The organism is Nonomuraea africana (assembly GCF_014873535.1).
Classification (GTDB): Bacteria; Actinomycetota; Actinomycetes; order Streptosporangiales; family Streptosporangiaceae; genus Nonomuraea; species Nonomuraea africana.
Genome location: NZ_JADBEF010000001.1, coordinates 6265707 through 7172937 on the forward strand (window position 1 = coordinate 6265707; position 907231 = coordinate 7172937).

Here is a 907231-nt window from a genome sequence, read left to right on the forward strand (position 1 = left end):
CGTTATCCACAGGCCGTCGGCACTGGTGCACGCGTTATCCACAGCTCAGCCGGAAAGCCCTCCTGATCACCGCGCACGTGGCAACCTGGCGCGCCATGAGGCCACGTGTGAAACCCGCGCTGCGCAGGATCCTTCGTGACGAGCACACCCTCCAGTTCGGCGTTCACCCCCGTCGGGCGGTGCTGGTGAGCGAGCTCGCGCCGTCCGTGAAGGAATGGATCTATCGCCTCGACGGCACCCGGGACATGGCGCAGGTCATGAAGGAGGCGGCTCGAGCCGGGCTGACCGAGGAGGGTGCCAGGTCACTGCTCGACACGCTCACGGCTCGCGGGGTGCTCGACGACGCGGCGGTTCGTCCCGCTCCGCTGGCCAGGTTGTCGCTCGCCGAACGCGACCGGTTGCGGCCCGACCTCGACGCGCTCGACCTGGCGTCCACGACTCCCGGGGGCGCCCTTGAGACGATGCGCCGCAGACGCGAGGCACGGGTGCGCGTCTACGGGGCGGGCCGGGTGGGCGCCCAGATCGTCGCCCTGCTGGCGGCCTCGGGGGTGGGGCAGGTGCGGGTGATCGACCCTGGGCCGACGAGGGCGGAGGACCTGGTTCCCGGCGGGCTGGGGTGGGCCGAGCTGGGAATGCCCCGGGAGGAGGGCGCGGTGGCGGTGGCCCGCAGAATCACCGCAGGCAGGAACGACGGCCCCGCCAACGACCCGGGGAGCTCCTCCGAGGACGGCCCTGCCGCCCCTCCCACGCGCTCGACCGACCACCCGGACACCGCGCCCAAAGCTGCCAATCGCCAGCCCGTAACCACCACCCCCTCCAACCGCCGTTCCCTCGCCACCGCCGAGCGCTCAATCGACCATCCCAGCTACTCTTCCGAGCCGTCTGGCCATGGTCGCCCAGCCACTTCTGGGCGGTCCCGTGGTAACCCCGACGGCCACTCCGAGCCATCTGGCCAGCATCTCCCCAGTACCTCCGGCGCTCGTCCTGATGCCCCTTCCGCAACCCCTGGCAGCTCTCCTCGGCGTTCGTCAGGGCGGGCGCCCACCAAGCGGCGGCGGGAGGTGTGGCCACCCGTTGACGATGGGCCCTCGGTCGAGGCCCTGGCCGGAGCGCCACATCTGAGTGACGGAACCCAGCGCCCCGACCTCGTCATCCTCGCCCCCGTCGGCCCCCTCGACGCGATCCTCGTCTCCGAGCTGGTCACCATGGGCATCCCCCACCTCCTGGTGGCCGCCTTCGAAGGACACGGCTCCGTCGGCCCTCTCGTACGCCCCGGCGAGACCGCCTGCCTGCACTGTCTCGACCTCACCCGCCGAGACCGCGACCCCGCCTGGCCGATCGTCACCGCCCACCTGGGCGGATTTCCCGCCGGTGAGATCGCCTGCAGTTCGCCGCTGTCGACGCTCGTGGCCGCCGCAGCGACCGGCCATGCGCTTGCTCATATCGACGGCCAGGACACCGTTGTGACCAACGGCACAATGGACGTATTGCCTGATTGGCATTGGAAACGTCGATCCTGGACCATGCATCCGCAATGTCGTTGCTGGCGCAAAGAGTTCAGTGCGCTAACAATGGTCACGCCGGGTTCCTGCGGTTGACGGGCCAACCGCAGGACCGAGGGCCCCGTCAGGTCCGGATCAAGGAGGGGGGAAGCGGCATCTCAGCAGAGATGCCGCGCGTCATGGTGAGTGATCTTCCGCGTCGCGCCGTCACGCGCTCCGCCAAGCTGGCGACCCTTCCACTCGGGTTCGCGGGCCGCACAGTCATGGGCATCGGCAAGCGCATCGGCGGCAAGTCGGCCGAGCTGGTCGCCCAGGAGATCCAGCAGCGCACCGCCGAACAGATCTTCAAGGTCCTCGGCGAACTCAAAGGCGGGGCGATGAAGCTCGGCCAGGCGCTGTCCATCTTCGAGGCGGCGCTTCCTCCCGAAATCGCGGGCCCCTACCGGGCAACGCTCACCAAACTCCAGGACTCCGCTCCCCCGCTGCCCGCCGCCACCGTCCATCGGGTGCTGGCCGAGCAACTGGGCGACGACTGGCGCGACCACTTCGAGTCCTTCGACGACCGGCCGACCGCCGCCGCCTCGATCGGACAGGTCCACAAGGCGGTCTGGCACGACGGCAGGGCGGTCGCCGTCAAGATCCAGTATCCGGGGGCGGGCAAGGCACTGCTCGGCGACTTCGCCCAGCTGGCCCGCCTCGGCAAGCTCTTCGGCGCGCTGCTGCCCGGGCTCGACATCAAGGCCGTCCTGGCCGAGCTGCGCGAACGCATCGCCGAGGAGCTCGACTACCTCCGCGAGGCCGAGGCGCAGCACGCCTTCGCGATGGAGTTCAAGGACGACCCCCACTTCCACGTCCCCGACGTCATCGCCGCCAACGAGCAGGTGCTGGTCACCGAGTGGATGGACGGCACGCCACTGTCGCGCATCATCACCGACGGCACCAAGGAGGAGCGCGACAGCGCTGGACTGCTGTTCGTGCGGTTCCTGTTCTGCTCGCCTGCGCGGGTGGCCATGCTCCACGCCGACCCCCACCCCGGCAACTTCCGCATGCTGGCCGACGGACGGCTCGGCGTGCTCGACTTCGGCGCGGTCAACCGGATGCCCGAGGGCTATCCGATGGTGTTCGGGCAGCTCACCCGCATCTTCAACCAGGGCGACATGGACACCGTAGTGGCGGGCCTGCGCGACGAGGGCTTCATCCAGGAGCACATCGAGGTCGACGTCGAGGCGCTGCGCGGCTTCCTGGCTCCGTATGTGGAGCCGACGGCGGTGGAGGAGTTCACGTTCAGCCGCGAGTGGCTGCAGGCGCAGGCGGCCAGCGTCACGGACCTGCGCCCGACGAACGTGGTCCGCCAGCTCAATCTTCCCGCCAGTTATGTGTTGATCCACCGGGTGCATGCGGCGGGGGTGGGCGTGCTGTGCCAACTCGGCGCCACGGCCCGCTTCCGCGACGAGGCGATCCGCTGGGTCCCCGGCTTCTCCGACGACGAACCCGTCGCCGTCGGCTGACCGCCACCTTGGTCCTCCGCAGCCTTCATCCTCCGGCGCCTTCAACCCCACAGCCTTCACCCTCCCGCGCTTTCGACCCGGGGCTTTCAACCTCCGGAGCTTTCATCCCGTACGGCAAGCCGGTCTGGCACCTCCGCAGCCACATGGTCCCGTCCGCCGAAGGCGCCCGCCCAGCAGGACTCCGGTCCCCGCCGTCACGGCGCCCGGCCAACCCGTAGACGGGTCCGCAAGTGATGTCGTCGACCGAATCCACAGGCGATCTCCGCAAAGGAGGCTCCGCAGACGGCCCGCTAGAGAAGGCCCGAAGGCTGAGGAAGGCCCGAAGGCCGAGACCCGAGGAGGGCCCGAGGGCGGAGATCTCGGGCGGAAGTCCCCAGGCCCTCAGGCGGGGCCATAGAAAGGCGGGGCCATAGGAAGGCGAGGCCATAGGCGAGTTCGCAAGAGAAGGCCCGAAGGCCGAATTCGAGGGAGTCCTGGAGGCGGAGATCCCAGGCGGAAGTCCCAGGTGGAGATCCGCAGGCGGGGCCGTATGCGGGCGGGGCCGTGGGCGAGTTCGCGGAGGAAGCTCAAAGGCGAATGTCAGTTGGGAGTCCGCGACTGCGGGGTAGTGGGGGCCGTAGCGGCGGCCGGCCACGGGCTCTCGGTGGGGCGTATCCCTGGACAGACGCCGGCCACGTGCCAAGGGTGGCGCTTGGCGGGGCTTGCCGTAGAGGCTGGACTTAACCCGCACCTCCGCACTCAACCCGCACCCCCGGACCACCCACCGCTCAAAGAGGCTTGCCGTAGAGGTCGGATTCAACCCGCCCCTGACGGCCCACACTCAAAGGGATTTGCCGTAGAGGTCGGATTCAACCCGCCCCTGACCGCCCACACACGAAGGGACTTGCCGAAGAGGACGGGACCACGCCCGGACCACGCGCATCCAGAGGGGTTGACGGAGGACGGGACCACGCCCGGACCGCCCGCACCCAGCGGGGGACCGCGCCGCTTGAGGCAGTCGTATGCCTCCACGAGGCATCCACACTCCGGGGACGGGAACGGCCGGGTGCGTGGGGCACCCGGCCGTTTTGTGAAGGTCAGACCGTGAGATCCTCCGCCGGCGGCAGGATCTCAGGGACTATCCCTGGAGGAGGGCCCTGCGGAGCCGGTCGTTGGCTCGCTGGACGTCACGCCGAGCGCGCTGGACGCGCTTCAGGCGGGACACCATGCGGTACTCCTCCGCTTCCCGATGGAGGGTTTGTATTCGGTCGTTGACCAGTTCTTGGTACATAAACGGCACTTCGAAGCTCCTACCAGTGATGATGTTCATGTGCTTGCTCGTCTTCCTGTTCGTGCGGTGGGCGTGAGGGTCAGGCAGCGACCGGGTGCTTGCGGGGACGCCCGCGAGGCCTCTTACGGGGAACGACGGTTCCCCTGAGGATCAGTTCGCCACCCCAGACGCCCCAGGGCTCCTCGCGCTCGAGCGCGCGGGCCAGGCAGGCCTTCTGGATCGGGCAGCCGCCGCAGAGCGTCTTGGCGAACTCGACGTCCTCGGGCGACTCGGCGAACCACAGGTCGGGATCGGTACGACAGGGGATTTCGGCTTCGTCGATCAGGTCCATGATCGTCTTGGCCCCCATCTGCTTCTCCTTCTGGTTGATCTTGTTCTTGGTACCTCGTGGGTGTCTGGGGGATCACGGACAAACAAGAAGGCCGCGGATCCTGTCTGCGGATCCGCGGCCTGGAGGCTGATTGTGCCGGTCAGGTTATGACCGGTTCATCCCTCCAGGGTTGCGGACCGCGCAGTCCACCCTTGGTGATCTGCTGGGTCGGCACGTCGGCGCCCGCGACATAGACGGGGGCGCCCTGGGCAGCGGCTGCTCCGAAGCCTGCGCGCAGGCGGAGTCCCGCGTGCGACGCGATCGGGCTAAGGGCAGACTTCTCCTGCCGAACCGTGGCCGGCCCATCGACGAGCCTGACCGAGTTACGGCATGCGGAAGCGAGCCACTGCGTGGCCGACATTTCAGTCAGGTTCCTCACCGGGCTCACCTCCATCTTTGAGATCGTCGGACAGGACCGTCCGACTCGCTTGACCATGACCCTAAACCGGGAAGCCGGGAACCGGCAACATATTTTCTACCTGCAGTTTTATGACGTGGCCACGCGGATCATGCACTCCTGAACCACGGACACCGCCAGCTCACCCGACGGGGTGAACATCTGCCCGCGGGCGAGCCCGCGCGCACCCCCCGACCAGGGCGACTCCTGAGCATAGAGCAACCAGTCGTCGGCCCTGAAGGGACGGTGGAACCACATGGCGTGGTCGAGGGAGGCACCGGTGACGTTCGAGGCGCCCCAGGCGAGACCGTGCGCGAGGAGCACCGTGTCGACGAGGGTGTAGTCGGAGGCGTAGGCGGCCAGCACCACGTGAAGGAGGCGGTCGTCGGGCAGCTCGGCGTCGTAGCGGAACCAGACGTTGGTCTCGGCCGTGCGCAGCGACGGGTCCTTGTAGGCCTCCCACGTCAGCGGGGAGACGTAACGGGCGTCGACCGGACGGGGGCGCGAGAGCCAGTCCTTCCAGTCGGAGTCGTCGCCCACCAGCTCGAGCATGCGCGACTGGAAGGTCGGCAGCGTCTCGGGGGCCACCACCTGCGGCATCACCGCGGCCTGGTGGTGGACGCCCTCCTCGAAGATGTGGAAGGAGGCCGACATCGTGAATATCGCCTTGCCGTGCTGCACGGCGACAACCCTGCGGGTGGTGAAGGACCGGCCGTCCCTGACCCGCTCGACGTTGTAGACGATCGGGATGGACGGGTCGCCGGGACGGATGAAGTAGGCGTGCAGGGAGTGCACGTCGCGTCCCTCCGGCACGGTGCGGCCCGCGGCGACGAGCGCCTGGGCGGCGACCTGCCCGCCGAAGACCCGCTGGATGCGCTCTTCGGGGCTGCGCCCACGGAAGATGTCGAGCTCGATCTGCTCCAGGTCGAGCAGGTCGAGCAGCTCCTTGAGCGCTTCGTTCACGGTGGTCCCCTTCTACGGCGAAAGCCATCCAAACCTAGTGTGACGGGCCCGGTGCCCGAACCATCACCGGGGCGGGAGTTCCGTTCGTCTCACTTTCCGCCGCGGCCCGGCTTGCGGAAGGCTCCGATTTAGCGTGGGTGCGCGCCGACACCGGGCGGCTCGGGCGTCTGGGCGCAGGCCCACCCGGGGGGCTCGGGTGTCTGTGGGTGCGGGTTGTTTCTGGCCTTACGGCAAGCCCCACCCAGCGCCACCCCCGGCACGTGGCCGGCCCCTGTCCAGGGATACGCCTCACCGGGAGCGCGTGGCGGCCCGCCGTTACGGACCCACCCGGACGCGGAGGTGGCGGGCCCGCCACCCCGCGAGTAAGGCGTTCCCGTCTGCGGCCTGGGCCGAAGTCCTGCTGGAGGAGCGCATTCGGGGGACGGGACCACGCGCTCGCGGAGGCGCCAGACCGGCTTGCCGTACGGGAAGACGGACGGAAGCGACCGGGACCACGCCGGCCCGGAGCGCGGGAGAACAAAAGGACCCGGGAGCCTCCGCACACTGCGCGGGAGAACAGAAAGACCCGGGAGCCTCCGCACACTGCGCGGGAGAACAGAAAGACCCGAGACCCTCCGCACACTGCGCCGGAACGAAAGGAACCGGGAGAGATCATCCGGGGGCGGGCGAGTCAGTGGGTGCGGCAGAGGGTGAGGACGGCGGGGCCGTAGCGGTCGAGTTTGACCTTGCCGATGCCCGCGATGGACAGCAGCTCCTGTTCGCTCTGCGGCGCGCGCTCCGCGATCGCCTGCAACGTCACATCCGTGAACACCACGTAAGGCGGTACCTTCGCCTCCTTCGCCGTGGCCGTCCGCCAGGCCTTCAACGCCTCCAGCAGCGCCTCGTCGTACTCCGAGGGGCAGGTCGAGCAGCGGCCGAGCTTCTGTTCCGCCGCCGCGGCCAGTGTCTTCCCGCACACCCTGCAGTGGACCGGCGCCGCGACGGAACGGCGGGAGGCCGCGCCCGATCCCCCAGGCGACGCGGCCGACCTGGCGGGGCGGCCCGTGAGGCCGTCCAGGAAGCGGGAGGGGCGGCGGCCCTTGCGCCCGCCCGGCGCGCGCGCCAGCGCCCACGAGAGGCCGAGGTGCTCCCTCGCGCGGGTGATGCCCACGTAGAGCAGCCGGCGCTCCTCCTCGATCTGCTCGGGCGTCTCGGCGTAGATGATCGGCATCATGCCGTCGGTGAGTCCGACGAGGAAGACGGCGTCCCACTCCAGGCCCTTGGCGGCGTGGAGCGAGGCGAGCGTGACGCCCTCGACGGGAGGGGCGTGCTGCTCGCTGGCGCGGCGCTCCAGCTCGACGACGAACGCGGGCAGGTCGGCTCCTTCGGCCGCCATGTCCTCGGCGAGGTCGGCCAGCGCCCTGAGCGACTCCCACGTCTCGCGGGCCTTGCCGCCGCCGGGGGGAACGGGGGTGAGGCCGATGCCGCCGAGGATGCCGTGGACCTCCTGCGCGAGAGGTTCGCCCGAGGCGGAGCGGGCCGCGCCGCGGAGCAGGACGACCGCGCGCCGTACTTCGGGGCGTTCGAAGAAGCGCTCGGCGCCGCGCACCAGGTAGGGGATCTCGGCCTTGGCGAGGGCCTCCTCGTAGGCCTCCGACTGGGCGTTCACCCTGAACAGGACGGCGATCTCGCGAGTGGCGACGCCCTTGTCCATGAGCTTCCTGATCGCGCGGGCGACTCCGGCGGCCTCGGCGGGCTCGTCGTCGTACTCGGCGAAGACGGGCGCTGGGCCCTCGGGACGCTGGGCGACGAGCTCGAGGCGGTGCGGGCTCTTCCCCTTGGCGATCACGAGGTTGGCCAGGCTGACGACCTCGGGGGTGGAGCGGTAGTCGCGGACCAGCTTGATCACCGAGGCGTTCGGGTGCTCGACGGAGAACCCGGTGAGGTAGCGGGGCGTGGCGCCGGTGAAGGAGTAGATGGTCTGGTTGGGGTCGCCGACCACGCACACGTCGTCGCGCCCGCCGAGCCAGGTGTCGAGCAGCAGCTTCTGCAGCGGGTTGACGTCCTGGTACTCGTCCACGACGAAGTAGCGGTACTGCTGGCGGATCTGCGCGGCCACGTCGGGGTGCTCGGTCATCACGGCGGCGGTCAGCTCGAGGATGGTCTCGAAGTCGACCAGGTGCCGGTCGCGGCGCAGCTGTTCGTAGGCCTCGTAGAGGCGGGCGATCTCCTCGGCCGGCGCGGGCGGCGTGCGGTGGGCCTTGGCGGCGGCCGCGATGTAGTCCTCGTGGCCGATCTGGGTGACCTTGGCCCACTCGATCTCGGCGGCGATGTCGCGCAGCTCGGACCGGTCGGGGCTCTTCCTGATCAGGCGGCAGGCCTCGACCAGCAGCGGCAGCTTCGACTCGATCACCGAGGGGGCCGATCCGCCGATCACCTTGGGCCAGAAGTAGGTGAGCTGGCGCAGCGCGGCGGCGTGGAAGGTGCGCGCCTGGACGCCGGGTGTGCCGAGCTGGCGCAGCCGCTGCCGCAGTTCGCCCGCCGCCCGTGTGGTGAAAGTCACCGCGAGCACGCCCTGGGCGTCGACCACGCCCGAGCGGACGGCGTGGGCGATGCGGTGGGTGATCGCTCTGGTCTTGCCGGTGCCCGCGCCGGCCAGCACGCAGACCGGACCGCGCACGGCCTCGGCCACCGCGCGCTGCTCGGGATCGAGCCCGTCCAGAACGTCATCGCCAGTCATCACATCAACATCCTCGCAGCAGGTGGCGGGGGGCAGGTCCATTCTGGCAACATGCCGCCGTCACCTGTTTCATCATCGCTGAGATGCGAAAAGTAGGTCATTTCCCTCACAATGGGGCCCGACCGAAACGTGGGGGGAAAGGAAGGCCCGTGCGAGCTGCGGTAATAGCGGGTGTTCTCGCTGCCGTCTCGTTGATTCCGGGTACGGCCCATGCGGCCAAGGACCCGACGCCCTCCTATGGCGACGCGCTGGGCAACACCGCGGTAGAGACTGTGTCCTACGGTCCGGGCCGCAGCCAGGCGATGGACGTGTGGTGGACGCCCGACTACAGCAAGCACCCCGCCGTCTTCCTCATCCATGGCGGCTGGTGGTCCAGCGGCGACAAGAAGTACATGACCGAGATCACCCGCAGCTACGTCGAGCTCGGCTACACGGTCTTCAACCTCAACTACCGCCTGTCGGGTGAGGCGGCCTGGCCCGCGCAGCGCACGGACGCCTTCGACGCCATCGCCACCGCCCGCAGGCACGCCGACCGCTGGAACTTCGACCCCAACAACTACGTGGTCGTCGGCTTCTCCGCGGGCGGGCACATCGCGGCCGCGGTCGGCACGTACGGCGACGGCGCGCTGCCGGGGCTCAAGGGCGTCGTCGGCGTCTCCCCGGTGATCTCACCGCTGCGCGCCTACACCGACGGGGCGACCTCCACCGACCCCAACCGCGTCAAGCTGCGCGACGCCGCGATCAAGCTGGCCGGTGGCTGCGAGCCCAAGGGCAAGTGCTCGCGCGTGTGGGCGAGCATGGAGGTGCCGTGGCACGCCAGCAAGAAGGACGCCCCGATGCTGACCGTGCATTCCGACGACGAGTTCGTGCCCGCGTCGCAGAGCCTGCTGCTGAAGGACATGCTGGGGCAGGTCGGGGTGAAGATGACGGTCTTCACCGAGCCCGGCATCTCGCACAGCGCCCCGCTGTACCGGCAGTTCGGGGTGGCCGAGCGGGTGCAGAAGTGGATCCAGGAACAGCTGTCCTGAGGGCGGGATTACCGGAGCGGGCGCCGTTGTTGCACCGTCCGGCCCTCTGCTGATACCGGAAGGATTCTCATATGGCGCTCACCGTCTACTCCACCACCTGGTGCGGGCCCTGCAAGCGACTCAAGAGCCAGCTCACTCGCGAGGGCATCGCGTACAACGAGGTCGACATCGAGCGGAACCCCGCGGCCGCGGACTTCGTGATGAGCGTCAACAACGGGAACCAGACGGTGCCCACCGTGGTCTTCCCCGACGGCACCGCCGTGACCAACCCGTCGGTGCTGGAGGTCAAGGCGCGCCTCGCGGCCGGCGTCTGACCTGACGACACAGGACCCCTCTCCGGAGGGGTCCTTTCGCTGCCCGGTGAGTGGCGGGGCTCGACTGGAGTCCGTCTACCAGTCGCCGGTGAGGTGGTCGCCGTACCAGGTCTCGATCAGGCGGCGGGCGATGGAGACGGGGGGCGGCAGCCGTACCTCGCCGCTGTTGAGAGCGGCCAGCAGCTCGGCGCGGGTGAACCAGCGGGCCTCGGCGATCTCCTCGGGATCGCGGGTGATCTCGGTGGAGGTCGCCTGGGCGAAGAAGCCGAGCATGAGGCTGCGGGGAAAGGGCCATGGCTGGCTGCCGAGGTAGCGGGGGTTGATGACGTTCACGCCCACCTCCTCGGCCACCTCGCGGATCACGGCGTGCTCCAGCGACTCCCCCGGCTCCACGAACCCGGCGAGGATCGACAGCCGTCCCTCGGGCCACTGGGGGCCTCTGGCGAGCAGGCAGCGGTCGCGCTCGTCGCGCACCAGCATGATCACCGCGGGGTCCACCCGGGGGAAGTGCTGGCTGCCGTCCTTGGGGCAGACGCGGATGTGGCCGCCCGCCTCAACGTTCGTACGGCTGCCGCAGCGCGGGCAGTACTCGTGCGTGGTGTGCCACGCCTCCAGCGCCACGGCGTAGACGAGCAGGCCCGCGTCGCGGTCGCCGAGGAGCGCGCCCACCTGGCGCAGCCCCGCGGGGAACGGCTCGCCCTCGGGGGTGTCGCGCAGGCCGAGCGGCGCGACGACCCTGCCGTTGACGTCGCCGCCCGAGAAGCCCGGCAGCGGTGCGGAGACCGCGAAATAGGCGACGCCGTTCTCGACGCCGAGCAGGTAGCGCTCGCCCTCGGGGGCGTCGGCGGTGGTGAACAGGACCGCGTCGACCTGCTCGCCCGTGCGCCTGACCAGCGTGTGGCCCTCGTGGACGAGCAGGACCCTGCTCGTGGGATCCGTCCATGCGCGGGCCAGCCATCCGGTGTCGCCACGCAGCAGAGCCGATCTGTCGATCGTGCCTCGTGCCAGGAGCAGGGGGCCCAGAAGCTGCTCTTCTGCCGTCGACTCCACGCGCCACTTCCTCCCCGAAGACCGATGTCATCTTATGACGATCGTTTAGCTCGAACGAGACGCCGGGACCCCTGGCGGGTGAACGCCAAAGGTCCCCATGGTCACGAAGCGAAGATCACCAGGTTGTCCCGATAGCTTCGCCGCTCCTTGTCGAAGGGGCCGCCACAGGTGATCAGCCGGAGCTCGGGGCGGCTGGTGGAGCCGTACACCTGCTTGTCGGGGATGCGGTTCTTGGCGTAGCCGGCGAGTCTGCGCACCTTGAAGGTGACGGTGCTGCCGTCGGCCCTGTCCACGTGGATCCTGTCGCCGTGCTTGAGGCGGCGCAGGCCGTAGAAGACGGCGGGGCCGGTGCGCGAGTCGACGTGACCGGCGATCACGGCGGCGCCCTTCTCGCCGGGCTCGGGCCCCGCGACGTTCCATCCGGCCAGGTCGTAGCGCTTGGGGGCGATGAGCTTGCCGGTGCGGTCGAGTTCGAGGGCGATGAGGCGGGTGGTCAGGCCGATCGAGGGGATGCGCAGCCTGATCGGGTCCGCGGCCTGCATAGTTGCGGCTTGGACGGCGGCGGCCGTGGTGTCCGCCTGGGTGGGGGTGGCCTGGGTGGGAGTGGCCTGAGCGGGGGTGGCGCAGGCGAGGGCGGTCAGCGCGGCGGTGCCGGTGACGAGGCGGCGCATCGGTCAGCCCTCCTGGGTGAGCTTGCGACGCAGCCACAGACCGCCACCGGCGAGGACGGCCGCGCCTGCGAGACCGGCGGGCAGGACCGGGTTGACGCCCGAGGACTCCTCACCGGTCCAGGTGCCACCGGCCCCGGTGTCGACGCCACCGCTCGGGGTGTCGTCGTCATCGTCGTCGCGGGCCACGCCGCCGGCCCCGGTGTCGACGGCGCCCTTCGGAGCGTCATCGTCGTCATCGTCGTCCCGGGTGACGCCGCCGGCGCCGGTGTCGACCCCGCCCTTGGGAGCGTCGTCGTCATCGTCCCGGAGGGCGCCCTTGCCGGTCTCTACGCCGCCACGTGGGGCTCGGTCGTCGTCATCGCGAGATCCGCGGTCGTCCCGGCCGCCCCGGTCGTCATCCCGGTCATCCCGATCGTCCCGGTCGTCGTCGCCGTCGTCGTCCCTCTCGTCATCGTCGCCGTCGTCGTCCCTGTCGTCGATGGCCGTGACGGTGGAGGGGGCGGCCTGGGCGGGGGCGGCCGTCAGGGCCACTCCCCCGGCGCCCAGCCCGCACGTGACAGCGATCGCGAGGAGGATCCGCCTGAGGTCCATGTCCAACTCCTGGTGTCCTGGTTCCGCGTCTCCTGCGCGGCTGACTCCAGCTTCCGAACCCCCGGTGGCCCCTCCATGAGGCGGCCGTTAGAGCGTTCTCATCCGGCCCGCAGCCGGTATCCGGCGCCCCTCAGCGTCTCGATGTGCTCGGCGCCGATCTTGCGGCGGAGGTAGCGGACGTAGACGTCGACCACGTTCGATCCGGGGTCGAAGTCGAACCCCCACACGTGGCTGAGCAGCTGCTGCCGGGTCAGCACCTGGTCGGGGTGGCGGAAGAAGACCTCCGCCAGCGCGAACTCCTTGGCCGACAGCTCCACCGGCTCTCCCCCGACGTAGGCCCTGCGGCTGCGCAGGTCGAGGGAGAGGTCCCCGGCCCGCAGCACGGTCACCTCGGGCACCCGGTCGGCGCGCAGCCGCAGCCGCACCCTGGCCAGCAGCTCCTCGAAGGCGAACGGCTTGCGGATGTAGTCGTCCGCGCCGCCCTCCAGCCCGGCCACCGTGTCGGCCACGCTGTCGCGGGCGGTCAGGATGATGACCGGCAGCGAGACCCTGGCCTCGCGCAGCCGCCGCAGCACGGTGAACCCGTCGCTGAGCGGCAGCCCGATGTCGAGCACCATGAGGTCGAAGGAGCCGCCGCGGGCGTGTTCGAAGGCGCTCTCGCCGTCGGCCACCACTGTCGTGACGAACCCGTTGCCCCGCAGCCCCTTCTCCAGGAACGCGGCGATGCGGTGCTCGTCCTCGGCGATCAGGATGCGGTTCATCCGGGTACCTCTCGACACGGGAGTTCGATCACGAAGCGGGAGCCGTCCTCGACCCAGGCCCGGCCGCCGTGGGCCTCGGCGATGGAGCGGACGATCGCCAGGCCGAGCCCGGCCCCCTCGTGGGAGCGGCTGCCCGCGCGGACGAACCGCTGGAAGATCCGCTCCCTGTCCTCGGGCCGCACGCCGGGCCCTCCGTCGCGCACCCAGAGCCGGATCCGGCCGTCGACGACCGCCGAGCCTGAGGCGACGAGGTCGCCCGGCTTCGTGTGCCGTACGGCGTTGGCGGCCAGCTGCATGAGCGCCTGCGTCAGCCGCTGGCGGTCGGCGACGACGCGCGCGTCGGCGACCTCCTCCACCCGCCACGCGCGCTCGCCGAGTCCTCTGGCCTTGGCGATCACGCTGACGGTCAGGTCGGCGATCTCGACCTCCCCGAGGGCCAGGAATCCCGGCTGCTCCGACTTGGCCAGGGTGAGCAGGTCGTCGACGATCCTGTTCATGCGGGCCAGCTCGTCGGTGACCAGGGCCAGGGTCTCGGCCCTGTCGTCGGGGTCGTCGCCCATGAGGTCGAGGTGGCCGCGAATGACGGTGATCGGGGTGCGCAGCTCGTGCCCGGCGTCGTCGACGAACTCCCGCTGGACGGCGAAGGCCCGCTCGAGGCGGTCGAGCATGGTGTTGAAGGTGCGGGCGAGGGCGGCCACGTCGTCGTTGCCGGTCACGGTGAGCCGTCTGGTGAGGTCGGAGGAGTCGCCGATGTGTTCGGCGGCCTGCCGTACGAGCCTGACGGGGGCGAGCACGCGGCCCGCGACCACCCATCCTGCCGCGCCCGCGATCGCGAGGGCGGCCAGCGAGGCGAGGCTGAGCACGCCGACCGCGTCGGCCACCTCGTCGCGGTGGCGGTCGTAGAAGATCGCGGCGACGAAGTGGCCGCGCGAGCGGTCCCCCTCGACGCGGACGGGGATGACGGCGTAGCGGACGGTACCCGCCGACGTCCGCGCCCAGTCGACGGTCGGCTCGGTGGCCGCGGCGAGCCGGGCGACGAGCGCGTCGTCGGTGTCGATGATCGGACGGACCAGGCCGGTGCGCAGGTCGGCCCGGCCGTCGACGATCGTGAAGAACGTCTCCCACCTGTCGGGGACGCTGACCTCCAGGTATCGGGTGAGCAGCGCGGTGACGTCGCGTTCAGGGCGGCCCTTGACGTACTGGCGCAGCTTGTCGGCCTCGTTGCCCAGCTCGGCGTTGACCCGGTCGTCCACCCTGGCCTGGAGGACCGTCCAGACGGAGAACAGCGAGACTCCCAGCGCCAGGCCGACCACCACCAGCATCCAGCCCACGATGCGCGCACGGGCGCTCATTCCACCTGCTCAGTCGTCGTCATCGTCTTCATTGTCGTCGTCCCCGCCCCTGCTGGGAGGAGGCGGTTTGACGGGTTCGGCGCGCTCGATCCGCGTCAACACCGGCGACGAGGTAGGCGGGGAGGGCGAGGACGGCGAGGAGGTGGCGCCGGGAGTGGAGCGCGGGGTGACCACGATCGCGCCGCCCAGGTCGGGCTCGGCGTTGCTCACCGCGCCGACCACGAGGGCGGCCAGCACGGCGAGGGCGAGCGCGACGAGGGCCAGGGCGAGCGAGGTCTTACGGCTCATGTCCGCCAGCCTGACGGCCGGACGGGAGCCCACGATGAGGGGAAGATGAGAAGACTCTCATACAGGGTGATTACGCTGTCCGTGCCGCATGATGATCTCTGCCACGCTAGGATCTGCCGGTTAGGTTAGCCTTACCTGATCCGGGGGTGTCACGCGTTGCGGCTCTACCTGACCGCTGCCAAGCCGACCGACTCGGTGACCGACGGTTTCCTGCCCGCGGCCCGGGCGCTCGGCTGTGACGTCACCATCCTCAGCGACCGGCCCGAGCAGCACCCCGACGCCATCGGGTGCGACGTGTGGGATCCGCGCGCGGTCATCGACGCGATCGCCCACCACCACCGGCCCGACGCGATCTTCTCCAACTCCGACCACCTGCAGGTCGAGACCGCGCTGGCGGCGGAGTACTTCGGGCTGCCCGGCAAGGACTGGCGGGCCTGCCTCGCGGCCAAGAACAAGTTCCTGACCCGCAGGAAGCTGGCGGAGGCGGGGGTCGAGCGGGTCTGGTCGGTACGGCTGGCGCCCGGCGATCCGGTGCCGGCCGACGTGCCGTACCCGGTGGTGGTCAAGCCCCGCGAAGGGGTGGCCAGCGAGAACGTGCTGCTGGTCGGGCGCGACCTGGAGCGGTCCGTCGCCGGGATGCGGGACCTTCCGCTGGTCGTGGAGGAGTACCTGGAGGGGCCGCTGCGCACGATGGAGACCCTGGGCGACGGCGTCACGACGCGCGTGCTGGGCGGGTTCGCGACCACGCTCGGGCCGCTGCCGCACTTCGTGGAGGAGCGCCTCGACTGGGCGCCGAGCGCGGACGAGCACGTCCTGCGCGCGCTGGAGGCGCTGGGAGTGGGGTTCGGCGCCTGCCACACCGAGTACGTGGTCACGGAGCGGGGGCCGAGGATCATCGAGGTGAACTACCGGGCGATCGGCGACCACTGCGACTTCCTGCTGGCCGACATCCTGGGCGTGCCGCTGTTCGAGTGGATCCTGCGGGTGCACCTGGGCGAGCGGGTGCCCGAGCCGCCTGCCGCCGTGGGGCACGGCTGCGCGGTGAGCGTGGTCGCCGACCGCTCGGGAGTGATCACCGCGGCCCCGCCCCGCGTCGAGGAAGGCGGGTTGTGGCACCGGCCGCTGAGGAAGGTGGGCGACAGGGTGGAGCTGACCCACACCAACCGCGACTACCTGGGCGTGATCAGGGCGGTCGGGCCGTCCGCCGAGGGCGTGCGGCAGGCCGTGACCGCCTTCCAGGAGCGGCATCCGTGGGTGATCGGATGAGGCCGCGCGAGCCGTACCTCGCCAAGAGGGTCCTCGACGCGCTGCTGAGAGAGGACTACGGAGACCTGTCCAAGCGCGTGACCAGGAGCAAGGAGGGCGTGGCCCTGCTGCTGGCCGACGGCAGGCGGGTACGGCTGGCGCCCGGCCAGCTCTTCCAGGACTTCGTGGTGGCCGACGACGAGCTGCTCGGCCTGGAGCAGGTGCTCAACACGCTGCAGGAGATCGCCGACCCCGCGGACTCCGACGGCGTGGCGGCCTTCTTCGACGAGTGCGTGGAGGCGCTGCACGCGCTCGAACTGCTCGACGCGCACCGGCCCCTGATCACGGGTCGCGAGCTGGCCGACTACGAGTCGCTGGCCGCCCTCGTCGACCACCCGATCTACCCGACGGCCAGGGCCCGCGCGGGCCTGTCCGACGAGGAGCTGCTGGCCTACGCGCCCGAGTTCGCGCCCTCCTTCGACCTGCGCTGGGTGCGCGTCCCCGCCGAGCGGGTGACGGGGGCGGCCACGCACTGGGGGCCCGAGGTGCTCTTCCCCGTGCACCCGCTGACGCTGCCGAAGCTCGAAGGGGTGCAGGTGGTGGAGGGGCCGCGGCTGACGGTCAGGCCGACGCTCTCGATGCGAACCGTGCAGCTCGACTCCCGCACCCAGCTGAAGCTGCCGCTGCCCACCAGCACGCTCGGCCGCCGCAACCGCCGCTCGATCAAACCCACGACGCTCGCCGACGGCGCCGCCGCCGAGTTGCTGCTGCGCGGGCTGGCCGACCCCGACATCGTGCTGGCCGACGAGCAGACCTACGCGCACACCGGGGACGAGTACCTCGGCTGGATGCTGCGCCGCCTGCCCGAGGGACGGATCATCCCCGTCGCCGCGCTGAACGTCCCCGAGGTGCGGGCCGAGCTGGGCGACGTGGAGGGCCTGGTCACCCGCTACCTGCGGACGCTGCTGCGCTGGAACGTGCGGCTGTTCGTCAGGTACGGCGTGGCGCTGGAGGCCCACCAGCAGAACCTCGCGCTCGTGCTGACCGGACGCGACGAGCTCAGGCTCCTGGTCAAGGACAACGACGGCCTGCTGGCCTCCCCCGCGAGGCTGGCCGCCGCGGGGATCGAGGTGCCCGCCTTCGCCGACGAGCGCATGCTGACCGACGACCCGCACGCCCTCGCCGACGTGTTCGTCACGATCACCCTCCACCTGGCCGCCGCCTCGATCGCCTTCGGCGCGCTGCCCGACGAGCGGGCCGCCACGCTGGTGCGCTCCTGCCTGGAGGAGGCGCTGGACGAGCACGGCGACGACCCGATGGCCAAGCTGCTGCGCGCCCGCACGCTGGAGGCGGTCAGGCTGACCGGCAAGTCGATGATCACCGCGGGGACGCTCGTGGCCAAGGAACGATCCGGCGCGCGCGACATCAACAAGTTCTACGGCACCAGCGGCCCCAACTACCTGCGAGCCCTTTCCCTGCTGAGGAGCGCTTGATGCGAAGCCTGGTCCTCGATCCGCCCGCCGCGATCGCCGAGGAGGCCACCCTGTCCGCGTTGCTGCGCTGCTGCGTACGGGAGGTGGCGGGGCCGCGCGGGCACGTGTGGCCGGCTTCGCCGTACCTGCTGCTGACGGTGGCGGACACGCTCATCAGGGCGCGCACGGGCGGCGGCGCGGCGCTGCGGTTCGAGGGGCAGATCGAGCGCCTGGAGTACGGCGCGTGGGTGCCGCTGACCGCCGACGAGCTGGTCCGGCTGGCCGAGGCCGAGCTCGACGGGCACAACACCGAGTTCGCCGGGCAGGTGGCGGCCAGCAGGGACGCGCTGGCGGCCATCCTGCGGGCGCGGGCCTCCGCCACGCCGCCCAACGACCCGTGGCTGGCCTCGGAACAGGCGCTCGTCCTCGGCCACCCCTTCCACCCCTCGCCCAAGGCGCGCGGCGGCGAGCAGTGGCTGCGCTACGCGCCCGAGGCGCACGCCTCCTTCCCCCTGCGCCTGCTCGGCGTCCGCGAGGACGTGCTGGCGCAGGAGGGCGACGCCTCCGCGCTCGACCTGGCCGGGATCGCGCCGCAGGGCTACGCGCTGCTGCCCGCCCACCCCTGGCAGCTCGACCTGCTGCGCCCCGCCCTCGACGACCGGCTGATCGACCTGGGCGAAGGGCCCGTCGTCTGGCCGACCTCCTCGGTCAGGACGGTCTACGACCCGTCCAGCGGCAGCTGCCTGAAGTTCAGCCTCGACGTGCGGATCACCAACTGCGTGCGCAAGAACGCGTGGTACGAGCTGGCGGGCGCCGTCGCGCTGACCGAGCGGCTGGCGCCCGTCTTCGAGGCGATCTCGGCGCGGTTCCCGGGGACGCGCTGGCTGCCCGAGCCCGGCTACCGCTCGGCGGCGCTCGACACCAGGCTGCTGGAGGGGCTGGGCGTGATCGTGCGGGCCAGCCCGTGGTCGGTGTGCTCGCCGGGGCTCACGCCCGTGCTGGCGGGCGCGCTGGCCTGCGCGGCCACGCCCGCCGACCCCGTCTCCTGGTGGGCCGCGTATGTGCGGGCCGTCGCGCTGCCGGTGCTCGACGCCTACTTCACCCACGGCGTCGTCCTCGAACCCCACCTGCAGAACGTGCTCATCGGCCTTGACCCGGTGGGGCGGCCGGTCGAGGCGATCTTCCGCGACCTGGAGGGCACCAAGCTGGTCGACCACGAGCTGTCGGAGCTGCATCCGCGGGTCGCCGAGGCGCTCACCTACGACGCCTCGCGCGGCTGGGCCAGGGTGGTCTACTGCCTGATGGTCAACCACCTCACCGAGATCGCCGCCACGCTCGCGCTGTCGGACGCCGCGCTGCGCGAGCTCTGGGCGGTGGCCAGGGAGATCCTCGCCGAGTACGGCGCGGCGACCGGCTGGCCGCTGCCGCTGTCGGACCTCCTGGCCGGGGCGCCGCTGCCGGCCAAGGCCAACCTCAGCGTCCGCTGGGCCCGCGCCGCCGACAGGAGCGCGGGCTACGTGCCGATCGCCAACCCGTTCGCGTGATCGCCGACATCGCCCCTGGGCTCGCGGCCCCCGCCTTCGTCTACGACCTGGCGGCACTGGACGCGCACGCCGCCGCCGTGCGCGCGGCGCTGCCCGGCATCGAGCTCTACTACGCGGTCAAGGCCAACCCCGACCCCGAGCTCCTGCGGGTGCTCTCCGCCCACGTGGACGGGTTCGAGGTGTCGTCGGCCGGCGAGCACGCGCACGTCAGCGCCGTCCTGCCGGGCGCGCGCCTGGCCGTGGGCGGGCCGGGCAAGACGGACGCCGAGCTGCGCCTGCCCGCGCACCGCCTGCACGTCGAGTCGCCGTTCGAGCTGCGGCGCCTGCTCGATCATCAGGTACGGGCCGACGTGCTGCTGCGGCTGAACCTCCCGCTGGAGACGGCCGGTGCCGCCCTGACCATGAGCGGCCCCTTCGGCATGGACGCCCAGGGCCTGGCCGAGTGCCTGCCGCTGTTCACCGAGCGGGTCCGGCTGCGCGGGGTGCACGCCCACCTGGCCAGCGGCCTGGAGGCGCCCGCGCTGCTCGACCTCGCCCGGGTGCTGCTCGCCCAGCACGACGAGGAGGTCAACGTCGGCGGCGGCATGGCCGTCTCCTACACCTCGCCCGAGCGCCGCTTCGACTGGTCCGCCTACGGCACCGGGCTGACCGCGCTACGCCGTCCTGGCCAGGTGGTCCGCATCGAGCCCGGCCGTGCGCTGACCGTCTACTGCGGCTTCTACGTGACCCGGGTGATCGACGTACGGCGGGTGCACGGCGCGGCCTTCGCGATCGTCCACGGCGGCACCCACCACCTGCGCACGCCCGCCACCAAGGGCCACTCGCAGCCGTTCACCGTGCTGCCGACGGGGTCGGGGCCCGGCGTCGAGGACACCCCCGTGACGGTCGTGGGCCAGCTCTGCACGCCGAAGGACGTGCTCGCCAGCCAGGTCAGGACCTCGATCAGGGTGGGCGACACCGTCGTGTTCGCCATGGCGGGCGCCTACGCGTGGAACATCTCCCACCACGACTTCCTCATGCACCCGAAGCCCGGCTTCCACTACCTGACCTAGGGATCGACTCGATCAGCGCGACCAGCCCCTCCTCGTCGAGCAGGTCGACGGGGCGGACGGTCTGGTTGAACCGCACGTAGTGGAAGGCCGCGCCGACCTGCTCCAGCGGGACTCCCGCCAGGTGCGACCAGGCCAGCCGGTAGGCGGCCAGTTGGACGGCCGCGCCGCGGGCGGCCTTGCCGGACGGCGGGCGTCCGGTCTTCCAGTCGACCACCTCGTAGGAGCCGTCCTCGCGCTCGAAGACGGCGTCCATCCGACCGCGCACGAGGCGGTCGGCGATCATCGTCTCGAACGGGACCTCGAGGTCGAGCGGCTCGCGCCCGGACCACTCGCTCTCCTCGAACCGCTCCTGGAGCTCGGAGAGGCGGGCGTCGAGCTCCTCGGGCTCGTCGAAGGCCCCCGGCAGCTCGAAGTCGTCGATGAGCCGCTGCTGACCCCATCGCGACTCCAGCCACTTGTGGAAGGAGGTGCCGCGGCGGGCGAGCGGCGCGGGCTGGGTCGGGACGGGCCTGCGGATCCTGCGGGCCAGCGCGCCCGCGTCGGTGGCCAGCGTGACCAGGGACGAGACGGTCAGCTTGGCGGGCAGCTCGACCGTGGTCCGCGACCGGCCGCGGCTGGTGGCGCGCTCGCGCAGCAGCAGGTCGGTGTCGCGCTCCCAGGCGCGAAGGCGCTCCTCGTCGCCCTCGCTGAGCGGCTCGTCCTCTTCGGGGGTCTCCGCCTCTGGTGTCACCTCCATCAAGGCGGCCTCCACCAGGCGGGCGCCGTCCTCGATGCCCTGCTGGCGGGCGCCGCCCGGGGTGAGCGGCCACTGTGCCTCGGCGGGCTCGGCGAGCAGCGGGTTGGTGGCGCCCTCCTCGGGTGCGGCCGCCCACACCGCGGCCGTGCCGCAGGTGTCGCGGATCTCCAGCAGGAAGTCGGAGGGTTCGAGCGGCTTCGAGGCGGTGCCCCACCGGTAGCCGGACGCGATGAGGTGGTAGTGGGCGCGGGTCACCGCGACGTAGGCCAGGCGGCGCTCCTCCGTCAGATCGCGCTCGCGGCAGCGCGCGTCGAAGGCGGCCAGCTCGTCCTTGGTCAGCCCGGTCAGGCGGGGCAGGTCGGCGGCGTCGCCGCGCAGCGCGTACGGCAGCTTGCGCGGGTTGTCGGTCCACCGGCTGTTGGTGACCGGCGTGGCGGGGAAGATGCTGCCCTTGGTGATGCCGTTGGCGCTCAGCAGCTGCGACAGCCCCGGCACGACGACGATCGGCCACTCCAGGCCCTTGGAGGCGTGCACGGTCATCAGCTTCACGCTGTTGCTCTCGCCGACCCTGCCCGCCTCGAGGCCGAACTCCTCGCTCTCGGCCGCCTCCAGGTAGGCCAGGAACGCGCCGAGCGTCGGGTCCTCGGAGTCTCCGGCGAAGCGGGAGGCCGCATCCAGGAAGGCGTCGAGGTCGGCACGGGCCGCCACCGCGCCCGCCGTCCCCGATCGCGCCGCCACCTCGATGTCGAGGCCCATGCGCCGCTCGGCCTCGGAGATCAGGTCGGGCAGCGGCTGGTGCGTGTGGGCGCGCAGGTGGCGCAGCTCCTGGGCGAGCGCCACCATCCTGGTCCTGGCCAGCGGGGAGAACGCGGCGAGCCACTCCTCTCTGTCGGGCAGCTCGTCCAGGGCGTCCACGAGGCTGCCGCGCTCCTCGGCGAGGTCGGAGACGGCCTGGTCCAGCGGGTCTGCGGGCCGTTCGGCGCCTTCCCGCAGCTCGCGGTTGAGCTCCCTGGCGAACTCGCCGAGCTGCCTCAGGTCGGCGGGGCCGATCCGCCAGCGCGGCCCCGCCAGCAGCCTGGCGAGGGCGTCGCCCGCGCTCGCGTCGTAGAGCACCCTGAGCGTGGCCACGAGATCGCTGACCTCGGGCACGGTCAGCAGGCCGCCGAGACCCACCACCTCGACGGGGATGTCGCGCTCTTCGAGCGCTCTGCGCAGCGCGGGGAACTGCGACCGCTTGCGCGCGAGCACCGCGATGTCCTGGGGCTGGACGGCCGGCGTCTTCTTCCGCTCGCCGTCGCCCCACGGCAGGCCGTCGGGCGCGAGCTCCTGGCCGAGGGCCCGTTTGACCTGGTCGGCGACCCACCTGGCCTCGTCCTCCGCCGTCTCGTGAAAGGCGCAGGTGACGCGGCCCCTGTCGACGCGGTTGGGACCCGGCACGAGGACCGGCACCTCGCGGGCCTCCATGCGCAGCGGCAGCTGGATCCGCGCGGCCACGTCGAGCACGCGGTCGCCGTTGCGGAAGCTGACGCTGAGCTGCCTGACGGGGGCCTGGTCGCCCTTGGCGGTGCGGAAGTCGGTGACGAAGCGCCGCAGGTTGCCCGAGGACGCGCCGCGCCAGCCGTAGATCGACTGGCAGGGGTCGCCGACGGCGGTGACGGGGTGGCCGTTGCCGTACAGGCTGCGCAGCAGCACCAGCTGGGCGTGGCTGGTGTCCTGGTACTCGTCGAGCAGCACCACCGAGAAGCGGGAGCGCTCGATGCGGCCGACGTCCGGGTGGTTGGCCGCGATACGGGCGGCCAGCGACATCTGGTCGCCGTAGTCGATGACCTCACGGGCGCGCTTGAGCCGCTCGTAGGCCTCGACCAGCGGAAGCAACTGCTCGCGGGCGTCCTGGACGGCCAGCGGCCTGCGCTGCCGCACGGTGACCGCCTCGGCCGCCTTGCCGCGCAGCCACTCGCCCAGCCTCCTGACGTCGCTCGCCGAGCGCAGGTGCTCCGACAGCTCGCCCGCCAGCTCCAGGACGGCGGCCGTGACCGAGGGCGGGCCCAGCTCGATCTTGTCCATCGGCCCGTCGTACATCGCCACCACTCTGCTCGCCAGCTGCCAGGCGACGGCCGGGGTGACCAGGCGCATGGTCGGTTCGAGCGCCTCGCGGACGGCGTGGTCGGTGACCAGGCGGGCGGCGTAGGCGTGGTAGGTCGAGACCGTGGGCTCGTTGTCGAGCAGCTGCGAGGGGACCAGGCCCGCCTCCGCCAGGCCGTTCAGCCGCTCCCTGACCCGGTGCGCCAGCTCGGCCGCGGCCTTGCGGGTGAAGGTGAGCCCGAGGATGCGTTCGGGCTTGGCCAGGCCGTTGGCCACCAGCCACACGACCCTGCCCGCCATCGTCTCGCTCTTGCCCGAACCCGCGCCCGCCATGACGACCATCGGCTCCAGCGGGGCCTCGATGACCACGGCCTGCTCGGGGGTGGGCGGTCTGATGCCGAGCTTGCCGGCCAGCTCGACGGGGCTCAGCACACCTGACCCCCGTTGTCGTTGACGGGGCAGCTCGCCCTGGCGGCGCAGGTGCGGCAGCCGTCGTTGACCTTCGCCTGGAAGAACGGCCCCGACATGCCGACGGCGACGGTGTCGACCATCTCCTTCGCCCAGTTGTCGGCCCTGTCGAGCGGCGACTGCGCCTGCTCCTTGGCCTCCTTGCCCGCCGCCTTGCCCACCTGGACCAGCGCGGCGCCGCCCGGCTCGGCCAGGCCGTGCCGCTTGAAGGCGTCGAGCAGCACCGCGAGCTGGTAGACGCCCAGCTGCGGGTGGCGGTCGAGCTCGTCGGGCCTGGGCTTGGAGGTGCCGGTCTTGAGGTCGATGATGAACGCCCTGCCGTCCTCGTCGCGCTCGACCCTGTCGACGCGGCCCTTGATCTGCACGCCCTCCGAGACCGTCGCGACGAACGACTCCTCGGTGGCGACCAGGGTGCGGCCGTTGTCCTGCTGCCACTTCATGAACCTGGCGATCATCTGCTCGGCGACCCTGCGCTGCTTGCGGTTGAACCACACGCCGCCGAAGTCGAGCTCGGTCCAGATGTCGTCGAGGCGCTTGCCGAGCAACTCCTCGCTGGCGAGGTCCTCAGTGGCCAGGACGGCGAGCGCGTGGACGACCGTGCCGAGCCCCTGTGCCGAGCTCGTGCCCGCCGCGCCCACCGCGGTCTCCAGGAGCCAGCGCAGGCCGCACTTGGTGAAGCTCTCCACCGCCGAGGGCGAGATGCTCACGATGCCGTCGGGCCAGCTCAGCGGGCGGTCGTCGGACAGCTCCGTGAGGGCGTACCACTCGCTCGGATGCGCGCCCCGCACACCCTGCCGCGCCAGGCGCGCCAGGTGCTCGGCGGCCTTCCTGCGCATCGTCTCCGGCTGGGCGGTGTCGGTGACCACGCTGCGCAGGTCGGCGACCAGCGCCGACAGGTTCAACCACCTGGCGTGGTCGTCGACCGTCGCCTCCTCCACCGCTCCCGGCATCAGCTCCGACAGGAACCGCGAGGGACGCTCGTCGGCGTCCTCGCCGCCCACGGCGGTGACGACCAGCCGCTTCCTCGCCCTGGTGGCGGCCACGTAGAACAGGCGGCGCTCCTCCGCCAGCTGCTTGGCGGCCAGCGCGGCGGCGGTCGCGTCGGTGAAGTCGAGCGGCGCGCCCTCGGCCAGCTCGACCAGCTCGTCGATGCCCAGCAGGGAGCCTTTCAGCCTGATGTCGGGCCACACGCCTTCCTGCACGCCCGCGACGATCACGAGGTCCCATTCCAGGCCCTTGGCGCGATGGGCGGTGAGCACCCGCACGGCGTCGCCGTCGGGGGCGCGCTCGGCCAGCGTGTCACCGGGGATCTCCTGGGAGGAGAGGTCCTCGAGGAACACCTCGGGACCGGCCTTCGGCATCCTGTCCACGAACCTGGCCGCGTAGTCGAACAGCGCCACGACCGCGTCGAGGTCCCTGTCGGCCTGCGCCCCCCTGGCGCCGCCCGCCAGGCTGAGCTCGGTCCACCGCTCGGCCAGGCCGCTGGCCTGCCATACCGCCCAGATCACGTCCTCCGCGGTGCCACCCGCCTGGACGGCTTCGCGGGCGGTGGCGATGAGCCTGGCGACGCGTTCGGCGGGGACGGCGATGTGAGGCTCGATCCTGACGAGCTCCCTGGCGTCCCTGAGTGCGGCGATGAGCAACTCTCCCGAGGACCGCGGCACCTCCCGCCGGTACCCGTGCTCGTCGTCCTCGTCGTCCTCGTCGTCCTCGTCGTCCTCGGAGGGCGTCGCCGCGCTCTGTGGGACGGCTTCCATGAAGGGCGCCGCCTCCCCTTCGGAGAGCGCCGCCCCTCCCTCGGAAAGCGTCGCCGTCCCCTCTGAGGGCGTCCTCTCGTCCTCGGAGAGGGGCCTCTCCCCCGCAGAGAGCGTCGCCGTCCCCTCGGAGAGGGTCCTCTGCCCCTCGGAAAGGGTCCCTTCGCCCTGTGAGGCGGCGTCTACGACGGGTGGCGTCGCCTCGTCCTCAGGGGTCTCGGCTTCGGGGGTGTCGGCTTCGGATGGTGGTGTCGCGTGGGTGGCCTCGTTCTCGGCGATTTTGAGGGCGCGCCGGAGACGGCGTACCCCGAGCATGTCGGTGCCGCCGAACGGGCCGGTGAGCAGCTCCTCGGCCACCGCCTCGTCGAGCGCGGCGGGGGTCAGGGCGACGCGCAGGGTGGTGAGCAGGGGACGGACCCCCGGCTCCTGCGCCAGCGGCACCTCGTCACCGGCCACCATCGTGGGGACCCCTGCGCTCACCAGCGCCCGCCGCAGCAGTGGCACCTGCCGTTCGGCCGAGCGCACCAGCACCGCCATCCGATGCCATGGCAGACCCTCGATGAGGTGCGCCCTGCGCAGGGTGTCGGCCACCACGGCCGCCTCCTGGGTGACGCTGTCGGCCAGCAGCACCCGCACCTCGCCGTGGTCGGTGTCCGGCGTCGGAGTGAGGTCCCTGTGCCCGCGCGCCTTCTGCCTGTCGGGACGCTCCCACGTCCGCACGGGGTGCGGTTCGGCGGACACCCCGCGCGAACCGCCGTGCGAGGAGGTCGCCCCGAGCCCGGGTGAGTCCGGAGCCACGGGCGTCGTCTGAGGAGCCGGGGTGGCGGAGACCGCGGCGGCCCCGAAGGCGTCGGTGGAGGTGGCCGGCGCTCCAGAGCCGTCCACGGCGGCGCCCGGAGGTGTGAGGGTCGGCTGCGGGATCGAGGCGGACCCGGAAGGCCCCGAGGCGTCGACATCCCGCGGCACAGGGGTCGAGGCGGAACCGGAAGATCCCGAGGCGTCGACATCCCGCGGCGCGGGGGTCGAGGCGGAACCGGAAGGTCCCGAGGTGTCGACCGCGGCGTCCCGAGGCGTGGGGGTCGAGGGCGACGGAGGGGGTGCCGGATGAGGCGCCGGTGTGGCTGACGGGGAAGGCGTCGTCTGGGGATCGAAGGAGGGGGGCGGCTGGGGGGCGGGGGCCGCGGGGAGGCGGGCGGCGACGCGGCGGGAGGCCGCGAGCAGGTCCGCGCCGCTGCGGCGCGAGACGCGCAGCGCCACAACAGGCGCGGGACGGCCCGCGCGGTCGCGGAAGCGCTCGGGGAAGCGGAGGATGCCCTGGACGTCGGCCCCGCGGAACCCGTAGATCGACTGGTCGGGGTCGCCGACCGCGATGAGGTCGCGGCCGTCGCCCGCCAGGTGCCTGAGCAGGTGCTCCTGCGCGGGGTCGGTGTCCTGGTACTCGTCGACGAACACCACGTCGTATGCCGAGCGCTCGCGGTGCCGTACCGAGGGGTCGGCCAGCAGCGCGGCGGCCGCCCTGATCAGCTCGGCGTAGTCGAGCGACAGCTCGGGGTCGAGGTCGAAGCGTTCCTGGTAGCGCTGGGAGAAGCGTCCGGCGGCGACCCAGTCGGCCCTGCCGTACTGCCGGCCGAGGTCGACCAGCCGCTCGGCGTCCAGTCCTCGCTCGCCCGCGCGGGCCAGGAAGTCGCGCAGTTCCTCGGCGAAGCCGCGCGTCTTGATCGCCTCGCGCAGCGACTCGGGCCAGAACGGGGCGCCCTCCTCGAGCTCGCCGTGCAGGAGGCGGCGGATCTCGAGGAGCTGCTCGGGACCGGTGAGGAGGCGAGGCGGCTGCCTGCCCTCCAGGACGGCCTCGCGGCGCAGCAGCGCGTAGGCGTAGCTGTGGAAGGTGAGCGCGAACGGGGTGCGGGTGGTGCGCCGCATCCGGGCCGTCACCCGCTGGCGCAGGTCCTCGGCGGCCTTGCGGCTGAAGGTGAGGATGAGGACCCGCTCGGGATCGACGCCGCGCCGCTCGACGCGGTCGACGACGGCCTCGACGATCGTGGTGGTCTTGCCGGTGCCGGGACCCGCCAGGACCAGGAGCGGGCCGCCCTGGTGCGCGACCACGGCACGCTGGTCACGGTCGAACACAGGAGGCGCAACGGCGCCCCCGCCCCCACGCCGCACCAACCGCCAGGTCTGACCACTCACAGCTCTAGATTCCACCAGACCACAGGGGTAGATCGTGCCGAGTTGACCGGTCTCCTCACGCGATCCGCCCACGGTATCGAGGGAAATCTCCGATCCGTCCTCCGACACGCGGCGCATTTCATGCACATCCGTTACGGCAAGCGTGGCTCAAGGCCACCGTGGTCACCGCTGACCGTCCGTCCATCACGCGTGCTCCAGCAGGACTTCGGCCACGCACCGAAACGTCGTCCGCTTCACGTGACGACGTAACGGTGGGCACCGGAGTCCGGCTGGAGTGGCGTGCTTGGACGGGGCTCAGCCGGTGACGGCGGTGGGCTTCACTCCGCTTGCCGTACAGGAACTAAATGGAGGAGAGCGCCGAGCGGAGGCCGGACAGGCCGATCGGGCCGAGGTTGAGCGCGGCGGTGTGCCACTGCTTGAGGTCGAAGCCCGGCCTGCGCGCGGCCTCGGCGCGGGCCTCGAGCCACGCGCGCTCGCCCAGCTTGTACGAGATCGCCTGCGCCGGCCAGCCGAAGTACCTGACGATCTCGGGGTGCACGGTGTGCGCCACCGCGCGCCCGCGCTCCCTCAGCACCTCGCACGCCTTCTCGAAGCTCCAGCGCGAGCCGTCGGGCAGCGGCAGGTCCAGGTGGACGCCGATGTCGATCACCACGCGGGCGGCGCGCAGCGCGGAGTCGGTCAGCATGCCGAGACGGGTGCCCGGCTCGGTGTGCCAGCCCAGCTCGTCGGCCAGGCGCTCGGCGTACAGCGCCCAGCCCTCGCCGTGCCCGCTCACCCAGGAGAACTTGGCATACCGCGACAGCCTGTCGCCCGCCACGGTGACCGCGCCGAGCTGCAGGTGGTGTCCTGGCACGCCCTCGTGGAAGACGGTCGACAGCTCGCTCCAGGTCGCGAACCTCTCCCTGCCGCCGACCGGCCACCATGTGCGTCCCGGACGCGACAGGTCCTCGCTCGGCGCGGTGTAGTAGGCCGAGCCGGACGTCGAGCCGGGCGCCAGCGTCACGTCGATCGTGCGCAGCGGCTCGGCGATGTCGAAGTGTGTGCCGTGCAGCGCCGCGATGGCGCCGTCATGCTTCTCCTTGAGCCAGGCGAGGAAGGCCTCGGCGCCGACGACGTACTGCGTCGCGTTGAGGTGGGCGATCGCCTCGTCGACGCTCGCTCCCGGCAGGATCGCGTCGGCCTCCTGCCGCATCTCCTCCTCGATCCGCTCCAGCTCCGCCCAGCCCCACTGGTAGGCGTCGACCAGGTCGAGGTCGGCGCCGAGGTTCAGCCTGGCGGCCACCGCGTAGCGCTCGGCCCCCACGGCGTCGCGCTCGGCTGCCTTCGGCGCGTACTCCTCACGCAGGTAACGAGCCGCGTCCGCGTAGCCCTGGTGGGCCAGGGCGGCGGCCTTGGCGAGCTCACCGGCCAGCGGGCCGTCGCCGTAGGAGGCGACGAGGGCGTCGTGGGTGCCGGCGTACTTCTCCGCCGCGCCCGCGCCCTCCACCGCCTGCCGCCGCGCCGCCACCAGGCCGCGCCTGATGCCCTCGTTCAGCGAGGTCTGCCAGCTCGCCAGCATCTCGGGCACCGCCGCGAGGTGCGCGGCCACCTTGCGCCACTGCTCGTCGCCGCCGGTGGGCAGCAGGTCGATGCTGTCCCTGACGCTGGACAACAGGCCGAACGGGCTGCTGAGGTCGGCGTACTGCTCGCCGGTCTCATACCAGGCGGCATGCGCCTCGAGGCGCTCGCGCAGGTGGCTCGCGGCCCTGCGGTCGTCGTCGTTCTCTGGCTCGAGGGTGTCGAGCTTGGCGAGCGTGGACTTCAGCAGGTCGTGCCGAGCCGCGTGCCCGTCGGGGCTGTAGTCGGTGGAAACGCCGAAGTCACCCGAGATGCCCATGTAGACGGCGTCCACGGGGTCGAGCTCGGCCGACCTGGTGATGTGCTCATCGCACAGCCGGAAAATCGGTGTCATTCCGGCAAAGGTACAGAGCGGCTTCCCCCTGGTCATTTCCTTTACGGCCGCCGCCCTACCTGACCACGAACCCCCGCCAGACGACCCGCCGCCGGTTGTGCACCGGCCACTCACCCGTCCTGACGCCGGAGTGCACCATGACCACCAGCGCGACGCCCATACCGCCGACCACCAGCACACCCATGAGCAGCATGAGGATGTGTCCGAGAACCATGACGGGCTCCTTCTAGTTGAAAATTAAACTAGAAGCCTCAACCGGCACCGGCCCTCCCGCATTCCCCGCGTCCGCCGTGGTGGATCGGCGCGTCAATAGTCCCCGTCCTCGCCTTCACCCTTCCCCGGCGTTCCGAGTGACCGGGACCCCACGTGCCGTCCGCCGGTCGGCGCCGATGCCGTTCAGGAAGAGTCGCGCCAGGGCAAGGCCGTACGCGCCCGACCGGGCACGCCGTTGATCACCATCCGATGGTAAGAAGATGCCAGCGAGGTCTGCATCAAGCCGCATGGGCCGTGCGTCAAGTTGCAACGGCCCTGCATCCGCCCTAGCGTACCACGAAGATCGTCTGCACGCATTCGTGCCCGGCGCTGAGACCGCACAACCAGGGGAGAAATGAAGGCTGCAATGCAGCGGTCGACTCTTTTAACCGGACGGATTATCAGCGCCGGTCCCGCCGCCGCGCGGGGAGTTGCATGACCGCTTCCATTCCTGTTGTTCTGGTGAGCGACATTCCGTCGATACGTGATGCGCCATTTCACATTGTCGAGATCTTCACGGCGGCGCAGGTGATCCAGCATAAGGGCGAACTGGCCACCGGCGTTCACATCGCCATCGTGGACCCTGGCCTGGAGCCCGGCGACCAGGACATAATTTCAGCGCTGTATCTGCGCAACGCCGGCAAGACGGCGGTGGTCGGCAATCCCGAACTCGTCCCCGGCGACCTCATGGAGCCGATCCACGAACTCATGACGCACTGCCTGTCCACTTCGACACCTGTTCAGACGGAGGTTCTCCTTATGGAAGACGCGATGCCGCTATACGGAGACATAAGCGAGATCGTAGAAGCTTTCGAAAGGCAGGCAACCTGATGGAACTGCCTCCCAAGCCCATGCGCGTGGCGCTGCTGCTCGGCGGCGCGAGCGCGGAGCGTGACGTCTCGATCGCCTCGGCGGCCCAGGTCATCCCGGCCCTGCGTGGGCGCGGCCATCGTGTGGACGTCTTCGACACCGTCAAGGGCCGGCTCGACCGCGCCGAAGAGGAGCGCGTGTTGAAGGCGAAGGTGGGATACGCGCCGCCCGACCTCGCCCAACAGCCCGTCGTGGGCATGGCGACCCGGCTGGTGGAGGAACTGCTGGGCGCGGACGTCGTCTTCCTCGCCCTGCACGGGGGTGCCGGAGAGAACGGCGTCATCCAGGCGATCCTCGACTCGGCGGGGCTGCGCTACACCGGCAGCGGCCACCTCGCCAGCGCCATCGCCATGGACAAGGATCTGAGCAAGCGGCTGTTCCGCGCGGCGGGCGTGCCCACTCCTGACTGGCTGCTGCTGGGGTCGGGCGGCGATCCGGACAACATCCCCTTCGAGATCACCGCCAGCGATCCGCTGATCGTCAAACCGAACGCGCAGGGGTCCACCATCGGCCTCACTCTGGTGAAGAAGCCGCAGGACCTGCACGACGCCGTAAGGGCCGCGCGGGTGCACGACGCCGATGTGCTGATCGAGCGCTTCGTGCCCGGACGGGAATTCGTCATCGGCGTTCTCGACGGAAAGCCGCTGGCCGTCGGGGAAATCAAACTCCGTGACAAGGAGATTTTCGACTACGAGGCCAAGTACCAGGTCGGCGGCGCTCTGGAGATCTTCCCTGCCGACATTTCCCGCGAATTGACGGCCGAACTGCAGGAGCTCGCGGTCAGGGCTCATGAGAGCCTCAAGCTCGACTCCTACAGCCGCGTGGACTTCCGGCAGGACGAGGAGGGGCGCCTCTGGTGCCTGGAGGTGAACACGTTGCCCGGACTGACCGCCACCAGCCTCTTTCCGCAGTCGGCACAAGCGTCGGGAATCGCTTTCCCCGAGCTCTGCGAGCGTATCTGCCGATCGGCGATGCGTGGATGACGGCCGTCGAATTCGAGCACGTCGTCATCAGGGAGAATGGCGATGCCCTGGTGGACCTCCGTGACTACCCGTTCGATCTGTGTCCCGCCTACTTTCACCGGGGCCTGTCACCGACCAGCGCGATGTATTTACGGCGCGCAGTAGCCGACATGCTGCTCGACATTCAGCGCGACCTGGCTCCGTTGACCTTCAGGATCTGGGACGGTTACCGGCCGCGCTCCGTGCAGAGCAACATCTACCTGGATTACCTCGCGACCCTTCGAACCGCCCACCCGGAGAAGGAAGAGGCCGAACTGAGGAAGGAGGCGGAGATCTTTGTCACCGAGCCCGCGAATCCGCGACGCATCCCGCCCCATTCCACCGGCGGGGCAGTGGACTTGACGCTGGTGGACCGGGCCGGTCACGAGCTTGACCTGGGGACGCCGTTCGACCATTTCGGGCCCGAGTCGGCGGCTCTCTATTTCGAGGAACACGCCGGAAGTCCCCGTGTCAGGGACAACCGGCGAAGGTTGAGGGACGCCATGATCGGTGCGGGCTTCCGTTGTGACGCTGACGAGTGGTGGCATTTCGACTTCGGCAGCCAGATCTGGGCGGCGCACCACAACCAGCCGGAGGCCTGCTACGGCGAGATCGATGAGCGTGATCTGCGCCCTTCGTGAGCGTGACGCGGGGCGGGTGGGCAACGGCGGGGCGTGAGCTTGGTCACGAGCCCGGGCATCTTGCGCCGCCCCGAGCGCGCCGATAGCGTACGTCCGTCGATCACATGAAGGAGGTGAGGAGTCGCATGTTCCCCGTTTCGCTTTCGCGCTCCCACCGGACCCAGGTGTCCGCCTGACGGGAGCGCTCCTTCCACAGGAGATCCCTTGACCGAACCGGTCTTCCGCGCACTCGCCGACGAGAGCGAGTTCGCCCTTTTCGACAGCATCACCACCCTGCCCACGTCCGGTGTCGGACAGCGCATGCGCCCCTTCCGGGAACTGGCCGCCGAAGGCGAGTACCGGCCGGAGTGGGTCTGGATCGCCCAGCGGGGCGAGCGGGTCGTCGCCAGGGCCGCCTTCAGCGCCCCACACCGCGCGGAGCATCCGTGGGGCCTCGACTACTTCGACTTCGACACCGTGGAGAACGGCGCCGCCCTGCTCAAGGCCGCCTACGCCGCGCTCGTCACTCCCGACTACCACTCACCGATCGGCCCGCGGCCGGAGTACAACCTCCTGCTGCCCGCGGACTGGCGCGAGCGTCCCGACGCCTTCGCCGAGGCCAACGCCCGCATCCAGGCCGCGGAGAAGGCGGGACTGACCTTCCACGTCGAGCGGCTCAACCTGCGCTGGATCCCCGAGTACGGCCTGCCGTCCCGCTCGACCAGGCTCACCTTCACCCCTGTCACGGACGAACAGGTCCTGCTGGACCTGATGGTCCACATCGTCACCGGCAGCCTGGACGCGGGGGACCAGGCGGACCTGCGCAGCATGTCGCCCAAGGAGGTCGCGGCTCACCTCATGGCCATGGTCGGCGGCATGCCCGGCGGACGCGACAGGTGGCGGCTGGCCTACAACGCGGCGGGCGAGCTGGTCGGCATGGTGATGCCCACCCGCAACGACCGCTCGGCGACGACCGGCTACATCGGCGTCGACCACCGGCACCGCGGCCACGGCTACGCGTACGACCTGCTGGCCGAGGCGATGCACATCTTCGCCGAGGAGGGCGAACCTCTCATCATCGACAACACCGACGTCGGCAACCACCCGATGGCGGCCACCTTCGAACGCATCGGATACGAGGTGACCGGGCGGCGCATTGTGATGACGTGAGGCCTGGCGTGATCGCGCTCGTTTCCACTCGCGTCGACGCTCTGCTGATGTCGAGCGGTATCGCTGCTCGGATAGCGCTGAGCCGCGGGTGCGTGTGGCATGGAGTGCCGTCACGCCCACAGATCGGTGGCGCTGATCACCGGGCAGCCCAGGAGCTCGGTGAGTACGTCGCGCTGATGAGCCGTCAGCGGATTGCGGAAGATGACGACGTCGGCGTCGGTCTCCTCGCGAGCAAGTGCGATCTCCCGCACCTTGCCACCACTCACCAGCGTGCGGGACGAGTAGGGCCGGTCCATCGCCTTCACGCCGCCGTCGGACACCCCTCGGCGCTGCACGAAGCGCCCGACCACGTGAGCACCGAGGGCCGTCACGGAGTCGGCGAGTGCGGCCATGAGCGCGGCATGCTGCTTCTCCTTGGCGGAGAAGTAACCGACGACAAGGACGTCCGCGCCGGCCAGCCCTTCGGGTGAGAAGTCCGGCCGCCCTTCCAAGGGCCGGATGTTCCGCGAAGAGCGACGGGGCCGCCGTCGGCGTCGATGCGGTTTCACGATCGACACGGTAGCGATCGAACGACGAGTGTTCACGCCAACCAGGCATACGGCGCGATCAGCCTGACACAACACCGAGCGCCGTATCGCTCACGCCCGGCGTGCGCGAGGCACACGACTGCCCCTGCAACCTCCGCGAAAGGGCCTTGCAACCCGAATTAGCTAGAAATAGGCACACACCAGGACAAAGCGGATATGAAAGGAATGATCCATCATGCTCAACCTCAAGAACGCTCTGACCGCCACCGCCATCGTGGCCTCCGCCTTCGCCGTCCCCGTGACGATGTCTGCTCAGGCGGCCGGCGCGAGCACCGGCACCGTGGTCGAGACCGCCACCGCGCCCGTCAAGGCCTCCATGGCTGACGACTGTTACCGCTATCACGGCAAGTGGCATTGCAAGAAGCCAGACCATAGCTACGGCGGTAACCTCCAGATCAACCGCAACGACACGAAGGATTACCCCTGTAGCAACAACCAGATCAATCACAACGACGAGCGCTACCAGGGTCGCGACTGTGGCGACCACTACAAGAAGGATGGCGACGGAAGCAACCATCAGATCAACCACAACTACTAGTGGCTCATCGTCGCCACGCCAAGGGCGACATCCGTAGGCCCATCGGAGATCCTCCTGGGCCTACGGTATCGCGTACGCGGCGCGCGTGCGCTGACGACTGCGGCGCCGCCGCCGTCGTCGGCGGACCTGCCCCGGCGCGCGGCCGAGGTGATCGCCGGCCAGTTCGACGCGGTCATGGCGGCGGCCGAGGGTCGGGGCGCCGGCCCGACTGGCAACACGTCCGAAGGGCCCCGGCGCGCCCGCCCCCAACCGAAGGCCCTTCGAGCGAGGGCCTTCCTGGGGTCCTGCGTCCGAAGGTTCTTCAGGAGAAGACGTGGTCGACGACTCTGGCTGTTGCCTTGCCGTCGTCTCGCGGGGCGTACGTGGCCCTGAACGCCTCGTACCGGTCCGCGTGCGCCGCCGCCACCGTGTCGATCGACCGCAGGGCCGCCACGACCTCCGCCGACTTCGACAGCAACGGCCCAGGAGCCTGCGCCGCCAGGTCCAGGTACAGCCCCCGCTTCGACGAGTACTTCTCCAGGTCGTAGGTGAAGAAGACGATCGGCCGTCCGGTCGCCACGAAGTCGAACATCGACGACGAGTAGTCGGTGACCAGCACGTCCGCCACCAGGAGGAGGTCGGACATGTCGGGGTAGGTGGTGACGTCGTGGGCCACGTCACCGGGCACCAGCGGCATCGCCTGCATGGGGTGCGCCCGCACCAGGAGTTCGTGGTCGGCCCCGAGCTCGGCCCTCGCCAGCGACAGGTCCAGCTTGATCGTGCTGTTCTTCCTGTCGTAGTCGCGCCACGTCGGCGCGTACAGCACGACCTTCTTGCCCTCGATCAGCCCCAGCCGTCGCCGTACGGCAGCGGCCAGCTCCTCCCTGTCGGGTGAGGTGAGGACGTCGTTGCGCGGCAGCCCGCTCTCCAGCACCTCGCCCTTGTACCCGAACGCCTCGCGCAGCACGGGGGTGGCCCACGGCGACTGGGACAGCAGCACGTCCCAGCCGCGCACCTCGGCCGCCTGGCGGTGCCAGACCGGCGGGCGGGGGTCGCGGGACATGTGCGGCAGGTCGTTGCCGATGCGCTTGGCGGGCGTGCCGTGCCAGGTCTGGACGACGACCTGGTCGTCTCGTGCCCTGAACCAGGTGGGCAGGAAGGCGTTGGTCACGATGTGCCGGGAACGTGCCAGGGCCGCGTGGTGCTCGCGGCTGCCCGCGCGGACCACGGTGGCGGGCCCCGGCGGCACGAAGGCGCCGTCCTTGACGATCCAGATGTGCTCGCGGTCGTCTCCGCGCCGCAGCCGCTCCTCGTAGATCGCGCGGACGCTGTCGGCGTAGTGGCGGCCGTCGTTGACCACGTAGACGGTCGACTCGCGCAGTGGCTCGGCGCGCTGGGCCGGGTAGTAGACGCGGCGCAGCACGTGGGTGCCCGCGACGCCCTTCTCGTCGGCGGGGCGCGACTCCTCGGCCATCAGCACGGGCACGTCGAAGCGGGTGGAGACGAACCGGTAGCCGCGACCGGCGAAGAAGTGCTGCGACTCGTCCAGCGTGGGCAGCGCCGCGTGCGAGACCCGCACGGGGACGATCTCGCCCGTGGGGTGGCGCACCGACAGGTTCCAGGTGCCCGACGGCATCGGGACGCGCTCCCCGAACCGCTCCATCTCGGACGGCGAGAGCCGTACCGTGAAGTCGCCGCCGGAGCGTGCCATCTCGGCGTGGAACATCAGCCCCGAGCGGTGCCTGAGCGAGAGCCGGCGCGGCCCCTCGACGTCGGGGTACTCGCCGCGCAGTTCGAGCACGGCGCCGTCCCACGCGGCGGAGGTGATCACCGGCCTGATCCGGTGCGCGGAGACGACGACGCGGTCGCGCCGGTCGCCGAGCACGGTGATCTCCCGGTCGCCGACCTGTGCCCTGGTCTCCTCCAGCGCGTCGCCGAGCATGACGGAGGCCGCGGGGTCGCCCTTGGGCTCGACCCACAGCCGCCGTCCGTCCTTCTCCTGCAGCAGAGCGGGTACGGCCAGCGTCACGAGCACGTTGGTGCCGCCCTCGACGGGCTGGAAGTCGGCGTGCATGCGGTGCCCACCGAGCCTGGCGTGGCCCTTGGTGCAGGTCCGTCCGGGCAGGAAGACGGTCAGTTCGAGGCGCTCGCCGTCGAGCCGTACCCCGGTCAGCTCGGCCCTGTTCGGCTGGAGCACGACCTGGAGCGCCCGGTCGGAGGTCCAGACCGGACGCACCCACCAGCGCGGCTTGATCCGCAGCCCCGCGGGCCGCTCGGTCCTGCCGAGGGAGGCGCCGCGCAGCAGGCCAGTGGCCCTGGCGCCGCGCGACCAGAACACGATCTCCGCGCGCCACGTGGTGGTGTCCTGGACGGCGGGCCTGTGGCGCATCTTGCGCCGCACCGCGGAGACGGCGGCGCGCAGCGACGAGCGCCAGCGCAGCGGCCACGGGCTCAGGGTGGCGGTGAAGCCCGACCAGTCGTAGTTGCACCCGGGCTCGCGGGCGGCGTGGGTGGCCTCGGGCGCGAGGGTGCGGCGGGTGCGCATCCGCACGGGCGGCAGCCAGCGGGGGCCGCGCAGCACGACGGTCGCCCGGTTGAAGCGGCGGCTGCGCACCGACAGGCCGGCGAGGTAGGCGTAGCCGTCGACGCGGAGTCTGCCGTGCTCCCAGACGATGTCGTCGATCTGGGTGACGGGCACCAGGTCGGAGCGGCGCAGCCGGTAGAGGTCGTGCGGAAGCTCGTCGGCGAAGGGCAGATCGGCGTACCAGCGCAGGCCCTTGCGGATGCGCTTGGACGGCTCGGCGGCGGCCGTGATGACCTTGGTGAGGGCGTCGCCGTCGATCAGCTCGGCGTCGGGGCGGTGCTCGACCAGGTGGTAGGCGAGCCTGCGCGCGACGGGCAGGTCGCGCTTGACGCCCTGGTCGACCTCGGCCAGGTACGGCCTGAACAGGGCGACCAGTTCGCGCCTGCGGGCGGCGCCGCGCTTGGCGGCCTGGTCGAAGCGCTGGCCGAGCGAGCCGCTCAGCACCTCGGCGTCGAACGCGCGCCGTTCGTCAGGTGGCAGCCCCGCTGACCGGACGGTCCGCATGATCACATCCAGCGGCTCCCCCCGGTCACAGAGGTCCTGGACAACCCTCAGGCGCTCGGCGACGACGTCGCCGGTCGGGGTGGCCATGAAGGGGCACCGCCTTTCGGACCCGGAAACAGGTGGGCACGGTCCCTCGCTATGGTAATGCGCGTCACATGCCACAAATCCGCAAAAAGCGTGTCATGCCAGGTCAGTAGGTTTCTGAAAGTCCCCTGAAGGCAACCATCGGGCCCGTCGCATGTCGACCCTCTCGCCGCGCAACGGCATGTCCTCCTCGCGCCAGTGCTCCAGCGCCCTGTCGAGCAGCCCCGCCGCCGCCGTTCCGTCGGCGTGCACGACCCGCCACCACGGCACGCCGCCGCCCCAGGTGGACATGACCGCGCCCACCTGTCGGGGGCCGCCCTCCCCGAGATATTCGGCGATGTCGCCGTAGGACATCACCTGGCCGGGCGGGATGCGCTCGACGACGTCGAGCACCCGCTCCCCGTACGGGCTCACCATGCGGCAGGGCCCTCGAGGAGGATCTCGTCGATCTTGCCGATCGGGTCGCCGTCGACCTCGATGACGCCGTCGCGCAGGTAGTAGTGCTCGCCGTCCTCGCCGAGCAGGCGACCGCCGAGCACCGCGGCCAGCCGGACGAGCTGGGCGACGTCCCAGTCCGAGGAGGGGCGGCCGACGACGCGCTCGCGCCAGTGCGCGACGGGACGCGGCTCGTCGCCCGCGACGATCTCACCCTGGTCGCGCAGCGAGAACCCGGCGGGCGCCATCGCCTTCGCGAGCTCGGCGAAGGCGAGCGGAGACTCACGCTCCACGTGCAGCTCGTAACTCATGAGGCGGGACCATAGCCGACAAAAGCCACGATCGGGATCAGTTTCGTCGGGTTCGCTGGCTCAGCAGGGTGACCGCGCCGCCGAACGCTACCAATCCCAGCAGCACACCGCCGCCGAACAGCCACATCCGCCACGGGCTCGGCCCCGGCGGCGAGGGCAGCGGCGCCTTCTCCCCCGCGCCGAAGTGGTGGCCGTCGGGGACGGGGACGCCGCGCTGCCGTCCGACCAACTCGCCCGCCCTGGTGAGGGCGGCCGCCGCGTCCACCACACCGAAGCCGACCTTCTCGTCGTAGCCCGCGGACGGACGGGCGCGGGCGCTGCTCGAGAGGGCCTGAGCCACCTGATCAGGCGGGAGGCCGGGGTAGCGCGATTTGATCAGCGCGGCGACCCCGGACACGAGTGCGGCGGCCGCGCTGGTGCCCTTGCTGGTGCCGAGCTCGCCGTTCGCCTTCACGACCGGCACGTCCACGCCCGGCGCGGCGATCATGACGGAGAGGTTGTCGCTGCTGAAGGCGGCCCGCTTGCCCTGCCTGTCGATCGCCGACACCCCGATCACCCCCGGGTAGCCGGCGGGGAAGCTCCAGAAGGAGGTGTCGTTGGACACCGCGTAGGGGCCCTGGCCGTCGTTGCCGACGGCCGCGACGAGCACCACGCCCCTGTCGAGGGCGTAGGTGACGGCCTCGCGCTCGGACCTGCGCACGCCGTACGTGCCGATCGACATGCTGACGACCTTGGCGCCGCGGTCCACGGCGTAGCGGATCGCCCTGGCCAGCGGGCTCTCCCTGCCGGACTCCATGTCCTCCTCCGGCGGGACGGCCCCGCCGCCGAGCGGCTCGTCCACGGTGATCGGCACCGACAGGATGCGCGACTCCGGGGCGACGCCGACGAAGCCGCCCTTCTCCCCCGAGGCGGCGATGAGCCCCGCCATCGCGGTGCCGTGCTCGCCGGGGGCGACGCTCTCGCGGTCGAAGACAGAGGTGGTCATGTCGGGGGCGACCGTCACCTTGCCCTTGAGCCCAGGCGTCTGCGGGGCCACGGCGCTGTCGACCACCGCGACCGTGACGCCCGCCCCCTTGCTGACCGACCAGGCCTGCTCGGCGTTGATCGCGGTCAGCACCCACTGCTGCTGCTCGCGGTCGGGTGGCGCGGCTGTGCCGTACAGCATCAGCGCGGCGGCCAGCAGCGACCGCACGGCGGTCAGCACGCGTTCCCCTGGGTGCAGCGCGGGACCTTGGGCGGCTCGGCGAGGAAGAAGGCGATCTGCCCGCCGACGGACCTGGCGGCCGGCCAGAGCTCGCTGTGCAGGATCTCCTCGGCCGGTACGGCGGCGCGCGTGCGGCCGTCGGTGTAGGCCGCCGCGGAGAAGACGATGTACGGCCCGGCGCCCACCCAGCCGTTGCGCTGGCGCTGGTCGAGGCCGAAGCGCTCGGTCACGGTGCCGGGGAAGGCGACGGGCAGCACGCCCACCCTGTCGTCGACCGAGAGCTCGTCGGTGGCCGCCACCCTGGACTCCTCGTCCTTGAGCACCGCCACGCCCACGGTGAACATGAACATCGCGCTCTGGTCGATGTAGGTGGCACGCAGCATCGTCACGCAGCCGTGCTCCTCGAGCACCTTGCCCACCGCGTTGTCGGCCGCCGCGGCGCACGCGCTCTCCGGCGCGATGCCGACCCTCCTGGCGTACTGCTGCGCCTCGTCGAGCCCCTGGTAGGCGACCTCCTCGGGGAAGACGCCGGTGGCCGGCCACGCCTGCCACCGCCTGGCGACCTCCTCCTGCTTGTAACGCGTCTGCTCGGCGACCGTGAGGGGCCTGGACCTGCTCTCGGCGACGAGGCCGACGGTGCCGAGGAGCACCACGACCGCGGACAGCGTCACGATGCAGCCGAGGATGCCGACAAAAAGTGCGCGAAACCGGACGCCCTGCGCCAGTGCCGCTCGCTCGGCCCGCTCCTTGGCCGCCTGTGCGTTCATGCGCCCCGTGGCCGCCGGCCATGAGCGCACGCGCGAGCGCCGGGTCACGGGGGCGCCGAGCGGGGATCCGCCCCTCGCCACCTGCCCGGTTCGGGGCAGCCCGGAGACCGGCCGCCTGCGTGCCCGCCCTGACGTGTCCCCCACCGCTCCTCACTCAACTCGGTCGTGCCGGTGCCCTACGAGGCACCGATGCCCCGTTTTGCGCGTTTCTCCTCTGTAATTCGTCCCCCCAGCGACGCGGATCATGCGTCCTGCGGATTGTCTGCCCGGCGTGTCCGCTTGACCAGGGCCGCCAGCACCAGGACAGCTGTGAGCGCGGCGACGGCCGCGGCGGCGGCGATGGAGCCGTAGAGGGCCACGCGCCGGTGGTCGCGGTGGACCACCTGCACCGGACCCGCCGCCCCGCCGAGCGACCGAGCGGGGTCATGGGCGTCCTCTCCCCTGGCGGTGAGCGTGTGCCCGGACAGCTTCGCCGCCTCCGCGAGCGCTCCCGCCGCGTTGACGACGCCGAACCCGGTGCCGGTGTCGTAACCGCCCGAGGGGCGCTGGGAGGCGCCCCTCGTCAGAGCCTGCGACACCATCGCGGGTGACATGCGGGGATACCTGGCCTTGATGAGCGCCGCGACCCCTGACACCAGGGCGCTGGCCTGCGAGGTGCCCCTGCCCACCCAGTACTCGTCGCCGGGTCCGGCCCCCAGGATGTCGACACCGGGAGCGGCCAGCAGCACCGAGGGGTTCCAGTTGGAGAAGGAGGCGCGGCGCAGCCCGCTGTCGGTGGCGGCCACCGAGACCACCCCGGGGAAGGCCGCAGGATAGGAATAGGGCGCGAAACCGCTGGCCGCGGGCTTGCGGGCGCCGTCGTTCCCCGCGGCGGCCACCAGGACGACACCCTTGGAGATCGCGTAGCGGACGGCCTCGCGCTCCTTCTGGGTGGCCAGCTCCTTGGAGATCGACATGTTGACCACCTGGGCGCCCTGGTCGACGGCGTACCTGATGCCCTCGGCCACCACGTCCTCGTAGCGCTTGGCGGTGTTGAACTGGCCGAACCCCGGCTCCTCCTCCTCGAGGATCACCCTGACGGAGAGGATCCTGGCGCGGGGGGCGACCCCGATGACGCCGTGGGCGTTGCCGGGGCCGTGGCCGTGGCCGGCGATGAGGGAGGCCATGTAGGTGCCGTGCACCCGCAGCGGCGCCACGCCGTCGGGGTTGGCGCCGACGGTGTAGTCGGTGCCGACGGTCACCGAGCCCGCCAGGTCGCGGTGGTCGGGATCGACGCCCGAGTCGAGGACGGCCACGGTCACGCCCTCGCCCTTGCTCGTCTTCCACGCCTCGGGCAGCCGCAGGGTCTTGATCACCTGCTGCTGGCTGTCGCGCACCTCGTCGGCGTGGGCGGGCGGCGTCACGAGCAGCGCCAGCGCCAGCGCGAGAGCCACCCGCCTCAGCACTGCCACGCCCTGGTGCCGCATTCGGGCATGCGCGGGGTGCTCAGCTCGGCCAGGACGTGCTCACCCAGGTCGGCGGCGAAGGAGAACACCGCGGGCCGCTGCTCTCCGACCGCCCGCGCGGAGCGCCCGTCCACCTGCCCCGCGGTCGTCAGCACGACGTAGGGCCCGGCCTGCCGTACCGACCCCGCCTGACGGCCCGCCGCGGTGAACCGGTCGGTCACCGTGCCCTCGAAGGCCAGCGGTCGCACCCCTGGGACCGGCTTGCCCGAGGCGGAGAAGACCTTCTTCGCCCGTACGGCCCGCAGCTCGTCGGGGAGCGCGACCACGCCCACGGTCACGACCACACCCTGCAGGGCGTCCAGGTAGGTGGCCCTGAGGACCGCCCTGCACCCCGCCCTGCGCAGCGCGGCCTCGGCCTTCCTGTCGACCGAGCCCGCGCAGTCCGTCTTCGTGGATATGCCCACCCGGCGTGCGCGTTCCTCGCCACCCTGTTCCGCGTAGTAGACCAGGGTGGCGGGGAAGATCCGTCCGGCGGGCCAGCTGCGCCAGCGTTCGGCGATCTCCTGTTTCGCCGCCCGCTCCAGCTCCGCCTGCGTCGGGCCCCGAGTGAGCTCGGCGCCCGCCGCACTGGCCGCGATGCCCGCGGTGATCGCGCAGATCAGCGCCAACGCGGACGTCACGACCATGGCGGGCCATGCGCGTCGTTTGCTCACCACTCGACCCTAATGCGGGAGGCCGAGTGGCATCCCCCGATCCGACAGGACAGGGGCGTAGGGCCTCCTCTTCCTGAAGTGAATCCTGATGTGGGTCCTGATCGCGCGGTGGCCGCACGCCCTTGACGAGGACCAGCGACACAGGACAACCGGGGCTTGCAGCTTGTTGACGCAACACATCAGGGACGCCGCACTGCGGCGTCCCTGATTGGTGTGTCGTCAGTCGTGATCAGTAGCTGGGCAGGCTGGGGTCGACGGTCTTCACCCAGCTGAGCACGCCCCCGCCCACGTGGACGGCGTCGGAGAAGCCGGCGTTCTTCACGATGGCCAGCGCCTCGGCCGAGCGGGCGCCCGACTTGCAGTGGAGCACGATGCGCTTGTCCTGTGGCAGCTTCTCCAGCGCCGAGCCGTTGAGGAACTCGCCCTTGGGGATCAGCGTCGCGCCGGGGATCGAGACGATCTCGTACTCGTTCGGCTCGCGGACGTCGATGAGGAAGATGTCCTCGCCGCCGTCCTGCATCGCCTTGAGCTCCTGCGCGGTGATCGTCGAGCCGGAGGCGGCCTGGGCGGCCTCGTCGGAGATCGTGCCGCAGAACGCCTCGTAGTCGTCGAGCAGCTCGGTGACCGTCGGGTTCTTGCCGCACAGGACGCACTCGGGGTCCTTGCGGACCCTGACGTCGCGGTACTTCATCTCGAGGGCGTCGTAGATCATCAGGCGGCCGACGAGCGGGTCGCCGATGCCGGTGAGGAGCTTGATGGCCTCGTTGACCTGGATGGAGCCGATCGAGGCGCACAGGACGCCCAGCACGCCGCCCTCGGCGCACGACGGAACCATGCCGGGAGGCGGGGGCTCGGGGTAGAGGCAGCGGTAGCAGGGGCCGTGCTCGGCCCAGAACACGCTGGCCTGGCCGTCGAAACGGTAGATGGAGCCCCAGACGTACGGCTTGCCGAGCAGCACGGCCGCGTCGTTGACCATGTACCGCGTGGCGAAGTTGTCGGTGCCGTCGACGATGAGGTCGTAGCCGGAGAAGATCTCCATCACGTTCTCGGTCGTCAGCGCCGTGTTGTGGATCACGACGTCGACCAGGGGGTTGATCTCCCTGACGGTCGCCGCGGCGCTCTCGGCCTTGGGCCTGCCCACGTCCGACTGGCCGTGGATGATCTGGCGCTGCAGGTTGGACTCGTCAACGACGTCGAAGTCGATGATGCCGAGGGTGCCCACGCCCGCCGCCGCGAGGTACATCAGCGCGGGCGAGCCCAGGCCACCGGCGCCCACACACAGCACCTTGGCGTTCTTCAGCCGCTTCTGCCCGGCCATGCCCACGTCGGGAATGATCAGATGGCGCGAGTAGCGGCGCACTTCATCGACGGTCAGCTCGGCGGCCGGCTCGACCAGAGGTGGCAACGACACAGTTCTACGCTCCCGATTAGGGGGTCCTATCTCCATAGAAACCTAGCCGGGCAGTGGGGCATTCCCCAATCGCGTCTCAAGGATCAGACGGCGTGCCTCGGCGGCCACCGCCGCGGGCGCCTCCATCTGCGCGACATGTCCGGCGTTTCGCAGCAGGACCAGCCTGACCTGCGGGAAGGTCCGCAGCGCGCGGCGGGCCGTGGCGGGCCGGACGATGCGGTCCCTGCGGCCGTGGATGACCAGAGTGGGAGCGGCCACCCTGGCCGCCTGACGCCACAGGTTCTGCTCGCCGAGCCTGAAGTACTCCGCGACGATCCCGCGCGCCGACCCGATCAGCGCCCTCCCCGCGTACGGCAGGCCGTCCCTCCTGCGCAGTTCCTCGACGGCGTCGCGGACCCTCGCGGGGTGCACGAGGGAGGCGTCGGCGTAGCACATGGCGAGCGTGGCGTTGATGCGCTGCTCGGCGGGCAGGAAGCGGAGCCGGTCGGCCACCCACTCCCCGAGCCTGGGAGTGGCGGAGGCGGCCACGCGGGCGGGGCCGTACCTCGGGATGAGGTCGGGCAGCGCGGGCGAGACGAGCGTGAGCGAGCGCACCAGGTCGGGCCGGGTGGCCGCGACGGAGACGGCGACCGCGCCGCCCAGCGAGTTGCCGAACAGGTGGGCGGGCCCGGTGTGCTCCATCAGCGCGATGACCGCGCGGGCGTGCGCGGGGAGGGAGTAGTCGCCGTCCTCGGGAGCCGGCGAGTAGCCCGCGCCCGGCAGGTCGATGGCGTGCCCCGTCACCACGTCGCGCAGCTCGCCCATCAGGTCGGTCCAGTTGGTGGCCGAGCCCGCCAGTCCGTGCACGAAGACCGCCTGCTCCGCCGCCGTGCCCTCCGGCGTCGAGCGCACGTGCACGTCGCCGATCATGCGTCCCGGCCAGTGCGCGATGGGTCCGGTCATCGTTCGTCTCCCTTCCGTTTCCTTGACGATAACCCGCTGTTCGCCGTGGATCCGCCCACATTGCCGTTCCGACAAATGCCAACAAATCGCCATATATGCCACAGGCGCTTGTTTTGTGAAATGCAATGACGCCCTAGGCGTATGACAAAAAGGGATATTCGCCGTTTGTCCCGCTAATTGCCAGGAAATCATCATCAGCAGGGTGGTCTGACACCACCACTGGTGAACCGACATCGGTGAACCAGAAACTAAGTAATTGACGGGCGGCGAACCGTTCCCGTGATTACATGAGGGCGGGGGCCGACCGGCGATGACGCCGCGTCGGCCCCCGCTTCCCCTTGTTCAGGCAGATTTGCGAGCCTTCTTCTTCGGCTCCTTCTTGTCCGAGGCGCCGCGCTCCTTCTTGGCCGCCTCGACGCTCGCCCGCAGCGCGGCCATGAGGTCGACGGCGGGACCCGCCTCCTCCTCGCCCGCGGGAGCGGCGATGACCTCCTTGCCGGCCACCTTCGCCTCGATCACCTGTTGCAGGGCCTCACGGTAGGCGTCGTGGTACTCGGCGGGATCGAAGTCGGCCACCATCGTGGTGATCAGCGACTCCGCCATCTTCAGCTCCTGGGCCCGCACCTCGACGTCCTCTTCGAGGAAGCCGAAGTCGGGAGTGCGGATCTCGTCCGGCCAGAGCATCGTCTCCAGGACGAAGACCCCCTCGCGGACGCGCAGCGTGGCCAGCGACTCCCGCTGCCGCAGCGCCACCTTGACCACCGCGACCTGCCCCGAGCTCTCCAGCGCGTCACGCAGCAGCACGTACGGCTTGGCGCCCTGCGCGTCGGGCTCCAGGTAGTAGGTCTTGTTGAAGTAGATGGGGTCGATCTGGTCGGCCGGCGTGAACTGCAGCACGTCGATCCTGCGCGAGGTGGTCAGCGGCAGGTCCTCGAAGTCCTCGTCGGTGAGCACCACGATCTCGCCGGTGGCCAGCTCGTATCCCTTGGCGATGTCGGAGTAGGGCACTTCCTCGCCGTCGATGGTGCACACGCGCTTGTAGCGGATCCGCCCGCCGTCCTCGCGATGCACCTGGTGGAAGGTGACGTCCTTCTGCTCGGTGGCGGAGTAGAGCTTCACCGGGATCGTGACCAGCCCGAACGAGATCGCACCCTTCCAGATGCTGCGCATGGGCACTCCAAGAGAAATAGCGGGCTCACCTCATGGGCACATACCCGTCATGGGCGATCCGATGCCATATCCCATTGAACCGATGCTGGCCGTACCAGGCGCGTTACCAGAGGATCGCGAGGAGTACGGGCTGGAGGTGAAGTGGGACGGCATCAGGGCGCTCGTCCACCTCGAGGGCGGCGGCTGCCGGGTCAACGGCAGGCACGGCGCCGACTACACCCGGCGCTATCCCGAGGTGTGCGAGGCGGCGGCGGGCTTCGGCGTCGACCACGCGATCGTCGACGGCGAGCTCGTGGCGCTCGGCCCCGACGGCCGGCCCAGCTTCGAGCGGCTGCAGCGGCGGATGCATCTCAGCGACCCCTCCCCCGCGATGGTGCGCCGCTTCCCCATCACCTACTTACCCTTCGACCTGCTCTACCTCGGCGGGATCGCGCTGTTCGACCTGCCGTACAGGGACAGGAGGGCGCTGCTCGACGACCTGGACATCGGCGCGCCCCCGGTCTTCCCCTGCGACACCGACCTGCTGGCCGCCACTCTCGACCAGGGCCTCGAGGGGGTGATCGCCAAGCGGCTCGACGCGCCGTACCGGCCTGGGGTGCGGACGCCCTGGTGGATCAAGGTGAAGCACCACGACACCCGCGAGGTCGTGATCGGCGGATGGAAGCCCGGCAAGGGACGCCGCGCGGGCGGGATCGGCTCCCTGCTCCTGGGCGCGTTCACCGAGGACGGCTTGACCTACGTCGGGCACGTCGGCACCGGGTTCACCGACGCGGCGCTCGCCCACCTGCTCGGCCTCCTCGAGCCGCTGGAGATCCCGCGCAGCCCCTTCTCCAACGAGGTGGGCGGTCGCAACAGGTGGGTTAGACCGGAGCTGGTCGGGGAGGTGGCCTACACCATGTGGACACACGACCGCAGGCTGCGGCATCCGGTATGGCGCGGCCTCAGGGCGGACAAGGTACCGGCAGAGGTGACGCTGTGAAGGTTCCCGTCAAGGTGGACGGACGCGAGCTGACGCTCAGCAACCTGGACAAGGTCCTCTACCCGGAGTTCGGGTTCACCAAGGCGGAGGTCATCGACTACTACAGCCGGGTCGCCCCCGTGCTGCTGCCCCACCTCCAGGGCAGGCCGCTGACCGTCAAGCGCTATCCCAACGGCGTCGACGGCACGTTCTTCTTCGAGAAGAACGCCCCGCAGCACACGCCCTCGTGGGTGCGCCGCGTGACGCTCCCCGTGCCGGGCAGCACCAAGAACCGCGAGACCATCGAGTTCGCCGTCGTCGAGGACCTGCCCACCCTGGCCTACTACGCCAATCTCGCGGCGCTGGAGCTGCACGTGCCGCAGTGGCGGGTCTCGAAGGACGGCGAGGCGCTGCCACCCGACCTGCTCGTGTTCGATCTCGACCCCGGCGCGCCCGCCACGATCGTCGACTGCTGCAGGGTGGCCGTGCTCATCCGCGAGGCGCTGGCCGAGGACGGGCTGACGGTCAGGCCGAAGACCAGCGGCAACAAGGGGATGCAGCTCTACGCGGCGTGGGACAACAGGGTCGAGCCCTCCGAGTACGCCCGCTCGCTCGCCCAGCGGCTGGAGAAGGAGCACCCACGCCAGGTCGTCAGCGTGATGACCAAGAAACTCAGACCGGGAAAGGTGTTCATCGACTGGAGTCAGAACAACCCGGCCAAGACCACCGTCGCGCCCTACTCTCTGCGTGCGAGGTCGCGCCCGACGGTCTCGACACCCCTGCGCTGGGAGGAGGTCGAGGCGTGCGAGAGCTCCGACGAGCTGGTGTTCACCTCGGCCGACGTGCTGGCCAGGGTGAATGACCATGGTGACCTGTTCGCTCAGGCGTAAGGTGGAACACGTTCGGCTATGGGAGGGGGACAGATATGTCAGAGATGGAAGACGTGGTGTTCGAGCCGGAGGAGCTCTCGATCGAGGCGCCCGAGGCCGACGCGGCCGAGCAGCTGCGCCTGCTGCGTGAGGAGGAGCGCGTGCGCGGCGAGGTCCCGATCGACGTCGATCCCGCCGACGCCTTCGAGCAGGACCGCACCGTGGGTGACGATGATGACGAGGACTACCGCTGAGCTGGTTACCCACGCGTAGGATGTGCCCGCAAGAGCTGCTGTTGACCAGGCAGCGTGACCTGTCTTCGGCGCTGTGAAGGAGCGATCATGACCGCGACCCCGGACGCGAAGCCCCGGGGCACCCGGCTGCCCAGGCTCGCTCGCAGGCGTCAGCTCCTGAGCGCCGCCCAGGAAGTGTTCGTGGAGAACGGCTACCACGCGGCCGCCATGGACGAGATCGCCGACCGGGCGGGCGTCAGCAAGCCGGTGCTCTACCAGCACTTCCCCGGCAAGCTCGAGCTCTACCTGGCGCTGCTCGACCTGCACGTCGACGACATGGTCAGCCGCGTGCGCGACGCGCTCGCCTCCACCCACGAGAACAAGCTCAGGGTGCAGGCCACCTTCCGCGCCTTCTTCGACTTCGTCTCCAGCCAGGGTGAGGCCTTCAGGCTCGTCTTCGAATCCGACCTGCGCAACGTCGCCCCCGTCCGGCAGCGCGTGGAGCGCTCGCTGCGCGAGTGCGCCGAGATGGTCAGCCAGGTGATCCAGGAGGACACCGGCTGTTCCAGCGAGGAGGCGCACCTGCTGGGCGTCGGCCTGGTCGGCATGGCCGAGGTCAGCGCCCGCTACTGGATCACCCAGCACGGCTCCATCCCGAAGGACGCGGCCGAGCAGCTCATGGCCAGACTGGCCTGGCGCGGCATCAGCGGTTTTCCGCGTACGGCATAACCGCGTTCGCTGGGCGCGATCAATAACGCCCTTTTGCCGACGAGCGGCGACGATGGGGTGAGCCGGCCCGTCGAAAGGGAACACGATGGAAATCAAGATCGGTGTGCGCTCCGTGCACCGCGAACTCGTTGTGGAGACCGACCTCTCGGCCGACCAGGTCGAGGAGGAGATCAGGAACGCGCTGGCCGCCGACCGCGGTGTGTTCGCCATCACCGACGTCAAGGGCAGGCGCGTCATCGTGCCCGTCGCCTCGCTGGGCTTCATCGAGATGGGTGAGGACGAGTCGAGGCCCGTCGGCTTCGGCGGCACCATGTAGCACGCACGGGCTTGGGGGGTGCGGCGGCCTGCCGTACCCCCTGAGCACCGGTCAGCCGCAGGCCCGCCGCCGATCGACGGAGCAGCCGAGCGGGCGGCGCGCGCCCGGGCTCTCGGCCCTGCCCGGTTCGGTGGCCGGACAGCCGGCGCTGCCCCTTCGCAGCGCGGCACGTGGAGTCCAGCGGTTCGGCCCACATCTGCTCAAGGAACTGCCGTTGCGGCGCGAGGCCCTCATGCCTGGCACGCTACAACCGATTCGCCCCCCGCGCCGCTAGATGCCCAAGGCGGTCATGCGCTTGCCGTGCTCCTCGGTCAGCCGCGCGAACAGGCGGGAGATCTCGGCCTGGTCGTCGGGCACGGCCTCCACGAGCAGCTGCGCCAGCTCCGGACGGGCGGCGGCCACCCGCTGCCCCTGGCTGAGCGCCTCGCCCACCAGACGCCTGGCCCACAGCGCCAGCCTGCCGGCCACCGCCGGATCCGCCTCGACGGCCGCCCTGACCCGCTCCACCGCGAACGCGGAGCGCCCCTGGTCCGCCAGCACCTCGTCGACCAGGTCGGCGATGGAGGGGTCGAGGTGCCTGGCCGCCTCCCTGTAGAAGTCGAGTGCGATCCCCGAGCCCACGTAGGCTTTGACCAGCGCCTCGAGCCAGTCGCCCGGCGCGGTCTTGAGGTGCCACTCGTCCAGCGCCTCCACGAAGGGCGACATCGCCTTGTCCGGGTCGGCCCCGAGCGAGACCAGCTTGTCGCGCAGCAACTCGAAGTGCGCGTACTCCGCCACCGCCAGCTGGCCGAGCACGGCCCTGTCGCTCAGCGTCGGGGCCAGATGGGCGGCGTCCTCCGCCAGCCGGAGGAACGCGGTGAGCTCGGCATAGGCCAGAACGCCGAGGAGGTCGACGACGCCAGGGGATTCTGTCATGGTGGCAGCGTACTTCGGGAACATAATGAAACTCGGTCCGCGTTGTGGTATCGAGTACACTGCTCTGTGAAAGTGCGACCGCACAGTGTTAATCCGGGAGATTCGCTCCCGCTAACCCCCACTCCGGGCCTGCGGTCGCTGATGACGCGCGAGGGCTGGCTCTACCGCGAGGACCCAGGCACGGGGATGATTCCGCCCGATGGTCCCGGCAGGCCCGCCTTCATTTGAGACTGAGGCAGGCCACGCTGACGACTTTCCGAGACCTCGGAGTCACACCAGAGATCGCAGATGCCCTCGAGACCGAGGGCATCACCACGCCGTTCCCGATTCAGGAGATGGCGCTCCCGCTCGCCCTCGCGGGCCAGGACCTCATCGGTCAGGCCCGCACCGGCACGGGGAAGACCTACGCGTTCGGCATCGCGATGCTGCAGAGCATCGGCAAGCCGCGCAAGAACCGCAAGAAGCCACGCGGCCTCGTCGTCGTGCCCACCCGCGAGCTGGCAGTACAGGTCTCCGAGGACCTCGTCACGGCCGCGGGCAAGCTCGGCTCGAGGGTCCTGACCGTCTACGGCGGCCGGGCCTACGAGCCGCAGGTCGAAGCGCTCAAGGCTGGCGTCGACGTCATCGTCGGCACGCCCGGGCGCCTTCTCGACCTGGTCAAGCAGAAGCACCTCGACCTCTCGCAGGTCACCATGCTCGTCCTCGACGAGGCCGACCGCATGATGGACCTCGGCTTCCTGCCCGACATCGAGCGCATCTTCAAGCTCATCCCCGCCGAGCGGCAGACGATGCTGTTCTCCGCGACCATGCCGGGCGAGATCGTCGCGCTGTCGCGCAAGTACCTCAACCGTCCCACCCACGTGCGCGCCGAGATGGACAACGGCGAGGGCGAGACCACGCCGCAGGTGCGGCAGCTCGTCTGGCGCGTCCACCGGATGGACAAGATCGAGATCCTCGGTCGCCTGCTCCAGGCCGACGGCCGCGGGCTCACGATGGTCTTCTGCGAGACCAAGCGGGCCTGCGACATGGTCGCCGAGCAGCTCGACACCCGCGGCTTCGCCGTCGCGGCCGTCCACGGCGACCTCGGCCAGGGCCAGCGCGAGCAGGCGCTGCGCGCGTTCCGCAACGGCAAGATCGACGTGCTCGTCGCCACCGACGTCGCGGCTCGCGGCATCGACATCGACGACGTCACCCACGTGGTCAACTACGACGCCCCCACCGACGACAAGACCTACGTCCACCGCGTCGGCCGTACCGGCCGGGCCGGTAAGACGGGCATCTCGGTCACCTTCGTCGAGTGGGAGGAGCTGACCCGCTGGAAGATGATCAACAACATGCTGGGGCTCGACTTCGCGGAGCCGGAGGAGACCTACTCCACCTCGCCGCACGTCTACGCCGAGCTGAGCATCCCCGCGGGCACCAAGGGCGTGCTGCCGCGCGCGGCCCGTTCCAGGGCAGGCCTGGACGCCGAGGAGATCGAGGACCTCGGGGAGACCGGCAGGTCGCGTTCGCGCGGCCGTAAGGACAAGGAGCGGGAGGAGCGCGAGCCGCGCCCCGCGCGCACCCCGCGCCAGCGCCGTCGCACCCGCGGCGGACGCGCCGAGGACGAGCTCGTTTCGGCCGAACCGGTTTCGGCGGCTCCCGTCGCGGTAGAGGCTGTTGCGACAGGGTCTGTTACGGCAGAGCCCGTTTCGACGGAGCCCGTCTCCACGGGGCCCGTCTCGGCAGAGCCCGTTTCGACGGGGCCCGTCTCGACGCCGCCGGTTTCGGACGAGGCCACCTCGCGGGAGACCGCCTCCGACCGCGCCACCTCGCGCAGGACCACCTCGCGCCGGGTGGTCGCGAGGCAGGACGTGGCGGCTGAGCCCGCCGAGGGCACCACATCGACCATCGCGCCGGAGGAGGAGCCCATGCGCAGGCGCTCCCGCAGGACCGACGACACACCCGCCATCATCTCCCACGAGGAGGTCGAGGCGGCCGCCGAGCAGCCGTCCAGGCGGACCCGCACCCGCAGGGGCGCGTCCTCCGAGGCACTGGAAGGGGCGCTCTCCTCCGTGAGCGACGACCAGACCATCACCAGGAGCACCCACCGCGCCGAGGCGCCGGCCGAGGAGCCCAGCTTCCTGGCCAGCCCGCCGCCCCCTGCCCGCAGGGAGCCCGAGCGGATCGTGCCGCCGAACGCGTTCACGGTGATCTTCCAGTCGCCCGACCTCGCGACGGACGACGACGAGATCGCCCCGTCCGCCGCGACCGAGCGGCAGCAGCAGCGCCGCCGTCCGCGCACCGGCGGCGGCAACAGTGGCGGTAACAGTGGCGGCCACGGCGGCGGCAACCGCCGCCGCTGAGCCCGACGGTGAGGCGCGGGTCCCGTTCTCCGGGGCCCGCGCCTCACTCGTTCCGCGTGCGGGTGTCCCTACCCTGACCTCTGGGTATTGTTGCCTTACGTGAGTACGCCGCGATTCCTGTCCCTGCCACCTGGCGTCGTCGAGGTTCAGATCGAGACGCCCCAGGGGTCTTTCGCGGCCCTCGAGGCCCGGCCGCTCAGCGGCGTCATCGAGCGCCTGCCCGCCCTGCTGGTGCCGGGCCTGACCGGCAGCAAGGAAGACTTCCTCGCGATCCTGCAGACCCTGGCCGCCGCGAACCGCCGGGTCATCGCCATCGACATGCGCGGGCAGTACGAGACACAGGGGCCCGACGACCCGACCGCCTACACCTGCCCCGCGCTGGGCAACGACGTCGACGCGATCGCGATGTCCGTCGGCGACGGCGGGCCCGTCCACCTGGTCGGCCACTCCTTCGGCGGGCTCGTCGCGCGCGAGGCGGTCATCGACGGCCGCACCAAGTTCGCCTCCTTCACGCTGATGAGCTCCGGGCCCTCCGGCATCGTGGGCCGTCGCGAGCAGGCAGGCCGGGCCATCATGCGGGAGCTGCCCGAGTTCGGCCTCGAACACGTGTGGGTCACCCGCTACGAGCCCGAGGCGCTGTCGGTCGGCGTGTCCGACGAGATCGTGGCCTTCCTGCGCAAGCGGCTGTTCGCCAACAACCCAACGGGGCTCGCGACGATGGCCGGGCAGGTGCTCGACCAGCCCGACCGCACCGACGAGCTCAGGCAGATCGAGGTGCCCACCCTGGTCCTGTACGGCGAGCACGACGACGGCTGGCCGCCCGAGGCCCAGGCGGAGATGGCCGCGCGCCTGGGTGCAGAGGCCGTGGTGGTGCCGGGCGCGGTCCACTCCCCCGCGGTCGAGGCGCCCGAGACGACGGCCGCCGCGCTGACGAGGTTCTGGAACGCCGCGGAGGCCAGGAAGCCCGCGTTTTAGACAACTGCTCCAATACCATGTAATGATTCACTTACTACCGGCCGCCCGTGGCCCCTTGACCGGCGGCCGGGTGGTTCGTGGCTCGAGTGGCTCGAGTGGGAGATCATCATGGCGAGCATCGAAGAGATCGTCGTCCAGCCGCCCCAGACCGTCACGTGGCTGGTCCACCTCGACCGCGCCATGTGGGTGGGCGGCGTGCGCGGTCTCATGCTGCAGGCGCTGCATCCGCTGGCGATGCGCGGCGTCTGGCAGAACTCCAACTTCCAGGACGACCCGTTCGGGCGGCTGCGCCGTACGGCGGACTTCGTGGGCAGGGTCACCTTCGGCAGCCCCCAGGAGGCCGACGAGATCGGCCGCAGGGTCCGCGGCATCCACCGGAGCCTGCGCATCACCGACGACGGCAGGACGCACCGCGTGGACGACCCCGAACTGCTGCTGTGGGTGCACTGCGCGGAGGTGTCGTCCTACCTGGAGGTGGCCAGGCGCGGCGGGCTCGGGCTGAGCGACAGTCAGGCCGACCGGTACCTGCGCGAGCAGCGCAAGAGCGCGACCTACGTCGGCCTGCACCTCGACGACGTGCCGGGCTCGCGGGCCGAGATGGACGCCTACTTCGCGCACATGCGGCCCAAGCTGCGGGTCATCGAGGAGTCGGCGGCCACCGTGCGCTTTCTGCTGTGGCCGCGGCTGCCTGCCGAGCTGCGCAGGCTCTCCCCCGGCAAGCCCGCCTACTTCCCCTTCGGCGCGCTGTGCTACTACTCGCTGCCCGACTGGGCCAGAGAGCTGTACGGCACGCTGCCCGAGGTGCCGCGCTCGACGGTCACCGCCGCGCTGAGGGCGTTCAGGCTGGGCTTCAACGCGCTGCCCGAGCCCGTGCACGACCTCGCCTTCGCCCAGCCCACCAGGGACATGCTGACGGCTTCACGGCGGCGTCTGGCGGCGGCGGGCTACGACGTGAGCAAGGGGCTCAAGGGGCTGACCGATCCGCGCCGGTGGCCGTCGTCCGCCGAGGAACGGCACGCCGCCTGACGGGCACGCATGCCCGTTCTTCGGGCTGAGCTCCCGGTGGAGCCCGGAAGGGTTCCCAGTCTCCGGGTCGGCTCCCGGCGGGGCCCGGCTGGGCTCCCGAACTTCGGGTCATCTCCCGGCCCGGCTAGGCTCCGGGTCAGTTCCCAGGTCGGCTCCCGATGGCCGGTCAGCTCGGGTCGGTGAGGGCGTCCCAGGGGAGCTTGTCGGGCGCGGCCGTACGGCCCTCGGGGCAGTGGCGCCTGAAGTCGCACCACGAGCAGAGGGGGCCCGGGTTCGGCGGGAAGGGCGCCTCGGTGTCCCCCGCACGGTAGCGGTCGTCGGCCTCGCCCGCCTCGAGCGCGACCTCCTCGGCCCTGCTCAGATGGCGGCCCAGCGACTCGTCGGTGTGCTGCCACTCGACGACCTCTCCGGTCGGCAGGTGGTGCAGCTCGACGGTGTGGCAGGGGGTGCGCAACACGCGCGAGGCGGCGATCGCGTAGATCGCCAGCGCCAGCGAGCCACGGGCGTCGTCCTGGGTCAGCGGGCGGCGTCCCGTCTTGTAGTCGACGACGACCAGTTCGTCCCCGCGCCGGTCGAGACGGTCGATGCGCCCGGAGACCGCGATGGTCTTGGTGCGCGTCGCCACCGTGCGCTCGACGCCGACCGGCTCGTCGGCAGGGTCGAGGGTCTCGACGTAGCCGGACACCATGCCGCGCGCGTGGTCGCGCCACCTCGTGGACTGCTCGGAGTCCCTGAACCCCTCGGAGATCCACCCGTTGGTGAGCAGGATGCTCGCCATCGCGGGGGTTCTGCGGTGGTACGGCTCGCGCCACCAGGCCGCCAGCGCGTTGTGCACGCTCGCGCCCATGCTGTTGTGAGCCCACGCGGGCCCCTTCTGCGGCTGCGGCCTGTCGAGGTAGGAGAACCGGTAGCGCCTGCGGCAGTCGAGCCATGAGTTCAGCCGCGACGGCGTGCACGAGTAGAGCCGTCGCGGCATGCCCTCGAGCGGAAGTTGCTCCAGCACCTACTGATCGCCCAGGTTCAGCCGGATGCCGGCCGCGCCCGTGCCGTCGGCCAGCGGGGACTCGGGGGGCGCCTCGCGGGTCAGCGAGCCCGACACCCAGTCGTCGAAGTGTGGCTCGAGATCGCCGATCGTGGTCTCCTCGCCCTGGTTGGGCAGCACCCTGGTGGCGCCGGGCAGCGTGAACAGCCTGCCGCCGATGGAGGTCAGCTGGTCGGCCAGGGCGGGGTACTCGCCACCCAGCTTGCCGGGACCGTCGGCCTGCAGCGACTTGCCGGCGAAGACCGCCCCGAGCTCCTCGGAGTAGAGGCAGACGCCGCCCATCGTGATGCCGGGCGTCTCGAGGACCTCGAGCCTGACGTCGGCGACACCGAAGACGCCTTCGTCCTCCATCTCGATGTCGGGCCAGGTCTCGGACCAGGTCTCCCGCCAGATCGGCTTGTCCTTGGGGTGCAGGGCGACCACCGACTCGTCCCTGCTGGCCACCTCGATGGCCGCGCCGACGTGGTCGGGCAGGCCGTGGGTACAGATGACGGCCAGCACCTCCCGCTCGCCGACCTTCTCAAGGATCTTGTCGGCGTCACGCGCCGGGTCGATGACGATGACCTCGTCGTCGTCGCCCACGATCCAGGTGTTGTTCTCGACCTTGTGCTCGGTGCCGTCGATGTCGACGGTGCCCTCGGTCACGACTCGCTCGATACGCGCTACCACACCGCCACCCTATCGCCACCGGGGCCCGGCATTCCCGCTGCTTCGGCGGCTCATTTCGGCAAGCCTCCCGTAGATCGCCGGCTTAGGTCTTATCGGAGGGTCGAGATGCGGAGGAACGCGCGGCCCTACCCGTCTACCGACCGCTGACGTCTTCAGGGGTCCAGCTGGGGTCTCCCTGGAGCGAGGGTTGGGGTCTTCGGGGAGGCGAGAGGCGAAGGAACGCGCGGCCACACCCCTCGGCCGAGGTCTTCCGGGCGGCCAGGGGCTGAGATCTTCCGGGGGCGAGGGATCAAGGAGGTCCTGGCCCTCTGCCGGTGGCTGGGGTTTTCTGGAGGGTTCGGGGTCAGGGCTGTGCGGCCAGGGAGCGGACGGCGGTGATGATGAGCTGGACGGCGAGGGCCGCCAGCAGGAGTCCGGCGATGCGGGTGACGAGTTCGACCCCGTTCTCCTTGATGACCCGGATGATGCGCACCGAGAAGCGCATGAACAGCCACAGCACCACGTGCACCAGGGCGATGGCGAGGCCGAGCGCGACGATGCCGCCGGTCACCGTCTCGGCCTGCTGGGCGAAGACGATGGTGGCCACGATGGCCCCTGGACCGGCCAGCAGCGGGGTCCCGAGGGGCACCAGCGCCACGTTGACGTTCGACTTGACGCTTCCCGCCTGGGGCTCGGTGGTGCCCCGCAGCAGCTCGAGCGCGACGAGGAGGAGCAGGAGTCCGCCGGCGATCTGCATGGCGGGCACCTCGACGTGCAGGTAGCTCAGGATGGCCTGGCCGAAGACGGCGAAGACCACGATCAGGCAGAACGCCGTGACCGCCGCCTGCCAGGCGATGCGCCTGCGTTCGGCGGGGGTGCGTCCGCCGGTGTAGGCCAGGAACAGCGGGATGACGCCAGGCGGGTCCATGATGACGAACATCGTGACGAAAGCCTCGACGAAGAACCTGACGTCGAACACCTGTCCCCCCAGATTCGAAAGGGGGAGGTCACGATGTTAACCCTCGAGTCTGGGCGAGAACGCGCCGAAGGGCAGATCGAGGTCCTGGTCGTGGTCGCGCAGGTCGCGCATGCACAGCTCGGTGAGGGCGATGAGACACCCCGCCTCCGCCGGCCAGCAGATCGCCCATATCCAGTTGCCGAGCGCCTCGCCCGCGTAGATCGCCCGGTCGGCGGGCCCGCCGACGCACCACAGGGCGGTCGGGTGGCCGAGCACATGGATCTTGGCGTTCGGCGGGCCCTCGTCGAACCCCACGCCGGGGTCGGGGCCGTCGAGCCCCGCGAAGGACGCGCCCAGGCCGACGCCGGGTTCCTCCGCGATGATCACCAGGTCGGTCGGGCCGAGGGTGACCGAGGGGCCGGCCAGCGCGACCAGGCTCGCGCGTGCGCCGCTGCGTTCGTCTCCCGCCTGGCCGAAGCCCGTCACCAGCCAGCCCGGCGCCAGCGGCCACGGCAGCCAGACAGGGACGACCGCGTTCTGCCGTACCGAGGCGTAGCCTGCGCCGGACGGCGGCAGCGCCTGGAAGGGCAGGACATCGCCATGCGCGTCGCAGCGCCACGCACTGGACCATGCACTCGGTGCATGAAGCGGGCCAAAACACCGTGGACAGGTCGGAGCCGCTCTCACAGCTACTCACGGTGCGTCGCGAGGGCCCCATCCGTCAAGGGCACAGCTCGTTATCCCGCCGTAATCTTGGCCATGTGCGCGTAAATTGTGTGGGCGCGATCATCGTGGACGACGCGGGCCGGCTGCTGCTCATCCGGCGCGGCCACCCGCCCGGCGAGGGGCTCTGGTCGATTCCCGGCGGCAGGGTGGAGGCGGGCGAGAGCGACGCCGCCGCCGTACGGCGCGAGGTGCTGGAGGAGACCGGGCTGGTGGTGACGGTCGGCGCGCTGGCGGGCGCCGTCGAGCGGGCCGGGCCGGGCCGAACCGTCTACGTGATCCGCGACTATCTCGCCACCGTGGTCTCGGGCACACTCGCACCCGGCGACGACGCCGCCGCGGCGCGCTGGTGCGCACCCGCCGACCTCGCTCGGCTTCCGCTGGCCGCCGGCCTGCTCGAGGCCCTCACGTCATGGCGGGTCCTTTGACATCCTCTCCGGCCTGGAAGGGCGAAGATTCCCGGCTTGCGCCGAGTGGTTCGCGGTTCACAGCCCCGCCCAACGGCTGGAGGGCTCCCCGCGCTGCCACCCCATGCCCCGGGGCGGTCGTACACGTCGGCTTGGTCATCGCCGACCCGCCCACAGCAAGCCATCCCGCCGGCAAAATCAGGAGAGCCGAAGTGTCCCATCGTTGCTGTGGAACCACCGGGCGGGTCCTGTGCGCCAGCGCCCGGACGTGCTGGACGGTTCACCGGTCCGACGACAGGGTGGACGTCCACAGGATGAGGTGGTCGGAGTTGTAGGTGGTGGAGCGGCCCAGTGCCACCACGTCGGCCCCCGTGACGGTCACGGCGCCCAGCCACTGCAGCCCCTCCCCTCCCAGCCGGTCCTTGGTCAGGTCCTGGCGGTTCCAGCTCAGTCCGTCCTCGGAGGTCCATGCCGCGCTGTCGCCGCTCCCGGGCGTCCCGTGCCAGCCCACCGCCACCAGCCCCTGGACGGCCGCGGCCAGGTCGTGCACCGCCGCGGCCTGCTCAGCGGGCAGCCAGGAGTAGTGCCACGAGGCCCCCTCGTCATCGGACACCGCGGCGAAGGCCCTGCGCGCTCCCGACACCTGAGCGGTGCCCATCGCGACGATCCGCTCGCCGTACCAGGCGACCTGGCGCAGGCCCGCCGAGGTGGCCGACGGCGGCATGAGGCGCTCTCCCGCCTTCCAGGTCAGGCCGTCGGCGGAGGTCCAGACGACGCCGCTCTCGCGCTCCGCGCCGCCCGAGCCGCCGACCGCGACGTAGGAGCCCTGACCGGCGGCCACGTCGTGGATGCGCACCCCCGCACCGCCGCGCGGCAGCTTCTCCACGCGGGTGAACTTCCGCAGGTCGGTGGTGTACCAGAGCGCGGCGCTCGCCGTACCCGAAGCCGCCCGATCCTCGCCCGCGATCAGGTAGCCCTTCTGGCCCGCGGCCACCGCCCGCATGTCCAGGTACGGCTGGCCCTCGGCCCGCGAGGGGCCGTCGATCCTCTTCCAGGCGCGGCCGTCGGTGGAGCCGACGAGCAACGGCTCGGTGGAGGAGGCGTCGGGCATGGTGGTGCCGACGGCCAGCCAGCCCTTGCGGCCGTGGGCGAGGTCGGCGAGCTCCTGCTGCCGGGGCGCGGCGAGCGTGATCGACTTCCAGCCGACGGCGTCCGTACTGGTCCAGATGCCCGCGTCGCCGGAGGCCGAGCCGACCGCGACGAAGCGACCGTCGGCGGCGGCGACCCTGGCGGTCTCGCGGGCGACCCTGGTCAGGCCCTTGATGTCGGCCAGCCGTACCTTGCCGGGCGGCTGCCCTTCCTTGGCCGTCATCAGCACGAGCTGGTTGTCGACGTCGGCCGCGGCCTGGTCACCTCCGGCGACCAGCGTGCCCGAGTCGGACAGCGTCAGCCCGCGCACGGTCGCGCCCGGCATGCTGCCGAGGTCGGCGCGCTTGGTCCAGGTACGGGCGTCGGTGCTGGTGTAGACGGTGTAGCGGTCGAGGCCCGACTGGCTGACCGCGGCGAGACCCGCGGTGTGGGTGACGACCGCGTTGACGCCGGTGCTCTGCGCGCCGAGACCGCCGATCGTGCCGCACTTGGCCCATTCGGCCCCGGTGGGCGAGCAGTAGACGTGCACGTCGCCCGCGGGGTCGCGGTCCTTGGTGGGAACGAGGACGAACCGCGTGGGCAGGACGGCGAGCGTGCCCTGCCTGGGCGCGATGTTAGGCAACTGCGTGGCGGTGCGGACCCAGGTGCGCCCGCCGTCGGTCGAGCGCATGACGACCGAGCCGCCGCCCTGGGCCGGCTGGGCGAGGACGACGACCTGGTCCTCCCTGGCCACCACGGTTCTGAACTCGCGCACCTTGTCAGGGGTGCCGATGTCCTTGCTGTCGACCCTGGTCCAGGCGCGGCCGTCGGGCGAGTGCCAGGCGACCGGGCCGGGCGTGCCGTCCTGCAGGACCGTACGGCCGACCGCGACGAAGCCCGAGGTGGTCCTGGCGATGTCGTGGATCAGGTCGCCCTTCCTGAACACCTGCAGGCCGCTCTGCTCGACCGCGGCCCAGGTGAAACCGTCCGTGCTGGTCCACAGGCCGCGCTCGTCTCCCACGCCGTCCTGGCCGAAGGCGAGCCATCTGCCGTTGGCGCCGACCACCCGCTGGACCGTGGTGGTCGTGCCGCCCGTGACGTTGGCCAGCTGCCAGGTCGCGCCGCTGTCGGGCGAGAAGAGGAACAGCGGGCGCGGCAGCGGGCTGGTGGTGTCGCTGCCGACCGCCACGACGCTCGCGCCGACGGCGGCCAGGTCGTTGAGCTTCTGGTTGGAGCCGTCTCCCGCCGCGGGCACGACGAACAGCTCGTCGCCCGAGCGTCCGTCGCCCGCGGCCAGGCGCAGGCCCGTACCGGTGGAGTTCCACCAGCGGTAGGCGGCCACGCCCGCGGCGACGGTCAGGGCCAGGGTGAGGACGATCACCGCGGGGCCGAGACGGCGGCGCCGCCTGACCGGACTGGACCGGCGGATCGCCGACGGGGCGGGGCCGCGGTGATGTCTTCCCGCCGAGCCCGCCGGGCCGGCCGGGCCCGAGGCGACGAGCAGGTCGGGACGGGTGGGACGACCTCCCGGCGGCCTGCCGACCCGGCGAACCGGCTCCTCCCCCTGTCCCCCGGTTCGTTCATCCCCCGGCTCTCCGATTCCCGCCCCCGCGTGCTCTCCGGCCCACTCCTCTCTCGGCTCTCCGGTACGCGCCTCCGCCTGCCACCCGTCAGGAGCCCGATCGGGCCCATGCTGATCGTCATGACCGCGTTCCGGCCGCTCGCCGGGAACGCGTTCGGGCTCTGCACGGATCTCGGAGCGCACGGGGATCGGCGGGCCGCCCACCCCGTCCTCCGGCACGTCGGTGACCGGCGCCGGCGGTTCCTGGGGCTCGGGCCTGCGGTACGGCTGGGCGCGGCTCGGCGGCGGACCGGTCCTGACGCCGGGCGGACGCGGATGCGGCGCGGTCGGCCTGTCCCGCTCGGCCACCGGCTCCCGGGCCTCCCCCTGGGCTTCGCCGTACTCCCGCCGGGCTTCCCCGGCCACTCCCCCTGGAGCTTCCCCGGCCGCGCGCCCCTGGGCCTCCCCGGCGGTCGGCTCCTGGGCTTCTCCTACCGCCGCCTCAGGAGCGGGGGGCCGATCCTCCGCGGGTTCGGCGCGAGGCTGCGGGGGCCTTTCGGCGGCGGGTTCGGCGTGGGGCGGGAAAGGACGGTCGACCGCGGGCTCCGCCTGCGGCGGCCGGCCCGCGGGTTCGGCGCGGCGTGGGTGGGGGCGGGGTGGGCCGCTCGCGACCAGCTTGTCGGGCCTGTCCACGGTCCTGCGCGGCCGCCGCCGCGGGCTCTCCTGCTCCGGCGGCGCCGTCGGCGAGCTGTACGGCCTGCGACCCTTGGGCCACGCCGCGGCATCGGCGTCGGACGGCGCGCCTTCGGCGGGCTCGTCCTCGGGCGTGGGCGAGGCGAACGGCGGCATCCCCCACGGCGAGGCCACGGGCACGCCGCGGGTGCGGTCGTCCCTGGGCCCTGGCGGCGTGTGGCGGATCCTGGGCTCCTCCGGAGTACCCGATCCACCGGAGGGCCGCGCCTCACCGGCGGAGTGTCCCTCCCGCCTCTCGGCCTGCTCCGCCGTGCCTGAGTCCGGAGGGCGCGGATCGTCGTCCGGCGGTCGCCGTGGTGAGCGCGGTTCGCTGGGGCCCGAGGCCACGCGTCGCACCTCCTAGTCGGAAATGTCCGGACCGTTCCAGATATGCCAGGTATGTACGTCTATTTCGGGAAACGCACGGGGGTACTCCTACCCCGTCCCACTGAAATGATCACCTTCCCACACCTCCACAGAATCCAGACCAGCACGCGTGAGCCGCGATGGCGAGACCTCTCTAGCGAGATTTCGCCGCACCGCGGCGTGATTTATCCGGAAACGGTGTTGATCGCCCGCTTTCTCGCCAGCCACAGCACCCCGAAAGCGAACACCGACAGCTGCACCACGGTCCCCACCAGCGACTGCCACGGCACCGCGCCCTGCTTCAGCGCGTCGTCCAGATCCCCTGCCGCCGCGCTGAGGGCGAAGACCAGCGTGTTGTTCACCACGTGCATGGCGATCGGGGCCTCCAGCCCGCCCGTCCGCACGGCCAGCCATCCCATCAGCACGCCGAAGCTGAAGACGTCGAGGATGCCCCAGTCGGTGTAGGCGTGCAGTGCCGCGAAGCCCGCCGAACCCACCACGATGCCGGGCCACGGCGAGCGGATGTACGCGCCGAACGCCTGCAGGAGCCAGCCGCGGAAGATGTACTCCTCGGCCGCCGCCTGGAACGGCACCAGCAGCACGATCACCACGAGCGCGGGCAGGAAGCCGCCCCACCCCCGCCAGCCGAGCAGCTCGGAGGTGTCCTCTCCGGTCACGACGTAGGCCACCCAGAGCGCCGCCTGACCCAGCACCAACGCCACCACGCCGATGGCGGCGCACTCCGTCATCCACCGCCACCGCAGGCGGCCGAGGACCGAGGAGAGCGTGCCGGGCGGCCTGCGCTGGATCACCGCCACCGTGCCGTAGACCAGCGGAAGCACGGCCGCGATCGACAGCAGGGTCACCGCCAGGCCGAACACGGGGTCGCCGAACATCCGCTCCTGGGTCATCGGCGTGGGGATGCCCGCGAGCGTGGCCACGATCACGCCCGCCAGCACCACGAACACCGCCGTGCCGAAGAAGGCCAGCGCCACCAGCAGCGTGCCGACCACCTGCCGCCACCAGGCGTTCAGCGGGTTGCGCGCCAGGTGGTCGTAGCGCGTGCCGCGCGGTGCGGGCACGAACCAGGGCGGGCGGGGAACCGGCGCGCCGTACTGCCCCTGCGCGTAGGGCCCCGGCTGGTACGGCATGCCGTACTGCGGCGGCTGTCCCTGGAGCGGCGGGCCGTACTCCGGCGGCTGTCCCTGGGGCGGGCCGTACGGCGGCTGCTGTCCCGGGGACGGCGGGCCGTACGGCGGCTGCTGCCCCGGAGGCGGCGGGCCGTACGGGACGGGTGGCTGGTTGTCGTGCATTCCTTCATTCTGTCCACCCGTACGCGCATTAGTTCACAGACAGGTGGCGGGCACCGGCGGATTCTCGGTGGGAGACCATTCGAACTCCGGGAGCAGTCATGTCAAGGCTCGGGCCGTTCATCACACTGGCGGCGGGCGCCGCGCTGGCCGCGGGACTGGGCGTGGCCAGCGTCGCGTCGGCGCCGCAGACCGGCACCCTCACCACGACGGCCGACGCCACGTCGGCCGCCACGTCCACCGCCACCGTGCCCCCCGTCGCGGAGGCCACGACCTCCGTGACCCCCGCACCTGCCACGTCCGCGCGGCCCGCCGCCGTGAAGGCCGACTACGCGGGCAGGGTGCGCGGCAACGGCGGACTCGTCGCCGTCTCCGTCAGGAACGGCAAGGCCGTCGGCTACTTCTGCGACGGCAGGACCGAGGCCTGGTTCGCCGGCAAGGCGGGCGACGGCGAGGTGACGCTGAAGGGCTTCGGCGGCGCCACCCTCTCGGCGGTCCTGGACGGCGGCAAGGCCACCGGCGAGCTGGCGCTCGGCGGCAAGCGGTGGGACTTCACCGCGCCGACCGTCAAGAAGCCCTCCGGCCTCTACCGCGCCACCGCGCTCGTGCGCGGAGCCCGCTACCGGGCCGGCTGGATCGTCCTGTCCCGCCCGGACGGCAACGGGTTCGTCCAGGTCGGCGCCATGGTGAAGGACGGCGACCCGGTGCCGGTGCCGACGATCACCCCTGGCTCGCCGGTCACCATCGACGGCGACGCCGTCTCGCCCAAGGACGTCGACGCATTCATCGAGGAGATGTCATGACCACCGTCACCGACCGGCCCGCCCCCGCGGGCCTGCTGACACCGCTGCTGGCCGGGGCCCTCGTCATGGTCGCCCTCGGCGTGTACGGCAGGCTGCACCCGCCCACCGGGTTCGCCGTGGGGCCCGCCGGGTTCTCCCAAGCCCTGCCCATGAAGGCGTGGCTGACGACGGGCGCCTTCGTTCTGGCCTTCGTCCAGGTCGTCTCCGCCCTGTCGATGTGGGGCAGGCTCGGCGTCGACATCCCCGCGTGGGTGCACCGGTGGTCGGGCAGGGTGGCCTTCCTGCTGACCATCCCCGTCGCCTTCCACTGCCTCTACGCGCTGGGACTGCAGTACGACGTGCCGCGCGTGCTGGTGCACTCGCTGCTCGGCTGCTTCTTCTACGGGGTCTTCGCGGCGAAGATGCTCGCGCTGCCCCGCAGGGGACTGCCAGGCTGGACGCTTCCGCTGCTGGGCGGCGGCCTCTTCGCCGCGCTGGTCGGCCTCTGGCTGACCTCGTCGCTGTGGTTCTTCACCACGATCGGCGTGAAGTTCTGAGCCGGCCCAGGCGTGCGGTTTCAGAGCGGGCTCAGGCGCCTGGGGTGAAGGTCGTCGTACGCCGCAACCCCGCGGCGCGGCCCTTGGCCGAGACCACCAGCGCCATCTTGCGCGACGCCTCGTCGATCATCTCGTCGCCCAGCATCACCGCGCCCCGCCGCTCGACGGTCGTGTAGTACTCGTACGCCTCGAGGATCAGCTCGGCGTGGTCGAAGTCCTCCTGGGACGGCGAGAACACCTCGTTGGCCGCCTCCACCTGGGAGGGGTGCAGTACCCACTTGCCGTCGAAGCCGAGCGCCGCCGCCCTGCGGGCCACCCTCCGGTAGCCCTCGACGTCCTTGATCTGCAGGTAGGGTCCGTCGATCACCTGCAGATCGTGGGTGCGGGCCGCCATCAGCAGCCGCATGAGGATGTAGTGGTAGGCGTCGCCCTCGGTGTAACCGGGCGGCTGCTCACCCACCACCAGCGTGCGCATGTTGATCGAGGCCATGAAGTCGGCGGGACCGAACACCAGCGTCTCGAGGCGGGGCGACGAGCCCGCGATGGCGTCGGCGTTCACCAGCCCGCGCGCGTTCTCGATCTGCGCCTCGATGCCGATGCGCCCCACCTCGAAGCCCATCGTCCGCTCGATCTGGGTGAGCAGCGTGTCGAGCCAGATCACCTGGGTGGGGTCCTGCACCTTCGGCAGCATCACGCAGTCGAGGAACTCCCCCGCGCCCTCGACGATCTCGATCACGTCGCGGTAGGTCCACTGCGTGGTCAGGTCGTTCACCCTGACGACGCGCACCTTGCCGCTCCAGTCGCCCTCGCGCAGCGCGGCGACGATGTTCTTGCGCGCCTCCTCCTTGGCCTGCGGCGCGACGGAGTCCTCCAGGTCGAGGAAGACCTCGTCGGCGGGCAGGGTCTGGGCCTTCTCCAGGAAGCGCGGGTTGGATCCGGGGACCGCGAGACACGAACGGCGTGAGCGCATGCCCAAAAGCTAGCGCGGACGCCCGCCGCTTCGACAGCACGGTCTCTTCTATCGCGGCCATGCGCCGCGGGAGGGTCAGCGGTGGCGGGCGGCGAAGGAGCGAAGGGCGCGGAGGAAGTCGACGTGCCGGAAGCCCGGCCAGTAGACCTCGCAGAAGTGGAACTCGGCGCTGGCGGCCTGCCAGATCAGGAAGCCGGACAGCCGCTGCTCCCCGCTGGTGCGGATGATGAGGTCGGGATCGGGCTGGCCCGCGGTGTAGAGGTGGGCGGCGATGTCGTCGGCCGTGATCGTGCGGGCGAGCTCCTCGATGGGGACGCCCGCGCGGGCGCGGTCGTCGAGGAGGGAGCGCAGGGCGTCGACGACCTCCTGCCGCCCGTCGTAGCCGATGGCGACGGTCAGGTGGAAACCTGGGCGGTCGCGGGTGCGGTCCACGGCGAGCTTGAGCGCGTGCGCGGTGGAGTCGGGCAGCTCGTCCAGCCGTCCGGCGACGTGGAGTCGCCACCGGGCGGCCGACTCCACCAGGCGTCCCGCGATGATCTCCTCGATCAGCCGCATGTAGTAGGCGACCTGGTTCGACTCGCGCTTGCGGACGTTGTCGATGGAGGCCACGTAGATCGTGACGTGCCTGATGTCGAGGTCGGCGCACCAGCCGAGGACGGTCTCGATGTGCTCGACGCCGTGCTGGTGGCCCTGGCTCGGGTTCTCGAGCCCCATCTCCTTGGCCCAGCGCCTGTTGCCGTCCATGACCAGCGCGACGTGGCGCGGGAGGGGGCCGCGTCGGAGACGGGCGCGCAGGTGCCTGGCGTACAGGGCGTAGAGCACACCCGCACGATAGTCGGGATTCTCCGGCGCGGTGCGGCATGCTGGAGATCGGCGCAGGGTGAGAGGGAGGAGACGCGGGTGAGCGTGATCGAGGAGGGCGCGAAGAAGTCGGGCATCCTGTGGCTGCATCTGGACCGCCCGAGGCTCGCGTGGCACGTCTGGCACGAAGGGGCGATCTACCTCGTGACCGGCGGTGAGGAGCAGGAGCTGCCCGGCCTGGTCGGGCGCGACAGCGTGCGGGTGACGCTGAGGAGCAAGGACAACGGGGCCGAGCTGGTGGTGTTCGACGCGAAGGTGGAGGTCGTGGACCAGGCTCAGGCGGCCGAGGCGGTGGCGGCGCTGGCGAAGGAGCGGCTGAACGCCCGGGACGCAGTCCATCTCACCGACCGTTGGGCTGAGAAGTCCGCTGTGGTGCGCCTTACCCCGTAGGGTGCGTTGAGTGCAGAATGTTCAGCCACTCCTGGCTCACGATGCCGCCCGCATGGGCGACTACGAGCTGCTCGGCCGCCTGGGAGAGGGTGGCCAGGGGGTCGTCTACCTCGGCAGGTCCGCCTCGGGCGAGCTGGTGGCGGTCAAGATGCTGCACGCCAGGTTCTCCGGCGACCCGGCCGCGCGCGACCGCTTCCTGAGGGAGGTGGCGTCGGCCAGGAGGGTGGCCGAGTTCTCGACCGCCCGCGTGCTCGACGCCTCGACCGACGGGGACCGGCCGTACATCGTCAGTGAGTACGTCGAGGGCGTCTCCCTCGACCAGCTCGTCAGGGAGGGCGGCCCGCGCACCTCGGGAGCGCTGGAGCGGCTGGCGGTGGGCACGATGGCGGCGCTGGCCGCCATCCACCGCGCGGGGGTGGTGCACCGCGACTTCAAGCCGAGCAACGTGCTGCTGGGCCTCGACGGGGCCAGAGTGATCGACTTCGGCATCGCCAAGGCGCTCGACGCCACGACGGCGAGCGCGAGCGGCCTGATCGGCACGCCCGCGTACATGTCGCCCGAGCAGATCGCGGGCGAGACGGTGGGCCCCGCGTCCGATCTGTTCGCGTGGGCGGTGACCATGGTGTTCGCGGCGACGGGACGCCCCGCGTTCGGCGGAGACAGCGTCCCCGCGATCTTCCACCGGATCCTGACCAAGGAGCCCGACCTGCCGGAGCTCGGCGAGCCGCTCGGCTCGCTGGTGGCCGCCTGCCTGGCCAAGGACCCCTCCGCGCGCCCGAGCGCCGCCGACGCCCTGCTGCGCCTCGTCGGGCACGCCCCGGCAGCGCGGCGGGAGCCGCACCCCGCGGAGGACGAGCCGCAGGCCGTCGCCATGGAGCCGGCGACCGGGCCCGCCACCGAGCCCGTCGCCGAGGCCCCCGCCGAGCCGGTCGCCGACTCCACCGGCCGGGACCGTGCCGACTGGGACCGTGCCGACTGGGACCGTGCCGCCCGGGACACCGCCGCCCGGGACACCGCCGAGCAGGATCTGGCCCCCACCGATCCGGCCCTCGCGCCGGCCGCGCCGGCCAGGCCGACCGCGATCCTCCCCGTGGAACAGCCGGCCGCCCGGCCGGCCAGGCCTCGCCGGCGTGGACGGCTGCGCCCCGCGCTGCTGCTCCTCGCCGCGATGGCGCTCGCCGCCTCCGTCACGGCCGCCGTCATCGTCCCCCAGCTCAGCGCCGCCCGCTCCAGCCAGAGCCCGGACGGCGGCACACTCCCCGCCTACGTGGGGGAGCCCGAGCCGGAGCCCGTCGCCAAGGAGCCGGCCAAGGCCAAGCCCAAGCCGGGCGTGCTGCTTCCCTCGTTGGAGGGCCAGCACGTCGACGACGTCCTCGACCAGCTGGAGGATCTCGGCCTGCAGGCCAAGGTGAAGCATCGCGCCGACGCGTCGCTCGAGGCGGACTACGTCATCTCCACCTCGCCCGGCCCCGGCAGGCTCGCCAAGGGCAGCGTGGTGACGCTCTACGTCTCCTCGGGCCCCGACGAGGCGCCCGTCCCCGACCCCTCCGACGGCGCCACCACCGCGCCTGGCGACCCGAGCGCCGAGCCCACCGAGCAGGGGCCGACGGAAACACCGACGGAGACGCCGACGACACCGCCCGCCGACGACACCGCCACGCCGGACCCCGACCCCGAGCCGACCGAGCTCAAGGGCGGCTGAGCCGCGACCCTGCGCGCTCAGACGCGGCTGAGCTCGGGCACGGGCCCGGCCACGGGACTGGCGGTCGCGGTCTGCGCCAGGAGCGCGCCGCTGATCACGATCAGCCCGCCGATGATCTGGAAGAGGCCCAGCGCCTCCCCGAGCAACGCCCACGCCACCACGGCGCCGCCGATGACCTCCAGCGAGGCCACCGTGGCGCCGACCGCCGCCGAGAGCCGCCGTACCGCGTTGACGCCCAGGATGTAGGCGACGACGGTCGCCACCACGACCATCCACAGGTAGGCGCCGAGCACCGGCAGCGTATGGCCGCCCAGCGTGGCCTTCGTCGTGAACGCCTCCCACGGGATGTTCCACGGCCGCGAGAACGGCAGCAGCACGACGGCCGCGCCGATCATCCCCCAGGCGATCAGCCCGAGCGGGTCGACGTCATCGCCGAAGCTGTCGCTCATCAGGAAGTATCCGGCGCAGCACGCACCCGCCGCCAGGCCGAGGAGCAGGCCCAGCGGGTCGATCCGCATGCCCTGCCAGGCCTCCACGACGATGCCGAGCCCCACGACCGCGACCACCGCGCCGACGAACGCGGCCCGCGGCAGCCGTACCCTGCGGACGAAACGGACCCACAGCACGACCATCACCGGCGCCATGAACTCCAGCAGCAGCGCGATGCCCACCGGCAGCCTGGTGATGGCCACGAAGTAGAGCGCCTGGACGCCCGCCACCGCCATCACCGCGTAGGCGCCGAAGAACGGCAGCCGTGACCGCGGGATGCGCAGCGCGCGCGGCTTCACCACCACGAGGACGGCGAGCAGCAGCAACCCCGCGCCCGCCATGCGCGCCCACACCGACTCGAGCGGGGCCAGCCCGGCCTCGCCCAGAAACTTCGCCATCGGCCCCGAGAACGCGAAACACCATGCGGAGACGAAGGCGATCGCCAAGCCTGAGTACTTCATGTATGTCACCACCAATTTAGGTGTTTGATACTTACACGCCAGTCGCGCCGGAGGCAAACGCCCAGGTCGGGTTAGGCTGGCTGATATGAGGATCTTCGTTGCCCGGCTGGCCGGGACCGCGGTCTTCGATCCGGCGGGCGACCAGATCGGCCGCATCAGGGACGTCGTGGCGGGCGTGCGCCCCGCGCAGGCGCCCCGGGTCCACGGCATGGTCGTGGAGGTCCAGCCCCGCCGCAGGGTCTTCCTGCCCATCACCCGCGTGCGCGGCATCGAGGCGGGCGCCGTCATCTTCACCGGACGGCTGAACATCCGCAGGTTCGAGCAGCGCGCGACGGAGACGCTCGTCCTGGGGCAGATGCTGGACCTGACCGTCGAGGTCGGCGGCGAGCCGATGATCGTCTACGACCTTGCCATGGAGGAGGTGCGCCCCTCCATCTGGGAGATCACCAAGGTGGCCGTCGTCAGGAAGAGAAGGCGAGACCCGAGGATCGTCGACTGGCGTGAAGTGTCGGGCTTCGACATCCTCCAGCCGGACCAGGGCGCGGCGGGCCTCATCGCCGCCTTCGAGTCCATGCGCGCGGCCGACCTGGCCAGCGCCCTGCACGCGCTGCCCGACAAGCGGAAGATCGAGGTCGCCGCGGCCCTCGACGACGTCCGGCTGGCCGACGTGCTCGAGGAGCTGCCGTTGGGCGACCAGATGGGCATCCTCGGCACGCTGGACCCCGAGCGGGCCGCCGACGTGCTGGAGGAGATGGGCCCCGACGACGCCGCCGACCTGCTGCAGGACCTTCCCGAAGACCAGTCGGCGCGCCTGCTGGCGCTGATGGAGCCGAAAGAGGCCGCGCCGGTCAAGCGCCTGCTGACCTACGACGAGAAGACCGCGGGCGGCATGATGACGACCGACCCCGTGATCCTGCCGCCCAGCGCCACGATCGCCGAGGCCCTCGCGAAGATCAGGCAGAAGGACCTGCCGCCCGCCGTGGCCGCCCAGGTCTTCGTCACGCGCGCGCCCAACGAGACCCCGACCGGCACCTACCTCGGGGTGTCCCACTTCCAGCGGCTCCTGCGCGATCCGCCCTCCACGCTGCTGGGCGCCGTCATCGACTCCTCGCTCGACCCGATCAGGCCCGACCTGCCGCTGACCGAGGTCACCGCGTATCTCGCGACCTACAACCTCGTGGCGGTCCCCGTCGTCGACGAGCTCGGCCAGCTCGTCGGCGCGGTCACCGTCGACGACGTGCTCGACCACCTGCTGCCCGAGGGCTGGCGCGATGCAGGTTGACCGGCTGGACCAGCCACGCGAGCTGAGACGCACGTTCCGCCCGCACTACGATCCGGAGGCGTTCGGACGGCTGTCGGAGCAGATCGCCCGGTTCCTCGGCACCGCCCGCTTCCTGGTCTACATGACGGGCTTCGTCGCGGTCTGGATCTGCTGGAACGTGCTCTCGCCCGCCCACCTGCGCTTCGATCCGTACCCGTTCATCTTCCTCACGCTCATGCTGTCGCTGCAGGCCTCCTACGCCGCCCCGCTGATCCTGTTGGCGCAGAACCGCCAGGACGACCGCGACCGCGTGCAGTACGAGCAGGATCGGCTGGCGAGCGATCGCAACCAGGCCGACGTCGAGTACCTCACCCGCGAGATCGCGGGCCTGCGCATCGCCATCGGCGAGCTGGCCACCCGCGACTTCCTCCGCTCGGAGCTGCAGCGGTTCAGCGAGGAGCGACCAGAAGCTTCGTGAGCATCGCCGTGCACTGCGCGAGCTCCTCCGGCTCCAGCACGTCGAGGAACTCCGCGCGGATGCCGCGCAGGTAGGTCGGGGTGGCCTCCACCAGCCTGGCCTCCCCCGCGTCGGTCAGCACCGCGAACAGGCCGCGCGCGTCGTCGGCGCAGGCCTCCCGCTGCACCAGGCCGTCGCGCTGGAGCCGGTCGATGAGCCTGGTCAGGCCGCTGCGCGACAGCAGCACCCGGTCGGCCAGGTCGTTCATCCGCAGCCGCCGCCCCTGCGCCTCCGACAGCTGCTGCAGGACGTCGTAGGAGGCGAGCGCGAGGTCGTGGGCGGCCAGCAGGTCGGCCTCCAGCCGGCGGGTGATGCGCACCTGGGCCCGCTGCATCATGCGCCAGACCGCCGACTCCGCAGGCGACATCCCCACCATGCGAAGAATCCTAGAAGAATCCTAAAGGCCCCGGCGTTCGGCATATCCGGTCTAGGTTCATACCATGGACTCATGGCACCTTCCCCGGAACAGGTGACAGCCGCACTCGCCACGGTCAACGACCCCGAGATCCGCCGGCCGATCACCGACCTTGACATGGTCAAGAGCATCGACATCTCCCCTTCAGGCGAGATCGTCGTCGGCATCTACCTGACGGTGGCGGGGTGTCCGTTGAAAGACACGATCACCCGTGACGTCACCGCCGCCGTCTCCGCGCTCGACGGCGTCACTGGTGTGCGCGTCGACCTCGACGTCATGAGCCAGGAGCAGCGCAAGACCCTCCAGACCAAACTCCGCGGCAACCGCGCGCCGGAGAAGGAGATCCCCTTCAACCAGCCGGGCTCGCTGACCCGCGTCTTCGCGGTGGCCAGCGGCAAGGGCGGCGTCGGCAAGTCGTCGGTCACCGTCAACCTGGCCGCCTCCATGGCCGCCCAGGGCCTGAAGGTGGGCATCGTCGACGCCGACATCTACGGCCACAGCGTCCCGCGCATGCTGGGCGCGTCAGATCGTCCCACCAAGGTCGAGGACATGATCATGCCGCCGGTGGCGCATGACATCAAGGTCATCTCGGTCGGGATGTTCAAGCCGGAGGGCAACTCGGCGGTGGTGTGGCGCGGGCCGATGCTCGACCGCGCCCTGCACCAGTTCCTCGCCGACGTCTACTGGGGCGACCTCGACGTCCTGCTGCTCGACCTGCCGCCCGGCACCGGCGACATCGCCATCTCGGTGGCGCAGCGGCTGCCCTCGGCCGAGCTGCTCGTCGTCACCACGCCGCAGATGGCCGCAGCCGAGGTGGCCGAGCGCGCCGGCTCCATCGCCGCGCAGACCCACCAGCAGATCGCCGGGGTCATCGAGAACATGGCGTGGCTGCCCTGCCCGCACTGCGACGAGAGGATCAGCCTCTTCGGCGAGGGCGGCGGCCAGACGGTCGCCGACGCGCTGACCCGCACCCTCGGCTCCAGGGTGCCGCTGCTGGGCCAGGTGCCGCTCGACACGCGGCTGCGCGAGGGCAGCGACGAGGGCAAGCCCCTCGTGCTCACCGACCCCGACGCTCCCGCCGCCGCCGAGCTGCGCCGCATCGCGGCGCAGCTGTCCAAGCGTTCGTCGAGCCTCAAGGGCCGTTCCCTCGGGCTGTCCCCGACCCCTCGATGACCGGTTTTCACTGCCGGCCGTACTGAGGCCACCGTGGTCACCGCCCGCCGCCCGTCCATCACGGCACTGCGGCGACGGTGACCACCGTCACGTCCGGGCCACGGCCCCCTCACGGGCGACGTGACGGGTACGCGTGAAAGACGGACGGCCACCCCGGGAAAGGGGTGGCCGTCCGTTTCGCGTGCCGTCAAAGATGAGGGGAGAGGATCAGGTCGCCTCGGGGTCGTACGGCGGGAGCTCGCCGAAGCCGAGCTCGGAGATCGGCTCGGGCCCGGCGCCGACGGGCTCGAGCGCCGGCTGGGGCGTGGCGTTCCACGAGTCTTCGACGTCGTCGAGCAGGTGCTTGCGAACGAAGTTCTTGGGATTGAGGTCCGCCGGATCGAAGTCGGAGAACTCGGGCCCGAGGCCCGAGCGCAGATCGTCCCTGGCATTGGTGGCCATGCGACGGAGGTTGCGCAACGTCTTGCCCGCCTGAGCGGCCGCCTGCGGCAGCCTGTCCGGCCCGAAGACCAGCAGCGCGATGACGACGAGCGCCCCGACCTCCATCCAACCGAGTCCGAACACCGCAAGCTCCTACCACTGTGCAACCGGTTCCGGGGACAACCCCGGCCAGTTCCAGACTAAGGGCTCGACCGGGCTGTGACGCACCCAGCCCGGACGAGCCCGCCGAATCATGACGGTGTGGGAGTGGGCTCGGCCTCGGCCGTGACGGTCAGCGTGGCCATCCGCTCCTCGGCTCCGCGCTTGTACTTGATTGCGATCTTCGTGCCCGGCGACTTGCTGCGGATGAGCGAGATGAGCTCGGTGCTGTCCTGGATACGCAGGCCGTTGAGCTCCAGGATGATGTCGCCCGGCTTCAGGCCCGCCTTGCCCGCCGGGCCGTCGGCCTCCACGGGCTGGCGGCCCTGCGCGGGCTCGGAGGCGATGCGCACGCCCTCACCGCGGTAGCGCGAGTCGAGGACGATGCCGATCTTGACCCGCTTGGCCGCGCCGGTCGTGATGATCTCCTCGGCGACCCGCCTGGCCTGATTGATCGGGATCGCGAAGCCCAGGCCGATGCTGCCGCTCTGGCTGGAGATCGCCCTGCTGAGCGTGGCGATCGCGGAGTTGACGCCGACGACCTCGCCCTTGGCGTTGACCAGCGGGCCGCCGGAGTTGCCCGGGTTGATGGCCGCGTCGGTCTGGATGGCACTGATGTAGGCGGGGTCGGGGTCGTTGCCCTCACCGGCCACCACCGGCCGGTTGAGCGAGCTCACGATGCCGGTGGTGACGGTACCGGTCAGGCCGAGCGGCGAGCCGATGGCGATCACCGGGTCGCCGACGACCACCTGGTCGGAGTTGCCGAGAGTGATCTCCGGCGTGCCGAAGGTCTGGTCGGGCTTGACCACGGCCAGGTCGGAGCCGGGATCGCGGCCGACGATGCGGGCCGTGGTGGACTTGCGGTTGTTGAAGACGATCTTGATGGCGCCGCCCTGGGCGGCCAGCTCGACGACGTGGTTGTTGGTGACCACGTAGCCGCCCTTGATCAGGAAGCCCGAGCCCGTGCCCGCGTCGCTCGCGCCCTCGATCTCGAGCGAGACCACGCTGGGCAGCACCCGCGAGGCCACGCCGGCGACCGACTCGGGCGCCCTGCTGGTCTCCCCCGTGGGCACCGGGCCGAGCGAGTAGGAGGGGTCGATGGCCGTGCCGCTCGGCCTGGTGAGCAGATAGGTGCCGACGCTGCCCGTCACGGAGGCCAGCAGCGCGATCACCACGCCCAGCGCGACGAGCACGCCCGTGCTCGGCCCTCGGCGGCCCTGGCTCGACGGCCCGTCGGCGGGCGGGGGCGGCGGCCCCCATCCCGGCCCCATGCCGACCGCCATGGCGGGTGGCGGAGGGGGCGGCGGCGGGCCGTAGTCGGGGCTGTTGTAGACCGCGGTGTCGCCGGAGGGCCGCCCCGACGGGTCGCCCCACCCGGAGGCGTAGGGCTGATCCAGCTGGGGCTGCTCGGCGGCGTTCCAGCCGAGCTGCTCGGTCCGTGCGCTCTCCCACCCGTCGCCGGCCGGCAGGAACTCCGGCCGCCCCTGCGGCTCAGCGAGGTCCGACGGCGTGCGTCCGTCCGTCGGGCGCGTCTCGTCGGTCATCTAGTCTCACCACTCCTTGTTCGGACACCGCAATCTTCGCCAGCGCGATGTACGAGAGACGTAAAGCGAGCGTCAAGCGAACGGGTTGACCCAGGAAAGCACACGGTCGGCGCCACGGGCGAACCGGTCCCAGAAGCCCGGCTCCGCCTCGTGCGGCAGGCCGAGGACCGCGGCCGCTGCCACGTCCGAGGGCGCGTCGGCGAAGACGGTGTAGACATGACCCCCACTTGCCCAGATCATTTCCAGCCCGGCAGGATCCCGGATCCAGATCGTATGCCCGTCGCGATGCTGACTACGCCAGCCCGCGAGCCGTTCCTCGTCCAGGTTGCCGCGTTGGACGAACACCGACAGAACGGACACACCATCCGAGTATCCCAGCTTCAGGTAGCCGCCGGTCTCGGCGGCGTTCGCCAGCTCGAGACCGCCGGGCAGGATGGTGGGGAACACCCATCCGTGAGACCTGAGCGCGGCGACCGTGCCGGAGCCGAGTCTTCCCGGGGTGGGGAGGTGTGTCAGGGGGCGGGCGGCGTCGATCGTCACCTCGACGAAGGCCTCGCCCCTGGCGATCCTGCCCTGGCCGTCGAGCACCTCCCTGCGCAGCGGGATTCCGCTGGCGGTGTCGATCCAGTAGCGGGCGGCCACCCGCCCGTCGTGCCGTAGCGCCTCGACCAGGCGGGCCGCCCTGCCGCAGACGCTGCCGGCGCCCGACTCGACCACCCGGTAGTTGGCGCCGAGGGCGCGCAGCATGCCGTCCGAGGGCGCCAGCAGGCCGCCCGCGGGCGCGCCCGGATCGGCCGCGCGCGAGTCGATCGTCATGCCCGTGCCCGGCGCGTTGCGCACCGCCAGCACCGCGCCCGACGTGGTGAACATCGTGCCTGAGTACCGCTGTGCCCTCGCCGCGGCCGCCGACTGCCTCAGCAGCGACAGCCCGGTGTCCTCGTTCTCCGAGTCGTCAGGGACGGCGAGCGCCGTGCCCTGCAGGCCCAGCGCCAACGGCAGCGCCAGCACGAGGACGGCCAGCAGCCGGCTCACGGAGTGGCGGAGGGCGGATTGCCGTAGGGCACCGTGGTCTTGTGGACCTGCTTGAACACCTCGACGGGAGGCGAGACCGAGGGGCCCTGGTCCTGCCCTGCGACAACGAACAGCGTGCCGAGCGCGACCGCGGCGGAGACGACGCCTACGGCCACATAGGCCGGACGCCTGCGGGACCGTCCGGGCCCCGACGAGCCGCCCAGAACCCCCCGAGGCCGGTTGTCCGGTGGGGCGATGCTGCGCGGGCCGGGAAGCGGGACGCCGCCGAAGGTCGGAAAGGGGCGCTCCCGTGGCGGCACGGGGTCGCCTGGCTCACCCATCCGCAGCAACGACATCGTGAGGTCGGCGGGCATCGACGGGCCGTCGAGCGAGCGCAGGCGCGACTTCAGCGCCCGCGTCGCCTCCACCTCCCGCCTGCAGTCGGCGCAGAAGGCCAGGTGGGCGAGGGCGCGCTCACGCTCGGCGTGGCGCAGCTCACCGTCGACAAGCGCCGAGAGGCGCTCTCCAAGGTGCGACATATCAGACTTCCTCCCCACGGGTCACGGTCGGGGGGAGTTCAGGGCTGCGGGGCGCCCGGTGGTCGAGCGCCTCTCGCAACTGCGCCCGGCCACGATGGATCCTGCTGCGGACCGTGCCCAGCTTCACGCCGAGCGTGGCCGCGATCTCCTCATACGACAGGCCCTCGATGTCGCACAACACCACCGCGGCCCTGAACTCGGGCGCGAGCGCGTCGAGCGCGGCCTGGATGTCGGGCTCGAGATGCGCGTCGTCCCACGCCTGGGCGGGAGAGGGCTCCCTGCCGCTCAGCCGCTCGGCGGCGTCGTCGGCCAGGCCCTCGAAGCGGATGCGCTGCTTCCTGCGCGCCGTGTCGAGGAACAGGTTCGTCGTGATCCTGTGCAGCCAGCCCTCGAAGGTGCCGGGTGTGTAGCTCGACAGGGACCGGAAGACCCGGACGAAGACCTCCTGCGTGAGGTCCTCCGCGTCGTGAACGTTGCCGGTCAGCCTGTAGGCCAGCCGATACACGCGGGCGGAGTGTGTCCGCACCACTTCCTCCCAGGTGGGAGGAGTCCATTCAGACACATCTGACACGCGAGGATCGGCCTGGTGGTCGCTTTCGTCCACCAGCACTCCTCTCCTTGGGACCACCGTCGCTACCGCCATAGTGCCTGGTTTCGTCCCTTCGTGCGCACTGCCTGCCTTCAGGACCGGCAAAGCCCGTTTAAACCTGCAACGCGTTAGGCGCGACCAGAGTTCCCGTCCCGGCGTGTCTCCCCTAGGCTGCGATCGGTGACCAATTGCACGGAAGTGGGGAGGAGAGGCCGATGACCAGCCCGGTAGAGGCCACTCTGGCCTATGCGGAGCAGTTCCATCATGAGGATGAGATTCTGCACGCGGCGCGGCAGCGCGGCCAGGAGATGGGCGCGCCGCCCATCCTTCCCGGAGGCGGTGCCGCGTTGTGCTTCCTCGCCACGGCGCTCAACGCGCGCTCCGTCGTGGAGATCGGCACCGGGTGCGGCGTGTCAGGGCTGTGGCTGCTGCGCGGCATGCGCCCCGACGGCACGCTGACCAGCGTCGACGTCGAGCCCGAGCACCAGCGCCTGGCCCGCCAGACCTTCGCGGACGCCGGCTTCTCCGGCGGCCGGATCCGGCTGATCACCGGGCGCGCGCTCGACGTGCTGCCCCGGCTGTCCGACGGCGGGTACGACCTGGTGTTCGCCGACGCGGCCAAGCAGGAGTACGCCGACTACCTGGCCGAGTCGGTGCGGCTGCTGCGCGTGGGCGGGATCGTGGCCTTCGACAACGCGCTGTGGCACAACAGGGTGGCCGACCCCTCCCAGCGCGACCCCGACACGGTCGCGGTGCGGGAGCTGGGCAAGCTCGTGCAGGCCGACGACCGCCTGCGGCCGCTCATGATGCCGTTGGGCGACGGGCTGCTGGCCGCCATCAAGATCTCCGTCTGAAGGGCGGCCAGCCCCTCGGCGGAGGGCTCAGCGGCGGGTGAGCCAGTCGAGCAGGACGCGGACGCCGAAGCCCGTGGCGCCCTTGGTGGTCGTGCCCTCGTCCACCGTGCTCCTGCCGACCCCTGCGATGTCGAGGTGCGCCCACGGCCGCTTGCCGGTGAACTCCCTCAGGAACAGCGCCGCCGTGATCGACCCCGCCCCGAAGCGCCCGCCGAGGTCGGCGTTCTGCATGTCGGCGATCGGCGAGTCGAGCGCGGGACGGTAGTCGTCGATCAGCGGCATCCGCCACAGCCTGTCGTCGGTGGCCTCCCCCGCCGAGACCAGTGCCTGCGCCAGGTCGTCGTCGGTGGCGTAGACGGCGCCGATGTTGCGGCCGAGCGCGACACTGATCGCCCCCGTGAGGGTGGCGATGTCGACCATCGCGTCGGGCTCGAGCACGGCGTCGGCGTAGGCCAGGGCGTCGGCCAGGACCAGGCGCCCCTCGGCGTCGGTGTTGGTCACCTCGACCGTGGTGCCGCCGTAGTGGGTGATGACGTCGCCGGGTCGCTGCGCGGTGCCCGAGGGCATGTTCTCGGCCGCCGCGATCAGCCCCGTCACCCGCACCCGAGAACCGAGCGTGGCCAGGGCGCCCATGACCGCGATGACGACGGCGCCGCCCGCCATGTCGGTCTTCTGGGTCTTCATGTTGTCGGTGGGCTTGAGTGACAGGCCGCCCGAGTCGAACGTGATGCCCTTGCCGACCAGCACCACGTGCTCGTCGTAGGAGTCGGGGGTGTAGGACAGCTGGATGAGGCGGGGCGGGTGGACGGAGCCCTGGCCGACGGCGAGGATGCCGCTGAACCCGTCGGACCTGAGCGCCTCCTCGTCCCACACCTTCACCTCGAGCCCTTCGACGGCGGCCTGGTCGGCCAGCCACGCGGGGGTCTTGGTCGAGGACGGGGTGTTGGCCAGGTCACGGGCCACCGCCACGGCCTGCGCGACGGTCTCGCCCCGCCGTACGGCCGCCTCCTCCGCGCCGACGAAGGCCACGGCGGCGACCGGCGGCTTGCCCTGGGGCGCGCCGATCTTGAAGGTGTAGGTGGCGAGCAGCGCGGCCTCGGCGAAGACGGAGGCGTCACCCGAGGGGACCACCACGGTCAGCTCGGCCCTGCCCTTGGCCCTGCGGGCGAGCGCGGCGGCGGCCTTGCGCAGGGAGCGGGGCGAGCCGTCGCCCACGCCGTAGAGCAGGAGCACGCCCACCGAGTCGCCGCGGGTGACGGGGACCTCGACGATCTCGCCTGCCTCGCCCTTGGCCGCGTGGTGCGCCATCAGGGCCGCCACCGGCACCGGCAGCTCGACCCGCGGGTTCAGCGCCGAGTCGTACGGCACCGCGAGCAGTTCGGCGTCCGCGGGCGCCTCGGAGAGCACAGACGTCGTCGTCTGGATGGGCACGGGAGAATCTCCAAACGTGATCGGCCCCGGCGGAGAGACGCCAGGGCCGTTCGATCAGGTGGTTGAGCCGGCGTCAGCCGACAACGTTCTTCAGCGCTTCGCCTAGCGCCTTCGCCTCGTCGGCCGAAATCTCCACGACGAGCCGGCCGCCACCCTCGAGCGGGACCCGCATGACAATGCCGCGCCCTTCCTTGGTGACCTCCAGCGGACCATCACCGGTCCGCGGCTTCATCGCCGCCATGCGTGTATCCCTTCCTGCCATGGACTCCGCGGTTGCGATCAACGACCGCCCCGGGTGGGTGGCCGACGCATTCACGTCTTCTGTGATGTCCTATTCTCCCGCATCGGAGTGCCAAATGGGTAACGATCTCCTCCCAGCATCCGTTGTCCAGGGTCGCGAAGACGTCCAAACTGGTGCTCGTGAACGCACGCGCGGCGCTGTTCGACCTCTACGGGGACCACCTGCGTTCCCGTGGCGGGAAGGCCTCTGTCGCCGCCCTGGTCAGACTGCTCGCCCCCCTGGAAATCGCCGCTCCCGCCGTGCGGACGGCGGTTTCGCGGATGGTCAGGCAGGGCTGGCTGGACCGGGCCAGACTGCCCCAGGGGCCTGGGTACGTGGTCACGCCCAAGTGCGTCAGACGCCTGGACGAGGCCGCGCTGAGAATTTACCGAGCTGGAACGATCAAGTGGCACGGCCGTTGGCACCTGATCGTCCTGGAGCCCGTCAGGGAGCGGGCCAGGAGGGAGCGGCTCCGCGCCGATCTGGCCTTCCTCGGCTACGCGCCGCTCTCGGAGACCACCTGGGTGGGTCCGCGGCCCTCCCCCGAACTCGATCCGCTGCTGGCCAACGAGCACATCCGCGCCGACAGGTTCGAGGCCGTCCTCGACGGCGACCCCCGCGAGCTGGTGGCGAGGGCCTGGGACCTCGACTCGATGGGCCGGGCCTACGAGCAGTGGCTGTCCGACGCGCAGGAGCTGGTCGGCGGGCTGCCGGACGGCGCGCCTGACGCCCAGGTCTTCGCCACCAGGAGCAGACTGCTGCACGGCTGGCGCAACTTCCTGTTCCGTGATCCGGGGCTGCCCGCCGAGCTGCTGCCGCCCGGGTGGCCCGGCGAGAAGGCCAGGGCCTTCTTCGAGCAGGAGGCCGCCCGCCTGATGCCGTCCGCCGCCGCCTTCGTCGACAAGGAGCTGTTGTGATCCGTTACGACGTCACCGATGCCGTCGCCACCGTCACGCTCGACCGGCCAGAGGCGATGAACTCGCTGACCGTGGAGGTGAAGACGGCCCTGCTCGGCGCGCTGCGCGAGGCGGCCGCCGCCGACGCCGTCAGGGCCGTGCTGATCACCGGCTCGGGCCGGGCCTTCTGCGCGGGACAGGACCTGCGCGAGCACGCGGCGAACCTGGAGGAGGGCCGTGGCCTGGCGGGAACCGTGCGGGCGCACTACAACCCGCTGATCTCGCTGATCACCGGCATGGACAAGCCCGTCGTGGCGGCGGTGAACGGGGTGGCCGCGGGCGCGGGCGCCTCCCTCGCCTACGCCTGCGACCTGCGCGTCGCCTCCGAACGGGCCAAGTTCGCGATGGCCTTCTCCGGCATCGGGCTCGCGCCCGACTCCGGCGCCTCCTGGACGCTGCAGCGGCTGGTCGGCCAGGGCCGCGCCGCCGAGCTCCTCCTGCTGGGCGAGCCGCTGGACGCGGCCCGCGCGCTGGAGCTCGGGCTGGTCTCCAGGGTGGTGCCCGAGGACGAGCTGCTGAAGTCCGCCCACGAGCTGGCCGTACGGCTGGCGGCCGGGCCCACGAAGGCGTACGCGGCGACCAAGCGGGCACTCCACTTCGCCGCGTCCCACTCCCTGGAGGAGGCGCTGGAGCTGGAGGCGGACCTGCAGGACGCCCTCGCCGCCACGGACGACCACCTGGGCGCCACCCGCGCCTTCCTGGCCAAGGAGCGTCCCTCCTTCACCGGCCGCTAGAGGAACAGCTCCACCACCGGGACCGCCACGTCGGGCCTGGTCACGGGCAGCTGCAGGATGAGCGTGTCCACGGGCACGCCCCTGAGGTAGGCGTGGCCGGGCTCGTGCGGGTCGACCTCCAGGACGCGCACCTCGGAGGCGTCGTGCAGGAACTGGGCGTACTTCACCCTGCCCGCCAGTCCCGCGAGGTGGACGTGCTTCATCGGCCAGTTCAGCAGGTGCAGGTAGAGCCGGTCGCCGCGCTGGGTGTAGCGGCAGTCCTGGGGCGGGGTGAACTCCGACGCGCCCGCGCCGTAGATCGCTCTGCCGTGCAGCCTGGTCCACCTGCCGATCTCGCGCAGCCGCTCGACCGCGCGCGGCTCGAACTCGCCCCGCGCGTTGGGGCCGACGTTCAGCAGCATGTTGCCGCCCTTGGAGACGGTGTCGACGAGCATGCTCAGCAGCAGCTGCGGCGACTTCCAGTCGAGGTTGTCGCGGTCGTAGCCCCAGCTGCCGTTGAGCGTCTGGCACGCCTCCCACGGCAGGTGTCCCGGCACCCCGCCCGGCGGCATGACCTGCTCGGGCGTCATGAAGTCGCCACCGCCGAGGTCGAGCCGGTTGTTGATCATGATGCCCGGCTGGAGTTCGCGGACCATCGCCCCCAGCTCCGCCGAGCGCCACTCGTCGCGGCCCTTGGCTCCCATGCCGCGCCCGGGGTAGGAGAAGTCAAACCACATCGTGTCGATGGGACCGTAGCCGGTGAGCAGCTCGCGGACCTGTCCGTGCAGGTAGTCAGCGTATTTCCGGACATCCCGGCTCTCGTCCTCGCCGAGGTCTCGCTGCGGGTGGTAGAGGTCGATGGGGAACTCGGGATGGTGCCAGTCGATCAGCGAGTGGTAGAGCCCGATCCGCATGCCCCGCGCCCTGAAGGCGTCGAGCATCGGCCGCAACAGGTCCTTGCCGTACGGCGTCGCCGTGGCCTTGTAGTCGGTGAGCGCGGAGTCCCACAGGCAGAACCCGTCGTGGTGTTTGGTCGTGACGACCAGGTAGCGCATGCCCGCGTTCCACGCGTCGTCCGCCCAGACCTCGGGGTCGTACAGGTCGGGGGCGAAATGGTCGAAGTAGCGCTGGTAGTGCGCGTCGTCCAGCTTCTCGTAGGACTTCACCCACTCGTGGCGGGCCGCGGCGGCGTAGATGCCCCAGTGGACGAAGAGGCCGAACCGCGCGTCGGTGAACCAGCTCATCTGCTCTCCAAGCGGGAGGGGGCACGGCCGGGCCGTACCCCCTCGAGGTGCGTTCTTACGGGCTTACGGGTGGACCGAGACTCCGGCGAGCCCGATCCTGCCAGTGCCGGTGCGCTGGATGCGCACGTACCGGGCATCGGCCGCGATCTCTACCAGAGAGGGGCGAAGGACCTTGCCGGTGACGCTCACCCGCTTCGCGTCGGACAGGTCGGCCCGGGTGGCGACGATCACCTCGACGTCGCCGGTGGTCATCGAGGCGTCGTTCCAGATCTCGACCGAGCCGATCCGCCTGACCTCGCCGAGGTCGACCTGCCACCAGGAGCCGGGCTGGCTGAGCGTCCTGGTGTCGGTCGTGGTCGAGCCGTCGACCGCGTGGGCGGCGCCGGCCGTACCGTCGGTGGAGGACTGGGTGGCGGCCCTGCCTCTGGCCAGGTCGGGCACCAGTTGCTCGACCTGACCGCCGGGGGCCGCGCCCGCGGCCGCGGCCACCTGCAGGGCGGCCTCGGGCAGCAGCTCCAGCGCGAGGAAGTTGTCCACCATCTGCGAGCCCCTGCCCGACAGGGCGGGCGCGGTGGTGTCCGTCCAGTTCCCTGTGGCGAGGTTCTGGATGCCGTAGCCGGCCCAGTTCGAGACCCACTTGTAGCCCATGCGGGTCAGCACGTTGCCCTCGACGCGGATGTAACTGCTCTGCTCGTCGAGGTAGACGCCGTTGCCGTCCCGCTCGGTGTTGCCGTAGGCCGAGCGGTTGATGTAGTTCCCCGAGATCACCGTGCCGGGCTGCGGGCCCTGGGTGTAGATCGCGCCGCCGTCGTGCATGTCGAAGGCGACCATCATCGCGTCCACGATCCGGTTGCCGGTGATCCTGTTGTCGCGCATGGCGGGGCGCTGCGCCTCCGGCTGGTTCCATCCCCAGCCGACCGAGATGCCGGAGTAGGGCAGCTTCTCGAGGGTGTTGTGGTCGACCGACAGCTCGCTCTCGTAGCCCGCCCAGACGCCCACCGCGTCGGTGTACTCCACGCCGATGTGGGTGATGGTGTTGCGGGCCACCGTGTTGCGCTCGCCCTGCAGCTCGACGGGCGGGTTGGGCTCGGTGTCGCCGACGTAGACCGCGCCGGAGGACAGGTCGGTGAAGGTGGAGCCGATGACCGCCGAGTCCTTGGTGCCCTTCTCCATGATGATCCCCGCGCCGCCGAGGCGGGCGAAGGAGCTGTTCTCCACCGTGACCCGCTGCCCGCCCCGCACCACGACCGCGGCGGCGGGCTTGGTGTAGTAGCGGCCCGCATGGTCGACGGGGCCGGTGGCGCCGGTCAGCGTGAGGCCCGCCTGCATGCCCGCGTAGCCCTCGTCGGTGTTCGGCTGCAGGTAGGCGGCGTGCTCGAAGGCCAGTCCCGAGACCCTCACCCCGCTCGCGCCCTCGATCCGCAGCAGCGTCTCGTGCGCGGGCGTGATCACGTCACTGAGGTCCTCGCCCGGCCTGGGCAGGTAGCTGACCGTACGGCTGCCGCGGTCGTAGACGAACTCGCCGGGCTGGTCGAGCAGCTCCAGGGCGTTCTCGAAGTAGGAGACCTTGGTGTAGCGGCTGGAGTCGACGGTCGTGGTGTCCCACGCGGGGCCCGTGCGGTTGGTGCCGCTGGCGGAGTTGACCCAGCACGGCTGGACGAACGTGATCAGGTCGCCCTCGACCCTGTCGATCGCGCAGTGGTAGTTGCGCCAGCGGATCCTGATCACCGCCTCGGCGTTGGCGGGCGTCTTCCACGCGGCGATCCCGCTCTTGACGGCGCCGGTCATGCCGGTCTTCGTCGCGTCGCAGACGCTGGCGGGGCAGGCCTCGCCCCGGGCGCGAACCGCCCTGACGCCGCCGACGAACAGTTGCCTGGGCACCACGCCGTCGGGGGCCTGGGCGACCCAGAGACCGCCCTGCTGCTTCCAGCCGGTGATCGGCACGCCGCCCGACAGCACGGGCTCGGCGCCGGGGGCGGCGGTCCAGGTGACGGTGTGCCCGTCCGGCCCGGAGTCGCGCCGGTCGAGCACGAGCGGCTCGGCCATCCGGTAGACGCCGCCGGCCAGGCGGACCTCGATGTCGCGGTTCATGCCGCCCGCGATGGCCTCACGTACCTTGTCCCTGGCCGTCTCCAGGGAGCAGGGGTTGGTCTCGTTGCAGGCGTGGCCCGTGGCGTCGGGGGCCGCGTGGTAGACCTTCGTGGTGGGTTCCGCGGCGTGCGCGGTACCCGTCAAGGGGAGCGAGAGCAGGGCGGTCAGGGCGAGCAGGCGTCTCATGAGATCTCCAGAGGGGGGTTCTTCTCGCCGTAGAGCCAGGCGCGCAGGAACGCGTCCAGGTCGGCCCGGTGGGTGGTCTGCGCCGCGTGCGCGATGAAGTCCTCGGTGGAGGCGTTGCCGTCCTTGTTGCGCTGCACCCAGCGGCGCATGACCCGGTCGAAGTCGGCCTCGCCGATCTCCTTCCTGAGGGCGTAGAGCACCAGCGCGCCGCCGTCGTAGATGTTGTAGCCGCCGAGGCCCTTCGGCCTGCCGGGCGGGCCGTCCTTGGCGCGGACCGCGTCGAGCTTGCCGTAGACCGTCCGCATCTTGTCGGCGAGCTTCTCGCCGCCCTTCTCCTCGGCCCACACGGCCGCGTAGTAGACGGCCGGGCCCTCGTTCAGCCAGGCGTCCTGCCAGGTGGCGGGGGTGACCGAGTCGCCGAACCACTGGTGGACCAGCTCGTGGATCATCGTGTTGGAGTAGGTGGGCCTGGTGAACCAGCCGGTGCCGAACAGGGAGAGGGTCTGGTTCTCCAGGGCGTCGGTGTAGCCGGGGTAGATGTGCACGCCGTAGGTGGAGAAGGGGAAGCGGCCGAACCTGGCCTCCGCCCACTCGATCTGGCCCGCGGTCTCGGCGGCGATCGGGCCGTACTTCTCCTCCTGGCCCTGCGGGACGACGTGGCGCAGGGGCAGGGCGTGCGGGCCGGTGCCGTACAGGTAGGTGCCCTTGACCACGGCCAGCCCGAGCAGCTCGGGCGGCATCGGCTCGCGCTCCTCGAACCGCCAGACGTCGCCGTCCTTGGCGGCCAGCTCGCCGTTGGCGGTGGCGACGTACCCCTCGGGCACCTTCACCCTGAACGTCCAGGTGGCCTTGTCGGAGGGATGGTCGTTGACAGGGAAGAAGGTGTCGGCCCTGCTGGCCTGCGCGGCGGCGGCGAACCCGCCGTCGGGGCCGAATCGCCAGCCGGTGAGGCCGGCGCGCGGGGCCTTGCCGTTGCCGCGCAGCCGCACCTCGGCGGTGAACGGCCGGTGGTTCCGCAACGGCTCGGCGGGGGTGACGGTCAGCTCCTGCCCCGTGCGGCCCTGACCGAGCGCCCACGTCGCCGGGCGGCCGTCGACGGTGACCGACTCGATGGTGTGACCGTCGGTGTCCAGATTGAAGGACGACAGGTCCTGGACGGCCGTGGCCGTGATCGTCACGGCGGTGGTGAAGTCGTAGGTGACGGGTGTGAAGTCGAAGGAGACGTCGTAGTGGCGGACGTCGTAGCCGCCGTTGCCGAGATCGGGGAAGAGCGGGTCGCCGAGGCCGGGCGCTCCCGGCGACGGATCGAAGCGGTCGGCGTGCGCGGGCGGGGCGAGGGCTCCGGCCGCCAGGGTGACGGCGGCCAGCGCCGCGATGGTTCGCTTCATGGGGGGTCTCCGTAATAGAGCTGACGGGGAAGAGGTGTCGCTCAGCCGACGCCGCCGTTCTTCTGGATGACGCTCTCGAACTCGGCGCGGATCTTGTCGCCGCCCTGGGCCTTCCAGTCCTTGACGAGCCGGTCGAGGTCCGACACGGGGGCCCGTCCCGCGATGATCGAGGTGACCCTGTCGGTGCGCATCGTGAAGAGGGACTCGTACCTGTTCTCGCTGGTGGGCGAGAACAGTCCGGCGGTGGGGTCCTCGACGCCGACGGCGATCATCTTGGCGAGGGCGTCGTGGACCAGCTTCACCGCCTCGCTCGACGAGGAGTCGAAGACCGGCTGGGTCGGGGCGCCGAGGAACTTCCACGGCACGGTGGTGTCCTTGGCGCCCTGCTCGGTGAGGACGGGGTTGCCCTTGTCGTCGCGGGTGTGGTCGGTGTCCGCGACGCCGTACTGGATGAGGGTGTACTCCTCGCTGCCGAACGGCGCGGCGAAGAAGTCGACGACCCGCAGGATCTCCTTGACCTTGGCCTCGTCGGCCTTCTTCACGAAGTTGGTGGCGAAGACGATGTTGTTGAGATAGGCGGTCGCCTTCCCGCCGATGGGCACCATCGGGCGCGGGTCGGCCTTGGGGTCGATCTTCTTCTGCGTCTGCAGGTAGCCGACGGGCCCGAGGAAGGCGGGCATGCCGTCGTAGGTCATCGCCGCGCGCCCCGCGTTGAACTCGTTCTTGCGCTTGAGCGAGTCGAAGCCCTCCGAGCCCGGGTAGATGACGCCGGCCTCGCGCAGCTTGCGGGTGTACTCGACCGCCGCCCTGTACTCCTCGGTCTCGATCTGGTGCGTCAGCTTGCCCGTCGCCTTGTCGAGACGCCACTCGTAGGGGCAGCCGAAGAGCTGGCCGAAGATCGTCAGGCCGTACGCGGCGCCGGTCGCGGTGACCAGGCCCCAGCGCTTCTCCTTGGGGTTGGTCACCGCCTTGAGCGCCTCGAAGAGGCGGTCAAGGTCGGAGAGCTCGGTCAGGTCGCCGACGCCGGCCGCCGCGAACAGGTCGGCGCGGTAGAAGCCCATGCCGCCGACCAGGTTGCGCGGGATCGGGATGCCGTAGAGCTTGCCAGCGACGATGCCCTGCTTCCAGAACACCTGGGGGATGGCGGCCAGGTTCGGGTACTCCTTGACCGCGTCGCCGCTGAGGAACGGAGTGAGGTCGGCGCACTGGCTGGCCACGAAGGCGGGCAGGTTGTTGACGCCCTGCGTGGACACGTAGGGGAAGACGTCGGGCAGGTTGCCGCCGGCGACCATGGTGTTGAACTTGGTCGGCCAGTCGGCCTCGGGCACGATCATCAGCTCGGCCCTGCCGCCGAGTCGCTTCTCGATCTCCTGCCACGCCGCGTTCTGCTCGCGCGGCGGAGGCGGCGGCAGGAAGGTCTTGGACGCCATCGTCACCGTGCCACCCGACATCGGCGGCTTGGCCACCGACTTGAACAGCTCCTTCGGATAGGTGAAGTACCCCTCGGGCACCCCCGCCGCCGTGCCGGGCAGGTCGGGCTTGGCCGCGCCGGACAGCGGCACGTAGGCGGGCAGCTTGACGGTCAGGCCCTGGGCCTTGGTGGCGGGAGCGCTGCCGGCGCCCCCGCCGCAGGCGGCCAGCAGCGGGGAGAGGGCGGCGCCGGCCGTGGCGGTCGCGCCGAGGCGGAGGAGTCCGCGCCTGGACAGGTTCATGGTCTTCCTTCGGGGGTGGGGGGAGCTCAGCCCTTGATCGCGCCGGTGAGGACGCCCTTGGTGAAGTAGCGCTGCAGGAAGGGATAGACGAGCAGGATCGGGACGATGGCGACGACGAGCACGGCCATCTGGATCGCCTGCACGGGAGCGGGGGCCTCGGTGCCCACGGCGCTCTCCAGCGTGCGGCCCTGCAGGATGAAGGTGCGCAGGATGTTCGGCAGCGGGTGCCGGTCCGAGTCGTCGATGTAGAGCAGGGCGTTGAAGAAGTTGTTCCAGTAGGCGACCGCGTAGAACAGCGACACGACCGCGATCACCGCCTTGGACAGCGGGAGCACGATGCGCACCAGGATGCGCAGGTCGCCCGCGCCGTCCATGCGGGCGCTCTCCAGCAGCTCGCTCGGCAGGTTCATGAAGAACGAGCGCAGCACGACCAGGTTGAACGCGCTGACCAGGCTGGGCAGGACGAGCGCGCCGAAGCTGTTGAGCAGGCCCAGCTGGTTGACCAGCAGGAAGTTGGCGATGATGCCGGGATTGAACAGCATGGTGAACAGCGCGATCATCAGGATCCACTTCGATCCGGTGACCTCGCGGCGGCTCAGGCCGTACGCCATGCAGATCGTGACGGTGACGCTGGCCAGCGTGCCGAGGCCGGTGACCAGGACGCTGATGAGCAGGGCGCGGGTGACGGTGCCGCCGTCGAAGACGGCGCGGTAGGCGTCCAGCTGGGGGGCGGTGGGAAACACGACGAAACCACCGCTCTTGGCGATCTCAGACTCCGAGGAGAAACTGGTGCTCAGGACCCCGACGAACGGATAGATCACCAGCAGCGTGATCGCGGTGATGATCACCGCCTTGAGGGCCACCCCGAGCCTGGAGGGCCGCTCCATCCAGGCGGGACGGTCACTTGCTCGCATTGCGGTACACCCCCTCGTGGCCCAGCAGGTGCGCCACCTTGTTCGCGCCCAGCACCAGGGCGGCGCCGACGACCGCCTTCACCAGCCCGACCGCGGCCGCCGGACCCCACTGGCCGTCCTGGACGCCGTTGAAGTAGACGAAGGTGTCGAGCACCTCGCCCGACTCGGGCCCCACCGCGTCGCGCTGGAGCAGGATCTGCTCGAACCCGACCGACAGGATGCTGCCGAGGTTGAGGATGAGCAGCAGGATGATGATCGGCGTGATGCCGGGCAGCGTGACGTGCCAGAGCCGGCGCCAGCGGCCCGCGCCGTCCATCGCGGCGGCCTCGTACAGCTCGGGATTGATCGACAGCAGCGCGGCCAGGAAGATGATCGTGCCCCAGCCGCAGTCCTTCCAGATGACCTGCAGGGTGACCAGCAGGGGGAAGGCGTCGGGGTCGGTCATCATGTCGTAGCGCGGCAGCCCGACGCTCTCCAGGAAGTCGGGGAGCACACCCGCGCCGCCGATGACCTGCTGGAAGATCGAGACGATGATCACCCAGCCGATGAAGTGCGGCAGGTAGACCACGCTCTGCACGAACCTGCGCACCTTCTCGCTGATCACGCTGTTGAGCAGCAGGGCCAGCGCGATGGGGGCGGGGAAGAAGAGCACCAGCTGGGTGAGCGTGATGCGCAGCGTGTTGCCCACCGCGTCCCAGAACCGGGGGTCGCCCAGCATGGTCGCGAAGTTCTGCAGGCCCACCCACTGGCTGTCGAGGAAGCCGATGTAGGGCTGGTAGTCCTGGAAGGCGGCCACGTAGCCGAAGAGCGGGACGTAGTGGAAGACCAGGAAGTACACCAGGCCGGGGAGGGTGAGCATGAGCATCACCCGGTCCCGCCAGAGCCGTTTCCACAGCGGGAGTCGCCTGGGCGCGGCCGAGGAGGTTTCGGGCTTGGTACGGCTGGCCGTGCCGGGCCCGACGGCTTGCAGGGGTGTCGTCATGCGTGGTCCTTCCGGTTGGCGTGACCGTAGTAAGCGCTTTCTCGTCCCGTCAAGGGGTTGGGCGGGGTGGGTTTTCGGCACTTGACGTTTGTTCAGGTGAGGGCCTAGCGTGCGGCCCAGGATCTTCGTAGTACGCGCTTACTATTGAGTTGAGATCTTCGGCCGTGGGTTCGCGGATCACCGAGACCTCGCGCCGGCGGGCCTCGGAACCTCGAGCCCGCGGACGCATGGGTCCACGGGTCCCGGATCGACGGGAGCGCGGTCTCACGGGCACGCGGCCCCACGGGAACCCACGGGAACCCACGGGAATGCGAGTCCGAGACCGCGGGAACGAGGGCTCGAATCGTCCGGATCCACGGGAGCGCGGGTTCGGGTCCCAAGGGACGCGGGTCCCAGGGATTCCGGGTTGCGGGTGGATGTGATGGCCGGGCTCCTGGGTTGGGGGTTGGGTGGTTCGGGTTGGTTCGGTCAGGACTCGGGGAGAGTGATGTGACGGTCATGGAGGTGCGGCTCAGACCGCGTACCGTCCTGGCGATGGCGCCGGGCGTGCGCGAGGAGGTCTTCGCCAAGGGCGCCCTCGACCGGCTCGCCGAGCTGGCCGACCTTCACGACGACGTCCTGCACGACCTGTCCGCCGACTCCGCCCTCCCGGTGCTCGCCGAGGCGGAGGTGCTGGTCACCGGGTGGGGATGCCCCCCGCTGGGCGCCCGGCTCCTGGAGCGGGCGCCCAACCTGCGCTTCATCGCCCACGCGGCGGGGACGGTGAAGACCTTCCTCGACCCCGCGGTGCTGAGGCAGGGTGTCAGGGTGTCGAGCGCGGCCGACGCCAACGCCGTCCCCGTGGCCGAGTTCACCTACGCGGCCATCGTCTTCGGCGCCAAGCGCGCCTTCACGATGGCGCACCGCTACCGGACGTACGGCACCAAACGCGACTTCACTGGCATCCCTTGGCTGGGCGCGCGCCGCATCACGGTCGGCGTGGTCGGGCTGTCGCGGATCGGGCGGCGGGTCGTCGAGCTGCTCCGCGGGCTCGAGGCCGAGGTCCTGGTCTACGACCCGTACGCCGACCCCGAGGAGATCTCCAGGCTGGGCGGCGCCCTGGTGGATCTCGACACGCTGGTGCGCCGCTCGCACGTGGTGAGCCTGCACGCGCCCAGCACCCCCGAGACCTACCGGATACTGGACCGCGCGCGGCTGGCCAGGCTCATGGACGGCGCGGTGGTGATCAACACCGCCAGGGGCACGCTCATCGACACCGAGGCCCTGCTGGAGGAGGTCACGAGCGGGCGACTTGACGCGATACTTGATGTCAGCGATCCCGAGCCGCTGCCGTCGGGACACCCGCTGTTCGAGCTGCCCAACGTCTTCCTCACCCCCCATCTGGCGGGCGCGCAGGGCAACGAGCTGGGCAGGCTGGCCGACTCCACGGTCGAGGAGGTGGCCAGGTACTGCGTGGGGCTGCCGCTGCTGCACGAGATCCAGCTCGACGCGCTCGACCGAATGGCATGATCTTCACACGGGTAAGGAGGAGCCGGTGACCGAGATGAGCTCGGCGACCATCGCCGACGTCGCCAGGCGGGCCGGCGTCTCCAGCGCCACCGTCTCCAGAGTGATCAACCGCAACTACCCCGTCGCGACGTCCACGAGAGAACGCGTGGAGGCGGCCATCGCCGAGCTGGGTTACGTCGCCAACGCCCACGCCAGGGCGCTGGCGGGCGCCACCAACAGGACCGTCGGCATCATCATCAACGACGTGGTGGACCCGTTCTACGCCTACATCGCGAGGGGCGTCGAGCGCGAGGCGACCGTACACGGACGGCTGTGCATGGTGTGCTGCACGCAGGGCCGCCACGAGCAGGAGCTGGCGTTCATCGACCTGCTGCACGAGCAGCGCGCCGACGCGGTGATCCTGGTCGGCGGGGCGCACGAGGACCGCGCCTACGCGGCCGAGGTGAGCCGCAGGGCCCGCGCCCTGCACACCGCGGGCTCGACGCTGGTGCTGTGCGGGCGGCCGTCGCTCGGCGACGACGTGCCGACCAAGGTCGTCGAGTACGACAACGAGGGCGGCGCCTTCGCGATCACCGACTACCTGATCACGCAGGGGCACCGCAGGATCCTGTTCCTGGGCGGGCCCGCCACGCTGTCCACGACCATCGCCCGCCTGGCGGGGCACCGGCGAGCGCTGGAGATGCGGGGGCTCCCGCAGACCAAGGAGCTGGTGCACACCGGGTCCTTCACCCGCAGGTTCGGCTACGACAAGGTCAGGGCCCTGCTGTCCGAAGGGCTCGGCTTCACCGCGATCTTCGCGGCCAACGACACCATCGCCGCCGGTGTCATGCAGGCGCTGGAGCTGGCGGGCGTGTCGGTGCCCGGGGAGCTCTCCGTGGTCGGCTACGACGACGTGCCGGTGGCGCAGGAGCTGCGCCCCCAGCTGACCACCGTGCGGATCCCGCTGGAGGAGATGGGACGGCAGGCCGTACGGCTGGCGCTGGGCGTGGCGGGCGAGAGCGACTACCTCGCACCCGTGCAGACCACGACGCGCGTGGGCACCAGCATCGTCGTCCGCGGCTCGGTCGCGCCTCCTCGGTAGCAAGCGCTTACTGAAACCCTGGCACTGAGCAGCATAGAAAGACATAGAAAGATTCCCAGGCTCTTGACGTGCGATAGAAAGCGCTTTCATGCTGCCGTCATGACACACACCCCCCTTTCCCGCCGCGGCTTCCTCGGCGCGGCCACCGCCGGCGCCGTCCTCCTCGGCGCGGGCCCCGCTCTCGCGACCACCTCCGCCCTCGACGCCAGGCGCACCGTGGTGCTCAGGGCCAGGCCGAGCGCCGAGAGCGAGCGGCTGCGGCTCCAGCAGGCGCTCGGAACCACCAACTTCCACCCCACAGGTCTCCACCTGCCCGCCGCGACCCCGCTGACCGTCCAGGTCGACGCGCCGGACGGCCTGCTCCCCACCCTTCACGTGGGCGCTCCCGACACCCACCCCGACGTGATCTACAAGAACCCGCGCGCCTGTCCCCTGAGCGCGGGCGTCAACACGGTCACCGACCCCGGTGGCGGCATGGTGTACCTGTCGCTCATCGGCGAGGGGCAGAAGGCCAAGGTCAAGTTCCTCGGCGGCGCGGTGCCGGTGCCGACCTTCGTGCTGGGCGAGACCACCGAGTCGGACTTCCAGTCGCAGCTCGACACCCTGACCGCCGCGCCGCAGGTCGAGCTGCTGTCGCCGTACGGGATCGTCACAGTGACCAGGGACGGCATGCTGGCCTGGCGCGAGGAGGACCACGGCGGACTGCTCACCGTGCTCGAGACGATCATCTCCTCGCACGCCGCGATCTCCGGACTCACCGACCGCGAGCGGAGCCCGCTGCCGTTCCACCTGGTGGAGGCGCCGCGCATGCCCACGGGCGCGGGCGCGTACGCCACGCACGGCTGGACCGCCTACCCGCGCACCTACCTCGACCGGCTGATCACCGTGGAGGGGCTGCGGACCAGGGGCTGGGGCGTCTACCACGAGCTCGGACACCAACACCAGCAGATGGCCTACAAGCCCACCGACCTCACGGAGGTCACGGTCAACATCTACTCGCTGGCGGCGCAGCGGACGCTCGGCCAGCCCTCGAACCTGACCAAGCCCGACGCGAAGACGGGGCTGACGCCGTACCAGAGCGCGCTGCCGAAGCTGCCCAGCTCGGGATATGTGAAGGGGTTCGGCGCCTTCGAGAAGCTAGTGCCGTTCAGGCAGCTGGAGCTGGCGTTCGGCGATGACTTCTGGCCCCGTCTGCACCGTTTGGTCCGCGCCGAACGGCCCGCGTCGGACTGGACGGAGACGGACAAGAGGTGGGGGTACCTGGCGCTCTACACCTCTCGTACGGCTGGACGGGATCTGAGCGGGTTCTGGACGCGGTGGGGTGCACCGGTGACGGCGGAGTATCTGGCGCGGGTGTCCGCCCTGGGCCTTCCCACGCCCGACACCGACCCCAGCACACTGGCCGAGTAGGAGCCGCCCCCATGCCTGCACCCCAGCTCCCCCCTCAACCCATCAACACCCGCCAGCTGCCACCGTCCCCAACGCCCGGGTCGCACCCGCAACCGCCGTCCCCCGAGGTCGACCCGCATGCGCTGACGCCCGTCCACACGGCGAACCCGAACCACCGCGGAACCTCCGGCAGCACCGGTCCTCGCCCGCTGCTGCCGTCCCCCACCAACGGCCCACCTGCGCCCTTGGCCGACGCTTCCCCATTCGCTCGCGACACCGTCCTGGCCTCCACAGCACGCGTACTCTCGGCCGACGCCGACTCCGCCACCAGCCGCAGGGGGTTTCTCGGGCTGGCGGGTGGGCTGGCGGCGTTCCTCCTCCCCCAGCAAGCGGTCGGGTTATCCACAGCCTCCGCGAACAGCGCCGGGTTTTCCACAGGTGCGGCCTCCCCGTCCCTCACCCCCACCCCGATCGGGCAAACTTCGGGCGTGACCGAGTTCGCCACCCTCCGCGCCAAGGCCACCGCCCTCCTGACCGGCGCGCCCTTCGACCCCGCCGACCCCGCGTTCGCCGCCCCCCTCGCGAGGCTCGACACCTCGGCCAAGGCCCTGCGCGAGGCGCTCGACCTGTCGCCCAACCGCACCTCCCTCTGGCCCGACCTCCCCCTCAAGGGCGCCTCCGCCGACATCTCGAGCAGCCACCAGCGAATCCGCACGCTCGCCACCGCCTGGGCCACCCCGGGCTCGGCCCTCCACGGCAACAGCGGCCTCGCCACGCAGCTCCTCGGCGCCCTCGACTTCCTCTACGCCCGCGCCTACAACGAGACCAAACGCGAGGTGGGCAACTGGTGGCACTGGGAGATCGGATCCGCCCGGGCCCTCACGGACACCTGTCTCCTGATGTACGACGTCATCAGCGCGGAGCAACGCGCGGCGTGGATCCGAGCGGTCGACAGGTTCTGCCCCAACCCCGACCGCAGGACCAACCTCACGAACTTCTCCGAGACCGGCGCCAACAGGGCCGACAAGGCGCTGATCGTCGCCCTTCGCGGCATCGTCGGCGACGACGCCGCGAAGGTGGCGCTGGCCCGTGACGGGCTGTCCGACCTGCGTGACGGCGGGCGCAACACCCTCTTCGGCTACGTCACCTCGCGCGACGGCTTCTACGCCGACGGCTCGTTCGTCCAGCACGACACCGTCGCCTACACGGGCTCCTACGGCGTCGTCCTGCTCCAGTCGGTCAGCGCGGTGCTCGGCCTGCTCGGCGGTTCGAGCTGGGAGGTCTCCGACCCGAAGCGGTCGGTGATCCTCGACGCGGTCGAGCGGACGTTCGCGCCGTGGATCCACGACGGCCTCATGATGGACAGCGTCAGGGGCAGGGCGGTGTCGCGCGGCGGCCATCGCGACCACGACGCGGGACGCGACACCGTCGACGCGATCCTCCAGCTGGCGACCGGCGCGCCGGAGCCGTACGCCACCCGGTTCAAGGAGCTGGCCAAGGTCTGGATCGGCAGGGGCAGGTTCCTCGACAGGGCGGGCATCGCGGCGACCGCCAGGGCGCGGACCCTCCTGGCCGACACCCGGCTCACCCCCGCGCCGCGACCAGTGGGGCATCACGTGTTCGCCGACATGGACCGCGTGGTCCACCGGAGGGAGAGCTGGTCCTTCGCTCTCAGCCTCGACTCCAAGCGCATCGCCGGATACGAGTGCGGCAACGGGGAGAACTACCGCGCCTGGTACCAAGGCGACGGCGTCACCTACCTCTACACCGACCTCGACCACTACAGCGCCGACTACTGGCCGACCGTCAACTCCTACCGGCTGCCCGGCACCACGGTCGACACGCGGCACCGCGATCCCGCGGTCTCCGTGAGCGGCACCGGCACCTTCCGCCCGAAGAACGCGTGGGCGGGCGGTGCCGTCCTCGACGGGTACGGCGTGGCGGGGCTCGAGCTCATGGCCATGGGCAGCACGCTCACGGCCAGGAAGAGCTGGATCTGCCTCGACGACGCCGTGGTGTGCCTGGGCACGGGCATCACCAGCACCGACGGCCGCACGATCGAGACCATCGTCGAGAACCGCGGCACCACGGGCGCGCTGACCGTCGACGGCGTCCTCCAGCAGGGCCACGAGGGCTCGTCCACCTCCTCGTGGGCCCATCTCGAAGGGGTGGGCGGCTACGTCTTCCCCGGTGGCGCGCCGCTGCGCATGCTGCGCGAGGTGCGCACCGACTCCTGGAGGGCGATCAACGACGGCGCCGACACCGGCGGCACGCCAGGGCCCGTGTCCAGGGAGTACGTCACGCTCTGGTTCGACCACGGCGCCAACCCCTCGGGCGCCACTTACGCCTACCTCCTGCTTCCCCACGCGACCGCCGAGCAGACCGCGGCCTTCTCCGGCGTCGAGGTGCTCGCCAACACCGCCGAGGTGCAGGCGGTCCACGCGGGCCGGGGCGGCCAGGGGCACCGGCTGTTCGCCGCCACCTTCTGGGCGGCGGGGAGCGCGGGCGAGGTCACCGCGAGCGCTCCCTGCGCCGTGCTCGTACGGCGGGCGGGCGACCGCGTCTCGCTGGCCGTCTCCGACCCGAGCCGTACGGTCGACACTGTCACGCTCACCCTCGGCCATCCGGCCCACGGCGTGGTGCGCGCCGACGACACCGTCACCGTGCAACCGGGTAAGAACCCCACGATCACCGTCAAACTGGCCGGATCGCGCGGCCACACCCACACGGCCGAGCTCACCGTCGGCCGCCACCGAGAAGGTTAGGCATGACCCCTCCTTACCTGTCCCTGCCGCCCACCGACCGGCTGCTCTCGCCGCGCACCGGCTGGACCCGCGCCCATTGGGAGACGCTGACCGACCACCTGCTCGACTCGGTCGTGCCGTACGCGTCGCCCGGGTTCGCCCAGTACCGGCTGCCGGGACGAGCGAGCTGGTCAGGCGTGGCTCTCGACGGTTTGGAGGGGTTCGCCCGCACGTTCCTCGCCGCCGCGTTCCGCATCGCGGGCGCGCGCGGCCGGGTCCGTCCCGCGCTGATCGAGCGCTACGCCACCGGCCTGGCCAACGGCACCGACCCGTCCAGCGGCGAGGCCTGGCCCGAGCTGACCGACTGCTCGCAGCAGATGGTCGAGGCCGCCTCGATCGCGGTCGGCCTGCACGAGTCGCGGCCCTGGCTCTGGGACCGGCTCTCCTCCGAGGTGAGGGAGCGGGTGGTCGCCTGGCTGAGCGGGTTCGTCGGGAAACGCACCTGGGACAACAACTGGATGCTGTTCCAGACCGTGAGCGAGGAGTTCGTGAAGTCGGTCGGCGGGCCGTACGACCAGCACGAGATCGACAGGGGCCTGGAGCGCATCGAGGAGTGGTACGTCGGCGACGGCTGGTACACCGACGGCGGCACGCGCAACTTCGACTACTACGGCGGCTGGGCCCTCCACCTGTATCCCCTGCTGTGGACCCGTATGTCCGGCGACGACGAGCGCGCCAAGCTCTACCGCGCCCGCCTGACCGAGTTCCTCACGGGCTACCAGCATTTCTTCGGCTCAGACGGCGCGCCACTCCACCAGGGCCGCTCACTCTGCTACCGCTTCGCCTCGCTCGCCCCCATCTGGATGGGCGCCCTCGCCGACGCCACCCCGCTCGCCCCGGGGCAGACCAGGAAGCTCGCCTCGTCGGTCGCGCGCCACTTCGCCGAACGCGGCGTCCCCGACCAGCGCGGGCTGCTCTCCCAGGGCTGGTACGACACGTTTCTCCCGACCACGCAGGCGTATTCGGGGCCCGCCTCGCCGTACTGGGCGTCCAAGGGCCTGCTCGGCCTGCTGCTCCCGCCCGAGCACCCGGTGTGGACGGCCCGCGAGCAGATGCTCCCCATCGACGAGGGCGATCTCACCGTCGCGCTCCCCACCGCGGGCCTGCTCCTGCACGGAACCCGTCACGACGGCATCGTCCGCCTGGTCAACCACGGCAGCGACCACGGCGCTCCGCCCGACGATCCGCACTACGCCAAGCTCGCCTACTCCACCCGCACCGCGCCCGAGTCCGCCGAACACGCCTGGGCCAGGAACGTCGACAACCACCTCGCCCTCCTGTCCCCTGACGGCGTCCCGTCCGCACGTGGCGCGATCCACCCGCTGGAGTGCTCCGGCCGGACCGCCTCCTCCTACACGGAAACTCCTCAGGGAGACCGCGTCACCACCACCTCACTCGTCCGAGGCCCCTGGGAGATCCGCATCCACCAGATCACCTCCGCCTCCCATCCCTCCCCACCATCGACTCCTGCGAGCCCGCCCCCCGCCGTGGAACACACCGTGCCGACATCACCCACGGATACCCCCACACCACCTCATACGGACGCCAACCCACAGCGCTCAACGGACGACGACCCACAGGGCTCATCCGAAGCCGCCCCAACAACGACGACCCTCGCCCTGAGCTCACGTCATACAGGTGAGACGGCCACCCAAGTTCTGGGGGTGACAGTGCGAGAGGGCGGCTACGCCGTCTCCGACGTCACCCCGCCCGCCGCCATCACCGGGCCCGGGTGGGCGCTGGCCCGCCGTACGGACGGGCTCACCTCAGCCATCGTCGGCCTGTACGGCTGGCACCGGGCAAGCATCTCCCGCGACGTGGAGTCGAACGCCTTCGGACCCCACTCAGCGGTGCCCTGCCTGCACGCCGACACGCCTGGAGTCCATGTCTCACTCGTGGTGTTGTCAGGTGACACCGTCCACCCATCGGCTCTACGCGACGCCATCACGGTAGAGGTATCACCCGAGTCGATCAGGATCGCCTTCCCCGACGGCGACCACCACACCCATCCCCTACCCAACCACCCAGGTCTCTCATAGCCCAGCACCCCGCACTTAGACCAGCAGACTCCGGGCATCCCCCAGCGCAGCACCCTGCACCCTGCACCCTGCACCCTGCACCCAGGGCAGCATCCGGTAACCGCAAGCCGAAGGGGCGAAGTCAGTGGCCGGTTGGAATCCGGACGACGCAGTCCGCGATGTGGTCGTTCACCAGCCCGATGGCCTGCATGAGCGCATAAGCCGTCGTCGGGCCCACGAAGCGGAAGCCGTACGACTTCAGCTCCTTGGCCAGCGCCTTCGACCCCGGCGTGATCGCCGGGACATCGGCCATCGACTTCGGCACCGGAGAGTCGGGATCGGCATGCCGCCAGACCAACTCCGACAGCCCCCCGGGCACCTCGAGGGCAGCGCGCGCGTTGGCGATCGTCGCCTCGATCTTGGCCCGGTTACGGACGATGCCCTCGTCGGCGAGGAGCCGGTCGACGTCCTGCTCGGTGTAGGCCGCGACCTTGGGAATGGAGAAGTCGTCGAACGCCTTACGGAAGTTGTCCCGCTTGCGCAGGATCGTCAGCCAGGACAAGCCCGACTGGAACGCCTCCAGGCTCACCCGTTCGAAGACCTTGTCATTCCCGCGAACCGGACGCCCCCACTCTTCGTCGTGGTAGGCGATGTAGAGCGGAGCGCTCATGCCCGTCCACTCGCAACGGATCACCTCGTTCACGAGCGACCGTCCCCACGACGACCGATCGAGGCGGGCAACTCATCCGCACCATTGGAACCCTCGGCCGCGCTGCCCCGCTCGGATGCAGGCAGCCCGGTGCCCCGGCCCGGAGCCGACTCGGCGTCCTCGGGTTCACTCAGCCGAGCATCCCGGTCGAAGGCCGACTCTTCGGCGTCCTCGGAATCAGGCAGCCCGGCATCCCGGTCCGCCGACTGCCTGGCGTCGGAGTGAGGCGCGTCCCCATCCGTGCCGGCGTCGTGGAGATGAGCCTCGGCATCCGCGGCCTCGGCGGTCATCTGAGGTTCGACGGCGCCATCGGAGTCGAGATGACCGCCTTCTCCATGTCCAGAAGCAGCGACGTTTCCCTCGTCGACCGATTCCCCCAGAGAGTGGTCGGCTCTGCCAGATCCCAGGTCGGGCAGATCCTCCACCTCTCCACGATCGGCGATTCCGCCCCAAATCTGACCAGCCGTCGACGAACTCGCACTGCCGTAGATCTCGCCAGCCACCGGGGGCATCGCGCTGCCGTCCGAAAGGTGGTCAGCCGCAGTCCCACTCGCAAGGTCCGCGGGAACCGGCGTGTCATCCCCTCTCTGGCCGAATACGGCGTCTCCGTCAGCAGGAGGGGCGACCTCAGGCAGGTCGGCCGTGGAGTGGTGACCCACACGCGCGTCAGAGGAAGGCGAGCCGTCCTCGGAAAGTGCCAGGGCAGGAGCGTCGGGACGGTGTTCGGTGCGGGGAGCCGCGCTCGGACCCGCGTACACCTCCTGCCGCGCCTGCAACCGGCTGGCCAGCAGCTCCGACACGCGCTGCTCCAGCACCGCGATGCGGGTGTCGCGGGCGCTGATGGCGTTCGCGGCACGGCGCAGCGTCTCGTCGACGCTCTGCGTGTGGTAGCCCACCAGGTTCACCGGCAGTTGCAGCGCCATGAAGTCGACCGCGGTCAGCTGCCCGGCCTCGGGCAGGTCGAGCGGCGGAACGTCAGGCGGGAACTCGGTCAGCTCACCGCCCCTGCCAAGGGAGACCACGACCACGCAGGCGAGGATCGCCAGGGCGGCGATGGCGAGTACGACCAGCACACTGGAATCGTACTCGTACGATCGAGACATGAGGCCTGTAGTGCTCGCGCCCGACGAGCGTGAACAACCCACCTGGACCCCCGCCGACACCCTCCTCGAGGTGCGGGAGCGAGCCGCGGACGGGGTCACGGTGCTGGTCAGGCTGCCCGCACGGCTCGACGCCGCCCTCGCCGCCGCCGCCGTCTTCCGGCGCGCGGGAGCGGGCGTGTTCGTGACGGAACATACCGATCAGGTCAGACTCGCCCTGGAGATGACCGATTGTCTGTCCGGCACCCGCCCCCCAACCCTCACCCGCCGCGGCCTCGCCTGACTCCCCCACCGGCCTCGGCCACAACCAACCTCGTCCGCCGCTCATCCTCCTCGGCCCAGGTCACCAACCGCGCACACCCGCCGGTCTCCACCGCGAGGCTCGCTGCAGGTCTGCGCCCCAACGCACAACCCGCAGACCCCACTCCGGGCTTCGCGTCATGCACCACCTGCCGGCTTTCACTACCGGCGTCGCGCAACGCACACCCATCGGCTCGCGAGCTACAAGGGGGCAGGGCCGCTCCGTCCAGGCGGACAGCCGTCCGTCGTCGCCTCCCTCCGCTGCCTTCTCCAGGCACGCGAGCCCCCCAGCGCGGTCGCAGGTGTCCAACCGACGGCGGTCACTCGACGCAGCACCCCACCGCCCCCGGTGCGCGAGCCCAGCGCGGCCGCCGTCCCCCAGCGCGGTCGCAGGTGTCCAACCGACGGCGGTCACTCGACGCAGCACCCCACCGCCCCCGGTGCGCGAGCCGGGCGCGGCGCCGTCCGCTGGCGCGATCTCAGGTGTCCGGCTGCGGGTGGTCGCTCGGTGCAGAACCCACCTCCCCCTACGGCTCCCGCCACCCCAGCGCCGCCCGCCGTCCCGGGTTGAGGTCTGTCTCCGTGCGCTCCTCCAGCGGCACAGGGTCCCCGCCGTAACGGCGCCCGTGAAGCGGGTCAGGGGGTCGACTCGCCCAGTTCCTCCACACTCGGCTGCAGCGGCCGAGCCGGGGACTCCAGGACCGTGAGCGCCTCCTCCACGGAAGTCGTCCAGGAGATCGCGTCGAAGACGTTCGCCCGCGTGAACCCCTCGTCGTACATGTGCTCGACCAGCGAGCGCAGCGGCGTGTACAGGCCCCAGGGGTCGAGGATCACCAGCGGCTTGGTGTGGAGGGCGAGGACCCTGGCGGTCCAGATCTCGAAGAGCTCCTCCAGCGTCCCGATGCCCCCGGGGAGCACCAGGAACGCGTCGGAGCGGGCGTCCATGACACCCTTGCGTTCGCGCATGTCGGCGGTGACGACCAGCTCGTCCGACTCGGTGTCGGCGATCTCGATGTCGACGAGCACTTGGGGGATGACGCCGACGGTGCGACCGCCGGCGGCTCTCGCTGCTCTGGTCACCGCGCCCATGCAGGAGACCGTCGCCCCTCCGCTCACCAGGGTGTGGCCCCTGCGCGCGAGTTCGGTGCCGACCTCGGTGGCGAGGTGCACGTACTTGGGGTCGATCTTCTGACTAGATGCACAGAAAACGCAGATGTTCACGGGAAATCAGTCTATTGAGGCTCCACCATGTGGCCGGCCACCGCCTCCTTCTCCTCCTCGCCGATCTCGTTGCGCCGCCGCTCCGACTCGATGATGATGCCGACCGCCTCCTCGACGCTGTCGGTGACGTGGATCAGATCCAGGTCCTGCGCCGAGATCTTCCCCGACGACAGCAGCGTGTTCTTGATCCAGTCGATGAGGCCGCCCCAGTACTCGGTGCCCATCAGCACCACGGGAAAGGAGGTGACCTTCTGCGTCTGGACCAGGGTGAGCGCCTCGAACAGCTCGTCCAGCGTGCCGAAACCGCCGGGCAGCGTGATGAATCCGCAGGAGTACTTCACGAACATCGTCTTGCGGACGAAGAAGTAGCGGAACTCGATGCCGAGGTCGACGTAGTCGTTCATGCGCTGCTCGAAGGGCAGCTCGATGCCGAGCCCGACGGAGATGCCGCCGGCCTCCGACGCGCCCTTGTTGCCCGCCTCCATAGCACCGGGCCCGCCGCCGGTGATCACGGCGTAGCCTGCCTCGGCCAGACAGCGGCCCAACGCCACGCCGGTCTGGTAGTCGGGTGAGTCCACGGGGGTACGGGCGGAGCCGAACACGGTGACCGCGGGAGGCAACTCGGCCAGCTGGCCGAAACCTTCGACGAACTCGGCCTGGATGCGCAACACCCGCCACGGGTCCATGTGCACCCAGTCAGCGGGGCCCTGACGATCGAGAAGGCGCTGGTCGTGGGTGGATTCGGGAACCAGGCGGCCGCGGACGACCGCTTGGCCCTGACGACGTTCGGGACGTGTCCGTTTCATACGGATCACGCTAGCGCGCTTGGCTAAAAAATCTTGAAAAAAGGAGGGAACCAGATTTCGAAGGTCCTGCGTCTAACTGCCGAGGGTGCTGCTCGGGACTGAAAGTGGCTTTCCCCGCCAAATGGCCGGCGAGGAAAGCCACTTTCACGTTGTCGGCCCTTCTGAGGGGTTCGCCAGCCGCCCCGTGGCCGTAGCATGGCCGGCGACCGTGAGACTCCGCAACCGCCTCCCACCAGGCAATCCACCCTCTCGCCGCGCCGCCTTCACACCCTCTTCTCGGACGGCGGGCCCCAGCAGACCGGCTCCTGCACGACCTGAGAGCGACGGCCGAGGCCCCTCAGGGCGAGATATCTCGGGTGAAGGGTCCCAAGGTGCAGGACAGGCTCCTTCTGGTGAAGGAACAAGGCTTCCCAGGGTGACGGTGCCTCAGATGACTGCGTGCAGGTTCTCGAGGGCGGGCGTGGGGTGGATGTGGGGTGTGGGTGAGCCTTGCGACTGGCCCACCCGTCGAACGGCCCCTGATTCAGGTTGCCGGTGTGGGGCCTGATGTGAGCCAGTTGAGCATGCCGATCTCGCTTTCCGCGATCTTCGTCAGCGACGCGTACTCCCCCTGCTGATGAGCCAGGTTCGGATCCCCGGGCCCGTAGTTCACCGCCGGAACCCCCAGCGCGGAGAAGCGAGCCACGTCGGTCCAGCCCAGCTTGGCCCGTGGCGTCCCGCCCACCGCGGCCACGAAGGCCGCGGCCACCGGATGCGTCAGCCCCGGCCGCGCGGCGGGCGCGCCGTCGGTGATGGCGACCTCGAACCCGGCGAAGACCTCCCGCACGTGCTGCTCGGCCTGCGCGAGTGACAGATCGGGCGCGAAGCGGTAGTTGACCGTGACCACGGCCTCGTCGGGGATCACGTTCCCCGCGACCCCGCCGCGCACCGCCACCGCGTTGAGCCCCTCGTGATACGCCAGCCCGTCGACCACGGGTCGCCTGGCCTCATACGCGTTGAGCCTGGTCAGCACGCCCTCGATGGCGTGGATCGCGTTGACGCCGAGCCAGGACCTGGCGCTGTGGGCGCGCTTGCCCCTTGTGGTGATCTCCGCGCGGATCGTGCCCTGGCAGCCGCCCTCGATCACGCCGTCCGTGGGCTCCATGAGAACCGCGAAGTCGGCGGCCAGCCAGTCGGGATGGTCGCGGCTCACCCTGGTCAGGCCGTTGCGCTCGGCCTCGACCTCCTCGCAGTCGTAGAAGACGTAGGTGACGTCGCGGTTGGGCTCAGGGACGAGCGCGGCGAGCTTGAGCGCGACCGCGACGCCTGCCTTCATGTCGGACGTGCCGCAGCCGTAGAGGAGGTCGCCGTCGATCCGGCTGGGGAGGTTGCCTGCCACGGGAACGGTGTCGAGATGACCGGCGATCAGCACCCGCTCGGCGTGGCCCCGGAAGGTCCGTGCGACGACGGTCTCGCCCGAGCGGTCGATGGCGAGGTGCGGAAGCGCCCTGAGCGCCTGCTCCACCGCGTCGGCCAGGGCCTTCTCGTTGCCGCTGACCGATTCGATGTCCACGATGGCGGCGGTCAGCGCGCCCACGTCCTGCGTCAAGTCCAGCATGAGAGCCAACCCTAAACCCGTCAGGTACGGCAGGCCGTACACCCCTGAGCCGCAGCCGGGCGAGGAGAGCGAAGGACGTCAGGCGTTGATGCCGTGTTCTCGTAGCACCTCGTTCAACGCCGCCTTGTCATGCCGCTGACCAGCCTCCAGCCGCTTGAGCACCAGCACGCACGGCAGCCCGAACGTCCCTCCAGGAAACTCCTTGGGCCGGGTTCCGCCCACCGCGACGCACCAGTCGGGGATGCGCCCACGGCCCAGCTCCTCCCCCGTCTGCACGTCGATCACCGGCATCGAGGCCGACAGGATCGTTCCAGCGCCGACCACCGCGCCGCGTCCGACCCTCGCCCCCTCCACCAGCATCGCCCTGCTGCCGATCAGCGCGTCGTCCTCCACCACGACCGGCACCGCGTTCGGCGGCTCCAGGACGCCGCCGATGCCCACCCCGCCGGACAGGTGGACGTTCGTGCCGATCTGCGCGCAGGAGCCGACGGTCACCCAGGTGTCCACCATCGTCCCGCCGCCGACGAAGGCGCCGATGTTGGTGAAGGACGGCATCAGCACCACCCCGGGCGCCACGTAGGAGCCCCACCTGGCGATGGCTCCCGGCACCACCCTTACCCCGTCGAACGTCGTCTTGAGCGGCAGCCTGTCGTGGTGCTGGAAGTCGCCCACCTGCGACCTGGCCATGCCGAGCACCTTGAAGCTGAGCAGAATGGCCCGCTTGGCCCGTTCGTCCACCACGACCTCGCCGCTGTCCGCGATGGTGGCCACCCGTGCCTGGCCGGTGTCGAGCTGGTCGATCGCCGCGACCACGATGCCCCTGGCTTCGGCGTCCGAAGGGGACAGCTGCGCGCGGTTGGACCACAACTCGTCAACGGCCGCTGGAAGCGGGCTCACATAGCTCTGGCTCATGGCCACGGAGCCTATCTGGCCGGGTAGGTTTTTCAGGGTGCGGCGAAGCTTCTCCCGAGCGGTCCTGACAATCGGGATCATCGTTCTCACGCTCGCGGTGGCCATCGCCGTGGGCGTCTATCTGCTGCTCAAAAGGGCCGACCCACTGCTCGAGAACGCCGAGGGCTGCGTGGTGAAGACGCCGAAGGGCGAGCTCGACCTCGACATCGAGCAGGCGAGGATCGCCGCCACGATCGCGGCGGTGGGCGAGCGCAGGCGGCTGCCCGAGCAGGCCATCGTGATCGCCTACGCCACCGCCATCCAGGAGTCGAAGATGTACAACGTCTCCTACGGCGACCGCGACTCGCTCGGGGTCTTCCAGCAACGGCCTTCGCAGGGGTGGGGCAAGAAGAAGCAGATCATGGACCCGATCTACTCGACCAACCGGTTCTTCGCGGCGCTGGTGAAGGTGAAGGGCTACCAGAAGATGCCCGTGGCCGAGGCGGCGCAGGCCGTCCAGCGATCGGCCGCCGGATACGCCTACGGACCGCACGAGAACAACGCGCGCATCCTCGCGGCGGCGTTCACGGGCAGGGTGCCGCGGGCCCTCCACTGCACCTATCCGGTGAAGGAGACGCCCCCGCCGCCGCGCACGGAGGAGGCGCAGCGCGACCTGGCCCGCGCTCTCGGCGCCGTCAGCGTGCCCAGCGCCAGGCGCGGGTGGCTGATCGCGACCTGGTCGGTCGCGCACGCTCAGCAGTACGGCCTGCGGAGCGTCGGGTTCAACGGCATCATCTGGTCGGCGGACGGCTGGAAGACCGGCGGCAAGGCGGGCTCCCGCCGAGTCGAGCTGTCCTAGAAACCCGGTCGGCCTGCCCCAACCGCCAAGAGACCGATCGGACTGCTGCGGAATGGCAAGCGCTGGTTGATCTGTCAGAGCGACCGAGGCACCAGCCGGGCTTGTCACGACCAGCAGGTCCAGCGGTCATGAGGCACCGGGCTGGGAGCACCGGTAGGAGCGGCCGAGGGGCACGGGTTACGCGGCGCGGCTGACGATGGTGATCGAGCCGGGCGGTAGCGGCTGGGCGTAGCTGGCCGTCCATCCCTCCCCCTGCACCCGCGAGAACGACAGCAGCCTGCCGTCGGCGGCCCGGTAGTCGGCGAAGTCGAGCAGCCCCCGCTCGGGGCGCCCGGTCTCGCCCTCCGACCTGAACGCCGCCGTGCCCCGCTCGATCGGGAAGAACTCCACGCCCTCCATGATCAGCATGCTCTTGGCGGGGATCATGCCCTGCGTCGGCACGCTGTTCCAGAGCAGGACCTCCAGGTGCGGGGGGTCGGTGGAGACCAGGCCCTGCCGTACCTCCACCGACAGCCACACCGGACGGCGCGAGCCGTCGTCGAGGAGGTGCTCGGTCCACTGCCGCCCCTGCCACGACATGTGCAGCGCGCCGGTGACCCCGGCGCGCCTGCCGTGGGTCTCGATGCTGTCCCCCACCTCGATGGTGCGGGGGTCGTCATAGTCGGAGCCGATCGTGTCGTGCGTGGGAAGCGTGGACACCGAGGCCGTGGGCGGGCGGCCCTTGCGCATGGTCGCGTAGAGGCCGCCCAGCACGATCACGACCGTGGCGATGCTGAGTCCGATGACGACCATGGAGGTCATGCCGCGGGATCCTACTGGAGGCGACGCACCGCCGCACCGATGCGTTCGTCGGTGGCCGTCACAGCGATGCGGATGTGGCTTTGACCTGCGGATCCGTAGAAATCTCCGGGCGCGACCAAAATCCCGATTTCGGAAAGGCGGCGTACCTGATCCCAGCAGTCGCCGCCGTCTGAGGCCCACAGGTACAGGCCCGCCGTGGAGTGGTCGATGCGCCAGCCCGCCTTCTCCAGCACGGGCCGCAGCGCCTCGCGCCGCGCCGCGTAGATCGAGCGCTGGGCGTCGGCGTGGGCGTCGTCGCCGAGCGCGACCGCCATCGCCGTCTGCACCGGCTCGGGCATGATCATGCCGGCGTGCTTGCGGATCTCGAGCAGCCTGGCCACCAGCGCGGGATCACCCGCGACGAATCCGGCCCGGTATCCGGCCAGGTTCGAGCGCTTGGACAGCGAGTGCACCGCCAGCAGCCCCTCGTGGGAGCCGCCGCAGACGTCGGGGTGCAGGATCGAGATCGGCTCCTCCTCCCAGCCGAGCTCGATGTAGCACTCGTCGGAGGCCACGATCGCGCCGCGCTCACGCGCCCACGAGACGACCTTGCGCAGGTGCTCGGCGGGGAGCACCTTGCCCGTGGGGTTGGAGGGCGAGTTGACCCAGACGAGGTCGACCTGCGCGGGGCCGAGCGAGAGCAGCCCGTCGGCGGCCACCGCCTCGGCTCCTGCCATGCGGGCGCCCACGTCGTAGGTGGGATAGGCCAGCTCCGGCAGGACCACCCGCTTGGCGCCGAGCAGGGTCGGCAGCCAGGCCACGAACTCCTTCGACCCGATCAGCGGCAGCACCGCCCGCTCGTCGACGGTCACGCCGTGCCTGCGGCGCAGCCATTCCGCCGCCGCGGCGCGCAGCCCGGCCGTGCCGTACGTCAGGGGGTAGCCAGGGCTGTTGGCAGCCCCGGCCAGCGCGTCCTGGACGATCCGCGGCACGGGATCGACAGGGGTGCCGACCGAGAGGTCGACGATGCCGTCGGGGTGCGCCTGAGCCCGCTCCTTGTACGGCACCAGCCGGTCCCACGGAAAGTCCGGCAGATTGTGCACCGGCTCAGTGCTCCTCGGCCTGCGGCGGCAGCGCGGCGACGACCGGGTGGTCCTTCTCGATCTTGCCGACCTTCGAGGCGCCCCCGGGCGAGCCCAGGTCCTCGAAGAAGTCCACGTTCGCCTTGTAGAAGTCCTTCCACTGCTCGGGAAGGTCGTCCTCGTAGAAGATCGCCTCTACAGGGCACACGGGCTCACATGCGCCGCAGTCCACGCACTCGTCGGGGTGGATGTAAAGCATGCGCTCGCCCTCGTAGATGCAATCGACGGGGCACTCCTCGATGCACGCCTTGTCAAGGACGTCCACGCAAGGCTGCGCGATGACGTACGTCACGTCGAGCTCCTTCATAGACTGCGGTTCTCTACGCCCTAGTATTGCCGGGTCAGCCAAGTGTCCGGAACGGAGGGTGGCAAACTCGTGGCCGCTCGCCTGGAGATCGCGATTACAACCTCGGACATAGGGGCACGGGTCACCACTCGCAGAAGAGTGCCAGGCGGTTTCAGTGACGCGGTAGGCGTGCTCGAATCGTGGGACGGCGGGACCCTCCGGATCCGCAAACGCGACGGCAGCCTGGTGGAGATCTCCGAGGAGCATTTGGTGGCCGCGAAGGTCGTGCCTCCTCGACCTGAGCGGAAGTAACCGTAAGTATCTATAGCGTGACCGTACGTACGTGTGCCGCCATCGCCGCCGTTCTTGTCAGCGCAGGATGCGCCGCTTCGACCACGGAGGAGAAGCCGCTTCCGCCCGTCAACGCGCAGGCCGCCTCCATGAAGGCCGGATTCTCGACCATGGACGGGCTCGTGCAGGCGGCGAAGAAGGAGGGCGCGCTCACCCTCATCGCCCTGCCCCGCGACTGGGTCAACTACGGCGAGATCATCGACGCCTTCGCCGACAAGTACGACATCAAAGTCAACCAGCTCGAACCCGGGGCCAGCAGCCGCCGCCAGATCGAGGCGGCCGCGCAGCTCAAGCCGGACGCCTTCGACCTCACCCTCGAGGTGGCCGTGGCCAACGCACAGCGCTTCGCGCCGTACAAGGTGCAGGGCTGGCAGGACCTCCCCGACCACGTGAAGGACAGGAACGGCGCCTGGTACGCGGGCTACGGCGGATACATGTCGCTCGCGTACGACTCGGCCAAGGTCAAGCCGCCCGCGTCCTTCGCCGACCTGCTCAAGCCCGGCTACACCGTGTCCCTGCCCGGCGACCCGCGCCAGACCGCCGCCGCCTTCAACGGCGTCATGGCCGCCTCGTTGCAGAACGGCGTACCCCAGGTGCAGCGCGGGGTCGAGCTGTTCACCAAGCTCAAGAAGGAGGGCAGGCTCGCCGAGCCCGCCACGGCCAACGTCGTCGTCGACTGGGACTACCTCAACGCCGAGCGGGCGGCCGAGCCCGACACGTCGTGGAAGGTGACGATCCCCAAGGACTCACCGCTGGGCGCGTACTACGTGCAGGCGATCAACAAGGACGCCCCGCACCCGGCGGCGGCCCGGCTGTGGCAGGAGTTCCTCTTCTCCGACGAGGGCCAGAACCTCTTCCTCAAGGGCTACGCCCGTCCCGCGCGCGGGGAGGCGATGCTCATGAAGGGCACGCTCGACACCGAGACCGCGGCCCGGCTACCTGCGCCTCCGGGGCCGCCGGTGCTGCTCACGATCCCGCAGACCGACGCGGCGAAGAAGTACGTCAACAAGACCTGGGGCAGGTGAGACCGGTGCGCCCGGTGTGACTGATATGTCGTAGAGACATTCAGCCCCTAGAGTTGTTGTCCCACTACGGGGGGAGCTGATCGGTCTTGCGATACGACACACCGAGCATGACACGGTGGAACGCTCGTGCCTATGACAGCAGCTTCGGCTATGTCTCACCGCAGGGCGCTCCCCTTGTCGAGCTGCTCGATCCGCAGCCGGGCGAGCACGTGCTCGACCTCGGCTGCGGCACCGGCGTGCTGACCGCCGAGATCGCCGCCAGGGGGGCGCGCGTGCTCGGCATCGACGGCTCGACCGCGATGATCGAGAAGGCGCTCGCCCAGCACCCCGGCATCGACTTCATCGTCGGCGACGGCCACGACTTCAGCGTCGTCCAGGCCTACGACGCCGTCTTCTCCAACGCCGCGCTCCACTGGATGAGCCGCGATCCCCGCACCGTCGTCGCCAACGTCCGCGAGGCCCTGCGGCCTGGCGGCCGCTTCGTGGCCGAGATGGGCGGGGCGGGCAACTGCGCCGAGCTGACCGCCGCGCTCTCGACCGCGTGGCGGGAGTACGGCCTGCGCGAGCCTGAGCTGCCCTGGTACTTCCCGACCCCCGCCGAGCACTCCAGGCTGCTGGAGGAGGAGGGCTTCGTCGTCAGGCTGCTGGAGAACTTCGACCGGCCCACCCCGCTCGACGAGTGCCCGGGAGGGGCGGCCGACTGGGTGCGCATGTACGCCGGATCCCTGCTCGAAGGGCTGCCGGCCGACCTGGTCGACGCCCTGCTCCGACGGGTCAACGAGCTCGCCGCCCCCGCTCTCCGCAGGGAGACCGGGTGGATGGCCGACTACGTGCGGCTACGCTTCGCCGCCGTCCGGCGCTGATGCGTACTCCATGATGCACAGGGCTGTTTTGCGCGGCTATGGTCTGTTCCGTGGCGGCAAGAGTATGGCTGCGCCGCGACAGCGGCGTGAGGGGCTGGTGAACGGAACAGGATGAACTTCTGCCTGAGCGACCTCGTACCACCCTTGAGGTGGAGCGACGCGGCCGCGATCACACTGCTCCACGGTCAGCCGCACCTACCCGAGGCCTGGTGGCGGAGCCTGCCCGTGCCACGGGTGCTGTCCGCCATCGGGCCCGAGTCCCTCGGTGAGCTGCTGACGGAGATCGCGCTGGAGCACTGGCCCGCGGCGGCCGTCGGCGACGTGCTGCCCGCGCTGCACGTGCTCGACCCTGACGAGGCCGACGAGCCGCACGTGGCGATCGCCCTGGACCGGGCGGGGTCGTGGCCGGGGCTGCTGGCGCTGAGCAGCCGCGAGCTGATGGACCAGCCGTTCGTGAAAGCGCGTCCGGTGCTGAACACGCTCTTCGGGTCGGTGTTCGTCCGGCTGGCCCCGGGCGCCCCCATCGGGGAGCGCCGCGTCGAGGCGCCGCCCGCGGCCGACGTGGCACCTGTGGTGGACGCGGCGCCCGCTGTCGGCGCGGTGCCCGAAGATGTGCACGCCGACGAGGCGCACATCGTGGTGCCGGAGCCCGTCGTCGAGACGCCCGCCGCGGAACAGGAGCCGTTCGAGACCCCGGAGCCCGCGCCCGTCGCGGAGCGCGAGCCGGTCGAGGAACCCGAGCTGCTCGAGGAGCATGCGCCGATCGAGGAGCATGAGCCTCTCGTCGCGGCCGAGCCGGTCGAGGAGCCGGAGCCCGTGGCGGGCCCCGAGCCGGTCGTCAAGCACGAGGAGCAGGGGTGGGACGCCTTCCAGTCCCACTCGCCCGTGCATCAGGAGGACCACGAGCCGGCACCCGTCGAACCGCAGGGCGACTTCCACACCGACCCCGACGCGGAGGAGGCCGAGCACGAGGAGGAGTCTCGCTCCGAGGCCCCCGAGCCGCCCATCGAGGCGGCCGAGGCACCTGAGTCTCCCGTGGACGCGGCCGGAGAGCCTGAGCCGCCCATCGCGGCGAACGTGGCCGCGTACCCCGAGCCGCCCGTCGAGGCGGCCGAGGCCCATGAGTCGCTCCTCGACGCGGCCAGAGAACCTGAGCCGCTCGTCGAGGCGGAGCCGGCCGAGGAGCCCGTGGCCGCGCTGGCCGTAGCGGACCAGCACGATCTGCACGCGCTCATCGAGTCCTCCTTCGCGGGACTGGACGACAAGTCCTGGGCCGTGGCGCAGAACCGCGTCTTCACCGACACCCCCTCGGCCGTCGAGCAGTTGGCCAAGCTGTTCGCCGTGTCGAAGGAGGAGATCGTCTCCGTCGAGGCCGCGCTGCGCCAGCGGTTGCAGCGCTGGCTGGCCGCCGAGGAGACGGCGCCCTACCGGGCCCACCTGGACGAGCTGCGCGCGCGCCTGGGCGAGAACCCGCCGAAGGAGCTGCTGGCCGGCGCGGCCGGGTGGCACGGCAAGGAGATCCGCGCCCTCGACGTGCCCGCCTGGCAGTTCGTGCAGGCCACCATGGCGGCACTGGTGCGCGTCCCCGACCTCGCGCCGCCCCCGCCGGATTCGCCCTTCCACCCGGCACCCCAGGTCCAGGAACCGCCCTTCCAGCCGGCGCCCTTGTTCCAGGAACCGCCCTTCCAGCCGGCGCCCCCGGCCCAGGAACCGCCCTTCCAACCGGCCCAGGAGCCGCCGTTCCAGGCCGCCATCCCGCCGGACGCGCCGTTCCAAGCGCCTTCGCAGGAAGCCCCCTTCCCTTCGCTGCCGCCACAGCCGCCCTTCCAGGCACCCGAGCCCCCGCGGGTCCAGCAGGACGGACCCGCCGACGGCAACGGCAAGCCGTACCAGGGCTTCAAGGACGTCTCGCTCACCAAGCGCTGCTTCCGCCAGCCCGACGGCCGGTGGTGGCTGCGGATCGACGTGACGGCCGAGCAGCTGGCCACCGGCGAGTGCGCGCTGCCCAGCGGGTTCGCCGCCTACCTCGGGCTGACCCCGGGCGCGAGCTGGACGGTCAGGAGCGCGGCGGGCGAGCTGATGATGAGCTGGCACGGCAGGCCGTCGATCAGCCAGATGGGCAGGCTGCTGGCCGACGTCGGCGCGAGGGAGGGCGGCCACCTGTTCATCACGCTCTCCAAGGAAGGCGTGCTGCGGGCCAAACACCTCCCGGTCTCCACCCCTGGCGCGAGTAAGATCTCCAAGGCGCTGCGACTGGCCGACTACACCGGCCTCAGCAGTGCCATCGAACACGCCGCCAGAATCATCGCCATAAGGATTGGCATGTCGGGCAACGTCAGTCTCGAGGACTTGAAGACCAGGCTCCGCGAACGCGGGGACCGTGACCTGTTCGAACTGTTGGACTGAGCCCGTGCCGCGGCTCGCGATCGCCCCCGACTTCCCCAGGGAGCTCAGCGCTCTGGCCCCGCCTGCGCGCAGGGAGGTCATGGCCGCGTTGCCCGCGCTGCTGACGCACGTCCCCGTCCCCGAAGGGGTGGGGACGCTGCGGATGGCCGAGGAGCACATGGCCGTCGTCGTACGGCAGGGCGATGTCTCGTGGCTGCTCACCCTGCTGCCCGACGCCGAGGCCGAGGCCTACGCCAGGCGGCACGCCTTCAGCGTCAACCCGGTCATCGGGGTGGTCGAGCAGTGGGACGCCGAGGCGCTCGGCCTGGTCGAGCACGCCCTGCGCCGCTCGGCGGGCCACGCCAGGCTGTTCGAGCCGGTCAGCGACACTGACCTGCTGAGCCTGGGAATCGATCTCGCGCTGCTGCCGATCATCAGGCTGATCGGCAACGAGGCGGACGTGGAGGCGCTCGAACCGCTGCTGCCGCCCACGCAGTACCTTCCGCTCTCGGTCATGGCCAGGGGCGGCTCGCTGCCCGAGGCGTGGAAGGAGCTCGACTCCCGCCGCACCTCGTGGGACCCGCCCGAGCCGATCGACACCTCTGACCTGTACGCGGCGCTGGTCCGCAGCCCTGACAGAGCGGTGTTCGCCGCCACGGACGAGGAGCTGGAGCGGATCGTCACCGCGCCGGACTGGTGCGTCTTCCTGCACCCGCCGCAACACCGGCTGGCGCGCGCCGACCACTACGAGCATCCCGTGCTCGTCACCGGCGGCGCGGGCACCGGCAAGACCCTCATCGCCCTGCACCGGGCCGCGCACCTGGCCGCGCACGGGAACGGGCCGGTGCTGCTGGTGACGTTCACGCAGAGTCTGGCCACCGACCTGTCGGCGAGGCTCGACATCCTCATCGAGGACGAGTCCGTCCGTAAGCGCATCGACGTCTGCAACGTCGACCGGCTGGCGATCAGGATCGTGGCCGACGTGGAGGGGCGGCAGCCCGCCCTCGTCGGCCCGGGGGCCCGCTCGCTGACCGAGCTGACCGACGAGGCGCTGCGGCTGCTCACCAGGGCCACCGGCGATCTGCTCGATGACGTGCTGAGCTTCGGTGAGCCCGGGCGCAAGCCGTACCGGCACATCGTGGTGGACGAGGCGCAGGACGTCAGCCCCGCGCAGTGGCGGCTGCTGCGCGCGGCGGTGCCGCGCGCGCCCGACGACCTGTTCGTGGTCGGCGACCCGCACCAGCGCATCACCGACCATCGCATCGCCCTGGGCGCGGTCGGCATCCATGCCGTCCAGCACGGCCTGAGCATCTCCTACCGGCTGCCGCACGAACTGCTCTCCTTCGGTGTCCGGCTGCGCGGTGGCGGGCCGACGCTCGGCCTGGTCAAGGGGGTGCAGGAGCTGCGCGGCTTCCGCAGCACCCGCCACGGCGAGCGGCCGACGGTCCGGGCCTACGACACGCCGGAGGCCGAGCTGGCCGGACTGGTGACGACGATCGAGTCGTGGCGGGAGGAGGGGGTGCCCAGCGCGGAGATCGCCGTGGCCGCGCGCACCACTCGCCTGGTCAAGGCGGCCAAGGAGGCGTTGCGTCAGGCCAGGCAGGAGGTCAGGGTGACCACTCTGCACGGCCTGAAGGGCCTGGAGTTCGAGAACGTCGCGCTGGTCGGCATCACCGAGGGTGTGGTGCCCGAACCGCTACCCGCCGACCCCGGTGACCGGGCGCGAGTGCTGCAGCGCGAGCGGGGTCTGCTCTACGTTGCCTGTACGCGGGCCAGGTCCGTGCTCTACGTTTCCCATTCGGGAAGAGGTAGCCCTTTTTTGTCGTCCTAATCACATAGTCTCTGAACTGCGGATATCTTCCCTTTGCCGGTTGGACCCCAATGAATCTCAGCCTGAGCGACCTCGCGCCACCCTTGCGCTGGACGTCCCCCGTCCAGATCGCACCGCTCGCGGACGATCCTCAGCTGCCCGAAGCATGGTGGCAGTCGATCCCGCTGGACCGCGCGTGCGCCGTCATCGGCGCGCAGGCCGTCGCCGGACGCCTCGCCGACCTCGCCGTCGCCACGTGGGGGCATCTGCAACTCGGCGACATCCTGCCGTTGCTGAGGTTCTCCGACCCCGCCGAGAGCGAGCGGACGCCTGAGCTGCTCGGCCGCGACGTGGTTCACAAGCTGTTCAGCGGTGTCTTCGAGCGGCTGCTCGAACCCGTCGCCGAGGTCCGGCCCGTTCCGCTGCCCCAGCTGGTCGACGAGCTGTTCGTCTCGCTCGACGAGCGTCAGCGGACGATCGCGCGCGACCGTGTCTACGCCGAGCAGCGGGCCACGCTCGACGAGCTGGCGCAGCGCTTCTCCGTGACCAGGGAGCGGATCAGGCAGATCGAGCGCGACCTGCGCGACCACGTGGAAGCCTGGCTCTCCTCCGTCACGGCGGCGCCGCTGTTGGCGCACGTGACGTGGCTGCGAGGGCGGCTGGGCGCCGCCGTACCCGCCGAGGAGCTGGCGGACGCGGTGGCGTGGCACCGTACGGAGCTGGTCTCGCTCGGCATCCCCGTGTGGCGCTTCGTGCGGACTCTGCTGACCGGCTACGACCAGGTGGACGGGTGGCTGATCGCGGGCGGCGCCGACGAGCTGAGGGAGAAGACCAGGCAGCTGTTCACCGAGGGACCGCGACCCGTCGGCGAGGCGGTCGCCATGACCGCCCAGCTCGGCGTCCGCGAGGACGTGGCGGAGCGGTGGCTGGCCGCCGTGCCGCAACTGCGGGTCTTCGAGGGACATGTCATGCTCTGGCCGCGCAGCGTCAACGAGAAGGCCGAGGCGGTGCTGGCCGTCGCGGGCCGGCCGCTCACCCCTGAGGAGATCCAGGAGCGGATCGGCGAGGACTACAGCCTGGTCGGCATCCGCAACCAGCTCACGGCCGACGCGCGCTTCCGCAGGGTCGACAGGAACAAGTACGGCCTGGCACGGTGGGGCGGCGAGGAGTACCTGGGGATCAGGGAGATGATCGCCAGGGAGATCGAGCGGGCCGGCGGCGAGGCCTCGGTCAACACCATCGTGACGAACCTGACCTCCCGCTACGACGTCAGCGAGAGCTCGGTCCGCGCCTACTCCGGCGGGCCGGGGTTCGAGCGGTCGCAGCGCGGCTGGATCAGGGTGGCGGCGCCCGACCAGCCCGGTTACCAGCCGCGCAAGGACGTCTCGGAGACGCGGCGCTGCTTCAGGTCGCGTGACGGGCGCTGGTGGCACCGGGTGGACGTCAACGCCGAGCACCTGCGCGGCTCGGGCTCCCCACTCCCCACCGGCTTCGCCGCGCATCTCGGCATGGCGCCCGGCGGTTCCCTGACCGCCTCCGCGCCCTCCGGCGACGTGGTGATCTCCTGGCACAACCAGCCGACCATGGGGTCGATCAGGAACGTGCTGGCGGAGTTCAACGCCTCCGAGGGCGACCACGTGTTCCTCACGGTGTCCGACGGAGGGGAGCTGCTCACCCGCTTCCTGCCCGCGGCCCAGCCGGCTCTCCGGCCGCTGAACCGGGCGCTGCACCTGATCGGGTACACGGCCCCGGTGAACTCCGAGGCGGAGGGCCTGCGGCTGATCGGGGCCAGGGTCGGGCTGCCGGAGACCGCGACGCGCGAAGAGGTGCTGGCGCGCCTGCGGGAGCGCGGCGACCGGGACATCCTGGCCTTCCTGGGCGAGTAGTCGCTTTCCGCCGGCAGGGCGCCGGATTAGGCTCGGTGCATGTTGAGGATCTACGACACGCGTACCAGGCAGGTCGAGGACATCCCCCAGGCGCGAGCGCTGCGGATGTACACCTGCGGTCCGACCGTCTACCGGTACGCGCATGTCGGGAACCTGCGCTCCTACCTGCTGTCCGACCTCATCAGGAGGATCCTGGAACGCCGGCGGGTCCGCATGCTCGTCTGCCAGAACATCACCGACGTCGGTCACCTGGTCGACGACGCCGAGATCGGCGAGGACAAGATCGTCGCGCAGGCGCGTGAGGAGGGCAGGTCCACGCTCGACATCGCCAGGTTCTACGAGGACGCCTTCCGCCGCGACACCGCCGCGCTGAACCTGCGCCCGCCCGAGCACACCCCCCGCGCGACCGAGGCCATCGACCTCATGATCGAGCTGATCGCCAAGCTGATCGAGAAGGGCCACGCCTACACCGTGCCCGACGGCTCGGTCTTCTTCGCCGCCGAGACCTTCCCCTCGTACGGGGAGATCTCCGGCAACCGGCTCGACGCGCTCAAGCCGGGGCACCGGGTCGAGGGCGTCGACCCGCGCAAGCGCTTCCACGCCGACTGGGCCCTGTGGAAGCACTCGCACCGCGAGCTGGCCTGGGACACCCCGTGGGGCGGGCGCGGCTTTCCCGGCTGGCACATCGAGTGCTCGGCCATGTCGCTGCGCTACCTCGGCGAGCACATCGACATCCACACCGGCGGCATCGACCTGCGCTTCCCGCACCACGAGGACGAGCGCGCGCAGTCCGACAGCGCGGCGGGGCACGAGGTCGTGCGGCGGTGGGTGCATGGGGAGCACCTGCTGTTCGACGGGCGCAAGATGGCCAAGTCCACGGGCAACGTGGTGCTGCTGGCCGACGTGGAAGCCGAGGGGATCGACCCGCTGGCCGTACGGCTGGCCTTCATGGAGCACCGCTACCGGCAGCAGATGAACCTGACCTGGGACACCCTGCGGGCGGCCGACCGCACGCTGCGCCGCTGGCGGACCAGGGTCGCCGAGTGGGCGGAGTCGCCGTCCGCGCCTCTCGACCAGCAGGCCGTACGGCAGGCGGAGGCCGCCTTCGACGACGACCTCGACACGCCCGCGGCCCTCAGGGTGCTCCGGGAGCTCGAACGCGACGAGAGCGTCGCGCCGGGCTCGAAGTTCGAGTCCTTCCTCCATCTCGACCACGTGCTGGGCCTCGACCTCTCGTCGGAGATCGGCAGGGTGCGGGTGCTGCCGTCCGGCGCCGCCGAGCTCCTGGAGCAGCGCGCCCGCGCCAGGCGGGAGCACGACTGGGCGGCCGCCGACCGCCTGCGCGACGAGCTGGCGACGCTCGGCGTGAAGGTCGCCGACACCCCCGACGGCCAGACCTGGGCCTGACCCGCGCGCCCCTCGGCGCTCCATGATCGTGTCCTGACGGTTACCCCGAGTAATGCCTGTCCAGGCGGCGATGTAGGGCTGCGACACTTGGTGCGGAGCAGGTCAGAGGGAGGTTTTCGTGAGGATCAGGCCCTATGCGTGGTTGCCGTGGCCGCTGCGTTGGCTGGCACGGTTAGTGACGGTCCTCCTGGCCCTGGCACTGGTTCTCGCGGCCGTCGGCGTGTGGATCACGCGACAGTCGTTCCCGCAGCTGGACGGAGCGATCAAGCTCCCGGGGCTGTCCGCGAAGGTGGACGTCTACCGCGACACGTGGGGCATTCCGCAGATCTACGCCGACACCTCGGAAGACCTCTTCATGGCCCAGGGCTACGTCCACGCCCAGGACCGCTTCTGGGAGATGGACTTCCGCCGGCACGTCACCTCGGGCCGCCTCTCGGAGCTGTTCGGGACGGCGACGCTGACCGAGGACAAGGTCATCCGCACGATGGGCTGGCGCGAGGTGGCCGAGCAGGAGCTGGCGACGCTGACCGACCGCACCAGGAGCTACCTCGACGCCTACGCCAAGGGCGTCAACGCCTGGCTCGCGGAGCACCCGAACGCGTCCGCGAAGAGCCTCGAGTATTCGGTGCTCAAGCTGCAGAACTCCGGGTACACGCCCGAGCCGTGGAGCCCGCTCGACTCGGTGACCTGGCTCAAGGCCATGGCGTGGGACCTGCGCTCCAACCTCTCCGACGAGATCTCCAGGGCGGTGGCGGCCACCAGGCTGCCGAGGGAGCGCGTGAACCAGCTCTTCCCCGGCTACCCGTTCGACCGGAATCCGGCGATCGTGACCCAGGGCACGATCTCCGACGAGCACTTCGACCATAAGTCCGAGCCTCGGCTCGACGAGGGCGCCGCCGCCACCCTCACCAGGGCGGCGGAGGCACTGAGCAGGGTGCCCGACCTCATGGGCACCAAGGAGCACGACGGCATCGGGTCGAACTCGTGGGTGGTCTCCGGCGAGCACACCACGACGGGCAAGCCGCTGCTCGCCAACGACCCGCACCTGTCGGCGCAGCTGCCGTCAGTCTGGTACCAGGCGGGACTGCACTGCCGTACAAAGTCGGAAAAATGCGGATATGACGTGACAGGGTTTACCTTCTCCGGGGTGCCCGGCGTGATTATCGGACACAATGACAAGATCGCCTGGGGGTTCACCAACCTGGGCCCTGACGTCGCGGACCTCTTCCTCGAGCAGGTCAAGGGCGACACCTACCTCTACCAGGGCCAGTGGGCCAAGCTGGAGACCAGAAAGGTCCAGATCAAGGTCGCGGGCGGCGAGCCCGTCACCCTGACCGTGCGCAAGACCAGGCACGGCCCGCTGATCAACGAGGTGATGGGCAGCGTCAAGCCCTCCGGCGAGGCGAACGCCGTCGCCCTGCAGTGGACCGCGCTCTCCCCCGGCACCGCGGCCGAGGCGATCTTCGAGCTCAACGCGGCGGGCGACTGGAACGAGTTCCGCGCCGCCGCCTCGCTGTTCGACGTGCCCGCGCAGAACCTGGTCTTCGCCGACACCCAGGGCCACATCGGCTACCAGGCGCCCGGCCGCATCCCGGTGCGCGCCAAGGGCGACGGCACCTGGCCGGTGCCGGGCTGGACCGGCGAGTACGAGTGGCGGACCGCGCCCATCCCCTACGACCAGTTGCCCAGCGTCGCCGACCCCGCGGACGGCTTCGTCGTCACGGCCAACAACGCGGTCATCGACCCCGGCCGCTACCGGCCGCTGCTCACCAAGGACTGGTCGTACGGCTACCGCGCCAAGCGCATCCTCGAACGCGTCCAGCAGGCGATCAAGTCAGGCAAGATCGACGCCGAGACCATGGGCCGCATCCAGCAGGACTCCCGCAACGGCCTGGCCGAGCTCCTCGTCCCCGCCCTGCTCACGATCGAGCTCGCCGGACCCAGTGCCGAGGCCCAGGGGCTGCTGCGCGGCTGGGACGGCTCGCAGGATCTCGACTCCGCCCCCGCCGCCTACTTCAACGCGGTCTGGCGGCACCTGCTCATCGCCGCCTTCAACGACGACCTGCCCGAGGGCGCCCGGCCGACCGGCGGCGACCGCTGGTACGAGGTCGTGCGCAACCTGCTCGCGGCTCCGGCCGACCCGTTCTGGGACGACGTCACCACCAGGGGCCACACCGAGACGCGCGACGACATCCTGCGCACCGCCATGGCCGACGCCCACCAGGAGCTCTCCGGGCTGCTGGGCCCCGACGTCAAGGCCTGGCGCTGGGGCGATCTGCACCGGCTCACGCTGACCAACCAGACGTTCGGCACCTCAGGCATCGGCCCGATCGAGGCGCTGTTCAACCGCGGCCCCTTCGGCTCGCCGGGCAACAAGGACGCCGTCAACGCCACGGGCTGGAACATCCAGGACGACTACGCGATCACCGCCGTCCCCTCGATGCGGATGGTCATCGACCTCGCCGACCTCGACAGGTCCCGCTGGATCAACCTCACGGGCGCCTCGGGCCACGCCTTCCACGACAACTACTGGGACCAGGCGCCGCTCTGGGCGAACGGGGAGACGACGCCGATGCACTCCAAGCCCGACTCGATCAGGAAGGCCGCGGTGAACACCCTGACCCTCACACCGTGAGCAGGCGCGACTCGCCCACCGCGAGGTCCCACAGGTCGGCGCGCGGCAGGCCGCGCGCCTCCCACTCCTGCCTCGCCAGCCGCACCGGCTCCAGCAGCGGCTCGCCTGACAGCACGAACGTGCCCCAGTGCATGGTCGCCATCCGCGGCGCGCCCACGTCCAGGCAGGCCTGGACGGCTTCGGCGGGGTTGACGTGGTTGCCCTTGGTGAACCAGCGCGGCTCGTAGGCGCCGACCGGCAGCAGCGCCAGGTCGAGGCCGGGAAACCGGGCGCCGATCTCGGCCAGGCGCGGGCCGTAGGCGGTGTCGCCGGCGAAGTAGATCGACTTGTTGATCACCCAGCCGCCCCACAGGGTCTTGCAGGTGTCCCAGAGCGTCCGGCGGCTCCAGTGGTGGGCCGGCACGAAGTCGAAGCTGACCCCGCCCAGGGTCGCGCCCTCCCACCAGTCCAGCTCGGTGACGTGGCGAAAACCCCGCCTGGTGAACCATCGGGCGAGGTTGGCCGGGACGAAGACCGGCGTGGTCCTGGGTAACCGTCTGACCGTGGGGGCGTCGAGGTGGTCGTAGTGGTTGTGGCTGATCACGACCGCGTCGATCCTCGGCAGGTCGCTCCAGGCCACGCCCGGCGGGGTGAGGCGCTGCCGTACACCCGGGATCTTCCTGGACCACACGGGGTCGGTGAGGATGGTCAGCCCTTCGACCTGGAGCACGTAGGTCGCGTGGCCCACCCAGGTGACCACCGTGCCCGTGAGCTGGGGCAGGCCACCCCTGAGCACCGGGATCTGGTCGATGTCGCCGATGTCGGTGCGCAGGCCTCCGTGCCAGGCGACGCTCACCAGCTCACGGAAGGCGGGAAGCGGCGCGGTCGACCGGTCCCTGAACGAGGCCGGCCGGACGGGGGCGCTCCGCTGGGTGGTCTGTGACATGGGCACGCTCCCCTGCGTAGTGGATCACTCACCCTTGATGATCCCCTCTGGGAGCGTTCTATTCCTCCGCCACCATGGCGACTTGCGCGGATATCCACCGTCCTCGAGCCCCGCCAGCCGTTCGAAGGGGTTGTACGCGGCCTGGTCGCCGCAGATCAGCATCGACACGGCGAGCGAGAGCAGGTAGAGCGGCAGCATCGGCAGGCCGGCGCACCAGGCCCACTGGGTGGCGTGGCGGCCTTCGTGCTCGAGCAGCCTGTCGGTGAGGTAGCCGTCGGGATGCTTGGTCAGCACGACGTTCCCGACGGTGAAGGCGCCCGCCACGGGGAAGGCGAAGCGGTAGCCGTAGGCCAGGATGAGGCCGTTGGGACCGTCGGTTCTGCGTGCCCCGCCGGCGACGGAGATCAGCAGGCCGAGCGGGGTGGACAGATTGACGAAGTTCGCGATCCTGCGGATCCGATGGCGCCTCTCCATGCGTCTCACCCTTGACCGGACTTGACAAATCGGAATAATGATCCCCGTCCTGAAATCTCCCACCAGAGCAGGATCATGAGATTCATCATTCTGGCCGCGCTCGTCTGCACCATGGCGCTCGCCACCGTAGGCGGCTTGGCCGTCACCCAGACCTCGTCCGCCACCGACACCCCCACGGCCGACAGGCTCGAATTACCGGTCTCCACCAGCCCCTCCCCCACGCCCACTCCCACCACGAGCGCCGCCAAGTACAAGGCGACGACCAAGGTGGTGAAGAAGAAGGGCGTCTCGTACCTGGACGTCGCCGTCACGTACGGCGGGGCGGCTCGCTTCACTGTGAAGCAGAAGGTGTGCAAGGGCAAGTCCTGCAGGACGGCCTCCACCACGCTGCCGGTGACCACGGGATCGGGGAAGGCGTCGAAGAAGCTGGGCAAGGGGTCGTACAAGACGAACGGGAAGCCGAGCGTCTCGCTGAAGGTACTGCCCTGGCCGACCCGCACGATCACCGCCACGGCGACGCCGTCTGCCACCACCACGGTGACGACGGGACCCACGGTGACGGCGTCGGCGGCCCCGGCCGCGACGGTCACGGTGGCGACCACGACCACGGCCACGGTCACGACCACCCAGACGACCACGATCACACAGACGCCCGCGCCGTCGGTCTCGATTTCGACGATCACGGCGACGCCGACGGTCACGGAGACCTGCTACATCCCCGAGCCGTCGCCCAGCGAGGACGCGTTGGCCCCGACTCCGTCCGCCACCGTCTCGGCGACGGAGACGACCCCCGTCGTTTCGCCGCCCGCGTCCAGTGAGGTGTCGCCGACCGGCACCACTCCCAGCGCGTCCGACACGGGCGCCACCCCACCCGCCGCACTGGCTCCGTCTTTCGAGCCGTGCCCGACAGAGAACCCCGACGACACCGGGGCGAGTATGCAGAACCAGCTACCGACGCCCACCTCACCGCCCACGCCGACCCCGTAGCTGAGGCCGACGTAACTAACGACGGCGTCGCCCATGGGCGGCGCCGTCAGGCGTTGGGAGGTGGTGGCTGGTCGTAGCCCCTCAGGAGCCACGAGCCGCCCGACGATGGCGACAGCAGGACGGCGATCACCACCACCACCATTCCGCCGTAGAGGTAGATGAAGCCCGCGGCGTCACCGGCGATCACCAGGTCGCCCGCCGCCCGCCTCAGCGAGAACACCATCGACACCAGCAGCCAGCCGATCGCCACCGCCGAGGCGCCGAGCTTGGCGCGCATCATCTTCCCCGCGAGGAGACACAGCCCGAACAGCACGGGAACCCAGCCGATGGCCGCCGCGGGGAAGGAGTCGCCGAGGTACCACGCGTGGGTGAACCCGCCCACCACGCCGAGGACGACCCCCAGCACGACCAGCATGCCGTACGCGGCCCCGGCCAGAGCTGACTCGGCGTGGCTCCTTTGCTCCATACCGGAGGAGGTTAGTGGATCCCTGCGAACAGGTCGTTCTCAAGGGCGTAAGGCTCGCCGAGCCCGCCCGCCTCGACCGGCAGGCTCGGCACCGTCTCGCCGCGGGGTCCGCTGCGCAGGATGAAGTGCTCCACCCCGAACGCCTCCTGCCCGATGTTGTTGGACAGCGCGAACCACGGCGCGTCGACCGTGATCTGCGTGGCGTGCGCGCGCAGCGCGTCGAGCTTGTTCCCCAGGTACGGCCGGGCGTCCACCTCGGTGGTGATCTCGTCGTCCGCCGCGCCGAACGGGACGTCCTCGACGTTCTCGGGGACGAACGCGACCTCGGCCTCGGCGAGTTCCTCGGCCGTCCTGCGCATCACGGACTTGGCGGTGGCGGTGTAGTAGACCTTGGCCACCCGCCACGGCTCGCCCTCGCCGTGCAGGGGATCGGCGGCCAGCTCGACGGCCCGCCACGCGACCCGGTGTGCCTGGATGTGGTCGGGATGCCCGTAGTAGCCGTTGTCGTCGTAGGTGACCATGACCTGCGGGCGCACCTCCCTGATGACCTCCACCAGGAGCGCCGCGGCCTCGTCCACGTCGGCCTGCCAGAAGGCGTTCGGCCGGTGGTTGGCGGCCACGCCCATCATCCCGCTGTCGCGCCACCTGCCGGGCCCGCCGAGGAAGCGGTGGTCCTCGACGCCCATCGCCTTGCAGGCGGCGTCCAGTTCCCCGATGCGGTACTCGCCGAGGGTGTCGTCCCCGTCGGCGGCCAGATGCGCCAGCTCGGGCGGGATGACCTCGCCCTCCTCACCCAGGGTGCAGGTCACGAGCGTGACGTGGGCCCCTTCCGCGGCGTACTTGGCCATCGTCGCGCCGGTCCCGATCGTCTCGTCGTCGGGGTGGGCGTGCACGAGCAGGAGGCGTCGATCACTCATGCCCCCGAGCGTATTCCACCCGCCCAGCCGTACCTCATCCCCAGAACCCCACCCCCAAGACCGCACCCCCCGGCCCGCCCAACCACCTCCCGAAGAACGCGCCGTTCGGGGCCGCACGGGGCGGGTGTCTCACCTGGCAAGATGGGGGGTTATGAGTGAGAGCTTCCCGCGCCTGCACGCAAGGACCCGCCGGTTCACCCTCGGAGTGCCCAGGGGCTTCACGATCTCCCCCGACGGCGCCCGCGTCCTCTTCCTGCGCACGCAGTCCGGCACCGACCCGTTGACCTGCCTGTGGGAGCTCGACACCGCCACCCACGTCGAACGCCTGGTCGTCGACCCCCGCGCCCTCGACGCCGACGACGAGAACCTGCCCCCCGAGGAGCGCGCCCGCCGCGAGCGCAGCCGCGAGCAGGCGGGCGGCGTCGTCGCCTACGCCACCGACTCGGCCGCCACGGTCGCGGCCTTCGCCCTCTCCGGCGGCCTCTACGTCACCGACCTGGCCACGGGCGAGACCCGCAGGCTGGAGACGCCTGGGGCGGTCATCGACCCGCGTCCGTCCCCCGACGGGCAGCACGTCGCCTACGTCACGAGCGGCTCGCTGCGCGTCCAGAACCTCGCCACCGGCGACGACCGCGCCCTGGCCACCCCCGAGACCGACACGGTCGCCTACGGCCTGGCCGAGTTCATCGCCGCCGAGGAGATGGACCGCCACCGCGGCTACTGGTGGTCGCCCGACAGCGACGCGCTGCTGGTCGAGCGGGCTGACGAGGCGCCCGTCCAGACCTGGTACATCGCCGACCCGGCCAACCCCGACCGCCCCGCCGTCCCGCAGAGGTATCCGGCGGCGGGCACGCCCAACGCGCGCACCGAGCTGTTCGTCCTGGGCCTGGGCGGCTCGCGGGTCGCGGTGCCGTTCGAGCACGAGTACCTGACCACCGCCTCGTGGGACTCCCACGCGCTGTCGATCGTGACCATGTCGCGCGACCAGCGGACGCGTCGCCTGTTCACCGTCGATCCCGCGAGCGGCCGGTCCAGCCTGGTCCGCGAGGACACCGACGAGGCGTGGGTCGAGATCGTGACCGGCGTCCCCGGGCACCTCGACGACGGCTCGCTGGTGTGGGTGGCCGACGACGAGGGCGGCCGCCGCCTGTTCGTCGGCGACCGCGTCGTCACCCCGCCCACCCTCCAGGTGCGCGACGTGCTCGACATCGACCGCGACACCGTGCTGTTCAGGGCCAGCGGCGACCCCACCGAGATCCAGCTCTGGACGTGGGACGGCCACTCCCTCATGCCCGTCTCCACGGCGTCCGGCGTCTACTCGGGCCGCCTGTCCGGCGGCGTCGGCGTGCTCACCGAGCAATCCCTCGACAAGGAGGGCGTCTCCGCCACCGTGGTCCTGCCCAGCGGCATGACGATCCCGATCCCCTCGCTCGCCGAGCGTCCCGGCCTCGACCTGCGCGTCCACGTGGGCCGCGCGGGCGCCCGCGACCTGTCGACCGCCGTCGTCTTCCCGTCGTGGCACGAGCCGGGCTCGCGCCGGCTGCCCGTCCTGCTCGACCCGTACGGCGGGCCGCACGCCCAGCGCGTCCTGGCCAGCCAGGGCATGTACCTCACCAGTCAGTGGTTCGCCGAGCAGGGCTTCGCCGTCATCGTCGCGGACGGCCGCGGCACCCCTGGACGCGGGCCCGCCTTCGAGCGCGCGGTGCTGAACGACCTGGCCACCCCCGTCCTCGACGACCAGGTGGACGCCCTGCAGGGGGTCGCCCAGCAGTACCCTGACGACCTCGACCTGACCAAGGTCGCCATCCGCGGCTGGTCGTTCGGCGGCTACCTGTCCGCGCTCGCCGTCCTGCGCAGGCCCGACGTCTTCCACGCGGCGATCGCGGGCGCGCCGGTGACCGACTGGCGCCTGTACGACACGTGCTACACCGAGCGCTACCTCGGCGACCCGCACGCCCAGCCCGAGGTCTACGACCAGTCGTCGCTGTTCGCCGACGCGGGGAAGCTGGAGCGCCCGCTCCTGCTGATCCACGGCCTCGCCGACGACAACGTGGTCGCCGCCCACACGCTCCGCCTGTCGTCCGCCCTGTTGTCGGCGGGCCGCCCGCACACCGTCCTGCCGCTGTCGGGCGTGACCCACATGACGCCGCAGGAGGTCGTCGCGGAGAACCTGCTGCTCCTCCAGGTCGACTTCCTCAAGAAGTCCCTGGATCTGTAAGAGGGTCGGAACCCCACGCGCGAAAAGCAAGGCCTTCACCAAGGGCGCGCTTCGCGCGTGGGGGTTCAGCCGCTCCCCCAGTCGGGCCACCGTCCCGACCCCTTGAGGCCCTAGCTCCGCGGACGCCCTTCTCAGACCCACCCCTGACGCACCTGGGTGGTAGACACCTGGACCCCACCCAGCCTTGCTCCGCGCGTCTGGCCGTCATACCCACGTGAATCGCTCTGATGATTACCTCTCGGAGATCAGTTCCCGATCGAGCGCGTCCAAGGACGGGCAGGCCGTGTCTCGCCCAAGGCCCTGCACCGCTTGGACCAGGCTCTGCGCATGCACCTCGCCCTCTGACCCGATGCTTCAGGCGCCAAGCCTTCAGGACCCGCCGTAGAGGCGCTCCAGATCCACCAACTGGACGTCTTCGCGCGCTCGCGCCATCTCTTCCAGTTGTGGCATGAACCCCGCCACGCTGAATAGCAACAGCCGCGTCTCAGGCGTGGCACGCTCGTCTCTGGCCATGAGCAACGCGCGAGTCCGCTCCAACCGATCCAGGTGCGCGCGCCCGACCACGTCCCCGCTCTTCGCCTCGCCAATCGCGAGGATCTTCTCCCTGCCGTCGTCCATGCGGGAGAAGGCCACAACGTCGATCTCGTGACCGGTCCTGTTAGCAGGGTCGGGCAGCACGCCGGAGGCCACTCTGGCCCGTCGGCCTCCGAGGGTCGAGACGTCGGCGTACCACCGGGTCCATAGCCGAGCCAAGTGCTCGAAGTGCGGGCCGAGCACCTGGCTGCAGAAGGTCGCCTGAGATCGCTCCCAAACCTGCGCTGCCGATCCGGGCCGTTCCAGGTCGGTCCACTCAGGCCTCATGAGCGCATGGTAGAAGCTGACGATCGGCTCGGTGATGCGATAGGCGGACCGCTTACCGTGAAAGGCGTCGGCTTCCCTGCAGATCAAGCCCACGTCCTCGAGCATGGTCAGGGCATGGCCCAGATCCGTCGACTTCTTTCCGAGATAGTTCGCGATCCCTCCTCGCGTGTGGTTGCCTCCCGCGACCGCCGACAGCACCCCGTGGTAGAGCGCCACATCGCGAAGTTCGGGCTCCTCCGAGAGAAGGGAGCGCCCCTCCCTGAAGAGGGGGCTTCCGGAGTTGAGCACGTTGCGAATCACCCACGGGCCGAAATCCGCCCGATCCCGCGGGACGTCTCCGAGAGTGAACTCGCGCCGGTAGGCGGGAGTTCCGCCCACCACCGCATGGACGAGCAGAGCCAGAGAAGGATCGTCGAGTTCCCAGAACTCCCTGGCCAACCGGAAGTCGAGGGTTGGGACCACCAACTCCAGACTGGCCCTTCCACGAAGGGGCGCGGTGCCCGCCAGCAGCGAGCCCATGAACGACAGCGCGGATCCACACAGCAGCAGACGGACCGGGGAGCCAGCTCGTTGCCCTTGCGGCCCGAGCGCCCGCTGGATGAGGGAGGGGAGCTCTGGTGATGCCTTCACGAGGTAGGGGAACTCATCGATCACCACAGGAACGGGCCGGTCTGAGGCGATACGCATGAGCGCCTGGACCGCCTCGTCCCATCGCTCGAAACGACGCGGCACCGGCTCTCCGAGGTGGTGTGCCATCGCCGTGCCGAACTGGCGGAGCGCTTCAGCTTCTGTCGCTTCGGTCGCCGCGAAATAGAAGCCACCCGCCGCGCGGCATACCGCGTCCAGCAGGTAGGTCTTACCTTGACGGCGTCGCCCGGACACCACGCCAAGCGTCGCTTCACCGCCGGGATACTGGACGAATCGGGTCAGTTGCGACCACTCGTAGTCCCGATCGAAGATGCCGGAAGGCTTTTCCACGCTCCTATGATAACTGAGGCTATTATAGGCTTGCTTATTATTCATCATTCAGCTGAGATCGGCGTCGTGGACCAGGATGGCGGCCTGGACTCTGTTGGTCAGGCCGAGCTTGGCCAGCACGCGGCTGACGTGCGCCTTGACCGTCGCCTCCGTCAGGTGCAGCTCCCTACCGACCTCCGCGTTCGACAGCCCCCTGGCCAGCGCCCTGATCACGTCCTCCTCCCGCCCGGTCAGCGTGGCCAGCTGCCGGCGAGCCGCCTCCGCCCGAGACGGCGCCCTGTCCACGAAGGCAGAGATCAGCCGCTTGGTGACCGTGGGCGACAGCATCGCCTGCCCGCCCGCCACGGTTCGTACGGCGGCGGCCAGCTCGCGCGGCGGCGTGTCCTTCAGCAGGAAGCCGACGGCTCCGAGGCGAAGCGCCTCGTGCACGTACTCGTCCAGGTCGAAGGTGGTCAGCATGATCAGCTTGACCGCGTCGGGCACGCTCAGGAGGCGCTCGGCGGCGGCGAGCCCGTCCATGCCCGGCATCCGCACGTCCATCAGCACGACCTCGGGGCGCAGCCGGGCCGCCGCCGAGATCGCCTCGGCGCCGTCGCGGGCCTCGCCGACGACCACGATGTCGCCGGCCGCCTCCAGGATCAGCCGCAGGCCCGACCGCACCAGCGCCTCGTCGTCGACGATCAGGACGCGGATCACGCGGGGATCCTGGCGCGCAGCTCGAAGCCGCCGTCTTCCCGGTAACCGGTGTGCAGGGTGCCACCCACCAGCTCGACGCGTTCGCGCAGCCCCACCAGCCCCCAGCCCGACTCGGGCAGCGGCGCGGCCGGCCGTACCGGCGACTGGTTGGCGACCACCACCTCCAGCGAGGAGGGCAGGAACCGGAGGGAGACGTCGGCGCTGGTCTCGCCCGCGTGCTTGTGGACGTTGGTGAGCGCCTCCTGCACCACCCGGTAGGCGGTGCGCTCGACCGTCGGACCGAGGGACCGGGCCTCGCCCTCGTCGCGCCTGGTGAGCGCGATGCCGAGGGCGCGCGACCGGTCCAGGAGCTCGTCGAGGTCGGCCAGCGTGGGCTGAGGGGCGCGGGGGGCGGGCTGGGTGGTCGAGCGGAGGACACCCAGCACGTCGCGCAGGTTGGTGAGGGCCTCCCTGCCGATGTCGCCGATCAGCGCGGCGGTCTCCGCCGTACGGGTGTCAGCGGAGCCGACCTCCAGCGCGCCCGCGTGCATGACCATGAGCGACACCCGGTGGGCGACGATGTCGTGCATCTCGCGGGCGATGCGGGCCCGCTCCTGGACGCGTGCCTGCTCGGCGCGCATGACCTGCTCGCGTTCGAGGCGCTCGGCGCGCTCGTGCGCGGCGGCGAGCACGTCCCGCCTGGCCCGCACCCACAGCCCGAAGACCAGCGGCAGCCCGATCAACGCCGCGCCCATGACCGTGGCGTTGCCGAACGTGCCGGTCATGTGCTCCCTCGGACCGCCGATCAGGACTCCCGCCGCGGCGGACAGGACGACGACGACCGCGCCCATGCCCGCGTACGCCGCGACGCCGCGCCGCTCGCGCAGCGTGGTGCCCGCGTAGTAGGAGGCGACGAGCAGCGGCGGCCACATCGCGAGCCCGACGTAGGCGAGCACGCCCACCGCGGCCAGCGGCCACCAGGCGCGCGGCGCGAACCACGCGGCCGCCCCCGCCACCGCGGCGATCAGCACGAGCAGTGGGAACGGCAGGTTCGCCACCACCCCCATCTGGCCGCTGACCGTGGCCAGCGAGAGGCCGAACACCAGGACGCCAAGCACCATGCCCCCGAGCGTATGACGCAGCGAACCGGACACATTACGACGAAAGTCGTAACTCCCCAGCAACGATCGGAGCTGGGCCGCTTCCCGCGGGTGGGACCAGAGTGATCCGCATGAAGACGCCCTACGTTGTCGCGGCCCTGTCGTCGGCCCTCATCGCCGCCCCCGCACACGCCGAGACCGCCAAGCCCTCGCTGCCCGAACCGACGGGCGAGCAGACGGTCGGCACGACCTCCCTCCACCTGGTCGACATCGAGCGCCGCGACCCCTGGAACCAGGAGGCGGCCGCCAGGGAGCTCATGGTCTCCCTCTGGTACCCGGCGTCCAGGTCAGGAGGAAAGCGCGCGAGCTACCTGACGAAGGAGGAGTCGGCCGCCGTCCTGAAGGACTTCGACGTGCCTCCCGAGACACTCACCGCGACCCGGGCGCACGCCAGGGTGAGCCCGCCGCCCTCCCGGGCCAGACTGCCCCTGGTGCTGATGTCCCCGGGCTTCACCATGCCCAAGGCGACGCTGACGTCGCTGGCCGAGGACCTGGCCAGCAGGGGCTATCTGGTGGCGGCGGTGGAGCATACCTACGAGTCGGTCGCCACCACCTTCCCCGACGGCAGGACCACCACCTGCCTAGCCTGCGTGCGAGGGCAGGACGGCGCGAAGGTCGCCCAGGGAAGGGTCGCCGACCTGCGGTTCGTGCTCGACCAGCTCATGAGGCGGGACCTGGTCGACCGCTCCAGGATCGCCGTGGTCGGCCACTCGATGGGCGGCAACAGCGCCGCGCACACCATGCTGGCCGACCCGCGGGTCAAGGCGGCCGCCAACCTGGACGGCACGTTCGCCCCGATCGTGCCGAATCTGGGCAAGCCCTTCCTCATGGTCGGCACCACCAAGCACGTCCCTGACGGAAAGGACAGCACGTGGCGGCAGTCGTGGGCCAACATGACGGGCTGGAAGCGCTGGATCACCGTGACCGGCGCCGACCACTCCTCGTTCGTCGACTACGCCGTGCTCAGGCCCCAGCTGGGCCTGCCCGCACCCGAGCTCGTCGGAGCGCGGGCGCTGAAGATCACCCGCGCCTACCTCGCCGCCTTCCTCGACACGCACCTGCGGGGCAGGGACGAGCCGTTGCTGGACGGCCCGTCCACGGCCTACCCCGAGGTGCGGTTCTGGAAGTGATCAGCGGGCGGTCGGGGCGGGGCTGCCGTGCCAGCTGGCCCACAGGGCCGCGTAGGAGCCGCCCTCGGCCACCAGCTCGTCGTGCGAGCCCAGCTCGCTGATCCGCCCGTCCTCCACCACCGCCACGCGGTCCGCGTCGTGCGCCGTGTAGAGGCGGTGCGCGATCGCGATCACCGTGCGGCCGTCGAGAACGGCCGCGAGGGACCGCTCCAGGTTGCGCGCGGCCCTGGGGTCGATCAGCGAGGTGGCCTCGTCGAGCACCAGCGTGTGCGGGTCGGCCAGGACCAGCCTGGCCAGCGCGATCTGCTGGGCGTGCGCGGGTGAGATCGCCGTGCCGCCCGAGCCGACCGTGGTGTCGAGCCCGTCGGGCAGCGACTCCACCCAGTCCAGCGCGTCCACCGCCCTCAGCGCGTCGAGGACCTGCTCGGAGGTGGCGGAGGGCCGCGCGATGAGCAGGTTGTCGCGCAGCGTGCCGCGGAAGACGTGATGCTCCTGGGTGACCAGCGCGACGTGGCCGCGCAGGTCGTCCAGGGGCAGGTCGACCAGTGGCACCCCGCCGACCGTGACGGAGCCGGTGCGCGGGCCGTGGATGCCGGCCAGCAGCCTGCCGAGCGTCGACTTGCCCGCGCCCGAGGGCCCGACCATCGCCAGCCGCTCGCCAGGACGCAGCGACAGCGACACCCCGTGCAGGACGTCGTGCCCCTCGCGGTAGGCGTAGCGCACGTCCGAGGCGGCCAGGTTCTCGCCCGCCGGCACCGAGGTGCCTGCCGCACGGTCGTCGGGCACGTTGGCCACGCCCAGCAGCCGCGCCATCGCCGCCCCGCCGACCTGCAGCTCGTCGATCCACATCAGGAACCTGTCGAGCGGGTCGATGAGCTGCTGCGCGTAGAGCACGGCGGCGGTGACCTGGGCGAGCGTCACCCAGCCGTTGGTGTAGAACAGCCCGCCGACCAGCAGCGCCGAGACCACGGGGATCACGTAGCCGAGCTCGACCATGGGGAACCACACCGTGCGCAGGCCGAGCGTGTAGCGCTCGGCCGCCCACGACCTGGAGATGTCGCCGTCAGTGCGGGCGTGCCTGCGCTCCTGCAGGCCGAGCGCCTCGATCGTGCGGGCACCCTCGACCGTCTCGGCCAGCCCCTCGGTCATGTCCGCGTAGGCGGCGTTCTCCCGCAGATAGCCGTCGCGCGCCCGGTTGAGGTACCACCGGGTGGAGATCCAGATGATGGGGACGGCCAGTAGCATCGGCAGCATGAGCAGCGGGCTGACCAGCAGCAGCGCGCCCACCGTGATCAGCCCGGTGACCAGCGCGATCAGCGTCTCGGGCACCGCGTGCCGCACGGTCCTCGACAGCGAGTCGACGTCGCGCGAGGTGCGGGTGATCAGGTCGCCCGAGCCCGCCCGCTCCACCGTGGACAGCGGCAGCGCGAGCACCCTGTCGACGAACTCCTCGCGCAGCTCGGCGAGCACCTTCTCGCCGAGCCGGGAGGAGGCCAGCACCGCGAAGCGGACCAGCACCGACTGCAGCACCAGGAACGTTCCGATGCCGACGGCCACCAGCGTGACGTTGATGTCCGCGCCGTCCTGCACGTGCTGGACCAGGTTGCCGAGCTGCCACGGCACCGCCAGCCCCGCCACCGCGGCCAGGCCGTGCAACGCGAGGGCGACGGTCAGCTCACGCGGGTACTTCAACGTCAGCCGCCTTGCGTAGGCGCGAACCTGCGCCTGGTCGGCGACGGGGAGAATCTCCCGAGCCATCTCAGTCCTCCCCTCTCGTCACGGTCGCCGCGTAGGCGGGTTCGGTGGCCAGCAGGTCGCGGTGCGCGCCTTCGGCCCGCACCCTGCCGTCCTCCACGTAGATCACGTGGTCGGTGCGGTCGAGCACCAGCGGGCTGGTCGTGCAGACCAGCGTCGTCCGGCCGGCCCGCGCCTTGGCGAGCCGCTCGGCGATGCGCGCCTCGCTGTGCGCGTCGACCGCGCTGGTCGGCTCGACCAGGATGAGCACCTCGGGGTCGGCGACCAGCGCCCTGGCCAGGCGCAGCCGCTGCTGCTGCCCGCCGGAGAACTCCCTGCCCGCCTCGGCCACGTGGGCGTCGAGGCCGTCGGGCAGAGCCTCGATGATGTCCTCGGCGCAGGCGGTGTGCAGTGCCCGCGCCACGTCGTCGGCCGAGGCCTCGCCCCGGACGTCGAGCTCGTCGCGCAGCCGTCCGGCGAACAGCCTGGCGTTGTTGTCGGCGACCAGCACCCTGGAGCGGACCTCGGCCAGCGGCAGCGTGGCCAGATCGGTGCCGCCGAAGGAGACCTCGCCCTCGCTGTAGCGGCCCAGGCGGTCGGCGATCGCGATCGCGTCCTCGGGGGTGCCGCCCGCGAGCGCGGTCAGCGTGCCGGGCCTGACCGTCACCCCGCTCTCGGCGTCGTGCAGGAGGCCGCCATGGGAGGTGTCCTGGCCGCCCGTCACCTCGGGCTCGATCGACAGGATCCTGACCACGCGCCTGGCGGCGACGTGGCCCTTGGTCAGCTTGTCGGCGGCCTCGGTGAGCGTGCGCATCGGGCCGATCAGGAAGACCGCGTAGCCGTAGAAGGCGACGAGCTGGCCCGTGGTGATCTGCCCGCCGACGGCGAAGGAGGCGCCGATGCCGGTGACGATCGCGATGAGCAGGCCGGGCAGCAGGATCTGCGCGCCCTCCAGCATCGACTCGACGCCCGCGACGCGCACGCCCGCGTGCCGTACCCGCTGCGAATCCTCGCGGTAGCGGTCGGCGAAGACCTGCTCGCCGCCGATGCCGCGCAGCACCCGCAGGCCCGCGACGATGTCGGCGGCCCTGGTGGACAGCTCACCCTGTAGCTCGCGGTGGGCCTGCTGGCGCTTGTGCAGCGGTTTGAGCAGCGGGCCGACGGCGATCGCCATCAGCGGCACGCCGATCAGCACCAGCAGCCCCAGCTCCAGCGAGGTGGAGATCAGGATCACGGTCACGGTGACGAGCGCCACGACCGAGCCGACGCCGCGCAGCAGGATGTCCATCGAGTTGCCGATGTGCGCGATGTCGGAGTTGCCGACGCTCACCACCTCGCCGGTGGACAGCCGCTTCGGCAGCGTCGCCCCCAGCCTGGTGGCCTGCCTGGTGGTCACCTGGACCGTACGGTAGGCCGCGGCCAGCCAGTTGTAGACCGCCATCCGGTGCCGCATGATGCCGGCGTAGGACTGGACGAGCCCGAGCCCGAACAGCACCGCCGACCAGGTCACCAGATCGTCGGTGTGCTTGCCGGTGACCGCGTCGATGCCCTTGCCCAGCACGTACGGCATGAGCGCCTGCGCGAACCACCACAGGATGGCGAAGGAGATGCCAATGGCAAGGGCGCCCGCCTGGCGGCGCGCCGTCCAGAGGAGGTAGCGCGTGGGCGTGCGAATGTCAGGGGTGCCTGGATCGGCCTGGGGTAGGGAGCGCATAGCTCGTCAAGATTGACAAATTCCCAGCTCACCGGCAAACGATTTTCCGCGCCTGAGCTGGTGCGCCGCGCGCGGGGGCGCGCCGTGGCGACCACCTCGAGGTCGTCCTCCAGCGTGAGCAGCGTCGCCGGCGCCTCGAGGAGGATCCTCTGGTCCTCGGCCGGCATCGCCCCGATTTGAACCGCCCCCATCCCACCACAAGCGGTGCTCGTGGGACGATCCCGATCTATGACCACCAAACTCATCGGAATCGCGGCGGCCACCCTGCTGGCGACGGCCGCCGTCGCCCCCGCGGCCCACGCCGACACCGGCCTCAAGACCGTGTACGGCTGGGCCAAGAAGTCGGGCGACTCCGCCATGATCCTCACTCCTGCCAAGGCGACGCTCGGCGAGATCGGCGAGAGCGGCCTGCCCGGCTGGAGTCTCGGCAAGAGGACGGGCGAGCCCATCAAGATCGACTACACCGAGGGGCTCGACTTCCGCCAGATCAACAAGAAGTGCGGCAAGCGGGCGGCGGGCTACCCGCACGACAAGTACACGAAGAAGGGCTTCGGCGCGGTCAAGTGCACGCCCGGCGACCTGTGGACGCTGCTGGGCAAGGGCCGCCTGGCCGTCCGGGTCGTCTACGACCCCGCGGGCCCGATGGCCGTCAAGGTCTACGAGCTGAACCTCCCGTAGCACTCGGCCTCTGGGGTTGATGTCCCCCGGAGGTCCTGCGAAGGCCAGGGCGCCGGTCACACCGTGTAAACACCCGCCCTGGCCGCCGTCGCCGCCCCCGCGGCGGCGCGGTCGGCGACGGTCTCGTCAAGGGGATCGCCGCTGGCCAGGAAGCGGTAGTACAGCGGCGCCGAGACCGCGCGGATGACCTCATGGGCGTCCGTTCCGCCGGGCACCTCTCCCCGCGCGATGGCCGCCCGCACGCACCCCGCCCACTCCTCGATCCTCGTCGCGTAGAAGCGGTGCAGCGCCTCGGCCGTCCGCTCGTCACACGTCGCCGCGGCGATCACCGCCTTGAACAGCGCCCCCTGGCGGGGATCGGTCAGGGTGGCGACCACGAGCCTGGCGTTCGCTCTGAGGTCCTCGTCGAGCGAGCCGGTGTCGGTGCGGGGCGTGGACTGTTCGGCCATGTCGACGAGGAGGTCGGCGACCAGGCCCGTGGTCGTGGACCAGCGCCGGTAGACCGTGGTCTTGCCGACCTCCGCCCTGCGGGCGACGTCGGCGAGGTCGAGCCGGTCGAAGCCGTGCTCGACCAGCGCGTCGCCGGCCGCCTGGAGGACGGCGGCGCGCACGCGCGCGGTGCGTCCCCCCGGCCTGACCGCGCCATAACGGGTCTCCAGTTCCATTACCAACCCCCTCATGCTACGTTGCTCTCATCTTAACGGAACCAGAGACCCGTTAGAAGAAGGGCTTGCCATGTCCACGCTCACCCACGCCGAGCCGCGGGCCGTCATGACCGGACGGCAGAAGCTCGTGCTGACCCTCCTCCTCGGCGCCCAGTTCATGATCGCCGTGGATTTCTCGATCCTGAACGTCGCGCTGCCCGTCGTCGGACAGGGGCTCGGTTTCTCCCTCACCCACCTCCAGTGGATCGCCACCTCCTTCGCGCTGGCCGCCGCCGGGTTCACCCTCCTGTTCGGCCGCGTCGCCGACCTGGTCGGACGCAAGCGGCTCTTCCTGGGCGGCATAGCCGTCCTCGGTCTCTCCTCGCTGATGGGCGGTCTCGCCACCTCTCCCGAGGTCCTGCTGGTGGCCAGAGTGTTGCAGGGACTGGCCACGGCCGCCGTCACGCCCGCGGGTCTCGCCCTGCTCACCACGGCGTTCAAGGAGGGCCCGCTGCGGGAGCGCGCCCTCGGCCTCAACGGCGCGCTGATGTCCGCCGGGTTCACCGCGGGCGCGATCCTCGGCGGCCTGCTCACCGACCTGCTCTCCTGGCGCTGGGCCTTCTTCGTCAACGTGCCCGTCGCCGCGCTCGTCCTGGCCCTGGCTCCTTCGGTGATCACCGACTCGCGGCCCGCCGTACGGCCGAAGCTGGACGTGCCCGGCGCGATCGCCGTCACCGGCGGGCTCCTCGCCCTCGTCTACGGCCTCACCCAGGCCGGTGAGACCGGCTGGACCACGCCTTCCACGCTGGCCGCGCTGATCGCGGGGCTCGCGCTCCTGGTGGCGTTCTGGTTCATCGAGAAGCGGGCCGACGCGCCCCTCGTCCCCGTGCGGATCATGAAGCGGCGCAGCGTCGTCTGGGGCAACACCGCGGGGCTCATCGCCTTCGTCACCGAGACGTCGCTGGTCTTCCTGCTCACCCTCTACCTCCAGGAGGTCCTCGACTACTCGCCGCTGGCCACCGGTCTCGCCTTCGGGGTCCTGGGCCTGGGCACCGTGCTCGGCGGCACCCTCGGCGGGCGCGCGGTCGGCCGCCTCGGCACCAGGGCCACCATCGTCGGCGGTGGCCTGGTCCAGGCCGTCGCCACCCTCGCGCTGATCGGTCTCGGAACCTCGGGCTCCTCCATCTGGCTGCTGCTGGCCGCGACCTTCGTCGGCGGCGTCGGCAACATGCTGGTGATCGTGGGCTTCATGGTGACCGCCACCTCAGGGCTGCCCGACGAGGAGCAGGGCCTCGCCACCGGCCTGGCGACCATGACCCAGCAGGTCGGCATCACGATGGGCATCCCGATCATGAGCGCCGTCGTCACGGCCCGGCTGACCGCGCTCGGCGACACGGGCCCGGAGGGGGTGCTCTCCGGGGTCTCGATCGCGATCCTCGTCAACGCCGCCCTGGTGCTGGCGGGCGCCCTGCTCGCCGCCGCCTTCCTGAAGCGCAGGTGACAACGACGACGCGGGCCGCCCCTCCGGTGCGAGGAGGGACGGCCCGCGTTCGCGCGCGCCTACTTGGCGTTGGCCTTGAGGTAGTCGCTGTTCATCCTGGCGATCGTGTCCAGCGGGATCCCCTTCGGGCAGACAGCCGTGCACTCGCCGGTGTTCGTGCATCCGCCGAAGCCCTCGGCGTCCATCTGGTCCACCATCGACTTGGCGCGGGCGATCCGCTCCGGCTGGCCCTGCGGCAGCAGCGAGAGGTGGGTGATCTTCGCCGCCGTGAACAGCGAGGCCGAGCCGTTCGGGCAGGCCGCGACGCAGGCGCCGCAGCCGATGCAGGTGGCCGCGTCGAAGGCGTCGTCGGCGTCCTCCTTGCGCACCGGCAGGCTGTGGGCGTCGGGCGCCGAACCGGCGGGAACCGAGACGAAGCCACCGGCCTGGATGATGCGGTCGAACGCCGACCTGTCCACGACCAGGTCCTTCACCACCGGGAAGGGCGCGGCCCGCCACGGCTCGATGGTGACGGTGGCGCCGTCCTCGAAGTGGCGCATGTGCAGCTGGCACGTGGTGGTGGCGCGCTGCTCGCCGTGAGCGACGCCGTTGATGACCATGCCGCACATGCCACAGATGCCCTCGCGGCAGTCGTGGTCGAAGGCGATCGGGTCGTCGCCCGCCAGGATCAGCTGCTCGTTGACGACGTCGAGCATCTCCAGGAAGGACATGTCGGGAGAGACGTCCTTGGCCTGGTAGGTCACCATCCGGCCGGAGTCCTTGGGACCGCTCTGACGCCAGACCTTAAGGGTGAGGTTCACTTGTAGCTCCGCTGGCTCATCTTGACGTACTCGTACTCGAGCGGTTCCTTGTGCAACACCGGCCCGTCGGGGGTGTGCTCCCACGCCGACACGTGCGCGAAGTTCTCGTCGTCTCGCAACGCCTCACCGTCGGCGTCCTGCGACTCGGCCCTGAAGTGACCGCCGCACGACTCGGTGCGCACCAGCGCGTCCAGGCACATGAGCTCGGCCAGGTCGAAGAAGTCGGCCACGCGGCCGGCCTTCTCGAGCACCTGGTTGAGCTCCTCGGCGGAGCCGGAGACCTTGACGTTGCGCCAGAACTCCTCGCGCAGCGAGGGGATCAGCTCCAGGGCCTTGCGCAGCGACTCCTCGGTGCGCTCCATGCCGCAGTAGTCCCACATGATCTTGCCGAGCTCCCGGTGGAAGGAGTCGGGCGTGCGAGTGCCGTTGATCGACAGCAGCTTGTCGATCTTCGTGCGGACCTTGATCTCGGCCTCGGCGACGGCCTCCTCGTCGACCTCGCCGTACGGGCCGTTGGCCAGGTAGTCGCCGATGGTGGTCGGCAGCACGAAGTAGCCGTCGGCCAGTCCCTGCATCAGCGCGGAGGCGCCGAGGCGGTTGGCGCCGTGGTCGGAGAAGTTCGCCTCGCCGATCACGAACAGCCCGGGGATCGTGGACTGCAGGTCGTAGTCCACCCACAGGCCGCCCATCGTGTAGTGGACGGCCGGGTAGATGCGCATGGGCTGGGTGTAGGGGTCCTCGCCGGTGATGCGCTCGTACATCTCGAAGAGGTTGCCGTACTTCTTCTCCACCGCGTCCCGGCCGAGCCGGTTGATCGCGTCGCGGAAGTCGAGGTACACGCCCAGCCCGCCGGGGCCGACGCCACGGCCCTCGTCACAGACGTTCTTGGCGGCGCGGGAGGCGATGTCGCGGGGCACCAGGTTGCCGAAGGCGGGGTAGATCCGCTCCAGGTAGTAGTCGCGCTCGTCGTCGGGGATGTCGCCGGGGGCGCGCGTGTCGCCCGCCGCCACGGGCACCCAGACCCGGCCGTCGTTGCGCAGCGACTCCGACATCAGCGTCAGCTTCGACTGGTACTCGCCCGACACCGGGATGCAGGTCGGGTGGATCTGCGTATAGCAGGGGTTGGCGAAGTAGGCGCCCTTCTCGTGCGCCCGCCAGATCGCCGTGGTGTTGCAGCCCTTGGCGTTCGTGGACAGGTAGAAGACGTTGCCGTAGCCGCCGGTGGCCAGCACGACCGCGTCGGCCATGTGCCGCTCGATCTCGCCGGTCACCATGTCGCGCACGATGATGCCGCGCGCCCTGCCGTCGGAGACGATCAGCTCGAGCATCTCGTGCCTGGTGAACATCTCCACGGTCCCGGCCGCTACCTGGCGCTCCAGCGCCTGGTAGGCGCCGAGCAGCAGCTGCTGGCCCGTCTGGCCCCTGGCGTAGAAGGTGCGAGAGACCTGCGCGCCGCCGAAGGAGCGGGTGTCGAGCAGCCCGCCGTACTCACGGGCGAACGGCACACCCTGCGCGACGGCCTGGTCGATGATGTTCACCGACACCTGGGCCAGGCGGTAGACGTTCGACTCGCGGGCGCGGAAGTCGCCGCCCTTCACGGTGTCGTAGAACAGCCGGTAGATCGAGTCGCCGTCGCCCCGGTAGTTCTTCGCGGCGTTGATGCCACCCTGCGCGGCGATGGAGTGCGCGCGGCGCGGTGAGTCCTGGTAGCAGAAGGACTTCACGTTGTAGCCCAGCTCGCCCAGGGTCGCGGCGGCCGAGCCGCCCGCCAGGCCGGTGCCGACCACGATGACCTGAAGCTTGCGCTTGTTGGCCGGGTTGACCAGCTTGGCGCTGAACTTCCGCTTCTCCCAGCGCTCCTCGATGGGACCCGCGGGAGCCTTGGTGTCCCTGATCTCCGTGCCCTCGGTGTACTTCACTTCACCACTCCAGTCATGACGGCGATCGGCACCGCGAGGAACCCGAGGACCAGCACGGCCGAGACCAGGGCGGCCACGGCGTTCAGGGTCTTGTAGCGGCTGCCGTTCGACCAGCCGAGCGTCTGGAACATGCTCCACAGGCCGTGCCGGAGGTGGAGGCCCACCATCACGACGGCCACGACGTAGAAGAGGGTGACCCACCAACGCCCTGGCTGGAAGCCGTCGACCAGCCTCTCGGACGGCGCCGAGTCGAACCCGGCGGGGTTGACCACGCCGAAGGTGAGGTCGAGCAGGTGCCAGATCACGAACAGCGCGATGGTGATGCCGCCGAACCGCATGATGTGCGTCGTGTAGCCCTTGGCCTGCGACTTCTTCACCGCGTACTTCACCGGGCGGGCCTTGCTGGCGCGCCTGGCCAGCGAGATGGCCGCCCACATGTGCAGGACGACGCTGGCGAACAGCACCACTTCGACGAGCGTCAGCAGCGTGCGGTACGGCACGAGCGGCTCGCCCATGGTCCGCAGGAAGTGGGCGTACTCGTCGAACGAGTCCTTGCTCAGGAAGATCTTGAGGTTGCCCGTCATGTGGCCGAGGAGGAAGATCACCAGGATGGCGCCCGTGACGGCCATCACGGCCTTCTTGCCGTTGGAGGAGCCCAGGAACCCGCCGGACTTCTTGGGCGTTGCAGGCTTGGGAGCCTTCGCGGGGGAGCTAACCGGCGCGGTGGCGGACCCGCGCTCAATCGTGGCTGTCACGTCTTCCGACGCTAATTAAGCTGCGATTATCCGTCCAAGTCATCATGGTTCTCGTTTCGATAGCCAGGGGCTATTTGCCGGGCAGGAAGCGGCCTGTGCCCCGCCGCGGTGCGATCAATGTCACACCCCGTACGCTGTGGAAAGTGCAGCTCCAGCAGCTCGCCTACTTCGTCGCGGTGGCGGAGACCAGGCACTTCACCCAGGCCGCCGAACGCATGCGCGTCGCGCAGCCGTCGCTGAGCAAGCAGATCAAGGCGCTGGAGACCGAGCTGGGCGCGCCACTGTTCTCCCGCGCGCGCGGGAACGTCACGCTCACGCCCGCGGGCGAGGCCCTGCTGCCGCTGGCGCGCCGGATGCTGGCCGACGCCGACACCGCCCGCCAGGAGGTCGCCGAGCTGGCCGGGTTGAGGCGAGGCAGGGTACGGCTCGGCGCCACCCCCTCCCTCTGCGCCGGACTGCTGGCCGACGCGCTGGCCCGCTTCCACCGTGAGTACCCGGGGATCGAGCTGCTCGTCGAGGAGGGCGGCTCCCGCGACCTGGTCAGGGCGCTCGCCAGAGGGCAGCTCGACCTCTCGGTGATCATCATGCCGCTGCAGAGCGACGATCCCGCCCTGGTGACCGAGGAGATCCTGCGGGAGAACCTCGTGGTCGCCTCGCCTTCGCACGCCCGGGTCCGCCGGCCGTACCTGCGGATCGAGGACCTGCGCGGGCGGCCGATGGTGATGTTCAGGCGGGGCTACGACCTCAGGGAGGCCACGCTGGCCGCCTGCCGGCAGGCGGGGTTCGAGCCAAGGTTCGCGGTCGAGGGCGGCGAGATGGACGCCGTGCTGCGCTTCGTCGAAGCGGGACTGGGTGTGGCCGTGGTGCCGTCGATGGTGCTGGACGGCCGTCCGGGACTGACCGGCATTCCCCTCGCGCCGCCCGGGCTGCGCCGTACGATCGCATTGGCACACCGGAAGGACGTCGAGCCGACCAGGGCCGCACAGGCCTTTCGCGCGACCTTGCTCTTCTTCCTCGCGGAAGCGGACCATGGGGGCGAACTCCCCCAAGGCGTCGAGCTCATCAGAGGTGTACGTGACAGCGCACGGCCTTCCAGAGATGCCTCCCCTGCTGCTGATCGAGGATGACGCGGGTGACGCCTTCCTGGTCGAGGAACTGCTCCAGGAAGTGGAGAAGCCGCCCACGATCACCTGGGCGCGCAGCATCGCCGAGGCCAGGCAGCGCTTCAGCCCCGACATCCAGTGCGTGCTGGTCGACCTGTCGCTGCCCGACGCCGACGGCATGGAGGCGCTGCGCCAGGTGCTGGCCATGGCGCCCGACGTGGCCGTGCTGGTGCTGACCGGGCTCAACGACGCCCACGTGGGCATCGCCGCCGTGGCCGCGGGCGCCGAAGACTTCCTGGTCAAGCAGGACGTCGACGCCCGCCTGCTGGCCAGGGCGATCCGCTACGCCATCGAGCGCAAGCGCGCCGACCTGGCCCACCAGCGGCTCATCCAGTCGGAGCTGACCGGCAGGGAGAACACCCGCCTGGAACACGGCCTGCTGCCCGTGCCGCTGCTCCCGCCAGGCCCCGTCGACCATCAGAGTCGCTACCTGCCCGGACGGCAGCGATCCCTGCTCGCGGGCGACTTCTACGACGCCGTGCAGGGCCCCGACGGCGCGATCCACAGCGTCATCGGCGACGTGTGCGGCCACGGCCCTGACGAGGCGGCGCTCGGCGTGGCGCTGCGCATCGCCTGGCGGACGCTGACGCTGGCCGGCATCCACGGCAACGAGGCGCTCCGCACCCTCGACACCGTGCTCAAGCACGAGCGCAGGTCACCGGAGATCTTCACCACGCTCTGCACCGCCACGATCGACCCCTCACTGCGGCACGCGACCATGCACCTGGTCGGCCACCCGCCACCGGTGCTGATCAGAGAGGGGCGACTCGACGTGGTGCGCGGCGGGCCCTCGGGTCCGCCTCTCGGCATCTTCGCCGACGTGGAGTGGCGCGCCATCGACGTGCCACTCGGCGACGAGTGGTCGGTGCTCCTCTACACCGACGGGCTGATCGAGGCGACCGTCGGCGGCGGGCCCGGTCTGCTCGGCACAGACGGCCTGCTGTCGATCATCCGGAACCACGGCGGGATCGACCTCGACCAGATCATCGACAGGGTGACAGAGATCAACAGAGAGGCGCTCTCCGATGACCTGGCCGCGGTGCTGATCTCCAGGAAGGGATGAGCGATGGCCCGCCCGCGCCCGCTGCCCCCGCCCCAACCACCCATCGGGTACGGCAGGCTGCCCATCGGCCGCTGGTTCGTGTTCGCGGGCGTCGTCGGCCTGCTCGTCCTGGTGGCGGGCGCGATGCTCACGACCGGCACGCTCACGCGGTTCTCCGAGGCGCGGCACGAGGTGATCGACGTCGTGGACCCCGCGGCGCTGGCCACGCTCGATCTGTCGGTGGCGCTGACAGCCCAGGAGGACGCCGTCAGGAGCTTCGGCCTGACCGCGGACAGCCGGTACCTCTCCGCCTACGCGCGGGCGCGCAGCGACGAGAAGGCGGCCCTCGGCCGCATCGAGAGGCTCGTCCCCGGCCCGCGGCTGGAGGCCGTCAGACAGGCGAGCGCCGCGTGGCGCACGCAGTCCGCCGAGCCCGTCCTCGGGGGCGCGGCGCCGACGAAGGAGCACACCGAGGTCAACGACCTCAGGTTCGGCGAGGTCCGGGCGGCGCTCAACGCCCAGCGCGCCCATCTCGAGTCACTCCACGCCGCCAAGAGCCGCCAGCTGGAGCAGCGGGCGAGCACCCTCACCTTCGCGCTCGGCATGCTGGCCGCCGTCCTGGTGGGGGTGCTGGTCCTGATCGGCCTGATCGTCAGGCACGTCGTGCTGCTCCCGGTGGCCGAGCTGACCGCGCAGGTCAGGGCCGTCGCCCAGGGCGACTTCGACCGTTCGCTCAAGGTCGACCGTCCGGCGGAGCTGTCGGAGCTGTCCGGCCACATCGACGCGATGCGCCGCAGGATCCTCGCCCAGTGGCGGCGCTCGGAGGAGCAGGCCGAGGAGCTCAGGCGCTCCAACGGCGAGCTCGAGCAGTTCGCCTACGTGGCCAGCCACGACCTCCAGGAGCCGCTGCGCAAGGTGGCCAGCTTCACCCAGATGCTGGAGCAGCGCTACGGCGACCAGCTCGACGACCGGGCCAAGCAGTACATCTCCTTCGCCGTCGACGGCGCCAAGCGGATGCAGGCCCTCATCAACGACCTTCTCGACTTCTCCAGGGTCGGCAGGATCGGCGGGGAGAAGGTGCCGCTCGACAGCGCGCTTCCGCTGGCCGACGCCCTGCACAACCTCGCCGCGCGGGTCGCGGAGACGGGGGCCCGCGTCACCCACGGCCCGCTGCCCGAGGTCGTCGGGAACAGGTCGCAGCTCACCCAGGTCTTCCAGAACCTCATCGGCAACGCGATCAAGTTCAGGGGCGACGAGCCGCCCGCGGTCCATATCGAGGCCCGCGAGGTGGCGGACGACATGTGGGAGTTCTCCTGCGCGGACAACGGGATCGGCATCGAGGAGAAGTACGCTGACAAGATCTTCCTGATCTTCCAGCGCCTGCACACCCGCGACCGCTATCCCGGGACGGGCATCGGGCTGGCGGTCTGCAGGAAGATCGTGGACTATCACGGGGGCCGGATCTGGTTGGACAGTCAGCAGCGGGAGGGTCGGGGCGCCACCGTGCGGTGGACTCTGCCAGGCAGGAGCCATGAATGAACGACGCGCGCCCCATCGACGTGCTGCTCGTCGAGGACGACCCGGGCGACGTGCTCCTGACCAGAGAGGCGTTCGAGCTCAACGAGGTGCGCAACAGGCTGCACGTCGTCAACGACGGCGAGGAGGCCATGGCCTTCCTTCGCCGGCAGGGCGGCTACGCGTCGGCGCCCAGGCCCGACATGATGCTGCTCGATCTCAACCTGCCGCGCAAGGACGGCAGGGAGGTGCTGGCCGACGTCAAGAGTGACCCCGATCTGCGCAGCATCCCCATCGTGGTGCTGACCACCTCCGAGGCGGAGGAGGACATCCTGCACAGCTACCGCCTGCACGCCAATGCGTATGTGGCGAAACCGGTGGATTTTCACCAGTTCATCCGAGTTGTCCGCCAAATCGATGATTTCTTTGTCGGCGTGGTTAAGCTCCCGCCCCCTGGGCAGCGCTTCTGACTGAGAGGTGACAGGAATCACACGCGGTCATCCAAAAAGTGAGTGACCCTTCTCACAAAACCCGATGGCGTCGTCGTAACGTATCCCCCACCAATGCGCGAGAGGCGAGTGATTCCACCACCCTCGCAGCAGCCATTCCGCGGGAGGTGGAGAGATCCGCGATGACCCAGACGACACCTGAACCCCAGGTCAGAAGACAACGCGCGCAAGTGAAGGTGCGCACGTTCCGCACGGACCGATGGTGGCTCGCCCCGCTACTGACCTTTCTGGGGCTGATGTCCTTTCTTGTCTACGGTGTGTGGGCGATCATCGACAACAGTTACTACGTGCCGGTGGCCGAGTACATCGCACCGTTCGCGTCCCCGTGCCTGGCGACCTCGTGTCCCGAGGGAGCCCGCTTCCTCGGATTTGCCCCGTTCGGCGACTGGTACACCCTGCCGCCGGGGCTGCTGATCCTCGGCCTGCCCGGCGGCTTCAGGTTCACCTGCTACTACTACCGCAAGTCCTACTACCGCTCGTTCTGGCTGTCTCCGCCCGCTTGCGCCGTCCAGGAGCCGCATGGCAAGTACACCGGCGAGACGCGCTTCCCGCTGATCATCCAGAACATCCACCGCTACTTCTTCTACGCGGCGATCGTGATCGGCCTCGTCCTCGCCTACGACGCGGTTCTCGCGCTGATCCACAAGCCGCTTGGCCTCGGCACCTGGATCCTGATCGCCAACGCGATCCTGATCAACGCCTACACGCTCTCGTGCCACTCCTGCAGGCACATCACCGCCGGGCGACTCAACCACTTCTCCCGGCACCCGGTGCGCTACAAGGCCTGGACGTTCGTCTCCAAGCTCAACGCCAAGCACCAGCCGCTCGCCTGGGCGTCGATGTTCTCGGTGATGGGCGCGGACCTCTACGTCCGTCTCGTGGCCAAGGGCCTCATCAACTTCCCGTACGCGTAAGGACCCCAACAAGTGGAAATCGAGCGTCACGAATACGACGTCGTCGTCATCGGCGCTGGCGGCGCGGGTCTTCGGGCCGCCATCGAGGCTCGTCAGCAGGGCAAGCGCACCGCCATCGTGTGCAAGTCGCTGTTCGGCAAGGCCCACACCGTCATGGCCGAGGGCGGTGCGGCCGCGGCCATGGGCAACGTCAACCCCGACGACAACTGGATGGTGCACTTCCGCGACACCATGCGCGGCGGCAAGTTCCTCAACAACTGGCGGATGGCCGAGCTGCACGCCAAGGAGGCGCCCGACCGGGTATGGGAGCTCGAGGCGTGGGGCGCGCTGTTCGACCGTACGAAGGACGGCAAGATCAGCCAGCGCAACTTCGGCGGGCACGAGTATCCCCGCCTCGCGCACGTGGGCGACCGCACCGGCCTGGAGCTGATCCGCACCCTGCAGCAGCGGGTGGTCGCGCTCCAACAGGAGGACTACGAGAACCACGGCGACTACGAGGCCTACATCAAGGTCTTCTCCGAGTGCACGGTCACCCGCCTGCTCAAGGAGAACGACGCGATCGCCGGCGCGTTCGGCTACTGGCGCGAGACCGGCAACTTCGTGCTCTTCGACGCCCCCGCGGTCGTGCTGGCCACCGGCGGCATCGGCAAGTCGTACGTGGTGACCTCCAACTCCTGGGAGTACACCGGAGACGGGCACGCCCTGGCCCTGCTGGCGGGGGCGAAGCTCATCAACATGGAGTTCATCCAGTTCCACCCGACCGGCATGGTGTGGCCGCCGTCCGTGCGCGGCATCCTGGTCACCGAGTCGGTCCGCGGCGACGGCGGCGTGCTGCGCAACTCGCTCGGCGAGCGCTTCATGTTCAACTACATCCCCGAGGTGTTCAAGGACAAGTACGCCACCACCGAGGAGGAGGGCGACCGCTGGTACACCGACCAGGCCAACAACCGCCGCCCACCGGAGCTGCTGCCGCGTGACGAGGTCGCGCGGGCGATCAACTCCGAGGTGAAGGCCGGACGCGGCTCACCGCAGGGCGGCGTCTTCCTCGACGTGTCCACCCGGCTGCCGGCCGCCGAGATCATCAAGCGGCTGCCGTCGATGCACCACCAGTTCAAGGAGCTGGCCGACGTCGACATCACCGCCGAGCCGATGCAGGTCGGGCCGACCTGCCACTACATCATGGGCGGCGTCGAGGTCGACGCCGACACCGGCGCGGCGGCCGTCCCCGGCCTGTTCGCGGCCGGCGAGGTCTCGGGCGGCATGCACGGCTCCAACAGGCTCGGCGGCAACTCGCTCTCCGACCTGCTGGTGTTCGGACGGCGGGCGGGCGCGGGAGCCTCCGCCTACGTCGACTCCCTGCCCGCGCGGCCCGCCGTCTCGCAGGAGAGCGTCGACAGCGCCAGGGCCGAGGCGCTCGCCCCACTCGAGCGCTCCGGCGAGAACCCGTACGAGGTCCACGCCGAGCTCCAGCGCACCATGAACGACCTGGTCGGCATCATCCGCAGGGCGGAGGAGATCTCCGAGGCGCTCGAGGTCGTCGAGAAGCTGAAGGAGCGCGTGCACCTCGTCGGCGCGGCCGGCGGACGCGTCTACAACCCCGGCTGGCACCTCGCGCTCGACCTGCGCAACATGCTGCTCGTCTCCGAGTGCGTGGCCAAGGCCGCGCTGCTGCGAGAGGAGAGCCGTGGCGGGCACACCCGCGACGACTTCCCCGGCATGAACCCCGAGTGGCGGCGCAAGCTGCTGGTGTGCTCCGCCACGGCCGACGGCTCGGCCGTCACCGTCGAGGAGAAGATCCAGCCGGCGATGCGCGAAGACCTGCTCAACCTGTTCGAGGTGAGCGAGCTGAAGAAGTACCTCACCGACGAGGAGCTCTCATGAGTTACAAGGCGAAGTTCAGGGTCTGGCGCGGTGAGGGCGGCGAGGGCAAGCTCGAGGACTTCACCGTCGAGGTCAACGAGGGCGAGGTCGTCCTCGACATCATCCACCGCCTGCAGGCCACCCAGGCGCCCGACCTGGCCGTGCGGTGGAACTGCAAGGCGGGCAAGTGCGGCTCCTGCTCCATGGAGATCAACGGCAAGCCGCGTCTGGGCTGCATGACCCGGATGTCCACCTTCACCGAGGACGAGACCATCACGGTCACCCCGATGCGCACCTTCCCTGTTATCAAGGACCTGGTGTGCGACGTGTCCTTCAACTACCAGAAGGCACGCGAGGTCCCCTCGTTCACGCCGCCCGCCGACGTCAGGCCCGGCGAGTACCGGATGAAGCAGATCGACGTGGAGCGCTCGCAGGAGTTCCGCAAGTGCATCGAGTGCTTCATGTGCAACAACGTCTGCCACGTCATCCGCGACCACGAGGAGAACAAGCCGGCCTTCTCGGGGCCGAGGTTCCTCATGCGGATCGCGGAGCTGGACATGCACCCGTACGACGTGGCCGACCGCAAGGAGTCGGCACAGAAGGAGCACGGGCTCGGGTACTGCAACATCACCAAGTGCTGCACCGAGGTGTGCCCGGAGCACATCAAGATCACTGACAACGCGCTGATCCCGATGAAGGAGCGCGTGGTGGATCGTACGTACGACCCGCTGGTCTGGCTCGGCAACAAGATCTTCCGCCGCCCGAGCTGACCCTCCCCCCCGGGGCCGTCCCCCACGGCCCCGGGGCCATCTGTCTCTCTGGTCCCCTGGTTTCCCGGTGTGTGGCCGTTTGTGTGGGGTGCCCCGGTTTCCCGGTGTGTGGCCGTTTGTGTAGGGTCCCCCTGTTTCCCGGTGTGTGGCCGTTTGTTCGGGGGTGCTCTGCCGCCGGGTGTGTACGGCTGTCGCCGCCCCACGCGCCGCCCGCCGTCGTGGGCTCGCGTCTGTCCCCGTGCGCCACTCGAGCAGGACTTCGCTTCCCACCGCAACGGCGAGCCGCCAGACAATCGGGGCCAGAAACCATCAGACGAGTCGCGGCCTGAAACCCGTCGGACGAGTCGCGGCCAGCCGTCGGACCGTCATCGGCAGGCGATCACCCTGGCCAGAAGCCGTGGCCATCATCGCGGCCGGCAACCATCAGACGATCGCCCCGTCAGAAGCCGTCAGACGATCGCGGTGGTCAGAACTCGCGGCGGTCGCGGTCCTCCGTCATCGGGACGATCGACGACGGGTCGTCCTGACGGTCGTCGCCGAACTGCCACGGCTCGGCGTCACCCGGCTCCAGACCCGTAGGGGCGGACGGCACCGGGTGGCTGTGGTGCGGCTCGCCATAGGGAGCGTCGCCTCCGGGCGGGAGGTCACCCAGCGGCTGCTGGTCCGGCGGGACCAGCGGCTCGAACAGGTCGCGGTACTCGGGCTCCGGCCCCTCAGCCGCCCCCGAACGCCCCTCCGCGAGGTGCCCGGCAGAACCCGCAGGCCCCTCGGCGGACCAGTCGCCCACTCCCGGGAAGCCTTCACCGCCTTCCGACCTCCCCCTGAGGTGCCCGGCAGGACCCGCAGGCGCCTCAGCATCACCCATCGCCGGGAGGCCCGCATCGCCCGTGGAAGCCCTCTCGCCATATCCGTGGTGCCCGGCGGATTCGTCGAGGTATCCGGAAGCGTCCGCGTCGTCCGCCATCGACCCGCCGCGGTATCCGGCGGACCCCGTGACGAGGTCGGCGGGGAGCGGGTCGTCGCCCGCCACCTGGAACTCGCGCGGCTGGAACGCGTCGAAGCGCGGCTCCTCGTGCTGCACGTCCTCCGGCTGCCGGTAGTCGCCCTGCCCGTAGTCGCCCTGCTGGTGTTCCGTCTGCTGGTAGTCCGGCTGGCCGTACTCCGGCTGGGCGTGTTCGGGCTGGGCGTGTTCAGGCTGGGGGAACCCGGGCTGAGCGTATTCCGGCTGCGTGTATCCAGGCTGCGGGTGTCCAGGCTGTGGGTGCCCCGGGTGCTGCGCGTATCCGGGGTACTCGGCGGTCGGGACCTGCTGGCCGTACATCGCCGGGTCCTGCGGGTAGGGCTGCTGGTAGACCGGCGCGTACTGCGCGGGCCCTCCGGGGTAGGTCTGCACCGGCACGAAGCTGATGATCGGCGCATAGGCGGGCACCGCGCCCGCGTAGCCGGGACCCGCCGGGTAACCGTACGGCTCGGGGGTGGGCTCGCCGCGGTGACGGCCAGGTCCCTGCGGGCCCGCCCTGCGGACGGCGGCGGCGTGGGCCAGCCTGCGCAGCCGTCCCTCGAAGATGAGGACCGCGAACAGGGCCAGCAGCACCAGCACCAGCGCCGGAATGCCCAGCTTGCGGCTGAGGTCGGCCTGGTTGTACTCAGGGGCCGCGTTGCGCACGACGAGCTGCTCGGAGTCGGTGGGCGCCGTGGTCGGCGTTCCGGTGTCCAGCGTCGTGGGGGCGCTCTCCTGCACCGAGGGGAAGGAGAACGTCGGCTCCGGCTCGGCGGTGGTCGGCGGCGCGACAGAGCCGCTGGTCGGCACCACGGGCGGCGGCTGCACCGGCTGTTCCTGCGTCACCGGCGGGCTGGTGGGCGCCTGCGTGGTCTTCTGCGGCTCGGGGGCCTTGCTGATCTTCGTCGCCGACGGCGTCACCGTGGTCGTCACGGTGGTCACCGGGTCGGTCTGGGTCGGCGTGGGCGTGGGGAGCGTGGTGGTGATCGTGACCGTGGTGACGACCTCGGTGGGTTCGCAGCTCTCCCCCGCGTCACACGGAGGCACCACGTCACCCGCGTCTGGATCCCTGGCCACGACCGACGCGCTGGCGACCTGGCCGATGAGCGGCACCGCCGCGAGAACCACACCGCCGCTGATGCCCAGAGAGAGCAGAAGGGCGGACACGGCTGTCAGTCGCCTGGGTGCCACCGCTGCCCTCCGCGCATTCCTGGACCTTGGTCAAAGAGAATACTAGGGCGGTAAATGTAACAGCAAAGTCCGATTTACAACATCGCCCGGATTTTCGACCAGATACGGCCCCGCGCCCCCCTTTCGCCACCACCCAGAACACCCCCGGATACCAACTTGACACCCTTTCGCCACCACCGAGAGCGACCGGCCCCGCTGCACCTTCACCACAGCCCCGAGCTCGCCCGGACACCAGCTTGGTAGGTCTTTGCCACCACCCCGAGCACACCTGGACACCAGCTCGGTACGTCTTCGCACCGTCCTCAGCCACACCTGGACACCAGCTCGGTGCGCCTTCGCCACAGCCCAGAACGCCAGGCCCGCTGCGCCTTCACCACCGCCGAGACATCTGGTCCGTTTCGCCCTCGCCACCGCCCTGAGCACGCCTGGATACAAGCTCGGCGCACCCTCGCCCAGAGCACCCGGATACCAGATGGTGATGCTTCCGTCACCGCCCTGAACGGCGGGCCCGCTGTACCTTCGTCACCGCCCAGAGTGCGCCGAGCAGCAGGACGATGCCGCCTCCTGCGATCGGAAGTCCGTTGGCCCCCGACGTGAGGTCCCACCGACTCTCGGCCTGCTTTCTGACATCGGAGCCAGGAATCTCCCGGGGCAACGGCACAGCGAGAGCCGACGATCCGGGATTGGCTCGCGGATGAGGTGCCACCTGTGGCAATCGCAATTGAGGATCGTTCCACAATCCCGCACTGGACCCCGACTCAGCCGGTCCGGCACCCGGCGCAACCGGCGCACCACCCAACGACGGCACACCCGAATCAACGAGCCCCGACCCGTTCCCGGCCTGTGGGGAGGCAGCATCACCGGCACCCGGATCAGCACCCGAGACCCGCGCCTTGCCATCACTCCCGAGTGAGTCCCCACCCGAGGCCCTCGAGGCACCATCCCCCAAAGGCGAACCCGAGGTCCGGGATGCACCGTCACCCGCCCGCGAGTCGGAGGCCCGGGATGCACCATCCCCCAAAGGCGAACCCGAGGTCCGGGATGCACCGTCACCCGCCCGCGAGTCGGAGGCCCGGGATGCACCATCCCCCAAAGGCGAGCCCGAGGTCCGGGATGCACCGTCACCCGCCCGCGAGTCGGAGGCCCGGGATGCACCATCCCCCAAAGGCGAGCCCGAGGTCCGGGATGCACCGTCACCCGCCCGCGAGTCCGTGCCGGGGACGCGCAAGGAGTCGTCGACCGCACGGGAGTCCGCGTCGGAGGCGCGTGAATGCTCATCCGAGGCCCGCGGGACACCGTCAGCCGAACGCGGACTCCCTGCCGACCACCGCAGGTCATCATCGACCACATGCGGGGTCCAGCTCGTGATGATCGGTTCCGGACGAGTGCCGGACGAGTCGACCTCGCCGCCTCCCACAGGCACCTTGCTCACGGCCGAACTCGGGACGGACCCGGGCATCTGCGAAAGCGAGCCAACCGGCGAACTGGTGGGCGGCGCCTTGGAAGTGGAGCCACCCGGCGGACCGACGGGCGCCATCGGAAGCGAGCCAATGGGCGAACCGGGGGGTGCCTTCGGAGGCGGACCAGGGGACGCGCTCGAAAGCACGCCTGGAGGTGAACCTAGGGGCCTGCTCGGAAGCAGACCCGGAGGCGAACCCAGGAGCGAACTGGTCACCGGCCCCTCAGGCACACCCACGAGCGGCCCAGCAGCCGACGAATTCGCAAGCGAACCAGTGGGGAAACCAGGAAGCAAGCCATTGGGCGAACCAGGAGGCGTGCTCGGAACCGGGCTAGTGGGTGAAGCGGTGGGTGCCGGTGCCGGGCGCAGGAGGAAGCCGGTGGGTGAGGTGGGACCGAAAGGCTTGAGCAGGCCAGGGTTCTGGGGCGCCGCCGTCTCGGAGTGGAGGCCCTGCGTCCCAAGGTAAGGCCCAGACGGTCTGCTGGCTTCTGTTCCTGAGTGGGACGGAAGGCCCAAGCGGGGAGCCTCGATCGTTTCGAGCCAGCCCTCCACCGCGCCGTGGGGATCCGCCGAATCGCTGAAGGCCCCGCCCCTCCGCGCCGTGCCCACGACCTCCGCGCTCGGAGCCGCCACGGCGGGCTCCCCGTCGGGGCCCGTCGTCATGATCTCTTCATCCGTGCCAGTGACGCCCGACCGCTCGGGCTCAGCGGGATCCTCGAGCACGCCGGCGATGCCACCAGGCGAGGCGTCGGTCGAAACCAGCGAGGCAGCCAAGCAAGACGAGGCAGAGGAGGCCGACGAGCCTGGGACGGGCGAACCTGAGCCGGACGAGGCTGAGGCAGACGAGGCAGGCGTGGACAAAGCCGAGGCAGACGAGGCCGGGACCGGCACCCCTGAGAGAGGCCACCCTGAGAGAGGCGACGCAGAGCCCGGCGACACAGAGCCCGGCGACGCTGAGGAAGGCGAGCCTGAAGCAGGCGCCTCTACGGCATACGAGGTCAGCCAGGGCCATGCGCTCGAGGGCGCGGAGACCGTGGAAGCTGACGTGGTCGGCGCGGCCGGCGAAGCGGGACGAGCGGTGCACTCGACGGCGGACAGGGCCTGTGACCGGTTGGTGGCCACGGCGAGCCTGGCGTCGTGGGCGTCCCCCTGCAGCGCGATCCTGTAGCGCAGCACGTCGCCGGTGCGCACCCAGTGGCCCAGATCCGGGTCGCCGAGGCGCTCCACGCTGAGCCCGACCGGCGGAGCCTGCTCAGACCCAGGGGACTCCGCGACACCCCCGGCCGACTCCGACACACGCCCGGCCGAATCCCAAAGACGTCCCGTGGTGTCCGGCAGAGGTCCTGTGGAAGAGGGGTTGAAAGCAGCGGCCGCGGAGGTCGACGCGGTCGCCAGGATCAGCGCCCCCGACCCGACGGCCGACATCATTCGGGCGCGATGCCACCAACTCACTGCGCTTCCCCGATTCCCCGATACAGGCGCGAACCTTCAACACGCCTAGTAAGGGTTATGTCACGCAGTGCAGCGACTTAACCCTCTCGGAGCAGAATCTCCACCGCCTGCACCACCGGCAGGTCCGCCGCCAGCCAGGGCACGTCGTAGAGCTCGTCGAGGCCCAGCCAGCGCAACGCCAGATGCTCCTTGGCCTCGGGCGTCCCCGAGACGAGCGAGGCGAGCCAGACCCGCATCACGTAGTCGTCGCCGAGCGGCCACTCGCCGCCCACCCGCTCGCCGAGCGAGACGAGCACGCCGAGTTCCTCATGGCACTCCCTGACCAGCGCCGCCTCGTCGCTCTCGCCCTCGTCGACCTTGCCACCGGGGAACTCCCACCCGCCCGCCAGCGCCGGCGGTTCGGCCCGCTGGGCGGCCAGCAGCCTGCCGTCGGCGACGATCGCCGCCCCCACCACCACAACCGTCATCGCGTCTCCTCGCCCTCGAAGGTCCCCAACCTTAGAGCGCCGAGTCGAGTTTCTTGAGCTGATCCACGACGTCGGCGTTCTGCAGCGGCCTGGTGAATCCCACGATGGCGTCGCGTCCCCGGTAGCTGGTGACCTTGATCGGGCCGCACAGCCGGCACCTGGCCTCGATCATCTTGCCCTTGGAGACGACCATGCCGACATGTCCCGGACTGTCGGGTCTCGTGCCGGGTCCGGCGTTGAAGAACACCAGGTCGCCCGGCTGCTCCTCGCCGTCGGGCACCTTCACCCCGAACGGCCACTGCCCGAACGTCGTGCGCGGAATCGTCAGCCCCACGCTCCGATAGGCCATGTAGATGATCCCCGAGCAGTCGAAGGCGTCGGGTCCCGTGCCACCCCACAGGTACGGCTTGCCACGCTGGTCGAGGGCGTAGGCGAGGATCCTGGCCACCACGTCGTTGGGCGCCGCCTCGACGAGCGGTTCGTCACAGGCGGAGTCAGCCTGGGGCGGCACCTTGACGGTCCCGTCCTTGGCGTACTTGCGGGCGATCTCCTCGACCTGGTCGACGTACCACCAGGCCCGGTTGTACACGAACAGCGACCGCCTGACGTTCTCGGGCGCGCCGTTCCGCTTGAGCATGCGGGCCGCGCCCAGGATCGCGTCGGCCGGGTTGTAGATGTCGCCCCACCCGTCGCCGTCGCCGTCGGAGGCGTACCCGTTGAACTTCGACGGGATCTTGATCCGCTTGGCCCCGCCCCAGGTGCTCACCAGGAACTGCATGGGGCCGGCGGCACCCGCGTAGTTGGTGCCGCTCTGGACGCCGGGCAGCGTGGAGCGTCCGTGGTCGGTCTCGCGCTTGCCCACGGCGGCCAGGATGGTCCACTGGACGCCGATCTTCTTGCCGAACTTCTGGTAGAGCGCGAGGTAGTCGGGCGGTATGTCGGAGGTCGCCCCGTCGGAGGCGGCCTCGTCCTCCTGCGTGACCTCCTCGCAGTCGGGCAGCCCGCCGCCGCTGATGAAGGAGGGGAAGGAGGTCATCAACATCGGGGACATGATCAGCGCCACCAGTACCAGCCCTGCGAGGCCGATCGCCCCGACGATCTTCGTGCGGGGGGAGAGGTTCACCCGGGGCTGTCTCCGTCCTGGCCCTCGTCGGCGGGCTGCAGGTCGAAGACCCGCCAGTCGGAGCCCATCTGCTGCATCGTGACCGCGTACGCCTCGTCCCGCCTGGTCGGCCCGCTCTTGGCGGAGACCTCCCTGGTGCCCGTGACGACGAAGACGATCGAGGTCCTGTCGACCTGCCTGATCTCCTTGACCTTCGCGGTCGCCTGCGAGACCACCTCGTCGGCCCGGTTCGCCTCGACCGTGCCGGGCGAGGTGATGGTGCGGGTCAGCACGTCGGCCAGGCCCGTCGTGGTGAACACCTTCAGCCTGCCGGCGTAGACCGCGGGGTCCTCGTCGTAGCGGAAGGTGCCGTAGGCGGCGGTGAAGCGCTCGGCCAGGTCGGCCGCCGCCGCCAGCTCCTGCTTGGTCATGGGCAGGAAGGAGTAGATGTCGAAGGGCGCGTCGCTGGCCGTCGCCAGCGGGGTGACCACCGCCGGCGCGGCGGCCGACCCCGATCCCGTACGGCCCGCCGTCACCTCCTGACCCGACGTGGGCGGTGCGGTCTCGGAGTCGGGCCACATCGTCACGAAGATGCCCACCGCCGCCAGCACCAGGACGATCGCGGCGAAGGCCAGCCCTCTCTTGTCACCCGGCTGTGCCATCGTCAGTCCTTGTCGGGGCTGTTGGGCCGGAGCCAGAACGGCACGGGCGGCTCTTCACTCCTGCCCTCGCTCTTGCGGCTGGGCAGCCACAGCGGCGGCGGCTCGGAGGAGCGCGCCTGGGGCACGTCCGCCGGCCGTCCCCCACCGGAGGACCCGCCGGAGCCGCGCGAGGACGAGGAGCCCCGGGTGGACGAGGAGCCGCGCGAGGACGCGCCCGATGAACCCGACGAGCCCGACCCGCCGCCGAACAGCCCGCCGGAGGACCGGGAGCCACGGCCGGAGCGCGTCGTGCCGCCGGATCCGCCGGATCCGCTCCTTGACGCCCAGCCGCCACCCGATCTACCGCCGAACCAGCCGGAGCCGCGTGACCCGCCGGAGCCCGTGACCCCTGAGCCTCCGGAACCGCCCGACACCGTCGAGCCGCCCGACCGGACCGGACCGCCCGCGGCCGAACCGCCGGTGCCGGACGTGCCAGGCCCCGAACGCGTCGGCCGCGCCGTACGGCCCGAGCTGAGGTTGAGCGGCGGCGCGGCGCCGGTGCGCTGCGCGGGCGCCGGCCTGGCGCCCGCCTTGCCCTCGGCGTCGGTGGCCAGTGGCGCCGGCACGCGGGTGCCCGAGGGGCTGCCCGCGGCGGCCCCCTCCTCGCCCCTGACCCTGCCCTGCGCGACCGCGGCGCCCACGGCGGCCGAGGCGCCCGCGGTGCCGCCCGCGGCGGCCGCCTGCAGGACGGGTTCGGCCTTGCGCAGGCCCCAGCGGCCCGCCTTGGTCACGGCGACGGGCGGCAGCGTGGTGGCCGCCCGCTCCAGGAGCGGCGAGGACGCCGCGTCGCCGAGCATCCTGGTGGTGAGCGTGTGGCCGTTCATCGAGGCGAACAGGTGCTGGAACGGTCGCCGGTAGAAGAAGACGGCGATCGTCAGCAGCGCCATGAACAGGATCTGCATGCCCCACGGCAACGCGGTGGAGATGATCAGGGCGTAGCCGTACACGAGCACGCCCAGCACCAGCGCCAGGACGGCCTGTCTGAGCAGGGTGCCCACCAGCATCTCCACCCAGCGCATCGCGATGATCCGCCCGCTGCCCGGATGGACGCCGATGAGCAGGAACACCGGTCCCATGATCAGCAGCAGCAGGAAGCCGACCTTCAGCACCAGGAGCGAGACCGCCACCAGGAAGATGAGCAGGCCCGCGATGAGCGCGGCCAGCAGCGCGCCGATGGCGATGCCGAGCCTGCCGCTCCAGTCCTTGCCCTGGAACAGGAAGTAGATCGGGGTGGTGCGCAGCGGGGTGGAGATCTCCTCGTAGGCGGCCTGGTGCGCGTTGCTGTTCGGGGTCTGGGCGGTCTGTTCCTGTCTGTCGATCGCCTGGACGTCGAGGAGCTTGGCGCCGAAGTCGCGGATCACCGGCGCGTTGGGGTCGGAGGTGCCGAACTGGCCGACCAGCCACGGCTTGCACACCAGCGTGGACCACAGGGCGTCGGCGTTCTGGTCGACGCCGGGCGTGCCGGTCCTGCCGTAGCCGCCCTGCACGGCCTTCTCGTCCGTCGAACCCTTGGTGGGCAGGCAGGAGGTGCCGCCCGCGCCCGGCAGGCCGGAGAAGGCCTGGTTGACGACCTCGGTGGTCTTGTCCGTGACGATCTTGCCGAGCCCGGTGAAGTCACCTGGACGGCTGAAGAACCACACCGCGACGGTGACCGCGAGGACCATCCACACGACGGCCTCGGTGGTGACCGACGCCCTGCGCCTGAACAGGCCGTACCAGGCCAGCCAGATGGCGGCCAGGATGATGATCGGCTGCAGGAACGGCCAGTACATGGCGTTGGCGAGGTTCTCGACGATGTCGTCGACGACGTCCTTGATGGACTGCAGCGGGCCCTCGGTCGCCGCCGCCTGGTACGTCGTGATCGTCAACCGGTCGACGGCCTTCGCCCAGTCGAAGATCATGTTCGCCCACGAGTTGCCGAGCACGGCGGCCACGTCGCTGCACCCGAGCCCCTCGGTGTGCCAGAACTGGCCGCTCATGCCATACCGGGCGTAGTTGGTGGTCGCCTGGGGCGCCGCCGCCGCCGCGTCGGGCGGCGGCGGTTGCAGCAGGCCGTCGACACCGCTGCCGACGAGCTGCGGGGCGAGGTCGGGTGAAAGGTCACAGAACGGAGCGGCGGCGGCCGCCGTGCCCGAGGGCAGGGCGAGCGGGAGCGCGAGCATGCCGACGAGCAGCACCAGCGCCAGCGTCAGCCGCCGACGTAGTCGGCCCTTCATGAACGTACCTCCTGCGCTCCTGTCACTCCCCCGCGAATATGATCATGCCCGTTCTCCCCGGGTTTGTCGTGCGTCGGGTTCGTGTCGAGCCACCGCAGCAGCTCTTCGGAGATCAGGTCTACGCCTATGCGGCCCGCTCTGCCATCGAGATCACGGAAAATGCATTCGCCGTTGCCCAGAGATCGCAGAACCGCCTTGTGCTCCTCCGAGGCCTCCACGCCGAGCAAAGCCATGACGTGGTCGACCTCCACCCGTTCGGTGGAGCGGAAGGCGAAGACCGAGGAGAGACAGTTGGTCACCTGCTCGTTGAGAAGGTCTCCCGCGTTCTGCGAGACCAGGACGAGCGCGGTGTTGCGGGAGCGGCCCATCCGGCTGACCTCGGGCACCAGCTTGGCGCCCTCCGGCGTGGAGGTGATCGCCCACGCCTCGTCGAGGAAGATCGCCTTGGGCGCGCGCCGGTCGAGGCCGTTCATGAGCCTGCGGGCGAACTGCGAGACCAGATAGAGCAGCGCCACCGACAGCCGCTGCTCGTAGGAGTAGTCGTCGCGGCCCGTGGTCGCGTCGGGCAGGGTGAGGCCGCCTAGCGTGAAGACGGTCGTCCACCCCTCGGAGTCGATCTGCTCGCCGCCCGAGGGGTCGAAGCAGAGCCTGGCCAGATGCATCTCCGACATCGAGCGCAGCACGGCCCCGAGGTTCTTGGAAGCCGCGTCGTCGGCCTGCTCGAGGAAGTCGACGACCTTGCCGAGAGAGGGGTCGGGCGCGTTGGAGACCGCGGCGACCGCCTGGATCATCGCCGACTCGCGCTCCTCCGACATGCGCGGCAGCAGCAGGCGCAGCGTCTCCGTCGCCATCGTCTTCTTGGCGGCGATGTCGTCGCCGAAGGAGAACGGGTCGAGCAGTCCTGGCGCGGCCGAGCCCAGCGGGATGATCCTGGCCTTGCGCTCGCGCTTCTGCAGCAGCTGCACCAGCGACTCGGCGTCGCCCTTGGGGTCGATCACCGCGACCGTCACCCCGCGCAGCGCCATCTGGTAGATCATCAGCAGCGCGAGCGTGGTCTTGCCGCCGCCGGGCTCACCGGTGATCGCGATGGCCGTCGGCCTGTTGCGGGAGGCCGCCACCAGCGGGTCGAAGTGCACGATGCTGCGGGCGCGGCCGACCGTCTCTCCGATGTACGGCCCGTGCCAGCCCGCCTCGGTCTCGATCCGGTCGCCGAGGTCGACCGTCGCGGTCGCCATCCCGCCCGCGATCGTGCGCAGCGGCTGGCGCTGGGCATAGGCGTTGACGGTCACCTTCTCCCCCGGCAGCGCCTCGCAGAACAGCGAGAACTGGTCGCCGGTGGAGTGGACGATGTCGATGCCCATGTCGCGGTAGTGCTCGACGACCGCCTCCACCCGCTGCAGGCAGATCTCCTCGGTCGGGGCGCTGACGACGAGGCGGTGCCAGCCGTACACGAAGGGCAGTCGCTCCTTGGTGATGCCGTGCTCCAGCATGCGGGCCGCGTCGATCTGCTCGGCCAGCGCGATCGGCGCCTCCGCGCCCGCCTCGCGGATGTGGATGTCCATGTCGCGGGCGTGCGCGAGCTTGCGCGCGACGTCCTTGGACGCCTTGACCGGCGGGATCAGCCGCATCCTGCTCGAGATCTCCACGGGGAAGGGGAGCTGGTCGGCGAAGTGCATCCACGGCTCGCCGTCGGGGAAGGGCATCAGGTCGGGGAAGCGGGCGAAGGACAGGTGCGCCACGTAGGAGTCGCCCTGCGGCTGCACGATGCGCAGGAACGACCTGCCGTTGTGGATCTGCCCCTCGACCAGCGACTCGATCTCGCCCTTGCCCCAGCGACGCTTCGGGCTGGCGCTGGCGGGCGGGTCGCCGAGCGAGGCGGTCGCCGCGTGCCTGAACAACCAGGCGACCTCGCCCGAGGTGGCGTGGCGGGCGTACAGGGCGCTGGAGGCCAGCGCCCTGCCCAGGCGCTCGGCCTGCTCGGTCCACTTGGTGATCTCGCTGTCCGGCACGTGGTCGTCGTCGAGGCCCAGCGCCTTCTCGCTGCGCTGGTAGAAGCCGAACAGCTGCGACAGCACGCCCGCGCCGAGCTGCCTGCCGCGCGGGCCGAGCCGTACGCCGAGGTAGACCTCCTTGGACCAGAAGTCCTTGGCCCAGACGTGCCGGTACATCTCCTCCAGGTAGTCGCGCCAGCCGGGCCCCTCGTCCGAGGTCGCGTTGAGCGCCATCGCCCATTCGGCCGCGGGATATGCCCGGTGCGCGACCCGCAGGTGCACCTCGGCGTCCGGCATGCGGATCGCCGCCAGGGCGATCGTGATGTTGGTGGCGAGCGCCTCGCGCTCCTCCGGCGTGACGAACTCGTAGCTGACCGTCGGCAGCCTGAAGTACGCCCACGCGGAGCTCTCCGTCAGCAGGATGCGATCGTCGAAATAGCGGACCGCCAGACGCTGGTGCGCCCGAGTCGACCTGCTCATGCCGCCCCCTCTGCGCATGAGCTTCGCTGGCCAGTGAGAAGCGTGCTCATCAGACCGCCATACCTCCGTCATGCCCGTTGCTCGATGCGATGGCGGTCCGCCTTGCGCGCTTCTCACTGGGTGCCCGGGGGATCACTGGGCCACTTCCTCCTCGCTAGGACGTGTGCTCTGTGCTGATGCGAATCCCGCCACCACGACTCCGGCCAGGGCGAGGTAGGCCCGCCGTCCCGCCGGTCGCAGCCGGCCCGGCTCGACGGGCTCGGTGCCGCCCTGCGCCAGGTCGTCCTCCCACGGCACTCTGACGATCGCCCTGCACCGGCCCCTGGCCACCGCCTCGGCCTGCTCGACGTCGGTCATGCTGCGCCTGCTCACGCCGTTGACCACCATGACCGCCCGCCTGCGCAGGTCGGCACAGCCGTGCCCGTCGAGCCACTCGTACGTCATCGCCACCGCCTCCGCGGCGTCCTCGCTGGCGGGGACCACCAGCACCAGCTGGTCGGCGTACGGCAGGACGCGCGCGGCCAGGGCGGGGGCGGGGTCGATGACGGCCAGCTTGTAGTGGTGGTCGAGCAGCCTCATCGCCTGGCCGAGCCGGTGGTCGGAGTAGAGCGTGCGGTCGGCCAGGCGCTGCTCGGCGCCGATGTCGGTGTCGGCGGCGACGACCTCGAGCCCGCTGCCGGTGCGGGTGGTGAAGGCGCGCATGCTCAGGTAGCCGCTGATCTGGTCGAGCCCCGACAGCAGGCTGGTCAGCGTCTCGGGCGAGTCGACCTTGATGCGGCTGGTCAGCGTGGTGCCGCCGGTGCTCGCGTCGACCGCGAGCACGCGGTCGTCGCGGTAGTGGGCGAAGGTGTGGCCGAGCATCAGCGCGGTGGTGCTCTGGCCGGCGCCGCCCGTGCAGCCGAGCACGACGACCCGTCTGCTGCCGCCGAACACCGCGCGCGTGCGCGCCTCGTCGATCTCAGACCCGTCGGTACGGCTGCCGCCACCGCCGACGACCACCTGGGCGAGTCTGCGCCAGCCGCCTGAGGAGTCGCGGCCGACGACGGATTCGACCCTGCGCACCCTGGTCTCGTTGCGTGGGCCGGGGACGGCCGCGCCGGGGTTGGCGGGTGCGGCCGCGGCGGGCACCGCCCTGATGGTCAACGGGGGCGGCTGCGCCTTGGGCAACTCGGCCGCGGTCTTGGCCGGCGTGTCAGTGGCCGGCGTGCCAGTGGCCGGGGTGGCCTTGGGCGGGGTGGCCTTGGGCGGGGTGGCCTTGGGCGGCGTGGTCCGCGGGGGCGTCATGGCGGGCGGCCTGGCCGGCGGCGTCATGGGGGACGCCTTGGGACTCGGCGTGGCGGGGGACATCGGCTGCGCCGGGCCGTCCTGCCGGTCGGCGGGGGCCGGCCTGCTCGGGGAGATCGAGGGAGGCGTGCGTGGCTTGGACGAGGGGGTGGGCGGCCAGACTCGCGGCGAGGCGGGCAGGACGACGGCGGCGGTCCTCGGCGGCTGCCCCTTGCGGTGCTGGTCCCGCGCCTGATCCTCGGCCTGGGCCACGTCGACGATTTCCACGGACTCGACCGCTTCCGCCTCAGCGACCTCCGACGGACTCGCCGTCGATGCCGCCACCTCAGACCCGATCACCTCAGAACCAGCCACCTCAGAACCAGCCACCTCGGGGCCGGCAGCCTCGGGGCCGGCAGCTTCGGATCGGCCTGCCTTGACAGGCTCGAGGAGGCTGGCCGGCTCGGGGGCGGCGGGTGCGGTGCCGAGCGGCTCGGGGGTGATGAGTGCGGGAGGGGTCGGGTCGGACGGGCCTGGGGCGTCCGCTGTGGCGGCCAGTCTGCGCAGGCGTCGGAGCGCCTCGGTGCCGATGGGCTTGGCGGGCGAAGGGGCGCGGCTCTCCGAGGGCTCGGATCGCGATCCCCACCGGGAGGCGGGTGCGGGAGCCTCGTCGACGGTCGGAGCGTCGGCCAGGCGAGAGTTGTCGCGGACCTCGACGACACCCTGCGCGCTCTCCTTCTGAGGAGCCCCCTCGGAGACCTCCACCACGGACTCGCCCTTGGCGGTTCCCCTGCGGCTCCCGTGGGAGGCGTCCAGGAGCTCACCGAGCCGCGCGGCGGCGGCGGCCTCATGGGACTCGGCCACCGGCTCGGCGGACGCGCTCTGACGTACAGGAAGCGCAGAGGAGGCCGCCTGCCGTACCGAAGGCCCGGGGAGAGCCGGCTGCCGGGTGGCGGGCTCGCTCTGCCGTACCCCGGAGTCGGGGGAAGCCGTCTGGCGGAGCGTGGTTTCGGCGGTGAGGGCGGGGGCGGTGCCGCGGCCCGTCGCGCCCGAGAGGCCCCGGCGCAGCGTGGCGGGCTCGGCGACCGGAGCGCGGGCGGCGGCGGCCGCCGCGGCGGCGACGGCCGGCCGTACCTCGCGGGCCTTGTCGACCACCGGGACGGCCTGGCGCCTGCGGGCGCCCGCGCGGGCCTTGATCCTGACGGGGGCGGGCGCGGCGCGCCAGACCCTGCCGGAGAAGGTGACGGACTCGGGCTCGCCCGACGGCGTGAGGCGGCACCAGGAGCGCGGCTCGCCCATGTAGCGCAGCTGCGACTGCAACAGTTCGGTGAGCCTCTTGCTCTCGATGACGGGGCGGGTGGACAGCCACGTCACGACGCCTGGCGGCACGAGGTAGAGCACGTGCCACGGGGTCTCGAAGGAGATGCCGACCAGCCAGAGCAGCAGGGACCAGGGAGCGAGCACGCCGACGAACACGCCGATCCAGACGATCGGGAGCGGCATGGGCAGCCGTAGGTCGTACAGCTTGTAGAGCCGCTTCTCGATGCGCCAGATGTTCGTATAGGTAGGCAGGTCCACGCGGTCCTCCTCTCCGCCCTCGCTCGCAGCCGCCGCTGCCTCTCGTTCAATGACCGCCTCAGAGCGGTCTCAACCCTCCCGATACCGACAGGGAGAGGTGCTCATTTGATGCCCAGAGCCCCCGCGATCGCCTTCGCCGTCACCTCGATGATGTTGGGAACGTAGAAGATCACGCCGATCGCCACGGCCAAAATCAGGAACTGTACGAATCTCGTGATCTCGCGCGTGAAGAGGAAGAAGAGCGCGACCACGGAGACGACGACGAGGAAGAGCGGGGCGAAGAAGGCGCGCAGGAAGTCGGCGAGCCCCTCGGTGTTGACGCCGGTCGGGGCGGGCGATGGCGTCGCTAGTTCGATCATGTTCAGGATGATGGTTTTCACTCTGGTCCTCCCGGGGGGTACCGATCAGCAGCGCGGTCGTGCGTCTATCCAACGGCCCGACCGGCGCCGCGGATGTCTTCGACGTACCATTTGTCGCCCTGCTTCTCGACAGTGAGGCGGTAGGCCTGCTCGAGGCGGCCGCCGACCGCGCTCGGGTCGGTGGCGCTCGGCGTCGCCGACGGGGTCGCGCCGGTCGGCACGCCCCACACGACGACTGCCTGGATCTCTCTGGTGGCACCCCCCACAGGCACCACGACGCTCTTGAGCTCGACGAAGGTGAAGGCGCCCCCGAAGCTGGGCAGGCTCTTGCCCGCGACGAGGTAGCGCGAAAGGTCGGAGCTGCCGTCGGCGTAGGCCTTGAAGAAGCCCTGCAGCTGCGGGCGCAGCTCGGCCTCCGCGGCCTCGTCGCCCTCGGGCTGGGCCACCTGCGGCAGCTCGGCGGGGGCCGGCGCGGGCAGCAGCGCGGGGCGCCCCGAGACCACGAACCTGCCGCCCGAGTAATAGACGGGCACCGACAGCAGGAACCTGCGGGCGCCGGACTGGAAGGCCAGCGTGACGACCCCGTTGCTGTCGTCGATGACCTCCACGCCGAACGGCTGGAGGTTGGCGGCGAACATGCGCCCGTAGCCGTCCCAGCCGAACTGCGGGTCCTCGTCCGACTGCAGGTACGGCGCGAGCTGCCGGCTGCGCTGGTCGAGCTCCTCGGACTTCATGTTGAGGTAGATGCTGGCGAACTGGGTCGCGAACGCGGAGGCGCGCTCGGAGGGAAATGCCTGGCCTGTCGCCGCGGGCACATTCGCCGCAGGAGCACCCGACTCGGTAAATCGCTCAAATGGTGCACGAACCCCATTGACCACGATAACTACGATAAGCGCCCAGAGAATGGCGCGGCCGGTCCAGACGAGCCAGCGCCCGCCGCCACCCGACCATCCGCCGCGCTTGCCGTTGCGCCTGCCGCTCGGCGGCGCCTGGTCGAACTCTGGGTATGCCGAAAGCTCGGGGTCGCCAGCGATCCGCGGACCGTGCTGGACGGTTGACCTACGAGCCATCACGCCTCCGCTCGCGCCGATCCCCCCGGCTGGCGCGATATCGCATCATCCGTGGTGAAGCAGTCACCCTATCGAGTCCCGCCAATTGTTCCAGGAAAGCCACGCCCATGCTGCAGGCATCGCCGCGTGGGGGCAAACCGAGTGTGCATGACGGGGCGAAGTGCCGACTCCTGTCCCATTCCTGAGGAATTGGCATTTGACCAGGCCAGACGGGTTGGCGCATTACCCGATGGCCAGAGATTGCTGTCCAAAGAGCATAGGCACTGTCGCGACCGGCGCGTTTGGTATAAGCCGCGCTCGCTGAGGGCTGATGGCCTGGTCAGCGGGGGTGCTCAGGCACTCCCCGGCCCGTCGATGGACCGCAGGTGCCGCCGAGTTCGCAGATCGATCACCCTCGGCGCGTCGCCCTGCGGCTTCACCCTGTCGAGACGGCCGCGCAGGTCGGTGAGCATGGCCTGGGCGTCACGGTGGTGCATCCTGCGCACGACCTCTTCGCGCTCCTCCATCTTCCTGCGGAGATAGGCCTCCCTGTTGACGCGGAGGCCGTACATCAGCTCGACCCTGAGCAGGGTCAGCTCCTCTTCCAGGCTGATGCTCGCCAGCGAGGGCGTGGTGGGACGCCTGTTCCTGAGCATGCGACGGATCATGACCTGTCCTCCCGAGTCAGCGCGATCGCCGTGACGATTCGACGCACCAGAGCCGGAAGGGGTTGACGCCCCATACTGTCCTGGTTTCACCGGAGGTGTCGGCGGGGGCCCAGAGCGTCACACGTTGAAGCGGAACTCCACGACGTCGCCGTCGCGCATCACGTAGTCCTTGCCCTCGATGCGCGCCTTGCCCGCCGAACGGGCGTTGGCGATGGAGCCCACCGCCACCAGGTCGTCGAAGGACACGACCTCCGCCTTGATGAACCCGCGCTGGAAGTCGGTGTGGATGACGCCCGCCGCCTCGGGAGCCGTGGCGCCCTTGCGGATCGTCCAGGCGCGCGTCTCCTTGGGACCCGCCGTCAGGTACGTCTGCAGCCCGAGCGTCTCGAACCCTACCCGCGCCAGCTGCGAGAGCCCCGACTCCTCCTGCCCGACGGACTGCAGCAGCTCCAGCGCCTCCTCGTCGGACAGCTCCACCAGCTCCGACTCGATCTTGGCGTCGAGGAACACCGCCTCGGCTGGCGCCACCAGCTCCGACAGCTGCGCCCTGAGCGCGGTGTCGACGAGCTCGTCGGCGTCGAGGTTGAAGACGTACAGGAACGGCTTGGCCGTCAGCAGGTGCAGGTCGCGCAGCTCCGCGCGGTCGAGCTCCGCAAGCCGGCTCTCGAAGATGGTCTTGCCGGTCTCGAGCACCTTCAGCGCCGCCTCGGCGGCGTCGAGCGCGCCCTTCTTGTCCTTGTTGGTGCGCGCCTCCTTCTGCAGGCGCGGGATGGCCTTCTCGACCGTCTGCAGGTCGGCCATGATCAGCTCGGTGTTGATCGTCTCGATGTCGCGCCTGGGCGAGATCTCGCCGTCGACGTGGGTGACGTCGGGATCGCTGAAGACCCTGATCACCTGGCAGATGGCGTCGGTGTCGCGGATGTTGGCCAGGAACTGGTTGCCCCGACCCTGTCCTTCGGAGGCGCCCTTCACCAGGCCCGCGATGTCGACGAACTCGACCTTGGCGGGCAGGATCTTGGCCGAGCCGAAGATCTCGGCCAGCGTGGCCAGGCGGTCGTCGGGCACGCCCACGATGCCCACGTTCGGCTCGATCGTGGCGAACGGGTAGTTGGCCGCGAGAGCGTTGGCGCTCTTGGTCAGCGCGTTGAAGAGGGTGGACTTGCCGACGTTGGGCAGGCCGACGATGCCGATGCTGAGGCTCACGTAGCCCGAGTTTACTTGCTCAGAAGGTGCAGGCAGGTCACGGGCCGAAAGGCGCCCCGTGCCGTGACGTACCGGTCGGAGCCCGCGGGGCAGTCGTCGCCCGACGTGGCGAAGGCGGTCACCCTCGCCCAGGCGGGGCGGGAGGCGCACGGCACCCGCAGCACCTTCGAGCTCACGCACTCCCCCTCGACCGGAACCTGGCCCTCTGAGCCGAGGCAGGCGACCTGGTCGTCGTTCATCGCCAGCGCGTCGGCCGTTCCCGAGGGGCAGGCCTCCATGCGGGCCACGACGGCCACGGCCCTGCCGTACCAGCCGGGCTTGGCGCAGGGCAGCTCGCGGCCGTCGCGGCCGAGACAGTCGCCCGCGCGCGGGATGCCGCCGCCACCGCCGGGCCGGCCGGGGTGCGGGTCGAGGAAGTACTGCAGGCAGGCGGTCCTGCCCTTGCCGACGCGGACGATCTCGTCGGTGTCGGCGGGACAGCCGTCGAGGCCGGGCGGGTCGGCGGCGATGGCCAGCACCTCGGCGTGGCCGCCGTTGCAGGCGGTGAGGTCGAACCTGGACCCGTTCTTGCTCGTGCACGCGCCCGGCGTCCAGAGCAGCGTGTGCTGCGACGGCGCGCCCGCGGTGGTTCGCTGCCCCGTGTCGCGTTCGCGCGCGGCGATGACCGCTCCGGCGGCGACGACGACGAGCGCCGCGACGACGACCGTGGCGGCGAGCGCGACCATCAACTTCGGACCGGTGACCATATGGGTACTCTGGGTGACGAAGACGTCCGCGCACAAGCGGAATGCGACAGGCGTGTCGGGACGACCATGACCACCGCCCCCTGGAATGATGCGAACAATGGATGTCGTCTCGCTCCTCATCGGCCTCGCACTCGGAATCGCGGTCGGCTTCCTGCTGGCCAGGACCCGCGCCGCCGTACGGGTGGCGGAGGCCGACGCGCGCGCCAGGTCCGCGGCCGACAAGCTCGTCTACGTCGAGGAGCAGCTGGCCGAGCGCTTCCAGTCCCTGTCGACGCGCGCGCTCGACGTCAACAACGTCCGCTTCCTCGAGCTGGCCGAGACCCGCATGGCGGCGAGCAGGGCCGAGGCGACCGGCGACCTCGACCAGCGGAGGCAGGCCGTCGAGCACCTGGTGGAGCCGCTGAAGGACCTCCTGGCGCGGGTCGAGACCCAGCTGCGCGACACCGAGTCGGGACAGCGGGCCGCCCGCGCCGAGCTGACGCAGCAGATGGAGTTCGTCAGGCAGAGCAACGACCAGCTGCGCTCCCAGACCACCGCGCTGGTCAGGGCGCTGCAGCGGCCCGAGGCCAGGGGCCGGTGGGGCGAGCTCCAGCTCCGCAGGGTCGCCGAGATCGCGGGCATGCAGCGCTTCTGCGACTTCGACGAGCAGGTCGTCGAGGGCGCCCACCGGCCCGACATGGTCGTACGGCTGGCGGGCGGCAAGAACATCGTCGTCGACTCGAAGGTCTCCCTCGCCGCCTACCTGGAGGCCGCGGAGACCGGCGACGAGTCGCTGGCCTCGGTGCGCCTCGACGCCCACGCCAGGCACATCCGCGAGCACATCGACCGCCTGGCCGCGAAGGCCTACTGGCAGGGCTTCAACCCCTCGCCCGAGTTCGTGGTGCTGTTCATCCCGGGTGAGGCCTTCCTCTCCCCCGCTCTGGAGCGCGACCCCTCGCTGCTGGAGTACGCGATGCACAAGCGCGTGCACATCGCCACCCCCACCACGCTGATCACCATGCTGCGCACCGCGCACTACGCCTGGCAGCAGGCGGCGCTCAGCGAGAACGCCCGCGCGGTCTTCGAGCTGGGCAAGGAGCTCTACGAGCGGCTGTCGTCGCTCGGGCGCAACGTCGAGTCGCTCGGCAAGGCGCTCACCAGGGCCGTCGAGTCGTACAACAAGACGGTCGGCTCCCTGGAGAGCAGGGTGCTGGTCACCGCGCGCAAACTGCACGATCTGGGCGTCGTGGACGGCGAGCTCGACTCGCCCGAGATGCTCGAAGGCCTGCCGCGGCCGCTCGCCTCCCCCGAACTGCTGGAAACCTCGTCTCTGATATCTCACGCGAACGGTAAGTTGGCTGGCGACCTGTCCTGACGCACGATGGCGGCAGGTCGGTGGTAAGGGGGGCGGGCTCATGAGTGACAAAGGCAGGCGTTCGGCCGTCAGGCTGACCGCCCGCGGCGCCATCGCGCTTGTCCTCATCGGCACGTTGGCCGGTTACGTCCTGGCCGCGCTGCTCGACATGCCGCTCCTGGTGGGGCTCGCCTTCATCGGGTCGTGCCTGGTGGGCGTCACCCTCGTCAACCCGCGCGAGCTGCTGTCGCTGATGGTGACGCCGCCGCTGATCTTCTTCACCGCCACGCTGGTCGTCGAGCTGGGCCGCGCGCTCGGCAGCGCCTCTCTCGTGCAGGCGCTCGCGCTCGGCCTGTTCACCTCGCTGTCGGCGGGCGCGCCCTGGCTGTTCGCCGGCTCGGCGCTGGTGCTGGCCGTGGCGTGGAAGCGCGGGCTGCCGGCCAACGTCCGCGAGCTGCGCGAGGAGCTGCGGGCCGGCGTGGACGTGCCGCGCCCCCGCGCCGGCAGGGATAAGGCCTTCGCCCCCGAGCCAGAGGGTTACTTCGAGCCCAAGGTGTACGGCACGCCGCGCGTCACCGACGAATAACCGCCGGTCCGTTCTAGCCCGCGCGCAGGTCCTTGCGCAGCTCGTGCGGCAGGGCGAAGCGCATGCTCTCCTTGACCGACTCGACCTCCTCGACGTCGGTGAAGCCGTGGCCGGCCAGGTAGGCCAGCACGCCGTCGACCAGCTCCTCGGGGACCGAGGCCCCGCTGGTCACGCCGACCGTGGTGACGCCGTCGAGCCACTCGTCCTGGACGAAGGTGGCATTGTCGACGAGGTAGGAGGCGGCGCCGAAGCCCTTGGCCACCTCGACCAGGCGCTTGGAGTTGGAGGAGTTCTCGGAGCCGACCACGATGACCAGCTGCGCCTGAGCCGCGATCTCCTTCACCGCGACCTGGCGGTTCTGGGTGGCGTAGCAGATGTCGTCGCTGGGCGGGTCGAGCAGCGTCGGGAAGCGCTCCTTGAGCTTGTTGACGGTCTCGATGGTCTCGTCGACCGAGAGCGTCGTCTGCGAGAGCCAGACCAGCCTGCTGGGGTCCTTCACCTGGATGCGGTCGACCGAGTCGAGGCCGTCGACGAGCTGGATGTGGTCGGGAGCCTCACCCGCGGTGCCCTCGACCTCCTCGTGGCCCTCGTGCCCGATGAGCAGGATGTCGTAGTCCTGGTTGGCGAAGCGCTTGGCCTCGTTGTGCACCTTGGTGACGAGCGGGCAGGTCGCGTCGATCGTGCGCAGCTGCCGCTGACCGGCCTCCGCGTGGACCATCGGGGAGACGCCGTGGGCGGAGAACACCACGATCTCACCCTCGGGGACCTCGGCGGTCTCCTCGACGAAGATGGCGCCGCGCTCCTCCAGCGTCCTGACGACGTGGGTGTTGTGCACGATCTGCTTGCGTACGTAGATTGGCGCTCCGTACTGCTCGAGGGCCTTCTCGACCGCCTCGACTGCGCGATCCACTCCAGCACAGTAGCCTCGCGGTTTGGCTACGAGTACACGTCGGGCGGGGGTCTTTGGCTCCATGTTCCTATGCTACGTGGAGAGGCCACCCGGCCCGCCCGTGCCTGCCGTTACGGGCGTTCGCCAGACTGGCCGTCCAATACTGACCTCCCAGGGAGCCCGGCATGTCTCTCAGTGACGTTGTCCGCAACATCGCTAAAACCGTCACCAATCGTGAGGAGCTCAAGGAGAAGGCCAAGGAGGTGCCGCTGTTCGTCATCCAGACGACGCTCAGCGCCGCAGGCCAGGCGCTTCTGTTCGCCGACCGGGTGAAGAACGCCGTCAAGGGCATGGCGGGCAGGAACGAGGAGGAGGAGAGCGAGCGCTCCTCCGCCGCCGAGCAGCTGGCCACCACGACGGAGGCGGAGGAGGAGAAGAAGCCCGCGCGCAGGGAGCCGGTCATCTTCGCGCCCCGCGAGAAGCCCGCCGCCGAGGCCAAGCCCGAGCCGGTCATCTTCACGCCTTCCAAGGACGGCAGCGCGAACGGCTCGACCGCCGCCAAGCCCGAGCCCGCCGAGCCCGAGGCCGCGTCCGCCGCCTCGGCCGTCGAGACCGAGCCCGCACCCGCCGCTCAGGCCGACACCGACACCAAGCCCGCGCCCGCCGCGCAGGCCGAGCCTGAGACCAAGCCCGCCAAGCCCGTCGAGCCCGTCGAGCCCGCGGAGAGCAAGGCCAAGCCCGCACCCGCCGCACCCAAGGCGAAGCCCGCGTCCGCCGTTTCTGTGGAGGACGAGGCCAAGCCCGCGCCCGCCGTTTCGGTGCAGGACGAGGCCACGCCCGCCGTCGCTGTGGAGGCCGTGGCGGAGCCGTCCGCCGAGGTCGTGGCCGAGGCGGTGGCAGAGGCCGTGGCCGAGGTCGCTCCCGCGAAGGCCGGCAAGTCCGCCGCGGCCGCCAAGCCCGCGAAGTCGACGAAGACGCCCAAGGCCACGAAGGCCACGAAGCCGGCCCCGGCTGCCGCCGAGCCCGAGACCGAGGCCGGGCTGGCGCAGGCGGCCAAGGCCACCACGTCGGCCGCCGAGGACGCCGACACCGCTGCGACCAAGGAGCGCGACCTCGTCGAGCCGCTGCCCGGATACGCCGACCTCAGCGTGGCCTCGCTGCGCGCCAGGATGCGCGGCAAGTCCGCGGCGCAGATCCAGGACATGCTCGACTTCGAACAGGCCACCAGCGCCCGCGCCGAGGTCGTGCGCATGTACCAGAACCGCCTCGCCAAGCTCGAAGCCGCCGAATAGTCGGTCGCGCCCTCTAGCCTTCCTTCCATGAGCGCGAAGACCACACCGGAACAGCCCTTGCCGGTCCGCACCGTCCTGCAGATGGTCGCGGGATGGATCGGCAAGCTCGGCACGGTGTGGGTGGAGGGCCAGATCACCGAGCTGACCGCGAGGGGCGGCACGGTGTTCATCACCCTGCGCGACCCTGTCGCCAACGTCTCGGCCAGGGTCACCTGCCCGCGCGGGGTCTACGAGGCCGCCGTGCCCCGTCCCGCCGACGGGGCGCGTGTCGTGGTCCACGTCAAGCCCGACTTCTGGGTCAACAGGGGCTCGTTCGCCTTCACCGCGCTGGAGATCCGCCCCGTCGGGGTGGGCGAGCTGCTGGCCCGTCTCGAACGGCTGCGGCAGGTGCTCGCGGCCGAGGGCTTGTTCAGCGCCGACCGCAAGCGCCGCCTGCCCTTCCTGCCCGGCACGATCGGCCTGATCTGCGGGCGCGACTCGGCAGCCGAGCGCGACGTGCTGGAGAACTCCCGTCGCCGGTGGCCGGCCGTCCGGTTCAAGGTGGAGCAGGTGGCCGTGCAGGGGCCTTATGCGGTCGGCGAGGTCACCGAGTCGCTGCGCAAGCTCGACGCCGACACCGAGGTCGACGTCATCGTCATCGCGCGCGGCGGCGGCTCCCTCGAGGACCTGCTGCCCTTCTCCGACGAGTCGCTGGTCCGCGCGGTCTCTGCCTGTCGCACGCCGGTCGTCAGCGCCATCGGGCACGAGCAGGACAGCCCGCTGCTCGACCTGGTGGCCGACGTCCGCGCCTCCACCCCCACCGACGCGGCCAAGAAGGTCGTGCCCGACGTGGGAGAGCAGCTCACGCTGGTCAGGCAGCTGCGCGACAGGGGGCGCCGGGTGATGGGCGGGTGGCTCGACAGGGAGTTGGCGTGGCTCACCTCGGTCCGCTCGCGTCCCTCGCTCGCCGACCCCGTGAGGGAGCTCGAACGGCGGGCCGAGCAGGTCGACGCGCTGCGGGAGCGGGCCAGGCGGGTCATGGGCGGCTCTCTCGACCGCGCCGAGGACGATCTGACCCACCTCCGGGCCCGGCTGGTGGCCCTGTCTCCCGCGGCGACGCTGGAGCGGGGCTACGCGATCGTGCAGCATCCGTCGGGAGAGGTCGTACGGCTGGCGCGCGACGTCTCGCCAGGCGACCAGCTCACGGTCAGACTGCCCGACGGCCGAATCCCCGTAACGGTCAACCAACCCAACGAACCGAACGAGCCCTGACCTGACCCGACCCGACCCGACAAGGATGGACCGACCAGAGGGATCCCGACGCGTCCCACGTGAAGGCGGACCACCCAATAGATCCCGACGCGTGCCCCCGAAGGCGGACCACCCCATGGGTTCTGACGCGTGCCCGTGAAGGCGGATCACCCAAGGATGCCGACGCGTCTCCGTCAACCCGATGGATCCTGGCGTGTCCCCGGCGGAGGCGCATGAAGGCCGATGAGATCGGGCTTGGGCCGACGAGGTGGAGCCCGGTAGAGGCCGATCAGTTGGCCTAGCCGTCGAGGCCCTTGAGGGGTGACGGGCGCCGTGACGGCGGGTCACCGGAGTCCTGCTGGGCGGCGCGCCTTCGGCGGACGGCACCCCGTGACCGCGGAGGCGCTGGGTGGCTTGCCGTACAGAATCGAGGGCGCCGTCGGAATGGCGGCACCCCAGAGTGGCGGCACCCCAAAGTGGCGGCACCCCAAAGTGGCGGCACCCCAAAGTGGCGGCACCCCAAAGTGGCGGTGCCTGGAATGACGGTGCCTGGAGTGGTGGCACCCAGGATGGCGGCGACACGGGGGTGGCGGCGACGCGGGGCGGGCGCGCGGACCGGGGGGTGGACGATTCTGTCGGGTGCGCGCCCTAGGGTGGTGCGGTGGCTAAGAACGAGACGCCGTCGTACGAGCAGGCCCGCGAGGAGCTGACCGAGGTGGTGCGCAGGTTGGAGACCGGCGGGCTCACCCTCGAGCAGTCGATCGAGCTGTGGGAGCGGGGCGAGAAGCTCGCGGCGATCTGCGAGGAGTGGCTGCAGGGCGCCAGGGTGAAGCTGGCCGCCGCGATGGCCCGCAGGGCCGAGCCCGGCCCGCAGGACGACGACGCGCCCTTCTAGACCGCACAAGAACCGCACTGGACCGCACAAGGACCGCGCCGCGGCCGCGCCGGAGCTAGGCCGCGCGGTTGAGTGCGACGACGGGGATGCGGCGGGTCGTCTTGGCCTCGTACTCCGCGAAGGTCGGCGCGACGGCGACCATCGCCGCGTAGAGGCGGTCACGCTCGTCGCCCTCGATCAGCTCGGGCTTGGCCGCGAAGGTCTCGGTGCCGAGCTCCACCGTGACGTCGGGGTCGGCCAGCAGGTTGTGGTACCAGGCGGGGTGGTTGTCGGCGCCCGCGTTGGACGCGATGATCACCAGGCGGTCGCCGTCGGGCAGGTACATCACCGGCGTGGTGATGCGGTTGCCGCTCTTGGCGCCGGTCGTCGACAGCAGGAGCAGGCGGGAGCCCTCGAAGTAGCCGCCCACGCGCCCGCCGTTCGCGCGGAACTCCTCGATGACCTTCTCGTTGAACTCTGACGGCATGGCAAAGCCTCCTTGTAACCGGAAATCTCTCCGATTCGGAGGATAACCGGAGAGACCTCCACTTACAAGGATTATGATGCAGCGATGACGCGTGAACTACCGATCGCGAGCCAGCCTCCTCCCGAGCGGGCGGACGCCGCGCGGAACCGCCAGAAGATCATCGAGGTCGCGACCAGGATGGTCGAGGCGAACGGGGCCGCGAACCTCTCCCTCGACGAGGTGGCCAGAGAGGCGAACGTCGGCGTCGGCACCGTCTACCGGCGCTTCGGCGACAGATCGGGGCTGATCTACGCGCTCATCGACGAGGGCGAGCGGGCGCTCCAGGAGGCCTTCATGACCGGGCCGCCGCCGATCGGCCCCGGCGCGCCGCCCGCCGAGCGGATCCGCGCCTTCCTCCACGCGCTGGTCGACAGGAAGGTGGCGCAGCAGGAGCTGTTCATGCTGCTGGAGACGGGCTCGCCCAAGGCCAGGTTCAGCGGGCCGTACATGGTCCACCACACGCATCTGGCCACGCTGCTGGCCGAGGCCAGACCGGAGGCCGACGCCCGCTTCCTCGCCGACGCCCTGCTCGCCCCGCTGAACGCCTGCCTGCTCGGCCACCAGCAGGCCGACCGCGGCATGACCGCCGAACAGATCAAGGCGGGCCTCGACGACCTGCTCCGCCTCCTCTTCCCTGGGAGTCCCTGAACCGTCCAGCCACACCTCCGACGCGTCCGTCGCCGGGGCGCGGCTCCTTGAGGATCTCCACACCGCGCTCTCTGAGCCTGTGGATGGCGTCGATGTCGGGGGAATGCCCGGCGCGGCCTTCTCGATCTGCCGCGCACCCGCCGCCGAGGTCGAGGAAGGCCCTGGCGGGGCGAACGCGGCGAGATGGGGCGGGCCGAGCACATCACGGTGGAACGCGGCGGCTGCCCGAGTCGTCGGCTCGTGTCCCGAAGATGGACCCGCCTGTCGCAGCAGGTCAGCTCGTGGGCTTGGGCTGCGGCTTCAGGGTGGTGGCCAGCGCGGTGAGTTCGGGCCAGTCGGCGGTGCCCGTGACCATCAGCGTGGTGCCGGCAAGGAAGCGGACCAGCGTGCGCTGGTTCTTGTCCTCGCGGAAGCGCTTCTCCCAGCTCTGGCCCGCGATCTGCACGGCCCCGATGGACTTGTCGGTGTTGGCGATACGGCTGGCGAAGGCGGGGGCGGGCTGCTCCGCGCCCTGGACGATCATCGCGTGGTGCCGCTCGTTCTCGGCGTCGGGAGCGGTGGCGTACCCCACCGACAACACCGAGGAGCCGTCGGCGCCCTTGGCGATCCTGTTGCTGTTGGGGATCCAGTCGGCGGGGTCCTTGGCGGGCGCCCACACCTCGTGCGGCACCGACCTGTTGTAGTTCGCCACGGTGATCGAGTACTCGAGGCGCGGCACGTGCTGCCCCTCCCTGCCCGTGGGCGCGGACACCACAATGATCACGGCCAGGCCCGCGCAGACGAGCAGGGCGAACGCGTAGCCGTAGAAACCTTGAGTGAACCGTCGCACGAATGGCGAGGTTACCCGGTGGAGGTGCCGCCCGCCGAAGTGACCGGCTGAATCCGCCCGATGATGGCCAGCACGTCGTCGGCCAGGCGGCGCGCGGCGGCCTCGTCCTCCGACAGCACGACCTCGGAGACGGCGGCGGCCAGCGCTCCGGTGATCACCACGACGAGGGCGTCGTCGCCGTCGAACAGCGTGGCGTTGAGCTTGGCCCAGGTGCGCAGCCTGTCGCGCATGATGACCTCGAACCCCGGAGGGCCGTCGCCGCGCAGGAACAACGCCGCCAGCTCGCGCTCCTCCAGCGATCCCGCGAGGTAGGCGCGCGCGGCGGCGACGAACACGCGCATCGGGTCGTTCTCGCCGGTGGCGCGCAGCTCGCGCGCCGCCTGCTTGGTGCGCTGCGACTGCCGGGACTGGAACTCCTCGAACAACGCCAGGTAGAGGTCGGCCTTTCCGGAGAAATGGTGGTAGAGGCTGCCGACGCTGGCCTTCGCCTTCGCGACGACGTCGGTGACGCCAGACTCGGCGAAGCCCTTCTCCACGAACACCTCGCGAGCCGCGTCGAGCAGGGCCGCTCGGGTGGCGGCGCCCCGCCCTGTCGCCAGGCGTTCCACATCGCTGCTCATGGCAGGCACATTATCCTCCGCTGACCGGGCATGGAGGGGCAACTACGATCGAGTCAGTTGTCCCACGAGGAGGCCCATCACCATGTCCGAGACGTCCGTTCCTCCTGCCCTCGCCACTGGCGAGCACGCACCCGACCGCAACTTGGCGTTGGAGCTGGTCAGGGTCACCGAGGCGGCCGCCATGGCGGCCGCCCGCTGGGTCGGCCGTGGCGACAAGAACGGCGCCGACGGAGCGGCCGTCAACGCGATGCGCCAGCTCATCAGCACGGTCTCGATGAACGGCGTGGTCGTGATCGGCGAAGGCGAGAAGGACCACGCGCCGATGCTCTTCAACGGGGAGCGGGTCGGTGACGGCAGCGGCCCCGACTGCGACGTGGCCGTCGACCCGATCGACGGGACGAGGCTGACCGCGCTCGGCATGCCCGACGCCATCTCGGTGATCGCGGTGAGCTCCCGAGGGTCGATGTACGACCCGTCGGCGGTCTTCTACATGGAGAAGCTGGTCACCGGCCCCGAGGCCGCCGACGTCGTGGACATCAACGCGCCCGTCGCCGCCAACATCCAGGCGGTCGCCAGGGCGAAGGGCGCCTCGGCCTCCGACGTCACGGTGGTCATCCTCGACCGGCCCCGGCACGACCAGATCGTCAAGGAGGTCAGGGAGACCGGGGCGCGGATCAAGTTCATCCCGGACGGGGACGTGGCCGGAGCGATCATGGCCGCCCGCTCCGGCACCGGCGTCGACCTCATGCTCGGCATCGGCGGCACGCCCGAGGGCGTCATCGCGGCCTGCGCGATCAAGTGCCTGGGCGGGGTCATCCAGGGCAAGCTCTGGCCGCAGGACGACGCCGAGCGGCGGCGCGCGCTGGACGCCGGTCACGACCTCGACCGGGTGCTGACCACGAACGACCTGGTCACCTCCGACGACGTGTTCTTCGCCGCGACGGGCATCACGCAGGGCGAGCTGATGAGCGGCGTGCGCTTCCGCGGCGGGGTGGCGGTGACGCACTCGCTGGTGATGCGCGGGCGCTCCGGCACGATCCGCAAGGTGGAGAGCGAGCACCAGCTGTGGAAGCTGCGCGCGTACAGCGCGATCAACTTCGACACCGCGGGCTGAGCATCCGGGAATCGCGGTGGCTGAGGCCTCTCAGAACCCCGGCCACCGCGGTCGTCCTCCAGAACCCGAGAGGCCACCGCCATCGCCGTCCAGCACCGAAGAACCCCGGCCACCGGCCCACGGTCAGCGGCGGCGCTTGCGCTTCGGGGGTTCCTTGACCTTGACCTCGCCCAGGAAGTTGGACGTCCGAACCTCGATCACCGGACAGTCGGGATCCTCCTGCGCCCTGGTCAGCCGCACCGTCTTGTCCTTCGACACCCGGATCACCTCCACCCCCTCCGGCACGTGGATCTCCAGCCCGCCGAACATGAGAGTCGCGTTGATCACCACGCGCCGGTTCTGCATGATCGCGTCACGCAGGTCGAGCTTGGTCGTCCCGAACATCGCCGTCACGGGCAGCTCGGCAGGCACCACCCAGCGCCCCTCGCGCTGCTCCTTCTTGAAGATCGCCGACACCGGCCTGCCATCCAGCCTGAACGGCTGTTCCTCGGCGGGCAGCAGATCGGCGGTCAGCCGCGCCAGCTCCCCCAGCGTGCGAGCGTTGTAGAGCGCTGTCAGCCGCTCCTCGAACTCGTCCATGGCGAGGCGCCCGTCGCTCGCCGCCTCGTTGAGCACCTCGGCGACCCGGTCCCGGTCGGCATCGGAGGCGCGCAGTTCGTGTGGTTGGGGACCGTCGGTCGCCGGCCGCCGCGCCAAGGCGAACTCCTCGGCCAGCCGCTCACCGACCTCCTGGATGCGGGGAAGCCAACGCTCGTTCACCCCTTGACGATAACCGCTTGAGATTCTGTCGGTGGCGATGCTTATCGTGGCCACTATGCACGCGATCGTGTTGCACGGCGTGACCAAACGCTATCCCGACGTCACGGCGGTCGACGGGCTCGATCTCGAGGTGCCCGAGGGCATCTGCCTCGGCCTGCTCGGCCCGAACGGCGCGGGAAAGTCCACGACGATGCGCCTGCTCACCGCCCAGTCGCTGGCCGACGAGGGCGAGATCAGGGTGCTGGGGCTGCGGCTGCCCCAGCAGTCGAAGCAGGCGAGGGCGCTCATGGGGGTGGTCCCCCAGCTCGACAACCTCGACGAGGAGCTCACCGCGAGGGAGAACCTCGAGGTGTTCGCGCACCTCTACCGCGTTCCCCGCCACGAGCGGCGCGCCGCGGTCGACAGGGCGCTGGCCCTCGCCCAGCTCACCGACAGGGCCGCCACCCGCACGGTCAACCTGTCGGGCGGCATGCGCAGGCGGCTGCTCATCGCCAGGGGCCTGGTCCACCAGCCCCGGCTGGTGCTGCTCGACGAGCCGACCGTGGGTCTCGATCCGCAGGTGCGCCAGGAGCTGTGGTCGCTGATCGTACGGCTGCGCGACGAGGGCGTCACGACGCTGATGTCCACCCACTACATCGAGGAGGCCGAGCGGCTGGCCGACGACTGCGCGCTGATGTCCCACGGTCGCATCGTGGCCAGGGGCTCGCCCGAGGAGCTGGTCAAGGAGCACGCGGGCACCGAGGTCGCCGAGCACTACGCCGCGCCGGAGCGTCAGGCCGAGATCGCCGCGCTGGCGGCCGCGGCCGGGGTTCCCACCCGCAGGACCGGCCCGTCGATCTCGGTGCTGAAGGCCGAGCAGCTGCCCAGGTCGCTGGAGGACGCGCTGGGCGCGCCCAACGTCCGGCGTCCCGCCAACCTGGAGGACGTGTTCGTCGTGCTGACCGGAGAGGCGGTCGAATGATGGAGTTCGCCCCTGTGCGGGCCGTCTGGCGGCGCGAGCTGGCCCTCTACCGCCGCTACTGGGCCTCCACCTCCTTCGCCGCGATGACCGAGCCGACCATCTACCTGCTGGCCTTCGGCTACGGCTTCGGCTCCGTGGTCGGCGCGCTCTACGGCTACGAGTACAAGGACTTCGTCGCCACCGGTGTCGTCGCCACGGCGGTCCTGTTCATCGGGGCGTTCGGCGGCATGTTCAACACCTTCATCCGCCGCACGTTCCAGCACACCTACGACGCGATGCTGGCCGCGCCCGTCGACGTCCGCGAGCTGGTGACCGCGGAGGCCTCCTGGCTGGCGGTCAAGGCGGGGGTGTACGGCTGCGCGCCGATGCTGGTCGGCGTCGCCTTCGGGCTGGAGCCGAGCTGGGGCATGCTGCTGGTGCCGTTCATCGGCTTCCTGACCGGGCTGGCGTTCGCGCTGTTCGGGGTGTGGGTGTCGGCGATCGTGCCGTCCATCAACACCTTCGACTACGTCATCACGGGGGCGCTGACCCCGATGTTCATGGTGGCGGGCACGTTCTTCCCGGTGACCCAGCTGCCCGCGTGGGTGGCGACCGCGGCGCAGGTCAACCCGCTCTACCACTGCGTCGAGTTGGTGCGAGGGGCGGTGTTCGGCCGGTTGGGCCTCGACGATCTGGGGCATCTGGGGGTGCTTGCCGGCTTCGCCGTGCTGATGTGGGTGCTGGCGGTGTGGAAGATGCGCGCCCGGCTGATCGACTGATCGGCCGGCAGTCCCGCAACATCCGAGGCCCAGCAAGCTTCCTTGAACTCTCAAGGAAAAGCTGGCAAAGAGATTCTTGAGAGTTCAAGAAGAAGGAATCCCGAACGTCGACCAGCTGTTGAACCGGCAAAGGGAAGGGGGGCTTCGATGCACGGACCCGCACGGGCAGGACTGGCCGCCGTGGCGGTGGGCGCGGGCGTCATCGCCGCGCTGGACCTCGCCTACCTGGGGGAGATCAACCCGCTCCGCCGTACGATCAGCGAGCACGGGCTCGGCGACCAGGGCTGGATCTTCGGGTTGGGAGTGGCGCTCCTGGCCGTCGGATCGCTGGCGATCGGGGTGTCGCTGCTGCGCAGGCGGCTGGCCGGGATCGTGGGCGCGATCGCGCTGGCGGGCTGGAGTCTGGGCCTGCTGGTGGTGGCGTGGTTTCCCAAGCACGACTGGTCGGTGGGGCCGAGCCTGAGCGGCAGTATCCACCGGGTGGGGAGCCTGGTCGCGTTCCTGTCGCTGCCGCTGGCGGCGCTGCTGATCGCCAGGACGTGGCGGCGGCATCCACGCGCGGCGCTGGCGGCCTTCTTGCTGGGGGTGGCTTCGGTGCTGTGGGTGGCGGGCATCGCGACCATGGTGTGGATCGGCGAGAGCTCGGGGCTGGCATGGTGGCAGGTGATGCCGCTCGGGCTGGTCGAGCGCGGGTTGGCGGTCACCGAGGTGGGCGCGCTGGTCGCACTCGGCCTCTGGGGAGCCTCCCGGATCACCACCGAAACCCCGGAGCGGACGACAGCCCGCCCGACCCCGGTAACAGCCGGCCGCCCGACCCCGAGAACGGCCTCCGCCGACCGGTGAGGGCCCCCGGCCAACCGGTGAGGGTCCTCCGTCGAGTGGTGGGCGGTTACGGGCGGAGGGTGGTGATCAGGTCGTCGACGTAGCCCCTGAAGATGGCGGCCATGTCGACGTGGTCCTGGTCGATCAGCCACTGGGTCTGCAGGCCGTCCATCATCGCGATCAGCCGGTCGGCGTGCGCCTCGGCGTCGAGGTCGGCGCGGAACTCTCCGGCGGCGGCGCCCCGCCGGAGCGCGCCCGCCACCGCCTGCCGTAGCCGCCGGTAGCGGGCGCGCGCCCACGCGTGCCCCGGGTGGTCGGCCGTGACCGCCTCGCCGCTGATCACCGAGAAGAGCTGCACGAGACCGGGCACCCGGGCGTTGTAGTCGACCACGTCGGCCAGCGTGCGCAGCGCGGCCACGCCGGTCATCGACTCGAGGTCGAACCTGCGCGCGTCGACCTCGTCGCGATACTCGAGGACGGCGACGAGCAGGCGCCCCTTGCTCGTGAAGTGGTGGAGCAGCCCGGCCTGGGACAGCTCGGACCGCTCGGCGATCCTGGCGAGGGAGGCCCCTCGATAGCCGTTCTCGGCGAACTCCTGAAGGGCGATGGCGAGGATCCGCTCCCGTCTCGCTTCTCCCGACGCATATCCCCTTCGACGCACCCGGACACCCTACTAATGAGAAACGTGCGTAATGGACCGCACCCAAACGACTGACCTGGTCCAACTGTCTTTCGGCGGTTTCCCCGCACGTTTCTCATTGGTAACAACCGCCTCTAGCGGAGACCGACGGGCCGGTACTAACCTGACGCAGCCTCATGTTTCCCCCCGGACAAGGAGGTCGACGTGCGCAACCGTCAGGCCAGAACGGCCACTTTCGCGGTATTCGCCGTACAGGGCCTGAGCTTCGCGACACTCCTGACCCAGGTCGCGGCCCTGCAGAACAAGCACGGCCTCACCGAAGGCGACCTCACCCTCCTGCTGCTCGTGGTTCCGGTGCTGGCCGGGGTCGGCAGCGTGGGAGCGGGCGCGCTCGCCGCGCGCAGGGGCAGCAAGTGGCTGCTGCGCCTCGCCCAGCCGGCCGTGGCCCTCGCGGTGGTCGCCGCGGGCCTGGCCGCCACCGTGCCGCTGCTGGTGGCCGCGCTCGTCGTCTTCGGGCTGGCGGTGGGCGCCGTCGACGCGGGCATGAACATGCAGGGCGTCGCCGTCGAGCGCAGGTACGGCAGGGCGGTGCTCAACGGCTTCCACGCGGCGTGGAGCGCGACCAGCCTGGCAGGGGCGCTGTGGGTGTCGCTGGCCAACGGGCTCGGCCTCGCCCTGCCCGTCATGATGGCGATCCCGATGGCGATCGCCGTCGTGGGGTCGCTGGCCGCCGCGCCGTACCTCTGCACGATCGACGAGGAGAAGTCCGAGACCGCGGTCGCGGCGCCCGCCGGGCACCTCCCGTGGGGGCCGATCATCCCGCTCTGCCTGGCGATGGGCTTCCTGTACGTCGGCGACGCGGCCGTGTCCAACTTCCACGGCGTGTTCATGGAGAACATCCTGCTCGCCGGGGGGAGCGTGGCGCCGCTGGCCTACGGCGCCTACCAGGCGGCCACCCTCGTCGTACGGCTCGGCGGCGACGTCGCGGTCAGGCGGTACGGCTCGGCGGCGATCGTGCGCATCGGCGGGGCGATCGCGACGCTCGGGTTCGCCGGGGTCGTGCTCGCGCCTTCGCAGCCGCTGGCGATCGTGGCGTTCGGGCTGACGGGGATGGGGCTCGCGGTGGTGGCGCCGCAGTCGTTCTCGGCGGCGGGGCGGCTGGATCCGGCGGGGACCGGGGTGGCGATCGCGCGCGTCAACCTGTTCAACTACGTCGGCTTCATCGTGGGGGCGGCGCTGGTGGGCGGGCTGGCCGACGCGACCGACATGCGGGTGGCGTTCGCGGCGCCGCTGGTGCTGTCGGCGGCGATCGTCGTGCTGGCCCGGGGGTTCGAACCGGCACGCCCCCGGCCCAAGGTCTGAGCCCGCCGGTCAGTCGCCGCTACTGCCGCCGCCACCCCCGCCATCGGAGGAACCGCTGTCGGAGGAACGGCTGTCGGAGGAACGGATGTCGTAGCCGTCGTCCGAGGACGACGCGTCACCGGAGAACAAGGAGCCCCGGTGACGTGCTCCGCTCCGTGAAGAGGAGCCTCCGCCGATCATCGCAAGGAAGACTCCGATGATGACGAGCACGAACACGAACACGAACCCCACTGCCACCATCGTGTCGAACGTCATCGCGCCCTCTTCTCTCAGCTGTGGATCTTCAGCCTAACCGGCGCCTCGCCACAGGCCCATGGCGGTACGGCAAGGCGCCGGTCGAAGGGGTTACAGGTAGGGGTGCTGGTCGCGTTTGGCCTGCTGGTAGCGGTCGTAGATCTCGCCGGGCTGCTGGGCCACGGGCACGTCCCACCACGCTCCCGACGAAGGCGCCGAGCCGCCGGGGACCGTCTCCACGTAGACCACCGTCGTCCTGACCGCCTCACGCGCCTTCGTCAGCGCCGCCCGCAGCGACTCCCTGTCGTCGGCCCTGAGCACGTCGGCCCCCAGTGACGCCGCGTTCGCCGCCAGGTCGACGGGCACGTAGACCCCGTCCAGCTCCCCCGAGGCTCCCCGCAGCCGGTAGGCGGTGCCGAGCCGCTGGGCGCCGACCGACTCCGACAGGTTCCCGATGGAGGCGAAGCCGTGGTTGTCGACCAGGACGATCACCAGCTTCATCCCCTCCTGGACGGCCGTGGCGATCTCCTGGGCCATCATCAGGTACGAGCCGTCGCCTACCAGGACGAAGACCTCACGAGCCGGAGCCGCCAGCTTGACGCCGAGCCCACCGGCGATCTCGTAGCCCATGCAGGAGTACCCGTACTCGACGTGGTAGCCCTTCGCGTCGCTGACCTTCCACAGCCTGTGGAGATCCCCCGGCATGGAGCCCGCCGCGTTCACCACCACGTCCGTCGGGTGCATGACCTCTCGCAGGTCCTCCAGGACCGCCTCCTGGGTGAGCGAGGGCCCCGCGCGGAACGACCACCACGAGGCGGCCAGCGAGGCGGCGTGCGAAGTCCACGACGCGGGCGCCCGCCAGCCGTCCGGGCGGAGCGCCTCCAGCGCGGCCCGGGCGTCGGCGACGAGCATGACCGCGCCGTTCTTGGCCGCGTCGAAGGCTGTCACGTTGATGTTGAGGAAGCGCGCCCGGCCGAACAGTGTCCTGGAGGCCGTGGTGAAGTCGCTGTACCGGGTGCCGATGCCGATCACCAGGTCGGCCGAGCGGGCCAGCTCGTTGGCGGCAGCCGTCCCCGTGTGGCCGATGGCGCCCACGGACAGCGGCGAGTCCCACGGGAGCGCGCCCTTGCCCGCCTGGGTCTCGGCCACGGGAACGCCGTACTCGGCGGAGAAGGCGCGCAGCGCGTCCCACGCCTCGCTGTAGATCACCCCGCCGCCCGCCACGATGAGCGGACGCTCGGCGGAGCGGATCAGCTCGAGCGCGCGTTCCAGCGCGGCCGGCTCGGGGACGGGCCGCGCGACGTGCCACACCCTGTGCTCGAAGAGCTCGGCGGGCCAGTCGAAGGACTCCGCCTGCACGTCCTGGGGCAGCGCCAGCGTCACCGCGCCGGTCTCGGCGGGATCGGTGAGCACCCGCATCGCCTGCATGAGCGCGGACGGCAGCTGCTCCGGCCGGTTGATCCTGTCGAAGTAGCGCGAGACGGGCCTGAAGGCGTCGTTCACGCTGACGTCGAGCGAGCGGGGGTCCTCGAGCTCCTGCAGCACGGGGTTGGCCACCCGCGTGGCGAAGATGTCGCCGGGCAGCAGCAGCACGGGGATGCGGTTGATCGTGGCGAGGGCGGCGCCGGTGACCATGTTCGTCGCGCCCGGCCCGATGGAGCTCGTGCACGCGAAGGTGGACAGCCTGTTGCGCATCCTGGCGAAGCCCACCGCCGTGTGCACCATGGCCTGCTCGTTGCGGGCCAGATAGTAGGGCAACGCCGACGACGTCCCCGCCCCCTGCGCGGCCAGCGCCTGCCCGATGCCCGCGACGTTCCCGTGCCCGAAGATCCCGAAGCAGCCCTCGACGAGCCGGTGCTCGACGCCGTCGCGCGAGGAGTGCTGCTGGGACAGGAAGCGCACCAGCGCCTGGGCGACCGTGAGCCTCATCCGGCCCTCCCGAAGGGCACCCTGTCGTCGACCTGCTGCTGTTCCCAGGTCCCTCTGATCCAGGCGTGCCGGGGGTCGTCGCAGAACGCCATCGACCGCTCGTCGGCGGGGCCCGCCAGCACGTTGAGGTAGTAGAGGTCGTAACCGGGAGCCGCCATGGAGGGCCCGTGGTAGCCGCGCGGCACCAGCACCACGTCGCCTGCCGACACCTCGGCCAGCACCTCGTGCCCGCCGTAGACGCGCTGGTAGCCGGGGCCGCCCTCGAAGTAGTAGATCTCCTCGAGCACCGCCTCGTGGGCGGAGGCGGTGTCGTGCTTGTGCGGCGGATAGGAGGACCAGTTCCCTCCCGGGGTGAGCACCTCGACCGAGACGAGCTTGTCGCAGTCGAAGGCGTCGGGCGCGCAGAAGTTGTTGACCTGCCTGGAGGCCCGCCCGGCGCCGCGGATCTCGACGGGGACCTTCTCGGCGGGGCCGTACCTGACCGGGAAGCGGCGGGTGGCCCGCGCGGCGGGCAGCGCGAAGCGGCCCTCCCCCGTCACCGTCACCTCGGTGTCGATCGGCACGTAGCCGAAGTCGGTGACGTCCGAGAAGACCGACGAACGGCCGTGCAGCGACAGCCGTTCGCCGTCGGCCTCGATGAGGCACGAGCCGGACAGCGGGAGCACCAGCATCTCCGACGAACCGGTATGGAAGGTGACGGTCTCCCCCGAGAGGTTCAGGACCCGCAGCCCGCAGTAGGCCCACCCGGCGGCCTCCGGGGTGATCTCCAGCGCCCACGGGGCGCGGGAGGTGGTGCCTGCCGGGATGTACGTCATGAGACCTCCAGCATCGCTACTGCGGTGTCGACGGCGGCGGCCACGTCGTCGTCGGGCGGGTAGAGCAGCGCGCGGCCGACCACGAGCCCGCGCACCCCGGGCAGCCTGAGCGCCTTGCGCCACGCCGCGTAGGCCAGGTCGGGGGCGTCGCCCGGATCGCCACCGAGCAGCAGCGTCGGCAGCGTCGTGGCGCGCATGACGCGCTCCATGTCCTCGACGACGGGGATCTTCAGCCAGGTGTGGGCCGAGGTGGTGCCGAGCCCCTGGCCGACGCTGATCGCCCTGATCACGCCCTCGGGCGTCAGGTCGTGGCCCGAGCGCCGCGACCAGAACGGCTCGACCATGGCGACCAGTCCCTCCCCTGCCAGCTCGCTGACCGCCCGAGCGCAGGCGGACAGCGTGGCCGCGGTGCCCGGCTCGTCCAGGGCGATCCTGCACAGCATCTTGCCCCCGTCAAGCCGCATCCGCACGATCGAGGCCGTGTCGTAGGCGGTGAATCTGTCGTCGAACTCGAACACCGCGCCCTGGATGCCGCCGCGGTTCATCGAGCCGATGACAACCTTGTCGTCGAGGGCGCCGAGCAGCAGCAGGTCCTCGACGATGTCAGGGGTGGCCAGCAGGCCGTCCACACCCGGTCTGGCGAGCGCGGTCCGCAGCCGGTCGAGCAGCTCGACCCTGCTGCCCATCGCCAGGGGACGTCCGCCGACGCCGAGCGCGCCGCGCGCGGGATGGTCGGCGGCGATGATCATGAGCTGGTCACGCTCGCCGAGCAGCGGCCTGCGCCTGCGCACGGCCGCCGCCTGGGCGATCCGCTCGGGCTGCCTGGCCCTGATCTCCTGGATCCACCGGTAGTCACCCACGGGCGAGCACCTCCTCGACAGTGGGCATCGCGGGGGCGCAGGCCAGCCGTCCCGCCACGATCGCGCCCGCCGTGTTGGCGAAGCGCAGCGTCCGCTCCAGCGGCCAGCCGGCCAACAGCCCATGGGCCAGCGCGCCACCGAAGGCGTCGCCCGCGCCGAGCCCGTTGACCACCTCGACCTCGACCGGGGGCACCGCGATCGTCTCCGTCGCGGTCATGCCGAGCACGCCGGCCCCGCCCTGCTTCACCACCGCCAGCTCCACGCCGGCATCCAGCAGCGCCTTCCCCGCCTCGTACGGCTCGCGGGTCCCGGTGGCCACCTCGACCTCGTCCAGGTTGCCCACGGCGACGGTGACGTGCCCCAGCGCCTTGCGGACCTGGTGCATGGCGTCCTGCGCCGAGGCCCAGAACATCGGCCGGTAGTCGAGGTCGAGCACCGTGTGCGTCTTACGGTCTCGCGCCTGCCACGCGGCGAAGTGCGCGGCGCGCGACGGCTCCGCCGACAGCCCCGTGACGGTCGCCCAGAAGAGCCTGGCCTGCCTGATGTGCGCGATGGGCAGCTCGTCGGGATGGATCACCAGATCGGGGGCCTTGGGCAGCCGGTAGAAGTAGAGCGGGAAGTCGTCGGGCGGCCTGATCTCGCAGAACGTCACCGGGGTCGGCAGCCCCTCGACGGCGGTGACGAAGGAGTCGTCCACCCCGTAGGAGCGCAGGGCGTCGTGGACGAACTCCCCGAACGGGTCGGCGCCCGTCCTGGTGATCACCGCCGCGCGGTCGCCGAGCCGTGCCGCCGCCACCGCGACGTTGGTCGGGCTGCCGCCCAGGTACTTGCCGAACGTCTCGACCTCCCGCAGCGACACCCCGACCTGGAGGGGATAGACGTCCACCCCGACCCGCCCCATCGTCAGGACGTCGATCATGCGAGTCCTTCCAGGAAGGCGACGCTCTGCCTGACGTCCTGCACGGTGTCGCCCTCCGCCGAGGTGAGCACCGTGTCCTGCTCCATCACGTACCAGCCGGAGTAGCCGCTTTGCCCGAGGATCGTCACGATCCCCGCGATGTCCACGTCGCCCTGGCCCAGCGGGCGGTAGACGCCCTGCCGGACCGCCTCGGTGTAGGTGAGGCTCCCGTCCCTGACCTTCGCCGCGAGGTTCTGGTCGACGTCCTTCAGGTGCACGTGCCTGACCCTGCCCGGATCCCTCCTGACCAGCTCGAGGGGGTCGGTGCCGCCGATCAGCAGGTGCCCCGTGTCCAGGCACAGCGGTACGGCGGAGCCGTCCAGCACGCGCTCGACCTCCTCCCGCGTCTCGACCATGGTTCCGACGTGCGGGTGCAGGGTGATCTGCGGGCCGAGGCCCTTGGCGGCGGTCGTGATCCGCTTCAGGTTGTCCAGCAGCGTCTTCCATCCGGCGGCGTCGAGCCGGGGCCTCCTGTCGTAGCCGTCGGCGCCGCTGTCGGCGGCCAGCACCAGCACCTCGACGTCGCCCTCGGCGAAGTCGCGCATGCGGGCCCGCACGCCAGGCAGCGGGTCGTGCCTGGGCTCGTGCAGCACGACGGGGACGAAGCCGCCGACGGCCCGCAGGCCGTACTCGTCGAGCAGGGCCTTCCTGCGGGCAGGCGAGTGCGGCAGGAAGCCGTCGGGGCCCAGCTCGGTGGCGGTCAGCCCGAGCGAGCGCATCTCCGAGAGCACCCGCTCGCGATCCAGCTGATGGCCCCAGCCCGGCACCTCGCACACACCCCAGGAGATCGGCGCGCCCGCGATCCTCATCGGCTGACCTCCTCGACGGCGACGGACCTGCCCTCGCGGCGCGACCTCTCCGCGGCCTCGGCGACGTAGAGCGCCGCGAGCGCGTCCTCGATCGTGCAGGGGCTCGTGTCGCCGGTGAGGAAGCCGTCGATCTCGGCGACGTAGGCCGCCCTGAAGCGGGTGACGAAGTCGGGCCATGGATCCCCCGGTGGTTGCAGGCCCTCCGCGCTGGTCAGCGGGGCCCGCGGGTCGAGGCCCACGACCTGCGTGCGGCGGGTGCCGGCCAGCTCCATCCTGACGTCGTACCCGGCCCCGTTGTACCTGGATCCCTGGAGCGTCACCAGCGTGCCGTCGTCGAGCGTCAGCAGCGCGGCGCTGTTGTCCACGTCGCCCGCCTCCCTGAAGAAGTCGGCGCCCCTGTTGGCGCCCGTGGCGTAGACGGTCGCCACCTCACGTCCGGTTACCCAGCGCAGGATGTCGAAATCATGGATGTGGCAGTCGCGGTAGATGCCGCCGGACATCGGGATGTAGTCGGCGGGCGGCGGCACGGGATCGGCGGTCAGCAGGTGGACGCGGTGCAGCTCGCCCAGCTCCCCCGCGCGCAGGGCCTTCGCGGCGGCCACGTAACCGGGGTCGAAGCGGCGCTGGAAGCCGATCTGGACGCGGTTGCCCTCGCTCGCCTTCAGCACCTTGATCGTCTCTTCCACCGTCGGCGCGACCGGCTTCTCGCAGAACACCGGGATCCCGCGGCGGCAGGCCTTGATCAGCAGGTCGGCATGGGTGCTGGTGGGGGTGGCGATGACCATGACGTCGGCCTCGAACGGGTCGCCCTGCCTGCCGTACGGCGAGGTGCGCACGGGGTCCCACACGATCAGGTCGTCCACCAGCGGATGCGCGGCGAGAGTCTCGGCGTGAAACGCTCCGATCCTTCCCAAACCGAGCAGACCGACACGCATGACGCCTCCAAGGGGTTGGGGATCCCTTTCTAACCTTCTATCCCTTTCTTTGTCCAGACATACTGACCTTCATGCGTCTGATCACGTCATCGGCGTGATGGGCGGGCAGACGGGCGAATCCCATCACCATCGCGGGCGGCCCCTCGGAGAAGCGCATCGGGCCGACCGGCTCGGCCGACAGCCCCTCGGCCTGGGCCGCGGCGACCACCTCGGCCTCGTCCCACCCCTCCGGCAGGTCGAGGTAGACGTGCAGGCCCGCCTCGATCCCGCGGACGACCAACTCGGGCAGGTGCTCGGCCAGCGCTCTGACCAGGGCGTCGCGGCGCTTCCTGTACTCCCTGCGCATCCTGCGCAGGTTGCGGTCGTAGCCGCCGGTGCGCAGGAGGTGGGCCAGCGCGTACTGCTCGATGACCGGCGAGCCGAGGTCGAGCTCACCGCGCGCCTGCCGTACGGCCTCGGCCAGGTCGGGAGGGGCGGCGATCCAGCCCAGCCGGAGCCCGGGGGCCAGCGACTTGCTGACGCTGCCCGACAGGATCACCCTGTCGGGCGCGAGACCCTGCAGGCAGCCGACGGGGTCGCGGTCGAACCTGAACTCGGCGTCGTAGTCGTCCTCGAGCACCACGCCGCCCCACTCCATCAGCGCGGCCCTGCGCGCGGGCGACAGCACCACACCCGTGGGGTACTGGTGGGCGGGCGTGAGGAGCACGGCGCCGACCCCGCGCAGGCGCTCCACCCGTAGCCCCTCCTCGTCCACGGGGATCGGCACCAGCTCGGCGCCGGTGCGCCGGAGCAGCGGGACCTGGCGGTGACTTGTGGGGTCCTCGACCGCGAGCTTCGGGCTCCGCAGCACGTGCAGGATCAGGCTGAGCCCCTGGGCCACGCCGCCGACGATCACCAGGTTGTCGGCGCTGACGTCGGCGGCGCGCACGCGCTTGAGATAGCTCGCCAATTCCTCGCGCAGCTCGGGGACGCCCCCTGGATCGCCGTAGTCGAAGGCGTCGCTCGGCACCGTGGTCAGCACGTGCCTGACCGCGGCCAGCCAGCGCTCGCGGGGGAAGCCGCCCAGGTCGGGCGAGGTGGGACGGTGACCGTAGTAGGGCGCGCGCTCCAGCGGCCGCGCCGGCTCCCTGCGGGCGGTCGCGGCGACCACCGTGCCGGCGCCGACCCTGGCGATGAGGAAGCCCTCGGCGACCAGCTGCTCGTAGGCTTCGACGACCACGCCCCTGGAGACGCTGAGATCCTTGGCCAGCTCGCGGCTGGCCGGCAGGCGGGTTCCCGCCTCCAGCCTGCCCTGCCTGATGGCCTCCCTCAGCTCGGTCGCCACCTGCCCCGCGATGGCGCCCCTGTCCCTGTCGATCGGGATGTGGAGATCAGCCAATTGGACCTCACTTTTGCCGCATCATTGGACTGTTTGGGCGAACCATTGTTTTCCTAGCATGCCGTACATGAGAAACGGTGTCATCGGGGCGGCCTCCGCCATGTTCCTTGTCGGCACGCTCGCGGGGGTGTCGGGCGTGATCCAGGACTATCCGGTCTACGGCGGGCAGGCCGTCCGCTACCTCGCCGCGGCGGTCATCCTGCTGGCGGCCGCGTGGATGGCGGGCCAGCGGTTCGTCAGGCTGACCGCCCGCGAGACGCTGCTCCTGGTCGCGCTCTCGGTTCTCGGCCTGGTCGTCTTCAACGTGTGCGTGATCGAGGCGACCCGCGCGTCGGGCCCCGCGCTGCCCGGCACCATCCTCGGTACGGTCCCCCTCGTGCTGGCCCTGGTCAGCGGGCGGCCCGCACCCCGGGTGGTGATCGGCGCGGGCATCGTGGTAGCCGGTGCGGTGCTGGCCACGGGGCTCGGCAGCGGCAACCTGCCGGGGCTGCTGTGGTCGCTGGGCGCGCTCGTCGGCGAGGTGAGCTTCTCCCTGCTGGCGATCCCGCTGCTGCCCAAGCTGGGCGCGATGCGGGTGTCGGCCTACTCGACGGCGCTGGCCGTCCCCATGCTGGCCGCCGTCGGCCTGTTCATGGAGGGCTCGGCCATGCTGCGCGTGCCCACCCTCGCCGAGGGCCTCGGCTTCGCCTATCTGACCGTGGTCGTGACGACCATCGCCTTCTTCCTCTGGTACACCTCGCTGCCCAAGCTCGGCGCCGGAACGGCCGGCCTGTTCGCAGGACTGATCCCGGTCGGCGCCATCGTCACGGGGCTGGTGCTGGGCATCGCGGTGCCGTCCGCGCCCGACCTGCTCGGCGCGGGACTGGTCATCCTCGGCATCGTGGTCGGCCTCACCGCGAACCGCGGCGCCGCGGTCGCCGTTCCGGCTCCGGTCCCCGGCCGCTCCTGAAGACGCGCTTCGTGAAGGGGGTGCTTCTTGAAGGCGTGCTTCTCAGGGCGGGGTCCTGCGGGGGCGCGGCACGCCTTACGCTCTAGGAGGACCGAAAGGATCGAGGGGACATGCCCGAGTTCGACTACACCGACCTGCTTCCGCTTGGCGCCGACGACACCGAGTATCGGCTGATCACCAGCGAGGGGGTGCGGAAGGTCGAAGCTGCGGGACGCAGCTTCCTGGAGGTCGACCCGGAGGCGTTGCGGCTGCTCACCGAGACGGCCGTGCACGACATCTCGCACTTTCTGCGCGCCTCCCACCTGGCGCAGCTCAGGAAGATCGTCGATGACCCCGAGTCGAGCGGCAACGACAGGTTCGTGGCGCTCGACCTGCTCAAGAACGCCTCGATCTCGGCCGGTGGCGTGCTGCCCATGTGCCAGGACACCGGCACCGCGATCGTCATGGGCAAGCGCGGCCGCCACGTGCTGACCGACGGCGCCGACGCCGAGCACATCTCGCGCGGCGTCTACGACGCCTACACCAGGCTCAACCTGCGCTACTCCCAGATGGCTCCGCTCACCATGTGGGAGGAGAAGAACACGGGCAACAACCTGCCCGCCCAGATCGAGCTGTACGCCGAGGACCCCCACGGGCACCCCGACGAGTACAAGCTGCTGTTCATGGCCAAGGGCGGCGGGTCGGCCAACAAATCGTTCCTCTATCAGGAGACCAAGGCGGTGCTCAACGAGAAGCGCATGCTGGCCTTCCTCGAGGAGAAGATCCGCTCCCTGGGCACCGCGGCGTGCCCGCCGTACCACCTGGCGGTGGTGATCGGCGGCACCAGCGCCGAGTACGCGCTGAAGACCGCCAAGTACGCCTCGGCCCGCTACCTCGACTCGATCCCGACCGAGGGCTCGCCGTCCGGGCACGGCTTCCGCGACCTCGAGCTGGAGCAGAAGGTCTTCGAGCTGACCCAGAAGCTCGGCATCGGGGCACAGTTCGGCGGCAAGTACTTCTGCCACGACGTGCGCGTCATCCGCCTGCCCAGGCACGGCGCCTCCTGCCCCGTGGCGATCGCGGTCTCCTGCTCGGCCGACAGGCAGGCGCTCGCCAAGATCACGCCCGAGGGCGTTTTCCTGGAGAAGCTGGAGACCGACCCAGCGCGCTTCCTGCCCGAGACGACGGACGAGCACCTGTCCGACGACGTGGTGAAGATCGACCTCAACCGCCCGATGGCCGACATCCTCGCCGAACTGACGAAGTACCCGGTCAAGACGCGGCTCTCGCTCACCGGCCCGCTTGTCGTCGCCCGCGACATCGCCCACGCGAAGATCGCCGAGCTGCTCGACAACGGCGGCGAGATGCCCGCCTACCTGAAGGACCACGCGGTCTACTACGCGGGACCGGCCAAGACGCCCTCGGGGTACGCGTCGGGCTCGTTCGGGCCGACCACGGCGGGACGCATGGACTCCTACGTCGAGCGCTTCCAGGCCGAGGGCGGGTCGATGGTCATGCTCGCCAAGGGCAACAGGTCCAAGCAGGTCACTGAGGCGTGCAAGCAGTACGGCGGGTTCTACCTCGGCTCGATCGGCGGGCCCGCGGCGCGCCTGGCGCAGGACTGCATCAAGAAGGTGGAGGTCCTGGAGTATCCGGAGCTGGGGATGGAGGCGGTGTGGAAGATCGAGGTCGAGGACTTCCCCGCCTTCATCGTGGTCGACGACAAGGGCGACGACTTCTTCATCGACAAGACGGGCCCGGTCCTGTCCATCGGCCGCCGCTGACTTCCGGCTGACCCACTGACCGCCCGGCCGTTCCGCCGACCGAACGGCCGGACCGGCGGGGCACTCACGATCGATCGGCCCGCAGGTGGGTGGCCGCTCCCGAAGGCTCAGCAGCCTGGAGCCCGGTCGGGGGGTCGGGTCCCAGGATTACCAGGGCCGACTCGGGATCGAAGCTCCGAGCCACACGGGGCTGCCCTGGATCGTCTGCACGGGGCCGCCCTTGAATCAGCTCAGCCGTCTCCACGGAGCTGCCCTGGATCAGCTCGCCCGTCTCCATGGGGCTGCCCTGGGGGTGGCCCAGACAGGCCGGTGGCCCAGGCCTATGAGTGCGCCTGTGGGGCGTGTGCCGTCGTCGGGGCTGTCCGCACTCGGGAGTGTCGGATCCCGGGGGACGGCCTGGCGGCGAGGTTCTGGGGGGTTCTCAGGGGGCCGATCAGCGAGGCGTGGCCGGTCTCGGGCGACCGTGGCGTCAGATCCCGGTCCGGCGGCGACGCGAGGGCGGGATCCAGGTGGATCGGGCCCTGCCGGTCGCTCAGCCCCCGCCAGCAGGATGGTCCTGCGGGACTGGCGGCTCGGCTCGCGTCGGTGCTGCTGCTGTCTTCGCCGCTGGAGTTCCTGCCGGCCGATCGTGGCTCGGGAGGATCCAGCGGTGGCTCGGGGCTTGCTGCGGGTCGTGCGGGTGGTTCAGGCCGCGACCAGACCCCTGTGCGGGGCGACGACGGAGCCGTCGGGCAGCAGCAGGCCGGTGTCCTCGAACAGGACCACGCCGTTGCACAGCAGGCTCCAGCCCTGGTCGGGGTGGGACGCGATTACATGCGAGGCCTCACGGTCCGCTGCGTCAGCGGCGGGGCAAACGGGTCGGTGACTGCACATCATGCACCTCTCAGATGATTCTCCTGGTTTGTTCTGTTGGTAGGGCAACGTCGCCCTGACGGTGTCCGGAGGTCCGGCTCGATCTTCGCCCTCCTGCTGGGACCCCGCCCGATCACTCCGGCGGATCTCTTTCTCTCCCCAACGAGGCTGGCGACGCTCTTGTTTCCGGTGAACCTTCCTACCTTCATCATGACGACCGGCACTGACAGTTTCGACGCATTTTGTGGCACTCAGGTTCACGTTTTCATGATGCTCCGGGACCCTTACGGATGGCTTGCAAGCGGCTGACGCGGCGCGTGGCGGCGGCCCGCCGGAGTCCTGCTGGAGCATGCGTGAAGGACGGACGGTCAGCGGTGACCCCGGTGGGCTCGAGTGGGCTTGCCGTACGGGCTCCCAGCAGAACCCGCGCGCCGCCACCAGCGGCGTGCAGGGCTCCGGCTGGGGCGTGCCGGCCTACGAGCCCCTCGGCGGGCGCCTGGTGGTGGAGCAGGTCTACGACCACCACGGCAACGTCGGCATGAACACCACGCCGCTCCCGGTGTTCGACGCCTGGGAGCACGCGTACTACCTGCACTACCGCAACGTCCGCCCGGACTACGTGGAGAAGCTTTGGGGCACCGTGAACTGGGACGATGTGGCCAGGCGGTTTGCTGACGCGACGAGTCAGGCCGGTTGACTGAAGTTCGCAACTATTTATCGGCCCCGCCTCTACTGGTCGGTTTCTGCAAATAGGTAAGCTGCCTGCCATGCGTGCGCCGTCCGGTTACCTCCTTGCCGCGCGCTATCGGCTCATGGAGCCGGTCGGCCGCGGCGGCATGGGCACCGTTTGGCGAGCGCACGACGAGTTGCTGGACCGTCACGTCGCGGTCAAGGAAGTACGGTTGCCGACCGTCCTCGACGAGGAGCTGCGGGCCGAGCTGTGCGCCCGCACCGAGCGCGAGGGCAGGGCCACGGCGATGGTCGCGCACCCCTCGGTGATCACCGTCTTCGACGTCGTCACCGAGGACGAGCGGCCGTGGATCGTGATGGAACTGCTCCAGGCGAGGTCGCTGGAGCAGCTCATCCAGGACGAGGGCCCGCTGCCGCCGCGCAGGGCCGCCGAGATCGGCAGGCAGGTGCTGGGCGCGCTGCGCGCCGTCCACGCCAAGGGCATCCTCCACCGCGACGTCAAGCCCAGCAACGTGCTGGTCACCGACGATCGCGCGGTCCTCACCGACTTCGGCCTGGCCGCCATGGAGGGCGACGCCTCCATCACGCAGGCCGGCATCGTGCTCGGCTCGGCCGGCTACATCGCGCCCGAGCGGGTGCTCGGCGCCAAGGCCAGCCCCGCCGGAGACCTGTGGTCGCTCGGCGCGACCCTCTACACCGCCGTCGAGGGCAGGGGCCTGCACGGCAGGCGCACCGCGGCCGCGGCGCTGGCCGCGCTCACCAGCGGCGAGCCGATCCCCATGCACAAGGCGGGCCCGCTGGCCCCCGTGCTCGACGCGCTGCTGCGCATCGACCCCGCCACCCGCCTCGACTCGGTGCGCGCCTCGCTGATGCTGGCCAGGGTCGCGGCCGGCGGTTCGGCGGAGGAGCCGCTGACCACCAGGGCCAGGATCGTACGCCCGGGGCCGGCCCGCAGGCCCACCCATCGCGGCCTGCACCGGGCCGAGACGACCGCGCCGACCCCCGTCGTTCCCATGCCGCGCGCGCAGCACCGCAAGCCAGGCGAGGGAGTGCACAGGAAGGTCATGGAGCAGCGACCCGCGCCATCCGGTTATGCCCGTTTTGTCGCCAAAGTGATAAAGTTGTTCCTTCCACGACGCTTTTGGCCCCGCGAACTTCGCAAGCGTGGGTAAAGCGTTCTCCAAGCGAGAATAGATATCTTCTTCTCATGCCGGAACAGCAGAAGCGCCTGCTCGCGGAGCGCTATGAGCTGATCTCACCGATCGGCCGGGGGACCATGGGGACCGTCTGGCGGGCCCACGACCGCGCCCTCGGTCGCGAGGTCGCGATCAAAGAGATCCGCCAGGATCCCGGGCTCACCGAGGAGCAGCGCGCCGAACTGCGCGAGCGCATGGTCCGAGAGGGCCGCACCGCCGCGCGGATCAACCATCCCTCCGTGGCCTCGATCCACGACGTGCTCATCCAGGACAACAGTCCGTGGATCATCATGGAGCTCGTCGAGGCCCGCTCCCTGGAACAGGTCATCGAGGAGGAGGGCCCGCTGCCGCCCCGGCTGGTGGCGGAGATCGGCGTCGACCTGCTGGGCGCGCTGCGCGCCGCCCACGCGCAGGGCGTCACGCACCGCGACGTCAAGCCGGGCAACGTGCTCATCACCGAGAGTGGCAGGGTCGTCCTGACCGACTTCGGCATCGCCAAGGCGGAGGGCGACACCAGGCTCACCAAGACCGGCATGGTGATCGGCTCACCCGGCTACACCGCGCCCGAGCGGGCCCGCGGGGAGTACACGGGGCCCGAGTCCGACATCTGGTCGCTCGGCGCGACGCTGTACTTCGCGGTGGAGGGACGGCCGGCCTACGAGCGCGCGACCGTGGCCGAGACCCTCGCCGCGCTGATGACCGAGAACGCCGACGCCCCCACGCAGGCCGGGCCGCTCCGTCCCGTGCTGGAGGGCATGCTCCACAAGGACCACCGCCAGCGGCTGACCGCGGCCACGACCGAGACCATGTTGCGGATGGTGGCCGACACGCCCACCAGCGACATCCCCAAGGTCATGGAGGACTTCGACCCCGACAGGACGATGACTGTGCAGCGCCCCAAGCCCGCCGAGCAGGACGACCAGAGCGCCATCGTCACCTCTCGACTGTCCGTTCCTCCCACGGGACTGCCGGGCAAGCCCGTCTACCCGCCGCCCGCCTCTCCCGACCCCAGTACGGCAGGCGCCGCGCAGGGTCCCGGCCGGCCCGGAGTGCCGCCAGGGCCTGGGCAGCCCGGCCCCAACGCAGGGGCGGGGGCCTTCTCCGGCCCCGCCGCTCAGGGTGGCGCGGGCGCGTTCGGCGCCCCCGCCGGCCCCGGCGGCCCAGGAGCCTTCGCAGGACCGGCGCAGGCCGGTCCCCGACCGGGCGGACCCCACCAGCTTCCAGGCGGACCCGGCCACCACCCCGGAGCACCTGGGCGGCCACCGGGCCCCATGGGTCAGGCCGGTCCGCCGGCGGGGCCGCCGCCGCAGCACGCCCCTCATCCCGGCCAGGGCGGGCCGCCCGGGCGTCCCGGCTACGCCGGTCCTCCGGCGCCCCCGTTCAACGGCGCCCCCGGCGACACCGTGGTGCACCGCGCGCCCGGCGGTCCCGGCGGCCCCGCCGTACCTGCTGCTCCGGCGGGCGGCCACGGGAGCGACCACCCCGACCGGCAGCCCGGGCTGGGCACCGACCTGTTCGCGATCGCGGGGCAGCCCGCCCAGGAGAAGGAGGGCAACCGCGCGGGAGTCCTCATCCTCATCGGCGTCGCCATCGTGGCTCTCGCCGTGATCGCCATCCTGGTCATCTCCGCCGTCTCAGGCTGACCCCGGCACGCCGCGCTCGATCCGGATCGCACAGACTTGGGGATATGAGTGAGTTTCGGATCGAGCACGACTCCATGGGTGAGGTGCGCGTCCCCGTGGACGCCCGGTGGCGCGCCCAGACCCAGCGGGCCGTGGAGAACTTTCCCATCTCGGGACGCCGCCTGGAGCCCTCCCACATCGCCGCCCTCGGCCTGATCAAGGCGGTCGCGGCCGAGGTGAACACCGAGCTCGGCGTGCTCGACAAGGACGTCGCCGAGGCCATCGCCCAGGCCGCCGCCGACGTGGCGGAGAACGAGTACGACGAGCACTTCCCCATCGACGTGTTCCAGACCGGCTCGGGCACCTCCTCGAACATGAACGTCAACGAGGTCATCGCCACGCTGGCCCAGGAGCGGCTCGGCCGTCCCGTGCACCCGAACGACCACGTCAACGCCTCGCAGTCGTCCAACGACGTCTTCCCCACCTCCATCCACGTGGCTGCGGCCACCGAGGTCGTCTTCCATCTGGTGCCCTCGCTCCAGCACCTGGCCATCGCGCTGAGGGCCAAGTCGACGGAGTTCGCGCAGACCGTGAAGTCGGGCAGGACCCATCTCATGGACGCCACCCCCGTGACGCTCGGCCAGGAGTTCGGCGGCTACGCCTCGCAGATCGAGCACGGTGTCAGCCGGGTCAACTCGGCCCTGCGCCACGTCGTCGAGCTCCCGCTGGGCGGTACCGCCGTGGGCACCGGCATCAACACGCCTCCGGGCTTCGCCGCGAAGGCCATCGAGAAGCTCAGCGAGGCGACGGGCATCAGGTTCGTCGAGGCCGAGGACCACTTCGAGGCGCAGAGCGCCCAGGACGCGATCGTCGAGCTGTCCGGGCAGCTCAAGGTCGTCGCCGTCTCGCTCAACAAGATCGCAAACGACCTGCGCTGGATGGGCTCGGGTCCCAGGGCGGGGCTCGGCGAGATCAACCTGCCCGACCTCCAGCCCGGCTCGTCGATCATGCCGGGCAAGGTCAACCCGGTGATCCCCGAGGCCACGGCCATGGTCGCGGCCCAGGTCATCGGCAACGACGCCGCGATCACCTTCGCCGGGGCCTCGGGCACCTTCGAGCTGAACGTCATGCTCCCCGTCATCGCCAGGAACATCCTGGAGTCGATCCGCCTGCTGGCGAACGTCTCCCGCCTGCTCGCCGACCGCTGCGTCGCGGGGATCACGGCCAACACCGAGCGGCTGAGGGAGTACGCCGAGTCGTCCCCGTCGATCGTCACGCCGCTGAACCGCCACGTCGGTTACGAGGAGGCCGCGAAGATCGCCAAGCAGGCGCTGGCCGAGCGCAAGACGATCCGCCAGGTGGTCATCGAGCGCGGCCACGTCGCCAACGGCACCCTCACCGAGATCGAGCTGGACGCGGCCCTCGACGTCCTGTCCATGACCCGCCCTTCGCAGTAGCCGATCCACCCGCCCGACCGGTCCCGGCCGCCGTCCCGCCGGGATCGGTCGGGCGAGTTCGGTAACGATTCGCCAACGTAGTCGTCCGATTCCGCAAAGTGGTCGTCAGAGCAAGGCGTCGGCAACCGCCGATCCCGCCTGGCGAAAGGGTGACCGATAGCGTGCGAAAGGTTCCCGCGGCGAGCAACAACCGCATTGCGTTTCGGTGGAACACGTCGGCACCGCCGGCAGACGGGGTATCCCTGGGCCGTGGATCGGCTGGTGCGCCGGTGCGGCAGGCCACGCTCAGGTGGTGGGGTCCCGAAGGAGACGGTGTGGGCATCCCGGACGAAGGACGGCAGAGGTCGGCGCAGCGCGGCCCGCCCTCGGCTCCATGAGGTTTCGCGAGTCGAAGACATCCCATGGAGTTTCGAGAGGAGGTGTGACGCCACCCCGCCGCCCCGAGGCAGGCCCCCGGCGTCACGTACCAGATGAGGATCCTGATGCTTCGCCTGTTCCAGGCCATGCGCAACGCCAGGGCCAAGGACCTGACCCGGCACCTGGCCGCCACGCCCCTCGAGCACATCTACGCCCGCTTCGGCCGCGACATCCTGGCCCAGGCGGCCCAGGACCGCGCGCTGTCCGACGCCATCGCCAAGGAGGTCGCCGAGATCGACCGGTCGATCGAGGAGGAAGGCGTCGATCCCACCCCCGTCGAGCTGCGCTCCTTCCTCATGGGGTACGGCCAGGGCGTCATCGACTCCGCGGTGATCAGGCCCGATCTGGTCGCCCAGGACACCAGCTGCGGCAGCGTCTACCCGAGCTCGGTGGTCAAGCTCGGCGCGCTGAGCCAGAAGGCGTTCGCGGGCGGCCTCATCAAGATGTCCTGAGGCACACATGAGCCCGGAGAGGTATGTGGCCGGGCTCCATGTGCCGTGGGAGGAGAAGCGGCTAGGGTCCGAGACATGACGGAGGAGCTGACCGGGCGCACCGCCCTGGTGACGGGGGCGGGAAGCGGGATCGGCAGGGCGTGCGCCGTCAGGCTGGCCGCGGCGGGGGCCAGGGTGCTGGTCGTCGACAGGTCCGGCGCGGCGGCCGAGCGGGTGGCGAAGGAGATCGGAGGGGTCGCGGTCACCGCCGATCTCTCGCTCGACGGCTTCCTCGGCGAGCTTCCCCGCGAACCCGTCGACATCCTCGTGAACAACGCCGGATTCCAGCACGTCGCGCCGATCGAGGAGTTCCCTCCCGAGATCTTCGCCACCATGCTCAAGGTCATGCTGGAGGCCCCCTTCCTGCTGGCCAGGCACGTGCTGCCGGGCATGTACGCCAGAGGCTGGGGCCGCGTGGTCAATGTCTCCTCCGTCCACGGGCTGCGGGCCTCGCCGTACAAGGCGGCCTACGTCGCGGCCAAGCACGGCCTCGAGGGGCTGTCGAAGGTGATCGCGCTCGAAGGCGCGGCCAAGGGCGTGACCTCGACCTGCGTCAATCCCGGCTACGTCCGCACCGAGCTGGTCGAGAGGCAGATCGCGGCCCAAGCCGTCTCCCACGGCATACCCGAGAGCGAGGTCGTCGAGCAGGTGATGCTCCAGCCCGCCGCGGTGAAGCGGCTGATCGAGCCGGCGGAGGTCGCCGAGCTGGTCGCCTACCTGTGCGGCCCGCACGGCTCCTTCGTCACCGGCGTCTCCCTTCCCGTGGACGGTGGATGGACGGCTCGCTAGCCTTCCTCGACCTGCTGGCCAGAGAGGCGTCGGCGGTCGAGTTCGAGGGCCCGATACTCAAGGCCAGGGCCGAGGGCGCCAGCCACCAGGTCATCGAGGAACTCGAAGAGGCCAAGCTGCGGGCACTCAAGGTCCGCGCGCTGCTGCGGCGCAGGGCCAGACGCGAGGCCGAGCTGAGCGCGCTCTACGACACCGCGGGCGACCTGGCGGGCCTGCGCGACCTCGACGCCGTGCTCGAGGCCATCGTGCACAGGGCCAGGCAGCTGCTCGGCACCGACACCGCCTACATGACGCTGCACGACCCCGACAGGGGCGACACCTTCATGCGGGTGACCGACGGCTCGATCTCGGCCGACTTCCGTGCGCTCAGGCTGGCGATGGGCGCGGGGCTCGGCGGCCTGGTGGCGCAGACGGCGACGCCGTACTCCACCGCCGACTACTTCGCCGACGCCCGCTTCAGGCACACCGCCGAGATCGACCACGCGGTCAAGGAGGAGGGCCTGGTCGCCATCCTCGGTGTGCCACTGCGGCTGGGACGCAGGGTGATCGGCGTGCTCATGGCCGCCAACCGCAGCGCCAGGCCGTTCGCCCAGGAGGAGGTCTCGCTGCTGGCGAGCCTCGCCGCGCACGCGGCAGTCGCGATCGACAACGCCAGGCTGCTGCAGGAGACGCGCAACGCCCTCGACGAGCTCTCCCACGCGCACCGGATCGCCAGGGAGCACAGCGACGCGGTGGAGCGGGCCGCGCTGGCCCACGACAGGATGACGGGGCTGGTGCTGCGCGGCGGCGGCATCGAGGACGTGGCGGCCGTGGTCACCGAGGTGCTCGGCGGCACGCTCGCCGTCCTCGACGAGACGGGACGGCCGCTGGTCGGCGAGGTGGAGGACGGCGTCCTCGACCAGGCGGTGCCCGGCCGCACGGTCAGGAGGGGCGACCTCATGATCAGCCAGAGCGCGCCGCTGTGCACGCTGGTCCTGCGGAGCGACGACGCCGACGAGCGCATCCTGGAGCGGGCCGCGCTGGTCTGCGCGCTGCTGCTGCTGTTCCGCAGGAGCGTCGCGGAGGCGGAGGGCAGGGTGCGCGGCGAGCTGCTCGACGACCTCATCTCCCGTGCCGCCGAGGACCCGCGCGGCCTCACCGACCGCGCCCGCAGGCTCGGCGTCGACCTGTCCGCCCCGCACCTGCTGGTCGTGGCCAGGCACGACGGCCAGCGCGAGCGCGCCGCGTTCTGGGCCTCGTCGCAGGCGGCGGTCGCCAGAGGGCTGGCGGCCGCGCGCGGCCAGGAGGTGGTGCTCCTGCTTCCCGGCACCGACCCCGGCGGCACCGCCCAGCGCGTGGCCACCGAGCTGACCGCCTCTCTCGGCTCCCCCGCGACGGCCGGCGCGGCCGGCCCGATCACCGAGCCCACGCACGTCCCCAGGGCCCACAGGGAGGCGCTGCGCTGCGCCGAGTCGCTGATCGCGCTCGGCCGGGCCGGCGACGGCGCCGGCGCCGCCGAGCTGGGCTTCGTCGGCCTGCTGATCGGCGAGGGACGCGACGTCCGCGCCTTCGTCTCGGCCACGCTCGGCCCCGTCATCGACTACGACGAGCGCAGGGGCACCGCCCTGCTCGGCACGCTCGCCGCCTACTTCGCCTCGGGCGGCTCCCCCTCGCGCACCGCCGAGGCCATGCACATCCACGTCAACACCGTCACCCAGCGCCTCGACAGGGTCGCCAGGCTGCTCGGCGACGGCTGGCAGGAGCCCGAGCGCGCCCTGGAGATCCAGCTCGCCCTGCGCCTGCGCCACATATCCGCGGCGGGGACTGTGGGGCCGACGCCCATATAAGTGACGCCGGTCACTCTTTACCGTGGGCGAAACCCCCCAGAAAAGGCGAACCTATGAGCATCAAAAAGATCGTGGCCGCGAGCCTGATCGGCACCACCATCGAGTGGTACGACTTCTTCCTGTACGGCTCGGCGGCGGCCCTCGTCTTCAACGTCCTGTTCTTCCCCGACTCCGACCCGCTGACCGGCACGCTCCTCGCGTTCCTCACCTACGCCGTCGGCTTCGTCGCCCGCCCCCTCGGCGGCCTGGTCTTCGGCCACTTCGGCGACCGCCTCGGCCGCAAGACGCTGCTGGTCATCAGCCTGCTGCTGATGGGCGTCGCGACCTTCCTCATCGGCTGCCTGCCCACCCACGCGGCCATCGGCGGCGCGGCACCGCTGCTGCTGACCGCGCTCCGCCTGGTGCAGGGCTTCGCGCTGGGCGGCGAGTGGGGCGGCGCCGTCCTGATCGTCTCCGAGCACGGCGACGCCGGCAGGCGCGGGTTCTGGGCCTCGTGGCCGCAGGCCGGCGCGCCCGGCGGGAACCTGCTGGCCACGGGCGTGCTGGCGCTGCTGGCCGCCTTCCAGTCCGACGAGGCCTTCCTGTCGTGGGGCTGGCGTGTGCCGTTCCTGCTGTCGGGCGTGCTGGTGATGGTCGGCCTGTGGATCAGGCTCTCCATCAGCGAGTCGCCCGTCTTCCAGCAGGCTCCCCCGCTGGAGGACAAGACGCCGATCGTGGGTGTGCTCAGGCACCACTGGCGCGACGTCCTGGTCGCGATCGGCGCCCGCCTGGCCGAGAACATCTCCTTCTACCTGATCACCGTCTTCGTCATCACCTACGGCACGACCGTCGTCAAGCTGGACCGGGGGACCGTCCTGAACGCGGTCCTGATCGGCTCCGCGATCCACTTCCTGACGATCCCGCTCTGGGGCGCGCTCTCCGACCGCCTCGGCCGCCGCCCCGTCTATCTCGCGGGCGCCGCGGGGATCGGCGTGTGGATCTTCGCCTTCTTCCCGCTGATCAACACCGGCGGCTTCCTGGCGATCACCCTGGCCGTCACCGTCGGCCTGCTCTTCCACGGCATGATGTACGGCCCGCAGGCCGCATTCTTCTCCGAGCTGTTCGGCACGAGGATGCGCTACACGGGCGTCTCGATCGGCGCCCAGCTCTCGGCCATCGTGGCGGGCGCGCTCGCCCCGGTCATCGCCGTCAGGCTGCTGCAGGAGTTCGGCTCGTGGGTCCCGATCGCCGGCTACCTGGCCATCGCCGCCGTGCTCACCCTGGTGGCGGTCTACGCCGCCCGCGAGACCCAGGGCCGCGACCTCGCGGAGAAGGTCAACGCATGAAGGTGACCACGTCGCGGCTCACGCAGAACGTGCTGGAGGGGCCGCGCGCCGAGGGCGAGCCCGTGTTGTTCGTCCACGGCAACGTCTCCTCCGCCGCCTTCTGGCGCGACACGCTCGCCGCCATGCCGGACGACTACCGCCCGCTCGCGGCCGACCTGCGCGGATTCGGCGAGAGCGACCCCGCCCCCGTGGACGCCACCCGCGGCCTGCGCGACTTCTCCGACGACCTGGTCGAGCTCGTGGCGGCCATGGAGCTCGGCCCCGTCCACCTGGTCGGCTGGAGCATGGGCGGCGGCGTCGTGATGCAGGTGCTGCGCGACCACCCGGCTCTGGTCCGCTCGCTCACGCTGGTCAACCCGGTCTCACCGTACGGCTACAGCGGCACCGAGGGCGCCGACGGCGTCCTCACCCACGCCGACGGCACCGGAGCCGGCGCGGGCGCCGCCAACACCGACTTCGTGGCCAGGCTCGCCAAGGGCGACACGTCGGCGGAGTCGCCCACCTCGCCGCGCAGCGTCTTCCGCACCTCCTACGTCGCCAAACCGGTCGCCGACGAGGACTTCTACGTCGCCTCGATGCTGACCACCAGGGTCGGCGACGACAACTACCCCGGTGACGCCGTCACCTCCGCGGCCTGGCCAGGTGTGCGCCCCGGCACGCGCGGCGTGCTCAACGCCCTGGCCCCGACCCACTTCCGCATCGACGACCTGCACACCGTCGAGCCCAGGCCGCCGATCCTGTGGATCAGGGGCGCCGACGACGTGATCGTCTCCGACGCCTCGCCGTTCGACCTGGCCCAGCTCGGCCTGCTCGGCATCGTGCCCGGCTCGCCGGGCACGCCGGCCCAGCCCATGGTCACCCAGACCAGGGCCGCGCTGGAGCGCTACGGCGACTACCGCGAGGCCGTGCTGGCGGAGTGCGGCCACAGCCCGCATCTCGAACACCCGGAGGAGTTCCGCCGGCTGCTGGTGGCGCACCTTCAGGCGCGCAGGTAGCGGTGCGTGCTCGCCCGTGCCAGCCGTACGGCGTGCCGTGCTCCTGGCACGCGCCGGGCCAGCCTGCGCAGCGCCGTGTCGCGGCCCAGCGGGTTGCGTTCGGGGTCGACCGCGGCGGCCGGCCTGACCTCGATCCTGCCGCGGCGCATCTCGAGAGCGAAACGCAGCCCCGTCTCCTTGTCCTCGAGGCGCAGCGACGTCAGCCACGCGCCGGGTCCCAGGTGCTCCTTGCCCGGCATGATCCGCTTGACGGGCACCTTGGCGACCAGCTGACCCGGCGTCTTCCCCGGCAGGCCCGGCTCGATCAGTGCCGGCGCGCTCACCTCGCGGCCCCAGCGCGTGGGGTCGCGCAGCACCAGCTCCATGGCGGGGCCCCCGCTCGGCGGCACGTACGGCACCGGCACCACCACGTAGCAGTGGCCGTCGCGCTTGGTGACGGTCGCGGAGGGTGAGACCAGGGCGATCGACTCGGCGAACGTCTTGGGCTCGACGCACAGCCCGAGCTCTCCCTTGTCGCTCCAGTACGGCACGACCAGGCGCCTCCTCGGCCGTTCGGCCAGCACGCCGAGGCAGGTCAGCGGACCCTCCGACCTGGCCCTGGCGGAGGCACGGTGCGCTCCGCCGTACATCCTGACGTGGACCTCCCAGTGCCCGGAGGGCAGTGAGTCGCCGACCGCGGCGGTGCCGACGTCGATGCGCGCCCTGCCGTGCACCTGGACGCGCACCCTGCCGCGCTCGTTGATCCGCACGATCTCGCCGGCCACCGGGACGAAGTAGATGTCTCCGGTCTCCTGCTGCCTGACGTAGACCTCGATGCGGGCGCGCTCGACCTCTTCGGTGACGTCGGTGACGTCCTCGGGCAGCAGGGTGGCGTCGACCGAGCCGGGCGGGCGCCAGTAGAGGCGGTCGCCCTCCTCGCGGAAGCGGGCGGGCTCGCCCGCGTGCGTGTAGATCTCCACCTCCAGGCCGAAGTCCAGCGCGGCGCCCATCCAGCACAGGTCGACGAGATCGGCCCTGAGGCCGCCCCTGCCCCAGTCGTTGGCGAAGCTGACGAGCTGGTCCAGGCGGCCCGCCCGGAGCAGGACGGCCACGGCCCGCAGATGCACGGGCAGGTGGCGGTCGAGCCGCTCGGGGAAGCGCTCCAGGACCAGCCTCCTGAAGGTGGTGAAGAACGCCCCTCTGTCCACCGAGGAGTTGGCGAACCTCGCGCCCACGAACGGGCGCAGCACGGTGGTGCGGAACCAGTGGGCGTACATCCGGTCGCGCTGGCTGCCCTCCTCGGTGCTCGCGTCGATGAGGTCGAGCAGCGCGTGGAGTTCGGTGATCACCACCGAGGGCGGGTCGTCCGGCTGTTCGTCCTGCTCGCCGAGGTGGCAGCAGACCTCGCCGGCCAGCACCGTGACCACCTTGGCGGCGAGGTAGGCGCGCAGCGAGAACGCCTGCTCGGCCACCTTCCCCCCGGGTACGGCGAAGCCCAGCCGGTGTTCCTCGAGGAAGGCCCGCCGGAACAGCTTGTGCGGGGTGAGCAGGGTGAGCAGCTTGTCCCGCAGCACGTCGGCACGCGCCCGGTTGGCCTCGAAGGCCGCCATCGGCGGGCCGCCGTCGCGCACGAGCCTGCCGATCAGCACGTCGGCGTCGCACTCGACGGCCCGCTCGTACATCATCTCCAGTGCGCCGCGCGTCAGCCTGTCGCACTGGTCGAGCAGGTAGACGTAGTCGCCTCTGGCGCTGGCGACGCCCACGTTGCGGCCGCGCACCGCCGAGCGGGTGTGGGGCAGGTGCAGGACCCGCACGTTGCGCCGGACGGCGGCGATCGTGTCGAGCCGTTCGGCGATCCCGTCCGTGGAGCCGTCGTCCACGAAGATCACTTCATAGTCGTCCGGTGGCAGCGTCTGCTCCAGGACGGAACGGATGCATGCGTCGGCGGTCTCGCCTGGATTGTGAACATTCACGATCACACTGACCTTCACACGGCCAAGCGTGAGCCGTCATCCGCTCAACGGCGAGCGGACTTGCCCATCACAGAGGGTGTCAGTACCAGCCCCTTGCCATGGAATGGCTCCAGGCACCACAGGGCGTGCCATAGCGGCCCTTGATATAACCCAATCCCCACTTGATCTGGGTCGCCGCATTGGTCTGCCAGTCGGCGCCCGCGCTGGCCATCTTGCTGCCGGGCAGCGACTGTGGGATGCCGTAGGCGCCCGAGTAGCGGTTCATGGCCCGCTCGTTCCAGCCGCTCTCCTTGTGCCAGAGTTTCTCCAGGCAGCCCCACTGGTCGTCGCCGAAGCCGAAGCCCGCGAGCATGCCCTTGGCCAGGGCCTTGTTGCTGCCGGGCGAGGGGGTGCTGCCAGGGGGGAAGTTGGCGGCCGGGATGCCGTCGCCGCCCGGGCCCTGGGCGACGACCTTGATGGGGTTGAGCTTCGGCTTGTTCTTGCGGCTGTCGGCGAGCTGGTCCTTGCGCATGGCGTCGACGGCCGCGGCCTTGAGGACGTCGGCGCTCGGGTCTTCGGCGAAGGGATCGCCGCTGCCGAACAGGCCGCTCATCTCCCCCATCGTGAGACCGGGCTTGGGCGGGGCCGTGGCGTTCTGGTAGGCCGTGTAGGCCACGAAGCCACCGCCGCCGAAGACGACCACCACGGTGAGGCCAGCGATCAGAATGCGCTTCGGGGTCAGCGCGGAGGAACGGGCCGGCCGGCGCCGGCCACGGGGCACCTCGGGCGCTGGACGCTCACTCAACTGCGGACCTTGGCTCACGACCTATGAGCTTGCCCTGTCAGAGGGGGTGGTTGGCAACCGAAACGTGGCATTGGGTTGGGGTTCCCTTGACCAACCAGGCGTTTTCAGATCATGTGATTTTCATCACATCGGGGTATTGGTCCACCCTTCGTGCCCCCGCCCCGAAGGGAGGACCTCCCTCAGGCTGCCGGAGGATCTTTGTGGTCTTGTGCGCGAGATGTCACAGTTTCATGACACCGAACGGATTTTCCCAGGTTGGAAGAATAATGTGCGCGTGGCAGGAATCCTCCTGGTCGAAGATGACCCCTCCGTGCGGACGGCGCTCGAGCTGGCTCTGACCCGCCAGGGTCACTCCGTCACCTCCTACGCGACCGGCGAGGAGGCTCTAGACCACGTCAGGTCGCGACGGCCGGAGATCGCCATCCTCGACGTCATGCTGCCGGGCATCGACGGGGTCGAGGTCTGCAGGCGCATCCGCAGGCTCGACCAGCTTCCCGTCATCCTCCTCACCGCGAGGGGCGACGACCTCGACGTGGTCGTCGGGCTGGAGGCGGGAGCCGACGACTACGTCGTCAAGCCGGTCGAGCCCAGGGTGCTCGACGCGCGCATCAGGGCGATCCTGCGCAGGGCCGAGTCGGCCACCTCCGACCGCATCACCTTCGGCGACCTGGTCATCGACAGGGGCGCGCTCAAGGTGAGCCTGGCCGGCAAGGAGATCCACCTCACCCCCACCGAGCTGCGCCTCCTGCTCGAACTGGTCCGCCACCCCGGACAGGTGCTCAACCGGCGCTACCTGCTGCGCGTGGTCTGGGACCACACCCACGTGGCCGACTCCCGCCTCGTCGACGCCTGCGTCCAGCGGGTGCGTGCCAAGATCGAACCCAGGCCCGCCGAGCCGATGTTCATCCACACCGTGCGCGGCTTCGGCTACCGGTTCAGCCCCCCGTGATCGCTTTTCTCACCGGCCTGCGCGGCCGGCTGGTCATCACCTTCACCGTCGTCGCCGTGGCCGCCTCCGCGCTGGTCGCGGGCATCGGCTTCGAGCTCGCCAAGGGCGCGCTCATCGAGAGGACGACACGCGACGCGGTCGACGACCTCACCAAGGACCTCGAGCGCATCGACTTCGCCGTCGGCGACCCCCGCCCCGGCGAGGTGCCGCCGAGCAGCGAGGACCTGAGCAACCTCGCCAACGCGCTCGCCGGGCCCGACCGCCACACCCTGCTGGAGTACCAGGACCAGTACTACCGCGACGACGACGGCGTCTTCAGCGGCGGCGACGTCACGGGCGAGCTACGTGGACAGGCCCGCAGCAAGCTGGCCAGCCAGCGCAGGATGATCGACGGCCAGCTGTGGCTCGTCCTCGGCACGCAGGTCTACCGGGCGGGCGCCGACGACGTCCCGCAGCCGACCGGGCTGCTGGTCTTCGAGTTCGTCTCGCTGAGCGAGGAGGAGCGCACGCTGGCCAACCTCAGGGAGGCCTTCGCCCAGGCGGGCGGCATCACGCTGCTCATCGCGCTGACCGTGGCCCTGGTGTCGGCCAGGCACGTGCTGCTGCCCGTGGGCAGGCTCAGCGCCGCGGCGCAGGCGCTCGGAAAAGGCAGGCTCGACACCCGGCTCCCGGTACGCGGCAAGGACGAGCTGGCGGAGCTGACCGCGCACTTCAACGACGCGGCGGCGGCCCTGGAGCTGAGCGTGTCGGAGCTGCGCGCGCTGGAGGCGATGTCGCGCAGGTTCGTCGCCGACGTCTCGCACGAGCTGCGCACCCCGCTGACCGCGATGACCGCCGTGGCCGACATGCTCTCCGAGGAGGCCGAGCGGCTGCCCGAGCAGCCGGCCAAGGCCGTACGGCTGGTGCTGTCGGAGGTGGGCAGGCTCACCGAGCTGGTGGAGCACCTGATCGAGGTGAGCAGGTTCGACGCCGGCACCGCGACGCTGGCGCTGGAGTCCGTCGACGTGGCCGACGCCATCTGCGACAGCCTGGAGCTCCGCGGCTGGAGCGAGGACGTCAGGGTCCAGGCGCCGGCCGGCCTGGTCGCCAACCTCGACCCGCGCAGGTTCGACGTCATCGTGGCCAACCTGGTCGGCAACGCGCTCAAGCACGGCGGCCAGCCCGTCCTGATCACCGCCCGCAGCACGCCCAACGGCCTGGAGGTGAAGGTGCGAGACCACGGCGACGGCATCCCTCCCGAGGCGCTGCCGCACGTCTTCGACCGCTTCTTCAAGGTGGGCACCGGACGGGTCCGCAGCCAGGGCAGCGGCCTCGGCCTGTCCATCGCGCGGGCCAACGCCCAGCTGCACGGCGGCACCATCTCGGTGCGCCCGCAGCGGCCGGGCACCCTCTTCACGGTCTGGCTGCCGCACTCATGAGGCGGGCACCACTCCTGCTGGCCTGCCTGGCGCTGCTCGCCGGCTGCGGCATCAGCCCGACCGCCGTCACCTCGCTCGGCTCCCCGCCCGTGATCAGCACCAAGCCGATCTTCTCGCAGGTCTTCCTGATCAAGAAGGGCCGGCTGGAGCTGCAGCGCGTCAGAGTAGGGGGCAGGACCTCCGAGGACCTCATGCGCACGCTCATGGACCTCGCCAACCACCCGACGGAGTCGGGCCAGGACAGCGACCTGTACGGCATGCGCTACCAGGACGCCGAGGCGGAGCCCGTGGGCAGCCAGGAACGGCGCCTCGACCCCGCCGAGAACCGGAGCCTGGTCCTCTACGTCACCCTGCAGGGCGAGCGGGAGCTCAGCCGCGTGGCGCTGGCCCAGATCGTCTGCACCGCGCGGCTGCGCCCGGACATCTCGAAGGTGCAAGTCAACGTCATCAGGACCGTCGCGCCCTCCACGACCAGCGGCAGGCGCACCTGCAGGGAGTTCCACGATCTGGCTCCCCCAGGCGCGCCCTCCTAGCGGCCGCTAGAGCGTGATGTCCTCCAGCATCTCGGTCACCAGCGCGGCGATCGGCGAGCGCTCGGACCTGGTCAGCGTGATGTGGGCGAACAGCGGGTGCCCCTTGAGCTTCTCGACCACCGCGACCACGCCGTCGTGCCTGCCGACCCTGAGGTTGTCGCGCTGGGCGATGTCGTGGGTGAGCACCACCCTGGAGTTGGCCCCGATGCGGCTCAGAACGGTCAGCAGCACCCCGCGCTCCAGCGACTGCGCCTCGTCCACGATCACGAAGGCGTCGTGCAGCGAGCGGCCTCTGATGTGGGTGAGCGGCAGGACCTCCAGCATGCCCCTGTCGAGGACCTCCTCGATCACCTCGGGCGTGGTGACCGCGCCCAGGGTGTCGTAGACGGCCTGGGCCCAGGGGCCCATCTTCTCGCCCTCACCGCCCGGCAGGTAGCCGAGCTCTTGGCCGCCGACCGCGTAGAGCGGACGGAAGACCACGACCTTGCGGTGCTGGCGGCGCTCCAGGACGGCCTCCAGGCCCGCGCAGAGCGCCAGAGCGGACTTTCCGGTGCCCGCCCTGCCACCGAGGGACACGATGCCCACCTCGGGGTCCATGAGGAGGTCGAGGGCGATGCGCTGCTCGGCGGAGCGGCCGTGCAGGCCGAACGCCTCCCTGTCGCCCCTGACCAGCCGTACGGACTTGTCGGGCAGCACCCTGCCGAGCGCCGAACCCCTGCTCGACAGCAGCCGCAGACCCGTGTGGGCGGGCAGCTCGCGCGCCTCCTCCAGGTCGGCGCTGCCCTGCTCGAAGAGCGTGCCGACGTCCTCGGTCGTGACCTGGATCTCTGACATGCCGGTCCAGCCGGACTCGACGACCAGCTCGGCGCGGTACTCCTCCGCCGACAGGCCGATCGAGGCCGCCTTGACCCTCATGGGCAGGTCCTTGGACACCAGCACGACGTCCTTGCCCTCGGCGGCGAGCGTGCGCGCCACGGTGAGGATGCGGGTGTCGTTGTCGCCCAGCCTGAACCCGACAGGAAGGATCGACGGGTCGCTGTGGTTCAGCTCGACCCTGATCGTGCCCTCTCCCGTGGGCATCGGCCCGTCGAGCCTGCCGTGCTTCACCCGCAGGTCGTCGAGGTAGCGCAGTGCCTTGCGTGCGAAGTAGCCGAGCTCGGGATGGTGCCGCTTGGCCTCCAACTCCGTGATCACGACGATCGGAAGGACGATCTCATGCTCGGCGAAGCGGGTCATCGCCGCCGGGTCGGCGAGCAGGACCGAGGTGTCCAGCACGTAGGTGCGCTTGGTGGTGGGGTGGTTGCTCGAGGACACTGCCACACGTTCTCCCCCGGGCGCCCGGTGGGGTGGGCGCCCTGCAGACGAGGCGGGAATTCGGACCGGACCCGCACCCGCCAGGAGCGCCGGGGTCCGGCCCCCCTCGGCAGATCATTGCGCAAAGGCGGGCCCTCTCCGGAGTGACCGGCCCGTGACCGGCCACTTCCAACGTTAGGTCCTGAATACCCGCCCCCGAAGAGGCCAAGCGTGTGTTCACGCGCTGTTCGTGAACTCGTCTCAGGAACCGTAACGCCGGTGTCTCGCGGCGTAGTCGCGCAGCGCCCGCAGGAAGTCGACCTTGCGGAAGTCAGGCCAGTAGGCCTCGCAGAAGTAGAACTCCGAGTGGGCGCTCTGCCAGAGCATGAATCCTGACAGCCGTTGCTCGCCAGAGGTCCTGATGAGCAGGTCGGGATCGGGCTGGCCGCGAGTGTAGAGATGCTCCGCGATGTGCTCCACATCGAGAACCTCGACCAGGTCCTCGATGCTCGCCCCCTTGCTGGCGTGCTCCTGAAGGAGTGAGCGCACCGCATCGGCAATCTCACGTCTTCCTCCATACCCAACCGCAACGTTCACAATCAGCCCTGGACGGTGTGATGTGACTTCTTTTGCGTTTTTCAGGACATTCGCCGTCCTGTCCGGGAGAAGGTCGAGCGCGCCGACCGGGCTGATGCGCCAGCCCTCGTCCACGAGCTCCTGCGTGACATCCTCGATGATCTTCAGCAGCGGCTCGAGCTCCTCCTTCGGCCGGTTGAGGTTGTCGCTGGAGAGCATCCAGACGGTGACGACCTCCACGCCCGCCTCGCGGCACCACGTGAGCAGCTCGGAAATCTTGTCGGCGCCCTTGCGGTGCCCCTTACTGACGTCGCGCATGCCCATCGCGCGCGCCCAACGGCGGTTGCCGTCGATGATGACCCCGACGTGCCGGGGGAAGTTGTCGCTGTCGGCTGACAGCTTGGCCTCCAAGCGGCGCTCGTAGAGCCGGTAGACCAGATCGCGCAGGCCCACGGAGTCCCTCCCCAGCGGTGCTGTGCCTTTGTGGTCGTCTCACGACCTAACAGGCAATTATCACCGGCTTTTGAGGCTGCCCGCCCCCTCAACGGGATTCCGGCCGAGCTCCCCGGGCTCCAGCGCCCCCTCCGCCTCCGCCACCAGCGCCTCCACGAAGGCCGCCAGCTCGCCAGAGGTGAGAACCGCGCGCATGCCGATCCCCGCCGGTCCCCATGCCTCCACGTACGCCCGCCTCGTCACCCGCCACTCGCCCCTGCCGTGCCGGCCGGGCACCCAGACGGGGACGGTCCTGAGCTGGCAGCGCAGCTCGCCGCCGCCCACCATGTCCGACCTGGTGCGATAGCGGAAGGCGAACAGCTCGCCGTCGGGCTCGTCGCCGGGGAACCTGTCGTCCGGGTCCGGCCAGAGCCGCGCGTTCCCCCGTCCCGCGCGGGCCGCGCCGACCCCGCGCGCCAGGCGCGCGAGGAACCACCCGCACCGCTCACCCACGACGCCGTACGGCGAGCCGTCGCGATGGAGCGCCAGGGTGACCTCGTACGGCATGCCGAGGCTGTCCCTGCACGCGATGGGCGTGACGGTCAGGTACGAACCGTCGACGCAACGTAGTCCCCCCATATACAGAGCGTATCCGCCCTAAATCTCGCTAAACCCATAGAAACGGGCTGCATTACCGCCAAGCACCTTGCTGCGGTCCGTAGCACCAAGAAGCGCGCCGTACACCCTGAAAACGGTCTGGTAGTCGGCGGCCAGCAGCGCCACGGGCCAGTCGCTGCCGAACATCAGCCGGTCGGGGCCGAAGACCTCGACCGCGTGCTCCACGTAAGGACGCAGGTCCTCGACCGTCCAGTGCTCGTGGTCGGCCTCGGTGACCAGGCCCGACACCTTGGCGTGGACGTTGGGGAGCGCGGCGGCGGCCCGTAGCCCGCTCGCCCACGGCTCCAGTTCGTGGGCGGCGATCCTGGGCTTGGACAGGTGGTCGATGACCACCTTGAGCGCGGGGTGCCGCGCCGCGATCGTGACCACGTGCTCCAGGTGCCTCGGCAGGAGCGACACCACGTCGAACGGCACGCCCGCCTCCGCGAGCAGGCCCAGCCCTTCGAGCACGCTGTCCTGGACCAGCCAGTCGGGATCGGGCTCGGTGTGGATGAGATGCCGGACCCCGACAAACTTCGGATGTCTGGTGTAGCGGTCGAGGGCCCGCGCGGCCTCGTCGGGGCGGTCGAGCGGCACCCAGCCGACGACGCCCGCGATGAAGTCGTGGGCGTCGGCGTGGGCCAGCATCGCGTCGGTCTCCCAGAAGGAGTCGTCGGCCTGGACCACCACTGTCCTGTCCACGCCCGCGGCGGCCAGCTCGGGGGCCAGGTCCTCGGGGCCGAACGTCCGGTAGATCGCCGGGAGGTCGGGCGTGGGCCAGGAGTAGGACCCGGTCTCCAGGTTCCAGAAGTGCTGGTGCGCGTCGACAATCACGCCGCAAACATAGGATCTCTCTGCTGGCAGGGCAAGCCGTTCAGCGAGGGCGGGAGAACAGGCGACGCCACGCGGGGCGCGACGCGGCCGGCGGGGACGGCGGTGGCGGGTCGGTGAGGCGGCCCCTGGCCCGCAGCCAGGCGGCGAAGTCGTCGGCGTCGGCGCGGTAGCCGGGCGGCGGAGTCGTGCGGGCGGCGGCGTAGGCGGCGAACTCGGCGGCCAGGTCGGCGCCCGCCGCGGCGGCGGCGTCGGGACGCAGCCTGGCCACGATCCCGCGCCGCTTGGCGAGCAGGCTGCGCGCCTGCGCGGCCAGCCGTACGGGATCGAAGCCGGGCGGCGGCTCTGCCCCGCTCACCAGCGCGGCCAGGACCCGCGCCTGATCCCGCTCGAGCCGCGCCCTGACCTGCTCGGCCGCCTCCTCCGCGAGGCGGGCGGGTGGCTCGGGCGGACTCATGGGCGGTCGCCGGCGGTCATGGCGGCGCGGATCCGGCCGAGCTCCTCCGCCAGCGCGGCGTCGCTCGGGTAGGCGTCGTCCCACTCGAGTAGGACGCCCGGCGGTTCGACGCGGGCGCACAGCTCCGACAGCAGCTCGAGGACCGGCTCGGGCACGCTCTCCTGGTGCGTGTCGTGCCAGATCCCGTCGTGCAGATGGCCGCCCGCGACGTGCACGTAGGCCAGCGCGGCGAGCGGCAGCGCGTCCAGCGCCCCGACCGCGGACAGGCCGAGGTTGACCTGGTTGGTGTAGAGGTTGGCGACGTCGACGAGCAGCAGCACCCCTGTCATTTCGACCAGCTCGCCGAGGAACTGGGCCTCGGTCAGTTCGTCCTCGGGCCAGCCGAAGATCGCCGCGACGTTCTCCAGCGCCAGCGGGACGGGCAGCGCGTCCTGGGCGCGCCTGATGTTGTCCGCGACGACCCCGAGCATCTCCCAGGTGCGAGGAACCGGCAGCAGGTGTCCCGCCTCGGTGCCGCCCGCCCTGACGAACGCCAGGTGCTCGCTGACCAGCGGCGACTCCAGCGCCTGCGCGCAGGCGGCCAGGTGCGCCAGCCGCGCGGGGTCGGGCGGGGTGGCGTCACCCAGGCCCAGGCCGACCCCGTGCGGGATCACCGGCACGCCTCTGGAGCGCAACACCCTCAGCGACTCGGGCAACCGTCCGGGCCTGATGTTCTCCGCGATGACCTCGACGAAGTCGACGCCGGGAAGGCGTTCGACCGTCAGGTCGATCTCGGGACGCCAGCCGAGACCCACGCCCAGCCTTTCGCTCCCCGGCCCCATGTGCTGGGTCACCCGCCGCCGCAGCCGCCGCCGCAACCACCGCCGCCGCCGCAGCCCGAACCGCCTCCTCCGCCGCCGCCGCCCGACGAGCACGAGGCGGACGAGCCGAAGTCGGCGCCGCCGTAGCTGCTGTCGGACCCCGAGCCGCCGCCGCAGGATCCTCCCGCGCAACCGCCCGAGGAGGCCGTGTGGCCCTGCTCCTCCTCGGACTGCAGTTCCTGCTGCAGGGCGGGGTCGTCGAGCTCGCTCAGGCCGTACAGGGCGACGGGCACGCCCACCGCGAAGGCCAGCTGGGGCGCGTGCGACCGGGAGGCGCCCCGCACGTGCAGTCGCTGGGCCCTGAGCAGCTCGGCCTGGCCCGCCGTGCTGAGGACGTTGCCGAGCGCGCGGCGGTGCCTGGCGGCCGCCACCAGCCCGCTGATCGCGAGGATCGCGGAGATGAGCAGGGTCGCCAACGCCAGCGGACCCACGGGGACGGCGCCCGTGACCATCAGCGCCGCCGTGACCAGCCCGACGGTTCCCGACAGGCAGGCCAGCACCGTGAGCCGGTTCAGGCGCGACCTGACCGGCACCAGCGACCCGTCGGGCACGAGCAGGCCGACGGTCATGAGGTGATGGCGCAGATCCTCCATCGCCGGCCCGGTCCCGACCTCGTGGCGGACCACCCCGGCCGAGACGCCGCCTGGCCTGGCCCGGACCGCGTCGAGGACGGCCCGCTCGACGGGATCGGCCGAGAAGGCCGAGGCGACGAGGTGGAGCGTGCCACCGCGCGACACGCGCAGCGCGCCCGCCCTGGCCATGAGGGCGATCGCGGTGTTCACCACCCGCCTGGGACCTCCGGCGAGGTAGGCGAGCTCGTAGTGGCCGAGCTCGCCCGGACCGGCGTTGGCCGCGACCGCGCGGACCCTGCCGTGCTCACGTCTGAGGGCCGAGGAGGCGCCGTTGACGGCCGCGATCAGGACCAGCGCGAGGAGAAGGAGGAGGAGATCCATGTACTGCCTCCCTGAGGGGAAGGAGGACGATGCCCCGTGTACCAAGAAGACGCGTGGCGCCCCGGTAAAAGTTTCCCCTACGGGCGGCCTTCTCAGGAAGACCGGCCATGCCGGAGACGCGCGCCCGGCATGGCCGTCCGGTCACAGCCGGTCGAGCAGGGCGTCGTACTCGCTCCACAGCTCCTTGGGCAGGTGGTCGCCGAACTTCTCGAAGTGGGCGGGGATCAGCGCCGCCTCCTCGCGCCAGACCTCGCGGTCGACGGTCAGCAGCGTGCGCAGGTCCTCCTCGGCCAGGTCGAGGCCCTCGGTGTCGAGCGTCTTCGGCACCAGCCCGATCGGCGTGGGCACCGCCTCCGCCTCGCCGTTCAGCCGCTCGACGATCCACTTGAGCACGCGGCTGTTCTCGCCGAAGCCCGGCCAGATGAAGCGGCCCGCGTCGTCCTTGCGGAACCAGTTGACGTAGTAGATGCGCGGCGGCTTCGCACCCTCGCGGCGGCCCATCGCCAGCCAGTGGCCGAAGTAGTCGCCCATGTTGTAGCCGCAGAACGGCAGCATCGCGAACGGGTCGTAGCGCAGCTCGCCGACCTTGCCCTCGGCGGCGGCGGTCTTCTCGGAGGCGACGTTGGCTCCGAGGAAGACGCCGTGCTGCCAGCTCAGCGACTCCGTGACCAGCGGCACCGCGGTGGCGCGACGGCCGCCGAACAGGATGGCCGAGATGGGCACGCCCTTCGGGTCCTGCCACTCGGGCGCGATGGTCGGCGCCTGGGAGGCGGGAGTGGTGAAGCGGGCGTTCGGGTGCGCGGCGGGCTCTTCGGAGCCCGGGGTCCACGAGCGGCCCTTCCAGTCGGTGAGGTGCGCGGGCGGCTCGTCGGTGAGGCCCTCCCACCAGACGTCGCCGTCGTCGGTGAGGGCGACGTTGGTGAAGATGCTGTTGCCCCACAGCGTCTTGACCGCGTTGGCGTTGGTGGTCTCACCGGTGCCGGGCGCGACACCGAAGAAGCCGGCCTCCGGGTTGATCGCGTACAGCCTGCCGTCGGCGCCGTAGCGCATCCAGGCGATGTCGTCGCCGATCGTCTCGACCTTCCAGCCCGGAATGGTCGGCTGCAGCATGGCGAGGTTGGTCTTGCCGCAGGCGCTCGGGAACGCGGCGGCGACGTAGCGGGTCTCGCCCTGCGGCGGGGTCAGCTTCAGGATGAGCATGTGCTCGGCCAGCCAGCCCTCGTCGCGTGCCATCACGCTGGCGATGCGCAGCGCATAGCACTTCTTGCCGAGCAGCGCGTTGCCGCCGTAGCCCGAACCGTAGGACCAGATCTCGCGGGTCTCCGGGAAGTGGCTGATGTACTTGGTGCTGCTGCACGGCCACGGGACGTCCTGCCGGCCCTCCTCCAGCGGCGCGCCGACGGAGTGGACCGCCTTCACGAACTCCTGGCGTTCCTCGATCAGGCGCAGTGCCTTCTCCCCCATCCGCGTCATGATCCGCATGGACACGGCGACGTAGGGCGAGTCGGTGATCTCGACGCCGAGCTGGGAGATCTCCCCGCCCAGCGGACCCATGCAGAACGGCACGACGTACATCGTGCGGCCCCGCATGCAGCCCTTGAACAGCTCGCCGAAGGTCTGACGCATCTCGGCGGGCGCGATCCAGTTGTTCGTCGGCCCGGCGTCCTCCTCGCGCTCGGAGCAGATGAACGTGCGGTCCTCGACCCTCGCGACGTCGCTGGGGTCGGACTTGGCGTAGAAGCTGTTGGGCCGCTTGGCCAGGCGGGTGAAGGTGCCCTGGTCGACGAGCAGGTTCGTCAGGCGCGTCCATTCGGCCTCTGAGCCGTCGCACCACTCGATCCGCGCGGGCTGCGTCAGGGCGGCGATCTCGTTCACCCAGTCGACCAATTCCTGGTTGGTCGTCGGGGCGTGTACTTCCACGGAAAGGGACACGGCGGCGGCTCCTCCACTCTTATCTGGGCCACGTCATCATTAACGACCAATACCGACAAAGGCGAATTGGAGTAGACCTTTGCGCAGGCTGTGGCCTTGATGGAGAGGGTCCCTACCCACCGAGAAGCGATTTAAAGAAATGTAATTGGTCCAGACCAGAATGAAAGGTCTACACCAATTCCCCGATTGGTTCAGTCCATTCCCTGCGGACCCGCCGCACGCACCCTGTCGACGTGCTGCAGAGCGTCGCGCAGGTCGGCCAGCCAGGTGTCGGTGTGCTTGCCGACGAGCCGTACGCACCACGCGAGAGCGTCGCTGCGACTGCGGGCCACGCCGGCGGCCACCAGCGTGTCGAGGACCTGGCGCTCGGACTGGCGCAGACGGGTCATGACGGGCACGGACAGTGTGGTGAACATCACCGTCTCGCCGCCGCAGGTGACGCCCCACGAGACCTTGCGGCGGAACTTCCGCTCGGCCTCGGCGGCGATCTCGATGCGGCGCTCCCTCGTCTCCTCGCGGAAGCGCCTGATCAGGCCGTCGATCATGGCTGCCCGCTCGACGTCCGACGACTCGGCAGGCGGCTCGGGGAGCGCTCCCAGGACCGCGATCTCCTCCCTGTCGAGGACGATGGTGAGGGGGCCCTCGAACCAGTCCTCGGGAAGGCGCCCGGTGAACCACCCACGCAGCTGGGCGACTGCTTCATCAGCATCCATGTAATCAGAATTACACACCAGCGAGGCAAGTGCCAGCCCCGATCGTCCTACCGGGATTCCGTCTAGCGGACGCGCGCGGCCACGGCCGGGCTGACCCGCACGATGCCGGCCAGATTGCGGGTGCTGAGCGGGGAGATCTTCACCACGTCACCCGTGCGGGGGGCCTGGAGCACCTTGCCATTGCCCCAGTAGATCGCCACGTGCGAGATGTAGCCGGGATTGGTGGGATCGCTCCGCCAGAAGACCAGGTCGCCGGGCTGGACCTGCGACAGCGGCACCTGCGGCCCGGTCACCCACTGCTGGTGGGTGACGCGCGGCATGCGGACCCCCGCCTGCGCGAACGCCCACTGCACCAGCCCCGAGCAGTCGAAGGTGTCGGGCCCTTCGGCGCCCCACACGTATGGCCTGCCCAGCTTGCCCGCCGCCGCCTGGAGCGCCGTGGTCAGCTGGGGGGCCGACATGAAGGACCCCGAGCTCCACTGCGCGACCTGCTTCTTCGGCGCCGCCAGCACCGGATTGATCGCCGCCACCTGCGAGCCCTTCGGCAGCACCCGCAGCAGCGCCCTGCGGAGGGCGGTGGTGTCGGCCTTGGGGGCGCTCACCACGATCGCGTTGTTCTGCGGGAAGCCGAGAGAGCGGGCCTTCTCCCTGGAGAGCACCGCGTCGACCGCGCCCATGCCCATGGTCGCGTAGGCACCGATCCTGAGCTGACCGCCGGGCCCAGGAACGCTGCGGCCCAGCGTGAGCCCGCCGTCGTTGCCGAGCACGAACGAGACGGCGACGTCACCGCCCGCGACGTTGGCCCACAGGCCGTCGGAGGCGGCGGTCACCTTGGGGGTGTAGGACCGGAAACTGGAGGGATCGACGCCGAGCGTCTGCACGCGCTTGCCGTCGATCGTGACGGAGGCGGCGTCGGCCAGCTCGACCGCCCTGATGCCCCTGATCTTGACGACCTTCTCCATCGTGGCCCGCTGCAGGGGCTTGCGGGTCACCACGAACACGCTCGGCTCGTGGAGCTTGCCGAGCGGCCGCACAGGTGGCGCGACCTCGCTCCTTGCCACGAGGTGCTCCTGCGGCGCGAGCTTCTTGGCCGTCACGGTGCCCGCGCCCGAGTCAGCGGGTGCGGCGGAGAACTCCCCGAGTAACGCGAGGTCCGCGGCGATCACCAAGGCCAGCGTCACGGAGATGAACGGCACCAGCCTGCGGCCCTCCACCTTCCTGCGCCTGCGCCCCCGCCCGCCGTTCACCAGGAAGGAGAGGTCCTGCCTGATGCCGCCGCGGGCATGCGGAAAATCCGCCGGGCCAGGGGCCCGGCGGATCATCTCTTCGGGAGTCAGTTGCCGATGTACGGCACGGCCTCGAGGATCTCGACCGTGTTCTGACGGCCGTTGGGCATGGCGTAGGTCGCCTTCTCCCCGATCTTCTTGCCGTTGATGGCGGCACCGAGCGGGGACTTGGGCGAGTAGACGTCGATCGGCGCGCCGGTCTCCTCGCGGGAGGCCAGCAGGAAGGTGACCTCGTCGTCGTCACCCTCGAAGCGGATCGTGACGGTCATGCCGGGACCGACCACACCCTCGGTCTTGGGCGCTTCGCCGACCTTGGCGCTGTCAAGGAGCTGACGGAGGTGGAAGATGCGGGCCTCCATCTTGCCCTGCTCATCCTTGGCCGCGTGGTAGCCGCCGTTCTCCTTCAGGTCGCCCTCCTCGCGAGCGGCCTCGATCTTCTTGGCGATGTCAACGCGACCCGGGCCAGAGAGGTAGTCGTACTCCTCCTTGAGGCGGTCGTACGCCTCCTGTGTCAGCCAGGTGACGTTCTCATCGCGAGAGTCGGCCACGGGTTCTCCTTGCTTCCTTAGGGGGCCCTGAGTTCACTTGGGTTGGCGAATTGCGAAAGACTAACAACCTTACTCGCCTTCCGCTTCCCCAAATGTCTCACTATACGAGATAGCAGGCCTGGATGTGGACTGACGAGGCCTGAGCACTGGTGTCCAGGCGCTCTTTCAGTCGGATATACCCCTCACCAGCGGGAATCTTTACTTCTCTGCTGCCGACTTCCACATGGTTCGCGTCGGTCGCGCGCAGGCGGCACACCACGCCCTTGCCGGCGGGCCTGTGGACCTCGAACGTGATCTGGGCGGAGCCGGGATCGCTCGCGTCGAAGGCGACGACCTGCTGCGGAACCGTGGCCTGGCCGGTCGCGGTCCACATCACGTAGCCCCAGCCCCCCGCGACGATCGCCACCAGGATCGCGATCACGACATGGACGACGAACCTGCCCTGCCGCTCGGGACGGTCGCTGAAGTCGTCCGGTGTGCCGAGAACGGGGCCGTTCTCGACATCTCTGGTGGCCATGACGGAATCTCCCTGCACTCCCCGGTGTTGTCCGAGACAATTGTCGCCTGTCGGGGGCCCGCCCCCGCGACCGCCCAAGAGAAGTAAACCTCTTGTGGCGAGTGAACCGGTCCGAACTGAGGAGACAGCGAGCCAGTGAGCGCACCGCTGAGGCTGATGGCCGTCCACGCACACCCGGATGACGAGTCGAGCAAGGGCGCCGCGACGATGGCCCGTTACGTCGCGGAAGGCGTCGACGTCCTCGTCTGCACCCTCACGGGCGGCGAGCGGGGCTCGGTGCTCAACCCCAAGATGGACCGGCCCGAGATCGTCGAGAACATCGGCGAGGTCAGGCGCAAGGAGATGGATCGCGCGCGCGAGATCCTCGGGGTCCAGCAGCGTTTCCTCGGCTTCGTCGACTCGGGGCTGCCCGAGAGCGAGGAGGAGGAGCTGCCCGAGGGCTGCTTCGCCCTCCAGTCGCTCGAGGCGGCCGCGGCGCCGCTGGTGGCGGCCGTGCGCGAGTTCAGGCCGCACGTGATCCTCACCTATGACGACGACGGCGGCTACCCGCACCCCGACCACATCATGACCAACAGGGTCTCGGTCGAGGCGTTCGACGCCGCGGGCGACCCCGACCGCTACCCGGACGCCGGCGACCCCTGGCAGCCGCTGAAGCTCTACTACCAGATGGGCTTCACCAAGGAGCGGTTCGAGGCGCTGCACGAGGCGATGAACGAGCGCGGCATCGGCTCGCCCTACGCCGACTGGATCTCCCGGTGGGAGGACCGGCCGCAGAAGTGGCCCGTCACCACGAAGGTGCCGTGCGGCGACTACTTCGCAATCCGCGACGAGGCGCTGATGGCGCACGCCACGCAGGTCGACCCCGACGGGTTCTGGTTCGTCTGCCCGAGGGAGTTGCAGCAGGAGATCTGGCCGACCGAGGACTACCACCTGGCCAGGTCTCTCGTCGACACCACGCTTCCCGAGGACGACCTGTTCGCGGGCATACACGCCGAGGAGACCGCTGGTGCCTGCAAGTAAGCTGGAGGCGTGACGTACTTCGCCATAGGTGACGTGAGCCCTGGAATCCTGGGCTTCACCGTCGTGGCCCTCATGGGATTCGCGCTGTTCCTTCTCATCAAGTCGATGAACAAGCAGATTTCCAAGATCGAGGTTCCCCACGAGGCCGACCTGGACAAGAAGTGAAGATTCTGGACAACTCAGCGGAAAGCCGGTTCGAGATCCATGTCGATGGACAACTCGCCGGGTTCGCCGAGTACAAGCTGCTGCCCGCCACGATCGTCTTCACCCACACCGAGGTGAAGCCCGAGTTCGAGGGGCAGGGGCTGGCCGGCAAGCTGGTCGCTCACGCGCTCGACGCCAGCAGGGACACCGGGCTGAAGGTGCGCCCGCTGTGCCCCTACGTGGCCAGGTACATCAGCCGGCATCCCGAGTACCAGGGTCTGCTCGAGGAAGCGTGACGGTGAACCTCGCCCCCTGACCCGGGGGTGAGGAGGCTGTCGCGGTGCCGCCGTGGGCCTTCGCCACGGCGGCGACGATCGCGAGCCCGAGTCCCGCGCCGCCCTGGTCGCGGGAGCGGGCGGGATCCACCCGGTAGAACCTCTCGAAGACCCTGTCGAGCTGCTCGGCCGGCAGGCCCGGTCCCGCGTCGGCGACCTCGATGACGACGCTCTCCCCCTCGCTGACCCGCACCGTCGCGGGCGTCCCCTTCGGCGTGTGCCGCCGGACGTTGGCCAGCAGGTTGTCCATGAGCTGGCGCAGCCGTACGGCGTCGCCCTCGACCACCACGTCGTCCACCTCCAGCGTCAGCGGCCGGTCGGGATCCACCGCGTGTGCGGCGGCCACCGCCTCGGCGGCCAGCACGCCCAGGTCGACGGGCGCGGGCTCCAGTGCCCTCCCCTGGTCGAGGCGGGCCAGCAGGAGCAGCTCGTCCACGAGCACGCCCATGCGCGTGGCCTCCGACTCGATCCTGCGCATCGTCAGGGCCAGGTCGGCGGGACGGCCGGCCGCGCCCCGCCGGAACAGCTCGGCGTAGCCCCTGATCGCCGCGACAGGGGTGCGCAGCTCGTGCGAGGCGTCGGCGACGAACCTGCGCAGCCGCTGCTCGGAAACGATCCGCTGGTGGAAGGCGGCGTTCAGGGCCAGTCCCAGGCGGCCCACCTCCGACCTGTCGTCCGCGGGCTCGACTCTGCGGGCCAAATCGCCCTCGCCGATGGCCTTGGCGGTCGCCGCGATCTCCTCCAGCGGGCGTACGGCGCGCCTGATGATCCGGTAGGCGAGGAACCCGAGAACCAGCAGGGCCAGCGCGGTGATGGTGGTGTGCACGCCGGTGAGCCGTCCGCCGAGGTCGTCGAAGCCCGAGGCCGGCATGCCGAGGACGAGCAGGCGACCGTCCGGCAGCCATGAGGCGCGCAGCCACCAGCCCTTGGCGGCCTTGCCCGCGGGGCCGAAGCCGCCGTCCCTGGAGAACGACCAGCCGCCGCGGTCGGGCAGCCGCAGCGCGCCGAGGTCGGGGTCGGCGCCCTGGGAGACGGTCTGCAGCACCTCGCCGCCCCTGTCGCGGAGCTGGATGAACCCGGGTCCGAGGGCGGCGGTGAGGGGATCGTCCGCGGCGAACGCGCGGCCACCGGCGAGCGCCGGCTCCAGCCGCGCGGCGACCTGGGCGAGCTGGTCGCGGGCGCTGTCGCTGAGGAAGTCGCGGGCGACGGCGAACGTCGTCGCGGGGACGATGATCAGCCCCGCCGCCAGCAGGGCGAGCACCGTCCAGGTGAGCCGCTTGCGCAGGCTCATCGCGGCAGCCTGAGGACGTAGCCGACGCGCGGCACGGTGTGGATGAGCTGGGGATCGCCCGAGTCGACCTTGCGGCGCAGGTAGCTCACGTAGGTCTGGACGACGCCGTCGCTGCCGCCGAAGTCGTAGTCCCACACGTGGTCGAGGATCTGCTGCTTGGTGAGCACCCGTCCCGCGTTGACCATGAGGTAGCGCAGCAGCTTGTACTCCGTCGGGGTGAGCTCGACCAGCGTGCCGCCCCGCCGTACCTCGTAGCGGTCCTCGTCCAGCGACAGGTCGGCGAACTCCAGGCGCGCGCTGGCCGACGGCCCGGTACGGCGCAGCACCACCCGCACCCTGGCGATCAGCTCCTCCAGGCTGAACGGCTTGGTCACGTAGTCGTCGCCGCCCGACGTCAGCCCGGTGATCTTGTCCTCGTGCGCGTCCTTGGCGGTCAGGAAGATCACCGGGGTGTGGACCGCCTGCCTGCGCAGCCTGCGGCAGACCTCGACCCCGGTGATGTCGGGCAGCATGACGTCGAGCACGATCAGGTCGGGACCGAAGTCGGCGGCCCTGGCCAGCGCGGCGGCGCCGGTGCCGGCGGTGACCGCCTCGAAGCCCTCGTAGCGCAGCGCCATCGCGACCAGGTCGGCGAGGTTCTCCTCGTCGTCCACCACCAGAATGCGAGCCTTCACGCGCTCCAGTCTGGTCGACCGTTCTTAGAGAACTCTCAGAACGGACGGACGGCCGCTGAAGATCTCGAAGATCCACTGGACGCCATGGAGAGACTCACCGACTTCGTGCTGCGGCACAAGCTTGCCGTCGTGCTCGCCTGGGTGGCGGTCGCGCTGGCCGGAACGTTCGCGGCGGCAGCCGTCCAGGACCGGCTCGGCGCCCGGTTCGGCGCACCTGGGCAGCCCGCCTACGAGGCCAACCAGGAGATCATGAGGACGTACGGCGGCGGCCTGGTCCCGCTGGTCGCGGTGGCCACCGAGCCCGTCGACTTCGCCAGGCTGGCCCCGCTCGGCAGGGTGGTCACGGATCCGGCCTTCGCCTCCGACGACGGCGGGACCACCTACGCCCTCCTCTACCCGCCCCAGGACGGCGACCTGACCGAGGAGATCACCCAGATCCTCGGGCCGCACGTCAGGGTGACGGGGCTCGAGGCGCTCGAACCCGAGGGCGGCGGTGGCATCAGCCTCGTCGCCGAGATCCTGATCGGCGGGGTCGGCGCGCTGGTGGTGCTGGCCTTCGTGTTCGGCTCGCCGCTGGCCGTCGTGCCGCTGGTGATCGCCGCGGCGGCGGTGCTGGCGGCCTTCCTCGCGGTGTACGGCCTGACCTACCTCACCGACGTCAGCGGTGTCGTGCAGTACATCGTCGCGCTCATGGGCCTCGGGATCGCGATCGACTACTCGCTGCTGCTGGTCACCCGGTGGAGGGAGGAGGGCCACGACGTGCGCAGGGCGATGGCGACCGCGGGCAGGGCGGTGGCGCTCAGCGCGGCCACGGTGGCGATCGGGCTGGTCGCGACGATGGTGTTGCCGGTGCCCTTCCTGCGCGCCGTGGGCCTGGGCGGCGTGGTGATCCCGCTGGTGTCGATGGCGGCCGTGCTGACGCTGCTGCCGATCCTGCTGGCCACCGTCGGGCCGCGGATCGACAGGGGCCGGCCGAAGCCGTCGCGGTGGGCCGGCTGGGCGCGCCGGGTGATCAGGTTCAGGTGGCCCGCGCTGCTCGTCTCGACGGGCCTGCTGGTGGCGCTGTCGTCGGCCGCCCTCGGCCTGAACCTGGGCGAGCCCACCAGCGACTCCCTGGCCAGGAGCGGCCCCGCCTACGAGACGCTGGCAGGCATGCGCGAGGCGGGGCTGCCTACGGGGGCGCTGTCCCCGATCCCCGTCCTCGCGCCCGAGTCGGCGCTGCCGGTGCTGCGGGCCGTACCGGGGGTGGAGACGGCGGTCGTGGCGGCCCCCGGGCTGATCGAGGTGATCCCCGACTACGAGGGCACGGCGACGGTCGAGAACGTGCTGGCCTCCGCACCCCCGGGGGCGAGGGTGGGCGGCGCGGTCGCGCAGAGCATTGGGTTCACCGCGTCCGTCTACGGCGCCTTCCCGCCGATGCTGGTCCTGGTCTCGCTGGCCACGTACCTGATGCTGGCCTTCGCATTCAGGTCGCTGGTGCTCCCGCTCAAGGCCGTGCTGCTCAACCTGCTGTCGCTGGCCGCGGTCATCGGCGCGCTGGTGCTGGTCTGGCAGGAGGGCCACGGCTCGGAGCCGGTGTGGGGCATCCAGGCGCTCGGCGCCATCGACGAGTTCGTCCCCGCGATGATCTTCGCCTTCCTGTACGGCCTCAGCATGGACTACGAGGTGTTCATCCTGGCCAGGATGCGCGAGGAGTACGACAGGACGGGTTCGACCGACCAGGCGATCGTCCGGGGGCTGGGAAGCACGGGACGGCTGGTCACCAGCGCGGCCCTGGTGCTCTTCCTGGCCTTCGCCTCGCTGGCCGCCGCGCCGATCCTGCAGGTCAAGCTCTTCGCGACGGCGCTGGGCCTGGGAATCCTGCTCGACGCCACGCTGGTGCGCGCGCTGCTGCTGCCCGCCCTGGTCTCGGTCATGGGCAGATGGAACTGGTGGCTGCCGAGCCGGCTCAGTCGTCGGGCGACCAGGCGCGCTCCAGCGCCTCAGGCAGGCCCCACCAGCCCAGCGGGGTGAGCACGTCGTCCTCGTCGACGATGCCGAGGTAGGCCCACAGCGCGGTCACGTGGGTGAAGAGGGTCTCCGTGGTGTCGAGGTCGTCGGGGTCGTCCATGTCGACCGTGATGTCCTCGGACTCGGCGATCAGCCTGGAGATGCGCTCAGGGGAGGCGAGCACGCCGGGGCCGAGCCTGGCCAGCGCGGCCACGGCGGCGAGCCAGTCGGCGTGGTGGATGGCGCACAGGGCGGCAAGGGCCGCCTCCTCGTGGGTGAGCTCCTCGTCGAGCTCGTCCTCCTCCTCGCTCCCGTCGTCGTCGAGGTCGGAGATGGGCCCGGCGATGCCCGCGACGACCCTGAGCCACAGCTCGCGGTCGTCGTCCGGGATGAGCCCGCCCTCGAAGCCCGCGCAGGCCCGCAGCACGCTGCCCGGGTAGCCGGGGAAGGCGAGCAGCTCGCGGAGCCTGGTGGCGGCCTGACTCAGCTCGGCCTCGGGCAGTTCGGGCCGCTTGGGCAGCTCGGACATGATCCGCCGCAGCTCGGCCAGCGCGTAGGCCTCCTCCTCGTCCCACGCGGCGAACAGCTCCTCGTCCTGCTCGTCGCCGACCACCACGCTCGGCACCCTGCCGTCGGGCAGCGGGGTGTTGAGCCAGTGTTCCTGCAGCTCCTCGTAGGCGGCGCGGGCCGCCTTGTCGCCCTTGGCCAGCAGGTCGGGGTCGATCTCGCCCGCCTCGATGCGCTCCTCCAGGTAGGCGACGAACCTCGCGTGCATCTCCTCGGCGACGGGACCGCGCTCGTCCTCCTCCGGCCAGACGAAGTAGCTGGGCGTGAGCAGGATGGGCTCGCTGCCCGTCGCCTCAAGCCAGCGCTGCACGTCGCCGACGGTGGCCGTGCCCGACTCGATCGCGCTGAGCGTGGCCCTGGCGCTCTCCCAGAAGGTGGCCGACAGCGGGTTACCCACGGCCAGCATGGCTCTGCGCAGGTCGGGCATGGCCACAAGAGCCACCCCCGACGGTACGGCCAGCAGCGCGCGGGCCACATCCCTGCGGGTCAGTCCGGTGGCGGGGCGCCCGGCGTGAGCGCTCACGAAGTCTAGGTCCACGCTCCGTAACCTACGCCCCACCGCGCCCATCAGTCGAAGAGGCAGCGCTGCCGTCGAGGGCTGCCGTCGAGGCTCCGCGCGACCTCCGGTGACGGCCGCGCGCGTGAGAGGCTGGTCGTATGAACAGGCTGCAGCACGCCACCAGCCCCTACCTCCAGCAGCACGCCGCCAACCCGGTCGACTGGTTCGAGTGGGGACAGGAGGCGTTCGAGGAGGCCAGGCGGCGGGAGGTGCCCCTGCTGATCTCGGTGGGCTACTCGGCCTGCCACTGGTGTCACGTCATGGCGCACGAGAGCTTCGAGGACGACGAGACCGCGCGGCTCATGAACGCGTACTTCGTCAACGTCAAGGTCGACCGCGAGGAACGGCCCGACGTCGACGCGGTCTACATGAGCGCCACGCAGGCCATGACGCAGCACGGCGGCTGGCCGATGACCGTTTTCGCCACTCCTGAGGGCCACCCGTTCTACTGCGGCACCTACTTCCCGAGGCCGCAGTTCCAGCGGCTGCTGGTGGGCGTGCACAACGCGTGGACGGGCGACAGGGAGCAGGTGCTCGAACAGGGCTCGAAGGTCGTCGAGGCGCTCAACAGCGGCGCGACCCTGCCGAGCGGCCCGCTGCCGACGGCGGAGACGCTGGAGCTGGCCGTCCGGAATCTGGAGCAGTCCTTCGATCCGGCGCGCGGCGGCTTCGGCGGGGCGCCGAAGTTCCCGCCGTCGATGGTGCTGGAGTTCCTGCTGAGAAGCGGCGAGCACGACATGTCGGGCAGGACACTCGAGGCGATGGCGCGCGGCGGGATCTACGACCAGCTCGGCGGCGGGTTCGCCCGCTACAGCGTCGACGCGGAGTGGGTCGTGCCGCACTTCGAGAAGATGCTCTACGACAACGCGCTGCTGCTGAGGGTCTACACGCACTGGTGGAGGGCCACGGGCGCGCCGCTGGCCCGCAGGGTGGCGCTGGAGACCGCCGACTGGCTGCTGCGCGAGATGCGTACGCCCGAGGGCGGGTTCGCCTCGGCGCTCGACGCCGACAGCGAGGGCGAGGAGGGCAGATTCTACGTCTGGACGCCCGCGCAACTGCGTGAGGTCCTCGGCGAGGACGCGGACTGGGCCGTCGACCTGTTCGAGGTGACGGGCACCTTCGAGCACGGTTCCTCGGTGCTGCAACTGCTGGAGGACCCCGACGACCCCGCCAGGTTCGCGCGGGTGCGCGCGCGGCTGATGGCCGCGAGGGACCAGCGCGTACGGCCCGGCCGCGACGACAAGGTGGTCGCCTCGTGGAACGGCCTGGCCGTCGCCGCCCTCGCCGAGACCGGAACGGTCTTCGAGCGTCCCGACCTGGTCGAGGCGGCCCGCGCGGCCGCGACGCTCCTGGCGGAGACGCACGTCACCGGCGACCGGCTGCTCAGGACCTCGCGCGACGGACGGCCAGGCCGGAACGCCGGAGTGCTCGACGACTACGCGAACCTGGCGGAGGGCCTGATCGCGCTCTACGGCGTGACCGGCGAGACCCCCTGGTTCGAGCTGGCCGGCCGCCTGCTCGACGTGGTGCTCGACCGGTTCGCCGACGGCCGGGGCGGCTTCTTCGACACCGCGGACGACGCCGAGCGGCTCTTCCAGCGTCCGCAGGACCCCGCCGACAACGCCACCCCATCGGGCCAGTTCGCCGCCGCGGGGGCGCTGCTGTCCTATGCGGCGCTGACCGGCTCCGCCCGGCACAGGGAGGCGGCGGAGGCGGCGCTCGGCACGGTCTCCGTGCTGGCCAGAGGGCACGCCAGGTTCGCCGGGTGGGGGCTCGCCGTGGCGCGGGCCGCGCTCGCGGGCCCCGTCGAGGTGGCCGTGGTCGGGCCCGGGGACGACCCGCGCACGGCGGCGCTGCACAGGGCGGCGCTGCTCGCCGACGTCCCCGGCCTGGTCGTGGCCCTCGGCACCGAGACGGGAACCGCGCCGGACGGGGCTGGGGCGGTCGTGCCGCTTCTGAAGGGGCGCGGGCCCGTCGAAGGGGCTCCCGCGGCCTACGTCTGCAGGGGGTTCACCTGCCGGCTGCCGGTGACCACGCCCGCCGACCTGCGGAAGGAGCTAGCGGCCTGGCGGGGTTGAGGTGTCGTCCAGCTCGCCGGGCCCGGACGTGGCGTTCGAATCCGGCCGGGCGGGCTGCTGATCCGACTGCTGCTCCTCCTCGGAGTTGGCGTCGCCCCTGTCGGTCTCCTCCGGAATGGTCGGCGTGTCGGGGGTCGAGGAGTCGGGCGGCGAGGGCGGCGGCGAGCCGAACTCCTCGTCACCGCGTCCCTCGTCGCGCCACCGCTCGGTCCAGTCGCCGTTGTCGCGCTGGTCGTAGCCGTTGCCGACGTCGTCGCCGCCGTCGCGGTAGTCGTCCCAGCCGTAGCCGTGGTCGGAGGGCTCGGGGAACTGCTCGACCGGCTCGTCGGCGAGGGCCTCGGTCATGAAGGCCTTCCAGATGCGCGCGGGGAGCTGGCCGCCGAACTGCACGCCGTACCCGGGGATCTCGACGGTCTTGTTGTCGTCGCGGAACATGTTGACCGCGGTGGCCAGCTGCGGCGTGAAGCCGTTGAACCAGACGGCGCCCGAGCTGTCGGTGGTGCCGGTCTTCCCGGCGACGGGCCGGTCGTAGAGGCGGGCGCCGGTGCCGGTGCCGTACTTCACGACCTGCTCCATGGCGTAGATCGTGTCGGCGGCGGCCTGCTTGCTCACCACGATCGTGGCCTTGGGCTTGACGACCTTCTTCTTGCCGTAGGTGTCGGTCACCGACTTGATGACGTGCGTCTCCATGTGGACACCGCCGTTGGCCAGGCTGGCGAAGCCCGAGGCGTTCTGCACGGCGCTCACCGAGGCGACGCCGAGCGGGAAGGAGGCGGCCGCCTGGTGCGGCTGGAGCTGGCCTGCGGGGATGCCCGCCAGCTCGGCGGTCTTGGCCACCTTGTCCAGGCCGACCTTCTGGCCGAGGTCGACGAAGGCGGTGTTGACGGAGTTCTGGGTGGCCCGCACCAGGTCGATGTGACCGTAGGAGCGCCCGCTGTCGTTGGGGATGGGCTGGGAGGCGCCGGGCACGGTGATGGGTGAGTTGCCGTCGACCGTGGTGGACAGGCTGTAGCCGTTGTCGAGCGCGGCCGCCAGCGTGTAGGGCTTGAAGGTCGAGCCCGCCTGCACCTTGGCGGAGAAGGCGTTGTCCCACGACTGGTCCTTGCGCCCGCCGTAGAAGGCGACGACCTCGCCGGTCGCGGGATCGACCGCGGCCAGGCCGGTGCGGACCTTCTTCGGCGTGCCGGACGGCACGACGGACTTCACCGCTCGCTCGGCCGCGGCCATGAGGTCCTTGTCGAACGTCGTGACGATCTTCAGGCCGCCGCCGTTGATGTCCTCGTCGGTGTAGCCGCGGGCGTGCAGCTCCTCGCGCACCCTGTCGACCATGACCTGGTCCTGGCCCTTGAGGCTGAAGGCGGCCTTGGGCTCGCCGAGCGTGGGGAAGATCTGCGCCGCCGCCTGGTCGGCGGTGATCGCCTTGGTCTTCACCATGGCGTCGACGATCGCCTTCCACCTCGTCCTGGCCGCGTCGAGGTCGGCGCCCTGCGGGTCGGCGAACCTGCTGGGCTGCTGGATGACCGCGGCCAGGTAGGCGCCCTCCGACACCGACAGCTTGGCGACGTCCTTGCCGAAGTAGGCCTGCGCGGCGGCCTGGATGCCGTTGGCGCCCCTGCCGAAGTAGATGGTGTTGAGGTACTGCTCCAGCACCCAGTCCTTCGACTTCGACTGGTCGACCTTGATGGAGATCAGGATCTCCTTGAACTTCCTGGTGATCGAGCGTTCCTGGCTGAGGCCGCTGTAGTAGTTGCGGACCATCTGCTGGGTGATGGTGGAGCCGCCCTGCAGCTGCTTGCCCGTGACGGTGGACCAGACGGCGCGGGCGGTGCCCTTGAAGGACACGCCGCTGTCGGTGTAGAAGGACCGGTTCTCGGCGGCGATCACGGCCTCGCGCACGTGCTCGGGCACCTGCTCGAGCTTGACGTTCCTACGGTTGACGCCCTGCTTGGCCAGCACGCTCTTGCCGTCGCGGTAGTAGATCACCGAGCCCTGGGCGGTGGCTTCCTTCTGCGTGCTGTCGGGGATGGGGGTCATCGCCCACGCCACCCCGAACAGGCCGATCAACGCGACGATTCCGACGCCGAACGAGATGGCCACGTAGCGAAGGATGCGTCGCTTCCGCATGCCCTTGTCCCCACCAATCCGCACAAGCGCCCCCGATCGCAAGCTCAGCAAACCCCCGTCAGCTGGGCGGAAGGCCAAGAATAAACGATCGGTAACGATGCTAGGGCTTGCGGACGCCGCGTCGTGGGACATCGGCGACCAACGGCAGAACTCGGTATGGGACGGGTGTGTCGAGCACGATGACCGAAGAGGTCCGCAGAACCCCCTGAACATCGACAATCTGGTCGATGACCCGCTGCAGGTCGGAGTTGCTGCGCGCGACGACCCTGCACAGCAGGTCGCTGCCGCCCGTGATGGTGTGGACCTCCAGCACCTCCGGGATGTGCGCGAGGCGGTCGGCGACCGGGTCGTGCCCGCTGACCTGCCTGATCTCCATCGTCACGAACGCGGTCACGTCGTAGCCCAGCGCGGTGGGCGAGACGTCGGGCCCGAACCCGGTGATGACCCCCCTGGCGATCATGCGGTCGAGCCGGGCCTGGACGGTGCCGCGGGCGACGCCGAGCCGCCGGGAATACTCCAGCACACCCAGGCGCGGCTCGTTGGCGAGCAGACTGAGCAGTTTGGCGTCCAGTTCGTCGATGGTCATGGACAAATTGTCCACTATTTCAAGTGACAGTTGCGCATGCCGTCCATACAAATCAAGAGTTAGCCGTATGAGCGACGTGTTTCCGGTCAAAGGCATGGATGCCGTGGTGTTCGCCGTGGGCAACGCCAAGCAGGCGGCCCACTACTACTCCACCGCGTTCGGGATGCGGCTGGTGGCCTACCGCGGCCCAGAGAACGGCAGCAGGGACGAGGTGGCCTACGTCCTGACCTCGGGTGGGGCCCGTTTCGAGTTCCGCGCTTCGGTTCGTCCCGGCACGGACCTGGCGCGTCATGTCGCCGAGCACGGTGACGGCGTGATCGACCTGGCCATCGAGGTGCCCGACGTCGAGGCGGCCTACGCGCACGCCGTCGCGCAGGGGGCGCGCGGGCTCGCCGAGCCGTACACGATGGAGGACGAGCACGGGAAGGTGGTGATCGCGGCCATCGCCACCTACGGCGAGACCCGGCACACCCTCGTCGACCGCTCCAACTACTCGGGCGCCTACCTGCCCGGCTACCGCGCGGCCGAGCCGATCACGCAGCCGCCCGCCAAGCGCTTCTTCCAGGCGGTCGACCACTGCGTCGGCAACGTCGAGCTCGGCAAGATGGACGAGTGGGTGGAGTTCTACAAGCGGGTGATGGGCTTCACCAACATGGCGGAGTTCATCGGCGACGACATCGCCACCGAGTACTCCGCGCTGATGTCGAAGGTCGTCGCGGACGGCACGCGCAAGGTGAAGTTCCCGCTCAACGAGCCTGCGATCAGCCGCAAGAAGTCGCAGATCGACGAGTACCTCGAGTTCTACGGCGGCCCCGGCGTGCAGCACATCGCGCTGGCCACCAACGACATCCTCACCACCGTCGACAACATGCGGGCGGCGGGCGTCGACTTCCTCGACACCCCCGACTCCTACTACGACGACCCCGAGCTGCGCGCCAGGATCGGCCAGGTGCGGGCGCCGATCGAGGAGCTGAAGAAGCGCAAGATCCTCGTCGATCGCGACGAGGACGGCTACCTGCTGCAGATCTTCACCAAGCCGGTGCAGGACCGCCCGACGGTCTTCTTCGAGCTGATCGAACGGCACGGCTCGCTCGGCTTCGGCAAGGGCAACTTCAAGGCGCTGTTCGAGGCGATCGAGCGCGAGCAGGAGCGCCGCGGCAACCTGTAGAGGTTTGCCCTGGTCAGAGGTGGGCGATCAGCCAGCTGGTCGCCGCCGTGCTCAGCGCTCTGTGCTGCTTGAGCATCGTCGACGATGGTTGGATCCTGTTCGACCGGCGCAAGCAGGCCCTGCACGACAAGGCGGCCAAGACCGTTGTCGTAGATGCCTGACCAGCGACGATTCATTCGCGTAGGCTACTAGGCCATGCGTTCCGCTCTGCTCGCCATCCTTCTGGGCGTGGCCGCCTGCGCCCCCTCCAACGGGGACGCCTTTTCCTCGGCCACCGCCCAGACGCCCACGCCCGTGCAGTCGGGCGAGGGGTGGGGTGCGCACGGCATCGGCGACACCGACTTCCCCCTCGACGGGAACGGCGGCTACGACATCTCCCGCTACCACCTGAAGATCGGCTACGACCCCGCCACCAAACACCTCACCGGGCTCGCCTCGATCGAGGCCGCGGCCACGCAGCCGCTGCGGCGCTTCAACCTCGACCTGTCCGGCCTCCAGGTGAGCGAGGTCAGCGTGGCGGGCAGGCCGGCCACGTTCGCGCGCAGTGGCGACGAGCTGTCGGTGACCCCCGCCGAACCTCTGGCCAAGGGCGGCTCGTTCACGGTCACCGTGGCCTACGCGGGCACGCCCCAGCCGGTCAAGGACTCCTCCAACCTCGGCACGTACGGGTTCATCCCCACCGCCGACGGCGCCTTCGTCACCTGCGAGCCCAACGGCGCCAAGACGTGGTTCCCCGCCAACGACCATCCCGCCGACAAGGCCCGCTTCGACTTCGAGCTGACCGTTCCCCAGGGCCTGACGGCGCTGGCCAACGGCGAGCTGACCAAGAAGCCCGTCACCAGCGGCGGCAGGACCACCTTCTCGTGGTCGGAGCGGCATCCGATGGTGACGTACCTGGCGACCATGACGCTCGGCAAGTTCGAGCTGCGCGAGGGCCGGACCACGAAGGGCGTCCCCAACCTGGCCGCCGCCGATCCGAAGTACCGCGCCACGCTCAACGGCCTCTACACCACCTCCGGCGAGGTGACCGACTACTGGACCACGGTCTTCGGCCCCTACCCCTTCTCCTCCACCGGCGGCGTGGTCGACGACTTCCCCGCGGGCTACGCGCTGGAGAACCAGACGAAGCCGATGTACGGCGGCTTCCAGCCCGACGAGGCCATCATCGCCCACGAACTGGCCCACCAGTGGTTCGGCAACAGCCTGTCCATCAAGCGGTGGAAGGACCTGTGGCTCAACGAGGGGTTCGCCACCTACGCCGAGTGGCTGTGGTCGGAGCACAAGGGCAGGGCGAGCGCGCAGACCCTCTTCGACAACTACTACGCCAGGCAGCCGAGCGACGCGGTGTGGGCCTACCCGCCGGGCCGGGCACAGCCCAGAGACCTGTTCAACGAGTCGGTCTACACGCGTGGCGCCATGACGCTCCACGCGCTGCGCAAGCACATCGGGGACGCGACCTTCTTCACGCTCCTGAAGACGTGGGCAAACGACCACAAGTACGGACATGTCACGACTCCCGAGTTCATCGCGCTGGCGGAGAAGCTGTCGGGCAAGGAGCTCGACCAGTTCTTCGACGCCTGGCTCTTCGACAAGGGCAAGCCCGCCTTGTGAAGATTCCGTTGAACGCAGTATCTTGTCCGGCATGCCGCGAAGATCAACCGAAGTCAGCGAGCCCATGTACTTCGTGCTCGCCGCGCTGCTCGACGGCCCGCTGCACGGCCATGCCATCGTCGGGAAGGTCGCCGAACTCTCCCGTGAACGGGTCAGGCCGTCGATCAGCACCCTCTACGGCATCCTGGAACGCCTGACCGCGCAGGGGATCCTGGCCGTCGACCGCGAAGAGGTCGTGCAGGGCCGCAACCGCCGCTACTTCCGCATCACCGACAGCGGCAAGGCCCTCGCCGCCGCAGAGGCCGAGCGCATGCACCACGCAGCCGGGCTGGTCAGAGCCAGGCCCGACCTAGGCACGGCGTGACCCCTCTGGAGCGGCGCTACAGGCGGCTGATGCGGGCCTACCCGCGCTCCTACCGCTCGGCCTACGGCGAGGAACTCCTCGACGTCCTGCTCGGCCACACCGACCCGGCGCGTTCCACGCCTCCGTTCAAGGAGGCGGCTGGGCTGCTGGTCAACGGGGCCAGGGAGCGGGTCTGGCAGGCCGTCACGGCCCCGATGTGGGCCGACGGGGTGCATCTGGGAGTCACCGCCCTGTGCGTGGCCAACCTGGCGGCGCTGCTGCCCTACGTGGCGTCGATCCCCGCCTGGTGCGCGCTGTCCGCGCTCACGCTGACGCTCGTGATCCTGGGCCGGGTACGGCACGCGCTGCCGCTCGCGCTGCTGGCGGGGGTCAAGGCGTGGGCGCTGGGCACCGGCGTCACCTTCCTCGACGCCACGCAGCTGCCCGTCGAGCCAGGATTCCTAGCCCACTACCCGCTCTACGCCAGGAGCGGTCCTGTCGCCGCGGTCACGGGGCCGTTGCTGGTCTGCGCGGGCCTGGCCTTCCTGGCCGTGCGAGAGGAACGGCCGAGGCGGCGGTCGTGGTGGTGGCTGCCGGCCGTACCTCTGCTGGCGGCGGCCGATCCCGCCTGGATGTCGCTCGAGGACCCCGGCCCCGTGGTCCTGGTCAGGATCGCGGCCGAGACCGTGACGCTGACCGCGGCCGCGTGGGCGGGCCGGACGACCGGCGACCCGCGCTGGGCGCTGGCCGCCGTGATCTACCTGGTGGCGAGCTCCGCCGCCTTCAGCGAGAACCTTCCCTACCAGTCACGCCAGAACCTCGCCTACTGGGGGCTGCTGGCATTCCTCACCCTGGTCGCGGCGCTCGTGCCGGACGGGTCGCGCACGCGCGCGCTCGACTGAACTGGAGATTTCCATGCCTCGCCATGCCACATGGCTGCTTTCGCTTGCCCTCGTCGCGGGATGCGCGGCCGAACCGGCCGCCGCCCCCGCCCCTTCCCGAGGGGCCGACCCCCGGCCCAGGATGGAGCAGATCAAGGCCGACTGCATGAAGCAGAAGGGCTTCGCCTACATCGCCTTCGTCCAGCCCAGCCAGCCGAAGCCCGACAGAACCACCTACGAGGGCATGAGGGCCTATCGCCAGAAATACGGTTTCGGGGTGTTCGCCATGCACGTCTACCCGAAGGATCCCCTGGCCGGAGGCGCCGAGGCCGACATCCCCGAGAACCCGAACGACAAGATCATGATGAAGCTGAACTCCACGCAGCTCGCCTCCTACAAGAAGACCCGGGAGACATGTCTCCGCAGGGCCGCCAAGGAGGTGCTCAACAAGGACGTCACCACCATGGACAACGCCGTGGACCAGTTGAACGCGGCCTCGGCCAGGCTGGAGGCCCGCGAGATCGACGGCGACCCCGAACTGGTCACCCTCGCCGCGGGCTTCGCCGACTGCCTCACCGCCAAGGGGTACAAGGTGTCCTCGACCAAGCCTGAGGCACTGGCCAAGAGAGGGCCCGACGCCTTCTGGGCCGAGTCCAACACGATGGGCGACAAGCAGTTCCCGAAGGGCAAGGAGGGCTACCACTACGTCCCGATGCTCACCCCCGCTGAGGCCAGGCCGTACCTGGAGCGCGAGGTCAAGGCGGCGCTGGAGGACCTGGAGTGCGGCAAGGAGTTCTACGCCCGCTACGCGCCCAGGAAGGCCGCGGTGGAGGCCAGGGTGATGGACGAGTACGGCCCGCTGGTCGGCATGTGAACCGCCCGAGGCCTGGATCGGCCCTTCAGCCGACGAAGACCTTGTAGCCCTCGTTCCCCAGCACGCCGAGCACCTCGTCGGAGTGGGCCTGTCCGCGCGTCTCGACCTGCAGCTTGACCTCGACCTCGTCGACGTGCATGCGCGCGTTGACCCGCTCGTGGGCGATGTCGATCACGTTGGCGCGCAGCTCGCCGAGCGTGCCGAGCAGCCGCGCGAGCGCGCCGGGACGGTCGGACATCCTGATCCGCACGGTCAGGTAGCGCCCCGCGGCGGCCAGGCCGTGCCTGAGCACCTTCGACAGCAGCAGCGGGTCGATGTTGCCGCCCGACAGCACGGCCACCACGGACGGCTCGAAGGCGTGCGGGTGGGCAAGCAGGGCCGCCACGCCCACCACGCCCGCGGGCTCGACCACAAGCTTGGCGCGCTCGACGCACAGGACGAGCGCCCTGGAGATCTCCTCCTCCGACACCGTCACCACGGTGTCGACCAGGTAGTGGATCATCTCGAACGGCAGCTCGCCGGGACGGCCCACCGCGATGCCGTCGGCCATCGTGCCCGACGGATCCACGACGACGGGCTCCCCCATGGCCAGGGAGGCGGGGTAGGCGGCGGCCTGCTCCGCCTGGACGCCCACGATCCGCACACCGGGACGCAGTGACTTGACCGCCAGCGCCACCCCGGCGGCCAGCCCTCCCCCTCCGATGCCGAGCACGATCGTGCCGACCTCGGGGAGCTGCTCGACGATCTCGAGCCCGATCGTGCCCTGGCCGGCGATGACGTCGGGGTGGTCGAACGGGTGGATGAACACCGCGCCGGTCCGCTCGGCGTGCTCCTTCGCCCTCGTGAGCGCCACGTCGACGCTCTCGCCGCCGAGCACGACCTCGGCCCCGTAGGCCTGCGTCGCCTCGACCTTCGGCAACGGCGCCCCCTCCGGCATGTAGACCGTCGCCCGCGTGTCGACCAGGCCCGAGGCGAGAGCCACGCCCTGCGCGTGGTTGCCCGCGCTGGCGGCGACCACGCCCCTCCGCCGGTCGTCGCCGGTCAGCTTGGCGATGCGGACGTAGGCACCGCGGACCTTGAACGAGCCGGCCCGCTGGAGGTTCTCGCACTTGAGGTGCACAGGGCCGCCGACGATCTCCGAGAGGACCCGCGACCGCAGCACGGGGGTCGACACGACCACACCTGCCAGCAGGTCACGTGCGGCCACCACGTCGTCGAGGGTCACCCGCGCGAGCACCATGCGGCCAGTGTCCCACCCTCACCCGGGGCAGGGGCACTCCACGAGAGAGGGCAGGCGTCGGGAATGACCCGCTTGACCATACTTCGCCTGACGAAGTATGGTCCTCTCCATGCCCAAGCGATCATTCGCGATCGTCCCTCTCATCCTCCTTCTCGGATGCGGCGCGCATGTGTCGGCGGCGGTGCGCAAGGTCTTCGCGGACCAGCTGGAGGCCATCCGCAGGAAGCAGGACCCCGAGATCGAGCCGGTCAAGGGTGTCACCCTGCTGCCGGAGCTCTCATCCGAGGCGGCCAGGCCGTACCTCACCAGAGAGATCAGAGCGGCACTCGACGACCTCGAGTGCGGTAAGGAGTTCCACCCCATGTCCAGTCCGAAGCGGACCTCCCTCCAGGCCCGGGTCGACGCGGAGTTCGGCCAGTGAGGCGCGTGACGGCGCTCCTCGCCCTCACCCTGGTCGCCGGATGCGGCGGCACCGCCGCGGAAACCGCGGCGCCCAGCCCGGGCGGCCAGGGAGTCGAGCAGCGCAAGGAGGCCGAGATGGCCACGTGCATGAAGCAGAAGGGCTTCAAGTACGTCGCGTACGTCAGGCCGCCGGTCCAGCTCAGCGACCAGCGGAAGAAGGCGTCCTCCGGCGACTACGAGTCGATGCGGGCCGAGCGCGCCAAGCACGGCTTCGGGCACTTCTCCCTCTACGTCTATCCCAAGGAGCACCCCAACCCGATGGTCAAGCCCGACAACCCGGACATCGACCCGAACTGGGCCATTCAGGGCTCGCTCTCCGAGGAACAGCGCAAGGCCTACCAGAGCGCCAAGGACGCGTGCTACGCCGCCGCGTTGAAGAAGGTCACGGGGAAGAACGTCAAGTCGGTGATCGACCACTACGACGTGGCCGAGAAGGCGAGAGACCAGGCGCTGGCGCGCGAGCTCGACACCGACCCCTCGCTGGCCGAGAAGGCTCAGGTCATGGCCGACTGCCTGAAGGGCAAGGGCTACCGGGTGGGCAAGACGAACCCGACCGCCATCGCCGAGCGGGGCACGGCCGAGATCCGCGCGCAGGTCGTCGAGATCGGCAAGACCGACGACATCGACGACAGCAAGCTGACCCCCGGGCAGTACTACGAGCCGTCACTCACGGCCGAGGAGGCCAGGCCGTACCTCACCAAGGAGATCAAGGTCGCGCTCGACGACCTCGAGTGCGGCAAGGACTTCTACGCCGCCTACCTCCCCAAGCAGCAGGAGATCTTCAAGAGGATCGACGCGGAGTTCGGGATGACGGGGTGGTCTTGACGATACTTCGCGGATCGAAGTACGTTTTCGGCTATGTCTAAGGGATCATCCGGTTTGAGTGAGCAGACCTACTTTGTCCTCGCGGCACTCCTGGACGGCCCGCTCCACGGACACGCGATCATCAAGAAGGTCGTCGACCTCTCTCAGGGCCGGATCACCCTGGCCGTGGGCACGCTCTACGGCGCGCTCGACCGGCTGGCCGCCAACGGCGTCATCGTCGTCGAGCGCGAGGAGATCGTCAACGGCCGCAAGCGCCGCTATTTCCGGATCACCGACGAGGGCAGCGGCATGGTCGAGGCCGAGGCCAGGCGCATGCAGCAGGCCGCGGCCGTGGTCACGGGCCGCCGCAGCCTCGGGGCGACGTTCGGATGACCACTCTCGAGCGGCGCTACCGGTGGCTGCTCAAGGCCTACCCCTACGGCTACCGGGCCGACTACGGCGACGAGCTCCTCGACGTCCTGCTGGACAGCGCGAAGCCAGGCCAGGCGCTGCCTCCCCTTCGTGAGGCGGTACCGCTGGTCGTCGGCGGGATCCGCACCCGCATCATCACGGCGGCACAGGGGCCCGCCTGGGTGGACGGACTGCATCTGGGAATCGTGGCGCTGACCGTGCTCAACCTCGCGGTACTCCTCCCCTACGCCATGAGCATCCCGCTGTGGCTGGGGTTGTCCGTGACCGCTCTCCTGCTGATCCTGCGCGGACGGCCCCGCCTGGCACTGCCCTTCGCCGGGCTCGTCGCCGTCAAGGTCACCGCGATCACCATGGGTCAGCCGTGGCTGGACGACACGCTGCTGCCCGTCTTCCCCGACGGGCTGTGGCAGGGGCCGGCGCTGTACGGCACCGGCGGCCCGGTGGGCCCGCTGACCGCCAACCTGCTCATCGTCCTCGGCCTGGTGGTCCTGGCGACCAGGGGCCGGCGGCCGAGGACCCGCTCGTGGTGGTGGCTGGCGGCCGTGCCGCTGGTCGCCGGGTCCGACCCCGCGGGGCTGGACATCGTCGCCGGGTCGCCCACAGCGGTGATCAGAGTGGTCCTCGAGCTCACGCTGCTGTGCGGCGCGGCCTACGCCGGTCACCTCACCGCCGATCCCCGGTGGGCGATCGCCGCGGCGGCGTACCTGCTGCCCGCCAGCGCCGTCCTCGCCGAGAACCACCAGCTCCTCCAGCGGCAGGACCTCGCTCACTGGGGCCTGCTGGTCCTCTTCACCTCCATCGCGGCCGCCGTGCCGTTCCGAGCCAGGCGCCGCATCCTCCTCTGACCCCGCCAGCGCCAAGAGCTCTCTTCGCCATGCCAGAAAACAAGGAGTTCTGACGTGAAGTCCCCCCGCAAGGTGCTGATCGGCACCGTGGCCTGCGTGATCGCGACCGCGGGCGTCGGCTGGGGCGTCAGCACCCGGCTGCGCTCCCCCGCCGACGAGGCGGCCTCGCGCACGCCGCCGAAACCCTCGCTCATCACCGCTCCGGTGGAGCGCACCAAGCTGGTCAGCAGCATCGCGGTCAGCGGCACCCTGGAGTACGGCTCACCGCTGCCCGTCACGCTGGCAGGCGTGGTCGGCGGCTCCGACACCACCCAGCGCGCCACCCGCGCGCCCCGCCCCGGCAAGGTCGTGGAGGGCGGGGTGCTGATGGAGGTCAACGGCAGGCCGGTGTTCGCCATGACCGGCAAGGTGCCCATGCACCGCACGATCGCGCCCGGCGCCAAGGGCGCGGACATCAGGCAGTTGCAGAGGTCGCTGCGCCGACTCGGCTACGGCGCGAGGGTGACCGGCGTGTTCGACCAGGCCACCGTGGCGGCCGTCACCAGGTTCTACGCCAAGAAGGGCTACGAGGCCCAACAGCCCACCCTCGAGGCGCGGCAGCAGCTCGACAGCTTGCGCAAGGCCGTACAGACGGCCCAGGAGACGCTGGCGACCGAGCGGAAGGCCCTCGACCAGGGAAGCGACGTCCTGCCGCTGAAGCTCAAGCTCAGCAACACCAAGGCCGACCTGAAGGCGGCCGAGCAGGCCTACCGGGAGGCGAAGGAGCGCAGGTACACCACGGACGACGACGCCAAGATCGAGGCCGCGGACGTCGCCGTGCGCGCGGCGGAGGAGAAGCTGCTGCAGGCCGAGCAGGACCTCGCCACCGCCAGGGCGGAGAACGACAAGCGCGACACCGGCACGCCCACCACCGCGCCCACCACAGGGCCGACCACAGCGCCCACCACAGGGCCCACCACAGGGCCCACCGCTGGGCCCGCCCCCACACCGCGGCCCTCCGTCGACACGGCGCTGCTGGAACTGCGCGTGTCCAACGCGCGGGCCGACCTGGAGAGCGCGCGCAGGGCCTACGGGCGCATCGAGGAGGAGGCGCGGCTGGCCCGCGGGAAGCGGCTGAGCGAGCTGGGCAAGGCGGTGCGCGACGCCAAGGAGGCCGCGGCCACCGCCGCGCAGGCGCTACGGCAGGCCCGCGCGCTGTCGCCGGTCAAGCTGAAGGTCGCCAACGCCGAGAAGGATCTCAGCGCCGCCAGGTCGCTGATGGCGGAGTACCAGCGGACCTACGGCACCACGATCCCGCCGGGCGAGCTGGTCTTCCTGCCCAAGCTGCCGGCCCGCCTGCACAAGGCGGGGGTCAAGGCGGGAGAGAACGTGGACAAGGCGATCGCGACCGTCACCAGCTCGTCCTTCGTGGTCACGGGTTCGGTGGAGTCGTCCGAGGCCGACCTGCTGAAAGAGGGGCTCGACGCGGTCATCGAGACCTCCTCGGGCAAGACCTACCCGGCCACGTTGACCGCGTTCGGACAGAAGGCGGCGCTGTCCACCGGGGAGGCCAAGCGCGCCGAGGGCGACGAGGCCGTGAGCTCGGAGCCCGTGCTGATCACCCCGCTGTCGGAGAAGGGCCTCAAGGGCCTCTCGGGGACGGCGGTCACCGCCAAGGTGACGGTCGGCGCGACCGACACCGAGGTGCTGGTCGTCCCCGTCGCCGCCGTCGTCACCGCGGCCGACGGCAAGGCCAGGGTGCAGGTCGAGGTCGCACCCGACCGGACCAAGGACGTCGAGGTGCGCACGGGACTCACCGCCGACGGCAAGGTCGAGGTCACCGGCGACCTCAAGGAGGGCGACAGGGTGGTGGTCGGCGGTGCCTGAGCCCGTCATCGCCCTGGAGAACCTCAGCAGGGAGTTCCCCGCGGACCCGCCCGTGCGAGCGCTCTCCAACGTGTTCCTCGAGGTGCGGCCGAATGACTACCTCGCGATCGTCGGCCCCTCGGGGTCGGGCAAGTCCACCTTGCTCAACGTGCTCGGCCTGCTCGACATGCCCACCTCGGGCAGCTACCGTATCGACGGCATCGAGACCACGACCCTCCGCGACGGCGAACGCACGAAGCTGCGCGGAAGCAGGATCGGCTTCGTCTTCCAGTCCTTCCACCTGCTCGCGCACCGGAGTGTGGCGGAGAACGTGATGCTGGCCGAGGTCTACCGGAGCAGAGGAGCTCGGGAGGAGAGAGCGAGGAACGAGCCAACGAGTCACGAAGCGGCTGCGACCATGAGCACAGGGAAAATTGAGCGCAGGAACCGCAGGGTCAGGGCGCTCGAGGCGCTCGACCGCGTCGGGCTCTCCCATCGGGTGGACTTCCTGCCCGACCGGCTCTCGGGCGGCGAACGGCAGCGCGCCGCGATCGCCAGGGCGCTGGTGGGCGGCCCCTCCCTGCTGCTGTGCGACGAGCCCACGGGCAACCTCGACAGCCGCAACACCGAGGCCGTCCTCGACCTGTTCGACGAGCTGCGAGGGCAGGGGCTGACGATCGTGGTCATCACGCACGAGACCGAGGTGAGCGACCGCGCCGAGCGCAGGGTCAGGATCACCGACGGCGTCCTGGTGGAGGAGTAATGGACCTCCGCGACCTGCTGAACGAGGCCATGGCCGGCATGCTGGCCCGCCCGGTCAGGACCGCTCTCACCACGCTGGGCACCGTGCTCGGCATCACCACGCTCGTCATCACGCTCGGCATCGCCGCCACCGCCGGCAACCAGATCGTCGGCAGGTTCGACGAGCTGACCGCCACGACCATCACCGTGGAGGTTCCGGAGAGCACCAAGGCGTCGATCGCGTGGGACGCCATCGACCAGGTCACCAGGTTGCGCGGGGTCACCTCGGCCGCCGCCGTGGCCGAGACCAAGAAGAGCGCCAACCTGAGCGTGCGCTCCAACAAGATCGTGGATCCCACCCGGGTCACCGACCAGACGCTGAGCGTCGTGGCCGCCAGTCCCAGCCTCCCGGGGGCGGTGAAGGGCAGCATGGTCCAGGGCCGCTTCTTCGACGCAGGACACCTCGCCCGCCAGGACCGTGTCGTGGTGGTCGGCGAGCAGGCGGCCACGATGCTCGGGATCACCCGGCTCGACCGGGCGCCCGCGGTCTTCATCGGCAAGCACGCCTACACCGTGATCGGTGTCCTGGGCGCGATGAAGCGCGAGAAGAACCTCGGCACCGCGGTCATGGTCCCGCCCACGATCGGCAAGCGCTTCGGGCTCAAGGACGTCACGAGGGTGCTGATCAACACCAGCCTCGGCGCCGCCGAACTGATCGCCAGGCAGGCGCCGACCGCGCTCAGCCCAGGCAACGAGGACCTGTTGCAGGTCATCGCGCCCCCCAGCCCGACGAGGGCGCGCGACGCCGTGCAGAACGACGTCAACTCGCTGTTCCTGATCCTGGGGCTGGTGTCGCTCGTCGTGGGCGCGGTGGGCATCGCCAACGTCACCCTCGTCACCGTGATGGAACGCGTCGCCGAGATCGGCCTGCGCCGCTCGCTCGGCGCCGCGCGCAGGCACATCGCCGCCCAGTTCCTGCTGGAGTCGACGCTCACCGGGCTGACCGGCGGCGTGATCGGGGCCAGCCTCGGCCTCGTGGCCATCGTCGCCGTCTCGGCGGCCAAGCAGTGGACACCCGTGCTCGACGTGCGGCTGGCCGTGATCGCGCCCCTCGCGGGCGCCTTGGTCGGCCTGCTCGCCGGGCTCTACCCCGCCCTGCGCGCCGCCCGGATGGAGCCGGTCGACGCCCTTCGATGAGCCGGCCGGATGGCGCCGGTCGACGCCCTTCGACGAGCTAGCCCGCGCTCCAGTAGCGCTCCTCGGCCAGGACGAGAGCGGCCGCGCCGACGAGGCCCGCGTCCTGGCCGAGCTCGGCGGGGCAGACCCTGACCCTGCGCGCGAAGTCGAGACGCGCGTGCCCGCGCAGCGCCTCCTCCAGCGGGCCGAACAACAGCTCGCCCGCCTGCGACAGCCCGCCGCCGATGGTCACCAGGTCGAGGTCGCACAGCGCGGTGGCCGAGGCGATCGCCACGCCGAGGGCGGTGCCCGCCCTGCGCATGGCGGCCATCGCGACCTCGTCGCCCATCGCGGCGTCGCGGGCGAGGTCCCGCGCCGTCACCTCGCGATCCTCCAGGTACGGCCCGGCGTCCCCGGCCGCGCCGTACGTCGCCGGGATCCAGCCCTGCGCCAGCGCCCACGCCGTGAGCCCCGGCCCGCGGGCGACGGCCTCCAGGCAGCCGTGCCCGCCGCACCCGCACGGCGGCCCCTCGGGATCCACCACGACGTGCCCGATGTGCCCCGCGTTGCCGGTGCCGCCGTCGATCAGCCGGTCACCGAGGATGAGCCCGCCGCCCACCCCTGTGGACACGACCATGCCCAGCATGTTGGCGCTGCCCCTGCCCGCCCCGCGCCAGTGCTCGGCCACCGCGAGACAGATCGCGTCGTTGTGGACGCGCACCGGGACCGAGGGGAAGCGCTCGGCGAGCCTGGCGCGCAGCGGGAAGTCGCGCCAGCCCGGCATGTTGAGCGGCGACACCTCGCCCTCGGGCCAGGCCATCGGGCCTCCGCAGCCGACACCGACGCCCTTGACCTCGGCCGAGAACGGCTCGACCAGGTCGGTGAGCGTCCTCCACAGCGTCTCCGCCCCGCCGTCCCTCGGGGTCGCCACCCGCTCGGCCGCCACGACCTCCCCGGCGGCGGAGACCAGTCCGGCGGCGAACTTGGTCCCGCCGATGTCGATCGCGAGGATCACGAGGAGAAGACCAGGATCGAGGCGGTGAAGCCGTGCACGTGGTTGTGGCCCGCCACCGGGCCCACCTCGCCCGCGGCGAAGAAGCCCGCCATCCCGATCGCGCCGAGCGTGTCGCGCAGCGCCACCGCGTCGTGGTCGGCGCTGCCGAACATCGCCGAGCCCCTGCCGTTGCAGGCGAAGAGCAGGGCGCCGTCGACCCTGCCGAGTTCCTCGCGGTGCGCGTCGAGCAGGTCGTAGAGGTCCTCGTCGGCGGTCGCCGCGTCGCGCACCTGGAAGCGCACGCTCCTGCCGACGTCGACCACGTCGCCGATGGCCACCGCCTCGCGCTCGGGGTCGATGCCGATGACCCCGCGGATGAGGAAGTCGCCGCGCTCGTGGTGCTCGGCGTACTCGTCCATCGCCACGCCGATCTGCAGCCCTGAGGCGACCAGCTCGCGGTCGTCCTCGTCGAGGTCGCTGACGATGTCCTCCAGCCTGGCCAGCGCGGGCTGACCGGCCAGTTCCAGCAGCAGGTTCTCCTCCGCGCTGGTGACCACCATGGTCGGCCCGATCGGCCGGCAGCCCTGGCTGACCACCGTGCTCACCTTGACCCCGCCGCCCAGCAGGACGCCGATGGCGCCCTCGGTGTAGACCTCGCCGCCGGCGAACAGCCGCACCGAGCCCCTGCCCTCGAGGCCGTTGGCCAGGCCGCCGATCAGCGGAAGGTCGCCGAGCACCTCGGAGGAGCGCTCGACGAAGGCGTCGGTGGGGAAGGTGTAGGGGTCGGCCAGCAGGATCGCCACCTGGTCGTCGGCCCTGCGCTCGGGCAGCCCGACGACCACGAACTTGTCCCCGGCGCTCAGCGTCTCCAGCGCGAACGTGGTCAGCCGCCCGCCGTCGAGCTTCGCGGCCCACGCGCTCACCGAAGGCGTCAGTTCCACGCCCTGGCCGTCGCCGATCACGCCGGTCGCGCTGCAGCCGATCACGTGCGCGGACGACGCGACCTCCATGGCCCGCTGTCCCGCCCTGGCCACGTCGTCGGGATCCTCACCGCAGATGAAGAAGCAGACCAGGTCCGCGGGCCCGCTCAGCCCTGCCAGCGCCTGCCGTACGGCCGTCTCCGCGGCCGCGCACAGGTCGGATCCCACGGCGAGGCCGTCAGCGAATCGGCTCGTCAACAGCGCCACGTGTCTCGCCTCCCTTACACGTCGGTGGTTTCCCTCGGGCGGATTCTCCCCACTGCGAGCACAAGCACGCGCCCTTATCGTCACGCATCAGTCAAATCCGAAAGACATTCCCGCATTCCCCAAAGGCGACGTAGTCTCGATCCCGTGCATCAGCCTCGTATTCTCCGTGAGTTGCGAGAGAGCGGTCACGCTCATCGCAGCGTCAAGACCGAGGTCCGCGAGAACCTGCTCGCCAGGCTCCGCGCGGGCGAGCCGCGTTTCCCGGGCATCGTGGGCTTCGACGACACCGTCCTACCCCACCTCGAGCGCGCCCTGCTGGCCGGTCACGACCTGGTCCTGCTGGGCGAGCGCGGCCAGGGCAAGACCCGGCTCATCCGTACGGTCACCGGCCTGCTCGACGAGTGGACCCCCGTGGTCGAGGGATGCGAGATCAACGACCACCCTTACGAGCCGGTCTGCACCAGGTGCCGGCGCCTGGCCGACGAGCTGGGCGACGACCTGCCCGTCGCGTGGAAGCACCGCGACGAGCGCTACGGCGAGAAGCTCGCCACGCCCGACACCTCGGTCGGCGACCTGATCGGCGACGTCGACCCGATCAAGATCGCCGAGGGGCGCACCCTCGGCGACCCCGAGACCGTCCACTACGGCCTGGTCCCGCGCACCAACCGCGGCGTCTTCTCCGTCAACGAGCTGCCCGACCTGGCCGAACGCATCCAGGTCTCGCTGCTCAACGTCCTGGAGGAGCGCGACATCCAGGTGCGCGGCTACAACCTGCGCCTGCCGCTCGACATCCTGCTCATCGCCAGCGCCAACCCCGAGGACTACACCAACCGCGGCCGGATCATCACCCCGCTGAAGGACCGATTCGGCGCCGAGGTCCGCACCCACTACCCGCTCACCGTCGAGGACGAGCTCACGCTCATCCGCCAGGAGTCGATGCCCGACATCGGCGCCGACGTGCCCGAGCACCTGGTCGAGGTCATCGCCCGCTTCACCCGCCTGGTCCGCGAGTCGACCGCCGTCGACGCCCGCTCCGGCGTGTCGGCGCGCTTTTCCATCGCCGCCGCCGAGACCGCCGCGGCCTCGGCCGTACGGCGGGCCGCGATCGCCGGCGAGGAGCGGGCCGTCACCCGCGTCTGCGACCTGGCCACGGTGGTGCCCAGCCTGCGCGGCAAGGTGGAGTTCGAGGTCAGCGAGGAGGGCCGGGAGATCGAGATCCTGGCCCACCTGCTGCGCCGCGCCACCGCCGAGACCTTCCGCGGCAGGCTCGGCGGCCTGGACCTCACGCCGCTGCTGGACAAGTTCTCCGCGGGCGCCCAGGTGGAGTCGGGCGAGCTGGTCCCCGCGGGCGAGCTGCTGCGCCGCATCGGACCCGTCGAGGGGCTCGCCAAGGTGATGTCCAAGCTCGGCATGGGCACCGGGGAGGAGTCGCCCGGTCACGCGGCCGCCGCCCTGGAGTTCGCGCTCGAGGGTCTCTACCTGATGCGCCGTCTGTCCAAGGACGACGTCGACGGAGTCGCCACCTACCGCACGTAAACATTCAGGCGATCTCCCGCGTCCTACTTATGAGAAACGTGCGGCAGAGACCGCCGGTCTGACACGCACGTTTCTCATAAGTGGTGACACCTGAATCCCGGGGGAGATCATGCGTCTGCTCGCACTGACCGCCAGCGCCTCTCTTTGTGCCGCCCTCAGCGCCGCCGGCGTCGCCTCGGCCACCACCGTGCCCACCGCCGTACCCGCAACCGCGCCCGCCGCCGCACCCGCCGCGGTGCCGGTCTCCGCCGGCACCGCGGCCGGCAAGGTCGCGTACGGCTTCGCCTGGGCCGACGGCAAGGGCGTCCTGCGGGTCACGCCCGCCAAGGCGACGCTCGTCAAGGAGCACGGGATCCTGCGCTACAAGCTCAAGGCCGTCCCAGGCGCCAAGGAGGTCAGGCTCGACTACACCAAGTCCGCCTACCGCCGCCTCACCGTCGCCTGCGACCTCGTGGAGACCGAGGGCCGGGTGGCGCTCGACGCCAAGGGCCTGGGCAAGACGACGTGCACACCCGCCGACCTCGCCTTCACGCTGCAGCGCGGCCCCGCCGCGATCAAGGTCGAGTACGCGGGCACGAAGGCCGTCAAGGTCAGCGAGTTCCTGACCGACTGGGGCACCCCGAAGAGCGCGTTCGGCACGATCAAGCGGGTCAACGACACCACGGTCACCTTCAAGGGGATCAAGCTCGGCTACACCCACGCCATCGGCTTCTACCGGGTGACCGCCACGTGCTCCAGCGGCTGGCTGACCGGCAAGCCGGTCAACGCCTCCCAGGACGGCCTCGGCCAGAAGCCCTGCACGGCCGCCGACTTCACCAGAGTGCTGAAGGCTCAGAAGCATCCCGTGCTGGTCAAGGCCGACTACAACCCGCTCAGCGGTGAGCTGATCGAGGTGTGGGAGGTCTACGGCGACGCATGACGGGCGATCCCGGGTTAGCGTGGGCGCATGGGCTACCGCTATGGCGAGTACCACGACGGGCCTGACCCGCTTGCCCCGCCGTACGACGTGCGGGCGGCGCTCGACGAGATGGGTGACGCCATCCTGTCGGGGTCGACACCCGTCCACGCGCTCCGCGACCTGCTCAAGCGCGGGCTGCCGGGCGCTCAGGACCGCCGCGGGCTCGACGACATGCTCAGGGAGGTCCGGCGGCGCCGCCGCGAGCTGCGGGAGCGCGGCAGGCTCGACGGCACGCTCGACAGGGCCCGCTCCCTGCTCGACAAGGCGATCGGGCAGGAGCGCGCCGAGCTGTTCCCCGACCCTTCGGACGACGCCCGGCTGCGGGAGTCCGCGCTCGACACCCTGCCCGACGACACCGCGAGCGCCATCCAGGAGCTGAGCTCGTACGACTGGCGCTCGGCGGCGGCCAGGCAGACCTTCGAGGAGCTGCGCGGCCTGTTGCGCCGCGAGGTGCTCGACGCGCAGTTCAAGGGCATGCGCGACGCGCTGGCCAACCCCGATCCCGCGGCGATGGAGCGGGTCAGGCAGATGATGTCCGACCTCAACGACATGCTCGAACGGGACGCCCGAGGCGACCACACTCAAGCCGACTTCGACTCCTTCATGTCGCAATATGGCGACCTGTTCCCAGAGCGGCCCAGGACGCTGGAGGAGCTCGTCGACATCCTCGCCCGCAGGGCGGCGGCCACCCAGCGGATGCTCGCCTCCCTCACGCCCCGCCAGCGCGAGGAGCTCACCAACCTCATCAACCAGACGCTCGACCAGGCGGGGCTGTCGGAGCAGATGCGCCGTCTGGGCGACTCGCTCTACGCCCGCCGTCCCGACCTGGGGTGGGGCACTCCCGAACGGCTGACGGGCGAGGACCCGATGGGCATGGGCGACGCGGTCACCGCCCTGGAGGAGCTGGCCGACCTCACCCAGCTCGAAGCCGCCCTGCGCCAGGACTACCCCGGCGCGCGCCTCGACGACATCGACGAGGCGGCGATCCGGCGTGCCCTCGGCCGCTCGGCCGTCGACGACCTGGAGGCGCTCAAGCGGATCGAGCGCGAGCTGGAGGAGCAGGGGTACCTGCTGAGGCGGCGCGGCAAGCTCGAACTCACGCCCAAGGCGGTGCGAAGGCTCGGCGAGACGGCGCTGCGCCGCGTGTTCGCCTCGCTCGACGCCGGGCGCAGGGGCGACCACGACCAGCGCGACGCGGGTTCGGCCGGTGAGCTCACGGGCTCCTCCCGGTCCTGGCGCTTCGGCGACGAGCAGCCGATCGACGTCGTGCGCACCCTCGTCAACGGCATCCGCCGAGGCGACGCGCCCCGCCGTACCGCCCCTGCCGACCCGCCGGCAGAGGGACACCCCCACGCCCCCCGGGCAACCCCGGGCAGCGCATCCGTTCGCGCCCCCCAGGAAGCCCCGGGCAGCGCATCCGTTCCTGCCCCCCAGGAAGCCCCAGCCCGCGCATCCGGAGAGGGCCCCGCAACGCTCTCCCCTCACGCGCCTGGAGCGTCCTCCCTGGGAACCCCGGCCCGCGCATCGGGGCAGCGCGGCATGGACACCGTCAGGCCGCATTCGCGGGTCCGGCTCTCCGTCGACGACTTCGAGGTGAGCGAGACCGAGCGGCGCAGCGCCGCCGCCGTGTGCCTGCTCGTCGACCTGTCCTACTCGATGGCCCTGAGAGGCACCTGGGCCGCCGCCAAGCAGACCGCGCTGGCGCTGCAGGCCCTGGTCGCCTCGAAGTTCCCGCAGGACGCCGTCCAGATCGTCGGCTTCTCCAACTACGCCAGGGTGCTGCAGCCCGACGAGCTGGCGGGCCTCGACTGGGACATGGTGCAGGGCACGAACCTGCACCACGCGCTGCTCATCGCGGGCAGGCACCTCGACAGGCACCCCGACTTCGAGCCGGTCGTGCTGGTCGTCACCGACGGCGAGCCGACCGCGCACCTGATGCGCAACGGCCGCTCCGCCTTCGAGTGGCCGCCCTCGCCGGAGACCCTGGAGCTCACGCTCTCCGAGGTCGACAAGATGACCAGGCGGCGAGCCACGATCAACGTGTTCATGCTCGCCGCCGACGACCGGCTCAAGGAGTTCGTCGACGAGGTAGCCCGGCGCAACGGCGGCAGGGTCTTCTCCCCCAGCGCCGACCGCCTGGGAGAGTACGTCGTCAGCGACTTCCTGCGGCTGCGGAGGGCGCGCTAGACGATCGCGGGGATCGTGTAGGTGGCCAACCGCTCGTCGAGGCCGTCTCCGTAGTCGCGGTACGAGCGGTAGTGGGGACGCACGGGGCTGCCGCCCATGGCCTGCAGGACCGGAACGTCAGCGGGCCTGGGCAGCACGCCGCCGCCCAGGTAGCGGGGGTCGGCGAGCACCGTGCGCACGCCCTTCTCCCCCGAGACGAACCGGCCGTGCCGCCATCCGCTCTCCTCGTCCCAGACCAGGGCGGCTCCAGAGACCAGCAGGATGGTGGCGTCGCGGGGATCGAAGGGGTCGTCCCACCACTCCAGGGCATCGACGGCTAGGGCGACTTCGGCAACGTAGGCGACAGGCATCGAGAGCCATTCGGGCGTGTACGGCCGCATGCTCATCCCTTCAATGGGGGAGGCTTTACCCCACTGTAACCATCTTCCTGTGGAAGAGGGCCGCCGAGGGGTACCCGGGCAACCGCGACATTCCGACGAACTCGAAGCCCTGGCGCAGGTAGTACTTGTGCAGCGACTCGTTCGTCTTCCACACGTCGATGCGCAGCAGGCCGGGCCCTCGCGCCTCGGCCCAGTCGATGATCTCGGCGCCCAGGCCGTGCCCGGCGTGGTCGCGGTGGACGACGAGCCGGTGGAGGTAGAGGGCGGCGGTGTCGGGGTCGTGCTCCGCCCAGAGCTCCCGCTGCACCGCCGAGGTGAGGGTGACGGTGGCGGCGAGCCTGCCGTCCCGCTCCTCCACCCAGGTCAGGCGCTCCTTGATGCCGCCCATGACCCTGGCGTCCCTGGCCTCTCGGTCGGGCCACGGACGCTGCCACTGGTCGGTGTCCTTGTCCGCGAGCCAGGTCGCGGCGTTCTCGATCAGGCCGATGATCTCCGGGAAGTCGTCCGGCGTGGCCTGGCGCAGGTGGATCATTCAGCTCCGGTCTCGATACTTCGCCGGGATGGACCCGATGTGGTAGACGAGGCGGTTGCGGTCGGCGGGGTAGACGGTCACGGTGAGCCTGATCGGCCGCGCGGGGTCGAACGCCGTGCGCCACAGCACCTGGACGGACACTCCCGCGCCCGTCACGCCGAAGAAGGCGCTCTCGTCGGTGTAGGACATACGGGCGGTCAGCTCGTCGGTGTAGCCGACCTGCGGGTGCCCGAGATCCTCGAGCAGCCTGATCGTGCCCCGCTCGATGTCACCTGGCCTGATCAGGTCGGTGCCGTCGGCGATGTCCATCGGGTAGTAGGAGGTCTGCAGCGACCACGGCGTGCCGTCCACGAAGCGTTGCTGCACCCTGGTGACCACCTTGGCGCCGACCTTGACGTCGAGCCTGGCGGCCACGTCGGCGCGGGCCTGCACGACGTCCACGTGGGGTCTGCCCACCTCGGGACGGCGTCCGCGCAGCAGGACCGAGGAGACGTAGGCGTCGCCCGGCAGGTCGGCGGCGCGCCTGCCCTCCTCGTCCGACAGCAGCACGGGGAAGGTGTCGGGCCTGCGGCGCACGAAGGTGCCCTCGCCCTGGCGCTTCTCGAGCAGTTCCTGGTTCACCAGCTGGCGGATGGCTTCCCGCACGGTGTTGACGGAGAAGCCGGAGGAGTCCCTGAGCTCGATCTCGGTCGGGATCTGGTCACCGGGGCCCCATCGCCCGTCCTCGATGGCCTTGCGCAGCCGGTCGGCCAGCTGCTGGTACTTCGGAACCGGCACCGGATCGCTCCCCTTTGAGTTCCGATGGTTTGGATGAGACCAATCATTGGTATGACTGGGTTTACCCAAGTGAATCCTACACCAAGGATTCCCAGCGAGAACGGACGCGGCAAGGAGGCCGCATCTCGGGACCGCGACCCCCGAAATCCACCCCATACCGAGGGGAGGCCTCCATGTTGGAAGCAGCCATCATCCTGGCGCTGATCATCGCGAGCGGGGCGGCGGGCGTGTTCGTCGTCGTGGTGATAGGAATCCACCACGAGGACGGCGGGGCCTCGGCCACCGGCGCGCCACCAGGCCCGATCCACGCGGGCACCAGGCGCATCCTCAGGCTCACCGTCGATCACTCAGGATGCAGGTACGCGACCAATGACCAGCACGCCCCCTTCGACTGCCCGACCTGCGGCACGAAGGAAAGAGCGACCTGACGCTCAGGCGTTGAGCACCGCGCAGTAGTAGTTGAGCGCGACGTCGAAACCGTCGCGGCAGTTGCGGTGCGAGCGGTAGCAGGGACGCCAGGCCGAGCTCGAGCCCACTCCGGCGCGGGCGTCGGCCAGCGCTCCCGGCACCCGCTCGGGCCTGGGCAGCAGCCCGTGACCGAGGTAGCGCACCCCCGCCAGCTCGGTGTGCTGCCCGTGGCCGCCCGAGACGAAGGCTCCGAGCCGCCAGCCGCTCTCCTCGTCCCAGACCAGGGCACTGCCGTCACGCAGGCGAAGGGTGGCGTCACGCGGGTCGCACGGACCCTCCCACCAGTCGCCCACCTCGTCGCCGAGCAGGCCGACGACCTGACTGACGTAGGAGAACGGCTGGCGCACCCATTCCTGTGAGTACGGCTCGACGTGCCTTACGGCCACGACGGCACCCCCTTGTGCCTGGAGAACAGAATCCCAACCATACCGGCGCTGAACTTATTCCATTGCCAGAGCGTCTAGTCATTACGGACGATATTCGAGGAAGGAGGAAGCCATGCTCGCCATGATTGTCCTCATCGTCGTGATGGTCGTCGCCATCACGGCTTTCGAGCTGTGCATGAGCTGCCCTCACGACCGCAAGGAGGTAGAGACCGCGGGTCGTGAGTAATACCGGAGCGATCAGCTGACGACTAATGTCAGCCCCATGAATAGCACGTTGCTCTGGCTGCACATCGCTTTTGCGATCTTCGCCATCGGACCGCTCACCGCGGTGATCATGGCCGCGCCGCGCGCGATCCGCTCCAAGAACGCCGCCGTCCTGCAGACCCTGCAGCGAATGACCCGGATCTACGGGATCGGCTCGCTCGGGGTGCTGGTCTTCGGCGTGTGGCTCGGCGCGAGCCTCGGCGTGCTGGGCCGCTGGTACATGACCGCGTCCATGACGCTGTTCCTCGTCGCCCTCGTCCTGCTCTTCCTCGTCGAGCGCGATCTGCGCGGCGCCGTCAGGGCGTTCTCGTCCGAGACCCCTGACGACGACGCGAAGGTCGAAAACGCGCGCATCGCGATGATCGGCGGCGTGATCGGCCTGATCTACCTGGTGATCCTGTTCCTGATGGTCTTCCCCGGCGACAGCTAACCCAGCGCCTGGGTCAGGTCGGCGAGCAGGTCGTCGATCGTCTCGATGCCGACCGACAGCCGCACCAGATCGGCGGGCACCTCGAGGGGCGAGCCCGCCGCCGAGGCGTGCGTCATCCGGCCGGGGTGCTCGATCAGCGACTCGACCCCACCGAGCGACTCGCCCAGTGTGAACAGCTTCGTCCTGTCGCAGATCGCGACGGCCTCCTCCTCGCCGCCGTCGACGCGGAAGGACACCATGCCGCCGAAGCGCTTCATCTGCTTGGCCGCGATCTCGTGGCCGGGGTGCTCGTCGAGGCCGGGGTAGAGCACCTGGGTGACGCGCGGGTGGGCGAGCAGCAGATCGACCACGCGCTCGGCGTTGTCGCAGTGCCGGTCCATCCGCACGCCGAGCGTCTTCAGCCCGCGCAGCGTCAGCCACGCGTCGAAGGGGCCGGCCACCCCTCCCATGGCGTTCTGGTGGTAGGCCAGCTCGTCGCCGAGCCCCTTGTCCGCGACGATCAGCGCGCCGCCGACCACGTCGGAGTGCCCGCCGACGTACTTGGTGGTCGAGTGCACCACCACGTCGGCGCCGAGCGACAGCGGCTGCTGCAGGTACGGCGAGGCGAAGGTGTTGTCCACCACGAGCAGCGCGTCGTTGTCATGCGCCAGCTCGGCCAGCGCGGCGATGTCGGCGATGCCGAGCAGCGGGTTCGTCGGCGTCTCGACCCAGATCATCCTGGTCTTCTGCGTCATGGCCGCGGCCACCGCGTCGAGGTCGCCCAGCGGCACGGGGTCGTAGCGCAGCCCCCAGCGCTCGTGCACCTTGGCGAACAGCCGGTAGGTGCCGCCGTAGGCGTCGTTCGGGATCACCACGTGGTCGTTGGGCTTGCAGACCGTGCGCAACAGCGTGTCCTCGGCCGCAAGGCCCGAGGCGAACGCCATGCCCCTCGCCCCTCCCTCGACCGCGGCCAGCGCCTCCTCCAACGCGGTCCGCGTCGGGTTGGCCGACCGGCTGTACTCATATCCGCCCCGGAGACCGCCCACGCCGTCCTGCTTGTACGTGGAGGTGGCGTAGATCGGTGGAACGACCGCGCCGGTCACCGGGTCGGGCTCCTGGCCTGCGTGAATCGCCAGGGTCTCGAAACCATTGCTCATGCCCCCCACGCTAGCCCAGGAAAAAACGGCGAAGCCCGCGATCCGTCCCCCAACCGATCGCGGGCCTCATCGTCGTCACGTGCGGCTTGTCCCCCAACCGCCCACCCGTGACGGGTCTTGTGTCAGGCCGCCCTGCTGTCGCCGCGCTCCTCGGCGGCGAGCCGGGGCAGCCGTACGACGTCGGCGTTGATGTGACGGCCGCTCTCGCCCTCGGCGGACTCCCCGTTGATGCGGGAGAGCAGCACCGGGTCGGCAAGCGCGAGCAGCACGCTGATGACGAGCCCGACACCCAGGAGTACGAATCCGATAACGACCATTTCCCTCATCCCCTTCGACGCTTCAAGCATGCGCGCCGCGCCCCTGTCCCCGAATCGACTGAAGGACCGGTCTCCGGGCCGGGAGGTCGGCCGAATGGTTGATATGAGCTGTCCGACTTCCGGCCTAGGCTCGGGTGCCGTGGGGGACAACAAACGCTTCGTCTACTGGATCAGGCGGCTCAGCGAGATCGCGATGATCGGCTGGCTGAGCATGATGCTGCTGGCCGATCTGGCCGTCGCCATCGGCTCGGGAGGGCTGCAGTTCCTCGTCCCCGTGTGCGGCGGCGTCGGCATCGCGGCGGTGGCGCTGCGCAGGCGTTACCGGGTCGAGGGCTTCGTCGTCCTGATGGCCCTGTCTCTCGGCGTCTCCCTTCTCATCGGCGCGACCAACCTCCGTGGAGTCCCAGGAACGGCGGAGAGCGGCGCGCTGCTCATCCTGGTCATCGGGATCCTGCGGCACGTCGAACCCGTGCGGAAGGCCGCCACGCTGAGCCTGGTGGCGATGGGTGTGCTCATGGCGGAGGGCGGCCTGCGCGACTACGGCAGCGCCGGGCTGCTCTTCTCCTTCGTGCTGTTCATCGGCTGGGCCATGGCCGCGGGCGTCGGCGGTTATCTGCGTTTCCAGCAGGAGCGCCGCGTCGAGGCCGTCCACGCCGTACGGCGCTCCGAACGCCTGGAGCTGGCCAGGGAGCTGCACGACCTGGTCGCCCACCACATCACCGGCATCGTGGTCCAGGCCCAGGCGGCCAGGACGGTCGCCGAGGTGAAGCCGGAGGCCGTCACGCCCGCCCTCGACGCCATCGCCAACGCGGGGGCCGAGGCGCTCACCTCGATGCGCCGCCTCGTCACCGTGCTCCGCGCGGAGGACGAGGCGGCCCGCACGCCCGGCACCTCCCTCGCCGACCTGCGCCTGCTGACCGAGCGCTTCTGCGCCACGGGGCCCAACGTCTCCTTCGAGGTCGGCCAGGGCATCACCGACGGCACGCTCCCGCCCGAGGTCATGACCACCCTGCACAGGGTGCTGCAGGAGTCGCTCACCAACGTCCGCCGCCACGCCCCTGGAACCGGATGGGTGGAGGTCGACCTGCGGCTCCACGAGCGCACGGTACGGCTGCGCGTGCGTAACTACGGCTCGGCCACCGACCCGCGCCTCTCACGGCTCGGCGGGGGCTTCGGGCTGGTCGGCATGGCCGAGAGGGTCGAGGCCCTCGGCGGCAGGCTGCTGGCAGGGCCCACCCCTGAAGGCGCGTGGGAGGTGTTCGCCGAGTTCCCCCTCACCTGAGGCGTGGAGCCTGTCGTACTCCCGCTCGCCCAGCTCCGCGCGCGCCCTGGCGGCGATCCTGTCGACGTCGCCGCGCTCGGCCCTCGGGAGGGGCGCGCCCACCGACCGCCTGATGGCGGTGGCCGTGCCGAGCAGGCGGGCGGCGTCACGGGCGGGCAGCGCGCCCGCGAGGCCCTCCAGCGCCAGCGCCACCGCTCGGGGGTCACCGCTCGCACTGGCCGACTCGTAGCCCTCCCTGTGCAGCGCCAGCGCCGCCCGCAGGTCGCCGCGCTGCTCGGCGGCGAAGCCCAGCTCCGCCAGGATCAGCGCGACGCCGGGCTGGCCGTCCACCTGCCTCAGCCAGGTCAGCCACGGCCGCAGCAGCGCCTCGGCCTCGTCCAGCCTGCCCTGTCGCCGCGCGCTGAGGCCGAGCCCGACCACCGCGTGCTCCTCCGCCGACTTGTACGAGTGCTCGACCGCCAGCCTTCTCGCCCGCTCGTGGTACTCGTCGGCCAGGGCGTGCTCGCCCATCAGCAGGGCGGTCCTGCCCAGCACCGACAGGGAGAAGGAGATCTCCAGCCCCAGCTCCTCCGCCAGCCGCAGCCCTTCACCTCGCAACCTCGCCGACTCCCCGTAGTCGCCGCGGATCTCGGCGAGCAGGCCGAGCGTGTCCATCGCCTCGCTCCTGCCCCACCCGTCGCCCAGCTCGTCGAAGAGAGCGAGGCTGCGCTCGCCGTCCTCCCGCATCGCGGCCAGGTCGCCGTGGATGAGGGCCAGCCTGGCCCGAACGCAGAGCGCGGCCGCCACGCCCCACCTGTCGCCCCGCCGGCGGAAGGCGGCCAGCGCCCGCTCCACCCTCACCCCGTGCACCATGTAGTCGCCGTAGACCCACCGCACGTAGCTCATGAACCAGTCGGCGAACGCCTGCCCCGCCTCGTCCAGCTCCTCGTACGGCACCGCTTCCGCTTCGTCGCCCGTGGACAGCGTCATCACGGCGTGCCAGACGGCCGCCAGCGCCCGCTCCTTCGGCTCGCCCGTCCCGGACGCCAACGCCCTGGCGATCGCCGCGCTCGCCTCGCCCCGCCTGCCGCGCAGGTACCAGTACCAGCCCAGCGCGTTGACCAGCCGCAGCGCGTGAGTCTCGCTCTCCAGCGCGACGCGCAGGTTGGCGCCCTCGGCGTCGAGCCTGCGCAGCCACTCCCCCTGCTCGGGACCGCGCAGCCGGGCCCGCTCGGCCAAATCGGTGTAGTACGCCGCGTGCCGCTCCCTGAGCACGTCGCTCTCGCCCGCCTCCGCCAGCCGTTCGAGCCCGTAGGCCCTGACGGTCTCCAGCAGCCTGTAACGCGGCCCTGGACTCACCAGAGACCTGTCGACCAGCTGCGCGATCGTGGCGACGACGTCCACGCCCCGCTCGGCGCAGACCTGTTCGGCGGCCTCCAGCAGGCACCCGTCGGCATGGACGGCCAGCCGCCGCAGCACCACCCGCTCGGCCTCGGACAGCAGCTCCCAGCTCCAGTCGATGACCGCGCGCAACGTCTGCTGCCGGCCGGGCGCGCCCCTCCTGCCCGCGCCGAGCACCCTGAACCTGTCGTCGAGCCGTACGGCCAGCTCCCGCAGGCCCAGGGCGCGCACCTTGGTGGCCGCCAGCTCCAAGGCCAGCGGCAGCCCGTCGAGCCGTTCGACGATGGTCGCGACGGTCTTCGCGTCGCCCTCGTCCAGCGCGAACCCCGGATCGGCGGCCACCGCCCGCGCCGCGAACAGCCGTACGCCCTGCTCGGTCTCCAGCGGAGGCACGGGCCATACCCGCTCCCCTGGTACGGCCAGCGCCTCCCTGCTGGTCGCCAGCACGCGCAGCCCCCGTGCCGCGTTCAGGAGCGTGGAGACGAGGTCGGCGGCGCGGTCGATGACGTGCTCGCAGTTGTCCATGACGAGCAGCAGCCGTCTGTCGCGCAGCGCGGTGACGAGGCGTTCGACGGGTCCTGCCGAGACTCCGTCGTCGCGCAGGCCCAGCGCCTCGATCACCGCCTGCACGGGGTCGCCCGTCGCGGCCAGCTCGACCAGCCTGACCTCCTCCACCTCCGCGGCGCTCTCCACGGCGAGCCTCGTCTTGCCCACGCCGCCGGGGCCTGTGAGCGTGACGAGCCTGCTGGAGCCGAGGAGCGCGCGCACCTCGGCCACGGCCTCGTCCCTGCCGATGAGCTCGGTCATCGGCACCGGCAGCCGCACCCCTGACTCGAACCCCGGATCCTGGGTCGCCGGTCCTCCGGCCACCGTGCTCAGCAGCGCCCGGCCTGTCTCTCCCGGCCGTTCACCCATCGCCCGCCCGGAGACCGCCCTTCCGCCCGCCACTCTGTGGTTCCAGGCCGCTCCCGCTCGGGTCGGTCGCGGTCGGGTCTTGAGGTCGTGAGGAGGGGCGCGTGGGGCGGGGCGTCGAGTGAGCGGTCCTGGCGCAGGATCGCCTCGTAGAGCGCCGCCAGCTCCCTGCTCGGATCCACCCCCAGCTCGTCGGCCAGCAGCGCGCGCACCTCCGCGTAGCTCTCCAGCGCCTCGCTCTGCCGTCCGCCCCTGTAGAGCGCGCGCAGGTGCAGTCCCCTCAGCCGCTCCCTCAGGGGGTGCTCGCGCACCAGGTCGGCGAGCTCCACCGGCTCGCCGAGGGCCAGCCGTACCTCCGCCTGGTCCTCGAGCGCCGTCAGGCGCGCCTCCTCCAGTCTGGCGGCGGCGGGAGCGGCGAAGGCCGCGTCGGCGTGGTCGGCGTACGCGGGCCCTCTCCACAGCGCCAGAGCGTCGGACAGCAGCCCGGCCCGCGCCTCCAGCGACCCTTCACGGGCCCGCCCGAGGAGGTCGGCGAACTCCTTCGCGTCCACCCACGCCCCGGCGAGCCGGTAGCCGGAGGGGTCGCGCACCACCGCGTCGGCCGAGCCGAGCGCGCGACGCAGCTGCGACACCCTGGCCTGCAGCGTCCCCACCGGGTTGGCGGAGGGACGCGCGCCCCAGAGGTCGTCGATCAGCCGGTCCACCGGCACCGGACGGCCCTCGTGCACCAGCAGGTCGGCCAGCAGGGCGCGCACCTTCGCCTCGGGCACCCGCACCTGGACGCCCTCGTCCGTCCACACGGCCAGCGGCCCCAGCACCCCGAAACGCATGACCCGTAGCCAACCATAAGCATTCCCGAAGGACGGTCGCCGAGGCTGGGGGCATGACAACGCATGTGACTGTGATCGGCCTCGGAGCCATGGGCTCGACGATGGCCGAGATGTTCTTGAAGGCGGGCCACCAGGTGACGGTGTGGAACAGGACACCTGGCAAGGCGGGCGCGCTGGTGGCGCTCGGCGCGCACGAGGCGTCCTCGCCCGCCGAGGCCGGGGAGCTCCTGGTGATCAGTCAGCTGGACTACCAGGCGATGTACGACAGCCTTGGCGACGTCGACCTGCAGGGGAAGGTGCTGTTCAACCTCAGCTCCGATGCCCCCTCGATCCTGCGCGAGGCCTCGGACTGGGTGGCCGCGCGCGGCGGGGTGCTCGTCACCGGAGGCATCATGGTCCCGCCGCCCGGCATCGGCCAGCCTGGCGCCTACACCTTCTACAGCGGCCCTTCCGAGGTCGTCACCCGCCACACCGAGACGTTGAAGGCGATCAGCGACGTCACCTACGTCGGCGCCGACCCGGGGCTGGCGATGGTCTTCTACCAGTCGCAGCTGTTCATGTTCTGGTCCGGGCTGACGGCGTACATGTACGCGAGCGCGCTGGCGGAGAGCGCGGGGGTGGCGCCTTCCCAGCTGCTTCCCTTCGCGCAGGAGACGTTCGGCGGGATCGCGGGCGAGGGGCCGATGGGGTTCCTGAAGTACCTCACGGCGGAGTTCGAGGAGCGGTCCTACCCTGGCGAGGCCAACAGCCTGCACATGCAGGCGGTGGGGATGGGGCACGTGGTGCACGTTCAAGGAGGCGGGGATCGACGTCACGCTGCCCGTCGCGCTGAAGAGCCTGTTCGACCGCGCCGACGCGGAGGGTCGCGGGGCCGAGGGCCTGGGCACCATCATCGAGTCCATCAAGAAGCCCTGACCACCCGTACGGCCCCGCCCCGCCGGAGCGGGGCCGAGGTCCCTCGAAGCTCTCAGGGACGTCGACACAGCCCCCAGAGACCCACCCCGTGACTACCCGTACAGCCCCAGCCCGAGCAAGGGAGCAGACCGAGGTATTCTCGCCTCTCCGTAGAGGCGAGACGCCCGTCTCCCAAAACCCCGGCCCCGTGACCGCCCACACGGTCTCATCGTGCTGAGGGCGGTCACGGGGTCTCCTGGGAGTGGGCTTCCCCGGCGGGTCAGTGGTTGGCGAGGAAGGCGAGGAGGTCCTGGCGGGTGAGGAGGCCGGCGGGCTTGCCGTCCTCCAGCACCACCGCCGCGTCCGCCTTCTCCAGCGCCTCCACCGCCCGCGACACCGGCTCCCCCGCGCCGATCATCGGCAGCGGCTGCGACATGTGCTCGGCGATCGGGTCGTCGGAGTCCAGCTTGCCCCGGTACAGCGCCTCCAGCAGGTCGCGCTCCACGATCGACCCGACGACCTCGGCCGCCATCACCGGCGGCTCCTCCTTCATGACGGGCAGCTGCGAGACGGAGTACTCCCGCATGATGGAGATCGCCGTCCCCACCGACTCGTGCGGATGCGCGTGCACGAAGGACGGCATCGTGCCGCCCTTGCGCGAGAGCACGTCGCGCACCAGTCCGCTCTCCGAGGGCGTGGTGAGGAAACCGTAGTCGGCCATCCACTCGTCGTTGAAGATCTTGGACAGGTAGCCCCGCCCGCCGTCCGGCAGCAGCACGACCACCACGTCGTCGGGCCCGGCCTTGGCCGCCACCTGCAGGGCGGCGACCGCTGCCATGCCGCAGGAGCCGCCCACCAGCAGCGCCTCCTCGCGGGCCAGGCGCCTGGTCATGTTGAAGGAGTCCTTGTCCGACACCGCGATGATCTCGTCGCAGATCGTCGTGTCGTAGGTCGCCGGCCAGATGTCCTCGCCCACTCCCTCGACCAGGTACGGGCGGCCGGTGCCACCGGAGTAGACCGAGCCCTCGGGGTCCGCGCCGATGATCTTAACCCGGCCGTCGGAGACCTCCTTGAGGTAGCGGCCCGTGCCGCTGATCGTGCCGCCGGTGCCGACGCCCGCCACGAAGTGCGTGATGCGCCCCTCGGTCTGCTCCCACAGCTCAGGGCCGGTCGAGCGGTAGTGCGACTCGGGGTTCTGGACGTTGGAGTACTGGTCGGGCTTCCACGCGTTGGGAATCTCGCGGGCCAGCCGGTCGGAGACCGAGTAGTAGGACTCGGGGTGGTCGGGCGAGACGGCGGTCGGGCAGACCACGACCTCGGCCCCGTAGGCCCGCAGTACGGAGATCTTGTCCTGGGCGACCTTGTCGGGCACGACGAAGACGCACTTGTAGCCCTTCTTCTGGGCCACGATGGCCAGCCCGACGCCGGTGTTGCCGGAGGTCGGCTCGACGATCGTGCCGCCGGGCCGCAACTCCCCCGACGCCTCTGCCGCCTCGATCATCCGTACCGCGATGCGGTCCTTCACCGAGCCGCCCGGGTTGAAGTACTCGACCTTGGCGAGCACCTGCGCGGGAAGGCCCGCCGAGACCTTGTGCAGCCTGACGAGCGGAGTGTTCCCCATGAGCTCGATCAGGGAATCGTAAACGCGCACTGAGGTGTTCACCTTCTTTGCAGAAGCTTGATCAGCTTGTGGATGGCCAGGGCCCCCAGGGGGTGGTGGGGCCTTGGTTAGGTTTCCTGATAACGCTACCGTCGCGACAGGTCGAGGGGGGCCGCCGAGTGATCTGGACTCCGGGGGTGGCGCGCACGGCGCGCAGGATCGCCGCGGCGGCCGCAGTCGGTGGGGGCGGCCTGACCGCCCTGGGCGCCACGGCGTACGGCCTGCTGATCGCCGAGAGCCTGGTCGCGAGGCGGGTGATCGGGCGTCCGCACGGCATGGAGGGCCCGCCCTCCGACGGCCTCTACGGCGACTTCCCCGGCGAGCCCATCAGCCTGGTCATGCTCGGCGACTCCCTCTCCGTGGGCCTGGGCATGAGCGACCCCGAGGACACCCCCGGCGTACGGCTGGCACACGGCCTGGCAGCCGTCGCCGAGCGCCCCGTCCGGCTGACCGTCGTGGGCAAGTCGGGGGCCGCCTCGATCGAGCTGGGCGACCAGGTCGACAGAGCCCTGAAGGCGCGTCCGGGGGTGGCCGTCATCTTCGTCGGCGCCAACGACGTGACCACGCAGACGCCGCCGGCGACCGCCGTACGGCATCTGGCCAAGGCGGTGCGGCGGCTGCGCGAGGCGGGCGCCGAGGTCATCGTGGGCACCTGCCCCGACCTGGGCACGGTGCGTCCGATCGCGCAGCCGTTGCGGTGGGTGACCAGGCGATGGAGCCGCCAGCTGGCCGCCGCGCAGACGGTCGCGGTGGTCGAGGCGGGCGGCAGGACGGTGGCGTTCGCCGACCTCTTGGGGCCGGAATTCGCTACAAATCCGGGCGAAATGTTCGGACCGGATCGTTTCCATCCATCTGACCGAGGTTACACCCAGGCCGCTTACGCGGTGCTACCTTCTGTATGCGCTGCGTTGGGGTTGTGGCCCGAACCACGGCCCGGGCGTGGCGAAGGACTGCAAACGATCTACCTTGCGGCGGCGACGGCTGCGGAGGAGTCAGGCACAGAGGTCACCGCGACCAGGGTCGCAGGGCGGGCGACGGGTCCCCACGGTAGGTGGGTCACGCTTTTCCGCCGACGACCAGAAGACACCCTCCCCGGCTGAGCCGCCACTCCTCGCCCCCATTGGAGTGGAATAACCGTGCTCCGGCCCCTCGCGAAACCGGCCCTCGCCCTGGCCGGAACCCTGTCCCTGGCCGCCTGCTCAGGCAGCGACGCCGCCACGACCGACTTCCCCACCTGGCACAACACCGACGTCAACGTGGTCAGCCGCATGGTCACCGCCGCCGGCGTGGCCACGACCACCTCCATGAAGCCCGACGGCACGCTCGAGACGGTCGCCCTCGACCTCACCACGGGCAAGAAGCTGTGGGCCCAGCCCGCCACGATGGCGGGCCGGCTGCCCGGCATGGGCGTGCCGCCTCCGGCGATCGTCGACAACGTCATCGTCTCGCTCGACCCCGGCAAGAAGGGCAGGTGGAACGCCGCCCTCGTGGCCCGCGACGCCCGCACCGGCAGCCAGAAGTGGATCAGGCCGGTCCACTCGACCTTCGGCCCGCAGCGCTGCGGGCCCTATGTGTGCGTGTCGGAGCACACTGCGCTGTCGTCGGCCAGGGTGGTCGTGCTCGATCCCGCGACGGGCAAGCTGAAATGGAAGCTCCCCGGCATCGCCGAGGTCGAGTGGTCCGACGCCAACAGGGTGCTGCTGCTGCGCCTGGCTGCCAATCCGATGATCGAGTCCTACGAGCTCAAGACCGGCAAGCTCCAGTGGCAGCAGCCGATCGAGCAGGCGCTGGGCCCCGGCATCGACATGTCGGGCGGCTGGGCGTTCGGCGCGACGGGCCAGAACCTCGTCGGCTACGTCGCGCCGTACACCAATCCGCGCACGAAGAAGGTCTCCACCTTCGGGCTGTTCTCACTCAAGATCGCCGACGGCACGGTCAACTGGATGCGCCCCTCCGTCGTGCGTGTCTACCCGAGCGGCAGCCCGGGCTTCGCGCCGGTGGTCCGCCCCGTCGACCAGCAGGGCCAGTACGGCGGTTTCGCCAGGCTCGACTCCGAAACCGGCCGCGTCATGGGCCAGATCACCGCCGCCCAGGTGCCGGGATCGGGCTGGTGGCTGGCCTTCCCGCAGCGCATGGAGCGGCTCGGCTTCCTCAAGCACAACAGCGGCGGCTCCGCCTTCGACCTGACCACCGGCAACTCCGTCCCGGTGAAGGACCAGCACGGCTGGTCCTTCTGCGTCACCGACCCCAAGCCCCTGCCGCTGAAGGGCCAGGCGCCCGGGTTCTACTCGGTGGCGGCGATCTGCGAGTTCGACCTGTCGAACGGCAAGCGGGTGGCGGGCGCGAGCGCGCCGCCCTCGTGGTTCACCGGCAGCCAGGACGGCTGGCGGCTGTGGCGCGACGAGAAGGGCGCCCTCCACGGCATCAAGGACGGCGCCGCCAACGCTCCCGGAATGTACGGCTGACACCGGCCGGGCGGCCCCGATCGCCCGGCCTTTCACCTATCTGAAACAAAGTTCTGTTTTACTGGGCCCCGGGTCGTGGCAACGGGCCTACCGAGGGGTAACCTCCCGATGGAGTGCTGACACGAACCCAGGAGAGCCCCATGCCCGAGGCAGTCATCGTCGCCACCGCGCGCTCGCCGATCGGCCGAGCCTTCAAGGGGTCGCTGAAGGACATCCGTCCAGACGACCTGACCGTCCAGATGATCCAGGCCGCGCTGGCCAAGGTGCCGCAGCTCGACCCCACCACCATCGACGACCTCATGCTCGGCTGTGGCCTGCCGGGCGGCGAGCAGGGCTTCAACATGGCCCGCGTGGTGTCGGTGATGCTGGGCCTCGACAACGTGCCGGGCACCACGATCACCAGATACTGCTCGTCGTCGTTGCAGACCACCCGCATGGCCTTCCACGCGATCAAGGCCGGCGAGGGCGACGTGTTCGTGTCGGCGGGAGTCGAGACCGTCTCCCGCTTCGTCAAGGGCAACTCCGACTCGCTGCCCGAGACCCAGAACCCGCTCTTCGACGGCGCCCGCGCCCGCACCGCCACGTTCGCCGAGGGCGGCCAGACCTGGCGCGACCCGCGGCAGGACGGCACGCTCCCCGACATCTACATCGCGATGGGCCAGACCGCCGAGAACCTCGCCCAGCTCAAGGGCATCTCCCGGCAGGAGCAGGACGAGTTCGGCGTCCGCTCGCAGAACCTCGCGGAGAAGGCCCTCGCCGACGGCTTCTGGCAGAAGGACATCACCCCTGTCACGCTGCCGGACGGCACGATCGTGAGCAAGGACGACGGACCCCGCGCGGGCACCTCCTACGAGGCCGTCTCGCAGCTCAAGCCGGTCTTCCGCCCCGACGGCACCGTCACGGCCGGCAACTGCTGCCCGCTGAACGACGGCGCCGCCGCGGTGATCGTCATGAGCGACACCAAGGCCGCCGAGCTGGGCATCACCCCGCTGGCGCGCATCGTCTCCACCGGTGTCACCGGCCTGTCGCCCGAGATCATGGGCCTCGGTCCGGTCGAGGCGTCCAAGCAGGCGCTGTCGAGGGCCGGGATGTCGATCTCCGACATCGACCTCGTGGAGATCAACGAGGCGTTCGCCGCCCAGGTCATCCCGTCCTACCAGGACCTCGGCATCGACCTCGACCGCCTGAACGTCAACGGCGGCGCCATCGCGGTCGGCCACCCGTTCGGCATGACCGGCGCCCGCATCACCTCGACGCTGATCAACAGCCTCCAGCACCACGACAAGACCTTCGGCCTCGAGACGATGTGCGTCGGCGGCGGCCAGGGCATGGCCATGGTTCTGGAGCGCCTCTCCTAGCCTCACCCGGCGCCCGCCGTCACGACCCACGCCCGACCGATTCGGCGGGCGTCGTGACGGCGGCCCGCCGAAGTCCCGCTGGGCGGCGCGCCCGCGACGGACGGGACCACGTGCCTGCGGAGGCGCTGGGGCGGCTTGCCGTACAGAGGAGACTGACGGCAAGCCGCCGCGGCCACGCAAGCCATCGGGGCCCCAAGGCAGGGAATCGCGGCGCTCCTGGACGGGCGGCCTCGCAGAGTGCACCGGGACCGCTGCCGCTTCCTCCGGGCTCTGGAGGGAGGGCCACACGGGCTCGGGGAGAGCGCCAGGAAGCGGATGAAAGATGGCGTCTGTGCGGAACCGGCGTGCCGGGCCCGAAATTTCGTCATAATGCCCGCGATGAAGATCGCACAGCGAGCCGCGGCCCTCGTCGTCTGCGTGAGTCTCGCGGCGGCCTGCTCGGGGGAGCGAGACGGCGCGAGCGGGGACGCCGGGGCGAAGGCGAGCCCGACCCACGCTCTGAGCACCGTCGCGCCCCCGCCTGCCGCGCCATCACCAGCCCCTCAGAAGAACTCCCCGCCGGCGGACACCTCGTCCGAGAGCGGCGAGAAGAGCACGTGGGTCGCCCTGTCACCCCGGTGGAAGCAGGTCAGGAGCGCTCCGCTGCGTGACGCCTCCCGTCTGGTCGACGTCGTCGCGACAGGACCGGACGCGGCCTGGGCGGTCGGGTTCCACGACGGCGCCGAGGACGACGAGGGCCGGCCCGTCATGCAGCGCTGGAACGGGCGGACCTGGTCGAAGGTCGCGCTCCCCCCGCTCTCCGGGCCGGGCGGGTTCGACGCCACCGGCCCCGACGACATCTGGTTCGCCGGCGACGCCGAGGTCGCCCACTGGGACGGCAGGCGCTGGGCCGTGCACCGCCCCTTCGGGATCGCCGAGGACAAGCACTTCTCCGACGTCTCCGTCCACAACGGCCGCGCGCTGCTGATCGGCTCGGACGCGTCGGGCTCGTTCATCGTGTCCGGCGAGGACGGCAAGTTCGCGTTCCAGTTCCCCGGAAGGTCGGGGGCCTTCCACGCGATCAGCCACCGAGCAGGTCACGCCTGGGTCGTGGGCGCCAAGTCGCGCGAGTCGTGCGCGGGGCTGACCCCGATGGTCCTGCACAGCAGGCAGAAGCACTCCTCCTGGGAGGAGTTGCGCCTGCCCGACATCCCCGGCGGGAGTCTGCGGGCGGTCACGCAGATCTCGCCGACCGATGTGTGGGCGATCGGGGAGATCACCAACGGCGGCGGCAACGCCCACGAGGGCGACCCGTCCTGCCCCGACACCTACGAGACAGCCGAGGACCAGCCCACCACGCCGCTGGTCCTGCACTGGGACGGCCGCGCCTGGCGGCAGATGACGGTGCCGCCGGCGAAGGGCTCGCTCACCGGCGTCACCGCCTTCGGGCCCGACGACGTGTGGGTCTCGGGACACGAATCCGTGGTCCTTCACTTCAACGGGCGGAAGTGGACCGCCGAGAGCGCCTTCGGCCGGGGCACCGTCAAGGCGATCGCCGCCATCCCCGGCACCAAGGACCTGTGGGCCGTCGGCGCGATCGACGAGTGGACCGACGAGGGCGAGGACTTCGTCCTCAGGCGTGACGGTCGGGGCCCGCGCGATGGAGGGTGATCCTCAGCACCACCCTGCGCTCGCGCTCCATCGCCTCGCGATACTCCGCCCAGTCGGGATGCTCACCCGAGATGCCCCGGTAGTAGGCGATCAGGTGATCCATCGCCTCGGGAAGCGAGATGACCTCGGCCGTGCCCTCGACCTGGATCCACTCGCCGAAGAACCCGTCGGTGAACACGCACACCGCGACCTGCGGGTCTCTCCTGACGTTCTTCGTCTTGGCCGCGCCCTCGCGGGTGCTGATGACCGCGTGGCCGTCGTCGTCGACGCCGACCAGCACCGGTGACATCTGCGGCCGTCCGTCGGCGTGCCGGGTGAGCAGGACGGCATGATGGTGGCGGGCCAGGTAGCCGCGCGCCTTGTCGAGATCCATCACACCATGATGCGCGCCCGAGCCGACTGATCGGCACGGGCGCGTGGGGGGTTCTCGGTGGGGTTTAGATGAACCCCATTCTGTTTCGACGGTGCCGCTCGTGCTCGAGGACGATGGCGGCGGCGTAGCCATGAGTCAGCCCGTGCTCCTCGGCGAGCCAGTGCGCTCGTTCATCACATCTGAGGAAGGATGGACCGTTGTCGATGGCTTGGAACCACTCTGGGAGTTCGCGTCCCGTTATGGCCGGGACCCTTGCGATCAGCTTCGTCTGCGTCTCCGGTGAGTGGTTCAAGGACATGGGCACCTCCACGGATTAAGGTCCTTTGCTTGACACTGCAACACCTCACCGCGAATGGCAACCCCTCGGCGGCCAGCCTTTTGTCACGCCGAGTAGATCACTGGTGGCGCAACGAAAAGACCCCGCTGGTGGACCAGCGGGGTCTTGCGCGTTGACGATCAGTCGTCGCCCGAGAAATAGCTGATGAAACGCAGCACCTCGAGGTAGATCCAGACGAGGCTCAGCGTGAGCCCGAACGCGCACTGCCACGCGTACTTGTCGGGCGCGCCCGCCTTCACCCCGCGCTCGATGTCGTCGAAGTCGAGGAGCAGGAAGAAGGTGCCGAGCAGGATCATCGCGGCGCTGAAGATCCAGCCGAGGGGGCTGTCGGTCCGCAGGCCGATGCCGCCTTCGACGAAGAAGCCCGCCACGAGATTGACCAGGACCAGCGCCAGCGCGCCGATCGCGGCCGCGATCACGAACTTGGTGAACTTGGGGGTGACCCTGACGATCCGCAGGGAGTAGACGGTCAGCACCGCCGCGAAGGCGAGTGCCGTGCCGATCACCGCCTGGAGCACGATGCCGTTGAAGAACGACTCGTACATGCGGCTCAGCGCGCCCACGAACACGCCGTAGAACAGCGCGTAGCCGAGGATCAGGGCCGGGTTGGTGCTCTGCTTGAACGACGCGATCAGGCCGAGGACCACTCCGATGAGGGCCGAGATGGCCGCGACGCCCATGCCCACCTCGAAATACCACGAGGCGGCGCCGGCGACGACGAGCGTGCCGAGCGTCATGAACCCGCGGACCACGACGTCGTCGATGGTCATCGTCCTGGCGGCCGGCGGCGCGTACGCCGGGCTGTCGTACATCCCCTGCAGGTGCTCGGGGCTCGGGGTCCACCCTTGCTGTTGATGGGTGTATGGCGACCGGCTGAATACGGGGTTCTTACTCTCCATCGCTGCCTCCACGCTGCGACCAATGTGATCAGAGTATTGGACCGGCTGTCACACAGGCCAAGTCACGCCGGGATCTATGTATATTCGAGACTTCCGCAGCGATCTCAACGAACGAGGTGCCGTGTCGGTTCCCGACCTGGTCGCGGGGCTGGCCGCCCGGCACGGACTGCGGGTCAAGGACCCTGTCGTCCTTCATGATTCCTACAATATGCGGATCCACCTGCGCCCTCATCCGGTCGTGGCGAGGGTCGCCACCGTCACGTCGGTGGGCAGGCCACGACCCGCCGAAGCGCTCGCGCGGGAAGTCTCCGTCGCCTCCTTTCTCGCCGCCGGCGGCGAGCCCGTGGTGCCGCCCACCGACCTGATGCCCCCTGATCCCTTCTCCCACGCGGGCCTCGACGCCTCTTTCTGGCAGTTCGTACGGCACGACGCCGACAGCCCGGCCTTCCTCGCGGCGCGGCGGCTCCAGGGAATTCTGTGGACACTGGCCAAGCCGAAGGTGTTCCCTGAGTTCGCCGGCCGGGCGCAGGCCGTATTCGAGGAATGGCTGAATGAGCACCCCGCGTGACTACGACTCGAACCCCGCCAGGTTCAGGCTCGGCGCCGGGCTCACCACCCGCCACCTGACCGGCGGCACGTCCCTCTACGCCCACCTGGCCGCGCGACTCAGGCACGTGCCACGCGTCCTGGACATCGGCTGCGCCGACGGCGCGCTGCGCGCCGAGCTGCCCCAGGTCGTGGGCCTGGACGCGTCCTTCACGATGCTCCGTGACCACCCCGCGCCCCGGCTCATGGGCGAGGCGACGGCGCTGCCCTTCGCCTCCGGCTCCTTCGGGGCAGCCGTGGCGGTGAACATGCTCTACCACCTGCCCGATCCGCTCTCGGCGCTCCGGGAGGCGAGGCGCGTGCTGGCGAGGGGCGGGGTGTTCGTGGCCGCCACGCCGAGCAGGGCCGACTCCCCCGAGCTGGCGGAGGTGTGGCGGCCCGCCCTCACGACGTTCGACGCCGAGGAGGCGCCCGAGCTGGTGGCGGCGGTGTTCGAGCGGGTGGAGGTGGAGCGGTGGGACGCTCCGCTGATCACGCTGCCCGACGCCGCGACGGTGCGTGACTACCTGGTCGCCAGATTCGTCCCGCCCGAGCGTGCGGAGAGCGCTTCCCGAGAAGTTTCTCCGCCTATCACCTTGACAAAGCGTGGCGCTATGGTGTGGGGCTTCGTCGCCGTTTAAGCAGGACACATAACCGCATTCGGGACACTCTGATAAACGGTCCATGAATGGATCCAGTCAAGCCGGGGCGAGCCGCCTGGTGAGCCACGTCACCCCGGCTCACCACCGCCGGAAGCCCCGACGCCGCCCCGGTTCTGACCCCCTGACCGGGCGTCAAGGAGAAACGCCTGGTCAGGGGGCTAAATTAGTTATAAATTGGCGGTGCCCCCGGCGGGATTCGAACCCGCACGTCAACCCTTTTAAGGGGTTTGCCTCTGCCATTGGGCCACGGGGGCGCCGCAATCATACGAAACGGACCATGCTCACGAGGAGCACAACTTTGTATCAGGCGTAACAAGAGTGAGATTTGTGGTGAAGTGCCCGCGCTCCGGACACTCTGTCCAGGAACAGCACGCCGTCCAGATGGTCGAGTTGGTGCTGGATGCAGCGGGCCTCGAAGGCGTCGGCCTCGATGGTGACGAACTCGCCGGTGCCGGGCAGCTGGCCGTACACCGTGATCTCGGCGGCTCTGAGCACCTCGGCGGACAGGCCGCGCACCGACAGGCAGCACTCCCTGCCCGCGCGCCAGTGGGAGGCCTCGGCCAGGCGTGGGTTGACCAGCGTGAGCGCGCCGGCGCTCGACCGGCTTCGGGGGTGCCGGCCCGCGTCGAAGGCGATCAGCCGCCAGCTCAGCCCGATCTGGGGCGCGGCGATGCCCGACGGCATGCCGGTCTCGCGCAGGGTCGCCAGCAGGTCGGCGGCGGCCGAGACGACGAAGGGATCGGTCGGGTCCACCGGTTCGGCGGAGGCGGACAGCACGGGATGCGGCGCGCCGAGCACGTCGCGGGGGACGCCGCTCACAGCACGTCCGGTTCGCAGGGACGGAAGGTGATCTCCGAGCCCAGCTCCGCGCCAACGGCGGCCAGGCGGCGCATGAGGTCGGCCACGTCGACGGAGGCGGGCAGGTCGACGTCGGCGATGAGCACGTAGAAGCGGCCGGTCAGTCGGGTGCTCATCCCGGTGATGTTGCCGCCGACCGAGGCGAGCACGCTGGAGACGGCCGAGATGATGCCGGGCTTGTCCGGCCCGTGCAACGTGAGCACGTAGCCCAGGCCGGTGCCCGCCCCACCGGGGTCGCGACGGCCTTCGACGGCCGCCGCCGTGACCACCAGCTCGCGGACCTGCATCCGTTGCCGCAACTGCTCGGCGGAGAGATCACCCGCGACGAGGAGCATCATCGCGACGTGCCCGCCGAGCAGCGTCATGGTCGAGTCTTGGATGTTGACGCCGCACTCGGCCAGAGAACCGGCCACCTCGGCTATCACGCCTGGCCGGTCGGCGCCGAGCACGGTCACCGCAGAGAGCCCCACCCCTGGATCTCCCCCTTCTCCTCACGCGCGGAAGGAGGGTCCCGAAGCGTCAGCGGCGGTTGCTCGCGACCGCCGCCCTGAACTCGTCGCGCGGGTGCTCCATCTCGCCGAGAGACACGGTCTCCCGCTTGAAGAACAGCGCCAGCGTCCAGTCCGCGACGACGCGGACCTTGCGGTTCAGCGTCGGCACCCGGGACAGATGGTACGTGCGGTGCATGAACCACGCAGCCAATCCGCGAAGCTTGACCCCGTAGACGTTCGCGACGCCCTGGTGGAGGCCGAGTCCGGCGACCGATCCGACGTACTTGTGCCGGTATTCAGCCAGTTGCTCCCCGCGGAGCGTGCGCACGATGTTGTCGGCCAGGACCTTCGCCTGCCGTACGGCGTGCTGGGCGTTGGGCGCGCAGTACTGGCCCGGGTTGGTCACGTCGGGCACGCCTGCCGCGTCGCCCGCGGCGAAGGCGTCGTTCGTGCCGGCGATGGTCAGCTTGGTGGTGGTCTTGATCCGGCCGCGCTCGTCGAGCGGGAGGTCGCCCTCGGTCACCACGGGGCTCGGCTTCACGCCCGCGGTCCAGACGAGGGTCTCGGCGTCGAACTCGGTGCCGTCCGACAGCATCACGTGGCCGCCGGTGGCCGACTCCAGGCGCGTGTCGAGCTTGACCTCGATGCCCCGCTCGCGCAGCTGCTCCAGCGTCCACTTGCCCATCTCGGGGCCGACCTCGGGCAGCACCCTGTTGGTGGCCTCGACCAGGACCCAGCGCACGTCCGACGGCTTGATGTTGCGGTAGTAGCGGGTGGAGTCCTTGGCCATGTCCTCGAGCTCGGCCAGGGCCTCGACGCCCGCGAACCCGGCGCCGACGACCACGAAGGTGAGCGCCCGCCGCCGGACCTCGACGTCGTCGGTGGACTCCGCCACGTCGAGCTGGTGCAGGACCCTGTTGCGCAGGGCGATGGCCTCGCCGACGGTCTTGAAGCCGATGCCGATGTCGGTCAGGCCGGGGATGGGCAGGGTGCGCGAGATCGAACCCGCGGCCATCACGAGCAGGTCGTAGGAGATGTCGCGCGGCTCGCCCTCACCCGGCACGAAGGTGACCTTCTTGGCCGCGTGCTCGACCTTCGTGACCATGCCGTTGAGGATCTCGACCTTGGGCAGGACCCTGCGCAGCGGCGCCACCACGTGCCGGGGTGAGAGGTTGCCCGCCGCCGCCTCGGGGAGGAAGGGCTGGTAGGTCATGTAGGAGTTGGGGTCGATGACGGTGATGTGCGCGCTGCCGTTGCGCAGCTCCTTGGAGAGCTTGCGCTGCAGGCGCAGGGCGGTGTACATCCCGACGTACCCGCCGCCGACGATCACGATGTGCTTGTTCACCTGAGGTCCCATCCCTCGTGTTCACGCTTGTGAAACTATTCACAAGCATACGCCCGCAACCCTCTGTGAGGCCAATGCCTTCCTGGGTGACGCTGCCCACACTATAAAATGCCCCAAAGAGCGCTTTATAGCCTATTTAGCGATATTTGGCTCTTTGTGGAAGGCGATATTTGCCGCTCTGTGGAAGATGTCGTCGAGCATCGCGGCGGTGACCCTGCCGGTGAACGTGTTCTGCTGGCTCGGGTGGTAGCAGCCGAGCAGCGTGACCTGACTCTCGCCGTACGTCACGGGCACTTCCAGGCCGTGCGCGAACGGCGGCCTGCTGCGCGGCAGGCCGTACCCGGCGTCCTTCAGCGCGGGCCACATGGCCTGCCAGGCATAGCCGCCGAGCGCCACTACCACGCGCACGCTGTCGGCGACCAGCGCGATCTCGCGCTGGAGCCAGGGGTAGCAGGCGGCCTTCTCCTCCGGCAGCGGCTTGTTGCCCGGTGGCGCGCAGCGCACGGCCGCCATCACCCGCGCGCCGAGCAGCCGCTGTCCGTCGCCGGCGTGCACGCTGGTCTCCTGGGTGGCCAGCCCCGTGCGGTGCAGCGAGGCGAACAGCCAGTCGCCGCTGCGGTCGCCGGTGAAGATGCGCCCCGTCCTGTTGCCCCCGTGCGCGGCTGGCGCCAGCCCCACGATCAGGATGCGCGGCTGCTCCGCGCCCCATCCGGCGACGGGCCGCCCCCAGTAGGTCTCCTCGGCGAACGCGCGCCGCTTGACCGTCGCGACCTCCTCGCGCCACTCCACCAGGCGGGGGCAGGCCCTGCAGACGGACTCGCGGGCGGTCAGCTCCCCGAGGGTACGGCTGGCGGCCGCGAGCTCCCTGACCCCCTCGGGGCTGTGCGCGACGGGGGTGTCGGGAGCCGCGGGATCGTCGGGCCAGCCGGTGCCAGGAGGTACGTAACTCATGGCACCGATAGTGCCCGATCAGGTCACTGGGATTCCGCCGTGGCAGTGGCAGCGGCCGCGGGGACGGATAAGGGGGCCGCTCACGCGATGCGCACTACTGCGGAACGCACAGGAGCGGCAACAAGAAAACCGGGCGGCACCTTGAGGTGCCGCCCGGTTTCAATTCACCTTAGGACTGAGCCGGCGCAGTCGCCTGCGTGCTCGGCTCGTCGTGCGGCTGCGCGCAGACGCCGGTGCTGTACTTCGTGGAGACCGAAGCGCCGGTCTCGACCAGCTCCAGACCCGCGGTGCCGCCCTTGAGCTCGTCACCGGCCAGGTTGTAGTCGATCGGACGGGTCACGGTGTCCACCCCAGCGGGGAAGGTCACCGAGATGCCGCTGCGGAAGGCGCCGTTCACCGTGATCCGGTAGGAAACCGAAGCAGAGTGAGCCAGCGAGCCGGTCCGCTTGAGCGTGAAGCTACCGGTCAGCTTGGCCGCGGTCACCTTGCCGTCGGTGCAGGTGACGCCGGTGGCGGAAGCCTCGAAGCTCGCGATCGAGTAGGTCGGAGCCGGGTCTTCCTTCTTGCAGGCCGCGTACGACTGCGAAGCCGAGTCGCGGTTGCCCGGGCCCGAGATCGCGATCGACACGGTGCCGCCCTTGGTGGCGTCACCGCTCAGCGCCTGCTCCGACAGCTCGACCGACTTGCTGCCCGCACCGTGGAAGTAGGTGGAGCCGCTGGAGACGGCCTTGCCGTTCACCGACCACACGTACTCGACGCGGCCGCGGCCGGTCGAGGAGACGGTGGCGTTGGCGCCGACGGCGCAGGTGTTGTGGTTGGTGCCGGTGGTGGGAGTGGACACCGAGACCTTGGTCTCGTGGTGGCCGCCGTCACCCTTGCACCAGACCTTGTAGTGGGCCCGGTTCGACTCGGTCGAGCCACGGCCGAGGGTCTCGAGGACCGCCCAGCCACGGTGGCTGGAACGCGGGGAGAAGCCGAAGCCGACCTTCCGCGAGTCCCAGACCTTGACCTTGCCCCCGTCGACGACGTCACCGTTGAGGATCCAGCGGTAGTGCACCCAGCGCGGGCGGTCCACCCTGATCACACCGGTGAAGTCGATCTTGTCGCCGGGCGTGCACGAACCGACGTACTCGCTCGGGTTCGCCCACGCGCGAGCCGACACCTTGTCGTAGTCGGCCTCGCGGAGACCCTCGTCGTCGTTGTTACCGCACGCGACGGAGAAGTAGACCTTCTTCGACTTCACGTGCTTCGGGCCGAGGACCTCGAGGGCCTCCCAACCCTTGACGTTGCCCTTGAAGGTGACGGACTGGGCGACGTTGACCTTCTTGACGCCGTTGCCCGCGACCTTCTTGGTCTGGACCTTGCTCTTGGAACCGTCGCCGTGCAGCCAACGCCACGCGACCGTGGTCTTGCCCTTGAGCTTGACCTTGATCTGCGCCGAGAAGTTGACCTTCACCGGACACGAGCCCTCGTAGTCGCGGATCGACGCCTTGGGCGTCGAGACCGAGACGGCGATGGGCTTGGCCTGGCTGGTGGCTCCGGCCGCGGCGGACAGCGTGCCCGCCTTGGCCGTGGTCGCCGCCTGGGCGGGGCTGGCCAGCCCCGCGACCATGGCGGCCAGCACCGCAGACGTGGCGCCGAAGGCGGCCACCCTGCGGAGCAGTCCTGAGGACTTCATGTGAGAGTGCTCCATTCCGTGAGGGAAAAGATGCGCTCGGGAACGGTCGCCACGCCGGCACCATCCTGTGCCGGACCATATGGCAAAGCCCCCGTAAAGCTCCTTTACCTAATCACAGAACAGAATGCACTCTCAACACACGCCAAAGGGGCCGAATGTCCCAAATCACGGAACTTTTCAGGAGATGGACCAGGCGATTCCGTCCAGAATGTCGTGTTCACTCACGACGACCTGCGAAAACGCGAAACGCCTGACGATGCGGTCGAGAATCAGGGCCCCCGCCCCAATCACGTCGACTCGTCCCGGATGCATCACCGGAACGGCCGCGCGCTCACCATGGGTCATGGCGAGAAGCCTGCGCGTCACGTCGTGAACCTGTCGCGCGGAAAGAATCGAGTGATGAATCCGCTCCGGATCGTAAGCGGGAAGGTCGAGCGCGATACCCGCGATCGTCGTGACCGAGCCCGCCAGACCCACAAGTGTCGTCGCCTGCCGTACGGGGACCGCCGCCTCGACCCGGTCGAGCGCCGCCTCGATGTCGGCCACGACCCGTTCCAGCGCCGCCGCCTCCGGCGGGTCGCCCGCGCCGCGCAGGTGGCGCTCGGTCAGCCTGACGCAGCCGATGTCGACCGACAGCGCGCCCTCGACGGACTCGGAGCCGACCACGAACTCGGTGGAGCCGCCGCCGATGTCGACCACCAGGTACGGCGGAAGCGGCCCCTGCGGCATCCCGGTCTCGGCCGACAGGCGCAGCAGGCCCCTGGTCGCCCCCACGAAGGACAGCTCGGCCTCCTCGGCGCCGGAGACCACCTCGGGCGCCACGCCGAAGATCTCGCGCACCCCGTCGACGAACTCCTGCCTGTTGGCGGCGTCACGGGTGGCGCTCGTGGCCACGACCCTGGTGGCCGTCGCGCCGTGCTGGTCGATCAGCTTGCGATAGTCGCGCATCGCGGCGAACGTGCGCTCCAGCGCCTCGGGGGCCAGCCGTCCTGTCCTGTCGACGTCCTGGCCGAGCCGGACGATCTCCATGAGCCGCTCGACCTCGGTCAGGTCGTCGCCGTGGATGTCGGCGATCAGCAGACGGACGGAGTTGGTGCCGCAGTCGACGGCCGCCACGCGGGTCATTCGGCATCCCCGTGGGACGACCCGGACTCGGCGACCCGCACACACGGCCCGTCCGCCCACCACTTCGGCAGGTGCTCGAGCGCCTCGGCCCCGAAGGGGTTCGTCCCCGGCGCCGCCAGTTCGTGCGCGACCAGCGCGTGCAGGCACTTCACCCGGTACGGCATGCCGCCGGTGCTCTGCATGTCGCGCGGCAGCGGCTCCATGCCCTCCTCGGCCGCCGCCTTGTCGCGGCTGGCGAGGTAACCGTCGTGGGCGGCCTGGTAGGCGGCGGCCAGTTCGGGGTCGTCGGCGAGCCTGGCCTGCATCTCCTTCATCAGGCCTGAGCCTTCGAGGGTGCCGATCGCGGAGGCGGCCTTGGGACAGGTCAGGTAGTAGAGCGTGGGAAACGGGGTGCCGTCGGGCAGCCTGGGAGCCGTCTCGACCACGTCGGGATTGCCGCACGGGCAGCGGTGCGCGACCCCGCGCAGGCCCCGCGGCGGACGGCCGAGCTGCAACTCGACCGCCGCGATGTCATGGCTTTCCATCGTCCTTCTTCTCCTCGGCTGTGGGCGCCGCGGACGCCTTGACGCCCTTGCCCGTGTCGGCCGCCTCGACCGACTCCCACAGCGTCTGGTACCAGGGCGGCGTGATCGTGGGCTGCTGTCGCCCGCCCGCCTGGGTCTGCTTGGACTCGCTGTCGGCGACCATGTAGCACTTCTCGCCCGCGCCGCAGTAGTGGAGCCTGCGCCTGGCCTCGCGCTTGATGTAGTTGGGGTCCTGCAGCTGCTTCTGGCGCTCGGCCAGCCTGCGCTGCTCCTCGAGCTCCTTGGCCTTCTCCGCCTGCAGCTGGGAGATCGCCCGCCGCTGGGCGACGTACTCGCGCACCGGGTAGGCGAGGCTCATGGCGATCGCGCACACGACCACCGCGAGGATCGCGGCCCTTCCCGTCAACTGCGGTCGTTTCGCCATCGATGCTCCCTCCGCCGCACTGCGCCCATCCGGTCACCGGCGGGCCCTGCCGGGACCGGCGCCCGGGCCCCGAATCCGTTCCGGCGGCCCCGTGTCAGGTGTCGGGGAGGGCCCCTCGACCTGACGCGGGGCCGTACAAGAAACTAGCGCCGGAAGCGGGGGAAAGCCCCGCGACCCGCGTAACGCGCGGCGTCGTCGAGCATTTCCTCGATGCGGAGCAGCTGGTTGTACTTGGCCACCCGGTCGGACCTCGCGGGCGCGCCGGTCTTGATCTGACCGCAGTTGGTCGCCACGGCCAGGTCGGCGATCGTGGTGTCCTCGGTCTCGCCCGAGCGGTGGCTCATCATGCAGCGGTAGCCGTTGCGGTGGGCCAGGTCGACCGCGTCGAGGGTCTCGGTCAGCGTGCCGATCTGGTTGACCTTGACCAGCAGGGCGTTGGCGGTGCCCTCGTCGATGCCGCGCTGCAGGCGCTCGGGGTTGGTGACGAACAGGTCGTCGCCGACGAGCTGGACCTTGTCGCCGAGCGCCTTGGTGATCTTGTTCCAGCCTTCCCAGTCGCTCTCGTCGAGCGGGTCCTCGATGGAGACCAGCGGGTAGGAGGCGACCAGGTCGGCGTAGAAGGCGATCAGCTCGTCGGCCGACAGGCCCTTGCCGTCGATGGTGTAGACGCCGTCCTTGTGGAACTCGGAGGCGGCCACGTCGAGGGCGAGCGCGACGTCCTCGCCCGGCGTGTAGCCGGCCTTCTCGATGGCCACGAGGATCAGGTCGAGCGCGTCGCGGTTCGAGGGCAGGTTGGGCGCGAAGCCGCCCTCGTCGCCCAGGCCCGTGGCGTAGCCCTTCTCCTTCAGCACCGCCTTCAGCGCGTGGTAGACCTCGGTGCCCATGCGCACGGCCTCGCGGAACGTCTCCGCCCCGATCGGCGCGATCATGAACTCCTGGATGTCGACGTTGGTGTCGGCGTGGGCGCCGCCGTTGAGGATGTTCATCATCGGCACCGGCAGCACGTGCGCGTTGGGGCCGCCCAGGTAGCGGAAGAGCGGCAGGTCGGCGCTGTCGGCGGCGGCCTTGGCCACGGCCAGCGAGACGCCGAGGATCGCGTTGGCGCCGAGCTTGCCCTTGTTGGGCGTGCCGTCCAGGTCGATCATGATCTGGTCGATGATCCGCTGCTCGTCGGCGTCGATGCCGAGGATCTCGTCGGCGATCTCGTCGGTGACGCCCAGCACGGCCTTCTCGACGCCCTTGCCGCCGTAGCGCTCGTCGCCGTCGCGGAGCTCCACGGCCTCGAACGCGCCGGTGGAGGCGCCGCTGGGGACCGCTGCGCGGCCTGTGCTGTTGTCGTCGAGGAGGACCTCGACCTCGACAGTCGGGTTGCCCCGGGAGTCGAGGATCTCGCGGGCGGAAACGGCCTCGATGGAAGCCACGTCAGGCGCTCCTAGAGTCGAAGGGCGGTTTGCCATACGAGCCTATCGACCCCGACCAGCTGGTACGCCATCGAGGCTCCACATCCTCATCCCCTTGCCGTCGACGCCCGCCACCACGACCTTCCCGCCGTCGACCTCGCCCACGGCCAGGGCCGCGACCTTGCCCGACGCGAGCGGGGCCGCGAGTCTCTCGCAGGTGTCCAGCCGCCAGAGGCCGAGCCCGGGCCCCGCGCCGACCAGCACCTCCCCCGCGACCTTGACGTCGGCGAGCTCCTCGGAGACCGTGCAGGTCGGCTTGCCGTCCTCGAAGTCGACGACGTCCACGCCCCCGGTCCGCACCTGGACGGCCAGCACGCGCCAGTCGGCCGCCGTCACCTCGCTGGCGGACTAGCGGGACTCCCAGGCCTCCACCCGCGCCCGGTAGGCCATCGCGGCGCCGCGCAGCTCGGCCTCGGGGTCGAGCCCGGCCTCCTGCGCCCGCCGTACCAGGTCGAACAGCTCCCTGGCCACGCCCTGGCCGACCGCGTGCGCCAGGCCCTCGGGGGCGCCCGCGCTCTCGGCCCTGCGGATGAGCTGGGCGGCCAGCGACAGCGCGGGCTGGCCCATCGGCACGCCGTCGAACAGCTCCTTGCCGGCCCGCTCGTGGGCCTTGATGGCCTCCCAGTTGGTGTTGACCTCGTCGGCGGTCTCGGCGCTCACGTCGCCGAACACGTGCGGGTGCCTGCGGATCAGCTTGCCGACGATCACGTCGGCCACGTCGTCGATGTCGAAGTCGTCGGCCACCCTGGCGTGGAAGGCCACCTGGAGCAGCACGTCGCCGAGCTCCTCACGCAGCCCGTAGCCCTGCTCGACCGCGTGCTGGACCTCGTAGGCCTCCTCGATCAGGTACGGCACCAGCGAGGCGTGGGTCTGCTTGCGGTCCCACGGGCACTCGGTCCTGAGCCGGTCCATCACCGCGACCAGGTCGAGCACGCGCGCGCCAGGCAGGTCGTAGGAGCCGGGGACGACCTCGATCACCGGAGGGTCGTCGAGCGCGAGGGCGGCGTGGCCGACCGCGCGCATGAAGCCTTCGTCCTCGCCGGCCAGCCAGACCACGGTGTCGTCGACGGCCTGCCGTACCAGGGCGGCGTGGTCGGGGGTGACCACCTCGACCTCGATGCCCGCCTCCGCCAGATAGGGCAGCTGCGGGTGGTCCGCCGAACCGGTCAGCACCCTGCCGGACGACAGCGCCTGCCACGCCTGGTGGCTGAGCACGCCAGGGGCGACTCTCGGCGAGGTGGTGACGACGACGAGCGGCATCTCAGCCCTGGGTGGAAGAGGCCGGCTTGCCGAAGCGGCCCGCGTCGACGAAGCCCTTCTGCGGGTCGAAGGTCCCGTAGCGCGGGCTGTAGGTCACCTTGATCGCGGAGGCCTCCTCGATCAGCTTCTGCTGGCCGCGCTGCCTGGCGGCCTCGTCGGTGCCGCCGCCGTACTGCTGCATCATCTTGTTGATGGCGATCGAGGTGCCGAGCCACTCGCGGGTGTAGGCCGGCGGCACGCCCTGGGCCAGGGTCTGCTTCTCGAGCGCGGCGAGACCGCCCTGCGAGGCGATGAGCTGGTCGATCTCACCGTCGGTGACCTTGGTGCCCGCCTTGGTGGCCAGCTGCCTGAACTGCGCCACGTTGACCATCTGCAGCAGCGCGTACTGCGTGACGGGCAGCCCCAGCTGCGACTGCGGGATCTGGGCCTTGGCCAGCGCGCTCTCGAGCTGCTTGACGTTCGTGCTCAGATCGCTGGCCGAGATGCGCTCGTTACCGACGACGGCCGCGGATCCGGCCTGGACGGGCGACGAACAGGCGGTCACCGCAACTCCAAGCGCGGCGACGGCGACGGCCACTCGAATCGACTTCACCCTTGCATCCCTTCGCGACGAAACGTCGGCTTACTTTACCCTCGCCGGTTCCAGGAACATGACCTCGACCAGGTCCGAACACCATTTCAGCAGTTCGAGGTCGCGCAGCGGCACCCCACCGAGCGGCTTGGTCTTCGGCACAGGCACCAACAGCGTCTGCGCCGCCGCCTTGTACAGCGCCTTCTTGTACAGACGATCGAGCCTGACCTGCTGCGACTCCTTCAGCTCCACGGGGCCGAACTTGATGTTCTGCCCCATGAGCGTCACGTCGGTCAGCCCCGCCTGGCGGGCCTTGAGCCGGAAGCGCGCGACCTCCAGCAGGTTCTCCACCTCGACGGGCGGCCTGCCGTACCTGTCGGTGAGTTCCGCGCGCACCTCGTCGATGTTGACGTCGGCGGTGATGGCCGCGATCCGCTTGTACGCCTCGAGGCGCAGCCGCTCGGAGGTGACGTAGTCGTGCGGGATGTGCGCGTTGATGGGCAGCTCGACCTTGACGTCGGGGTGCTCCTCCTGGACCTGCTCGCCCGACAGCTTGGCCTTCTGCTCCTGCACGGCCTCCGACATGAGCCTGACGTACAGGTCGAAGCCGACGCCCGCGATGAAGCCCGACTGCTCGGCGCCGAGCACGTTGCCCGCGCCGCGGATCTCCAGGTCCTTCATCGCGACGTACATGCCCGCGCCCATCTCGGTGTGCTGGGCGATGGTGGCCAGGCGCTCGTGCGCGGTCTCGGTGAGCGGCTTCTCCGGCGGGTAGAGGAAGTAGGCGTAGCCGCGTTCGCGGCCGCGCCCGACCCTGCCGCGCAGCTGGTGCAGCTGGGACAGGCCGTAGTTGTCGGCCCTGTCCACGATCAGCGTGTTGGCGTTGGGCACGTCGAGGCCCGACTCGACGATCGTGGTGCAGACGAGCACGTCGTACTCGCGCTCCCAGAAGCCGACCATGATCTTCTCGAGCTGGTGCTCGTTCATCTGGCCGTGCGCGACCGCGACGCGCGCCTCGGGCACCAGCTCCTTGAGCCGCGAGGCGACCCTGTTGATCGAGGCGACCCTGTTGTGGACGAAGAAGATCTGCCCGTCGCGCATCAGCTCGCGCCTGATCGCCGCCGTCAGCTGCTTCTCGTCGTACGGCCCGACGAAGGTCAGGATCGGGTGCCGCTCCTCCGGCGGGGTGAGGATCGTGGACATCTCGCGGATGCCGGTCAGCCCCATCTCCAGCGTGCGCGGGATCGGCGTGGCCGACATCGCCAGCACGTCGACCTGGGTGCGCAGGTGCTTCATGGCCTCCTTGTGCTCGACGCCGAACCGCTGCTCCTCGTCGATGATGATCAGGCCGAGGTCCTTGAACCTGACCTCGGGGCTGAGCAGCCGGTGCGTGCCGATCACCAGGTCGATCTCGCCCGCCCTCAGCCCTTCCAGCGTCGCCTTGACCTCGCCGTCGGTCTGGAAGCGGGAGACGGGCCGCACGTTGACCGGGAAGCTGGAGAAGCGCTCGCTGAAGGTCGACAGGTGCTGCTGCACCAGCAGCGTCGTCGGCACCAGCACCGCGACCTGCTTGCCGTCCTGCACGGCCTTGAACGCCGCGCGCACCGCGATCTCGGTCTTGCCGTAGCCGACGTCGCCGCAGACGAGCCTGTCCATCGGCACGCCGCGCTCCATGTCACGCTTGACCTCGTCGATGGCCTCGAGCTGGTCGCCGGTCTCGGCGTAGGGGAAGGCGTCCTCCATCTCCCGCTGCCACGGGGAGTCGGGCGCGAACGCGTGCCCGGGACTCGCCATCCGCGCGCTGTAGAGGCGGATCAGCTCGCCCGCGATCTCCTTGACCGCCTTCTTCGCCCTCGACTTGGCCTTCGCCCAGTCGGCGCCGCCCATCCTGTTGAGAGTGGGCGCCTCGCCCCCGACGTAGCGGGTCACCTCGTCGAGCTGGTCGGTCGGCACGTAGAGGCGGTCACCCTTGGCGTACTCGATGACGAGGTACTCGCGGGTGGCGCCCTGCACGGTGCGCTGGACCATCTCGACGTAGCGGCCCACGCCGTGCTGCTCGTGCACGACGTGGTCGCCGACCCTGAGCTGGAGCGGGTCGACCATGTTGCGCCGCCTGCTCGGCAGGCGGCGCATGTCCTTGGTGCTGGCCTTCTGCCCCACCAGGTCGAGATGCGTGAGGACGGCGAGCTCGGGCGTGACGAAGCCGTGCTCGATCAGCCCGGTGGTGACGTGCACGACCTTGGGCTCGGGCGCCCTGTCCAGGTACTTCGACAGCCGAGCGGGCACGTCCACGCCCTTGAGCAGCTCGACCATCCGCTCGGCCGGGCCCATGCCCTCGCTGAGCAGCACGACGGACTTGTCCTCGCCCAGCCAGCCCTTGATGTCGGCCAGGGCCTTCTGCGTGTCGCCCCGGTAGGCCTCGCTGTCCTGCGCATCGAGCTCGACGCCCTCGCCGAAGGGCGCCATGGTCCACCACGGCAGGCCGAGCGAGTCGGCCTGCTCGCGGACCTCCTCCAGCGTGCGGAAGGCGGCCGCGTCGAGGTCGATCGGGGCCTCGCCGCCCGCCGCCGCGTTGATCCACGACGCCTCGAGGAACTCCTGGCTCGTCCTGACCAGCTCCTCCGACCTGCCCCTGATGCGCTCGGGATCGCACACGAACACCGTGGCGTTCCTCGGCAGGTGGTCGATCAGCAGGTCCATCTCACCGGCCAGCACCGGGGCGAACGCCTCCATGCCCTCGACCGGCATGCCCTCGGCCAGCTGGTCGAGCACCTCCGCCAGCGAGGGATGCTCGCGCGCCAGCTCGGCCGCCTTCTCCCGCACGTCGGCGGTGAGCAGCAGCTCGCGGCAGGGAGGGGCGAACAGGCCGTCGCCTGCCACCTCGAGCGAGCGCTGGTCGGCCACCTTGAACCAGCGGATCTCCTCGACCGTGTCGCCCCAGAACTCGAGGCGCAGTGGGTGCTCCTCGGTCGGGGGGAAGACGTCGAGCAGGCCGCCGCGCACGGCCACCTCGCCGCGCTTCTCCACCATGTCGACCCTGGCGTAGCCGTTCTGGATCAGCTGGGCGACCACGTCGTCCAGGTCGGCGTCGTCCCCCGCGCGCAGCCTGATCGGTTCGAGGTCGCCGAGGCCCTTGACGATCGGCTGCAGCAGCGCGCGGATCGGCGCGACGATCACCGACAGCGGTCCGGCCGTGGGGTCGTCCGCGACCGGGTGCGCCAGCCTGCGCAGGACGGCCAGCCGCTGTCCCACGGTGTCGCTGCGCGGCGACAGCCGCTCGTGCGGCAGCGTCTCCCACGCCGGAAAGACCGCCACGGTGGCGGGGTCGACGAGGCTGGTGAGCGCCGAGGCCAGGTCCTCCGCCTCACGACCGGTGGCGGTGACGGCCAGTACCGTGCGGCGCTCGCGCTCGGCCAGCGCCGCGACGCCGAACGGGCGCAGCGCGGCGGGCGCGACCAACGAGACGTCGCCGCCCTGCTTCAGGACGGCGGTCAGCTTCGGGTCGGCGGCAACAAGGTCAAGCAGTCCGGAAAGACTCATCAGATACGCCCTCAGCCCCACGGCGGCAACACGACTACCCCCGGCCGAGTGAGGTCGCGGGGGTCTGCCCGTCCAGACTACTTCCACCGCTGGAGGCGCACGCCGGGTGTCCTCGCGGGCCGGCCGCTCCGCAGGAAATACCTAACGAGCCGGGTTGATGTGATTACTCTGGGTGACATGGCTGACGTGCGGTCGGTCGCTCTCAGAGGCGACCTTTTCGAGCAGCGAATTCGCGAGCAGTGGACCGAGCAACTGGGGCGCAGGCTCGACCTGCTCGTCGCAGGGTGCGCTCACGACCCACCGCCCTTCCTCGACCGGATCGACGCCAAGGCCACGGGTGTCGACGAGGATCTGCCCGCGGTCAGGGCGCACCTGCCCGACCGCACCTACCTCGACTCGTGGACACTCGGCGACCTGCGCTCGGTGCCGATCCCGCCGCGCTCGTTCGACGTCGTCCACCTGACCTTCCTCATCGAGCGCATCCAGCACGCCGAGCTCGTCCTCGACCGCATACTCAACGGCCTGCGCCCTGGCGGCCTGCTGCTGGTGCGCATGCGCGACAGGTCCACCGCCTACGGCCTGTGCGACCGCCTCACCCCGTCGTGGCTGCGCCGCCTGCTGTGGCGGCGCCTCGTGCAGGGCGACGTCACGGGTCCGCTGCCGGCCGTCTACGAGCCGGTCTCCTCGCGTGAGGGCCTGCGCGCCTTCTGCTTCATGCGCGGCCTGATGATCACCGATGACCTCGCCGCCACCAGCGGTCCTGCGAGGGGCCGCGCCGGCTCGGCGGTCGTGCGACTGGTCGACAGGCTGTCGCGCGGCAGGTTCACGTCTTCCTACGACGAGGTGACGATGGTCATCAGGAAGCCCCAGAATCATTTCGCCCGGTTGATCTGACGGGGTAGGGTATATCCAACTAAGTCGATCGGAAATGTGGAGCGATGACGGCGAACCTCCAGTGGACTCCCGACCCGCGCGAGCTCGCCGACCTCGAGTTGCTGCTGTCCGGGGCCTTCCACCCGCTGACCGGCTTCCTTGGACACGACGACCTGCACGAGGTCGAGTCGCACGGCGCGCTCGCCGACGGCACCCCGTGGCCCGCGCCCGTCACGCTGCGAGTGCCTGGAGCGCAGGCGGGAGACCGGGTCACGCTGCTCGATCCCGAAGGCGCGGCGCTCGCCGTCCTCACGGTGGCCGAGAGTGGCCACGACGGGCTGGTCGCAGGGCCGCTCGAGGCGCTCGGCGCGGTCGAGCACGGCCCCTTCGCGAGGCTGCGCCGCTCCCCCGAGGAGGTGCGCAAGGAACTCGCCGGTCGCCCGGCGCTCGCCGTCACCATGCGCGGACCGCTCGACGACCTCAGCGCGCAGGAGATCATCGCCGTCGCAGAGGAGCTCGAGGCGACCGTCCTGCTGCTCCCCCTGGCGTACGGCGAGGGCGGCCCCGCGCTCGTCAGGGCCGCGCTGAAGGCCCGCGAGAAGCTGCCCGAGGACACACTCGTGGTCTCGGTCCCCCTCGCGCCCCGCGAGGACCAGGAGATCGATCTGGAGCTGCGCGAGCACGTCGCCACCGCCTACGGCGCCACCGAGCACCTGGCCGGCCCCGAACCCGTCACGCTGCCCGGCCCGCCGCACCGCCGCGGCCTCGTGGTCTTCTTCACCGGCCTGTCGGGATCGGGCAAGTCCACGATCGCCAGGGGCCTGCGCGACGCGCTGCTCGAGCTCGGCAGCCGCACCGTCACCTACCTCGACGGCGACGTGGTGCGCCACCTGCTGTCCAAGGGCCTGACCTTCTCCAAGGATGACCGCGACCTCAACATCCGCCGCATCGGCTTCGTCGCCACCGAGGCGGCCAGACACGGCGGCCTGGCGATCTGCGCCCCCATCGCGCCCTACGCGGCCACCCGCGCCGAGGTCAGGGAGTCGGTCGAGGCGGTGGGCGCCGACTTCCTGCTGGTGCACGTCTCCACGCCGCTGGAGGAGTGCGAGCGGCGCGACCGCAAGGGCCTGTACGCCAAGGCCCGCGCCGGCGAGATCCCCGAGTTCACCGGCGTCTCGGACCCCTACGAGGAGCCCGACGACGCCGACCTGGTCATCGACACCACGCACATCTCGATCGAGGCCGCCGTCTCCCGCGTCCTCGACACCTTGCGAAGCGGAGGGTGGGTACGTTGATCGACTTCCCCCTGGTGGTCGGATCCTTTCTGGTCGCGATCATCGTCGGTCTGACCGGCATGGGCGGCGGCGCGCTGATGACGCCGATGATGATGCTCTTCTTCAACGTGCCCCCGCTGGCGGCCGTCTCCAGCGACCTGGTGGCTTCGGCGATCATGAAGCCGGTCGGCGGGGTCGTCCACCTGCGCAGGGGCACCGTCAACCTGCGTCTGGTCGGCTGGCTGTGCGTGGGCTCGGTGCCGGCCGCCTTCAGCGGCGTCTTCCTGGTGCGCGCCTTCGGCGAGGGCGCCGCCGTCCAGCAGGCGGTGAAGACGGCCCTCGGCGTCGCACTGCTGCTCGCCGTCGCCGGCCTGGTGCTGAAGGCGTGGCTCGGCGACAGGGGTGGCTCGTCGAGCGCCCGCGACATTGTCGTGCGCCCAATTCCGACTGTACTGGTCGGTACAGTTGGCGGCCTCGTGGTCGGCGTCTCCTCCGTCGGGTCGGGGTCCCTGATCATCGTGGCGCTGCTCGCGCTCTACCCCGCGCTCAAGGCCAACCAGCTCGTGGGCACCGACCTGGTGCAGGCGGTGCCCCTGGTCGCCGCGGCGGCGCTCGGCCACCTGTTCTTCGGCGACTTCCAGCTCGACCTCACCGCCTCGCTGCTGCTCGGCTCGATCCCCGGCGTCTATCTCGGCGCGCGGGTCTCGGCGTGGGCGCCGAACGGCGCCATCAGGGCCCTTCTGGCCGTGGTGCTGCTGGCCTCGGCACTCAAGCTCCTCGGCGTCGGGAACACCGCGACCCTCTGGATCGTGGGCGTCGCGGTGTTCCTCGGCGGCGCGGGGCTCATGGTCGCGGCACGCGGGTCGCGGAGAAGTGCGGATCCGTTGCGAGTGCCGTGAAGGCCCGCCCGGCCGCCGGATCGGTGTCGAATCTGGTGTCGCCCCTCGGCGCGCGTGGCGAGTCGAAGTAGACCAGGGCCTTGATCTGCGGGTAGCGCTTGACCTGCCTGCGCACCGACTCGTAGAAGGCCCCCTTGCGCTCGTCGCCGAACACCCCCCACTCGGCGACCATGATGGGCTTGCCGGGGAAGCGCCACTGCATCCAGCGGTAGAAGCCCGGCCAGCGGGGGTGGTCGCTGCGGGTCTTGTTGACCAGCCCGTCGAAGTCGCGGACCCTGGCGTCGGCGTAGGGGTCCATCGCCACCCAGTCGACCACGTCGTCGCCGGGGTAGAGCTGCTCGAACCACGGCTGCGAGGCCCAGTTGGGCGCGCCCATGTAGGTCATGACCGTGACCGCGTTCTTCACCCCCTTCTCCCGCAGCCGCTGCACGACGTGGCGGAACATCGCGGCGTAGTCGGCGGCCGTCATGCCGGAGCCCGGGTTCGCCCTGACGTCGTCCTCGGGCTCGTGGTGCACGGTGAGGAAGAACTGCTCGGGGAAGGTCTGCCTGATGTGGTCGGCCAGCCGGTCGATGCGCCGGTCGAGCGCCCCCTCGGCGATCTCGGCCCACGTGACGTCGAACGACGGCTTCCAGTTGATCAGCAGCAGCCTCGGGTGGGACGGATCGCGGGCCAGCGCGATCTCCCTCTCGTTGGGGAACAGCTCCTTGGTCCTGTGGTAGACGTGCAGGATGTCGGCGGTGCGGCCCATCCGCTGCTCCGCCCGCGCCAGCGCCCGGTCGGGCCGGAGCCCGGTGAAGATCTCCGGCGCGATGCCCCACCAGGCCCCGCAGGACGGGATGAGCTTGGCCGTCACCGCGCAGGCAGGTGACTCGGTGATGCCGAGCAGGCCGTTGACCCTCGCTTCGGTGTGCGTGTCCGCCACTGTCCGCTTGGCGGTGCCTGAGGCCTGGGAACAGGCCGGCAACGCGGCGAGCAGAATCAGGGCCGTCGCTTTTCTGAGACGCAAGTCGCCTCCACTCCCCTCGATAAGTCCTTTCAGCCCCCGCCGTGATGCGGAACTACCCTGCCACGCCTGCGACCTGCGATGTCGTGAACTTCTCAGGTCACAACAGCGACATTTCTCATTAATTCGCGAAATTTGATCCGGGTGAGCGGCGAAAATCTTCGTTATTCAGCCGGGAAATGTCCGTCGCCCCTATAGTGACCAGACCCAGTAACTCAGAGTCGCGCCGCGGCTACAGGGAGATCGCTCTTTATGTCGCCGGACCTTCACCCGCACCGCTCTGGCGTGGACCTGGCCGAGCACGTCTCCCTGCTCCGCAGGCGCAAGGCCGTCTTCCTGGTCTGCCTGCTCACCGGCGTGCTCGGCGGCGTCACGCTGCTGCGCCTCACCCCGCCCTCCTACACCGCCACGACGCAGGTCCTCGTGGCCGCCACCGGCGTGCAGGAGCAGCCCAACCAGGTGACGGGCCGGCAGCGCGAGGCGCTCAACCTCGACACCGAGGCCCAGGTCGCCCAGTCGGCGGTGGTCGCCGCCAAGGCCGCCACGCTGCTCAAGGTCACCCCCTCGCCGCCCGAGGTGACGGTCCCGCCCAACTCCTCCGTGCTGTCCATCGCCGTCACGGAGGCCACGCCCGCGAAGGCGGCAGCCCAGTCGCGCGCCTATGCCGAGGCCTACCTCGCCCACCGCACCGAGACCGCGCAGGCCGCGCTCGCCACCCAGCTGAAGGCCCTGCTCGCCAAGCTGAAACAGGTCAACACCAGCCTGGGCAAGGTGGTCGAGGAGCTGTCCGAGCTGCGCAGGGGCACGGCCGAGCACACCATCGCCGCCCAGCGCCAGAACGTGCTGAGCAGGCAGGTCTACAGCCTGACCATGAAGTACGACGCGCTGAAGACGGTCGCGGTGACCCCCGGCTACGTCATCAGCCAGGCGGCCGAGCCGACCGCGCCCAGCGCGCCCAGCCTGCCGCTCTACCTGGGCAGCGGGCTGATGCTCGGGCTGCTCACCGGCGCGGCGGCCGCCTACGGGCGCGACCGGCTCGACACGCGGCTGCGCGGCTCCGACGACGTGGAGCGGCTGACGGGGCTGCCGGTGCTCGCGGACCTGTCGGGGCCCGCCGATCCCGCGACGATGCACGACCTGGCCTCGTCGGTCGTGGCCGGCTGTCCCGGCTCCCACCTGCTGGTGCGCGCGGTGCCCTCCTCGATGGGCACCGCGGCGGTCGAGCCGCTGGCGGGCCGCACGTCGGTCCAGGTGCTCGACGGGTCCGACGTCGGGGATCTGGCCAGGGCGGAAGGGGCGTTGCTGGTCATCGGGGTGCCGGCGGCGAGGGCGGGGGACGTGGCGCTGGCCGTACGGCGGCTGGAGCGGCATGGGGTGCAGATCATCGGGGCCGTCACGGTAGCCGCGGACCACACGTCCACCGCGCCCGCGCGGGCCGGGTCCGCCGCCCTCGGAGTCACCTCCTCCCCCGCCCGCGCGCGGACGCGGTCTCAGGGAGGGAGCGCGGGGGATGTCCTCGGGGGGACGGTGCCCGCGGCTTTCGGGGCGGCCGGGGCCCCGGTTTCCGCCGATCCCGCCCCCGCGGATCCCGTACCGGCGGATCCTGTCCAGGCTTGTCCGGTCCCCGCGGGGTCCACGGGCCCTGGGGGGTCCACGGTCACGGGTTCTGCGGATTTCGGAAGGACCGCGGATTCCACGGGTTCCACGGGTTCCACGGGTTCGATGGGGGCTGCGGGCGCGGGTTCCGCGGGTTCCGGGCTTGGGCGGTCGGGGGAGGCATTGGGCAGGCAGGTCAACGGGGTGAGCCCGGTCACCGGCGACGTCCTCTCGTCGAGAAGGACGGCCGCCCCCTCCCCGGGAAGGCCCGACAGCCCCCTCGGGAGGGCGGCTCACGAGCACGTGAACGGGGGCAGGAGGACCGAGGCGGCCGAGACCTCTCCGATCCCGCAGGTGTCCGACACGTGACGGTGCCCGACGCCTCGCGCAGCCGGGCGGCATGGCCGATCGCGGCCCTGCTGGTCGGCTATCCCGTGTGGTGGGCCCTCGGCTTCGGCGGCCTCGCGGTGATCGTCCTCGCCGTCCCCATGGCGGCCGTCCTGTGGCGCAGGCGGCCGATCAGGGTGCCGCGCGGCCTCGGCCTGTGGCTGCTCCTGCTCGCCGGCTACCTGGTCAGCGCGCTGATGCTGACCGAGATGCCGCCCGACACCTACGGCGAGTTCGGCGCGGGCCGGATCGTCGGCTACGTCATGCGCCTCGCGCTCTACGCCTCGCTCATGGTCACGGTGCTCTACCTCGGCAACCTCACCGAGCGCGAGCTGCCGCAGCTGCGTCTGGTGCGGATGCTCGGCGCGCTGTTCGTCACCACCGTGGCGGGCGGCCTCCTCGGCGTGTTCTTCCCGTCCTTCGCCTTCACCTCGCCGCTCGAACGCGTCCTGCCCGGCTGGATCAGCGGCAACTCCTTCGTCCAGAACCTGATCCACCCCACCGCCGCCCAGATGCAGAAGGTGCTCGGCCACGCCTCACCGCGTCCCGAGGCGCCTTTCGAGTGGGCCAACGCCTGGGGCAGCAACCTGTCGGTGCTGCTCATCTGGTTCGTGGTCGGCTGGTGGGTGTACGGCGGGCCGCGCAGGAAGGCCGTGGCGGTGCTGCTCATCGCCGCCGCCGCCGTCCCTGTCGTCTACTCGCTCAACCGCGGCCTGTGGATCGGCCTCGGCCTGGCGGCGCTGTACCTGGTCGTGCGGGTGGGCGGGCGGACCCGCCTCGCCATCTGCGCGGCGGCGCTGGCCGGCGCCGCGGTGTTCGCCGCCAGCCCGCTGGCCGACCTGGTCACCCAGCGGATCGACAACCCGCACAGCAACGACATCAGGGCCTTCACCGTCTCGGCGACCGTCAGGGCGGCGGGCGGCTCGCCGTTCATCGGCTACGGAAACACCCGTAACGCCATGGGCAACCACCGCACGATCACCACCGGCAAGACCGACTGGTGCGCCGAGTGCGGGCACCCACCGCTGGGCAGCGACGGCCAGCTGTGGCACCTCATCATCACGCAGGGGTTCGTCGGCGCGGCGCTCTATGTCGCGTTCTTCCTCGGCGCCATCCGCCGCCACTGGCCCGATCGCAGCCCGATCGGCCTGGCGGGGGTGCTCGTGATGATCCTCGTGCTGCTCTACATGTTCGTCTACGACGGCCTGGTCACCCCACTCAGCCTCTACCTCATCTCCTTCGCCCTCCTGTGGAGGAACGCTCATGCGTGATGCCCGCATCAGGCTGCGCTATCTCGGCCAGACCGTCCGCCTGCTCTATCCGGGCCCCGGCGCGCCGCAGCCCTACAGCCTGCTGCCGCATGCCGTGCTCCCCCGCCGCCTGCGGCCGCGCCGCTGGTGGCACGCCGCGCTCGGGCCGAGGGTCATGCTGCCCGTGGAGGGCTCGATCGAGTCCCACCTGGGCGAGGTGTTCGGCACGCGCGTTCGAGCCACTCTCCACGTACGGCCCGCGCGCCGCGCCAACCGCAAGCCGATCCTGGAGCTCCACGCGGACGGCGAGCGCGTCGCGTTCGTCAAGATCGGCGACACGCCTCACGCCCGCGACCTCATCACCAACGAGGCCGCGACGCTCAAGCGGCTGGCCGACCTGCCGTTGAAGACCGTGGTGCCGCCGACCGTGCTGCACCACGGGATGTGGAACGGGCTGGCCGTCCTCGCGGTGTCCGCCCTGCCCGTGCGCAGGGGCAGGGTCGCGCCCGCGCTCCTCACCTCGGCCGTCAAGGAGATCGCCGCCACCGGCGGGCACGTTGGGCCCGCCTGGCACGGCGACCTGTCCCCGTGGAACATCGCGCCGACCGGCGACGGCCGGCTGCACGTGTGGGACTGGGAGCGCTACGAGGTCGGTGTCCCCCTCGGTTTCGACGCCGCCCACCACCTCTTCCAGCGGGCGCTCCGCCGCATGCCGCCCGACCAGGCCGCCAAGGCCTGCCTCGCCCAGGCGGTGCGGGCGCTCGCGCCGCTCGGCCTGTCGGCGGCGCAGTCCAGGCTGACCGTGATCCGCTACCTCATCGCGCTCGCCGACCGGCACGCCAACGACGGCCACGAGCCTCTAGGACCCCCTGAGAACTGGCTGAACCCGCTTGTCGACCATCAGGAGCTGCTCACGTGAACGCCATGAAGCACTCGGTCCTGTCCGTCTCGCGCACCACAGGACGGCTGACGTCGGGCGGTCGGATGCTGCCGTCCTTCCTGATCATGGGCGCGCAACGCTGCGGCACCACCTCCCTCTACCGCGCCCTCGCCCAGCACCCCCTGCTGCTCAAGCCCGTGCTGCACAAAGGCGTGCACTACTTCGACGTCGGCTACGGCAAGGGCGTCTCCTGGTACCAGGGCCACTTCCCGCTGAAGGTCGGCGCGGCGCTGCTGAGGAAGAGGTACGGCAGGCAGCCCCTCGCCTTCGAGTCGGCCCCCTACTACCTGTACCACCCGCTGGCGGGCGAGCGGATCGCCAGGGACCTGCCGGGCGTGAAGCTGATCGTCCTGGTCCGCGACCCGGTCGAGCGGGCCTTCTCCGCGCACTCGCACGAGCTGGCCAGGGGCTTCGAGACGGAGTCGCACTTCGAGTACGCGGTGGAGCTGGAGGTCAAGCGGCTGGCGGGGGCCGAGCAGCGGCTGCGCGCCGACCCGCACTCCGTCCACCACTCCCACCGCCACCACGCCTACCTGGCCCGGGGACGCTACGCCGAGCAGCTCGACAGGCTCGAGCCGCTGTTCGGACGCGAGCGCATCCTGGTGCTCGACAGTCACCACTTCTTCGCCGAGCCCGAGCGGACCTACGCGCGCGTGCTCGACTTCCTGGAGATGCCGCCGCTGGGCAACCCGGTCTTCGAGCGGCACAACGGGCGGGCCCGGCCCAAGCCGCTGCCCGAGTCGGTGCGGCAGACGCTGATGGAGCACTTCGAGGTGTACGACACGCAGCTCGCGCCATGGCTGGGCGGTGATCCCTCGTGGCGCCAGTGACCTCGACCGAGCGCGCGGAAGGGAACGGCGGCACGCTCGGGCGGGTGGCCAGGGCGGGGCTGGCGGGCGTCACCGGCGCCGGGGTGAGCGCGCTGGCCCAGTTCCTCCTGGTCGTGGTGGTGACGCGGACCTTCAGCGCCGAGCAGGCCGGCGCCTTCTTCACCGCCATCGCGCTGGCGCTGATGGTCGCCGGCATCGTCAAACTCGACGCGGGCAACGGCCTGATCTACTTCGTCGCCCGCGCCAAGACCTTCGACTATCGCGGTATTTCCGGCTATGTCAGGGCGGCGGTGATCCCCGGGGCGGTGCTCTCCAGCGTGGCGGGCGTCGTCCTGTATCCGCAGCTCGGGCCGCTGGCGCTGGCGCTGCCGTCAATGGTCGTGGCCGACATCCTGCTCGCCGCCACCCGAGGGTTCGGCTCCATGCGGCCGACCGTGCTGCTCGACGGCGTGCTGCTTCCCGTGGCCCAGCTCGCGCTGGTCGCGGTCGTGGCCACCACCGCGCCGCCGTACCCCCAGGAGGCGCTGGCGGGGGCGTGGGCGGCGCCGTGCCTCGTGGTGCTGACGCTGGCGGCGCTGAGCCTGCGCGGGCGGGTGCCACGCACGCCATACCTGCCCGGCACGGGGCGTGACCTGTGGCGGCACACCGCGCCGAGGTCGGCGGCGAGCGCGATCCAGGCGGTCTTCCAGCGGCTCGACATCGTGATCGTGGCCGTGCTCGCGGGTCCCGCGCAGGCGGCGGTCTACACCGCGGCCACCAGGTTCAAGGTCGTCGGGCAGCTGGCCAGCCAGGGGCTCGCGCAGGCCGCGCAGCCCCGCCTGGTGCGCGCGCTGGCCGAGGGCGACCTGCCGAGGGCCCGCGAGCTCTACCAGGTGACGACCATGTGGCTGGTGCTGCTGACCTGGCCGGTCTGGCTGGGCTACGCCCTGCTCGCGCCGTGGCTGCTACGGATCTTCGGCTCGGGCTACGGCGCGGCGCTGCCCGTCGCGCTCGTCCTGGCCGTGACGATGATGGTCGCCACCGCGTGCGGCATGGTCGACGTGGTGCTCACCTCGGCGGGGCACACCTCCGCCAGCCTGGCCAACCTGGTCGTGGCCGTGGGCGTCACCGTGCTGCTCGACCTGGCGCTGGTCCCTGCGTACGGCGCGCTCGGCGCGGCGCTGGGCTGGGCGGGCGGGGTGATGGTGAAGAACCTGCTGCCGCTCTGGCAGATCCACCAGCGCTACGGCCTGCGTCCCTTCGGCCGGCACAGCCTGACCGCGTTCCGCTTCCGCTCCTGGGCCACCGCATGACGCCGATCCTGGTGACCGGGCTGCCGCGCAGCGGCACGAGCTGGACGGGCAAGATGCTGACCGCCTCCGGCCGGCTGGTCTACGTCAACGAGCCGCTCAACCCGCAGCATCCGCCCGGCCGCTGTCCGGGCGTGCTGCGGGCCGCGGTGACGCACCGCTTCCAGTACATCTGCGACGACAACTCCGCCGACTGGCTGCCCGCCTTCCGCGACACCACCGCGCTGCGCTACGGCTTCCGCGCCGAGCTGCGCGTCAACCGCTCGCCGTACGACCTGGCCAGGCTCGCCCGCTACGGCTCGGCCTTCACCTGGGGCAGGCTCACCGGACGGCGGGCCCTCCTCGACGACCCCTTCGCCGTGCTGTCGTCCGGCTGGTTCGCGGGCCGGCTCGGCTGCACGGTGATCGCGCTGGTCCGCGACCCGGTGTCGTTGGTCGGCTCGTGGACGCGTCTCGGCTGGACCGTCCGTCTCGAGGAACTGCTCGACCAGCCCCTCCTGGTCCGCGACCATCCCGAGGTGGCGGAGCTGCGCGCGCTGGCCGGCTCCGATGACCGCATCGCCACGGTCTGCGCGCTCTGGCGCGTCACCCGCGCCATCCTGGCGCGCACCGAGGGCATCACCGTGGTCTCCTATGAGGAGCTCGCCGCCGCGCCCCTTCCTGGCTTCCGCCGCCTGTACGAGGTGGCAGGGCTGCCCTGGACCCCTGCGGCCGAGCGCCGCATCACTCGCGCGTGCACGGCCAGCCGTCCGGCGGAGCGGGGTTTCGCCTGGTCGGGCCTGTCACGTACGGCCTATCGCCCGATGGACTCCAGCCACGCGCTGCACTCCTACCGCGAGCGCCTGACCGTCGAAGAGATCGACAGGGTGCGCGCGCTCACCGCCTGAGCAGCAGCGACCTCGTGAGCAGCCTGGTCGCGAAGGGCACGTCGTCGACGAGGTAGCGCCTGGCCAGCCGTCCCGGCTCGCTGGCCAGGCGGAACAGCCATTCGGTGCCGCTGCGCCGCATCCACAGCGGCGCCCGCGCCACCGACCCCGCCGCGAACGCGATCGCCGACCCGCACCCGACGAACCACGTGCGGGGCAGCTCGGGGCGCAGGCCGGCGATCAGCCTGTCCTGCAGGGGGAAGCCGAGACCGACGAAGACGATCGCGGGTCGCGCGGCCACGAGCTGCTCCCTGACCCGCGCCACCCCCTCGTCGCTCCGGTCGAACCCGTACGGCGGCGCGTCCACCCCGCAGACCCGCAGCCCGTGACAGCGGTTCGCCAGCTCCCACTCCGCCCTCGCCGCGACTCCTGGAGGGCCGCCGAGCAGGTAGACGGGCCAGCCGCCACGGGCCGCCATCGCGCTGAGCGACCAGATCAGGTCGGCTCCCGTCACCCGCTCGGGCAGTGCCTCGCGCAGCAGCCTGGACGCCCACACCAGCGGCATGCCGTCGGCGACCACCAGATCGGCGCCGCTGACGAGCTCCTTGAGCGCGGGATCCCTGGCCACGGCGCGGCAGATGTCGACGTTGGGGGTGACGAGGTGGCCGCCCTCGCCCGCCCCCAGGGCGGCGGCCACCCGCTCGACCGCCTGCCGTTCGGTGACCGGATCGAAGGGGACCCCCGCGACCGCCACCCTCGGCGGACGCGCGGGAACGGCGCCGGTCAAATGCCGTGTCCCCGATCGTGCAGCAGGGAGAGCACCGTGGGGGCGGAGACGAGCCCGGCGGCGACGGCGAGCGCGATCGGGGCGCGGGGCTCGCTCGCCCTGGCGGCGATGGTGCGCAGCGCCCACCTGCCCGCCTCCCTGCGCCGCCCCATGGCCGCGTGGTGGAAGGCGAGTTGACCGTAGATCCGCGCCGCGCCGCGCGGATCCACGGCCAGTTCGGGGTGCCGGGCGAGCATCCACTCCAGCCCGGCGATGCGATCGGTCCACTGAGCGACGTAGTGGGACGCGCCCCAGCGAACCCGGACGAGCGGCCGGTCGACGTGCGCGATCGGCTGCCGCTTGGCGGCGCGCAGCGCGAGATCCCAGTCTTCGTTCTGGCCCATGGGCGCGCTCTCGTCGACCCAGTAGGCGCCGCGCCTGAACACGAAGGTGGAGGAGTGCACCATCACCATCCGCGACCGCACCAGGTCGGCCTTGGTGACCTGGGTCAGCCCGGCCAGCCTCGGCACCCGGCGCGTGCCGTACTCGACCTCGATGGCGCAGCTGGAGAAGTCGGCGCCGCCGACGAGCGCGCCCGACTGGGCGGCGAGCTTGCCCGGCAGCCAGACGTCGTCGTCGTCGCAGAAGGCGATGAGGTCGGTGTCGGAGGCGGCGATGCCGGTGTTGCGGGCACCGGGCAGCCCGGGGCTGAGCCGGTTGGGCAGCACCCGCACGCGATGCGGCTCGTCGCCCTCCGAGCGCGGCGCGACCACGTCGGCGATCTGCTCGGCCACCGCGATGGGGTCGCCGCCGTCGACCACGACGACCAGGTCGATCCGGCCCGGATAGTTCTGCGTGAGCACCGCGCGGGTGGCCGCCCTCAGTTGCTCTGGCCGCTTGCCCGTCGTGGGGATCACCACGCCGACCGAAGGTGTCATGCCGCCGCTCCGCGATAGCCGTACCTGGTCATGAGAGGGGCCGTGAGGCCCGAGACCACAGCGCGCTGGACGGCGGGCAGGCCGCCGCGCCAGGCGTCGTCGTGGGAGAGCTCCACCTGGCCGACCGCGAAGCGCATGGGGTTGCCCGAGACGGTGTGCGCGCGGCGGAGGCTGACCGTGGTGCCGTCGAGGAAGCCGAGGCGCGTGTCGAGGCCCAGCCGGGCCGCGAGGGCGGTCAGCGTGGCGCGGGGATCGGCGAGCAGGTCCTCGTAGCGGACCCTGGTCAGCTGGACCCCTCGCATGGCCAGCAGGTCGAGCGCGAGGTTCTGGGCGCTCCAGTGGAGCGAGGTGCGCATGGCGCCCCACCTGGTCATGTGGCTGCCGTCCTCGGGCCTGGGGACCGTCCTGCGCCAGGAGTGGGCCACCGCGCGCGGGTCGCGCACGACGTGCACCACGTGCGGCCGCACGCCCCCAGCCGCCAGGCAGAACGCCAGCGAGGCGTGTTTGCTGGAGTCGACCACGACCGAGCCTCCGGCTGCCTCCTGGGCCGCCGCGTAGACGCGGCGGTAGGCGGCGACGTACTCGGCCAGGTCGGGGTGGCCGACGGCCGGGATGCGCCTGGTGCGGTCGACCCTGTGGCGCAGCTGGAGGACCCGCTCGGCCAGCTCGCGGGACCAGCCGCCGAAGGCGCGCTCGCCGACCTCCCGCCAGAACGGGCAGCTCGGGAACGCCTCACCGCATCCGCACAGCTCCTCGGCGAGCACGCCGCGGGCCCACAGGTGGACCACCTCGCCCAGCGGCACGACCCCTGGCAGCTCGCCGAGCAGGCGCTCGAGCAGCGTGGTGCCGCTGCGGCCGAGACCACCCAGAAAGATCACCCGGTCGGTCATAGCATGCCTCCGGCGGTGCGGTGAACACGGACCGTGGAGACGTTAGCGCGGAGAGTAATCGAATCGTCAGCGAACGCCAAAGGATCTACCTAGGGAACGCGACAGGGCCGTGGTCACCGACCACGGCCCTGTACGACGCTCCGGTCTACGCCTTGGCTTCGACGATCATGCCCGCGCCGACCGTGGTGTTGGTGGACTCGTCCACCAGGATGAAGCCACCGGTGAGCCGGTTGCGCGCGTAGTCGTCGACGAACAACGGCTGCGTCACCCGCAACGACACCCTGCCGATCTCGTTGAGACCGAGCGAGGTCGCGCTCTCGTCGCGGTGCAGGGTGTTGACGTCCAGCCGGTAGTGCAACTCGCGCACCAGGGCACGGGCCGTCCTGGTGGTGTGCTTGATGCTCAGCTTCGAGCGCGGCGCGAGCTTCACGCCGTCGGCCATCCAGCAGACCATCGCCTCGAGCTCCTGGGCGACCTGCGGCTTGTTGTTGGGCCGGCAGATCATGTCGCCGCGGGAGATGTCGATGTGGTCCTCCAGGCGGAGGGTGACCGACATGGGCGGGAAGGCCTCCTCGACGGGTCCGTCGAAGGTGTCGATGGAAGCGATGCGCGTGGCGAGGCCGGAGGGCAGGTGCAGCACCTCGTCGCCCGGCTTCAGCACGCCACCCGCGACCTGACCCGCGTAGCCGCGGTAGTCGTGGAACTCGGTCTTGTGCGGGCGGATGACGTACTGCACGGGGAAGCGCACGTCGACCAGGTTGCGGTCGGAGGCGATGTGGACGTTCTCCAGGTGGTGCAGCAGCGAGGTGCCCTGGTACCACGGCATGTTCTCGGACCTGGAGACCACGTTGTCGCCATTGAGCGCGGAGATCGGGATGAAGGTCAGGTCGGCGACGTTCAGCTTGGAGGCGAACGAGGTGAACTCCTCGCGGATCTCCTCGAACCGCTCCTGGGAGTAGTCGACGAGGTCCATCTTGTTCACCGCGAGCACCAGGTGCGGCACCCGCAGCAGCGAGGTGAGGAAGGCGTGGCGGCGCGACTGCTCCAGCACGCCCTTGCGCGCGTCGATCAGGATGATGGCCAGGTCGGCGGTGGAGGCGCCGGTCACCATGTTGCGGGTGTACTGGATGTGGCCGGGAGTGTCGGCGATGATGAACTTGCGCTTGGGCGTGGCGAAGTAGCGATAGGCCACATCGATCGTGATGCCCTGCTCGCGCTCGGCGCGCAGGCCGTCGGTCAGCAGCGACAGGTCGGTGTACTCGGTGCCGCGGTCACGCGAGGTGCGCTCGACGGCCTCCAGCTGATCCTCGAAGATGGCCTTGGAGTCGAACAGCAGGCGGCCGATGAGCGTGGACTTGCCGTCGTCGACGGATCCGGCGGTGGCGAAACGAAGAATGTCCATTTTTTAGAAGTAGCCCTTGAATCTGACGCAGCCGGTCTTCCGTGGGTGTGCCGTGAGTGGCGTGGACGTCGGCATTAGAAGTAGCCCTCGCGCTTGCGGTCTTCCATCGCGGCCTCGGAGGCCCGGTCGTCGGCGCGGGTGGCGCCGCGCTCGGTGATCCGGGTGGCCGCGATCTCCTCGATGATCTCCTCGACCGTGGCGGCCGCCGACTGCACGGCGCCCGTGCAGGTCATGTCGCCGACCGTGCGGTAGCGGACCACCGCCTCGAACAGCGGCTCGTCGTCGCCCCTGCTCACCACCGGGTCGTCGGGCAGCAGCATGCCGTCGCGCTCGAAGACCTTGCGGGTGTGCGCGTAGTAGATCGAGGGGATCTCGATGCCCTCTCGCCGGATGTAGTCCCAGATGTCGAGCTCGGTCCAGTTCGACAGCGGGAACACCCTGATGTGCTCGCCCTTGCGGATGCGCGCGTTGTAGATGTTCCACAGCTCGGGGCGCTGGTTCTTCGGGTCCCACTGGCCGAACTCGTCGCGGAAGGAGAAGACGCGCTCCTTGGCGCGGGCCTTCTCCTCGTCGCGCCTGGCGCCGCCGAAGACCGCGTCGAACTCGTGGTCCTCGATCGCGTCGAGCAGCGTGGTGGTCTGCAGGCGGTTGCGCGAGGCGCGGCGACCGGTCTCCTCGGTGACGCGGCCGGCGTCGATGGAGTCCTGGACGCTGGCCACCACCAGGCGCGCGCCGAGCTCGGCCGAGCGCCTGTCGCGGAACTCGATGACCTCGGGGAAGTTGTGCCCGGTGTCGACGTGCATGAGCGGGAACGGGATCATCGCCGGCCAGAAGGCCTTCTCCGCGATGCGCAGCATCACGATGGAGTCCTTGCCGCCGGAGAACAGCAGACACGGGCGCTCGAACTCCGCGGCCACCTCACGCATGATGTGGATGGCCTCGGCTTCGAGGACGTCGAGCTGTGACGTCGTATAGTCACGCTGAAGCATGGGGGCTTCCTCCGGCATTAGCGGTGCAGGTCGCGGATTCCGGCGAGCAACGTTGGCGCCAGTTCCGGTAGGGAAACAAGGATATCCGGAAGAGTGGGGTCCTCCTGGTTGTAGGCCAGCTCGGAGCCGTCGATCCGGCTCGTGAAGGCCCCGGAGGCCTGGGCGACCGCCACAGGTGCCGCGGAATCCCATTCATATTGCCCGCCCGCGTGGACGTACGCCTCCACCTCGCCGGTCAAAACCGCGGAGATCTTCGCCCCGGCCGAGCCGATCGGCACGAGATCGGCTCCCGCGAGAAAGGCGAGTTTCTGCACGAACTCGGGCGGTCTGGTGCGGCTGACCGCGATGCGGAACCTGCCGCCCTCGAAGGGCGGGAGCTTGGGCGGTTCGGCCGTGGACAGCGTGCGGCCCTGAGCGGGCAGCGCCACCGCTCCGGCCACCAGCTTGCCGCGCTCCCACAGCGCGACGTGGACCGCCCAGTCCGCGCGGCCCTCCGCTGCGTTGACGGTCGCGCTCCCGACGGGCCCTCCCTGGTTACGCAAGCTGCCGCTGTCGGGCCCTGCTCGCCGCTCCGCGAACTCCCTCGTGCCGTCAAGCGGGTCTACGATCCACACCCGGTCGGCGGTCAGTCTGGAGGAGTTCTCCCGCTCCTCGCGGGTGGCCTCCTCCGACAGCACGCTGTCGCTCGGACGCAGCCGCGCCAGCGCCTCGGTCAGGAAGACGTGGGCCAGCCTGTCGCCCTCGGCCCGCAGCGCGGGCGGGTGCGCGAAGCCCTCGCGCCCGCGCAGCGCGAGGAGCCGCTCTCCCGCCTCCGTCGCCAGGTCGGCGGCGAGGGCATGGTCGTCGCGAATCGTCATCAGTAAGCTCCTTGCCCGCGGGCGACGGCCGACCAAGTCTTCCACAGGATCTGCAGATCAAGCATGAGAGACCAGTTCTCGACGTAACGCAGGTCGAGGCGTACGGATTCCTCCCACGACAGATCTGACCTGCCGGAAACCTGCCACAGCCCCGTGAGCCCCGGGCGCACCAGTAGTCGCCTGCGGACGTCGTCGCCGTACTGCGCGACCTCCTCGGGCAGCGGGGGCCGGGGGCCGACCAGTGACATGTGACCGAACAGCACGTTGATCAGCTGGGGCAGCTCGTCGAGGGAGTGGCGGCGCATGAACGCCCCCAGAGCCGTCACCCGTGGATCGTCGCGCACCTTGAACAGCACGCCGTCGGCGTCGCTGACCAGTTCCACCTTCATCCGCTCGGCGTCCTGCCGCATCGTGCGGAACTTCACGATCGTGAACAGCCTGCCGTCCCTGCCCACTCTCGTCTGCCTGAACAGCGCGGGCCCCGGACTGCTCATCCGGACGGCCAGCGCCAAGCCGAGCAGTGACGGCGCGATCAGCACGAGCAGCAACCCCGCCACCACCCTGTCGAAGACGTTCTTCACCAGTTGCCTCGCCCCCGCCAGCTCGGGGTGCTCGACGTGCAGCAGCGGCAGCCCCGCGGCGGGACGGATCGTCGTGCGCGGGCCCGCCACCTCCATCAGGGCGGGCGCCACGACCAGCTCGGTGTGCGTCTTCTCCAGCCGCCAGGCCAGGCGGCGCAGCGCGACGCCGTCCATCTCCTGACAGGCGAGCACCGCCACCGTGTCGGCGTCGACCTGCCGCACCACCAGCGGAACATCCGCGAAGCCGCCCGCCACCGGCACGTCGCCCACCCTGCTGCCGTGGGCGTCGTCGGGGAGGCAGGCGGCCACGATCTCCATGCCGTGGTAGCGCTCCCTGCGGAACCTGGCCACCAGCTCGGCGATGCCCGCCGCGTGGCCGACCGCCACGACCCTGCGCATGCACTGCCCCGCCGCCCTGCGCCGGTGCAGCGAGCGGCGCAGGCCGTACCTGAAGAGCACGGTCAGCAGCGTCGTCAGCGGCAGCGCCAGCACGACGTAGCCGCGCGCGACCTCGGTCTTGGTGGCGTAGGCGCAGATCGCCATCGCCGCGGTCAACGCGATGCCGCACCTGACGATCCGGCGGAACTCCTCCGACCCGATGCCGATCAGGCGCGGCTCGTAGGCCCTGTTGAGCGCCACCGCGCACACCCACACGGGCGGCAACGCCAGGCTGAGCAGGATGTACGGCGTGACGTAGGGCGTGAGCTCACCGAACCTGGCGACGAAGGCCAGCATCGCCCCCGCCACCGCGCAGGCGAGATCGGCCACGAGAGCGTGGAAGCGGTAGGAGCGCACCCATCCGGGCATGCGAGGACTGGCCCGCCAGACGAGCGTCGGCTCGACCTTCGCGACCGTCATCAGCCCCTCCACGCGGCCCCCCGTGACCCATGTTCAACAGACAGTCATGGAATGGTAGCGGGGGGTAGCTCTGCGTGGCCCCGATTCAGCGAGGCGGGGGCGAGATGTTCAGATCGAGGCTGTGAAAGGCGTTCTGTGTGGCTTCGAGGCCCTTCTCCATCAGCGACTCCACCACGTCGGCCGCCCTGTCGACCAGGAACGCCAGGTCCTTGCGCTCGGCGGTGCCGAAGTCCTTCAGCACGAAGGCGGCGGCGTCCATGCGGCCGGGAGGGCGGCCGATGCCGAACCGCACGCGCAGGTACTCGCGCGTCGCCAGCGTCTTGGTGATCGATTTGAGGCCGTTGTGGCCGTTGTCGCCGCCGCCCAGCTTGGCGCGGAGCGCGCCGTAGGGGATGTCCAGCTCGTCATGGACCACGATCAGCCGCTCCGGGCCGATCTTGTAGAAGTCGGCGAGCAGCTTCGTCGGCCCGCCGGACAGGTTCATGTACGTCTGGGGCTTCGCCAGCACCGCGCCCCTGGTCTCCAGGACGTGCGCACGGCTCTTGTGCGCCTTGAACCTGCCGCCCGCCCGTGCGGCCAGCTCGTCCAGGACCATGAAACCGGCGTTGTGCCTGTTGCCTTCGTACTCGGCCCCGGGGTTGCCCAGACCGACGATCAGCCAGCGATCCATCGCGCTCCTCCATACGGCAACGGGGCGAGCCGGGCATCTCGCCCGGCCGCCCCGTCAACTGCTCTTCGGCCGTGTTACTCGGCGGCCTCGGCGCTCTCGCCCGCGGTGGCCACAGCCGCCTCGGCCTCCTCCTCGGAGGGGGCCTCGACGGGCTTGGCGTTGACCTGGATGATCACCGTCTCGGGCTCGGCGACCAGGGTGGTGCCCTGCGGCAGCTTCAGGTCGCCCGCGGTGACGACCGAGCCGACCTCCATGCCCTCGACGTCGACCTCGACGCCGGTGGGGATGTGGGTGGCCTCGGCCTCGACGGCGATGGAGACGAGCTGCTGGTCGAGCAGGCCCTCGGAGTTGACGTCACCGGTGGTGGTGACGGGGATCTCGACGGTGACCTTCTCGCCGCGCCTGACCAGGAGCAGGTCGACGTGCTCGACGAAGCCCTTGATCGGGTCGCGCTGGACGCCCTTGGGCAGGGCCAGCTCGTCCACGCCCTCGCCCTGCAGGCGGATCAGCACGTTGGCGGTGCGCAGCGCGAGGAGGACCTCGTGGCCGGGCAGCGTGAGGTGCTTGGGGTCGATGCCGTGCCCGTAGAGAACGGCGGGCACCTTGTCGGCGCGACGGATCTTGCGGGCGGCGCCCTTGCCGAACTCGGTGCGGGGCTCTGCGGCGATACGTACTTCGGACACGACATCTCCTAGGGATGCATGAGATCGGATGACGCATGAAAGCGGATACTGCGTTCCCCCTCACCCGCCCTAGCGGAAGGCGTTACGAACGCAACCTTTGTAGTCTACGGCACGTCAGGAGTTGCCTTCGAACAGGCTCGTCACCGACCCGTCGCTGAACACCTCGGTGATCGCCCTGCCGATGAGCGGCGCGATGGACAGCACCGTCAGCTTGTCGAACCTCTTCTCCTCCGTCAGCGGCAGCGTGTTGGTCACGATCACCTCGGAGATGCGGGAGTTCTTCAGCCGGTCGACCGCGGGGTCGGAGAAGACCGCGTGCGTGGCCGCCACGATCACGTTCGTGGCGCCCTGCTCGTACAGCGCGTCGGCGGCCTTGCAGATCGTGCCGGCGGTGTCGATCATGTCGTCGATCAGCACGCAGGTGCGGCCGCGCACCTTTCCGACCACCTCGTTGACCTTCACCGAGTTGGCCACGTCGAGGTCGCGCCGCTTGTGGATGAAGGCCATGGGCGTGCCGAGCGTGTCGGCCCACCGCTCGGACAACCGCACGCGGCCGGTGTCGGGCGAGACGATCGTGGTGTTGGCCAGGTCGAGCTTGTCCTTCAGGTAGCTCTCGAGCACCGGCATCGCGAACAGGTGGTCCACGGGCCCGTCGAAGAAGCCCTGGATCTGCGAGGTGTGCAGGTCGATGGACATCAGCCGGTCGGCGCCCGCGGTCTTGAAGATGTCGGCCATCAGCCTGGCCGTGATGGGCTCGCGCCCGCGGCCCTTCTTGTCCTGGCGGGCGTAGCCGAAGAACGGCATGACCACGGTGATGCGCTTGGCGGAGGCCCGCTTCAGCGCGTCGACCATGATGAGCTGCTCCATGATCCACTTGTTGATCGGCCCGGTGTGGCTCTGGATCACGAAGGCGTCGCACCCGCGTACCGACTCGAGGTAGCGCGCGTAGATCTCGCCGTTGGCGAAGTCGATCAGCTTCGTCGGCGTGAGCGAGACCCCGACGTGGTTGGCCACCTCTTCGGCCAGCTCAGGATAGGCCCGTCCAGAAAAGAGCATCAGCTCCTTGGATCCCGGCTGTTTGATGCTCGTCACGTGCCACTCTCCCGCTCTTGCTCGGCCAGCGCCCTCTCGGCCGCCGCAGCCGACTTCGTGCCCGCGCGCCTGCGCAAGACCCATTTCTCGATGTTGCGCTGCCGCGCTCTGGCCACGCCCATCGCCCCTGGGGGAACGTCGTCGACGATGACCGATCCGGCCGCCGTGTAGGCGCCGTCGCCGACGGTCACCGGAGCGACCAGCATGGTGTCACACCCCGCGAAGACGCCGTCTCCGATGGTGGTGTGGTGCTTGTTGACCCCGTCGTAGTTGACGAAGACCGTGGAGGCGCCGATGTTGACGTCCTCGCCGATCGTCGCGTCGCCGACATAGGACAGGTGCGGCACCTTCGACCGCGCCCCGACCTTGGCGTTCTTCATCTCGACGTAGGTGCCCGCCTTGGCCTTGTGCCCGAGCTCGGTGCCCGGCCGCAGGTAGGCGTAGGGTCCGACCGAGGCCTCCGCGCCGATCACCGCGCTGTCGGCGACCGCGTTGCGCACCACCGCGCCGGGGCCGACGAAGGTGTCGGTCAGCGTGGTCGCCGGGCCGACCTCGGCGCCGGTCTCGATGCGGGTACGGCCGTGCAGCTGCGTGGCGGGATGGATCACGACGTCAGGCTCGATCTCCACGGACACGTCGACGAACGTGCTGGACGGGTCGACGACCGTCACGCCCGCCCGCATGTGCCGCTCGAGGATCCGCCGGTTGAGCACCCCGCGCGCGAACGCCAGCTGCACCCGGTCGTTGACCCCCTCGACCTCGACGTAGTCGTCGGCGACGTGCGCCCCGACCCGGTGGCCCTCCTGACGCAGGATCGACAGCACGTCGGTGAGGTACTCCTCGCCCTGCGCGTTGTCGGACGACACCCGCTTGACCGCGTCGGCCAGCAGCGACCCGTCGAAGGCGTACACGCCTGAGTTCATCTCCCTGATCGCCCGCTGCGCGGGACCGGCGTCCTTCTCCTCGACGATCTCGAGGACGCCGCCCGTCGCGTCGCGCACGATCCGTCCGTACCCGGTCGGGTCGGGGACCTCCGCGGTCAGCACCGTGACCGCGTTCCCGTCCTTGGCGTGGGTGTCCAGCAGCCGCCCCAGCGTCTCCGCACGAAGCAGCGGGGTGTCTCCGTAGGTGACCAGCACCGTGCCGGCGATCGTGCCCATCTCCTCGAGCACCGTGCGCACGGCGTGACCGGTGCCGCGCTGCTCGCTCTGCACGACGGCCTTCGCGTCGGGGCTGGTGCGGGCCAGGTGGTCGCCGACCCGTTCCTTGGCGTGACCGATGACGACGATGAGCCGTTCGGGATCGAGCTCCCTGGCGGCGGCGAGCATGTGGTCGACCAAGGAGCGGCCGCACAGCTCATGAAGGACCTTGGGGGTCTGGCTCTTCATCCGGGTGCCCTCGCCTGCGGCGAGGACGATGACTGCGGCCGGGCGCGGCACACTCACGGACTGAGGCTCCCTGTGACGAGGCGGATCAGGGCTAGGTACGGCTACCGCACCGCTACCCTCCCGACACCGTGAGGATACCTGCCCGCCTTCGTCACCTCTTCACCCACATGGCGACATTCACCACAGCTCCGGCGCCAGGACTCGAACCTGAACAACGGACACCAAAAGACCGCGAGCTGCCAATTACTCAACGCCGGAAGGAGGAGCCTGACGGCTGCCCCGCGTCTAGGGTACCGGCGATTGGCCCCCTCCGCCGATCGGGATCACAAGTCGGCCGCGAGTTCGCGCGTGTTAGCAGATTCGGGGGGAAGGGGCAAGACACGGAATCCACTCAGCGTCCCCGGAAGACCGTCATCTTCCACACATTCGCTTCTTAGGGATTCCTAACTTACGCTGACGTAGGTTACGGTTGCGTAGCCAGGACATTCATCCTCATACACGTCGTGAGAGGTAGCCCATGACCGTTCTTGTCGACCGACCGGCGCCCGGTCCCAAGCCAGATGTAGACCCCGAGCCCAAGACCAGGGCCGAGTTGGTCATCTTCGGCCTCGTCGTGGGTCTCCCCCTGGCCGCGATCGCGGCCGCCGTGCCGTTGGCATGGGGCTGGAACCTCCTGAGCTGGACCGACATCGCGATCGCCGCCGTGTTCTACGTGGTCACGGGGCTGGGCGTGACCGTCGGTCTGCACCGCTACTTCACGCACGGCTCGTTCAAGGCCAAGCGGCCGATGAAGATCGCGCTGGGCATCGCCGGCAGCCTCTCGCTGGAGATGTCCGTGCTCGACTGGGTCGCCACCCACCGCAAGCACCACAAGTTCTCCGACAAGGAGGGCGACCCCCACTCGCCGTGGCGCTTCGGGCCCGGCTTCAGGTCGATGACCAAGGGTCTGCTCTACGCGCACATGGGCTGGTTGTTCGAGAGCGAGCGGACCAACAGGGAGAAGTACGCCCCTGACCTGTACAAGGACCCCGACATCATCAAGCTGCACAAGTGGTTCCCGGCGCTGGCCATCACCTCGATCTTCCTTCCCGCCGTCCTCGGCGGGCTGCTGACCTGGTCGTGGCAGGGCGCGCTGACCGCCTTCTTCTGGGGCTCGCTGGTGCGCATCGGCCTGCTGCACCACGTGACGTGGTCGATCAACTCGATCTGTCACGTGTTCGGCGAGGAGGCCTTCCAGAGCCGCGACAAGTCGCGCAACGTGTGGTGGCTGGCGATTCCCTCGTTCGGCGAGTCGTGGCACAACCTGCACCACTCCGACCCGACGTGCGCCCGGCACGGGGCGCTGAAGGGCCAGATCGACCTCAGCGCCGGCCTGATCCGGATCTTCGAGCGGCTGGGCTGGGTCCACGACGTCCGCTGGCCGACTCCTGAGCGCCTGGCGGCGAAGCGCATTGGCTAGTGCCGCCATCACGGTGCCCGGTAACGGGCCGGGCACCGCCATTATGGAACCTGTGACCACCGAATCCCGATCTCGCAGGCGTATGACCGGTAGAGAGCGAAGAGAGCAGCTGATCACGATCAGTCGCACTCTGTTCGCCGAGAAGGGGTTCGACGGGACCTCCATCGAGGAGATCGCCGCCACGGCGCAGGTGTCCAAGCCTGTGGTGTACGAACACTTCGGCGGTAAGGAGGGCGTCTACGCGGTGGTGGTCGATCGCGAGATGCAGAAACTGCTCGGCATGATCACCTCGGCGCTGGCGGCGTCGCATTCGCTGATCAAGCTGGAGCGCGCGGCGCTGGCGCTGCTGCAGTACATCGAGGAGAGCAGCGAGGGCTTCCGCATCCTGGTGCGCGACTCGCACGCGGCCTCGGGGACCGGCACGTTCGCGAGCCTGATCAGTGAGATCGCCAGCCAGGTCGAGGACGTCCTGGCCGACGAGTTCAAGGGCAGGGGCTACGATCCGAAGCTCGCCCCGATGTACGCCCAGATGCTGGTGGGCATGGTGGCGCTGACCGGCCAGTGGTGGCTCGACGTGCGCAAGCCTGGACGCGAGGAGGTCGCCTCGCACCTGGTGAACCTGGCGTGGAACGGCCTGACGGGCCTCAACCCCACCCCGCAGATCACCGCGACGAGCAAGGGCCTGGAGCTGTCGGCCATGGCGCCGTTGCCGCCGCGGCCCACCGAGAAGGAGCTCAAGGAGGCGCAGAAGGCACGCGCCAGAGAGCTCAAGGAGGCCGAGAAGGCCAGGGAGCGCGAGCTGAAGGAGCGCGAGCGGCTCCTGCGCGAGGCGGAGAAGGCCAGGGAGCGCGAGGAGAAGCTGCGCCAGCGCGAGGCGCGACTCGCCGAGCGGGCGGCGAAACTCGAACAAGAGTGAGTCGTTGAGATGCAGTTAACGCTTTGTTCAATCTAGTTGGGCATATTACGTAATATGTCCGTCGAGCTCCTGTCCTCTGGAAACGACCTGCCCCTGCCTCAGGAGCGGTTCCTCAACCGTGAGGAGAGCTGGCTCCAGTTCAACGAACGGGTGCTGGAGCTGGCCGAGGACCCCTCCCTCCCCCTTCTCGAACGGGTGCGCTTCCTGGCGATCTTCGCGAGCAATCTCGACGAGTTCTTCCGGGTGCGGGTGGCGGGTCTCAAACGACGGATGGCGACGGGTCTGCTGCTGCGGACCAAGAGCGGGCTCAAGCCGCGCGAGGAGCTGGCGCGGATCGCGACGATCGCCGACGGCCTGGCCAAGCGGCACGCGGCTCTCTTCCACGAGCGGATCTGCCCGCAGCTGGCCGCCGAGGGCATCGAGATCGTGCGGTGGGACGACCTCGGCCGCGACGAGCGCACCGAGCTGCGCAAGCTGTTCAGGGAGCGGATCCGCCCGGTCCTGACGCCGCTGGCCGTCGACCCCGCCCACCCCTTCCCCTACATCTCCGGGCTGAGCCTCAACCTGGCCGTCGTGGTGCGCAACCCCGCCACCGACCACACCGTCTTCGCCAGGGTGAAGGTGCCCTCCCAGCTGCCCCGCTTCGTGGCCGCCTCGAAGAACAGGTTCGTCCCGCTGGAGGACGTGATCGCGGCCCATCTGGGCCAGCTGTTCAAGGGCATGGAGATCCTGCAGCACCACGCGTTCAGGGTGACCCGCAACGAGGACCTCGACGTCGACGAGGACGTCACCGAGAACCTCATGAAGGCGCTGGAGAAGGAGCTGCTCAAGCGCCGTTTCGGCCCCGCCGTTCGGCTGGAGGTCGAGGAGACGATCACACCCGAGGTGCTCGAGCTGCTGGTCGACGAGCTCGACGTGGCGCCGCACGAGATCTACCGGGTGGACGGCCCGCTCGACCTGACGGGTCTCGACGCCATCGCCGACCTGGACAGGGGCGAGCTGAGCTTCCGCCCGTTCGTCCCCGCCGAGGCCATCCACGCCGAGGACGACATCTTCAGCGTGCTGCGCGAGCGCGACGTGCTGCTGCACCACCCCTACGACTCCTTCGCCACCAGCGTGCAGCGCTTCATCGAGGAGGCGGCCGAGGACCCGCAGGTGCTGGCGATCAAGCAGACGCTCTACCGGACCAGCGGCGACTCCCCCATCGTGAACGCGCTGATCGACGCGGCCGAGGCGGGCAAGCAGGTCGTGGTGGTCGTGGAGATCAAGGCCCGCTTCGACGAGCACGCGAACATCTCGTGGGCCCGCAAGCTGGAGAAGGCCGGCTGCCACGTGGTCTACGGCGTGGTCGGGCTGAAGACGCACTGCAAGCTGGCGCTGGTCGTGCGGCAGGAGCCCTCGGGCGAGCTGCGCCGCTACTGCCACATCGGGACCGGCAACTACAACCCGAAGACGGCGCGCCTGTACGAGGACTTCGGCCTGCTCACCGCCGATCCGCTGGTCGGCGAGGACGTCACGGACCTGTTCATCCACCTGACCGGCTACTCCAACCATTCGGCCTACCGCAGGCTGCTGGTGGCGCCGCACTCGCTGCGGGGCGGGCTGCTGGCCAGGATCGAGCGAGAGATCGCCCACCAGCAGGCGGGCCGGCCCGCGCGCATCAGGATGAAGACCAACTCCCTGGTCGACGAGCAGCTGATCGACGCGCTCTACCGGGCCTCCCGCGCGGGCGTGCAGGTGGACCTGTGGGTCCGCGGGATCTGCGCGCTCCGTCCGGGGATTCCCGGCCTGTCGGAGAACATCCGCGTCCGTTCGGTGCTGGGGCGTTTCCTCGAGCACTCCAGGGTGTACGAGTTCGGCCTCGGCAGGCGTCCCGAGATCTGGATCGGCAGCGCCGACCTGATGCGCCGCAACCTCGACCGGCGGGTGGAGGCGCTGGTGAAGGTGACCGGCCAGTCGCACCGGGCCTACCTGATCGAGCTCATGGACCTGGCGATGGCCGACACCGCGAACTGCTGGTGGCTGAACTCCGACGGCACGTGGAGCCGCCACGTGGGCGACGACCTGCAGAGCCACCTGATAGGGACGCGGCGGTGGAGGACCGTTGACGACTGAACCGATCAGAGCCGCGGGGGCGGTCGTGTGGCGCGGCGACGAGGTCGCCCTCGTGCACCGTCCCAAGTACGACGACTGGACCTTCCCCAAGGGCAAGCTGAAGCCGGGCGAGCACGTGATCGCCGCGGCGCTCCGCGAGGTTCGCGAGGAGACGGGCCTCACCGTGCACCTCGGCAGGGCGCTGCCCGCCGTCCACTACCTCCGCAAGGGCCGGCTGAAGCGGGTCGACTACTGGATCGCCCACGTCGTCTCCGGCGCATTCGTCCCGGGGCCTGAGGTGGACGACCTGGTCTGGCTCACCCGCGACGCGGCCCGCGCCCGCCTCACCTACGAGTGGGACGCGAGCCTGCTGACCGCCCCTCCGCCGCGGACCACCCCCCTGCTGCTCGTACGGCACGGCAGCGCGGGCTCGCGCGACGAGTGGGAGGGCGACGACGACCTGCGCCCCCTCGACGCCGACGGCCTGGCCCAGGCGCGCACCCTTGCCACGGTGCTGCCCGCCTACCGGCCCGCCGCGCTGCTCAGCTCCCCGAGCAAGCGGTGCGTGCAGACGCTTCCAGGCGCCGGTCTGCGGCTCGACCCGCTGCTGAGCGAGCAGGGCTACGACCAGGCCAAGAGTGCCGAGCTCGTCCGCGGGCTCGAGGGGCCCGCGGCCGTGTGCAGCCACGGCAAGGTGCTCCCACCGCTGATCGACGAGCTCAGCGGGCTGCGCATGCACCTGCGCAAGGGCGCCTTCGCCGTCCTGCACCGCCTGGACGGCGAGATTCTCCACATCGAGCGCTACTCGATCTGAACCTTCGCCCACACCTCGGGGAAGTCGGCGTGGGCGCGCTCGGCGGCGGCTCGCTCGATGCCGACCAGCACGCCGTAGGTGAAGGTGTCCTCCCCCGCCTGACGCGCGCTCTCGGCCTCCTTGGCGAGCGTTTCCTGCGCGACCACCCCGTCCTGGTGGATTCCGAGCGTTTCCTGGACGGCTTCGGCGCGTTTGGCCAGCTTGCCCATGCCGATCGCCTCGGCGGTGTACCGAGCGCGTTTGGCCGCCTTGCGCACGTCGTGCATGGCGGTCTCGTGTTCGCCGGGATCCGTGACGGCCTGAGCGTGGTCGTAGGTCTTCGTCACGCGCTGCCAGTTCTTGTCGGCGATCGCGGCCAGCGCGGTGTCCGCCGGCCGGCCCGCCGCCTTGCCCAGGGACGGCTCGGCGACCAGCCGGTCGAGGGCGTCGAGCAGCGCGAAGTACCGCTCACCGCTCAGCGCCGCCCTGATCGCGCCATACGCCTCTTCCTCGCGCTTGCCGAGGTCGTCGCCGAGCCGTACCTGGATGGGGCCGGTCACGAGCTCGGGGTCGAGCCTCCTGAGGTGCCCGGCGAACCTGGCCCTGATGACCTCCAGGTCGCGGGCCTCGCCGAGCACGGCGCCGAGCCACTTCAGCTCGTCCTGGACGGCGCCGGTGTCCTGGACCACGCTCTTGAACGCCTTCAGCGCGCTGCGCAGCCTGCGCGAGGCGACGCGCATCTGGTGCACGGCGTCCTCCTCGGCCCTGCGGGTGCGCGGGTCCTGTGCGAGGAGGGCGGCGACCTGGTCCGCGAGGTAGTTCACGACGACCTCGGCCGCGCTGCCCGGCTCGACCGGCGCACGGGCCGGCGGCGCGGGTTCGAGCAGCCTGGCCAGCTTGCTGGCCGAGCCGGCGGGGACGGCGCCCGCCTTGCGCAGCCGCTTGCCCACCTTGGCCAGCAGTTCCTCGTCGCCGTCGATCAGCTCGGCCTCGACCTCGCGCCATCGCTCGATGCGGGGCTGGTCGCCGAAGGCGGTCCCCTTGACGCGGTCGTCGGCCACCTCGACGCCCCCGCCCACCAGGGTCACCGTCCTGCGGGTGTCGAGCTCGGCCACGATCCGCAGCTCGGCGCCTCGGGTGTAGGCCTGGACGAGTTCGGCCAGCTCGGCGGGGACGACCTTGGTGCTCCTGGTGAGCGGGAGCCGGATCTCCTGACGCGCGCCCTTGGCCTTGGGCAGCTTGAGGTGCCACCCGGGATCGGCGCCCCCGCGCCGCCGGCGCAGCGTGACCCCTCTGGCGGCCAGGCGCAGGTCGGCGGTGTCGTAGTAGAGCGCCACGAGCTGGTGGCTCCTGGGTCCGACGACCTCGCCCAGCTTGCTCAGATCGGGCACCTCGTAGTCACCCGGTACGTCGAACTTGTCCTCGATCTCGATGCTCACTGCACCTCGCAACCGTTCGATTGCGGACAATCATGCCACTAGGCAACGAACTGGAGAAGCGCCCTCACCTGCGGCCGACCACGAAGATGCGGCGGAAGGGGAACGGCGTGCCGTACGGCTTGGCGGGGTAGGCCTCGTCGAGCAGGACGGCCAGCTCGTCGGTGAAGCGGGCGCGCTCGTCGGGCTCGAGCCGGTCGAAGATCGGCCGCAGCGCGGTCCCGGAGATCCAGTTGAGCACCGCGTTCTCCCCCTGCAGGACGTGCACGTAGGTGGTCTCCCACGCGTCCACCCGCAGGCCGAGAGCGGCGAGCTGGTCCAGGTAGGCCACCGGCTCGGCGACCGGCCACGGGCGCTCGAACTCACCCAGCCTGTCCTTCCAGTTGTCACTGGCGCACAGCTGCCGGATCAGCACGTGGCTGGGCGCGTCGAAGTTGCCCGGCACCTGGAAGGCGAGCCAGCCGTTCGCGCTGAGCTCGTCGACCCAGCGCTCCAACAAGTCGCGATGATGGGGCACCCACTGCAGCAGCGCGTTCGAGACCAGCACGTCGACGGGCCGGTCGGGGCGCCAGAGCGTGACGTCCGCGACGTCGTAGTGGACCCTCGTGTCGAGCCCCCGCGCCTTGGTGATCATCGCGGGCGAGGAGTCGAAGCCGTAGACGGTGGCGTTCGGCCAGCGTTCGGCGAGTGTCGCGGTGAGTTCGCCCGACCCGCAGCCCGCATCGACGACATAATCGGGATGATCGGCTCGCACGCGGCTCACCAGCTCGAAGAAGGGTCTGGAGCGCTCGTCGGCGTACGCGGCGTAGGTCGCTGGGTCCCAGATATCTCTTGACATAAAGATAATTGATATCGAGATATATATCTCGATGTCAAGACAGTACACTCGGTGTCATGACGATGGACGAGGTCGACAGATTGGTGGCGTCCTGGCAGCAGGAGCGTCCCGATCTCGACGTGACGCCGCTGCAGGTGCTGAGCCGCGTCTCCCGCCTTGCCCGTCATCTCGACAGGGCGCGGCGGGCCTCCTTCTCCGAGCACGACCTCGAGCCGTGGGAGTTCGACGTGCTCACCGCGCTGCGCAGGGCGGGCAAGCCGTACGAGCTGTCACCCGGGGCGCTGCTGCGCGCCACGCTCGTGACCTCGGGGACCATGACCAACCGCATCGACCGGCTGGCGCAGGCGGGGCTGGTGCGGCGGCGGCCCGACCCCGAGGACCGGCGCGGGGTGCTGGTGTCGCTGACCGACGACGGACGGGCCCGGGTCGACGCGGCCTTCGCCGACCTGCTGCGCCGTGAGCGGGAGCTCCTGGCGGGGCTGGACGCCGATGAGCAGAAGGTCCTCGCGGACCTCCTGCGCACCCTCCTCACGCCCTTCGACACCTAGGGCTCACTCGCCGAGGCGCTCGGCGACCTCCAGCCACTCCGCCTCGACCGCGTCCTTCTCGTTGAGGATGTCGCGCAGCTTGGCGTCGAGCTCGCCCAGCTTGGCGTAGTCGGCGGCGGCGTCGGCCATCGCCGCGTGCAGCTTCTCCTCCTGCCCCGCGAGCTTGTCCAGCTGGCGTTCGAGGCGGCCGAGCTCCTTGCGCAGCTCGCGCTCCTCCTTCGCCGAGGGCCCCGCGGGCTCGGACCGCACCGGCGCTGCCGTCTCGGGCGCGCCGCCAGCGACCCTGGCCGTCACCGCCGAGCCCGCCGCCCTGCGCTGGAGGTACTCGTCGACCCCGCCGGGCAGCATCGACAGCCGCCCGTCGCCCAGCAGCGCCACGCACCGGTCGGCCACGCGCTCCAGGAAGTAGCGGTCGTGGCTGACCAGCACCAGCGTGCCGGGCCAGCCGTCGAGCAGGTCCTCCAGCTCGTTCAGCGTCTCGATGTCGAGGTCGTTGGTCGGCTCGTCGAGCAGCAGGACGTTCGGGTCGTCCATGAGCAGGCGCAGCAGCTGCAGCCGCCGCCGCTCACCGCCCGACAGGTCGCCGACGACCTTCCACTGCGCCTCGCCCTTGAAGCCGAGGCGTTCGAGCAGCTGGGAGGCGGTCCACTCCTTCTTGCCGAGCTGGATGTACTTGCGGATCTGCTCCACCGACTCGAGCACGCGCTGCGCGGGATCGACGTCGGTCAGCTCCTGCGACAGGTAGGCCAGCCGTACCGTCTTGCCCCTGACCACCCGGCCCCCGTCGGGCTTGACCTGGTCGGCCAGCAGGCGCAGCACGGTCGACTTGCCCGAGCCGTTGACGCCGATCAGGCCGATCCTGTCGCCGGGGCCGAACTGGTAGGTGGCGTGGTCGAGCACCAGCGGGCCCGCGTCGGGCCCTCCTGCGTGCAGCGTGACGTCGTCGAGGTCGTAGACCGTCTTGCCGAGCCTGGCCGCGGCGAACTTCATCAGCTCGACGCTCTCCCGCACGGGAGGCTCGTCGGCGATCAGCGCCTGCGCCGCCTCGATCCTGAACTTCGGCTTGGACGTGCGCGCGGGCGGGCCCCTGCGCAGCCAGGCGATCTCCTTGCGCATGAGGTTCTGGCGGCGCTCCTCCGCGGCCTGCGCGATGCGCGCCCGCTCCGCCTTGGCCAGCACGTACGCTGCGTAACCGCCCTCGTAGCGCTCGACCCTGCCGTCGACGACCTCCCACGTCCTGGTGGAGACGGCGTCGAGGAACCACCGGTCGTGCGTCACGACCAGCAGCGCGCTCTTGCGCTGCGCCAGGTGCCCCGCCAGCCACGCGATCGCCTCGATGTCGAGGTGGTTGGTGGGCTCGTCGAGCATGATCAGCTCATGCTCGTCGATGAGCAGCTTCGCCAGCGCCGTACGGCGCCGCTCCCCGCCGGACAGGTCGCCGACCTTGCTCTCCAGGTCGAGATCGCCGATGAGGTTGGCGAGGATCTCCCTGATCGCCTGGTCGCCGGCCCACTCGTGCTCGGCGCGCCCGCCGAGCACGGTCTCGTGGATGGTGCGGCCGGGGTCGAGGTCGTCGCGCTGGGACAGCAGGCCGACCTGCAGGCCCCTGTTGTGCGTCACGCGGCCGGCGTCGGGTTTCACCGTCCCCGCGACCACGGACAGCAGCGTCGACTTGCCGCCGCCGTTGCGGCCGACGACGCCGATGCGCTCGCCGGCCTCCATGCCGAGGGAGACGTCGCTCAGCAGTGGCTTGGGCCCGTAGGCGTGGGAAACCGACTCAAGATTGACCAGATTCATCGCTTCCCAAGGCTATCCTCTCCCTGGTCCGCCCTGGCCCTCCGCGCGAGCGCGCGGCCCGCCGCCGGTCAGACGATCGAGGCGCCCGGCACCGGTCCGTGCGCGGGCACCGCCGTTCGGCACACTCCCGCGCCGGTGAGCGCCACGGCCAGCTCCCTGGCGTGCTCCTCGTCGGCCGCCAGGAACGCGCACGTCGGCCCCGAGCCCGACACGATCGCGCCCAGCGCCCCGCGCTCGCGTCCCGCCTCCAGTGTCCTGGCCAGCGATCCGCGGAGCATCACCGCGGCCGCCTGGAGGTCGTTGCTCAGCTCCGCGCCCAGCGCCCGCGCGTCGCCCTCCTGCAACGCCCGCAGCAGCGGCTCGCTCGCCTGCGGCCAGGCGACCTCTTCTCCCGTGGCCGCCCGCAGCCGGTCGCACTCGGCGTAGACCTTCGCCGTCGACAGCCCGCCGTCCGCGACGGCGAACACCCAGTGGAAGGTGCCCTTGACCGGCAGCGCGGTCAGCTGCTCACCCCGGCCGGTGCCCACCGCCGTACCCCCGAGCAGGGAGAACGGCACGTCGCTCCCCAGGTCGGCAGCGATCTCCATCAGGTCCTCGCGCGGCAGCCCGAGCCCCCACAGCTCGTTGCAGGCCACCAGCGTGCCGGCCGCGTCGGCGCTGCCGCCCGCCATGCCGCCCGCCACAGGGATCGCCTTGCGGATGACCAGCTCGACGCCGTACGTCCGGCCCGCGTGCTTCGCCAGCGCCCTGGCCGCCTGGATGGCGAGGTTGCCGTCGTCCACGGGGACCTGGTCGGCCGACTCGCCCTCGACCCGCACCGAGACCGTCTCCGACTCCTTGGCCACCACCTCGTCGAAGACGGAGACGGCGAGGAAGACGTTCACCAGGTCGTGGAAGCCGTCATCCCGCAACGGGCCGACGGCCAGCTGGACGTTGACCTTCGCGGGCACCCGAACGGTCACGAAACTCATCGATCTTCTGCCACTCTCGGTCGCCTGCGGGTCAAGACCTTCGATGCTAGCGGGACCCACCTCGCCACCACGCCCTTCTCATCGCACACCCCGGTCGCCGACACCGTTGAGCTCCTCCCTCTCGGACCGTGCGCCCGGCCGCGGCTCTCACCTGCCCGACATATCCTGCGAACTCCAAACCAACCACCCACCCGACTCCACATCCCCGGCCCACCAGAACCCATCCACCCGCCCGCGAGGAACCGGATCCACCCGCCCCCGGAGAGCCGGATCCACCCGGATCCACATCACCCACAGACCCGCATCCGTCCAATCCGCAGAACCGGATCCACCCGGATCCACACCACCCACAGACCCGCACCCGTCCAACCCGCAGAACCGGACCCGTCCCAGCAGACCCCGGATCCGCCGATCTCGCAGCAGCCGGAACCCAACCCCGCAGCCCTCGGATCCACACCACCCGCAGAAACCAGGTTCGCCCAATCCCGTAGAACCCGGATCCGCCCGATCCCGTAGAAGCAGGATCCGCCTGATCCCGTACAACAAGGTGAGGTGTACTGATGTCCCAGGTAACGGTCATCGAAGTGCCGCAATGGCAGGGCTCGGCCTCCCCGACCGCGCACCGGCTGCGCGACGGCGCCACGTTGCTCGCCGGGATGATCCCGCACGCCGTACGGCACCTGCGCGTCGACGTCGCCGACGGCCACACCCCCGCCGACCTCGCCACCACCGCGGGCCGGACCCGCGCCGCCCTCGCCCAAGCCCCCAACGGGCTCGTGGTGACCGTCGGCGGCGACTGCGGCATCGACCTCGCCCCCGTCTCCGCCGCCCTCGAGAGGTACGGCGACAGCCTCGCCCTGGTCTGGTTCGACGCCCACGGCGACCTCAACACCCCCGGCTCCTCCCCCTCCGGGGCCTTCCACGGCATGGTCCTGCGCGCGCTGACCGGCGAAGGACACGACACCCTTCTGCCCGAACACCCCATTCGTCCACAGCGGATCGTCCTGGCCGGTGCTCGCGACCTCGACCCGGGCGAACGCGACTTCGTCGCCTCCAGCGGCCTCACCCACCTGAGCGTGGCCGACCTGTCCGACCCCGCCACCCTGGTGCAGGCCGTGGAGGCCACCGGCGCCGGCGCCGTCTACGTCCACATCGACCTGGACGTCCTGGACCCCGCCGTCTTCGCCTCCGTCGGCACCCCCGCTCCGGACGGTCTTCTCCCGGACGACCTCGTCAAGCTGGTCAGGTCGTTGACGGAGCACTTCGAACTGGCGGGGCTCTGCATCACCGAATACGAACCGACCCGCCCCGAGGACCGACTCCTCCTCACCCCACTGATCGCCGCCCTCGTCACCCCCAACCCCTGAACGCCGGCCGCCGATCCTCCAGAACCACGATCGCCCCACCGCCAACGGGAGCCACCCTCAGCTCGTCCCTGAGCACCAGTAGGCCATCTTCCGACTTCGTCTCCCCGGCCCAACACCGGCCGTCAAGCCACCCCTGAACACCAGACGGCGATCCCCGGAGGATCGCGGGGGACGAACGCTCCGCCGTCCAACCCAAGAGCGCCCGGCCGCCCGACCTCAGGGCACGCACAATCGCCCGACCGCAGGACGCTCCGCCGTCCAACCGAGGAACACCCAACCGCCCGACCTCATGGCCGCACAGCCGCCCGACGTCATGGCCGCTCAGTCGCCCGGCCACAGCACGTTCGGTCGCCCGACCCCAGGGCGTTCAGTTGCCCGCCACAGGGCGTTCAGTCGCCCGGTCGAGGGGCGCGTCGGGACATCAGGGCCTCGATTCCGTCGAGCAGCAGATTGAGGCCGAAGAGGAAGTCGGCGTCCTCCGTCCAGCCTTCGGAGTCCCTGAGCAGCCCGGAGCGCATCATGGCCGACAGTGCCGGATACGTCTGGGGGTCGAGCACCTCCGCGAGCACCTCGCCGTAGTCCGTGGCCCCCGTGACCCCTGCGGCGGCGAGTCGCTCACCACCGGCGTTCATCGTGTGGACGAGCGTGGCGTCGGTCAGCGCGTAACCGCTCAGCGCCGTGGCCGCGTTGAACTTCTCAGCGTCGTCGAGCGTGGTGTCGCCCAGCGCGTCCAGGACACGGTCGAGCCAGTACAGCCGCCGCGGACCCATGGGCGGCGTGAGCCCCTGGACGGACAGCAGCCACGGACGCGACAGCAGGAAGTCGCGGTTGGCCCGGGTCCACGCGGCGAGGTAGTCGCGCCACGACAGGTCGCCCCGCTCGGGCGGCGGCGGGACGGCGCTGTCGGCCATGACGGTCAGCAACTCGTCCTTGCTGCCGACATACCGGTACAGCGCCATCGGCGCGACGCCCACCCGGGCGGCGACGCTGCCCATCGAGACCCCGGCCAGCCCTTCGGTGTCGGCGATCTCGATGGCGGCCGCCGTGATCGTCGCCAGGTCCAGACGCGGCCTCGGGCCCCGGCGCGACGCGTGCTCGCGCCCCCACATCCGTGCCACGACAGGCGGCAACTCCACCATCGGACTCCTCTCGCCGACTAATCGTATATGTGATACATAGTACGGCATGCGCAGTCAGCTGGGCCGCTCTCCCCACCGGCGGCCTCGCCGCATCGAGACGCCAAGGAGTGTGTCGGACGACATGGAGATTCGCACGTTCGCGGAGTCCGACCGCGCCGAGTTGCGGGAGCTGTCCCGCCGCGCGGGTGAGGGCGCTCCGACCGCCTCCCTGTGGGGGCACGAGGAGTCCGAGGCCGCCGTCTACCTCGACCCCTACATGGATCTGGAGCCCGGCTCGCTGTACGTCGCCGTGCACGAAGGCGCCCTGGTCGGCTACCTGACGGGCTGCCTCGACAGCTCGGCGTTCCCCAGCGAGAGCGCGCGCATAGACCAGGCCATCAGGACGTACCGGCTCATCTTCCGGGCCAGGCCCGCCGCCTTCTTCGCGCGCAGCATGGCCGACATGGCACGGGCCGCGATCCGGCGCGAACCCACCGCCGAAGACTTCACCGATCCACGGTGGCCCTCCCACCTGCACATCAACGTGGCGCCCGCAGCCAGGGGAGCCGGCGCCGCCGACGGGCTGATGAACAGATGGCTCGATCGACTCAGAGACGCCGGATCACCCGGCTGTCACCTGCAGACCTTGGTCGAGAACACCCGCGCGGTGCGGTTCTTCGAACGCATGGGCTTCACTCCGTACGGCCCGACTCCGCTGGTTCCCGGCCTCAGACACGCCGGCAAGCGAATCCACCAGCAGACGATGGTCTGGGCTCCATGACCTCGCCCGTCCCTGGCGCCCAACCGGAACCCGGGCCCGACGATGACTGGGCTCCTTGACCGCACCCATCCCTTGCGGATCAACCGGAACCCAGGCCCGGATGACTGGGTTCCATGACCGCGCCCGTCCAACCGAGTCCCGGAGTCCCGCCGGGAAGCCCCGCCGGACCGAGGGGGGACACAAACCTCCAAGCAGCACATGAATCACCAAGGGCGGCTGAAGGCCCTGAATGTGGCTCCTAGTGGCGCTCGACGAGCGTCCGCAGCAGGTCGCGCAAGGATTCCTGCTGGTCGGCGGTGAGCGGAGTCAGCGGGGACCCGGTGTCCAGATGCTGCAGAACCTCCACCCGGAGGCGCTGCCCGGCCTGCGTGAGCACGATCTGCTTGGCGCGCCGGTCCGTCGGGTGCGGTCGGCGCTGGATCAGGTCCTGCTGTTCGAGCCGGTCGAGGACGAACGTCGCGTTCGACGCCTCGCAGGACATCCTGGTGGCCAGTTCACGCGCGGTGATCGGCTCCGACAACTCGCGGAGCGCGACCACCTGCGTGGCCGTGAGACCGAGCTCCTCGGCGACGCGGCGCACGTGGACATCGAGCCTCTGCACGAACTGGTGGACCAGCTTGCACACGTCGCGATCGAGCTCACCGTCCGCCGTCAGATCCGCCTGCTTTGCCATGCCGCAAAGTATACCGCTCTTACTTCGAACTATGATAGTTCTAGTTCGCATCATCCGAACTAGAACCATGTTGGAGTGCCCGCTGTGCCACTTCCTGTCCTGTCACTGATGCTGGTGGTCTTCAGCCTCACGACCGGCGAGTTCGTGATCGCCGGCATCCTCCCGGACGTAGCCGCCGACCTGTCGGTGTCGATCCCCGCCGCCGGCCTGCTGACGACCGCCTACGCGCTGGGCATGATCGTCGGTGGCCCGGTGGTCACCGTGCTGACGGCGCGACTCGCCCGCAAACCGCTCGTCGTCGGCCTCATCACCGTGTCCGTACTCGGGAACCTCGGCTCCGCCGTGGCGCCCAACCACCCCGTCCTGCTGGTGTCGCGCTTCGCCGCCGGCCTGGTCGTGGCCACGTTCTTCGCCATCGCGATCGCCACCGCCGTCTCTATGGCGCCCCCGAACCGACAGGCCTCCACCGTGGCGAAGGTGGCCCTGGGTATGAACCTGGGCATCATCCTCGGCACCCCGATCGGCACCCTCATCGGCCAGAACCTCGGCTGGCGGGCGACCTTCGTCGCCGTTGCCGCGTTCAGCGCCGCCGCCTTGCTGATGGTGCTGCGGTTCGTCCCCGCCCAGCCCGCGGCCGAGACGGGACCGGTCCTCGGTGAGCTGCGCGTGTTCGCGAGCCGGGACGTCCAGCTCGCCATCGCCCTCACCGCGGTGGGCAACGTGGGGGTCGTGACCGTCTTCACCTTCATCGCCCCCTTGCTCACCGACGTCAGCGAGTTCACTGGCGGTACGGTCCCGGTGCTGCTGCTGGTGTACGGCGCGGGCGCCACCGTCGGGAACTTCGTCGGCGGATGGTTGTCGGACCGCGCCCTGATGCCGTCGCTGGCTGGGCTGCTCGCCGTACTGGCAGGCGTCTTGGCGCTGTTCTGGCTCGTCAGCGGGTTCCAGGTGCCTGCGGCGATTCTGACCTTCGTCATGGGTGTCCTGGCCTTCGCGATCATCCCGGGCATGCAGACCCGCGTCATGACCACGGCCGGCGCGGCCCCGACACTGGCGGTGGCGGTCAACGCCTCGGGCTTCCAGCTCGCCGCCGCGTTCGCCGGATGGCTGGGCGGGTGGGTCATCACCGGCGATCTGGGACTGCGCTCGATCTTCCTCGTCGGCGCCCTGTTCACGGTGGCCGGCCTGGCCATCGCCTTGTACATCCTCCGCCGCGACCGCCAACCAGCTGTGCATGCGTGATGCCGTCGGAGCCATCCCTACCAGAGACACCCGGACCAGCGCAGCCCCGAGAAGACCCGACGTGACGACCCGCGATCTCGCCATTCGGTTACCCGGCAGACGTCAACCGAGGCGTACGGCCAGGCCCTTCGAGGTGCTGTGAAGGGCCCGGCCGCTCGGTTGGACGGCTGACGTCAACCGGGGCGTACGGCGCCGCGATAGCGGGGGCGGTAGTACGTGGAGTCGAGGAAGTCGGTCTTCTTGACCACGTCGCCCGTCTTGGGTGCGTGGATCATGATCCCGTTGCCCAGGTAGAGGCCGACGTGAGTGGGGTCGCCGGTGCCGCCGCCGAAGAAGACGAGGTCGCCCCGGCGCAGGTCGGACAGGCGGATGCGCTTGCCCTGACGGAACTGGGTGCCGGTGTAGTGGCCGAGCTTCACCCCCGCTCGGGACCAGGCGTACAAGGTGAGGCCGGAGCAGTCGAAGCCGACTGTGCCCGCTCCTCGACCGATGCCCCGGCTGGGTCCTGCGGGGGTCCCGCCGCCCCAGGAGAAGGGGGTGCCCAGCCGGGCGATGGCGGCGGTGGCGGCCAGATCGCCCTTGGAGCGGGGACTTCTCTTCTTTCCGGGCGGCCTGTGGTCGCTGCGCTTTTTCGGGGTCGCTCTGTCGCGTGAGGGCGGCGTCCCTGGGCGTGTCCTGTCCGACGGGTGCACGCCGGGCCGTGTCCGATCCGCGGAAGGCGCACCCGCGGAAGGCGCACCTGGCCGAGGCCGATCCCCTACAGGCCAATTCGAGCGCGAGGGATCCATGGATGGCGCACCTGGTCCAGGCCGATCAAGCACAGGCCAGTCCGGGTGAGGGAGATCTATGGATGGCACATCCTGGCGATAACCATCCGTGAAGGGCCGGCCTGGGAGAAAGTGATTGTCCGAGGGGGTGGCGGGGTGGAGGCGCGCTGGGGCCGTGGGCGAGGAAGGGGCGGTCGACCAATCGGCGTAAGGATGGGCGGCGGCTGGCGTGACTCGCACGAGGGCTGTGGGATGAGGCGAGACCCTAAGCCATGACGGGGCGTGAGGGATGTGGTTCTGCCAACTGGCGAGCCAGGCGGAGATGGTGTCGTGGACTGCGGCTCGGGAGCCGGGGTCCGTGTCGCTCATGCGCATCACGGACCATGGCCTGGGCGTATCGGGCGTGGAGGCGGACCGCAGGTCGGACTCGGGCGAGGGCGACACCCGGCCAGGTGTGAGCCACCACGGCACCTGAACAGAAGCCGGCCTGGAAACCTGGCCCGAAGCTAGCCTGGGTACCTGCCTAGACACGAGCTGGGGCCCTGGCGTGGGATCAGCGGCGTGTCTGTGGCCTGGCGGCGCATCGGGGGCGAGTCTGTGTCCCGGCGTTGGGCTCGGCGTGGCCGGGTGCCAGGGCGGCGAGGCGGTTGGCGATTTTCGTTCGAGTGAGCAGGCTTGCGGTGGCAGGGTGATCGTTAGCTCGACGGTGGGGCTGGGGTCCTTGATGACGGGGCGTACGGCGTGGGTGAGGTGGGAGGCGGGGGTGTTGTCCTCCTGTCGCCATGCCTTCAGCAGCGGTGCGTAGGCGGCGGGCAAGGAGATCGTGCGCAGGCATGACGCCTGGGCAGGGATGATCGTCGCCGGGCCTGGTGAGGCGGCGCTCAGCGTTGCGAGAAAACCGATGGTGAGCCACATCAGAGCCTCCTGAGCATTGGAAGGGAGGCTCAGGATCGTGCGGAGGGGGTGTGGCTTGCCGGGCCGAGCGTGGTTCTGTGGACAGAGGTGCCAGACGGGGCCGAGGGCTGTGGATCGTGCGAAGGCGGAACCAGGCGCTGGCTTGGGATCGCGGGAGGGCTAACCCAGGCGGTGGCTGAGGGTCGAGTGGCTAGGGGGTGACTGCGCCGCACACCGTGGCGACGGGCGGAGAGCGGCGATCTGGCCGATGCGCGTCGACCGGGCGACCGGCGGCGGGGCGGCGGCTGGGGCAGCTGCGGCTCGTCGCGGCCTGCCTACGCCTGTCACACCCGTCGCGGCAGTCTCCGGGGCCGTTTCGGTCCACCTCGGACCGTCGCCGTCCATCACCGCCCGTGGCGACAGTCTCCGCGGACCGTTGCGGTTCACCCTGAACCGTCGCCGCCCATCACCGCTCGAGGGCCGTCACGGACCGCCGCCGGCCGTCTCGATACCTCCGGACTACTTCTCCAGGTGTTCGGCGATCCGGGCGAAGGCTGTGATGTCCAGTTGCTCGCCGCGGGTCGACGGGTCCACCCCCGCCGCTCTCAACGCCTCCTCCGCCCGCCCAGGCGACCCGAACAACGACCCGAGCGCCGCCCGCAACGTTTTCCTCCGCTGCGCGAAAGCCGCGTCCACCACCGAGAACACCTGCTTCCGAGAAGCGCTGGTCACCGGCGGATCGCGGCGCTCCAGGGACACCAGCCCAGAGTCCACGTTGGGAACCGGCCAGAACACCGTCCTGCCCACCGGGCCCGCCCGCCTGACGTCGGCGTACCAGGCGGCCTTCGCGGACGGCACGCCGTACACCTTGGAGCCGGGCGGGGCAGCGAGGCGGTCGGCGACCTCGGCCTGCACCATGACCAGGCCCTTGCGCAGCGAGGACAGCACCTCCAGCAGGTGGAGGACCACGGGCACGGAGACGTTGTACGGCAGGTTGGCGACCAGCGCTGTCGGGGTATAGCCGGAAAAGTCGTCGGGGCCCACCTTCAACGCGTCGGCACCGACGACCGTCAGCCTGTCACCGAGCCCTCGGGAGTCGACGGTCAGGGGAAGCTGCCCGGCCAGCACCGGGTCGATCTCGACGGCGACCACGTGCGCGACCTCGGGCAGCAACGCCAGAGTGAGCGAGCCCAGCCCAGGACCCACCTCGATCACCACGTCGTCGGACGACAGCCCGGCCGTCCGCACGATGCGGCGGACGGTGCCGCCGTCGATCACGAAGTTCTGACCGAACTTCTTTGTCGGGCGAAGATCGAGCTTTTCCGCCAAATTACGTATTTCAATCGGCCCCAGCAGGCTCACAATGGCACTCCCCCTATCACCCATTCAGTCTCGCGCATCCGTGAGGCATCGAAGAACCGGAGGGTAGGAGGGAGGATGGGGAGATGAAGCCGATGGGCCCCGCACCCCTGCGTCCCACCGATGCGCGCCAGATCGGGCCGTACCGCCTGCTCGGGCGCATCGGCGAGGGCGGCATGGGCACGGTGTTCCTGGCCATCGCCCCCACGGGACGGCCGGTCGCGGTCAAGGTGGTGAAGGCGGAGTTCGCCAACCAGAAGGGATTCGCCGCGCGATTCCACGCGGAGGTGGACAACGCGCGCAGAGTCGCCTCCTTCTGCACCGCGCAGGTGCTCGACAACGGCAACGACAGCGCGGGCAGGCCGTACATGGTGACCGAGTACATCGCGGGCGTGCCGCTGTCGGAGCAGATCAGCGAGTTCGGCGCGCTGGAGCCCGCCGCGCTGCACGGGGTGGCGCTGGGGGTGGCCGCCGCGCTGGCCGCCATCCACGTGGCGGGGCTGGTGCACCGCGATCTGAAACCGGCCAACGTCATCCTGTCGATGTCGGGCCCGAGGGTGATCGACTTCGGCATCTCCCGCGCGCTCGACCGTGAGAGCAACTTCACGCTCTCGGGCGAGCTGCTGGGCAGCCCGGGCTGGTGGGCGCCCGAGCAGGTGCGGGGTCAGCAGATCACGCCGGCGGCGGACATCTTCACCTGGGGGTGCCTGGTGGCGTACGCGGGCAGCGGCCGCCACCCGTTCGGGCGCGGCGACGCGGTCACGCTGGCCACCAGGGTGCTGCACCAGACCCCCGACCTCGGCGCGCTGCCCGCGCCGCTCAACGACCTCGTACGGCGGGCGACCGCGATGGATCCGCTGCTCCGCCCCACCGCCCAGGACCTGCTCCTGGCACTGGTCGGCGGGCGCCTGCCCACCCGCGACCAGTCCACCCGCGACCAGTCCACCCGCGGCCAGTCCACAGGCGAGTCCACGCGCGTCGCCACCGATCTCCTCGACCGGAACTGGGCGCCCCCGCCCAACGTCGCCGACACCGCCGTGCGGTCCACGTCGATCCTGCGGCAGGACAGGGAGCAGGCGCCCCCGCCGCCGCCGGAGAAGGCGCGGCCGAAGAGCAGGCGCTGGCTGGCGGCGGCGGCCGCCGCCGCGGTCGCGCTGATCGTCACGATCGTCGTCCTGCTCGTCGGCAACCCGTCCGAGCCCCCCTCGGCGCCGCGGGGAGCCCCCACCCTCGTCGCGCCCGACTCGGGCAGGCGGTTCAACCTCGGCACCGCACTCGACGATCCGCAGTTCCTCCTCACCGGTCAGCCCCGCTGCGGCCTGACCGACTACCAGGGCACGAGACCCGCCAACGGCAGGTTCTGTGTGATCGGCTGGGCCATGCTGAACCCCGGCGGCACCCAGCGGGCGATCGGCTCCTCCGGCGTCACGCTCGTCGACGACAGGGGCGCCAGGCACCAGGCCGCGGCCGCCTCCACCAAGCTGCCCGCCACCGTCGCGCCGGGCGAGCGGATCGACGGGGTCTTCGTCTTCGACCTGCCGCCCCAGCGGCTGCCCTCGATGCTGGAGGGCACGCTGATGCAGGGCGGCCGGCGAATCGAGGTGCGTCTGTCGTGATCCGCACCCTGCTGACCCTGGTTCTCTTAGTGAGCGGCCTGTCCGGACAGACGACCGTGGGAGCGTGCACGGGCGACGTCGTCGTGGGCGACCCCTTCGACGCGGCGGGCTCGGTCCACCGCCTGTCCGGCGGCGCGTTCGTCCCCGTCGCGCCGCCCGAGTTGGGCAAGGCTGACGCTTTCGGCTGGTCGGTGGCGATGGCCGAGGTCGACGGCGACGGCTGCGACGACCTGCTCGTCGGCGCGCCGTACGCCGACGTGGACGGCAAGAAGGACGCGGGAGCCGCCTACCTGCTGACCAGCAAGGGCGCCAAGGTACGGCTGACCGCCCCCGAGCCCCAGCAGGACGCCCATTTCGGCTGGACGGTGGCCGCGAAGGGCAACCTGGTGGCGGTGTCGGCCCCGTACGAGGATCTGGCAGACGTGAAGGACTCCGGCGCGGTCTACGTCCGCAGGGGCGAGGCGCCGCTGCGCAGGATCGGCCAGGACACGCCCGACGTGCCAGGCAATCCCGAGGTGGGCGACCAGTACGGCTGGGCGCTGGCCTTCGGCGCGGGAAACAGCCTGGTCGTGGGCGTGCCGTACGAGAACGACGACGGCGACGGCGTCCAGGTCGAGGCGGGCAAGCTCGACTCGGGCTCGGTGACCCTGCTCGCCGACATCACCGCCCAGCGGCTCTCGGGCACCAAGTGGGAGCCGCCGGACCGCGCGGCGGGCGACAGGTTCGGCTACGCGGTCGCCTACGTCGAGGGCGCGGGCATCGCGGTCGGCGCGCCGCAGGGCGGCTTCGTGCAGCTGTTCGACAATGCGGTCAAGCCGACGAGGAAGGTGACGGGCGAGGGCGCGTTCGGCTTCTCCCTCGCCGCCTCGCGGGACGGCAGGCTCGCCGTCGGCGCGCCCTTCGCGGGAGGCACCGGCGCGGTGCGCATCCTGTCGGTGGCCGACGAGTCCGTCGACCGGCTCCTGACGCCCGCGCAGGGTGCGAGGTTCGGCTGGTCGGTCACCTTCTCGGGCAACCAGCTGGTCGCGGGCGCCCCCGACGACCAGCCGTACGGCACGATGGGCATCGCGGGGCGCAACGCCGACACCGTCGAGCTGCTCAAGCCCCCGAAGGGCGCCGAGTTCGGCGCCTCCGTGGCTAGCTGAACAGCCGGGCGCCGCAGTGCGGCCACTGCGCCTGCCAGCGCCCGCCCACCCGCTGGTAGAGCAGCTGCGCCCGGTAGGTCTGCTCCTCGGCCGGCCAGACGTGCGGCGTGCTCACGCCGCCCACCGCCAGCCACATCTGCAGGCCGAACTGGTACAGGCCGTAGTAGGGCCCTGAGGGGTTGAAGGCGCGCGGATCGCCTCCCGACTCGCACGCGGCGAGCGCCGCCCAGTTGAGCGCCGCCACCTCCGGCCGGATCGGGATCGTGTGCGGCGGCGCGACGGGGCCCGGCGCGTCGACCCTGATGACCGTGCCGCGGCGGGGAAAGCTGTCGAGCGGCGGGGTGATCCGGTAGCCGTCGCCGTAGCGCACCCGGTTCTCCCGCAGCACGCCCCTCACGGTGGCGCTGGTGGTCGTGGTGGTGAGGCGGCGGCCGTTCGCGATCACATGGACCCGGCGCGGGGTCAGCATCGTCACCGACATCCCCGACAGCGGCACCGTGCCTTCCCTCGAGACCGACAGCCTGCTGCCCGTGTGCTTGATGGCGAGCTCGTCGAGCGCGCCGCCGACGCTCATGGCGGTGACGACGTGCCTGGCGGTACGGCCGTCCACGGTCAGGGTGATCGGGCGGGCGTGGCGGACCACGATCGTCGCCCCGTCGCTGATCGGGGTGTGGGCGTCAGGGTGGAGGTAGTCGTTGTCGCCCAGCGAGACCCCCGCCTCCTCGAGCACCTCGCCGACCGTGCCCGCGGTGCTGCGCAGCGCCATGGCCTTGCCGTCCACGACCAGCGCGACGTCGTCGCCCGATCCGGCGACGACCGAACCGACCAGCGCGAGCGCGGCGGCCCCGTACCCGGCCATCGCCCACCCCGAGCCCCAGGCGGATCTGGGTGCGCGGCGTCGTCCTCTAGCCATCACCCGCGCGAGGTTAGCCGAGGACGGCCGGGACTCACTGGGAGATGCCGAAGACCGTCTCTCCGTTGGCGTTCACGGCTTCGCACAGCTCGTCGACTGGCACATCCTTGACCTCGGCCACACACCGCAGGGTGAGCGGCATGAGGAAGGGCGCGTTGGGCCTGCCGCGGTGCGGGACCGGCGGCAGGTACGGCGCGTCGGTCTCGACCAGGATCAGCTCCTTGGGCGCGACCCTGGCCGCCTCGCGCAGGTATGCGGCGTTCTTGTAGGTGACGGGCCCGGAGAAGGACATGAAATATCCGGCCTCGACGCACTTCTTGGCCATTTCGGCGTCGCCCGAGTAACTGTGGAAGACCACGCGATCGGGCGCCCCCTCGGCGGCGAGCACCTTGAGCACGTCGTCGTGCGCGTCGCGGTCGTGGATGACCAGTGCCTTCCCGGTGCGCTTGGCGATCTCGATGTGCGCGCGGAAGCTGGCGTGCTGGTCGTCCTTCGAGGCCCAGTCGCGGTAGTAGTCGAGCCCTGTCTCGCCGATCGCCCGCACGCCGGGCTCACCCGCCAGCGCCTCGATCTCGGCCAGCACCTCGGGCGTGGCCGCGTGCGCCTCGTTCGGGTGGATGGCCACGCCCGCGTAGACGTCGTCGTGGCCGGCGGCCACCCGCGCGCCCCAGACCGACGACGGCAGGTCGTAGCCGATCGTCACGAGCCTGGTGACCCCGGCCGCGCGGGAGTCGGCCAGGATGCTCTCCACGCTGGCCGAGGCCGCCTGCGCGGCCTGGGCCACGGGGTCCCCCGACGAGGCCTGCCTGTTGCCCACCATGATGTCGAGGTGGCAGTGACTGTCGAAGACGGGCGTGCTCAGCGGCTCTGGCGCGACGGGAAGCTTGCTCACTCACCCAAAGGTACCGGGGAGAATCAGCTCCATGCGGTTTCGGGATCCTGGGCGTCACCGCGGCATGGCGCGCCGACGGCACATCGGTGCCGCTGAGTCGGGCGAGAGCGCGGGCAGGTGGATGGTGCCGGAGAACCGGTCCATGGCGTGGTTCCTCAACCAGAACTACCGGCTGCTCCCCTACCTGCCCTGGAAGGGCATGATCGCCAAGTCGGTCAGGAAGACGGCGTCGGCCGTCTCCCTGAAGGACTACTAGCTCTCGAGGCGCGGGAAGAGGATCTCGCCCTTGACGACGCGCGCGCCCGCGGGCAGCCTGCCCCACTCGCCCGCCTCGGCCACGCGCTGCTCGGCCAGGGCGCCCAGGTGCTCCTCGGCGCCCAGTGAGGCCCACAGCTTCTCCGCGGTGCCCGGCATGACCGGGTTGAGCAGCACCGCGACCGCGCGCAGCGACTCGGCGGCGGTGTAGAGGATGGTCGCCAGCTTCGCGCGGCCCTCCTCCGAGGTGTCCTTGGCCACCTTCCACGGCTCCTGCTCGCTGAGGTAGCCGTTGACCAGCTTCACGAAGTCGAAGACGGCGCCGAGCCCGCCGGCGAAGTCGAGGTCGTCGCCGATCGCCTTGTCGGCCTTGGCGACGGTCGCGGCCAGCGCGTCGGCGATCGGCTGCTCCTTCTGCCCCGCGGGCAGCGCGCCGTCGAAGTACTTGCCGACCATCGCCGCCACCCTGGAGGCCAGGTTGCCGAAGTCGTTGGCCAGTTCGGAGGTGTAGCGGGCGGAGAAGTCCTCCCACGAGAACGAGCCGTCCTGCCCGAACGGGATCGCCCGCAGGAAGTAGTAGCGGTAGGCGTCGACGCCGAAGTGGTCGGTGAGCTGCCGCGGCGAGATGCCGGTCAGGTTGGACTTGCTCATCTTCTCGCCGCCGACCATCAGCCAGCCGTTGGCGAAGACCTTGCCGGGCAGCGGGAGACCGTTGGCCATCAGCATCGCGGGCCAGATGACCGCGTGGAAGCGCAGGATGTCCTTGCCGACCAGATGGACGTTGGCCGGCCAGATCTGGTCGAAGCGCGCCGGGTCGGAGCCGTAGCCGACGGCGGTGGCGTAGTTGAGCAGGGCGTCGACCCACACGTAGATGACGTGCTTGTCGTCCCACGGGATCGGGATGCCCCAGTCGAAGGTGGACCGGGAGATCGACAGGTCCTGCAGGCCGGTCCTGACGAACTGCACGACCTCGTTGCGCGCCGAGGCGGGCTGGATGAAGTCGGGGTTGGCCTCGTAGAACTCCAGCAGGCGCTCGCCGTACTCGGAGAGCTTGAAGAAGTAGTTGTCCTCGCGCAGCCACTCGACGGGCCGCTTGTGGATCGGGCAGAGGTCGCCCTCGAGCAGGTCGCCGGGGGTCTTGAACTCCTCGCAGCCCACGCAGTAGGGGCCCTCGTAGCCGCCCTTGTAGATCTCGCCCTTGTCGTAGAGGTCCTGGACGAACTCCTGGACCCGCTCGGTGTGCCGCTTCTCCGTGGTGCGGATGAAGTCGTCGTTGGCGATCTGGAGGTGCTGCCAGAGCGGCTTCCACGCCTCGTCGACGAGCTTGTCGGCCCACTCCTGCGGTGTGACGCCGTTGGCCTCGGCGGTGCGCATGATCTTCTGGCCGTGCTCGTCGGTGCCCGTGAGGTACCACACCTGCTCGCCGCGCTGGCGGTGCCAGCGCGTCAGCACGTCGCCCGCGACGGTCGTGTAGGCGTGGCCCAGGTGCGGAGCGTCGTTGACGTAGTAGATCGGCGTGGAGACGTAGAACATGACACCAAGCCTAAGGCTCAACGCGGGCCGAGAACCCCATTACCCCTTGGCTGTGGGGGACTCTTCCCTGGAGACCGCCTCGGCCGCCTCCTCCGCCGCCTTGGCGGCCACGTCGGTGGCCGTCTCCCTGGTGCGCCTGATGCCCAGAATGCTGATGAACAGCGCGGCGAAGATGGTCTGGAAGCTCATGATGAGCGCGGTCGCCGAGGGGACGACGATGCGCAGCGACTCGCGGGGGTCGAGCGCGCCGAAGCTGCGGACCTGCCAGTGCACCAGCGACATCACCAGGCCGACCAGACCGGCCAGGGCCAGCAGGCCGCCGACGACCAGGCCCTTCTCCAGTGTCACGATGCTGATCAGCTTGCGGATGCGTGGCGACTCGGGCAGGAAGCCCTCCTCGGCCGCGTAGACCTTGGTGAAGAGCGCGAACAGCGCCGCCTGGAAGCCGATCACCACCGCCGCCGACGCGCCGACCAGGGTGTCGACGTCGAAGGCCAACTCGCCGATCTTCACCGGGCCGAACGTCAGTGCGGCGCCCACGACCAGGCCGAGCGTCATGAGCACCAGGCCGGGGATGAAGAAGAGCCACTTGGGGCTGTAGAGCAGCAGGAAGCGCAGGTGGCGCCAGCCGTCGCGCCACGAGCGCAGGTGCGGGGGGCGCGAGCGGCCGTCGGGCGAGAGCGTGGTGGGCACCTCGCGCACGTCGAGGCCCTGCAGCGTGGACTTCACCACCATCTCGCTGGCGAACTCCATGCCGCCGGTCTGCAGCCCGAGGCGCAGGATCGAGTCGCGGCGGAAACCACGCAGCCCGCAGTGGAAGTCGCCGATCGCGCTCGGGAAGAACAGCCTGCCGACGAACGACAGGACCGGGTTGCCGAGGTAGCGGTGCAGCGGGGGCATGGCGCCCGGGGCGATGCCGCCCTTGAAGCGGTTGCCCATCACCAGGTCGGCGCCGTCACGCAACTGCTCGACGAACGGCAGCAGCGCGGTGAAGTCGTAGGAGTCGTCGGCGTCGCCCATGATGACGTACTTGCCACGGGCGGCGCGGATGCCGCCCATGAGGGCGTTGCCGTACCCCTTCTCCTCGACGTGGACCACGCGGGCCCCCGCGTCGCGCGCCAGCTGCTGAGAGCCGTCCGTGCTGCCGTTGTCGGCGATCAGGACCTCGCCCTCGATGCCGTGCTCTTCCATGCACGCAACAGCCTTGCGCACGCAGACTTCCACGGTCTCCGCCTCGTTGAGGCAGGGCATGACCACCGTCAGTTCCACGTCTCCGACCCTTCAGTCACAGCACTTCCCAAGTCAACCATCATGCCCTGTGCCCCGACATGGTCGGGTCAAGTCCTCGAAACGACTGGCATTCTGGAGTGGAATAGTCGCCGAAAAGCTCGATGATATGATCGAGACGCTCGGCACTGTCGCACGCTGGGCCTACCGGCCCACTGGCAGGATGTGACGCCTGTGGCGCACAGGAGATCCGGTCCTCTGCAGCGCTATCAGTGGAGGTCAAAGCATGGTGAGCGTTGCCGAGAGAACGCGTGTCGAGCCTTCCGTCCCAGGACGTAAGGCTCGTTTGCTGTCGTATGTGAGCAGGCATCGCGTTTTCGTCACCGCCTTCGCGCTCGGCGCGTTGCTGCGGCTGATCGCCATGCTCGGCTACAGCCCGGCGATGTGGTTCAACGACTCCTACGAGTACGTCTCGGTGGCGCTGCACCCCAGGCCGAGCGCCGTCAGACCCGACGGCTACAGCTTCTGGCTGATGCTGTTGCAGCCCTTCCACAGCTTCACCCTGGTGGTCTTCACCCAGCACCTCATGGGCCTGGCCACCGGCGTGCTGATCTACGCGCTGCTGCGCAGGAAGTTCGCGCTGCCCAAGTGGGGCGCGACGCTGGCGGCCGTCCCGGTGCTGTTCGACGCCTACCAGATCCAGCTCGAGCAGCTGGTGATGTCCGACACGATGTTCACGCTGCTGGTCGTGGGCGTCATCACGCTGGTGCTCTGGCACCGGCGCATGTCGTGGAAGGTCGGCGCGGTCGTCGGGTTCCTGCTGGCGCTCACCGCGCTGACCCGCTCGATCGGCCTGCCGATCCTCGGCCTGGTGGTCGTCTACATGCTGATCAAGCGCGCCGGCTGGAAGCCGATCGCCGCGATGGTCACCGCCTGTGCGATCCCGGTCGTCGCCTACATGAGCTGGTTCTATGTAACTTTCGGCAAATTCGCCATGACCAACAGCGACGGGCTCATCCTCTACATGCGCGTGTCGATCTTCGCCGACTGCGCCAAGATGGACCTCGACCTGCCTCGCGAGCTGCCGCTGGCCTTCATGTGCATCGAGGAGCCCGTCGAACAGCGGATGGGCTACGCGCAGTGGTACCTGTGGGGCACCGGTCAGGGCAACGCGAACCCGGGCGGCGAGGTCCTGCACCGGCTGCCCGGCAAGGTGAAGTTCGACGACTTCAAGAACGAGCTGGCCGGCGAGTTCGCCAAGCGGGCGATCCTCGCCCAGCCCGCCGACTACCTCCAGGTCGTCGCGCGCGACTTCATGCGGGCCTTCACCTGGGGCCGGCCGCGCTTCCCCGACGCGAAGACCTTCAACATGTACCAGTTCCGGCCCTATTACGACCTCGACGCGAACGGCAGGCCACAGCGGCTGCCGCATTGGGCGACCGTGGGTGGCTTCGCCGACACCGACGCGTTCATGTACGAGCAGGGCCCCGCCGAGACCAGGATCGTCCACCCGTGGGCCGACATCATGAGCGCCTATCAGAAGGTGTTCTACCTGCAGGGCGTCATGCTCGGCGGCATCCTGCTCGTCGGCCTGGCGGGGGCGGTGGTCAGGTGGCGCAGGTTCGGCGGTCCCGTGCTGCTGCCGTGGCTGGGGGCGTTCGGGCTGATCCTGGCGCCGGCCGCCACGGCCGAGTTCGACTACCGCTACCTGCTGCCCGCCGTACCTCTGGCCTGCGTCGCGGCGGCGATCACGCTCAGGCACGGGATCAGGCTGCGCCGCCGCGTCGCGGTCACACCCACGAGCGCATCAGCATCCGAGCCCACCACTGTGCGTACGTGATCGTCTCGGCGCTCAGCACCGGGTAGAGCCAGCCGAAGTTGATCAGCACGACCAGCGCGGAGGCGCCGACGACCGCCGCGCCTGCGGCCCGCCTGACCGGCGGGGCGTCCGTGGGGCCGAGGATGAGCCCGGCCACGAGCACGATCGCCAGCACCATGAACGGCACGACGGGGATCATGTAGAACAGGTACATCGTCCTGTTGTCGGCGATCGCGTAGTAGAACCAGGGCAGCCAGCCCGCGCAGTAGCCGAGCAGCACCGCCCCTCCCCGCCAGTCGCGGCCGGCGACGTACCACGCGACGATCGCCGGCAGCGCGAGCACCGCCAGGTACCAGAGGGCGGGCGTGCCGACGCCGAGCACCGCGGAGGAGCACTTGTCCGCTCCGCAGCCGGTGGGCGGCGGGTCGCTGGGATAGTAGAAGGACACGGGCCGCTGCAGCAGCGGCCACTGCCACGGCTCCGACTGGTAGGGATGCGGCGTCTCCATGCCGGTGTGGAAGCCCAGCACCTGGAGCTGGTAGCTCAGCCACGAGCGCAGCGAGTCGACGACGAAGAAGGCCGGCCCGGCGCTCGTCGCCTGCTCCCAGTTGCGTCCCCAGCCCTCCGCCTTCACGAACCAGCCGGTCCAGCCGGCCAGGTAGACCACCGCGGGGGTCAGGGCCAGCGCGCCCAGCGCGCCGGTCAGATCCCGCAGCACCACCCCCCTGTACGGCTCCCGCAACCCGAGCGCGCGCCGCGCCCCCGCGTCCCACAGCAGCGACATGACGGCGAAGGCGATGAGGAAGAAGACGCCCGACCACTTGACCGCGCACGCCGCGCCCAGGCACACGCCCGCCGCCAGCCGCCACGGCCTGACGCCCAGCCACGGGCCCGTCGGAGTCGGCAGGGAGTGCTCGTACCAGTCGGACAGCCGCTGCCTGGCGTGGTCTCGGTCGACCACCAGGCAGGCGAACCCGGCCAGCACCCAGAACATCAGGAAGATGTCGAGCAGCGCGTTGCGGGAGAGCACGAAGTGCAGCCCGTCCAGCGCGAGCAGCAGGCCCGCGAGGCAGCCCAGCATCGTCGAGCGGGTCATCCTGCGCGCCACCCTGGCGATGATGAGGATCGACAGCGCGCCCACCAGCGCGCCGGCGAAGCGCCAGCCGAAGGGAGTCAGGCCGAACAGCCACTCGCCCACCGCGATCATCCACTTGCCCAGCGGCGGGTGCGCGACGTACTCCGCGCACGCCTCCACCGTCGGGCACTTCTTCCAGAAGTCGAGATCGCCCGCGATGATCATGCGGTCGGCGATCGGGTTCTTCTCGTCGCCGAGTGACATCCGTTCGGCGCCGAACAGGAGCAGCGAATAGGCGTCCTTGATATAGAACGTCTCGTCGAAGACGACGGCGTGCGGCTCGCCGAGCCGAAAGAAACGGAGAAACGCCCCGAAGGCGGTGACCAGCAGCGGCCCCACCCATCCCCACAGCGTGTCAACCGGCATGGGGGGAACTAGTCGCCTATTGAGCACCTTCGGCACTTTATGGCGTTGGCGATCTCCTGTGAACCGCGTCATACAGTTCTCGTTTGGCCATGCCCGACTCCTTGGCGACGTCCACCACGGCCTGCTTGCGCTGCACTCCCCCGGCCACCCGCCGGTCCACCTCGGCGACGAGCGCGTCGAGGTCAGGCGGTCCCGCGTCGGGCACGTGACCCGCGACGACCACGGTGATCTCGCCCTTGACGCCGGCCGCCGCCCAGTCGGCGAGCTCGGCCAGGCCGCCCCGCCGTACCTCCTCGTAGGTCTTGGTCAGCTCGCGGCAGACGGCGGCCTGCCGGTCGGGGCCGAAGGCCTCCGCCATCGCGCGCAGCGACGCCTCCAGGCGGTGCGGGGCCTCGAAGAAGACCATCGTGCGCTCCTCGGCGGCCAGCGCGGCGAGCCTGCGGGAGCGCTCGCCGGCCTTGCGCGGCGGGAAGCCCTCGAAGCAGAACCGGTCGCTGGCCAGGCCCGAGACCGCCAGCGCGGTCGTGACAGCGGACGGGCCGGGCAGCGCGGTGACGGTGATGCCCGCCTCGACGGCCAGGCTGGTCAGGCGGTAGCCGGGGTCGGAGACGCCGGGCATGCCCGCGTCGGTGATCACCAGCACCGTCCTGCCGTCCTTGAGCGACTCCAGCAACTCGGCCGCGCGGGCGGCCTCGTTCTGGTCGTAGTAGGACACCACGCGGCCGCCGATCTCCGCGCCGAGGTCGTTGGCCAGCCTGCGCAGCCGTCTGGTGTCCTCGGCCGCCACCACGTCGGCGCTCTCGAGGGCGTCACGTAGTCTCGGTGACACGTCGCCGACCTGCCCGATCGGCGCACCCGCCAGCACCAGCCTGCCCTGTTCTCTCACCTGACCATTGTGTCAGGCAGCCCTAAATGGGCGGTGTTTCTTACGTAACCACCGCGTTGGGGCCCCTACGATGTCCGAATGGCCGTGACCGACTTCCCGCAGAAGGCCTTCTCCGAGCCGGAGGGCGAGCCCGAGCGTTCTCTACGCGACCGGCTGATCCCCGCCATGCCCGGCAGCGTGCTGTGGGGGTGGGTCGGCCCGCTGGTCGTGGCGCTGTTCGGAGCGGTGCTCCGCTTCGTCGACCTGGGCCGGCCGAAGGCCGTGGTCTTCGACGAGACCTATTACATGAAGGACGCCTACTCCCTGCTCACCTGGGGAGTCGAGCGCGTCACGGTCAAGGACGCCGACAAGCTCATCCTCGCCGGCGACGCGGCCCGGATCTGGAAGCAGTGCGCGGCCGACAAGATCGGCGAGTGCGCCTCCTACGTGGTCCACCCGCCGCTGGGCAAGTGGATGATCGCGGCGGGCGAGTGGCTGTTCGGGCTCAACCCGTTCGGCTGGCGGGCTGCGGCGGCCTTCGTCGGCGCGCTGTCCATCCTGATCATCGCCAGAGTCGCGCGCAGGATGACCCGCTCCACGCTCCTCGGCTGCTTCGCGGGGCTGATGCTCGCGCTCGACGGGCTGCACTTCGTGCTCTCCCGTACGGCGCTGCTCGACATCTTCCTGATGTTCTGGGTGCTGGCCGGATTCGCCTGCCTCATCGTCGACAGGGATCAGGCCAGGTCGCGCCTGGTCGACTGGTACGAGACCTCCGCGCTGTCCAACCGGGGCCCCCACCTCGGGCTCAGGCCGTGGCGTCTGGCGGCCGGGCTGTGCCTGGGCGCCGCGTGCGCGGTCAAGTGGTCGGGCATCTTCTTCCTCATCGCCTTCGCGATCATGTCGCTGATCTGGGACATGGGGGCGCGCAAGGCGGTCGGGCTGCGCAGGCCGTACACAGGGGCCTTCGAGAAGGACGTGCCCACCGGACTGCTGGCGACGGCGGTGGCCCCGGCGCTGGTCTACCTGGCCAGCTGGACCGGCTGGTTCGTCAACGCCACCGGCTACGGGCGCAACTGGACCGAGGCCACCTCGCAGGGCCCTGCCTACTTCGTGGTCAACTCGATCGGGTCGTGGATCGACTACCACCTCCAGGTGCTCGGCTTCCACAACCAGCTCGACTCCACCCACCCCTACCTGTCCGAGCCGTGGTCGTGGCCGCTCCTGCTGCGGCCCGTCGCCTTCTTCTACGAGGGCAGGCAGAACGTCTGTGGCGTCAAGGACTGCTCGGAGGCGGTGCTCGGCGTCGGCACCCCCGTCATCTGGTACGGCGCGCTCGCCGCCCTGATCGCGATGGTGGCCTGGTACGTCTCGACCCGCGACTGGCGAGCCGGCGCCGTCCTGCTGGCCTACCTCATGGGCTGGCTCCCCTGGTTCTACTGGGCGATCGCCGACAACCGGACGATGTTCCTGTTCTACGCCGCCCCGATGGTGCCGTTCATGGTGCTCGCTCTCACGCTGGCCGCCGGGCTCATCATCGGGCCCTCGACCGCCTCGCCCTCCCGCCGGATGGTCGGCGCGGCCGTCACCGGCGCCTTCGCGCTGCTCGCACTCATCAATTTCGGCTGGCTGTACCCCGTCCTGGCGGGCGAGGTGATCCCCTATGTCGATTGGAACGCCCGCATGCTGTTCAAGTCCCGGTGGATATGAGTTCGGCTACCGATCGCTTAGCTCCGGTTTCGTAGGGTAGGCGCCGTGCAAGACCCAATACGCAGCGGTTTCGGTCATCGTCAGGGCTGGGGTCCATACGGCAAACTTCGAGGCATGCCTGCACCGGACGTGGCCGCGCTTCTCGTGGAATTGGAGCGCTCCGAGCCCGAGGTGGCCGACGAGGCCAGGACCGCGGTGGAGTGGCTGACCGGCGGCGAACCGCTCGAGACAGTCACTCAGCTCGACGTGTGCGAATTCCTCTGGTACACCCTCCCGATCAAGGTCGACGGCTCGTGGGAACGGGTCGCCACCGCTCTCGGACGGCTGCTCAGCCTGGGCGGCCTCGACCGGTATGCCGCTTTGTGCGTCTCCCCAACGACAAAGGAGATCCTGGACACCTACGAACGCGAGGGCGAGGAGGCGGGCACCACCGCCTACCAGCGGGCGCTGAAGGCCACGGGCGTGCTCCCTCCCGACGTGCCCGAGCTGCAGTGGAGCACGATCATGGGCCCCGAGGAGCTGGGCGCCCATGTCGCCTGCTCGGCGGCGCTCGAACTGGCCATGTTGACCGGCGCGGAGTTCGACGGCCAGGTCGGCCTCACCAGGCGCTGGCTGACCGAGGCCCGGCCCGAGCTGGGCGGCGACAGCTGGCTGCACAGGGTGCAGGGCGAACGGCTCAACCGCTGGGTGCTCGGCCGGGGGCCGGCCAGGCGCGAGCTGGCCCAGCCCTACGAGGTACGGCTGCACGCCCCGGTCCCCGCCGAGCCGCTCCCCGCGCTGCAGGGCCTGCTGGCGCTGGCCGCCTCCGAGGGGGGCGTGCCGCTGCGCCTGCCTCCCTCGCCCGAGGCGATCGCGCTGCGGGAGCTGGCCGAGAACGAGCTCGGGGCGATCCGCAGGTTCGGCACCCGGCTGGTGATCACCGCCGAGGGCCGGAAGCTCCTCGGCTCACCCGAGCTGCTGTGGGAGACCGCGACGGGCCTGCTGCTGGCTCCAGGAGATCACGAGCTGTCGGTGTCGGCGGGCGAGGCGGCGTTGCTGCTGCTGGCCTCCGGCGACCCGATGCCGTGGCCCGAGCTCTGCGCGAGGGTCTCCGAGGTGATCGGCGGCGAGGGCTGGCGCCCCGACGACATCGCGGGCACGCTGGCGACGCTCCTGCGCCAGATCACGGCGCTGGGGCTGGGCGTCAGCCTCGACGGATCCATACGGCTGACGCCGGTGGGGCGGTCGGCGGCGCTGGCGGCCCTGCGGGCGCACGCGCTGCGTCCGCGCAAGTACGTCAGCGTCTAAATGTCCTTTCTGCGGGCAGTGGGATCCCGTGTCGGATCCCACTCCCCCCGGCCATGACGCCGCCTCCTCGCCGGGCCCCGCGGACGCCAAGGGTTCCTCGGGTCGCCTCGATCCGTCAGCTCCTTCCAGGCACGTCGATCCGGGTTCCTCCCGGCGGGATACCAGGCCGCCATGGCCGAACCCGTTCGTCTTCGGGTTCGTCGGCGCGCTCGGCGTCCTCACCGCGTGGCTGCTGGTCCAGGCGATCGCGACCGCGGGGTCCATGCTGCTGCTGATCGTCGTGTCACTGTTCCTGGCGATCGGGCTCAACCCCGCCGTGGAGTTCCTGAGGGCGCACAACCTTTCCAAGCCTCTGGCGATCACGGTCGTGTTCCTGGGCGTGATCCTGGTCTTCATCGGCTCGGGCGTCGCGCTCGTGCCGCCGCTGACCGAGCAGAGCGCCGAGTTCGTCCAGCGCATCCCCGGCTACGCCCGCCAGCTGCAGGCCAATCCGACCATCCGCGAGCTGGACGAACGCTTCCAGCTCCTCCAACGTCTGGTCGAGTACGTGAGCAGCGGCGCGTTCGGCTCCCAGCTGTTCGGCGGGCTGCTGGGCTTCGGCCAGGTCGTCATCGGGGCGATCTTCAACGCGCTGACCGTGCTGGTCCTGACCCTTTATTTCCTGGGGTCGATGGCGTCGATGAAGGAGGCCGGCTACCGGCTGGTCCCCAGGTCCCGGAGGGTGCGCGCCAAGCTGCTCGGCGACGCGGTCATCGAGAAGATCGGCGGCTACGTCGCGGGCAACCTGGTCATCTCGCTGATCGCGGGGCTGACGACGTTCTTCTTCCTGATGATGCTGCGCGTGCCGTACGCGCTGGCGCTGGCCATGATCGTGGCGGTGACGGACCTGATCCCCCTGGTCGGGGCGTTCATCGGGGCGGTGGTCGCCTCGGCCGTCGGATTCTTCGTCTCGGTGCCCGTGGGCATCGGATGCGTGATCTTCTTCATCGTCTACCAGCAGATCGAGAACTACTGGATCGCGCCGCGCATCATGCAGTCGTCCGTGGACGTGCCGCCGGTCGCCACGATCGTGGGCGCCCTCATAGGCGGGGCGCTGCTCGGCGTGATCGGGGCGCTGCTGGCCATCCCGCTCGCCGCGGCCCTGCTGATCATCGTCCGCGAGGTGGTGCTGCCCCGGCAGGAACAGGTCTGACTCGCTCTCAAGAGGGAGTCGAGGGATCGCCCGTTCCGGCGATCACACGGCGGCGCCGTTTCGCGAGGATTCTCGGCATGAAGCCCCTCGCGTTCATCGCCGCCCCCCTGTTCGTTCTCGCCTACGGCCTCCTCCGCCTCGTCGACGGCCTGGACGGCGAGCGCGGTCCCGGATTCGCCTGGACCGCAGGCCACCTGGCCTTCCTCGCCGCCCTGGCGCTGTTCGTCCCGATCTTCCTGGAGCTGCGCCGCATGGCGGGCAAGGGGGCGCTCGCCACGACCGGCGTCGTGCTCGCCTTCGTCGGCATCGCAGCCGTCGGCGCCCAGTTCGTCATCGACGTCGTCGTCGGCTTCCTGTCCGCCGACCACGCGGCGATGGGCGAGTACTTCGACAGGGTGCAGGCGATCCCCGGCGTCGAGTTCGCGATCTACAACGGCCTGCCGTTCCTCTTCTACCTCGCCCAGGCGGCACTGATCATCCAGCTGGCCGCGCAGGGCAAGGTCAAGGCCTGGACGCCCGTGCTGGTCGTGCTCGACTTCGCGCTGCCGATCGTCGACCGCGACTTCATCCCCCTCGGCGCCATCTGCCTGCTGATCTCGTTCCTGCCCCTGGCCCGCCAGGCCGGCCGCAGGTCAGCGCACGCCCTGGCCGCTTAGCCGCCTGGGCCTGCTCCGCGAGACGCCCACGCCGACCAGGCAGAGCAGGCCGCCCAGCAGGGTCAGCCAGCCGGGCACCTCTCCCAGCACCGCCCATGACATCAGCACCACGAGCGCGGGCGTCAGGTAGGTGGTGGCGCCCATCTTCCCCGACGTCGTCCTGGCCAAGGCGTAGGCCCAGGTGGTGAAGGCCAGGGCGGTCGGGAAGACCCCGAGATAGACCACGTTCAGGGTGGCTCCGAGCGAGGCCACGGGGGCCTCCTCGATCAGCTGCCCGGCGAACGGCAGGCACGCCACCGTGCCGACGACGCAGCCGAACGTCGTCACCTGCAAGGCGCTGGCGTGGCGCAGGGCGGGCTTCTGGAAGACGACGCCCACGCCGTACGAGACGGCCGCCAGCAGGCACAGCAGCACCCCGGCCACCGACGAGCCACCGCCCTCGGACATCGACAACCCGACGACCGCCGCGCCCGCGAACGACACCGCGAGGCCGGCGAAGAGGGCGCGGGGGAAGCCCTCCTTGAGCAGCCAGCCACCGAGGAGGGCGATGACGATGGGACCGATGTTGACGACCATGGCCGCGGTGCCCGCGTCGACGAGCTGCTCGCCCCAGTTGAGCGCCACCATGTAGAGGCCGAACCACAGCACGCCCGAACCGAGGATTCCGGGCCACGCCGCTCTGGGCGGAAGCCCACCGCCCCGCACCAGCCAGATGATCACCAGGACGGCCGAGCCGGCCAGGAGCCGCCCCAGGGCCAGCGCTCCCGGGCTGTACTCCGCTCCCGCGCTGCGGATTGAAACGAATGCCGAGGCCCAGAGCACGACGGTGATGCCAGCTGCGGCGAGCGCCTTCGAGTCCATTCCGCACACAATAGAGAACAGCTCGGACATTTCGGTCATCCGGCCACGGGTAATTGTTCGATCATCCAAGCACGGGCAATGATTCGGTCACCCCGGCTTCGGTCACCCGGCCACAGACAATGGTTCAGTCACCCGGCTTCGGTCACCCGGCCACGGGCAATGGCGAATCCGGCCAGCACCGGGTCACGGCCGAGGGTGCGATGTTCCTCCAGCGACAGGCCGCACGACTCGAGGAAGGCGGCGACGCGGGTGGTGTCGATCCCGAACTTGAACGGCTCGCCGACGACCCTGACCGCGAGCCTGGCACAGCGGATGAGCAGCGAGCGCTCCGCCAGGTAGTCGAACGCCACCACCCCGCCGATGCGGGCGATCGTCCGCAACGTCCGCTCCACCGCCGCCCTGTCCAGGTACATCGTCACCGACTCCCACAGGAAGAAGCTCGGCCGGCCAGGATCGAAACCCGCCTCGACGAGCCGTTCGAACCAGTCGTCCTTCTCGAAGTCGGCGGGCACGAAGACGACACCTGCCGGGTCCACCCCCGCCCTTCTCAGCGCCTCCCGCTTGAACGCCTGGGACCTCGGCGTGTCGATCTCGAAGCACCGCAGCCGCCGCCGGTACCCGCGGGTGTCGAGCCCCGCGCCGAGCACCACCACCTGGTCGCCCAGGTGCGGCTCGAGCGCCTCGTCGAAGAAGGTCGTCCTGGCCGCGGGCTGGTGCCAGATGGGCGGCGCCCCCGGGTGGGGGTAGCGGTAGATCCTCGGCACGTGCCCGGTCAGCCGATGCGCGACCAGCGTGGGGGTGGTCGCCAGCCTGAGCCCTGGCCGGGAGACGTTGGGGAGGACGGCCATCAGCCTGTCGCACGGCTCGTCGGGCCTGACGCCCAGCTTGTGCTGCATCCAACGGGTGTAGAAGGAGGCCAGCACCGTGGCCGACACGCCGGTCCTTCGGGTGTAGAGGACCAGCTTGACCACCCAGAGGAGGTAGCCGAGGACGGCGGGCGGCAGCAGAACCGCCTGGACGAGACGGAAGGCGATCGGCGTCATCCGTGGCATCCCTCCTCTCCGCTGCCAGGCTAACCTTCCCGCTCGGGAAGGGATCGTCCGGCCGTCTGCGGTCACCCTAGGGAGGGGAAGTTCCATGCCCATCAACGACGGAGCCGGTTGGTCCTCATATCCACCCAGGGGAGGCGGCCATCTGCCGACCGGGGTCGGCACGAACCTGGAAGCCCTGGCCTGACGACACGACCGTCGATCTCGCACACGGCCTGGCCTTCCGCCAGCGCGTACAGACGACCGAATGCGCCGCCGTACGCGTCGTCAGGACGGATCTCGAATCGGGCGCCCTGCCACTGTCCATCCAGAGGCCGCCGCCCACCGATCTAGGTCGTCAGGCAGGTGTCGGCCGGAATTGCGGCCTTCCTGGAGGTTATTTATAGGCGAGCACGCGGATGACGCTTACGTGGACGCCGATGACGATCGTCCATTAGATTATGGTCCCGCCCATAACCGGAGGTTCCGAGCACCGAATCGGAGCATGCCTGTCGCGGTTCCCCGATCGTCGCTGAAGCTGTGTCGCCCATTTACTGAGCACATGGAAGGTGTATCGAGTGCCCGACGGCAACCCCCCGAGCCCGACATATCCGGACTCATCCGCGAGTCCCTCACCCAGCGACTCCGCGACGCCGAGTCCTTCGCCGAGTGGCTCCGGATCGTCCAGTCCGTCGCCGAGCGGCTCCGGATCACCCAGTCCGTCCCCCAGCGGCTCCGGCTCTCCGAGCCCGTCACCGAGCTCTTCGACCGGCACCCCGAGTCCCTCTCCATCGGATCTGTCCCCGTGCCCGCATGATCCCCCGTGCCGGATTCGTCCGTGCCTGCCGCCGGACAGACTGGGCCGTCCGCAGGGCCCTCTTTTGCCTGGTCCTGACGATCACGTTCCTACCTCGCGGCCCACTGAGCCCGTCCCAGATGACAAGGATGGCTTTGCGGCACGAACCGACAAGATCGTCGCATTCGCCGACGTGATGCTTGATGCCGCGACGAACGTCGGCGCGATCAAGGCCAAGACGCCCACGGTAGAAGACTGGGGATGGTTTGACGCCCCCCGCATCATTAGCCCTCTTCTCACCAGGCTCAACGGCTATATCGGGGAATGGGTCTCAGCCGCGGGAACCCTGGAGCGAGTACTCAAGGACGACGCGCCGAAGCTCATCAGCGTGGCGAAGAGGTACCGCGACGCCGACGATGACGCCAAAGCAGCTTTCAATCAGATCAAGGTGCCTTAGATGCCGACCCCCTCAGGCAGGCCGCCCAGGCCGCACCACGTCAGCCCCACCGTACGGGCCGCCCAGAACCGTGCGGCACGTGCAGCTCAGCTGGCCGGACGTAACCAGGTCAAGGTCGACCCGGACTTCTTCAAGAGAGTAATAAACCTGGTCAAGACCCACAATCGGCCGATCCTTGCGGGGCTGGCCGCGTCTGGCCTGGCCGTCGCAGGCGCTGCGATGGTCGTTGCCGCCGTGGGGAACGCGTCCGACCCTCGGCAGTTCTTCGAGGACCGGAGCATGTGGAACGAGATGCTGGGCGATCTCAAGCTCAGCGCCTGGGATGTGTGGATCAGCTTCTTCAGCCTGATCTCGCCGTACTGGGTGGGACACGCGTCGGAGACGGTCCAGCGCTATCTCCGGTTCGAGTTGATCGGCATGTTCGACGAGCTCGGTCGCGTCGCCACGGAGATGAGCACCACCATGACCAGCCTGGCCTGGGATGTCGTGGAATATGATCTGAAGCTCGTTTCGCTGCTGGTGGTGGCCGGCACCGCCTTCAAGGCCCTGCTGCCGTTCAGGGCGAGTCCGGTTGGCAGGCTCGCCCTGGGGGCGACTGCCGTCACGTTCCTCTCGCTGCTCGCGAGCCTGTTGCAGGAGTTCGCCGGCAAGATCAAAGCACTCGACCTCAAGCTGGAAACTCTCGGCCACAAGATCTTTGAACTTCGAGGGCTCTTCTCCGTGGGAGAGGACAAGTTGCATCTGCAAGCGCCGGGCACCGACCCCGACCTCTGGGAGCCCGTCACAAAGGAACCTCGTGAAGCACACTGACGCTTTCAGCGCGGGCAACGGGGAGGATCTCCCAGGGCTGTTCCGCGAGGTCGAACGTCTGGCCGACGCGTTCGCGGGCGGGATGCGCGAGGCGGAGGAGCGGCGGGTGACCGGTGCCGACGGCACCGGCCGGGTGGTGGCCACGGTGTCGGGCACGGCGCAGCTCCTCGACGTGCGCATCGACCACCGGGCGATGCGCGACCTCGACCACGTGGAGCTGAGCCAGGCCGTACTGGACGCGGTCAGAGCGGCCCGCGAGGCCGCGGCGGAGGGACTGACCGAGATCCTGGGCAGCATGAACGGCGGTCGGCCGCAGCCAGACCCGGAGGACAATCCGCTCACGGGTTACCTCGACGCGATGCTGCGGGAGGCCGAGCATGGATGAGGACAGGCTGCGGATGGTCACAGAGCACCTGGAGCGGCTGGAGCGGCTGTCGGCGACTCAGGCCGAGACCGCGGCGGCGGCGGAGCAGCTGGCGACGCGGGAGTTCACCGGGAAGTCCGACAAGGGCGGGATCGTGGCGACGGTGGACGGGGCGGGAAACCTGCTCGCCATCGACATCAGCCAGCTGAGCAAGCGGCGGCACGACGGCGTGACGCTCGGCGACGCGGTGCTCGAGGCGATCCACGCGGCCGAGCAGGCCGCGGCGGAGGCGAGGACCGCGCTGATGGGCGACCTGGGCGCGGGCCTCGGCCTGGGCGACCTGTTCGGTGATGCCCAGCAACTCTTCGGCGGAGGCAGGACAGACCTGCGGTAGGCGACGCACGCACGGTCCAAAGGAGCTTCGCCGCCAAGCCGCGAGAAAAGCACCCCAGCAACTCGGCGACGAATAGCATCCCGCCGGAGTGGCTCCCCGATTGGCTCCCGCTGCTGTACCGATGACCGAGACGGTCTATCGCAAGCAACTCAGGCCCGTGCTTCCAGAGGGCGCCGAGGCGATGAACCGGATCTTCCTCGTCTTCCCCTTCCTCGTAGCCTTCGTCGGGGACCTCAAAGCAAATGACGTCCCATCCATGATCGCGATCGTGGGCGTGGGGCTGGGATGCCTTCTGACCGCAATCGTCGTAGCGATCAACGACCGCTGGCCGCACTGACCAGGAACACGTCGTACTCACGGCAACAAAAAGGCCGCCTCTGATCACTCGTGGACGATGAGAACCTTCATCAGGCGGTCTTTCCCTTTGAGCGGTTGGCAGCGGCGCCCACTGCGACGGCGTTGGCGGTGACGATCACGGCGATGGCCACCCACGAGGCCAATTCGAGGTGCTGGCCGAGGACCAGCATGCCGGCCAGGGATGCGAACACCGGGTTGACGCTCATGAAGACCCCGAAGAAGTGGGCGGGGACCCTGCGCAGCGCTAGAAGGTCGGCGAGGAACGGCACCGCGGAGGACAGCACGCCTGCGGCCAGCGCGCACAGCAGGGCGCCGACGGTGGGCTGGTGGAGCCACAGCACGACGGCCCCGACGGGCAGGTAGAGCAGGCCGGAGACGGCTGCGGCGGCGGCCGATCCCTGCAAGCCGGGCAGGCGCTCGCCCACGGTGCGGTTGAGCAGGATGTAGCAGCCCCAGCAGACGGCGGCCAGCAGCGCCAGGCCAATGCCGAAGTAGTCGGTACTGGGCCGGGGCCGGGTGAGGACCACCACGGCCGCCGCAGCAGCGAGAGCGCACGCCAGGTCGATACGGCGGCGGGAGCCGGCCAGCGCCACGGCGAGAGGGCCCAGGAACTCCAGGATGACCGCGAGGCCGAGCCCGATCCGGTCGATCGCCGTGTACAGCGTCAGATTCATCGTCGCGAACACCACGGCGAGCCCCAGCACCGGACGCCACTGCGCAGCGGTGAACGAGCGCAGCTGGGGCCGGCCGGCGCTCGTGTCGTTGCTCTCGGACTCGGGCGTCCCGCTGGAGAACATCTCCCGCCTGGTGGGGCACAGCAACACGACGGTGACAGAGACGGTCTACCGCAAGCAACTCCGGCCCGTGCTTCTGGAAGGTGCGGAGGCGATGGATCGGATCTTCCGCAACGCGTGACATGGGCGCCATCATGGAGGCTCCAATCGCCACGAAGGACGACTATTGAACCGGAGTAGCAGAGCGCATGGGTTAGTGATCGTTGGATGGGTCATCCTCACCTTCGCCGCCTTGGCGGCCTTCCTAGGAGGCGCAGGGGCGAACGCTGCCCCAGCCGTGATCGCGATCGTAGGTGTGGGACTGGGATTCCTTCTGACGGCAGTCGTCGTAGCGATCAACGACCGTTGGCCGCGCTGACCAGGGACACGTAGTCACTCAGTTAGTCACCCGGCAACGCAAAAGGCCGCCTCTGATCTCTCAGAAGCGGCCTTTGAGCTGGGTGGAGATGAGGGGATTCGAACCCCTGACCCCTTCGATGCGAACGAAGTGCGCTACCGGACTGCGCTACATCCCCAACGACCTCGATTAGATTAGCAAACTTCCAGGAGTCCTCGCGCCACAGTCTCTCAGTCCCCCACCGCCCGCCGGGGCGGGTCCGCGTACTGATCGAAGAGAACGTCCGGCTGCCGGAACTCCAGGATCTCCGCCTCCGCCTGCTCCGCCGCCAGCGCCTCAGCGCGCTGTCGCTCCCGCAACCTGCGCAGACGCGCCGCGCGTGCCTCCACGGCGCGCTGCCTGCGCTCCCTGTCGACCCCTACGGCCATGCGCAGCACGGTGAGGTAGCCCGCCATGAGCACCCCGGCCGGAGCCACTCCCCACCAGGGGATCACCTGGACCGCGGCGGTCACCACGGAGGCCAGGATCAGCAGGGTGGAGAAGAACAGCATCCGCCTGCGGCGCGCTACGATGATCGCTCGGCGTCGGGCGCGGAGCCTGCGCAGGTCCACGGACTGGCGCTGGAGGTCGCTGAGCGTGTCGTCGGAGAGCGGGGCGTAGTCCGCCTCCACCGGCTCCGGGTCCTCGACGGGAGGGGCGGCGGAAGTGGCGGACATCACGGGGACGGGCCCTGTCACCTCGGCCGCGTAGAACTCCTCGAGCTCGGCCAGGTTGCTGCGGTCCCTGCGCAACCACATCGGAACGAGGACGCACAACCACATGACCACGATGGCGAGGTAAAGCAACACGCTGCTCACGGCCACCTCCGAGCGCCGAGCAGAGCCGCACGAAGCGCCCCGGAGATCGCGGGAACCGCCCTGAGGGCAGCATGAAGACGCATACGTGCTCTTGGCGTCTTCGATGTGCTCACGTCACGCACCGTAAGACCGCGTGTCACTAATTGACGAGCATTCGGTGCGGTGTGTCGCGAGATCGTCAAACCTCTTCATGTGATGAACCGGCGCGACGCCACTGGACGAGCAACCCCCGAGGGACGTCTTCCACGGTCAGCGCGTAGCAGATGTGGTCACGCCAGGCTCCGTCGATGTGGAGTTGACGCCGACGGATCCCTTCTTCCCTGAACCCGAGCTTCTCAACCACTCTGCGGCTGGCGTGATTCTCGGGACGGATGTTCGCCTCGATCCGGTGGAGGCCGGTGGTGAAGAAGCAGTGGTCGACCGCCATGGCCAGCGCGGTGGGGGTGATGCCGCGCCCGGCCAGCGCGCCGTCGATCCAGTAGCCGACCTGCGCGGAGCGCGCCGAGCCCCAGACGATGGCGCCCACGGTCAGCTGTCCGGCGAAGCGGCCCTCGTAGGTGATGACCCAGGGCATGGAGAGTCCCTGGCGGGCCTCTCTGCGCAGCATGGTGACCATCGAGAGGTACGGCCCGAGCCCGGTCCTGAACAGGGGCGTCTCGGGATTGCTCGGCTCCCACGGGCGTAGCCACTCGGCGTTGCGCAGGCGGGTGTCGCGCCACACCCGCACGTCGCCAAGGCGTAGCGGGCGCAACCCCACCGGCCCCTCTGTCAGGGTCACCGGCCAGCCACGTAGTCGATCCACATCTCTCATCATCCCCCGAAGACGCGGCAGGCCGCCATGGATCGGGGCCAGGTCAGCGTGGGTGGTCGCCGCCGCGGATCTGGTCGACGGCGTGGCCGAGGATGGGGGCGAGGACGGCCACGCCGTCCCGCACGCCTCCCGACGATCCGGGCAGGTTGACGATCAGGGTGCCGTCCGCCTGTCCGGCCAGCCCGCGCGACAGGACCGAGGTGGGCACCTGGTCGCGGTTCGCCTGCCTGATGGCTTCCGCGATGCCAGGAATCTCGCGAGAAATGACCTTGGCCGTCATCTCCGGCGTGAGGTCCTGGGGGGTCAGCCCCGTCCCGCCGGTCGTGACGATCACGTCGTAACCCTGGGCGACCCCGGCCCTGAGGGCCTCCTCCACCGGCGTGCCGTCGGGCACCACGACAGGTCCGGTCACCGTGCAGCCCGCGTCGGAGAGCAGCGAGGCCAGGAGGGGTCCTGACTTGTCGGCGTAGATGCCGGCGGAGGCGCGGTTGGAGGCGGTGATGACGAGCGCGCGGATCAAGGACGTCTCCAGAGCCCGGTCTTCCCGCCGGTCTTCTCCTCCACCCGCACGTCGGTGAGCACGGCCGCCGGGTCCACCGCCTTCACCATGTCGATGAGGGCGAGCCCCGCCACGGTGACCGCGGTCAGCGCCTCCATCTCGACGCCCGTCCGGTCGGCGGTCTTCACCACGCAGGTGATCTCCACCCCGGAGTCGACCACGGCGAGCGTCACCGACACGCCGTGCAGCGCGATCGGGTGGCACAACGGGATGAGGTCGGGCGTGCGCTTCGCGCCCATGATGCCCGCGATGCGGGCCACGCCGAGCGCGTCGCCCTTGGGCACCTCGCCCGAGCGCAGCAGCGCGACGACCTCCTCCGAGAGCACGACCCGCCCCGTGGCGGTGGCCGTGCGGACGGAGACGTCCTTGCCCGCGACGTCGACCATGCGCGCGGCGCCGGTCTCGTCGAGATGCGTGAAACCACTCATATCCGAATCACCTGTACAGAAGCCCCTGAGGGCACGTCGGTCACCTGCTCGGGCACCATGATGAGGCAGTTCGCCGAGGCGAGCGCGGCCAGCTGGTGCGAGCCCTGCCCGTGCACCGGCGTCACCGTGCCGTCGTCGGCCAGCACGCCGCGCAGGAACGAGCGCTTCCCCTCGGGCGAGCGCAGCGGCTCGAGGAGGTGGGCCTGCCGGGTGACGGGCGGTCCCGCGGGCAGGCCGCGCATCTTGCGCAGCGCCGGCCGTACGAACAGCTGGAAGGAGACGTAGGACGACACCGGGTTGCCGGGCAGGGTGAAGATCGGGACGTTGTCGTCGCCGACGACGCCGAAGCCCTGCGGCATGCCGGGCTGCATGGCGACCTTCTCGAACTTGACGGTGCCGAGCGGGCCGAGCGCCTCCTTCACCGGCTCGTAGGCGCCCATGGAGACCCCGCCGCTGGTGATGACCGCGTCGGCGCGCACGAGCTGGGCGTCGAGCTGGTCGAGGAAGGCCGCGGGGTCGTCGGTCACCGTGCCCGCGCGGAAGCCGTCGCCACCGGCCTCGCGGACGGCCGCGGTGAGGGTGAAGCTGTTGGAGTCCCAGATCTGGCCCGGGCCCAGCGGGGTGCCGGGCTCGACCAGCTCGGCGCCGGTCGAGAGCACGACGACGCGCGGGCGCGGGCGCACCCAGACGCGGCGGCGTCCGGTGCCCGCGATGATGCCGAGCTGGGCGGCGCCGATCGTGCTGCCGGGTTTGAGCACGACCTCTCCGGCCTGCACGTCCTCCCCCGCCCGCCGTACGGCGTTGCCCTCGGGCACGGCGCGGTGGATGCGCACGGTGGCGGTGCCGCCGTCGGTCCACTCCACGGGCACGACCGCGTCGGCGCCCGCCGGCAGCGGCGCGCCCGTCATGATGCGGACGGCGTGCCCCTGGCCGATCGCCCTGAGCTCGCCCGACCCCGCCGCGATGTCGTCGATGACGGGAAGCGTCACCGGCGCGGAGGCGACGTCCGCCCACCGTACGGCGTAGCCGTCCATCGCGGAGTTGTCGAAGGGCGGCAGCGGCACCGGGGAGGAGACCTCCTCCGCCAGCGTCGTGCCGAGCGCCCGCTCGAGCTCGACCTCGAGCGGGGCCAGCGTGCGCACCGTGGCGAGGATGTCGGCCAGGTGCGCGTCAACTGATTTCATCGAGGAACTCACGCAGCCACGGTACAAAGTCCGGGGCGAGATCCTCACGATCGGCGGCGAACCTCACCACCGTGCGCAGGTATTCGAGCTTGTCGCCCGTGTCGTAGCGGCGGCCGCGGAACAACACGCCGTGCACGGGGCCGCCCGCCTCGTTGCCGCGCCCGGCCAGCGTGCGGAGGGCGTCGGTGAGCTGGATCTCGCCGCCCCTCCCGGGCGGGGTGTTCTCCAGCACCTCGAAGACGGCGGGGTCGATCACGTAGCGGCCGATGACCGCCCAGTTGGACGGCGCCTCGTCGACCGGTGGCTTCTCCACCAGGTCGGTGACGCGCACGACGTCGTCCTCGGAGGTCGGCGAGATGGTGGCCACGCCGTACAGGGAGACCTGCTCCTTGGGCACCTCCATCAGCGCCACGACGCTGCCGCCGTAGGTGTCGCGCACCTCGATCATGCGCTTGAGCAGGTGGTCGCGGTAGTCGATCAGGTCGTCGCCGAGCAGGCAGGCGAAGGGATGGTCACCGACGTGCTGCTTGGCGCAGAGCACGGCGTGCCCGAGGCCCTTGGGCGCGCCCTGCCGTACATAGTGCAGGGTCGCCAGCGAGGCAGGCTCGAGGACCTGGGAGAGCCGTTCCTCATCGCCCTTGGCCTCAAGGGCGCCTTCGAGCTCGAACGCGCGGTCGAAGTGGTCTTCGATGGAGCGCTTGTTCTTGCCGGTCACCATCAGCACGTCGAGGAGCCCGGCGGAGGCGGCCTCTTCGACGACATACTGGATCGCGGGCTTGTCGACGATCGGCAGCATCTCCTTGGGAGTTGCCTTGGTCGCCGGGAGGAACCGGGTGCCCAGACCCGCGGCGGGCACGACGGCTTTCGTCACAGGGTCGAAGTCAGCCATACAGGCGACCCTACTGGAGGTATCTGTGGACAAGCTGAACCTGCGCCGCAAGCTGATGGAGCAGCGTGCCGCCCTTCCCGAGCAGAAGCGGCGGGAGAACGCCCGGCGGATCCGCGAAACGCTGCTCGACCAGCCCTGGGTGCAGATGGCCGGACTGGTCGCGTGCTACTGGTCGATCGGCGACGAGCCGGACACGCACGGGCTGGTGTTCGCGCTGTGGAAGCACGGGGCGACGGTGATGCTGCCGGTGCTGCGCGACGACAACGACCTCGACTGGGCGGTCTACGACGGGCCCGACACGCTCGCGCCCGGCCGCTTCGGGATCATGGAGCCGGTCGACGCGCGCAGGGGCGTCGAAGCGATCCGCACCGCCGCGCTGGTGATCGTGCCCGCGCTGGCCGTCGACAGGACCACGGGTGTACGGCTGGGCCGCGGCGGCGGCTCCTACGACCGCGCGCTCGCCAGAGTGGGGCCGAACGTGCCGACGGTGGCGCTCCTGCACGACGGCGAGCTGATCGACGGGATCCCCGCAGAACCCCACGACCGCCGGGTCCGCTGGGCCCTGCATCCAGGCGGCCTTGTGAAAACGGACTAGCCAGGAGAGTACGCAACAATAGCCCTCAGGAAAGAGAGAGGGGGCCGGATGAAGCTCGACGTCTGGCTTCTTCTCGGGGCCGCCGTCGTCATCGCGGCCATCGCCTCGGTCAGGGTGGCGCACCTCAGCGGTCTGCCCAGCCTCCTGCTCTTCCTCGGCTTCGGACTCCTGCTCGGCGAGAGCGGATTCGGCATCCCCTTCGACGATCCGGAGATCGCCCAGCAGGTCGGCCTCGGCGCCCTGGCGCTGATCCTGGCCGAGGGCGGGCTCACCACGACATGGAGCCATGTCCGAAAATCCGTGCCGACCGCGATGGCCCTCGCCACACTCGGCGTGGCGGTCAGCATCGTCGTCGTGGCGCTGGCCGTCCAGGGTCTGCTGGGCGCCGACTGGCGCAGCGCGCTGATCCTCGGCGCGGTCCTGGCCTCCACCGACGCCGCGGCGGTCTTCTCCGTGCTGCGTCGCCTCCCGCTGCCCACCAGGCTGTCGGGGATCCTCGAGGCGGAGTCCGGCTTCAACGACGCGCCCACGGTCATCGTGGTCGTGCTGCTCAGCCAGGCGGGCAGGCCCGTGCCGAGCGTGGGCGAGTTCGTCCTCCACGCGGTGATGGAGCTGACGATCGGCGCGGCGGTGGCGGGGCTGCTGGGTCCGATCGGCGCCTACGCGCTGCGCCGCGTGGCGCTGCCGGCCTCCGGTCTCTATCCGATCGCGGTGCTGGCGCTCACCTTCGTCGCGTACGGCGGAGCCGTCCTCCTGCACGGTTCGGGGTTCCTCGCCGTCTATCTGACGGCGCTGATCCTCGGCAACGCCAGGCTGCCGCACCGCGTGGCCACCCGCGGTTTCGCCGAGGGCGCGGCGTGGCTGGCGCAGATCGGCCTGTTCGTCATGCTCGGCCTGCTGGCCAGTCCCGGCGACATGCCGGTGGACGTCGTGCCGGGTCTCATCGCGGGAACGGTCCTGGTGCTGCTGGCCAGACCGCTGTCGGTGATGGCCTGCGCCTTCCTGATCAAGCTGGTCCGCCTCGACGGCGTCAACTGGCGCGAGCAGGCCTTCCTGTCGTGGGCGGGGCTGCGCGGCGCGGTCCCGATCGTGCTGGCCACGATCCCGTGGGCGCGGGGCGTGGGCGAGGCCGAGCACCTGTTCAACCAGGTCTTCGTCATCGTGATCGTGTTCACGCTGCTGCAGGGGCCGACGCTGCCCTACGCCGCCAGACTGCTCGGCGTGGCCGCCGAGGGCGAGGCGCGCGATCTCGACGTGGAGTCGGCGCCACTCGAGCAGCTGAACGCCGACCTGCTCCAGGTCAAGGTGCCGCAGGGCTCGCGCCTGCACGGCGTGGAGGTCTTCGAGCTCAGGCTGCCCGCCGACGCGGCCGTCACGCTGATCGTCCGCGAGGGCCGCACGTTCGTGCCCACGGCCACCACCAGGCTGAGAGCCGAGGACCAGTTGCTGGTGGTCGCCACGGCCGCCTGCCGCGACCAGGTCGAACGGCGGCTGCGGGCGGTCAGCCGCCGGGGCAAGCTGGCCGGATGGTACGGCGAGCGCGGTATGGAATGAGTCGCACCCAAGGAGCGTTTATGATTAGCAGTCGCGTACGTCGAGTGCCAACCTGAGGAGGAGCGCGTGCCCACGTACCAGTACGTCTGCAACGACTGCGGTCAGCCGCTCGAGGTCGTCCAGAAGTTCTCGGACGACGCATTGACCATCTGCCCCGCCTGCGAGGGACAGCTGCGCAAGGTTTTCTCGGCTGTCGGCATCGTCTTCAAGGGCTCGGGCTTCTACCGCACCGACAACCGTTCCTCGTCCTCGACCGGCACGTCGACGACGACCCCCGCCAAGCCCGCCGAGAGCACCCCCGCCCCCGCTGCCGCCGCGACCCCCGCGCCGGCCGCCGCCTCTAGCTAGGCCGGTCCGCCTCGGCACCCAGCAGTTCGGGGCAGAGGCGGTCCAACAGGTGCTGGAGCTCCGGGTGCGGGCCCCAGTCGTCGACGATTTCCTTGAGTCCCTGCTTCGCGTGTGCGAGCAGGGTCTCGGCCACGTGGTCGCCGTAGGCGGTCAGCCTGAGCGACTCATCGTCCGTCGACCGCCTGACCAGCCCCGCCTCGATCAGCTGCTCGACGTACGGCCGGCCCTCGGCCCTGGTGACCCTGCCCCGCTCGGCCAGATCCTGGGCCCGGACCCAGCCCTCGCCGCCGAGCCTGGCGATGATCCAGACTCCCGCGGGCGGGATGCCGTCGAGCCCCGCCAGCGCGCCCAGCCTGGCGTAGTAGTCCTTGCGCAGGTCGTTGTCGGCCAGCCGGACCAGACCCCGCTCGACCTCGGCCAGCGACGACCGCTCGGCGGAGGTCGCGCCCAAGCCCTCGCCGAGGTCGACGGCCTTCACGGTCTGCCTGAGCGGCTGCTCGGGGATGAACCAGGACAGCGCGAACGCCACTGCCATGACCGGGGTCGCCACGGCGAACACCCTGGAGATCGCGTCGGCGTAGACGTGCAGGAACTCCGCCGTCAGCGCGGGCGGCAGCCGCTGGATGACGGTCGGGTCCGCCTCCACCTGCGCGGGGTCGAACCCCTCAGGCAGCCGCACCCTGGCGACGACCTTCCGCAGGTCGTCGTTGAGCCTGCCGGTGAAGACCGCGCCGAGGACGGCGACGCCGAAGGAGCCGCCGATCGAGCGGAAGAAGATGGCGCCCGAGGTGGCGGCGCCGAGGTCCTCGTAGCCGACGGCGTTCTGCACGACGATGACGAGGACCTGCATCACCATGCCGAGGCCGAGCCCCAGGACGAGCAGGTCGACGCTCATCATGAGCGTGGAGCTCTGCTCGGTCAGGCGGGAGAGCATGAACAGGCCGAGCGTGGCCACGGCCGTGCCGACGATCGGGAAGAACTTGTAGCGCCCCGTGCGCGAGACGATCTGGCCGCTCACGATCGACATGGTGAGCATGCCCGCCATCATGGGCAGCAGGTGGATGCCCGACGTGGTGGCGCTCACGCCGTACACCACCTGGATGAACAGCGGCAGGTACGTCAGCGCCCCCAGCATGCCGAACCCGACGACGAAGCCGACCAGGGACGACATGGTGAAGCTGCGCAGCGCGAACAGCCGCGGCGGCATGACCGGTTCGGCCGCCCTCCGCTCCACGACCCACCAGGCCACCAGCATGACCAGGGCCGCCGCGCCGAGCCCCCAGATCATCGGGTCGGACCACGGGTAGGTGGTGCCGCCCCAGGTCGCGAGCAGGACGAGGCACGAGGTCGCGCTGCCGAGCAGCACGATGCCCGCGTAGTCGATCGTGTGCCGGGTACGGGTGGACCTCCCCGGCAGCACAGCGACGATCACCACGAGCGCGACGGCCGCGATGGGCAGGTTGATGTAGAAGACCCAGTGCCAGGAGAGGTTGTCGACGAAGAACCCGCCGAGGAGCGGGCCGACGATGCTGGAGACGGCGAAGACGGCGCCGAAGAAGCCCTGGTACCTGCCCCGGTCGCGGGGAGGGACCACGTCGCCGACGATGGCCTGCGCGAGGACCATGAGGCCGCCTCCGCCGAGCCCCTGAAGGGAGCGGAAGGCGATGAGCTGGCCCATCGTCTGGCTGAGGCCGCAGAGCGCGGAGCCGATGAGGAAGATGACGATCGCGGTGATGAAGAGGTTCTTGCGACCGTACTGGTCACCCAGCTTGCCCCAGAGTGGGGTGGAAACGGTGGAGGCCAGCAGGTAGCCGGTGACGACCCAGGAGAGCTGCTCGAGCCCGCCGAGGTCGCTGACGATGGTGGGCAGCGCGGTGGAGACGATGGTCTGGTCGAGGGCGGCCAGGAGCATGCCGAGCATGAGCGAGACGAGGATCAGGCCGAGGCCTTTTTGCCGCTCTTGCATCGGGTCATCTCCTTGTCGCACCTTGTGAGACGAGCATACCCTTCGCGATCATTTGACTACTCTGTGGAGTCGCTTCCCGCCGGTTATCCACAGAACCGCGTTCTGCTCCTCCTGCTATCCGGCCCTTCCCGCTACTCTCTCGCCCATGGTCACTCGCGCAGACATCGGCGTCATCGGCGGGTCAGGGCTCTACTCCCTGCTCGACGACGCACAGGAAGTCGAGCTCACGACGCCCTACGGGCCGCCCAGCGACGTGGTCACGGTCGGGCGCATCGGCGCGCGATCCGTGGCCTTCCTCCCCAGGCACGGCCGCGACCACCGCCATCCCCCGCACCGCATCCCCTACCGCGCCAACCTGTGGGCGCTGCGGTCGCTCGGGGTGCGCCAGATCCTGGCCCCCAGCGCGGTCGGCTCGCTGAAGGCCGAGCACGGGCCGGGCGCCATCGTCGTCCCCGACCAACTCGTCGATCGCACCTCCGGCCGCGTGCAGACCTATTACGACGCGGCCGGCGCCGTCCACGTCTCCTTCGCCGACCCCTACTGCGCCGTGGGGCGCTCCGTCGCCGTCTCCGCGGCCCGCTCGGGCGGCTGGAACGTCGTCGACGGCGGCACCCTGGTCGTCATCGAGGGCCCGCGCTTCTCCACCCGCGCCGAGTCGCAGTGGTTCGCCCGCAACGGCTGGACGATCGTCGGCATGACCGGCTTCCCCGAGGCCGTGCTCGCCAGGGAGCTGGCCCTCTGCTACACCTCGCTGTCCCTGGTCACCGACCACGACGCGGGCATCGAGGCGGGCGAGGGCGTCACCCACGAAGAGGTCCTGCGGTTCTTCGCGGCCAACGTGACCAAGATGCGCACTCTGGTGGCCGACGCGGTCCAGGCCCTGCCCGAGGAGCGCACCTGCTCCTGCGGCTCGGCGCTCGACGGCATCAAGCTCCCCTTCGACCTGCCCTGACGTACGGCCCGGCTGGAGTCATCATGCGTGCCTGGATCCGAGCCTTCGGGCGGCGCCGCCGTCTGCTCGCCGCGGCGCTGACCGCGCTGGCGCTGGCGTGCGGGCTCACCGTCCTCCGCCCGGGTCCCGGCCCGACCACCGCGGTCCTCGTCGCGGCCAAGGACCTCAAACCCGGCCCGCTACGGCCCGGCGACCTGCGAGCCGTCCGGCTCCCCTCGTCCGCGGTGCCCGACGGCGCTCTCCACACGGGCGCGGTCGGCCGGATTCTCGCCTCTCCCCTGCGCAGGGGCGAACCCGTCACCGACGTGCGGCTGCTCGGCCCCGGCCTGCTGGCCACGCTCCCTCCCGGCACGGTCGCGACGCCGGTGCGCATCGCCGACCCCGACGCCGCGCGCCTGCTGGTCCCCGGCGACTCCGTCGGCGTGCTGGCCGCATGGGACGGCGGGCAGGCCGCGCAGACGGTGGCCGAGCGGATGCCCGTCATCACCGTTCCGCCGAGCCAGAGCGAGGCGGGCGCCCTCGTCGTGCTCGCGGCCAGCCCCGACCAGGCCAGGATGCTCGCCGCGGCCCAGGCCGGTGGTCACCTGTCGGTGACGATCAACTCACGCACACAGTAATCGATTCGCTACCATCCGTGATCATGAGCGGATTCAAGAAGTTTCTCATGCAGGGAAACGTCATCGACCTGGCCGTCGCGGTCGTCATCGGCGCGGCGTTCGGCGCCATCGTCACATCCTTCGTCGCCGACCTGCTGACCCCGCTGATCTCCGCCTTCGGCGGGCTGCCCGACTTCAGCTCGCTGACCCTCACGGTGGGCGAGGCGCAGTTCAAGTACGGCAACTTCCTCAACGCGCTGGTGTCGTTCCTGATCATCGCCGCGGTGGTGTACTTCCTGATCATCAAGCCCTACACCCACTTCAAGGAGGCGCGCGAGGAGAAGGAGGAGGCCACCCACCGCGAGTGTCCCGCGTGCCTGTCGGAGATCCCCAAGGCCGCCTCGCGCTGCAGCCACTGCTGCGTCGAGGTCGCGCCGGTCTGATTCAGCGCAGGGAGTCGATCTCCGGGTCGTACTCCCAGTGCCAGGGCTCGTACGGATTGCTGTAGGCCCAGTCGGGGTGGAACCAGCCATACTTCTTGGAGTTGGCCTCCAGCCACCGGAACTGCGGCGTCCCCGCCGTCTGCACCCCTCCACACAGATCGACGGCCATCCCGAGCCCGTGGTTGCTCCGCCCCGGCACCGCCGCGAAGCCCGGCCTGCGGTAGTAGACCGACTGCTGCTCGGCCAGCGTCCGGTAGGCGTCGGTGACGCACATCGGCTGCCCGAACTGCCGCGTGTACGCCTCGTTGAGCGAGACGAACGCGATGGCCGCGTCGGCCCGCAGCAGATGGCCGCGCTGCTGGATCGGGCAGAGGATGTTCTTCGGGATGAGGCCGTTGGGGTAGTCCTTGGTCGCGTCGATCCGCAGCGGGTTGCACGCGAAGGCGGCCCGGCCCACCCTGTCGATCTTGATGCCGAGCTTCACCAGCGCCTTGGTCAGCGACTGCACGACCTTCTCCGAGCGCTTGGTCAGCGTGCTGACCTCGACCTCAACCTGGGCCGCGGCCAGCAGGTTCGTGGCCCTCAACTCCTGCGCCTCGGCGGCCAGGCGCTGCTTGTCGGCGTAGACCTTGGCGATGGCGTCCATCTGGAGCTGCCTGGCCTGCGCCAGCGCGCTCGCGTCGCTCTGGGCGCGCAGCATCTCCTCGTTCACGTCGCCCGTCAGATACGAGAAGACGCCGTCGCCCACGGGCTGCTGGTACACCAGCTCGACCAGATCCGCGATCGGCCGCCGCATCCGCGCGAGGGCCGTCTCGGCCGCGGCCAGGTCCTTGAGCTTCCTGGTGAGCGCGTCGTTGGAGGCCTTGAGATCGCTGGTCCGCTTGTCGAGCACCTTCTGCGCGGCGGCCAGCTCGTTGGCCGCCTTCTCGGCCTCCTTCCGCAGCGCGGAGAGGCCACCCGGATCCGGCACGACCGCCCCCGCGGCCCCGTTGCCCTCGGCCGGCGTCTCCACGGTACCGACCAGCTCGTCCACGGCCGCCCCCGGATCGACGGCGTCGGCGACATCGTCCACAGGAGACGCCGCCCTCCGGACGGCTCGGACGAGCTCCTTCGCCGACACGCTCATGGGGACCGCTATGGGCTGGGTATGGGCGCTTTGGGCCGCAGTTGAGCCGGCGACCTCGGCCGAGCTCCTATTAAGCGCTTCGGCGGGCAGGCCCACGAGCATCGAGGAGATCGCCGTGACGGCCGCGATCAGACCCGCTGATCGAGGGGCTGACACGTTCGATTCCTCCGTTTGCGAACTCGTTACCTGGGTCAGGCACGCACGTTACTACAGCACTCTCAGTGCCCGGACCGAACTCCCAGGAGCCGTTATGCTCCCAACGCGCCGTTTGCGGGATTTTGTGGGCCCGGTTCCTACGCCAGCCTCCGCTGATGCTCCTGGCACATCTCCCAGAGCCAGGTCTCCGCCCACTCCCCGGGGCAGCCGACGCGCCGTACCGGCGGCCGCTCCCACCCGGGCCGCCGCTCCTCCACGTCCACCTCGGGCCTGGCCACCGGCGCCTCCGGCACCGGCACGGCCACGCGTTCCGGCACCACCTCCCGAAGCGGGGGCGCCGGAACCGGCCCCTCGTACGTGGCATCCGGATGCGGCGGCGCCGGCGCCAGCACCGGCTCGAACGCCAGCACGCCCCCTCCCCCGGCGGTTTGCGCATCGTCGCCAGGCCACGCCCTCTGGCGGGCCTGCATGACGCGCTCCCTCTCCCTGTCGACCGCCCCGTCCGGGACCTCAGCCGCCGGCGTGACCGCGTCGTACCCGGTGAGCTGCCCGGCCAGGAGCCCCCCGGCCAGGATCGCGGGCGCGAGCAACGCCACGAACAGCACCACGGGACGTCCTGCCCCTCGCCTACGCAACTGTTTACGTCGACTTCTCTTCACGGGGGCGACGTTAGCCACGGGGCTGGACGGGGGAGGTGATCGCTTGTCATGCCTTTACCGCAGCTCAGAGCAGCCATGACCGATGCCACGAAAGTCAACACCGCGCAGCGGCACATGCAGTGCCAGAACTTCGCTAGGCTTATGCGTGTCCGCCTCCGTAGCTCAGGGGATAGAGCACCGCTCTCCTAAAGCGGGTGTCGCATGTTCGAATCATGCCGGGGGCACACAGTAGATCAGCCATTACGGCAACTGACCTGCGACTTCTCAGTCGCAGGTCTTTTGCTTGCTAGGCAGCCGTGAGGCATCGGATGCCACCGCATGTCAGTGGTCGCGGGATATACGTGGGATGGATCAGGGGACGTTTTCGCAGGTCACTTGGTGATCGTGGCGCAGACGTGCGCACGATCCCGCGCTCCGGCCGTGGGAAGTCATTGGGAAGGCGGCGCCCGTCCTCGGTGTCCTAATCCTGGCCGTTCCTCGTCACTGGTCAAGGTCGTACGTCCTCGCTGCGCTCCGGGCGCTCCACCTTGACCAGCTCCTCAGCCCGGCGATTGAGCGACCGTCGAGGAGCGGGAGAGAAATGGTCAGGCGGTACAGTCGGCTTCCGGCAAGTGGCGATGTCTACGTCGAGTACCGACGACGAGCGACAACGTGCTCACCGCGTAGGCGACGGCCGCGGGAATCCACAGCCCTCCCCCACTGCCTGTGCTGATAGAGAAGTCAGGCTGACTGCCAGCGCTGACGTCCGCTGAAGAGAAGGCGCTCGGAACCTCTCCCAGGAAGAGCCCCAGGTTGACCAGGGTCAAGACGCCCAGAAGCAGAGCTGTGGCGGCGCCCAGGATTCTCCACCGCCCTGCAGCCGCAACCATGACGAGCAATGGCAGGCCACCAGTCATCGCGATATCCAAGGGCAGGAGAGATCGGGCGGCGACGCCCAGGAAAGCGGAGCTGACGGAGACCAACGGCAGGTAGGCGAGTCCCCCGTCCTCCGTCGAGGACAACAGCACCCAAGGCGCTGCCGAAGCGAGCACCGCCAGAACTGCCCACGGCCACACGCGCCGACCACTCGGCACGCGTCTTCCCTGCTTCAACACCGGCACAGCGTAAGGCGCGCGCCACACGGAACAAGCAAACGGCCCCGGCGGGAGAGCCAGGGCCGAGGTGAGGGCGAGGGCGGTTATTCGAGGGCGTCGTTGATCTTTCCGTTGATGTGGTCTTGCTGGCCGTCGATGCACTTGGCGTAGACGCGGAGCAGGACATCAACGCTGTGACCGGCGCGCTTGGCTACCTCAGGGGCCGGGACGCCCGCGTTCAGCCAGAGCGAGACCGCCGCGTGGCGCAGGTCATACGGGCGGGCAGCCAACGATGAGCTGAACTGAGCCGGTGTGAGGGCCAGCTTGCGGGCGGCCTGCCACACGTAGGAGTAGGCCGAGCTGGAGTAGGAGCCGCCAGTCTCGGTACGGAAGAGCCGACCATCCTTGGCCACGCCGTACGCCTCGATGTACTCGCGGAGAATGGCCACCAGAACCGGAGGAATCGGGATCTCTCTCGTCTCCTTGTCGGCCCGGTGTTTGAGACGACGCGACTCATGGGTTTCGCCGCTGTCCGTCCACCGCTTGGTGCCCTGGGGTCGGGCTCGCTCCAAGATGATCAGTCCCCATCCTGACTCGGGCAGAGTGCAGTTCTTCTCCCGTAGATCCGCCGCCTCCTCGGGTCGAAGTGCGGCGTAGTAGATGCAGGCGAACAAGGCCTTGAGTCGAGCGCCGCGCTTGCGCCCGACCTTGGGCACGGCGTCAAGGAGGTCCCGCGCTTGGCTCGGGTTGACGACCGTTCGCGGGTCGATCACGGTGACGGCCTTGGGCGGGGTCCACTTGATCTCATCGAGCGGGTTGCTAGTGAACGCCTTGTGTTCCACCGCTTGCTCCAGGAGGTGATGAAGGATCGCCCGCTTCCGCCGTACGGTGTTGGCCCCGGCCGCCTTGCCTGCGAGGGTGACCGAGATGGCGTCGAGGGCCAGACGCAACGTGGCCGCCTCTCCCAGTGCCGACAGGGGTAGCGAGGCCTTCTCCAGCCACCGCAACGCCGCCTCTTGGTCCCCTGTCAGCTTGGCTCGCCGGTCTTCGGGTAGCAGGGCGTGAGCTCGGAGCGCGACCCGTAGGTCTTCCAGATCAGGGCGGGCCGGTACGTCGGCCACCAAGGCGGGCAGCAGCGTGAGCAGGGCGTAGGCGTCAGTCTCGCGGGTCCGGGCCGCAGAGGTGCGCCAGCGCCGGAGGAGGTACGACTGCGCGAACTCGAAGAACGACGGACCTGAGGGCTCAGCTTGGAGCATCGATACCGGGAGGCCGGTAGCGATGTCGAAGCCTTCCCCCTTCCTGGCGGCCTCGCGGAGCGTGGAGAGGAAGCTCTCGGCAAGCGCCTTGGTCCGAAAGGTCTTGGACTTCGGCTTGTGCCCGACCTTCCATCGGGCCTCATAGGACGGCGTCTTGCTGGAGGTGTTCCGGCGAACCTCCCAGAAGCGCACGTCATAGGTGATGTTCATGCGCGCTCCTTCCGAGTGTCGAGCCAGGTCAGCAGGTCACGCCGCCAGATGCGGAGCTCATCGTTGGGGAGGCGTACGCAGGCCGGAGCGCGGCCGAGCTCACGCCAGCGGTAGAAGGTGCGGCGGGAGACTCCGCCGAGCTCGTCGAGGACCTGGGCGACCGTCAGCAGCTCGTCACGGTGACTCATCGGGCACCACCGCCCGCTACCGGAGGGCGGGTCCCGGTGAGAGCAGCGGCGAGGAGCTGATCACCGACGGAGTGACCCTTGCCTGCGTAGGTCCATTCGCTGATCACGAGGACGGTGTCCTCGTCGAAGAGCGGGAGGCGTCCGGTGGTGATCTCGTGGTCGCGGGCATGGTCTTCACGGGCAGCGCGGAGCGCGCCGAGGGTGGTGGAGTAGCGGCGGGATCGGGTGGAGAAGTGGCCGCGGAAGCCGAGCATGTGCGCCCACTGAGTGAGCCGGAGGTCGGCCAGGTCCTCGATCGCGCCGAGGCGTAGGCATTCGGCGATCAGGCGTTTGGCGTGGTCGCGGAGGTTGAAGGCGTCGAGGTTGTCGAGCGGGTTGATGCGGCGGTCGAGGGTGCCGACACACTCAGCCGCCTTGGTTGCGTACTTGGCGATGTAGCCGGCGACTGCTTGTTCGGTGAGGTCGCCGTCCAGGGTTATGGGGCGGATGTCGAGCTGGGCGCCCCACTTGAACAGGCGGGCGGGCTGGTCGTCGATGGCGGGGATCAGGACGCTGACGACTCGGGCGGCGTGCCGTACGGCTCGCTCCAGGGCGTCGGCTGTGGCCCAGGCGGGAGGCGCTGCCGCAGGCCCGCCGGGGCCGTCGAGGCGGATGACGGCGTGGAAGTGGACGACGCCGCGGCGCTGGTATTCGGCGACCTTGGCGAAGGAGAGCGTCAGGTGGTGGCGAAGCTCGCGCAGGGCCAGGCCGCCGAGTTTGGCGAGGTGGCGGCGGAGGGAGTCGGCGAAGCGCTTCCACAGCAGTGGGGCCAGGGCGTTGAACAGGACCGAGCCGGTGTAGTCGTAGCAGTCAGGGCAGAGCGGTTCGCCGAGGCGGGGATCGTCCTTGTGGTGCTTCTCCGTGCAGGACATGACCTTGCCGTGCGGGCAGGTCTTGGCGTCGCGGCGAGGGTGGCAGGGCAGGGTCTTGCCGTTCTTCTCCCTGCGGACGTGGACCGCGCCGAAGGAGGGGGCGGTCAGGGTGACGAAGAGCGTGGGATGGGTGGTGACGGTCTCGGGGACGCCTTTGCCGCCGATGAGGCCCGCCCGGATGAGGTGGTAGGTGTCGGTGCGGTAGGTCTCCGCGCAGGCAGGGCAGCGGGAGGCGCGACGGGTCTTGCACGGCAGGCGCAGGAGGCCGTCAGGCTCTCGGCGGGTGGTGTAGCGGTGCAGGAGTTGGCCGGTGGCCGGGTCCCAGTGTTCGACCTTGCCGCGGAGGTGGATCGGCTGCCGGCAGCCGCCCGTTGCGCGGACTTGTGCGGCCCACCGGTGGTAGTCGGGGGCGTTGAGTCGGGTGATCATGCCCGTGATGGCGTGCGGATCTGAGTGCTTTGCAGGCAAGATGGAGTCCTCCTTTCGCTCGTTCGGGTGAAGGGATGGCCCCCGACCTGGCGTGTGTCTTGGCGGATGTACGGCCAGGCCGGGGGTGCTGCGCTATGCGCCGTGGTTGTCGATGCCGGTGCCGTCGCAGTCCACACAGCGGTCGCTGATGGTGTCGAGGCCGGTCCCGTTGCAGGTGCAGCAGCAGTAGTGAGTCATGCGATCACCTCCTTTCGCGGGGTGTGGTGCTCACGTAGACCCGCCAGTGCTGCGGGCGGGCGCGGTCGGGGTAGGCACGGGAAACGCCGGCCACGGTGAAGTTGAGGCGCAGGCGGAACAGGGCGTCGACGATTTCGGCCCGCGTGCCGTCGAGGCGAATTCGCATGGGCGGGTTCTCCTATTCGGGCTGTACGCAACCGCGGTAGCTGGTCTCGGCGGCGTACCGGGAGCGGGCGTCGGACAGGATGGCGACAGCCTTGTACTCGACGGGGCCGAAGCGGATCGACGTCGCGTAGTGGCCGTGCGGAATCTTCTCTTCATCGATCACTGTGCCGAGGTGGGTGGCGATCTGGTCGATCGCAGCGCAGAGGTCGTTGTCGTCGTCGCTGCTCGGGAAGTTATGGACGGTCGTATGGCTCGGGGTTGGAAGGCTCGGGTTGGTCTCCAGGAAGGCGGCCAGGTCGCGCAGGCCGGTGATGAGGTCGGTTCGGTCGGTCATCGAGTTCTCCCTTCTGGTTAGGCGGTGCGGAGGGTGTGGAGCAGGTCGGAGGCGAGTTGGTTGGAGACGCCCAGGTGGGAGCGCAGGGCATCGCGGGTGATGGGCTTGCCATGCTTGGCGTGGTGCTCCTCGGCGACACGGCGGGCGTAGTCGAGCAGGGCCGGAGCGGGGGCGTTCTCTCGCTCGTCCTGCGGTTCGTCCTCGGTCTTCAAGACGGAGACAGCTACCGGGGACGGCTCAGGACGAGGTCCGGCCGCGCGGCGCTCCAGCATGGAGACGGCGACGAGGAATGCGCCCGCTGGGGTGGCGGCGGTGATCCAGCCCCACACGGTTGGTTCGGCTTGGGCGAGGTTGGCGGCCAGGGACAGGACGATGCCGCCCGCTAGGACGAGGATGGGCCAGGAGATCCGGCCCTGTCGCACGCGGCCCGTCTTCTTGTCGCGTTGGCGTTCGCGGGCGGCCATGACGCAGGTGAGGTCGATGCAGACCGCTACCGCCCAGGACATCCAGCCGGTTTGGCCGTGGTCGGCGGCGGTGTCGCGGATGTGGGTGAACGATCCGGCACCCGCGATGACGGCCAGGACGAGGACCGGGCCGGTGTCGGCCAGCCAGCAGGCGAAGCGTCGCATCGTTCCACCCCCTTTCAGGCGTTGATGGGCTGAGGTACGTGGGCGGTGATCTCGTCCCAGGGCGGGGTGAGGTGGGCGTGGGTACGGGCGGCGTGTTCGGCGGTCTGCTCGCTGACGTAGAAGGAGCGGGCGCGGTACCACTGGCCATCGGAGGAGGCCACGATGGCGACGCCGGGTGTCTCGGCGGCGATGGTTCGGGCGGAGGCCAGCGCAGCAGGGTCGAGATCGCCGAGGGTCATGGCGGTCTCGGGGTCGTTGACCCGGTGACAGATGCGTCCAGAGCATTGGGCGCGCAGTGCGGTGACTCCGGGACCAAGGTCGGAGCCGATCCGCTGGCCGCAGCAGAACAGGTAGATGCCGAAGGCCCGTCCGAGTTGGGCCACTCGCAGGAGGGCCGTCGAGGTCTTGGCGATCTCGTCTTTCTCGCTCTTGTCCGCCATCAGGTAGAGCTCTGCCAGCTCGTCGACCAGGACCACGACGGGGACCGGGCGGATGGCCGGTGGGAGTTGCCAGATGTTGCGGGCGGCGGCCTGGCGGCATAGCCCCATCCGGTCGATCATGAGGCCGACCAGGTCGCTCAGCAGGTCGACGGATTCGGCGCGGGACGTTGCCAGGGCTGACAGCCGAGCAGCGTAGGGAGTGAACTCGACGCCGCCTTTGAGGTCGAAGCCGACCAGCGCTACCGGTTGCGGGGCCAGGCCGACGATGAGGGCGTTGGCGAGGTTGGACTTGCCGGACTGGGTCGCGCCCGCGTTGAGCCAGTGCGGGACGGTGCGGAAGTCGACCACCCACGGCTTGCCGGTCTCCAGGCGTCCCACGGTGACCTTGAGCAGGTCGGGCGAGGGCGGGAGTTGGTCGACCTTGACGAGTGGGTCACGCATGGTGGCGGCCAGCCGTACCCGGCCCGGCTTGTCGGAGGAGACGCGCACCGCGTGCACGCCCCAGGAGTGCGCGAGGCGTTCGGCGGCCTCGGCGTAGTCGTCGGGGATCTGGCCTTCCAGGGTCCACAGGGTGACGCGCCAGCCGTACCGGGTGGGCAGCGGGAGCCACATGAACGGTTTGGTGTCGACGGCGACCCGCTGGAAGCGGCGACGGACCTTGACCAGGCCGGTCGAGGCGACCGCGCCGGGGGTGAGGGTGAACCACCAGCGTTGCCGCTTCTTGGTGAGCCCGCAGCCGAGGGCGACGCGCCGCCAGGACGCTCGGACGCTGATCGCTGTGAGCGGGAATCCGAGGGCCAGCCAGAACGACGGGTAGTGGTAACGACGCCAAGCCCACAGCCCGACCACCAAGGCGACCAGGACTGTGAGCAGGGCGAGCGGCTCAGACATCGGCGCCCTCCCGAGCTGGGAGCAGAGCCGAGGCGCGGTAGGCGATGCCCCACCGTCCGGCGATCTCCCAGACGTAGCCGAGCAGGCCGACCGCGTTGACCTGGTCACCGGTCTTGATGGGCGGCTCTCCGGTGATGCCGATCTTCACGAGTTCGATGCGGCCGAATTCGTCCTCGATCGAGACGGTGACTTCGTAGACGGTGTTGCCGTTCTTGTCGGTTTTGATCTCGCCGGTGTCGCGGTTGAGGACGCGTGGGCGCGGGGCCTTCACGCAGGTGATGGCGAGCTTGCTGACATCCACAGGGATGGGGATCGAGCGCATAGGGTCTGACCTCCTTATTCTTCCTATCCAACATAGTTAACCTAGTTGGCTCAGTTGTCAATGTTGGCGTGGATGACTTGGTGTGGTGAGATTGGAGCGATGGTCAAGCACACCGGGCGGCCCGGCTACCTCCAGATCGCCGACGACCTGCGCTCGCAGATCTGCGGCGGCTCCCTCGCGCCCGGCAGCCCGTTGCCCTCCACGGCCCGGCTCGCCGCGCAATACGACGCGTCGCTGTCGGTGGTGAAGATGGCCGTCGGCATCCTGCGCAACGAGGGCCTGGTGATCGGCCAGCAGGGCAAGGGCGTCTTCGTCCGCGATGTCGACGAGGCCCCCGCCGAAGACCTCGCCGGCGAGGTCGCCGAGCTGCGCTCCGCCGTCCAAGAGCTGTCGGTACGGCTGGCGCGGGTCGAGGAGCAGCTGGCTACGTCCACTGAACGCCCCGCGTAGCCATCCGGGCGCGGGCGTTCGCGCTCATCGCCCTGTCGTCGAGGTGGATGCGCACCACGATTGTCACGAAGCCGACCAGGATGGCGAGGCCGAGCAGTCCGGCGACGATGAGCGAGATCATGACCAGATCACCCCAGCCTTGAAGCTCTTGCGCTGACCACGCGGAGGCCGTGGAGTCTCGCCGCGGCGCTTGTTCTTGGCCGTCTGCTTCTTGATCCAGCGGTCGCGCGCCAGGCACTTGAGGCATCGGCTCCGGGTCTCGTCCAGCTGCGCGCCGCACTCGCACGCGGGGGCGGGGTAGATCTCCTCTGTCATGTGATCACCTCTCCTTTCGGTCGCCGTTCCTGCTTGCAGACCGAGAATGCGACGGAGGGTGAGGACGAGATCACTACACGACGGGACATGTTCAAGACGTCCGGCTTACGATGTCGGAGTCCCTGGACGTCCCCCCGAAGAGGTGAGATGGCCAACGAGAGGTTGCGCGCGGCCCTGTTGCAGCGCGGTGTGACCGTCATCGAGCTCGCGACGGCGATCGAAGTGGACCCCAAGACGGTCGAGCGATGGATCACGCAGGGGCGTCCGCCGTACAGAAGACACCGTTTTGCAGCGGCTTCGTACCTCGGAACGGATGAGACCTACCTCTGGCCGGAGGCGCTGACGCGCGATCAGGTGGCCTCAGCGTCGGAGAGCGAGATTGTCAACGTCTACCCGCATCGCTGGGCAGTGCCGAGGGACGCTTGGGGACGTCTGTTCGCCGAGGCGTCCGAGGAGATCGGCGTCCTGGTCTACAGCGGGTTCTTTCTCGCGGATGACACTGGCATGGTGCGCATGCTCGGAGACAAGGCCGACACGGGCGTTCGCGTGCGCATCCTGCTGGGCGACCCTGACTGCGCGGCGGTCGCGCAACGGGGAGCAGACGAGGAGATCGGTGACGGCCTGGCCTCCAAAATCCGCAACGTCTTCGTGTTGTACCGGCCCCTGCGAGGGCGGGAGAACGTGGAGATCCGGCTCCACCGCACCGTGCTCTACAACTCCATCTACCGCGCCGACAATCAGCTCCTCGTCAACGCCCACGTGTACGGCACGCCGGCGGGCAACGCCCCCGTCTTCCACCTCCGCAAGGTCCACGGCGGCGACATGGTGACGACCTACATCGAGAGCTTCGAGCGAGTGTGGGCGGAGGCCGCACCGATAGAGTCGTGACCATGGCGAAGCGGATCGACTTCTACGACGACCCGAACGCCCCCGCGCCCAACAGCCTCGTCCCGTCCGTCAACGTCATCGTCACCAACGACGCTGGGGAACTGCTAATGATCCGGCGCAGCGACAACGACAACTGGGCGGTGCCCGGTGGCGCGATCGACCTGGGCGAGTCGATCCCGGCGGCAGCCGTACGGGAAACGCTGGAGGAGACGGGCATCGTCTGTGAGATCACCGGCCTGGTCGGTACCTACAGCGACCCCCGTCACGTGATCCTCTACACCTCGAACGGCGAGGCCCGGCAGGAGTTCTCCCTCGTTCTGACAGCGCGGGCGGTGAGCGGGAAGCCGACACCGAGCGACGAGTCCCGCGAGGTTCGTTGGGTACCCCGCGATGAGGTCGCCTCGTTGACGATGGACCGGTCGATGAGGATGCGGATCGAGCACTACCTCTCTGGGACGCCATCTCCGTACATCGGGTGAGTTCTGTCCAAGAAGCGTCGCCGCTGCGGCAACCACTGATCGATCGTGTCGGTCATGCAGCTATCAGCGAAGGCGCACCACTCGTCCATGTACAGCTTCTGCTCGGCAGGGTTCGCCGTACGCATTGATGATCTCTCCCACAGGCCGCCAGGAACGAGAAACCGAGCGGCGTGATCAGTGCCCCGTCGTTCGTCAAGATGGAGGAGGGCGCCTATCGCGTCGTCCTGGTCGTAATGACAATCCAGCCGAGGCAGGTAGCGGTCCAAGTAGGCGGTGAGAAGTGTGGCGTCGCGATCCTCGCCGAAGCGGGCGAGCGCGAAGCAGTACCCCTGCCCCGAATACACCAGTTCGCTGTCCAGGAGCATCTTGCCAAGTCGCTCTCGGAATTGGGTGCGCCGATCCAGGCCGATCAGCCACGCGGCGGTCAGCCGCGCTCGCCACTCGCTCTCCAGCAACAGCTCAAGGTCATCATCGGTGATCCGCCGTGCGTCTTTGGCCAAGGAGCGGGCGAACCAGACGAGGTCAGGCTCTGGCAGCATCATGAACCCGCCGCCCAAAAGCTTCAGGTACCGCCGAACTTCGCCCTTCCCTGAGCTGACGTAGCGTCGGACGACGGCTATCAGCTTGAGGTCGGGCGGGATCGGTAGCCGCATGAGGTCATCATGCCGGGGTCGTCCGGCCCGGTGCATCCCTCGTTTTCGCCGCAAGCGCGGCCTTCGTCGCCTTTACAGCGGCCAGGATGCACGGCGTCGATGCGGTGATCGAACGGGAGACTAGATGCTCGGGGCCATAGCGTGAGTGGATCTCGGCGAGGCGTTCGGTGACGTCGAGATGTCGACCGTCCGGGCCAGTGGTCATGTCGCAGTAGGTCAGCGCTTCCACCAGTTCGGGACGCTCCTCGTCGAACTCCGCAGTGAGCGCATCTAGCAGGTTCCTGTTGAGTGCTTCGTTGACCGCGCAGGAGTGGTGGGCGACCAAGCGGCAGAGCGTGTCGTCGGCCTGGTGAACATCGCGGAGGTAACGCGCGCCGTCGAGAGGGTGGAAGCCAGTGTCGACGAGGTCGGGGGCGTACCCGATGTCGTGCAGGTAGGCGGCCGCGGTGAGCGTGTCGGCCTCGTCGCCGAGGATCGGGCCCAGCGACAATGCGCGGGCAGCTACCCCTTGGGTATGCGCCCAGCGTCGCGGCAGCGTCGTCTTCAGAAGGTGTCGGGCCAGGTCATGGGCCCATTCGGCTTGTCCCACGCTGTTCACGATAGCCAGCGGGCACCAGGGGCGGACTAGAGGCACAAGTGAGACGTCCTGGGACGTCTCACCCGCGCACGTAGCGGCCCTTGCCGTGCTCGGCGACGACCAGGCCCTCGTTCTCCAGTACGGCGAGCGCTTGCCGGACGGTGTTGCGCGAAGCCTGGTAACGACCCCTGAGGGCGAGTTCGCTTGGTAGCGCGGTCCCTGGGGGTAGGTGGCCCTGCTGGATCTGGCGGCGCAGGTCATCCGCGATCACCTGGTAGCGGTAGAGGGCGGCGTGGTCTGCACCGGTGACCACTCGCCCCTTGGCCGGGACGGTTACGATCAGCCCTTCACCCTCCAGGAGGGCCAGGCCGCGGCGGGCGGTGTTCCTGGCGACGCCGAACTCCTCGCACAACTCGGCTTCCGAGGGGAGCGCGGCGCCCGGAGGGTAGGTGCCGGCCGCGATCCGTTCGCGGAGTCTGTCGGCGAGTTGGGTGTAGACCCGCCAGCCGGTGAGCCATTGGCGCTCCTCAGGCATGGCGTCAGGAACGGTAGGCATCGGCGATCTTGCTGAGGTCCATGCCGAGTTCCCCTTGCTCGCCCTCCTGCCAGCCATCCCGCGCGGCCTGTTCGATCCGGTCGACGGCGGCGGGCAGGCGCAGGAACGTGACGCGTTCGTCTTGCTGGTCGCCCCAGTAGAACCAGCAGAACGGCAGGTGGACGAAGACACGACGGGGACGGCATCGAGCGTCGGTGACGTCCAAGCCGGGGCGGCCGTCTGCGGTGACGACCAGGACAGCGGGGATGTCGCGGGCGGTCAGCTCTTCGCGCAGGGCGGTCAGCAGACGCTGCTGGTAGGCGCGCCGGTGTTCCAGGGTGCTGTTCATGGCAGGGGCGGTCCCTTCGAGGTCACGGTTGGTGAATCGAGAGTCGCCGTTAGCAAGGAACCTCTACACCACGAATCGGGGACGTCTAGGGACGTCTTGTGTTACGTTCGCGATCAGGACCGGTCTCCCCCGGAGGTGCGCCGTATGAACGACAACCTTCGCCACGCCCTCATCAACGCCCGCCTGCAGGCCGCTGACGTGGCCGCACGCCTCGCGGTTGATCCCAAGACCGTTAACCGCTGGCTCAAAGGGCGGCTTCCCTACCCGCGGCATCGGTGGGCCGTCGCCGATCTCCTCCGTGTCGATGAGGCCGACCTGTGGCCTGAGGCCGCCCAGCAGCAGCGCTTGATCTCGGATGAGGTACAGGCCGTCTATCCCCATCGTTGGGCAGTACCGCAGAGCGTGTGGCGGCGCCTGTTCGAGGAGGCAGAACGGGAGATCGACATCCTGACCTACAGCGGGCTCTTCCTCATCGAGGACGCCGGGATCCTCAACCTCATAGCCGAGCGCGCCTGCGCAGGCGTAAGAGTCCGGATGCTGCTCGGCGACCCGGACTGCCCCGAGGTAGCCACGCGGGGCCAGGACGAGACCATCGGGCCCGACGTGATGGCGGCGCGGATCAAGAACTCGCTCGCCCTCTGCTCGTCTCTCGACCGGGTCGACCAGGCGGAGATCAGGCTCCACCGCACGACCCTCTACAACTCGATCTATCGCGCCGATGATCGCCTTCTCGTCAACATCCACGCCTACGGCACCCCAGCCGCACACGCCCCCGTGATCGATCTGAGAGCCATCGAGAGCGAAGGAGCCGCGGAGGTCTACCTGAGTAGCTTCGAACGCGTCTGGAGCAGTGCGGAGCCGCACCAGAGGCGATCCTGAAGAACTGAGTCCTTTCCAACCTGGCGGCGCTGGTCAGCGGAGGGACAGGAGACCGGGTTGAGATGAGATGCAGCCCGGTAAGACAGCAGTCGACCGAGATCCGATTTGTGGCTCATGCCGTACAGGGCCAGGACGTACGGTCCGTTGCCGGCCTCGTGAGTGCACGACCTGCGATCGGACTTCCCACACCTAGGCCGGCGGGGCGAGCCGCGCCACCTGGTCACGGACGGGGTCACCGAGGTCGGCCTGGAGCAGCCCGTTGTCGATTCCGGGAGTGCAGCCCACGGAGATCCGGACATCCGCGGGCGGTCCGTCCGGATAGCCGAACAGGAGCCGGAACTCGCGGTCATCCGCGCCTGTTCCCCCCTGGCACATGTGCTCACTCGGCCAGGTGTCCAGGGAGCTCAGCGTTGCGGCCAGGTCGTGGGCGACCTGCCTGCCGTGCTCCAGTCGAGGGGGTTTCCCGGTGTACGAGGTGGCCTGGCCGCACACCACGACCGAGACGACCCCCTCGGGCACCATCTGCTCGTTCTGGCCCCGACGGCCGGCGAGGCGGCCCCTGCAGGGGTCGTCGGACCGGGCGGGCTTCCAGGTTCCCGCCCGATAGGCGGCAGTGATGCTCGGCCCGACGTACGAACGGCTGCCGGCCGTGCCGTTCGTGGTCGTCACGCAGGAGTTGACCTCCTCGGCGCTGCCCACCCACAGCGCCCGGCCGTCGGGGTAGGCGAACCGGATGAGGTAGTTCGTCATCGGCCCTCCCATCTGCGTGCACAGACCACCGCGAGGGGTGGCGGTCACCGGAAGGTACGCGAGGTCACGGGCCATCACCCTCGCCTGGTCCGTCAGGGTCCTGGTTCCGCCCAGCCGTTCGCCACCTGGGCGGGCATTGGTTCCGGGGTAGGCGCAGATCAGCGCCTGGACCGGCGCGCCGGGCACGAGTGACTCGCCGACCCCGTCGACGTCGGCGGCGGCGGGAACCCAGCCGCCGATGCCGTCGCCGCCCCACTGCTGCGGGCACGTGGCCGGTACCGGCGGTGACCCGCTCGCCGACTGCGAGATCAGCATGACCCCCGCACCAACGACGACCACGGCCAGGGCGACGCCGATCCAACGGACGAGCTTCATGACACTGAGACGTCAATTCCGATTGATCGGTTCAATCGGGCCCGCACCTATAGCCGTCCGGGACCGGCGAGGCGTTAGTTGATGGAGCTTGTTCCGCTCTGCGCTTCCGCAGCTCAGAAGGACCGCCCTGGGATCCGGTCATATCTGGAGCGCCTACGGAGCGTCCGGTCATGACCTTGCGAGTCGCGATCAGGCCGGCACCGCGAGACGCACTAAACCACCCGTCAGTCCGGATGAAAGCTCACTGCAGGACACGATTCCAGGGACGACGATGCCAGGGACGAGTGAAAGCAACTTATCTACACGTGATCAAGGCCGCCCACCTGCGGCGGTCGGCAGCGCGTGAGGCGGTCTGCTGGCCGCGCTGCGGCTCTTCGGCCGGTCGCGGCCAGCACCGCCCACGCGCTATGTAGTCGCAGCGGGCAACTGTCGGTCGAAGCACATTTCGACGTGTGCTTGAGGGGGCCGGTGATGGTTGTCCTGTCCGACCGAGCTTACAAAGTGGTTGAGGCCGTGACGATCGCCGACTTCGGCACCTAACGTACATGGTCCGGGCGATCGGCTGCCGCGGACCGACTTCGTCGGCCCTTGCCACTGAGTCCGAGGGCTGATGCCCGCTGTACAGCAGGCTCATACGGCTACCGAGTTTGACCCTGTTCTCCCTGCGTGAGACCACTTTTGTAGTAGCGTTGAGCCGCTCCATGCCAAGCAACTGCTAGTGATCACCCGATTGCTTCCCATACCAAGCGAGGCTGGCCTTCATCTCATGCAGATACAAGCGTCCGGGTTCTTTCGTGTTGGTCAGCTTGTGCCGGAAGATCAAGAAGTTCTGAAGATCCCAGTTGGCACAACGGTCGAAAGTGCACTTGCGCTCATGCGTGCGAACGACTTCGACCAACTGCCTGTGATAACAAGTGAAGGCCGGGTTATAGGAGCTTTTTCGTACCGCTCCCTCGCTCGCTCGCTTCGGCATGTTCGTGCGGCAGATAATCCACTCAAAATCGCGGTTGATGATCTCATCGAGGATTTGCAGTTTGTGCGAGTCTCCCAGGAAATCAGCTCGATTGAGGAGTATCTGGAAGCTGATCATGCTGTGCTTGTTGGAGACGAGGATCGCCTTCTAGCCGTCGTGACGAGTGCCGACATGATGCGCTTTCTCTTGAGTCGGACACGGCCCTTCATTTTGATTCGAGATATTGAGCTCGGCATTAGAGACGTAATGAGATCATGCTGCACTGATGAGGAACTTGCTAGCTCCGTCGTTACTGGGCTTCCGTCCGAGTCGTTAAAGGACGAAGCGAATCTCGAAGATTTGACTCTCAGTGAGCTTCTATCAGTCCTTCTGAATCCGTCCAACTATGGCAGTTTCTTCCGGTTCGGATTCGGCCCTAGGCGAGACTATGTGAGTTTGACTCTTGAGCCGGTACGTGACATTCGAAATAAAATTGTCCATTTCCGTGACGAAGTTGCTGAGGACGAGATGCAAACGCTGGCCGAAGTGGTGGCCTGGCTCAGGCGAAAAATGCTGACACGAGGAGTGGCGCGTTGACTTCCCTGCGCTCCTACCAGCAAGAGCTGCTCGATACTCTGAGGAGGACCGACCGCCCGCACGTAGGAACGGTCTCCTCGGCAACCGGAGCCGGCGTTCGTCGAGTGGTAGCTCTCTATATTCTAGAGATCGCTAGCACGTCGCCTGTGTTGGTCCTGTGCCCAACCATCGCAATGGCACATCAGTGGGAGGAGCTTATTCAAGACCAAGGAGACTCCAGCGTTAGAGTCATGAGCTCAACGAGTGATGCGCTCGATATCCTAGAGAAGCAGGCGAGCGATAGAGCGGGCATATTGATAGCTACGTATGCTAGAGCGCATCACGGCCCAAGTAGGAGAGCGCTTGTGGGCCACAGTTTCGGCCTGATCGTGCATGATCAACCGCTTCGATCAATGCCGGATGAGATCTCCCGTGCTATTGATTCGCTCAACTCGAAGGCCGTGCAGGCTATAGCACTAGTCGATTCAGCGGATGTCTCTAAAGCGTCGCTCAGATGGCCACTTATCTGGGAGATTTCGCCTCAACGACTTCTAGAAACTGGGTATGTTCCTCTTCGTTTCACGCAGGTCCCGTACGCGCCTAGCGCGGAAGAGCGTGAACTCCGCTCCGAAGCCATGGATGTGTTGCGTGCGCATGCGAATGAAAAGGGTGTCCCGTTTTTCCTCCTAAGTGATAGCCTTCCGGCAATGCGTCAGAGATTGCTTGCCTTGGTGTCGGAACTCTCGGAAAACTCCGTGCTGGCTCAGCGAGCATGGTCAATACTTGAGCGCATGGAAGCAGTTCAAGGAGAGGATTCGCGCTTCACCGCCCTTGACGAGGTTCTAGGTAGGCCTGACGTTGCGGATTCTCGATGCATTGTCGTGGCAGCAACAGTCACCGATAGCCATTACATTGCTAGCCATCTCGAAGACACCGGTAGGATGCCTCGGGCAATCCTTAGCTCGCGATCAACAGAGTCGGATAGGCGCGCTATATTGGCGAGACTTGAGCGCGGAGAATGCGTTGTAGCGACACACGTAGTTGCCGAGTATGTAGGCGACTGGCCGACTGAGGTAACTATCATTCTATGGCCTTCTTCGGGAAACCGGCGCGCAATCAATAACGCCTTTCGGTTCACCGATGCCTGGCCGACCACGAACATCTTTGAGCTGAGCGAAAAAGTGTGACTGAACATGGCAGCTGAACCAGGCCATGGAGCGAAGGTTCCCAAGTGTTCGGGACAGCTCTAGGATCTTGTAGGCCAGTATACTAATGGCGCTCGTCTCTATTAGGAGTGAACGGCTTTGGTAGCTATAGCCTTGCTACGAGCGGGATGTTGGCGTTCTACCGTGCCCGTTGCTGTACAGCAGGGATATACAGCAACGCTGCTGCGTAAGAGCAGGCACCGTCAGCCAGCACCTGCAGCTTGACCAGGAGAAGTCCGCTCGACCTTGAGACTGGCTCCCATTTGCAAGCAGGCATTCATGTTGGTATCGGGGCTCAATTAGGGTGATCCGACATGCAACAGCTTGCGCTCTTTGACCTGGACAAAACGACCTGGAAGAGGCGTTCCGGGTGTGGGCGGCGAAGTTCGCCGGCGAGCACGGCCTTGGGCGCGAGGCGATTGACCGCCTGATCGCTTTCGACCGGGCGGGCTACCCGCACCGTGAAGCGTTCATCGGCAAGGTCCGCGAGCACTTCTCCCTCTTCGGATCCGTTGGTGAGCTGTGGAGCCGCTACCGCACGCGCATGCCGTTCCCCGTCCGCTGCTGACCTGAAGTGCTGGAAGGATTAGCGCGGCTGCGCGCGGCCGGGTGGAAGGTGACCATCGCCACCAACGGGATGGCGGACAATCAGCTCGGGAAGATCCAGCGGACGGGACTGGCCGAGGCCGATGATGCTTACGCGCTCTCCGGAGCTGGAGTGTCCGCAAGCCCGATGTCGGTCGGTTCGAGATCGCTGCCCCGCGGTGTGGCATGGCCCTGCCCGTGGGGGCTGGATACTCGGGGACCACCTCGTCAAGGACACCGGCGGGGAACGGGCCGCCGGCCTCCGTACGGTCTGGGTCAGCGCGGGGACCTCACCCGGCCACGAGCACGAGGCGGACCATGTCGTCACGGATGTGCTTCAGGCGATGGAGATTCTGCATGGCGACCATTGACCGAGAGGTCGCGCCGCAGCTTGCGGGGGAGCGCTGTACAGCAGCCCGTACAGCAACACCGCCTCACGGATCACAACCCGCCGACCTGCATCCGCCGCTTCATCAGGGCGGGAAGTCGCTGACGTGGTATCCGCCCTTCCCTCGGCGTGGTGGCTGAGACCGTAACGATCGCGGACTTCGGTGGCCCGTCATCCGGGCTGGGGCGATCGCCGGCAAGGCCCCTCCTCCGTCGGTCCTCGCCACCGGGTGGCCATGGCTTAGGTGCCACCAGCGCTGACAGCAACGTCCCCACACGTCGACGTATCCGCGCCACCGTCCACACCTGCTTGACCGCGGTCGCGATTAGCCGAGCAGGGCGATCGGTCCGCCTGAAAAGCAGACGGTCGCGGTTCGCCTGAGGTGCTTCCATGGTCGACCACGGAGAGTGAGCTACTTCGTGCTCGTCCTCCACTACCGCCGACGTCGACCTGACGCCACCGGCACAACTCCGTGTGGACTGTCTGCCGCCGTGCCGCCCGAGCAAGGGCCTTGGCGTGCAGAGGACCGACACAGGGCCACACGGTGACCGACTTCAGCCGCTTTGCCCTACAGCAGAGCAACGAGCTTGCTGCAATCGCCCGAGATGCATTGCATCAATGGGAAAGAGATGTCATTCTGCTCGCTCGCAGGGCGATTCTCTGGAGGTTCCGTCATGTTCGTTCATGGGCAACTCACACGGAACCAAGGAATCGATCCGCGAAACCTCACGTTCGCCTCGATCGACCTCGAAACGACCGGTCTCTACCCAAACAAGGGATCACGCGTCTGCGAGATCGGGATCGTACGCATGCGCGGCGACGGCGTCGTCCTCGACGAGTACTCCACCCTCGTCGCCCCGGGGATACGCATCGCCAACGACGAGTATCACGGCATCACGAACGCCGTCGTCAAGGGTGCCCCCACCTTCCAGCAGATCGCCGGCGACGTACTCGCATATCTAAGCAACGCAATCGTGGTCAGTCACAATCTCGACTACGAGGACAAGTTCCTCACCGCAGAATTCGGGCGGCTAGGCATCAACCTGCGCGACATCCCGGGCCTGTGCACGCTCGTCATGACGAGGACCCAACTGGATCGATACGGCTATCGCCTCGACGATGTCGCCAACCTGATCACCGGCGAGTGGCCTGCTGCATCTCATTCTGCACTGGGCGACGCCCGCACACTGGCCAACATGCTCGCTAGGGTCATCACCCAAGCTCCGCAGCGCCTGTCCTGGAGAGGACCGACGCCGGTGGCATTACCGCCATATCCTCGTACCGGAGTGATTGCTCCACGCGCTGCGGGCCTGCGTAAAGGGACAGAAGGTTGGCTGGCCTCACTCACAGCCCGGCTTCCACTGATGGCACAACCACCTGCACCGCAGCCCCAGGGTGTCACTGACTACCAAGCGATGCTGGGGCACGCTCTTGCCGATGGCCGCATTGTCGGAGAAGAGGCTCAGCAGCTGGCCCTTCTAGCTGCTCGTGCCGGCCTCACGCAGCTGACTGCTCGTCAGGTCCATGAAAGCTTCCTGGCGAACGTCCGGGCCAGGGCAGAGGCCGATGGTGTTGTCACCACCGCCGAACTTAAGGAACTCCAGCGCGCCGCCCGAGAGCTAGCGGCGACGCATTTGATCGGAGACCTAGAGCAGGCCGCAGCAGCCGATCGCGCACGCAGAAACGGACCGCTCAAGGGCTGGCGACTGCTTCCGGTAGGAGACGCCCCAGGAGTTGCGGAGGTCATGGACTTCGCCTCTACCCACGGCGCCACTGTGGCAGCGAACGTGACCAAGACCGTACGCCTAGTGGTAGCAGACTCGCCTGCGGGTGACGACCCTCGCCTCCAGAAGGCGACAGCCGCCGGGATAACGATCCTCTCGTCCGGCGAAGCGATGCAGCTCCTTGAGAAAGAAGTCGAGATGACCCACGCTGGCCTGTTCGCTAACGCGCGTGGTCAGGAGCTGGCCGAGAAGCTAAGCGCAGAGCAACGTCAACAGGCGTTGAGGCAGCGCCCGGAGTGGCATGAGGCTTGGCGACCCCGAGAGCTCAGCACCGCCGATTATCGAGCTCTGTTCATCGATCGCTACCGGGACTGGGACGAATCCCGGCGTACCGATCACACCACTCGCGTCACGCTCCAGCCTCATAGTTCGGCTTCTGCTCGACAGCCACATCGGGCCGCTTCCAAGCGAACCAGTGGCTGTGCTGCTGCTTTGGTTGTCCTGGCAAGTGCCGCTGCCGTGCTCACTGAGGCAGTTCGACAGCTCCTTGCCTGACTAAGGCAGGACACAAAGGGAGCCGCGGCAACTGCACCAGTTTGCTGCCGACGCGTAGCCTTAGCGGGGTCCCCTACCTTCAGTACCCCCTTTAGTAGGGGGAAGGGCCTCTGTCAATCCCCGACGGGCTCATCCGCGACTCGGGATCAGTCCGCAGCGGAAACGAAGTGCACCTCACTTCTTCAAACGTGTGATCTCTTGCTCCAAACCCGGCCACGCGAGGCGTATACCGGCCCTCTGGCACAGTGCGACCCAGCGATCGTCGGATGGTTCGCGCTCGATCCACAGGACCCCAAGAACTCTTTCGGCGCGGTGTCCTAGTTGGTCAACATAGTCGAGGACCTGACCAAGGCCTAGCCTTAGCTGGTTGATCTCATTGGCGCGTGTCAGTGACTTGATCTCGCACACCGTAAGGCAGTCGACGTCGGGGCGCCAAGCAAGGTCGAAGTCGGGATCAGCTGGCCCCGGGGATAGTGGCTCTATGCCACGAGCCCGTAGTTCGGACGCAAGTAAGTTCTGCAGTCGTCGGTGTGCGCGAAGGTTACGGCCGTTGAGCTCAGTGTTGGGCGCCGGCGTAGTGGGCACGGGGACGACATCTTCATCTGCTTCGCGATACCCAACTCCTACAGCGACTTCCGGGCGCAGGACTGGGGCGCCGGTGCGCAGCATGTGGAAGCGGATGACCTGACGTTCAGGGCCGCCGCCTGTTTCGGGAGCTCGTCCATACGACCATGGTGTGGTCGGATCAAGTACGAACTCACCCACATAGCGAACCTCTCCTCGTGACCCTTCGAACAGTCGTAGAGCGCGCCCGTCCTGGGCATGGTCGCGAATGGCCTTGTTTCCGCGGGTGAAGGTTTGGTCGCCGGTCTGTCCCTCTCCCGTGTAGCGGAAGGTGCCGTCTTCGGCCCACTCGTCGTAGTACCCGTGCTCATGGCCAGAGCTAGGGTCCGTGAAGATGAGGATGTTGGGGGTGCTGCGGGAGGGTGAGATGCCGCCTTGCCCGCTCCCCCCATAGCGTTCGTGCAGCTCAACGCGCCGGATCTTTTGGCCTGGCTCCAGCTGCCATCCGCCTGAGTCCTGCATTGCGAGAGGCTGTCCGGATTGGGTTACTAGGGTCATGAGACGGTGCCACTGAGTCTCGGATAGGCGATGCGGGTTGGAGGCAAACGGTTGGGTGAGCAGCGTAGCGCCGGCTAGCAGACTGTCGCCCCTGACCGTATCTCGCGGCAGAACAGGCTCTACCCAGCTAGTGATGAGAATGGGAACGACCCATCGCTGTCCAGTGGGGGGATCAGCCCAGTAGTCAGCATCAGCCGAGTCGTTTGCTTCGTATGGGGCGCCTGCGATCTCTCCGAAGGCGGCAATCCCTCCGGAGGAGCCTGTCAGCCACAGCGCGAAGGGTTCTCCTGGAGAAATCTCGCCGCGGTACCGGCCGATCGTCCAGTCCTGAGGCTTCTTGCCATCTCTTCGCATGCCCACAAGATCAAACTTCGCCGGGTTACACACCAACACCCATGCAGGCATCCTGTTCCACCTCTCTAGCAGTTGATCTCGCACCATATCTATCGACCCCAACCGTCAAAAGGCTTGAGGTGTTCGGCGGGCGGGACTCGCTGGGACATATCACAGGTCTCGCGACTGCCTCGACGGCCCGGATAGCCGGCACAAGTACCGTCAACGGACCCGAATGCGTTGCCCTCCCGATGCTCTCCAGTCTTACCGGCAAGTAGAAGTGAATGCCGCCGCGCGAAGCTGTAGTGCAACGGCCACGCTTCGGAATCATCAGGAGCCGATGGGCAGACTCCGGGCTTGCGCCCGCGCGGAGGATCGAAGACTCCTCAGATATGGATAGAAGGTGTGATGTCGGTTCTGGTCAAGGTTGAGAGGCAGATCTAGCTGGGCAATCAGCTCTGATTCTGCTGCCCAGGGTTCGTCGTGCTGCATCCAGCACACCCGGGCATACTCTGCCATCCATGCAGTGAGCTCTCGCTCGCCGACTAGCCCGAATGTCAGCCGTTTGCCGCTGCCAACTCGTCGCAGCTCGAGCCCCAGCAGACAGCCCAAGGTGAACCGCAAGGTCGACCCCTCGGCGTTGCCGCGGTAGTGGTAACGCACCCTACCGCGAAGGTTCTGCCTGCTGACCCGGGCCGCCATACGGCGAGGTGCCATGCCAACGTAAAGCAGCTGGTCGCGGGGCAGACGCGGGTCAGGCGCTTGCTCGAAGTACCAGCCGTAAACGCCTGGAGCCGCCGGCACCGGACTTGGTTGCGTTAGCACCTCAGAGGCTCGCCACAGTCTGGTGGGCTCTAACAGTTCAACGGCGTTCATCGCTGCCTCCGGCTCTGCAGCTCATAGGTAAGGGCCTCCATCGCGACTCGTTTCTCATCCAGTGCGGGCATCGCTCTACTGACGATGAGCAGCTCCAACAGTCCAGCTACTCCTCCAGCTCTGCAGTCCGATACGCGACGTACGCCCTCGTGTCATGCCCAGAGTCCATCAGCGATGGAACCCATCACTTAGGGATGCTTTGCACCCTTCAATTTGATCGCTAAGATTCGAGCACCATTTCACATCTGCACCTTATGTCCAGTTTGTACATAGAAAGCAGGATGTATGCGAGTCATGATGCAGCCAGCCAGCTTAGCGACAGCCTCCGTACGCCGACACTACGAGGACACCATCCAGCGCCCTGTCGATCTCGCTACCTACAGCTCCCTGCTCGGCTCGAATCTGAACCTCCTTCTTTCCCTCTACCCCACCGGCGTTGCTCCCATGTGGGGTGTCACTCCGGGCAAAAGAGATGTGAATGTCGGCAAGTACAGAAAGCTACGGCCCGGCGACTACGTGTTCTTCTATGGCCAGAAGCGCCTCTATCTCGGCGGACTTATAACTCACCTTTTTCGTAACGCACAACTGGCAAGCCTGCTTTGGGGGATCGACGACGACGGGCAAACATGGGAGTACATGTATTCTCTCGACGACCTCAAAGGTTGCCATATCACAATCGAAGAGGTGAGAGATTGCGTCACAGCTCTTGGCCCGAAATTTTTCGTCCAAAACCCCTATATTGTCGAAGGCGTAGACGCGGAAAGACTAATTGATATTGCTCAGGTAGACATCGGAGATGTGCCTGTTAACAGTAGCCTACAAAATACCGATCTAGCGCCAGAGGGAATACCGTTCACCGGTGAGCTGGACCGAATGGTTTCTAGCGCTAGTCGTCGTGCAGGGCTGAAGCGTTCTCATGTGGCGAGACCGAGTAGCTGAAGCCCGTCGCCTGGGTGGCTGCGGTAGTGGTCAGTGGCGGCGCTGATGTTGGTCCAGCCGATCAGGCGGGCCAGGCCGATGGCCAGGTTGCGCAGGCTCGCCAGGATGCGTGGAGCGGCGCCTTTCCGCACTCTGCAGGCGTCTTCGTGGTAGGTGACGTCGCGGATGTGGTGCAGGGCCTCGATGCTCCAGTGGCCGCGGATGAGGGTGGCGAGGTGGGCGTGGAGGATCCGGCCCGGCGGGAGACTGGTGACGGCGTAGATCGTGACGATGGTGGTCTTGCCGCTCTTGTGGTCGGTGCGGCGGCGCTTGACCTGGATGGCCTGCAGGGCGTGCGGGAAGGGCAGGCCCGGGCGGGCGGTGCAGATCTTCATGCGGCGGATCTCGCGGCGGCCATGCCCGGTCTCGTCGGTGCGGTCATTGAGGATGGCCTCGCGCCAGGGCAGGGCCTTGAGTCGGCGGTGCAGGGTGGGCTGGTTGCCCTTGACGACGAGCAGGTAGTGGCCGCCGGCGGCGACGATCTGGCGGGCATGTTCGTGCTGGGTGTGCAGGGCGTCGGCGGTGATCACCACGCCGGACAGATTCAGGTCGGCCAGCAGCGGCGTGAACGCGGGGATCTCGTTGCTCTTGGCCTGGATCTGGGCTTGGGCCACGACGGTCTGGGTGTCGTGGCGGACGGCGGCCAGCAGGTGGGTTACGCCGTCACCGGTGCGGCTGCCGCGCAGCGTCTTGCCGTCCACGGCCAGGCCGAGTAGCGGTTGTCGGGTGCTGGGGGTGGGCGGTGCGGCGCAGGCGGCCAGCTTGGTCAGATAGGCGCAGGTCGCGGTGTCGAAGGCGTCGCCGTCCAGGCGGGCCAGCAGCCGTCCCAGGGTGCTGGCGGCCAGCCGCGTCGCGGCGGGCAGGCCGAGCTGGACGCGTAGTTCAGGGTCGCATCCGGTGATGAATCTGGTGATCTTCGCCAGGGAGGTGGCGCCGCCGAGTACGGCGAGCAAGGCTAAGGCCAGCAGCGGTCCGAGTTGGTAGCGGCGCCCGCGACGGTTACGTGGGTCGGGTACGGCATCCAGGACATCGGCCAACGCGGGCAGGTCGGTCAGGTCCGTCATCGGGTCGGTGGTGGTGACGTGCTCCAGGTGGCGGGAGAGCACGTCGATCGGGGAAGATGGCACGCGAACGCGGCCCCTGTTCTTGATCGACTGGCTAGACACCGACGATCATCAGGGGTCGCGTTTGTCATCTCCGCACCGGGGCGCCCTCAACCATCTGCCCGTCTACAGGGCTACGACCGTCTCACCAGCCGAGAACGCTTCAGCCCTGAGTCGTCGTGAGCAAGCGAAGCTAAAGCAACTGCTACTACCTGGCCTAACTGGTCAATGCGCCCTCTGCGGGCGGACGTTCGAAAGGCGCCTTCTGGTGGCTGCACACATCAAGAAGCGCGCCGCATGCTCAGAAGAAGAGCGGCGAGACCTTGGAAATATCGCGATGCTCAATTGCATCCTCGGGTGTGACGCCCTGTACGAACATGGGTACGTCACAGTGGGCCCGGGCGGAGATATTTGGATCAGCAAAGCGGCGCTCAACGGCCAGAGCGTTAAAGAGCACGTTGAACGGCATCTAAAAGGCCGCGTCGCCACTTGGTGGAACGCAGAGCGTGAGCGCTACTACTCCTGGCATAGATCCCACGCGTACCGAGGCGACCTGCCCGCTTAGTAGCGTAACTGGTTTTGTCTCCTGCACGCCAGCCACATACTCCACTGCTTAAGCTCTTACCTCTTGAACGAGGGCAAGGTGAATGACTTCTCAATGCTTGTATCAGGGGACGGCCGGCCATATCGCTGGCCTCATAGCCACCAATCAGCTCATACAGGAGCTCACAGGACGCTTCAGAGATCTGTTTGGCGGCGAACCTAGCGACAGCGAAGTACGTTCATGGCGGAATAGTATACCTAATGTGATCAGCCTTCTAGTCGAAGCGAACCTGGCCGACGTTCAGGTTCTGATCGAATTCAAGGCACCCATCACAGATGTACGAATGGACCTTCTGCTGGTGGGCTCCTATCCGCAGAGCGGCCAAATGTCGATAGTGGTAGTAGAAAACAAGCAGTGGTCACGTATCTATCGCGACAAGTACGCCGACATGGTAAACGTGACCGGCGCGCCGGGCTCCAATCCGCGATTACATCCAATCACTCAAGCCTGGGGCTATCGCCAGGTCTTGCTCGACTACATATCTCTGGTAGCCCAATCAGCCCAGGTTCATTCCATAGTGAACATGCACGAGGCTTCCACTGAAACCCTCTATGCAGTAAGACCCTCTCTCCTCAACATTTCCTGCGATCAGAGCTACATCCGTTGGTACGGAGCAGAACACCGAACGGCCTTCAAAAGAGACCTGCATAGAATTTTAGCTCCCGAGCGGGCTGACATATACGCCCATGAGCTCCTTGCAGCTCCGGTAAGTCCAACCGGAGGGCTAATGGCAGTGGTGAGCGAAAGCGTATGTCGTCGCTCTGTATTCACTTTGTTAGACGAGCAGCGCGAAGCTTACGACTACGTACGCAGGGCCGTGGCAGCGAGTAAACAAGGTGCTCCTAAGGAGGTCGTCCTAATCGTAGGTGGACCTGGAACTGGAAAGAGTGTAATAGCAGTGGAGCTGCTCGGCGCTCTCAACCGACAGGGAGTACGCGCAGTTCATGCCACAGGCAGTAGATCCTTCACGCAGACGCTGCGTGACAACGTTGAGCGGATGGATCGGAGGGCTCGCCATAGCTTCTCCTACTTCAACAGCTACACCCATGCCACACCTAACGATATAGATGTATTGATTTGCGATGAAGCGCACAGAATCCGCCACACATCCCGCAAAAGAAGCTCCTACGACGAGACTCAAGCTCGGCCGGCAGGTAGACCGCAGGTAACGGAACTGATCAACGCGGCGCACGTCCCGGTTTTCCTGTTAGACGAACATCAGGTTGTACGTCGAGGGGAAGTAGGATCAATAGAGCTGATCAAAAAGGCAGCTCAATACATGAAACTAAACGTACATCAGATCGACCTTCGGCATCAATTTCGATGCGGCGGTTGCCCTGAATACGTCACCTGGATCGAGCAACTCCTCGGTCTAGGTACCGACGAGGGGCCTCAACGCTGGAATCCGCTCGACACCTTTGAATTATATGTTGCCCGTACTCCCGATGCGATGGAGAAATACCTACGGCGTAAGATTGCCGCAGGCAAGAGCGCAAGGATGGCGGCTGGCTACTGCTGGCCATGGAGCAAGCCACGTTCGGATGGGACTCTAGTCAACGACATCAAGATCAGCTCATGGAGTCGGCCTTGGAATTCCTCAGCTGAACGCAAGGTTAACGGCATCCCACCTTCGAGTCTATGGGCCACCGATCCTGCAGGATTCGACCAGATCGGCTGTATTTACACTGCGCAGGGATTCGAGTACGAATACGCCGGTGTGATCTTTGGCCGAGATCTAACTTGGACTTCACAGGGCTGGATAGTCGATGTCCAGGCCAATCAAGATCCCGCGGTCAACCGCGCTCCGCATTTTGAGAAACTAGTCCGTAATACCTACAGGGTGCTCGCTACACGTGGCATGCGCGGAGCTGTCCTCTTCTCTGAGGACCTCAATACCAACCGCCTATTCGCCAAGCTAGGTGTACCTCTACTGCCCGACGAGTAGAGGCATAGCCAGGATCATCAGGTGCGCGTCCGGTCATGAGTGCAGCTTCTTCAGTCGTGGTTGTATTGCGGTAACCTCTTCACGACCTTCTGTTGCGGCCCGACGGGCTTCCGCATCCACTGGCGAGGCGTCAGGACGGATACACTCCCCACCCGCACGGCCTGTCTCGCGTCGTAACGGCTATCGGTTGAGAGCCTGCTGACCTCACCCAACGAAACTGAGCCCTTTCCATCCTGACGGCGCTGGTCACGATGGGTACGCGCAAAGCGGTGGCGGATGAGACGAGGCTCCCGATAAGACAGCAGTCGACCAAGATCCGATGCCCCAACCGGGAGCCTCGTTGCTGTCTTACCGTGCCTCGATTCCTCTGTCCAACCACACCCTCATCCGCTTGGCCGAACTCATCCGCACACGGCGCGCCGAAGGCCGCTCGCGGTGGCGGAAGTTAGACCCGGCCCGCCAAGCGCTGCTGGTCCTGGCCCACCTGCGTAACGGCGACACCTACGCTCGCCTTGGCGCTGGCTTCGCCATCGGTACCACCACGGCCTGGCGCTATGTCCGCGAAGGCGTGGACCTGCTGGCGGCGCTGGCCGAGAACGTGCATGCCGCCGTGAAGCGCGCAGCCCAGCTGGCCTACACCATCCTGGACGGCACCCTCATCCCGATCGACCGCCTCGCCGACGAGCGGCCGTATTACAGCGGCAAACACAAACAGCATGGAATGAACGTGCAACTGCTGGCCGACCCGGCTGGCCGGCTGGTGTGCGCCTCGCCTGCGCTGCCAGGCGCCGTTCACGACGTCACCGCGGCCCGGACGGTCGGCCTGATCGACGCCTTGACCAGCGCCGGTGTCAAGACCTTCGCGGACAAGGGCTATCAAGGCGCCGGCGGCACGATTCGGACACCGTTCAAGCGGCATCGCCATCGGCCCTGGCTGTCTCGCGGCCAGCGGGACGTCAATCGCGCCCACGCTCGCATCCGGGCCATCGGCGAACGCGCCGTTGCGACCCTGAAGGGCTGGAAAGTGTTGACCAAGCTGCGCTGTTGCCCGCATCGTGCGACCGCACTCGTGCAGGCGATTCTCGTCCTGCAGCTCGTCGAAGAGGGCCGCTACTCAAGATGAAAAGGGCTCTTTGTGTCTCCACACGCGCAGATCTTCCTCGCGAGTTCTCGAAACCATTTCCTCGGTATGTCTGCGCGCTTGAGCCCCAGTAAGCCAAGTGAAGAACACTCCAATGACGCCTGAGGCACCCGCCGCGACTGGTGCCACCCATTCCCAAGCCACGGAGTAGACCTTCCCTGCAGCAATCAGTGGGAAGCTAGGCAACCGGGTCGTCTCCGTGGCCGGCTCCCGGGGAATCCGGCCGTCGTACCTTGTGCATCATCAAGAATCATCACCTCGCACTGATCACTTTATTACGAGTGAATTGCGTGAAGGCTCGCCGATGTGCGGGCTGAGCCGTCCCCGTTGTCAGGCAAATCGTCAGACAGACTTCGTGTCTCATAGTCATGATCACCGACATTGTGAGCATGGCGTACAGGAGGAGGCCCGCCCTAGTGCCGTCGGATATAGATGAGCAAAGTGGCGGTGCATCGCCGGGAACGAGCGCCATCCGCTCAGAGGGGCCCTTGGCTTGAGACAGATACGCCCCTGACACCCAGTGAATATGTCGTCGGTAACACGGCGACTCGCGCCGGAGGTCGGCGCGAGGCATCGTGTTTTCTGGGCTACTCGAAAATGTTTGGGACGGGAATTTTGTTGACGCGACGATTAGCGTTCCAGGCCGAAGCAACCGCCAGGTGGGCTGCTTTGAGGCGGCCCTTGGTGCCGTCGAGGCGGGTGTTGTTGTTGGTGGCGGCGATCTGGATCTTTGCCTTGAATGTCGCGGGGTCGCCCTGGCGCTTGAGCTTCTGCGCCAACTCGGCGGGCTTGACCACATCGGGATGCCGGCTGATCACGATGGCGATACCTCCGATGATGACGGAGTGCCAGGTGTCAGGTGTGCGACCCCATGCCTCCTCGGCGATGGTGAGTGACTGGTCCAGGACATCGGGACCGTACTCCTTGACTACATCGAGGATTCCCTTGATGCCTCGTACAGCGTTGACGGCACGGGTGCCGACCTTGAGCTGGTGCTTTTCGAGGACGGTATTGGTGTCCACGAACAGCGGGTGTCCAGCTACCACGCCGATCCTGAACTCATCGGTCGGGCCGACCTTCGAGGATTCCTTATTCTTGATGATGAACAAGGACGCCTCGTTGGCCATCGACAGGCGAGAGTGGACCTCACAGGTGATGGTCTGAACGGCATCGCGGACCTCATCCCGGACGGTAACTGTCCCCGCCAGGATGAGCTGGCAGGCGTAGATTCGGTGCATGCCGTCCACCGCGTACATGCCATCGTCGTCGCGGTGCGAGATGATCGGCGTTCCGAGAGCGGTGGGAACGAGTTTCTCAGCGATGGTTTTAGCACGGGTCTTGTTGAGGCTGCGCTGCGCCCGATGATCGAACTTGATGATCCTCGGATCCACCTCGAGGTACTTGATCGGGTGATCCGGAATGTCGTAGCTGTAGTCCTTGCTGGACAAACCCCTACTCCTCCCGTGTCAGCACCCCAGCGGGGGTGACGGCGACACATAGTCAGCTCCCGAATGCGGGAGACGGCGACCTAACAGCGATCAGACTACAGAATGATTTGTCGCTTCACAGAGGAATTCATCTAATATTGTCTGGAATTCGAATAGCACCAGGCCAGGGCGACAGGGAGCGCCCGAAAGCAACCCATGTAAAGAAATCCACTCAAAGCATCATATTTCGCCTGTCGTTGGACATTCTCGTCCCGGTCATGACTAGCAAGTGCTGCAACATCTCACCCGGCTTCTCCTCTGCGGGGCCCGATCCGCGTAGTGGATAGGCATCCGTCGGTAGTGCCGCCACGACTTCCGTCGAGGTCTACTGGGCCTCGCGCTGGCCACGTCCTGGCGAGGTGATCAGCCTTCCACCCCAGCCACTCCAGCGCCCCAGCTCCCGCGAGGCGATCACCTCGGGGCTGGAGATCCCCGCCGGAGGCATGCTTGTGCTTGTCGCTGATCATGGCGGTCTCACCGTACTCCGGCACTGCCGCCCCGGGACTGTAAGAAGAACGGCTCTGTCCCGTAATCGGTGGTGGCGCTGAGTGATCACCTGCCAGCCTGAGCCGTGCTGTAGATCAACGATCTAGTGGGCGTGGTGTTCTCGGGGCTGTCTGACCTGGTCATGGAGGATGTGGTGGACGAGACCGACCTCATTCGGGTCTTGGCCCGCACTCGCGATGCCTGTGCCATGCCCGGTGTGCGGGGTGCTGACCGACCGTGTGCACGCCTTCTGCGGCCGGACAGTCACGGACGTCCTGGTCGACGGGCGGAGGGTAGTGGTGTCGGTGAGAGTACGGCGCCTGGTTTGCCCGGCGCTGGGATGCCCGCGGCAGACGTTCCGTGAACAGGTGCCGGGGCTGCTGGAGCGCTACCAGCGGCGCACCAGGAGGCTCACAAGCCAGCTGGGAGCGGTGGTGAGAGAGCTCGCGGGCCGGGCGGGCGCTCGTCTCTCACAGGCGCTGGACGTCGCGGTGTCCAGGTCCACGGCGCTGCGGCTGCTCATGCGATTGCCGCTGCCGCCACCGCGGATCCCCCGAGTGCTCGGGGTCGATGGCTTCGCTCTCAAGCGCCGCCACCGGTACGCCACCATTCTTACCGACGCCGAGACCGGCGAGCGCATCGACGTTCTCCCAGGCCGTGGCGCTGATGCCCTTGAGGCGTGGCTGCGTACCCACCCCGGAGTGGAGATCGTCTGCCGGGACGGGTCAGGTGCCTACGGCGAGGCGATACGGAGAGCGTTGCCCGACGCGACGGGCGTTGGCCTGCTGGAATGCGCACGCCGCGCTCTATGCAGTAGACCCCAAGCTCCGCGAGTTCCTCTCGACCCTAATCCCCAGCGAAACCTAGCGCGGCCCGTCGATCAGTGATGTGCTCGCCACCCGCGTGGTAGCGAGCCTGTCGTCCGCGGCCGCATGCCCAGCAGTGGACTCCTACTCAGCGGCCTGCGCTCTGCTTGCAAGCGGAAGCGTGCCGTAACATCGACCAACTCGGCCAATACAGGACATGGCCGGCATGTACAGCGGCACAGCGTCAGGTAGGTCATCAGCAGGCTAAACCGCATGCGCGGATCGCCTGGCCTACGTGTGGGCAGGGCTTACGGGATGTGGACGCCTGCTGGTGGTACCCAAACAGCCGGAAATAGTTCTGTCGCCCTTTGGTACGCGAGCTTGAGGGTGGCGTGTCGGACGGCGGCGGTTTCGCCGGTCTGAGCCATGAGTACTTCGCGCAGCGGATGACGCGATTCAATAAGGTCGTTGTTGCGCTGTTCCAGCCACGGCATCCACGTTTCGTGGGGTGCTCGGTCCCGCTTGGCCTGATTGCAGGGCCAGCAGGACAGAACGAGATTCCAGATAGCGTCGACGTCGGGGCCGTTCCAAAGTCGGGTAAGCAGCTTCCAGGGCAGAACGTGCTCAACAATCGGCCCGGCACCTAAGCCTCCCTGCGCCATGACCTGGTTGCAGTAGGCGCATCGGCCGTCTTGATATCCGCTGAGAGCGGCGACAACCCCGGTGACACTCCTACGGCGCTGCTTGGACTGGAGTACCAGGTGCTGGGTTTCAGAGTCGTAGACCAGGGAGGGGGCGAGTACGGCGTCGGATATGCCGGTCGCCCATGCCGTCTCCACCAGCCGCCATCGGGCAATGGTCTCGGCGTCGAGGTCCTGAGCATGTACCGAGCTGGCGAGCTCGAGCAGCTCGTCACGCAGCACAAGGCCAGGGGCGCTGGAGTTCTTACGCTGATCTTCGTAGTAGCGCACCGGTGCCTGGTCGCCACCGAGCTGTGGGAACGCATCGATAACGTTGTTGAATCCGAGCTGGACGGTTCGCCGGTGCAGCGTGTCACGGTCGAGCTCGCCGGCGTTGAATGCGCGGCAGGCGTCCAGGAACTTGCTGCGTGCGGCGGTACCCTGCCGGGGTTGGCGCTGAAGGGCCTGACACAGCAGCTGCGCATACCGCGGCGCCAGCTCTTCGAGCGTGACATGGCTACGATCGGTAGCGGCGATTTCGAGCAGTGTCGCGCCAAAGGCGAACTTGTAGGTCGCCGAGTTGGCACCGTACAAAACGATGGCACGCCATACGCTTTCACCGGTGACCACGCCGCGTCGGTAATCCATGCAAGCAGTATTCACCAGGACGGTGACATTTTGAGCCAGGAAGAGACGATCACCTACGGCAAGCTTGTCCGTGATCGGATCCCGGAGATCATCGAGGCAGAGGGCCGGACGGCCATAGTTCGCGTCCTTGCTGAGTCGGAGCTGGTCCCCGCTTTGATAGACAAGCTTGTGGAAGAGGCTGAGGAGCTGCGTGAAGCAGAGCCGGAGGACCATCTAGGGGAACTGGCTGACATCTACGAGGTGCTGGCGGCCCTAGCAGGAACACTTGGATTCTCCTACGAGCAGGTCCTGGAGTCGGCACGTCACAAGCGGGGCAAGCGTGGCGGGTTCAGCCGTCGGCTGTGGCTTGACGAGGTGACGTCAGGTCAGTGACCGCTGTCTGAAGTGCAGCAGTCTGCCCGCGCGCTGGCCAGGCCTGGCAGAGCATTTCGATCGACCATCCCACGTGCGGCCTCGACAAGTGGATAGAACCAGAGAACGCCACAAGCACCGGTTCGAGCGAGACTGAGCTGGTACGTTGCATATGCGGGAAGGCAGTGGAGGACACTGTGGATGGCAAATCACGTACGCGGCTGGAGGTACGATCACTCCTCCTAGGGCTAGTCTTCGGATTTGGCACAAACTTGGTCACCGCCAATCCGGAAACTTGGCCGGAGCCTTTGCCTCTCATCGATCGCTTTGCGCCCGTATGGCTGGTCTTAGGCGTTTCTGCTGCTCTTGCCCATGAGGCGATCGGGCGCCTGCGGGAGAAACAGCGCATATTGTGGCAAGGGCCTGGCAGTCCATATGCCGGCCTTGCCCCTTTCGCGGCCGATCGCGCCAAGGTATTCTTCGGCCGCGACACGAGGTAGCCCGCATCGTCGCGAGACTGACCAAATCAGGCGTGAATCCGTCGTTGCGCTTCATACCAGTCGTTGGTCCTTCCGGCAGCGGAAAGTCTTCCCTGATCCATGCGGGCCTCATACCGAGCCTTTCATCCCGTTGGTCCGTCCTCGGGTCGATCCACCCTGGTTCCAGCCCGTTCACGGCACTCGCCGACTGCCTGACGCGAAGAGTGCAGGGCGGCCGCCTCGCGGACGTAGCGCCAGGCGGTGCTGGTGCCGATGGCGAAGCCCGCGGCCAGACGCGCGTAGGTGTCGCCGTTACGCAGGTGGGCCAGGACCAGCAGGGCTTGCCGGGACGGGTCCAGGCGCCGCCACCGGCAGCGGCGCTCGGCACGCGGGCGCGGAGCAGTTCGGCCAGCCGGATCAGGGTGTGATTGGACAGCGGAATCGCGGCAGGGTAAGACAGCAACGAGGCTCTCCGGTAGAGGCATCGGATCTTGGTCGACTGCTGTCTTACCGAGAGCCTCTTCTCATGCCAACCCGTCCCGGCGCCGCCCCTGCTGACCAGCGCGATCAGGCTGGAAAAGCCTCAATGCATCAGCTTTTCGGGCGTAAGGTCGACGACGATGAGACCGTCAGCGTTGGTAGATACGAAGGACGGCACATCGCCAGAGAGGCAGCGTTCGACATAGTCAGGGGCGCGATGGCGCAAGCCACGAAGGACGAACCTGTAGTAGGGGCGGCTGAAATGGCCTCGAGTATCAGGATAGGAAACGAAGGTGGGGGCATCACTTGCACCAACCTCATGCGGACTAGCGTCAGGCTCCATGGTAATAGTGGCGAACTGAGTTATCGCGATACCGGCAATTATCTCGAGAACACTGCGGGCGATCCCCCTGGCACCGGTCTGCTCCGTCGTAAGAAAATCCAGCAGTTCGTGTCCATGCTCGAGACCCAAAGAGCGATAGGTGGCGCACCGACGTGAGGTGTTCTTCCTCCATGCGGTGGGGTCAACAAGCCAGCTGATGGGCACAGCCTCGTGAAAGGCGTCAATAGCGCCGGTCGTAGTCAACCATCGACAGCGATCATGGCGATCGCCGAACTGAGCTTCCGCCCGGACCGTGGCTTCGGGGATGAGAGTAGGAAGGAAAGTGACGGCAGCACCGTCACGTACGGTACAGAGCGGGCCGTGGTGGTTCTTGTCGCAAAGCATGGAAGAGCGATAGCGAGCATCCCCCGCATAGAAGACATAGCTAGCTGGGATATTAAGGATGTCAGCAACTGCATGCAGTCGCCTCATCTGCGCCAACGTCTTACGAGGGGAATCTGTACCTATTCTCCACACCCCTCCAGAACAGCGGAGTTTTTTTGCCTGCGTCAAGCAGCCGAATGCCGCTTGCTCGTCAACAAACCACCAAATGAAGTCCGCACCCACACGACCTTCCTGAGTCCGACTGAAGAGGCTAAAACGAATCTCAGGCGGAAGTTCGAAGCAGAAGCGTGCAGTCACATGTTCTTCATCCCAAGACTGGTTGAACAGGACGGCTTGGGACATAACCTCTTGCGCAGCGTAAGTCGCCCGCACCAGAGCCGTGTGCGCGGCCAGCACACCAACGCCCCGTCCCAACACGCACACAACTCTAGCAATCAACCGTTCACGCTGGGCGACGCCGATGCGCTGCAAGAGCACGCACGGTCACCTGCGGTCCGCAGAACCCTTACTACTGTCCGACATTTTCACGGCGACAGCGAGGCGCAGCGTGCTTCTCCTGTGACAAGCCCGCCGAGCACCTCCGTAGGCGCGTCTTCCTCGCCGATTGCCGCCCGAACAGGCAGCACACGGCCCTCAATCGCCCACGTGGGCGATTGAGGGTGGATATTCACGCGTCTGCGCCCGCGGTCCTCGGACAAGCAATCCGCTCTGGTGGGCACCGACGGCCCTGCGCGGCACAGCAAGACGGAGCCAACCGGACCGGGGCTCTACCACGATGCAGATGCGGCGAGTAGGCCGCCTTCGCATCCCGCACCATGCCATCCCGTCATCTCGGTACCGCCGTAACGCCAGGCCCATGGTGGCAGATATACCCAAGATGTAGATCGTTCCAGCAGGAGGGTCGAGTATGAGAGTGTCGGAGTTCTTTCATCTGGGACGAACTCAACCAGCGCTCGACTTCGTCGACGTCGACACCGTCAATGACGTTAGTGTCTTTATCGAACCAGCCGCCATTCGCTATGTTGACGATGACTGGGGGCAGCAATGCATGATAATGATCACAACATTTTTCGACTCCCTCCTTGACGCGGCCAGGATGGGAGATTTGCAGAGGTTGCGTTATCTGCTCCTTAATCTGAGCGAACCAAACGAGACCCACCTTGGGTGGTCAAAAGGAGAATCTAAGGGGCGGGGTCTGGGTGCCAAAAAGGCGGAAAAGGTGATTGAAAGCCTAAGATCTAGCAGGGCTGTCCATAGCGGCCTTCTGGAAGACCTCGAAGACGCGTCGATTTTTGTGGACCAGATTGGCCCGGATATCGTTTCCGACATCACAACGAACGTGATACGTGGGATGCTCATTGCCTACACTCAATCAGTGTGCGACTACCATGACATCCCACTCAGGGAGGTTCCCTCAGGGCCAGTCTGGCATCCACATCGCCAGGAATGGGAGAACGACTTCGCCATGCTTCCTGTTGCCTCCCATGGAAAACTATTGCTTGTCCCGAAAGTCATAGCCCGCTATCGCCCCCACCTCGACCGGGATGAATACTACCGGCATCATCTACTCCCTAACCTGCAAGCCGAAGAGTTGGCGAATCCGGGAAGCCGTTTGGTGCAGGTGATGAAGGACGGCGAAAGATATGTCACCAAAAAGGTGCTAGAGGAGCGCTATCCGAATAGGAAATCGGTCGTCACAAACCTCAGCCTCCAACGTATAAGCATATTCGAGGCCTACCGCGAAAAGAAAAAGACGGTCTCTTCGCGCCCACTAGGTCATCGGGAATTAAGCACCTATACCTCGACCCCCTTGCCCGACTTCGGAAAACTCCTAGATGACGTCCTCTCAGTCCCGACCGGGACCGAGCACGCGACTAAGTATCATCATGCCGTAGAAGCTCTATTGACTGCGCTTTTCTATCCATCGCTCTCTGAACCTAAGATCGAAGCGAAGCTCCACGAAGGCCGCAAGAGGGTCGATATTTCATATACCAACGTAGCATCGAGTGGCTTTTTCCAGTGGCTTCGAATCCAGCGGGTTCCCTGTCGCTACGTTGTGGTTGAATGCAAGAACTACGGAACGGACTTGGAGAACCCCGAACTCGACCAGATCTCGTCCAGGTTTAGTCCACTCAGAGGCCAGGTTGGCATTTTGGCCTGCAGAAGATTCAAGAACAAAGATCTTTTCAAAAAGCGGTGCCGTGATACTGCGCTCGACTATCGAGGCTTCGTGCTGGCCCTCGATGATGACGACCTACGCGAACTCGTCGAAGAGGCTGAAGCGAGCATCCATCCTTTAGAGCCCAAGCCGAATGAGTTTCGGCTCCTCAAGAAGAGGTTTGATGAACTCGTGTCCTAATTAGGTGATCGGGCCGGGTGCGTGGTCGGCCCGATCCCCGGCGTGGCACACGGATCTTGAGCTCTTTCCATCGTGACGGCCCTGGTCAGGATGGGTCTGCGGAGAGCGGTGGCGGCTGAGAGGAGGCTCCCGATAAGACAGCAGTCGACCAAGATCCGATGCCCCAACCGGGAGCCCCGTTGCTGTCTTGCCGTGCCTCGATTCCGCTGTCCAACCAAACCTTGATCCGCCTGGCCGAACTCATCCGCGCCCGGCGTGCCGAACGCCGCTCCCGGTGGCGGAAGTTGGACCCAGCCCAGCAAGCCCTGCTGGTCCTGGCCCACCTGCGTAATGGCGACACCTATGCCCGCCTGGCCAGCGGCTTCGCCATCGGCATTACCACAGCCTGGCGCTCCATCCGCGAAGCCATCGATCTGCTCGGCCAAGAACGCGATCGCCTGCTCTGGGGTAAAACGTAGAAGGCGACCGTTGGACGCCACCACTCCGCCCCTCGCCCATCTAGTGATCCGGTTTTGAGTACGGCGGTCACCACATGAGGTGCGTTCTGTAGCAGTTTCGATGCCAGGTGTCGACGGCGCCTGCTGCCTGAGGTCTGCTGAAGAAATGGCCGACAACAGGCTGGAACCGCTGGTGTTATCCCCCACCGAGCGGCTGACGTTGCAGGGATGGGTCACCCGCCGCACAACCGCCCAGGGACTGGCGTTGCGTGCCCGGATCGTGCTGGCCTGCGCCGAGGGCGGCAGCAACATGGCGGTAGCCGGACGGCTACGCATCGACCGCAAGACCGTGGCCCGCTGGCGCAGCCGTTTCCTACGCGATCGGCTGGACGGCTTGAGCGACGAGCCCCGGCCCGGAGTGCCGCGCACCATCACCGACGCCCAAGTGGAAGAGGTGGTGGTGCGCACCCTGGAACAGACGCCCGAAGGAGCCACCCACTGGTCCAAACGAGAGCTGGCCAAACAGGTGGGGATCTCGCCGTCCAGGGTGCTGCGAATCTGGCGGGCCTTCGGCCTGCAGCCATGGCGCACCGAGAACTTCAAGATCTCGCCCGATCCGCTGCTGATCGACAAGATCCGGGACGTGGTCGGGCTGTATCTGGCCCCGCCGGCCAACGCGGCGGTCTTCGCGGTAGATGAGAAACCGCAAATCCAGGCCTTGTCCCGGACCGCGCCGGTGTTGCCGATGCTGCCCGGGGTGCCCGAGCGGCGCAGCTTCGACTACGTCCGGCACGGCACCGTCGACCTGTTCGCAGCGTTGAACACCGCGACCGGCGAGGTGATCGGCAAGTTATCGGCACAACACCGCGCCATCGACTTTCGCGACTTCCTCGGAGAGATCGACCGCCAGACCGAACCCGGCCTGGCGGTCCACGTGATCTGCGACAACCTCTCAGCGCACAAGGCGCCGGTGGTGCAGCGCTGGCTGCTGGCGCATCCGCGTTTCACCTTGCACTTCACCCCGACCTACTCCTCCTGGATCAATCAGGTCGAGCGCTGGTTCGCCGAGTTGGAACGACGCTGCCTGGATCGGGGCGTGTTCTGCTCGTTGGACGCGCTCAAGACCGCGCTGACGGAGTGGATCGAGGTCTGGAACGACAACGCCCGGCCCTTCACCTGGACCAAGACGGCCGACCAGATCATCGACCGGATCTGCCGCTACTGCGACAGGATCTCCGGACCAGCTCACTAGGTGGTGATGTCCAACACCAGCGGCCCGGCAGTCCGGCCGTCAAGCAGGACGACCAGTGTTTGCCGGGTCCCGCGAAACTACGCAACTGGCTACCGGGCTTCGCGAACGGTCCGCAACGCGGAGATCACGGCGGCTTGCGCGGGTGTGACCAGATCGGGAATTGCGTCCTGGTAGAGGTCCATCAAGCGGGCATGTGCCCATCGCTGGAGTTCGTCATCGGGCTGCCCGGGCGGAGCGGGCAGCAGTGTGTTGAGCTGGTGAGCGGCGACCCGGGTGTGGACACCGGCGCGGATCCACGCGAGCGACTCAGGTGTGTTCGCGCCTGAGCGCACGGCGAGTGGGAGCAGATTCAGCGTCCTGGCGGCTTCGGCCGACAGCGCCCAGGGCCCTTCGGGCTCATGCTCCTGGCCGAGCATGATGATGGCGGTGAGCGCTCCCGCGATGAGTGGAAGCCCGAACCGGAAAGCGTCACTGGTGACGGTAACCGCGCGCGGAAGTGGATCTTGCGGACCGCGTTTGGCGTTACCGGCGACGCTTTTGCGGTGGATGTGCTCGGCCACCGCGATGATCGGTTCGCCGCTCATCCATGCGCGCAGTGCAGCCCGGTAGGCCGTCCAGGAGTCCGCGCGCGCCGGACCAGGGTCGAAGATCTTTGATAGTTTGCTCGCATTTCCATAGGGGGTGGCGGGCAGGATACGCCGGAGCTGCTCGGGGGGTAGTTGTTCCAGCAGGTCGAGCATCAAATTGGCCCACCCCATGATCCCTTCAGGTGCTGGTGTGCCCTGGAGGCGCGCCCGCAAGTGCCGGTAAAGTGCCGCGGTCTCGGAGAGCGCGATGCCAGACTGGTGAGCGGCGAACGCCACCCATGCAGGTGCGCCAGCCTCCTGGATGAAAGTGCTGCCGGTGACGGCAATTGCGTTGGTGATCGCTTGGACCTGATGTTGGGCGCCTGCTCGGTAGACGGCCCAGGTCTTGCCCACCACCTGCGTGGTGTCGTCTTCGTCTTCGTTCTCGAAGGCCAGAAGGCTGAACGCAGTGTGCTCTGCCGGAGTCATGGTGTCCGTCGTCAGCGCGCCAGAGAGTGCGTTATGGATGAGTCCATCCAGCGCGCTGCTCAGCTCTGACGACGCGTCTTCGTCCTGCAGGAACTCCGCGGTGTGGACCGCCCGCCGGGCGGCGGTTGAGGAGCTGAGCACAAGAGCCTGATTCGGTACGACGATGGCCATCGCGCGGGAGGCAACGTGGGCGCGGCCTGCACGTCCAATCGCGTTCAGCAACTGCGCACGAGCCTGGTCGCGCCGTTGCTGTGTGCTGGAGGCGTTGTCGTAACCGATCTCAGTGCCGCCGATGACGACGGCGGTGGCGGGCAGGTTGAGCCCTTGGGCCATGGTTCCGGTGGCGTACATGGCGACGGCGACGCCGCACTCGAAAGCGATTTCACTGGCGCGCTGCTCCTCGCGGATGAGGGCACTCGTATGCACGGCGACGCGTTGCAGCAGATGCGCGCGAAGTGCCGACGGTACGCCGAGTTCCAGGTCGGCAAGGTCCAGCAGGGCCTCGACGGTGCTATCGGTTGGCGCTGCGGCGAACTGTGTCATCCCCGCGGCGTGGAAGCTGTCGTGTTTGCTTCGGGGCAGGAAGGCGAGGATCTTGTCGCCGCGCAGGCCGAGGCGTTGCACGATCGCTGCGGTGGCCGGGGTGCAGTAGCCAGCCGGGTCCCATCTGGACTCCCGGGTGACGACGAGGGGAACCTCTATGTCCGTCTGGACCAGCGCGTAGTCGTCGGCCGCTTCGCTTGCCCATGCGCCCTGCAGGCCGGCGAGCAGAGCGATCGGTGCCTTGAATGTCTCCCGTTTACGGCGAGGAGGGAGCGCCTGAAGCCGTTGAGAGGCGGCGGTGAAGGCAGCTGCACCGCGATCGTTGTCGATGCCGGCAATCGCGCGGAGTGTACGGGTCGGACGCCACGGTTCGTTGATCACGGCCGTGTGCATTCCAGTCGCCTGGCTGAGCCAGGATCCGAGCTCGGAGGGGTTGGCGATGAGCGCGGACATCAACAGAAGGCGTGCTTTCCTGGCACGGTGCATGATCTCTGCGACGATCAACTCGGCGATCACACCACGGCCGGCCCGGTCTCCGAGAAGGTGTGCTTCATCGAAGACGCACAAGGCCAGTTTCGTGAAAGCCTCGGGGTTCTGCCGTAGAGCTAGGGAGCACTTCTCCGGAGTCATGACCAGGATCTGCTGATCTTCGATCTGTTCCAGGGACTCGCCAATCAGTTGCGTGTATTCGGCGCCACCAAGGAACTCGCGTACCGTCGTCCGGCCGAAGACATCGGCCATCTGTCGGCGGATTTGGCCGACGAGTGCGTTGGTCGGTGCCAGGTAGAGGACCCAGCCCTGGCACAGGGCCTGGCTGATCGCGAGTTCGGCGACAGACGACTTGCCGGAGTTGGTGGGTACTGCCACCACGGCGTGGGCCTTGGGACCGGGCAGCGATTCGTGCGCGTATTCCTGGGCGGCGGGCCATAATAGCGGTCGGCTCGCGGCACGCTTGCGCTGGTAGGTCCCGAAGCGGTCCCCGGTGTCTTGCGGCGGAGGTGGCACCGTCCGCAGCGCCCGGGCGCCAGTCTCATCGCAGGCTGTGGCTAGTAGGAGCAACAGGTGATGGAGGTCAGGATGGGCAGCCGGCCTTACAGGTATCTGGTCCCGGTTCTCAAGCCGCTCCGCGAGAGCCCGTAGCGCGCTGCCGGCGTTGGGGTCGATCCCGCTGCGGAACATGAGCCAGTCGAGATGGTCGGCGACGTGCACGCCAATGCGGCGCCACAATTCGTGCCGCACGAGGATGCGCGCTGGCAGTCCTTGCTGGTCCAGCATCGGGGCAGCGACCTCAACAGCCGGCGTCAGACGGCACAGTCCCACGATGCGCTGCACCGCCCAACTAGCGATCGGACCCTCGATGCTGCTGTCGTCGGTGTCCTCCGCGCCCATGCCAGAGACCGTCAGGGCCGCGTTGGCGTCGTAGCCGGCGATCAGGTATAGCAGTGCAGCCTCGACGCGCTCAAAGGTACGTTCGGACCCGAACAGCCAGAAGGCAGAGCCGTTGCTGCTTCCAGGTTGCCTGTCGCTCCCGCCAGTATCTGCTAGGCCGTGTGCGATGGTCAGCGCCTCTGCGGCCACGAAAGCACATGCCCGAACCATGGAGGGTTCGGCTTGCAGGGGAAGGATCGCGTGTACTTCCAGCGCCGTCGCCAGCCGGTGCAGCGCCTCTGCGGAGGCCGTTGCGGGCTGATCAGCACCCAGTCGCGACCCAGTGGTCTCGAGCCACGCTGTGGTCAGTATCCGGCGAATCTCATTGACGTTCAGGTCGGCGATCGTGGGCAGTGCTGCCAGAAGGGCGTTAATTCCCCGGTTGAACATTAGACCACCACCTCGTCGACCGCCGCTCGCATCGCGTCCGCGACGGCGTCGAAGAAGGCATGGAAGCTTGGCAGCTGCACAACGATGACCCGACGCCGCTCGCGCGGTGTCTTCATCCGCTGAAACTTCGGCCGGGCGGTCGTGAAGTCGTAGTCATCTTGATAGACAACGATCGGTAGGTAGGAGGCGTTGTCGCTCCAGAGCGAGTCCTTGACCTGTTCCTTGAGACCCGGCTCCAAGATGTAGCGGAATGCAGAAAGTCGGGCGCGCAGGTCTGGACCGTGGATGCCCTCCTCCACCTCGCTGAAAAGGTTCAGCGCTTCGCCGAAGTTTGCGCTCGCGTTCGACTCGGTCGACTTGCTTTCGCCGATGGACACACCCAGCACGTCGTTTTGCACGTAGGTGCCTACCGAGTCCAAGCCCTGGCGGGTCACCGTTTGATGCATCTCGGACAATGTGCAGATCCGGCCATCGACGCACGACGTCTCCCGGCGTGCACCGAGTGACAGCAGGGCATGCCCGATCCCTTCGCCGATCCACGCGTTCCTGCGCGTGTCGCGGACCTGTTTCTGCTCTTCCGTGATGAAGATGTTGTCTGTGCCGATCAGTGCCGTGACAGTCCTTCGGATTTCCTCACGGCGATCGACGCCTCGCGCCAGCAGATCCTCCGACAGCCGGGCGTCCAACCCCACGGCACCGGCCAGTGTGCCGACGAGATACCGGCCCATGGCGACAGGTACCTCAAAGGCGTCCAGCCCTGAGACAATGACGACGGTATGGCTCGACGCCGCGATACCAGGGTGGAAGGTCACGCATCTTTCGATCTCATCGAGCGACGCGGTCAAAAGGTCGATCACACTGCCCACGCCAGCGTCCAACCTCGTTCTCCTCGCTTTCGGCTCCGAGTGGTGTGAGCGTGCCGCGCGGTTGCTTACGAACAGCTGCGGCGCCCAGGGCTGGCCGTTCGGCTGGCGGCGCACGCCATGCATGGCAGCGTGCTTGCGGCACTCACAGCAACACAATCGTCGAGGATAGCGGCCAATGTCCCATCCTGCTGGGATGGATAAATTGTGCAGGTCATCGAGCCGTTCCGCGTTGGCCGGGTGCTACCGGTTAAACGTGCCGCGACTCGCTATCTCGCTGAGATCGACCCTCTGCCACCCCGGTGGCGCCCGTCCAGCAGGGAGCCTTGGGCGACGACCGTCGCTCAATCGCTTCGGAGCTCAGCTGGATGCAGCCGTAGTCAAAGATCGCGAACCAGTCGTCCTTGCGTTCTTGCACGTCACCGGATTTGCCTTCCTGCATCCCGGCCACTCACAACCGTATCGCCAGGTCTGGAATCCGATAGGCGTAGAGCTACGAGACCCCTCGCCTCACATGGTTGCACCAGCGCGCGAACGTGCAGATCAACAAAGACGGGCGGCGAGTTGGGGAAACTGATTGTCCACGAACGTCGCGAGGCCTAGCCTGAAAGGCTTTACACGGAGGAGCACGAGGATGGATATCAGAACGCTCCAGGAACTTCAGAAGCCCGACAAAACTACATTGGTCTTTTCACCGCTGGGCCTGGGCGGAAAGCTGAACGCTGACGACGCTGCAGCATTCCAGCAGGAGGTCATCGCACGGATCGACCTGGCAGAGGACGTGCCCGAACCGGTGCGCAGAAGCTTTGAACGGGTGCGGGTGGCCCACAGCTATGGGGTGCTCAACTACGAGCTCTTCACGCTTGCTCATGATCACGCGCACCTGGTGTTGGAGTACGCGCTGAGGGAGCGCTTCGTCGAGTTCTACAGCGGTGCAGTGACCTTTGAGGACCAGTGCGGTAACAAGCAACGCCTTACTTTCTCCACGTTCGACGAGCTTCATCATGAGTTGCGCCGACGTGGCCGTCCTCGCGGGCAGCGGCCATGGCAACTGCTGTTGCGCCGAACGTCCCAGACGATGTTCTTCGACGGGATGCTTACTTCCCTCCTGGGCTGGGCGCGCGCTGAAGGCTTGCTGAACGGGGAACGCAACCGGCGCACTGAGCCTCTGTTCGTCAAGCTCCGCAACCATGTAGCCCATCACACGGCTTACCAACTTATTTCACCGCTGGAGTCTGCCCGGGCCATCAACGACCTGGCCGAGATCATCAACCGGTTGTGGGGTGCACCCACCCCGGGCGGAAGACTCTATCCCGCACCGCTGCACCGCGACGTCATCGCCCTGAGCTGGGACCGCGGCGGCGGGAACGTCATCCACAGCTTGGCGGAGCATCTGCACACGATGCCCGCCGATCTCAATCCTGAGAAGCTCACCCACGTCATCGTCCACGCTGTGCTGCATGACCCAATGCTGACGTACTTCGACGCCCGCTTCGAAACAACGCTCTACCCGTGCCAGCTGTTGTGGGGACCGGGGACTTGGACCGATGCCGTGAAATGGCTCGCAGCTGAGCGCCCAACCCCAGACACCGTGGACATCCTGGACCGACAGCTCATGATCCGTTTCCATCAAGAGCGCCTCTACCTGCCTCAGCAGGTCGACGTCGCCGCTGAGCTGCCGGCCATCGACCAACACGGCATCTGGTACCTGGTCCAAGCTGACTCCCCCGTCGATGCGTTCAACCACCTCCGGCAGCAACTCACGGGGAACACCAGCTGCTCCCGCCGGCGCTGCCGCCAGTGCCCAGTGGAAGTCATCGCCACCGGAACCTGGCAGCACATCATGGATCTTCTCATCGCAGAGGGCTCGGCACCCGCTGCCGGGCGGAATGTGCCCGACGTTCGGGCTCCTTCATGGCTGCCGCGCTGGAATGAGATCCACCGGGGCAGCCACTGGACGATTCCACCTTCGTAGATCGGTGCCAGATGTCCGTCGATCCGGATCAAGCCCGACTCACCTTCCGGTCTGTGAGAATTCAGCACCCTAGGGTTGTGTCGCTTGCCCAGAGTGACGTGGCGGCGCGAGCCTTGGGCCGATGCAGGGACATGCGCGGGATGATCTTTAGAGAGGTGTGGGCAGTGAGAGGCGTATACGCAGGTCAGAGTGCATTGGCCAGCCGTACAGCCCCCACTCTCCTAAAGCGGGTGTCGCATGTTCGAATCATGCCGGGGGCACACAGTCAGGGCCTCGGCATAGTGGCGTCGAGGGCCCGATGTCCGGTTCGCCGAGTGACGGCCATGTGGTTGGCCGGGTAAGCAAGCAGGCACGATCTTCGAGATCATGAGGTTCTCTACGCCAAATGATCAAGGAAGACCGTGCCTGCCCCTTCATCTTTGCCCATCAGTTCTGCCTTGAGCCACCTGACCGAGCTGAGCTGCACCTCTTCGCTCGTGACGGTCGCCGAGCACGCCAGTCTGCTGGACCGGCTGCGGCTGATCCCCGACCCCCGTGACCCGCGCGGGATCCGTCACACGCTTGTCTCGGTGCTGGCCGTCGCGGCGACGGCGGTGCTGGCCGGGGCGCGGTCCTTCACCGCGATCGGCGAATGGATCAATGACGCTCCCGCCCAGGTCATGACCGCCCTGGAGGTCCGGCGCGACCAGCTGAACGGAGTTCATCGGCCGCCGCACGAGGCGACCGTGCGCCGCGTGCTGGAGAGCGTGGACGCCAAGGCATTGGATACGGCCATCACCACGTGGTTGTCGGCTCGTCTCCGTGCTCAGACCGCGTCATGCCGCCACCGCGCCATCACCAGCGGCGACGTCGAGCGATCGCCGTGGACGGCAAGGCATTGCGCGGCGCTCGCCGCAGCGAGCACGGCACCGTGCACCTGCTGGCGGCGCTGGATCACGACTCTGGCCTGGTCCTGGCCCAGACCGACGTTGACGGCAAGACCAACGAGATCACCCGGTTCCGGCCCCTGCTGGAAGACCTTGACCTGGATGGATGCGTCATCACCGCCGACGCCCTGCACACCCAGCGCGATCACGCCACCTTCCTGGTGACCGAGAAGAACGCCCACTACCTGCTGATCGTCAAGAAGAATCAGCCCACCCTGCACACCCAACTCAAGCGACTGTTGTGGAAGCAGGTCGCGGTCGGTGATCGGCAACGCAACCGCGGACACGGCCGCGAGGAGCGCCGGCTCCCTGAAGGTCCTCACCGTGCAAGTCGGGCTGCTGTTCCCCCACGCGGTCCAGGCCATCCAGATCAAACGCCAGGTCAGGGACCTGAAGCAGGGAAAGTGGCGGACCGTGACCGTCTACGCCATCACCAGCCTGCCCACCTTCCAAGCCAGTCCCGCCGACCTGGCAGCCTGGATCCGCGGACACTGGTCGATCGAGAACAAACTCCACTGGGTCCGCGACGTCACCTACGGCGAAGACCACTCCCAGGCCCGCACCGGCCACGCGCCCCGCAACATGGCCGCCCTGCGCAACCTCGCCATCGGAGCCCTGCGCCTGACCGGCACAGGCAATCTGGCCCAGGCCATACGCCATCTCTCCCGAGACGCCACCCGCGCCATCCTCGGCCTCACGTGATCAACAGGCGCTCAACCGACTTTGCCGGAGCCCTGGGGTCAGACCGCATCCCGGTGAGCGGTTGCTGTACAGCAGCCGATACAGCAACACTGCCTTACACGATCACACTCCACCGACCTGTATCCACCACCTGAACAGGATGAGATGCCGCTGACGAGGTGTCTGCCCTTGCCTACGGATTAGTGGTCAGGTGTCGCATGAGCCGTCCCAGGGCTCGTAGAAGCCAAGTCCGCCGGGGTAGAGCTCGGCGTGTTCGGTACCCTCGAAGGTTTCGACGACGAGCCGGAACAGAGCTTCGTCGACGTCATGCCGGAAGGACCGGCCATCATCACCCGGTGCCGGGGCAGCCGGTCGGCGATCACCCCGCCCACAAGGATGAAGGCCACCATCGGCAGAGCCTCCGCGGTGAGGACCACCGCCAGCGTCGGGGCCGTCGCCCCGGGCAGGGCGAGGACGCCGAAAGCGAGGGCCACGGGTGCTAACGAGCTGCCCAGCACCGAGATGGTCCGGGCGACGAGCAGCAGGGTGAAGCGCCGATCTCGGAGCATGTCGAGATCGCGGCGGTAGCTGTGCACCTGCTGACTCCTTCACAAAACCCAAGGAGTCTTCATCCTGACGTCCTTCGGCCGCGATGTCGCTTCAATACGCGGGGCTCGCGATCGCCCGCGTACGCGAGGCATCGGTTGCGGCGGCATGTCCTTCTCCGAAGGGGACGCCGCCGGGCCTGTGGAGGCAACCTTCCGGCCACTGGAGAAGGACAGGATCAGGCTTGGCTGGAACAGTCAAACGTCCGGGGGAACCCTCACTCCTCTGTCGGGAGCCATCGGGAGCGCAAAAAGTCTCCCGGGAGCGTGGAAAGGTCTTGGACCGATCGTCATGGCCCGGGGCACGCCAAGCCCGAGGACGGCGGCCATGCCGTACCCGGACGGGTAGGCGTCCCGCATCAGCTCACCGCGGTGGCGTACGGCCACGAGCGCTTCGGCGAAGGTGAGGGCCCCGGCGGCGACGGCGGCGGCGAACACCCCGGTGGAGTGGCCGGCCACGGCGTCGGGAGCGGCGCCTTCGTCGGCGAGGGCGCGGGTCGCGGCGACTCCGGCGATGCAGAGTGCGACCTGCGTGGTGACGGTCGATGTCAGCGCCTGCGCGCCGTCCTGCCGGGACGAGCCGGGCAGGATCCGTTCGGCCTCGGCGAGGGTCGCGGCGACGGCCGGGTGGTCGGGCAGATCATGGAGCATCCCAGCTCGCTGGGTACCCTGGCCGGGGTAGAGGAAGGCGACCCTCATGCGGGCGCCCATGGGTCGTCGACCAGTTCCGGGCCGTGCCCGGTGCGGACCATGACCGGGCCGCCGGTACGCGCCCACTCAGTCGAACGCGCCCGCAAGGGCCCATGACCGCGCGCCCCCACGATAGCCGGCAGCGGCACGATGACCGGGATCCCCGAGGAGGAGGCGGCCGAACGGGGCGTCGGCCTGGTGCCGATGGCGGCGGCCTTCCCCTCACCGGCCGCCATGCACGAGATGTCCGTGCATGGCACTGGCCGACGGCGCGGCCGGGCGTCTGCGACCGGCCATCGGACAGACGTTTCCGCTGGAACGCGCCGCTGACGCACATGCCGCGATCGGCGCGCGGCGGACCCTCGGCAAGACCTTGCTGATCCCCTGACCGCGACTGGAGCACAGCCGCCACGTGACAAGGCTGAACGCGCCGCTCCGGCATCGCGGGTGGGCGGAAATCGGCGGCCGGACGGTCTGGGAAATGAGCAGTCCTTCGTAGTCGGCTATCGGCAGCACACCAGACGACTGAGGAGCTGCACACGATGGAAACCGAGACGAAGACCCTCACCCCGACCGAGCGGATCAACCGCCGGACCGTCACCGAGATCTACTCGGCGCTGGCCACGGGCGACATGCAGGGGTTCATGGAGCGCCTGGCGCCGGACGTCACGTGGACGGTGGCGGCCGGCGGCGCGACCGGCGGCACCTACCACGGCCCCCAGGAGGTCCTCGAAAAGGCGATGGCGCCGATCGCCGTCGACTGGTCCGACTTCACGATCACCCTGTTCGAGCTCACCCCCGTGGGCGACAAGCTCTTCGCCCAGGGCGAGTACCGCGGCGTGAATCGCACGACCGGCAAGGAAGGAGCGGCCAGGTTCGTCCATGTCTGGCACCTCCTGGACGGGATCGCGCAGCGGTTCGAGACCGTCTTCGACACCCACACCATCTGGCGAGCCACGCAGTAGCCCATGTCCGCACAAGACAACGAAAGGACACGCAGGGTGTCTTCCCCTCCGTCCGCGGAGCCCGCTCAACAGAGCGATGCCTACGACTAGGTGATCGTGGGAGCCGGATCGGCCGGATGCGTGCTGGCCAACCGGGCTCAGCGCCGATCCGTCCTGCCGGGTGCTGCTGATCGAGTCAGGCACGCGGCCAGGCCGACGCCATCTACATCAACACCTACAAGGAGTCGGTCGGCTACGACATGTACGCGAGCAAGGACAAGCGCATGATCCAACCGCTGCTCACCACCAGGCAGCGATGGCGTGAGCTGAACCTCTATCCCGCGTGCGAGTGCGCCACCCCGGTGCCGTACAGCTCGCGGTGCCACAGGTGGGCGCAAACGCGCTCGATGCCGGGGACCAGGTGGCGCCGGTAGGTGGTGAAGGGCAGGCCGAGGCGTTCGGCGGCCAGCTCCTGGGTCGGAGCCCCGTGCAGGAAGGTGGCGGCGAGGGCACGGTGGAACTTGACCGAGCGCGCATCCTCGCGCAGCGACTCGATGGCCTGTTCCAGCAGATCGCGCAGCGCCTGGGCGGGATCCCGCTCGGCGTGCTCCACGACCAGCCTGCTGCGCGTCAAGGGTGAGCCGGCCGGCGCGTCAGGGCGCGACAGGTGGCGCAGCGCCTTGCGGACCGCCTCGGCGAACTCCTCCTACGACAGCACCGCCAGCCTCTCCGCCGTGGCGGCCGCGGGGCCGAACGGGTCGGGTTCCGGCGATCGGTTGAGGTGCTCCAGCCAGGCCTGCGGGGGCACCGCCCGCCAGTCGTGGACGAACAAGGTGTACGGCTTGTCCCCCGCGCCGGAGCTCGGGAATGTCGTGCTGCCGGAAGCACTCCACTCTGTCCTGGCTGGGCCGGCGAATCGCGAGATACGACCACGCCATCCGCTCCGACCGCAGGCAGTTGGCGATCACCCGCCACTGCAGCAGGTCCATGACCGGCGAATTGCCGCGATAACCGGGCAGGATCCACGACCGGCCAACGGCCAGATGCTCTCCGGCGCGCAGCGGCGCGGTGGTGCGTGCGTGCGCCTACGCCGCGGCCACGATGGGATCAACCGCGCATTCGGCCTCATCGGGTTTCTGCGGACGAAGCCACGCGTAGAAAGCCACCGGCTCGCCGGTCTCAGTCCGCCGGTATATCCGGAAGGCCTCCGGCCGGCGTTTCAACCAGAAATCGGCGCGGGCCGCAGATGTCTCGCCCTCCGCCGCGTTCGCCAGCCGCAGGAGGGCGCCGACGTCCTCGGCCCGTATGACGTCCTCCTGGACCTCCCCCTCGTCGTATCAGTTGTGCGGGCCGACCATGGACGCGCTGACGGCGTAGGCGTCTCCGCGCTGCTGCCCGGGCACGCGCGTGCGGCCGGTGTTCCCCATGTAAGCGCGGTGGTGACCGAAACCGGGGAGACGTTGCAGGCCGGGCTCGTGGCGGACGCGGGCGGGGGCGATTCGCCGGTGAGTGTCATGCTGAGCGACCTGCGCCGGGTCAAGCGGCCCGCGGTACGGACTGACGCGGGGTTCGACTACTACTCGCGGTTCTTCCGCAGCTCGGACGGAACCCTGCCCGCCCAGCCGGCCTGGCTGCTCGACCACCACGACAGCGTCTCGACGCTGTCGCTGCCCAGCGACAACGGGACGTGGTCTCTGACGCTGGTGGTCTCCCGGAGGGATTGGGCCATGCGGTCGCTGTACGAGGAGCACGTCTGGGACCGGGCCATCGCCCTGTTCCCTCACCTGCGCGAGTGGGCCACGTACGGCGAGCCCATCACCGGAGTGCTGACGACGGCCGGCCCGGACACCCGGCGGTCCAGTCCTCGCAGACCTGCGCCGGGGTGCTGCCGAAGCGCGATTCGCCTTCCATCACCCACCCGCTGTGCGGCGCGGCGACATAGTGGCAGAACAACCGCAACGCGGCCTGATAGCCGCGTACGGTCGACTGCCCGGCGCGCCCCGGCGGTCAGATAGGAGATCCACCGATCGACGTGGATGGGTGACCAACTCCCAAGGGATACGCGCCGGTGAACCTGGCGAACCGGCGCACGACCTGCTCACGAAAGTCGATCGTGGACGGCTGGAAACGTCCGGTGCCGCGCTGTTGCCGTGCCCACCCTTCGAGCATCGCGTCGAAGACGGCGTCCGCGGAATGCGACAACGTGATCACGTCCTCCGGCTCCTGCCGCGCGACCGTCCCGCGGCCGCGTTGTGTCACATGCGCTGGACGCCACCAAGCCAACGGCGGTTCTCCGGCTCCCTCAGGCATTGACGTGCGCTGGGGAGAGCGCGTCGGCGAGCTCGCGCCAGTAGGGCATCGCCGTCTGGCCCGGTTCGATCCCGATCACCTGTACGGCGACGTGGTCGGCGCCGGCCGTGACGTGGCCGCGGAGTCTGCCGGCGATGGTGTCGAGGTCTCCCCAGAACACGACATCGTCGATAAGCCGGTCGCTGCCACCCCCGTCGATCTCCTCTTGCGCGTAGCCCAGGCGGCGGAACTTCGTCCTGTTGTACGGGCTGTTCAGGTAGGGGGCCAGGTGCTGGCGGGCGATGGCGCGGGCCGCGGCAGGGTCGGTCTCGAACAGCACCGCGTGCTCAACGGCCAGGAACGCGTCGGGGCCGAGGATCTGCCGCGCCTGCGCGGTGTGCGCCACGGTGACGTGGTACGTGTGGGCGCTGGCGGTGCGGTCGCGGGCCAGTTCGAGCATCTTCGGCCCGTACGCGGCCAGGATACGGCGCACCGGGGCCTTCGGCGCGGGGTTGAGCATCTCGAGGGCGTCCATCTCGTCCAGGTACGCGCTCATGGCCGCCAGCGGCTTGGTCCCCGGCCGTCGTTGCCCGCCGAACCCCAGCCCGAGCACGTGCCGGTCGGGGTAGGCGTCGGCCAGCAGGAGGGCGGCGCCGTGCGTCCACCTGGCCTCGCGGGACCAGATCTGCGCGATGGCGTTCACGATGTGCAGGCGTTCGGTGCAGGAGAGCAGAAAGCCGGCGTGGGTGAGCGCCTCACGTCCGAGGAGTTCGGGCATCCAGAACGCCCGCCAACCCTGTTTCTCCAGTTCCTGGATTGACTCGCGCATCTGCGCGGCCGGCTGATGCTCGAAGTCGAAGGTGTAGATGCCGAACGTGCCCAGATCCATACCGTCGATACCGCCCATGGAACATCCCCTCGGTCCTGTCGATCTACTTGACATATGGAATGCGGCTCGGGTCCACAGATCGAAACCGCAGGCCAAGATGGTTCCTCAACGAAATGTCCAGGACCCAGGTCATTTCTCTGCCCATTCGGTGCTCAACCGCCACACCGGCCGCCTTCGCCGGAGTCCCGCACGCGATGGTCATGTCGTCCACCACGCGGCGGTGCTATGGGGGACCACGAGCTGCGGAACCGTTCATCCCGAATGGCGGCGGGGCGCCGTTCGGGATGGCCGGAGCGCAGCCCATGAGACCTTCCGAGGGCCGGCTCCGCCGCGCCAAATGCGTATAAATACACACTCCAGGGCGCCTGCCCCCTCATACGCGGGTGACTACTGTTACTCCCATGCGTTCGGGGAGTGAGCAGGAGCTCGGGGTGTTGGAGCAGCGCTTGGAAGCGGTGCGGGAGCGGTCGTTCGTGGGCCGGGAGGAAGAACTCGGAGTCTTCACCGACGCCCTGCGCGGCTCCCGCAGCGTCCTGTACGTGCACGGCCCCGGCGGCGTCGGCAAGACCGCGCTACTGCGCCGCTTTGCTCAACAGGCGGCGGCCCTCGGACGCCAGGTGACGACGCTGGACGGGCGCACGCTGGACCCGACCCCGGCGGCCTTCGAGGCCGAGGCGGCGCCGGTGCTCGCCGGCGAGCGCGCGGTGCTCGTCATCGACACCTTCGAGCGCGTCCAGGGTCTGGAGGGCTGGCTGCGCGAGCGGTTCCTGCCAGGCCTGCCGCTCGGCGCGCTGGTCGTGGTGGCCGGGCGCGTCCCCCCGGACGTGATGTGGACCGCCGACCCCGGCTGGTCCGAGGCGCTGCGGGTGTTGCCGCTGCGCGACCTCGCCCCGGCGGACGCCGCCGCATTGCTGGAGGCGCGTGGCGTGGCGGACGAGCTACGCGGGCCGCTGCTGGCCTTCGCCGGTGGCCATCCCCTCGCCCTGTCCCTAGGGGCGGCTGTGGCGACCAAGGACAGTCGGGCGAGCGCGCGCTGGAGTCCCTCGCAGGACGTCGTCGCCACCCTGCTCTACCAGCTCGTCGGCGAGGTGCCCAGCCCCACGCACCGGCACGCGCTGGAGGTCTGCGCGCACGCCTACATGACCACCGAGGACCTGCTGCGCGAGATCCTGCCGGAGGACGCCTCGTCCCTGTTCACCTGGCTGCGGCGGCTGCCGTTCGTGGAGTCCAGCCCGCGCGGGCTGTTCCCGCACGACGTCGTCCGCGAGGTGCTCGAGGCCGACCTGCGTTGGCGCGATCCCCAGGGATACGCCGCGATGCACGAGCGCATCAGCAACTATCTCGCCGCCCAGACGCGCGCCGTGCCCGACGCCTTCGTACTCGGGGCCGTCGGCTCGCTGTTCTACCTGCACCGCGCCGTCGGCTCGACATCGGAGTTCAACAGCTGGCGCGGAGACGGCGAGGCGTACGAGGACGCCTTCCGCCCTGGGGAGACCGAGGCTCTGGTGCGGATGGCGGCCGAGGTGGAGAACGAGGCGTCGGCAACTGCCGTCGCCTACTGGACCGCTCGCCAACCTGAGGCGTTTCGCCTCTACCGCCGGGCCGAGACCGGCGAGTTGGTGGGCCTCTGCTCCTGGCTACGGCTGTACGAGCCGTCCGAGGAGGAGGCAGCGCTCGACCCGATCGTCGCCACGGCCTGGGCGAATGCCCGCGCGCTCGCCCCGTTGCGGCCCGGAGAGCACCTGGCCGTCGGCAGGACATGGGTGCGCCCCGAATATCGCGGCATGTCGCCGGTCATGGACCTTGTCCAGTGGCGGTCCATCGGCTACTGCCTGCGCGCGGACCGTATGGCCTGGTCGTTCATGGCCATGCGGAGCGACGACCCCATGCGGGACTACCTGCGACACTACGACATGCACGACGTCGGCGAGCACGCCTGGCTCGGCGACGCCGAGTACGCCCTGTACGCCCACGACTGGCGGGCGGCGCCCGCGCAGGCGTGGCTCGACCGGCTCAACCGGCTACTGCTCGGCGACCCGCAGGACGTCCAGGCCATTCCCGGCCCCGCGCTGGCGGTGCTGTCCCAGGCCGAGTTCGGCGACGCCGTACGCAAGGCGCTGCGCCACCTGTCCCGGCCCGGCGAGCTGGCCGCCAGTCCGCTCACGCGCTGCCGGATCGTCACCGACGACTCCGAGCCCGACCCCGCCAGTGCCCTGCGCCGGATCCTGGAGCAGGCTGTCGACACCGTGCGCCGGGACCCGCGCGCGGACAAGCTGCACCGGGCCCTGGCCATGACATTCCTGCGCGGCGCCCCGACGCAGGAGGTCGCTGCCGAGCGGCTCGGCCTGCCCTTCACCACCTACCGCCGCCACCTCGCCTCGGGCATCGAGCGGGTCTGCGAGGACCTGTGGCACCGGGAGATCTACGGCGCGGCCAAGGGCTGAGCCGAGAAGCCGCGGGCGGGCGGCTCAGGCCAGGGCGGCGAGGCTTCTAAAGGGCCGCAGGCGGAGGCGTCCAGGTGTCCGCCTGCACGAGCTGAGGACACCGCCCAGACGATCATGTCGGCGGACGTCGAGCTGAGCGATCTGGGCTCGGTCGGCGCCCCGCGTCGAGGTCATCGCCATCAACGGCACGGCCACCGTCATCGACCTGGACGAGCTGATTGCCGCGCACGGCCACACTCACTACCCGGTGCTCGGCACCACCCTGGATGAAGTGATCGGGCTGGCAGCCAGCCGACGGCTGGCCCCCGTTCCCGAATACCAAATATCGGCGCAACGCCTCTCGCCCACCGGGAATGAAAGGCCATCGATCAACGACCTCCCGCAGTTCGAGCTCTGTGAGCCAGGCATGCCAAGCGATCTCGGACGGATCTGGAACCAATGGCTCAGTGATCACGGCCTCGTGCACCCGGAACCAGACAGGGCTGACCCCATCCCGGCACAGGAACTTGAACATGAAACGCACCGGGACGCCAGCGCCCAGCTCCTCGGACAGCTCGCGGGCTGCCGCGTCCTCATACGACTCGCTCACGTCCACGGCACCCCCGACCATCACGTCATAGTGGCCGGGAAAGCGAGTGAGCTGCTCCGCCCGGCGCAGCACCAGGATCCGCCGCATCGGATCGCGACAGATCGTCGTCGCGATCCGATGCATCCATCGCCGACGCTCCGCCTCTGCGCGATCCACGACTCCCAGCACGCGGTCCAGTTCATCCACTCGCTCGACCAACTCGCCCATGCAGGACACGATCGCAGGCACCACCGACAACCTGCTCTACGAGCACCCCAAGCTAGTGATCTGCGTCACATGACCTGCCCGGAAACGCAACACGAGCGACGACCCCCAGCGCGAACATCCCGATAAGAGCCACCTGCTCGATCGCCACACGAACACAACCGCACACAGCGAGTACGGGCAGAAGGAGGATCTTCGTTACCGACGCCATCATGAACGGCCTGCCGCCGCACATCGCCCAAGTGATCTGCGGTCATAAGAGTATTGAAACAACGATGGGCTACAAGGCTGTCTACCCGGCGGAGTCGATCGAGGCACACAGAGCGTTCATCGCCCGCCGGCGGGCCACGCGGCCCAGCGAAGAGTACCGGACCCCCACCGAGGAAGAATGGGACGCCTTCCTCGCTCACTTCGAGAAGCGCAAGGTGTCCATCGGCACCTGCGCCCGAGCATTCTCAACTCCTTGTCTTCATGAGCACGCATGTGTCAGATATTCGCTCCTCCGGCCGGACCCGGCACAACGCGGCCGGCTGGAGGAGATCCGCGACAACCTCATCGCCCGCATCGCCGAAGCCCGCGAAGGCTGGCTCGGCGAGGCAGAAGGGCTCCGCGTCAGCCTGGCCGGCGCCCAAGACAAGCTCATCCAGCTCGATCGAGGCCACGGGCAGCATACGGCCGTGGACCTTGGCATCCCCACCACGCGTGGTGATCGATGAACCCGCGAAGGTGGGCTGCCACATGGCCCTCAACCAAGATCGAGAACAAGTTCAAAGAAGCGTGCATCAAACGCCCTTCAGAACACGATCAAGTGCCGCCCGGCCTGCAGGTCCCCAGTTCGGCTTCCCGCCGGGAAGGCCCCGATCTCCGTTCTGCCCCATGAGCATCAGGAAGAGGCTCTTCATAGCGGCCAGCCCGCGGGCGCGCCTGATCGTTGCCTCGTCCGCGTGCGCGTACGCGTCGAAGAACCGTGCGGCCGCGCCCGCGGGGAGCAGCACCCACGCGGCGCCGAGGTCCCACGCCGGATCGCCGGCGAACAAGGCACCGAAACCGATCACGCCCGAGAGCGTCCCGTCCGAGACGACGACATTCGCGGGATGGAGGTCACCGTGCAGCCACATCGGCGGGCCCTCCCACCCGGGGGCCGCGACGGCATCGGCCCAGACGGCCCGGACGGCGCGGACATCGCCGACGGCGTCGGGGTCAATGGCCTGCAAGAACTGCTCGAAGCCGCCCGTGCACCTCTTGGGGTGAGCGCCGAGGTCCGAACTGGCCGGGACCTCGGCGGGCGCCTCCACATGGAGCGCCCTGAGGAAGCCCGCCAGCGTGTCGGCCGCGTGGGCGCCGCGGCTGATTGAGCCGTGGTCCAGCGGCTCGCCGGGAACCCACGTCATCACGGTCCAGTGCTTGGGGAAGCGCTCGGACGGTTCGCCGAACCGCACCGGGGTCGGCACCGGGAGCGGCAGGCGCGGAGCCAGCACAGGTAGCCACCGCCGCTCCTTGAGCTGGAGCTCCGGGGTAGGGTCCATGCGCTGCATGCGCACGGCCAACTCGTCCCCGAGGCGCCACATTTGGTTGCCCCAGCCGCCCGCCACCTCGCGGATGGCCAGCCCTGCAAGGTCTGGATGTTGCTCCTGCAGCAGGTCGCGGACCAGGTCTGCGGTGATCTCGATCTCGGTGTCGGCCATGCGAAGTCACAGTACTGAGGCGGCAGGCGGATCGGCTCTCGCTCTCCGGAACATCTCGCTGTGATTCCTCTGGCATCACCGATTCGGTTTCAGAGAGCTGCCGATCAGAGGCTTTGGGACGGACCGGCCCCAAAGTTCAGAGAAGATGTCCGATGCTGCAGCCAGATCCAGCACAAGCGATGCGGCTCGCAGAGATCATCACGAATCTGCACGACCGGATACGCGAAGCCACCGAACGCGGCTGGCTCGGCGAGGTCGAAGGGCTCCAGGTGAGTCTCGCTGGCGCCCGCCAGAAGCTTCAGCAAATGCGGAAGCTCCGCGCGCAAGCCCGAACCGTGGATCTGCCAACACCGGCGCCAGCGCCGGCTGCCCCGGCTCGGGCCGGCCGCCACGTTCGACGCGACGCTGACCGGCTTCCTGATACGCGCCCAACGCAGACCCGACCGTACGGCAGGATGGGCGCCATGATGGAGATCAACTTCCTGACCGGATCCGACCGCGCCTGCTGGGAAGTGCTGGCCCGTGGTAAAGACACATACTTCGAGGTCGAACGCAGCGACGACGACTACGAACGGACCTGGCGACGCCTGCTCGACGACGAGCAGATACGCGGGATCGCCGCCTGGCTGGACGGCAAAATGGTCGGCATCGCGCACTACCTGTTCCACGCCAGTGTCTGGTATGCCGGGAAATGCTATCTGGCGGACTTGTTCGTGGACGCGGAAGTCCGGCGGCGGGGTATCGCGACGGCAGTGATCGAGTGGGTGGCGCGGGACGCCAAGGAGCACGGCTTCCCAGGCCTCTACTGGAACACGTTGGAAGACGCCCCGGCTCGCGCGCTGTACGACAAGGTGGGCAAGTTCCACAAGGGGCTCATCCACTACTCCTACCGGCGTGACGCGAACCAGCCCTCCACCCAGCGCTGAGGGGCGACCAGGATAGGGCGACGGGACCGACCACAGCCAGCGGAACGATCCCGTCGACCGCTCGAGTCGATCAGCGAACGGGCATCTAGTCCGGAGAAGGTAGTCGGCCAAACGCCAGCCCTGCAGCACCGGGATGACCGGCACGCCCTGCTCGCGGAGCCGCAGGTAGTTCTGAACCGTGAGGCGCTGGTGCTCGCCGACGGTGCGGCCGGTACGGCGGAGCATGTGCGGTTCGCACATCCAGTCCTGGGGTGCGGCCCAGTCGAGGTTGCCGATCTCCTGCTGATAGCGGCGTACCGCGATGCCGTACACGACAGGGTCGGTAGTCCAGCCGCCGTGAAGGGACAGTTCGGTGAAGCCGCCGGAATCCAGCGCCCAGCGGGTGACGGCGATCGGGAGGCGGCGCATCGAGGCGAGGCGCCGGTGGGAGAGCATAAGCGGGACGCCGGGCATGCGGGTGAGCCAGCTGGGCTGGTGGGTGCCGAGGTAGATCTTCATCGTGTCCACCTCCGGCAGGTCCAGAGGAGGAATACGGCGAGCACGGTCATCCAGACCTTGCCGACGAACTGCCCAGGTGCCATCGCCAGCGAGCCGAACGCGATGAGCAGGAAGAGCGTGCTGTCCACTGCGAGAGCGACGAGGTTGGAGACAGTGACGGCCACGAGTGGGCCATGGCGTCGGGTGCAGGCGTAGACGGCGGTGTCGATCAGCTCCGCGGCCGTGAAGGCGGCCGCGCTGGCGGCGGCGATCTGGTCCGATCCGAGCAGCCCGGACAGGATGATGCCGCCGAACAGCGCGTACAGGACCGGGAGCGGGCCGGACTGTTCGTGGATGAGGTCACGCAGAGCGAACAGCAACCCGGCGAGATAGACCCCGGCGGGTGCGACCAGCCCGAATCCCACGGGAACCGTCAGGGAGGCGCTGAGCAGGTTGGCCAGCGCCACCATGCCCACAAACAGGGGCAGACTCCACAGAAGTCCGCCTCTATGCTTCCCCTCATGTTTGATCTCCGAACCGAGCTGGCCGGCACCATCGATAACCGGGATGGTTCCTGGGGCTTCATCCGCCGCTTCGCCGCCGCTTGGTCCACGCCTCTCGGCGAGAGAGACGGGTACGACGCCGCAGATCTTGATGCGGCTGAGCAACGGCTTGGTCTTCGGTTGCCCACCGTCCTGCGCGAGGCATATGCGCTGCTCGGTCGCCGTGGAGATCTGACCGGCAACCAGGACCGGCTGCTGACTCCCGAGGAGTTGTACATCGACGACACCGGACAGGTTCTGGTCTACCGGCTGGAGAACCAGCACGTCGCCGAGTGGGGCATCCCGCTTGACGCCCTGGAGCGGGAAGACTCCCGGACGGTCTACCGCGCCTCGATGGCCGACAAGAGTGCTGAGCTGTGGGCTCCGTGGCTGGACAGGCTGTCGCTGGCCTTCGTGGAGATTGTGTTGTCGGAGACGCTCATCGCAGAGGAGGAACTGTTCAACTTCCTCGACCTCACTCCTGACGACATAGCGCTTGTTGAGGCGACCTACGAGCGTCTGGCAATGCCCGCCTACCCGGCCGACGAGCCGTCCATCGTGTGGTTCGCCGGCCCGGATGTGCTGCTGCGCCAGGACGCAGGTGCCTGCCTGATGGTCCGGGCACGTACACCCGAGGCTCTGGATGAGGTCTACGAGACCCTGGACGGGGAGTGGAATCTGTAGCCTCACTGATCCTCACCGCCTTCCGGCACAGGAGAGCCGGAGCGGCAGGACCAGGGAGAGCAGCCCTCCACATGGTCGTCCTCGGTCGGGCCAGGCTTGAGGTCGGTCTCGGCGAGCCGCCGACGGCCAGGACTGGCCCCCAGTCCGCATGCCCGGCTCCCGCCTTGACGATCTGGCAAGGAGAGCACTCAACAACATGCCATCGGGCACGGCCATGAACTGCTGGCGCGTGGTGTGCGCTGCCCGTCCCCCTACTCCGCCCCGTCCTCCTCGTAACCGACTGATCGATGCTGCGGCCACCGAAGCAGCTGGGCCAGAAGGGTGAGGTCATCGCTGTATCGGATCGGGCCAAGACGGTGCTCAGGCGGTGAACCCTAGCACCAGGGCACCGATCACCGGCGCCACCTACAGCAGCGGGAACGGGATGTGCGAGTACCAGCGCGCCCGCACCACGGTGACGACGGCCCCGGCGAAGTACAGCGTCAGGCCGGTTCCGGCCATGACACCGATGACCGGCGCGAACAGGCCGACCAACAGGCCGGCCCCCCGCGGCCTTGGCCGTACCGAGCCAGGGACCACCACGAGCGGGGAATGCCGGAGTCGGCCGCCAGGGGCTGCACGACCCACTTGGCGCGGAAGAGAAGAAGAGGGAGCCAGCCGAGAAGCCTGCCATGGCAGCGGCCAGGAGAGTGACGACGACGTAGGCGGTTCGGTGAGGGATGACGCGCGTGCTCCAGCGGGTACCACCACCAGCCGAACGATCGGGCAACCTGGATCAGGCGGTCGAGCGGCGCACCCTCGTCCAGACCGAGACGGACGAGCGCGTACGTCTGGCGAACCGTTTCCTCGTGTCCTCCCCCTGATCTGGTTCCCGGTAGTGGCCTCCGAGCAGCCAGATCATCGCGATGGCGTACGCACCGCGCAACGGCGAGTCCAGCCAGATGACGGTGCATGGAGCCGGCAACCCGGCACGCTCGTACGCCAAGCGCACCCGTGCTCGGCTGCGGGGCGGTCCGCCGGGCCGGCTGCCAGAGCGATGCTCACCCACTCGTCGCGGACAACGGACACGAGGGCTGCCCACTCGGGGGTGAACTGCGCGAAACGGTCGGCCGTCGGCATGACAGATGATCTCACAAAAGCCGCACGCCGGTATCCGAGGATGCGCTGCCATCGGTGTACGGCTCGGCTGCCGTTCCAGGCGCTCGCTGTGTTTCAAGATTCGTCACACCTGCTCGGAACCGCAGCGCAGCCCCTTCGTCCAGACGGGGAATTTACCCGCGCGGCTTGGGGATGGAGGGAGGCTGGAGTCATGACTCTCTGGAAACCTGACCCGACTTTCTACCCATCTCCGCGGGACGCCGCTGACGCACCGGCCGAGCTGCTCGCCTACGTCGCGGCCTTGGACCGCTCTGCCGGCGGACCGGATGCGATAGCCGTACTGGACACCGATCCGGACTCTGCCCGCTACGGCACCGTTGTCGGCTGGACGGAGCTGGCGTTCACCGGTGACGAGCTGCACCACTTCGGGTGGAACGCGTGCAGCAGCGCGCTGTGCCCCTACGCGCCGCATCCCCATGTCGAGCGCCGCTACCTGGTCGTGCCCGGGTTGCGCTCCTCGCGGATCTACATCCTGGACACCAAGGACAGGGTCAGCCCCGAGATCGTCAAGATCATCGAGCCCGGCGAGCTGGCCAAGCGGGCCGGGTACTCCCGCCCGCACACCGTGCACTGCGGCCCCGAAGGCATCTACCTTTCCGCCCTTGGCGGGGCCAACGGCCAGGACGGGCCTGGTGGCATCGCCATCCTGGACCATCAGTCCTTCGAGGTGCTCGGCCGCTGGGAAGTCGATCGGGGACCCCAGTACCTCGCCTACGACTTCTGGTGGCACATCAACCACGACGTGCTCATCAGCTCGGAGTGGGGCACGCCGTCGATGTTCGAGGACGGGGTCGTCGGCGAGCTGCTGCTCAGCAGGAAGTACGGTCACCGGCTGCACTTCTGGGACCTGCGCAGGCGCCGTCACCTGCAGGAGGTCGATCTGGGCGACCAGTACCAGATGACACTGGAGCTGCGCCCCGCCCACGACCCGACCAGAACGTACGGCTTCGTCGGCGTCGTCACCAGCGTCGAAGACTTGTCGGCCTCGGTGTGGACGTGGTTTCACGAGGACGGCCGCTGGCAGGCCCGCAAGGTCATCGACATCCCCGCCGAGCCCGCCTCTTCGGACGACCTGCCGCCGGTGCTGAAGCCGTTCGGGGCGGTGCCCCCGCTGGTCACCGACATCGACCTGTCGCTCGATGACCAGTCCCTGTACGTCTCCTGCTGGGGCACCGGCGAGATCAAGCAGTACGACGTCACCGACCCGTTCAAACCCGTCGAGACCGGCTCACTGAAGATCGGCGGGATCGTCCGGCAGGCGGCCCATCCCACCGCTCCCGAGCTGCCCCTGCGCGGTGGCCCGCAGATGGTCGAGGTCAGCCGCGACGGGCAGCGCGTCTACGTCAGCAACTCCCTCTACGGCTCCTGGGACGACCAGTTCTACCCCGAGGGAGTGGGCGCCTGGCTGGCGAAGATCGACGCCGGTTCGTTCACCTTCGACGAACGCTTCTTCCCGCACGGCGACGACTTCCGCGGCCTGCGCCCGCACCAGGTGCGACTGCAGGGCGGTGACGCCTCCTCCGATTCCTACTGCTATCCATGACGATCGCGGCGGTGATCCTGCTGGGCGCCTTCCACGGCCTCAACCCGGCGATGGGCTGGCTGTTCGCCGTGGCACGTGGCCTGCAGGAGCGCAGCAGGGACCAACTTCTGCAGTCGCTCCCCGTGATCGCCGCAGGGCACCTCGCGTCGGTAGCGTCGGTCGCGCTCGTCGTCGGCGCCACCGGCTCGCTGGTCACCGGCACGGTGCTGTCGGTCGCCGGGGGAATGCTGCTGGTCGGCTTCGGGCTGTGGCGGCTCCTGTCCAGGCGGCACTTCCGCTGGGTGGGCATGCGGCTGTCGCTGCCCCAGCTCGCTGCCTGGTCGTTCCTGATGTCGAGCGCCCACGGCGCCGGGCTGATGCTGATCCCGGTCTTCACCAGGCTGCACAAGGGCCATGCGATCTCGGGTGGGCTGGGCGTGGCCGCCCTCCACACGCTGGCCATGTTCGCGGTGGCCGGTACCGTCGCAGTGATCGTCTACGAGGTGGCCGGGATCACCGTCCTGCGCCGAGCCTGGTTCAATGTGGACCGGATGTGGGCGGCGGCCCTTCTCGGAGCGGGGATCATCACGCTCGCCCAGGCCGCCGGCAGCCATTCGATCAGCGTCACGGGATAGCCGTCATCCGATTCGCGGCGTCCAGTCATTCAAGAGCGCGTGTCGCAGAGCGGCGGCGAGCTCGGCGTTCTTGACCCGTCTCCACCTTTTCTTCTCTCAAAGGCAAGTTGGAAGGGTCAGGAGCCGCCTCCTCCGGGAGTCGGCTCCGTCTCATCCTGGACGAACGCCTGGAGCAGGGCGTCCCCCGGCGCCTCCGGCCTGGGGTTGATCCCCACATCGAAGATCTCCGGCTCCTCGAAGACCGGCTCCCCACTGGGATGCCGCGCGTAGGCCACCCGCCCGTAGTCGACGCCGTCCTCCCGGTCGAAACTCATCCAGGTGATCGCTTCCTGCTCACCCTCACGAAGCGGATGATTCGACACCGCCCGCACGCTGACCGTGCTCGGTGGCTCGAAGAACCACACCTGCGGTACGGCAAGCACCCACCGGATCGCCTCGATCTCCTTACCCCTGGCCGCAGCCCGATTCTCGAAGGCGACAGCCGTACCCCGGTCACGCAGGTAGTCATAATCACTGAGCACCAGCTTGCGCGCGCCATCCACGGCCACGATCGCCGGGCAGTCGCGGGCCACGATGCTCTTCTCCAGGCGTCTGACCACGTCGAAGAGCAAGTCCGCCGTCTCCGCGTTCATCTCGCTCTCCTTCGTCTGAGTCCCTCTATCCGACGGTCAACCAGTAACGGTGCATGCTGCTCGTGCTCTTGACCACGACCGGTTCGGATTCCGCCGCGGGCCAGATCTGCAGCAGATAACGGTCGACCCCGTGTCCGTCGGCGTCGTCCGCGCTCTCGCGGGTCCAGTCACTGGCTTCGTCCATCCCGGCGGCGTGGTAGCGCAGACGGTACCAACCCGGACCGGCCGGCAGCTCCGGTATCTCGTGTACCTCGCCTTCCCAGTCATGCAGGGAGACGCTTCCACCTTCCGACTCGAAGCTGACCTCCACAACGTCCTCGTACCCGTTCAGGTCCGCAGCGGGCTCTGACTCAGCCACCTCAATGGAGAAGCTGACTGTCCCGGTATGCGTGCCGGTGAGCAGGAAAGCGTGATCGTCACCCGCTCTGATGATCCCGACAGGGTGGTCCGGGTGGTCGTCGGTCAAATCCTCCGGACCCTGCGCATCGTCGGTCTCATCGATGAGATACGCCTGCCCGTAGTGAACCCACAAGTCCACCGTTGTCGTCCACGCCTCAGCGCCGATCTCCGCCATGGCCGACGATCTTATGGATGAACACCGACGTTAGAGGACGTCTCATTTGGCGGTAAGGGGCTGCATCGTTGCAGCGGCTTCCCCACACGGATGAGCCAAAGCAAGGAATGCGCCGTTGAGCGGCGGAGGCCGCTTCTTTGGTGTTAACGAGGCCGGCGCCAGTAGGCGAGCTGCCCGCTCGCGCTCTTGACCACCCGCGGTGTGGACTCATCCTGAGGCCAAATCTGCAGCAGATAGCGGTCGATGATCTCGTTCGAGGTGTCCACCTCTCGGGCCTCGTCCATGTTCTGGGCGTGGTAGCGCAGCCGGTACCACCCCGGCCCCGCGGGCAGCACCGGGAGTTCGTGGACGCCCCCGCCACCCCACTCGTACAGCGAGACCTGTCCGGCCTCGGACTCGAAGCTGATCTCGACGATGTCCTCGTACCCGTCGGTGTCCGCTCCCGGGTCGTGGTCGGCGACCGTCACCGAGAAGCCGACCGTCCCTGTATGCAGACCCGTGATCAGGAAAGCGCCACCGTCGTCCACTCGGATGATCCCGACGGGATGCGCAGGGTGATCGTCGGGTATGCCGTCCGGGCCCATGGCGTCGTCGGTGTCGTCGACGAGGTACGCCTGACTGTAGTGAACGTGCAGATCGAACGATACGGTCCGAGTGTCGGTCATGGACGGCGATCCTACGATCATGGACTGACACTTCCAGGCTGATACCAGGCAAACCATGCGAGCCCACTATGGGCCGCAGACCCAAGGTTGCTTCATTTGGTCAGACGGCGGTAGCACATGAGCGCTGCTGCCAGACCGACGAAGGACGCAAAGTGATCAGCTCGCCGTTCGTAGCGGCGGTGCAGACGGCGGTAGCCGCCAGCCAGGCCAGGAATCTTTCGATCACCCAGCGGTGACGGCGCAACCGCTGGCCGGACTCGATGCCGCGGCGCGCGATGCGAGGCGTGATTCCGCGTCCGCGCAGGAACCTGCGCAGGCGCGGGTAGTCGTAGGTCTTGTCGCCGTGCAATTTGCCGGGCCGGCGGCGGCGCGGCCCGCGCCGAGAGCGGATCGGCGGGATCCCCGCGCACCAGCGGCTCCAGCGCCAGGCTGTCATGGGTGCTGGCCGCGGAGATCGCCACCGAGATGGGCAGGCCGGTCCGTTCAGTGATCATATGGATCTTCGTGCCGTTCTTGCCACGATCGACAGGATTCGGACCCGTCAGCTCCCCCTTGACCGCGCGCAGGCTGATGGAGCCGACCGCACAACGCGACCAGTCCAGCTCGCCTCGGGCGCCGAGCTCGTCCAAGATGACGCGATACAGCGTGGCCCACACCGGTGCCGCGCTCCACTCGGCGAAGCGTCGGTGCACCGTCTGCCACGTCGCTGCCCATGCGGATGGTGTACACCTACCGCTGGACTCCCCGGCGAGCCGGGACCTCTTCCAAGGTCGGGCCCGGCTGACGCGCGCCGGACTGGAGCTGCTCGGCTTCTTCATGCACGCGCTGCCAGTCGACCGGATCAGCGACCGCTCGCGTCGCGATGCGCCACCACGCGGACAGGAAGTCGTCCAGCGCCGCCAGGTCGACGACGGGCGCATGGGTGATCTGTTCGAGCTCGGCGTCGAAGGCGGCGACGTTGGCGGCGGGCAGGGCTGCGCGGACGGCGGTGAAGGTCCGCTCGATGTGCGGTTGGGGTCGGTCGTGTCGCTGGACGGTCATGACGACGCCTCACCTCCTGCCGGTTGCCGCTGGTCGTCCAAGCTTATGGAGCAGCCCGGACAGAACGTGGGACTCCCTGGATGTCTGTTCCACTTCCGGAACGGCGGCCAGGAACAGCGTTGTCGCCTTCATCAGGCCGAAGAACCGGGGAGGCAGGGCGTGGTCCGCGTGAGCCGGAAAGGGCAGCTTGGCCGACGATGACATGGGATCACTCCTTGGTGGTCGTTTTGCTGGGTGGGGCGAAGGGTTTTGCTGGCTGCGGTGACTGACCCCGGATCCGGAGAAGTGCCGGGCCACGGCCGCGGCTCCGCGGTCACCGCCCGCCGAGCCGGCCCTGGCGGGTTGGCGTTGATGAAGGCGAGACCACCCCAGCCAGCACCCCCTCCCGGACAGGCTTCAATGACGATCTGCTCCTAGTTGCGGGCGGTGGCAGCTCTCAGCGGCCACCCGCTCACCAGGTAACCCGCAGCGTGCGCAAGCCGTACACCAGGCTGAAGACCCGGAAGTCCACCTGCTCGTACGTATCGGCCAGGGCCAGGCCGGGCAAGCGCCGCAGCAGGGCCGGGAAGGCGATGCGCATTTCCATCCGCGCCAGCGGCGCCCCGAGACAGTGGTGCACCCCGTGGCCGAAGGCGACGTGACCAACGGCTCCCCGGGTGATGTCGAGGGTGTCGGGGTCGTCGATGAAGGCAGGGTCGCGGTTGGCGGCAGGAAGCGAAAGGATCACGAGCGCGCCCGCCGGGATGGCATGCCCGGCGATCTCCACATCCGTCGTGGTCGTGCGCGGCGGCAGCCCCTGCACGACGGACAGCCAGCGCAGCAGCTCCTCGACGGCGGGCTCGACCTGGGCGGGATCCTCGCGGATCATCGCGAGTTGGTCCGGGTGCCGCAGCAGGGCCAGGGTGCCCAGGCCGAGCATGTTCGAGGTCGTCTCATGCCCGGCCAGCAGCAGCAGTCCCGCGATGCCGATCAGCTCATCGGTGCGAAGGTCGTCGCCGTGCTCGCGCACCAGCATCCCGAGCATGTCCTCGCCCGGGTCCGCCTGCGCGCGGGCCACCAGGCCGGCCATGTAGGCGCGGTCCTCCCGCTGCGCCGCGACGCGTTGCTCCATCGGCAAGGAGGTGTCCAGCAGGCGCACGGAACGATCCTGGAAGGCGGCGCGGTCGGCATACGGCACACGCAGCAACTCGCAGATCACCAGCGAGGGCACCGGCAGCGCGAAGTGCGCCACCAGATCAGCCGGCTTACCGGCCCGCTCCAGATCGTGCAGAGCCGCCTGGACGATCTCGGTGATCCGCGGCTCCAGCCGGCGCATCCGCCGTCCCGTGAACTCCGGGGTGAGCATCCGGCGCAACCGCGTGTGCTCGGGCGGGTCGAACCCGATCAGTTGCCCGGCCTGCATCTTGGCCAGCTCGTCGGCGTTCATCTGCCCGGATCCCGGGAACGGCGTCAGGGCACTGCTGAACCGGGCCGGATCCGACAGTACCTGGCGAACGTCCTCGTGGCGGCAGACCAGGTACGCGGGCGGGCCGAACGGCGTCTCGACCCGGACCACACCCTCGTCGTCGCGGGCCCGGGCCAGCTCCTCGACCGGGTGGAACCCGTTCCGCCGCATGTGCAGCGGCAATTCCGGCGTTTGCGTCATCATCTGTCCATTCATCTGGTGATCGTGTGAGATCGTCAGGCGCGGGTCTTGGCCAGCAGGTCGATGATCTCGGCGGTGGTAGCGATCTCGCCGAGGAGCGGGAAGAAGTGAGCCCCTGAACGCCGCTGGCGAGCGAGGTTCGGAGGAAGCCTTGTTCGCGGAGCTCCGGGCCGTGGAGCTCCGAGAACAAGGTCAGGCCGTGGTCATACGGCCGGCTCAGGGTTGGGTGTCGAGCCACTCCTGGAAGGTGGGTCCTGCGAGCTTGGCGTGCGGGCTGGGCAGGAACCCGCCCTTGGCGGCAATCTCGGCATCGGGCATGCCCGAACCGTCAACGCCGACGACCTTGATGCCTCGGCGGGCGCCGAGGAGTGCGGCCGCCTCCGCCAAGGTCTCCTTTCGGGGTCCGGCGATCTCGGGGATCGGCGTTCCTGGAGCGGGCTCGCCGGGGTCGAGGGCCAGGTCGACCAGTTCCTCGGCCACGGTGCGGCAGGCCACGAGCTGGGTGGGCAGGGCCGGGATGTAGGCGACGTCGCCCTGCTGCCAGTCCAGAAGCTGACCGACGAACTCGTGGAACTGCGCGGCCCGCAGAATGCGGACGGCGAGCGGGCCGGACAGGAGGAGTTCCTCGTGCACCTTCTTGGCGGCGACGAAACCGGTGGTGGCCTTGTCGACGCCGATGATGGACGCCACGGTGATCTGGGCGACCCCCGCCTTCTGGCCGTACTCGTGCAGATTGCGGGCCGACGTGCGGAAGAACTCCGTCGCCGCCTCCTGCTCGGAGGCGTGCCACGAGGCGACGTCGATGATGACATCCACCTCGGTGAGCGCCTCGGCCAGGCCCTCACCGGTGATGATGTCCACGCCGGTGGCTCGGGACATCGGCACGACCTGGCGCCCCCGTTCGGTGAGGACGTCGACGACATGGCGTCCCAGCCGCCCGGTCGCTCCTGCCACCGCGAACTTGGTGATGCTCATGCTTTATCCCTTTCTCACTCGCTGTAGTTCTGGCCGGGGGGCATGCCGGGGATCGGCTTGGCGATGAGCGCGGCGGGGGTGAAGAAGCCGATGTGGGCGATGGCCATGATGAGCGTCCAGAGCGCCTTGTCGTCGTAGTGCGCGGACGCCTTGGCGTACAGCTCGTCGGGGACTCGCTCCCCGGACGGGTTCGGGGACAGGACTGCCTCCACCAGCTCCAGCGCGACCCGTTCGGCGTCGGTGAAGTAGGTGGCGTCCCGCCAGGTCGCCACGGCGGTGATGCGCTCCTCTGATTCCCCTGCCTGGCGGAGGTTGCCGGTTTCCCTGATGGTGAAGTACGTGCTGCCGAGCATCTGCCCGGCGCGCAGCTGCAGCAGGTGGATGGTGACCTGCGGAATCGAGCCGTTCTTGATGACCTTGTGCAGGCCTTCGGCGACTACCGCCATCTCGGGGACGAACGGGAGGGGGTTGGGCATACGCGACCGGAGGTTGGTCGTCGTGGGTGTGGACATGCTGGGACTTCCTTACTCGTGGTGTTGCGTCATTACGAGCAAGAGATCCCGGCGACCCGCACCTTGTGACAGCGGGACCTATGTGACATAGCCCACCGATCGTCGGTGTCACAAAGCGGCGGGGACCGGGATCGTATGGATATGGCACGGTCGCGAACGAACAGGCAGGAACCCGCGATGAGCGAACGGACTGAGCAACCGACGGCCACAGCTCGTGGCAGTCGCATGGACGCGGCCACCGAGGCGTTCGTCGCCCACCGCAACCTGCTGTTCACCCTCGCCTACGAGATCCTCGGCTCCGCCACCGACGCCGAGGACGTCCTGCAGGAGACCTGGATGCTGTGGGTGGGCGTCGACCTCGGCACGGTGCTGGACCAGCGCGCGTATCTGATCCGGATCGCCACCAGGCAGGCGCTGAAACGACTGCGCACACTGGACCGGCGCAAGGAGACCTACGTCGGGCCGTGGCTACCCGAGCCGCTGCTGAGCACCCCGGATGTGGCCGAGGACGTCGAACTGGCCGACAGCGTCTCGATGGCGATGCTGCTGGTGCTGGAGACGCTCACGCCGACCGAGCGGGCCGTGTTCGTGCTGCGCGAGGTGTTCGATCTGGACTACGACGAGATAGCCGAAGCCGTCGACAAGACCCCGGCCGCGGTACGCCAGATCGCCCACCGGGCACGGGCACACGTCGCCGCGCGCCGGCCCCGCGGCACCGGCTCCCCGGCCGAGCACCGAGCCGCGCTCCAGGCTTTCCAGCGAGCGGTCGAGACCGGCGAGCTGCAGAGCCTGCTCGACATCCTCGCGCCGGACGTCGTCGCCCTGAGCGACGGCGGCGGTGTCAAGCATGCCCTGCTGCGGCCCATTGTGGGGGCTGACAACGTTGCTCGCTTGCTGGCCGTCGGCTGGTGGAAGCGCGACGCAGACAGGTTGGTCGAGCTGGTGCAGATCAATGGTGGCCCGGGGCTGCTCGTCCGAGTTAACGGCGAGATCGACGGCGTGGTGGCGGTGCGAGTGGAGAACGGATACGTCACCGGCGCTTACCACGTGCGCAATCCCGAGAAGCTGTCGCGTATGGAACAGGAGACCGCCGTGAGCCGCTGAGAACCCGTCTTTGAACCAGCCTGCCGGTGCCGAATTCCAGGGCATCGGCACCGGCGAGGAAGTTCACGGCCGGATTGTCTGCTTGCGGGAATGTCGTAGATGGCGGCTGGTGGGGCCAGCCTGACCGACAGGCCGATACCCAGCTGTATGTGGGCTGGCATCGCTACACACTGACAGGCCTCCACCAGCCAGGCTGGACCTGGGAGAACCGTACCGAGGTGCTGTGGTCCAACCGGCCACTCAACGCCACCGACGTGCTGTTCGACGCCCGTAACGAAACCCTCCCTGCCATGACCGACCCATGTAACGAAGGACCGGAGTGCGGTCTTCCCGTACGGCAGGCACCCACTGGCGCCGGGCGCGGTTCTGCTCGACCGCCTGCCACGTCGCCGCGCAGCCAAGAGGCCCACGTGAAGACGCTCTACAGGATGTCGTCCCCCCAATCCGGCTCATCGGGGTCGCGGAGCTGACGGACTCCGGCGGGCCCGAGGTCGGGCGAGACGGTCAGGCCGGTGAGCCTGCCCGACGAGCGTGGCCCGGTAGCAGCCCTGGAGCTGGTTTGCGAAGGTGGGCCCGAGTCTCACTCCAGAGGCAGCGGGCGGCGTGGCACTGGTGCAGTGTGGATGAGAGATGTGGTCGTGTGACCGTACGGGGTGAACAGGTCGAGGATCGGTTCGAGCTCGTCGACTGCCCGTAGGTGCATCGTGAAGTAGAAGCAGTCGTCGCCGGTCATTCTGTAGCACTCGACGATCTGGGGAACCTCCTGGGCGATCTTGGAGATGCGTTGCAGTTCCCGGATCGCCGGACGGATCCGGACCATCACGGTGACCGGAAAGCCCACGGCCCGCGGGTTGACCTCGGCGCGATAGCCGGTGATCACTCCCGTCTCCTCCAGCCGCTGCACCCGATCGGCCACCGCGGGGGCCGACAGACCGACCCGGCGGCCCAGTTCGGCGAAGCTCAATCTGGCGTCGACCTGCAACTCGGCGAGAATACGAAGGTCGAGGGAGTCCATTCCCTTGGATTCGTATGCCCGCTCGGGTCTGATCTTTCGTTTCGCCATTCTCCTAAATTACGGGTTGGCCAACGATGGGGGTCATGCCGCCCACCGGCCCTCGCGCCGTCCTGTCCGCGGCGCCTCCATGGACCTACTTCATCGGGAGCGCCGTCTTCCACTACCTCGGCCCGGCTTTCGCCGTGCTCCTGTTCACCAGGCTCGCCCCGCTCGGGGTCGCGGCGCTGAGGATCTGGAGTGCCGCACTCGTATTGGCGCTCTGGCGTCGCCCCTGGCGGATCCTCGCCCGGCTCGACGCCGGGGGGCGGCGTACGATCATCGCCTGGGGCGCGGTGCTCGCGGCCATGAACGTCTGTTTCTACCTGGCGATCGCCCGCGTGCCCCTGGGCACCGTCGCCGCGATCGAGTTTCTGCCGGTCATCGTGCTGGCCGCGCTCGGTGCCCGTACGGCACGTAACCTCGCGGCACTCGTGGCAGCCGTCGGCGGTGTCTACGTGCTGACCGGCATCCGGCTGGCCGGGGAGCCGCTGGGGTTGGTGTTCGCCTTCGCCAACGCGGTGCTGTTCGCCGCCTACATCGTCCTGGCCCACCGTACGGCTCGGCGTCTGCGCGGCATCAGCGGCATCGACGGGCTGGCCGCCGCCATGCTCATCGCCTGCGTGTTCGTCGCGCCGATGGGCGTTGGGCAGGCCGCTCCCGCGCTGATCGACCCGGTCACGCTCGCCGCGGGGATCGGGGTGGGGATCTGTTCGTCGGTGATCCCGTACGTGTGCGATCAACTCGCCATGGCACGCATGGCTCGCTCCACGTACGCGTTGCTGGTGGCGCTGCTTCCGGCCACGGCAACGGTGATCGGCATCGTGGTGCTCCGGCAGTTTCCCTCACTCGCCGAGCTCGCCGGAGTCGGGCTCGTGGTGCTCTCGGTCGCGCTCCACCGGGAGTTTCGGACTCCTCCAGCCGAGGAGAAGGCCACGCTCTTACAGGAAGGTAAGACGAAATGCGATATGTGAAGCTGGGCTCGTCGGGGCTGCAGGTCTCCCGGATCTGCCTGGGCATGATGACGTACGGCGATCCAGGTTCCTGGGAGTGGATGCTGCGCGAGGACGCGGCCGAGCCGATCGTGCGGCGCGCGGTCGAGGCCGGTGTGACGTTCTTCGACACCGCCGACATGTACTCGGACGGCGCGAGCGAGGAGATCACCGGGCGGCTGCTCGGCAAGCTCTTCGCACGCCGCGACGACTACGTTCTCGCTACGAAGGTCTACTTCCCGACGGGGCCGGGCCCGAACGACCGGGGGCTGTCCCGCAAACACGTGCTGGCCGCCATCGACGCCTCGCTGACCAGGCTAGGAACCGACTATGTCGATCTGTACCAGATCCACCGATGGGACTACGAGACGCCGATCGAGGAGACCATGGAGGCCCTGCACGACGTGGTGCGGGCCGGCAAGGCACGGTACATCGGGGCCTCCAGCATGTACGCCTGGCAGTTCGCCCAGGCGCAGCACACTGCTCAGGCGGCCGGCTGGACCAGGTTCGTGTCGATGCAGAACCACTACAACCTCGTGTACCGGGAGGAGGAGCGAGAGATGATCCCGCTCTGCCTGGACCAGGGGGTGGGCGTCATCCCGTGGAGCCCACTGGCACGCGGACTGCTCACCGGGAGCCGCCGACGCGACGGCCGGCGGCGCACGGTCCGATCCGGCAGCGACCAGCTGGCCGACAGCATGTACGAGGACGCGGACTTCGACGTCGTAGACGTGGTGCGTGCGGTCGCTGACGAACGAGGCCTGCCACCGGCGCAGCTCGCCCTCGCGTGGCTGCTCGGGAGGTCTGGGGTAACTGCGCCGATCGTCGGGGCGAGCAAGGTGGGTCATCTGGACGACGCGATCGCGGCGGTGGAGGTGACCCTCAGTGGAGAGGAGGCGGCCCGCCTGGAGGCCCCCTACCGGCCACACCAGATCATCGGGCACTTCTGAGTGGAAGTCTGTGATTCCGTCTGTCCCGCGTCATGCTTGTCCTCTGACCGAGGAGTCCGTGATGCCCCAACCTCCTGCGATCCCGGTCGATGAGAAGGTCGGAATCGTGCCGAGCATCCTGGCCGGAGAGATGACGGTGGCCCAGGCCGCGCGCCGTGCCAGAGTCTCGGAACAGTCGATCGGCACCTGGAAGCGTCAGTTCATCGAGAACGGCCGCGCCGGCCTGGTAGCGAAGAACTCCCGATGTCATCGGCGACCGACGGCCGCCGTCCGTATCATCTCGGCATGGTGCTGAACCTGGAGTTACGGCTCAGCCGGCGGGCGGTGCTCCTGGCCGCCGGAGGGCTGCTCGTCGGTTGCTCCCAGCAGCCCGAGATCGACAAGGTCCAGCTGCGACTGGCCACCGGGCCGGCGGGGGCGGTGTACCGGCGCATCGGCGGTTCGCTGGCCGAACACATCTCCGAGCAGGTCCCGGGTGCCACGGTGATCACCGTGCCGAGCGGGGCGTCCACCGACAACATCCGGATGCTGCGGGCCGGCGAGGTGCACCTTGGGCTGACGAGCCTGGACGCGCTGTTCACGACCGACGGCCGCGCGCCCGAGGGGCTCTCGGCGATATGCCGGCTCTACGACAGTCACCTGCATCTCGTGGTCATGGCCGGTTCAGCGATCGACGAGTTCCGGGACCTCGAGGGCAAGCGCATATCCCTCGGTGCCCGCGACTCGGGCACAGAGTTCACGTCGCTGCGGGTTCTGGAGCTCGGCCGGGTGAACGCCGACGGTCGGTACCTCAGCCAGGCCGCATCGGCGGCGGCACTGCGTGACGGCGAGATCGACGCGATGTTCTCCCTGACCGGCGTCCCGACACCCGCCATCACGGAGCTGGCGCAGCAGCACCCGATCCGGCTGATCCCGTTGGACGCACAGGCAGGCGCGCTCTTCACGGCGTTCCCAGGTCCCTACGCTCCGGCCATGATCCCCACGACCGCCTACGCCGGCGTCCCGGCCACCCGCACCGTCGCTGTGCCGAACGTGCTTCTCGTGCGCAACGACCTGCCTGATGACCTGGTCCACGCCATCACCGACACCATCTTCACGCACACCGGCACGATCACCTCCGCCGGCCGCGACGACGCCGAAGCCGTTCCCGAAGCGTGGCAGATCAACGTGCGTACCGGGATCTCCACCGCGTCGATCCCGCTCCATCCGGGCGCGGCCGCCTGGTTCCGCGACCGCAAGCGCTGACCCAAGCGCTGACCCGTGGCAGCGACAGGCCGGCCGAAGGAGCCCGGATCCTCAGATGGACGGCGACGTCACCCGCGGAACGGCCGGCAACGCGACCACCGCGGCGAATCCGTGCCCGGACCCGTCCGGACGCGGCAGGCCGTCCTCCAGCCGCAGGTCGCCCCCTGCCGCCCCGACCAGGTCGGCGCAGATCGCCAGTCCCAGGCCGGTCCCTGACACGTTCTGGTGCCGCGGTGACCGCCAGAACCGCCGTAGCGCCTGGGCCCGCTCGGACGCGTCGATCCCCTGACCGTCGTCACGGACAGCGATCGTGACCACGCCTCCGGCCGCGGAGGCGTCGCCGGGTCCGGCAGCGCCCGCACCACCGGGGACGACTCGGGCGCTCACCTCCACCACCTGCGCGTCCGACAGCCGTAACGCGTTGCTGATCAGCTCGTCCAGGATGCTGCCCAGTCCACCCGACGGCTCCAGCAGCCGCAGCCCCGGCGGCACGTCGACCGCCAGTGTCTGCCCAGCCGTCGCCGTCAACGCCCGCCACCGGTCCACCCGGGTCGCCAGCACCGCGTCGAGATCCACCGGCGACGCCGTCCGTATGCTCTCCATCCGCGCACTGGCCTGCAGCGAGTTCAGCATCCGCTGCATCGCCTTCAGCTCGTCGACGGCGACGTCGTACACCTGCCGCCCGTTGCCGGCCGCGCCCAGATGCGGTTCCAGACTCTCCACCGCGAGCCGGAGGCTGGTCAGCGGATTGCGCAACTGATGCGACGCGTCGGACACGAACGCCCGCTGCCGCTGCACGGCGTTCTCGACCGCGTCCATCATGGTGTTGAACGACTCCGCCAGTCGCCGCAGCTCGACCGGGCCGGCCTCGGCGTCCGCCCGGGTCGTGAGGTCACCCTGTGAGATCCGCGAGCTCGCCGCGTCCAGCTCCCGCACCGGCCGCAGCACCCACGCCGATACCGGCCAGGCGACGGCCACCAGCGCGATCGACGGCAGCAGCCCGAGCCCGGCGAGCCGGGCCCATCGCACGAGGATGCGATGGCGCGTCTTCGACAGGTCGGAAATCGTCACGACGGCGCCGACGACCTCGCTGTCCCGGCCCACCGGCTCCGCGACCACGAGTGCGGAGTCGTCCCACGGCGCCCATTCCCCGGACGGTTCGGACCTCGCCCCGGCCAGCGCCGCGGTCACGATCCGGGGCAACGCCGGCTCGGCCCGCGCCGCCTCCTGGTACGCGCCGGCCGGCCCGAGCAGCACCGTACCCGACGTGTCGATCACCGCGACCGGGATGCCGTACAGCTCGCGGTAGCGCGCCAGCTCCTGGTGGAGCGCCTCGGTCCGCCCGGTCGAGAGCGCGGTCTCGGCCAGCGACGCGAACCGGCCGACGTCGTTGAGCCGGTCGACGTACGTCTCCTGCATCTCCCGCTCGGCCACGGTGACGCTGAGCGGCACCCCGAGCGCCGCGACGAGCAGCACCGCGAGGGGCACCAGGACGACGAGCAGGCGACGGTGCACGGTGCGTCAGCCGATCAGCTCCGGCCGGTCGGCCAGGAGCCGATAGCCGACCCCGTGGATCGTGCGGATGAGCACGGCCGGCCCGAGCTTGTGCCGCAACGCCGCGATGTGGGTATCCAGGGTGCGGCTCGAGGACTCCCAGGTCGCGCCCCAGATCTGGTCGAGGATGACGTCGCGGCTCACCACGTTCGGCGCCCGCCGGGCCAGCAGCAGGAGCAGCTCGAACTCCTTGCGGGTCAGCGTCACGGGCGTGCCGTCGACGGCGACCTCGCGGGTGCCGACGCCGATCCGCATCGGGCCGAGGACGAGCGGCTCATCGGGGTGGCTCAGGGCACGAGCCACCCGGGTGCGCCGCAGGACGGCGTCGATCCGGGCCAGCAACTCCGGAATCCCGAACGGCTTCACGATGTAGTCGTCGGCGCCGGCACGCAGGCCGCGGACGCGCTCGTGCTCCTCCGATCGTGCCGTCACGGCGATGACGGCGGTCTCCGGGCGGTCGCGCAGCTTGCGGATCACGTCGAGTCCGTCGCCGTCGGGCAGACCCATGTCGACGAGGACCACATCGGATGGGGCTGCGCGCACGGCCTCCGCGGCGGTGGCGAGGCGGTGGACCTCGAAGCCCGCCTGGGCCAGGACGGTCACCAGCCCCCGCGCCACGCGGTCGTCATCCTCGATGATGGTGATCCGCATACCGGCGGATTGTACGGCGCGGATCGACGCTTGTGTCAGCCCTTCAGTTCTTGGGATTCTCCTGACACTATCCGCGTCCCTTCCAGCCGAGACTGAGGTCGAGCACTCACCGACGCAGCGCATGCGCTGACGAGGAGGCCGCGATATGAGAACGACCAGCAGGTACCGGGCCGCCGCGCGGATGATCGCCGCGATCGGCGTCGTTTCGCTCGTCGCCGCCTGTTCCGGCAACGGAGGCACCACCGGCGCAGGCCCTACCGGCGGAGGCGACGCCGGAGGCTACCCGGACCAGAACATCACCTTCGTCGTGCCGTTCAGCGCGGGCGGCCCGACGGACACCGTCACCCGCATGATCGCCGAGCCGATGGCCGCCAAGCTCGGCACCAAGATCGTCGTCCAGAACGTGGAGGGCGCCGGCGGCACGGTCGGCGCAGGCGAGGTCGCGCGGGCCAAGCCCGACGGCTACACCGTGCTGATGCACCACATCGGCATGTCGACGGCGCCCGCCCTGTACAAGGACCTGGGCTACAAGCCGCTGGAGAACTTCCAGACGGTCGGGCTCGTCACCGAGGTGCCGATGACGGTCGTCGCCCGCAAGGACTTCGCGCCCGCGACGCTCCAGGACCTCGTGACGCATGTGAAGGCGAACGCCGACAAGGTCACGCTGGCCAACGCCGGCATCGGCGCCGCGTCCCACCTGTGCGGCCTGCTGTTCCAGAACGCCGCCGGCGTCAAGGTCCAGGAGGTCCCGTACGAAGGCACCGGCCCCGCGCTGACCGACCTCGTCGGCGGCCAGGTCGACTTCATGTGCGACCAGACGACCAACACCAGCGGCCAGATCTCCGCGGGTGAGGTGAAGGCATATGCGGTCACCACGCCGGAGCGGGTGAAGAGCCTGCCCGACCTGCCCACCACGGCCGAGGCCGGGCTGCCCAAGCTCCAGGTCAGCGTGTGGCACGGTCTCTACGTCCCGGCCGGTACGCCGCAGGACGTCGTCCAGAAGCTGTCCGAGGCGCTGAAGGTGGCACTGGCCGACCAGAAGGTCATCGACCAGATGGCCAAGCTCGGCACCGCGCCGGTCCCGGCCGAGGACGCGACACCGCAGGCGCACCGGGCCAAGCTCCAAGAGCAGCTCGGCACCTGGGCGAAGGTCATCGCCGACGCCGGCGTCAAGGTCTCCTGAGGTGGAGCGCCGCCGGTCCCTCCCGGACGTCCTCGCCGGGGGAATCTTCGTCCTGATCGGTGGCGCGTTCGTGGTGGGGTCGCTCGGCTACGAGCTGGGCACCCCACTGCGGATGGGCCCCGGCGCCTTCCCGCTGCTGGTCGGCGCGACCGTGGCCGTTCTGGGCCTGGCGATCGTCATCAAGGGACTCATCGCCGGCGAGGTGGTCTCGTTCGGGCCGATCCCCTGGCGTGCCGTCGCCGTCATCGTGCTCGCGGTCCTGTTCTTCGGATTCACCGTCCGGGGCCTCGGATTCGTACCGACGTCGGCGGTGACCGCCCTGCTCACCACGCTGGCCAGCTCGCGCGTACGGCCGCTCACGGCCGTGGCCGTGGCCGCCGGGCTGACCGTGGCCAGCACGCTCATCTTCGTCGTCGGACTTCAGCTGCGGATCCCGCTATGGGGCCCGTGGCTGGGGTTCTGACGCGGCATCGGATTGAGGCATGGAACTTCTCGACAACCTCGCGCTGGGCTTCTCGACAGCCCTCCTGGTCCAGAACGTCCTCTACTGCTTCGTGGGAGTGCTGCTCGGGACGGCGGTCGGCGTGCTGCCCGGCATCGGGCCGACGGCGACGGTGGCGATGCTGCTGCCGATCACGTTCAGCTTCGAGCCGGTGACGGCGCTGATCATGCTGGCCGGCATCTATTACGGCGCGCAGTACGGCGGCTCGACGACCGCCATCCTGATCAACCTGCCCGGTGAGTCGTCGGCGGCGGTCACCGCGCTGGACGGGCACGAGATGGCCCGGCAGGGTCGGGCCGGCGCGGCGCTGGCAGCCGCCGCGATCGGGTCCTTCATCGCGGGTACGGTGGCCACCGTCGCACTGGCCGTCGCGGCCCCACCGCTGGCCCGCGTCGCGTTGAAGTTCGGCCCGGCCGAATACTTCTCGCTGGTACTGCTCGGCCTGATCGTGTCGATCGCGCTGGCGCGTGGCTCGGCGCTCAAGGCACTGGCGATGATCGTGCTCGGCGTCCTGCTCGGCACGGTCGGCCAGGACATCTACACCGGCACGCCCCGGTTCGTGTTCGACCAGCGCGAGCTGTACGGCGGCATCGACTTCGTGTCGGTCGCCGTCGGCATGTTCGGGGTGGCCGAGATCCTGCGCAACCTGGAGAACGAGCAGACCCGCACGGCGATCGTCAGCAAGGTGAAGAACCTCTGGCCGACCCGCGTGGACCGGCGCCGGATCGTCGGCCCGATCCTGCGGGGCACCGGTCTCGGCGCCGCGCTCGGCGTCCTGCCCGGCGGTGGCCACGTGCTGGCCTCGTTCACCTCGTACGCCGTCGAGAAGCGAATCTCGAAGCGGCCGCAGGAGTTCGGGCGCGGCGCTATCCAAGGCGTCGCGGGCCCCGAGTCGGCGAACAACGCCGCCGCGCAGACGTCGTTCATCCCGCTGCTCACCCTGGGGCTGCCCGCGCACCCGGTCATGGCACTGATGGTCGGCGCGTTCATCGTCCACGGCATCACCCCCGGCCCGAACGTCATCACCGACGAACCGGCGCTGTTCTGGGGCCTGATCGCGTCGATGTGGATCGGCAACGTGCTGCTCGTGCTGCTGAACCTGCCGCTGATCGGCGTCTGGGTGCGCATGCTGCGCATCCCGTACCAGGTGCTGTTCCCGATGATCATCCTGTTCGCCTCGATCGGCACGTACTCCCTGGGGTTCAACGCGTACGACGTCTACGCGATCGTGTTCTTCGGGCTCCTGGGCTACATCCTGATCAAGTGCGGCTGCGAGCCGGCGCCACTGCTGCTCGGCTTCGTCCTCGGACCCTTGCTCGAGGAGAACCTGCGGCGGGCGCTCATCATCTCCCGCGGCGACCCGTCGGTCTTCCTGACCCGACCGATCTCCGCGGTGCTCCTGGCCCTGGCCGTGGCAGCGCTCGTCGTCGCCGCCCTCCCGACGATTAGCAAGCGGCGCGAGGCCGTGTTCACGGAGGAGGAGTAGGAATGTCAATCCCTCAAACCGTGGAGACTCACTCAGAGCTGGCCGTGCTCAGGGTGAGGCACGGTTGCGTGTCCTCACCCTGAGCATGTAGGGCGCTACTTGTTGTAGTTCTTCCCGAGGGCCTTACCGGGGATCGGCTTGGCGATGAGAGCGACGGGGATGAAGAAGCAGATCTGGCCGATCGCCAGGGTGAGCGTCCAGAGCGCCTTGTCGTCGTAGTGGGCGGATGCCTTGGCGTACAACTCCTCGGGGACGCGCTCCCCGAACGGGTTCGGGGTGAGGACGGCCTCCACGAGCTCCAGTGCGACCCGTTCGGCGTCGGTGAAGTAGGGGGCGTCCTGCCATGACGCCACGGCGGTGATGCGCTCCTCTGTCTCCCCGGCCTTGCGGAGCTCGCCGGTCTGCCGGACGGTGTGGTAAGTGCTGCTGACGATCTGCCCGGCGCGGAGCTGCACCAGGCTGACGGTGGTCTGCGGAATCGAACCGTTCCTGGTCGCCTTGGACATGGCTCCGGCGATTGTTGCCACCTCGGGGAAGAACTGGACGGGGTCGGGCAGACGCGACTGGAGGTCGTCCTGCTCGGCCGTCGTGGGTGTGGACATCGCGAGGTCTTCCTTTCTCAATGTCAGCGGTGTTTTAGAGGCTTGCGACCTGGTGGGGTTGGCCCTCCATCACGAAGCGGCCGGCCGCGGGGGACGATCACACGTTCCGACGCGGGTTTTCGACGGCGATCCGCATACCGCCCGGGTCGCTGAGCTTTCTTGCGTGCTGGATGGTGTCCCAGTAGTCCGACGACACAACCGCTGCGAATGTGAGGCGACGCGCCAACCTCACAGTTCGGCGCGCTGTCTCGTCGAACGGGTGAGGGCAGCTGCGACCAAGGGAGCCGACGACACCATGACCACCCCATCCGAGCCAGGACACGCCCGGCCCGATCCGAGCCTGAGCGCGCCCACGCCCGAACGCGGCCCACTGGCGGGCCGTGTCGAGTCAGTCGTCGTCGGCCGGCCGCCACAGGTGCAGGGACGTCTGGTCCTCGGAGACCGTGTACCAGGTGCCGTCCCCCGCTGAGCGGGGAGGCCCTGAGACGGGGAAGGGGTAGGAGATCTCGCCGCGCAGGGTCATCCCCTGCACGTCGACGAGCCAGTGGCGGGCTGTGCCGTACTCGGCGTCACATTCGGAGGTGCCGGCGACGACGGTGTCCTCGTCCACGAAGGCCGCCTCGTAGTCCCAGTAGATCCTGTCGCCGCCGGTGTTCCCCGGGTGCGCCGTCACAGTGCCTTGGGCGTCCACTTCCCGCAGGACCGCGCCGTCGTCCACCCGGTGCAGCGAGAGGGACCCCTGCTCGAGGGGAACGGTCAGGAGGTGTCGGCCGGATGGGCTCACCGCCAGCAGGATCCGCTCGATGTCGATCTGTTCGATGGTCAGTCGCTGCCCGTCCCAGCGTCCCCAGAGCACGGGCGAACCTTCCTCGCCCTCTCCGACGCTCAGTCCTATCTGCGTGGGGTCCGGGTGCGGGGTGTGCTCGGAGCTGGAGGCTACGGTCATGGTGTTCGCGCGTCCTAGGACCCTGCCGTCCGTGGCGTCGATAACGAGCCACAACTCCTGGTCGTTCTCCGCCTCCCTGTCGTCACGCAACGGGCCGCGGACGTGCGCCCAGACGAGCTTGCCGTCCGCGGAGAAGGCGGCTGATCCGTTGTCGGCGTACCGGTGGTCCTTGTCGTCGGCGTATTCGGCGAACGACGTGTGCATGTGGGGCTGTTCGCCCTCCCAGCAGCCGTGCCGTACCTCCCACCGCGTCGCTCCGGTCGCCTCCACACAGCGCACCGCGTGCACGCCGACGAACACCGCTGCCGCACCCTCCGGCGAGACGGTCACCGATCCGAAGCGGCGCGGCCATGGGGCCGGGAAACGCGCCTCCACGAGCCGCCCGCCTGCGGTGGCCACGTCCAGATCGAGGGCGACCAGTTCGGTGTCACCGCGCTGTATGAGCAACCTGCGTCCGGACCAGTGCAGCACCTGGGGAGCGTCCGCGGACGCCGGGTCCAGCGGTGCGGCGACGGTGGCGACAAGACGAGCGACGGTCACGGAATCCTCCGGCGCGTGGGGGGCGAGACAGGGAGCTTGAATGCGTCCACCATACGGAGGAAGACCGGCGGCTCCGGGGTGCGACGATGCGACGCGGGATCGACGGCGATCACGTATCCGAGCAAGCATGTGATGTCTTCAGGGCCGCATGGAACGAGTTGACGTTCGCATACGGCCGAACCCCGCCGCACCCTATAGTCGCCGAGGTGAGCGATCTTCAGCCGGGCATCTACCAACATCTGATCACCCGTGAGGTCGACGCCCACCTGCGAGCGGTATCCGATCGCAAACTGATCGACCGGCGGTCACTGGACGTTGCCGACTCCCACGAGACGCTGGCCCGGCATCTCGCTGCGCTCACACGTCTTGCGTTGCGTTCCGTACGGGGTGAAAGCGATGCCGTGCGACTGGCTCGTCAGGTGGAGATCGTCAATCGAGTCGCCGACCTCATCGGCGACCTGGTGCCCGAGGCCGCCTCGCCTGAAGAACTCGTGGAGTCCGCCGAGGAACTGCTGGGCCTCGCCAGGAGCCGGGACGCGGCCGGCCAGGTACGGTTTCCCGTACGTCCGGTTATCCCCCTTACAGGTAGCGCATTGCTGGTCAATGGCAGGGGACAGCCGGAGATCGGCCATGAGCTCAAGCGCGAGCTGGCCTCCGCCGATCACGTGGACCTGCTGTGCGCGTTCGTGAAGTGGAACGGCGTACGGGTGCTGGCGGAGGCGATCGAAGAATTCCTGACGCGTGGCGGCCGGCTGAGGGTGGTGACCACCACGTACATCGGCGCCACCGACCGCCTCGCGCTGGACCGGCTGGCGGCCATGGGTGCCGAGATACGCGTTTCCTACGACACCCGGACGACCAGACTGCATGCGAAGGCTTGGCTATTTCATCGGGCCAGCGGCTTGTCCACCGCCTACGTGGGCTCCTCCAACCTGTCGCAAACCGCCCTTAGCCATGGGCTCGAGTGGAACGTACGGCTCGCTCAAGCCGAACAACCCCACCTGATCGACACGTTCACCGCCACGTTCGACGACTACTGGGGTGATCCGTCTTTCGAGCCCTACGATCCGGCGCAGGATGCCGAGCGGCTCGACCGCGCCCTCTCCGCCGAACGGACTGGCGGCCGGGCGATCGTGCTCGATTTCGCACATGTCGACGTCCGTCCCTACTCCTACCAGCGCGAGATCCTCGACGAGCTCGCCGCCGAACGGCAGATCCACGATCGGTGGCGAAACCTGGTCGTCATGGCCACTGGCACCGGCAAGACCGTGGTCGCCACGCTGGACTACCGGCGGCTACGTACGGCCGGACAGGCGGAGACGCTGCTGTTCGTGGCCCACCGTGCGGAGATCCTGCGGCAGAGCCTGCTTACCTTCCGACAGGTGTTGCGGGATGAGACGTTCGGCGAACTGTACGTCGACGGCTCTCACCCGGAGCGATGGCGGCACGTGTTCGCCTCGATCCAGTCGCTGCACGCCAATCCGCTGCCGGAGCCGGACAGGTTCGACATGGTGATCGTGGACGAGTTCCACCATGCCGAGGCCTCGACGTACCGGCGCCTGCTGTCTGCAGTGCGGCCGAAGGTGCTCCTGGGGCTGACCGCGACGCCGGAACGGGCCGACGGCCAGGACATCAAGCACTGGTTCGGCGGCCGAATCGCTGCCGAGCTGCGTTTGTGGGAGGCGCTGGAGCGTGGACTCCTGGCCCCGTTCCAGTATTTCGGCGTCCACGACGGCACCGACCTGCGCCAGGTTGCCTGGCGCAGAGGCCAGGGTTACGACACCGGCCAGCTCTCGAGTGTCTACACGGGCAACGACCGCCGCGTCGCCGTGGTGCTGGAGACGTTGCGCCGCAAGATTGGCGATGTTGGGCGGATGCGGGCCATCGGCTTCTGCGTGAGCATCGACCACGCACGCTTTATGGCGGACCATTTCACCCGAGCCGGGCTTCCCTCGGTGGCTGTCACCGCGCAGAGCCCGTCAAGCGAGCGTTCCCAGGCGCTACGAGATCTGAGAGACCGCCGGGTCAACGCAGTGTTCACCGTTGACCTCTTTAATGAGGGCATCGACGTTCCGGAAATCGACACCGTGCTCTTTCTGCGCCCTACCGATAGCGCCACAATCTTCCTGCAGCAGCTCGGGCGTGGCCTGCGGCTGGCCAACGACAAGCCGTGTCTGACCGTGCTGGACTTCGTCGGCCATCAGCACAAGCAGTTCCGCTTCGACCGACGCTATCGGGCGCTCACCGGTGCCAGCCGTACCGGAATCGCACGGGAGATCGAGCAGGGGTTTCCGACGCTGCCCGCCGGCTGCGTGATCGACCTGGACCGAGATGTGCGCCGGCTGGTCCTCGAAAACATTCGGCAAGCGCTCAGCCTGAGTTGGCGGGATCTTGCGCGCGAGCTCCGCGAACTCGGTGACGTCAGCATGCCCAGGTTCCTGCAGGAGACCGGGCTGGACGTGGAGGATCTCTACCGGCGCCGTCAGGGCTGGGCCTCCCTGCGGCATGCCGCGGGTCTCGAAGCTGCGCCCCCTGACGAAAGGCTCGGGCGGGCTTTCGGCAGAATGCTGCACATTGACGACGTCGAGCGTCTCGCCTTCTTGACCGAGGTGCTGGACGGCCGGATTCCACAGTCCCCGCGCGAGCTACGCCTCATGTCCATGCTGGATGCGATGTTGTGGGGTGGCAGCGAGCCCGTCTCCGGCATGGAAGCCCGGTTCGCGAGGCTCACGGCTGTCCGCTCCGCGGAGCTCAAGGAGTTGGCGGACGTGCTCCGCTCGGGAATCCGTCACCTGGCCTCGCCTCTGGACCCTGTCGTGCCGTTGCGCGTCCATGCCCGCTACAGCAAGAACGAGGTGCTGGCGGCCTTCGGCATCGACAGGCCTGCGCATATGCGGGAAGGGGTGAAGTACGTCCAGGAGCACCGGGCGGACCTGTTCTTCGTCACCATCGAGAAGTCCGAGGACCACTACTCTCCCACCACGCTTTACCATGATCGGGCGATCAGTGAGGAGCTGTTCCAGTGGGAGTCGCAGAGCACCCTGCGGTCCTCGACCACCACCGCGCAGCGTTATCTGACTGGAGAATCCACGGTTCATCTCCTGATCCGGCAGTCCAAGCGCGATGAAGGGCTGGGGGCTCCGCCGTACACCTACGCGGGTCCCATGCGATACGTGAACCACGAGGGTGAGCGACCTGTTCGGTTTGTTTGGCGCCTGGACCACCCGCTCCCGCCCGAGGTGTTCTACTACGCCAAGGCCACCGCGGGCTGAGCCAAGTCCGCGGAGGGCACGGGCGGGTGCCGCTGAGAGATCGACATCTCCTAGACTCCTGCAACACGCGCACCTACTGATCTTGAACATCTGCGCTCCCGCCACACCTCCCGGTTAAGGAACCATGAAGATCACCCTTACGGCTATGCTCGCCGCGGCCTCCCTCCTGTTGATCTCGGTGCCCGGCGCCTCGGCTGCCCCTGCAAGCTCTGCCGCACGGCCTTGGTGCAACGAAAAGCACCCGTCCACGAGTCGGTATTACTACCAGCACAAGAACCACTGGGACTGTGTCGGCGAGCACCTGACCTGCTCAAAGAAGCAGCGTGGGGACTACGGCTACTCAATGGACCATGCCCCGCACTCCAGGAAGCTCAGGTGCGTGTTCTGGTCAGACGCCTATCGCTGGAAGCCCGTCCGGAAGCGCTAGCAAGCTGATCTCCACAATGCCCCCGTACCCGTTCGCGTCTGGTGCAGTTCGGAATCTCACATGACGCTGGAGGGATTCTCCGTTTTGAGGCGGGTAGCGCTCAGCCGTTGCGTGCCGGGGTGCGGAAGACCTGGCGGCCGTGCCACTCGATGTGGGCCGCTTCCACAGCTTCCAGCCCGGGCTGGGGTTCCCGAGTCGGCCGGCCGGCCAGGGACAACACCATGTCGCGGGCCGCGGCCGTACGGCCGACGAATCTGGCGGAGACGGTGACTGTCCGGTCAGCGGTCAAACCCAGAACGCCCTTGTCGAACAGCTTGTGGTGGATCACGCACAGACATAGTCCGTTGGCCAGCTCGTCGGGGCCGTCGAACGCCCACCAGCGTACGTGCGCGGCGTCCAGCCCGACTGCGGTCCCGTCCAGCCAGCCGTCGTAGGCACAGAAGGCGCAGCAGTACTCATACGCCATCAGCACCTGCTCCCGGAAGGCCGGATCGCGTCGTACGGCGACGCCATTCGTCGCGGTGGTCTCGGCGGTTTCGAGGGTCTCCAGGTCCAGGCCGACCATCAGGCAGAGGTCGGCGTGCAGCGAGGGGGCGAAGTTGGCGTCCAGGAGGTAGCGGGCGATCCGCGCCAACAGGTGCGGCTCTTCGGTCAGGGCACGGGCCAGGTCCGGGTGGAGGCGACCTGCGGCCTGGGTCTCGCGCAGGCGTCCCAGCTCTGAACCGGGACTGCCGTGTCCTTCGGTGCTGTTCACCAGCCACAGCCCGTCGCTGGTCAGATGGTGGAACGGATAGCCGGGGCTGGTGTCGCGCGCTGGGCCGTACTCCTTGAGCAGCCTTTTCAGTTCGGCTTCAGCGGCGCTGAATGCGATGGGCTGGTTGCCGTGGTGTTGGAATCGGCCCAGGACGTACAGCAGGAGGAGCGGCTTGTGCGGGGCCCGCTCGCCGGCTCGTGTCCAACGCCGGATACCGGCGATCCGCTCGATCCAGTCCATCACCGGGAGTGTAGGGCGATCTTCCTCTCCGCCGACAGAGTGGGATGCTTCACCAGGCGTGGACGGCCAAGACGGCTGGAGCGCGCACATGCACCAGGACGGCCTGGAGGGCCGGGCGTCTTGAAGAGTCAGGCGGCTGCGGGTTCCTCGACGAGGGCCACGCGGACCGATGCGGGGTCGTCGCCGGCCAGGGGGATGGCGAAGACTGCCGTTCTATCGCCCGCCGCGTAACTCGCGAACCGGAACCCCTCCTCATCCCACACATCCTGGACATCCGAGCTGAGTCGCGCCGACGCCGAGCAGTACGCCGGGCTGCGGTAGAGCAGCCGGAGTGACACCTCCAGCGGGACATCCTCCGCAGACGGCATGGCGAGCGGCTTGCGGAGCCGTACGAGAAGCTGGCGGAGCGGGGTCAGCCAGTGGCGGTCCAGCTCAGGTGACAGCCCGAGCAGGGCGACGGCTTCCGCCACTCCGAGGAGGACGAGCGGCGTGGTGGGCTGGAACGGCTGTGACCAGACGGCGGTGACGCTCATGGCGAGGAGGAGTCCGGCCCGGGCGAAGGCGCGCCAGTTCACGGGCTTGGAGTGGGTGCCCAGGCAGCCGCAGGACGACGTGGGCGCGGCCACGTACGAGTAGGCGAGGTAGGCCAGGAAGCCGGTGGAGAGCGCGGCGGCCGCCGTACCCTCCCACGGTAAGGCCGGCGGCAGTAACAGCACTGCGGCCACCACCAGCTCCACCAGCCCGATGAGGCGGAGGGTGGGGATCGCGCGCGCCGCGCCGACCAGCCGGGCCAGGGCCGTCTGCCCGGCTTGCGCGTGCATCCGTCGGGTGAACAGTTTCAGTACGGCCGCCCAGATGAGGAAAGCGGCGATCACGTACGGCTGCAGCGCGGCGATCCCTTGCATGTGTCGCTCCTAGTGCGGCGAGAAGATGGTGGCGATGTCGGCCTGGTTGGTTCCCGGTCGCCAGGCGCCCAGGATCTGCACGTGCTGCCCCACTCTCAGCATGGAGAGATCCGCTGAGGGCGGCGAGTCGGAGTGGACGGCGACCGACCTACCGGGCACCACGTGGCAGAGGACCTCCTTTCCGTGGTGGTCGAGGTGGAGCTTCTCGCTGGTGATGTTCCTGATGTGGCCCTTGATGTTGATGATGTTGAGCCACACCGACTCGGCGGCGAGCACCCCGTCGGGCATCCGCACGCCCCTGGCGTAGAGCCCGTCGCCGGGCTGGGCCTGCTCGAAGCCGACTGGGCCCAGCTTCCAGAGGCTCGTGCCGTCGACGACCCTGATGTTGTGGAACACCAGGTTGGAGCCGAGGACGAGGAGCATGTTGTCCTTGATGGAACGGATCCGGCCCTCGGCGAAGTCGGGGTCGGGGGTTCCCGGCTCGACCTGGGGCGGCGTGGCGCCGAAGGCCGCCTCGGCGCCGAGCGATCCGAGGGCGGTCGCGGCGACGATGGTGGCACCGCCGCCGAGCACGGCGGACTTGAGCATCTGCCTTCTGCTGGTCATCGTCGGCCCCCTAGGCGGTCGAGATCTCGGCCGGCCGCAGGCCGGTGGAGAGACTGGCGATCCTGCTGTACGCCGCCGGGGTGAGGTCGATCAGGCGGTTGCTCGCACAGGTGGAGCCGCAGCAGCTGCGCTCGCCGCAGAACAGGTCGGTCTGCGGGCCGCAGTCGGCGATGGCGGTGATGACGCTGGCGCCGCTGCACAGCGCCGTGGTCTTGTGGCGGAAACCGCAGGTCCGCCTGGAGAGCGATTCGCTGCACCGGTCCGGGCGGGTGATCGACCAGCAGGCGTCGGAGGTGTTGGGCCATGCGTGCTGCATGCTTCCCGAGTTGCAGGTGCCGCAGGCTCCCCTGCCGGTGCTGCTGCACGGCCCCCAGGCCGTTCCACAGCAGAACCAGGAGACTTCTCCGAGTACGGGGCCGAGTAAGTCGGCGGGCGGGTCAGTGGGCTGGCTTCGCGCCATGCGCGTCCTCCTAGGTGGGCTCTGGCGGTCCCCCGACGAAGGTGCAGCGGTACTGAAACTTTTTGACTTGATCTATGAATAGCATGTAAGTAACTTTCGTCAATGCCCAAAGCGTCACGCGTCGACGTGCCAGTCGAGCTCGTCGCGCTTGGCGAGGAACTCCTCGGCCGCCGCCCAGTCGAGCGGCAGGGGCATCGGGAACCGCGCCCGGATCTTCGACAGTTCGCGGTGCGCGTGGGCCAGGCTCGCGGAGTGCGGGGATAGGCGAGGGTGTCGACGCCGGTGAACACGCCGATCTTGCGGGCGCGCGCCAGCAGGTCGCGCCACTGGCACGGACCCGCCGCGCAGCGTCCACCACGGTTCGAGCAGGAGGAAGCACTCGATGAGCAGCCGATCGCCCGGCAGGCCGCGGCCCGGGCGACGCCGCCGAGCGCGCCGTGCTGGAAGACGTGGCGCGGGCCCACGGAGGTCGTCGGCCAGCGCAGGCCGCAGTCGGAGACGACCAGCGTCGCGCCCGGCGCCAGGCTCTCCTCCAGGAAGGTCCGGTACGCAGGTGGCAGGCGGCGCAACTTGACCCTGAAGTAGGTCATGCCGGCGCGTGTCTCGAAGGGGTCCTTCACCGCCCGGTGGCCCCTTCGCCGCAGGCGGGGCAGTCGGGCCGCTTCGGGATGGCGCGGGAGTGGATCTCCAGGGGCCAGAAGTCGATCTCGCTCCACCGGTCGCCGAGCCCCGGGGCCAGGCCCGCGAGGATGCGGATCGCCTCCCAGGCCAGGATGTTGCCGACGAGGCCGCAGAGCGCCCCCATCGCGCCCGCCTTCTCCCGCTTCCCCACGACCGACTCCATGCGGTCGCGGCCGTGGTCGGCGAAGGTCTCGGCCCTGACGCACGCCCAGCACGCGGTCCTGCCCGGGATGACAGAGGTGCCGAGCACCCCGATGTGGTAGGCGTAACCGGTGCCGAGGATGTGCGGCACCCCAGGCCGGCAGGCGTCGGCCACCCACGTCGACATGTCGTTGGAGGTGGGCTGATCCGCCGTGTTGATGACGATGTCCGCGCCGGCCACGAGATCCGCCAGGTCGCCCGCGCCGTTGATCCGGCGGTGGACGGCTTCGACCGTGACGTAGGGGTTGACACTTCTCAGCCTGGCGGTGGCCGCCTCCACCTTGGGGGCGCCGATGTCGCCGACGCCGAACAGCGTCTGCCGGGTGAGGTTCGACGCCTCGACCCGGTCGAAGTCGCAGATCCTGATCGTTCCGACACCGGCGTTGGCCAGCGAGAGCGCCACCCATCCGCCCAGGCCGCCGATCCCGCACACCACAGCGGTCGAGCCGTCGATGCGTTTCTGGAGGTCGACGCCATTCGCGTCGTCCGACAAACCCTGGTCCGCGAAATCCTGGAGCAGCCTTAATTGCCGGTCGTAGAATTCGGCGCGGCCCGCACCCAGGCCGCCGAACGCCTCCTCGGCATTTCCGACCCGGCTCAGGATGTTCTCCGCCGAGAGGATTTCCAGGACCTCCCTCAACTGCTCGCGCGTCTCCGTGTCGCCCGCGCCGACCCGGCGCTCGATCTCGCCGACGGTACGCGAACCGTCGAGCAGCGAAACGACCTGTTCCACGAAATCGCTTGACGTGAATCTCTTCACGGTGCGATCCGCCGTGCAGAGGAACAGCAGCTCGCTGCCGTCCGTCTGCACGATCACGCTCTCCCGCAGGCGGGGGCGCCACTCGGCCGCTCCCATTCACCACCTCCCCGCGCGCCGGGCGTGGGTGAAGCGAAACAATCGCCTCACCCACCGAGTACTACCCGAACAGGGTGTTCAGTTTCCGGCGGAGTTGGATGCCGTCACCGCACCGACACGCAACCGCGCTTCTTCCACCTTCACCATTACCGGCCGTCGCTTCATCGCTTTCCCTTCCGCTCGTGCCGACTGTTCGGAAAACATCCTGCCCAGCGCGTGGATCTTTGACAAATATCGAAACTGAACGGTCGCTACCGCAGAAAATCGTCCAGTTCACGAATGGCGAGGTCGAGGTCGTCCGCCACTCCGCGTTCCAGGAGCCGGACGTAGAGTTCGTCGTCAGTGACGCCGAAGCGGCGAATCTCACCGATGCGCACGCTCATTCGCGCCTGCACCTCCTTGATGATCAGCTCCGGATTTCCGGTCCATCCATAGGCGTCCAGGAACAGGCGCAGCCGCCTGGGCCTGGCGGCGAAATCGGTGAAACCCTCCGCGGCGGCCACGCGACGGGCGTACAGCGGGACCCAGGCCAGGGCCATCCAGGCCACGTCCGAGCCCACGGTGGTCGGGCCGGCGAAGTCCCAGTCGAAGAAACCGACCAGCCGCCCGGAGCGCCAGGCCGCGTTGAACGGGCCCGCGTCGTTGTGCCCGATGATCGAACCCGGTGACCACGGCGGGCCGATGCGCCACCGGGCGTCCGCGGGCGGCACGAAGTCGGCCACGGCCTCGTGGTAGGCGCGCAGCCACCACGCCACCTGCAGGAGCGTGTCCTCGGCGCGGGTCCATTCGGGCCACACGGGATGGTCCCCGACGGTCTCGCCGTCCAGGAAGGTGAGGATCTCGCGCCCGTCCGAGTCGATGCCCAGGGCTCGGGGAGCACCCGCGAACCCCTTGCGCTCCAGGTGTCTCAAGAGGTGATGAACCGACTCCGTCCACGCTCTCGCCGGTCGCCGGACGGTGGCCCCCATGCGGACGGCGCCCCCGTCGTTGCCGCCCGCCAGCCGGTTCCTAGCCATGCGTGACCTCGTGCCGCGACGAGATCTCTCCGGCCAGTTCCCGGATGTTGGCGTAGTCCAGCAGGTCGACCAGCATCATTTCCACGCCGAAGGCGTCGTGCACGGCGTCGATCAGCCGCAGTGCGCTCAGGGAGTCGCCGCCTGACTCGATGAAGTCGTCCAGCACTCCGACGTCGGGAACGCCGAGGAGGTCCTGCCAAATGGCGACCAGTCGCTCCTCCGCCTCGTTCCGCGGCGCCTCGTAGCGGTAGACGGCACCAGGCTCCTGGACGTACTCCCGGCATCGGGCCTCGTCCAGGCGGCCCGCGGCGTCCCTCCAGAGGTCGGGCACCAGGACGAACGCCACCGACGGCGCTTCCGCGATGCGACGCGCCTCGACGCCGGTCAGGAAATCTCGCGGGGCGATGACGACGAGCGCCTCTCCCGAGTCGGCCAAGGCGTTCATCACTGCGGTGTCTCGGACGGCTGGGTGCTCCTTCAACACGCGGACGACCGCTTCCAGGTCGGACATCAGCGTTCTCCTTCCGGCGAGTCGGATGATTCCCAGTCCCTGTGGCCGCAGGGTCACGAGCGAGGTCGCGGCGTCGCCGGCCGCGTTGCCCCTGAGCAGCATGACGAGCGAATGAAGAGTGATGTCCGCGCCGTCGCGGCCGAGCGGGAGGTCGTAGCCGAAGTGCTCCCTTATCCGGCGTTCGAGCTCGGGTATGTCTTCTTCCTTCCCGCCGACGGCGGAGAAGGCGTCTGTCGAGCCGAAGGCCTCATGGCTCAGGATGTCCGCCCAGATGCGCCGCAACGTACGTTCCCGGTAGGCAGAGCTCCGCACTTCACGCGTGCTTCTCGTCGATGGACTCCGCGATACGCCCCCAGACCGTGGCGCAGTGGCGAGCCAGTTTCGCGACCAGGAGCGCGGAGTGCGGCGGGACGTCGTTCAGCAGGGCGGAGACCTGCTCTTCTCGCAGCACCAGCGAATCCAGCCACCGCAGCATCGACCGGCCACGGCTGCTGTACCTGAGTGAGGGATCCCGCCGGAGCGTCTCCAGCACCAGCCTGACGTCCGAGTCCTCGCCCTCGATCCCGGCGGGCTCCGCGTCGGTTCTGAGCTGACGTCGCCGGGTGAGCGGGTCCTCTCCCTTCCTGATCCTGGTCCGCACATCGTGCGCGGTGCCCACGGAGACGCCCGCGGCTTTCGCGATCTCGCGGAGAGGGGCGTCCGGCCGGGCCGCGATCACTTCGCTGGCGATCCGGCGGCCTTCGGCGTTGTTCAGCGGCCGCACCCGGCCGTCCTGACCGACGCGTTCGCTCAACTGCGGTGAATCCTCGGTTGAACGTCTTCGCAGGGCGGCCACGGTCTTGGGCGACAGGCCGGTCGCCGCGCCGAGTCTGCGGTCGGACCAGTCGGGGTGGTCGACGATGATGGCGCGCGCCGCCGCCTTTCTCTCGGCCAGGGAGAGCGTGAGCCCATGGGCGAGGTTGGTCTCGACCGCCAGGAGGAAGGCCTGCGCCGCGGACCCGGCGAAGAGTCTCGCCGCTATCTCGTCCCTGCCGTTCAGCCGGGCCGCGCATAATCGGTGCACCCCGTCGATGACCTCCATCGTGGGGTGGTGGACCAGGATCGGCGGCAGCCGGCTGTTCAGCTCGGCCAGCACGCGCACGTGTGCGCGGTCGATCCCCGAGAGCCGCGGTGACCTGCCCTGCTTGAGCAGGCGGATCGGCAGACGGATCACCCGGCCCGCTGCCGCCCCCCTTCCGTCGATCGCCTCGTCAGGCCGATCGATGGATCCCATAGACCCTCCGTACGCTTCCCCGATACGGCCGCCTTCGCTGTCATGAAACATCATCAAGGAAGCGGTTTCCAGCATGGATTCCCGATTGGGCAGACTCGCCCGGATTCGGGAGAAGCTAGCGGTCGGTCACGGTGCCGAGCGATCAGCCGCTCACCAGGCCCGCCACCGCCATGGCCGTGGTGACCAGACCGCCCGCCACCACCAGGAGGGCTGCCACCAGCGGCACCCTGCCGGCCAGCGCCTGGAGGCGCGGCGTGCGCGTCGCCGCCGCGAGCAGGTCGTGCCCACGCAGGACGGCCAGGCCCACGCCCGACAGCGTGACCGCCATGCCGAGCCCGAAGGCGGCCACGAGCACCAGCGCGAGGACGGCCCTGCCGGTCAGCAGCCCGGTCAGCAGGAGCAGGAACGCCGAGGGCGAAGGGAGCAGCCCGCCGGAGACGCCCAGCGTCACCAGTCCCCTGCGCGTAAGAAGGTCATGCCCGTGCCCATGACCGTGACCGTGACTATGCCCATGTCCATGCCCATGCCCATGCCCGTGGCTCACCGGAGTGCGGAGGTGGCGGCGGAGCAGGCCCGCGCCGACCGCCAGGACCGCCAGCGCCGCCACCAGCTGGAACCAGAGGGTGATGGCCTCGAGGTCGGGGGCGTTCTCCCTCGCCGCCCACCACACCACCGCGAGGACGGCCACGGACAGCGTGTGCATCAGCGCGACGACCACCCCGAGCCTGATCGCGTCCCTGGGCCTGGCCCGCCCGCCCAGCAGGTACCCGGCGGTGAGCGTCTTGCCGTGTCCCGGAGCGCACGCGTGGAAGGCGCCCGCCACGAGAGCCGCCAGCAGGGCCAGCGGGAAGAACCGGTCGAGGTCCGTTCCCGTGGCGGCGGCCGAGCCGTCCAGCCGGATGGTCTGGACGGGCGCGTCGGCCGTGTGCAACGCGCCGGAGCCCGACGGCGTGACGGAGACCGTCCGGTAGGCGCGGTCGAGGTCGGTCAGCAGCTCCACCCGCAGCCGCAGCTCGCCGGCCGGGCCGGGGCAGCGGAAGCGCAGCACCGCGCCCGTGGTGGCCAGGGCCTGCGCGCTGACCTCCACCAGCGGGCAGGCCCTGCCGTCCTGCTCGACCCCGACGCCCCTGCCGAGGTAGTCGCCGATCGAGCCACCGGCGCGATCGGCCCGGTTGAGCGCGGCCACGTCGTCGGCCGCGGCCGACCAGGTGACCTCCACCAGCGACCCTTCGGCGCGCACCTTCGCCACGGGCGGCGGGCCGAAGGGGTGTGCCCACCCCGTGCCCGCCGTCCCCAGCAGGACCAGCACCACCGCGCCCGCGACCGCGAGCACGCGCGTGAGGACCTTGATCATCCGGATGTCACCTGGCGGCCAGCGCGTGGATGGAGCCGTCGTCGGTCAGGGCGTAGAGCACGTCGCCGCTGATCGACAGGGCCGAGGCGACGCCGCCGCCCAGGTCGTGCTGGGCCAGCAGGCGGCCGGTCGCGCGGTCCATCGCCACCACGCGGCCGTCCCACGTGCCCGCGTAGACCACGCTCTCGGTGACCAGCGCGTGCATGGCGGGCGAGCCGGGACCGTTGGCCGCGCACATCGTGCCCGCGCGCCACCTGTCCTCCATGGGGCTCTCCCCCGGCAGGTAGCCGACCGGCGTCTCCCACACCGGCTTGGCCGGGCCGGCCGCCGCGGTGTCGTAGGCGCGGACCACGCCGTCCTGGCTCGCCACGTAGGCCATGGCACCCCAGGTGGCCGGGGAGGTGACCGGCGGGGGGCCGTACTCGCAGGTGGCGGAGGTGCCGAGCTTGGCGTGCCAGAGCACCTTGCCGCCCGCGGTGACGTCGTGCCCCCTGGTGCCGGTCCAGGTCGAGGTGACCAGGCCCTTGTCGGTGAACACCGGCGACGACTGCGAGAAGAGGTCGCCTCCGGTGTCCACGGTGGACAGCTGCCTGCAGGTGGTGAGGTCCATCGAGATCAGCGACTGGCTCGAGCCCGACTGCAGCCATGCCGTCGTCGCGTTCGGCTGCCTGATCGCGGTGCTGTGGAACTCGCCCCAGCCGGCCGGCGCGGAGAATCCGCCGGGCAGCCGCTCGCCGGTCGCGGCGTCGCGGCAGCGCACGCCGTCCCACTCGTGGTAGACCGCCACCGCGCGGCCCCCGGGCAGGTCGAAGACGCTGACCGGACCGCCGGCCCGACCGTAGCGGCGCACGGTCGTGCCCGTGACCTGCTCGGCGTCGATCGTCTCCCAGGCCACCTTGCCGGTGGCGGCGTCGAGCGCGTAGACGCGGCCCACGCCGGTGGTCAGGTACACCCTGCCGCCGTGGACCGTGGGGTGCGACTCGGCGTCGCCGTCGAGGTAGGTGCGCCAGATCTCCTTACCCGTGAGCGCGTCGTAGGCGAGCATCATGCTGTACGGCGAGTCGAACGCCTGCGAGGCGACGATCACCTTCCCGTCCGACACGGCCGCGCCGTTGAGATGGAACTGCTCGCCGGTGTTGGCCGCCCAGCGCAGGTCGAGCGTCGCGCCAGGGTCGTCGGCGCTCGCGGACCTGCCCTGCTCGTCGCCGCCCTGGCGGGTCCACGCCTGGCCCAGCTCCGGCTTCGACACGCGGGCGTCGGCCCGCACCTCGAAGGCGGTCTTCACCGTGGGGAAGGCCCTGCCCCTGGTGTCCGCCACGACCAGCTCCGCCGTGTACGAGCCGGGGTGCAGGCCGGTGATCCTCTCACTGACCCTCGTCCACGAGACGTGCGCCTGGGGGCAGGTCTCGTCCCGGTAGCAGGTGACGATCCCGTCCGGGTGCACCGGGGCGCCGAAGGGCAGGGCGTCGCGCGTCCAGACGACCTTGCCGTTCTTGAACCTGACCGTCAGCGTCGCCTTGGCGGGCGTGCGGCCGTCGTCCTCGGCGTAGATCTCCAGCGGGACGCCCGCCTTGGCCCCGTGAACGCTGCCGGGAGCGGGGCTGACCAGCGCCACGTCGTCGTTCACGCCGAACTGACGGTGGGTGCTGACCACGTAGCCCTTGTCCTCGCCGGTGATGCCACTGAAGTCGAGGATCTTGTAGTCGGGCCTGGCGGCGTCGATGCCGTACGTGCCCATGTTGTTCACCTCGACCGAGCGGGCGAAGGCGCCCCTGCGGTACTCGGCCTGCTGGTTGTGACCCGCGGCGAACATCCGCACGTCGTACTTGGCCAGCTCGTCGACGGTCGGCTGCATGCCGGCGCCGGGCCCCCAGCGGGTGAACAGCGAGCGGTGCGCGAACACCAGCACCTGCTTGCCCACGGCGTGCCTGCGCAGGTCCTCGCGCAGCCACTCCAGCTGCGCGGCCAGCCCGCGCGAGTCGTTGTCCTCGAGGACCACCACGTGCCTGCCGTCGCGGTCGAAGCTGTACCACTCGGGACCGACGTTGCGCCGCCAGTACTCCAGGTTGCCCGCGTAGCCGGTGGAGGTGGGCGTGCCGCCCAGGTCGTGGTTGCCGATCACCGGGTAGAACGGGTGCCCGAGCCTCCCCTCCCGCAGTCCGTCGCGCAGCAGGTCGTAGCCGCCCTGCCGGCGGTCGACCGCGGCGTAGTCGGTCACGGTCAGGTCGCCCGTCGAGATGGTCAGCGTGGCGCCGTCCACCTCGGCCATCGCCTCGACCTGTCCCTTCCACCGGGGCAGCGAGCTCTTGTACTCGGCGTCGGTGCGGTTGCCCACCTCGACGTCGGAGATCATCAGCCACTTCTCCTTGGGATCGGCCGCCGCGGCGTCCGGCACCATGGCGAAGTCGAGCCCGGTGAGCGGGCCCTGGCCGGAGGGCACCTCGCGGAAGAAGGACGGGATGTAGTCGTCGCGCAGCACGGGCGTGTACCCGTTCGGCGAGACGACGTTGACCAGGTCGGTCTCCCTGCGGGCCCGGTTGGTCGCGAGGCTGTAGGAGCCGTCGGCCGCGGTGGTCGCCCAGACCGCGCCGTCGGTCACGGAGACCCCTGCGAGCCCCTTCTCGCCCTGGTCCCTCCTGCCGTCGCCGTCGGTGTCGTCGAACACCATGCCCTGGACGGTCACCACGTCGGCGTTCGCGCCCGACAGCGTGAAGGTGACCGGAGCGCTCAGCATCTCGTAGCCGTCGTTCAGCATGAAGTAGGCGGTCCAGGTGCCCTCGCCGAGGGCGCCGGTGCTCAGCGACACCGTGCCCGAGGCGTGCGGGGCGCGGGCCCACACCCGGGAGTGGGCCACGCCTGGCCGCTCGCCGGGACCGTAGACGCCCACCCAGTTCAGGGCTCCGGGACGGTCGGTCGTGTAGCCGAAGGTGACCGGCTGTCCCACTTTGGGGCTGGGTGTGGTGAGCGCGAGGGTTCCGGTGGCGGCGGCCGTACCGGCGGGGGGCTCCGGTGTCACGTCGGCCACCGCCGCCTGCGGAGCCAGCACGGCGACCGCAAGCACGGCCACCACGGCCGCCCTCGTACGGCGGCGTGTCACCAGCACCAGCAACGCCAGCCCGGCCAGGCCCGCGAGCGCGAACGGCGCCAGCGGAACCGGCGACCACGGCACGCCGGGCGCGTGCGCGCCCGCCACGTCGAGCACCGGCAGCGCGGGGGTGACGTTGGCGGCGGTCCCGTCGAACTCCGCGATCACCTCGGTCAGCCCGGCCTGGCGCAGCAGGGGGCCGAGGTCGAGACTGCCGATCTCGCAGGACCAGGCCAGCTCCACGACGACGCCGTCGGGCACGCCGCCGTCGTCGCCCGCCACACCGTGGGCGCTCACCGGGCAGGGGCCGGACAGCAGGCCGCCGGCCCACGCTCCGGCCCGCTCCGGAGTCACCACGTCGCGGTGGACGATCAACCGGCCGCTGGTCACCCCGTCGGAGGTGGCCACGACGAGCTCGCCGTGCTCCCTCGTCAGGTGCGCCGACGCCGGGGCTGCGCACACCGCGATCCCGGCCATCACCGCTGCGAGCAGCACAGCGGCTCGTACCACATGAGCTAACTGTCTATACATGTACGGCACAGTAGAGCCGGACGAACCGGATTATGCAGTGAGGTTGCATATTTTCACACGCGGCCCACCGAGAATTCATCTTTGACCTCTGAACACGAGCGATGCTCGGGGTGGGGATGGCGGTGGCGATCCTGGTGGACGCCACGGTCATCAGGGCCGCGCTGGTTCCGGCGCTCATGCGTCTGGCCGGGGCCGCCAACTGGTGGGCGCCCCGGCCGCTACGCCGGCTGCACGATCAGCTCACGAGGCCTCGACCCAGATCGGCTTCCAGTCGGGCAGCTCGTGGAAGCGACGCAGCTCCGCCAGACCCGAGAGCCAGCCGGCCCACCCCGCGTGCGGCGGACGAGCCTCGTCGAAGCCGGACTGGACGAAGGTGAGCTTCGTCTTGCCCTCGGACTCGGCCAGCTCCCAGCTGGTGAGGCCCACGGGTCCCCAGTCGACGGTCATCGCGCGGCCCTCGTCGAGGTCGATGACCTTCGCCGGGTCGGGGTTCTCGAAACCGCCCATCGCCCAGCGGCCGCCGACCCGGGGCTCGATCTCGATCTTGTAGCCGAACCAGCGGGTGGCCTTCTCCGAGTCGACCAGCGAGTCGTAGACCTCGGCCATCGGCGCGTCGATGAGCACCTCCTCCCTCATGGTGGCGGAGGTGTAGTCGACCTTCGGGGTCAGCGGGCGGCCCTCGACGTGGTCGGTCAGGTTGGCCAGGGACAGGCACCAGAACGTCTGCAGATTGCCCCTGACACTGGCGCCCGTGATGACGTCCTGGAAGTCGAAGTGGCTCTGCTCGAGCGAGACGATCGTCGACTCGGGGCCCTCCTCCTCCAGCGAGATCTCGCTGGTCGTCGCCACTCCGCCGAGTGTCCACTCCAGGCGCAGGGTGTGCTCGCCCACGTGCAGGACCCGCTGGTGCGGCGCCTCGCCGTCGGGCGTGAAGCGGCCCCAGAACTCGAAGCGGCCGGGGAGGTCGACCTCGGCGTGCTCGGCCAGCCAGGTGCGCAGCGCGGCGGGGTCGGTGAGGGCGTGCCAGACCTCCTTGGCGGGAGCGGCGACGCGGACGCGGAGGATCATCGGCTCGGTCACGGTGTTTCTCCTTTGGGATAGCAGGCGACGGCCAGCTTGAAGGCGTCTCCCTCGGCTCCGCCGTAGCGGGTGAACAGGTCCTGCAGGATCTCTCGTAGGTCGTTCACGAACTCCTGGCGCCGCTCGGGCGGCACCCTGATCTCCCCCGAGACGCCGATGGACGGTAGCTCGGGCGCGGTTCTGTCGAGCGCGGCGATGTCCTGTTGCACTTCCTCCATCAGGTCGAGGAGATAGCCGAGGGACAGCTCGTCCTGCGTCTTCCGCAGGCCGATGCGCCCCACCAGGCGGGGCGAGAGCCAGTAGGAGCGGGCGCGGGCCTGGTAGATGCCCTCGCTGATGCCGCGGACCCTGCGCTCGGACACCTGCTCGACCAGGCCCGCCTCCACCAGCTTCTTGACGTGGTAGTAGACGCGCTGCGCGGTCTGGCCGAGCCGTGCGCCCACCTCGGTGCAGGTACGCGGCTCGGCCAGCTGCCGCAGCACCTCGATGCGCTGCGGCTTCAGCAGGGCCTCGGCCTGCTCGATCTCTTCTATGTGCAGGACGTCTCTCATCGCAAAATCAATGTTGTACGTAAAAATTTTGTTTGTCAATAGGATGGACCATGAGCATCGGAACGGTCGTGGTGACGGGTGCGGCGGTCTGGTCGGCACCGCGATACGCGGAGCGCTCCGCGAGCGGGCGCGGCGACTGGTGCTGGTCGACCGCAGGGAGCTGACCGCCGAGACGCCCAACTCGGCCAACACCCGCCGCGTCTGGCGGCTGAGCGACGGCTACCAGCCGCTCGACGACGCCGAGCGCTACGCGGACCGCGTCCCCCAGTCCTGCGGCCTCGACCTGCAGGGCGGCGACTTCGCCTCGCCCGCCTACACCCTGCGCCACCTGGCCCGGTAGCGGCGCGAGCTACGCCAAATCGCGTATTCCACCCGCCTGCCACGACACGTCATACTTCACCGGGTGTCCGGACTCGGCGGGAACTTCACCAGGTTGTGGGCGGCGGCCACGGTCTCCAACATCGGCGACGGCATCGCGGCGGCCGCCGCGCCGCTGTTGGTCGCCTCGATCACCGATGATCCGGTGCTGGTCGGCCTGGCGGTCTTCGTCCAGCAGCTGCCATGGCTGTGCTTCTCACTGATCAGCGGCGTCTACGTGGACCGGCTCGACCGCCGCAAGCTCATCGTCGTCGTCAACGTGTTGCGCGCCCTGATCGTCGGCGGGCTGGCGCTCGCGGTGTGGCAGGACGCGGCGAGCATCCCCGTCGTCTACGCCGCCGGCTTCCTCCTCGGCACCTGCGAGACACTCGGAGACAACGCCTCTGGGGCGCTCGTCCCGATGGTCGTGAAGCCCGAGGACCTGCCCCGCGCCAACGCCCGCATGCAGACGGTGTTCTTCGCGGTCAACCGGTTCGCCGCTCCTCCGCTGGGCGCGGCCCTGTTCGTGGCGGCGGCGGCGCTGCCGTTCGGGATCAACGCGGTGTCGTTCGTGCTGGCCGCCGTGCTGATCTCCACGCTGCGCGGGAGCTTCAGGAGCGCGCCCGTCGAGCGGCGCTCGGTGCGCGCCGACCTGTCCGAGGGGACTGCCGAGTTCACCCGGCAGGGGAATCGCTTCCCTGATATGGTTCTTGTGTTCGAAACGGGCAGGGCTTGTCCGTCGCCTACCCCCAGCCGGGGAAAGCGAGAAGCCACTCCCTTCAGGGAGCGGAGGAGTCACCCTCGTTCTCTACAGCCGCGAGAGCCGCGAGCGGCTGAGACTCGACGAGTACGGCGACGGCGTCCTCATCACCGCCTTGGCTGTCGGCTTGCTCCTCGGCGCGGCGATCGCGCCGAGGCTGCAGGCCAGGTTCTCCGACTCCCTGCTGCTGAGAGTGGGGCTGGTGATCGAGACGCTGACGCACGTCGGGCTGGCGCTGGCCACCACCGCGTGGGTGGCCGGGCCGGTCCTGCTCGCCTTCGGCGTCCACGGGTCCGTCCTGGGCGCGGTCATCACGACGCTCCGCCAGCGGGCCGTACCCGACGAGCTGCGCGGCCGGGTGGACAGCGTCTATCTGTGGTTCTCGATCGGCGGCGCGGCGCTCGGCTCCCTGGTCGGCGGAGTCATCGCCCGCTGGCTCGGCATCACGGGACCCTTCTGGATGTCGGCGGTGGCGATGACGGTGTTCACGGTGCTGGCCTGGCGCCCGTTCGGCAGGCGGCTCGCCGCCTCCCCCACGGCGGGCGTCAGCCAAGAAGCGGAAGGAGCTGCTGGACGGCGCTGATGTCGCCCAGCGAGAACCGCGTCTTGGTCAGCGCGAAGGCCAGCCCGGACGAGGTGTCGGCGAAAGCGGCGCTGCCGTTGATGCCGACCATGCCGAACGAGGTGTCCGCGAACGAGCCGTCCGGCCTGCCCTTGGCGTACCCGAGCGCCCACGTGACGGGGTTGCCCATGAGCTGGTCGGTGCCGGTGAAGGCGGGCGCGGTCACGGTGTCGAGCTGCTCCTGCGACAGCAGGCGCACCCCGTCGACCTCGCCGAGCAGCGCGGCGTACATCCTGGCGACGGCGCGCGCGGAGAACGTGCCGCCCGCGGGGATGTCGGCGGCCAGGACGTCCCGCCTGTTGCCGTAGGCGGCGTCGGGCAGCAGGCCGCGAGGGGTGCCGGGGAAGTCGCCCATGACGGCCAGCATGGCGGCGTTGCCGGGGGCGTCGTCGAGCCTGGCGACCCTGTCCAGCTCGGAGGCGGGGACGCCGAGGTAGAGCTCGTCGGCGATGCCGAGCGGCTCGGCGATCTCCTCGCGCAGCACCTGCGAGATGGGCTTGCCCGTCGCGCGCCTGACGACCTCGCCGAGGATCCAGCCGAAGGTCTGGGAGTGGTAGCCGGTCCTGGTGCCCGGCTCCCACCACGGGACCGAGTCCGCGATGGCGCGGCACATGCCGTCCCAGTCGCACAGGTCCTCGATCGTGGTGCCGTCGGGTACGGCGGGCACGCCGACGGTGTGCGTCAGCACGTGCCGTACGGTCGCCGCCGACTTGCCGTGCGCGCCGAACTCGGGCCACAGCGCGGCGATGGGCGTGTCGTAGGACAGCACGCCGCGCGCGACCAGCACGTGGACGACGGTCGAGGTGACGGCCTTGCCGGTGGAGGCGCTGTAGACGGGCGTGGACGCCTCGATGGGGCCGGCGGTGGCGTCCACGACCAGCTCGCCGTGACGGTAGACGGCGACCTGGAGGCCGCTCTCGGCCCCGGACTCGACGAGCGTGTCGATGGACTTCTGGATGGTGTTCACGCCTGGCACTCCTCTTCGCTGTCTTCCCTGATCATCTCGTTGAGCCGCCGGCGCTGCTCGTCGGTGAGCGCCACCCAGGTCTCCGGGTTCGCGTAGATCATCAGTAGGTATTTCATGCCCCTTGGTCGGAGTGGTCGCCTCACTTCTCGACACGCCACGCGAGAAATCTTTGCGTGCTCGCGACGTGACGCTCGGTAGTCACTAAGGTTTGCGTCATGCTTGCCCTCCTTGCCGCCGTAGCGGCCGCAGTCGGCGTGGTAGCGCTCACCGCCTTCCTGTTCAGGAAGCTCGGCACCGAAGACCGCGACCCCGGGGGCCCTTCGACCGGCCACGCGGGGGCGATGCTGTCAGCGCTGTTCCTGCTGGTCTTCGCGATCGCCATCATCGTGCCGTGGACCACCGCCGACGCCGCTCGCCAGAACACCTTCGCCGAGGGGCAGGCCGCGGTGGAGACCTACTGGGCCGTGGGCGAGCTGGCCGACGACGACCAGGCGTGGGTACGGCAGAGCCTGCGCGACTACGTCGCGTTCGTGGTGCGCGACGAGTGGCCGCTGATGGCCGAAGGCCGGATGTCGCCCGAGGGCGGCGCCCGCCTCGACGCCCTGCGCAGCAGTATCGACCAGTCGAAGGTCGACGACGACACCAAGGCTGCCGTCCTCGACAAGGTGGAGGAGATGTCGGCCGCGCGCAGCAGAAGGGCGGCCGACGCGGGCACCACCCCGCCGGCCGGGCTGCTGCCGCTCACGATTCTCACCGGCGTGGTGGTGATCATCTTCCCCTTCCTCGCCGGGGCGCGGCCGCGCGGGCTGACGCTGGCGCCGCTGATGGTGATGGCGGGGATGCTCGGCATCGGCGTCTACCTGACCTGGAACATCTCCTACGCGTTCGCGGGAGCGCTGGCGGTGGGGCCCGACGCGCTGCAGGCGGCGCTGCAGGAGTTCCAGAGGATCGCGGAGAGCGCGTGAGGGCGGCGGCGCTGCTGGCGGGCGCGCTCCTCAGCCTGGGCGCCGGGCTCCCCGCCGCTTCCGAGCCGGCCACCCCAGCCCTCGCTCCCGCCCCCGCTCCCCAACCGAGCCCCACCCCGAAGGCGAGCCTCGCCCTCGGGGCGCGCCCGGTTGTCGCGAGCCCGGCCAACGCGGGCGCGGCCCCGAAGCCAGACCCGGTCGCCGCGGCTCCGGATCCGAAACCGGGTCCGGTCGCCGCGGCTCCGGATCCGAAACCGGGTCCGGTCGCCACGGGCCCGGTTGGCGCGAACCCAGGCCCGAAGCCAGGTCCGGTCGGCGCGAGCTCGGGCCCGAAGCCGGGGCCGGTCGGTGTGAGTGTGGGTCCTGTCGGCGCGAGCGTGGGGCCGGAGCCGGAGGAGGTTCACGTCGAGGTGTCGGTGTGTGTCAGCCTGCCGCCCGTGGCGGTCGAGGTGGGCGACTGTCACCGGCCGACGCCGCCCCCGCCGAGTCCCTCGCCCAGCCCGTCGCCGCCCCCACCGCCTCCGCCGCCGACCCTGGTGCCCACGCCCGTCTCCAGCACGCCGAGGAGCGCACCGCCCAGGGCCGTCAGTCCCACGCCGAGACCCGTGCCCCAACCGGTCGCGGCGCCGCGGCCGGTGCTCGTGCCGCCCAAGCCGGTGGAGGCCACACCGTCGCCGCCGAGGACGGCCGTGCCGCAGCGCCGCACCTACATCAGGGCCGAGCCACCGAGGCCGCCACGACGCAACCCGATCCGCTCGGTGCTGGTCATGGTGGTGCTGACCACGGTGATCGCCTCGACCACCGCGGTCGCGTTCGGCGCGATCAGATGACCGATCAGCACCAGACGATCGTCGGGATCACACGACCGGTAGCGATCAGATGATCGATGGGGACCAGATGACCAGGAGTGTCTTGCCTGTGGTCTGGCGGGCCTCGATCGCGCGGTGTGCCGAGGCTGCCTCCTCCAGCGGGTAGGTCTGCCCGATCGTCGGGCGCAACCGCCCCTGCGCGGCCAGTTCCAGGGCCGCGGCCACCAGCCCCTTCAGCTCCTCGGGGCTGGGAGGGCCCGAGCGCTCCAGGACCGTGATCGGCAACCCGTCCACCTCCGACCACGAGCCGCTGGCCATGCCGTACATGCTGGCTCTGCCGCCGGGGCGCAGGGCGGTCATGGCCTCGGTGCCCACCGCTCCGCCCACCCCGTCGAAGACCACGTCGGCCTCGATCGAGCGCGCCCACCCCGGCTCGGAGTAGTCGACGAAGGTGCCGAACCGCTCCACGAGCTCCCGCTTGCCGCGCGCGGCCCCGATCGCCTCGGCTCCCGAGGCGGCGGCCAGCTGCATGAGCAGCCCGCCGACCCCGCCGCCAGCCGCCAGCACCAGCACCCGCTCCCCCGGCTGGATCTTCGCCTGCTCGTACAGCATTACCGCGGTGCGTCCGTCGGCCAGCAGCGCCACCGCGTCGCGCAGCGCCACTCCTTCGGGCACGGGCACCACGTCGGCGGCCGAGGCCAGCGCCAGCGAGGCGTAGCCGCCGGTCCCTCCCGTGGTGGTGACCACGACGGTGCCGACCAGTCCCTCATCGACCCCCGGACCGACCGCCACGATCGCGCCGCCGACCCCGTTGCCGGGAGTGCGCGGCAGCGGCGGCGGCGCGAAGGGCCCCTTCCCGGCCCGCACCTGTGTCTCCACGAACGTGATGCTCGCGAACTCCACCCGCACCAGCACCTGGCCCTCGGCCGGCACCGGATCCTCCACCGTGCGCGCCCTCAGCACCTCGGGCCCGCCGAACTCGTCCATCACGATCGCTCTCATGCCTCCACCATAACGGAGCAATTCGCTCCGCAAAACAATGCGGAACGAAACGTGCCGCATTGGCTTCTACGCTGACAGCATGAACTGGAACGCCCGCCGTCTGGCGCGTCACTTTCCCGACGACCCCTCCGCCACCGCCGCCGACGTGGTCGCCGCGATGTGCGGCGCGCACGCCCAGGTGATGTCGGCGGCCGAGCTGTCGATCGGCCTCCGCATGCCCGGCGTCACCAGGGTGGCGGTCCGCGAGGCGCTGTGGGACGAGCGCAGCCTGGTCAAGACCTACGGCCCGCGCGGCACCGTGCACCTGCTCCCCGCCCGTGACCTGGCCATGTGGACCGGCGCCCTGTCCTGCCTGCCGGCGGGCCGGATCGACCTGCTCACCCCCGACCAGATCGACCAGGTCGTCGAGGCGATCGGCATCGCGCTGAAGGACACGGCACTCGTCGTCGACGAACTGGATGAGGCGGTGACGGCGATCGCCGGCCCGTGGGCGGGCGACAGGGTCATGGAAGCGTTCCAGACGAAGTGGCCGCGCTGGCGGCAGGCCATGCACCTCGCCGCGCACAGGGGCGTGCTCGCCTTCGGCCCCACCAGGGGCCGCAAGGTCACCTACACCAACCCGTGCGTACGACCCGCCGACGCCGCGAGCGCGCGGGCCGAGCTGCTGCGGCGCTACCTGCACTCCTACGGCCCGTCCACCCCTCAGCACTTCGCCCGCTGGCTGTCGGCCCCCGTCTCCTGGGCCACCAGGGTGTTCGAGGAGGTCGCGCTGGAGAAGGTCGAGGGCGGCTGGGTGAACGAGGGAGACACCGAGGCGCCCGACGGGCCGGCGAGGGGCGTGCGGCTGCTGCCGTACTTCGACGCCTTCGTCGTCGGCTCGCACCCGCGCGAGCAGCTCTTCCCCGGCATGGCGTGGGAGCGCGCGCTGGCGGGCGGGCAGGCGGGCAACTACCCGGTCCTGCTGATCGACGGGATCGTGGCGGGGGTCTGGCACCAGCGCCGCTCGGGCAGGAAGCTCGACATCGCCGTCGAGCCGCTCGCCGAGCTGGACGCGCGGCAGCTGGCGCGGCTCGGTGAGCAGGTCGAGCGGATCGGCGAGATCATGGAGGGCGTCCCCCGGCTGACGATCGGCAAGATCACCGTGGGGCCGCACGCCTAGGTCATCGCGTGGGCCACGGCCACGACCACGGCAGCCTTCCGCAGGGCGGGATGAGTACGGGGCTACTCATGACGCCCGCCGGAACCGCGCCGACAGTGAAGCCATGCCAGCCATTCGCGCACGGCGCCTGTTCGACGGCATGGACCTGCTCGGCGAGCGGGTCGTGCACGTCGCCGACGGCAAAATCACCGCCGTCACCGAGGACGGCCCCGCCGACCTCGACCTGGGCGACGTCACGCTCCTGCCCGGGCTCATCGACTGCCACGTCCACCTGGTCTTCGACGCGAGCACCGACCCCGTCGGCCACCTGCGGGAGTCGAGCGACGAGGAGGTGCTCGACAGGATGCGCGGGGAAGCGGCCAGAACGCTCGCCGCCGGCGTCACGACGGTCAGGGACCTCGGCGACCGCGGCTACCTCGCGCTCAGGCTCGCCGAGAAGCTCGGCGTCACCGAGGGGCCGGAGATCCTCGCCTCCGGACCGCCGATCACCACGACCAGGGGTCACTGCTGGTTCCTCGGCGGGGAGGCCGACGGCGTGGAGGGGGTCCGCGCGGCCGTACGCGAGCGGGCCAGGCAGGGCGCGCACGTGGTCAAGATGATGGTCACCGGCGGCGAGATGACCCCGGGCACCTACTCCCACCTGCGGCAGTACGGCCTGGCCGAGTTGCGCGCCGCGGTGGAGGAGGCCCACGCGCACGGCTTACCGATCGCCGCGCACGCCCACGCGGGCGAGGGGATCGCCGACGCGCTCGCGGCGGGGTTCGACACGATCGAGCACTGCTCGTTCATGACCGAGCACGCGGCCGCCCACGACGACACGATCATCGCCAGGCTGGCGGCCTCCGAGGTGATCGTCTCGCTCACCGCGGGGATGGTGCCCACCGACGTGCCGCCGCCGCCGGGCGTCGCGAAGCGGCTGCCGGGAATCATGGCGTCGCTCAGGGCCCTCTACGCGGAGGGCGTGTCCTTCGTGATCGGCAGCGACGCGGGGATCGGGCCCATCAAGCCGCACGGCGTCCTGCCGTACGGGGCGCAGATGCTGGTCGGCCTCGGCTACGCCCCGCTCGACGTGCTGCGTTCGATCACCTCGCGCGCGGCCAGGGCGTGCCGGGTGGCCGACAGGAAGGGACGGATCATGCAGGGGTTCGACGGCGACCTCGTGGCCTGCGGCGGCGACCCGCTGACCGATATCAGCGTGCTCCAACGGCCTTCCGCGGTCTTCAGGATGGGGAGACGGGTTCGGTGAACTCCGGGAAACCGCACCCGGTCATTCGATAGAGTGTTCGCATGCTTCTCCTCATCGACGTCCAGCGGAACATGCTGGAGCCGCCCCTCCCCGTGCCCGCGTGGCAGGACGTGTCCGCGGCCATCGCCACCCTGCTCGAACGCGCCCGCGCCGCGGGCGAGCCGGTGGCGTGGGTCCGCAACAACGGCGGCCCCGACGATCCCGACGCCCCGGGCACCACGGGCTGGGAACTGGTGCACGAGCCCGCGGCCGGTGAGCCGGTCATCGACAAGTCGGTCCCCGACTCCTTCGCCAACACCGACCTGGGCGACCTGCTGCCACCCGCCAGCCACCTGGTCGTGGCGGGCATGCAGAGCGAGTGGTGCGTGCGCGAGACGTCGCTCACCGCGCTGGCCCTCGGCCACGAGGTCACGCTCGTGCGCGGGGCCCACGCCACCTACGACGACCCGCGTCCGGCCCACGAGATCTCCCTCGCGGTCGAGAAGGAGCTGTCCGAGGCCGGCGCCCGCGTCGTCGAGGTCGACGAGGTCACCTTCTAGGCTGCCCGCGCGCCCGCCCTGCCCGCGTGCGAGCATCGGGGTCATGGCTGCCTACCGCATCGAGCAGGACACGCTCCTCCACGGACTGCCCCGTTTCTCGCTCGGGTCGGGCGAGCCGCTGATCGTCCTGCGCGGGTTCGGCGTCAACCACGCCAACCCGAAGGGGATGGAGCGGCCGCTGGAGCTCAAGATCGTCCGCCCGCTCGCCGAACGCCTCAGGGTCCATGCGGTCACCAGGGCGCCCGGCATGCGCCCCGGCACCACGATGGCCGAGATCGCCGCCCAGCACGCCGAGGCACTCATGGCGGAGTTCGGCGAACCGGTGAACGTCCTCGGCCTGTCCTCGGGCGGCTCCGTGGCGCTGCAACTGGCCGCCGACCATCCCCACACCGTCCGCAAGCTGGTCGTGGCAGGCGCGGGTCACCGGCTCACCGACCTGACGCGGCAGGTACAGCGGCGCTACACCGAGGTGGCCGCGACAGGGCGGCGTAGCCTGCATCTGCTCGCGCCGCTGATGACCGGGTCGCGGCTCGGCCGGCTCGCCCTGACCCCCGGGCTCTGGCTGATGGACCCGCTGATGCGCGCGACCGACCCCGCCGATCCGCTCGCCTTCGCCAGGGCGGAAGACTCCTTCTCCATCGGCGACCGCCTGGCCGACATCACCGCGCCCGCCCTTCTCATCAACGGGGAGAAGGATCTCGCCTACACTCCCGAGATCTTCCGCGAGACGGCCGAGGGAATCCCCGACTGCCGCCACATCGTCTATCCGGGCGCCAGTCACATGGGCAGCTTCACCCACCCGCGCTTCGCCGCCGACGTCGCCGACTTCGTGCTGAGCTGATCTCCTTCGAGATCATCACAAATAGCCGACTCGGTAGACGGGCAGGCCGACATACCAGTAGAAATACCCCGCCAGGTATCCCTGTGGGCGGAGGAGCGACACTGTGTCGAGCGAGATCCTGAGGTCCCGGAGCAACGTGGGCGGCAGGGTCGCGCCGATCGAGCTCTTCTTCGACCTCGTCTACGTCTTCGCGATCACCCAGCTCTCCCACCTGCTGCTGGAGCATCTCGACCTCCAGGGCGTGGGCCTGACGCTGATCCTGGCGCTGGCCGTGTGGTGGGCGTGGATGTACACCACGTGGAGCACGAACTACCTGCAGCCCGACCACCCCTCGATGCGGCTCACGCTCGTCGGCGTGATGGTCGGCGGGCTGGTGATGGCAGCGGCGCTGCCGCACGCCTTCGGCGAGCACGCCCTGTGGTTCGCCGGCGGTTACGTGCTGATCCAGGTGGGGCGCACGATCGCGGTCACGGTCCTGTCCAGGGGCACCACGCTGCAGACCGTCTTCATCAGGGTCCTGGTCTGGCTGGTGATGTCGGCCGTGCTGTGGATCGCCGGCGCCCTGGTCGGCGGCACCGCTCAGATCGTGCTGTGGCTGGCCGCCCTGGTGGTCGAGTACGCCGCGCCCGCCATCGGCTACCCCACGCCGTTCCTGCCCAGGAGCGTCACGACCGACTGGACGATCGACGGCTCGCACATGGCCGAGCGCTGCCAGCTGTTCGTCATCATCGCCCTCGGCGAGTCCGTGCTGGTCACCGGGGCGACGCTGGCGGGACACGACTTCACCCCGGGAGCCGTCGCCGCCTTCGTGGTCTCCTTCCTCGGCAGCGTGGCGCTGTGGTGGGTGTACTTCGACCGCACCGCCGAGGCCGCCGCCGAGGCCATCGCCGCCTCCGACGACCCCGGACGGCTCGGCCGCTCCGCCTACACCTACATCCACATCCCCATGGTGCTCGGCATCATCGTCTCGGCGGTCGGCGACGAGCTGGTGATCGCCCATCCCGGCGGGCACACGAGTCTGGCCACGGCGCTGACCGTGCTGGGCGGCCCCGCGCTGTTCCTCGTCGGGCACGCGATGTTCAAGCGGGCGGTGTTCGGCTACGTGCCCCTCAACCGCGTGGCGGCCGTGGCCGCGTTGGCGGCGCTGGGAGTGCTCGCGCTGGTCGCGCCGCCGCTGGTGATCAGCACGGCGGCGATGCTGGTGGTCTGGGGCGTCGCGATCTGGGACTCGGCCCTGTTCCGCAGGCTCCAGAACGCCGCCTGAGGACCCGGCTCAACCGGCCAGCTCGTGGAAGAGCGCCACGCGGAGCTCGTGATAGTCGAGGTCCTCCGCGTCATGGACCACGCCCGAGGCGACGGCCTGCTGGAAGTAGGCGAACTCCCTGCGCAACTTGTGCCTGATCAGCTGGACCAGCTCCTCCTCCGTCAGCGGGGCCGCGGTGCCGCCCGCCTCCAGGTAGGCGTCGACGAACTCCTTGCTCTGGCCCAGGTCGTCGTCGCCCCATTCGAAGGCGGCGGCGGCCAGCTCGACCTCGGGAGCGCCGACGAACGCCTCGTCCCAGTCGAGCACGGCGACGAGCGTGCCGTTCCTCGCGAGGGTGTTGCCGGGGTAGAAGTCGCCGTGAAGGGGGTGGCGGCGGGGGTGCTCCCGGTGGAAGGCGGCAAGCCAGAGGTCCAGCGCGGGATCGGCCAGTTCTGAGGTGTCGGCGGGGGGCGTGCCGTACCGGCCCTCCTCCGGGGAAGCGGACGGCGTGCCGTACAGGCCCTCTTCCTGGAAGGCGGGCACCGGGCGCGGGCCCGGGCGGACGTCGGCCAGCGCGGCGTGCAGCCCGGCCAGCAGGCGCGCGCCCTGGACGCGCTGGTCGGGCAGGTCCGAGCCGGGCCACGCGCCCTCGACGTACGGCCACAGCGAGACCGGCCGGCCGTCGACCCGGATCACGGTGCCGCCGGCCGGAGTGGGAACGGGCGCCACCGCCTCGGGCAGCGCGTCGGCGGCCCGGCGGGCGATGGCGTGGCACCACTCGGCCGCCGCGGTGGTGCGCCACTCGGGGCCCACGCGCACGACATGCCCGCCCAGGAGGTAGGCTGCGGATTCCTCTCCACCGTGCAGGCGCACGCCCTCGTCGTCGGGTGTTCCCCAGGTGGCGGTGACGGCCCGGCGGATCGCCGGAGTGAGAGGGATGTTCGCGTAGATCATCTTTCCAGTCTGCATGACGCACAGGCCGGGGAGACCTCAGTCACCGAACTGACGATCTATTGCCCCCGTGTGGTGTCGCACGTCAATGTGGGGCCATTGCCCGACGCTCATGAGGAGCCCTGTGACCGACGTACCTGTCACCGTCGAAGCCCGAGGCAGCGACTTCGCCCGACTGGCACGCAAGATCAACCAAGCCGGACTGCTTGACAGACGGCCCCTCTACTACACAGTCCGCCTGGGTCTGGTGGGCACCGCCTTCGTTGCAGGATGGGTGGCGTTCGCGCTGGTGGGTGATTCGTGGTGGACGCTGCTCGTGGCCTTCGTGTCAGCTGTCACCTTCGCCCAGGTGGCCCTCGTCGCCCACGATCTGGCGCACCGGCAGGTGTTCCGCAACCGCAGACCGAGTGAGATAGCCGGTCGGACGGTGGGCAACCTGCTCATCGGCATGGGCTACGGCTGGTGGACCGACAAGCACACCCGGCATCACGCCAATCCCAACCACGAGGACCACGATCCCGACGTCTCGCCCGCGGTGATCGTCTGGTCGGTTGAGCAGGCGGAGCGGGTGAAAGGACTGCCGAGGTTCGTCGCCCGCAGCCAGGCGTGGCTGTTCTTCCCCCTGCTGACGCTGGAGGGCTGGCACCTGCACGTGGCCAGCTTCAAGGCGCTGGCCAAGGGGTCGATGCGGCACCGGGCCCTGGAGGGCGCGCTCCTGGTGCTGCACTTCGTCTGGTTCTTCGGCCTCATCTTCACCGTGCTGCCGTTCGGGAAGGCCCTGGCGTTCGCGTTGGTGCACCAGGCGGTCTTCGGCGTCTACCTCGGCTGCACGTTCGCCCCCAACCACAAGGGCATGCCCATCCTCACCAAGGAGGACGAGCTCGACTTCCTGCGCAAGCAGGTGCTCACCTCACGCAACGTGCGCGGTGGCTGGATCGTGGACGTGGCCCTCGGCGGGCTCAACTACCAGATCGAGCACCACCTGTTCCCGAACATGCCCACCCCCAACCTGCGCAAGGCGAAGCCGATCGTCATGGCGCACTGCGCCGAACTGGGGGTGGCGTACCTGGAGTCGGGGCTCGTCAGCTCCTACGGCCAGGCACTCCGCCACCTCCACGAGGTCGGCAGGCCGCTACGAGAGGCGGGAGCGTAGCTCGTCACGCCTCGACTCCAGCTCGGCGATCAACCCGTCCTGCTCGTCGGCCATGCCCAGCATGGCCGACTTCTCCACGACATCCGTCGCTCCCATGTCGCTGATCTGGCTGCGCAGGTCGGCGTTCGATGCTTTCAGCCTCGCCAGATCCTCTTCGAGCCGGCGAAGTTCGTCCTGTGTGCTCATCTTCTTCCTCTACCCGAGCGAAATGTCTTCAACGTGTAAAGCGGCGCGGTGAGGGCGAGCAGGAGCAGGTAGCCAGCCGGCCGGCGACAGAATGACCCCTTGACTTCCTCCCCCTCGTAAACGAGGGGGATTCCCACGGTCACCCGTGAGGTTTCCTGCTTCACCGCCGGTAGCCCGCCCGAGAGGACTCTCGTTGAGGTCTTACACCAGCTCCACAGGCGTTTCAGCTCTCCGCCAGCCCGGCGGCGAGCACGTTCTTGGCCGCGTTCACGTCCCGGTCGTGGACCGCGCCGCAGGCGCACTCCCACGTTCGGACGTTCAACGGCATGGACTGCTGGATGGCTCCGCACGCCGAGCACAGCTTGGAGGAGGGGAACCAGCGGTCCACGACCAGCAGGTCCCGCCCGTACCAGGCGGCTTTGTACTCCAGCATGGAGCGCAGCTCGCGCCAGCTCGCGTCGCTGATGGCGCGAGCCAGCGAGTGGTTCTTCACCATGTTGCGGACGGTGAGGTCCTCGATCACGACCGTTTGGTTCTCACGGACGAGCCGAGTGGTGAGCTTGTGCAGGAAATCGCGGCGGCGGTCGGTGACGCGGGCGTACACGCGGGCTACCCGAAGGTTCGCCTTCTGCCGGTTGGCGGACCCCTTCTCTTTCCGTGCGAGCGCTCGCTGAGCGCGGGCGAGCTTGCGCCGGTCGGCCCGCTCATGCTTCGGGTTGACGATTTTCTCTCCGGTGGAGAGCGTGGCCAGCGCGGTGATGCCCGCGTCCACTCCCACCATCGCGTCCACGGGCGAAAACGGCGTGATCTTCTCCTCTACCAGCATGGACACGAACCAGCGGCCTGCCGCGTCACGGGACACGGTGACCGTGGACGGCTCCGCGCCGTCGGGCAGTGGACGGGACCACACGATGTTCAGGGGTGCGTCCATCTTCGCGAGCGTGAGCGCGCCGTCGCGCCAGCGGAACGCCGAGCGGGTGTATTCGGCCGACGCCCGGGACTTCTTACGCGACTTGAAGGTGGGGTATGTGGCGCGTTTGGCGAAGAAGTTCGCGAACGCCGCCTGAAGATGGCGAAGCGCCTGCTGCAACGGAACCGACGACACCTTGAACAGGAAGTCGTAGTCGCCGCTGCGCTTCCACGCGGTCAACGCGGCCGAGGACTCCACGTAGGAGACGCGACGGCCTTCAAGCGTGTAAGCGCGGGTTCGTTCTTCGAGCGCCTTGTTGTAGACGAGGCGGACGCACCCGAACGTGCGGGCAAGCTCTTCGGCCTGCTCGGGGGTCGGGTAGAAGCGGTACTTGTAGGCCCGCTTCACGATCTGCGCCACGCCTCACATTCTATCGCGTTGTCGGTTAAGCATCGCGTGTTTGTTCGAGACGGAGGTCCGCCTGGCGGCGAATCGCCTACCCCTGCCCTGCTCCGCAGGAGTCCGATTCCTCCCCCGCCTGAAGGCGGGGGTTTCCTCGGAGGTTCCCGATGAAGGTGACGATCGGCATGGTGGCGGTCATCGCGGCGGGCTGCGTCCTGGCCGTGCTGGTGCGGCCCGAGGCGAGCCCCAACGTGCTCGACGTCGCGCTGCCGCTGATCATCTGCGGGGCGCTGTTCCTGCGGCGCCGGAACCCGGTCGCCGTGCTGCTGGTCGTCATGATCGCCTGCGCGGTCTACTATCCCTTCGCCGGATACGACGGGCCGGTGATGCTGGCCGCCCTGCTCGCCCTCTACACCGCCGCCGACCTCGGTCACCTGGCGGCGGCGGGCACCGTCGCCGCGGCCCTGCTCCTCGGCATGGGCATGGGCGAGACGGGCGAGGTCAGGCACGTCGACGACGGGCTGTTCCTCATGATCGCGGGCTGGCTCGCGGCCGCCGTCGCGGCGGGAGGCGTCACCCGCAACAGGCGCGCCTACCTGCAGGAGGTCGAACGGCGGGCCGCGGAGGCCGAGCACACCAAGGAGACCGAGGCCAAGCGCAGGGCCACGGAGGAGCGGCTGCGCATCGCCCGCGAGCTGCACGACGTCCTCGGACACAACATCTCCATGATCAACGTCCAGGCCGGAGCGGCGCTGCACGGCATCAAGAAGCGGCCGGAGGAAGCCGAGGCCGCCCTCCAGGCGATCAAGGAGACCAGCAAGGAGACGCTGCGGGAGCTGCGGGCCACGCTGGGTGTGCTGCGCCAGGTGGACGAGGGCGCCCCGACCAGCCCCACCGCGAGCCTCGGCCGGCTCGACGAGGTCGTGCGCAGGAGCGGCCTCACCGTCGACAGCGACATCGACGTCGGGGAGCCGCCCGTCGAGGTCGACCTCGCGGCGGCCAGGATCATCCAGGAGGCGCTGACGAACGTCTCGCGGCACTCCGCGGCGGGCCGGGCACGGCTGTCAGTCGCCGAAATATCCGGAAAGATGGTCATCACGGTGGAAGACGACGGCCCTTCCGTGGTCTTCCCGGGAGGAAGCGGGTACGGCGTGCAAGGAATGAAGGAACGGGCCATGGCGCTGGGCGGCACCCTGGAGGCCGGCCCCCGTCCCGAGGGCGGCTACCGCGTCGTCGCCGAGCTGCCGCTGTGATCCGCGTCCTGCTGGCCGACGACCAGACGCTGGTGCGGGCCGGGTTCCGCTCGATCCTGTCCGACGAGGACGACCTCGAGGTGGTGGGCGAGGCCGCCAACGGCGCCGAGGCCGTCGCCAAGGCCCGCGAGCTGCGCCCCGACGTGGTGCTGATGGACATCAGGATGCCCGAGCTCGACGGGCTGGAGGCGAGCCGTCAGATCGTCGCCGACCCCCGGCTGACCGGCACGAGGGTCGTCATCCTGACCACCTTCGACCTCGACGACTACGTCTACGGCGCGCTCAAGGCGGGCGCGAGCGGCTTCCTGGTCAAGGACACCGAGCCCGCCGAGCTCATCCACGCCGTCAGGGTCGTGGCGCGCGGCGACGCGCTCATCGCGCCGTCGATCACCCGCCGGCTGATCGCCGAGTTCGCCGGAAGGGTCAAGCGGCCCGCGCCGGGGCCCCAGATGAACGCGCTGACCGAGCGCGAGCGGGAGGTCATGGAGCTGGTCGCGCAGGGCCTGTCGAACGACGAGATCGCGGCCCGGCTCGTGCTCAGCCCCGCGACCGCGAAGACGCACGTCAGCCGCATCATGACCAAGCTCGACGTGCGCGACAGGGCGCAGCTGGTCGTGCTGGCGTACGAGGCCGGTGTCATCACCCCGGGATGGCTTACACCCTAGGGAGTACGGCCCGCACAACCGTGGGCTGACGCGGCGGGGCAGGCCGTACGTGGATGGTCTGAGGTATGGAAACCGTAGACCTGGCCCGCCTGCAGTTCGCGCTGACCGCGGGGGCGCACTTCCTCTTCGTCGCGCTGACGCTCGGCCTCGCCACCCTGGTCGCGGTCCTGCAGACCAGGGCGACGCTCACCCGTAGCCCGCTGCACCTGCGGATGACGAGGTTCTGGGGCCAGCTCTACATCATCAACTACGCCATGGGCATCGTGACGGGGCTGGTGATGGAGTTCCAGTTCGGGATGTCCTGGAGCGGCCTGACGCACTTCGCCGGCAACGTGTTCGGCGCGGCACTGGCCATCGAGACGCTGGTGGCCTTCTTCATCGAGTCGACCTTCCTCGGCCTGTGGATCTTCGGCTGGGACCGGCTGAACCGGTGGGCGCACCTGGCGCTGATCTGGGTCGTCACGCTGACCGCCTACGCCAGCGCCTTCTGGATCCTGATCGCCAACGGCTTCCTGCAGAACCCGGTCGGCCACCGGGTCGTGGACGGCGTGCTCCAGCTAACCGACTTCGGCGCGCTGACGGCCAACCCCGCCTCGCTCGTCGCCTTCGGCCACATCCTGAGCGGCGCCATGGTCGTCGGCGGCTTCTTCATGGCCGGGGTGAGCGCCTACCACCTGCGCAGGCGCACCCACGAGCAGGAGTTCTTCCGCAAGTCGCTGCGCATCGGCATCGCCCTCGCGCTGCCGGCCACCCTGGTCACCGCGACCTTCGGCGGCCTCGGCTTCGACACGATGCAGCCGACCAAGGCGGCCGCCTGGTCGGGCAGCGCGGACGAGCTGGCCCAGGTGCAGGCCGACATGGTGGCGCGCTTCGGCCCCGGCGACTACCTGCCGCCCGTCGAGCTGGTGCGCACCGCGGGCATCGTGATGATGCTGCTGTTCGTGATCATGTTCGTCGTCGCCGCCGCCAGCTTCCTGCTGATGCTGTTCCGGCCCGCGGTGCGTGGCCTGCGGATCTGGCACTGGCTGCTGACGGCGATGATCCCGATCCCTTTCGTCACCATGCTGGCGGGCTGGATCTTCCGCGAGGTCGGCCGCCAGCCCTGGGTCGTGTACGGCCTGCTGACCACGCAGGACGCGATGTCCCACGTCAGCCCGCTGGAGATGCGCGTCTCGCTGATCGCCTTCAGCGCGGTCTTCGGACTGCTCATCGTCATCAACTACTGGCTGCTGGCCAGGCACGCCAAGCGCGGGCCCGACGCCGTGGCCCTGGGCAGCCGCCCTGTCGAGACCCCCGCCCCCGCTCTGACGTTCTGAGGAGACATCGTGGAGATCTTCATCCTGGGCTTCTTCGCGCTCGGCTACCTCATCCTCGGCGGGGCCGACATCGGGGTGGGCATGCTGCTGCCGTACCTCGGAAGGACGGCCGCCGAGCGCAGAACCGTCATCGCCGCCTTCGCCCCCTTCTTCCTCGGCAACGAGGTGTGGCTGGTCGCCACCGCCGGGGTGCTGGCGGGGCTGTTCCCGCTGCTGGAGGGCGAGCTGCTGAGCGGCAACTACCTGGCGATCGTGGCGCTGCTGGTCGGCTGGATCGTCCGGGACATGGGGCTGTGGCTGCGCGGCCGGATGCCGGGGGCGCGCTGGCAGGCCTGCTGGGACGGGGCGATCGTCGGCGGCTCGTGGACGCTGGCGCTGGCCTGGGGGGTGATCTTCACCCAGATCCTGCCGGTGCCGATCGTGGCGGCGGGCGTGGTCGCGCTGCTGTTCGCGATGCACGGGCTGGCGTTCGCGGGGCTGCGGCTCACCGGAGAGCTGCGGGAGCGGGCCGTACGGCTGACCGGCGGGTCGGGCGAGGGACGCACGTACGCGCTGACGGCGGTGGCGCTGACCGGGCTCGGCGTGCTGGCGGGGGCGGAGCTGGACCTCGCGCACTCGGCGGCCGACGCGGGCACGCTGGGGCTTCTCGTGCCGGTGATGCTGGCGCTGATCCCGTTCCTGGTGGCGGCACAGGCATGGGTCTGGTGGACCTTCAGAGCCCGCGTAACAGGCCCGTCCTACCTGTAACGCCCTCTCCCCTATCCACCGGCGCCGTCGGACGCCTCTTCGCGACCGCCCTTCCAAAGACCCCAGCCCCCCATCCACCGGGCGCCGTCAGATGCCTCTTCGCACCCCTCCCCCAGAAAGACCCCAGCCCCAGCCCGCACGAAGAGGGCAGGCGGTCACGGGCTGGGGTTCTTCGGAGGAAGGCGACGGCCGAGATCCGCGAGCTGGCCATGCTGGCCTACCCCGCTAGTGAGCGATGATCGAGGCGTCCTCCGGCGGCATGTCCTCGCGCGGTGCCGCGCGCAGCCAGCGGCAGCCGTGCGGCGACATCGGCAGCCGCACGTGGCCCCCGGCGACCTCCATCGTCTCGTCGGCCAGCAGGTCGGTGAGCACGCAGCCGTCCAGGCCCTCCAGCGCCAGCTCGATCTCCGTCGCGGTGTCACACAGGTTGTGGACGGCCACCACGGTCGCGCTGTCGGCGTCGCAGCGGTGCGCGAAGACGGAGGGGTGGCCGGTGTCCAGCACGGTGTTGTCGCCCCACGCCAGCTCGGGGCACTCCCTGTAGCGCTCGATCAGCAGCTGGAACCAGCGCAGCAGCGAGTCGGGGTCGCGCTTCTGGTCACTGACGTTGACCCGGTCGGGCGCGAACGTCCCCTCGGGGATGTCCCGCACCGGCTTGGCGTCGCTGAAGCCGCCGCCCGGTGACCACTGCATCGGCGTCCTGACCGCCATGCGTCCCTCCGCGTCGAGGTCGTCCCCCATCCCGATCTCCTCGCCGTAGAAGATCACCGGCGTGCCCGGCATGGAGAACAGCAGGCTGTAGGCCATCTTGATGCGACGCAGGTCGCCGCCGAACATCGAGGGCAGCCTGCGGCGCAGGCCCCTGCCGTAGATCTGCATGTTCTTCTCGGGGCCGAAGGTGTCGAAGACCTCCTGCCGCTCCTCCTCGCTGAGCTTGTCGAGGGTCAGCTCGTCGTGGTTGCGGAGGAAGGTGGCCCACTGGCAGTCCTTGGGCGGCCTGGGACGGTCGCCCAGCGCCTGGTTGATCGGCTCGGCCTCGTTCCTGGCCAGGGCCAGCCAGGTGCGCTGCATGGCGATGAAGTCGAAGCACATCGTGAGCTGGTCGCCGTTGCCGTCGCCGAAGTAGGAGACGAGGTCCTTGTACTGCATGTTGACCTCGCCGAGCAGGATCGAGCCGCCTTCACGCCTGGACATGAAGGCGCGCAGGTCGGCGAGGAAGGCGTGCGGGTCGGGCAGCTTGTCGCCCACGTTCTCGATGAGGAACGGCACCGCGTCCACCCTGAACCCCGAGAGCCCGAGCTCCATCCAGAAGCCCAGCACGCGGGCGATCTCGTCGCGGACCGCGGGGTTGGCGACGTTGAGATCGGGCTGGTGGCGGTAGAAGCTGTGCAGGTAGTACTGCCCCGTATTCTTGTCGAACTGCCAGATCGAGTCCTCCTTGTCGGGGAAGACGATCTGGCTGGGGTCGTCAGGTTCGGGGTTGTCGGTCCACACGTACCAGTCGCGGTACGGCGACTCCCTGCTCGACCGCGACTCCTTGAACCACGGATGCTGGTCGGAGGTGTGGTTGACCACCAGGTCGGCGATCACCCTGATCCCCCTGTCCTTCGCGGTGCGCATGAACTCGACGAAGTCGCCGAGCGTGCCGAGCCGGGCGTCGACGCTGTAGAAGTCGGTGATGTCGTAGCCGTCGTCCCTGTTGGGGGTCGGGAAGAAGGGCATGAGCCACAGACACGTGATGCCGAGGCTGTGCAGATAGTCGATCTGCTGGGTGAGGCCGCGGAAGTCGCCCACACCGTCGCCGTCGCCGTCCTTGTAGGTCTCGACGTCGAGACAGTAGATGACCGCGTTCTTCCACCAAAGATCGCTTGTGTACGTGAGCCGCATGGCGCCCCTGCTACCCGATCAGGCGTATGGTGAACCCGTGCGGACCAGGTTGCCCGCTGCGCTGCTGCTCCTGCTGTCCACGCTCTTCCTGGCCGGCGGGACGACTCCGCCCGCCTCCGGCACGCCGACCGTCCACGCCAAGTCCTTCAGGGCGGCCGATCACCAGCAGATCCTGCCCGACCCGTCAAGGCCGCAGGCCCACGCGGGCAAGGGTGTGCACGCCGCCTCGGGCGGCGTCGCCGTCCTCACGGCCAGGACCCCGTACGGCAGGCAGGCCCACCTCGCCGCCGTCACCGACGCTCGGCGCCGCGCGCAGGGCGCCGGGCACCACAGACGGGCGCCGGCCCGCGCCCCTCCCGCCTCCCCATCGCTCACCGAATCCCTGTAAGAGCCTTGTGGAGGACACATGTCCCGTGCGCCCATGTGGCGCGCGGTGGCGGCGCTTGCCGTCATCGCGACCTCGTTGTACCTAGCGTTGACCATGTCCCCGCGCCTCGGCCTCGACCTGCGCGGCGGCACCCAGCTCGTCTTCGAGACCAGAGACTCGCCCACCGTGAAGGCCGACGCCGCGGCCACCGACAGAACACTGGAGGTGCTCCAGCGCAGGACGGACGCCCTGGGCGTGGTCGATCCGACCCTGGTCCGCTCGGGCGAGAAGCGGATCATCGTCGAGCTGCCCGGCGTGCTCGACCCGCGCAGAGCCGCCGAGGTGATCGGCAGGACCGCCCAGCTCTCCTTCCACGCCGTCCTCGGCGACGACGATCCCAAGGGGCTGCCCGACGAGAGCGGTCAGCCGCTCCGCCTGGGCCCCGCGGTGATCAGCGGCGACGGCGTCACGGACGCGGTCGCCCGCACCGATCCGCAGCGGGGGGCGAGCTGGTTCGTCTCCGTCGACTTCCGTGAGTCGGGCCCGTGGCAGAAGCTGACCGGCGCGGCGGCCTGCGAGCCCGTGGGCGATCCCAAGCGCAGGGTCGCCATCGTGCTCGACAAAAAGATCATTTCCTCGCCGCAGGTGAACGAGGGCACGCCGTGCCGTACCGGCATGCCCGGCGGTTCCACCGACATCACCGGCTCCTTCACCCCCGAGGAGGCGCAGAACCTCGCGGTGCTGATCAAGGGCGGCTCGCTGCCCGTGCCGCTGGAGATCGTCGAGCAGCGGACGGTCGGCCCCACGCTCGGCGCCGACGCCATCGCGGCCAGCGCCAAGGCGGGCGTGGTCGGCGTCCTCCTGACGGGCCTGTTCATCATCCTGGTCTACCGGGTGGTCGGCCTGCTCGCCGCCATCGCGCTGGCCTCCTACGGCCTGATCTCCTACGCCGCCCTCGTCGCCCTCGGCGCCACGCTCACCCTGCCGGGACTGGCCGGATTCGTGCTGGCCATCGGCATGGCCGTGGACGCCAACGTGCTGGTCTTCGAAAGGGCGAGAGAGGAGTACGGCGCGACGCCGCGGAAGGGCCTGAAGGCGGCGCTCGACCGGGGGTTCAAGAACGCCTGGAGCGCGATCGCCGACTCCAACATCACCACGCTGCTCGCCGCGGGCCTGCTGTTCTGGCTGGCGTCGGGCCCCGTGAAGGGCTTCGGCGTGACGCTGTCCATCGGCGTGCTCGCCTCACTCGTCTCGGCCATGCTCATCACCAGGGCGCTCACCCAGTGGATCATCGGCAGGGTGCCGCCTCGGGTCTCTGGTCTCGGCTCCATCGGCAGGGTGCGCACCTGGCTGACGGCGAAGAACCCCTTCGTGATGCGTCACTCGCGGCGCTGGCTGGCGGGCGCGGCCGTGCTGGTCCTGGTCGCGGTCGGCGGGCTGCTCGCGCGCGGGCTGAACTTCGGGGTGGAGTTCACCGGAGGGCGGCTCGTGGAGTTCACGACGGCGACGCCGATGAGCGCCGACGCGGCCAGGCAGGCGGTCTCGGCCGCCGGTTTCCCGTCGGCCGTGGTGCAGAGCTCCGGCGAGGCCATCTCGGTGCGCACGGGCCAGATCAGCGGTGACGACGTGGTCCGGATCCAGGAGGCGCTCGGCGGCGGGGTCAGCAAGGTGCGCGACGAGCTCATCGGCCCCTCGCTCGGCGACGAGCTGCGCCGCAACGCGCTGATCGCCCTGGGCGTGGCGCTCGCGGCCCAGCTGCTCTACCTGGCCGCCAGGTTCAGATGGACCTTCGGCGCCGCCGCGGTGCTGGCCCTGTTCGTGGACACGGCGGCGGTCGTCGGTGCCTTCGCGTGGCTCGGCAAGCCGATCGACGGCGTCTTCCTCGCGGCGATGCTGACGATCATCGGCTACTCGGTGAACGACAAGGTCGTGGTCTTCGACAGGGTGCGCGAGCTGTGGGCGGCGCACCGGAAGACGCCCTTCCCGCAGATCGTCAACCAGGCGATCCTGCAGACCGTGCCGCGAACCGTCAACACCGGCCTCGGCGCGCTGTTCATCCTGGCCGCGCTGGCGGTATTCGGCGGCGACTCGCTGCGCGACTTCGCGATCGCGCTGCTCATCGGCATCGTGGTGGGCACGCTCACCTCGTCGTTCGTGGCCGGCCCGCTGGCCATCGAGCTCGAGCGGTACAGCAAGCAGCCGCCGCCCGAGCCGGCCAAGCGCCGCGAGCCCCGCTCCCGCGAGGGCTCGGGAGCCGTCGTGTGAGGTTTCAGCTGGGTAGTCATATAACTACCCCTAGTTAGGGCGTAACATCCGAAAGGTGACGAAACCGCAGGCCATCCAGCCGGGCGACCACGTCGGTGTCACCTTCGACGACGACGACTCGCTCGCCGCCACCACGCTCGACTTCGTCGAGCAGGGGCGGCGGGCGGGCGCCCGCGTGCTCGTGTTCGCCGCCCCGCACCTCGCGGGTTCGCTGCCCGGGGTCCAGGTGATGGAGCCCAGGAGCACACTGGACGGCCTCATGGACTTCTACGCCGAGGCGGTACGGCAGGCGGCGACCGAGGGCCGGTCAGGGCTCTGGACCAGCGTCGAGATGAGCTGGGCCCGCGCGATCGACCCCGACGAGCTGGTGGCCGCCGAGTCCGGCCTGAACACGCTGTTCGGGGACGGGCGGCTGACCGCGATCTGTCACTACGACACCAGGCTCTTCCCTCCGGCCCAGCTCACGCGCTTCCACCAGGCCCACCCCGTCGGCCGGGAGGCCGCCTGCCTGCGGCACCGCACGACGAGCGCAGGGGTGACCTTCACCGGCGAGGCGGACCGCACCAACCTGCTGGCCTGGCAGGCGCTGACCCGCGCGCTGCCTGACGGGGAGGCGGTCATCGACATCACCGGCATGTCCTTCCTCGACGTGCGGGCGATGGCCCAGCTCGGTCTGGTGGCCGCCGCCAGGTGCGCGCCGCTGTCGATCCTCGCCTGCCCGGGGCAGAGCGCGCACCTGCGGCTGCTCCGCGTGGACAGGGTCGCCAGACTGGTGACCGTCGAGGAGCCCGCCCTGCGTGGCGCGGGGCGGGTCATGCCCTACGGCTGACACGCGGCCGCCACCCTTCGCACGGCCGCCACGATGTCCCTGTTCGGCACGCCCTTGAGCACGTACTCCGTGACTCCCGCCCGGTCCATCTCCTCCACGGAACGGGGGTCGCCGTAGGCGGAGAAGGCCATGATCCTGGTGCGCGGCGAGCGGTTGCGGATCTCGCGCGCGGCTCGCGCGCCGCCGCCCGGCATCCGCATGTCGAGGATGGCGACCGCGGGCTCGTGCCGTACGGCGAGCTCGATGGACTCCTCGGCGTCGCACGCGACGGCGACCACGTCCAGGTCGGGCTCGGCTCCCAGCACCTCCGACAGCGCCTCCCTGATCATCGGCTCGTCGTCGCCGATGAGAACGGTCAGCCTGGTCACGACCCGCCCTCCCCGTACATCAGGGCGGGCACCCAGAACATCACGGTCGTCCCCTCCCCCTGCCTGCCGCCGACGCTCCACCAGCCGCCCGCCGTCTCGGCGCGTTCGCGCATCTCCAGGAGGCCGAAGTGGTCGCGTCCCGCGAGCCGTTCCACCGGCTGTGAGAGACCGACGCCGTCGTCGACCACCCGCACCAGTACACCGTGGTCGGCCGATTCCATCGACACCGACACCGTCGTGGCCCTGGCGTGCTTGCGCACGTTGGTCAGCGCTTCCTGGAGGATGCGGAAGATCGTGATCGCGCCCTCAGGCGCGGGTTCGCGCTCCAGGTCGTGGGAGAAGGTGTAGCGCAGTCCCGTACCCGCCATGGACTGGGCGAGATAGCCGTTCACCGCCTCGGCCAGGCCGTCCCCGTCGAGTCCTGGAGGGCGCAGGCGGAAGGTGAGCCCGCGCAGGCGGTTGATGGCGCTGGTCACCGCCTCGTCGAGCCGTTCCACGGTGGCGGCGTGCTCGGGAGGCAGCCGTCCCGCCAGCAGTTGCAGGCGCATCCCGACGGCGACCATCGACTGGATCGTGTCGTCGTGGACGTCCCACGCGATGCGGCGCCGCTCCGCCTCCTGCGCCTGCACCAGGTGGGCGAGCAGCCGGCCGCGCTCGTCGAGCGTGCGCTCGGCCATGCGCCGCTCGGTCATGTCGCGGGTGACCTTGCCGAACCCGCGCAGCCGTCCGGTCTCGTCGAAGAGGGCGGTGATGATCACATTGGCCCAGAACCTCGTGCCGTCCTTGCGGACCCGCCAGCCCTCGTCCTCCAGCCGCCCCTCCGCGATCGCCGTCACCAGTTCGCGCTCGGGCTTGCCGGCGGCGACGTCCTCGGGCGGATAGAACACCGAGAAGTGCGAGCCGGTGATCTCGTCGGCGCGGTAGCCCTTGATCCGCTGCGCCCCCGCGTTCCAGCTGACGATGCAGCCCTCGGGGTCGAGCATGAAGATCGCGTAGTCGACGACGCTCTGCACCAGCAGGCGGAAGCGTTCCTCACTCTCGCGAAGGGCCTGCTCGCCCGCGCGCTGCGCGGTCCTGTCACGGGTGACCTTGCCGAACCCGCGCAGCCGTCCAGTCTCGTCGAAGAGGGCGGTGATGATCACATTGGCCCAGAACCTCGTGCCGTCCTTGCGGACCCGCCAGCCCTCGTCCTCCAGCCGCCCCTCCGCGATCGCCGTCACCAGCTCGCGCTCGGGCTTGCCGGCGGCGACGTCCTCGGGCGGATAGAACACCGAGAAGTGCGAGCCGGTGATCTCCTCCTCGGTGTACCCGTTGATCAGCTGCGCGCCCTCGTTCCAGCTGACGATGCGCCCTTCGGTGTCGAGCATGAAGATCGAGTAGTCGATGACGCTCTGCACCAGCAGGTTGAGGTCCCGGTCTCCATCGGCCATACCGCAGCTTCGCACGAGGGGCCCCGCCCGCGGTACGGCCTGCCGTTCAGCCGAGCACCACACCCGACTTGGTCGTGGCTGGAGAAGGGGCGGCGACCAGCTCACACCACACCACCTTCCCGCCCTCGTGCGGGATGGCGCCCCAGGAGGAGCAGACTCGCTCGATCACCTGGAGGCCCCAGCCGTCGTGGGGGCCAGGCTCGCGCGGCACGGGCAGCTCCGTCCCCGAGTCGGCCACCTCCACCCGCACCTTGGCGGCGCTCGCGCTCATGCGGAACAGCGGTGGCCCCAAACCGTGCAGCAACGCGTTGGTCACCAGCTCCGACACGACCAGCAGCACGTCGTCGTGCGCGCCACCGTAAGCGGCCTGCTGGAGGAATCGTCCGGCGATCTCCCTCGCCACGGTGATGCTGTCGAGCTCCTCTGCCAGCCGCTGCTCGGTCTGGAGTGCCATCCACCTAATGTCCGGCAGGCCGCGAGTGATCACGAGATGCGGCTGGCCCATAACCGACTAGTGCATCTGCATCAGTCGAGCAGGCCGTCTCTGCGAGCGATGACCACGGCCTCCAGCTTCGACCGGGCCCCGAGCTTCTCCAGCACCCGCTGGACGTGGTTGCGCGCGGTGTTGCGGGCCACGCCGAGGCGCTGGCTGATCTCGGCCGTGCTCGCCCCCTCCCCGAGCAGTTGCAGCGTCTCCCACTCCCTGCCCGTCAGCTCGGCGCCGTACGGCCCCGCCCGGCCCGCCAGCCGGTCGAGGACCTCGGGCAACAGCTCAGGCGCGAACGCCACGGCGCCGGAGGCCACCTCGCGGACCGCCGACTCCAGCGCCCGCAGCCCCGAAGACTTCATCACCAGCCCCGCGCCGCCCGCCTCCACCACCCTCGTGGCCACCGAGGCGTTCGCCTCGGCCGTCAGCACCAGGACGCGCACGCCCTCCGCCGCCGCGGTGAACCTGCCGATGGCCTCGACGCCGTCGCCGTCGGGCAGGCGGCGGTCGAGCACCACCACGTCGGGCTGCCAGCGGCCCGTGTCGGCGACCGCGGCCTCCAGGGACGCCGACCTGGCCACCACCTCGATGCCCGACGCCATGCCGAGCGCCATGCCGAGGGCCTCGGCCACCATGTCGTGATCCTCGACGAGAACTACCCTGATCGACGTCGGCATGGGCCCCATTCTCCTTCAGCCCTGGGCCCGCCTGGCGGCCAGGGCGGCGCCGATGCGCTGGACATGGTGGTCGTCCGCCGGATCGAGGCCGGTGAGCGCGGCCACCTTGCGCAACCGGTAGTCGACGGTGTTGGAGCCGCGCCACCAGCTCCCTGACCCTGTCCCATGGCCCCTCCCAGGGAACCAGGACGCTGCCGCCCGCCGCGTCGAGCAGGGGCAGGGCCGCACCGTCGGCGAAGGAGTCGAGCTCGCGCAGCACCCGGTGGAGCCTGCGCCGCGTGGCGACCGCCGTGCTCTCCTCCATCGCCAGGCTCATGACCAGGTAGCGCGGGGCCAAACCTTCGACCGGCTCGCCGCTCATCAGGGCGGAGGTGAGCCGGTGCTGCCGCGCGCTACCGGGCGAACCGGCCCGGTGCCAGGCCCGGTGAGCTGCTCGGCGGAGCGGGCCGCCTGGGACTAGACGAGGTAGAGTCGGCGCAGGGCGGCGACGTCGTCGTCGGCGAGGCCGAGCGCCTGGCGCACGTAGGTGTCGAGATCGCCGTAGGTCGCGGTGATGGTGTCGAAGGCGGCGTTCAGATACGACTCACGCACCTCGAGCAGCGGGCTGACGATCTCTCGGGGGATGCCGGTGCCGTCGAGCAGGGCGTAGACCGTGGCGGCGGTCTCGGCCAGGTGCTCGTTGCTGGCCAGGTAGTCGTCCATGACGGCGCGCCGGTCCACCCCGAGCAGCGTGAGCAGGAGCGCGGCCCCCCAGCCGGTGCGGTCCTTGCCTGCCGTGCAGTGCATGAGCGTGCCGGGCCGGGCCAGCGCGCGCAGCAGGTCGCGGTAGGCCTCGTGCGCGTCGGGCATGGTGACCATGCCCCGGTAGACCTCGATGAGGAAGCCCTCGGAGACCTCGGGCGAGGTCATCGACTCCACGAGCGCCGGGTCCTCGAACAGGGCGGCGATGTCGGCGCCGTGGCCGCCCTGCCGCTGCACGTCGAGCACCAGGTAGTCGATGCCGTCGGGCAGACGGTCGGGCTGGTCCGTGCGCTCGCTGGCGGTACGGAGATCACATACCAGGCGCACCCCTCCCGCCAGCAGGGCCTAGTGGTCGGCCGGGGCGAGCCGGTCGAGCGCGCCCGAGCGGAAGGCGAGCCCAGTGCGGACCTTGCGGCCGTCGGCCGTGACGTGACCGCCGATGTCACGCAGGTTGGGCACGGATGCGATGAACTCCATGAAACCCGACGATAGCCGCCTGCCAGGCGGTATCCCCGCCATGACGGGCCGGAGGTGCCGAGGTTGGGTGAGTGAGCGGCGATGGGCGACAAATCCGGCTAACCTCTCGCCATGAGCGACTATGCGATCACGTTCGACCTCGTCGACGCCAACAACGACGGCCTGATCTCGGCCGAGGAGCTGGCCCGCCTGATGGAGGTGCTCGGCCAGCCCATCACCCTGGAAGCCGCCCAGGCCGGCGTGGCCAGGCTCGACGCCGACGGCGACGGCCTCATCTCGCTGGAGGAGTTCGGCCGCTTCCTCACATAACGACGAACCAAGCACTTGCTTCTGGATCCCCTGTCAGATAAGCAACACTAAGCGGCGGGAGGGGAAATGGGCATGAGGGGTGACTCGGGTGACTGGCGCCGACTGTGGGAGTCCGTGCCCTCCGGCATCGCGCACGCCCTGCGCCCTGGCATAGCCAAAGTCTCCGACGAGGTCATCGAGGAGATCCAGACCCGCATCCCCGAGTACGCCAGGCCCACCGACGAGGTCTACATCAAGGTCGTGCGGATGGCGGTCGAGGAGGCCATCGGCCGCTTCCTCGACCGCATCGAGGACCCCGACGCGCCATGGGACCCCGAGCCGTTCCGCATGATCGGCAGGGGTGAGGCCGCGGAAGGCCGCAACCTCGAAGCCCTCCAGACCGCCATGCGCCTCGGCGCCAGGGTCGGATGGCGGCGGCTGACGGAGCTCGCGGAGCCGCTCCGCCTGTCGCCCCAGTCGCTCTACGACCTCGGCGAGGCGATCTTCGTCTACCTCGACCAGCTGGCCGACGCGGCCGCCGAGGGGTTCGACGAGGCGCGGGCGCACGCGGCGGGCGAGATGGAGCGCCGCCGCCACCGCCTGCTCGACCTGCTGCTCTCCCAGCCGCCCGCCGCCGCGGAGGCGATCTCCGACCTGGCCAAGGCGGCGGGCTGGCGGCTGCCGCGCACGGTCGCGGGCGTCGCCCTCGACGACCAGAACGGCACGCCCTCCCTGCCGCCCGACATCCTGGTCGGCCTCGAAAGGCCGCAGCCCTGCCTGCTCGTCCCCGATCCCAACGGCCCCGGCCAGCCGCAGATGCTGGAGAAGGGCCTGTGCGGGTGGCGCGCGGCGATCGGGCCCGCCGTACCGCTGGAACGCGCGGCGAGCTCGCTGCGCTGGGCGACCGAGGCGCTGGAGCTGGCCCGCAGAGGGGTGTTACCGGGCGGGCGCGGGCCGCTGCGCTGCGCCGACCACATGGCGACGCTGATCGTCTTCAAGGACGAGGACCTGGTCGGCTCGCTGGCGGAGAACAGGCTCGCGCCGCTGGCGCACCTGCGGCCTTCCCAGCAGGACCGGCTGGCCGAGACACTGCTCGCCTGGTTGCGGTACGGCAGGGGCGCGGGCGAGGTGGCCGCCAGGCTGCACGTCCACCCGCAGACCGTCCGCTACCGGCTGCGCCAGCTCGAGGAGCTGTACGGCGAGCAGCTCGGCGACCCCGACATCCGCTTCGAGCTGGAGATCGTCCTGCGAGCCAGACAGGCCGCCCGCGAGGGCGCCCGCCCTTCCTGAACGAACCCCGGCCTTGTTGGGCACGCCCATTCTTGGTGGGCACGCCCCCGCTTTGGTGGGCGCGCCCGGCCTTCATTCGGGGCCCGGAATTCACGAGGTGCGGAAGAGCCGGAGGCGGTCCTCCCCGATGCGTTCGCGCAGGGCCTGGTCCTCGATGCCGAGGTCCTCCGCGGGTGACAGGCAGAGCACGCCGACCTTGCCGACGTGCCGGTTGGTCTGGACGGCGCGCGCCGCGTCCGCCGCCCGCTCCAGCGGATAGACCCGCGACAGCGTCGGGTGGATCATGCCGAGCGAGATGAGCCTGTTGACCTCGGCGCACTCCTGGTAGTTGGCGCCGTGCGAGCCGATGACGCGCTTGAGCTTCATCCACAGGTGCCGGTTGTCATAGGAGTGGTCGAACCCGCTGGACGAGCCGCAGGTGACCACCGATCCACCCTTTCTCGCGACGTAGACCGACGCGCCGAACGTCTCCCTGCCGGTGTGCTCGAAGACGATCGCCGGATCCTCCCCCACCTGCCTGCGCACCTCGGCGCCGAACCGCCGCCAGGCCTTCTCGTCGTCCAGGTGCTCGAACTCCGTGCGGTCCACAACGTGCTCGCAGCCCATGCCGCGCAGCAGCTCGGCCTTCTCCCTTGAGCTGACCACGCCGACAGGGATGCCGCCGCCGTTCCTGACGAGCTGCACGCCGTACGCGCCGAGGCCGCCCGTCGCGCCCCACAGCAGCACCACGTCGCCCTGCTTCATCCGTGAGCCGTGCTCGCCGACCAGCATGCGGTAGGCCGTCGACGCGCAGAGCATGTTGCACGCGGCCTCCTCCCAGCTCAGGTGGCGCGGCTTGGGCAGCAGCTGCGTCGCCTTCACCACCGCGAACTCGGCCAGCCCGCCGAAGTTCGTCTCGAACCCCCACGCCCGCAGGTCGGCGGCCAGCATCGAGTCGTGGTGGGCGACGGGGTCCTCGCTGTCCACGTACGCGGGGCTCGTCACCACCTTGTCACCGACCCGCCACTGCCGTACGGCGGCGCCCGTCCTGACGATCACCCCCGAGGCGTCAGACCCGAGCACGTGCGTGTCCAGGTCGTGCCGGGGGTCGCTCCTGCCCAGGCGTTCGAGGAAGGCGAAGGTCGGGATCGGCTCGAACATCGCCGACCAGACGGTGTTGAAGTTGATCGCGCTGGCCATGACCGCGACCAGCACCTCGTCGGGCGCCAGCTCGGGCATCGGCACCTCGCCCACGTGCAGCGACCTGCGCACGTCCTTGTCCACGCCCATCGTGCCGTGGGGGGCGCGGCCGAACATGCCGACCTCGTCCCTGCGGATGTGGGCTGCCCGGTACACGGGGGGAACCTCTGCGCGCAGGAGCTCCTCGGGGTCCGCGCCCTCGATGACTGCCTGTGCCAGCGTCATAGGAGACCTCTCAGGTGTGCGGCGACGATCTCTACGTACGGGGGGTCGAGCAGATTGAGATGGTGCGCCCCGGGGACGGGGACGATCTCGAGACTCTTCGCATAAGGGGCGAACCCTCTGGCCGGATCGTGCTCGTGGACGTAGCGGGCGTCCTGCACGGCCCAGGGGGTCGGCTCGGTGGAGCGGTAGAGGACGACCCGCCCGCCGTACGGCAGGCAGCGGTAGCGCTCGATCGCCCTGGTGTCCTCGTGGGAGGTCCGCTGGTGGCGCAGGATGGCCGGGCTCAGGGCCGCGAGCACGCCCGACTCCTTGATCCGCTGCTCGGTGAGGTCGAGCCGGGCCTGCTCGTCGAGGTTCTCGAGCTCCTCGTAGGAGAGGGTGATGCGGGCGCCGTAGGTCTCACTCAGATACCGCGAGAAATCCACATATCTACGGGCATGCACCGCTTTCCGGTCTTCCTCGGCCAGCTCGTCGGGCAGCCCCGAGTCGATCATCGCGACCAGCTCGACGTCGTCGCCGCCGAGCTGCCTGGCGATCTCGAAGGCCAGGATCCCGCCGAACGACCATCCCCCCAGCCGGTAGGGGGCGGGGGCGGTGCGCCTGATCGCCTCGACGTAGATCGCCGCCCGTTCGGTCACGTCGGCGCCGCCGTCCAGCCGCTCCAGCCCGAACACGGGGACACCGAGGAGGGCGGCGAGCCCGGCGTACACCCCTGTCGTGCCGCCCGCCGGATGCGCGAGGAACAACGGCCTCGTGCTGCTCGAGGGGAGGGCGGGGGTGAGCAGCCTGACGATGCCTCTCCCCGCCTCCTGCTCGTCCATCGCCCGCACAGCCTCCGCCACCTCGGCCACCGTCCTCGGCCCCGCCCCGCCCTTTGACCCCATCTCGGCCGCTCCGTGTGGCTCCGACGCTTCGGCGACCGTCGGATCCGTCAGCCCCCGCAGTGCCACGGCCTCCACGCCCAGCTCGCCCGCCAAGCTGGCGGCGACCAGGGGCAACGTCTCGGCAGGGAGGAGCTCGTCCACCCCTGGAGCCCGCCCGAGCACCTCCCCCGCCACCCTGACGACCAACCGCTCCGCCGCATCCCGAGGCCCAACCTCTCCCGACCCCGAACTCTCACCCGTCGAGCGCAGACTGGTTGGGGGCGAGCCAGTTGGATGTAACTCAGCCGAACGCGGGTCGACCGAACGCGGGGGGATCAGGTGAGGGTCGGCCGGGTGGAGACCCGTCGATTGGGGATCCGTCCGAAGGTCGGCCGGGTGGAGATCCGTCGGAAGGGTGGTCTTGATGTCGAGCTCGGCGGTTACCATCAGGGCGATCTCCCCCAGCGTCGCGCCCCTCAGCAGCGGTCCCGCGGGCAGGGCCACCCCGAAGTCGTGTTCGATCGTCCCCCTCAACCGCGTGGCCGCCAGCGAGTCCAGCCCCAGTTCCGTCAGCGCGACGCCATCCCCCAGGCTCGCGCCGTCGAACCCCAGCACCCCCGCCGCCCGCTCCCGCACCCGCGCCGCGATCACCTCCAGCGCCTCGTCCGGCGACAGTGACCCGAGGTCGGCCCGTCCCGAAGGACCTTCCACCACCATGGAGAAGTACGGCATGCGCGCCACCCGCGGGAACACCGCCACCGCCGCCGCCGGATCCAGCCGGACCACCCCGACCGACAGCTTCCGCAGCAGCAGCGCTTCGAGCGCCTCGATCCCCTCCGCCGGGGTGAGCGGCGCGACGGCGGGCAGCGGGTTCGCCCCGGCCCACGTCCCCCAGCCGATCGACACCCCGGGCAGCCCCTCCGCTCTGCGCAGCTCGCACAGCGCGTCCAGGTAGGCGTTGGCCGTCGCGTAGGCCGCCTGGCCCGGCGAGCCCAGCAACGCCGCCGACGACGAGAACGCCACCCACCAGTCGAGGTCCGTCCCACGTGTGGCCTCGTGCAGCCGCAGGCCGCCCAGCGCCTTGGCCCGCCACACCCGGTCCACCGGCTCCGGGGAGAGGTCGGCGATGAGCCTGTCGTCCAGGACGCCCGCCGCGTGGACCACACCGCGCAGCCGTACACCTCCTGCGGTCGCCGCCGCCACCAGCCGCTCAGCCGTACCCGGAACGGCGAGGTCGCCGGCGACCACCTCGGCCACCCCGATCCGCGCCAGCTCGGCGGCGGCCTCAGCCGAGGGGCCCGAGCGGCCGTTCAGCACGACGCGACCCGCGCCCCTGTCGGCCAGCCAGCGCGCGACCAGCAGTCCGAGCGTGCCGTAACCGCCAGTGATCAGATAACCGCCCCCGTGCCGCACCACCGCCGCGTCCGGCACGTACGGCAGGCCGCTCGAGTCAGGCACATAGGGCACGCCCTTCCCGCCAGGCACGTACGGCAGGCCGTTCCCGGCAGGCGCGTACGGCATGCCGGGGAGGTCGGGCAGTTCGGCGCGGCGCAGGCGGGCGGCGTAGCGGACGCCGTCGCGCCAGGCCACCTCGTCGTCCCCCAGATCCGTCGCCAGCTCCCCGGGCAGCGCGGCCAGGTCGTCGACGTCGATCAGCGTGGCCCTGAGCTCGGGATGCTCCAGCGCCAGCACCCGCACCAGCCCGCGCAGGGATGCGGCGGCGGGCTCCCCCCGCTCGCCCGCCACCACGGACTGGGCCCGCTCGGTGACGATCCTGAGCCGTCCGCCCCGCGCCGCCAGCCGGGCGACCTCGAGCATGACGCGACGGGGGTCGGGGCGTCGCGGCACGAGGAGCAGGGGGTCACCGTCCGGCGAGGTCGGGACGAGCGAGGCGAGGCGGCCCGCCCGCGAATCCCCCTCATCGGCCAGGATGAGCCATTCACGAGCCGGGGCCGCCCCGCCCTGCGCCAGTGGCGCCTGCACCCAGATCCGTTCGACGAGCTTGTCCGCCAGCCGCACCGGAACCTCCTCCGGCCGGACCTCATGCGACTCGATTCCCACACAGACCCCGTCTACACCGACCTTCGCAATCTTTTCGAGCACATCTTCCGGCGCCTCCCCACCCGCCGGGCGCCCATTCCCGAACCGCCCCCCTTCCGGCCGGGCCCAACCGACCGGGCGCCCGTCTTCCGACCGCCCGTCATCCGCCGACCACACGACCTCCGACGGGTCCGCGGTCGCGGAGCCGTACCGTCGCCAGACCCCTGCCGCGTCCTTGGCGTGCACCTCCACCCGCCCGCCCGCCAGCGTGGTCGTGATCCGGGCGGGCAGCGGCAACAGCCCGTGCAGCACGACATCGCGCACCGCCGCCCCGCCCAGCGCGGCCCGAGCGAGCCGGGCGACGGCCTCCACCGGCAGGACGGCGTGTCCATGCCGGTGCCAGACCTCCGGCGCCAACCGCCACGGCACCTGCGACAGGTCGTCGAGCGTCGTGGACCAGCAGTGCCCCAAGGGCGTCTCCACGTGCGCGCCGAGCAGCGGATGCCCGCCCACCGGCCGCGGCCTGGCGGCGACCCAGTGCCGCTCCCGCCGCCAGCGTGGCCGCGGCACGTCGGTGACGCGTCCGTGCGTCCTCGGCGGTACGGCGGCCGCCACCCTGGCCACCTGCTCCTCGACCGCGCTCGTCCCCCCGCCCCTGACCAGCGAGTGCGTCACCACGGCCGTGCGCGGAAGGGTGTCGCGCAGCGGGACGGCCAGCACCGGATGCGGGCCGATCTCGGTGAACACCGTGAACCCATCGTCGGCGGCGGCCTGGACGGCCTGCATGAGCCGTACCGGACGCCTGATCCCCGCCGCCCAGTAGGCGGGCTCGAACGTCGGCGTATCGCGCGGATCCTCCAGCACGGTCGAGTAGAACGGCAGCGAAGGCGCGCCGTGCGCGATCGCCGCCAGCTCCGCGCGCAGTACCGGCTGCAAGTGCCTGACCTGCGGCGAGTGTCCCGCGCCCTCGGCCGTCAGGACCCTGGCCATCCGTCCGCTCGCCGCGACCTCGGCCGCGAAGGCCGTCACCCTGCCGGGATCGCCCGTGACCACGGTCTGGACGGGAGAGGAGTGGACCGCGACGTGCAGGTCCTCAGGCACCTCGGCGGCGCCCACCTCCAGCACGGCCATCGCGCCGCCACCGCGGAGCGAGCCGAGCAGCCTGGCCCTCCTGCAGATGACGCGCACTCCGTCGCGGACGCTGAGGCCGCCCGCGACGACGGCGGCCGCGACCTCGCCCATGGAATGCCCGATGACGGCGGCGGGCGTGATGCCGTAGGCATCCCACAGCCTGGCAAGTCCGAGCTGCACCGCGAAGATCAGCGGCTGGAGGGTCGCGACGCCCTCGCCCCTCCAGTCGTGGACGTCGATGCCCGCCTCGGCCTTCAGCAGCGGGGCCAGTTCGTCGACCGCCTCGCGGAAGGCGGGCGCGGCGGCGTAGAGGTCGCGGCCCATGCCCTGCCACTGCGCGCCGTACCCGCTGAAGACCCACACCGGACCCCTGCCGCCGACGGGGACCGGCTCGACGGAGCCGAGCGCGCGGGCCAGCTCGCCCGCGTCCCTCGCCACGACGGCGGCGCCGACCCTGCCCCTGCCCGCGCGCCTGGCGAGCGTGGCCGCCACATCGCCCAGGCCGACGCCCTTCCCTGCCGCGGCGGCCGCCCACTCGGCCAGGTCGGCCGCGTGGTCGCGCACCCTGTCGGCGGTGACGTCGCTGAGCACGAAGACCCGCGCGACGGGCGCGTCGTCCCGCGCGGCGGCGGCAGGAAAGGCGGCGGCGGGGAAGGCGTCGAGGACGACGTGAGCGTTGGTGCCCCCGAAGCCGAACGACGACACCCCCGCCCGCGCGCCGGGACGCGGCCAGGCGGTCGGCTCGGTGACGACGGACAGGCGCTCCCACGGGATGTGCGGGTTCGGCTCGCGGAAGTGGAGGCTGGGCGGGATCACGCCGTGGTGCAGCGCCAGGACGGTCTTGATGAGACCCGTCACCCCTGCCGCGGCCTCCAGGTGGCCGAGGTTGGTCTTCACTGAACCGACCAGGACGTGGCCCTGGAGGGCCGCTGCCAGGGCGCGGGCCTCGATGGGGTCGCCGAGGAAGGTGCCGGTGCCGTGCGCCTCGACGTAGTCGGGTCCGCGGTCGAGACCCGCGTAGGCGGTACGGAGCAGTTCCTCCTGCGCCTCGGGATTGGGCGCGACCAGACCGTTGGAGCGGCCGTCCTGGTTGACCGCCGTGGCGCGGACCACGGCGAGCACGCGGTCGCCGTCGCGCAGGGCGTCCGAGAGCCGCTTCAGGACGACCACGCCGCAGCCCTCGGCGCGGACCATGCCGTCCGCCGAGGCGTCGAAGGCCTTGCACCTGCCGTCGCGCGAGGTGCCGCCCGCGTGGTCGAAGGCCATGGTGACGACGGGCGAGAGCAGCAGGTTGACCCCCGCCGCCAGCGCCAGGTCGCTCTCGCCCGCCCGCAGGCTCGCCGCCGCCAGGTGGACGGCGACGAGGGAGGACGAGCAGGCGGTGTCGACGGCCATGGACGGCCCGCGCAGGTCGAGGAGGTAGGAGAGCCTGTTGGCCGCGATGCTGAAGGCGGCGCCGGTGGCCGTCCACGCCTCCACGGACGCGGGGTCGGCGGTGGTGAGGTGGGCGTACTCGTTGCCCGAGATGCCGACGAAGGCGCCGGTACGGCTGCCGCGCAACGACCTGGGCGCGATGCCCCCGTGCTCGAGCGCCTCCCACGCCGTTTCGAGCAGGAGGCGCTGCTGGGGGTCCATCGTGGCGGCCTCGCCCGGCGGGATGCCGAAGAACTCGGCGTCGAAGCCCGCGATGTCGTCGAGGAAGCCGCCGTGCCTCGTGGTGCGCCCGATGGCGTCGGCGGTGCGGGCGCTGCCGTCGTCGAACGCCTCCCACCTGCCCTCGGGCACCTGCCGTACGGCGTCGCGGCCCGCCATCAGCAGGTCCCAGAACGCCTCGGGCCCCTCCGCGCCGGGGAGGCGGCAACCGACCCCCACCACCGCGATCGGCTCGCTCCCTCCGGCCCGCGCCGCCGAGGGTGCGGCGGGGGCGGCGCCCGGCGCGAGGGCGGCGGCGAGGCGGTTGACGGTGGGATGCTCCCAGACCAGCGTCGGCGGCAGCTCCCGGCCCAGCAGTTCGGCCAGCTCACCCGCGATGCCCACCGCGTCCCTCGACGACAGCCCGAACTCCTCCAGGGGCCGGTCGGGGTCCACTTCCTGCGAGGGGAGACGGGAGGCGATCCGCTCCGTGAGGAAGCGTCGGATGTCACCTTCGCCGAGTATGTCCACACGCGCTCCCATACAGCCGGGGTGATCGGTCAACTTACCGATACGCACCGTTCAGGAGCAGGCCGTAGCCGAACATTCCTCTGGATCGTTTTGTCACGGCGGTGATAATTGTCCGCGGAGCGCAACCCTGGACGCCTTTTCGTTGCGCGCGGTGATAGCCCATTCCCGCCACCAGGGCCTAGCCTCGCCTGCACGCTGAGGACGGTGGAGGGCATCATGCGATCCCAGGGCTTGCCGGCGACAGCGCTGGCGGTGGTGTTGACGACGGTGCTGCTCGTCGGCGCGAGTGCCGCTCCGGCCCTCGCCGATCCCACCTGGTCACTGGTTCCCGAGGGCGAGAGCACGGCGGGGCCCACGCAGGTCGCTCCCGACCCGCAGGAGGGGCGGCCGCCTGCCGTACCGGGTGAGGTGGCTCCGCAGGAGGCGCCAGGAGCACCCCCGCCGGCCTCGGGCCGGCCCTCCGGGGAACCGGCTGCTCCGCCCCAGCATCGGGAGAGCGGTCAGCCCCAACCGCAGGACAGCGGCGACGGCCGCTACGCCCCCTGGCAGCGGGCGCTGAAGGGCTCGGCGAGGGTGGTCAGAGAGCGCTGGCTCGGGCCGCGCATGCTCGACCTCCTGATCTCCTCTCCCTCGGTCGGCCGGATGATGCCGGTGCGCCTGCTGCTGCCCAGGGGCTGGTCCAAGTCCGCCAAGCGCACCTGGCCGGTGCTCTACCTGCTGCACGGCGGCGCCGACAACTACACCGCGTGGACCAGGATGACCGACGTCGCGAGCTTCACCGAGAACGTCGACGCGATCATCGTGATGCCGGAGGCGGGCCGGGCGGGCAACTACTCCGACTGGTACAACGGCGGCAGGGGCGGCACGCCTGCCTGGGCCACCTTCCACACCCAGGAGGTACGGCAGCTGCTGGAGATCGGCTACCGGGCGGGGACCCGCAGAGCGATCGCGGGGCTGTCGATGGGCGCCTACGGAGCGGTGAAGTACGCCGCGCAGAACCCCGGCATGTTCTCCTTCGTCGGCGCGTTCAGCGGCATCATGGCCACCGAGCTGCCCGGCATTCCGCAGATCATCCAGAACGCCCAGCTCAGCGAGGGCCACGACCCCAACGCGCTGTGGGGCGACCCGGCCAGGGACAAGAAGATCTGGGCCGCGAACGACCCCCTGGTGCTCGCCCCGAACCTCAAGGGCACCGCCATCTTCCTGTCGAGCGGCACCAACAGCTTCGCCGGTCCCCTCGACCCTCCGGGCTCGCCCTGGCACCCGGCGCACCTGGGCGAGCCGATCTCCGCCTACACCGCCAAGGCGCTGAGCAAGCGCCTCGACGCGCTCGGCATCAAGCACACGATGAACATGTACGGCAACGGCACCCACACCTGGCCCTACTGGAACAGGGAGTTCAAGAACTCCTTCCCCATGGCCCTGCGCGCCCTGGGGCTGAAGGGTGGCGGCGACCCCGGCGTGGCCACGATGCGCGACCAGCGCGACTGGGAGTACGACACGCCGCTGCCGCCCATCACCCCGCCCGACGCCGTCCAGCCCGCCCCGCTGCCCCTGGGCGTGAAAGGCTGGACACTGGACCCATGAACCTGCGCGACCGCAAGAAGGAACGAACCCGGCAGCTGCTGTCCGACACGGCGATAGCGATGTTCCTCGCCGAGGGGTTCGACCGGGTGGCGGTCGCCGACATCGCGGCGGCGGCGGAGGTGTCGAAGCCGACGCTGTTCCGCTACTTCCCCGCCAAGGAGGACCTGGTCCTGCACCGCATCGCCGACCACCAGGGCGAGGCGGCCAGGATCGTCGAGGGCAGGGCCGAGGACGAGACCCCGCTCCAGGCCCTGCGCCGGCACTTCATGCGCGGCCTCGACGAGCGCGACCCCGTGACGGGGCTGTGCGACCTGCCCGAGGTGCTGGCCTTCCAGCGGCTGGTGTTCGGCACGCCCAGCATCGCCGCCCGCCTGGTCGAGTACGGCACCGCCGACGCCGACGCGCTCGCGCGGGCGCTCGGCGGCCCCGCCCCCGGCCTGGTCGCCGCCCAGGTGGTCGCCGTGCGGCAGGTGCTGGCGCGCGACAACGTGGCCGCGATCTCGGCAGGACGCAGCGCCGACGAGGTCTACCCCGAGGCGACCGAGGCCGCCGACACCGCCTTCGACCTGCTCAGCCACGGCGCCGCGGGGCGCGGCTACTGACCCGGCCTCGGTCAGGGGTCACACGGCGGACAGGTACACCTGGCCGAACGCCTCCGCGTACTTCTTGAGGTCCGTCGCCACGTCCACCTCGGGGGCGGCGGGGTTGTAGAGCGTGGCCAGGCGCGGCTTGACCTCGCTCAGCCTGACCAGCTGTTCCCAGGTGGCGTTGCCCGCGAGCTTGTCGCCGAGCACCCTGTTGACCGTGCCCTTCGGGTCCTGCCAGCGCGTCCACAGGGTGACCGTCTCGGCGGCGTCGGACTGCAGCGGCGTCGCCACCCGCTCGGTGATCGTCTTGAGCGCCTGCTCGGCGGTCAGCTGGGAGGAGCCGGGGGCGGTGAAGACCGCGTCCTCCGCGCCGATGGTGCCGTAGGCGTCCCAGGCCCTGGCCCGCACCTGGATCCACTGGTTCCGCTGGGCGGCGACGGCGTCGATCTTCCAGGTGGCGTACTCGGTGGCCAGGTGGCCGTTGTCGAGCGAGAGCTGGTCCACCAGGCCCTTGGACAGCCATGCGCCGACGCGCTCGGGGTCGAGCAGCGGGTACTTCTTGGTCAGCTCGGTCCTGCACTCCTCGTTGGCGCCACAGCCCAGCACCGGCACGACGGTGTGCACGGCGAGCTTCCTGCCGGGAAGCGCGTCGCGCAGCGCCGTCGTGGTCTCCGTCATGAACTTGTCGATCTCCTCGACCGACGTGAAGGTCTGGTTGTAGCCGAGCTGCGAGGTGAACCTGAGCCCGACCACGCCCTCCTGCATCGCCAGGGCGCCCACCCGCTTGACGGCGTCGGCGAGCTTGCCGGCCTTCCAGTCGTCGGCCAGGTCGGTGTCGATCCAGACCCGCAGTCCCGCCTCCGCCGCCGTCTTGACCGCCTGCCCCTCGGCGGTGTCGCCCGCGCTCTTCACCTCGGCGGCCGACAGCTCGGAGGGGTCGACGTAGCAGTCCTTGCTGCCGCCCTCGCACTCGGGCGCGCCGGTCTCCTCGGGAGCGGGGTCGGGGTCGCCCACGTCACCAGAGGTGCTGTCGCCCGGCACCTCGGGGCAGGTGTTGCCCTCTTCGGTGCAGTCGATGGTCGGGCTGTCGACGGGCTGGGTGTTCTTCATGTTCTCGCCGTCGTTGTCCAGCCAGAACCTGGCGATGTCCGCGGCCTCGTCCGGCGTCGCCATCCAGCGGCAGACCACGTAGGCCGGCGTGTCGCTGGGCATCAGGTCGTTGCAGCTCCTGGGATCGTTGTCCGACCAGGCCGGGACTCCGATTCCCAGAAGGGAGAGCGCCAGGCCGATGACGAAGATCTTGCGGAAACGCATGTCGCCTACTTCGCGGGGGATCAAAGGTGGGCAGTTAGCACACTATCCGGACAGATCTAAGAGATCCACCGCTTGCCGGACACCGTCTTCCTCCCTTAACCGGGCCGCAAGCCGCTGGTTCCGTACGGCACGCGCCAGCCGAGCCGCCAGCCCCTCCGAGGTCAGCCGCCTGACCGGCAGCGGCTCGGGCCCCGCCCCCAGCGCCGCCACCCTGGCGCCCCAGAAGTGCTGGTCGGAGAAGAACGGGCAGACGACATTGGGCACGCCCGCCGCCAGTCCCGCCGCGGTGGTGCCCGCCCCGCCGTGGTGGACGACGGCCGCCATGAGCGGGAACAGCGCTGCGTGGTCAGCCTCCTCGACGGGGAAGACCGTCCCGGACGGCTCCGCGGGCAGCCCCTGGACCACCGCGCGCACGCCGGCCAGTTCCAGCGCCCCCAGCACCCGCCCGGCCAGCGACGCGGGCGGGCGCATGCTGCCGAAGCCGACGTAGACCGGTGGCGGGCCCTCTTCCACGAAGGCCACGAGGTCGGCCGGCAGCGGCCGCGGCGCCGGCCGCCAGTAGCCGGTGAGGTGGATGTGGCCGGGCCAGTCGCGCGGGCGCGGGACGACCAGTGGGCTCACGCCGCAGAGCACGGGCGTCGCGTCCCGGTGGCCCCGCTGTGGGCCGAGGCCGAGCACGGTGCCCCTGAGGCGGTCGACCATCCGGCCGAGGACGAGCCGGCTCAGCCGCTCGATCAGCGCGTAACTGGCCCGGTTGCCCCAGCTGCCCAGCGTTCTCAGCCGGACGAGCGGGTTGGGGAACTCGGCGGTGGGGTGGCTGGGCTGGAAGTGCAGGATCACGTGCGGCATGCCGTACCGGTCGGACAGGTGCCCGCCCATGCCGCCGAGCGCGGGTGCGAGGACCAGGTCGGCGTCGCGGGCGGCCGCGTCCACCTCGGCGACCAGCTTCTCCGCGAGCGGCTCGACGATCCGCCTGAAGCCCCTGACGAAGCCGAGGGGGCCGCTGCGCAGCCAGGCCTGCCCCTCCTCCGACTCCATGATCCGCACGGGGTCCACGCTCAGCGGCGCCAGGGTGAGGCCGCCCATCAGCGGCGCGTACCGCTCGGCGGCCACGACCGTGACCTCGTGCCCGCGAGCCCGCACGCCCTCGCCCAGCGTGACGCACGGCTGGGTGTCGCCCCGCGACCCGAACGCCAGGATCGCCACTCTCACGGCAGCGACACCAGGCTCACCAGCGCCCCGACCAGGACCAGCCCGGCCGCGACGAGCAGCCCCGCCGAGTATCCCGTCGCGAACGCCGGCGCTCCCTGCACGATCACCCCGATCGCGGCGATGCCGAACAGGCCCGAGATCTCCCTGCCGACCGTGAACACCCCGCCCGCCACGCCCGCCCTGCCTTCGGGGACGGCGCCCAGCACGGCCGAGCCCAGCGGCATCGTCAGCGCCGACCCCACACCGATCGCGCACACCGCGGGCAGCAGCTCACCCCACCCGTCGCCGGGCCCGAGGAAGGCCACCGCCGCCATCCCCGCCGCCACCAGCACCAGCCCCGAGGCCACCGTCCGTGCCGGGCCCAGCCGCCGCTCCGCGAACGGCACCAACGGCGTCACCGCCACCACCAGCACCGCCAGCGGGACGAAAGCCACGCCAGAGTCCGTGGGCGAGAAGCCCAGCACCCCCTGGAGGAAGATCGCCGTGTAGAAGAACACGCCGTTCACGCCGAGGCCCCACAGCACCTGCGCCACCACGCCGCCGGTGAACGATCTGGCCCTGAACAGCGCCAGATCCACCATCGGCTCGGCCGTCCGCCGCTCCACCACGACGAACGCCACCGCGCCCACCGCGCAGGCCGTCGCCGTCGCGACGATCAGCGGCGAGGTCCAGCCGTACTCCGTGCCGTGGATCAGCGTGAACGTCCCCGCCGCCAGCACCACCGCCGAGGTCACGATTCCCGGCACGTCCACCCGCGTGGCCGCCGTCTCGGTGCTCTCCCGCACCACTGCCAGCGCCAGCGCGATCACCGCCGCCCCGATGGGCACGTTGATCAGGAACACCCACGTCCAGTGCGCGTGCTGGCTGAGGTAGCCGCCGACGACGGGCCCGAGTGCCAGCGCGGCCGCTCCCGACGCCATCCACACCGCCACGCCCGCCGAGCGCTGCCTGCCGTCCTTGCCCGCCAGGACGGCCAGCGTCGCGGGCAGGATCAGCGCCGCGCCCACCCCCTGGACCAGCCTGGCGACCACGAGCAGCTGGATCGTCGTGGCCAGCCCCGCCCCGAGTGACGCCGCCGTGAACGTCACCAGCCCCGCGACCAGCACCCGCCTTCTGCCGTGGACGTCGGCCAGCCGGCCACCGGCGAGCATGAGACCCGCGAAGGTCATGATGTAGCCCGTCGCCACCCACTCGAGCGCCGCGAGGCTCGCGCCGAGGTCGTCCCTGATGGACGGCAGCGCGACGGTCACCACGGTGTTGTCCAGCGTGGTGACGAACCCTGCCAGGCCGACGACGAGGTAGAGCGGCCAGGCTCTTGCGCTTCTCGCGGGCTGGAGGACGCTCTGGGCCATCAGTCCGTCTCCGCCCAGGTCCAGCCGGCGCCGTCGGCGCTCGCCTTGACCACCCGCGTCCTGGGCCGCACCTTCACCCACCCGATCACTGCGCCGTCGCCTTCGGCCGCCCGCGGGGCCTCCTCGTCGGGCACGGCCTCCGGCGGCGCGGACTCTCGTATGGCTGAGGGGTAGGGGTTGATGCCCCGCTTGCGCACCACGGCCGCCGTGCCGACCGGCCCGCTGACGGCAGGGACCACCGGGGGCGGCGGTGGAAGCGGCACCGGCGCGGGGATGGGGTCGGTGTCCATCCCGAAGACCGGCGCGGGGGCGGGCCCTGGGTCGGTTCTGAGCGCGGACGGCCGGCCGTCGTCCTCCGTCCACTGCCAGCCGGGTCCGTCGAGGTTCGGCCTGACCGCCCGCCGTCCCTCGATCGGCCTGGCCTGCCCGCTCGGGAGAGCCGCGGCTCTGGCAGGGGGCGCGGCGAGCGCGGGCGGAGTGGGGGCGGGGACGAGCGCGGGAGCGGGCAGGCCGGCGGGGTCGGGGTCGCTCTCGGGCTCACGGAGCTCGATCCGCCGGTGCAGACCCCGCAGCGAACGGGGTAACCACCAGTTGGCCTCGCCCATCAACCGCATCGTCGCGGGCACCAGCAACGCCCGCACCAGGGTGGCGTCCACCACGATGGCGACGAACATCCCCACCCCGAGCAGCTTCACGATGGTGATGCCCGCCGTCGAGAAGGCCCCGATCACCACCAGCAGCAGCAGGGCGGCGCTGGTGATGATCCCGCCGGTCTTCTGCAGCCCGACCGCCACCGCCGTGGTGTTGTCCCCCGTGCGCAGCCACTCGGCCCGCACCCGCGACAGCAGGAACAGCTCGTAGTCCATCGAGAGCCCGAAGACCACCGCGAGGATCAGCACCGTGACCGTCGCCTCGATGGTCCCCGTCGGCGTGAAGCCCAGGAAGGCGGCCAGGTTCCCGTACTGGAACGCCCACACGATCACGCCGAAGGAGGCCCCGATCGACAGCACGTTCATCAGCAGTGCCTTCAACGGCAGCAGCAGCGAGCCGAACGCGGCGAAGAGCAGCACGAACGTCGCCCCGCACACCACCAGCGCCATCCACGGCAGCGTCGCGGTCAGGCTGTCCATCAGGTCCATCTGCGCCGCCGTGGGCCCGCCGACCACCACGTCCCTGATGTTCGGCTCGGGCGCCATCGACCTGATGAGCGTCACCACCGAGCGCGCCGAGGCGGACATCGGGTCGCCCTCGTACCGGACGGCCAGCCGTACCGAGCCGTTGGCCTGGGAGAAGCCGGTGACGTCCACGCCCGTGACGCCGGGAAGGCGGCGCAGGCGGTCGGTGAAGGGCTTGACGTCGGCGGGCAGCACCGGCGTCACGGGGCTGACCACGGTGTGTCCCTGGCCGAGCGGTCCTGGCAGCAGCGGCTCGGCGTCCACGAGGTCACGCTCGACCAGCACGTGGACGTCGATCGGCGCCATCGAGTTCCTGGCGAAGTCGGTGTCGACGGCCTCGGCGACCTGGCGGCTCTCGACCCGAGAAGGCAGCACCCTGTGGTCGACGTTGCCGAACTTCACGTCGACGAACGGCAGCGCCAGCGAGACCAGCACCGCGGTGACCCCGACGAGGTACAGCACCGGCGTGCGCATCACGCTGGAGGCCACGGCGTGCCAGGCCCCGCCCCCTCGGGCGCCGCCGAAGGAGGGGGTGATCCTGAGCGCGTCGACCCTCGGCCCCAGGATCCCGAGGACGGCGGGCAGCACGATCAGCGCGGAGAACATCGCGACCAGCACGACCGCCGCGGCGCCGAGCCCGATGGAGCGCAGGAACATCTGCGGGAACAGCAGCAGCCCGAGCAGCGCCGTGGCCACCGTCAGCCCCGAGAACGCCACGGTCCGCCCCGCCGTGGCCATGGTCGCCACGACTGCCTGCTCGCGGGAGGCGCCGCGCCTGATCTCCTCGCGGAAGGCGCTCAGCACGAACAGCGAGTAGTCGATCGCCAGGCCCAGACCCAGCATGGTGACCACGTTCAGCGAGAACACCGAGACGTCGGTGACCTCGGTCAGCAGCCGCAGCAGCACCAGCGCGCCGAGCACCGCCAGCAGCCCGACCAGCAGCGGCAGCCCCGCCGCCACCAGGCTGCCGAAGACCAGCACGAGCAGCACCAGCAGGACCGGCATCGAGATCGCCTCGGCCTTGGCGAGGTCCGCCCCCGTCTGCGTGTTCAGATCCTTCAGCAGCGGCACGGCGCCGCCGACCTTGACCGAGAGCCCTTCGACGGTGCGCAACCGATTCTCGATCGCGGCGTAGGCGGCCTGCTTGTCGCCCTTCAAGGTGATCAGGGCGTAGGTCGACAGGGAGTCGCGCGAGATCATCTTCGTCGAACGGGTGGTCCAGTACGTCGTCAGCTGCCGCACGTGGGCCGCCGGCAGGCGCCGCAGCGAGTCGTGGACCGCCTTCTTGTACCTTTTGTCCTTGGCGCTCACCGTGGGGTGGGTGTAGAGCACGACCACGTCGGGCGAGTTCCCGCTGTACCACTCCTCGTTCCAGGTGGCCGAGGTCGTCGACTCCGCCGACGGGTCCTCGAACCCGCCGTCCGCCATCCGTCCGAACAGCTCGAGGCCGAAGGGCGCGACGAGCACCGCGGCAGCCACGCTCAGCACGAGGAGCGTCCAGCGGCCCCGGTAGACGAACCGGCCGAGCGACTCAAACAAACGCGCCCTCCAGATAGGCCTGCCTGCAGGCCCGCCTGGCGATCTTGCCGCTGGAGGTGCGCGGCACCGTGCCCGCCTCGACCAGCACCACCTTCGCCGCGAGGTCGTGGCTCCTCGAGATCGCGGAGCGCACCTCGCCGATCACCGCCTCCGCCTCGACGGCCGCGCGCGACCGCTCGGCCACCACCACCAGCCGCTCGGTCTCGTCACCCGGCACCGCGAACGCGGCCACGTGCCCCCTGCGCACCCCTTGGGAGGCTTCCTGGGCCGTCGCCTCGATGTCCTGCGGGTAGTGGTTGCGGCCGTCCACGATCACCAGGTCCTTGATCCGCCCGGTGATGTACAGCTCGCCCTCGTGGATCACTCCGAGGTCGCCGGTGCGCAGCCAGCCGTCCGCGAAGACCTCCGCGCTCTTGTCGGGGTCGCGCCAGTAGGCGCGCGCGACGTTCGGGCCCTGCACGAGGATCTCCCCGACGTGGCCGTCCGGCGCGTCGATCCGCACGCGCTGGCCCGTCGGCCGCCCGCACGAGACCTGCGTGCTGGCGAACCCCACCCCCGTGTACGGCACGGCCCGCCCCTCGGCCAGCGCGTCCCTGTCGAAGTCCGTCACGCGGGGCGGCTCGTCGATCGCGCCGGCCGCGACGAAGACCGTGGCCTCGGCCAGGCCGTAGCCGGGAGTGTGCGCCTCAGGGCGCAGGCCGTACGGCCGGAAGACGGAGGTGAAGCGCGAGACGGTCGCCGGGCGCACCGGCTCGGCCCCGTTGAGCATGACCCGTACCCCCGACAGATCGAGCCCGTCGAGTTCCGCGAGCTCCGTGAGCTCCGTCGCCCGCGCGGCGGTGTAGTCGAAGGCGAAGTTCGGCCCGCCGGTGTAGACGTCGTCGTACTCCGACAGCAGGCGCATCCACCGCATCGGCTGCATGACGAACGCGACGGGGTCCATGAACACCGCCTGGTTCCCGCCGACGATCGGGCAGGCGATGATCGCGATCAGCCCCATGTCGTGGAAGAGCGGCAGCCACAGCGCGGCCACCGAGGTGCGCGGCCTGGCGTCGAAGGCCTCCCAGAGCTGAGCGGCGTTGGCGCCGAAGTTGCCGTGCGAGATCTCCACGCCCGCCGGCGTCCTGGTCGAGCCCGAGGTGTACTGCAGGTAGGCGAGGTCGCCCGGGGCGATCGGCTCGTCCTCCCACTCGTCGGCGAGCAGGTCCGAGACGGTGTCGACGGCGATGACGGCCTTGGCAGGGGGCAGGTCCGCCATGGCGGCGCTGGTCGTCAGCACGGCCACGGGGTCGGCGTCGGCGTAGGCGAGGGCGAGGCGCTCGGCGTGGCCCGGCAGTCCGGGAGAGAACAGCGGCACCGCGACCACCCGCGCGTACATCGCGCCGAGCATCGCGACCACGTACTCCAGGCTCTGCGGGGCGAGGATCGCGGCCCTGTCGCCCGGCTCACATACCTCGCGCAGCCGTACGGCCAGCGCCCGCGCCCTGCGGTCGACCTGCTTCCAGGTGAGGGTGTGCCGGCGCCCGTCGCCGAGGTAGTCGGCGAAGGTGTAGGCGGGCGCGTCGGGAATCTCACGCGCCCATCGCGCGATCCGGCTGATCAGAACGTCCATGCCGAAACTCCCCGAGGCCGCCAACAGGGACCTAGCAAATTACGGCAGATAGGCGTGCGATTCTTGCCAAACGCCTGCACATTCCGCTTCGAGTCTTGTTACCGACGTGACAAGGAGTGGCTTTAGGCGACGATGATGCGGACCACCACGCCCGAGCAGTCGCCCGCCACGCAGATCCGCACCGGGACGTCGTACACGCCCGGGTTCATCGGGAGCCCGCCCACGTGCCCGTCCGGCCCGATCGCGACGCCGGGAGGAAGCTTGCCCGGATCGGTGACGGTGTAGGTCGCCAGCACGTCCGGGGGACCGCCCTCGATCCCGATCTCCGTGTCAAGGAGCCTGCCGACCCTGGCGGGGAAGGTGAGCTCGCGGGGAGCCCACCCCGTTTTCCTGTGCACGATCACCGTGACCCGCTCGTCGGCGCAGACTCTGCCACCGCAGACCTTGATCGTGGTGGAGTAGGTGCCGGGCCGCTTCGGCGTGCCGAACAGGAAGCCGTCCTCGTCGATGTTCACCCCGGGCGCGAGGTTCGCGCGTTCGAAGCTGAGGTCGCTGCCGATGGTCAGCAGCCGCTCGTCGACCTTGATCCCGAGCGTGACGTGGAACGTGTTCTCGACCACCAGCCTCGGGTCGTCGCTCTCCTGCCGCACGGGGGTGTCGCGGATCATGGCGGCGGGCTTCACGCTCACCGACGACACCAGTGGTATGACCACGCACAGGGCCGTCAGAGCCACCAGCGCCAGCCACTTCCACTGCATGCCGTGGTACCTACCCCTTTCGCAGCTCAGCGTCACTCCCAGCGCAGATGGACATAATCAGGACATGGCTGAATCCGCCCAGACGCTCGAGCGCGGGCTCCATGTGCTCAGGCTGCTCGCCGACGGTCACGGCGGGCGCACGCCCACCGAGCTCGCGGCCCAGCTGTCGCTGAGCCGCCCGGTGGTCTACCGCCTGCTGACCTCGCTGCAGAACGAGGGGTTCGTCCGGCGCGACCGCGAGGGGCGGGTCCATCTCGGGTACGGCGTGCTGGCGCTGGCCCAGGCCGTCCAGCCGTTGTTGCGGGCGGCGGCGCTGCCCACGCTGCGGCGGCTGGCCGAGCAGGTGGGCGCGACCGCGCACCTCACGGTGGCCGAGGGCGACGACGGCCTCGCCGTCGCGGTGGTCGAGCCCTCGTGGACCAACATGCACGTCGCCTATCGCGAGGGCGCGCGGCACCCGCTCGCCAAGGGCGCGGCGGGGCGGGCGATCCTCGCGTTGCGGTCGGGCGAGACCGGGTATCTCGTGACGGAGGGGCAGCTGCAGGAGGGCGCGCGCGGCGTGGCCGCACCGGTCACCGGGCTGCCCTGGCTGGAGGCGTCGGTGGGGGTGGTGACGTTCGGCGCGCTGGGCGAGGAGGTCGGGCCCCGCGTGGTCGAGGCCGCCCGCGAGCTCACCGCCGCCCTCGGCTGAGCGCTCCGGTTGACATCCCACGCGGAATGAAGGAGCGTATTTTCGGATAGAGGACACATATGTCCGATAAACGGACGGAGTTGCGATGCCGTACTACCGCCAGGTGGGAGAGGTCCCCCGCAAGCGCCACGTGCAGTTCAAGCGCCCGGACGGCGGACTGTACGCCGAGGAGCTGATGGGCGAGGAGGGCTTCTCCTCCGACTCGTCACTGCTGTACCACCGCTACCTGCCGACCGCGATCGTCAAGGCCGAGGCCGTCGATCCCGTGGTCCCGGTGAACACCTCGCCCAACCTCCCGCTGTCACCCCGCCACTTCCGCACGCAGGACCTCACCTCCGCGGGCGACCTGGTCAGCGGGCGGATACTGCTGTCGGCCAACGGCGACGTCCGATTGTCGTACGCCACCACCGACCAGCCCAGCGAGCTCTACCGCAACTCCAAGGGCGACGAGTGCGTCTACATCCAGCGCGGCACCGTCCGCTTCGAGTCGACCTACGGGGTCATCGAGGCGGGCGAGGGCGACTACGTCGTGATCCCCACCGGCACGATCCACCGCTGGGTCCCTTCGGGCACCGTGAACGCCCTGGTCATCGAGGCGTCGGGGCACATCAGGCCACCCAAGCGCTACCTGTCGCAGTACGGGCAGTTCCTGGAGCACGCGCCCTACTGCGAGCGTGATCTCAGGACGCCGCAGGAGCCGCTGATCACCGAGGGCGAGGAGGTCCCGGTCCTGGTGCGCACGCGCGGCGGCCTCACCAGGCTGACCTACCGCAACCACCCCTTCGACGTGGTCGGCTGGGACGGCTACCTCTACCCCTACGCCTTCAACATCAACGACTTCGAGCCCGTGGTGAAGAAGACCCACGCGCCGCCGCCCGTCCACCAGACCTTCGAGGGGCCCGGGTTCGTGGTGTGCTCGTTCATGCCGCGCCCGCTCGACTTCCACCCCGAGGCCGTGCCGATCCCCTACAACCACCACAACGTCGACTCCGACGAGTTCATGTTCTACGTGGGCGGCGACTACTCCGCGCGGGCCGGGTCGGGCATCGACGTCGGCTCGATCTCGCTGCACCCCGCGGGCTTCACCCACGGCCCGCAGCCCGGCGCGGTCGAGGCGGTGATCGCCGCGGGCGCCACGCACACCAGCGAGATGGCCGTCATGGTCGACACCTTCAGGCCGCTCGACCTCGGCGAGGGCGCGCTCGCCTGTGAAGACCCCGGCTACGCATGGACCTGGGCGCGATGACCTCCTTCGAGTGCGGCACCGAGGGGCCGCGGACGACGCTGTTCTCCGAGCTGGTCGACGACGCGGGGCTGTTCCCCCCGACGTCCCTGCACATGTCCGAGGCGCTGGCACGGCACCAGCGCGACCTCGACGCGGGCAGCCCGGTGCTGACCCACCGCTTCCTGTGCCCGGCCAGCCGCCTGGACGCGTTGCGCAGGGAGCCCCAGCAGCCCAGGCGGATCGGCCTCATCGTCGACACCTCGGAGTTTCCCGACTTCGCCGACCTGCCCGTCGACCTGGTCGAGGTACGGCTGCCGCCGGAGCAGTCGGTGAACGCCCTGGCCGAGCAACTGAGCGGCGGCCTGCCGCCGAACGTCTCGCTCTTCATCGAGGTGCCGCCCACCAAGCTCGTCCCCAACATGCCGCCAGGGGTCGGCCTGAAGGTGCGCTGCGGCGGCCTCACCCACGACGCCTTCCCGAGCGTCGGCCAGCTGGGCGCGTTCATCGCCTTCTGCGTCGCGCACGACACCAGGTTCAAGGCCACCGCGGGACTGCACCACGCCGTCCGCCACTTCGACCCTTCGCTCGGCGTCGACCGCCACGGCTTCCTCAACCTCGTGCTCGCCACCTGTGAGGCCGTCGAGGAGCGCGATCCCGCGCACGTGCTCGGCTCCACCGACGTGGGCGAGCTCGTCCGGCTGGCGCGGGCCGTACCCGAGCAGACCGCCAAGCGGGCCAGGCAGCTCCTGGTCAGCTACGGCTCGTGCAGCACGCATGCGCCCATCGACGACCTGCGAACCCTTGGATTGGACAGCTGATGAGCTGGGGACTCGACAACCTGCCCTACGGCGTCTTCTCCAGGCGCGGACAGGCGCCCCGCGTGGGCGTCCGCTACGGCGACGCCGTCCTCGACCTGGCTCCCGCGCTGCACGACGAGGTGTTCGCCACGGGCTCGCTGAACGCCTTCATGGCCAGGGGGCACACCGCCTGGCGCGACACGCGGGCGCTGATCCAGAACAAGCTCTCCACCGACCTGGCCATCGTCGAGCCCCACCTGGTGCCGCTCGACCAGGTCACCCTGCACCTGCCGTTCGAGGTGGCCGACTACGTCGACTTCTACTGCTCGATCGAGCACGCCTCGAACCTCGGCCGGATGTTCCGTCCCGACGAGGAGCCGCTGAAGCCGAACTGGCGCCACCTGCCCGTCGGCTACCACGGCCGCGCGGGCACCGTCGTGGTGTCGGGCACCACGATCGTCAGGCCCGGCGGCCAGCTCGGCCCCGGCAGGTTCGGTCCGACGGCGAAGCTGGACATCGAGGCCGAGCTGGGCTTCGTGGTCGGCTCGCCCGACGGCGCCGCCTTCGAGGAGAAGGTCTTCGGGGTGACGCTGGTCAACGACTGGAGCGCGCGCGACATCCAGGCGTGGGAATACGTGCCGCTCGGCCCCTTCCTCGGCAAGTCCTTCGCGACCTCGATCTCGCCGTGGATCACGCCGCTGGAGGCGTTGCCGAGGATTCCCGGACGCGCCCAGGATCCCGAGCCGCTGCCGTACCTGTCGCGGGAGGCCGACTGGGGGCTGGACATCGAGCTGGAGGTCGAGCTGAACGGCGAGGTCGTCTCGCGCCCGCCGTACAGGGGCATGTACTGGACCCCCGACCAGATGCTCGCGCACATGACCGTGAACGGCGCGACGCTCAGGACCGGTGACCTGTTCGCCAGCGGCACAATCTCCGGGGAGGCCGCCGACACCCGCGGCTCGCTGATCGAGCTCACCTGGAACGGCACAGAGCCGCTCAAGCTCGGCAACGGAGAGATCCGCACGTTCCTGGAGGACGGCGACATCGTCACGATCCGCGCGACCGCCGGCGGCATCGCTTTGGGAGAAGTGTCCGGAACAGTCACTCCGGGTGCTTGATCACTCACTCCCCGCTAAACTCTGGGGCCTTCCCCGGAGTGAAGGAGTGAGATGCGGCGCGCCCTTCTGCTGCTCAGCGGCCTCCTGCTGGCCGGCGGCTGCAGCCTGGTGCGGGCCGAGGGGCCGGCCGCGCCCGCGCCGCCGGTGATCGCCGTCTCACCCGCCTTCGACACCGACCAGGCCAGGCCCGACCGCGGCCTGGTCGTCAAGGCCACCGGCGGCAGGCTCAGCAAGGTCGACGTCTACGCGGGAGGCGTCGCCGTCCCCGGCCGGCTCGACCCGACGGGCACGCTCTGGCGCTCGACCTGGACGCTACCGCCCGGCGTCGAGCACACCGTCACCGTCACCGCCACGGCCACAGGACCCGAAGGGCCCGCCACGCTGGCGATGGGCCGCTTCCGCACCCGCGCCGCCGCGCGTGCCTTCAAGGTGGCGTCGGTCTCGCCGCAGCCCGGCGAGGCCGTCGGCGTCGGCGCCCCGATCATCGTCACCTTCGACAGCCCCATCCGCGACAAGGCCGCCGTCGAGCGCGCCATGGAGGTGCACTCCACCAAGCCCGTCGAGGGCGCCTGGCGCTGGACCAGCGACACCGAGGCCGTCTACCGCACCAGGCACTACTGGCCCGCGCGGCAGCAGGTCGCCCTCACCGCCCACCTCGCCGGGGTCCGATCCGCGCCAGGTGTGTACGGCACCGCCGACCACGAACTCGCCTTCACCATCGGCCGCAGGCAGACCAGCGCCGTCAACACCCTCACCCACCAGATGGTCGTCCGCCGCGACGGCAGGATCGTGCAGAGCATGGCGATCAGCGCGGGCATGGGCACCACCCGCGAGTACACCACCACCAGCGGCATCCACCTGACCATGGAGAAGGGCAACCCGGTCAGGATGATCTCGCCGGGCAGGAGCAAGGGCGAGCCCGGCTTCTACGACCTGATGATCGACCACGCGGTCCGCATCTCCAACAGTGGCGAGTACGTCCACGCCAAGAACAACATCTGGGCACAGGGGCGGGTCAACGTCAGCCACGGCTGCGTCAACGCCAGACCCGACCAGGCGGCCTGGTTCTACGACAACTCGCTGCGCGGCGACCCGGTGACGGTCATCGGCACCGACCGCGAGCTGGAATGGAACAACGGCTGGGGCTACTGGCAGCTGCCGTGGGAGAAGTGGATCCAGGGCAGCGCCCTCTACGACCCCAGGCCGTCGAGCGGCTGGATCGCCACCGCGCCGCCGCCGAACACCCTGCCCTGACACGATTCCAATCCCGGACGTCTCTGGCACTGCCAAGTCGGTAACCCGAGGATTACCGTAGAGGAGGAACTATTGGTGGACATTGGCCCGTTATCCTTGTAGGAGGGCCGGAGTATGGATGATTGGGTCATCTGGATAATCCTCGCCGTCGTTCTCGGCGTGGCCGAAATCTTCTCCCTCACCGCCGCGCTCGGTCTGTTGGGCGTCTCGGCTCTGCTCACCGCGCTGGCAGCGGCCATCGGGTTGCCGATGCCCATACAGCTTCTGGTGTTCACCGTCACCTCGGTCGCGGGTCTGGTCGTCATCCGACCCCTCGCACTGCGGAACATCCGCCAGCCCCAGCTCAAGCGCTTCGGCATTGACGCGCTGGTGGGCAAGTCCGCGTACGTCGTCAGAGAGGTCACCGGCCGCGAAGGCCTCGTCCGCATCGGCGGCGAGGAATGGTCGGCGCGCGCCTACGACGAGACCGTGGTGATCCCGGAAGGGGCGACCGTCGACGTCATCGAGATCGAGGGCGCCACCGCCCTCGTCTATCCCCGGGAGTGATCATATGGCGCTACTGATAGCGGGACTCGTCGTCGCACTGTTCGCCGTCTTCACGGTGCTGCGTGCCGTACGCATCGTCCCGCAGGCCCGTGCGCGCAACGTCGAGCGTCTCGGCCGCTACCACCGCACGCTGAAGCCGGGCCTGAACTTCGTGATCCCCTACATCGACCGCGTCTATCCCATGATCGACCTGCGCGAGCAGGTCGTCTCCTTCCGCCCCCAGCCCGTCATCACCGAGGACAACCTGGTCGTCGAGATCGACACCGTCCTGTACTTCCAGGTGACCGACCCGCGCGCGGCCGCCTACGAGATCGCCAACTACATCCAGGCGGTCGAGCAGCTCACCGTCACCACGCTGCGCAACGTCGTCGGCTCCATGGACCTGGAGAAGACCCTCACCTCCCGCGACACCATCAACAGCCAGCTGCGCGGCGTCCTCGACGAGGCGACCGGCAAGTGGGGGCTGCGCGTCAACCGCGTCGAGATCAAGGCGATCGACCCGCCCAAGACGATCAAGGACGCCATGGAGAAGCAGATGCGCGCCGAACGGGACAAGCGCGCCGCCATCCTCAGCGCCGAGGGCCAGCGCCAGTCGCAGATCCTGACCGCCGAGGGCGACAAGCAGGGCGCGATCCTGCGCGCCGAGGGCCAGCGCACCGCCAAGATCCTCGAAGCCGAGGGCCAGTCCCGCGCGATCGACCAGGTCTTCCAGGCCGTCCACCGCAACGACCCCGACCCGAAACTGCTGGCCTACCAGTACCTCCAGGTGCTTCCCCAGCTCGCCCAGGGCCAGGGGAACACGTTCTGGGTGATTCCCAGCGAGGTCACGTCGGCGCTGCAGGGCGTCTCGAAGGCCTTCACCGAGGCCCTGCCGCCGTCCGCTGCCACGCGCGCCGCCTCGGCGGACGCGTCGGCTTCGGATGTGTCGGAGGCGGAGGAGGAGATCGCCCGAGCTTCGGAGGCGGCGGCGGAGGCGGTGGCAGACGCCCGCGAGGCCGAAACCACCTCGGGCCCCCGCCAACTCACCTCCGCGGTCCCGGAGCCGTCCCCTTACCCGGACCTGGAAAAGAACCGCCAGGAGGCCTAACCCCGGGGCCAACCGCCTCGTCCTCACAGAAGGGGGCGCTTCGCGCCTTCGAGTTCGGGCAGCGCCCTGTGGGGGCACGCCCCCACAGGCCCAACGAGTGGGCCCCGCCCCCCGGCACCCGGCGCTCTGAAGTTCAAATCCGCGGCCTGGCCGTCTCCGGCCTTGGAGATTGCCTCATGTGGTGAAGCGGTGGTAGCACGTCAGGGCCGAGACGAGGTCGGCGAAGGGCAAGAGGCGCTCTGCACCGCCGCTCTTAACAGCGGTGCAGACAGCGCCAGGCCAGGGGCCCCTGAAGCCTCAACCACCGGAGGGCGGAACTCAGCCGGCTCCGAACGGATTGTTGATGGCGTAACGCCACAGCCCGTCCGGACCTCGCTGGGCGACGTCGGTCGCGGTTCCCTGAAGTCGGACCTCCTCACCATTGCTCGCCGTGCCGTGAATGGACCAGTCAACGATGAGCAGGGCGAGATCGCCTGAGACGTAGGCGTGCCGCAGTTGAGCGCGAAGCGGAAGACCGAACCCGAGGAGATGCCGGTCGGCGGCGGCCCGCTCCTTGCCCGTGACGGGGTGACCCGGTCCGGGGACGAGTACGCCCAGGTCGCTGTAGAGGTAGTCCAGATGTTCTGCGTTCCCGGAGTTGAACGCGGTCACGAAGGCCGCGGGAAGCTGCGTGGCGTCTTCGGGGAGAATTGCGCGCAAGGCGCCATCGTCATGAGTTGTCATGACATATGCATCGTACCACAATAATGATCTTCGCGGGTAGGGGCCGACCGCCAGGCTTCGAGAACACCTCATGTGGCAAGTCGGCGGTAGCCGGTCAACCAGGCCATGGTCCTCGTCAGGCAGCAGCCTGGCCAGCGACTCGCGTACCACCGGCTCCACCGCGCGCCCCTGCCAGGCGGTCCAGCCCTCCCGCACCCGGCGCAGCACCACATCCGACCTGCCACGTTCGAGCAGAGGGAACGCAGGCTCCAGGAAGCGCGTCCAGAACCGCAGGTAGGGGTCGGCCAGGCGATAGCGCTTGTCCCTGGACCGGCTCGTGCCGAGAGGCGGCTCGGCCACCCGTTCTCATAAATGGTCAGTCGGGCGAGACCAGCGACCGTGCGCCTGGAGGGCCGAGGTCTGGGGCCGTAGCGCCCACCCCGTAGGGTGCTCATCAGCGTTGCTCCTGTGGCTCGCCGGCGATCCAGTTCCAGCTGGTGATCGTGGTGCGCATCAGGCGGGCGGCGGTTGACACGTGACTGTCGGCGGCCCAGAAGAGGGTGAGCACGCGACGGCAGTCGGGGGTGTCGACGGCGATCCAGGCGAGTGGCGCCCGCGTGGAGCTACGCCGGGCGAAGGCGGGGACGAGACCGACGCCGAGTCCCGCGCTGATCAGGTCCGCGATGGCGCTGGGCTCGTCGACTTCACAGACGATCTTCGGAGTGAGGTCTCGTGCGGCGAAGAGGCGATCGAGCAGCCTGCGTTGCCAGTGCCCCTTGCGGGCGGTGACGAAGGACTGATCGGCGAGTTCGTCGATGCTCACCGAAGCGCGGCGTGCCAGCGGGTGATCGAGCTGCGTGGCCACCCCCACCGCCTCATCGAGCAGCCGGACCGCCTCCAGGCCCTCGGCGTGGATCGGCTGGGAGGCGACACACAGGTCGATGTCCTGGGCTCGCAGATGGCGGGCCATGTCCTCCGCTGCCATCCAGCGGAGTTCGATCTCGGTGGTGGGGTGGGCGCGCTTGTAGGCCGCCAGCGGCCCGGTGAGGGTGAGGAAGGTTTCCGAGGCCAGCCGCACGGTCCCCACACCCTCGCTGATGGCCTCGGCGACGGCCCGCCGTCCCGCCTCCAGCTCACCGAGGGAGCGTTCGACGTAACCGCGGAAGAGTCTGCCCGCGTCGTTCAGCCGCAGCCGGCCGCTGCGATCGAACAAAGGTGTGCCCAGCTCGCTCTCCAAGCGGGCGATGGTACGGCTCAGTGACGGCTGAGCAACGCGAAGCTCCTCGGCAGCGCGACTCAGGTGCTCCAACCGCGCCACCACCAGGAACTGCTTGAGCGTATTCAGATCCATCATGCCTCCCGATACATAACAGCATAGCAATATTGATCTTAGACAAGATAACTCGTGAGCCATAGTGTCGGAGGCATTCGCGAACCGAGAACAGAGTGAGGAGGATCCCTCATGGTCACCGTGGCCGACAGCCTGGATGCTGCGCATCGGACGACACCCACGGGGTGGACACTGCGGGCCGTCGTCAGCGCGCACGTGGTGGCGATCGTCGGCCAGCCGGTGTTCGCAGGGGTGTATCTGACCGGTGACTACGACGGCCTGCGCTGGCACGCGATCGGCGCGGACGTGGTCACCTCCATCGGCTATCTGCAGGTCATTGCGGCGATCATGGTCTGGGTCCGGCTACGCCACCTCTGGCCGTTCCTCGCCACGATGGCGGTGGTGGCGGCCGAGACGGTGCAGTACTTCGCCGGGTTGGACGGCGCGCTGTGGCTGCACCTCCCGCTGGGCGTGATGACCATCGCCGCGCTCGTCGTGCTGTTCATCGCCGTCTGGCGCCAGCCCTTCTCGCGGCGGGAGGCTCGCGATGCGTGAGCACACAGCCGGCGGCATGACGAGGCGAGGGATGCTGGGCATCGGCGGCGCACTGGGGCTGATGGCGGCCACCGGGCTGTCGGCCTCGGCCGCGCTGGCCCGTCGGCCGTCGATCACCGGCGCCGAGTTGCGCAGCGCCGTACCACTACCGCCGCCGTTCCAGGTGCCGCTGCCGATTCCATCCCTGCTGAAGCCCGTCAGTGCCGACCGTTATGAGATCACCCAGCGCGAAGCGAGTGCGGAGATCCTGCCCGGTCTCAAGACGCCGCTGTGGACGTACGAGGGCACCTTCCCCGGCCCGACGATCGAGTCGCGCCGCGGCCGACCCATCACCGTGACGCACCGCAACGAGCTGCCCGTGCCGACCGTCGTGCATCTGCACGGCGGACGCACCCCTGCAGCCTCCGACGGATACCCCACCGACCTCGTCCTACCCGAGGGCTGGCCGCGGGCCACCGTGCATCACGGACACGGCATGCACGATCCGCGGGCGGTGGTGACCCAGCTGACCCGGGACTACACATTTCCGCTGGACCAGCGGCCGACGCTGCTGTGGTACCACGACCACCGGATGGACTTCACCGCCCCCGCGATCTGGCGGGGCCTGGCCGGGCTGCACATCGTCCGCGACGGCGCCGAGGACTCGCTCGGCCTACCCGCCGGGCGGCGCGAACTCCCCCTCGTGATCGTCGACCGGGCGTTCGCCGCCGACGGCAGCCTCGACTATCCCGCCCTCGATCCCACGCTGCGGGAGCGGCCGGGCGTGCCAGAGCCGTACCTCGCCGGAGTCCTCGGCGACGTGATCCTGGTCAACGGTGCCCCGTGGCCCGTGCACGAGGCCGACGCGACTCGCTACCGGCTGCGCATCCTGAACGCCTCCAATGCCCGTCACTACGAACTCGAAGCGGTCACCGACGACGGGCGCCGGCTCGACCTCGTGCAGATCGGGGCCGACCAGGGACTACTCGCGACGCCGGTCACCCACCGGCTCCTGCCGATCGCGCCGGCCGAACGCTACGACGTGGTCGTCGACTTCTCCGGCGTCCCGGTCGGCAGCCGCGTCAGACTCCTCAACCGGCTCGGCTCCGGCCGTACCCGCGACGTGATGGCCTTCGTGGTCGCGCGCAAGGCCGCTGACGACAGCCGCATCCCACCCATCCTGTCCACCGATCTGCCGACCTGGCGCAGGACGGACGCCGTCGGGGTGCGCGAGTTCGCCTTCCGCACCGGGCGGATGCGCGGCGGGCACGGCTGGCTGATCGGCGGGCAACCGTTCGACCCCGCCCGCTCCGACGTCACCACCCGCCTCGGCGATGTCGAGGTGTGGCGGCTGATCGCCGACGTCCACCACCCCGTACACCTGCACCTGGTCGGCTTCCGGGTGCTCTCGCGCCGCGGCCGGCCGCCGCTGCCCCACGACGCGGGCCTGAAAGACACCGTCTCCCTGCGGCCGGGCGAAGCGGTGGAGATCATCACCCGCTTCGACGGCTACCGCGGCCGCTACCTGTTCCACTGCCACAACGCCGAACACGAGGACATGGCCATGATGGCCAACCTCGAGATCGTCTAGGAGCATGGCCCGCGCTTCACTCGAGACGGACCCTCCCAACGCCGGCCGCGCTACGTCTGCGACCGACGCTGATCACCATCCGCTTAAAGGGTTGGATCGCCTGGCCTACCAACCTTTAGACGAATTCCGTGAGGGGCTCGAACCGGTGACGAACCGGCGGATGAGGTGCGTGATGAGTCAATGTCCCGCTCCCTGGTAGTGATTGAGGCAGTTGCGCCAGATCAGCAGCGCGCCTCCGAACAGCAGCCCGCCCACGACCGGAGCGCCGTAGGCGAGGAAGGCAGGCATGGTGAGCGAGCCGGTCTCGCCGAGGAGCACGGCGGCGGGCAGGTAGGCGACGAACGCGATCGGCAGCACGAATGTGAAGACCACCTGCGCGGGCCTGGTGAAGGCGTGCATCGGGTAGCCGCCGAACGCGGCGAACAGGTCGCCCACCACGAAGATCAGCGAGCGCAGCTCCACCACGCGGATGGAGAGCGCGGCCAGCCCGAGGTAGAACGAGCCCTGCACGAGCACGCCGCCCGCGATCGTCAGCAACACGAAGAGGACGTTCCAGGCTGTCCACGAGATGCCCGCCGCCGCGGCTCCGGCCAGCAGCATGCCGATCCCGGCCGTCACGTCGCCCGTCGCGGCCAGGATGATCCGCTTGGTCATGACCTGGAAGAGCGGGCTGACGGGACGCACCAGGTACCTGTCGAGCCTGCCCTCCCTGATCAGGTGCGGCATCGCGATGAGCTCGCCGGTGCACAGGACCCACACGCCGTGGACGGTCTGACGCAGGCCGTACACGAAGGCGATCTGGGCGAACGTCCACCCGCCGATCGTCTGGAAGCGGCTGGTGATCAGCCACACCAGGGCCAGCCCGACGAAGGAGTAGATCAGCCCGGTCAGCACCGAGACGACGAAGTTGACCCGGTACTGCATCTGGGCCGACACCGACGCGCGTAGCATCACCCACCACAACCCGGCATAACGCCGCACGTCAGCCTCCCTGCACGGTGACTCGGAGCGCCGCCCGCCGCCACACCAGCGCGGCCAGCGGCACGAGCACGACGATCCACCCCACCTGGACGGCCAGCGCCCGCCACATCGCCTCCCCGCCGAGCAGCCCCGTGTAGATCGCCACGGGCGTGTATCCCATGGCCTGGAAGGGAAGCGCGTGGAAGATCGGGCGCACGACGTCGGGCAGCAGGTCGAGCGGGATGTAGGCGCCCGCGAAGAAGGCGCTGATCATCCCGTACGCCCACAGCGCCCCCTCGGTCTCGAGCGTCCAGAACGAGACGTAACCGAGCAGCAGCGCGACGAGCGTGCCGACCACGCAGCCCAGCAGCAGGCTGGGCACGTACAGGAAGGACACGGGCAGGGAGATCAGCCCGACGGCCATGGCGAGCACGAGGGAGATCGCGAAGATGGGCAGCTGGCCGAGCGTGAACCCCGCCTGCTTGGCCACCATCTGCCCGGGGAAGGGCATCGGCCGCAGCAGGTCGGTGGCGACACCGCCCTCGGAGATCCGCTGCGGGATGTCGCCGTGGATGATGGTCCTGGTCACCCAGGTCTGGATGTTGATCACGGTGAGGTAGGCGAGCATGGTGGCGCGCGGCGGCATGCCCGCCACGACGTCGCGCCCGCCGTAGACCGCGTTCCAGAGCTCGATCAGCATGAGGATCTGGATGGCGGGCACCAATAGCCTGAAGATCGTGTCGAACCGGTAGGCGGTGAACGCCCGCGCCCAGGTGACGACCATGAGCCGGTAGGCGGCGAGCTTCACGCCACCTCGCCCACGGCGTAGATCTCCCTGATGACGCCTTCGAGGTCGGGCTCGGCCAGGGACAGGTCGGAGACGTCGTAGCGCTCGGTGACCTCGCGGATCAGCTTCGAGGCCGAGATCTCGGCGGGGTCGAAGCGCAGCCAGACCCTGTCGCCCTCCCTGCGCACCTCGCGCTCCATCGGCCCCGCCGCCGAGGCGAGGTGGAGGACGAGTTCGCGGTGGGTGACGTACGCGTCCTTGAGCGCCTTGATCTCGCCGTCGTAGAGGGTGCGGCCCTTGTCGATGATGACCACGCGACGGCACAGCTCCTCGACGTCGTCCATGTCGTGCGTGGTGAGCACGACGGTGACGCCCTTGTCCCTGTTCAGCTCGGCGATGAAGGACCTGATGCGCTGCTTGGCGACCACGTCGAGGCCGACCGTGGGCTCGTCGAGGTAGAGGATGCGCGGCTCGTAGATCATCGCGGCGGCCAGGTCGCCGCGCATCCGCTGGCCGAGCGAGAGCGAGCGGACGGGGGTGTCGAGGAAGGAGCCCAGGTCGAGCAGGTCCACGAACAGGTCGAGGTTCTTCCTGAGCAAGGGGTCGGGGACCTCGTAGATCTTCCCGACCAGCCGGAAGGAGTCGATCAGCGGCAGGTCCCACCACAGCTGGCTGCGCTGGCCGAAGACCACGCCGATCTGCCTGGCGTTGCGCTCGCGCTGCCGCCACGGCACCAGGCCGGCCACCTCGACCGTGCCGCTCGTCGGCACCAGGATGCCGGTGAGCATCTTGATCGTGGTGGACTTGCCCGCGCCGTTCGGGCCGAGGAAGCCGACCAGCTCCCCCTCCTCCAGCGCGAGATCGACGCCGCCGACCGCCCTGGTGGTGGTGTACTCCCTGGTGAGCAGGGTCCGCAGGCCGCCGAAGCGGCCCTCCTTCCGGCGTGGCCGCCGGAACTCCTTGGTCAGCCCGGCCGCCCGGATGATCATGCGTTCCACATCTTCTCCGCGAGGAGGGCGAAGGTCGGCTCCACCAGCGCCCACACGTCCTGCTCGGTGTAGTCGGCCTCGGTCAGGTCGTTCCAGACCGCCGACATGGCGCCGCGCAGGAGCGGATGTTTCGGCTCCACGGTCATCCCGTCGGCGAAGACGTGCGGCGCCCACTCCCGTTCGATGAACTCCTTGTCCAGCCCCGTGGGGTGGTAGTAGTCGGCGAACGGCACGATGTAGAGCAGGCAGTCGTCGGTGTTGACGAAGCGGTAGCCGTCGCGCACCGCGGACACCGGGTCGTACCAGGCGGTGCTCCAGGTGTTGATGGTGACGTCGCGGTCGTAGCCCTCCGCGTCGCCCGTCATCCTGGTGAAGCTGCCCCACGCCCTCGGGTGCTTGCCCAGCGCCCTGACCTGCGCGGCTATGGCGTTGAAGTACTCGCGGAAGAGCTCGGGCGAGGAGAAGTACTCGTCGGCCCCGAAGTGCATCTCGGGGCCGCGGAACCACGGGACGAACTCGTCGAGGACCTCCTTCACGAAGGCGGTCGTCTCGGGCCTGGACAGGTCGAGGTGGTCGCCCTCCCCCAGCTCCGGCCGGTAGCGCGTGAAGGCCAGGGCGTGCGCGGGGCCGTCGATCTCGGGGATCAGCGTGACGCCGTGCTCGGCCGCCAGGTCCTCGAAGGAGTCCCACTCGGCCCTGGTGTAGGCGCCGTCGGCGGCGGCGAGGCCGGGGAAGCGCACGCTGACCAGCCGGAAGGCGGCCTGCACGCCGTCCCATGGGCCGGTCTTGTCCTTGCGGAAGCCGTTGTCGTTGAGGTGGAGCTGCAACTCGTTGAGCTTCAGCTCGCCCATCCGCCCGATGAGGTCGCGGACGAAACCCGGCGTGAAGTAGCGGCGGCCCACGTCGAGCATGAAGCCGCGTACCTCGTAGCCCGGCCAGTCCGCGCCCTGGCCGACGGGCAGTTCGCCGTGCCTGTCGAGGTGCTGGATCACGGTGCGGGCGCCGTACCGCAGGCCGCGCGGGGTGGGCGCGGTGACCCGCGCGCCGTCCTCGGCGACGGTCAGGAGGAAGCCCTCCTGCGCGAAGCGCTCGCCGCCCTCGGCGTCGGTCAGCACGGGGTCGAGGAGCAGCGCGACGTCACCGGGCACCGCGGGAAGCCCCGGGTCCGAACCCTCTGGCGGGACCGCGCCGGGGCGCGGGCGAAAGACGCCCGCGCCCCGCTCCCACCGGCGTATCGCCGGTCTCACACCTGCCCGCGCTCGAAGTAGGCGATGAGCTCGGGGTCGAGCGGCGGCACGTCGTACGGCATGCCGCCGTCACGCAGCGACATCGTCGCCATGTACCCGGCCGCCACGCTCATCCGGGCCGCCACCGGCGAGGTGTCGGTGATCCCGCCCTCCCGCACGAACCGGTTGAACTCCCCGATGATCCCGGTGTCCGCCCCGCCGTGCGAGCCCTGCGCGTCGGGCACCTTGTAGGCGATGTCGCAGTCGTCGCGGTAGGAGGTCGGTCCGGTGTTCCAGACCTTCACCGTGTCGCCTGGGCCGTCGCCGAAGTTCTCCAGGCGGCCCTCCGTCCCGATGACCGTGTAGTTGCGCACGTAGTCGGGGCTGAAGTGGCACTGCTGGTAGGCGGCGATGACCCCGTTGTCGAGGCGCATGTTCATCACCGACACGTCCTCGACGTCGATGACGTGGTTGAGGTTCCTGCGCTCGGTGGGCGGCCACTCGAACTCCCGCAGCCAGCCCTCGGGACGCGGCGTGCCGGGCTCGCGGCGCGGCAGGTCGCCGTAGAGCATCAGGTCGCCGAGCGCGTTGACGCGGGTGGTGTAGCCGCCCGCCAGCCAGTGGATGACGTCGAGGTCGTGCGCGGCCTTCTGCAGGAGCAGGCCCGTGGTGCGGGTGCGGTCCGCGTGCCAGTCCTTGAAGTAGTAGTCACCGCCGTAGGAGACGAAGTGGCGCACCCAGACGGTCTTCGGCTCGCCGATGACGCCCTTCTGGATGATGTCGCGCATCAGGCGGACCACGCCCATGTGGCGCATGTTGTGCCCCACGTAGAGCCGGGTCCCGGTCCGCATCGCGGTCCGCAGGATGTTGTCGCAGCCCTCCACGGTGATGTGAAGGGGCTTCTCCAGGTAGACCGCCTTGCCCGCCTGCAGCGCGTCGACCGCGATGCGCTCGTGGGTGTCGTCGGGCGTCATCACGATGACGGCGTCGATGTCCTTCCTGTCGAGCAGTTCGCGGTAGTCCTCTGTCAGGATCTTCGCCTCGAACTTCTCGGCCTGACGCTTGAGCGCTGCCGGGTCGGAGTCGCACAGCGCGGCCACGACCGAGCCCTTGCCCGGCCGGTGCGCCGACAGCGCCAGGTTGGTTCGCAGCCCGAGGCCGATGACTCCGATGCGCAGGTCTTCCACTTCTGTCCTTTCCTAGCGGTACGGCGGGGCTCAACCCTTGGCGATGGAGGCCTCGTACTCGGCCTTCATGGCGTTGCCACCCTTGTCCATGTACTTCTTGACGAAGCTCTTCCACTCCGACAGCGGCTTGCGTCCGGTGACGAAGTCCACGATGGTGTCCGACGCCATCGTGGTGAGTTCGCCGATCTTCTGCGTGTAGGTGTCGGAGAAGTGACCGGTGGTGACGCGCTGCTGGAGCATGGGCGAGACCTTGGTCTGGAACTCGTGGACGAGCTTGGTGCGGTCGGGCTGGCCCGGCATGAACAGCGCGGAGGGCGCGTTCAGCACGAAGGAGAGCGGCTGCCAGGTGGTGGGCACCTCGGCCTTGCCCTTGTCGGTGAAGACCAGGTCGCCGCCCTCGTTGGTGAAGTGCGTGCCCTCGACGCCGAAGTTGACGAGCTGGTACTCCTCGGTGCCGAACGGCGCGGCCAGGTAGTTGAGCACGCCGAGCAGCGTCTCGATGCGCGCCTTGTCGACCTTGTTGCTGATCGCGGTGAATCCGACCGAGCCGAGGCCCGCGTTGTAGACCGGCTTGGACGACGGGGTCGCGGCGAAGGGCACGATGGCGCCGAGGTCGTACTTCTGGGTCTTGGCGTCGTTGATGAAGCCGGGGAACGACTCGACATAGGCGCCGATCTGGCCGTTGGCCACCTTGTCCTTGATGGTGGCGAGGGCCGGGTCGGGCCAGAACAGGTTGGCCTTGAAGGCCTTGACGGCCAGTTCGACCGCGGCGAGGTACTCCGGCGTCTCATACCAGTGGGTCAGCTTGCCGCCCTCGAGCCGCCACAAGTTCGGCGCGCCGTACCACTGACTGAACATGTGCACGTGGTTCACGTACGACGGCTCGAGCGGGTACTTGTTCTTCTTGACGTCGAGCAGCTGCTTGGTCTTCTCGAGGAAGTCGTCGGCGCTGGTGAAGGTGGCGCCGCCGACCGGCTGCCAGTAGTCCTGGTTGACGCAGAAGACCTGGCCGAACTTGCTGTAGGTCACGGCGACGCCGTGCAGCCTGCCGTCGGTGACGGCCGACTTCCAGGCCACGTCGCCGAGGTTGGCGAGGTTCGGGTACTTCTTGATCGCGTCGCCGGTCAGGTAGGGCGTCAGGTCGTGGAACTTCGCCGCCAGGAGCTCGGGCACCCGCTGGAGGCCCTGGTTCGGCGGGAACCAGACCAGGTCGGGCAGGTCGTCGCTGGCGATGATGGCGTTGAACTTGTCGGGGTAGCCGTCGCCGACCACGATGTTCATGCTCCACTCGGAGCCGAGCGCCTTGTTGAGCTCCTGCAGGTAGGCGTTGTCGGCGGGAGAGGGCGGCGCCACGTCCCAGGTCTGCGTGAGCGAGGTGATCTTCTTGCCGTCGCCGGGCGGGGTGGCGACCGACTTGATCAGCTCGGTCGGGTACTTCAGGTAGGCGGGGTCCTGACCGGCGTCGACGGGGAGGTCGGGAGTCGGGATCTTGGCGGCCGTGAAGGTCGGGAGCACGAGCTTCTTCGACAGCTCGGCGCCGCCCTTCTTGACGCCGGCCGCGCCGCCGCCCTCGCCCCCGCAGGCGGAGAGCCCGGCGACCGTGACGCCGGCGAGCGCGAGTCCGAGGAAGCCGCGACGGGACATGGGTGAGGACATGGATGTCTCCTGGGGGTGTGTTCAGCCCTTGATGGCGCCGGTCAGGACGCCCTTGGTGAAGTACTTCTGGAGGAAGGGGTAGACGAGCAGGATCGGGACCAGCGCGATGACCAGCACCGCCATCTGGATGGAGGAGGCGGGCAGGTCACGGACGATCGCGACGTCCATGCCGGAGGCGGCGCCGCCGCGGAAGATGAACTGGCGCAGCACGACCTGGATGGGATGCATCGACTGGTCGTTGAGGTAGAGGATCGCGTTGAAGAAGGTGTTCCAGTACGACACCGCGTAGAAGAGGCCGACCACGGCGATGACCGCCTTGGACAGCGGGATCGCGATGCGCCACAGCATCCGCCACTCGCTGCAGCCGTCCATCTTGGCCGCCTCGAACAGCTCGTCCGGCAGGTTCTGGAAGAACGCCCTGACCACGACCACGTTGAAGGCGTTGACCAGCACCGGCGCGATCAGCGCCTGGTAGGTGTCGATCATGCCGAGCTCCTTGACCATCAGGTAGCTCGGGATCATGCCGGGGGTGAAGAGGAAGGTGGCCAGCACCATCAGCAGGATCGGCTTGCCGCCGAGCATGCCCCTGCGCGAGAGCGCGTAGCCGAGGAAGACCGTGCAGACCAGGCTCAGGGCGGTGCCGGCGAGCGTGATGCCGATGCTGATCAGCACCGAGCGGGTGACCGCGCCGCCTGAGAGGATCACGGCGTAGGCCTCGAAGGTCGGCTTCGAGGGGAAGAGCACGTAGGCGCCGCCGTTGGCGATGCTCTCCGCGCGGCCCATGAGGCTGGTGCCGAGCGCCAGGCCGAACGGGTACAGCACGGCCACCGTGATGGCGGTCAGGACCAGGAACTTCAGCGTGCGGCCCGCGATGGTCGGGCGCTCCATCCACGGCGGCCTCATCGATAGATCCCCTGCTCTCCGAAGCGGTGTGCCAGCTTGTTCGCCGCGTAGATCAGCGCCGCGCCGATGACGCCCTTCATGAGGCCGGCCGCGGTGCTCATGCCCCAGTCGCCGTCACGGATGCCGTGGTAGTAGACGTAGGTGTCGATCACCTCGGCGGCTCCCGCGCCGACGGCGTCCCGTTGCAGGACCATCTGCTCGAAGCCGACGGAGAGGATGTCGCCGAGGCGCAGGATCAGCATCATCAGCACGACGGAGCGGATGCCGGGGAGCGTCACGTGCCACAGGCGGCGCTTCCAGTCGGCGCCGTCGATCGCGGCGGCCTCGTAGTGGCTCATGTCGATGGCGGTGATCGCGGCGAGGAAGATGATCGTGCCCCAGCCGCAGTCCTTCCAGATCACCTGAGCGGTCACCAGCAGCTTGAAGGTGTCCGCGTTGGACATCAGGTTGCCGATGGTGATGCCGTGGGAGTTCAGGAAGCCGCTCACGGTGCCCGCGCCGCCGATGACCTGCTGGAACATCGCGACCACGACGACCCAGGACAGGAAGTGCGGCAGGTAGACGACCGACTGGATGAACCGCTTGATGCGGTGGCCGACCAGGGAGTTCAGCAGCAGCGCGAGCGCGATCGGCGCGGGGAAGTACAGCAGCAGCTGCAGGGCGGTGATCTGCAGCGTGTTGTTGACCGCGGACCAGAACTCCGGCTCCGCCAGGAGCGCGGTGAAGTTGTCCAGCCCCACCCACGGGCTGCCGTTGATGCCCAGGAACGGCGCGTAGTCCTTGAACGCGATCACGTTCCCGAGAAGCGGGACGTAGAAGAAGACCACGAAGTACAGGACTCCGGGCACGCACAGCGCCAGCAGTGTCCAGTCGCGCTTCAGCCGGTCTCTGATGGCCCGGCGCTGCGGGCGGGCGTCCGCCAGGACCTCCGCCCGGGCGGCTGCCGTGGATGCGACCACGTCTCACCTCCAAGTCAGAACGAGTTCGCCTGGAGGCTAACGCCCATTTATGCAAGTAACTAGAGTTAATCGCGCTTGATCGGGCAAGATGGTCGAATCGATGCTCACCGGCAATCGGCCCGTGATGGAAGAGTTATCTCTCTGACCTGCGAAGATGCGCCGAATCCCGAGCTGGAGGGCGTGGGGAAGATTTTTTCAGGCAGGTGGTGTAAAGAGCAGGCGGTCGGCGTGGTTGAGCGCCAACCGTACGGCGCCGAGCATGATGCACTCGCTTCCGAGGCCCGAGGCCGTGACCTTGGGCGGGTAGAGGCAGTACTCGTCGAGCAGTTCCTGGATCGGGTCGACGAGCAGGTCACCGGCGGAGGAGAGGCTGCCGCCGACCACCACCATCTCGGGGTCGAGCGGGTTCACCACGGGGATCAGCCCCGCGGCCAGGCCCCGCGCGAAGTCCCTGACCGCCTGGCCGGCGCGCTCGTCGCCGTCCCTGGCCCTGGCGATCGCGAACTCGGCGCTCTGCCTGCTGGAGCGCAGCTCGCCGGGCTCGGCCGCCATCGCGTAGTCCATGACGTGCCTGAAGGCCACCCAGTTGTCGTTGGGCTGCCTGCCGATCTCCCCCGAGGCCGCGTGCGACCCCCTGTACGGCACGCCGCCGATGAGCAGGCCCATGCCGATCCTGTTGCCGGTGAACAGGTAGACGACGTTGCTCCGTCCCTGCGCCGCGCCCCGCCAGTGCTCGGCCAGCACCGCCAGGCGCATGTCGTTCTCGACGACCACGGGGACGGGGAGCCTGGCGCCCAGCTCCGCCTGCAGGTGCAGGCCGGTCCAGCCGGGCAGCGCGATGCTCTTGACGACCCGTCCCTCGCCGTCGACCACTCCCGTGGTGCCCACGCCGACCGTGACCAGGTCGGCGACGGCGATCTCGGCGTCGGCCGCCGCGAGCCAGACCAGCTCGACGGTGGCCGCGAGACGGTCGGGTGCGGGGGTGTCGGGGGCGAGCTGTCGCCTGCGCACCGACACGAGCCCGCCGTTGAGGTCGGAGACGGTCGCCCGCACGCCCGAATGGCCGATGCTGACCCCGACGACGTGCGCGGCGGAGGCGCGGAACCTGAAGCGGCGGGCGGGCCTGCCGCGCTGGCGGTCGCCCTGCTCCTCGGCGCACTCCTCTGCCCAGCCCTCGGCCAGCAGATCCTCGACGACGCCCTCGGCGGTCGGCCTGGACACGCGGGCGGCCCTGGCGAGCTCGGTCAGCGTGGCGTCCTCCGACGCCCGCATGATCCGCAGGATCGCGGCAGAGTTGAGCCTCCTCAGGAGGGATGCGTCACCGCTCACCTGTCTCATGATGGTCCATTCTATTTCAAAAGGTTCTTTCGAAAAACCGTGAAGATTCGCTGACAGGCGCGTTAAGAAAACCTCGATGGACACCGGAGGTGATCACCGGCACAGTGCGTAAGGTTGTCAGGAGGGGGAAACGACCGTCATGAAAGCGCTGGTCAAGCAGAAGGCCGAGCCCGGTCTGTGGCTCGTGGACGTGCCCGAGCCCGTCGTGGGCCCGGGCGAGGTCAAGATCCGGGTGCTGCGCACCGGCATCTGCGGCACCGACCTCCACATCAGGAAGTACGACGACTGGGCGAAGAGCACGCTGCGGCTGCCGCTCATCGTCGGGCACGAGTTCTCCGGCCAGGTGGTCGAGGTCGCGCCGGGCATCGAGGACATCAAGGTCGGCGACCTGGTCAGCGGCGAGGGCCACATCGTCTGCGGCAGGTGCCGCAACTGCATGGCGGGCCGCAGGCACCTGTGCATCAACACCGTGGGGCTCGGCGTCAACCGCGACGGCGCGTTCGCCGAGTACGTGACGCTTCCCGCCTCGAACGTCTGGGTGCACCGCATCCCCGTCGATCCCGACATCGCGGCGATCTTCGACCCGTTCGGCAACGCCGTGCACACCGCCCTGTCCTTCCCGATGGTCGGCGAGGACGTGCTGATCACCGGCGCCGGGCCGATCGGGCTGATGGCCGCGGCCGTCGCCACCCATGTGGGTGCCCGCAACGTCGTGATCACCGATGTCAGCCCCGAGCGGCTGGAGCTGGCCGAGAAGCTGGGCGTCAGCCTCGCGCTGAACGTCGCGCGCAGTTCCATCACCGACGGCTGGAAGCGGCTCGGCATGCGCGAGGGCTTCGACGTCGGCCTGGAGATGTCAGGGCACCCGCAGGCCATGCGCGACATGATCGCGAACATGACCCACGGCGGCAGGATCGCCATGCTGGGCCTGCCCGCCGAGGAGTTCGCCATCGACTGGTCCACGGTCGTCACCTCGATGATCACCATCAAGGGCATCTACGGCCGCGAGATGTACGAGACCTGGTACAACATGTCGGTCCTGCTGGAGAAGGGGCTAGACCTCTCTCCCGTGATCACCGACAGGTTCTCCTACCGCGACTTCGACGCCGCCTTCGACACGGCCGCCAGCGGCCGCACCGGCAAGGTCATCCTCGACTGGAGCGACGCCGCGCCCAGCGCCTGACCGCCTGCCGTACCTGCCGCAGGACCCCGGCGACCACCGGTGGCGCCCTCGGACGGGGCCGCTCCCCGAAGGTCCCGACCTGCGACCGGGGAGAGGGCCGCGCGAACCGCGGGGTACGACCCCAGACGGGCCGCTCCCGAAGGCCCCCCACCTGCGACCGGGGAAGGTGCCGCGCGAACCCGCGGGGTGCGACCTCCCCTTCAGAACAGATTAGGAGCGTGTGATGTTCGGAAAGACGCGGGATGACCTGCGGGCCACGCTGGACGAGATCGCCTCGGCCGGGCTGCTCAAGCCCGAACGGGTCATCACCACCCCGCAGAGCGCCACGGTCGGCGTCGCGGGCCGCGAAGTACTGAACTTCTGCGCCAACAACTACCTCGGCCTCGCCGACCACCCCGAGGTCGTCGAGGCCGCCAAGGCGGCGCTCGACCGCTGGGGCTTCGGCATGGCCTCGGTGCGCTTCATCTGCGGCACCCAGGAGGTGCACAAGGAGCTGGAGTCGCGCCTTTCCGACTTCCTCGGCATGGAGGACACCGTCCTCTACAGCTCGTGCTTCGACGCCAACGGCGGCGTCTTCGAGACGCTGCTCGACGCGCAGGACGCGGTGATCTCCGACGCGCTCAACCACGCGAGCATCATCGACGGCATCAGGCTCTCCAAGGCCCGCCGCCTCCGCTACGCCAACCGCGACATGGCCGAGCTCGAGGCCAGGCTCAAGGAGGCGTCCGACGCGCGGCGCAAGCTGATCGTGACCGACGGCGTGTTCTCCATGGACGGCTACGTCGCACCGCTCAGGGAGATCTGCGACCTGGCCGACCAGTACGGCGCGATGGTCATGGTCGACGACTCCCACGCGGTCGGCTTCGTCGGCCCGACCGGGCGCGGCACCCCCGAACTGCACGGCGTGACCGACCGGATCGACATCATCACCGGCACGCTCGGCAAGGCCCTCGGCGGCGCCAGCGGCGGCTACGTGTCGGCCCGCAAGGAGATCTGCGAGCTGCTGCGCCAGCGCTCGCGCCCCTACCTCTTCTCCAACTCCCTCGCCCCGGTGATCGCCTCGGCGTCGCTGCGCATCCTCGACCTGCTGGAGACCTCGAGCGAGGCCCGCGAGCGGCTGCGCGAGAACACGCGGCGCTTCCGCACCAAGATGACCGAGGCGGGCTTCGACATCCTGCCGGGCGACCACCCGATCGCGCCGGTCATGATCGGTGACGCCGGGGAGGCCGCCGCCATGGCCGAACGCCTCCTCGACCAAGGCATCTACGTGATCGGCTTCTCCTACCCCGTGGTGCCGCACGGCCAGGCCCGCATCCGCGTCCAGCTCTCGGCCGCCCACTCGGCCGAGGACGTCGACCGCGCCGTCGAGGCGTTCGTCACGGCCCGATCGACCTGACCCGGCGGATCGCGAGCGCCCAGGTCCGCCTGGCCCGGCGGATCGAGCACCCGACGGGTCCGCCGGTCGTCTCCGGCCGGCGGACCCCGGTCAGAGCCCCTCCCAATCGCGGGCCTGCATGCGGTCCCAGAACTCGTCAGCTTCTCGGTCGTGAACGACCGAGCTTGCAGCTCCTCTGCGTCGATGGATTCGACGTTTCGGGCCGCGTAAGGCAGCGTGACTCACTGCCCGACATGGCAGGCCATGCCGCGTTGCGATGCCGATACCAGATCACAGAGCCGTTCCCCGGCACGCCGGGTGCGTTCAATCCCGTCACCGCGTCACCAGGAGTAACAACAAGCCTACGCAGGGAAGCCATTCCTCTCGGGCGTGACCGCCCGAGGTTCCTGGCTAGATGGCGCTGAACGATCTGCGCCGGCTCCATGCGGCGCATCCTGCCAGAGCCGACCGACAAGAACCGGCCCATCGCCGGGTGACAATGGGCAGGTGATTGACACTCGCCGGCTGCGGACGCTGCGCGCGGTGGCGGACCACGGGACGGTGACCGCGGCGGCCGCCGCACTGCACCTGACCCCTTCGGCCGTCTCCCAGCAACTCGGCGCGCTGGAGCACGAGGTCGGGCACCGGCTGTTCGCCCGCGACGGCAGGGGCATCAGGCTCACCGCCGTGGGCCGCATCATGCTCGCGCACGCCGACGAGGTCCTCGCCCAGCTCGAACGCGCCGAAGCCGAGGTGGCCGCCTACACCACGGGCTCGGCGGGCGAGGTGTCGGTGGCCTCGTTCGCCACCGCGATCAGCGCGGTGCTCGCGCCTGCCGTCCGCGAGCTGCGGGTCAGCGCGCCCGCGCTGAAGATCAGGGTGCTCGACGCGGAGGGCGACCGCGGCCTCACCATGCTGCTCGACGACGAGGCGGACCTGACCATCGCCGTGGAGTACAGGGGCGCGCCCGACGACCAGCGCCTCACCCGCATCCCGCTCTACGCCGAGCCGTTCGACCTGCTGCTTCCCCGCGAGCACGCCCCCGCCTCGACGCTGGCGGAGCTGGCCGAGGACGACTGGATCGGCCCCTATCCCGGCAATCCCGTCCACGACGTGATCACGTTCGCCTGCGAGCGAGAGGGCTTCACGCCCGGCTTCGCGCACTCCTCCGACGACTTCCGCGCGGTCGTCGCCCTGGTGGGGGCGGGGGCGGGGGTGGCGCTCGTGCCCCGGCTGGCGCTGCGCGACCTCGACCTGTCCGCGGTGATCGTCCGGCAGATCCCCGGGCCCGAGCGGCGCGTCTTCGCCGCCGTCCGCAAGGGCGCCGACCAGCATCCCCTTCTCCGGCCGCTGCTCGCCACGCTCACGGCCAGCCGTCCGCTGGGCTGAGCCGCGCACCCGCTCGAGATCAGGAGCGGGCGACGTCCAGCGCCTTGGTGAAGTCGCGGTACCTGTCGAGCTCCTCGGACACGGGCCCGAGCACCAGCCGGCCGCCGACCTCGGCCACCCCAGCCCTCAGCGCCTTCGCCACCCGCCTGGCCCTGCGCCGGCCGCCCGCCCACGCGGCCAGCCGTGACAGCAGCGCGATCAGCACTCCCGCGACCGCGCCGCCGATCAGCAGCACGGTCGGCCACGGCACCTCCACCACCGTGGGCAGCGGCGGCTCGGGCAGCCGCAGGTAGGTCAGGACGAACAGCACCCCGAGCCAGACCGCGCCGAGCACCATCGCCGCGAACACCATCCACTGCAGCCCGCCGACCACGGCCCACCACCTCGGCCGCCTCGCGGCGCCGGCCGAGGTCGTGGCCACCACCCTGTCGAGCGCGCCCGCCAGGTCGTCGTCGTGGGAGCGGGCCGCCTGCCGTACGGCCGCCGCCCACGACTCGGGCAGGTCGCGCGCGGCCGCCTCGCCGACGTCCCTGATCGCGGTCTCCATCCGCGCCTTCTGCACGGCGGAGGGCGGGGGCACCGAGGTCCGTCCGGCGATCTCGCCGCGCGCCCCCGAGTCGATGCCGAGCCTGCGCAGCGGATCGGGCCTGAACCTGCGCATCCACCTCGTCATCGGCCACCCCGTCGCCGCCACCGCCCGGTGCGTGTGCGCCTTCGCGACCGCGTCCACCACCAGCGGCACGCCGGCGGCCTCGGACAGTGCCCGCGTCAGCCGCCCGTCGTCGGGCGCTCCCCCGGGGTCGGCCGCCGCGGACGCGCCCGCGAGGTGGGCGGCGGCGGTGGCGACGTCGGCGGTCAGGCGCTCCCCCCAGGACCGGCGCCGGGAGACCCGCTCCTCCAGCAGGCCGCGCAGCTCGGGCAGGCCCGACCCGGTGCGGGCGGAGGCGCCCAGCACGGGAACGCCGGTGAGGCCGTCGTCGCCCAGGAGGCGGCGCAGGTCGGCGAGGCAGCGTTCGGCCTGGCTCGCCGTGAGGCGGTCGATCTGGTTGAGCACGACCACCATCACCTCCTTGTGGCGCGACAGCGGGCGCAGGTAGCGCTCGTGCAGCGCGGCGTCGGCGTACTTCTGCGGATCCACCACCCAGACCAGCAGGTCGACCAGCTCGACCAGCCGGTCCACCTCCAGGCGGTGGGTCAGCTCGATCGAGTCGTGGTCGGGCAGGTCGAGCAGGACCAGCCCGGACAGGTCGCCCTCCACCTCGTGGCGGTACGGCACGTCGAGCCAGGTGAGGAGCGGCCCCGCGCCCTCGCCGTCCCAGAGCGCGGCCTGGGCCGTTGAGGTGGTCGGCCGGGTGACGCCCACTTTGGCCAGATCGGCCCCGGTCAGGGCGTTGAACAGGGACGACTTGCCGCTGCCCGTCGCGCCGGCGAGCGCGGCCACCGTGTGGTCGACCGACAGGCTCCGGCGGGCGCCCGCCCGCTCGGACACCTCCCTGGCCGCCGCCACGAGCTCGGGGGCGAGCCTGCCCTCGGCCAGCCGGGCCGCTTCGAGCAGCGCCGTCAGCCTGTCGTCCAGCGAGGGCCCTTCCTTGCGCCGCAACAGCTTCACTCGCCCTCCACCTGACTCGCAACACCGTCACCTGGGCCGCCTTCGGCACGTTCGCCGGGAGCATCGGAGGCCCTTGAGGCGCCGTGGCTCGCCACACCCGGGTCCGGCGCCGCCCGGGGCAGCTCGTGCTGGTGGTCGCGCACCGCCCGCGCCGCCGCCAGCAGCGCGGGAGCCGTGTCAGCCGGCACCGAAACCCCTTCCAGCAGCTCGGTGAACCTGGCCGCCTCCTCGTCGAGCAGCCCCTTCACCCGGGCCCGCAGATCGTCCCTGGCCTTGGCGGTCAGCGTCCGCACGGCCTGGTCGCCGAAGATCGCCTCCAGCACCTTCTGCGACAGGACGGAGGTCCCGCCCGCGATGCCGACCTCGATGCCCGTCAGCCCGCCCGTGGAGGCGAAGACCGCGAGCATCAGCAGCAGCCCCGCCCCGTTGACCCCGAAGGAGGCCACCCGCGCCGTGGTGCGCCGCGCCGCCCCCTCCGCCCTGACCAGGTCGAGGACGTAGGCCTGCCAGCCCCGCACCACGTCGTCGTAGTCGAGCTCCGACGAGGCCCTGCCGAGTTTGGCGGCCTTCACCGCGCCCGCCCGCTCCAGCAGGTCGTGACCGCCCGGCGCGGCGCTCCAGCCTTCGAGCGCCCGCTCGGCCGCGCCGTCGGCCGCTCCCCTGATCAGCGCGGCGACCCCGCTCTCGAGCGCGACCCTCAGCTTGGCCTGCGGCGCCTGCCGTCCGGTGAACAGCGCGGAGACCCTGTCGCGCAGCCAGCCGACGCGCGACTCCAGTGACCGCATGAGATCGCCCGTGCCGATGAAGTCCTGCCACCTGGCCATCACCTCGCCGCGCAGCAGCGATCCGTCGCGCATGCCCTCGTCGAAGGTGGCCATCCCGCCGGAGTAGGCGGCGGAGACTATCTCGGCCAGCCGGTCGGCGCCCTCCCGCTGCCGTTCGACGGCCGCGGCCAGCGCGGGCACCCTGCTCGCCAGGCTGTCGAGCGCTCCGGCGAGCGTCTGCCGCACGACCTCGGCGCGGGCCTGGGAGGAGGCGGCGAGACCGGACAGCCACGAGATGATCGGCTCCACCGAGCCCTCGGGGAGCCGGCCGTTCTCGGTCAGCAGCACGGCCTCCTGCACGGTGAACAGCGGCGTGCCCGCCAGGCCGTTCTCCTCCAGCAGCCGTCTCAGGTCGGCGGAGACGGGGACGACGGCGTCGGGCGGCACCCGGTCCAGGATGATCGCCAGCGCCGCGCTCCGCTCGCGGGCCGAGCGCAGGAAGCTCCACGGCACCTCGTCGGCGTAGCGGGCCGCGGTGGTGACGAACAACCACAGATCGGCCGCCGCCAGCAGTTGCGTGGCGAGGGTCCTGTTGGCGGTCACAACCGAGTCGATGTCGGGGGCGTCGAGGAGCGCGAGCCCGGGAGCCAGGGTGGGCACGGTCACCACCCGGAGCGTCCCCGGATCGCCCGCCGAGCCCGTTACGCGCGGCAGCCCAGGCAGGACCTTCAGCGACATGAACCAGGCGGTGTCGTCGGGGCTCACCGCCAGCGTCGGCGCCAGCGTGGTGGGCCGCAGCACGCCCGGCTCGGAGACGTCCGCCCCCACCAGGGAGTTGACCAGCGTCGACTTGCCCGCGCCGGTGGAACCGCCCACGACCGCGAGCAGCGGTGCGTCGAGCGTGACCAGCCGCGGCAGCAGGTAGTCGTCGAGCTGGCCGGCCAACTCCGTCAGCGCCCGCCGGTCGGCCTCCACGTCGCCGATGGCCAACGGGAACAGGTCGGCGGAGAGCAGGCGCCGCAGTGACCGCAACGCCTCGAGGAGGTCCATAACCCCCACGCTAGTCGGGTGGTGGCTCCCTGAGCACGTAGCCGACGCTGCGGAGCGTGTGGATGAGTCGCGGTTCCACGTCGTCCACCTTGCGCCGCAGGTACGACACATACGACTCGACCACTCCCGCGTCGCCGCCGAAGTCGTAGTTCCACACGTGGTCGAGGATCTGCGCCTTGGACAGCACCCGCCCCGCGTTGGCCATGAAGTAGTGCAGCAGCTTGTACTCCGTCGGCGACAGGTGCACCTGCCGGTCGCCGCGCCACACCTCGCGCTCGGCCTCGTCCAGCACGAGGTCGGCCACCTGCAGCCGGGCGCCGCCGATCTCCCCCCGCGTACGGCGAAGCACCGCCTGCACCCTGGCCAGCACCTCTTCGAGGCTGAACGGCTTGGTCACGTAGTCGTAGCCGAGCCCGAGCCCGGTCAGCTTGTCGTCGGCGGCGTCGCGCGCGGTCAGGAACAGCACGGGCGCGTCCAGACGCTTGGCCACCTCGAACCCGTCCAGGTCGGGCAGCATCACATCGAGCACCACGAGGTCGGGTCTGACCCGCTCGGCGATCTCCACGGCCTCCAGCCCGTCGGCGGCGGTCAGCACCTCGAAGCCGGAGAAGCGCAGGCTGGCGGAGAGCAGGTCGCGGATGCTCGGCTCGTCGTCCACCACCAGGATCAGCGCCTCAGGTGTGTTCACACCTGCCAGATTGCCCGAGGAGGCTGAGGAAAAGCTGAAGGGTTACTCAGGGGCGAGTGGGAGTTCGACGCGGAAGACGCAGCCCTCGCCCGGCACGCTGTCCACGACCACGCTGCCGCCGTGCGCCCGCACCAGCGCCTCGACGATGGCCAGGCCGAGGCCGCTCCCTCTGTCGTCACCCGAGCGGCGGGCGCGGGCGGAGTCGGCGCGGTAGAAGCGCTCGAAGACCCGCTCGGCCTGCTCTGGCGTCAGGCCGGGCCCCTTGTCGATCACTTCGAGGAAGGCCACGGCGCTCTCGCCGGAGGCGCCGACCCTGATCGTGACGGGGGTGTCACCCGGTGTGTGGGTGAGGGCGTTGGACATCAGGTTGCCGACGACCTGGCGCAGCCGTACCTCGTCGCCCAGGACGATCAGGGCGGCGCCGCCCGCGACCTCCAGCGAGATACCCCTGCCGGGGGCGAGGATGCGGGCGTCCTGGACGGCGTCGGCGGCCAGCGCCAGCACGTCCACGGGCCGCATCTGCAGCGGGCGCTGCTGGTCGACCCGCGCCAGCAGCAGCAGGTCGTCGACCAGCAGGCTCATCCGGCCCGCGGCGCGCTCGACGCGGCGCAGCATCTCGGCGGGATCGGCCTCGGGGTTCTGCCTGGCGTACTCGGCGAAGCCCCTGATGGTGGTCAGCGGGGTGCGCAGCTCGTGGGCGGCGTCGGCGACGAAGCGCCGCATCCGCTCCTCCGACCTGCTCGCGGCGTTCTCGGAGGCGGTTCGCGCGGCGAAGGCCGTCTCGATCTGGGCCAGCATGCCGTTGAGCGCGCGGGCCAGCCGGCCCACCTCGGTGCGCGGGTCGCCGTCCGGCACCCGCCTGCCCAGCTCGCCGCCCGCGATGGCCTCGGCCGTACGCTCGATCTCGGCCAGCGGGCGCATGCTGCCGCGCACCGCGGTGACGCCCACGACGGCGAGGATCAGCAGGATGCCGCCACCGCCGAGCAGCTCGATGAGCACGAGCCTGCGGGTGATCTGGCTGACCTCGTCGAGGTCGACGGCGACCAGCACGCTGCCGCTCTGCGGGCCGCGCACCAGCTGCACCCGCCATTCCCCGTCGCCGGAGACGGCGGGCACGGTCGTGGCGACGGACGGGGGCGGCTCGGGCACGGCGGGCCTCGGCCTGTTGTCGGCGTCGAGGCCGCTGAGCCAGGGACCTTCGGCCCTGATGATCGCGTCGGGCTCCAGGACGAGGTTCTTCAGGCCGGGCGAGCCCTTGTGCTCGATGCGGATCAGCGCCCTGGTGGCCACCACGGAGATCTGGGTGTCGACCCTGTCGATGAGGTAGTTGTGCAGCACGGAGACGCTGAGGACGCCGATGAAGGTGAATCCGAACGCCAGCAGCGCCAGCGTCGCGGCGATGAGCTTGACCCTGAGCGTCATGACTCAGGAGGGCTGCGCAGCACGTATCCCACGCCGCGCAGGGTGTGAATGAGACGTGGCTCCCTGTTGTCGATCTTGCGGCGGAGCACCGAGACGTACGACTCGACGATGCCCACCTCGCCCCTGAAGTCGTAGTCCCAGACGTGGTCGAGGATCTGCGGCTTGGACAGCACCCGGCCGGAGTTGGCCATGAGGTAGCGCAGCAGCTTGAACTCGGTCGGCGACAGCGAGACCGGCCTGCCGCCCCGCCACACCTCGTGGCTCTCCTCGTCCAGCTCGATGTCGGCGAAGGTGAGCCGCGGCGGCGGCGCCTGCGGGTCCCCCGAGGTACGGCGGAGCACCGCGCGGATCCGCGCCACCACCTCCTCCAGGCTGAACGGCTTGGTGACGTAGTCGTCGCCGCCGATCGTCAGCCCCCGGATCTTGTCCTCGGTCTCGTCGCGGGCTGTGAGGAACACCACGGGAGTCCCCTGCCCGCTGCTGCGCAGCCTGCGCACGACCTCGAACCCGTCGAGGTCGGGCAGCATCACGTCGAGCACGACGAGGTCGGGCCGGTGCCGCTGGACGGCACTGACCGCGTCGAGACCGTTCTTGGCGGTCGACACCTCGAAACCCGCGAACCTCAGGCTCGCGGCGAGTAGCTCGAGGATGTTCGGCTCGTCCTCGACGATCAGCAGGCGTGCTTCCACGGCTTCCATAGTGGCCATCACATCTAAGAATGCCCTTAACGGGCGAGTGCTGGGACAATCCCCGCGATATGCCTTGCTATCGCCAGGCTGGAAGTGGCGGCGGGAGAGGGGGCGTTGCGCACGAGCGCGACCCGCCCGTGGACGTCGACCACGAAGTCGTCGACCATGCCGCCGTCACGCGAGACGGCCTGGGCGCGCACCCCGCCTTCTGTTCTCTCCAGGTCGTCCTTGGTGATGGCGGGGACGTAGCGCCTGGCCGCGCGGACGAACGCGCCCTTGACGGCCGAGCCGTACAGCTCCCTCAGCCCGGTGCGCCAGTGCTTGGCGGCTAGACGGCGGGTGCCGGGCCAGGTCAGCAACGCGCGGGGGTCGCCGAGCACCGCGTTGGGCCCGACCAGCACCTCGCCGTCGATCCTGCGCGTGAGGTGGATGCCGAGGAACGGGTAGCGCGGGTCGGGCACCGGGTAGATCAGGCCGCGCACGAGGTCCTTGGCCGACCCCGCGAGGGCGTAGTACTCCCCCTTGAACGGGACGATCCGCACCTCGCCCGGGTGTCCCGCCATTCTCGCGACCGCGTCGGTGCCGAGCCCCGCGCAGGCCACGACGGCGTCGAAGGCGAACTTCCTGCGGCCCGCCAGCACCTCCACCTGGGTGGCGCTCTCTCGCAGCGCCCGCACCCGCTGGCCGAGCCGTACCGACCCGCCCAGCTCGGCGACGTCCTGCGCGAGCCTGCGGGCGACCGCGGGGAAGTCGGCGATCGCGGTGTGCGGCGAGTGGACGGCGGCGACGCCGACCGCGTGCGGCTCGATCTCGCGCAGGCCGAGCCCGTCGAGCTCCTCGATGCCCGGCACCCCGTTGGCCCTGGCCCGCTCGGCCAGCGCGCGCAGGGCGGGCCGCTCGGCGCCGGTCGAGGCGATCACCAGCTTACCCACCTCCTCGTACGGCAGGCGGTGCTCGGCGCAGTAGGCGCGCAGCAGCGCCACGCCCTCCCTGCACAGGGTCGCCTTGAGCGAGCCGGGCTGGTAGTAGATCCCGGCGTGCACGACGCCGCTGTTGTGCCCGGTCTGGTGCGCGCCGACCCTGTTCTCCTCTTCGAGCACCGTCACCTCGGCGCCCCTGGTGCGCGCGAGCTCTCTGGCCACGGCCAGACCGACGATGCCCGCCCCGATGACGCCGATCCGCTCTGTCATGAGGTCAAGTGTCCTTCGGCGACGAGCCAGCGCACGGTGTCCGCCACGCTTTCCTCCACGGGTCTGAGTGTCAGCCCCAGTTCCTGGAGCGTGCGGGTGTCGTCGGTGGGCACCAGGGTCAGCATGAGGTCGGCGGCGTCGCGGGTCAACGGGTAGTCGACGGGGACCACCCGTTTCAGCGCGTCGAGCGCCGAGCCCGCCGCCCTCAGCAGCCCGCCCGGCATCCGCAGCCGCCTGACCCTGCGCCCCGTGACCTGCTCGCAGACGGCCGCCACCTGCTCCCAGGTCAGGAAATGTCCCCCGAGCATGTACCGGCGGGCGCCCTGGCCCGGCGTGAAGCACCTGGCCAGCGCCATGGCCAGGTCACGCACGTCCAGCACGCTCACCCCGCCGGGCACGATCGGCCAGCCCTGCCGCAGCCCCGCCCTGAAGCCCTCGTTGAGCGCGTCGAGCGTGGGCTGTCCAGGGCCGATGACGCCACCGGGATAGACGATCGTCACGCCGTCGAGGTCGCGGGCGTAGCGCTCGCCGTACACCTTGGTCTGGCCGTACGCGTTGCGCGGCCTGGCGAGCGGGCTGTCCACGGTGAGCACCGGCTCGCGCGGCGGCACGAACACCGCGACGCTGGAGACGTGCACGACCGGGTCGAGCCCGAGGTCCACGGCCTGCGCCAGCACGTTCTTCAGCCCGCGCACGTTGGCGCCGCTCAGGTCCACGTCCCGGCCCGTGACGCCCATGTCGGCGGCGGCGTGCAGGACCGCGTCACACTGCTCCAGAGCCTTGCGTACGGCGTCCGCGTCCCTGATGTCCGCCTCGTAGAGGACGCCGGGCACCTTGAAGATCTTCCGTGCCTTCTCCGGGTCTCTCACCAGGAGCAGGCACTCATGGCCGGTTTCGCGCAACGCGGTGACCGCGTGCGAACCAACGAAGCCCGACGCACCGGTCACCAACACGCGCATGGCCTGGAAGCTAGCGCTTGGACGTTTACCTCCTCAATCGAACACGCGTACGATGAAGAGGTGTACGTGCCTCCGGAATGGCCGTCCGAGGTCCGCACGCCCGACATCCCCGAATGGGAGACGTCGGCGGTGGCGTGGCTGCTCGACGCCGTCCCACCCGACTACCGCGCCTACGAGGTGCTGCGCCGCCATCCCTACGCCCTGGCCAGGATGGCCGGCCACCATGTCCGCGCGGCGATCGAGGCGGCCCGCGCCGGCTACCGGAGCGCCGCGGTCGAGCTCAAGGGGCACCTGCCGCCGCACGCGGTCGAGGCGGTGCTCGACGCCTACCGGCGCGAGGGGCCCAGGCTGGTCCAGCTGGCCCGCTCGATCGAGGCGGTCGAGCGGGCGCTCAGGGGCGAGGGGTTCACCGCAACCTTGCGACGGCGTCCCTGAGCCTGCGCACGTCCCGCTTGCGCGCCTCGTAGGTCGCGCCGACCACCAGCAGCAGCAGCCCGCCGAGGGCCATCGGCACCCAGCGCGGCACCGCGCCCATCAGGTCGGCGATCCACGGGGCCAGCTCCCGCACCGCCACGATCGCCACGGTGACCCCGCCCATCAGCGCGGGTGCCTGCAGGCGGCGCCAGGCCCCCGCCAGCGTCACGGCCAGCGCCGCCGCGCCCAGCGCGAACGCCCTCAGCGGGGTGGCCTCCTGCAGCAGGCTCGGCCCGAACGCCAGCGCGAGCCCAGGACCGTAGGCGAGCCACGACGAGAGCGCCGTCCCCCTGGCCCGCCATCCGCCGACGGCCAGCGTGAGCGCCGCGAAGGGCAGCGTGTAGGCCTCCAAGACCCGCACCTCCAGCGCCGCCGCCACGGCGACCACCTCCCCGGCCACGAGCACCCCCGCCAGCACAGCCCACCAGAACCTGGCCCCTTCCCCCACACGCACCCCCGGCCCCACCCGGTGGGGTCGTGCGTGCACCCACTCCTCGGCTCGAGGACGCGCCGTCTCCTCGGGGCGTTGCCGCGCGGCCTCCTCAGGATGCGCCTGTGCCGTCTCCGTGGCTCGAGCATGCGCCGTCTCCTCGGGGCGTGTCCGCGCCGGACGCTCCGGATGCGGGCGCGGGTGCGTCGTGCTGGGGTTTGGTCGCCAGAGGAGGGCGGTGGTGGCGGCGACGGTCGCCAGGGCAGGGAACACCGCGAGCGTCGCGGTCTCGTCCGCCAGCGCCCACCCGAGCACCAGCGACCCGAGCCAGAGCGCGCCCGCCGTGCCCGCCGCCCTGCCCACCCGGCCGCTGCGCCCCCTGGCCGCCGCCCACGCCGCACCCGTCGTCGCCACGACCATCACGACCAGCACGACCACGTACGGCACGCGCACCGCCACCGGCACCACCGCCACGACGAGCACCCCCGCCAGCGCCACGAGACCAGGCCGGACAGCCAGCGCGAGCACCACCCCCGCCAGCCCGACGGCCACCACCGCCAGCGGGCGATCCCCAGTGAACGCCACCCCACCGCGCCACGGATCGAACACGGCCAGATAGGCCCCAAAGGTCCCTACCAGCACATCGCCGACGACCACCAGCGCCAAAGCCGCCAGCACCACCGTCACCCTGCCAACCACGGAGGTCGCCACACCGGGCCCACCCCTGGAGGTCACCGCACCGGGCCCTCTCTCGGAGGGCACCACAGCAGGCCCCCTCTCGGAGGTCGCCACAGAGGACCCGCCCCCAGGGATCGCCGCAGCAGGCCCGCCCTCGGAGGGCGTGCGCTCGGAGGGCGTGCGCTCGATTCCAGGGGGCCCTGGCGTTGCGCGTGTGCCGTACCAACCCAACAGCGCCAGCCCCGCGCCGATGGCCAGCCCGGTCGATGCCGCGTCCCGCGCGAACAGGCCGAGGCCGTCGAGCGCCACCCACACCAGCCCCGAACCCGCCAGCGCCGCCCCCACCAGCGCCGCGGGCCTGCGGTACAGCAGCCCCCACGCCACCAGCAGCGCCCCGAGCACCGCATACGCCACCGGCCGCTGGTCCAGCGACCACAGCACCGCGAGCGCCCCCACGACCCCCGCCACCCACGGAGCCGAGGGCACCCTGAACCGCGCCGCGACGACGGTGAACCCCAGCGCGACCGCCAGCTGCACCCCCACCACCACCAGGTACGGCAGGCCGTACACCACCGGCGCCGCCACCACCGCCGCCGTCGCGGGCACCACCGCCGCCCACCGCGCCCTTCCCAGGACCAACGGGACGGCCGCCAGCAGGGCGAAGACAACGGGCGCCGCTGGCGGCCCGACGACCACGTCGTCGTCCCACAAGGTCGTCACGGGCGCGTCGAAGACCGCCATCAGCGTCTGAGGCAGCACCGCCAGCCCGCCGAGCAGCGCCAGCCCGACCCCGGAGAACGCGTAGGGCGCGCGCAGCCGTTCGGGGAGCAACCGCGCCAGAGCCGTCACGGCCAGCGCCGCCCCGACGTACGGCGGCACCCGCCAGTCCGCGGCCGGCAGCCCAAGCCCAGGCGCCCCCACCGCGACGACCAGCGCCGTCGCCGACCAGCCGGCCGCGAACGCCCGGCCGATCCTGTCCTCCGTGCGGAAGGCCGCGAAGAACCCCATGGCGGCCAGCACGAGCAGCGACGGCACGTGCAGCAGCCAGTCCTGCTCGGCCGTCGCCACCCCTGCCGACACCAGCGCGGCCGTCCCCATGATCGCCGCGCAGACCACCGCCGTCACGCGGAGCGCTCCCCAGCGCGCGGCGACGGACCAGACGGCGATGTCCAGCACGACCGTGGCGGCCAGCGCGGCGCTCGGCCAGCCGCGACCGTGCCCCGTCGCCAGCATGATCAACGGCGCCTGCGCCAGCACGACCGCCAGCGACAGCGACACCTTCAGCGACAGCACCCTGCCGTAGACCGCCGCCGCCAGGGCCACCACCCCGAGCGTCGCCGCGGCGTAGTCCCACCCGTCGACGGCGCCGACCAGGCCCGTTCGGTGCGCCGCGTAGCCGTCCAGCAGCATCAGCGCCAGTCCCAGCGCGCCGACGGTCTCCGCCGTCGCGTTCAGCTTCCGTCTGAGCAGCACGACCGGTACGGCCAGCGTCACGCCCGTGAGGCCCGCGAGGATCGCCGCCCTGCCCCCGATGCCGAGGTGACCCCAGCTGACGACGGTGAACACGATCGCCGCCACTGCCAGGAGGAGCCCGCCGAGGATGAGCAGCAGGTTCTGCGCGGTCCTCCTGGACACCTCCCCCTGCGCCCGCCCACGTCCTCCGGACGGCCCGCCAGGGAACCCCCCACCGGGACCCGCCCCCGCACCAGCGCCCGAAGCCTTCACACCACCAGGCGAGACACCCGGACCGCCCACCCGTGAGGCTCCGCCAGGAGTGCCCGCACCACCAGGTGAGACCCCGCCCGGCCAGCCCTCATCGCCGGGAGCGGCTCCGGCGGGTAGGTCACCCGGCTCCCCGATACCTGTGGAGTTCCCTGCCCGTGTGTCCTCCGCTGTCTGCCCTGCGGCGGCCCTCGGTGGAACCACCGAAGGATCCCCGGTGTGGCCCGCGAGACGGGCGCGGTCGGCGCGCAGGAGGGCGAGGAGGTGCTCCCGCCGTCCCTTCAGCTCGGCCTCGTGCGCCCTCAGGCCCGCCAGCGCGCCGTCCACCTTCCACAGCTCCAGCGCCACGGGCCCGGACAGCGGCAGCCCGCACCGGGGGCAGGCGCCGGCGGGCCCGGCCAGAGGAAGGTCGCAATCAGGACAGTTCGCACGCATGGCGAGAACAATGCCGCACTCGACTTGATGATCGCTTGCGCCGTCCTACTCAGAAACGCCTAGGCACCCCGACTCATCGCGTCTTCCTGGCGATGACCGTGATCACCCCGGTCGCGCCCGCCGCCACCGCCAGCCACAGCAGGACGTCGGTGCCCGAGATCCCACCGGGCGAATCGGCGGCGACCGCCTCGCCGTCCGCTGCCGCCGACGACTCGCCGTCCGGCGCGGCCTCGGACGCAGGCCCGGACTCAGCGGCCTCGGACGCGGGTCCGGAGTCCGCGAGTGTGGAGGACGGCGAGGGCAGGGCTGTCGCGGGCAGCGGCACCCGGTGGACGGGGCTGTTGGCCCCCTCGCTCCCGGTCAGCAGCGCCTTCCCGTCGGCGGTGTAGGCGATCGACTCGGCCTGGTCGAGAGCGGGCATCGACACTTTCGCCAGCGGTTCGTCCAGCGCCCTGTACACGGTCGCGGAGAAGTAGGTGCGGACCACGAAGCTCGACCCGTCGGGCGCGTAGGCGGCGTCGGTGGCCATGATCGGAGCCGAGCCGACCTTGCGAAGGACGTTGGTCCTGCCCGCCCTCAGCCGTTCGGGCGCCTCGTAGATCGCCCCCGCGAACTGCTTGGTCACCACGTACAGGCGTCCGGTCTTCGGGTGGACCATGATGCCCTCGGCGTTGTGCCCGCCGTCCTCGTACGTGAAGCGATACCGGACGGCGGGCAGCGCGGCGTCCCTGAGCGTCGTGGGCTCCATCACCTTGTAGATCGAGATGTCGGGCCACGCGCCGTCGAAGTTGTCGCCGATGTCAGCGAACCAGAGCACGCCTCGCCCGGTCCGCGGATCCTTGGAGGCGGCCATGGCCTCCCAGTCACGGGCCTGGGCGCCGCGCAGCGTGAACGTCGCCCTGGTCCTGCCGTTCGCACCGAGCGCGAAGAAGGTCGGGCCCGCGTCGCTGTCGTTGTGCGTGTAGTAGACACCGTCGTGCGTGGGAGACAGTGCGAGACCGCTCGACTCGGTGATGCGCGGGTCCGGGATCGTGAACGCGACCTCGTCGTTCCCGTCGCCGAACCCCCGAGCCCCGGCGACTCCGGAAACCTCGGACACGGGCACCGCGGCACCCGGACTCCCGACAACGGGCACATCCGCCACCGAACCCCCGACACCACGGCCGACCGCACCCCCCGCCACCGCCACCACCGCACGAGAGGCCACCGCACGAGAGGCCACCACGCTAGGGGCCCCCGCGCGAGCAACGTCCACTCGAGGGGCTTCCACGCGAGCAGCCACCGCTTGAGCCGCCTCAGCACCAGGGGTCTCCGTGCGAGAGGCCAAGGTCTGGGAGGTTACGGGTTCCGCGAAAGTGGGGGTGGCGAAGGCTGGTGTGGCCGGTAGTGCCAGGGCCATGACAAGCCCCACAAGCGTGCGAATCAGGACATCCCCCATCCAGCAATCATGCCGCAGCGGCGACCATCGCGCTCTGCCGGTAGAAGCCGCCGCCCTGCAGAACGACGAGCCCGAGGTTGGCCGCGAGCACCGCCATCCACAACGTACCCAATCCACCCGAAGCCGCCGCGGAAGTCGCGACGGCCGCGAACAAGCCGTACCCGATCACAAAGGAATCCAAGCTCATCCACCAGCCGTCGCCGACAGAAAAGCGCTGCCCTGCAGGGCGAGCAGGAGCAGGTTGGTGGCCAGCATGGCGGTCCACAGGCCCGGCAGGCCCCAGGCGCCCGCCACCGGTCCCGCGGCGGTGGCCATCAGGCCCCAGCCGATCGCCAGCGAGCGCAGGCTGGAGCTCGACCGCTTCATCGCGGTGAGCCCGAAGCCCATGACCACGTTGCCCGCGTCGGCCAGCGTCGCCGACAGCATGAGGGCCGCCACGGCCGTCACCTGGGCTCGGACCGCCACGTCGGTGGTGAACGCCCGCGTCAGCGGGTCCATGAGCAGCAGCACCACCAGGACGCCCGCGCCCGCCCCGCAGATCGCGAGCGTCAGCGCGACCCGGGCGCCGTGCCGCTTGCCCGCCATCCCGTTCGCCCGGGCGATCTCCGGCACGGACGCCTGGGCCACCGCGAGCGCGGGCAGCATGAGGAAGCCGGTCAGCGAGTAGAGGATCGCGTGCGCCGCCGAGCCCGCGACGCCGGTCCTCGCCGCCGCATAGGCCACCACGCCGAGGCCGGCGAACTTGATCAGCAGCGTCCCCGACAGCGGAAGGCTCACCCGGGCGATGCGCGTGATCTCCTGGACGCGCGGCCTGCCCCTGCCGACGGGCCGTCCCAGCACGCGGCGCAGGGCGAGGTTCGCGATCCCCGCTCCGGCCAGCGACGAGCAGAGGAAGGCCACGCCCGCGCCGGTCAACCCCCATGCCGGCACCATGACGGGCACCAGGATGACGACCACCAGCGTGGACGCCGCACTCGACCACAGGACCTGACGGCTGCGCCCGAGCGAGACCAGCACGATGTTCGCGCCCCCGTTGGAGGCGCTCACCAGCAGCGAGAGCGCCAGCGTGACGGGCAGGACACCGAACCCCGCCACCCTGACCCCGCTCAGCGCGGCGATGAGCGGAGCGCACGCCACCGCGACCGCGCCGGCCGTACCGATCAGCAGGGCGAGCCATCGGGCATCGCGCAGGACGGGGACCACGGCCGGCGGATCGTCCCGGAAGGGAGCGACGAACGGCCCCAGCCCGCGCAGGCCACCGACGACGGCCATCAGGGCCGGGTGGTGGACGGCCGTGGTGAGGGCGTAGGCGGCCAGCGCGGCCGTCTCGTGACGGCCGAGGACGGAGGTGACGACCAGGGATCCGGCTAATCCGGTGACCGAGGACAGAAGGAGCGGGAGCGCGGCCCCCGCGATGGCGCGATGCATGAAACGCACAATCCCGAGGCGATCAGACCCCGGGATTCGTGATCAGTATACCGGGGCGGGGTCTGGCCTGGAGTGCGCTCCAGGTTCTTAGGCTGGGGGCATGGAATACGTGAACCTTGGACGCACCGGGCTCAAGGTCAGCCCGCTCTGCCTCGGCACGATGAACTTCGGTCCCCAGACGACGGAGGAAGACTCCTTCGCCATCATGGACAGGGCCCACGAACTCGGCATCAACTTCTTCGACACGGCCGACGTGTACGGCTGGAAGCAGGGCGAGGGCGTCACCGAGAACATCGTCGGCCGCTGGTTCGCCCAGGGCGGTGGCCGCAGGGAGCGCACCGTCATCGCCACCAAGTTCCACGGCAAGATGGGCGAGTGGCCCAACGAGAGCCTGCAGTCGGCGCTGCACATCCGCAGGGCCTGCGACGCCTCGCTCAAGCGCCTGCAGACCGACTACATCGACATCTTCCAGGCGCACCACATCGGCAGGGAGACCCCCTTCGAGGAGTTCTGGGAGGCCATGGACATCCTGCGCCAGCAGGGCAAGATCATCTACGTCGGCTCCTCCAACTACGCGGGCTGGCACATCGCGAAGGCCCAGGAGAGCGCCGCGCGCAGGGGCATGCTCGGCCTGGTCAGCGAGCAGTCCCACTACAACCTGCTCACCCGCAAAGTGGAGCTGGAGGTGCTGCCCGCCTGCGAAGACTACGGGCTCGGCGTGATCCCGTGGAGCCCGCTGGCCGGCGGCCTGCTCGGCGGCGTGCTACGCAAGATCGACAAGGGCCGCTCGGCCACCGAGAACATGGTCAAGGAGCTCGACAAGCACCGCGAGCGGATCGAGCAGTACGAGGCGTTCTGCGACGAGCTCGGCGAGGACCCCGCGCACGTCGGCCTGGCCTGGCTGCTGACCCGCCCCGCCGTGACCGCGCCGATCATCGGCCCGCGCACGCTCGACCAGCTCGACGGCACCATGCGCACGCTTGAGATCGACCTGGACGACAAGGCGCTGGCCAGGCTCGATGAGATCTTCCCCGGCCACGAGACCGCGCCGGAGGACTACGCCTGGTGATCCGGGGGGCCCATTCCCAGCACGGGCTCGACGGGCGCCTCGTCGGCCGGAAGGCTCTTGCGGCGCTTCCGGCCGACGAACCAGTAGCCGAAACCGCCGAAGGCGACGCCCGTCACACAGGTCCAGATCCACCACGCGTTCTCGGGGGCGGGCCGGACGATCAGCAGCACGACCAACGCCAGCGCCCACAGGGCAGTGCCCGCGAGCACGGCGGCTCTGTCGTTGGTCTCGAGCGGCTCCGGATCCGGCCGCCATGGCTGCTTCACGTGATCCAGCCTAGTCGACGTGCTGTTTCACGCGATATGGCGGCAAATCCGTCTCGATCAGGTCGCGGGGTCTTTTCGCAGGTCGCAACCGCTGTCACTCTTCGCGCGTGAAAGACATGAAAGCCACTACTCCATCCAGACTTGACCGGTACTTCGCCATCACCGCGCGGGGCTCGACCGTCTCCCGCGAGGTGCGCGGCGGCCTGGCCACCTTCTTCACGATGGCCTACATCGTCGTCCTCAACCCCCTCATCATCGCGAGGGCCACGGACGCCGACGGCCAGTTCATCGGGGACGGTCTGGTCGCCAACGTACCGCTGGTCGCCTCCGGCACCGCGTTCGTCGCGGGCATGCTCTCCATCCTCATGGGCGTCGTCGGCAGGGTGCCGTTCGCGATGGCGGCGGGCCTCGGCCTGAACGCCTTCGTCACGTTCGGCATCGCCTCCCAGATGACGTGGGAGGCGGCGATGGGCCTGGTCTTCCTCGAGGGCGTCATCATCGGCATCCTCGTGCTGACCGGATTCAGGGTGGCCGTCTTCAACGCCATCCCTGTCCAGTTGAAGACCGCGATCAGCGTCGGCATCGGCCTGTTCATCGCCTTGATCGGCTTCGTGGACGCGGGCTTCGTGCGCCGCGTCGCCGCCGGGCCGCCGCTGGAGATGGGCATCTCGGGCGCGCTGACTTCGTGGCCGCTGCTGGTCTTCATCCTCGGCCTGCTGGCCACCGCCGTCCTGGTGGCCCGCAAGGTCAAGGGCGCGATCCTCATCGGCATCGTCGGCACCACCCTCCTCGCGATGATCGTCGAGGCGCTGACGAAGACGGGTGCGGCCACTGCGAAGAACCCCGCCGGCTGGCAGCTGGTCACGCCGTCCTGGCCCGAGCAGATCTTCGGTTTCCACAACCCGCTGACGCTGTTCACCGAGTTCGACCCGTTCGGCGCCTTCAGCCAGGTGTCGGTGATCCTGGCCGTGCTGCTGATCTTCACCCTGCTGGTCACGGACTTCTTCGACACGATGGGCACGATCGTGGGCGTCGGCCGCCAGGCCGACCTCCTCGACGAGGAGGGCCAGCTCCCGCGCACCAAGGAGATCCTGCTCGTGGACTCCATCGGCGCGGCGGCGGGCGGCGCGGGTTCGGTGTCGTCCAACACCACCTACATCGAGTCGGCCGCGGGTGTGGCCGAGGGCGCCCGCACCGGTCTGGCCAGCGTGGTCACCGGCGTGCTGTTCCTGCTGGCGATCTTCGTGGCGCCGCTGGTCGCCGTCGTGCCGTACGAGGCGGCGGCGCCCGCCCTCGTCGTGGTCGGCTTCATGATGATGACGACGGTCCGCGAGATCGACTGGAACGACTTCGACATCGCCATCCCCGCGTTCCTGACGATCGTGCTCATGCCGTTCACCTACTCCATCTCGAACGGCATCGGCGCGGGTTTCGTCAGCTACGTGCTGATCCAGGTCGTCAAGGGCAGGAGCAGGAACGTCCATCCGCTGATGTGGGTGGTCGCCGGGCTGTTCGTCGTCTACTTCGCGCTCGGGCCGATCAAGACGCTTCTGTAGCGAGGCCGTCCACGGGGCCGCCCTCCTCCCGGGGGGCGGTGGCCACGCGCAGCCACAGCCGCCGCGTGACGACGGCGGCCAGCACCAGCCCCGCGAGCACGCCCGACCCGAGCAGCACCTCGATCGCGATCCAGTCGGGCAGCGAGAACCACGCCAGATTGCCGGTCCACAGGTCGGCGGTGGCGACGAGGAAGGGTAGCGCCACCGCGAGCGTTGGCAGGAGGTACGGCACCGCCGACCTACGCTGGACCATCAGGTCCGCGGCGGCGATGAGCATGACGCAGACCACCGTGGCGACGGGACCGGCCGTGTGGTCGAACAGCAGCGAGCCGACGACTCCGCCGTACTCGTGAGCCAGAACGGAGATCGCGGGAAGCGACGGCATGCCCGCGATCCCGATGAGCGCCAGCCTGCGGTGTGCGGACCCCTCGGCGACGCGGGCGAGAATGGCCAGGCCGAGGAGGAAGACGGTGGGGAGCAGGCTCGCCGCCACGAAGGCCGGAGGCAACGCAACAGTGACGGCTTCCCAGGCCGAAACGATCACCGCGGCGGCCCAGAATAAGAAGTGCATGGTGGACTCTACCGAAAACCCTTGGAGGGAATAGCGTGGCTTCGCATATAGTTAGCAAGGGTAATGAGACGTGCTAACGAATCCCCCTCCCAAGATGGATCTGCGCAGCGACGCAGGCCTGGCATCAGCCCTGCGCGTGTCGCTGGCGCGGCTGACCAGACGACTCCGACGACAGGCGGCGGCACACACCCTGACGCCCACCCAGTTCGCGACGCTCGCCGCCGTGGAACGGCATTCAGGGATAACCCCCGGCGAATTGGCCGAGCTCGAGAAGGTGCAACCGCCCTCGATGACTCGGGTGATCGCCGCGCTCGAGGAGCGCGGGTTGGTCGCGCGCTCACCGCACCCGACCGACAGGCGCCAGGTGACCGTGGTGGTGACCGACACCGCCAAGGCGCTCCTGAAGGAGGAGCGCCGGTTGAAGGAAGCCTGGTTGACGCATCGGCTGAAGGAGCTGACACCCGAGGAGCGGGCAGTGCTCCGGCAGGCGGCGCCGATTCTGGAGAAGCTCAGCAAGATATAGAGCCTGACGAACCCAGGACCGGGATGTTCCGGTCTCTCAGGGTTCACAACTACCGGCTGTTCGCGGCCGGCGGCATCGTCTCCAACCTCGGCACCTGGATGCAGCGCACCGCCCAGGACTGGCTGGTGCTCGACCTCACCCACGGCAGCGCGGCGGCCCTCGGAACCACGACCGCGCTGCAGTTCCTCCCGCAGTTGCTGTTCGGCCTGTTCGGCGGCGTGCTCGCCGACCGCTACCCGAAGCGCCCCGTGCTCATCATCGCGCAGTCGCTCATGGCGATGCTGGCGGTGACCATGGGCGTCCTCACCGTCACCGGCTCGGCCGAGGTGTGGCACGTCTACACGATGGCCTTCGCGCTCGGCGTCATCTCCTGTGTGGAGGTGCCGACCCGGCAGGCGTTCGTGGTCGAGATGGTCGGCAGGGAGGATCTGCCCAACGCCATCGCGCTCAACGCCTCGATCTTCAACCTGGCCCGCGTGGTCGGCCCCGCGCTCGCCGGTGTGCTCATGTACGCCATCGGCACCGGACCGATCTTCCTGCTCAACGCGCTGACCTTCGGCGGCGTCATCTCCAGCCTGCTCCTCATGCGCAGGTCCGAGCTGACCCCCGCCGAGCTCGTCCCCAGGGCGAAGGGCCAGCTGCGCGAGGGGCTGCGCTACGTCGTCGAACGCTCGGAGCTCCTGCTGCCGATCCTGGTGATCGCGTTCATGGCGATGTTCACGCAGTCGTTCTCGATGTCGATCGCGCTCATGGCCCGCGAGGTCTTCGGTCAGGGCGCCTCGTCGTTCGGTGTGGCCTCCAGCGCCTTCGCCGTCGGCGCGCTCGGCGGCGCCCTGCTGGCCGCCCGCCGCGCCAGGCCGAGCCGCAAGCTGCTCATCGCCGGCGCCATCGGGTTCGGGCTGTTCCAGGTGGTGGTGGGCCTCGCCCCCTTCTACCCGGTCTACCTCCTGCTGCTCGCCCCCACCGGCATCGCGTTGATCACGGTCAACACGGCCGCCAACTCGCTGGTCCAGATGTCCACCTCGCCCGAGATGCGGGGCCGGGTCATGGGCATCTACGTGCTGGTCTTCACCGGCGGCGCCCCGATCGGCGCGCCGCTGATCGGCTGGATCTCCGACCTGGGCGGTCCGCGCGTGGGCGTCATGATCGGCGGGCTGCTCACGCTCGTGGGCACCGGCCTGGCCATCCTGCTCACCCGCATGATCGGCGCCCGCCGCACCCGCCGCCTGGCCGTCGCCACCGCCTGACGCCCCTCCGGCCCGCGCCTCCACACCCCGCGGGCCGAGGGGCCCGCTCCTCCACACCCGCGGGCCGCTGATGGACCCGGCCTCCACACCCGCGGGCCGAAGGGCCCTCGGCACTCGGGGACAATCGACCCGTGAGACTGTTCGCCGCGATCCTGCCGCCGCCCGAGATCCTCGACGAGGTGGCCGCCGCGCTGGCCCCGCGTATCCGGGTGGTGGAGGGCCTGCGCTGGGTCGATCGCTCCACCTGGCACCTCACGCTCGCCTTCTACGGCGAGGTCGCCGACCGCTCCCTGCCCGACCTCGAGGTACGGCTGGCCCGCGCCGCCGCCCGTCACCCCGTCAAGCGCCTGGCCTTCGCGGGCGCGGGCGCCTTCGCCAAACGGGTCTTCTGGGTCGGCATCACGGGCGACCCCCTCGTCCGGCTGGCCGACTCGGCCGCCGCGGCGGGGCGTCGCGCGGGAGCCGTACAGACTGACGAGAAGCGCTTCCACGCCCACCTCACGCTCGCCCGCGCCAGGCACCCCACGGACCTCCGCCCGTTGGTGGAGGCCCTGTCGTCCTTCGCGGGGTCACCGTGGTGGGCCGATTCGATCCACCTCATGCGCAGCCATCCGGGCTCGGCGGTGAGGTACGAGTCACTCGGACATTGGGCGCTCGCACCCGCCGAGCGGAGCTAGGCTGCACGGCGTGGACCGTCCTCGCTTCTGGCTTCTCCCGACCGTGCTCGGCTTGCTCCTGCTGATCGTCGTCGTCGGCTCCGTGCTGACCTGATCGGCTAGGACAGATCGGCCTCGGCCAGCAGCAGCGGAACGTCTCCCGGGTTGCGCAGGAGGGCCGCGACGGCGAGGCGGTCGTTCCACTGACCCGTCGCCCACGCCAGGCCGCGCGCCAGGCCGTCGACGCCGTCGCAGTGGACCATGCCGTCGAAGTAGCGCCAGGCGCACGGCACCCCATCGACCAGTAGCTTCTCGTGCTCCACGTAGCGCGTGGGCGCCGTGGGCAGCAGCGATCTGACCTCCTGCGGCACCGGACGCTCGACCCCCGTGGAGGTCACCGCGCCCGGGACCAGCTCTCCCGTGAGCGGCAGATCGAGCAGCTCCGACAGGGCCTCGGCCAGGTCGAAGGGGGCCAGGATCAGCGGCCTGTCGGTCACCAGCTGCAGCAGGTCGGGCGCCTCGACCACGACCGCGTCGTCGGCCGAGGCGACCACGATCTCGCCGCCGAGCACCGCCCGCACCGAGGTGGGCGGCGCCACCCGCGACGGGTCGACGGCGGCCAGCGCCATCCACAGCGCGCGCAACTGCGCGCGGTCGACGGTCAGCGACGGGTCCGCCAGTAGCTCCAGGAGCTCCTCAGGGCCCCCGTGGGAGGCCAGCAGGTCGGTCAGCGTGGTGCGGACGCCCAGCATGGCCAGCGCCGCGTGGTCGAGCCCCTCGGGCGCCTCGTCGTACAGGCCGGTCAGCAGCGGGTCGGCGCCGGGCAGGCGCAGCTCCAGCGGACGCCGCCCGTCGAGGACCGGGTGGGTGGACAGCCACCACGCGGTGTAGGAGGGCACCTCCTGACCGTCGACGCGCAGCGGCAGCAGCGCGCTCCTCAGCGGCGGCCTGGTGATCAGAGCGAGCGCGGCGGGCCAGTCGGCCACCAGCTCCAGGTCACGGATGGCGGTGAACTCGGGCGCGACGGGAGGCAGCTCGAAGGCGGGCAGCGACTCGAGCCACGCGTCCTCCTCATCGAGGTCGTGGTCGCAGGAGTCGAGGTCGAGCAGCACGTCGGCGTCGTTGACCACGGCGAACCCGTCGAGCACGCCGACCGCCGTCAGCACCCGGGGGTCGTAGGAGGAGTCGGCCACGCCGAAGCCCGAGTCGTCGACGAGCAACCCGGCCAGCGCGCCGCCGGGCAGCAGCAGCTCACCGGCTGGGTAGAGCGAGCCGTCGGCGCCGCGCAGCGCCAGCTCCGACAGCCACGGCTCCTCGCCTGCCGTCAGCCCCGCCGCGTCGACCAGGGAGAGCACGGCCCTCGCCACCGCGTCGGGATCGTCGCTGTCGAGCGACTGCGCCACGGCGTTCTTGGTGAGGGGGTCGTCGAGGACGGCGCGCGGCGTGGCCTCGAAGGCGCCGAGGCGCAGGAGCAGCGGGTGCGCCGCGTCGGGATGGACGATGCGCAGCCCGAGCGGAGCCAGATCGAGCGGCGTGGTCAGCACCAGGGTGCCGCGCGGCCCGCGCACCAGGCGGCCGTCGGCCAGCGGCACGGGCAGCGCCCCCAGCGCCTCGGGGTCGTCGGCGGGCAGCACGTCGTAGAGCGAGCGCCACCAGGCGGGGTCGCGGCCCTCGATGGCCTCGCCCGACAGCTGGTCGACCACCTCGGCCAGCTCCACCCTGCGCACGCCCAGCGAGGCCATGGCGGGGTGCCTGGCCGGCCAGCCGGCGGGCAGCAGACCGGGGACGATCGAGGCGAGCACCGCCAGCAGCTCTCCCGAGCCGTTGACGACCGACGCCTCCCTGCCGGAGACCACCCAGCCGTCGCCCGAGGGCTCGCGCACGGGATGTTCGACCTGCCAGGCGGCGTCGGGGTCGTAGAGCGCCGCATCCGCGAACGAGGGCGACTGCACCACGGGCGGCGGCGCCGACAACGCGGGCAGCAGCGGGACGTCGGGCAGCAGGCGCAGGATGGCGCGCCGGATGCGGGCGTCGAGCTCGCCCTTGCCCATCAGCGCGGGCACCAGGTCGAGCAGCCTGGGCGTGCGCGGCAGCTCCTCCAGCAGCCGCACGTAGGCCTCGGCCACGCGCGAGATCAGGAAGTCGGTCAGTGGGCCCCGCGCGACGTGCCGCCGGTCGGTGGCCATCGGGAACGAGGCGATGAGCAGCGCGGGCAGGTCGAGCGGCTCGTCGGAGGGGGTGGGCGCGTGCACCACCTGCGGCACGGGCAACGGCCCCTCCTGCTCGGGCACCGCCCAGCGCACCGACCAGTAGGGCCTGGATCGCTCCTCGGTCGGCCGGTCGGCGAAGTACGCGGCGACCTCGTCGGCCGAGAACTCCCCCGACATGGAGACCACGTGCCACCCGGACGGCTCGACCCTGCGGGTGACCCCGTCGACCACGATCTCGATGGCGGTCAGCGCGGGCATGCCGAGCAGCAGCGCGGGGGAGGTCTCCGCGAGCATCCGCCGCACGGCCTCGAGGGCCGAGGGACGCAGCGGGAGCCGTACGAGGGTCTCGAAACCGTCGGGGACCTCGACGGAGTCGGGGAACGGCAGCCGCAGCAGCGGCACGTGCCCCTCGCGGGTGTCGAGCTCGCCCGCGAGGGCGGGCTCGGCGGCCACCAGCGCCGTCGTCTCCTCACGTGACCAGCGGACCGCCCCCGTGGAGCGCGATCCGATCGAGGGGGCGTCGCACACCGAGACCACCGCCGCGAAGCCCACGCCGAAGCGGCCGGCCGCGCCCACGTGGCCGCGCTTGGCCGACACCCGCAGCGTGGACAGGCCCTCGACCCCGGCCGCGTCGAGCGGCGCGCCGGTGTTGGCCGCCGTCAGCACGCCGTCGCGCAGCTCCAGGCGCAGCAGGCCGGGCACGCCCGCGCGCAGGGCGGCGTCGGCGGCGTTCTGCGCCAGCTCGACGATCAGGCGGTCGCGGTAGCCGCCGAGGGCGAAGTCCTCCTCGGCGTTGGCGTCCTCACGAAAGCGCGCTGGCGAGGCCTTCCAAGCCGTGAGGACGGCGGCGCGCATCCGGTCAGTGCCAAAGGTGTCCACGGGGCAAACTCCTAAACGAGAGAGGGGCCACCGAAGGCTAGCGCTCCGCGCCGACAATACGGATCGGCGCGGATCAGGAGTGGCCGAGCTCCTCCGAGGCCGACTCGTCGACCGAACCCTGCTCGTCCTCGATCAGGTCGTAGCCGAGGTCGTCGAGGATCGGCGTGGCCTGCTCCACGGGCGGCGGCATGACGGCGGCCTCGGAATGGGCGCCGCAGCCGTGGTCGGCGGCCACGACCTTGCCGTCGTCCGGCGCGTACTCGTTGGCGCACACGCCGAACTCTCCGCGCAGGCCGCCCGCGAGCGGCCAGAAGAAGCCACAGGTGGAGCACTGCGCAGGGGCGGCGTGCGCGATCGGCGTGTGCGGGCCCGACGCGCCCGAGTGCCAGCGCTTGGCGGCGCGGTCCCTGCCGATGGCCGACAGGACCCTGGCCCTGCCCAGGCCGTACTCGAAAATCATCTGGTGGTCGATCTCGGGGTCGGCGCCGGTGAAGCCGGGGACGAGCCTGTCGTCGTCTTCCGCGGTCGGCAGCAGGTCGCCGACGCCCAGGTCACCGGGGAGCAGCCGCTCGCTCCACGGCAGCCATTCGGGGGCCAGCAGGGCTCCCGGGCCCGGCAGCAGCACGGCCTCGCTGACCGTGACGTTCTTCGCGCGGGAGGCGCGGGTCACGGTGACGGCCCAGCGCCAGCCGCGGTAGGCGCGGTCGAGGCAGGCGAAGTAATGGGTGACGATCCGGTCGCCCTGGCCCTCGAATCCGAGGTGCTCTCCCGGCTCTCCGGGGCTGGCGAGCTCCCGCGCGGCCTCCCTCGCGAGGTCGACTGCGGCGACACAGGCCTGGTCGGGCGCGGCGACGCGGGTCCTGGTCCTGGTCATCGGCGCGCCCTCGCCGAAAGGTGCTGTTCGCTCACACTCCATTCTCACCCATGACGGGACGTGCGAGCACCCATGTCAGGTAAGACTGGTTAGCGTGGATCGTGTGTGGACGCTAGCGAGACGGGTGGGACACGTGTTGGCCGAAGCCGGCCGCGCGTCCATTCGTGCAGGCCGCAGGACGGCGCGCGGCACCCGGCGCGTGGGTCTGGCCACCGCGAGCGGCGCCCAGCGGGTGGGGCACGCCACGCGCCGGCTTACGCACGCCCACGGCGCCGACCGCACCGGCCTCGGCAGGTTGATCGAGCTGACGGCCGCCAACAGCGCGGGCGACTCCCTCGTCACCCTGGCCCTGGCCGGCACGATCTTCTTCGGCCTGCCGGTCAACGAGGCACGCGGTCAGGTGGCGCTCTACCTGGTGATCACGATGATCCCGTTCGCGGTGGTCGCGCCGTTCGTCGGTCCTGTGCTCGACAGGTTCAGATCGGGCCGCCGCTACGTGATGGCGGGCACGCTGTTCGCCAGGGGCCTGCTGTGCTTCGCCATGGCCGCGGCCGTGGGTCCGGGCGACGTGCTGACGCTCTTCGCGGGCGCGCTGGGCGTGCTCGTGCTGTCGAAGGCCTACCACGTCTCCCGCGCCGCGATCATGCCGAGCGTGCTGCCCGCCGACATCACGCTGGTCAGCGCCAACGCGAGGGTGGCGCTGTTCTCCCTGGTCGCGGCGGGCATCGCGGTGCCCGCGGCGGCCGGCCTCACCGCCTGGCTCGGCGCGGCGTGGGTGCTGCGCATCGCGATGGTGGTCTTCCTGGTCCTGGGCGTCTTCGCGGTACGGCTGCCGCGCCACGTCGACTCCCCCGACCTCGACGAGGAGGAGGGCGGCGAGAGGGCGCGCTGGCGGACGCTGCTCAACGTCGGCCCCGCCGTCACCGAGGCCATGCGGGCCAACGCCGCGATTCGCTTCTTCTCCGGCTTCCTGCTGTTCTACCTGCTCTTCCTCGTGCAGGACGAGCACCTCAAGGACCTGCCCGCGACCACCACCATCGCGCTCCTCGCCGCCGCGGCGGGCCTCGGCGGCCTGGCGGGCGCGGCGGTGGCCAACTGGGCGCGCAACCACTCGCCCCAGCTCATCGTGCTGCTCACGCTGGCGGTGACCACGGTGACGGCGGGTGTCACGGCCTTCCTGTTCGGCCTGTGGGCCGCCGTCGCGGTGGCGCTGGTGGCCGCCTTCGCGCAGGAGCTCGGCAAGCTGGCGCTCGACGCGATCGTGCAGCGCGAGATCGGCGAGGAGGTGCGCTCGTCCACGTTCGGCGTGGTCGAGGCGCTCCTGCAGCTGGCCTGGGTGTTCGGCGGGCTGATCGGCCTGCTGGTGTCGGACTGGTCGGCCGGCCCCGGCGGGCTCACCGGGCTCACGGTCGTGCTGGCCCTCGCCCTCGGCTGGCTGGTGGTGCGCAGGAGGGTGCGGGTCAGGGCGCGTGCGGCCAAGGTGAGCGCCTCGACCGCGGCGAAGGACCCCACCGCCACCACCAAACCGCTGACCAACCCGCACAGCGGGTGATCAGTCGAGGTCGTCGGCCACCGCGCGCAGCACCTGGGCGATCTTCTTGGAGTGCGCGGCGTCGGGGTGCTTGCCCCGCTGGTACGACTCGGAGATGGTGTCGAGCAGCTTGATGAGGTCCTCGACGATCACGACCATCTCGTCGGGCTTCTTCCGCTTGCCCTTCGGCTTGACCGTCTTCGCCAGGGTCGGGGGCTGCTCGAGAATGCGCACCGACAGCGCCTGCTGCCCCCTCCGGCCCTCGGCCACGCCGAACTCGACCTTTTGTCCGGGCTTTAGCGGCTCCGCGCCAGTGGGAAGCGCGGAGGAATGGACGAAGACCTCACCGCCGTCGTCGCGGGTGAGGAAGCCGAAACCCTTGTCGGCGTCGTACCACTTGACCTTGCCACTCGGCACAGGGGGGACCTCGTTCGTACTGTCGGGAAAGATGAATGGAAGTAGGTTATGCCCAGCGGGCCCGGAGAGCGACCGGGTAAATGCGGGTTTAATTCCAGTCGGCGAACCAGGCGGCGAACTCGGTCAGATCCGACAGCGCCACATCGGCTCCGTGATCACGCAGCTCTCCCACGGTGTAGGGGCCCGTCGCGACCGTCACGCTGACGGCGCCTCCGGCTCGCGCCGCCTCGATGTCCGCGACGTGGTCTCCAACATAGGCCGCCGCGCCGAAACTGGCGAGCGCCCCGCCCTTGTCCGCGCCGAACACCGATCCGACGACCTCGTCCACGTCGAAGCCGAGCAGGTCGACCGTCCTTCTCGCGTCGTGGACGTTCTTCCCCGTCACGACGATCACCCGGCCGCCCGCCGCGCGCACGGCCTTGATCGCCGCGTGCGCGCCGTCCATGGCGATGTGCAGCGGGAGGGCGGTGGCGGGATAGAGCTCCCTGAAGAGCGCCGCGGCGGCGGGGACGTCGCCTGCGGGGAGCCAGTTGGCCAGCTCCACCTCGAGCGGAGGGCCGAGCCTGCTGATCACCGCCGCGCTGTCGATGACCACGCCCAGCCGTACGGCCAGCTCGTCATAGACGGCCGCGATACCCGTTCTGGTGTCGGCCAACGTCATATCGAGGTCAAACCCCACTGATTTCCCCACCCGTGAAGAGTAACGGTCCCTGGTATGGGAGCGTTGAAGTGGGAAGAAAGGAATTACTTATCCGAGGGAGCGGCCATGGCTGAAACCCGACCGCATCGGCCCGCCGTCCGGACCGCGCCGACCGTCTGGCAGCGCGCGGCCGCCATCGCCGTGTGGGCCGTCAAGGTCTTCACGCGGAGCGTCGCGCTCGTCATGGCGCTATACATCGCCTTCAGGATCTTCCCCGCGAACCCCGCCAACGCGCTCGTCCAGTTCGTGGAGTCGGTGGCCACCACGCTGTCGCTCGGCCTGTCCGACCTGTTCAGGCTGGCCGACGCGCGCTGGCAGGTCCTGGTCAACTACGGCCTGGCCGCGGTGGTGTGGCTCGCCCTCGGCTCGGCTGTGGCGAGCCTCATCCGGCGCGTGTCGCCGTAACGACTATGGTCCTTACTAATGAGAAACGTGCCAATCGGACCACCGCCGGGTCCCTGACCGGCACGTAGGCGTTGCGGCGGTCTGATGAGCACGTTTCTCATTAGATGGAGGTACTAAGAACGACATGACCAGATCCACGCGCGAGCGGATCGTCGACGAGGCCCTGAGACTGTTCGCGGAGCGGGGCTACTCCGCCACCTCGGTGGCCGAGATCGAGGCCGCCGCCGGGCTCTCCCCTGGTGCGGGAGGCCTCTACCGGCACTTCAAGTCGAAGTACGAGGTGCTCGCCGCCGCGATGCACGAGCACGCCGCGCGCACCCGCATCCAGGTGGCCGACAGCCTGGCCGAGCTCAGCAGCATGGAGGCCTCGGCCGACCTCGAGGAGCGCCTGTCCCTGGTGTGCCGCGCCGGCCTCGCGAAGGTGCGCGAGGAGAGCGAGCTGACCAGGGTGTTCTTCCGCGACCTCAGCCAGTTCCCCGAACTGGTCGCGGTCGTGCGCGAGGGCCTGCTGCAGCCGATGTTCGACGCGATCACCGGCTGGTTCCGCGCCCAGCCCGAGTACGCCGAGGTCGACCTCGACTGGACCGGAATCGGCGCGGTCCTCGGCGGCGCGGTCGTGCACTACCGGCTGTTCCAGGAGACCGTGGGCGAGACCCCTGGCCATGCCGAGAAGGACCAGTTCGTGGCCGCGTGGGTACGGCTGGCCGTCGGCCTGCTGCCCGCCCCCGCGCCGGTCAGCTGAGATCCCACAGGCGATAGGCGAGCCAGACCACGCCCAGACCAGTGAAGATCATGAACATGACCCCGCTGACCTCGTAGAACTGGGTCACGAACGCGGCGAAGCCCTGCTCGCCGCCGACCCGCAGCGCGCCGACCACCACCCCGCCGACGCCGTAGCCGAACATCGGCGCGCCGAGGCCGATCATCCGGTCCCTGAAGGACCAGCTGTCGCTCGCCAGGACGACCGCGGCCCCGACCGCCCAGACGATCACCGGCACCTGGAAGATCGCCACGGTCGGGAGGCTGATCGGCACCAGCAGCGCGGCCAGCAGGAGCAGCCCCATCGCGAGGACCTCGCGCGGATGACCCTTCACCACGGTCCTGGCGTCCCTGCCCTGCGTGGCCATCGGGTTGGCGCCCGCCATCGCCGCCCGGCGCAGCCCGGCGAACGGCAGGCCGCGCTCGGTCCTCCTGGTCAGCCTCGCCCGCGCCTCGCGGATCCCGCGCTCGACACCGTGCGGGACGTCGTCGACGACGCGGGGGAAGACGGCGGTGTCGCTCTCGGCGGGCCGTACCTCGGGTTCGGCCTGGATCTTCGGCACCGCGCCGTCGGAGGTGAGCCGGCGGGCCTCGCGCTCCACGAGCGCCGCCGGATCACCGAACCTGGCCAGCACCCTGGCCACGACCTTGGGGTCCTCGCTGCCGGCGCGCTCCGACTCGATGCGGGCCCGCAGCCGCTGGACGAAGTCGAGCCGGTGGTCCTGGCGCAGCACGCCGTGAGCGGCGTCGGCCGCCTTGCTGACGTAGTCGAGGACGAGCTGGTCGGCCCGTTCAATCACGCAAGCCATGCTGCCCGAATCCGCAGGAACATACCATTGCAATGATGGAGTTCACCCAGTGGATCAGGGAGCGCACCGACGAGCAGCTGGGCGCGCTCGTGTCCGCGCGCCCCGAGCTGATCACGCCGGTCCCCGCCCACCTGGAAGGGCTGGCCGCGCGGGCAGGCAGCCCTTCGGCGATCGGCCGCGCCCTCGACCGGCTCGACAGGTTCGCGCTGGCCGTGGTCGAGACGCTCGCCGTCCAGCCGGGTGAGCTCGCCAGGGAGTCCCTCCACAGGCTGCTCGCCATGGCCACGGGCGGCGACGACGTCCCTCTGGACGACACGCTGGAGCGCCTGCGCGCGCTCGCCCTGGTCTACGGCCCCGACGACGCCCTGGCCCTCGCGCCCGGAGTCCGCAAGGTGCTGGACGACCCCGCGGGGCTCGGCCCTCCCGTCGCGGAGGTGTTCAGGCACCACCCGCCCGAGCAGCTGGAGGAGATCGCCGACGACATCGCCCCCGGCACCCAGGGCAGCGCCAAGGAACGGCTCCAGGTCGCGCTCGCCGAGCCCGCCAAGCTGGTCGAGGAGATCTCGCCGCCGGCCAGGAAGGCGCTGGACGAGCTGGCGTGGGGGCCGCCGAGCGGCAGGGTGCCCAACGCCCGCAGGGCCGTCCGCCTGGCCACCGCCCGTTCGCCGATCGAGGAGCTGCTCGCCCGCGGCCTGCTCGCGGCCACCGGCGAGGAGAGCGTGTCACTGCCCCGCGAGGTCGGCCTCTACCTGCGCGACGGCCGCGTCCACCGCGACCTGTCCCCCGTGCCGCCGCCGCTCGAAGGCTCCGAGCGTCCCGGGACACTCGCCGGCAGGACGGCGGCGGGCCAGGCCTTCACGTTCGTACGGGCGGTCGAGGAGCTGTGCGAGAGGTGGAGCCTCGACGCTCCCGGCGTGCTGCGCACGGGCGGCCTCGGCGTACGCGACCTCAAGCGCACCGCCACCCAGCTCGACCTGCCCGAATGGGCCGCCGCGCTGGTCATCGAGGTGGCGCACGCGGCGGGTCTGGTCGCCGCGGGCGGCACCGTCGACGGCGAGTGGCTGCCCACCGCCGCCTACGACAGCTGGCGCATCAGGCCGACGGAGGACCGCTGGGTCACCCTGGCCGTGACCTGGCTGCACACCGACAGGGTGCCGGGCATCGTGGGCGAACGCGACGAGCGCGACCGCCTGCTCAACGCGCTCCATTCCGATCTGCGCCGCTCCTCCGCCCCCGAGGTACGGCAGGCGACGCTGCGCGTGCTCGCCACCGCCCCGGGTCTCGCGCCGTCCCGCGAGTCGGTGCTGCGGCGGCTGGCGTGGGAGCAGCCCAGGCGGCGCGGGGCGCTGCGCGAGCAGCTGACCGACTTCACCCTGCGCGAGGCCGAGCAGCTGGGCTTCACCGGGCTGGGCGTGCTGTCGGCGCACGGCCGCGCGCTGCTGACCGGTTCGAAGGAGGCCGCCGCCGTCCTCGCGCCCTTGCTGCCCGAACCCGTCGACCACGTGCTGCTGCAGGCCGACCTCACCGCCGTCGCGCCGGGACCGCTCACCAGCGACCTGGCGCGCTGGCTGACGCTCGCCGCCGACGTGGAGTCCACCGGCGGCGCGACCGTCTACCGGTTCGGCGAGAGCTCCATCAGGCGCGCGCTCGACGCGGGGCAGGGGGCGGACGAGCTGCTGTCCATGCTGTCCCGCCACTCCGCCACCCCTGTGCCGCAGCCGCTGTCGTACCTGGTGGCCGACGTGGCGCGCAGGCACGGCAGGATGCGCGTCGGCACGGCCAGCGCGTACATCCGCAGTGATGACCCGTCCATGCTCGACCAGCTCATGGCCGACCGCCGCTCGAACGCGCTGCGGCTCAGGCGCCTGGCGCCCACGGTCATCGCCTCGCGCACCTCCAGGGCGACGCTGGTCGACTCGCTGAGGGCGATGGGGTTCGCGCCCGTCGCCGAGTCCCTCGACGGGGACGTCATCGTCACCCAGCTCGACGCCAGGCGGACCGAGGGGGTGCCTGTCGCCAGGACCGTCTCGTCCTTCAACGGGCTCGCCCCGGACGTGGTGGCGGCCGCCGTACGGGCCATGCGGGCGGGTGAGGCGCGACGCAGCCCGGTCGACGCGCCGGACGGCGCGGTGCCCCGCGGCCCCGCCACGGCCACCATCTCCACCCTGCAGGAGGCGATCAGGCAGGGGGTGCGGGTGTGGATCGGCTACCTCGACTCCCAGGGCAACGCCACCAGCCGCATCCTGGAGCCGGCCCGCATGGAGGGCGGCTACCTGACGGCCTACGACGAGACCCGCGCCGCCGTCCACCGCTTCGCCCTCCACCGCATCACCGGCGTCGCCAACCTCTCCTGAACGACCTCCGGAGAGACGGCGGCCGGCGTCTTTCGGATTCCCCGACCAACACCTGCGCCCTCACACCGAGCCTCCGAGAGACGGCGGCCGGCGTCTTTCGGAAGCGGGGCAAGGGACCCCGGCCCCGCGCCAACTGGCCGTACCCGAAAGACAGGCTGTGGTTGACTCGGGCGCGCGTGCGGATCACCGTGAGAGGTGTGACGGAACAAACGCTTGGACGCCTGGCCGAGGAGTCGTGGAACCGGTTCGACGATCACGAGTCGGTCTTCTACGAAGGCGAGTGGCATCGCAGCCACACCCTCGCCCAGCGGGCCAGACGCGTGACCGGCGGACTGATCGAGGCCGGGGTCGGCCCAGGCGACAGGGTGGCCGTGATGATGGCCACGAGCCCCGACGTCGCCGTCGTCTACCAGGCGGTCTGGGCGGCGGGCGCCGTGGTGGTCCCCGTGGTCTTCCTGGTCGGCGTGGACGAGCTGCGCCACATCCTCGGCGACAGCGGCGCCGCCGCGCTCGTCACCTCCCCCGAGCTGCTGGACATCGTGCGGGCCGCCGACCCGCGTATCCCGATATATGTGGACACGGGGGAGCTTGCGGGCGCCGACGAGCACGGACCGCTCCCGCGAGACCCCTCCGACCTGGCCGCCGTCATGTACACCGGCGGCACCACCGGCAGGGCGAAGGGCGTCATGCTCAGCCACGGAGGTCTCTGGCAGGTCGCCAAGGACGCCTTCCAGCTGTCCTACCAGCCCGGCGTCACCAGGGCGATCGTGCCCGTCCCCCTCTCCCACGCGTACGGCCTCATCGTCACCATCGCGGGGATGCACGCCCCCGAGCCCCAGCAGGCCGTCCTGATGCGCTGGTTCGACCCCAAGGCCTTCCTGACGCTGGCCGCCGAGCAGCGCGTCCAGTACGGCACCGTGGTCCCCTCGATGATCCAGATGCTGCTCGCCGAGCCACTGGAGGACACCCCGCTGCCCGAGCTGCGCCACCTCACCTGCGGCGCGGCCCCGCTCGGCCGCGACGTGCTGAGGGAGTTCGAACGGCGGATGCCGGGCGTGCAGATCCTGGAGGGGTACGGCCTGACCGAGACCAGCGCCGTCACCACCTTCAACCCGCCGGGCAGGCGCAAGCCGGGCAGCGTCGGCCTGCCGCTCCCCGGCTACACGATCACGATCAGGGACGACGACGGCGAGGAGGTCGAGACGGGCGACATCGGCGAGATCTGCGTCGCGGGCCGCTCGCTGATGCTCGGCTACTGGGGCGGGCTCGACTCCCCCCTCGTGGACGGCGAGCTGCGCACGGGCGACATCGGCTGCCTGGACGACGACGGCTACCTCTACGTCGTCGACAGGAAAAAGGACCTGGTGATCAGGGGCGGCTTCAACGTCTTCCCGCGCGACGTGGAGGACGCGCTGAACGTCCATCCCGCCGTCGCCGTGTCAGGGGTGGTCGGCCGGCCCGACCCCGTGCACGGCGAGGAGGTCGTCGCCTTCGTCCAGCTGCGCCCCCACGCCACCGCCACCGAGGAGGAGTTGATCTCCTGGGCGCGTGACCGGGTGGGCAGGGTGAAATATCCGAGAGAGATCCACTTCACCGCCCACATCCCCCTGACCAGCGTGCTCAAGCTCGACAGGAAGGCGCTGCGCGCCCGCCTTTCCTAGCGTCCGGCGGAACTGTCACCCGTTTTCGTGATAATTGTTGTTATGTCAGAAAACGAAAAGGTGACTCAGTGAGCAGCGGCTACACCCCAGAGAACCCGGGCGACAACCAGGGCCCCTACGGCCAGCAGCAGCCGTACGGCTCGCCGTACGGCCACGGTTCCGGCGAGCAGCCCTACGGCGCGCCGTACGGCCAGCAGCCCCCGCCCGGCTACGGCTACGGCTACCCGCCGCCCCAGCAGGGGCCGCGCACGCACGCCATCGTCGCGCTGGTCATCAGCATCGTGCTCGCGCTCAGCTGCTACATCACCCCTGGCGGCATCGCCGGTGCGATCATGTCGGGCATCGCGCTCGGCCAGGTCGACACGCAGCCCGACAAGGCGCGCAACCTGCTCAAGTGGACCTGGATCAGCATCGGCATCAACGTCGCGCTGGTCATCGTGGGCTTCGGCGTGATCATCGCGCTGGGAGTATCGGGGAATCTGGACTAACTGTCGGTCCGCGGGTGTTGGATATGCGGTAGCAGTACCGATCCCCGGGGGAAGCCTGTGAACGACGGTCCGCTGATCGTCCAGTCCGACAAGACCTTGCTGCTCGAGGTCGACCACGAGCGGGCCGACGAGTGTCGCAAGTCGATCGCGCCCTTCGCCGAGCTGGAGCGCGCGCCCGAGCACGTCCACACCTATCGCGTCACGCCGCTCGCGCTGTGGAACGCGCGCGCCGCCGGCCATGACGCCGAGCAGGTCATCGACGCGCTGATCGGGTTCAGCCGCTATCCGGTGCCGCACGCGCTGCTGGTCGACGTGGCCGAGACGATGGCCCGCTACGGCAGGCTGCGCCTGGAGAAGGACCCCTTGCACGGCCTGGTCCTGGCCTCCACCGACCGGGCGGTGCTCGAAGAGGTGCTGCGCTCGAAGAAGATCCAGCCGATGCTGGGCGAGCGCATCGGCGCCGACTCCGTCGCCGTCCATCCGAGCGAGCGCGGCAACATCAAGCAGGCGCTGCTCAAGCTGGGCTGGCCGGCCGAAGACCTCGCGGGCTACGTCGACGGCGAGGCCCACCCCATCAAGCTGCTGCAGGACGGCTGGTCGCTGCGCCCCTACCAGCAGGAGGCCGCCGACGCCTTCTGGCACGGCGGCTCCGGCGTGGTCGTGCTGCCCTGTGGCGCGGGCAAGACCATCGTCGGCGCCGCCGCGATGGCCAGGGCCGAGGCCACCACGCTGATCATGGTCACCAACACGGTGAGCGCCCACCAGTGGAAGCAGGAGCTGCTCAAGCGCACCACGCTGACCGAGGACGAGATCGGCGAGTACTCCGGCACCAAGAAGGAGATCCGTCCCGTCACCATCGCCACCTATCAGGTGATGACGACCAAGCGGAAGGGCGTCTACGCCCACCTCGAGCTGTTCGACGCGCGCGACTGGGGCCTGATCGTCTACGACGAGGTGCACCTGCTGCCCGCGCCGATCTTCAGGATGACCGCCGACCTGCAGGCCCGCCGCAGGGTGGGGCTGACGGCGACGCTGGTGCGCGAGGACGGCAGGGAGGGTGACGTGTTCTCCCTCATCGGCCCGAAGCGCTACGACGCGCCGTGGAAGGAGATGGAGAACCAGGGCTGGATCGCGCCCGCCGACTGCGTCGAGGTGCGGGTCACGCTCTCCGACGAGGAGCGCCTGGCCTACGCGATGGCCGAGTCCGAGGAGCGCTACCGGTTCGCCGCGACCACGCCGTCCAAGACGCACGTGACCGAGGCGCTGGTGCGGCGGCATCTCGGCGAGCAGGTGCTGGTCATCGGCCAGTACATCGACCAGCTCGACGAGCTGGCCGACCACCTCAACGCCCCCGTGATCAAGGGCGAGACCCGCATCAAGGAGCGGGAGCGGCTCTTCCAGGCCTTCCGCGACAAGGAGCTGCAGGTCCTGGTGGTCTCCAAGGTCGCCAACTTCTCCATCGACCTGCCCGAGGCGGCCGTCGCCATCCAGGTGTCGGGCACGTTCGGCTCACGTCAGGAGGAGGCGCAGCGGCTCGGCCGCGTGCTGCGGCCCAAGGCCGACGGCGGTGGCGCGCGCTTCTACACGGTGGTCAGCCGCGACACGGTCGACCAGGAGTTCGCGGCCCATCGCCAGCGGTTCCTGGCCGAGCAGGGTTACGCCTACCAGATCATCGACGCCGACGACGTCCACCAGTGAAAGGGCTCGCGCGAAGGGTCTCGCGCGAGCCGCGCTCCTAGGTCCACGAAACTCCGCGGGCCTTCGACAATCGGACCACCCCCTACCGGCGACACCTGTCGCGATGCGACATACCCCCATGATCCGCCGAATCAACGAGACATGCCCGGATTTTTCGGGTTTTTGAGCAGTTATCGTGCTGACTATTGGGCGAGCAGCCCGCCGAAGAACAGCACCCCCGCCGCGACCAGCCACGCCGCCACCGCACCCCCCATCAGCGCCCAGAACCTGAGCGGGAGCAGCCACGCCCCCACGGTGAGGCAGGCCGCCAGCACCGCGAACAGCCCCGACACGGTGGAGACGGTGTCGAGGCGCTGCGCGCACGCGACCGAGGTCTCCCCGTCTGTGCAGAACGCCTCGAGCCCCCAGCCGGCGAAGACCGACAGCCCCCACAGGGCGGCCAGCAGGAGGCTCGCGACGGTCGGGATGACCGGGGAGATCCGCACGCTGCCCCTCCGTTAATCAATATGAAGCCGCCGACCTCGCCGGTAAGCTAGTCGATTCGCTGCCTTGTTTATCACCTCCGTCAACGAATGGGGAGGCGCTTTCGCATGCCCGGACACCAGTTGGCCCCCGACATACCAACCGACGTGCTCGCCGCCGAGCGAGCTCATCTCTCCGCGTCCCGCGCGGCGCTGAGGGCGATGCGCAAGCACGCCGAGTCGCTCTCCTCCGACGCCGCCGGCGACTGGGTCTCGCAGCAGATCCTGCAGTCACTGCTCGACCAGCGCGTGGCCGCGCTCGCCGACCACCCTGACACTCCGCTGTTCTTCGGCCGCCTCGACCGCGCCCCCGAGGGGAGCCGGGAGACCGGCGACGAGCTGCCCGCCACCATCTACGTCGGCCGCCGCCACGTCCACGACGGCGGCAGCCGCGCGCTGGTCATCGACTGGCGCGCCCCTGTCTCCCGCGCCTTCTACCAGGCCAGCCCGTCCGACCCCATGGGCCTCGTACGGCGGCGCCGCTTCGGCTACCACGGCGGCGACCTGACCGCCTTCGAGGACGAGCCCCTGGCCGACGGTGGAGACGCCTCCCCAGCGGCCCCTTCGAAGATCCTCACCGAGGAGATCGAGCGCCCCCGCACGGGCCCGATGCGCGACATCGTCGCCACCATCCAGCCCGACCAGGACGAGATCGTCCGCTCGGCGCTGACCCAGACCGTCTGCGTCCAGGGCGCCCCCGGCACCGGGAAGACCGCCGTCGGCCTGCACCGCGCCGCCTACCTGCTGTTCACCCACCGGGAGAAGCTCGCCCGCGCCGGCGTCATGATCGTCGGGCCGAACAAGGCGTTCCTGTCCTACATCTCCTCCGTCCTGCCCGCGCTCGGCGAGGTCAAGGTCGACCAGACCACCGTCGCGGAGCTGCTCGGCGCCTCCGACCTGCCGGAAGATCCTCGGGTCGCGGCCGTCAAGGGCGACGCCCGCATGGCAGGGGTGCTGGAGCGGGCGCTCTGGCTGCACATCGTGAAGCCCACCGAGGGCCTCGTCTACACCAAGGGCGTCCACCGCTTCAGGGTGGCCGACTACGAGGTGCGCGAGATGGTCGCCTCGCTGCGCGGCACCACCAGGTACGGCCCCGGCCGCGCCGCCCTCGCCCAGCGCCTGGCCCACCAGGTCCTGGTGCGCATGGAACAGCGCGGCGACTCCCCCGACGACAGGGTGCAGGACGCAGTGGCCCGGTCGAAGCCGGTCAAGCAGCTGGTCGAGTCGGTGTGGCCCAAGCTGACCCCCGCCCAGGTGTTGTTCCGCCTGCTGTCGGACCCGGAGTTCCTGTCCGCCGCCGCCAGGTCCGACCTGTCGCGGGAGGAGCAGGAGCTGCTGCTCTGGAGCAAGCCCTACCGCTCGTGGAAGTCCGCCAAGTGGTCCGCGGCCGACGCCGCGCTGCTCGACGAGCTGGCCGACCTGATCGAGCGCACGCCCTCCCTCGGCCACCTGGTCGTGGACGAGGCGCAGGACCTGTCGGAGATGCAGCTGCGCGCTCTGGGCAGGCGCTGCCGCAACGGCTCCGCCACGGTCCTCGGCGACCTCGCCCAGGGCACCACCCCGTGGTCCACCCGCTCGTGGACGACCGTGCTCCGGCACCTCGGCCAGGACTCGGGCGAGGTCACCGAGCTGACGCTCGGCTTCCGCGTCCCCCGGGAGGTGCTCGACTACGCCGCCCGGCTGCTCCCCTCGATCGCCCCCGGCCTCGCCGCCCCGCGCTCGCTGCGTCCCGGCCTCGGCTCCTTGACCGTACGGCGGGACGGCCAGGTCCTCGAAGCGGTCCACGAGGCGCTCGCCAGGGAGGGCTCGATCGGCGTCATCGTCCCCGACTCCATGGTCGAGACGGTGTCCAAGGAGCTCGCCGGCCTGCCGCACGCCGTCCTCGGCCCCGACTCCACCGGGGAGCACCGCCTGCTGGTCATCCCCGCCACGCTGGCCAAGGGTCTGGAGTACGACCACGTGATCGTGGTCGAGCCGTCCGACATCGTCGAGGCCGAGCCCCGCGGGCTGGCCCGTCTCTACGTGGTGCTGACCCGCGCGGTGTCGTCCCTCACCGTCCTGCACGCCAAGCCGCTGCCCGCCCAGCTGGCATAGAGCTCCACCGGCCCCGGGGCCCATCCCGGGCTCCCACGACCCTGCTCTGGTAGCTTCGCGGGCCATGGGCAGGTCTGAGGTGAAAGTACGGTTCGGCGGAGCGGACGACATCCCTGCCGTCCTGGCCTTCTGGCTGGAGGCGGCCGAGGGCACCGACCGCCACGACTCGGCCGACAAGGTCGTGGCGCTGGTCGACCGCGATCCTGAGGCGCTCCTGCTCGCCGAGGACGACGGCCACCTGGTCGGCACCCTCATCGCGGGCTGGGACGGCTGGCGGGCGCACCTCTACCGCCTGGCCGTCCACCCCGCGCACCGGCGCAGGGGCATCGCGACCGCGCTGCTCGCCGCCGCCGAGGAGCGCTTCGCCGCCTTCGGGGCCTTCAGGGCCGACGCGATGGTGCTCGACGACAACACGTCGGCCCACCACGTGTGGCGCGCCGCGGGCTACTCCCGTCAGCCGCAGTGGGGCCGCTGGGTCAAGCCGCTGACCTGACGCGTCACGCCGGCAGGTCCGTCGTACCCAAAGAAAAAGGGCGACCCCGAGGGGTCGCCCTGATTCGTCGCGGACTTAGAAGTCCATGTCTCCGCCGCCGGGCATGCCCGCGGGAGCAGCCGCGTTCTTCTCCGGCTTCTCGGCGATGACAGCCTCGGTGGTGAGGAACAGCGCCGCGATGGAGGCGGCGTTCTGCAGCGCGGAGCGCGTCACCTTGGCCGGGTCGAGAATGCCCGACTCGAACATGTTGACGTACTCGCCGGTCGCGGCGTTGAGGCCCTCACCCGGGGTGAGGTTCCGCACGCGCTCGACCACGACGCCGCCCTCGAGGCCGGCGTTGATCGCGATCTGCTTCAGCGGCTCCTCGAGCGCCTTGCGCACGATCGCCGCACCGGTGGCCTCGTCACCCTGGAGCTCGAGCTTGTCGAACGCCTTGGTGCCGGCCTGCAGCAGCGCCACGCCACCGCCGGGGACGATGCCCTCCTCGACGGCCGCCTTCGCGTTGCGAACGGCGTCCTCGATGCGGTGCTTGCGCTCCTTGAGCTCGACCTCGGTCGCGGCACCCGCCTTGATGACGGCGACGCCACCGGCGAGCTTGGCCAGGCGCTCCTGGAGCTTCTCGCGGTCGTAGTCGGAGTCGGTGCGCTCGATCTCGGCGCGGATCTCGTTGACCCGGCCGGCGATCTGCTCGGCGTCACCGGCACCGTCGACGATGGTGGTCTCGTCCTTGGTGACGACGACCTTGCGCGCGCGGCCCAGCAGGTCGAGGGTGGCGGACTCGAGCTTGAGACCGACCTCCTCGGCGATGACCTGACCACCGGTCAGGGTCGCGATGTCACCCAGCATGGCCTTGCGGCGGTCACCGAAGCCCGGAGCCTTGACGGCCACGGAGCGGAACAGACCGCGGATCTTGTTGACGACCAGGGTGGCCAGAGCCTCGCCCTCGACGTCCTCAGCGATGATCAGCAGCGGCTTGCCGGCCTGCACGACCTTGTCGAGCAGGGGCAGCAGGTCCTTGTTGGCCGAGACCTTGGAGTTGACGATGAGGATGTAGGGGTCCTCAAGGACAGCTTCCATGCGCTCGGGGTCGGTCACGAAGTAACCGGAGTTGTACCCCTTGTCGAAGCGCATACCCTCGGTGAGCTCGAGCTCGAGGCCGAAGGCGTTGCTCTCCTCGACGGTGATGACGCCTTCCTTGCCAACCTTGTCCATCGCCTCGGCGATGAGGTTGCCGATCTCGGCGTCACCGGCGGAGATGGAGGCCGTCGAAGCGATCTGCTCCTTGGTCTCCACGTCCTTGGCCAGCTTGGAGAGCTCCTCGCTGACGCGCTCGACCGCCGCCTCGATGCCCTTCTTCAGGGACATCGGGTTGGCGCCCGCGGCGACGTTGCGAAGGCCCTCACGGACCAGCGCCTGGGCGAGCACGGTGGCGGTGGTGGTGCCGTCACCCGCGACGTCGTCCGTCTTCTTGGCGACTTCCTTGACCAGCTCGGCGCCGATCTTCTCCCACGGGTCCTCGAGCTCGATCTCCTTGGCGATGGACACACCATCGTTGGTGATCGTGGGAGCGCCCCACTTCTTCTCCAGCACGACGTTACGGCCCTTGGGACCGAGGGTGACCTTGACGGCGTCGGCGAGCTGGTTCATACCGCGCTCGAGACCGCGCCGGGCGTCCTCGTCAAACGCGATCATCTTGGCTGCCATAAGGCTAGACCTCCCAGATGCAGGGTGGCTTTCAGCGGACCGAGCCGACGCCCGCGACGGCAAGGGCCCGACTCCATTCGGCGGACCCCATCGTCTCGATCCCAGTGTCTGGCACTCTCATAACGAGAGTGCCAACGAACTGTTTAGCACTCTACCCTGCCGAGTGCAAGCGAGCGACACGCCTGCCCAGGTCAGTCATGACCAGAGTACGGCCACAGGCCCGATCGCCGGGTGCGGATCGGGCCTGCAGAGTCGACGAAAAGGACGTGGCAGATCCGCACGGACTGCGTTGCCGTGTGAGCTGCCGGTGCTTACCAGCGACGTGACGGATCAGACCGCCCTGACCGACTCCGCCTGCGGACCCTTCTGGCCCTGGGTGATCTCGAACTCGACCCGCTGGCCCTGCTCGAGTGACCGGTAGCCATCCATCATGATCGCTGAGTAATGGACGAATACATCCTTACCACCGTCTACCGCGATGAAGCCGTAGCCCTTGTCCGCGTTGAACCACTTGACGGTGCCCTGCGCCACTTCCGACTCCTCTTACTGGGCTCCGGACCCCGCCCATTCCACTCGCGAGATCCGCGACCGGCATGACTTATGGGGAAATCAGCCGGACGATCGCCCTCGACCATACCTGTGGCAACCCGTAGAACAACAGAGTCAATCGAGCCGGGCATTCTTCCCGTCGCGAAAAAGGTAGTTAAACATTCCACTTTCGCGAGGCCGAACACCAAAAACGCCCGCGGGGGGATAACCCCCGCGGGCGTCGTCGAGAAGGGAAAGCGTCAGCCGCCGGCCACCGCGGGGATGATGGAGATCTGCGCTCCGGCCGGGGTGGCGCTGTCGAGCCCGTCCACAAAACGGACGTCCTCTTCTCCCACATAAACGTTGACAAAACGGCGAATTTTGCCCGATTCATCCAGAATTCGCGCACCGATCCCCGGATAGTCGGCGTCGAGCTTCTGCAGCACCTCGCGAAGCGTGCCGCCTTCGCCGCTCACCTCCGCGTTGCCGCCGGTGTACGTGCGCAGAATGGTGGGAATCCGCACCGAAACGCTCATGACTTGTACCTTTCCTTTCAGACAGCCGCGCGGAACGCGTCGAGAGACGGCCGGATCACGGCCGTGGGACTGGCGTCCTCCGCGATCGCGTCGAGCGTCTTGAGCCCGTCGCCCGTGTTGAGCACGACGGTCGTCAACGAAGGGTCGAGCTGCGCGGTCTCGACGAGCTTCTTCAGCACGCCGACCGTCACCCCGCCCGCGGTCTCCGCGAAGATGCCCTCCGTCGAGGCCAGCAGCTTGATGGCCGACACCACCTCGGCGTCGGTGACGTCCTCCACCGCCCCGCCCGTACGGCGCGCGATGTCGAGCACGTACGGCCCGTCGGCGGGGTTTCCGATGGCCAGCGACTTGGCGATGGTGTCCGGCTTGACCGGCTGGACCACGTCGTGCCCCGCCTTGAAGGCGGTGGAGACGGGAGAGCACCCCGCCGCCTGCGCTGCGAAGATCTTGTAGGGCTTGTCCTCCACGAGCCCGAGCGAGATGAGCTCCTTGAAGCCCTTGTCAATCTTCGTGAGCTGCGAGCCCGAGGCCACCGGGATGATGATCTGGTCGGGCAGCTCCCAGCCGAGCTGCTCGGCGATCTCGTAGGCCAGCGTCTTCGACCCCTCGGCGTAGTAGGGCCGCAGGTTGACGTTGACGAACCCCCACTTGTCGCCCAGCGGGTCGCCGATGAGCTCGGAGCAGAAGCGGTTGACCTCGTCGTAGGTGCCCTCGATGCCGACCAGCTTGCCGCCGAAGACCCGCGCCATGGCGATCTTGGCCTGCTCCAGGTCGGCCGGGATGAACACGCACGCCTCGAGGCCCGCGCGAGCCGCCGCGGCGGTCACCGCGCCCGCCAGGTTGCCCGTGGAGGAGCACGACAGGGTGTGGAAGCCGAAGTTGCGCGCCGCCTCGACGGCGATGGCGACCACGCGGTCCTTGAAGGAGTGGGTGGGGTTGCCCGAGTCGTCCTTGACGTGCAGGTCGCGCAGCCCGAGAACCTTGCCCAGGTTGTCGGCCTTGACGAGCTTCGTCCAGCCGGGGTTCATGTTCTGCTTGGACGTCACGTCCACGGGGACGGGCAGCAGCGAGCGGTACCGCCAGATGTTCGCGGGACCCGACGCGATGTCCTCGCGGGTGACGGAGCCGAAGGAGTAGGCCACTTCGAGCGGCCCGAAACACTCCAGACAGGCGAAGCTAGGGCCCAGGTCGTAGCGTGCGCCGCACTCGCGGCAGGACAGAGCGACAGCGGGGCCGAAATCAAGGGACATGAAGCGAGGCCTTCCCTCATCTTCGTCTGCGACCACCTTGGTCACAGACCGGAATTGGCACCTGTCCCGGCCGGCCTCGTCACTTCACGAGCACAGTCCGGGAGGGTTGCCGGGGCTTCGCAGGGCCGGTCCCTCCACCCCTCTGGATGAGCAATATGAAGTTATGCGCCTCACCATACCCGGCGATGCTCATGACACGAGCAGGCGTCTCGCTAGCTGAGACGATACGTATCACCCAGCGCGGCCTGAACGTACTTGCGCGCCTGGTGGATACGGGACTTGGCGGTGCCGAGCGGGATGCCGAGCTGCTCGGCGACCTCGTTGTAGTCGAGCTGGACGATGTCGCGCAGCACCAGCGCCTGGGCCAGGTCGGGCTTGTCGGCCTCGAGCGCCTCCATGGCGTCGAGCAGGTCGAGCCGCGAGCCCGCGATGACGCTGACGCGCCGTACGTCGGGCTTCTGCACCGGCAGCTCCTCGGAGGTCTGCTCGGCGGCCCTGCGCTTCAGCGACCGGTAGGTGGTGCGCGCGCAGTTGGCGGTGACGATGTGGAGCCAGGTGCTGAACCTGGCCCTGCCCTCGAAGCGGCCGATGTTGCGGGCCACCGCGAGCAGGGTGTCCTGGCACGCCTCCTCGGCGTCCTGGTGGTAGGGGAGGATGCGCGCGCAGTGGCGCAGCACGTCGGGCTCGATGCGCTTCAGGAGCTCGCCCAGCGCGCGATGGTCGCCGCCCGCTGCGGAGCGGGCCAGTTCCTCGGTTAGCTCATCAAGGGCCATAGCGAGATCCTATGGTCGGGCGTCATGGTTGTTCACATGAACAGCGTCCTGGTGGCCTCCAACAGGGGTCCGGTCTCCTTCACTGTCTCCGACGGCGGCGAGCTGACCATGAAACGCGGCGCGGGAGGCCTGGTGTCAGGGCTCTCCGGGGTGGCCAGAGAGGAGGGCGTGCTCTGGGTCTGCGCGGCGCTGTCCGACGGCGACCGCAGTGCCGTACGGCTGGCGCCCGGCGGCCGCCTCGACCAGGCCGGCTACGACACCGGCAAGCTGCGCATGCTCGACATCCCGCCCGCCACCTTCCACCGCGCCTACAACGCGGTGGCCAACTCCACGCTCTGGTTCGTCAACCACCTGCTGTACGACATCCCGAACGCGCCCCACTTCGACTCCAGGTTCGAGAGGGAGTGGGAGTCCTACCGCGACTACAACGGCGCGTTCGCGCTGGCGCTGGCGGAGGAGGCGAGCCACGGCGCGAGGGTGATGGTGCAGGACTACCACCTGACGCTCACCCCCGCCATGCTCCGCGCCGAGCGCCCCGACCTGCGCATCGCGCACTTCAGCCACACCCCGTGGGCGCCTCCCGAGTACTTCTCGTTACTGCCCGACGAGGTCGCGAGGGAGGTGCTCGAGGGCATCCTGGGCGCCGACCACGCCGGATTCCTGACCGAGCGATGGGCCCGGGCGTTCATGGACTGCTGCGAGAGCCTGCTCGACGCCAAGGTCTCGAGCCGCACGGTCTCCCACGAGGGCCGCACCACCCGCATCGGGGTCCACGGGCTCGGCGTCGACGGCGAGACGCTGTGGAAACGGGCCTGCGAGCCCGACGTCGAGTCGCACATGGCCGCGCTCAGGGAGCAGGTGGGCGACCGCAGGCTGATCGTCCGCATCGACCGCACCGAGCTGTCGAAGAACATCGTCCGCGGCCTGATGGCCTACAGGGAGTTCCTCGCCGCGCATCCCGAGTGGCACGGGCGCGTGGTCCACCTCGCCTTCGCCTACCCCTCGCGGCACGACCTGCCCGAGTACCGCGAGTACACCGCGGCCGTGCAGCGCTGCGCCAAGGAGATCGAGGACGAGTACGCCACGGAGGACTGGGATCCGCTGATCCTCAACGTCAACGACGACTACCCGCGCTCGCTGGCCGCCTACCGCCTGGCCGACGTGCTGCTGGTCAACCCCATCCGCGACGGCATGAACCTGGTCGCCAAGGAGGGCCCGATCCTGTCACCGCGCTGCGCGCTGGTGCTCTCGCGCGAGGCGGGCGCGGCGGCCGAGCTCGGCGCCGACGCGCTCGTCGTCAACCCCTACGACGTGTGCGAGACCGCGCGCGCCCTGCACGCCGGCCTGGAGATGCCGGAGGACGAGCGGCTACGGCGCGGCGCGCGGCTCAAGGCCGCCGCCACCGCGCTCCCTCCGCGGCGGTGGCTGGGCGAGCAACTTGCCAGCATCTAGGGCGTTATCGCGAGACACCGTCACCTGGTTCATCTACCTCCAGATGAGCGTGTTCGCGACCTTCATCTACGGCCTCAGCGCCGCGCTCCCCCTGCTCCGCATCGACCTGCGCGTCTCGGCCGCCGTCGGCGCCCTGCACGGCACCGCCATGGCCGCCGCCACCATCGCCGCCGGCCTCTCCCTCCCCCTGCTCACCCGCGCGTACGGCAGGCGCGCCGTCCTGTGGATCGGCCTGGCCGGGCTGAACGCGGGCGTCATGCTCGTCATGCTGGCCTCGTCGCTTCCCTTCACGCTCACGGGCTTCGCGCTGGCCGGCGGCTTCGGCTCGGTCATGCTCTACACCGCGATGGCCGCCCTCAGCGACCACCACGGGCCCGCGGGACCCGCCGCGATCAGCGAGGCGAACGCGATCGCCGTCGTCATCGGCGTGGCCGCCACCTTCCTGCTCAGCCTGGCCGCCCAGTCGGCGCTCGGCTGGCGGGCGGCCCTGCTGTTCACCCCGGCCCTGACCGTCGTGCTGGTCGTCACGATGGGCAGGACCAGGCTGGGCGAGGGGCCCGCGGCGTCGGTCAGGGTCACCGGCAGGCCGGACTGGCGCTTCCACGTGGCGTGCGTGGTGCTGTTCTGCTGCGTGGCGATCGAGTTCTGCTTCAACCTGTTCGGCGCCGAGGTGCTGGCCGGCCGTACCGGACTCGACGCCGCGACCGCCGCCACCGGGCTGACCGCCTTCATCGGCGGGCTCGCGATCGGCAGGTTCGCGGGCGCGCGGCTGGCGCTGCTCGTCTCGCCGGCGCGGCTCCTGGTGGGCGCGCTGTCGATGACGGCGGCCGGCTGGCTGCTGTTCTGGCTGAGCACGCAACCGCTCGTCGCCTACACCGGGCTGGTCGTCTGCGGGCTCGGCGCGTCGATGCACTTCCCTCTCGCGCTGGCCGGGGTGATCGCCGCGTCGGGCGACCGCCCCGGCCTCGCCGCCGCGGCCGCTCCCGTCTGGGCGGGTCTCGCGATGGGCGCGGGACCGTTCGTGCTCGGCGCCCTGGCCGACGGCTTCGGCACGCACACCGCCTTCCTCATCGTCCCCACGCTGGTCGCGCTGGCCGTCGGCGGCGTGCTCAGCGCCAGGACGCGCGCTTGAGCATCGCCCCGAGGCCCGGTGTGGCCCACTCGTCGACGACGAGGATCTTCGACGTCGGCAGGTACCAGATCCGCTGCGGGTAGGTGACCTTGGTCGGCTTGCCCCGCTCGGTGTGACAGGTGACCTTCCACTGCCGGTAGTAGGCCTTGTGTCCGCTGCCGACCTGCCGCAGCCCGGAGACGCTCGGCTTCGAGGGCATCGGCGAGGAGAAGTAGCGCTTGTCGTGCGTGCACTGCATCACCCCGCTGCTCGGGTGGTACGGCTCGTCGACCCTGAACGGGTTGTTCTCCGAGGCGTACTTGATGCCCTCGGGACCGAGCAGCCAGAAGCCCCTGCACTCCATAGCGCGACGGTCGCAGCCTCCGGTGAGCACGTGGACGGCTCCCCAGTTGGTCTTCTTGACCTTCCACGAGGAGGGGACCTGGATCGTCGCCCCGCGGATCGACACCGGCTCGGCGCCGGAGGAGGGGGCGCCCGTCAGCACGAGCGAGGCCGTCACGGCCAGCGTCATCAACATGACCGGGAGGTTAGCCCGCCCCGGTTGCAGACGAATCGCGGATGGCCGCGGCCAGCTCACCCAGCAGCGCCACGACCCCGTCAGGCCCGTCGACGACGAGGTCGGCGCGCTCGGCGAGCTCGGTCACCTCGGCCGAGCCGCTGCACACGGCCACCCCCGGCAGCCCGGAGGCGCGCACCGCGGCGAAGGCCGCCAGATCGCCCAGATCGTCGCCCACGAACATCACGGATCGGGCCGCCCGCTCGGCCAGGAACAGGTCGAGCGCGTGGCCCTTGTCCATGCCGGGCGGCCTCAGCTCGAGGACCAGCCGGCCCGGCTCCACGACCAGGGAGTGCGCGGCCGCCAGCTTCGCCAGCGGCTCGCGCAGCCGTTCAAGGGCGCCCTGGGGGTCGGGGGCGCGCCTGGTGTGGACGGCCACCGCCCGCTGTTTGTCCTCGATCGTCACGCCGTCCATGCCGAGCCGCTGCAGCAGCAGCGGCAGCGCCGCCTCGGCGTGCAGGACGCCGGGGGGTGGCGGAGGCGCGCTCACCCTCCCGTTCTCCCACCGCTCGAACCCGTAGTGCCCGAGCACCACCAGGCCAGGGACCTTCTCCAGGCCTGGAGCGTACTTGACCGCGGTGGCCGCGGGCCTGCCCGTCACGATGACCACGGCCTTCACCAGGCTCCCCAGCTCGGCGAGCACACCGGGGGCAGCGGGATGGATCCTGGCGTCGTCGGGATCGGGCACGATCGGCGCCAGCGTGCCGTCGAAGTCGAGCCCGATCACCGCGCCGCCAGGATCGCGCACCATGGCGTGAATTGCTGGAATGTTCATCACGCGCCTGCCGTACCCAGGCTGTCAGGGGCGCATGCCCAGCTTGCGCGCCGCGCGCTCCCTCTGCCGGGTCGCCCGCAACCTGCGCAGGCGTTTGACCAGCATCGGGTCGTGCTCCATCGCCTCCGGACGATCGATGAGATCACCCAGCAACTGGTAGTAGCGGGTGGCGGAGAACCCGAAGGTCTCGCGGATGGCGTGCTCCTTGGCGCCCGCGTGACGCCACCACTGGCGCTCGAAGGCGAGGAGCTGAAGGTCGCGCTCGGACAGGGGCTTGCGCGGTGGTTCCTGGGCAGCACTGTCACCGCTGACCGGTGCAGTGTCCATGGTCTCCTCCTCGGTCGGCGCGGCCCGTGGCCCATCGTAATGTGCCACGTGCGGGTGTTCACGACGGTTGCGGAGACGTACAGTCGCCAAGTGTGAGCCCTGTCATCACACTTCTCACCGACTACGGACTCGAAGACGGATACGTGGCCGCCTGCCACGGAGTGATCGCCGGGATCGCGCCGCAGGCGCGCGTGATCGACGTGTGCCATCTGGTGCCCTCGGGGGACGTCCGCAGGGGCGCGGCGATTCTCGCGCAGACCATCCCTTACCTGCCCGCGGGCGTGCACATCGGGATCGTCGACCCCGGCGCGGGCGGCGCCCGCCGCGCGGTGGCGGTCGAGGCCGGCGACCGGATCTTCATCGGGCCCGACAACGGCCTGCTCTCCTGGGCGATCGGCGCCAGCGGCGGCGCCGTGGCCGCCTACGAGATCGCCAACGCCGAGCTGTGCCTCAGCCCCATCTCGCCGACCTTCCACGGCCGCGACGTCTTCTCCCCCGTGGCGGCGCACCTGTGCACGGGGCGCAAGCCGGCGGAGGTCGGGCCCGAGATCTCGCTCGACAGGCTGGTCTCCCTGCCCTCGCCCGCCTCGCACCTGCGCGAGGGGGCGGTGGAGGGCGAGGTGGTCTCGGTGGACCGCTTCGGCAACACCCAGCTGTCCATCCCCGCGGGCGACCTTGCGGCGCTCGGGGTCCGCGTGGGGGACACGCTGGGGGTGTGGCTCGGGCGCAGGCAGCTGGCCCTTCCCTTCCGCGAGTCGTTCGCCGCGGTGGCGCCCGGGGACCTGGTGGCGTTCACGGACTCGGCCGGGCTGATCGCGCTGGCGGTCAACTCTGGCGACGCCGCCCAACGACTCGGCCTGCCCCCAGGCGCCCACGTCCGCCTCTCCGCCCTCCCCTGACCCCCTTTTCGGACGGACGAACGATCGCACGGGGCTGAGGTTCTTCAGCGGGCGAAGGATTGCACGGGGCTGAGGTTCTTCAGCGAGTGGAGGACCCCATGGGGTTGGGGGTTTAGGGCGCGGGGGGTTTCGGGAGGCGGGTTCCCAGGAGCTGCCGAATCTTGGGACAAACGGGGTGGTGGTGGTTGAAGGGGTGAAAGTGTCGACTACTCCACGTATCGGGCTGTTTACCGAACCGTCGGATTGAATCATCGCCCGCGTGCCAGAATGCACGGCGAAGCGTCCCTCTCCCCCCTTTCTCCGAGGTCGACGTGATCCGACTGTCCATCGTCCTGATTCCGATCATGACCATGATCTGGCCACCGGCCGAGCCGCCCGTCGCCGAGCGGTGGCGGATGTGGCCCGCCGCCGAGGTCTTCCCCGCCCGGCTCCCCGGCACCACCCCCTCCGGCGCCCGCACCACCTACGTCCTGGTCGGCATCGCGCCCGAGTCGCCGTGCGCCGCCGCCTTCCAGGACGGCGTCCGCCTGCCCGGCTGCCGCACCGCCCTGCGCGCCACCTACACCGAGAGCACCCAGACCTTCGTCGCCACCGCGGGCATCGCCGTCCTCACCGGCCCTCCCCCCGCCGAGCGCAACCGTGACCCGCGGCCGGTCACGGTGCGGCCCTACCCCGTCCAGGGCGGTCCCGCCGAGCTGTTCGGGCAGCGCCAGTACATCGCCGGTGCGAGGGAGAGCGCGCGCGAGCGCTACGTGGTGCTCACCGCCGCCGGGTACACCGACGGCCGGCCGTACACCGAGGGACAGGCGGCCCCGCCGCGCCTGCGCGGCATGGCGGAGCAGCTCGCCAGGGCGCTGCACGGGCGGCTCACCGGATGAGGGCGGTGTTCACCGGGCTGCTGGCGGTCCTGCTGGTCATGAGCGCGCCCACGGCCGCCGACGACGTGGCCGCGACCGCCCGCGAACGGCAGTGGCAGCTCGCGCCGCTCGACATGGCGCAGGCGTGGCGCGTCAGCAAGGGCCGCGGCGTGACGGTGGCGGTCCTCGACACCGGCGTCGACGCCCGCCATCCCGACCTCGTCGGCGCCGTCGTCAAGGGCCCCGACCTGACGGGACAGACGGGCAAGGACCGCTGGGGGCACCACGGCACCGCGATGGCCAGCCTCATCGCCGGTCGCGGGCACGGCAGGAACAGAGCCGAGGGGATCATCGGCATCGCACCCGAGTCCACCGTGCTGTCGGTGCGGGTCACGCTGGAGAACGACGATCCGCGCCGCGAGCAGCAGCGCACGCGAACCCGCGGCCGCGACTCGCTGGCGAGGGGGATCCGCTACGCCGTCGACCACGGCGCGAAGGTGATCAGCATGTCGCTCGGCGGCGGGAGCGGCACGTGGGAGGGCTCGGCGGCCGAGGAGGAGGCGGTGCAGTACGCCCTGGCGGGCGGCGCCGTGCTGGTCGCCTCGGCGGGCAACGACGGCGACGGGCCCAACAAGAAGAACTTCCCCGCCGCCTACCCCGGCGTGATCGCCGTCGGTGCCGTGGACAGGAAGCTGAAGGTGGCCGGCTTCTCCAACCGCCAGGAGTACCTGTCGGTGGTCGCGCCCGGCAGCCAGATCGTCAGCGCCGACGGCTCCGACTCCTACGTGATCGGCGACGGCACCAGCTCGGCCGCCGCGATGGTGGCGGGCATCGCGGCGCTCATCAGGTCCGCCTACCCGGGCCTGACGCCCTTGCAGGTACGGCGGGCGATCGAGGCCAGCGCGGGACGGAAGGGGCACAGCAGGTCCTACGGCCACGGGGTGGTGAACGCGGCCCTCGCCCTCGACGCCGCCGAGCGGCTGGCCAGCAGGGCGCCGGCCAAGACGCAGGACGGCGCCCCCTACTTCGGCGGCGGCCCGGCGGCGGCCACCTCCGACTCCAGGCTGGCCGTGATCGTGGCCCTGCTCGCGCTCGCGACGGCGATGGCGGCCAGGGTCGTGGTGCTCAGCGTGCGCGGCAGACGCTAGGAACCTAGCAAGCGCTTGTGTGATACTGCCTTCTATGATCCCCGGCTGGTTCGACGGCACCCATCTGATCGGCACCCGCTGCACCACCTGCCAGGCCGTCTTCTTCCCCCCGCACCAGGGCTTCTGCCGCGACCCGCGCTGCGAGGGCGAGGAGCTCGTGCCGCAGCGGCTGTCCAGGCGCGGCACCGTGTGGTCCTACACCAACGCCTGCTATCCGCCGCCCGCGCCGTTCCTGGCCGCCGAGCCGTACGAGCCGGTGACGCTGGCGGCCGTGGAGCTGGCGCGCGAGCGCATCGTCGTCCTCGGCCAGGTCAAGGACCTGGCCGTCGAGGACCTGCGAGTCGGCATGGAGCTGGAGCTCACCGAGGGCACGCTCGCCGACGGGCCGAGGGTGTGGATGTGGGGGTTGCCGCGATGAGCGTGGTCGTGATCGGCGCGGGCATGCACCCGTGGGGCAAGCAGGGCAGGCCGTTCCACGAGTACGGCGTGGCCGCGGCCAGGGCCGCGCTCGCCGACGCCGGCGTCACCTGGCCGGACGTGCAGTTCGTGGTGGGTGCCGACACCATCAGGAACGGCTACCCCGGCTTCGTCGCCGGCGCGACCTACGCCCGCGCACTGGGCTGGTCGGGCGCGCGCGTCGCCTCCTGCTACGCGGCCTGCGCCTCCGGCGCCCAGGCCGTCGAGCTGGCCCGCACCAGGATCCTCGCGGGGCTCTGCGACGTGGCGCTGGTGATCGGCGCCGACTCGACCCCCAAGGGCTTCTTCACCCCCGTCGGAGGCGACCGGCCCGACGATCCCGACTGGCTGCGCTTCCGCCTCCTCGGCGCCACGAATCCGGCCTACTTCGCGCTCTACGCGCGCAGGCGCATGGCCCTGTACGGCTCGACGCCCGAGGACTTCGCCGCCGTCAAGGTCAAGAACGCGCTCGCCGGATCGCTCAACCCCCACGCCCGCTACCGCACGCGCGTCACCGCCGAGCAGGTGCTCGCCTCGCCGATGGTCGCCGATCCGCTGCGGCTCATGGACATCTGCGCGACGTCGGACGGCGGCGCCGCCGTGGTCCTCGCCTCCGCCGCCTACGCGCGCAGGCTGGGGGTCCGCTCTCCCATCAGGCTCGCCGCGATCTCCACGGTCACCCCGACCTTCCCCAAGGCCGTCCTGGACCTGCCCGACTTCGCCACCGACCCGCCCGTGCGGGACAGCGTGCCCTTCCGCACCGCCCTCGCGCGCGCCGCCTACGAGGAGGCGGGCCTCGGGCCCGAGGACCTGTCCTTCGCCGAGGTGTACGACCTGTCCACGGCCCTCGAGCTCGACTGGATGGAGGATCTCGGCCTGTGCGAGCGGGGCGAGGCCGACAAGCTGCTCAGATCCGGCGACAGCGCGCTCGGCGGCCGGATCCCCATCAATCCTTCGGGCGGTCTGGCCTCCTTCGGCGAGGCCATCCCCGCACAGGCCATCGCCCAGGTCTGCGAGCTGACGTGGCAGCTGCGCGGCGAGGCGGGCGCCCGCCAGGTCGAAGGCGCCCTGGTCGGCATCGCGGTCAACCAGGGCCTGTTCGGCCACGGCTCCGCGGTCGTCGCCACGCGTTGAAAGGGTGAGCCCTCGTCCGAGGGCCCACCCTTCCTCCATCAGTTGACGTGCACCACGTCGTGCGTCTCGGCGAAGTGGCACGCGCTCGCGTGCGCCGTACCCGGCCTGATCTGGAGCAGGGGCTCCTGCTCCGCGCAGATCTCCTGCGCCTTCCAGCACCTGGTGCGGAAGCGGCAGCCGGAGGGCGGGTTGGCCGGCGAGGGCGGGTCACCCTGCAGGATGATCCGCTCGCGCTGCTCGCGCCCCTCGGGGTCGGGCACCGGCACGGCCGACAGCAACGCCTGGGTGTAGGGATGGGCCGGCCGGTCGTAGATCTCGGCGTCCTTGCCGAGCTCGACGAACTTGCCCAGGTACATCACCGCGACCCGGTCGGAGATGTGGCGCACCACCGACAGGTCGTGGGCGATGAAGATGTAGGCCAGGTCGAACTCGCTCTGCAGCCGCTCCAGCAGGTTGATGACCTGCGCCTGGATCGACACGTCCAGCGCCGAGACGGGCTCGTCGCAGACGATGACCTCCGGCTGGAGCGCCAGCCCCCTGGCGATGCCGATGCGCTGGCGCTGGCCGCCGGAGAACTGGTGCGGGTAGCGGTTGATGTGGTCGGGGTTGAGACCGACCACCTCCAGCAGCTCCTGCACCTTCCTGCGCCGGTCGCCCTTCGGCGCGACCTCCGTGTGGATGTCGTACGGCTCGCCGACGATGTCGCCGACGGTCATCCTGGGGTTCAGCGAGGTGTAGGGATCCTGCATCACCATCTGGATGTTGCGGCGCATGCGCTTGAGCTCGGCGCCCCTGGCGTTGGCGATCTCTCGCCCGTTGACCTTGACCGAGCCCGAGGTCGGCCGCTCCAGCGCCATCAGCAGCTTGGCCAGCGTCGACTTGCCGCAGCCCGACTCCCCGACGATGCCCAGGGTCTCGCCCCTGTTCAGGTCGAACGAGACGCCGTCGACGGCCTTGATCGCGCCGATCTGCCTCTTGAGCACGACACCGTGCGTCAGCGGGAAGTGCTTGACCAGGTCGCGGACCTCGAGGATGCGGTCAGCCGCGGCTGCCATCGAGGACCTCCCTCCAGTAGTGGCAGGCGCTGCCGCGCACGCCGCTGATCTCGTAGAGCGGGGGGACGTCCGTCACGCAGTTGTCCTGCCGGTAGGGACACCGGGGATGGAACGCGCAGCCGGTCGGCATGTCGAGCAGGTTGGGCGGCAGGCCCTTGATCGCGTACAGCTCCTGGCCCTTGTGGTCGACCCTGGGGATCGAGTCCAGCAGGCCCTTGGAGTACGGGTGCGCGGGAGCCTTGTAGATGTCGTGCACGGGGGCGTTCTCGACGATCCGCCCCGCGTACATGACCGAGATCTTGTCGGCGACGTCGGCGACCACGCCGAGGTCGTGAGTGATCAGGATCAGGCCCATGTTGCTCTCGCGCTGGAGCTCCGCCAGGAGCTCCATGATCTGGGCCTGCACGGTCACGTCGAGCGCGGTGGTCGGCTCGTCGGCGATCAGCACCTCGGGGTCCAGCGCGATCGACATCGCGATCATGATGCGCTGGCGCATGCCGCCGGAGAACTGGTGCGGGTAGTCGTTCACGCGCTGCCGCGCGGCCGGGATGCGGACCTTGTCCATCAGCTCGACGGCCTTCTTCATGCCGTCGCGCTTGCTCATCCCGCGGTGCACCCTGAACATCTCGCTGATCTGCCAGCCCACGGTGAAGACCGGGTTGAGCGCGGAGAGCGCGTCCTGGAAGATCATCGCGATCCGCTCGCCACGGACCTGGGTCCTGCCCTCCTCCGACAGCTGGAGCAGGTCGGTGCCGTGGAAGCGGATCTCCCCCTTGGGGATCACCGCGGGCGGCATGTCGAGGATGCCCATGATCGCCTGAGCCGTCACGGACTTGCCCGAGCCCGACTCACCGAGGACGGCGAGCGTCTCACCGGCGCTCAGCGAGTAGCTGACGCCGTTGACCGCACTGACGACGCCCGCCCTGGTGTGGAACTCCACGTGCAGGTTGTCGACAGCGAGCAGCGGCTCGTTGCCCAGCCCTCCCTCGGCGGGCAGAACGTCCGTTGCTGACCTCTTCTTCATCGCGATTCCCCCCTCTCTATCGCAGCTTCGGGTCGAGTGCGTCTCGTACGGCATCGCCGATCATGACGAAGCTCAGGACCGTGATGCTCAGGAAGACCGCCGGGAAGATCAGCGGCTCCGGCGCCATGAGGAACCGGTTGCGCGCGTCGGCGATCATCAGACCCCACGAGATGTTGGGCGACTGGATGCCGACGCCGAGGAACGACAGCGCGGCCTCACCGGCGATGAACACGCCCAGGTTCATCGTGCAGACCACGATGACGGGGGCGATGGCGTTCGGCAGGATGTGCCGCACCGAGATCCGGAACGGGCTCGCCCCGAGAGCGCGCGCCGCCGTCACGTAGTCCTGGTTCTTGGCGGTGATGACGGCCGCGCGCATGATGCGCAGCACCATCGGCCAGGCCAGGATGGACAGCGCGATCACGACCGTCCACACGCCCGCCCGGTCCCTGCCGACGACCGACAGCAGGAGGAGCGCGCCGAGGATCGAGGGGATGGCGAAGAAGATCTCGGCCACCCTGGAGAGGAGCACGTCCACCCAGCGTCCGTAGAACCCGGCGATCAGCCCGAGCACGCCACCGACCAGACCGGTCGCCAGCGAGGTCAGCAGGCCGACGAGGATCGAGATCCGGGCGCCGTGGATGACCCGTGAGTAGGTGTCGCAGCCCTGGTTGTCGATGCCGAACCAGTGCGCCGAGCTGATGCCCTGCCTGGCGTCGACCAGATTGCAGGCCTGAGGGCTCTGCGGCGCGAACACACCAGGCATGATCGCCAGGAGGACCAGCAGGATGGCGATGGCCGTGCCGACCAGGAACACCTTATTCCTGCGCAGGTCGTACCAGGCGTCCGACCACAGGCTGTTCGGCTTCTTCTCCTTCTGCTTCCTGCGCGGGTGGGCCTTCGGCTCCTGCACCGCGGTGTTCAGCTCACTCATAACGGATCCTGGGGTCTAGGACGGCGTACAGCAGGTCGACGATGAGGTTCGCGAGCAGGTAGACCAGGACGAGAACCGTGACCACCCCGACGACGACGGCGTTCTCGCGCCTTGCCACCGACTGGAAGAGCTGCTGGCCGATCCCGTTCAGGTTGAAGATCGCTTCGGTGATCACCGCGCCGCCCATCAGCGTGCCGAGGTCGGCGCCCAGATAGGTGACCAGGGGGATCAGCGAGTTGCGCAACGCGTGCCTGCCGAGGACCCTGCTGCGCGGCATGCCCTTGGCGACAGCCGTACGGATGTAGTCGGCTCTCAGCGTCTCCATCAGGCTGGTCCTGGTGAGCCGCATCAGGTAGGCGATCGACGTGCCCGCCAGCACGAAGCCGGGCACGAGGAAGCTGCGCCACCCCGCCTCGGTTCCCGAGATCGGGAAGAAGTCGATGCCGAGTTCGGTCTTGAGCTTGACGCCGAGGACGAGCTGCAGGACGAAGCCGCTCACGAGGGTGGGCACCGAGACCAGGAGCAGGGTGAGCGCGAGGACGGCGTGGTCCTGCCAGCGCCCGCGACGCAGCGCGGCGTACAGGCCGAGGCCGAGACCGACGATCGCCTCGATGATCAGGGCGGTCACCGCGAGCTGGATGGTGACCTCGAACTTGCCCGCGAACAGGTCGGCGACCTGCACGCCCTGGAAGGTCTCGCCGAAGTCGCCGACGAAGACACCCGAGATGTAGTTCCAGTACTGCACGATCAGCGGATCGTTGAGTCCGTACTGCTCACGCAGCTGCGCCGCGAGCACGGGGTCGATTCTGCGTTCACCGCCCAGGATCGTCACGGGATCGCCGGGTAGAGCGTAGACGGTGCAGAAGATGAGGAAGGTGGAACCCAAGAGAACAGGAATCGCCTGGAGCAGGCGCCTGATCACATAGCGGCCCATGAAGTCTCCCGATCATTGCGAAGGGCAGCCCGGCAACCTCCGGGCTGCCCCTCTGTTGTTCAGGGCCCCTCGGGCCGGCGCCTGGTGGGAGCCGGCCCGAGAGCGCGGGTCATGGTCAGGAAACCCGCTCGACCTTGGCGAGGTCGATCCGCTCGAACGGGTCGATGGTCACGTTCTTCACCCTCTGCGAGTAACCACCGTTGGTCTGGTAGAAGTACACCGGGATGTACGGCATGTCCTTCACCAGCATGTCGCCGGCCTGCTGGTAGATCTTGACGCCTTCCTCGTCGCTCTTCGCCGAGTCGCCCTTCTCGAGCAGCGCGTCGAAGTCCTTGTTGGAGTAGCGACCGTGGTTGGAGCTGCCGCCGGTGCCGAAGATCGGACGGAGGTAGTTCTCGATGGACGGGTAGTCCATGATCCACGCCATGCGGAAGGCGCCGGCGACCTTGCCCTTGTCCAGCTCGTCCAGGATGGACGCGAAGGACTCGAAGGAGTCGACCTTCACCTCGACGCCCAGGTTCTGGCGCAGGTTGTTGGCGGTCGCCTCGATCCACTCCTTGTGTCCGCCGTCACCGTTGTAGGAGAGGCTGATGGGGCCCTTGCCGCCACCGTTCTTCTCCCACAGCTCCTTGGCCTTCGCGGGGTCGTAGACGCAGGCGGTGCAGGCGCCCTTGCGGTAGCCGGCGACGATCGGGCTGACGAAGTCGTCGGCCGGGACACGGGTGCCGGAGAAGACCTGCTCGGTGATGGTCTTCCTGTCGATCGCCATCGAGACGGCCTTGCGGAGCTCGACGTTCTTCGCCCACTCCTCGCCGTTCTTGGTGTTGAAGCCGAGGTAGCCCACACCGGAGGACGGCTGCTCGATGTAGCGGTCACCCAGCTCCTGCTTGGCCGTGGCGATGGCCTCGGGCGGCAGCTGGTCCATGATGTCCAGGTTGCCGGCGCGCAGCTCGTTCCACGAGGTGCCCTTGTCGCTGGAGATCTTGAACTCGACCGAGTCGATCTTCGCCTTGCCCTCCACGAACTCGTCGTAACGGACCATGGAGATGGTCGTGTCCGTCGCGAGCTTGAAGGGCTTGGCCATCTTGAAGGGACCGTTGCCGATCGGGTTCTCGCCGAACTCCTTCTTGATGCCGCCGTTGCCGTCGAAGGCGACCGACGGCATCGGCATGAAGGTGGTGTAGCCGAGCATCGTCTTGAAGCCGGAGTAGGGGCGCGCCAGCGTGACGGTGAAGGTCTTGTCGTCGACGACCTTGAGACCCGCGAGGGTCTTGGCCTTGGGCTCGGGGGCCTTCTGCGGGCCCTCCTCGCCGTCGGGGTCGACGGGGGCGACGTCCGCGTAGCCCTCGACGGCGTTGAAGAAGTGGCCGCCTTCCTGGGCGTTCGGGCCGTAGGCCGCGGCGTTCCACGCGTCCACGTAGCTCTTGGCCGTGACGGCCTCACCGTTGTGGAACTTGTAGCCGTCCTTCAGCTTGATCGTCCATACTTTGGACTCTGCGTCGGGTTCGATGGACTCAGCGCCACGAAGGATGACATTCTTATCCTTGTCGTAGTCGACGAGACCGACGAACAGCGCGTTGAGCACCTCGGCGCCGCTGGTGTCGTTGGTGTTGGTGGGGCTCAGCTCGTGCTGGGGCTTGGCGATGTCGACCCGGACCGGCTGGGTAGAGCTACCGCCCCCTTCGTTGGTGGCCGTCCCACCGCCGCCTCCACCACACGCGGCGACTGCGACGGCCAGCAGCGCGGTACCGGCGACGATCCGTGCGCCCTTAGTAACACGCATCAGTAGATTTTCCTCCCTCTACAGGTGGGCGTAAGCGCTGAGCTGCGAAGTCCTAGGCAGCCTGACGGAGGGTTCCTGGTCTGTCCCCCGGGTTTGGCTGACATGGTCAAACCAGCCCACGCCCTGCCAGTCGATCGCGACTATCCCTCACTACTTGCCACCAGCGAGTCTCTGGCACATTGCAGTTCGGTCACACGTGTGTATGCCCGGCGTCACACCCGTTCTCAGCCTCATTCCAGTCGCCACATAGAGGAGGAAAACCGGTCAAACGGGCATAAGCACGGCGCCAAACATCGAGTAAAAATACACCGCAGCAGACAGTGCTCACGCCGTCCCCACATCGCCACCGCTCCTGGGCTACCGTTGACCAAGTCTTGGGCGGCGCCTGGAACCCGTCTTCCCAAGGCGACGTCCAAGTGTCTGCGGCAAACCGTCGCGCGAGGCATCTCACCGATCTGGATCCAATAGAGTCCATGCCATGAGCCAGCCGGAATCCGCTGTCGCGGACGCCCAGGCGGGCGGCCGCAGCGGGCAGGAGCCGCTGAGCAAGCTCGCCAAGCGATACGGGCTTCGCCGTGCCATCGCACGGCCGAGGTTCCCCGCCTACCTGCGCCAGTTGTGGGAGCGGCGACACTTCATCCTGACCTACGCGACCTCGCGTAATGTCTCGAAGTACAGCAACTCGGCCCTCGGCCAGCTGTGGCAGGTGCTGACCCCGCTGCTGAACGCCGCCATCTACTACGTGATGTTCGGCCTCATCCTCGGCGGACAGGGCAACATCGAGCACTACCCCGCCTTCCTGTTGACGGGAATGTTCGTCTTCACCTACACGCAGCGATCGGTGACGGCGGGCGCCAAGTCGATCTCCGGCAACCTCTCGCTGATCAGAGCGCTCCACTTCCCCCGAGCCGCGCTACCGCTGGCGTACGCGATCCAGGAGCTCCAGCAGCTGGCCATCTCCATGGGCATTCTCATGGTGCTCGTCGTCGTCTCGACTGGAGCGCTCCCCACCTGGTTCTGGCTGATGATCCCCGTCGTGCTCCTGCTGCAGACGATGTTCAACGTGGGGGCCAGTCTCGCCATGGCTCGCATCGGCTCCTCGATGCGCGACATGAACCAGCTGCTGCCCTTCATCATGCGCACCTGGCTCTACGCCTCGGGCGTCTTCTTCTCCATCCAGGAGAAGGTGGTCGAGACGCTGCACATGCCGCAGTGGGTGGCCAACATCATGTACGCCAACCCCGCGGCCTCCTACATCGAGTTCATGCGGGACATCCTGATCCCTGACCACCCTGTACCCACGTGGGCTTGGGTGAGCTGCGTATTCTGGGCGGTGTTCGCACTCGCCTTCGGCTTCTGGTACTTCTGGCGTGCCGAGGAGAGATACGGCCGTGGCTGAGTTGACCGAGGAGCTGTCCCAAGTGAAGGCTGAGGAGCCCGGGGTCCCGCCCAAGGACGTCAGGGTCCACCCCAACCCGGAGCCCCCGGCTCCCACGACGGGAACACCGACCGTCATCGTCGACGACCTCCACATCGTCTACCGCGTCTACGGCGCTGCCAGCGACCACGAGAAGGGCAACGCCGTACACGCCCTCACGCGCCTGCTGAAGCGCCAGGGGCGACCCCAGATGAAAGAGGTCCACGCGGTCAAGGGCGTGACCTTCGTGGCCTACCACGGCGACGCCATCGGCATCGTGGGCCGCAACGGCTCGGGCAAGTCCACGCTCCTGCGGGCCATCGCGGGGCTGCTGCCGCCGCACTCCGGCTCGGTCTACACCGACGGCCAGCCGTCGCTCCTGGGCGTCAACGCGGCCCTCATGCGCGAGCTCACGGGCGAGCGCAACATCGTCCTCGGCTGCTACGCCATGGGCATGACGCCCGCCCAGGTCAAGGAGAAGTACGACGAGATCGTCGACTTCTCCGGCATCGGCGAGTTCGTCCAGCTGCCCATGTCCACCTACTCCTCGGGCATGGGCGCCCGCCTGCGCTTCGCCATCTCCTCGGCCAAGACGCACGACGTGCTGCTGATCGACGAGGCGCTCGCCACCGGCGACAGGGAGTTCCGCAAGAAGAGCGAGCAGCGGATCAAGCAGATCCGCGAGTCCGCCGGCACCGTCTTCCTCGTCGCGCACGACCTCAGGGTGATCGAGGAGACCTGCAACAGGGTCATCTGGCTGCACAAGGGCAAGATCAAGATGGACGGTGACCCCAAAGAGGTCATCGCCGCCTACAACAAGGGCTGACACGCGCCTGCGGCGATCACCGCCGCGGCGCCGCCGGGTGGAAGATGGGAAGCGGACAACCCATGGATCCACCGGAGGTGCATCTTGCCCGCAAGGCCACCTATCCCCTACGACTTCCTGCCCGAAGTCCCCGCCCTGACCGTCGAGAGCGACGACATCCGTGACGGAGAGCGCCTGCCCGAGGCCCACGTCTTCGACGACTGGGGCATGAAGGGCCAGAACCTCTCGCCCCACCTGCGCTGGTCGGGCGCCCCTGAGAGCACCAGGAGCTACGCGGTCACCTGCTACGACCCCGACGCCCCCACCGGCAGCGGCTTCTGGCACTGGGTGCTGTTCGACATCCCCGCCGACGTCACCGAGCTGCCCACGGGCGCCGGCACGGCCGACGCCAAGGTGGGCAAGCACGCCCGCAACGACTTCTCCGTCAAGGCGTACGGCGGAGCCGCCCCGCCGCCCGGCCTCCCGCACCGCTACCTGTTCGCCGTGCACGCCCTCGGCGTCGACTCGCTGGGGCTCGACACCGACGCGCCACCGGCGGTGGTCGGCTTCAACATCACCGCGAACACGCTGGCCAGAGGCTTTATCGCACCTGTGTACGAGACCTGAGTGTCTGGAGGGGCAAACGACTGACGCCGCTCTCGTCGTTCCGCTATGATTCGAACGTTAATTCGATCTGAGGAACGTGATGGAGTGGGGGCGCGCGATGCGAGAGCTGTCGACCGCGATTGACCACTTGGCCATCGAGGACCCTTCCGAGATTCCCAGGGCCGAGCTGGCCGAGCAACTCATCGAGCTGCACTGGCAGATGGCCAGGCTGCAGGCTCAGATCGCCCGTCGCACGGGCGTCCGCATCACCTGACCCGCATCCGCCCCTCCACCGCCGCTGCCGGCCGCGCCCGGCTCGCAGCCGTCTGTCCACCGCCACGTGGGCCGAGCCGGCCCACCTGTCCGTCCACACCGCGAGTGGAGCCCGGCCCGCACCTGTCCACCGCGGACCGAGCCAGGCCCGCAGTGGATCTTCCACCGTCCCGCGGGCCGAGCGCGGCCCGCGGACCAGCAGCGGCGCACATGGCGAAACCGGTGGCCCGATCCGGGCCACCGGTTTCGTGGAGCCAACCCTGACGACCGCGTCGCGGAGAAGAGCGGCGGCCATCCGGTGAGCCGACCGGCTGGCGGTCCGTCCCGTGAGCGCGTGGCCCACGCCCGCCAGCCGTTCGGTGCCGGCTGCCGCCGTTTCTCCCTCCAGCCCCTGATCACCGCGCCCGTTCGACGTGCCGTCCCATCCTCGTCGAACGGTTCATGGTGTCACGGGCGCCGTGGCGGTGCGGAAGAGGCGCTTCCGGAGAGCGACCCTCCAGCTGGCCCCGGCCACGCACCTGCTCAGGCGCTCGGCCGGGCTTGCCGTACGGTGTCACGCCCGCCGGCACCGGCTGTGACGCGCGGTTCCGGCCCTACCGGCACCGGGGAGGACATGCCCGCGGTCAGGTGTGTTGGGCGCGACCCCCGCCAGGGGAGGCATCGCGCGGAGGGCACCACGACGCGCTGCTGTCAGTGCTGGGCGGCGAGGTCGTTCGTCTGAGCGATCGACTCGGCCACCGCGCCCTGCGTCTCGCCGACCGAGTTGACGCTCCTGTGGGTGTTGTTGTCGACGACGTCGGTGGCGGCATCGACGAGCGGGGCGATCTCGTCGAGCGTGGCGGCGCTCACGACACCGGGCAGCGAGTCAGCGATCGGCGCGGCCTGGGAGGGCATCGCCTCGCGGATCAGGGGCGCCAGCTCGGGCGCACCCATCCTTGGAGCGACGCGGGCGTCGTTCTCGACGGCGCCGCCCGCGGTGTCGCTCTGGCTCGTCAGCCCTTCACGCGCCGGGGCCATGCCGGTCTCGCTGGAGGTGGTGTCGCCCAGGCTCCGCAGGATGCTGTCGATGAACGGCTCGTCCTCCGCTGTCGCGGCTCCATGCACGTCCTGCCGGGCCTTGTCCAGCGCGGCTTCGTACAGGTCCTTCGGGGAGATGTTCAGCGCCTTGTCTATGAGGCGATCGACCTCGTCGTAGGGGCCGCTGCTGTCGTGGACGCGCGACACCGTCGCCGCTTCCTGGCCGTTGAGCAGCACGCCCGTGGCCGCGGGAGCGGCACCGGTGGCCAGCGCCTCCCTGTCGATCGTGCTCGTCGCCACCGAAGCCCGCCCCGTGAACGGCGGGAGACTGCGGAACCCTGCCGTCTGCCCCGTGACGGAGAGGGATTCGACGACGCCGTGCCCGTTGACGCGGATGGAGTTGTCGGCCTGCGCGGGCACGGCCACAGCCGCGGCGAGCCCGCAAACGGCGACGGCTACCGCCGCCTTGATAATACGCTTCATGATTGCCTTCCCGGCTCTTTTTCGATTCACATTGTTCGTTATGCGAATCGCGAATCGAAGTCCCCGAAAGCCGGCGTGCGCGCTATGGGCGCCACAGGGAGCGCGCGCCGTCCGGCTGAGCTACCGACGCAGTTCTATCACCACCGCGAGCGGCCGGGAACGCCGATAAACCCGAACCCCACCCTGGCTGGGGCCCCAACAGCGGATCAAGAAGGCGGCTGACAAGTCCGGATATAGGGAGGGCTGATTTCGGATATTCCCCCGACGTCTTACCAGTCGATCAAAGGAGTCCCACCGGCCCGTTACAACGGCTCGGGAAACAAATGCCACGGGCCGGGGGGTCAGATTTTTCCGTAGCGGGATATTGGCTTGACCGCTCAGGCCGGCAGCAGAGCTTCCTGCGCGACCGCCTCCCACGGGAATCGATCGGCGAAGGCGGGACGGAGATCGGTCAGCCACACGGCCTGCGGGTCGTAATGAGCGAAGAACGGCTTACCGACCAGTGAGGGATCACGAGCCTGGATGAGGTGGAGGACGAAGACTTTCTGTCCCGCGATCTCGGTGACCCCGTCGACGCAGACCTTTCCTGGGGTCGCCGACATCGAAGGGCCCCGCACCGTACGGCAGAGCCCCGACACCGACGCGTACGCGTCCCTGAAGACCTCGTACGCCTGGGCGAGCGGCACCGCGAAGTAGTCCTGCGGCCCCGTGTCCCGCTCGACGAACATGTAGTAGGGGATCATCCCCATCCCGAGCTGCCGCCGCCACATCGACGACCACACCCCGGGATCGTCGTTGATCGACCTGATCAGCGGCGCCTGGGTGCGGATGGTCGCCCCCGAGGAGATGATGCGCGAGACCGCCTGCGACACCAGCGGGGAGTCCAGCTCGCGCGGGTGGGAGAAGTGGGCCATGAACGCCAGGTTCTTGCCCGCCGCCTTCACCTGCTCGAACAGCCGCAGCGTGTCGTCGGCGTCGGGGTCGGTGGTGAAGCGCTGCGGCCAGTAGGCCAGCGACTTGGTGCCGATGCGGATGGACTCCAGCTGCTCGATCTCCAGCAGCGGCTCGACGTAGCGCCTGAGCACGGACTCACCCATGATCATGGGATCGCCTCCGGTCAGCAGCACGCTGGTGACCTCGGGGTGCGCACGCAGGTAGGCCAGCAGCTGGCCGACGTCGTCGGAGGCGAACTTCAGGTCGGCGTCGCCCACGAACTGCGCCCACCTGAAGCAGTAGGTGCAGTAGGCGTGGCATGTCTGACCCTGCTTGGGAAAGAAGAGGACCGTCTCGGGATACTTGTGCTGCATGCCGGGCACGGGCTCCATGTCGATGCGCGGCACGTTGAGCGAGAGCTGTCCCGCCGGATGCGGGTTGAGTTTCATCCGGACCCTGTTGGCCTCGGCCTGGATCTCCGCGTTGGGCGCCTCCGCCTTCAGGAGATCGGCCAGCCTGTCCACGTCCGGGGCGGGCAGCATGTCCGCCTGCGGGAAGACCAGGCGGTATATGGGATCGTCGGGCGCGGCCGACCAGTCGATGAGTTCATCCACGACGTAGGCGTTGGTCCGAAAGGGCAGTACGGTCGCCACCGCCCGCACCTTCAGCCGCTGCGCCTCGTCCAGCTCCGTACGCCGCAACAGCTCGTCGAGGTGCTTGGAGGTGTACGCCTTGAAGCGCCGTGTTCCCGCTTGGTTCAAGATCACTAGGCCTTTCCCGTCTTTTTTGTTCGATCGGATGTAAACCTCGTGGCCCTGTCGTGCGTCTAGGGTCCTTATACCCGGACGCGGCCCAGACCACTTCTGGTTCCGTCGCAGCCCAAGTTTCTGTCGAGACTCGACCACTCGCGACATATCGCGAATGCGCATACACTGGCGGACTGTGACCGACGACGCAGTTCTGCGAGCCTCCGACGCCGACCGCGACCGTGTGGCGGCCGTGCTCGGGGAGGCCCTCTCCACGGGCAGACTGACCAGCGTCGAGCACGCCGACCGGCTGGAAGCCGCCTACTCGGCCAAGACCGTCGGCGAGCTCGTCCCCATCACCCACGACCTTCCCGACATCTCGGCAAGCTCTCGGCCTGCCCTGGTCGACCAGCAGACCGTCAGCGCGGTCTTCAGCAAGGTCATCAGAAAGGGGCGGTGGGTCGCCTCTCGCCACACCACACTGACCGCGGCCTACGGCGCGCTCATCGTCGACCTGTCCGAGGCCGTGCTTCCCGGCAGGGAGATCACCCTGACCGTCAACGCCTACGCCGCCAAGCTCATCATCCGCGTCCCCGACGACGCCGAGGTCATCGACGAGGTGGCCGCGCTGTTCGCCAAGCGCCAGGTCTCCGGCGGCGCGGGCAGCGGCGGGCCGGTGATCAGGGTCGTCGGAAAGGTGACCTGTGGAAAGGTCGTCGTGGCCCGCGGGGTCACTGACTGGAACCTCGCATAACAACCATACGATTCGAACTGTGCCAGAGTCCGAACCGCCGATAGCGCTTGACGCCATGGGCGGCGACCATGCGCCGCACGAGATCGTGGCCGGTGCCGTCCAGGCGGTCAGAGAGCACGGCCTGTCGATCGTCCTGGTCGGCTCGCCACGCGTGCTCTACGAGTCGCTGGCCGACCACGACGCCACCTCCGAGATCCCGATCGTCAGGGCCGAGGAGGCGCTGGCCATGGACGAGGGCGCGCTGTCCAGCCTGCGCCGCCCCCGCTCCAGCATCGCCGTCGCCTGCCATCTGCTCAGGCGGGGCGACGCCTCGGCCGTGGTCTCGGCCGGCTCCACCGGCGGGGTCGTCGCCACGGGCAAACTCAGGCTGAAGGCGCAGCAGTCGGTGCTCAGGCCCGCGCTCGCCGTCGCCCTGCCCACCAGGCCCAGGCCCACCATCCTGCTCGACGCGGGCGCGAACGCCGAGGTCAAGCCGGAAATGCTGGTGCAGTTCGCACATCTCGGCTCCGCCTACGCCGAGACCGCCTACGCCATGGACGCCCCCCGCGTCGGCCTGCTCACCATCGGCGCCGAGCCCGAGAAGGGCAACAAGCTCGCGAAGCGCGCCCACGAGCTGCTGAAGGCCACGCACGGCATCACCTTCATCGGCAACGTCGAGGGCCACGACCTGCTCTCGGGCGCGGCGGACGTCATCGTGACCGACGGCTTCACCGGCAACGTCGCGCTCAAGACGATGGAGGGCGCGGTCCGCTACGCCTTCACCGAACTGAGCGAGTCCATCAGCGCCAGCCCGATGGCGAGGATGGGCGCGCTCATGCAACGCGGCCGGCTCAGGGACCTCTCCCGAAGGCTCGACTCCGAGGCGTACGGCGGAGCGGCCCTCCTCGGCCTCAACGGCACGGTCGTCATCGCGCACGGAGCGGCCAAGGCCGCCTCCATCAGCGCGGCGTGCCAGCTGGCCGCCACCCTCTCGCGCAGGGGCATCGTCGCCAGGATCGGCGAACGCCTCGCCACCGGCCATCGCCCCCACCGGCTCTGGTGATCACCACCCATCGCGGCAATCAGCGCCGCAGTCGGGCTCACCGGTACCCTTAGAGCATGACCGACCCGCAGATAGTGCTCACCGAGCGCGTCCAGCAGGCGCTGGCGAACGCGTTCGGTTCCGAGTACGCCGACGCAGACCCGCTGATCAGGCCCTCCCAGTTCGCCGACTTCCAGGCGAACGTCGCGATGAGCCTGGGCAAGCGCCTGCGACGAGCCCCGCGGGAGGTCGCCCAGGCCATCGCCGACCAGCTCGGCGACTTCCCGGGCACGGTCGAGGTCAGCGGCCCCGGCTTCCTCAACATCACGCTCGACTCCGGCTGGATCACCGCCGAGGCCACCGAGATGCTCGCCGACCCCCGCACGGGCATCGGCACGGCCACCCCGCCGCAGCGCGTGGTGATCGACTACTCCGCCCCGAACGCGGCCAAGGAGATGCACGTCGGCCACCTGCGCACCACGATCGTGGGCGACGCCATGGCGCGCATCTACGAGCACCTGGGCAGCACCGTCGTGCGCCAGAACCACTTGGGCGACTGGGGCACGCCGTTCGGCATGCTCATCGAGCACCTGCTCGACATCGGCGAGGCGGCCGCGGTCGAGCAGCTCGAGGCCGGCCAGGGCACCGAGTACTACCAGGCCGCCCGCGCCAAGTTCGACAGCGACGAGGCGTTCAAGACGCGCTCCCGCCAGCGGGTCACCACGCTCCAGTCGGGCGATCCTGAGACCATCCGGCTCTGGCACGTCTTCATGGACGCCACGATCCGCTACTTCGACAAGGTCTACGAGATGCTCGGCGTCACGCTCACCGACGCCGACATCGCGGGCGAGAGCATGTACAACTCGATGCTCGAGAAGACCTGCGACGACCTCGAGGCGCAGGGCGTCGCGGTGCTCAGCGAGGGCGCGCTCTGCCTGTTCCCGCCGGGTTTCACCGGCTCGGACGACAAGCCGCTCCCCCTGATCATCCGCAAGAGCGACGGCGGCTACGGCTACGCCTCCACCGACATGGCGGCGATCCGCTACCGCGTCGACGACCTCAAGGCCGACCGCATTCTCTACGTGGTCGGAGCCGACCAGGCGCTCCACTTCCGCATGGTGTTCGCCGCCGCCAGGCAGGCGGGGTGGCTGCCCGACTCGGTCTCCGCCGAGCACGTCCAGATCGGCATGATGCTGGGCAAGGACGGCCGCCGCTTCAAGACCCGCTCAGGCGAGTCGGTCAAGCTCATGGACCTGCTCCAGGAGGCGGTCGACCGCGCCGGCACGGCCATCGCCGAACGCGGGTACGACGAGGAGACCAGAGCCGAGATCGCCCACGCGGTGGGCATGGGCGCGGTCAAGTACGCCGACCTGTCGATCAGCCACGACAGCGAGTACGTCTTCGACTTCGACCGCATGCTCAACTTCTCGGGCAACACCGGCCCGTACATGCAGTACGCCACGGCCCGGATCCGCTCCATCTTCCGCAAGGCCGGGGTCGAGCCTGCCGCCGCGCAGGGTCCGATCATCCTCGGCGTGCCGGCCGAGCGCGCTCTCGCCCTGCACCTGCTCGGGTTCGGCGCGGTCGTCGACCAGGTCGCCGATCTCGTCGAGCCGCACAGATTGTGCGCCTTCCTCTTCGAGACCGCCAGCCTCTTCAGCACCTTCTACGAGGAGTGCCCAGTGCTCATGGAGGGCGTCGACGCCGAGACGCGTGCCTCCAGGCTCGCCCTGTGCGCGCTGACCCTGCGCGTGCTGGAAACCGGTCTCGACCTCCTGGGAGTCCCCGTTCCCGACCGCATGTAAGGGATGGGCGCGCCTCCACCTGGTTGGCGCGCCCCCCGGCTAGGCTTTACGCGGTCATGAAGTGAGGCCGACATTGGGGGAGTTCTCGACCTTGGCAACGGATCTGAGCGCGAGCCCCCCAGCCACGACTGAGCTCCACCGCTACGCCGAGGCTCTGCTCGCCAACCTCGCCGCCAACGGCTCGGCGCCCCCAGCGGCACCCGCCTTTCGGGACATTCCCGGCTTCTGGCTGCCGCCTGCCGTCCAGGCGCTCGTCGCGATCCTCAGGGGCGACGACCCCCTCGAGCCGCTGACCACGGCCGCCAACCGCGACCAGCGCAACACCGCCCTGTTCCTGTGCCTGGCCCTGGCCGTGGCCGGCCACGGTGACCGCATCCACGCCTCCTGGCTGGGCACCGCCTTCGGCGAGCTGTCCATGGAGCTGCCCGTCAACCACGGCCAGCGTGCGCTGTGGCTGGCCGCCGCCAGGGGCGCGTACGGCCCGGCCGGCAAGATCTTCGTCCTTCGCAAGCTCGACGCGCTGTCCATCCCCGCGCACGCCGACACCGAGCAGTGGCTCCAGGCCCTCGCCCCAGGCGAGCCGTCCGTCGTGGTGCCCACCGCCCTCGTCGACTTCCCCGAACTGGCCGAGATCCCCGAACTGGCCAAGCCCGCCCAGGCCGCCGCCCGCCTGTCCAGGCTGCGCGCCCGGTGCGCCGAGATCACCATGACCAGGCAGGCCGAGCACGACTCCCGCACGCCGCTCACCAACTCGGCCGCCACGCCCGCCACGGCCTGGGCGGAGGAGGAGCCGCTGGCCGTCCTCCGTTCGCTGGTCGGCCTCGGCGGGCCCGCGGGACCGATGGGCTCGCTCATCGGTCACCTGCTCGACGACCTGCGCCCGGGCTCGGACCCTTACCTGGCCGCGATCGCGCTCCACGTCGCCGCGCCGATCCTGCGCGAGGTCGCCGCGGAACTGGAAGCCGACACCCGGCTCACTCCGCCCGACTCGATCACCGTGCCGGTGCTCGGCCACCGCCTGGTGCTACTGCCAGAGGGGCCTGACGCCGAGTCGATGGCCGCCGCCGAGCGCGCCATCATCACCGACGGGGTCCCCGACCGCCGCCTGCCGTGGCTCGCCTACCTGCTCATGGCCCTGGCCGGCACCCTGGTGATCCTCGCGGTCGTGGCCTGGTGGCCGCTCGCCGTCGTGGGGGTGGCCGCCGCCGGCCTGGGTGGCTGGCAACTCTGGCGACACCAGCAGGCGCGACGTTCCGACGCGGCTTACGTGGAGACGCGGCTCGCGGAGCTCAAGGACCTCGCGGATGGCGCGGTCTGGGCCCTGCACGCGTACGCCCGTGAGGCCGACGACCGGGCCAAGCAGGCCGCCGAGGACTCCGCCGGGCTCATCCGCCTCCTCCGCCGCGGCCCCAGAGCCGCCTAGCCCGACCTTCCACCGAGCCTCGCACACCAGACCCCGCCTTCAGACCTCGCCCAGCAGGCCCGTCTTCAGCCTTGCGCAGCAGGCCCCGTCTTAGGCATGGCGCGGCAGACCCCACTCTCGGGCTTCGCGGCACTACAGACCTTGCGCAGCACTTCGGGCTTCACGCTGCACTTCGGGCTTCACGCTGCACTTCGGGCCTTCGCGGCAGGCTCCCGTCTTCGGGCCTCGGCCCAGTGGGCGCCGTCTTCGGTCCAGCAGGCCCCGTCTTCCGGCCTTGTGGGCAGTGGCCCCTCGCAAGCCTAAGGTCGGCGAGCGGGGGCCGTCGAAAGAACAGTCGCCATGACGCGCGGCAGTGCTCCAGCAGGCGCGCCATCACGCATACGTTCGTCCGCCCGGCGGCACGCCCAGCGGACGCACCAGACCAGCCCCCCAGCCGGTCCGGCGCACGCTCACAGAGCTCAGGTGCTCTCGATCTCCACATGCGCGGGCGCGAGCAGGAACACCCGATCCGCGATGCGTTCGATCCGCCCGTCGCACCCGTAAGCCAGTCCGGCCGCGAAGTCGACCATCCTGGTGGCCTCCGGCATGGGCATGCCGGTGACGTCCATGATGACCGTCTGCCCCTCGCGGAAGTGCTGGCCGATCATCGGCGCGTCGTTGTACTTCAGTGGCTGGACCATCACGATCCGCGACGACTCGACGGTGGCCCGCCACCGCTTCGCGGCACGCTCCGACGCCGGCACGTACTCATCTTCGTACTGCTCGTCTTCGTAGCCGTCGTCGTATTGATCGATCCCGCCCAGGCCAAGGTAGCTCACCACCTTGCGCACTGCCCCCATCGGCTTGTCCTTTCCTCAGGAACTCACCGTAATCGGCACGTCCCTACACATTGGACGGTAACCGACGCCTCGGCGTTCGCCATGCGACACGCCCAACACATATTCCATTTTGTACGGCAAGCGTCCCGGTTTCGACTGGATATCTGCCGCCTATATCATCGATCTCATGCGCCTGTTCACCGTCGATGCCTTCACCGACACAGCATTCCACGGTAATCCTGCCGCTGTCTGCCTCCTGAACGCAGGCGCTTCCGACACCTGGATGCAGTCTCTGGCCACCGAGATGGGCCTGTCGGAGACCGCGTTCCTGCTCGGTAATTCGCTGCGCTGGTTCACTCCGGCGGTCGAAGTATCGCTGAGCGGACACGCGACGCTGGCCACGGCCCATGTGCTCTATTCCACAGGAGCGGCCACCGGAACGCTCCAATTCACGACGAAGAGTGGAATCCTCACCGTGAATCGATCCGACGACGGACTGATCACGATGGATTTCCCAGCCAAAGAAGTGACTCCTGCCACAGTTCCCGACGGACTCGAAAAGGCACTTGGAGCTGCGGTGGTAAGCGTGAACCGCAGCCAGCTCGACCTGCTGGTGGAGCTCGAATCCGAGGAGAGCGTGCGCTCCCTTCGCCCCGACATCCCCGCCCTCGAGGCCGTCGACGCGAGGGGCGTCATCGTCACCGCCGCGGCCTCCTCCGCCACCCCCGCCGACTACGTCTCGCGCTTCTTCGCGCCTCGTGTGGGTGTGCCCGAGGACCCGGTCACCGGTTCGGCTCACTGCGCACTCGCCCCGTTCTGGTCGGCCAGGCTCGGCCGCGACTCTCTCCTCGGCGCCCAGCTGTCGGCAAGGGGCGGCATGGTCCACACCACCCTCCGCGGCGACCGAGTCGACCTGGCCGGCCGCGCAGTGACCATCCTCGAAGCCACCCTGCACCTCGACACCTAGACCGCCGCACCTCTCTCCAGCGTCCTCCACCGGCACCTCAGCGATCCTCCGCATTCGTCAGCCTGCGGCCTGCCACAGATCTCCCAAGCCTGCGGTCTCATGCCGCAGACCTTCCAGTCGTCAGCGGTCGAAGCCCCATAACGAGGTAGAGGTCGCCCGAAGTGCACCGCGCATGTCGTCTAGCCCGTCAGCGGACCGGCCAGCACCCCACCACCAGCCTCCACATCGCCCTCCCATACGAACGCCTCGTCGACCATCGGCCTCCGCCCCCACAGCATCAACAAGAGGTGCTCCGCGGTACCGGACACTTTGGCGACCGGCGCGCCGGGCCCATACGTCCACGACGCCCCCGTGTCGGTCGCGTCGAGTCGCACAGCGGAGCCGGGCGGCCGCGCCCGTCCCCGCACGACCTGTCGTGGCGCCATCGTGTCCACCACCTCAGCCACCCCCTCCCCCGCCAGCTCCGGCGGGAGGACGCTTGCCGTACCCAGAGCATGTTCGGCATCCCACCGGTGCAGCAACGCCTCCAGACACCGGCGCCGCTGCCAGAACCCCACCGTGCCCGGCGGATGAAACGTCCACGCCTCCACCGACGGGTCAGCATCCAACGCCTCCAGCAAGGTCGCCGACGCGCGATCGAACCACCGCAGCAACCCCGCACGATCTCTCGGCGCCGCCGCAGCCACGTAGTCGCCCCGCTTCTCCATCACCGCCACAGCGGCCCACAGATTGGACCCACCCAGATGCTCGGCGAGATCGCGCAAGGTCCAGTCGCCGCAGTGCTCGATCGGCGCCTCCAGATCGGCATCCAGACAGGCCCGAAACGCCATCAGCTCCTGACCCAGATGGGCGAGAAGATCTCGAGAATCCATGCCAGGCAACCTAACCAAGCCCTCTGACAGTCTTGCGATCATGCCCCTTCTCCATCGCCAAGGCCGGCCGCAAGCCGAAGGCCGCGCGGGAAGCGATGACCTCCGCCTGGAGTCGCTGCTCTCCACCATGGGCACACCCGAATGCGTCGGCAGCGCGGCGCTCGGGCTGATGGTGGCCCGCGACCTCACTTCGACGTCGCCTGCGTCCGGCTGGACGACGTCACCAAGGAGCTGATGGCTCAGCTCGGCGCCCGGCTCGCCGTCCATCCTCGGGTACGGCAGGTGCAGTGCCGCCCTCGGGTACGGCAGGTGCAACCGCCCTCGGGGTACGGCAGGTGCAGCACCGCGACGACACCGGCGACTGGAACGCCGTCCCGCCTATCCGGACGGCCTGGTATCTAGGGGTGGCGTCTCGCGTCAGGCTTTGCGGCCCTGGTCGGCCAGCCCGGCGTTCCTCACTTTTCGCGCGATGACGAGCACATGGCAGAACCCCCGACAACGAGAAAAGGGGCCCCACCAGACGGTGGAACCCCAAATCCCATAATGTAAAGATTGCGCGGCGGCGACCTACTCTCCCACACCCTCCCGAGTGCAGTACCATCGGCGCTGCAGAGCTTAACTTCCGGGTTCGGAATGTAACCGGGTGTTTCCCCTGCGCTATAACCGCCGCAACCCCATGAGACAGTGCTTGTTGTCTCAGAATTGCGTAGTGGACGCGAGCAAGAATGCTTTGTGGTCAAGTCCTCGGCCTATTAGTACCGGTCAGCTCCACACGTTACCGTGCTTCCACCTCCGGCCTATCAACCCGGTCGTCTACCGGGAGCCTTACCCACTCTCGTGGTGGGAGACCTCATCTCAAGGCGAGCTTCCCGCTTAGATGCTTTCAGCGGTTATCCCTTCCGAACGTAGCCAACCAGCCGTGCACCTGGCGGTACAACTGGCACACCAGAGGTTCGTCCGTCCCGGTCCTCTCGTACTAGGGACAGCCCCTTTCAAGTCTCCTGCGCGCGCAGCGGATAGGGACCGAACTGTCTCGCGACGTTCTAAACCCAGCTCGCGTACCGCTTTAATGGGCGAACAGCCCAACCCTTGGGACCTACTCCAGCCCCAGGATGCGACGAGCCGACATCGAGGTGCCAAACCATCCCGTCGATATGGACTCTTGGGGAAGATCAGCCTGTTATCCCCGGGGTACCTTTTAGCCGTTGAGCGACGGCGCTTCCACATGCCACCGCCGGATCACTAGTCCCAGCTTTCGCTCCTGCTCGACCCGTCAGTCTCACAGTCAAGCTCCCTTGTGCACTTACACTCGACACCTGATTGCCAACCAGGCTGAGGGAACCTTTGGGCGCCTCCGTTACTCTTTAGGAGGCAACCGCCCCAGTTAAACTACCCACCAGACACTGTCCCCGATCCGGATCACGGACCAGAGTTAGACGTTCAAAACGACCAGAGTGGTATTTCACCAATGACTCCACCCGAACTAGCGTCCGAGCTTCACAGTCTCCCACCTATCCTACACAAGACGCTCCAAACGCCAATGTCAAGCTGTAGTGAAGGTCCCGGGGTCTTTCCGTCCTGCTGCGCGTAACGAGCATCTTTACTCGTAGTGCAATTTCGCCGGGTCTGCGGTTGAGACAGCGGGGAAGTCGTTACGCCATTCGTGCAGGTCGGAACTTACCCGACAAGGAATTTCGCTACCTTAGGATGGTTATAGTTACCACCGCCGTTTACCGGCGCTTAAGTTCTCACCTTCGCTGTGTTACCACAGCTAAGCGGTCCCCTTAACGTTCCGGCACCGGGCAGGCGTCAGTCCGTATACATCGTCTTACGACTTCGCACGGACCTGTGTTTTTAGTAAACAGTCGCTTCCCCCTGGCCACTGCGACCCCCACCAGCTCAGAAAGCTAGTTTCATCACCAGCAGAGGTCCCCCTTCTCCCGAAGTTACGGGGGCAATTTGCCGAGTTCCTTAACCACAGTTCACCCGATCGCCTTGGTATTCTCTACCTGACCACCTGAGTCGGTTTAGGGTACGGGCCGCCACAACACTCGCTAGAGGCTTTTCTCGGCAGCATAGGATCATCCACTTCGCCACAATCGGCTCGGCATCACATCTCAGGATACGTGTGTCGCGGATTTGCCTACGACACTCCCTACATGCTTACCCCAGGAACAACCATCGCCTGGGTTGGACTACCTTCCTGCGTCACCCCATCGCTTACCTACTACCCGATCGGATCGAGCGTTCAGCCTCACCACTTGTCCCGAAGGACGCTGCGGGGCTTAAGGACTCTTAGCATCACGAGGTTCGATATGGGCGCGTTAAAGCGGGTACGGGAATATCAACCCGTTGTCCATCGACTACGCCTGTCGGCCTCGCCTTAGGTCCCGACTTACCCTGGGCGGATTAGCCTGGCCCAGGAACCCTTGGTCATCCGGCGGCAGGGTTTCTCACCCTGCATTCGCTACTCATGCCTGCATTCTCACTCGCACAGCCTCCACAACTAGATCACTCTGCTGCTTCGCCGGCTGCACGACGCTCCCCTACCCATCAACCCCGCATGGGGGTCAATGCCACGACTTCGGCGGTGTACTTGAGCCCCGCTACATTGTCGGCGCGGAATCACTTGACCAGTGAGCTATTACGCACTCTTTCAAGGATGGCTGCTTCTAAGCCAACCTCCTGGTTGTCTCTGCGACTCCACATCCTTTCCCACTTAGCACACGCTTAGGGGCCTTAGTCGGTGATCTGGGCTGTTTCCCTCTCGACTACGGAGCTTATCCCCCGCAGTCTCACTGCCACGCTCTCACTTACCGGCATTCGGAGTTTGGCTGACGTCAGTAACCTTGTCGGGCCCATCGGCCATCCAGTGCTCTACCTCCGGCAAGAAACACGCGACGCTGCACCTAAATGCATTTCGGGGAGAACCAGCTATCACGGAGTTTGATTGGCCTTTCACCCCTACACACAGGTCATCCCCCAGGTTTTCAACCCTGGTGGGTTCGGTCCTCCACGAGGTCTTACCCTCGCTTCAACCTGCCCATGCGTAGATCACTCCGCTTCGGGTCTACAGCATGCGACTCAAACGCCCTATTCAGACTCGCTTTCGCTACGGCTCCCCCACACGGGTTAACCTCGCCACACACCATAACTCGCAGGCTCATTCTTCAAAAGGCACGCAGTCACATCACAGCCGTCCGAAGACGACTAAGCTCCTACGGCTTGTAGGCACACGGTTTCAGGTACTATTTCACGACCCCTCACCGGGGCACTTTTCACCTTTCCCTCACGGTACTAGTGCACTATCGGTCATCAGGGAGTATTTAGGCTTACCAGGTGGTCCTGGCAGATTCACACAGGATTTCTCGGGCCCCGTGCTACTTGGGATCCCCTCAAACAGCCCATCCGATTTCGTCTACCCGGCTCTCACGGTCTACGGCGCCCCTTCCCAGAGGCTTCAACTATCAGACAGGTTTCTCACTGTTCGACCGATCGGCAGATCGATCAAGAGGGTCCCACGACCCCGAACATGCAACGCCTGCCGGCTATCACACATGCCCGGTTTAGCCTGATCCGCTTTCGCTCACCACTACTCACGGAATCACTGTTGTTTTCTCTTCCTACGGGTACTGAGATGTTTCACTTCCCCGCGTTACCACCAACCGCCCTATACATTCAGGCGGAGGCAACACCACATGACTGGTGCTAGGTTTCCCCATTCGGACATCCCCGGATCAACGTCTGGTTGGCGACTCCCCGAGGCTTAACGCAGCCTCCCACGTCCTTCATCGGCTCCTGATGCCAAGGCATCCACCGTGTGCCCTAAAAAACTTGGCCACAAAGATGCTCGCGTCCACTATGCAAATCTCAAACAACAAACAGCGACCGGCTAGCCTCCCCAAAAGGGGAGGATCCCCGGTCCTGTGCTCCAGAGGAGAACATCTCACGATGTCCGTTTCCTCAGGACCCAACAGTGTGTTCAGACCCGGCCCAAGCCCCCGCGACCAACGTTCCCACTCCCTCTTGCGAGGGCGGTACTAGCGGCCCGGCAACCCGGTCCAGCTGACTAGCCAGTGCTCCACTAATGAGCTGTCGAGCATCAGACGTTCGCTGATGACCTCGACGTAGGCCGGAGACTGTCGCCTCCAACCAGATGCTCCTTAGAAAGGAGGTGATCCAGCCGCACCTTCCGGTACGGCTACCTTGTTACGACTTCGTCCCAATCGCCAGCCCCACCTTCGACCGCTCCCCCCAGCAAGCTGGTTGGGCCACGGGCTTCGGGTGTTGCCGACTTTCGTGACGTGACGGGCGGTGTGTACAAGGCCCGGGAACGTATTCACCGCAGCGTTGCTGATCTGCGATTACTAGCGACTCCGACTTCATGGGGTCGAGTTGCAGACCCCAATCCGAACTGAGACCGGCTTTTAGGGATTCGCTCCACCTCGCGGTATCGCAACCCTCTGTACCGGCCATTGTAGCATGTTTGCAGCCCAAGACATAAGGGGCATGATGACTTGACGTCATCCCCACCTTCCTCCGAGTTGACCCCGGCAGTCCCCCATGAGTCCCCACCACCCCGAAGGGCGTGCTGGCAACATGGAGCAAGGGTTGCGCTCGTTGCGGGACTTAACCCAACATCTCACGACACGAGCTGACGACAGCCATGCACCACCTGTCACCCAGTCCGAAGAGGGCCACATCTCTGCAGCTTTCCGGGCGATGTCAAGCCTTGGTAAGGTTCTTCGCGTTGCGTCGAATTAAGCAACATGCTCCGCCGCTTGTGCGGGCCCCCGTCAATTCCTTTGAGTTTTAGCCTTGCGGCCGTACTCCCCAGGCGGGGCGCTTAATGCGTTAGCTCCGGCACGGAGATCGTGGAAGACCCCCACACCTAGCGCCCAACGTTTACAGCGTGGACTACCAGGGTATCTAATCCTGTTCGCTCCCCACGCTTTCGCTCCTCAGCGTCAGGTAAGGCCCAGAGAACCGCCTTCGCCACCGGTGTTCCTCCTGATATCTGCGCATTTCACCGCTACACCAGGAATTCCGTTCTCCCCTACCTACCTCTAGCCAGCCCGTATCCACCGCAGACCCGCAGTTAAGCTGCGAGCTTTCACGGCAGACGCGACAAGCCACCTACGAGCTCTTTACGCCCAATAATTCCGGACAACGCTTGCGCCCTACGTATTACCGCGGCTGCTGGCACGTAGTTAGCCGGCGCTTCTTCTGCAGGTACACGTCAACTTCGTCCCTGCTGAAAGAGGTTTACAACCCGAAGGCCGTCATCCCCCACGCGGCGTCGCTGCGTCAGGCTTTCGCCCATTGCGCAATATTCCCCACTGCTGCCTCCCGTAGGAGTCTGGGCCGTGTCTCAGTCCCAGTGTGGCCGGTCGCCCTCTCAGGCCGGCTACCCGTCGTCGCCTTGGTAGGCCACTACCCCACCAACAAGCTGATAGGCCGCGAGCCCATCCCCAACCGAAAAAACTTTCCACCACCACCCGATGCCGGGGGCGGTCGTATCCGGTATTAGACCCAGTTTCCCGGGCTTATCCCAGAGTCAGGGGCAGGTTGCTCACGTGTTACTCACCCGTTCGCCGCTCGAGTACCCCGAAGGGCCTTTCCGCTCGACTTGCATGTGTTAAGCACGCCGCCAGCGTTCGTCCTGAGCCAGGATCAAACTCTCCAAACAATGTTTGAGAATTTCTCCCGGCTGAAACATGAATGTTCCAACCAAAGGAATCCGTCCAATGGACGGGGTTGTGCATCATGCACTGGCTTTTAACACACTGTTGAGTTCTCAAGAAACGGACGCGTTCACCGTCACCCACCCGGTGGCACTCGCTTCGTTATGTCTCAATCTTAGCATCTTGCCCGATTTGGTGTCAAACCGGTCAGACTGGCTAAAATTTCGACCACCCCGCTTCCGGGGCAACCCCTCTAACTTACCAGCCTTCCGATCGATCCGCGAACCGATCTTCAGAACCGCTGCGCCAGGGGGGAGTGCCGACTTCCTGCGGGTCCGCCACCAGATGGTTGCGCCGCACCCCGTCGGCTTCTAAAGATTAGCAGCGCCACAGAGCACTCGAGACGCGAAACGTAGACTCGGCGAGGTGAGCAGCCACATCCCGCCTCTGGCGAAGAAGGTACCGAGCGAGCGCACCCATCACGGCGACACCGTGATCGACGAATACGCGTGGCTCACCAACAAGGAAGACCCTGACACGATCGCCTATCTCCAGCAGGAGAACGAATATCTCAAGCAGGAGACCGGCCACCTGGCGGAGCTCCAGGAGCAGGTGTTCCAGGAGATCAAGGGCCGTACGCAGGAGACCGACCTGTCCGTCCCCAGCCGCAAGGGCGACTGGTGGTACTTCTCGCGCACCCAGGAGGGCAAGCAGTACGGCATCTCCTGTCGTGTCCCGGCCGACGGCGACACCCCGCCGATCGTCACCACCGACGTCACGCTCCCAGGGGAGCAGGTGCTGCTCGACGGCAACGAGCTGGCGGGCGACAGCGACTTCTTCTCGATCGGCACCAGCGCCGTCACTCCCGACGGCAAGCTCCTCGCCTACTCCACCGACTACAAGGGCGACGAGCGCTTTACGCTGACCTTCAAGGACCTGGAGACGGGCGAGCGGCTCGCCGACGAGATCACCGGCGTCTTCTACGGCGGCGCCTGGTCGGCCGACGGCACCACGTTCTTCTACACCAGGATGGACGACGCATGGCGGCCCTTCCAGGTCTACCGGCACACCCTCGGCAGCCCCGCCGAGGAGGACGTGCTCGTCTACGAGGAGAGCGACGAGCGCTTCTGGATCGGCATCGGCCTCACCCGCAGCGAGAAGTACCTCGTCCTGGGCGCCGGAAGCAAGATCACCAGCGAGGTCCGCATCCTTGACGCGAACAACCCGACCGGTGAGTTCCAGGTCGTCCGCCCGCGCGTCACCGGCGTCGAGTACGGCATCGAGCACGCCGGCGACCACTTCTTCGTCCTCCACAACGAGAACGCGGAGAACTTCGAGCTCGCCACCGCCCCGCTCGACTCCCCCGGCACCTGGACCCCGCTCGTCGCGCACCGCGAGGACACCAGGCTGCTGGAGATCGACGCGTTCGCCTCCCACGCGGTCGTCCACTTCCGCCGCGAAGGCCTGACCGGCATCCGCATCCTGCCGTACCCGCTGCAGGACGCCGAGCCCTATGAAATCGACTTCCCCGAGCCCCTTTATGACGTCAGCCCCGCCGGCAACCCCGAGTTCACCACCGAGCGGCTTCGGCTGGGCTACACCAGCATGGTCACCCCGCCGAGCGTCTACGACTACGACCTCGAGACCAGGCAGCTGATCCTGCTGAAGCAGCGCCCCGTGCTCGGCGGCTACGACCCGGGCGACTACGAGCAGTTCCGCGAGTGGGCGACCGCCGAGGACGGCACCAGGGTGCCGATCTCGATCGTGAAGAGGAAGGACGCGGGCAAGCCCGCCCCCACCCTCCTGTACGGCTACGGCAGCTACGAGACCTCCATGGACCCGAGCTTCTCCGTGGCCAGGCTCAGCCTGCTCGACCGCGGTTTCGCCTTCGCCATCGCGCACGTGCGGGGCGGCGGCGAGATGGGCCGCAGGTGGTACGAGGAGGGCAAGCTCACCAGGAAGAAGAACACCTTCACCGACTTCGTCGCCGCCGCCAGGCATCTCAGGGCGACGGGCTGGAGCGAGCGGATCATCGCCAGGGGCGGCTCGGCCGGCGGCCTGCTGATGGGCGCGGTCGCCAACCTCGCGCCCGAGGAGTTCGCGGGCGTGGTGGCCGAGGTGCCGTTCGTCGACGCGCTCAACACCATTCTCGATCCGACGCTCCCGCTGACCGTCATCGAATGGGACGAGTGGGGCGACCCGCTGCACAACGCCGACGTCTACGCCTACATGAAGGAGTACTCCCCCTACGAGAACGTCGAGGCCAAGGCGTATCCGCCGATCCTGGCGATCACCAGCCTGAACGACACGAGGGTCCTCTACCACGAGCCCGCCAAGTGGGTGGCACGGCTGCGGGCCACCGCGCACGGCGGCCCGTTCCTGCTGAAGACGGAGATGGGCGCGGGGCACGGCGGACGCAGCGGACGCTACGACGCTTGGAAGGAAGAGGCGTTCGCGCTGTCCTGGATCATCGAGAGAGGGACGAAGTGAGCTACATCGCGGCGGCCGACCGCTACGAGAAGATGCCGTACGTGCGCAGCGGGCGGAGCGGGCTCAAGCTCCCGCAGGTCTCCCTCGGCCTGTGGCACAACTTCGGCGACGACCGGCCGATCGAGAACTCGCGGAGGATCCTGCGCGCCGCCTTCGACCGCGGCGTCACCCACTTCGACCTGGCCAACAACTACGGCGTGCCGTACGGCTCGGCGGAACGGAACTTCGGCGCCATCTTCGCGCAGGACTTCAGGCCCTACCGCGACGAGCTGATCATCTCGACCAAGGCCGGGTACGACATGTGGCCCGGGCCGTACGGGGAGTGGGGATCGAGGAAGTACGTCCTGGCCAGCCTCGACCAGTCGCTCCAGCGGATGGGCCTGGAGTACGTGGACGTCTTCTACAGCCACCGTCCCGACCCCGAGACACCGCTGGAGGAGACGATGGGCGCGCTGGACCACGCGGTGCGCTCGGGCAAGGCGCTGTACGCGGGCGTCTCCAACTACTCGGCCGAGCAGACCGCGCAGGCGTCCAGGATCATGCGTGAGCTCGGCACGCCGCTCCTCATCCACCAGCCGTCCTACTCGATGATCAACAGGTGGATCGAGAACGGGCTGCTGGACACGCTGGAGGAGGAGGGCATCGGCTGCATCGTGTACTCGCCGCTCGCCCAGGGATTGCTGACCGACCGCTACCTGGGCGGCGTGCCCGCCGACTCGCGGGCGGCGACGAGCAGGTTCCTCTCCGCGGACCGGATCGACACGAACCTGGCCCGCGACCTCAACGAGATCGCGGCGTCCCGGGGGCAGAAACTTGCCCAGATGGCGCTGTCGTGGGTGCTCAGGGACCCGAGGGTGACCAGCGTGCTGATCGGCGCGAGCAGCGTCGAGCAGCTGGAGGTCAACCTGGCCGCCGTGGAGGGCCCCGTCTTCACCGAGGACGAACTCGAGCAGATCGACAAGATCACGACGGGGACGACGTCGTCCGCGTGACGCTCACAGGGCCTCGTGCCGCTGGAGGTAGGCGAAGGAGGCCCAGCCGGGCAGCACCGGCAGCCAGAAGGTGAGCAGCCGGTAGAGGAGCACCGAGGAGGTCGCGAACTCGGCCGGCACTCCGGCGACCGTGAGCCCGAGGGCCAGCGACGCCTCGACCGCGCCCAGACCGCCAGGTGTGGGCGCGGCCGAGCCGATCGCGTTGGCCGTGAGGAAGACCACCGCGACCGTCGTGAAGCCAGTCTCGCCGCCGAAGGCCCGCACGCACGCGTAGAGGCAGAACGTGAAGGCCAGCGAGAGGCAGAGGATCCCGCCGAAGCCTTCGGCGATCTTGCGCGGCGACTGGAGGACGTCGAGCAGGCGCGGCACGACGTTGGCGAAGAGCGACCTCAGCCGCTTGGTGACCATGCGGCGCACCGGCGGCACGCCCAGCAGGATCACGATGAGCACCGCCACGGCGAGCACCGCGACGAGCAGCCCGCGCGAGGGTGCGAACGACGTGGTCGTGCTCGATCCGGTGATGTAGGCGAACACCAGCAGCAGCGCGATGTGGCTGGCCAGCCCGATGACCTGGGAGGCGCCGATGCTGGCCACGGCCAGCGCGGGCGGCACGCCGCGCTTTTGCAGGTAGCGGGTGTTGATCGCGACGCCGCCCACCGCCGGCGGGGTCACCAGCTTCACGAACGACGAGGCGAACTGCACCAGCACCGTACGGCCCAGCGGCAACGGCTCGGGCACGAAGCCTCTGATCATGAGCGCCGCGGCGACGAAGCTGAACCCCGAGGCGGCCAGCGCGAGCACGCCCCATCCCCACTCGGCCGTGGTGATGACCTTGAGCAGGTCGACCCGGCTGAGCTGCGAGAGCAGGAAGTAGGCGGCCAGCGTGCTGGCGATGATGGTGACGAGCGTGCGCGGTCTGAACCGCTCGAGGCGTACCTCCTCGACCTCGGCCTGCGGGGTCAGCGCCTCGATCTGCTCGCGGATCGCGGCCAGCAGTTCCTTGTTCTTCGACAGCGCCGCCCTGGTCTCCCTGGTCAGCGCGATGCGCTGGAGCAGGGGCAGCGCGCCGCCGAGCGCGTCGGGGCCGAGCACGCCCGCCGCGGCCCTGACCGAGCGCTCGGCGCCGACCCGCAGCGCCAGGTAGGTGAGCAGCTGCGCGATGTCGATGCGCAGCAGCAGGTCGCCCGCCGCCACCTCGCCGCTGCGCGGGTCGGCGAGGACGACACGGCCCTCGCGGTCGACGTGGATGCTGTCGCCGGTCAGCCGCCTGTGAGCCAGGCGCTGCATCTGCAGCAGCAGCACCTGCTCCCAGATCTGGGCGAGCAGGTCGTCGCTGATCTCGCTGTCTTTGAGCTGGTCGAGGGCGCGCGTCTCGAGGTGCTCGTAGGCCAGGAGCGCGGCCTCGGTGCCGATCTCGCTGGTGCCGAGCAGGCGCGGGGTGTTGGCGCCCGCAGCCTGGGTGGCGTAGGCCATGAGCGCCTCGCGCTCCAGCTCCGCGCGCAGCGAGCGGATCGCCCGCCGCCTGGTCTCGGAGTGGAGCCTGATCCGCCGCCACAGCCGGTACGGCAGGCCGGCCACCTGCCGGTCGCGGTCGAGCACGGTGACGTCGAGGCTGGAACCGTCGGACAGGCCGACGGCGTAGCGGCGGCTGCCCTGGTGGTCGTCGTCGATGCGCCGGGCGGAGACCGGCGAGAAGGACAGCTTGCGCAGCGCCGCGATGACGGCGTTGCCCGGCGGGCGCGTGTTGGGGCTGCCGACGCCGTACAGCGTGCCGTAGCCGACGGCCATGCCGAACAGGACGGTCACGATCGCGCTCGGCAGCGTGATCTGCTTGCCGGTGAACAGCGCGAAGATCGACAGCGCGGTGACCGTCCACATCAGCGCGCGCCAGGTGGGCCGGCGGGAGATGCGGACCGCGGTGGCGTAGCCGATGACCGAGCTGAGCAGCGCGTTGAGCGGTTCGAGGTCGCGGCCGCCGGTCAGCAGCGTGGCCAGGTCTTCGGGGCCCGCCGTGACCAGCCACTGGCCGATCAGGTAGGAGCCCGCCATGCCGAGGATGGCGGCTATCAACCCCTCGGCCACGCGCAACCCGTCGCGGTGGAAGACCCGCTCGACCGCGAAGGCGGTGGGGACGACCAGCACGGCGGCGCCGCTCAGGAAGGTCGCGATGCCCGCCAGCAGGGCGGGGGCGCGGTCGGTGCCCTCGGTGACGTCCTGTTCGAGGCCGATGAGCGTCTGCTGGGCCACCAGCATGAGCAGGATGACCGCGCTCAGTACCAGGAGCGTGGCCAGGAAGCGCAGAGCGTCGGACGGCCGCCGCAGCCGCTGCGGCAGGAGTGGTTCGACGACGAAGACGACCGGTTCGTCGCGCGCGTCAGACACGACCGGGTCCCCCTCCGCGGAGTCGGCCGTTTTCTCGCTTTCCGTGATGTCTGCCACCGACAGCGATTCTGCCTCTTTCCGACTCGACCGTGCGATCATTGGGCTCCAGTGTCCGCAGTCACCACTGCGGCCACTCCACCGGGTAACGTCTCCGCCAGCTCCGACGTGCCTTGCCATACCCCCGAGAGAAAAGCTTGCCACGCTGGCCGGCATGATCACCCATTTGCTCGTGACGCTGGCCCTCGCGGCGCCGGGCGGCACGCTCGCCGACGACGTGAAGCTCGACGATATGCTCGCCCATCTGCAGGCGTTCCAGGCCATCGCCGACGCCCACGGCGGTAACCGGGCGGCGGGCACGCCAGGATATGACGCCTCCGCCGATTACGTGGCGGCGCGGCTGATGGAGGCCGGTTACACGGTCGAGCTCCAGCCCTTCCGTTTCGTCGCCTACCGGCAACTGGCCCCCGCCGTCCTCAGGGTGCACGGCACGGACCTCGGGAAGGTTTCCACGCTGGTCAATTCGGGGGCAGGCGAGGTGACGGCGCAACCGCGCAGGGTGGGCGCGGGCTGCGCGGACACGGATTTCGCCGGCTTCGAGCCGGGCGGTGTGGCGGTGGTCGACAGGGGCCGGTGCACGTTCGAGACCAAGGCGGCCCGCGCCTCGACGGCGGGCGCCAAGGCGTTGATCGTGGTCAACCAGGGCGGCGCGTTCGACGGCAACGCGGGCGCTCCTCAGCCGATCCCGGTCGTCGGCGTCGACTCCGAGCAGGGGGCGGCGGTGTCCAAGGCGCGGCAGGTGACCGTCGTCACCAGGACCGAGACCCAGAGATGGCTCACGCGCAACGTGATCGCGCAGACCGCGACGGGGGCGACCGACGACGTGGTCATGGTAGGCGCGCACCTCGACTCGGTCGAGGCCGGGCCCGGCATCAACGACAACGGCTCGGGCAGCGCGGCCGTCCTGGAGATCGCGCTCAGGATGGCCACCAGGCGGCCCGACCGGGCGGTGCGTTTCGTCTGGTGGGGGGCGGAGGAGCTGGGGCTGCTCGGGTCGAGGCACTACGTGGCCACCCTCCCGCCGGAGGAGCGCGCCAAGATCGGGATGTACATCAACGTCGACATGGTCGCGTCGCCCAACCACACGTTCGCGATCTACGACGGCGACGACTCCGACCAGGTGGGCCAGGGGCCTGGGCCAGAGGGATCGGCGCGGATCGAGCGGGCCTTCCAGGACTTCTTCACCGCGCGGGGCCTGCCGTACACGGGGAGCGACTTCACCGGACGCTCGGACTACGGTCCCTTCATCGCCGCGGGCATCCCCGCGGGCGGGCTCTTCACCGGCGCGGAGGCCCTGAAGACGGAGGCGCAGGCCACGATGTTCGGAGGGACGGCCGGCGCCCCGCTGGACGACTGCTACCACAAGGCGTGCGACGACCTGAAGAACATCAATACCCATGCCCTGGATGTTTCGGCGGACGCCGTGGCGACGGTGATAACCACATTCGCATGGCGTAGATAACGAAATGCAGTCGGCATCTTCTCCATAAAGGTTCGCCAATATACCGTGCATGCGCTTAGCTCTTAGGAGATCATTAGTGCGTTCTCGCCTGGCGAACCTGACCGAGCAGGAGCGGGCGAACATCGCCCTCTACGTCAGCTTCTCGACCGCAACCGACCGAGCTTGCAGCTCCTCACCATCGATGGATTCGACGGTTCAGGCCGCGTCGTCGGCAGCGTGACTCACTGCCCAGCCCGCCACACCACGCGAGGCGATGTTGCGGGCCGCGTTGACGTCGGCGTGCTCAGCGAAGCCGCACGACGTGCACGTAAAGGTTTCCCGGTCGGCCCGGTTGCGCTTGTCCACGTGTCCGCAGCGCGAACACCCTTGCGAGGTGTAGGCCGCCTCCACGTAGATGAGGGCGACCCCGGCGCGGGCCGCCTTGTAGGCGATGAAGCTCCCCAACTGGTGGAAGCTCCAGGAGTGCAGTGTGACCCGCTGGGGCTTGCGGAGCCGTACCCGGTCACGGATCCCGCCCAGGTCTTCCAGGGCGATTCCGCGGCCGGTGCGTTCTGCCTCGGTCACGATCTGCTTGGCGATGGTGTGGTTGGTGTTGGCGGCGAACCGGGCCTCGGCCCGGCGGCGGCGCAGCGTCCCGGCTGGGGCGCTGCCGCCTACACTCGATGCCATGTCGGGTGAATTGCGAGTTCTGGGGGCGTGTCCGCTCGACTGCCCCGACACGTGCTCCTGGATCGTGACCGTCGAGGACGGCAAGGCCATGAAGATGCGCGGCAACCCCGACCAGCCGTACACGCGGGGCGCGCTGTGCGTGAAGGTCAACCGCTACCTCGAGCACACCCAGGCCCCCGACCGGATCCTGTATCCGCTGCGCCGTACCGGGCCGAAGGGGTCGGGGCGGTTCGAGCGGATCACCTGGGACGAGGCGCTCGACGAGATCGCCACCAGGCTCCGCGGCATCGTGGACGAGCACGGCGGCGAGGCGATCTGGCCCTACCTCGGCACCGGCTCCCTCGGCTACCTGCAGGGCTGCGAGGGCGTGGCCGGGCGCAGGTTCTGGAACGTGCTCGGCGCCGCCAAGCACGCGATGAACATCTGCTCCGTCGCGGGCAGTCTCGGCCTGGCGCGCGCCCAGGGCACCGCGGGCGGCATGGACCCGGAGAACTTCGCCCAGGCCGAGCTGATCCTCCTGTGGGGCACCAACACGCTCACCAGCGGCCACCACCTGTGGAAGTTCATCCAGGACGGCCGTGCCAACGGCGCCCACGTCGTGGCGATCGACCCGATCCGCACCAGGACGGCCGACCAGGCCGACGAGCACCTGGCCATCAGGCCCGGCACCGACGCGGCGCTCGCGCTCGGACTGCTCCACGTGGTGCTGGCGGAGAACGCCCAGGACGAGGAGTACCTGGCCCTGCACACCGAGGGCTGGGACGACTTCCGCCAGGAGATCATGGAGTGGCCCGTCGAGCGGACCGCCGAGGTCACGGGGATCCCGGCCGAGGCCGTCCACAGGCTGGGGATGAGACTGGCCCACACCCGCCCCACCGCCATCCGCGCCACGATGGGCATCCAGCGGCACGAGGGCGGCGGCGCGGCGATGCGGACGATCGCCTCGATCCCCGGCGTCACCGGCGACTGGCGCCACCCGGGCGGCGGCGTGGCCTACTCCACCAGCGGCCACGTCCACCTGAACATCGACCGGCGCAACGACCTGCTGGCCAAGCCGGTGCGCACCAGGTACATGACCCGGCTGGCCTCCGAGCTCCAGGACGTCAAGTGCCTGTGGGTCTACGCCGCCAACCCGCTGGCCTCCACCTCGGACACCAACAGGATCAGGAAGGGGCTGGCCCGCGACGACCTGTTCACGGTCGTCATGGAGCAGTTCCCCACCGACACCGTCGACTACGCCGACATCGTGCTGCCCGCGACCATGCAGACCGAGCACATGGACCTGCACGCCGGGTACGGCCACATGTACCTGCTGTGGAACGAGCCCGCCGTCGCCCCGGCCGGTGAGGCGCTGTCGACCACCGAGACCTTCCGCCGCCTGGCCGCCCACATGGGCCTGACCGAGCCCTCCCTGTACGACTCCGACCTGGAGCTCGCGGCCGACCTGCTGTCCAGCGGCCACCCTTCGCTGGAGGGGATCACCCTCGACCGCCTGCGCAAGGAGGGCTGGATGCGGATGAGCTACCCGCAGCCGTTCGCGCCCTTCGCCGACGGCTTCCCCACCCCGTCGGGCCGGCTCCGCTTCCCCAGGCGCGGGAAGGCCTACGTCCCCTCGCTCTCCGCCCGGACGGCGGGCGACCGGCTCACGCTCATCACGCCCGCCGCCCATACCTTCCTGAACTCGACCTTCGGCAACAACCCCGAGCTGCTGCGCCGCGCCAAGGACCCCGTCGTGCTGGTCAACCCCGCCGACGCGGAGTCGCGCGGCCTGTCCACGGGGCAGCGGGTTCGCGTGGTCAACCACAACGGCTACTTCCTGGCCGACGTCGAGGTCAGCGACAGGGTCGCCAAGGGCGTGGTGGCCAGCCCCAAGGGCAGGTGGCCGAAGCTCACGACGGGCGGGGCCAACCCGAACGCCGTGGTCGACGAGCGCGACGCCGACATGGGCAAGGGCGCCGTCTACCACGACAACCTAGTCGAGCTGGAGCTTGAACCCCTCGTGTGACTGGGCGTAGCCGAGCGAGCGGTAGAAGCGGTGCGCGTCCTCGCGCCGCTTGTCGGAGGTGAGCTGCACCATCGCGCAGCCGCGTGCCCTGCCCTTCGCGTGGGCCCACTCCATCATCCTGCGGCCCCAGCCCTGCCCGCGCAGGTGTCCCGCGATCCTGACCGCCTCCACCTGGAGGCGGGTGGCGCCCAGCCGGGAGATGCCGGGGATGTAGGTGAGCTGCATCGTGCCGACCACCTCGCCCTTCAGCTCGGCCACGATGAGCTCGTTGTTGGGGTCGGCCTCGATGTCCTCGAAGGCGGCCACGTGCTCGGGGCCGTACGCGCCGGTGCGGGCCGCGGCGATCGCGTCGTCGGTGATGAGCGCGACGATGGCGGGCAGGTCGTCGGCGCCGGCCGTACGGAAGACCAGGGACAGGACGTAGCGCGACTCCATCAGCTCGGGATGGGACGGCAGCGCCATGACCTCGCCGCTCGGCAGGAAGCCCTTGCGCGCGTAGAGCGCGCGGGCGCCGAGGTTGTCGTCGACGGCCCACAGGCCGATCTCGTACGCATCGCGCGTCCTGGACCAGGCGACGACCTCGTCCACCAGGCGACCGGCCAGGCCCGTCCCCCTGGCCTCCGGCGCCACCCACATCGACTGCAGGTGCGCCTCGCCCTCGCGCTCCTGCTTGGCGCAGACCAGGCCCGCGCCGGCCGCCACGAACCAGGCCGCGTCGGGGTCGGCCAGGCGCTCGGCCCACTTGTCACGGGGGTGGGCGGCTTCCTTGTCGTAGGTGGCGCCGAAGGCGGTGGGCGCGTCGGCCAGCGCGCGAAGCCTGATCTCGCGCAGCCGGTCCTCGTCGCCGGTTCGGAGTCGCTCGATGGTGAATTCCTGCATGTCCGAATCATGACGCATCCTCGGGGAACTCTCAGGGTCGATCCCCGATGTGGACAAGGGGCGCGAAAAGGCACCCTTGGGGTTATGAACGAGCTCTCTCGACGCGAAGAACTGTCGTTGTCCGGCGCCGCGTTGCGTGGCGCCCCGTGGAAGGCCGCCGCCGTGGGCGGTGGCGTGGTCACCGCGGCCAGCCTCGGCATGGGGTGGATCCTGCCGGGATCCGCCGATCTGCCGTGGGCCCTCGGACTCGGCATCAGCCTGTTCGCCCTCATCGCCGCCATCGGCGCGGTGGCCAAGCCCGAGGAGGGGGACAGGGTCACCAGGCAGGCGCGCAGCTGGTCGCTGCGCCACCCGTGGAAGTTCGCGCTGCTGCCCGCCGGCATCACCGCGGTCCTGAGCTACCCCGTCCAGCTCGTCATCGACGGCGAGGGCATCGTCGGGGCCGCGTGGGACTCGGTCTGGCGGGGCGCGCTGGTCTACCTCATCGCCGGCATCATCACCCTCACCATGAAGGGGAGGGCGCGCTAGTCCGCACTCGAGAGAGCGCCGGCCCCCGGAGAAGGACGCCTGCCCGGGCGTCCTTCTCCGCGGTTCGTCAGTGGGCCGCGCCCGAGAGGTTGAGGCCGACGACGCCGATGACGATGAAGGCGATCGAGCCGAGCTTGACCGTCGAGACGTCGTCACCCATCAGCAGCATGCCCAGCACCGCGGTGCCTACGGCGCCGATGCCCGTCCATACGGCATAGGCGGTGCCGACCTCCAGGCTCCTGAGCGCGAAGGACAGCGCCCCGAAGCTGAGGACGGCGAAGACCAGGAAGCTGAGAGCCCACCACACGTGGGAGAAGCCCTCGCTCATCTTGAGCGAGTAGGCCATGGCGACCTCGAGCAGGCCGGCGGCGACGAGAACGACCCAAGCCATGTGCACTCCTTGTTGTCGAAGGGGTGCGTCGTCTTGGCGTTCCGGGTACGGCGCGTCTCGTCCGGGAGCGTGTCGCTCACTACCGACAACGGCTCAACGCCCGCGGTGATTCCACCACAGAGTCACCCACCGGTCTCGCGGCACCGGCCACATGCCGAGTTCCATCGCGGTCCGCGCCACCTCCCCCGCCCGTGAGGGGTCGAGACAGGCGCGGCGGCACACGCTCACGGCGAGTTCCTCGATCGTGTCGAACCGTTCGATCGGCGCCTCCCTCTCCTCCACCCGCACGTCGAAGCCGAGTGCTGCGGCCAGCGCGACCGCGTCCTCCGCGATGGGCCTGACCGGGCGCCGCACGCCGTGCAGGTGCTCCCACAGCAGGTTCATCCAGCTCATCGGGTGGCGGTTGGGCAGCTCGATGACCACCCTGCCGGTGACGTGGTCGTCGAGGGCGACGAAGAAGGCGGCCAGATCCGGCACGTTGTAGACGACGTGCGCGGCGACCGCCACGTCCGCGCGGCCCACGCGCTCGGCGACCTCCGGCCAGCTTCCCTCGACGGTCGTGGCGGGGACGCCCGCCTTCTCCGCCCTGAGCGAGAGCTCGGCGAGCATCGCGGCGGAGGTGTCGACGGCGATCAGCCTGCCGATGCGCTCGGCCAGCGGCAGGGAGGCCGCGCCGGCGCCCGCGCCGACGTCGAGCAGCGTGCCCCCGTCAGGGAGCGCCTCGTCCACCCTGGCCAGGGTTGGCCCCTCCGCCTCCGCCACAGCCCGGTCGGTGCGCGCGGCGAAGCGCGCGGGGGAATGGCCCCACGGGTCGGTGGGCGCCGCCTCGAGGATGTCCGGCGGGATGGCCCATGACGCCAGGTGCTGCCGCCACCGTTCGTTCAGCGCTTCGGCATCCATGAGTCGAGAGTATGTGCATAGGAGAGGTTACCCATGGGTAGCATTCGGAGTAAGGTTACTCGCCAGTACAAACACCCCCGGTTCAAGGAGAGAGAGCAGCCATGGGCCACTACAAGAGCAACGTGCGCGACCTGGAGTTCAACCTCTTCGAGGTCTTCGGACGCGGCGACATCCTCGGTACGGGCCCCTTCGCCGAAGTGGACGAGGACGTGGCCCGCAGCATTCTGGACGAGGTCAACAGGCTGGCCACCGGCGTGCTCGCCGACTCCTTCGAGGAGGGTGACCGTACGCCGCCCGTCTTCGACCCCGCCACGTCGACGGTGACGGTGTCCGACGGCGTGAAGAAGTCCTACAAGGCCCTCATGGAGGGCGGCTGGGCGCACCTGGACCTGCCCCAGGACCTGGGCGGCCCCGGCATCCCCCGCACGCTGGCCTGGTCGGCGGCCGAGATGGTGCTCGGCGCCAACCCCGCGCTCTACATGTACGCCGCGGGCCCCAACTTCGCCTACACCCTGTGGAAGCTCGGCACCCCCGAGCAGAAGCGCTTCGCCGAGCTGGCGATCGAGAACAACTGGGGCGCCACCATGGTGCTGACCGAGCCCGACGCCGGCTCGGACGTCGGCGCCGGTCGCGCCCGCGCGATCCAGCAGCCCGACGGCACCTGGCACATCGAGGGCGTCAAGCGCTTCATCACCAGCGCCGAGCACGACATGGCCGACAACATCTTCCACCTCGTGCTGGCCAGGCCCGAGGGACACGGTCCCGGCACCAAGGGCCTGTCGATGTTCCTGGTGCCCAAGTACCACGTGAACCTCGAGGACGGCAGCCTCGGCGAGCGCAACGGCGCCTACGTCACCAACGTCGAGAAGAAGATGGGCCTCAAGGTCTCCACGACCTGCGAGCTCACCTTCGGCGACAAGCACCCGGCGATCGGCACGCTGGTCGGCGACGCGCACGAGGGCATCAAGCAGATGTTCATGGTGATCGAGCACGCCCGCATGATGGTCGGCACCAAGGCCATCGCCACGCTGTCCACCGGGTACCTGAACGCGCTGGAGTTCGCCAAGTCCCGCAAGCAGGGCGCCGACCTGACCCAGATGGCCGACAAGAGCGCCCCGCGCGTCGCCATCACCCACCACCCCGACGTGCGCCGCGAGCTGATGCTGCAGAAGACGTACGCCGAGGGCATGCGGGCGCTGGTGCTCTACACCGCGACCTTCCAGGACACGCTTCTGATCAACCCCGGCGACAAGCACGCCGAGGCCATGAACGACCTGCTGCTGCCCGTCGTCAAGGGTGTCGGCTCCGAGCGCTCCTATGAGATGCTGTCGCGCTCGCTGCAGACCCTGGGCGGCTCCGGCTACCTGCAGGACTACCCGATCGAGCAGTACATCCGCGACGCGAAGATCGACTCCCTGTACGAGGGCACGACCGCGATCCAGGGTCTCGACCTGTTCTTCCGCAAGATCCTGCGCAACCAGGGCGCGGCGATCGGCGCGCTGATGGCCGAGATCAACGCCTTCGCCTCCTCCGAGGCGGGCAATGGCAGGCTCAAGCAGGAGCGCAAGCTGCTCGCCGAGGCCGCGGCCGAGGTCAAGGCCATGGGCGACACGATGGCCGGATGGGCGCTCGGGTCGCTGGAGGCGCCGCGCGAGGTCTACAAGGTCGGCCTCAACACCACCCGCTTCCTCCTGGCGCTGGGCGACCTGGTCATCGGCTGGCTGCTGCTGCGCCAGGCGGAGATCGCGCTGGCCCGGCTGGCCGAGGGTGAGGACCCGTTCTACCAGGGCAAGGTCGCGGGCGCCGCGTTCTTCGCCACCACCGTGCTGCCCAGGCTGACCGCCGACCGCAGGGTGCTGCAGAGCACCGGTCTCGACCTTATGGACCTCCCCGAAGAGGCCTTCTAGAACCGCCTGCTCCCGCGGCAGGTCACCAGGACCGCTCGTCCGTTCCGGACGGGCGGTCCTTCCTCGTCCCGAGGGGTACCTACGCGTCATGACCCCACGCGTGGAAGGATCTCGGCGAGTACGGCGGGCTGCTCGACCCCGAGCGCGTCGTCGGCAACCTGCACCGGGCCTACACCGACGCCTCGGGCGGCGAGGTCGACCTGGCGGCGGCGCTGCTCGACGTGATCACCTTCAACGGCGGCAGACCGCTGACCTGTCACGCCTGAACTCATAGGTGTGATCACTGGTATGCGGGTATGACGGTGTGCGTACACGGTCTTTTCCCCCGGAGGTCGTCATGGGCGTCGGCGTCAGCATCTTCTTCCTCACGCTCGGCGCCATCCTCCGCTTCGCGATCGAGCCCGACGTGTTCGGCAGCGCGGTGCACATGGACAGGATCGGCGTCATCTTCATGATCGTGGGTGGCGTGGGCGTGGTGCTGAGCATCGTGCTCGCGCCCAGGCGCGGGAGCACCTCCGAGAACCGCCTGATGCACCGCGAGAACAATCCGCCCGAAGTCTGAGATTTCCAGGAAGGATCGCACTCTTGCGGGCAAACAAGGGTGTGATCACTGCTCCTGACGTCTTCGAGGCCGTCTTTCGAAGCTCACTACGAGGAGATCCGTCGCTACATCGGCCGCAGGCTCGACCTCGGCATGGCCGACGACCTGGGAGCGACACGCGCCCGGTGCCGCCTCCCGGCTGCCGCCGTGCTGCACGGCGCGGCTTGGAAACGCGCGGCTCTAGAACTCGTACTGGATCGCGGCGCGGCCCGCCTTGATCGGCACGATGTGCTCGTTGATCACGGCGTGGTGCTGCGGGTGGTCGCGGTAGACCTCGTAGTCGGCGACGGAGTCGAACTCGGCGATGATGGCGAAGTCGGAGTTGCCCGATGCGGCGAGGCCGAGGTCGGTGCCGAGGTCGTAGCGGCGCAGCTCGGGAATGGCGGCGGGCAGCTCGGCCAGTCCCTTGGCGACGGCGGCCTTCTGCTCGTCGGTGGCGTCCTCGGTCCAGGTCAGCAGCACGATGTGGCGGATCATGCGCTCAGCCTAGTGACCGGTGCGCCCACCCCTTTCGAGCGGGGGCGCGGGCGGGCGGTGTTCCTGCCTTTCGAGCGGAGGCGCGTGTGGGCGGGATTGCTGTCTTTCGGGCGGGGGCGCGGGCGGGCGGGGCTCCTTGAGCGCCGCCCGCCCGCCTCCTTCAGCTCCAGGCCAGCATGCGCAGCGGATCCTCCAGCATCGCGCCCACGTCTCGCAGGAAGAGCGAGCCGAGCTCGCCGTCGATGATCCGGTGGTCGAACGACAGCGCGAGCGTGGTCACCTTCCTGACCGCCAGCTGCCCGTCCACCACCCACGGCGCATCCCTGACCATGCCGAAGGCCAGGATCGCCGCCTCGCCCGGGTTCAGGATCGGGGTGCCGGTGTCGACGCCGAACACGCCCACGTTGGTGATCGTGATCGTCCCGCCCGCCATGTCGGCCGGTTGGGTACGGCCGGCGCGCGCCGTCTCGGTCAGCTCGCCCAGCGCCCCCGCCAGAGCCGGCAGGTCGAGGGTGTGGGCCGACTTGATGTTGGGAACGACCAGGCCGCGCGGGGTGGCGGCGGCGATGCCCAGGTTCACGTAGTGCTTGACCACGATCTCCTGCGCCGCGTCGTCCCACGTGGAGTTGATCATCGGGTAGCGGCGGGCGGCGACCAGAACGGCCTTGGCGACCAGCAGCAACGGCGACACCCTGACCTCGGCGAAGTCGGGCAGCGCCTTGAGCCGCTGGACGGCGGCCATCGTCTCCGTGACGTCCACCTGCAGGAACTCGGTGACATGCGGCGCGGTGAAGGCGCTGGCCACCATCGCCTGTGCGGTCATCTTGCGCACGCCCTTGATGGGGACGCGCTCCTCCGCCAGCTCGGGCGTCCCCGGCCGGGCGGCCCACGCTGCGGACACGGCCTGCGCTGGCTCCTGGGCGGCGGCGTGGACGTCGTCGCGGGTGATGGAGCCCTGGGGGCCCGTGCCGGTCAGGGTGGTGAGGTCCACCCCCAGGTCCTTGGCCAGCTTGCGGACCGGCGGCTTGGCCAGCACGTGCGCGGTGCCGGGCCCGGTGAAGGCGACCCGCTCGGGATGGGCTGCCTGAGCCGCCTGCGCCTGACCTGGCTGTGCCTGACCTGGCTGTGCCTGACCGGCCTGCGTCGGCTGGGTGCGCCCCGCGTCCGGTGCGGGGGTCTTGCGGGGTCGGCGTTTCGCGGCGCCGGTCTTGACGCCGTAGCCCACCAGGACGGGCGTGCGCTCCTCCTTGGGCGCCGGACTGCCGTGCACGCCCGGCTCGACGACGCCCTCGGTCTGCGGGCGCGGCACCATGTCGTCGGCCAGCGCCGCCATCCGGTCCGCCGGGCCCTGGGCCGAGGCGGCGGAGGCGGGCGCCGTACCGGAGGGGGCGGCTTCGGCACCGGAAGGGGCGGCGGCACCGGAGGGGGCGGCTTCGCCGGTCTCGACGGCGATGATGGGCAGCCCGACGTCGACCGTCTGCCCTTCCTCCGCCATGAGCTCGGCGACCACGCCCGCCCACGGAGAGGGCAGCTCGACGATCGACTTGGCGGTCTCGATCTCCACGACGATCTGGTTGACCTTGACGGAGTCTCCCGGCTTGACGTGCCAGCGGACGATCTCCGCCTCGGTCAGGCCCTCGCCGACGTCGGGGAGCTTGAATTCGCGACGCATTCGAGGTCCCCCTCTCAGAAGGTGAAGGTACGGTCGACGGCCTCGAGGACCCTGTCGAGGTCGGGCAGGTAGTGCTCCTCCAGCTTCGAGGGCGGGTAGGGGGTGGAGAATCCGCCGACCCTCAGCACGGGCGACTCGAGGTGGTAGAAGCACGACTCGGTGATCCGTGCGGCGAGCTCGGCGCCGAAGCCGTTGTAGACCGGCGCCTCGTGCACGACGACCACCCTGCCGGTCTTGCGGGCCGACTCCATGACCTTGGGGAAGTCGAGGGGGTTGAGCGAGCGCAGGTCGATCACCTCGAGCGAGCGTCCCTCCTCCTGGGCCGCCGTGGCCGCCTCCAGGCAGGTCTTGACCATGGGGCCGTAGGCGAGCAGCGTGACGTCGGTGCCCTGCCGTACGACCGTGGCCTCGTCGAAGGGCGTCCACCAGTCGGTGGAGGAGGTGTCGACGTCGGCCTTCTCCCAGTAGCGCCGCTTGGGCTCGAAGAAGATCACCGGGTCGTCGCAGCGGACGGCCTGCTGGATCATCGAGTACGCGTCGGCCGGGTTGCTGCAGGCGACGACGCGCAGGCCGCCGGTGTGGGTGAAGTACGCCTCGGGCGACTCGCTGTGGTGCTCGACGGCTCCGATGCCGCCGCCGCACGGGATGCGGACCACGACGGGCAACTTGATGGCGCCGAGCGAGCGCAGCGGCATCTTGGCGAGCTGGGTGATGATCTGGTCGGCCGCGGGAAAGACGAATCCGTCGAACTGGATCTCGCAGATGGGCCGGTAGCCGCGCAGGGCCAGGCCGATCGCGGTGCCGACGATGCCCGACTCGGCGAGCGGCGTGTCGATGACGCGGTCCTCGCCGAAGTCCTTCTGCAGGCCGTCGGTGACGCGGAAGACGCCGCCGAGCTTGCCGACGTCCTCGCCCATGATGAGGACCTTGGGGTCGTCCTCCATCGCCTTGCGCAGGCCCTCGTTGATCGCCTTGGAGAGGGTCAGGACGCTCATCGCTCGAAACCCTCCAGGTAGGCGGCGTACTGGGCGCGCTCCTCGGCGACGAGCGCGTGCGGTCCGGTGTAGACGTGGTCGAAGATCTCGAGCGGCTCGGGATCGGGCATCTCCAGGCAGCGCCTGCGCAGGTCGGCGCCCAGGTCCTCGGCCTCGGCCTCCACGGAGTCGAGGAAGGCCTGGTCGGCCAGCTCGTTCCTGACCAGGAACGCCTTGACCCGCTCGATCGGGTCCTTGAGCTTCCACGCCTCCAGTTCGCTGGCCACCCGGTAGCGGGTCGGGTCGTCGGTGGTGGTGTGCGCGCCCATGCGGTAGGTGAAGGCCTCGATCAGCGTCGGGCCCTGTCCCTCCCTCGCGTTCTTCAGCGCCTGACGGGTGACGGCCAGGCAGGCGAAGACGTCGTTGCCGTCCACGCGGATGCCGGGGAAGCCGAAGCCCGAGGCGCGGCGGTAGAGCGGGATGCGGGACTGCTTCTCCAGCGGCTCGGAGATCGCCCACTGGTTGTTCTGGCAGAAGAAGACGATCGGCGCATTGAAGACGCTGGCCCAGATGAACGACTCGTTGACGTCGCCCTGGGAGGTGGCGCCGTCGCCGAAGTAGGCGATCGTGGCGGCGTTGGCGCCGTCGCGCTGGATGCCCATGGCGTAGCCGACCGCGTGCAACGTCTGGCTGCCGATGACGATCGTGTAGAGGTGGAAGTTGTGCTCGGCGGGGTCCCATCCGCCGTGGTTCACGCCGCGGAACAGCCCGAGCAGCTTGACCGGGTCCACGTCACGGCACCAGGCGACGCCGTGCTCGCGGTAGGTGGGAAAGGCCATGTCGGCGTCGGTGAGCGCGCGGCCCGAGCCGATCTGCGCGGCCTCCTGGCCCAGCAGCGAGGCCCAGATGCCGAGCTCGCCCTGGCGCTGCAGGGCAACGGCCTCCAGGTCGACGCGGCGGACGAGCACGAGGTCGCGGTAGAGCGACCTCACTTCTTCGGGCGTCAGGTCGATGTCGTAGTCGGGGTGCTCGACCCTCTCCCCTTCGGGGGTGAGCAACTGGACGAGCTCCGGAGGTGCGTCAGCACCACGAGAGGCGTCGACGGTCACGTGCCACTCCTGTGCGGTCGGGGCCGGTTCGCTGGGGTTGCCATGCTTTGTCCGGCCTTTCCGGCGTACGGCCCATCTGGTGGTGGTTCGTACGCGTTTGGGGACATCGTGGCAGAGGTCACATCCCTACGCGCAAGCCCCATGCCCTCCCCGTTCCCGATGCGCCGCCGGTGAACCTCTCCGATCGGACTTCGGCAAGCGCTCTCTCAGTCACCGACACAGAGGGTGACGGTGAGCAAGAAGCGCCGCCGGTGAACCTCTCCGATCGGACCTCCGCCGGCGCCCGCCCGCACCCACGCCACCGTGTTCCCATGCGGTTCCTGCTGGAGCCCCTCACCGCACAGCCCGAGCGGAGGGCCGGGTTCATGACGAGGAGGAGTCCAGATGACGCCGCGGCCCGGCCAGGGCACGCAGGGCCTCGGCGGCGTCGCGTCCTGCCCCGGCCGCGATCTCGTCGCCGTCCTGGTCGCGGGCGATGGCAATGACCAACTCCCCCACGGGGTCGCGGGTCAGTGTGATGCTGTGGCCGCCGGACAGCAGCGCGTCGGCCTCCGGGCGGAGCGGCGAGGCGGGCGAGGCCAGGAGGGATCGGGCCGCGATCAGGGCGGCGACCGGGGCGCGGTGGCGGGCCAGCAGCACGGGTTCGTCGTAGTACGGGTCGGCGACCTGGCGAACGAGGTCGCCGAGCTTGGACCGGGCCGTCGACACCGGCACCATCGACAGGCCGGTCAGCATCCCCCGCACCCGCGACAGGGGAACCAGTGCGGCCCATTCCCAGCGCTCGCGTGTGATCAGCGTGGTGTCGCCGTTCCTGGCCGCTTTCACCAGCGAGCCCCAGCGGGAGCGGGCGTCCTCCACTGCGACGGGCGCGCCAAGCCGCACCACGAGCTCGTCGTACGAGGGGCGCTGTGTGTTGATCATCCCGAGATCGTAAGGTGCCATACAAAATTTTCGCAAGCCGCCTTACGAGACTCCTGTACGGGCGACGGCCCGGTGATCGCGGGTGCTGTCCTGCCAAGATCACGCCGGGTTACGGGCTCTCGCAACATTGATGATCAGGCACAGGCCGCCGGCGAACCTCGCGGAACGGATTTCCGCCAGCGCTCCCCCGCCGGTCGGTGCGGGGGGTGACGGTGAGTGAGGTCGGTGGGGGGACTAGGCTGAACGCCGCAAGCCGTACCCACCTTTCAGGAGGAGCGCCGTGGCGCGCGTAGTCGTCGACGTCATGCTCAAGCCGGAAATCCTCGACCCGCAGGGGCAGGCGATCGCCCGCGCGCTGCCGCGCCTGGGCTTCTCCGGCGTTTCCGAGGTGCGCCAGGGAAAGCGTTTCGAGATCGAGCTCGAGGGCGCCGCCGACGAGGCCGCCCTTGCGGACGTCCGAAAGATGGCCGAGACCCTGCTGGCCAACACGGTGATCGAGGAGTACACCGTGAGGGTCGAGGGGTAGAACAGCACATTTGACACCCTGAATTACCCATCACGGCTTAAAGCCGGGTTTCGCCATGCCACAATCCCACGGGCTTACCAACACTAAATAACAACAACGTGATTTTGCGGTTAGCCCTGATTTCACGGGGAAACCTACTCCAGGTGAGATTCTGGCACCCGGAGGGGTCCGGTGGATATTGAGTTCTCGTTGGCGCTGCCCAGGGATGCGATCGGCATCCCGATGGTCAGGCGAGTGCTGGGTGACGCGATGCGCTCACTCAGCGTGAGCGAGACCTGCATCTCCGACATGCTGCTCGCGGTCTCGGAGGCCTGCTCCAACGCGGTGCGGCACGGTGGTCCGGCCAACCGGTACGAAGTGAGCGCGTCGATCGGCTACGGCCGCTGCGACGTGAAGGTGGCCGACTCGGGGGGCGGGCTGCCGTCGATGCCGCTGCACTACCCCCCGCCCGAGACCGAGAACGGGCGCGGCCTGCTCATCATGCGCTCCGTCGTCGACGAGATCTCCTTCGGCATCACGCCCGGCCGGGGCACCACCGTCCACCTGCGCAAGCACCTGGCGTGGGACGACGAGGAAGGCGCGCGCCCGCGCGAGCTCGCCGCCGTCTGAGCCCCGCGAAAACGGCACCTGACGACAGCGGATACCCTTGAGGAACCGCCGCAGACCACCGTCCACCCTGACGAGACGGTGGCGTGGCGTGCGCATTCCTCCGGAGGGGACGAAGTCATGAGCGCTGCCCGTGTGGGCGTTGTCACGTTTCCAGGAACTCTCGACGACCAGGACGCCGCCCGTGCCGTACGGCTGGCGGGCGCGGAGGCGGTGCCGCTCTGGCACGGCGATCACGACCTCAAGGGGGTCGACGCGGTCTTCCTGCCCGGCGGTTTCTCCTACGGCGACTACCTGCGCTGCGGGGCCATCTCCCGCTTCGCGCCGCTGATGGAGGAGCTCATCCCGGCCGCGAAGAGCGGGCTGCCCGTCCTGGGCACGTGCAACGGGTTCCAGATCCTGTGTGAGGCGCACCTGCTGCCAGGCGCGCTGACCCGCAACGCCTCCCTGCACTACATCTGCCGCGACCAGCGGATCAGGGTGGAGTCCGCCGCCACGACCTGGACCTCGGCCTTCGAGGTCGGCCAGGAGCTGGTGCTGCCGGTCAAGCACGGCGAGGGGCGCTACGTCGCCTCCGCCGAGACCCTCGAGGCGCTGGAGGCCAACGGCCAGGTGGTCTTCCGCTACGTCGGCGGCAACCCCAACGGCTCGCTCAACGACATCGCGGGCATCTCCAACGAGTCCGGCACCATCGTCGGCCTCATGCCGCACCCCGAGCACGCGGTCGAGGACCTCGTCGGCGCGCCCAGCACCGACGGCCTCGGTTTCTTCACCTCCATCCTCAAGAAGCTGGTGAACGTATGACCGGGAGTGAACCCGACGCAGTGAGCGGAGTGGCGGGCCGAGGAACGAGGCACGCCGCGGAGCGAATGAGGAGTGGTGAGCGACCCATGAACACAGATTCTGTGAAGCGGGCGGCCGAGACGCCCGACGAGGCGATGCCGTTCGCCGAGCTGGGGATGAAGCAGGACGAGTACGACAGGGTCAAGGAGATCCTCGGTCGCCGTCCCACCTCCTCCGAGCTGGCCATCTACTCGGTCATGTGGTCCGAGCACTGCTCGTACAAGTCCTCCAAGGTGCACCTGAAGCAGTTCGCCACCAAGGCGCCCAAGTCCGAGGCGCTGCTGGTCGGCATGGGTGAGAACGCGGGCGTGGTCGACATCGGCGACGGCTGGGCGGCCACCTTCAAGATCGAGTCGCACAACCACCCGTCGTACGTCGAGCCGCACCAGGGCGCGGCCACCGGCGTCGGCGGCATCGTGCGCGACATCATGTCGATGGGCGCGCGCCCGATCGCCGTCATGGACGCGCTACGCTTCGGCGGCGCAGACCAGCCCGACACCAGGCGCGTGCTGCCCGGCGTCGTGGAGGGCATCTCCTTCTACGGCAACTGCCTGGGCCTGCCCAACATCGGCGGCGAGGTCGTCTTCGACCCCTGCTACATCGGCAACCCGCTGGTCAACGCGCTCTGCGTCGGCCTGCTGCGCAAGGACCAGATCAAGCTGGCCACCGCTCCCGGGCCGGGCAACAAGGTCGTGCTCTTCGGCGCCTCCACGGGCCCCGACGGCATCGGCGGCGCCTCGGTGCTGGCGTCGGCCACCTTCGAGGACGAGTCCGAGGCCAAGCGACCCGCCGTCCAGGTGGGCGACCCGTTCATGGAGAAGCTGCTCATCGAGTGCTGCCTGGAGCTCTACGCCGCCGACGTGGTCGTCGGCATCCAGGACCTCGGCGCGGCCGGCGTCTCCTGCGCCACCACCGAGCTGGCGGCCAAGGGCACCGGCGGCATGCACGTCGACCTCAACCTGGTCCCGCTCCGCGACTCCTCGCTGCGTCCCGAGGAGATCCTGATGAGCGAGTCGCAGGAGCGGATGATGGCGGTCGTCGCACCCGCCGACATTCCGGCCTTCATGGCGATCTGCGAGAAGTGGGACGTCCCCGCCGTCGTCATCGGCGAGGTGACCGACACCGGCAGGCTCGTGATGACCTGGGACGGTTCGGTCATCGTCGACATCCCGCCGGGCACCGCCGCCGACGAGGGTCCCGTCTACGAGCGCCCCTTCCACGAGCCCGCCGGTCAGGCCGCCCTGAACCAGGCCGTCGACCTGCCGCGCTCGGAGGACCTGCGGGCCACCCTGCTCCAGCTGCTCGGCTCGCCGAACCTGGCCTCCAAGGAGTGGGTGACCTCCCAGTACGACCGGTACGTCCGTTCCAACACCGTCCTGGCCCAGCCCGCCGACGCGGGCGTGCTGCGCATCTCCGAGGTCATGGACGGCGCCACGCCCACCAACCGCGGCATCGCGCTGGCCACCGACGGCAACGGCCGCTACGCCAGGCTCGACCCCTACGCGGGGGCGCAGCTCGCACTGGCGGAGGCCTACCGCAACGTCGCCGTCACCGGCGCCAAGCCGCTGGCCGTCACCAACTGCCTCAACTTCGGCTCGCCCGAGGACCCCGAGGTCATGTGGCAGTTCGCCGAGGCCGTACGCGGGCTCGCCGACGCGTGCAGGACCCTCGGCGTCCCGGTGACCGGCGGCAACGTCTCGTTCTACAACCAGACGGGCACCGCGGCCATCCACCCGACTCCCGTCGTGGGCGTGCTCGGCGTCATCGACGACGTCGCCAACCGCATCAGGTCCGGCTTCGTCGAGCCGGGGCTGCGCATCGCGCTGCTCGGCGACACCCGCGAGGAGTTCGGCGGGTCGGAGTGGGCGAACGTCGTCCACTCGCACCTCGGCGGGCTGCCGCCCGAGGTCGACCTGGTGGCCGAGCAGGGGCTCGCGTCGGTGATGGTCGAGGCGGCTCGCCGCGGGCTGGTGGCGGGCTCGCACGACCTGTCCGACGGCGGCCTGGCCATCGCGCTGGCGGAGGCGTGCCTCGCCCAGGGCGTCGGCGCCAGGGTGTCCCTGGCCGGGGACGCGTTCGTGCACCTGTTCAGCGAGTCGTCGGCTCGGGCGCTGGTGGCGGTCCGCCCGGAGGCGTTCGAGGAGTTCGCGGCGCTGTGCGCGGCGAACGAGGTGCCGTGCTACGGGCTCGGGGAGACCGGCGGGGACTCGCTGGTGGTGGAGGGCGTCTTCGAGGTGCCCGTCGCCGAACTCCGCGAGGTCCACACGAACACGCTGCCCGCGCTGTTCGGCTGAGGTTTTCTTGGACAAGGGGGCTGCTATCAGCCCCCTTGTCGCATGTGTCAGCCCTTCTTGAGGCAGACGACGTAGACGGTGCCGTCCACGCTGGTCCCGCCCTTCTGGTCGGTGCCAGCGGGAGGCTCGGTCGCGCCGCCGGCGCCCGCGAGGTTGTTGCCGCCGCCGTTGTCGTCCTTGGCCACGGTCACGGTCCAGCTCTTACCGTCGGGCATGCTGCTCAGCACCACGGCGTTCTTGAACGTGGCGAAGGAGAAGCCGCCGCCGGTCGCGGGGTCGGCCCCGTCGCAGGAGGCTGACTTCGAGCCCAGCCCCGAGATGAGTGCGGACCTGGTGTAGGTCGTGAAGGTGCCGGAGGAGCCGGGCTCGCCCTTCTCGCCCTTCGGGCCCGCCGGGCCGCGATAGCCACGCGGGCCCTGCAGTCCCTTGTCGCCCTTGTCGCCCTTGTCGCCCTTGTCGCCCTTAAGGCCTTGAGGGCCCTGAGGGCCGGTTTCGCCCTTCAGGCCCGTGTCGCCCTTGGGGCCCTGGATGCCGGGCTTGCCGTCGAGGCCGTTCTTGCCGGCAGGGCCCGCGGGCCCCTGCGGTCCGGTGTCGCCCTTCGGGCCCTGGGCGCCGGTGTCGCCCTTCTCGCGGGTGCCGGACAGGCCGCTGGTCGTCGAGCCGCCGATCAGCACCCTCTCCTCCGTCTTCCTGCACGGCGTCGACGGGTTGACGATGCGGGCGTACCGCGTCTTCTTGTGGACGCAGGCGTGTACCTCCTCGCCGGCGGCCGAGGAGGCGGTGGCGACGCCACCAATGGTGAAGAGCGAGAGGGTCAGCGCTCCGACGGTGGTCAGGGTGAGCGCACGCCCACCACGAATCTTGATCGCCACGGATGTCCTTCCAAAGGAACATGAGGTGCTCATGTTGTTCATGAGATTCACGTTTCAACCGTTCCAAAGGATTACGTGGCTACATAACGTGTATGTCACGAAACAAAGGGTGACAGATTCGACTTACCGGCGGTCAGCTCTGACGACGGAATCTGTGTGCAGAAGGACGCAGTGGATTCGGGGGCGGCGGGGAGATAATCGGACGTGGACTCCTACCTCCCGCCGGCCACCCAGCCTCTCAGGGTGGTGGTGTGGGCGATTCATCTCGTGCTGCCGCTGCTCGGCCTGTGGCTGCTGCTCGCCGAGCCTCGCGTCAACATCATGTGGCACCACAACCCCAGCCACTTCTGGATGATCCTCGTCGTGGCGGGCGTCAACGTGGTCCTCGGTCTGATGATCAGCGAGGCGGCGCGCAGGAGAGCCGATGCCAGGCTGTTCCTGGTCTCCATGGTCTTCCTGAGCAGCGCGGGCTTCTTCTTCCTGCACGGCCTGTCCACGCCGCGGATCATCCTCGGCAACCACTCGCTCGGCTTCGACATCGGCCAGCAGGTGGGGCTGACGATGGCCGCCGTCTTCGCCCTGGCCTCGGCCTTCCCGCTGGGTGCGGCCCAGGCGCGCTCGGTGATGAGGTCGCAGCACCTGATCAGGGCGACGGTCGTCGGGCTCATGGTGCTCTGGGGCATCGCCTCCCTCGTGCCGGGCCTGACGCTGCTCAGCAAGCCGCCCGCCGTGCTGCCGATCCCCTGGTTCGGCTGGTTCTCCGTGCCCGGCCTGGTGCTGTTCGTGGCGGCGGGCGGGATGATGTATCGCCTGCACCGGATGCGCCGCTCGGCGATCCTGGTCAGCCTGGTCACGGCCTACGCGCTGCTGGCCGAGGCGATGATCGCGGGCATGTCCCAGCTGAACTGGCACCTGTCCTGGTGGGAGTGGCACATCCTGCTGACGCTGGCCTTCCTTTTCGTCGCCTACAGCGCCTACCTGCAGTTCAGGCGCGAGGGGTCGAGCGCGGGGCTGTTCGACTCGGTGGCGCTGTCGGCGACCGTCGTGCGGATCCAGGCGCAGTACGAGCAGGCGCTGGAGGAGCTGGTCGAGCATGTGCGCAGGGGCACGAAGCTGCCTGCCGTACGGCTGGCCGGGCGGTTCCAGCTCACCGAGGGGCAGGCGGCGGTCCTCGACCGGGCGGGCGAGGCGCTGGCCAGCGAGCGGGAGCTGTCCGAGCGCCTCGCGGCGCTCGTGGACGTCGGAACCCAGACCAGGGTAGGGCTGGCCGAGTCCGACCTGCTGACCGACGCCCTCGAGCGCGTACGGCAGGCGTACGGCGACGTCCGCATCGGCCTGGTCGCCGACGGCAGGGTGAGCATCGGCTCGCGGGAGTACACCTTCAGCGGCGCCACCCCCATCAGGCGTGACGGCCTCATCACCTATCCGCTCACCGTGAAGGGCCACCTCGCGGGCGCGCTCGAGGTCCCGCTCGGCCGTACCCCCCAGGACGAGGCGCTGGCCGCCACCCTGGCCAGCCAGCTGTCGATCTCGCTGGAGAACGCGCGCCTGTACGCCGAGCTGGACACGCTGTTCCGCCAGTACATGTCGCCCGATGTCGCCAGCCGGCTGCTCGCCGACCCCGGCCAGGCCGCGCTCGGCGGCGAGCTGCGCGAGCTGACCGCGCTGTTCGCCGACCTGAAGGGGTTCACCACGTTCTCCGAGCGGGTCGCGCCCGGCGAGATCGTCGAGATGCTGAACCGCTACCACACGGCCGCCGTCCCGTGCATCCTCGACAACGGCGGGACGATCGTGCAGTTCGTCGGCGATGCCCTGCTCGCGCTGTTCAACGCGCCCGCCGCCCAGGAGGAGCACGCTCTCGCCGCCTGCACGGCCGCCCTCGCCATGCAGGAGGCGGCCACGGCCGTGGCCGCCGAGGGCTGGCCGACCTTCAGGGTGGGCGTCAACACCGGCATGGCCCTGGTCGGCAACATCGGCAGCCCCGAACTGCGCGGCTTCAACGCCATGGGCGACGCGGTGAACGTGGCCGCCAGGCTCCAGGGCCTCGCGGAGCCCGGAACGGTCGTCATCGGCGCCACCACGCTGGCCCAGCTCGACAACGCGGAGACGCGTCCGCTCGGCCCCCTGCGGCTGAAAGGCAAGGAGCAGGAGGTGAAGGCGTTCGTCCTGACCCGCATAATCAGGACATGACCGCAGAGGCCGGAGAGTTCCTGTCCATGCTGACTCCCGAGGAGAGCGCGGCGCTGAAAGCCGCGGGCCGCCCGAGGAGCTGGGAGCGCGGAGCGGTGGTGATGACGGAGGGCGACACCTCCGACTGGGTGCTGCTGCTGCTGGAAGGCAGGGTCAAGGTGTCGTCGCACACGAGCGGCGGCACGGAGGTGGTGCTGGCCGTGCGCGGGCCCGGCGGGCTGCTGGGCGACATGTCGGCGATCGACGGCTCGGCCCGTTCGGCGACCGTCACGGCGCTGGAGCCGGTCTCGGGGGTCGTCATCCACGACTTCACCGGCTTCCTCGCCAAGCACGGGCGGGTCGCCGTCCTGCTGATGCGGATGGTCACCGAACGGCTGCGCGACTCCGACAGGAAGCGGGTGGAGTACGGCGCCTTCGACACCACGGGCCGGGTGGCCACGCGCCTGGTGGAGCTGGCCGAACGATACGGCGAGCAGACCAACACCGGGCTGCGGGTGGCGCTGCCGCTGTCGCAGGACGAGCTGGCGGGGTGGACGGGAGCGTCCAGGGAGGCGGTGAGCAAGGCGCTGCGGACGCTGCGCGACAGGGGCCTCATCGAGACGGGCCGGCGGCGGGTGCTCGTCCACGACCTCGAAGGGCTGCGTAAAAGGGCCCGCTGACCCGAGGATAAATCGGACGTACGTCGTACGTCATAGTAAGGGGCATGGTCGCCTCCCCCGACTACACCCTCCAACTCCGCTACGCCTGGCGTGTCTGCTCGGTGACCAGCCTCGGTCTGGTGCTGATCGGCATCGCGGGCAGCACGCTCAACGTCGCGCTCCCGGCCGTCGTCCGCCACTTCCACGCCACGCCGTTCGAGGCGAGCTGGATCCTGCTCTCCTTCCTCCTGGTCAACACCGCGAGCCTCGTCTTCTTCGGCCGCGTCGCCGACCTGCTCGGCAGGCGCGAGGTCTACCTGGCGGGCTTCGCGCTCTTCACCGTCGCCTCGCTGCTCGCCGGGATCTCGCCCGACGTCTGGTTCCTGGTCGCGATGCGCGTCGTGCAGGCGATCGGCTCGGCGATGATCCTGGCCAACGGGACCGTCATCATCACCGCGGCCTTTCCGCCGGACCGCCTCAGCCAGGGCATGGGCGTCTACATCGGCACCCTCTCCATCGCCCAGCTGGCGGGTCCGACGGTCGGCGGGCTGATCGCCGAGGCGGCGGGCTGGCAGTGGATCTTCTGGGTGAACGTGCCCGCGGGGATGATCGCGCTGGTCTGGGGCGCGTTCACGCTGCGCAAGGTGCCGAGGGGGCCGCGCGAGCCCGTCGACGCCCTCGGCAACCTGCTCATCTTCGCGGCGCTGACCGCCTTCCTGGTGGCCCTCTCGGAGATCGGCAACGGCGGCCCGGTGCTGATCGTCGGGGGCGCGGTCACCGCCGTGCTGGTGCCGCTGATCGTGCTGGTCGAACGGCGGGCCTCGCATCCCGTGCTCGACCTGCGGCTGTTCGGCGGACGCATGCTGGCCTGCGCCAACCTGTCGTCGTTCTGCAACGCGCTGGCCAGGGCCGCGCTGATCCTGGTGGTGGCGCTCTACTTCCAGGCCGCCCGTGGCGTCGACGCCTTCACCGCGGGGCTGAGCGTGCTGCCGGTGCCGGTCGGGATGGCGCTGGCCTCTCCCATCGCGGGCACGCTCGGGCGGCGCGTCTCGCCGTACGCGCTGTCGATCGGCGGCTCGCTCTTCAGCGCGTCGGGGCTGCTGATCCTCATGCTCACGGCCCGGCCCGGCACGCCGTACTGGATCATCGGGGTGGGGCTCTTCCTGGCCGGCTGCGGCAGCGGCACCTTCCTCACCGGCAACACCACCCAGGTGATGAGCGCCCTGCCCGCGGGGAGCCTGGGCGTGGTCAACGGGTTCCGGCTGATGGTCATGAACGTGGGCGTCGTGATCAGCGTGGGTCTGTCACTGAGCGTCCTGACCAGCGCCGTCTCCCCCGCCCTCCGCGCCCAGGTGTACGGCGGGACGCTGTCGAAGCTGTCGCCGGTGGCGGTGGAACAGCTCATGTCCGGCTTCCAGCGGACGTACGGCGTGCTGTTCGCGGTGGCGCTCCTGGGGGCCGTGCTGGCGGGGTTCGCCAGGCGGCGATCAGATCGAGACGGCTAGCTTGCCGAGGGTGCCGCCGGTGAAGTCGGCGATGGCCCGCGGCGCCTCCTCCAGCGGATAGACCTTGGCGACCGGGACCCGCAACCGGCCCGCCACCACCTCGTCGGCGAGCATCGCCAGCGTGGCGGGGTTCGGGTCGGCCATCACGGTGGTGACCTTGAGGTCGCGCTCCCCCGCGTCCTCGGGGGTGAAGTGCACGGTCGAGGCGAACCTGCCGCCCTTCGCGAGCAGCCCGGCCACGGCCGTACCGTCACCCGCGAGGTGCAGGGCCGCGGCCACGCCGCCGGGAGCGACGGCCCGCACGCCTGCCGTCAGGTCGGCGTGGTCCACGGCGTGCGCGGCGCCCAGCCCCGCCACGAACTCGGCCTCGGCGCCGGGCCGCGCGGTCGCGATCACCGTGGCGCCCCTGGCGGCGGCGAGCTGGATCGCGAGCGCGCCGACCCCGCCGGTCGCCCCCGAGATCAGCACGGTCTCCCCGGCCACGGGCGCGACCGCGTCGACGGCGTTCAGCGCCGCGGTGCCGGCCAGGCCCAGCACGCCGGCGCGGGCGTGGTCGAGCCCCTCGGGAAGCCGCGCGAGGCCGTACCCCTGCGGGACGGCGACGTACTCGGCGAAGCCGCCCTGCCCCAGGGTCGGGCGCATGACCACGCCGAACACGCCGTCACCGACGGCCACCTCGGTCACGCCCTCACCCACGGCGGCGACCACGCCCGCGAAGTCCTTGCCGATCACCACGGGGAACTCGTACTCGTAGACGCCCTGCAGAAAGCCGCCAAGGACACCGAGGTCGAAGCCGTTGACCGACGACGCCCGCACCTGGACGAGCACCTCACCCGGGCCCGGCTCCGGGGCCGGCAGCTCGGTGACCTCAGGAGCGGCTCCGAAAGCGGCGAATGCGACAGCACGCATATGCTTCTCCTTACTCATCGTGCGCTGGTTACTTCTTGTGCGCACGTCGAGTGTGGTTCACCATGGCGGGGTGAAGGAAGAAGGCACTTTGTCCCTCGTAACGAACACCGATGTGCCCGAGCCCATCGGCGCGGCCAGCCCGACCTGCCTGCTGCGCGACGTCCTCGACCGGGTCGGCGACAAGTGGAGCGTGCTGGTCATGGCGCTGCTCGGCGACGGGCCCCGGCGCTATTCGGAGCTGCAGCGCTCCATCGAGGGGATCTCCCAGCGGATGCTCACCCTGACCCTGCGCAGCCTGGAGCGCGACGGGCTGGTGCGGCGTACGGTGACCCCGACGTCGCCGCCCCGGGTCGACTACGCGCTGACGCCCGTGGGCGAGACGCTGTCGGTGGAGGTCAGCTCACTCATCCGGTGGGCGGAACGGCACCGGGAGTACGTGGCGACGTCGAGGCTCAGGTACGACGCCTAGCGGTAGACCCTCGGATCGGCGTCGAGGGGGCGGGTCAGCCGGACGGTGATGAACTCGTTGTCGTCAGGGCGGCCCGCCGTACGGCCGGCGGAGAAGGGGAAGTTGTTGTCGTTGAGCAGCCCGAGCGTGCGGTCGTCCAGAATGATCACATCCTCGATCGTCTGGAACGGGAACCTGAACGTGCCGTCGGGAGCGGCGAGGTCGAGCAGGTCGGCGACCAATGTCTTGTCGAGCGCGCCGTAGCCGTCCCTGTCACGGGTGTCGGCCAGGTAGACGCGCTTGGCCTTGGCGGCGTCGCCCTGCAGGTTGTCCCGCTCGATGATCAGGAACCGGTGCCTGTCGACCGCGATCGCGTCACCGATGGCGTGCGACGGGTCGTCGAGGCGGTAGGTCCACCGGCGCTCGGTGTAGGCGCGCTTGCGCAGATCGAACTCGAGCATCCGCAGCGTGCCCTGAGGGTCGCCGGTGACGGTCCCCTCGAGCAGCGGGTAGAGGCGGCGGCCGTCCACGGACCTCGCCATGCCCTCGAAGCCCTTGCTGCTGCGCAGGTTGGGCTGGGCGCCGCTCAGGTTCGGATTCTCCGGCGCCCTGACGCCGGGAAGCTCGATCGGCGCGTCGACGAGCTCGCCCCGCTCGTTGACGTGCAGGAGGAACGGCCCGAACTCGTCGCCGATCCAGTACGTGCCGTCCAGCGCGCGCACGATCGACTCGACGTCGAAGTCGGCGCCGGTCAGCTTACGGTCGGCCCTGGTGAGCGCGAACGGCACGAGGCCGCGCGGGTCGGACAGGTCGAAGCCGCCGAGCACCCGCACGGCCCTGGCACCGAAGTCGGGCTTGATCTGGTGCACGCGCAGCAGGAAGTCGGCGCTGTTGGCCTTGGCGCCGAAACCGTTGTCCGACAGGACGTCGAAGCTCCCGTCGCCACGGCGGGCGATGCCGCTGAATCCCTGCACCGGCTGGCCGGGGAAGGGCGGGGTGATGCCGTTGATCGGGGCGGTGCCCAGTTGTGCTCCTGACGCCTCGCTGCCGGGAACGAAGGTCCGGGCGGGCAGCGCGGCGAACCCGGTCAGCGTGGCCCTGCCGTACTCGCCGGGCCTGGGCTCGCGCTCGGCGCTCGCCGCGGGGGCGGCGAGCCCGAGGGCCAGCGCGCCCGCGCACATCATCATCGCGATACGTCTCATGGCGGGCACCCTAGAGAGGTCACATGACGGGATTCCGAACGGCGGGCGACGTCTCGCTATAACCCTCATTCCCCACCACTAATCCCAAAAATCCTCGCACAAGTGATCTATACTGGCTCAGATGCGACACGGGACCGGAGACCCGGAGCTCGACAGGCTCCTGGCACAGTTTCAGAAGGACGTCACGGAGATCGAGCGGCTTCGCGACCGGATCACCGAGGTTAGGGGCAGGGGCGAGGCGGCGCGGGGGCAGGTGGTCGCCGAGGTGTCGCCGACCGGGGCCCTGGTCGGCCTCACCATCGAGCCGCGCGCCATGCGGCTCGGCTCCGCGGAGCTGGCCGCGGCCATCCTCGAGGCCGCGGCCGACGCGGCCACGAACGCGGAGGCCGGGATCGGCGAGCTGGTCGAGCCGTTCATCGCCGGCACCGTGCTGGACGACGACCGTTGAGGATCAATCCGGGTCGCGCGAGCATCTTCGCCTTCGGCACGCTGGGCATGGCCGGCTTCGTCTTCCAGATGCTCGCGGTCGACTACCCCGAGGGCGATCCGGCGAAGGCCCGCGAGGCCCGCGACGTGTGGGCCAGGCTGGCCGAGCGGATCGAGCAGAGCCCGAACCGCACCTACCCCTCAGCCGAGGCGGTGTGGAAGCGCAACGAAGGCGACGGCGTGGCGGCCTTCAAGTCGGCGGTGACCGAGGGCCTGTACCCGCAGCCTCCGGTCATGGGCCACGCCGCCCAGCTCGCCAGGCGGTGCAGGCAGAACAGCGCGGCCTGCGAGGACTACGCCGAGGTCGTCGAGGCGGCCCAGCACGCCTACTGGACCCTGGCCCTCGCCAACTTCGCCAGCTTCGTCTTCATCTCCACCTTCCCCTGGCAGGCCGGCGTGGCCTCCGAGATCACCAAGATCCTCATGCGGAGGGAACAGGCCAAGCTCCTGGCGAAGCTGCTGGAGCACAACATCGCCCGCATCCTGATGAGCAAGCTGACCGAGTACTCGATCGGCAGCGCGTTCTTCGCGGTCGGCGACGTGTCCGTGGTGGCGGGGGTGAAAGCGTTGCGCGGCGACGACGTCGGCTCGGTCGAGGACAACGCGAAGCAGGCGCTGAAGGAGTTCGCCGCGTCGGTCGTCTTCTACGGCGTGTCCGACGCCGCCTCGCCCGCCATCAGCGCGTTGAGCAAGAACGCCGACGTGCAGGGCTTCCTCGGCCGGATGGCAGGCGGCTCGATCGGCTACGGCCCCGCCTACGACGCGATGAACGGCCAGACGGGCGAGGACCTCATCCCGACCTGGAAGGAGACCCTCGGCAGGGCGCTCCTCTACTTCACGATGGCCCACAAACCCCCGGGATGACGATGTCGAGCGAACCCATCGAGCCGCCGGAGCGGCCTGAGAGCATCACCGTCGGCCCCGAGGAGTCCCTCTGGCAGATCGCCGAGAAGCTCTTCGAGGACGGCTCCCGCTGGGAGCGGATCTACGAGGCCAATCGCGACGTCCTCGGCGACCCGCACGCCCTGCGTCAGGGGATGCGCCTGCGGCTGCCGATGGAGATCTACCCGGCGCACGTCCGGTCGGTCGCGGGCGCCTACGACCTCGAACGGAACGACCTGGCCACCTTCGTCGAGGACGCCATGGACGACCTGAACGCCATCGGCGACTTCTGGGGCGGCGGGAAGAACGGGACGACCTTCTTCAAGGGCGAGGGCGGCGGAACGGGCTACGAGGCCGTCTCCGGGCAGATCGCCAAGGGCGTCGACGCCCTCCTGGACGCCCATGACGAGATCTCGAAACGCCTGCGCAAGATGGCCGACCGGGTCCAGGTGACCGACTGGGACAACCTGATCACGATCCTGTCCGCCTTCCCCGACGACTAGGCGGACCAGATCGACTCCACCGTGGTGCGGGCCCACCAGCACGCGGCGGGCGCCCTCCTGATCCAGGAGACACACTCTAGGATCGGGCCATGCCCTTGACCGCGAACGACGTCGACCGGTTCGAGGGCTCCAGGTCGCGCCTGGAGGCCATCGCCTACCGCCTCCTCGGCTGCGCCGGGGAGGCCGAGGACGCCGTGCAGGAGACGTTCCTGCGCTGGCAGGCCGCCGACGTCGACCGCATCGAGGTCGCCGAGGCCTGGCTGACGAAGGTCCTCACCAACCTGTGCCTCAACCAGCTCACCTCCGCGCGGGCGCGCCGCGAGACCTATGTGGGCCAATGGCTTCCCGAGCCGCTGCTCGCCGGGGACCCGATGCTCGGCCCGGCCGAAACCGCCGAGCAGCGCGAATCGGTCTCGTACGCGGTCCTCACCCTCATGGAGCGCCTCTCCCCCAACGAGCGGGCGGTGTACGTGCTGCGGGAGGCCTTCGATTACCCGCACCGGGAGATCGCCGAGATCCTCGACATCACCGAGGCCGCCAGCCAGCAGATCTTCCACCGCGCCAAGAAGCACGTCGCGGACGGCAAGACCCGCACCGAGATCGACGAGGCCACCGCCCGGCGGATCGTCGAGGAGTTCCTGGCGGCCGCCACCAGCGGCCAGACCGAGCCGCTCGTGCGCCTGCTCACCGAGGACGCCATCTCGATCGGCGACGGCGGCGGGAAGGTCCCGGCCCGCGCCAAGGCGTTCGAGGGCGCCGCCGCGGTCGCGAAGTTCCTGTGGGGCCTGTTCAAACCCGGCGAGGCCAAGCGCGCCATGGTCGGCGGCGCGCCCGAGGTCTACGCCTGGACCGCCAACGGCGACCCCGCCGTCGTGGCCGTCGTGGACGGCCGGGTCGTCGGCGTCATGTGCCTGGAGGTCACCGCCGAGGGCATCGCCGCGTTCCGTAGCCAGGTCAACCCCGACAAGCTCGAACGCGCGACCGCGCGCTGGGCGACCACAGACCACGGGGAGCCCCTGTTCAACGCCTTCTGACCGCAATGTGAGGTGCTTCACATCGCGTTCCTGTCAGGAAACGGCGGGCCGCCCGGTTCAAGTCACGAACCCGCGCGAGACAGGAGCAAGGGAATGCAGCACCGGATCATCGTCCTCGGAGCCGGATACACCGGAGCCAGCGCCGCCGGCCGCCTCGCCAAGCGGCTCCGCCGCGAGGACGTCGCCATCACCCTCGTCAACGCCGCGCCCGACTTCGTCGAACGCGTCCGCATGCACCAGCTGGCGGCCGGCCAGGACCTCAAGCCCCGGCCGTTCAGCGAGATGTTCGCGGGCACCGGCGTCGAACTGCGGCTCGCGAAGGTCACCGGCGTCGACGTCGACCGCAAGACCGTCACCGTCGTCGACGCGAACGGCGCCGGCTTGATCGCGCCCGAGTCCGGCGCCGAAGAACTCGCCTACGACACACTCGTCTACGCCCTCGGCAGCGGTTGGAACGCCCAAGGTGTCCCCGGGACCGCCGAGCACGCCTATGAGATAGCCGGCCGTCCCGGAGCACTCCGGCTGCGCGAGCGCCTGGCCCGCCTCGACGCCGGGCAGACCGTGGTCGTCGTCGGCGGCGGCCTCACCGGCCTGGAGGCCGCGACCGAGATCGCCGAGGCCCGCCCTGACCTCGACGTCGCCCTCGCCGCCCGCGGCGGCCTCGGCGACTGGCTCTCGCCCAAGGGCCGCGAGCACCTGCGGAAGGTCTTCGGCAAGCTCGGGATCACCGTGCACGAACACGCCGCCGTCACCCGCGTTGAAGCCGATCGCGTCGCCACCGCCGACGGCAGGGCCATCCCGGCCGCGGTCACCGTGTGGACCACCGGCTTCGCGGTCCACCCGATCGCGAAGGCGACCGCCCTGGAGGTCACCGGCACCGGCCAGATCGTGGTCGACGGGACCATGCGCTCGGTCTCGCACCCGGACGTGTACGCCGTCGGCGACGCGGCCATGGTGATGGGCCCCGGGGACAAGCCGCTACGGATGTCGTGCGCCTCGGGAACCCCGGCAGCGTGGCAGGCCGCCGACGCGATAGCGGCGCGCCTGACCGGCGGGAAGCTCCCGAACGTGCCGATCCGCTACTTCAACCAGTGCGTCTCACTGGGCCGCAAGGAGGGCTTGATCCAGTACGTCACCGCCGACGACCGCGCCGTGCAGGCGGTCCTGACCGGACGGCCCGCCGCCGTCTACAAGGAGCTGGTCTGCAAGGGCGCCGCCTGGGGCGTCTCCAACCCGACGCTCGGGCTGCCGACCCGGCGCCGCCGCGTCACGCGGGAGCGGGCCGCGGCGGGCTCGGCCGTCAAGGCGCCGGCGTAGAGCACGAAGCGAAGCTGCCGGTCTGCGCGGCGACGATCGCCGGGTGGAGGTCCTCGGCCGGGGCTCCCAAGCGTCGACGTCGACGGTGACCTGGTCGCCCGAGCGGAGGTCCTGATCAACGCTCAGCACGTGGGCCGAACTCCCCGGCCAAGAAGTTGCTCGTCACTTGAGATCTTTCGCGTTCACCTCAGGGCGGACTGGGCGGCGAAGGCGGTGAGGTTCTCGCGGGCCCACTGCTCGAACGTGCGGGGCGGGGTGCCGAGCAGGGTCATCGTGGTGTCGTCGATGGGAGCGGGCCCCGCCGTCGAGTCCGCCCACAGGTCGAGCAGCGCCGTGACGGCGGCAGGCGGCAGGTAGGCCGCCAGCTGCTCCTCCGCCTCGGCCCTGGTGATCGTCTCGACGACCACCTCGCGGCCCAGCAGCCCGCCGATGATGCCCAGCTGCTCGCGGAAGGTGAGCGACTCGCCCCCGCTCAGCGTGTACGTCCCACCGGCCAGCCAGTGCCCGGTGAGCGCCGCGTAGGCCAGGTCGGCGAGGTCGTCCCCGTGGACGGCGGCGACGTGCGCGTCGGGATAGGCCAGCTGGACGGGCTGCCCCCGCCCGATGGCGTGACTCCACGCGAGCGCGTTGCCGGCGAAGGCGCCGGGACGCAGGACCGTCACGGTCAGCCCCGACTCCTCCAGCGCGCGCTCGACGAGCAGATGGGTTCTGGCCAGCGGATGGCTCTCCGCGTCGGGCGCCAGCACGGCCGACGACGACATCAGCACGACATGCTCCACCCCCTCGGCCTCGGCGGTGCGCACGAACTCGCGCACGCCGTCCGGCTCGGCATAGAGGAAGACCTGGCTGACCCCGCGCAGGGCGGGCGCGAAGGTCTCGGGCTTGGAGAGCACGAGCTCGACGACCTCCGGCCCGTCGGGCCGGCTGCTGGCGGCGCGCAGGGCGTGCCCGCCGCTCTGGAGCCGATCGCGTACGGCGGAGCCGACCTGACCCCTGGAACCGGTGATGAGAACGGTCACAGCTTCTCTTCCTTTCGATTCATGGTGAGACTGAATATGCATGCTGCCATGCACATATGTGTGCGTCAACATACATGTTAGAGTGGCAGGGTGACATCAAGCGAGAACGACGCGCTGCTCGACGCCGTCGGGCCCGCCTTCTCCAAGCTGCGCCGCGGCGTGCTGATGGAGGTCGAGAACCCGGTCTCCGCCAAGGACATGTCGAGGTCCCTGGTCCTCGCGATCGTGCAGGAGGGCGAGCGGGAGATGACCGTCGGCGCGGTCGCCGAACGGCTCGGCGTCGACCCCTCGGTGGGCAGCCGCATGGTCTCCGACTGCATCTCCGCGGGTTATCTGTCCCGCGCCGCCTCCCAGCAGGACGGCAGGCGAACCGTTCTGCACCTCACGTCCGAGGGCGAGGCGATGATGACGCGCTTCCGCAGGCTGCAACGGGAGGCGTTCGAGTACATCACCGCGGACTGGAGCGAGAGGGAGCGGTTGGAGTTCGCCAGGCTGATGCTCAAGTACGTCGACGCCGTCGCCGGCCTCCGCCATCGCGGGCCGGCTTCCTAGAGCGGCGACCGGAACCCTGCGGCCCGCCGCCGCGGCTCCCTCTTCGTCGTCAAGACCTTGATCGACAGCACTACACTCAGGGCAACTTGATCTCCTGGCCTGGCGTCGGGTGCCGCGGGGCCGTCCGCTACGACAAGGTGCTGAATCGTGGTTACGCGCGAAGAGATGGTCCAAGCATTCGGCGACGAGGGCCTGCTACTGATGGACGTCGAGCAGGCCCGCGAGAAGGGTCTCTCGAACGAGGACACGCGGATCCTGTCCCAGGTCGGCTTGCCAGTACGCGCCGACCAGGTGTTCACCACCTTCCTCACCGACGATCCTCGGGCGGGTTCTCTGGCGGTGTTCCAGACGGGCAGCGGGGAGGTCGACGTCGACCTGATCGCGGAGGTCCTGGCCGACACCCGACTGGAGGTGTCGGCCCCCGAGAACGAGGGCATCGCCTTCCTGCTCCGCCCGAGCTCGAATGACATTTCTGGGCCCCTTCGGTGTCCGGCCGCAGCTCCCTGTCCCAAGGCGCTCGGTTTCAAGCAGTCGCCGGGGCGAAACGACGGGTTCGCGGGGCCGAAGGTCCCGCCTCCAGGAGGACGGCCGAGCGGAGCGAGGGCCACATAGGGGTCGGGCGCAGGCCCGACTGGAAGGAACGCCCGGCCCCACCCGCCCGAAGGGCGCCAGCACGAAGCGCGAACCGAGAGGCCCTTTTCGCGCGAGCCCAGAGGACCTTGCCGCGTGGGATTCCGCTAAAGGCTGTTGTGCAGGCGGGATTCGACGTCGCGGTACCTGGCCACCGGGATCAGGTGCACCCCGTCGAAAGCGCCCGAGTCGCGGATCCGGAGCACCTGCTCGCAAGCCGCCTCCACCCCCGCCATCCGGTCCCCGCCGAGCCGTTCCACCAGTTCCGACGGGATGTCGATGTCCGGGATGGCGGCGGCCAGGCGATGGGCGTGCGGCTGGCTGGCCAGGACCATCACACCCGCGTACACCGGCACGTCCACCGGATTCTCCTCGCGCCACCGCAGCAGCGCGTCCAGGGAGAAGCTCACCTGGACGAAGAGGAAGTCGGCCGCCCGCTTCCACGCGGGAAGCGGCCGCAGCCCCGCCGCCGCGCCCACCCGGAACGACGGGGAGAACTCGCGCGCCACGTCGATCATCGAGCGCACGGTCAGGTCGCTGGTCCTGTTGCCGACCGTCGGCTTGTCGCCGTACACGAAGAGGAACTGGTCGACGCCGTAGGCGGCGGCGGTCAGCAGGTCGCGGCGCAGGCCCAGCAGGTTGCGGTCACGGGAGTTGAGGCAGGCGATGCTGCGCCCGCCCATCGCCTGGACCTCGTGCGCGACGGCGACGCTGGAGACGGTCGCTCGGCCGATGTGGTTGTCGGGGATGAGGAAGGAGTGGGCGAGTTTCCCCAGGGTGCCGATCTGGTGCCGGACGTGTGTCAGGTCGGGCTTGGTGGGCGGTTCGATCTCACAGACCACCTGGAACGTCATAGAGGGCACCTTATCGACGGACGGCGAGCGAGGTGATCCCGCCGAGGACGAGATCGACGCCGAAGCTGTCGTAGAACTCCTCGCTGCCGCCCTCGACCATGGGCCCGGCCATGGCCACCAGGTGCGTCTTCTCGCTGCGCCGTACGGCTCAGGCCGCGATGGCCGGGGCGTCGAACTGAGTGCTGTGCAGCTCGGCGTACCGTCCGCCCTCGGCGAGCAGGGTGGCGTGTGTGCCCTGCTCCACCACACGGCCGTCCTCGACGACCAGGATGAGGTCGGCCGCGCGGATGGTGGAGAGCCGGTGCGCGATCACGATCGCGGTCCTGCCGTCCAGGGCCTCGCCGAGCGCCTCCTGCACGGCCGCCTCCGAGGTGGAGTCGAGGTGCGCGGTCGCCTCGTCGAGGATGACCACTCTGGGCCTGGCCAGCAGCAGGCGCGCGATGGTGAGCCGCTGGCGCTCGCCGCCCGACAGCCGGTAGCCGCGCTCGCCGACGACCGTGTCCAGCCCGTCCGGCAGTGACTCGATGAGCGCGGCGAGGCGGGCCCTGCGCAGCGCGTCCCAGATCTCCTCCTCCGTGGCCTCGGGACGGGCCAGCAGCAGGTTGGCCCTGATCGAGTCGTGGAAGAGGTGACCGTCCTGGGTGACCATGCCGAGCGTCTCCCTGATGGAGCCGGCGGTCAGGTCCCTGACGTCCACCCCGCCCAGCCGTACGGCTCCCTCGTCCACGTCGTAGAGGCGCGGCAGCAGCTGGGCGATCGTGGACTTGCCCGCCCCCGAGGAGCCGACGAGGGCGATCATCTGGCCGGGCTCGGCGCGGAAGGAGATGCCCTTCAGCACCTCGACGCCGCCACGGGAGTCGAGCGTGGCGACCTCCTCCAGCGAGGCGAGCGACACCTTGTCGGCCGACGGGTAGGCGAAGCGCACCTGGTCGAACTCCACGCTCGTGGGCTCGTCCGGCAGGGTCCGGGCGTCGGGCTTCTCCTGGATGAGCGGCTTGAGGTCGAGCACCTCGAAGACCCGCTCGAAGCTGACCAGCGCGCTCATCACGTCCACCCTGGCGCTGGCCAGGGCCGTCAGCGGGGAGTACAGGCGGGTCAGCAGCAGGGCCAGCGCGACGACCGAGCCCGGGTCGAGCTCGCCGCGCAGGGCGTAGAAGCCGCCCAGGCCGTACACCAGGGCGAGGGCGAGGGCCGAGACCAGGGTCAGCGCGGTGACGAACAGCGACTGGGTCACGGCGGTGCGGACGCCGATGTCGCGGACCCGGCGAGCCCTGGTGGCGAACTCGGCGGACTCGTGCGCGGGACGGCCGAACAGCTTGACCAGCGTCGCTCCAGGGGCGGAGAAGCGCTCGGTCATCTGGGTGCCCATGGCGGCGTTGTGGTCGGCCGCCTCACGCCGCAGCCTGGCGATGCGACTGCCCATGCGCCGGGCGGGGAGCACGAAGACCGGCAGCAGGAGCAGCGCGAGCAGGGTGATCTGCCATGAGATGCCGATCATCACGATGAGGGTCAGCACGAGCGTGACGAGGTTGCCCGCGACGCTCGAGACGACGTCGGTGAAGGCCCGCTGGGCGCCGATGACGTCGTTGTTCAGGCGGGAGACCAGGGCGCCGGTCCGGGTGCGGGTGAAGAAGGCGATCGGCATCCGCTGCACGTGGTCGAAGACGGCCGTGCGCAGGTCGAGGATGAGGCCCTCGCCGATGCTGGACGACAGGTAGCGGGTGAGCAGGCCGAGTCCCGCCTCGGCCAGCGCGAGCCCCGCGATCAGTCCGGCCAGGCCGAGCACCACGTCGAAGGGCTGGGCCTTGACGATCGCGTCCACGACCCGGCCCGCCAGGACGGGAGCCGCCACGGCCAGCGCCGCCATCACGAGGCTCAGGGCGAGAAACCTGATCAGCCTGCCCCGGTGCGGGCGGGCGAAGGCGGTGATCCGCCTGAGAGTGGCCGCCGAGAAGGGGCGACGCTCCTGCCTGGCGTTCATCGCACCGTAGAGCTGGTTCCAGGCGGTGACTTCCATGTCCATGGGGATGACCATAAAAGCTCAAGTCAACTTCAGGTCAAGCGGCGGCCCGTGACCGACGACAGGTCACGGGCCGGGGTTGGGGAGGAAGGTCTAGGAGCCGATCTTCTTGCCGCGCGTGTGCCAGGCCACCGCCACCGAGGGCCTGGGCTGCGAGGAGCCGCCGTCGGGCCAGTGGCTGGCGGGGGTCTCGGGCGAGGCGCCGTCGACCTCACCCGGGTGCTGCACGGCGACGAAGACGCTGCGCTGGTCCTCGGTCACCATCGGGCCGCAGGTCTCCGCGCCGACGGGCACGGTGAGGAACTGGCGGACGTAGCCACGCTCCCTGCCCCGTACCGGCATGACGAACAGGCCGTCGTTGGTCTTGAGCGCGTTGCCGTCCGTGGAGATCCACAGGTTGCCGTCGCGGTCGAAGGCCAGGTTGTCGGGGCACGAGATCGGCGACACCTTGGTCTTGTCGAACCCGGCGAAGTACGTCGCGGGGTCGTTCGGGTCGCCGCAGACCAGCGGGATCGACCAGGCGAAGGTCGTCGCGGCCGCGTCGTCACGGCGCTCGATGATCTCCAGGACGTGACCGTGCTTGTTCGAGGGCCGCGGGTTGGCCTCGTCCACCTGGGCCGCGGTCCGGTTGGAGTTGTTGGTGAGCGCGACGTAGACGCCCTTGGTGACGGGGTTGCGCTCGATGTCCTCGGGCCTGTCCATCTTGGTCGCGCCGACCTTGTCGGCCGCGACGCGGGTGAACACCAGCACTTCGGCGGCGCTCATGCCGTCCACGAAGCTCTTCGAGCCGTTCACCAGCGGGATCCACTCGCCGGAACCGTCGAAGGCCTGGTCCGAGGGCAGCTTGCCGGAGCCGTCGATCTCCGCCGCGGGGCTGTCGCCGGTGAACTTGGCGACGTAGAGGGTGCCCTCGTCCAGGAGCGTGTGGTTGTGCCGGTCGTGTCCGGGGATGTAGCGCTTGTCGGAGACGAACTTGTAGACGTACTCGAAGCGCGAGTCGTCGCCCATGTAGACCGCCAGACGGCCGTCCCTGGTCAGCGTGGTGGTGGCGGCCTCGTGCTTGAAGCGGCCGAGCGCGGTGCGCTTGATCGGGGTGGAGTCGGGGTCGAACGGGTCGATCTCCACGATCCAGCCGAAGCGGTTGGCCTCGTTCGGGTGCTTGGCCAGGTCGAAGCGCTCCTCGACGCGGTCGAAGCGGCGGCTGCCGGCGGAGACGCCGGTGGGGAGGGTGTACCTGACGACGTTCGGGTTGGTCTTGTCGCCGTTGACGAAGTACTGGTCGAAGTTCTCCTCGGCGGTCAGCACGGTCCCCCACGGGGTGGCGCCGCCTCCGCAGTTGTTGAGCATGCCGATCGGGTTCTCGCCCTTGGCGTCGGCGGCCGTCTTGAGCAGGTCGCTGCCCGTCGCCGGACCGCTGAAGCGCATCGGCGTCTGCGCCGTGATGCGCCGGTTGTAGCGGCGGCGTCCGCTGGTGACGAGCTTCCACTCGCCGCTGCCCTTGACCCGCTCGATCTCGACCACCGAGCCGCCGTGCGCGGCTAGACCGATCCTGATCTGCTCCTCCGTGGCGGTCGCGCCACCCGAGTAGCCGCGGAACATGAGGTTCTCGTCGGAGTACTCGTGGTTCACCCACAGCAGGGCGCGGTCGCGGCCCATGGGGAAGAGGGTCACGTAGTCGCAGTTGTAGCCGAACTGCTTGCTCTGCGCCTCCGCCGTCTGCTTGTCGAAGTCGAAGGCGGGCGCGTCGGGCAGCACGGGGTCGCCCCAGCCCACCACGACGGAGGAGGAGTAGCCCTCGGGGATCGTCAGCGCGTCACTGGTGTTCGGTGCCACGGACTTGAAGGCCAGACCACTGCGGCCGTACCCGTGGCCGCCGTGCTCTCCGAGGGACTCGGCGCCCGGGTCGGCGAAGGCCGGTACGGCCCCGGCCACGCCCGTGCCCACGACGAGCGCGCCGAGCGCACCGGCGCGCAGCATGCCGCGACGCGACATCGCCTGCGCGACGACGTCGCCGAAGTAGGTGTTGTCACTGGTGTTCGCCACGTCGTGCGCACACGCGTTGCCGCAGCGGAATTGGCAGGTAAGAGCGCTTCGACCACTCTTGTGCGGAGTCGAGAGCAACGGCAGCAGCCTGCGCGGATTCGACACAGGTCCTCCAGATTCATACGCGATAGTTCCGCCGGGACGTTACGGCGGTCGCCGGAACCGGAGGTGAACGAAGACCACCCGTCCGATGAACCCTTGCCGGGAGGACAATAGGGGGATGCCGCCACGCAGACTGGACCAGGACAAGCTCAGATCGGCTCTCGACGCCCAGCTGGTCGCGCTGGACCAGCCGCCGTTCGACGGCCCCGCGTCCGCGCTGGCCGGGGCGTGTGTCGCCGCCGTGCTGACCGCCTACGACCGCGGGCTGAAGCCCGAGCGGGAGGCGGGGCGCTTCGCCGTACGGCATCTGCTGGAGGCGCTAGCCGAGAAGGCGCCCGGGCGCACGGTCGAGGTGCGCGTGCCGCCGTACGCCGCCGTGCAGTGCGTCGAGGGGCCCAGGCACACGCGGGGGACCCCGCCGAACGTCATCGAGACCGATCCCCGCACCTGGCTGGAGCTGGCCGTGGGACGGCTGACGTGGTCGGAGGCCATGGCGAAAGGCTCCGTCCACGCGAGCGGCGCCCGTGCCGACCTGTCAGGTCATCTGCCCGTCTAGTTGGGCGTCGCGTTCATCCACGGGATCTTGCTCTCCACGCATTGCTCGCTCAGCCTGGGCGGCAGGCCCGAGCACTCCGCGAAGTAGTTGGAGATCCAGATGGCCGCGCCGACGGCCAGGATCAGCGTGAGCGCGCTGAGCGCGACGCCGGTCCATGCCCGGCCCTTGCTGGCGCCCTTGGAGACGGCGACCAGGCCGAGCACCAGGCCGACGATCGCGGTGAGCACGCCGGTGAAGCACACGAACAGCAGGAACAGGCTCGCGATGCCGAGCACCAGCGAGGCGGTCGCCAGCCCGCTGCCGGCCTGGGCCGGCCGCCACTCGGCGCCGCCCGGGTACGGCTGGGGGCCGCCGGGTGGCGGCGTGTAGACGGCTCCGCCCGCGGGCGGCCCGTAGGGCGAGGGGACGTCGTGGCTCGGCTGCCCGCCTGGCCCGCCCGCGGCGGCATAGGCTCCGCCGTGCTCCCCTGCGCGCAGCTCGCCGCTCGGGCCGCCGTAGGGGCCGCCCTGCGGACCGCCTTGCGGACCGCTCGGCGCACCACCCTGTGGACCACCACCCTGCGGACCACTCGGTGGGCCGCCGTACGGACCAATCGGTGGGCCGCCGTACGGGCTGCCGCCTGGCTGGGAACCGCCGTACGGCCCGCCCGCCTGGGGTCCGCCGTAGGCGCTGTCCGACTGCGCGCCGCCATAGGCGCCGCCGCCCTGCTCACCGCCGTACGGGGTGGAGCCGCCGCCCGGGGCCCCGCCGTACGGGCTGGAGGGTGAGACGCCGGGGACCGAGGGGTCGGGCGGCTCGTACCGGGAAGGGGTGGGCGGAATCGTCGGCGTGTCATCACCGCGCTCCTCCTCCGCCGTCCAGCCGGGGTAGGAGGGCGTCGAGCCTGGCACGGTGTAGGACGGCTGCTCGCCGGCGTCGGGGCGGCGCCACTGGCTGAAGACCTGCGTGCTCTCGACGTCCTCGCCGCTCTCCTCCTGACCGCTCTCTGGGCGCTGCTCCCCAGGAGCCTCGAAGGCGCGCGTCCCTCCTGGGGAGGGCGGCTGCCGGGCGGCGTGGAGGCCCTGAGGATCGACCTCGACGGTGCCGCCGTCCCTGGGCGGGAAGGCGGTCTCCTGGGTCTCGTCGGTGGCGCTCTGCCACTCCCTCGCGCTCCACTGGTCCTCACCCTGGCTCGGCGGCGGAACCTCGGGCGCGGACGGCAGGTCGGGGTGGTCGGGCTCGGGCACGATCGACGGCTCAGGGCGGCCGGGTTCGGGAACCCACGAGGGCTCGGGCCCGCCGGGCGGTTCCGGGCCGCTGGGCGGCTCGGGTCCCGTCGGCGGCTCAGGCCCCGTGGGCGGCTCGGGAACGACGGGGGGCTCGGGCGTGATCGGCGGCTCGGGCGTGAAGGGCGGTTCCGGAGACCCCGGAGGTTCCGGATGCCCCGGCGGCTCGGGAGCGATCGGCTCCCCCCCGGGGGAGGTCTCCGCCTCGTCGGGCCAGGGCGCGGCCTCCGGCTCGGACGAGGTGTGCTCGGTTCTGGGCTCGTTCGGATCGGGCGAGGGCTCGCCGCCCCGCGGATCCTGCCCGGCCCTGGGCTGGTTCGGGTCACCAGGTGTGGTCACGGTCTACGTCTCCCCCGACGTGTCGGCATGCCGGAACCACCACACTCCCCTGGACCACCCCGTCGAAACGGTCCGACACGGCAAAACCCCGGCGATCCTTGGGTCACAGTGCAACAAAACACCCAAGGTGTCGCCGCAATCAGTGAGAGTGGGCCGGAGGCCACCGAACCCCTTGTCCAGAAGGCATCGGACAGCCTCGACGAGGCTCATTCGAGATCGCCACATCCCCGGACGATCTAGTCATATCGCGTGATCTGGCCCCCGGGTGTGCGAGCAGATAAGCGGCCGACCTAAACTGAAGCACGTGCTGAAGGGCGACGGCCGACTCGGCCATGACCTGGACCCCAACGACCGTGCACCGAAGGACGCCTGCGGCGTCTTCGGGGTCTGGGCGCCAGGCGAGGAAGTCTCCAAACTCACCTACTACGGGCTGTACGCGTTGCAACACCGTGGCCAGGAGTCCGCGGGCATCGCAGTCAGCGAGGGCAGCCGCATCCTCGTCTACAAGGACATGGGCCTGGTGGCCCAGGTCTTCGACGAGTCGGTGCTCGGCACGCTCCGCGGGCATCTCGCGATCGGCCACTGCCGCTACTCCACGACCGGTTCGAGCGTGTGGGAGAACGCACAGCCCACGCTGAGCTCGACCGAGGTGGGAGGCCTGGCGCTCGCCCACAACGGCAACCTGATCAACACCCCCGAGCTGGCCGAGCGCCTGGCGCCGGGGGCCACGAGGGCGACCACCGACACCGAGGTGCTGACCAGCCTGCTGGCCCAGGACCGCACGCGCTCCATCGAGGACGCCGCGGCGGAGCTGCTGCCGCAGGTGAAGGGCGCCTACTCGCTGGTCTTCATGGACGAGAAGACGCTCTACGCCGCCCGTGACCCACAGGGCATCCGCCCGCTGGTGCTCGGCCGCCTCGAGCGCGGCTGGGTCGTCGCCTCGGAGACCGCCGCCCTCGACATCGTGGGCGCCACCTTCGTGCGCGAGGTCGAGCCCGGCGAGCTGCTGACGATCGACGAAGGCGGCGTGCGCTCGCGCAGGTTCGCCCTCGCCGACCCGAAGGGCTGCCTGTTCGAGTACGTCTACCTCGCCAGGCCCGACACCACCATCGCGGGCCGTGGCGTCCAGACGACCAGGGTCGAGGTGGGCCGCGTGCTGGCCCGCGAGCACCCCGTCGAGGCCGACCTGGTCATCCCGACCCCCGAGTCCGGCACACCCGCCGCCGTCGGCTACGCCGAGGAATCCGGCATCCCGTACGGCCAGGGCCTGGTCAAGAACTCCTACGTGGGCCGCACCTTCATCCAGCCCTCGCAGACCATCCGCCAGCTCGGCATCCGCCTGAAGCTCAACCCGCTCAAGGAGGTCGTCGCGGGCAAGCGCCTGGTCGTCGTGGACGACTCGATCGTCCGCGGCAACACCCAGCGCGCGATCGTCCGCATGCTGCGCGAGGCGGGCGCGAGCGAGGTGCACGTGCGCATCTCCTCTCCCCCTGTCGCGTGGCCGTGCTTCTACGGCATCGACTTCGCCACCCGCGCCGAGCTCATCGCGGGCTCGCTCAGCGTCGAGGAGATCCGCCAGTCGCTCGGCGCCGACTCGCTCGGCTACATCTCGCTCGAGGGCCTCACCAAGGCGACCACGATCCCGGCCGAGCGCCTGTGCAGGGCGTGCTTCGACGGCTCCTACCCCATCGCGATCGACCAGGACAACGTGGGCAAGTACGTACTGGAGAGTTCTCCCAAGTGACTACCTATGAGGCAGCGGGCGTCGACATCGAGGCGGGCGAGCGTGCCGTCGAGCTGATGAAGGACAAGGTCGCGCGCTCGCGGCGGCCCGAGGTGGTCGACGACGCCAGCGGCTTCGCCGGCCTCTTCGACGCCTCCGCCCTGCTGCGCTACCAGCGCCCGCTGCTGGCGACCTCCACCGACGGCGTCGGCACCAAGGTCATGATCGCCCAGCGGTACGGCAAGCACGACACCATCGGCATCGACCTGGTCGGCATGGTCCTCGACGACCTGGTGGTGTGCGGCGCCGAGCCGCTGTTCATGACCGACTACATCGCCTGCGGCAAGGTCGTGCCCGAGCGCATCGCCGAGATCGTCGGCGGCGTGGCCGAGGGCTGCCGCCTGGCCGGCGCGGCCCTGGTCGGCGGCGAGACCGCCGAGCACCCGGGTGCGATGGGCGCCGACGAGTACGACCTGGCGGGCGCGGGCACCGGCGTCGTCGAGGCCGCCGCCATGCTCGGCCCCTCCCGGGTCGCCGAGGGCGACGTGGTGCTGGGCCTCGCCTCCTCCGGCATCCACTCCAACGGCTACTCGCTCGTACGGCACGTCCTGCGCGAGGCCGGCCTCTCCCTCGACGCCACCCTGCCCGAGCTCAGGCGGCCGCTCGGCGAGGAGCTGCTCGAGCCGACGCGGATCTACTCCCTCGACTGCCTCGAGCTGGCCCGCACGCTGGAGGTCCACGCGTACGCCCACATCACGGGCGGCGGGCTGGAGGCGAACCTGTCGCGTTCGCTGCCCTCCCACCTCGACGCGCTGCTCGACCGTTCCTCGTGGACGCCGCCGGCCATCTTCGGGGTGCTGGCGGGGCACGGCGGCATCGAGCAGGAGGCGATGGACCGCACGTTCAACCTGGGTGTCGGCATGGCCGCAGTCGTGCCCGCCGACGTGGCCGACGCGGCGATCAAGCTGCTGGCCGGGCGGGGGCTGGAGACGTGGGTGCTGGGCGAGATCGTCCCGGGCACCGGCCAGGCGCGGTACCGCTGAATCGGGCGCCCGTCGTTCGAACGGGGCACCGCTCACCCGGGGGGCCCGACCTGGCGAAGTCGCATCTGTCTGTCTTCCAAGAAGGCCGCCCCCGCGGGTGAGAGTCTCGCGCCCATGGGGACGCGGCGCGGGTGTGGATCTGACGGTCCTTCGACGCGACCGCACCCCGGGGTGTGAGTCTCCGGTCCTTCGAGGAGACCGCACCCCGCGGATGTGAGCTCACTGCCTCCGAGGAGACCATACCCACGGTCCTTCGAACACTCGGCGCCCCGCGGGTGCTAGTTTCACGGTCCTTCGAGGAGACGGCACCCCTGGCGTGATTCCACGCCTCGCTGGTCTGGTGCGGCGGCCGCTTGGTGAAGGGGCCTCCAGGGGAGGCGTTGAAGGGCCTTCCGGGTGATGAGGACCTCCAGGGAGCCGACCCCGGACGTTCAACGGGTGTGCAGGCTCGTCGAGGATCCGGGGTAACCCCGCCGGAGCGGTCGGGATCTGGCGGGAAACGCGGAAGTGCCCCACGGGTGACTCACCCGCGGGGCTCACCCCGACAACAGATCAGCTATCGACGCCCGGACGGCCGGTCGTCGTCATCGTCGCCGTAGTCATCGGCGTAATCGGCATAGCGATCCGCCAGCTCATCGTTGAGGTCGTCGGCGTCGTCGTCACTGTGGTTGGAGTCAGAGACTCCGAGCTCGTCGCGAAGACGCTCAAGATCCGTGCCACCGCTGTTGTACTTCAGCTGGCGAGCAACCTTGACCTGCTTGGCCTTTGCTCGGCCGCGCCCCATTGGCTCGACCCCCTCGTGTGGGGTCGTCCCCGACCCCTCGTCGCTAACGCACCACGCACTGACGCCATGACTTTGGGCGTCAGTCTCTTGTTCGCCTATTACCGTACCTGTTTTGCGCTCAGCTCGGTACGTCGTATGGGCGCGAGGCGTCAGCCGCCCAGCCAGATACCCCTAATTCGCCCAACTTCCGACATTCTGCGCTCTGCCAGCCTATCCGCTGCGACCGCCGGAGGCACACCTTCTTCTGTGGCGATGCCGAAGATCTTGAGCGTGGTGTCGAAGATCTGGGTCGCCTTGGCCCGCGCGCGGTCCATGTTGAAGCCCTCGATCTCGTCGGCGACCTGGATCACCCCGCCGGAGTTGACCACGTAGTCGGGCGCGTAGAGGATGCCGCGGTCGGCGAGCTGCTTCTCCACTCCCACGTGGGCGAGCTGGTTGTTGGCGCCACCACAGACGATCTTCGCGCGGAGCCGCGCGACGGTGTCGTCGTCGAGCGCGCCGCCGAGGGCGCAGGGGGCGTAGACGTCGATGTCGGACCCGGTCATGGCCTTGGCGTCGGCGACGACGTCCACCGAGGGGTGGCGCTGCCGTACACGCTCGACCGCCGCGGGGTTGACGTCGCACACGACGACCTCGGCTCCGTCGTCGATCAGGTGGTCGACCAGGCGGTGGCCCACCTTGCCGACCCCTTCGACGCCGACCCGCTTGCCGCGCAGCGAGCTGGTGCCGTACAGGTGTGCGGCGGAGGCGCGCATGCCCTGGAAGACGCCGAAGGCGGTGAGGATGGAGGAGTCGCCGGCGCCGCCGTGGGCGACGGTCCTGCCGGTCACGAAGCGGCTCTCGCGGGCCACGAGGTCCATGTCCTCGCTGAAGGTGCCCACGTCGCACGCGGTGTAGTAGCGGCCGCCGAGCGACTGGACGAAGCGGCCGTAGGCCCGCAGCAGCGCCTCGTTCTTGTCCTTGGACGGGTCGCCGATGATGACGGCCTTGCCGCCGCCGAGGTCGAGCCCCGCTAGCGCGTTCTTGTAGGCCATGCCCTTGGAGAGGTTGAGCACGTCGGCCAGGGCCGCCTGCTCGCTCTCGTACGGGTAGAACCTGGTGCCCCCGAGCGCGGGCCCGAGTGCGGTGTTGTAGATGGCGATGATGGCGCGCAGCCCGCTCTGCTGGTCAGCGCAGAAGACGACCTGCTCATGTGAGTCCTTGTGGGACTGCCCGAAGACGTCGGTCACGGTAGTGACTCCCTGTCCGGTCCACCGCACCTTCGCGGCGGAGATCACTCCTCAGATTAGAGGTCGGTAGGGCCTGCCGTCGCCCATCCTCCACCTGAAACGAGATGGCCAGTGCCACCACAACGGTGCAAGCAGGGTGTCTTCGTGACACGATGCCAGCGTGCTGCCCTACGCCGCTTACCTCCGCGTCTACGAGCCGCTGACCGCGTTCCCCGAGCAGGAACGCGCGATCTGGGCCGCCTACGCCGACTCGCGCGACCGCCCGCGCAGGGCGACCGCGCTCGAAGCCGAGCACGGCGAGTCCATCAGGAGGCTCCTCGCCAAGCCCCCGCATCCCGCACCCGCCCAGGAGAGCCCCAACGCCTATCTGCGGCGCGTTGAGGACAGGCTCTACGTCTGCCCATGGCAGAGCCGGTTGCGCTCGTGGCTGGCGTTCTCAGAGTTTCGTGGCAGTACTCCTGTGAAGCTTATGGACAGCTTCGTGCCCCAGGCCATCGCCGAGCAGACCGCCGACGACTTCGACAAGTTCAAGCGGAAGGGCGGCTCGGCCGCGCTGCGCACCCACATCAGGACCACGACGTGGAACGTGCCGCCCGCCTGGTTCGTGCCGTTCGACGGCAACGAGCGGTGGCTGGTGCTGGGCAAGGCGGCCAACGGCCAGGACACCACGACCACGACGGGCCGCAACCTCATCTACGTGACCTCCATGGCGCAGGCCAGGAAGCGCTCGGCACGGGCGCTGCAGGTGATCCGCAAGCACGTGGGCGAGGTCGCCACCGGCCTGGAGGTGGAGGACGTGGCCCGCTGGCTGGAGGAGTTCCACCCCCACTCGCTGGTGGAGCTCGACTACGGCGGCCTGGTCCACCTCATGGACGACGAGGCGTTGCAGGCCGATCAGTCGGTGGCGGAGCTCTCGGCGGCTCTCACGGGGCTGGACACAGGTCAAGAAGAACTTGCCTTTGCCATGTATCAGCGTGTGATCTTGCGGTGGAAGTCAATGCAACATCTGGAAAGTGCCAACTGAACCCCAAAAAAACGGTCTGACCTGCATGAGTAGGTCACGTGTCGCGACTCCTCGCTTCTGCGAACTGAGTAGTTTGCCGTTTTCACTGCGATACCACGAAACGTGTCGCTAGAATCACCGAGCGTGACATCGCCATGTGGGCGGGCAGTTGGGTCAAAGAAGGGCTCGCCAATCGCTCAGCGTGGCGGTATGGTCACTTCGGGTGATGCCGCATATGGTCCAGAAAAGCCGCACGCACTGGGCCGTAGGGGGACATCCGTGACACGCGCAGAAGCAGTCGCAGGATCGCTGAGCCGGTCCACACGGAGGAGAGGCCGCACAAATGTCAGCTCGTACACCCGAGGCCGAGCCACTGCTCACGCCCGCCGAGGTCGCGACCATGTTCAGGGTCGACCCCAAGACCGTCACGCGGTGGGCCAAGGCGGGTAAGTTGACGTCGATTCGCACCCTGGGGGGGCACCGGCGTTACCGGGAGACCGAGGTTCGTGCTCTGCTCGCGGGGATTCCGCAGCAGCGCTCGGAGTAGGTCAGGGGTCGTCACGATCCTTAGGGGGGTTCACGGTGGGCCTGGTTCCTCAGCCCGGTCCACCCGAGTGACGACGTCATGTCGCCCGCGCGTCGGGGGACGCATACGGGAGTTGGCGCCGCCCGCCCGGCGCCATCCTTCCACCCCCTGAAACCCCCACCCCCGACGGGCTCCGCCGGTCCCCCGGGCCGAGGCTCCCCCCGCGGAGCCGGAGACCCCCGCATCCCTGCCGATCACCAGAGGGCCGGGCTCCCAGAGGCGAGGGTTGGCTCCCTGCGGGTCGCCCCAAGGGCCGTGCCCGCTCGATCTCCATGGACGCCAGGGCGCCGGTTTCGCTCAGGCGGTCGTGAGTCCGCTCGTCACGCGAGGTCCTGCATGAGGAGCTCCACGCTGGGATCGTGCGCCGCCGCGACGCCGAGCAGCGCCACCATGTGATCCACGAGCATCTTCTCCAGCGTCGCCCGCTCCACGTCACGATGCTCGAGCCAGTCGAGCCCCGCCGTCTCGACCGAGGCGATCCACGACCGCAGCGTGATGCGCAGCAGCGGGGACGGCGACTCCACCCGCATCTGCTTCTGGATCATCCGGAACAACCGCTGCCGCACCCCGTCGACGATCTCGCCGACCTCGCCCGCGCGGTTGGCCGGCCCTCCGCGCAGCAGCGCGGCGAACCCCGCCGCGTGCTCCTCGACGAAGTCGAAGTACCGCTTGAGACCTGAGGCCAGCTCGTCCAGCGGACGCCCGCCGTCCTGGGGCCGCAGCCGCGACTCGAGCTGCTCGGCCGCGCTCCGCAGCGCGGCGACGTACAGCTCCTGCTTGCCGCCGAAGTAGTGGTAGACGAGCGCGCGGGAGGCTCCCGCCGCCGAGGCGACGTCGTCGATGGAGACATCCTCGGCATCGCGCTGGCTGAACAGCTCCAGGGCGGCCGCCATGAGCTCTTCGCGGCGCCGATCCACGCTCAGCCTGCGACGCGCAGGACGCGTGCCGCTGCCTGCGGATTTCCCTGCTGTCACCCCTGCACACTATCGGAGCCGCTGCCTAATAACGCTTCGGCCCGTACCCTGCCGCGTCCTCGATCGTTTGTTGAGACAGGTGCCCATCCACGCATCGCGGGGGAGACACATGTCAGGACCGCCAGTCAACACGACCGTCGTCGAGGTAGACACGCTGCCTCGCCCGAGACCCACCATCCGCAACGTGGCCGAGCGTGCCGGCGTCTCGAAATCGCTGGTCTCGCTCGTGCTGCGCGGCTCCCCGCACGTCAGCGAGCACCGCAGGCAGGCTGTCCTGCAGGCGGCCCGCGAGCTCGGTTACCGCCCCAACGCCGTGGCGCGCAGCCTCGTCGAGGGACGTACCCACCTGGTCGGCGCGCTCGTGGCCGACCTGCACAACCCCTTCTACGCCGAGTTCCTCGACGGCCTGCAGGAGAGCCTGCACGGCGACGGGCTGAGGATGCTGATCGGCAACAGCCAGTGGGACCCGGCCTTCGAGGACGAGGCCGTCGAAGCGTTCCTCGAGTTAAGGGTGGACGGGCTGGTGCTCCTCGGCATCGCCCCGACCAGCGAGACCCTCATCGAGGCGACGTCGTACACCCCCACGGTCGTCGTGGGGGAACGTGACATCGAGCTCGACAACGTCGACATCGTGGTCGACGACGACCAGCTCGGCGCCCGCCTGGCCATCGACCACCTGGTCGAGCTCGGCCACCGGCGCATCGCGCACATCGAAGGCTCGCGCGCCTCACGCTGCGAGGGCTACCTGGTCGCCATGCGGCGGCACGCGCTCGCGCCGTACATCATGGTCGAGCACGGCGAGAGCACGGAGGAGGGCGGCAGGCGTACCGCACGCGCGCTGCTCACCCGTGACCCGCGCCCGACGGCCATCTTCGCGGCCAACGACCTCGTCGCGCTCGGCGTGCTGTCGGCGGCCAGCGAGCTGGGATTGCGCGTGCCAGAAGACCTGTCGGTGGTCGGCTACGACAACACCCATCTGGCGGCCGTCCACCACATCTCCCTCACCTCCGTCGACCAGCCGAGGCGCACCATGGGCAGGTCGGCGGCGGCGCTGCTGAGCGACAGGATCCAGGATCCGGGCAAGGTCGCCCGCCTGCGCCAGGTCACACCCGAGCTGATCGTACGGCGCAGCACGGGCCCCGCCCACGAGTGAAGAGGGCGTCTTCTTCGCCCGATGCCTTCCCCAAGCCTGGTTCAAACGACCGGGGCGCCCCGCGGCCCCGGTTGTTAACTCGGACGGGTCACTGCTGTATCTGACCCGGGGGACAGTCATGCGTGATCCAGAACTGGTGTCATGCGCCCAGCGCGCGGCGGCCGAGCTCGAACGCGCCTGGGCGCACTGGCGCGCGGAGCGGGGGCGGGGCTCCGACACGGGGGCCGAGTCGGTGGCCAGTTACGTTGCTCACTCTCTCGACCACCCGTGGGGCCGTCCGCGCGTCGTGCTCGGCCTGGACGCCGAGGATGCGAGGGAGCTCGCGGCCCTTCTCCAGCGCCAGGAAGTCGGCGAACACGTCTGGTGACCCCTCGGGGTCACGTAAGTTGGAACGATGCGTGTTCTAGCAGCCTCCGCTCTCGCCCTCTGCGGCCTGGCCGCCGCCGCGTGCGGCGGGGCCGCCGCCAACAGTGAGAGGGTCGCCGCTCCCGTGGCCGCCCAGCCGCCCGCCGAGACCGCGCCTTCGCCGGCTTCCGCAGGTTCGGCGGGCTCGGCGGGCTCGGCGGCGCAGAAGCCGCTCGAGGGCAAGACCATCGTGATCGACCCCGGCCACAACGGGGGCAACCGTAACAACCCGAAGGCCATCAACCGCCAGGTCAACGTGCTGACCCAGTGGAAGGCCTGCGACACCACCGGCACCGCCACCAACGACGGCTACTCCGAGGCGGCCTTCACCTGGGACGTCTCCCAGCGGCTCACCAAGATCCTCAAGGCGCGCGGCGCCACGGTGAAGCTGACCCGCGCCGACAACACCGGCGTCGGGCCCTGCATCACCGAGCGGGCCGCCATCGGCAACAAGGCCAAGGCCGACGCCGCCATCTCGGTGCACGCCGACGGCTCGGCCCCGGCCAACCACGGCTTCCACGTGATCATCCCGAAGAAGATCAACGGTCCCGTCGACCCCGTCGTGGAGGACTCCCGGAAGCTCGGCGTCGCGGTGCGCGACGCGTTCAAGAAGGGCACGGGCCTGCCGTACTCGACCTACATCGGGTCGAAGGCGCTCAGCTTCCGCAACGATCTGGGCGGGCTCAACCTGTCGACGGTGCCCAAGATCTTCCTCGAGGCCGGCAACATGCGCAACGCGGGTGAGGCGGCCAAGTTCCAGGACGCCGCTTTCAGGCAGCAGATCGCGCAGGCGCTGGCGGACGGTGTGCAAAAGTATTTGAAGTGACATCATTTTTGGCATGAACTCGCTGCTGCCCCGCCCGACTGTTCTGTCCGACCTGTCCGGCTCCTACGAGCTCACCGTGGGAGCCATCGTCTCCGGGCCCGCCGACCTGGCCGACGCCGTACGGCGGGCACTGCCGATCCTCGACCTGCGTCCAGGGGACACGGGCGCGATCGACGTCAGGCTCGATACCTCGCTCGGCGAGGAGGCCTACCGCCTGCTGGTCGGCTCGCGCGGCGTCGAGATCACCGCGGGCGGCAGAGCGGGCGCGTTCTACGCCGGGCAGTCGCTGCACCAGCTGCTACCCGACGCGACCTACCGCAGCGCGGTCACGACCGACACCTGGACCGTGCCCGGCGTGCGCGTCGAGGACGCGCCGCGCCACACGTGGCGCGGTCTCCACCTCGACGTGGCGCGGCACTTCCTGCCCAAGCGCGAGATCCTGCGGGTCGTCGACCTGATGGCCGCGCACAAGCTCAACCGGCTCCACCTGCACCTGGTCGACGACCAGGGCTGGCGGGTGGAGAGCAGGGCCTATCCCCGCCTGCACGAGGTGGCCTCGCACCGAGCGCGCACCGCCACCAACTACTTCCGCGAGGAGCCCACGTACGACGGGATCCCGCACGGCGGCTACTACACCCTCGACGACCTGACCGAGATCGCCGCCTACGCGCGGTCGCGCGAGGTCGTCGTCGTGCCCGAGATCGACGTGCCGGGGCACGCCACGGCCATCCTCGCCGCCTATCCCGAGCTGGGCGCGACGGGCGAGAGCTTCAAGGTGCTCGACCGGTGGGGCATCTCTCCGGCGATCCTGTCGCCGCTGCCGCCGACCGTCGACTTCCTCACCACGATCTTCGACGAGCTGCTCGGCGCGCTCGGCGAGACGCCGTACGTGCACATCGGCGGCGACGAGTGCGTGCTGGACGACTGGGAGTCCTCCGCCGAGATCACCGCCTACCGGGAGTCGCTCGGCCTGGCCGACGTGGGCGAGCTGCACGCCTGGTTCCTGCGCCGCCTCGCCGACGTGCTGGCCGCGCGCGGCGCGCGCGCCGTGGTGTGGGACGAGGCCTTCGTCGCGGGCGCGCTGCGCGAGGACACGATGGTGATGCCGTGGCGCGGCATGGGCGTCGGCCGCAGGGCCGCCGCCGCGGGGCACCAGGTGATCGCGACGCCGGTGTTCCCGCTCTACTTCGACTACGCGGAGGCGTCCTCGGCAGAGGAGCCGCTGGCCATCGGCGACGCGATCACCGTGACGGACGTGGCCTCGTTCGACCCCGCTCCCTCGTCATGGGCGCCGGCCGAGCGGGAGCGCGTGGTCGGCCTGCAGGCGCAGCTGTGGAGCGAGCGCATCCCCGACGCCCGCGTCCTCGACTACCGGGCGTGGCCGCGGGCCTGCGCGCTGGCCGAGGTCGCGTGGGCGGGCGAGGCGGGCACCGACTTCATGGGACGGCTGGAGCGCCATCTCGGCCGGCTGGACGCGCTCGGCGTGGAGTATCGCCCGTCGGCGGGCCCGCACCCGTGGCAGCGGGGCCGTCCGCACCGTCCTTCCGCCGTGCCGGTGACGAGCGCGATGGAGCACCTCGACGAGATGACCTACTCGGCCACCTCGACCAGGCCGAGCGTCTGACCCTCCGCGGTCGCCCGGGACTGATCAGCCGCCCGCCGTGCGGCCGATCAGTTCCGGGACCGTGGTGGCGTGGCGGCGCAGGCGGCGGGAGAGCTGACGGTGGATGCGGGCGGCCCACAGCGGCCCGCCGTAGATCATCCCCGTGTAGCCCTGCACCAGCGTGGCGCCGGCGAGCAGCCGCTCCCACACGTCGTCGACGTCCTCGACGCCGCCGACGGACACCAGCGTCAGCCGGTCGCCCACGCGGGCCCGCAGCCGGCGCAGCACCTCGAGCGAGCGCGCCTTCAACGGGCGCCCGGACAGGCCGCCGGTCTCGCCCGAGTGGCGGATGGTGGTGTTGGTCGCGATGATGCCGTCGAGCCCCAGCTCCAGGGCCAGATCGGCCACCGCGTCGACGTCGTCGTCGGCCAGGTCGGGGGCGATCTTCACCAGCAGCGGTGTACGGCGGGGCGTGGAGTCGGCGACCTCCTTCACCGCCGCCAGCAGCGGCCGCAGCAGCTCCACCGCCTGCAGGTTGCGCAGCCCGGGCGTGTTGGGCGAGCTGACGTTGACGACCAGGTAGTCGGCGAGGGGGGCCAGCTCCTTGGCGCTGGTCACGTAGTCGGCCACGGCCTCGGCCTCGGGCACGACCTTCGTCTTGCCGATGTTGACCCCGACCACCACCGGCACCCCCCGCGTACGGCGCAGCCTGCGCGCCGCGGCCTGGGCGCCCGCGTTGTTGAACCCCATCCTGTTGATGATCGCTCGCTGCTTCAGGTCGCGGAACAGGCGGGGACGCGGGTTGCCCGGCTGGGCGTGGGCGGTGATCGTGCCGACCTCCACGTGCCCGAACCCGAACGCTGCGAGGGCCTCCGCGCAGGCCGCGTCCTTGTCGAACCCCGCGGCCAGGCCGAGCGGCCCGGGGAAGTGCACCCCGAAGGCCGTCACCCGCAGGGCGGGATCGCTCGGCGCGAGGGCGCGGTGGAGCAGCCGCTTGAGCAGCGGCAGCGTGGAGAGCAGCGCGAGCGCTCTGACGGTGGCGTGGTGCACGGCCTCGGCGTCGAAGCGCCGCAAGACCTGCGTGAACAGGAGTCGGTACATCACGACTCAGGTTATCGGTCCTGTCCGACCAGGCCCGCTTCGTAGGCCAGGATCGCGGCCTGGACCCTGTTGCGGACCTCCAGCCTGGTCAGGATCGCGCTCACGTAGGCCTTGACGGTCCCCTCGACGACGAACAGCCGCTTGGCGATCTCCGCGTTGGACAGCCCCTCGCCGACCAGCGCGAGCACCGCCCTCTCGCGCTCGGTCAGCACCTCGATCCGATCGCGGGCCGCGGCGCCGCGCGCCATCTTGCCGCCGGTGAGCTGGGTGATGACGCGCTGGGCGACCTTGGGCGACAGGTAGGCGGCGCCGTCGGCGACGGCGTGGATCCCGGCGATCAGCTCGCGCGGGTCGCCCGACTTGAGCAGGAAGCCGCTGGCGCCGACGTCGAGCGCCTTGGCGATGTAGTCGTCCTCACCGAAGGTCGTGAGCATGATGACGGCCGTGTCGGGCGCCACCCGGCGGATCTCGGCGGCGGCGGCGAGGCCGTCGAGCTTCGGCATGCGGATGTCGAGCAGGGCGACGTCGGGCCGGTGGCTGATCGCCAGGTCCACGGCCTGCCTGCCGTCCCCGGCCTCGGCGACGACCTGGAACGCCGGGTCGACGCCGAGAATCGCGCCGACACCCGCTCTGATCATGGCCTCGTCGTCGGCGAGGAGAATTCGGATCACGCCTGTATATTGCCCGACATGGCGCAGGTGAAAGTGTTCGGGCGGCGTGACGTGTGGGCGGGGCGGCAGCGCGAGGTCTCCGACCTGCTCCACGCGTGCGTGGTGAAGACGTGGGGGCTGCCCGAGGGCAAGCGCTTCCACCGCTTCCTGCTGCTCGACGCCGACGACCTGATCTGCCCGCAGCGCGGCGCCGACTACCTGATCGTCGAGATCGTCTGCTTCACCGGACGCAGCGACGAGGCCAAGAGGGCGCTGATCCGCGAGGTGTTCGCGAAGGCCCCCGCGCTCGGGATCTCCTCCGACGACCTGGAGCTAACGATCATCGAGATGCCCGCGGTCAACTGGGGCATCAGGGGCGTGCCCGCCGACGAGCTGGCGCTGCCGTACAAGGTTGAGGTCTAGCCGCAGCACCAGCACCGCGGCCAGGACGGCGACGCCGCCCGCCAGCTGACCCGCCGCGAGGCGCTCGCCGTACACCAGCGAGGTGGACACGAGCGTCACGACGGGCTCCGCGCACGACAGGATGGCGGCGGTCGGCGCGCCGAGCAGGCGCACGCCCATGAACAGCGCCACCATCGCCAGCACGGTCGAGACCAGCCCGAGCAGGCCCGTCCATGCCCAGCCCGCGGCGGTCGCGGGCAGGTCCAGGCCGCCTGCGACGCCGAGCGTGACCGCCGCCGCGGTGAACACGATGGCCGACAGCAGGTAGACGTCGAGGCCCTCGGGCAGCCCGTCGGCGACGGTCAGGTAGAGCGAGTAGGCGACGGCCGCGCCGAGCGCCAGCAGCACCCCCGACAGCTCGGCCGCTAAACCGCCCAGGCCGAGCAGGAGCACCAGGCCCATCGCCGAGCAGCCGAGCGCGGCCAGCTTGCGCCGGTCGAGCGACTCTCTGCGCAGCACCACGGCCAGGGCCGTCACCAGCGCGGGATAGGTGTAGAGCAGCAGCGCGGCCAGCGAGGCGTCGATGCGGGCGACCGCGCCGAAGTAGCACAGTGCCTGGACGGCGTAGCCGACGCCGCCGAGCCCGACGGCCGTCAGCGCCACCCTGGCGACGGGCAGCGCGGGCCTGCGCCACGCCACGACGAGCCACAGCACGACGGCGGCGATGACGAACCTGCCGGTCAGCATCCCCGTCACGGTGACGCCCGACGCGTAGGCCTCCTTGGCGAAGATCGGCGACAGGCCGAAGCCGAGCGCGGACACCAGACACCACAGCACTCCCATGACCGGCCAACCTAGGCGGCGTCGAGCCATCGAGGTAGCCTTGCTTTCCTTTGGATTCCATAGGGGATTCCTTGGCCACTCTCCACCAGCTGCGCTGCTTCCTCGCCACCCTGGAGCACGGCTCGTTCACCGCCGCCGCCGTGGCTCTCGGCTACGCCCAGCCGTCCATCTCCGAACAGGTGCGCCTGCTGGAGCAGCACCTGCAGGTGACGCTGTTCCTGCGGGTGGGCAGGGGCGTGGTGCCCACCGAGGCGGCGCTGGCGCTGCGCCCCCACGCGGCCGCCGCCCTGGCCGCGGTGGAGGAGGCGGGCAGGGCGGTGGCCGCGGTGCGGGAGGTCCTGACCGGCACGGTACGGCTCGGCCTGTTCGGCACCGCCCACTTCTACCTGGGCGCCGACCTGGTGGCCGACGTCCTTGAACGGCACCCCGGGGTGCGCGTCCAGCTCATCGGGCAGAACTCCGCCGAGGTGCTCGACCACGTGCGCAGGGGAAGGCTGGAGGCGGCCGTCTCAGCGGTGCCGGTCCCCGACGAAGGGCTGTCGGTGACCCCCGTGATGCGCGACGAGCTGGTCTACGTCAGCACCGAGGCCCGCGATCCCGTCACGCCCGCTTACCTGGCGTCGCAGCCGCTCGTGCTGCCGCACGTGAGCTGGCGTGAGGAGGACACCACCCGCCGGGCGCTCACGCGAGCCGTCCAGGCGGCGGGTCACGTGCTGCGGCCCAGGGTGGAGGTGGAGGACCCGGAGACCGCGCTGGAGATCGTGGCCCGCGGCCTGGCGGCGACGGTGAGCTGGCGGGGCGTGCTGCACCGGCTGGCCGACCGGCTGCCGGGCACGCTGCGCTGGTCGCCGCTCGATCCGCCGCTGCACGACACGTTCGCGATCGTGCACGGCCCGACGCTCTCCCCCTCCACCAAAATGGTCCTCGAGCTGGCGTCGGCCCGGCTGCGCGCCCTGGAGGCTCAGGTCCGCAGGTAGGCCAGGACGGCCAGCACCCTACGGTGCCCGTCGGCGGCCGGCGGCAGATCGAGCTTGGCGAAGATGTTGGCGATGTGCTTGGCCACGGCGGCGTCCGTGACGACGAGCTCGCGGGCGATGGAGGCGTTGGAGCGGCCCTCGGCGATCAGGCCGAGCACCTCGAGCTCCCTGGGCGTCAGGCGCCGGAGCGGGTCGCGGCGGCGGCCGAGCAACTGCCGCACCACCTCGGGGTCGACGACCATCCCGCCCTTGGCGACCCTGTCCAGGGCGTCGACGAACTCGCTCACCTCGCCGATCCTGTCCTTCAGCAGGTAGCCGACACCCTCCCCCGCGTCGACGAGCTCAGCGGCGTAGGTCTGCTCGACGTACTGGCTGAGCACGAGCACGGGCAGGCCCTCGGCGCGCAGCCCGATCGCCGCCCGCAGCCCCTCGTCGGTGAAGCCGGGTGGCATCCGCACGTCGGTGACCACGACATCGGGCCGGTGCGCCATGGCCGCCTCGGTCAGCGCCTCCGCGTCACCCACGGCGGCGACCACCTCGTGACCGAACCGCTCCAGCAGCCCGACCAGCCCTTCGCGCAGCAGCACGGCGTCCTCGGCGATCACTACTCGCACGGGATCTCCACTCGCATCGTCGTCGGCCCGCCTGCCGGGCTGGACAGCGACAGTCTGCCGCCCACGACCGCGAGCCGGTCGGCCAGCCCCGTCAGCCCCGAGCCCCTGGCCGGGTCGGCCCCACCCTTCCCGTCGTCGCCGATCTCCATGACGAACCGTCCCGAAGCTCTGATCCAGGCCCGTGACGCGCCGCTGTGCTTGGCGATGTTCGCCAGCGCCTCGGAGACGACGTAGTACGCCGCCGTCTCGACCTGCTCGGGCAGCCGGTCGAGGTCCGTCTCGACCTCGACGGGGACCGGCGAGCGGGAGGCCGCCTCCCTGATCGCCGCCGCCAGACCCCTGTCGGTGAGAACCTGCGGGTGCACGCCCCTGATCAGCTCGCGCAGCTCCACCAGTGCCTGCCTGGCCTCCTCGTGCGCGCTCGCCACCTGCTCGGCGGCTGGCGAGCCGGGCGGCAGATCCAGTTTGGCCAGCCCCAGCCGCATCGACAGCGCGACCAGCCGCTGCTGGGCGCCGTCGTGCAGGTCCCGCTCGATCCTGCGCCGCTCGACGTCGAACGCGTCGACCAGCCTGGCCCTCGACGCCACGACCTCCTCCAGCCGGTGCGGCTCCAGGAGCTCCCTCGCCATGGTCATGCGCGCCCTGCCCCACAGCACCAGGACGTAGCCCCCCACGGGCACGAGCACCGCGCCTGCCACGGAGGCGGCGATCGCGGGCCCGAGGTCCTCCTGTACGGCAGGCGAGATGATCAGCACGATCGGCCCGCCCACGGCGAACGCGATCATCACCAGGTCGATCCACCACAGCACGAGCAGCGAGGCGAGGCCCAGCCCCAGCTCGCGCCACCGGTGCCGGGCGGCCGGCGCCCCGAGCCGCCACCGCTCGAACCACGCCACCAGCGGCACGGCGGGCACGGCCAGCAGCGCGGCGAACGGCGTCGCGAACGCCATGACCGCGACCGCCACCGCCACCAGGCCGGGGACGGCGCTGGCCACCAGGTACAGCAGAGCTCTCACCCGGGAATTCTCACCCGGGCGACGGCCCTCGCCGTACCCCGGAAAACCGGTGGACCGGGCGAGGCGCCCTGGAGCACCATGGACGCCGCACGAAAACCTCGGGAGGACCAGATGCGGCAGAGCCTCGGAACGACCCAGCGTCCTGTCCTTCCTACCGAGGTTCCACGCATCCATGACCACCCTGAACATCGGCGTGCTCGCGCACGTCGACGCGGGTAAGACCAGCCTGACCGAACGCATCCTCTTCGACACCGGCGCCATCCACCGGCTCGGCAGCGTCGACGGCGGCGACACCCAGACCGACGCCGGCGAGATCGAGCGCAGGCGCGGCATCACGATCCGCTCGGCCGTCGCCTCCTTCACCCTGGGCGACCTGCGGGTCAACCTCATCGACACGCCCGGGCACGCCGACTTCGTCGCCGAGGTCGAGCGGGCGCTCGGGGTGCTCGACGGCGCCATCCTGGTGATCTCCGCGGTCGAGGGCATCCAGGCGCAGACCAGGGTCCTGCTGAAGACGCTGCGCAAGATGGGCCTGCCCACGCTGCTGTTCGTCAACAAGATCGACAGGAGGGGCGCGCTCGAGCGCGACATCCTCGAAGGGCTGCCCGTCGTCCGCGTCAACCGCGTACGGCAGGGCCGCGTCGTCCCCGCGGCGCTCGACGCCGAGGTCCTCGCCGACCACGACGACACCGTGCTGGAAGCGCTGGTCGAAGGGCGCGAGCCCATGCCTGACGAGCTCCGGAAGGCGCTGGCCGCGCAGACCGCCGCCTGCCGGGTCTACCCGGTCTTCCACGGCTCGGCGATCGGCGGCCAGGGCGTCGCCGACCTCCTCACGGGCGTCCGCGATCTGCTCCCCGTGCCGGAGCCGCCGGATGACGGCCTCAGCGGCACGGTCTTCGCCATCGAGCGCGACAGGGCCGGCCACAAGGTCGCCTACCTGCGGCTGTTCTCCGGCGAGCTGCACCTGCGCCAGAAGCTGGACTCCGGCCAGGTCACCAGGCTGGAGGTGGTGGGCTCGGGGCCCGAGGAGCGGCTCACCGCCGGGGACATCGGCAGGCTCTCGGGCCTGTCCGGCGCCCGCGTCGGCGACCGGCTCTCCCCCGCGCCAGAGGGCACACCCGCCTTCGCCAGGCCCAGTATGGAGACGGTCGTCACGCCCGCCGACCCGGCCGACGCCGCCCGCCTGCACGCCGCGCTGGTCCTGCTGGCCGAGCAGGACCCGCTCATCCAGACCAGGGGCCTGCCCGAAGGCGGCACCTCCGTGCTGCTCTACGGCGAGGTGCAGAAGGAGGTGCTGGCCGAGCGGTTGCGCGACGAGTTCGGCGTCGAGGCCGTCTTCGCCGACAGCACACCGCTCTATCTCGAACGCCCGGCAGGCGTGGGCGAGGACTGGAGGGAGATCGGCAGGCACGCCGACAACACCTTCCTGGCCACCGTCGGCCTGCGCGTGGAGCCGGGCACGGGCTACTCGTTCAGGCGCGAGGTCGAGCTCGGCTCACTCCTGCACAGCTTCAACCAGGCGATCGAGGACACCGTCCGCGCCACCCTCCGCGAGGGCCTGTACGGCTGGCCCGTCGTCGACTGCACGGTGACGCTGACCAGGTCGGGCTTCGTCGCACCGCTCAGCACCGCCGGCGACTTCCGCAGCCAGACCCCGATCGTGCTGAGGTCCGCCCTGGCCCGCGCGGGCACCAGGGTCTACGAGCCGTGTCACGCCTTCGAGGTGGAGCTGCCGCCCGACGCGTTCGGCCCCGTCACCGCCAAGCTGACCGGGCTGGGCGCCGAGCTGGCCGACACCTCGCCCACGCTCGTCACGGGCTCGCTACCCGCTCGGCTGGTCAACGAGGCCAAGCGGCACCTGCCGGGGCTGACGCGCGGCGAGGGTGTGTGGTGGTCGAGGCCGGCGGGAGATCGCCTGGTAACGGGCCGTACGCCCCCGGTCAGGCGACCGGCCGGATAACGCGAAAACCTGGATCGACCCTCCCGATAATCCTCGCCCCGGCGGGCGCGCCACAAACACGGAATCGGTATTTCTACCACCAACACACTCCCAACGAAATCTTGCCCGCCATCTTCCGTTTCGCCTGCCCCAATACGGAATCCGTGATTGCCGGACGGCTACCATCAAGTCTTTGTTGAGGGTGTTCTCGCCTATTTGGAGGGGTCAATCTCGGCACCCACCAATAGTGGGGACAAAGCAAACAATGGCTCATTGATGATCTTTAAATAGATTAGGTCCGGCAAGTGGCGCATGCCGACTTAAGGCGATTAATGCGGAGAAATGATGGCTGTATCTGTAGGCGATGACCGCCATGCCGCGGTGTGGATGGGACACCGGAGATCTGGGCACTGGGCAGCCGTCCAGCCGCTTGGCCTGATGAGCATCGACCTGGTGTGCATGACCCTCAGCGCGCTGGTGGCCGAGCAGACGCCCTGGCGGGTCCTCCTCGCCTGCGTCCTGGTCATTGCGGTGAACGCCGCCGGCCGAGTGTACGAGCCAAGGATCCTGCCCTCCAGCCTCGACAGGGGCTTCTGGCTGGCCGGAGCGGGGCTGGCCGCCTCTCTGGCCGCCTTCTGGCAATCAGCCTCGTTGCCCGTGACCGTGGTCGCCGCCGCCCTCTTCACCTTTCTGGCCTTCTGCGGCAGATGCGTCTTCCACGCCACCATGCGCGGCGCGCGCAGGCGCGGCGGCACCAAGCCCGCCGTGGTGGTGGGCGCCAACCCGCACGGGCACCGCCTGGCCTCGGCCCTGCTCGGCTTTCCCGAGTACGGCCTGCTGCCGATCGGCTTCCTCGACGAGCGAACCGACAGGGAAACCGGGCCTCCGGTGCTCGGCAAGCCTGACGACCTCGCCGAGATCTTCCGCATGCACGAGGTGCGAGCCGTGGTCATCGCGGGACAGAAGGAGCAGAGCCTGGCCAGGGCCGCCAGGGCACTGGGCTGCGAGGTCTACTTCGCCCCCGAGCCAGGCGATCTGGTCCTGGACTTCGCCCCGCTGCGCGAGCACGTCAGGAGCTTTCCGCTGCTGCGCATGCGCCCAGACCCGCAGACTCGCCTGACCTGGCCGCTCAAGCGAGCACTCGACATCGCGGTCGCCATGGTCGGCCTGGTGATCAGCGCGCCGATCCTCGCCGTATGCGCGGTCGTGGTGCGCTGGGAGATCGGCCCCGGCGTGCTGTTCAGGCAGCACAGGGTCGGCTGCGGCGGCAGGCCGATCGAGCTCATCAAGCTGCGCACGCTCAAGCCGGTGGACGAGCAGGAGTCGGCCACCCGCTGGAGCATCGCCCACGACCACAGGCTCGGCCCCGTGGGAAGGTCGCTGCGCAGGTCCTCACTCGACGAGCTACCCCAGCTCTGGAACGTGCTCAAGGGCGACATGAGCATCGTGGGTCCCAGGCCGGAGCGCCCCTACTTCGTCGACCAGTTCTCCGCCACCACCCCCGGCTACCGCCTGCGGCACAGGGTGCCGGTCGGGATCACCGGCTGGGCGCAGATCCACGGGTTGCGCGGCGACACCTCGATCGAGGACAGGGCGCGCTTCGACAACCACTACATCGACGACTGGTCCCTCAGGACAGACTTCAAGATCATGCTCAGGACCGCCTGGTCCCTGCTCCGCCCGGGTGGAGGCTAGGGATGCGCGACCTGCTCTCCACGACCCTGGCACGCGGGCCGAGCCTCCTGGCCGCCTTGACCGTGCTGCTCACCTGCCTTCCCTCCGGCCAGGGGAACCCGGGCGCGGCCGTCCACGTGACCATGGCCGATGTGGCGTCGGCGGCGCTGATCGCCGTGGCGGCGGCGTGCCTCGCGGGGGGCCGGCCACGCCTGCCCCAGCGCGCGCTCGTGCTCGCGCCCCTGGCGCTCGCGGTCACGGCCGCGACGCTGACCTCGGCCGACGCGCTGACCAGCATGCCCGGCTACCTCAGGTACCTGCAGGTCTTCGTGCTCATCCCGCTGGCCGTCCTGGTGACGCTGCGCGAGAAGGAAGACGCGTGGCTGGTGGGCGGCGCGCTGGTCGCCGCCGCGGCCGTGCAGGGCGCCGTCGGCTGCTACCAGGCGCTCACGGCGACCGGCGCGTCCTACGGGGGCGAGAGGGTGCGGGCCGTCGGCACGTTCGGCGCGCTCGACGTCATGGGCATGGCGACAGTGGTCAGCTACGGATTGATCATCCTGTTCGCGCTCGGGCTGACCCTGCGCGGCAGGCCGAGGATCGCCGCGCTCGCGGGCTCGGGACTGCTGGCCGTTCCGCTGGTCCTGTCGCTGAGCCGCGGCACGTGGCTCGCGCTCCTCTGCGCCGTGTTGGTCATGCTCGTCAGGTACGGCGCCAGGAGCGCCGCCCGCGTGGTGCTCGTCGCGTCCGCCGGCGCCGTCGTGCTGGTCTTCGGCTTCGGGGTGGGCTCGGACACGATCGGGCAGCGGCTGGCCTCCATCACCTCCTCGATCTCCCAGCCCGACCAGTCGGTGAGCGACCGCTACAGCCTGTGGCAGACGGCAGGCGCGATGTGGCAGCACCACCCGCTGACCGGGGTGGGCCCTCGCAGGTTCGCCGAGCTGCGCGACAGCTACGCGCCGACCAGGCTGTCGTCGGGCAGCGACACCGACGACCCCGTCAACGGCTTCCAGCGGCAGCCGCTGCTGTCGCCGCACAACATGTACCTGCTCGTGCTGAGCGAGCAGGGCGTGCTCGGCCTCGCCGCCTTCGTGTTCTTCTTCGGGGCGCTGCTCCTCTGGACGTCCATGCGGCGGGGGGTCGTGGTCGCGGGCCTGCTGACCTGGCAGATGGTCGACTTCGCCTACTCCGACATCGGTGGCGCGCCGACGCTGGTCATGGCCGTGATGCTGGGCCTGGCTCTCACCTGGGCCACGGACGGGTGGCCGCGATGACCACGACCGCCTCGGCCGGGCTGAAGGCCGCGAGCCTCACCGCCGTGCTCGTCGGATGCGGCTCGCTGCTCGGCTTCGGCCGCGACCTGTTGCTGGCCACGACCTTCGGCGCCGACTCCGCCACCGACGCCTTCCTCGTCGCCTGGATGATCCCCGAGACCGCCGCGCCGCTGCTGATCGAGGGCGCCATGGCCTTCCTGCTGGTGCCGCTGTTCAGCAGGGCGGTCGAGCAGGGCGGCGACGTCAGGTACCTGGTGGCCGCGACGCTGCCGCACATGGTCGTCGCACTGTTGTGCCTCACCGTGCTGACCGCGGCGGGCGCTCCGTGGCTGGTGGCCCTGCTGACTCCTGGCATCGCCGACCCCGAGCTGGCCGTCCGCTGCATGCGGCTCACCTCCGTGACGGTCCTGATGTTCGGGCTGGCCGGCTACCTGAGCGCGGCGCTGCGCGCGCAGCACGCCTTCGGCCCGCCCGCCGCCATCACCATGGCCTACAACCTGGGCATCATCGCCTGCCTCTGGACCTTCCAGGAGGTCGGCGTGTCCGCGGCCGCGGTAGGCGTCGCCCTCGGCGCCATGGGCATGGTGCTGATCCAGGCCCCCGCCTTCGTCAAGCGGTGCGGACGGCCACGCAGGCCGGCCCGCAGGATGCTGCTGCCGCTCGGGGCGTTCGTGCCGATCGCGGCCTTCACCCTCGAACGCCAGGGGCAGGTGCTCGTCGAGCGGTTCGTCGGATCGTCGCTGCCCGAAGGGTCGATCTCGCACCTCAACTACGCCCAGAAGATCGCCCAGGTGCCGATGATCCTCTCACTGATCGTCGCCACCGTCACCTTCCCCCACCTCGTGCGGGCCATCACCGCGGGTGACGGCGCCGCCGTGTGGCGCAGGCTGACCGACGACGTGGTGGTGGCGGCGGCGATCGTGCTGGCGGCCACCGCGGTGCTGGTCGTGTGCGCGCCCGACATCGTGCGGGTGCTGCTGCAGCACGGCGCGTTCACCGACGCCGACGCCGAGGCCACCGCCCAGATCATGCGCGTCTACTCGCTCGGGCTGCTCGGCCAGGCCGTCGTCGGAGTCGTGTGCAGGGTGTTCTTCTGCGGCACCCGCCCGGCCTGGTACCCGGCGCTGGCGATGGCCGCGGGGCTGGCCGCGACCATCGCGCTGGCCATCCCTCCATGGGGCGTGGCCGGGATCGCGGCGGCCAACGCGGCCGGCATCACGCTGAGCGCGGCGATCCTGCTCGCGGGCCTACGCGGCCCCGCCATCGGCCTGCCTCCGCGCGCCATCGCGGGGCCGGCCGTCCGCCTGGTCCTGGCCGCGGTGCTCGCCGCCGCGGCCGGGTGGGGCACTCGTTCGCTGCTTGCGGGTCTGCCGTCGGCGGCCGTCCTGGCGCTGACCGCGGCTGTTACGGCGGCGGCGTTCTACGCCGTCGCGGCACTCACGGGAACAGAGGAGATCACCAGAATGATCAGGATGCGAGGGCGCGCGTGACCGCCATGCCGCTCGTCCTCATGTACCACTCGGTGACGAAGTACGATGCCGACCCCCTGAACATCACCGTCTCGCCCGACCGGTTCGCCGCCCAGCTGCGCTGGCTGGCCAGGCGCGGGCTGCGCGGGGTCTCGATGCGCGAGCTGCTGGCCGCCAGACGCGCCGATACGGCACGCGGCCTGGTCGGCCTCACCTTCGACGACGGCTACGCCGACTTCGTGAGCGAGGTCGTGCCCGCCCTGCTGGCGCAGCGCTTCACCGCGACGGTGTTCATGGTCTCCGGCCTGATCGGCGGCTGCAACGAGTGGGACGCCGGCCATCCCCTCAAGCCGCTCATGGACGCCGACGACCTGCGCAGGGCGGCCCGCCACGGCATGGAGATCGGCTCGCACTCCGTGGGGCACCCCTCGCTGATCTCGCTGACGGGCGCCGAGCTCAGGCACGAGCTGACGGCGAGCAAGGCGGCGCTCGAAGACGTCGTGGACGCCGAGGTCACCGGCTTCTGCTACCCCTACGGCCACGTCGGCGGCCGCGAGGTCGCCGCGGTCAGGGGCGCGGGTTACGACTACGCGTGCGCCATCTGGAAGTCCGAGCACACCGGCCCGCACGCGCTGCCACGCACCTACGTCGGCGACAGGGACGGGTCGCTGCGGCTGCACGCCAAGAAGCTACGGCACCGGATGCGGTGGGGGTCGTGAAAGTCCTGCACGTCATCACCGGCCTGGCGGCGGGCGGCGCGGAACAGCAGCTGAGGACGCAGCTGCCGTACATGAGCGCCGACTGCGAGGTCGCGGTGCTGACGGGTGCGGGCGTGGTGGCGGAAGCCATCAGCGCGACGGGCGTCCCCGTCCATCGCCTCGACATGCGGGGCAACCGCGACGTGCGCGCGCTCGGCCGGCTGGCCAGGCTGATGCGGGCCGGCCGCTACGAGGTGGTGCACACGCACCTGTACCGCGCCTGCGTCTACGGGCGGGTGGCCGCGCGGCTCGCGAACGTGCCCGCGATCGTGGCGACCGAGCACTCGATCGGGAGGGAGCAGATCGAGGGCCGCCGCATCACCCAGCCGATCAGGGCGCTGTACCTGGCCAGCGAGCTGCTCGGGCACGTCACCGTGGCGGTCTCCCCCACGGTGGCCGACCGGCTGGCCCTGTGGGGGGTCCCCCGATCGCGCATCGTGGTGATCGCCAACGGCGTCGACGCGGGCGCGTTCCGCTACGACCCGCGCCTGCGCGAGCGGACCCGCGACACGCTCGGCCTTCCGCGCGACGCGTTCGTGGTCGGCGGCGTCGGGCGGCTGGAGCCCGGCAAGCGCTTCGACCTGCTCATCGAGGCGATGCCGGGGCTGGACGACGCCTTCCTGCTGCTGGTCGGGATCGGATCCCGCCGGCGGCAGCTCGAGGAACTCGCCCGCACGCTCGGAGTCGAGCGCCGCGTGGTCTTCACAGGGGAGTCTCCCGACCCGCGAGCCATGCTGTCGGCGATGGACGTGCTGGCCGCGCCCTCACAGGAGGAGACGTTCGGCCTGGCCGTCATCGAGGCGCTCGCGGCGGGACTGCCTGTCCTCTACGACACCTGCCCCGCCATCGACGACCTGCCGCCGGGCGCCGCTCCAGGAGCGCGCCGCGTCATGCCGGCCAGGCTGAGCGCCGAGATCGGCGCGCTGGCCCGCGCCCGGCCGACGAGGCTGACGCCCCCCAGAGCCGTCCGGCTCTACGACATCCGACATCAAGTGAAGCAACTGGAAGCGCTATACCGGCGCCTGCTGGGCGCCCAGGCCAGCGAGGAGTGGCGATGATATGGACGCGGGCACGCGAGATGAAGTGGCTGACGCGATGGTGGCTGCCGCTGTCCCTGGTCCTCGGGGCGCTGGGCGGCCTCTTCTACTCGCTGGCGAAGGAGACCGTCTACAGCTCTGACGCGTACGTGGTGGTGGTCGCCGCCGGCGATCCGGGGCAGTCGACGAACTTCGCGCAGGCCTATGCCAGGATCGTCGCCCAGCCCGGCCTGATCACCAGCGGGGAGCAGGCGCGCCGGACGCTGAGCGCCTCCGCCTCGCCCGACGCCCCGCTGGTGCGGCTCACCGCCATCGCGCCCACCGCCCGGGAGGCGGTCGAGCGGGCCGACCAGGCCGCGACTGCGTTGATCTCCTACGCGAACATGCAGGCGGCCAACACGGGAGTACGGCTGGCCAGCTTCGCCAGCGCCTCCATGCCGCTCGCGCCGTCGTCGCCGGTGCCGCTGCTCAACGTGGGCATCGGGGCTGCGGGGGCGGTGCTCGTCGCCGGGCTGGTCTTCCTCGCCTCGCCGTCCGCGGCGAGCGGGCCGCGCCGGTCGCCCGCGCTGACCGGAGCCGAGGCGTGAGGCGCGCCGGCCGTACGGCGGGGGCCGGGGCAGCCCCGCGCGTCCTGCACGTGGCGCAGCCTGTGGACGGCGGCGTCGGCGCCTACGTGGCGGCGGTGGCGGCCGACCAGGCACGGCGGGGCTGGCAGGTCGCGGTCGCCTGCCCAGGAGAGGGTCCGCTGCCCGCCCGCCTCGCCGAGCAGGGCGTTCCGCGGCTCGACTGGCGGGCGGGCCGCTCACCCGGCCTCGCCGATCTCCCCGCCGCGCTGCGGGTCCGGAGGCTGGTCCGCGACTTCGCCCCCGACGCCGTCCACCTGCATTCCGCCAAGGCGGGCCTGGCGGGCAGAGCCGCCATCCGGGGAAGGATCCCCACGCTGTTCCAGCCGCACGGCTGGTCGTGGCTCGCCGCCCGTGGGCTCGTCGCCGCGATGGCGCTGGAGTGGGAGCGAGCCGCCGTGCGCTGGGCCGACGTGCTCGTGTGCGTGGGCGAGGGCGAGGCGGCGACCGCCCTGCGGAACGACGTGCGGGGCAACCTGGCGATCGTGCGCAACGGCGTCGACCTCCGGCGGTTCAGGCCCGCGGGCGGTCAGGAGCGGGCCGCGGCGCGGGCCCGCCACGGCATCCCCGACGGCGCGCCGCTGGCCGTCTGCGTCGGCAGGGTCACTCGCCAGAAGGGGCAGGACCTGCTGCTGTCCGCGTGGGAGCTGGTGAGCGAGGAGTGCGGGGCGGCGAGGCTGGCGATCGTCGGCGACGGCGACCTGCTCGAGGCGCTGCGCTCACGGAACGTCCCCGGCGTTCACTTCGCGGGCCCCGTCGCCGATCCCCGCTCCTGGTACGCCGCCGCCGACGTGGTGGTGCTGCCCTCGCGCTGGGAAGGTCTGCCGCTCACCGCGCTCGAGGCCCTGGCCACGGGGCGGGCGCTGGTCGCCGCCGATGTGCCGGGCCTGGCCGAGGTGGTCGGCGAGAAGGTGGGCGCGGCCGTGCCCGCGGGGGATGTCGCGGCGCTCGCGGGGGCGCTGCTGCTCAGGCTCACGCAGCCGGAGCTCGCCGCCGCCGAAGGACGCGCCGCCGCGCTGCTGTCGCTGTCGTACGACGACTCCGTGGCGCTCGACGCGCTCGCCGAGCACACGCTCCGGCTCGTGGGCGCGTCCTGCGGAACGGGCCTGGGCACCAGCGCCGCGCCGACGGGCGCGGCGAGGACGGCCGAGGGCGCGGGAACGGGGGTGGCGGGTGCCCCAGGAGCCGGCGTCGGGGTGGCGGCGATCAGCACGGAGGGGGCCGGTGTCCCGGGAACGGGCGTGGCGACCGCCGGCACGACCGCGGTCGGCGTGGCGGGAGCCGGTGTGACCGGAGTGGGTGTGACGGATGTGGGTGTGGCAGGCATGGATGTGACGGGCGTGGGCGTGGCAGGCGTAGGCGTGACGGCGGACGCCGGGGGCCGCAGCATCTCGCGGAAGACCGCCGACGAGCGCGGGTTCGACGAGCACTGCCAGACACCGTGCGAGCAGTAGTCGGCGATCGAGTGATACACCACGTCGTGCCTGGCGATCCAGGCCAGCATCCGGCGCACGTAGTCGGGACGGTCGCCGTAGCGGAACAGCCCCCACTCGGGGAAGGAGATCGGCTTGCCCCGCTTCCTCGCGAAGTCGGCCTGCTCCTGCAGCCCGTACGGCTGATTGACGTAGTCGGAGAACTTGCGTCCCGGCCCCTGGTCGTAGCTGTCCATTCCGATGATGTCGACCACGTCGTCGCCCGGGTAGCACTTGGTCCAGGGGATCGCGTCGCGTCCTCGGTTGGGCGCGAAGTCGAAGCGGAAGCGCTGCCCCGGCACGGAGCGCATGGCCGTGACGATGCGCCGCCAGTAGTTCTTCCACGCCGTCGGGTTGGGCGCGCAACGGCTGGAGTAGGTGGTGCCGTTCATCTCCCAGCCGAGCACGATGATGGTGTCGGGCGCGTTCGCGGCCACCAGTTTCTGCGCCAGCCGTTCGAAGATCGTGTCGAAGGCCCCATGGGCTCCCGCGGACAGCAGCACGGAGACCGTGCTGTCGGGGAGATCGCCCTCGTTCGGCGTGATCATGGGGACGTTCAGCGCCAGGATCCGGCCAGGCTTGGCGGCGCGCCAGCTCGTCCAGGGATCGAGGATGAAACCGGGTCCCTGGAGCGCCGCCCAGTTCTCGCCGGGCAGGTAGGTACGGCCGACCGTCACCTCCGCGCCCAGCCACGCTTCGAATCGGGGCAGCCGTTTGACGCCGCGCGCGTCGGAGGCCAGAAAAACGCCGAGGCCGGCGCTTTTCTTCGGCTCGGCCCGCAGTGCTCCGTTCACGCCCCCGTTCGTGGCGAGCCACGCAATCGCCGCCGATCCAGCGACTGCCGAAAAAAGCCAGCGAATGTGTCCCTTTTTGGGTGTCATGGCGAATGTCCCCATACGTTGTCGTCAGTCTCACCCTATCTACCCCACTCGATTATATGCCGAATATTCGACCTGTGAATTGCCAGTAAATGTCCCGTATAAGACCTTGGGGATGGAACGAAAAATATGCTGGATTCGACGGTGCCCGCGCTGGTTCTGCGGCTCGACGACAACATCTTTCATCACGGGACACTCGGCGCGATTCGCTCCTTGGGGCGAGCCGGCGTCGAGGTCCACGGACTCATCGAGGGCAGGCACGCGCCCGCTTCACGGTCGAAGTACCTCGCCCACATGCACACCTGGCCGAACGGCAGGGACTTCGTGGAGACGCTGACCGCCGTCGCCGAGCGGATCGGCCGGAGGGCGGTGCTGATCCCGATGGACGACGAGGGCGCCATCGCCGTCGCCGAGCGCTCCGCCGAGCTGCGACCGCACTTCCTGCTGCCCGACCAGGCGCCCGAGCTGCCGCGCACGCTGGCCGACAAGGCCAGGCTCGCCACCGTGTGCGCGGCGCTCGGCATCGCGCAGCCCGAGACGCGCGTCGTCACCACCGAGCGGGAGGTCGCGGCGGCCGTCGCCGACCTCGGTCTCCCGGTGGTGGCCAAGTGGGCGCGGCCGTGGCTGCTCCCCCGCGCGCCGGGACTGCGCAACACCAGCCTGGTGCGCCGCCCCGAGCAGGCCGTCCAACTGCTCGGCAGGGGCGGCGGCAGCACCCTGCTCCTGCAGCGTTTCGTGCCGGGAGACGCGGACTCCGACTGGTTCTTCCACGGCTACTACGACCAGGATTCGGCGTGCCTGTTCGGCGGCACCGGGCGTAAGGAACGTGCCTATCCGTCGGGCGCGGGGCTCACGACGTACGGCAGGTCCCTGCCCAATCCCGCCATCGAGAAAACGGCCCACACGATTGCGGCCACACTCGGCTACCGCGGCATTCTCGACCTGGATTTCCGCTACGACGCGGCGGTGGACGCCTATTGCCTTCTCGATTTCAACCCGCGACTCGGCGCGCAGTTCCGGTTGTTCAGCGACGAGCGCGGCCTCGATCTGGTCCGGACCATGCACCTGCACCTGACGGGAAAGTGGAACACCACTGCCCGCACGGTCTACGGACGCACTTTTCTGGTCGAGAACTACGACGTTTTTCCCGCGCTCCGGATCGGGCGGGAACGCACCTGTACGGGATGGCTGCGCGCGATGCGCGGGGCCGACGAACTGGCGTGGCTCTCGGCAGACGATTACTGGCCTTTCGTGGCGATGACCGGACAGACGATAAAGCGTGGCTTTACTCGCCTGGCGCGCCGCCGGAAATAGGCTTTTGCCACTCACGAATAGGAGGAGAAGTTTTGCAGATGCCGGTGATAGACGTGGCAATTGTGGGCGCGGGCCCCTACGGGCTCTCGGTGGCCGCCCACGCGCTGGCGGCCGGGCTGGACGCTCGGGTCTTCGGCCGTCCCATGCAGGCGTGGGCACAGCACATGCCGCGAGGCATGCTGCTGAAGTCCGAGCCTTCCGCTTCCCATCTCGGTGACCCCGATCGGCGCTACGGACTCGACGCCTTCCGCCAGTACTCCTACGGCGAGCCCGTCCCCGTGGAGACCTTCGTCGGCTACGGCAAGTGGTTCAGCGGCCAGACGGCCAAGAAGGCGCTCGACGAGTCCTCGGTGGTCGCTATCGGCACCGAGGGCGGGCTGTTCGCGGTCACGCTGTCGTCGGGCGCGTCCGTGCTGGCCAGGACCGTCGTGCTCGCGCTCGGCTTCCTGCCGTTCGCCTACAGGCCTGCCGCGCTCGCCGACCTGCCGCCCGAGGTGTCGTCCCACAGCAGCGACCACCACGACCTGTCGGCGTTCGCGGGCAGGGACGTGGCGGTCGTGGGCGCGGGCCAGTCCGCGCTCGAGACCGCGACGCTGCTGATGGAGGCCGGGGCCATGGCCCGTGTCGTCGCCAGGAGCAAGGCGCTGGCCTGGAACGACACACCCGTCGAGCACCGCTCGATGCTGCACCGCATGCTGGCCCCCAGCTCGGGCCTCGGCACGGGGTGGCCCTCATGGGTGTGGTCGGAGCTGCCGGGCGCCGTCCGTTACCTGCCGAGGGCGGCCAGGAAGCACATCGTGCGGACCACGCTCGGGCCCGCGGGGTCGTGGTGGCTGAGGGAGCGGTTCGACGGCGCGGTCCCGGTGACGCTGGACGCGCGGGTCGCCGCCGCGGAGCACCGCGGCGCCGTACACCTGCACCTGCGCGACGAGGAGGGCAACGTGCGCACGCTCGAGACCGAGCATGTGATCGCGGCGACCGGCTACCAGGTGGACGTGGGCAGGATCGGCATCCTCGACCCCAGCCTGCGCCGCCGCCTCCGCGCCGGGGGACCCACTCCCCGGCTGACGAGGACCTTCGAAAGTCCGATTAGCGGCCTTTATCTGGTCGGGCTGGCTTCGGCCGCCACTTTCGGACCTGCCATGCGTTTCGTGTACGGCAGTGACTTCGCCGCGAGAAGAGTAACTCGGGGCCTCCTCGGACAGGTGCGTAAATCAGGTTGAGCGGGGAGCTTTCCGAGCCTTTGACCGTGTCCAACGGTAAGAGGATCCGGGGTGTGTCGGAAAATAAGCCAAACGGTATCTGGGGAGCGAAAATGTATGTTCGTAAAATCCTCACCGGCGTGGCCGCGACGGTCGTCGGGATGGCGGGAGTCGTTCCCATGGCATATGCGGATGGGCCGCTGACCTTCACGAATTCGGCGACGGAGGCGGTCGGCACGACTCCGTCAGGGGTGACGGTCGTCGTGCGGAAGACGCCGGTCGGCGACACCAAAGTGGTCTCGGCCGAGGTGTCGCCCGCCGATCCCGCGGCGCTCCCCGACGAGTTCCTCGTCCCGGTGAACGCCAAGGCGGGCGCCGGGATCCTCGACCTCTACGAGGACTTCGACGTCAAGCCCAACGGCTGGAGCGACGTCGTCGCGCTGACGTTCACCTTCTCCAGGCCGGTCCGCGACCCGCGCCTGCACGTGTTCGGCACGGGCGGCGTGGTGACCGACCTCTCCAAGGACCGGCGTGACGACTACTGGAGCGGCGTGCGCCTGGTGGGCGGGACGCCCTCCACCCCCACCTTCAGCAAGGTGGCGGGCTTCCCCGGCTACCGGGTCACGAGGACCACGATCGCGCCCGAGCGGGTCCACTCGGCGACGACCACGACCTGCGGCGTGGTCTACACCTGCGGCACCGTCCAGGTGAACGGCACGCTCAACTCGTTCACGATCATGCTGCGCGCCCGCGACGTCCGCCGCGGCGGCGAGGCGGGCACCTCGCAGATGTGGGGCGCCTTCAAGCTGTCCCTCTACGAGGACGACTCCGACGCGCCCGCCTCCTACGGCGCCGCGTCGCACATCCTCACCGACACCTCCCTCGGCAGGGACGTGACCCCCGACCACACCGACACCGACAGCTTCACCCCGCGCACGCTTCGGGTGGGCGCCGACGCCGACGACGCGCTCGAGGCGGAAGGCCCCGCGCCTCTGGCGGGCAACGCCAGTACGTACTCGCTGGACGTCCCCGTCCGGGCGGGTTCGGCTTCGTCGCTGGGCGGCTGGATCGACTTCGACCGCAACGGCAGTTTCGACGCCGGTGAGCGGGCGCAGGCCCAGGTGGAGGCAGGAGCCTCGAGCGGCACGCTGACCTGGACCGTTCCAAAGACCGTCCGGCCGGGAGCCACGTGGCTGCGGCTGCGCGCCGCCGCGACCGCCGACGGCGTGGAACGGCCGACGGGCTGGGCCGACAGCGGTGAGGTCGAGGACTACCCGATCACGCTCGCGCAGCGCATGGCGACCGTCGCACCCCCGGCCGTCCAGCGCGACAAGCCCTCGGTGCGGACGGACAAGAGCGACAAGAGGGAAGGGCGGATGTACCGCCGCTGGATCAGGCAGTACAGGAACTTCAGGTAACCGACGTTCCCCTGAGGCCACCGCCGGTGACACGCCGGCGGTGGCCTTTTCGGCGTCGAGGAAAATGAGTTGTCCAACGGAGAAGGATCTCCCTAGGGTCCTGATCGCGCCCTCGACCCGACAAGGCCTCCGTTGTCACGACGCCCCCTCCCCCTGCCGTTGCTCGTCCTGCTCGCGGGCACCTTCCTGTCCACCCTTGGGGACGGCGTCGCCACCCTCTCGCTCGTGCTGGAGGCGGCGAGGACCGGGCCGACCTGGTGGGTCACCGAGGTCTACCTCGCCGAACTCCTCCCGCCGCTGCTGCTCGCTCCCCTGCTGGGGGTCCTCGTCGACCGGACGAACGCGAAACGGATCTGGCTCGCGGCGGTTCTCGTCCAGGCCGTTCTCTTCGCCGGGGCCGCCGCCACCCCCTTCTTCCACGCCCAGGTGCTCATGCTGTCCCTCGCGAACGTCTTCGCGGTGGCCTCCTCGGCGGCGGGCTTCAAGCTCGTTCCAGCCGTCGCGGGTACGGCAGGCATGGAGCGGGCCAACAGCGGGCTGACCGCGGCGATGTCCCTGTCCACACTGATCGGCCCCGGCCTCGGCGCCGCCCTCTTCACCGCGGTCGGCAACGCCTGGCTGCTCGGCTTCAACGCGGCGACCTTCGTCGTGGTGTCCCTCGTCATCTGGGGCGTGGTCCCCGGCGACAGGGACGAGCGCATGTCCCTGAGCACCAGCCCCTTCACCGGCGCCCTCGACGGCCTGAAGGTCATGTGGAACTCGCCGGTCATCCGCCCGCTCCTGCCCATCCTCGCCGCGGTGATCTTCGCGACGTCCATCGAGGGTGTCGCCGGGGTCTTCTACCTGCGCGAGATCACCAGCAGCGACACCCTCTACGGCTTCCTGCTGTCGGCATGGGCCCTCGGCGCCCTGCCCGGCTCCCTCATCGGCGCGTGGGAGAGTGTGGGCAGGCGGCATCTCGCCATGGTGCTCGGCGGCGCCGCCCTCATGGGGAGCGCGCTGCTGGTCGAAGGGCTCGTCCCAGTCGCGGTCGTCATCGCCGTCGCTTTCGTGGCCGGCGGCTTCGGCAACGGCGCGCACAACGTCGGCGTCCGCAACGTGGTGCATCACCACGTCCCCGCCGAGATGCAGGGGCGGGCGTGGGCGTACTTCCGGGTGCTGGTCAACACCTGCGTCGCGCTCGGGTTCCTCCTCGGAACGCCCGGGGTCGTCTTCGACGCCCGAACGGCGATCCTCAGCTCCGGCGCGCTCGCGCTCCTGGCGACCGCCTTCGCGGTCTGGCGCCTGCGGAGGGCGGGTCTCCTCCGCCGAGCTCCTGCGACCGTCGCGTGACCGCGCCCTGGCTCAGGACCGGGCCGGCAGGGGGCCCAACGCTCGGGTACCGTCTCGCCGGCGCCGGGAAGCGCCCACAGCCGCTGTCCCGCGGCGCGGCCGGCAACCATGATCTTGCCCTGCAGCCAGAGGAACGTCAGCATCCGCTCGACGTTGCGGCTGGCGGTCCAGCCGGTGGAGCGCCAGTCCTCCATCGCGCAGTCCTCGAAGGCGTCGGTGGGCAGGGGGACGCCCTCGCCGAGGCGATGCAACACGTGCTGCGCAGCCGGTCGTTGGCCTCCATCCAGGACCTTGTGTACGACCGGTTCGGCGGCGGGTAGGCGTCCATGGTCACCCGGTGCAGCGGGCAGTCCTCGGTGAGCACGAGACTCCTTTGTCGCTAGGTGGACGGCGTGACGGGGCCGTGCAGGCGGACGCCCTCGGCGGCGAGCCGCTCCTCGTAGGCCCCCGCCAGGTCGCGCAGCGCCGTCCCGCCGTCCCCCCGATAGGCGGGGCCGTGCATGAGGCAGAGCGCGCTCGGTTCCAGGTCGGCCAGCGCGCGCATGGTGGGGCCGGTGCCAGGGGTCAGGCACGTGGCGCCGTAGGTGTCCTCCGCGGCCAGGGCCGGGCTGACGATCTCCTTCTCGGTGACGGCGGGAGCCTCGCCCATCGAGGTGAACAGGTCACCGCAGAGCAGCGTGCCCGTGGACTCCTCGAAGAACAGGCCCGCGTCCCAGCCGTGCGGCACGTGCGGAGTCTCGATCCGCCGCACCCGCTTGCCGCCCAGGTCCATGACCTCGCCGTCCGCCAGCGGCCTGGGCGGCCGGTCCGCCAGGTCGTTCACGGACACGAGGCAGCCCACGAGGCCGTGCGCGATCTGGGCGTTGGGCGCGGCGGCCAGCCAGGAGTTCATCGATCCGCACTCGTCGGCCTCGACGTGCCCGAAGGTGATCCAGCGCAGCCGCTCGACCGGCACCACGCGCTCCACCGCCGCCGACACCGACGGGAACAGCGCCCGCAGGCCGGTGTGGAACAGCAGTGGCTCCTCGGCATTGACGAGGTATTGATTGAACATAATTCCGGCGTCAGGAATAAACGTCGACAACCGGTAGATATCGGGCGCGACCTCGGTAACGGTGGTGTCCATCCTGCTCCCCCCTCGGAGCGCTTTCCCCGTTCTGCCATCGTCTCACGCCAGGGTCTTTCGACAATAAATCTGAACCTTTACCGCAATTGGTGCGTCACACCCTGGCAAACCCCCTGTTACTCCTGAGGTTGGAGAGAACGAAGTGGCGCTAGGACGCACAGTCATAGCCGTGGTCATGTCGGTGACCGCCGCGCTCAGCGTTGAAGGGGCCGCGGCCCACGTGGAACCCCGCCCCGCCGCGAACGCCCCCAGCACCACCGCAGCAGCCGCGCCCGTCGCCGTGGTCACTCCCGCAGCGGTCCCCACCACCCGCGTCGCCGAGGACGAGGAGGAGGCCGAGTGCGTCCGCGTCAAGGGCGCCATGGCGTGCGTGGGGCCGGACGCGAGCGACAGACCGGGAATCACGATCGAGGACACGAGGAACGACCGGCTCCACCCCGCGGTCGAGTACTACCTGAACGGCTACCTGGGCACGAAGTACGTCATACACAATCTCGCGCGCGAGGGCGAGATCAAGGGCAGCCGCGAGATCGGCAAGACCGTCACGTTCAGGGCCGCGGTGTACAACGGCAGCGAGCTGATCAAGGTGAGCCGCTGGAAGACGGTTCGCGACGTCACCAAGTACCCCGTCAAGCGAGAGACCAGCGTGACCCCGGCCACCGCACAGGCCAGGTCCAAGGTCTGCACCTCGACGAAGGGCGCGGCGAGCATCTGCTTCGGCGGTGGGAAGAACACGTTCGTCTTCGCGTGTGACACGGGCGCTGACACGCACCAGGCGCGGGCGGAGTACTTCGTGGACGGCGACCCGACGGCGCGGTTCGAGATCCACCAGCTGGCGGGGCTGAACACCTGCGGCAAGGCCCAGCACGGCGAGCTGCGGGTGAGCATGTACCGCGCTTCGGTGTTCGACGGCGAGGACGAGGTCGCCACCAGGCTGTACCGGTACAACTAGTCGTTCGTGAAGGCCACCGTCCGTTCAGGACGGTGGCCTCTTACGAACAGATGTTCCACACCCTGTGCACAACCCTGTGGACAACCGACGCGGCGCCCCTAGGCAAGATCGCGCAGGGCCGCCGCCGCCTGCCTGCGGACCCGCCTCGTCCGGCCCCGGCCTGGCCGATGCCGTCCTCGATCGCGACCCGGTAGAGCGCCCAGCGTTCGTGTTCGTCCCGTAAGTCGCCGGGCTGACCGTCTTGGAGCCGCGCGAGCTCGACCAGCCTGCCCCGCAGATCCTCGCTGATGTCCTTGTGCTCAACCACACCCATAACCGCCACTGTCCCAGCAACCGTCGAGCACGACGGCGCTGATCTCCACGTTCGACTCGATCGACACCCCGAACACGCGATCTCCGATCCGCTTGGCCAGGTCGTAGGCGTTGGCCGCGTCGACCTCCAGGTCTGCGGACCATCCCGCCGCCACGAACCTGGCGCGAAGGTCCTCCTCTTCCTTCAGCTCGACGAACACCCAAGCCCCGTAGGTGGAGGAATCGCAGTCGTTCACACCCCCGATGGACAGGATCTGACTCGCCGGCGGAAGCGCAGGGCTGATCGCCTCGCGAACCATCGCGTTCACCCGGTCCGCGCGCCGCTCACACAGCTCGCGGCCGCCGCCGAGCATCCCCCACACCTGGCAGCCGGCGAGCGTGGCGCTCAGCAGGAGGAGAACCACGGCCGCGCGGACGTTCCTCAGTAACTCGTCCACGTCATGCCTCAGCACCGGTTTCGCTCACCGAGCCAGTCAAACACGATCTCCCGCGCCGGGGGGAGCGCTCAGGGCCGCCCCGAGCGGGGTCGTCATGTACAGGACGTGGCGCCCGGATCGCTCCCGCGCGACCAGCCCGCTCTCGCGCAGCACGCCGAGGTGCTGCGACACCGCGCTGGGCGTGACGCCGAAGGCGCGAGCCAGATCCGTCGTCGTCGCCGGGGACCGCAGCGCCTCGAGCAGTTCAGCCCGCACCCGGCCGAGCAGCCGGACGGCGCTGCCCGCGGGCGCCCGCGTCCCCGCCGTCCACAACGCCCCGACACCGCGCGCCGGGTACCGCACCGTGGTCTGCGTGGACGTGCTCTTCTTGATCGACACGTACGGCGAGCCGAGGACGACGGGCATGAGGACCAGCCCCCCAGGACCGCGGTTCACGACGTGCTCGCTCCGCCAGCGCGCGCCCTCCATCATCAGCTTGCCCTCGCGCCACCGCAGGTCCGGATGCAGGTCGGTGAACAACCTCTCGGCGCCGCCCGCGGCCAGGTGCTTGGCGCGATAGATGACGTCCGCGTCGAGGACGGCCCTGATCCGCGACCAATGCGGCGCGATGAGCCGGTCGTGTGCCGCGCGCAGCTCCGCGGCGATCGCCCGCAGGCCCGCCGCCGGCCGCGCGGCGAGCTCCTCGACGGCGCCGGGGAGCTCGCCGCCGAAGACGCGACGCAGGCTGGTCCGCACCTGACGAGCGGTCGTCCGCCGCAACGCCGCCAGGTCGTCCTCGATGGACGCCACCGCACCGAGCGGGGCGGGGATGAGGAACTCCGGCCAGCCCGGCCGGTCGCTCACGATCAGCGGCCAGGTACGCGAGAGGTCGAGCGGACGCCTGGCGAGCTCGTCCGCCGCCCAGCGCAGCCACGGCAGGTTGACCGCGTGCCGATCGCGATCACCCAACTGCTGGAGTCCGGACACCGTCTCGGACAGCGGCGAGATCGCGAATCGCGTCGCCGCCAGCTCGGCCACGCCGAGATCGATCGTCAACGCCATGGCTTCGACTATGTAGCACCGGCCTTAAAGCTGTCGCGCCGGCGTCAGACACCGGACGATCTTGGCATGAAACCGGACACGCCCCGCCTGCCCGCGCCGTACTGGCGGTTGTGGTGGGCGGCGGGGATCAACTCCATCGGGGACGGGGCGTTCGCCGCCGCCGTTCCGCTGCTGGCCGTCACGATCACGCGCGACCCCCGGCTCGTGTCCGTCGTGTCCGCGGCGGCGTACCTGCCCTGGCTGCTACTGTCCCTGCCCGCCGGCGCGCTCGTCGACCGGCACGACCGCGTCACCCTCATGTGGCGCTCGCAGGCGATCCAGGCGTTGATCGTCACCGTCATCGCGGTCCTTGCCGCGGTCGGCCGTCTCGACGTCACGGCGCTCGCGCTCATGGCCTTCACGCTCGGGGCGTGCGAGACCGTTTTCGCCAACGCGGCGCAGGCGATCGTGCCGGACGTCGTCGCGAGACCCGTGCTGCACCGGGCGAACGGCTACCAGCAGACGATCACGACGATCGGTCACCAGTTCCTGGGACCACCCATCGGCAGCCTGCTCTTCGCGGTCGCCGTGGCGCTGCCGTTCGGGGTGGACGCCGGCTCGTTCGCCCTGTCGGCCGCGCTGCTGGCGACGCTGCCCCGGCGTGCGCACCGGCCGGCCACGCACCCGCCGATGCGCAGCGCGATCGCGGACGGCCTGCGCTGGCTGGCCGGTCACCGGCTGCTGCGCACCCTCGCGATCCTGCTCGGCGTCAACACCTTCTGCGGCCAGCTCGGCAACGCGACACTCGTCCTGCTGGCGACCCAGACGCTGAACCTTGACGCGCGCGGCTACGGCCTGCTCCTCGCCTGCGCCGCGATCGGCAGCGTGCTCGGCGGTCTCGTCAGCGCGCGCGTCGTGGGCAGGATCGGCGCCCTTCCCGCGCTCCTCACCGCGCTCGCCACGAACGCCGTCGTCTTCGTCGGGATCGGGCTGAGTCCGAACGCGATCGTGCTCGGCGCCCTGCTGTCCGTGAACGGCTTCGTCATCACGCTCTGGAACATCGTGACCGTCACCCTCCGGCAGCAGGTCGTGCCGTCCGCGCTGCTCGGCCGGGTGAACAGCGTCTACAAGATGGTCGGCTGGGGGCTGATCCCGCTCGGAGCGCTGGCCGGTGGGCTGGTGGCGTATTCGTTCGGGTTGCGCGCGCCGTACCCCGTCGCGGGTGTGCTGCGCGGGATCGCTCTGCTGGCCGCGCTGCCCGTACTGCTCCGTGCCGCGCTGTGGCGCCTGCCCAGCGGGCGGCTGGAGGCCGGGGACGCCGTGAAGATCGACCGGTGAAGGACGGACTCAGCGCGTTCGGCCGGCCGGGACACCTCGATCGGGTACGGCAGGCGCGACCGCGACCTCATCGTCCGCCAGTGCCACACGGCCGGCATCGCCGTCACCGAGCAGGACGCCATGCTGCTGGAGATGAGCGTGCTGGGCATCCTGTTCACCGCGCTGACCACCGGCGCGCCGGACGATCCTGGCGGGTCGATCCGCACCGCCGTACGAACCCTCCTGAACCGGTACACGGCGACCAGCCGGTGACCCTCAATCCGGCGCGCCGGCGGCCCGCACTTCGAGAAGGCTGGCCTCGTGCCGTTCCGCCTCGTAGGCGGCGTGGCCGCCGCGCACGCCGAAGAGACGCTTGCTGAACACGATGTAGGCGACGGCCGCGAGGTTCAGGACGAGGAAGGCGACGCGGACCCAGGTGACCCTGTGGCTCAGCTCGTAGAACTCCAGGGGGATGAAGACCGAGGTGGCGACCACGGCGAAGTACTCGCCCCACCGCTTGAGCAGCCACAGGCCGATGCCCTCGGCGAGCTGGAGCAGGCCGTACGCGGTGAGAGCGATCATCAGCCAGGTCAGCGTCCCCGCGCCGGTCGCCAGCAGTTGGTGCAGGGTGTGGACGAGCTTCGAGTCGGCGAGGCGCCAGCCGAGCCGGTCGGCCAGCGGGGTGAGCAGGGGGAGGTACTCCTCGAAGGCCCTGTTGACGGCCTCCTTGCCGCCTCTGAACCGCCATACGCCGTAGGCGGCCAGGAACATCAGCAGCCCCTTGGCGAACCGGTCGAGCGCGAGCAGCCGGAGGAGGGTCGCGTCGCGCAGGGCTCGGCCGCGCAGGACCAGCGGCGCCTCGTCGGCGGGGCCCGCGCCGTGCGGCGGGCCGAGAGTGAAGTCGCCGCAGCGCAGGCAGCGCCACGCCACGCCGAGCGCGGTGTCGGCGCGGAGCCGTTGCCGCAGATGAGGCTCGTCGGGGGCGTAGGTGACGTGACCGCGGCGACTACAGGCGCGAAGGCTCCAGTTCACGGCAGCAGGCACTCCTCAGCTGGGACATCCCTCGTCCTTCCCGTCGAAAGTGCTCGAGCGAGCGAGGAGCCGCCCAAATCTGCGCCCAGCCGTACGGCGGAGCAGCGGCCAGGAGCACCACCAGCACACCCCAGATCCGCCACCCCGCTGCGATCATGTGCGCTCCCCGTCGAGCCGCGGTTGGCATCAGCACGCGGACACTGGCCAACTCTGCCGAATCAGCCCTTCCGGCATCAAGGTGTCACATGGCGACCTTCCAGAACGACCTCGTGGCCAAGTGATCGGTTGACGGCTCTCCTGATCGCTCCACGCCGCGCCACGTTCCTGCCGGCGCCGCCGCCGAGCCGCCGCTATCCGGCGCTCATGCTCGACGGCCTGCGAGAGGGGTCATGGCGGATGTGGTCAGAGAGGTTTCGCGGCAGGCGCGCTGAGGCGGTTGCTGTAGCGGATGAGCATGGTGGTCTGGGAGGTTTCGGGGAACAGCCGGCCGATCAGCGGTGGGATGCGCCAGTTGGCGGGGTTGCGCCTGGCCATCCCGGACACCAGGGAGATGTGCGGGTAGCGGGCCTTCTCGTAGGCGCGCAGCCGTACCGCCGGGTCTGCTCCGCCCTTCGCGAGCTCGCGCATGAGCACCCACACGTCCTCGAGGGTCTGGTTGGCGCCCTGCCCGAGGGTGGGCGGCATGGTGTGGGCTGCGTCGCCGAGCAGGGTGATACGGCCCTCCCCCCACACCCGGCGGACCTTGTTCCAGTGGTGACCGAAGAAGTTGAGGTCGTCCTCGGAGGCGGCGGCGAGCACCTCGGGGACGGGCGACGCCCAGTGCCCGAACCGGCGCCTCAGCTCGGCCAGCGGTGCCATGGGCCGCGGATCGGTGGGTGACCACCGCACGTCGAACCACCACTGCAGCATGCCGTCCCCCGCGGGCATGAGCCCGCACGCGCCCTCTCGTCCCGTGATCATGAGACTGAGGTGCGAATGGGTGAGGGGGATGTCGATCGCGCTGAGCCCCTGCCACGTCCCGAAGGTGGCCGGCTGGACGGTGCCGTCGCCCCACAACTGGCGCCGTACCACGGAGTGGTGGCCGTCGGCTCCGATGAGCAGGTCGGCCTTGGCCGTCGACCCGTCGCTGAAGGTCGCCGTGACCTGGCCGTCGTCCTGAGTGACGCTCCGGCAGCCCACGCCGTACTGAATGAGGTCGTCGGGCAGCCCGTCGGCCAGGCGGTCCAGCAGGTCGCGGCGGGAGATCGCCTTGGTGTCGAAGCCGAACCGGTCGGCCGCGTGGGCGACGCTCACGCGGGTGCGCAGCCGGCCGTCGGAGGTCATCGCGTCGATCCTGTCGACGCGGCCGCCGACGCCGTCCAGGCTCACCCCGAGATCGTTCAGTACGGCATGTCCGTTGGTGAAGATCGTCAACGCCGCACCGCTCGTCCGCCGGCCGGGCGCCTGCTCGTAAACCCGCACCCGGTGACCGGCGGCCAGCAGCCCCCGCGCGACAGCCAGGCCGCCCACCCCGGCGCCCATGACAAGAACGTCCATGTCTTCTCCAAATTGGTTTATCTTCGATTCGAAGATATATCATGATGGAGTAGATTGGGACGGTGGCCGGCAAGCATCCTGAAGACGTCTTCCGTGAGTTCCTGATCGCGGCCCTGCTGCACAACGAGGCGGTCGCCGACCAGCTCGGCCTGCAGCCGGTCGACGTCGCCGCCGCGATCCTGCTGGAGATGCGCGGCCCCCTCGCCGTAGGGGCGATCTCGGAGGAGCTCGCCCTGCCGTCCGCCTCGACGACCCGGCTGATCGACAGGCTGGAGAAGGCGGGGTACGTACGACGGGTGCGCGGGGAGCGTGATCGGCGGATGGTCACCGTGGAGCTGGTCGAGGGCGGGCTTGAGGATTACTACGCCGCCTGCGAGGCGTCCAGGAGACACTTGGACGCGGTCGGTGTGCATTACGGACCGGAACAGGTGCCGCTGCTGCTGGAGATGTTCACCCGCGTCGCCGAGGCCTACCGATCGGCCACCAAGGAACTACGAGAGGGCACAACCTGAGCCCTCCGCCTCAGCGGCGGGGAGACCGGTCAACCGGTGCTGTCGAGGAGTTCCGGCTGCACCTCGTGCCGCAGCGCCTCGCCGCGTAGGAACCGGCCGATCTCGGCAAGCACGATGGCTCCGGCGCGCCGCCGCGACTCGACCGTCCCCGCCGCCTCGTGCGGGGTCAGCAGGGCATTCGGCAGCCGACGGAACGGATGCCCGATGGGAAGCGGCTCCTCGTCGAAGACGTCCAACGCCGCGTCGATCCGGCCGGAGCGCAGCGCGCCCAGCAGGGCGGCCTCGTCCACCAGCGCCGACCGGGCGGTGTTGACCAGCAGGGCGCCGGCGGGCATCAGGGCCAGTTCCCGCGCGCCGATCATTCCGACGGTCGCCGGCAGCACCGGCGCGTGCAGGGACACCACCGCGGATCCGGTGAGCAGCTCGTCGAGCCCGGCCCGTTCGACGCCGAGCGCGGCGGCCTCCTCGGCGTCCAGATACGGATCGGCGACGAGTACCCGTGCGCCGAGCGCCCGGACCAGCCCGATGTACGCCCGGCCGGTACGGGACGCGCCGACCACCCCGACCACCGCGCCCCGCAGCTCGCGACGGGGCGGGGCCGCCTTCGCGGTCGCCCAGTCGACCCCTGTGCGCAACGCGTGGTCGAAGCGGTGCACCCCGTGCAGCAGGGCGAGAGTGAGGGCCAGCGCCTGTTCTCCCACCGCGTGGGCCATGGCCTCGCCGGCCTGGGTGACCCGTACCCCTCGGGCGAAGCTCTCCCGCGTGACGAACGGCTTCACCGAGGCGCCGGTGTGCGCGAGCAGCCGCAGCCGGGGCGCGGAAGCAAGTACCGCGGCCGACAGCGGAGCGCAGCCCCAGCCCGTCACGACGACGTCCGCGTCGGTGAGCAATCCCGCCAGTACGGCCTCGTCGCCGACGTCGGCGCCCTCGGGCGGCAGCCGCAGCCGGCCCAGCGAGGTCAGCGCCGCCCAGGTCTCCGGCGGGAAGAACATCTCCCGTACGGCCGGCGGCGCCGCCACCGCGATCACGCTCACCCCTTGATCCCTGAGGTCGCGACGCCCTCGGTAACGTAACGCTGCCCGATGAGGTACGCCACGAAGATCGGCACGAACGCGACGACCGAACCGGCGAGCAGCATGTTCAGCGCCACGTTCTCCTGCTGCAACGAGGCGATGCCCGTGGTCAGGGTGCGCATGTCCAGGCTCTGCCCGACGATCAGCGGCCACAGGAAGTCGTTCCAGTGCCACAGGAACACGAAGATCCCGAGCGTGGCGAGGATCGGCTTGATCAGCGGCAGCACGATCGAGACGTACACCCGCCACTCCGAGCAGCCGTCCAGCCTGGCCGCCTCGAACAACGAGTCGGGCAGCGACGCGATGAACTGCCGCATCAGGAACACCGCCTGGGCGTTGGCCAGGGTCGGCACGATCATGCCCCAGTAGGTGTCCACGCCGTTGAGCTGGGAGATGACGATGAACGTCGGGATCATCGTGACGTGGTACGGCACCATCAGCATGGCCAGGAACGACCAGAACATCGCCTCCTTGCCAGGGAACCGTTTCTTGGCGAAGGCGTAGCCGGCCATCGACGCGAAGAGCAGCACGCCGACCACCGACACCACCGAGTAGACGACCGTGTTCCACATCCACCGCAGCACGCTCTTGGCGCCGATGACCTGGTCGTAGGCCTCGGTGGAGAACGGCCAGGGCAGCAGGCTGTCCGGGAACGTCACCGGTCCGGCCGGTTTGAAGGACAGCACGACCATCGCGTAGAAGGGAAAGAGGGTGACGAGCGCCCCGATCACCAGCAGCACGGTCCGCCCGACGAGCCAGGCCCGACCGGCCCGGCGGGGGCGGCGGGCGGGGCTCGGCGGGGCCGGGGCGGTGGCCTGCCGTACGAGGACGTCGGTCACTGTTCCCTCCCCAGGGTCAGGCGCTGGATGAGCGCCACGATGATGGTCATCACGAACAGGGCGACTCCGACGGCGCTGGCGTAGCCCAGGTCGAAGTACTTGAAGCCCTGGTCGTAGAGCAGGTAGACCAGGCTGTAGCTGGCCCGCACCGGGCCGCCGCCGGTCATCACGTAGATCATGTCGAAGACCTGGAAGGAGATCGTGGTCTCGATGACGGCCACGAAGAACAGCGCCGGGCGCAGCTGGGGCAGCGTCACGTACCGGAAGCGCTGCCAAGCGGTCGCGCCGTCGGTGAGCGCCGCCTCCTCCAGCTCCGCCGGCACGTCCTGGAGCCGGGCGAGCAGGATGAGCATGCCGTAGCCGAAGCGGGACCAGACCGAGACCAGGACCAGCGCCGGGATGACCAGGACGCTGTCGGCGAGCCAGGACTGCGCGGGCAGGCCCAGCGCTCCCATCGCCCGCGACCAGGGGCCGCCCTCGGCGAAGACCCAGGTGAAGACCACACCGGCCAGGACCAGGCTGGTCACCACCGGCAGGAAGAAGATGGACCGGAAGACCTTCGATCCACGGAAGGCACGCCGGGTCAGCAGCGCCATGCCGAGCGAGACCACCATGGACAGCGGCACGGACAGCGCGGTGAAGATGACCGTCACCTGCAGGGCGGACCAGAACGTCGGGTCGTCCACGAGGCGACGGAAGTTCTCGAGACCGACCCATCCGGTATCTCCGCCGATGGCGTAGTCGGTGAATCCGAGCAACACCCCGGCGATCGCCGGTCCGAACCGGAAGACGACAAAGAGCAGCAGGAACGGCAGGACGAACAGCAACGCCGTCCCGGCCTCGCGCCGGGACGGCCGGAGCAGGCGCCGGCCACGGGGCGCCAGGTGTGCAACCATCGGGCAACCTCTCTCTACGGCTCGCGGCGGGCACGAGCGCCCACCGCGAGCCGCGTCAGCGCTAACCGAGCAGCGGGCCGGCGGCCTTGGCCGCGTCGCTCAGCGCCTGCTCGACGGACTTCTTCCCGAGCAGCGCCGCCTGGATCTCCGGAGCGAGCACGCCCTGGACGTCCCGGGCCTTCTCGTGGAGCGGGCCGACGGTGCTGATGGCGACCTGCTTCTCCTGCTCACCGAGGACCGGGTCGTCGGCGTAGAGGGCGCCGGTGGACTTCTTCGCGGAGAAGAAGCTGGACGCGAGGTCGTACTTCTTGGCGTTCTCGGCGTTGGACGCGAAGGCGATCCACTTGCCGGCGGCCTCCTTGTTCTCGGCGTTCTTGAGCATGGAGAGCGAGCCGACCGTGCCGTACCCGATCTGCTTGGTCCCGGTCAGGTAGGGGAGGGCCTTGATGTTCTCCTTGCCCCAGAACTTCTCGAGCTCCGACGGCACCACGTGCCACACGCAGCCCACCTTGTTCTGCGCGATGCGGGTCTGCTCGATCGGGGGCATCGACGTGAGCAGGCTCTTGTCCACGTATCCGCCGTCGACGAGCTGCTTGACGAAACCGAGCGCCTTGCGGCCGGCGTCGCTGTCGAAGCCGACCGACTTGCCGTCGGGGCTGAACACGTCCCCGCCGGCCTGCCAGAGCAGCGGGTAGAAGGTCTGGTTCAGGGTCTGCTTGACGTCACCGGCGTACGCGGTCATGTCGTAGCCCTTGGCCTTGAACTTCGGCGCCATTTCGAGCAGGTCGTTCCAGCTGGTCGGATAGGTCTCCTGACCGACCGCCTCGAAGACCTTCTTGTTGCAGAGCGGCGTCACGGCGCTGGTGAGCACCGGCGCGCCCATCATCTTGCCGTCGATGGTCACTGCCTTCACGACGTTGTCGAGGTAGTCGCTCCTGGCCGCCTCGTCGAGGTAGGCGTCGACGGGCTCGATGTTGCGGACGTACTTGGGCAGCTGGTCGGGGATGAGGTAGACGACGTCGGGGCCCTTGTTCCCGGCGATCGCGGTGGCGAGCGCCTGGTCGCGGTTCGCCCACGGGAAGATTTCGGCCTTGACCTCGATGTCGGGGTTCGCCGCCTGGAACGCCTTGACGGTCTCGTCCCAGTAGGCCCGGTGCTTGGCCTCATCGAAGATCACCGGGTAGATCCACATGGTCACGGACTTCTTGCCGGAGTCACCGGAGCCGGACCCACCACAGCCGGTGGCCACGAGCGCGGCGACGAGCACCACCGCAACGGCCGACAGGCTCTTCCGAACACGCATCTAGCATCCTTCCAAAGGGCTAAGTACGCAGCACCCTAACTTACGGTCCGGACCGATACCAGGGGCTGACAGGTCTCAAGGTTCGCATCGCTACTGTTCGGGGGTCCGCCCACGTGGCTGTGCGTGACAGGGGCCGACTGACGCCCGGCTGGTGCGGGCGGCAATTCGGCGATTACTGCCGGGTCTTCGGCAGTGGGAACCGGGCCAGGTCGGTGCCGAGCATGCCCCAGGTGGCCTTGCCGTCCGGGGTGAAGTTGAACGACGGGTTGTTGTACCAGCCGCGCGGCACGTTGTCGTACAGCGTGGTGACCTCGCCGCCCGGCGTGGTGGGCAGCTCGGAGATGTCGTTGGTCCAGTGCACCCACGACAACACCCGGCCGTCGACCCCGTTGAGCTGGCCGTATCCGCCGAGCTCACCCTCCATGACGATCGTGCGTATGGTCAGGTCGTACGCGAACCAGGCGCCGCGCGGACGCCGGCCCATCGCGTACAGCAGGTTCCCGACCACGTGGACGCTCTCGTACGAGGCCCAGTCCGGCTTGATCTCCTCACGCCACAGCAGCTGCCTGGTGACGATGTCGACCGCCGCGACCTGAGCCGTCCTGCGCAACGGGCCGGTAGTGCCCTCGCCGTACGTGTCGCCGACGATGTACGCCGTGGTGCCCTGCACCACCACGTCCATCACGCTCTGCTCGGGCAGGTATTCCCGGTGGACGTCGAAGGTGTTGGTGGCCAGGTCGATGAAGGTCAGCGCGCCGGTGTGCTTGGTGGTCTGCGGGCTGGACGCCACCACCAGTTGGTTGCGCGGGCGGTCGACGTGGATCCGCTTGGTGCGCAGCTGCAGGTTGCCGAGCAGTCCCAGCACGGTGATCTTGAAGCTGTCCGGGTCGATCGACACGATCTGCGCGCTCGGGTAGAGCCCGGCGTAGACCGTGCCCGCCATCCCCTCGGCCAGCGCTTTCGGCTCGCCGTTGATGTCGAACCGAGTGTTGGTGCCGGCCTCGGGCCGGTGCACGGTCATCGCGTAGTGACCGGCCACCCAGACAGTGCCCCGGGTGTGCCGCATCATCGTCTGGATGGTCTCGGGATAGCCGAACCCACGCGTCGCGGTCTGCCACACGCTGCCGACGCCGCCCGGCGTCGCCTTCCACACGTGGCCCAGACCACTGACGCCCAGCAGGTTGCCGCCGGGCAGCGGGGCGAGGAGCTGATTCTCCACATCCGCGAGGGGCTGGCCGACCTTGGCCAGACCGTCGGCGGTGACCTCGTACAGGTTGGTGGTGAGCCGGGTCAGCGCGTAGACCTTGCCGTCACTGCCGACGGTGACCTGGTCGATGTAGCGGTCCTCGGCGGGAATGTCCCGGGAGACCCGCTCGGAGCCGTCGCGGCGGAAGGAGATCAGCTGGCGGCCGCTCGCGACGTAGATGACGCCGTCCTTGACCGTCATGTCGAGGATGCCGACCGGCGAGGGGCTGAGGTGCGACGTGAGGCTGGTAGGGGTGCCGCCGGCCTTCGGCCACACCAGCAGGGTGCCCGGGGCCGCCGAGCCGCCGTAGACGTACTCGTCGTCGATGGCAACGGCCGTCGCGTACTGCGAGGTGGAGATCCGGCCGTACGTCTCGATCACTGCGTCGGAGAGGCGGATCCGCTTCACCGTGCAGTCCGGATACGTGCCGATGTAGAGGTGGTCACCGTTGACGACCATGTCGTAGTACCAGGTGGTGCTGCCGCCGGCCTGGGCCCAGGCGACCAGCTCCTTGGTCTGCGGGTCGAACCGGTAGATGTACGCGCTGCCGGCCGGGCCGATGTAGACGTACCGGCCGTCGGCGGCGAGCTTCTGGCCGCCGTTGCTGGGGATGGTGAGATCATCGATCGACCGCAGCTCGCCGGTGTTGACGTCGAACGCGCCCAACCGCAACTTCGACTCGGGCGTGTTGAAGCGCGACGTGATGAAGACGCTGTCTCCGATCACCGCCGCTCCGCGTACAGCGGCGGTCAAAGACGCCGGTCCGAAACTGGTCGGGGTGAGAGTCTTGTCATCGGCGAACGCCGGTGACACACCAACGCCGTGGCCGACTAACAGCGACGCGCCGGTGAGGCAACTGCCTGCCAGGAATGCTCGACGACTGAGGGGCATCGCTGTCTCCGTCGGTTGAACCTCTATTACGGTCGGGACCCTAATCACCGCCGCTGGGAGTCGTCAAGAGTGCCGGGTCGCCTGGTCGGGATCCTGGTAGTAGTCGCCACAAAGGCACGGAGATGCCGCGTCGCGTTCGACGTGCCGTGCGAGGCGGGCCGAAGGGGCCACCAGCGACGCGCCGTCCCCCGTGCTGGAGACTCCTGCACCTTGACGGCCTTCCCGGCGAGAGATTACGGTCAGGACCGTTAATCCAAGAGAACGGCTTGGTGGCTATGCGTTCGATGGCGAGTCCGGAGGAGCGGCTGACGCAGCCGCGGAACGGCCCTGGTGGAAGAGCCCTCGCGACGAGGCCCCAGCGCGGCCCGAGACCGGCTGCACCACATCGTCAGGAGTCACCTTGCGCTCCGTTCGTCAGAGGCCGACTCAGGGCTGTTGCGAACATCGGGCGGGTAACGATGGTGCCCTTGCCGTGTCGCAAGGTTGCCATGGCCTTCAGCGCCATCGTGCCGTCCGCGTGAAGATCGCAGCGGGCGCGCGCATGGCCTATGAGGTGCCACCCAGGTCCGAACGCCCTGGTGTCGATCTGTTGGGAGCGGACTCGACGAGTGCGGCCAGGTTCGCCAGCGCCATCCGCGTGCCCGTCTCGTTGTCGGCGGCGGGCACGGCGTCGGGGATTCCTTCGTGCACGATGACGACATCGGTGCCCCCGCCGGCGTCGGTGAGCGTCGTCGTCATCGTCATGGCCCCGCGCAGCGCGGGATCTGCGGTCTCGAACTCGAACACCTCGACAACCCGCTCGTCCGGAACGAGTTCCGCGAAGTGGCCATGGTACGTGTCGGTGTGCGACGCCGACTTGCCAGTCGGTCCCGGCGCGTCGTAAGTGAGCGAGATCCGGAACGAGCCGCCCTCACGAGCGTCGAACTCGTGGATGTGGCTGCTCATACCCGCTGGCACCCGCCATTGTGCGATCGCGCCCGCATCGACGAGTGCCTGGTAAACGGCCGAACGCGGCGCGTTCACGTGCTGGGAGACCCGCGTCGAGTACATGCAGCCGACTGTAACTTGACCCCATCGATCGGCCAATCACCCCACCAGGCCCCGCACCGAACAGCCCCGCCGCGTCCGCAAGGCGTCACATGAGGATCGGTTTCATGCGTGTACGTCGTGGCTCTCTGCATCGGCCTGCGGCGCGGAGGCCTGGGCTCCACGGCCGGCGCTTGATCCGCGTCATGAACGGTCGGCCGGCGTGTGCGATGAGGCCGGAGGTCACCCGTTGCCCAGCGACAGTTCGTCCAGCGGCAGGGACCGCAGGAAGTCCTCGGCATCGAAGATCTCCCCGGCGGTGACGACGCCGGCGGCCCGGCCACGGCCGGCCACGATCCGCTCGGTGGCCTCCACCACGATCGGCGCGGTGATGGCGTAGATGTCGCGGCCGCGCGCCGCCACCCGTCGCTGCTCGTCCCCCCGGCGGACGACGACCTCGACCAGGAAGACCTGGGCCGACCGGCCGTCGGCGTCAGCCGCCTGCGGGCCCTTGGTCTCCGGGTCGCTGAGATCCTTCAGCGGGGCGGCGTTCAGGAAGGTGTTGATCCGCGCGGTGTCCAGATGGCGGGAGATGGTGATCACATCGGTGGTGGAGAACTGCCCTACGACCTCTTGGGTCCCGAACGGGTCGGAGAAGGTCCAGGTCCCCGTCGGCTGCGGCTCGTCGCCCGAGAGGACCTGCAGGTGGTGGTCCGAGAAGACCACCCGCCGGCCGGCCCGGCGGCGGCCGGCCAGCAGGGTTCCCCGGGTCGGGTGCCAGCTGTCCAGTGCCACCGCGATCGAGATCTCGTCCGCCTCCGGCCAGTCACCCATCGCGACGGTGGCGAGCAGGTCGCCCAGCGCGCCGTAGAACGCCATCACCGGCGCCACCACGATGCCCGCCTCCTTCACCCGCGGGTCATCCCGGTAGGTGTCGAAGGTGTCGATCGCGACCAGGGTCTCGCCGGTGACGTCCAGGTAGTGGATCCCGGCGCGCAGCGCGGCCTCGATCAGCGGCGGCGTGGTGTCACCGAACGGCCCGGCGCAGTTGATCACTGCGGCCGCACCGGCGATCGCGCGGTCGAGCGAGGCCGGGTCGTCGGCCGAGGCGACCCTCCACTCCACGCCGGGGTGGGCGGCAGCGGCCGCCTCCAGCTTCGCCGCGTCCCGCCCGGACAGCACCGGCGTCAAACCGCGCTCCAGCAGCTCCGCCGTCACGAACCGGGCGGTGTGCCCGTAGGCACCGAACACCGCGATCACCGGCTCGTTGGTCTTCGTCATCAGGTCTCCTCCAGCTGTAGGGGCTCCTTCCCATCCTGCTGAGCGGTGCCGCCGGGGGCCACCGTCCATGACGTCAACCTGCGCTAGATTCGCGTCATGCGCCCCCATCGAGTCGTCATGGCCGTCACCGACGACATGCCGATCTTCGAAGCGGCCGTCCCGTGTCAGGTCTTCGGCGTCGACCGGCCGCACCTGGCCGATCCGTGGTACCAGTTCTCGGCGGTCCCGGTCGGGACTGCGCCGGTACGGCTGAGCCCGGGATTCACCCTCGCCCCGGCCCGCCACGGGTGGGATCTGGCATCGACGGACACCCTCGTCGTCCCGGCCTGCACGAATGTGCACGACGACCCGCCGGCGGAGTTGGTGGACGTCGTTCGGGAGGCGTACCGGCGCGGGATCCGGATCCTGTCCATCTGTTCCGGCGCCTTCGTCCTGGCCGCCGCCGGGGTGCTCGACGGGCGTCGGGCCACCACCCACTGGCTGCACGCGGAGGAGCTGAGCCGCCGCTATCCCGCCGTCCGGGTCGACCCGTCCGTGCTCTACGTGGAGGACGCCAACGTGATCACCTCCGCGGGGACGGTGGCCGGCATCGACGCCTGCCTGCACGTGGTGCGGGTCGACCACGGCGCCGCGGTGGCCGCCGAGCTGGCCCGCCGCCTGGTCACCCCGCCGCACCGGGACGGCGGGCAGGCCCAGTACCACCGTCCGACCTCGCCCGTGGTCCGCGACGACTGGCTGGCCGCCCTGCTCGACTGGGCCGGCGAGCACCTGCATCTGCCGCTGTCCACCGCCGATCTGGCCGCTCAGGCCAATGTCAGCGTGCGCACCGTCGAGCGCCGGTTCGCCGAGGCGCTCGGGATGTCGCCGCTGCGCTGGCTGCTGCAGCAGAGGGTGCGCCGGGCCCAGCAATTCCTGGAGACCAGCGACCGGCCGATCGGCTGGATCGCCGCCACCTGCGGGTTCGGCGGGCCGGCCAGCCTGCGGGCGCACTTCGCCCGGATCGTCGGGGTGTCGCCCACCGCCTACCGGCGGACCTTCCACGAACGGGCCGGCGCGGCGCGGATCGCCAGCTGAGGGCCGACCGTCGTCAGCACGTCGAGGGAGCGCAGGTGAAGGGATTCTCGGGCGGGGTCCAATACGGAGGGGGTGGGGCAAACGTAGGGGGTGCGGCAGTGGTGGTCTCGGGGGCTGGTTCCGGGGTGGTCCCCGAGGTCGGGTCGGGGGTCGAGCCCTTCCTGGATTCGTCGCCTGTCGGCGTGTTCGCGAGGCTCTCGGTGTGGGTCTGCTTGGCGGTCGGCGCCGACGTCCTGCGGCGGGGCGTCTGCTTGGGCACCGCCTGCTTGGGTACCGTCTGCCTGGACGCCGGGGGTGTCGTCAGCCGTTCCCCTTCTTTGGTCTGTGACGGCACGGCGGTGGGGGACGTGGTGAGTCGCACCGTCGGCTGAAACGTCGAGGACCCCTTGGCGGGTGACCCCACCGGATGCCCGCCCGCGTTTTTGCCGGCGGCGGCGCGGCCGTCCTGATCGGCTTCCGGTGCATGAGGCACATCGCGGTCCTGATGTTTGCTGGTTCGCCGCTGCCACTCCAGCGCCCCGAAAGCGGGCCATCGTAGAAGTCCCAGTCGAACTGGATCGTGACGTCGGACCCCTATCCGCTTGGGCCCGGAGGACAAAGAACGGCGCGCATCCGTCGTCCCGCAGGCCAAAGGGCGGCACCGGTCGCCTGGCGATACTGGCAGCATGGATCTCGAACGAGTCAAGCGCGAGGTATTCTCGCTGGTCAGCCCGCATACCCCCGGCCTGGCCGTCGGCGTGTACGTCGACGGCGCCGCGGTGCTGACGGTCGCCCAGGGGGCGGCGTGCGTGGAGTTCGGCGTACCGGTCGACGAGCACACCCGGTTCGACATCGCCAGCGCGAGCAAGCAGTTCACGGCGGCGTGCGTGCTGCTGCTGGAGCGCGAAGGGAAGCTGGGGCTCGACGACGACGTGCGCGTGCACGTGCCTGAGCTGAGCCTGGAGACCCCGGTGACGCTGCGGCAGTGCCTGCAGCACACCGGCGGCCTGCCGGAGTGGTACTCGCTGCAGGCGCTGACGGGCGTGCCGCTGGCGGAGATGACCGAGCAGCGGCTGCTGGAGGTGCTCACGGGCATCCGCAGGACGACGTTCGAGCCGGGCACGGCGTTCTCCTACTCCAACACCGGCTACGTGCTCGCGGCGGTCGTGATCAACCGCGTCACGAATTCGTCGCTGGCGGAGTTCGCGCGCAAGCGGCTCTTCGAGCCGCTGGGGATGGCGGATTCGCTGTTCCGTGACGACGCGTCGGTTCCGCTGGACAGGCTGGCGTACGGCTACGCCAACGCGCAGGGCGAGCCGCGCAGGGCCGACACCCAGGAGAGCGCGGTCGGCGACGGCGGACTGGTGACGAGCGTGGCGGGGCTGGCGCCGTGGTTCGGGTTCCTGGCCGACGGGCGGGTGCTCGGCGCCGATCTGCGCGAGCGGCTGCTGGAGCGGGGGGTGCTGGCCGACGGCACGGTCCAGGCGTACGCGATGGGGATCTATCACGGCGAGGGCTGGTTCGCCCACGCGGGCGGCATGCACGGGTACCAGTCGAACCTGCTGTACCTGTCCGATCCGGGTGTCGGTATCGCGGTGCTGTCCAACCAGACGGCGATCAATCCGGTGAGGGTGTCACACCGGCTGGCGCGGCTGCTGCTCGGCCAGGAGGAGCCGCCGAAGCCCGAGCCGAAGAGGCTGGCCGCGCCGGAGCGGCTGCACTGGCAGGATCCGGCCGGGGACGGGACGCTCACCCTCGCACCCGCCGACGAGGGCATCGTGATCGCCGACGTGGGCGTGTTCACCGGCGGCGCCGACGGACGCTGGCACGGGACGGGAGACGCCGAGGGCGGCTGGGTGGAGATCGACGGCGACCGGCTGCTGCTCAGCGTCGGCCCACTCTCGCGCCCCCCTGTCGTCTTCGACGCGGCCGAGCCGCCCTCGGACGCGCCGCTGCCCGACGGCGTATACCGCAGCTGGGAGCTCGGCGTCGACGCCATCGTGAGCGACGGTGAGGTGCGCATCGGCCGCGAGCTCAAACTGCCGGTGTCTGCCGCCCCTGGCGGAGCATGGAAGGCCGGGCCGTTCACGCTCCGTATCCACGAGGGCGACCTGCTGGTGAGCGGCGGCGGCCTGCGCCGGACGCGCTTCGAAGGCTGATTGGCCCGCAGGACGAGGCGGGGGCCGCCGGTTTTGGCTGCCGGGTCAGTGAACAGCGGCTGTCCGGCTCCTAGCGTCCGACTGTCCCCGCCCGAACGTTTCCGAGGTGGTCCCATGACATACGCGAAGGCCGCGACCGCCGCCGTCGTACTCGCGCTCACCACCGCCTGCTCCTCAGGAGGAGCCGCGCCACAGGCCCGAGACTCCCTGGTCTGGGCCACCGCCCACCCGCCCAACAGCCTGGACATCGCGCACGGCTTCAACAACGCCTCGACCCTCATCCAGACCGCGGTCCTCGACACGATGGTCACCCTCGACACTCGCGGCGTGCCCGCGCCCCGGCTGGCGACGGAGTGGACGCAGCCGGACCCTGCCACCTATCTGTTCACGCTGCGCAAGGGCGTGCGCTTCGCCGACGGCACCCCGCTGACGGCCGACGACGCCGCGTTCTCACTGCGCCGTCACCTCGACCCGAAGGTCGCCTCGCAGGCGGCCAGCTACTTCACGACGGTCAAGCAGGTCGAGGCGGTCGGCGACGGCCAGGTCAAGGTCACGCTGAAGCGGCCGAACCCCGCCTTCCTCGCCATGTCGGCGATCGCCTGGCAGGTGACGCCGCGCAAGCTGGCCGAGGCGCACCCCCAGGACCTGGGCAGCCCCGAGGTGGGCACGATGGGCACCGGCCCCTTCAAGGTGGCGAAGTTCTCGCTCACCTCGGGCGTGGTCCTGGAGCGCAACGAGTCGTACTGGGGCAGCAGGCCCGCGCTGCGCAGGGTGGAGTTCAAGACCATCGCCGACCCCGAGACGCTGCGGCTGGCGGTCAGGTCGGGTGAGGTGGACGCCACCGACGGCGTCAGCGTCCGCGACGCGCGCAAGTGGACCGGCCTGCCCGGCGTCAAGACGATCTTCTACCCGGGCAACAACATCGGCTACCTGTCGCTGGCGGTCAACACGGGCCCGCTGAAGGATCCGCACGTACGGCGGGCCATCGCGCACGCGGTCAACCGCAGGGCGGTGTCGGACCTGATGACCGCCGGTCACGGCGCTCCTGCGGCGGCCATGCTGCCGAGCCCGCAGCTCGCGGCGCTGTACGGCGACAGCGTCCCGGCCCTGCCTGCCTATCCCTACGACGTGGAGGCGGCCAAGGCCGAGCTGGCCAGATCCGCCCACCCGCAAGGGTTCGAACTGGAGGTGCCTTACGCCAGCACCGGCGACAGCGGCACGGTCATGCAGACCGTCGCCGCCGACCTGGCCAAGATCGGCATCAGGCTCACCCTGCAGCCGAGCCCCGCCGACCAGTACCGGGCGCGGGTGATGCAGCACGACCGCCTGTCGATCCAGTACGTCAACCTGGCCTACGGCACGCCCGACCCGCTCGAGGTCCTGCCCGACATGGTCAGCCGCGCCGCAGCCGAGCCGGAGGGCTTCAACTTCTCAGGCTACGGCACCGCCGCCACCGACAAGCAGTTGGACACCCTGGCCTCGGCGACCGGTCAGGACAGGAAGGCGCAGGTCACCGCGTTGCTGACGGAGATCGCCGAACAGGTGCCCTACATCCCGCTGTTCCACACCGACTACGCCGTCGCGCTGAACGAGAGGTTCACGGGCACGTTCTCCACCTGGTCCACGGACGCCATCGCCTCGCTGCGCCCGGCGGGCCGCTGACATGGCGATCGTCAAGCGCCTGTGCGCCGCCGTGCTCCTGCTCGGGATTTTGTCCGTGCTCACCTACGGGCTGCTCGCGGCGGCGCCGGGCGGTCCCGAGCAGGTGCTGCTCGGCGGGCGCCCGTCCACGCCCGAGACCAGGGCGGCGATCCGCGAGCAGTACCACCTGGACGATCCCTTCCCTGTCCGCTACGCGCGCTGGCTGGGCGACGCGCTGCGGGGCGACTTCGGCACCTCGATCTCCTCACGCGAGCCGGTCACCACGGTGATCGCCGACCGGCTGCCGGTGACGGCGGGGCTGGCGGGCTACGCGCTGGTGCTCACGGTCGTGGTGGGCGTGCCCGCCGGGCTGGCCGCGGCGATGCGCCGCGGCGGCAGGCTGGATCAGGGCATCACGCTGACGTCGCTGGTCGCGCTGTCGATCCCGTCGTTCGCGCTGAGCATCCTGCTGCTGTACGGCTTCGCGGTCGCGCTGGGCTGGTTCCCTGTCTTCGGCGCGGGCGACACCCCGATGGACCGCCTCGTGCATCTCACGCTGCCCGCGATCGCGCTGGCCGCCGCGCAGGCGGCGATCGTCGTCAGGCAGATGCGCGCCGCCGCGCTCGACCTGGCCGCGCAGGACTTCCTGACCTTCGCCAGGGCGCGCGGCCTGCCCAGGCGGCGGGTGTGGGTCAGCTACGCGCTGCGCAACGCGGCGCTGCCCGTGCTGACGGTGGGCGGCCTGCTGCTGGCGGCCAATCTGACCGGCTCGGTCTTCGTCGAGCAGGCCTTCGGGCTGCACGGGCTGGGGGCGCTGCTGATCAGCGCGGTCGGCGAGAAGGACATCCCGGTGGTGCAGGCGCTGGTGCTGTTCGGCGGCGCGATCGTGATCGTCGTGAACCTGCTGATCGACCTGGCCTACGTGGCCGTCGATCCCAGGGTCAGGCACAAGGCGGCCACGGCATGAGGGCGATCCTGGTGGCCGTGCTGGGCCTGGCGGCGGTGGCGGCCGTGGCCGGTTCGTGGCTGGCGCCGTACGATCCCGCCGCGCAGGATCTCGCGCTCGGCGCGGCGGGGCCGAGCGCCGCGCACTGGCTCGGCACCGACGACCTGGGCCGCGACGTGCTGTCGCGGCTGCTGGCCGGCGCGGGCTCCGCGCTGATGTGGCCGGTGCTCGTCGCGGCCTGCACGACGGTGCTGAGCACGACGCTCGGGCTGCTGGCGGGCTACCGGCTGGGCTGGGTGGACGCGCTGATGATGCGCACGGTCGACCTGGCGATCGCGATGCCGGGCATGCTCGTGCTGATCGTGGTGGTGGGCGTGATCGGCGGCGGGTACGGGTGGGCGGTGCTGGCCATGGCGCTGCTGTTCACTCCCGGCGACATCCGGGTGATCCGCAGCCTCACCCTCGCCCAGAGGGAGCTGGCCTACGCCGAGGCCGCCCGCACACTGGGCCTGCCCGCGTCGCGGATCATGTTCAGGCACCTGCTGCCGAACCTGGCGCCCACGGTGGTGGCCAGCTCACTGCTGAGCTTCGTGGCGGCGCTGGTCGCGCTGGCGGGCCTGTCGTTCCTGGGGATCGGGCTGCCCGCGGGCACGCCCGACTGGGGCCTGATGGTCGAGGAGAACCGCGGGCTGCTGGACCTGAACCCGTGGGCCTCGATCGCGCCCGCGGCCCTGATCACCGTGGTCGCGTGCGCGGCCACCCTGCTGGGCGACCGCGCGTTCGAGTCGCTGTCGAAGGGAGGCCTGCGGTGAGGATCTCCGAGCTGCGCATCTCTGGGTCCGGGCTCATCGTCGACGGCGTGGACCTGGAGGTCTCCAGCGGCGAGACCGTGGGACTGGTCGGCGAGTCGGGCAGCGGCAAGTCGCTCACCGCGCGGGCCGCCGCGGGACTGCTGCCCAAGGGGCTGCGCGCCACCGGCTCGGTCACGCTCGACGGCCGGGAGCTCCTCGGCGCGCGCGAGCGGGTGTGGCGCTCGGTGCGCGGCACCCGGGTGAGCCTGCTCATGCAGGACCCGTTCGCCATGCTGAACCCCCTGCGTACGGCGGGCGCCCACGTCGCCGAATCGCTGCGAGGGCGCAGGGACAGGGCGGAGGTGCTGCGCCGGCTGGCCGAGGTGGGCATCGACGATCCGGACGTGGCCGGGCGCCATCCGTTCCAGCTGTCGGGCGGCATGCGACAGCGGGTGGCGCTGGCCGCCGCGCTGGCGGCGGACCCGGGACTGCTGATCGCCGACGAACCCACCACGGCGCTGGACGCCACGACGCAGCACGAGATCCTCATACTGATCAAGGGCATCCAGCGGGCGCGCGGCATGGGCGTGCTCCTGATCACCCACGACCTGCGGGTGGCGTTCGAGCTGTGCGACCGGGTGGCGGTCATGTACGCAGGGCGCATCGTCGAGCAGGGGCCGCCTGCCGAGATGGGCAAGGAGCCCGCGCATCCGTACACGGCGGGGCTGCTGGCCGCCGTGCCCACCGTCGAGCGGCGGCTGCCCCGGCTCATCGGCATCAGGGGCGGCGTGCCGTCGGCGGCGGAGGTGAGTGCGACGTGCGCGTTCGCCGCCCGCTGCGACCAGGCGACGCCCGAGTGCGCGCACGCCCGGCCGCCGCTGCGCGAGCTGCGCCCTGAACGGCTCACGGCCTGCCTGCACGAGGTGCGTCCCAGGACCCGCGTCGAGGAAGGCGGGGAGGAGCGCCGCCAGGTGACCGGCGACGAGGTGCTGCGCGTCACCGGCCTGCGCAGGACGTACGGCTCGCACGTCGCGCTGGGCGGCGTCTCCCTGCACGTCAACCGCGGTGAGAGCGTCGGTGTCGTCGGCGGCTCGGGCTCGGGCAAGACCACGCTGGCCCGCTGCGTTCTGGGCCTGGTCAGGCCGGACTCCGGCACGATCGAGCTGGCCGACCCGGTTCGGCCACGGCACCAGCTGGTGCAGTGCGTCTTCCAGGACCCGTCGACCTCGCTCAACCCGGCCTTGACGGTCGGCGCCACGCTGGCGGAGGCGGCGGCGCAGGGCCCGGCGAAGGACAGGCTCACACCGGCGGAGCTGCTCGAGCTGGTGGGGCTGCCCGTCGCCTACGCCGGCAGGCGGCCGGCCGGGCTGTCGGGTGGGGAGCGGCAGCGGGTGGCCATCGCCAGGGCGCTGTCCGTCCGGCCCGCTCTGCTGATCTGCGACGAGCCGGTGGCCTCGCTGGACGTCTCGGTCCAGGCGCACGTCCTGGAGCTGTTGCGGGAGGTCGGCACCAGCATGCTGTTCATCACCCACGACCTGGCGGTCGTCAGGCAGATGGCCGACCGGCTGGTGGTGCTCTCGCGCGGCGAGGTGGTGGAGAGCGGCGGCACCGCGGAGGTGCTCGACGCCCCCGCGCACGCCTACACGCGCAGGCTTTTGGCCTCCGTACCGGCCACGCCCTGATATTTCATACTTCTGTACCTAGCGCCCGCGATGGCGGGCAAGGGAGCCTAGCGCCATGCATGACCTGCTGCTTCGCGACGGGACCGTCCATGACGGGCTCGGAGGAGCGCCCCGGCACGCCGACGTCGCGATCGCCGACGGGCGCGTGGCCGCCGTCGGGCGCGACCTCGGCCCTGCCCGGCGCGTGATCGACGTCTCCGGCCTGCTCGTCAGCCCGGGCTTCGTCGACCCGCACAGCCACTCCGACACCGTTCCCTTCCTGGAGGAGCCGCAGCCGTTCAAGCTCCTGCAGGGCGTGACCACCGAGATCGTGGGCAACTGCGGTTTCTCGTGCGGCCCTGTCGATCCGGAGTCGAGGAGCTTCATGCCGGCCGAACTGGCCGGGGCGGCCTTCGCCACCCTCGGCGACTACCTGGACGCGGCCGAGGCGGCCGGGCCGAGCAACAACCTGGCCGTGCTGGCCGGGCACAACACGCTTCGCCTGGCCGCGGCCGGGATGAGCGCCGAGATCACGCCGGACCGGCTGGCGCGCATGTGCGAGCTGGCCGCGCAGTCCTTCGAGGCGGGCGCGGTGGGGCTGTCGAGCGGCCTGGAGTACGTGCCCGGCGCCTACGCGGACCTGGAGGAGCTGGTCGCGCTCGCGCTGGTGGCCAAGCGCTGGGACCTGCCGTACGCCACGCACATGCGCAGCGAGAGCGAGGGCCTGGCCGACGCGCTCGACGAGGCGATCGCGGTGGCGAAGCGGGCGGGCGTCCGGCTGCAGGTCTCGCACTGCAAGGCCTCGGGGCGAGCGGTGCACGGCGCCTCCGCGATGGTGCTGGACAAGCTCGTCCAGGCCCGCCGCGCGGGCGTGGACGTGCGCGCGGACGTCTATCCCTACCTCGCCTTCGGCACCATGCTGGTCGCGGTGCTGCCCCCGATCGCGTGCGAGGGCGGCGAGCAGGCGCTGCTGGAGCGGCTGGGCGACCCGGCCGAGCGTGCGGCGCTGCGCGCACTCGCGGAAGACCCGGCCACCGGCACAGGCGTCGGTTTCTGGCGCGAGCTGCACCCCTCCGACGTGCAGATCCTCGTCCACAACGACCCTGGCATCGAGGGCAGGCGGCTGTCAGACCTCGGCGGCGACCCGTGGGAGGCGCTGTGCGACCTGGTCAGTCTGGACCCGCAGGCCTCGGGCGTCTTCCACACCATGCACGAGCGGGATCTGGCCGCCTTCCTCGCCGACCCGCTGATCTCCATCGGCTCCGACAACGGGCCTCCGGTCGGCCCCAACCATCCGCGCACGTTCGGGACCTTCCCCACCTACCTCGGCACCTACGTCGAGAAGGAGGACATGCCTGAGGCTATCCGCAAGCTCAGCTCCGCCGTCGCCGCCCAGTTCGGCCTGGCCGGGCGCGGCTGGCTGGGGCCGGGGGCGATCGCCGACCTCTGCGTCTTCGACCCCGTCACGATCGGCCACGCTGGCACCTACGAGAGGCCCGACGTGCGGCCCACCGGCGTCGAGCACGTCTTCATGGCCGGGCGCCAGGTAGTCGCCGACGGGGAGTTCACCGGCGGCAGGCACGGCCGGATGCTCAGGCGGGGCGCCCGGTGACGGCGCGCGGGCGGGTCACGCTCGGCGTGCTGATCGACAGCCTCGGCCCCGGCCTGGCGCGCCCGCTGGCGCTGCCGCACGGCAGGGAGCCGCTGGTGGGGACCCCGGTCATCTACGACCCCGAAGAGCCGCAGGCGGGGCTCGACGGCGCGGTCCTGCTGGTGACCGGCCGCCCGTCGGCCGAGATCCTGGCCCGCGCGGGCGAGAGCGGCGTGGCCGTCGTCGTGGTCAAGCCGGGCACCTGCGACGAGCAGGCGCTGGCCACCGCGGCCAAGGCGGCGGGCACGGCGCTGCTCGCCGCGCCGCCCGAGCTGTCCTGGGGGCAGCTCTACACGCTCATCGACGCCCTGCTCGCGGTGGTCGCCCCGGCCGAGGACCCACGCGGCACCCGGGCGACCGACCTGTTCGTGCTGGCCAACGAGGTGGCGGTCCGGGTGGGTGGCGCGGTGGCGATCGAGGATCTGGCGATGCGGGTGCTCGCCTACTCCACGGTCGAGGGCCAGCGCATCGACGAGCTGCGCAAGGAGGGCATCCTGGGCCGCCGGGTGCCCGAGCACCCGACCAACGCCGAGGAGTACGCGGCCGTGCTGCGCGCCGACGGGGTGGTCTGGAGCCACGAGCCGCGCGAGTTCTACCCCCGTCTGGCCATCGCGATCCGGGCGCACGGCGAGGTGCTCGGCACGATCTGGGCGGTGCAGGCGGAGGAGGCGCTGGCCCACGACGCCGCCGAGGTTCTCGAGGAGGCGGCCACCGCCGCGGCGTCGCACCTGGCGCGCATCAACCTGGCCGCCGACGAGGCGCGGCGCAGGCGCGACGAGTGCCTGGGCTGGCTGCTGCGCGGCATCGGCGCGGTCGACGAGCTGGCCACCTCCTTCGGCCTGCTGCCGCGCGAACCGGTGACGGTCGTGACGCTGGGCCCCTACGCGGGCTCGGCCGACGCCTTCGCCGCGACGCACGCCGCCGACCTGCTGCGCACCGCGTTCGTGGCCTACCGGATCAGGGCCGCGACCGGCGTGGTCGACGGCCGCGCCCACGCGATCGTGGCGGCCGAGGCGGCCACGACGTTGCTGCGCCGCATCGTCGTGGACACGCTGGCCAGGGTGAGCGAGCGGCTGGGCGGCGGCTGGCGGGCCGGCATCGGCCGTACCGCCGCCTCCGTCGCCGCCGTGCCCGCCGGCGCGCGCCAGGCGGAAGAGGCGCTGCGCGCGGTCTGCGGGCCGTTCACCCAGGAGCTGGCCGGGTCGCACGAGGAGCTGTCGGCGGCGCTGTTCCTCATGGACGTGGAGGCCGCCCTGCGGCCGAAGCCCTCCCTGTCCGGCGAGCCTCTGGCGCTGGTCGCGGCGCACGACGCCAGGCACGGCACCCACTACGTGCACAGCCTGACCGTCTGGATCGGCGCCCACTACGACGTGCCCCGCGCGGCCGAACTGCTGTCGCTGCACCCCAACACGCTGCGGTACCGGCTGCGCAGGATCGGCGAGCTGATCGCGCTGGACGATCCGGACACGCGGCTGGTGCTCGCCCTCCAGCTCAGGCTGAACGGCGCCACAAAGCAGACTGGATGAAGTTCGGCGTGGACGCCAACGCCCCGGACGGCGCGCGCCGCGATGCTGATGCCCATGGCCGAACACCTCACCATCCGTTCCCTCCACGGCACCAAGGCGCTGCGGCGTGCCGACCGACTGCTCCGCGAGGTCTGGGGAACCAGACGCGGTGACGACCCGCCGATAGCCCTCGACCTGCTGTGCGCGTTCGCCCACACCGGCGGGTACGTGGGCGGCGCCTTCCTCGACGACGAGCTCGTCGGGGTGGCGGCGGGGTTCCTGGCGGCCGGCCACAGCCTGCACTCGCACGTCGCGGGCGTGGCCGAGAAGGCGCGCGGACGTGGCGTGGGCCGGGCGCTCAAGGAACACCAGCGGGACTGGGCGGTAGAGCACGGGCTCGTGGCCGTCTCATGGACGTTCGACCCGCTGGTCCGGCGCAACGCCTTCTTCAACCTGACCCGCCTGGGCGCCGAGGTCGGCGCCTACCTGCCCGATTTCTACGGGCCGATGAGCGACGGCATCAACGACGGCGGGCCCTCCGACCGGCTCTTCGTCACCTGGCCGATCGAGCAGGCCGCTCCCCCGCCGGTTCAGGAGCGCGAAGGGGTGGTCGTGGTGGACGAGACGGGGGCCGTAAGGGACGCCGAGGGCGCGCCGCTGCTGCGGTGCGCGACCCCGGCGGACGTCGAGGCGCTGCGTACGACGGACCCTGCCGCGGCCAGGCGGTGGCGGGCGGCGCTGGCGAGCGAGCTCGGCGGCGCGCTCGGCCAGGGCTACCGGGTCACCGGGTTCACCCGCTCCGGCTGGTACCTGCTCGCCCGCGGGGGTGCCGCGTGAAGCTCGACGCCGTCGAACTGCGCCAGGTCGCGCTGCCGCTGGTCAGCCCGTTCCGTACCTCGCTCGGCACGCAGACGGTTCGCACCGCGCTGCTCGTGCGGGTGCTCACCGACGAGGGCGAGGGCTGGGGCGAGTGCGCGGCCGAGGACGAGCCGACCTACAGCCCCGAACACCTCGCGGGGGCCGCCGACGCGATCAAGCGGTTCATGCTCCCCGCGCTGGCCCCGCTCGATCTGGATCCGGCGGCGGTCGGCCCCGCGCTGCGGCACCTGCGCGGGCACCCGATGGCCAAGGCGGCCGTGGAGATGGCGGTGCTGGACTGCTGGCTGCGGGCCCGCCGCACGAGCCTGGCCGCCCACCTGGGAGGGGTACGGCAGCGCGTGCGCGTGGGCGTCTCCGTGGGCATCGCCGAGACCGTCGACGCGCTGCTGGACACGGTCGACCGGCACCTGACCGCCGGCTACGCCAGGATCAAGCTGAAGATCGAGCCCGGCTGGGACCTCGAGCCGGTCAGGGCGGTGCGCGAGACGTTCGGCGCCGGCGTGATGCTCACCGTCGACGCCAACACCGCCTACGAGCCGGGCGACCTCAGGCACCTGGCGAAACTCGACGCCTTCGGGCTCGCGCTGGTCGAGCAGCCCTTCGCCCCTGACGACCTGCACGCGCACGCGGCGCTCGCCGCCCGCATGGACACGCCGGTCTGCCTGGACGAGAGCATCACCAGCGCGCGCGACGCGGCCGAGGCCATCAGAAGGAGCGCCTGCTCGATCATCAACATCAAGCCCGGCCGGGTGGGCGGCTACCTGGAGGCGCGCCGCATCCATGACCTCGCCCAGGCGAACGGTGTGCCGGTCTGGTGCGGCGGCATGCTGGAGACAGGCCTGGGCCGGGCCGCCAACCTGGCGCTGGCCAGCCTTCCCGGTTTCACGCTGCCGGGCGACATCTCCGCCACCGAGCGGTACTACCACCGCGACATCACCCGCCCGTTCGTGCTCGACGGCGGCGAACTGGCTGTTCCGGCCGAGCCCGGCCTCGGCGCGCTGCCCGAGGAAGCCGGCCTGGAGGCCTGCACGACGGTGGTGGACACGGTGAGCTGCGCCTTCTGAACGTGCTCTCAGCAGGTGGCGTGCTGATCGAAGGAACGGCTAACGGCAATGCCGGTTAGTTAAGGGTCGTGGGTGGGTGTCAGGCCTGGGCCGGTCAGGACGGTGGTGTGGATGTCGATCTGGTGGCTGGTGCGGTCGATTTGGCCTTTGGCGCGGTGTTGGAGATCGCTGGCCCGGTCGTCTTCCAGGTCGGGGCGGGTGGCGATGCCGCTGCCGCGAACCCTAGGAATTCACGCGTCACAACGGGCGCAGGTGCTCGATCGTGACGTGGTGCTGCTCGGTCAGCCGCTGGGCGATCAACGAGCGGTGGCAGGCCTCGGGGTCGCGCTCGACGCAGAGCAGCGCTGCGGTCCCACTGCTCGGCAGCTCCGACACGATCGGCGTGAGGTCGGCGCGGTCAAGGATCTCGGTGGTGTAGCGGCGGGTGTACTCGGCAGCGAGTTCGCGGCGCGAGCGCTTGCCGACCCCTTGGCGGTCATCCTCGGCGTATTGGAGTTGGCGTAGCTCGGTGGTTGGGGCGAGCTCAAGGTGGTGCTCGTAGGCGATCCGAGCATGGGCGAGGGCCGCCTGCAGCCGGCGTGAGTTCGCCCAGGCGTACTCGGGTCCGCGGACACCGCGGCGCTGGCGTACGTCGAGCAGCAGACGAACGTCCGCATGCCGCAGTCGTTGCAGGAAGGACTCGCCGCCGAAGCCATAGACGCCGATTGTCACCATCCTGAGCACCGGAAATCACCCACCTGCCTATTACTCGTGCCGCCTCCGGCAGCCCTGCCGGAGGCGGCGAGGTCGCATCACGCGACGGCGGTCCCCTCAAGCTCGACCATCAGGTCGGGGATCGCCAGCCGTGCCACCCCGAGCATCGTGGTGGACGGCGCCACCCCGGCGGCGCCCAACCGCGACGCCAGCACGCCGTAGTGCTCGAAGAGCCGATCCACGTCGGTGGTGTAGACGTTGAGCCGGACGAGGTTCGCGAGGGACATGCCGGCCTCGCCGAGCACGGCCTCCAGGTTGTCGAGGCTCAGCGCCAACTGCGCCGCCATGTCATCGGTATGCTGGGGCTTGCCGTCGCCGCTCATCGCGGTCTGCCCGGCGCAGTACAGGGTCCGGGTGTGCCCGGAGACGATCTCACCCTGGTTGTACCCCAGCTCCACCGACCACGCCCACGGGTTGACCGCCGTTCGCTCCATTGCCATATCAGCTCCATTCGATTCGTCGACATTACGTACGTCCATCGGCGCGGTAGCCACCGTCTTTTTGGTCGTGTTGATAAGCCTCCCGGCAAATCACGACATCCTGTGTCGTGTATTTCGGTACAGTTTTTGTATGCGCGCCGACCGGTTGGTCTCGCTGGTGCTGCTGCTGCGGCAGCACGGTCGGCTGTCAGCGGCGGCGCTGGCCCGCGAGCTGGAGGTATCCACCCGTACCGTGCTGCGCGACATCGAGGCGCTGTCCGCAGCCGGCGTGCCGGTCTACGCCGAACGCGGCCGGCACGGCGGTTTCGCGTTGTTGCCCGGTTTCCGGACCGAGCTCACCGGACTGAACCACGACGAGGCCCTTGCCCTGCTGGTCGCCGGATCGCGGCGCGGCGCGCAGGCATTCGGCCTCGGCTCGGCGCTCGCTTCGGCGATGCTCAAGGTGGTTGACGCGCTACCCGAAAGCTATCGGGACACCGCGGCCGGCGCGGCCGAGCGATTGCTCATCGACCCGGACACCGACCTCCTCTCGCGTCGGCTGGTCGCTGAGGAGGTGCCTGACGCCGTAGTGGCCGAGGTCCTGCGCGCGGTGTTCGCCGGACACAAGCTGCGCATCCACTACGCGGCTGTGGGCCAGACCCCGAAGTGGCGCACGGTGGACCCGATCGGCCTGGTCACCGTACGCGACCGGGGCTACTTGCTGGCCACGAGGTCTGGCGCGGACCGCACCTACCGGCTGTCCCGGGTCTTGGCCGCCGAGGAACTCGCCGAACCCGCACAGCGACCAGACCGGGTTGATCTGGACCGGGCCTGGCAGGAACGCAGCACGCAGTTTCGGACCGGCGGCGACCAAGTCACCGTGCTGGTACGGGTGGACCCGGCGCGGCGGGAGGACCTGGTGGGCACCGCGCTGGCCGTCCGCGCCGAAGCAGCCGACTCAGACGGCTGGCTGCGGCTGGAGGTGACCTTCCAAGATCCGAGACACGCCGAATGGGCGCTGTGGCAGCTCACCACGAACGCGGAAGCCCTGGCCCCGCAGTGGTTGCGCAACTCCCTGCGCAACCGCGCCGCCGCGATCGCCACCCGCTACGGAGTGTCATCCTGAGAGTTGTCGCCTTCTGCGGGCCGCCGCCGACGCGATTCGGACCGCTCCATACTGGTAGGTGCCAAGCGCGCCGGTCGTAGCGCACGGTGGACTCAGTGACGGCCCACTCCACGGCCGGCACGTCGATCACCGAGCCGCCCGTGTCAGCCACCCCGTCAGCGCTCGCCTCCAGCGCGGTCAGCGCGCTGCGGGCATCGCCGGCGGCGAGGCGCACCAGGGCGTCCTCGGCCTCGGCCGACAGCGAGACCGAACTGTCGAGGCCGCGCTGATCCGTCACCGCCCGGCGCAGCAGTTCGCGGACCTCAACCTCTTGACACCACCACCCCCGCCTTAACTAACCGGCATTGGGGCTAACGGCGGCCGTACAGGGCCATCCGGCTGATCATGGCGTCGGCGGCGAGGTGGTAGCAGATTGTCACACAGCCCAGCACCTCCGTGGGCGTGCCGAAGGTGCCGGCGAGTGTCTTGTCGGCGATCCTGCGCACGCCGGGGATCTGCGCCCCCAGCTCGGCCGCGGGCGTGCTCGGCATGTCGATCTCGAGCTCGAACACCTCGGGCAGCCGGAGCGGCGCCAGCTCCCCCGCCCCCCGAACGGTCTCCGCCGCCGCCTCTCTGATCAGCCGCCTGGCCTCGGCCGGTGAGAGGCTGTCCGCGGCGGTGTGCCCGTGCGCGACCTTGACGGCGACCGTACGCACACCGGGGAAGGCCTTCTCCGCGACGCCGCAGATGACGTCGTCGCCGGTCAGCAACCCCACCGGGACGCCTACCGCGGCGGCCTGCAACGCGTTGACCTCTGCCTCCGACACCGGACGCCCGTTGAGCCGCACCTCGTAGAAGTGCGAGGAGTAGGTATGGGCAAGCACGCCGGGCGAGCCGGCCGCGGCGTGGTAGCCGAGGAACATGGCCACGTCGTGCTCGGCCGAGATGCCCTCGGCCATGCAGTCCAGCGTGGGGGTGCCGAAGATCAGCCGGGCGCGTGGGTCGAGCTCCTCGTGCAGCAGGTTGTCCATGGTGCCGTGGCTGTCGTTGACCAGGACGCTGTCGGCTCCGGCCGCGAAGGCGCCCTCGATGGCGGCGTTGGCCTCGGCGGTCATCAGCCTTTGCGATCGCGGATACCCGTGGCCGCCGCGGACGACCTGGTCCATGGTGGCGATGCCCGTGACGCCCTCCATGTCGATGGAGATGAAGACCTGCACCGGCTGCTCCTTTCCTTGGCTTTCCTTGGTCGCCGTCACAGCGTGTCACCCTGGGGGACGGCGGGCTTTGTCGTGGGGGCCGAAGCTGGGCGGCCGCCTTGGGCGTCCCGTACAGCGGAGGGGATCACGAAGGCGGCGCCGACGGCGAGCAGGCCGAGCAGCGCGGAGAGCAGGTAGGTGTCGACGAAGCTGCTCTCCGCGGGGACCCCCGCCACGGTGCCGGCCGCCAGCGCCATGCCGCCGAGCTGCGCCCCGAAGGTGCCGCCGATGCTCTTGGCGACGAAGACCACGCCGCTGACCCCGGCCGCCCGGTCGCCGGGAACGTCGGCGGCCACGACGTTGAGCCCGGAGGTGAGGCCGATGGAGCCGCCCAGCCCCATGATCGTCACCCCGACCACGATCTGCCACGGTGAGGAGTGCCAGAAGGCGAGCACGGCGGTGCCGGCCGAGACGAGCGCGCTGCCGAGCACCAGCACGGCGCGCCGTCCGAGCAGCCTGGTCATCGGCCCGACCAGCGGCGCGACCAGGGTGCCCGCGATGCCGAGCGGGAACATGTAGACCCCGATCCACAGGGTGTCGGCGCCCAGGCCGTACCCGGTCTCTGCGGGCAGCGACAACATCATGGGCAGCGCGACCACCAGCCCGAAGGAGGCGAAGCCGAACACGAACCCCATCGCGGTCACTCCTGCGGGTGAGCGCCCCGCCAGCAGCCGCAGGTCCACGAGCGGGTCGGCGATGCGGAGCTCGACGACCGTCCAGAGGCCCAGCGTCAGCGCCGCGCCCACGAACAGGGCGAGGGTGGTGGGAGCCGTCCAACCCACGCTCAAGGAGGTGGTCAGGCCCAGCATGAGCAGGGTGAGCCCGACGCCGAGCAGCAGGCCGCCGGCCCAGTCGACGCGCCCCGAGGCCGCGCGGGGCGTGGCGGGCACCGCCCGCCAGGCCCAGAGCGCGGCCACCAGCGCGCCGGCCAGGGTCAGGAAGAACAGCCACCGGTAGCCGAGCGCCGAGGTGAGCGGCCCGGCGAGGATGAGGCCGAGCGCGCTGGCCAGGGCGGCGACGCCGATGACCAGGCCGTTGCCGGTGGCGCCCCGCTCGGGTTCGAGGGTGTCGCGGAACAGCCCGACGGTCAGCGGCAGCATGCCCAGCCAGACGCCCTGCACCGCCTGGCCGGCGATCAGCACGAGCACGTTGGGCGCGAGGCCGGAGACGAGGGCTCCGGCGCTGGTGATCGCCATCAGGGCGAGCAGCAGGGTGCGCTTGTCGTACATGTCGGCCAGGCGGCCGACGATCGGGGTGCTGATCGCCGAGCTGATCAGCCCGCCGGTGAAGATCCACGCGAGCTCGCCTGGCGAGGCGGCCAGCTCCCGCTGGATGAGCGGGAGCGCTGGAGACAGCATTGTCTCCAGCAGTTGGAAGACGCCGATGAACAACACCGGCGCGCCGATGACGCCAAAGCCGGATCTGGGCATGGTGGGGCCTTTCGGGTGGGGGGTGGTGTACGGTCGCGCGTTCCCCCGAACCCGCGACCTGGCTAGGCCGGGCCGAGCACCCCGGGCGTGACCAGGGCCCGCGCGACGTCGGCGAAGTACTCCTCGGAGCTGCCGTGGACGCCGAGCACGACGGCCTGCCCGAGCCCGGACAGCAGCGCCTTGAGCGCGCGGGCCAGGCGCACGGCCTGCTCGCGTGTGACGGGCACGCCTGCGTGCTCCCTGCCGGCGAGGTGCTCGGCCAGCTGGGCCCCCGAGGCGTTGATCGCCGTGTTGAGCTTGGTCAGCAACTCGGCGTCGTTCAGCACGAGGTCCATCACGCGGATCTCGAACAGCAGCAGCGCGGCGGCCTCGGGGTCGGCCGACATCCGCCAGTACTGCCTGGCGATGGTGACGACGACCTCCTCCAGTGGCCGGCCAGGCGCGATCTCCTCGACCGGTCCGAGGTCGAGCGGGCCGGTGTAGTCGTCGATCATCGCGACCATCAGGCCGCTCTTGCCGCCGAACAGCGAGTAGACGGCCCCCGTGGTCAACCCGGCCAGCTCGGCGATGTCCTCCAGCTTCGCTTGCGCGCCCTCCCTTCCGACGACCTCGCGTGCCGCGTCGATCAGCGCGCGCTTGTTGGCGGCCTTGCTTTCCGCCCTGGTCAGTCGCATGGCGTTGAGGTCTCCCTGTTCGAGGTTGGCGCAACGATAATCTAGATTATTAGAATAATCCAGATTATCTTTCCGGGCATGGACGTTGACCAGCACATGAACCGGGTCCCCGACTACGCCGCGTTCCCAACCGTGGACCAGATGCACGCCGAGCTCGACGAGCTCGCCGCCGCCCACCCCCACCTGGTACGGCTGCGCCGCATCGGCACCTCGCGCCTGGGCGAACCGCTGCGCGTGGCCACGATCGGCGCCGGCCCCCACGACGCGGTGATCATCGGCGGCCCCCACCCCAACGAGCCGATCGGCGCGCTCACCGTGAGCAGCCTGCTGCGGCAGCTCATCGACGACGCCTGGCTCCGCGAGGAGTTCGGCTACCGCTGGCACCTCATCCCCTGCGTCGACCCCGATGGAGCCCGCCTCAACGAGGGCTGGTACGTCCGGCCGGGTGACCGCCGCGCCTACGCCGAGCACTTCTACCGCCCGTGCGAGGCCGACCAGGTCGAGTGGACCTTCCCGCTGACCGGCGAGGGTTACACCTTCGACCGCACGCTTCCGGAGACCCAGGCGCTGATGGGGCTGATGGACGAGGTCAGGCCCTCCTTCGTCTATTCGCTGCACAACGGCGAGCTCCAGGGCGCCTTCTACTACCTCAGCAGGAACGAGCCCGGCCTCGCCGCCGCCCTGACCGCCATCGCGGCCGGCCAGGGCCTGCCGCTGCACATGGGCCCGCCGGAGGTCCCGAGCGCGACCCAGATCGCCCCGGCAGCGTACGTGACACCGCGCGGCGCCGAGCTGGGAGAGATCTACGGCATCGGCGGCGGCAGCGTCGACTACGCCGACCGCTTCGACGCCCTGCACCTGGTGACCGAGCTCCCCTACTGGGCCGACCCCCGCGTCTCCGACGAGACCCCCACCGGCCAGACGTACGGTGAGGTGATCACGACCTACCTCACCGGCCAGCGCGCTCTGATCGCCGAGCTGAGGCGGTCCCTGGCGAAGGTCGACTCCGAGCTGACCGTACGGTCACCCTTCCGCCGCGCCCTGGAGGACTTCCTCGGCACCCACGACGACTACATCTCCGAATGGGAGGACTTCCCCGGCGCCGACCGGCCCGCCACGGTAGCCGAGGTCATCGGCAAGGAGCAGCTCAAGCACAGCGTGCGGCTGAGGTACGGGGGAATGTGCCTGCGCCTGCTGGACGCCGAGCTCGCCGCGGGCAACCCGACCCCGGCCATCCGGGCCGAACGCGCCCGGGTGAAGGAGCTCTTCGACGCCTGGTTCACCGAAGCCGAGAGCGGATTCACCGCCACGCCGATCCCGATCCGCACCCTGGTCGCCGTCCAGCTCGGCGCCGCCCTGCTGGCAGCGGAGGCGGCGAAGGTGTCGGCGCCTTCACGCAGCGCGATCCCATCCCCGCCCGGCGACTCAGCGCGATCCAGTGACCGGGTGCTCTCAACCGGCCCCGCGTTCCATGAGATCGCTCCTTAGAAGTCCCGCATCCGACGCAGCGCGAGAGCAGCAGGGGTGCCAGGCTGAGCAGCTGCGCGCCCCTCGCCCCGACGGCAACGCCGCCGGCGGGCATCGCCCTCGACTTCTTCGACCGCGCCGCCGCCACCAGCCGGTTCGGCGAAGCCAACCCGTTCGAGCCCTACCAGGAGGCGGTCCTCGCGACCGCCCGCTCAAGGAGCACCGCAAACGACAATTCGCCGAGCGCGCTGACCGCTGGCCGGACTGGGAGGATCACGGCCTCGTCTTCCCTTCTCGCCGTGGCACGCCGATGGAGCCGGACAACCTACGGCGTAGCTGGGGCGAGATCCGCAAGGCGGCCGGACTCGGCGCGGTTCCCTGCATGATCTCACGCACACCTGTGTGAGGCTCTTGCTCGATTTCGGCGTGCCACCACACATCGTGCGGGAGATCGTCGGCCACTCCGACATCGAGGTCACCATGACGATCTACGCTCACGCCTCCCTCGACGAGAAGCGCAAGGCCCTCGGTAAGCTGGGCGACGCACTGAGCTGATCTGACCTACGCCCTGCCGTGAAGCGCTCCGGGATCTTCTGGGGCGCTTCTCCTGCTCCCTAGTAGTCGGTGCCTCGTCGGCTCCGGCTCCTCGCCCCGTAGCAGAAACAACCTGACGCGTTGTCGCGCTTTCCGCTCTGCGATGTTCGTGTCCACGCCGATGCCTACGTAGGACCCGCCAACGTCGTGCCTGTAGCGGCGGCCGTCCTGCTCCTGGATGCGCAACGGCATCGTGTTATAGGTCCGGCTCACATTTGAAATTCTGGCAGCCGCTCAGGTACAACCGCCACGCCCATTGTCGTCAGCGCTGTCGTCAGTGGATACAAAAAGCCCCGGAGCGGTTATCGCTTCGGGGCTTCTTCGCTGGTGGAAGATGGTGGTCAGGGGCAGGGTCGAACTGCCGACCTTCCGCTTTTCAGGTGTAGCAATCAGGCTGTTCGCGGGCTCTGACCGGGAGGTAGGCGGTCGCTCGCAGTGCCCTCCGTGTAGGACCGGCGGCCGACGTTGCCGTCAGCGTTGCCGTCACGAGTCCCGGGAAGACGGCAATGGAAGTGCCTACGCCAGGCCCATGACGACGCCCCACCAGAACGCGTCCTCCGATGCGATCGTGCCCGGGTCGTGGAGCCGGCAGGCGGACCAACTGTCCTGATACAGAGCGCTCCCTTCGAGGTCAGTGAGGGTGCATGTTGGGCACTGCGCGCTGGTGGTGGTCCATGTTGTTGTCAGCACTGTCGTCAGCCCAGTTGCCCGGCGGCAAGGGCCGATTAGGTAGCCGATCGCCTAACCTCGAGGCCGAGGACCGAAGTCAGTGATCGTCCCGGCTTTGCCGAACGCTTCCGAACGCCGGTTTCGCGAACGACTTGGCTGCTCTGTGATGTAGGGAAGCAGATCGGGTTTCTGAGCGGTACTGACCATTGCATTTCCGAACTGCGGGCCTTGATGGGAGGACCCTCCTTTTATGCAGCGCCTTAAGAGCATCGGCTGTCTTCTCGTGGGAGAACATGCCGACTGGTGAGCGGGGCGGCTGCGCAGCCGCCCCGCTCACCCTCGAACCGTCGTGGTGTCAGCTACCCGACTCCACCTCGAATCGTGATCTGGCGGCTCGCCTCGGCCGGGAGGGACGCCCAGTCCCCGGTCCACCTGACCGTGTAGGTGTGTTCGCCACCCTCAGACGGGGTGTCAGCGAAGGTAAATGACCCGTCGCTGGCGAAAGCCACCGACGGCAGTGTGGTGGTGTCGGTTCCATTGCGGTTGGTAACGGTCCGGAGCACCTTGATCAGGAGACCCGATGCAGGAAGCTGACCACCGGCATCCAGCGTTCCGCTGAATTGAAGTTCCTTGCCTGCGATCCCTGTCGTCGGTCCAGACAGCGTCAGCGACAAATCCCGTTTGGCCACCAGAACCGTCCTCGAGGCCGTACTCCCCCAGAACATCGCGTTGCCCTCCCAATGCACGTCATACCTGACGTCTCCGCTGACCGGTGGTATGTCGGTGATGGTGAACGTACCGTCCGTCTTGGTTGTCACAGTGGGGAGAGTCTGGCTGGTGCCATTGGGCAGGTAGCGGATCGCCACCAAGGGCTGGGCGCCTGGAGCCGAGCCATCCGTCAGAGCGAGCCGACCGGTCATGGTGAGCGATTCGAGCGCTGGCACCTCAAAGGGAGCCGTCAGGGTAAGCGAGGACTCACGCTTGACCACCCTGACCGTCGCCGAGGCCATACTCCAGCGGAACTCCGAATTACCATCCCAGATCACGTCATACCTGATCGTGCCTTGGACCGGTGGGGTGTCAGTGACGGTGAACGTACCGTCCGCCTCGGTTGTCACACCGGCGAGCGTTGCGATGGTGCCATCGGGCAATCGACGGGTCACCACGATGGGTTGCGCACCCGCGTCGGAGCCGCCCAGCGCCAGCCTGCCGGTCAGGGTGAGCGGTTCAAGCACTTGCGCTGTAGAGGGAGCCGTCAAAGCGAGCGTGGACGCCGGAAGGGTCGTTCCTTCCATCCGCCACAGATGGAGCCGATCGGTGTATCGCTGCCTGATCACACCGAAAATGTCGTTCCCGGAGAAGACAAGGCTTCCCGCGACCAACTCACCGATCGAGTTGTCGTTCGTGTACGTCCTCGCCGTCGTCGCCACGTCGTACAGAGCGATGCGCTTGGCTTCAGACGTGGGATGGGACCAGCCGCCCACGACACGTGCGCCATCTGGACTCACCGCGACGGCGGTCGCACCTGCCTGCCACGTCGGTTCTCCGCCATACGTGCGAACCCGCGTCAGACTCGTGGTGTCCCAGCCCTCGAACCGGTGGGGAGAACCGAACGCCGAAACAACCATCGAGCCGTCCGGCGTGATGGAGAGGTCCTGCAAGTTATTGAGGCCGTACGTGGAACCGTCGATGACGCCACGCAAGGTGGCGGTGGTGCTGGACACGTCGTAGACCAGCAGGTCTGCTGGGCTGACCCCCGTCTCGCCGACAACCAGCGCATTTCCTGCGGCAACGACCAAGGGAGCCTTGTACAGAGTGATCGGGATCCGGGATGGCTCTGGAACCGTCGCCGACACGTCGAGACTGACGACGCCAGCCTTCCAGTCGTCGCTGCAACCATGGCCGACCCACAGCCGACTGCCGGCCAGCGTCAGGCTCTGCGGACACGGGTACGCGGTCAGGTCGATCCGCCGGGAGATCTCGAGAGACTGGGTATCGATTTCGGCGACCTGGTGAGAACCGCTGAGCGCCACGTACAGCAAGGTGCCATCAGCCGTCACCGCGAGGCCTGATGGCCGGGGCAACCCAGTTATCGCGTCCTTGAGCGCGCCCTGAGCATCAGTGACGACGATCCGATCGTTCGCTGACACGAAGACCTTGCCGCCGCCCACCGCAATGTCCGCGCCACCCCAGGTAACGCCGAGATCGGTCATGGTGTCGACGGCCAAGGCGGCGGGGGCTTGGGCCACAACGAGGCCGACAGCCACGATCAACGTGCTGCCGAGGGCGAGCAGGCGGCGGGTTAATCGGGAGACTGATGGTCTGATCAGTGGCGTACCGACGTCTGGACATCGTGGTGACAGCATGGGCCCTCCTCTAATCGTTCACTAGTACGAAAGCCACAAGATCAACGCATGCAGCGAGATCCCGCGTCAAGCTGACGGAGAGTAACCCCAGAGTGAATCGACATCTTGGCGACATAGGACAGGAGGGCGGAATGACCTCACCTTTTGGACGCACGAGCTAACTAGGAGGCGACGTTACGAAACGTAGTAATGCCTGGCAGAGTGCGAATATCCATAATCCTCGTTCTGCGAACTTCCCAGGAAACTCACAGAGTTCTCGGCGAACTTGCGAGTCCCCATCCGACACATGAGACTCCCTGGCTCGGCTACCTAACGATTAAGGTGTTGTCGCTATTAGTGGGTGGCTGACGTTGCGGTCAGCGTTGCTGTCACGGACCCCACCTTGCCCGATGGCAAGGCCCGACGAAGGAGGGGTGCGGCAGCCGATCGCCCCAACCCCGTGCAGCGAGCACCGAAGTCAGCGATCGTCACGGCCTGATGACCACGTGATGCGTAGTTCAGCGACAGGATCACCATAGGTGACGAAGATCCACTACTTCGCGCAAACCCTGTAAATACGCCTTGGAACGTGTGAAACTGGCAGGCCGGGTCAAGCGATACACAAGTGACCGGTCGGGCGCAACAACTTCACATCGAACGGGTGCACATGGCCGCGACTAACCCCCTAAGCCGCTGCTGGACAAGGCCGTCGAAGCGGTGGCACGCTTCGGCAAATCCGCCACCATCAAGTTGAACGGCGGTGGACAGCCCAAGAATCAGCTCCGCGCGCCGTTAGAGCGGTTGTTCGAGGACATGGCCATAGCCCTCGGTGTTGACGTGGCGATGATCGGTGAGATGTCGCTCGCCACGCTCGGTGTGCGCCCGGATTATGCCGTTGACGTGGCCGGTGCTCGGGTGGGCTACGTCGAGCTCAAGGCGCCGGGTCGTGGCGTGCCGACGACCTGGACCCCGAACAAGCACGAGAAGACGCAATGGGACAAGCTACGGCTCCTTCCGAACGTCCTCTACACCGACGGCGCTCTGTGGGCGCTGTATCGCGATGGGGAGTTGGTCGGGCAGGTCGCCCGGTTGAACGGCGACGTCCGTACGGCGGGCAGCAGGCGTCCCAGGGAGATCGGTTCCACGCGCTCTACGTCCTGGCGCTCTGCCTCGGCCTCCGGCGCGGGGAACTTCTCGGGCTCCGCTGGGAAGATGTCGACCTCGACGCGGGGACTCTCGAAGTCGTCCAGATACTCCAGCGCGTCAGTGGCGAGCTGCGGTTCGTCCGCCCCAAGACGGACAACTCAGAGCGCACAACCCCGCTGCCTCAGCTCTGCCTCGACGCCCTGAAAGAGCACCGCAAGCGTCAGTTCGCCGAGCGCTCGGAAACCTGGCCCGACTGGGAGGACCACGGCCTCGTCTTCCCCTCGCGGCGCGGCACCCCGATGGAGCCTGACAACCTCCGTCGAAGTTGGGGAACGGTCCGCAAGGCGGCGGGCCTTGGCGAGATGCGCCTTCATGATCTACGGCACACCTGCGTGAGCCTCCTCCTCGACTTGGGAGTGCCGCCGCACATCGTCCGGGAGATCGTCGGGCACTCCGACATCGAGGTCACCATGACGATCTACGCTCACGCCTCGCTCGACGAGAAGCGCAAGGCTCTCGGCAAGCTGGGCGACGCCCTGGCCTAACACGCTATTGGACGCCCGCGACGCTATGTCTCGGGCGTCCCTTGCCGCTGCCGCACGTTCTCGGGGAGGAGATACCGGTAGTCGAAGCCGAAATGGTCCAGAGTCTCCCGGACCCACTGTGCTTCATGATCATCAGGCGCGAGCTCGCGGAGATGGAACCTCAAGCTCTCGGTCGCGCGACGCTCGCGTTCAGATCTGCTTCCATGACGGAGATCGGCAGGAAGGTTGTGGCAAGCGTTCGCGATCACGCGTATCTCATCGAGCCACCGGAGAGCCTCCTCTTCATTACCTGCCGCGAGCTCGCGCCGAACGAGGTGTGAACGTGATCTGATCCCGGTGAAGCCGAAGGCCATCAGCACCCGTACCGCCTCCTGTGCGGACAGCTCACGTGCTGAGGTCACCTTCTTGGCCCTGAGCCACATAAGAAGGATCGTGGCAGACGTTGCCGTCAGGGTTGCCGTCAGCACATACAAAAACGCCCCGGAGCGTTATCGCTTCGGGGCTTCTTTGCAGCTCATGAATGGTGGTCAGGGGCAGGGTCGAACTGCCGACCTTCCGCTTTTCAGGCGGACGCTCGTACCAACTGAGCTACCTGACCCAGAGCGGTCCTGACGGGACTTGAACCCGCGACCTCCACCTTGACAGGGTGGCGAGCACTCCAAACTGCTCTACAGGACCTTGCTTTCGTTCCGGCCTTTCGGCCGGAGCGCCTCGCTTAGCTTACCAGTGTTTCGGAGGCCTTCGACCGCCGATCTTCCGGTGTAGCTCGTGCCCCCAACGGGATTCGAACCCGTGCCGCCGCCTTGAAAGGGCGGTGTCCTAGGCCGCTAGACGATGGGGGCTCAGGACTTGCGTCCCGTTCCTGACGTCTTCCGTTGGAGACCCCTGAAGCATAGGGGACGATTGCCCCCAGTGCCAAAGCGGCTATCCATCGGAAGCTCCGCTGACGGTTCCCGTTGGCGACGGGGCCGTCGTTGGCGCTGGGGAAATCATACGTCGAGGGTCCGGCTCGACGTGACGCTGGATGTGCACCGACTGCTCCCCCAGCCCCCCGAGTGTGATGTCGTCCCAGGCCTGGAGCCTGTGCTCCTTCCTGTCGAAGTAGAGAACCGAGGCCTGAACGGGTGTCGGTTCGGCGTGTTCGAGGGCGCGCAGGCCCGCGCCGCCCGTGGAGCCCTGGACGAGGACGCGGGTCCCCGTGGGCAGGACGGTGGTCGATCGGCGGTGGGAGTGGCCGGCCAGGACCATGGGCGCGGCGCCGGAGAAGCCCTTGGCGGCGTCGGGGTCGTGGATGGCGACGAGGTCGATGGGCGAGGGACGCGGCAGCTGTTCGGCATGCCGGCGGCCGAACTCGCGCATATGGGCGGGATCGTTGTTGACGGGCACCGACTTGTCCGGGGTGAAGCGGGGGTCGCCGAGGCCGTAGATGCGCAGTCCCGCGACGGTGGCCGACGCGTTGTCGAGCACGATGGCGTTCTTCTGCTTGGCGATGGCCCGCTCGGTGGTCTTGGAGTCGTGGTTGCCCCTGACGAAGACGTACGGCACGCCGAGCTTGCCGATCTCCTCCATGAAGGCGTTCTCCGCCTTGGTGCCGTGGTCGGAGATGTCGCCGGTGTCGACGATGAGGTCGACCTTGAACTGCTCCTTGAGCGAGCGGATGACGTTCCACGCGATGGGGTTGATGTGGATGTCGGAGACGTGCAGCACCTTGATGGAGGCCGGGTCGGCGTCGTAGGTGGGCAGCGTGTTGACGGCGTCGTAGAGCTTGGAGACGTTCGTGACGAGCTTGGTGAGCTGCTCGCGGTACGACTCGAACTTGGTCACGATCGACTGCGCGCTGCCGACCAGCGAGGGCGCGACGGCGATCACGCCCGAGTAGCGCGGTTCGACGAGCGAGCTGGGGCGGAACGTGGCCGCCGCGACCACGCCCGTACCGGCCAGGGCGACGGCGGCGGCGAGCAGGCCGTACAGGGCGATCTTGGGTTTTCTGAAGATGACGAAGCCGGCCAGGAGCGCGCCCGCGGCCGCGCACAGCAGCGAGCGCACCACCAGGGCCTCGACGCCCGAGCGCAGGTCGCCCTCGATGATCTCGGGCAGCCTGTTGGCGAGGCGCGGATCGTCGATGAGGGCCTTGGCCTTCTCCTGGTCGATGTTCTCGAGCGTGATGCGGAGCTGGAGCGGAGCGTCGTGGCTGCGGAAGCGCAGGGTGCCGAGCGGATGGGCGTCGACCACGGTCTCGCCGGTCCAGGCGGGCCTCAGCGACATCCCCGTCTCGACCGGCCCCACCTGCGCGCGGACCGTCCCGCTGAGGATGATGCCGAGCCAGGCGCCGACCGCGGACACGAAGAGGACCGCCGCGACCTTGGCGGCGCGCGACCGTATGACTGTTCTGATGAAGTTCATACGCTTTCTTGCTTACCCGACTGACGGGGCAGAATGGCAACCGTGATCGAGGTCTCCCGGCTGAAGTTCGAGGAACTCGTGGCCGAAGCATTGGACACGATCCCTCCCGAGCTGACGCGCGTCATGGACAACGTGGTCGTGGTCGTCGTCGACGATCCGCCGGAGCCTGACCTGCTCGGGCTGTACACCGGTGTTCCCCTCACCGAGCGCGGCGACTGGTACTCCGCGGTTCTGCCCGACCGCATCGAGATCTACCGCAATCCGATATGCCAGATGTGCGATACCGAAGCTCGCGTCGTGGAGGAAGTACGGATCACGGTCATCCACGAGATAGCCCACCATTTCGGGATCGATGACGACCGACTCCACCAACTCGGCTGGTAAACCCCTCTCCCGATTACAGTTTGCAAGAGCCTGACTGCTTTCGGTTGCGCTCAAGGTTCCCGCCAGGCACCTTAGGTGACATAGCGAACACTCTGAGTCAGGTTCGGCGGGGACCTATGGGGGCCAGGCTTCCGGGGAGACACAGACGTGCTCCCGAACGACAAGCCACGTACGGCGAGGTCGTCGCCATACGCGAGTTCCGCGCGCTCTGGTACGGCCAGGGCCTCTCCCTGCTCGGCGACCAGCTCGCGCAGGTCGCGCTGGCCGTCCTGGTGTTCAACAGGACGGGCTCGCCACTGGCCACGGCCGCCGTCTACGCGCTGACCTACCTGCCGTCGATCGTGGGCGGCCCGCTGCTGGCGGGCCTGGCCGACCGGTTCGCCCGCCGCCGCGTCATGATCGTGTGCGATCTCGTCCGCGCGCTCCTGGTGGCCGCCATGGCCGTGCCTGGCATGCCGTTCGCCGCGCTGTGCGTGCTGGTGTTCTTCGTGGTCCTGCTCAGCGCGCCGTTCTCGGCGGCGCGGGCGGCGCTGCTGCCGGAGATCCTGCTGGGCGACCGCTACGTCGCGGGCTCGGCGTTGCAGAACATGACCAACCAGGCCGTCCAGATGCTCGGCTTCGCCGCCGGTGGCGCGGTGATCGCGTTCATGGGGCCCTACCGGGCGCTGGCGCTCGACGCGGCCACCTTCCTCGCCTCGGCGCTGATCCTCGTCTCGGGGGTACGGCGAAGGCCCGCCGCCGGCCGTACGGACGGGTCGAAGCCGTCGATGTGGACGATGACGCGCGCCGGCGCCGTGCTGGTCTTCGGCGACAGGAAGCTGCGCACGCTGGTGCTGTTCGCCTGGTTGTGCGGCTTCTACGTGCTGCCCGAGGGAATCGCGGTGCCCTACGCGGCGCAACTCGCCGCGGGAACGACGCTGCCCGTGCCGGTGATCACGGGCCTGCTGATGGCGGCGATGCCGACGGGGACGGTGGTGGGCGCGCTGCTGTTCAGCAGGTTCGTCTCGCCGTCGGGACGGCTGCGCGCGATGGGGTGGCTGTCGATGCTGACGTGCGCGCCGCTGATCGTCTGCGCGATGCGGCCACCGTTGATCGTGGTGCTCGCGCTGTGGATCCTCTCCGGGATCGGCGGCGCCTACCAGCTGGCGGCCAATGCCGCCTTCGTGCAGTGCGTTCCCGCGGAACGACGCGGCCAGGCGTTCGGCCTGGTGCAGTCCGGGCTGATGGCGGCCCAGGGCGTCGGCATCCTGCTCGGCGGCCTCGCCGCCGAGAGACTCGGTCCCGAACCCGTCGTCGCGCTCGCGGGGGTCAGCGGGGTCACCGTCGCGGCCGTGCTGGCCATGATGTGGACCGAGTCTCGCGGCGACATCGTCGCCAGGGTGCGCGCCCAGGCTGCCGCCTGATCACGCCTGCGGCTTCTGGTCACCGGGAACCGTGGGCTCCTGGCGCTGCCAGCCGGCGGCCGGGCTGTAGTCGGGGGTCTCGTCCTGCCAGGGGCTGGTCTTGGCCTGCCGGTTGTTGATCAGGTCCTGGACGATCGAGGTGTTCTTGCCCTCGTCGGGCATGAGCAGCCAGCCGATCGCGTAGACGCCGATGCCGACCCCGCCGAACAGCGTGGCGATCGCCAGGCCGATCCTGACCAGGTTGGCGTCGATGCCGATGTAGTCGCCGATGCCCGAGCAGACGCCCGCGATGATCCGGCCGTTGCGGGTCCTGCGCAGCTGCTTGATGTTCGATTCGCTCATGACTCAAGACTGCCCCTCGGCCAGGCGTTTCCACATCGGGATTCCCCCTGGTAGAACCCTGGTATGGATGACATCCTGCGCGTCGACGACCGGCTCACCGGCGACCAGCGGCTCATCAGGGACACCGTCAGGTCCTTGGTGTCCGACCGCGTCCTGCCGTACGTGGGCGACTGGTTCGAAGAGGCCGTCTTCCCCGCGCGCGAGCTGGCGCCCGCGCTCGGCGAGCTGGGGCTGCTGGGGATGCATCTCGAGGGGTACGGCTGCGCCGGAACCGACGCCACCTCGTACGGCGTGGCCTGCAGGGAGCTGGAGGCGGGCGACTCGGGGCTGCGCTCGTTCGTCTCGGTTCAGGGTTCCCTGGCCATGTTCCCGATCTGGAAGTACGGGTCACCCTCGCAGAAGGAGGAGTGGCTCCCCCGAATGGCCTCAGGGTCGGCCATCGGGTGCTTCGGCCTGACCGAGCCCGATCACGGCTCCGACCCCTCCTCCATGCGCACCTACGCCAAGCGCGACGGCTCCGACTGGATACTCAACGGCTCCAAGATGTGGATCACCAACGGTTCCGTCGCGGACGTGGCCGTCGTCTGGGCGCAGACCGACGACGGCGTGCGCGGCTTCGTGGTCCCGACCGACACACCCGGGTTCTCCGCCCCCGAGATCCACAAGAAGATGTCGCTCAGGGCCTCGGTGACCTCCTCGCTGTACTTCGACGACGTCCGCCTGCCGGACTCCGCCGTCCTGCCCGAGGTGGTCGGTCTGCGCGGACCGCTCTCCTGCCTGTCGGAGGCGCGCTTCGGCATCCTGTGGGGCGTGGTCGGCGCCGCCCGCGCCTGCCTGGAGTCCGCGATCTCCTACTCCCAGACGCGCGTGCAGTTCGGCAAGCCGATCGGGGGCTTCCAGCTGACGCAGGAGAAGCTTGCGTGGATGTACGTGGGGCTGGCACAGTCGTCGCTGACCGCGTTCCACCTCGGATCCCTGAAGGACGCGGGGGAACTCACCCCGCGCCAGGTCAGCTTCGGGAAACTCGCCAACGTGCGGGCGGCGCTCGATATCGCCAGGCAGGCCAGGTCGATCCTCGGCGGGAACGGGATCACGCTGGAGTACCCGGTGATCAGGCACATGACCAACTTGGAGAGCGTGCTGACTTATGAGGGGACGGAGGAGATCCATACGCTGGTACTGGGAGAGGCGCTGACGGGGCTGTCGGCGTACCGGTGAGGCTACGGACGTCGCGCTGGGGGCTGTACTCTCTGTACCCTGCATCATGCGAGGGGCGTTAGCTCAATTGGCAGAGCTGCGGACTTTTAATCCGTAGGTTCCGGGTTCGAGCCCCGGGCGCCCTACCACTCTCCACCTCGAATCCCGTGCTTGAGCTGGGGCTCCTCTCCCGTACGGCGTGAGCGCGTAGGCAGCTGAATGCCGCCGAAAGCAGCCGTATGCCACTCCTCCCGGAATATACGCGGAATGGATCTTGGCGCGTTTGCCCAGGTCGGCCGCGCGTTTCGGAAGCTTCCACGGCCCATTCCGCAGCCGCGAACGACGAAGGACCCCGAGTGTTCCCCGGGGTCCTGGTGACGAGCACCCTGTGTCATGCGGCGAGGGCATCGAGGATGCGCTGGTTCGCGACCGCACGTTGACCGTCGATGCACTTGGCGTAGACGCGCAGCAGGACATCGACGCCATGCCCGGCTCGCTCAGCCGCTTCGGGTGCATGGACGCCCGCGTTGAGCCAGAGGGAGACGGCAGCGTGCCGAAGGTCATACGGCCTGCCCGCCAGTGGCGAGGTGACCTGATCAGGGGTGAAGGCGTACGTACGCGCCTCCCTCCAGACCTTCGACACCGTCGAGCCGGGGAACGGCTTGCCCGTGCTGGTACGGAAGAGCCGCCCGTCTTCGCCGACTCCGTGATCTTTGATGTGTTGTCGGAGGATCTTCACCAGCTCGGGCGGGATGGGTACCGGGCGCGTCGCCTTCTGCTCCCTGTGCTTCAAGCCCCGCTCGTCGTGGCTCTCCCCCGAGTCCGTGTAGCGGCTGTTCGTCTCGGGCGAAGTCTTCTCCAGCGTCAGCAGGCCCCATCCCTTCTCAGGTAGATGACAGTCCTTCTTCCGCAGGGCCGACGCTTCACCGGGCCGCAGACCACCGAAGTACATGCAGGCGAACATGGCCATCATCATCTGACCGCGCGACCGCCCCACGTAGGTCACGGCGACGAGCAGCTCGCGCGCCTGGCTCGGGTTGACGACCGAGCGACGATCGATCTCCCCCGTTGACTTGATCTTGCGTAGCTTCACCTTGTGGAGCGGATTTGCCGAAAGCTCTTCCAACTCCACGGCGTACTCCAGCACGTGATGGAACACGGCCCGCTTACGGCGATAGGTCGAGGTCGCCGCAGGCTTGCCGTCCATGCAAAGCGACAGCGCCTCCAGGACGGCCCGCGTGTGCCTGGCCTCGTCCAAGGCGCTCAGGGGCAGCGACGCCGCTTCGATCCACCGGATGGCTTTGGCGATCTCGGGTGATGGGACGGGGCGACGATCTGGCGGGAGGAACGCGTACTCCCGCAGCGCCTTCCGGATCACCCCATCCTCGGGACGGCCCGGAGCGTCGGTGCTCAGGATGGGGGTGATGTTGGCCAGAGTGTCGGTCATGCCCTCGCGGGACTTGGGCGCGGCGTGAGGCCACCAGGCGTGGACGTAGGCGACCGCGAAGGAGTACCAGGTGCGCGCATCCTTGGCCTTGACCATCGACACAGGGAGGCCGCTGTCCTCGTCGAACGCCTCCCCATTCTTGGCCGCCTGCCGCAGCTCCGACAGGAAGCTTTCGGCCAGGCCCTTGGTCTTGAAGGTGGAGGACTTCTCCCGGTTGCCGACCGTCCAGCGCACCGTGTGCGAGATGACGCGGGGCTTCTTGCTCTTGCCGTCGTTGCGAGTGTTGGTGCGGATGTCCCAGAACTTGACCTTGTACGAGGTGTTCATGCTGCCCTCCGGAGGGATTCGAGCCAGGCGTTGAGGTCGCTGCGGTAGATGCGGAGTTCGCCGTTGGGCAGGCGGATGCCTTGCGGCGCCTTGCCGATCTCGCGCCAGCGGTAGAAGGTGCGGCGGGAGATGCCGCCGAGTTCGTCGAGGACCTGGGCGACGGTGAGGAGTTCGTCTCTCTTCACGCCGCCACCGCCTCAGTTGCCGAAGGATCTTGGCCGGTGGCTTGGGCTTCCAGCTCGCGCAGGTGTGCGCGCCAGCGCTGCCGTTCATGGATGGACCTGAGGAGCCGGACAGTCAGGGGCTCCACGTTGGCGTCGCCGGCCAGGACGGGCCGCCAGACGTAGCGGTGCGGGTCCGGGGTGTCGCCTGTCTGGCCGAGGACTTCCAGGACCCAGGTGCGGCGGTCTTGCTTGTGTTCGGTCAGGGTCTTGTTGCTCCACTTGCGGGAGACCAGGACGCGGCGGCCGGCGTAGCCGAGGTGTTCGGGCTTGTGGGCCTTGCCTCGGCATCGGCCGGGAGTCATCCCCGCCTTCGCCCCCTTGGGCTGGACGCCATAGCGGAGCCAGTTGGGGCAGGTGGGCGAGCAGGGTTCGTAGCGGAGGGCATCGACGAAGCGGGCGGCGTGTTCGCGTTGGGCCTGGCCGTCGAGGGCCTGGTCGAGGCTCTTGGTGAGGTACTTGGACAGGTAGCGGATGCACTGGTCGGCATCCGGGGTACCCGCCAGGACGCCCTTGACGTCCACTTGGTCGCCGAAGCGGATCACGTGCGCCGGTTGGGCGTCGGGGTCGGTGTCGAGCTGGTCGAGGGCCTGGTCCCAGGTGGGCAGGACCTCGCCGGTTTCCGGGTCGAGGTAGCCGACTTCCTCGTCCCAGACCGGCAGGTGATCGCCCTCGAACTTCACCGTGTCGATCTGGGGCCACCACACCTGGTGGTAGGTCGCGGCGGCGATCTGCTTGACCTCGGCGCGGGGGAGGGTGCCCCGGATGGCCATGTGCAGGTGCGGGGCGAGCCGCTTTTGTGGTTCGACGCTGGCGAAGTACTGCACGTCGTAGCCCGCCACGCGGCGCAGGTTCTGCACGAACCGGTCGATCAGCTTGGAGAAGTGCAGCGCGTCACGAGCGGCCCGCGCGTAGTCGTAGGCGTCCGGATCGACCGGGGCGCCGTTCAGGACCTTGCCGTAGGACGGCAGGGTCAGGGTGACGAACAGCGACGGCCGGTAGACCTTGCCGTCCGAGCCGGTGAAGGTCCGGCCGAGGGTCGTGTTGGTCATCGAGCGCTTGGGCAGGTCCGGGGCGTCCTGCCGCCGGCGGGTCGAGCGGGAGCGCTTGGCGGTGGTGCGGCCGAGGACGTTGCCGCGCATGCCCGCCTCGTTGATCTCCTCGTCCAGGCCGACGATGACCGCGTCGAGGTCGGTGGTGTCCTGGCCGAGGTGGTCGGCCTGGTCGCGTTGGGCTTGGATGTCGGCGCGGAACTCGATCAGCCAGCGTTGTTCGTCGGTGGCCGGGTCGGGGGTGATGGCGGGTTCTTCGTCCAGGTGCCAGCCCTCGCGGCACTGGGCCATCCGCAGGTGCTTGTTGCGCTTGGCGCACGACGGACACTTGCTGTCCATCGTGGCGCCGCACGGGACGTCGATGATTTCCCACTTGCCGGTGTGGGTGTCGAGGCGCTTGAGCGGGACGGGCCGGATGCACACGCCGTGCAGCTTGGCGACCTCTTCGACGACTTCGCGGGCCTGCGGCATGGCCAGCCGTACTGCTCGGGGCAGGCAGCGATCGGTCATGCGGCCTCCCCGTACTCGGCGACCATGGCGCGGATGTCGGCATCCGAGACGTAAGCCGCCCGGACGCGAACGGGTTCGGGTGAGGCTTCCAGCCGCATGTAGGCCACGCCCGCGCCCAGCTCGGGGACGGGTGAGATGTGGTCGGCGAGTGCTCCCCTGTCGCGGGCGCCGTCGCCGAGGACCATGTCCACCTGTTCGGACTCGTCCAGCCGCAGTGCGATCTTGTCGGGGAACAGGTTGCGGATGTTCATGACCTCCTTGCGGGGGTCCTGCAAAGCCGCCATCACGCCGACCCCGACCGAACGGCCCTGGGTGGCGAGGGTGGCCAGCGCGGCGGAGATGCGCTGTCGGAGCTGTTTGTCGGGTTGGTAGGCGGTCAGGAACGCGACCTCGTCGACGAGCACCAGGACGAAGGGGTCCTCGGTGGTGGGGGTGTGGTTGCGCTGCTGGCCGGCGAAGCGAGCGGCGCGTTTCTGCATGACGTCGACCGCGTCCTCTAACAGGTCGGCGCAGTCGCCGGGATGGGCGGCGTAGCGGGTGAACAGCTCTTGGCCGAAGGACAGCTCCATCAGCTTCGGATCGAGCGCCCAGATCTCCGCCAGGCCCGCCCGCATCGCGGGAAGTAGGCCGCGGATGGTGTCCCATAGGAACGAGCCCTTGCCCGCCCCGGTGGCGCCCGCGATCAGGATGTGGGTGCCGAGCACCTTCAAGCGCAGCGGCTTGCCGTCCTCCTGCTTGCCGATCTCCACCGGTCCCACCGTGGGCTCGCCAGGGATCGGAAGCGCCGGGATCGGATCGGCGAGCGGATCACAGCGCGGGAAGGTCAGCAGCAGCCGCCCGCCCCTGATCAGCGCCACCCGGCAGGAGGTGGCGCCGAAGCCCTGGGCGAGGTTGTCGAGGCGGTCGGTCCAGTCCTTGACCGCCTGACCTTTGAGCATCCGGACAGTGACCAGGTCGGCCCAGCCGTCGCAGCGGACGCGGACCAGATAGGGCAGGTAGTCACGGCCGTTGATGCGCTTGGCCAGCCCGGAGACGAAAGTGACCGACTGCCAGTGACGGCGGTAGATCCACACCAGCCGCCACCAGGCCAGCAGCCGCCGGCCGACCAGACGGACGAAGGAGGCGCGATCGACGAAGGCCCAGGCGGTCAGCGCCAGGACGACGAATCCCAGGACGCTCGCCGCGAGCGGCCAGCCGTAGAAGTACCAGACAGCACCCAGGGCAAGCGGGATGGCGACCGCGACCGGATGCCGCCAGACGGTACGGACGAGCGCGACGAGCAAGCGCCACAGGTAGATGAGGATGGTCAGGATGGCGGGGGTTTTGAGCACGGCCGGTTGGAAGACGATGGCCGTGTCCGGGGTGGTGGTGACGAGGTTGTGCGCTTCGTCACCGGGGAGCCTGCGGAACATAAGCTTGGAACCTCTCGTGATGTGGAAGTCGTGGGAGAAACCAGGGGCCGCCGGAAGTTGCACCTTCCAGCGGCCCCGCTTGCTGTCAGGCCGCCTTGCCGGTGGCGACCTTGGCCGACTGGTCGGCGTGCCGGTGCTCGCAGTGGCTCACGCTGAAGTGGCGCTCCAGCGTGAGGACGAACAGAGCGGCCTCGCGGGCGAGTTGGCGGGCGAACTTCAGGTCGTCCACCGTGACCGGTCCGGCCGTGGTGATCAGGACCGAGGTGGCGCCGAAGTCGAGCGCCAGGACGGGCGGGTGCAGGGCGTAGGGGTGGCGGAGGGTGCGTGTGGCCTGGCCGGTGGTCAGGCGGATCACGCTGGTTCGAGGGGTACGGCGGCGAGTCACTAAGCGGCGTCCTTTCCGGCCTGGGCCTTGCTCGGGGCGGTGTGGCGGGGGGCGTGCATCTCGCGGACCTTGATGGAGAAGGCCAGACGGCCGTTGCCGTTGACGTACGGCGTGACCGAGACGGTCTCGAACTCCACCGGCGTGAACGGCAGTCCCGGCATCGGCGCGGGAGGCACCGGCTGCACGGGGCTGAGGATCTTGACCGCGACCGTCTTCTGGGCGGGCTTGAGGGTCGGGTCACCGTCCATGACCGCGACCTGCCAGACCAGCTCACCGGTCTGCTTGTCGCGGGCCTGCACGAACCGGCCGTTGGTCGAGGCGTCGAAGTCCTTGACGGGCTCCACCTCGCCGACGATGTAGCAGCCGTGCGGGAACACCATGGGGAAGGTGACGGGGATGGGGCCTTGCAGAGCCATGATTCCTCCTGACGACTGATAGGCACTTAACCTATCAAGTCCTTTGAGGATAAGAAGAGCCCGCTTGATAGGTCAAGTGCCTAGGCGGGCTTTCCTGGTGACAATCGGCTAACCGGTCGGATAGCTGCAGCGCAGGGAGGCGCGATCACTCCTAGGAGCGAGAACCGCCCCATGCCCTATGGTGCTGGCTCATGACACGGGGTGCTTGGGGATGCTTAGCGGCGATCTGTGTGCCGCTTGCCGTACTGCTCGTCTTGATCATGATCCCTGTCCGGCGGGACAACGCACGGCTCGACGCCCTGTACGAGCGGGCACTCAACTACCCGCTTCCACCGAACACGCGCAACGAGTTCTGGGGCGACGGTGACGCAACCATTCAGAAGAACATGAGCAGCGGAAGCGGCGACTACTGCGACTACCGGGTCAGAATCACCCTGCACACCTCGCTCTCCGAAGCCGAGATCCGCCGCTACTACAACAAGGCGAAGATCGCGGGAGCCGAGCGCCCAGCCCACATCACCCTGTGGTTCGCGGAACCCGACGAGTGGTACGGGCGCGGGTACATCCTGGAGGTCTACGACTCCCACGACAGTGACTGGGACTGGCGTTGCGCCCTATGAGACCGGATAGGCGTCTTCCAGCTCATGACGGTCCGCCGGGAGGAGAATCTCCACCACGACGAGGGGACGGCCGGACGCATCCCGAACCGCCCCGAAGACCGCCAGCAGCGGCGTGTTCTTCGGCATGGCGAGCTTCTTGGCCTCATCCGCCGACGGCATGCGCGCGGTGATCTGCTCCACTATGTGATCGAAGCGGACGCCCTTACGCGCCTTGAGATGCTCGCGCAATCCCTGCGTCAGCGGCTCCCCGCTGGTCAGGTCGGTCCCCTCCGACAGTTCCAGAGGCAGCCACAGCGATACCAACTCGGTCGGCCCGCCGTCACGGGCGATCAGTCGCCGCCGCAGGAAGGCCTTGGCCTTCTGCGGCACGTCGAGCAAGGCGCCGATCCGGTTAGGTACGGCTACTGCGCCCGCTTCGAGCACCTCGCCGGGCGTGTCGGCCTCGGGGTTGGTGAGGTATGCCTGTCCGGGGCGGTTGGATTCGACCGAGTCCATCGCCGGACGGCCCCGCACGAAGCGGCCCTTGCCCTGCTGGGAGTCGATCCAGCCCTGTTCACGCAGCATGCGCAGAGCGGCGACCACGGTGGGACGCGAGACGCCGAACTCTTGGATCAGCTGGTTCTCGCTGGGAAGGAGAGACCCCGGAGGGTAGTCTCCCGCCTCGATACGCCGTTGAAGGGTCTGCACGAGCTGCGCATACTTCGGCGGCACGGACTCTAGTGACATCATGACCGTCCTGCACCCAACAGGTTGTTTTACCAAGTGCGAGCGTAGCCTGCTCCGATGCGCATGTCCATGTGGCGTCATCGCCAGAGCAAGAAACCCCGGTAGGCAGACGACGAGGCACCGCCGTACAGGCGTGGGATGGGCCACGGCCTGCCTACCGGGGAGATAGAGGCGCGACGAGGCGGGTACCCGGAACATCGCAGGAACCCCTCCCTGCGGCTCAACACCGCCTCGCCGCGCCCGTCATCACCTGGCGATGTACTCCGCCAGGACACTTGCCGCACCCTCGGGGTCGCTGGTCGGGTGACGCTTCTCCGCGTTCTGCCAGGAGTAGTAGACCCCGCCATAGCCAACGAACACCCACACCGGCAGGCTGGGCTCAGGCGGATGCACCATGAGCACGCTGTTGTTGTCCCGCAGTTCTGCGTTGACGCCATGCTTCGTGAGTTGATCACGCAGCCGGACGAGCATGTTGCTCTCGTGGATCTGCTCGAAGCCGGCCATGGCCGCAGCCATGATCGAGTTCATCTTGCGCTCCCTTCGGCCCGGCCGCTTCCGAGGCAGTCGAGACACTCCCGTTCCCCACCCATCTCTTGATCCGTACCGCCCTGCGCTACCAGCAGCGCACGACGCGAAATGCGCAGCTTGGACCCGACGCCCCGACACGAAGGGCAAGGGCGTGTCTCGCTCATCTCGTCTGGCCGGATCACCGTCGCCATCTCCTCGTTCATCCGGCGTTCCCTGTGGCGGGAGGCCGCTTGACGTACCGTGGTTGATTGATGGCAAGTCCACCGGCAAACAGAGATATGCAGGACCCCCGAGCGGCCCCCCTCTTAGCCCCTTTTCGCCCCCCTCGGAAAGCAGGTTGGATATGGCAGAGGCGACGCCCAACGTTCAACTCCGCGCATGGCGAGAGAACGCGCGTTTGACCCGAGCCGAAATGGCCAAAATGGTCATCCTCAGCGCGAGCGGGGTCAAATACAAGCTGGCCTGCGACGAGGAGCGCATCAGGCGTTGGGAGGCCGGCGAGGTCAGGTGGCCTCGCGAGCCGTACCGCCAGGCGATCGCCGAGGTCACCGGACTGAAGCCCGAAGACCTGGGTTTTGTCCCGACTCGGCGCAGCAGCTCGTTTACGGTCAACCTCGCCAATCGGGAGGAGAATGACAGCGTGCGACGCCGCGAATTCGTCGGCTTGACAGGGGCCGCTTTGTTCAGCGCCGTCCTGGGGAAGCCGGAAAAGCCGCTGGACACCAGCCGCCATATCGAAAAGCTCGCTACCGTTCTGACCGACTACTCCACGCCCATGAACGGGCCGGTTGACTTGGAATCCCTTTCCGCTGCTGTCGTGGCGGCGAAGCAGAATTATCAAGCCTGCCGATATGCGCAGGTCACCGAGGCTCTGCCCGCGCTTCTCCGCAGTCTCCGCGCCGCTTGCGCCCAGTCGGACGGCGACGCCCAGCTGCGGGCTCATGCCCTGTCAGCCGAGGCCCATCACGTGGCCGCCTCCATCCTGCTCAAGCAGGACGACAAGGGCCTCGCCTGGCTCGCCGCAGACCGCAGCATTCAAGCCGCGCATGCCAGCGGAAGCCCGCTCATGATCGGATCGAGCTCTCGCATCATCACCCACGCTCTGATGGACGGCGGGCACCACCGGGCAGCCACCGAAGCGACACGTGCGGCAGCCGTACGGATGGACGCCGACATGAGCGCCCCGTCTCCCGATGATCTGTCGATCTACGGATCTCTCTTGCTCCGCGGGGCAGTCGCAGCCGCACAGAGCGGTGACCGCCACAACATCGCCGAACTCCTCGACGAAGCCGCCGAGGCAGGCACTCGACTCGGACACGACGGCAACCACATGTGGACCGCTTTCGGACCGAACAACGTCCTGTGCCACCGCGTCAACATCGCGCTGCGACTGGGCGACGCGGGAACTGCGATCGAGCACGCACGACACGTGGAGATCGACAAGCTGCCGATCAACGAGCGTAAGGCCACGCTTCTCCTCGACACCGCCAGCGCCTTCCTGATGTGCGGCAAGCACGAGCAGGCGTTGCATATCCTGCGCGCCGCTGGAGAGATCGCGCCCGAGGAAGTCGCAGGGCGGGAAGCGGCATTGCGGTTGGTCCGTGACATTCTGGCCACAGCGCCGATCAGTGTGCGGCGCGAAGCTCGTGAGTACGCCGAATCTGTGGGAGTCATCGCGTGACCCAGCTTGGCAAGGTCCTGTACATCATCGTGTGCGCCGCCGGACCGGCCGCAGATGTCGGCCGCCTCGTCGCCTTGGCTCAGGACGACGGATGGACTGTCCAGATCATCGCCACCCCACCGGCACTCGACTTCATCGACGCGCCAGAGCTGAAGCAACAGACCGGCCGTCCTGTACGCAGCCAGTACCGCAAGCCGTCCGAGCCCAAGTCGCCCCGAGCTGACGCCATCATCGTGGCCCCCGCCACATACAACACGATCAACAAGTTCGCCCAAGGCATCGCCGACACCTACGCTCTTGGTCTCCTGTCCGAGGCGCCAGGTCTGGGTATCCCTGTCGTAGTCCTGCCGTTCGTGAACAGCGCACTTGCCGCGAGAGCCCCGTTCCTGCGCAGCGTCGAAGACCTACGCGCCGAAGGGGTACGCGTCCTGTTCGGCCCCGGCCAGTTCGAGCCACACGCACCGACCACAGGCGGGGAGCAGTTCGGCACCTACCCGTGGAAACGCGCACTCAGCGAACTTGCCGAATTGGGCTCATAGGAATCAAGGGCGGCGCTCCGCGCCGCCACGCGGCCCGAGCTTGCGGCCCGCACGCTGCGCGTGCGGCCTGGGGGCCGTTCTCGCGCGCGCCCGCCACTCGGGCCGCGCTCAAATGGGCATCGGCCTATGCCTCAAGCACTCGCCAGCCTTCCGCCCACCAGCCATCACCGCTGGTGTCCTGCACCACCGACACAATCACGTCATCGACAATCTCAATGACGACCATCTCCCACAGGTCGTCGAAGTCGTACGTGCGGCAATGCGCGCACCCCTCCAAGATGCCCTGAACAATCACACGGTGATGGCCCCGTTCACCCTCCACGGCCCATCTGTAATCCCAGTTCAGACGCTGACCCACCTCATACTCAACGAGGTCCGTCGCTCCGAACTTGAACTGCGCGGTCCAGATACCAGCTACTCCGCAGCTCGGGCAGGTGAATGGATCGGGCAACTTCACCGTGTTGAACATCCCCATAAGCGCTCATGCTCCACGCGAGCACTCTCACCTGCCAACTTCTTTTCGTCTCCGACGGGGGCTCCGGCTCCGGGATGATCACCAGGTGGGCTCGTCGCCGCAACTCTGTTGGTGGCTGAGGCGGGGCCTGATCATCCCGCCCGCCATCGACCCGGAACAAGCCGAGCAGACCAGGGCCACGGCTACCAGATCGTTCGTCCAGTGGGGCGCTCCATCTGGTAGCCGTGGCCCTAACCCGCTTCCCCTGCGGGCGGGTCGACGGCAGACGGGATGATCAGGCGGGCGGGGTGCTGTGGGGCGGGAGTCGTCTCCGCAGGCCGTCGAGTATCGTCACGACATGGAGATGCCGGAGCTCGCCGACTTGATTTGGCTCTTTGAGGACGAGCCAGAGGGCGAACACGACGATGTTCCGTGGCCGGTCGGTCTCCACTCCTTCCGGCTACACCGAGGGACATCTTCCGTGCTGTTCTCGCTCGATCCCACGGCGGGCGAGGCCTACATCAGCCTCTACGCGGGCGATGACGAGCTGGTGACCCTGGGACGGCTCCGCCCTCTCGACCGCCTTCGCATCGAGCGAGCGGAACCCGATATAGAGGCCATGAAGCTGTGGCTCCGAGGCGCGGGCGAGCCGATCGTGCTTCAGACCAAGCCGTTGATCCGGCTTTCCTGGGACCTGAAGGCGCTGGGAGCATGATAGGCGTTGGCCCAGGCCAGCGCTTGATCATCGTGCCATTAGCGTGCCATTAACCCCAGTGACGAGGGGCCAACCACGGTCACTTACGACCGACCCGAGAGCGTCGCTGACCAGGCAACCCAAGGTCCAGAGCCCGCGATAGCTGCAATTCCCAAGCTGACAGCGTGGGACCATCTACGGGTGAGCGATCCGTGGGATGCCATCGATGATCAGATCCTCGCAGAGCGCATCGTTCAAGCTCTGATGATCATTCGAGATCACTTCGGCGGGACGCTCCACGAAGCTATCGACAGGTTCAGCGAGCGCTACGAGTATCTCCGGGAGACACGTCCAAACTACTTCATCAAGCCGCACGGGGAGTACGGGCGAGACTTCTACTCCTGAGGTCGGCGCTCGTTGCAGTTTCCGTTGCAATTCCACCTCGTCCCGCGGCATTCAACGAGGACCGCCAGGTGCCCCTGACCTGCATTGAACCACGTGGAACAGTTCAAGATCGAGCTTTTAATCCACAGGTTCCGGGTTCGCGCCACGGGCTCCAGGTGGCAAGACCCGTCGGGCTTACGCGCCTACAGTGGGGAGGTGGCCCAGTATGACGCAGACCGACTAGTTCAAGCTGCACCATGGCCCGACCAGCGTATGTGCGGTGAGTGCGGGGAACGGTACCACGTTGCCTCCCGTGGGGAAGGCGGACCGTTTCACTTCCGGGCAATGCGGATGGACACAGGGCCGGGAGCGACCGTCAGGATCACCGGCCACTGGCGTTCGGGAAACTGGAATCCGGGCGAGACGCTCGAACTCCGGCGACGAGACGGCTACAGACTCACGATCATCGGTGCTCGGATGGAGCTAGCCGCCAGTGAAATGTCCGAGCGCAGAGGGCAACGGACCCTCTTGGTACCGGAACACCAGTCGCTCCAACCTGGCTGCATCTGGGCAATGCCCTCGATCGATGGGATCGAGTAGGCCGGCCGTGCCCATTGCGTGCCCGTCAGGAGAGGAATCCAGGGACCTCACGGGGAATCACGGGTAGCCGAAGCGCTACCCTCCAGGCCAGCGATTCCCCCCGCTCAGAGGCCGTGATCTTGAAAGAGTTCCCAAGCTGACAGCGCACCAGATGCATCCTATGAGCCCTCTTCTGAATGATCATGGCTCATAGGCTGGGTGGGGAGGTGCCAGTTAATCCGTTGGAAGGGCATGCGGATGCGCGTCAGGAACCGATTCTCGCCGAAGCGTTCGTGGTACCCGCCAGGGGCGGAAGAGGCTCTTGCCTACGTCATCCACCGCGCCTTCATCGACATCCGTCACATGGTCCGATACCGCAAGCCGCTCTGGTTGGACAGAGATGAGCCCGGACCCGAGTCGACGGCCTACCTCCAGAAGATCCACATGCTGTCGGACCTCGGGGACCAACTGCCGTCGTGTCTTGCCGCCATGGTCCGCCGGTCCTCATCCCCTGAGGACATCGAACAGAGCCTGACCTACACATGGAGGACCGCCGGCCCAGACAAGCGTCAGTGGCTACGAGAGGCTTTCACCCAAGTCGGCTACGACCATCGCCACCTGTTCCCCGATCGAGGAGACCATGACAAGTACGACCAGGCGTCTCGGCTCGGAGGACGAATCAGAACGGCCCGAACCGCTGCAACGGCAGAGCTGATCGCACGGGGGTATGACAGCAAGGGATGGGAGGAAGACCTCTGGCATACGCTGGAGGAGATCCCCAGCACGGATGGCCCACTCCCTCATGTCATCTTCAGATTCTCCGCCCGCTCCAGGCCGGCACGCTGGTTGAGAAAACCCCGGCTGGTCGTGGCCGTGGACGTTGAGACGAATCAGGCGACCATGCTGCCTGAAGATCCGGAGCATATGCGGAATGATCCCGTCCGCCCTTGATCAATAGACTGGAAGAGTCCAGGTCATCGCACCATTCATCCCATAACAAGCCTTCCACTTTTAATCCGTAGGTTCCGGGTTCGAGCCCCGGGCGCCCTACCACCAAAAACCCCATCTGACCTGGGCTTTCTCGGTTCTCGGCTCGTCTCTGAGAGGCGAAAATGGCCGAGTTCATGCTCGTCACATGCTCTTCGGCACGGGTTCGGCATGTCAGTGGGCACCCGCGCGGGGCGAAAAGACCCGCTTTGCGTGGGCGGTCGCCGGGCCGCCCGGCCCCGGCAGGTAAAGCCAGCCCCGCCAAACGTCCAAGGGAAGGGGTGTGGCGCAAGGGTCGCGTGGCAGGCCGCGCCCGACTTGACCCCAGGCCCGTCCAAGGGCTCGCAAAGCCGCTTTCGGCCGTGATGCTGCCGCAGAGCAGTGGACGACGCAGTAGTGCAGGAGCAGTTGGTCGGCCCAGCGCCCGTATGCCCCGCCGTGCACGATCGTGACCAGCGAGAACGGGCCGTCCTCGCGGAAAGCCGTCGTCGCCGTCGGCCGCTCCATTTTGACCATCGTATGGCACCTGTTGTCCGATCCAGATGCCCGCTTCCAGGACCTCGGCGCCGACTTCTACGACACCCGGATCAAGCCCGACCGCAACCAAACGCAACCACATCCGCCAGCTCGAAGCCCTCGGCTACCGCATGATCATCGAGCCAGCCACCTGACAACTACCGGCCTGCTCACCCCGACCGGGCATCACCTGCCGGGGTTCGCTGCCGCCTGCCCAGTTACTGTCCGATTTTCGGATTAGCGTGTGCTGTCCTCATTTGAGCTGGAGGCGCACATCCCCGGAGTTGGCGAGGACCACGGTACGGCTGACGCCACGCTGCCAGGGGGCGGGAACCAGGAACAGGTGACCGCCTGACTCCACCAGCAGGCGAAGCCCGGTGTAACGGTGCTTGAACTTGCCTCCCGCGGGCAGCGCCGTGTGGCTGACGCCGGGAGGCGGATCGGCCAGCGGTTCGGCCGTCTGCAGAAAGACCTGGGGGCGGCCCCCGAGACGTTCGGCGTCCACCTGGCCCAGGCCCGCACCGTAGGAGGCGGCAAAGCTGTTGGCGGCCCAGAACACGCCGCACACCGCCAGAGCTATGCTCGACCAGCGGGCGATTGCCAGGCCGCTGCCCGAAGGGGCCCAGCCGGGATCGGACCGCCGTTCCCGGAGCTTGCCCCAGAGCGTTCCCGCATGGCGAAGCAGCAGCACCCCGATGGTGAGGGAGAGCGCCGTGGTGCCCTGCACCTCGTTCGCCGATACGTGGGGCACCACAATGCCCACGACCGCTCGCACGAACAGAATGAAGCTGATCATCACGATGGCCAGGGCAGTCCAACGGGACAGGGCATCCCGCCGAGGGTCGGAAACCAGCCACTGGGTACCCAGGCCCAGGCCCGCTGTCGCCAGGGCGATCAGCGCCACCAGGACGATCGGAACGTAGACCACCTCGGAGCCATACAGGAGCAGATCGGCCGTGGACAGGTTGACGAGGTCGAGGTAGACCCCGAAGTACTCGAACCGCGCCCGGGTCGCCAGGTAGCCGAAGTAGAACAGCAGCGAGGTCACCAGCGTGGTGGGGGCGATGATGTTGCTGTAGGCGGTCAGGTGACCGAGCAACGCCTGGGGCTGGGGCGGCGGGTCGGCTTCCGCCTCGGCTGCCTGCCGTACCTCTGCGGCGGTCATGATCCCGTGGGCTCGTCCTCGGGGAAGGTGGCCCCTTCGGTCGGCTCGTCCGAAGGTTGCGGGGCTTCGGTGGTCGGCTCGTCCGGGGTCGGCTGCTCTGTGGCCGGCCCGTCCGTCGGCGGGTCCGGTGGCGGCTCGGCGGAGCCGTCGCCGGTGCTCACCAGAGGGAACGGCTCCTGCGTCGACGTGCAGATCTCGCCGGATCTGCACTGCCAGCGGGCGGTGATGGTCAGCGTGCCCTTCGCCGGGCGGGTGCCGACGGTCCGGACGCCGATCCAGCAGCCGTTGCGCAGCCCGCTCGTGGTGTTCGGCGGGATCTTCAAGCCCACCTGGCAGGGGGCGACGCCGACCGTCCTGGCTTTGCCGTCGTCGTAGGGCTGGGGCACTTGCGAGCAGTCGTCCACCTTCCACAACCCGGCCGGTTGCACAGTGATCGCCTCGATGATGAGCGTCCGGGAGCCCTCGGCGGCGCCGATGATTGCGCACGTGGCAACGGGGAATTCCTGCCCGAAGTTCTCGATGGGGTAGTAGTTGCCGAGCGTCGGCCCGCCGATGATCGTGGACTTCTTCGCGGGCGGTGCGGTGCTGGGGCTGTCGCCGGGACCATCCCCGCCCCCGGAATCGTCCGGGCTCGAGGACTGCCCGGCGTCACCGTCCCAAGGCTGGCCCTGGGAGTCGCTCTGGGAGTCGCTCTGGGTCGTGAATGCGGGTCGGATGGCCAGGAAGAGACCCACAACGAGGACGACCGCGAACAGGGAGCCGATTAGCAGATTGCGGCTACGGTTGCTCACCCGCCCATTATCCCCACCGATCTCCGACGCGCCATGAGTAGGCCCTACTCAATCGATCACGAGGAGTAGAGAGCCTCGATCTGGGGGCCGCCTTTAATTCGTAGGTTCCGGGTTCGAGCCCTTGGCTCCCTATTGCGCTGACCTACAGTTTCTTGAGAATCTGTAGTCGCGTTGTCGCGCCGCGTTTTCGTTGTAGCACCATGGTCTGGTGCGGGCGGCCCCGTCTTAGTGGTTCAGGTGCTCGTCGAGCACGCGGGCTAGATGGCGTTTGTTGAGGTCATGGACTGGTCCAGGAGCCCGCCTACTCAGAGGCCATTCCCGCCACGGTAAGTGGCTCTATTGGCATTTCTGGACAGCCGATGGGCGCCAACCGGGGAGCACCGCGCATGTGGCTCCGCATGTGGGAGCGGTAGGCCCCCTGTGGTCTCCGACTGGGCTGAATGGACGCGATTGGTTCCGCATCCCGCAGGATCGGCTACGATGCCGCCTGCGCCGAATGTGAATGGATGGTATAGCGGAAACTTTTAATCCGTAGGTTCCGGGTTCGAGCCCCGGGCGCCCTACTACTTTGACCTGCAGTTTCTCTCACCTCTTGATCAAAGAATCATGAGGTGGGTCATGCCTGGGTCACATCTGGGACGCACCGGCACCAAGGGAGATTTCCGGTATTGCGCTCAGCGCGGTGGCCGGTTCGTGGGGAGATGCCGGAGCCGAAGTGTCTGGCCCTCAGCTTCAGGCAATCGGCACTACCGCCCTGGCGCGCAGTGACCGGGCTCCCGCTCTCGCCCGAGAGGCCGTCGGCGACTGGCTGGAGCCCGCGCACCCCGCCCGCGAGATCACGGTGCTGGCGGCGTCGGAGCTGGTCACCAACGCAGTCCGGCACTCAAGCACCGCGCAACCCTCCGCCGTGACTCAGGGAACGCCGGACGTGATCACGCTCAGGCTGTCCCAAGGGTCGGACTATCTGCGGTTAGCAGTGACCGATCCAGGATCGTCGTGTTCAGAGCCGTCGGTGATCCCACTGCAGGTGCCGAACCTGAACGCCGAGCGCGGTAGGGCGATCGTCGAGGCCCTGTCTCGGGGCCGGTGGGGCAGCTACCGGCTTCCTCCGGCCGGGTTGCGCCTGGTGTGGTGCCACCTCGACCTCACGCCCACCCCAACCGAGCTCAACGAGCTCTTCTGCGCCCCCGCGTAGCCGGCCACCTCACCGGCCGTGCCAACTCGCAGACAGGAGAACCGTCATGCGCCGCCACCACCTGCTCATGTTCATCCCGGTGTTCGTCACGGCCACGTTTGTCGGCTGGATCACCGCCGACGCGATCGGCTCCCCGTACCGATTACGCCGCCCAGCCAGCATGGTGAACGTGCGCGCGATGTCGCGGCCGGCCAGCTCGGCCAGCTCGATCCGACCCAGATACGGGATCAGATGCAGCCGCACATGATCGGCATAAGTCGCTCGGGTACGGCTTGCGCTCGCTCACCGGGCCATCTCAGCACATCCGAGCCCGCCAGCCAGACGTAACGCTACAGATCCACCCGATCACAATACGACAGGGTGGGGCATCAACTCGCGAACCGCCCTCTCACATTCAGGGCTGGGACTGGCGACCGTGGAGATCAGCGGGACAGTTCGCACGGGACGTGTCGCAGGTCCCGGTGGCCGACCCGGCGCATCCAGTCGGCCAGCACGATCGACAGCAGCCAGGCCCCCGCGCCGATGGCGAGGTCGTGGGGATGCGGATCACTCCGTAAAGTCGGCGAGGGTTCCGGGGCGGTGATGAAGGCCAGGCGAGCGTTCCTGAGTAGTCCCCAGCTCGACATCCCCGAATCTCCATTCCGCCCCGGATCGTGAACCTCTGGGTTAACGCTCCGTTGTGTGCTTCGCCGTTGTTCCGGCCTGGTCGATCCGACAGCCTTGATCTAGGACGAAACACCGCATCGGAGGGAAAGCGTGATACACCGCCACGCGCAAGCACATCCATGAACATCGTCACCTCAACAGTTGTCTTCACGGTGGATGATCTGGCGGGCTCCCGTCGGTTCTTCACCACCCATCTGGGTTTCGGCGAGGTGCTCGACACGCCGAGTTTCACCTGGTTGAGCCGTGCCGACGGGGCCGCCGACATCCTGTTGCGTCAGCGAGACCTCGAGCTGCCTAGGGAGCGGGCGGCTCAGCCGGTGGTGGCCTTTGCGGTCACCGATCTGGCCAAGGAGTCCGAGCGCCTGCAGGCCGAGGGCGCACGTATCACCACGCAGTTGCGGCGCGATGCGTGGGGTGAGTGGCTCATGCGCCTGACCGACCCCAACGGCATCATCGTCGAACTGACCGAATGGATCCCGCCCAGCGGCGCCTGATCCCCCCTTGGGATGGCCCTTGAACGGCACCCCCATGATCGATCACTCTCTGTACATGAATGGAAGCTAGAAGTATGCAACCGCATCCCCGTCGGTGGCTGATCCTGATCGTGTTGTGCCTGAGCACGCTGGTACTGGTCATCGACAACATGGCGCTCACCGTCGCGATCCCCTCCCTGACCGCGGACCTGGGCGCCACCCCGCAGGACATCCAGTGGATCCTGGAGTCCTACATGCTGGTCTTCGCGGGCCTGCTGCTCACCGCCGGATCCCTGTCCGACCGGTACGGCAGGCGCAAGCTCATGGTCATCGGCCTGGCCCTGTTCGGCGCCGCCTCCCTGGCCGCCACCTTCGCCACCGACCCCGGCCAGTTGATCGCCGCTCGCGTGGCGATGGGCCTCGGCGGCGCGATGGTCATGCCCAACACCCTGTCGATCCTGATGGTCGTCTTCCCCGACGAGGCCGAGCGCCGCAAGGCCATGGCCGCCGGAGCCGCCTTCGCCGTACTCGGCCTGATCGGCGGCCCGGTCGCCGGCGGCGCGCTGATCTCCTCGGCCGGCTGGGAAGCGGTCTTCTGGATCAACGTCCCGATCGCCGCCGTGGCGATCCTGGCCGCGCTGGCCCTCATGCCCGAATCCAAGGGCTCGGCCCCCAAGCCCGATCCCGTCGGCGCCATTTTGTCCATGGTCGGCATGTCGGCCCTGGTGTGGACCATCAACGAGCTCACGCACGGCATCGCCTGGATTCCGCTGATCATCGCCGTCGTCGCCCTGGCCGCCTTCGTCTGGTGGGAGCTGCGCGCCGAGCACCCGATGGTGCCGCTCAAGCTCTTTCGCGACCGCGACTTCTCCGGCGGCAGCCTGTCGCTCACCCTGGTCCAGATCGGCAGCGGCGGCATGCTGCTGGTGCTGACCCAGTACATGCAGTTCGTCCTCGGCTACACCCCCATCCAGGCCGGACTGGCCTTCATCCCCATGTTCATCGCCTCGATCGTCTTCAACGGCGTCGGCGCGGGCCTGGGCGCCAAACTCGGCAACCGCACCACCGTGCTCCTGGGCCTGGCCGTGATGGCCACAGGCTTCGCCGTCCTCAGCTTCACCTCCCCCGACAGCTTCCTCGCCCTGGCCATCGCCCAGGTCATCCTGGGCGCCGGCAGCGGCCTGGCCGGGCCCGCGGCCATCGCCGCGCTGATGAGCGCCGTCCCGACCGAGCAGGCCGGTGTCGGTTCGGCGATGAACGACACCATCCAGCAGGCCGGCGCCGCCCTCGGCGTGGCCATCCTGGGCAGCCTGGCCACCAGCAGCTACACCTCCGCCATGCCCGCCACCGCACCGGAGGAGGCGCGCCGCTCCCTGGCCGTCGCCGTGAGCGACCCGTCCCTGGCCGCGCTCGCTCGTGACGCCTACAGCGCGGCCATGTCCTCCGCCTTCCTGGCGGCCATGGCAGGTGTGCTGGGCGCCGCCGTACTGGCTCTGCTCTTCCTGCGTGGCCGCAAGCGCGGCGCGCACACCGCCACCTCGACCCTGGCCTCGACCCCAGCCGAGGAGCCGACTCCGGTCGCCACGCACTGACATGTACGCGGTGCCGTGTCAGCGGCCACGTCAGAACGGCGGCTGCCCGCTATCAGGACGGCCCGCGATCGTAGATGCCATGAGCGGTTCAGCCGCCCGATCAACCGAATCCCTAACTGATTTCTTGGAGCACACCATGTCCATCACCCTTTCCGAACAGGACACCCTCACCCTTCGCATCGCCGCCTGGGGCGCCGTCTCGCTGATGTCGGCCGCCGGCGCCGCTGGCTCGGCCCACAAGGCCGGCACCGCAGGCTCCATCGCCCTGACCGCCGCGACCGGCCCGGTCGGGCACGTGCTCGCCAAGGCGCCCAAGCACAAGGACCTGAGCGGGAAGTCCGTGGCCGAACTCGCCGACACGGTGCTGCCGGCCCTGACCTCCGCCATGAGCCTGCTCAACAAGCAGGATCCGGCCGAGGCCGGCAACTTCCGCAGCACCGTCCTGGTCGCCGCCGAAGCCGCCGCCCAGGCCGGCGACCCGGCCCAGCCCCACCATGACCGACATGATCCGCAAGATCACCGAAGCTCTCGACGCCGCCTGACAGGACGTCGGCCCGGACTGTTACGAAGAACGCAAAAGGATGGATATGTCAGTCTTCCAACGGCGAGGACTCCTCGCCGCCGCCTCCCTCGCGGCCGCGATCGCGGTCGCGGGGGCTCCCGCCGCCTCCGCGACGGCGGAGCCGGGGATCACGGTCTCGGGCGGGGTCACCCAGCCGGTCTTCTCCTACGCCGACGCAATCCGTGAGCACGTCCGGGTGCAGTCGCCGCTCGACAGCGACGGCGACGGCAAGAAGGATCTGGTCCGGGTGGACATCATCCGGCCGAAGGAGTCCGGCTCCGGGCTCAAGGTTCCGGTGATCATGCATCAGAGCCCGTACTTCGACAAACCGGGCGTCGGGTTCCAGCTGGACCACAAGAAGTACGACGCGAACGGCAACCTGACGAAGTTCCCGCTGTTCTACGACAACTACTTCGTGCCGCGCGGGTACGCGTACGTGTCCGTCGACATGGCCGGCACCCGGCTGTCGGAGGGCTGCCCGACCGGCGGCGGTCCGTCCGACGTACTGGGCGGCAAGGCGGTCGTCGACTGGCTGAACGGCCGGGCGACCGCCTACGACGACCAGGGCGCTCCGGTGAAAGCCACCTGGACCACTGGGCGCACCGGGATGATCGGCCACTCCTACGAGGGCGGGCTCGCCATCGGCGTCGCCGGCACCGGGGTGCCAGGGCTGGCGACGATCGTCCCGCTCGCGGGGCCGAGCAGCTGGTACGACATGTGGCGCGCCAACGGCACCCTCACCGACTTCAAGAGCGGCCCGCAATGGCTGGCCCAAATGATCGATGAGGACCCGGACGAGAAATGCGCGGCGGTGCACCAGCGGATGACCGCCGGCTCCGATGACGCCACCGGCAACTACAACGCCTACTGGAACGAGCTCAACTACCGGACCGGCCCGGTCTCGAACGCGCGCAACGTGCGCGCCAGCGTCTTGGCCGTGGTGGGCATGCAGGACCGCAACGTGATGGGCAACCAGTTCTCGGAGTGGTGGGCCAAGCTGCCCCGCGACGTGCGGCGTAAGGCGTGGGTGACGCAGTACGGGCACCTCGACCCGTTCTGGGCCCGCCGCCAGGTGTGGGTCGACACCCTGCACAAGTGGTTCGACCACGAGCTGATGGGCGTGACCAACGACATCATGCGCCAGCCGCGCGCCGATGTGCAGCTCGGCCCGGACCGGTGGATCACCCAGTCCGACTGGCCCGCCCGCCAGGCGCGGACGACGACTCTGCGGCCGCAGGCCGACGGCGCCCTGGGCCGCGTGCCCTCCAAGGGCACCGGCAGCTACCTCGACACCCTGCAGACCGAAGAGGCGATGGCCGGCGATCCCGGCACTGCCAACCCCAACCGGCTGGCCTACCTGACGCCGCCGCTGAAGAACGCGATCAGGGTGTCCGGGACGCCGTCGGTGAGCCTCAATGTCAAGCTGGACAAGCCGGCCGCCAATCTGGGTGTCCTGCTCGTCGACTACGGCACCGACACCCGCATCCACGGCGTCGCCCCTGACAAGGGGCAAGGACTCAAGCTCGTCGACGGCCAAGACTGCGTCGGCCAGAGCACGGCCGACGACAGCAGCTGCTACGTCAGGGCCGCCGACAACACGATCACCTCCGGCTTCCAGGTGGTCTCCCGGGGCGTCATCGACGCGCAGAACCACACCTCGCTCAGCCGCCAGACGCCGCTGACGCCGGGCAGGCCGTACCGGATCACCTGGAAGATGCTGCCCCAGGACTACGAGTTCAAGGCCGGGCACCGCCTCGGCCTGGTGCTGACCGGAACCAACGCCGACCTCGGCGAACCCGCCCTCGGCGGCGCCGAAACCGGCGCCGGGACCAAGGTCACCGTCGACCTGGCCGGCACCTCGATCTCCCTTCCGCTGGTCACCGGCAAGTAACGCGACACGAAAGACGACAAACCATGAACACCAGCAAAGTCCTCAGGCGAGTGGCGATCCCCGCGCTGGCAGCCGCGCTGCTGGCAGGCACGGCCACACCCGCGCTCGCCGCCGACCGGGATCGGCCGGAGCTACAGAAGAGCGTCCAGGCCTTCGTCGATGCCGGTTTCCTCGGCGTGCAGGTGCGCGTCAACCACGAGCGAGGCGAATGGACCGGCAGCGCCGGAGCGCGCAAGCTGGGCTCGGCCGCCAAGCCGCCGGCCAACGGGCGGTTCTGGACCGGCAGCGTCATCAAGCCCTTCACCGCCACCCTGGTACTGCAGCTGGCGGCCGAGGGCAAGATCGCCCTGGATGATTCGGTCGCCGGCTACCTGCCCGAGCTCGGCCTGGACCGGCGCATCACCGTGCGGATGCTGCTGCAGCACACCACCGGCCTGTTCAACTACACCGGCGATTCCGGCTCCGACGGGAAGTGGGAGCCGGGTATCACCGCCAACGGCGACGCCTGGCTGCCCGACCGCTTGCGCAGCTACAAGCCAGAAGAACTGGTACGGCTGGCGCTGTCCAGAGCGCCCCGCTTCGAGCCGGGTACCAACCAGAAGTACACCAACACCAACTACACGCTCGCCCTGCTGCTGATCGAGAAGGTCACCGGCCGCTCCTACGCCGAGCAGATGAAGCGGCGCATCCTGCGCCCGCTCGGCATGACCGCCACCACGGTGCCCGGCGACCGCACCCAGCTGCCCGGGCCGCACGCCCACGGCTACTACCGCACCCAGGACGGCCGGGTGGCCGACATCTCCCGCCAGAACCTCTCCCTGCTGGCCGGCGCCGGTGACCTGATCTCGACCACCCAGGACCTGCACACGTTCATCTCCGCCCTGAACGACGGCAAGCTTCTGCCGGCCGACCTGCTGGCCGAGATGCGCAAGCCGTACCCGGGCGGGGAACTCGGCTACGGCCTCGGGCTCTTCGTGCAAGACCTCGGCCCCGGCTGCGGCACCGTCTACCACCACAACGGCAGCCCGCCGCACGGCTACGGGACCCTGATGTACAGCTCGCCTGACGGCAAGACGACCCTGACCGCCTCAGTGACCTGGGTGGACTCGGCCACGAGAGGCCCGGCCAAGGACTTCCAGAAACTGACCGACACCCTCGTCAAGCAGGTGTTCTGCGACGGGCGGACCGGATCGGTTCAGTAGGCGGCACCGAGCGACACAACCACTCGACGAACCGTCAGGGACCGAACCGGCCGAGGAGTGTCTTCTCGGCCGGTTCGTTTCGCGCCGGCCGCCCGGATCCGCGCGAACTCAGCAAGTCAGTTAACTACTAACTATGCGAACTTCTTCTGTGCCCTCTTCCTCTTAGTCAGCCAACTAACTAAGAAGAGGGCCATCACATGACGATGTCCCGGAACCTCCACGCCTTCCTCGCCGAGCCCCGCGTCGCGACTCTTACCACCCTGCGCCCCGACGGCTCGCCCACGTAACAGCCGTGCGCTTCACCTGGGATCGGCACGCGGGAATGGCCCGCGTGCTGACCGTGGCCGGCTCGCGCAAGGCGCGCAATCTGGCCGCCGCGCTGTGCCAGGTGGACGGCTTCCGCTGGATCACCCTCGAAGGCCCCGCGACGGTCCACACCCATCCGGAGCACGTCGAGCGCGCCGTCCGCCGATACGCCGAGCGCTATGCCGTACTGCCGCCAAATCCCTCCGACCGAGTCGTCATCGAGATCGCGGTCGATCGGATCACCGGCCTCAACGTCTGAAAGGACCCGCCATGCCCACCCAGAACGTCCTCGACTCCATCATCTTCCACCGGGAGACCGGCACCGGAACGCCCATGGTGTTCCTGCACGGCAACCCGACCTCCTCCCACCTGTGGCGCGACGTCCTCCCGTCGATCGGCCGGGGCCGTCTGCTGGCTCCCGACCTGATCGGCATGGGCGAATCCGGCAAGCCCGATATCGCCTACACCTTCGCCGACCACGCCCGCTACCTGGACGCCTGGTTCGACGCCCTGAAACTCGACGACGTGATCCTCATCGGCCACGACCGGGCTCACCCCCTTGGCCTAACAGACGGCCCTGCGGCTGGAACGTGCCGAGCACTTCCCGCGGCGGGGATCAACCACCGAAGTCGCCGCGCGGGAGGCGAGCTTCGGGGACACCAGGACGCTGTGCAGGCTCCCGGCCGGCGCAACGTCACCAGAAAGAAACACCGTTATGGAGAAACACGTGAGCCGCAAGCTTGTGGCCGCGCAGTTCATATCGCTCGACGGCGTCGTGGAGGCGCCCACCGGGTGGCACTTCCCCTACTTCGACGAGGAGATGGGCGCTGCTGTCGGCGAGATGTCGGCCGCGGCCGACACCCTGCTGCTGGGCCGGATGACCTACGAGGAGTTCGCCTCGGTGTGGCCGCACCAGAGTGGTGAGATGGCCGACGGGATCAACGGTATCCGCAAGCTCGTCGCCTCCACAACCCTGAAGGAGGCGGGCTGGCAGAACGCGAGCGTGATCGAGGTCGACGTCGTGGCGGCCGTCAAGGAGCTCAAAGAGCAGCCCGGCGCGAACATCAACGTCACCGGCAGCATCGCTCTGACCCAGTCGCTGCTGGTGGCCGGGCTCGTCGACGAGCTGCGGCTGCTGGTGCACCCGATCGTGGTGGGCACCGGCCGTCGGCTCTTCCCGGGCGGCCCCCGCCAGGTGCCGCTCACCCTCACCCGATCGGTCACCTTCGGCACCGGAGTGTTCGACCTGACCTACCAGCTGGCATGACCCGGATCCTGCTGGCCTGCGGTATCTCCGCGGGCCCCTGGTTCCTGTGCGTGGCGCTGATCCAAGGGCTCACCCGCGAGCCCTTCGACTTCACCCGCAACACCATCAGCCAGCTCAGCCTCGGCGAGCTGGGCTGGATCCAGGTGAGCAGCTTCGTCATCACCGCCCTGCTGGCGATTGCCGGATCGATCGGGCTGCGCCAGGCGCTGCGCGGCGCTCCCGGCGGCACCTGGGCTCCGCCGCTGGTGGCGGTGTTCGGGGCTTCGTTCTGATCAGCGCGGTATTCAGCGCTGATCCCGGGGCGGGCTTCCCAGAGGCGAGCGATCAGGCAGTCGTGCTCAGCACGACCGGCGCCATCCGCATGGCGGGAGCCATGGTCGGCTTCGTGTCGCTGTGCGCGGCCTTCGTGGTGATGGGCCGGTACTTCGCCGCCCGGGGCGAGCGCGGGTGGGCGATCGCCTCCCGGCTCGTGCCGGTCGGCGTGCTGGCCGGGTTCACCGGGTCTTCGGCCACCGTGATGGCGTTCACCGCCGGAGCGGGGCTGGGGCTCATCTGGCTGGCCGTGGTGTCAGTCAGAGTGCGCGCCACCGTCAACGCAGAAAACGGCGGCCGGGCTCCGACGGGAGCCCGGCCGCTTTCGTGGGTCAGAGGGGGCCGAGGTCGCGGACGACCTGGGCGAAGGCGCGGATCATGTCGTTCTCTGCCTCACCGCGCCAGGCCAGGCCGTAGTCCAGCGCGGCCATGTCACCGATGGGCAGCCAGGCGATGTCCGGGCGGTTCCAGTAGCGGCTCACGTGCACGGGGAAGGTATTGACGATCTCACCCGCGCTGATGAGGGTGAAGATGTCGTCGACGTTCTCGATGTCCGGTCCCCGCTCGATGCGGTTGCCCCTGGGCGTGTGCCACGGCGTGTAGCTCTCGGCCCAGTAGTCGGGGATCGGCCTGCCGCGCGCGACCGGGAAGTCGCCGAGCATCTCGAACGTGGCCGAGGTACGGCCGGCCAACTCGTGGTCGACGGACACGGCCAGCACCCTGCGCTCGGCGAACATGCGCGGCCCCACGACGATGTCGGGCTCCTGGACGGGCAGCCAGGTGACCAGCATGTCGACGTCGCCACGGCGCAGTCCGGCGAAGGGGTCGACGAAGGGGGCGTGCCGTAGGCGCAGCCCCCACTGCGGGTGGCGGGAGCGAAAGGTCTCCCAGTAGCGGCGCAGGTCATGGGCGTTGGCGGGGATCATGCCGATGCGCAGCACGCCGGTCTTGCCCTGCGCGGCCAGCCTGGCCCGTCCCATACTCTCCTTCAGCCCCTGATAGATCGGGGCCAGATCCCGTCGGAGCTGTTCTCCGGCGGGCGTCAGCCGTACGTTGCGGCTGTCCCGGTAGAACAGCGCGGCGCCGATGCCGCGCTCCTGCTTCTTGATCGCCTGGCTCACCCTGGCCACCGACACGTGGAGGCGCTCGGCGGTGCGGCCGAAGTGCAGCAGGTCGGCCAGGGTCAGGAAGATCTCGATGTCGCGTAGTTCCACGACGTCACCGGTTCACAGGGGCAGGGGGCCCAGGTCGCGCACGACCTCGGCGAACGCGCTGATCATGTCGTTCTCCGACTCTCCTCGCCAGACCAGGCCGTAGTCCAGCGCGGGCATGTCGCGCATGGGCACGTGGACGAGGTCCGGGCGGGCGAAGTACCGAGCCACGTGCGCAGGAGACGCATTGATGATCTCACCCATGCTGAGGCGGGAGTAGAGGTCGTCGTTGCTGGTGACTACCGGCCCGGGCACAATGAGGTGGCCCTCGGGGGTCTGCCGCGGCGTGTAGGCCTCGAGCCAGTAGTCAGGGGCCGGGTTGGCGAGCGGGAGCGGGAAGTCGCCGAGCATCTCGATCGTGGCCGTGGTACGGCCGGCCAGCTCGTGGTCGACGGCAAGCGTCAGCACCCGGCCGTCGGTGAACATCGTCGGCCCCATGACGAGATCAGGCTCCAGCACGGGCAGCCACGTGAGCAACATGTCCATCTCGCCGCGGCGCAGTCCGCCGAAGGGGTCGATCCAGGGGGCGATCCCCAGGCGCAGGCCCCACTGCGGGTGACGGCTACGGAAGGTCTCCCAGTAGCGGCGCAGTTCGTAGTTGTTGACGGAGATGGTGCCGATACGCAACACGCCGGTCTTGCCCTGTGCGGCCAGCCTGGCGCGTTCCATGCTCTCCTTGAGCCCCTGGTAGATCGGGGCCAGATCCTTCCGGAGTTGCTCGCCGGCGGGCGTCAGCCGTACCTTGCGGCTGTCACGGTAGAAGAGCTCGGCACCGATGCCCCGCTCCTGCTTCTTGATCGCCTGGCTCACCCTGGCCACCGAGACGAACAGGCGCTCAGCGGTCCGGCCGAAGTGCAGCAGGTCGGCCAGGGTCAGGAAGATCTCGATATCACGGAGTTCCACTGTCTAGTGCCTCGCGGGAAGAGGGCCCAGGTCGCGGATGACCTCGGCGAAGGCGCGGATGACCTCGTTCTCGGCGCTGGTGTGCCAGATGAGTGTCATCTGGAGCGGGGGCGCGTCGTGGATGAGCGCGTAGGCGATGTCCGGCCGGGTGAAGTAGCGGATCGAGCGGTAGTGCCCCGGGGAGACCGCCTCGCCGGTGGACAGAATGGGGAGCATTTCCTCGGTGTTGGTCACGATCGGCCCGATCCGGATCAGCCGCCCGCTCGGAGTCTGGAACGGCACTAGTGCTTCACGCCAGTAGTCGGGCTTGCAGCCACCCATGACGATCTCATCGCCGAGATCCTCCAGCGAGACCGATGCGCGGCCGGCCAGCCGGTGAGTGGCGGCCATGGCGAGTACGGCGGATTCGGTGTAGACCAGGGGACCGACGGTGAGATCCGGTTCCAGGATCGGGAGCCAGAGGATCGCCACGTGGACCCTGCCATCACGCAGGGGACCGAAGGGGTCGCCGAAGCCGATCGTCCGGAACTGCGGTTCGTAGCCGGGGTGGCGGGCCGTGAACTCGTCCGTGATCGGACGCAGATCCTGGGCGTTGCCGCTCAGAAGGCCGATGCGCAGCACATCGGTCTTGCCGCGGGCGGTCAGCCTGGCCCGCTCCATGCTGGCCTTCAGGTCCCGGTAGACGGGGATGAGGTCGTCGCGCAGCCGTACGCCGGCAGGCGTCAGCCGGACGTTGCGGCTGTCGCGGTGGAACAGCTCCGCGCCGATGCCGCGCTCCTGCTTCTTGATCGCCTGGCTGACACGGGCGGCCGACACATGGAGCCGCTCGGCCGTCCGGCCGAAATGTAGTTCTCCGGCCAGCGTCAAAAAGATCTCTATATCGCGCAGCTCCACGTTTCCTCCTCCCGAATCTCGTCATTCGGAGGAGAAGAGTGGCATACGCGCATTCTTCTCCGCAAAAACAGACGCCTCCCGGAGTGAGCGACCCCGGGAGGCGAACAGCCAGGTCATCAGGCGTGGCCGGGTTTATGCGTGTCCAGATCGGCCCGGAGGTTGACCGGGAGCGGCACTCCTTCTCGATGCGGAACTCCCTGACAAGAACGGTATTCCCGATCTTTCTGGGACTGCTTCCAGGCGCAAAACTCGGCCTTGATGACGCCGAGGGCCCGCAGATCGCGTTGTTCCGGGTCGCCGTTGGCGTTGCCGCCGACCATCTGCTTGCCGTGACGGCTGCCCACCCGATGCCGCGCAGCCTCAGCGGCGAATGCTAAGACGATCGATCTCCTCAGCCAGGCTGCCGCCCGTCGCCTGCTCGCCGATCAGGCCGGTGACGTAGTAGCCGGTGTTGAAGTCCCGCCAGTCCTCACCTGGCTTGCGGCCCTTGCGCGAGCGCGCAACCTTCGCAGCATCCGAGCATCCCTGAAGCCTGCCTCCCGGGCGGCGATCGCGGTGGTGGCGCCCTGCCGCAGCAGAAGCTCGGCACGTTCCAACCGCAGGGCTGTCTGATAGGCCAAGGGAGTGATCCCGGTCGCCCGGCGGAACAGCCGGGTGACGGTCCGTTCACTGCAGTCAGCCGCCTTGGCCAGCAGGCTCAGTGGCAGCCGTTCGGTGAAGCGGGTCTCGATCAGGTCCTGGATGCGGTGCACGGTCTCGTCCACGTGGGAGCGTCGGCGCAGCATCGGGCTGACCTGTGGCGTCGCACCGTCGCGGTGGGCGTGGACGAGCATGGCGCGGGCCACCTGGCCCGCCGTGTACGGCCCGTGCCACCTGCTCAGCAGGTGCAGGGCCACATCGATGCCGCTGGCCCCGCCTGCCGAGGTGATGATCCTGTCGTCCTCGACGTACAGCATGTCCTTGACGACCTCCGCCCGCGGGTACAGGCGCTCGAACTCATCCTGGACGCAGTGGTAGACCGTGCAGCGGCGGCCGTCCAGCAGCCCGGCGCGACCGAGTGCGTCGGTGCCCGCGCACACGCCGACGACGGTGCCACCCGCCGCGTGGTGCTCCCGCAGGCGGCGCAGGGTCTTCTTGCCGGGCGGGCGGGTCGGGCCGCGCCAGCCCGGCACGATGATCAGATCGTCCGGTGCCAGGCGCGGCCACTCGGTACCAACGGACAGCGTCAGGCCCTGCCCTGTGGCGACCTGGCGGGCTTCGGCGACATAGGTGATGGTGTACGCATAGCCGAGGTCGTCGGCGATGGAGAAGACCTGGGCGGGACCGGCCACATCGAGAAGGTGGACCTGCGGGATCAGCAGGAAGAGGACTAGGGACATGGCCGGGTTCTGCTCCTGACTCGGGGTGAGTTGGTCGATGGTCTTCATGGCGGCGAGTCGGCCCGACAAGACCTTGGTGGTAATCGGCTGGCCCGAGACAGGCGCGATCCCCTCCAGCAACTGGACGGACCCGCGGGCGGGGCCGCAGCCCGTACCGGATCCGGAGCGTGAGCCGAGCACCCGCACGACCGCGTCCCTTTCCGCGCGGCGTCAACCACGCGGCCGGCTTGGAAAGACAGGAGTTCTGGACGTCGATGGGCTGCGGGTGCCGTTCATGGAATCCACCATCGCCAACGGCTCTGATCCCGGGCGGTTGCCGTGCTGACATGGCCGCTGACACGACACAGCATCAGATTTGATCCCCGTGGTCGCTTTGGCGCGTTCGGCAACACCTGCCGTCGGACACCTGGCCATCTTTCGGACCGATCCGGTCAGGCCAGCGCCCGCGATGGCGGGTGTCGCACACCACTGCAGTGGCCCACCGCACGTCCGCTGGACTGACGTTGCCGGCTCCAGACAAGGCCCGATTGCGATCCCAGGACACCGTCCCTCCTCAGGGCCATGGCTTGCTCCTGAGGCCTGGCCTCTGGGGGCAGCTCGGGGTCGACGGCTCACCTCTTGCCCCGCACCGCGCGGATCACATCAGCGATGCCGCGGAGCGCGGCGGCAATGTCGGTCGACTCAGCGCGAGAAACCGTGAGCCATACCATGGCGACCGCAGCGATCGCAGTGATCAACACAACGCCGATCGCGGCCACGGTGGCCAGAGCTATCAGATCCATTTCTGCCCTTCCGATCTAGAGGCAAGTACTGGTGCAATCAGTCCATGGCAAACCTCTTCGGCAGTCGATGAGAGTCGTATAGGACGGATTCGACCACGTGTTTCGGCAGCTCACGGGAGGGGCGAGGAAGGTGCCGATCGGACGACTCGGACAGGCAGCGCGGGGAGACAGTCGTATGAACGAGGCTGGATGACTGGGCGGGCAGCGGAGGCTGCTGAGCGTCATTTGCTCCATCGTGAGCTCGTCAAGCTAGAGGAAGCCGTCAAGCTGGCAGGTGGATACAGCCGGAAGAAGCTGCTCGATGACATTTGTGGCAATGGGCGTGGACGTAGGCTAAGCCCGCAGACCATTTCAGGTTGGATGGCGCATGGGCTGGTGGCAAATGATTTCCAGGACCTTTGGGCGTTCGTAGCAGCTTTGCTTCGTCGGGCGCCTGCTTTTCGCAGGGACGAGAGAGTATGGTGGGTCCGCAAAGAGAGTGAATGGAAAGGCTATTGGGAGGCGGCGAAGAAGCAGAGCCTTCACACGGGGGAAAGCAAAGCATCACGAGCCCAAAGGCTATCTCCCAACCTGATTGGCTTCCTAAACGCAGCACGCACGCTGGCGGTGGAGCATCCATATCCAGCCGTGCTCCCCGGTACCGCCCTTCCTCCACTCTCGCAGGTCTATGTGAGGCAGCAGGCAGAGTCCCAACAAACGAATCACTCTGGGCAGGGATCTGATCGCCCCGATGTCGTGTGGGACAAGCGGCCGGCGGAAGACATTGTTAGAAGCAATGCCTTGGTCAGCTGCCTTCTCGGCGGTCCTGGAGCGGGCAAGTCTAGCCTGCTGCGAATGATAGCCATCGGACTAGCCGATCAGCGGTTGGCCGAGGTGGATGGCGATGAGCGGGAGACGGGCGGGCGGAAAGCGATTCATTCGGCAAAAAGCGGGGGGAAGCCTTTGCGTCTTTTCCCTGTCTATGTCCCGGCGTACTGCTTCACACAGCCTGGGTCGTTTGCGCAGCAATTGGCCAGCGCTGTCCAAGTGCAGCTTCGAGGTCAGAATTACAACCCCCCGACCGAGGACTTCTTCAGCAACCGGCCACATGCACGAGGGCGATGGCTTGTCTTGATCGACGGCCTCGATGAGATATCTGATGTCGATGAACGGGCGAGAATTCTCGGCATCTTGAATAATAACAAGCACGGTATCTATCGGTTCATCATTGGAAGCAGACCGCTTCCGGAGGCCGAACTTGCGATCCTCGACAAGGCCGTCACTGTAGGCAAAACCGAATATAAAGCTATACCGTCCGATCGGTATGAGCTCTTGCCCTTCGATTCTCGACAACTGCCAATCTTTGTCAGCGAATGGATGAAAGCTGCCCATGTACCGGATCCTCTGTCGGCTGCCACCGCCTTCATAGGCCAAGTGAACAGCGGGAGGCTTAGCGAGCTCGTCAGAAGCCCACTCATGGCCACGATCCTGTGTCAGCTTCATGCCGTAGACCCCAGTTACCCCCTTCCGCGCGGTCGCTATGGTGCCTATCTGCGCTTCTTCGAGCTGCTGCGAGACAGGTTTTATGAATGTTCGCCAGGCGGAATAAATGATCAGCTGCATCGACTGCTGGGCCGATATGGGCGCCAGGCCCGTGAGGCCATCGATGGCCTCCCGCGCGAAATACTTAGTGGATTAGGAAACATCGCCTTCCGTCAGCAACGCGAGCGTGTACCCGACGCGCTTACCAGAATCAAGGAGGGTCTTGCATCGCTGCGTTCCAGAGATATGTCGCGTAGCAGATGGGAAATATTGGTCGTTCAAGTGTTGCGACGCACTGGCCTAGTCGTCGTACAAGGCGACAACCTAAACTTCATCCATCAGACGCTGAGGGAGTTTCTCGCCGCAAAACATGCCGCCGACAACGCCGACTTTAGCGAGGAAGAGTTTCAACGCCTCTGCCGCAAGCGTCAGTCTTCCGACGAGGGTCGAGTAACAACGTATCTGAGCTCATATGACCGCTTCCTTGTAGCCGCCTGGATCACTGAGGGTGGCGCGCCGCCTGGCCTATTCGACCTACTGAAGGCGCTGTCCGCTCATTACAGCTCGGCTGCCGGAATATCGGATCTCATACGCGATCAGGTTGATCTAGGGCAAGAGATTCGCGACACAGCCGCACGGACTCTGATGCACATGATTGGCAGCAGTAACGGCTCCGCCGCTATCTCGGCGGCAGAGGATCTGGCTTCTGTTGACGTCTCATCGGCCGTCGAAGTACTTTCTTTGGCCCTCAAGAATTCGGGCCTAACCTTTGTGGATCGGGCAAGGCTCTCCAAGAAGGTTATCGAATTCGATCCGACCCGCGCCGTTGATGTCTTCGTCGAATTGTCCATGGATCGGCGATTGAGTATTATGTATCGCGATTATGCCACTGACTGCCTGGTGACAATTGATGGGCTTCGGGCTGCCCATGTCATGTCTGACATGATCGCTGAGCCAGGTCGCAGCCTAAGCGAGATTCTCGTTCTGTGCAAGAAGCTCGAAAAGATCGATAGAAGGTTGGCCATTAAAGCTCTGTCGGAAATGATTGAGCGGTACGGGTCAAACGAGACTCGCAAGCGGAGCTTTTCTACTGAGCTACTGCGGATGCAGGCCGACTTTTAATCCGTAGGTTCCGGGTTCGAGCCCCGGGCGCCCTACCACTCTGACCTGCTGCTACTTCCCATATGGGAAGGTTTCTTACTGATCGTGAGACACGTGTGGGTCATACCTGGGTCACAGGTGTCAGGCCGCCAGCTTGCGAGTCTTCCGAGCGGTCTTGCGGGTGCTGGACAGGACCAGCCGCGCGATGGCCTGGGCGGACTGGTGATACACCTCCGTGCGTCCGCACCGCACGACAGAGCGCGACGATCTCGGTCCTTCCCGGCAGGCCGCGCTTGTCCCCCACACGAGCTACCGGCGAATGTCCACCGCACGGGGACGATCCCGGACCGCCGGATCCCTAGCGTTTCTCGGCGTAGCGGTGGCGCCCCGCCGCAGTCCCCACGTAAGGGAGTCGTCATGCGGTTGTTGAAACAGCTCGTGCCCGTCGCGGTGGTCGCCTTCGCCGGCGGCGCGATCGTGGGCGCGGTGAAGGAAAGCCCGCTCCTTACCCTGTTCCTCGGTGTCGCGACGGCCTTGCTCGCCGTGCTCGTGTACGCCCGCGTGGTGCGGTGGTCCGAGCGCCGGGCACCGGCGGAGGTGGCGGCGCGAGGCGCCGCCCGCGCCATCGCGCGAGGGGCGCTGATCGGGGTCGCGTTGTTCGCGGCCGTCATCGTGAACATCGCTCTCGTGGGCGGTTACCGGATCGACGGCCCGGGCTCGCCGGCGGGCGCGGCCGGGCTGCTCGGCTTCATGGCCGCCGCCGCGGTGACGGAGGAGCTGCTGTTTCGCGGCATCCTGTTCAGGATCGTCGAGGAACGCACCGGGACGTGGCCGGCGCTGGCGCTGACCGGCCTATTGTTCGGCCTTTCGCACCTGCTCAACCCGCACGCCGACCTGTGGGGCGCGATCGCCATCGCGGTCGAGGCGGGCGGCATGCTCGCCGCCGCCTACGCCGCCACCCGCACCCTGTGGGTGCCGATCGGCGTGCACTTCGGCTGGAACTTCGCCGCAGCCGGCATCTTCGGCACCGAGGTCTCGGGCAACGGCGCGACGCAGGGGCTGCTGCACGGCGTGACGTCGGGCCCAGCCCTGCTCACGGGCGGCGAGTTCGGGCCGGAGGCGAGCCCATACGCGGTGGTGTTCGGCCTGTTGCTGACGGTCGTGTTCATGTGGCTGGCCCGCCGGCGCGGCAACGTGGTCCCGCTCCGGCGCGGCGCGACCGCTACGCTCGCCCAATGATCGATCTACGGCGGGTCACGGATCTGTGGCGGCGGTGCGACGTCGTGGTCCGGGACTTACCGTTCGGGCTGCTGCTGGCCGTCGCATCGCTCCTGCCGGCGCTCCACGGCAAGGGGACTCAGGTCGGCGACCTGCCGGCCCGACCCTTCGACGCGCTGGCGTTCGTGGTGATCGCCCTGGAGTGCCTTCCGCTCGCCGTCCGCCGGCGGTGGCCGGCCGTGTGCCTGACTCTGGTGTCGCTCGGCTTCGTTCTCGACCAGGCTGGCTCTGGCCCTCGCATGGGGCATCGGGACCTGGCTGCGCTCCTCCCGCGCCGACGAGGCGGAACGCCGCCGCCACGTCGCCGAGGCCACCCGCGCCGCCGAACGCACCCGGATCGCCCGCGAACTCCAGCGCCTACCACGTGTTCGCGAGCAACGCGATGCCCATCGCGCTCATCACGCGAGGTCATCTTGCCTTCCCACGCCTACCCAGCCGAAGAGAGCAACAGACGGGAGATCGGACGGCACCGTCTCCCTCAACGGGACCGGCTGCATGAGATTGACGCGCTGCGCATCATCGCGGCCCTCTCGGTGATCGAGACCGGTGCGTCTTCGCCAACGTAGGCTTGCGGCGATCGGTCTTTGCTCACCAGGCTGACTGGGAGGATCCGTGACGCACAGCAGCACGTTCATGTCCTCGGCCTTCAGTTCCGCGCCGTGAGCAAGGAGAAGGAGCGAGACGACTCCGACGACTTCGGAGGGATCAGTTTCGGCCGGATGATCTTAACCCTGGCCGTCGTGGCTTTGGGGCGCCCCTGGGAGACGGTCAAGGAACTCTTCAGGTGGGTTCGTCGGCTGGGGCGTCGAATGCTCAGGCTCGCCTTGGCTCCGTTCCGACTGGCTACTTTGATCGTGTGGTCGCGTCTGGCAGGCCGACGTCCCACCTTCGAGGACCACCTTCACCGCGTCGACGAGGAGAAAGATCCCTCGTGACCGCCCCTCCTGGGGGAATGCCTTGGGACCACCTGCCGTCGTTCAAGAGGCTGTGAATCAGCGGGCGGCGAAGTCCTGCGTCCAGTAGATCTGCCCCTTCGCGTCCTTGGCCGCGCCCACCCCGATGAGGGTGTACGAGCAGTTCATGATGTTCTTCCGGTGGCCGTCGCTGTTCATCCAGCCCTTGACCACCTCAGCCGCCGACCGCTGCCCCATGGCGATGTTCTCGCCCAAGGCCGAGCCGGTGAAGCCGGTCGCACGAATGCGGTCCGCCATGTCGCGGCCGTCCTGGGAGTCGTGGTCGAAGTAGTCGTTCTTCGCCATGTCGGCCGAGTGCCCGAACGCTGCCCTGCGCAGCCGCGCGTCGTGCTTGAGCGGGTGGCAGCCTCCCTTGACCCGCTCGGCGTTGGTCAGCCGGACGACCTCGTTCTCCAATGCCGTGCCGACGGAGGAGATGGCCTCTTTCCGCTCGGAAACCGGCGGCGCCCCTGTCTCCCGCGTCGTGGGGATGGGGGTTGGGGTGACGCAGGTCAGTTGTACGGCCTTGGACTTGGCGGTGCCGCCCCGGTAGTCGGTGGCGACCGCATAGTACGTGCCCGGCTTGCAGGGCATCTTCAGGGTGATGCGGCCCTTCCTGGTGGCGCCGCTTTTGACGACCGGATCGTCGCCGGGGACGGCGCGCTTGACCTGGATGCGCAGCAGCGCCGGGCGCACACAGCCACGGCGGACGGCCGAGGTCTGGATCCTGAGCGTGGAGGTGCCCGGCCTGGCCACGCTCACGCGGCACTCGTCCGATTCGGAGGTCAGCTCGGGAGCCGCCTCCTCGGTCTGCGTCGGTGTCGAGGCCGGCGCCGCACCCTCCGGCGCTGCTCCGGCTGCCCCGCCGGCGGACGGGGTGCAAGAGACGAGGCTGGCGACAACGGCGAGTACCCCTAGGGGTCGACGCATGAGGGATCCTCCGGTGGAGGGAGACGGTGGTGGTCCCGCATTCTGTCGGATCCAATACCGACTTGTCACGACAATACGGACATTTCACCCCGTGGGTAATGTCAACCCAGCACCCAACGCCGGGCCGAGCCCGTACATGTACGACCTGGCCGACCAACGCACCGGCGGCCTTCCCGAGGATCCCACGTACGCCGCCGGGAAGCAGGACCTCGCCAAGGTGAGCGTGACCTTCCGCGTGTCCGGCACGGCCGCCCCCTCGACTCTCAAGCTGGAGCTCTCCTCCGACGACGGCACGAACTGGCGTGCCATTCCAGTCCATCGCACCGCGACGGGATGGACCGCCATGGTGCCGAACCCACGCACGCCGTCGCGCTGGGACTAAACAACTGTGGCCGCGTGGGAGGCAAGGCCATCAACCTGACGCGGGGGCCCCGGCTGTGAAGTGATCGGAGTGCGTGGCTAGGGTTGGTGCTCGCAGTACCGGCGACGCTCACAGGGCGGAAAGCTCCAGGTGCCGCGTCGTCCCGGGCCCTCCGCGCCCTCAGGCCGGGTCCTTACCCCGGCCTGGCTCAGGCCACCCACCGTGATCCTTGAGGATCGAGGTGCCCGTACATGACTCCCCTGAGCACCTCCGGAAGGGCGACGGCATCAGCATCGCCGGAGTAGAGATCAATGAGCTCATTCCACCGCGACGCCGCAGGTCACGGCTTCGTTGAGGATCATCGTTCTTGATCCAGAAGCAGGAAGACCCCTGGTAGAAGGGTTGTCGACCAAGAGCAACCATCTCCACCAGGGGCCTGTGTGCTGTTCTACCGTGCCGCGCTGCCGTTGTCATCCCAGACCTTGAGCTACCTGGCCGGTGTGCTGCGGCGGCACCGCGCGGCGATCAGATCCACCCGACGGCGCCTCAACCCCGGCCAGCAGGCCATGCTCGTGCTGGTCTACCTGCGCAAAGGCGAGACGTTCGCCGAGATCGCCGCCGGGTTCGGCGTGGGGACGGCCACCGCCTGGCGCTACGTGCGGGAGTCCGTCGACCTGCTCGCCCGTCGCTCGCCCCGCCTGGAGCAGGCCTTACGCGCCGCCAAGCGCACCGGCTACGCCTTCGTGGTGCTGGACGGCACGCTCATCCCCATCGACCGCCTGGCTGCAGACCGGCCCTTCTACTCCGGCAAGCACAAGAAGCATGGCATGAACATCCAGGTCATCGCTGCTCCGGACGGCACCCCGCTGTGGACCTCGGGATCGCTGCCCGGCTCAGTCCATGACCTCAAGGCAGCTCGCATCTGGGGCATCATCCGCCGACTCAAGAGCGCCGACTTGGTCACCCTCGCAGACAAGGGCTACATCGGCGCAGGTGAGCACGTACGCGTGCCCTACAAGGGCAAGAACAAGCCGGCCTCGCAGAAGAGCGCGAACTCCGCCCACGCCAAGCTCCGCGGCCCCGGCGAGCGCGCCAACGCGCAACTGAAGGCCTGGCGCATCCTGCGCAAACTCCGCTGCTGTCCCCTTCGCGCAGGTCAACTCGTCAAGGCGATCCTCGTCCTACAACTCCGTGAAGCCCGCTGAAATGGGTTCACTGGGACGTCCTGCTGGCTGAGTTCGAAGGCGATCCGTGCCGCCGACCACTTATGGCTGCGGCGCATAGTTTCGATCTGTACGACAACGTCGCCTGGGGTCGCGGTGGGTTGCCGGTGCGGCGTCGAGGGCCGGTCGACTAACCCGAGGTCGCCGAACTGCCGGTATCGATTCACCCATTTCGACGCCGTGGCTCGCGAAATGCCCATTTCGGCGGCCACGCGGGAAATCGGTCGGCTCCGGCACCGCTCCACCAGTCGCCGCCTGCCTTCGACCGACAGCGGCGAGTTGCGGTGCGTCATCCTGCGTCCTTCTGTCTGAACTTCTTGCGAGGTTTGCTTGCGGATCTGCCGAATATCGGATGTGTCGTCCGGGTAGTCGCGGCCAATCAGGTGGCCGACCGGACAGTCCCGACGGGGATCATCCTGCGGTTGAGCAGAGCCTTGAGCGCGCTGCGTTGCATGGTGCCGGTTAGGGTCTGAGCACGATCTTGCCGTGGGTGTGTCGGCGTTCGAGTTCGGTGTAGGCCTGGCGGACCTGCGTCAGCGGGTAGACGTTGGCGATCGGGACTTCGAGGTGTCCGTCGGCGATCAGGGCGGCCAGTTCGGCAAGTACCTCGGCGCCCGGTCTGGCGTTGGTTCCGGGTTCGGTCTTGACTCCGTACTTCGCGGCTGCCGCGAAATCGGCGATGGTGTCGATCCGTTCGACCGCGACGCCGAGGGCAAGGGCCAGTTCGACGTACCCGCCGCCGTGGGTGTCGATGAAGGCATCGATGCCGCTCGGTGCGGCGGCCTTGATCCGGTCGGTGACGCCGTCACCGTATGCGACCGGGATCACACCGTGTGTTTGCAGACACTCGTGGTTGTGCTGGCTCGCCAGGCCGATGACCGTGGCTCCGGCACGGCGAGCGAGCTGAACGGCGAGCGAGCCGACTCCTCCGGCTGCTGCGGAGACGATAACGGTCTCCCCTTTGTCGAGCTGCATGGAATCTACTGCCCCCCGCAGTCACCCCGGCGACGTACAGGCCGCCAGCCACCTCCCAGGGGACGCCGTTCGGTTTGGGTGTGAGGTTGTTGACGTCGACCAGGACCAACTCGGCCTGGGCGGCCCGCCGCTCGGAGAACCCAATCACCTCGTCGCCGACCACGAATCGGTCGACTCCGGCGCCGACCTCGGCGACAACTCCGGCGAGGTCGCTGCCCTGCCCGGATGGAAAGGTCGAGGGAAAGATGTCGGCCATCGCGCCGGTGCGTATGGCCGCCTCACCGGGGTTGATGCCTGCGGCCTTGACCCGCACGAGGACCTGCCCGTACTCGGGCACTGGCCGGTCGACCTCGTCGACCCGCAACACCTCGATTCCGCCGAACTCGTCGTATCTGACTGCCTTTGTCATTGTCTTGCTTCTCCTGTGGCGCGCGATGCGCGGCTGACGTCGAGAACGGGAATGGTTCGTGCCGGTGTGGCTATTACCAGGGCACCGTTCCGGCGTCGTCGAAGAATCCGCCGGTCGGTCCGTCGTCGGGCAGGGTCGCGAGGTGAATCGCGATGGCCGCGCCCTGTTGTGGTGTGCGGACGCCTTGGAAGCCGTTGAGGTCGGTGGCGGTGAAGCCGGGGCAGCCGGAGTTGATCAGGATGTTGGTGTCGCTCAGTTCCTTGACGTATTGGATAGTGAGGGCGTTGAGGAAGGTCTTCGAGGCCAAGTAGGCGGCCGGAACCTGGCCCATGTCGATGCCGGGTGTGGTTTGCAGGGCGAGCGAGCCGACGCTGCTGGACATGTTGACGATCCGTGGTGATGCCGAGTCGCGCAGCATCGGCAGCATCGCGTTGGTGACCCGGATGACCCCGATCACGTTGGTTTCCACGACAGCTCGCACGGTCGCGGGATCGACCGTGGTAGGTGTCTGCGGCACGCCGCCAGTGATCGCGGCATTGTTGACCAGAACATCGAGCCCTCCGGCATGGCCGGCGATCAGCTCGGCCGCCGCGGCCACACTTGCGTCGTCGGTCACGTCGAGCGGCACACCGAACGCATCGGTCCCGGCCGCGCGCAGCTTCTCCACCGCGGTGTCGCGGCGTTGTTGATCCCTCGCGCCCACACCGATTCGCCAGCCAAGCGCGCCCAGGCCAGCGGCGATCTCGTATCCGATTCCCTTGTTCGCGCCGGTCACCAGCGCAATCGTCCGTTCACTCATACCGTCGATCATGTTGCGGACTCGGGTGGGGCGTCCAAGACCGGTCGGGTGGGCGGCGATACCGCACGGGTATTGGTCGTGGTCAGCGCCGGATACGATGAGCGGGTGGAGACGCGGGAGTTGCGATACTTCGTCGCCGTCGCCGAGGAGTTGCACTTCGGGCGGGCGGCACAACGGCTCGCGATGGCGCAACCACCACTGTCGCGGGCGATCCAGCAGCTGGAACGGCGGCTCGGAGTCGTTCTGCTGCACCGCACTGCTCGCGCCATCGCCTTAACCGAGGCCGGGTCGGTGCTGCTGCGGGAGGCCCGGACCGCGCTCGACGCGGTCGAAGCCGCCGAGCGGCGAACCCGCCGTGCCGCGGGCGACCAGCCGGGTGTGGTGCTGGCCGCCAAGGCCGGAGCGTCCAGGGAACTGTTGTCGAAGCTTCTGGACGCCTACGCCGCTGAACCGGGCTCAGTGGCAGTCGAGGTGATGTTGTGCGGGCCGGGCGAGCCGGAAAGTCTGCTGCGCACCGGGCGTGCCGACGTTGCTCTGCTCCACCGGCCTTACGACACGACAGCCGGATTCGACACCGAGGATCTGCACACCGAACAGCAGGTCGTGGTCCTGCCCAAGGGTCATCCCCTCGCCAACCGGGCGCATCTGTCGTTAGTCGAGGTCAACGCCCAGACGGACCTGCCCCTGCCGCGCTGGCCTGGACGAGATGGCGGCCATCCGGACGGCCCCGGCCCGCAGGTGCGCGACCATACCCAACTGTTCCAACTGATCGCGCTCGGACTGGCCTGCGCCGTCGTACCCGAGTCGCTCCGAGACCAGCTACGCGACGACCACGCCATCGTGCCGGTGCCGGACGCACCGGCCGTCACGACCGTCATCGCCTGGCCACCACACAGCAGATCCAAAGCCGTCGCCGACCTCGTCCGCACCGCGACACGCCTCTAGCCGATACCCGCTGCACAATCCGAGGTTCTCCCGCTGGTCACAGCAATATCGTCTTCCGGTCAGCGACTGGCGACAAGATCCGACCGCTCATGCCGGATTGACGAAGTTCAGCCGGGGTGTGTCCAGTTAACGGTGTATCTCGATCTTGATTAGTTATCGGGTGGTCGGGTTCAGGCGGCCTTCGAAGGTGATGGCGAAGGCGTTCAAAGCGGCTTTCCAGCGGGTGATCCAGCGTTTGCGGCCCTTGCCGGTCGGGTCCAGGCTCATGATGGCCATGTAGACGCACTTGAGCGCGGCTTGCTCGTTCGGGAAGTGGCCGCGGGCCTTGACTGCCCGCCGGATGCGGGCGTTGACCGACTCGATGGCGTTGGTGGAGCAAATCACCCGGCGGATCTCGGTGTCGAAGTTGAGGAAGGGCACGAATTCGGCCCAGGCGTCCTCCCATAGCTTCACGATCGCCGGGTACTTGCCGCCCCAGGTCTCGGCGAACTCGTAGAAGCGCTCGAGCGCGGCGGCCTCGGTCGGGGCGGTGTAGACGGGCTTGAGGGCCTTGGCGATGGCGTCCCAGTGCTGGCGGGCGGCGTAGCGGAAGCTGGCGCGCAACAGGTGAACGACACACGTTTGCACCACCGCCTGCGGCCAGACGGTCTCGATGGCCTGAGGCAGCCCCTTCAGGCCGTCGCAGACCACCATCAGCGCGTCAGCGACGCCGCGGTTCTTGATCTCGGTCAGCACGTGCAGCCAGAACTTGGCGCCCTCTCCGCCGTCGCCGGCCCATAGCCCGAGGATGTCACGCTCGCCGTCGACGGTGACCGCCATCGCCACGTAGATCGGCCGGTTGGCGACCTGGCCCTCACGCAGCTTGACGTGGATAGCGTCAATGAAGATCACCGGATAGACGACATCGAGCGGCCGGTTCTGCCACTCGGCCATCCCCTCCAGCACCTTGTCGGTGATGGTGGAGATGGTCTGCTTGGAGACCTCAGCGCCGTAAACCTCGGCCAGGTGCGCGGAGATCTCGCCGGTGGTCAGGCCCTTGGCGGCCAGCGAGATGACCATCTCATCCACCCCGGACAGCCGTCGTTGCCGCTTGCGCACGATCTTCGGCTCGAAGCTGCCGTCCCGATCGCGGGGGACGGTGATCTCCACCGGCCCGACGTCGGTGATGACGGTCTTGGCCCGGCTGCCATTGCGGGTGTTGCCCGTCTCGCCGCCGGAGCGTTCGTGCTTGTCGTAGCCGAGATGGTCGGTGATCTCGCCTTCGAGAGCGGACTCCAGTACCAGCTTGGTCAGCCGGCCCAGCAGCCCGTTCTCCCCGACCAGTTCGACTCCTTCGGCCCGCGCCTGGTCGACCAGCTTGGCCACCAGCTCCCGATCCGTCGAGTTGTCCGGCTTCTTGCGCGCCACCGCGGCGTCCTCCAGGTCGATCTCCGTCGATGCCTGGATCACAGTACTCATCAGGTGCGTTCTCCTTGATCAGGAGTTACACCGAAAACCGTACAGTCCCTTCAGCCGTGACCACCACCGACGACAACGTCATGGCCAGCAACACTTAGCGCTGGCTTCCATCAGCTGAGGGGCCACGGTGATTCCGGACAGCCGTCTTATGGGCGTAGCCTATGCGGCCGTTTGGGTTGAAAGGGACTCGTTGAGTACTTCCAGGGGTGGCCGGTAGCCGAGCGCCGAGTGCAGGCGGCGGCGGTTGTAGAACCCTTCGATGTAGCGGATGACCTGCCGTTTCGCCTTGGCTCGGGTGGTGAAGACGAAGCGGTGCAGCCATTCGTTCTTGAGCACGCTGAAGAACGACTCGGCCATCGCGTTGTCATAGCAGACCCCGGTGCGGCCGACCGAGCGGCGGATGCCCAGGCCGGTCAGGAAGCGGCCGAACTCATCAGAGGTGTAGTTCGAGCCGCGGTCGGTGTGGAATACAGCAGCGGGCTGGAGTAGGCCAGTGCCGGCCGCCATCCGGACTGCGTCCTTGATCAGGTCGGTGCGGTAGTGGCCGGCCATCGCCCAGCCCAGAACCGCCTTGCTGTGACAATCGATCACGGTGGCCAAGTAGAGGAAGCCCTCCCAAGTGCGGATATAGGTGATGTCGCCGACCAGCTTGGCGCCTGGCCGCTCGGCGGTGAAGTCGCGGGCGACCAGGTCGGGGATACCGCGATAGTCGCCGTGCACGGTGGTGATTGGCCGAAAAGCCCGTACCTGGGCCGGGACCAGGCCCAGCTCACGCATCAGGGCCCGCACCAACTCGGCTGAGCAGTGCTCACCGCGGCGCAGCAGAGCGGCGTGCACACGCCGGTAGCCGTAGGTCTCGTGCGAGCCGGCGAAGACCTCGGCAACCAGAGCGGCCAGCAGCGTCCGGCGTTGCGCGGTGGCCGAGGCCGGCCCTGAGGGGCCACGGTGATTCCGGACAACCGCCTTATGGGCGTAGCCTATGCGGCTGCTTGGGATGAAAGGGACTCGTTGAGTACTTCGAGGGGTGGCCGGTAGCCGAGCGCCGAGTGCAGGCGTCGTCGGTTGTAGAACCCTTCGATATAGCGGATGACCTGTCGTTTCGCTTTGGCGCGGGTGGTGAAGACAAAGCGGGCGAGCCATTCGTTCTTGATCGTGCTGAAGAACGACTCGGCCATCGCGTTGTCGTAGCAGATCCCGGTGCGGCCGACCGAGCGGCGGATCCTGCACCTGCCGAAAACTCCGTCCATGCAGTTCAAGCGGCATGTCGGTATTCGTGGAGGACTCCGCCGAGCCGGTCTCGTCGGTCAACAGCGCCCGATCGGCCCAGTCCGGCCTGGGCTGGGCGACCTGGCGACGCAGCACCGTGACCTCATGCCGCAACACCAAGATCTCCACCTCTTTGGAGGCGCTGCCCCGAGTGAGCAGCACCAGCCAGCCGAACACCTGACCCACCAGCAGATACAGAAGTCGAAACAGCACGGGAGCTGAGCTTAGAAGACCAGGTCAGACCCTCATTGCCAGTTTCTGGCACCGGACAGGTTCACCCCTGTGGGGCTGGCTGCTTGGCGGGAGCCCAGCCGGCCAGGAACGCCAGGGCCTGCGCTGAGCGGGAGTCCGGCTCGGCCGTGTAGACGAGCAGTGTCTGATCCACTGTGCCTCGCACATCCAGCACCTGGAAGTCGAGGCTGAGCTCTCCGGCGGTCGCGTGCACGAAGTCCTTGCGGCCGTAGTGCTGGGCACGGACCTGGTGAGTGGACCACCATCGGCGGAAGTCGGCGTCCTTCATGGACAGTTCCCCGACGAGACGGGCGAGCTCGGGGTCTTCCGGATAGCGGCCGGCGTCCATTCTGAGGTAGGCGACGCACTCGCGGGCCACCGTGCCCCAGCGGGCGTAGAGTCCTCGAACGTCAGGATCGAGAAATGTCAGCCATATGAGGTTGCGTCGTTCCGGAGGCAGCTTGCCGAAGTCGGTGATCAGTGCGGCGCCCAGACTGTTCCAGGCCAGAACGTCCATCCGCCGGCCCAGCACAAGTGCGGGCACACCTGTCAGGCTGTCCAGCAGCAGTTGGGTGGCCGGGGACACGCGCTGCCTGCGGGGCGCCGACGAACGCGCTCGGGAAGCGGCGTAGTCCGCACCTGCCGCGCACTGCCGCAGGTACTCCTCCTCATCGGGGCGAAGGTTCAGGGCCCGCGCGAGCGCTGAGAGAATCGCGGGCGAAGCGGACTTAACCCGGCCCTGCTCCAGGCGGACGATGTAGTCCGAGCTGACACCCGCGAGCGTGGCCAGTTCCTCGCGCCGCAATCCCGGCACCCGGCGATGCCCGGACGACGGAATACCAGCCTGCTCGGCGCTGATCCGGGCTCGACAGGCACGCAGGTACTCACCCAGTTCAGTCGGCATTGAAATCACTCCTAACCATCATGTGCCGAGAGACGCCCTGAGTCATCATGCGCTCGGGCCGATCCGGTCTGGCTCCTCCGACCGGCGCGCCGCCGGGGCACGGCGGCACACCATGCCCCCAGCGACCCGCGGCCTGCCAGCTGCGCACGGCAGCCGCCGCTCCTGGACAGCCTGCCCCGCGAGCCGGTGAGACCAGAGAATCACCCTCCAGCCCTGGTGTCGTCGTGGTCGGTGGACAGAGCCAGGTGCCGCCAGGCCGCGGACTCCTCTCGGAGCTGTTCGATCTTGCGGTCCATCTCCGCCGCGCAATCGCTGCCGAGCTGGGCACGAAGGGGCGGGGTGCCGGCGTCGACGAGGGTGAGGATGGCCGCCGCACCCTTGACGGGGTCTCCGGGCTGGGCATGGTTGAGTCCGGGGACGGCTCCACGCATGGCGCCGGACGTGCGAGCGTAGTCGGCGATGACCTCGTCCTGGGTGTGCAGGCTGCTGGCGTCGAGGAAGTCGGTGCGGAAGTAGCCCGGCTCGACAATCGTGACATGGATCCCCAACGGGGCCAGTTCCTGGCGCATCGCCTCGGAGATCCCCTCGACGGCGAACTTGGTGGAGCAGTAGATGCCGAAGCCGGCGACGCTCCTGAACCCTCCGATCGAGCTGAGGTTCAGCACGCGGCCCGACCCCTGCCGGCGCATCACCGGCAGCACGGCACGGGTGACGTTCAGAAGACCGAAGACGTTCGTGTCGTAGACCGCGCGTACTTCGGCATCCGATGCCTCCTCCACCGCGCCCAGCAGGCCACGCCCGGCGTTGTTGACCAGGACGTCGATCCCCCCGAACCGCTCCACTGCGGCCGTTGCCGCGGCACGGGCCTGCGACTCGTCCGTGACATCCAGCTTCACGGCGAGCAGCCGGTCAGCGTACTCGGGCAGCTGCTTCTCGATGGCCTGGGGATCACGCGCGGTCGCCACGACGTTGTCTCCGCGCTCCAGTGCCTGGCGGACGGTCTCCAGACCGAAACCCCGGGATGCGCCGGTGATAAACCATGTGGTCATTTCTTGCTCCCTACAAATCGATGCTACGTGTACTGGTTGTCGTCCATGCTCACCGGATCCGAGACAGTCATCCAGGGAAGGATCTGCATAGGAACCGCCGCCCGACCTTGTGCCCCCGAACGCCGTGGCAGGCGGGGAAGGCACATGAACGCCGTTGCGCGGGGCGCTGCGTGGCGTGCGGCGAGGAGGGGCGGCCCTACCTGGTTCGAACGGCGATGGCCCCCGCTGCCAGAGCAAACAGCGCCACCAGCAGGCCGAACCATGAGAAGGCCGCCTGCAGGCCGAGCCACGGTTCGACCACGCCCAGGACGACGATGGGCATGCTCACCGCGATATAGGCGATGGCGAAGAACCCCGAGACTATGGAGGCATCCCCCTCGGCCCTGGTTGCCGCGGTAACGGTGCTCGTCGAGCCCATGAAGCACAGGCCGAAGCCCGCGCCGGTGATCGCCGCACTGGCAAAGAACACGAGGGCGTGTCCGCCGCCGAACCCGGTGACCGACACGGCCACCCCTGCGACGAGAAGTACACAGCCCGACAGCGACGCGGCCCCGCCGTTCAGCCCCCGCACCAGCATTGGGGCGAGCCCGCCGCACCCCTGCCGGTCAGCTCCAGGACCGTGCCCTGCTCCGGCTCGCGCCAGGCGCCGTCGATGTACAGCTTGGTGTATTCACGCATGGTGATCTTCTCTCGTCAGGGGACCAAGGGCCGTAGCCGGAATCCGTCTTCCGGCGCTTGCCTGTTGGTGGCCAGTTGAGATTCCCCACTCGCGGCCACTTAGAGCGCAGGTCGGCCCGGCATTCGGGCTCTAGAGCAGCCTCTAGACCTAGAGGGGCACGGCTCTAGGGCGTGTCGCGTGGATCTTTGATGGTGGTGGGTGTGGATTCCACTGTGGCGCGCGCTCATCAGCATGCCGCCGGAGCTCGTCGTGAGCCGCCCGCCGACATCCCGTCAAAGGGGACGGCGTAGATCACAAACCGGGCACGGGCCGGGAGGCGCTGGGCCGCTCACGGGGCGGGTGGAGCACGAAGATTCACCTGGTCGCCGACCGGCGCTGCCGGCCGATCGCCCGGATCATCAGCCCCGGTCAGCACGGCGATAGCCCGTACTTCCGGCGCATCCTGGAGCGGGTGCGCATCCGGCGTCGCGGTCTGGGCCGTCCTCGCCGGCGTCCGATACGTGTGCTGGCCGACAAGGCCTACTCCTCGCGCGCCAATCGCGCCTACCTGCGCCGGCGCGGCATCCAGGCGGTCATCCCGATCAAGAAGGATCAGCAGGCCAACCGACTCAACCGGGGGCGTAAGGGCGGGCGACCGCCCGGCTTCGACGCCGAGCGGTACAAGGAGCGCAATACCGCCGAGCGGTGCGTCAACAAGCTCAAGGGCCACCGCGCGGTGGCCCTTCGCACCGACAAGCGCGAACGCATCTACGAGGGCACCATCGACGTCGCCTCGATCCGGATCTGGCTCCGTGACCATGTCCTATGATCCACGGGACACGCTCTAGGTCCAGAGGGCTTTCGGGAATTTCAGGAGGCACCCACGAAGGTGGGGGCGGAAGGCCCCTTCCGGAGTAGGAGGGCCTTCCGCCTGAGGCATCACTGGGCAGTGCGTCCTCGCGATCCAGCATCACCCCCGGCCGCCCGGACTCCTGTCACGACACGCGGCAAGACGCGCTCAGCTACCGTGGCGCCCACCGCCGGACACACCGGGGGAAGGGCCGCCGTGGGCACCGCGGGCACTGTGGGCACCGTCCACCAGCTGAAGGTCACCTTGCGCGGGGTCCACCCGCCCGTCTGGCGACGCGTCCACGTGCCGTCGACGGCGACCCTGGACCAGCTGCACGAGGTCATCCAGGTCGCACTCGGCTGGGAGCAACACCACTTGCACCTGTTCGGCAAAGGCGACCTCGAGTACGGCGACAACGCCCGCGACGAGACGAGCGTGACGCTGGCCGGCCTGATCCCGCGGGCCGGGGACTGGCTCGGCTACCGCTACGACTTCGGCGACATGTGGGACCACGACATCGAGGTGGAGAAGATCCACCGGGCGGCGAAGAACACCGCCTATCCGCGTTGCAGCGGCGGCGGCCGCGCCTGCCCGCCGGAAGACAGCGGCGGCCCGGAAGGCTACGAGGAGCACATGCGGGCCCTGCGCCACCGCAAGGGCTGGAAGTACCGGGTGGCCAAGTCCATCTACGGCACCACCCGCTGGGACCCGGCCCGCTGGGACCGCGTCGACGTCAACGCCGACCTGGGCAGGCTGGCCAAGCTGTGGGCCAAGCAGGCCGCCGCGGCCCGGCAGCAGGCCAAGGAGGCAAAGAAAGCGGAGGCGAAGGAGAGGGCGAGAGAGAAGGCGGCGGCCACCGCGCCGGCGAAGGCCTCGCCGACCCCGTCATCACCCCCGTCCTCACCTGGCCGGAAGGCGAACACGGCCCCGGCGTCGGCGCCGGTGTCCTGCCCGGTGTGCAGCACGCCGATCGCCCAGGCCCGCACCGGCCGCCCGGCCCGCTACTGCGGAACCCCCTGCCGCCAGGCCGCCCACCGAGCCCGCCGACGTCCCACCGAGACCGCCTCTCGCGCGGCACGGCTACGCGAGCGCCTGGCCGACGACGCGGCCGCCGCCCGCCAGCTGGCCGACGAACTGGCCGCCGCGCTCCCCACCGTCGACGGCGGTGGCCAGGGCGCCGCACAGCCGATCGGGTGGGAGAGCGACATCATCGCGCTGGCAGGCCGTCTGACCAGGCTGGCCGGCGCCATCGGCGCCAGCGCCCGTGACCACCAGGCCGCCGCGGCCGACCGGCAAGCACCGCCGACCGCGTAGCGGCCGGTGTCCGCTGGCATCACTGCCGCGAACCTGGCCAGGCCGCAGCGATCTACTACGCTCTGCGAGGTCCGTCGTATCCGTGCTGTGGGAACGGCCAGCTGCGGAGGCCGCCTTCACCCAGCCAGTCGGCGAGGGCTGGTGTGGCGAGACCCGGCCCCGCAGGGCGGCTGGGGCACGGATGCGACGCACGCCCTGGCCCTGACCCCGGCCGGCCTACTCCGAGCACCGGAGAAGCTCTCGGGGCAGGCCGCCCGCGGCAAGCCCCCGCTCTTTCGTGGGGTCGTCCGCTGGAGGCACAGGGCAGTGCGCACCCACCAGCCATCCTGACCCGAGCCCGCCCGGAACGCCCGCATGACACACGGACAGCTCGACGATGGTTGAGGATGAAGACACGCGTGCCCTCTGGCTCCTCCGATTGCGACAACTCTCGGCACCTCACCGATGCCGTCAACTTAGGTTGACGATCGAGGGGAAGGTCAACTAAGGTTGACGCATGACCGAAGTTGATATTTCGTCGATCACCGAGAACACCGATCCCATCGAAGCACTGCGCGAGGCAGCCACGCTGCGCCACCGCCTGGAAGGACAGGAAGAGGTTCTCGTGCACCGGGCGCGGGTGGCAGGGACAACGTGGACGCAGATCGCCGAGGCGCTGGGGGTCTCAAAGCAGGCCGTACACAAGAAGTACGGCGGCCGACGCCTGTTCGGCCGGACGGAGGCCTGACGATCATGACCTCGCTCCTCGATGATCTGGCAAGACGAACGGCGGAGCGGCTCGGCGCCCGACAGCGTGGCGTCGTCGTGGTGGGTGCCGTCCGGGGCGGGCAGTCCGCACTGCACGGCGCAGACCCCGGCACGCTGTTCGAGATCGGTTCCGTCACCAAGACGTTCACCGCGCTGGCCCTGGCCCAGCTCACCGTGCGTGGCGCCGTGGGGCTGGACCAACCGCTTCGCGACCTGCTACCCCGCGACATCACGGCTCCGGAACGCGGCGGTGAGGTCATCAAGCTGGCTCACCTGGCCTGCCACACTTCCGGCCTGCCCCGGCTGCCCAAAGGCCTCCTGCCGCGAGGCCTGTTCCGATCGGACCCCTACGCTGGCTGCACGGGCGAGCTCCTGCTGGACGGATTTCGGCGCACCCGTTTGCGGTCGGTGCCCGGTACCCGCTTCCGCTACTCCAACTTCGGCGCCGGCCTGCTCGGGCTCGCCCTGGCACGCCACACCGGCACCGACTACGACACGCTTATTCAGGCCGAGATCTGCCGGCCCCTCGGCATGACCGACACCCACGTGGTTCTCGACCCCGGACGCACCGCACGACTGGCCGCCGGCCACTCCCGCACCGGCCGCCCCCGCCCACCCTGGCACCTGGCCGCCCTCGCCGGCGCCGGCGGCCTGCACTCCACCGTGCCCGACCTGCTCACGCTGGCCCGGGCCCAGATCGGCCCCGCACCCGAAGAACTCGCCGAAGCCATCGCTCTCACCCACACCACCGCCCACCGCATCAACGCCAGAGCCGCCATCCATCCCGGCTGGATCTCGGCCAACCTGCCCCGCAGCCAGCACCGGATCCTGTTCCACACCGGCGGCACCGGCGGCTACCGCAGCCTGCTGGCCATAGCCCCCGAACACCGAGCCGCAGTCGTCATCCTCAACGCCAACACCCGACCCGTGGACCGTCCCGGCCTCAACCTGCTCGCACAGATCATCAACTCCGCACCCGGTCCGGACCCCGTCCCGGCCGCCACCGGCGCCTGACCGGGGGCGGCCCACACCGACAGGTTTGACGCAGCCTCCGCTGGCGAACCCGCTGTTTGGACAGGTACGGGGTCGAGGAACGAAAGGACAGCCATTAGCGGTGAGATGGATCATGGTGCGGATGGTTGACATATCGAGCACCGCGACCTGCGGAAACATTCAAGATCGCGTTATCTCGACGGATTTGCCCCGCCATGTTCGGGGCCGAAAGCTGACTCAACACCGCTGGTCGTGCACCGCCCTGACCTGCTTGAACAGCCCGTACCGCTAACCCCTGTCCCGTCGTTCCTCGACTCCGGACCCGGCCAAGTGGGATCGCGCCGAGGTCAACGCCGACCTGGGCAAGCTCGCCAAGCTGTGGGCCAAGCGCGCTGCCGCAAAGGCCAAGCAGCAGGCCAAGGAGGCGAAGGAGCGGAGGCGAAGGAGAGGGCGAGAGAAAGGGCGGCGGCCACCGCGCTGGCGAAGGCCTCGCCGACCCCGTCATCACCCCCGTCCTCACCTGGCCAGAAGGCGAACACGGCCCCGGCCCCGATGTCGGCGCCGGTGTCTTGCCCGGTGTGCAGTACGCCGATCGCCCAGGCCCGCACCGGCCGCCCGGCCCGCTACTGCGGAACTCCCTGCCGCCAGGCCGCCCACCGAGCCCGCCGCCGTCCCACCGAGACCGCCTCTCGCGCGGCACGGCTACGTGAGCGCCTGGCCGCCGACGCGGCCGCCGTCCGCCAGCTGGTCGACGAGCTGACCGCGGCGATCGCCACGATCGGCGCCGCAGGCCTCGACCAGGACGCCGACGCCGGAGCGCCGAACGGGCGGGAGCGCGACCTGGCCGAACTGACAGAACGGCTGACCAAGCTGGTCGGCTCCATCAGCGTCCACGTCCGCGACCTGTCACGCTGTCCCGACCCCGGCCCGCCGCAGTGATCTTCCTCTTTCGCGGTCGGATTTGTGGAACCCTCCACGCCACGCTGTGAAGCACGCAGGGGGATCGGACACGGGACCACGGGACCACCGTGGTCCCGTGATCAGGACCGCTCTCCCCAGCCTTGACCGCAGGTGCCGCGCTCAGTCGAAGACCTGGGAGACCCCGGCCCGGATCCGCCGGGGATTGCTGTCGACGACCAGATACCAGTAGTCGTCGTAGGGCACCTCCAGGACGACGGGGCTGACGTCGTAGAAGCCGCCGTGATTGATTCGCAGGTCAGGCACCTGCGATGACTTTTGAAGCGGTACAGGCATCCTGCGTGCGCTGGAGCCGGCCGGAATCATCACCCTGGCCGACAAGGCGTATCAGGGAGCTGAGGTCCCGGTCGCCACGCCGTACAAGGGCAAGGACAAGCCCGCGTCGCAGAAACAGGCCAACCGCTCCCACGCCAAGCTCCGCGGACCCGGCGAACGCGCCAACGCCCAGCTGAAGAGCTGGAAGATCCTCCGGAAGCTACGCTGCAGCCCCGGCAAGGCCGGCCACCAGTGCAAGGCCATCGCGTCCTTCAAAACACCGCGTCGCACAGGCCGCCTGAGCATGAGCAGGTTCATTGTGTCGGTCGGCGCTGCGAGCATGACGAAATGATCGCGACCCCTGACGACTATGCCTGGTTCTCCTACGAGCGCTTCCCCGAGCTGGCGGAGGCCTACTGCTTCACCTACGTCCACGGCCGGACACCCGAGCAACTGGTGGTCCGGCTCGGTGGCCGGCCGGAGGATTTCACGCCCATGACGCTTGAGGAGCTGATCGAGACTCGCCACAGGAACAGCTACGACACCGCCTTTCTCGGCGCCACGACCATAGGCGACTGGGTGTTCATCGTTGAGCCCAACGGCGGGCTCGGCACCGATGAAGAAATCATCACTTCGTTGTCGGCGGGAACCCGCCTCGTCTCCCACTTCCGCGACGTCGAAGGCGTCGAGTGCTTCTACTGGAGCGAAGATGGAGAGCTCCGGTTCTGCTTCATCGCTGATGAAGGTTACTCGGAAGAGGTACCGGACGAGGTCGTGGAGATCATGCAGCGGATCGACGCCGATTACAGACACCTCTACCCCAGCGACGGGCCGGCGTTCCTCTTGGCCGAGCATCTCACCGGCATCACGCTGACACCGGAGCTGCTGGAGGGGTCCACCTACCTGTGCGGAATCATCCCCGAACCGAGGTGAGCAGGATCCATCGTCTGTGACCCCCTCCGGCCAGCCGCAGGATAGATCGCCTCGTGTGAGATCCGCATGGAGTCATCCTCGGGAAAATCACCGTTCAGCCGGTTGGAGATCTGCTCCGGGCTCCAGCACGTCGCCCATCGGCGATCTTGTCGCCATCCGCGTGGATGCGTTCCGTTCCGTCGCATCTCCCGCGAGATGGTCGACGGCGAACGCCCCAGGCGCCGCGCAACTCGCCGGCGAGGAAATCTGCCCGCGATACAACCTGACAGCCCTCTGCTGCTTCCCCAAACCCACCAGCAACACCCAACAACGAGATGTTGCGACGACCACTTGAATCCGTCCAGTACACATCCGCCGAGTTGGTCGCCCTATGCAAGCAGTTGGGGGTAAGCCGCTGAGCTTGTCGGTGCTCGAGGCGTTCCGCCGCGAACCCCGCCAGCCACCTGTTGCCAGCACGGATGACGGCTCTCGTCGCCCGTGACACGATCAAGGGGTGGCGCCCAGCGTCCTCATCGTCGATGATCACGACGTGTTCCGCTCCGCCTGCCGGGTCTTCCTGGAGGCGGAGGGTTTCCGTGTGGTAGGCGAAGCCGCGACCGGTGTGCAAGCCGTGCACGAAGCCGCCCGGCTCCTTCCCGACCTCGTCCTTCTGGACATCCAACTGCCCGACCTCGACGGCTTCGCCATCGCCGACCTCCTCGGCGCCTTGGCCAAGCCGCCCCTGGTCGTCTTCGTCTCCACCCGCGATGCCGCCACCTACGGTCGCCTACCACGTGACACAGGGAGTTGACGCTCCACGAGACGTGCTGCAGCAGGGCCACGCGGACCAGCCCGGCCCACAGGAAGGCGGTCAGCCCGCCGTACAGGGTGCCGCTGATCGTCCAGCCGGCCAGGAAGAGAAGCGTCAGCGACAGCGCGCACAACGCGGGGAAGGCGCGCGTCACTCTGACCATCGCAGGATCGTCCAGCAGGTCGGGAGCGTACCGGCCGGCGTCGGTCTGATCGTTGGTGAACATCCAGCCCAGGTGGGCGTGGGCAAGCCCCCGCAGCTGCCCGCGCACACTGACGCCGTACCGGTAAGGGGCGGTACCGTTCATGCCTTCTGTGTTCAGGGTCATCACGACCCCCTTATGGCGACAGCGACGCCCACATGCGCCACCTGATCACTCATCAGTCAACGTGCCCCGCGAGGCCGCGGAAACAGCCAATCCCAGCAAGCCCCATCACCAACGGCGATAGCAGGCCCACTGTTGCGGTTTGTCGCGCCAGGGCCAGCCTGGGCGAGTGAGGTCCAGGGCATTGCGGCACTCCCCGAGGGAGGAACGATCGTTGAGAGCCTGGGTAGGCCGCCGCCGGACGGCGACCAGCTCAGCGTTATCGGACAAGGTCATGCAGGCTCCTGCAGGTTGGTTGCCCGACCAGTCCGAGCGCCACTGAGCGACTACAGCAGGTCGAGATCATCACGCGCGTGGCGATCGCGTGCGACAGCTCTGAAGAAGAAATCGCTTGAGCTGGGGCTGTATCCACAGGCTGCCGACCCCTACCCGAACGCTTGACATCACTCCTGGCACCCTTGCGGCCGTCCTGGAATGAGAACTCGATTGACTAGGAATGGGGTTGGGTCGGCTGTAGCGTTGTGTGTAGAGCCGTGCACTCTCACGTGCAACGGCTTGGAAGGGACGACCCCGGTGTGAACACATCGGGGTCGTTTTCGCGTCCAGAGAGCCCATTTCACTGTGACGCCAGGGCAGCTCGCCCGGACATCCGACCGCGATGCCGTCGGCCATCGTCGAGGACGGCTCGACCAGCACCGGATGTCCTGCCGCCAACGAGGAAGGATAAGCTGCCGCCCGGTCGGCCTGCACGCCGACGATCCTGACGCCGGGCCGCAGGGATTTGGCTGCCAGGGCGAGCCCGGCCGCCAAGCCTCCACCGCCGAGGGGAACGACGATCGTCGCGGTGTCCGGGAGCTGTTCGAGGATCTACAGCCCGATCGTGCCCTGTCCGGCGACCATGTCCGGATGGTCGAAGGGGTGGATGATCACCGCTCCGGTCTGCTCCGCATGCTCCTTCGCTCGGGCCAGGGCCTCGTCTACGGTACGGCCAGCGAAGATGACCTCCGCGCCATAGCCCAGGGTCGCCTCGACCTTTGGTAGTGCCACCCCTCGGGCATGAAGACCGCGGCCTTGGTCCCGAGGAGTCGTGCATTCAGCGCCACTCCTTGGGCGTGGTTGCCGGCGCTGGCCGCCACCACGCCCCTGGCGCGTTCCTCATCGCTGAGCCGGGCGATCCTGACGTAGGCCCCGCGTGCCTTGAACGACCCGGCCCGTTGCAGGTTCTCGCACTTGAGGTGCACTACTCCGCCGACCGCTTCGGAAAGCGCCCGCGAGGCCAGCACGGGCGTGTGGACTACCACGCCGGCGAGGAGTTCTCGCGCGGCGACGACGTCGTCATAGGTCACCTGCGGAGGGCTCATTCCAGAGAGTCTCCCACCAAGGTTCGCCCGGTGTGCGTTGTGATCAGCCAGGACGATGAGCCTTGCTCGGAACGCCGGTATCCATTCCTTCGCGAAGGACATTGACTGAAAGCACCCGGCTGCCGGCCTTCGGCGGGTATGTCGATATGTCCGGAGCCACGTGTCTGATCGTTAGCACCCTTGGTCACGTGCCTCCGGACTCCGGAGGGACATCATGGCGACCGACCAGCCCACCACGGACCCGACGCTGGTGTCGCTACCGAGCCTCATGACGCTGGCCAGACAGGCTGCACCCCGGCTACTCCACGATGTAATCGTTCCCCTCGCCGTGTTCTACGCCGCCTTGATCCTCATCGGCCTGAACGGCGCTCTCATCACGGCCGTGTCCTGGGTATACGGCAACCTGGCCTGGCGCCTGATCAGGCGCCAGCCGGCCTCGGCAACCATAATTCTCACTGCGGTGGCGATCACCGTCCGCGCCGGGCTGGCGCTGTGGACCGGTAGCGCGGTTATGTACTTCCTGCAGCCTGAGCTGGGCACGATCTGCGTGAGCCTGGTGTTCCTGGTCTCTGTACGGCTACGCCGCCCGCTGGTCGGCAAGCTGATCCTTGACTACATCCGCCTGCCACCGGACATGGTGGCTCACCGGCGGATCCAGCGATGCTTCGTCCGGCTCACCCTGCTGTGGGTGCTGGTCCTGCTGCTCAACGCCGGCCTGAGCATCTGGCTGCTGCTCTCTCAGCCGATCGGCACCTACCTGCTCGCGCGTCCATTTGCTGTTGGGGTCATCACCTGCCTGGCCTTCCTCGGCTCGGTCTGGGCCTTCCGCCGGGTCCTGACCCATCTTCGGTTCCCGGCCACCCCTGCGAGCAGTACTCGGCGACATCCTCAGCGTCTGCGATCGGCTGAGAGCGTGGCAGCTCTCGTTCATGTGGTTCGCGCCGGACTGCAGCCCGGCCCCTCACACGAGGTTGCTAAATCCCTTTGACCTGGCCATTCGAGCCTCTTTCAGTACTTTCGATTTCGAATTTCCCCTAGACGCGACTTGCTCCGTTTTATGCTGAGAGTGGAATTCTATGATTTGTTCGAGATTTTCTTGCTATTAGTTTTTGCGGGATGTTTAATAGGAAATATAACCCGAAGAAAAAGGGAGGCTCATATGAGCTTCGTACAGATTCTTGAATTCGACACCAAGCGGGCCGGCGAAGTCGAGACGCTCATGAACGAGTGGCGTACGCAGACGAAGAGCACCCGCACCGTGAAGCGCGAGGTCGTGGCAAAGCACCACAGCCGCCCTGACCACTACGTGGCGATCGTCGAGTTCGGCTCGCTCGAGGAGGCGCAGCGCAACAGCAAGCTGCCGGAAACCGACCGATTCAACGCACAGATGACCAAACTGTGTGACGGCCCGATCGAATTCTCCGACTACGACGTGATCAGCGACAAGAGCTAATCCCCTAGCTCGGCATCGAGAAAGCTCAGCCTGTGCTGTGGCGTGCGAGAAGATTCTCGCGTCACGGTGCGGGCTCTCTTGGCTTATACCCCCGACGACCGGATGGCCAGGTCGGTGACGTGGCCGTTGTTGCTGGTGGCGGCCAAAGCCGTGGCGAACAGGATGAGCTGGTTGACCACCTTGAGAAACAGCAGCATGCCGACCGCACCCGCGACCACCTGATAGGCGGGGTTGGCCGCGGTGATGTCGAGGAAGAACTGGCCGATTGTCTTGAGGATCTCCACCCCGATGGTGATGAGCTCGGCGAGCCCGCCGAGCCAGGCCCCGGAGCCGGCAAAGGCAGGCGCTCACCGCTCGGCGACTTCGGCCCATCCCTCGGCGCCACTTGAGTGTCAGCGAAGCTTGAGCGGACCGTGCCGCCGGTACGTTCTCCGGCTCCGGGATCAGGCAGACATGGCAGGACGGTCGGATTCGCTGCGTAGGACGCAGAACTCGTTGCCTTCGGGGTCCGCGAGGATGGCCCAGCCTGAGCCGTCGAGTTTCCGATGGTCGGCGACCAGGGTCGCGCCGAGGCCTGGCAACCGCTCGGCCTCCTCCTCGCGCGAGGTCTCTGGACGCAGACACCGATGGATCCAGTTCTTGATCGTCTTCATCTGCGGGACCTGGTTGAAGTGCAGCAGCGGGCCCTCCGGCAGCATCATTCGGGCTTCATGGTCCCCCGGCCTACCCTCCGGATGTAGGGGACGGCGTTGAGCAAAGAGGTGGCCAGTTCTCGGACCAAGGGCTCGATCAAGTCTTCGAGGTCGGCGATCTCATCATCGAGCTCGAGGTAGCAGCGGGCCAGGGACTTCAGCGCGATCCTGGTCGTGGCCACCGGATCGCGGAAGGCGGTCGGATCGAGTCGGGCCGCCAAGCCCCGATGGTGCGAATCAGGTGCATCCGGGTCAAGTTGCACAGCTGGTCGCGGCGTTCGTCGGGAGCCGAGACGATCTGCGCAAGCAGCATCTGCAGCGCGACCCGGCGGGCCTTGACCGCGGTGGTGCGGGCGATTCTGAGCACCCGCAGGGACTCGACCATGCCATCGCGGGTCTTGGGGGTGATGACGCGGCGCCCGGCCAACGTGGCGTGAGCGGCGTTCTCAGCGTCGATGGTGTCGTCCTTGCCGCGACGGCGGCGGTCGGAGCGATCGGGCCAGCTGGTGGGGAGCGGAGGTGCGCCCGAGCCATCGACAGATCCGAGGAAGTACAACACGGTCGATCGGAGTGCGGGTCAGGAAGCTCAGCAGTACTGGCTCTTCCACACTCCCTACCGGAGTGGTGCGGCTCCCCGTCGTGCGGCAGCCGAACTCCTCAGCCGATCTCGGCACGGCCCTCGCGGTAAATCTTCGCCGACTCGATGCGCCCGTCGCGCAGCCGGTAGAACCCCGCGATGGAGAAGGTCCGCTCCTCGCCGGCCACCGTCAGTGTCTCGGTCATCTGACACGCTGCCTGGTCCCCTGCCGCAAGCAGGTTCTGGATCGTCAACGTTGGCAGCAAGCCCTCCATCGCACCAGAGAAGAGTTCGGTCAGTTCACCGCGCCCCCGGGCGACGCTGGAGCCGGTGACCCACAAGGCGTCGTCGGTGAAACCGGCCATCAGAGCGTCAAGGTCGCGGGCGTTGAAGGAGTCCACGTGCCCTCGCAGGACAGCGGCCGCATCTACTTCGATCATGAGCGAAGTCTCGCAGTCCCCTACCGGTTCTGCCATTGGATTATGGCGTATCCATCGTGAGCCTTGGCTTAAGGACATGGTGATCCGCACCGCGGTGGGTGTCGTTGCACCACGGCGGGCACGCACCCGCTGGAAGCCAGTGGGCCGGACTGGCGGCGGTGTCGCGGTCGTGCCTATGGCTGTAACACTCGACCACCTTGAAGTCGAGCAGGGTGCCCGCAGGTTGGAGAAGGAGGTCGCTTCTGCCGCACTGAATGCATGCGCGGCCGCTGCACTGAGCTGGGGTGAGGGAATCGCGCAGGGCGATCAGGTCGATCTGCCCGGCAGACGCCGGTGGACCTGGGACCGATCGGGGCCCAGTCCGACTTCGGCCGGATGACCTGACGCTTCAACACGGCCACCTCATGCCGGAGCACCATGATCTCGACGTCCTTGGACGACTGACCACGTCCCAGCAACACCAGCCAGCCGAACACCCTAATCAGGGTCAGATACAGCAGACGAACCGACACAGACCGCGATCTTGTCCGCACGGCGGCTGGAGGTCAAAACCGCAGATCAAGCACCACGCGATGAATTCTGAAGCGGTACAGGGAACCTGCCGCTGGCCATCCGGGTGACCGCCGCGCGGCTGCGGCACCGGCCCGCGCGGACTTTCGACACCCTGGTGGAACGGGGTACCCCTCGCAGGGCTGATCCATCTCCGCGTTCGATCTGGGTTGTCGGGGTCGCGTTCGCGGGTGATCCAGGCGCCGCGTTGGAGCCGGTCGAGCTGCCGCACCGACATCCCGAACACGTCCGACACCGCCCTCCTCGACTCAGCTGACCAGCCCTCGCGCTCGCCGTCGACCCATGCGGTGTCGTGTCAGCGGCCACGTCAGGACGGCAGCGGCTTGGTATCAGGGCGGTCGGCGATGGTGGACGCCATGAACGGTTCACCGATTGCGGCCTCGGGGCTGCGGAAGGCATACGAAGACAAGATCGTGCTCGACGGCATCGACCTGGATGTCCGGCGGGGAAGTCGAGCCGGAGCATAAGCACCACGGGCTCACCAGGCCCAGCTCGCCGAGGCCATCGGCGTCACGCCAAGACTGGTCTCGCAGATTGAACACTGTGCGCAAGGAGATTCATGATGGGAAAGAGCAACAGCGGCTTCTCCGAAAAGGGGCTGCGCAGACTGGGCGACGTGCTGGCTCGGCATGTCGGGTCCGGGAAGATTCCCGGACTTGTCGCCCTGGTCAGCCGGGGCGGTGAGACGCACGTCGAAGCGGTCGGGACGATGCGCCATGACGGTGGCGCGCCGATGCGCCGGGACACGATCTTCCGGATGGCCTCGACGTCCAAGCCGGTTGCGATGGCGGCGGCGATGGTCCTGCTCGACGAGTGCAGGCTGCGGCTGGATGACCCGGTACAGGAGTGGCTGCCCGAACTCGCCGACCGGCAGGTGCTGAAGCGGGCAGACGGCCCGCTGGACGACACCGTGCCAGCGCAGCGGCCGATCACCGTACGGGACCTGTTGACCTCCACGTTCGGGCTCGGAGTGGATCTGACGTTGATGGGCTCCCCGATCATGGACGCCATTCTCGAGCGGGGCAACTACAGCCAGGGGGCGGAGCCGGCGCCCGGGCCGGATGAGTGGATGCGACGCCTTGGCGAGCTGCCGCTGGCGTACCAGCCTGGAGAGCGGTGGCAGTACGACATCAGCCACGATGTCCTCGGCGTGCTTGTTGCCAGGGTCACGGGTCAGCCGTTCGAGACGTTCCTGCGCGAGCGCATCCTCGATCCGCTGGGGATGAAGGACACCGGTTTCCACGTGCCCGCCTGCATGATCGACCGGCTGCCGCCCAGCTACGCGCCCGACCCGCGGACCGGAGAGTTCATCGTGTGGGACGAGGCGGCAGGCGGACGCTACAGCCAGCCTCCGGCCTTCCAGTCAGGCGGCGGCGGGCTGGTCTCCACCGTCGACGACTACCACGCCTACTTCCGGATGCTGCTGAATGGCGGGATGCACGGGACCGAACGGATCCTGTCCCGGCCCGCCGTCCAGCTGATGACCACCAACCGCCTCACGCCCGAGCAAAACGCCGCCCGAAACGCCCTGGCCAGCAACAACATCCATGTGTCGTTCGGCCAGGGGCAGCACGGCGGCTGGGGCTTCGGGATGGCGGTGCGCACCTACCGTGGCGACTACGCGTCCATCGGCCAGTTCGGCTGGGACGGCGGAACCGGCACCACGGCCTACGCCGACCCGGACAAGCAGCTCACCGGAATCCTGCTCACCCAGGTCGGGCTGTCCACCCCGGATCCGGCGCGGCTTATCCACGACTTCTGGACCACGCTCTACCAGGCGATCGACGACTGACACCGAGCCCGCGCCCGGTGGACCCGCCCTCAGCCCCCCTGGCGGCCGAACCGTCGATGGTCCCGCGAGGTCTGGTCTTGGCCCTGTTCGCCAAGGTCAGATCGCCCAAGGGTGAGATCCCCTCGGGCGACTCCCGGCCTCAGCAACCCAGATACCCCGGGCACCGCCAGGACCGCATTCCACCATCCGTCCGTTCCATTGACTTTCATTTAAAGGAGCACACCACCATGTCCATCACCCTTACCGACCAGGACAAGCGCACCCTGCGCACCGCCGCCTACGGCGCCGTCTCGCTGCTGGCCGCCGCTGATGCCGCCGGCTCGCCCCACAAGGCCGCCACCGAAGGCTCCATCGCCCTGTCCTCCGCCACCGGCCTGGTCGGGCACGTGCTCGCCGGAAAGACCAAGGACATCAACCTGAACGGCAAGTCAGTAGCCGCACTCGCCGACCACGTGCTGCCGGCCCTGACGGCAGCCATGAGCCTGCTCAAGAAGCAGGCTCCGGCAGAGGCCGACAACTTCCGCAGCATCGTCATCATTGCCATCGAAGCAGCCGCCCGCACCCACCAGGGCCAGCCCAGCCCCACCATCGCTGACATGGCCCGCAAGATCACCGCAGCCCTCGACGCCGCTTGATGGGATGTCAACCTCTTGTCACGGGGGTCCTCTCCGGACCCCCATGACACGGCGGCGTGGCGGTCAGGGAGGGGCCGAGCCCCGCCAGGGCGGCCAAGCCTGCTCGCTCACCCTGGCCGACGCCCGCCGCCGGGCATCGCGCCGTGATCAAACCCGCCCCGCTGTGCCGGGCCGCGCCCGGGTTCGACCTCGATGACTTCGCCGTCGACACGCTGACAGCACTGTGACCTGCCCGGCTGGGCACCAGGACCCGCACGCTCAGCTGCTTCGCGCTGGTGAGCCGCACGCTCGGCCGCTACTCGCTCTCTCAACTCTTGATCAGCCACTTGACGAGGGTTCGAAACGAGCGGCAGGCGGTCAGTGGCTGAGGTGGAAGCCTGATCGTCCAACATGTTGCGGGGCATCCATTACTGCGCCTGCCCGACCTTAGGCGAGCCGCCAGGAGAGGAAGCCCTCGGTAGCATCGGCCTGGACAAAACCCGCCCCGACCAGCTCCTCTTCGATCGTCTCCCGCACAGGACGGTAGGCGTGGCCGATGATCTCCTCCTCATTGATCACCTTGTCACCTTCGGTGATCCGGTAGAGGTAACGGGCCTTGCACGCCTCCTCGCTCGACTCGAGGATCTCCGAGAGGACCGTGTACGTGTGACGGCCCACCTGACGTGAGCCGGACTCCTGGAGAGGGCGCGGCTGGGGGGCACCGCCATCGCGCCAGGTGAAAACCAACAGCCCACCAGGTTCCAGCTGACTTGCCAGCACCGGCCAGAGGCGCTTTCGGTAGTCAGGCTCCAGGGCGTACATCACGTTGATCATCACCATGGCCTCGACCGGCTCATCCAGATCAACGCTCAGCGCGTCATAGGGAAGCACGGTGACTCGCTTGAGCAGTTCCGTGCGCTCATTCAGTCGGGACAGCAATACCCCGCGCATACCGGTCGAGGGCTCCAGCGCGAAGATCTCCGCTGGCGTCGAGTCGGCGAGCGATGTGGTGATCAGGCCGGTTCCCGCACCGATCTCCAGGATGCTCCGCCGTATCCCGGCGAGAAGCGAGGGAAGTTTCTCACGGACCCCCGGTACGTGCCCGTCTTCATGGAGCAGGTCATAGAAGGGGAGAGAGATGAAGTCGGTCATGGCGGGCAACGCTATCCCAGGCACAGGAACCTGCAGGGACATCTTCGACATCTGAAGGGGTGACCAGGGTTGCGATCCGGGTTGCAATGCAGGGGCGTTCCAAGGGGTTCAGGAAGGACCGGGCACTGCTTCTGACCTGCATTGAACGATCCGGAACGGGCCGAACTGGATCTTTAATCCGTAGGTTCCTGGTTCGAGCCTCGGGCGCCCTACCGCCCCACACCCATCTGAGTGGTGCAGCGCTGGCTGCTGGCGCACCCGCGTTTCAGCCTGCACTTCACCCCGACCTACTCTTCCTGGATCAACCAGGTCGAACGCTGGTTCGCCGAGCTGGAACGGCGGCCGCCTGGATCGGGGCGTGTTCTCTCGCTGGATGTGCTGAAGACCGCGCTGGCGAACTGGATCGAGGTCTGGAACGACAACGCCCTGCCCTTCGCCTGGGCCAAGACCGCCGACCAGATCATCGACCGGGTTCTCCGCCTATCGGCTCAGCGGCATGAGTCCGATGCTCTCCCGTGAGGCCGCGGCAATCAACCGTGCTCGGCTTCCGTGGCCGAAGAGCACAAGGTCGTGACCCGGCAGGACGCCCGCTGATATGGGCTGAGCGTGCGCGTTAGCGCGCCGTCAGGCCGGTGATAGCGGCGGCAGCCATCGTTCTGAGTGCAGGCAAGACCCACCAAGGTGAACGAGGAGATCTCATGTCGAAGACGACGCTGTCCGAGCTGGTCACCGCCCGCGTCGAGCGCGCCCAGACGAAGGCCGAGCAGACGATGACCACGGCTCACACCGCCGTCGAGCAGGCCTCCATCAGGGCTGCTGAGGCCGAGCGGCTCGCCGCCGAGCAGGAGCAGGTCGATGTCCGGGCGGTGACTGAGCAGGTGCGCGCCGAAGCGCTCGCGCAGGGCAAGCAGTTCGCCGACTCCCTCAACGCTCAGGCGGCACAGCTCAAGGCGTGGGCCGCCGACGCCAACCGCTAGCCAATGGCCCAGTGCTCCAGGTGAGCGCCGTGGCGTCCGTACACACTGCATGAAGAGGAGAGGGAACGTGTCACAGGAAACGCTGTCCGATTTCGTCGAGGCGACGGCCACGAAGTTCGGCATCCCCGGCGTCTGCGCCGGGGTGTGGGCCGACGGCACGGAGATCTACGCCGGTCACGGCGTGACCAGCATCGACAACCCGCTACCCGTCGATGAGCAGACGCTGTTTCTGTTGGGGTCGGTCACCAAGACCTTCACGGCGACCGCGCTGATGCGTCTGGTCGCCGAGGGCGGGGTCGAGCTGGAGGCCCCTGTGCACCGCTATGTCCCCGAGGCCCCGGTCTCGGCCGAGATCACCGTGGCGCATCTGCTCAACCACACCGCGGGCCTGGGCTGGGGGGTCATCACCGACACCGGCGAGGGCGATGACGCCGTGGCCCGGTATGTGGCCAAGATGGCCGAGGTCGAGATGATCGCCCCGGTCGGCGCTCGCGCCTCCTACAGCCAAGCGGGCTACAACCTGATCGGGCACGTCATCGAGAAGGTCACCGGCCAGCCCTACGACCAGGCCGTCGCCTCACTGGTGCTCGAACCGGCAGGGCTGTCGAACACGTTCTTCTCCCACAACGACGTCATGACGCGGCGCTTCGCCGTAGGACATGACAAAGGTGAGGACGGCACGCTGTCGATTTCGCGGCCGTGGCGGCACTGGCGCGGGGACCACCCCGGCGGCGGCATCGCCTCCTCGGCCTCGGATCTGCTGAGCTGGGCCCGTTTCCACCTCGGTGACGGCGCCGGTGTACTGCCCGCCGACGTGCTGCACCGGATGAAGCAGCCGACCGCCGAACTGCGGGCCAGCAATCTGGGCGACGCCATCGGCCTGTGCTGGTTCCTGCGCGGGGTCGACGGGGTCCGCACCGTCGGGCACGGCGGCTCGTCCAACGGCCAGTTCGCCGAGCTCCTCCTGGTGCCGGAGCGGAACTTCGCCGTCGTCGTGATGTCCAACGCCGGCCCCGACGGCATCCCCTGCAACCAGGCAGTCGTCCGGTGGGCGCTGCAGCACTACCTGGGCGTGACCGACGCCGACCCCGAACCGGCCCCCTACGACGCCGCCCGCGCCCAGGAGGTCGTCGGCCGCTACGAGAACGAGGTCATGACGCTTACCGTCACAGCCGACGGTGCCGGGCTGACACTCGAGGTCCTCATCAAGCCGGAGATCCGCGAGAACTCCGAGGTCGAGCTGCCCGCCGACCACGCGCCTTTCCCGTTCGGCCTGCTGCCCGGTGGCACCGATGAATACGTCATCACCGACGGCGCCTTCACGGGGCAGCGCGGCTTCTTCTCTCGGGACGAGACCGGCGTGATCACCGGAGTCGACCTCGCCGGCCGGCCCTTCGCCCGAACCGTTTAGAAGGGTGAGCCGTGGCAGCTGAACTCTACGGCTCTTCGAACTCGACATGTCCAACCGCCTCGGCCTCGTGCCGGCCGTACAGGTCAGCCACGACGACGGACGGACCTGGTCCGCGCCGAAGAACCTGACGAGCGTCATCAAGGCGCCCGCCGGCGGTCACGACTGGTTCGCCACCGGGCCCGGGCACGGGATCCAGCTGACGCGCGGCCCGTACGCGGGTCGGCTCGTCCCCGTCCACTTCGCCATCGCGAGCCGGCAGAGCGTAGCTGGGCCAACGGATGCAACGGGCCGAGGCCCGTAGAGCGTTGGACGGTCCGGCTGGCTCCGTCACCAGCCCGTTCGACGGGAGGTGCTGAGCAGGTGTCGCCCCGAGGCAGAGGGGAAGCGGACCGGCATGGCTGGGACAACGCTTCTCAGTACCGCGTTCAACGATCACGCGCTGATCCCGCGCGCGTATTCGGGCGGGGCCGTCTCGCCAGAGCTCCAGTGGTCGCAAGTGCCGGACGAGACCGCCGAGCCGGCCCTGCTGTGCGAGGATCCAGACGCCCCTGGCGGCACCTTCACCTACCGGCTTGTCGTCGGTATCCCACCCGGGACGAATGAGCTGGAATCCGGTGCCGAGCTGACGGGGTGTGCCGTCGGCCGCGACGACTTCGGCCGGTACTTCTTCCGCCTTTACGCGCTGTCCGCGCCGACGGGCCTTGGCGAGGGTTTCTCCGCGAAGGACTTCCGGCGTGCGATCGAGGGGGACGTGCTGGCATCGGGCACGCTGGTCGGCACCTACGGTCGGTGACCCCTCATGCAGCCGGACAGGCTGGTGGACGTCATTCAGCGGACCGGGGTCACCGATCCCCGCATTCTGGCCGCTGTTGTGGCCACGCCGCGCGCGACGTTCGTGCCGCCGCAATCGGTCGCTCGTGCCCAGCTGGACGAGCCGATTCCGATCGGCCACGGCCAACCCACCACGCAGCCGTCGCTGATCGCGCGAATGATCGACGCCCTTGAGCTGTCAGGGACTGAAAAGGTCCTGGAAATCGGCACGGGGTACGGCTACCAAACCGCGCTGTTGGCGCGCCTGGCCCGCCGGGTCGTCTCGGTGGAACGTTACGCCGACCTGGCCGAGCACGCCCGAGTCAATCTGGCGGCGGTGGGCGTGACCAACGCCGAGGTGGTGGTCGGCGATGGCACGACCGGTATGCCCGAGCACGCTCCCTTCGATGCCGTCATCGTGTCCGCATCCGGACGGCGGGTACCTGCCCCGCTGGTCGAGCAGCTCGCCGAGGGGGGCCGGCTCGTCATGCCTATCCAGCAGGTTCTGTATGAGACCGTCATGCTGTACCGCAAGCGACACGGCGATCTGACGGAGCAGCGAATGCTGACGCATGCCCAGTTCGTCCCGTTGGTCAGCGAGGAAGAGGGGGATCAGAGAGGAGGTAATGAACAAGTCGAACCCTGAACGACGCAATCCATCGATCAGTTCTGGGCGCCTGTACTGCGGGATCCCGACACCGCAAGCCCGCGCAGCGGATCAAGGTTCTTCCACCCCTCGGCCTGTTCGTTGACCTCCGGCCGTCGGTCGAAGGCTGAAGACCAGGTCACGTGGCTTCTCAGGTCAACGGGTGGTTCAGGGGCAAGCCCGACCCCCACAGGCTTCAGCACCCGCCGCGGTGGCCCGGTTGTCGGATCCGTGTGTCCTCGCCGTCGTGCGGGGAACAGGGGCGGCATGGAGGTGTTGAGCAGCCGCGTGCTGCTGCGTCCACGCGACCTCGCACGCAGCCGGCACTTCTACGCCGAGACGCTCGGCTTGGCGGTCTATCGTGAGTTCGGCCCGGCCGGTCAGCTCGGAACGGTCTTCTTCCTGGGTCAGGGATTCCTGGAGCTCTCCGGGCGTTTCGACGGCGAGGCCGGCTCGGCGATGTCCCTCTGGCTGCAGGTGCGCGACGTGGCACGCGAGGAGGAACGCCTTCGCGGGGCGGGCGTCACCATGCTGCGCGAGGCCCGCCTGGAGCCGTGGGGTCTCACCGAGCTGTGGATCGCGGATCCCGACGGCCATCGCATCGTCCTGGTGCAGGTCCCGCCCGACCATCCCTTGCGCCGCGACCCGCGCTGACTCCACGACACCCTTCACGTGCTCCCGGCAGATCGCCGGCCAGTCGAGCCCGCGCAGCTCACGTCCGGGAAAGGCGGCACTCACTTCGGCGACCGTCCGGTCGACCGCGTCCTGGACGCTGGCGCACGGCACGTCCACCTCAAGAGTGGAGCGGGTGCGGGCCGTCGTGTGAACCAGCCGCAAGCTGCGCATCAACCCGCCCGCATCCGCCGCTCGTGAAGTCAGCACCCGATCTGGCCTGGCCGAGGTGAACAAGCGCCACGAGGAACACCTCGCCGCCCGCCGCGGGAGTGTGCGCGGACGACCGACCCGGCCGCTACGCCCGGACACCGTCTGCGCGATCCTCCAGCAGCCATCACCCAGCCCAGGATCGTCGAATACCAGGGCCGGGGATCCAGTGGCTTGCTCGGTCCTCAGCTGACCGCTCTCTTCACGAGCTCGGCGATCCTGGCCTCGTCGGCGGCGGTCAGCTCCGTCACAGCGAAGGCGGTCGGCCACATGGTGCCGTCGTCGAGGTTCGCGATGTCGTTGAAGCCGAGAGTCGCGTACCTCGCCTTGAACTTCTCCGCGCTTTGGAAGAAGCAGAGGACCTTGCCGTCCTTGGCGTAGGCGGGCATCCCGTACCACAGCTTGGGCGAGAGGTCCGGCGCGCTGGCCGTGACGATGGCATGGAACCGCTCGGCCAGGACGCGATCCGCTTCCGCCATCTCGGCGATCTTCTCGAGCACGTCGCGCTCCCCGTCGGCCTTGGCCGCGCGCGAGCCGCGGCGGGCGGCCTTCTTCAGCTCCTGGGCGTGCTCCTTCATCGCGGCTCGTTCTTCGTCGGTGAACCCGTCGAACTTCTTGTCAGCTGCGGTGGTGCTCTTGGCGGCCTTCTGCGTTTCGTTCATGGTGGGAAACTCCTTGTCTGCGAATCATGGTCGGGACGGCCGGCTTACAAAGGCGGCCGCCGTAGCGGCGCTAAGAGTGTTCGCGGCGATGAGGCGAGCGGTCGCGGGACCGCGCACCGCTCACCCCCATGCGCCTGCGATCTGCCGGGTGGTGGCATTGAGCCGGTTGAACAGGTTGGTGACGCCGATCATCAGAACGATCGCGGCCAACTGCTTCTCGTCGAAATAGGTGGCGGCCCTGTCCCAGACCTCGTCGCTCACCGCGTCGGCACGGTCGGACAGCCGTGTCGCGGCTTCGGCCAGCGCGAGCGCCGCCCGCTCCTCCTCGGTGAAGTACGGGGCCTCCCGCCAGGCGACGACCGTGGCCAGCCGCTCCTCGCTCACTCCGGCCTTACGAGCGGTCTTGGTGCCCCCGTCGACGCAGGAACTGCAGCCGTTGATCTGGCTGACCCGCAGATGCACCAGCTCCAGCGTCTGACCGTCGACCCCTCCGGCGTGCACGGCCTTGAAGAGCTCCTGGATGGACTGCATCGCGCCGGGCAGAATGAAGGCCGGGTTCTGCATACGAGACTGCATCGTGGTTCTCCTCTTCCTGATCGACGCCCCGTCCCGCGGGGCGTGACTCCATAACAGCCGGACGGGCTTGCCATGACGACGGCGGTGGGACACCGTGGGACAGTCCAAACGGCTTTGGCCTGCGGCGATTCGTCTCGGTAAGTTTCTTCCGCGACGGGACAGAGAGGCAGGACGCGGTGGTTGTGCAACAGCGGATGGCGAAGGTGGACCCCCAAGACGAGCTGGCCGCCCGGCTGCGCCTGCTCCAGGAGCTGTCCGGGCGCGGCGTGCGGGCCCTCGCGCGGGACACGGGCCTCAGCTCGTCGTCGCTGTCGCGCTACCTCAGTGGCCAGTCAGTGCCGCCCTGGCCCGTGGTGATCGAACTCTGCCGCCTCGTCAAGCGTGACCCCCGCCCGCTGCGCCCCCTGTGGGACCGGGCGACGAACCACCTGCCGGCGCCCCCGAAGGCGAGCCGCCAGGTCCAGCCCCCGTCGCCGCCCGCCAGCGCCCCACGCCCGCCCCGCAACGATCTGCCGCGCGACGTGCCCGACTTCACCGGACGTGAGGCCCAGCTCGCCGCCGTCCTCGCCGCGGTGGCCGGCAGCCGGGTGGTCGCCGTCGACGGCATGGCGGGCGTCGGCAAGACCTGTCTGGCGGTGCACGCCGCGCACCAGCTCGCCGCCGAATACCCGGACGCCCAGCTCTATCTGGACCTGCACGGGTTCACCGACGGGCGGGAACCGCTCGATCCCGATCCCGCGCTGCGGGCGTTGCTCGCCGCGCTCGACGTCCCGTCGGAAAAGATCCCGCAGGAGGGCGGCATCGAGCCGCTGGCCGCCTGTTGGCGGTCGGAACTGGCCGGCCGGCGGGCCGTCGTGGTCCTCGACAATGTCGCCAGCGCTGACCAGGTCCGCCCGCTGCTGCCCGGCGCGGGCGTCTCCGTCGCTCTGATCACCAGCCGCAACCGGTTGCTGGGCCTGGAGGAGGTGCCCCCGGTGTCGCTGGACGTACTGGCCCCGGAGGAGAGTGCGGAGCTGCTGGCGCGCGCCAGTGGCGATCCCGGCGGCCCCGACGGCCGGCTGGCCCGCGATCCGGAGTCCGCGGCCGAGGTGCTGCGGTTGTGCGGCCATCTGCCGCTGGCCCTACGGCTGGCCGGGGCCCGGCTGCGGCACCGGCCGGGCTGGACCGTAGGCATCCTCGTCGAGCGTATGGCGGAGGGCACGAGCGAGTTCGACACCGCGTTCGCCATGTCCGTACGGCAGCTGGACCGGGCCGAGCGCCGGTTGTTCCGGTTGCTGGGGCTGCTGTCCGGGTCGTCCTTCGACGAGTACGTGGCGGCGGCACTGGCGGACGTACCGCTGCGCAGCGCCCGGGCGATGCTGGAGAACCTGCTCGACGCGCACCTCGTCCAGCAGCCGTCGGCCGGCCGCTACACGCTGCACGACCTGGTGCATCAGCACGCCCGCCGAGCAGCCGCTGAGCAGGATTCTCCGGCGGAGCGGGAGCAGGCGCTGGGCCGGGTGCTCGACTATTACGTGCACGCGGCGGCTGCCGCCGACGCCGCGATGCCGTACGAGTCCGGCAGCCGCGCGGCGACCGCGGGCCGGCCCCCGGCCGAGCTGCCGCGGTTCACCAACAAGCATGCGGCCCTCTTCTGGTTTGTCACGGAGTACACCAACCTGATGGGCGCCTTCGAGGTGGCGGTCGCCACCGGAGCCGACGCCCACGCGTGCGAGCTGCCGCGCTTCATGCGGACGTTCTTCGCGCGGCGCTGCGGCACGACGCACCTCAACGTCCTCTTCGAGCGATCGCTGGCGGCCGCACAGCGCCTGGGCGATCCGTGGCAACTGGCCGAGGCGCACAGCGACCTGGGGTTCGCCCGCTACAACGCGGGCCGGATGGCGGAGGCCGGCGCCGCGTACGAGGCGGCGGCACCGCTGATATCCCAGGCCGGGGACACCCGCTCCGAGGCAGATCTGATCATGCGCCGCGGCTACCTGAGGTGGGACGAGGGCTACGTCGAGGAGCCACTCGACCTCTTCCGGCTGGCGCGGAAGCTGTACGCGGACGCCGGCTGCCCGATGGGCGCGGCCCATGCGACCGCCGACGAGGCATGGGCGATGCTGCAGCTGGGACACCGCGAGGAGGCGGCTCGGCTGGCCCGCGAGGTGCTGGACATCGCCCACGCCGACCCCGCCTTGCCGGCCGTACTGACCGCCCGGATCACCCTTGGCATGGCCATCACCCACGAGCAACCCGACGAGGCCGCGGAGCACCTGCACCAAGCCCTGGAACTCGCCCGCGAGGACGGCCACAAACACAACGAGGCGTGGTGTCTCAACTGCCTGGGCGTCGCCCTGCGCCAGATGGGCCGCTACGAGGAGGCGCTGGCCAGCCACCGACAGGCGTTCGCACTCCTGGACGAGCTGTTCGAGGAGCACTGGAAGATTCATTTCCTCAACGGGTACGGCGAGACCTGCCGACTGGCCGGCCTGCCCGACGAGGCTTTGCGCTTGCACCGTCAGGCACTCGAGCTGGCTCCGAAGGTGGGCTACCGGCACCAGGAGGCACTGGCCCACGAGGGGATCGCCGCCGTGCTCGAGGAGACGGACCCATCTGCCGCCGCCGAGCACCGCGCGGCAGGGCAGGCCATCCGACAGGAGCTCAAACCAGAGGCCTGACGTGACTGGTCACTCTCGCGGATCATGTCTCTGGTCTACCTGCACGAGAGCTTCTTGGAAGGGTGTGGCAGCCTGGTTGCTCCCGACGGACAGGTTTCGTGCAGCATGCGGATCAATATCGCTACGGCTCATTCGAGCTGAACGCCTGTGATCACAGCGGAACCCCGACGGCCGGCATCACCCGATCGGCAGCCGCCTCGCCGGACCCAGCGCTTGGTGACAATCGGGCCCGCAGCACCTTCAGGGCGTGCCGTACGGCCGCGCGGCTCGCTGGGTTCACCGGTCATACAGGTCGTGGTGGGTCACGCGGGGTTCCTTCTCCAGTAGATAGTCGCCGTCGAAGTCGTAGTACTTGGCGAGGGTGATGTCGTCGCCCGCGAAGGCGGCGATCGCCTGCTCGGATTCCCAGAAGGTCAGCGTGTGGAAGTGCGCGACGTCCCCCTCCTCGCGATGCAACACGTACGCGCCCCGGTTGCCGGGAGTCGACCGGTAGTCGGGGATCGCGACCTCGCGCATCAGCCTCAGGTAGTCCGCTGACTTCTCGATCGGGGTGACGCCGTGCCAGATTCGGGCGATCATCGGATTCCTCTGTACGGAGACAGTGTCCAACCTGCTCTGTTCATAGAATCACCCCAGGTCAGCCTGGACGTCGGTGGACACCACCACGTCTAGAGCCTGTTCTCACCCTTCGAAGCTTCCTGCGCCGGCCTGCCGCCTGCTAGCGCTCGCCGCAAAGCAGCTCGTGGCAGTCGGCGCTGACGACGATGTCCGCTCTCTCCGCCGGCTTCCGGATTGACCACCAAGCTGCTCGCCGAACCTGGCCGGTCAGGGCTGACGTCCGATGAACCGTAGGAACGCGGTCTGGCCGTCGGCGTCCCGTACGGTGGGAGCGCTTGGGGCGAACGCGCCGGTCGCCAGCAGCGCTGCGTGGTGCGGGAGGAGTGCCTGGTGGGTACGGGCGACGGCCTCGGGGTCCAGCTTCTCGTCGCCTCCGGTGGCGCGGGCCAGGTCCCAGGTGTGTCCCAGCAGTTCGAGGGCGCCGATCACGTCGGTGGCCTCCTCCACGGGTACTGGTCCGAGTGGTCCTCCGGGCAGCGGCCGTCGGGCCAGTATGGGGTCACGCAGCATCGCCAGTATCTGGTCGCGGCAGGCGATGAACGCGGCGGCCAGGTCCGCGTCCGGCTCCACGGCGGGTGCGTCGGCCATGGGCGAGACGGCGACGCCGTGTTCGGCTTCAGGTCGGGTGCCGTGGACGGCGGCGAGGATGCCGCGGTGGCCGTTGATGACGTGTGCGACCACGTCGCGGGCCACCCAACCCTGGCAGGGGCTCGGTGCGTCCCAGCGGCCGGCCGGAGTGGCTCGGACTCGGGCCAGGAAGGCATCGGCGAGGTCGGAGTAACGTTCTGCTATTTCGGACATGCGGCAGCTCCTGTCGTCGGAGTGGAGGAGTGCAAAGGGGTGGGCGCCTGGGGATCAGCGTGGTTCGAGCCGGTGCAGGACCTCGTCGAGGCGGCGCATGGCCATGGAACGCCAGCCGCCGCCCATGATGGTGCGGGCGCGTTGCTGGATCGGGCTGTCGGGATCGAAGCCCTCATGGACGAGAAAGAGTCGGGTGCCACGGCCCTCCGGCTGGAGGGTCCAGGTGATGGTCCAGTCGGCGCGGCCGGGGCTGTCGGGGTCAGCGTCGCGCCAGCCGATGCGGAGCATGCGTTCGGGCTCGAAGGCCAGGACCTCGGCCTGCACGATGCCGGAGAAGCCGGTGGCGGGCATGGCTTGGGCCCGCATGGTGTAGCGGTGCCCGACCTCGAGGCGGAAGTCGCCGGGCATGAGCCACTGGGCGAGCAGGTCCGGCTCGGTCAGCGCCCGCCACACTTTCCGCGGCGGATGAGTCAGGAACTGGTCGACGCGGACCGTGGTCAGATCGTCCTCGGTCACGACTGATCGTCGTCCCATGTGTCGAGCAGGTCGCGCAGTCCGGTCAGCTTCTCACGCCAGAACCTCTCGAACGGGTGCAGCCATTCCTGCACCTCGTACAAGGCGGCCGCCTCCAGGCGGTAGAGCCGTTGCCGCCCGGCTCTGGTCTCGCTGACCAGCCCGGCCTCCCTGAGCACCCGCAGATGTTCGGAGAAACTCGGGCGGGCCATGGCGAAGTGCGAGGCCAGTTCGGTGACCGGTTGCGGCCCGTGCTCTCGCAGCAGCCGCAGCACCTCGCGCCGCACCGGACTCGCCAGCGCCGCGAAAGCCCGGTCAGCGTCCGTTTCGACAGCGGGCATCGGGGTCAGGCCCCCGATGGAGCCGGAGCGGACAGCACGAAGCTGTTGCCGTCCGGATCGGTGAGAGTTACCTGGCGCCCCCATGGCAGGTCGGTCGGTCCCTCGATGCCGGCACCCGCCTTCGCCAGTTCCGCGCAGTCGGCGTCCAGGTCGGTCGTCTCGAGGATGATCCCCTTCGCGCTGCCGGGGGCGAAGCCCTGCTGCGCGGTGGCGAGCGTGAAGCTGGTCTGGGCTCCCTTCGGGGCGACCTGAAGCCACCGTACCGGGCCCATTTGCTGGTCGGCGATGACTTCGAAGCCGAGCGAGGAGACGTAGAAGTCCTTCGCCCGGTCCTGGTCGGAGACGGGCACTGTGACGATCTTGGCGTGGGTGATGTTCACGTCCCCAGTATAGGTAGGAATTATCCTACGCATCGACCGGATCCAGAAATTCGCCTCAGCTCCACGAGTCATGCCCTGCTGCGCACGAAGGCGTAGCAAGGTGAGGCGGTAACACCATCCTGCCGCTATCAACCGCTTGGCCATGGCCTGCGCCCGATGGGTCAGCAGCGAAAAGCGGCGTGCGGACCGATCGGTTTGCACTACACGTCATTCCTGTCCAACGGACAATGGCCACGTGACTGAGCACCTGATCCCGAAACAAGGCATGTGGTTCGAGCATGCCCTGGAGCACGAGATCGACCCGCAGCACGGCTTCCGCCCCGCGCGATGCGTGATCACGGACATCGCCGACCCCAGAGCCACGGCTCTTCCCCAGGTGCTCTACCGGCGGATTGACGACTTAGGAGAGGGCTCACCGAACAGCATCGACGTCGATCTGTTCGGTGACATCGTGCTGCGATGGCTGACAGCCGAGGAATGCGCACAAGCGGAAAGACAGGCGCGATTCAGATGAGCACCGAGAACATTTGAGCACCGCCCACGATTGGAGGGTGTCAGCCGGTCCCCTCTTCGGCGGCGGCAAGATCCTCATGCTGGAGCGCGGCGCCTTCGCCGGGCTGGACTGCGCGATGATGGCCCACCCCGGCCCGGTCGACGTCGCGCGCGCCGAGCCGTACGCCGTGACGCACTGGAAGGTGAGCTACCGCGGCCGGGCCGCGCACGCCGCCGCCTACCCCGAGCAGGGCGTCAACGCGGCCGACGGGTTCACCCTCGCCCAGGTCGCCATCGGGCTGCTGCGCCAGCCTCGGCCGGCGTGCACGGCATCGTCACCCACGGTGGCGACGCGCCCAACGCGATCCCCGGCCGGACCGAAGGCCGCTGGTACGTCCGCGCCGCCACCCTCGACGCCGCCGTCGCCCTCGCCTGGACCGCGGCCGACCCCGAGCTCAGCCGACGTCGATCCGAAGGAGAACCCGATCGTTCTCCACTTGTATCCAGGCGTCGAGAATCGCCGGTCGATCGGACGAACTGACGGGAGTGATGGGTATGGCGCAGCCGTCCGCGTCGTGGAGGCAGCCAGCGGGGTTGGCGACGGGGCGGACCTCCGCCACGCCGGGCAGCCTGGTGAGCCATTGGCGGACGGCGGCGATGGCGTGAGCGCACCCGTCCACGCACGTGCCGGTCGCGGTGAACGTCACTCGGGCACGGTCATCCTCGGTGCGTGTTTCGGCGAGCCGATTGAAGCCCTTGGGCATTCCCAGGGTCCTGGCCGCTTGCAGGCTGGCGTCGTAGGTGGTGCTCCCACGGTCCGCTGACATCAGCTTGACGAGCGCCGACGAGGCCGCCACGACCGCCAGCACCACCGCGATGACCGCCATGACCTGTGTTCCCCCCTTTCGGACAGGTGGTGCGGGGCTCCGCGCTGAGACCGGCGAGGGCTTCAGCAGCTGGTGCAACTGGTCCATGGTCAGCCGTTCGGCCGGGTCTTTGCGCAGCAGCCCCCTCAGCACAGGTTCGAGGGGCCCGGCCCGTACGGCGGGAGCCGGCTCCTCCGTCGCGACGGCGACCATGACCGCTCCCGGACTGGCGCCGGCGAACGGCGGACGCCCCTCCACCGCGGTGTAAAGGGTCGCGCCCAGCGACCAGAGGTCGGACTCTGGGGTGGCCGGCAGGCCACGGACCTGCTCGGGCGCCATGAAGGCGGGAGTCCCGATGAGCATCCCCGAACCCGTCAGGGCCGCATCGCCCTCAACGGCGGCGATCCCGAAGTCGCTCAGGACGGCACGACCGTCTTCCAGCAGGATGTTGGCGGGCTTGATGTCGCGATGGGTGATGCCCGACCGGTGCGCGGCACGGAGCGCTGCCAGCATCCGCTCGAGATCATCCACTTCAGGCAATATAGCCGCAGTGGGTGCGCCCGGCCTCAGGGTCGAGGGCTGACCTCCCCCACCCGCCATCCACCGTATTCAGTGGTGAAGCTCGATGTCAGCCGCGTGCCGTCCTCCGTCCGGAGATGCCAGGCGAGCTCGAAGAACGTGGGCCGATCGCGCTTGTCCAGCTCCAGTTTCCAGGTGAGCGTCGTCTTGGCGAGCGCCTCCTTGGTGTCGGCGACCGTGGGCATGCGAAGGAAACACTCCCAGAGCTGGGCCGGCGCCTCGGTCGTGGTCAGCGAGCCGGAGTACAGGCGGCCGGACGACCGGATCCGGGGCGTGACTCTCGCCAGGTCGGCGATGATGCCGATGGCGGCCATCGTGTGCGCGTACTTGGCGTACTCCATGATCTCGATGGCGTTCGGGTTGTCGACCCGCCTACCGTCCACGAAGTCGTCGATCCCGGCCAGGAGCACCCGCCGGTTCACCCGGCCCAGGTCGGTGGTGACGGTCATGTCCATGCGGGTGTCGAGCGGCGACGATCCGGCGCTGTGGTGGTAGGAGAGCTTCCCCTTGGCGCTGAACGTCCAGTCGCCTTGGCTGAGGCCGCCCTGGTAGGAGAAGTCCGCCATGGGCGTCGCGCCCACGCCGCTCTCGATGGCGGTGGCGAGGTCGCTCGGCGCAGGTGGGCTCGCCTCCGCTCCACCCGTGGACGCGGACAGGTTCGACGGCGCGGCGCCGTCCGATCCCCCGCCGCGCCGCCACAGCAGCACGCCCGCGGTCGCGGCGGCCGCCGCGACCGCGGCACCTGTCGCCAGCAGCGCGCGCCGCGAGACCCCGCCCGCACTCGGGCCCGTCGCCTGCTGATCCTGGGGGAATCCCTCAGGGTGGACGGCGCCGCCGCCGTGCGCCGCCGCGGCCCCCTGGCGTAAGACGGTCTCCTCGCGCTCGAGAGCGCGCTCGCCTCGCTGCTCGCCCAGGAGCTCGAGCAGCAGGTCCCGGGCGGACGGCCGGCGGGCCGGATCCTTGGCCAGGGAGCGGGCGACGATCGCGCGCAGCGGCTCCGGCACCTCGCTCAGGTCGGGGTCGGCGTGCAGGATCCGGTAGGCGACGGCCGCGAAGGTGTCCGCGCCGAACGGCGGCCGCCCACCGGCCGCGTACGCCATGGTCGAGCCCCACGCGAACACGTCCGTGGCCGGTCCCACGGGCCCGCCGGAGAACTGCTCGGGCGCCATGTAAGGCGGCGTGCCGACGGAGCCCTGCTTCGTGGTGTCGGCACCGATCAGCCGCGCGATGCTGAAGTCGATCACTCGCGGCCCGTCCGGCCCCATCAGCACGTTGCCTGGCTTGAAGTCGCGGTGGACCACGCCCGCTCGGTGAATGGCGGCCAGCGCCGTGGCGGTGCCGATGGCCAGGCGGGTCAGCGCCGCGCCGCGCACCGGGGCGACCGTGGCCAGCGCGGGCCCGTCGATGAACTCGCTGGCCACGTAGGGCGGCTCATGGTCCAGGTCGGCGCGCAGGACGCGGGCCGTACAGAACTCGTCGACCTGGCGAGCGGCCGCCAGCTCGCGCGCGAAGGCGTGGTCGATGCCGACGTTCACGACCTTGACGGCGGCGAGCTCGCCGCGCTCGTCCTGGCCCAGGTAGACGGTGCCCTGCCCACCTCGGCCGAGCTGGCGGATGACGCGGTAGGGGCCGATGTCCACACGTGCCTCACATGATCGAAATTGAGCGCCAAGAGCCTAACTCAGCGCGCAATGCCGGTGCGCGAACGGTGGAGCATCTGTGGCTACCAGGCTAGGGACTCCAGCTTCTCCTCGATGGTGGCGATCGTCTCGTGCGCATCGGATGCGAGGGACGAATCGATGATCTTCCAGAACTCGTCGCGATCCATGATGTCGTCGTTCGTCTTTCAGGCGGGTGAAGAGGACGGCAGGGGTGCGACAGGGAGTGTGGTGAGCAGGCTGGTGAAAGCGGTGGCGGCCCATTCCTGCCAGCGCGAGTGTTCCCAGCCCCGGTCGCGCACCAGCAGGTTGTAGGTCTCCGGCGACAGCAGCGCCACCGCGACGTCGGTGGCCTCGCCGACCGTCAGACCGCCGGCGAGCGGGGTCTTGCGGGTCAACTCCACGATGAAGACGCGCTGGACGGTCAGCCGCTGCTGGATGTTGGTGGCCCAGATCTCGGCCAGATCGGGATCAGTGGTCGCGGCGCTGCGCACCACGTCCAGCAGGGCAGCGGCCCGCAGGTAGATGTCCCCGGCGCCGGCGATCTGCCGTCGGATCTGGCTGCGCGGATCGGGGTCGGCCAGCGCCTCGCGCACCCAGGCTCGTTCCAGCGTGGGCACCGGTTCGTCGTCACCGGCGACGGCCTGGTCGAGTGCCGCGGCGAGGATGGCCTTCTTGGTGCCGAAGGCGTAGTAGACGGTCTGCTCGCCGACCCCGGCCGCGGCGGCGATGGCGCCGATGCTGGTGCCGGTGTAGCCGGCCGTGGTGAACAGCTCGGTGGCCGCGGCGATGATGCGGGCCTTGGTGACGCGCGCCCGCGCGGTGCGCCCGTCCTCGCGCTCGGGAGCCTTGGCGGCCCCGCGCTTGCCGCGTTGCGATCTGTCACTCACCTGGTAACTGTAGCACTACTACCAAAACATCGCCGCGGAACCGGGACGGCATGGGTCGCGTCCCCCTTGTGGATCACGGGAGGCGAGGCGGGCCGGGAAGGGCCCCCTCGGCTGATTCCCCGCTTGGTGACCCCGTCAGTGCTCCCTGCGCAGCAGCACCAGGGCGGGCGCGGCGGCGACGACGGTCATGACCAGGACGGCGGGGCCGAGCAGGCCGGCGGCCAGGAGTGGCGTGACGAGGCCGGCTCCGATCGGGGGCGTGGCCTGCATGAGCGTTCTGAGGATGGCGAAGCCCCTGCCGCGCAGGTCCGCCGGGATGCGCGCCATCCGGAGCGTTTGCGCCCAGATGGTCATCGGCGCGCTGAACATCCCGATGACGAGGAAGCCTGCGGCGACCCCGATCGTGTGCGGAGCGGTCAGGAGCGCCAGGAAGCCGGTGGCGGCGATGAGCTGGACCACCGCGATCGCTCTGATCGGGCGCGCCCGCGGGGCTCGGGCGCCGGCGACCGCCGCGCCGACGAGTTCGCCCGCGGACAGAGCGGCGAGCAGCAGCCCCAGGGCCTGCGGACCGCCGTCGAGCCGGGTCTTGGCCAGCCAGGGCCCGGCGACGAGCAGCATGCCCGCGGCGATGTTGAAGGCCATGAACGCGAGCGTGGTCGCGACCAGTGTTCGGTCGCGCAGCATCATCAAGACGTTGCCGCGCGGCCTCGCCGTGTCGGGCCGCTGTGCGGGGGTGAGCGGACGGCGGACGGCGAGGGCGGCCACGGCGAACAGCGCGTACGAGACCGCGTCGAAGGCCAGCACGGCCTCGCTGCCGAATCCCGCGATCAGGAGTCCGCCGAGCGCGGGACCGATCATCCCGGCAAGGCTGAAGCTCAGGCTCTCCAGGGCATTGGCCGCGTCCCGGTCCTCCTCGGGGACGAGATCGGGAATCGCCGCGGGGAACCCTGCCAGCGGCACCATCTTGAACAGCCCGTAGACCGCGGCCACGACGAAGGGAAGCGCCGCGGGCACCTCTCCCAGAGCCGACGCGACCGGGATCGACACCATCGCCGCGCCACGAACCACGCTGTCGACGGCCAGCACGTGCCGCTTGTCGAACCGGTCCAGGATCGGACCGCTCAGCAGGCCGCCCGCGAACACGGGCAGCGTGTAGCAGACGGTCAGCAGCCCGAGCAGCTGGACGCCGCCCGGCTGGGACAGCACCAGCCACGTCAGGGCGACGAACGTCATCCCGTCACCCATGAGCGAGAGAGACGAGCCCAGCCACAGCACCCGGAAGTCGCGCCGCGACAGTGCCTGCCGGTAGCCGGCCCGCCGGCCACGAGCGAGATCGTTCACAGTCATGCGGCCAGCGTGGCCGCGGCCGACCCCGGGCGCTGGCGGGCATCGGTCGGCGACGTCGGCGTCCGATGGCCGCCAGCCCGCTTCATGCCGGTGTGGCACGCTTGAGCAGGTGATCGAGGACGAGGTCGCGTTCGCGGCCATGGAGAGCCGCGACCCGCGCTTCGACGGGTGGTTCTACGTCGCCGTCACCACCACCGGCATCTACTGCCGCCCGAGCTGCCCTGCCGTCATGCCGAAGCCGCAGCACGTCCGGCTGTTCCCTACGGCGGCCGCGGCGCAGGTCAACGGCTTCCGGGCATGCAGGAGGTGCCGTCCCGACGCCGCTCCCGGCTCGCCCGAGTGGAACACGCGCACGGATCTGGTCGGCCGGGCCATGCGGTTGATCGCCGACGGGATCGTCGACCGCGAAGGCGTGGCCGGGCTGGCCGCCCGCCTCGGATACAGCCAGCGGCAGGTGCATCGCCAGCTCCTCGCCGAGGTCGGCGCCGGGCCGCAGGCGCTGGCCAGGACGCAGCGGGCGCAGACCGCCCGGATGCTGCTGGAGGCCGGCTCGCTGCCGGTCAGCGATGTGGCCTTCGCCGCCGGGTTCGCCAGCATCAGGCAGTTCAACGAGACCATCAGGCAGGTGTACGCGGCGACGCCGAGCCGGCTGCGCGGCGCGGGGAGCGGCGCCCACGTGCCCGGCGCCACCACGTTACGGCTCGCCTACCGGCCGCCCATGGACGTTCCCGCAACCCTGGACCACCTGGGCGCGCGTGCCGTTCCCGGCATCGAGGACTACTCCGGTGGCGCCTACAGCAGGTCGTTGTCTCTGCCGTACGGCGTGGGCGTGGTCATGCTGCGGCCGGCGACCGGTTACGTGGCCTGCGAGCTCCGGCTGGAGGATCTCAGAGATCTCACGGCGGCCGTGCAACGCTGTCGGCGGCTGCTCGACCTGGATGCCGACCAGCAGGCCATCGACGCCTTCCTCGGCGCGGATCCGTGGCTCGGGCCGCTGGTCGCGGCCCGTCCCGGCGTGCGGGTGCCCGGCTGCGCCGACCCCGGCGAGCTGGCGATCCGGGCCGTGCTGAGCCGCCGGACGCGAGCCGCGGCGGTTCGCGCCCACCTCGCCGACCTGGTCAGAAGGTACGGCAGGCCGCTCGCCACCCCGTTCGGCGGGATAACGCACCTGTTTCCCGACATGTCGGTCCTGGCCGAGGCCACGCCCGCCTGCCGTACCCAGCGTGAACTGGCCCGCGCGCTCGCCGACGGGACCCTCGGGCTGGACGCCGGCTGTGACCCCCACCAGGTGCGCAAGCACCTGCTCGACATCCCGGGCATGAGCCGATGGGCGATCTCCGCCATCCGGATGAGGGCGCTCGGCGATCCCGACGTCCTCCTGCCCGGCGTGTCCGTACGGCGTGCCGTCCACCGGTTGACCGCCCGCCCGGACCGCTGGCGCCCCTGGCGCTCGTACGCCACGCAACAGCTGATGCTCAGGAGTTGACCGTGATCCCGTTCGGCAGGCGGGAGCGCCCGGAAGATCTGTAACCTTCCGGTTCCCGCGCTGCTTCCCATTGACGTGGGCAAGACCGACGTGAGTGGCTCCACCCCGGCCAGGCGGGGTGGAGTTCTGTGGCGCTCGACGTCGGCCCTGCCGGTCAGCCCGTGGGCGGCGTCGTCGGCGGAGTCGTCGGCGGAGTCGTCGGCGGGGTCATCGGCGGGGTCATCGGCGGAGTCGTCGGCGGAGTCGTCGGGGTCATCGTCGGCGGGCGTGTCGTCGGCGGGGGCGTCGTCGGCGGCTTCGTCGTCGGGCGCGTGCAACTGTTGAAGCCCGCGTTGTACCCGTCGCGGAACCCACGCTGGAACGCACCACTTCCGGTGGATCTGAGGTCGTAACCTCTTCCTGCCTTGCAGTCGCCACGTCCGTCGACGTATCCGGCTGAGTAACCCCTCCTGTACTGCCTCTTCTTTCCGGGCGGCGACTGGACGGCGATCCCGAGCTCCACGCTCGCGCTGGTCACCGTTGTCCTTGCCGAGCTCGGGTCGGCCGAGGCAGGTGCGGCCACGACCGGGCCTAGTGCGAGAGCTGTGAGGAGCGCTGGGCCAGCCAGCATCACACCGCGCTTTGCGCGCATCCTGATCTCCTTCTTCTCCTCGCCGGGCGGTCCGCGGCGATCGTCACTGTCGGGTCGTGCTCCGGCGTTCACCTGCCAGCATGGCCAACCCCGTGTCACCTCAGCGCGATGCCGACGTGACGGCGGCGTCACCGGGACCCGTGGACGTGACGCGGATGGCCTCAGACGGCGGGGCGCCGGCTCCGAGCGGCGCGCCGTACGAGCATGACGCACAGGACCACCAGCCAGGCGGCGAGAACCAGCCGGGCGAGCCCGGACTCCCCCGTCATCAACCGCCATTGACGCGCTCCCCGGCCTGAAGGCCGGGGATTCAGCCCGTGCCGCACTGTGCGGCACCTCTGTGACTTCCTGTTTCGCCGGGTCCTGCCCTCCGCTAGTCGGCGGGTCTTACGGTCCCTCCGCAGGCGTTTAGCCTGTCCGCCCGTCCGGCGGCCAGGATGTTGACGGCGGCGTTGACATCCCGGTCGTGTACTGCGCCGCAGGGGCAGGACCACGAGCGGACATTCAATGGCATCGCCTCGGCCAGCCGCCCACATGCTGAGCACAGCTTCGAGCTGGGGAACCATCGGTCGACCTTGGCGAAGGTGCGACCGTAGCGCGCCGCCTTGTACTCCAGCATGCCGACGAACTGCGACCAGCCCGCGTCGTGCACGCTCTTGGCGAGCTTCGTGCGCGCGAGCCCCGACACGGCAAGATCCTCCACGTACACCGCTTGGTTGTCGCGGATGATCTGCGTGGAGAGCTTGTGTGCCCAGTCCCGGCGCGTGTCGGTAACCCTGGCATGCGCCTTGGCGACCACCTGCTTGGCCTTCTGCCTGTTCGCGGAGCCCTTCTGCGTGCGACTCAACGCCTTCTGCGCCTTGCGCAGCTTCTTGGCCGCGCGGCGCAGGATGCGCGGGTTGGCCACCTTGCGTCCATCCGACAGCACCGCGAAGTGCGACAGGCCCAGGTCGATCACGATCTCGGCATCCGAGCCCGGCAAGGGCTGATCGGTCGTCTCCACGACGAACGACGCGAAGTATCGGCCCGCCGCATCCTTGATCACCGTCACAGACGACGGGTCGGACGGCACGTTCCGCGACCAGCGGACCGGCACATCGCCGATCTTCGGAAGGCGCAGCTTCCCGCCCGGTGTGATCGTGAAGCGGGCGTTCTTGGTGAAGCGGATCGCCTGCCGCGAGTCCTTGCGGGAGCGGAACCGGGGCGGGGCCAGCTTGCGGCCCTTGCGCTTGCCGGTGAGCGAGGCGAAGAAGTTGCGGTAGGCGGTGTTCAGGTCGGCGAGAGCCTGCTGGAGCAGCACCGCTGAGACCTCGCCCAGCCAGGCCCGCTCCGGCGTCGCTTTCGCCTGCGTGATCACCTGCTTGGACAGGTCCCTATCCGAGATGTACGGCATCCCTGCCGCGTGGGCTTCCTGCCGTGTGCAGCCCGTCGTTGAACACCGTCCGCGCGCACCCGAACGCCCTGGCCAGCGCTTGACGCTGACCCGGCGTCGGGTGGAGGCGGAAGTTGTACCGCAGCTGCACTGATCAAACCTATCGGCAAGCACCGACAAAATCGTGGCTCGTTCGCGCCTGGCGGCGCTCCCTCGCGCGAGCCGTCACCCCCGGCCTGAAGGCCGGAGCACTGGCCCGCATCTCGGTAGCCGGGCACCGGCCTCCACCGTGAGCAGTGCTCCGCCGAGCGCCCCGAGCACCACCCCAGCCTGCTCACCCGCCATGCGAGAAGCGCGGTCACGGCCGCCGGGCTCCCTCGTTGCCCGCCCTCCTTTGCGGATGACAACGGACATGAGGCGCCTGCGAGAGGCTAGCCGACGAACCGTCCCGCCCAGCTCGCGAACCGGGCTCCCAGTTCCCTCTGCGCTGCCTCGACCAGGTCGTTGGGATCGTCCGGTGGGGTCAGGCCGACGTGTTCATCCAGCCAGGCGAGGTACGTCTCGTGGGCTCGGCCGTCGCCGTCGCGGTGGTATCCCTCGTACGCGCCGAAACCGGCCCCCGCCCAGTCGACCCACAGCGGCCTGTCGCATGCGAGCTGCAGGAACAGCTCCCGAAGGTCGCGCGCGGTGATGTGAACGCCGCCCTCGTCCCCAAACACCGCGACGGGCAAGGCCGACAGGTCCGTACGGTCGTCGACGCGCCAGAGGGCGTAGAACGACCCGGAGCTGTTGGCATAGGCGAAGGGGAGGAAGCCGTCGAGGAACTCGGGCGCCTCCGACCAGCTGTCGTGGCGAGGCTCGCCGAACTCGACCAGCTCGAACCCGTCCGAGATGAACTCGCCCCCGAGCCGTTCCTGAAGCGCGGCGAGCTGGTTCAGTTCCGGCACGGGAGAGTACGCGTCGCTCATGGCCGCTCCGTCCGAGTGCGGGGATCACAAGATCCACCGCAGGATACCGGCCAACCCACGCGCTGAGTCTCAACCCTGCGGCAGCCGGTCGGCCCCCTCCGTCGCGCGACGGGTGAACGGCTCGGGCACGAGCCCCTGCGCCGGTGTCAGCTCGGGCGTCGCCGAGTCGGTCAGCTCCTGCCGTTTCTCCTGCTCCTCCGGCTCCTTCGAGGAGCGCTCGGCGCCGCGTTCCGTGGCACGCGCGGCGCGGTCGAAGAAGCGCAGCAGCTCCACCGGCAGCGGCATGACCAGCGTGGAGGACTTCTCCGCCGCGACCTCCACCACGGTCTGCAGGAGACGCAGCTGGAGCGCCCCCGGCGTCTCGGACATGATGGACGAGGCGTCGGCGAGTTTCCGCGCGGCCTGGTACTCGCCCTCCGCGGTGATCACGCGAGCCCGCCGCTCCCGTTCGGCCTCGGCCTGCCTGGCCACGGAGCGCTTCATGGACTCGGGCAGGTGGACGTCCTTGATCTCCACGCGGTCGATGTGGATGCCCCAGCCGAGCGCCGGGCTGTCGATCATCAGCGCCAGGCCCTTGTTCAGCTCCTCGCGGTTGGACAGCAGGTCGTCCAGCTCGCTCTTGCCGATGATCGAGCGCAGCGACGTCTGCGCCACCTGCTCGACCGCGAACAGGTAGTTCTGCACCTCGACGGCCGCCCGCAGCGGGTCCTGCACCCGGAAGTAGGCGACGGCGTCGACCTGGACGGAGACGTTGTCACGGGTGATGCCCTCCTGGGTGGGCACGGGCATCGTGACGATCTGCACGTTCACCTTCGTCATCCGCTCGACGCCCGGAATGATGAAGTTGAGCCCTGGCTGGCGAATCTTCCGCTGCGCCTGGCCGAAGCGGAACACCACGCCGCGCTCGATCTGGTTGACGATTCTGATGCCGCTGAACGCCGCCCAGATGACGAGGAGGGCGATCAGCCCGAGCACAATGTTGATGATCATGGGCCTGTCCCTTCCAGCTCAAGGCTAGGTCCTGGCCGGGGCAGGGGAGCTTCACGACGTGGTCAAGAAATCCCCTGCCCGCGAACGGTCAGCACGCCCTGGTCGAGACGGGCCTCGGTGCCCAGCTCCGCGCAGGCGTCGATGAACCGCTCGCTGATCCACGCGTGTTCCCCGCCGCGCGCGAGCTCGGTCCTGCCGTACTCCAGCTTGATCGGTACGGCCCGCAGCCGTTCCACCTGTGCCCCCTCGAAGGTCACCAGGAACAGCAGCGACAGATCGTTGCGCAGCCCCGGATCCACCGCGTAGTCGTCGAGGAAGTCGCCCAGGTCGTACAGCACCGGCAGCGCCACCCCGTGGGCGACGTGGGCGGAATGCCCCGCCACCAGCGTCGCACCGGACGTCACCAGCGTCTCGGCCGCACGGCGGACGTAGGTCAGCGGGCGGGCGGTCATGTTGGGACCCCAGTGCGGGGTGACCAGCACGATGTCGACCCGGCTGTCGGCCCTGACGCCGGCCACGGACTCGGTCAGCCAGGACGGCACCCCGCCGGGCAGCTCGGCGTAGGCCACGCCGGGCCGGTCGGGACGCGCCGCGTAGTCGGCCGGATGGTCGGTCACGCCGATCACCCCGACGCGCAGGCCGCCCATGGAGAGGATGGCCGGTCGGCGCGCCCGGGCCTCGTCCGGGCCGGCGCCCACCACCTGGATGCCCACCCGCTCCAGGTGGTCGCGGGTATCGAGCAGGGCGTCGTGGCCGTAGTCCAGCGCGTGGTTGTTGGCCAGCGTGACACAGCCGACGCCGAGACCGGCGAGCAGCTCGGCCGCCTGCGGCGGCGCGCGGAAGTGGAACGGCTTGCCGGGCGCCGCCCACTTGATCCCCCGCGCGGAGACGCAGCATTCGAGGTTGAGCAGGAACAGATCGGCCTCGGCAAGGTGATCGCGGACGCCGTCGGAGAAGAACGCGGCAGGCTCGTTCGTGACCTCGAGCATGGCGGCGACGCCGCGCCCGAGCATCGTGTCACCCGCCAGCGCGAGTGTGGCGGACATACCCATGAATTACCCCAAACGGTCAAGGCATCACGGCAGCCGATGAAGCCCTAACATCCCGCTTTGTGATGATTCGAGCATTAGCCACCGCAGCGGCGGGGCTGGTCCTTTTCTCCGGTACGGCTGCCGCCTCCCCCATCCAGGGCGCCCCCGAGCTGACCAACAACGACCTCTACCGGGCCGGCAAGCTCACCAAGACGTCGTGCACGCCGAAGAAGGGCACGACCAGGGCCGCCACCGAGAAGTACATCCGCACTCTGGTCGGCTGCCTGGACAAGGCCTGGGGCAGGGACGCGATCAAGGTCGAGATCCACTACGAGCCCGACGGCAAGAAGAAGTACAAGTCGTGGCCCTTCGTCTCCTTCGACGGGATCTACGTCGGGCTCGCGGACGACTGGATCAAGGCCAGGAACGAACTGCCCGTCTTCCACGGGATGGCCGCCGTCTACGGCGAGACCGTCCTCGTCGAGACCGGTATTGCCAGAGCGGCGACAACCCTCGACTATCACGGGGACGAGAAGGAGCTCGAGGAGCAGGAGCGCCGCTACGCCTACCAGAAGACGTGCCTGGCCGGAGCCGCGGCCAAGGCGCTCGGTCGTCCGGTCAAGAGCTGGAAGTCGCTGCTGAAGGGCAACGAGCGCCACTGGTTCGACCAGGGCTTCAAGGCCGGCGGGCCCAGCGCCTGCAACACCTGGAAGGCCCCGGAAGCCAAGGTCGCCTGACGGTCGATCAGCCGAACGTCCCCTCGCCGCGCACGGTGTGCCGGCCGAGCACCGCGGACGCCACCGACTGGATCACCGAGCAGCAGCGGCGGCGTCGGGACGGCGGGCGGCTCGGTCCGGCCCTCGCCCGCGCGGTCTCCACGCGGCGACGAGCCGGTCTCCTGCCGGGCAAGGAGCGAGGGCGGCGGCCGGACCTGCTTGTCCTGAGCCCTCAGTCCTTGGGGCCTTTCACCTTGTCCGGGTCCCGTCCCGGCGGGGTCTTGTCCTGGCCGGGCGGCTGGTCACCGGTGGGCGTGGACGTCGGCTCGGTGCCCGGTTGCGGCTCGGTGGCCGGTGGTGCGCTCGGCTCGGCGCTGCCCGAGGGCTGCTCCGGGTTCACGGTCTGCTCGGACCGGGGTTGCCGCGAAGGCACGGCAGACCGGGTGCTGCTGGGCCTCGCCGTGGGGGTGACCCTGGTTCGCGTGGGTGTCGCCGTGGGTGTCGCGGGGGGTGTCGTCGCAGGGGTGGGCCGCCTGGACAGGCTCGCCCTGGGTGTCGCCGTCGACTCGGAGCGCTCGGGCGAGGCCGCGATGTCGGGGCGGTCGCCGGTGCCGCCCGGCCAGCCGCTCACGGTGAGCGTCGTGCCGGAGAGCAGGCTGCCGATCACGAAGGCGAGCAGCATGAGGGCCACCGTGCTGAAGGCGATGGAGCCGACCATGACCAGCCGCCGGCCTCGACCGCTGTGGTCGACGAAGACAGATTCGGGGGTCGGCGCGGGTCCGCTGTCGGGTGACACAGCGAGTGATCGTAGTGACGGTTGATAACCAGTGGGGAAATTTCTCCTTTCGTTGCGGACTAGCCACAACTTGACTGTAGTGGCACTACGAAAATAATCTCATAGCTGCACTACAAGAACCTACTTCAGAGCGGCTGAGGGCGGCTCGGAAGGAAGACATGCGCATTCGTACAACCCGCCGCGAGACCCTGAAGCTGGGCGCCATGGCCACTGTCGGAGTGGCCGGCACCTCGGGAGGGACCTTCGGGCCGGCGGCGGACGACGGGCTGCTGCTCACCGCCGACCTGATGTTCGATGGTCACCGCTTCGTCGAGAAGGCCGCGGTGCTCGTCAGGGGCGGCAAAGTCATCCGATCCGGTCCCGCGCGAGCGGTGCGCGACCCCTCCGCACGCAGGCTCGCCCTGGGACCGGCCACCATCGCTCCGGGGATGATCGACCTTCATGTTCACGCCACGCAGAATCGCGTGCCGTTCGACCGGATTCTGGCCCATGGGGTGACCACGATCCGCGATCTCGGCGGAGACCTGCGCGCCGCGCACGGAGGTCACGGAGGTCCTGGCCGGCTCCGCTACGTCGCCGCAGGACCGCTCGTCACCGTGCCCGGCGGCTACCCGATCCCCGTGTGGGGAACCGGCCTGGCCGCGGTGATCGACGGCCCGGAGTCCGCTCGCGAGACGGTGGCCAGGCTCGTCGGCCAGGGAGCCGCGGTCATCAAGCTCGCGCTGGAGCCTGGAGGAGAAGCGGGGGCGCCGTGGAGCGGGGACCACGCCTCGACTCCCCCGCCCTGGCCCCTGCCGTCCGTCGAGGAGGCCCGCGCCGTCGTACAGGAAGCACACCGGCGGGGACGCAAGGTCACCGCCCATATCGGGGAGGAGCGGGGCGCGCGCATCGCGCTCGACGCGGGCGTCGACGAATGGGCGCACAGCCCGAGCGACCCGATCCCCGAAGACCTGCTCGAGAAGGCCGCCCGGCGGGGAGTCCGCATGGTCGGCACCCTCGACACGCAGTCCCACACCAAGGGCGCGGTGCGGAACGCCAAGCTCTTCGTCTCCCACGGCGGCAGGCTGCTCTACGGCACGGACATGGCGCACCCCGAGATCCCCCACGGCTTCGACTCGCAGGAGCTCAGCCTGATGACGCACGTCGGGCTGTCGCTGGAGGAGGCTCTGGCAGGGGCCACCTCACTGGCCGGCGAGCAGCTCGGGCTGGCTCCGCTGGGCTCCCTGCGCCCCGGCGCTCCCGCCGACCTCGTCGCCGCGGCCGGAGACATCCGGCAGGGACACGGCGCCGTCAAGAGCCTCGAATACCCCTTTCTTGTCATGACGGGCGGCCGTCTCGTGGTCACCCCGTAAGTATCTGTTGACGGAGGTCATTGTGAAGATCCTGTTGATCGGCGCTAGCGGTTACGTCGGATCGGCTGTCGCGGAACACCTGGAAGGGGCCGGGCATCAGGTCGTCGAGCTGGCCCGACCCGGCGACGGCGAGTCCAGCCGGCGGCGCGAGCGGCGCGTCGGCGACCTGACCGACCCGCGGTCGCTCACCTCGGCGGTGACAGCCGACATCGACGCCGTGGTCAACCTGGCGACGCCCACCGGCGACGCCGAGGCCGACGCGAACGCGGTCGCCGCGCTGACCGACCCGCTCCGCGGCAGCGGACGGGCCTTCGTCTACACCAGCGGCGTCTGGGTGCTGGGCGCCACCGGACCCGGCCCGGTCGACGAGAGCAGCCCCACCAACCCCATCCCGATCGTGGGCTACCGGCCGCGGATCGAGCGTCAGGTGCTCGACACCGCCGAGCACGGGGTGCGCACCTCGGTGATCCGTCCTGGCATCGTGCACGGTCGCGGCGGAGGCATTCCGGCCCTGCTGGTGGACCTCGCGCGCAAGCACGGGGCGCCCACGTTCATCGGTGAGGAGTCGGTGCGCTGGCCCATGGTGCACATCGACGATCTCGCCGACCTGTTCGTGGCCGTGGTGGAGCGGGCGCCCGCAGGAACGCTCTGGCACGGGGTGTGCGAGCCCGCGGTGACCGTCCATGACCTTGTTTCGGCCGCCGGACGGGCCGCGGGCATCTCCGCGCGGCCGCAGGCCTGGCCGCTCGACGAGGCGCGCGAGGCGCTCGGCGCTCCGTTCGCCGACGCCCTCGCGCTCGACCAGAGCGTCAGCGGCGCCGCCGCGCGCGAGAAGCTCGGCTGGCAGCCCCAGCGCCAGGGGGCCGTGGCCGACCTCCTTGACGGCTCCTACCGCTGACCCTGGGACACCCAGGTCGTGACGGCCGGAGCGAACCGCTCGCTCCGGCCGGACGCACGTGACACGGAGGTCAGACCTTGATGGCCTGCTTGGGGCCGTCGTGCTGGGTGGCGAGTTCCCTGTGCAGGCTCTCGCCCTCGATGTCGAGGTTCGGCAGGACACGGTTGTGGCCTTGATCGCGTGCTCACCGCGCCTTCCAGCGGAAGAGGGCGTCGCCCTCCGCGGTGAGCCAGGTGCCGTCCCCGAGCGGGCGGGCGGACCGGGGCACGGGCCCGGGGTATCGCACGTCGCCACGCACCTCCCCGCTGAAGGCGTCGATCAGGAGGTGCCGCGCGTCCTCGGGCGTTTCGGCGTAGGCCGTCGCGGTGGCGATCACGGTGCCGGCGTCGACGTAGCCGCAGTCGTCCCAGTAGGCCTCCCCGACGGCCGGACGCCAGGCGTCAGCGGCCTCGAGCCGGCGCATGACGATTCCACCGGGGAAGGAGTGCCAGGCGATCTCGTCCGGTGGGGCCCAGGTGAGATACGACAGCCCGTTGGGGTGCACGTCGACCAGGATGCGGTAGTCGTCCTCGTGCGGCCACACGCGCAGGCCGTCCTCTTCCAACCGGCCCCAGTAGACGCGCAGGCCGTCCTGGCCCTCTCCGACGCCCAGGCCCATGTGCAGCCCGTCGGGATGCGGCAGATGCTGCGTGCCGACGGCGGCGCAGCCCAGCGTCGCCCGCGCCACGACGCGTCCGGTGTGGGCCGCCAGCACGAGCCACTCATCACCGGCGTAGGGGTAGGGCTCGCCGTCGTGCCGCCAGACCGCCGCGCAGGACGCGCCGGGCAGCAGGACCCACACGTGCCGGCCGTCGTCGGAGACCTGGCACGAGGACCGGTTCACGCTCGGAGACTGCCGTTCCTGGCCGCGATGCTCCCACAACACCACCCCGGACGGCGCGACCGCGCGGACCGCCCCGTCATGGCAGAACACGCCGACGTCGCCGTCCGGACCGACCGCCGCCTCCCACGCCTCTTCGGCCGGCCACGGCGCCGGGAAGGTGTTGATCAATGAGGTTCCCGCGCCGAAGAACCGGTCCAGGTCGTACAGCCTGAGGCTCGCGCCCTCCAGGTGCAGCATCCTCGGCGACCGCCCCCGCCGGACCTCGACCGCCCACGGCGATTCCACCAGACGGACCGCGTTCCCGAGATGTGCCTGACCGACCAGCACCGCCTTGATTTCCATGACTGGAAACCCTAGAGCCTCGCACTTTTGTCAGCCGGAGATAGAGAAAGGGCGCGTGGATCAACGAAACCCTGCCGAAACCGCCGCTCCCATAAAAGGCTCAGGAAGGAATCAACCGAGAAAGAAAGAGACACACTCGGACCCTGAGACCGCGTCACGGGGTCGGCACCACGCAGATGTCGTCGCTGAGGTTCAGCTCCTCCGTCTCCGCCAGACGCCGGTAGCCGGGGCACTGGGTGAAGTCGTCGGCCCGGCACTGCATGATGTGCTCGATCAGCGCCTTGGACGCCGCGATCTCGTGCAGCCGCCGCTCCAGCTCGGCGTGGTGCCGTTCGAGGATCTCCCGCCGCTCGCGCTGACCGGAGACGGCGAGGATCTCCCTGATCTGCTCCAGGCTCATCCCCGCCGCCTTGGCGCGGATGATCGTCATGATCCGGATGACGTGGTCGCGGGTGTAGCGGCGGCGGCCGTTCACCCTGGCGGCCGGGGTGATCAGGCCCATGGCCTCCCAGTGCCGCAGCACGTGCGGCGCGAGGTCGAATCGTTCGGCGAGCTCTCCGATGGCCATGGTGCCACTTGACTTCATGTTGACATTAACTTGCAGACTTCCCTCCATGTCAAGCAACGACCAGCTGTTCGATGTCGTCATCGTCGGCGCGGGCCCTGCCGGGATGGCCGCGGCGCTGACCCTGGGCCGCGCGCACCGCACGACGCTCCTGCTCGACTCCGGGGAGGGCCGCAACGCCCCGGCCGCGGCCGTGCACAACTTCCTCACCCGGGACGGCACGCCGCCCGCACGGCTGCGCGAACTCGGCCGCGCCGAGCTGTCCGCCTACCCGAGCGTTCGGCTGCGCCACGACACCGTCACCGCGGTGACCGTTCTGGATGGGTTCCACCTGGAGCTGGCCGGCGGCGGCTCGGCGGGCGCGCGGCGGCTCCTGCTCGCCACCGGCCTCGCCGACGACCTGCCCGGCCCGCGCGGGGTCGAGCCGCTGTGGGGCCGATCCGCCTTCCACTGCCCCTACTGCCACGGCTACGAGTGCACCGGCGAACCTGTCGCGGTGATCGGCGCCGAACCGGCCAGGGTACGGCTGGCGCTGCAGCTGAGCCGCTTCGCCTCCGACGTCGCGCTCTGCACCGGCGGCCAGCCGCTCGACCCGGCGCTGCGGGCGACGCTGGAATCGCACGGCGTCACCGTGCGGTGCGAGGCCATCTCCCGTCTGGAGGGCACGGGGGACCGGCTCGAGCAGATCGTGTTCGAGACCGGCCCGCCACTCGCCAGGGCCGCGGTGTTCGTCGTCAACGTGCCGCGCCAGCGCTCCGACCTCGCCGTCCGCCTCGGCTGCCAGACCTTCGCCGACGGCTGCGTCGAGGTGAACGAGTTCGGCCAGACCAGCGTGCCGGGCGTCTACGCGGCGGGCGACATGGCGCGGCGGGCCACCGTACCGATGCCGATGGCCGCCGTCATCGCCGCCGCGGCCGGCGGCACCGTCGCCGCCGCGGTGATCGATCAGGACCTGCTCAGCGCCGACTTCGACCTGCCCAACCCCTTCGCACAGGCCAGGAGCTGAGCGCCGTGACCCGCGAACTCACCCGGACGGCCTCCGCCGCGCCGTCGAAGCCCGGTAACGTCCCGCTCGCCACGGCCGGCCTGCTGCTCGGCATGCTGCTGTCGGTCCTGGACCAGACGGTGGTCGCCATCGCGCTGCCCGACATCGCCGCCGACCTGGGCGGCATGGACGCGATCGGCTGGATCATCACCTCCTACGTGCTGGCCTCGACCACGACCGGCGCGCTCTACGGCCGCATCAGCGACCGCTTCGGGCGGCGCGCGGTCTTCGTCACCGCGATCGCCGTCTTCATCGTGGGCTCCGTGCTGTGCGGCGTGGCGCTGACGGTGCCCCAGCTGGTGGCCGCCAGGACCCTGCAGGGCATCGGCGCGGGCGCGCTGTTCGTCCTGCCCACGATCGCGCTGTCGGAGCTGTACCCGCAGCGCCTGCGCAGCAGGGTCCAGGGCTTCACCGGCGGCGTCTTCGCCCTGGCCAGCGTGGGCGGCCCGCTCGCCGGTGGGCTGATCACCGACAGCGTGGGCTGGCGCTGGATCTTCTACATCAACCTGCCCCTCGGCCTGCTCAGCATCGCCCTCGTCACCTTCGCGCTGCGCCTGCCGAAGCCGGGCGGTGGCGGCAAGGTCGACGTCGCGGGCTCGGCACTGATCGTCGGCGCGACGGTGAGCCTGCTGCTGGTGGCCGAGTGGGGCGGCCGCGTCCACGCCTGGACCTCCCTCGTGATCCTCACGCTGATCGGCGCCTTCGCCGTCCTCCTTGCCCTGTTCGTGTGGTGGGAACGGCGCGCGGCCAACCCGCTGCTCCCGCCACGGCTGTTCGCCAACCCCGCGCTGCGCGTCGCGCTGCCCGCCACCGCGCTGCTCGGGGCGCTGCTCGGCGGCTCCATCGTGTATCTGCCCACCTACCTGCAGGCCGCCTACGGCATGGGCGCCACGCAGGCGGGCCTCGCGCTCAACCCCTACGTCGTCACCTTCATGGCGGTGTCCTTCCTCGCCGGCGCCCGCATTGGCGCGAGCGGCCGGTTCAAGCCCTATCTGATCGCCGGCTCGGTGATCGTGGTGCTGGGGTTCGCGCTGCTCAGCCAGCTCGGTACCGGCACGCCGTACGCGGTGCTGGCCGTGGAGCTCGGCGTGCTCGGCGCCGGGTTCGGCCTCCTGATGCAGAACCTGGTGGTCGTCGCGCAGAACGCGGCCACCCCCGCGGATCTCGCGGCCACCACGTCCGCCGCGGTGTCGGTACGCGGGCTCGGCATGTCGCTCGGCGTCGCCATCTTCGGCAACCTGCTCGCCAGGCAGCTCCAGAGCCACCCGCAGAGCACGGCGACGGCCATCCCCGACGTCCTGTTCTGGGGCGTGCCCGTGGCCGTCGCCCTGGTGGCCCTCCTGGCGCTGCTCCCGCGCTCGGCTGACCACGAATTGACCTCAACCTAACTCGAGGTCCTAGCGTGGGGTCACATGAGTGAGAATGTGATCGCCAGAGCGGGTCGGCGGGAGTGGATCGGCCTTGCCGTCTTGGTCCTGCCGACCCTCCTGCTCTCCATCGACATGAGCGTGCTCCACCTGGCCGTGCCCATGCTCAGCGCGGATCTGCGGCCGAGCGCGACCCAGCTGTTGTGGATCAACGACATCTACGGCTTCCTCATCGCCGGTTTCCTGATCACGATGGGCACGCTGGGTGACCGCATCGGCCGCAGGCGGTTGCTGCTGATCGGCGGCGCCGCCTTCGGCCTGGCCTCGTTGCTCGCCGCCTACGCGCCCAGTGCCGAGTTGCTGATCGCCGCGCGGGCGTTGCTTGGCGTCGCGGGGGCGACGCTGATGCCCTCGACGCTCTCCTTGATCCGCAACATGTTCCACGATCCCAGCCAGCGCACGGTGGCCATCAGCCTGTGGATGACCGGGTTCACCGGCGGCATGGTGCTCGGTCCCGTGGTGGGCGGGGTGCTGCTGGAGAACTTCTGGTGGGGCTCGGTCTTCCTGCTCGGTGTGCCGGTCATGGCGGTGCTGCTGGTCGCGGGGCCGATCCTGCTGCCGGAGTACCGCGATCCCGGGGCCGGTCGGCTCGACGTGACCAGTGTGCTGCTCTCCCTGACCGCCATCCTGGCGATGATCTACGGATTCAAAGAGATCGCCGCGTACGGCCTCGCGCTCCCTCCGGTCCTGACCGTGCTGGCGGGGTTGGCCCTCGGTGTCGTGTTCGTGCGCAGGCAGCGGGGGCTGGCCGATCCACTGCTCGACTTGAAGCTGTTCGCGGAGCGGAAGTTCACCGCGTCGCTGGGCACCCTGATGATCACCATCTTGGTGGGCCCCGGCATCGGCCTGCTCTCCGCGCAGTATCTGCAGCTGGTGCTGGGTCTGTCGCCGCTGGAAGCCGGACTGTGGTCGCTGCCTCCCGCGCTGGCGGTCACCGCGGGGCTGGTCATATCCCCGCTGCTGGCCCGCCGGCTGCGTCCCGCCGTGGTGATCGGCGCCGGACTGCTGGCCTCCGCCGCGGGCGTCGCCCTGATCACCCAGGCGGACGCCACGTCCGGCCTCGCGGTTGTCGTCACCGGGCAGGTCGTCTTCTTCCTCGGCGCCTCCCCGCTCTGGGTGCTGGGCACCGACCTGATCGTGGGGTCCGCGCCGCCCGAGCGCTCGGGCTCCGCCTCCTCCCTGTCCGAGACCGTCCAGGAGTTCGGCGGCGCGTTCGGGCTGGCGCTCTTCGGCAGCATCGCCACCGCCGTCTACCGGACCCAGCTGGCCGTACCGGAAGGGATTCCGGCCGCGGTCGCGGAGACGGCGAGGGATACGCTCGGCGGGGCCGCCGCCGCGGCGGAACGGCTGCCGGGACCGGCCGCCGACGAGCTGCTCGGCGCGGCCGGAGCCGCCTTCACCTCCGGCCTGCAGGTGTCGGCGGCGATCAGCGCGGGGATCGTGCTCGTCGCGGCCGGCATCGCCTTCGTCTTCCTCCGCCACGTGCGGCCCACGGCGGAGCAGACCCCGGAGGTGGACGATCCGTCCAGGATCGAGGTGCCCCCGGGCGGTCAGCCCAGCAGGTTGTAGGAGGCGGCCACGGCGAGGTAGGCCACCTCGGCGAGCGCGACGCAGGTGTAGTGCGTCCGGCCGACCCAGCTCCACCAGCCCCTGCGCCAGGCGAGCACGTGCCCGGCGGGCGGATCCTGGCGGGCTGGTGGTCGGCCAGATACGCGCCGAGCGGGTGGACCTGCCCCGGGCTCGCCGCACCCGTGCCGAAGTCGCCGCCGGCGAAGCCCGCGGTGTGGGTGAGCAGGTGCGCCATGGTGACAGGGCGGCCGGGAAAGGCGTCGTCGATCTCGAACGTCAACCGGACCGTCTGGGAGGGCGCTCCGGGCCCGTGCGATGATGTGCCGCGATGCCGGCAGCCCTCCTCCTCCGACTCGCCCGCGCCACGGCCTTCGCCACGGTGTGCGTCGGTCTGGGCGTGCTGGCCCACGTGTTCGCCGGGGGCACGGTCACCGTGGAGACGGCCGCGTGGGGGCAGGGCCTGTCCCTGCTCGCCGCGCTGCCGCTGACCGGCCGCGAGCGCGATCTGCGGGTGATCCTTCCGCTGCTGGCCGCCGTGCAGGCGGGGATGCACGTGATCTTCGCGGTCGTCGACGCCACGCCCGCGGGAGACAGCGTCGTCCAGCACCTCCACTGCGCGACGCCGGGCCTCGGCATGACGATCCTGCACGGCGCCGCCGTGACGCTGACCGCCGTCTGGCTGGCCAGGGGCGAGGCGGCCGTGTGGGCGCTGTTGCGGCTGGCCGGCGCCCGCGTCCTGCGCCTGATCATCGCGTGGCTGGCGCCGGAGCCGGCAGTCGGGCGCGGGCCGGTGCCCGCCTTCCCCGAGGCCCTTCGGCTGCGGTCGGCGCTCCTCAGGTCCGTGGTCAGCAGGCGAGGGCCGCCTGCGGTCGCTTTCTGTCGCTGAATTTCTCCTCCGCCAGACAGCGCCTGTTTCGGCGTGCCCTGAAAGGACTTCACTCCCATGCGTCTCTCGCATGCCCTCACCACGCTTGCCGTGCTCGGCCTGTCGGCGGCCGGGTGCGGCGGATCACCGACGCGATCCGCCACGGCCGTGCCGCCCGCAGCTCCCGGCTATCCGGTCACGATCGCCAACTGCGGCCAGACGTACACCTATGACAGAGCGCCGAGCCGTACGGTCCTCATGAGCGGTGGCGCGGTGGGCCAGGTCTCCTCGCTGATCGCGCTCGGCCTCGAAGCCAGGATCGTCGGCAACGCCCAGAACTACGGAGCCTCCGACGTGCCAGGACGGGCCGACGCGATCGACCGGCTGCCCAAGGCGAAGATCCAGCAAGGGAGCTGGGACATCACCCGCGAGGGCATGCTCGCCCTGCGTCCCGACCTGGTCATCGGCACCACCGGCTTCGACTTCGACGCCCAGAACGGCTACGCCACCAGGGCCGAGCTGCTCGAGATCGGCGCCAACACCTGGTTGCCCGACTCCACCTGCGGCGGCCCCGGCACCGTCAAGGGCACCCAGACGATCGAGGACAGCTACGACATGCTGCGCGACTTCGGCAGGATCTACGGGGTCAGCGACCGGGCGGAGCAGCTGATCGAGCGGTCGAAGCGGCGGATCAAGAAGATCGCGGCCAAGGTCGAGGGCGTGTCCAGGCCGAAGGTGATGTACATCATCCCCGGCATGCAGATGGGCGCCGCCGAGTTCAGCTCGATCGGCGCCAACGGCATCTGGAACGACATCTTCGACAAGGCCGGTGGTGTCAACGCGTTCGGCGACGCCACCAAGGAGATCTTCGCCAACCTCAGCAAGGAGCGGGTGGCGAAGACCGACGTCGACGCCGTGGTGATCGTCAACTGGCGCAACCCCGACCCCGACGCCGAGGCCGCGAAGCTCTTCGCCCAGTTCCCGCACTGGCAGGCGGCCAAGGACCGGCGCTACGTCGTGCTGTCGGACTCGGCCTATCTCGGCCCCGACAACGCGGTCGCCGTGGAGCGGATCGCCAGGCTGCTCCACCCGGAGAGGTTCTGATGCTGCGCCGCCTCCCCCTGTCCGTCTGCCTGCCTGTCCTCGCCGCCGCGCTGCTGGCCGGGATGCTGCTCGCCGTCGGCGTCGGATCGGTGACCGTACCGCTCGCCGAGACCTGGGACATCGTGACCGGCCAGGCAGGCGACCCGGTCAACACGAAGATCATCCTGGACTACCGGATCCCCAGGGTGCTGCTCGCCGCGCTCGCGGGCGCGGGCCTGTCCATCGCGGGAGCGGTGTTGCAGGCGCTGGTGACCAACCCGCTCGCCGACCCGTACGTCCTGGGAATCTCCTCAGGGGCCTCTGTAGGCGCGGTGCTCGTCATGACGATGGGCTCGGCCGTCGCGGGCGGGCTCGGCGTCTCCTCGGCCGCGTTCGCCGGGGCGATGCTGGCCTCGCTGATCGTGTTCGTCCTCGGGCAGCGGCAGGGCCGCCTCACCCCCACCAGGCTGGTGCTGTCCGGGGTCGCGGTGGGCTACGTGCTGCTCGCCGCCACCAGCTACCTGCAGCTCCAGGCCAACCCCGACGAGCTGAGGAAGGTGATGTTCTGGATGCTCGGCAGCGTGGCGGGCGCGCAGTGGGACCAGCTGCCCGCCGTCGCGACGGCCGTGACCGCGTGCGCCCTGGGCCTGATGCTGTACGGCAGGCGGCTCAACGCCCTCGTCACAGGTGAGGAGTCGGCGACGGCCCTCGGCCTCGACGTACGGCGCGCGCGCATCGGGCTGCTGGTCGTCTCGTCCCTGCTCACCGGCACGGTCGTGGCGGTCGTGGGCGGCATCGGGTTCGTCGGGCTGATGATCCCCCACCTGGTACGGCTGGCCTTCGGCACCGACCACCGCCGCCTGCTGCCCGTGGCGACCCTGGTGGGGGCGACGTACATGGTGCTGGTCGACCTGCTCTCGCGCACCGTCGACCGCCCGGCCGAGCTGCCCGTGGGCATCTTCACCGCGGTCTTCGGCGCCCCCTTCTTCATCTGGCTGCTGCGCAGGGAGGAGGCATGAGACTGTGCGTCAGCGACGTCAGCGTCAGGCTCGGCGGCGTGCCCATCCTGCACGACGTCTCCCTCGTCGCCGAGCCAGGCGAGATCGTCGGGCTGGTCGGGCCCAACGGCAGCGGCAAGTCGACGCTGCTGCGTACGGTCTACCGCTCGCTGCGCCCGGAGTCGGGCGGCATCAGGCTCGGCGGGCACAACGTGTGGGCCGGATCGGCACGCGCGGCGGCGCGCCAGATCGCGGCCGTGCTCCAGGACGACACCACACCGGCGGGCATGACCGTCGTCGAGGTGGTCGAGCTCGGCCGTACCCCGCACCACGGGCTGTTCGACCGCGAGGGACAGGCAGACCGCGCGGCGGTGCGGGAGGCGATGGATCGCGCGGGGGTGCTCGCCCTGGCGGGACGCCGTTTCGGGTCGCTGTCCGGCGGCGAGCGGCAACGCGTCCAGCTCGCCCGCGCGCTCGCGCAGGAACCGAGCCTGCTCATCCTCGACGAGCCCACCAACCACCTCGACATCAGGGCCAGGTTCGAACTGCTCGACCTCGTCAGGGAGCTCGGCACCACCACGCTCGCCGTCATGCACGAGCTCGATCTCGCCGCGCGCGTCTGCGACTCGCTCGTCGTCCTGCACGGCGGGCGAGTCGTCGCGGAAGGACCCGTGCTCGACGCTCTGACGCCGGAGGTGCTGCGCGAGGTGTTCGGCGTGCGGGCCCAGGCGGCACGCGACACCGACGGGATCGTCCGGATCGCCTACGCCGCCCGTCCTTTGGTGGACGGGCGGCTCGCACCACAGCGGTAGAGCCCGCGCACGAGCCGCCGCGGCGGGTACGCCCGCGCGGCGGCTCGTGGTTTTCCCGAGGTCAGCGGGGCAGGTAGAGCCGATGAGCAACCCTGATCTCATCTTCGCGCTCGGCGGTGCGGGGGCGCTGCTGGCCGCGGTGCTGCCCAGCGTGCTCAACCGGCTCCCCTTCTCCCTGCCGCTGGCCTGCCTCCTCGGCGGGCTGCTGCTGTTCCTGCTCCCCCTTCCGCTGCCGGAGCCGGACCCCGTCGCGCACCGGGCCGCGCTGGAGCACGCCACCGAGGTCTGCGTGGTCATCTCCCTCATGGGCGCGGGACTGGCGCTCAACCGGAGAGTCGGGCTGCGCAGCTGGTCGTCGACCTGGCGGCTGCTCGGCTGGACCATGCCCCTCACCGTCGTGGCCGTCGCGGTGGCCACCGGGTGGCTGCTGGGCTGGCCGCTGGCGGCGGCCGTGCTGCTCGGCGCGGTGCTCGCGCCCACCGACCCCGTGCTGGCCTCCGACGTGCAGGTGGGTGAGCCCGTCGACGCCGAGAACGCCGACGACGAGGTCCGCTTCTCCCTCACCTCCGAAGCGGGGCTCAACGACGGCCTGGCCTTCCCCATCGTCTACGCCGCCATCGCCATGGCCGCGACCGGCGGCTCCGCGTGGCTGGGCGAGTGGGCGCTGGTCGACGTGCTCTACCGGATCACGGTGGGGGTGTTCGCCGGGATCCTGATCGGCAGGCTGCTCGGCCGCCTGTTCTTCCACGCCAAGACCGACAACCTGCGCCTGGCCGAACACCGCGACGGATTCGTCGCCCTGGCCAGCACTCTCCTGGCGTACGGCCTGACCGAACTCGTCCACGGGTACGGCTTCATCGCCGTCTTCGTCACCGCCTGCGCCATCAGGGACGTCGAGCGCAGCCACGGCTACAACGGCATCCTGCACGGCTTCATCGAGCAGATCGAGCGGCTGTTCACCGCCTGGCTGCTCCTGCTGCTCGGCGGCTTCGTCGCGGCGGGCGGCCTGTCCGCGCTGACCTGGCGCGGCGCGGCCGTCGCCGTCCTGCTGCTGCTGGTGATCAGGCCGCTGACCGGGTGGCTGGCCCAGCTGCGCGGGCCCGCAGGCCCGCGGGAGCGAGCCGTCATGTCCTTCTTCGGGATCAGGGGCATCGGCTCCCTGTACTACCTGGCGTTCGCGCTCGGCCAGGCCGACTTCGGCGTGCCCGCTGAGGAACTGTGGGCGGTGGCCGCCTTCACCGTGGTGGCCTCGATCGTGCTGCACGGCGTCACCGCCACACCGATCATGTCCCGCCTCGACCGGCTGCGCGACACCCCGCGGCCTTCGTCACTGGCCGAACGCGACTCAGGAGGCTGATCGCCCCCGCGGTCCGGCGGTCACCGGACGGCTCGCGCTCGGCAGGTGGGCCGGCGAGATCGCCCCGCGGTCCGCGAGGCGCTCACCCGCGGCTCTCCGTCGGACCGGGAGTGCACGGCGCAGGGCGGGATCATTTGGGGGCACCCATAATGCCCGGCTTGTGCGGGTAAGAACCCACCTATGAAAGTGACCGCAGAGGATATCGGCGTGCTGATGCTCCGGGTGCCCGCCGGGCTGCTGCTCATGGGACACGGCGCGCAGAAGCTGTTCGGCTGGTTCGGCGGCGGCGGCCCCGACAAGACCGGCGAGGTGATGACCGCGCTCGGCTACCCGCACGGCAAGCTCATGGGCCTGGCCGCGGGACTGGGCGAACTCGGCTCTGGCGCGGGAATCGCCCTGGGCGCGGCCACGCCGCTGTCCTCCGCCGGTCTGATCGCGACGATGACAAACGCCGCCGTCTCCGCCCACCTGCCCCAGGGACTGTGGGCGCAGCACGGCGGGTTCGAGTACCCGCTCGTGCTCGGCGCGGGCGCGGCCTCGCTGGCGGTGCACGGACCGGGCAAACTGTCGGTCGACGCGGTGCTCGGCTGTGAACGCAAGGGACTGGCCTGGGGTGTGGCCGCCCTCGCCCTCGGCCTCGGCGCCGCAGCGGCCGTCCTCACTCTCCGCCGGCAGCACACCGGCGAGCCGTCCGAGGCCGAGGCCGAGGAGCCGGTCGTGAACCCCACGTAGGCTCGCGTCATGGAGCATCGATCTCCGTTGATCACGCATCTCTCCTGGGGCCGGATGGTCGTCGAGGGCCTGGGTGAAGGCAAGGACTTCAAGCTCCACCCCGGCGGCGGGCGGCCCTGGGACTGGAACGAGACCGGCACGCGCCACTCGCCCGGCATTCAACCCGCCGACGTGCGGGAACTGCTCGACCATGGCAGCCGGGTGATCGTCCTGTCCCGTGGCATGCGGCTGGCGCTGCAGACCTGCCCCGAGACGCTGGACCTGCTGGCGGACAGCGGCGTCGAGGTCCACGTGGAGGAGACGTCGGCCGCGGTCGAGCGGTACAACGCGCTGGCGGAGACCGTCCCGGTAGGTGGCCTGTTCCACTCCACGTGCTGACCTTCAGCTCCCTGGTGACCGCGTCCACCGCGGTGGCGGATACGCCGTGCTGGGCGGTGACGTAGATGATTCCTGTGGCGGGCCGACGGCGAGACCGCCAGGGTCCGCGCCTTCGGCCAGGCGACACGCGACGTGGTGCGCGATTAGCGCTGGACGCAGATGTGTGCTACCTTGATGGAAGTTGCAGTTGTGGTACCCATACAAAGACTTTGTGTGCGCCTGATGTCATCATGTGACCTTCAGGTGCATTTTTGTTTGCCGGTCATCTCCGGGTGGGGTCATCTCAGCGACAAGCGACCCATGTATGCGGGGCGGAACTCGCTTCCGCATCTATCAAAGGAGATCGACATGGCTACTGGCACCGTGAAGTGGTTCAACTCGGAAAAGGGCTTCGGCTTCATCGAGCAGGACGGCGGCGGCGCTGACGTCTTCGCCCACTACTCCAACATCGTCTCCCAGGGCGGTTACCGGGAGCTGACCGAGGGTCAGAAGGTTTCCTTCGACGTGACCCAGGGTCAGAAGGGCCCGCAGGCCGAGAACATCGTTCCCGCCTAATTCGGGGCTTATGCCACGAGCCGGGGCTCGCACCTTCTGGTGCGAGCCCCGGCTTTTTGGTGTCCCCAGGCGACCCCCCGTCATCAGGCGATCCGCGCCATCCGACAACTCGCGTCATCAGGCGATCCGCACTCACCAAGCCGCCAGCGCCCACCAAGCGACCGGCACCCACCAGGCGACCAGCGTCACCAGGCGGGCCGTGCCCGCCACGCGACCGGCGCCACCAGGTGACCAGATTCACGCGGTGCAGGTGTCACCGGGTGATCCACGCCCACCAGGCGACCCGCGTCGCCAGCCCGGCCCCTGACACCGGCACGTCAGAGCGCCCCTTCGGTCCCCACGATCAGGACGCGAGAGCCAGGACCCAGGTCCAGCGCGGCACGGGTGTCCTGGTCGAGGGAGAGCAGGCCGGCCGCTCCGGCGGCCCCGCAGGCCGAGACCCGCACGCCCTCGGCGGCCAGGCTCCTGGCGGCGGCCTCGGCCTCCTCGTCGGTGATGGTCACGAAGGCGTCGGCCAGACGGGACAGCAGCCGCCAGGCCAGCAGGGACGGCTCGCGGCAGTCCAGGCGCCCGAGCCGGGTCCGCCCGCCCTCGACCCGGGTCGGCCGGCCCGCGCGGACGCTCGCCAGCAGGCAGGGAGCGGCCTCCGGTTCGACGACGACGATCCTCGGCTCCTCGCCCCAGCGGTCGCGCGCGTACCCGGCGGCCGCCGCGGCCAGCCCGCCCACGCCCGCTTGGACGAACACGTGGGTGGGCGCCTCGCCCACCTCGGCCACCTCGTCGAACAGCGCGGTGTAGCCGCGCATGATCTCGAGCGGGACGTCGGTGTAGCCGTCCCAGGAGCTGTCGGAGACCAGCCGCCAGCCGTGGCGTTCCGCGGCCTCCAGCGCGGCGGCCATGCTCTGCTCGTAGTCGCCTGCGCTGCGCCGTACCTCCGCGCCGAGCCGGCGCAGGCGCCGGGCGAACTCCTCGGGGACGTCCTCGCTGAGGAACACGATCGGGGTGCCGCCGAGCTCGCGCACGCCCGCCGTCACCGACAGGCCGTGATTGCCGGCGCTGGCGCAGACGAACGGGGTGCGCGCGGCGACCTCGCGCAGCTGCTCCTCGGTGGGCGACGGTCCGTGGCGCTCCTCGGCCTCGGCGCGCACCAGCCCGGCGACGGCGTACAGACCGCCGAGCGCCTTGAAGCTCCCGAGCCCCATGCGCGCGCTCTCGTCCTTGGCCTGGATCGCGGCGACGCCCGCCGTACCGGCCATGGCGGGGAGGGGACGCAGCGGGGTGACCTGGTGGGCGGGGTGGCGGCGGAAGAAGGAGCGGGCCCGTGCGGCGTGCTCCGCGCCGATCAGCTCGCGCTCTCTCGCGGTGTAGGTCTCTCGCGCCGTGTTCAGCCAGCTCTTCTCCATGTGGAAAATGCTAGGGATCGAGCACGCGGCCAAGCCTCGACTTCAGCCCTGATTTCGTCGTTCGGCCGCGCGCCACGGCGGTAATCTGCGGTTCATGCGCACTCCGGACCTCGATGACCTCGACCGCGCGATCCTCGACCGCCTGCAGCGGGACGCCCGCACCATCGCCGAGTCGATCGCCGTCGAGGTCGGCATGTCCACCGCCGCGGTCCAGCGCCGCATCAAGCGGCTGCGCGAGACCGGCGTGATCGCGCGCGAGGTGGCGGTGCTCAACCCGAAGGCGCTCGGCCAGGCGATGACGTTCATCGTGGAAGTCGAGATGGAGCGCGAGAAGTCGGAGGTGCTCGACGCGTTCCGCTACCAGATGGACGCCGACGAGAACGTCCAGCAGTGCTACTACGTCACCGGCGCCTACGACTTCGTGCTGATCGTGACGGCTCGGGACATGGCGGACTTCGAGGAGTTCACCCAGCGGACGTTCTTCGACAACGGCAATGTGCGCCGGTTCACCACCAGCATCGTGATGCGCCCGGTCAAGGTGGGTCTGACGCTTCCGCTTCGCCCGCGAGCGTAGATCAGCCCGAAGGCTTGTGCCGCTCCTGGAAGCGGCTGCTCTTGGCGCGGTTGCCGCAGGTCTCCATCGAGCACCAGCGGCGGCTGCCGTTCTTGCTGGTGTCGTAGAACCAGAGCACGCACGCGGGGTTGGCGCACTTGCGGATCCGTTCGGGCCGCTCCCCCATCAGGCGGACGAGGTCGGCCGCCGCCACCCAGGCCGCGTGCCACGACGGGTGGTCGACGACGGTCTCCTCGTACGGCCGCGCCTTCCGCAGCCGCGGCCGCCGTGAACCGTGGTCCAGGACGGCGTCGAGCTGGTCCTCGCTGCCGCCGAGGGCGGCCCGCAGCGCGTCGCGCGCCGCGACCAGCGGCTCCCTCGCCTGATCGGCGTCGCCGGGCAGTCCGTGCTCGGCGAGCCATGCCTCCGTCCCGCCCGGGTCGTCAAAGAAGTCCACCCAGGCGTCCTGCTCCACCCAGGCGGTGTTGACCAGGTCAAGCGCCAGGGGCTCCCCCATCAGCGGTCGCGCTCTCGTCATGCCTCCAGTCTAACCCGCTATCGGAATTTGACCGGTTGCCAGAATCACGCTACGTTAACCGGCAAAACTCCTTTAGATGGTTAGCGAGGGATTGTCATGACCGTCCGCCACCACACAGTCGAGATCGACGGACTGAACGTCTTCTACCGCGAGGCGGGCGACCCGTCCGCGCCCACGCTCGTGCTGCTGCACGGCTTTCCGACCTCGTCGATCGCCTATAGGGAACTGATGGCGGAGCTGGCCGACGAGTTCCACCTCATCGCCCCCGACTACCCCGGCTTCGGGCACAGCTCCGCCCCCGCGGCCGACGAGTGGGACTACACCTTCGACCACCTGGCCGACGTCGTGGACCGGCTCCTCGAGACGCTCGGCCTGACCAGGTACGCGCTCCACATCCACGACTACGGCGCGCCGATCGGCTTCCGGCTTGCCCTGCGCCATCCCGAGCGGATCACCGGCATCGTCACCCAGAACGGCAACGCCTACGACGAGGGCCTGACCCCCTTCTGGGACCCGATCCGCGCCTACTGGGCGGACCCGAGCCAGGCCAACGGCGACGCCCTGCGCGGCCTGTTCACCCGTGAGGCCACCCACTGGCAGTACACGCACGGCGTCCCCGACACCTCACTGGTCAACCCCGACAACGAGGCGTTCGACCAGGCGCTGCTCGACCGTCCCGGCAACCAGGAGATCCAGCTGGCGCTCTTCCTCGACTACGGCGTCAACCCCGGCCGCTACCCCGACTGGCAGGACTACCTGCGCACCCAGCAGCCGCCGCTGCTCGCGGTCTGGGGAAGGAACGACGAGATCTTCGGCCCTGACGGCGCCCGCGCCTACGCACGGGACGTGAAGGACGCCCGCATCCACCTCCTGGACGCCGGCCACTTCCCGCTCACCACCCGCCTGAAGCAGAGCGCCGCCCTCATCCGCGACTTCCTCCGCGGCCTGTCCGACTGACGGAAACCCCGTTGACCTGAAGGAAGACCTCCGATGGCACCCTTGACGTCCCTTCCCCCGGCCGCGCCCGCGCGGCCCTCGGCCACCGCGATCCTCGTCACCACCACGGCCACCCTGGCCGGGCTGCTGCTGCTCGCCGCCGTGACGTCCGCGACCAGCCTGCCGCTGTTCGCGCTGCCGTTCGCGGCGAGCGCGGCCATCGTGGCGGTCGCCCCCGCCGCGCCGTTCGCGCAACCGCGCAGCATCCTGCTCGGCCACCTCAGCGCCGCCGCGCTGGCCCTCGCGATCACCGCGCTGACCGGCCCGTCGATCTGGGCCGCCGTCGTCGCGGCGGGCCTGGCCACCGCCCCGATGCTGCTGCTCCGCGCCCCGCATCCGCCCGCGACGGCCACCGCGGCGCTGGTCGGCCTGACCGCTCCAGAGCCGATCTTCCTGCTCAGCCCGGTGCTGGCCGCCAGCGTGGTCGTCGTCCTCGGCGGCGTCGTCCTCGGCCGCGCCCTGCCCGGCCACCGCTACCCCACGTACTGGCGCTGATCGCAGGAGACCCGGACGCCGCCCGTTCGGACGGATCTGGCAGGGTGACCGGTTGTGGATGGAGACGAGCGTGAGGGCATCGACGTCGTGGCCGCGGCGGTCATCGAGAACGGGCGGCTGCTCATCGTCAGCAAGAAGAGCGCTCCCGACCTCTTCTACCTGCCGGGCGGCAAGCCCGAGCCCGGCGAGAGCGAGGAGGAGACCCTCGCCCGCGAGCTGAAGGAGGAGCTCGGCGCGGCGCCCATCGAGGTCGCGCCGCTGGCGCGCTTCGAGGGCGTGGCGGCGCTCGAAGGGGTGCCGATGCGGCTGGCCGTGTTCACCGCGGCGCTCGACCAGGCGCCCCTGGCGGCGGCCGAGCTGGCCAGGCTCGCCTGGACCGACGGCGCCGACGCGTACGTCCCGCTGCTGGCCTCGGCGATCCGCGAGCAGGTCGTCCCCCTGCTCATGGAGACAGGGGTGCTCGCGGGGCGGCGGTGAGCGGGTGCCCGGTGAGCGGGCTGGACAGGACCATCGTGCTGGACGGCTGCCCATAGGCGGCCAGCCTGTCTATCAGGTCCTCGAAGGCCGTCATCGAGGCCGCCGCCACCCTCAGGATGCTGCACGCGTCGCCGGTGACGCGGTGGATCTCGCGCACCTCGGGCCAGTCGGCCACCTCGGGGTCACGCAGCACGCAGCGCGGACCGTAGCAGGACATGCGGATGAACGCCGACACCGACCAGCCGGCCATGGCCGGGTCCACGTGCGCGTGGTACCCGGTGATCACCCCTGACTCCTCCAGCCTGCGCACCCGCTCGGCGACCGCGGGCGGCGACAGGTGGACCCTGCGCGACAGCTCGTTGAAGGAGAGCCTGGCGTTGGCCTGGAGTTCGCGCAGCAGCTCCCAGTCCATCTCGTCCATCGGGCGGCACCTTTCGATCGGAAAGCAGTCGCCAGGATATAGCCCTCATTACACGCTGATAATGGGATATCGCCGTTGAACCGGCATTCCTCCACCGCCCTGTGACCGGCCATCATGAGGTGGCCAGTCAGGGAGGGTGACCACGTGGACGGTACACGTCAGAAAGTGCGGCCGACGACGGCCGTGGAGCGGGCCGAGCGGGCGATGGCCACGGGCGGATCACCGACCCTGGAGTTCCACACCGAGGTGCCCTACGACGCCTACGTGCACACCGAGGTGCTGCACGGCCTGCAGCAGCCGCTGAGCGACGACCCGGGCGAGATGTCGTTCCTGGTGATCACGCAGGTGATGGAGCTGTACTTCAAGCTCGTCACCTTCGAGCTGCGCAACGCGCGGACGGCGCTGCGGGACGACGAGGTGGGAGCGGCGCTGGCCCCGCTGCGCCGTACGGCCCTCCACCTGGAAGGCCTCAACGGAAGCTGGCGCGGCCTGCGGTGGATGACGCCCTCGGACTTCAACCGGTTCCGCGACCAGCTCGGTGAGGCCTCGGGGCTGCAGTCGTCGATGTACCGGCACCTGGAGTTCCTGCTGGGGCTGAAGAGCGCCGCGCTGCTCAGGCCGTTCAGGCGGCAGCCGAAGGTGCACCGCGAGCTGATGCGCACCTTCGAGGCGTCGAGCGTCTGGGACGAGACCATCGCCCTGCTCGCCCGCCGCGGCCACGACCTCCCGCGCGAGCTGCTCGAACGCGACTTCTCCGCCGAGCACGAGCCGCACCCGGCGGTCGAGCGGGCCTGGGTCGAGGTCTACCGCGACGACAGCACGACGAACGAGCTGCGCATGCTCGGCGAGGCCCTCAGCGAGGTGGCCGAGCAGTTCGGCGACTGGCGCTACGAGCACGTCCGCGCCGTCCGCCGCTCGATGGGCGCCAAGCCGGGCAGCGGCGGGTCCAACGGCCTGGCGTGGCTGGAGCGCAGCATGGCGCGGGTGGTCTTCCCCGAGCTGTGGTCGGCACGTACCCACATGTGAAAGGAGCGAAGGACACCATGAACGTGGCCATCGTCGGCGCGGGGCTCACCGGCTGCCTGCTCGCGTGCTATCTGGGCAGGCGCGGACTCGACGTGACCGTCTACGAGCGGCGGCCGGACCCACGCGGCGGCGTCGTGGAGCGCGGCAGGTCGATCAACCTCGCCATCTCCGAACGCGGGCTGGACGCGCTGCGCAGGATCGGCCTGGAGGAGCGGGTGCTGGCCGACGCGCTGCCGATGCGCGGCCGGATGATCCACCCGGTGTCCGGCCCGCTGGACTTCCAGAGCTACAGCCACGACGGCGAGCGGGCCATCAACTCGATCAGCAGGGGCGCGCTCAACAACACGCTGCTCGACGCGGCCGAGTCGGCCCCCGGCGTGAAGATCGTCTTCGGGCACCAGCTGACCGGCCTCGACCCCGAAACCGGGACGATGACGTTCGCGACCGAGGACGGCGACGTCCTGGCCGAGGCGGGCGTGGTGCTCGGCGCGGACGGCTCAGGCTCGGCCGTACGCGGGGAGCTGCTCGCCCACGGAGCCATCGAGGAGAGCCTGGACTTCCTCGACCACGGCTACAAGGAGCTGACCATCCCCGCGGTCGACGGGCGGTTCGCGCTGGATCCGGGCGCGCTGCACATCTGGCCCCGCGGCACCTCCATGATGATCGCGCTGCCCAATCCCGACCGCTCCTTCACCTGCACGATGTTCTGGCCGACCGGCGGCACCTCCAGCTTCGCCTCGCTGAGCAGCCCCGCGGCCGTCGAACGGCACTTCCGCACGCACTACCCCGACGTGGTCCCGCTCATCCCGAATCTGGCCGACGACTACCGGCACAACCCCGTCGGCCTGCTCGGCACCGTCCGCTGCGCGCCCTGGCACGCCGGTGGCAGGGTGGGCCTGATCGGCGACGCGGCGCACGCGATCGTGCCCTTCTACGGCCAGGGCGCCAACTGCGGCTTCGAGGACGTGGTCGAGCTCGACCGGTGCCTGGAGGAGAGCGGCGGCCGGTGGGAGCGGGCGCTGCCGCTGTTCGAGGAGCGGCGCAAGGAGAACGCCGACGCGATCGCCGAGATGGCGCTCGCCAACTTCGTCGAGATGCGCGACAAGGTGGCCTCGCCGCTGTTCCGCCTGGTCAGGAGTGTCGAGCACGGCCTGGAGCGGGTGCTGCCCGGCCGGTACATGTCGCGCTACGAGCTCGTGTCGTTCTCCACCGTGCCCTACGCCGAGGTCAGGCGCAGGATGCGCGGGCAGCGGCGGCTCCTCGGGGCGGCGGCCGCCGCCGTTCTGGCCACGGCCCTCGCGGCGGGGCTGAGATCATCGGCGGTACGGCGCGGCAAGCGGTAGTGCTGGGTCTACCTCCAGGTCTCGCCCTCACGCCCATGCGCCCGCGCGGCGCCGCCGATTCAATGGTGCGCATGACGATCACGCAAGCGCCGCGAACCGTTCCCGGCCCGTGGGTCGAGGGCGTCAGCCTGGTCCTCGGCCCGCTGCTGCTCATCGCGGGCGTGCTGGCGCGGATCGGGGAGGCCGACTTCTTCCCCGGCCAGCTGGCCGCCTACGCCGCCCAGCCGGGCCGGATGGTCCTCTCCTACAGCCTCTTCGCCGCGGGAACGGTCCTGCTGTGGCCCGCCGTGACCGCGCTGGCCCGCGGGATCGCCGGCACCCACCCCGGCTGGGCCAGGTGGGGCGCCACGCTGGTGATCCTCGGTCTGTTCGGCCGCGTCTTCCACGCGGGCGTGAGCCACCTGGCCTTCCAGCTGGTCGACGCCCTCGGGCTGGCGGCCGCGCAGCGGGCGGTCGCCGCCACCTACGGCGCCTTCCACGTCTTCAAGGCGGTCAACGTCTGCATCATGACCGGCTGGATCGTGCTCGCCGTCGGCGCCTTCCGCGCCGGGGCCCTGGGCTCGCGGGCCGTCGGCATGGTGCGGTGCGCCGCCCTGGCGCTCGCGACCGGGCTGCCGCTCGGCGTGCTCAAGGGCAGCGGCGACCCGGTCTCCCTCGTCGCCCTCCTCGGCCTGGCCGTCGCGCTCGTCCCGCTCGGGGTCACCGTCCTGAGGGCGGCCCCCAGGCCCAGGTGGTGGGCCGTGGCGCTGACGATCGCGCTGGTCCCCGCCGCCTTCTTCCTCGGCGTCTCGGGGTGACCACGCGGGACGAGGTCAGGCTGGCACGGGGATGAGCTCGACGAAGGAGACCCCCGGCATCGGCAGGTCGAACTCGAGCGCGATCTCCCCCGACACCTCCACGGCCGCCGCGTACTCGTCGATGGCGTCGGCCGCGGCCAGCCGTTCCCATTGCTCGCCCACCGGCCAGTCGCCGCCGCCCATCGACTCCCACACCGCCTTGATGTTGGAGTGTGTCTCGTCGATCCGGTGGTGGGTGAGCAGGTAGCCGCTGCCGGACAGGCCGTCGACCCGCAACCGCACCGCGCGGGTCAGCTCCGGCGCCCCGTCCGCCTGTGCCTGGTTGAGCGTGCCGTTCCAGACCAGCACCCCGACCCTGCCGTCCTCGTGCCGGGCCGCCCACGCCTCGACGCCCGCCACGTCCCCGTCGACGGCGGCCGCCAGCTCCTGATCGCCGAGCCGGTCGGCCAGGGCGAGCGCGTGGAAGCGGGGCTTGCGCAGGTTGCCGACCGACAGCAGGCCGAACCCGCCGTGGAAGAGTCTCGGCGGACGGCCGAGCTCCTCGAAGTGGTCGGAGGCCACCCAGTGCGACAGCGCCTCCAGCCTGCCCGCGGCCGACTTCATCCCGTGCAGCAGGAAGGTGGCGCCGAAGGGGCCGTCGCCGATGCCGTGGAAGTGCGTGGGGGTGGGACCCCACTCGGTCCACCAGATCGGGGTGCCCTCGCGACCGTGCCTGGCCAGCGCGGGACGCCAGTCGAGCGGCGCGTTGCCGTAGGTGTGGGTGGAGACGAAGTCGAGCGCGGCCCCCGACTCGGCCACGTGCGCCAGCAGCTCCTCCACCCAGCCGTTGGCCGCCGACGAGGGACCGCCCACCCGCAGGCCGGGGTGGACGTTCTTCACCGCCGCCGCGCTGACGTCGTAGAGCAGGAAGAACTCCTCGGGCGTGCCCGACCAGAACACCGCCAGGTTGGGCTCGTTCCACACCTCGAAGGCCCAGTTGTCGACGAGCTCCTGGATGCCGTAGCGCTCGGCCAGGTGCTCCACCAGGGCGCGGACCAGATCGCCCCACGCCTCGAAGTCCTTGGGCGGCGAGATGATCGCCTGGTACCCGAACACCGTCCTGGACGGGTCGGCGGCCAGGTCGCGCGGCATGTAGCCGAGTTCCACGATCGGCCGCAGCCCGAGCGACATGATCGTGTCGTACACCTGGTCGACCCCGCTGAAGTCGTAGACCGCCCTGCCGTCGATCTCCTTGTAGACGCCGAGGTCGTCGCCGAGGATCGCATGCGCGCGCACCGTGCGCACGCCGAGCTCCTCGCGCATCGTCCGCAGCGCCTCGGTGAGCTCCGCGCCGATCGGCCTGCCGCCCGACGTGTCCTGGCACAGGAGGTACGACAGGTGCTCGGAGCCGATCATGAACCTCCACGGGCGGGCCAGCTCCCCCGTCACGGTCGCGGCGTCCACCGTGACCGTGACCGCGCCCGCCCCCTCCCTCGGGGCGGCCTGCACCGGCTCGCAGAACGGGCCGGTCACCTCCATCGCCGCGATCGCCGCCACCTGGTACGAGGCCGCGCCGTGCCCGGTGTCGACGTACCGGCACCCCGGTACGGCCGGCACGTCCACGTCCGGTTGCTTCACCGAGACGCCGTCCCTGTGCAGGAGATACCCGATGGCCCCCGGCACCGGCTCCCAGGTGAGCGTCACCTGGCCCGCCCCCGGTGTCGCCCGCAGCCCGGCGGGGGCGTCGAGCGTGAGCTCGGAGACCGGCGCGATCTCCCCCGAGGTCTGGTAAATGCGTTCTCGCCAGTCGCGGCGCGCGGCGTCAGCCGTACTCATGGAAGGGCTTCTCCCCGATCGAAGTGACAGAGCGTTACTTGACGTCCCAGTCCTCGAGGGACAGGACGGGCCTGAGCTTGGCCGCCACCTCGGGAGTGGCGAAGTAGCGGCGCATGTTGTCGCCGGCCAGCGCGTTGCCGAGGGAGGCCATGATCATCCCCTGGTCGAGCGCGAGGTAGGCCTTGGCGACCTTGCCCGAGCGGACGGCGACGGCGTCGTAGAAGCCGCCAGGCCCGTAGGCGTCGAAGTTCTGCTTCAGCCTGGCCAGGTTGGCCAGCGCCTGCTCGGGCGCGTAGCGGTAGGCGAGGAAGGCCGCGTGAGGGGTGACCACGCCGTCGCCGTACGAGGTCGGCTCGGGCTGCGCCGGGCGGCAGCCCTCGTAGCCGGGATCGACGCTGGTGCGTTCCCTGTCGGAGGTGTAGCCCTCCGCCTGCAGGCCGAGGCCGTCGACGCCGTACTCGCGGTAGCCGCCGTGGGGGTCGTTGGAGGGCGAGAAGCCCCAGTAGCCGTAGCCCGCCTCGGTCAGGCCGTGCTCGATCTGCGCCCTGACGAAGACCGGGTGGTTGCGGCCCCAGCTGTTCGGCGCCCAGGCCGACTCCGGCACGATCAGGTCGTTCATCAGCTCCTCGAACATCGAGCCGCCCCAGGTCGGGACCAGCCGCATGCCGCGGTAGCCGTACGTGCCCTCCCAGACCTTGACGCCCAGGTGCTCCTTCCAGCTCCCGACCGGCTTCTGGTCCTGCCAGGCCCAGTCGCAGCCGCTGTCGGGGAAGGTGCGGTACATGCCGAAGTAGTGCTCCTTCGGCAGCTGGCCGAGGGCGATGCCGACGTACGTGCCGATCCTGGTCTCGCCCGGCGCGCCGTAGTGGTGGCAGGTGGAGTACACAGTGACGCCGGTGCCCGCGTAGTCGCTCTCCACCGAGCAGCCGGCGGGCCTGTCCACCCAGAATCCGCCGCGCAGCAGGCCGGTTCCCGCGTCGGGACGGGCGTCCTTGTCGTAGTAGGCGGCGAAGTTCATCTTCGTGAGGATCGCCCTGGCCCGGTCGCCCTGCGACGGCACCGCCTGCGGCACCATCATGAGCGCGGCGGCCAGCCAGCCGTTGTCCACGCTGGAGGCGAACAGCCGTACGGGATCGCCGTTCTCCGGCCAGGTCCGCACCAGCCGGAGGGTGGCCGGGTCGTACCAGTTGAAGAACTGGCCGGTGGGCTCGTGCCGCTCCATCGCGGCCAGCGCGTCCAGCACCTTCCGCACCCGGGTGGTCGCCTGGCCGGGGGTGATGAGACCGAGGTCGCGCGCGGTGAAGACGGACCACAGGTAGGTGGCGATGTTCGTCGGCGAGGTGACCTTGGCCCTGGTCCTGAGGTCGCCGGACACCTTGTCGGACGGCACGCCCGTCACGGGGTCGACCATGGCGGCCATCGAGCGCCAGGTCGCGGCGGCGTACGCGCGCAGCGTCAGCCTGTCGCCACCGCCCCGCTGCCCCTCGGCGGTGGCGGCCGGAGCCGTCGAGGCCAGCAGGCCGAGTGCGAGCATGCCGGTGAGAACCGTCTTGCGCATGGGGGGTTTCTCCTTGGCTACTTGATGCCGGTGGTGGCGATGCCCTGGACGAAGAAGCGCTGCAGGAAGACGAAGAGGAACAGGATCGGCGCGATGACCACGACCGACCCCGCGACCAGCAGGTTGTAGTGGGTGCCCTCGTGGCCGTTGAGGATGTTCAGCGCCACGGGCAGGGTGTACATGCTCTCGCTCTGGGCGACGACGGCCGGCCACAGGAAGTTGTTCCACGCCCCCAGAAAGGTGATCAGCCCGAGCGTCGCCAGCGGTGGCCCGCACAGCGGCAGGATGATCCGGAAGAAGATGCGGAACTCCCTGGCCCCGTCGACGCGGGCGGCGTGGATCAGCTCGTCGGGCAGGTCGGTGATGAACTGCCGCATCATGAAGATGCCGAGCGGCCCGACCAGCGTGGGCAGGATGATCCCGACGAAGGTGTTGACCATGCCGAGCTTGGCGATCAGCACGAACTGCGGGATCATCAGCACGATGGCGGGGATGGCCATCTGGATCATGACCAGGCCGAACACCAGGTTCTTGCCCCTGAACTCCAGCTTGGCGAAGGCGTAGCCCACCATCGTGCAGAGCAGCACGTTGCTGACGACGAGCACCAGCGCGACGATCACGCTGTTGACGAACGCGCCGCCGATGTTCACCCGCTCGAACAACTCGGTGAAGTTGCCGAGGGTGAACGACTCCGGCCAGAGGGTCGGCGGGTTCCGCCTGATCTCCGACTCGGGCTTGACCGAGCTGAGCGCCGTCCACAGGAACGGGCCGATCACCAGGAGCAGCCCCAGGCTCAGACCGGTGTAGGTGATCAGGCGCTGGCGGCGGGTCATCGGGACCTCCCGATCCTGAGCTGCAGGACGGCAAGGGCCACGATGACCGTGAACAGAACGGTCGAGGCGGCTCCCGCGTAGCCGTAGTTGCCGACGCCGAACTGGTTGAAGATCGCCAGCGAGGCGGAGATCGTGGAGTTGAGCGGGCCGCCCTTGGTCATGACCAGCACCTCCTCCATGAACTGCATGAAGCCGACCGAGCTGTAGACGGTGCAGAACAGCAGCACGGGCCGCAGCGCGGGGACGGTGACCGAGCGGAACCGCTCCCAGCGCCCCGCGCCGTCCACCTCGGCCGCCTCGTACAGCTCCCGGGGAATGGCCTGCAACGCGGCGAGCAGGACGACCATGGTGAAGCCGAAGCTGCGCCAGGCCGTCATCACGATGATCGACGGCAGCGCGGTGGCCTCGTTCTGCAGCCAGGCGGCGCCTTCGAGGCCGACCAGGCCGAGCAGCCTGTTGACCAGGCCGGCCTCCGGTTCGAGCAGGAACTTCCAGGCCACCGCGATGCCGATGATGCTGGTGATGTTGGGCAGGTAGTAGCCGAGCCTGAAGAAGGCGGCGGGCAGCCTGGCGATCCCCGAGTTGAGCATGACCGCCGCGCCGAGGCCCAGCCCGATCGTGAGCGGCAGGGCCGTGACGACGAAGACGACGGTGTTGAACGCCGCCTTCCTCATCGTCTCGTCGTTGAACAGGCGCAGGTAGTTGTCGACTCCGACGACGTTCACGCCCAGCGGGTCGGCGACGTCGGTGCTGCGCATGTCGGTGAAGCTCATGCCGATGCCGACGAACAACGGCCCGAGGTAGAAGACCACGAACATGACGACGAAGGGCAGCACGAAGATCCAGCCCGCGCCCGCCTGTCGCAGTGGGCTTCTCAGCCGGATACCGGCCGTGGCGGGCCCCGGCTTCGACTCCTTCACGAGGACGGCCATGACTACACGCCGGTGCCGATCGTGTCGGCCTGCGCCTGGATCGCCTTGGCCGTCTCCTCGGGCGTCGACTTACCGCGGGCCAGCTTCTCCAGCTCGGTCTCCATGACCTTGGCGACCTGCTCCCAGGTCGGGAACGGCGGCGGGGTCTTGGCGTCCTTGAGCTGCTCGCCGAACACCTTGAGCCGTGGGTCCGCGGTCAGCTCGGGCTCCTGCCACCCGGCCTGCACGCTGGGCAGCGCCTTGACCGTGGTGTACCACTTGGCCTGCACCTTCGGCTCCGTGAGCCACCGCAGGAACTTCCACGCCGCGTCGCGGTTCTTTGCCTTCTTGAAGACCACCAGGTCGGCGCCGCCCACGAAGCTCGTGCCGGCGACCGGGCCCTTGGGGTAGGGCGCGACGTCGAATTTGTCCGCGAAGCCGGCGCCGCCGTCGCTGGTCAGGACGCCCATCATCCACGGGCCGAGGAAGAAGCCGCCGACCTCGCCCTTGATGAAGTTCTGCGGGAAGGCGCCCTCGGGGGTGTCGGTGGGCGCCAGTTTCTCCTCGAACAGCGACGCGTACTGCTTCAGCCCCGCGACCGCCTCGGGGGTGTCGAAGGTGTAGCGGCCGTCCTTGACGATCTCGCCGCCCGCCTGCCAGATGAGCGGCAGCACCTCCTGCCAGGAGCCGAGCAGGTAGCCCTGGTTGAAGCCGTTCTTCGCGCCGCCCTTCTCCTTGAGCGCCCTGACGAACGTCTTGAACTCCGCCCAGGTCTTCGGCGCCTGCACGCCCGCCTTCTCGGCCTGGTCCTTGCGGTAGAACAGCACGCGGGTCTCGACGTACCACGGCACGCCATACGCGGTGCCGTTCACGTCGACCGTCTGCCAGGCGCCGGGGAAGAACGCCGACTTGTCGAACAGGTTGCCCGGCGTCGGGTCCAGCGCGCCGGTCTTGGACAGCTCGCCCGACCAGGTGGAGCCGATCATGCTCACGTCGGGGGTGGCGTTGCCGGCGATCGCGGAGGTGATCTTGTCGTGCGCGACGTCCCAGCCCAGGGGCGTCACGTTGATCGTGACGCCGGGGTTGGCGGCCTCGAAGTCCTTGGCGAACGCGCCGAGGGCCTTGCCCTCCTCACCGATCGCCCACACGGTGACCTCACCGGCGACCTTGTCGGTCTTGACGTCGACGGCCTGCTCGGGGGCCTGGTCCGCGCCGCGTCCGCAGGCGCTCAGCGTGAGGGTGACGGCGAGCAGCCCGACGGCCGAGCGCCTGGTGAGAGTGTTCACTTGTGGTCCTCCTGGGGGTGATGACCGCAGCTCGCACGAATGACGAGCTCAGTGGCCAGGTTCAGGTGGGCGCAGGTCTCGCGGACGCCGCTGATCAGCTCGTCGAGCGCTCTCGCGGCCCGCGCACCCATCTCTCGCATCGGCTGGCGGATGGTGGTGAGCGCGGGGCGGGCATGGCGGGCGGCCATGATGTCGTCCCATCCGGTGACCGCCAGATCGTCGGGTACGGCGAGGCCGAGCTCCTCCGCCGCCAGCAGCGCGCCGAGCGCCACCTCGTCGTCCGAGCAGATGAGCGCCTGCGGCCGGTTCGGCGAGCGCAGCAGCCGGAGCGCGGCCTCGTGGCCGCTCTCGACGGTGTACTCGGCGGTGAGGACGGGCTCGATCCGCTCGCCCAGGACGCCGGACACGCCCTCCCACCGCTGGGAGATGTCGTCGCCCGGCGCGTAGGGCGCGCCGAGGAAGGCGTAGCGGGTGTAGCCGTGCCCGCGAAGGTGCAGGGCGAGCTTCCTGGCCGACTCGATGTTCTCGCTGCGCAGGGTGTCGGCGCCGGCCATGGGCTCTCTCGAGATGAACACCAGCGGCATGCCCACGCCGATCAGCTCGGCGACCAGGTCGTCGGGCGCGGTCCTGCCGAAGACGACCAGGCCGTCGACCCGTCCGGCGAGCTCCTTGACCGCCTCGCGGACGTTGGGCCTGCCCTTCGTCGAGAGGATGACGACGGAGCGGCCGAGCTCGGCGGCGACCTCCTCGTACCCGAGGAGCACCTCGGTGTAGTAGGGACCCGCGAGGTTGGGGAAGACGATGCCGTTGGCGGCGTGCCGTCCCTCGGCCAGGCTGACGCCGAGCCTGCTGGGCGTGAAGTTGAGCTCCTCCACCGCCTTGAGCACCTTCTGCCGCGTCTTGGACGACACCGGCCCGGTGCCGCGCAGCGCGCGCGAGACGGTCGCGATGGACACCCCGGCCCGCTGAGCCACCTGGTAAATGGTCACGTCCATAACCTCTCCTGACTGTAAGCGCTTTCACAGTAACGTGTGTAAGCGCTTACAGAACGACCAGTGTGCCAGCCGGATGAAGGCCGTGTAAAGAGAGCGTGAAAGAACCGTCGTGCCGACGGGCTCAGATCAGCGTCGGGAGCCTGCGGTCGAGGCCGGTGGTGTGGAGCAGCTGGGTCATGTACGGCAGCGCCCCGGTCAGCGCGAGCGTGATGCCCATCAACCGGGCGCGGCGCTGGATGCCCACCAGGACACCCAGACCCGAGGTGTCGCAGAACGACACTGCTGACAGGTCGAGGACGAGCAGGCGCGAACTGCCGCGCAGCACGCCCAGCAGCCGCTCCCGCAGGGCGGCGCTGGAGAAGATGTCGATCTCGCCGGACAGCGCGACGGTGGTGACGGCCGAGGGCCCGGTGCCGAGGACGTTCATGGGGTGCTCCGATCGGAGAAAAGAGTCGTGCGCCTGCTCAGGGTCCGGAAAAGGGGCCGGAAATCGTCTATCGCCGCGGGCGACGCGAGCCTGAATGCCAACGCACGGAATGTCCTCGGTGCCCATAGTCTACCTGGGGAGCGGTTCCCCCGCGGGAATGCTCGACCGGGCTCGCGTCGTTATATGTGACAGCCGGAAATTTTTCGTGCACGTGGTTTGCTCTCGCACGCTCGTGGATGGCACGGGTGTGCCCCTGTTTCGTTGAGAGAAGGCGCGGTACCGCCGCTGCGACAACCGGTCGGCGGGCGCGAGCCTGCGACCCGCCTTCGTCTCGGACAAGGGAGACGCCACATGCCACAGGGAACCGTGAAATGGTTCAACGATGACAAGGGATTCGGCTTCATCGCCGTCGACGGCGGCGGTCCCGATGTCTTCGTCCACTTCTCCGCGATCGACGCCGGCGGCTACCGCAGCCTCGCCGAGAACCAGCGCGTCGAGTTCGAGGTGACCCAGGGCGACAGAGGCCCGCAGGCCCAGGCCGTACGTCCGCTATGAGATCGGCTCGTGGCGGCCGTGCCGCCACGGGGCCGCAAGCCATTCCCATCGTCGATCGGACCCTGCCATGATCATCCTTAGTTCCCGAGCCGCTCTCAGGGCAGGCCCGCGGGCGATGCCCGCCGACGCCACCGTCGTCCGCCTGCACGGCGACATCGACATCTTCACCAGCCCCGCCCTGCGCGACCTCCTGATGCACGCGCTCGACCAGAGCGCGAACGTGCTCGTCTGCGACCTTTCCGACGTCGTCTTCTGCGACAGCTCGGGCCTGGCCGTCCTGGTGGGCATGCAGCGCCGCGCCCGCGCCAGGGGCGTCGACTTCGGGGTGAGCGCGCCCCGCCCCACCGTGGTCACGTTGCTGCACCTCACGGGGCTAGACCGCAAGCTCCCGATCTACCGGCGGTCCGCCACGATCGTCCCCCCGCCCCGCGCCGCCACCAGATAGACCTCACCCCCGGGCGTACGAGGCCAGGTGATCGATGTCGACGAAGCCCGCCGTGTCGAACAGCGACCTGGCCGGGAGCGGCTCGCCCTCGGCGTACAGCACGATCTCCCGTGCCCCGTTCGCGTAGAGCAGCGCGAGGGCCCGGTCGAGCAGTGCCTTGTCGAGCGCCGCGTCGTCGTGGGCGGTGTCCGTCCCGAGCCACCACAGCACCCCGACCCCGTCTGAAGGGGTGCCCGCGACCGCCTCGACTCCGATCTCGTGCTCGTCGACGCTGAGCCACCAGCCGGACGGCCTCAGGCAGCTCGCCACCCGAACCAGCGGGCTGGCCTGCGCGAGCCCCAGGCCCCTGACCCCGCGGTGCAGATAGCGCCACGACTCCCGCCCGGAGAATCCCGCGTGCTCCAGCACCTTGCGGGTGACCGGACGGCGAATGCTGGGCAGCGCGCCGAGCCCCGAGGTCAGCGCGGAGGCGACGGTGAAGGCGTGGACGACGGCCCGGCTCGCCAGGCAGCCGAGCGCCCTCTCGACGAGCGGCTCGATCACGCTGACGTTCTCCCGCCCGTGCAGCCACAGGATGAGTCCTGCCGCGTCGCGCGCCCTGGTCGTGTAGGAGATCACGCCGACCACGTCACCCGAATGGTCGATCATCACCTGCGTGCGGGGCGGATCGAGCTCGGCCCAGGGCGCCGGATTGTCCGCGCACGTTCCCTGGACGGCGGCGGCCAGCATCTCCGGCGAGCACAGCGGCTGTCCCGGCAGCCGATCGGCGTTGATCAGCGCGAGGACCGCCATCTCGTCACCGCGCCGGTAGTCGCGCACGGTCGCGAGTCTGATCGCCGGCGGCGTCTCCTCGGCGTCGTCCCCGCGGGCGAGCAGGTCGGCCGCGCAGGTCCCGTTGTCCGCTCGCGCGGCGGCGACCATCAGGCTCGCGGCCCGCGCGGCGGTGGTCTCGGGCGGCACCACCAGCAGCAGGAACCCGTCCTGGTCGCCGCGGATCACGGTGATCGTCCCCGCCGGTGAGGGGAAGTCGCCGACCCTGAGGAACCGGCCGGAGACCATGAGGCTGGACGGCACGTCGTTCCACGCGTCGTGGTCGACGCGGACGCGGAGGATCGGGCCGAGACTCCGGCCCAGCTCGGTGACGAGACCGCCCAGCTCGCGGCGCAGGTCGTGGGAGCGCGGCCACCAGGCCCCGTGCAGGAGCCCGTCCCGGGATTCCGTCGGTTCGAGGAGCAGTCGCACGTCGGCGAGCTCGGTGGTGTGGTTCGGCATCATGACGTGCCGCCTGTCTCCGACTCGCGAGGAGCCGACTGCTGACCGGGGTCCGCGTCGATGCGAATGCCGGCGCACGGGACTTCCTCGGTTACCGCCAGTCTACGCCTGCCGGTGGTCGCACGAGTGGCACTGACCACCGGGGATAGCTTGCGCACTCGGGGGTAGGCGCCCTCACATGAGCACAGACGTCATCACACTCATCACCAGCGACCACCGTAAGGTCGAAGCCCTCTTCGCGCGGCTGCAGAGCAAGCCCGACAGCAGGAAGGCCGACGTGGCCGAGCTCGCCGCGCTGCTGACCGCGCACGCGCGGGCGGAGGAGGACCGGGTCTACCCGACGATCCGCGAGACCACCCCCTCCGAGAAGGGCGAGATCCACCACAGCGTCGAGGAGCACAAGGAGGCCGAGATCCTCCTCGACCAGCTCAAGGCCACCAGGCCGGACAGCCCGGAGTTCGACGGGGTGCTCAAGAAGCTGGTCGAGTCGGTCACCCAGCACGTCAAGGAGGAGGAGAACGAGATCCTGCCCGCCCTCGCCAAGGCCGCGGGCACCAAGCGGCTCCAGCAGTTGGGCAAGGCCTTCAAGGAGCGCAGGGACCAGGAGATGCTGGCGCTGCGCGTGCCCGCCCAGAAGGCGAGCCCCGACGCGGCGCTCACCAAGGAGGAGCTCTACGAGAAGGCGAAGGCCATGGACCTGCCCGGACGGTCCAGGATGACCAAGAGGGAGCTGGCCGCCGCCCTGGGCAAGCGGTCCTGAGCCTCGAGGTCTGGTCCGATCTCTCTCGGGTAGCTGGTCAGGGTATCAACGGCTTCCAGGGAGGTCTGCCATGGGCACCCCTCGCACCCCTGCCCGTACCTCGCCCGTGCAGCTCGCCGCGCTCGTCGTGGGCGCGGTGTTCCTGCTCGTCGGTGTGCTGGGCTTCATCCCAGGCGTCACCGCCAACTACGACGAGCTGGGGTTCGCCGGTCACCGCTCCGACGCGCTCCTGCTCGGCGTGTTCCAGGTCTCGATCCTGCACAACATCGTCCACCTGCTGTTCGGCGTCGCGGGCATCCTGCTGGCCCGGACCTGGGTGGGCGCCCGCAACTTCCTCATCGGCGGAGGGGTGATCTACCTGCTGCTCTGGCTGTACGGCATGCTCATCGACCGCGACAGCGCGGCGAACTTCGTCCCTGTCAACGTCGCCGACAACTGGCTGCACCTCGTCCTGGGCGCGGGCATGCTCGCCCTGGGCTTCCTCTTGGCGCGGGGCCGCATGCCCACCGCGCGCAAGCACTGAGGATCAGCCGCCCATCCGGCCCTCTCGCTGGCGGTCTGCCTCCATGCCGCTCATTGACGCGCCGCCGTCCTCGTCCGAGCCGGCGAGGCCGGGCGTGTAGTAGCGGCGCAGCCAGGCCGCCAGCCCGTCGAGACCCGGCAGCAGCACCCGCTCGGTGACGTTGGCCTGGTCGAGCCGCTCCCTGATCTCCGCCTTGACCGTGGAGGGGATCGTCCACGCCCACCACAGCCGCTCGTGCCCGGCGAGCCACTGCTCGACCTGGAACCTCGGGCAGGAGATCGCCGACAGCACCGACGACTGGTTGACCACCCGCTCGTCCAGTGACGGCGGCTCGAAGAAGGTCAGGAACGGCTCGTCGCTCAGCGTGTCGAAGCGCGCCAGGGACCCCGCCTCCTCGGCCAGCATCTCGGTCGTGAAGAGCAGCGCGCCCTCACGGTCGAGCACCGCGCGCAGCCGTTCGGGCAGCAACCGGTGCGCTCCCGCGCAGTCCACGGCCAGCAGCACGGCGTCGTCCTTCGGCCACGAGGCGGTGGCGAAGTGCAGGGCCACCAGCGGCGAGAAGGTCCAGTCCAGCAGTCGCGTGGGCAGGCCGTGGTGCTGGCCGAGAGCCAGCCAGTCCCACACGGTCGAACCAGGCGTCTGGCGATGGGCGTACTTGCGGAAGTTGCGGATAAGGTGCGGCTCCAGGGCGGCGAAGTCACCCTTGAGCCTGGCCAGCCCCGACACGTGGGAGTAGTCGCTCCTCGCCAGGCCGCGGAAGACCAGCGTCGAGTGCGCCTGGCCGGAACCGTGCCTGCGGTCGACCGCGGTGATCGCGTCGTCGAGCTCACGCCACGACGACACCTTGGCCATCCCCATTGACCTCTGCTGCCCCACCCATCCGGCTCCACACTTCGGAGCAGGCCGGTTACCCGGCGGAGCCCGCGGCGAGGGCGTGGGCGAGCGCCTCCTGGGCCGTGGCGTGCACCCGCAGATGGCGGCCGGCGCCGGTGATCTCGACGAGACGAGCGGGTTCGGGCCGGAGCGCCGCCAGATAGACGGCGCCGCCGTGACTCCCGCCCGACCGGTAGGCGTCGAGCACGACTCTCAGGCCGCTGCTCCCCATGAACGTCAGCTCGCCGAGGTCGAAGACGAGATGGTCGGCGGGCCGTCGGCGGGCCTGCCGGACGAACGCCGCGAATTGCGCGTCGTTGGTCACGTCGAGCTCACCACCCACCTGGATCAGGGTGACGCCCGGCAGGTGCTGACACGACAGGCTCAACGCCTCCAACTGGACCTCCGGGGGGGACGGCGCGCGAGCCCAATGATCATACTCGCCCCGTTCGTCCCGCGCGGTGCACTCCGACGGCAGGATGCTCGGGGCGGAAGGGAGTCACACATGCGAGCGATCTCCATCGGGCACCGGGGCGCGGCAGGACACCGCCTCCGGACACCGCAGCCCTGGAACGGAACACGGCCAAGTCTTGACCGTTCGGGGATTGCGGGCAGGCGGACGGCAGGGCATCTCCTCCGAAACGGCTGACGGAGGGCGATCATGGTCGATACGGCCGAGGCGCGGCGCATCGCGGCGGAAGGCTGGGTGTACGGCTTCCCGCTGCTGTTGAACTACCGGACCATGTACAAGCAGGCGATCGACGTCGACGATCCCCATTACATGGGCGGCTTCGGCCACTTCCGCCACTACGCCGAGCCGTCCACCCCCCACAGCACCGACGTGGTGCTGCCGAACAACGACACCTCCTTCTCCTGGGCGTGGCTGGGTGTGCGGGCCGAGCCGTACGTCCTGTCGGTGCCCGCGATCGACCGTTACTACGTCCTGGCCTTCCACGATCTGGACACGTCCTACATCGGCTTCGTCGGGTCCAGGGCGACGGGGCAGGGGCCGGGGACCTACCTGATCGCGGGCCCCGGCTGGGACGGCCCGACACCGGATGGCGTCGACCAGGTGCTGCGCGCCGACACCTACCTGGTGGGCGTGCTCGGCCGTACGTATCTGGCGGGTCCTGGCGACGTCAAGGCCCTGCGCGCCATCCAGCGCAGCTACGACCTGCGCCCCCTGCACACCTATCTCGGCACGCCGCCGCCGCCCGCCATACCGCAGCCCCACTGGCCCGTATGGCGCGACGAGGTGCTCGAAAGGGTCGACTTCTTCGCCCGCCTCGACTTCCTGCTGCGCTTCTTCCCCGTCCTGGCCTCGGAGCGGGGCATCCGCGGGAGGCTGGCCTCGATCGGCGTGGACGGCTCCGGCTCCTTCTCGCCCTCGCCCGACCTGCGCGCGGCGCTGGAGCAGGGCATCGAGGACGGCATCGCCATGCTGGAGAAGGCCGAATCCACCGTCGACACCTCCGCGGGCCTGTTCGGCACCCGCGCCGAACTCGGCGACGACTACCTGAGCCGCGCGGTCGGCGCCGACAGGGGCCTGTACGGCCTGCCTGCCGAGGAGGCCTTCTACGCCGGGTGGCTGAAGGACAGCGAGGGCGACCGGCCGGACGGCGCCCACAAGAAGTACGTCATCCACTTCCCCCCGGGGAAGCTGCCGCCCGTGCGGTTCTTCTGGTCGGCCACGATGTACGAGCTGCCCACACGGATGCTCGTGGAGAACCCCATGGACCGCTACTCGATCGGCGACCGCACCCCCGGCCTGGTCTACGACGACGACGGCGGCCTGACCCTGTACGTCCAGTGCGAGCGCCCCGCCGAGGGCGTGACCAACTGGCTGCCCGCCCCCGACGGCCCCTTCACCGTGCTCCTCCGCATGTACGGCCCCGCCCCCGAGGTGCTGAACGGCGAGTGGCGCCTCCCCAGGCTCACCCCGCGCTGACGGGTCGGCGCTGACCCGTCAGCCCGGCGACGGCGCGAGGGCGGGGCCCCGCAGAGCCAGGGCGAGCGCGCCGAGCCCGAGGCAGAGACCCACCGTGCCCGCGGTCATCAGCGGCACGTTCTGGGTGCCGATGAGCAGGCCCGACAGCAGCACGGCCAGGGCGACGGGCACGCCGACCCTGCGGAGGGCGGCGGCCAGCAGGACGAGGAGCACGATCCCCGCCAGGTAGAGCGAGGGCACGAGCCCGTAGAACAGGACGGAGACGCCCGGGAAGGCCCGGTAGCCCGCGCTGAGTGCGCCCATCGCCTCGCGGTGCCCCGCCTGGAAGCCGATGGCCAGGTCGATGACCATCTGGCCGACGAAGCCCGCGACGCCGAGCAGCGAGACGGCCGTGAGAGCGCGCGAGGCGCGTTTGACGCCCGCGCCCGACCGCTGGGTGACCAGCCGGTGGAGCGTCAGGATGACCGGCACGAACGCGACGTAGGCGGCCAGGTAGAACACGTGCCCCGCCGTCCACACGGCCAGCGCCTCGGGCCAGGGGAGGGCGCGACTGTGGGGCACCCAGGCAAGCTTCATGACGGCCCAGCCCGCCAGGAGCAGGAGCGGAGCGGCGACGAGCGTGGCCACCGCGGTTCTGTTCGGCATGGTTGCCAGCTTCGCGGCCCGGCGGCCCCCGGCCCATCAGGGACTTCCCCGGCTCACCCCGAGTCCGTCCCCTACACGACGGGCGCGGGGACGTACGATCAGCCAATGACCGAAAAGACCGAAACCGTGCCAGGGTGGCTTGCTCCCGAAGAGCTGGAGTCCATGCGGGAGCGGCTGCCGATTCTGTACGTCGACGCCGTCCCCGTTCGGGTCGACGACACCGGCGTAGTGACCCATGTCGGCCTGCTCCTGCGCATCGGCTCGGACGGCACGGTCAGCAGGGCGCTGGTCTCGGGAAGGGTGCTCCACAACGAACGGGTCCGCGACGCGCTACTGCGCCACCTGGAGAAGGACCTCGGCCCGGTGGCGTTGCCGCACATCCCCGCCTCGCCCCAGCCGTTCACCGTCGCGGAGTACTTCCCGACGCCTGGCGTCACGCCGTACCACGACGCCCGCCAGCACGCTGTGTCCCTGGCCTACATCGTTCCCGTGGTCGGCGACTGCCGTCCGCGCCAGGACGCCCTCGACCTCGTCTGGTTCACGCCCGAGGAGGCGGCCTCGCCCATGGTGCAGCAGGAGATGACGGGCGGGCAGGGCGTGCTGCTGAAGCAGGCGCTCGGGTACGTCGGCCGGCTCTACTGAGCCCTCAGCCGAGCAGGGCGCGCAGCGCGAGGTCGGCCACCTGCCGCAGTTCCTCGCGGCCTCGGCCGCCCGCCGCCTGGACGGCGATGCCGTCGGTGATGGTGTGGACCAGCCCTGCCATGGCGGCGGGGTCACGTCCGGGGGCAGGTCGGTGGCCCGCTCCAGCCGTCTGCGCAGCGCCGCCTCCCCTGCCCCCGACCCGAGACGCGCGAAGCGCGCCACCGGGAGGACCTTGCCTTTGAGGGCCGATGCCGGCCCGAGCCGCCATCTCGTCAGCGAAGGCCGGCGAAGAAGGCCCGCACGTCGCCGGCGAGCAGCTCCGGCACCTCGTGGGCGGCGTAGTGGCCACCGGTGTCGTAGGTGTTCCACTGCGCGATGTTCTTGTGGTCCCGCTCGGCGAAGCGGCGGATCGACTGGAAGTCGTTGGCGAAGCCGGCCAGCCCGATCGGCACCGTGGTCGGCTGGCTCGGGTGCTCGGCCTTGGCGTCCTCGTAGTAGAAGCGGATCGACGAGCCCGCCGTGCCGTAGAACCAGTGGATCGCGATGTTGGTCAGCGTGAAGTCACGGTCGAGGTGCCCGCCGATGAGCTGGCCCATCCAGCCGAGCAGGCCCGCGGGCGAGTCGGCGATGGCGTGGGCCAGCGTCTGCGGCGACTGCGACTGCAGCTGGTTGAAGGCGCCCATGTTCTCCCAGAACCACTGCAGGTGCGCCATCGCCGCCTGCTCCTGCTCGGTCAGGTCCTGCAGCTCGGCCGGGTCGCCCGAGGGGAAGGAGAAGATCTGGGTGACGTGCACCCCGACGACGTGCTCGGGGTCGACCCTGCCGACCTCGGGCGAGACGAACGAGCCGCCGTCGTTGCCGACCGCGCCGTAGCGCTCGTAGCCGAGGCGGGCCATCAGCTCGCCCCACGCCCTCGCGATGCGGTAGCGGTTCCAGCCCTTCTCCCTGGTCGGACCGGAGAATCCGAAGCCGGGCAGCGAGGGGATGACCAGGTGGAAGTCCTGGGAGAGGTCCTCGATCACGTCGAGGTACTCCACGACCGTGCCGGGCCAGCCGTGCGTGAGGATCAGGGGCAGCGCGTCCTCCTTGGCGGAGCGCACGTGGATGAAGTGGATGTTCTGCCCGTCGATCTCCGTCGTGAACTGGGGGTGGGCGTTGAGCCTGGCCTCCCACGCGCGCCAGTCGTAGCCGGTGCGCCAGTAGTCGACCATCGACCTGACCCACTCGACGCTCACGCCGTAGTCGGAACCCGCGCCCTCTACCTCGTCGGTGAAGCGGGTCAGCGCCAGCCTCGCCTGCAGGTCGTCGAGGTCGGCCTGGGAGATCTCTACGCGGAAGGGACGAATCTCAGACATCGGGGATCCTCTCGAAACGGAACGGCTTGTTCTGTTCCCACTGTAGCAGAACGGAACCATCTATTCCACAGTTTGCTGGAACGAAGTCATCAGACCCACCAACGCGGCGCCCCAGCACAGGAAGCCGCCGTAGGTCAGGCAGATCACCCACAGGTTCGCGCTGCCCGGCGCGGTCGGAAGCGCGGCCAGCCCCAGGAGCGCGCCGACCGTCGTCACGGCCGCCGGCAACCCCATGGACAGCAGCCCGACGCCGCCGGCCCAGCCCGCGGTCAGCACCATCCAGCGCGGCACCCACCTGACCCATCCGGAGATCAGCGCGATCGCGCACAGCGAGCCGAACACCGGCACCGTGACGCTCGGATCGGCCAGCGGGCTGTACCAGTGGTGCTCCCCCGACAGCCCCGACTCGACGTAGCCGCCCACCGGGTAGCCGAGCGCCCACACCGCCTTCAACCCCGCGTACGGCAGCGGCGCGACCGCCGCCGCCAAGCCGAACCTGCGCAGCCAGAGCCGCGCGGCCACCACGTCCACCGACGCGGGACGCGTCCTTCGCTGGAACGACCAGGTCGCGACGGCCAGCGTCCCCACGCCCGCCAGCACGATGAGCTGACCCGCGAAGAGCGCCCAGTACGGCTCGCCCGCCCACCCCGGCAGCCCGGTGACCCAGAAGAGCACCCGCAGCAGGCCGAGCAGCAGGATCTGGCCGCCGAGGCACAGCAGGGCGAGCGCGGCGACGCCGTTCGCCACGAGCAGGCCGGTCCGCGGCAGGCGCCGTCCGAAGGGCCGCACGGTGGCCAGCGCCAGCACCGCCACCACGACCAGCGCGAGCACGCTCCCCCACCCGGCCAGGGCGTCTAACTCGGGCAGCGGCCTGGTCTCGCACGGATCGGCGGCGGTGGCCTTGGCGGCCTCTGCGGCGTCGCAGCGCGCGGCCAGCCAGTCTCCGCCCATGGTCCAGTAGGCCCGCAGTCCCGCGTAGGCCACCGCCCATCCGGCGGCGACGTATCCGGCGACAGGTGTTCGTGATCGCATGAGCCCCACGCTCCCGCCACGAGGGCCGCCGGCGCGTCCATCTTGTGGCCAGAGAAGATGCGACCTCAGGCAGACGCGGGCGCCGTCCGGCCGTTCGTAGACTCGGGCCCATGTCACCGCTCCCGCGGCTCGGGGCGCGGCCGACGGTGGCCGACGCCGCCCTGGCCGGGCTGGTGGGCCTGCCCCTGCTGGGCTGGACCTGGTTCGTGCTCGGCACGGGTCCAGGCCCCGCGCCGCTCGTGTCCGCGGGCGCGCTGCTCGCCACGGCCGCGATGGCCTTCCGCCGTACGGCGCCGCTGTGGTCCTTCGCCGCGGTCTCCGCCGGGTGCGCGGCGATGCTGGCGGGCGCGGACCTGTTGCTGCCGCCCTCGATGCTGATCTTCCCGTGGTCGCTCTACTCGCTCTGCGCGAACGGCCCGCGTGCGGCGTCGGCGGCCGGAGCCGGCGTCGCCGTGCTCGGTTCGGCCGCGGCAGGCGCGCGCTTCTGGCTCGAACCCCGGCAGGCGGCGGGGCTGCCGCCCTCCTTCGTCTTCCTCTTCCTGCTCGCCGTCGGCACGGTGGCCTGGAGCCTCGGCCTGTGGCGCAGGACGCAGCGCGCGTACCTCGCCGCGCTGGAGGAGCGGGCCCGCAGGGCCGAGGCGGATCGGGAGGAGCGCGCGCTGCGGGCCGTGGCCGAGGAGCGCGCCAGGATCGCCAGGGAGATCCACGACGTGGTCTCCCACTCGCTGTCCGTGGTGATCAGCCAGGCGCAGGGCGGCGTCTACGCCGTCCGCGCCGACCCCGGCAGAGCCGCGGGGATCCTCACGACGATCGCCGACGCGGGGCGCCACGCGCTGGCCGACATGCGCGGCCTGCTGGGCGTGCTGCGCGCCGACACGCCGCTGGAGCAGAGGCCCGCCGACGCCCAGCCCACGCTGGCCGAGCTGCCCCAGCTGCTGGAGGGCGCGCGGGCCGCGGGACTGCGGGTGACGTTCCTGCGCGACGGCACGGAACGGCGGCTCAGCCCGGCCGCCGAGCTGGCGGTCTACCGGCTGGTCCAGGAGTCGCTGACGAACACGCTCAAGCACGCGGGGCAGGGGCACGCCGCCGTGGTGCGGCTGACCTGGGAGGCCGCCGAGCTGGCCGTGCGGGTGGAGGACGACGGCCAGGGCCCGTCCCGCGAGCACGCGGAGGGATTCGGGCACGGCCTGCTCGGCATGCGCGAGCGCTTCGTCGCCTTCGGCGGCACGGTGACCGCCGGGCCCGCGGCGTCGGGCGGGTTCCAGGTGGCCGCCCGCCTGCCGTACCCGCCGACGACTGCGGTGAAGGAGCGGGCGTGACGATCAGGGTGTTCTTCGTCGACGACCAGGTGATGGTCAGGGCGGGCTTCGTCATGGTCGTCGAGGCCCAGCAGGACATGACGGTCGCAGGCGAGGCGGGCGACGGCGTCGAGGCGCTCGACAGGCTGGCCGCCGCCAGGGCAGACGTGGTCCTGATGGACGTGCGGATGCCGCGGATGGGCGGGGTCGAGGCGACCCGCCGCCTGCTCTCCCGTCCTGACCCGGCGCCACGGGTGATCGTGCTCACCACCTTCGACCTGGACGAGTACGCCTTCGCCGCGCTGCGCGCCGGGGCCAGCGGCTTCCTGGTCAAGGACGCGCCGCCGGAAGACCTGCTGGCCGCCATCCGCACCGTGCACCGCGGCGACGCGGTCATCGCGCCCTCCACCACGCGGCGGCTGCTCGACCACGTCGCCGCCGACCTGCCCGTGCCCGGCGAGGGCCCCGACCCGCTGGCCGCGCTGACGCCGAGGGAGCGCGAGATTCTGCAGCAGATCGCGCTGGGCCGCTCCAACGCCGAGATCGCCGCCCTGCTCTTCGTGTCGGAGGGGACGGTCAAGACGCACGTCGGGCGCGTGCTGGCCAAGCTCGGGCTGCGGGACCGGATCCAGGCCGTGATCTTCGCCTACGAGAAACGCCTGGTCAGAGCGGGAGGGTGACGCAGGCGCTCAGCGCGGTTTCGCGCGCACGTGCATGCGCTCGCCCTGCCGTCCGAAGAGGCTGAGAACCTCGGCCGGGCCGTCGCCCGCGCTGCCGAACCAGTGCGGCAGGCGGGTGTCGAACTCGGCGACCTCGCCGGCGCGCAGCACCAGGTCGTGCTCGCCCACCACCACGCGAAGCCGTCCCGAGAGCACGTAGAGCCACTCGTAGCCCTCGTGGGTCTTCGGCTCGGGTTCGTTCCGTCGCTCGGGGATGACCAGCTTGAACGCCTGCAGCCCGCCGGGCTGGCGGGTCAGCGGCAGCACGGTCATGCCGTGGGCCTGGCGCGGCACGACGCGGACGCGCGGATCGCCGACCTCGGGCGCGCCGACGAGCTCGTCGAGGGGCACCTGATGGGCCTGCGCGATCGGCAGCAGGAGCTCGAGGTTCGGCCGGCGCTGCCCCGACTCCAGGCGCGACAGCGTGCTCTTCGAGATCCCCGTGGCCTCGGCCAGCTCCGCCAGGGTGACGCCGCGCTCGGTGCGCAGCCGCTTGAGCCGGCCGCCCACCTCCGCCAGCACGCTCTGGATCCCGGACGACATCTCCCCATTCTCCTCGGGCATCAGGACACCTCGGGAGGGGCGGCCTGCTGGAAGCGCCTGCGCAGGAACGACTCGGCCGTGGCGAAGTCGGCGACGACCTCGGCGGCCGGACGCCGTTCGCGGACCATGCCCACCGCCTGGCTCGCGTAGATGTAGGCGATGTCGAAGTCGCCGGCCCCGCGCGCGTCCGCGAGCTCGGCCACCGCCTGGTCGTCGAGCTCGTCCTCTCTGCCCGCCCACCGGTCGAAGAAGGCGTTGCGAAGGGCGCGGCCGCCGTACTCGGGCGGCCAGCCGAGCCGCTGGGCCACGTCGAAGACCCGCCCGTAGGCCGTGGAGGTCTCCTTCGCCGCCAGGATCCGCTCCAGTGCGGCGGCCGGCACGGTCGCCTCCACGCAGGCCATGAAGGCGGTGCCGGCCCACGCCCCCTCGGCCCCCGCCGCGAGGACGGCGGCGAGACCGCGTCCCGTCACGATGCCGCCGGCGGCCAGCACCGGGATCCGCACCGCGTCGAGCACGCCTTCCAGCAGCGGGAGCGTGGCGACGTCGTTGCGCCCGTGGCCGCCGCCCTCGCCGCCCCTGGCCACGACGGCGTCGACCCCCGCCTGCTCGGCCTCCAGTGCCTCCTCCGTGGTGCCCGCCTGGGTCACCACGGTGATGCCCGCCTCCTGGAGCGGCCGGACGTACCGCGCGTAGGGCCCGAAGCTCACCGACGCCAGCGCGGGCCGGGCCGCCAGCACGGCGTCGAGCTGCGCGGGATTGCCGGGCAACGCCCACGCCATGAGCCCGATCCCGTACGGCAGTCCGTCCTCTCCCGCGACGGCCGCCTGTTCGGCGATCCACTGCGCCGAAGCGGAGGCCGGCACGCCGATCATGCCGAGCGCCCCCGCCCGGGAGACCGCGGCCGCCAGGCGGCCTCCGCCAATCCCTGCCATGGGCGCCCCGACGAGAGGCACCGCGCGGTCGAATCGATCTGTCAGCCACGTTCGCATCACAGGACTCACGATGCCTTATCGCCGCGCCTGATCGTGGCAATGGTGTCGTCGGCCCACTCGATGGTGGTGCGGACGTGCCTGATCCCGTGGTCGAGCGCGTAGCGGCCGAGGCTCGATGCTCTCGGGCCTGACCGTCGCCATCCAGTCCTCGGCCGCCGCGACCGTCATCCCGTGGCTGGGCGTCTTCGGCGCGATGATCGCCCTGATCGCGCTGCTCGCCCTGCCGGGCGGCGCGCCGGCCCGCAGGGAGACCAGACCGCTGGTGACCGCCGACAGCTGACCCGCCGCAGCCGGGGACGGCCGGCAGCCGGTCTACCGAAGGCGGTCGAGGGCCTCCGACAACCGCCGCAGCGCCTGCAGGATGGTGGCCCAGTCGTCCTCGCCCAGCTCTGCGGCCAGCCGCCGGGCCAGGGCGGCGTGACCGGGTGTGATCTTCTCGACCGCCGCCCTCCCCTCGGGCGTCGGCCGCAGCAGCTTGGCCCTGCGGTGGGCGGGGTTGGGCTGGTACTCCGCCAGCCCCCGCTCCACCAGCAGGTCGGCGATGCGCTGCACGCCCTGGCGGGTCATCCCCATCACTCTGGCGATGCCCGCCACCGGCAGCGGCTCGTAGAGCACCGCGCCGAGAACCTGCCACCAGGAGGCGGTGAGGCCCGCCGGCCTGGCCAGTTCCTCCGACACCTCGAGGAACTGGCCGTTGAGCCGGAAAGCGGTCAGCGCCGTCGCGGACAACAGCTCTCCCGGGTCGCTCATGAACCCATCAGGACCTCGGCGGCCGCCGGGTCGCTGTGCCTGAACAGCCGGAACCACGCGTCGAGCAGGTCGGGCTTGTAGACGTCGAGCCTGGCCAGGATCTCGCGGGCGAACGCGACGGGCTCGGTCGGCCCCGCGGTGATGAGGTCGCCGCCGGTCACCGCGTCGGCCTCCACGTAGCGCGCGGCGCCGCCGTAGCCCTCCTGGGCCAGCAGGTAACCGGCGACGGCGCTGGTGTGGTCGCGCTCGTCGAGCAGCCCCGCCCGCGCCAGGCCGGCGACCGCGCCGCAGATGGCCGCGACCGGCACGCCCTCGGCCAGGAACTCGCCCGCCTTCGCGGCGAACGCGCGCAGGTCGTCTCCGGCGTCCCACAGCTCCGCGCCCGGCAGGATCAGCATCGCGCTGTCGGCGGGAGAGAGCGCGTCGAGCGTGATGTCGGGCAGGATGCGCGTCCCGCCCATGGTCGTGACCGGGTCGAACGACTGGCCGACGGTGACGACGTCGTACTGGTCCCCGCGCAGGTGCGCGGTCGCGTAACCGGTCTCCCAGTCGGCGAGCGTGTTGTAAACGGCGAGGTGAACGATTCGCTTCATGACAACATATTGTCATTTCGACAGCATGTTGTCAACTGAAAGTCTGCAAGGATGGGGCCCATGGCAGAGATCGTCGGCGGGGGACGTCCGGTCAACGACGCCGAGCGGCGCGTGATCGCGCATCTGCGCGACCACGCGCCGGACGACTGGCTGCTGTTGCACAACATCGAGATCCCGCGTGGCGCCGACCTGTTCGAGGTCGACCTGATCGTCCTGACCGGCCACTCGGTCGTGGTCATCGACGTCAAGGGCACCAGGGGCCGCATCGAGGTGTCGGGCCAGCGCTGGTTCCCCCCGCGCCGGGAGGCGTTCGGCTCCCCCGTGGCCAAGCTGCGCGGCACCGCCAGGGCGCTGAAGGGGCTGCTGGTCGACAAGCACAGGGAGCTCGACCGGGTCTACGTCGACAGCCTCGTGGTGCTCTCCTCTCCCGACGCCGAGCTGGTCGACGCGGGCGGGCGCGACTCCGCCAACGTCACCGGCCTGCCCTCCCTGATCGACACCCTGGCCGACCCCTCCCGTGTACGGCGGGGCGGCACCCGCGACGCCAGGCCGTACCTGCCGAAGATCCTCGACGCGCTCAACGCCACCGTGCGCCGCAGCACCGCCCCGCCCAGGTTCGGCAACTGGGAGGTCGAGGAGCGGCTCGGCGGCGACAGCAAGGTCACCGAGTACCGCGCGTTCAACGCCACGCTGCCCGGCAGCGAGACCGTGCTGCTGCGCGTCTACCAGGCCGACCCCCTGGCCGACCAGGAACAGCGGGCGGCCGAGCGGCAGCGCATCGCCAACGCCTACCAGTCGCTGACCAGGATCCCCGCCCACCCCAACGTGGTCAGGTCGCGCGACTTCTTCGCCATCGACGACGAGAGCCGGTTCGTGCTCGTGCTCGACGACGCGCACGGCCGGGCGCTCCACCTCCAGCTGCACGAACGGCGCAGCGAGGTGCTCCGGGGCCTGCTGGCCGGGCTCGCGCACGTGCACGCCCACGGCGTGGTCCACCGGGCGCTGACCCCCGCCTCCGTGCTGGTCGCCGAGGACGGCCAGGCGATGCTGACCGGCTTCGACTACGCCAAGGGCGCGCCCAGGCCCTACACCGTGGCCCACGAGCTGACCAACGTGCTCGACACCCACTACGTCGCCCCCGAGTGCCACGACCGGCCCGACCTGATGACCTCGGCCGCCGACGTCTACGCGGCCGGCGTGATCGCCCACCAGCTGCTGACCGGAGAGCTGCCCGAGGGGCCCGACGCGCTCTCCCACGACGTGGTGCGGGCCATGCTCGACCACAGCCCCGCCAAGCGGCCGAGCGCGGCCGAGGCGCTGGCGGCGCTCGACGGCCTGCCCGCCGTGCGGGAGGGCAGGCTCAGACGGCTTCTGCGGCGAGTGATCCCCTGAGCAGCACCGCCTGGTCGAGGTAGTCGCGGGCCAGCTCCGCCCGGCCTGCCGAGCGGTACAGCTCGCCGAGCAGCTGGGCGGAGGAGGCTTCGCCGCTGCGGTCGCCGAGCTGTCTGAAGACCAGCAGCGAGCGTTCGAGCCCGGCGGAGGCCGGGCCGAGGTCGCCGCGGGCGGCCTGGAACCCCGCCAGGCTCTGCATGGCGTAGGCGCCGCAGTGCCTGTCGCCGAGGCTCTCGAAGATGTCGAGGGCCCGGCCGTGGAAGCGTTCGGGCTCGCGGAGCTTGCCGAGGTGGATCGAGACGCAGCCCTCGCGGTGGACGTCGCCCAGCTCCCTGGCCAGGCGCAGCGCTTGGCCGAGCCACTGGTCGGCCTCGGCGAGGTCGCCCGACTTCAGGCAGACCCTGCCGATGGCCTGGCGGGTGTAGGCCTCGCCGTTGAGGTCGCCCACCGAGCCGAACATCGACAGCGCGCGCCGGAAGTGCGCCAGCGCCGCCTTGTGCTCGCCGCGGAACTGCGCCACGGCGCCGAGGCCGCAGACCGAGGTGGCCTCGGCCCTGGTGTCGCCCAGCTCGTGGAAGGCCCTGCGGGCCCTGGCGAACATCTCCTCCGACTCGGCGTAGCGGTCCTGGTAGAGGCAGACCTGGGCCAGGCCCCTGAGCATGGCGGCCTCGCCGTACCTGTCGCCCGCTACCCTGGCGGCGGCCAGCGCGGCGCGATGGGTGCGCTGCCAGGTGCCGAAGTGGCAGCGCAGGTCGAGGTAGGGCACCAGCGCGGCGGCCAGCCCCCATGCCTGCTCGGCCAGTCCGGTGTCGGCGGCCAGGCCCACCGCCTCCTCCAGTCCCTCGTGCTCGGCCTCGAACCACGCCAGCGGGTCGGCGGTGAGCCGCTCCAGCGTCTCGCGCGGCAGCCACCAGCGGGCGGCGGCGGCCGAGCTGAGCGTGAAGACGGTGGTCGGCAGCCTGGCGGTGGCGAGCTCGGTGGTGGCGGTCCAGGTGGCCACGACCCTGGCCAGCGCGTCCTGGTCCGGGCCGCGCTCCAGCGCGTGGCACCTGACCAGGTCAGGCAGCCGGTAGCGGGGCTGGCCGAGCGGATCGGTGCCGACCTGCCGCAGCAGGTCGGCGTCCACGAGCGCGTCGGTGACGTCGTCGGCGCGGTGCCTGCCGAGCACGGCGTCCACCATCCAGCCGGGCAGCGACCCGCCGCCCAGCCTGCCCAGCGTGTGGAGCGTGCGGGCGGCCTCGCCGGGCAGGCCCCGGTAGCTGTGGTCGAGCCCGAGGCGCACGTCCAGGTCGCCGATGCGCAGCTCGCCTATCCTGCGCGACTCGTCCTTGAGCCGGTTCTGGAACAGCGCCAGCGACCAGCCGGGGCGCGCCGCCAGCCGCGCCCCCGCGATTCGTACGGCCAGCGGCACGAACCCGCAGGCCCGCACGATCGCCACGGCCGCCGCCCGCTCTCGTCGCGCTCTGTCAGCGCCGATGATCCGCTCCAGGAGGTCCAGGGCCTCGGGCGGCGACAGGGGCTCCAGGTGGATCTGGAGCGCGCCGGGCACCGACGTGAGCTTCGCCCTACTGGTCACGATCACCGCGCTGCCCCCTCCCGGCAGCAACGGCCTGACCTGGGCGGCGTCGGCCGCGTCGTCGAGCACCACGAGCATCGGGCGCTCGGCGAGGATGCTGCGGTAGAGGGCCGAGCGCTCGTCCAGCGTGGCGGGGATCGCGCTCACGCCCATCGCCCGTAGCGCCTGGGCGAGCAGGTCGGCGGGGGCGGCGGCGGCCAGGCACAGGAAGAGCTGCCCCGCTGGGAAGGCGCCGGCGAGGGCGTGCGCGCTGCGGACGGCCAGCGCGCTCTTCCCCGAGCCGGGCGGCCCCGAGATCACCGCGACGGAGAAGGGCGCGGGGCCCTGCCGTCGCGAGGGCGGCTGGTGCTCGGTGAGGAGGCCGAACGCCTGCCGCCTGCCCACGAAGTCGGAGAGGTCGGGCGGCAGCTGCCGCGGAGTCCGGGGACCGGGCCATCCGGCCTCTGGCGGCGCCCCGCCCGCCAGCACGACGGCCTGCATCCCGCGCAGCTCCACGCCGGGCTCGACGCCCAGCTCGGTCACCAGCTGCCGTCTGATCGTCGTGTAGCTGGCCAGCGCCTCCGCCTGGCGTCCCGCGGCGTGCAGGGCGAGCATGAGCTCTCCCCACAGGTCCTCGCGGAAGGGATGCTCGGCGCACAGGCCGCGCAGCAGTGTGATCGCCTCGCCGTACTCCCCTCGCTCCATGCGGGCGGCGATCAGCTCGCGCGCGGCGGCGAGCCGCACTTCTGGAAGGGGGGCGAGGCGGCGTGTCCACAGCGGGTGGTCGGGGAGGTCGGCCAGCGGGGCGCCGCGCCACAGCGTGAGCGCCTCCGCCAGCGACTCGGGATCGCGGCGGGCCACCAGGCGCTCGAACGTCAGCAGGTCGAGGTCGTCAGGGGCCACCTCGATCAGGTAGCAGAAGCCCTCTGCGCGGATGCGCGCGCCGAGGCCGGAGCGCAGCGCACTGGCGTAGGTGCGCAGGTTGGCGTGGGCGGATCGGGGCGGGCGCTCCCACAGCACGTCGACCAGGTGGTCGGCGCCCACGAGATGGTTGGCGTCGAGAAGCAGTGTGGCCAGCAGCATGCGCGGCTTCCTGCCGGAGATGCGCACGGGCCGCCCTCCGGCCCGCGCCTCCAGCGGGCCGAGCACATGGAAGGACACCATGGCAGCCCTCTGTACGTTTTTTGTACGGGTTATCCCCACCCTGGGGCCTGCGAAGACTTACCGGTGCGGAAGGGGTCCCAGTGAAACTCCGAGCAGTCCTCATCGCAGGCTTAGCCCTGGTCATGAGCATCGCCGCCGCCGATCCCGACGAGGGGGGCGACCCTCCCAACGAGGTGACCGCGGATGTGAGCGTCATGGCCACCAACTTCCAGCTGCCCTTCCCCTGCGGTCAGGCGTGGAACGGCAACTCCAGCGCGAGCAGCGCCCACGAGTCGTGGGAGATCGACTTCAACAGGGGCAGCACGGCGGACGCCGACCTCGGCGACCCCGTCGTGGCGGCGGCCGCGGGCACCGTGGTCATCTCCGCCCACCAGGGCTCGGCCAACGGCTACGGCAACCTGGTCAAGATCGACCACGGCGGCGGCTGGGCCACCTACTACGCGCACCTGAACGTCCGCTCGGTCAGCGCCGGCCAGGCCGTCTCCCAGGGCCAGAAGATCGGCACCGTCGGGAACACCAGCAAGCCGGGCAACAACATCTCCCCCCACCTCCACTACGAGGTGCGCCTGGGCACCAACTACCCGGACAACATCCAGAAGGCCGTCTTCAACGGCACCACCTTCGGCTACCCGATCCAGACGTTGACCTCGAGGAACTGCTCCAGCACCACCAACCCGTACACCCCGCAGGAGGTGTGCGGCTCGGGCTACAGCGTCATCGACTCGGCGGCCCTCGGCACGTCGGGCACCGTCTACCTGCTCTACAACAGCAGCAACGGCTACAACTGCGTCACCACGCTGAAGAAGACCTCGCTCGGCACCCCCACCGCCACCACCGCCTATCTGGAGGTGCAAGGCAGTAGCCGGATAACCGACTCGGGCAACTTCTCCTACTACGCGGGACCCGTGCGGGCCTCCGCCGCCAACAAGTGCGTGAGGTGGGGAGGGAAGGCAGGCTCCTCGGTCTACGACAGCCCGTTCGAGCACTGCGGCTGACGACCGCTTCGGAGGGCCCCCGGTGTGTCCGGGGGCCTTTCACACGAGGTCGATGATGTCGATCACGGTCACGGTCGAGCCCCCCGCGATGGCGACCCTGCTTCCCACCCGCTTTCCGACCAGCCCCTCCACCCACCCGGACGGCACCGCCCCCTCCTTCAGCACGAAGGCCCTGGGTCCGCCGCGGGCGTGCGAGGACTCGACGATCTCGCGCCCCGGCCAGCGGGCGGTGACGTACTGCACGACCACCCTGGATCCCGGCCTGATCTGGTATCCGGAGCCGTCGATCAGCGTGCCGGAGCGCGGCCTGGCGGGAAGCGCCCGAGATTTCTCGCCGACCAGCCTGGCATCGGGCGGATAGCCGCCGAGGATGTCGAAGACCAGCACGAGGGGGTCGTCGGGGTCGGCGCCCGCCCTGCCGTACGTGAGGCGGTCGGGGCCGATCAGCATCACCCTGCTGCCGATCCTGCGGCCGATCAGCGCGCGCTCCCAGGTCTCGGGGACCCGGTCGCGGCCGAAGACGACCGTGACGGGCCGGCCGGCGTCGTAGGTGTTGAGGAGGGTCCTGCCGCCGTTCCAGCCGCGGATCACGACCTCGGCCACCACCACGTCGCCCTGCCTCGTGCGGGGGCCGGTGCCCTTGGCCAGCACGCTGATCTCGGGCGTGTTCCCCGGACGCCGGGAGGGCAGCTCGATGACCGGCCTGCTGCCGAACGCGCCGCTCACGACGGGCGCGGAGGCGGCGGCGCAGGAGGTCACGAGCATGAGACTCACCAGCACGGTCACGCGCACGGTGATGACCTAGCCCGGATCGCGCCAAGCGACGCCCGACCACCCGCCATCTCCCGGCAAACTGGGGTGCTGTGAGCCGACCGAACCTGGCGCGCAGGGTCGCGGACGCGGCCGAGATCGCGCTCACCACCCGCAAGTACGTGACCTTCATCGACGTCGTCACCGGGCTGCGCTGGCTGCACAGCCGCCACGTCGACACCTGGAGGCAGGGGAGGTCGGCCACGCTGGGCGAGCTGGCCGCCGTCGACGACGCGCGCCTGGCCGACGCGGCCGCCGCGCTGCGCGCGTGGGCTCTGTCGAGGGGGCTGCGACCGGTCGAGACGCCCTACCTGTCCGGCAGCAGGGAGCGCAGGGAGCTGCGGTTCACCTCCACGGGCGAGCAGGACGCCTTCCGCGTCCACTGGATCTCGCCCGACCTCAGCGACGCACGGGTGAAGCAGCTCACCGAACGGCAGAGCAAGGCGCCCGACCTCGTCGTGGTCGCGCCGCTCGAGGCGTGGACGTGCGCCACGTGCCGCGACACGGGCCCCTACCTGATCATGGAGGACGACCGGCCGCACTGCCTCAGCTGCGCCGATCTCGACCACCTGGTCTTCCTGCCCTCGGGCAACGCGGCGCTGAGCCGCAGGGCCAAGAAGGAGAGCGTGCTGTCGGCGGTGGTGGTCCAGTACAACCGCCGGCGCAAGGTCTATCAGCGTCAGGGGGTGCTGGTGGAGGAGGCCGCGCTGGCGCGCGCCGAGGAGCAGTGCCTGGGCGACGAGGAGGTACGGCTGCGCCGCCGTGACCGCGACAGGGAGCGCAGGGCCGAGCAGGATCTCGACTTCCAGGCGCGGATGGCCGCCGAGATCATGCGGCTCTTCCCCGCCTGCCCGCCCGAGCGGGCCGAGTCCGTGGCCGCCCACGCCGCCCAGCGGGGCAGCGGCAGGGTGGGCCGCACCGCCGCCGCCAAGGCCCTCGACGAGAACGCGATCACGCTCGCCGTCGTGGCCTCGATCCGCCACCTCGACACCGGCTACGACAGGATGCTGATGGACGGCGTGCCCCGCATGGCGGCCCGCGACCGCATCAGGCCCGCCATCGAGGCCAAACTGTCGGAGCTCAGGGGTAGAAGAGACACATGAGCGACTGGCACGCCATCCGGCAGACCATGCGCGACTTCGCGCTCAACCTGCCCGAGGCCCATGAAGACTTCCCTTGGGGCGACCGGGTCATCAAGGTCAACAAGAAGGTCTTCCTCTTCCTCGGCATCGACGAGCCGACCGAGAAGTGGAACCCCTCCTTCGGCGTGAAGCTCCAGTCCGAGGCGCACGGCCACGCGCTCACCGTCGAGGGGGCCGAGCCCAGCGGCTACGGGCTCGGCAAGGCGGGCTGGGTGACCGTCCCGTTCCAGAGCGCGCTGCCGGAGGTCGAGCTGCTGCTCGACTGGGTCGAGGAGAGTTACCGGCTGATCGCCCCGAAGCGGGCGATCAAGCTACTGGACAGCCAGGCGCAGGGCGAAGCCGACCAGTAGCACGCCGGTGATCCGCTCGACCCGCCGCCGCACGTGGGGCGTGCGCAGCAGCGCGCCCACGCGGTCCACCACGAGCACGTAGAGCGCGAACCAGGCCGCGTAGAGCCCGGCGAAGACGGCCGACAGCAGCAGCGCGTCGTTCGGGCCGGTCATGAACTGCGGCAGGAAGGTGACCTGGAACAGCAGCACCTTCGGGTTGAGCAGGTTGGAGAAGAAGCCGTTGCGGATGTGCCGCCGACCCGCGGCCCCCACCGCCTCCCGCGGCTTGGCGCGGAAGGACTGCACACCCAGCCACACCAGGTAGGCGATGCCGACCCATCTGAGCGCGGTGAACGCGGTCGGTGAGGCGGCCAGCAGCGCCGACAGGCCGAGCGAGGCCGCGGTGGCGTGGACGGTGAGACCGAGCAGCCCGCCCGTCATCGTGAGCAGCCCCGCGACACGGCCGTGGGTGAGGGAACTACGCATGATCAGAGCCGCGTCGGGACCGGGAATCATGATCATGACGAGGGCGGTGACCGCGAAGGTCAGCAGCATGGCGGGGGTCTCCCGGAAGCTGGGCGCGCTCCGGGAGACCCGCGGGTGTGCAGGCCGCACAGAACCGCGGACGTACATGGAGGTGCCTTGTGGGCATCCCCGATGTTACTTGTCCGAATTCCGGTACGGCGCCGCGGGCCTGCCCACCGTGGGCCTGCCCAGCGGCTCAGGTGACGGCGAGCCGCTGGGCGTACTTCTCGTCGCGCCACAGCTCCTTGTCCAGCACCTCCAGCAGGGTCTGGGCGGCGTCGTAGACGTCCACGTGCCTGATGTAGAGCGGGGCGAAGCCGAAGCGGAGGATGTCGGGCGCCCTGAAGTCGCCGTGCACGCCCCTGTCGATCAGCGCCCGCATCACCGGGTAGCCGTCGGGGTGGAGGAAGCTGACCTGGCTGCCCCTGCGCTCGGGCTCGCGGGGCGAGGCCAGCTCCAGCGCGTCGCCGACCAGGTCGATGAAGAGGGAGGTCAGCTGTACGCTCTTGGCGCGCACCTGTGCCAGGTCCACCCGCTCCCAGACGTCGAGCGAGGCCTCCAGCGCGGCGAACGACAGCACGTGCGGCGTGCTGACCGTGAAGCGCCTGATGCCGTCGGCGGGGCGGAAGCGCGGCTCGAAGGCGAACGGCTCGGCGTGGCCGTACCAGCCGGACAGCACGTTCTCCGCGGTCTCGTGGTGGCGCGGGTGCACGTAGAGGAACGCGGGGGCGCCGGGGCCCCCGTTGAGGTACTTGTAGGTGCAGCCGAGCGCGAAGTCGGCGGCGGAGACGTCCACCTGGAGCGCCCCGACGCTGTGGCAGAGGTCCCAAATCATCAGCGCGCCCGCCGCCTGGACCCGCGCGGTCGTCTCGGCGATGTCGTAGCGCTCGCCCGTGCGGTAGTTCACCTCGGACAGCAGCACCGCGGCCACGTCGTCGCCGAGCCCCTCGGAGATGTCGCGGATCTCGCAGCCGAGGCCCTCGAGAACGTAGTTGTCGGTCGGGAAGTTGGTCACGTCGGCGACCACGACCTGCCGCGACGGGTTGAGCCGCAGGGCCGCAGCCACCGCCTGGTACACCGCGATCGACGTGGTGTTGCCCACCACCACCGTCCCCGGGCCCACGCCGATCAGCGGGGCGAGCCGGTCGCCCGTGGTGAGCGGCTGGGCGTACCAGCCCGCGCTGTTCCACCCACCGACCAGCTCACGGCCCCACTCGTCCTCGACCGCGCGCCGCACCCGCTCGGAGGTACGGCGCGGCAGCGCGCCGAGGGAGTTGCCGACGAGGTAGACGACCCCGTCGGGCAGCACGAACTCGTCCCTGAACGCCCTCAGCGGATCGGCCTCGTCGAGGGCCAGACAGTCGTCACGATTCACGGTGTTTCTCCCAGAAATATCGCCGCATTCCCTCCCAGGATCCTGGCGCGGGCCCCGTCGGAGAGGAAAGCCGCCCCCCTGACCACGGCGCCCACGGACGACTCGCCCAGCGGGTAGGGGAAGTCGGAGCCGAGCATCACCCTGTCCTCGCCCATGGTGTCCACCAGCAGCCGCAGTGCCCGCTCGTCGAAGACGACGGAGTCGACGCTGAAGCGGTCGAGGTAGTGCGAGGGGGGATGCTCCGAGGTGCCGATGACGTCGTTCCTGCGGTGCCAGGCGTTCTCGAAGCGGCCCAGCCAGAAGGCGAAGGACCCGCCGCCGTGGGCGAAGCAGATCCTCAGGGTCTCGGGGACCCTGTCGAAGACGCCGCCGAGGATCATCGCGAGGATCGACAGGTGGGTCTCGGCCGGCATGCCGACCAGCCACTGCGCCATCCACCTGTCCACGCGGGGCCCCGAGGGCAGGTCCCACGGGTGGACGAAGACGGGCGCGTTCCGTTCGGCGCAGTGCTGGAGGAACTGCACCACACCCTCGTCGTCGAGGTCCCTGTCGCCGACGTGGTTGCCGATCTCGACACCTTTGTGCCCGTTGGCGAGGCAGCGGTCGAGCTCCTCGCAGGCGAGGTCGGGGTCCTGCAACGGCACCTGACAGAACGGGATGAACCGCCCGTCACTGCATATCTCGAGGTTCAGGTCGTTGAAGACGCGGGCGGCGCGGACCGCCTCCCGCGCCGGGCGGTCGTAGGCGAAGAAGACCGGGGTGGGCGAGACGACCTGCCGGTCCACGCCCATCGTCTTGGCGCGGACATCGGGATCCCAGCAGTCGTCCTGGATCCTCCTGAACTCCCTGTCGCCCACGAGGATCATCGCCTCGCGCTCGGAGTCGATCCGCAGCCGCGGCGCCCCCGGCCAGCCCAGGTCGGGCCAGCCCTTGGGGACGTGGTGCGTGTGGATGTCGGTGATCAACGGCTATCCCTTGCCGGGGTGCAGCGCCCCGCAGTTGTCGCAGGTGCGTGCCTTCTCGTCGGCGTAGAACGCGGCGAAGACCGGCGGCAGGTCCTTGACGATGTCGCGCACCTGCAGTTCCACCTCGTGGACCACGGCGTGGCACTCCTGGCAGTACCACCGGAACTTCTCCAGTGTGCCCTCCTCGCGGATCTTCTCGATCACCAGGCCGACCGAGTCGGCCTCGCGCTGCGGGGAGTGCGGCATGTTGCCGGGCAGCAGCCACATCTGGCCTTCGCGGATGTGGACGGTGTCCGGGCCTTCGGGCGTCATGACGTTGAGGCGCATGTTGCCCTTGATCTGGAAGAACAGCTCCTCGTAGGGGTCGACGTGGAAGTCGGTGCGCTGGTTGGGCCCGCCGACGACCATCACGATGAAGTCCTCCGCCTGCTCGAAGACCACCTTGTTGCCGACCGGCGGCTTGAGCAGGTGGGCGTGCTCGTCGATCCACTTGGTGAAGTCGATGGGCGGAATCATGATCGCTCCTTTGGTAGGTAGGCCACGGCCTGCATCTCGATCAGCAGGTGGGGGTGCGGCAGCTGGTGCACCGCCACCGTCGTGCGGGTGGGCCCGGTCTCGTCGAAGAACTCGGCGTAGACCTCGTTGTAGCCCTTGAAGTCGTTCATGTTCACCAGGTAGGTGGTGATCTGGACCAGATCATCCAGGCTGCCGCCGGCCGCGCGCAGGATGTCGCCGATGTTCTCGATGACCGCCCTGGTCTGCACGCGGATGTCCAGGTCCGTCGCGCCCATCTCGTCGACCTCCACCCCTGCGAAGGTGTTGTCCGGCCTCCTGGAGCTCGTACCCGACACGTAGAGGAAGTCTCCCGCCCGCCTGACGTGCGGGAACCTCCCCCTCGGCGTCGCCATCCCCTCGACCAGCATCACAGCACCACCTTCCCGAGGCGCTGGATCTCCACCTGCACGTGCGCGCCCGCCCGCAGCGGCTCGGCGGGGGTCGCCGCGCCGGCGAGCAGGACGGCGCCCTCCTCGATGACCAGCCCCACCCGTACGGCCAGCCGCGCCGCCTCGACGACCGCCCTGCGCGGATCGCCCAGGATCGCCCCGGTGGACCCGACGTGGACGGGACGCCCGTCGATCTCGAAGACCACGCCGAGGTTCCAGTCGTCGGGGTCGTAGACCCGCCACGGCCCGACCGCGTAACCCGCCGCCGAGGTGTTGTCGGCGATCACGCTCTCCAGCGAGAACCTGAAGTTCTCGTAGCGCGAGTCGATCACCTCGAGGCCCGCCGCGACGGCCACGACGGCGCCGGGCCTCAGGGCGTCCTCGACCGTCTCGATCCTGCGCCCGACCAGGTAGACGACCTCGGGCTCGACCCTCGGATGGATGTACTTCCCGAGGTCGATCTCGGCCATCGACGGGGTGAGCCGGCCCAGGATGAGGTCGTTCACCCCCATCTGGCGGCGCTTGCCCTCGCTGGTGAAGCCCAGCTTGACCCCCGACAGCGGCTCGCCGCGCAGGGTCAGCAGCTCCTCCTGGATGTCGTACGCGGTGGCGACGTCGAAGTCGTCCACCGGCTGTGGAATCGGCGTCCTGGTGCGCGCGGCCTCGTGCAGCGCCTGGGCGAGCTTCATTTCGTCAGGTCCAATGCGATATCGACGATCATGTCCTCCTGCCCGCCGACCATACGGCGGCGCCCCGCCTCGGCGAGGATGGCGCGCGTGTCCACGCCGTACCTCTCCGCGGCAGCCTCGGCGTGGCGCAGGAAGCTGGAGTAGACGCCCGCGTAGCCGAGCGTCAGCGTCTCCCTGTCCACCCGCACCGGGCGGTCCTGCAGCGGTCTGACCAGATCGTCGGCGGCGTCCATCAGCGCGTAGAGGTCGCAGCCGTGCTCCCATCCCATGCGGTCGGCCACGGCCGCGAACACCTCCAGCGGCGCGTTGCCTGCGCCCGCGCCCATGCCGGCCAGCGAGGCGTCCACCCTGGTGCAGCCGTTCTCCACCGCCACCACCGAGTTGGCCACGCCCAGGCTCAGGTTGTGGTGGGCGTGGATGCCGATCTCGGTCTCCGGCCTGAGCGCGTCGCGGTAGGCCCTGATCCGGTCGCGCACGCCGTCCATGGTCAGGCCGCCGCCCGAGTCGGTCACGTAGACGCAGTGCGCTCCGTACGACTCCATGAGCGTGGCCTGCTTCGCCAGGACCTCGGGCGGCGCCATGTGCGCCATCATCAGGAACCCCGCGACGTCCATGCCCAGCTCGCGGGCGGTGGAGATGTGCTGGGCGGAGATGTCGGCCTCGGTGCAGTGCGTGGCGATCCGCACCGAGGTGACGCCGAGCGCGTGCGCCCTTCTCAGGTCCTCGATGGTGCCGATGCCGGGCAGCAGCAGGGTGGTGAGCCTGGCCCGCCGTACGGCTCCCGCGACGGCCTCGATCCACTCCTCGTCGGTGTGGGCGCCGGGGCCGTAGTTGAAGCTCCCTCCCGCCAGGCCGTCGCCGTGCGCCACCTCGATCGCGGCCACACCCGCCTCGTCCAGCGCCTTCGCGATGGACACGGCCTGCTCGACCGTGTAGCGGTGGCGGATGGCGTGCATGCCGTCCCGCAGCGTCACGTCCTGAACGTAGACCCTCATGCCCCGACCTCCGCGAGCCGTTCGGCGGTCCGCAGGGCGGCGGCCGTCATGATGTCCAGGTTTCCCGCGTAGGCGGGCAGGTAGTGGGCCGCGCCCTCCACCTCCAGGAAGACGCTCACCTTCACCCCGCCCCTCGCGCCCGGCACGAGTGTCCGCACCGGCTCGTCGTCGCCCACCTTGGTGAACTGCACCTCCTGCTTGAGCCGGTAGCCGGGCACGTACTCCTGGACCGAGGCAACCATCGCCTCGACCGAGGCGACCACCTCGGCCTCCGAGCACGAGTCCACCAGGCAGTAGACGGTGTCCCGCATGATCAGCGGCGGCTCCGCCGGGTTCAGCACGATGATCGCCTTCCCGCGTCCCGCGCCGCCGACCCGCTCCAGCGCCCTGGCCGTGGTCGTGGTGAACTCGTCGATGTTGGCCCGGGTGCCCGGCCCGGCCGACCGCGACGCGATGGAGGCCACGATCTCGGCGTACCGCACCGGCGCGACCGCCGACACGGCCGCCACGACGGGGATCGTCGCCTGGCCGCCGCACGTCACCATGTTGAGGTTCGGCGCGTCCAGGTGCTCTTCGAGGTTGACCGAGGGCACCACGTAGGGGCCGAGGGCGGCGGGCGTGAGGTCGATGACCCGCTTGCCGCGGGCCTGGACGACCTCGGCGTTGCGCGCGTGCGCCCCCGCCGAGGTGGCGTCGAGCACCACGTCGACGGAGTCGAACGAGGGCAGCGACACCAGCCCGTCCACGCCGGAGGAGGTCGTCTCCAGCCCCCTGCGCCGGGCCCTCGCCAGGCCGTCCGAGTCGGGGTCGATCCCCGCCATCGCCACGACCTCGACCTTCTTCGACAGCAGGGCCTTGAACATCAGGTCGGTCCCGATGTTGCCCGACCCGATGATCGCGATTTTCACGCGAACACCGCCCGCACCGAGCCGAGGCCGTCGATGACCGCCTCGAAGACGTCCCCGGCCGCCACCGGCACCACCGGGCCGAGCGCCCCCGTCAGCACGACGTCACCGGCGCGCAGGGGGTACTCGCCCGCGCCCAGCGTGTCGGCCAGCCAGACGGCGGCGTTGAGCGGATGTCCCATGCAGGCCGCGCCCGCTCCCGTGGAGACCTCCTGTCCCCTCCTGGTCATGGTCATGCCCGCCAGCCGCAGGTCGACGCCGCGCAACCCGATCGGCGTGTTGCCGAGCACGAAGGCGCCGCTGGAGGCGTTGTCGGCGATGGTGTCGGCCAGCGTGATGTCCCAGTCGGCCACGCGCGAGTCGACGATCTCGATCGCCGGCAGCACGAAGTCCACGGCCCTGATCACCTCGGCGACCGTGAACGGCCCGCCGACCAGGTCGCGGCCGAGCACGAGGGCGACCTCCGCCTCGGCCTTCGGCTGCAGGAACCTCCCGTACGGCACCGGCAGCCCGTCCAGGTAGGCCATGTCGGCGAAGAGCATGCCGAAGTCGGGCGAGTCCACGCCCAGCTGCCGCTGCACGGCGAGGTTGGTCAGGCCGATCTTGCGCCCGACCAGCCTGCGGCCCTCGTCCAGCGCGCGGCGGGTGTTGATCTCCTGTACGGCGTAGCCCTCGTCCGCGGTGGAGACCAGATCCCTGACCGGAGCGCACGGCTTGCCGGAGCGCTGCGCCTCGAGCAACCGGTCGGCCGCCTGGCTGCGCACGTCGACCGCCTCGGACCACTCGTCATTCATCGGAACACTCCAGCTTGATCGTGATCGTGGTGGGCTCTGAGTAGAAGTCGAGGGACTGCGTGCCGCCCTCGCGGCCGATGCCCGACAGCTTGACGCCGCCGAACGGGGTCCGCAGGTCACGCAGGTACCAGGTGTTGACCCAGACGAGCCCGGCCTCCAGTCGCTGGGCCACGCGGTGGGCCCGGTCGAGGCTCGTCGTCCACAGAGTGGCGGCCAGTCCGTAGTCGGAGGCGTTGGCCAGCGCGACCGCCTCGCTCTCGGAGTCGAAGGGGGTCACGTGGCAGACGGGGCCGAAGATCTCCTCCGTGTTGAAGCGCGAGCTCTCCGGCAGCCCGGTCACCACGGTGGGTTCCACGAAGTATCCGGGCCGGTCGGGCGCGCCGCCGCCGGTCAGGAACTTCGCGCCCTCGTCGCGGGCCCGCGCGTAGGCGGCGAGGACCTTCTCCTGGTGCGCCGCGGAGATCATCGGCTGCTGGGTTACCGACGCGGCCCGCTCCGACAGCCTGGCGCAGAACTCCTCGAAGATCGGGCGCTCGACGTATAGCCGTTCGGTGCACAGGCACACCTGGCCGCCGTTGGTGAACACCGAGCGCACGCTTCCCTCGACCGCCTTGTCCAGGTCGGCGTCGGCGAAGACCAGGCCCGCGTTCTTGCCGCCGAGCTCGAAGGAGATCGGCTTGACCCGGTCGGCCACCGACTTCATGATCGACGATCCGGTGCGGGTCGAGCCGGTGAAGGTCACGCCGTCGACCCCCTCGTGCGAGACCAGGAGCTGCCCCGTCGTGCCGTGGCCGTGGATCACGTTGACCACCCCCGGCGGCAGGCCCACGTCGGCGCAGATCTCCGCGAACAGGGCGGCGGATCCGGGGGTGTTCTCCGACGGCTTGACCACGACGGTGTTGCCCGCGACCAGCGCGGGCCCGAGCTTCCAGGTCATCAGCAGGAACGGCAGGTTCCACGGCACCACGACCGCGACCACGCCCAGCGGCCTGCGCACCGTGTAGCTGAGCACGTCGGGCAGGTGGAACGCCTCGGCGGGGCGCTGGGCGGCGATCTCGGCGAAGGCGCGGAAGTTGGCCGCGCCGCGCGGGATGTCGAGCGTGCGGGTCTGCTCGAGGGGCTTGCCCGTGTCGGCGATCTCGACCGCGACGAGATCGTCGAAGCGCGCCTCGATGCCGTCGGCCAGGCGGCGCATCCACGTGGCCCGCTCGGCCACCGGCAGCGCGGCCCAGCCGGGCGCCGCCGCCCTGGCCGCGCCCACGGCCCTGTCCACCACGGCGTGGTCCGCCTCGTGGACCTGCCTGATTACCTGACCGGTCATCGGATCATAGGATGGAAATCGCTCGCCCTCGGCCACCCATGAGCCACCGATGAAGTGGGCTACCTGCTCAAATGACATCATTCCTCCACCAAGGGGTATAGAACTTCCCGGCGGTTTCGGACAAGAATGCGTTCCGTGACACGGAACCCGGACCGTCTGTCGATGCTGGAGAAGTCGTGGCTGGTGCTGGACGCGTTCCGTCCCACCGGTGGCCCGCTCAGGCTCATCGATGTCGCCCAGCACTGCCATCTGCCCAAGACCACCGCCTTCCGGCTGCTCACCGAGCTGACCGAGATCGGCGCGGTCGCACGCAAGGAGAACGGCTACTACCTCGGCCGCCGGTTGTTCGAGCTCGGTAGCATCGTCCCTCTCGAACGCGACCTGCGCCACGCCGCCCTGCCGTTCATGCACGATCTCTACGAGGCCACCCGCGAGACGATCCACCTGGGCGTGCGCGACGGGCTCGACGTCGTCTACGTGGAGAAGATCCGCGGCCACGAGTCGTTCTCGCTGCCCTCACGGGTGGGTGGACGGCTGCCGCTCACCTGCACCGGCGTGGGCAAGGCGCTGCTGGCCTACTCGGAGCCCGAGTTCATCGAGGAGGTGCTCGCCCGTCCGCTGCGCAGGCTGACCCCGCACTCGATCGTGGATCCGAAGCGCCTGGAGGAGGTCATCGGCCAGGTCCAGGCGGCGGGGCTGGCCTACGAGCGCGAGGAGGCACAGCGGGGAGGGGCGTGCATCGCCGCGCCGGTCTTCAGCGGAGGAGCCGTGGTCGCCGCGCTGTCGGTGTCGGTGCCGCTGGCCCGCTTCCACCCGACCCGGCTGGCGCCCGCGGTGAAGACGGCGGCGCTCGGAGTGTCGCGGGCGCTGACCAGATCCATCTGACTTGTCCCATGCACCCCGGGATTTGGCTGTCCTATCCGCCAGTATTCCGTACCCGCATTATTGTCCGGTGGGCCAAACCTGGGAATTGTGGGGAAATATCGTCATTGCCGGGCTTTTTGGGGTGCCGCTGGCCGTACTGGCCGCCCTGACATTCGCCCGCACCCGCCGGCGCCGCGGACATTCCGCGCCCATGCGCACGGCGGTGGCCGACGTGGGCATCGTCGCAGGCACCGCGCCCTGGATCTGGATGATCCTCACGCCCGTCCACGGTCGGAGCGGTGTCAGTCTCGTCCCGTTCAGAGACCTCGCCACGCTCGCCTCCGCGCCACCCGCGACCGTGTTCGTGCAGGTCGGAGGCAACCTGCTGGTCTTCGCCTGCCTGGGCGCGCTGCTGCCCGTCCGCTCGGCGCGGTTCGCGGGGCTCGCCCGGGTGGCGGCCGTGGCGGCCTGCGCGTCGCTGACCGTCGAGCTCCTGCAGTACGGCCTGCGGCTCGGCCGCTTCTCCTCGATCGACGACGTGCTCGTCAACACCGCGGGAGCGGTCATGGCCGCTTTGGTTACTCGCCGCTGGTGGAGCTCCCGATAGCGGCCAGGACCGTTCCACAGTAACGGCCCGCGAAAACTCACGAAGATCACCACACGGGCACGATGCACTCAAAAGAAGCACGGGACCAACCTCCGTATCTGTGCGATCGTGGACAAGGCGGGGCAAGTTCTCTGGAGACGCCGAACCCGGTTGGTGACAGAGGGTGATCAAACGTGTCTGAATCCCCGGTACCCCACGAGCCCCCGATCTATCGCCGCATCGCCGACGGCCTGCGCGCCAGGATCCTGTCCGGCGAACTGCGCGACGGGGATCGACTACCGGGCGAGAACGCGCTCATGACGGAACACGGAATCGCTCGAGCCACCGCCCGCCAGGCGCTGGCCGTGCTGATCAACGAAGGGCTGGCGGTGCCGAAAAGAGGTTCGGGGGTTTATGTGCGACAGTTCAAGCCGATCCGCAGACACGGATCGCGCCGCCTGTCCCGTGAGCAATGGGGCCAGGGACGGGCGATCTGGGACGCCGACACGCGCGGCCGTCCCTTCACCGTGGACGAGGTGGAGGTCGTTCGCGCGCAGGCGAGCGAGGCGACCGCCGGCGTCCTCGACAGCACCGAGGTGTGGATCAGGCGCCGCCGCTACTCGGTGGACGCGAGACCCGTCCAGATGGCCACTTCCTACTTTCCCGCCGACCTGGTGGAAGGCAGCGCGATCACGCTGGCGGACACGGGACCCGGCGGTGTCTACGCGCGGTTGCGGGACCTCGGGCTGCCGCCCGCGCACTTCACCGAGGAGGTGCGGGCCCGGATGCCGCATCCCGCCGAGGCCCGCCTGCTCGAACTGCCAGCGGGCACCCCGGTGATCGTGATCTCCAGGACCGCCTACACGACCGGCGGCCTGCCGGTCGAATACAACGAGATGGTGCTCGACTCCGCCTCCTATGTACTCCAGTACGACTTCGACGCCTAGGTCAAGAAGAAATGTCAAGCGATAGGTTGACCTGTCCCTTGCGATCATTGATTTCTCTAGAGATGTGCCGCACCTTCGAGAGAGAGGGAAGTGCGAGTGGGGACCCGGAAAGGGTGACCAGATGTCCTTTGACCGGCATCTAGCCGAGATCGCCCGGGAGTACCCCCACTGGACCATCTGGCGGAGCGACGCGGGCCGCTGGTGGGCCACGCGGCACCACCCGCTCAGCGCCGAGCAGCGCGACGCGGGCTGTGCGATGACCATAGACGCCGACGACCCGGAGGGCCTTCGCGAACAGCTGAGAGACCAGGAGCGGCGGGTGGGACACGCCGCTCCCGACCACCTCCACGAAGAACCGCGCGACGAGGAGCGGCGGCCTGGGCCCGCCCCTTGACGCGCGTGCTGTGGATCGTTCTAGGCGGGGGATCCACGGCACGCGCCCGGCCTCTCCCGAGGCCATGAGCAGCCCGGTGCCGGGTTCAGCGTCTCGGCGGCTCCGGCACCGGGCCCCCAGGCGCGGAAGTCTCCGACCCTATCGGGGGCGGGGGCTTCCGCCCTGAACGTACGGCGCCGCCCTCCCGCGGGGAGTCGCGCAGCCGAGGCGCCAGGAAGACGGTCACCGCGACCGAGGCCACCGCCATGACCGCCATCGCCGTCGCGGGCGAGGTGTGCTGGGCGACGGCGCCGGCGAGCGCCGCGCCCACGCCCTGCATGGTGAGCACCCCCGACGACCCCAGCCCGAGGGCCTGACCACGGGCGTGCGGCGGCGTGAGCGCCACCAGGCGCTCCTGGAGCAGCAGGCTCGCCGAGTAGCCGGCCGACGCCAGCGTCACCACGGCCAGTGCCACGGGCAGCGGGGGATCCAGCAGGAGGAGCAGATAGGGCACGGCCAGCAGCAACCTGAGCGGCGACCCGAGCCGGGCCCTCCACCGGTGCGGAACGAGCCGGCCGATCGCCGCGTCGCCCACCAGCATCCCGAACGCGGCGAAGGCGAACAGCAGCCCCGCGTGCCCGGGCGCGTAGGGCACGAACAGCGACTCGCACCCGACGATCAGCCCGTTCGGCACCCACAACGCCAGGTAGACGTACCTGCGGGGCGGCGACGACCAGAGCCACGCGTTGGCCCGCCAGGTCGCGGCCACCGACGGCCGTCCTTCCGCTCGGGCCGGTCGCCTGCTCAGCCCGAACCTGGCCAGCCCCGCCGCGACCAGGTAGAGACCCGCCGCCGCCACCAGCGTGCCGCGCGCGGAAAGGACGCTCAGCAGCACCCCGCCCAGCGCGAACCCGCAGATCTGCATCGCGCCCGTCGAGATGTTGAGCACCGAGCGGCCCAGCACGTAGCCGCTCTCGGGGAGGATCTCGTCGAGCAGGCCCAGCCGCACCCCGCCGCCGAGCGAGCCGGCCATCCCGAGCGCCAGCAGGATCGCGAAGATGACCCACAGCGGCAGCCCCGGCAGCGCCTGCGCCGCGGTGCCGAGCGCCGCCACCAGGGCGAGAGCCGTCAGCGCGAAGCGCGGAGGCATCCTGTCGGCGGCCGACAGCAGCACCGCCGCGCCCACCACCTGGGCGAGGGAGGCGCCGAACATGCTGAGCGCGGACAGCAGCGGCGACCCCGTGGCCGCGTAGACGAGCGTGCCGAGCGCGAGCCCGCTCGCCGTCGTGGCCGCCACCTGGGCCGAGGCGGTGAGGAAGAACGGGGTGAACTCCGGTGTCCCGAACAGTTCGCGATACGTCCGCATGCGGGAAGTCTCATGAGCCGTCCCGCGGGAACGTTAGAGTTTCGCGCCAGCGCGAAAGGAGGCGTCATGGGCTGGTGGCAGATCAACGCCGACACCCTGGCCGAGGGCCGGTTCGCGCTCTCTCCCCTGGCCGAGGCCACGGCGGCGCTCTTCGCGCTGGAGGCGCGCGTCGCGGGACATCCCGGCCAGCGCGCCTGGCTCGACGCCCATCTGCCCGCCTACAGGGAACGGCTGGCCGCCGACCCGATCACCGCGCTGCTCCTGCGGGCGGCGTTCGGCGCCGCGTGGACCGCCGACTTCCTCACCCCCGCCCCGACCGGCGAGGACGACCCCTCCTTCGAGGAGGAGCTGGCGCGCGTCCGCCGGACCCCGCCGGCAACCGCCGTCTCGGACCTGGCGGTGTCCATGGCCGGCCCCGTCCCCGCCGAGTTGCACCGCACCGACCTGCCCGAGCGCGCGGCCGACCTGCTGGAGTGGGTGTGGCGGGAGACCGTGCTCCCCTCATGGCCGCAGCGCAGGCGGGTCCTCGACGCCGACATCGTCGCCAGGACCCGGCTCCTCACGCAGGGCGGCTGGGCCGCGGCACTGGACGGCCTGCGACCGGGGATGCGCTGGCTCGGGGAGGGCAGGCTGCGGATCAACACCCACGACTACCCGCCCAGGGACCTGTCGGGCTCTCGCCTGCTGTTCGTGCCCGTCACCCCGCTCACGCCGAGAAAGGGCTGGATCGGGTGGAGTCTGCCGCACCGCTACGCCGTGGTGTACGTGTGCTCGGGCGCCCTGGCCGACGTGGACACCGTCCCCGTTCCCGAGGCGCTGGGCGCGCTGATCGGACCGGCCCGCGCGAAGGTGCTCATCCTGCTCGGCACACCGAAGAGCACGACGCAGCTGGTGGCGCTGACCGGTCAGGGGCTCGGCTCGGTGGGCCGCCACCTGAAGATCCTGCTCGACGCCCACCTCGTACGGCGCCGCCGTGCGGGCCGCTCGGTTCTCTACTACCGGACGAGCACGGGCGACGCCCTCGCCGAGGCCTTCGACGGGCAGCCCGCCGGATCACGGTGAACCGGCGGGCCTGCCGTACGGGCGCTCCCGGGGGCCCTACTTGTGCGCCAGGGTGCCCAGGTTGACGTCGGTGTCCTCGGAGACCTGCGCGTCGGCGGGCTCGGCGGGCGCTGCGGGCGCTGCGGGCTCCTCTTCGACGATCATCCGCACCTCCTCGACCTCCTCGGCGGCCGGCTCGGCGGCGATCAGCGGGCCCGAGGAGTTCTCCCTGCGCATGAGGTCGCCCAGCACCGAGCTGATCTCGTTGAGCCTGCGCACGACCTCACCGTGCGTGTCGGTGAGGTAGGTGACCCGCCGTCCCGCGTGCTCGTCCAGCGCGTCGACCCGCTGCTGCGCGGCCGCGAGCGCCGCCTGCGCCTCGGCCTGCGCGTTGGACAGCGTGGCCGCCGCCTCCGCACGCGCCGCGCCCAGGGTGGACTCGGCCTCCTCGCGGGCGCTCTCCACGGTCTGCTCCGCCTCCAGCCGCGCGGCGGTGAGCAACCGCTCGGACTCCGCCCTGGCCGCGCGCAGGGTCTCGTCGGCCTCGGCCCTGGCGGTGGTGAGGGTCTCCTCGGCGTCCGCACCCGCCTGGGCCAGCATGCGCTCCGCCGCGCCCGTCGCCTCGCCCACGCGGCGCTCGGCCTCGGCCTGCGCGCTGGTCAGGATGTTGTCGGCGGTCTCGCGCGCGGAGGAGACCATGCGCTCGGCCTCCATCGAGGAGGTCTCGCGCAGCCTCTTGGCCTCGGCCTCCGCGTCCTCGCGCTTGGCGGCCGCCTCCTCCTCGCCCAGCTTGAGGATCTGCGCCAGCCTCGGGCTGAGGTCGTCGTAACTCTGCGGAGCCTCGACCATCCGGCGCCTGGCCTCGGCCAGCTCGATGCGGCCCTGCTCGGCCTGGTCGATCGCGCGCGCCAGCCGCTCCTCCAGGTCTCTGATCTGGTTGCGTGAGCGGATCATGTAATCGTGCACCTGACGACGGCTGTAGCCGCGCATGACGACTTCGAAGGAGTCTTCCTGCATCAGGTCGGGAAAGCTCTCGGGGTGGTTTGTCATCTGGTATATGGCGCTTCCCCTCTGTCCGAGGGTCGAGGAAGGCCACCCTCCTTTCGGAAACTCTACGGAAAAATCTGATCACATTCAGTAATGTTCGGCGCACGAGGCGAAGAGGGCAGGAGGGGCGCGATGCCGCTGCGCGCATCGGCCGGCGAAGGTCTGCCCCTGTCGGCGCGGACACGGCTCACCCCAGCGGTGGACGGGGCCGAGCGGTAGGCACACGCTTCCGGCCTCCCTTCAACCAGACGGGACCGTGAGAGCAAGCCGCCGGTTGCAGCCGGTGGCGGGTAATGCGGAGTGCACTGGGCGGGGGGCTTGCGGTTTGTGAGGGTCCGACAACGACGTGTCAGGGAATGACTTTCCTGCCATCTGCCCAAGTCCGCAACCCGAACGCCATACCTGCCCGGGAAATCTCGGACTACTACGATGTCCAAGATGTACATCGCAGCACTGGACGACGGCGCAGTTCCTGACATTCACCCAGATGCCTACATCGCGCCTGGTGCGGTGGTCGTCGGCCGCGTCAGGGTCGGCAGGGGCGCCAGCGTCTGGTACGGCTCGGTCCTGCGCGGCGACGACGAACGCGTCGAGATCGGCGAGGAGTGCAACGTCCAGGACCTGTGCTGCCTGCACGCCGATCCGGGCGAGCCCGCCGTCCTCGAACCGAGGGTGAGCCTCGGGCACAAGGCGATGGTCCACGGCGCGCACGTCGAGACCGGCGCGCTGATCGGCATCGGCGCGATCGTGCTCGGCGGGGCCAGGATCGGGGCGGGCACCCTGGTGGCGGCGGGCGCGCTGGTCGGGCCGGGCAAGAAGATCCCCGCGGGCGTCCTGGTGGCGGGCGTGCCGGGCAGGGTGGTGCGCGAGCTCACCGACGACGACAGGGCGAGCTTCGCGCAGACTCCCGACCGGTACATGGCCAAGGCGCTCAGACACCGGCAGGCGTCAGCAGTTTGACCAGCACGTCGTCGGGGGCCGTCATGAGGTCACCGCCCTCTGGCGTGGCGGGTCGCAGGAAGCGCGCGTAGTCAACGGTGATCCTGACGTCGGGCAGGCCCTTGATCGCTTTGGCGTTGGCCTTGGCCGCGTCCTTCTTCAGCGCGCCGTAGCTGTCCCAGTCGGTGTAGCCGGTGATGCCCCACTGCAGCACCTTCGGCAGGTCGTCCCGCACCCAGCGCTGGCCGAGCTTCCAGGTGCCGCCGTCCTCCTTGTAGAAGGCGGCCACCACGCCCCCCGCCCTGGCCAGGACCAGCTCCATCCAGCCCGCCTTGACTGCCACCTCCTTGGGCTTGGAGCTGCCGTCCAGCGTGCTCTTCGCCTCCACCCTCTTGGCGCTGTCGCCCGTGCCCGTGGTGACGGAGACCCAGTTCGGATTGGCGTTCGACTGCGGCACCCGCAGCATCACGCCGCCGAGCGAGAACTTCCGCTCGGGCTGGTCCTTCTTCTTGCCCTCGACCTTGAGCCGCACGTGCATCACGATGTCGCCGGCCAGCTCCTGGTAGACGAAGGGCCCCCGGAACCCGTCGAACCAGGTGGAGGTCTTGGGCTCGAGGTAGAGAGCGTTCTTCGCGGTGTCGTTGACGTCGAGCTTCGCGATCCTGTTCAGGTCGCCCTCGGTGTCGCTCAGCTTGCTCCACGCGCTCAGGTCCGCCGTGCCGGCGAACTCGCTGGAGGCGGTGCCGACCTCGCCGCCCGGGTCGGGCGGTCGCACGGCGGCGGTGGTGAGCGCCTTGGATGAAGCCTGTGGAGCCTGCCCCGACGCTGTCCCACAACCGGCCAGCAGTCCGGCGACGGCCAGGGACACCGCAATCTTCGCTCTCATAACGGACATTCTGCCTCGTCTTTACGTCGGGCTACGATGCCGCCATGCGGTTCACGGCCATCGAGGCGGACGTCCGCGCGATGGTCACCGACCCGCGCTGGACGGCGCTCCCCCTCCAGTCGCGCGCCCACGCGATCGCGTCCAGGGCCCTGGCCACGCCCGACGGGGGCCGGTGGATCTTCGGCGCGCACGCCCGCTGGTACCTGCAGGACCCCATCGACGGCCGCTGGCACCTGACCGCCCCGCCACGCCAGTGCCCGGCCCGCATCCAGCCGCACACCGGCGTCCTGCTGCCGCACCTGGTGCCGCGCGGGCCCGACTTCGCCTTCACCGGATGGTCCAGCCAGGCGTTCGTCGGGCCCGACGTGCCCGCCGCGCTCACCGCCGAGATCCGCGCCCTGGTCAGGGCGAACGGCAGGCGCTCGGTCGACGACTTCCCGCTGAGCTCCTTTCGCGAGGTCTTCGCGAGCGACGTGCCGGGCACGGTGGCGGCGATCTGGGCGACGATCATGTGGTGCGCCTACGCACCCGCCTTCGACGGCAACGAGCAGCTGCTCTCGGTGTTCGGCGAGTACCTGGGCCGTCCGCTGCCCGGCGACGAGTGGGTGCGCTGGCTGCCCTCCCCGCCGCTGACCGCCCTCGTCACCCTGTACGGCGAGCGGATCAGAGCCGGCGCCGCCCGTGCCGCGCTGCGCCTGGCCGCCCTCATGGCCGACACGGCCGGGATCCTCGCGGCCGACGCGCGCTTCGCGCCGAGGGCCCAGGCGCTCATCGCGATGCTGGAGCCCACTCTTCGCAATCCCGCCCTCGACCACCAGACCGCCACAGGCCCCCTCCCGGTGCACCGGCCACCCCTGGCCCCGCACCGGCTCCCCACGGGCCCTCTCGCCCCGCCTCCGGCCCACACGGACTCCTCCGGTGCCTTCCGCGCCCCCTCCGCCGACCACCCCCGAGCAGAATGGCCCCCCACCGCCCACCCGCACGAGACCCAGGGATGGGCCACCACCGGCCACCCGCACGACGCCGCAGGATGGGCCACCTCTGGTCCCTCGCACGACGCCTCGGGATGGATCGCCGCCGGGCACTCGCACGAGACCGCGGGGTGGACGCCCGGCGGTCGTTCACGCGAGATCTCGGGGTGGGCCTCCGCCGACCGATCGGTAGAGATGCCCGGCCGGACTCCCTCCGCGGATCCGCGCGAGGACCCGGGCGCGGCCGCCGCCGACGACGCGCTGCGGTGGGCGTGGCTGGCCAGGGTGCCCGACCGCCTGGCGCGGGCCGTCCTCGCGGAGACCGACCCCGGGGAGCACCTCCGCCACACCGTCGGCGACCTGCTCGAGGCCGTGGCCTTCGCCCCCGATCCGCACAGGACGGCCGCCGCCCTCCTCGCGGCCGACCACGTCGACGCCCCCGAGGGGCTGCCCACCGTGTCGGCCTGGCTGGACCACCGCCTGCGCCACGCCCTCCACACCCAGCTCGCCGCCTCGCACGGCGAGGACACCGAGCCCGACGGGTTCGAGGTGGGGCCGCGCTGGCTCGACACCGTCCCGCCCACCAGGGAGGAGGCGGCCGCGGTGCTGGGCGCCGCCTACGCGTCAGGGCTGGCGTGGTGCCGTCTCACCGGCACGCCCGTGCCGGGCGGTGGCTTCCCCGGGGCCGCCGCGATCGTTCACAGGCTCATCCATGAGCGCGACGATCCCCACCTAAACCACTAATACGGCTATTTCACCCTTACTCGGTAAATATCGTTCCAGCGCGAGAATTCTCCGAATTGTGATCTCGGAAACGGGAAATGATCCGTGTGGGGGCAGGATGGCACCGCAAGGAATGACCCCGATGGGCCATGTCGCCTGAAGGGCCCCCGCCGTAACCTCGAAGAGGGTGTGGGCTGCGGAAGGAAGGACGACGCGGTGGGGCACGACGACCTGGACTCTCGGGTCCACGACCGTGTCGCGTTGGACGAGATTGCGCTCTACGCCGAGGTGCTCACCGCCGTCGCGATCAGCGAGCGGCGGCTGACCTTGGACGAACTCGACGACGCGCTCGGATTGCGGACTTCGGCGAGCCGCTGAAGGCCATCACATTGACCTAGTCCCGGACTCCCGCGGGGTCCGGGACACGGTTTTTCTGATAGCTCACCGAAGCCCGAGATGACTAGTCACGAGCGGACGAGTCGAGCGATCGCCGCCGACGCCTCCTTGACCTTCGCCTCCGCCTCGGGGCCTCCGGAGTTGATCGCGTCGGTCACGCAGTGGGAGATGTGCTCCTCCAGCAGCCCGAGGGCCACCGCCTGGAGCGCCCGCGTGGCCGCCGAGACCTGGGTGAGGATGTCGATGCAGTAGGCATCGTCCTCCACCATGCGCTGCAGGCCCCTGATCTGACCTTCGATCCGCCGCAGACGGGTCAGATAGGCCTGCTTGTCTCCGCTGTACCCATGCATGCATCAAAGGTACCCAGTCAGCGGAGGTCGGCGATCAGCCGTTCCCACTGCGCCGAGATCTCGGGCGCCGCGTGCCCCGTGGCGGTCTCGAGCGCTCCGGCCGCCAGCGATCTGCGCCTGCGATCGTCGTCGACCAGCGTGAGCAGGGCCGAGGCGTACAGCTCGATCTCCCCCTCGGGCACGAGCACGCCGTTGTAGCCGGTGACGATGTACTCGGCGGCGCCTGTGGCGCCGTCGAAACCCACCACGGGCACGCCGCAGCCCATCGCCTCCAGCACGGTCATCCCGAGCGTCTCCGCGCGTGACGTGGTCGCCACGATCGACGCCTTGGCGAACTCCCCTGCCAGGTCGGGCGTGGTCCCCATGAAGTAGACGTGGTTGTGCAGGTTGAGGTCGCGCACCAGGTCACGCAGCCTGCGCTCCTCGGGGCCCGAGCCGTACAGCCTGAGCCGCCAGTCGGGGCGCTTGTCCGCCACGATCGCGAAGGCCCTGATCAGCCGGTCGTAGGCGCGGGCGGCCACCAGGCGCCCGCCGGTCGCCACGATCCTGTTGTCCATCCGCGAGCGCGGCCACGGCCCGCCGGGCAGGGCGTCGGGCACCACGTGGACCGCGGGACCCGCGGTCTCGAGCAGCCGCCGCCAGTCGTCCCTCGCCCCCTCGGTGGAGGTCACCACCGCGTCGAGCCGGGGGTAGAACCGCTTCACGGGCGCCGGTACGGCAGGCCGCCCCCACTCCCAAGCGATCTTGACCAGCTCCCTCGGGGCCGATCTGGCCGCCTGGACACTGATGCCGGGCCGGGTGGTGATGAGAACATCACTCCTGAGCGTGCGCACCAACCGCCACAGCGCCACCTCGGTGCGCATCTGGCCACGCGGCAGCAACTGCCTCGACCCGGGCCTGGCGTCGATCAGTGAGCGCATCGACACCCGCCCGCTCACCGGAAAGAACGGCTTCTCCTTCTGCCGCCTGACGCTGATGACCTCGACCTCGTGCCGCTCGGCCAGGTCGGAGGCGAGGTTGAGGACGGCGCGCACATCTCCCCGCATGACGTAGGCGGAGGGGAGAACGAGGCTGACCTTCACACGCCCACCTCGATCCGCAGCTCGTCGTCGGCGGTGTAGCACGGGCGGACCGGCACGCCGTCCACCCGCATCGCCGGATAGTGCAGGCGGCGGCGCTTGCCGTCGACGTCGTCCAGCCGGGAGGCGAGGCGCAGCGGCGCCGGCACACCCTCCACCTCCAGCGAAGGCTCCCAGGTGCCCGCGCCCTCGGGATCGGCCGCGATCACGTCGACCAGCGAGACGGCGGCGTGGAAGCGCACCCCCTGGACGGTCGCGACGGCGGCCACCGTGGTCGCCGCCGCCTCGTCCACCGCCCCGCCGTCCGGCGTGTCATCGGCCCGCGAGGGCCGCCTGCGCTGCAGTGAGAGCGTGGCCTCGTGCCTGGCGTCGTCGTCGTCGAGCCCCGTGTAGGCCAGCAGCCCGGTGACCTCGAAGCGGCCCTCCCTGAACCAGACCGCGCGCACCTCGGCGGCGGGCTCGGCGGTGCAGATCTTCAGCGCCAGGAAGCCGTTCCGCGTGCGGTAGGCCCGGTAGGCGAGCGTGCGCCTCGACAGCGCGTAGGTGTCGAGATGGTCGAGGGAGAAGCCGGGGTCGACGCTCCTGATGCGGGTGCGGCCGTCGTCGTCCCCGAGGTAGGCGTCCCACCGGCCGGAGGTCAGCGTCAGCGGTGACAGCGAGACCGCGAGCGCGGCGTCGCGCACCTCCGCGCCCGCTGCGCCCAGCGAGATGCGGCGCTCGATCCCCGTCGCGCGGTGACGCAGGATCAGCTCCATGCCGGGTTTCAGCGGGCGGTCGACGGCCAGTCGGAGGGAGAGCACGTCAGCCAGGGTGACTTCGGCGTCGGTCACGACGACGCGCATCCGCAGCCCCTCCCCGTCGAATGAAGCCATGCGACGTTGAGGTTACCGTGATTTTCCCGTTATGTGGAGAAAGGTTTTCGGCCTTGTCGCGCGACTGACATGCGAAAGTCCGCAACACCAGGTGTTGCGGACTTCCGACTCAGCCCTTGACAGACTTGATCAACAGCTGGGCCACGTCGACGACCTCCAGCGTCTCCTTGGCCTCGCCGCTGTTCTTCTTCTCGTTGATCGCGTCGCCCAGCATCACCATGCAGAACGGGCAGGCGGTGGAGACCGTGTCGGGATTCGTGGTCAGCGCCTCGTCCACGCGCTCGGTGTTGATGCGCTTGCCGATGCGCTCCTCCATCCACATGCGCGCGCCACCCGCGCCGCAGCAGAAGCCCCTGTCCTTGTGCCGGTGCATCTCCTGCGTCTGAACGCCCGGCACCTTCGACATGATGTCGCGGGGCTGGCTGTAGACCTTGTTGTGGCGGCCGAGGAAGCACGGGTCGTGGTAGGTGATCTTCTCCTCGATCGGCGTGATCGGGGTGAGCTTGCCCTCGTCCACCAGCTTGGCGAGCAGCTGCGTGTGGTGCACGACCTCGTAGGTGCCGCCGAGCTGCGGGTACTCGTTGGCCAGCGTGTTGAAGCAGTGGGGGCAGGTCGCCACGATCTTCTTCACGCCCGCCTCGTTCAGCGTCTCGATGTTCTGCTGGGCGAGCATGTTGAAGAGGAACTCCATGCCCAGGCGGCGGGCCGGGTCACCGGTGCACGCCTCGGCGGGACCGAGCACCGCGAACTTCACGCCCGCGATGTGGAGCAGTTCGGCGACGGCCTTCGTGGTCTTCTTGGCCCGGTCCTCCAGGGCTCCGGCACAGCCGACCCAGAACAGGTACTCGGTGTCCTCGGGCATCTTCTCGTCGATGAGCGTGACCTCGAAGTCAAGCTCCTCGATCCAGTCGGCCCGCTTCATCTCGGACATGCCCCACGGGTTGCCCTTGTTCTCCAGGTTCTTCACCATCACTCCCGCCTCGGACGGGAACGACGACTCCACCATCACCTGGTAGCGGCGCATGTCGAGGATGTGGTCGATGTGCTCGATGTCCACCGGGCACTGCTCGACGCAGGCGCCACAGTTGGTGCAGGACCACAGGACGTCGGGGTGGATGACGCCCTCCTCGCCGACCAGCGGCTTCTCCAGCAGCGCCAGCACGTCGGTGTCGGCGTGGCTGGTGTCGCCCTGCAGCAGGTACGGCGCGACCTTGAAGGCGTGGTCGCGCTGGTCGAGGATGAGCATCTTCGGCGACAGCGGCTTGTCGGTGTTCCAGGCGGGACACTGCGACTGGCACCGGCCGCACTCGGTGCAGGAGTAGAAGTCGAGGAAGCCCTTCCACGTCGTGTCGCCGATCTTCCCCCTGCCCAGCTTCTCGGGGTCGAGGTCCTCGTCCTCGAAGTCGACGGGCTTGCCGTCCACGCGCATCTCGGGCGCGGCGCCCAGGCCGTCGGGGCGGCGGGAGAACAGCACGTTCAGCGGCGCGGTGAAGATGTGCAGGTGCTTGGAGTTCACCACGATGACCAGGAACACCAGCATGAAGCCGATGTGCAGGAGCAGGGCGATCTCTTCGAGCAGCGGACTGGCGGGCAGCACGTTCCCCAGGGCCAGCGAGACGAAGGCGCCGCCGTCGTAGGGGAGGTTGTTGTTGGCCGCCGCGACGCCGCGGGCCAGGAACAGCGTCCAGATGATGTTGAAGATCATGAACAGGACGAGCCACGCGCCGCCGAGGTGGGAGCCGGAGAAGCGCGACTTGCGGCCCAGCGTCTTCGGCGAGTTCTTGACGCGGATCACCGCGAACGCCACGAGGCCGAGCAGACACGCGACCGCGATGAAGTCCTGGAGGAAGCCCAGGACCGACCACTGCCCGATCAGCGGGATGTGGAAGTTCGGCCGCCCAGTGACCGCGCCCTGGATGATCGCGCCGTACGCCTCGATGTAGACGGTCAGCAGGATGAAGAAGGCCCACATGACGAAGAAGTGCGCGACGCCCGAGGGTGTCCACTTCAGCAGCTTCTTCTGGCCGAACACCTCGACCAGCTGGGCCTTGGCCTCGTCGCCCGCGTGCGCCTTGGCGTACTCGATGCGCTCGGGCGCCGGCGGGCCGACCGTGGCCAGCTTGAACAGGAACAGCGCTCGACGGCCCGCCACGGCGACCGCCGCGACGGTCATCGCGAGCCCGATGATGGCTACCCAGAGCACGATTCCTCCCACAGACGGCGTCAGGCCAATCCTACCGGTGAGTAACTTTGCACCGATACGGCCATATTAGAACATTGCTCTATGGAGCCAGATAGCGCTGCACCGTCGGCGCGAGCAGCTCCACCAGGTCCTCCAGATCGGCGGAGGCCAGCGGCTCGAGCGCGAGCACGTAGCGAGCCAGCACCACGCCGATGAGCTGGGCGAAGGCCGCCTCCATCCGCAGGTGCGACACGCCGAGCCCGTCGGCCACCTTATACAGCAGCGCGTTGGTGATGAACTCCCGAATCATGCCGACGACCTGCTCGTTGGTCATCGCCGACCGGAGCAGCGCGAGCACCGGCTCCCTGGCCTGGGCGTCGGACGTCACCGTCAGGATGAATCTGACGAGCCGCTCGCCGACCTCCTCGCGCGGCCCCTCCAGGACCAGGGGCACCACCTGGGCCGGATCGATCGGCAGCTGCATGGCCGCGACGAACAGGCCCTCCTTGGTGTCGAAGTAGTGGTGCACGAGCGCGGGGTCCACCGCCGCCTCGCGGGCGATGCCGCGGATCGTCGCCTTGTCGAAGCCCTTCTCCGCGAACACCTGCCGGGCCGCGGCGAGGATCTCGCCGCGGGTGTCGGCCGCCCCCGGCCTGCGTCCCGTGCGCCGGTTGACGGTCACCTGCCGACCGCCAGGTAGACGCGCATCGGCACGGTGAGCAGGCCGTCGGGGAAGACCCTGATCAGCTCCGCCCGCTGCCTGTCGACCAGCTCGTCGGCGGCCTCCTGGGTCAGGGCCGCCATGTAGGAGTGGGAGCGCAGGTCGAGCAGGAACTCCTCCACCGCCACCAGGCGGGTCCAGTGCAGCCAGCGCTCCTCCACCCGCAGCGCGGCGGCGATCTGCGGCACCCGCCACTCGGGCAGCGCGGGACCCCAGTAGGTCGGGCACGACTCGGCCAGGCGCACCTCGTAGGCGGCCAGCCAGTCGGCCTTGCCCGCGTCGGTCGTGTTCCACCAGGCGGCGATCGCGCCTCCCGGCCGCAGCGCCCTCCTGGCCTCGGCGACGGAGGTCACGGGGTCGAGCCAGTGCCACGACTGGGCGTAGGTCACCAGGTCGGCGCCGCCGTCCCTGATCGGGAGCGCGTTTCCGTCGCCCTGCACCACGACCAACCGGCCCGATGCGCTTGCGCCTGACTCGAGTCGTCCTTCTTCGTCCGGCGCGTCCGCCGCCTCGGCCCCCGGAGAGCCCACGGGCTGCCCCTCACGGGCCGGCGTCTGGCCGGCTCGCTGTGCCGTACCTGAGCGGTCTCGGGCCACCAGGCGCGCGAGCATCTCGCGCCCCGGGTCGACGGCGACCACCCGGGCGCCACGGGCGCGCAGCGCGCGGCTGGAGATGCCGGTGCCCGCGCCCACGTCCACCACGGTCGCGCCGGCCAGCGGGATCCCCGAGACCTCCGACAGAGCGCGGAACAGCTCGTCGGGGTAGCCGGGCCGGGCGGCGTCGTAGGCATCGGCGACCCGGTCGAACACCCTGCCAAGCGCGCGAGAGGGGCCAGTGACACTCATGAGAACACTTTGCCCCACTCGCTGACCATCTAGACGCCGCTCATTGAGACGCCGCCAGATGCAGCCTGGCGAAGGCGAGCCCCTCGGCCAGATCGTCGATCCGCTCGGTACGGCTGGCCGCCTTGCGCGTGTTGATCTCCAGAACGACCAGCCCGCCGAAGCCGGTGCCGGCCAGCCGTTCGAGGACCGCCGCGCACGGCTGGTTGCCCCGGCCCGGCACCAGGTGCTCGTCCTTGTTGCTGACCCCGAGACCGTCGGCCAGGTGCAGGTGCGCCAGCCGGTCGCCGAGCTTGACCGCCATCTCCATCGCGTCGGAGCCCGAGACCGCCGTGTGCGACAGGTCGAGCGTGACCTGCGGAAAGGCGTAGTCGATCGGATTCCAGTCAGGTGAGTACGGCACGACGTCGTTGCCACGCGCCTTCAGCGGGAACATGTTCTCCACCGCGAAGATCACGTCGGTCTCCTCGCGCATCCGCGCCAGGCCGTTCTCGAAGTCGCGCGCGTAGTCGCGCTGCCAGCGGAACGGCGGATGCACCACGACAGTCTGCGCGCCGAGCCGCTCGGCGGCCTTCTGCGCCTTCAGCAGCTTCGCCCACGGGTCGCGCCCCCACACCCGCTGGGTGACCAGCAGACACGGCGCGTGGATCGCCAGGACCGGGACGCCGTAGTGGTCGGACAACCGTTCGATCACGTCGATGTCCTGGCTGACCGGATCGGCGCCCACCATGATCTCAACACCGTCGTAGCCGAGGCGCGCGGCCAGCTCGAAGGCGTCCGGGGTGCGTTCCGGATATACCGAAGCCGTGGACAATGCGATCTTCGCATTGGGCACGCGGATGACATCTGCCACGCTGCCAGCGTATGCCGCCGGACCTCGTACCGTTGAACCATGCCGCGCATCGCGAACGGGGCGATCCCCAGCCCCAACATCTGGAACGCACCCAAGATCTACGAGGTGGAGAACCGCGCGGTCGACCCCGAGGGCAAGGCGAACGCGGCCATGCGCGCCATCCGGCACTGGGACGGCGCGACCGTCCTCGACATCGGCTGCGGCGCCGGATACCACCTGCCGATCTTCGCCGCCTCCGCCGCGAAGGTGGCGGGCGTGGAGCCGCACGGCGACCTGGTCGAGCTGGCCAGACGCCGCTGCGCGGGCCTGTCCAACGTGAAGGTGCACGCGGCCACCGCCCAGAACCTGCCGCTGCCCGACGCGAGCGTCGACGTGGCCGTCGCCCGCTGGGCCTACTTCTTCGGCCCCGGCTGCGAGCCCGGCCTGCGCGAGCTCGACCGCGTCGTACGGCGGGGCGGCGCCGCCTTCGTCATCGACCTCGACGCCACGCGCGGCGCCTTCGGCCGCTGGTTCCAGCGCACGGTGCCCTCCTATTCCGCCAGGACGGTCGAGAACTTCTGGTCCCGCCACGGCTGGCAGCGCGACACGCTCGACCTCCGCATGGTCTTCCAGCACAGGGCCGACCTGGAGGACGTGCTGCGCATCGAGTTCTCCCACGAGGTGGCGGAGGAGGCCATCGCCGAGACCCCGGGGCTCGAGCTGCCGTATCCGAACGTGCTCCGCTGGCGCTACTTCTGAGCTTGACCTTGTCACCGGTGTCAGGGTTTAGCTTGGAGGCATGCGGATCGGAGAGCTTGCCGAACTGACCGGCGTGAGCGCCCGCTCCCTGCGTTACTACGAGCAGCACGGACTGATCAAGGCACGCAGGGGGACCAACGGCTATCGCCACTACGACCCTTCGGACGTCGAGCTGGTCAG

At 69.7% G+C, this 907231-nt stretch carries 852 protein-coding genes, 10 tRNA genes, 3 rRNA genes, 30 pseudogenes and 2 riboswitches (1 of these 897 running past the window's edge); of the genes and pseudogenes, 421 read left to right on the plus strand and 474 right to left on the minus strand.

What is annotated here, in order from left to right:
* Positions 1-95 precede the first annotated feature (95 nt).
* Positions 96-1598 (plus strand): thiamine biosynthesis protein ThiF, encoded by a 1503-nt coding sequence (locus H4W81_RS29705; protein WP_192777842.1) that lies wholly within the window; start codon positions 96-98, stop codon positions 1596-1598.
* 83 nt (positions 1599-1681) lie between these two features.
* Entirely contained in the window at positions 1682-3010 is a 1329-nt protein-coding gene (locus H4W81_RS29710) for an ABC1 kinase family protein (RefSeq protein WP_225958847.1), read from the plus strand.
* Between the two features lie 1349 nt (positions 3011-4359).
* On the opposite strand, the gene H4W81_RS29715 is transcribed toward H4W81_RS29710, so the two are convergent.
* From H4W81_RS29715 to H4W81_RS29725, 3 genes are all read right to left on the minus strand, one after another.
* Entirely contained in the window at positions 4360-4629 is a 270-nt protein-coding gene (locus H4W81_RS29715) for a WhiB family transcriptional regulator (RefSeq protein ID WP_183655721.1), read from the minus strand.
* Between the two features lie 508 nt (positions 4630-5137).
* Positions 5138-6010: an acyl-CoA thioesterase gene (locus tag H4W81_RS29720; protein ID WP_192777843.1), complete on the minus strand. Its 873-nt coding sequence runs from the start codon at positions 6008-6010 to the stop codon at positions 5138-5140.
* A 670-nt stretch (positions 6011-6680) separates the two neighbouring features.
* Positions 6681-8729: an ATP-dependent DNA helicase UvrD2 gene (locus H4W81_RS29725; RefSeq protein WP_192777844.1), complete on the minus strand. Its 2049-nt coding sequence runs from the start codon at positions 8727-8729 to the stop codon at positions 6681-6683.
* 149 nt (positions 8730-8878) lie between these two features.
* Here H4W81_RS29725 and H4W81_RS29730 point away from each other — a divergent pair, with 149 nt between their 5' ends.
* Positions 8879-9757 carry an alpha/beta hydrolase gene (locus tag H4W81_RS29730; protein ID WP_318782029.1) on the plus strand — a complete coding sequence of 293 codons (879 nt, stop codon included), beginning with the start codon at positions 8879-8881 and terminating at the stop codon, positions 9755-9757.
* Positions 9758-9828: 71 nt separating this feature from the next.
* Positions 9829-10071, plus strand: a complete 243-nt coding sequence (locus H4W81_RS29735; protein ID WP_192777846.1) for a mycoredoxin — start codon at positions 9829-9831, stop codon at positions 10069-10071.
* Between the two features lie 75 nt (positions 10072-10146).
* On the opposite strand, the gene nudC is transcribed toward H4W81_RS29735, so the two are convergent.
* From nudC to H4W81_RS29765, 6 genes are all read right to left on the minus strand, one after another.
* Positions 10147-11121 carry an NAD(+) diphosphatase gene (nudC, locus tag H4W81_RS29740; RefSeq protein WP_192777847.1) on the minus strand — a complete coding sequence of 325 codons (975 nt, stop codon included), beginning with the start codon at positions 11119-11121 and terminating at the stop codon, positions 10147-10149.
* A gap of 101 nt (positions 11122-11222) precedes the next feature.
* Complete coding sequence (locus tag H4W81_RS29745; RefSeq protein WP_192777848.1) at positions 11223-11792, minus strand: class F sortase; 570 nt, start codon at positions 11790-11792, stop codon at positions 11223-11225.
* A 3-nt stretch (positions 11793-11795) separates the two neighbouring features.
* Positions 11796-12383, minus strand: a complete 588-nt coding sequence (locus H4W81_RS29750; protein ID WP_192777849.1) for a hypothetical protein — start codon at positions 12381-12383, stop codon at positions 11796-11798.
* Between the two features lie 98 nt (positions 12384-12481).
* Entirely contained in the window at positions 12482-13144 is a 663-nt protein-coding gene (locus H4W81_RS29755) for a response regulator transcription factor (RefSeq protein WP_192777850.1), read from the minus strand.
* Positions 13141-14496, minus strand: coding sequence for a sensor histidine kinase (locus tag H4W81_RS29760; RefSeq protein WP_192777851.1), 1356 nt, complete (start codon positions 14494-14496; stop codon positions 13141-13143). The genes H4W81_RS29755 and H4W81_RS29760 overlap by 4 nt, the downstream gene beginning before the upstream one ends.
* A gap of 9 nt (positions 14497-14505) precedes the next feature.
* Complete coding sequence (locus H4W81_RS29765; RefSeq protein WP_192777852.1) at positions 14506-14784, minus strand: hypothetical protein; 279 nt, start codon at positions 14782-14784, stop codon at positions 14506-14508.
* 156 nt (positions 14785-14940) lie between these two features.
* Here H4W81_RS29765 and H4W81_RS29770 point away from each other — a divergent pair, with 156 nt between their 5' ends.
* From H4W81_RS29770 to H4W81_RS29785, 4 genes are read left to right on the plus strand one after another with little or no spacing between them, the layout of a single operon-like run.
* On the plus strand, positions 14941-16050 hold the full coding sequence (locus tag H4W81_RS29770) for an ATP-grasp domain-containing protein (RefSeq protein WP_192777853.1): 1110 nt from the start codon (positions 14941-14943) through the stop codon (positions 16048-16050).
* The gene (locus tag H4W81_RS29775; RefSeq protein WP_318782030.1) at positions 16035-17522 is read left to right on the plus strand and encodes an IucA/IucC family protein; all 1488 of its coding nucleotides are present in this window, start codon (positions 16035-16037) and stop codon (positions 17520-17522) included. The genes H4W81_RS29770 and H4W81_RS29775 overlap by 16 nt, the downstream gene beginning before the upstream one ends.
* Positions 17522-19045 (plus strand): IucA/IucC family protein, encoded by a 1524-nt coding sequence (locus H4W81_RS29780; RefSeq protein WP_192777854.1) that lies wholly within the window; start codon positions 17522-17524, stop codon positions 19043-19045. The genes H4W81_RS29775 and H4W81_RS29780 overlap by 1 nt, the downstream gene beginning before the upstream one ends.
* A complete protein-coding gene (locus tag H4W81_RS29785) occupies positions 19042-20097 on the plus strand; it encodes a type III PLP-dependent enzyme domain-containing protein (RefSeq protein WP_192777855.1) in 1056 nt (351 codons plus the stop codon). The genes H4W81_RS29780 and H4W81_RS29785 overlap by 4 nt, the downstream gene beginning before the upstream one ends.
* On the opposite strand, the gene H4W81_RS29790 is transcribed toward H4W81_RS29785, so the two are convergent.
* From H4W81_RS29790 to H4W81_RS29810, 4 genes are all read right to left on the minus strand, one after another.
* A complete protein-coding gene (locus tag H4W81_RS29790) occupies positions 20060-23347 on the minus strand; it encodes an ATP-dependent helicase (RefSeq protein WP_192777856.1) in 3288 nt (1095 codons plus the stop codon). The genes H4W81_RS29785 and H4W81_RS29790 overlap by 38 nt on opposite strands.
* The gene (locus H4W81_RS47730; RefSeq protein WP_318782031.1) at positions 23341-27264 is read right to left on the minus strand and encodes a UvrD-helicase domain-containing protein; all 3924 of its coding nucleotides are present in this window, start codon (positions 27262-27264) and stop codon (positions 23341-23343) included. Before H4W81_RS47730 ends, H4W81_RS29790 begins: the two co-directional genes overlap by 7 nt.
* Positions 27265-27664: 400 nt before the next feature.
* Positions 27665-29275: a DUF885 domain-containing protein gene (locus H4W81_RS29805; protein ID WP_192777857.1), complete on the minus strand. Its 1611-nt coding sequence runs from the start codon at positions 29273-29275 to the stop codon at positions 27665-27667.
* Between the two features lie 55 nt (positions 29276-29330).
* Positions 29331-29489, minus strand: a complete 159-nt coding sequence (locus H4W81_RS29810) for a hypothetical protein (RefSeq protein ID WP_192777858.1) — start codon at positions 29487-29489, stop codon at positions 29331-29333.
* Positions 29490-29962: 473 nt separating this feature from the next.
* On the opposite strand from H4W81_RS29810, the gene H4W81_RS29815 reads away from it, so the two are divergent.
* From H4W81_RS29815 to H4W81_RS29830, 4 genes are all read left to right on the plus strand, one after another.
* Complete coding sequence (locus H4W81_RS29815; RefSeq protein WP_192777859.1) at positions 29963-30358, plus strand: hypothetical protein; 396 nt, start codon at positions 29963-29965, stop codon at positions 30356-30358.
* 20 nt (positions 30359-30378) lie between these two features.
* A complete protein-coding gene (locus tag H4W81_RS29820; RefSeq protein ID WP_192777860.1) occupies positions 30379-31380 on the plus strand; it encodes a D-alanine--D-alanine ligase family protein in 1002 nt (333 codons plus the stop codon).
* A complete protein-coding gene (locus tag H4W81_RS29825; RefSeq protein ID WP_192777861.1) occupies positions 31377-32039 on the plus strand; it encodes a M15 family metallopeptidase in 663 nt (220 codons plus the stop codon). The genes H4W81_RS29820 and H4W81_RS29825 overlap by 4 nt, the downstream gene beginning before the upstream one ends.
* A 204-nt stretch (positions 32040-32243) precedes the next feature.
* On the plus strand, positions 32244-33188 hold the full coding sequence (locus H4W81_RS29830; RefSeq protein WP_192777862.1) for a GNAT family N-acetyltransferase: 945 nt from the start codon (positions 32244-32246) through the stop codon (positions 33186-33188).
* Positions 33189-33298: 110 nt separating this feature from the next.
* On the opposite strand, the gene H4W81_RS29835 is transcribed toward H4W81_RS29830, so the two are convergent.
* Positions 33299-33679, minus strand: coding sequence for an HflX-like GTP-binding protein (locus tag H4W81_RS29835; RefSeq protein WP_225958849.1), 381 nt, complete (start codon positions 33677-33679; stop codon positions 33299-33301).
* A 271-nt stretch (positions 33680-33950) separates the two neighbouring features.
* Here H4W81_RS29835 and H4W81_RS29840 point away from each other — a divergent pair, with 271 nt between their 5' ends.
* On the plus strand, positions 33951-34313 hold the full coding sequence (locus H4W81_RS29840; protein WP_192777863.1) for a hypothetical protein: 363 nt from the start codon (positions 33951-33953) through the stop codon (positions 34311-34313).
* A 301-nt stretch (positions 34314-34614) separates the two neighbouring features.
* On the opposite strand, the gene H4W81_RS29845 is transcribed toward H4W81_RS29840, so the two are convergent.
* The 10 genes from H4W81_RS29845 to ku all read right to left on the minus strand — a co-directional run bounded on the left by H4W81_RS29845 (position 34615) and on the right by ku (position 45862).
* Entirely contained in the window at positions 34615-37467 is a 2853-nt protein-coding gene (locus H4W81_RS29845) for a CDP-glycerol glycerophosphotransferase family protein (protein ID WP_225958850.1), read from the minus strand.
* 93 nt (positions 37468-37560) lie between these two features.
* Positions 37561-37881: an MGMT family protein gene (locus H4W81_RS29850; RefSeq protein WP_192777864.1), complete on the minus strand. Its 321-nt coding sequence runs from the start codon at positions 37879-37881 to the stop codon at positions 37561-37563.
* Entirely contained in the window at positions 37875-38210 is a 336-nt protein-coding gene (locus H4W81_RS29855) for a hypothetical protein (RefSeq protein WP_192777865.1), read from the minus strand. Before H4W81_RS29855 ends, H4W81_RS29850 begins: the two co-directional genes overlap by 7 nt.
* Before the next feature lie 37 nt (positions 38211-38247).
* The gene (locus H4W81_RS29860) at positions 38248-39414 is read right to left on the minus strand and encodes a S8 family serine peptidase (protein ID WP_192777866.1); all 1167 of its coding nucleotides are present in this window, start codon (positions 39412-39414) and stop codon (positions 38248-38250) included.
* Positions 39408-40181, minus strand: coding sequence for a hypothetical protein (locus H4W81_RS29865; RefSeq protein ID WP_225958851.1), 774 nt, complete (start codon positions 40179-40181; stop codon positions 39408-39410). The genes H4W81_RS29860 and H4W81_RS29865 overlap by 7 nt, the downstream gene beginning before the upstream one ends.
* A gap of 242 nt (positions 40182-40423) precedes the next feature.
* Positions 40424-41632: a S8 family serine peptidase gene (locus H4W81_RS29870; RefSeq protein WP_318782032.1), complete on the minus strand. Its 1209-nt coding sequence runs from the start codon at positions 41630-41632 to the stop codon at positions 40424-40426.
* Positions 41620-42339 carry a hypothetical protein gene (locus H4W81_RS29875; RefSeq protein WP_318782033.1) on the minus strand — a complete coding sequence of 240 codons (720 nt, stop codon included), beginning with the start codon at positions 42337-42339 and terminating at the stop codon, positions 41620-41622. Before H4W81_RS29875 ends, H4W81_RS29870 begins: the two co-directional genes overlap by 13 nt.
* 229 nt (positions 42340-42568) lie before the next feature.
* The gene (gene moeZ, locus H4W81_RS29880; protein ID WP_192777868.1) at positions 42569-43750 is read right to left on the minus strand and encodes an adenylyltransferase/sulfurtransferase MoeZ; all 1182 of its coding nucleotides are present in this window, start codon (positions 43748-43750) and stop codon (positions 42569-42571) included.
* Between the two features lie 42 nt (positions 43751-43792).
* Positions 43793-44692, minus strand: coding sequence for an alpha/beta fold hydrolase (locus H4W81_RS29885; protein WP_192777869.1), 900 nt, complete (start codon positions 44690-44692; stop codon positions 43793-43795).
* Between the two features lie 342 nt (positions 44693-45034).
* Positions 45035-45862 (minus strand): non-homologous end joining protein Ku, encoded by an 828-nt coding sequence (gene ku, locus H4W81_RS29890; RefSeq protein ID WP_192777870.1) that lies wholly within the window; start codon positions 45860-45862, stop codon positions 45035-45037.
* Between the two features lie 82 nt (positions 45863-45944).
* Between ku and ligD (H4W81_RS29895) the strand changes: the two genes are divergently transcribed.
* The 5 genes from ligD (H4W81_RS29895) to H4W81_RS29915 all read left to right on the plus strand — a co-directional run bounded on the left by ligD (H4W81_RS29895) (position 45945) and on the right by H4W81_RS29915 (position 48967).
* Complete coding sequence (ligD, locus tag H4W81_RS29895; RefSeq protein ID WP_192777871.1) at positions 45945-46841, plus strand: non-homologous end-joining DNA ligase; 897 nt, start codon at positions 45945-45947, stop codon at positions 46839-46841.
* Positions 46838-47710, plus strand: coding sequence for a non-homologous end-joining DNA ligase (gene ligD / locus H4W81_RS29900; protein ID WP_318782034.1), 873 nt, complete (start codon positions 46838-46840; stop codon positions 47708-47710). The genes ligD (H4W81_RS29895) and ligD (H4W81_RS29900) overlap by 4 nt, the downstream gene beginning before the upstream one ends.
* A gap of 35 nt (positions 47711-47745) precedes the next feature.
* Complete coding sequence (locus H4W81_RS29905; protein WP_192777873.1) at positions 47746-47943, plus strand: hypothetical protein; 198 nt, start codon at positions 47746-47748, stop codon at positions 47941-47943.
* Positions 47944-48030: 87 nt separating this feature from the next.
* Positions 48031-48651: a TetR/AcrR family transcriptional regulator gene (locus H4W81_RS29910; RefSeq protein ID WP_183655652.1), complete on the plus strand. Its 621-nt coding sequence runs from the start codon at positions 48031-48033 to the stop codon at positions 48649-48651.
* 85 nt (positions 48652-48736) lie between these two features.
* Entirely contained in the window at positions 48737-48967 is a 231-nt protein-coding gene (locus H4W81_RS29915) for a DUF3107 domain-containing protein (protein WP_183655650.1), read from the plus strand.
* Between the two features lie 270 nt (positions 48968-49237).
* Here H4W81_RS29915 and H4W81_RS29920 read toward each other — a convergent pair whose 3' ends face one another.
* The gene (locus H4W81_RS29920) at positions 49238-49882 is read right to left on the minus strand and encodes a ferritin-like fold-containing protein (protein WP_192777874.1); all 645 of its coding nucleotides are present in this window, start codon (positions 49880-49882) and stop codon (positions 49238-49240) included.
* A 335-nt stretch (positions 49883-50217) separates the two neighbouring features.
* Between H4W81_RS29920 and H4W81_RS50345 the strand changes: the two genes are divergently transcribed.
* The 3 genes from H4W81_RS50345 (at position 50218) to H4W81_RS29935 (ending at position 54228) form a co-directional block, all read left to right on the plus strand.
* A complete protein-coding gene (locus H4W81_RS50345) occupies positions 50218-52227 on the plus strand; it encodes a DEAD/DEAH box helicase (protein ID WP_264083195.1) in 2010 nt (669 codons plus the stop codon).
* A 99-nt stretch (positions 52228-52326) separates the two neighbouring features.
* Positions 52327-53202, plus strand: a complete 876-nt coding sequence (locus tag H4W81_RS29930) for an alpha/beta fold hydrolase (RefSeq protein ID WP_192777875.1) — start codon at positions 52327-52329, stop codon at positions 53200-53202.
* Positions 53203-53310: 108 nt separating this feature from the next.
* Positions 53311-54228 (plus strand): oxygenase MpaB family protein, encoded by a 918-nt coding sequence (locus tag H4W81_RS29935; RefSeq protein ID WP_192777876.1) that lies wholly within the window; start codon positions 53311-53313, stop codon positions 54226-54228.
* 166 nt (positions 54229-54394) lie between these two features.
* Here the strand turns inward: H4W81_RS29935 and H4W81_RS29940 are convergent, their stop codons facing one another.
* From H4W81_RS29940 to H4W81_RS29955, 4 genes are all read right to left on the minus strand, one after another.
* Positions 54395-55231 carry a RecB family exonuclease gene (locus H4W81_RS29940; protein ID WP_318782035.1) on the minus strand — a complete coding sequence of 279 codons (837 nt, stop codon included), beginning with the start codon at positions 55229-55231 and terminating at the stop codon, positions 54395-54397.
* Positions 55232-55915 carry an MBL fold metallo-hydrolase gene (locus H4W81_RS29945; protein WP_318782036.1) on the minus strand — a complete coding sequence of 228 codons (684 nt, stop codon included), beginning with the start codon at positions 55913-55915 and terminating at the stop codon, positions 55232-55234.
* A 367-nt stretch (positions 55916-56282) separates the two neighbouring features.
* Complete coding sequence (locus tag H4W81_RS29950; RefSeq protein ID WP_192777878.1) at positions 56283-56897, minus strand: MarC family protein; 615 nt, start codon at positions 56895-56897, stop codon at positions 56283-56285.
* Between the two features lie 36 nt (positions 56898-56933).
* Complete coding sequence (locus tag H4W81_RS29955; protein ID WP_192777879.1) at positions 56934-57563, minus strand: DUF6758 family protein; 630 nt, start codon at positions 57561-57563, stop codon at positions 56934-56936.
* A 74-nt stretch (positions 57564-57637) separates the two neighbouring features.
* On the opposite strand from H4W81_RS29955, the gene H4W81_RS29960 reads away from it, so the two are divergent.
* A complete protein-coding gene (locus H4W81_RS29960; protein ID WP_318782037.1) occupies positions 57638-58027 on the plus strand; it encodes an NUDIX hydrolase in 390 nt (129 codons plus the stop codon).
* A gap of 259 nt (positions 58028-58286) precedes the next feature.
* Here H4W81_RS29960 and H4W81_RS29965 read toward each other — a convergent pair whose 3' ends face one another.
* The gene (locus H4W81_RS29965) at positions 58287-61568 is read right to left on the minus strand and encodes a beta propeller repeat protein (protein ID WP_192777881.1); all 3282 of its coding nucleotides are present in this window, start codon (positions 61566-61568) and stop codon (positions 58287-58289) included.
* Between the two features lie 410 nt (positions 61569-61978).
* Complete coding sequence (locus H4W81_RS29970) at positions 61979-63106, minus strand: CPBP family intramembrane glutamic endopeptidase (protein WP_192777882.1); 1128 nt, start codon at positions 63104-63106, stop codon at positions 61979-61981.
* Positions 63107-63204: 98 nt separating this feature from the next.
* On the opposite strand from H4W81_RS29970, the gene H4W81_RS29975 reads away from it, so the two are divergent.
* The gene (locus H4W81_RS29975; RefSeq protein WP_192777883.1) at positions 63205-63906 is read left to right on the plus strand and encodes a hypothetical protein; all 702 of its coding nucleotides are present in this window, start codon (positions 63205-63207) and stop codon (positions 63904-63906) included.
* On the plus strand, positions 63903-64442 hold the full coding sequence (locus H4W81_RS29980) for a DUF6529 family protein (RefSeq protein ID WP_192777884.1): 540 nt from the start codon (positions 63903-63905) through the stop codon (positions 64440-64442). The genes H4W81_RS29975 and H4W81_RS29980 overlap by 4 nt, the downstream gene beginning before the upstream one ends.
* Before the next feature lie 31 nt (positions 64443-64473).
* Here the strand turns inward: H4W81_RS29980 and H4W81_RS29985 are convergent, their stop codons facing one another.
* Positions 64474-65412 carry an HpcH/HpaI aldolase/citrate lyase family protein gene (locus H4W81_RS29985; protein ID WP_192777885.1) on the minus strand — a complete coding sequence of 313 codons (939 nt, stop codon included), beginning with the start codon at positions 65410-65412 and terminating at the stop codon, positions 64474-64476.
* A gap of 75 nt (positions 65413-65487) precedes the next feature.
* On the minus strand, positions 65488-66234 hold the full coding sequence (gene uppS, locus H4W81_RS29990) for a polyprenyl diphosphate synthase (RefSeq protein ID WP_318782038.1): 747 nt from the start codon (positions 66232-66234) through the stop codon (positions 65488-65490).
* A gap of 78 nt (positions 66235-66312) precedes the next feature.
* Here uppS and H4W81_RS29995 point away from each other — a divergent pair, with 78 nt between their 5' ends.
* Complete coding sequence (locus H4W81_RS29995) at positions 66313-66663, plus strand: hypothetical protein (RefSeq protein WP_192777887.1); 351 nt, start codon at positions 66313-66315, stop codon at positions 66661-66663.
* A gap of 52 nt (positions 66664-66715) precedes the next feature.
* Positions 66716-68365, plus strand: coding sequence for a serine/threonine protein kinase (locus tag H4W81_RS30000; protein WP_192777888.1), 1650 nt, complete (start codon positions 66716-66718; stop codon positions 68363-68365).
* Positions 68366-68382: 17 nt separating this feature from the next.
* Here H4W81_RS30000 and H4W81_RS30005 read toward each other — a convergent pair whose 3' ends face one another.
* Positions 68383-69315: an EamA family transporter gene (locus H4W81_RS30005; RefSeq protein ID WP_192777889.1), complete on the minus strand. Its 933-nt coding sequence runs from the start codon at positions 69313-69315 to the stop codon at positions 68383-68385.
* Positions 69316-69400: 85 nt separating this feature from the next.
* Between H4W81_RS30005 and H4W81_RS30010 the strand changes: the two genes are divergently transcribed.
* A complete protein-coding gene (locus H4W81_RS30010; protein ID WP_192777890.1) occupies positions 69401-70597 on the plus strand; it encodes a magnesium transporter MgtE N-terminal domain-containing protein in 1197 nt (398 codons plus the stop codon).
* Positions 70587-71054 carry a DUF1003 domain-containing protein gene (locus H4W81_RS30015; protein ID WP_192777891.1) on the plus strand — a complete coding sequence of 156 codons (468 nt, stop codon included), beginning with the start codon at positions 70587-70589 and terminating at the stop codon, positions 71052-71054. The genes H4W81_RS30010 and H4W81_RS30015 overlap by 11 nt, the downstream gene beginning before the upstream one ends.
* Here the strand turns inward: H4W81_RS30015 and H4W81_RS30020 are convergent.
* Complete coding sequence (locus tag H4W81_RS30020) at positions 71026-71469, minus strand: MarR family winged helix-turn-helix transcriptional regulator (RefSeq protein WP_225958853.1); 444 nt, start codon at positions 71467-71469, stop codon at positions 71026-71028. The two genes, H4W81_RS30015 and H4W81_RS30020, sit on opposite strands and share 29 nt — an antisense overlap.
* Before the next feature lie 72 nt (positions 71470-71541).
* On the opposite strand from H4W81_RS30020, the gene H4W81_RS30025 reads away from it, so the two are divergent.
* On the plus strand, positions 71542-72681 hold the full coding sequence (locus H4W81_RS30025; RefSeq protein WP_192777892.1) for an Mrp/NBP35 family ATP-binding protein: 1140 nt from the start codon (positions 71542-71544) through the stop codon (positions 72679-72681).
* A 207-nt stretch (positions 72682-72888) separates the two neighbouring features.
* Here H4W81_RS30025 and H4W81_RS30030 read toward each other — a convergent pair whose 3' ends face one another.
* From H4W81_RS30030 to sigE, 5 genes are all read right to left on the minus strand, one after another.
* Positions 72889-73245: a sec-independent translocase gene (locus H4W81_RS30030; RefSeq protein ID WP_192777893.1), complete on the minus strand. Its 357-nt coding sequence runs from the start codon at positions 73243-73245 to the stop codon at positions 72889-72891.
* Positions 73246-73352: 107 nt separating this feature from the next.
* A complete protein-coding gene (locus tag H4W81_RS30035; RefSeq protein ID WP_192777894.1) occupies positions 73353-74804 on the minus strand; it encodes a S1C family serine protease in 1452 nt (483 codons plus the stop codon).
* A 72-nt stretch (positions 74805-74876) separates the two neighbouring features.
* Complete coding sequence (locus H4W81_RS30040) at positions 74877-75836, minus strand: sigma-E factor regulatory protein RseB domain-containing protein (protein WP_192777895.1); 960 nt, start codon at positions 75834-75836, stop codon at positions 74877-74879.
* Positions 75833-76354, minus strand: coding sequence for an anti-sigma factor family protein (locus H4W81_RS30045; protein ID WP_192777896.1), 522 nt, complete (start codon positions 76352-76354; stop codon positions 75833-75835). Before H4W81_RS30045 ends, H4W81_RS30040 begins: the two co-directional genes overlap by 4 nt.
* A 1-nt stretch (position 76355) precedes the next feature.
* Entirely contained in the window at positions 76356-76997 is a 642-nt protein-coding gene (gene sigE / locus H4W81_RS30050; RefSeq protein ID WP_192777897.1) for an RNA polymerase sigma factor SigE, read from the minus strand.
* Positions 76998-77158: 161 nt separating this feature from the next.
* Here sigE and H4W81_RS30055 point away from each other — a divergent pair, with 161 nt between their 5' ends.
* Positions 77159-77797, plus strand: coding sequence for an O-methyltransferase (locus tag H4W81_RS30055; RefSeq protein WP_192777898.1), 639 nt, complete (start codon positions 77159-77161; stop codon positions 77795-77797).
* A gap of 27 nt (positions 77798-77824) precedes the next feature.
* Here the strand turns inward: H4W81_RS30055 and H4W81_RS30060 are convergent, their stop codons facing one another.
* Together H4W81_RS30060 and H4W81_RS30065 are read right to left on the minus strand one after the other, a co-directional pair.
* Complete coding sequence (locus H4W81_RS30060; RefSeq protein WP_192777899.1) at positions 77825-79228, minus strand: leucyl aminopeptidase family protein; 1404 nt, start codon at positions 79226-79228, stop codon at positions 77825-77827.
* 73 nt (positions 79229-79301) lie between these two features.
* Entirely contained in the window at positions 79302-79469 is a 168-nt protein-coding gene (locus tag H4W81_RS30065; protein WP_020545024.1) for a DUF3117 domain-containing protein, read from the minus strand.
* Between the two features lie 179 nt (positions 79470-79648).
* Between H4W81_RS30065 and H4W81_RS30070 the strand changes: the two genes are divergently transcribed.
* Together H4W81_RS30070 and H4W81_RS30075 are read left to right on the plus strand one after the other, a co-directional pair.
* Positions 79649-80425: a PaaX family transcriptional regulator gene (locus H4W81_RS30070; protein ID WP_192777900.1), complete on the plus strand. Its 777-nt coding sequence runs from the start codon at positions 79649-79651 to the stop codon at positions 80423-80425.
* Positions 80422-81198, plus strand: a complete 777-nt coding sequence (locus H4W81_RS30075; protein ID WP_192777901.1) for an enoyl-CoA hydratase-related protein — start codon at positions 80422-80424, stop codon at positions 81196-81198. Before H4W81_RS30070 ends, H4W81_RS30075 begins: the two co-directional genes overlap by 4 nt.
* Here H4W81_RS30075 and H4W81_RS30080 read toward each other — a convergent pair.
* The 6 genes from H4W81_RS30080 to H4W81_RS30105 all read right to left on the minus strand — a co-directional run bounded on the left by H4W81_RS30080 (position 81195) and on the right by H4W81_RS30105 (position 89694).
* Complete coding sequence (locus tag H4W81_RS30080; RefSeq protein ID WP_192777902.1) at positions 81195-82421, minus strand: alpha-L-fucosidase; 1227 nt, start codon at positions 82419-82421, stop codon at positions 81195-81197. The two genes, H4W81_RS30075 and H4W81_RS30080, sit on opposite strands and share 4 nt — an antisense overlap.
* A gap of 63 nt (positions 82422-82484) precedes the next feature.
* Positions 82485-84698 (minus strand): galactose-binding domain-containing protein, encoded by a 2214-nt coding sequence (locus tag H4W81_RS30085; RefSeq protein WP_192777903.1) that lies wholly within the window; start codon positions 84696-84698, stop codon positions 82485-82487.
* Positions 84695-86086: a M1 family metallopeptidase gene (locus H4W81_RS30090; RefSeq protein ID WP_192777904.1), complete on the minus strand. Its 1392-nt coding sequence runs from the start codon at positions 86084-86086 to the stop codon at positions 84695-84697. Before H4W81_RS30090 ends, H4W81_RS30085 begins: the two co-directional genes overlap by 4 nt.
* Before the next feature lie 41 nt (positions 86087-86127).
* On the minus strand, positions 86128-87798 hold the full coding sequence (locus H4W81_RS30095) for a type 2 periplasmic-binding domain-containing protein (RefSeq protein WP_192777905.1): 1671 nt from the start codon (positions 87796-87798) through the stop codon (positions 86128-86130).
* 26 nt (positions 87799-87824) lie between these two features.
* The gene (locus H4W81_RS30100; protein WP_225958854.1) at positions 87825-88712 is read right to left on the minus strand and encodes a carbohydrate ABC transporter permease; all 888 of its coding nucleotides are present in this window, start codon (positions 88710-88712) and stop codon (positions 87825-87827) included.
* Entirely contained in the window at positions 88699-89694 is a 996-nt protein-coding gene (locus H4W81_RS30105; RefSeq protein WP_225958855.1) for an ABC transporter permease, read from the minus strand. The genes H4W81_RS30100 and H4W81_RS30105 overlap by 14 nt, the downstream gene beginning before the upstream one ends.
* Positions 89695-90192: 498 nt before the next feature.
* Here H4W81_RS30105 and H4W81_RS30110 point away from each other — a divergent pair, with 498 nt between their 5' ends.
* The 5 genes from H4W81_RS30110 to H4W81_RS30130 all read left to right on the plus strand — a co-directional run bounded on the left by H4W81_RS30110 (position 90193) and on the right by H4W81_RS30130 (position 98516).
* Complete coding sequence (locus H4W81_RS30110) at positions 90193-91203, plus strand: hydroxyacid dehydrogenase (protein ID WP_225960336.1); 1011 nt, start codon at positions 90193-90195, stop codon at positions 91201-91203.
* 34 nt (positions 91204-91237) lie between these two features.
* Positions 91238-92284: a LacI family DNA-binding transcriptional regulator gene (locus H4W81_RS30115; protein WP_192781128.1), complete on the plus strand. Its 1047-nt coding sequence runs from the start codon at positions 91238-91240 to the stop codon at positions 92282-92284.
* A 99-nt stretch (positions 92285-92383) separates the two neighbouring features.
* Positions 92384-93694, plus strand: coding sequence for a M60 family metallopeptidase (locus H4W81_RS30120; protein ID WP_192777906.1), 1311 nt, complete (start codon positions 92384-92386; stop codon positions 93692-93694).
* 467 nt (positions 93695-94161) lie between these two features.
* Positions 94162-96438 (plus strand): polysaccharide lyase 8 family protein, encoded by a 2277-nt coding sequence (locus tag H4W81_RS30125; protein WP_192777907.1) that lies wholly within the window; start codon positions 94162-94164, stop codon positions 96436-96438.
* Positions 96439-96440: 2 nt separating this feature from the next.
* Entirely contained in the window at positions 96441-98516 is a 2076-nt protein-coding gene (locus H4W81_RS30130; protein ID WP_225958857.1) for a DUF2264 domain-containing protein, read from the plus strand.
* A 121-nt stretch (positions 98517-98637) separates the two neighbouring features.
* On the opposite strand, the gene H4W81_RS30135 is transcribed toward H4W81_RS30130, so the two are convergent.
* Both H4W81_RS30135 and H4W81_RS30140 read right to left on the minus strand, forming a co-directional pair.
* Positions 98638-99198 (minus strand): DNA-3-methyladenine glycosylase I, encoded by a 561-nt coding sequence (locus H4W81_RS30135; RefSeq protein ID WP_192777908.1) that lies wholly within the window; start codon positions 99196-99198, stop codon positions 98638-98640.
* A complete protein-coding gene (locus tag H4W81_RS30140; protein ID WP_192777909.1) occupies positions 99195-100277 on the minus strand; it encodes a hypothetical protein in 1083 nt (360 codons plus the stop codon). The genes H4W81_RS30135 and H4W81_RS30140 overlap by 4 nt, the downstream gene beginning before the upstream one ends.
* 28 nt (positions 100278-100305) lie before the next feature.
* Between H4W81_RS30140 and H4W81_RS30145 the strand changes: the two genes are divergently transcribed.
* Entirely contained in the window at positions 100306-100587 is a 282-nt protein-coding gene (locus tag H4W81_RS30145) for a hypothetical protein (RefSeq protein ID WP_192777910.1), read from the plus strand.
* Positions 100588-101240: 653 nt separating this feature from the next.
* Here the strand turns inward: H4W81_RS30145 and H4W81_RS30150 are convergent.
* The 4 genes from H4W81_RS30150 to H4W81_RS30165 all read right to left on the minus strand — a co-directional run bounded on the left by H4W81_RS30150 (position 101241) and on the right by H4W81_RS30165 (position 105140).
* Entirely contained in the window at positions 101241-101825 is a 585-nt protein-coding gene (locus H4W81_RS30150; protein ID WP_192777911.1) for an LOG family protein, read from the minus strand.
* 11 nt (positions 101826-101836) lie between these two features.
* On the minus strand, positions 101837-102631 hold the full coding sequence (locus H4W81_RS30155) for an LOG family protein (protein ID WP_192777912.1): 795 nt from the start codon (positions 102629-102631) through the stop codon (positions 101837-101839).
* A gap of 523 nt (positions 102632-103154) precedes the next feature.
* The gene (gene dapE / locus H4W81_RS30160; RefSeq protein ID WP_192777913.1) at positions 103155-104228 is read right to left on the minus strand and encodes a succinyl-diaminopimelate desuccinylase; all 1074 of its coding nucleotides are present in this window, start codon (positions 104226-104228) and stop codon (positions 103155-103157) included.
* A gap of 78 nt (positions 104229-104306) precedes the next feature.
* Positions 104307-105140: a 2,3,4,5-tetrahydropyridine-2,6-dicarboxylate N-succinyltransferase gene (locus H4W81_RS30165; RefSeq protein ID WP_192777914.1), complete on the minus strand. Its 834-nt coding sequence runs from the start codon at positions 105138-105140 to the stop codon at positions 104307-104309.
* A gap of 37 nt (positions 105141-105177) precedes the next feature.
* On the opposite strand from H4W81_RS30165, the gene H4W81_RS30170 reads away from it, so the two are divergent.
* Positions 105178-105978, plus strand: coding sequence for a hypothetical protein (locus H4W81_RS30170; RefSeq protein ID WP_318782039.1), 801 nt, complete (start codon positions 105178-105180; stop codon positions 105976-105978).
* A 177-nt stretch (positions 105979-106155) separates the two neighbouring features.
* Here H4W81_RS30170 and H4W81_RS30175 read toward each other — a convergent pair whose 3' ends face one another.
* Genes H4W81_RS30175 through fdxA form a run of 3 tightly spaced genes read right to left on the minus strand, consistent with a single transcriptional unit; the run spans position 106156 to position 108192 of the window.
* Positions 106156-106779: a DUF4178 domain-containing protein gene (locus H4W81_RS30175; protein ID WP_192777915.1), complete on the minus strand. Its 624-nt coding sequence runs from the start codon at positions 106777-106779 to the stop codon at positions 106156-106158.
* Positions 106780-106790: 11 nt separating this feature from the next.
* The gene (dapC, locus tag H4W81_RS30180; RefSeq protein WP_192777916.1) at positions 106791-107861 is read right to left on the minus strand and encodes a succinyldiaminopimelate transaminase; all 1071 of its coding nucleotides are present in this window, start codon (positions 107859-107861) and stop codon (positions 106791-106793) included.
* Between the two features lie 4 nt (positions 107862-107865).
* Positions 107866-108192 (minus strand): ferredoxin, encoded by a 327-nt coding sequence (gene fdxA, locus H4W81_RS30185; RefSeq protein ID WP_068901325.1) that lies wholly within the window; start codon positions 108190-108192, stop codon positions 107866-107868.
* Between the two features lie 84 nt (positions 108193-108276).
* On the opposite strand from fdxA, the gene H4W81_RS50165 reads away from it, so the two are divergent.
* From H4W81_RS50165 to H4W81_RS30220, 8 genes are all read left to right on the plus strand, one after another.
* Entirely contained in the window at positions 108277-108498 is a 222-nt protein-coding gene (locus H4W81_RS50165) for a putative acetyltransferase (protein ID WP_420538728.1), read from the plus strand.
* Between the two features lie 17 nt (positions 108499-108515).
* On the plus strand, positions 108516-109562 hold the full coding sequence (locus tag H4W81_RS30190) for an ABC transporter substrate-binding protein (RefSeq protein ID WP_192777917.1): 1047 nt from the start codon (positions 108516-108518) through the stop codon (positions 109560-109562).
* 107 nt (positions 109563-109669) lie between these two features.
* Positions 109670-110425 (plus strand): class I SAM-dependent methyltransferase, encoded by a 756-nt coding sequence (locus H4W81_RS30195; protein WP_192777918.1) that lies wholly within the window; start codon positions 109670-109672, stop codon positions 110423-110425.
* A 144-nt stretch (positions 110426-110569) separates the two neighbouring features.
* Positions 110570-112831, plus strand: coding sequence for a hypothetical protein (locus H4W81_RS30200; protein WP_192777919.1), 2262 nt, complete (start codon positions 110570-110572; stop codon positions 112829-112831).
* A 4-nt stretch (positions 112832-112835) separates the two neighbouring features.
* Positions 112836-114641: a UvrD-helicase domain-containing protein gene (locus H4W81_RS30205; protein WP_192777920.1), complete on the plus strand. Its 1806-nt coding sequence runs from the start codon at positions 112836-112838 to the stop codon at positions 114639-114641.
* Positions 114642-114691: 50 nt separating this feature from the next.
* Positions 114692-116506, plus strand: coding sequence for a sigma factor-like helix-turn-helix DNA-binding protein (locus H4W81_RS30210; protein WP_192777921.1), 1815 nt, complete (start codon positions 114692-114694; stop codon positions 116504-116506).
* A gap of 39 nt (positions 116507-116545) precedes the next feature.
* Positions 116546-117913: a cysteine--tRNA ligase gene (gene cysS / locus H4W81_RS30215; RefSeq protein ID WP_192777922.1), complete on the plus strand. Its 1368-nt coding sequence runs from the start codon at positions 116546-116548 to the stop codon at positions 117911-117913.
* A 118-nt stretch (positions 117914-118031) separates the two neighbouring features.
* Positions 118032-120548 carry a penicillin acylase family protein gene (locus tag H4W81_RS30220; RefSeq protein WP_192777923.1) on the plus strand — a complete coding sequence of 839 codons (2517 nt, stop codon included), beginning with the start codon at positions 118032-118034 and terminating at the stop codon, positions 120546-120548.
* Here H4W81_RS30220 and H4W81_RS30225 read toward each other — a convergent pair.
* The 6 genes from H4W81_RS30225 to mshB all read right to left on the minus strand — a co-directional run bounded on the left by H4W81_RS30225 (position 120538) and on the right by mshB (position 124317).
* The gene (locus H4W81_RS30225) at positions 120538-121473 is read right to left on the minus strand and encodes an MBL fold metallo-hydrolase (protein WP_192777924.1); all 936 of its coding nucleotides are present in this window, start codon (positions 121471-121473) and stop codon (positions 120538-120540) included. The two genes, H4W81_RS30220 and H4W81_RS30225, sit on opposite strands and share 11 nt — an antisense overlap.
* Positions 121474-121497: 24 nt before the next feature.
* Positions 121498-121947, minus strand: a complete 450-nt coding sequence (locus H4W81_RS30230) for a hypothetical protein (protein WP_192777925.1) — start codon at positions 121945-121947, stop codon at positions 121498-121500.
* Positions 121948-121952: 5 nt separating this feature from the next.
* Complete coding sequence (locus tag H4W81_RS30235) at positions 121953-122648, minus strand: hypothetical protein (protein WP_192777926.1); 696 nt, start codon at positions 122646-122648, stop codon at positions 121953-121955.
* A gap of 9 nt (positions 122649-122657) precedes the next feature.
* Positions 122658-122804: a hypothetical protein gene (locus tag H4W81_RS30240; protein WP_192777927.1), complete on the minus strand. Its 147-nt coding sequence runs from the start codon at positions 122802-122804 to the stop codon at positions 122658-122660.
* A 176-nt stretch (positions 122805-122980) separates the two neighbouring features.
* Positions 122981-123400, minus strand: coding sequence for a DUF6113 family protein (locus tag H4W81_RS30245; RefSeq protein WP_192777928.1), 420 nt, complete (start codon positions 123398-123400; stop codon positions 122981-122983).
* A gap of 11 nt (positions 123401-123411) precedes the next feature.
* A complete protein-coding gene (mshB, locus tag H4W81_RS30250; protein ID WP_192777929.1) occupies positions 123412-124317 on the minus strand; it encodes an N-acetyl-1-D-myo-inositol-2-amino-2-deoxy-alpha-D-glucopyranoside deacetylase in 906 nt (301 codons plus the stop codon).
* Positions 124318-124468: 151 nt separating this feature from the next.
* On the opposite strand from mshB, the gene H4W81_RS30255 reads away from it, so the two are divergent.
* Positions 124469-126535 carry a S9 family peptidase gene (locus H4W81_RS30255; protein ID WP_192777930.1) on the plus strand — a complete coding sequence of 689 codons (2067 nt, stop codon included), beginning with the start codon at positions 124469-124471 and terminating at the stop codon, positions 126533-126535.
* A 369-nt stretch (positions 126536-126904) separates the two neighbouring features.
* Here H4W81_RS30255 and H4W81_RS30260 read toward each other — a convergent pair whose 3' ends face one another.
* From H4W81_RS30260 to H4W81_RS30270, 3 genes are read right to left on the minus strand one after another with little or no spacing between them, the layout of a single operon-like run.
* Positions 126905-128374, minus strand: coding sequence for an AAA family ATPase (locus tag H4W81_RS30260; protein WP_192777931.1), 1470 nt, complete (start codon positions 128372-128374; stop codon positions 126905-126907).
* A 48-nt stretch (positions 128375-128422) separates the two neighbouring features.
* Positions 128423-129070, minus strand: coding sequence for a response regulator (locus H4W81_RS30265; RefSeq protein WP_192777932.1), 648 nt, complete (start codon positions 129068-129070; stop codon positions 128423-128425).
* A complete protein-coding gene (locus tag H4W81_RS30270) occupies positions 129067-130170 on the minus strand; it encodes a sensor histidine kinase (RefSeq protein ID WP_192777933.1) in 1104 nt (367 codons plus the stop codon). Before H4W81_RS30270 ends, H4W81_RS30265 begins: the two co-directional genes overlap by 4 nt.
* Positions 130171-130280: 110 nt before the next feature.
* Between H4W81_RS30270 and H4W81_RS30275 the strand changes: the two genes are divergently transcribed.
* Complete coding sequence (locus H4W81_RS30275; RefSeq protein WP_192777934.1) at positions 130281-131339, plus strand: alpha/beta hydrolase family protein; 1059 nt, start codon at positions 130281-130283, stop codon at positions 131337-131339.
* Here the strand turns inward: H4W81_RS30275 and H4W81_RS30280 are convergent, their stop codons facing one another.
* On the minus strand, positions 131340-133097 hold the full coding sequence (locus tag H4W81_RS30280) for an ABC transporter ATP-binding protein (RefSeq protein ID WP_192777935.1): 1758 nt from the start codon (positions 133095-133097) through the stop codon (positions 131340-131342).
* 1 nt (position 133098) lies between these two features.
* Positions 133099-134787 (minus strand): ABC transporter ATP-binding protein, encoded by a 1689-nt coding sequence (locus H4W81_RS30285; protein ID WP_192777936.1) that lies wholly within the window; start codon positions 134785-134787, stop codon positions 133099-133101.
* Positions 134788-135015: 228 nt separating this feature from the next.
* Here H4W81_RS30285 and H4W81_RS30290 point away from each other — a divergent pair, with 228 nt between their 5' ends.
* On the plus strand, positions 135016-135465 hold the full coding sequence (locus H4W81_RS30290; RefSeq protein WP_192777937.1) for a hypothetical protein: 450 nt from the start codon (positions 135016-135018) through the stop codon (positions 135463-135465).
* Positions 135466-135521: 56 nt separating this feature from the next.
* On the opposite strand, the gene H4W81_RS30295 is transcribed toward H4W81_RS30290, so the two are convergent.
* A complete protein-coding gene (locus tag H4W81_RS30295) occupies positions 135522-136145 on the minus strand; it encodes a TetR/AcrR family transcriptional regulator (protein WP_225958858.1) in 624 nt (207 codons plus the stop codon).
* A gap of 55 nt (positions 136146-136200) precedes the next feature.
* Between H4W81_RS30295 and H4W81_RS30300 the strand changes: the two genes are divergently transcribed.
* Entirely contained in the window at positions 136201-137610 is a 1410-nt protein-coding gene (locus H4W81_RS30300; protein WP_225958859.1) for an MFS transporter, read from the plus strand.
* 59 nt (positions 137611-137669) lie between these two features.
* Here the strand turns inward: H4W81_RS30300 and H4W81_RS30305 are convergent, their stop codons facing one another.
* From H4W81_RS30305 to H4W81_RS30315, 3 genes are read right to left on the minus strand one after another with little or no spacing between them, the layout of a single operon-like run.
* A complete protein-coding gene (locus H4W81_RS30305; RefSeq protein WP_192777938.1) occupies positions 137670-138410 on the minus strand; it encodes a succinate dehydrogenase/fumarate reductase iron-sulfur subunit in 741 nt (246 codons plus the stop codon).
* The gene (locus H4W81_RS30310) at positions 138407-140329 is read right to left on the minus strand and encodes a fumarate reductase/succinate dehydrogenase flavoprotein subunit (RefSeq protein ID WP_192777939.1); all 1923 of its coding nucleotides are present in this window, start codon (positions 140327-140329) and stop codon (positions 138407-138409) included. The genes H4W81_RS30305 and H4W81_RS30310 overlap by 4 nt, the downstream gene beginning before the upstream one ends.
* Complete coding sequence (locus H4W81_RS30315) at positions 140326-141084, minus strand: succinate dehydrogenase cytochrome b subunit (protein WP_192777940.1); 759 nt, start codon at positions 141082-141084, stop codon at positions 140326-140328. Before H4W81_RS30315 ends, H4W81_RS30310 begins: the two co-directional genes overlap by 4 nt.
* A 143-nt stretch (positions 141085-141227) precedes the next feature.
* Here H4W81_RS30315 and H4W81_RS30320 point away from each other — a divergent pair, with 143 nt between their 5' ends.
* From H4W81_RS30320 to H4W81_RS30350, 7 genes are all read left to right on the plus strand, one after another.
* Complete coding sequence (locus H4W81_RS30320) at positions 141228-142211, plus strand: LysR family transcriptional regulator (protein WP_192777941.1); 984 nt, start codon at positions 141228-141230, stop codon at positions 142209-142211.
* Positions 142183-143310 (plus strand): PP2C family protein-serine/threonine phosphatase, encoded by a 1128-nt coding sequence (locus tag H4W81_RS30325; RefSeq protein ID WP_225958860.1) that lies wholly within the window; start codon positions 142183-142185, stop codon positions 143308-143310. Before H4W81_RS30320 ends, H4W81_RS30325 begins: the two co-directional genes overlap by 29 nt.
* A 3-nt stretch (positions 143311-143313) precedes the next feature.
* Positions 143314-144828 (plus strand): sensor histidine kinase, encoded by a 1515-nt coding sequence (locus H4W81_RS30330; RefSeq protein ID WP_192777943.1) that lies wholly within the window; start codon positions 143314-143316, stop codon positions 144826-144828.
* On the plus strand, positions 144825-145274 hold the full coding sequence (locus H4W81_RS30335) for a response regulator (RefSeq protein WP_192777944.1): 450 nt from the start codon (positions 144825-144827) through the stop codon (positions 145272-145274). The genes H4W81_RS30330 and H4W81_RS30335 overlap by 4 nt, the downstream gene beginning before the upstream one ends.
* Before the next feature lie 275 nt (positions 145275-145549).
* Positions 145550-146227: a hypothetical protein gene (locus H4W81_RS30340; RefSeq protein ID WP_425574686.1), complete on the plus strand. Its 678-nt coding sequence runs from the start codon at positions 145550-145552 to the stop codon at positions 146225-146227.
* Between the two features lie 12 nt (positions 146228-146239).
* Positions 146240-148108, plus strand: a complete 1869-nt coding sequence (locus H4W81_RS30345) for a fumarate reductase/succinate dehydrogenase flavoprotein subunit (RefSeq protein WP_192777946.1) — start codon at positions 146240-146242, stop codon at positions 148106-148108.
* The gene (locus H4W81_RS30350; RefSeq protein ID WP_192777947.1) at positions 148105-148857 is read left to right on the plus strand and encodes a succinate dehydrogenase/fumarate reductase iron-sulfur subunit; all 753 of its coding nucleotides are present in this window, start codon (positions 148105-148107) and stop codon (positions 148855-148857) included. Before H4W81_RS30345 ends, H4W81_RS30350 begins: the two co-directional genes overlap by 4 nt.
* A 466-nt stretch (positions 148858-149323) precedes the next feature.
* Here H4W81_RS30350 and H4W81_RS30355 read toward each other — a convergent pair whose 3' ends face one another.
* On the minus strand, positions 149324-151024 hold the full coding sequence (locus H4W81_RS30355) for a hypothetical protein (protein ID WP_192777948.1): 1701 nt from the start codon (positions 151022-151024) through the stop codon (positions 149324-149326).
* A 2213-nt stretch (positions 151025-153237) separates the two neighbouring features.
* Here H4W81_RS30355 and H4W81_RS30360 point away from each other — a divergent pair.
* Entirely contained in the window at positions 153238-153675 is a 438-nt protein-coding gene (locus H4W81_RS30360; protein WP_192777949.1) for a hypothetical protein, read from the plus strand.
* A gap of 361 nt (positions 153676-154036) precedes the next feature.
* Here H4W81_RS30360 and H4W81_RS30365 read toward each other — a convergent pair whose 3' ends face one another.
* The 11 genes from H4W81_RS30365 to H4W81_RS30415 all read right to left on the minus strand — a co-directional run bounded on the left by H4W81_RS30365 (position 154037) and on the right by H4W81_RS30415 (position 167782).
* The gene (locus H4W81_RS30365; protein ID WP_192777950.1) at positions 154037-154426 is read right to left on the minus strand and encodes a (deoxy)nucleoside triphosphate pyrophosphohydrolase; all 390 of its coding nucleotides are present in this window, start codon (positions 154424-154426) and stop codon (positions 154037-154039) included.
* A gap of 31 nt (positions 154427-154457) precedes the next feature.
* A complete protein-coding gene (locus H4W81_RS30370; protein WP_318782042.1) occupies positions 154458-155549 on the minus strand; it encodes a C40 family peptidase in 1092 nt (363 codons plus the stop codon).
* Positions 155546-156190, minus strand: coding sequence for a hypothetical protein (locus H4W81_RS30375; protein ID WP_192777951.1), 645 nt, complete (start codon positions 156188-156190; stop codon positions 155546-155548). Before H4W81_RS30375 ends, H4W81_RS30370 begins: the two co-directional genes overlap by 4 nt.
* Before the next feature lie 2 nt (positions 156191-156192).
* Positions 156193-158445 carry a type IV secretion system protein gene (locus H4W81_RS30380; RefSeq protein ID WP_192777952.1) on the minus strand — a complete coding sequence of 751 codons (2253 nt, stop codon included), beginning with the start codon at positions 158443-158445 and terminating at the stop codon, positions 156193-156195.
* Positions 158442-160916 (minus strand): ATP-binding protein, encoded by a 2475-nt coding sequence (locus tag H4W81_RS30385; RefSeq protein ID WP_192777953.1) that lies wholly within the window; start codon positions 160914-160916, stop codon positions 158442-158444. Before H4W81_RS30385 ends, H4W81_RS30380 begins: the two co-directional genes overlap by 4 nt.
* A gap of 132 nt (positions 160917-161048) precedes the next feature.
* Positions 161049-163757: a TcpE family conjugal transfer membrane protein gene (locus tag H4W81_RS30390; protein ID WP_192777954.1), complete on the minus strand. Its 2709-nt coding sequence runs from the start codon at positions 163755-163757 to the stop codon at positions 161049-161051.
* Positions 163758-163858: 101 nt separating this feature from the next.
* Positions 163859-164116 carry a hypothetical protein gene (locus H4W81_RS30395; RefSeq protein ID WP_183655442.1) on the minus strand — a complete coding sequence of 86 codons (258 nt, stop codon included), beginning with the start codon at positions 164114-164116 and terminating at the stop codon, positions 163859-163861.
* A 65-nt stretch (positions 164117-164181) separates the two neighbouring features.
* On the minus strand, positions 164182-164931 hold the full coding sequence (locus H4W81_RS30400) for a conjugal transfer protein (RefSeq protein WP_318782043.1): 750 nt from the start codon (positions 164929-164931) through the stop codon (positions 164182-164184).
* A 587-nt stretch (positions 164932-165518) separates the two neighbouring features.
* The gene (locus H4W81_RS30405) at positions 165519-165821 is read right to left on the minus strand and encodes a hypothetical protein (protein ID WP_192777956.1); all 303 of its coding nucleotides are present in this window, start codon (positions 165819-165821) and stop codon (positions 165519-165521) included.
* Between the two features lie 129 nt (positions 165822-165950).
* Positions 165951-167036 carry a redox-regulated ATPase YchF gene (ychF, locus tag H4W81_RS30410; protein ID WP_192777957.1) on the minus strand — a complete coding sequence of 362 codons (1086 nt, stop codon included), beginning with the start codon at positions 167034-167036 and terminating at the stop codon, positions 165951-165953.
* Positions 167037-167047: 11 nt separating this feature from the next.
* Positions 167048-167782, minus strand: a complete 735-nt coding sequence (locus H4W81_RS30415) for a hypothetical protein (protein WP_192777958.1) — start codon at positions 167780-167782, stop codon at positions 167048-167050.
* 97 nt (positions 167783-167879) lie between these two features.
* On the opposite strand from H4W81_RS30415, the gene H4W81_RS30420 reads away from it, so the two are divergent.
* Both H4W81_RS30420 and H4W81_RS30425 read left to right on the plus strand, forming a co-directional pair.
* Entirely contained in the window at positions 167880-169136 is a 1257-nt protein-coding gene (locus H4W81_RS30420) for a DNA recombination protein RmuC (RefSeq protein ID WP_192777959.1), read from the plus strand.
* A gap of 40 nt (positions 169137-169176) precedes the next feature.
* Positions 169177-169701 carry a DUF6542 domain-containing protein gene (locus H4W81_RS30425; RefSeq protein ID WP_192777960.1) on the plus strand — a complete coding sequence of 175 codons (525 nt, stop codon included), beginning with the start codon at positions 169177-169179 and terminating at the stop codon, positions 169699-169701.
* A 13-nt stretch (positions 169702-169714) separates the two neighbouring features.
* Here H4W81_RS30425 and H4W81_RS30430 read toward each other — a convergent pair whose 3' ends face one another.
* Entirely contained in the window at positions 169715-170674 is a 960-nt protein-coding gene (locus H4W81_RS30430; protein WP_192777961.1) for a 4-hydroxy-3-methylbut-2-enyl diphosphate reductase, read from the minus strand.
* A 101-nt stretch (positions 170675-170775) separates the two neighbouring features.
* Here H4W81_RS30430 and H4W81_RS30435 point away from each other — a divergent pair, with 101 nt between their 5' ends.
* From H4W81_RS30435 to H4W81_RS30445, 3 genes are all read left to right on the plus strand, one after another.
* Positions 170776-171882: a hypothetical protein gene (locus H4W81_RS30435; protein ID WP_192777962.1), complete on the plus strand. Its 1107-nt coding sequence runs from the start codon at positions 170776-170778 to the stop codon at positions 171880-171882.
* A 27-nt stretch (positions 171883-171909) separates the two neighbouring features.
* A complete protein-coding gene (gene xseA, locus H4W81_RS30440; protein ID WP_192777963.1) occupies positions 171910-173133 on the plus strand; it encodes an exodeoxyribonuclease VII large subunit in 1224 nt (407 codons plus the stop codon).
* Between the two features lie 640 nt (positions 173134-173773).
* The gene (locus H4W81_RS30445) at positions 173774-174007 is read left to right on the plus strand and encodes an exodeoxyribonuclease VII small subunit (RefSeq protein WP_192777964.1); all 234 of its coding nucleotides are present in this window, start codon (positions 173774-173776) and stop codon (positions 174005-174007) included.
* A 55-nt stretch (positions 174008-174062) separates the two neighbouring features.
* Here H4W81_RS30445 and H4W81_RS30450 read toward each other — a convergent pair whose 3' ends face one another.
* Complete coding sequence (locus tag H4W81_RS30450; RefSeq protein ID WP_192777965.1) at positions 174063-174473, minus strand: nitroreductase family deazaflavin-dependent oxidoreductase; 411 nt, start codon at positions 174471-174473, stop codon at positions 174063-174065.
* A gap of 84 nt (positions 174474-174557) precedes the next feature.
* Here H4W81_RS30450 and H4W81_RS30455 point away from each other — a divergent pair, with 84 nt between their 5' ends.
* The gene (locus H4W81_RS30455) at positions 174558-175160 is read left to right on the plus strand and encodes a TetR/AcrR family transcriptional regulator (RefSeq protein WP_192777966.1); all 603 of its coding nucleotides are present in this window, start codon (positions 174558-174560) and stop codon (positions 175158-175160) included.
* A gap of 274 nt (positions 175161-175434) precedes the next feature.
* Here the strand turns inward: H4W81_RS30455 and H4W81_RS30460 are convergent, their stop codons facing one another.
* Together H4W81_RS30460 and H4W81_RS30465 are read right to left on the minus strand one after the other, a co-directional pair.
* Positions 175435-175989: a DUF4245 domain-containing protein gene (locus H4W81_RS30460; RefSeq protein ID WP_192777967.1), complete on the minus strand. Its 555-nt coding sequence runs from the start codon at positions 175987-175989 to the stop codon at positions 175435-175437.
* Positions 175990-176000: 11 nt separating this feature from the next.
* A complete protein-coding gene (locus H4W81_RS30465) occupies positions 176001-176609 on the minus strand; it encodes a TetR/AcrR family transcriptional regulator (protein WP_192777968.1) in 609 nt (202 codons plus the stop codon).
* Positions 176610-176691: 82 nt separating this feature from the next.
* On the opposite strand from H4W81_RS30465, the gene glpX reads away from it, so the two are divergent.
* Entirely contained in the window at positions 176692-177723 is a 1032-nt protein-coding gene (glpX, locus tag H4W81_RS30470; RefSeq protein ID WP_192777969.1) for a class II fructose-bisphosphatase, read from the plus strand.
* A gap of 123 nt (positions 177724-177846) precedes the next feature.
* On the opposite strand, the gene H4W81_RS30475 is transcribed toward glpX, so the two are convergent.
* A complete protein-coding gene (locus H4W81_RS30475) occupies positions 177847-178482 on the minus strand; it encodes a DUF1707 SHOCT-like domain-containing protein (RefSeq protein WP_192777970.1) in 636 nt (211 codons plus the stop codon).
* Between the two features lie 55 nt (positions 178483-178537).
* Between H4W81_RS30475 and H4W81_RS30480 the strand changes: the two genes are divergently transcribed.
* The 3 genes from H4W81_RS30480 to H4W81_RS30490 all read left to right on the plus strand — a co-directional run bounded on the left by H4W81_RS30480 (position 178538) and on the right by H4W81_RS30490 (position 181044).
* Positions 178538-179443 carry an ABC transporter ATP-binding protein gene (locus H4W81_RS30480; RefSeq protein WP_225958861.1) on the plus strand — a complete coding sequence of 302 codons (906 nt, stop codon included), beginning with the start codon at positions 178538-178540 and terminating at the stop codon, positions 179441-179443.
* Entirely contained in the window at positions 179440-180201 is a 762-nt protein-coding gene (locus H4W81_RS30485; protein WP_192777971.1) for an ABC transporter permease, read from the plus strand. The genes H4W81_RS30480 and H4W81_RS30485 overlap by 4 nt, the downstream gene beginning before the upstream one ends.
* 147 nt (positions 180202-180348) lie before the next feature.
* Positions 180349-181044: a DUF998 domain-containing protein gene (locus H4W81_RS30490; protein WP_192777972.1), complete on the plus strand. Its 696-nt coding sequence runs from the start codon at positions 180349-180351 to the stop codon at positions 181042-181044.
* Between the two features lie 46 nt (positions 181045-181090).
* Here H4W81_RS30490 and H4W81_RS49530 read toward each other — a convergent pair whose 3' ends face one another.
* Positions 181091-181684, minus strand: a complete 594-nt coding sequence (locus H4W81_RS49530) for a TetR/AcrR family transcriptional regulator (RefSeq protein WP_192777973.1) — start codon at positions 181682-181684, stop codon at positions 181091-181093.
* A gap of 183 nt (positions 181685-181867) precedes the next feature.
* Here H4W81_RS49530 and H4W81_RS30500 point away from each other — a divergent pair, with 183 nt between their 5' ends.
* On the plus strand, positions 181868-183025 hold the full coding sequence (locus tag H4W81_RS30500; RefSeq protein WP_192777974.1) for an MFS transporter: 1158 nt from the start codon (positions 181868-181870) through the stop codon (positions 183023-183025).
* Between the two features lie 9 nt (positions 183026-183034).
* On the opposite strand, the gene H4W81_RS30505 is transcribed toward H4W81_RS30500, so the two are convergent.
* From H4W81_RS30505 to pdxR, 8 genes are all read right to left on the minus strand, one after another.
* Entirely contained in the window at positions 183035-183280 is a 246-nt protein-coding gene (locus H4W81_RS30505) for a hypothetical protein (RefSeq protein WP_192777975.1), read from the minus strand.
* Positions 183281-183370: 90 nt separating this feature from the next.
* Positions 183371-185188, minus strand: a complete 1818-nt coding sequence (gene iolD, locus H4W81_RS30510) for a 3D-(3,5/4)-trihydroxycyclohexane-1,2-dione acylhydrolase (decyclizing) (protein WP_192777976.1) — start codon at positions 185186-185188, stop codon at positions 183371-183373.
* A complete protein-coding gene (gene iolB / locus H4W81_RS30515) occupies positions 185185-186003 on the minus strand; it encodes a 5-deoxy-glucuronate isomerase (RefSeq protein ID WP_192777977.1) in 819 nt (272 codons plus the stop codon). Before iolB ends, iolD begins: the two co-directional genes overlap by 4 nt.
* Positions 186000-186863 carry a Cgl0159 family (beta/alpha)8-fold protein gene (locus H4W81_RS30520; protein ID WP_192777978.1) on the minus strand — a complete coding sequence of 288 codons (864 nt, stop codon included), beginning with the start codon at positions 186861-186863 and terminating at the stop codon, positions 186000-186002. Before H4W81_RS30520 ends, iolB begins: the two co-directional genes overlap by 4 nt.
* Positions 186856-187782, minus strand: a complete 927-nt coding sequence (gene iolC, locus H4W81_RS30525; protein ID WP_192777979.1) for a 5-dehydro-2-deoxygluconokinase — start codon at positions 187780-187782, stop codon at positions 186856-186858. Before iolC ends, H4W81_RS30520 begins: the two co-directional genes overlap by 8 nt.
* Positions 187779-188630, minus strand: coding sequence for a TIM barrel protein (locus tag H4W81_RS30530; protein ID WP_192777980.1), 852 nt, complete (start codon positions 188628-188630; stop codon positions 187779-187781). Before H4W81_RS30530 ends, iolC begins: the two co-directional genes overlap by 4 nt.
* Positions 188627-189565 (minus strand): Gfo/Idh/MocA family protein, encoded by a 939-nt coding sequence (locus tag H4W81_RS30535; protein ID WP_192777981.1) that lies wholly within the window; start codon positions 189563-189565, stop codon positions 188627-188629. The genes H4W81_RS30530 and H4W81_RS30535 overlap by 4 nt, the downstream gene beginning before the upstream one ends.
* A 37-nt stretch (positions 189566-189602) precedes the next feature.
* Positions 189603-190943, minus strand: a complete 1341-nt coding sequence (pdxR, locus tag H4W81_RS30540) for a MocR-like pyridoxine biosynthesis transcription factor PdxR (protein WP_192777982.1) — start codon at positions 190941-190943, stop codon at positions 189603-189605.
* A gap of 67 nt (positions 190944-191010) precedes the next feature.
* Here pdxR and H4W81_RS30545 point away from each other — a divergent pair, with 67 nt between their 5' ends.
* Both H4W81_RS30545 and H4W81_RS30550 read left to right on the plus strand, forming a co-directional pair.
* Positions 191011-191892, plus strand: coding sequence for a DMT family transporter (locus tag H4W81_RS30545; RefSeq protein WP_192777983.1), 882 nt, complete (start codon positions 191011-191013; stop codon positions 191890-191892).
* A gap of 110 nt (positions 191893-192002) precedes the next feature.
* On the plus strand, positions 192003-193655 hold the full coding sequence (locus H4W81_RS30550; protein ID WP_192777984.1) for a fumarate hydratase: 1653 nt from the start codon (positions 192003-192005) through the stop codon (positions 193653-193655).
* A 684-nt stretch (positions 193656-194339) separates the two neighbouring features.
* Here the strand turns inward: H4W81_RS30550 and H4W81_RS30555 are convergent.
* Positions 194340-194528: a DUF5999 family protein gene (locus H4W81_RS30555; protein WP_192781134.1), complete on the minus strand. Its 189-nt coding sequence runs from the start codon at positions 194526-194528 to the stop codon at positions 194340-194342.
* A gap of 328 nt (positions 194529-194856) precedes the next feature.
* Here H4W81_RS30555 and H4W81_RS30560 point away from each other — a divergent pair, with 328 nt between their 5' ends.
* The 9 genes from H4W81_RS30560 (at position 194857) to H4W81_RS30600 (ending at position 205315) form a co-directional block, all read left to right on the plus strand.
* Positions 194857-195204 (plus strand): Fe-Mn family superoxide dismutase, encoded by a 348-nt coding sequence (locus H4W81_RS30560; RefSeq protein ID WP_318782045.1) that lies wholly within the window; start codon positions 194857-194859, stop codon positions 195202-195204.
* A 70-nt stretch (positions 195205-195274) separates the two neighbouring features.
* The gene (locus tag H4W81_RS30565; RefSeq protein ID WP_192777985.1) at positions 195275-196369 is read left to right on the plus strand and encodes a serine/threonine-protein kinase; all 1095 of its coding nucleotides are present in this window, start codon (positions 195275-195277) and stop codon (positions 196367-196369) included.
* A gap of 35 nt (positions 196370-196404) precedes the next feature.
* Complete coding sequence (locus H4W81_RS30570) at positions 196405-198036, plus strand: serine/threonine-protein kinase (protein ID WP_192777986.1); 1632 nt, start codon at positions 196405-196407, stop codon at positions 198034-198036.
* A 44-nt stretch (positions 198037-198080) separates the two neighbouring features.
* The gene (locus H4W81_RS30575) at positions 198081-199472 is read left to right on the plus strand and encodes a class II fumarate hydratase (protein ID WP_192777987.1); all 1392 of its coding nucleotides are present in this window, start codon (positions 198081-198083) and stop codon (positions 199470-199472) included.
* Positions 199473-199954: 482 nt separating this feature from the next.
* Complete coding sequence (locus H4W81_RS30580) at positions 199955-200341, plus strand: hypothetical protein (RefSeq protein WP_192777988.1); 387 nt, start codon at positions 199955-199957, stop codon at positions 200339-200341.
* 75 nt (positions 200342-200416) lie between these two features.
* Positions 200417-201169 carry a 3-hydroxybutyrate dehydrogenase gene (locus H4W81_RS30585; RefSeq protein WP_192777989.1) on the plus strand — a complete coding sequence of 251 codons (753 nt, stop codon included), beginning with the start codon at positions 200417-200419 and terminating at the stop codon, positions 201167-201169.
* Positions 201154-202995: a helix-turn-helix domain-containing protein gene (locus H4W81_RS30590; protein ID WP_192777990.1), complete on the plus strand. Its 1842-nt coding sequence runs from the start codon at positions 201154-201156 to the stop codon at positions 202993-202995. Before H4W81_RS30585 ends, H4W81_RS30590 begins: the two co-directional genes overlap by 16 nt.
* Positions 202996-203048: 53 nt before the next feature.
* Positions 203049-204320, plus strand: a complete 1272-nt coding sequence (locus tag H4W81_RS30595) for an MFS transporter (protein ID WP_192777991.1) — start codon at positions 203049-203051, stop codon at positions 204318-204320.
* Entirely contained in the window at positions 204317-205315 is a 999-nt protein-coding gene (locus H4W81_RS30600) for an alpha/beta fold hydrolase (RefSeq protein ID WP_192777992.1), read from the plus strand. The genes H4W81_RS30595 and H4W81_RS30600 overlap by 4 nt, the downstream gene beginning before the upstream one ends.
* On the opposite strand, the gene H4W81_RS30605 is transcribed toward H4W81_RS30600, so the two are convergent.
* Together H4W81_RS30605 and H4W81_RS30610 are read right to left on the minus strand one after the other, a co-directional pair.
* Positions 205300-207285, minus strand: coding sequence for a glycosyltransferase family 2 protein (locus H4W81_RS30605; protein ID WP_192777993.1), 1986 nt, complete (start codon positions 207283-207285; stop codon positions 205300-205302). The two genes, H4W81_RS30600 and H4W81_RS30605, sit on opposite strands and share 16 nt — an antisense overlap.
* Positions 207286-207346: 61 nt before the next feature.
* A complete protein-coding gene (locus H4W81_RS30610) occupies positions 207347-208051 on the minus strand; it encodes an aggregation-promoting factor C-terminal-like domain-containing protein (RefSeq protein ID WP_225958862.1) in 705 nt (234 codons plus the stop codon).
* A 274-nt stretch (positions 208052-208325) separates the two neighbouring features.
* On the opposite strand from H4W81_RS30610, the gene H4W81_RS30615 reads away from it, so the two are divergent.
* The 3 genes from H4W81_RS30615 to H4W81_RS30625 are packed head-to-tail and all read left to right on the plus strand — an operon-like array spanning position 208326 to position 210951.
* Positions 208326-209000: a response regulator gene (locus tag H4W81_RS30615; protein WP_192777994.1), complete on the plus strand. Its 675-nt coding sequence runs from the start codon at positions 208326-208328 to the stop codon at positions 208998-209000.
* Entirely contained in the window at positions 208997-210418 is a 1422-nt protein-coding gene (locus tag H4W81_RS30620) for an ATP-binding protein (RefSeq protein WP_192777995.1), read from the plus strand. Before H4W81_RS30615 ends, H4W81_RS30620 begins: the two co-directional genes overlap by 4 nt.
* The gene (locus H4W81_RS30625; protein ID WP_192777996.1) at positions 210415-210951 is read left to right on the plus strand and encodes a hypothetical protein; all 537 of its coding nucleotides are present in this window, start codon (positions 210415-210417) and stop codon (positions 210949-210951) included. Before H4W81_RS30620 ends, H4W81_RS30625 begins: the two co-directional genes overlap by 4 nt.
* 6 nt (positions 210952-210957) lie before the next feature.
* Here H4W81_RS30625 and H4W81_RS30630 read toward each other — a convergent pair whose 3' ends face one another.
* From H4W81_RS30630 to H4W81_RS30685, 12 genes are all read right to left on the minus strand, one after another.
* Positions 210958-212271 (minus strand): PhoH family protein, encoded by a 1314-nt coding sequence (locus H4W81_RS30630; RefSeq protein ID WP_318782047.1) that lies wholly within the window; start codon positions 212269-212271, stop codon positions 210958-210960.
* Between the two features lie 234 nt (positions 212272-212505).
* Positions 212506-213273, minus strand: coding sequence for an isoprenyl transferase (locus H4W81_RS30635; protein ID WP_192777997.1), 768 nt, complete (start codon positions 213271-213273; stop codon positions 212506-212508).
* Between the two features lie 60 nt (positions 213274-213333).
* Entirely contained in the window at positions 213334-213891 is a 558-nt protein-coding gene (locus H4W81_RS30640; RefSeq protein WP_192777998.1) for a hypothetical protein, read from the minus strand.
* Between the two features lie 18 nt (positions 213892-213909).
* Positions 213910-214743 carry an amidohydrolase family protein gene (locus H4W81_RS30645; protein WP_192777999.1) on the minus strand — a complete coding sequence of 278 codons (834 nt, stop codon included), beginning with the start codon at positions 214741-214743 and terminating at the stop codon, positions 213910-213912.
* 40 nt (positions 214744-214783) lie between these two features.
* Positions 214784-215197, minus strand: a complete 414-nt coding sequence (locus H4W81_RS30650; RefSeq protein ID WP_225958864.1) for an SCO6045 C-terminal-like domain-containing protein — start codon at positions 215195-215197, stop codon at positions 214784-214786.
* Positions 215194-216018: an MbnB/TglH/ChrH family RiPP precursor modification enzyme gene (locus H4W81_RS30655; protein ID WP_192778000.1), complete on the minus strand. Its 825-nt coding sequence runs from the start codon at positions 216016-216018 to the stop codon at positions 215194-215196. The genes H4W81_RS30650 and H4W81_RS30655 overlap by 4 nt, the downstream gene beginning before the upstream one ends.
* A gap of 8 nt (positions 216019-216026) precedes the next feature.
* A complete protein-coding gene (locus tag H4W81_RS30660) occupies positions 216027-217010 on the minus strand; it encodes a TIGR04222 domain-containing membrane protein (protein WP_192778001.1) in 984 nt (327 codons plus the stop codon).
* A gap of 141 nt (positions 217011-217151) precedes the next feature.
* Positions 217152-218942 (minus strand): phosphoenolpyruvate carboxykinase (GTP), encoded by a 1791-nt coding sequence (locus tag H4W81_RS30665; protein ID WP_192778002.1) that lies wholly within the window; start codon positions 218940-218942, stop codon positions 217152-217154.
* A 191-nt stretch (positions 218943-219133) separates the two neighbouring features.
* Entirely contained in the window at positions 219134-219655 is a 522-nt protein-coding gene (locus H4W81_RS30670) for a hypothetical protein (protein WP_192778003.1), read from the minus strand.
* Positions 219656-219717: 62 nt separating this feature from the next.
* On the minus strand, positions 219718-220977 hold the full coding sequence (locus tag H4W81_RS30675; RefSeq protein WP_192778004.1) for a C40 family peptidase: 1260 nt from the start codon (positions 220975-220977) through the stop codon (positions 219718-219720).
* Positions 220978-220988: 11 nt separating this feature from the next.
* Entirely contained in the window at positions 220989-221489 is a 501-nt protein-coding gene (gene greA, locus H4W81_RS30680) for a transcription elongation factor GreA (RefSeq protein ID WP_183655289.1), read from the minus strand.
* A 100-nt stretch (positions 221490-221589) separates the two neighbouring features.
* Positions 221590-222006, minus strand: a complete 417-nt coding sequence (locus tag H4W81_RS30685) for a DUF4307 domain-containing protein (protein ID WP_192778005.1) — start codon at positions 222004-222006, stop codon at positions 221590-221592.
* A 135-nt stretch (positions 222007-222141) separates the two neighbouring features.
* Here H4W81_RS30685 and mca point away from each other — a divergent pair, with 135 nt between their 5' ends.
* Genes mca through H4W81_RS30695 form a run of 3 tightly spaced genes read left to right on the plus strand, consistent with a single transcriptional unit; the run spans position 222142 to position 223466 of the window.
* Complete coding sequence (mca, locus tag H4W81_RS30690) at positions 222142-223026, plus strand: mycothiol conjugate amidase Mca (protein WP_318782049.1); 885 nt, start codon at positions 222142-222144, stop codon at positions 223024-223026.
* A gap of 9 nt (positions 223027-223035) precedes the next feature.
* Positions 223036-223191 carry a hypothetical protein gene (locus H4W81_RS47760; RefSeq protein ID WP_225958865.1) on the plus strand — a complete coding sequence of 52 codons (156 nt, stop codon included), beginning with the start codon at positions 223036-223038 and terminating at the stop codon, positions 223189-223191.
* Entirely contained in the window at positions 223188-223466 is a 279-nt protein-coding gene (locus H4W81_RS30695) for a GNAT family N-acetyltransferase (RefSeq protein ID WP_318782050.1), read from the plus strand. The genes H4W81_RS47760 and H4W81_RS30695 overlap by 4 nt, the downstream gene beginning before the upstream one ends.
* Here the strand turns inward: H4W81_RS30695 and H4W81_RS30700 are convergent.
* Positions 223423-224796, minus strand: coding sequence for a sensor histidine kinase (locus H4W81_RS30700; protein WP_192778006.1), 1374 nt, complete (start codon positions 224794-224796; stop codon positions 223423-223425). The two genes, H4W81_RS30695 and H4W81_RS30700, sit on opposite strands and share 44 nt — an antisense overlap.
* Positions 224793-225479: a response regulator transcription factor gene (locus tag H4W81_RS30705; protein ID WP_225960364.1), complete on the minus strand. Its 687-nt coding sequence runs from the start codon at positions 225477-225479 to the stop codon at positions 224793-224795. Before H4W81_RS30705 ends, H4W81_RS30700 begins: the two co-directional genes overlap by 4 nt.
* Positions 225480-225554: 75 nt before the next feature.
* On the opposite strand from H4W81_RS30705, the gene H4W81_RS30710 reads away from it, so the two are divergent.
* The gene (locus tag H4W81_RS30710) at positions 225555-227483 is read left to right on the plus strand and encodes an MMPL family transporter (protein WP_192778007.1); all 1929 of its coding nucleotides are present in this window, start codon (positions 225555-225557) and stop codon (positions 227481-227483) included.
* On the opposite strand, the gene H4W81_RS30715 is transcribed toward H4W81_RS30710, so the two are convergent.
* A complete protein-coding gene (locus H4W81_RS30715) occupies positions 227419-228564 on the minus strand; it encodes a hypothetical protein (protein ID WP_318782052.1) in 1146 nt (381 codons plus the stop codon). The genes H4W81_RS30710 and H4W81_RS30715 overlap by 65 nt on opposite strands.
* Before the next feature lie 119 nt (positions 228565-228683).
* Between H4W81_RS30715 and H4W81_RS30720 the strand changes: the two genes are divergently transcribed.
* Positions 228684-230663, plus strand: coding sequence for a thioredoxin domain-containing protein (locus H4W81_RS30720; RefSeq protein ID WP_192778009.1), 1980 nt, complete (start codon positions 228684-228686; stop codon positions 230661-230663).
* Here H4W81_RS30720 and H4W81_RS30725 read toward each other — a convergent pair.
* Both H4W81_RS30725 and H4W81_RS30730 read right to left on the minus strand, forming a co-directional pair.
* A complete protein-coding gene (locus H4W81_RS30725) occupies positions 230643-232787 on the minus strand; it encodes a transglycosylase domain-containing protein (RefSeq protein WP_192778010.1) in 2145 nt (714 codons plus the stop codon). The two genes, H4W81_RS30720 and H4W81_RS30725, sit on opposite strands and share 21 nt — an antisense overlap.
* Positions 232788-232887: 100 nt before the next feature.
* A complete protein-coding gene (locus H4W81_RS30730; RefSeq protein ID WP_192778011.1) occupies positions 232888-233373 on the minus strand; it encodes an Lrp/AsnC family transcriptional regulator in 486 nt (161 codons plus the stop codon).
* A 67-nt stretch (positions 233374-233440) separates the two neighbouring features.
* On the opposite strand from H4W81_RS30730, the gene hppD reads away from it, so the two are divergent.
* From hppD to H4W81_RS30755, 6 genes are all read left to right on the plus strand, one after another.
* Complete coding sequence (gene hppD / locus H4W81_RS30735) at positions 233441-234541, plus strand: 4-hydroxyphenylpyruvate dioxygenase (RefSeq protein ID WP_192778012.1); 1101 nt, start codon at positions 233441-233443, stop codon at positions 234539-234541.
* A 68-nt stretch (positions 234542-234609) separates the two neighbouring features.
* Positions 234610-234702, plus strand: a complete 93-nt coding sequence (locus tag H4W81_RS47765; protein WP_225958866.1) for an RDD family protein — start codon at positions 234610-234612, stop codon at positions 234700-234702.
* Positions 234703-234736: 34 nt separating this feature from the next.
* Complete coding sequence (locus tag H4W81_RS30740; protein ID WP_192778013.1) at positions 234737-236152, plus strand: M1 family metallopeptidase; 1416 nt, start codon at positions 234737-234739, stop codon at positions 236150-236152.
* 31 nt (positions 236153-236183) lie between these two features.
* On the plus strand, positions 236184-236516 hold the full coding sequence (locus H4W81_RS30745) for a PadR family transcriptional regulator (protein WP_192778014.1): 333 nt from the start codon (positions 236184-236186) through the stop codon (positions 236514-236516).
* The gene (locus tag H4W81_RS30750; protein ID WP_192778015.1) at positions 236513-237397 is read left to right on the plus strand and encodes a hypothetical protein; all 885 of its coding nucleotides are present in this window, start codon (positions 236513-236515) and stop codon (positions 237395-237397) included. Before H4W81_RS30745 ends, H4W81_RS30750 begins: the two co-directional genes overlap by 4 nt.
* Before the next feature lie 13 nt (positions 237398-237410).
* Positions 237411-238250, plus strand: a complete 840-nt coding sequence (locus H4W81_RS30755; protein WP_192778016.1) for a hypothetical protein — start codon at positions 237411-237413, stop codon at positions 238248-238250.
* 25 nt (positions 238251-238275) lie between these two features.
* Here the strand turns inward: H4W81_RS30755 and ilvA are convergent, their stop codons facing one another.
* A complete protein-coding gene (gene ilvA, locus H4W81_RS30760; RefSeq protein ID WP_192778017.1) occupies positions 238276-239490 on the minus strand; it encodes a threonine ammonia-lyase in 1215 nt (404 codons plus the stop codon).
* A gap of 109 nt (positions 239491-239599) precedes the next feature.
* Between ilvA and H4W81_RS30765 the strand changes: the two genes are divergently transcribed.
* Genes H4W81_RS30765 through H4W81_RS30795 form a run of 7 tightly spaced genes read left to right on the plus strand, consistent with a single transcriptional unit; the run spans position 239600 to position 245816 of the window.
* On the plus strand, positions 239600-239911 hold the full coding sequence (locus tag H4W81_RS30765) for a hypothetical protein (protein ID WP_192778018.1): 312 nt from the start codon (positions 239600-239602) through the stop codon (positions 239909-239911).
* Complete coding sequence (locus H4W81_RS30770; protein WP_192778019.1) at positions 239908-240777, plus strand: hypothetical protein; 870 nt, start codon at positions 239908-239910, stop codon at positions 240775-240777. The genes H4W81_RS30765 and H4W81_RS30770 overlap by 4 nt, the downstream gene beginning before the upstream one ends.
* Positions 240778-240831: 54 nt before the next feature.
* The gene (locus tag H4W81_RS30775; RefSeq protein WP_225958867.1) at positions 240832-241149 is read left to right on the plus strand and encodes a PadR family transcriptional regulator; all 318 of its coding nucleotides are present in this window, start codon (positions 240832-240834) and stop codon (positions 241147-241149) included.
* Positions 241146-242033, plus strand: a complete 888-nt coding sequence (locus H4W81_RS30780; RefSeq protein ID WP_192778021.1) for a hypothetical protein — start codon at positions 241146-241148, stop codon at positions 242031-242033. The genes H4W81_RS30775 and H4W81_RS30780 overlap by 4 nt, the downstream gene beginning before the upstream one ends.
* 54 nt (positions 242034-242087) lie before the next feature.
* Positions 242088-243899, plus strand: coding sequence for a peptidoglycan-binding protein (locus tag H4W81_RS30785; protein WP_318782053.1), 1812 nt, complete (start codon positions 242088-242090; stop codon positions 243897-243899).
* Positions 243892-244641, plus strand: a complete 750-nt coding sequence (locus tag H4W81_RS30790) for an ABC transporter ATP-binding protein (RefSeq protein ID WP_192778022.1) — start codon at positions 243892-243894, stop codon at positions 244639-244641. The genes H4W81_RS30785 and H4W81_RS30790 overlap by 8 nt, the downstream gene beginning before the upstream one ends.
* A complete protein-coding gene (locus H4W81_RS30795; protein WP_192778023.1) occupies positions 244641-245816 on the plus strand; it encodes an ABC transporter permease in 1176 nt (391 codons plus the stop codon). The genes H4W81_RS30790 and H4W81_RS30795 overlap by 1 nt, the downstream gene beginning before the upstream one ends.
* 37 nt (positions 245817-245853) lie before the next feature.
* On the opposite strand, the gene H4W81_RS30800 is transcribed toward H4W81_RS30795, so the two are convergent.
* Both H4W81_RS30800 and H4W81_RS30805 read right to left on the minus strand, forming a co-directional pair.
* Positions 245854-246810: an ROK family protein gene (locus H4W81_RS30800; RefSeq protein ID WP_192778024.1), complete on the minus strand. Its 957-nt coding sequence runs from the start codon at positions 246808-246810 to the stop codon at positions 245854-245856.
* Complete coding sequence (locus H4W81_RS30805) at positions 246807-247967, minus strand: FIST signal transduction protein (RefSeq protein WP_192781142.1); 1161 nt, start codon at positions 247965-247967, stop codon at positions 246807-246809. The genes H4W81_RS30800 and H4W81_RS30805 overlap by 4 nt, the downstream gene beginning before the upstream one ends.
* A 180-nt stretch (positions 247968-248147) precedes the next feature.
* Between H4W81_RS30805 and H4W81_RS30810 the strand changes: the two genes are divergently transcribed.
* From H4W81_RS30810 to H4W81_RS47770, 3 genes are all read left to right on the plus strand, one after another.
* A complete protein-coding gene (locus H4W81_RS30810; protein ID WP_225958868.1) occupies positions 248148-249512 on the plus strand; it encodes a sigma 54-interacting transcriptional regulator in 1365 nt (454 codons plus the stop codon).
* Between the two features lie 109 nt (positions 249513-249621).
* Positions 249622-250431, plus strand: coding sequence for a hypothetical protein (locus H4W81_RS30815; protein ID WP_192778026.1), 810 nt, complete (start codon positions 249622-249624; stop codon positions 250429-250431).
* A 27-nt stretch (positions 250432-250458) separates the two neighbouring features.
* A complete protein-coding gene (locus H4W81_RS47770) occupies positions 250459-252657 on the plus strand; it encodes a vWA domain-containing protein (RefSeq protein ID WP_225958869.1) in 2199 nt (732 codons plus the stop codon).
* Here H4W81_RS47770 and H4W81_RS30830 read toward each other — a convergent pair.
* From H4W81_RS30830 to H4W81_RS30840, 3 genes are read right to left on the minus strand one after another with little or no spacing between them, the layout of a single operon-like run.
* Positions 252654-253043 (minus strand): DUF6292 family protein, encoded by a 390-nt coding sequence (locus H4W81_RS30830; RefSeq protein WP_192778027.1) that lies wholly within the window; start codon positions 253041-253043, stop codon positions 252654-252656. The genes H4W81_RS47770 and H4W81_RS30830 overlap by 4 nt on opposite strands.
* A 19-nt stretch (positions 253044-253062) precedes the next feature.
* Positions 253063-253569 (minus strand): GNAT family N-acetyltransferase, encoded by a 507-nt coding sequence (locus H4W81_RS30835; RefSeq protein ID WP_192778028.1) that lies wholly within the window; start codon positions 253567-253569, stop codon positions 253063-253065.
* Entirely contained in the window at positions 253570-254346 is a 777-nt protein-coding gene (locus H4W81_RS30840) for a GntR family transcriptional regulator (RefSeq protein ID WP_192778029.1), read from the minus strand.
* A 173-nt stretch (positions 254347-254519) separates the two neighbouring features.
* Here H4W81_RS30840 and H4W81_RS30845 point away from each other — a divergent pair, with 173 nt between their 5' ends.
* Positions 254520-254774 carry a hypothetical protein gene (locus tag H4W81_RS30845; protein WP_192778030.1) on the plus strand — a complete coding sequence of 85 codons (255 nt, stop codon included), beginning with the start codon at positions 254520-254522 and terminating at the stop codon, positions 254772-254774.
* Between the two features lie 3 nt (positions 254775-254777).
* On the opposite strand, the gene H4W81_RS30850 is transcribed toward H4W81_RS30845, so the two are convergent.
* Positions 254778-255200, minus strand: a complete 423-nt coding sequence (locus tag H4W81_RS30850) for a DUF6292 family protein (RefSeq protein WP_192778031.1) — start codon at positions 255198-255200, stop codon at positions 254778-254780.
* A 262-nt stretch (positions 255201-255462) separates the two neighbouring features.
* On the opposite strand from H4W81_RS30850, the gene H4W81_RS30855 reads away from it, so the two are divergent.
* Positions 255463-255894 (plus strand): DUF2269 family protein, encoded by a 432-nt coding sequence (locus tag H4W81_RS30855; RefSeq protein ID WP_192778032.1) that lies wholly within the window; start codon positions 255463-255465, stop codon positions 255892-255894.
* Here the strand turns inward: H4W81_RS30855 and H4W81_RS30860 are convergent.
* Together H4W81_RS30860 and H4W81_RS30865 are read right to left on the minus strand one after the other, a co-directional pair.
* On the minus strand, positions 255891-257030 hold the full coding sequence (locus H4W81_RS30860) for a cystathionine gamma-synthase (protein WP_192778033.1): 1140 nt from the start codon (positions 257028-257030) through the stop codon (positions 255891-255893). The genes H4W81_RS30855 and H4W81_RS30860 overlap by 4 nt on opposite strands.
* Before the next feature lie 122 nt (positions 257031-257152).
* Positions 257153-257347, minus strand: a complete 195-nt coding sequence (locus tag H4W81_RS30865; RefSeq protein ID WP_192778034.1) for a hypothetical protein — start codon at positions 257345-257347, stop codon at positions 257153-257155.
* Positions 257348-257486: 139 nt separating this feature from the next.
* Between H4W81_RS30865 and H4W81_RS30870 the strand changes: the two genes are divergently transcribed.
* The gene (locus H4W81_RS30870) at positions 257487-258629 is read left to right on the plus strand and encodes a sensor histidine kinase (protein ID WP_192778035.1); all 1143 of its coding nucleotides are present in this window, start codon (positions 257487-257489) and stop codon (positions 258627-258629) included.
* A gap of 1284 nt (positions 258630-259913) precedes the next feature.
* Here the strand turns inward: H4W81_RS30870 and H4W81_RS50350 are convergent.
* Both H4W81_RS50350 and H4W81_RS30880 read right to left on the minus strand, forming a co-directional pair.
* Positions 259914-260924: pseudogene (locus H4W81_RS50350) on the minus strand (ATP-binding protein); the annotation flags it as partial.
* The gene (locus H4W81_RS30880; RefSeq protein WP_192778036.1) at positions 260885-261751 is read right to left on the minus strand and encodes an AfsR/SARP family transcriptional regulator; all 867 of its coding nucleotides are present in this window, start codon (positions 261749-261751) and stop codon (positions 260885-260887) included. The pseudogene H4W81_RS50350 and the gene H4W81_RS30880, both read right to left, overlap by 40 nt.
* Before the next feature lie 53 nt (positions 261752-261804).
* Between H4W81_RS30880 and H4W81_RS30885 the strand changes: the two genes are divergently transcribed.
* Positions 261805-262758, plus strand: coding sequence for an NAD(P)-dependent oxidoreductase (locus tag H4W81_RS30885; RefSeq protein WP_192778037.1), 954 nt, complete (start codon positions 261805-261807; stop codon positions 262756-262758).
* A 167-nt stretch (positions 262759-262925) separates the two neighbouring features.
* Here the strand turns inward: H4W81_RS30885 and H4W81_RS30890 are convergent, their stop codons facing one another.
* Positions 262926-264296: a cystathionine beta-synthase gene (locus tag H4W81_RS30890; protein WP_192778038.1), complete on the minus strand. Its 1371-nt coding sequence runs from the start codon at positions 264294-264296 to the stop codon at positions 262926-262928.
* 128 nt (positions 264297-264424) lie between these two features.
* Between H4W81_RS30890 and H4W81_RS30895 the strand changes: the two genes are divergently transcribed.
* From H4W81_RS30895 to H4W81_RS30910, 4 genes are all read left to right on the plus strand, one after another.
* Positions 264425-265405 (plus strand): SGNH/GDSL hydrolase family protein, encoded by a 981-nt coding sequence (locus H4W81_RS30895; RefSeq protein ID WP_192778039.1) that lies wholly within the window; start codon positions 264425-264427, stop codon positions 265403-265405.
* Positions 265406-265441: 36 nt separating this feature from the next.
* On the plus strand, positions 265442-266770 hold the full coding sequence (locus H4W81_RS30900) for an outer membrane protein assembly factor BamB family protein (RefSeq protein ID WP_318782056.1): 1329 nt from the start codon (positions 265442-265444) through the stop codon (positions 266768-266770).
* 140 nt (positions 266771-266910) lie between these two features.
* A complete protein-coding gene (locus tag H4W81_RS30905) occupies positions 266911-268128 on the plus strand; it encodes an acetyl-CoA C-acetyltransferase (protein WP_192778040.1) in 1218 nt (405 codons plus the stop codon).
* A 378-nt stretch (positions 268129-268506) separates the two neighbouring features.
* Positions 268507-269778: a beta propeller repeat protein gene (locus tag H4W81_RS30910; protein WP_192778041.1), complete on the plus strand. Its 1272-nt coding sequence runs from the start codon at positions 268507-268509 to the stop codon at positions 269776-269778.
* Here the strand turns inward: H4W81_RS30910 and H4W81_RS30915 are convergent.
* The 3 genes from H4W81_RS30915 to H4W81_RS30925 form a co-directional block, all read right to left on the minus strand.
* On the minus strand, positions 269741-270151 hold the full coding sequence (locus H4W81_RS30915; protein ID WP_192778042.1) for a PPOX class F420-dependent oxidoreductase: 411 nt from the start codon (positions 270149-270151) through the stop codon (positions 269741-269743). The genes H4W81_RS30910 and H4W81_RS30915 overlap by 38 nt on opposite strands.
* Positions 270152-270215: 64 nt before the next feature.
* Positions 270216-270449: a DUF4287 domain-containing protein gene (locus H4W81_RS30920; RefSeq protein ID WP_192778043.1), complete on the minus strand. Its 234-nt coding sequence runs from the start codon at positions 270447-270449 to the stop codon at positions 270216-270218.
* A 158-nt stretch (positions 270450-270607) separates the two neighbouring features.
* Positions 270608-271387 carry a Bax inhibitor-1/YccA family protein gene (locus H4W81_RS30925; RefSeq protein ID WP_192778044.1) on the minus strand — a complete coding sequence of 260 codons (780 nt, stop codon included), beginning with the start codon at positions 271385-271387 and terminating at the stop codon, positions 270608-270610.
* Positions 271388-271508: 121 nt separating this feature from the next.
* Between H4W81_RS30925 and H4W81_RS30930 the strand changes: the two genes are divergently transcribed.
* Both H4W81_RS30930 and H4W81_RS30935 read left to right on the plus strand, forming a co-directional pair.
* Positions 271509-271955, plus strand: a complete 447-nt coding sequence (locus tag H4W81_RS30930) for a hypothetical protein (protein WP_192778045.1) — start codon at positions 271509-271511, stop codon at positions 271953-271955.
* Positions 271939-272613: a class I SAM-dependent methyltransferase gene (locus tag H4W81_RS30935; RefSeq protein WP_192778046.1), complete on the plus strand. Its 675-nt coding sequence runs from the start codon at positions 271939-271941 to the stop codon at positions 272611-272613. The genes H4W81_RS30930 and H4W81_RS30935 overlap by 17 nt, the downstream gene beginning before the upstream one ends.
* 202 nt (positions 272614-272815) lie before the next feature.
* On the opposite strand, the gene H4W81_RS30940 is transcribed toward H4W81_RS30935, so the two are convergent.
* From H4W81_RS30940 to mfd, 15 genes and pseudogenes are all read right to left on the minus strand, one after another.
* Positions 272816-272888, minus strand: a tRNA-Leu gene (locus H4W81_RS30940).
* Positions 272889-272937: 49 nt separating this feature from the next.
* Positions 272938-273453: a peptide deformylase gene (locus H4W81_RS30945; protein WP_318782057.1), complete on the minus strand. Its 516-nt coding sequence runs from the start codon at positions 273451-273453 to the stop codon at positions 272938-272940.
* A complete protein-coding gene (locus tag H4W81_RS49535) occupies positions 273450-273962 on the minus strand; it encodes a glycine cleavage system transcriptional repressor (protein WP_192778047.1) in 513 nt (170 codons plus the stop codon). Before H4W81_RS49535 ends, H4W81_RS30945 begins: the two co-directional genes overlap by 4 nt.
* Positions 273963-273983: 21 nt before the next feature.
* Positions 273984-274085 (minus strand): annotated as a pseudogene (locus H4W81_RS50170) (hypothetical protein); the annotation flags it as partial.
* A gap of 262 nt (positions 274086-274347) precedes the next feature.
* Positions 274348-275340 (minus strand): annotated as a pseudogene (locus H4W81_RS30955) (NAD(P)/FAD-dependent oxidoreductase); the annotation flags it as partial.
* A gap of 120 nt (positions 275341-275460) precedes the next feature.
* Entirely contained in the window at positions 275461-276279 is an 819-nt protein-coding gene (locus H4W81_RS30960) for a uracil-DNA glycosylase (RefSeq protein WP_192778049.1), read from the minus strand.
* A gap of 169 nt (positions 276280-276448) precedes the next feature.
* Positions 276449-277957, minus strand: a complete 1509-nt coding sequence (locus H4W81_RS30965) for a hypothetical protein (RefSeq protein WP_192778050.1) — start codon at positions 277955-277957, stop codon at positions 276449-276451.
* A 177-nt stretch (positions 277958-278134) separates the two neighbouring features.
* On the minus strand, positions 278135-279082 hold the full coding sequence (locus tag H4W81_RS30970) for a Ppx/GppA phosphatase family protein (protein ID WP_192778051.1): 948 nt from the start codon (positions 279080-279082) through the stop codon (positions 278135-278137).
* Positions 279079-279606 carry a DUF501 domain-containing protein gene (locus H4W81_RS30975; protein ID WP_192778052.1) on the minus strand — a complete coding sequence of 176 codons (528 nt, stop codon included), beginning with the start codon at positions 279604-279606 and terminating at the stop codon, positions 279079-279081. The genes H4W81_RS30970 and H4W81_RS30975 overlap by 4 nt, the downstream gene beginning before the upstream one ends.
* Entirely contained in the window at positions 279593-280030 is a 438-nt protein-coding gene (locus H4W81_RS30980) for an FtsB family cell division protein (protein WP_192778053.1), read from the minus strand. Before H4W81_RS30980 ends, H4W81_RS30975 begins: the two co-directional genes overlap by 14 nt.
* 143 nt (positions 280031-280173) lie before the next feature.
* On the minus strand, positions 280174-281451 hold the full coding sequence (eno, locus tag H4W81_RS30985; RefSeq protein WP_192778054.1) for a phosphopyruvate hydratase: 1278 nt from the start codon (positions 281449-281451) through the stop codon (positions 280174-280176).
* A 42-nt stretch (positions 281452-281493) separates the two neighbouring features.
* Entirely contained in the window at positions 281494-281826 is a 333-nt protein-coding gene (locus tag H4W81_RS30990) for a hypothetical protein (RefSeq protein WP_192778055.1), read from the minus strand.
* Positions 281827-281838: 12 nt separating this feature from the next.
* Positions 281839-282750 (minus strand): nucleoside triphosphate pyrophosphohydrolase, encoded by a 912-nt coding sequence (locus tag H4W81_RS30995; RefSeq protein ID WP_192778056.1) that lies wholly within the window; start codon positions 282748-282750, stop codon positions 281839-281841.
* 1 nt (position 282751) lies between these two features.
* Positions 282752-283342 carry a SurA N-terminal domain-containing protein gene (locus tag H4W81_RS31000; RefSeq protein WP_192778057.1) on the minus strand — a complete coding sequence of 197 codons (591 nt, stop codon included), beginning with the start codon at positions 283340-283342 and terminating at the stop codon, positions 282752-282754.
* A 30-nt stretch (positions 283343-283372) separates the two neighbouring features.
* Positions 283373-286861 (minus strand): transcription-repair coupling factor, encoded by a 3489-nt coding sequence (gene mfd, locus H4W81_RS31005; RefSeq protein ID WP_192778058.1) that lies wholly within the window; start codon positions 286859-286861, stop codon positions 283373-283375.
* Between the two features lie 177 nt (positions 286862-287038).
* On the opposite strand from mfd, the gene H4W81_RS31010 reads away from it, so the two are divergent.
* The 3 genes from H4W81_RS31010 to H4W81_RS31020 are packed head-to-tail and all read left to right on the plus strand — an operon-like array spanning position 287039 to position 289907.
* Positions 287039-287755, plus strand: coding sequence for a class I SAM-dependent methyltransferase (locus H4W81_RS31010; RefSeq protein ID WP_192778059.1), 717 nt, complete (start codon positions 287039-287041; stop codon positions 287753-287755).
* Positions 287756-287799: 44 nt separating this feature from the next.
* On the plus strand, positions 287800-289029 hold the full coding sequence (gene cysC, locus H4W81_RS31015; protein WP_192778060.1) for an adenylyl-sulfate kinase: 1230 nt from the start codon (positions 287800-287802) through the stop codon (positions 289027-289029).
* A complete protein-coding gene (locus H4W81_RS31020; RefSeq protein WP_192778061.1) occupies positions 289026-289907 on the plus strand; it encodes a sulfite exporter TauE/SafE family protein in 882 nt (293 codons plus the stop codon). Before cysC ends, H4W81_RS31020 begins: the two co-directional genes overlap by 4 nt.
* Here H4W81_RS31020 and H4W81_RS31025 read toward each other — a convergent pair.
* A complete protein-coding gene (locus H4W81_RS31025) occupies positions 289852-290916 on the minus strand; it encodes a glycoside hydrolase family 26 protein (protein WP_225958871.1) in 1065 nt (354 codons plus the stop codon). The genes H4W81_RS31020 and H4W81_RS31025 overlap by 56 nt on opposite strands.
* Before the next feature lie 249 nt (positions 290917-291165).
* Here H4W81_RS31025 and H4W81_RS31030 point away from each other — a divergent pair, with 249 nt between their 5' ends.
* From H4W81_RS31030 to H4W81_RS31055, 6 genes are read left to right on the plus strand one after another with little or no spacing between them, the layout of a single operon-like run.
* On the plus strand, positions 291166-292878 hold the full coding sequence (locus tag H4W81_RS31030; protein WP_192778062.1) for a Wzz/FepE/Etk N-terminal domain-containing protein: 1713 nt from the start codon (positions 291166-291168) through the stop codon (positions 292876-292878).
* Positions 292875-294167 (plus strand): hypothetical protein, encoded by a 1293-nt coding sequence (locus tag H4W81_RS31035; protein WP_318782059.1) that lies wholly within the window; start codon positions 292875-292877, stop codon positions 294165-294167. The genes H4W81_RS31030 and H4W81_RS31035 overlap by 4 nt, the downstream gene beginning before the upstream one ends.
* Complete coding sequence (locus H4W81_RS31040; RefSeq protein ID WP_192778063.1) at positions 294160-295065, plus strand: RIO2 family protein; 906 nt, start codon at positions 294160-294162, stop codon at positions 295063-295065. Before H4W81_RS31035 ends, H4W81_RS31040 begins: the two co-directional genes overlap by 8 nt.
* Positions 295066-295070: 5 nt before the next feature.
* Complete coding sequence (locus H4W81_RS31045; RefSeq protein ID WP_192781146.1) at positions 295071-295916, plus strand: sulfotransferase domain-containing protein; 846 nt, start codon at positions 295071-295073, stop codon at positions 295914-295916.
* Complete coding sequence (locus tag H4W81_RS31050) at positions 295904-297208, plus strand: lipopolysaccharide biosynthesis protein (RefSeq protein WP_318782060.1); 1305 nt, start codon at positions 295904-295906, stop codon at positions 297206-297208. The genes H4W81_RS31045 and H4W81_RS31050 overlap by 13 nt, the downstream gene beginning before the upstream one ends.
* Positions 297205-298092, plus strand: a complete 888-nt coding sequence (locus tag H4W81_RS31055) for a sulfotransferase family protein (RefSeq protein WP_192778064.1) — start codon at positions 297205-297207, stop codon at positions 298090-298092. Before H4W81_RS31050 ends, H4W81_RS31055 begins: the two co-directional genes overlap by 4 nt.
* On the opposite strand, the gene H4W81_RS31060 is transcribed toward H4W81_RS31055, so the two are convergent.
* The 12 genes from H4W81_RS31060 to H4W81_RS31115 all read right to left on the minus strand — a co-directional run bounded on the left by H4W81_RS31060 (position 298082) and on the right by H4W81_RS31115 (position 309443).
* A complete protein-coding gene (locus H4W81_RS31060) occupies positions 298082-298858 on the minus strand; it encodes a WecB/TagA/CpsF family glycosyltransferase (protein ID WP_225958872.1) in 777 nt (258 codons plus the stop codon). The two genes, H4W81_RS31055 and H4W81_RS31060, sit on opposite strands and share 11 nt — an antisense overlap.
* The gene (locus H4W81_RS31065) at positions 298855-299775 is read right to left on the minus strand and encodes a glycosyltransferase family 2 protein (protein WP_192778065.1); all 921 of its coding nucleotides are present in this window, start codon (positions 299773-299775) and stop codon (positions 298855-298857) included. The genes H4W81_RS31060 and H4W81_RS31065 overlap by 4 nt, the downstream gene beginning before the upstream one ends.
* Positions 299772-300650 carry a sulfotransferase gene (locus tag H4W81_RS31070; protein ID WP_318782519.1) on the minus strand — a complete coding sequence of 293 codons (879 nt, stop codon included), beginning with the start codon at positions 300648-300650 and terminating at the stop codon, positions 299772-299774. The genes H4W81_RS31065 and H4W81_RS31070 overlap by 4 nt, the downstream gene beginning before the upstream one ends.
* 160 nt (positions 300651-300810) lie before the next feature.
* Positions 300811-302067, minus strand: a complete 1257-nt coding sequence (gene cysN / locus H4W81_RS31075) for a sulfate adenylyltransferase subunit CysN (protein WP_192778067.1) — start codon at positions 302065-302067, stop codon at positions 300811-300813.
* 74 nt (positions 302068-302141) lie between these two features.
* Positions 302142-303056 carry a sulfate adenylyltransferase subunit CysD gene (gene cysD / locus H4W81_RS31080; RefSeq protein ID WP_192778068.1) on the minus strand — a complete coding sequence of 305 codons (915 nt, stop codon included), beginning with the start codon at positions 303054-303056 and terminating at the stop codon, positions 302142-302144.
* A gap of 17 nt (positions 303057-303073) precedes the next feature.
* A complete protein-coding gene (locus H4W81_RS31085) occupies positions 303074-303913 on the minus strand; it encodes a 3'(2'),5'-bisphosphate nucleotidase CysQ (protein WP_192778069.1) in 840 nt (279 codons plus the stop codon).
* A complete protein-coding gene (locus H4W81_RS31090; protein ID WP_225958873.1) occupies positions 303913-305352 on the minus strand; it encodes a sugar transferase in 1440 nt (479 codons plus the stop codon). Before H4W81_RS31090 ends, H4W81_RS31085 begins: the two co-directional genes overlap by 1 nt.
* Positions 305353-305437: 85 nt before the next feature.
* On the minus strand, positions 305438-306022 hold the full coding sequence (pth, locus tag H4W81_RS31095; RefSeq protein ID WP_192778070.1) for an aminoacyl-tRNA hydrolase: 585 nt from the start codon (positions 306020-306022) through the stop codon (positions 305438-305440).
* A 74-nt stretch (positions 306023-306096) separates the two neighbouring features.
* Positions 306097-306705 (minus strand): 50S ribosomal protein L25/general stress protein Ctc, encoded by a 609-nt coding sequence (locus H4W81_RS31100; RefSeq protein ID WP_192778071.1) that lies wholly within the window; start codon positions 306703-306705, stop codon positions 306097-306099.
* A gap of 114 nt (positions 306706-306819) precedes the next feature.
* Positions 306820-307797, minus strand: a complete 978-nt coding sequence (locus tag H4W81_RS31105; RefSeq protein WP_192778072.1) for a ribose-phosphate diphosphokinase — start codon at positions 307795-307797, stop codon at positions 306820-306822.
* Complete coding sequence (glmU, locus tag H4W81_RS31110; protein ID WP_192778073.1) at positions 307794-309242, minus strand: bifunctional UDP-N-acetylglucosamine diphosphorylase/glucosamine-1-phosphate N-acetyltransferase GlmU; 1449 nt, start codon at positions 309240-309242, stop codon at positions 307794-307796. The genes H4W81_RS31105 and glmU overlap by 4 nt, the downstream gene beginning before the upstream one ends.
* 129 nt (positions 309243-309371) lie before the next feature.
* A tRNA-Gln gene (locus H4W81_RS31115) sits at positions 309372-309443 on the minus strand.
* 259 nt (positions 309444-309702) lie between these two features.
* On the opposite strand from H4W81_RS31115, the gene H4W81_RS31120 reads away from it, so the two are divergent.
* The 4 genes from H4W81_RS31120 (at position 309703) to H4W81_RS31135 (ending at position 314468) form a co-directional block, all read left to right on the plus strand.
* Entirely contained in the window at positions 309703-310644 is a 942-nt protein-coding gene (locus tag H4W81_RS31120) for an acyl-CoA desaturase (protein WP_192778074.1), read from the plus strand.
* Positions 310645-310726: 82 nt separating this feature from the next.
* Positions 310727-311560 carry a TetR/AcrR family transcriptional regulator gene (locus H4W81_RS31125; RefSeq protein ID WP_225958874.1) on the plus strand — a complete coding sequence of 278 codons (834 nt, stop codon included), beginning with the start codon at positions 310727-310729 and terminating at the stop codon, positions 311558-311560.
* 54 nt (positions 311561-311614) lie between these two features.
* Complete coding sequence (locus H4W81_RS31130) at positions 311615-313675, plus strand: RNA degradosome polyphosphate kinase (protein ID WP_192778076.1); 2061 nt, start codon at positions 311615-311617, stop codon at positions 313673-313675.
* Complete coding sequence (locus tag H4W81_RS31135) at positions 313665-314468, plus strand: NUDIX hydrolase (RefSeq protein ID WP_192778077.1); 804 nt, start codon at positions 313665-313667, stop codon at positions 314466-314468. The genes H4W81_RS31130 and H4W81_RS31135 overlap by 11 nt, the downstream gene beginning before the upstream one ends.
* Here the strand turns inward: H4W81_RS31135 and H4W81_RS31140 are convergent.
* Together H4W81_RS31140 and H4W81_RS31145 are read right to left on the minus strand one after the other, a co-directional pair.
* A complete protein-coding gene (locus tag H4W81_RS31140; RefSeq protein WP_192778078.1) occupies positions 314456-315886 on the minus strand; it encodes a CYTH and CHAD domain-containing protein in 1431 nt (476 codons plus the stop codon). The two genes, H4W81_RS31135 and H4W81_RS31140, sit on opposite strands and share 13 nt — an antisense overlap.
* A 64-nt stretch (positions 315887-315950) precedes the next feature.
* Positions 315951-316721: a trans-aconitate 2-methyltransferase gene (locus H4W81_RS31145; protein WP_225958875.1), complete on the minus strand. Its 771-nt coding sequence runs from the start codon at positions 316719-316721 to the stop codon at positions 315951-315953.
* A gap of 56 nt (positions 316722-316777) precedes the next feature.
* Between H4W81_RS31145 and H4W81_RS31150 the strand changes: the two genes are divergently transcribed.
* The gene (locus H4W81_RS31150) at positions 316778-317269 is read left to right on the plus strand and encodes a MarR family winged helix-turn-helix transcriptional regulator (protein WP_318782064.1); all 492 of its coding nucleotides are present in this window, start codon (positions 316778-316780) and stop codon (positions 317267-317269) included.
* Positions 317270-317272: 3 nt separating this feature from the next.
* Here H4W81_RS31150 and H4W81_RS31155 read toward each other — a convergent pair whose 3' ends face one another.
* Both H4W81_RS31155 and H4W81_RS31160 read right to left on the minus strand, forming a co-directional pair.
* Positions 317273-319066 carry an ABC-F family ATP-binding cassette domain-containing protein gene (locus H4W81_RS31155; protein ID WP_192778079.1) on the minus strand — a complete coding sequence of 598 codons (1794 nt, stop codon included), beginning with the start codon at positions 319064-319066 and terminating at the stop codon, positions 317273-317275.
* A 68-nt stretch (positions 319067-319134) separates the two neighbouring features.
* Positions 319135-320037: a 4-(cytidine 5'-diphospho)-2-C-methyl-D-erythritol kinase gene (locus H4W81_RS31160; protein ID WP_192778080.1), complete on the minus strand. Its 903-nt coding sequence runs from the start codon at positions 320035-320037 to the stop codon at positions 319135-319137.
* A 560-nt stretch (positions 320038-320597) separates the two neighbouring features.
* Between H4W81_RS31160 and H4W81_RS31165 the strand changes: the two genes are divergently transcribed.
* Positions 320598-321404: an arginase family protein gene (locus tag H4W81_RS31165; RefSeq protein WP_192778081.1), complete on the plus strand. Its 807-nt coding sequence runs from the start codon at positions 320598-320600 to the stop codon at positions 321402-321404.
* 389 nt (positions 321405-321793) lie between these two features.
* On the opposite strand, the gene H4W81_RS31170 is transcribed toward H4W81_RS31165, so the two are convergent.
* Positions 321794-322543, minus strand: a complete 750-nt coding sequence (locus tag H4W81_RS31170) for a TetR/AcrR family transcriptional regulator (protein ID WP_192778082.1) — start codon at positions 322541-322543, stop codon at positions 321794-321796.
* Positions 322544-322664: 121 nt separating this feature from the next.
* Here H4W81_RS31170 and H4W81_RS31175 point away from each other — a divergent pair, with 121 nt between their 5' ends.
* The gene (locus H4W81_RS31175) at positions 322665-323303 is read left to right on the plus strand and encodes a GNAT family N-acetyltransferase (protein WP_192778083.1); all 639 of its coding nucleotides are present in this window, start codon (positions 322665-322667) and stop codon (positions 323301-323303) included.
* Between the two features lie 238 nt (positions 323304-323541).
* On the opposite strand, the gene H4W81_RS31180 is transcribed toward H4W81_RS31175, so the two are convergent.
* The gene (locus H4W81_RS31180) at positions 323542-323976 is read right to left on the minus strand and encodes a MarR family winged helix-turn-helix transcriptional regulator (protein ID WP_192778084.1); all 435 of its coding nucleotides are present in this window, start codon (positions 323974-323976) and stop codon (positions 323542-323544) included.
* A gap of 84 nt (positions 323977-324060) precedes the next feature.
* Between H4W81_RS31180 and H4W81_RS31185 the strand changes: the two genes are divergently transcribed.
* On the plus strand, positions 324061-325218 hold the full coding sequence (locus H4W81_RS31185; protein ID WP_318782065.1) for an MFS transporter: 1158 nt from the start codon (positions 324061-324063) through the stop codon (positions 325216-325218).
* Positions 325219-325391: 173 nt separating this feature from the next.
* Here H4W81_RS31185 and H4W81_RS49540 read toward each other — a convergent pair whose 3' ends face one another.
* The gene (locus tag H4W81_RS49540; RefSeq protein WP_192778085.1) at positions 325392-326360 is read right to left on the minus strand and encodes an NlpC/P60 family protein; all 969 of its coding nucleotides are present in this window, start codon (positions 326358-326360) and stop codon (positions 325392-325394) included.
* A gap of 1038 nt (positions 326361-327398) precedes the next feature.
* Positions 327399-328265, minus strand: coding sequence for a 16S rRNA (adenine(1518)-N(6)/adenine(1519)-N(6))-dimethyltransferase RsmA (gene rsmA / locus H4W81_RS31195; RefSeq protein ID WP_192778086.1), 867 nt, complete (start codon positions 328263-328265; stop codon positions 327399-327401).
* A gap of 59 nt (positions 328266-328324) precedes the next feature.
* Between rsmA and H4W81_RS31200 the strand changes: the two genes are divergently transcribed.
* Together H4W81_RS31200 and H4W81_RS31205 are read left to right on the plus strand one after the other, a co-directional pair.
* Positions 328325-329854 carry a serine/threonine-protein kinase gene (locus H4W81_RS31200; RefSeq protein ID WP_192778087.1) on the plus strand — a complete coding sequence of 510 codons (1530 nt, stop codon included), beginning with the start codon at positions 328325-328327 and terminating at the stop codon, positions 329852-329854.
* The gene (locus tag H4W81_RS31205) at positions 329851-330999 is read left to right on the plus strand and encodes an FG-GAP repeat protein (protein WP_192778088.1); all 1149 of its coding nucleotides are present in this window, start codon (positions 329851-329853) and stop codon (positions 330997-330999) included. The genes H4W81_RS31200 and H4W81_RS31205 overlap by 4 nt, the downstream gene beginning before the upstream one ends.
* Here H4W81_RS31205 and H4W81_RS31210 read toward each other — a convergent pair.
* Both H4W81_RS31210 and H4W81_RS31215 read right to left on the minus strand, forming a co-directional pair.
* Complete coding sequence (locus H4W81_RS31210; protein ID WP_192778089.1) at positions 330992-331912, minus strand: resuscitation-promoting factor; 921 nt, start codon at positions 331910-331912, stop codon at positions 330992-330994. The two genes, H4W81_RS31205 and H4W81_RS31210, sit on opposite strands and share 8 nt — an antisense overlap.
* A 34-nt stretch (positions 331913-331946) precedes the next feature.
* On the minus strand, positions 331947-332804 hold the full coding sequence (locus H4W81_RS31215; protein WP_192778090.1) for a TatD family hydrolase: 858 nt from the start codon (positions 332802-332804) through the stop codon (positions 331947-331949).
* Between the two features lie 31 nt (positions 332805-332835).
* Between H4W81_RS31215 and H4W81_RS31220 the strand changes: the two genes are divergently transcribed.
* A complete protein-coding gene (locus H4W81_RS31220; protein ID WP_192778091.1) occupies positions 332836-333060 on the plus strand; it encodes a hypothetical protein in 225 nt (74 codons plus the stop codon).
* Here H4W81_RS31220 and metG read toward each other — a convergent pair.
* A complete protein-coding gene (gene metG / locus H4W81_RS31225; RefSeq protein WP_192778092.1) occupies positions 333057-334592 on the minus strand; it encodes a methionine--tRNA ligase in 1536 nt (511 codons plus the stop codon). The two genes, H4W81_RS31220 and metG, sit on opposite strands and share 4 nt — an antisense overlap.
* Positions 334593-334631: 39 nt before the next feature.
* Positions 334632-335861 (minus strand): glycosyltransferase, encoded by a 1230-nt coding sequence (locus H4W81_RS31230; RefSeq protein WP_192778093.1) that lies wholly within the window; start codon positions 335859-335861, stop codon positions 334632-334634.
* 316 nt (positions 335862-336177) lie between these two features.
* On the opposite strand from H4W81_RS31230, the gene H4W81_RS31235 reads away from it, so the two are divergent.
* The gene (locus H4W81_RS31235; protein WP_318782068.1) at positions 336178-337659 is read left to right on the plus strand and encodes a hypothetical protein; all 1482 of its coding nucleotides are present in this window, start codon (positions 336178-336180) and stop codon (positions 337657-337659) included.
* Here the strand turns inward: H4W81_RS31235 and H4W81_RS31240 are convergent.
* Together H4W81_RS31240 and rsmI are read right to left on the minus strand one after the other, a co-directional pair.
* The gene (locus H4W81_RS31240) at positions 337610-339139 is read right to left on the minus strand and encodes a dolichyl-phosphate-mannose--protein mannosyltransferase (protein ID WP_225958877.1); all 1530 of its coding nucleotides are present in this window, start codon (positions 339137-339139) and stop codon (positions 337610-337612) included. The two genes, H4W81_RS31235 and H4W81_RS31240, sit on opposite strands and share 50 nt — an antisense overlap.
* Positions 339140-339176: 37 nt before the next feature.
* Entirely contained in the window at positions 339177-340025 is an 849-nt protein-coding gene (gene rsmI, locus H4W81_RS31245; protein ID WP_192778096.1) for a 16S rRNA (cytidine(1402)-2'-O)-methyltransferase, read from the minus strand.
* A 78-nt stretch (positions 340026-340103) separates the two neighbouring features.
* Between rsmI and H4W81_RS31250 the strand changes: the two genes are divergently transcribed.
* The 4 genes from H4W81_RS31250 to H4W81_RS31265 all read left to right on the plus strand — a co-directional run bounded on the left by H4W81_RS31250 (position 340104) and on the right by H4W81_RS31265 (position 344846).
* Positions 340104-341711, plus strand: a complete 1608-nt coding sequence (locus tag H4W81_RS31250) for a dolichyl-phosphate-mannose--protein mannosyltransferase (RefSeq protein WP_192778097.1) — start codon at positions 340104-340106, stop codon at positions 341709-341711.
* Positions 341712-341825: 114 nt separating this feature from the next.
* A complete protein-coding gene (locus H4W81_RS31255) occupies positions 341826-342998 on the plus strand; it encodes a hypothetical protein (RefSeq protein WP_192778098.1) in 1173 nt (390 codons plus the stop codon).
* A gap of 28 nt (positions 342999-343026) precedes the next feature.
* On the plus strand, positions 343027-344190 hold the full coding sequence (locus tag H4W81_RS31260) for an AI-2E family transporter (RefSeq protein WP_192778099.1): 1164 nt from the start codon (positions 343027-343029) through the stop codon (positions 344188-344190).
* 77 nt (positions 344191-344267) lie between these two features.
* Positions 344268-344846, plus strand: a complete 579-nt coding sequence (locus H4W81_RS31265) for a hypothetical protein (RefSeq protein ID WP_192778100.1) — start codon at positions 344268-344270, stop codon at positions 344844-344846.
* Here H4W81_RS31265 and H4W81_RS31270 read toward each other — a convergent pair.
* Positions 344823-345707, minus strand: coding sequence for a DMT family transporter (locus tag H4W81_RS31270; RefSeq protein ID WP_192778101.1), 885 nt, complete (start codon positions 345705-345707; stop codon positions 344823-344825). The two genes, H4W81_RS31265 and H4W81_RS31270, sit on opposite strands and share 24 nt — an antisense overlap.
* A 128-nt stretch (positions 345708-345835) precedes the next feature.
* Entirely contained in the window at positions 345836-346750 is a 915-nt protein-coding gene (locus H4W81_RS31275; RefSeq protein WP_192778102.1) for a class I SAM-dependent methyltransferase, read from the minus strand.
* A 547-nt stretch (positions 346751-347297) separates the two neighbouring features.
* On the opposite strand from H4W81_RS31275, the gene H4W81_RS31280 reads away from it, so the two are divergent.
* The 6 genes from H4W81_RS31280 (at position 347298) to H4W81_RS31305 (ending at position 349893) form a co-directional block, all read left to right on the plus strand.
* Positions 347298-347552, plus strand: a complete 255-nt coding sequence (locus tag H4W81_RS31280) for a hypothetical protein (protein ID WP_192778103.1) — start codon at positions 347298-347300, stop codon at positions 347550-347552.
* Positions 347553-347724: 172 nt separating this feature from the next.
* Positions 347725-347988 (plus strand): hypothetical protein, encoded by a 264-nt coding sequence (locus tag H4W81_RS31285; RefSeq protein ID WP_192778104.1) that lies wholly within the window; start codon positions 347725-347727, stop codon positions 347986-347988.
* Positions 347989-348798 (plus strand): hypothetical protein, encoded by an 810-nt coding sequence (locus H4W81_RS31290; RefSeq protein ID WP_192778105.1) that lies wholly within the window; start codon positions 347989-347991, stop codon positions 348796-348798. It begins immediately after the preceding gene.
* Positions 348785-349183 carry a YbaB/EbfC family nucleoid-associated protein gene (locus H4W81_RS31295; RefSeq protein WP_192778106.1) on the plus strand — a complete coding sequence of 133 codons (399 nt, stop codon included), beginning with the start codon at positions 348785-348787 and terminating at the stop codon, positions 349181-349183. Before H4W81_RS31290 ends, H4W81_RS31295 begins: the two co-directional genes overlap by 14 nt.
* Positions 349176-349556 (plus strand): YbaB/EbfC family nucleoid-associated protein, encoded by a 381-nt coding sequence (locus H4W81_RS31300; protein WP_192778107.1) that lies wholly within the window; start codon positions 349176-349178, stop codon positions 349554-349556. Before H4W81_RS31295 ends, H4W81_RS31300 begins: the two co-directional genes overlap by 8 nt.
* Positions 349557-349677: 121 nt before the next feature.
* A complete protein-coding gene (locus H4W81_RS31305) occupies positions 349678-349893 on the plus strand; it encodes a hypothetical protein (RefSeq protein ID WP_192778108.1) in 216 nt (71 codons plus the stop codon).
* Positions 349894-349963: 70 nt separating this feature from the next.
* Here H4W81_RS31305 and H4W81_RS31310 read toward each other — a convergent pair whose 3' ends face one another.
* Positions 349964-350587, minus strand: coding sequence for an EamA family transporter (locus H4W81_RS31310; RefSeq protein WP_318782069.1), 624 nt, complete (start codon positions 350585-350587; stop codon positions 349964-349966).
* A 49-nt stretch (positions 350588-350636) separates the two neighbouring features.
* On the opposite strand from H4W81_RS31310, the gene H4W81_RS47785 reads away from it, so the two are divergent.
* On the plus strand, positions 350637-350828 hold the full coding sequence (locus H4W81_RS47785; protein ID WP_225960924.1) for a site-specific integrase: 192 nt from the start codon (positions 350637-350639) through the stop codon (positions 350826-350828).
* Positions 350829-351148: 320 nt separating this feature from the next.
* Here the strand turns inward: H4W81_RS47785 and H4W81_RS31315 are convergent.
* The 7 genes from H4W81_RS31315 to galU all read right to left on the minus strand — a co-directional run bounded on the left by H4W81_RS31315 (position 351149) and on the right by galU (position 355772).
* Positions 351149-351222, minus strand: a tRNA-Ala gene (locus tag H4W81_RS31315).
* 52 nt (positions 351223-351274) lie between these two features.
* Positions 351275-351901: a divisome protein SepX/GlpR gene (gene sepX / locus H4W81_RS31320; RefSeq protein WP_192778109.1), complete on the minus strand. Its 627-nt coding sequence runs from the start codon at positions 351899-351901 to the stop codon at positions 351275-351277.
* 178 nt (positions 351902-352079) lie between these two features.
* Complete coding sequence (locus H4W81_RS31325; RefSeq protein WP_192781154.1) at positions 352080-352712, minus strand: GNAT family N-acetyltransferase; 633 nt, start codon at positions 352710-352712, stop codon at positions 352080-352082.
* A gap of 43 nt (positions 352713-352755) precedes the next feature.
* Complete coding sequence (locus H4W81_RS31330; protein WP_225958878.1) at positions 352756-353232, minus strand: MogA/MoaB family molybdenum cofactor biosynthesis protein; 477 nt, start codon at positions 353230-353232, stop codon at positions 352756-352758.
* A complete protein-coding gene (gene moaC, locus H4W81_RS31335; protein ID WP_192778110.1) occupies positions 353229-353699 on the minus strand; it encodes a cyclic pyranopterin monophosphate synthase MoaC in 471 nt (156 codons plus the stop codon). The genes H4W81_RS31330 and moaC overlap by 4 nt, the downstream gene beginning before the upstream one ends.
* Positions 353696-354883: a molybdotransferase-like divisome protein Glp gene (gene glp, locus H4W81_RS31340; protein ID WP_192778111.1), complete on the minus strand. Its 1188-nt coding sequence runs from the start codon at positions 354881-354883 to the stop codon at positions 353696-353698. The genes moaC and glp overlap by 4 nt, the downstream gene beginning before the upstream one ends.
* Positions 354870-355772 (minus strand): UTP--glucose-1-phosphate uridylyltransferase GalU, encoded by a 903-nt coding sequence (galU, locus tag H4W81_RS31345; protein WP_192778112.1) that lies wholly within the window; start codon positions 355770-355772, stop codon positions 354870-354872. The genes glp and galU overlap by 14 nt, the downstream gene beginning before the upstream one ends.
* Positions 355773-355797: 25 nt before the next feature.
* Here galU and H4W81_RS31350 point away from each other — a divergent pair, with 25 nt between their 5' ends.
* From H4W81_RS31350 to H4W81_RS31360, 3 genes are all read left to right on the plus strand, one after another.
* Positions 355798-356367, plus strand: coding sequence for a 5-formyltetrahydrofolate cyclo-ligase (locus tag H4W81_RS31350; protein WP_192778113.1), 570 nt, complete (start codon positions 355798-355800; stop codon positions 356365-356367).
* A 48-nt stretch (positions 356368-356415) separates the two neighbouring features.
* The gene (locus tag H4W81_RS31355) at positions 356416-357921 is read left to right on the plus strand and encodes a potassium/proton antiporter (RefSeq protein ID WP_192778114.1); all 1506 of its coding nucleotides are present in this window, start codon (positions 356416-356418) and stop codon (positions 357919-357921) included.
* Positions 357922-357987: 66 nt separating this feature from the next.
* Positions 357988-358269, plus strand: coding sequence for an FmdB family zinc ribbon protein (locus tag H4W81_RS31360; protein ID WP_192778115.1), 282 nt, complete (start codon positions 357988-357990; stop codon positions 358267-358269).
* Here H4W81_RS31360 and H4W81_RS31365 read toward each other — a convergent pair.
* Positions 358262-360235, minus strand: a complete 1974-nt coding sequence (locus tag H4W81_RS31365) for an MFS transporter (RefSeq protein ID WP_192778116.1) — start codon at positions 360233-360235, stop codon at positions 358262-358264. The two genes, H4W81_RS31360 and H4W81_RS31365, sit on opposite strands and share 8 nt — an antisense overlap.
* Positions 360236-360380: 145 nt before the next feature.
* Here H4W81_RS31365 and H4W81_RS31370 point away from each other — a divergent pair, with 145 nt between their 5' ends.
* From H4W81_RS31370 to mscL, 3 genes are read left to right on the plus strand one after another with little or no spacing between them, the layout of a single operon-like run.
* Entirely contained in the window at positions 360381-361187 is an 807-nt protein-coding gene (locus H4W81_RS31370; protein WP_192778117.1) for an S-methyl-5'-thioadenosine phosphorylase, read from the plus strand.
* A 23-nt stretch (positions 361188-361210) separates the two neighbouring features.
* Positions 361211-361804 carry a Flp pilus assembly protein CpaB gene (cpaB, locus tag H4W81_RS31375; protein WP_192778118.1) on the plus strand — a complete coding sequence of 198 codons (594 nt, stop codon included), beginning with the start codon at positions 361211-361213 and terminating at the stop codon, positions 361802-361804.
* 23 nt (positions 361805-361827) lie between these two features.
* Positions 361828-362226 (plus strand): large conductance mechanosensitive channel protein MscL, encoded by a 399-nt coding sequence (gene mscL, locus H4W81_RS31380; protein WP_192778119.1) that lies wholly within the window; start codon positions 361828-361830, stop codon positions 362224-362226.
* A gap of 1 nt (position 362227) precedes the next feature.
* Here the strand turns inward: mscL and H4W81_RS31385 are convergent, their stop codons facing one another.
* Together H4W81_RS31385 and H4W81_RS31390 are read right to left on the minus strand one after the other, a co-directional pair.
* Complete coding sequence (locus tag H4W81_RS31385) at positions 362228-363352, minus strand: D-alanyl-D-alanine carboxypeptidase family protein (protein ID WP_192778120.1); 1125 nt, start codon at positions 363350-363352, stop codon at positions 362228-362230.
* Positions 363353-363645: 293 nt separating this feature from the next.
* Positions 363646-364116, minus strand: coding sequence for a hypothetical protein (locus H4W81_RS31390; RefSeq protein ID WP_192778121.1), 471 nt, complete (start codon positions 364114-364116; stop codon positions 363646-363648).
* A 202-nt stretch (positions 364117-364318) separates the two neighbouring features.
* Between H4W81_RS31390 and H4W81_RS31395 the strand changes: the two genes are divergently transcribed.
* A tRNA-Arg gene (locus H4W81_RS31395) sits at positions 364319-364391 on the plus strand.
* A 360-nt stretch (positions 364392-364751) separates the two neighbouring features.
* On the opposite strand, the gene H4W81_RS31400 is transcribed toward H4W81_RS31395, so the two are convergent.
* From H4W81_RS31400 to H4W81_RS31440, 9 genes are all read right to left on the minus strand, one after another.
* Positions 364752-365261 (minus strand): hypothetical protein, encoded by a 510-nt coding sequence (locus H4W81_RS31400; RefSeq protein ID WP_192778122.1) that lies wholly within the window; start codon positions 365259-365261, stop codon positions 364752-364754.
* An 83-nt stretch (positions 365262-365344) separates the two neighbouring features.
* Positions 365345-366706, minus strand: a complete 1362-nt coding sequence (locus H4W81_RS31405) for a tyrosine-type recombinase/integrase (RefSeq protein WP_192778123.1) — start codon at positions 366704-366706, stop codon at positions 365345-365347.
* Positions 366703-366894 carry a helix-turn-helix transcriptional regulator gene (locus H4W81_RS31410; RefSeq protein ID WP_192778124.1) on the minus strand — a complete coding sequence of 64 codons (192 nt, stop codon included), beginning with the start codon at positions 366892-366894 and terminating at the stop codon, positions 366703-366705. The genes H4W81_RS31405 and H4W81_RS31410 overlap by 4 nt, the downstream gene beginning before the upstream one ends.
* On the minus strand, positions 366891-368234 hold the full coding sequence (locus H4W81_RS31415; RefSeq protein WP_192778125.1) for a replication initiator: 1344 nt from the start codon (positions 368232-368234) through the stop codon (positions 366891-366893). Before H4W81_RS31415 ends, H4W81_RS31410 begins: the two co-directional genes overlap by 4 nt.
* Positions 368235-368475: 241 nt before the next feature.
* Positions 368476-368637 (minus strand): DUF3970 family protein, encoded by a 162-nt coding sequence (locus H4W81_RS31420; RefSeq protein ID WP_192778126.1) that lies wholly within the window; start codon positions 368635-368637, stop codon positions 368476-368478.
* 12 nt (positions 368638-368649) lie between these two features.
* Complete coding sequence (locus H4W81_RS31425) at positions 368650-368970, minus strand: hypothetical protein (protein WP_192778127.1); 321 nt, start codon at positions 368968-368970, stop codon at positions 368650-368652.
* A 17-nt stretch (positions 368971-368987) separates the two neighbouring features.
* On the minus strand, positions 368988-369599 hold the full coding sequence (locus tag H4W81_RS31430; protein WP_192778128.1) for a DUF2637 domain-containing protein: 612 nt from the start codon (positions 369597-369599) through the stop codon (positions 368988-368990).
* A gap of 14 nt (positions 369600-369613) precedes the next feature.
* Complete coding sequence (locus H4W81_RS31435) at positions 369614-370930, minus strand: FtsK/SpoIIIE domain-containing protein (protein WP_192778129.1); 1317 nt, start codon at positions 370928-370930, stop codon at positions 369614-369616.
* The gene (locus H4W81_RS31440) at positions 370923-371252 is read right to left on the minus strand and encodes an SCO3933 family regulatory protein (protein ID WP_192778130.1); all 330 of its coding nucleotides are present in this window, start codon (positions 371250-371252) and stop codon (positions 370923-370925) included. Before H4W81_RS31440 ends, H4W81_RS31435 begins: the two co-directional genes overlap by 8 nt.
* Before the next feature lie 99 nt (positions 371253-371351).
* Here H4W81_RS31440 and H4W81_RS31445 point away from each other — a divergent pair, with 99 nt between their 5' ends.
* On the plus strand, positions 371352-371702 hold the full coding sequence (locus H4W81_RS31445) for a GntR family transcriptional regulator (protein WP_192778131.1): 351 nt from the start codon (positions 371352-371354) through the stop codon (positions 371700-371702).
* On the opposite strand, the gene H4W81_RS31450 is transcribed toward H4W81_RS31445, so the two are convergent.
* Entirely contained in the window at positions 371677-371823 is a 147-nt protein-coding gene (locus H4W81_RS31450; protein ID WP_192778132.1) for a hypothetical protein, read from the minus strand. The two genes, H4W81_RS31445 and H4W81_RS31450, sit on opposite strands and share 26 nt — an antisense overlap.
* Positions 371820-372017: a hypothetical protein gene (locus H4W81_RS31455; RefSeq protein ID WP_192778133.1), complete on the minus strand. Its 198-nt coding sequence runs from the start codon at positions 372015-372017 to the stop codon at positions 371820-371822. Before H4W81_RS31455 ends, H4W81_RS31450 begins: the two co-directional genes overlap by 4 nt.
* 147 nt (positions 372018-372164) lie before the next feature.
* Here H4W81_RS31455 and H4W81_RS31460 point away from each other — a divergent pair, with 147 nt between their 5' ends.
* Together H4W81_RS31460 and H4W81_RS31465 are read left to right on the plus strand one after the other, a co-directional pair.
* On the plus strand, positions 372165-372905 hold the full coding sequence (locus tag H4W81_RS31460; protein ID WP_192778134.1) for a helix-turn-helix domain-containing protein: 741 nt from the start codon (positions 372165-372167) through the stop codon (positions 372903-372905).
* 2 nt (positions 372906-372907) lie between these two features.
* Positions 372908-373384, plus strand: a complete 477-nt coding sequence (locus H4W81_RS31465; protein WP_192778135.1) for an NUDIX hydrolase — start codon at positions 372908-372910, stop codon at positions 373382-373384.
* On the opposite strand, the gene H4W81_RS31470 is transcribed toward H4W81_RS31465, so the two are convergent.
* The 4 genes from H4W81_RS31470 to H4W81_RS31485 all read right to left on the minus strand — a co-directional run bounded on the left by H4W81_RS31470 (position 373348) and on the right by H4W81_RS31485 (position 375498).
* The gene (locus tag H4W81_RS31470; protein ID WP_192778136.1) at positions 373348-374037 is read right to left on the minus strand and encodes a DUF6000 family protein; all 690 of its coding nucleotides are present in this window, start codon (positions 374035-374037) and stop codon (positions 373348-373350) included. The two genes, H4W81_RS31465 and H4W81_RS31470, sit on opposite strands and share 37 nt — an antisense overlap.
* 7 nt (positions 374038-374044) lie before the next feature.
* The gene (locus H4W81_RS31475; RefSeq protein ID WP_318782076.1) at positions 374045-374626 is read right to left on the minus strand and encodes an HD domain-containing protein; all 582 of its coding nucleotides are present in this window, start codon (positions 374624-374626) and stop codon (positions 374045-374047) included.
* A 67-nt stretch (positions 374627-374693) separates the two neighbouring features.
* Positions 374694-375149 carry a GntR family transcriptional regulator gene (locus H4W81_RS31480; RefSeq protein ID WP_192781157.1) on the minus strand — a complete coding sequence of 152 codons (456 nt, stop codon included), beginning with the start codon at positions 375147-375149 and terminating at the stop codon, positions 374694-374696.
* 4 nt (positions 375150-375153) lie between these two features.
* Complete coding sequence (locus H4W81_RS31485) at positions 375154-375498, minus strand: flagellar biosynthesis anti-sigma factor FlgM (protein WP_192778137.1); 345 nt, start codon at positions 375496-375498, stop codon at positions 375154-375156.
* Between the two features lie 144 nt (positions 375499-375642).
* Here H4W81_RS31485 and H4W81_RS31490 point away from each other — a divergent pair, with 144 nt between their 5' ends.
* Positions 375643-376377 (plus strand): phospholipase D-like domain-containing protein, encoded by a 735-nt coding sequence (locus H4W81_RS31490; protein WP_192778138.1) that lies wholly within the window; start codon positions 375643-375645, stop codon positions 376375-376377.
* A 189-nt stretch (positions 376378-376566) separates the two neighbouring features.
* Here the strand turns inward: H4W81_RS31490 and H4W81_RS31495 are convergent, their stop codons facing one another.
* Positions 376567-377502, minus strand: a complete 936-nt coding sequence (locus H4W81_RS31495; protein WP_192778139.1) for a hypothetical protein — start codon at positions 377500-377502, stop codon at positions 376567-376569.
* Between the two features lie 766 nt (positions 377503-378268).
* Between H4W81_RS31495 and H4W81_RS31500 the strand changes: the two genes are divergently transcribed.
* From H4W81_RS31500 to H4W81_RS31515, 5 genes are all read left to right on the plus strand, one after another.
* Positions 378269-379051: a CBS domain-containing protein gene (locus H4W81_RS31500; RefSeq protein ID WP_192778140.1), complete on the plus strand. Its 783-nt coding sequence runs from the start codon at positions 378269-378271 to the stop codon at positions 379049-379051.
* Positions 379048-380217: a DEAD/DEAH box helicase gene (locus H4W81_RS50175; protein WP_192778141.1), complete on the plus strand. Its 1170-nt coding sequence runs from the start codon at positions 379048-379050 to the stop codon at positions 380215-380217. The genes H4W81_RS31500 and H4W81_RS50175 overlap by 4 nt, the downstream gene beginning before the upstream one ends.
* Before the next feature lie 388 nt (positions 380218-380605).
* Positions 380606-380803, plus strand: a complete 198-nt coding sequence (locus H4W81_RS47790) for a hypothetical protein (protein ID WP_225958879.1) — start codon at positions 380606-380608, stop codon at positions 380801-380803.
* Between the two features lie 124 nt (positions 380804-380927).
* Complete coding sequence (locus H4W81_RS49750; protein ID WP_337959983.1) at positions 380928-381191, plus strand: HAD hydrolase-like protein; 264 nt, start codon at positions 380928-380930, stop codon at positions 381189-381191.
* A gap of 604 nt (positions 381192-381795) precedes the next feature.
* Positions 381796-383487, plus strand: a complete 1692-nt coding sequence (locus H4W81_RS31515; protein ID WP_225958880.1) for an exonuclease domain-containing protein — start codon at positions 381796-381798, stop codon at positions 383485-383487.
* A gap of 174 nt (positions 383488-383661) precedes the next feature.
* On the opposite strand, the gene H4W81_RS31520 is transcribed toward H4W81_RS31515, so the two are convergent.
* Both H4W81_RS31520 and H4W81_RS50180 read right to left on the minus strand, forming a co-directional pair.
* Positions 383662-385014: an SRA domain-containing endonuclease gene (locus tag H4W81_RS31520; RefSeq protein ID WP_192778142.1), complete on the minus strand. Its 1353-nt coding sequence runs from the start codon at positions 385012-385014 to the stop codon at positions 383662-383664.
* Between the two features lie 258 nt (positions 385015-385272).
* Entirely contained in the window at positions 385273-385818 is a 546-nt protein-coding gene (locus H4W81_RS50180) for a GIY-YIG nuclease family protein (RefSeq protein WP_420538729.1), read from the minus strand.
* A 285-nt stretch (positions 385819-386103) separates the two neighbouring features.
* On the opposite strand from H4W81_RS50180, the gene H4W81_RS31525 reads away from it, so the two are divergent.
* Positions 386104-386757: a hypothetical protein gene (locus H4W81_RS31525; RefSeq protein WP_192778143.1), complete on the plus strand. Its 654-nt coding sequence runs from the start codon at positions 386104-386106 to the stop codon at positions 386755-386757.
* Here the strand turns inward: H4W81_RS31525 and H4W81_RS31530 are convergent.
* The gene (locus H4W81_RS31530; protein ID WP_192776857.1) at positions 386733-387923 is read right to left on the minus strand and encodes an ISAs1 family transposase; all 1191 of its coding nucleotides are present in this window, start codon (positions 387921-387923) and stop codon (positions 386733-386735) included. The two genes, H4W81_RS31525 and H4W81_RS31530, sit on opposite strands and share 25 nt — an antisense overlap.
* A 277-nt stretch (positions 387924-388200) precedes the next feature.
* Entirely contained in the window at positions 388201-388368 is a 168-nt protein-coding gene (locus H4W81_RS31535) for a hypothetical protein (RefSeq protein ID WP_192778144.1), read from the minus strand.
* A 337-nt stretch (positions 388369-388705) separates the two neighbouring features.
* Between H4W81_RS31535 and H4W81_RS31540 the strand changes: the two genes are divergently transcribed.
* Together H4W81_RS31540 and H4W81_RS31545 are read left to right on the plus strand one after the other, a co-directional pair.
* Positions 388706-390448 (plus strand): DUF2075 domain-containing protein, encoded by a 1743-nt coding sequence (locus H4W81_RS31540; protein ID WP_192778145.1) that lies wholly within the window; start codon positions 388706-388708, stop codon positions 390446-390448.
* Positions 390449-390788: 340 nt separating this feature from the next.
* The gene (locus H4W81_RS31545) at positions 390789-391571 is read left to right on the plus strand and encodes a transposase family protein (RefSeq protein WP_192778146.1); all 783 of its coding nucleotides are present in this window, start codon (positions 390789-390791) and stop codon (positions 391569-391571) included.
* Positions 391572-392176: 605 nt separating this feature from the next.
* Here H4W81_RS31545 and H4W81_RS31550 read toward each other — a convergent pair.
* The gene (locus tag H4W81_RS31550) at positions 392177-393037 is read right to left on the minus strand and encodes a DUF6551 family protein (protein WP_192778147.1); all 861 of its coding nucleotides are present in this window, start codon (positions 393035-393037) and stop codon (positions 392177-392179) included.
* Between the two features lie 667 nt (positions 393038-393704).
* On the opposite strand from H4W81_RS31550, the pseudogene H4W81_RS31555 reads away from it, so the two are divergent.
* Positions 393705-394380 (plus strand): annotated as a pseudogene (locus H4W81_RS31555) (ISL3 family transposase); the annotation flags it as partial.
* A 296-nt stretch (positions 394381-394676) separates the two neighbouring features.
* Here H4W81_RS31555 and H4W81_RS31560 read toward each other — a convergent pair.
* Positions 394677-395696: an HNH endonuclease gene (locus tag H4W81_RS31560; protein WP_192778148.1), complete on the minus strand. Its 1020-nt coding sequence runs from the start codon at positions 395694-395696 to the stop codon at positions 394677-394679.
* Positions 395697-395726: 30 nt separating this feature from the next.
* Between H4W81_RS31560 and H4W81_RS31565 the strand changes: the two genes are divergently transcribed.
* Both H4W81_RS31565 and H4W81_RS50185 read left to right on the plus strand, forming a co-directional pair.
* On the plus strand, positions 395727-396068 hold the full coding sequence (locus H4W81_RS31565) for a nucleoside triphosphate pyrophosphohydrolase (RefSeq protein WP_192778149.1): 342 nt from the start codon (positions 395727-395729) through the stop codon (positions 396066-396068).
* A 511-nt stretch (positions 396069-396579) separates the two neighbouring features.
* A pseudogene (locus H4W81_RS50185) lies at positions 396580-396699 on the plus strand (nSTAND1 domain-containing NTPase); the annotation flags it as partial.
* Positions 396700-396753: 54 nt separating this feature from the next.
* On the opposite strand, the pseudogene H4W81_RS31570 reads toward H4W81_RS50185, so the two are convergent.
* Positions 396754-396989: pseudogene (locus tag H4W81_RS31570) on the minus strand (helix-turn-helix domain-containing protein); the annotation flags it as partial.
* A gap of 120 nt (positions 396990-397109) precedes the next feature.
* The gene (locus tag H4W81_RS31575; RefSeq protein ID WP_192778150.1) at positions 397110-398210 is read right to left on the minus strand and encodes a hypothetical protein; all 1101 of its coding nucleotides are present in this window, start codon (positions 398208-398210) and stop codon (positions 397110-397112) included.
* A 430-nt stretch (positions 398211-398640) separates the two neighbouring features.
* Here H4W81_RS31575 and H4W81_RS31580 point away from each other — a divergent pair, with 430 nt between their 5' ends.
* The 3 genes and pseudogenes from H4W81_RS31580 (at position 398641) to H4W81_RS31590 (ending at position 401781) form a co-directional block, all read left to right on the plus strand.
* A complete protein-coding gene (locus tag H4W81_RS31580) occupies positions 398641-400092 on the plus strand; it encodes a hypothetical protein (RefSeq protein WP_192778151.1) in 1452 nt (483 codons plus the stop codon).
* A gap of 179 nt (positions 400093-400271) precedes the next feature.
* Positions 400272-400526, plus strand: a pseudogene (locus H4W81_RS31585) (helix-turn-helix domain-containing protein); the annotation flags it as partial.
* A 169-nt stretch (positions 400527-400695) separates the two neighbouring features.
* Positions 400696-401781, plus strand: a complete 1086-nt coding sequence (locus tag H4W81_RS31590; protein WP_192778152.1) for an IS630 family transposase — start codon at positions 400696-400698, stop codon at positions 401779-401781.
* A gap of 89 nt (positions 401782-401870) precedes the next feature.
* Here the strand turns inward: H4W81_RS31590 and H4W81_RS31595 are convergent, their stop codons facing one another.
* On the minus strand, positions 401871-405197 hold the full coding sequence (locus H4W81_RS31595) for a DEAD/DEAH box helicase (RefSeq protein ID WP_192778153.1): 3327 nt from the start codon (positions 405195-405197) through the stop codon (positions 401871-401873).
* Positions 405197-406063: a hypothetical protein gene (locus H4W81_RS31600; RefSeq protein ID WP_192778154.1), complete on the minus strand. Its 867-nt coding sequence runs from the start codon at positions 406061-406063 to the stop codon at positions 405197-405199. Before H4W81_RS31600 ends, H4W81_RS31595 begins: the two co-directional genes overlap by 1 nt.
* A gap of 631 nt (positions 406064-406694) precedes the next feature.
* Between H4W81_RS31600 and H4W81_RS31605 the strand changes: the two genes are divergently transcribed.
* The 5 genes and pseudogenes from H4W81_RS31605 to H4W81_RS48865 all read left to right on the plus strand — a co-directional run bounded on the left by H4W81_RS31605 (position 406695) and on the right by H4W81_RS48865 (position 409663).
* Complete coding sequence (locus H4W81_RS31605; protein WP_192778155.1) at positions 406695-408035, plus strand: hypothetical protein; 1341 nt, start codon at positions 406695-406697, stop codon at positions 408033-408035.
* A gap of 197 nt (positions 408036-408232) precedes the next feature.
* Positions 408233-408295 (plus strand) — tRNA-Arg (locus tag H4W81_RS31610).
* Between the two features lie 216 nt (positions 408296-408511).
* Positions 408512-408811, plus strand: a pseudogene (locus H4W81_RS50190) (transposase family protein); the annotation flags it as partial.
* Positions 408812-408852: 41 nt separating this feature from the next.
* Positions 408853-409206 (plus strand): annotated as a pseudogene (locus tag H4W81_RS50195) (ISAs1 family transposase); the annotation flags it as partial.
* A 79-nt stretch (positions 409207-409285) separates the two neighbouring features.
* Complete coding sequence (locus H4W81_RS48865; RefSeq protein WP_318782078.1) at positions 409286-409663, plus strand: ISAs1 family transposase; 378 nt, start codon at positions 409286-409288, stop codon at positions 409661-409663.
* A 179-nt stretch (positions 409664-409842) separates the two neighbouring features.
* On the opposite strand, the gene H4W81_RS47805 is transcribed toward H4W81_RS48865, so the two are convergent.
* The 3 genes from H4W81_RS47805 to H4W81_RS31630 form a co-directional block, all read right to left on the minus strand.
* A complete protein-coding gene (locus H4W81_RS47805; protein ID WP_318782080.1) occupies positions 409843-410238 on the minus strand; it encodes an MFS transporter in 396 nt (131 codons plus the stop codon).
* Between the two features lie 207 nt (positions 410239-410445).
* A complete protein-coding gene (locus H4W81_RS31625) occupies positions 410446-410958 on the minus strand; it encodes an ACP S-malonyltransferase (protein ID WP_318782081.1) in 513 nt (170 codons plus the stop codon).
* Positions 410943-411173, minus strand: coding sequence for a hypothetical protein (locus H4W81_RS31630; RefSeq protein WP_192778157.1), 231 nt, complete (start codon positions 411171-411173; stop codon positions 410943-410945). The genes H4W81_RS31625 and H4W81_RS31630 overlap by 16 nt, the downstream gene beginning before the upstream one ends.
* 17 nt (positions 411174-411190) lie before the next feature.
* On the opposite strand from H4W81_RS31630, the gene H4W81_RS31635 reads away from it, so the two are divergent.
* Together H4W81_RS31635 and H4W81_RS31640 are read left to right on the plus strand one after the other, a co-directional pair.
* Positions 411191-411325, plus strand: coding sequence for a zinc-binding dehydrogenase (locus tag H4W81_RS31635; protein WP_192778158.1), 135 nt, complete (start codon positions 411191-411193; stop codon positions 411323-411325).
* Positions 411326-411479: 154 nt separating this feature from the next.
* Positions 411480-411902 (plus strand): nuclear transport factor 2 family protein, encoded by a 423-nt coding sequence (locus tag H4W81_RS31640; protein WP_192778159.1) that lies wholly within the window; start codon positions 411480-411482, stop codon positions 411900-411902.
* 313 nt (positions 411903-412215) lie between these two features.
* Here the strand turns inward: H4W81_RS31640 and H4W81_RS31645 are convergent, their stop codons facing one another.
* From H4W81_RS31645 to H4W81_RS31660, 5 genes are all read right to left on the minus strand, one after another.
* The gene (locus H4W81_RS31645) at positions 412216-412515 is read right to left on the minus strand and encodes a hypothetical protein (RefSeq protein ID WP_192778160.1); all 300 of its coding nucleotides are present in this window, start codon (positions 412513-412515) and stop codon (positions 412216-412218) included.
* A 72-nt stretch (positions 412516-412587) separates the two neighbouring features.
* A complete protein-coding gene (locus tag H4W81_RS48870) occupies positions 412588-412713 on the minus strand; it encodes a hypothetical protein (RefSeq protein WP_264083198.1) in 126 nt (41 codons plus the stop codon).
* 744 nt (positions 412714-413457) lie between these two features.
* Entirely contained in the window at positions 413458-413610 is a 153-nt protein-coding gene (locus H4W81_RS31650; RefSeq protein ID WP_192778161.1) for a hypothetical protein, read from the minus strand.
* 278 nt (positions 413611-413888) lie between these two features.
* Positions 413889-414092 (minus strand): hypothetical protein, encoded by a 204-nt coding sequence (locus H4W81_RS31655; RefSeq protein ID WP_192778162.1) that lies wholly within the window; start codon positions 414090-414092, stop codon positions 413889-413891.
* Positions 414093-414183: 91 nt separating this feature from the next.
* Entirely contained in the window at positions 414184-415077 is an 894-nt protein-coding gene (locus H4W81_RS31660; protein WP_225958882.1) for a TIGR03620 family F420-dependent LLM class oxidoreductase, read from the minus strand.
* Between the two features lie 383 nt (positions 415078-415460).
* On the opposite strand from H4W81_RS31660, the gene H4W81_RS31665 reads away from it, so the two are divergent.
* The gene (locus H4W81_RS31665; protein ID WP_192778163.1) at positions 415461-417503 is read left to right on the plus strand and encodes an ATP-binding protein; all 2043 of its coding nucleotides are present in this window, start codon (positions 415461-415463) and stop codon (positions 417501-417503) included.
* 112 nt (positions 417504-417615) lie between these two features.
* Here H4W81_RS31665 and H4W81_RS31670 read toward each other — a convergent pair whose 3' ends face one another.
* Complete coding sequence (locus tag H4W81_RS31670) at positions 417616-418299, minus strand: NUDIX hydrolase (RefSeq protein WP_225958883.1); 684 nt, start codon at positions 418297-418299, stop codon at positions 417616-417618.
* A 209-nt stretch (positions 418300-418508) separates the two neighbouring features.
* On the opposite strand from H4W81_RS31670, the gene H4W81_RS31675 reads away from it, so the two are divergent.
* Positions 418509-419012 (plus strand): hypothetical protein, encoded by a 504-nt coding sequence (locus tag H4W81_RS31675; protein ID WP_225958884.1) that lies wholly within the window; start codon positions 418509-418511, stop codon positions 419010-419012.
* Between the two features lie 66 nt (positions 419013-419078).
* On the opposite strand, the gene H4W81_RS31680 is transcribed toward H4W81_RS31675, so the two are convergent.
* Complete coding sequence (locus H4W81_RS31680) at positions 419079-419981, minus strand: aminoglycoside phosphotransferase family protein (protein ID WP_192778164.1); 903 nt, start codon at positions 419979-419981, stop codon at positions 419079-419081.
* A 152-nt stretch (positions 419982-420133) separates the two neighbouring features.
* On the opposite strand from H4W81_RS31680, the gene H4W81_RS47810 reads away from it, so the two are divergent.
* Positions 420134-420907 (plus strand): GNAT family N-acetyltransferase, encoded by a 774-nt coding sequence (locus tag H4W81_RS47810; protein ID WP_225958885.1) that lies wholly within the window; start codon positions 420134-420136, stop codon positions 420905-420907.
* 108 nt (positions 420908-421015) lie between these two features.
* Here the strand turns inward: H4W81_RS47810 and H4W81_RS50200 are convergent.
* Both H4W81_RS50200 and H4W81_RS31690 read right to left on the minus strand, forming a co-directional pair.
* Positions 421016-421405 (minus strand): annotated as a pseudogene (locus H4W81_RS50200) (deazapurine DNA modification protein DpdA family protein); the annotation flags it as partial.
* The gene (locus H4W81_RS31690; protein WP_225960390.1) at positions 421402-421854 is read right to left on the minus strand and encodes a VUT family protein; all 453 of its coding nucleotides are present in this window, start codon (positions 421852-421854) and stop codon (positions 421402-421404) included. The gene H4W81_RS31690 and the pseudogene H4W81_RS50200, both read right to left, overlap by 4 nt.
* A gap of 51 nt (positions 421855-421905) precedes the next feature.
* Here H4W81_RS31690 and H4W81_RS31695 point away from each other — a divergent pair, with 51 nt between their 5' ends.
* Positions 421906-422610 (plus strand): hypothetical protein, encoded by a 705-nt coding sequence (locus tag H4W81_RS31695; RefSeq protein WP_225958886.1) that lies wholly within the window; start codon positions 421906-421908, stop codon positions 422608-422610.
* Positions 422611-423015: 405 nt separating this feature from the next.
* Here H4W81_RS31695 and H4W81_RS48875 read toward each other — a convergent pair whose 3' ends face one another.
* A complete protein-coding gene (locus H4W81_RS48875; RefSeq protein ID WP_264083199.1) occupies positions 423016-423144 on the minus strand; it encodes a DoxX family protein in 129 nt (42 codons plus the stop codon).
* A 775-nt stretch (positions 423145-423919) separates the two neighbouring features.
* Here H4W81_RS48875 and H4W81_RS31705 point away from each other — a divergent pair.
* Both H4W81_RS31705 and H4W81_RS31710 read left to right on the plus strand, forming a co-directional pair.
* Positions 423920-425311 carry a selenium-binding protein SBP56-related protein gene (locus tag H4W81_RS31705; RefSeq protein WP_192778167.1) on the plus strand — a complete coding sequence of 464 codons (1392 nt, stop codon included), beginning with the start codon at positions 423920-423922 and terminating at the stop codon, positions 425309-425311.
* Positions 425308-425925 (plus strand): hypothetical protein, encoded by a 618-nt coding sequence (locus H4W81_RS31710; protein ID WP_192778168.1) that lies wholly within the window; start codon positions 425308-425310, stop codon positions 425923-425925. The genes H4W81_RS31705 and H4W81_RS31710 overlap by 4 nt, the downstream gene beginning before the upstream one ends.
* A 116-nt stretch (positions 425926-426041) precedes the next feature.
* Here H4W81_RS31710 and H4W81_RS31715 read toward each other — a convergent pair whose 3' ends face one another.
* From H4W81_RS31715 to H4W81_RS31750, 8 genes and pseudogenes are all read right to left on the minus strand, one after another.
* Positions 426042-426557: a hypothetical protein gene (locus H4W81_RS31715; RefSeq protein WP_192778169.1), complete on the minus strand. Its 516-nt coding sequence runs from the start codon at positions 426555-426557 to the stop codon at positions 426042-426044.
* Between the two features lie 25 nt (positions 426558-426582).
* Positions 426583-427131: a hypothetical protein gene (locus H4W81_RS31720; protein WP_192778170.1), complete on the minus strand. Its 549-nt coding sequence runs from the start codon at positions 427129-427131 to the stop codon at positions 426583-426585.
* A 143-nt stretch (positions 427132-427274) separates the two neighbouring features.
* Positions 427275-427796, minus strand: coding sequence for a hypothetical protein (locus H4W81_RS31725; protein ID WP_192778171.1), 522 nt, complete (start codon positions 427794-427796; stop codon positions 427275-427277).
* 92 nt (positions 427797-427888) lie between these two features.
* Positions 427889-428491: pseudogene (locus H4W81_RS31730) on the minus strand (IS5 family transposase); the annotation flags it as partial.
* A gap of 34 nt (positions 428492-428525) precedes the next feature.
* On the minus strand, positions 428526-428837 hold the full coding sequence (locus H4W81_RS31735) for a DUF6247 family protein (protein WP_192778172.1): 312 nt from the start codon (positions 428835-428837) through the stop codon (positions 428526-428528).
* Between the two features lie 451 nt (positions 428838-429288).
* Complete coding sequence (locus H4W81_RS31740) at positions 429289-430497, minus strand: cytochrome P450 (RefSeq protein ID WP_225958887.1); 1209 nt, start codon at positions 430495-430497, stop codon at positions 429289-429291.
* Positions 430498-430698: 201 nt separating this feature from the next.
* Positions 430699-431457 carry an SDR family oxidoreductase gene (locus H4W81_RS31745; RefSeq protein ID WP_192778173.1) on the minus strand — a complete coding sequence of 253 codons (759 nt, stop codon included), beginning with the start codon at positions 431455-431457 and terminating at the stop codon, positions 430699-430701.
* 14 nt (positions 431458-431471) lie between these two features.
* Positions 431472-431969: a carboxymuconolactone decarboxylase family protein gene (locus tag H4W81_RS31750; protein WP_192778174.1), complete on the minus strand. Its 498-nt coding sequence runs from the start codon at positions 431967-431969 to the stop codon at positions 431472-431474.
* Between the two features lie 177 nt (positions 431970-432146).
* On the opposite strand from H4W81_RS31750, the gene H4W81_RS31755 reads away from it, so the two are divergent.
* Complete coding sequence (locus H4W81_RS31755; protein ID WP_192778175.1) at positions 432147-433073, plus strand: RNA polymerase sigma-70 factor; 927 nt, start codon at positions 432147-432149, stop codon at positions 433071-433073.
* A gap of 580 nt (positions 433074-433653) precedes the next feature.
* On the opposite strand, the gene H4W81_RS31760 is transcribed toward H4W81_RS31755, so the two are convergent.
* Complete coding sequence (locus H4W81_RS31760) at positions 433654-434136, minus strand: Lrp/AsnC family transcriptional regulator (protein WP_192778176.1); 483 nt, start codon at positions 434134-434136, stop codon at positions 433654-433656.
* A gap of 35 nt (positions 434137-434171) precedes the next feature.
* Between H4W81_RS31760 and H4W81_RS31765 the strand changes: the two genes are divergently transcribed.
* The 4 genes from H4W81_RS31765 to H4W81_RS31780 all read left to right on the plus strand — a co-directional run bounded on the left by H4W81_RS31765 (position 434172) and on the right by H4W81_RS31780 (position 437311).
* A complete protein-coding gene (locus H4W81_RS31765; RefSeq protein ID WP_192778177.1) occupies positions 434172-435098 on the plus strand; it encodes an EamA family transporter in 927 nt (308 codons plus the stop codon).
* Positions 435086-436066: an aldo/keto reductase gene (locus tag H4W81_RS31770; protein WP_192778178.1), complete on the plus strand. Its 981-nt coding sequence runs from the start codon at positions 435086-435088 to the stop codon at positions 436064-436066. Before H4W81_RS31765 ends, H4W81_RS31770 begins: the two co-directional genes overlap by 13 nt.
* Before the next feature lie 61 nt (positions 436067-436127).
* Complete coding sequence (locus H4W81_RS31775; protein ID WP_225958888.1) at positions 436128-436361, plus strand: helix-turn-helix domain-containing protein; 234 nt, start codon at positions 436128-436130, stop codon at positions 436359-436361.
* Positions 436362-436390: 29 nt separating this feature from the next.
* A complete protein-coding gene (locus tag H4W81_RS31780) occupies positions 436391-437311 on the plus strand; it encodes a TAXI family TRAP transporter solute-binding subunit (protein ID WP_318782084.1) in 921 nt (306 codons plus the stop codon).
* 51 nt (positions 437312-437362) lie between these two features.
* Here H4W81_RS31780 and H4W81_RS31785 read toward each other — a convergent pair whose 3' ends face one another.
* Positions 437363-438826 carry a sensor histidine kinase gene (locus tag H4W81_RS31785; protein WP_192778180.1) on the minus strand — a complete coding sequence of 488 codons (1464 nt, stop codon included), beginning with the start codon at positions 438824-438826 and terminating at the stop codon, positions 437363-437365.
* Positions 438827-438832: 6 nt separating this feature from the next.
* The gene (locus H4W81_RS31790; RefSeq protein ID WP_192778181.1) at positions 438833-439516 is read right to left on the minus strand and encodes a response regulator transcription factor; all 684 of its coding nucleotides are present in this window, start codon (positions 439514-439516) and stop codon (positions 438833-438835) included.
* A gap of 145 nt (positions 439517-439661) precedes the next feature.
* On the opposite strand from H4W81_RS31790, the gene H4W81_RS31795 reads away from it, so the two are divergent.
* The 3 genes from H4W81_RS31795 to H4W81_RS31805 are packed head-to-tail and all read left to right on the plus strand — an operon-like array spanning position 439662 to position 442687.
* Positions 439662-440699, plus strand: a complete 1038-nt coding sequence (locus H4W81_RS31795) for a tripartite tricarboxylate transporter substrate-binding protein (protein ID WP_192778182.1) — start codon at positions 439662-439664, stop codon at positions 440697-440699.
* A 1-nt stretch (position 440700) separates the two neighbouring features.
* On the plus strand, positions 440701-441162 hold the full coding sequence (locus tag H4W81_RS31800) for a tripartite tricarboxylate transporter TctB family protein (RefSeq protein WP_192778183.1): 462 nt from the start codon (positions 440701-440703) through the stop codon (positions 441160-441162).
* Positions 441163-441181: 19 nt separating this feature from the next.
* A complete protein-coding gene (locus tag H4W81_RS31805) occupies positions 441182-442687 on the plus strand; it encodes a tripartite tricarboxylate transporter permease (RefSeq protein WP_192778184.1) in 1506 nt (501 codons plus the stop codon).
* A gap of 95 nt (positions 442688-442782) precedes the next feature.
* Here the strand turns inward: H4W81_RS31805 and H4W81_RS31810 are convergent, their stop codons facing one another.
* Both H4W81_RS31810 and H4W81_RS31815 read right to left on the minus strand, forming a co-directional pair.
* Positions 442783-443289 (minus strand): carboxymuconolactone decarboxylase family protein, encoded by a 507-nt coding sequence (locus H4W81_RS31810; protein WP_192778185.1) that lies wholly within the window; start codon positions 443287-443289, stop codon positions 442783-442785.
* Positions 443290-443677: 388 nt separating this feature from the next.
* A complete protein-coding gene (locus tag H4W81_RS31815) occupies positions 443678-444775 on the minus strand; it encodes a hypothetical protein (RefSeq protein ID WP_192778186.1) in 1098 nt (365 codons plus the stop codon).
* 206 nt (positions 444776-444981) lie between these two features.
* Here H4W81_RS31815 and H4W81_RS31820 point away from each other — a divergent pair, with 206 nt between their 5' ends.
* Positions 444982-448047 carry a DEAD/DEAH box helicase gene (locus H4W81_RS31820; protein ID WP_192778187.1) on the plus strand — a complete coding sequence of 1022 codons (3066 nt, stop codon included), beginning with the start codon at positions 444982-444984 and terminating at the stop codon, positions 448045-448047.
* Positions 448048-448574: 527 nt separating this feature from the next.
* Here the strand turns inward: H4W81_RS31820 and H4W81_RS31825 are convergent.
* The 4 genes from H4W81_RS31825 to H4W81_RS31840 form a co-directional block, all read right to left on the minus strand.
* Positions 448575-449468: a phosphorothioated DNA-binding restriction endonuclease gene (locus H4W81_RS31825; RefSeq protein ID WP_192778188.1), complete on the minus strand. Its 894-nt coding sequence runs from the start codon at positions 449466-449468 to the stop codon at positions 448575-448577.
* A gap of 128 nt (positions 449469-449596) precedes the next feature.
* Positions 449597-450373: a MauE/DoxX family redox-associated membrane protein gene (locus H4W81_RS31830; protein ID WP_192778189.1), complete on the minus strand. Its 777-nt coding sequence runs from the start codon at positions 450371-450373 to the stop codon at positions 449597-449599.
* A 9-nt stretch (positions 450374-450382) separates the two neighbouring features.
* Positions 450383-450979 (minus strand): cell wall protein, encoded by a 597-nt coding sequence (locus H4W81_RS31835; protein WP_192778190.1) that lies wholly within the window; start codon positions 450977-450979, stop codon positions 450383-450385.
* Positions 450980-450989: 10 nt separating this feature from the next.
* Positions 450990-451295 carry a septal ring lytic transglycosylase RlpA family protein gene (locus tag H4W81_RS31840; RefSeq protein ID WP_225958889.1) on the minus strand — a complete coding sequence of 102 codons (306 nt, stop codon included), beginning with the start codon at positions 451293-451295 and terminating at the stop codon, positions 450990-450992.
* 426 nt (positions 451296-451721) lie between these two features.
* On the opposite strand from H4W81_RS31840, the gene H4W81_RS31845 reads away from it, so the two are divergent.
* Complete coding sequence (locus H4W81_RS31845; protein WP_192778192.1) at positions 451722-452024, plus strand: hypothetical protein; 303 nt, start codon at positions 451722-451724, stop codon at positions 452022-452024.
* Between the two features lie 31 nt (positions 452025-452055).
* Here H4W81_RS31845 and H4W81_RS31850 read toward each other — a convergent pair whose 3' ends face one another.
* The 8 genes from H4W81_RS31850 to H4W81_RS31885 all read right to left on the minus strand — a co-directional run bounded on the left by H4W81_RS31850 (position 452056) and on the right by H4W81_RS31885 (position 462578).
* Positions 452056-453177, minus strand: a complete 1122-nt coding sequence (locus H4W81_RS31850) for a HesA/MoeB/ThiF family protein (RefSeq protein WP_192778193.1) — start codon at positions 453175-453177, stop codon at positions 452056-452058.
* A gap of 251 nt (positions 453178-453428) precedes the next feature.
* Positions 453429-454193, minus strand: a complete 765-nt coding sequence (locus tag H4W81_RS31855; protein ID WP_192778194.1) for a phosphotransferase — start codon at positions 454191-454193, stop codon at positions 453429-453431.
* Positions 454186-454986, minus strand: coding sequence for a phosphopantetheine-binding protein (locus tag H4W81_RS31860; RefSeq protein WP_192778195.1), 801 nt, complete (start codon positions 454984-454986; stop codon positions 454186-454188). Before H4W81_RS31860 ends, H4W81_RS31855 begins: the two co-directional genes overlap by 8 nt.
* Before the next feature lie 31 nt (positions 454987-455017).
* Positions 455018-455977, minus strand: a complete 960-nt coding sequence (locus tag H4W81_RS31865) for a ParB N-terminal domain-containing protein (RefSeq protein ID WP_192778196.1) — start codon at positions 455975-455977, stop codon at positions 455018-455020.
* Between the two features lie 142 nt (positions 455978-456119).
* Complete coding sequence (locus H4W81_RS31870) at positions 456120-457331, minus strand: hypothetical protein (protein WP_192778197.1); 1212 nt, start codon at positions 457329-457331, stop codon at positions 456120-456122.
* A gap of 7 nt (positions 457332-457338) precedes the next feature.
* A complete protein-coding gene (locus H4W81_RS31875) occupies positions 457339-460911 on the minus strand; it encodes an outer membrane protein assembly factor BamB family protein (protein WP_318782087.1) in 3573 nt (1190 codons plus the stop codon).
* 276 nt (positions 460912-461187) lie between these two features.
* A complete protein-coding gene (locus H4W81_RS31880) occupies positions 461188-462027 on the minus strand; it encodes an SRPBCC domain-containing protein (RefSeq protein ID WP_192778198.1) in 840 nt (279 codons plus the stop codon).
* Entirely contained in the window at positions 462024-462578 is a 555-nt protein-coding gene (locus tag H4W81_RS31885) for a helix-turn-helix domain-containing protein (RefSeq protein WP_192778199.1), read from the minus strand. The genes H4W81_RS31880 and H4W81_RS31885 overlap by 4 nt, the downstream gene beginning before the upstream one ends.
* A 43-nt stretch (positions 462579-462621) precedes the next feature.
* Between H4W81_RS31885 and H4W81_RS31890 the strand changes: the two genes are divergently transcribed.
* The 3 genes and pseudogenes from H4W81_RS31890 to H4W81_RS31900 all read left to right on the plus strand — a co-directional run bounded on the left by H4W81_RS31890 (position 462622) and on the right by H4W81_RS31900 (position 464278).
* Positions 462622-462918 (plus strand): hypothetical protein, encoded by a 297-nt coding sequence (locus H4W81_RS31890; protein WP_192778200.1) that lies wholly within the window; start codon positions 462622-462624, stop codon positions 462916-462918.
* Between the two features lie 132 nt (positions 462919-463050).
* Positions 463051-463536: pseudogene (locus tag H4W81_RS31895) on the plus strand (MFS transporter); the annotation flags it as partial.
* A 109-nt stretch (positions 463537-463645) separates the two neighbouring features.
* On the plus strand, positions 463646-464278 hold the full coding sequence (locus tag H4W81_RS31900) for an MFS transporter (protein WP_225958890.1): 633 nt from the start codon (positions 463646-463648) through the stop codon (positions 464276-464278).
* Here the strand turns inward: H4W81_RS31900 and H4W81_RS31905 are convergent.
* Positions 464241-465284 (minus strand): serine hydrolase domain-containing protein, encoded by a 1044-nt coding sequence (locus tag H4W81_RS31905; RefSeq protein WP_192778201.1) that lies wholly within the window; start codon positions 465282-465284, stop codon positions 464241-464243. The two genes, H4W81_RS31900 and H4W81_RS31905, sit on opposite strands and share 38 nt — an antisense overlap.
* A 215-nt stretch (positions 465285-465499) precedes the next feature.
* On the opposite strand from H4W81_RS31905, the gene H4W81_RS31910 reads away from it, so the two are divergent.
* Positions 465500-466249 carry a bestrophin-like domain gene (locus tag H4W81_RS31910; protein ID WP_192778202.1) on the plus strand — a complete coding sequence of 250 codons (750 nt, stop codon included), beginning with the start codon at positions 465500-465502 and terminating at the stop codon, positions 466247-466249.
* Positions 466250-466709: 460 nt separating this feature from the next.
* On the opposite strand, the gene H4W81_RS48880 is transcribed toward H4W81_RS31910, so the two are convergent.
* Positions 466710-466844 carry a hypothetical protein gene (locus H4W81_RS48880; protein ID WP_264083200.1) on the minus strand — a complete coding sequence of 45 codons (135 nt, stop codon included), beginning with the start codon at positions 466842-466844 and terminating at the stop codon, positions 466710-466712.
* 10 nt (positions 466845-466854) lie between these two features.
* Between H4W81_RS48880 and H4W81_RS31915 the strand changes: the two genes are divergently transcribed.
* Positions 466855-467079: a hypothetical protein gene (locus tag H4W81_RS31915; protein ID WP_192778203.1), complete on the plus strand. Its 225-nt coding sequence runs from the start codon at positions 466855-466857 to the stop codon at positions 467077-467079.
* Positions 467080-467124: 45 nt separating this feature from the next.
* Here the strand turns inward: H4W81_RS31915 and H4W81_RS31920 are convergent, their stop codons facing one another.
* Entirely contained in the window at positions 467125-468060 is a 936-nt protein-coding gene (locus tag H4W81_RS31920) for a zinc-binding dehydrogenase (protein WP_192778204.1), read from the minus strand.
* Positions 468061-468139: 79 nt separating this feature from the next.
* On the opposite strand from H4W81_RS31920, the gene H4W81_RS31925 reads away from it, so the two are divergent.
* From H4W81_RS31925 to H4W81_RS31945, 5 genes are all read left to right on the plus strand, one after another.
* Complete coding sequence (locus H4W81_RS31925) at positions 468140-469219, plus strand: winged helix DNA-binding domain-containing protein (RefSeq protein ID WP_192778205.1); 1080 nt, start codon at positions 468140-468142, stop codon at positions 469217-469219.
* Between the two features lie 103 nt (positions 469220-469322).
* Positions 469323-470465, plus strand: a complete 1143-nt coding sequence (locus tag H4W81_RS31930; RefSeq protein ID WP_192778206.1) for a metal-dependent hydrolase family protein — start codon at positions 469323-469325, stop codon at positions 470463-470465.
* Between the two features lie 41 nt (positions 470466-470506).
* Complete coding sequence (locus H4W81_RS31935; RefSeq protein ID WP_192778207.1) at positions 470507-471004, plus strand: isochorismatase family protein; 498 nt, start codon at positions 470507-470509, stop codon at positions 471002-471004.
* A 43-nt stretch (positions 471005-471047) separates the two neighbouring features.
* On the plus strand, positions 471048-471845 hold the full coding sequence (locus H4W81_RS31940; protein WP_192778208.1) for an alpha/beta fold hydrolase: 798 nt from the start codon (positions 471048-471050) through the stop codon (positions 471843-471845).
* A gap of 103 nt (positions 471846-471948) precedes the next feature.
* Positions 471949-473109, plus strand: coding sequence for a low temperature requirement protein A (locus H4W81_RS31945; protein ID WP_192778209.1), 1161 nt, complete (start codon positions 471949-471951; stop codon positions 473107-473109).
* A 9-nt stretch (positions 473110-473118) separates the two neighbouring features.
* Here the strand turns inward: H4W81_RS31945 and H4W81_RS31950 are convergent, their stop codons facing one another.
* On the minus strand, positions 473119-474042 hold the full coding sequence (locus H4W81_RS31950) for a phosphotransferase enzyme family protein (protein WP_192778210.1): 924 nt from the start codon (positions 474040-474042) through the stop codon (positions 473119-473121).
* A gap of 121 nt (positions 474043-474163) precedes the next feature.
* Between H4W81_RS31950 and H4W81_RS31955 the strand changes: the two genes are divergently transcribed.
* A complete protein-coding gene (locus H4W81_RS31955; RefSeq protein WP_318782090.1) occupies positions 474164-475192 on the plus strand; it encodes a fatty acid desaturase family protein in 1029 nt (342 codons plus the stop codon).
* Here the strand turns inward: H4W81_RS31955 and H4W81_RS31960 are convergent.
* Both H4W81_RS31960 and H4W81_RS31965 read right to left on the minus strand, forming a co-directional pair.
* Entirely contained in the window at positions 475172-475378 is a 207-nt protein-coding gene (locus tag H4W81_RS31960; RefSeq protein WP_192778212.1) for a hypothetical protein, read from the minus strand. The genes H4W81_RS31955 and H4W81_RS31960 overlap by 21 nt on opposite strands.
* A gap of 137 nt (positions 475379-475515) precedes the next feature.
* Positions 475516-476708, minus strand: a pseudogene (locus H4W81_RS31965) (RNA-guided endonuclease InsQ/TnpB family protein); the annotation flags it as partial.
* A 143-nt stretch (positions 476709-476851) separates the two neighbouring features.
* On the opposite strand from H4W81_RS31965, the pseudogene H4W81_RS50205 reads away from it, so the two are divergent.
* The 5 genes and pseudogenes from H4W81_RS50205 to H4W81_RS31985 all read left to right on the plus strand — a co-directional run.
* Positions 476852-477550 (plus strand): annotated as a pseudogene (locus tag H4W81_RS50205) (sensor histidine kinase); the annotation flags it as partial.
* Positions 477551-477613: 63 nt separating this feature from the next.
* Positions 477614-477943, plus strand: coding sequence for a sensor histidine kinase (locus tag H4W81_RS50210; RefSeq protein WP_420538758.1), 330 nt, complete (start codon positions 477614-477616; stop codon positions 477941-477943).
* Entirely contained in the window at positions 477940-478608 is a 669-nt protein-coding gene (locus H4W81_RS31975) for a response regulator (protein ID WP_192778215.1), read from the plus strand. Before H4W81_RS50210 ends, H4W81_RS31975 begins: the two co-directional genes overlap by 4 nt.
* A 65-nt stretch (positions 478609-478673) precedes the next feature.
* The gene (locus H4W81_RS31980; protein ID WP_192778216.1) at positions 478674-479924 is read left to right on the plus strand and encodes a cytochrome ubiquinol oxidase subunit I; all 1251 of its coding nucleotides are present in this window, start codon (positions 478674-478676) and stop codon (positions 479922-479924) included.
* Positions 479925-479933: 9 nt separating this feature from the next.
* Positions 479934-480671 carry a cytochrome d ubiquinol oxidase subunit II gene (locus tag H4W81_RS31985; protein WP_192778217.1) on the plus strand — a complete coding sequence of 246 codons (738 nt, stop codon included), beginning with the start codon at positions 479934-479936 and terminating at the stop codon, positions 480669-480671.
* A gap of 225 nt (positions 480672-480896) precedes the next feature.
* Here H4W81_RS31985 and H4W81_RS31990 read toward each other — a convergent pair whose 3' ends face one another.
* Positions 480897-482558 (minus strand): alpha-amylase family protein, encoded by a 1662-nt coding sequence (locus H4W81_RS31990; RefSeq protein WP_192778218.1) that lies wholly within the window; start codon positions 482556-482558, stop codon positions 480897-480899.
* A gap of 37 nt (positions 482559-482595) precedes the next feature.
* On the opposite strand from H4W81_RS31990, the gene H4W81_RS31995 reads away from it, so the two are divergent.
* From H4W81_RS31995 to H4W81_RS32005, 3 genes are read left to right on the plus strand one after another with little or no spacing between them, the layout of a single operon-like run.
* Positions 482596-482946, plus strand: a complete 351-nt coding sequence (locus H4W81_RS31995; RefSeq protein ID WP_192778219.1) for a hypothetical protein — start codon at positions 482596-482598, stop codon at positions 482944-482946.
* 18 nt (positions 482947-482964) lie between these two features.
* Positions 482965-485190 (plus strand): protein translocase subunit SecD, encoded by a 2226-nt coding sequence (gene secD, locus H4W81_RS32000; RefSeq protein ID WP_192778220.1) that lies wholly within the window; start codon positions 482965-482967, stop codon positions 485188-485190.
* Positions 485191-485245: 55 nt separating this feature from the next.
* A complete protein-coding gene (locus tag H4W81_RS32005; protein ID WP_192778221.1) occupies positions 485246-486019 on the plus strand; it encodes an MEDS domain-containing protein in 774 nt (257 codons plus the stop codon).
* Here the strand turns inward: H4W81_RS32005 and H4W81_RS32010 are convergent.
* From H4W81_RS32010 to H4W81_RS32030, 6 genes and pseudogenes are all read right to left on the minus strand, one after another.
* Positions 486010-486387, minus strand: a complete 378-nt coding sequence (locus H4W81_RS32010; RefSeq protein ID WP_192778222.1) for a response regulator — start codon at positions 486385-486387, stop codon at positions 486010-486012. The genes H4W81_RS32005 and H4W81_RS32010 overlap by 10 nt on opposite strands.
* A complete protein-coding gene (locus tag H4W81_RS32015) occupies positions 486384-487817 on the minus strand; it encodes a PAS domain-containing sensor histidine kinase (protein WP_192778223.1) in 1434 nt (477 codons plus the stop codon). The genes H4W81_RS32010 and H4W81_RS32015 overlap by 4 nt, the downstream gene beginning before the upstream one ends.
* A gap of 46 nt (positions 487818-487863) precedes the next feature.
* Complete coding sequence (locus H4W81_RS32020; protein WP_192778224.1) at positions 487864-488271, minus strand: ATP-binding protein; 408 nt, start codon at positions 488269-488271, stop codon at positions 487864-487866.
* A gap of 71 nt (positions 488272-488342) precedes the next feature.
* Complete coding sequence (locus H4W81_RS32025) at positions 488343-488981, minus strand: response regulator transcription factor (protein WP_192778225.1); 639 nt, start codon at positions 488979-488981, stop codon at positions 488343-488345.
* Positions 488982-488996: 15 nt separating this feature from the next.
* Entirely contained in the window at positions 488997-489209 is a 213-nt protein-coding gene (locus tag H4W81_RS49755) for a helix-turn-helix domain-containing protein (protein ID WP_337959977.1), read from the minus strand.
* Between the two features lie 228 nt (positions 489210-489437).
* Positions 489438-490241, minus strand: a pseudogene (locus H4W81_RS32030) (tyrosine-protein phosphatase).
* Positions 490242-490310: 69 nt separating this feature from the next.
* Here H4W81_RS32030 and H4W81_RS32040 point away from each other — a divergent pair.
* Both H4W81_RS32040 and H4W81_RS32045 read left to right on the plus strand, forming a co-directional pair.
* Positions 490311-490508, plus strand: a complete 198-nt coding sequence (locus H4W81_RS32040; RefSeq protein ID WP_192778228.1) for an EF-hand domain-containing protein — start codon at positions 490311-490313, stop codon at positions 490506-490508.
* A 72-nt stretch (positions 490509-490580) separates the two neighbouring features.
* Positions 490581-491777, plus strand: a complete 1197-nt coding sequence (locus H4W81_RS32045; protein ID WP_192778229.1) for a PucR family transcriptional regulator — start codon at positions 490581-490583, stop codon at positions 491775-491777.
* A gap of 90 nt (positions 491778-491867) precedes the next feature.
* On the opposite strand, the gene ccrA is transcribed toward H4W81_RS32045, so the two are convergent.
* The gene (ccrA, locus tag H4W81_RS32050; protein ID WP_192778230.1) at positions 491868-493181 is read right to left on the minus strand and encodes a crotonyl-CoA carboxylase/reductase; all 1314 of its coding nucleotides are present in this window, start codon (positions 493179-493181) and stop codon (positions 491868-491870) included.
* On the minus strand, positions 493178-499378 hold the full coding sequence (locus H4W81_RS32055; protein WP_192778231.1) for a type I polyketide synthase: 6201 nt from the start codon (positions 499376-499378) through the stop codon (positions 493178-493180). The genes ccrA and H4W81_RS32055 overlap by 4 nt, the downstream gene beginning before the upstream one ends.
* 216 nt (positions 499379-499594) lie before the next feature.
* Between H4W81_RS32055 and H4W81_RS32060 the strand changes: the two genes are divergently transcribed.
* Both H4W81_RS32060 and H4W81_RS32065 read left to right on the plus strand, forming a co-directional pair.
* On the plus strand, positions 499595-500965 hold the full coding sequence (locus H4W81_RS32060) for an alpha/beta hydrolase (RefSeq protein ID WP_225958892.1): 1371 nt from the start codon (positions 499595-499597) through the stop codon (positions 500963-500965).
* Positions 500962-501567, plus strand: a complete 606-nt coding sequence (locus tag H4W81_RS32065) for a TetR/AcrR family transcriptional regulator (RefSeq protein WP_192778232.1) — start codon at positions 500962-500964, stop codon at positions 501565-501567. The genes H4W81_RS32060 and H4W81_RS32065 overlap by 4 nt, the downstream gene beginning before the upstream one ends.
* 18 nt (positions 501568-501585) lie before the next feature.
* Here the strand turns inward: H4W81_RS32065 and H4W81_RS32070 are convergent, their stop codons facing one another.
* The 6 genes from H4W81_RS32070 to H4W81_RS32095 all read right to left on the minus strand — a co-directional run bounded on the left by H4W81_RS32070 (position 501586) and on the right by H4W81_RS32095 (position 510514).
* A complete protein-coding gene (locus tag H4W81_RS32070; protein WP_192778233.1) occupies positions 501586-502866 on the minus strand; it encodes a hypothetical protein in 1281 nt (426 codons plus the stop codon).
* Between the two features lie 42 nt (positions 502867-502908).
* Positions 502909-504078 carry a glycosyltransferase gene (locus H4W81_RS32075; protein ID WP_192778234.1) on the minus strand — a complete coding sequence of 390 codons (1170 nt, stop codon included), beginning with the start codon at positions 504076-504078 and terminating at the stop codon, positions 502909-502911.
* Positions 504075-505430, minus strand: coding sequence for an MFS transporter (locus tag H4W81_RS32080; protein ID WP_192778235.1), 1356 nt, complete (start codon positions 505428-505430; stop codon positions 504075-504077). The genes H4W81_RS32075 and H4W81_RS32080 overlap by 4 nt, the downstream gene beginning before the upstream one ends.
* Positions 505430-508144, minus strand: a complete 2715-nt coding sequence (locus H4W81_RS32085) for an MMPL family transporter (RefSeq protein ID WP_192778236.1) — start codon at positions 508142-508144, stop codon at positions 505430-505432. The genes H4W81_RS32080 and H4W81_RS32085 overlap by 1 nt, the downstream gene beginning before the upstream one ends.
* A complete protein-coding gene (locus H4W81_RS32090; protein WP_192778237.1) occupies positions 508137-509756 on the minus strand; it encodes a fatty acyl-AMP ligase in 1620 nt (539 codons plus the stop codon). Before H4W81_RS32090 ends, H4W81_RS32085 begins: the two co-directional genes overlap by 8 nt.
* A gap of 122 nt (positions 509757-509878) precedes the next feature.
* Complete coding sequence (locus H4W81_RS32095) at positions 509879-510514, minus strand: hypothetical protein (RefSeq protein ID WP_192778238.1); 636 nt, start codon at positions 510512-510514, stop codon at positions 509879-509881.
* Between the two features lie 64 nt (positions 510515-510578).
* On the opposite strand from H4W81_RS32095, the gene H4W81_RS32100 reads away from it, so the two are divergent.
* The 7 genes from H4W81_RS32100 (at position 510579) to H4W81_RS32130 (ending at position 517232) form a co-directional block, all read left to right on the plus strand.
* Entirely contained in the window at positions 510579-511205 is a 627-nt protein-coding gene (locus H4W81_RS32100) for an IclR family transcriptional regulator (RefSeq protein WP_192778239.1), read from the plus strand.
* An 85-nt stretch (positions 511206-511290) separates the two neighbouring features.
* Entirely contained in the window at positions 511291-512451 is a 1161-nt protein-coding gene (locus H4W81_RS32105) for a homogentisate 1,2-dioxygenase (protein ID WP_192778240.1), read from the plus strand.
* Positions 512448-513248 carry a hypothetical protein gene (locus H4W81_RS32110; protein WP_192778241.1) on the plus strand — a complete coding sequence of 267 codons (801 nt, stop codon included), beginning with the start codon at positions 512448-512450 and terminating at the stop codon, positions 513246-513248. The genes H4W81_RS32105 and H4W81_RS32110 overlap by 4 nt, the downstream gene beginning before the upstream one ends.
* The gene (gene fahA, locus H4W81_RS32115; RefSeq protein ID WP_192778242.1) at positions 513248-514345 is read left to right on the plus strand and encodes a fumarylacetoacetase; all 1098 of its coding nucleotides are present in this window, start codon (positions 513248-513250) and stop codon (positions 514343-514345) included. Before H4W81_RS32110 ends, fahA begins: the two co-directional genes overlap by 1 nt.
* Before the next feature lie 51 nt (positions 514346-514396).
* Positions 514397-515599, plus strand: coding sequence for a L,D-transpeptidase (locus H4W81_RS32120; RefSeq protein ID WP_192778243.1), 1203 nt, complete (start codon positions 514397-514399; stop codon positions 515597-515599).
* 114 nt (positions 515600-515713) lie between these two features.
* Complete coding sequence (locus tag H4W81_RS32125; protein ID WP_192778244.1) at positions 515714-516145, plus strand: NfeD family protein; 432 nt, start codon at positions 515714-515716, stop codon at positions 516143-516145.
* Between the two features lie 4 nt (positions 516146-516149).
* Positions 516150-517232 (plus strand): SPFH domain-containing protein, encoded by a 1083-nt coding sequence (locus H4W81_RS32130; RefSeq protein WP_192778245.1) that lies wholly within the window; start codon positions 516150-516152, stop codon positions 517230-517232.
* A 318-nt stretch (positions 517233-517550) separates the two neighbouring features.
* Here H4W81_RS32130 and H4W81_RS49545 read toward each other — a convergent pair whose 3' ends face one another.
* Both H4W81_RS49545 and H4W81_RS32140 read right to left on the minus strand, forming a co-directional pair.
* The gene (locus tag H4W81_RS49545; protein ID WP_318782094.1) at positions 517551-518294 is read right to left on the minus strand and encodes a nuclear transport factor 2 family protein; all 744 of its coding nucleotides are present in this window, start codon (positions 518292-518294) and stop codon (positions 517551-517553) included.
* Positions 518295-518388: 94 nt separating this feature from the next.
* Positions 518389-519288, minus strand: a complete 900-nt coding sequence (locus H4W81_RS32140) for a LysR family transcriptional regulator (protein WP_225958893.1) — start codon at positions 519286-519288, stop codon at positions 518389-518391.
* A gap of 108 nt (positions 519289-519396) precedes the next feature.
* Here H4W81_RS32140 and H4W81_RS32145 point away from each other — a divergent pair, with 108 nt between their 5' ends.
* Together H4W81_RS32145 and H4W81_RS32150 are read left to right on the plus strand one after the other, a co-directional pair.
* Complete coding sequence (locus tag H4W81_RS32145; RefSeq protein ID WP_192778246.1) at positions 519397-519819, plus strand: hypothetical protein; 423 nt, start codon at positions 519397-519399, stop codon at positions 519817-519819.
* Positions 519812-521389, plus strand: a complete 1578-nt coding sequence (locus tag H4W81_RS32150; RefSeq protein WP_225958894.1) for a multicopper oxidase family protein — start codon at positions 519812-519814, stop codon at positions 521387-521389. Before H4W81_RS32145 ends, H4W81_RS32150 begins: the two co-directional genes overlap by 8 nt.
* A gap of 177 nt (positions 521390-521566) precedes the next feature.
* Here H4W81_RS32150 and H4W81_RS32155 read toward each other — a convergent pair whose 3' ends face one another.
* The 9 genes from H4W81_RS32155 to H4W81_RS32195 form a co-directional block, all read right to left on the minus strand.
* Entirely contained in the window at positions 521567-522370 is an 804-nt protein-coding gene (locus H4W81_RS32155; RefSeq protein WP_192778247.1) for an ABC transporter permease, read from the minus strand.
* 1 nt (position 522371) lies between these two features.
* Positions 522372-523157 carry an ABC transporter permease gene (locus H4W81_RS32160; protein WP_192778248.1) on the minus strand — a complete coding sequence of 262 codons (786 nt, stop codon included), beginning with the start codon at positions 523155-523157 and terminating at the stop codon, positions 522372-522374.
* Complete coding sequence (locus H4W81_RS32165) at positions 523154-524125, minus strand: ABC transporter ATP-binding protein (protein ID WP_192778249.1); 972 nt, start codon at positions 524123-524125, stop codon at positions 523154-523156. The genes H4W81_RS32160 and H4W81_RS32165 overlap by 4 nt, the downstream gene beginning before the upstream one ends.
* Positions 524122-525273, minus strand: a complete 1152-nt coding sequence (locus H4W81_RS32170; protein WP_192778250.1) for a beta-N-acetylhexosaminidase — start codon at positions 525271-525273, stop codon at positions 524122-524124. The genes H4W81_RS32165 and H4W81_RS32170 overlap by 4 nt, the downstream gene beginning before the upstream one ends.
* Positions 525274-525368: 95 nt before the next feature.
* On the minus strand, positions 525369-526538 hold the full coding sequence (locus tag H4W81_RS32175) for a Gfo/Idh/MocA family protein (RefSeq protein ID WP_192778251.1): 1170 nt from the start codon (positions 526536-526538) through the stop codon (positions 525369-525371).
* 30 nt (positions 526539-526568) lie between these two features.
* Complete coding sequence (locus tag H4W81_RS32180; protein WP_192778252.1) at positions 526569-528194, minus strand: type 2 periplasmic-binding domain-containing protein; 1626 nt, start codon at positions 528192-528194, stop codon at positions 526569-526571.
* A 21-nt stretch (positions 528195-528215) separates the two neighbouring features.
* Positions 528216-529097, minus strand: a complete 882-nt coding sequence (locus H4W81_RS32185; RefSeq protein ID WP_225958895.1) for a carbohydrate ABC transporter permease — start codon at positions 529095-529097, stop codon at positions 528216-528218.
* On the minus strand, positions 529094-530056 hold the full coding sequence (locus H4W81_RS32190) for an ABC transporter permease (RefSeq protein WP_318782096.1): 963 nt from the start codon (positions 530054-530056) through the stop codon (positions 529094-529096). The genes H4W81_RS32185 and H4W81_RS32190 overlap by 4 nt, the downstream gene beginning before the upstream one ends.
* A 195-nt stretch (positions 530057-530251) precedes the next feature.
* Entirely contained in the window at positions 530252-531394 is a 1143-nt protein-coding gene (locus H4W81_RS32195) for an ROK family protein (protein ID WP_192778253.1), read from the minus strand.
* A gap of 139 nt (positions 531395-531533) precedes the next feature.
* Between H4W81_RS32195 and tdh the strand changes: the two genes are divergently transcribed.
* From tdh to H4W81_RS32210, 3 genes are all read left to right on the plus strand, one after another.
* The gene (tdh, locus tag H4W81_RS32200; protein WP_192778254.1) at positions 531534-532577 is read left to right on the plus strand and encodes an L-threonine 3-dehydrogenase; all 1044 of its coding nucleotides are present in this window, start codon (positions 531534-531536) and stop codon (positions 532575-532577) included.
* 223 nt (positions 532578-532800) lie between these two features.
* Positions 532801-533973, plus strand: a complete 1173-nt coding sequence (locus H4W81_RS32205) for a glycine C-acetyltransferase (protein ID WP_192778255.1) — start codon at positions 532801-532803, stop codon at positions 533971-533973.
* Between the two features lie 486 nt (positions 533974-534459).
* Positions 534460-535341, plus strand: a complete 882-nt coding sequence (locus H4W81_RS32210) for a LysR family transcriptional regulator (protein WP_192778256.1) — start codon at positions 534460-534462, stop codon at positions 535339-535341.
* A gap of 19 nt (positions 535342-535360) precedes the next feature.
* Here H4W81_RS32210 and H4W81_RS32215 read toward each other — a convergent pair whose 3' ends face one another.
* Genes H4W81_RS32215 through H4W81_RS32245 form a run of 7 tightly spaced genes read right to left on the minus strand, consistent with a single transcriptional unit; the run spans position 535361 to position 543712 of the window.
* Positions 535361-536950: a GTPase family protein gene (locus H4W81_RS32215; RefSeq protein WP_192778257.1), complete on the minus strand. Its 1590-nt coding sequence runs from the start codon at positions 536948-536950 to the stop codon at positions 535361-535363.
* Positions 536947-538764 (minus strand): GTPase family protein, encoded by a 1818-nt coding sequence (locus H4W81_RS32220; protein ID WP_225958896.1) that lies wholly within the window; start codon positions 538762-538764, stop codon positions 536947-536949. The genes H4W81_RS32215 and H4W81_RS32220 overlap by 4 nt, the downstream gene beginning before the upstream one ends.
* A 10-nt stretch (positions 538765-538774) precedes the next feature.
* Positions 538775-539452 (minus strand): response regulator transcription factor, encoded by a 678-nt coding sequence (locus tag H4W81_RS32225; protein ID WP_192778258.1) that lies wholly within the window; start codon positions 539450-539452, stop codon positions 538775-538777.
* Positions 539453-539494: 42 nt separating this feature from the next.
* The gene (locus H4W81_RS32230; RefSeq protein WP_192778259.1) at positions 539495-540874 is read right to left on the minus strand and encodes a sensor histidine kinase; all 1380 of its coding nucleotides are present in this window, start codon (positions 540872-540874) and stop codon (positions 539495-539497) included.
* Complete coding sequence (locus H4W81_RS32235; RefSeq protein ID WP_225958897.1) at positions 540871-541572, minus strand: response regulator transcription factor; 702 nt, start codon at positions 541570-541572, stop codon at positions 540871-540873. Before H4W81_RS32235 ends, H4W81_RS32230 begins: the two co-directional genes overlap by 4 nt.
* Positions 541573-541598: 26 nt before the next feature.
* Positions 541599-542753, minus strand: coding sequence for an L-2-hydroxyglutarate oxidase (lhgO, locus tag H4W81_RS32240; RefSeq protein WP_192778261.1), 1155 nt, complete (start codon positions 542751-542753; stop codon positions 541599-541601).
* Positions 542750-543712 (minus strand): NAD-dependent epimerase/dehydratase family protein, encoded by a 963-nt coding sequence (locus tag H4W81_RS32245; protein ID WP_192778262.1) that lies wholly within the window; start codon positions 543710-543712, stop codon positions 542750-542752. The genes lhgO and H4W81_RS32245 overlap by 4 nt, the downstream gene beginning before the upstream one ends.
* Before the next feature lie 60 nt (positions 543713-543772).
* Here H4W81_RS32245 and H4W81_RS32250 point away from each other — a divergent pair, with 60 nt between their 5' ends.
* Positions 543773-544147: a hypothetical protein gene (locus tag H4W81_RS32250; protein ID WP_192778263.1), complete on the plus strand. Its 375-nt coding sequence runs from the start codon at positions 543773-543775 to the stop codon at positions 544145-544147.
* Here the strand turns inward: H4W81_RS32250 and H4W81_RS32255 are convergent.
* From H4W81_RS32255 to H4W81_RS32270, 4 genes are all read right to left on the minus strand, one after another.
* The gene (locus H4W81_RS32255; protein ID WP_192778264.1) at positions 544119-546929 is read right to left on the minus strand and encodes an SCO7613 C-terminal domain-containing membrane protein; all 2811 of its coding nucleotides are present in this window, start codon (positions 546927-546929) and stop codon (positions 544119-544121) included. The genes H4W81_RS32250 and H4W81_RS32255 overlap by 29 nt on opposite strands.
* A gap of 595 nt (positions 546930-547524) precedes the next feature.
* Complete coding sequence (locus tag H4W81_RS32260) at positions 547525-548556, minus strand: hypothetical protein (RefSeq protein ID WP_192778265.1); 1032 nt, start codon at positions 548554-548556, stop codon at positions 547525-547527.
* Between the two features lie 340 nt (positions 548557-548896).
* Complete coding sequence (locus H4W81_RS32265) at positions 548897-549070, minus strand: hypothetical protein (protein WP_192778266.1); 174 nt, start codon at positions 549068-549070, stop codon at positions 548897-548899.
* A gap of 2 nt (positions 549071-549072) precedes the next feature.
* Positions 549073-550317: a polysaccharide biosynthesis C-terminal domain-containing protein gene (locus tag H4W81_RS32270; RefSeq protein ID WP_192778267.1), complete on the minus strand. Its 1245-nt coding sequence runs from the start codon at positions 550315-550317 to the stop codon at positions 549073-549075.
* Between the two features lie 100 nt (positions 550318-550417).
* Between H4W81_RS32270 and H4W81_RS32275 the strand changes: the two genes are divergently transcribed.
* On the plus strand, positions 550418-551386 hold the full coding sequence (locus H4W81_RS32275; RefSeq protein ID WP_192778268.1) for an aldo/keto reductase: 969 nt from the start codon (positions 550418-550420) through the stop codon (positions 551384-551386).
* Here H4W81_RS32275 and H4W81_RS32280 read toward each other — a convergent pair.
* Positions 551374-551652: a DUF2530 domain-containing protein gene (locus H4W81_RS32280; protein WP_318782097.1), complete on the minus strand. Its 279-nt coding sequence runs from the start codon at positions 551650-551652 to the stop codon at positions 551374-551376. The genes H4W81_RS32275 and H4W81_RS32280 overlap by 13 nt on opposite strands.
* Before the next feature lie 116 nt (positions 551653-551768).
* On the opposite strand from H4W81_RS32280, the gene H4W81_RS32285 reads away from it, so the two are divergent.
* On the plus strand, positions 551769-553208 hold the full coding sequence (locus H4W81_RS32285; RefSeq protein ID WP_192781171.1) for an NCS2 family permease: 1440 nt from the start codon (positions 551769-551771) through the stop codon (positions 553206-553208).
* Here the strand turns inward: H4W81_RS32285 and H4W81_RS32290 are convergent.
* Positions 553192-553779 carry a hypothetical protein gene (locus tag H4W81_RS32290; RefSeq protein ID WP_192778269.1) on the minus strand — a complete coding sequence of 196 codons (588 nt, stop codon included), beginning with the start codon at positions 553777-553779 and terminating at the stop codon, positions 553192-553194. The two genes, H4W81_RS32285 and H4W81_RS32290, sit on opposite strands and share 17 nt — an antisense overlap.
* A gap of 94 nt (positions 553780-553873) precedes the next feature.
* Here H4W81_RS32290 and H4W81_RS32295 point away from each other — a divergent pair, with 94 nt between their 5' ends.
* The 3 genes from H4W81_RS32295 (at position 553874) to thpR (ending at position 556226) form a co-directional block, all read left to right on the plus strand.
* Positions 553874-554302, plus strand: coding sequence for a MarR family winged helix-turn-helix transcriptional regulator (locus tag H4W81_RS32295; protein WP_192778270.1), 429 nt, complete (start codon positions 553874-553876; stop codon positions 554300-554302).
* A gap of 23 nt (positions 554303-554325) precedes the next feature.
* Positions 554326-555549: an MFS transporter gene (locus tag H4W81_RS32300; RefSeq protein ID WP_192778271.1), complete on the plus strand. Its 1224-nt coding sequence runs from the start codon at positions 554326-554328 to the stop codon at positions 555547-555549.
* 131 nt (positions 555550-555680) lie between these two features.
* Positions 555681-556226, plus strand: a complete 546-nt coding sequence (thpR, locus tag H4W81_RS32305; RefSeq protein WP_192778272.1) for an RNA 2',3'-cyclic phosphodiesterase — start codon at positions 555681-555683, stop codon at positions 556224-556226.
* Between the two features lie 98 nt (positions 556227-556324).
* On the opposite strand, the gene H4W81_RS32310 is transcribed toward thpR, so the two are convergent.
* On the minus strand, positions 556325-559270 hold the full coding sequence (locus H4W81_RS32310) for a sacsin N-terminal ATP-binding-like domain-containing protein (RefSeq protein WP_192781172.1): 2946 nt from the start codon (positions 559268-559270) through the stop codon (positions 556325-556327).
* A gap of 97 nt (positions 559271-559367) precedes the next feature.
* A complete protein-coding gene (locus tag H4W81_RS32315; RefSeq protein ID WP_192778273.1) occupies positions 559368-560168 on the minus strand; it encodes a DUF3027 domain-containing protein in 801 nt (266 codons plus the stop codon).
* Between the two features lie 133 nt (positions 560169-560301).
* On the opposite strand from H4W81_RS32315, the gene H4W81_RS32320 reads away from it, so the two are divergent.
* Complete coding sequence (locus tag H4W81_RS32320) at positions 560302-561720, plus strand: MFS transporter (protein ID WP_318782098.1); 1419 nt, start codon at positions 560302-560304, stop codon at positions 561718-561720.
* Here H4W81_RS32320 and H4W81_RS32325 read toward each other — a convergent pair whose 3' ends face one another.
* On the minus strand, positions 561721-562116 hold the full coding sequence (locus tag H4W81_RS32325) for a cold-shock protein (RefSeq protein WP_192778274.1): 396 nt from the start codon (positions 562114-562116) through the stop codon (positions 561721-561723).
* Between the two features lie 88 nt (positions 562117-562204).
* Positions 562205-562807: an HAD family hydrolase gene (locus H4W81_RS32330; protein WP_318782099.1), complete on the minus strand. Its 603-nt coding sequence runs from the start codon at positions 562805-562807 to the stop codon at positions 562205-562207.
* Positions 562808-562882: 75 nt separating this feature from the next.
* Between H4W81_RS32330 and H4W81_RS32335 the strand changes: the two genes are divergently transcribed.
* Both H4W81_RS32335 and H4W81_RS32340 read left to right on the plus strand, forming a co-directional pair.
* Complete coding sequence (locus tag H4W81_RS32335; RefSeq protein WP_192778276.1) at positions 562883-563221, plus strand: hypothetical protein; 339 nt, start codon at positions 562883-562885, stop codon at positions 563219-563221.
* 124 nt (positions 563222-563345) lie between these two features.
* Positions 563346-563963, plus strand: coding sequence for a TetR/AcrR family transcriptional regulator (locus H4W81_RS32340; protein ID WP_192778277.1), 618 nt, complete (start codon positions 563346-563348; stop codon positions 563961-563963).
* Here the strand turns inward: H4W81_RS32340 and H4W81_RS32345 are convergent.
* Positions 563956-564780, minus strand: coding sequence for a hypothetical protein (locus tag H4W81_RS32345; protein ID WP_192778278.1), 825 nt, complete (start codon positions 564778-564780; stop codon positions 563956-563958). The two genes, H4W81_RS32340 and H4W81_RS32345, sit on opposite strands and share 8 nt — an antisense overlap.
* A gap of 41 nt (positions 564781-564821) precedes the next feature.
* On the opposite strand from H4W81_RS32345, the gene H4W81_RS32350 reads away from it, so the two are divergent.
* The 4 genes from H4W81_RS32350 (at position 564822) to H4W81_RS32365 (ending at position 570990) form a co-directional block, all read left to right on the plus strand.
* On the plus strand, positions 564822-567143 hold the full coding sequence (locus H4W81_RS32350) for a helicase C-terminal domain-containing protein (RefSeq protein ID WP_318782100.1): 2322 nt from the start codon (positions 564822-564824) through the stop codon (positions 567141-567143).
* A gap of 197 nt (positions 567144-567340) precedes the next feature.
* A complete protein-coding gene (locus H4W81_RS32355; RefSeq protein ID WP_192778279.1) occupies positions 567341-568804 on the plus strand; it encodes an AMP-binding protein in 1464 nt (487 codons plus the stop codon).
* A gap of 68 nt (positions 568805-568872) precedes the next feature.
* Positions 568873-569292 carry a hypothetical protein gene (locus tag H4W81_RS32360; RefSeq protein WP_192778280.1) on the plus strand — a complete coding sequence of 140 codons (420 nt, stop codon included), beginning with the start codon at positions 568873-568875 and terminating at the stop codon, positions 569290-569292.
* Between the two features lie 57 nt (positions 569293-569349).
* A complete protein-coding gene (locus H4W81_RS32365; protein ID WP_192778281.1) occupies positions 569350-570990 on the plus strand; it encodes a DNA repair helicase XPB in 1641 nt (546 codons plus the stop codon).
* 182 nt (positions 570991-571172) lie between these two features.
* Here the strand turns inward: H4W81_RS32365 and H4W81_RS32370 are convergent, their stop codons facing one another.
* A complete protein-coding gene (locus tag H4W81_RS32370) occupies positions 571173-571475 on the minus strand; it encodes a hypothetical protein (RefSeq protein WP_192778282.1) in 303 nt (100 codons plus the stop codon).
* A gap of 105 nt (positions 571476-571580) precedes the next feature.
* Here H4W81_RS32370 and H4W81_RS32375 point away from each other — a divergent pair, with 105 nt between their 5' ends.
* Both H4W81_RS32375 and H4W81_RS32380 read left to right on the plus strand, forming a co-directional pair.
* A complete protein-coding gene (locus H4W81_RS32375) occupies positions 571581-573605 on the plus strand; it encodes a HelD family protein (RefSeq protein WP_192778283.1) in 2025 nt (674 codons plus the stop codon).
* A 64-nt stretch (positions 573606-573669) separates the two neighbouring features.
* Positions 573670-574098, plus strand: a complete 429-nt coding sequence (locus H4W81_RS32380; RefSeq protein ID WP_192778284.1) for a GNAT family N-acetyltransferase — start codon at positions 573670-573672, stop codon at positions 574096-574098.
* Between the two features lie 75 nt (positions 574099-574173).
* Here the strand turns inward: H4W81_RS32380 and groL are convergent, their stop codons facing one another.
* The 5 genes from groL to H4W81_RS32405 all read right to left on the minus strand — a co-directional run bounded on the left by groL (position 574174) and on the right by H4W81_RS32405 (position 578889).
* Positions 574174-575802: a chaperonin GroEL gene (gene groL / locus H4W81_RS32385; RefSeq protein WP_192778285.1), complete on the minus strand. Its 1629-nt coding sequence runs from the start codon at positions 575800-575802 to the stop codon at positions 574174-574176.
* A gap of 330 nt (positions 575803-576132) precedes the next feature.
* Positions 576133-576333, minus strand: a complete 201-nt coding sequence (locus tag H4W81_RS32390) for a cold-shock protein (protein WP_068927743.1) — start codon at positions 576331-576333, stop codon at positions 576133-576135.
* A gap of 257 nt (positions 576334-576590) precedes the next feature.
* The gene (locus H4W81_RS32395) at positions 576591-576866 is read right to left on the minus strand and encodes a MoaD/ThiS family protein (RefSeq protein WP_192778286.1); all 276 of its coding nucleotides are present in this window, start codon (positions 576864-576866) and stop codon (positions 576591-576593) included.
* Between the two features lie 17 nt (positions 576867-576883).
* Positions 576884-578116, minus strand: a complete 1233-nt coding sequence (thrC, locus tag H4W81_RS32400) for a threonine synthase (RefSeq protein ID WP_192778287.1) — start codon at positions 578114-578116, stop codon at positions 576884-576886.
* Between the two features lie 13 nt (positions 578117-578129).
* Positions 578130-578269, minus strand: a riboswitch (SAM riboswitch).
* 59 nt (positions 578270-578328) lie between these two features.
* On the minus strand, positions 578329-578889 hold the full coding sequence (locus tag H4W81_RS32405; protein ID WP_183654570.1) for an RNA polymerase sigma factor: 561 nt from the start codon (positions 578887-578889) through the stop codon (positions 578329-578331).
* 36 nt (positions 578890-578925) lie between these two features.
* Between H4W81_RS32405 and H4W81_RS32410 the strand changes: the two genes are divergently transcribed.
* Complete coding sequence (locus H4W81_RS32410; protein ID WP_192778288.1) at positions 578926-580341, plus strand: alpha,alpha-trehalose-phosphate synthase (UDP-forming); 1416 nt, start codon at positions 578926-578928, stop codon at positions 580339-580341.
* A gap of 43 nt (positions 580342-580384) precedes the next feature.
* The gene (locus tag H4W81_RS32415; protein WP_192778289.1) at positions 580385-581473 is read left to right on the plus strand and encodes an MFS transporter; all 1089 of its coding nucleotides are present in this window, start codon (positions 580385-580387) and stop codon (positions 581471-581473) included.
* Here H4W81_RS32415 and H4W81_RS32420 read toward each other — a convergent pair.
* Genes H4W81_RS32420 through H4W81_RS32430 form a run of 3 tightly spaced genes read right to left on the minus strand, consistent with a single transcriptional unit; the run spans position 581451 to position 583131 of the window.
* Positions 581451-581990, minus strand: coding sequence for a hypothetical protein (locus tag H4W81_RS32420; RefSeq protein WP_192778290.1), 540 nt, complete (start codon positions 581988-581990; stop codon positions 581451-581453). The two genes, H4W81_RS32415 and H4W81_RS32420, sit on opposite strands and share 23 nt — an antisense overlap.
* A gap of 10 nt (positions 581991-582000) precedes the next feature.
* Positions 582001-582780, minus strand: coding sequence for a trehalose-phosphatase (gene otsB, locus H4W81_RS32425; protein WP_225958898.1), 780 nt, complete (start codon positions 582778-582780; stop codon positions 582001-582003).
* A 48-nt stretch (positions 582781-582828) separates the two neighbouring features.
* Complete coding sequence (locus H4W81_RS32430; RefSeq protein ID WP_192778292.1) at positions 582829-583131, minus strand: DUF3263 domain-containing protein; 303 nt, start codon at positions 583129-583131, stop codon at positions 582829-582831.
* Positions 583132-583223: 92 nt separating this feature from the next.
* On the opposite strand from H4W81_RS32430, the gene H4W81_RS32435 reads away from it, so the two are divergent.
* From H4W81_RS32435 to H4W81_RS32455, 5 genes are all read left to right on the plus strand, one after another.
* Positions 583224-584030, plus strand: a complete 807-nt coding sequence (locus H4W81_RS32435; RefSeq protein ID WP_192778293.1) for an SAM hydrolase/SAM-dependent halogenase family protein — start codon at positions 583224-583226, stop codon at positions 584028-584030.
* A 344-nt stretch (positions 584031-584374) separates the two neighbouring features.
* Positions 584375-584908 carry a hypothetical protein gene (locus tag H4W81_RS32440; RefSeq protein WP_192778294.1) on the plus strand — a complete coding sequence of 178 codons (534 nt, stop codon included), beginning with the start codon at positions 584375-584377 and terminating at the stop codon, positions 584906-584908.
* Positions 584905-586035: a S8 family serine peptidase gene (locus H4W81_RS32445; protein WP_192778295.1), complete on the plus strand. Its 1131-nt coding sequence runs from the start codon at positions 584905-584907 to the stop codon at positions 586033-586035. Before H4W81_RS32440 ends, H4W81_RS32445 begins: the two co-directional genes overlap by 4 nt.
* A gap of 34 nt (positions 586036-586069) precedes the next feature.
* Positions 586070-586453 carry a Zn-ribbon domain-containing OB-fold protein gene (locus tag H4W81_RS32450; RefSeq protein WP_192778296.1) on the plus strand — a complete coding sequence of 128 codons (384 nt, stop codon included), beginning with the start codon at positions 586070-586072 and terminating at the stop codon, positions 586451-586453.
* The gene (locus H4W81_RS32455) at positions 586450-587625 is read left to right on the plus strand and encodes a lipid-transfer protein (protein WP_192778297.1); all 1176 of its coding nucleotides are present in this window, start codon (positions 586450-586452) and stop codon (positions 587623-587625) included. Before H4W81_RS32450 ends, H4W81_RS32455 begins: the two co-directional genes overlap by 4 nt.
* A gap of 38 nt (positions 587626-587663) precedes the next feature.
* Here the strand turns inward: H4W81_RS32455 and H4W81_RS32460 are convergent, their stop codons facing one another.
* The 5 genes from H4W81_RS32460 to H4W81_RS32480 form a co-directional block, all read right to left on the minus strand.
* Positions 587664-588680 (minus strand): ABC transporter ATP-binding protein, encoded by a 1017-nt coding sequence (locus tag H4W81_RS32460; protein WP_192778298.1) that lies wholly within the window; start codon positions 588678-588680, stop codon positions 587664-587666.
* Positions 588664-589704, minus strand: a complete 1041-nt coding sequence (locus H4W81_RS32465; RefSeq protein ID WP_192778299.1) for an ABC transporter ATP-binding protein — start codon at positions 589702-589704, stop codon at positions 588664-588666. Before H4W81_RS32465 ends, H4W81_RS32460 begins: the two co-directional genes overlap by 17 nt.
* Before the next feature lie 16 nt (positions 589705-589720).
* On the minus strand, positions 589721-590638 hold the full coding sequence (locus H4W81_RS32470) for an ABC transporter permease (protein ID WP_192778300.1): 918 nt from the start codon (positions 590636-590638) through the stop codon (positions 589721-589723).
* Positions 590631-591572, minus strand: coding sequence for an ABC transporter permease (locus tag H4W81_RS32475; protein ID WP_192778301.1), 942 nt, complete (start codon positions 591570-591572; stop codon positions 590631-590633). Before H4W81_RS32475 ends, H4W81_RS32470 begins: the two co-directional genes overlap by 8 nt.
* A 115-nt stretch (positions 591573-591687) precedes the next feature.
* Complete coding sequence (locus H4W81_RS32480; protein WP_192778302.1) at positions 591688-593355, minus strand: peptide ABC transporter substrate-binding protein; 1668 nt, start codon at positions 593353-593355, stop codon at positions 591688-591690.
* Between the two features lie 478 nt (positions 593356-593833).
* Here H4W81_RS32480 and H4W81_RS32485 point away from each other — a divergent pair, with 478 nt between their 5' ends.
* From H4W81_RS32485 to H4W81_RS32500, 4 genes are all read left to right on the plus strand, one after another.
* Positions 593834-594754, plus strand: coding sequence for an ABC transporter permease (locus H4W81_RS32485; protein WP_192778303.1), 921 nt, complete (start codon positions 593834-593836; stop codon positions 594752-594754).
* Positions 594747-595598, plus strand: coding sequence for an ABC transporter ATP-binding protein (locus H4W81_RS32490; protein WP_192778304.1), 852 nt, complete (start codon positions 594747-594749; stop codon positions 595596-595598). The genes H4W81_RS32485 and H4W81_RS32490 overlap by 8 nt, the downstream gene beginning before the upstream one ends.
* A gap of 84 nt (positions 595599-595682) precedes the next feature.
* Complete coding sequence (locus H4W81_RS32495; RefSeq protein ID WP_225958899.1) at positions 595683-596204, plus strand: YbhB/YbcL family Raf kinase inhibitor-like protein; 522 nt, start codon at positions 595683-595685, stop codon at positions 596202-596204.
* A gap of 97 nt (positions 596205-596301) precedes the next feature.
* Complete coding sequence (locus H4W81_RS32500) at positions 596302-596457, plus strand: hypothetical protein (RefSeq protein WP_192781480.1); 156 nt, start codon at positions 596302-596304, stop codon at positions 596455-596457.
* 689 nt (positions 596458-597146) lie between these two features.
* Here the strand turns inward: H4W81_RS32500 and H4W81_RS32505 are convergent.
* Together H4W81_RS32505 and H4W81_RS32510 are read right to left on the minus strand one after the other, a co-directional pair.
* On the minus strand, positions 597147-597956 hold the full coding sequence (locus H4W81_RS32505; RefSeq protein ID WP_192778305.1) for a hypothetical protein: 810 nt from the start codon (positions 597954-597956) through the stop codon (positions 597147-597149).
* A 377-nt stretch (positions 597957-598333) separates the two neighbouring features.
* On the minus strand, positions 598334-599656 hold the full coding sequence (locus H4W81_RS32510; RefSeq protein ID WP_192778306.1) for a KamA family radical SAM protein: 1323 nt from the start codon (positions 599654-599656) through the stop codon (positions 598334-598336).
* A 175-nt stretch (positions 599657-599831) separates the two neighbouring features.
* Here H4W81_RS32510 and H4W81_RS32515 point away from each other — a divergent pair, with 175 nt between their 5' ends.
* The 4 genes from H4W81_RS32515 (at position 599832) to H4W81_RS32530 (ending at position 604638) form a co-directional block, all read left to right on the plus strand.
* Positions 599832-600389: a DUF1707 SHOCT-like domain-containing protein gene (locus tag H4W81_RS32515; protein WP_318782102.1), complete on the plus strand. Its 558-nt coding sequence runs from the start codon at positions 599832-599834 to the stop codon at positions 600387-600389.
* 55 nt (positions 600390-600444) lie between these two features.
* Positions 600445-601431, plus strand: coding sequence for a phosphate acyltransferase PlsX (plsX, locus tag H4W81_RS32520; RefSeq protein ID WP_225960418.1), 987 nt, complete (start codon positions 600445-600447; stop codon positions 601429-601431).
* 56 nt (positions 601432-601487) lie between these two features.
* Positions 601488-603215, plus strand: coding sequence for an arginine--tRNA ligase (argS, locus tag H4W81_RS32525; RefSeq protein ID WP_192778309.1), 1728 nt, complete (start codon positions 601488-601490; stop codon positions 603213-603215).
* 91 nt (positions 603216-603306) lie between these two features.
* Positions 603307-604638 (plus strand): hypothetical protein, encoded by a 1332-nt coding sequence (locus H4W81_RS32530; protein ID WP_225958900.1) that lies wholly within the window; start codon positions 603307-603309, stop codon positions 604636-604638.
* 458 nt (positions 604639-605096) lie between these two features.
* On the opposite strand, the gene H4W81_RS32535 is transcribed toward H4W81_RS32530, so the two are convergent.
* On the minus strand, positions 605097-605477 hold the full coding sequence (locus tag H4W81_RS32535; RefSeq protein ID WP_192778310.1) for a cell division protein SepF: 381 nt from the start codon (positions 605475-605477) through the stop codon (positions 605097-605099).
* Between the two features lie 109 nt (positions 605478-605586).
* Between H4W81_RS32535 and H4W81_RS32540 the strand changes: the two genes are divergently transcribed.
* Positions 605587-606423 carry a PhzF family phenazine biosynthesis protein gene (locus H4W81_RS32540; protein WP_318782104.1) on the plus strand — a complete coding sequence of 279 codons (837 nt, stop codon included), beginning with the start codon at positions 605587-605589 and terminating at the stop codon, positions 606421-606423.
* A gap of 179 nt (positions 606424-606602) precedes the next feature.
* On the opposite strand, the gene H4W81_RS32545 is transcribed toward H4W81_RS32540, so the two are convergent.
* The 4 genes from H4W81_RS32545 to H4W81_RS32560 form a co-directional block, all read right to left on the minus strand.
* On the minus strand, positions 606603-607295 hold the full coding sequence (locus H4W81_RS32545; protein WP_192778311.1) for a maleylpyruvate isomerase family mycothiol-dependent enzyme: 693 nt from the start codon (positions 607293-607295) through the stop codon (positions 606603-606605).
* Between the two features lie 554 nt (positions 607296-607849).
* Positions 607850-607966: ribosomal RNA gene (gene rrf, locus H4W81_RS32550) — 5S ribosomal RNA — on the minus strand.
* 61 nt (positions 607967-608027) lie between these two features.
* Positions 608028-611135, minus strand: a 23S ribosomal RNA gene (locus tag H4W81_RS32555).
* Positions 611136-611462: 327 nt separating this feature from the next.
* Positions 611463-612984, minus strand: a 16S ribosomal RNA gene (locus H4W81_RS32560).
* The 16S, 23S and 5S rRNA genes sit together here, the layout of an rRNA operon.
* Positions 612985-613405: 421 nt before the next feature.
* Here H4W81_RS32560 and H4W81_RS32565 point away from each other — a divergent pair.
* Both H4W81_RS32565 and mgrA read left to right on the plus strand, forming a co-directional pair.
* A complete protein-coding gene (locus tag H4W81_RS32565) occupies positions 613406-615469 on the plus strand; it encodes a S9 family peptidase (protein WP_192778312.1) in 2064 nt (687 codons plus the stop codon).
* A complete protein-coding gene (gene mgrA / locus H4W81_RS32570; RefSeq protein WP_192778313.1) occupies positions 615466-616461 on the plus strand; it encodes an L-glyceraldehyde 3-phosphate reductase in 996 nt (331 codons plus the stop codon). Before H4W81_RS32565 ends, mgrA begins: the two co-directional genes overlap by 4 nt.
* Before the next feature lie 3 nt (positions 616462-616464).
* On the opposite strand, the gene H4W81_RS32575 is transcribed toward mgrA, so the two are convergent.
* Positions 616465-618843: a lysylphosphatidylglycerol synthase transmembrane domain-containing protein gene (locus H4W81_RS32575; protein WP_318782106.1), complete on the minus strand. Its 2379-nt coding sequence runs from the start codon at positions 618841-618843 to the stop codon at positions 616465-616467.
* Between the two features lie 211 nt (positions 618844-619054).
* Between H4W81_RS32575 and H4W81_RS32580 the strand changes: the two genes are divergently transcribed.
* The gene (locus H4W81_RS32580; protein ID WP_192778315.1) at positions 619055-620362 is read left to right on the plus strand and encodes a M28 family metallopeptidase; all 1308 of its coding nucleotides are present in this window, start codon (positions 619055-619057) and stop codon (positions 620360-620362) included.
* A 195-nt stretch (positions 620363-620557) separates the two neighbouring features.
* Here H4W81_RS32580 and H4W81_RS32585 read toward each other — a convergent pair.
* Positions 620558-620989 (minus strand): annotated as a pseudogene (locus H4W81_RS32585) (RNA-guided endonuclease InsQ/TnpB family protein); the annotation flags it as partial.
* A 40-nt stretch (positions 620990-621029) separates the two neighbouring features.
* On the opposite strand from H4W81_RS32585, the gene H4W81_RS32590 reads away from it, so the two are divergent.
* A complete protein-coding gene (locus H4W81_RS32590; RefSeq protein WP_192778316.1) occupies positions 621030-623036 on the plus strand; it encodes a molybdopterin-containing oxidoreductase family protein in 2007 nt (668 codons plus the stop codon).
* On the opposite strand, the gene H4W81_RS49550 is transcribed toward H4W81_RS32590, so the two are convergent.
* Positions 623004-623915 (minus strand): GNAT family N-acetyltransferase, encoded by a 912-nt coding sequence (locus tag H4W81_RS49550; RefSeq protein ID WP_192778317.1) that lies wholly within the window; start codon positions 623913-623915, stop codon positions 623004-623006. The genes H4W81_RS32590 and H4W81_RS49550 overlap by 33 nt on opposite strands.
* An 84-nt stretch (positions 623916-623999) precedes the next feature.
* Between H4W81_RS49550 and H4W81_RS32600 the strand changes: the two genes are divergently transcribed.
* Positions 624000-624443, plus strand: coding sequence for a hypothetical protein (locus tag H4W81_RS32600; protein ID WP_225958901.1), 444 nt, complete (start codon positions 624000-624002; stop codon positions 624441-624443).
* A gap of 67 nt (positions 624444-624510) precedes the next feature.
* Here H4W81_RS32600 and H4W81_RS32605 read toward each other — a convergent pair whose 3' ends face one another.
* Together H4W81_RS32605 and H4W81_RS32610 are read right to left on the minus strand one after the other, a co-directional pair.
* Complete coding sequence (locus H4W81_RS32605; RefSeq protein WP_192778318.1) at positions 624511-624834, minus strand: DMT family transporter; 324 nt, start codon at positions 624832-624834, stop codon at positions 624511-624513.
* A 22-nt stretch (positions 624835-624856) separates the two neighbouring features.
* Positions 624857-624917: riboswitch (guanidine-III (ykkC-III) riboswitch) on the minus strand.
* Between the two features lie 10 nt (positions 624918-624927).
* Positions 624928-625734, minus strand: a complete 807-nt coding sequence (locus H4W81_RS32610; protein ID WP_192778319.1) for a class I SAM-dependent methyltransferase — start codon at positions 625732-625734, stop codon at positions 624928-624930.
* Positions 625735-625835: 101 nt separating this feature from the next.
* Between H4W81_RS32610 and H4W81_RS32615 the strand changes: the two genes are divergently transcribed.
* The gene (locus H4W81_RS32615; RefSeq protein ID WP_192778320.1) at positions 625836-627641 is read left to right on the plus strand and encodes an acyl-CoA dehydrogenase; all 1806 of its coding nucleotides are present in this window, start codon (positions 625836-625838) and stop codon (positions 627639-627641) included.
* Between the two features lie 337 nt (positions 627642-627978).
* Entirely contained in the window at positions 627979-628203 is a 225-nt protein-coding gene (locus H4W81_RS32620) for a hypothetical protein (protein WP_192778321.1), read from the plus strand.
* A 219-nt stretch (positions 628204-628422) separates the two neighbouring features.
* On the opposite strand, the gene H4W81_RS32625 is transcribed toward H4W81_RS32620, so the two are convergent.
* The 5 genes from H4W81_RS32625 to H4W81_RS32645 form a co-directional block, all read right to left on the minus strand.
* The gene (locus tag H4W81_RS32625; protein WP_192778322.1) at positions 628423-628719 is read right to left on the minus strand and encodes a Dabb family protein; all 297 of its coding nucleotides are present in this window, start codon (positions 628717-628719) and stop codon (positions 628423-628425) included.
* A gap of 160 nt (positions 628720-628879) precedes the next feature.
* Positions 628880-630391 (minus strand): dihydrolipoamide acetyltransferase family protein, encoded by a 1512-nt coding sequence (locus H4W81_RS32630; protein ID WP_192778323.1) that lies wholly within the window; start codon positions 630389-630391, stop codon positions 628880-628882.
* A 14-nt stretch (positions 630392-630405) separates the two neighbouring features.
* Positions 630406-631386 (minus strand): alpha-ketoacid dehydrogenase subunit beta, encoded by a 981-nt coding sequence (locus H4W81_RS32635; RefSeq protein WP_192778324.1) that lies wholly within the window; start codon positions 631384-631386, stop codon positions 630406-630408.
* Positions 631383-632474, minus strand: a complete 1092-nt coding sequence (pdhA, locus tag H4W81_RS32640; protein WP_192778325.1) for a pyruvate dehydrogenase (acetyl-transferring) E1 component subunit alpha — start codon at positions 632472-632474, stop codon at positions 631383-631385. The genes H4W81_RS32635 and pdhA overlap by 4 nt, the downstream gene beginning before the upstream one ends.
* A 363-nt stretch (positions 632475-632837) precedes the next feature.
* A complete protein-coding gene (locus tag H4W81_RS32645) occupies positions 632838-633395 on the minus strand; it encodes a type II toxin-antitoxin system Phd/YefM family antitoxin (protein ID WP_192778326.1) in 558 nt (185 codons plus the stop codon).
* Positions 633396-633675: 280 nt separating this feature from the next.
* Between H4W81_RS32645 and purS the strand changes: the two genes are divergently transcribed.
* From purS to purL, 4 genes are all read left to right on the plus strand, one after another.
* Complete coding sequence (purS, locus tag H4W81_RS32650; RefSeq protein ID WP_183654438.1) at positions 633676-633921, plus strand: phosphoribosylformylglycinamidine synthase subunit PurS; 246 nt, start codon at positions 633676-633678, stop codon at positions 633919-633921.
* 171 nt (positions 633922-634092) lie between these two features.
* On the plus strand, positions 634093-634530 hold the full coding sequence (locus H4W81_RS32655) for an ATP-binding protein (RefSeq protein WP_318782108.1): 438 nt from the start codon (positions 634093-634095) through the stop codon (positions 634528-634530).
* Between the two features lie 117 nt (positions 634531-634647).
* The gene (gene purQ / locus H4W81_RS32660; protein WP_192778327.1) at positions 634648-635331 is read left to right on the plus strand and encodes a phosphoribosylformylglycinamidine synthase subunit PurQ; all 684 of its coding nucleotides are present in this window, start codon (positions 634648-634650) and stop codon (positions 635329-635331) included.
* Between the two features lie 86 nt (positions 635332-635417).
* Entirely contained in the window at positions 635418-637664 is a 2247-nt protein-coding gene (gene purL, locus H4W81_RS32665; protein WP_192778328.1) for a phosphoribosylformylglycinamidine synthase subunit PurL, read from the plus strand.
* 47 nt (positions 637665-637711) lie between these two features.
* Here the strand turns inward: purL and H4W81_RS32670 are convergent, their stop codons facing one another.
* Positions 637712-638536: a collagen-like protein gene (locus H4W81_RS32670; RefSeq protein ID WP_225958902.1), complete on the minus strand. Its 825-nt coding sequence runs from the start codon at positions 638534-638536 to the stop codon at positions 637712-637714.
* A 204-nt stretch (positions 638537-638740) separates the two neighbouring features.
* Here H4W81_RS32670 and H4W81_RS49555 point away from each other — a divergent pair, with 204 nt between their 5' ends.
* Genes H4W81_RS49555 through H4W81_RS32685 form a run of 3 tightly spaced genes read left to right on the plus strand, consistent with a single transcriptional unit; the run spans position 638741 to position 642869 of the window.
* Positions 638741-640726 (plus strand): adenylate/guanylate cyclase domain-containing protein, encoded by a 1986-nt coding sequence (locus H4W81_RS49555; protein ID WP_318782109.1) that lies wholly within the window; start codon positions 638741-638743, stop codon positions 640724-640726.
* The gene (locus H4W81_RS32680) at positions 640723-641385 is read left to right on the plus strand and encodes a Crp/Fnr family transcriptional regulator (protein WP_192778330.1); all 663 of its coding nucleotides are present in this window, start codon (positions 640723-640725) and stop codon (positions 641383-641385) included. Before H4W81_RS49555 ends, H4W81_RS32680 begins: the two co-directional genes overlap by 4 nt.
* Positions 641386-641429: 44 nt before the next feature.
* On the plus strand, positions 641430-642869 hold the full coding sequence (locus H4W81_RS32685; RefSeq protein WP_192778331.1) for an MFS transporter: 1440 nt from the start codon (positions 641430-641432) through the stop codon (positions 642867-642869).
* Here the strand turns inward: H4W81_RS32685 and H4W81_RS32690 are convergent.
* The gene (locus tag H4W81_RS32690) at positions 642852-643778 is read right to left on the minus strand and encodes an NADP-dependent oxidoreductase (protein ID WP_225958903.1); all 927 of its coding nucleotides are present in this window, start codon (positions 643776-643778) and stop codon (positions 642852-642854) included. The two genes, H4W81_RS32685 and H4W81_RS32690, sit on opposite strands and share 18 nt — an antisense overlap.
* Before the next feature lie 88 nt (positions 643779-643866).
* On the opposite strand from H4W81_RS32690, the gene H4W81_RS32695 reads away from it, so the two are divergent.
* Entirely contained in the window at positions 643867-644247 is a 381-nt protein-coding gene (locus tag H4W81_RS32695; protein WP_225958904.1) for a winged helix-turn-helix transcriptional regulator, read from the plus strand.
* Here the strand turns inward: H4W81_RS32695 and H4W81_RS32700 are convergent.
* The gene (locus tag H4W81_RS32700; protein ID WP_225958905.1) at positions 644244-645428 is read right to left on the minus strand and encodes an esterase-like activity of phytase family protein; all 1185 of its coding nucleotides are present in this window, start codon (positions 645426-645428) and stop codon (positions 644244-644246) included. The genes H4W81_RS32695 and H4W81_RS32700 overlap by 4 nt on opposite strands.
* A 121-nt stretch (positions 645429-645549) precedes the next feature.
* Here H4W81_RS32700 and H4W81_RS32705 point away from each other — a divergent pair, with 121 nt between their 5' ends.
* The 5 genes from H4W81_RS32705 to H4W81_RS32725 all read left to right on the plus strand — a co-directional run bounded on the left by H4W81_RS32705 (position 645550) and on the right by H4W81_RS32725 (position 649650).
* A complete protein-coding gene (locus H4W81_RS32705) occupies positions 645550-645876 on the plus strand; it encodes a YbaB/EbfC family nucleoid-associated protein (RefSeq protein ID WP_192778333.1) in 327 nt (108 codons plus the stop codon).
* Positions 645873-646778 (plus strand): WXG100-like domain-containing protein, encoded by a 906-nt coding sequence (locus H4W81_RS32710; RefSeq protein ID WP_192778334.1) that lies wholly within the window; start codon positions 645873-645875, stop codon positions 646776-646778. Before H4W81_RS32705 ends, H4W81_RS32710 begins: the two co-directional genes overlap by 4 nt.
* A gap of 2 nt (positions 646779-646780) precedes the next feature.
* Positions 646781-647299, plus strand: coding sequence for a LysM peptidoglycan-binding domain-containing protein (locus tag H4W81_RS32715; RefSeq protein WP_192778335.1), 519 nt, complete (start codon positions 646781-646783; stop codon positions 647297-647299).
* A gap of 89 nt (positions 647300-647388) precedes the next feature.
* Positions 647389-648333, plus strand: coding sequence for an RNA polymerase sigma-70 factor (locus H4W81_RS32720; protein WP_192778336.1), 945 nt, complete (start codon positions 647389-647391; stop codon positions 648331-648333).
* A 93-nt stretch (positions 648334-648426) separates the two neighbouring features.
* The gene (locus H4W81_RS32725; RefSeq protein WP_192778337.1) at positions 648427-649650 is read left to right on the plus strand and encodes an NAD(P)/FAD-dependent oxidoreductase; all 1224 of its coding nucleotides are present in this window, start codon (positions 648427-648429) and stop codon (positions 649648-649650) included.
* A 182-nt stretch (positions 649651-649832) separates the two neighbouring features.
* Here the strand turns inward: H4W81_RS32725 and H4W81_RS32730 are convergent, their stop codons facing one another.
* A complete protein-coding gene (locus H4W81_RS32730) occupies positions 649833-650669 on the minus strand; it encodes an SDR family oxidoreductase (RefSeq protein ID WP_192778338.1) in 837 nt (278 codons plus the stop codon).
* Positions 650670-650759: 90 nt separating this feature from the next.
* Between H4W81_RS32730 and H4W81_RS32735 the strand changes: the two genes are divergently transcribed.
* A complete protein-coding gene (locus tag H4W81_RS32735; RefSeq protein ID WP_318782110.1) occupies positions 650760-651221 on the plus strand; it encodes a MarR family winged helix-turn-helix transcriptional regulator in 462 nt (153 codons plus the stop codon).
* 147 nt (positions 651222-651368) lie between these two features.
* Positions 651369-651833, plus strand: a complete 465-nt coding sequence (locus H4W81_RS32740; protein ID WP_192778339.1) for a hypothetical protein — start codon at positions 651369-651371, stop codon at positions 651831-651833.
* A 125-nt stretch (positions 651834-651958) separates the two neighbouring features.
* Here the strand turns inward: H4W81_RS32740 and H4W81_RS32745 are convergent, their stop codons facing one another.
* From H4W81_RS32745 to H4W81_RS32755, 3 genes are all read right to left on the minus strand, one after another.
* Positions 651959-652705, minus strand: coding sequence for a methylenetetrahydrofolate reductase (locus H4W81_RS32745; protein ID WP_192778340.1), 747 nt, complete (start codon positions 652703-652705; stop codon positions 651959-651961).
* A gap of 148 nt (positions 652706-652853) precedes the next feature.
* On the minus strand, positions 652854-654728 hold the full coding sequence (locus H4W81_RS32750) for an ABC transporter ATP-binding protein (RefSeq protein WP_192778341.1): 1875 nt from the start codon (positions 654726-654728) through the stop codon (positions 652854-652856).
* A 90-nt stretch (positions 654729-654818) separates the two neighbouring features.
* Positions 654819-656768 carry a PhoX family protein gene (locus tag H4W81_RS32755; protein ID WP_318782112.1) on the minus strand — a complete coding sequence of 650 codons (1950 nt, stop codon included), beginning with the start codon at positions 656766-656768 and terminating at the stop codon, positions 654819-654821.
* Between the two features lie 220 nt (positions 656769-656988).
* On the opposite strand from H4W81_RS32755, the gene H4W81_RS32760 reads away from it, so the two are divergent.
* On the plus strand, positions 656989-657426 hold the full coding sequence (locus tag H4W81_RS32760) for a sterol carrier family protein (RefSeq protein ID WP_192778343.1): 438 nt from the start codon (positions 656989-656991) through the stop codon (positions 657424-657426).
* Here H4W81_RS32760 and H4W81_RS32765 read toward each other — a convergent pair.
* On the minus strand, positions 657423-659030 hold the full coding sequence (locus H4W81_RS32765; protein ID WP_192778344.1) for a hypothetical protein: 1608 nt from the start codon (positions 659028-659030) through the stop codon (positions 657423-657425). The genes H4W81_RS32760 and H4W81_RS32765 overlap by 4 nt on opposite strands.
* A 304-nt stretch (positions 659031-659334) precedes the next feature.
* Between H4W81_RS32765 and purF the strand changes: the two genes are divergently transcribed.
* Both purF and purM read left to right on the plus strand, forming a co-directional pair.
* A complete protein-coding gene (gene purF / locus H4W81_RS32770; RefSeq protein WP_192778345.1) occupies positions 659335-660774 on the plus strand; it encodes an amidophosphoribosyltransferase in 1440 nt (479 codons plus the stop codon).
* Complete coding sequence (gene purM, locus H4W81_RS32775) at positions 660771-661796, plus strand: phosphoribosylformylglycinamidine cyclo-ligase (protein ID WP_192778346.1); 1026 nt, start codon at positions 660771-660773, stop codon at positions 661794-661796. The genes purF and purM overlap by 4 nt, the downstream gene beginning before the upstream one ends.
* A 556-nt stretch (positions 661797-662352) precedes the next feature.
* On the opposite strand, the gene H4W81_RS32780 is transcribed toward purM, so the two are convergent.
* Both H4W81_RS32780 and H4W81_RS32785 read right to left on the minus strand, forming a co-directional pair.
* Positions 662353-662580 carry a DUF3073 domain-containing protein gene (locus tag H4W81_RS32780; protein ID WP_183654366.1) on the minus strand — a complete coding sequence of 76 codons (228 nt, stop codon included), beginning with the start codon at positions 662578-662580 and terminating at the stop codon, positions 662353-662355.
* 149 nt (positions 662581-662729) lie between these two features.
* Positions 662730-663809 (minus strand): Leu/Phe/Val dehydrogenase, encoded by a 1080-nt coding sequence (locus H4W81_RS32785; protein ID WP_192778347.1) that lies wholly within the window; start codon positions 663807-663809, stop codon positions 662730-662732.
* 160 nt (positions 663810-663969) lie between these two features.
* Between H4W81_RS32785 and H4W81_RS32790 the strand changes: the two genes are divergently transcribed.
* Both H4W81_RS32790 and bldC read left to right on the plus strand, forming a co-directional pair.
* The gene (locus H4W81_RS32790) at positions 663970-664833 is read left to right on the plus strand and encodes a DUF8083 family protein (protein WP_192778348.1); all 864 of its coding nucleotides are present in this window, start codon (positions 663970-663972) and stop codon (positions 664831-664833) included.
* A gap of 322 nt (positions 664834-665155) precedes the next feature.
* Positions 665156-665359 (plus strand): developmental transcriptional regulator BldC, encoded by a 204-nt coding sequence (gene bldC, locus H4W81_RS32795; RefSeq protein WP_013133571.1) that lies wholly within the window; start codon positions 665156-665158, stop codon positions 665357-665359.
* Between the two features lie 359 nt (positions 665360-665718).
* On the opposite strand, the gene H4W81_RS32800 is transcribed toward bldC, so the two are convergent.
* Entirely contained in the window at positions 665719-666372 is a 654-nt protein-coding gene (locus H4W81_RS32800) for a TetR/AcrR family transcriptional regulator (RefSeq protein ID WP_318782115.1), read from the minus strand.
* Positions 666373-666481: 109 nt separating this feature from the next.
* On the opposite strand from H4W81_RS32800, the gene H4W81_RS32805 reads away from it, so the two are divergent.
* The 4 genes from H4W81_RS32805 to H4W81_RS32820 all read left to right on the plus strand — a co-directional run bounded on the left by H4W81_RS32805 (position 666482) and on the right by H4W81_RS32820 (position 670380).
* Positions 666482-667525, plus strand: a complete 1044-nt coding sequence (locus H4W81_RS32805; RefSeq protein WP_225958907.1) for a LacI family DNA-binding transcriptional regulator — start codon at positions 666482-666484, stop codon at positions 667523-667525.
* A gap of 118 nt (positions 667526-667643) precedes the next feature.
* Positions 667644-667892: a hypothetical protein gene (locus H4W81_RS32810; RefSeq protein ID WP_192778350.1), complete on the plus strand. Its 249-nt coding sequence runs from the start codon at positions 667644-667646 to the stop codon at positions 667890-667892.
* A 27-nt stretch (positions 667893-667919) separates the two neighbouring features.
* Positions 667920-668756, plus strand: coding sequence for an N-acetylmuramoyl-L-alanine amidase (locus H4W81_RS32815; protein WP_192778351.1), 837 nt, complete (start codon positions 667920-667922; stop codon positions 668754-668756).
* Positions 668757-668769: 13 nt separating this feature from the next.
* Positions 668770-670380: a beta-N-acetylhexosaminidase gene (locus H4W81_RS32820; RefSeq protein ID WP_192778352.1), complete on the plus strand. Its 1611-nt coding sequence runs from the start codon at positions 668770-668772 to the stop codon at positions 670378-670380.
* Between the two features lie 24 nt (positions 670381-670404).
* Here H4W81_RS32820 and H4W81_RS32825 read toward each other — a convergent pair whose 3' ends face one another.
* Both H4W81_RS32825 and H4W81_RS32830 read right to left on the minus strand, forming a co-directional pair.
* Entirely contained in the window at positions 670405-671460 is a 1056-nt protein-coding gene (locus H4W81_RS32825; RefSeq protein WP_192781185.1) for a quinone-dependent dihydroorotate dehydrogenase, read from the minus strand.
* An 11-nt stretch (positions 671461-671471) separates the two neighbouring features.
* Positions 671472-672131, minus strand: coding sequence for a response regulator (locus H4W81_RS32830; protein WP_192778353.1), 660 nt, complete (start codon positions 672129-672131; stop codon positions 671472-671474).
* An 18-nt stretch (positions 672132-672149) separates the two neighbouring features.
* On the opposite strand from H4W81_RS32830, the gene H4W81_RS32835 reads away from it, so the two are divergent.
* Entirely contained in the window at positions 672150-672533 is a 384-nt protein-coding gene (locus H4W81_RS32835; protein WP_192778354.1) for a tautomerase family protein, read from the plus strand.
* On the opposite strand, the gene H4W81_RS32840 is transcribed toward H4W81_RS32835, so the two are convergent.
* Positions 672444-673355, minus strand: a complete 912-nt coding sequence (locus tag H4W81_RS32840; protein WP_192778355.1) for a DMT family transporter — start codon at positions 673353-673355, stop codon at positions 672444-672446. The two genes, H4W81_RS32835 and H4W81_RS32840, sit on opposite strands and share 90 nt — an antisense overlap.
* Before the next feature lie 71 nt (positions 673356-673426).
* On the opposite strand from H4W81_RS32840, the gene H4W81_RS32845 reads away from it, so the two are divergent.
* Positions 673427-674332 carry a LysR family transcriptional regulator gene (locus H4W81_RS32845; RefSeq protein WP_192778356.1) on the plus strand — a complete coding sequence of 302 codons (906 nt, stop codon included), beginning with the start codon at positions 673427-673429 and terminating at the stop codon, positions 674330-674332.
* Here H4W81_RS32845 and H4W81_RS32850 read toward each other — a convergent pair.
* Both H4W81_RS32850 and H4W81_RS32855 read right to left on the minus strand, forming a co-directional pair.
* Positions 674317-674946, minus strand: a complete 630-nt coding sequence (locus H4W81_RS32850; protein ID WP_192778357.1) for a response regulator — start codon at positions 674944-674946, stop codon at positions 674317-674319. The genes H4W81_RS32845 and H4W81_RS32850 overlap by 16 nt on opposite strands.
* On the minus strand, positions 674937-675962 hold the full coding sequence (locus H4W81_RS32855; RefSeq protein ID WP_318782117.1) for a sensor histidine kinase: 1026 nt from the start codon (positions 675960-675962) through the stop codon (positions 674937-674939). Before H4W81_RS32855 ends, H4W81_RS32850 begins: the two co-directional genes overlap by 10 nt.
* A 172-nt stretch (positions 675963-676134) precedes the next feature.
* Between H4W81_RS32855 and H4W81_RS32860 the strand changes: the two genes are divergently transcribed.
* The 8 genes from H4W81_RS32860 (at position 676135) to H4W81_RS32895 (ending at position 686187) form a co-directional block, all read left to right on the plus strand.
* The gene (locus tag H4W81_RS32860; protein WP_192778359.1) at positions 676135-677922 is read left to right on the plus strand and encodes an elongation factor G; all 1788 of its coding nucleotides are present in this window, start codon (positions 676135-676137) and stop codon (positions 677920-677922) included.
* Between the two features lie 417 nt (positions 677923-678339).
* Complete coding sequence (locus tag H4W81_RS32865) at positions 678340-679596, plus strand: sugar transferase (protein ID WP_192778360.1); 1257 nt, start codon at positions 678340-678342, stop codon at positions 679594-679596.
* A gap of 2 nt (positions 679597-679598) precedes the next feature.
* On the plus strand, positions 679599-680846 hold the full coding sequence (locus tag H4W81_RS32870) for an O-antigen ligase family protein (protein WP_192778361.1): 1248 nt from the start codon (positions 679599-679601) through the stop codon (positions 680844-680846).
* Positions 680843-682336 carry a lipid II flippase MurJ gene (locus H4W81_RS32875; RefSeq protein WP_192778362.1) on the plus strand — a complete coding sequence of 498 codons (1494 nt, stop codon included), beginning with the start codon at positions 680843-680845 and terminating at the stop codon, positions 682334-682336. Before H4W81_RS32870 ends, H4W81_RS32875 begins: the two co-directional genes overlap by 4 nt.
* A gap of 5 nt (positions 682337-682341) precedes the next feature.
* Positions 682342-683034 (plus strand): polysaccharide deacetylase family protein, encoded by a 693-nt coding sequence (locus H4W81_RS32880; protein WP_225960434.1) that lies wholly within the window; start codon positions 682342-682344, stop codon positions 683032-683034.
* A complete protein-coding gene (locus tag H4W81_RS32885; RefSeq protein ID WP_192778363.1) occupies positions 683031-684131 on the plus strand; it encodes a glycosyltransferase in 1101 nt (366 codons plus the stop codon). The genes H4W81_RS32880 and H4W81_RS32885 overlap by 4 nt, the downstream gene beginning before the upstream one ends.
* On the plus strand, positions 684128-684697 hold the full coding sequence (locus H4W81_RS32890; RefSeq protein WP_192778364.1) for a YveK family protein: 570 nt from the start codon (positions 684128-684130) through the stop codon (positions 684695-684697). The genes H4W81_RS32885 and H4W81_RS32890 overlap by 4 nt, the downstream gene beginning before the upstream one ends.
* A complete protein-coding gene (locus H4W81_RS32895) occupies positions 684694-686187 on the plus strand; it encodes a glycosyltransferase (RefSeq protein ID WP_192778365.1) in 1494 nt (497 codons plus the stop codon). The genes H4W81_RS32890 and H4W81_RS32895 overlap by 4 nt, the downstream gene beginning before the upstream one ends.
* Before the next feature lie 209 nt (positions 686188-686396).
* Here H4W81_RS32895 and H4W81_RS50215 read toward each other — a convergent pair.
* Positions 686397-686597 (minus strand): annotated as a pseudogene (locus H4W81_RS50215) (glycosyl hydrolase); the annotation flags it as partial.
* On the opposite strand from H4W81_RS50215, the gene H4W81_RS32900 reads away from it, so the two are divergent.
* The 5 genes from H4W81_RS32900 to H4W81_RS32920 all read left to right on the plus strand — a co-directional run bounded on the left by H4W81_RS32900 (position 686587) and on the right by H4W81_RS32920 (position 692349).
* The gene (locus H4W81_RS32900) at positions 686587-686865 is read left to right on the plus strand and encodes a hypothetical protein (protein ID WP_192778366.1); all 279 of its coding nucleotides are present in this window, start codon (positions 686587-686589) and stop codon (positions 686863-686865) included. The pseudogene H4W81_RS50215 and the gene H4W81_RS32900 overlap by 11 nt on opposite strands.
* Before the next feature lie 347 nt (positions 686866-687212).
* Positions 687213-688397 (plus strand): carboxylate--amine ligase, encoded by a 1185-nt coding sequence (locus H4W81_RS32905; RefSeq protein ID WP_192778367.1) that lies wholly within the window; start codon positions 687213-687215, stop codon positions 688395-688397.
* A gap of 38 nt (positions 688398-688435) precedes the next feature.
* Entirely contained in the window at positions 688436-689620 is a 1185-nt protein-coding gene (locus H4W81_RS32910) for an NAD(P)-binding domain-containing protein (RefSeq protein WP_192778368.1), read from the plus strand.
* Positions 689621-689712: 92 nt separating this feature from the next.
* The gene (locus H4W81_RS32915; RefSeq protein ID WP_192778369.1) at positions 689713-691017 is read left to right on the plus strand and encodes a GEVED domain-containing protein; all 1305 of its coding nucleotides are present in this window, start codon (positions 689713-689715) and stop codon (positions 691015-691017) included.
* Between the two features lie 132 nt (positions 691018-691149).
* A complete protein-coding gene (locus H4W81_RS32920; RefSeq protein WP_192778370.1) occupies positions 691150-692349 on the plus strand; it encodes an MFS transporter in 1200 nt (399 codons plus the stop codon).
* Between the two features lie 379 nt (positions 692350-692728).
* Here the strand turns inward: H4W81_RS32920 and H4W81_RS32925 are convergent, their stop codons facing one another.
* The gene (locus H4W81_RS32925) at positions 692729-693475 is read right to left on the minus strand and encodes an oxygen-binding di-iron domain-containing protein (protein ID WP_192778371.1); all 747 of its coding nucleotides are present in this window, start codon (positions 693473-693475) and stop codon (positions 692729-692731) included.
* Positions 693476-693644: 169 nt separating this feature from the next.
* On the opposite strand from H4W81_RS32925, the gene H4W81_RS32930 reads away from it, so the two are divergent.
* A complete protein-coding gene (locus H4W81_RS32930) occupies positions 693645-694427 on the plus strand; it encodes a hypothetical protein (RefSeq protein ID WP_192778372.1) in 783 nt (260 codons plus the stop codon).
* 299 nt (positions 694428-694726) lie between these two features.
* On the opposite strand, the gene H4W81_RS32935 is transcribed toward H4W81_RS32930, so the two are convergent.
* Both H4W81_RS32935 and H4W81_RS32940 read right to left on the minus strand, forming a co-directional pair.
* The gene (locus H4W81_RS32935; RefSeq protein ID WP_192778373.1) at positions 694727-695176 is read right to left on the minus strand and encodes a hypothetical protein; all 450 of its coding nucleotides are present in this window, start codon (positions 695174-695176) and stop codon (positions 694727-694729) included.
* A 36-nt stretch (positions 695177-695212) separates the two neighbouring features.
* Positions 695213-696217, minus strand: a complete 1005-nt coding sequence (locus H4W81_RS32940; RefSeq protein ID WP_192778374.1) for an ArsR/SmtB family transcription factor — start codon at positions 696215-696217, stop codon at positions 695213-695215.
* Positions 696218-696283: 66 nt separating this feature from the next.
* Between H4W81_RS32940 and H4W81_RS32945 the strand changes: the two genes are divergently transcribed.
* Positions 696284-697534, plus strand: a complete 1251-nt coding sequence (locus H4W81_RS32945) for an MFS transporter (RefSeq protein WP_192778375.1) — start codon at positions 696284-696286, stop codon at positions 697532-697534.
* A gap of 120 nt (positions 697535-697654) precedes the next feature.
* Entirely contained in the window at positions 697655-697786 is a 132-nt protein-coding gene (locus tag H4W81_RS48885; RefSeq protein WP_264083201.1) for a hypothetical protein, read from the plus strand.
* Positions 697787-697789: 3 nt separating this feature from the next.
* Here the strand turns inward: H4W81_RS48885 and H4W81_RS32950 are convergent, their stop codons facing one another.
* Together H4W81_RS32950 and H4W81_RS32955 are read right to left on the minus strand one after the other, a co-directional pair.
* Positions 697790-698545 (minus strand): DUF2127 domain-containing protein, encoded by a 756-nt coding sequence (locus H4W81_RS32950; RefSeq protein ID WP_192778376.1) that lies wholly within the window; start codon positions 698543-698545, stop codon positions 697790-697792.
* Between the two features lie 402 nt (positions 698546-698947).
* Positions 698948-700081 carry an FAD-dependent oxidoreductase gene (locus H4W81_RS32955; protein ID WP_192778377.1) on the minus strand — a complete coding sequence of 378 codons (1134 nt, stop codon included), beginning with the start codon at positions 700079-700081 and terminating at the stop codon, positions 698948-698950.
* A 62-nt stretch (positions 700082-700143) separates the two neighbouring features.
* Here H4W81_RS32955 and H4W81_RS32960 point away from each other — a divergent pair, with 62 nt between their 5' ends.
* Positions 700144-700593 (plus strand): MarR family winged helix-turn-helix transcriptional regulator, encoded by a 450-nt coding sequence (locus H4W81_RS32960; protein ID WP_192778378.1) that lies wholly within the window; start codon positions 700144-700146, stop codon positions 700591-700593.
* A 29-nt stretch (positions 700594-700622) separates the two neighbouring features.
* Here H4W81_RS32960 and H4W81_RS32965 read toward each other — a convergent pair whose 3' ends face one another.
* The 7 genes from H4W81_RS32965 to H4W81_RS32995 all read right to left on the minus strand — a co-directional run bounded on the left by H4W81_RS32965 (position 700623) and on the right by H4W81_RS32995 (position 709148).
* A complete protein-coding gene (locus tag H4W81_RS32965; protein ID WP_318782119.1) occupies positions 700623-701627 on the minus strand; it encodes a hydroxyacid dehydrogenase in 1005 nt (334 codons plus the stop codon).
* A complete protein-coding gene (locus H4W81_RS49560) occupies positions 701624-702505 on the minus strand; it encodes a carbohydrate ABC transporter permease (protein WP_318782120.1) in 882 nt (293 codons plus the stop codon). Before H4W81_RS49560 ends, H4W81_RS32965 begins: the two co-directional genes overlap by 4 nt.
* The gene (locus tag H4W81_RS32975; protein ID WP_192778379.1) at positions 702502-703401 is read right to left on the minus strand and encodes a carbohydrate ABC transporter permease; all 900 of its coding nucleotides are present in this window, start codon (positions 703399-703401) and stop codon (positions 702502-702504) included. The genes H4W81_RS49560 and H4W81_RS32975 overlap by 4 nt, the downstream gene beginning before the upstream one ends.
* 61 nt (positions 703402-703462) lie before the next feature.
* A complete protein-coding gene (locus H4W81_RS32980; protein WP_192778380.1) occupies positions 703463-704704 on the minus strand; it encodes an ABC transporter substrate-binding protein in 1242 nt (413 codons plus the stop codon).
* Positions 704705-704876: 172 nt separating this feature from the next.
* Positions 704877-706676, minus strand: coding sequence for an NHL repeat-containing protein (locus tag H4W81_RS32985; RefSeq protein ID WP_192778381.1), 1800 nt, complete (start codon positions 706674-706676; stop codon positions 704877-704879).
* Between the two features lie 711 nt (positions 706677-707387).
* The gene (locus tag H4W81_RS32990; RefSeq protein ID WP_192778382.1) at positions 707388-707891 is read right to left on the minus strand and encodes an SRPBCC family protein; all 504 of its coding nucleotides are present in this window, start codon (positions 707889-707891) and stop codon (positions 707388-707390) included.
* A gap of 219 nt (positions 707892-708110) precedes the next feature.
* On the minus strand, positions 708111-709148 hold the full coding sequence (locus H4W81_RS32995; RefSeq protein WP_192778383.1) for a saccharopine dehydrogenase family protein: 1038 nt from the start codon (positions 709146-709148) through the stop codon (positions 708111-708113).
* Between the two features lie 96 nt (positions 709149-709244).
* Between H4W81_RS32995 and H4W81_RS33000 the strand changes: the two genes are divergently transcribed.
* From H4W81_RS33000 to menC, 10 genes are all read left to right on the plus strand, one after another.
* Positions 709245-710222, plus strand: a complete 978-nt coding sequence (locus H4W81_RS33000) for a GlxA family transcriptional regulator (RefSeq protein ID WP_192778384.1) — start codon at positions 709245-709247, stop codon at positions 710220-710222.
* A gap of 665 nt (positions 710223-710887) precedes the next feature.
* Positions 710888-712360, plus strand: coding sequence for a serine hydrolase domain-containing protein (locus H4W81_RS33005; protein ID WP_192778385.1), 1473 nt, complete (start codon positions 710888-710890; stop codon positions 712358-712360).
* Between the two features lie 114 nt (positions 712361-712474).
* On the plus strand, positions 712475-714022 hold the full coding sequence (locus H4W81_RS33010) for an ABC transporter substrate-binding protein (RefSeq protein WP_192778386.1): 1548 nt from the start codon (positions 712475-712477) through the stop codon (positions 714020-714022).
* Position 714023: 1 nt separating this feature from the next.
* On the plus strand, positions 714024-714968 hold the full coding sequence (locus tag H4W81_RS33015; RefSeq protein WP_192778387.1) for an ABC transporter permease: 945 nt from the start codon (positions 714024-714026) through the stop codon (positions 714966-714968).
* Positions 714965-715759, plus strand: a complete 795-nt coding sequence (locus H4W81_RS33020; protein ID WP_192778388.1) for an ABC transporter permease — start codon at positions 714965-714967, stop codon at positions 715757-715759. Before H4W81_RS33015 ends, H4W81_RS33020 begins: the two co-directional genes overlap by 4 nt.
* Positions 715756-717420, plus strand: a complete 1665-nt coding sequence (locus H4W81_RS33025) for an ABC transporter ATP-binding protein (RefSeq protein WP_192778389.1) — start codon at positions 715756-715758, stop codon at positions 717418-717420. Before H4W81_RS33020 ends, H4W81_RS33025 begins: the two co-directional genes overlap by 4 nt.
* Positions 717421-717475: 55 nt before the next feature.
* On the plus strand, positions 717476-719011 hold the full coding sequence (locus H4W81_RS33030) for an N-acyl-D-amino-acid deacylase family protein (RefSeq protein WP_192778390.1): 1536 nt from the start codon (positions 717476-717478) through the stop codon (positions 719009-719011).
* Entirely contained in the window at positions 719008-720576 is a 1569-nt protein-coding gene (locus H4W81_RS33035; RefSeq protein ID WP_192778391.1) for a PucR family transcriptional regulator, read from the plus strand. Before H4W81_RS33030 ends, H4W81_RS33035 begins: the two co-directional genes overlap by 4 nt.
* 54 nt (positions 720577-720630) lie before the next feature.
* Positions 720631-721392: a GNAT family N-acetyltransferase gene (locus tag H4W81_RS33040; protein ID WP_225958908.1), complete on the plus strand. Its 762-nt coding sequence runs from the start codon at positions 720631-720633 to the stop codon at positions 721390-721392.
* Positions 721389-722498, plus strand: a complete 1110-nt coding sequence (menC, locus tag H4W81_RS33045; protein ID WP_192778393.1) for an o-succinylbenzoate synthase — start codon at positions 721389-721391, stop codon at positions 722496-722498. Before H4W81_RS33040 ends, menC begins: the two co-directional genes overlap by 4 nt.
* 237 nt (positions 722499-722735) lie before the next feature.
* Here the strand turns inward: menC and H4W81_RS33050 are convergent, their stop codons facing one another.
* Together H4W81_RS33050 and H4W81_RS33055 are read right to left on the minus strand one after the other, a co-directional pair.
* Positions 722736-723212 carry a DUF488 domain-containing protein gene (locus H4W81_RS33050; RefSeq protein WP_225960443.1) on the minus strand — a complete coding sequence of 159 codons (477 nt, stop codon included), beginning with the start codon at positions 723210-723212 and terminating at the stop codon, positions 722736-722738.
* Positions 723213-723289: 77 nt separating this feature from the next.
* Positions 723290-723685, minus strand: coding sequence for a RidA family protein (locus tag H4W81_RS33055; protein ID WP_192781189.1), 396 nt, complete (start codon positions 723683-723685; stop codon positions 723290-723292).
* 136 nt (positions 723686-723821) lie between these two features.
* Here H4W81_RS33055 and H4W81_RS33060 point away from each other — a divergent pair, with 136 nt between their 5' ends.
* Positions 723822-724796 (plus strand): helix-turn-helix transcriptional regulator, encoded by a 975-nt coding sequence (locus H4W81_RS33060; protein ID WP_192778395.1) that lies wholly within the window; start codon positions 723822-723824, stop codon positions 724794-724796.
* Here the strand turns inward: H4W81_RS33060 and H4W81_RS47835 are convergent.
* The 4 genes from H4W81_RS47835 to H4W81_RS33080 all read right to left on the minus strand — a co-directional run bounded on the left by H4W81_RS47835 (position 724699) and on the right by H4W81_RS33080 (position 728135).
* Positions 724699-725073, minus strand: coding sequence for a hypothetical protein (locus H4W81_RS47835; protein WP_318782123.1), 375 nt, complete (start codon positions 725071-725073; stop codon positions 724699-724701). The genes H4W81_RS33060 and H4W81_RS47835 overlap by 98 nt on opposite strands.
* Before the next feature lie 73 nt (positions 725074-725146).
* Positions 725147-725992, minus strand: coding sequence for a M55 family metallopeptidase (locus H4W81_RS33070; RefSeq protein WP_192778396.1), 846 nt, complete (start codon positions 725990-725992; stop codon positions 725147-725149).
* 35 nt (positions 725993-726027) lie between these two features.
* Positions 726028-727461 (minus strand): MFS transporter, encoded by a 1434-nt coding sequence (locus H4W81_RS33075; RefSeq protein ID WP_192778397.1) that lies wholly within the window; start codon positions 727459-727461, stop codon positions 726028-726030.
* A 62-nt stretch (positions 727462-727523) separates the two neighbouring features.
* Entirely contained in the window at positions 727524-728135 is a 612-nt protein-coding gene (locus H4W81_RS33080; RefSeq protein WP_225958909.1) for a TetR/AcrR family transcriptional regulator, read from the minus strand.
* A gap of 78 nt (positions 728136-728213) precedes the next feature.
* Between H4W81_RS33080 and H4W81_RS33085 the strand changes: the two genes are divergently transcribed.
* Both H4W81_RS33085 and H4W81_RS47840 read left to right on the plus strand, forming a co-directional pair.
* Positions 728214-729623, plus strand: a complete 1410-nt coding sequence (locus tag H4W81_RS33085; protein WP_192778398.1) for a M14 family zinc carboxypeptidase — start codon at positions 728214-728216, stop codon at positions 729621-729623.
* Positions 729624-730028: 405 nt separating this feature from the next.
* The gene (locus H4W81_RS47840; RefSeq protein ID WP_318782124.1) at positions 730029-730157 is read left to right on the plus strand and encodes a hypothetical protein; all 129 of its coding nucleotides are present in this window, start codon (positions 730029-730031) and stop codon (positions 730155-730157) included.
* A 374-nt stretch (positions 730158-730531) separates the two neighbouring features.
* On the opposite strand, the gene H4W81_RS33095 is transcribed toward H4W81_RS47840, so the two are convergent.
* Positions 730532-730657 (minus strand) — tRNA-OTHER (locus tag H4W81_RS33095).
* A gap of 567 nt (positions 730658-731224) precedes the next feature.
* Positions 731225-733132, minus strand: coding sequence for a YncE family protein (locus H4W81_RS33100; protein ID WP_192778399.1), 1908 nt, complete (start codon positions 733130-733132; stop codon positions 731225-731227).
* A 1070-nt stretch (positions 733133-734202) separates the two neighbouring features.
* On the opposite strand from H4W81_RS33100, the gene H4W81_RS33105 reads away from it, so the two are divergent.
* Positions 734203-734901 (plus strand): site-specific integrase, encoded by a 699-nt coding sequence (locus H4W81_RS33105; protein ID WP_192778400.1) that lies wholly within the window; start codon positions 734203-734205, stop codon positions 734899-734901.
* Between the two features lie 23 nt (positions 734902-734924).
* On the opposite strand, the gene H4W81_RS33110 is transcribed toward H4W81_RS33105, so the two are convergent.
* The 5 genes from H4W81_RS33110 to H4W81_RS33130 form a co-directional block, all read right to left on the minus strand.
* Positions 734925-735323: a M14 family metallopeptidase gene (locus H4W81_RS33110; RefSeq protein ID WP_192778401.1), complete on the minus strand. Its 399-nt coding sequence runs from the start codon at positions 735321-735323 to the stop codon at positions 734925-734927.
* Between the two features lie 99 nt (positions 735324-735422).
* A tRNA-Phe gene (locus tag H4W81_RS33115) sits at positions 735423-735499 on the minus strand.
* A 5-nt stretch (positions 735500-735504) separates the two neighbouring features.
* Positions 735505-735579, minus strand: a tRNA-Asp gene (locus H4W81_RS33120).
* A 91-nt stretch (positions 735580-735670) separates the two neighbouring features.
* A tRNA-Glu gene (locus tag H4W81_RS33125) sits at positions 735671-735743 on the minus strand.
* A gap of 82 nt (positions 735744-735825) precedes the next feature.
* A complete protein-coding gene (locus H4W81_RS33130; protein ID WP_192778402.1) occupies positions 735826-737304 on the minus strand; it encodes a metallophosphoesterase family protein in 1479 nt (492 codons plus the stop codon).
* A 33-nt stretch (positions 737305-737337) separates the two neighbouring features.
* Between H4W81_RS33130 and H4W81_RS33135 the strand changes: the two genes are divergently transcribed.
* Both H4W81_RS33135 and H4W81_RS33140 read left to right on the plus strand, forming a co-directional pair.
* Positions 737338-737688, plus strand: a complete 351-nt coding sequence (locus H4W81_RS33135) for a metallopeptidase family protein (RefSeq protein ID WP_192778403.1) — start codon at positions 737338-737340, stop codon at positions 737686-737688.
* A gap of 116 nt (positions 737689-737804) precedes the next feature.
* Positions 737805-739091 (plus strand): MFS transporter, encoded by a 1287-nt coding sequence (locus H4W81_RS33140; protein ID WP_192778404.1) that lies wholly within the window; start codon positions 737805-737807, stop codon positions 739089-739091.
* Here H4W81_RS33140 and H4W81_RS33145 read toward each other — a convergent pair whose 3' ends face one another.
* Complete coding sequence (locus tag H4W81_RS33145) at positions 739092-739433, minus strand: PspC domain-containing protein (RefSeq protein ID WP_192778405.1); 342 nt, start codon at positions 739431-739433, stop codon at positions 739092-739094.
* 63 nt (positions 739434-739496) lie between these two features.
* On the opposite strand from H4W81_RS33145, the gene H4W81_RS33150 reads away from it, so the two are divergent.
* Together H4W81_RS33150 and H4W81_RS33155 are read left to right on the plus strand one after the other, a co-directional pair.
* Positions 739497-740651 carry an acyl-CoA dehydrogenase family protein gene (locus H4W81_RS33150; RefSeq protein ID WP_192778406.1) on the plus strand — a complete coding sequence of 385 codons (1155 nt, stop codon included), beginning with the start codon at positions 739497-739499 and terminating at the stop codon, positions 740649-740651.
* A gap of 52 nt (positions 740652-740703) precedes the next feature.
* Positions 740704-740779 (plus strand) — tRNA-Lys (locus H4W81_RS33155).
* Positions 740780-741021: 242 nt separating this feature from the next.
* Here the strand turns inward: H4W81_RS33155 and H4W81_RS33160 are convergent.
* The 6 genes from H4W81_RS33160 to H4W81_RS33185 form a co-directional block, all read right to left on the minus strand.
* A complete protein-coding gene (locus tag H4W81_RS33160) occupies positions 741022-742311 on the minus strand; it encodes a tyrosine-type recombinase/integrase (RefSeq protein ID WP_318782125.1) in 1290 nt (429 codons plus the stop codon).
* An 89-nt stretch (positions 742312-742400) separates the two neighbouring features.
* On the minus strand, positions 742401-742589 hold the full coding sequence (locus H4W81_RS33165; protein WP_192778408.1) for a helix-turn-helix transcriptional regulator: 189 nt from the start codon (positions 742587-742589) through the stop codon (positions 742401-742403).
* Positions 742586-744187: a replication initiator gene (locus tag H4W81_RS33170; protein WP_192778409.1), complete on the minus strand. Its 1602-nt coding sequence runs from the start codon at positions 744185-744187 to the stop codon at positions 742586-742588. Before H4W81_RS33170 ends, H4W81_RS33165 begins: the two co-directional genes overlap by 4 nt.
* Complete coding sequence (locus H4W81_RS33175) at positions 744184-745599, minus strand: FtsK/SpoIIIE domain-containing protein (protein WP_192778410.1); 1416 nt, start codon at positions 745597-745599, stop codon at positions 744184-744186. The genes H4W81_RS33170 and H4W81_RS33175 overlap by 4 nt, the downstream gene beginning before the upstream one ends.
* Positions 745600-745684: 85 nt before the next feature.
* Positions 745685-745954, minus strand: a complete 270-nt coding sequence (locus H4W81_RS33180; RefSeq protein WP_192778411.1) for a hypothetical protein — start codon at positions 745952-745954, stop codon at positions 745685-745687.
* Positions 745955-745983: 29 nt separating this feature from the next.
* Complete coding sequence (locus H4W81_RS33185; RefSeq protein ID WP_192778412.1) at positions 745984-746400, minus strand: plasmid replication, integration and excision activator; 417 nt, start codon at positions 746398-746400, stop codon at positions 745984-745986.
* A gap of 260 nt (positions 746401-746660) precedes the next feature.
* On the opposite strand from H4W81_RS33185, the gene H4W81_RS33190 reads away from it, so the two are divergent.
* On the plus strand, positions 746661-747020 hold the full coding sequence (locus tag H4W81_RS33190; RefSeq protein ID WP_192778413.1) for a hypothetical protein: 360 nt from the start codon (positions 746661-746663) through the stop codon (positions 747018-747020).
* Here H4W81_RS33190 and H4W81_RS33195 read toward each other — a convergent pair.
* Both H4W81_RS33195 and H4W81_RS33200 read right to left on the minus strand, forming a co-directional pair.
* A complete protein-coding gene (locus H4W81_RS33195) occupies positions 747015-747749 on the minus strand; it encodes a GntR family transcriptional regulator (protein ID WP_225958910.1) in 735 nt (244 codons plus the stop codon). The two genes, H4W81_RS33190 and H4W81_RS33195, sit on opposite strands and share 6 nt — an antisense overlap.
* A gap of 243 nt (positions 747750-747992) precedes the next feature.
* Entirely contained in the window at positions 747993-748274 is a 282-nt protein-coding gene (locus H4W81_RS33200) for a hypothetical protein (protein WP_192778414.1), read from the minus strand.
* 343 nt (positions 748275-748617) lie between these two features.
* Between H4W81_RS33200 and H4W81_RS33205 the strand changes: the two genes are divergently transcribed.
* Both H4W81_RS33205 and H4W81_RS33210 read left to right on the plus strand, forming a co-directional pair.
* Positions 748618-749955: a helix-turn-helix domain-containing protein gene (locus H4W81_RS33205; RefSeq protein WP_225958911.1), complete on the plus strand. Its 1338-nt coding sequence runs from the start codon at positions 748618-748620 to the stop codon at positions 749953-749955.
* On the plus strand, positions 749952-750494 hold the full coding sequence (locus H4W81_RS33210; protein ID WP_192778415.1) for a flavoprotein: 543 nt from the start codon (positions 749952-749954) through the stop codon (positions 750492-750494). The genes H4W81_RS33205 and H4W81_RS33210 overlap by 4 nt, the downstream gene beginning before the upstream one ends.
* Positions 750495-750618: 124 nt before the next feature.
* Here H4W81_RS33210 and H4W81_RS33215 read toward each other — a convergent pair whose 3' ends face one another.
* Positions 750619-750969 carry a hypothetical protein gene (locus H4W81_RS33215; RefSeq protein WP_192778416.1) on the minus strand — a complete coding sequence of 117 codons (351 nt, stop codon included), beginning with the start codon at positions 750967-750969 and terminating at the stop codon, positions 750619-750621.
* A gap of 337 nt (positions 750970-751306) precedes the next feature.
* Here H4W81_RS33215 and H4W81_RS33220 point away from each other — a divergent pair, with 337 nt between their 5' ends.
* The 3 genes from H4W81_RS33220 to H4W81_RS33230 all read left to right on the plus strand — a co-directional run bounded on the left by H4W81_RS33220 (position 751307) and on the right by H4W81_RS33230 (position 753556).
* On the plus strand, positions 751307-751663 hold the full coding sequence (locus tag H4W81_RS33220) for a hypothetical protein (RefSeq protein ID WP_192778417.1): 357 nt from the start codon (positions 751307-751309) through the stop codon (positions 751661-751663).
* A 180-nt stretch (positions 751664-751843) separates the two neighbouring features.
* On the plus strand, positions 751844-752047 hold the full coding sequence (locus tag H4W81_RS33225) for a hypothetical protein (protein WP_192778418.1): 204 nt from the start codon (positions 751844-751846) through the stop codon (positions 752045-752047).
* A gap of 810 nt (positions 752048-752857) precedes the next feature.
* Complete coding sequence (locus H4W81_RS33230) at positions 752858-753556, plus strand: hypothetical protein (RefSeq protein WP_192778419.1); 699 nt, start codon at positions 752858-752860, stop codon at positions 753554-753556.
* Positions 753557-754361: 805 nt separating this feature from the next.
* On the opposite strand, the gene H4W81_RS33235 is transcribed toward H4W81_RS33230, so the two are convergent.
* On the minus strand, positions 754362-755273 hold the full coding sequence (locus H4W81_RS33235; RefSeq protein ID WP_192778420.1) for a hypothetical protein: 912 nt from the start codon (positions 755271-755273) through the stop codon (positions 754362-754364).
* Positions 755270-756064 (minus strand): hypothetical protein, encoded by a 795-nt coding sequence (locus tag H4W81_RS33240; RefSeq protein WP_192778421.1) that lies wholly within the window; start codon positions 756062-756064, stop codon positions 755270-755272. The genes H4W81_RS33235 and H4W81_RS33240 overlap by 4 nt, the downstream gene beginning before the upstream one ends.
* Before the next feature lie 715 nt (positions 756065-756779).
* On the opposite strand from H4W81_RS33240, the gene H4W81_RS33245 reads away from it, so the two are divergent.
* Positions 756780-757259, plus strand: coding sequence for an ATP-binding protein (locus H4W81_RS33245; RefSeq protein WP_192778422.1), 480 nt, complete (start codon positions 756780-756782; stop codon positions 757257-757259).
* A gap of 9 nt (positions 757260-757268) precedes the next feature.
* Here the strand turns inward: H4W81_RS33245 and H4W81_RS33250 are convergent, their stop codons facing one another.
* Together H4W81_RS33250 and H4W81_RS33255 are read right to left on the minus strand one after the other, a co-directional pair.
* Entirely contained in the window at positions 757269-757502 is a 234-nt protein-coding gene (locus H4W81_RS33250) for a hypothetical protein (RefSeq protein WP_192778423.1), read from the minus strand.
* Positions 757503-757681: 179 nt separating this feature from the next.
* The gene (locus tag H4W81_RS33255) at positions 757682-757885 is read right to left on the minus strand and encodes a hypothetical protein (RefSeq protein ID WP_192778424.1); all 204 of its coding nucleotides are present in this window, start codon (positions 757883-757885) and stop codon (positions 757682-757684) included.
* Positions 757886-758044: 159 nt separating this feature from the next.
* Here H4W81_RS33255 and H4W81_RS33260 point away from each other — a divergent pair, with 159 nt between their 5' ends.
* The 9 genes and pseudogenes from H4W81_RS33260 to H4W81_RS50220 form a co-directional block, all read left to right on the plus strand.
* Complete coding sequence (locus tag H4W81_RS33260) at positions 758045-758419, plus strand: VOC family protein (protein WP_192778425.1); 375 nt, start codon at positions 758045-758047, stop codon at positions 758417-758419.
* 74 nt (positions 758420-758493) lie between these two features.
* On the plus strand, positions 758494-759990 hold the full coding sequence (locus H4W81_RS33265) for an MFS transporter (RefSeq protein WP_192778426.1): 1497 nt from the start codon (positions 758494-758496) through the stop codon (positions 759988-759990).
* A gap of 136 nt (positions 759991-760126) precedes the next feature.
* Positions 760127-760738 (plus strand): hypothetical protein, encoded by a 612-nt coding sequence (locus H4W81_RS49565; protein ID WP_225958912.1) that lies wholly within the window; start codon positions 760127-760129, stop codon positions 760736-760738.
* 10 nt (positions 760739-760748) lie between these two features.
* Positions 760749-762443: a CocE/NonD family hydrolase gene (locus tag H4W81_RS33275; RefSeq protein WP_318782521.1), complete on the plus strand. Its 1695-nt coding sequence runs from the start codon at positions 760749-760751 to the stop codon at positions 762441-762443.
* Between the two features lie 23 nt (positions 762444-762466).
* Positions 762467-763645: a serine hydrolase domain-containing protein gene (locus tag H4W81_RS33280; RefSeq protein ID WP_192778428.1), complete on the plus strand. Its 1179-nt coding sequence runs from the start codon at positions 762467-762469 to the stop codon at positions 763643-763645.
* 292 nt (positions 763646-763937) lie between these two features.
* Positions 763938-764210: a pyridoxamine 5'-phosphate oxidase family protein gene (locus H4W81_RS33285; RefSeq protein ID WP_318782128.1), complete on the plus strand. Its 273-nt coding sequence runs from the start codon at positions 763938-763940 to the stop codon at positions 764208-764210.
* 74 nt (positions 764211-764284) lie between these two features.
* Positions 764285-764485, plus strand: a pseudogene (locus H4W81_RS33290) (alpha/beta fold hydrolase); the annotation flags it as partial.
* A 193-nt stretch (positions 764486-764678) separates the two neighbouring features.
* On the plus strand, positions 764679-765218 hold the full coding sequence (locus tag H4W81_RS33295; RefSeq protein ID WP_318782130.1) for a dihydrofolate reductase family protein: 540 nt from the start codon (positions 764679-764681) through the stop codon (positions 765216-765218).
* Positions 765215-765729 (plus strand): annotated as a pseudogene (locus H4W81_RS50220) (DUF998 domain-containing protein); the annotation flags it as partial. The gene H4W81_RS33295 and the pseudogene H4W81_RS50220, both read left to right, overlap by 4 nt.
* Positions 765730-765862: 133 nt before the next feature.
* Here the strand turns inward: H4W81_RS50220 and H4W81_RS33305 are convergent.
* From H4W81_RS33305 to H4W81_RS33315, 3 genes are read right to left on the minus strand one after another with little or no spacing between them, the layout of a single operon-like run.
* Positions 765863-766744 (minus strand): LysR family transcriptional regulator, encoded by an 882-nt coding sequence (locus H4W81_RS33305; RefSeq protein WP_192778430.1) that lies wholly within the window; start codon positions 766742-766744, stop codon positions 765863-765865.
* A gap of 12 nt (positions 766745-766756) precedes the next feature.
* Entirely contained in the window at positions 766757-767644 is an 888-nt protein-coding gene (locus H4W81_RS33310; protein ID WP_192778431.1) for a LysR family transcriptional regulator, read from the minus strand.
* Positions 767645-767647: 3 nt separating this feature from the next.
* On the minus strand, positions 767648-768538 hold the full coding sequence (locus H4W81_RS33315) for a LysR family transcriptional regulator (RefSeq protein ID WP_192778432.1): 891 nt from the start codon (positions 768536-768538) through the stop codon (positions 767648-767650).
* Positions 768539-768672: 134 nt separating this feature from the next.
* On the opposite strand from H4W81_RS33315, the gene H4W81_RS33320 reads away from it, so the two are divergent.
* Positions 768673-768915 carry a hypothetical protein gene (locus H4W81_RS33320; RefSeq protein ID WP_192778433.1) on the plus strand — a complete coding sequence of 81 codons (243 nt, stop codon included), beginning with the start codon at positions 768673-768675 and terminating at the stop codon, positions 768913-768915.
* A 48-nt stretch (positions 768916-768963) separates the two neighbouring features.
* Here the strand turns inward: H4W81_RS33320 and H4W81_RS33325 are convergent, their stop codons facing one another.
* A complete protein-coding gene (locus H4W81_RS33325) occupies positions 768964-769965 on the minus strand; it encodes a GlxA family transcriptional regulator (RefSeq protein WP_318782132.1) in 1002 nt (333 codons plus the stop codon).
* A gap of 563 nt (positions 769966-770528) precedes the next feature.
* On the minus strand, positions 770529-770699 hold the full coding sequence (locus tag H4W81_RS33330; RefSeq protein WP_192778434.1) for a hypothetical protein: 171 nt from the start codon (positions 770697-770699) through the stop codon (positions 770529-770531).
* Between the two features lie 189 nt (positions 770700-770888).
* Here H4W81_RS33330 and H4W81_RS33335 point away from each other — a divergent pair, with 189 nt between their 5' ends.
* The 4 genes and pseudogenes from H4W81_RS33335 to H4W81_RS33350 all read left to right on the plus strand — a co-directional run bounded on the left by H4W81_RS33335 (position 770889) and on the right by H4W81_RS33350 (position 775534).
* A complete protein-coding gene (locus H4W81_RS33335) occupies positions 770889-773342 on the plus strand; it encodes an NACHT domain-containing protein (RefSeq protein ID WP_192778435.1) in 2454 nt (817 codons plus the stop codon).
* Between the two features lie 396 nt (positions 773343-773738).
* A complete protein-coding gene (locus H4W81_RS33340) occupies positions 773739-774560 on the plus strand; it encodes a CPBP family intramembrane glutamic endopeptidase (RefSeq protein ID WP_192778436.1) in 822 nt (273 codons plus the stop codon).
* Positions 774557-774950, plus strand: a pseudogene (locus H4W81_RS33345) (two-component sensor histidine kinase); the annotation flags it as partial. The gene H4W81_RS33340 and the pseudogene H4W81_RS33345, both read left to right, overlap by 4 nt.
* 308 nt (positions 774951-775258) lie before the next feature.
* Positions 775259-775534 carry a hypothetical protein gene (locus tag H4W81_RS33350; protein ID WP_192778437.1) on the plus strand — a complete coding sequence of 92 codons (276 nt, stop codon included), beginning with the start codon at positions 775259-775261 and terminating at the stop codon, positions 775532-775534.
* A 57-nt stretch (positions 775535-775591) separates the two neighbouring features.
* Here H4W81_RS33350 and H4W81_RS33355 read toward each other — a convergent pair whose 3' ends face one another.
* Positions 775592-776314 (minus strand): CAP domain-containing protein, encoded by a 723-nt coding sequence (locus H4W81_RS33355; protein WP_318782133.1) that lies wholly within the window; start codon positions 776312-776314, stop codon positions 775592-775594.
* 259 nt (positions 776315-776573) lie between these two features.
* On the opposite strand from H4W81_RS33355, the gene H4W81_RS33360 reads away from it, so the two are divergent.
* On the plus strand, positions 776574-776864 hold the full coding sequence (locus tag H4W81_RS33360; RefSeq protein ID WP_192778438.1) for a hypothetical protein: 291 nt from the start codon (positions 776574-776576) through the stop codon (positions 776862-776864).
* 419 nt (positions 776865-777283) lie between these two features.
* On the plus strand, positions 777284-778048 hold the full coding sequence (locus tag H4W81_RS33365) for a transposase family protein (RefSeq protein WP_192778439.1): 765 nt from the start codon (positions 777284-777286) through the stop codon (positions 778046-778048).
* Positions 778049-778053: 5 nt separating this feature from the next.
* Here H4W81_RS33365 and H4W81_RS33370 read toward each other — a convergent pair.
* The 4 genes and pseudogenes from H4W81_RS33370 to H4W81_RS33380 all read right to left on the minus strand — a co-directional run.
* A pseudogene (locus tag H4W81_RS33370) lies at positions 778054-778359 on the minus strand (helix-turn-helix domain-containing protein); the annotation flags it as partial.
* 169 nt (positions 778360-778528) lie between these two features.
* Positions 778529-779041 carry a zinc-binding dehydrogenase gene (locus tag H4W81_RS47855; protein ID WP_225958915.1) on the minus strand — a complete coding sequence of 171 codons (513 nt, stop codon included), beginning with the start codon at positions 779039-779041 and terminating at the stop codon, positions 778529-778531.
* 100 nt (positions 779042-779141) lie between these two features.
* A pseudogene (locus tag H4W81_RS50225) lies at positions 779142-779450 on the minus strand (alcohol dehydrogenase catalytic domain-containing protein); the annotation flags it as partial.
* A gap of 73 nt (positions 779451-779523) precedes the next feature.
* Positions 779524-780249, minus strand: a complete 726-nt coding sequence (locus H4W81_RS33380) for an SDR family NAD(P)-dependent oxidoreductase (RefSeq protein WP_192778440.1) — start codon at positions 780247-780249, stop codon at positions 779524-779526.
* A gap of 105 nt (positions 780250-780354) precedes the next feature.
* On the opposite strand from H4W81_RS33380, the gene H4W81_RS33385 reads away from it, so the two are divergent.
* A complete protein-coding gene (locus H4W81_RS33385) occupies positions 780355-781194 on the plus strand; it encodes a LysR family transcriptional regulator (RefSeq protein WP_192778441.1) in 840 nt (279 codons plus the stop codon).
* A gap of 153 nt (positions 781195-781347) precedes the next feature.
* Here H4W81_RS33385 and H4W81_RS33390 read toward each other — a convergent pair whose 3' ends face one another.
* The 3 genes and pseudogenes from H4W81_RS33390 to H4W81_RS47865 form a co-directional block, all read right to left on the minus strand.
* A complete protein-coding gene (locus H4W81_RS33390) occupies positions 781348-782652 on the minus strand; it encodes an IS256 family transposase (protein ID WP_192775003.1) in 1305 nt (434 codons plus the stop codon).
* Positions 782653-782811: 159 nt separating this feature from the next.
* Positions 782812-783648, minus strand: a complete 837-nt coding sequence (locus tag H4W81_RS33395) for an IS3 family transposase (protein ID WP_318782522.1) — start codon at positions 783646-783648, stop codon at positions 782812-782814.
* Positions 783630-783866, minus strand: a pseudogene (locus H4W81_RS47865) (integrase core domain-containing protein); the annotation flags it as partial. The gene H4W81_RS33395 and the pseudogene H4W81_RS47865, both read right to left, overlap by 19 nt.
* 47 nt (positions 783867-783913) lie before the next feature.
* Here H4W81_RS47865 and H4W81_RS33400 point away from each other — a divergent pair.
* Entirely contained in the window at positions 783914-784099 is a 186-nt protein-coding gene (locus H4W81_RS33400; RefSeq protein ID WP_192778443.1) for a hypothetical protein, read from the plus strand.
* Between the two features lie 93 nt (positions 784100-784192).
* On the opposite strand, the gene H4W81_RS33405 is transcribed toward H4W81_RS33400, so the two are convergent.
* The 3 genes from H4W81_RS33405 to H4W81_RS33415 form a co-directional block, all read right to left on the minus strand.
* On the minus strand, positions 784193-785053 hold the full coding sequence (locus tag H4W81_RS33405) for a helix-turn-helix domain-containing protein (RefSeq protein WP_192778444.1): 861 nt from the start codon (positions 785051-785053) through the stop codon (positions 784193-784195).
* Positions 785054-785253: 200 nt separating this feature from the next.
* Positions 785254-786102, minus strand: a complete 849-nt coding sequence (locus tag H4W81_RS33410; RefSeq protein WP_192778445.1) for an oxidoreductase — start codon at positions 786100-786102, stop codon at positions 785254-785256.
* Positions 786103-786298: 196 nt separating this feature from the next.
* Complete coding sequence (locus H4W81_RS33415; RefSeq protein ID WP_192778446.1) at positions 786299-786679, minus strand: hypothetical protein; 381 nt, start codon at positions 786677-786679, stop codon at positions 786299-786301.
* Between the two features lie 397 nt (positions 786680-787076).
* On the opposite strand from H4W81_RS33415, the pseudogene H4W81_RS33420 reads away from it, so the two are divergent.
* The 5 genes and pseudogenes from H4W81_RS33420 to H4W81_RS47870 form a co-directional block, all read left to right on the plus strand.
* Positions 787077-787589: pseudogene (locus H4W81_RS33420) on the plus strand (IS5 family transposase); the annotation flags it as partial.
* Positions 787590-787826: 237 nt separating this feature from the next.
* Positions 787827-788924, plus strand: coding sequence for a plasmid pRiA4b ORF-3 family protein (locus tag H4W81_RS33425; RefSeq protein WP_192778447.1), 1098 nt, complete (start codon positions 787827-787829; stop codon positions 788922-788924).
* A gap of 496 nt (positions 788925-789420) precedes the next feature.
* Positions 789421-789651 (plus strand): hypothetical protein, encoded by a 231-nt coding sequence (locus H4W81_RS33430; protein WP_192778448.1) that lies wholly within the window; start codon positions 789421-789423, stop codon positions 789649-789651.
* Positions 789652-789656: 5 nt separating this feature from the next.
* Positions 789657-790685, plus strand: a complete 1029-nt coding sequence (locus tag H4W81_RS33435; protein ID WP_192778449.1) for a serine hydrolase domain-containing protein — start codon at positions 789657-789659, stop codon at positions 790683-790685.
* Positions 790686-791240: 555 nt separating this feature from the next.
* Positions 791241-791603, plus strand: a complete 363-nt coding sequence (locus tag H4W81_RS47870; RefSeq protein ID WP_225958916.1) for a hypothetical protein — start codon at positions 791241-791243, stop codon at positions 791601-791603.
* Positions 791604-791744: 141 nt separating this feature from the next.
* Here the strand turns inward: H4W81_RS47870 and H4W81_RS33445 are convergent, their stop codons facing one another.
* Positions 791745-791888 carry a hypothetical protein gene (locus tag H4W81_RS33445; RefSeq protein ID WP_225958917.1) on the minus strand — a complete coding sequence of 48 codons (144 nt, stop codon included), beginning with the start codon at positions 791886-791888 and terminating at the stop codon, positions 791745-791747.
* A 28-nt stretch (positions 791889-791916) separates the two neighbouring features.
* On the opposite strand from H4W81_RS33445, the pseudogene H4W81_RS33450 reads away from it, so the two are divergent.
* Together H4W81_RS33450 and H4W81_RS33455 are read left to right on the plus strand one after the other, a co-directional pair.
* Positions 791917-792249: pseudogene (locus H4W81_RS33450) on the plus strand (transposase family protein); the annotation flags it as partial.
* Complete coding sequence (locus tag H4W81_RS33455; protein ID WP_192778451.1) at positions 792246-792830, plus strand: DUF6461 domain-containing protein; 585 nt, start codon at positions 792246-792248, stop codon at positions 792828-792830. The pseudogene H4W81_RS33450 and the gene H4W81_RS33455, both read left to right, overlap by 4 nt.
* A 35-nt stretch (positions 792831-792865) precedes the next feature.
* Here H4W81_RS33455 and H4W81_RS33460 read toward each other — a convergent pair.
* A pseudogene (locus H4W81_RS33460) lies at positions 792866-793066 on the minus strand (helix-turn-helix domain-containing protein); the annotation flags it as partial.
* A 257-nt stretch (positions 793067-793323) separates the two neighbouring features.
* Here H4W81_RS33460 and H4W81_RS33465 point away from each other — a divergent pair.
* Complete coding sequence (locus H4W81_RS33465) at positions 793324-793620, plus strand: LytR/AlgR family response regulator transcription factor (protein WP_192778452.1); 297 nt, start codon at positions 793324-793326, stop codon at positions 793618-793620.
* A gap of 670 nt (positions 793621-794290) precedes the next feature.
* On the opposite strand, the pseudogene H4W81_RS33470 reads toward H4W81_RS33465, so the two are convergent.
* Together H4W81_RS33470 and H4W81_RS48900 are read right to left on the minus strand one after the other, a co-directional pair.
* Positions 794291-794992 (minus strand): annotated as a pseudogene (locus H4W81_RS33470) (pyridoxal-phosphate dependent enzyme).
* Complete coding sequence (locus H4W81_RS48900) at positions 794923-795306, minus strand: pyridoxal-phosphate dependent enzyme (RefSeq protein ID WP_264083204.1); 384 nt, start codon at positions 795304-795306, stop codon at positions 794923-794925. The pseudogene H4W81_RS33470 and the gene H4W81_RS48900 overlap by 70 nt, the downstream one beginning before the upstream one ends.
* Positions 795307-795520: 214 nt before the next feature.
* Here H4W81_RS48900 and H4W81_RS33475 point away from each other — a divergent pair, with 214 nt between their 5' ends.
* Together H4W81_RS33475 and H4W81_RS33480 are read left to right on the plus strand one after the other, a co-directional pair.
* Positions 795521-796294, plus strand: a complete 774-nt coding sequence (locus H4W81_RS33475; protein WP_192778453.1) for a VC0807 family protein — start codon at positions 795521-795523, stop codon at positions 796292-796294.
* Between the two features lie 171 nt (positions 796295-796465).
* On the plus strand, positions 796466-796759 hold the full coding sequence (locus H4W81_RS33480) for a hypothetical protein (protein ID WP_192778454.1): 294 nt from the start codon (positions 796466-796468) through the stop codon (positions 796757-796759).
* 83 nt (positions 796760-796842) lie between these two features.
* Here the strand turns inward: H4W81_RS33480 and H4W81_RS33485 are convergent, their stop codons facing one another.
* The 4 genes and pseudogenes from H4W81_RS33485 to H4W81_RS33500 form a co-directional block, all read right to left on the minus strand.
* Positions 796843-797043: a hypothetical protein gene (locus tag H4W81_RS33485; protein ID WP_192778455.1), complete on the minus strand. Its 201-nt coding sequence runs from the start codon at positions 797041-797043 to the stop codon at positions 796843-796845.
* 159 nt (positions 797044-797202) lie between these two features.
* A pseudogene (locus tag H4W81_RS33490) lies at positions 797203-797505 on the minus strand (VOC family protein); the annotation flags it as partial.
* A pseudogene (locus H4W81_RS33495) lies at positions 797502-797950 on the minus strand (transposase); the annotation flags it as partial. The pseudogenes H4W81_RS33490 and H4W81_RS33495, both read right to left, overlap by 4 nt.
* Before the next feature lie 158 nt (positions 797951-798108).
* The gene (locus H4W81_RS33500; RefSeq protein ID WP_192778458.1) at positions 798109-798468 is read right to left on the minus strand and encodes a nuclear transport factor 2 family protein; all 360 of its coding nucleotides are present in this window, start codon (positions 798466-798468) and stop codon (positions 798109-798111) included.
* A 1132-nt stretch (positions 798469-799600) separates the two neighbouring features.
* Between H4W81_RS33500 and H4W81_RS33505 the strand changes: the two genes are divergently transcribed.
* From H4W81_RS33505 to H4W81_RS33515, 3 genes are all read left to right on the plus strand, one after another.
* On the plus strand, positions 799601-800830 hold the full coding sequence (locus H4W81_RS33505; protein WP_192781196.1) for a serine hydrolase domain-containing protein: 1230 nt from the start codon (positions 799601-799603) through the stop codon (positions 800828-800830).
* Positions 800831-801057: 227 nt separating this feature from the next.
* Positions 801058-801465, plus strand: coding sequence for a hypothetical protein (locus H4W81_RS33510; RefSeq protein ID WP_192778459.1), 408 nt, complete (start codon positions 801058-801060; stop codon positions 801463-801465).
* 56 nt (positions 801466-801521) lie between these two features.
* Positions 801522-801692, plus strand: coding sequence for a hypothetical protein (locus H4W81_RS33515; RefSeq protein ID WP_192778460.1), 171 nt, complete (start codon positions 801522-801524; stop codon positions 801690-801692).
* Positions 801693-801891: 199 nt separating this feature from the next.
* Here H4W81_RS33515 and H4W81_RS33520 read toward each other — a convergent pair whose 3' ends face one another.
* Complete coding sequence (locus tag H4W81_RS33520) at positions 801892-802596, minus strand: class I SAM-dependent methyltransferase (RefSeq protein ID WP_192778461.1); 705 nt, start codon at positions 802594-802596, stop codon at positions 801892-801894.
* A 231-nt stretch (positions 802597-802827) separates the two neighbouring features.
* Between H4W81_RS33520 and H4W81_RS49760 the strand changes: the two genes are divergently transcribed.
* The 7 genes from H4W81_RS49760 to H4W81_RS33555 all read left to right on the plus strand — a co-directional run bounded on the left by H4W81_RS49760 (position 802828) and on the right by H4W81_RS33555 (position 807094).
* Entirely contained in the window at positions 802828-803115 is a 288-nt protein-coding gene (locus H4W81_RS49760; protein WP_337959984.1) for a hypothetical protein, read from the plus strand.
* 179 nt (positions 803116-803294) lie between these two features.
* Complete coding sequence (locus tag H4W81_RS33530) at positions 803295-803573, plus strand: hypothetical protein (RefSeq protein WP_192778462.1); 279 nt, start codon at positions 803295-803297, stop codon at positions 803571-803573.
* A gap of 67 nt (positions 803574-803640) precedes the next feature.
* Positions 803641-804984 carry a serine hydrolase domain-containing protein gene (locus tag H4W81_RS33535; protein WP_192778463.1) on the plus strand — a complete coding sequence of 448 codons (1344 nt, stop codon included), beginning with the start codon at positions 803641-803643 and terminating at the stop codon, positions 804982-804984.
* A 46-nt stretch (positions 804985-805030) separates the two neighbouring features.
* A complete protein-coding gene (locus tag H4W81_RS33540; RefSeq protein ID WP_192778464.1) occupies positions 805031-805285 on the plus strand; it encodes a sialidase family protein in 255 nt (84 codons plus the stop codon).
* A 93-nt stretch (positions 805286-805378) separates the two neighbouring features.
* Complete coding sequence (locus H4W81_RS33545; RefSeq protein ID WP_192778465.1) at positions 805379-805777, plus strand: YbhB/YbcL family Raf kinase inhibitor-like protein; 399 nt, start codon at positions 805379-805381, stop codon at positions 805775-805777.
* A gap of 6 nt (positions 805778-805783) precedes the next feature.
* Entirely contained in the window at positions 805784-806440 is a 657-nt protein-coding gene (locus H4W81_RS33550) for a protein-L-isoaspartate(D-aspartate) O-methyltransferase (protein ID WP_192778466.1), read from the plus strand.
* Between the two features lie 267 nt (positions 806441-806707).
* Complete coding sequence (locus H4W81_RS33555) at positions 806708-807094, plus strand: VOC family protein (RefSeq protein WP_192778467.1); 387 nt, start codon at positions 806708-806710, stop codon at positions 807092-807094.
* A 413-nt stretch (positions 807095-807507) separates the two neighbouring features.
* Here H4W81_RS33555 and H4W81_RS33560 read toward each other — a convergent pair whose 3' ends face one another.
* Positions 807508-807984 (minus strand): iron chaperone, encoded by a 477-nt coding sequence (locus tag H4W81_RS33560; RefSeq protein ID WP_192778468.1) that lies wholly within the window; start codon positions 807982-807984, stop codon positions 807508-807510.
* A gap of 120 nt (positions 807985-808104) precedes the next feature.
* Entirely contained in the window at positions 808105-808560 is a 456-nt protein-coding gene (locus H4W81_RS33565) for a carboxymuconolactone decarboxylase family protein (protein ID WP_192778469.1), read from the minus strand.
* Positions 808561-808736: 176 nt separating this feature from the next.
* On the opposite strand from H4W81_RS33565, the gene H4W81_RS33570 reads away from it, so the two are divergent.
* Positions 808737-811220, plus strand: a complete 2484-nt coding sequence (locus H4W81_RS33570) for a tetratricopeptide repeat protein (RefSeq protein WP_318782136.1) — start codon at positions 808737-808739, stop codon at positions 811218-811220.
* 276 nt (positions 811221-811496) lie between these two features.
* Here H4W81_RS33570 and H4W81_RS33575 read toward each other — a convergent pair whose 3' ends face one another.
* From H4W81_RS33575 to H4W81_RS33595, 5 genes are all read right to left on the minus strand, one after another.
* Entirely contained in the window at positions 811497-811799 is a 303-nt protein-coding gene (locus tag H4W81_RS33575; protein WP_192778470.1) for an antibiotic biosynthesis monooxygenase family protein, read from the minus strand.
* A 246-nt stretch (positions 811800-812045) separates the two neighbouring features.
* Positions 812046-812639 (minus strand): maleylpyruvate isomerase family mycothiol-dependent enzyme, encoded by a 594-nt coding sequence (locus H4W81_RS33580; RefSeq protein ID WP_192778471.1) that lies wholly within the window; start codon positions 812637-812639, stop codon positions 812046-812048.
* 54 nt (positions 812640-812693) lie between these two features.
* A complete protein-coding gene (locus H4W81_RS33585) occupies positions 812694-813155 on the minus strand; it encodes an SRPBCC family protein (RefSeq protein ID WP_318782137.1) in 462 nt (153 codons plus the stop codon).
* On the minus strand, positions 813152-813493 hold the full coding sequence (locus H4W81_RS33590; RefSeq protein WP_192778473.1) for an ArsR/SmtB family transcription factor: 342 nt from the start codon (positions 813491-813493) through the stop codon (positions 813152-813154). The genes H4W81_RS33585 and H4W81_RS33590 overlap by 4 nt, the downstream gene beginning before the upstream one ends.
* 5 nt (positions 813494-813498) lie before the next feature.
* A complete protein-coding gene (locus H4W81_RS33595) occupies positions 813499-813873 on the minus strand; it encodes a VOC family protein (RefSeq protein WP_192778474.1) in 375 nt (124 codons plus the stop codon).
* Positions 813874-814108: 235 nt separating this feature from the next.
* Between H4W81_RS33595 and H4W81_RS33600 the strand changes: the two genes are divergently transcribed.
* Positions 814109-814387, plus strand: coding sequence for a hypothetical protein (locus H4W81_RS33600; RefSeq protein WP_192778475.1), 279 nt, complete (start codon positions 814109-814111; stop codon positions 814385-814387).
* Positions 814388-814820: 433 nt separating this feature from the next.
* Here the strand turns inward: H4W81_RS33600 and H4W81_RS33605 are convergent, their stop codons facing one another.
* The 4 genes from H4W81_RS33605 to H4W81_RS33620 form a co-directional block, all read right to left on the minus strand.
* A complete protein-coding gene (locus tag H4W81_RS33605) occupies positions 814821-815762 on the minus strand; it encodes a serine/threonine-protein kinase (RefSeq protein ID WP_318782138.1) in 942 nt (313 codons plus the stop codon).
* 35 nt (positions 815763-815797) lie between these two features.
* The gene (locus tag H4W81_RS33610) at positions 815798-817450 is read right to left on the minus strand and encodes a serine/threonine-protein kinase (protein ID WP_192778477.1); all 1653 of its coding nucleotides are present in this window, start codon (positions 817448-817450) and stop codon (positions 815798-815800) included.
* Positions 817451-817656: 206 nt separating this feature from the next.
* The gene (locus H4W81_RS33615) at positions 817657-818358 is read right to left on the minus strand and encodes a TetR/AcrR family transcriptional regulator (protein ID WP_192778478.1); all 702 of its coding nucleotides are present in this window, start codon (positions 818356-818358) and stop codon (positions 817657-817659) included.
* A gap of 135 nt (positions 818359-818493) precedes the next feature.
* Positions 818494-819705 (minus strand): MFS transporter, encoded by a 1212-nt coding sequence (locus H4W81_RS33620; protein WP_192778479.1) that lies wholly within the window; start codon positions 819703-819705, stop codon positions 818494-818496.
* A gap of 109 nt (positions 819706-819814) precedes the next feature.
* Between H4W81_RS33620 and H4W81_RS33625 the strand changes: the two genes are divergently transcribed.
* A complete protein-coding gene (locus H4W81_RS33625) occupies positions 819815-821191 on the plus strand; it encodes an AlkA N-terminal domain-containing protein (protein WP_318782141.1) in 1377 nt (458 codons plus the stop codon).
* Positions 821192-821319: 128 nt separating this feature from the next.
* A complete protein-coding gene (locus H4W81_RS33630) occupies positions 821320-821583 on the plus strand; it encodes a hypothetical protein (RefSeq protein WP_192778480.1) in 264 nt (87 codons plus the stop codon).
* A 612-nt stretch (positions 821584-822195) separates the two neighbouring features.
* On the opposite strand, the pseudogene H4W81_RS33635 reads toward H4W81_RS33630, so the two are convergent.
* From H4W81_RS33635 to H4W81_RS33650, 4 genes and pseudogenes are all read right to left on the minus strand, one after another.
* Positions 822196-823345, minus strand: a pseudogene (locus H4W81_RS33635) (RNA-guided endonuclease InsQ/TnpB family protein).
* A 280-nt stretch (positions 823346-823625) separates the two neighbouring features.
* Complete coding sequence (locus H4W81_RS33640) at positions 823626-824162, minus strand: hypothetical protein (protein ID WP_192778481.1); 537 nt, start codon at positions 824160-824162, stop codon at positions 823626-823628.
* A 69-nt stretch (positions 824163-824231) separates the two neighbouring features.
* Positions 824232-825152, minus strand: a complete 921-nt coding sequence (locus H4W81_RS33645; protein WP_192778482.1) for an SPFH domain-containing protein — start codon at positions 825150-825152, stop codon at positions 824232-824234.
* A gap of 62 nt (positions 825153-825214) precedes the next feature.
* Positions 825215-826198, minus strand: coding sequence for a CapA family protein (locus H4W81_RS33650; RefSeq protein ID WP_192778483.1), 984 nt, complete (start codon positions 826196-826198; stop codon positions 825215-825217).
* A gap of 68 nt (positions 826199-826266) precedes the next feature.
* On the opposite strand from H4W81_RS33650, the gene H4W81_RS33655 reads away from it, so the two are divergent.
* On the plus strand, positions 826267-826920 hold the full coding sequence (locus tag H4W81_RS33655) for a hypothetical protein (RefSeq protein ID WP_225958920.1): 654 nt from the start codon (positions 826267-826269) through the stop codon (positions 826918-826920).
* A 211-nt stretch (positions 826921-827131) separates the two neighbouring features.
* Here the strand turns inward: H4W81_RS33655 and H4W81_RS33660 are convergent, their stop codons facing one another.
* The gene (locus H4W81_RS33660; protein WP_192778485.1) at positions 827132-827695 is read right to left on the minus strand and encodes a hypothetical protein; all 564 of its coding nucleotides are present in this window, start codon (positions 827693-827695) and stop codon (positions 827132-827134) included.
* Positions 827696-827853: 158 nt separating this feature from the next.
* Here H4W81_RS33660 and H4W81_RS33665 point away from each other — a divergent pair, with 158 nt between their 5' ends.
* A complete protein-coding gene (locus H4W81_RS33665) occupies positions 827854-829047 on the plus strand; it encodes an amidohydrolase family protein (RefSeq protein ID WP_192778486.1) in 1194 nt (397 codons plus the stop codon).
* Positions 829048-829069: 22 nt separating this feature from the next.
* The gene (locus tag H4W81_RS33670) at positions 829070-829945 is read left to right on the plus strand and encodes an NAD-dependent epimerase/dehydratase family protein (protein ID WP_192778487.1); all 876 of its coding nucleotides are present in this window, start codon (positions 829070-829072) and stop codon (positions 829943-829945) included.
* A 184-nt stretch (positions 829946-830129) separates the two neighbouring features.
* Here the strand turns inward: H4W81_RS33670 and H4W81_RS33675 are convergent, their stop codons facing one another.
* Positions 830130-831170, minus strand: coding sequence for a hypothetical protein (locus H4W81_RS33675; RefSeq protein ID WP_192778488.1), 1041 nt, complete (start codon positions 831168-831170; stop codon positions 830130-830132).
* Positions 831171-831324: 154 nt separating this feature from the next.
* Positions 831325-831738 carry a helix-turn-helix domain-containing protein gene (locus tag H4W81_RS33680; protein WP_192778489.1) on the minus strand — a complete coding sequence of 138 codons (414 nt, stop codon included), beginning with the start codon at positions 831736-831738 and terminating at the stop codon, positions 831325-831327.
* Between the two features lie 46 nt (positions 831739-831784).
* Here H4W81_RS33680 and H4W81_RS33685 point away from each other — a divergent pair, with 46 nt between their 5' ends.
* The 11 genes from H4W81_RS33685 (at position 831785) to H4W81_RS33735 (ending at position 842556) form a co-directional block, all read left to right on the plus strand.
* Positions 831785-832741, plus strand: coding sequence for an NAD(P)/FAD-dependent oxidoreductase (locus H4W81_RS33685; RefSeq protein WP_225958921.1), 957 nt, complete (start codon positions 831785-831787; stop codon positions 832739-832741).
* Between the two features lie 5 nt (positions 832742-832746).
* Complete coding sequence (locus H4W81_RS33690) at positions 832747-834168, plus strand: MDR family MFS transporter (protein WP_192778490.1); 1422 nt, start codon at positions 832747-832749, stop codon at positions 834166-834168.
* Positions 834169-834192: 24 nt separating this feature from the next.
* Positions 834193-835776: an MFS transporter gene (locus H4W81_RS33695; RefSeq protein ID WP_192778491.1), complete on the plus strand. Its 1584-nt coding sequence runs from the start codon at positions 834193-834195 to the stop codon at positions 835774-835776.
* Positions 835777-836104: 328 nt separating this feature from the next.
* Complete coding sequence (locus H4W81_RS33700; protein WP_192778492.1) at positions 836105-836662, plus strand: MFS transporter; 558 nt, start codon at positions 836105-836107, stop codon at positions 836660-836662.
* Positions 836663-836719: 57 nt separating this feature from the next.
* A complete protein-coding gene (locus H4W81_RS33705) occupies positions 836720-837745 on the plus strand; it encodes an ABC transporter substrate-binding protein (protein WP_192778493.1) in 1026 nt (341 codons plus the stop codon).
* A complete protein-coding gene (locus tag H4W81_RS33710; RefSeq protein WP_225958922.1) occupies positions 837745-838743 on the plus strand; it encodes a FecCD family ABC transporter permease in 999 nt (332 codons plus the stop codon). The genes H4W81_RS33705 and H4W81_RS33710 overlap by 1 nt, the downstream gene beginning before the upstream one ends.
* On the plus strand, positions 838740-839534 hold the full coding sequence (locus H4W81_RS33715) for an ABC transporter ATP-binding protein (protein ID WP_192778494.1): 795 nt from the start codon (positions 838740-838742) through the stop codon (positions 839532-839534). Before H4W81_RS33710 ends, H4W81_RS33715 begins: the two co-directional genes overlap by 4 nt.
* A gap of 82 nt (positions 839535-839616) precedes the next feature.
* Positions 839617-840891, plus strand: coding sequence for a cation:proton antiporter (locus H4W81_RS33720; protein WP_192778495.1), 1275 nt, complete (start codon positions 839617-839619; stop codon positions 840889-840891).
* 180 nt (positions 840892-841071) lie between these two features.
* Positions 841072-841623, plus strand: a complete 552-nt coding sequence (locus H4W81_RS33725; protein ID WP_192778496.1) for a DoxX family protein — start codon at positions 841072-841074, stop codon at positions 841621-841623.
* 9 nt (positions 841624-841632) lie between these two features.
* Positions 841633-842001: an Mth938-like domain-containing protein gene (locus H4W81_RS33730; protein WP_192778497.1), complete on the plus strand. Its 369-nt coding sequence runs from the start codon at positions 841633-841635 to the stop codon at positions 841999-842001.
* A gap of 348 nt (positions 842002-842349) precedes the next feature.
* Positions 842350-842556, plus strand: a complete 207-nt coding sequence (locus H4W81_RS33735; RefSeq protein WP_183653956.1) for a cold-shock protein — start codon at positions 842350-842352, stop codon at positions 842554-842556.
* A gap of 317 nt (positions 842557-842873) precedes the next feature.
* Here the strand turns inward: H4W81_RS33735 and H4W81_RS33740 are convergent, their stop codons facing one another.
* Complete coding sequence (locus H4W81_RS33740) at positions 842874-843959, minus strand: diaminopropionate ammonia-lyase (protein ID WP_192778498.1); 1086 nt, start codon at positions 843957-843959, stop codon at positions 842874-842876.
* 94 nt (positions 843960-844053) lie between these two features.
* Between H4W81_RS33740 and H4W81_RS33745 the strand changes: the two genes are divergently transcribed.
* Positions 844054-844533 carry an Lrp/AsnC family transcriptional regulator gene (locus H4W81_RS33745; protein ID WP_192778499.1) on the plus strand — a complete coding sequence of 160 codons (480 nt, stop codon included), beginning with the start codon at positions 844054-844056 and terminating at the stop codon, positions 844531-844533.
* A 1-nt stretch (position 844534) separates the two neighbouring features.
* Here the strand turns inward: H4W81_RS33745 and H4W81_RS33750 are convergent, their stop codons facing one another.
* A complete protein-coding gene (locus H4W81_RS33750) occupies positions 844535-845050 on the minus strand; it encodes a CGNR zinc finger domain-containing protein (RefSeq protein WP_192778500.1) in 516 nt (171 codons plus the stop codon).
* A gap of 96 nt (positions 845051-845146) precedes the next feature.
* On the opposite strand from H4W81_RS33750, the gene H4W81_RS33755 reads away from it, so the two are divergent.
* Genes H4W81_RS33755 through H4W81_RS33765 form a run of 3 tightly spaced genes read left to right on the plus strand, consistent with a single transcriptional unit; the run spans position 845147 to position 847018 of the window.
* Positions 845147-846007, plus strand: a complete 861-nt coding sequence (locus H4W81_RS33755) for an alpha/beta fold hydrolase (protein ID WP_192778501.1) — start codon at positions 845147-845149, stop codon at positions 846005-846007.
* A 33-nt stretch (positions 846008-846040) separates the two neighbouring features.
* A complete protein-coding gene (locus H4W81_RS33760) occupies positions 846041-846541 on the plus strand; it encodes an HPP family protein (RefSeq protein ID WP_192778502.1) in 501 nt (166 codons plus the stop codon).
* Between the two features lie 54 nt (positions 846542-846595).
* Entirely contained in the window at positions 846596-847018 is a 423-nt protein-coding gene (locus H4W81_RS33765) for an NUDIX hydrolase (RefSeq protein WP_318782146.1), read from the plus strand.
* Here the strand turns inward: H4W81_RS33765 and H4W81_RS33770 are convergent.
* On the minus strand, positions 846984-847439 hold the full coding sequence (locus H4W81_RS33770; protein WP_192778503.1) for an Lrp/AsnC family transcriptional regulator: 456 nt from the start codon (positions 847437-847439) through the stop codon (positions 846984-846986). The two genes, H4W81_RS33765 and H4W81_RS33770, sit on opposite strands and share 35 nt — an antisense overlap.
* 144 nt (positions 847440-847583) lie before the next feature.
* Between H4W81_RS33770 and H4W81_RS33775 the strand changes: the two genes are divergently transcribed.
* The 3 genes from H4W81_RS33775 (at position 847584) to H4W81_RS33785 (ending at position 850605) form a co-directional block, all read left to right on the plus strand.
* The gene (locus H4W81_RS33775) at positions 847584-848465 is read left to right on the plus strand and encodes a tryptophan 2,3-dioxygenase (protein ID WP_318782147.1); all 882 of its coding nucleotides are present in this window, start codon (positions 847584-847586) and stop codon (positions 848463-848465) included.
* Positions 848466-848482: 17 nt separating this feature from the next.
* A complete protein-coding gene (locus tag H4W81_RS33780) occupies positions 848483-849808 on the plus strand; it encodes an FAD-dependent oxidoreductase (protein WP_192778505.1) in 1326 nt (441 codons plus the stop codon).
* 71 nt (positions 849809-849879) lie between these two features.
* Entirely contained in the window at positions 849880-850605 is a 726-nt protein-coding gene (locus H4W81_RS33785; RefSeq protein WP_225958923.1) for a hypothetical protein, read from the plus strand.
* Positions 850606-850620: 15 nt separating this feature from the next.
* On the opposite strand, the gene H4W81_RS33790 is transcribed toward H4W81_RS33785, so the two are convergent.
* The 7 genes from H4W81_RS33790 to H4W81_RS33820 all read right to left on the minus strand — a co-directional run bounded on the left by H4W81_RS33790 (position 850621) and on the right by H4W81_RS33820 (position 858430).
* Positions 850621-852420, minus strand: coding sequence for a GH39 family glycosyl hydrolase (locus H4W81_RS33790; protein ID WP_192778506.1), 1800 nt, complete (start codon positions 852418-852420; stop codon positions 850621-850623).
* Positions 852421-852454: 34 nt separating this feature from the next.
* A complete protein-coding gene (locus H4W81_RS33795; protein WP_192778507.1) occupies positions 852455-853978 on the minus strand; it encodes a glucoamylase family protein in 1524 nt (507 codons plus the stop codon).
* 17 nt (positions 853979-853995) lie between these two features.
* Positions 853996-854811 (minus strand): carbohydrate ABC transporter permease, encoded by an 816-nt coding sequence (locus H4W81_RS33800; RefSeq protein ID WP_192778508.1) that lies wholly within the window; start codon positions 854809-854811, stop codon positions 853996-853998.
* Positions 854808-855743 (minus strand): carbohydrate ABC transporter permease, encoded by a 936-nt coding sequence (locus H4W81_RS33805; protein WP_192778509.1) that lies wholly within the window; start codon positions 855741-855743, stop codon positions 854808-854810. The genes H4W81_RS33800 and H4W81_RS33805 overlap by 4 nt, the downstream gene beginning before the upstream one ends.
* A 2-nt stretch (positions 855744-855745) precedes the next feature.
* Positions 855746-857008: a sugar ABC transporter substrate-binding protein gene (locus H4W81_RS33810; RefSeq protein ID WP_192778510.1), complete on the minus strand. Its 1263-nt coding sequence runs from the start codon at positions 857006-857008 to the stop codon at positions 855746-855748.
* Positions 857005-858003 (minus strand): LacI family DNA-binding transcriptional regulator, encoded by a 999-nt coding sequence (locus tag H4W81_RS33815; protein ID WP_192778511.1) that lies wholly within the window; start codon positions 858001-858003, stop codon positions 857005-857007. The genes H4W81_RS33810 and H4W81_RS33815 overlap by 4 nt, the downstream gene beginning before the upstream one ends.
* A 121-nt stretch (positions 858004-858124) precedes the next feature.
* Complete coding sequence (locus H4W81_RS33820) at positions 858125-858430, minus strand: STAS domain-containing protein (RefSeq protein ID WP_192778512.1); 306 nt, start codon at positions 858428-858430, stop codon at positions 858125-858127.
* Positions 858431-858781: 351 nt separating this feature from the next.
* Between H4W81_RS33820 and H4W81_RS33825 the strand changes: the two genes are divergently transcribed.
* Together H4W81_RS33825 and H4W81_RS33830 are read left to right on the plus strand one after the other, a co-directional pair.
* Positions 858782-858985, plus strand: a complete 204-nt coding sequence (locus H4W81_RS33825; protein WP_192778513.1) for a cold-shock protein — start codon at positions 858782-858784, stop codon at positions 858983-858985.
* Positions 858986-859052: 67 nt separating this feature from the next.
* Positions 859053-859430 carry an STAS domain-containing protein gene (locus H4W81_RS33830; RefSeq protein WP_192778514.1) on the plus strand — a complete coding sequence of 126 codons (378 nt, stop codon included), beginning with the start codon at positions 859053-859055 and terminating at the stop codon, positions 859428-859430.
* Between the two features lie 3 nt (positions 859431-859433).
* On the opposite strand, the gene H4W81_RS33835 is transcribed toward H4W81_RS33830, so the two are convergent.
* Entirely contained in the window at positions 859434-860705 is a 1272-nt protein-coding gene (locus H4W81_RS33835; protein WP_192778515.1) for a DUF5994 family protein, read from the minus strand.
* Positions 860706-860880: 175 nt separating this feature from the next.
* Here H4W81_RS33835 and H4W81_RS33840 point away from each other — a divergent pair, with 175 nt between their 5' ends.
* Both H4W81_RS33840 and H4W81_RS33845 read left to right on the plus strand, forming a co-directional pair.
* Positions 860881-861462, plus strand: a complete 582-nt coding sequence (locus tag H4W81_RS33840; protein WP_192778516.1) for a hemerythrin domain-containing protein — start codon at positions 860881-860883, stop codon at positions 861460-861462.
* 70 nt (positions 861463-861532) lie between these two features.
* Positions 861533-861985, plus strand: a complete 453-nt coding sequence (locus H4W81_RS33845) for a DUF4383 domain-containing protein (protein WP_192778517.1) — start codon at positions 861533-861535, stop codon at positions 861983-861985.
* A 3-nt stretch (positions 861986-861988) separates the two neighbouring features.
* Here H4W81_RS33845 and H4W81_RS33850 read toward each other — a convergent pair whose 3' ends face one another.
* Positions 861989-862843 (minus strand): FRG domain-containing protein, encoded by an 855-nt coding sequence (locus H4W81_RS33850; RefSeq protein WP_192778518.1) that lies wholly within the window; start codon positions 862841-862843, stop codon positions 861989-861991.
* A gap of 49 nt (positions 862844-862892) precedes the next feature.
* The gene (locus H4W81_RS33855; RefSeq protein WP_192778519.1) at positions 862893-863255 is read right to left on the minus strand and encodes an STAS domain-containing protein; all 363 of its coding nucleotides are present in this window, start codon (positions 863253-863255) and stop codon (positions 862893-862895) included.
* A 264-nt stretch (positions 863256-863519) separates the two neighbouring features.
* Here H4W81_RS33855 and H4W81_RS33860 point away from each other — a divergent pair, with 264 nt between their 5' ends.
* Positions 863520-864806, plus strand: a complete 1287-nt coding sequence (locus H4W81_RS33860) for a DUF1254 domain-containing protein (RefSeq protein WP_192778520.1) — start codon at positions 863520-863522, stop codon at positions 864804-864806.
* A gap of 18 nt (positions 864807-864824) precedes the next feature.
* Here H4W81_RS33860 and H4W81_RS33865 read toward each other — a convergent pair whose 3' ends face one another.
* Positions 864825-865451 (minus strand): hypothetical protein, encoded by a 627-nt coding sequence (locus tag H4W81_RS33865; protein WP_192778521.1) that lies wholly within the window; start codon positions 865449-865451, stop codon positions 864825-864827.
* A gap of 105 nt (positions 865452-865556) precedes the next feature.
* Here H4W81_RS33865 and H4W81_RS33870 point away from each other — a divergent pair, with 105 nt between their 5' ends.
* Positions 865557-866093 (plus strand): NUDIX hydrolase family protein, encoded by a 537-nt coding sequence (locus tag H4W81_RS33870; RefSeq protein ID WP_192778522.1) that lies wholly within the window; start codon positions 865557-865559, stop codon positions 866091-866093.
* Between the two features lie 272 nt (positions 866094-866365).
* Here H4W81_RS33870 and H4W81_RS33880 read toward each other — a convergent pair whose 3' ends face one another.
* Together H4W81_RS33880 and H4W81_RS33885 are read right to left on the minus strand one after the other, a co-directional pair.
* Complete coding sequence (locus tag H4W81_RS33880) at positions 866366-867448, minus strand: epoxide hydrolase family protein (protein WP_192778524.1); 1083 nt, start codon at positions 867446-867448, stop codon at positions 866366-866368.
* 60 nt (positions 867449-867508) lie between these two features.
* Positions 867509-868480: a DUF3995 domain-containing protein gene (locus tag H4W81_RS33885; RefSeq protein ID WP_192778525.1), complete on the minus strand. Its 972-nt coding sequence runs from the start codon at positions 868478-868480 to the stop codon at positions 867509-867511.
* A 110-nt stretch (positions 868481-868590) separates the two neighbouring features.
* Here H4W81_RS33885 and H4W81_RS33890 point away from each other — a divergent pair, with 110 nt between their 5' ends.
* Positions 868591-869799, plus strand: a complete 1209-nt coding sequence (locus H4W81_RS33890; protein ID WP_192778526.1) for a sensor histidine kinase — start codon at positions 868591-868593, stop codon at positions 869797-869799.
* Positions 869796-870458, plus strand: a complete 663-nt coding sequence (locus H4W81_RS33895) for a response regulator (protein WP_192778527.1) — start codon at positions 869796-869798, stop codon at positions 870456-870458. Before H4W81_RS33890 ends, H4W81_RS33895 begins: the two co-directional genes overlap by 4 nt.
* Before the next feature lie 9 nt (positions 870459-870467).
* On the opposite strand, the gene H4W81_RS33900 is transcribed toward H4W81_RS33895, so the two are convergent.
* Both H4W81_RS33900 and H4W81_RS33905 read right to left on the minus strand, forming a co-directional pair.
* The gene (locus tag H4W81_RS33900) at positions 870468-871061 is read right to left on the minus strand and encodes a helix-turn-helix domain-containing protein (protein WP_192778528.1); all 594 of its coding nucleotides are present in this window, start codon (positions 871059-871061) and stop codon (positions 870468-870470) included.
* Positions 871061-871972, minus strand: coding sequence for an NAD(P)H-dependent flavin oxidoreductase (locus tag H4W81_RS33905; RefSeq protein WP_225958924.1), 912 nt, complete (start codon positions 871970-871972; stop codon positions 871061-871063). Before H4W81_RS33905 ends, H4W81_RS33900 begins: the two co-directional genes overlap by 1 nt.
* 175 nt (positions 871973-872147) lie before the next feature.
* On the opposite strand from H4W81_RS33905, the gene H4W81_RS33910 reads away from it, so the two are divergent.
* Positions 872148-872312 carry a hypothetical protein gene (locus H4W81_RS33910; protein ID WP_192778529.1) on the plus strand — a complete coding sequence of 55 codons (165 nt, stop codon included), beginning with the start codon at positions 872148-872150 and terminating at the stop codon, positions 872310-872312.
* Between the two features lie 32 nt (positions 872313-872344).
* On the opposite strand, the gene H4W81_RS47880 is transcribed toward H4W81_RS33910, so the two are convergent.
* Entirely contained in the window at positions 872345-872782 is a 438-nt protein-coding gene (locus H4W81_RS47880) for a MarR family winged helix-turn-helix transcriptional regulator (RefSeq protein ID WP_225958925.1), read from the minus strand.
* A complete protein-coding gene (locus H4W81_RS47885) occupies positions 872779-873375 on the minus strand; it encodes a DJ-1/PfpI family protein (protein ID WP_225958926.1) in 597 nt (198 codons plus the stop codon). The genes H4W81_RS47880 and H4W81_RS47885 overlap by 4 nt, the downstream gene beginning before the upstream one ends.
* Before the next feature lie 60 nt (positions 873376-873435).
* Between H4W81_RS47885 and mads6 the strand changes: the two genes are divergently transcribed.
* Positions 873436-874767, plus strand: a complete 1332-nt coding sequence (gene mads6, locus H4W81_RS33920) for a methylation-associated defense system protein kinase MAD6 (protein ID WP_192778530.1) — start codon at positions 873436-873438, stop codon at positions 874765-874767.
* Here the strand turns inward: mads6 and H4W81_RS33925 are convergent.
* A complete protein-coding gene (locus H4W81_RS33925; RefSeq protein ID WP_192778531.1) occupies positions 874736-877486 on the minus strand; it encodes an AfsR/SARP family transcriptional regulator in 2751 nt (916 codons plus the stop codon). The two genes, mads6 and H4W81_RS33925, sit on opposite strands and share 32 nt — an antisense overlap.
* A gap of 80 nt (positions 877487-877566) precedes the next feature.
* Between H4W81_RS33925 and H4W81_RS33930 the strand changes: the two genes are divergently transcribed.
* The gene (locus tag H4W81_RS33930; RefSeq protein WP_318782152.1) at positions 877567-878481 is read left to right on the plus strand and encodes a M23 family metallopeptidase; all 915 of its coding nucleotides are present in this window, start codon (positions 877567-877569) and stop codon (positions 878479-878481) included.
* 39 nt (positions 878482-878520) lie between these two features.
* On the opposite strand, the gene H4W81_RS33935 is transcribed toward H4W81_RS33930, so the two are convergent.
* Positions 878521-879267 (minus strand): FKBP-type peptidyl-prolyl cis-trans isomerase, encoded by a 747-nt coding sequence (locus H4W81_RS33935; protein ID WP_192778532.1) that lies wholly within the window; start codon positions 879265-879267, stop codon positions 878521-878523.
* Between the two features lie 77 nt (positions 879268-879344).
* Here H4W81_RS33935 and H4W81_RS33940 point away from each other — a divergent pair, with 77 nt between their 5' ends.
* Both H4W81_RS33940 and H4W81_RS33945 read left to right on the plus strand, forming a co-directional pair.
* Positions 879345-880394 (plus strand): DUF2293 domain-containing protein, encoded by a 1050-nt coding sequence (locus H4W81_RS33940; RefSeq protein WP_192778533.1) that lies wholly within the window; start codon positions 879345-879347, stop codon positions 880392-880394.
* On the plus strand, positions 880391-880783 hold the full coding sequence (locus H4W81_RS33945; RefSeq protein ID WP_225958927.1) for an MmcQ/YjbR family DNA-binding protein: 393 nt from the start codon (positions 880391-880393) through the stop codon (positions 880781-880783). The genes H4W81_RS33940 and H4W81_RS33945 overlap by 4 nt, the downstream gene beginning before the upstream one ends.
* On the opposite strand, the gene H4W81_RS33950 is transcribed toward H4W81_RS33945, so the two are convergent.
* The 10 genes from H4W81_RS33950 to H4W81_RS33995 all read right to left on the minus strand — a co-directional run bounded on the left by H4W81_RS33950 (position 880745) and on the right by H4W81_RS33995 (position 889356).
* Complete coding sequence (locus tag H4W81_RS33950) at positions 880745-881317, minus strand: LysE family translocator (RefSeq protein WP_192778534.1); 573 nt, start codon at positions 881315-881317, stop codon at positions 880745-880747. The two genes, H4W81_RS33945 and H4W81_RS33950, sit on opposite strands and share 39 nt — an antisense overlap.
* Before the next feature lie 166 nt (positions 881318-881483).
* Entirely contained in the window at positions 881484-882662 is a 1179-nt protein-coding gene (locus tag H4W81_RS33955) for a kynureninase (RefSeq protein WP_318782154.1), read from the minus strand.
* Positions 882659-883627 carry an amidohydrolase family protein gene (locus H4W81_RS33960; protein ID WP_192778535.1) on the minus strand — a complete coding sequence of 323 codons (969 nt, stop codon included), beginning with the start codon at positions 883625-883627 and terminating at the stop codon, positions 882659-882661. The genes H4W81_RS33955 and H4W81_RS33960 overlap by 4 nt, the downstream gene beginning before the upstream one ends.
* Positions 883628-883630: 3 nt before the next feature.
* Positions 883631-884143 (minus strand): 3-hydroxyanthranilate 3,4-dioxygenase, encoded by a 513-nt coding sequence (locus H4W81_RS33965; protein ID WP_192778536.1) that lies wholly within the window; start codon positions 884141-884143, stop codon positions 883631-883633.
* Positions 884140-884550, minus strand: a complete 411-nt coding sequence (locus tag H4W81_RS33970) for a RidA family protein (RefSeq protein WP_192781207.1) — start codon at positions 884548-884550, stop codon at positions 884140-884142. Before H4W81_RS33970 ends, H4W81_RS33965 begins: the two co-directional genes overlap by 4 nt.
* Positions 884550-885260, minus strand: coding sequence for a 2-keto-4-pentenoate hydratase (locus H4W81_RS33975; RefSeq protein WP_192778537.1), 711 nt, complete (start codon positions 885258-885260; stop codon positions 884550-884552). Before H4W81_RS33975 ends, H4W81_RS33970 begins: the two co-directional genes overlap by 1 nt.
* Positions 885257-886255 carry a 4-hydroxy-2-oxovalerate aldolase gene (dmpG, locus tag H4W81_RS33980; protein WP_192778538.1) on the minus strand — a complete coding sequence of 333 codons (999 nt, stop codon included), beginning with the start codon at positions 886253-886255 and terminating at the stop codon, positions 885257-885259. The genes H4W81_RS33975 and dmpG overlap by 4 nt, the downstream gene beginning before the upstream one ends.
* Positions 886252-887163: an acetaldehyde dehydrogenase (acetylating) gene (locus tag H4W81_RS33985; protein WP_192778539.1), complete on the minus strand. Its 912-nt coding sequence runs from the start codon at positions 887161-887163 to the stop codon at positions 886252-886254. Before H4W81_RS33985 ends, dmpG begins: the two co-directional genes overlap by 4 nt.
* Entirely contained in the window at positions 887160-887954 is a 795-nt protein-coding gene (locus H4W81_RS33990) for a 2-keto-4-pentenoate hydratase (protein ID WP_192778540.1), read from the minus strand. The genes H4W81_RS33985 and H4W81_RS33990 overlap by 4 nt, the downstream gene beginning before the upstream one ends.
* Positions 887947-889356, minus strand: a complete 1410-nt coding sequence (locus H4W81_RS33995) for an aldehyde dehydrogenase family protein (protein ID WP_318782156.1) — start codon at positions 889354-889356, stop codon at positions 887947-887949. Before H4W81_RS33995 ends, H4W81_RS33990 begins: the two co-directional genes overlap by 8 nt.
* A 45-nt stretch (positions 889357-889401) precedes the next feature.
* Here H4W81_RS33995 and H4W81_RS34000 point away from each other — a divergent pair, with 45 nt between their 5' ends.
* The 4 genes from H4W81_RS34000 (at position 889402) to H4W81_RS34015 (ending at position 892066) form a co-directional block, all read left to right on the plus strand.
* Positions 889402-890160 (plus strand): IclR family transcriptional regulator, encoded by a 759-nt coding sequence (locus tag H4W81_RS34000; protein WP_225958928.1) that lies wholly within the window; start codon positions 889402-889404, stop codon positions 890158-890160.
* A gap of 121 nt (positions 890161-890281) precedes the next feature.
* Positions 890282-890746, plus strand: a complete 465-nt coding sequence (locus H4W81_RS34005) for a VanZ family protein (RefSeq protein WP_318782157.1) — start codon at positions 890282-890284, stop codon at positions 890744-890746.
* Positions 890747-890919: 173 nt separating this feature from the next.
* Positions 890920-891672, plus strand: coding sequence for a GntR family transcriptional regulator (locus tag H4W81_RS34010; protein ID WP_192778542.1), 753 nt, complete (start codon positions 890920-890922; stop codon positions 891670-891672).
* A 121-nt stretch (positions 891673-891793) separates the two neighbouring features.
* Entirely contained in the window at positions 891794-892066 is a 273-nt protein-coding gene (locus H4W81_RS34015) for a hypothetical protein (protein ID WP_192778543.1), read from the plus strand.
* A gap of 85 nt (positions 892067-892151) precedes the next feature.
* On the opposite strand, the gene H4W81_RS34020 is transcribed toward H4W81_RS34015, so the two are convergent.
* Positions 892152-893411 (minus strand): MFS transporter, encoded by a 1260-nt coding sequence (locus tag H4W81_RS34020; RefSeq protein ID WP_192778544.1) that lies wholly within the window; start codon positions 893409-893411, stop codon positions 892152-892154.
* A 66-nt stretch (positions 893412-893477) separates the two neighbouring features.
* On the opposite strand from H4W81_RS34020, the gene H4W81_RS34025 reads away from it, so the two are divergent.
* A complete protein-coding gene (locus H4W81_RS34025) occupies positions 893478-894473 on the plus strand; it encodes an ArsR/SmtB family transcription factor (RefSeq protein WP_192778545.1) in 996 nt (331 codons plus the stop codon).
* Between the two features lie 36 nt (positions 894474-894509).
* Here H4W81_RS34025 and H4W81_RS34030 read toward each other — a convergent pair whose 3' ends face one another.
* Positions 894510-895502 (minus strand): DivIVA domain-containing protein, encoded by a 993-nt coding sequence (locus tag H4W81_RS34030; RefSeq protein ID WP_192778546.1) that lies wholly within the window; start codon positions 895500-895502, stop codon positions 894510-894512.
* A 435-nt stretch (positions 895503-895937) separates the two neighbouring features.
* On the opposite strand from H4W81_RS34030, the gene H4W81_RS34035 reads away from it, so the two are divergent.
* On the plus strand, positions 895938-896459 hold the full coding sequence (locus H4W81_RS34035; RefSeq protein ID WP_225958929.1) for a gamma carbonic anhydrase family protein: 522 nt from the start codon (positions 895938-895940) through the stop codon (positions 896457-896459).
* Here the strand turns inward: H4W81_RS34035 and H4W81_RS34040 are convergent.
* Entirely contained in the window at positions 896431-897324 is an 894-nt protein-coding gene (locus tag H4W81_RS34040; protein ID WP_192778548.1) for a DUF1349 domain-containing protein, read from the minus strand. The two genes, H4W81_RS34035 and H4W81_RS34040, sit on opposite strands and share 29 nt — an antisense overlap.
* 44 nt (positions 897325-897368) lie before the next feature.
* Between H4W81_RS34040 and H4W81_RS34045 the strand changes: the two genes are divergently transcribed.
* A complete protein-coding gene (locus tag H4W81_RS34045; RefSeq protein ID WP_192778549.1) occupies positions 897369-899039 on the plus strand; it encodes a hypothetical protein in 1671 nt (556 codons plus the stop codon).
* Between the two features lie 443 nt (positions 899040-899482).
* Here the strand turns inward: H4W81_RS34045 and H4W81_RS34050 are convergent, their stop codons facing one another.
* The 7 genes from H4W81_RS34050 to H4W81_RS34080 form a co-directional block, all read right to left on the minus strand.
* On the minus strand, positions 899483-899764 hold the full coding sequence (locus H4W81_RS34050; RefSeq protein ID WP_192778550.1) for a metal-sensitive transcriptional regulator: 282 nt from the start codon (positions 899762-899764) through the stop codon (positions 899483-899485).
* A 17-nt stretch (positions 899765-899781) separates the two neighbouring features.
* On the minus strand, positions 899782-900846 hold the full coding sequence (locus H4W81_RS34055; RefSeq protein ID WP_192778551.1) for a glycosyltransferase: 1065 nt from the start codon (positions 900844-900846) through the stop codon (positions 899782-899784).
* Positions 900843-901715, minus strand: a complete 873-nt coding sequence (locus tag H4W81_RS34060) for a hypothetical protein (protein ID WP_225958930.1) — start codon at positions 901713-901715, stop codon at positions 900843-900845. Before H4W81_RS34060 ends, H4W81_RS34055 begins: the two co-directional genes overlap by 4 nt.
* Before the next feature lie 109 nt (positions 901716-901824).
* Entirely contained in the window at positions 901825-903918 is a 2094-nt protein-coding gene (locus H4W81_RS34065) for a (Fe-S)-binding protein (RefSeq protein WP_192778552.1), read from the minus strand.
* 79 nt (positions 903919-903997) lie between these two features.
* On the minus strand, positions 903998-904579 hold the full coding sequence (locus H4W81_RS34070) for a TetR/AcrR family transcriptional regulator (RefSeq protein WP_192778553.1): 582 nt from the start codon (positions 904577-904579) through the stop codon (positions 903998-904000).
* Positions 904576-905463 (minus strand): class I SAM-dependent methyltransferase, encoded by an 888-nt coding sequence (locus H4W81_RS34075; protein ID WP_192778554.1) that lies wholly within the window; start codon positions 905461-905463, stop codon positions 904576-904578. Before H4W81_RS34075 ends, H4W81_RS34070 begins: the two co-directional genes overlap by 4 nt.
* 40 nt (positions 905464-905503) lie before the next feature.
* Positions 905504-906313 (minus strand): sugar phosphate isomerase/epimerase family protein, encoded by an 810-nt coding sequence (locus H4W81_RS34080; protein WP_192778555.1) that lies wholly within the window; start codon positions 906311-906313, stop codon positions 905504-905506.
* A gap of 39 nt (positions 906314-906352) precedes the next feature.
* On the opposite strand from H4W81_RS34080, the gene H4W81_RS34085 reads away from it, so the two are divergent.
* Positions 906353-907051, plus strand: coding sequence for a class I SAM-dependent methyltransferase (locus H4W81_RS34085; protein WP_192778556.1), 699 nt, complete (start codon positions 906353-906355; stop codon positions 907049-907051).
* Between the two features lie 40 nt (positions 907052-907091).
* Positions 907092-907231: the beginning of a MerR family transcriptional regulator gene (locus H4W81_RS34090; RefSeq protein WP_192778557.1), read on the plus strand. It continues 235 nt past the right edge of the window; 140 of the gene's 375 nt are visible here — the first part of the coding sequence; it begins with the start codon at positions 907092-907094; the stop codon falls past the right edge of the window.

Bases quoted from the DNA above. Each gene is read 5' to 3' on its own strand.
- H4W81_RS29705 (WP_192777842.1), top strand. From the start codon at position 96: ATGAGGCCACGTGTGAAACCCGCGCTGCGCAGGATCCTTCGTGACGAG.
- H4W81_RS29710 (WP_225958847.1), top strand. From the start codon at position 1,682: ATGGTGAGTGATCTTCCGCGTCGCGCCGTCACGCGCTCCGCCAAGCTG.
- H4W81_RS29715 (WP_183655721.1), bottom strand. From the start codon at position 4,629: ATGGGGGCCAAGACGATCATGGACCTGATCGACGAAGCCGAAATCCCC.
- H4W81_RS29725 (WP_192777844.1), bottom strand. From the start codon at position 8,729: ATGACTGGCGATGACGTTCTGGACGGGCTCGATCCCGAGCAGCGCGCG.
- H4W81_RS29735 (WP_192777846.1), top strand. From the start codon at position 9,829: ATGGCGCTCACCGTCTACTCCACCACCTGGTGCGGGCCCTGCAAGCGA.
- H4W81_RS29745 (WP_192777848.1), bottom strand. From the start codon at position 11,792: ATGCGCCGCCTCGTCACCGGCACCGCCGCGCTGACCGCCCTCGCCTGC.
- H4W81_RS29750 (WP_192777849.1), bottom strand. From the start codon at position 12,383: ATGGACCTCAGGCGGATCCTCCTCGCGATCGCTGTCACGTGCGGGCTG.
- H4W81_RS29755 (WP_192777850.1), bottom strand. From the start codon at position 13,144: ATGAACCGCATCCTGATCGCCGAGGACGAGCACCGCATCGCCGCGTTC.
- H4W81_RS29760 (WP_192777851.1), bottom strand. From the start codon at position 14,496: ATGAGCGCCCGTGCGCGCATCGTGGGCTGGATGCTGGTGGTGGTCGGC.
- H4W81_RS29765 (WP_192777852.1), bottom strand. From the start codon at position 14,784: ATGAGCCGTAAGACCTCGCTCGCCCTGGCCCTCGTCGCGCTCGCCCTC.
- H4W81_RS29780 (WP_192777854.1), top strand. From the start codon at position 17,522: ATGCGAAGCCTGGTCCTCGATCCGCCCGCCGCGATCGCCGAGGAGGCC.
- H4W81_RS29805 (WP_192777857.1), bottom strand. From the start codon at position 29,275: ATGACACCGATTTTCCGGCTGTGCGATGAGCACATCACCAGGTCGGCC.
- H4W81_RS29810 (WP_192777858.1), bottom strand. From the start codon at position 29,489: ATGGTTCTCGGACACATCCTCATGCTGCTCATGGGTGTGCTGGTGGTC.
- H4W81_RS29815 (WP_192777859.1), top strand. From the start codon at position 29,963: ATGACCGCTTCCATTCCTGTTGTTCTGGTGAGCGACATTCCGTCGATA.
- H4W81_RS29820 (WP_192777860.1), top strand. From the start codon at position 30,379: ATGCGCGTGGCGCTGCTGCTCGGCGGCGCGAGCGCGGAGCGTGACGTC.
- H4W81_RS29825 (WP_192777861.1), top strand. From the start codon at position 31,377: ATGACGGCCGTCGAATTCGAGCACGTCGTCATCAGGGAGAATGGCGAT.
- H4W81_RS29840 (WP_192777863.1), top strand. From the start codon at position 33,951: ATGCTCAACCTCAAGAACGCTCTGACCGCCACCGCCATCGTGGCCTCC.
- H4W81_RS29845 (WP_225958850.1), bottom strand. From the start codon at position 37,467: ATGGCCACCCCGACCGGCGACGTCGTCGCCGAGCGCCTGAGGGTTGTC.
- H4W81_RS29850 (WP_192777864.1), bottom strand. From the start codon at position 37,881: ATGGTGAGCCCGTACGGGGAGCGGGTGCTCGACGTCGTCGAGCGCATC.
- H4W81_RS29855 (WP_192777865.1), bottom strand. From the start codon at position 38,210: ATGAGTTACGAGCTGCACGTGGAGCGTGAGTCTCCGCTCGCCTTCGCC.
- H4W81_RS29865 (WP_225958851.1), bottom strand. From the start codon at position 40,181: ATGAACGCACAGGCGGCCAAGGAGCGGGCCGAGCGAGCGGCACTGGCG.
- H4W81_RS29885 (WP_192777869.1), bottom strand. From the start codon at position 44,692: ATGACCGGACCCATCGCGCACTGGCCGGGACGCATGATCGGCGACGTG.
- ku (WP_192777870.1), bottom strand. From the start codon at position 45,862: ATGCGCAGCATCTGGAAGGGTGCGATCTCGTTCGGGCTGGTCACGATC.
- ligD (WP_192777871.1), top strand. From the start codon at position 45,945: ATGCTGGCCGTACCAGGCGCGTTACCAGAGGATCGCGAGGAGTACGGG.
- H4W81_RS29905 (WP_192777873.1), top strand. From the start codon at position 47,746: ATGTCAGAGATGGAAGACGTGGTGTTCGAGCCGGAGGAGCTCTCGATC.
- H4W81_RS29910 (WP_183655652.1), top strand. From the start codon at position 48,031: ATGACCGCGACCCCGGACGCGAAGCCCCGGGGCACCCGGCTGCCCAGG.
- H4W81_RS29915 (WP_183655650.1), top strand. From the start codon at position 48,737: ATGGAAATCAAGATCGGTGTGCGCTCCGTGCACCGCGAACTCGTTGTG.
- H4W81_RS29920 (WP_192777874.1), bottom strand. From the start codon at position 49,882: ATGACAGAATCCCCTGGCGTCGTCGACCTCCTCGGCGTTCTGGCCTAT.
- H4W81_RS50345 (WP_264083195.1), top strand. From the start codon at position 50,218: ATGGCGCTCCCGCTCGCCCTCGCGGGCCAGGACCTCATCGGTCAGGCC.
- H4W81_RS29935 (WP_192777876.1), top strand. From the start codon at position 53,311: ATGGCGAGCATCGAAGAGATCGTCGTCCAGCCGCCCCAGACCGTCACG.
- H4W81_RS29970 (WP_192777882.1), bottom strand. From the start codon at position 63,106: ATGCACGACAACCAGCCACCCGTCCCGTACGGCCCGCCGCCTCCGGGG.
- H4W81_RS29975 (WP_192777883.1), top strand. From the start codon at position 63,205: ATGTCAAGGCTCGGGCCGTTCATCACACTGGCGGCGGGCGCCGCGCTG.
- H4W81_RS29980 (WP_192777884.1), top strand. From the start codon at position 63,903: ATGACCACCGTCACCGACCGGCCCGCCCCCGCGGGCCTGCTGACACCG.
- H4W81_RS29985 (WP_192777885.1), bottom strand. From the start codon at position 65,412: ATGCGCTCACGCCGTTCGTGTCTCGCGGTCCCCGGATCCAACCCGCGC.
- H4W81_RS30000 (WP_192777888.1), top strand. From the start codon at position 66,716: ATGGGCGACTACGAGCTGCTCGGCCGCCTGGGAGAGGGTGGCCAGGGG.
- H4W81_RS30005 (WP_192777889.1), bottom strand. From the start codon at position 69,315: ATGAAGTACTCAGGCTTGGCGATCGCCTTCGTCTCCGCATGGTGTTTC.
- H4W81_RS30010 (WP_192777890.1), top strand. From the start codon at position 69,401: ATGAGGATCTTCGTTGCCCGGCTGGCCGGGACCGCGGTCTTCGATCCG.
- H4W81_RS30015 (WP_192777891.1), top strand. From the start codon at position 70,587: ATGCAGGTTGACCGGCTGGACCAGCCACGCGAGCTGAGACGCACGTTC.
- H4W81_RS30020 (WP_225958853.1), bottom strand. From the start codon at position 71,469: ATGGTGGGGATGTCGCCTGCGGAGTCGGCGGTCTGGCGCATGATGCAG.
- H4W81_RS30025 (WP_192777892.1), top strand. From the start codon at position 71,542: ATGGCACCTTCCCCGGAACAGGTGACAGCCGCACTCGCCACGGTCAAC.
- H4W81_RS30035 (WP_192777894.1), bottom strand. From the start codon at position 74,804: ATGACCGACGAGACGCGCCCGACGGACGGACGCACGCCGTCGGACCTC.
- H4W81_RS30045 (WP_192777896.1), bottom strand. From the start codon at position 76,354: ATGTCGCACCTTGGAGAGCGCCTCTCGGCGCTTGTCGACGGTGAGCTG.
- sigE (WP_192777897.1), bottom strand. From the start codon at position 76,997: ATGGCGGTAGCGACGGTGGTCCCAAGGAGAGGAGTGCTGGTGGACGAA.
- H4W81_RS30055 (WP_192777898.1), top strand. From the start codon at position 77,159: ATGACCAGCCCGGTAGAGGCCACTCTGGCCTATGCGGAGCAGTTCCAT.
- H4W81_RS30065 (WP_020545024.1), bottom strand. From the start codon at position 79,469: ATGGCGGCGATGAAGCCGCGGACCGGTGATGGTCCGCTGGAGGTCACC.
- H4W81_RS30080 (WP_192777902.1), bottom strand. From the start codon at position 82,421: ATGAGCTGGTTCACCGACGCGCGGTTCGGCCTCTTCGTCCACTGGGGC.
- H4W81_RS30085 (WP_192777903.1), bottom strand. From the start codon at position 84,698: ATGAGACGCCTGCTCGCCCTGACCGCCCTGCTCTCGCTCCCCTTGACG.
- H4W81_RS30090 (WP_192777904.1), bottom strand. From the start codon at position 86,086: ATGAAGCGAACCATCGCGGCGCTGGCCGCCGTCACCCTGGCGGCCGGA.
- H4W81_RS30095 (WP_192777905.1), bottom strand. From the start codon at position 87,798: ATGAACCTGTCCAGGCGCGGACTCCTCCGCCTCGGCGCGACCGCCACG.
- H4W81_RS30100 (WP_225958854.1), bottom strand. From the start codon at position 88,712: ATGCGAGCAAGTGACCGTCCCGCCTGGATGGAGCGGCCCTCCAGGCTC.
- H4W81_RS30105 (WP_225958855.1), bottom strand. From the start codon at position 89,694: ATGACGACACCCCTGCAAGCCGTCGGGCCCGGCACGGCCAGCCGTACC.
- H4W81_RS30110 (WP_225960336.1), top strand. From the start codon at position 90,193: ATGGAGGTGCGGCTCAGACCGCGTACCGTCCTGGCGATGGCGCCGGGC.
- H4W81_RS30115 (WP_192781128.1), top strand. From the start codon at position 91,238: ATGAGCTCGGCGACCATCGCCGACGTCGCCAGGCGGGCCGGCGTCTCC.
- H4W81_RS30120 (WP_192777906.1), top strand. From the start codon at position 92,384: ATGACACACACCCCCCTTTCCCGCCGCGGCTTCCTCGGCGCGGCCACC.
- H4W81_RS30130 (WP_225958857.1), top strand. From the start codon at position 96,441: ATGACCCCTCCTTACCTGTCCCTGCCGCCCACCGACCGGCTGCTCTCG.
- H4W81_RS30145 (WP_192777910.1), top strand. From the start codon at position 100,306: ATGAGGCCTGTAGTGCTCGCGCCCGACGAGCGTGAACAACCCACCTGG.
- H4W81_RS30155 (WP_192777912.1), bottom strand. From the start codon at position 102,631: ATGAAACGGACACGTCCCGAACGTCGTCAGGGCCAAGCGGTCGTCCGC.
- dapE (WP_192777913.1), bottom strand. From the start codon at position 104,228: ATGCTGGACTTGACGCAGGACGTGGGCGCGCTGACCGCCGCCATCGTG.
- H4W81_RS30165 (WP_192777914.1), bottom strand. From the start codon at position 105,140: ATGAGCCAGAGCTATGTGAGCCCGCTTCCAGCGGCCGTTGACGAGTTG.
- H4W81_RS30175 (WP_192777915.1), bottom strand. From the start codon at position 106,779: ATGACCTCCATGGTCGTCATCGGACTCAGCATCGCCACGGTCGTGATC.
- H4W81_RS30195 (WP_192777918.1), top strand. From the start codon at position 109,670: ATGACACGGTGGAACGCTCGTGCCTATGACAGCAGCTTCGGCTATGTC.
- H4W81_RS30210 (WP_192777921.1), top strand. From the start codon at position 114,692: ATGAATCTCAGCCTGAGCGACCTCGCGCCACCCTTGCGCTGGACGTCC.
- cysS (WP_192777922.1), top strand. From the start codon at position 116,546: ATGTTGAGGATCTACGACACGCGTACCAGGCAGGTCGAGGACATCCCC.
- H4W81_RS30225 (WP_192777924.1), bottom strand. From the start codon at position 121,473: ATGTCACAGACCACCCAGCGGAGCGCCCCCGTCCGGCCGGCCTCGTTC.
- H4W81_RS30230 (WP_192777925.1), bottom strand. From the start codon at position 121,947: ATGGAGAGGCGCCATCGGATCCGCAGGATCGCGAACTTCGTCAATCTG.
- H4W81_RS30245 (WP_192777928.1), bottom strand. From the start codon at position 123,400: ATGGAGCAAAGGAGCCACGCCGAGTCAGCTCTGGCCGGGGCCGCGTAC.
- mshB (WP_192777929.1), bottom strand. From the start codon at position 124,317: ATGAGTGATCGACGCCTCCTGCTCGTGCACGCCCACCCCGACGACGAG.
- H4W81_RS30255 (WP_192777930.1), top strand. From the start codon at position 124,469: ATGAGTGAGAGCTTCCCGCGCCTGCACGCAAGGACCCGCCGGTTCACC.
- H4W81_RS30270 (WP_192777933.1), bottom strand. From the start codon at position 130,170: ATGGTGCTTGGCGTCCTGGTGTTCGGCCTCTCGCTGGCCACGGTCAGC.
- H4W81_RS30275 (WP_192777934.1), top strand. From the start codon at position 130,281: ATGAAGACGCCCTACGTTGTCGCGGCCCTGTCGTCGGCCCTCATCGCC.
- H4W81_RS30280 (WP_192777935.1), bottom strand. From the start codon at position 133,097: ATGGCTCGGGAGATTCTCCCCGTCGCCGACCAGGCGCAGGTTCGCGCC.
- H4W81_RS30285 (WP_192777936.1), bottom strand. From the start codon at position 134,787: ATGCGCTCCCTACCCCAGGCCGATCCAGGCACCCCTGACATTCGCACG.
- H4W81_RS30290 (WP_192777937.1), top strand. From the start codon at position 135,016: ATGACCACCAAACTCATCGGAATCGCGGCGGCCACCCTGCTGGCGACG.
- H4W81_RS30295 (WP_225958858.1), bottom strand. From the start codon at position 136,145: ATGAGGGGGTTGGTAATGGAACTGGAGACCCGTTATGGCGCGGTCAGG.
- H4W81_RS30300 (WP_225958859.1), top strand. From the start codon at position 136,201: ATGTCCACGCTCACCCACGCCGAGCCGCGGGCCGTCATGACCGGACGG.
- H4W81_RS30325 (WP_225958860.1), top strand. From the start codon at position 142,183: ATGCCTCCCCTGCTGCTGATCGAGGATGACGCGGGTGACGCCTTCCTG.
- H4W81_RS30330 (WP_192777943.1), top strand. From the start codon at position 143,314: ATGGCCCGCCCGCGCCCGCTGCCCCCGCCCCAACCACCCATCGGGTAC.
- H4W81_RS30335 (WP_192777944.1), top strand. From the start codon at position 144,825: ATGAACGACGCGCGCCCCATCGACGTGCTGCTCGTCGAGGACGACCCG.
- H4W81_RS30340 (WP_425574686.1), top strand. From the start codon at position 145,550: ATGTCCTTTCTTGTCTACGGTGTGTGGGCGATCATCGACAACAGTTAC.
- H4W81_RS30350 (WP_192777947.1), top strand. From the start codon at position 148,105: ATGAGTTACAAGGCGAAGTTCAGGGTCTGGCGCGGTGAGGGCGGCGAG.
- H4W81_RS30360 (WP_192777949.1), top strand. From the start codon at position 153,238: ATGCCACCAGGCGAGGCGTCGGTCGAAACCAGCGAGGCAGCCAAGCAA.
- H4W81_RS30365 (WP_192777950.1), bottom strand. From the start codon at position 154,426: ATGACGGTTGTGGTGGTGGGGGCGGCGATCGTCGCCGACGGCAGGCTG.
- H4W81_RS30375 (WP_192777951.1), bottom strand. From the start codon at position 156,190: ATGGCACAGCCGGGTGACAAGAGAGGGCTGGCCTTCGCCGCGATCGTC.
- H4W81_RS30380 (WP_192777952.1), bottom strand. From the start codon at position 158,445: ATGAAGGGCCGACTACGTCGGCGGCTGACGCTGGCGCTGGTGCTGCTC.
- H4W81_RS30385 (WP_192777953.1), bottom strand. From the start codon at position 160,916: ATGAGCAGGTCGACTCGGGCGCACCAGCGTCTGGCGGTCCGCTATTTC.
- H4W81_RS30395 (WP_183655442.1), bottom strand. From the start codon at position 164,116: ATGATCGAACTAGCGACGCCATCGCCCGCCCCGACCGGCGTCAACACC.
- H4W81_RS30405 (WP_192777956.1), bottom strand. From the start codon at position 165,821: ATGCTCAGGAACAGGCGTCCCACCACGCCCTCGCTGGCGAGCATCAGC.
- H4W81_RS30415 (WP_192777958.1), bottom strand. From the start codon at position 167,782: ATGGTCACCGGTCCGAAGTTGATGGTCGCGCTCGCCGCCACGGTCGTC.
- H4W81_RS30420 (WP_192777959.1), top strand. From the start codon at position 167,880: ATGGATGTCGTCTCGCTCCTCATCGGCCTCGCACTCGGAATCGCGGTC.
- H4W81_RS30425 (WP_192777960.1), top strand. From the start codon at position 169,177: ATGAGTGACAAAGGCAGGCGTTCGGCCGTCAGGCTGACCGCCCGCGGC.
- H4W81_RS30430 (WP_192777961.1), bottom strand. From the start codon at position 170,674: ATGGAGCCAAAGACCCCCGCCCGACGTGTACTCGTAGCCAAACCGCGA.
- H4W81_RS30435 (WP_192777962.1), top strand. From the start codon at position 170,776: ATGTCTCTCAGTGACGTTGTCCGCAACATCGCTAAAACCGTCACCAAT.
- xseA (WP_192777963.1), top strand. From the start codon at position 171,910: ATGAGCGCGAAGACCACACCGGAACAGCCCTTGCCGGTCCGCACCGTC.
- H4W81_RS30450 (WP_192777965.1), bottom strand. From the start codon at position 174,473: ATGCCGTCAGAGTTCAACGAGAAGGTCATCGAGGAGTTCCGCGCGAAC.
- H4W81_RS30455 (WP_192777966.1), top strand. From the start codon at position 174,558: ATGACGCGTGAACTACCGATCGCGAGCCAGCCTCCTCCCGAGCGGGCG.
- H4W81_RS30465 (WP_192777968.1), bottom strand. From the start codon at position 176,609: ATGAGCAGCGATGTGGAACGCCTGGCGACAGGGCGGGGCGCCGCCACC.
- glpX (WP_192777969.1), top strand. From the start codon at position 176,692: ATGTCCGAGACGTCCGTTCCTCCTGCCCTCGCCACTGGCGAGCACGCA.
- H4W81_RS30480 (WP_225958861.1), top strand. From the start codon at position 178,538: ATGCACGCGATCGTGTTGCACGGCGTGACCAAACGCTATCCCGACGTC.
- H4W81_RS30485 (WP_192777971.1), top strand. From the start codon at position 179,440: ATGATGGAGTTCGCCCCTGTGCGGGCCGTCTGGCGGCGCGAGCTGGCC.
- H4W81_RS30490 (WP_192777972.1), top strand. From the start codon at position 180,349: ATGCACGGACCCGCACGGGCAGGACTGGCCGCCGTGGCGGTGGGCGCG.
- H4W81_RS30505 (WP_192777975.1), bottom strand. From the start codon at position 183,280: ATGACGTTCGACACGATGGTGGCAGTGGGGTTCGTGTTCGTGTTCGTG.
- iolD (WP_192777976.1), bottom strand. From the start codon at position 185,188: ATGAGGCTCACGGTCGCCCAGGCGCTGGTGCGCTTCCTGTCCCAGCAG.
- iolB (WP_192777977.1), bottom strand. From the start codon at position 186,003: ATGACGTACATCCCGGCAGGCACCACCTCCCGCGCCCCGTGGGCGCTG.
- iolC (WP_192777979.1), bottom strand. From the start codon at position 187,782: ATGATCGACGTCCTGACGATGGGGCGGGTCGGGGTGGACGTCTATCCC.
- H4W81_RS30530 (WP_192777980.1), bottom strand. From the start codon at position 188,630: ATGAGGATCGCGGGCGCGCCGATCTCCTGGGGTGTGTGCGAGGTGCCG.
- H4W81_RS30535 (WP_192777981.1), bottom strand. From the start codon at position 189,565: ATGCGTGTCGGTCTGCTCGGTTTGGGAAGGATCGGAGCGTTTCACGCC.
- H4W81_RS30545 (WP_192777983.1), top strand. From the start codon at position 191,011: ATGAGAAACGGTGTCATCGGGGCGGCCTCCGCCATGTTCCTTGTCGGC.
- H4W81_RS30550 (WP_192777984.1), top strand. From the start codon at position 192,003: ATGCCCGAGTTCGACTACACCGACCTGCTTCCGCTTGGCGCCGACGAC.
- H4W81_RS30555 (WP_192781134.1), bottom strand. From the start codon at position 194,528: ATGTGCAGTCACCGACCCGTTTGCCCCGCCGCTGACGCAGCGGACCGT.
- H4W81_RS30560 (WP_318782045.1), top strand. From the start codon at position 194,857: ATGCGTGAAGGACGGACGGTCAGCGGTGACCCCGGTGGGCTCGAGTGG.
- H4W81_RS30565 (WP_192777985.1), top strand. From the start codon at position 195,275: ATGCGTGCGCCGTCCGGTTACCTCCTTGCCGCGCGCTATCGGCTCATG.
- H4W81_RS30570 (WP_192777986.1), top strand. From the start codon at position 196,405: ATGCCGGAACAGCAGAAGCGCCTGCTCGCGGAGCGCTATGAGCTGATC.
- H4W81_RS30575 (WP_192777987.1), top strand. From the start codon at position 198,081: ATGAGTGAGTTTCGGATCGAGCACGACTCCATGGGTGAGGTGCGCGTC.
- H4W81_RS30580 (WP_192777988.1), top strand. From the start codon at position 199,955: ATGCTTCGCCTGTTCCAGGCCATGCGCAACGCCAGGGCCAAGGACCTG.
- H4W81_RS30585 (WP_192777989.1), top strand. From the start codon at position 200,417: ATGACGGAGGAGCTGACCGGGCGCACCGCCCTGGTGACGGGGGCGGGA.
- H4W81_RS30590 (WP_192777990.1), top strand. From the start codon at position 201,154: ATGGACGGCTCGCTAGCCTTCCTCGACCTGCTGGCCAGAGAGGCGTCG.
- H4W81_RS30595 (WP_192777991.1), top strand. From the start codon at position 203,049: ATGAGCATCAAAAAGATCGTGGCCGCGAGCCTGATCGGCACCACCATC.
- H4W81_RS30600 (WP_192777992.1), top strand. From the start codon at position 204,317: ATGAAGGTGACCACGTCGCGGCTCACGCAGAACGTGCTGGAGGGGCCG.
- H4W81_RS30625 (WP_192777996.1), top strand. From the start codon at position 210,415: ATGAGGCGGGCACCACTCCTGCTGGCCTGCCTGGCGCTGCTCGCCGGC.
- H4W81_RS30640 (WP_192777998.1), bottom strand. From the start codon at position 213,891: ATGGGGGGACTACGTTGCGTCGACGGTTCGTACCTGACCGTCACGCCC.
- H4W81_RS30650 (WP_225958864.1), bottom strand. From the start codon at position 215,197: ATGAGTCCGCCCGAGCCACCCGCCCGCCTCGCGGAGGAGGCGGCCGAG.
- H4W81_RS30655 (WP_192778000.1), bottom strand. From the start codon at position 216,018: ATGGGGCCGGGGAGCGAAAGGCTGGGCGTGGGTCTCGGCTGGCGTCCC.
- H4W81_RS30660 (WP_192778001.1), bottom strand. From the start codon at position 217,010: ATGGATCTCCTCCTCCTTCTCCTCGCGCTGGTCCTGATCGCGGCCGTC.
- H4W81_RS30670 (WP_192778003.1), bottom strand. From the start codon at position 219,655: ATGGATGCTGATGAAGCAGTCGCCCAGCTGCGTGGGTGGTTCACCGGG.
- H4W81_RS30675 (WP_192778004.1), bottom strand. From the start codon at position 220,977: ATGATCCGCCGGGCCCCTGGCCCGGCGGATTTTCCGCATGCCCGCGGC.
- H4W81_RS30685 (WP_192778005.1), bottom strand. From the start codon at position 222,006: ATGGCCACCAGAGATGTCGAGAACGGCCCCGTTCTCGGCACACCGGAC.
- H4W81_RS30700 (WP_192778006.1), bottom strand. From the start codon at position 224,796: ATGAGCCTGCGCAAGCGGCTCACCTGGACGGTGCTCGCCCTGCTGGCG.
- H4W81_RS30710 (WP_192778007.1), top strand. From the start codon at position 225,555: ATGGAGAGACTCACCGACTTCGTGCTGCGGCACAAGCTTGCCGTCGTG.
- H4W81_RS30720 (WP_192778009.1), top strand. From the start codon at position 228,684: ATGAACAGGCTGCAGCACGCCACCAGCCCCTACCTCCAGCAGCACGCC.
- H4W81_RS30725 (WP_192778010.1), bottom strand. From the start codon at position 232,787: ATGCGGAAGCGACGCATCCTTCGCTACGTGGCCATCTCGTTCGGCGTC.
- H4W81_RS30730 (WP_192778011.1), bottom strand. From the start codon at position 233,373: ATGACCATCGACGAACTGGACGCCAAACTGCTCAGTCTGCTCGCCAAC.
- hppD (WP_192778012.1), top strand. From the start codon at position 233,441: ATGAGCGACGTGTTTCCGGTCAAAGGCATGGATGCCGTGGTGTTCGCC.
- H4W81_RS30740 (WP_192778013.1), top strand. From the start codon at position 234,737: ATGCGTTCCGCTCTGCTCGCCATCCTTCTGGGCGTGGCCGCCTGCGCC.
- H4W81_RS30745 (WP_192778014.1), top strand. From the start codon at position 236,184: ATGCCGCGAAGATCAACCGAAGTCAGCGAGCCCATGTACTTCGTGCTC.
- H4W81_RS30755 (WP_192778016.1), top strand. From the start codon at position 237,411: ATGCCTCGCCATGCCACATGGCTGCTTTCGCTTGCCCTCGTCGCGGGA.
- ilvA (WP_192778017.1), bottom strand. From the start codon at position 239,490: ATGGTGCTCGCGCGGGTGACCCTCGACGACGTGGTGGCCGCACGTGAC.
- H4W81_RS30765 (WP_192778018.1), top strand. From the start codon at position 239,600: ATGCCCAAGCGATCATTCGCGATCGTCCCTCTCATCCTCCTTCTCGGA.
- H4W81_RS30780 (WP_192778021.1), top strand. From the start codon at position 241,146: ATGACCACTCTCGAGCGGCGCTACCGGTGGCTGCTCAAGGCCTACCCC.
- H4W81_RS30795 (WP_192778023.1), top strand. From the start codon at position 244,641: ATGGACCTCCGCGACCTGCTGAACGAGGCCATGGCCGGCATGCTGGCC.
- H4W81_RS30815 (WP_192778026.1), top strand. From the start codon at position 249,622: ATGCGTCTGCTCGCACTGACCGCCAGCGCCTCTCTTTGTGCCGCCCTC.
- H4W81_RS47770 (WP_225958869.1), top strand. From the start codon at position 250,459: ATGGGCTACCGCTATGGCGAGTACCACGACGGGCCTGACCCGCTTGCC.
- H4W81_RS30830 (WP_192778027.1), bottom strand. From the start codon at position 253,043: ATGAGCATGCGGCCGTACACGCCCGAATGGCTCTCGATGCCTGTCGCC.
- H4W81_RS30835 (WP_192778028.1), bottom strand. From the start codon at position 253,569: ATGATCCACCTGCGCCAGGCCACGCCGGACGACTTCCCGGAGATCATC.
- H4W81_RS30845 (WP_192778030.1), top strand. From the start codon at position 254,520: ATGTTGGAAGCAGCCATCATCCTGGCGCTGATCATCGCGAGCGGGGCG.
- H4W81_RS30855 (WP_192778032.1), top strand. From the start codon at position 255,463: ATGAATAGCACGTTGCTCTGGCTGCACATCGCTTTTGCGATCTTCGCC.
- H4W81_RS30860 (WP_192778033.1), bottom strand. From the start codon at position 257,030: ATGAGCAATGGTTTCGAGACCCTGGCGATTCACGCAGGCCAGGAGCCC.
- H4W81_RS30865 (WP_192778034.1), bottom strand. From the start codon at position 257,347: ATGGTCGTTATCGGATTCGTACTCCTGGGTGTCGGGCTCGTCATCAGC.
- H4W81_RS30880 (WP_192778036.1), bottom strand. From the start codon at position 261,751: ATGCGTTTCGGGGTGCTGGGGCCGCTGGCCGTGTGGACGGACGAGGGC.
- H4W81_RS30885 (WP_192778037.1), top strand. From the start codon at position 261,805: ATGACAACGCATGTGACTGTGATCGGCCTCGGAGCCATGGGCTCGACG.
- H4W81_RS30905 (WP_192778040.1), top strand. From the start codon at position 266,911: ATGCCCGAGGCAGTCATCGTCGCCACCGCGCGCTCGCCGATCGGCCGA.
- H4W81_RS30910 (WP_192778041.1), top strand. From the start codon at position 268,507: ATGAAGATCGCACAGCGAGCCGCGGCCCTCGTCGTCTGCGTGAGTCTC.
- H4W81_RS30915 (WP_192778042.1), bottom strand. From the start codon at position 270,151: ATGGATCTCGACAAGGCGCGCGGCTACCTGGCCCGCCACCATCATGCC.
- H4W81_RS30920 (WP_192778043.1), bottom strand. From the start codon at position 270,449: ATGTCCTTGAACCACTCACCGGAGACGCAGACGAAGCTGATCGCAAGG.
- H4W81_RS30925 (WP_192778044.1), bottom strand. From the start codon at position 271,387: ATGGAGAGTAAGAACCCCGTATTCAGCCGGTCGCCATACACCCATCAA.
- H4W81_RS30935 (WP_192778046.1), top strand. From the start codon at position 271,939: ATGAGCACCCCGCGTGACTACGACTCGAACCCCGCCAGGTTCAGGCTC.
- H4W81_RS30960 (WP_192778049.1), bottom strand. From the start codon at position 276,279: ATGAGTTACGTACCTCCTGGCACCGGCTGGCCCGACGATCCCGCGGCT.
- H4W81_RS30965 (WP_192778050.1), bottom strand. From the start codon at position 277,957: ATGAAGTCCTCAGGACTGCTCCGCAGGGTGGCCGCCTTCGGCGCCACG.
- H4W81_RS30970 (WP_192778051.1), bottom strand. From the start codon at position 279,082: ATGACCCGCGTGGCGGCCGTCGACTGCGGCACCAACTCCGTCCGTCTG.
- H4W81_RS30975 (WP_192778052.1), bottom strand. From the start codon at position 279,606: ATGGAAAGCCATGACATCGCGGCGGTCGAGTTGCAGCTCGGCCGTCCG.
- H4W81_RS30980 (WP_192778053.1), bottom strand. From the start codon at position 280,030: ATGGCGAAACGACCGCAGTTGACGGGAAGGGCCGCGATCCTCGCGGTG.
- H4W81_RS30995 (WP_192778056.1), bottom strand. From the start codon at position 282,750: ATGCCGCTCGTCGTCGTCACCACCTCGCCGAGAGTCGCCCCTGGCGTG.
- mfd (WP_192778058.1), bottom strand. From the start codon at position 286,861: ATGAGTCTTTCCGGACTGCTTGACCTTGTTGCCGCCGACCCGAAGCTG.
- H4W81_RS31010 (WP_192778059.1), top strand. From the start codon at position 287,039: ATGGCTGACGTGCGGTCGGTCGCTCTCAGAGGCGACCTTTTCGAGCAG.
- cysC (WP_192778060.1), top strand. From the start codon at position 287,800: ATGACGGCGAACCTCCAGTGGACTCCCGACCCGCGCGAGCTCGCCGAC.
- H4W81_RS31030 (WP_192778062.1), top strand. From the start codon at position 291,166: ATGTCGCCGGACCTTCACCCGCACCGCTCTGGCGTGGACCTGGCCGAG.
- H4W81_RS31040 (WP_192778063.1), top strand. From the start codon at position 294,160: ATGCGTGATGCCCGCATCAGGCTGCGCTATCTCGGCCAGACCGTCCGC.
- H4W81_RS31045 (WP_192781146.1), top strand. From the start codon at position 295,071: ATGAAGCACTCGGTCCTGTCCGTCTCGCGCACCACAGGACGGCTGACG.
- H4W81_RS31055 (WP_192778064.1), top strand. From the start codon at position 297,205: ATGACGCCGATCCTGGTGACCGGGCTGCCGCGCAGCGGCACGAGCTGG.
- H4W81_RS31065 (WP_192778065.1), bottom strand. From the start codon at position 299,775: ATGACACCTTCGGTCGGCGTGGTGATCCCCACGACGGGCAAGCGGCCA.
- cysN (WP_192778067.1), bottom strand. From the start codon at position 302,067: ATGGACATTCTTCGTTTCGCCACCGCCGGATCCGTCGACGACGGCAAG.
- cysD (WP_192778068.1), bottom strand. From the start codon at position 303,056: ATGCTTCAGCGTGACTATACGACGTCACAGCTCGACGTCCTCGAAGCC.
- H4W81_RS31085 (WP_192778069.1), bottom strand. From the start codon at position 303,913: ATGACGATTCGCGACGACCATGCCCTCGCCGCCGACCTGGCGACGGAG.
- H4W81_RS31090 (WP_225958873.1), bottom strand. From the start codon at position 305,352: ATGACGGTCGCGAAGGTCGAGCCGACGCTCGTCTGGCGGGCCAGTCCT.
- pth (WP_192778070.1), bottom strand. From the start codon at position 306,022: ATGGATCGCTGGCTGATCGTCGGTCTGGGCAACCCCGGGGCCGAGTAC.
- H4W81_RS31120 (WP_192778074.1), top strand. From the start codon at position 309,703: ATGACCGTTCTTGTCGACCGACCGGCGCCCGGTCCCAAGCCAGATGTA.
- H4W81_RS31125 (WP_225958874.1), top strand. From the start codon at position 310,727: ATGACCGGTAGAGAGCGAAGAGAGCAGCTGATCACGATCAGTCGCACT.
- H4W81_RS31130 (WP_192778076.1), top strand. From the start codon at position 311,615: ATGTCCGTCGAGCTCCTGTCCTCTGGAAACGACCTGCCCCTGCCTCAG.
- H4W81_RS31145 (WP_225958875.1), bottom strand. From the start codon at position 316,721: ATGTCAAGAGATATCTGGGACCCAGCGACCTACGCCGCGTACGCCGAC.
- H4W81_RS31150 (WP_318782064.1), top strand. From the start codon at position 316,778: ATGACGATGGACGAGGTCGACAGATTGGTGGCGTCCTGGCAGCAGGAG.
- H4W81_RS31155 (WP_192778079.1), bottom strand. From the start codon at position 319,066: ATGAATCTGGTCAATCTTGAGTCGGTTTCCCACGCCTACGGGCCCAAG.
- H4W81_RS31160 (WP_192778080.1), bottom strand. From the start codon at position 320,037: ATGAGTTTCGTGACCGTTCGGGTGCCCGCGAAGGTCAACGTCCAGCTG.
- H4W81_RS31165 (WP_192778081.1), top strand. From the start codon at position 320,598: ATGTCCCAGGTAACGGTCATCGAAGTGCCGCAATGGCAGGGCTCGGCC.
- H4W81_RS31170 (WP_192778082.1), bottom strand. From the start codon at position 322,543: ATGGTGGAGTTGCCGCCTGTCGTGGCACGGATGTGGGGGCGCGAGCAC.
- H4W81_RS31175 (WP_192778083.1), top strand. From the start codon at position 322,665: ATGGAGATTCGCACGTTCGCGGAGTCCGACCGCGCCGAGTTGCGGGAG.
- H4W81_RS31180 (WP_192778084.1), bottom strand. From the start codon at position 323,976: ATGGCAAAGCAGGCGGATCTGACGGCGGACGGTGAGCTCGATCGCGAC.
- H4W81_RS49540 (WP_192778085.1), bottom strand. From the start codon at position 326,360: ATGCGCATGAGCGACACGGACCCCGGCTCCCGAGCCGCAGTCCACGAC.
- rsmA (WP_192778086.1), bottom strand. From the start codon at position 328,265: ATGGGTGATAGGGGGAGTGCCATTGTGAGCCTGCTGGGGCCGATTGAA.
- H4W81_RS31200 (WP_192778087.1), top strand. From the start codon at position 328,325: ATGAAGCCGATGGGCCCCGCACCCCTGCGTCCCACCGATGCGCGCCAG.
- H4W81_RS31210 (WP_192778089.1), bottom strand. From the start codon at position 331,912: ATGGCTAGAGGACGACGCCGCGCACCCAGATCCGCCTGGGGCTCGGGG.
- H4W81_RS31220 (WP_192778091.1), top strand. From the start codon at position 332,836: ATGCGGTTTCGGGATCCTGGGCGTCACCGCGGCATGGCGCGCCGACGG.
- metG (WP_192778092.1), bottom strand. From the start codon at position 334,592: ATGTTCTACGTCTCCACGCCGATCTACTACGTCAACGACGCTCCGCAC.
- H4W81_RS31240 (WP_225958877.1), bottom strand. From the start codon at position 339,139: ATGCCGGTTGACACGCTGTGGGGATGGGTGGGGCCGCTGCTGGTCACC.
- H4W81_RS31250 (WP_192778097.1), top strand. From the start codon at position 340,104: ATGGCCGTGACCGACTTCCCGCAGAAGGCCTTCTCCGAGCCGGAGGGC.
- H4W81_RS31255 (WP_192778098.1), top strand. From the start codon at position 341,826: ATGCCTGCACCGGACGTGGCCGCGCTTCTCGTGGAATTGGAGCGCTCC.
- H4W81_RS31265 (WP_192778100.1), top strand. From the start codon at position 344,268: ATGAAGCCCCTCGCGTTCATCGCCGCCCCCCTGTTCGTTCTCGCCTAC.
- H4W81_RS31270 (WP_192778101.1), bottom strand. From the start codon at position 345,707: ATGGACTCGAAGGCGCTCGCCGCAGCTGGCATCACCGTCGTGCTCTGG.
- H4W81_RS31275 (WP_192778102.1), bottom strand. From the start codon at position 346,750: ATGACGCCGATCGCCTTCCGTCTCGTCCAGGCGGTTCTGCTGCCGCCC.
- H4W81_RS31280 (WP_192778103.1), top strand. From the start codon at position 347,298: ATGGAAGGTGTATCGAGTGCCCGACGGCAACCCCCCGAGCCCGACATA.
- H4W81_RS31290 (WP_192778105.1), top strand. From the start codon at position 347,989: ATGCCGACCCCCTCAGGCAGGCCGCCCAGGCCGCACCACGTCAGCCCC.
- H4W81_RS31300 (WP_192778107.1), top strand. From the start codon at position 349,176: ATGGATGAGGACAGGCTGCGGATGGTCACAGAGCACCTGGAGCGGCTG.
- H4W81_RS31305 (WP_192778108.1), top strand. From the start codon at position 349,678: ATGACCGAGACGGTCTATCGCAAGCAACTCAGGCCCGTGCTTCCAGAG.
- H4W81_RS31310 (WP_318782069.1), bottom strand. From the start codon at position 350,587: ATGAATCTGACGCTGTACACGGCGATCGACCGGATCGGGCTCGGCCTC.
- H4W81_RS31325 (WP_192781154.1), bottom strand. From the start codon at position 352,712: ATGAGAGATGTGGATCGACTACGTGGCTGGCCGGTGACCCTGACAGAG.
- moaC (WP_192778110.1), bottom strand. From the start codon at position 353,699: ATGAGTGGTTTCACGCATCTCGACGAGACCGGCGCCGCGCGCATGGTC.
- glp (WP_192778111.1), bottom strand. From the start codon at position 354,883: ATGAAATCAGTTGACGCGCACCTGGCCGACATCCTCGCCACGGTGCGC.
- galU (WP_192778112.1), bottom strand. From the start codon at position 355,772: ATGGCTGACTTCGACCCTGTGACGAAAGCCGTCGTGCCCGCCGCGGGT.
- H4W81_RS31355 (WP_192778114.1), top strand. From the start codon at position 356,416: ATGAAGCTCGACGTCTGGCTTCTTCTCGGGGCCGCCGTCGTCATCGCG.
- H4W81_RS31365 (WP_192778116.1), bottom strand. From the start codon at position 360,235: ATGCAAGAGCGGCAAAAAGGCCTCGGCCTGATCCTCGTCTCGCTCATG.
- H4W81_RS31370 (WP_192778117.1), top strand. From the start codon at position 360,381: ATGGTCACTCGCGCAGACATCGGCGTCATCGGCGGGTCAGGGCTCTAC.
- cpaB (WP_192778118.1), top strand. From the start codon at position 361,211: ATGCGTGCCTGGATCCGAGCCTTCGGGCGGCGCCGCCGTCTGCTCGCC.
- mscL (WP_192778119.1), top strand. From the start codon at position 361,828: ATGAGCGGATTCAAGAAGTTTCTCATGCAGGGAAACGTCATCGACCTG.
- H4W81_RS31385 (WP_192778120.1), bottom strand. From the start codon at position 363,352: ATGAGCGTGTCGGCGAAGGAGCTCGTCCGAGCCGTCCGGAGGGCGGCG.
- H4W81_RS31405 (WP_192778123.1), bottom strand. From the start codon at position 366,706: ATGAACATCACCTATGACGTGCGCTTCTGGGAGGTTCGCCGGAACACC.
- H4W81_RS31410 (WP_192778124.1), bottom strand. From the start codon at position 366,894: ATGAGTCACCGTGACGAGCTGCTGACGGTCGCCCAGGTCCTCGACGAG.
- H4W81_RS31415 (WP_192778125.1), bottom strand. From the start codon at position 368,234: ATGATCACCCGACTCAACGCCCCCGACTACCACCGGTGGGCCGCACAA.
- H4W81_RS31420 (WP_192778126.1), bottom strand. From the start codon at position 368,637: ATGCGAATTCGCCTCGACGGCACGCGGGCCGAAATCGTCGACGCCCTG.
- H4W81_RS31425 (WP_192778127.1), bottom strand. From the start codon at position 368,970: ATGACCGACCGAACCGACCTCATCACCGGCCTGCGCGACCTGGCCGCC.
- H4W81_RS31430 (WP_192778128.1), bottom strand. From the start codon at position 369,599: ATGCGACGCTTCGCCTGCTGGCTGGCCGACACCGGCCCGGTCCTCGTC.
- H4W81_RS31435 (WP_192778129.1), bottom strand. From the start codon at position 370,930: ATGTCTGAGCCGCTCGCCCTGCTCACAGTCCTGGTCGCCTTGGTGGTC.
- H4W81_RS31440 (WP_192778130.1), bottom strand. From the start codon at position 371,252: ATGCGCTCGATCCCCATCCCTGTGGATGTCAGCAAGCTCGCCATCACC.
- H4W81_RS31445 (WP_192778131.1), top strand. From the start codon at position 371,352: ATGGTCAAGCACACCGGGCGGCCCGGCTACCTCCAGATCGCCGACGAC.
- H4W81_RS31450 (WP_192778132.1), bottom strand. From the start codon at position 371,823: ATGATCTCGCTCATCGTCGCCGGACTGCTCGGCCTCGCCATCCTGGTC.
- H4W81_RS31455 (WP_192778133.1), bottom strand. From the start codon at position 372,017: ATGACAGAGGAGATCTACCCCGCCCCCGCGTGCGAGTGCGGCGCGCAG.
- H4W81_RS31460 (WP_192778134.1), top strand. From the start codon at position 372,165: ATGGCCAACGAGAGGTTGCGCGCGGCCCTGTTGCAGCGCGGTGTGACC.
- H4W81_RS31465 (WP_192778135.1), top strand. From the start codon at position 372,908: ATGGCGAAGCGGATCGACTTCTACGACGACCCGAACGCCCCCGCGCCC.
- H4W81_RS31470 (WP_192778136.1), bottom strand. From the start codon at position 374,037: ATGCGGCTACCGATCCCGCCCGACCTCAAGCTGATAGCCGTCGTCCGA.
- H4W81_RS31480 (WP_192781157.1), bottom strand. From the start codon at position 375,149: ATGCCTGAGGAGCGCCAATGGCTCACCGGCTGGCGGGTCTACACCCAA.
- H4W81_RS31485 (WP_192778137.1), bottom strand. From the start codon at position 375,498: ATGAACAGCACCCTGGAACACCGGCGCGCCTACCAGCAGCGTCTGCTG.
- H4W81_RS31490 (WP_192778138.1), top strand. From the start codon at position 375,643: ATGAACGACAACCTTCGCCACGCCCTCATCAACGCCCGCCTGCAGGCC.
- H4W81_RS31495 (WP_192778139.1), bottom strand. From the start codon at position 377,502: ATGAAGCTCGTCCGTTGGATCGGCGTCGCCCTGGCCGTGGTCGTCGTT.
- H4W81_RS31500 (WP_192778140.1), top strand. From the start codon at position 378,269: ATGCAGATACAAGCGTCCGGGTTCTTTCGTGTTGGTCAGCTTGTGCCG.
- H4W81_RS49750 (WP_337959983.1), top strand. From the start codon at position 380,928: ATGCTTACGCGCTCTCCGGAGCTGGAGTGTCCGCAAGCCCGATGTCGG.
- H4W81_RS31520 (WP_192778142.1), bottom strand. From the start codon at position 385,014: ATGCCTGCATGGGTGTTGGTGTGTAACCCGGCGAAGTTTGATCTTGTG.
- H4W81_RS50180 (WP_420538729.1), bottom strand. From the start codon at position 385,818: ATGAACGCCGTTGAACTGTTAGAGCCCACCAGACTGTGGCGAGCCTCT.
- H4W81_RS31525 (WP_192778143.1), top strand. From the start codon at position 386,104: ATGCGAGTCATGATGCAGCCAGCCAGCTTAGCGACAGCCTCCGTACGC.
- H4W81_RS31535 (WP_192778144.1), bottom strand. From the start codon at position 388,368: ATGCCGTTCAACGTGCTCTTTAACGCTCTGGCCGTTGAGCGCCGCTTT.
- H4W81_RS31560 (WP_192778148.1), bottom strand. From the start codon at position 395,696: ATGGATTACCGACGCGGCGTGGTCACCGGTGAAAGCGTATGGCGTGCC.
- H4W81_RS31580 (WP_192778151.1), top strand. From the start codon at position 398,641: ATGAGAGTGTCGGAGTTCTTTCATCTGGGACGAACTCAACCAGCGCTC.
- H4W81_RS31590 (WP_192778152.1), top strand. From the start codon at position 400,696: ATGGCCGACAACAGGCTGGAACCGCTGGTGTTATCCCCCACCGAGCGG.
- H4W81_RS31595 (WP_192778153.1), bottom strand. From the start codon at position 405,197: ATGTTCAACCGGGGAATTAACGCCCTTCTGGCAGCACTGCCCACGATC.
- H4W81_RS31605 (WP_192778155.1), top strand. From the start codon at position 406,695: ATGGATATCAGAACGCTCCAGGAACTTCAGAAGCCCGACAAAACTACA.
- H4W81_RS31625 (WP_318782081.1), bottom strand. From the start codon at position 410,958: ATGGGCGCCCGCATGAGGGTCGCCTTCCTCTACCCCGGCCAGGGTACC.
- H4W81_RS31630 (WP_192778157.1), bottom strand. From the start codon at position 411,173: ATGGCGGCCGGTGAGGGGAAGGCCGCCGCCATCGGCACCAGGCCGACG.
- H4W81_RS31635 (WP_192778158.1), top strand. From the start codon at position 411,191: ATGGCACTGGCCGACGGCGCGGCCGGGCGTCTGCGACCGGCCATCGGA.
- H4W81_RS31640 (WP_192778159.1), top strand. From the start codon at position 411,480: ATGGAAACCGAGACGAAGACCCTCACCCCGACCGAGCGGATCAACCGC.
- H4W81_RS31650 (WP_192778161.1), bottom strand. From the start codon at position 413,610: ATGGCCCAATCCCTCCGGGAGACCACCAGCGTCAGAGACCACGTCCCG.
- H4W81_RS31660 (WP_225958882.1), bottom strand. From the start codon at position 415,077: ATGGGCGGTATCGACGGTATGGATCTGGGCACGTTCGGCATCTACACC.
- H4W81_RS31665 (WP_192778163.1), top strand. From the start codon at position 415,461: ATGCGTTCGGGGAGTGAGCAGGAGCTCGGGGTGTTGGAGCAGCGCTTG.
- H4W81_RS31670 (WP_225958883.1), bottom strand. From the start codon at position 418,299: ATGGGCGAGTTGGTCGAGCGAGTGGATGAACTGGACCGCGTGCTGGGA.
- H4W81_RS31675 (WP_225958884.1), top strand. From the start codon at position 418,509: ATGAACGGCCTGCCGCCGCACATCGCCCAAGTGATCTGCGGTCATAAG.
- H4W81_RS31680 (WP_192778164.1), bottom strand. From the start codon at position 419,981: ATGGCCGACACCGAGATCGAGATCACCGCAGACCTGGTCCGCGACCTG.
- H4W81_RS47810 (WP_225958885.1), top strand. From the start codon at position 420,134: ATGCTGCAGCCAGATCCAGCACAAGCGATGCGGCTCGCAGAGATCATC.
- H4W81_RS31690 (WP_225960390.1), bottom strand. From the start codon at position 421,854: ATGGTGGCGCTGGCCAACCTGCTCAGCGCCTCCCTGACGGTTCCCGTG.
- H4W81_RS31695 (WP_225958886.1), top strand. From the start codon at position 421,906: ATGTTTGATCTCCGAACCGAGCTGGCCGGCACCATCGATAACCGGGAT.
- H4W81_RS31705 (WP_192778167.1), top strand. From the start codon at position 423,920: ATGACTCTCTGGAAACCTGACCCGACTTTCTACCCATCTCCGCGGGAC.
- H4W81_RS31710 (WP_192778168.1), top strand. From the start codon at position 425,308: ATGACGATCGCGGCGGTGATCCTGCTGGGCGCCTTCCACGGCCTCAAC.
- H4W81_RS31715 (WP_192778169.1), bottom strand. From the start codon at position 426,557: ATGAACGCGGAGACGGCGGACTTGCTCTTCGACGTGGTCAGACGCCTG.
- H4W81_RS31720 (WP_192778170.1), bottom strand. From the start codon at position 427,131: ATGGCGGAGATCGGCGCTGAGGCGTGGACGACAACGGTGGACTTGTGG.
- H4W81_RS31725 (WP_192778171.1), bottom strand. From the start codon at position 427,796: ATGACCGACACTCGGACCGTATCGTTCGATCTGCACGTTCACTACAGT.
- H4W81_RS31735 (WP_192778172.1), bottom strand. From the start codon at position 428,837: ATGACCGTCCAGCGACACGACCGACCCCAACCGCACATCGAGCGGACC.
- H4W81_RS31740 (WP_225958887.1), bottom strand. From the start codon at position 430,497: ATGAATGGACAGATGATGACGCAAACGCCGGAATTGCCGCTGCACATG.
- H4W81_RS31745 (WP_192778173.1), bottom strand. From the start codon at position 431,457: ATGAGCATCACCAAGTTCGCGGTGGCAGGAGCGACCGGGCGGCTGGGA.
- H4W81_RS31750 (WP_192778174.1), bottom strand. From the start codon at position 431,969: ATGTCCACACCCACGACGACCAACCTCCGGTCGCGTATGCCCAACCCC.
- H4W81_RS31755 (WP_192778175.1), top strand. From the start codon at position 432,147: ATGAGCGAACGGACTGAGCAACCGACGGCCACAGCTCGTGGCAGTCGC.
- H4W81_RS31760 (WP_192778176.1), bottom strand. From the start codon at position 434,136: ATGGCGAAACGAAAGATCAGACCCGAGCGGGCATACGAATCCAAGGGA.
- H4W81_RS31765 (WP_192778177.1), top strand. From the start codon at position 434,172: ATGCCGCCCACCGGCCCTCGCGCCGTCCTGTCCGCGGCGCCTCCATGG.
- H4W81_RS31770 (WP_192778178.1), top strand. From the start codon at position 435,086: ATGCGATATGTGAAGCTGGGCTCGTCGGGGCTGCAGGTCTCCCGGATC.
- H4W81_RS31775 (WP_225958888.1), top strand. From the start codon at position 436,128: ATGCCCCAACCTCCTGCGATCCCGGTCGATGAGAAGGTCGGAATCGTG.
- H4W81_RS31790 (WP_192778181.1), bottom strand. From the start codon at position 439,516: ATGCGGATCACCATCATCGAGGATGACGACCGCGTGGCGCGGGGGCTG.
- H4W81_RS31795 (WP_192778182.1), top strand. From the start codon at position 439,662: ATGAGAACGACCAGCAGGTACCGGGCCGCCGCGCGGATGATCGCCGCG.
- H4W81_RS31805 (WP_192778184.1), top strand. From the start codon at position 441,182: ATGGAACTTCTCGACAACCTCGCGCTGGGCTTCTCGACAGCCCTCCTG.
- H4W81_RS31810 (WP_192778185.1), bottom strand. From the start codon at position 443,289: ATGTCCACACCCACGACGGCCGAGCAGGACGACCTCCAGTCGCGTCTG.
- H4W81_RS31825 (WP_192778188.1), bottom strand. From the start codon at position 449,468: ATGGACTGGATCGAGCGGATCGCCGGTATCCGGCGTTGGACACGAGCC.
- H4W81_RS31830 (WP_192778189.1), bottom strand. From the start codon at position 450,373: ATGCAAGGGATCGCCGCGCTGCAGCCGTACGTGATCGCCGCTTTCCTC.
- H4W81_RS31835 (WP_192778190.1), bottom strand. From the start codon at position 450,979: ATGACCAGCAGAAGGCAGATGCTCAAGTCCGCCGTGCTCGGCGGCGGT.
- H4W81_RS31840 (WP_225958889.1), bottom strand. From the start codon at position 451,295: ATGCAGCACGCATGGCCCAACACCTCCGACGCCTGCTGGTCGATCACC.
- H4W81_RS31850 (WP_192778193.1), bottom strand. From the start codon at position 453,177: ATGGGAGCGGCCGAGTGGCGCCCCCGCCTGCGGGAGAGCGTGATCGTG.
- H4W81_RS31855 (WP_192778194.1), bottom strand. From the start codon at position 454,193: ATGGCTAGGAACCGGCTGGCGGGCGGCAACGACGGGGGCGCCGTCCGC.
- H4W81_RS31865 (WP_192778196.1), bottom strand. From the start codon at position 455,977: ATGGGATCCATCGATCGGCCTGACGAGGCGATCGACGGAAGGGGGGCG.
- H4W81_RS31870 (WP_192778197.1), bottom strand. From the start codon at position 457,331: ATGATCAAGGTCCTCACGCGCGTGCTCGCGGTCGCGGGCGCGGTGGTG.
- H4W81_RS31885 (WP_192778199.1), bottom strand. From the start codon at position 462,578: ATGAGAGACGTCCTGCACATAGAAGAGATCGAGCAGGCCGAGGCCCTG.
- H4W81_RS31890 (WP_192778200.1), top strand. From the start codon at position 462,622: ATGGACCATGAGCATCGGAACGGTCGTGGTGACGGGTGCGGCGGTCTG.
- H4W81_RS31910 (WP_192778202.1), top strand. From the start codon at position 465,500: ATGCTTGCCCTCCTTGCCGCCGTAGCGGCCGCAGTCGGCGTGGTAGCG.
- H4W81_RS31920 (WP_192778204.1), bottom strand. From the start codon at position 468,060: ATGAGAGCGATCGTGATGGACGAGTTCGGCGGGCCCGAGGTGCTGAGG.
- H4W81_RS31925 (WP_192778205.1), top strand. From the start codon at position 468,140: ATGAACTGGAACGCCCGCCGTCTGGCGCGTCACTTTCCCGACGACCCC.
- H4W81_RS31930 (WP_192778206.1), top strand. From the start codon at position 469,323: ATGCCAGCCATTCGCGCACGGCGCCTGTTCGACGGCATGGACCTGCTC.
- H4W81_RS31935 (WP_192778207.1), top strand. From the start codon at position 470,507: ATGCTTCTCCTCATCGACGTCCAGCGGAACATGCTGGAGCCGCCCCTC.
- H4W81_RS31940 (WP_192778208.1), top strand. From the start codon at position 471,048: ATGGCTGCCTACCGCATCGAGCAGGACACGCTCCTCCACGGACTGCCC.
- H4W81_RS31950 (WP_192778210.1), bottom strand. From the start codon at position 474,042: ATGATCTACGCGAACATCCCTCTCACTCCGGCGATCCGCCGGGCCGTC.
- H4W81_RS31960 (WP_192778212.1), bottom strand. From the start codon at position 475,378: ATGAGCACACAGGACGAACTTCGCCGGCTCGAAGAGGATCTGGCGAGG.
- H4W81_RS31980 (WP_192778216.1), top strand. From the start codon at position 478,674: ATGGAAACCGTAGACCTGGCCCGCCTGCAGTTCGCGCTGACCGCGGGG.
- H4W81_RS31990 (WP_192778218.1), bottom strand. From the start codon at position 482,558: ATGCGGCTCACGTACACAAGCGATCTTTGGTGGAAGAACGCGGTCATC.
- secD (WP_192778220.1), top strand. From the start codon at position 482,965: ATGTCCCGTGCGCCCATGTGGCGCGCGGTGGCGGCGCTTGCCGTCATC.
- H4W81_RS32015 (WP_192778223.1), bottom strand. From the start codon at position 487,817: ATGGCCGATGGAGACCGGGACCTCAACCTGCTGGTGCAGAGCGTCATC.
- H4W81_RS32020 (WP_192778224.1), bottom strand. From the start codon at position 488,271: ATGGCACTCCAGACCGAGCAGCGGCTGGCAGAGGAGCTCGACAGCATC.
- H4W81_RS32025 (WP_192778225.1), bottom strand. From the start codon at position 488,981: ATGCCGACGTCGATCAGGGTAGTTCTCGTCGAGGATCACGACATGGTG.
- H4W81_RS32040 (WP_192778228.1), top strand. From the start codon at position 490,311: ATGAGCGACTATGCGATCACGTTCGACCTCGTCGACGCCAACAACGAC.
- H4W81_RS32045 (WP_192778229.1), top strand. From the start codon at position 490,581: ATGAGGGGTGACTCGGGTGACTGGCGCCGACTGTGGGAGTCCGTGCCC.
- ccrA (WP_192778230.1), bottom strand. From the start codon at position 493,181: ATGACGCTGGCACAGGCAGTCATCGAGGGCGCGGACCCCGAGGAGCTC.
- H4W81_RS32060 (WP_225958892.1), top strand. From the start codon at position 499,595: ATGCGATCCCAGGGCTTGCCGGCGACAGCGCTGGCGGTGGTGTTGACG.
- H4W81_RS32065 (WP_192778232.1), top strand. From the start codon at position 500,962: ATGAACCTGCGCGACCGCAAGAAGGAACGAACCCGGCAGCTGCTGTCC.
- H4W81_RS32070 (WP_192778233.1), bottom strand. From the start codon at position 502,866: ATGCGTTTCCGCAAGATCTTCGTCATCGGCCTGGCGCTCTCCCTTCTG.
- H4W81_RS32080 (WP_192778235.1), bottom strand. From the start codon at position 505,430: ATGGCCCAGAGCGTCCTCCAGCCCGCGAGAAGCGCAAGAGCCTGGCCG.
- H4W81_RS32090 (WP_192778237.1), bottom strand. From the start codon at position 509,756: ATGGACGTTCTGATCAGCCGGATCGCGCGATGGGCGCGTGAGATTCCC.
- H4W81_RS32095 (WP_192778238.1), bottom strand. From the start codon at position 510,514: ATGCAGTGGAAGTGGCTGGCGCTGGTGGCTCTGACGGCCCTGTGCGTG.
- H4W81_RS32100 (WP_192778239.1), top strand. From the start codon at position 510,579: ATGGCTGAATCCGCCCAGACGCTCGAGCGCGGGCTCCATGTGCTCAGG.
- H4W81_RS32105 (WP_192778240.1), top strand. From the start codon at position 511,291: ATGCCGTACTACCGCCAGGTGGGAGAGGTCCCCCGCAAGCGCCACGTG.
- H4W81_RS32110 (WP_192778241.1), top strand. From the start codon at position 512,448: ATGACCTCCTTCGAGTGCGGCACCGAGGGGCCGCGGACGACGCTGTTC.
- fahA (WP_192778242.1), top strand. From the start codon at position 513,248: ATGAGCTGGGGACTCGACAACCTGCCCTACGGCGTCTTCTCCAGGCGC.
- H4W81_RS32120 (WP_192778243.1), top strand. From the start codon at position 514,397: ATGCGGCGCGCCCTTCTGCTGCTCAGCGGCCTCCTGCTGGCCGGCGGC.
- H4W81_RS32125 (WP_192778244.1), top strand. From the start codon at position 515,714: ATGGATGATTGGGTCATCTGGATAATCCTCGCCGTCGTTCTCGGCGTG.
- H4W81_RS32130 (WP_192778245.1), top strand. From the start codon at position 516,150: ATGGCGCTACTGATAGCGGGACTCGTCGTCGCACTGTTCGCCGTCTTC.
- H4W81_RS32140 (WP_225958893.1), bottom strand. From the start codon at position 519,288: ATGATGGATCTGAATACGCTCAAGCAGTTCCTGGTGGTGGCGCGGTTG.
- H4W81_RS32145 (WP_192778246.1), top strand. From the start codon at position 519,397: ATGGTCACCGTGGCCGACAGCCTGGATGCTGCGCATCGGACGACACCC.
- H4W81_RS32150 (WP_225958894.1), top strand. From the start codon at position 519,812: ATGCGTGAGCACACAGCCGGCGGCATGACGAGGCGAGGGATGCTGGGC.
- H4W81_RS32165 (WP_192778249.1), bottom strand. From the start codon at position 524,125: ATGATCATCCGGGCGGCCGGGCTGACCAAGGAGTTCCGGCGGCCACGC.
- H4W81_RS32180 (WP_192778252.1), bottom strand. From the start codon at position 528,194: ATGTCCTCACCCATGTCCCGTCGCGGCTTCCTCGGACTCGCGCTCGCC.
- H4W81_RS32185 (WP_225958895.1), bottom strand. From the start codon at position 529,097: ATGAGGCCGCCGTGGATGGAGCGCCCGACCATCGCGGGCCGCACGCTG.
- H4W81_RS32195 (WP_192778253.1), bottom strand. From the start codon at position 531,394: ATGAGACAGGTGAGCGGTGACGCATCCCTCCTGAGGAGGCTCAACTCT.
- tdh (WP_192778254.1), top strand. From the start codon at position 531,534: ATGAAAGCGCTGGTCAAGCAGAAGGCCGAGCCCGGTCTGTGGCTCGTG.
- H4W81_RS32205 (WP_192778255.1), top strand. From the start codon at position 532,801: ATGTTCGGAAAGACGCGGGATGACCTGCGGGCCACGCTGGACGAGATC.
- H4W81_RS32220 (WP_225958896.1), bottom strand. From the start codon at position 538,764: ATGGACCTCCTCGAGGCGTTGCGGTCACTGCGGCGCCTGCTCTCCGCC.
- H4W81_RS32230 (WP_192778259.1), bottom strand. From the start codon at position 540,874: ATGACGCTCAGGGTCAAGCTCATCGCCGCGACGCTGGCGCTGCTGGCG.
- H4W81_RS32235 (WP_225958897.1), bottom strand. From the start codon at position 541,572: ATGGAAGCCGTGGAAGCACGCCTGCTGATCGTCGAGGACGAGCCGAAC.
- lhgO (WP_192778261.1), bottom strand. From the start codon at position 542,753: ATGACAGAGCGGATCGGCGTCATCGGGGCGGGCATCGTCGGTCTGGCC.
- H4W81_RS32245 (WP_192778262.1), bottom strand. From the start codon at position 543,712: ATGCGCGTGTTGGTGACCGGTGCGTCGGGCTTCGTTGGTTCGCACGCG.
- H4W81_RS32270 (WP_192778267.1), bottom strand. From the start codon at position 550,317: ATGCATCGCGCCATCGCGGGGGCCGCGCTCCCGCTCCTTCTGTCCTCG.
- H4W81_RS32275 (WP_192778268.1), top strand. From the start codon at position 550,418: ATGGAATACGTGAACCTTGGACGCACCGGGCTCAAGGTCAGCCCGCTC.
- H4W81_RS32285 (WP_192781171.1), top strand. From the start codon at position 551,769: ATGAAAGCCACTACTCCATCCAGACTTGACCGGTACTTCGCCATCACC.
- H4W81_RS32290 (WP_192778269.1), bottom strand. From the start codon at position 553,779: ATGCACTTCTTATTCTGGGCCGCCGCGGTGATCGTTTCGGCCTGGGAA.
- H4W81_RS32295 (WP_192778270.1), top strand. From the start codon at position 553,874: ATGGATCTGCGCAGCGACGCAGGCCTGGCATCAGCCCTGCGCGTGTCG.
- H4W81_RS32300 (WP_192778271.1), top strand. From the start codon at position 554,326: ATGTTCCGGTCTCTCAGGGTTCACAACTACCGGCTGTTCGCGGCCGGC.
- H4W81_RS32310 (WP_192781172.1), bottom strand. From the start codon at position 559,270: ATGCGCGCCGCCGTCCTCACGGCTTGGAAGGCCTCGCCAGCGCGCTTT.
- H4W81_RS32315 (WP_192778273.1), bottom strand. From the start codon at position 560,168: ATGACCAGGACCAGGACCCGCGTCGCCGCGCCCGACCAGGCCTGTGTC.
- H4W81_RS32335 (WP_192778276.1), top strand. From the start codon at position 562,883: ATGGCTGAAACCCGACCGCATCGGCCCGCCGTCCGGACCGCGCCGACC.
- H4W81_RS32340 (WP_192778277.1), top strand. From the start codon at position 563,346: ATGACCAGATCCACGCGCGAGCGGATCGTCGACGAGGCCCTGAGACTG.
- H4W81_RS32350 (WP_318782100.1), top strand. From the start codon at position 564,822: ATGATGGAGTTCACCCAGTGGATCAGGGAGCGCACCGACGAGCAGCTG.
- H4W81_RS32375 (WP_192778283.1), top strand. From the start codon at position 571,581: ATGCCCGGACACCAGTTGGCCCCCGACATACCAACCGACGTGCTCGCC.
- H4W81_RS32380 (WP_192778284.1), top strand. From the start codon at position 573,670: ATGGGCAGGTCTGAGGTGAAAGTACGGTTCGGCGGAGCGGACGACATC.
- groL (WP_192778285.1), bottom strand. From the start codon at position 575,802: ATGGCAGCCAAGATGATCGCGTTTGACGAGGACGCCCGGCGCGGTCTC.
- H4W81_RS32395 (WP_192778286.1), bottom strand. From the start codon at position 576,866: ATGAGCGTTTCGGTGCGGATTCCCACCATTCTGCGCACGTACACCGGC.
- thrC (WP_192778287.1), bottom strand. From the start codon at position 578,116: ATGTCCCTTGATTTCGGCCCCGCTGTCGCTCTGTCCTGCCGCGAGTGC.
- H4W81_RS32405 (WP_183654570.1), bottom strand. From the start codon at position 578,889: ATGGCCCTTGATGAGCTAACCGAGGAACTGGCCCGCTCCGCAGCGGGC.
- H4W81_RS32410 (WP_192778288.1), top strand. From the start codon at position 578,926: ATGAACAGCGTCCTGGTGGCCTCCAACAGGGGTCCGGTCTCCTTCACT.
- H4W81_RS32415 (WP_192778289.1), top strand. From the start codon at position 580,385: ATGAGCGTGTTCGCGACCTTCATCTACGGCCTCAGCGCCGCGCTCCCC.
- H4W81_RS32420 (WP_192778290.1), bottom strand. From the start codon at position 581,990: ATGTTGATGACGCTGGCCGTGACGGCCTCGCTCGTGCTGACGGGCGCC.
- otsB (WP_225958898.1), bottom strand. From the start codon at position 582,780: ATGGTGCGCGATCCTGGCGGCGCGGTGATCGGGCTCGACTTCGACGGC.
- H4W81_RS32430 (WP_192778292.1), bottom strand. From the start codon at position 583,131: ATGGACACTGCACCGGTCAGCGGTGACAGTGCTGCCCAGGAACCACCG.
- H4W81_RS32440 (WP_192778294.1), top strand. From the start codon at position 584,375: ATGACCATGATCTGGCCACCGGCCGAGCCGCCCGTCGCCGAGCGGTGG.
- H4W81_RS32445 (WP_192778295.1), top strand. From the start codon at position 584,905: ATGAGGGCGGTGTTCACCGGGCTGCTGGCGGTCCTGCTGGTCATGAGC.
- H4W81_RS32450 (WP_192778296.1), top strand. From the start codon at position 586,070: ATGATCCCCGGCTGGTTCGACGGCACCCATCTGATCGGCACCCGCTGC.
- H4W81_RS32455 (WP_192778297.1), top strand. From the start codon at position 586,450: ATGAGCGTGGTCGTGATCGGCGCGGGCATGCACCCGTGGGGCAAGCAG.
- H4W81_RS32460 (WP_192778298.1), bottom strand. From the start codon at position 588,680: ATGGCAGCCGCGGCTGACCGCATCCTCGAGGTCCGCGACCTGGTCAAG.
- H4W81_RS32465 (WP_192778299.1), bottom strand. From the start codon at position 589,704: ATGAAGAAGAGGTCAGCAACGGACGTTCTGCCCGCCGAGGGAGGGCTG.
- H4W81_RS32470 (WP_192778300.1), bottom strand. From the start codon at position 590,638: ATGAGTGAGCTGAACACCGCGGTGCAGGAGCCGAAGGCCCACCCGCGC.
- H4W81_RS32475 (WP_192778301.1), bottom strand. From the start codon at position 591,572: ATGGGCCGCTATGTGATCAGGCGCCTGCTCCAGGCGATTCCTGTTCTC.
- H4W81_RS32480 (WP_192778302.1), bottom strand. From the start codon at position 593,355: ATGCGTGTTACTAAGGGCGCACGGATCGTCGCCGGTACCGCGCTGCTG.
- H4W81_RS32485 (WP_192778303.1), top strand. From the start codon at position 593,834: ATGAGCCAGCCGGAATCCGCTGTCGCGGACGCCCAGGCGGGCGGCCGC.
- H4W81_RS32500 (WP_192781480.1), top strand. From the start codon at position 596,302: ATGCGAGAGCTGTCGACCGCGATTGACCACTTGGCCATCGAGGACCCT.
- H4W81_RS32505 (WP_192778305.1), bottom strand. From the start codon at position 597,956: ATGAAGCGTATTATCAAGGCGGCGGTAGCCGTCGCCGTTTGCGGGCTC.
- plsX (WP_225960418.1), top strand. From the start codon at position 600,445: ATGGGCGGCGACCATGCGCCGCACGAGATCGTGGCCGGTGCCGTCCAG.
- argS (WP_192778309.1), top strand. From the start codon at position 601,488: ATGACCGACCCGCAGATAGTGCTCACCGAGCGCGTCCAGCAGGCGCTG.
- H4W81_RS32535 (WP_192778310.1), bottom strand. From the start codon at position 605,477: ATGGGGGCAGTGCGCAAGGTGGTGAGCTACCTTGGCCTGGGCGGGATC.
- H4W81_RS32545 (WP_192778311.1), bottom strand. From the start codon at position 607,295: ATGGATTCTCGAGATCTTCTCGCCCATCTGGGTCAGGAGCTGATGGCG.
- H4W81_RS32580 (WP_192778315.1), top strand. From the start codon at position 619,055: ATGATCACCCATTTGCTCGTGACGCTGGCCCTCGCGGCGCCGGGCGGC.
- H4W81_RS32590 (WP_192778316.1), top strand. From the start codon at position 621,030: ATGTCGGGTGAATTGCGAGTTCTGGGGGCGTGTCCGCTCGACTGCCCC.
- H4W81_RS49550 (WP_192778317.1), bottom strand. From the start codon at position 623,915: ATGCAGGAATTCACCATCGAGCGACTCCGAACCGGCGACGAGGACCGG.
- H4W81_RS32600 (WP_225958901.1), top strand. From the start codon at position 624,000: ATGAACGAGCTCTCTCGACGCGAAGAACTGTCGTTGTCCGGCGCCGCG.
- H4W81_RS32605 (WP_192778318.1), bottom strand. From the start codon at position 624,834: ATGGCTTGGGTCGTTCTCGTCGCCGCCGGCCTGCTCGAGGTCGCCATG.
- H4W81_RS32610 (WP_192778319.1), bottom strand. From the start codon at position 625,734: ATGGATGCCGAAGCGCTGAACGAACGGTGGCGGCAGCACCTGGCGTCA.
- H4W81_RS32615 (WP_192778320.1), top strand. From the start codon at position 625,836: ATGGGCCACTACAAGAGCAACGTGCGCGACCTGGAGTTCAACCTCTTC.
- H4W81_RS32620 (WP_192778321.1), top strand. From the start codon at position 627,979: ATGGGCGTCGGCGTCAGCATCTTCTTCCTCACGCTCGGCGCCATCCTC.
- H4W81_RS32625 (WP_192778322.1), bottom strand. From the start codon at position 628,719: ATGATCCGCCACATCGTGCTGCTGACCTGGACCGAGGACGCCACCGAC.
- H4W81_RS32630 (WP_192778323.1), bottom strand. From the start codon at position 630,391: ATGCGTCGCGAATTCAAGCTCCCCGACGTCGGCGAGGGCCTGACCGAG.
- H4W81_RS32635 (WP_192778324.1), bottom strand. From the start codon at position 631,386: ATGAGCGTCCTGACCCTCTCCAAGGCGATCAACGAGGGCCTGCGCAAG.
- H4W81_RS32645 (WP_192778326.1), bottom strand. From the start codon at position 633,395: ATGATCAACACACAGCGCCCCTCGTACGACGAGCTCGTGGTGCGGCTT.
- purQ (WP_192778327.1), top strand. From the start codon at position 634,648: ATGAGCGCTGCCCGTGTGGGCGTTGTCACGTTTCCAGGAACTCTCGAC.
- purL (WP_192778328.1), top strand. From the start codon at position 635,418: ATGAACACAGATTCTGTGAAGCGGGCGGCCGAGACGCCCGACGAGGCG.
- H4W81_RS32680 (WP_192778330.1), top strand. From the start codon at position 640,723: ATGACCGCAGAGGCCGGAGAGTTCCTGTCCATGCTGACTCCCGAGGAG.
- H4W81_RS32685 (WP_192778331.1), top strand. From the start codon at position 641,430: ATGGTCGCCTCCCCCGACTACACCCTCCAACTCCGCTACGCCTGGCGT.
- H4W81_RS32690 (WP_225958903.1), bottom strand. From the start codon at position 643,778: ATGCGTGCTGTCGCATTCGCCGCTTTCGGAGCCGCTCCTGAGGTCACC.
- H4W81_RS32700 (WP_225958905.1), bottom strand. From the start codon at position 645,428: ATGAGACGTATCGCGATGATGATGTGCGCGGGCGCGCTGGCCCTCGGG.
- H4W81_RS32705 (WP_192778333.1), top strand. From the start codon at position 645,550: ATGCGACACGGGACCGGAGACCCGGAGCTCGACAGGCTCCTGGCACAG.
- H4W81_RS32715 (WP_192778335.1), top strand. From the start codon at position 646,781: ATGTCGAGCGAACCCATCGAGCCGCCGGAGCGGCCTGAGAGCATCACC.
- H4W81_RS32720 (WP_192778336.1), top strand. From the start codon at position 647,389: ATGCCCTTGACCGCGAACGACGTCGACCGGTTCGAGGGCTCCAGGTCG.
- H4W81_RS32725 (WP_192778337.1), top strand. From the start codon at position 648,427: ATGCAGCACCGGATCATCGTCCTCGGAGCCGGATACACCGGAGCCAGC.
- H4W81_RS32745 (WP_192778340.1), bottom strand. From the start codon at position 652,705: ATGACGTTCCAGGTGGTCTGTGAGATCGAACCGCCCACCAAGCCCGAC.
- H4W81_RS32750 (WP_192778341.1), bottom strand. From the start codon at position 654,728: ATGGACATGGAAGTCACCGCCTGGAACCAGCTCTACGGTGCGATGAAC.
- H4W81_RS32760 (WP_192778343.1), top strand. From the start codon at position 656,989: ATGCCGCCACGCAGACTGGACCAGGACAAGCTCAGATCGGCTCTCGAC.
- H4W81_RS32780 (WP_183654366.1), bottom strand. From the start codon at position 662,580: ATGGGGCGCGGCCGAGCAAAGGCCAAGCAGGTCAAGGTTGCTCGCCAG.
- bldC (WP_013133571.1), top strand. From the start codon at position 665,156: ATGTCAGCTCGTACACCCGAGGCCGAGCCACTGCTCACGCCCGCCGAG.
- H4W81_RS32805 (WP_225958907.1), top strand. From the start codon at position 666,482: ATGTCAGGACCGCCAGTCAACACGACCGTCGTCGAGGTAGACACGCTG.
- H4W81_RS32810 (WP_192778350.1), top strand. From the start codon at position 667,644: ATGCGTGATCCAGAACTGGTGTCATGCGCCCAGCGCGCGGCGGCCGAG.
- H4W81_RS32815 (WP_192778351.1), top strand. From the start codon at position 667,920: ATGCGTGTTCTAGCAGCCTCCGCTCTCGCCCTCTGCGGCCTGGCCGCC.
- H4W81_RS32820 (WP_192778352.1), top strand. From the start codon at position 668,770: ATGAACTCGCTGCTGCCCCGCCCGACTGTTCTGTCCGACCTGTCCGGC.
- H4W81_RS32825 (WP_192781185.1), bottom strand. From the start codon at position 671,460: ATGTACCGACTCCTGTTCACGCAGGTCTTGCGGCGCTTCGACGCCGAG.
- H4W81_RS32835 (WP_192778354.1), top strand. From the start codon at position 672,150: ATGGCGCAGGTGAAAGTGTTCGGGCGGCGTGACGTGTGGGCGGGGCGG.
- H4W81_RS32840 (WP_192778355.1), bottom strand. From the start codon at position 673,355: ATGGGAGTGCTGTGGTGTCTGGTGTCCGCGCTCGGCTTCGGCCTGTCG.
- H4W81_RS32860 (WP_192778359.1), top strand. From the start codon at position 676,135: ATGACCACCCTGAACATCGGCGTGCTCGCGCACGTCGACGCGGGTAAG.
- H4W81_RS32865 (WP_192778360.1), top strand. From the start codon at position 678,340: ATGAGCATCGACCTGGTGTGCATGACCCTCAGCGCGCTGGTGGCCGAG.
- H4W81_RS32870 (WP_192778361.1), top strand. From the start codon at position 679,599: ATGCGCGACCTGCTCTCCACGACCCTGGCACGCGGGCCGAGCCTCCTG.
- H4W81_RS32875 (WP_192778362.1), top strand. From the start codon at position 680,843: ATGACCACGACCGCCTCGGCCGGGCTGAAGGCCGCGAGCCTCACCGCC.
- H4W81_RS32880 (WP_225960434.1), top strand. From the start codon at position 682,342: ATGCCGCTCGTCCTCATGTACCACTCGGTGACGAAGTACGATGCCGAC.
- H4W81_RS32890 (WP_192778364.1), top strand. From the start codon at position 684,128: ATGATATGGACGCGGGCACGCGAGATGAAGTGGCTGACGCGATGGTGG.
- H4W81_RS32905 (WP_192778367.1), top strand. From the start codon at position 687,213: ATGCTGGATTCGACGGTGCCCGCGCTGGTTCTGCGGCTCGACGACAAC.
- H4W81_RS32910 (WP_192778368.1), top strand. From the start codon at position 688,436: ATGCCGGTGATAGACGTGGCAATTGTGGGCGCGGGCCCCTACGGGCTC.
- H4W81_RS32915 (WP_192778369.1), top strand. From the start codon at position 689,713: ATGTATGTTCGTAAAATCCTCACCGGCGTGGCCGCGACGGTCGTCGGG.
- H4W81_RS32925 (WP_192778371.1), bottom strand. From the start codon at position 693,475: ATGGACACCACCGTTACCGAGGTCGCGCCCGATATCTACCGGTTGTCG.
- H4W81_RS32940 (WP_192778374.1), bottom strand. From the start codon at position 696,217: ATGGCGTTGACGATCGATCTCGGCGTGGCCGAGCTGGCGGCGACGCGA.
- H4W81_RS32945 (WP_192778375.1), top strand. From the start codon at position 696,284: ATGAAACCGGACACGCCCCGCCTGCCCGCGCCGTACTGGCGGTTGTGG.
- H4W81_RS48885 (WP_264083201.1), top strand. From the start codon at position 697,655: ATGCTGCTGGAGATGAGCGTGCTGGGCATCCTGTTCACCGCGCTGACC.
- H4W81_RS32955 (WP_192778377.1), bottom strand. From the start codon at position 700,081: ATGGACGTTCTTGTCATGGGCGCCGGGGTGGGCGGCCTGGCTGTCGCG.
- H4W81_RS32975 (WP_192778379.1), bottom strand. From the start codon at position 703,401: ATGGTTGCACACCTGGCGCCCCGTGGCCGGCGCCTGCTCCGGCCGTCC.
- H4W81_RS32980 (WP_192778380.1), bottom strand. From the start codon at position 704,704: ATGCGTGTTCGGAAGAGCCTGTCGGCCGTTGCGGTGGTGCTCGTCGCC.
- H4W81_RS32990 (WP_192778382.1), bottom strand. From the start codon at position 707,891: ATGTACTCGACGCGGGTCTCCCAGCACGTGAACGCGCCGCGTTCGGCC.
- H4W81_RS32995 (WP_192778383.1), bottom strand. From the start codon at position 709,148: ATGACGAAGACCAACGAGCCGGTGATCGCGGTGTTCGGTGCCTACGGG.
- H4W81_RS33000 (WP_192778384.1), top strand. From the start codon at position 709,245: ATGCGCCCCCATCGAGTCGTCATGGCCGTCACCGACGACATGCCGATC.
- H4W81_RS33005 (WP_192778385.1), top strand. From the start codon at position 710,888: ATGGATCTCGAACGAGTCAAGCGCGAGGTATTCTCGCTGGTCAGCCCG.
- H4W81_RS33010 (WP_192778386.1), top strand. From the start codon at position 712,475: ATGACATACGCGAAGGCCGCGACCGCCGCCGTCGTACTCGCGCTCACC.
- H4W81_RS33015 (WP_192778387.1), top strand. From the start codon at position 714,024: ATGGCGATCGTCAAGCGCCTGTGCGCCGCCGTGCTCCTGCTCGGGATT.
- H4W81_RS33020 (WP_192778388.1), top strand. From the start codon at position 714,965: ATGAGGGCGATCCTGGTGGCCGTGCTGGGCCTGGCGGCGGTGGCGGCC.
- H4W81_RS33030 (WP_192778390.1), top strand. From the start codon at position 717,476: ATGCATGACCTGCTGCTTCGCGACGGGACCGTCCATGACGGGCTCGGA.
- H4W81_RS33040 (WP_225958908.1), top strand. From the start codon at position 720,631: ATGGCCGAACACCTCACCATCCGTTCCCTCCACGGCACCAAGGCGCTG.
- H4W81_RS33050 (WP_225960443.1), bottom strand. From the start codon at position 723,212: ATGGTGACAATCGGCGTCTATGGCTTCGGCGGCGAGTCCTTCCTGCAA.
- H4W81_RS33055 (WP_192781189.1), bottom strand. From the start codon at position 723,685: ATGGAGCGAACGGCGGTCAACCCGTGGGCGTGGTCGGTGGAGCTGGGG.
- H4W81_RS33060 (WP_192778395.1), top strand. From the start codon at position 723,822: ATGCGCGCCGACCGGTTGGTCTCGCTGGTGCTGCTGCTGCGGCAGCAC.
- H4W81_RS33075 (WP_192778397.1), bottom strand. From the start codon at position 727,461: ATGCCCAGATCCGGCTTTGGCGTCATCGGCGCGCCGGTGTTGTTCATC.
- H4W81_RS33080 (WP_225958909.1), bottom strand. From the start codon at position 728,135: ATGCGACTGACCAGGGCGGAAAGCAAGGCCGCCAACAAGCGCGCGCTG.
- H4W81_RS33085 (WP_192778398.1), top strand. From the start codon at position 728,214: ATGGACGTTGACCAGCACATGAACCGGGTCCCCGACTACGCCGCGTTC.
- H4W81_RS33105 (WP_192778400.1), top strand. From the start codon at position 734,203: ATGGGACAAGCTACGGCTCCTTCCGAACGTCCTCTACACCGACGGCGC.
- H4W81_RS33110 (WP_192778401.1), bottom strand. From the start codon at position 735,323: ATGTGGCTCAGGGCCAAGAAGGTGACCTCAGCACGTGAGCTGTCCGCA.
- H4W81_RS33130 (WP_192778402.1), bottom strand. From the start codon at position 737,304: ATGAACTTCATCAGAACAGTCATACGGTCGCGCGCCGCCAAGGTCGCG.
- H4W81_RS33135 (WP_192778403.1), top strand. From the start codon at position 737,338: ATGGCAACCGTGATCGAGGTCTCCCGGCTGAAGTTCGAGGAACTCGTG.
- H4W81_RS33140 (WP_192778404.1), top strand. From the start codon at position 737,805: ATGGGGGCCAGGCTTCCGGGGAGACACAGACGTGCTCCCGAACGACAA.
- H4W81_RS33145 (WP_192778405.1), bottom strand. From the start codon at position 739,433: ATGAGCGAATCGAACATCAAGCAGCTGCGCAGGACCCGCAACGGCCGG.
- H4W81_RS33150 (WP_192778406.1), top strand. From the start codon at position 739,497: ATGGATGACATCCTGCGCGTCGACGACCGGCTCACCGGCGACCAGCGG.
- H4W81_RS33170 (WP_192778409.1), bottom strand. From the start codon at position 744,187: ATGACCGATCGCTGCCTGCCCCGAGCAGTACGGCTGGCCATGCCGCAG.
- H4W81_RS33175 (WP_192778410.1), bottom strand. From the start codon at position 745,599: ATGTTCCGCAGGCTCCCCGGTGACGAAGCGCACAACCTCGTCACCACC.
- H4W81_RS33185 (WP_192778412.1), bottom strand. From the start codon at position 746,400: ATGGCTCTGCAAGGCCCCATCCCCGTCACCTTCCCCATGGTGTTCCCG.
- H4W81_RS33190 (WP_192778413.1), top strand. From the start codon at position 746,661: ATGATCCCTGTCCGGCGGGACAACGCACGGCTCGACGCCCTGTACGAG.
- H4W81_RS33195 (WP_225958910.1), bottom strand. From the start codon at position 747,749: ATGATGTCACTAGAGTCCGTGCCGCCGAAGTATGCGCAGCTCGTGCAG.
- H4W81_RS33200 (WP_192778414.1), bottom strand. From the start codon at position 748,274: ATGAACTCGATCATGGCTGCGGCCATGGCCGGCTTCGAGCAGATCCAC.
- H4W81_RS33205 (WP_225958911.1), top strand. From the start codon at position 748,618: ATGGCAGAGGCGACGCCCAACGTTCAACTCCGCGCATGGCGAGAGAAC.
- H4W81_RS33215 (WP_192778416.1), bottom strand. From the start codon at position 750,969: ATGGGGATGTTCAACACGGTGAAGTTGCCCGATCCATTCACCTGCCCG.
- H4W81_RS33220 (WP_192778417.1), top strand. From the start codon at position 751,307: ATGGAGATGCCGGAGCTCGCCGACTTGATTTGGCTCTTTGAGGACGAG.
- H4W81_RS33230 (WP_192778419.1), top strand. From the start codon at position 752,858: ATGCGGATGCGCGTCAGGAACCGATTCTCGCCGAAGCGTTCGTGGTAC.
- H4W81_RS33235 (WP_192778420.1), bottom strand. From the start codon at position 755,273: ATGACCGCCGCAGAGGTACGGCAGGCAGCCGAGGCGGAAGCCGACCCG.
- H4W81_RS33255 (WP_192778424.1), bottom strand. From the start codon at position 757,885: ATGTCGAGCTGGGGACTACTCAGGAACGCTCGCCTGGCCTTCATCACC.
- H4W81_RS33260 (WP_192778425.1), top strand. From the start codon at position 758,045: ATGAACATCGTCACCTCAACAGTTGTCTTCACGGTGGATGATCTGGCG.
- H4W81_RS33265 (WP_192778426.1), top strand. From the start codon at position 758,494: ATGCAACCGCATCCCCGTCGGTGGCTGATCCTGATCGTGTTGTGCCTG.
- H4W81_RS49565 (WP_225958912.1), top strand. From the start codon at position 760,127: ATGTCCATCACCCTTTCCGAACAGGACACCCTCACCCTTCGCATCGCC.
- H4W81_RS33280 (WP_192778428.1), top strand. From the start codon at position 762,467: ATGAACACCAGCAAAGTCCTCAGGCGAGTGGCGATCCCCGCGCTGGCA.
- H4W81_RS33320 (WP_192778433.1), top strand. From the start codon at position 768,673: ATGCGTGTCCAGATCGGCCCGGAGGTTGACCGGGAGCGGCACTCCTTC.
- H4W81_RS33325 (WP_318782132.1), bottom strand. From the start codon at position 769,965: ATGAAGACCATCGACCAACTCACCCCGAGTCAGGAGCAGAACCCGGCC.
- H4W81_RS33330 (WP_192778434.1), bottom strand. From the start codon at position 770,699: ATGGATCTGATAGCTCTGGCCACCGTGGCCGCGATCGGCGTTGTGTTG.
- H4W81_RS33335 (WP_192778435.1), top strand. From the start codon at position 770,889: ATGACTGGGCGGGCAGCGGAGGCTGCTGAGCGTCATTTGCTCCATCGT.
- H4W81_RS33340 (WP_192778436.1), top strand. From the start codon at position 773,739: ATGCGGTTGTTGAAACAGCTCGTGCCCGTCGCGGTGGTCGCCTTCGCC.
- H4W81_RS47855 (WP_225958915.1), bottom strand. From the start codon at position 779,041: ATGCAGCTCGACAAAGGGGAGACCGTTATCGTCTCCGCAGCAGCCGGA.
- H4W81_RS33380 (WP_192778440.1), bottom strand. From the start codon at position 780,249: ATGAGTGAACGGACGATTGCGCTGGTGACCGGCGCGAACAAGGGAATC.
- H4W81_RS33390 (WP_192775003.1), bottom strand. From the start codon at position 782,652: ATGAGTACTGTGATCCAGGCATCGACGGAGATCGACCTGGAGGACGCC.
- H4W81_RS33400 (WP_192778443.1), top strand. From the start codon at position 783,914: ATGTCGGTATTCGTGGAGGACTCCGCCGAGCCGGTCTCGTCGGTCAAC.
- H4W81_RS33405 (WP_192778444.1), bottom strand. From the start codon at position 785,053: ATGCCGACTGAACTGGGTGAGTACCTGCGTGCCTGTCGAGCCCGGATC.
- H4W81_RS33410 (WP_192778445.1), bottom strand. From the start codon at position 786,102: ATGACCACATGGTTTATCACCGGCGCATCCCGGGGTTTCGGTCTGGAG.
- H4W81_RS33415 (WP_192778446.1), bottom strand. From the start codon at position 786,679: ATGCTGGTGCGGGGGCTGAACGGCGGGGCCGCGTCGCTGTCGGGCTGT.
- H4W81_RS33430 (WP_192778448.1), top strand. From the start codon at position 789,421: ATGACCGAAGTTGATATTTCGTCGATCACCGAGAACACCGATCCCATC.
- H4W81_RS33435 (WP_192778449.1), top strand. From the start codon at position 789,657: ATGACCTCGCTCCTCGATGATCTGGCAAGACGAACGGCGGAGCGGCTC.
- H4W81_RS33455 (WP_192778451.1), top strand. From the start codon at position 792,246: ATGATCGCGACCCCTGACGACTATGCCTGGTTCTCCTACGAGCGCTTC.
- H4W81_RS48900 (WP_264083204.1), bottom strand. From the start codon at position 795,306: ATGAGCCCTCCGCAGGTGACCTATGACGACGTCGTCGCCGCGCGAGAA.
- H4W81_RS33475 (WP_192778453.1), top strand. From the start codon at position 795,521: ATGGCGACCGACCAGCCCACCACGGACCCGACGCTGGTGTCGCTACCG.
- H4W81_RS33480 (WP_192778454.1), top strand. From the start codon at position 796,466: ATGAGCTTCGTACAGATTCTTGAATTCGACACCAAGCGGGCCGGCGAA.
- H4W81_RS33500 (WP_192778458.1), bottom strand. From the start codon at position 798,468: ATGATCGAAGTAGATGCGGCCGCTGTCCTGCGAGGGCACGTGGACTCC.
- H4W81_RS33505 (WP_192781196.1), top strand. From the start codon at position 799,601: ATGGGAAAGAGCAACAGCGGCTTCTCCGAAAAGGGGCTGCGCAGACTG.
- H4W81_RS33510 (WP_192778459.1), top strand. From the start codon at position 801,058: ATGTCCATCACCCTTACCGACCAGGACAAGCGCACCCTGCGCACCGCC.
- H4W81_RS33520 (WP_192778461.1), bottom strand. From the start codon at position 802,596: ATGACCGACTTCATCTCTCTCCCCTTCTATGACCTGCTCCATGAAGAC.
- H4W81_RS33530 (WP_192778462.1), top strand. From the start codon at position 803,295: ATGTCGAAGACGACGCTGTCCGAGCTGGTCACCGCCCGCGTCGAGCGC.
- H4W81_RS33540 (WP_192778464.1), top strand. From the start codon at position 805,031: ATGTCCAACCGCCTCGGCCTCGTGCCGGCCGTACAGGTCAGCCACGAC.
- H4W81_RS33545 (WP_192778465.1), top strand. From the start codon at position 805,379: ATGGCTGGGACAACGCTTCTCAGTACCGCGTTCAACGATCACGCGCTG.
- H4W81_RS33550 (WP_192778466.1), top strand. From the start codon at position 805,784: ATGCAGCCGGACAGGCTGGTGGACGTCATTCAGCGGACCGGGGTCACC.
- H4W81_RS33555 (WP_192778467.1), top strand. From the start codon at position 806,708: ATGGAGGTGTTGAGCAGCCGCGTGCTGCTGCGTCCACGCGACCTCGCA.
- H4W81_RS33560 (WP_192778468.1), bottom strand. From the start codon at position 807,984: ATGAACGAAACGCAGAAGGCCGCCAAGAGCACCACCGCAGCTGACAAG.
- H4W81_RS33565 (WP_192778469.1), bottom strand. From the start codon at position 808,560: ATGCAGTCTCGTATGCAGAACCCGGCCTTCATTCTGCCCGGCGCGATG.
- H4W81_RS33575 (WP_192778470.1), bottom strand. From the start codon at position 811,799: ATGATCGCCCGAATCTGGCACGGCGTCACCCCGATCGAGAAGTCAGCG.
- H4W81_RS33580 (WP_192778471.1), bottom strand. From the start codon at position 812,639: ATGTCCGAAATAGCAGAACGTTACTCCGACCTCGCCGATGCCTTCCTG.
- H4W81_RS33590 (WP_192778473.1), bottom strand. From the start codon at position 813,493: ATGCCCGCTGTCGAAACGGACGCTGACCGGGCTTTCGCGGCGCTGGCG.
- H4W81_RS33620 (WP_192778479.1), bottom strand. From the start codon at position 819,705: ATGACTGTGAACGATCTCGCTCGTGGCCGGCGGGCCGGCTACCGGCAG.
- H4W81_RS33640 (WP_192778481.1), bottom strand. From the start codon at position 824,162: ATGAGCGACGCGTACTCTCCCGTGCCGGAACTGAACCAGCTCGCCGCG.
- H4W81_RS33645 (WP_192778482.1), bottom strand. From the start codon at position 825,152: ATGATCATCAACATTGTGCTCGGGCTGATCGCCCTCCTCGTCATCTGG.
- H4W81_RS33650 (WP_192778483.1), bottom strand. From the start codon at position 826,198: ATGTCCGCCACACTCGCGCTGGCGGGTGACACGATGCTCGGGCGCGGC.
- H4W81_RS33655 (WP_225958920.1), top strand. From the start codon at position 826,267: ATGATTCGAGCATTAGCCACCGCAGCGGCGGGGCTGGTCCTTTTCTCC.
- H4W81_RS33665 (WP_192778486.1), top strand. From the start codon at position 827,854: ATGCGCATTCGTACAACCCGCCGCGAGACCCTGAAGCTGGGCGCCATG.
- H4W81_RS33675 (WP_192778488.1), bottom strand. From the start codon at position 831,170: ATGGAAATCAAGGCGGTGCTGGTCGGTCAGGCACATCTCGGGAACGCG.
- H4W81_RS33680 (WP_192778489.1), bottom strand. From the start codon at position 831,738: ATGGCCATCGGAGAGCTCGCCGAACGATTCGACCTCGCGCCGCACGTG.
- H4W81_RS33685 (WP_225958921.1), top strand. From the start codon at position 831,785: ATGTCAAGCAACGACCAGCTGTTCGATGTCGTCATCGTCGGCGCGGGC.
- H4W81_RS33695 (WP_192778491.1), top strand. From the start codon at position 834,193: ATGAGTGAGAATGTGATCGCCAGAGCGGGTCGGCGGGAGTGGATCGGC.
- H4W81_RS33700 (WP_192778492.1), top strand. From the start codon at position 836,105: ATGCCGGCAGCCCTCCTCCTCCGACTCGCCCGCGCCACGGCCTTCGCC.
- H4W81_RS33705 (WP_192778493.1), top strand. From the start codon at position 836,720: ATGCGTCTCTCGCATGCCCTCACCACGCTTGCCGTGCTCGGCCTGTCG.
- H4W81_RS33710 (WP_225958922.1), top strand. From the start codon at position 837,745: ATGCTGCGCCGCCTCCCCCTGTCCGTCTGCCTGCCTGTCCTCGCCGCC.
- H4W81_RS33715 (WP_192778494.1), top strand. From the start codon at position 838,740: ATGAGACTGTGCGTCAGCGACGTCAGCGTCAGGCTCGGCGGCGTGCCC.
- H4W81_RS33720 (WP_192778495.1), top strand. From the start codon at position 839,617: ATGAGCAACCCTGATCTCATCTTCGCGCTCGGCGGTGCGGGGGCGCTG.
- H4W81_RS33725 (WP_192778496.1), top strand. From the start codon at position 841,072: ATGAAAGTGACCGCAGAGGATATCGGCGTGCTGATGCTCCGGGTGCCC.
- H4W81_RS33730 (WP_192778497.1), top strand. From the start codon at position 841,633: ATGGAGCATCGATCTCCGTTGATCACGCATCTCTCCTGGGGCCGGATG.
- H4W81_RS33735 (WP_183653956.1), top strand. From the start codon at position 842,350: ATGGCTACTGGCACCGTGAAGTGGTTCAACTCGGAAAAGGGCTTCGGC.
- H4W81_RS33740 (WP_192778498.1), bottom strand. From the start codon at position 843,959: ATGGAGAAGAGCTGGCTGAACACGGCGCGAGAGACCTACACCGCGAGA.
- H4W81_RS33745 (WP_192778499.1), top strand. From the start codon at position 844,054: ATGCGCACTCCGGACCTCGATGACCTCGACCGCGCGATCCTCGACCGC.
- H4W81_RS33750 (WP_192778500.1), bottom strand. From the start codon at position 845,050: ATGACGAGAGCGCGACCGCTGATGGGGGAGCCCCTGGCGCTTGACCTG.
- H4W81_RS33755 (WP_192778501.1), top strand. From the start codon at position 845,147: ATGACCGTCCGCCACCACACAGTCGAGATCGACGGACTGAACGTCTTC.
- H4W81_RS33760 (WP_192778502.1), top strand. From the start codon at position 846,041: ATGGCACCCTTGACGTCCCTTCCCCCGGCCGCGCCCGCGCGGCCCTCG.
- H4W81_RS33770 (WP_192778503.1), bottom strand. From the start codon at position 847,439: ATGGACGAGATGGACTGGGAGCTGCTGCGCGAACTCCAGGCCAACGCC.
- H4W81_RS33780 (WP_192778505.1), top strand. From the start codon at position 848,483: ATGAACGTGGCCATCGTCGGCGCGGGGCTCACCGGCTGCCTGCTCGCG.
- H4W81_RS33785 (WP_225958923.1), top strand. From the start codon at position 849,880: ATGACGATCACGCAAGCGCCGCGAACCGTTCCCGGCCCGTGGGTCGAG.
- H4W81_RS33790 (WP_192778506.1), bottom strand. From the start codon at position 852,420: ATGAGTACGGCTGACGCCGCGCGCCGCGACTGGCGAGAACGCATTTAC.
- H4W81_RS33795 (WP_192778507.1), bottom strand. From the start codon at position 853,978: ATGCGCAAGACGGTTCTCACCGGCATGCTCGCACTCGGCCTGCTGGCC.
- H4W81_RS33800 (WP_192778508.1), bottom strand. From the start codon at position 854,811: ATGACCCGCCGCCAGCGCCTGATCACCTACACCGGTCTGAGCCTGGGG.
- H4W81_RS33805 (WP_192778509.1), bottom strand. From the start codon at position 855,743: ATGGCCGTCCTCGTGAAGGAGTCGAAGCCGGGGCCCGCCACGGCCGGT.
- H4W81_RS33815 (WP_192778511.1), bottom strand. From the start codon at position 858,003: ATGGACGTGACCATTTACCAGGTGGCTCAGCGGGCCGGGGTGTCCATC.
- H4W81_RS33820 (WP_192778512.1), bottom strand. From the start codon at position 858,430: ATGAACGTCCTCGGCACCGGGCCCTCGGCCGTCACCACCGTCGCGCTG.
- H4W81_RS33825 (WP_192778513.1), top strand. From the start codon at position 858,782: ATGCCACAGGGAACCGTGAAATGGTTCAACGATGACAAGGGATTCGGC.
- H4W81_RS33830 (WP_192778514.1), top strand. From the start codon at position 859,053: ATGATCATCCTTAGTTCCCGAGCCGCTCTCAGGGCAGGCCCGCGGGCG.
- H4W81_RS33835 (WP_192778515.1), bottom strand. From the start codon at position 860,705: ATGATGCCGAACCACACCACCGAGCTCGCCGACGTGCGACTGCTCCTC.
- H4W81_RS33840 (WP_192778516.1), top strand. From the start codon at position 860,881: ATGAGCACAGACGTCATCACACTCATCACCAGCGACCACCGTAAGGTC.
- H4W81_RS33845 (WP_192778517.1), top strand. From the start codon at position 861,533: ATGGGCACCCCTCGCACCCCTGCCCGTACCTCGCCCGTGCAGCTCGCC.
- H4W81_RS33850 (WP_192778518.1), bottom strand. From the start codon at position 862,843: ATGGGGATGGCCAAGGTGTCGTCGTGGCGTGAGCTCGACGACGCGATC.
- H4W81_RS33860 (WP_192778520.1), top strand. From the start codon at position 863,520: ATGGTCGATACGGCCGAGGCGCGGCGCATCGCGGCGGAAGGCTGGGTG.
- H4W81_RS33865 (WP_192778521.1), bottom strand. From the start codon at position 865,451: ATGCCGAACAGAACCGCGGTGGCCACGCTCGTCGCCGCTCCGCTCCTG.
- H4W81_RS33870 (WP_192778522.1), top strand. From the start codon at position 865,557: ATGACCGAAAAGACCGAAACCGTGCCAGGGTGGCTTGCTCCCGAAGAG.
- H4W81_RS33880 (WP_192778524.1), bottom strand. From the start codon at position 867,448: ATGTCTGAGATTCGTCCCTTCCGCGTAGAGATCTCCCAGGCCGACCTC.
- H4W81_RS33885 (WP_192778525.1), bottom strand. From the start codon at position 868,480: ATGCGATCACGAACACCTGTCGCCGGATACGTCGCCGCCGGATGGGCG.
- H4W81_RS33890 (WP_192778526.1), top strand. From the start codon at position 868,591: ATGTCACCGCTCCCGCGGCTCGGGGCGCGGCCGACGGTGGCCGACGCC.
- H4W81_RS33900 (WP_192778528.1), bottom strand. From the start codon at position 871,061: ATGCCCGAGGAGAATGGGGAGATGTCGTCCGGGATCCAGAGCGTGCTG.
- H4W81_RS33905 (WP_225958924.1), bottom strand. From the start codon at position 871,972: ATGGCAGGGATTGGCGGAGGCCGCCTGGCGGCCGCGGTCTCCCGGGCG.
- H4W81_RS33910 (WP_192778529.1), top strand. From the start codon at position 872,148: ATGCTCTCGGGCCTGACCGTCGCCATCCAGTCCTCGGCCGCCGCGACC.
- H4W81_RS47880 (WP_225958925.1), bottom strand. From the start codon at position 872,782: ATGAGCGACCCGGGAGAGCTGTTGTCCGCGACGGCGCTGACCGCTTTC.
- H4W81_RS47885 (WP_225958926.1), bottom strand. From the start codon at position 873,375: ATGAAGCGAATCGTTCACCTCGCCGTTTACAACACGCTCGCCGACTGG.
- mads6 (WP_192778530.1), top strand. From the start codon at position 873,436: ATGGCAGAGATCGTCGGCGGGGGACGTCCGGTCAACGACGCCGAGCGG.
- H4W81_RS33925 (WP_192778531.1), bottom strand. From the start codon at position 877,486: ATGGTGTCCTTCCATGTGCTCGGCCCGCTGGAGGCGCGGGCCGGAGGG.
- H4W81_RS33945 (WP_225958927.1), top strand. From the start codon at position 880,391: ATGAGCGACTGGCACGCCATCCGGCAGACCATGCGCGACTTCGCGCTC.
- H4W81_RS33950 (WP_192778534.1), bottom strand. From the start codon at position 881,317: ATGCTGCTGACCTTCGCGGTCACCGCCCTCGTCATGATCATGATTCCC.
- H4W81_RS33965 (WP_192778536.1), bottom strand. From the start codon at position 884,143: ATGATTCCGCCCATCGACTTCACCAAGTGGATCGACGAGCACGCCCAC.
- H4W81_RS33970 (WP_192781207.1), bottom strand. From the start codon at position 884,550: ATGCTGGTCGAGGGGATGGCGACGCCGAGGGGGAGGTTCCCGCACGTC.
- H4W81_RS33975 (WP_192778537.1), bottom strand. From the start codon at position 885,260: ATGAAGCTCGCCCAGGCGCTGCACGAGGCCGCGCGCACCAGGACGCCG.
- dmpG (WP_192778538.1), bottom strand. From the start codon at position 886,255: ATGAGGGTCTACGTTCAGGACGTGACGCTGCGGGACGGCATGCACGCC.
- H4W81_RS33990 (WP_192778540.1), bottom strand. From the start codon at position 887,954: ATGAATGACGAGTGGTCCGAGGCGGTCGACGTGCGCAGCCAGGCGGCC.
- H4W81_RS33995 (WP_318782156.1), bottom strand. From the start codon at position 889,356: ATGATGTCATTTGAGCAGGTAGCCCACTTCATCGGTGGCTCATGGGTG.
- H4W81_RS34000 (WP_225958928.1), top strand. From the start codon at position 889,402: ATGCGTTCCGTGACACGGAACCCGGACCGTCTGTCGATGCTGGAGAAG.
- H4W81_RS34015 (WP_192778543.1), top strand. From the start codon at position 891,794: ATGTCCTTTGACCGGCATCTAGCCGAGATCGCCCGGGAGTACCCCCAC.
- H4W81_RS34020 (WP_192778544.1), bottom strand. From the start codon at position 893,411: ATGCGGACGTATCGCGAACTGTTCGGGACACCGGAGTTCACCCCGTTC.
- H4W81_RS34025 (WP_192778545.1), top strand. From the start codon at position 893,478: ATGGGCTGGTGGCAGATCAACGCCGACACCCTGGCCGAGGGCCGGTTC.
- H4W81_RS34030 (WP_192778546.1), bottom strand. From the start codon at position 895,502: ATGACAAACCACCCCGAGAGCTTTCCCGACCTGATGCAGGAAGACTCC.
- H4W81_RS34035 (WP_225958929.1), top strand. From the start codon at position 895,938: ATGTACATCGCAGCACTGGACGACGGCGCAGTTCCTGACATTCACCCA.
- H4W81_RS34040 (WP_192778548.1), bottom strand. From the start codon at position 897,324: ATGAGAGCGAAGATTGCGGTGTCCCTGGCCGTCGCCGGACTGCTGGCC.
- H4W81_RS34045 (WP_192778549.1), top strand. From the start codon at position 897,369: ATGCGGTTCACGGCCATCGAGGCGGACGTCCGCGCGATGGTCACCGAC.
- H4W81_RS34050 (WP_192778550.1), bottom strand. From the start codon at position 899,764: ATGCATGGGTACAGCGGAGACAAGCAGGCCTATCTGACCCGTCTGCGG.
- H4W81_RS34060 (WP_225958930.1), bottom strand. From the start codon at position 901,715: ATGGCTTCATTCGACGGGGAGGGGCTGCGGATGCGCGTCGTCGTGACC.
- H4W81_RS34075 (WP_192778554.1), bottom strand. From the start codon at position 905,463: ATGAGTGTCACTGGCCCCTCTCGCGCGCTTGGCAGGGTGTTCGACCGG.
- H4W81_RS34085 (WP_192778556.1), top strand. From the start codon at position 906,353: ATGCCGCGCATCGCGAACGGGGCGATCCCCAGCCCCAACATCTGGAAC.